At 40.8% G+C, this 922,746-nt stretch carries 810 protein-coding genes, 27 tRNA genes, 9 rRNA genes, 1 other RNA gene, 15 pseudogenes and 2 riboswitches (2 of these 864 cut by a window edge); of the genes and pseudogenes, 486 read left to right on the top strand and 376 right to left on the bottom strand.

The window, feature by feature from the left end; genetic code table 11:
- From EGS47_RS07725 to gshB, 4 genes are all read right to left on the bottom strand, one after another.
- A protein-coding gene (locus tag EGS47_RS07725) for a D-alanine--D-alanine ligase (protein ID WP_004985873.1) crosses the window boundary here: on the bottom strand, positions 1-673 show its 5' portion. It extends 257 nt beyond the left edge of the window; the window shows 673 of its 930 coding nt (coding positions 1-673); the start codon lies at positions 671-673; its stop codon lies off the left edge, out of view.
- A 50-nt stretch (positions 674-723) separates the two neighbouring features.
- A complete protein-coding gene (gene murC / locus EGS47_RS07720) occupies positions 724-2,172 on the bottom strand; it encodes a UDP-N-acetylmuramate--L-alanine ligase (protein ID WP_004985875.1) in 1,449 nt (482 codons plus the stop codon).
- 13 nt (positions 2,173-2,185) lie between these two features.
- On the bottom strand, positions 2,186-3,283 hold the full coding sequence (murG, locus tag EGS47_RS07715) for an undecaprenyldiphospho-muramoylpentapeptide beta-N-acetylglucosaminyltransferase (RefSeq protein ID WP_035272517.1): 1,098 nt from the start codon (positions 3,281-3,283) through the stop codon (positions 2,186-2,188).
- Between the two features lie 247 nt (positions 3,284-3,530).
- Positions 3,531-4,469, bottom strand: coding sequence for a glutathione synthase (gene gshB, locus EGS47_RS07710; protein ID WP_005005594.1), 939 nt, complete (start codon positions 4,467-4,469; stop codon positions 3,531-3,533).
- A gap of 802 nt (positions 4,470-5,271) precedes the next feature.
- Here gshB and EGS47_RS07705 point away from each other — a divergent pair.
- Both EGS47_RS07705 and EGS47_RS07700 read left to right on the top strand, forming a co-directional pair.
- Positions 5,272-5,487, top strand: a complete 216-nt coding sequence (locus EGS47_RS07705) for a cold-shock protein (protein WP_004985890.1) — start codon at positions 5,272-5,274, stop codon at positions 5,485-5,487.
- Between the two features lie 111 nt (positions 5,488-5,598).
- Complete coding sequence (locus tag EGS47_RS07700; protein WP_005005592.1) at positions 5,599-5,832, top strand: hypothetical protein; 234 nt, start codon at positions 5,599-5,601, stop codon at positions 5,830-5,832.
- A 131-nt stretch (positions 5,833-5,963) separates the two neighbouring features.
- On the opposite strand, the gene pyrE is transcribed toward EGS47_RS07700, so the two are convergent.
- A complete protein-coding gene (gene pyrE / locus EGS47_RS07695) occupies positions 5,964-6,614 on the bottom strand; it encodes an orotate phosphoribosyltransferase (RefSeq protein WP_049174425.1) in 651 nt (216 codons plus the stop codon).
- A 38-nt stretch (positions 6,615-6,652) separates the two neighbouring features.
- On the opposite strand from pyrE, the gene EGS47_RS07690 reads away from it, so the two are divergent.
- Positions 6,653-7,474 carry an exodeoxyribonuclease III gene (locus EGS47_RS07690; RefSeq protein ID WP_004985895.1) on the top strand — a complete coding sequence of 274 codons (822 nt, stop codon included), beginning with the start codon at positions 6,653-6,655 and terminating at the stop codon, positions 7,472-7,474.
- 465 nt (positions 7,475-7,939) lie between these two features.
- Positions 7,940-8,293 (top strand): arsenate reductase, encoded by a 354-nt coding sequence (locus tag EGS47_RS07685; RefSeq protein WP_035272515.1) that lies wholly within the window; start codon positions 7,940-7,942, stop codon positions 8,291-8,293.
- A gap of 63 nt (positions 8,294-8,356) precedes the next feature.
- Here the strand turns inward: EGS47_RS07685 and EGS47_RS07680 are convergent, their stop codons facing one another.
- On the bottom strand, positions 8,357-8,794 hold the full coding sequence (locus EGS47_RS07680; RefSeq protein ID WP_004985898.1) for a DUF2147 domain-containing protein: 438 nt from the start codon (positions 8,792-8,794) through the stop codon (positions 8,357-8,359).
- Between the two features lie 156 nt (positions 8,795-8,950).
- Here EGS47_RS07680 and EGS47_RS07675 point away from each other — a divergent pair, with 156 nt between their 5' ends.
- A complete protein-coding gene (locus EGS47_RS07675) occupies positions 8,951-9,862 on the top strand; it encodes an alpha/beta hydrolase (protein ID WP_035254100.1) in 912 nt (303 codons plus the stop codon).
- Positions 9,863-10,165: 303 nt separating this feature from the next.
- The gene (locus EGS47_RS07670) at positions 10,166-11,338 is read left to right on the top strand and encodes a GGDEF domain-containing protein (protein ID WP_005005585.1); all 1,173 of its coding nucleotides are present in this window, start codon (positions 10,166-10,168) and stop codon (positions 11,336-11,338) included.
- 3 nt (positions 11,339-11,341) lie between these two features.
- On the opposite strand, the gene EGS47_RS07665 is transcribed toward EGS47_RS07670, so the two are convergent.
- The 5 genes from EGS47_RS07665 to EGS47_RS07645 form a co-directional block, all read right to left on the bottom strand.
- Entirely contained in the window at positions 11,342-12,034 is a 693-nt protein-coding gene (locus EGS47_RS07665) for a glutathione S-transferase family protein (protein ID WP_125269503.1), read from the bottom strand.
- The gene (dsbD, locus tag EGS47_RS07660) at positions 12,034-13,917 is read right to left on the bottom strand and encodes a protein-disulfide reductase DsbD (protein ID WP_005005579.1); all 1,884 of its coding nucleotides are present in this window, start codon (positions 13,915-13,917) and stop codon (positions 12,034-12,036) included. Before dsbD ends, EGS47_RS07665 begins: the two co-directional genes overlap by 1 nt.
- A gap of 29 nt (positions 13,918-13,946) precedes the next feature.
- Entirely contained in the window at positions 13,947-14,714 is a 768-nt protein-coding gene (locus EGS47_RS07655; RefSeq protein ID WP_005005578.1) for a transporter, read from the bottom strand.
- Positions 14,715-14,772: 58 nt separating this feature from the next.
- Positions 14,773-15,309 carry an ankyrin repeat domain-containing protein gene (locus tag EGS47_RS07650; protein WP_004985915.1) on the bottom strand — a complete coding sequence of 179 codons (537 nt, stop codon included), beginning with the start codon at positions 15,307-15,309 and terminating at the stop codon, positions 14,773-14,775.
- 148 nt (positions 15,310-15,457) lie between these two features.
- Positions 15,458-15,808 (bottom strand): HPF/RaiA family ribosome-associated protein, encoded by a 351-nt coding sequence (locus EGS47_RS07645; protein WP_005005576.1) that lies wholly within the window; start codon positions 15,806-15,808, stop codon positions 15,458-15,460.
- Between the two features lie 253 nt (positions 15,809-16,061).
- Between EGS47_RS07645 and puuE the strand changes: the two genes are divergently transcribed.
- The 5 genes from puuE to EGS47_RS07615 all read left to right on the top strand — a co-directional run bounded on the left by puuE (position 16,062) and on the right by EGS47_RS07615 (position 19,685).
- A complete protein-coding gene (puuE, locus tag EGS47_RS07635; RefSeq protein ID WP_125269502.1) occupies positions 16,062-17,030 on the top strand; it encodes an allantoinase PuuE in 969 nt (322 codons plus the stop codon).
- A gap of 138 nt (positions 17,031-17,168) precedes the next feature.
- Positions 17,169-17,672: a 2-oxo-4-hydroxy-4-carboxy-5-ureidoimidazoline decarboxylase gene (gene uraD / locus EGS47_RS07630; protein ID WP_171455438.1), complete on the top strand. Its 504-nt coding sequence runs from the start codon at positions 17,169-17,171 to the stop codon at positions 17,670-17,672.
- Positions 17,669-17,992 carry a hydroxyisourate hydrolase gene (uraH, locus tag EGS47_RS07625; protein ID WP_125269500.1) on the top strand — a complete coding sequence of 108 codons (324 nt, stop codon included), beginning with the start codon at positions 17,669-17,671 and terminating at the stop codon, positions 17,990-17,992. The genes uraD and uraH overlap by 4 nt, the downstream gene beginning before the upstream one ends.
- A 331-nt stretch (positions 17,993-18,323) precedes the next feature.
- Positions 18,324-19,049, top strand: coding sequence for an outer membrane protein OmpK (locus tag EGS47_RS07620; protein WP_125269499.1), 726 nt, complete (start codon positions 18,324-18,326; stop codon positions 19,047-19,049).
- A 126-nt stretch (positions 19,050-19,175) separates the two neighbouring features.
- Positions 19,176-19,685 (top strand): GNAT family N-acetyltransferase, encoded by a 510-nt coding sequence (locus EGS47_RS07615; RefSeq protein ID WP_125269498.1) that lies wholly within the window; start codon positions 19,176-19,178, stop codon positions 19,683-19,685.
- Here EGS47_RS07615 and EGS47_RS07610 read toward each other — a convergent pair.
- Entirely contained in the window at positions 19,667-20,191 is a 525-nt protein-coding gene (locus EGS47_RS07610; protein ID WP_125269497.1) for a DUF1877 family protein, read from the bottom strand. The genes EGS47_RS07615 and EGS47_RS07610 overlap by 19 nt on opposite strands.
- Positions 20,192-20,417: 226 nt before the next feature.
- The gene (hpxO, locus tag EGS47_RS07605; protein WP_125269496.1) at positions 20,418-21,575 is read right to left on the bottom strand and encodes an FAD-dependent urate hydroxylase HpxO; all 1,158 of its coding nucleotides are present in this window, start codon (positions 21,573-21,575) and stop codon (positions 20,418-20,420) included.
- Between the two features lie 210 nt (positions 21,576-21,785).
- Here hpxO and alc point away from each other — a divergent pair, with 210 nt between their 5' ends.
- The 4 genes and pseudogenes from alc to EGS47_RS07585 all read left to right on the top strand — a co-directional run bounded on the left by alc (position 21,786) and on the right by EGS47_RS07585 (position 24,907).
- A complete protein-coding gene (gene alc, locus EGS47_RS07600) occupies positions 21,786-22,790 on the top strand; it encodes an allantoicase (RefSeq protein ID WP_125269495.1) in 1,005 nt (334 codons plus the stop codon).
- Positions 22,791-22,802: 12 nt separating this feature from the next.
- Positions 22,803-23,306: an ureidoglycolate lyase gene (locus EGS47_RS07595; protein WP_125269494.1), complete on the top strand. Its 504-nt coding sequence runs from the start codon at positions 22,803-22,805 to the stop codon at positions 23,304-23,306.
- 110 nt (positions 23,307-23,416) lie between these two features.
- Positions 23,417-24,154: pseudogene (locus EGS47_RS07590) on the top strand (hypothetical protein).
- Between the two features lie 195 nt (positions 24,155-24,349).
- Positions 24,350-24,907: a hypothetical protein gene (locus EGS47_RS07585; protein ID WP_228711796.1), complete on the top strand. Its 558-nt coding sequence runs from the start codon at positions 24,350-24,352 to the stop codon at positions 24,905-24,907.
- Between the two features lie 69 nt (positions 24,908-24,976).
- On the opposite strand, the gene parE is transcribed toward EGS47_RS07585, so the two are convergent.
- Positions 24,977-26,857 (bottom strand): DNA topoisomerase IV subunit B, encoded by a 1,881-nt coding sequence (gene parE / locus EGS47_RS07580; RefSeq protein ID WP_125269492.1) that lies wholly within the window; start codon positions 26,855-26,857, stop codon positions 24,977-24,979.
- 14 nt (positions 26,858-26,871) lie between these two features.
- Complete coding sequence (locus EGS47_RS07575; RefSeq protein WP_125269875.1) at positions 26,872-27,459, bottom strand: YqiA/YcfP family alpha/beta fold hydrolase; 588 nt, start codon at positions 27,457-27,459, stop codon at positions 26,872-26,874.
- A 220-nt stretch (positions 27,460-27,679) separates the two neighbouring features.
- On the opposite strand from EGS47_RS07575, the gene EGS47_RS07570 reads away from it, so the two are divergent.
- Positions 27,680-29,029 (top strand): alpha/beta fold hydrolase, encoded by a 1,350-nt coding sequence (locus tag EGS47_RS07570; protein ID WP_125269491.1) that lies wholly within the window; start codon positions 27,680-27,682, stop codon positions 29,027-29,029.
- A gap of 80 nt (positions 29,030-29,109) precedes the next feature.
- On the opposite strand, the gene EGS47_RS07565 is transcribed toward EGS47_RS07570, so the two are convergent.
- Together EGS47_RS07565 and gshA are read right to left on the bottom strand one after the other, a co-directional pair.
- Positions 29,110-29,631: a disulfide bond formation protein B gene (locus EGS47_RS07565; protein ID WP_125269490.1), complete on the bottom strand. Its 522-nt coding sequence runs from the start codon at positions 29,629-29,631 to the stop codon at positions 29,110-29,112.
- A gap of 17 nt (positions 29,632-29,648) precedes the next feature.
- Positions 29,649-31,226, bottom strand: a complete 1,578-nt coding sequence (gene gshA, locus EGS47_RS07560; protein WP_125269489.1) for a glutamate--cysteine ligase — start codon at positions 31,224-31,226, stop codon at positions 29,649-29,651.
- A 201-nt stretch (positions 31,227-31,427) separates the two neighbouring features.
- Between gshA and EGS47_RS07555 the strand changes: the two genes are divergently transcribed.
- From EGS47_RS07555 to EGS47_RS07535, 5 genes are all read left to right on the top strand, one after another.
- On the top strand, positions 31,428-31,967 hold the full coding sequence (locus tag EGS47_RS07555) for a DUF924 family protein (RefSeq protein ID WP_125269488.1): 540 nt from the start codon (positions 31,428-31,430) through the stop codon (positions 31,965-31,967).
- 46 nt (positions 31,968-32,013) lie between these two features.
- Positions 32,014-32,595 carry a CC0125/CC1285 family lipoprotein gene (locus EGS47_RS07550; RefSeq protein ID WP_044435560.1) on the top strand — a complete coding sequence of 194 codons (582 nt, stop codon included), beginning with the start codon at positions 32,014-32,016 and terminating at the stop codon, positions 32,593-32,595.
- A gap of 14 nt (positions 32,596-32,609) precedes the next feature.
- Positions 32,610-33,917 carry a DUF445 domain-containing protein gene (locus EGS47_RS07545; RefSeq protein WP_004985969.1) on the top strand — a complete coding sequence of 436 codons (1,308 nt, stop codon included), beginning with the start codon at positions 32,610-32,612 and terminating at the stop codon, positions 33,915-33,917.
- A gap of 32 nt (positions 33,918-33,949) precedes the next feature.
- Complete coding sequence (locus EGS47_RS07540) at positions 33,950-35,101, top strand: methionine aminotransferase (RefSeq protein WP_125269487.1); 1,152 nt, start codon at positions 33,950-33,952, stop codon at positions 35,099-35,101.
- A gap of 107 nt (positions 35,102-35,208) precedes the next feature.
- Positions 35,209-36,576, top strand: coding sequence for an MATE family efflux transporter (locus EGS47_RS07535; RefSeq protein WP_004995622.1), 1,368 nt, complete (start codon positions 35,209-35,211; stop codon positions 36,574-36,576).
- Between the two features lie 50 nt (positions 36,577-36,626).
- Here EGS47_RS07535 and EGS47_RS07530 read toward each other — a convergent pair whose 3' ends face one another.
- Positions 36,627-37,463 carry an SDR family NAD(P)-dependent oxidoreductase gene (locus tag EGS47_RS07530; RefSeq protein WP_004985978.1) on the bottom strand — a complete coding sequence of 279 codons (837 nt, stop codon included), beginning with the start codon at positions 37,461-37,463 and terminating at the stop codon, positions 36,627-36,629.
- A gap of 195 nt (positions 37,464-37,658) precedes the next feature.
- Here EGS47_RS07530 and EGS47_RS07525 point away from each other — a divergent pair, with 195 nt between their 5' ends.
- The 5 genes from EGS47_RS07525 (at position 37,659) to EGS47_RS07505 (ending at position 42,079) form a co-directional block, all read left to right on the top strand.
- Positions 37,659-38,345 (top strand): TetR/AcrR family transcriptional regulator, encoded by a 687-nt coding sequence (locus EGS47_RS07525; protein ID WP_125269486.1) that lies wholly within the window; start codon positions 37,659-37,661, stop codon positions 38,343-38,345.
- Positions 38,346-38,546: 201 nt separating this feature from the next.
- Positions 38,547-39,257 carry a phosphate regulon transcriptional regulator PhoB gene (phoB, locus tag EGS47_RS07520; RefSeq protein WP_004985981.1) on the top strand — a complete coding sequence of 237 codons (711 nt, stop codon included), beginning with the start codon at positions 38,547-38,549 and terminating at the stop codon, positions 39,255-39,257.
- 10 nt (positions 39,258-39,267) lie between these two features.
- Positions 39,268-40,626, top strand: a complete 1,359-nt coding sequence (gene phoR / locus EGS47_RS07515; protein WP_004985986.1) for a phosphate regulon sensor histidine kinase PhoR — start codon at positions 39,268-39,270, stop codon at positions 40,624-40,626.
- A 153-nt stretch (positions 40,627-40,779) separates the two neighbouring features.
- Entirely contained in the window at positions 40,780-41,214 is a 435-nt protein-coding gene (locus EGS47_RS07510) for a GlcG/HbpS family heme-binding protein (RefSeq protein ID WP_125269485.1), read from the top strand.
- Positions 41,215-41,227: 13 nt separating this feature from the next.
- The gene (locus tag EGS47_RS07505) at positions 41,228-42,079 is read left to right on the top strand and encodes an SDR family oxidoreductase (RefSeq protein ID WP_125269484.1); all 852 of its coding nucleotides are present in this window, start codon (positions 41,228-41,230) and stop codon (positions 42,077-42,079) included.
- 82 nt (positions 42,080-42,161) lie between these two features.
- Here the strand turns inward: EGS47_RS07505 and EGS47_RS07500 are convergent, their stop codons facing one another.
- The 4 genes from EGS47_RS07500 to pncB form a co-directional block, all read right to left on the bottom strand.
- Positions 42,162-42,671 (bottom strand): GNAT family N-acetyltransferase, encoded by a 510-nt coding sequence (locus EGS47_RS07500; protein WP_125269483.1) that lies wholly within the window; start codon positions 42,669-42,671, stop codon positions 42,162-42,164.
- 182 nt (positions 42,672-42,853) lie between these two features.
- Complete coding sequence (asd, locus tag EGS47_RS07495; RefSeq protein ID WP_125269482.1) at positions 42,854-43,705, bottom strand: archaetidylserine decarboxylase; 852 nt, start codon at positions 43,703-43,705, stop codon at positions 42,854-42,856.
- Positions 43,702-44,550 (bottom strand): sulfurtransferase, encoded by an 849-nt coding sequence (locus EGS47_RS07490; protein ID WP_125269481.1) that lies wholly within the window; start codon positions 44,548-44,550, stop codon positions 43,702-43,704. Before EGS47_RS07490 ends, asd (EGS47_RS07495) begins: the two co-directional genes overlap by 4 nt.
- 106 nt (positions 44,551-44,656) lie before the next feature.
- The gene (pncB, locus tag EGS47_RS07485) at positions 44,657-45,865 is read right to left on the bottom strand and encodes a nicotinate phosphoribosyltransferase (RefSeq protein ID WP_125269480.1); all 1,209 of its coding nucleotides are present in this window, start codon (positions 45,863-45,865) and stop codon (positions 44,657-44,659) included.
- Positions 45,866-46,029: 164 nt separating this feature from the next.
- Here pncB and dtd point away from each other — a divergent pair, with 164 nt between their 5' ends.
- Positions 46,030-46,470, top strand: a complete 441-nt coding sequence (gene dtd, locus EGS47_RS07480; RefSeq protein ID WP_125269479.1) for a D-aminoacyl-tRNA deacylase — start codon at positions 46,030-46,032, stop codon at positions 46,468-46,470.
- Positions 46,471-46,515: 45 nt separating this feature from the next.
- Here dtd and EGS47_RS07475 read toward each other — a convergent pair whose 3' ends face one another.
- The 3 genes from EGS47_RS07475 to serB all read right to left on the bottom strand — a co-directional run bounded on the left by EGS47_RS07475 (position 46,516) and on the right by serB (position 49,132).
- On the bottom strand, positions 46,516-46,995 hold the full coding sequence (locus tag EGS47_RS07475) for a hypothetical protein (RefSeq protein ID WP_004995640.1): 480 nt from the start codon (positions 46,993-46,995) through the stop codon (positions 46,516-46,518).
- 154 nt (positions 46,996-47,149) lie between these two features.
- Positions 47,150-47,485 (bottom strand): ciprofloxacin tolerance protein AciT, encoded by a 336-nt coding sequence (gene aciT / locus EGS47_RS07470; protein ID WP_004995642.1) that lies wholly within the window; start codon positions 47,483-47,485, stop codon positions 47,150-47,152.
- A gap of 426 nt (positions 47,486-47,911) precedes the next feature.
- Positions 47,912-49,132 carry a phosphoserine phosphatase SerB gene (gene serB / locus EGS47_RS07465; protein WP_125269478.1) on the bottom strand — a complete coding sequence of 407 codons (1,221 nt, stop codon included), beginning with the start codon at positions 49,130-49,132 and terminating at the stop codon, positions 47,912-47,914.
- Between the two features lie 59 nt (positions 49,133-49,191).
- Here serB and EGS47_RS07460 point away from each other — a divergent pair, with 59 nt between their 5' ends.
- From EGS47_RS07460 to EGS47_RS07415, 10 genes and pseudogenes are all read left to right on the top strand, one after another.
- Entirely contained in the window at positions 49,192-50,502 is a 1,311-nt protein-coding gene (locus EGS47_RS07460) for a hypothetical protein (RefSeq protein WP_125269477.1), read from the top strand.
- Positions 50,503-50,791: 289 nt separating this feature from the next.
- Positions 50,792-51,913, top strand: coding sequence for a bifunctional 3,4-dihydroxy-2-butanone-4-phosphate synthase/GTP cyclohydrolase II (ribBA, locus tag EGS47_RS07455; RefSeq protein WP_125269476.1), 1,122 nt, complete (start codon positions 50,792-50,794; stop codon positions 51,911-51,913).
- A gap of 11 nt (positions 51,914-51,924) precedes the next feature.
- Complete coding sequence (gene ribE, locus EGS47_RS07450) at positions 51,925-52,395, top strand: 6,7-dimethyl-8-ribityllumazine synthase (protein ID WP_004986034.1); 471 nt, start codon at positions 51,925-51,927, stop codon at positions 52,393-52,395.
- Positions 52,396-52,398: 3 nt separating this feature from the next.
- A complete protein-coding gene (gene nusB, locus EGS47_RS07445) occupies positions 52,399-52,848 on the top strand; it encodes a transcription antitermination factor NusB (RefSeq protein WP_004986036.1) in 450 nt (149 codons plus the stop codon).
- 14 nt (positions 52,849-52,862) lie between these two features.
- On the top strand, positions 52,863-53,780 hold the full coding sequence (thiL, locus tag EGS47_RS07440) for a thiamine-phosphate kinase (RefSeq protein WP_125269475.1): 918 nt from the start codon (positions 52,863-52,865) through the stop codon (positions 53,778-53,780).
- Positions 53,758-54,282 (top strand): phosphatidylglycerophosphatase A, encoded by a 525-nt coding sequence (locus EGS47_RS07435; protein WP_125269474.1) that lies wholly within the window; start codon positions 53,758-53,760, stop codon positions 54,280-54,282. Before thiL ends, EGS47_RS07435 begins: the two co-directional genes overlap by 23 nt.
- 11 nt (positions 54,283-54,293) lie before the next feature.
- Positions 54,294-55,658 carry a bifunctional UDP-N-acetylglucosamine diphosphorylase/glucosamine-1-phosphate N-acetyltransferase GlmU gene (gene glmU, locus EGS47_RS07430; RefSeq protein ID WP_125269473.1) on the top strand — a complete coding sequence of 455 codons (1,365 nt, stop codon included), beginning with the start codon at positions 54,294-54,296 and terminating at the stop codon, positions 55,656-55,658.
- 12 nt (positions 55,659-55,670) lie between these two features.
- Positions 55,671-57,509, top strand: a complete 1,839-nt coding sequence (glmS, locus tag EGS47_RS07425; protein ID WP_125269472.1) for a glutamine--fructose-6-phosphate transaminase (isomerizing) — start codon at positions 55,671-55,673, stop codon at positions 57,507-57,509.
- A 130-nt stretch (positions 57,510-57,639) separates the two neighbouring features.
- Positions 57,640-57,951: pseudogene (locus EGS47_RS07420) on the top strand (heteromeric transposase endonuclease subunit TnsA); the annotation flags it as partial.
- Between the two features lie 192 nt (positions 57,952-58,143).
- Complete coding sequence (locus tag EGS47_RS07415; protein WP_125269471.1) at positions 58,144-58,431, top strand: GNAT family N-acetyltransferase; 288 nt, start codon at positions 58,144-58,146, stop codon at positions 58,429-58,431.
- A 129-nt stretch (positions 58,432-58,560) separates the two neighbouring features.
- On the opposite strand, the gene EGS47_RS07410 is transcribed toward EGS47_RS07415, so the two are convergent.
- Positions 58,561-59,505 (bottom strand): bile acid:sodium symporter family protein, encoded by a 945-nt coding sequence (locus EGS47_RS07410; RefSeq protein WP_125269470.1) that lies wholly within the window; start codon positions 59,503-59,505, stop codon positions 58,561-58,563.
- 40 nt (positions 59,506-59,545) lie between these two features.
- Positions 59,546-60,178, bottom strand: a complete 633-nt coding sequence (gene pncA / locus EGS47_RS07405; RefSeq protein WP_125269469.1) for a bifunctional nicotinamidase/pyrazinamidase — start codon at positions 60,176-60,178, stop codon at positions 59,546-59,548.
- 347 nt (positions 60,179-60,525) lie between these two features.
- Between pncA and dapA the strand changes: the two genes are divergently transcribed.
- The 4 genes from dapA (at position 60,526) to EGS47_RS07385 (ending at position 64,060) form a co-directional block, all read left to right on the top strand.
- Entirely contained in the window at positions 60,526-61,425 is a 900-nt protein-coding gene (gene dapA, locus EGS47_RS07400; protein WP_004986075.1) for a 4-hydroxy-tetrahydrodipicolinate synthase, read from the top strand.
- Positions 61,426-61,434: 9 nt separating this feature from the next.
- Positions 61,435-62,040, top strand: a complete 606-nt coding sequence (locus EGS47_RS07395) for a lipoprotein-34 precursor (NlpB) (RefSeq protein WP_125269468.1) — start codon at positions 61,435-61,437, stop codon at positions 62,038-62,040.
- 39 nt (positions 62,041-62,079) lie between these two features.
- A complete protein-coding gene (purC, locus tag EGS47_RS07390) occupies positions 62,080-62,799 on the top strand; it encodes a phosphoribosylaminoimidazolesuccinocarboxamide synthase (protein WP_004986080.1) in 720 nt (239 codons plus the stop codon).
- Between the two features lie 421 nt (positions 62,800-63,220).
- Complete coding sequence (locus tag EGS47_RS07385; protein WP_004986081.1) at positions 63,221-64,060, top strand: formate/nitrite transporter family protein; 840 nt, start codon at positions 63,221-63,223, stop codon at positions 64,058-64,060.
- An 8-nt stretch (positions 64,061-64,068) separates the two neighbouring features.
- On the opposite strand, the gene EGS47_RS07380 is transcribed toward EGS47_RS07385, so the two are convergent.
- The 4 genes from EGS47_RS07380 to EGS47_RS07365 all read right to left on the bottom strand — a co-directional run bounded on the left by EGS47_RS07380 (position 64,069) and on the right by EGS47_RS07365 (position 68,389).
- Positions 64,069-65,343, bottom strand: coding sequence for a replication-associated recombination protein A (locus tag EGS47_RS07380; RefSeq protein ID WP_010589014.1), 1,275 nt, complete (start codon positions 65,341-65,343; stop codon positions 64,069-64,071).
- An 83-nt stretch (positions 65,344-65,426) separates the two neighbouring features.
- Positions 65,427-66,563 carry a class C beta-lactamase gene (gene ampC / locus EGS47_RS07375; protein WP_372464143.1) on the bottom strand — a complete coding sequence of 379 codons (1,137 nt, stop codon included), beginning with the start codon at positions 66,561-66,563 and terminating at the stop codon, positions 65,427-65,429.
- A 116-nt stretch (positions 66,564-66,679) separates the two neighbouring features.
- On the bottom strand, positions 66,680-67,852 hold the full coding sequence (locus EGS47_RS07370) for a PQQ-dependent sugar dehydrogenase (protein ID WP_034700178.1): 1,173 nt from the start codon (positions 67,850-67,852) through the stop codon (positions 66,680-66,682).
- Positions 67,853-67,975: 123 nt separating this feature from the next.
- On the bottom strand, positions 67,976-68,389 hold the full coding sequence (locus EGS47_RS07365; RefSeq protein ID WP_004986095.1) for a Cd(II)/Pb(II)-responsive transcriptional regulator: 414 nt from the start codon (positions 68,387-68,389) through the stop codon (positions 67,976-67,978).
- Between the two features lie 65 nt (positions 68,390-68,454).
- Between EGS47_RS07365 and EGS47_RS07360 the strand changes: the two genes are divergently transcribed.
- Positions 68,455-69,096, top strand: coding sequence for a cation transporter (locus EGS47_RS07360; protein WP_125269467.1), 642 nt, complete (start codon positions 68,455-68,457; stop codon positions 69,094-69,096).
- 26 nt (positions 69,097-69,122) lie between these two features.
- Here the strand turns inward: EGS47_RS07360 and EGS47_RS07355 are convergent, their stop codons facing one another.
- Positions 69,123-69,575: a YcgN family cysteine cluster protein gene (locus EGS47_RS07355; RefSeq protein WP_004986099.1), complete on the bottom strand. Its 453-nt coding sequence runs from the start codon at positions 69,573-69,575 to the stop codon at positions 69,123-69,125.
- Positions 69,576-69,762: 187 nt separating this feature from the next.
- Between EGS47_RS07355 and EGS47_RS07350 the strand changes: the two genes are divergently transcribed.
- The 8 genes from EGS47_RS07350 to ahr all read left to right on the top strand — a co-directional run bounded on the left by EGS47_RS07350 (position 69,763) and on the right by ahr (position 74,967).
- Entirely contained in the window at positions 69,763-69,921 is a 159-nt protein-coding gene (locus EGS47_RS07350; RefSeq protein ID WP_004986102.1) for a DUF1328 domain-containing protein, read from the top strand.
- A 273-nt stretch (positions 69,922-70,194) separates the two neighbouring features.
- The gene (locus EGS47_RS07345) at positions 70,195-70,929 is read left to right on the top strand and encodes a dienelactone hydrolase family protein (protein ID WP_004999542.1); all 735 of its coding nucleotides are present in this window, start codon (positions 70,195-70,197) and stop codon (positions 70,927-70,929) included.
- 46 nt (positions 70,930-70,975) lie between these two features.
- Positions 70,976-71,338, top strand: coding sequence for an HIT family protein (locus EGS47_RS07340; RefSeq protein WP_004986107.1), 363 nt, complete (start codon positions 70,976-70,978; stop codon positions 71,336-71,338).
- 119 nt (positions 71,339-71,457) lie between these two features.
- Entirely contained in the window at positions 71,458-72,492 is a 1,035-nt protein-coding gene (mutY, locus tag EGS47_RS07335) for an A/G-specific adenine glycosylase (protein ID WP_004986108.1), read from the top strand.
- Between the two features lie 39 nt (positions 72,493-72,531).
- Positions 72,532-73,068, top strand: a complete 537-nt coding sequence (locus EGS47_RS07330) for a M23 family metallopeptidase (RefSeq protein ID WP_004986111.1) — start codon at positions 72,532-72,534, stop codon at positions 73,066-73,068.
- Between the two features lie 11 nt (positions 73,069-73,079).
- Entirely contained in the window at positions 73,080-73,325 is a 246-nt protein-coding gene (locus EGS47_RS07325) for a hypothetical protein (protein WP_010589012.1), read from the top strand.
- 38 nt (positions 73,326-73,363) lie between these two features.
- A complete protein-coding gene (locus EGS47_RS07320) occupies positions 73,364-73,921 on the top strand; it encodes a DNA-3-methyladenine glycosylase I (protein WP_004986114.1) in 558 nt (185 codons plus the stop codon).
- Positions 73,922-73,944: 23 nt separating this feature from the next.
- Positions 73,945-74,967: an NADPH-dependent aldehyde reductase Ahr gene (gene ahr, locus EGS47_RS07315; RefSeq protein ID WP_004986117.1), complete on the top strand. Its 1,023-nt coding sequence runs from the start codon at positions 73,945-73,947 to the stop codon at positions 74,965-74,967.
- 55 nt (positions 74,968-75,022) lie between these two features.
- Here the strand turns inward: ahr and EGS47_RS07310 are convergent, their stop codons facing one another.
- Positions 75,023-76,438, bottom strand: a complete 1,416-nt coding sequence (locus tag EGS47_RS07310; RefSeq protein ID WP_004986119.1) for a PLP-dependent aminotransferase family protein — start codon at positions 76,436-76,438, stop codon at positions 75,023-75,025.
- A gap of 90 nt (positions 76,439-76,528) precedes the next feature.
- On the opposite strand from EGS47_RS07310, the gene EGS47_RS07305 reads away from it, so the two are divergent.
- Entirely contained in the window at positions 76,529-76,870 is a 342-nt protein-coding gene (locus EGS47_RS07305) for a hypothetical protein (protein WP_004986121.1), read from the top strand.
- On the opposite strand, the gene EGS47_RS07300 is transcribed toward EGS47_RS07305, so the two are convergent.
- Positions 76,865-77,773, bottom strand: a complete 909-nt coding sequence (locus tag EGS47_RS07300) for a LysR family transcriptional regulator (protein WP_004986124.1) — start codon at positions 77,771-77,773, stop codon at positions 76,865-76,867. The genes EGS47_RS07305 and EGS47_RS07300 overlap by 6 nt on opposite strands.
- Positions 77,774-77,965: 192 nt before the next feature.
- On the opposite strand from EGS47_RS07300, the gene EGS47_RS07295 reads away from it, so the two are divergent.
- On the top strand, positions 77,966-79,144 hold the full coding sequence (locus tag EGS47_RS07295) for an MFS transporter (RefSeq protein WP_125269466.1): 1,179 nt from the start codon (positions 77,966-77,968) through the stop codon (positions 79,142-79,144).
- A 30-nt stretch (positions 79,145-79,174) separates the two neighbouring features.
- On the opposite strand, the gene EGS47_RS07290 is transcribed toward EGS47_RS07295, so the two are convergent.
- The 6 genes from EGS47_RS07290 to EGS47_RS07265 all read right to left on the bottom strand — a co-directional run bounded on the left by EGS47_RS07290 (position 79,175) and on the right by EGS47_RS07265 (position 86,793).
- A complete protein-coding gene (locus tag EGS47_RS07290) occupies positions 79,175-79,828 on the bottom strand; it encodes an START domain-containing protein (RefSeq protein WP_004986129.1) in 654 nt (217 codons plus the stop codon).
- Between the two features lie 47 nt (positions 79,829-79,875).
- Complete coding sequence (gene dapB, locus EGS47_RS07285) at positions 79,876-80,697, bottom strand: 4-hydroxy-tetrahydrodipicolinate reductase (RefSeq protein ID WP_004986131.1); 822 nt, start codon at positions 80,695-80,697, stop codon at positions 79,876-79,878.
- Positions 80,698-80,822: 125 nt separating this feature from the next.
- The gene (gene dnaJ, locus EGS47_RS07280; protein WP_125269465.1) at positions 80,823-81,938 is read right to left on the bottom strand and encodes a molecular chaperone DnaJ; all 1,116 of its coding nucleotides are present in this window, start codon (positions 81,936-81,938) and stop codon (positions 80,823-80,825) included.
- A gap of 105 nt (positions 81,939-82,043) precedes the next feature.
- A complete protein-coding gene (locus tag EGS47_RS07275; protein WP_004986136.1) occupies positions 82,044-82,421 on the bottom strand; it encodes a hypothetical protein in 378 nt (125 codons plus the stop codon).
- A 134-nt stretch (positions 82,422-82,555) separates the two neighbouring features.
- Positions 82,556-85,690, bottom strand: a complete 3,135-nt coding sequence (locus EGS47_RS07270) for an efflux RND transporter permease subunit (RefSeq protein ID WP_119686351.1) — start codon at positions 85,688-85,690, stop codon at positions 82,556-82,558.
- Positions 85,687-86,793 (bottom strand): efflux RND transporter periplasmic adaptor subunit, encoded by a 1,107-nt coding sequence (locus EGS47_RS07265; protein WP_125269464.1) that lies wholly within the window; start codon positions 86,791-86,793, stop codon positions 85,687-85,689. The genes EGS47_RS07270 and EGS47_RS07265 overlap by 4 nt, the downstream gene beginning before the upstream one ends.
- A 150-nt stretch (positions 86,794-86,943) precedes the next feature.
- Here EGS47_RS07265 and EGS47_RS07260 point away from each other — a divergent pair, with 150 nt between their 5' ends.
- From EGS47_RS07260 to EGS47_RS07245, 4 genes are all read left to right on the top strand, one after another.
- Positions 86,944-87,561 carry a TetR/AcrR family transcriptional regulator gene (locus tag EGS47_RS07260; RefSeq protein WP_104794637.1) on the top strand — a complete coding sequence of 206 codons (618 nt, stop codon included), beginning with the start codon at positions 86,944-86,946 and terminating at the stop codon, positions 87,559-87,561.
- 161 nt (positions 87,562-87,722) lie between these two features.
- Entirely contained in the window at positions 87,723-90,407 is a 2,685-nt protein-coding gene (gene ppc / locus EGS47_RS07255) for a phosphoenolpyruvate carboxylase (RefSeq protein WP_004986142.1), read from the top strand.
- Between the two features lie 313 nt (positions 90,408-90,720).
- On the top strand, positions 90,721-92,016 hold the full coding sequence (locus tag EGS47_RS07250) for a solute carrier family 23 protein (protein ID WP_004986144.1): 1,296 nt from the start codon (positions 90,721-90,723) through the stop codon (positions 92,014-92,016).
- A 119-nt stretch (positions 92,017-92,135) separates the two neighbouring features.
- Positions 92,136-93,044, top strand: a complete 909-nt coding sequence (locus tag EGS47_RS07245) for a LysR family transcriptional regulator (RefSeq protein ID WP_010588978.1) — start codon at positions 92,136-92,138, stop codon at positions 93,042-93,044.
- Here the strand turns inward: EGS47_RS07245 and EGS47_RS07240 are convergent.
- The 5 genes from EGS47_RS07240 to ilvD form a co-directional block, all read right to left on the bottom strand.
- Complete coding sequence (locus tag EGS47_RS07240; protein ID WP_125269874.1) at positions 93,041-93,772, bottom strand: sulfite exporter TauE/SafE family protein; 732 nt, start codon at positions 93,770-93,772, stop codon at positions 93,041-93,043. The genes EGS47_RS07245 and EGS47_RS07240 overlap by 4 nt on opposite strands.
- Before the next feature lie 241 nt (positions 93,773-94,013).
- Positions 94,014-94,898 (bottom strand): amino acid ABC transporter substrate-binding protein, encoded by an 885-nt coding sequence (locus EGS47_RS07235; protein ID WP_125269463.1) that lies wholly within the window; start codon positions 94,896-94,898, stop codon positions 94,014-94,016.
- Between the two features lie 846 nt (positions 94,899-95,744).
- The gene (locus tag EGS47_RS07230; protein WP_125269462.1) at positions 95,745-97,064 is read right to left on the bottom strand and encodes an NAD(P)/FAD-dependent oxidoreductase; all 1,320 of its coding nucleotides are present in this window, start codon (positions 97,062-97,064) and stop codon (positions 95,745-95,747) included.
- A gap of 248 nt (positions 97,065-97,312) precedes the next feature.
- On the bottom strand, positions 97,313-98,602 hold the full coding sequence (locus EGS47_RS07225) for a hypothetical protein (RefSeq protein WP_125269461.1): 1,290 nt from the start codon (positions 98,600-98,602) through the stop codon (positions 97,313-97,315).
- A 145-nt stretch (positions 98,603-98,747) separates the two neighbouring features.
- A complete protein-coding gene (gene ilvD / locus EGS47_RS07220) occupies positions 98,748-100,577 on the bottom strand; it encodes a dihydroxy-acid dehydratase (RefSeq protein ID WP_125269460.1) in 1,830 nt (609 codons plus the stop codon).
- A 402-nt stretch (positions 100,578-100,979) separates the two neighbouring features.
- On the opposite strand from ilvD, the gene fmt reads away from it, so the two are divergent.
- A complete protein-coding gene (gene fmt / locus EGS47_RS07215; RefSeq protein ID WP_125269459.1) occupies positions 100,980-101,939 on the top strand; it encodes a methionyl-tRNA formyltransferase in 960 nt (319 codons plus the stop codon).
- Positions 101,936-103,240, top strand: coding sequence for a 16S rRNA (cytosine(967)-C(5))-methyltransferase RsmB (gene rsmB / locus EGS47_RS07210; RefSeq protein WP_125269458.1), 1,305 nt, complete (start codon positions 101,936-101,938; stop codon positions 103,238-103,240). The genes fmt and rsmB overlap by 4 nt, the downstream gene beginning before the upstream one ends.
- Before the next feature lie 32 nt (positions 103,241-103,272).
- Here rsmB and zupT read toward each other — a convergent pair whose 3' ends face one another.
- The 4 genes from zupT to EGS47_RS07190 form a co-directional block, all read right to left on the bottom strand.
- Positions 103,273-104,079 (bottom strand): zinc transporter ZupT, encoded by an 807-nt coding sequence (gene zupT / locus EGS47_RS07205; protein ID WP_125269457.1) that lies wholly within the window; start codon positions 104,077-104,079, stop codon positions 103,273-103,275.
- A gap of 86 nt (positions 104,080-104,165) precedes the next feature.
- On the bottom strand, positions 104,166-104,309 hold the full coding sequence (locus EGS47_RS07200; protein ID WP_004986166.1) for a methionine/alanine import family NSS transporter small subunit: 144 nt from the start codon (positions 104,307-104,309) through the stop codon (positions 104,166-104,168).
- Between the two features lie 9 nt (positions 104,310-104,318).
- Positions 104,319-105,797 (bottom strand): sodium-dependent transporter, encoded by a 1,479-nt coding sequence (locus EGS47_RS07195; RefSeq protein ID WP_049174520.1) that lies wholly within the window; start codon positions 105,795-105,797, stop codon positions 104,319-104,321.
- 642 nt (positions 105,798-106,439) lie between these two features.
- On the bottom strand, positions 106,440-107,888 hold the full coding sequence (locus tag EGS47_RS07190; protein ID WP_125269456.1) for an aldehyde dehydrogenase family protein: 1,449 nt from the start codon (positions 107,886-107,888) through the stop codon (positions 106,440-106,442).
- Positions 107,889-108,037: 149 nt separating this feature from the next.
- Here EGS47_RS07190 and EGS47_RS07185 point away from each other — a divergent pair, with 149 nt between their 5' ends.
- The 3 genes from EGS47_RS07185 to EGS47_RS07175 all read left to right on the top strand — a co-directional run bounded on the left by EGS47_RS07185 (position 108,038) and on the right by EGS47_RS07175 (position 110,867).
- Positions 108,038-108,808 (top strand): TIGR04219 family outer membrane beta-barrel protein, encoded by a 771-nt coding sequence (locus EGS47_RS07185; protein ID WP_125269455.1) that lies wholly within the window; start codon positions 108,038-108,040, stop codon positions 108,806-108,808.
- A 60-nt stretch (positions 108,809-108,868) separates the two neighbouring features.
- Positions 108,869-109,972: a zinc-binding metallopeptidase family protein gene (locus EGS47_RS07180; protein ID WP_125269454.1), complete on the top strand. Its 1,104-nt coding sequence runs from the start codon at positions 108,869-108,871 to the stop codon at positions 109,970-109,972.
- A 349-nt stretch (positions 109,973-110,321) separates the two neighbouring features.
- Positions 110,322-110,867: a type 1 glutamine amidotransferase domain-containing protein gene (locus EGS47_RS07175; protein WP_125269453.1), complete on the top strand. Its 546-nt coding sequence runs from the start codon at positions 110,322-110,324 to the stop codon at positions 110,865-110,867.
- A gap of 88 nt (positions 110,868-110,955) precedes the next feature.
- Here EGS47_RS07175 and rrf (EGS47_RS07170) read toward each other — a convergent pair.
- The 7 genes from rrf (EGS47_RS07170) to tyrS form a co-directional block, all read right to left on the bottom strand.
- Positions 110,956-111,070: ribosomal RNA gene (gene rrf, locus EGS47_RS07170) — 5S ribosomal RNA — on the bottom strand.
- A gap of 175 nt (positions 111,071-111,245) precedes the next feature.
- Positions 111,246-114,138 (bottom strand): 23S ribosomal RNA (locus EGS47_RS07165).
- A gap of 338 nt (positions 114,139-114,476) precedes the next feature.
- A tRNA-Ala gene (locus EGS47_RS07160) sits at positions 114,477-114,552 on the bottom strand.
- 54 nt (positions 114,553-114,606) lie between these two features.
- Positions 114,607-114,683: transfer RNA gene (locus EGS47_RS07155), tRNA-Ile, on the bottom strand.
- 168 nt (positions 114,684-114,851) lie between these two features.
- Positions 114,852-116,390: ribosomal RNA gene (locus tag EGS47_RS07150) — 16S ribosomal RNA — on the bottom strand.
- 457 nt (positions 116,391-116,847) lie between these two features.
- Positions 116,848-117,111 (bottom strand): hypothetical protein, encoded by a 264-nt coding sequence (locus EGS47_RS07145; RefSeq protein WP_004994615.1) that lies wholly within the window; start codon positions 117,109-117,111, stop codon positions 116,848-116,850.
- Between the two features lie 386 nt (positions 117,112-117,497).
- Positions 117,498-118,730, bottom strand: a complete 1,233-nt coding sequence (gene tyrS, locus EGS47_RS07140) for a tyrosine--tRNA ligase (RefSeq protein ID WP_171248863.1) — start codon at positions 118,728-118,730, stop codon at positions 117,498-117,500.
- 61 nt (positions 118,731-118,791) lie between these two features.
- On the opposite strand from tyrS, the gene EGS47_RS07135 reads away from it, so the two are divergent.
- Positions 118,792-119,922, top strand: a complete 1,131-nt coding sequence (locus tag EGS47_RS07135) for an anhydro-N-acetylmuramic acid kinase (RefSeq protein WP_004986183.1) — start codon at positions 118,792-118,794, stop codon at positions 119,920-119,922.
- A 70-nt stretch (positions 119,923-119,992) separates the two neighbouring features.
- Here EGS47_RS07135 and erpA read toward each other — a convergent pair whose 3' ends face one another.
- From erpA to EGS47_RS07115, 4 genes are all read right to left on the bottom strand, one after another.
- Entirely contained in the window at positions 119,993-120,328 is a 336-nt protein-coding gene (erpA, locus tag EGS47_RS07130; protein WP_004986186.1) for an iron-sulfur cluster insertion protein ErpA, read from the bottom strand.
- Between the two features lie 120 nt (positions 120,329-120,448).
- Positions 120,449-121,453, bottom strand: a complete 1,005-nt coding sequence (locus tag EGS47_RS07125; RefSeq protein WP_004986189.1) for a putative solute-binding protein — start codon at positions 121,451-121,453, stop codon at positions 120,449-120,451.
- A gap of 291 nt (positions 121,454-121,744) precedes the next feature.
- Positions 121,745-122,749 (bottom strand): putative solute-binding protein, encoded by a 1,005-nt coding sequence (locus EGS47_RS07120; RefSeq protein WP_004986192.1) that lies wholly within the window; start codon positions 122,747-122,749, stop codon positions 121,745-121,747.
- Positions 122,750-123,015: 266 nt separating this feature from the next.
- Positions 123,016-124,023: a putative solute-binding protein gene (locus tag EGS47_RS07115; RefSeq protein WP_171455437.1), complete on the bottom strand. Its 1,008-nt coding sequence runs from the start codon at positions 124,021-124,023 to the stop codon at positions 123,016-123,018.
- Between the two features lie 263 nt (positions 124,024-124,286).
- Between EGS47_RS07115 and EGS47_RS07110 the strand changes: the two genes are divergently transcribed.
- Complete coding sequence (locus EGS47_RS07110) at positions 124,287-126,221, top strand: ATP-binding cassette domain-containing protein (RefSeq protein ID WP_125269873.1); 1,935 nt, start codon at positions 124,287-124,289, stop codon at positions 126,219-126,221.
- A 386-nt stretch (positions 126,222-126,607) separates the two neighbouring features.
- Positions 126,608-126,844: a DUF2171 domain-containing protein gene (locus EGS47_RS07105; protein WP_004986196.1), complete on the top strand. Its 237-nt coding sequence runs from the start codon at positions 126,608-126,610 to the stop codon at positions 126,842-126,844.
- A gap of 82 nt (positions 126,845-126,926) precedes the next feature.
- Here EGS47_RS07105 and gyrB read toward each other — a convergent pair whose 3' ends face one another.
- The 4 genes from gyrB to dnaA all read right to left on the bottom strand — a co-directional run bounded on the left by gyrB (position 126,927) and on the right by dnaA (position 133,175).
- On the bottom strand, positions 126,927-129,395 hold the full coding sequence (gene gyrB / locus EGS47_RS07100) for a DNA topoisomerase (ATP-hydrolyzing) subunit B (RefSeq protein ID WP_044437432.1): 2,469 nt from the start codon (positions 129,393-129,395) through the stop codon (positions 126,927-126,929).
- Positions 129,396-129,442: 47 nt separating this feature from the next.
- Positions 129,443-130,525, bottom strand: a complete 1,083-nt coding sequence (recF, locus tag EGS47_RS07095) for a DNA replication/repair protein RecF (protein WP_125269451.1) — start codon at positions 130,523-130,525, stop codon at positions 129,443-129,445.
- Between the two features lie 15 nt (positions 130,526-130,540).
- Positions 130,541-131,689, bottom strand: coding sequence for a DNA polymerase III subunit beta (gene dnaN, locus EGS47_RS07090; protein ID WP_125269450.1), 1,149 nt, complete (start codon positions 131,687-131,689; stop codon positions 130,541-130,543).
- A 91-nt stretch (positions 131,690-131,780) separates the two neighbouring features.
- Positions 131,781-133,175 (bottom strand): chromosomal replication initiator protein DnaA, encoded by a 1,395-nt coding sequence (gene dnaA / locus EGS47_RS07085; RefSeq protein ID WP_125269449.1) that lies wholly within the window; start codon positions 133,173-133,175, stop codon positions 131,781-131,783.
- Between the two features lie 663 nt (positions 133,176-133,838).
- On the opposite strand from dnaA, the gene rpmH reads away from it, so the two are divergent.
- From rpmH to EGS47_RS07055, 6 genes are all read left to right on the top strand, one after another.
- On the top strand, positions 133,839-133,973 hold the full coding sequence (gene rpmH, locus EGS47_RS07080; protein ID WP_000831329.1) for a 50S ribosomal protein L34: 135 nt from the start codon (positions 133,839-133,841) through the stop codon (positions 133,971-133,973).
- A gap of 36 nt (positions 133,974-134,009) precedes the next feature.
- On the top strand, positions 134,010-134,402 hold the full coding sequence (gene rnpA / locus EGS47_RS07075) for a ribonuclease P protein component (protein WP_004986204.1): 393 nt from the start codon (positions 134,010-134,012) through the stop codon (positions 134,400-134,402).
- Between the two features lie 9 nt (positions 134,403-134,411).
- Positions 134,412-134,732, top strand: a complete 321-nt coding sequence (gene yidD / locus EGS47_RS07070) for a membrane protein insertion efficiency factor YidD (protein ID WP_004986206.1) — start codon at positions 134,412-134,414, stop codon at positions 134,730-134,732.
- A gap of 5 nt (positions 134,733-134,737) precedes the next feature.
- Entirely contained in the window at positions 134,738-136,486 is a 1,749-nt protein-coding gene (gene yidC, locus EGS47_RS07065; RefSeq protein ID WP_104795078.1) for a membrane protein insertase YidC, read from the top strand.
- 99 nt (positions 136,487-136,585) lie between these two features.
- A complete protein-coding gene (mnmE, locus tag EGS47_RS07060) occupies positions 136,586-137,941 on the top strand; it encodes a tRNA uridine-5-carboxymethylaminomethyl(34) synthesis GTPase MnmE (RefSeq protein ID WP_125269448.1) in 1,356 nt (451 codons plus the stop codon).
- Positions 137,942-138,222: 281 nt separating this feature from the next.
- The gene (locus EGS47_RS07055; protein WP_125269447.1) at positions 138,223-138,924 is read left to right on the top strand and encodes a DsbC family protein; all 702 of its coding nucleotides are present in this window, start codon (positions 138,223-138,225) and stop codon (positions 138,922-138,924) included.
- A gap of 118 nt (positions 138,925-139,042) precedes the next feature.
- Here EGS47_RS07055 and EGS47_RS07050 read toward each other — a convergent pair whose 3' ends face one another.
- From EGS47_RS07050 to guaD, 3 genes are all read right to left on the bottom strand, one after another.
- Positions 139,043-139,297: a GlsB/YeaQ/YmgE family stress response membrane protein gene (locus EGS47_RS07050; protein ID WP_005005428.1), complete on the bottom strand. Its 255-nt coding sequence runs from the start codon at positions 139,295-139,297 to the stop codon at positions 139,043-139,045.
- 171 nt (positions 139,298-139,468) lie between these two features.
- Positions 139,469-139,996 (bottom strand): hypoxanthine phosphoribosyltransferase, encoded by a 528-nt coding sequence (gene hpt / locus EGS47_RS07045; RefSeq protein ID WP_004986218.1) that lies wholly within the window; start codon positions 139,994-139,996, stop codon positions 139,469-139,471.
- A gap of 235 nt (positions 139,997-140,231) precedes the next feature.
- Positions 140,232-141,551, bottom strand: coding sequence for a guanine deaminase (guaD, locus tag EGS47_RS07040; RefSeq protein WP_125269446.1), 1,320 nt, complete (start codon positions 141,549-141,551; stop codon positions 140,232-140,234).
- Positions 141,552-141,758: 207 nt separating this feature from the next.
- Between guaD and EGS47_RS07035 the strand changes: the two genes are divergently transcribed.
- Complete coding sequence (locus EGS47_RS07035) at positions 141,759-142,358, top strand: nucleotidyltransferase family protein (RefSeq protein ID WP_125269445.1); 600 nt, start codon at positions 141,759-141,761, stop codon at positions 142,356-142,358.
- A 47-nt stretch (positions 142,359-142,405) separates the two neighbouring features.
- Here EGS47_RS07035 and EGS47_RS07030 read toward each other — a convergent pair whose 3' ends face one another.
- The 6 genes from EGS47_RS07030 to mpl all read right to left on the bottom strand — a co-directional run bounded on the left by EGS47_RS07030 (position 142,406) and on the right by mpl (position 150,093).
- The gene (locus tag EGS47_RS07030; protein WP_125269444.1) at positions 142,406-143,365 is read right to left on the bottom strand and encodes a TerC family protein; all 960 of its coding nucleotides are present in this window, start codon (positions 143,363-143,365) and stop codon (positions 142,406-142,408) included.
- Positions 143,366-143,870: 505 nt separating this feature from the next.
- The gene (locus EGS47_RS07025; RefSeq protein ID WP_004986228.1) at positions 143,871-144,278 is read right to left on the bottom strand and encodes a hypothetical protein; all 408 of its coding nucleotides are present in this window, start codon (positions 144,276-144,278) and stop codon (positions 143,871-143,873) included.
- Between the two features lie 11 nt (positions 144,279-144,289).
- Positions 144,290-146,578: a fimbria/pilus outer membrane usher protein gene (locus tag EGS47_RS07020; RefSeq protein ID WP_125269443.1), complete on the bottom strand. Its 2,289-nt coding sequence runs from the start codon at positions 146,576-146,578 to the stop codon at positions 144,290-144,292.
- 5 nt (positions 146,579-146,583) lie between these two features.
- Positions 146,584-147,297: a molecular chaperone gene (locus EGS47_RS07015; RefSeq protein WP_005005440.1), complete on the bottom strand. Its 714-nt coding sequence runs from the start codon at positions 147,295-147,297 to the stop codon at positions 146,584-146,586.
- A 138-nt stretch (positions 147,298-147,435) separates the two neighbouring features.
- Positions 147,436-147,978, bottom strand: coding sequence for a hypothetical protein (locus EGS47_RS07010; protein WP_005005442.1), 543 nt, complete (start codon positions 147,976-147,978; stop codon positions 147,436-147,438).
- 753 nt (positions 147,979-148,731) lie between these two features.
- On the bottom strand, positions 148,732-150,093 hold the full coding sequence (gene mpl, locus EGS47_RS07005) for a UDP-N-acetylmuramate:L-alanyl-gamma-D-glutamyl-meso-diaminopimelate ligase (RefSeq protein WP_125269442.1): 1,362 nt from the start codon (positions 150,091-150,093) through the stop codon (positions 148,732-148,734).
- A 249-nt stretch (positions 150,094-150,342) separates the two neighbouring features.
- Between mpl and EGS47_RS07000 the strand changes: the two genes are divergently transcribed.
- The 4 genes from EGS47_RS07000 to EGS47_RS06985 all read left to right on the top strand — a co-directional run bounded on the left by EGS47_RS07000 (position 150,343) and on the right by EGS47_RS06985 (position 154,844).
- Positions 150,343-150,705 carry a DMT family protein gene (locus EGS47_RS07000; RefSeq protein ID WP_125269872.1) on the top strand — a complete coding sequence of 121 codons (363 nt, stop codon included), beginning with the start codon at positions 150,343-150,345 and terminating at the stop codon, positions 150,703-150,705.
- Positions 150,706-151,134: 429 nt separating this feature from the next.
- Positions 151,135-151,650: a 5-(carboxyamino)imidazole ribonucleotide mutase gene (gene purE, locus EGS47_RS06995; protein WP_005005447.1), complete on the top strand. Its 516-nt coding sequence runs from the start codon at positions 151,135-151,137 to the stop codon at positions 151,648-151,650.
- A 10-nt stretch (positions 151,651-151,660) separates the two neighbouring features.
- The gene (locus EGS47_RS06990; RefSeq protein ID WP_005005449.1) at positions 151,661-152,782 is read left to right on the top strand and encodes a 5-(carboxyamino)imidazole ribonucleotide synthase; all 1,122 of its coding nucleotides are present in this window, start codon (positions 151,661-151,663) and stop codon (positions 152,780-152,782) included.
- Between the two features lie 775 nt (positions 152,783-153,557).
- The gene (locus EGS47_RS06985) at positions 153,558-154,844 is read left to right on the top strand and encodes a lytic murein transglycosylase (protein ID WP_119686695.1); all 1,287 of its coding nucleotides are present in this window, start codon (positions 153,558-153,560) and stop codon (positions 154,842-154,844) included.
- Positions 154,845-154,913: 69 nt separating this feature from the next.
- On the opposite strand, the gene EGS47_RS06980 is transcribed toward EGS47_RS06985, so the two are convergent.
- The 5 genes from EGS47_RS06980 to EGS47_RS06960 form a co-directional block, all read right to left on the bottom strand.
- Positions 154,914-155,303, bottom strand: coding sequence for a hypothetical protein (locus tag EGS47_RS06980; RefSeq protein ID WP_162897706.1), 390 nt, complete (start codon positions 155,301-155,303; stop codon positions 154,914-154,916).
- A gap of 120 nt (positions 155,304-155,423) precedes the next feature.
- Positions 155,424-155,924: an FUSC family protein gene (locus EGS47_RS06975; protein WP_125269441.1), complete on the bottom strand. Its 501-nt coding sequence runs from the start codon at positions 155,922-155,924 to the stop codon at positions 155,424-155,426.
- A 101-nt stretch (positions 155,925-156,025) separates the two neighbouring features.
- Positions 156,026-157,969, bottom strand: a complete 1,944-nt coding sequence (gene dnaK, locus EGS47_RS06970) for a molecular chaperone DnaK (RefSeq protein WP_004986251.1) — start codon at positions 157,967-157,969, stop codon at positions 156,026-156,028.
- A 118-nt stretch (positions 157,970-158,087) separates the two neighbouring features.
- Complete coding sequence (gene grpE, locus EGS47_RS06965; RefSeq protein ID WP_004986252.1) at positions 158,088-158,633, bottom strand: nucleotide exchange factor GrpE; 546 nt, start codon at positions 158,631-158,633, stop codon at positions 158,088-158,090.
- A gap of 158 nt (positions 158,634-158,791) precedes the next feature.
- Complete coding sequence (locus EGS47_RS06960; protein ID WP_010589028.1) at positions 158,792-159,685, bottom strand: LysR family transcriptional regulator; 894 nt, start codon at positions 159,683-159,685, stop codon at positions 158,792-158,794.
- Positions 159,686-159,791: 106 nt separating this feature from the next.
- Here EGS47_RS06960 and EGS47_RS06955 point away from each other — a divergent pair, with 106 nt between their 5' ends.
- The 4 genes and pseudogenes from EGS47_RS06955 (at position 159,792) to EGS47_RS06940 (ending at position 162,248) form a co-directional block, all read left to right on the top strand.
- The gene (locus EGS47_RS06955) at positions 159,792-160,652 is read left to right on the top strand and encodes an MBL fold metallo-hydrolase (protein WP_125269440.1); all 861 of its coding nucleotides are present in this window, start codon (positions 159,792-159,794) and stop codon (positions 160,650-160,652) included.
- Positions 160,653-160,913: 261 nt separating this feature from the next.
- A complete protein-coding gene (locus EGS47_RS06950; RefSeq protein ID WP_125269091.1) occupies positions 160,914-161,318 on the top strand; it encodes a transposase family protein in 405 nt (134 codons plus the stop codon).
- Between the two features lie 37 nt (positions 161,319-161,355).
- A pseudogene (locus EGS47_RS06945) lies at positions 161,356-161,748 on the top strand (transposase family protein); the annotation flags it as partial.
- Positions 161,749-162,011: 263 nt separating this feature from the next.
- Positions 162,012-162,248 carry a hypothetical protein gene (locus EGS47_RS06940; protein ID WP_004986255.1) on the top strand — a complete coding sequence of 79 codons (237 nt, stop codon included), beginning with the start codon at positions 162,012-162,014 and terminating at the stop codon, positions 162,246-162,248.
- Positions 162,249-162,568: 320 nt separating this feature from the next.
- On the opposite strand, the gene EGS47_RS06935 is transcribed toward EGS47_RS06940, so the two are convergent.
- A complete protein-coding gene (locus tag EGS47_RS06935; RefSeq protein ID WP_004986256.1) occupies positions 162,569-162,772 on the bottom strand; it encodes a hypothetical protein in 204 nt (67 codons plus the stop codon).
- Between the two features lie 207 nt (positions 162,773-162,979).
- Here EGS47_RS06935 and EGS47_RS06930 point away from each other — a divergent pair, with 207 nt between their 5' ends.
- The 7 genes from EGS47_RS06930 (at position 162,980) to rrf (EGS47_RS06900) (ending at position 170,714) form a co-directional block, all read left to right on the top strand.
- Positions 162,980-164,050: an alpha/beta hydrolase fold domain-containing protein gene (locus tag EGS47_RS06930; RefSeq protein ID WP_004986257.1), complete on the top strand. Its 1,071-nt coding sequence runs from the start codon at positions 162,980-162,982 to the stop codon at positions 164,048-164,050.
- A 154-nt stretch (positions 164,051-164,204) separates the two neighbouring features.
- Positions 164,205-164,771, top strand: coding sequence for a peptidylprolyl isomerase A (locus EGS47_RS06925; RefSeq protein ID WP_004986258.1), 567 nt, complete (start codon positions 164,205-164,207; stop codon positions 164,769-164,771).
- 432 nt (positions 164,772-165,203) lie between these two features.
- Positions 165,204-166,740 (top strand): 16S ribosomal RNA (locus tag EGS47_RS06920).
- A 177-nt stretch (positions 166,741-166,917) separates the two neighbouring features.
- Positions 166,918-166,994: transfer RNA gene (locus tag EGS47_RS06915), tRNA-Ile, on the top strand.
- Between the two features lie 55 nt (positions 166,995-167,049).
- Positions 167,050-167,125 (top strand) — tRNA-Ala (locus EGS47_RS06910).
- A 406-nt stretch (positions 167,126-167,531) separates the two neighbouring features.
- A 23S ribosomal RNA gene (locus EGS47_RS06905) occupies positions 167,532-170,424 on the top strand.
- A 175-nt stretch (positions 170,425-170,599) separates the two neighbouring features.
- A 5S ribosomal RNA gene (rrf, locus tag EGS47_RS06900) occupies positions 170,600-170,714 on the top strand.
- Positions 170,715-171,035: 321 nt separating this feature from the next.
- Here rrf (EGS47_RS06900) and EGS47_RS06895 read toward each other — a convergent pair.
- Both EGS47_RS06895 and EGS47_RS06890 read right to left on the bottom strand, forming a co-directional pair.
- Entirely contained in the window at positions 171,036-171,848 is an 813-nt protein-coding gene (locus tag EGS47_RS06895; protein ID WP_125269439.1) for a hypothetical protein, read from the bottom strand.
- 18 nt (positions 171,849-171,866) lie between these two features.
- Positions 171,867-172,829 carry a helix-turn-helix domain-containing protein gene (locus EGS47_RS06890; protein WP_125269438.1) on the bottom strand — a complete coding sequence of 321 codons (963 nt, stop codon included), beginning with the start codon at positions 172,827-172,829 and terminating at the stop codon, positions 171,867-171,869.
- Positions 172,830-173,012: 183 nt separating this feature from the next.
- Between EGS47_RS06890 and EGS47_RS06885 the strand changes: the two genes are divergently transcribed.
- Positions 173,013-173,324, top strand: coding sequence for an ankyrin repeat domain-containing protein (locus EGS47_RS06885; protein ID WP_125269437.1), 312 nt, complete (start codon positions 173,013-173,015; stop codon positions 173,322-173,324).
- A gap of 213 nt (positions 173,325-173,537) precedes the next feature.
- On the opposite strand, the gene EGS47_RS06880 is transcribed toward EGS47_RS06885, so the two are convergent.
- The 5 genes from EGS47_RS06880 to ribF all read right to left on the bottom strand — a co-directional run bounded on the left by EGS47_RS06880 (position 173,538) and on the right by ribF (position 179,095).
- Positions 173,538-174,086 carry an NADPH-dependent FMN reductase gene (locus EGS47_RS06880; protein WP_125269436.1) on the bottom strand — a complete coding sequence of 183 codons (549 nt, stop codon included), beginning with the start codon at positions 174,084-174,086 and terminating at the stop codon, positions 173,538-173,540.
- A 97-nt stretch (positions 174,087-174,183) separates the two neighbouring features.
- Positions 174,184-174,666 (bottom strand): FKBP-type peptidyl-prolyl cis-trans isomerase, encoded by a 483-nt coding sequence (locus tag EGS47_RS06875; RefSeq protein WP_125269435.1) that lies wholly within the window; start codon positions 174,664-174,666, stop codon positions 174,184-174,186.
- A complete protein-coding gene (gene lspA / locus EGS47_RS06870; protein ID WP_125269434.1) occupies positions 174,659-175,198 on the bottom strand; it encodes a signal peptidase II in 540 nt (179 codons plus the stop codon). Before lspA ends, EGS47_RS06875 begins: the two co-directional genes overlap by 8 nt.
- Positions 175,191-178,028 carry an isoleucine--tRNA ligase gene (gene ileS / locus EGS47_RS06865; protein ID WP_125269433.1) on the bottom strand — a complete coding sequence of 946 codons (2,838 nt, stop codon included), beginning with the start codon at positions 178,026-178,028 and terminating at the stop codon, positions 175,191-175,193. Before ileS ends, lspA begins: the two co-directional genes overlap by 8 nt.
- Positions 178,029-178,093: 65 nt before the next feature.
- Positions 178,094-179,095 (bottom strand): riboflavin biosynthesis protein RibF, encoded by a 1,002-nt coding sequence (gene ribF / locus EGS47_RS06860; RefSeq protein ID WP_125269432.1) that lies wholly within the window; start codon positions 179,093-179,095, stop codon positions 178,094-178,096.
- A 204-nt stretch (positions 179,096-179,299) separates the two neighbouring features.
- Here ribF and EGS47_RS06855 point away from each other — a divergent pair, with 204 nt between their 5' ends.
- From EGS47_RS06855 to rutD, 3 genes are all read left to right on the top strand, one after another.
- Positions 179,300-180,439: a TDT family transporter gene (locus EGS47_RS06855; protein ID WP_004988858.1), complete on the top strand. Its 1,140-nt coding sequence runs from the start codon at positions 179,300-179,302 to the stop codon at positions 180,437-180,439.
- 53 nt (positions 180,440-180,492) lie between these two features.
- Positions 180,493-181,074, top strand: a complete 582-nt coding sequence (locus EGS47_RS06850; RefSeq protein ID WP_416376703.1) for a 5'-nucleosidase — start codon at positions 180,493-180,495, stop codon at positions 181,072-181,074.
- A 78-nt stretch (positions 181,075-181,152) separates the two neighbouring features.
- Positions 181,153-181,944: a pyrimidine utilization protein D gene (gene rutD / locus EGS47_RS06845; RefSeq protein ID WP_125269431.1), complete on the top strand. Its 792-nt coding sequence runs from the start codon at positions 181,153-181,155 to the stop codon at positions 181,942-181,944.
- Between the two features lie 92 nt (positions 181,945-182,036).
- On the opposite strand, the gene EGS47_RS06840 is transcribed toward rutD, so the two are convergent.
- Complete coding sequence (locus tag EGS47_RS06840; RefSeq protein WP_044436819.1) at positions 182,037-182,657, bottom strand: TetR/AcrR family transcriptional regulator; 621 nt, start codon at positions 182,655-182,657, stop codon at positions 182,037-182,039.
- 453 nt (positions 182,658-183,110) lie between these two features.
- On the opposite strand from EGS47_RS06840, the gene rutA reads away from it, so the two are divergent.
- The 6 genes from rutA (at position 183,111) to EGS47_RS06810 (ending at position 188,271) form a co-directional block, all read left to right on the top strand.
- A complete protein-coding gene (rutA, locus tag EGS47_RS06835; protein ID WP_125269430.1) occupies positions 183,111-184,220 on the top strand; it encodes a pyrimidine utilization protein A in 1,110 nt (369 codons plus the stop codon).
- A complete protein-coding gene (gene rutB, locus EGS47_RS06830) occupies positions 184,217-184,954 on the top strand; it encodes a pyrimidine utilization protein B (RefSeq protein WP_125269429.1) in 738 nt (245 codons plus the stop codon). Before rutA ends, rutB begins: the two co-directional genes overlap by 4 nt.
- A gap of 12 nt (positions 184,955-184,966) precedes the next feature.
- Positions 184,967-185,347, top strand: coding sequence for a pyrimidine utilization protein C (rutC, locus tag EGS47_RS06825; protein WP_005000783.1), 381 nt, complete (start codon positions 184,967-184,969; stop codon positions 185,345-185,347).
- A gap of 82 nt (positions 185,348-185,429) precedes the next feature.
- Complete coding sequence (gene rutF / locus EGS47_RS06820; RefSeq protein ID WP_125269428.1) at positions 185,430-185,996, top strand: NADH-dependent FMN reductase RutF; 567 nt, start codon at positions 185,430-185,432, stop codon at positions 185,994-185,996.
- Positions 185,997-186,024: 28 nt separating this feature from the next.
- Positions 186,025-187,389, top strand: coding sequence for a pyrimidine utilization transport protein G (gene rutG / locus EGS47_RS06815; RefSeq protein WP_125269427.1), 1,365 nt, complete (start codon positions 186,025-186,027; stop codon positions 187,387-187,389).
- 15 nt (positions 187,390-187,404) lie between these two features.
- Positions 187,405-188,271, top strand: coding sequence for an NAD(P)-dependent oxidoreductase (locus tag EGS47_RS06810; RefSeq protein WP_080776121.1), 867 nt, complete (start codon positions 187,405-187,407; stop codon positions 188,269-188,271).
- Between the two features lie 46 nt (positions 188,272-188,317).
- On the opposite strand, the gene EGS47_RS06805 is transcribed toward EGS47_RS06810, so the two are convergent.
- The 12 genes from EGS47_RS06805 to ubiG form a co-directional block, all read right to left on the bottom strand.
- Positions 188,318-189,121, bottom strand: a complete 804-nt coding sequence (locus EGS47_RS06805) for an ABC transporter ATP-binding protein (protein ID WP_004988838.1) — start codon at positions 189,119-189,121, stop codon at positions 188,318-188,320.
- Between the two features lie 18 nt (positions 189,122-189,139).
- Positions 189,140-189,943, bottom strand: coding sequence for an aliphatic sulfonate ABC transporter permease SsuC (gene ssuC / locus EGS47_RS06800; RefSeq protein WP_004988837.1), 804 nt, complete (start codon positions 189,941-189,943; stop codon positions 189,140-189,142).
- A complete protein-coding gene (ssuD, locus tag EGS47_RS06795) occupies positions 189,940-191,115 on the bottom strand; it encodes an FMNH2-dependent alkanesulfonate monooxygenase (RefSeq protein ID WP_004988836.1) in 1,176 nt (391 codons plus the stop codon). The genes ssuC and ssuD overlap by 4 nt, the downstream gene beginning before the upstream one ends.
- Positions 191,116-191,189: 74 nt before the next feature.
- A complete protein-coding gene (locus EGS47_RS06790) occupies positions 191,190-192,197 on the bottom strand; it encodes an aliphatic sulfonate ABC transporter substrate-binding protein (RefSeq protein ID WP_125269426.1) in 1,008 nt (335 codons plus the stop codon).
- A 24-nt stretch (positions 192,198-192,221) separates the two neighbouring features.
- Entirely contained in the window at positions 192,222-193,196 is a 975-nt protein-coding gene (locus EGS47_RS06785; protein ID WP_034697972.1) for a sulfonate ABC transporter substrate-binding protein, read from the bottom strand.
- Between the two features lie 361 nt (positions 193,197-193,557).
- The gene (argA, locus tag EGS47_RS06780; RefSeq protein WP_004988831.1) at positions 193,558-194,913 is read right to left on the bottom strand and encodes an amino-acid N-acetyltransferase; all 1,356 of its coding nucleotides are present in this window, start codon (positions 194,911-194,913) and stop codon (positions 193,558-193,560) included.
- Positions 194,914-195,033: 120 nt separating this feature from the next.
- A complete protein-coding gene (locus tag EGS47_RS06775) occupies positions 195,034-195,372 on the bottom strand; it encodes an RcnB family protein (protein ID WP_026039967.1) in 339 nt (112 codons plus the stop codon).
- Between the two features lie 204 nt (positions 195,373-195,576).
- Entirely contained in the window at positions 195,577-195,972 is a 396-nt protein-coding gene (locus tag EGS47_RS06770) for an RcnB family protein (protein ID WP_004994549.1), read from the bottom strand.
- A gap of 295 nt (positions 195,973-196,267) precedes the next feature.
- Positions 196,268-196,423 (bottom strand): hypothetical protein, encoded by a 156-nt coding sequence (locus EGS47_RS18385; RefSeq protein ID WP_004988825.1) that lies wholly within the window; start codon positions 196,421-196,423, stop codon positions 196,268-196,270.
- 160 nt (positions 196,424-196,583) lie between these two features.
- The gene (locus EGS47_RS06765) at positions 196,584-197,330 is read right to left on the bottom strand and encodes a YciK family oxidoreductase (protein ID WP_004988824.1); all 747 of its coding nucleotides are present in this window, start codon (positions 197,328-197,330) and stop codon (positions 196,584-196,586) included.
- Positions 197,331-197,373: 43 nt separating this feature from the next.
- The gene (locus tag EGS47_RS06760; RefSeq protein WP_026039966.1) at positions 197,374-198,069 is read right to left on the bottom strand and encodes an HAD family hydrolase; all 696 of its coding nucleotides are present in this window, start codon (positions 198,067-198,069) and stop codon (positions 197,374-197,376) included.
- A gap of 8 nt (positions 198,070-198,077) precedes the next feature.
- Complete coding sequence (gene ubiG / locus EGS47_RS06755) at positions 198,078-198,794, bottom strand: bifunctional 2-polyprenyl-6-hydroxyphenol methylase/3-demethylubiquinol 3-O-methyltransferase UbiG (RefSeq protein WP_004988822.1); 717 nt, start codon at positions 198,792-198,794, stop codon at positions 198,078-198,080.
- Positions 198,795-198,993: 199 nt separating this feature from the next.
- Here ubiG and EGS47_RS06750 point away from each other — a divergent pair, with 199 nt between their 5' ends.
- On the top strand, positions 198,994-199,611 hold the full coding sequence (locus EGS47_RS06750; protein WP_004988821.1) for a thiol:disulfide interchange protein DsbA/DsbL: 618 nt from the start codon (positions 198,994-198,996) through the stop codon (positions 199,609-199,611).
- 63 nt (positions 199,612-199,674) lie between these two features.
- Here the strand turns inward: EGS47_RS06750 and EGS47_RS06745 are convergent, their stop codons facing one another.
- Both EGS47_RS06745 and EGS47_RS06740 read right to left on the bottom strand, forming a co-directional pair.
- On the bottom strand, positions 199,675-200,322 hold the full coding sequence (locus EGS47_RS06745) for a TetR/AcrR family transcriptional regulator (RefSeq protein WP_004988820.1): 648 nt from the start codon (positions 200,320-200,322) through the stop codon (positions 199,675-199,677).
- 124 nt (positions 200,323-200,446) lie between these two features.
- The gene (locus EGS47_RS06740) at positions 200,447-201,082 is read right to left on the bottom strand and encodes a TetR family transcriptional regulator (RefSeq protein WP_004988819.1); all 636 of its coding nucleotides are present in this window, start codon (positions 201,080-201,082) and stop codon (positions 200,447-200,449) included.
- A 189-nt stretch (positions 201,083-201,271) separates the two neighbouring features.
- Between EGS47_RS06740 and EGS47_RS06735 the strand changes: the two genes are divergently transcribed.
- The 5 genes from EGS47_RS06735 (at position 201,272) to EGS47_RS06715 (ending at position 207,152) form a co-directional block, all read left to right on the top strand.
- Positions 201,272-202,294 (top strand): flavin reductase family protein, encoded by a 1,023-nt coding sequence (locus EGS47_RS06735; protein ID WP_125269425.1) that lies wholly within the window; start codon positions 201,272-201,274, stop codon positions 202,292-202,294.
- Between the two features lie 38 nt (positions 202,295-202,332).
- Positions 202,333-203,484: a fatty acid desaturase family protein gene (locus EGS47_RS06730; RefSeq protein ID WP_104795214.1), complete on the top strand. Its 1,152-nt coding sequence runs from the start codon at positions 202,333-202,335 to the stop codon at positions 203,482-203,484.
- 105 nt (positions 203,485-203,589) lie between these two features.
- Positions 203,590-204,306, top strand: coding sequence for a ribonuclease PH (gene rph / locus EGS47_RS06725; RefSeq protein WP_004988810.1), 717 nt, complete (start codon positions 203,590-203,592; stop codon positions 204,304-204,306).
- 297 nt (positions 204,307-204,603) lie between these two features.
- Entirely contained in the window at positions 204,604-206,769 is a 2,166-nt protein-coding gene (locus EGS47_RS06720; protein WP_125269424.1) for a phosphocholine-specific phospholipase C, read from the top strand.
- A gap of 182 nt (positions 206,770-206,951) precedes the next feature.
- On the top strand, positions 206,952-207,152 hold the full coding sequence (locus EGS47_RS06715; protein ID WP_125269423.1) for a hypothetical protein: 201 nt from the start codon (positions 206,952-206,954) through the stop codon (positions 207,150-207,152).
- Here the strand turns inward: EGS47_RS06715 and nadC are convergent.
- Positions 207,149-207,994 carry a carboxylating nicotinate-nucleotide diphosphorylase gene (gene nadC / locus EGS47_RS06710; protein WP_125269422.1) on the bottom strand — a complete coding sequence of 282 codons (846 nt, stop codon included), beginning with the start codon at positions 207,992-207,994 and terminating at the stop codon, positions 207,149-207,151. The two genes, EGS47_RS06715 and nadC, sit on opposite strands and share 4 nt — an antisense overlap.
- Positions 207,995-208,155: 161 nt before the next feature.
- Between nadC and ampD the strand changes: the two genes are divergently transcribed.
- Positions 208,156-208,725 (top strand): 1,6-anhydro-N-acetylmuramyl-L-alanine amidase AmpD, encoded by a 570-nt coding sequence (gene ampD, locus EGS47_RS06705; protein WP_125269421.1) that lies wholly within the window; start codon positions 208,156-208,158, stop codon positions 208,723-208,725.
- A gap of 70 nt (positions 208,726-208,795) precedes the next feature.
- Complete coding sequence (gene murJ / locus EGS47_RS06700; RefSeq protein ID WP_171455416.1) at positions 208,796-210,349, top strand: murein biosynthesis integral membrane protein MurJ; 1,554 nt, start codon at positions 208,796-208,798, stop codon at positions 210,347-210,349.
- Positions 210,350-210,485: 136 nt separating this feature from the next.
- Here the strand turns inward: murJ and EGS47_RS06695 are convergent, their stop codons facing one another.
- The 5 genes from EGS47_RS06695 to EGS47_RS06675 all read right to left on the bottom strand — a co-directional run bounded on the left by EGS47_RS06695 (position 210,486) and on the right by EGS47_RS06675 (position 216,146).
- Positions 210,486-211,175: an FKBP-type peptidyl-prolyl cis-trans isomerase gene (locus EGS47_RS06695; protein WP_125269419.1), complete on the bottom strand. Its 690-nt coding sequence runs from the start codon at positions 211,173-211,175 to the stop codon at positions 210,486-210,488.
- 318 nt (positions 211,176-211,493) lie between these two features.
- Positions 211,494-212,201, bottom strand: coding sequence for an FKBP-type peptidyl-prolyl cis-trans isomerase (locus EGS47_RS06690; RefSeq protein ID WP_004988785.1), 708 nt, complete (start codon positions 212,199-212,201; stop codon positions 211,494-211,496).
- A gap of 190 nt (positions 212,202-212,391) precedes the next feature.
- Positions 212,392-214,584 (bottom strand): polysaccharide biosynthesis tyrosine autokinase, encoded by a 2,193-nt coding sequence (locus EGS47_RS06685; RefSeq protein WP_125269418.1) that lies wholly within the window; start codon positions 214,582-214,584, stop codon positions 212,392-212,394.
- Positions 214,585-214,604: 20 nt separating this feature from the next.
- Positions 214,605-215,033 (bottom strand): low molecular weight protein-tyrosine-phosphatase, encoded by a 429-nt coding sequence (locus tag EGS47_RS06680; protein ID WP_125269417.1) that lies wholly within the window; start codon positions 215,031-215,033, stop codon positions 214,605-214,607.
- 12 nt (positions 215,034-215,045) lie between these two features.
- Positions 215,046-216,146, bottom strand: a complete 1,101-nt coding sequence (locus tag EGS47_RS06675) for a polysaccharide biosynthesis/export family protein (protein ID WP_125269416.1) — start codon at positions 216,144-216,146, stop codon at positions 215,046-215,048.
- 210 nt (positions 216,147-216,356) lie between these two features.
- Between EGS47_RS06675 and tviB the strand changes: the two genes are divergently transcribed.
- From tviB to galE, 13 genes are read left to right on the top strand one after another with little or no spacing between them, the layout of a single operon-like run.
- Positions 216,357-217,634: a Vi polysaccharide biosynthesis UDP-N-acetylglucosamine C-6 dehydrogenase TviB gene (tviB, locus tag EGS47_RS06670; RefSeq protein WP_125269415.1), complete on the top strand. Its 1,278-nt coding sequence runs from the start codon at positions 216,357-216,359 to the stop codon at positions 217,632-217,634.
- A 1-nt stretch (position 217,635) separates the two neighbouring features.
- Positions 217,636-218,919, top strand: coding sequence for an oligosaccharide flippase family protein (locus tag EGS47_RS06665; RefSeq protein WP_125269414.1), 1,284 nt, complete (start codon positions 217,636-217,638; stop codon positions 218,917-218,919).
- Complete coding sequence (locus EGS47_RS06660; RefSeq protein WP_125269413.1) at positions 218,916-219,854, top strand: glycosyltransferase family 32 protein; 939 nt, start codon at positions 218,916-218,918, stop codon at positions 219,852-219,854. The genes EGS47_RS06665 and EGS47_RS06660 overlap by 4 nt, the downstream gene beginning before the upstream one ends.
- A complete protein-coding gene (locus EGS47_RS06655; RefSeq protein WP_125269412.1) occupies positions 219,851-220,810 on the top strand; it encodes a glycosyltransferase family 2 protein in 960 nt (319 codons plus the stop codon). The genes EGS47_RS06660 and EGS47_RS06655 overlap by 4 nt, the downstream gene beginning before the upstream one ends.
- A 1-nt stretch (position 220,811) precedes the next feature.
- Complete coding sequence (locus tag EGS47_RS06650; protein ID WP_125269411.1) at positions 220,812-221,771, top strand: glycosyltransferase family 2 protein; 960 nt, start codon at positions 220,812-220,814, stop codon at positions 221,769-221,771.
- A gap of 24 nt (positions 221,772-221,795) precedes the next feature.
- Positions 221,796-223,022: an EpsG family protein gene (locus EGS47_RS06645; RefSeq protein ID WP_125269410.1), complete on the top strand. Its 1,227-nt coding sequence runs from the start codon at positions 221,796-221,798 to the stop codon at positions 223,020-223,022.
- A 16-nt stretch (positions 223,023-223,038) separates the two neighbouring features.
- Entirely contained in the window at positions 223,039-223,869 is an 831-nt protein-coding gene (locus EGS47_RS06640; protein ID WP_227615716.1) for a beta-1,6-N-acetylglucosaminyltransferase, read from the top strand.
- Positions 223,862-224,701, top strand: a complete 840-nt coding sequence (locus tag EGS47_RS06635; protein WP_228267355.1) for a glycosyltransferase — start codon at positions 223,862-223,864, stop codon at positions 224,699-224,701. Before EGS47_RS06640 ends, EGS47_RS06635 begins: the two co-directional genes overlap by 8 nt.
- A 15-nt stretch (positions 224,702-224,716) precedes the next feature.
- Positions 224,717-225,334: a sugar transferase gene (locus EGS47_RS06630; RefSeq protein ID WP_125269407.1), complete on the top strand. Its 618-nt coding sequence runs from the start codon at positions 224,717-224,719 to the stop codon at positions 225,332-225,334.
- A gap of 32 nt (positions 225,335-225,366) precedes the next feature.
- The gene (gene galU, locus EGS47_RS06625) at positions 225,367-226,242 is read left to right on the top strand and encodes a UTP--glucose-1-phosphate uridylyltransferase GalU (protein ID WP_125269406.1); all 876 of its coding nucleotides are present in this window, start codon (positions 225,367-225,369) and stop codon (positions 226,240-226,242) included.
- A gap of 20 nt (positions 226,243-226,262) precedes the next feature.
- Positions 226,263-227,528 (top strand): nucleotide sugar dehydrogenase, encoded by a 1,266-nt coding sequence (locus EGS47_RS06620; protein WP_125269405.1) that lies wholly within the window; start codon positions 226,263-226,265, stop codon positions 227,526-227,528.
- The gene (gene pgi, locus EGS47_RS06615; protein ID WP_125269404.1) at positions 227,525-229,198 is read left to right on the top strand and encodes a glucose-6-phosphate isomerase; all 1,674 of its coding nucleotides are present in this window, start codon (positions 227,525-227,527) and stop codon (positions 229,196-229,198) included. Before EGS47_RS06620 ends, pgi begins: the two co-directional genes overlap by 4 nt.
- An 8-nt stretch (positions 229,199-229,206) precedes the next feature.
- Positions 229,207-230,229, top strand: a complete 1,023-nt coding sequence (galE, locus tag EGS47_RS06610) for a UDP-glucose 4-epimerase GalE (RefSeq protein WP_125269403.1) — start codon at positions 229,207-229,209, stop codon at positions 230,227-230,229.
- An 88-nt stretch (positions 230,230-230,317) separates the two neighbouring features.
- Here galE and EGS47_RS06605 read toward each other — a convergent pair whose 3' ends face one another.
- A complete protein-coding gene (locus tag EGS47_RS06605; protein WP_049175357.1) occupies positions 230,318-231,760 on the bottom strand; it encodes a capsule assembly Wzi family protein in 1,443 nt (480 codons plus the stop codon).
- A 260-nt stretch (positions 231,761-232,020) separates the two neighbouring features.
- On the opposite strand from EGS47_RS06605, the gene EGS47_RS06600 reads away from it, so the two are divergent.
- On the top strand, positions 232,021-233,862 hold the full coding sequence (locus tag EGS47_RS06600) for an LTA synthase family protein (RefSeq protein ID WP_125269402.1): 1,842 nt from the start codon (positions 232,021-232,023) through the stop codon (positions 233,860-233,862).
- A 26-nt stretch (positions 233,863-233,888) separates the two neighbouring features.
- Here EGS47_RS06600 and EGS47_RS06595 read toward each other — a convergent pair whose 3' ends face one another.
- Together EGS47_RS06595 and EGS47_RS06590 are read right to left on the bottom strand one after the other, a co-directional pair.
- On the bottom strand, positions 233,889-235,256 hold the full coding sequence (locus EGS47_RS06595; protein WP_125269401.1) for a phosphomannomutase CpsG: 1,368 nt from the start codon (positions 235,254-235,256) through the stop codon (positions 233,889-233,891).
- A 216-nt stretch (positions 235,257-235,472) separates the two neighbouring features.
- A complete protein-coding gene (locus tag EGS47_RS06590; RefSeq protein WP_125269400.1) occupies positions 235,473-236,372 on the bottom strand; it encodes a LysR family transcriptional regulator in 900 nt (299 codons plus the stop codon).
- Between the two features lie 469 nt (positions 236,373-236,841).
- On the opposite strand from EGS47_RS06590, the gene lldP reads away from it, so the two are divergent.
- The 5 genes from lldP (at position 236,842) to EGS47_RS06565 (ending at position 242,602) form a co-directional block, all read left to right on the top strand.
- Positions 236,842-238,503, top strand: a complete 1,662-nt coding sequence (gene lldP, locus EGS47_RS06585; protein ID WP_171455436.1) for an L-lactate permease — start codon at positions 236,842-236,844, stop codon at positions 238,501-238,503.
- A gap of 36 nt (positions 238,504-238,539) precedes the next feature.
- Positions 238,540-239,292, top strand: a complete 753-nt coding sequence (gene lldR / locus EGS47_RS06580) for a transcriptional regulator LldR (RefSeq protein ID WP_125269398.1) — start codon at positions 238,540-238,542, stop codon at positions 239,290-239,292.
- Positions 239,289-240,443: an FMN-dependent L-lactate dehydrogenase LldD gene (gene lldD / locus EGS47_RS06575; protein WP_125269397.1), complete on the top strand. Its 1,155-nt coding sequence runs from the start codon at positions 239,289-239,291 to the stop codon at positions 240,441-240,443. Before lldR ends, lldD begins: the two co-directional genes overlap by 4 nt.
- 20 nt (positions 240,444-240,463) lie before the next feature.
- Positions 240,464-242,176: a D-lactate dehydrogenase gene (dld, locus tag EGS47_RS06570; protein ID WP_125269396.1), complete on the top strand. Its 1,713-nt coding sequence runs from the start codon at positions 240,464-240,466 to the stop codon at positions 242,174-242,176.
- A 120-nt stretch (positions 242,177-242,296) separates the two neighbouring features.
- On the top strand, positions 242,297-242,602 hold the full coding sequence (locus tag EGS47_RS06565; protein ID WP_125269395.1) for a hypothetical protein: 306 nt from the start codon (positions 242,297-242,299) through the stop codon (positions 242,600-242,602).
- Between the two features lie 72 nt (positions 242,603-242,674).
- Here EGS47_RS06565 and EGS47_RS06560 read toward each other — a convergent pair whose 3' ends face one another.
- Positions 242,675-243,889 (bottom strand): aromatic amino acid transaminase, encoded by a 1,215-nt coding sequence (locus tag EGS47_RS06560; RefSeq protein WP_125269394.1) that lies wholly within the window; start codon positions 243,887-243,889, stop codon positions 242,675-242,677.
- Between the two features lie 402 nt (positions 243,890-244,291).
- On the bottom strand, positions 244,292-244,759 hold the full coding sequence (locus EGS47_RS06555) for an Lrp/AsnC ligand binding domain-containing protein (RefSeq protein WP_004988721.1): 468 nt from the start codon (positions 244,757-244,759) through the stop codon (positions 244,292-244,294).
- A 137-nt stretch (positions 244,760-244,896) separates the two neighbouring features.
- Here EGS47_RS06555 and EGS47_RS06550 point away from each other — a divergent pair, with 137 nt between their 5' ends.
- The 5 genes from EGS47_RS06550 to hemN all read left to right on the top strand — a co-directional run bounded on the left by EGS47_RS06550 (position 244,897) and on the right by hemN (position 250,911).
- Positions 244,897-246,156 (top strand): D-amino acid dehydrogenase, encoded by a 1,260-nt coding sequence (locus EGS47_RS06550; protein ID WP_125269393.1) that lies wholly within the window; start codon positions 244,897-244,899, stop codon positions 246,154-246,156.
- A 29-nt stretch (positions 246,157-246,185) separates the two neighbouring features.
- Positions 246,186-247,289, top strand: a complete 1,104-nt coding sequence (alr, locus tag EGS47_RS06545) for an alanine racemase (protein WP_125269392.1) — start codon at positions 246,186-246,188, stop codon at positions 247,287-247,289.
- Between the two features lie 10 nt (positions 247,290-247,299).
- Positions 247,300-247,659, top strand: a complete 360-nt coding sequence (locus EGS47_RS06540) for a RidA family protein (protein WP_104795243.1) — start codon at positions 247,300-247,302, stop codon at positions 247,657-247,659.
- A gap of 187 nt (positions 247,660-247,846) precedes the next feature.
- Positions 247,847-249,280, top strand: coding sequence for an amino acid permease (locus EGS47_RS06535; protein WP_125269391.1), 1,434 nt, complete (start codon positions 247,847-247,849; stop codon positions 249,278-249,280).
- 266 nt (positions 249,281-249,546) lie between these two features.
- Positions 249,547-250,911 (top strand): oxygen-independent coproporphyrinogen III oxidase, encoded by a 1,365-nt coding sequence (hemN, locus tag EGS47_RS06530; RefSeq protein WP_171455415.1) that lies wholly within the window; start codon positions 249,547-249,549, stop codon positions 250,909-250,911.
- Between the two features lie 25 nt (positions 250,912-250,936).
- Here hemN and EGS47_RS06525 read toward each other — a convergent pair whose 3' ends face one another.
- Positions 250,937-251,281, bottom strand: coding sequence for a winged helix-turn-helix domain-containing protein (locus tag EGS47_RS06525; protein WP_125269389.1), 345 nt, complete (start codon positions 251,279-251,281; stop codon positions 250,937-250,939).
- Between the two features lie 614 nt (positions 251,282-251,895).
- On the opposite strand from EGS47_RS06525, the gene EGS47_RS06520 reads away from it, so the two are divergent.
- A complete protein-coding gene (locus tag EGS47_RS06520; protein WP_125269388.1) occupies positions 251,896-256,632 on the top strand; it encodes an Ig-like domain-containing protein in 4,737 nt (1,578 codons plus the stop codon).
- Between the two features lie 4 nt (positions 256,633-256,636).
- Here the strand turns inward: EGS47_RS06520 and EGS47_RS06515 are convergent, their stop codons facing one another.
- Together EGS47_RS06515 and ycaC are read right to left on the bottom strand one after the other, a co-directional pair.
- Positions 256,637-257,563: a LysR substrate-binding domain-containing protein gene (locus EGS47_RS06515; protein ID WP_004992030.1), complete on the bottom strand. Its 927-nt coding sequence runs from the start codon at positions 257,561-257,563 to the stop codon at positions 256,637-256,639.
- Between the two features lie 104 nt (positions 257,564-257,667).
- The gene (gene ycaC, locus EGS47_RS06510; protein ID WP_125269387.1) at positions 257,668-258,297 is read right to left on the bottom strand and encodes an isochorismate family cysteine hydrolase YcaC; all 630 of its coding nucleotides are present in this window, start codon (positions 258,295-258,297) and stop codon (positions 257,668-257,670) included.
- Positions 258,298-258,584: 287 nt separating this feature from the next.
- Between ycaC and EGS47_RS06505 the strand changes: the two genes are divergently transcribed.
- The 3 genes from EGS47_RS06505 to EGS47_RS06495 all read left to right on the top strand — a co-directional run bounded on the left by EGS47_RS06505 (position 258,585) and on the right by EGS47_RS06495 (position 261,997).
- Positions 258,585-259,469 (top strand): pirin family protein, encoded by an 885-nt coding sequence (locus tag EGS47_RS06505; protein WP_125269386.1) that lies wholly within the window; start codon positions 258,585-258,587, stop codon positions 259,467-259,469.
- Between the two features lie 409 nt (positions 259,470-259,878).
- Positions 259,879-261,177 (top strand): FAD-dependent oxidoreductase, encoded by a 1,299-nt coding sequence (locus EGS47_RS06500; RefSeq protein ID WP_125269385.1) that lies wholly within the window; start codon positions 259,879-259,881, stop codon positions 261,175-261,177.
- 4 nt (positions 261,178-261,181) lie between these two features.
- The gene (locus tag EGS47_RS06495; protein ID WP_125269384.1) at positions 261,182-261,997 is read left to right on the top strand and encodes an SAM-dependent methyltransferase; all 816 of its coding nucleotides are present in this window, start codon (positions 261,182-261,184) and stop codon (positions 261,995-261,997) included.
- A 32-nt stretch (positions 261,998-262,029) separates the two neighbouring features.
- Here the strand turns inward: EGS47_RS06495 and EGS47_RS06490 are convergent.
- Positions 262,030-262,105: transfer RNA gene (locus EGS47_RS06490), tRNA-Thr, on the bottom strand.
- A 229-nt stretch (positions 262,106-262,334) separates the two neighbouring features.
- On the opposite strand from EGS47_RS06490, the gene gloA reads away from it, so the two are divergent.
- From gloA to EGS47_RS06475, 3 genes are all read left to right on the top strand, one after another.
- The gene (gloA, locus tag EGS47_RS06485) at positions 262,335-262,865 is read left to right on the top strand and encodes a lactoylglutathione lyase (RefSeq protein ID WP_004992021.1); all 531 of its coding nucleotides are present in this window, start codon (positions 262,335-262,337) and stop codon (positions 262,863-262,865) included.
- 433 nt (positions 262,866-263,298) lie between these two features.
- Positions 263,299-265,005 carry a GGDEF domain-containing protein gene (locus tag EGS47_RS06480; RefSeq protein WP_125269383.1) on the top strand — a complete coding sequence of 569 codons (1,707 nt, stop codon included), beginning with the start codon at positions 263,299-263,301 and terminating at the stop codon, positions 265,003-265,005.
- A 57-nt stretch (positions 265,006-265,062) separates the two neighbouring features.
- The gene (locus EGS47_RS06475; protein WP_125269382.1) at positions 265,063-265,773 is read left to right on the top strand and encodes a hypothetical protein; all 711 of its coding nucleotides are present in this window, start codon (positions 265,063-265,065) and stop codon (positions 265,771-265,773) included.
- On the opposite strand, the gene uvrA is transcribed toward EGS47_RS06475, so the two are convergent.
- Positions 265,762-268,596: an excinuclease ABC subunit UvrA gene (uvrA, locus tag EGS47_RS06470; RefSeq protein ID WP_004992018.1), complete on the bottom strand. Its 2,835-nt coding sequence runs from the start codon at positions 268,594-268,596 to the stop codon at positions 265,762-265,764. The genes EGS47_RS06475 and uvrA overlap by 12 nt on opposite strands.
- A 194-nt stretch (positions 268,597-268,790) precedes the next feature.
- Between uvrA and EGS47_RS06465 the strand changes: the two genes are divergently transcribed.
- Positions 268,791-269,144: a DUF1304 domain-containing protein gene (locus EGS47_RS06465; RefSeq protein ID WP_125269381.1), complete on the top strand. Its 354-nt coding sequence runs from the start codon at positions 268,791-268,793 to the stop codon at positions 269,142-269,144.
- A 96-nt stretch (positions 269,145-269,240) separates the two neighbouring features.
- Here the strand turns inward: EGS47_RS06465 and EGS47_RS06460 are convergent, their stop codons facing one another.
- A complete protein-coding gene (locus EGS47_RS06460) occupies positions 269,241-269,615 on the bottom strand; it encodes a hypothetical protein (RefSeq protein WP_044436797.1) in 375 nt (124 codons plus the stop codon).
- A 206-nt stretch (positions 269,616-269,821) separates the two neighbouring features.
- Here EGS47_RS06460 and EGS47_RS06455 point away from each other — a divergent pair, with 206 nt between their 5' ends.
- Together EGS47_RS06455 and EGS47_RS06450 are read left to right on the top strand one after the other, a co-directional pair.
- Positions 269,822-270,166: a GlpM family protein gene (locus EGS47_RS06455; RefSeq protein ID WP_004992011.1), complete on the top strand. Its 345-nt coding sequence runs from the start codon at positions 269,822-269,824 to the stop codon at positions 270,164-270,166.
- Positions 270,167-270,186: 20 nt separating this feature from the next.
- On the top strand, positions 270,187-270,471 hold the full coding sequence (locus EGS47_RS06450; RefSeq protein WP_125269380.1) for a YciI family protein: 285 nt from the start codon (positions 270,187-270,189) through the stop codon (positions 270,469-270,471).
- A 64-nt stretch (positions 270,472-270,535) separates the two neighbouring features.
- On the opposite strand, the gene tenA is transcribed toward EGS47_RS06450, so the two are convergent.
- Positions 270,536-271,207, bottom strand: coding sequence for a thiaminase II (tenA, locus tag EGS47_RS06445; protein WP_125269379.1), 672 nt, complete (start codon positions 271,205-271,207; stop codon positions 270,536-270,538).
- 194 nt (positions 271,208-271,401) lie between these two features.
- Between tenA and EGS47_RS06440 the strand changes: the two genes are divergently transcribed.
- The 7 genes from EGS47_RS06440 to EGS47_RS06410 all read left to right on the top strand — a co-directional run bounded on the left by EGS47_RS06440 (position 271,402) and on the right by EGS47_RS06410 (position 280,072).
- On the top strand, positions 271,402-272,481 hold the full coding sequence (locus EGS47_RS06440; protein WP_125269378.1) for a DUF475 domain-containing protein: 1,080 nt from the start codon (positions 271,402-271,404) through the stop codon (positions 272,479-272,481).
- Between the two features lie 143 nt (positions 272,482-272,624).
- Entirely contained in the window at positions 272,625-273,989 is a 1,365-nt protein-coding gene (locus tag EGS47_RS06435) for an MFS transporter (protein ID WP_125269377.1), read from the top strand.
- Between the two features lie 51 nt (positions 273,990-274,040).
- On the top strand, positions 274,041-274,604 hold the full coding sequence (gene ssb, locus EGS47_RS06430; RefSeq protein WP_125269376.1) for a single-stranded DNA-binding protein: 564 nt from the start codon (positions 274,041-274,043) through the stop codon (positions 274,602-274,604).
- A gap of 155 nt (positions 274,605-274,759) precedes the next feature.
- A complete protein-coding gene (locus EGS47_RS06425) occupies positions 274,760-275,986 on the top strand; it encodes a site-specific integrase (RefSeq protein ID WP_023271142.1) in 1,227 nt (408 codons plus the stop codon).
- The gene (locus EGS47_RS06420; protein ID WP_023271143.1) at positions 275,979-277,535 is read left to right on the top strand and encodes a site-specific integrase; all 1,557 of its coding nucleotides are present in this window, start codon (positions 275,979-275,981) and stop codon (positions 277,533-277,535) included. Before EGS47_RS06425 ends, EGS47_RS06420 begins: the two co-directional genes overlap by 8 nt.
- Entirely contained in the window at positions 277,528-279,651 is a 2,124-nt protein-coding gene (locus EGS47_RS06415; RefSeq protein ID WP_002122037.1) for a hypothetical protein, read from the top strand. Before EGS47_RS06420 ends, EGS47_RS06415 begins: the two co-directional genes overlap by 8 nt.
- A 1-nt stretch (position 279,652) precedes the next feature.
- Complete coding sequence (locus EGS47_RS06410; protein WP_002122059.1) at positions 279,653-280,072, top strand: hypothetical protein; 420 nt, start codon at positions 279,653-279,655, stop codon at positions 280,070-280,072.
- A 65-nt stretch (positions 280,073-280,137) separates the two neighbouring features.
- On the opposite strand, the gene EGS47_RS06405 is transcribed toward EGS47_RS06410, so the two are convergent.
- Both EGS47_RS06405 and EGS47_RS18380 read right to left on the bottom strand, forming a co-directional pair.
- Positions 280,138-282,249, bottom strand: coding sequence for a hypothetical protein (locus EGS47_RS06405; protein WP_023271144.1), 2,112 nt, complete (start codon positions 282,247-282,249; stop codon positions 280,138-280,140).
- Positions 282,250-282,264: 15 nt separating this feature from the next.
- A complete protein-coding gene (locus EGS47_RS18380) occupies positions 282,265-282,429 on the bottom strand; it encodes a hypothetical protein (RefSeq protein ID WP_002122045.1) in 165 nt (54 codons plus the stop codon).
- A 676-nt stretch (positions 282,430-283,105) separates the two neighbouring features.
- On the opposite strand from EGS47_RS18380, the gene EGS47_RS06400 reads away from it, so the two are divergent.
- The 3 genes from EGS47_RS06400 (at position 283,106) to EGS47_RS18620 (ending at position 284,378) form a co-directional block, all read left to right on the top strand.
- Entirely contained in the window at positions 283,106-283,714 is a 609-nt protein-coding gene (locus tag EGS47_RS06400) for a hypothetical protein (RefSeq protein WP_002121867.1), read from the top strand.
- Between the two features lie 264 nt (positions 283,715-283,978).
- Positions 283,979-284,149, top strand: a complete 171-nt coding sequence (locus EGS47_RS18375) for a hypothetical protein (protein WP_002122031.1) — start codon at positions 283,979-283,981, stop codon at positions 284,147-284,149.
- 1 nt (position 284,150) lies between these two features.
- Positions 284,151-284,378, top strand: a complete 228-nt coding sequence (locus EGS47_RS18620) for a helix-turn-helix domain-containing protein (protein WP_228711795.1) — start codon at positions 284,151-284,153, stop codon at positions 284,376-284,378.
- A gap of 196 nt (positions 284,379-284,574) precedes the next feature.
- On the opposite strand, the gene EGS47_RS06390 is transcribed toward EGS47_RS18620, so the two are convergent.
- From EGS47_RS06390 to yhhA, 6 genes are all read right to left on the bottom strand, one after another.
- Complete coding sequence (locus tag EGS47_RS06390) at positions 284,575-286,782, bottom strand: S8 family peptidase (RefSeq protein WP_002117386.1); 2,208 nt, start codon at positions 286,780-286,782, stop codon at positions 284,575-284,577.
- 3 nt (positions 286,783-286,785) lie between these two features.
- The gene (locus EGS47_RS06385; RefSeq protein WP_002117364.1) at positions 286,786-288,027 is read right to left on the bottom strand and encodes an AAA family ATPase; all 1,242 of its coding nucleotides are present in this window, start codon (positions 288,025-288,027) and stop codon (positions 286,786-286,788) included.
- 315 nt (positions 288,028-288,342) lie between these two features.
- A complete protein-coding gene (locus EGS47_RS06380) occupies positions 288,343-289,083 on the bottom strand; it encodes an aKG-HExxH-type peptide beta-hydroxylase (protein ID WP_002117382.1) in 741 nt (246 codons plus the stop codon).
- Between the two features lie 5 nt (positions 289,084-289,088).
- Positions 289,089-289,673 (bottom strand): cyclophane-containing peptide 2OG-Fe(II) oxygenase YhhC, encoded by a 585-nt coding sequence (yhhC, locus tag EGS47_RS06375; RefSeq protein WP_002117435.1) that lies wholly within the window; start codon positions 289,671-289,673, stop codon positions 289,089-289,091.
- The gene (gene yhhB / locus EGS47_RS06370; RefSeq protein ID WP_002117393.1) at positions 289,670-290,794 is read right to left on the bottom strand and encodes a cyclophane-forming radical SAM/SPASM peptide maturase YhhB; all 1,125 of its coding nucleotides are present in this window, start codon (positions 290,792-290,794) and stop codon (positions 289,670-289,672) included. The genes yhhC and yhhB overlap by 4 nt, the downstream gene beginning before the upstream one ends.
- Before the next feature lie 2 nt (positions 290,795-290,796).
- Positions 290,797-290,961 (bottom strand): YhhA family cyclophane-containing RiPP, encoded by a 165-nt coding sequence (gene yhhA / locus EGS47_RS18895; RefSeq protein ID WP_002117360.1) that lies wholly within the window; start codon positions 290,959-290,961, stop codon positions 290,797-290,799.
- 380 nt (positions 290,962-291,341) lie between these two features.
- Between yhhA and EGS47_RS06360 the strand changes: the two genes are divergently transcribed.
- On the top strand, positions 291,342-291,869 hold the full coding sequence (locus EGS47_RS06360) for a hypothetical protein (RefSeq protein ID WP_125269375.1): 528 nt from the start codon (positions 291,342-291,344) through the stop codon (positions 291,867-291,869).
- A gap of 375 nt (positions 291,870-292,244) precedes the next feature.
- On the opposite strand, the gene EGS47_RS06355 is transcribed toward EGS47_RS06360, so the two are convergent.
- A complete protein-coding gene (locus tag EGS47_RS06355; RefSeq protein ID WP_125269374.1) occupies positions 292,245-293,768 on the bottom strand; it encodes a PLP-dependent aminotransferase family protein in 1,524 nt (507 codons plus the stop codon).
- Between the two features lie 280 nt (positions 293,769-294,048).
- Here EGS47_RS06355 and EGS47_RS06350 point away from each other — a divergent pair, with 280 nt between their 5' ends.
- The 5 genes and pseudogenes from EGS47_RS06350 to EGS47_RS18615 form a co-directional block, all read left to right on the top strand.
- Complete coding sequence (locus EGS47_RS06350) at positions 294,049-294,444, top strand: nuclear transport factor 2 family protein (RefSeq protein WP_125269373.1); 396 nt, start codon at positions 294,049-294,051, stop codon at positions 294,442-294,444.
- 11 nt (positions 294,445-294,455) lie between these two features.
- On the top strand, positions 294,456-295,892 hold the full coding sequence (locus EGS47_RS06345) for an NAD(P)/FAD-dependent oxidoreductase (protein ID WP_125269372.1): 1,437 nt from the start codon (positions 294,456-294,458) through the stop codon (positions 295,890-295,892).
- A 60-nt stretch (positions 295,893-295,952) separates the two neighbouring features.
- Positions 295,953-297,392: an amino acid permease gene (locus EGS47_RS06340; RefSeq protein WP_125269371.1), complete on the top strand. Its 1,440-nt coding sequence runs from the start codon at positions 295,953-295,955 to the stop codon at positions 297,390-297,392.
- An 86-nt stretch (positions 297,393-297,478) separates the two neighbouring features.
- Entirely contained in the window at positions 297,479-298,375 is an 897-nt protein-coding gene (locus EGS47_RS06335) for an EamA family transporter (protein WP_125269370.1), read from the top strand.
- A 9-nt stretch (positions 298,376-298,384) separates the two neighbouring features.
- Positions 298,385-298,656 (top strand): annotated as a pseudogene (locus EGS47_RS18615) (Fic family protein); the annotation flags it as partial.
- 51 nt (positions 298,657-298,707) lie between these two features.
- Here EGS47_RS18615 and EGS47_RS06330 read toward each other — a convergent pair.
- Together EGS47_RS06330 and EGS47_RS06325 are read right to left on the bottom strand one after the other, a co-directional pair.
- Positions 298,708-298,899, bottom strand: a pseudogene (locus EGS47_RS06330) (IS3 family transposase); the annotation flags it as partial.
- A gap of 178 nt (positions 298,900-299,077) precedes the next feature.
- Positions 299,078-299,500 (bottom strand): hypothetical protein, encoded by a 423-nt coding sequence (locus tag EGS47_RS06325; protein ID WP_228711793.1) that lies wholly within the window; start codon positions 299,498-299,500, stop codon positions 299,078-299,080.
- A gap of 34 nt (positions 299,501-299,534) precedes the next feature.
- Between EGS47_RS06325 and EGS47_RS06320 the strand changes: the two genes are divergently transcribed.
- A complete protein-coding gene (locus EGS47_RS06320; RefSeq protein WP_125269369.1) occupies positions 299,535-300,011 on the top strand; it encodes a helix-turn-helix domain-containing protein in 477 nt (158 codons plus the stop codon).
- Here the strand turns inward: EGS47_RS06320 and EGS47_RS06315 are convergent.
- A pseudogene (locus EGS47_RS06315) lies at positions 300,011-300,664 on the bottom strand (tyrosine-type recombinase/integrase); the annotation flags it as partial. The gene EGS47_RS06320 and the pseudogene EGS47_RS06315 overlap by 1 nt on opposite strands.
- Before the next feature lie 183 nt (positions 300,665-300,847).
- Positions 300,848-300,937, bottom strand: a tRNA-Ser gene (locus tag EGS47_RS06310).
- Positions 300,938-301,060: 123 nt separating this feature from the next.
- Here EGS47_RS06310 and EGS47_RS06305 point away from each other — a divergent pair.
- The gene (locus EGS47_RS06305) at positions 301,061-302,941 is read left to right on the top strand and encodes a potassium transporter Kup (protein WP_004991903.1); all 1,881 of its coding nucleotides are present in this window, start codon (positions 301,061-301,063) and stop codon (positions 302,939-302,941) included.
- Positions 302,942-303,006: 65 nt separating this feature from the next.
- On the opposite strand, the gene EGS47_RS06300 is transcribed toward EGS47_RS06305, so the two are convergent.
- Positions 303,007-303,444: a hypothetical protein gene (locus EGS47_RS06300; protein ID WP_125269368.1), complete on the bottom strand. Its 438-nt coding sequence runs from the start codon at positions 303,442-303,444 to the stop codon at positions 303,007-303,009.
- Between the two features lie 259 nt (positions 303,445-303,703).
- On the opposite strand from EGS47_RS06300, the gene EGS47_RS06295 reads away from it, so the two are divergent.
- Together EGS47_RS06295 and EGS47_RS06290 are read left to right on the top strand one after the other, a co-directional pair.
- Positions 303,704-304,777 (top strand): DNA/RNA non-specific endonuclease, encoded by a 1,074-nt coding sequence (locus EGS47_RS06295; protein WP_171455434.1) that lies wholly within the window; start codon positions 303,704-303,706, stop codon positions 304,775-304,777.
- A 69-nt stretch (positions 304,778-304,846) separates the two neighbouring features.
- On the top strand, positions 304,847-305,089 hold the full coding sequence (locus EGS47_RS06290) for a hypothetical protein (RefSeq protein ID WP_034698085.1): 243 nt from the start codon (positions 304,847-304,849) through the stop codon (positions 305,087-305,089).
- 50 nt (positions 305,090-305,139) lie between these two features.
- Here EGS47_RS06290 and aqpZ read toward each other — a convergent pair whose 3' ends face one another.
- Entirely contained in the window at positions 305,140-305,829 is a 690-nt protein-coding gene (aqpZ, locus tag EGS47_RS06285; protein WP_125269366.1) for an aquaporin Z, read from the bottom strand.
- A 139-nt stretch (positions 305,830-305,968) separates the two neighbouring features.
- A complete protein-coding gene (locus tag EGS47_RS06280; protein ID WP_125269365.1) occupies positions 305,969-306,970 on the bottom strand; it encodes an AraC family transcriptional regulator in 1,002 nt (333 codons plus the stop codon).
- A 105-nt stretch (positions 306,971-307,075) separates the two neighbouring features.
- On the opposite strand from EGS47_RS06280, the gene EGS47_RS06275 reads away from it, so the two are divergent.
- Positions 307,076-307,723 carry a sterol desaturase family protein gene (locus EGS47_RS06275; protein WP_044434202.1) on the top strand — a complete coding sequence of 216 codons (648 nt, stop codon included), beginning with the start codon at positions 307,076-307,078 and terminating at the stop codon, positions 307,721-307,723.
- 63 nt (positions 307,724-307,786) lie between these two features.
- On the opposite strand, the gene hisF is transcribed toward EGS47_RS06275, so the two are convergent.
- Positions 307,787-308,545 (bottom strand): imidazole glycerol phosphate synthase subunit HisF, encoded by a 759-nt coding sequence (gene hisF, locus EGS47_RS06270; RefSeq protein WP_004991883.1) that lies wholly within the window; start codon positions 308,543-308,545, stop codon positions 307,787-307,789.
- A 113-nt stretch (positions 308,546-308,658) separates the two neighbouring features.
- Between hisF and EGS47_RS06265 the strand changes: the two genes are divergently transcribed.
- The 3 genes from EGS47_RS06265 to EGS47_RS06255 are packed head-to-tail and all read left to right on the top strand — an operon-like array spanning position 308,659 to position 310,679.
- Positions 308,659-309,609 carry a homoserine kinase gene (locus EGS47_RS06265; protein ID WP_125269364.1) on the top strand — a complete coding sequence of 317 codons (951 nt, stop codon included), beginning with the start codon at positions 308,659-308,661 and terminating at the stop codon, positions 309,607-309,609.
- 12 nt (positions 309,610-309,621) lie between these two features.
- Positions 309,622-310,251 carry a DUF1294 domain-containing protein gene (locus tag EGS47_RS06260; protein ID WP_171455433.1) on the top strand — a complete coding sequence of 210 codons (630 nt, stop codon included), beginning with the start codon at positions 309,622-309,624 and terminating at the stop codon, positions 310,249-310,251.
- Positions 310,252-310,283: 32 nt separating this feature from the next.
- Positions 310,284-310,679: a DUF4870 family protein gene (locus tag EGS47_RS06255; protein WP_005001045.1), complete on the top strand. Its 396-nt coding sequence runs from the start codon at positions 310,284-310,286 to the stop codon at positions 310,677-310,679.
- 323 nt (positions 310,680-311,002) lie between these two features.
- Here the strand turns inward: EGS47_RS06255 and EGS47_RS06250 are convergent, their stop codons facing one another.
- Positions 311,003-311,362 (bottom strand): helix-turn-helix domain-containing protein, encoded by a 360-nt coding sequence (locus tag EGS47_RS06250; protein ID WP_125269362.1) that lies wholly within the window; start codon positions 311,360-311,362, stop codon positions 311,003-311,005.
- Between the two features lie 99 nt (positions 311,363-311,461).
- Between EGS47_RS06250 and EGS47_RS06245 the strand changes: the two genes are divergently transcribed.
- From EGS47_RS06245 to EGS47_RS06230, 4 genes are all read left to right on the top strand, one after another.
- The gene (locus EGS47_RS06245) at positions 311,462-312,790 is read left to right on the top strand and encodes an APC family permease (RefSeq protein ID WP_125269361.1); all 1,329 of its coding nucleotides are present in this window, start codon (positions 311,462-311,464) and stop codon (positions 312,788-312,790) included.
- Between the two features lie 30 nt (positions 312,791-312,820).
- Positions 312,821-314,239, top strand: a complete 1,419-nt coding sequence (locus EGS47_RS06240; RefSeq protein ID WP_125269360.1) for an NAD(P)/FAD-dependent oxidoreductase — start codon at positions 312,821-312,823, stop codon at positions 314,237-314,239.
- Between the two features lie 147 nt (positions 314,240-314,386).
- The gene (locus EGS47_RS06235) at positions 314,387-316,084 is read left to right on the top strand and encodes an ATP-binding cassette domain-containing protein (protein ID WP_125269359.1); all 1,698 of its coding nucleotides are present in this window, start codon (positions 314,387-314,389) and stop codon (positions 316,082-316,084) included.
- A 409-nt stretch (positions 316,085-316,493) separates the two neighbouring features.
- A complete protein-coding gene (locus EGS47_RS06230; protein WP_125269358.1) occupies positions 316,494-320,483 on the top strand; it encodes a Pls/PosA family non-ribosomal peptide synthetase in 3,990 nt (1,329 codons plus the stop codon).
- Between the two features lie 64 nt (positions 320,484-320,547).
- Here EGS47_RS06230 and hisA read toward each other — a convergent pair whose 3' ends face one another.
- The 4 genes from hisA to hisB form a co-directional block, all read right to left on the bottom strand.
- Complete coding sequence (gene hisA, locus EGS47_RS06225; RefSeq protein WP_125269357.1) at positions 320,548-321,279, bottom strand: 1-(5-phosphoribosyl)-5-[(5-phosphoribosylamino)methylideneamino]imidazole-4-carboxamide isomerase; 732 nt, start codon at positions 321,277-321,279, stop codon at positions 320,548-320,550.
- Between the two features lie 132 nt (positions 321,280-321,411).
- Entirely contained in the window at positions 321,412-321,927 is a 516-nt protein-coding gene (locus EGS47_RS06220) for a DUF805 domain-containing protein (protein WP_125269356.1), read from the bottom strand.
- Between the two features lie 168 nt (positions 321,928-322,095).
- A complete protein-coding gene (gene hisH, locus EGS47_RS06215; protein WP_004991840.1) occupies positions 322,096-322,713 on the bottom strand; it encodes an imidazole glycerol phosphate synthase subunit HisH in 618 nt (205 codons plus the stop codon).
- Complete coding sequence (gene hisB / locus EGS47_RS06210; RefSeq protein ID WP_004991837.1) at positions 322,713-323,306, bottom strand: imidazoleglycerol-phosphate dehydratase HisB; 594 nt, start codon at positions 323,304-323,306, stop codon at positions 322,713-322,715. Before hisB ends, hisH begins: the two co-directional genes overlap by 1 nt.
- Before the next feature lie 97 nt (positions 323,307-323,403).
- Between hisB and EGS47_RS06205 the strand changes: the two genes are divergently transcribed.
- The 4 genes from EGS47_RS06205 to EGS47_RS06190 all read left to right on the top strand — a co-directional run bounded on the left by EGS47_RS06205 (position 323,404) and on the right by EGS47_RS06190 (position 325,026).
- Positions 323,404-323,793 carry a GNAT family N-acetyltransferase gene (locus tag EGS47_RS06205; protein ID WP_004991836.1) on the top strand — a complete coding sequence of 130 codons (390 nt, stop codon included), beginning with the start codon at positions 323,404-323,406 and terminating at the stop codon, positions 323,791-323,793.
- Between the two features lie 98 nt (positions 323,794-323,891).
- Positions 323,892-323,967 (top strand) — tRNA-Phe (locus EGS47_RS06200).
- Positions 323,968-324,104: 137 nt separating this feature from the next.
- A tRNA-Phe gene (locus EGS47_RS06195) sits at positions 324,105-324,180 on the top strand.
- Between the two features lie 117 nt (positions 324,181-324,297).
- Complete coding sequence (locus EGS47_RS06190) at positions 324,298-325,026, top strand: class I SAM-dependent methyltransferase (RefSeq protein ID WP_125269355.1); 729 nt, start codon at positions 324,298-324,300, stop codon at positions 325,024-325,026.
- 143 nt (positions 325,027-325,169) lie between these two features.
- Here the strand turns inward: EGS47_RS06190 and EGS47_RS06185 are convergent, their stop codons facing one another.
- From EGS47_RS06185 to ompR, 5 genes are all read right to left on the bottom strand, one after another.
- A complete protein-coding gene (locus EGS47_RS06185; protein WP_004991828.1) occupies positions 325,170-325,598 on the bottom strand; it encodes a hypothetical protein in 429 nt (142 codons plus the stop codon).
- A gap of 134 nt (positions 325,599-325,732) precedes the next feature.
- Entirely contained in the window at positions 325,733-326,152 is a 420-nt protein-coding gene (locus EGS47_RS06180; RefSeq protein WP_004991825.1) for a GNAT family acetyltransferase, read from the bottom strand.
- A 148-nt stretch (positions 326,153-326,300) separates the two neighbouring features.
- A complete protein-coding gene (locus EGS47_RS06175) occupies positions 326,301-327,815 on the bottom strand; it encodes an acetyl-CoA hydrolase/transferase family protein (protein ID WP_004991823.1) in 1,515 nt (504 codons plus the stop codon).
- A gap of 207 nt (positions 327,816-328,022) precedes the next feature.
- Positions 328,023-329,480, bottom strand: coding sequence for an ATP-binding protein (locus tag EGS47_RS06170; protein ID WP_004991819.1), 1,458 nt, complete (start codon positions 329,478-329,480; stop codon positions 328,023-328,025).
- A 22-nt stretch (positions 329,481-329,502) separates the two neighbouring features.
- Positions 329,503-330,267, bottom strand: a complete 765-nt coding sequence (ompR, locus tag EGS47_RS06165) for a two-component system response regulator OmpR (protein ID WP_004991813.1) — start codon at positions 330,265-330,267, stop codon at positions 329,503-329,505.
- A 580-nt stretch (positions 330,268-330,847) separates the two neighbouring features.
- Between ompR and EGS47_RS06160 the strand changes: the two genes are divergently transcribed.
- Complete coding sequence (locus EGS47_RS06160; RefSeq protein ID WP_125269354.1) at positions 330,848-333,202, top strand: Tex family protein; 2,355 nt, start codon at positions 330,848-330,850, stop codon at positions 333,200-333,202.
- A gap of 83 nt (positions 333,203-333,285) precedes the next feature.
- On the opposite strand, the gene EGS47_RS06155 is transcribed toward EGS47_RS06160, so the two are convergent.
- From EGS47_RS06155 to EGS47_RS06140, 4 genes are all read right to left on the bottom strand, one after another.
- Entirely contained in the window at positions 333,286-334,035 is a 750-nt protein-coding gene (locus tag EGS47_RS06155) for a hypothetical protein (protein WP_125269353.1), read from the bottom strand.
- The gene (locus EGS47_RS06150; protein WP_125269352.1) at positions 334,036-334,935 is read right to left on the bottom strand and encodes a DUF2167 domain-containing protein; all 900 of its coding nucleotides are present in this window, start codon (positions 334,933-334,935) and stop codon (positions 334,036-334,038) included.
- A 163-nt stretch (positions 334,936-335,098) separates the two neighbouring features.
- A complete protein-coding gene (locus EGS47_RS06145; protein ID WP_125269351.1) occupies positions 335,099-335,989 on the bottom strand; it encodes an SDR family NAD(P)-dependent oxidoreductase in 891 nt (296 codons plus the stop codon).
- Positions 335,990-336,271: 282 nt separating this feature from the next.
- Positions 336,272-337,555: an O-acetylhomoserine aminocarboxypropyltransferase/cysteine synthase family protein gene (locus EGS47_RS06140; RefSeq protein ID WP_125269350.1), complete on the bottom strand. Its 1,284-nt coding sequence runs from the start codon at positions 337,553-337,555 to the stop codon at positions 336,272-336,274.
- Positions 337,556-337,860: 305 nt separating this feature from the next.
- Between EGS47_RS06140 and EGS47_RS06135 the strand changes: the two genes are divergently transcribed.
- A complete protein-coding gene (locus tag EGS47_RS06135; protein ID WP_125269349.1) occupies positions 337,861-339,582 on the top strand; it encodes a thiamine pyrophosphate-dependent enzyme in 1,722 nt (573 codons plus the stop codon).
- A gap of 210 nt (positions 339,583-339,792) precedes the next feature.
- Entirely contained in the window at positions 339,793-341,454 is a 1,662-nt protein-coding gene (gene ettA / locus EGS47_RS06130; RefSeq protein WP_049173988.1) for an energy-dependent translational throttle protein EttA, read from the top strand.
- A 66-nt stretch (positions 341,455-341,520) separates the two neighbouring features.
- Here ettA and EGS47_RS06125 read toward each other — a convergent pair whose 3' ends face one another.
- Positions 341,521-341,964, bottom strand: a complete 444-nt coding sequence (locus EGS47_RS06125) for an SEL1-like repeat protein (protein WP_125269348.1) — start codon at positions 341,962-341,964, stop codon at positions 341,521-341,523.
- 249 nt (positions 341,965-342,213) lie between these two features.
- On the opposite strand from EGS47_RS06125, the gene EGS47_RS06120 reads away from it, so the two are divergent.
- The 5 genes from EGS47_RS06120 to EGS47_RS06100 all read left to right on the top strand — a co-directional run bounded on the left by EGS47_RS06120 (position 342,214) and on the right by EGS47_RS06100 (position 349,551).
- Positions 342,214-342,627 (top strand): cation efflux protein, CzcI-like, encoded by a 414-nt coding sequence (locus EGS47_RS06120; protein ID WP_212771566.1) that lies wholly within the window; start codon positions 342,214-342,216, stop codon positions 342,625-342,627.
- 68 nt (positions 342,628-342,695) lie between these two features.
- On the top strand, positions 342,696-344,099 hold the full coding sequence (locus EGS47_RS06115; protein WP_125269347.1) for a TolC family protein: 1,404 nt from the start codon (positions 342,696-342,698) through the stop codon (positions 344,097-344,099).
- Positions 344,099-345,328, top strand: a complete 1,230-nt coding sequence (locus tag EGS47_RS06110; protein ID WP_125269346.1) for an efflux RND transporter periplasmic adaptor subunit — start codon at positions 344,099-344,101, stop codon at positions 345,326-345,328. The genes EGS47_RS06115 and EGS47_RS06110 overlap by 1 nt, the downstream gene beginning before the upstream one ends.
- Positions 345,318-348,479, top strand: coding sequence for an efflux RND transporter permease subunit (locus EGS47_RS06105; RefSeq protein ID WP_125269345.1), 3,162 nt, complete (start codon positions 345,318-345,320; stop codon positions 348,477-348,479). Before EGS47_RS06110 ends, EGS47_RS06105 begins: the two co-directional genes overlap by 11 nt.
- Positions 348,480-348,609: 130 nt before the next feature.
- Entirely contained in the window at positions 348,610-349,551 is a 942-nt protein-coding gene (locus EGS47_RS06100; RefSeq protein ID WP_125269344.1) for a cation diffusion facilitator family transporter, read from the top strand.
- A 33-nt stretch (positions 349,552-349,584) separates the two neighbouring features.
- On the opposite strand, the gene EGS47_RS06095 is transcribed toward EGS47_RS06100, so the two are convergent.
- From EGS47_RS06095 to EGS47_RS06075, 5 genes are all read right to left on the bottom strand, one after another.
- A complete protein-coding gene (locus tag EGS47_RS06095) occupies positions 349,585-349,923 on the bottom strand; it encodes a zinc-ribbon domain-containing protein (protein WP_125269343.1) in 339 nt (112 codons plus the stop codon).
- 97 nt (positions 349,924-350,020) lie between these two features.
- Positions 350,021-350,096, bottom strand: a tRNA-Glu gene (locus tag EGS47_RS06090).
- Between the two features lie 25 nt (positions 350,097-350,121).
- Positions 350,122-350,197 (bottom strand) — tRNA-Ala (locus tag EGS47_RS06085).
- 57 nt (positions 350,198-350,254) lie between these two features.
- A complete protein-coding gene (gene gltX / locus EGS47_RS06080; RefSeq protein ID WP_125269869.1) occupies positions 350,255-351,763 on the bottom strand; it encodes a glutamate--tRNA ligase in 1,509 nt (502 codons plus the stop codon).
- Between the two features lie 124 nt (positions 351,764-351,887).
- On the bottom strand, positions 351,888-352,181 hold the full coding sequence (locus tag EGS47_RS06075) for a hypothetical protein (RefSeq protein WP_004991781.1): 294 nt from the start codon (positions 352,179-352,181) through the stop codon (positions 351,888-351,890).
- Between the two features lie 380 nt (positions 352,182-352,561).
- Here EGS47_RS06075 and EGS47_RS06070 point away from each other — a divergent pair, with 380 nt between their 5' ends.
- The 8 genes from EGS47_RS06070 to EGS47_RS06035 all read left to right on the top strand — a co-directional run bounded on the left by EGS47_RS06070 (position 352,562) and on the right by EGS47_RS06035 (position 361,903).
- Complete coding sequence (locus EGS47_RS06070) at positions 352,562-353,566, top strand: sulfate ABC transporter substrate-binding protein (protein ID WP_004991779.1); 1,005 nt, start codon at positions 352,562-352,564, stop codon at positions 353,564-353,566.
- A 338-nt stretch (positions 353,567-353,904) separates the two neighbouring features.
- On the top strand, positions 353,905-354,816 hold the full coding sequence (gene rsmH / locus EGS47_RS06065) for a 16S rRNA (cytosine(1402)-N(4))-methyltransferase RsmH (protein ID WP_004991777.1): 912 nt from the start codon (positions 353,905-353,907) through the stop codon (positions 354,814-354,816).
- Between the two features lie 11 nt (positions 354,817-354,827).
- Positions 354,828-355,160, top strand: a complete 333-nt coding sequence (locus EGS47_RS06060) for a cell division protein FtsL (protein WP_004991776.1) — start codon at positions 354,828-354,830, stop codon at positions 355,158-355,160.
- Between the two features lie 10 nt (positions 355,161-355,170).
- Positions 355,171-356,997, top strand: a complete 1,827-nt coding sequence (gene ftsI, locus EGS47_RS06055; RefSeq protein ID WP_004991774.1) for a penicillin-binding protein PBP3 — start codon at positions 355,171-355,173, stop codon at positions 356,995-356,997.
- Between the two features lie 11 nt (positions 356,998-357,008).
- Positions 357,009-358,508, top strand: coding sequence for a UDP-N-acetylmuramoyl-L-alanyl-D-glutamate--2,6-diaminopimelate ligase (locus tag EGS47_RS06050; RefSeq protein ID WP_125269342.1), 1,500 nt, complete (start codon positions 357,009-357,011; stop codon positions 358,506-358,508).
- An 11-nt stretch (positions 358,509-358,519) separates the two neighbouring features.
- A complete protein-coding gene (locus EGS47_RS06045; RefSeq protein WP_125269341.1) occupies positions 358,520-359,926 on the top strand; it encodes a UDP-N-acetylmuramoyl-tripeptide--D-alanyl-D-alanine ligase in 1,407 nt (468 codons plus the stop codon).
- Entirely contained in the window at positions 359,927-361,045 is a 1,119-nt protein-coding gene (gene mraY, locus EGS47_RS06040; protein WP_004991766.1) for a phospho-N-acetylmuramoyl-pentapeptide-transferase, read from the top strand.
- Between the two features lie 54 nt (positions 361,046-361,099).
- Positions 361,100-361,903, top strand: a complete 804-nt coding sequence (locus EGS47_RS06035) for a putative RNA methyltransferase (protein ID WP_125269340.1) — start codon at positions 361,100-361,102, stop codon at positions 361,901-361,903.
- A 48-nt stretch (positions 361,904-361,951) separates the two neighbouring features.
- On the opposite strand, the gene ponA is transcribed toward EGS47_RS06035, so the two are convergent.
- Entirely contained in the window at positions 361,952-364,522 is a 2,571-nt protein-coding gene (ponA, locus tag EGS47_RS06030) for a penicillin-binding protein PBP1a (RefSeq protein ID WP_125269339.1), read from the bottom strand.
- Between the two features lie 163 nt (positions 364,523-364,685).
- On the opposite strand from ponA, the gene EGS47_RS06025 reads away from it, so the two are divergent.
- The 19 genes and pseudogenes from EGS47_RS06025 (at position 364,686) to EGS47_RS05930 (ending at position 385,511) form a co-directional block, all read left to right on the top strand.
- Positions 364,686-365,744 carry a pilus assembly protein PilM gene (locus tag EGS47_RS06025; RefSeq protein ID WP_125269338.1) on the top strand — a complete coding sequence of 353 codons (1,059 nt, stop codon included), beginning with the start codon at positions 364,686-364,688 and terminating at the stop codon, positions 365,742-365,744.
- Entirely contained in the window at positions 365,744-366,382 is a 639-nt protein-coding gene (locus tag EGS47_RS06020; RefSeq protein WP_125269337.1) for a PilN domain-containing protein, read from the top strand. Before EGS47_RS06025 ends, EGS47_RS06020 begins: the two co-directional genes overlap by 1 nt.
- On the top strand, positions 366,379-367,092 hold the full coding sequence (locus EGS47_RS06015; RefSeq protein ID WP_004994371.1) for a type 4a pilus biogenesis protein PilO: 714 nt from the start codon (positions 366,379-366,381) through the stop codon (positions 367,090-367,092). Before EGS47_RS06020 ends, EGS47_RS06015 begins: the two co-directional genes overlap by 4 nt.
- Complete coding sequence (locus EGS47_RS06010) at positions 367,092-367,616, top strand: pilus assembly protein PilP (RefSeq protein ID WP_004991753.1); 525 nt, start codon at positions 367,092-367,094, stop codon at positions 367,614-367,616. Before EGS47_RS06015 ends, EGS47_RS06010 begins: the two co-directional genes overlap by 1 nt.
- A 62-nt stretch (positions 367,617-367,678) precedes the next feature.
- On the top strand, positions 367,679-369,808 hold the full coding sequence (gene pilQ / locus EGS47_RS06005) for a type IV pilus secretin PilQ family protein (RefSeq protein WP_171455431.1): 2,130 nt from the start codon (positions 367,679-367,681) through the stop codon (positions 369,806-369,808).
- Positions 369,809-369,844: 36 nt separating this feature from the next.
- On the top strand, positions 369,845-370,387 hold the full coding sequence (aroK, locus tag EGS47_RS06000; RefSeq protein WP_125269335.1) for a shikimate kinase AroK: 543 nt from the start codon (positions 369,845-369,847) through the stop codon (positions 370,385-370,387).
- A gap of 32 nt (positions 370,388-370,419) precedes the next feature.
- Positions 370,420-371,502, top strand: a complete 1,083-nt coding sequence (aroB, locus tag EGS47_RS05995; protein ID WP_125269334.1) for a 3-dehydroquinate synthase — start codon at positions 370,420-370,422, stop codon at positions 371,500-371,502.
- 13 nt (positions 371,503-371,515) lie between these two features.
- Positions 371,516-372,376, top strand: a complete 861-nt coding sequence (locus EGS47_RS05990) for a hypothetical protein (RefSeq protein WP_125269333.1) — start codon at positions 371,516-371,518, stop codon at positions 372,374-372,376.
- Positions 372,377-372,818: 442 nt separating this feature from the next.
- Positions 372,819-377,300 carry a glutamate synthase large subunit gene (gene gltB, locus EGS47_RS05985; RefSeq protein WP_125269332.1) on the top strand — a complete coding sequence of 1,494 codons (4,482 nt, stop codon included), beginning with the start codon at positions 372,819-372,821 and terminating at the stop codon, positions 377,298-377,300.
- A gap of 69 nt (positions 377,301-377,369) precedes the next feature.
- Complete coding sequence (locus EGS47_RS05980; protein WP_125269331.1) at positions 377,370-378,791, top strand: FAD-dependent oxidoreductase; 1,422 nt, start codon at positions 377,370-377,372, stop codon at positions 378,789-378,791.
- A 243-nt stretch (positions 378,792-379,034) separates the two neighbouring features.
- The gene (locus tag EGS47_RS05970) at positions 379,035-379,373 is read left to right on the top strand and encodes an SDR family NAD(P)-dependent oxidoreductase (RefSeq protein ID WP_081402788.1); all 339 of its coding nucleotides are present in this window, start codon (positions 379,035-379,037) and stop codon (positions 379,371-379,373) included.
- A gap of 172 nt (positions 379,374-379,545) precedes the next feature.
- Complete coding sequence (locus tag EGS47_RS05965; RefSeq protein ID WP_104794737.1) at positions 379,546-380,436, top strand: metal-dependent hydrolase; 891 nt, start codon at positions 379,546-379,548, stop codon at positions 380,434-380,436.
- 148 nt (positions 380,437-380,584) lie between these two features.
- Positions 380,585-381,175 carry a LemA family protein gene (locus EGS47_RS05960; protein ID WP_004991738.1) on the top strand — a complete coding sequence of 197 codons (591 nt, stop codon included), beginning with the start codon at positions 380,585-380,587 and terminating at the stop codon, positions 381,173-381,175.
- Between the two features lie 26 nt (positions 381,176-381,201).
- Positions 381,202-382,296, top strand: a complete 1,095-nt coding sequence (locus EGS47_RS05955) for a TPM domain-containing protein (protein WP_125269330.1) — start codon at positions 381,202-381,204, stop codon at positions 382,294-382,296.
- Complete coding sequence (locus tag EGS47_RS05950; RefSeq protein ID WP_125269329.1) at positions 382,290-382,850, top strand: TPM domain-containing protein; 561 nt, start codon at positions 382,290-382,292, stop codon at positions 382,848-382,850. The genes EGS47_RS05955 and EGS47_RS05950 overlap by 7 nt, the downstream gene beginning before the upstream one ends.
- A gap of 55 nt (positions 382,851-382,905) precedes the next feature.
- The gene (gene vapB / locus EGS47_RS05945) at positions 382,906-383,133 is read left to right on the top strand and encodes a type II toxin-antitoxin system VapB family antitoxin (RefSeq protein WP_151829326.1); all 228 of its coding nucleotides are present in this window, start codon (positions 382,906-382,908) and stop codon (positions 383,131-383,133) included.
- The gene (vapC, locus tag EGS47_RS05940; RefSeq protein WP_125269328.1) at positions 383,134-383,532 is read left to right on the top strand and encodes a type II toxin-antitoxin system tRNA(fMet)-specific endonuclease VapC; all 399 of its coding nucleotides are present in this window, start codon (positions 383,134-383,136) and stop codon (positions 383,530-383,532) included.
- A 445-nt stretch (positions 383,533-383,977) separates the two neighbouring features.
- Positions 383,978-384,514, top strand: a pseudogene (locus EGS47_RS05935) (hypothetical protein).
- Between the two features lie 370 nt (positions 384,515-384,884).
- Positions 384,885-385,511: a hypothetical protein gene (locus EGS47_RS05930; RefSeq protein ID WP_016651439.1), complete on the top strand. Its 627-nt coding sequence runs from the start codon at positions 384,885-384,887 to the stop codon at positions 385,509-385,511.
- A gap of 74 nt (positions 385,512-385,585) precedes the next feature.
- On the opposite strand, the gene EGS47_RS05925 is transcribed toward EGS47_RS05930, so the two are convergent.
- Together EGS47_RS05925 and EGS47_RS05920 are read right to left on the bottom strand one after the other, a co-directional pair.
- Complete coding sequence (locus EGS47_RS05925) at positions 385,586-386,206, bottom strand: HAD family hydrolase (protein WP_016651440.1); 621 nt, start codon at positions 386,204-386,206, stop codon at positions 385,586-385,588.
- 105 nt (positions 386,207-386,311) lie between these two features.
- The gene (locus tag EGS47_RS05920; RefSeq protein WP_004281168.1) at positions 386,312-386,578 is read right to left on the bottom strand and encodes a hypothetical protein; all 267 of its coding nucleotides are present in this window, start codon (positions 386,576-386,578) and stop codon (positions 386,312-386,314) included.
- Positions 386,579-386,739: 161 nt separating this feature from the next.
- Here EGS47_RS05920 and EGS47_RS05915 point away from each other — a divergent pair, with 161 nt between their 5' ends.
- Positions 386,740-386,949, top strand: coding sequence for a helix-turn-helix domain-containing protein (locus EGS47_RS05915; protein ID WP_081402433.1), 210 nt, complete (start codon positions 386,740-386,742; stop codon positions 386,947-386,949).
- Positions 386,950-387,019: 70 nt separating this feature from the next.
- Here EGS47_RS05915 and EGS47_RS05910 read toward each other — a convergent pair whose 3' ends face one another.
- Positions 387,020-387,445 (bottom strand): hypothetical protein, encoded by a 426-nt coding sequence (locus EGS47_RS05910; RefSeq protein WP_016651442.1) that lies wholly within the window; start codon positions 387,443-387,445, stop codon positions 387,020-387,022.
- A 15-nt stretch (positions 387,446-387,460) separates the two neighbouring features.
- Positions 387,461-387,844 carry a helix-turn-helix domain-containing protein gene (locus tag EGS47_RS05905; RefSeq protein ID WP_016651443.1) on the bottom strand — a complete coding sequence of 128 codons (384 nt, stop codon included), beginning with the start codon at positions 387,842-387,844 and terminating at the stop codon, positions 387,461-387,463.
- 497 nt (positions 387,845-388,341) lie between these two features.
- Here EGS47_RS05905 and EGS47_RS05895 point away from each other — a divergent pair, with 497 nt between their 5' ends.
- Genes EGS47_RS05895 through EGS47_RS05880 form a run of 4 tightly spaced genes read left to right on the top strand, consistent with a single transcriptional unit; the run spans position 388,342 to position 394,129 of the window.
- Entirely contained in the window at positions 388,342-389,769 is a 1,428-nt protein-coding gene (locus EGS47_RS05895; protein ID WP_016651444.1) for a tyrosine-type recombinase/integrase, read from the top strand.
- Entirely contained in the window at positions 389,766-391,703 is a 1,938-nt protein-coding gene (locus EGS47_RS05890) for a hypothetical protein (protein WP_016651445.1), read from the top strand. The genes EGS47_RS05895 and EGS47_RS05890 overlap by 4 nt, the downstream gene beginning before the upstream one ends.
- A complete protein-coding gene (locus EGS47_RS05885) occupies positions 391,700-393,757 on the top strand; it encodes a hypothetical protein (protein WP_016651446.1) in 2,058 nt (685 codons plus the stop codon). Before EGS47_RS05890 ends, EGS47_RS05885 begins: the two co-directional genes overlap by 4 nt.
- Positions 393,758-393,760: 3 nt before the next feature.
- Complete coding sequence (locus EGS47_RS05880; protein WP_016651447.1) at positions 393,761-394,129, top strand: hypothetical protein; 369 nt, start codon at positions 393,761-393,763, stop codon at positions 394,127-394,129.
- A 24-nt stretch (positions 394,130-394,153) separates the two neighbouring features.
- Here the strand turns inward: EGS47_RS05880 and EGS47_RS05875 are convergent, their stop codons facing one another.
- Positions 394,154-394,681 carry a pilin gene (locus tag EGS47_RS05875; RefSeq protein ID WP_016651448.1) on the bottom strand — a complete coding sequence of 176 codons (528 nt, stop codon included), beginning with the start codon at positions 394,679-394,681 and terminating at the stop codon, positions 394,154-394,156.
- Positions 394,682-395,447: 766 nt separating this feature from the next.
- Between EGS47_RS05875 and EGS47_RS05870 the strand changes: the two genes are divergently transcribed.
- The 4 genes from EGS47_RS05870 (at position 395,448) to EGS47_RS05855 (ending at position 398,551) form a co-directional block, all read left to right on the top strand.
- On the top strand, positions 395,448-395,939 hold the full coding sequence (locus EGS47_RS05870; RefSeq protein ID WP_125269327.1) for a pilin: 492 nt from the start codon (positions 395,448-395,450) through the stop codon (positions 395,937-395,939).
- Between the two features lie 270 nt (positions 395,940-396,209).
- Complete coding sequence (locus EGS47_RS05865; protein ID WP_125269326.1) at positions 396,210-396,458, top strand: AbrB/MazE/SpoVT family DNA-binding domain-containing protein; 249 nt, start codon at positions 396,210-396,212, stop codon at positions 396,456-396,458.
- Entirely contained in the window at positions 396,458-396,787 is a 330-nt protein-coding gene (locus tag EGS47_RS05860; protein WP_125269325.1) for a type II toxin-antitoxin system PemK/MazF family toxin, read from the top strand. Before EGS47_RS05865 ends, EGS47_RS05860 begins: the two co-directional genes overlap by 1 nt.
- Positions 396,788-396,886: 99 nt before the next feature.
- Positions 396,887-398,551, top strand: a complete 1,665-nt coding sequence (locus EGS47_RS05855; RefSeq protein WP_125269324.1) for a PglL family O-oligosaccharyltransferase — start codon at positions 396,887-396,889, stop codon at positions 398,549-398,551.
- 116 nt (positions 398,552-398,667) lie between these two features.
- On the opposite strand, the gene EGS47_RS05850 is transcribed toward EGS47_RS05855, so the two are convergent.
- Positions 398,668-399,393, bottom strand: a complete 726-nt coding sequence (locus tag EGS47_RS05850) for a hypothetical protein (protein ID WP_125269323.1) — start codon at positions 399,391-399,393, stop codon at positions 398,668-398,670.
- Positions 399,394-399,645: 252 nt separating this feature from the next.
- Between EGS47_RS05850 and EGS47_RS05845 the strand changes: the two genes are divergently transcribed.
- Positions 399,646-400,155 carry a hypothetical protein gene (locus EGS47_RS05845; RefSeq protein ID WP_125269322.1) on the top strand — a complete coding sequence of 170 codons (510 nt, stop codon included), beginning with the start codon at positions 399,646-399,648 and terminating at the stop codon, positions 400,153-400,155.
- 67 nt (positions 400,156-400,222) lie between these two features.
- On the opposite strand, the gene fadA is transcribed toward EGS47_RS05845, so the two are convergent.
- Both fadA and fadB read right to left on the bottom strand, forming a co-directional pair.
- Positions 400,223-401,395, bottom strand: coding sequence for an acetyl-CoA C-acyltransferase FadA (gene fadA / locus EGS47_RS05840; RefSeq protein ID WP_004991718.1), 1,173 nt, complete (start codon positions 401,393-401,395; stop codon positions 400,223-400,225).
- Positions 401,396-401,407: 12 nt separating this feature from the next.
- Positions 401,408-403,561: a fatty acid oxidation complex subunit alpha FadB gene (fadB, locus tag EGS47_RS05835; RefSeq protein WP_044434109.1), complete on the bottom strand. Its 2,154-nt coding sequence runs from the start codon at positions 403,559-403,561 to the stop codon at positions 401,408-401,410.
- A 494-nt stretch (positions 403,562-404,055) separates the two neighbouring features.
- On the opposite strand from fadB, the gene lpxO reads away from it, so the two are divergent.
- The 7 genes from lpxO (at position 404,056) to EGS47_RS05800 (ending at position 410,819) form a co-directional block, all read left to right on the top strand.
- Positions 404,056-405,000 (top strand): lipid A hydroxylase LpxO, encoded by a 945-nt coding sequence (gene lpxO / locus EGS47_RS05830; RefSeq protein ID WP_004991713.1) that lies wholly within the window; start codon positions 404,056-404,058, stop codon positions 404,998-405,000.
- A gap of 265 nt (positions 405,001-405,265) precedes the next feature.
- Positions 405,266-405,685 (top strand): PH domain-containing protein, encoded by a 420-nt coding sequence (locus EGS47_RS05825; protein WP_125269321.1) that lies wholly within the window; start codon positions 405,266-405,268, stop codon positions 405,683-405,685.
- A gap of 122 nt (positions 405,686-405,807) precedes the next feature.
- Positions 405,808-407,607, top strand: coding sequence for an excinuclease ABC subunit UvrC (uvrC, locus tag EGS47_RS05820; protein WP_125269320.1), 1,800 nt, complete (start codon positions 405,808-405,810; stop codon positions 407,605-407,607).
- Positions 407,608-407,741: 134 nt separating this feature from the next.
- Positions 407,742-408,536, top strand: a complete 795-nt coding sequence (locus EGS47_RS05815) for a thioesterase family protein (protein ID WP_049173955.1) — start codon at positions 407,742-407,744, stop codon at positions 408,534-408,536.
- A 110-nt stretch (positions 408,537-408,646) separates the two neighbouring features.
- Positions 408,647-409,234: a CDP-diacylglycerol--glycerol-3-phosphate 3-phosphatidyltransferase gene (pgsA, locus tag EGS47_RS05810; protein ID WP_010588585.1), complete on the top strand. Its 588-nt coding sequence runs from the start codon at positions 408,647-408,649 to the stop codon at positions 409,232-409,234.
- Positions 409,235-409,353: 119 nt separating this feature from the next.
- Positions 409,354-410,214, top strand: a complete 861-nt coding sequence (locus tag EGS47_RS05805) for a bifunctional transcriptional activator/DNA repair enzyme AdaA (protein ID WP_125269319.1) — start codon at positions 409,354-409,356, stop codon at positions 410,212-410,214.
- Positions 410,211-410,819, top strand: coding sequence for an alpha-ketoglutarate-dependent dioxygenase AlkB family protein (locus tag EGS47_RS05800; protein ID WP_125269318.1), 609 nt, complete (start codon positions 410,211-410,213; stop codon positions 410,817-410,819). Before EGS47_RS05805 ends, EGS47_RS05800 begins: the two co-directional genes overlap by 4 nt.
- Before the next feature lie 18 nt (positions 410,820-410,837).
- On the opposite strand, the gene EGS47_RS05795 is transcribed toward EGS47_RS05800, so the two are convergent.
- Together EGS47_RS05795 and EGS47_RS05790 are read right to left on the bottom strand one after the other, a co-directional pair.
- A complete protein-coding gene (locus EGS47_RS05795) occupies positions 410,838-412,631 on the bottom strand; it encodes an ABC transporter ATP-binding protein (RefSeq protein WP_125269317.1) in 1,794 nt (597 codons plus the stop codon).
- Between the two features lie 271 nt (positions 412,632-412,902).
- Entirely contained in the window at positions 412,903-413,697 is a 795-nt protein-coding gene (locus tag EGS47_RS05790; protein ID WP_004994279.1) for an IclR family transcriptional regulator, read from the bottom strand.
- A gap of 506 nt (positions 413,698-414,203) precedes the next feature.
- Here EGS47_RS05790 and EGS47_RS05785 point away from each other — a divergent pair.
- From EGS47_RS05785 to EGS47_RS05775, 3 genes are all read left to right on the top strand, one after another.
- The gene (locus EGS47_RS05785; protein ID WP_125269316.1) at positions 414,204-416,294 is read left to right on the top strand and encodes an FUSC family protein; all 2,091 of its coding nucleotides are present in this window, start codon (positions 414,204-414,206) and stop codon (positions 416,292-416,294) included.
- The gene (locus EGS47_RS05780) at positions 416,287-416,493 is read left to right on the top strand and encodes a DUF1656 domain-containing protein (protein WP_004994275.1); all 207 of its coding nucleotides are present in this window, start codon (positions 416,287-416,289) and stop codon (positions 416,491-416,493) included. The genes EGS47_RS05785 and EGS47_RS05780 overlap by 8 nt, the downstream gene beginning before the upstream one ends.
- 92 nt (positions 416,494-416,585) lie before the next feature.
- Positions 416,586-417,584, top strand: coding sequence for an HlyD family secretion protein (locus tag EGS47_RS05775; RefSeq protein ID WP_004991688.1), 999 nt, complete (start codon positions 416,586-416,588; stop codon positions 417,582-417,584).
- A gap of 57 nt (positions 417,585-417,641) precedes the next feature.
- Here the strand turns inward: EGS47_RS05775 and ruvX are convergent, their stop codons facing one another.
- The 3 genes from ruvX to recN all read right to left on the bottom strand — a co-directional run bounded on the left by ruvX (position 417,642) and on the right by recN (position 420,448).
- Positions 417,642-418,085, bottom strand: coding sequence for a Holliday junction resolvase RuvX (gene ruvX, locus EGS47_RS05770; RefSeq protein WP_125269315.1), 444 nt, complete (start codon positions 418,083-418,085; stop codon positions 417,642-417,644).
- Positions 418,078-418,632, bottom strand: coding sequence for a YqgE/AlgH family protein (locus tag EGS47_RS05765; RefSeq protein WP_004991685.1), 555 nt, complete (start codon positions 418,630-418,632; stop codon positions 418,078-418,080). The genes ruvX and EGS47_RS05765 overlap by 8 nt, the downstream gene beginning before the upstream one ends.
- Before the next feature lie 154 nt (positions 418,633-418,786).
- Positions 418,787-420,448: a DNA repair protein RecN gene (gene recN / locus EGS47_RS05760; RefSeq protein WP_125269314.1), complete on the bottom strand. Its 1,662-nt coding sequence runs from the start codon at positions 420,446-420,448 to the stop codon at positions 418,787-418,789.
- A gap of 507 nt (positions 420,449-420,955) precedes the next feature.
- Here recN and EGS47_RS05755 point away from each other — a divergent pair.
- The 3 genes from EGS47_RS05755 to EGS47_RS05745 all read left to right on the top strand — a co-directional run bounded on the left by EGS47_RS05755 (position 420,956) and on the right by EGS47_RS05745 (position 423,115).
- The gene (locus tag EGS47_RS05755) at positions 420,956-421,282 is read left to right on the top strand and encodes a pyrimidine/purine nucleoside phosphorylase (protein ID WP_004991681.1); all 327 of its coding nucleotides are present in this window, start codon (positions 420,956-420,958) and stop codon (positions 421,280-421,282) included.
- A 119-nt stretch (positions 421,283-421,401) separates the two neighbouring features.
- Positions 421,402-422,151, top strand: coding sequence for a 23S rRNA (guanosine(2251)-2'-O)-methyltransferase RlmB (gene rlmB / locus EGS47_RS05750; protein WP_004994270.1), 750 nt, complete (start codon positions 421,402-421,404; stop codon positions 422,149-422,151).
- 40 nt (positions 422,152-422,191) lie between these two features.
- Entirely contained in the window at positions 422,192-423,115 is a 924-nt protein-coding gene (locus EGS47_RS05745; RefSeq protein WP_125269313.1) for a DMT family transporter, read from the top strand.
- On the opposite strand, the gene coaE is transcribed toward EGS47_RS05745, so the two are convergent.
- From coaE to pilB, 4 genes are read right to left on the bottom strand one after another with little or no spacing between them, the layout of a single operon-like run.
- Positions 423,097-423,690 carry a dephospho-CoA kinase gene (coaE, locus tag EGS47_RS05740; protein WP_125269312.1) on the bottom strand — a complete coding sequence of 198 codons (594 nt, stop codon included), beginning with the start codon at positions 423,688-423,690 and terminating at the stop codon, positions 423,097-423,099. The genes EGS47_RS05745 and coaE overlap by 19 nt on opposite strands.
- A gap of 2 nt (positions 423,691-423,692) precedes the next feature.
- Positions 423,693-424,553 (bottom strand): prepilin peptidase, encoded by an 861-nt coding sequence (locus EGS47_RS05735; protein ID WP_125269311.1) that lies wholly within the window; start codon positions 424,551-424,553, stop codon positions 423,693-423,695.
- On the bottom strand, positions 424,553-425,779 hold the full coding sequence (locus EGS47_RS05730; RefSeq protein ID WP_125269310.1) for a type II secretion system F family protein: 1,227 nt from the start codon (positions 425,777-425,779) through the stop codon (positions 424,553-424,555). Before EGS47_RS05730 ends, EGS47_RS05735 begins: the two co-directional genes overlap by 1 nt.
- A gap of 29 nt (positions 425,780-425,808) precedes the next feature.
- The gene (pilB, locus tag EGS47_RS05725) at positions 425,809-427,521 is read right to left on the bottom strand and encodes a type IV-A pilus assembly ATPase PilB (protein WP_125269309.1); all 1,713 of its coding nucleotides are present in this window, start codon (positions 427,519-427,521) and stop codon (positions 425,809-425,811) included.
- Positions 427,522-427,800: 279 nt separating this feature from the next.
- On the opposite strand from pilB, the gene tpiA reads away from it, so the two are divergent.
- From tpiA to EGS47_RS05680, 9 genes are all read left to right on the top strand, one after another.
- Positions 427,801-428,598: a triose-phosphate isomerase gene (gene tpiA / locus EGS47_RS05720; RefSeq protein WP_125269308.1), complete on the top strand. Its 798-nt coding sequence runs from the start codon at positions 427,801-427,803 to the stop codon at positions 428,596-428,598.
- 9 nt (positions 428,599-428,607) lie between these two features.
- A complete protein-coding gene (gene secG / locus EGS47_RS05715) occupies positions 428,608-428,937 on the top strand; it encodes a preprotein translocase subunit SecG (RefSeq protein WP_125269307.1) in 330 nt (109 codons plus the stop codon).
- A gap of 56 nt (positions 428,938-428,993) precedes the next feature.
- Positions 428,994-429,078: transfer RNA gene (locus EGS47_RS05710), tRNA-Leu, on the top strand.
- Positions 429,079-429,118: 40 nt separating this feature from the next.
- Positions 429,119-429,195 (top strand) — tRNA-Met (locus EGS47_RS05705).
- Between the two features lie 132 nt (positions 429,196-429,327).
- Positions 429,328-429,404, top strand: a tRNA-Met gene (locus tag EGS47_RS05700).
- 219 nt (positions 429,405-429,623) lie between these two features.
- Entirely contained in the window at positions 429,624-430,148 is a 525-nt protein-coding gene (gene rimP, locus EGS47_RS05695) for a ribosome maturation factor RimP (protein ID WP_004991666.1), read from the top strand.
- 35 nt (positions 430,149-430,183) lie between these two features.
- Positions 430,184-431,668, top strand: a complete 1,485-nt coding sequence (nusA, locus tag EGS47_RS05690) for a transcription termination factor NusA (protein ID WP_125269306.1) — start codon at positions 430,184-430,186, stop codon at positions 431,666-431,668.
- A gap of 10 nt (positions 431,669-431,678) precedes the next feature.
- Positions 431,679-434,393: a translation initiation factor IF-2 gene (gene infB / locus EGS47_RS05685; protein ID WP_125269305.1), complete on the top strand. Its 2,715-nt coding sequence runs from the start codon at positions 431,679-431,681 to the stop codon at positions 434,391-434,393.
- Positions 434,393-434,800, top strand: coding sequence for a ribosome-binding factor A (locus tag EGS47_RS05680; RefSeq protein ID WP_004991652.1), 408 nt, complete (start codon positions 434,393-434,395; stop codon positions 434,798-434,800). The genes infB and EGS47_RS05680 overlap by 1 nt, the downstream gene beginning before the upstream one ends.
- A gap of 55 nt (positions 434,801-434,855) precedes the next feature.
- On the opposite strand, the gene EGS47_RS05675 is transcribed toward EGS47_RS05680, so the two are convergent.
- From EGS47_RS05675 to EGS47_RS05610, 14 genes are all read right to left on the bottom strand, one after another.
- Entirely contained in the window at positions 434,856-435,266 is a 411-nt protein-coding gene (locus EGS47_RS05675; protein WP_004991649.1) for a Na+/H+ antiporter subunit G, read from the bottom strand.
- A 10-nt stretch (positions 435,267-435,276) separates the two neighbouring features.
- Entirely contained in the window at positions 435,277-435,552 is a 276-nt protein-coding gene (locus tag EGS47_RS05670; protein WP_004991646.1) for a monovalent cation/H+ antiporter subunit F, read from the bottom strand.
- Positions 435,549-436,079, bottom strand: a complete 531-nt coding sequence (locus EGS47_RS05665; protein WP_004991643.1) for a Na+/H+ antiporter subunit E — start codon at positions 436,077-436,079, stop codon at positions 435,549-435,551. The genes EGS47_RS05670 and EGS47_RS05665 overlap by 4 nt, the downstream gene beginning before the upstream one ends.
- A gap of 3 nt (positions 436,080-436,082) precedes the next feature.
- The gene (locus EGS47_RS05660) at positions 436,083-437,891 is read right to left on the bottom strand and encodes a monovalent cation/H+ antiporter subunit D (protein WP_125269304.1); all 1,809 of its coding nucleotides are present in this window, start codon (positions 437,889-437,891) and stop codon (positions 436,083-436,085) included.
- On the bottom strand, positions 437,891-438,259 hold the full coding sequence (locus EGS47_RS05655; RefSeq protein WP_004991641.1) for a Na+/H+ antiporter subunit C: 369 nt from the start codon (positions 438,257-438,259) through the stop codon (positions 437,891-437,893). The genes EGS47_RS05660 and EGS47_RS05655 overlap by 1 nt, the downstream gene beginning before the upstream one ends.
- On the bottom strand, positions 438,256-441,105 hold the full coding sequence (locus EGS47_RS05650) for a monovalent cation/H+ antiporter subunit A (protein WP_125269303.1): 2,850 nt from the start codon (positions 441,103-441,105) through the stop codon (positions 438,256-438,258). The genes EGS47_RS05655 and EGS47_RS05650 overlap by 4 nt, the downstream gene beginning before the upstream one ends.
- A 325-nt stretch (positions 441,106-441,430) precedes the next feature.
- Positions 441,431-442,801 (bottom strand): AAA family ATPase, encoded by a 1,371-nt coding sequence (locus EGS47_RS05645; RefSeq protein ID WP_004994234.1) that lies wholly within the window; start codon positions 442,799-442,801, stop codon positions 441,431-441,433.
- Positions 442,802-442,829: 28 nt separating this feature from the next.
- The gene (locus tag EGS47_RS05640) at positions 442,830-444,335 is read right to left on the bottom strand and encodes a UvrD-helicase domain-containing protein (protein WP_004994232.1); all 1,506 of its coding nucleotides are present in this window, start codon (positions 444,333-444,335) and stop codon (positions 442,830-442,832) included.
- 9 nt (positions 444,336-444,344) lie between these two features.
- Positions 444,345-445,115: a bifunctional phosphoribosyl-AMP cyclohydrolase/phosphoribosyl-ATP diphosphatase HisIE gene (gene hisIE, locus EGS47_RS05635; protein ID WP_004994229.1), complete on the bottom strand. Its 771-nt coding sequence runs from the start codon at positions 445,113-445,115 to the stop codon at positions 444,345-444,347.
- 143 nt (positions 445,116-445,258) lie between these two features.
- Positions 445,259-446,548 carry an FAD-dependent oxidoreductase gene (locus EGS47_RS05630; protein WP_125269302.1) on the bottom strand — a complete coding sequence of 430 codons (1,290 nt, stop codon included), beginning with the start codon at positions 446,546-446,548 and terminating at the stop codon, positions 445,259-445,261.
- Between the two features lie 65 nt (positions 446,549-446,613).
- Positions 446,614-448,233 (bottom strand): ABC1 kinase family protein, encoded by a 1,620-nt coding sequence (locus EGS47_RS05625; RefSeq protein WP_125269301.1) that lies wholly within the window; start codon positions 448,231-448,233, stop codon positions 446,614-446,616.
- Between the two features lie 13 nt (positions 448,234-448,246).
- The gene (locus EGS47_RS05620) at positions 448,247-448,915 is read right to left on the bottom strand and encodes a ubiquinone biosynthesis accessory factor UbiJ (protein WP_004991611.1); all 669 of its coding nucleotides are present in this window, start codon (positions 448,913-448,915) and stop codon (positions 448,247-448,249) included.
- Positions 448,916-448,927: 12 nt separating this feature from the next.
- Complete coding sequence (ubiE, locus tag EGS47_RS05615; RefSeq protein WP_004994218.1) at positions 448,928-449,872, bottom strand: bifunctional demethylmenaquinone methyltransferase/2-methoxy-6-polyprenyl-1,4-benzoquinol methylase UbiE; 945 nt, start codon at positions 449,870-449,872, stop codon at positions 448,928-448,930.
- A gap of 171 nt (positions 449,873-450,043) precedes the next feature.
- Positions 450,044-450,748: an FFLEELY motif protein gene (locus tag EGS47_RS05610; RefSeq protein WP_125269300.1), complete on the bottom strand. Its 705-nt coding sequence runs from the start codon at positions 450,746-450,748 to the stop codon at positions 450,044-450,046.
- A gap of 202 nt (positions 450,749-450,950) precedes the next feature.
- Here EGS47_RS05610 and EGS47_RS05605 point away from each other — a divergent pair, with 202 nt between their 5' ends.
- Positions 450,951-452,369 carry a phosphate--AMP phosphotransferase gene (locus EGS47_RS05605; RefSeq protein ID WP_125269299.1) on the top strand — a complete coding sequence of 473 codons (1,419 nt, stop codon included), beginning with the start codon at positions 450,951-450,953 and terminating at the stop codon, positions 452,367-452,369.
- Between the two features lie 66 nt (positions 452,370-452,435).
- Here the strand turns inward: EGS47_RS05605 and EGS47_RS05600 are convergent, their stop codons facing one another.
- Positions 452,436-453,752: an MFS transporter gene (locus tag EGS47_RS05600; protein WP_125269298.1), complete on the bottom strand. Its 1,317-nt coding sequence runs from the start codon at positions 453,750-453,752 to the stop codon at positions 452,436-452,438.
- A 188-nt stretch (positions 453,753-453,940) separates the two neighbouring features.
- Positions 453,941-454,450, bottom strand: a complete 510-nt coding sequence (locus EGS47_RS05595) for a hypothetical protein (protein ID WP_004991603.1) — start codon at positions 454,448-454,450, stop codon at positions 453,941-453,943.
- A 168-nt stretch (positions 454,451-454,618) separates the two neighbouring features.
- On the opposite strand from EGS47_RS05595, the gene EGS47_RS05590 reads away from it, so the two are divergent.
- The 3 genes from EGS47_RS05590 (at position 454,619) to recD (ending at position 463,852) form a co-directional block, all read left to right on the top strand.
- Complete coding sequence (locus EGS47_RS05590) at positions 454,619-458,266, top strand: exodeoxyribonuclease V subunit gamma (RefSeq protein ID WP_125269297.1); 3,648 nt, start codon at positions 454,619-454,621, stop codon at positions 458,264-458,266.
- A 3-nt stretch (positions 458,267-458,269) separates the two neighbouring features.
- A complete protein-coding gene (locus tag EGS47_RS05585; RefSeq protein WP_125269296.1) occupies positions 458,270-461,956 on the top strand; it encodes a UvrD-helicase domain-containing protein in 3,687 nt (1,228 codons plus the stop codon).
- 135 nt (positions 461,957-462,091) lie between these two features.
- Positions 462,092-463,852: an exodeoxyribonuclease V subunit alpha gene (recD, locus tag EGS47_RS05580; protein ID WP_004991595.1), complete on the top strand. Its 1,761-nt coding sequence runs from the start codon at positions 462,092-462,094 to the stop codon at positions 463,850-463,852.
- A gap of 581 nt (positions 463,853-464,433) precedes the next feature.
- Here the strand turns inward: recD and EGS47_RS05575 are convergent.
- The gene (locus EGS47_RS05575; protein WP_010588583.1) at positions 464,434-465,741 is read right to left on the bottom strand and encodes an EstA family serine hydrolase; all 1,308 of its coding nucleotides are present in this window, start codon (positions 465,739-465,741) and stop codon (positions 464,434-464,436) included.
- A gap of 271 nt (positions 465,742-466,012) precedes the next feature.
- Here EGS47_RS05575 and rpsO point away from each other — a divergent pair, with 271 nt between their 5' ends.
- Together rpsO and pnp are read left to right on the top strand one after the other, a co-directional pair.
- A complete protein-coding gene (gene rpsO / locus EGS47_RS05570; RefSeq protein WP_004991585.1) occupies positions 466,013-466,282 on the top strand; it encodes a 30S ribosomal protein S15 in 270 nt (89 codons plus the stop codon).
- Between the two features lie 283 nt (positions 466,283-466,565).
- On the top strand, positions 466,566-468,653 hold the full coding sequence (gene pnp, locus EGS47_RS05565; RefSeq protein WP_171063297.1) for a polyribonucleotide nucleotidyltransferase: 2,088 nt from the start codon (positions 466,566-466,568) through the stop codon (positions 468,651-468,653).
- 64 nt (positions 468,654-468,717) lie between these two features.
- Here pnp and EGS47_RS05560 read toward each other — a convergent pair whose 3' ends face one another.
- On the bottom strand, positions 468,718-468,933 hold the full coding sequence (locus EGS47_RS05560) for a YdcH family protein (protein WP_004991581.1): 216 nt from the start codon (positions 468,931-468,933) through the stop codon (positions 468,718-468,720).
- A 343-nt stretch (positions 468,934-469,276) separates the two neighbouring features.
- Between EGS47_RS05560 and EGS47_RS05555 the strand changes: the two genes are divergently transcribed.
- Both EGS47_RS05555 and crcB read left to right on the top strand, forming a co-directional pair.
- A complete protein-coding gene (locus tag EGS47_RS05555) occupies positions 469,277-470,500 on the top strand; it encodes a magnesium transporter CorA family protein (protein ID WP_004991577.1) in 1,224 nt (407 codons plus the stop codon).
- Between the two features lie 49 nt (positions 470,501-470,549).
- Positions 470,550-470,618: riboswitch (Fluoride riboswitch) on the top strand.
- Positions 470,619-470,688: 70 nt separating this feature from the next.
- The gene (gene crcB / locus EGS47_RS05550; protein ID WP_004991574.1) at positions 470,689-471,069 is read left to right on the top strand and encodes a fluoride efflux transporter CrcB; all 381 of its coding nucleotides are present in this window, start codon (positions 470,689-470,691) and stop codon (positions 471,067-471,069) included.
- Positions 471,070-471,079: 10 nt separating this feature from the next.
- On the opposite strand, the gene EGS47_RS05545 is transcribed toward crcB, so the two are convergent.
- The 6 genes from EGS47_RS05545 to EGS47_RS05520 all read right to left on the bottom strand — a co-directional run bounded on the left by EGS47_RS05545 (position 471,080) and on the right by EGS47_RS05520 (position 478,247).
- Positions 471,080-471,601 (bottom strand): ClbS/DfsB family four-helix bundle protein, encoded by a 522-nt coding sequence (locus tag EGS47_RS05545; protein WP_125269295.1) that lies wholly within the window; start codon positions 471,599-471,601, stop codon positions 471,080-471,082.
- Between the two features lie 93 nt (positions 471,602-471,694).
- On the bottom strand, positions 471,695-472,024 hold the full coding sequence (locus EGS47_RS05540; RefSeq protein WP_004991571.1) for a chaperone modulator CbpM: 330 nt from the start codon (positions 472,022-472,024) through the stop codon (positions 471,695-471,697).
- 11 nt (positions 472,025-472,035) lie between these two features.
- Entirely contained in the window at positions 472,036-472,980 is a 945-nt protein-coding gene (locus tag EGS47_RS05535) for a DnaJ C-terminal domain-containing protein (protein WP_125269294.1), read from the bottom strand.
- Positions 472,981-473,150: 170 nt separating this feature from the next.
- Positions 473,151-474,026: an Hsp33 family molecular chaperone HslO gene (locus EGS47_RS05530; protein WP_125269293.1), complete on the bottom strand. Its 876-nt coding sequence runs from the start codon at positions 474,024-474,026 to the stop codon at positions 473,151-473,153.
- Between the two features lie 50 nt (positions 474,027-474,076).
- The gene (locus tag EGS47_RS05525; protein WP_125269292.1) at positions 474,077-475,930 is read right to left on the bottom strand and encodes a monovalent cation:proton antiporter-2 (CPA2) family protein; all 1,854 of its coding nucleotides are present in this window, start codon (positions 475,928-475,930) and stop codon (positions 474,077-474,079) included.
- 88 nt (positions 475,931-476,018) lie between these two features.
- Positions 476,019-478,247, bottom strand: coding sequence for a primosomal protein N' (locus tag EGS47_RS05520; protein ID WP_125269291.1), 2,229 nt, complete (start codon positions 478,245-478,247; stop codon positions 476,019-476,021).
- A 156-nt stretch (positions 478,248-478,403) separates the two neighbouring features.
- Between EGS47_RS05520 and gspF the strand changes: the two genes are divergently transcribed.
- From gspF to EGS47_RS05500, 4 genes are all read left to right on the top strand, one after another.
- Complete coding sequence (gspF, locus tag EGS47_RS05515) at positions 478,404-479,609, top strand: type II secretion system inner membrane protein GspF (protein ID WP_004991557.1); 1,206 nt, start codon at positions 478,404-478,406, stop codon at positions 479,607-479,609.
- A gap of 23 nt (positions 479,610-479,632) precedes the next feature.
- On the top strand, positions 479,633-480,085 hold the full coding sequence (gene gspG / locus EGS47_RS05510) for a type II secretion system major pseudopilin GspG (protein WP_044434219.1): 453 nt from the start codon (positions 479,633-479,635) through the stop codon (positions 480,083-480,085).
- Positions 480,086-480,415: 330 nt separating this feature from the next.
- Positions 480,416-480,754 carry a hypothetical protein gene (locus EGS47_RS05505; protein WP_004994178.1) on the top strand — a complete coding sequence of 113 codons (339 nt, stop codon included), beginning with the start codon at positions 480,416-480,418 and terminating at the stop codon, positions 480,752-480,754.
- 133 nt (positions 480,755-480,887) lie between these two features.
- Positions 480,888-481,226: a tRNA-binding protein gene (locus tag EGS47_RS05500; protein ID WP_044434017.1), complete on the top strand. Its 339-nt coding sequence runs from the start codon at positions 480,888-480,890 to the stop codon at positions 481,224-481,226.
- 65 nt (positions 481,227-481,291) lie between these two features.
- Here the strand turns inward: EGS47_RS05500 and lnt are convergent, their stop codons facing one another.
- Both lnt and EGS47_RS05490 read right to left on the bottom strand, forming a co-directional pair.
- Entirely contained in the window at positions 481,292-482,851 is a 1,560-nt protein-coding gene (lnt, locus tag EGS47_RS05495; RefSeq protein WP_044434015.1) for an apolipoprotein N-acyltransferase, read from the bottom strand.
- Positions 482,848-483,687: an HlyC/CorC family transporter gene (locus tag EGS47_RS05490; RefSeq protein WP_004991545.1), complete on the bottom strand. Its 840-nt coding sequence runs from the start codon at positions 483,685-483,687 to the stop codon at positions 482,848-482,850. The genes lnt and EGS47_RS05490 overlap by 4 nt, the downstream gene beginning before the upstream one ends.
- A gap of 190 nt (positions 483,688-483,877) precedes the next feature.
- On the opposite strand from EGS47_RS05490, the gene tusA reads away from it, so the two are divergent.
- Positions 483,878-484,135: a sulfurtransferase TusA gene (tusA, locus tag EGS47_RS05485; RefSeq protein ID WP_004991544.1), complete on the top strand. Its 258-nt coding sequence runs from the start codon at positions 483,878-483,880 to the stop codon at positions 484,133-484,135.
- A gap of 2 nt (positions 484,136-484,137) precedes the next feature.
- Positions 484,138-484,734, top strand: a complete 597-nt coding sequence (locus EGS47_RS05480; RefSeq protein WP_125269290.1) for a LysE/ArgO family amino acid transporter — start codon at positions 484,138-484,140, stop codon at positions 484,732-484,734.
- Positions 484,735-484,791: 57 nt separating this feature from the next.
- Here EGS47_RS05480 and EGS47_RS05475 read toward each other — a convergent pair whose 3' ends face one another.
- Positions 484,792-485,919, bottom strand: coding sequence for a hypothetical protein (locus tag EGS47_RS05475; protein WP_125269289.1), 1,128 nt, complete (start codon positions 485,917-485,919; stop codon positions 484,792-484,794).
- Positions 485,920-486,272: 353 nt separating this feature from the next.
- Positions 486,273-487,985: an electron transfer flavoprotein-ubiquinone oxidoreductase gene (locus tag EGS47_RS05470; RefSeq protein ID WP_125269288.1), complete on the bottom strand. Its 1,713-nt coding sequence runs from the start codon at positions 487,983-487,985 to the stop codon at positions 486,273-486,275.
- 189 nt (positions 487,986-488,174) lie between these two features.
- Between EGS47_RS05470 and EGS47_RS05465 the strand changes: the two genes are divergently transcribed.
- The 5 genes from EGS47_RS05465 to EGS47_RS05445 all read left to right on the top strand — a co-directional run bounded on the left by EGS47_RS05465 (position 488,175) and on the right by EGS47_RS05445 (position 492,617).
- Positions 488,175-488,801, top strand: coding sequence for a DUF1285 domain-containing protein (locus EGS47_RS05465; RefSeq protein ID WP_125269287.1), 627 nt, complete (start codon positions 488,175-488,177; stop codon positions 488,799-488,801).
- A 47-nt stretch (positions 488,802-488,848) separates the two neighbouring features.
- Positions 488,849-489,718, top strand: a complete 870-nt coding sequence (gene murI, locus EGS47_RS05460; RefSeq protein ID WP_034699118.1) for a glutamate racemase — start codon at positions 488,849-488,851, stop codon at positions 489,716-489,718.
- A gap of 103 nt (positions 489,719-489,821) precedes the next feature.
- Positions 489,822-490,847, top strand: a complete 1,026-nt coding sequence (locus EGS47_RS05455; protein ID WP_004994149.1) for a DUF4062 domain-containing protein — start codon at positions 489,822-489,824, stop codon at positions 490,845-490,847.
- Positions 490,848-490,929: 82 nt separating this feature from the next.
- On the top strand, positions 490,930-491,943 hold the full coding sequence (gene hemH / locus EGS47_RS05450; RefSeq protein ID WP_125269286.1) for a ferrochelatase: 1,014 nt from the start codon (positions 490,930-490,932) through the stop codon (positions 491,941-491,943).
- A gap of 29 nt (positions 491,944-491,972) precedes the next feature.
- Positions 491,973-492,617: an MBL fold metallo-hydrolase gene (locus EGS47_RS05445; RefSeq protein ID WP_125269285.1), complete on the top strand. Its 645-nt coding sequence runs from the start codon at positions 491,973-491,975 to the stop codon at positions 492,615-492,617.
- 52 nt (positions 492,618-492,669) lie between these two features.
- Here the strand turns inward: EGS47_RS05445 and EGS47_RS18365 are convergent, their stop codons facing one another.
- Positions 492,670-492,846, bottom strand: a complete 177-nt coding sequence (locus tag EGS47_RS18365; RefSeq protein WP_171455413.1) for a hypothetical protein — start codon at positions 492,844-492,846, stop codon at positions 492,670-492,672.
- A 136-nt stretch (positions 492,847-492,982) separates the two neighbouring features.
- Entirely contained in the window at positions 492,983-493,171 is a 189-nt protein-coding gene (locus EGS47_RS05440) for a DNA gyrase inhibitor YacG (RefSeq protein ID WP_004991521.1), read from the bottom strand.
- Positions 493,172-493,267: 96 nt separating this feature from the next.
- On the opposite strand from EGS47_RS05440, the gene EGS47_RS05435 reads away from it, so the two are divergent.
- From EGS47_RS05435 to EGS47_RS05410, 6 genes are all read left to right on the top strand, one after another.
- Complete coding sequence (locus tag EGS47_RS05435; protein WP_125269284.1) at positions 493,268-493,906, top strand: SAM-dependent methyltransferase; 639 nt, start codon at positions 493,268-493,270, stop codon at positions 493,904-493,906.
- Positions 493,896-495,101: a TIGR03862 family flavoprotein gene (locus EGS47_RS05430; RefSeq protein ID WP_125269283.1), complete on the top strand. Its 1,206-nt coding sequence runs from the start codon at positions 493,896-493,898 to the stop codon at positions 495,099-495,101. Before EGS47_RS05435 ends, EGS47_RS05430 begins: the two co-directional genes overlap by 11 nt.
- A gap of 77 nt (positions 495,102-495,178) precedes the next feature.
- Complete coding sequence (locus EGS47_RS05425; protein WP_125269282.1) at positions 495,179-495,592, top strand: GFA family protein; 414 nt, start codon at positions 495,179-495,181, stop codon at positions 495,590-495,592.
- Positions 495,593-495,909: 317 nt separating this feature from the next.
- Positions 495,910-496,944 carry a DUF1852 domain-containing protein gene (locus EGS47_RS05420; protein WP_049174097.1) on the top strand — a complete coding sequence of 345 codons (1,035 nt, stop codon included), beginning with the start codon at positions 495,910-495,912 and terminating at the stop codon, positions 496,942-496,944.
- 23 nt (positions 496,945-496,967) lie between these two features.
- Complete coding sequence (locus tag EGS47_RS05415; protein WP_125269281.1) at positions 496,968-497,999, top strand: methionine synthase; 1,032 nt, start codon at positions 496,968-496,970, stop codon at positions 497,997-497,999.
- Between the two features lie 80 nt (positions 498,000-498,079).
- Positions 498,080-498,619, top strand: coding sequence for a flavin reductase (locus EGS47_RS05410; protein ID WP_125269867.1), 540 nt, complete (start codon positions 498,080-498,082; stop codon positions 498,617-498,619).
- Between the two features lie 476 nt (positions 498,620-499,095).
- Here EGS47_RS05410 and EGS47_RS05405 read toward each other — a convergent pair whose 3' ends face one another.
- From EGS47_RS05405 to EGS47_RS05395, 3 genes are all read right to left on the bottom strand, one after another.
- A complete protein-coding gene (locus tag EGS47_RS05405; protein WP_125269280.1) occupies positions 499,096-499,428 on the bottom strand; it encodes a HopJ type III effector protein in 333 nt (110 codons plus the stop codon).
- A gap of 260 nt (positions 499,429-499,688) precedes the next feature.
- A complete protein-coding gene (locus tag EGS47_RS05400) occupies positions 499,689-499,937 on the bottom strand; it encodes a type B 50S ribosomal protein L31 (protein ID WP_005001286.1) in 249 nt (82 codons plus the stop codon).
- 101 nt (positions 499,938-500,038) lie between these two features.
- A complete protein-coding gene (locus tag EGS47_RS05395) occupies positions 500,039-501,331 on the bottom strand; it encodes an ABC1 kinase family protein (RefSeq protein WP_125269279.1) in 1,293 nt (430 codons plus the stop codon).
- Between the two features lie 248 nt (positions 501,332-501,579).
- Between EGS47_RS05395 and EGS47_RS05390 the strand changes: the two genes are divergently transcribed.
- Positions 501,580-502,848, top strand: coding sequence for an SfnB family sulfur acquisition oxidoreductase (locus tag EGS47_RS05390; protein ID WP_125269278.1), 1,269 nt, complete (start codon positions 501,580-501,582; stop codon positions 502,846-502,848).
- 121 nt (positions 502,849-502,969) lie between these two features.
- Positions 502,970-504,223: an acyl-CoA dehydrogenase family protein gene (locus EGS47_RS05385; RefSeq protein ID WP_171455412.1), complete on the top strand. Its 1,254-nt coding sequence runs from the start codon at positions 502,970-502,972 to the stop codon at positions 504,221-504,223.
- A 149-nt stretch (positions 504,224-504,372) separates the two neighbouring features.
- Here EGS47_RS05385 and EGS47_RS05380 read toward each other — a convergent pair whose 3' ends face one another.
- Both EGS47_RS05380 and EGS47_RS05375 read right to left on the bottom strand, forming a co-directional pair.
- Entirely contained in the window at positions 504,373-505,722 is a 1,350-nt protein-coding gene (locus tag EGS47_RS05380; protein ID WP_125269276.1) for an MATE family efflux transporter, read from the bottom strand.
- A 26-nt stretch (positions 505,723-505,748) separates the two neighbouring features.
- On the bottom strand, positions 505,749-506,210 hold the full coding sequence (locus EGS47_RS05375) for a DMT family transporter (RefSeq protein WP_004994105.1): 462 nt from the start codon (positions 506,208-506,210) through the stop codon (positions 505,749-505,751).
- Positions 506,211-506,330: 120 nt separating this feature from the next.
- Between EGS47_RS05375 and hemW the strand changes: the two genes are divergently transcribed.
- The gene (gene hemW, locus EGS47_RS05370) at positions 506,331-507,488 is read left to right on the top strand and encodes a radical SAM family heme chaperone HemW (protein WP_125269275.1); all 1,158 of its coding nucleotides are present in this window, start codon (positions 506,331-506,333) and stop codon (positions 507,486-507,488) included.
- Positions 507,489-507,580: 92 nt separating this feature from the next.
- Here hemW and EGS47_RS05365 read toward each other — a convergent pair whose 3' ends face one another.
- Positions 507,581-510,049, bottom strand: a complete 2,469-nt coding sequence (locus EGS47_RS05365; RefSeq protein ID WP_125269274.1) for a TonB-dependent siderophore receptor — start codon at positions 510,047-510,049, stop codon at positions 507,581-507,583.
- Positions 510,050-510,263: 214 nt separating this feature from the next.
- On the opposite strand from EGS47_RS05365, the gene EGS47_RS05360 reads away from it, so the two are divergent.
- A complete protein-coding gene (locus EGS47_RS05360; RefSeq protein WP_125269273.1) occupies positions 510,264-510,782 on the top strand; it encodes a sigma-70 family RNA polymerase sigma factor in 519 nt (172 codons plus the stop codon).
- A gap of 27 nt (positions 510,783-510,809) precedes the next feature.
- Positions 510,810-511,793 carry a FecR family protein gene (locus EGS47_RS05355; protein ID WP_125269272.1) on the top strand — a complete coding sequence of 328 codons (984 nt, stop codon included), beginning with the start codon at positions 510,810-510,812 and terminating at the stop codon, positions 511,791-511,793.
- Positions 511,794-511,840: 47 nt separating this feature from the next.
- On the opposite strand, the gene EGS47_RS05350 is transcribed toward EGS47_RS05355, so the two are convergent.
- On the bottom strand, positions 511,841-512,596 hold the full coding sequence (locus EGS47_RS05350; protein WP_125269271.1) for an SDR family oxidoreductase: 756 nt from the start codon (positions 512,594-512,596) through the stop codon (positions 511,841-511,843).
- Positions 512,597-512,710: 114 nt separating this feature from the next.
- Between EGS47_RS05350 and EGS47_RS05345 the strand changes: the two genes are divergently transcribed.
- Positions 512,711-513,607, top strand: coding sequence for a LysR family transcriptional regulator (locus EGS47_RS05345; RefSeq protein ID WP_125269270.1), 897 nt, complete (start codon positions 512,711-512,713; stop codon positions 513,605-513,607).
- A 74-nt stretch (positions 513,608-513,681) separates the two neighbouring features.
- On the opposite strand, the gene ahpC is transcribed toward EGS47_RS05345, so the two are convergent.
- From ahpC to EGS47_RS05320, 5 genes are all read right to left on the bottom strand, one after another.
- The gene (gene ahpC, locus EGS47_RS05340; RefSeq protein WP_004991486.1) at positions 513,682-514,245 is read right to left on the bottom strand and encodes an alkyl hydroperoxide reductase subunit C; all 564 of its coding nucleotides are present in this window, start codon (positions 514,243-514,245) and stop codon (positions 513,682-513,684) included.
- A 209-nt stretch (positions 514,246-514,454) separates the two neighbouring features.
- Positions 514,455-514,530, bottom strand: a tRNA-Lys gene (locus EGS47_RS05335).
- A 43-nt stretch (positions 514,531-514,573) separates the two neighbouring features.
- Positions 514,574-514,649: transfer RNA gene (locus tag EGS47_RS05330), tRNA-Lys, on the bottom strand.
- A 243-nt stretch (positions 514,650-514,892) separates the two neighbouring features.
- Positions 514,893-516,734, bottom strand: a complete 1,842-nt coding sequence (locus EGS47_RS05325) for a long-chain-acyl-CoA synthetase (protein WP_104795088.1) — start codon at positions 516,732-516,734, stop codon at positions 514,893-514,895.
- A gap of 196 nt (positions 516,735-516,930) precedes the next feature.
- Positions 516,931-520,338: an Rne/Rng family ribonuclease gene (locus EGS47_RS05320; protein ID WP_125269269.1), complete on the bottom strand. Its 3,408-nt coding sequence runs from the start codon at positions 520,336-520,338 to the stop codon at positions 516,931-516,933.
- 751 nt (positions 520,339-521,089) lie between these two features.
- On the opposite strand from EGS47_RS05320, the gene EGS47_RS05310 reads away from it, so the two are divergent.
- Positions 521,090-522,022, top strand: coding sequence for an RluA family pseudouridine synthase (locus EGS47_RS05310; RefSeq protein ID WP_125269268.1), 933 nt, complete (start codon positions 521,090-521,092; stop codon positions 522,020-522,022).
- Positions 522,019-522,684 (top strand): HAD-IA family hydrolase, encoded by a 666-nt coding sequence (locus EGS47_RS05305; RefSeq protein ID WP_125269267.1) that lies wholly within the window; start codon positions 522,019-522,021, stop codon positions 522,682-522,684. The genes EGS47_RS05310 and EGS47_RS05305 overlap by 4 nt, the downstream gene beginning before the upstream one ends.
- Positions 522,685-522,736: 52 nt before the next feature.
- Here EGS47_RS05305 and EGS47_RS05300 read toward each other — a convergent pair whose 3' ends face one another.
- Together EGS47_RS05300 and EGS47_RS05295 are read right to left on the bottom strand one after the other, a co-directional pair.
- Entirely contained in the window at positions 522,737-523,432 is a 696-nt protein-coding gene (locus tag EGS47_RS05300; RefSeq protein ID WP_004994081.1) for a DUF1345 domain-containing protein, read from the bottom strand.
- 135 nt (positions 523,433-523,567) lie between these two features.
- Positions 523,568-524,452 (bottom strand): LysR family transcriptional regulator, encoded by an 885-nt coding sequence (locus EGS47_RS05295; protein WP_004991472.1) that lies wholly within the window; start codon positions 524,450-524,452, stop codon positions 523,568-523,570.
- 226 nt (positions 524,453-524,678) lie between these two features.
- On the opposite strand from EGS47_RS05295, the gene EGS47_RS05290 reads away from it, so the two are divergent.
- The 3 genes from EGS47_RS05290 to EGS47_RS05280 all read left to right on the top strand — a co-directional run bounded on the left by EGS47_RS05290 (position 524,679) and on the right by EGS47_RS05280 (position 529,231).
- The gene (locus tag EGS47_RS05290) at positions 524,679-525,623 is read left to right on the top strand and encodes a cation diffusion facilitator family transporter (RefSeq protein WP_004991468.1); all 945 of its coding nucleotides are present in this window, start codon (positions 524,679-524,681) and stop codon (positions 525,621-525,623) included.
- Positions 525,624-525,707: 84 nt separating this feature from the next.
- Complete coding sequence (locus EGS47_RS05285) at positions 525,708-526,763, top strand: MBL fold metallo-hydrolase (RefSeq protein WP_004991466.1); 1,056 nt, start codon at positions 525,708-525,710, stop codon at positions 526,761-526,763.
- A 116-nt stretch (positions 526,764-526,879) separates the two neighbouring features.
- Positions 526,880-529,231 carry a membrane-bound PQQ-dependent dehydrogenase, glucose/quinate/shikimate family gene (locus EGS47_RS05280; protein ID WP_125269266.1) on the top strand — a complete coding sequence of 784 codons (2,352 nt, stop codon included), beginning with the start codon at positions 526,880-526,882 and terminating at the stop codon, positions 529,229-529,231.
- Positions 529,232-529,336: 105 nt separating this feature from the next.
- On the opposite strand, the gene EGS47_RS05275 is transcribed toward EGS47_RS05280, so the two are convergent.
- The gene (locus EGS47_RS05275) at positions 529,337-530,857 is read right to left on the bottom strand and encodes a catalase (RefSeq protein WP_004991461.1); all 1,521 of its coding nucleotides are present in this window, start codon (positions 530,855-530,857) and stop codon (positions 529,337-529,339) included.
- Between the two features lie 304 nt (positions 530,858-531,161).
- Positions 531,162-531,716, bottom strand: a complete 555-nt coding sequence (locus EGS47_RS05270; protein ID WP_005001311.1) for a TetR/AcrR family transcriptional regulator — start codon at positions 531,714-531,716, stop codon at positions 531,162-531,164.
- Positions 531,717-531,856: 140 nt separating this feature from the next.
- On the opposite strand from EGS47_RS05270, the gene EGS47_RS05265 reads away from it, so the two are divergent.
- On the top strand, positions 531,857-533,521 hold the full coding sequence (locus EGS47_RS05265) for an acyl-CoA dehydrogenase family protein (RefSeq protein WP_125269265.1): 1,665 nt from the start codon (positions 531,857-531,859) through the stop codon (positions 533,519-533,521).
- A 75-nt stretch (positions 533,522-533,596) separates the two neighbouring features.
- Here EGS47_RS05265 and ptsP read toward each other — a convergent pair whose 3' ends face one another.
- Both ptsP and EGS47_RS05255 read right to left on the bottom strand, forming a co-directional pair.
- Entirely contained in the window at positions 533,597-535,888 is a 2,292-nt protein-coding gene (gene ptsP, locus EGS47_RS05260) for a phosphoenolpyruvate--protein phosphotransferase (RefSeq protein WP_004991456.1), read from the bottom strand.
- 69 nt (positions 535,889-535,957) lie between these two features.
- Positions 535,958-536,458 (bottom strand): RNA pyrophosphohydrolase, encoded by a 501-nt coding sequence (locus tag EGS47_RS05255; protein ID WP_004991453.1) that lies wholly within the window; start codon positions 536,456-536,458, stop codon positions 535,958-535,960.
- 183 nt (positions 536,459-536,641) lie between these two features.
- On the opposite strand from EGS47_RS05255, the gene EGS47_RS05250 reads away from it, so the two are divergent.
- The gene (locus tag EGS47_RS05250) at positions 536,642-537,292 is read left to right on the top strand and encodes an HAD family hydrolase (RefSeq protein WP_005001316.1); all 651 of its coding nucleotides are present in this window, start codon (positions 536,642-536,644) and stop codon (positions 537,290-537,292) included.
- A gap of 230 nt (positions 537,293-537,522) precedes the next feature.
- Here the strand turns inward: EGS47_RS05250 and ovoA are convergent, their stop codons facing one another.
- Together ovoA and EGS47_RS05240 are read right to left on the bottom strand one after the other, a co-directional pair.
- Positions 537,523-539,745, bottom strand: coding sequence for a 5-histidylcysteine sulfoxide synthase (gene ovoA / locus EGS47_RS05245; protein WP_125269264.1), 2,223 nt, complete (start codon positions 539,743-539,745; stop codon positions 537,523-537,525).
- Between the two features lie 212 nt (positions 539,746-539,957).
- Positions 539,958-540,845, bottom strand: a complete 888-nt coding sequence (locus EGS47_RS05240) for a LysR family transcriptional regulator (RefSeq protein WP_005001319.1) — start codon at positions 540,843-540,845, stop codon at positions 539,958-539,960.
- Between the two features lie 232 nt (positions 540,846-541,077).
- Between EGS47_RS05240 and EGS47_RS05235 the strand changes: the two genes are divergently transcribed.
- The 6 genes from EGS47_RS05235 to leuB all read left to right on the top strand — a co-directional run bounded on the left by EGS47_RS05235 (position 541,078) and on the right by leuB (position 546,013).
- Positions 541,078-541,596, top strand: a complete 519-nt coding sequence (locus EGS47_RS05235) for a hypothetical protein (protein WP_004991442.1) — start codon at positions 541,078-541,080, stop codon at positions 541,594-541,596.
- An 18-nt stretch (positions 541,597-541,614) separates the two neighbouring features.
- Entirely contained in the window at positions 541,615-541,881 is a 267-nt protein-coding gene (locus EGS47_RS05230) for a DUF4282 domain-containing protein (RefSeq protein WP_004991440.1), read from the top strand.
- 219 nt (positions 541,882-542,100) lie between these two features.
- Complete coding sequence (gene leuC, locus EGS47_RS05225; protein WP_035271605.1) at positions 542,101-543,534, top strand: 3-isopropylmalate dehydratase large subunit; 1,434 nt, start codon at positions 542,101-542,103, stop codon at positions 543,532-543,534.
- 11 nt (positions 543,535-543,545) lie between these two features.
- A complete protein-coding gene (gene leuD / locus EGS47_RS05220) occupies positions 543,546-544,196 on the top strand; it encodes a 3-isopropylmalate dehydratase small subunit (protein WP_125269263.1) in 651 nt (216 codons plus the stop codon).
- A 113-nt stretch (positions 544,197-544,309) separates the two neighbouring features.
- Entirely contained in the window at positions 544,310-544,885 is a 576-nt protein-coding gene (locus EGS47_RS05215; protein WP_004991435.1) for a hypothetical protein, read from the top strand.
- Between the two features lie 48 nt (positions 544,886-544,933).
- Positions 544,934-546,013, top strand: coding sequence for a 3-isopropylmalate dehydrogenase (gene leuB / locus EGS47_RS05210; RefSeq protein ID WP_004991433.1), 1,080 nt, complete (start codon positions 544,934-544,936; stop codon positions 546,011-546,013).
- A gap of 78 nt (positions 546,014-546,091) precedes the next feature.
- Here leuB and EGS47_RS05205 read toward each other — a convergent pair whose 3' ends face one another.
- Together EGS47_RS05205 and infA are read right to left on the bottom strand one after the other, a co-directional pair.
- A complete protein-coding gene (locus tag EGS47_RS05205) occupies positions 546,092-546,484 on the bottom strand; it encodes a hypothetical protein (RefSeq protein WP_004991430.1) in 393 nt (130 codons plus the stop codon).
- A gap of 200 nt (positions 546,485-546,684) precedes the next feature.
- A complete protein-coding gene (infA, locus tag EGS47_RS05200) occupies positions 546,685-546,906 on the bottom strand; it encodes a translation initiation factor IF-1 (RefSeq protein ID WP_004718087.1) in 222 nt (73 codons plus the stop codon).
- Between the two features lie 227 nt (positions 546,907-547,133).
- Here infA and EGS47_RS05195 point away from each other — a divergent pair, with 227 nt between their 5' ends.
- Positions 547,134-548,147 (top strand): AraC family transcriptional regulator, encoded by a 1,014-nt coding sequence (locus tag EGS47_RS05195; protein ID WP_004991427.1) that lies wholly within the window; start codon positions 547,134-547,136, stop codon positions 548,145-548,147.
- A 33-nt stretch (positions 548,148-548,180) separates the two neighbouring features.
- On the opposite strand, the gene EGS47_RS05190 is transcribed toward EGS47_RS05195, so the two are convergent.
- The 6 genes from EGS47_RS05190 to asd (EGS47_RS05165) form a co-directional block, all read right to left on the bottom strand.
- A complete protein-coding gene (locus tag EGS47_RS05190; RefSeq protein WP_228274799.1) occupies positions 548,181-548,948 on the bottom strand; it encodes an SDR family oxidoreductase in 768 nt (255 codons plus the stop codon).
- A 79-nt stretch (positions 548,949-549,027) separates the two neighbouring features.
- Entirely contained in the window at positions 549,028-549,834 is an 807-nt protein-coding gene (truA, locus tag EGS47_RS05185; RefSeq protein ID WP_005001331.1) for a tRNA pseudouridine(38-40) synthase TruA, read from the bottom strand.
- 16 nt (positions 549,835-549,850) lie between these two features.
- Entirely contained in the window at positions 549,851-550,816 is a 966-nt protein-coding gene (locus tag EGS47_RS05180; RefSeq protein WP_005001332.1) for an asparaginase domain-containing protein, read from the bottom strand.
- 48 nt (positions 550,817-550,864) lie between these two features.
- Positions 550,865-552,175: a hypothetical protein gene (locus tag EGS47_RS05175; protein WP_005001333.1), complete on the bottom strand. Its 1,311-nt coding sequence runs from the start codon at positions 552,173-552,175 to the stop codon at positions 550,865-550,867.
- A 63-nt stretch (positions 552,176-552,238) separates the two neighbouring features.
- Complete coding sequence (locus EGS47_RS05170) at positions 552,239-553,702, bottom strand: FimV family protein (protein ID WP_005001334.1); 1,464 nt, start codon at positions 553,700-553,702, stop codon at positions 552,239-552,241.
- Positions 553,703-553,834: 132 nt separating this feature from the next.
- Entirely contained in the window at positions 553,835-554,953 is a 1,119-nt protein-coding gene (gene asd, locus EGS47_RS05165; protein ID WP_005001341.1) for an aspartate-semialdehyde dehydrogenase, read from the bottom strand.
- 176 nt (positions 554,954-555,129) lie between these two features.
- Between asd (EGS47_RS05165) and EGS47_RS05160 the strand changes: the two genes are divergently transcribed.
- The 3 genes from EGS47_RS05160 to gltP all read left to right on the top strand — a co-directional run bounded on the left by EGS47_RS05160 (position 555,130) and on the right by gltP (position 558,598).
- Positions 555,130-556,245: an endonuclease/exonuclease/phosphatase family protein gene (locus EGS47_RS05160; protein ID WP_125269262.1), complete on the top strand. Its 1,116-nt coding sequence runs from the start codon at positions 555,130-555,132 to the stop codon at positions 556,243-556,245.
- A gap of 293 nt (positions 556,246-556,538) precedes the next feature.
- Positions 556,539-556,853: a hypothetical protein gene (locus tag EGS47_RS05155; protein WP_125269261.1), complete on the top strand. Its 315-nt coding sequence runs from the start codon at positions 556,539-556,541 to the stop codon at positions 556,851-556,853.
- A gap of 443 nt (positions 556,854-557,296) precedes the next feature.
- Complete coding sequence (gene gltP / locus EGS47_RS05150) at positions 557,297-558,598, top strand: glutamate/aspartate:proton symporter GltP (protein WP_044433912.1); 1,302 nt, start codon at positions 557,297-557,299, stop codon at positions 558,596-558,598.
- A gap of 48 nt (positions 558,599-558,646) precedes the next feature.
- Here gltP and EGS47_RS05145 read toward each other — a convergent pair whose 3' ends face one another.
- Both EGS47_RS05145 and EGS47_RS05140 read right to left on the bottom strand, forming a co-directional pair.
- Positions 558,647-559,762, bottom strand: a complete 1,116-nt coding sequence (locus EGS47_RS05145) for a glycosyltransferase family 4 protein (protein WP_125269260.1) — start codon at positions 559,760-559,762, stop codon at positions 558,647-558,649.
- Between the two features lie 32 nt (positions 559,763-559,794).
- On the bottom strand, positions 559,795-560,730 hold the full coding sequence (locus EGS47_RS05140; RefSeq protein ID WP_125269259.1) for a lauroyl acyltransferase: 936 nt from the start codon (positions 560,728-560,730) through the stop codon (positions 559,795-559,797).
- A 274-nt stretch (positions 560,731-561,004) separates the two neighbouring features.
- Between EGS47_RS05140 and EGS47_RS05135 the strand changes: the two genes are divergently transcribed.
- On the top strand, positions 561,005-561,442 hold the full coding sequence (locus tag EGS47_RS05135) for a DUF2147 domain-containing protein (RefSeq protein ID WP_004991387.1): 438 nt from the start codon (positions 561,005-561,007) through the stop codon (positions 561,440-561,442).
- A gap of 78 nt (positions 561,443-561,520) precedes the next feature.
- Here EGS47_RS05135 and EGS47_RS05130 read toward each other — a convergent pair whose 3' ends face one another.
- The gene (locus EGS47_RS05130) at positions 561,521-563,428 is read right to left on the bottom strand and encodes an ATP-binding cassette domain-containing protein (RefSeq protein ID WP_005001347.1); all 1,908 of its coding nucleotides are present in this window, start codon (positions 563,426-563,428) and stop codon (positions 561,521-561,523) included.
- 34 nt (positions 563,429-563,462) lie between these two features.
- Here EGS47_RS05130 and EGS47_RS05125 point away from each other — a divergent pair, with 34 nt between their 5' ends.
- From EGS47_RS05125 to EGS47_RS05070, 12 genes are all read left to right on the top strand, one after another.
- A complete protein-coding gene (locus tag EGS47_RS05125) occupies positions 563,463-563,708 on the top strand; it encodes a SlyX family protein (RefSeq protein ID WP_004991383.1) in 246 nt (81 codons plus the stop codon).
- 46 nt (positions 563,709-563,754) lie between these two features.
- Complete coding sequence (locus EGS47_RS05120) at positions 563,755-564,771, top strand: hypothetical protein (protein ID WP_005001348.1); 1,017 nt, start codon at positions 563,755-563,757, stop codon at positions 564,769-564,771.
- Positions 564,772-564,863: 92 nt separating this feature from the next.
- Entirely contained in the window at positions 564,864-565,313 is a 450-nt protein-coding gene (locus EGS47_RS05115) for a hypothetical protein (protein ID WP_005001349.1), read from the top strand.
- A 33-nt stretch (positions 565,314-565,346) separates the two neighbouring features.
- Entirely contained in the window at positions 565,347-567,992 is a 2,646-nt protein-coding gene (gene topA, locus EGS47_RS05110; protein ID WP_005001350.1) for a type I DNA topoisomerase, read from the top strand.
- A 76-nt stretch (positions 567,993-568,068) separates the two neighbouring features.
- Positions 568,069-569,031, top strand: a complete 963-nt coding sequence (locus EGS47_RS05105) for an NYN domain-containing protein (protein WP_004991375.1) — start codon at positions 568,069-568,071, stop codon at positions 569,029-569,031.
- Positions 569,032-569,045: 14 nt separating this feature from the next.
- Complete coding sequence (locus EGS47_RS05100) at positions 569,046-569,825, top strand: hypothetical protein (protein WP_004991374.1); 780 nt, start codon at positions 569,046-569,048, stop codon at positions 569,823-569,825.
- Positions 569,826-570,041: 216 nt separating this feature from the next.
- Positions 570,042-570,968 (top strand): sensor domain-containing diguanylate cyclase, encoded by a 927-nt coding sequence (locus tag EGS47_RS05095; protein ID WP_004991372.1) that lies wholly within the window; start codon positions 570,042-570,044, stop codon positions 570,966-570,968.
- Positions 570,969-571,135: 167 nt separating this feature from the next.
- Positions 571,136-571,708 carry an HdeD family acid-resistance protein gene (locus tag EGS47_RS05090; RefSeq protein WP_044433895.1) on the top strand — a complete coding sequence of 191 codons (573 nt, stop codon included), beginning with the start codon at positions 571,136-571,138 and terminating at the stop codon, positions 571,706-571,708.
- A gap of 99 nt (positions 571,709-571,807) precedes the next feature.
- Positions 571,808-573,778: an ATP-dependent helicase gene (locus EGS47_RS05085; protein ID WP_125269258.1), complete on the top strand. Its 1,971-nt coding sequence runs from the start codon at positions 571,808-571,810 to the stop codon at positions 573,776-573,778.
- Positions 573,779-573,836: 58 nt separating this feature from the next.
- The gene (locus EGS47_RS05080) at positions 573,837-574,076 is read left to right on the top strand and encodes an RNA recognition motif domain-containing protein (protein ID WP_004991365.1); all 240 of its coding nucleotides are present in this window, start codon (positions 573,837-573,839) and stop codon (positions 574,074-574,076) included.
- Positions 574,077-574,195: 119 nt separating this feature from the next.
- The gene (locus tag EGS47_RS05075; RefSeq protein ID WP_004991364.1) at positions 574,196-574,699 is read left to right on the top strand and encodes a DUF6586 family protein; all 504 of its coding nucleotides are present in this window, start codon (positions 574,196-574,198) and stop codon (positions 574,697-574,699) included.
- 110 nt (positions 574,700-574,809) lie between these two features.
- Positions 574,810-575,088, top strand: coding sequence for a hypothetical protein (locus EGS47_RS05070; RefSeq protein WP_004991363.1), 279 nt, complete (start codon positions 574,810-574,812; stop codon positions 575,086-575,088).
- A 46-nt stretch (positions 575,089-575,134) separates the two neighbouring features.
- Here EGS47_RS05070 and EGS47_RS05065 read toward each other — a convergent pair whose 3' ends face one another.
- From EGS47_RS05065 to EGS47_RS05050, 4 genes are all read right to left on the bottom strand, one after another.
- On the bottom strand, positions 575,135-576,856 hold the full coding sequence (locus EGS47_RS05065; RefSeq protein ID WP_004993987.1) for a cation:proton antiporter: 1,722 nt from the start codon (positions 576,854-576,856) through the stop codon (positions 575,135-575,137).
- 140 nt (positions 576,857-576,996) lie between these two features.
- Positions 576,997-577,152, bottom strand: a complete 156-nt coding sequence (gene rpmG, locus EGS47_RS05060; RefSeq protein ID WP_001205031.1) for a 50S ribosomal protein L33 — start codon at positions 577,150-577,152, stop codon at positions 576,997-576,999.
- Between the two features lie 12 nt (positions 577,153-577,164).
- Positions 577,165-577,401, bottom strand: coding sequence for a 50S ribosomal protein L28 (rpmB, locus tag EGS47_RS05055; protein WP_000048256.1), 237 nt, complete (start codon positions 577,399-577,401; stop codon positions 577,165-577,167).
- A gap of 166 nt (positions 577,402-577,567) precedes the next feature.
- Positions 577,568-579,016 (bottom strand): coniferyl aldehyde dehydrogenase, encoded by a 1,449-nt coding sequence (locus EGS47_RS05050; protein ID WP_005001359.1) that lies wholly within the window; start codon positions 579,014-579,016, stop codon positions 577,568-577,570.
- 122 nt (positions 579,017-579,138) lie between these two features.
- Between EGS47_RS05050 and EGS47_RS05045 the strand changes: the two genes are divergently transcribed.
- The 5 genes from EGS47_RS05045 (at position 579,139) to EGS47_RS05025 (ending at position 582,955) form a co-directional block, all read left to right on the top strand.
- Positions 579,139-579,828, top strand: a complete 690-nt coding sequence (locus EGS47_RS05045; RefSeq protein WP_005001360.1) for a TetR/AcrR family transcriptional regulator — start codon at positions 579,139-579,141, stop codon at positions 579,826-579,828.
- A 120-nt stretch (positions 579,829-579,948) separates the two neighbouring features.
- Complete coding sequence (gene purU, locus EGS47_RS05040) at positions 579,949-580,815, top strand: formyltetrahydrofolate deformylase (protein ID WP_004991356.1); 867 nt, start codon at positions 579,949-579,951, stop codon at positions 580,813-580,815.
- Between the two features lie 310 nt (positions 580,816-581,125).
- The gene (locus EGS47_RS05035; protein ID WP_004991354.1) at positions 581,126-581,908 is read left to right on the top strand and encodes an energy transducer TonB family protein; all 783 of its coding nucleotides are present in this window, start codon (positions 581,126-581,128) and stop codon (positions 581,906-581,908) included.
- A gap of 19 nt (positions 581,909-581,927) precedes the next feature.
- The gene (locus EGS47_RS05030) at positions 581,928-582,551 is read left to right on the top strand and encodes a MotA/TolQ/ExbB proton channel family protein (protein ID WP_004991352.1); all 624 of its coding nucleotides are present in this window, start codon (positions 581,928-581,930) and stop codon (positions 582,549-582,551) included.
- Positions 582,551-582,955, top strand: a complete 405-nt coding sequence (locus EGS47_RS05025; RefSeq protein ID WP_004991351.1) for an ExbD/TolR family protein — start codon at positions 582,551-582,553, stop codon at positions 582,953-582,955. Before EGS47_RS05030 ends, EGS47_RS05025 begins: the two co-directional genes overlap by 1 nt.
- Positions 582,956-583,018: 63 nt before the next feature.
- On the opposite strand, the gene msrA is transcribed toward EGS47_RS05025, so the two are convergent.
- The 8 genes from msrA to lgt all read right to left on the bottom strand — a co-directional run bounded on the left by msrA (position 583,019) and on the right by lgt (position 588,678).
- On the bottom strand, positions 583,019-583,543 hold the full coding sequence (gene msrA / locus EGS47_RS05020) for a peptide-methionine (S)-S-oxide reductase MsrA (RefSeq protein ID WP_005001363.1): 525 nt from the start codon (positions 583,541-583,543) through the stop codon (positions 583,019-583,021).
- Between the two features lie 93 nt (positions 583,544-583,636).
- A complete protein-coding gene (locus tag EGS47_RS05015; protein WP_005001364.1) occupies positions 583,637-584,116 on the bottom strand; it encodes an META domain-containing protein in 480 nt (159 codons plus the stop codon).
- Between the two features lie 125 nt (positions 584,117-584,241).
- The gene (locus EGS47_RS05010) at positions 584,242-585,309 is read right to left on the bottom strand and encodes a DUF4105 domain-containing protein (RefSeq protein WP_004991348.1); all 1,068 of its coding nucleotides are present in this window, start codon (positions 585,307-585,309) and stop codon (positions 584,242-584,244) included.
- Between the two features lie 28 nt (positions 585,310-585,337).
- Positions 585,338-585,847: a dihydrofolate reductase gene (locus EGS47_RS05005; protein ID WP_004991347.1), complete on the bottom strand. Its 510-nt coding sequence runs from the start codon at positions 585,845-585,847 to the stop codon at positions 585,338-585,340.
- A gap of 17 nt (positions 585,848-585,864) precedes the next feature.
- The gene (thyA, locus tag EGS47_RS05000) at positions 585,865-586,707 is read right to left on the bottom strand and encodes a thymidylate synthase (RefSeq protein ID WP_005001367.1); all 843 of its coding nucleotides are present in this window, start codon (positions 586,705-586,707) and stop codon (positions 585,865-585,867) included.
- Between the two features lie 119 nt (positions 586,708-586,826).
- Positions 586,827-587,192 (bottom strand): hypothetical protein, encoded by a 366-nt coding sequence (locus EGS47_RS04995; RefSeq protein WP_005001368.1) that lies wholly within the window; start codon positions 587,190-587,192, stop codon positions 586,827-586,829.
- A 1-nt stretch (position 587,193) separates the two neighbouring features.
- Positions 587,194-587,580: a hypothetical protein gene (locus EGS47_RS04990; RefSeq protein ID WP_035271688.1), complete on the bottom strand. Its 387-nt coding sequence runs from the start codon at positions 587,578-587,580 to the stop codon at positions 587,194-587,196.
- A gap of 273 nt (positions 587,581-587,853) precedes the next feature.
- Complete coding sequence (gene lgt / locus EGS47_RS04985; RefSeq protein ID WP_004993972.1) at positions 587,854-588,678, bottom strand: prolipoprotein diacylglyceryl transferase; 825 nt, start codon at positions 588,676-588,678, stop codon at positions 587,854-587,856.
- A 94-nt stretch (positions 588,679-588,772) separates the two neighbouring features.
- Here lgt and EGS47_RS04980 point away from each other — a divergent pair, with 94 nt between their 5' ends.
- Positions 588,773-589,558: an NRDE family protein gene (locus tag EGS47_RS04980; protein ID WP_005001372.1), complete on the top strand. Its 786-nt coding sequence runs from the start codon at positions 588,773-588,775 to the stop codon at positions 589,556-589,558.
- 31 nt (positions 589,559-589,589) lie between these two features.
- Here EGS47_RS04980 and EGS47_RS04975 read toward each other — a convergent pair whose 3' ends face one another.
- The 4 genes from EGS47_RS04975 to tatA all read right to left on the bottom strand — a co-directional run bounded on the left by EGS47_RS04975 (position 589,590) and on the right by tatA (position 593,260).
- On the bottom strand, positions 589,590-591,623 hold the full coding sequence (locus tag EGS47_RS04975; protein WP_005001376.1) for a PhoX family protein: 2,034 nt from the start codon (positions 591,621-591,623) through the stop codon (positions 589,590-589,592).
- Between the two features lie 195 nt (positions 591,624-591,818).
- A complete protein-coding gene (tatC, locus tag EGS47_RS04970; RefSeq protein WP_004991337.1) occupies positions 591,819-592,580 on the bottom strand; it encodes a twin-arginine translocase subunit TatC in 762 nt (253 codons plus the stop codon).
- Complete coding sequence (gene tatB / locus EGS47_RS04965) at positions 592,577-593,026, bottom strand: Sec-independent protein translocase protein TatB (RefSeq protein WP_005001377.1); 450 nt, start codon at positions 593,024-593,026, stop codon at positions 592,577-592,579. The genes tatC and tatB overlap by 4 nt, the downstream gene beginning before the upstream one ends.
- Before the next feature lie 12 nt (positions 593,027-593,038).
- Positions 593,039-593,260, bottom strand: a complete 222-nt coding sequence (gene tatA / locus EGS47_RS04960) for a Sec-independent protein translocase subunit TatA (protein WP_004991333.1) — start codon at positions 593,258-593,260, stop codon at positions 593,039-593,041.
- Between the two features lie 151 nt (positions 593,261-593,411).
- Between tatA and EGS47_RS04955 the strand changes: the two genes are divergently transcribed.
- A complete protein-coding gene (locus tag EGS47_RS04955; protein WP_005001378.1) occupies positions 593,412-594,290 on the top strand; it encodes an AEC family transporter in 879 nt (292 codons plus the stop codon).
- 282 nt (positions 594,291-594,572) lie between these two features.
- Here the strand turns inward: EGS47_RS04955 and rdgB are convergent, their stop codons facing one another.
- The 8 genes from rdgB to EGS47_RS04915 form a co-directional block, all read right to left on the bottom strand.
- The gene (rdgB, locus tag EGS47_RS04950; protein WP_125269257.1) at positions 594,573-595,205 is read right to left on the bottom strand and encodes an RdgB/HAM1 family non-canonical purine NTP pyrophosphatase; all 633 of its coding nucleotides are present in this window, start codon (positions 595,203-595,205) and stop codon (positions 594,573-594,575) included.
- A gap of 72 nt (positions 595,206-595,277) precedes the next feature.
- Complete coding sequence (locus tag EGS47_RS04945) at positions 595,278-595,865, bottom strand: tetratricopeptide repeat protein (RefSeq protein WP_004991327.1); 588 nt, start codon at positions 595,863-595,865, stop codon at positions 595,278-595,280.
- Positions 595,862-596,455: a methionine biosynthesis protein MetW gene (gene metW / locus EGS47_RS04940; protein ID WP_004991325.1), complete on the bottom strand. Its 594-nt coding sequence runs from the start codon at positions 596,453-596,455 to the stop codon at positions 595,862-595,864. The genes EGS47_RS04945 and metW overlap by 4 nt, the downstream gene beginning before the upstream one ends.
- Positions 596,455-597,618: a homoserine O-succinyltransferase MetX gene (metX, locus tag EGS47_RS04935; protein WP_035271613.1), complete on the bottom strand. Its 1,164-nt coding sequence runs from the start codon at positions 597,616-597,618 to the stop codon at positions 596,455-596,457. Before metX ends, metW begins: the two co-directional genes overlap by 1 nt.
- An 84-nt stretch (positions 597,619-597,702) precedes the next feature.
- Positions 597,703-599,400, bottom strand: coding sequence for a 2-isopropylmalate synthase (gene leuA / locus EGS47_RS04930; protein ID WP_005001385.1), 1,698 nt, complete (start codon positions 599,398-599,400; stop codon positions 597,703-597,705).
- A 399-nt stretch (positions 599,401-599,799) separates the two neighbouring features.
- Positions 599,800-600,906: an alpha-hydroxy acid oxidase gene (locus tag EGS47_RS04925; RefSeq protein WP_005001386.1), complete on the bottom strand. Its 1,107-nt coding sequence runs from the start codon at positions 600,904-600,906 to the stop codon at positions 599,800-599,802.
- A 32-nt stretch (positions 600,907-600,938) separates the two neighbouring features.
- Positions 600,939-601,622 (bottom strand): Fe2+-dependent dioxygenase, encoded by a 684-nt coding sequence (locus EGS47_RS04920; protein ID WP_005001389.1) that lies wholly within the window; start codon positions 601,620-601,622, stop codon positions 600,939-600,941.
- Between the two features lie 80 nt (positions 601,623-601,702).
- The gene (locus EGS47_RS04915; RefSeq protein WP_005001391.1) at positions 601,703-604,003 is read right to left on the bottom strand and encodes a TonB-dependent receptor; all 2,301 of its coding nucleotides are present in this window, start codon (positions 604,001-604,003) and stop codon (positions 601,703-601,705) included.
- 327 nt (positions 604,004-604,330) lie between these two features.
- On the opposite strand from EGS47_RS04915, the gene tig reads away from it, so the two are divergent.
- The 4 genes from tig (at position 604,331) to EGS47_RS04895 (ending at position 608,683) form a co-directional block, all read left to right on the top strand.
- Complete coding sequence (gene tig / locus EGS47_RS04910; protein WP_004991314.1) at positions 604,331-605,665, top strand: trigger factor; 1,335 nt, start codon at positions 604,331-604,333, stop codon at positions 605,663-605,665.
- A 196-nt stretch (positions 605,666-605,861) separates the two neighbouring features.
- On the top strand, positions 605,862-606,467 hold the full coding sequence (gene clpP, locus EGS47_RS04905; protein WP_004991313.1) for an ATP-dependent Clp endopeptidase proteolytic subunit ClpP: 606 nt from the start codon (positions 605,862-605,864) through the stop codon (positions 606,465-606,467).
- Positions 606,468-606,493: 26 nt separating this feature from the next.
- A complete protein-coding gene (clpX, locus tag EGS47_RS04900) occupies positions 606,494-607,804 on the top strand; it encodes an ATP-dependent Clp protease ATP-binding subunit ClpX (protein ID WP_005001393.1) in 1,311 nt (436 codons plus the stop codon).
- A 165-nt stretch (positions 607,805-607,969) separates the two neighbouring features.
- Positions 607,970-608,683, top strand: a complete 714-nt coding sequence (locus tag EGS47_RS04895; protein WP_005001394.1) for a DUF2846 domain-containing protein — start codon at positions 607,970-607,972, stop codon at positions 608,681-608,683.
- 83 nt (positions 608,684-608,766) lie between these two features.
- Here the strand turns inward: EGS47_RS04895 and EGS47_RS04890 are convergent, their stop codons facing one another.
- The 7 genes from EGS47_RS04890 to EGS47_RS04860 all read right to left on the bottom strand — a co-directional run bounded on the left by EGS47_RS04890 (position 608,767) and on the right by EGS47_RS04860 (position 615,819).
- A complete protein-coding gene (locus EGS47_RS04890) occupies positions 608,767-609,333 on the bottom strand; it encodes a DUF2059 domain-containing protein (protein WP_005001395.1) in 567 nt (188 codons plus the stop codon).
- Between the two features lie 227 nt (positions 609,334-609,560).
- Positions 609,561-609,842 carry a hypothetical protein gene (locus EGS47_RS04885; protein WP_005001399.1) on the bottom strand — a complete coding sequence of 94 codons (282 nt, stop codon included), beginning with the start codon at positions 609,840-609,842 and terminating at the stop codon, positions 609,561-609,563.
- Positions 609,843-609,951: 109 nt separating this feature from the next.
- The gene (rsfS, locus tag EGS47_RS04880) at positions 609,952-610,353 is read right to left on the bottom strand and encodes a ribosome silencing factor (RefSeq protein WP_005001401.1); all 402 of its coding nucleotides are present in this window, start codon (positions 610,351-610,353) and stop codon (positions 609,952-609,954) included.
- An 81-nt stretch (positions 610,354-610,434) separates the two neighbouring features.
- Positions 610,435-611,229, bottom strand: a complete 795-nt coding sequence (locus tag EGS47_RS04875; protein WP_005001403.1) for a hydroxypyruvate isomerase family protein — start codon at positions 611,227-611,229, stop codon at positions 610,435-610,437.
- A gap of 12 nt (positions 611,230-611,241) precedes the next feature.
- Entirely contained in the window at positions 611,242-612,114 is an 873-nt protein-coding gene (locus EGS47_RS04870; protein ID WP_005001407.1) for an NAD(P)-dependent oxidoreductase, read from the bottom strand.
- Between the two features lie 30 nt (positions 612,115-612,144).
- Positions 612,145-612,933: a crotonase/enoyl-CoA hydratase family protein gene (locus tag EGS47_RS04865; RefSeq protein WP_005001412.1), complete on the bottom strand. Its 789-nt coding sequence runs from the start codon at positions 612,931-612,933 to the stop codon at positions 612,145-612,147.
- A gap of 90 nt (positions 612,934-613,023) precedes the next feature.
- Positions 613,024-615,819 (bottom strand): ATP-binding protein, encoded by a 2,796-nt coding sequence (locus tag EGS47_RS04860; protein WP_005001413.1) that lies wholly within the window; start codon positions 615,817-615,819, stop codon positions 613,024-613,026.
- 154 nt (positions 615,820-615,973) lie between these two features.
- On the opposite strand from EGS47_RS04860, the gene cysM reads away from it, so the two are divergent.
- From cysM to EGS47_RS04840, 4 genes are read left to right on the top strand one after another with little or no spacing between them, the layout of a single operon-like run.
- A complete protein-coding gene (gene cysM / locus EGS47_RS04855) occupies positions 615,974-616,903 on the top strand; it encodes a cysteine synthase CysM (protein ID WP_005001414.1) in 930 nt (309 codons plus the stop codon).
- 31 nt (positions 616,904-616,934) lie between these two features.
- A complete protein-coding gene (locus EGS47_RS04850; protein WP_005001417.1) occupies positions 616,935-617,780 on the top strand; it encodes a 3'-5' exonuclease in 846 nt (281 codons plus the stop codon).
- An 8-nt stretch (positions 617,781-617,788) separates the two neighbouring features.
- A complete protein-coding gene (rlmD, locus tag EGS47_RS04845; protein ID WP_005001419.1) occupies positions 617,789-619,177 on the top strand; it encodes a 23S rRNA (uracil(1939)-C(5))-methyltransferase RlmD in 1,389 nt (462 codons plus the stop codon).
- A gap of 27 nt (positions 619,178-619,204) precedes the next feature.
- Complete coding sequence (locus EGS47_RS04840; RefSeq protein WP_005001421.1) at positions 619,205-621,511, top strand: RelA/SpoT family protein; 2,307 nt, start codon at positions 619,205-619,207, stop codon at positions 621,509-621,511.
- A gap of 110 nt (positions 621,512-621,621) precedes the next feature.
- On the opposite strand, the gene EGS47_RS04835 is transcribed toward EGS47_RS04840, so the two are convergent.
- Positions 621,622-622,791: an acyl-CoA desaturase gene (locus tag EGS47_RS04835; RefSeq protein WP_035271691.1), complete on the bottom strand. Its 1,170-nt coding sequence runs from the start codon at positions 622,789-622,791 to the stop codon at positions 621,622-621,624.
- Positions 622,792-623,040: 249 nt separating this feature from the next.
- Here EGS47_RS04835 and EGS47_RS04830 point away from each other — a divergent pair, with 249 nt between their 5' ends.
- The gene (locus EGS47_RS04830; protein WP_125269256.1) at positions 623,041-623,538 is read left to right on the top strand and encodes an META domain-containing protein; all 498 of its coding nucleotides are present in this window, start codon (positions 623,041-623,043) and stop codon (positions 623,536-623,538) included.
- Between the two features lie 31 nt (positions 623,539-623,569).
- Here EGS47_RS04830 and EGS47_RS04825 read toward each other — a convergent pair whose 3' ends face one another.
- From EGS47_RS04825 to EGS47_RS04815, 3 genes are all read right to left on the bottom strand, one after another.
- Positions 623,570-624,280, bottom strand: a complete 711-nt coding sequence (locus EGS47_RS04825; RefSeq protein ID WP_125269255.1) for a glycerophosphodiester phosphodiesterase — start codon at positions 624,278-624,280, stop codon at positions 623,570-623,572.
- A 39-nt stretch (positions 624,281-624,319) separates the two neighbouring features.
- Positions 624,320-624,898 (bottom strand): cob(I)yrinic acid a,c-diamide adenosyltransferase, encoded by a 579-nt coding sequence (locus EGS47_RS04820; RefSeq protein WP_004991281.1) that lies wholly within the window; start codon positions 624,896-624,898, stop codon positions 624,320-624,322.
- 84 nt (positions 624,899-624,982) lie between these two features.
- On the bottom strand, positions 624,983-626,809 hold the full coding sequence (locus tag EGS47_RS04815; protein ID WP_125269254.1) for a TonB-dependent receptor plug domain-containing protein: 1,827 nt from the start codon (positions 626,807-626,809) through the stop codon (positions 624,983-624,985).
- A 35-nt stretch (positions 626,810-626,844) separates the two neighbouring features.
- A riboswitch (cobalamin riboswitch) is annotated at positions 626,845-627,057 on the bottom strand.
- A gap of 146 nt (positions 627,058-627,203) precedes the next feature.
- Here EGS47_RS04815 and EGS47_RS04810 point away from each other — a divergent pair.
- The 4 genes from EGS47_RS04810 to EGS47_RS04795 all read left to right on the top strand — a co-directional run bounded on the left by EGS47_RS04810 (position 627,204) and on the right by EGS47_RS04795 (position 630,778).
- Positions 627,204-627,848, top strand: a complete 645-nt coding sequence (locus EGS47_RS04810) for a phosphoribosylanthranilate isomerase (protein WP_267313004.1) — start codon at positions 627,204-627,206, stop codon at positions 627,846-627,848.
- 13 nt (positions 627,849-627,861) lie between these two features.
- A complete protein-coding gene (trpB, locus tag EGS47_RS04805) occupies positions 627,862-629,073 on the top strand; it encodes a tryptophan synthase subunit beta (RefSeq protein ID WP_171455428.1) in 1,212 nt (403 codons plus the stop codon).
- Between the two features lie 73 nt (positions 629,074-629,146).
- Entirely contained in the window at positions 629,147-629,659 is a 513-nt protein-coding gene (locus tag EGS47_RS04800; RefSeq protein ID WP_125269251.1) for a DUF1543 domain-containing protein, read from the top strand.
- 123 nt (positions 629,660-629,782) lie between these two features.
- Entirely contained in the window at positions 629,783-630,778 is a 996-nt protein-coding gene (locus EGS47_RS04795; RefSeq protein ID WP_125269250.1) for a DUF2804 domain-containing protein, read from the top strand.
- Between the two features lie 22 nt (positions 630,779-630,800).
- On the opposite strand, the gene EGS47_RS04790 is transcribed toward EGS47_RS04795, so the two are convergent.
- The gene (locus EGS47_RS04790; RefSeq protein WP_125269249.1) at positions 630,801-631,676 is read right to left on the bottom strand and encodes a metal-dependent hydrolase; all 876 of its coding nucleotides are present in this window, start codon (positions 631,674-631,676) and stop codon (positions 630,801-630,803) included.
- A 117-nt stretch (positions 631,677-631,793) separates the two neighbouring features.
- On the opposite strand from EGS47_RS04790, the gene EGS47_RS04785 reads away from it, so the two are divergent.
- From EGS47_RS04785 to EGS47_RS04765, 5 genes are all read left to right on the top strand, one after another.
- Positions 631,794-632,822 (top strand): helix-turn-helix domain-containing protein, encoded by a 1,029-nt coding sequence (locus tag EGS47_RS04785; protein ID WP_125269248.1) that lies wholly within the window; start codon positions 631,794-631,796, stop codon positions 632,820-632,822.
- 443 nt (positions 632,823-633,265) lie between these two features.
- Entirely contained in the window at positions 633,266-634,069 is an 804-nt protein-coding gene (trpA, locus tag EGS47_RS04780; RefSeq protein ID WP_125269247.1) for a tryptophan synthase subunit alpha, read from the top strand.
- On the top strand, positions 634,066-634,962 hold the full coding sequence (gene accD, locus EGS47_RS04775) for an acetyl-CoA carboxylase, carboxyltransferase subunit beta (RefSeq protein ID WP_044433806.1): 897 nt from the start codon (positions 634,066-634,068) through the stop codon (positions 634,960-634,962). Before trpA ends, accD begins: the two co-directional genes overlap by 4 nt.
- Positions 634,959-636,236: a bifunctional tetrahydrofolate synthase/dihydrofolate synthase gene (gene folC / locus EGS47_RS04770; protein ID WP_125269246.1), complete on the top strand. Its 1,278-nt coding sequence runs from the start codon at positions 634,959-634,961 to the stop codon at positions 636,234-636,236. Before accD ends, folC begins: the two co-directional genes overlap by 4 nt.
- On the top strand, positions 636,236-637,300 hold the full coding sequence (locus EGS47_RS04765) for an SPOR domain-containing protein (RefSeq protein WP_171455411.1): 1,065 nt from the start codon (positions 636,236-636,238) through the stop codon (positions 637,298-637,300). The genes folC and EGS47_RS04765 overlap by 1 nt, the downstream gene beginning before the upstream one ends.
- A gap of 32 nt (positions 637,301-637,332) precedes the next feature.
- Here EGS47_RS04765 and EGS47_RS18605 read toward each other — a convergent pair.
- Positions 637,333-637,449: pseudogene (locus EGS47_RS18605) on the bottom strand (protein tyrosine phosphatase); the annotation flags it as partial.
- Positions 637,450-637,535: 86 nt separating this feature from the next.
- Between EGS47_RS18605 and tnpA the strand changes: the two are divergent.
- From tnpA to tnpC, 3 genes are all read left to right on the top strand, one after another.
- On the top strand, positions 637,536-637,919 hold the full coding sequence (gene tnpA / locus EGS47_RS04755; RefSeq protein ID WP_125269178.1) for an IS66-like element accessory protein TnpA: 384 nt from the start codon (positions 637,536-637,538) through the stop codon (positions 637,917-637,919).
- Positions 637,916-638,251 (top strand): IS66 family insertion sequence element accessory protein TnpB, encoded by a 336-nt coding sequence (tnpB, locus tag EGS47_RS04750; RefSeq protein WP_171455410.1) that lies wholly within the window; start codon positions 637,916-637,918, stop codon positions 638,249-638,251. The genes tnpA and tnpB overlap by 4 nt, the downstream gene beginning before the upstream one ends.
- A gap of 74 nt (positions 638,252-638,325) precedes the next feature.
- Positions 638,326-639,951 carry an IS66 family transposase gene (gene tnpC / locus EGS47_RS04745; protein WP_125269176.1) on the top strand — a complete coding sequence of 542 codons (1,626 nt, stop codon included), beginning with the start codon at positions 638,326-638,328 and terminating at the stop codon, positions 639,949-639,951.
- A gap of 30 nt (positions 639,952-639,981) precedes the next feature.
- Here tnpC and EGS47_RS04740 read toward each other — a convergent pair.
- The 3 genes and pseudogenes from EGS47_RS04740 to EGS47_RS04730 form a co-directional block, all read right to left on the bottom strand.
- Positions 639,982-640,458 (bottom strand): annotated as a pseudogene (locus EGS47_RS04740) (dual specificity protein phosphatase family protein); the annotation flags it as partial.
- Positions 640,455-641,273: an MBL fold metallo-hydrolase gene (locus EGS47_RS04735; RefSeq protein WP_125269244.1), complete on the bottom strand. Its 819-nt coding sequence runs from the start codon at positions 641,271-641,273 to the stop codon at positions 640,455-640,457. The gene EGS47_RS04735 and the pseudogene EGS47_RS04740, both read right to left, overlap by 4 nt.
- Before the next feature lie 398 nt (positions 641,274-641,671).
- The gene (locus tag EGS47_RS04730) at positions 641,672-642,313 is read right to left on the bottom strand and encodes a peroxiredoxin (RefSeq protein ID WP_125269243.1); all 642 of its coding nucleotides are present in this window, start codon (positions 642,311-642,313) and stop codon (positions 641,672-641,674) included.
- A 362-nt stretch (positions 642,314-642,675) separates the two neighbouring features.
- Here EGS47_RS04730 and secA point away from each other — a divergent pair, with 362 nt between their 5' ends.
- The 8 genes from secA to EGS47_RS04690 all read left to right on the top strand — a co-directional run bounded on the left by secA (position 642,676) and on the right by EGS47_RS04690 (position 649,069).
- Complete coding sequence (gene secA / locus EGS47_RS04725; protein WP_125269242.1) at positions 642,676-645,387, top strand: preprotein translocase subunit SecA; 2,712 nt, start codon at positions 642,676-642,678, stop codon at positions 645,385-645,387.
- Between the two features lie 163 nt (positions 645,388-645,550).
- Positions 645,551-645,922 carry a hypothetical protein gene (locus tag EGS47_RS04720; protein ID WP_125269241.1) on the top strand — a complete coding sequence of 124 codons (372 nt, stop codon included), beginning with the start codon at positions 645,551-645,553 and terminating at the stop codon, positions 645,920-645,922.
- 131 nt (positions 645,923-646,053) lie between these two features.
- Positions 646,054-647,286 (top strand): bifunctional glutamate N-acetyltransferase/amino-acid acetyltransferase ArgJ, encoded by a 1,233-nt coding sequence (gene argJ / locus EGS47_RS04715; RefSeq protein ID WP_125269240.1) that lies wholly within the window; start codon positions 646,054-646,056, stop codon positions 647,284-647,286.
- A 155-nt stretch (positions 647,287-647,441) separates the two neighbouring features.
- Positions 647,442-648,506: a quinolinate synthase NadA gene (gene nadA, locus EGS47_RS04710; RefSeq protein ID WP_125269239.1), complete on the top strand. Its 1,065-nt coding sequence runs from the start codon at positions 647,442-647,444 to the stop codon at positions 648,504-648,506.
- Positions 648,507-648,638: 132 nt separating this feature from the next.
- Positions 648,639-648,715: transfer RNA gene (locus EGS47_RS04705), tRNA-Pro, on the top strand.
- 72 nt (positions 648,716-648,787) lie between these two features.
- Positions 648,788-648,864 (top strand) — tRNA-Arg (locus EGS47_RS04700).
- Between the two features lie 34 nt (positions 648,865-648,898).
- Positions 648,899-648,974 (top strand) — tRNA-His (locus EGS47_RS04695).
- An 18-nt stretch (positions 648,975-648,992) separates the two neighbouring features.
- Positions 648,993-649,069: transfer RNA gene (locus EGS47_RS04690), tRNA-Pro, on the top strand.
- Between the two features lie 124 nt (positions 649,070-649,193).
- Here EGS47_RS04690 and EGS47_RS04685 read toward each other — a convergent pair.
- Together EGS47_RS04685 and EGS47_RS04680 are read right to left on the bottom strand one after the other, a co-directional pair.
- On the bottom strand, positions 649,194-649,673 hold the full coding sequence (locus EGS47_RS04685) for an OmpA family protein (protein ID WP_125269238.1): 480 nt from the start codon (positions 649,671-649,673) through the stop codon (positions 649,194-649,196).
- 14 nt (positions 649,674-649,687) lie between these two features.
- Positions 649,688-650,791: pseudogene (locus EGS47_RS04680) on the bottom strand (diguanylate cyclase domain-containing protein); the annotation flags it as partial.
- A gap of 88 nt (positions 650,792-650,879) precedes the next feature.
- Here EGS47_RS04680 and EGS47_RS04675 point away from each other — a divergent pair.
- Positions 650,880-651,335 carry a transposase family protein gene (locus EGS47_RS04675; RefSeq protein ID WP_125269237.1) on the top strand — a complete coding sequence of 152 codons (456 nt, stop codon included), beginning with the start codon at positions 650,880-650,882 and terminating at the stop codon, positions 651,333-651,335.
- A gap of 331 nt (positions 651,336-651,666) precedes the next feature.
- On the opposite strand, the gene EGS47_RS04670 is transcribed toward EGS47_RS04675, so the two are convergent.
- On the bottom strand, positions 651,667-652,134 hold the full coding sequence (locus EGS47_RS04670; RefSeq protein ID WP_125269865.1) for a YfiR family protein: 468 nt from the start codon (positions 652,132-652,134) through the stop codon (positions 651,667-651,669).
- Positions 652,135-652,757: 623 nt separating this feature from the next.
- Here EGS47_RS04670 and EGS47_RS04665 point away from each other — a divergent pair.
- From EGS47_RS04665 to rrf (EGS47_RS04645), 5 genes are all read left to right on the top strand, one after another.
- Positions 652,758-654,296, top strand: a 16S ribosomal RNA gene (locus EGS47_RS04665).
- Between the two features lie 168 nt (positions 654,297-654,464).
- Positions 654,465-654,541 (top strand) — tRNA-Ile (locus EGS47_RS04660).
- Between the two features lie 55 nt (positions 654,542-654,596).
- A tRNA-Ala gene (locus EGS47_RS04655) sits at positions 654,597-654,672 on the top strand.
- Between the two features lie 338 nt (positions 654,673-655,010).
- A 23S ribosomal RNA gene (locus tag EGS47_RS04650) occupies positions 655,011-657,903 on the top strand.
- A gap of 175 nt (positions 657,904-658,078) precedes the next feature.
- Positions 658,079-658,193: ribosomal RNA gene (rrf, locus tag EGS47_RS04645) — 5S ribosomal RNA — on the top strand.
- Between the two features lie 88 nt (positions 658,194-658,281).
- On the opposite strand, the pseudogene EGS47_RS18600 reads toward rrf (EGS47_RS04645), so the two are convergent.
- Together EGS47_RS18600 and EGS47_RS04635 are read right to left on the bottom strand one after the other, a co-directional pair.
- Positions 658,282-658,419: pseudogene (locus tag EGS47_RS18600) on the bottom strand (protease); the annotation flags it as partial.
- 27 nt (positions 658,420-658,446) lie between these two features.
- A complete protein-coding gene (locus tag EGS47_RS04635) occupies positions 658,447-659,826 on the bottom strand; it encodes a dihydrolipoyl dehydrogenase (RefSeq protein WP_125269864.1) in 1,380 nt (459 codons plus the stop codon).
- A 213-nt stretch (positions 659,827-660,039) separates the two neighbouring features.
- Between EGS47_RS04635 and EGS47_RS04630 the strand changes: the two genes are divergently transcribed.
- On the top strand, positions 660,040-664,488 hold the full coding sequence (locus EGS47_RS04630) for a beta strand repeat-containing protein (protein WP_125269236.1): 4,449 nt from the start codon (positions 660,040-660,042) through the stop codon (positions 664,486-664,488).
- Positions 664,489-664,622: 134 nt separating this feature from the next.
- Here the strand turns inward: EGS47_RS04630 and EGS47_RS04625 are convergent, their stop codons facing one another.
- Complete coding sequence (locus EGS47_RS04625; protein WP_125269235.1) at positions 664,623-664,958, bottom strand: TIGR01244 family sulfur transferase; 336 nt, start codon at positions 664,956-664,958, stop codon at positions 664,623-664,625.
- Between the two features lie 125 nt (positions 664,959-665,083).
- Here EGS47_RS04625 and EGS47_RS04620 point away from each other — a divergent pair, with 125 nt between their 5' ends.
- The 4 genes from EGS47_RS04620 to EGS47_RS04605 all read left to right on the top strand — a co-directional run bounded on the left by EGS47_RS04620 (position 665,084) and on the right by EGS47_RS04605 (position 667,469).
- Positions 665,084-665,980, top strand: a complete 897-nt coding sequence (locus EGS47_RS04620; protein ID WP_125269234.1) for an alpha/beta hydrolase — start codon at positions 665,084-665,086, stop codon at positions 665,978-665,980.
- A gap of 1 nt (position 665,981) precedes the next feature.
- Positions 665,982-666,419: a thioredoxin TrxC gene (gene trxC, locus EGS47_RS04615; protein ID WP_119686974.1), complete on the top strand. Its 438-nt coding sequence runs from the start codon at positions 665,982-665,984 to the stop codon at positions 666,417-666,419.
- Position 666,420: 1 nt separating this feature from the next.
- Entirely contained in the window at positions 666,421-666,834 is a 414-nt protein-coding gene (locus tag EGS47_RS04610; RefSeq protein WP_004991224.1) for an acyl-CoA thioesterase, read from the top strand.
- Positions 666,835-666,989: 155 nt separating this feature from the next.
- Entirely contained in the window at positions 666,990-667,469 is a 480-nt protein-coding gene (locus EGS47_RS04605) for a GAF domain-containing protein (RefSeq protein WP_125269233.1), read from the top strand.
- 69 nt (positions 667,470-667,538) lie between these two features.
- Here the strand turns inward: EGS47_RS04605 and EGS47_RS04600 are convergent, their stop codons facing one another.
- Both EGS47_RS04600 and EGS47_RS04595 read right to left on the bottom strand, forming a co-directional pair.
- On the bottom strand, positions 667,539-668,033 hold the full coding sequence (locus EGS47_RS04600) for a DUF4442 domain-containing protein (protein WP_004991219.1): 495 nt from the start codon (positions 668,031-668,033) through the stop codon (positions 667,539-667,541).
- A gap of 33 nt (positions 668,034-668,066) precedes the next feature.
- Positions 668,067-668,555 carry a YajQ family cyclic di-GMP-binding protein gene (locus EGS47_RS04595; protein ID WP_004991216.1) on the bottom strand — a complete coding sequence of 163 codons (489 nt, stop codon included), beginning with the start codon at positions 668,553-668,555 and terminating at the stop codon, positions 668,067-668,069.
- Between the two features lie 91 nt (positions 668,556-668,646).
- Between EGS47_RS04595 and EGS47_RS04590 the strand changes: the two genes are divergently transcribed.
- Positions 668,647-668,964, top strand: coding sequence for a rhodanese-like domain-containing protein (locus tag EGS47_RS04590; RefSeq protein WP_004991214.1), 318 nt, complete (start codon positions 668,647-668,649; stop codon positions 668,962-668,964).
- A gap of 46 nt (positions 668,965-669,010) precedes the next feature.
- On the opposite strand, the pseudogene EGS47_RS04585 reads toward EGS47_RS04590, so the two are convergent.
- The 4 genes and pseudogenes from EGS47_RS04585 to EGS47_RS04570 form a co-directional block, all read right to left on the bottom strand.
- Positions 669,011-670,297: pseudogene (locus tag EGS47_RS04585) on the bottom strand (OmpP1/FadL family transporter).
- Positions 670,298-670,834: 537 nt separating this feature from the next.
- The gene (locus EGS47_RS04580) at positions 670,835-671,281 is read right to left on the bottom strand and encodes a VOC family protein (RefSeq protein WP_004995783.1); all 447 of its coding nucleotides are present in this window, start codon (positions 671,279-671,281) and stop codon (positions 670,835-670,837) included.
- 139 nt (positions 671,282-671,420) lie between these two features.
- A complete protein-coding gene (locus EGS47_RS04575) occupies positions 671,421-672,596 on the bottom strand; it encodes a thiolase family protein (RefSeq protein ID WP_125269232.1) in 1,176 nt (391 codons plus the stop codon).
- 112 nt (positions 672,597-672,708) lie between these two features.
- Entirely contained in the window at positions 672,709-673,221 is a 513-nt protein-coding gene (locus tag EGS47_RS04570; RefSeq protein WP_119686260.1) for a GspH/FimT family protein, read from the bottom strand.
- 383 nt (positions 673,222-673,604) lie between these two features.
- On the opposite strand from EGS47_RS04570, the gene omp38 reads away from it, so the two are divergent.
- Positions 673,605-674,633 carry an outer membrane protein Omp38 gene (omp38, locus tag EGS47_RS04565; RefSeq protein ID WP_119686261.1) on the top strand — a complete coding sequence of 343 codons (1,029 nt, stop codon included), beginning with the start codon at positions 673,605-673,607 and terminating at the stop codon, positions 674,631-674,633.
- A 113-nt stretch (positions 674,634-674,746) separates the two neighbouring features.
- Here the strand turns inward: omp38 and dapE are convergent, their stop codons facing one another.
- The 3 genes from dapE to EGS47_RS04550 all read right to left on the bottom strand — a co-directional run bounded on the left by dapE (position 674,747) and on the right by EGS47_RS04550 (position 677,133).
- The gene (gene dapE / locus EGS47_RS04560; RefSeq protein WP_119686262.1) at positions 674,747-675,880 is read right to left on the bottom strand and encodes a succinyl-diaminopimelate desuccinylase; all 1,134 of its coding nucleotides are present in this window, start codon (positions 675,878-675,880) and stop codon (positions 674,747-674,749) included.
- A 126-nt stretch (positions 675,881-676,006) separates the two neighbouring features.
- The gene (locus EGS47_RS04555) at positions 676,007-676,150 is read right to left on the bottom strand and encodes an entericidin A/B family lipoprotein (protein ID WP_026039994.1); all 144 of its coding nucleotides are present in this window, start codon (positions 676,148-676,150) and stop codon (positions 676,007-676,009) included.
- A gap of 128 nt (positions 676,151-676,278) precedes the next feature.
- Positions 676,279-677,133: a DUF1853 family protein gene (locus EGS47_RS04550; protein WP_119686263.1), complete on the bottom strand. Its 855-nt coding sequence runs from the start codon at positions 677,131-677,133 to the stop codon at positions 676,279-676,281.
- Positions 677,134-677,224: 91 nt separating this feature from the next.
- On the opposite strand from EGS47_RS04550, the gene EGS47_RS04545 reads away from it, so the two are divergent.
- From EGS47_RS04545 to EGS47_RS04505, 9 genes are all read left to right on the top strand, one after another.
- Positions 677,225-677,584, top strand: coding sequence for a YbaN family protein (locus EGS47_RS04545; RefSeq protein WP_004995796.1), 360 nt, complete (start codon positions 677,225-677,227; stop codon positions 677,582-677,584).
- A 233-nt stretch (positions 677,585-677,817) separates the two neighbouring features.
- Complete coding sequence (elsL, locus tag EGS47_RS04540) at positions 677,818-678,363, top strand: cell wall-recycling L,D-carboxypeptidase ElsL (protein WP_119686264.1); 546 nt, start codon at positions 677,818-677,820, stop codon at positions 678,361-678,363.
- A gap of 193 nt (positions 678,364-678,556) precedes the next feature.
- Positions 678,557-678,632, top strand: a tRNA-Val gene (locus EGS47_RS04535).
- A 23-nt stretch (positions 678,633-678,655) separates the two neighbouring features.
- Positions 678,656-678,732, top strand: a tRNA-Asp gene (locus tag EGS47_RS04530).
- 45 nt (positions 678,733-678,777) lie between these two features.
- Positions 678,778-678,854, top strand: a tRNA-Asp gene (locus tag EGS47_RS04525).
- A 20-nt stretch (positions 678,855-678,874) separates the two neighbouring features.
- Positions 678,875-678,950 (top strand) — tRNA-Val (locus EGS47_RS04520).
- 34 nt (positions 678,951-678,984) lie between these two features.
- Positions 678,985-679,061 (top strand) — tRNA-Asp (locus tag EGS47_RS04515).
- Between the two features lie 111 nt (positions 679,062-679,172).
- Positions 679,173-679,248 (top strand) — tRNA-Val (locus EGS47_RS04510).
- Between the two features lie 74 nt (positions 679,249-679,322).
- Positions 679,323-679,781: a DUF2750 domain-containing protein gene (locus EGS47_RS04505; RefSeq protein WP_119686265.1), complete on the top strand. Its 459-nt coding sequence runs from the start codon at positions 679,323-679,325 to the stop codon at positions 679,779-679,781.
- A 1-nt stretch (position 679,782) separates the two neighbouring features.
- Here EGS47_RS04505 and EGS47_RS04500 read toward each other — a convergent pair whose 3' ends face one another.
- From EGS47_RS04500 to yccS, 4 genes are all read right to left on the bottom strand, one after another.
- Complete coding sequence (locus EGS47_RS04500) at positions 679,783-680,568, bottom strand: YdcF family protein (protein WP_125269231.1); 786 nt, start codon at positions 680,566-680,568, stop codon at positions 679,783-679,785.
- Positions 680,569-680,707: 139 nt separating this feature from the next.
- On the bottom strand, positions 680,708-683,368 hold the full coding sequence (locus EGS47_RS04495) for a PepSY domain-containing protein (RefSeq protein ID WP_125269230.1): 2,661 nt from the start codon (positions 683,366-683,368) through the stop codon (positions 680,708-680,710).
- Positions 683,369-683,524: 156 nt separating this feature from the next.
- Positions 683,525-684,085 carry a YcxB family protein gene (locus EGS47_RS04490; protein WP_004991187.1) on the bottom strand — a complete coding sequence of 187 codons (561 nt, stop codon included), beginning with the start codon at positions 684,083-684,085 and terminating at the stop codon, positions 683,525-683,527.
- A gap of 85 nt (positions 684,086-684,170) precedes the next feature.
- Entirely contained in the window at positions 684,171-686,345 is a 2,175-nt protein-coding gene (yccS, locus tag EGS47_RS04485; protein ID WP_125269229.1) for a YccS family putative transporter, read from the bottom strand.
- 149 nt (positions 686,346-686,494) lie between these two features.
- Here yccS and EGS47_RS04480 point away from each other — a divergent pair, with 149 nt between their 5' ends.
- Positions 686,495-687,715, top strand: a complete 1,221-nt coding sequence (locus tag EGS47_RS04480) for a multidrug effflux MFS transporter (RefSeq protein WP_125269228.1) — start codon at positions 686,495-686,497, stop codon at positions 687,713-687,715.
- A gap of 48 nt (positions 687,716-687,763) precedes the next feature.
- On the opposite strand, the gene EGS47_RS04475 is transcribed toward EGS47_RS04480, so the two are convergent.
- Complete coding sequence (locus EGS47_RS04475) at positions 687,764-688,471, bottom strand: nitroreductase (protein WP_125269227.1); 708 nt, start codon at positions 688,469-688,471, stop codon at positions 687,764-687,766.
- Between the two features lie 534 nt (positions 688,472-689,005).
- Between EGS47_RS04475 and EGS47_RS04470 the strand changes: the two genes are divergently transcribed.
- The 11 genes from EGS47_RS04470 (at position 689,006) to EGS47_RS04420 (ending at position 699,441) form a co-directional block, all read left to right on the top strand.
- Entirely contained in the window at positions 689,006-690,379 is a 1,374-nt protein-coding gene (locus EGS47_RS04470; protein WP_004995815.1) for a DcaP family trimeric outer membrane transporter, read from the top strand.
- Between the two features lie 302 nt (positions 690,380-690,681).
- Positions 690,682-691,917, top strand: coding sequence for a sodium/glutamate symporter (gltS, locus tag EGS47_RS04465; RefSeq protein WP_004995817.1), 1,236 nt, complete (start codon positions 690,682-690,684; stop codon positions 691,915-691,917).
- Between the two features lie 137 nt (positions 691,918-692,054).
- The gene (locus tag EGS47_RS04460) at positions 692,055-693,530 is read left to right on the top strand and encodes an alanine/glycine:cation symporter family protein (RefSeq protein WP_010588851.1); all 1,476 of its coding nucleotides are present in this window, start codon (positions 692,055-692,057) and stop codon (positions 693,528-693,530) included.
- A gap of 258 nt (positions 693,531-693,788) precedes the next feature.
- Positions 693,789-694,742 carry a patatin-like phospholipase family protein gene (locus EGS47_RS04455; protein ID WP_004991170.1) on the top strand — a complete coding sequence of 318 codons (954 nt, stop codon included), beginning with the start codon at positions 693,789-693,791 and terminating at the stop codon, positions 694,740-694,742.
- A 132-nt stretch (positions 694,743-694,874) separates the two neighbouring features.
- The gene (locus EGS47_RS04450) at positions 694,875-695,537 is read left to right on the top strand and encodes a pseudouridine synthase (protein WP_171455426.1); all 663 of its coding nucleotides are present in this window, start codon (positions 694,875-694,877) and stop codon (positions 695,535-695,537) included.
- 120 nt (positions 695,538-695,657) lie between these two features.
- Positions 695,658-696,041: a ribonuclease E inhibitor RraB gene (locus EGS47_RS04445; protein WP_004995824.1), complete on the top strand. Its 384-nt coding sequence runs from the start codon at positions 695,658-695,660 to the stop codon at positions 696,039-696,041.
- A gap of 167 nt (positions 696,042-696,208) precedes the next feature.
- Positions 696,209-696,553, top strand: a complete 345-nt coding sequence (locus EGS47_RS04440; protein WP_004995828.1) for a zinc ribbon domain-containing protein YjdM — start codon at positions 696,209-696,211, stop codon at positions 696,551-696,553.
- A 69-nt stretch (positions 696,554-696,622) separates the two neighbouring features.
- Complete coding sequence (locus tag EGS47_RS04435; RefSeq protein WP_125269226.1) at positions 696,623-697,027, top strand: NUDIX hydrolase; 405 nt, start codon at positions 696,623-696,625, stop codon at positions 697,025-697,027.
- A gap of 144 nt (positions 697,028-697,171) precedes the next feature.
- Positions 697,172-697,516, top strand: coding sequence for a YegP family protein (locus EGS47_RS04430; protein ID WP_004995833.1), 345 nt, complete (start codon positions 697,172-697,174; stop codon positions 697,514-697,516).
- Positions 697,517-697,691: 175 nt separating this feature from the next.
- On the top strand, positions 697,692-698,138 hold the full coding sequence (locus EGS47_RS04425) for a YybH family protein (protein WP_125269225.1): 447 nt from the start codon (positions 697,692-697,694) through the stop codon (positions 698,136-698,138).
- A gap of 109 nt (positions 698,139-698,247) precedes the next feature.
- Positions 698,248-699,441, top strand: coding sequence for a low temperature requirement protein A (locus tag EGS47_RS04420; RefSeq protein ID WP_004991149.1), 1,194 nt, complete (start codon positions 698,248-698,250; stop codon positions 699,439-699,441).
- Between the two features lie 40 nt (positions 699,442-699,481).
- Here the strand turns inward: EGS47_RS04420 and EGS47_RS04415 are convergent, their stop codons facing one another.
- Together EGS47_RS04415 and EGS47_RS04410 are read right to left on the bottom strand one after the other, a co-directional pair.
- Positions 699,482-700,414 carry a tRNA dihydrouridine synthase gene (locus tag EGS47_RS04415; RefSeq protein ID WP_125269224.1) on the bottom strand — a complete coding sequence of 311 codons (933 nt, stop codon included), beginning with the start codon at positions 700,412-700,414 and terminating at the stop codon, positions 699,482-699,484.
- Between the two features lie 80 nt (positions 700,415-700,494).
- Complete coding sequence (locus EGS47_RS04410) at positions 700,495-701,304, bottom strand: cytochrome C assembly family protein (RefSeq protein ID WP_004991147.1); 810 nt, start codon at positions 701,302-701,304, stop codon at positions 700,495-700,497.
- 196 nt (positions 701,305-701,500) lie between these two features.
- Here EGS47_RS04410 and ffh point away from each other — a divergent pair, with 196 nt between their 5' ends.
- Positions 701,501-702,910: a signal recognition particle protein gene (gene ffh, locus EGS47_RS04405; RefSeq protein WP_004991146.1), complete on the top strand. Its 1,410-nt coding sequence runs from the start codon at positions 701,501-701,503 to the stop codon at positions 702,908-702,910.
- Positions 702,911-703,047: 137 nt separating this feature from the next.
- Positions 703,048-703,614 carry an RBBP9/YdeN family alpha/beta hydrolase gene (locus EGS47_RS04400; protein WP_004991145.1) on the top strand — a complete coding sequence of 189 codons (567 nt, stop codon included), beginning with the start codon at positions 703,048-703,050 and terminating at the stop codon, positions 703,612-703,614.
- On the opposite strand, the gene EGS47_RS04395 is transcribed toward EGS47_RS04400, so the two are convergent.
- Both EGS47_RS04395 and EGS47_RS04390 read right to left on the bottom strand, forming a co-directional pair.
- On the bottom strand, positions 703,572-704,330 hold the full coding sequence (locus EGS47_RS04395; protein WP_004991144.1) for a pantothenate kinase: 759 nt from the start codon (positions 704,328-704,330) through the stop codon (positions 703,572-703,574). The two genes, EGS47_RS04400 and EGS47_RS04395, sit on opposite strands and share 43 nt — an antisense overlap.
- Positions 704,327-705,094: a biotin--[acetyl-CoA-carboxylase] ligase gene (locus tag EGS47_RS04390; protein ID WP_004991143.1), complete on the bottom strand. Its 768-nt coding sequence runs from the start codon at positions 705,092-705,094 to the stop codon at positions 704,327-704,329. Before EGS47_RS04390 ends, EGS47_RS04395 begins: the two co-directional genes overlap by 4 nt.
- 30 nt (positions 705,095-705,124) lie before the next feature.
- Here EGS47_RS04390 and EGS47_RS04385 point away from each other — a divergent pair, with 30 nt between their 5' ends.
- From EGS47_RS04385 to ligA, 5 genes are all read left to right on the top strand, one after another.
- On the top strand, positions 705,125-705,928 hold the full coding sequence (locus tag EGS47_RS04385) for a sulfite exporter TauE/SafE family protein (protein ID WP_004991140.1): 804 nt from the start codon (positions 705,125-705,127) through the stop codon (positions 705,926-705,928).
- A 245-nt stretch (positions 705,929-706,173) separates the two neighbouring features.
- Positions 706,174-706,869 (top strand): GntR family transcriptional regulator, encoded by a 696-nt coding sequence (locus tag EGS47_RS04380; RefSeq protein ID WP_004991137.1) that lies wholly within the window; start codon positions 706,174-706,176, stop codon positions 706,867-706,869.
- A 240-nt stretch (positions 706,870-707,109) separates the two neighbouring features.
- Positions 707,110-710,556 (top strand): chromosome segregation protein SMC, encoded by a 3,447-nt coding sequence (gene smc / locus EGS47_RS04375; RefSeq protein ID WP_125269223.1) that lies wholly within the window; start codon positions 707,110-707,112, stop codon positions 710,554-710,556.
- A gap of 1 nt (position 710,557) precedes the next feature.
- Positions 710,558-711,604 (top strand): cell division protein ZipA C-terminal FtsZ-binding domain-containing protein, encoded by a 1,047-nt coding sequence (locus EGS47_RS04370; RefSeq protein ID WP_125269222.1) that lies wholly within the window; start codon positions 710,558-710,560, stop codon positions 711,602-711,604.
- A gap of 96 nt (positions 711,605-711,700) precedes the next feature.
- Positions 711,701-713,890 carry an NAD-dependent DNA ligase LigA gene (gene ligA, locus EGS47_RS04360; protein ID WP_416376702.1) on the top strand — a complete coding sequence of 730 codons (2,190 nt, stop codon included), beginning with the start codon at positions 711,701-711,703 and terminating at the stop codon, positions 713,888-713,890.
- Positions 713,891-714,013: 123 nt separating this feature from the next.
- Here ligA and EGS47_RS04355 read toward each other — a convergent pair whose 3' ends face one another.
- The 3 genes from EGS47_RS04355 to EGS47_RS04345 all read right to left on the bottom strand — a co-directional run bounded on the left by EGS47_RS04355 (position 714,014) and on the right by EGS47_RS04345 (position 716,865).
- Positions 714,014-715,069 (bottom strand): SDR family oxidoreductase, encoded by a 1,056-nt coding sequence (locus EGS47_RS04355; RefSeq protein ID WP_125269221.1) that lies wholly within the window; start codon positions 715,067-715,069, stop codon positions 714,014-714,016.
- A 90-nt stretch (positions 715,070-715,159) separates the two neighbouring features.
- A complete protein-coding gene (locus EGS47_RS04350) occupies positions 715,160-715,717 on the bottom strand; it encodes a hypothetical protein (protein WP_125269220.1) in 558 nt (185 codons plus the stop codon).
- A gap of 218 nt (positions 715,718-715,935) precedes the next feature.
- Positions 715,936-716,865: an IS5-like element ISAba10 family transposase gene (locus EGS47_RS04345; RefSeq protein WP_004763228.1), complete on the bottom strand. Its 930-nt coding sequence runs from the start codon at positions 716,863-716,865 to the stop codon at positions 715,936-715,938.
- A 262-nt stretch (positions 716,866-717,127) separates the two neighbouring features.
- Between EGS47_RS04345 and ftn the strand changes: the two genes are divergently transcribed.
- Positions 717,128-717,592: a heteropolymeric bacterioferritin subunit Ftn gene (gene ftn, locus EGS47_RS04340; RefSeq protein WP_125269219.1), complete on the top strand. Its 465-nt coding sequence runs from the start codon at positions 717,128-717,130 to the stop codon at positions 717,590-717,592.
- A gap of 41 nt (positions 717,593-717,633) precedes the next feature.
- Here ftn and EGS47_RS04335 read toward each other — a convergent pair whose 3' ends face one another.
- Complete coding sequence (locus EGS47_RS04335; protein ID WP_125269218.1) at positions 717,634-718,218, bottom strand: peroxiredoxin; 585 nt, start codon at positions 718,216-718,218, stop codon at positions 717,634-717,636.
- A 139-nt stretch (positions 718,219-718,357) separates the two neighbouring features.
- Between EGS47_RS04335 and EGS47_RS04330 the strand changes: the two genes are divergently transcribed.
- From EGS47_RS04330 to bioD, 6 genes are all read left to right on the top strand, one after another.
- A complete protein-coding gene (locus EGS47_RS04330; protein ID WP_125269217.1) occupies positions 718,358-718,708 on the top strand; it encodes a DUF6176 family protein in 351 nt (116 codons plus the stop codon).
- A 42-nt stretch (positions 718,709-718,750) separates the two neighbouring features.
- Positions 718,751-719,473 (top strand): hydrolase, encoded by a 723-nt coding sequence (locus EGS47_RS04325; RefSeq protein WP_125269216.1) that lies wholly within the window; start codon positions 718,751-718,753, stop codon positions 719,471-719,473.
- A gap of 97 nt (positions 719,474-719,570) precedes the next feature.
- Positions 719,571-720,893 carry an adenosylmethionine--8-amino-7-oxononanoate transaminase gene (gene bioA, locus EGS47_RS04320; protein WP_125269215.1) on the top strand — a complete coding sequence of 441 codons (1,323 nt, stop codon included), beginning with the start codon at positions 719,571-719,573 and terminating at the stop codon, positions 720,891-720,893.
- Positions 720,880-722,037, top strand: coding sequence for an 8-amino-7-oxononanoate synthase (locus tag EGS47_RS04315; protein ID WP_125269214.1), 1,158 nt, complete (start codon positions 720,880-720,882; stop codon positions 722,035-722,037). The genes bioA and EGS47_RS04315 overlap by 14 nt, the downstream gene beginning before the upstream one ends.
- Complete coding sequence (gene bioC, locus EGS47_RS04310; protein WP_125269213.1) at positions 722,034-722,792, top strand: malonyl-ACP O-methyltransferase BioC; 759 nt, start codon at positions 722,034-722,036, stop codon at positions 722,790-722,792. The genes EGS47_RS04315 and bioC overlap by 4 nt, the downstream gene beginning before the upstream one ends.
- On the top strand, positions 722,789-723,430 hold the full coding sequence (gene bioD / locus EGS47_RS04305) for a dethiobiotin synthase (RefSeq protein ID WP_125269212.1): 642 nt from the start codon (positions 722,789-722,791) through the stop codon (positions 723,428-723,430). The genes bioC and bioD overlap by 4 nt, the downstream gene beginning before the upstream one ends.
- A 70-nt stretch (positions 723,431-723,500) precedes the next feature.
- On the opposite strand, the gene EGS47_RS04300 is transcribed toward bioD, so the two are convergent.
- The 4 genes from EGS47_RS04300 to EGS47_RS04285 form a co-directional block, all read right to left on the bottom strand.
- A complete protein-coding gene (locus EGS47_RS04300) occupies positions 723,501-724,634 on the bottom strand; it encodes a hypothetical protein (protein ID WP_416376701.1) in 1,134 nt (377 codons plus the stop codon).
- Between the two features lie 145 nt (positions 724,635-724,779).
- Positions 724,780-725,709 carry a 23S rRNA pseudouridine(2605) synthase RluB gene (rluB, locus tag EGS47_RS04295; RefSeq protein WP_004991112.1) on the bottom strand — a complete coding sequence of 310 codons (930 nt, stop codon included), beginning with the start codon at positions 725,707-725,709 and terminating at the stop codon, positions 724,780-724,782.
- Positions 725,710-725,750: 41 nt separating this feature from the next.
- Positions 725,751-726,341, bottom strand: a complete 591-nt coding sequence (gene scpB / locus EGS47_RS04290) for an SMC-Scp complex subunit ScpB (protein WP_004995886.1) — start codon at positions 726,339-726,341, stop codon at positions 725,751-725,753.
- Positions 726,338-727,129, bottom strand: a complete 792-nt coding sequence (locus EGS47_RS04285; protein WP_125269211.1) for a segregation and condensation protein A — start codon at positions 727,127-727,129, stop codon at positions 726,338-726,340. Before EGS47_RS04285 ends, scpB begins: the two co-directional genes overlap by 4 nt.
- Positions 727,130-727,384: 255 nt before the next feature.
- Between EGS47_RS04285 and EGS47_RS04280 the strand changes: the two genes are divergently transcribed.
- Positions 727,385-728,119: a GNAT family N-acetyltransferase gene (locus EGS47_RS04280; protein WP_125269210.1), complete on the top strand. Its 735-nt coding sequence runs from the start codon at positions 727,385-727,387 to the stop codon at positions 728,117-728,119.
- A 15-nt stretch (positions 728,120-728,134) separates the two neighbouring features.
- Here the strand turns inward: EGS47_RS04280 and EGS47_RS04275 are convergent, their stop codons facing one another.
- A complete protein-coding gene (locus EGS47_RS04275; protein WP_004991100.1) occupies positions 728,135-728,752 on the bottom strand; it encodes an L-threonylcarbamoyladenylate synthase in 618 nt (205 codons plus the stop codon).
- A 211-nt stretch (positions 728,753-728,963) separates the two neighbouring features.
- Positions 728,964-729,626: an elongation factor P hydroxylase gene (locus EGS47_RS04270; RefSeq protein ID WP_125269209.1), complete on the bottom strand. Its 663-nt coding sequence runs from the start codon at positions 729,624-729,626 to the stop codon at positions 728,964-728,966.
- Between the two features lie 95 nt (positions 729,627-729,721).
- Here EGS47_RS04270 and EGS47_RS04265 point away from each other — a divergent pair, with 95 nt between their 5' ends.
- From EGS47_RS04265 to lysM, 6 genes are all read left to right on the top strand, one after another.
- The gene (locus EGS47_RS04265; protein WP_004991096.1) at positions 729,722-730,282 is read left to right on the top strand and encodes a YceD family protein; all 561 of its coding nucleotides are present in this window, start codon (positions 729,722-729,724) and stop codon (positions 730,280-730,282) included.
- 79 nt (positions 730,283-730,361) lie between these two features.
- On the top strand, positions 730,362-730,547 hold the full coding sequence (rpmF, locus tag EGS47_RS04260; RefSeq protein ID WP_004723964.1) for a 50S ribosomal protein L32: 186 nt from the start codon (positions 730,362-730,364) through the stop codon (positions 730,545-730,547).
- Positions 730,548-730,701: 154 nt separating this feature from the next.
- Positions 730,702-731,688 carry an ACP S-malonyltransferase gene (fabD, locus tag EGS47_RS04255; RefSeq protein ID WP_125269208.1) on the top strand — a complete coding sequence of 329 codons (987 nt, stop codon included), beginning with the start codon at positions 730,702-730,704 and terminating at the stop codon, positions 731,686-731,688.
- On the top strand, positions 731,685-732,419 hold the full coding sequence (gene fabG / locus EGS47_RS04250) for a 3-oxoacyl-ACP reductase FabG (RefSeq protein ID WP_125269207.1): 735 nt from the start codon (positions 731,685-731,687) through the stop codon (positions 732,417-732,419). Before fabD ends, fabG begins: the two co-directional genes overlap by 4 nt.
- Positions 732,420-732,504: 85 nt before the next feature.
- Entirely contained in the window at positions 732,505-732,741 is a 237-nt protein-coding gene (acpP, locus tag EGS47_RS04245; RefSeq protein ID WP_004991077.1) for an acyl carrier protein, read from the top strand.
- 221 nt (positions 732,742-732,962) lie between these two features.
- The gene (gene lysM, locus EGS47_RS04240) at positions 732,963-733,430 is read left to right on the top strand and encodes a peptidoglycan-binding protein LysM (RefSeq protein ID WP_004991076.1); all 468 of its coding nucleotides are present in this window, start codon (positions 732,963-732,965) and stop codon (positions 733,428-733,430) included.
- A 62-nt stretch (positions 733,431-733,492) separates the two neighbouring features.
- Here the strand turns inward: lysM and EGS47_RS04235 are convergent, their stop codons facing one another.
- Positions 733,493-734,260, bottom strand: a complete 768-nt coding sequence (locus EGS47_RS04235; RefSeq protein ID WP_005002783.1) for a hydroxymethylpyrimidine/phosphomethylpyrimidine kinase — start codon at positions 734,258-734,260, stop codon at positions 733,493-733,495.
- A gap of 119 nt (positions 734,261-734,379) precedes the next feature.
- On the opposite strand from EGS47_RS04235, the gene EGS47_RS04230 reads away from it, so the two are divergent.
- The 3 genes from EGS47_RS04230 (at position 734,380) to EGS47_RS04220 (ending at position 736,647) form a co-directional block, all read left to right on the top strand.
- Positions 734,380-735,033, top strand: coding sequence for an HAD-IA family hydrolase (locus EGS47_RS04230; RefSeq protein WP_004991061.1), 654 nt, complete (start codon positions 734,380-734,382; stop codon positions 735,031-735,033).
- 90 nt (positions 735,034-735,123) lie between these two features.
- Positions 735,124-735,453, top strand: coding sequence for a hypothetical protein (locus EGS47_RS04225; RefSeq protein ID WP_005002787.1), 330 nt, complete (start codon positions 735,124-735,126; stop codon positions 735,451-735,453).
- A 72-nt stretch (positions 735,454-735,525) separates the two neighbouring features.
- The gene (locus EGS47_RS04220; RefSeq protein ID WP_005002788.1) at positions 735,526-736,647 is read left to right on the top strand and encodes an acyltransferase family protein; all 1,122 of its coding nucleotides are present in this window, start codon (positions 735,526-735,528) and stop codon (positions 736,645-736,647) included.
- Positions 736,648-736,671: 24 nt separating this feature from the next.
- On the opposite strand, the gene hemJ is transcribed toward EGS47_RS04220, so the two are convergent.
- Together hemJ and EGS47_RS04210 are read right to left on the bottom strand one after the other, a co-directional pair.
- Positions 736,672-737,124: a protoporphyrinogen oxidase HemJ gene (hemJ, locus tag EGS47_RS04215; RefSeq protein ID WP_004991052.1), complete on the bottom strand. Its 453-nt coding sequence runs from the start codon at positions 737,122-737,124 to the stop codon at positions 736,672-736,674.
- Between the two features lie 20 nt (positions 737,125-737,144).
- A complete protein-coding gene (locus EGS47_RS04210; RefSeq protein WP_004991050.1) occupies positions 737,145-738,374 on the bottom strand; it encodes a beta-ketoacyl synthase N-terminal-like domain-containing protein in 1,230 nt (409 codons plus the stop codon).
- Positions 738,375-738,672: 298 nt separating this feature from the next.
- On the opposite strand from EGS47_RS04210, the gene EGS47_RS04205 reads away from it, so the two are divergent.
- From EGS47_RS04205 to rimI, 7 genes are all read left to right on the top strand, one after another.
- Positions 738,673-740,082, top strand: coding sequence for an EcsC family protein (locus tag EGS47_RS04205; protein ID WP_005002789.1), 1,410 nt, complete (start codon positions 738,673-738,675; stop codon positions 740,080-740,082).
- A gap of 193 nt (positions 740,083-740,275) precedes the next feature.
- Positions 740,276-740,650, top strand: coding sequence for a 30S ribosomal protein S12 (rpsL, locus tag EGS47_RS04200; protein ID WP_000246374.1), 375 nt, complete (start codon positions 740,276-740,278; stop codon positions 740,648-740,650).
- Between the two features lie 157 nt (positions 740,651-740,807).
- Entirely contained in the window at positions 740,808-741,278 is a 471-nt protein-coding gene (gene rpsG, locus EGS47_RS04195; protein ID WP_004901967.1) for a 30S ribosomal protein S7, read from the top strand.
- A 183-nt stretch (positions 741,279-741,461) separates the two neighbouring features.
- Positions 741,462-743,600, top strand: a complete 2,139-nt coding sequence (fusA, locus tag EGS47_RS04190; protein WP_005002791.1) for an elongation factor G — start codon at positions 741,462-741,464, stop codon at positions 743,598-743,600.
- A gap of 92 nt (positions 743,601-743,692) precedes the next feature.
- Entirely contained in the window at positions 743,693-744,883 is a 1,191-nt protein-coding gene (gene tuf / locus EGS47_RS04185) for an elongation factor Tu (protein ID WP_004991043.1), read from the top strand.
- Positions 744,884-745,160: 277 nt separating this feature from the next.
- On the top strand, positions 745,161-746,042 hold the full coding sequence (locus EGS47_RS04180; RefSeq protein ID WP_004991038.1) for a metal-dependent hydrolase: 882 nt from the start codon (positions 745,161-745,163) through the stop codon (positions 746,040-746,042).
- Between the two features lie 112 nt (positions 746,043-746,154).
- Positions 746,155-746,613, top strand: a complete 459-nt coding sequence (gene rimI, locus EGS47_RS04175) for a ribosomal protein S18-alanine N-acetyltransferase (RefSeq protein ID WP_119686299.1) — start codon at positions 746,155-746,157, stop codon at positions 746,611-746,613.
- Between the two features lie 42 nt (positions 746,614-746,655).
- Here rimI and EGS47_RS04170 read toward each other — a convergent pair whose 3' ends face one another.
- From EGS47_RS04170 to trxB, 4 genes are all read right to left on the bottom strand, one after another.
- A complete protein-coding gene (locus tag EGS47_RS04170; RefSeq protein ID WP_119686289.1) occupies positions 746,656-747,471 on the bottom strand; it encodes an arginyltransferase in 816 nt (271 codons plus the stop codon).
- Between the two features lie 21 nt (positions 747,472-747,492).
- On the bottom strand, positions 747,493-748,221 hold the full coding sequence (gene aat / locus EGS47_RS04165) for a leucyl/phenylalanyl-tRNA--protein transferase (RefSeq protein WP_161798695.1): 729 nt from the start codon (positions 748,219-748,221) through the stop codon (positions 747,493-747,495).
- 61 nt (positions 748,222-748,282) lie between these two features.
- Positions 748,283-749,839 carry a class I SAM-dependent methyltransferase gene (locus EGS47_RS04160; protein ID WP_119686290.1) on the bottom strand — a complete coding sequence of 519 codons (1,557 nt, stop codon included), beginning with the start codon at positions 749,837-749,839 and terminating at the stop codon, positions 748,283-748,285.
- Positions 749,840-749,989: 150 nt separating this feature from the next.
- A complete protein-coding gene (trxB, locus tag EGS47_RS04155; RefSeq protein WP_119686291.1) occupies positions 749,990-750,937 on the bottom strand; it encodes a thioredoxin-disulfide reductase in 948 nt (315 codons plus the stop codon).
- Between the two features lie 321 nt (positions 750,938-751,258).
- Here trxB and EGS47_RS04150 point away from each other — a divergent pair, with 321 nt between their 5' ends.
- Complete coding sequence (locus tag EGS47_RS04150; RefSeq protein ID WP_125269206.1) at positions 751,259-754,321, top strand: DNA translocase FtsK; 3,063 nt, start codon at positions 751,259-751,261, stop codon at positions 754,319-754,321.
- A gap of 52 nt (positions 754,322-754,373) precedes the next feature.
- Here EGS47_RS04150 and EGS47_RS04145 read toward each other — a convergent pair whose 3' ends face one another.
- Complete coding sequence (locus EGS47_RS04145; RefSeq protein ID WP_005002800.1) at positions 754,374-754,898, bottom strand: DUF4234 domain-containing protein; 525 nt, start codon at positions 754,896-754,898, stop codon at positions 754,374-754,376.
- Positions 754,899-755,113: 215 nt separating this feature from the next.
- A complete protein-coding gene (gene ppk2 / locus EGS47_RS04140; protein WP_005002806.1) occupies positions 755,114-756,049 on the bottom strand; it encodes a polyphosphate kinase 2 in 936 nt (311 codons plus the stop codon).
- A gap of 222 nt (positions 756,050-756,271) precedes the next feature.
- Between ppk2 and rhtC the strand changes: the two genes are divergently transcribed.
- Complete coding sequence (gene rhtC / locus EGS47_RS04135; protein ID WP_005002812.1) at positions 756,272-756,895, top strand: threonine export protein RhtC; 624 nt, start codon at positions 756,272-756,274, stop codon at positions 756,893-756,895.
- 133 nt (positions 756,896-757,028) lie between these two features.
- Here the strand turns inward: rhtC and EGS47_RS04130 are convergent, their stop codons facing one another.
- The 6 genes from EGS47_RS04130 to EGS47_RS04105 all read right to left on the bottom strand — a co-directional run bounded on the left by EGS47_RS04130 (position 757,029) and on the right by EGS47_RS04105 (position 761,475).
- Positions 757,029-757,316, bottom strand: coding sequence for a PA4642 family protein (locus EGS47_RS04130; protein WP_004995952.1), 288 nt, complete (start codon positions 757,314-757,316; stop codon positions 757,029-757,031).
- 144 nt (positions 757,317-757,460) lie between these two features.
- Positions 757,461-757,733 (bottom strand): cell division topological specificity factor MinE, encoded by a 273-nt coding sequence (minE, locus tag EGS47_RS04125; RefSeq protein ID WP_005002814.1) that lies wholly within the window; start codon positions 757,731-757,733, stop codon positions 757,461-757,463.
- A gap of 2 nt (positions 757,734-757,735) precedes the next feature.
- Positions 757,736-758,548: a septum site-determining protein MinD gene (minD, locus tag EGS47_RS04120; protein WP_004991021.1), complete on the bottom strand. Its 813-nt coding sequence runs from the start codon at positions 758,546-758,548 to the stop codon at positions 757,736-757,738.
- Positions 758,549-758,614: 66 nt separating this feature from the next.
- Positions 758,615-759,337: a septum site-determining protein MinC gene (gene minC, locus EGS47_RS04115; protein ID WP_004991019.1), complete on the bottom strand. Its 723-nt coding sequence runs from the start codon at positions 759,335-759,337 to the stop codon at positions 758,615-758,617.
- 127 nt (positions 759,338-759,464) lie between these two features.
- Positions 759,465-760,517, bottom strand: a complete 1,053-nt coding sequence (locus EGS47_RS04110) for a hypothetical protein (RefSeq protein WP_005002817.1) — start codon at positions 760,515-760,517, stop codon at positions 759,465-759,467.
- A gap of 31 nt (positions 760,518-760,548) precedes the next feature.
- Complete coding sequence (locus EGS47_RS04105; RefSeq protein ID WP_005002820.1) at positions 760,549-761,475, bottom strand: acyltransferase; 927 nt, start codon at positions 761,473-761,475, stop codon at positions 760,549-760,551.
- A 249-nt stretch (positions 761,476-761,724) separates the two neighbouring features.
- Between EGS47_RS04105 and EGS47_RS04100 the strand changes: the two genes are divergently transcribed.
- From EGS47_RS04100 to EGS47_RS04050, 10 genes are all read left to right on the top strand, one after another.
- Complete coding sequence (locus EGS47_RS04100) at positions 761,725-762,381, top strand: OmpA family protein (RefSeq protein ID WP_005002823.1); 657 nt, start codon at positions 761,725-761,727, stop codon at positions 762,379-762,381.
- 121 nt (positions 762,382-762,502) lie between these two features.
- A complete protein-coding gene (locus EGS47_RS04095) occupies positions 762,503-764,542 on the top strand; it encodes a UvrD-helicase domain-containing protein (RefSeq protein ID WP_004995963.1) in 2,040 nt (679 codons plus the stop codon).
- Positions 764,543-764,566: 24 nt separating this feature from the next.
- Positions 764,567-765,019, top strand: a complete 453-nt coding sequence (gene dut / locus EGS47_RS04090) for a dUTP diphosphatase (protein ID WP_004995972.1) — start codon at positions 764,567-764,569, stop codon at positions 765,017-765,019.
- 178 nt (positions 765,020-765,197) lie between these two features.
- Positions 765,198-766,622: a phosphomannomutase/phosphoglucomutase gene (locus tag EGS47_RS04085; protein ID WP_004995975.1), complete on the top strand. Its 1,425-nt coding sequence runs from the start codon at positions 765,198-765,200 to the stop codon at positions 766,620-766,622.
- Between the two features lie 10 nt (positions 766,623-766,632).
- On the top strand, positions 766,633-767,544 hold the full coding sequence (gene argB / locus EGS47_RS04080) for an acetylglutamate kinase (protein ID WP_004991011.1): 912 nt from the start codon (positions 766,633-766,635) through the stop codon (positions 767,542-767,544).
- 120 nt (positions 767,545-767,664) lie between these two features.
- Positions 767,665-768,444 carry a GNAT family N-acetyltransferase gene (locus EGS47_RS04075; RefSeq protein WP_005002829.1) on the top strand — a complete coding sequence of 260 codons (780 nt, stop codon included), beginning with the start codon at positions 767,665-767,667 and terminating at the stop codon, positions 768,442-768,444.
- 103 nt (positions 768,445-768,547) lie between these two features.
- Complete coding sequence (locus tag EGS47_RS04070; RefSeq protein ID WP_035254157.1) at positions 768,548-769,396, top strand: class II glutamine amidotransferase; 849 nt, start codon at positions 768,548-768,550, stop codon at positions 769,394-769,396.
- A gap of 337 nt (positions 769,397-769,733) precedes the next feature.
- The gene (locus EGS47_RS04065) at positions 769,734-770,183 is read left to right on the top strand and encodes a bacteriohemerythrin (RefSeq protein ID WP_005002831.1); all 450 of its coding nucleotides are present in this window, start codon (positions 769,734-769,736) and stop codon (positions 770,181-770,183) included.
- Positions 770,184-770,345: 162 nt separating this feature from the next.
- On the top strand, positions 770,346-771,431 hold the full coding sequence (locus tag EGS47_RS04055) for a hypothetical protein (protein WP_005002834.1): 1,086 nt from the start codon (positions 770,346-770,348) through the stop codon (positions 771,429-771,431).
- Positions 771,428-771,748 (top strand): RnfH family protein, encoded by a 321-nt coding sequence (locus tag EGS47_RS04050; RefSeq protein ID WP_005002835.1) that lies wholly within the window; start codon positions 771,428-771,430, stop codon positions 771,746-771,748. The genes EGS47_RS04055 and EGS47_RS04050 overlap by 4 nt, the downstream gene beginning before the upstream one ends.
- Positions 771,749-771,791: 43 nt before the next feature.
- Here the strand turns inward: EGS47_RS04050 and EGS47_RS04045 are convergent, their stop codons facing one another.
- Entirely contained in the window at positions 771,792-772,190 is a 399-nt protein-coding gene (locus tag EGS47_RS04045) for an outer membrane protein assembly factor BamE (protein WP_004991001.1), read from the bottom strand.
- Positions 772,191-772,301: 111 nt separating this feature from the next.
- Between EGS47_RS04045 and fur the strand changes: the two genes are divergently transcribed.
- Positions 772,302-772,742: a ferric iron uptake transcriptional regulator gene (fur, locus tag EGS47_RS04040; protein ID WP_004990998.1), complete on the top strand. Its 441-nt coding sequence runs from the start codon at positions 772,302-772,304 to the stop codon at positions 772,740-772,742.
- A gap of 73 nt (positions 772,743-772,815) precedes the next feature.
- Here fur and EGS47_RS04035 read toward each other — a convergent pair whose 3' ends face one another.
- Together EGS47_RS04035 and EGS47_RS04030 are read right to left on the bottom strand one after the other, a co-directional pair.
- Positions 772,816-773,934, bottom strand: coding sequence for a PilT/PilU family type 4a pilus ATPase (locus EGS47_RS04035; RefSeq protein WP_004990996.1), 1,119 nt, complete (start codon positions 773,932-773,934; stop codon positions 772,816-772,818).
- 26 nt (positions 773,935-773,960) lie between these two features.
- Positions 773,961-774,998: a type IV pilus twitching motility protein PilT gene (locus tag EGS47_RS04030; protein WP_005002838.1), complete on the bottom strand. Its 1,038-nt coding sequence runs from the start codon at positions 774,996-774,998 to the stop codon at positions 773,961-773,963.
- A 123-nt stretch (positions 774,999-775,121) separates the two neighbouring features.
- Between EGS47_RS04030 and EGS47_RS04025 the strand changes: the two genes are divergently transcribed.
- Together EGS47_RS04025 and EGS47_RS04020 are read left to right on the top strand one after the other, a co-directional pair.
- On the top strand, positions 775,122-775,808 hold the full coding sequence (locus EGS47_RS04025; RefSeq protein ID WP_005002840.1) for a YggS family pyridoxal phosphate-dependent enzyme: 687 nt from the start codon (positions 775,122-775,124) through the stop codon (positions 775,806-775,808).
- Positions 775,809-775,958: 150 nt separating this feature from the next.
- Positions 775,959-776,804 carry an undecaprenyl-diphosphate phosphatase gene (locus EGS47_RS04020; protein WP_005002845.1) on the top strand — a complete coding sequence of 282 codons (846 nt, stop codon included), beginning with the start codon at positions 775,959-775,961 and terminating at the stop codon, positions 776,802-776,804.
- A 101-nt stretch (positions 776,805-776,905) separates the two neighbouring features.
- Here the strand turns inward: EGS47_RS04020 and EGS47_RS04015 are convergent, their stop codons facing one another.
- The 4 genes from EGS47_RS04015 to EGS47_RS04000 all read right to left on the bottom strand — a co-directional run bounded on the left by EGS47_RS04015 (position 776,906) and on the right by EGS47_RS04000 (position 783,477).
- Positions 776,906-777,697, bottom strand: a complete 792-nt coding sequence (locus tag EGS47_RS04015; RefSeq protein ID WP_005002847.1) for a transglutaminase-like domain-containing protein — start codon at positions 777,695-777,697, stop codon at positions 776,906-776,908.
- A 183-nt stretch (positions 777,698-777,880) separates the two neighbouring features.
- Positions 777,881-781,477, bottom strand: a complete 3,597-nt coding sequence (locus EGS47_RS04010; RefSeq protein WP_005002849.1) for an AAA family ATPase — start codon at positions 781,475-781,477, stop codon at positions 777,881-777,883.
- A 9-nt stretch (positions 781,478-781,486) separates the two neighbouring features.
- On the bottom strand, positions 781,487-782,752 hold the full coding sequence (locus EGS47_RS04005) for an exonuclease SbcCD subunit D (protein ID WP_171064984.1): 1,266 nt from the start codon (positions 782,750-782,752) through the stop codon (positions 781,487-781,489).
- 149 nt (positions 782,753-782,901) lie between these two features.
- A complete protein-coding gene (locus tag EGS47_RS04000; RefSeq protein ID WP_005002854.1) occupies positions 782,902-783,477 on the bottom strand; it encodes a hypothetical protein in 576 nt (191 codons plus the stop codon).
- Positions 783,478-783,834: 357 nt separating this feature from the next.
- Here EGS47_RS04000 and EGS47_RS03990 point away from each other — a divergent pair, with 357 nt between their 5' ends.
- Entirely contained in the window at positions 783,835-784,287 is a 453-nt protein-coding gene (locus EGS47_RS03990) for an ABZJ_00895 family protein (RefSeq protein ID WP_162897679.1), read from the top strand.
- A 25-nt stretch (positions 784,288-784,312) separates the two neighbouring features.
- Here EGS47_RS03990 and thiO read toward each other — a convergent pair whose 3' ends face one another.
- On the bottom strand, positions 784,313-785,434 hold the full coding sequence (gene thiO, locus EGS47_RS03985; RefSeq protein ID WP_005002860.1) for a glycine oxidase ThiO: 1,122 nt from the start codon (positions 785,432-785,434) through the stop codon (positions 784,313-784,315).
- A gap of 59 nt (positions 785,435-785,493) precedes the next feature.
- A complete protein-coding gene (hemB, locus tag EGS47_RS03980; RefSeq protein WP_004990964.1) occupies positions 785,494-786,507 on the bottom strand; it encodes a porphobilinogen synthase in 1,014 nt (337 codons plus the stop codon).
- A 108-nt stretch (positions 786,508-786,615) separates the two neighbouring features.
- Between hemB and EGS47_RS03975 the strand changes: the two genes are divergently transcribed.
- The 3 genes from EGS47_RS03975 (at position 786,616) to EGS47_RS03965 (ending at position 790,091) form a co-directional block, all read left to right on the top strand.
- The gene (locus tag EGS47_RS03975) at positions 786,616-787,113 is read left to right on the top strand and encodes a thioesterase family protein (protein WP_005002861.1); all 498 of its coding nucleotides are present in this window, start codon (positions 786,616-786,618) and stop codon (positions 787,111-787,113) included.
- A gap of 275 nt (positions 787,114-787,388) precedes the next feature.
- Complete coding sequence (locus EGS47_RS03970) at positions 787,389-788,543, top strand: HlyD family efflux transporter periplasmic adaptor subunit (protein ID WP_005002862.1); 1,155 nt, start codon at positions 787,389-787,391, stop codon at positions 788,541-788,543.
- A gap of 3 nt (positions 788,544-788,546) precedes the next feature.
- Complete coding sequence (locus EGS47_RS03965) at positions 788,547-790,091, top strand: DHA2 family efflux MFS transporter permease subunit (RefSeq protein WP_005002864.1); 1,545 nt, start codon at positions 788,547-788,549, stop codon at positions 790,089-790,091.
- A gap of 81 nt (positions 790,092-790,172) precedes the next feature.
- On the opposite strand, the gene EGS47_RS03960 is transcribed toward EGS47_RS03965, so the two are convergent.
- Positions 790,173-791,588, bottom strand: a complete 1,416-nt coding sequence (locus EGS47_RS03960; RefSeq protein WP_005002867.1) for a PLP-dependent aminotransferase family protein — start codon at positions 791,586-791,588, stop codon at positions 790,173-790,175.
- 240 nt (positions 791,589-791,828) lie between these two features.
- Here EGS47_RS03960 and EGS47_RS03955 point away from each other — a divergent pair, with 240 nt between their 5' ends.
- From EGS47_RS03955 to EGS47_RS18350, 3 genes are all read left to right on the top strand, one after another.
- On the top strand, positions 791,829-792,650 hold the full coding sequence (locus tag EGS47_RS03955) for a hypothetical protein (RefSeq protein ID WP_005002869.1): 822 nt from the start codon (positions 791,829-791,831) through the stop codon (positions 792,648-792,650).
- A gap of 32 nt (positions 792,651-792,682) precedes the next feature.
- A complete protein-coding gene (locus tag EGS47_RS18355) occupies positions 792,683-792,838 on the top strand; it encodes a hypothetical protein (protein WP_005002873.1) in 156 nt (51 codons plus the stop codon).
- A gap of 88 nt (positions 792,839-792,926) precedes the next feature.
- Positions 792,927-793,037: a hypothetical protein gene (locus EGS47_RS18350; protein ID WP_004990935.1), complete on the top strand. Its 111-nt coding sequence runs from the start codon at positions 792,927-792,929 to the stop codon at positions 793,035-793,037.
- A gap of 249 nt (positions 793,038-793,286) precedes the next feature.
- On the opposite strand, the gene EGS47_RS03950 is transcribed toward EGS47_RS18350, so the two are convergent.
- The 3 genes from EGS47_RS03950 to EGS47_RS03940 all read right to left on the bottom strand — a co-directional run bounded on the left by EGS47_RS03950 (position 793,287) and on the right by EGS47_RS03940 (position 795,572).
- Positions 793,287-793,754, bottom strand: a complete 468-nt coding sequence (locus EGS47_RS03950) for a BLUF domain-containing protein (RefSeq protein WP_005002881.1) — start codon at positions 793,752-793,754, stop codon at positions 793,287-793,289.
- A gap of 474 nt (positions 793,755-794,228) precedes the next feature.
- Complete coding sequence (locus tag EGS47_RS03945) at positions 794,229-794,489, bottom strand: hypothetical protein (protein ID WP_004990931.1); 261 nt, start codon at positions 794,487-794,489, stop codon at positions 794,229-794,231.
- A 609-nt stretch (positions 794,490-795,098) separates the two neighbouring features.
- Complete coding sequence (locus tag EGS47_RS03940; protein ID WP_005002882.1) at positions 795,099-795,572, bottom strand: pyridoxamine 5'-phosphate oxidase family protein; 474 nt, start codon at positions 795,570-795,572, stop codon at positions 795,099-795,101.
- 433 nt (positions 795,573-796,005) lie between these two features.
- Here EGS47_RS03940 and otsB point away from each other — a divergent pair, with 433 nt between their 5' ends.
- Both otsB and EGS47_RS03930 read left to right on the top strand, forming a co-directional pair.
- A complete protein-coding gene (otsB, locus tag EGS47_RS03935; RefSeq protein ID WP_005002884.1) occupies positions 796,006-796,851 on the top strand; it encodes a trehalose-phosphatase in 846 nt (281 codons plus the stop codon).
- Positions 796,844-798,292, top strand: coding sequence for a trehalose-6-phosphate synthase (locus EGS47_RS03930; protein ID WP_005002886.1), 1,449 nt, complete (start codon positions 796,844-796,846; stop codon positions 798,290-798,292). The genes otsB and EGS47_RS03930 overlap by 8 nt, the downstream gene beginning before the upstream one ends.
- Positions 798,293-798,393: 101 nt before the next feature.
- Here EGS47_RS03930 and EGS47_RS03925 read toward each other — a convergent pair whose 3' ends face one another.
- From EGS47_RS03925 to EGS47_RS03900, 6 genes are all read right to left on the bottom strand, one after another.
- Complete coding sequence (locus EGS47_RS03925) at positions 798,394-799,602, bottom strand: MFS transporter (protein ID WP_005002887.1); 1,209 nt, start codon at positions 799,600-799,602, stop codon at positions 798,394-798,396.
- 388 nt (positions 799,603-799,990) lie between these two features.
- Complete coding sequence (locus EGS47_RS03920) at positions 799,991-800,257, bottom strand: hypothetical protein (protein ID WP_004990919.1); 267 nt, start codon at positions 800,255-800,257, stop codon at positions 799,991-799,993.
- Positions 800,258-800,815: 558 nt separating this feature from the next.
- A complete protein-coding gene (locus tag EGS47_RS03915; protein WP_005002888.1) occupies positions 800,816-802,087 on the bottom strand; it encodes a Glu/Leu/Phe/Val family dehydrogenase in 1,272 nt (423 codons plus the stop codon).
- 10 nt (positions 802,088-802,097) lie between these two features.
- Positions 802,098-803,411, bottom strand: a complete 1,314-nt coding sequence (locus tag EGS47_RS03910; protein ID WP_227613797.1) for a cation:dicarboxylate symporter family transporter — start codon at positions 803,409-803,411, stop codon at positions 802,098-802,100.
- Positions 803,412-803,549: 138 nt separating this feature from the next.
- Positions 803,550-804,761 (bottom strand): pyridoxal phosphate-dependent aminotransferase, encoded by a 1,212-nt coding sequence (locus EGS47_RS03905; RefSeq protein WP_005002893.1) that lies wholly within the window; start codon positions 804,759-804,761, stop codon positions 803,550-803,552.
- Positions 804,761-805,423 carry an RraA family protein gene (locus EGS47_RS03900; protein WP_119686298.1) on the bottom strand — a complete coding sequence of 221 codons (663 nt, stop codon included), beginning with the start codon at positions 805,421-805,423 and terminating at the stop codon, positions 804,761-804,763. The genes EGS47_RS03905 and EGS47_RS03900 overlap by 1 nt, the downstream gene beginning before the upstream one ends.
- A 256-nt stretch (positions 805,424-805,679) precedes the next feature.
- Between EGS47_RS03900 and EGS47_RS03895 the strand changes: the two genes are divergently transcribed.
- The 9 genes and pseudogenes from EGS47_RS03895 to EGS47_RS18890 all read left to right on the top strand — a co-directional run.
- On the top strand, positions 805,680-806,585 hold the full coding sequence (locus tag EGS47_RS03895) for a LysR family transcriptional regulator (RefSeq protein WP_004990907.1): 906 nt from the start codon (positions 805,680-805,682) through the stop codon (positions 806,583-806,585).
- A gap of 616 nt (positions 806,586-807,201) precedes the next feature.
- Positions 807,202-808,986, top strand: a complete 1,785-nt coding sequence (locus EGS47_RS03890) for an IucA/IucC family protein (protein WP_005002898.1) — start codon at positions 807,202-807,204, stop codon at positions 808,984-808,986.
- Positions 808,979-810,280, top strand: a pseudogene (locus EGS47_RS03885) (lysine N(6)-hydroxylase/L-ornithine N(5)-oxygenase family protein); the annotation flags it as partial. The gene EGS47_RS03890 and the pseudogene EGS47_RS03885, both read left to right, overlap by 8 nt.
- 173 nt (positions 810,281-810,453) lie before the next feature.
- Complete coding sequence (locus EGS47_RS03880) at positions 810,454-812,277, top strand: IucA/IucC family protein (RefSeq protein WP_005002904.1); 1,824 nt, start codon at positions 810,454-810,456, stop codon at positions 812,275-812,277.
- Between the two features lie 13 nt (positions 812,278-812,290).
- Entirely contained in the window at positions 812,291-812,926 is a 636-nt protein-coding gene (locus EGS47_RS03875) for a GNAT family N-acetyltransferase (RefSeq protein ID WP_004990898.1), read from the top strand.
- The gene (locus tag EGS47_RS03870) at positions 812,923-813,312 is read left to right on the top strand and encodes a hypothetical protein (protein WP_005002905.1); all 390 of its coding nucleotides are present in this window, start codon (positions 812,923-812,925) and stop codon (positions 813,310-813,312) included. The genes EGS47_RS03875 and EGS47_RS03870 overlap by 4 nt, the downstream gene beginning before the upstream one ends.
- Positions 813,291-814,538: an MFS transporter gene (locus tag EGS47_RS03865; protein ID WP_005002907.1), complete on the top strand. Its 1,248-nt coding sequence runs from the start codon at positions 813,291-813,293 to the stop codon at positions 814,536-814,538. The genes EGS47_RS03870 and EGS47_RS03865 overlap by 22 nt, the downstream gene beginning before the upstream one ends.
- An 8-nt stretch (positions 814,539-814,546) precedes the next feature.
- Positions 814,547-816,790, top strand: coding sequence for a TonB-dependent receptor (locus EGS47_RS03860; RefSeq protein ID WP_005002908.1), 2,244 nt, complete (start codon positions 814,547-814,549; stop codon positions 816,788-816,790).
- 127 nt (positions 816,791-816,917) lie between these two features.
- Positions 816,918-817,106 (top strand): annotated as a pseudogene (locus EGS47_RS18890) (ABC transporter ATP-binding protein); the annotation flags it as partial.
- 38 nt (positions 817,107-817,144) lie between these two features.
- On the opposite strand, the gene EGS47_RS03850 reads toward EGS47_RS18890, so the two are convergent.
- The 7 genes from EGS47_RS03850 to EGS47_RS03820 form a co-directional block, all read right to left on the bottom strand.
- Positions 817,145-818,548 carry an efflux transporter outer membrane subunit gene (locus EGS47_RS03850; protein WP_005002911.1) on the bottom strand — a complete coding sequence of 468 codons (1,404 nt, stop codon included), beginning with the start codon at positions 818,546-818,548 and terminating at the stop codon, positions 817,145-817,147.
- A gap of 11 nt (positions 818,549-818,559) precedes the next feature.
- Positions 818,560-820,551, bottom strand: a complete 1,992-nt coding sequence (locus EGS47_RS03845) for a MacB family efflux pump subunit (protein WP_125269205.1) — start codon at positions 820,549-820,551, stop codon at positions 818,560-818,562.
- 2 nt (positions 820,552-820,553) lie between these two features.
- Positions 820,554-821,906, bottom strand: a complete 1,353-nt coding sequence (locus tag EGS47_RS03840; RefSeq protein ID WP_125269204.1) for a MacA family efflux pump subunit — start codon at positions 821,904-821,906, stop codon at positions 820,554-820,556.
- Positions 821,907-822,008: 102 nt separating this feature from the next.
- Positions 822,009-822,998 (bottom strand): DNA polymerase III subunit delta, encoded by a 990-nt coding sequence (gene holA / locus EGS47_RS03835; RefSeq protein WP_125269203.1) that lies wholly within the window; start codon positions 822,996-822,998, stop codon positions 822,009-822,011.
- A 23-nt stretch (positions 822,999-823,021) separates the two neighbouring features.
- The gene (gene lptE / locus EGS47_RS03830) at positions 823,022-823,549 is read right to left on the bottom strand and encodes an LPS assembly lipoprotein LptE (RefSeq protein ID WP_044436242.1); all 528 of its coding nucleotides are present in this window, start codon (positions 823,547-823,549) and stop codon (positions 823,022-823,024) included.
- A gap of 212 nt (positions 823,550-823,761) precedes the next feature.
- A complete protein-coding gene (gene leuS, locus EGS47_RS03825) occupies positions 823,762-826,398 on the bottom strand; it encodes a leucine--tRNA ligase (protein WP_125269202.1) in 2,637 nt (878 codons plus the stop codon).
- A gap of 165 nt (positions 826,399-826,563) precedes the next feature.
- The gene (locus EGS47_RS03820) at positions 826,564-826,935 is read right to left on the bottom strand and encodes a DUF4124 domain-containing protein (protein WP_125269201.1); all 372 of its coding nucleotides are present in this window, start codon (positions 826,933-826,935) and stop codon (positions 826,564-826,566) included.
- A gap of 531 nt (positions 826,936-827,466) precedes the next feature.
- On the opposite strand from EGS47_RS03820, the gene EGS47_RS03815 reads away from it, so the two are divergent.
- The 11 genes from EGS47_RS03815 to EGS47_RS03765 all read left to right on the top strand — a co-directional run bounded on the left by EGS47_RS03815 (position 827,467) and on the right by EGS47_RS03765 (position 842,488).
- Complete coding sequence (locus EGS47_RS03815; protein ID WP_125269200.1) at positions 827,467-829,191, top strand: acetolactate synthase 3 large subunit; 1,725 nt, start codon at positions 827,467-827,469, stop codon at positions 829,189-829,191.
- Positions 829,191-829,682 (top strand): acetolactate synthase small subunit, encoded by a 492-nt coding sequence (gene ilvN / locus EGS47_RS03810; RefSeq protein WP_125269199.1) that lies wholly within the window; start codon positions 829,191-829,193, stop codon positions 829,680-829,682. Before EGS47_RS03815 ends, ilvN begins: the two co-directional genes overlap by 1 nt.
- 126 nt (positions 829,683-829,808) lie before the next feature.
- The gene (ilvC, locus tag EGS47_RS03805; protein WP_004990871.1) at positions 829,809-830,825 is read left to right on the top strand and encodes a ketol-acid reductoisomerase; all 1,017 of its coding nucleotides are present in this window, start codon (positions 829,809-829,811) and stop codon (positions 830,823-830,825) included.
- Positions 830,826-831,257: 432 nt separating this feature from the next.
- Positions 831,258-833,327, top strand: a complete 2,070-nt coding sequence (locus EGS47_RS03800; protein ID WP_104794683.1) for a putative bifunctional diguanylate cyclase/phosphodiesterase — start codon at positions 831,258-831,260, stop codon at positions 833,325-833,327.
- Positions 833,328-833,538: 211 nt separating this feature from the next.
- A complete protein-coding gene (locus tag EGS47_RS03795; protein ID WP_004990861.1) occupies positions 833,539-833,979 on the top strand; it encodes a PaaI family thioesterase in 441 nt (146 codons plus the stop codon).
- 332 nt (positions 833,980-834,311) lie between these two features.
- Positions 834,312-835,901, top strand: coding sequence for a peptide chain release factor 3 (locus EGS47_RS03790; RefSeq protein WP_004990859.1), 1,590 nt, complete (start codon positions 834,312-834,314; stop codon positions 835,899-835,901).
- A 76-nt stretch (positions 835,902-835,977) separates the two neighbouring features.
- Positions 835,978-836,796, top strand: coding sequence for a hypothetical protein (locus tag EGS47_RS03785; protein WP_004990857.1), 819 nt, complete (start codon positions 835,978-835,980; stop codon positions 836,794-836,796).
- A gap of 87 nt (positions 836,797-836,883) precedes the next feature.
- Positions 836,884-837,894 (top strand): RsiV family protein, encoded by a 1,011-nt coding sequence (locus tag EGS47_RS03780; protein ID WP_125269198.1) that lies wholly within the window; start codon positions 836,884-836,886, stop codon positions 837,892-837,894.
- Between the two features lie 3 nt (positions 837,895-837,897).
- Positions 837,898-838,719 (top strand): TatD family hydrolase, encoded by an 822-nt coding sequence (locus EGS47_RS03775; RefSeq protein ID WP_005002938.1) that lies wholly within the window; start codon positions 837,898-837,900, stop codon positions 838,717-838,719.
- A gap of 117 nt (positions 838,720-838,836) precedes the next feature.
- On the top strand, positions 838,837-841,593 hold the full coding sequence (gene acnA, locus EGS47_RS03770) for an aconitate hydratase AcnA (RefSeq protein WP_005002939.1): 2,757 nt from the start codon (positions 838,837-838,839) through the stop codon (positions 841,591-841,593).
- 124 nt (positions 841,594-841,717) lie between these two features.
- Entirely contained in the window at positions 841,718-842,488 is a 771-nt protein-coding gene (locus tag EGS47_RS03765) for a ThiF family adenylyltransferase (RefSeq protein ID WP_125269197.1), read from the top strand.
- 32 nt (positions 842,489-842,520) lie between these two features.
- Here the strand turns inward: EGS47_RS03765 and EGS47_RS03760 are convergent, their stop codons facing one another.
- The gene (locus EGS47_RS03760) at positions 842,521-843,000 is read right to left on the bottom strand and encodes a hypothetical protein (RefSeq protein WP_004996081.1); all 480 of its coding nucleotides are present in this window, start codon (positions 842,998-843,000) and stop codon (positions 842,521-842,523) included.
- Between the two features lie 345 nt (positions 843,001-843,345).
- On the bottom strand, positions 843,346-844,833 hold the full coding sequence (gene glpK, locus EGS47_RS03755) for a glycerol kinase GlpK (protein ID WP_005002941.1): 1,488 nt from the start codon (positions 844,831-844,833) through the stop codon (positions 843,346-843,348).
- Between the two features lie 130 nt (positions 844,834-844,963).
- Here glpK and ssrA point away from each other — a divergent pair.
- Positions 844,964-845,323: a transfer-messenger RNA gene (gene ssrA / locus EGS47_RS03750) on the top strand.
- A 489-nt stretch (positions 845,324-845,812) separates the two neighbouring features.
- Positions 845,813-846,829 carry a tRNA dihydrouridine(20/20a) synthase DusA gene (gene dusA, locus EGS47_RS03745; RefSeq protein ID WP_005002943.1) on the top strand — a complete coding sequence of 339 codons (1,017 nt, stop codon included), beginning with the start codon at positions 845,813-845,815 and terminating at the stop codon, positions 846,827-846,829.
- 147 nt (positions 846,830-846,976) lie between these two features.
- On the opposite strand, the gene EGS47_RS03740 is transcribed toward dusA, so the two are convergent.
- Positions 846,977-847,762, bottom strand: a complete 786-nt coding sequence (locus EGS47_RS03740) for a HEAT repeat domain-containing protein (RefSeq protein WP_005002944.1) — start codon at positions 847,760-847,762, stop codon at positions 846,977-846,979.
- 145 nt (positions 847,763-847,907) lie between these two features.
- Here EGS47_RS03740 and EGS47_RS18885 point away from each other — a divergent pair.
- From EGS47_RS18885 to EGS47_RS03725, 3 genes and pseudogenes are all read left to right on the top strand, one after another.
- Positions 847,908-848,012: pseudogene (locus EGS47_RS18885) on the top strand (IS1595 family transposase); the annotation flags it as partial.
- Between the two features lie 776 nt (positions 848,013-848,788).
- Positions 848,789-849,787 (top strand): isopenicillin N synthase family dioxygenase, encoded by a 999-nt coding sequence (locus EGS47_RS03730; RefSeq protein ID WP_004996174.1) that lies wholly within the window; start codon positions 848,789-848,791, stop codon positions 849,785-849,787.
- A 144-nt stretch (positions 849,788-849,931) separates the two neighbouring features.
- On the top strand, positions 849,932-850,612 hold the full coding sequence (locus EGS47_RS03725; protein WP_125269196.1) for a GntR family transcriptional regulator: 681 nt from the start codon (positions 849,932-849,934) through the stop codon (positions 850,610-850,612).
- Positions 850,613-850,671: 59 nt separating this feature from the next.
- Here EGS47_RS03725 and EGS47_RS03720 read toward each other — a convergent pair whose 3' ends face one another.
- Positions 850,672-851,619, bottom strand: coding sequence for a PDR/VanB family oxidoreductase (locus EGS47_RS03720; protein ID WP_125269195.1), 948 nt, complete (start codon positions 851,617-851,619; stop codon positions 850,672-850,674).
- 12 nt (positions 851,620-851,631) lie between these two features.
- Complete coding sequence (locus tag EGS47_RS03715) at positions 851,632-852,708, bottom strand: aromatic ring-hydroxylating oxygenase subunit alpha (RefSeq protein ID WP_125269194.1); 1,077 nt, start codon at positions 852,706-852,708, stop codon at positions 851,632-851,634.
- 483 nt (positions 852,709-853,191) lie between these two features.
- On the opposite strand from EGS47_RS03715, the gene EGS47_RS03710 reads away from it, so the two are divergent.
- Positions 853,192-854,538: an MFS transporter gene (locus EGS47_RS03710; protein ID WP_005002950.1), complete on the top strand. Its 1,347-nt coding sequence runs from the start codon at positions 853,192-853,194 to the stop codon at positions 854,536-854,538.
- Between the two features lie 32 nt (positions 854,539-854,570).
- On the top strand, positions 854,571-855,851 hold the full coding sequence (locus EGS47_RS03705) for an OprD family outer membrane porin (protein WP_005002952.1): 1,281 nt from the start codon (positions 854,571-854,573) through the stop codon (positions 855,849-855,851).
- Positions 855,852-856,356: 505 nt separating this feature from the next.
- On the opposite strand, the gene EGS47_RS03700 is transcribed toward EGS47_RS03705, so the two are convergent.
- Positions 856,357-857,169 (bottom strand): IclR family transcriptional regulator, encoded by an 813-nt coding sequence (locus EGS47_RS03700; RefSeq protein ID WP_005002954.1) that lies wholly within the window; start codon positions 857,167-857,169, stop codon positions 856,357-856,359.
- Positions 857,170-857,442: 273 nt separating this feature from the next.
- Between EGS47_RS03700 and EGS47_RS03695 the strand changes: the two genes are divergently transcribed.
- The 14 genes from EGS47_RS03695 to EGS47_RS03630 all read left to right on the top strand — a co-directional run bounded on the left by EGS47_RS03695 (position 857,443) and on the right by EGS47_RS03630 (position 871,094).
- Positions 857,443-857,748, top strand: a complete 306-nt coding sequence (locus EGS47_RS03695) for a non-heme iron oxygenase ferredoxin subunit (RefSeq protein WP_004990784.1) — start codon at positions 857,443-857,445, stop codon at positions 857,746-857,748.
- A gap of 19 nt (positions 857,749-857,767) precedes the next feature.
- Positions 857,768-858,067, top strand: a complete 300-nt coding sequence (locus EGS47_RS03690) for a recombinase-like helix-turn-helix domain-containing protein (RefSeq protein ID WP_004996189.1) — start codon at positions 857,768-857,770, stop codon at positions 858,065-858,067.
- 17 nt (positions 858,068-858,084) lie between these two features.
- On the top strand, positions 858,085-859,137 hold the full coding sequence (locus EGS47_RS03685; protein ID WP_125269193.1) for an aromatic ring-hydroxylating oxygenase subunit alpha: 1,053 nt from the start codon (positions 858,085-858,087) through the stop codon (positions 859,135-859,137).
- 11 nt (positions 859,138-859,148) lie between these two features.
- On the top strand, positions 859,149-859,913 hold the full coding sequence (locus EGS47_RS03680) for an SDR family oxidoreductase (protein WP_125269192.1): 765 nt from the start codon (positions 859,149-859,151) through the stop codon (positions 859,911-859,913).
- Between the two features lie 11 nt (positions 859,914-859,924).
- Complete coding sequence (locus EGS47_RS03675; protein WP_125269191.1) at positions 859,925-860,860, top strand: VOC family protein; 936 nt, start codon at positions 859,925-859,927, stop codon at positions 860,858-860,860.
- A 25-nt stretch (positions 860,861-860,885) separates the two neighbouring features.
- Entirely contained in the window at positions 860,886-862,097 is a 1,212-nt protein-coding gene (locus tag EGS47_RS03670; protein WP_004990774.1) for an NAD(P)/FAD-dependent oxidoreductase, read from the top strand.
- A gap of 67 nt (positions 862,098-862,164) precedes the next feature.
- Positions 862,165-863,394 carry an MFS transporter gene (locus tag EGS47_RS03665; RefSeq protein ID WP_004990772.1) on the top strand — a complete coding sequence of 410 codons (1,230 nt, stop codon included), beginning with the start codon at positions 862,165-862,167 and terminating at the stop codon, positions 863,392-863,394.
- Between the two features lie 31 nt (positions 863,395-863,425).
- Entirely contained in the window at positions 863,426-863,950 is a 525-nt protein-coding gene (locus tag EGS47_RS03660) for a cupin domain-containing protein (RefSeq protein WP_004990771.1), read from the top strand.
- A 62-nt stretch (positions 863,951-864,012) separates the two neighbouring features.
- Entirely contained in the window at positions 864,013-864,837 is an 825-nt protein-coding gene (locus tag EGS47_RS03655) for an alpha/beta fold hydrolase (RefSeq protein WP_125269190.1), read from the top strand.
- Positions 864,838-864,852: 15 nt separating this feature from the next.
- On the top strand, positions 864,853-865,647 hold the full coding sequence (locus EGS47_RS03650; protein WP_125269189.1) for an SDR family oxidoreductase: 795 nt from the start codon (positions 864,853-864,855) through the stop codon (positions 865,645-865,647).
- 10 nt (positions 865,648-865,657) lie between these two features.
- Positions 865,658-866,449: an aspartate dehydrogenase gene (locus tag EGS47_RS03645; RefSeq protein WP_004990762.1), complete on the top strand. Its 792-nt coding sequence runs from the start codon at positions 865,658-865,660 to the stop codon at positions 866,447-866,449.
- 14 nt (positions 866,450-866,463) lie between these two features.
- Complete coding sequence (locus EGS47_RS03640; protein ID WP_104794936.1) at positions 866,464-867,930, top strand: aldehyde dehydrogenase; 1,467 nt, start codon at positions 866,464-866,466, stop codon at positions 867,928-867,930.
- Between the two features lie 75 nt (positions 867,931-868,005).
- On the top strand, positions 868,006-869,646 hold the full coding sequence (locus tag EGS47_RS03635) for a thiamine pyrophosphate-binding protein (RefSeq protein ID WP_004990756.1): 1,641 nt from the start codon (positions 868,006-868,008) through the stop codon (positions 869,644-869,646).
- Between the two features lie 251 nt (positions 869,647-869,897).
- Entirely contained in the window at positions 869,898-871,094 is a 1,197-nt protein-coding gene (locus EGS47_RS03630) for a hypothetical protein (RefSeq protein WP_004990754.1), read from the top strand.
- An 87-nt stretch (positions 871,095-871,181) separates the two neighbouring features.
- Here EGS47_RS03630 and EGS47_RS03625 read toward each other — a convergent pair whose 3' ends face one another.
- From EGS47_RS03625 to EGS47_RS03605, 5 genes are read right to left on the bottom strand one after another with little or no spacing between them, the layout of a single operon-like run.
- Positions 871,182-871,679 carry a GNAT family N-acetyltransferase gene (locus EGS47_RS03625; RefSeq protein ID WP_004990751.1) on the bottom strand — a complete coding sequence of 166 codons (498 nt, stop codon included), beginning with the start codon at positions 871,677-871,679 and terminating at the stop codon, positions 871,182-871,184.
- Positions 871,670-872,434, bottom strand: a complete 765-nt coding sequence (locus EGS47_RS03620; protein WP_004990748.1) for an ABC transporter ATP-binding protein — start codon at positions 872,432-872,434, stop codon at positions 871,670-871,672. The genes EGS47_RS03625 and EGS47_RS03620 overlap by 10 nt, the downstream gene beginning before the upstream one ends.
- Complete coding sequence (locus EGS47_RS03615) at positions 872,431-873,468, bottom strand: FecCD family ABC transporter permease (protein ID WP_051003650.1); 1,038 nt, start codon at positions 873,466-873,468, stop codon at positions 872,431-872,433. Before EGS47_RS03615 ends, EGS47_RS03620 begins: the two co-directional genes overlap by 4 nt.
- Before the next feature lie 23 nt (positions 873,469-873,491).
- On the bottom strand, positions 873,492-874,607 hold the full coding sequence (locus EGS47_RS03610; protein ID WP_004990744.1) for an ABC transporter substrate-binding protein: 1,116 nt from the start codon (positions 874,605-874,607) through the stop codon (positions 873,492-873,494).
- Complete coding sequence (locus EGS47_RS03605) at positions 874,576-876,678, bottom strand: TonB-dependent siderophore receptor (protein WP_125269188.1); 2,103 nt, start codon at positions 876,676-876,678, stop codon at positions 874,576-874,578. The genes EGS47_RS03610 and EGS47_RS03605 overlap by 32 nt, the downstream gene beginning before the upstream one ends.
- A 75-nt stretch (positions 876,679-876,753) precedes the next feature.
- Between EGS47_RS03605 and EGS47_RS03600 the strand changes: the two genes are divergently transcribed.
- Entirely contained in the window at positions 876,754-877,902 is a 1,149-nt protein-coding gene (locus tag EGS47_RS03600; protein WP_005002994.1) for a DUF1624 domain-containing protein, read from the top strand.
- Between the two features lie 47 nt (positions 877,903-877,949).
- Here EGS47_RS03600 and EGS47_RS03595 read toward each other — a convergent pair whose 3' ends face one another.
- The 4 genes from EGS47_RS03595 to betI all read right to left on the bottom strand — a co-directional run bounded on the left by EGS47_RS03595 (position 877,950) and on the right by betI (position 882,990).
- Positions 877,950-878,441, bottom strand: a complete 492-nt coding sequence (locus tag EGS47_RS03595) for a hypothetical protein (protein WP_005002996.1) — start codon at positions 878,439-878,441, stop codon at positions 877,950-877,952.
- Between the two features lie 702 nt (positions 878,442-879,143).
- Complete coding sequence (betA, locus tag EGS47_RS03590) at positions 879,144-880,799, bottom strand: choline dehydrogenase (protein ID WP_005002999.1); 1,656 nt, start codon at positions 880,797-880,799, stop codon at positions 879,144-879,146.
- A gap of 99 nt (positions 880,800-880,898) precedes the next feature.
- Positions 880,899-882,371, bottom strand: coding sequence for a betaine-aldehyde dehydrogenase (gene betB / locus EGS47_RS03585; RefSeq protein WP_005003001.1), 1,473 nt, complete (start codon positions 882,369-882,371; stop codon positions 880,899-880,901).
- Positions 882,364-882,990 (bottom strand): transcriptional regulator BetI, encoded by a 627-nt coding sequence (betI, locus tag EGS47_RS03580; RefSeq protein WP_005003004.1) that lies wholly within the window; start codon positions 882,988-882,990, stop codon positions 882,364-882,366. Before betI ends, betB begins: the two co-directional genes overlap by 8 nt.
- 429 nt (positions 882,991-883,419) lie before the next feature.
- Here betI and EGS47_RS03575 point away from each other — a divergent pair, with 429 nt between their 5' ends.
- The 3 genes from EGS47_RS03575 to EGS47_RS03565 all read left to right on the top strand — a co-directional run bounded on the left by EGS47_RS03575 (position 883,420) and on the right by EGS47_RS03565 (position 886,992).
- Positions 883,420-885,480 carry a choline transporter gene (locus EGS47_RS03575; protein ID WP_005003005.1) on the top strand — a complete coding sequence of 687 codons (2,061 nt, stop codon included), beginning with the start codon at positions 883,420-883,422 and terminating at the stop codon, positions 885,478-885,480.
- A gap of 12 nt (positions 885,481-885,492) precedes the next feature.
- On the top strand, positions 885,493-886,119 hold the full coding sequence (locus EGS47_RS03570) for a MarC family protein (RefSeq protein WP_004996247.1): 627 nt from the start codon (positions 885,493-885,495) through the stop codon (positions 886,117-886,119).
- 360 nt (positions 886,120-886,479) lie between these two features.
- Complete coding sequence (locus tag EGS47_RS03565) at positions 886,480-886,992, top strand: acyl-CoA thioesterase (RefSeq protein WP_004990728.1); 513 nt, start codon at positions 886,480-886,482, stop codon at positions 886,990-886,992.
- A 96-nt stretch (positions 886,993-887,088) separates the two neighbouring features.
- Here EGS47_RS03565 and gltA read toward each other — a convergent pair whose 3' ends face one another.
- Positions 887,089-888,363, bottom strand: coding sequence for a citrate synthase (gene gltA, locus EGS47_RS03560; RefSeq protein WP_004990720.1), 1,275 nt, complete (start codon positions 888,361-888,363; stop codon positions 887,089-887,091).
- A 1,045-nt stretch (positions 888,364-889,408) separates the two neighbouring features.
- Here gltA and sdhC point away from each other — a divergent pair.
- The 14 genes from sdhC (at position 889,409) to EGS47_RS03490 (ending at position 908,649) form a co-directional block, all read left to right on the top strand.
- A complete protein-coding gene (gene sdhC, locus EGS47_RS03555; RefSeq protein ID WP_010588832.1) occupies positions 889,409-889,810 on the top strand; it encodes a succinate dehydrogenase, cytochrome b556 subunit in 402 nt (133 codons plus the stop codon).
- Positions 889,810-890,175: a succinate dehydrogenase, hydrophobic membrane anchor protein gene (sdhD, locus tag EGS47_RS03550; protein ID WP_005003006.1), complete on the top strand. Its 366-nt coding sequence runs from the start codon at positions 889,810-889,812 to the stop codon at positions 890,173-890,175. The genes sdhC and sdhD overlap by 1 nt, the downstream gene beginning before the upstream one ends.
- Positions 890,176-890,187: 12 nt before the next feature.
- A complete protein-coding gene (locus EGS47_RS03545) occupies positions 890,188-892,086 on the top strand; it encodes an FAD-dependent oxidoreductase (protein WP_005003009.1) in 1,899 nt (632 codons plus the stop codon).
- A 15-nt stretch (positions 892,087-892,101) separates the two neighbouring features.
- The gene (locus tag EGS47_RS03540; RefSeq protein WP_004990705.1) at positions 892,102-892,812 is read left to right on the top strand and encodes a succinate dehydrogenase iron-sulfur subunit; all 711 of its coding nucleotides are present in this window, start codon (positions 892,102-892,104) and stop codon (positions 892,810-892,812) included.
- A gap of 760 nt (positions 892,813-893,572) precedes the next feature.
- Positions 893,573-896,413, top strand: coding sequence for a 2-oxoglutarate dehydrogenase E1 component (locus tag EGS47_RS03535; protein ID WP_005003011.1), 2,841 nt, complete (start codon positions 893,573-893,575; stop codon positions 896,411-896,413).
- On the top strand, positions 896,413-897,621 hold the full coding sequence (gene odhB / locus EGS47_RS03530) for a 2-oxoglutarate dehydrogenase complex dihydrolipoyllysine-residue succinyltransferase (protein WP_004996252.1): 1,209 nt from the start codon (positions 896,413-896,415) through the stop codon (positions 897,619-897,621). The genes EGS47_RS03535 and odhB overlap by 1 nt, the downstream gene beginning before the upstream one ends.
- Before the next feature lie 60 nt (positions 897,622-897,681).
- Entirely contained in the window at positions 897,682-899,115 is a 1,434-nt protein-coding gene (gene lpdA, locus EGS47_RS03525; protein WP_005003013.1) for a dihydrolipoyl dehydrogenase, read from the top strand.
- A gap of 151 nt (positions 899,116-899,266) precedes the next feature.
- A complete protein-coding gene (gene sucC / locus EGS47_RS03520) occupies positions 899,267-900,433 on the top strand; it encodes an ADP-forming succinate--CoA ligase subunit beta (protein WP_005003015.1) in 1,167 nt (388 codons plus the stop codon).
- A 13-nt stretch (positions 900,434-900,446) separates the two neighbouring features.
- On the top strand, positions 900,447-901,337 hold the full coding sequence (gene sucD / locus EGS47_RS03515; RefSeq protein ID WP_004990694.1) for a succinate--CoA ligase subunit alpha: 891 nt from the start codon (positions 900,447-900,449) through the stop codon (positions 901,335-901,337).
- A 182-nt stretch (positions 901,338-901,519) separates the two neighbouring features.
- Positions 901,520-904,003, top strand: a complete 2,484-nt coding sequence (gene pgaA / locus EGS47_RS03510; RefSeq protein WP_125269186.1) for a poly-beta-1,6 N-acetyl-D-glucosamine export porin PgaA — start codon at positions 901,520-901,522, stop codon at positions 904,001-904,003.
- The gene (gene pgaB, locus EGS47_RS03505; RefSeq protein WP_005003021.1) at positions 904,003-905,829 is read left to right on the top strand and encodes a poly-beta-1,6-N-acetyl-D-glucosamine N-deacetylase PgaB; all 1,827 of its coding nucleotides are present in this window, start codon (positions 904,003-904,005) and stop codon (positions 905,827-905,829) included. The genes pgaA and pgaB overlap by 1 nt, the downstream gene beginning before the upstream one ends.
- Positions 905,829-907,097, top strand: a complete 1,269-nt coding sequence (gene pgaC / locus EGS47_RS03500) for a poly-beta-1,6-N-acetyl-D-glucosamine synthase (RefSeq protein WP_005003023.1) — start codon at positions 905,829-905,831, stop codon at positions 907,095-907,097. The genes pgaB and pgaC overlap by 1 nt, the downstream gene beginning before the upstream one ends.
- The gene (pgaD, locus tag EGS47_RS03495; protein WP_005003024.1) at positions 907,087-907,572 is read left to right on the top strand and encodes a poly-beta-1,6-N-acetyl-D-glucosamine biosynthesis protein PgaD; all 486 of its coding nucleotides are present in this window, start codon (positions 907,087-907,089) and stop codon (positions 907,570-907,572) included. Before pgaC ends, pgaD begins: the two co-directional genes overlap by 11 nt.
- 456 nt (positions 907,573-908,028) lie before the next feature.
- Entirely contained in the window at positions 908,029-908,649 is a 621-nt protein-coding gene (locus tag EGS47_RS03490) for an OmpW/AlkL family protein (RefSeq protein WP_005003026.1), read from the top strand.
- Between the two features lie 67 nt (positions 908,650-908,716).
- On the opposite strand, the gene EGS47_RS03485 is transcribed toward EGS47_RS03490, so the two are convergent.
- The 3 genes from EGS47_RS03485 to trpS all read right to left on the bottom strand — a co-directional run bounded on the left by EGS47_RS03485 (position 908,717) and on the right by trpS (position 912,652).
- Positions 908,717-910,432 (bottom strand): flotillin family protein, encoded by a 1,716-nt coding sequence (locus EGS47_RS03485; RefSeq protein WP_005003027.1) that lies wholly within the window; start codon positions 910,430-910,432, stop codon positions 908,717-908,719.
- An 11-nt stretch (positions 910,433-910,443) separates the two neighbouring features.
- Positions 910,444-911,097: a YqiJ family protein gene (locus tag EGS47_RS03480; RefSeq protein ID WP_004990677.1), complete on the bottom strand. Its 654-nt coding sequence runs from the start codon at positions 911,095-911,097 to the stop codon at positions 910,444-910,446.
- Between the two features lie 541 nt (positions 911,098-911,638).
- A complete protein-coding gene (gene trpS, locus EGS47_RS03475; RefSeq protein WP_005003030.1) occupies positions 911,639-912,652 on the bottom strand; it encodes a tryptophan--tRNA ligase in 1,014 nt (337 codons plus the stop codon).
- 126 nt (positions 912,653-912,778) lie between these two features.
- Between trpS and EGS47_RS03470 the strand changes: the two genes are divergently transcribed.
- Positions 912,779-913,705, top strand: a complete 927-nt coding sequence (locus EGS47_RS03470; RefSeq protein ID WP_005003031.1) for a DUF808 domain-containing protein — start codon at positions 912,779-912,781, stop codon at positions 913,703-913,705.
- A 44-nt stretch (positions 913,706-913,749) separates the two neighbouring features.
- A complete protein-coding gene (locus EGS47_RS03465; protein ID WP_005003033.1) occupies positions 913,750-914,649 on the top strand; it encodes a neutral zinc metallopeptidase in 900 nt (299 codons plus the stop codon).
- Between the two features lie 41 nt (positions 914,650-914,690).
- Here the strand turns inward: EGS47_RS03465 and EGS47_RS03460 are convergent, their stop codons facing one another.
- The 6 genes from EGS47_RS03460 to rpoD all read right to left on the bottom strand — a co-directional run bounded on the left by EGS47_RS03460 (position 914,691) and on the right by rpoD (position 921,341).
- Positions 914,691-916,076, bottom strand: a complete 1,386-nt coding sequence (locus EGS47_RS03460; protein ID WP_004990667.1) for an APC family permease — start codon at positions 916,074-916,076, stop codon at positions 914,691-914,693.
- A gap of 268 nt (positions 916,077-916,344) precedes the next feature.
- Positions 916,345-917,529, bottom strand: a complete 1,185-nt coding sequence (locus EGS47_RS03450) for an iron-containing alcohol dehydrogenase (protein WP_005003035.1) — start codon at positions 917,527-917,529, stop codon at positions 916,345-916,347.
- Position 917,530: 1 nt separating this feature from the next.
- Entirely contained in the window at positions 917,531-918,064 is a 534-nt protein-coding gene (locus tag EGS47_RS03445; RefSeq protein WP_005003038.1) for a hypothetical protein, read from the bottom strand.
- Between the two features lie 79 nt (positions 918,065-918,143).
- Positions 918,144-918,803: a lipoyl(octanoyl) transferase LipB gene (gene lipB / locus EGS47_RS03440; RefSeq protein WP_005003040.1), complete on the bottom strand. Its 660-nt coding sequence runs from the start codon at positions 918,801-918,803 to the stop codon at positions 918,144-918,146.
- Positions 918,804-919,058: 255 nt separating this feature from the next.
- The gene (locus EGS47_RS03435; RefSeq protein WP_004990660.1) at positions 919,059-919,346 is read right to left on the bottom strand and encodes a YbeD family protein; all 288 of its coding nucleotides are present in this window, start codon (positions 919,344-919,346) and stop codon (positions 919,059-919,061) included.
- 108 nt (positions 919,347-919,454) lie between these two features.
- Positions 919,455-921,341 (bottom strand): RNA polymerase sigma factor RpoD, encoded by a 1,887-nt coding sequence (rpoD, locus tag EGS47_RS03430; RefSeq protein ID WP_004990659.1) that lies wholly within the window; start codon positions 921,339-921,341, stop codon positions 919,455-919,457.
- A 358-nt stretch (positions 921,342-921,699) separates the two neighbouring features.
- Here rpoD and EGS47_RS03425 point away from each other — a divergent pair, with 358 nt between their 5' ends.
- Both EGS47_RS03425 and EGS47_RS03420 read left to right on the top strand, forming a co-directional pair.
- Complete coding sequence (locus EGS47_RS03425; RefSeq protein WP_004990657.1) at positions 921,700-921,906, top strand: PA3496 family putative envelope integrity protein; 207 nt, start codon at positions 921,700-921,702, stop codon at positions 921,904-921,906.
- A 72-nt stretch (positions 921,907-921,978) separates the two neighbouring features.
- Positions 921,979-922,503, top strand: a complete 525-nt coding sequence (locus EGS47_RS03420; protein WP_004990656.1) for a YecA family protein — start codon at positions 921,979-921,981, stop codon at positions 922,501-922,503.
- A gap of 66 nt (positions 922,504-922,569) precedes the next feature.
- On the opposite strand, the gene tmpT is transcribed toward EGS47_RS03420, so the two are convergent.
- Positions 922,570-922,746 carry the 3' end of a thiopurine S-methyltransferase gene (tmpT, locus tag EGS47_RS03415; RefSeq protein WP_005003045.1) on the bottom strand. It continues 477 nt past the right edge of the window, so the window shows 177 of its 654 coding nt (coding positions 478-654); the start codon falls outside the window, past its right edge; it ends in the stop codon at positions 922,570-922,572.

The following is a 922,746-nucleotide window of genomic DNA, read 5'->3' as shown; positions in this document are numbered from 1 at the left end:
ATGGAATACCATATTGCACATCATTGCGTTGGTATTTGGCATCGTAATCGTAAAATGCCACATCTTTTGGAGGTTCCAGACGAATCACAGGTAACGCCTCACCATTTAACACCACAATGGTGTATTCACACCCCGTAATCCACTTTTCTGCCATCACAATCGCATCATGTTCAGTGGCTTTGGCAATCGCCTGCGCAAAGTCTTCTTTCTTCTCGACCTTGCTCATACCAATACTTGACCCTTCATGGACTGGCTTGATAATTACCGGTAATCCCAAGCTATCTACAATCTCATCAATATTGGAGTCTTTGCTGATAATGCGATACGGGGCTGTCGGTAAATCAGTCCCTTGCCAGATTTGCTTGGTTTTGATTTTATCCATGCCAATGGCTGAACCCTGAACGCCTGTGCCAGTATAGGGCACATCTAACCATTCCAGTGTTCCCTGAATTTGACCATCTTCACCGCCACGACCATGCAACACGATGAAAGCGCGATCATAATTCACTAACTCAGTGACACTACGATGTTTAGGGTCAAATGCTTCTGCTTGTACACCTGAACGTAACAAGGCTTCAAGTACCGCGTTGCCACTATCTAAAGAGACCTCACGTTCAGCCGATTTCCCACCGAACAACACGGCAACTTTGCCGAATTTTGAAGCATTTGACACGTTTATATCCTTAAACTTTTAAAGCACAATATTGAAAAGGGTGAACTGCATTATTTTAAATACAAATGATGCTGAGCCAGTTCGACTGAAATTGCTCCCACGTTACCTGCACCCTGTGTTAATAACAAGTCATTCGGTTGTAACACTTTTTGTATCACGTTTTGCAGGTTGCCTTCTACGGGATCAACCAAAATCGGTTCAACTTCACCGCGTAAACGAATACTCCGTGCCAGTGAGCGGCTATCTGCACCAACAATTGGTTTTTCGCCCGCAGGATAAACTTCGAGCAATAACAGTTGATCCACTTGCGATAACACATCAACAAAATCATCAAAACAGTCACGGGTACGACTAAAACGATGCGGCTGGAACATCATCACCAAACGGCGATCTGGATGACTTTGACGCGCGGCTTTAATGGTCGCTTCCACTTCTTTAGGATGATGTCCATAATCATCCACCAATTTGACATTACCTTCGCCCAACTCAAATTCACCCTGAACCTGAAAACGACGTCCCACGCCACTAAAGCCTTCTAGCGCACGACTAATGGCAGCATCCGATACACCTTCATCGGTTGCTACACCAATCGCCGCAAGCGCATTTAAGACATTGTGTAAACCCGGCTGATTAATTGTTAAACGTAATGGCTCACGGTCTTTACGAAGCACGGTAAAATGTGAGCGCATACCATCCTGTTCGACCTCAACCGCACGAATATCATTATCTTCACCAAAACCATAGGTCAAGACTGGACGACCAATACGCGGTAAAATTTCCTGAATATTAGCATCATCACCACACACGACAGCCAAACCATAAAACGGCAATTTATGCAAAAACTGCACAAAAGTATCTTTTAGCGTGTCGAAACTGCCACCATAAGTGTCCATATGATCGGCATCGATATTGGTGACAATCGCAGCCATTGGCTCTAGATATAAAAACGAAGCATCTGACTCATCTGCTTCAGCCACAATAAAACGACTTGCACCTAAAGCTGCATTCACCCCTGTACGATTCAGCAAACCGCCAATGACATAAGTCGGATCAAGATTTTCTTCAGCCAACATCGTCGTCAGTAAACTGGTGGTTGTGGTTTTACCATGTGTACCTGCAACCGCAATACCATGACGATAACGCATCAACTCGCCGAGCATTTCAGCGCGACGTACTACAGGAGTTCGGCTTTCTATGGCCGCTTTCACTTCTGGATTTTCAGGATCAATTGCGGTCGACACCACTAAGACATTGGCATTTTGAATATTATCCGCCGTATGTCCAATATAAACCTTAATACCCTTTTCTTCTAACTGCGCTGTGGTATTTGAGGCTTTAATATCCGAACCCGAAACTTTATAGCCCTGATTTTTGAGTACTTCGGCGATGCCACACATGCCCGCACCCCCAATGCCCACAAAATGAATGTGTTTGATGCGGCGCATTTCAGGGACTTTAATCAGTTTTTTAGCTTGATCAGCTGGTGTTGATGGTGACATAGCGAACTCGAAATTATAAAGCTTGAATAAGATCAGCGACGGTTTGAGTCGCTTGAGGTTGAGCGTGTTGACGCGCCTTGACTGCCATTTCAGACAATAACTGACGATTCATCAATCCACTCAAAAGAGTATGTAAATATTCTGGGGTCATGGCAGATTGTTGGCAAATCTTTGCCGCGCCAATATCTGCCAGAAATTTAGCATTGGCGGTCTGGTGATCATCCACAGCAATCGGCAGCGGTACAAAAACAGCCGCCACACCTGCGGTCGCGACCTCAGTCACGGTCAAAGCCCCTGCACGACAAATGATTAAATCTGCTTCGCTATAGGCTTTTGCCATATCTTCGATAAACGGCATGACCTTCGTAGTTAAATGTGCGGGTGCATTCGCATAACGTGCTGTGGTTTCATCGAGCTGTTTTTGACCACATTGATGAAACACATTCAGCGGCATATCTAATTTTTTTAAGGCTTCTGGCAACCGTTCATTTAAGGCTTGCGCACCCAATGACCCACCCACAATCAAAATATTTAAAGGCTGATTGTGTTGCGCTCGGGTGTCATAACGCCATTTTGGGCTGAGGATTTCTGCAATTTCTTTACGTACAGGATTTCCCGTGGTCACGACTTTTTCACTGGCAGTAAAAGTGTTTGGAAAGGCCTCACAGACTTTGCTGGCAATACGCGATAGTTGTGAATTGGTAAAACCAGCCACGGCATTTTGCTCATGAATCAAGATAGGAATCCCCAAAATACGCGCTGCCAAACCGCCTGGCCCGGCCACATAACCGCCAAAGCCTGCAACTGCATCGATTTTGAGTTGTTTCATATAGCGCATCGCGCTCAAGGTAGCTTTTAAAATTTTAAACGGAGCCAATAATTTGCGTACAGCACCATTACCGCGTACACCTTGGATATCAATTTGATAAAGCGGAATATTTTGATCTTTGAGTAATCGGTTTTCCATGCCTGCTGGTGTAGCGAGCCAAGAAACCTGACAACCTTGTTGTTGTAGTTCTTTGGCCACGGCCAATGCAGGAAATACATGACCGCCCGTACCGGCCGCCATCATCATGACATGTTTAGGTGTGTGCTGTGGTGAATCGGTCACGGTGTAATTCTTCAACTCAAAAGAAAATAGGGAAATCACATCTATTATTTTAGCGATCCATTTTAATCCTAAAGCAAGCAGAACGGAAAGCAAATTTCACGTGTTTGCAACATAAAGCGCTGCTTTTTTGCCTTGTTTTCATTTTGAGGATGTGGCAAATGAGAATAGATATAAATTGATGAATTTTTTAGGACAGCATGGATGATATTCGAAAGCTGATGTCGAATATCATCTTGATTTTGGTGAATTAACGACCTGCTTCTAGCACATCAAATAAAGTATCCGCAATCGATGTGCCATATTGCGCATCAATCTCACGGATACAGGTTGGACTGGTGACATTAATTTCAGTGACATAATTGCCAATCACATCTAGCCCGACAAATACCAAGCCCTTTTCACGTAGGAATGGCCCAACTTGGGCAGCAATCATTTTGTCATTTTCAGTGAGTGGGCGTGCTTCACCCAAACCGCCTGCTGCCAAGTTCCCGCGTACTTCACCATTTTGAGGAATACGTGCCAAGCAATATGGAATCGGTTCGCCATTGACCATCAAGATGCGTTTATCGCCATCGACGATTTCTGGAATATAACGCTGCGCCATGATGGGACGTGTGCCCATTTCGGTCAACATTTCCAGTGTCGAACCAATATTTACGCCATCTTGGTATAAACGAAAAATCCCCATACCGCCCATGCCATCCAGCGGTTTTACAATCACATCACCATGTGTTTTGATAAATTCACGAATCAGGCTTTGTTGAGACGTGACTAAAGTGGGAACTTGTAGCTCTGGGAACTGAGTTGCGAACAGCTTTTCATTACAGTCACGCAAGGATTGCGGTTTATTAATAATCCACGCGCCTTCACGTTCTGCTTGTTCTAAAATATAAGTGGTATACACAAAGTTCATGTCGAACGGTGGGTCTTTACGCATTAAGACCACATCGTAATCAGCCAATGATTCTTTGCGCTTCTCACCTAATTCGTAATAATGGTTATAATCTTCAAAGACTTGAAGTGGTGAGATCAGACCAAAGGCTTTGCCTTGATCGATATATAAATCGTGCTGTAATGCATAGCCCAATTCATGTCCGCGACGGCTGGCTGCCCATAACATTGCCATGGTGGAATCTTTTTTAAGATTTACCGTTTCAATTGGGTCCATTACGACAAGTACACGCATCACCAGCTCACTCTTTATTTTCAATTGGACTGATTATAAACGAGCTTTGAGCGTGACGTTTAGTATTTGAGTGAATAAGTAGAGCATGCTTAGTGCATACTGGAAATAAGACGAACACTTCATTCGACATAGGCATCAACAGATCACACTATGGGTAGCAGCAACTGCAAAATGCATCTTCTAAAACTGGGCATTTTATTTTGGAGAAATCTGATATGTCTATTTGGGACTTATATGCGGAGTTCGTCACCGATAGACTATAATATAAATAGAAGCGTTGTCATAAATTCAATATTGCTAAATTAGATATTACCAAACAATGACTTGACGAAAGCAAAATCAAAACAATTGTAGTTTAATAAACATACCCTTGCATTAGACTTCTTTTATTATTGTTTAAAGTCTGTTCCTGTTTAATTTTCTCCCATAGGGAGAAATAAAAGGCACTGATGAAAGACGGACTGATTCACTGAATTAAAAAAACTACTTGAGCAGTTTAAATGGGTTGAGTAGAAATCACACTTTAAAATAAAACATATTATTGAATTAAATTATTTTTTATAAAATATTGACCGTCTATAAAAAAAATAAATATATATATTTAAAAACTTGATTATTTCTGTTTTTAGTGTATAGTCAGCTTAACTAGAAAAAAAGTCTTGTTTCGGTAGATCTTCCTTAAGTATCGCAGTTTTAGTCATAATCCTTCGTTGTTTAGATTTTAAGTCTCATTCTTTATTATTTCGAAGTTATAATCGGTCAATAAAATGACTCAATTTTTTTTAAATTAGTAGGATATATTATGTCAAACTCAGCTATTGTTAAAGGTACTGTGAAGTGGTTTAACGAAACTAAAGGTTTTGGTTTCATTCAACAAGAATCAGGTCCAGACGTTTTTGCCCATTTCAGCGAAATCGCCAGTTCAGGTTTTAAAACCTTAGTTGAAGGTCAGCAAGTTGAATTCAGTATAGCTCAAGGTCAAAAAGGACCGACTGCTGTAAATATTGTGGCTATCTAAAATATTCATAGCTTCATAGTAAAGTAATAAAAAGTACTTATACGTATTTTTTATTACTTTAACTTCTATTTTCAAAATTAAAAATCTCTAAAATCTAAAAAAGGATATCAATTGTTAAAAATAAATAATTTAATTGCAAAATCTAAAAATGGCACTGAAATTATTGTTTCATTAATTCCCCTCAATAAAATGCAAAATACACGTCAAGGTTTTAAACAAATTGAAGTCGGTAAAAGAGTTTTGTTAGAATCTGGTATCGAAGTTGATTTAAATTTGGATGGTCGTACCTTTTACACCTCTCTAAATCAATTATTTAAATTAGACCAGAAAGTTTCTTACAGATAAAATTAATAAACATCAATCAATGAGTTTTTTCCATTTTCATTTCATCATTTTTCAATCATTATTTACCAAAATTCATGAACTAAACTCAATAAAAAAGGAAGCGCTTGCTTCCTTCCACCAGCATCCAAAAATTAGATGCCATACTTCACACGATAATCTTCCATATTTGCCAAAGCCTCTTTTTCGCCTTTGGCATCCAAAAAGTCCATCAAATCTTTCATGGTAATCAAAGCATGTACAGGGATTTCGAGTTCCTTTTGTACTTCTTGAATCGCAGACAAATCACCTTGCCCTCGTTCCTGACGGTCTAGCGCCACCAATACGCCTGCAATGGTTGCGCCTGCATTTTTTAAAATAGTCACCACTTCACGAATTGCAGTCCCCGCCGTGATCACATCATCAATAATCCAGACTTTTTGACCCGCCACCGCAGCACCGACCAACACACCACCTTCACCATGGTCTTTGGCTTCTTTACGATTAAAACCCCATGGTACGCTTTTAGCATGCACTTGAGACAATGCCACAGCCGTTGCCGCCACAAATGGAATCCCTTTGTACGCAGGGCCAAAAATCACATCGACATTTTGACATTGTACAAGTTTATCAGCATAGCCTTGAGCCAATAGCGACAATGCTTCACCATCGTTTAACAAACCTGCGTTAAAAAAATACGGACTGACACGTCCTGATTTTAGGGTAAACTCACCAAATTTAAGCACACCGCGTGATAACGCGAGTTCAATAAAGGCTTGCGGGTTAAAAGACGATGGCGTTGTCATAGGTACTCCAGATTCATCAATTGAGGTCAAACTTGCGCATGATACCAAAGGATCGCTATCCAAGTGATGTAAAAATTCTACGTGTGGTTTCAATTAACGTAAATGGCTTACGTTCATCTGTGACCAAAGGGCTACTCGAATGGCTCGAACAGTCTGAGGCAGACGTGGTGTGTATGCAAGAGAGTCGCATTACCCACGCACAGTGGACTGACAAATTTAAGCCAGAGGGTTGGTACACCCACCTGTTTCCTGCCGAACGTGCAGGCTATGCAGGCACCGCCATTTATAGCCGTATTCCATTTAAATCTGTGCAGGATGGATTAGGGTTTGAACTGGCTGACTCACAAGGGCGTTTTATTGCTGCTGAATTTGATTTAGGACTCGATCAGTCAGCCTATATCTGCTCACTCTATTTGCCATCAGGTTCTTCGGGTGATGAAGCTCAGGCACGTAAAGATGTGTTTTTAGAGCAATATGCCCATATTTTAAAACAATGGCGTACTGAGAATAAATCGATCATTGTCTGTGGTGACTATAACATCGTGCATAAACGCATCGATATTAAAAACTGGTCAGGCAATCAAAAATCCTCTGGCTGTTTACCCCATGAACGTGCATGGCTCGATCATATCTATGATGATTTAGGTTATGTCGATACGTTCCGTGAAGTCCGTCAAGAAGCAGAACTGTACTCTTGGTGGTCAAATCGCGGGCAAGCCCGTGCTAAAAACGTCGGGTGGCGTATTGATTATCATGCCTGCTCGCCTGACTGGAAAGAACGCACAGTCAATGCTTGGGTATATAAAGAACAATGGTTTAGCGACCATGCACCTGTAATTATTGACTATAAAATCGGCTAAAAATAAGTACACTTGTACACTCAATTAATGGTTATTACCTACAATTGTTGTGGAAATTGTATATTTTTCTTACAGCCGTTTAAGCGCATTATAGCTGCACGGCACAGGGACATGTCAGGATGACAAAAGGATAGGACGCCGTAGGAAGGAAAATATAACCTAGTTTGGTTATTCAGGGATGTGACAATGGACGTTGGACTGAGACCCGCATGATCAGGATGATTAAATGCGGGTTTTCTCTTTTTTGCATCCAATGCTTTATTTATATTTTTTCTTAATTCTTTGATCACCATCATAGCCAAAACATATGTCAATATGATGACATTGGCTCTATTTTACAAGTCTTTGGGTTTTCACATTTTCTAATATTGTTATCTTTAATATTGACCAGTTTCAACACAGACTAGAGCTTTGTTTTATTTTTGGGTAGGCTATGACGCATTGTCATTGATATAGCTCAAGTATATGTTCAAAATTTATGGAATCAAAAATTGCAACTCCATGAAAAAAGCCTTTGATGCACTGAATGAAAAAGGCTTAAGTTATGAATTTCATGATTATAAAAAGCAAGGCATTGATGCTGAAACACTTAAGGTCTGGCTGGAAAAAATTGGGGCAGACACCCTCTTGAATAAAAAAGGTACGACATGGCGCAAGTTATCTGCCGATGAACAACAATTTGCGCTCAGCAGTGAAGCGAATTTGATCGAGACGTTAATTGCCCATCCGAGCTTGATTAAACGTCCTGTTTTGCACACCTCTACAGGTTATCTGGTCGGTTTTGATGAAAGCGCTTATCAACAACTCGCCGCGTCTTAAAAACTGCAAAAAAAATAGCCGAATTTTAATTCGGCTATTTTAAATCATATAGCGAAGATTGGATCAGTTAGCACGAATCCAAGTCTGATTACGACCAAGCGCTGAAATGCCGATATAACCACGAATATTCAGTTTTTTACCACCTTCAGCCAACTCACCTTTGAGCTTATAGGTTTTACCGGTTTTAGGATCAAGAATTGATCCACCATCATAGCTTGTGCCGCCTGTATTTTTCAGGTTATGTACAATGGTGACACCTTTAAGTGATTTATTCTTGTATGGACCTTCACACTTGGTACAAGAATTTTCTTCACCTGGGGTTAATACATTTTGAATTGTCGCAGACAACGTGCCATTTTTTTGCTCAGTGAATTTCACAATCGCTTTTGGCTGTTTCGTTTGATCATCAATCGTCTTCCAAACCGTACCATTCAATGGATCAGCAGCATTTGCCAAAACTGTCGCACCAAGTAATCCAATTGCCAATGCAAATTTTTTCATTTTTGTTTAGTATCCCTAAGTCTTTATTGACCTCTTTAGTATTCAAAACTCACAACAATATTGCAATTTTTGTCTGTGACTAATTAGTGTAGCCTTGTAACTTGTTTAGTTAATTTCGCACGATTTTTAGAATTAGACCTCAACTATGAAAAAATGATGAAGATAAATACCATGTGGAAACAATATATTACCGAAGCTTTTTTAAAAACAGTCATTCGCACCCCAAGCCAGTTCAGTTTACCGCCCAGTACGACCAGAACAGCATTAGACCAACTCTGTCGAATTTTTCCAGTCAATAAAGAAGTACATATCCGTCCGATTCGTTTGGCAGGAATCAAAGCAGAGGAAATCAAACCGCAATCGTCTTCTACTCAACTTATTTTCCATATTCATGGTGGTGCGTTTTTTTTAGGTAGTTTAAACACTCATCGCGCTTTTATGACGGATATCGCCGCTCGTACTCAAATGCAGGTGATCCATGTGGATTATCCTCTTGCACCTGAAAGTGGCTTTCCCGATGCTTTAGACGCACTGTATGATATTTATCAGTTGTTATTGGATCAAGGTATCCAAGCCAAAGATATTATTCTGTCCGGCGACTCCTGTGGCGCCAATCTGGCTTTGGCACTTTGTTTACGCCTGAAAGAAAATCAGGATGAACAGCCTAGTGGTTTGATTTTAATGTCGCCATTTCTGGATTTGACCCTGAGCAGCGAGTCATTACGTTTTAATCGAAAACATGATGCCCTCCTTTCGATTGAAGCATTAGAAGCAGGTATTGATTATTATCTCGGTAATCGTATTGCGACCGACAATCCCCAAGTTTCTCCATTATTTGATGATTTATCAGGATTACCACCAACATTGGTACAAGTAGGTTCTAAGGAAATTTTACTGGATGATGCCAAGCGTTTTCGCGATCAGGCAAAACAAGCAGGGGTAGATGTAGAATTTAAGCTCTACACAGGGATGTGGCATAATTTCCAAATGTTTAGTGCTTGGTTTGATCAAGCCAAGCACGCCCTAGCGGATATTTCTGAATTCGCTCATCAATTAGACAAAGATTAATGCGTAAAACATTTCATTGAATAAGGTCGTTTTATTCAATGAAATGTACTTTTTAAGGTCTTATTATTTCTACCAAATGATCAAAATTAAAATAATATAAGTCGTCATAAAATACATGAACAATAAAATATCGGTATGAATTTTATCAACTTTTTTAGAAAAAGATCAATTTTCATACAGATCTAAGTATGTTATCTTAAAATACAAAATCGAAGATACACCCAAAACATCACAATAATTAAAATTTTAACGACTTTAACACGGCACTTCATTTTTCGATGATATTGCCAAAGGTATATGCAAATGAAACAACGACTGATCAAAGCTGTTTTTGAAGATAATGTCGTCATGAACTGGTCGACTGTGCAAAAATGTAGCCTGATTTTAATCTTGGCATGTGGCATGCACCTCACCTGGATTATCTGGAAAATTTATATTCTGTTGCAGCCCCAATACTGGTTCATGATCAACATGTCATTGTTCAACATCAGCTTTTGGGTTGATGTGATTGGATTGGCTCTGTTTGTACTTCTGCTTTTTCCCACCCTTTATTACCGTGATCGGAATTGGGTGAAACGGTTCATCCCATGGTTAAGTATTGGTCTGTTTACCTTAAGCTTGTGCCATGCGAGTTATTTAGTCGGAACACTCAGCCCTGCAACCATGATTGGTTATGTGAGTATTGTTGGGGTAGGTTTGGTTCTTTTTCAGCGCCGTCTAATTTATGTGGCAATGATTCCTGCAAGTATTATGTTGTTCGGCTGTACCTATTTATCGAGTCAGGGTTTGATCCCCTATGCGCCACTTTTCCATGTCGTGTCTTCTGGAGAGACTATATTTATCCAGCCTTTCTGGGTCAATACCATGTTATTTTTTAGTGCTCCAGTGTTTCTGACATGTTTGTTGTTATTTGAAATTTTACTCACCCAATGGCGTAATCGTGAAGAGTATATTGAACGTCTCAGCCAAATTGATCCGTTAACCTGTGTACTCAATCGGCGCAGTATCAATCTTTGCCTGCAAACATTGCATCAGAACTTACTCGACTCGAAATCCTGCTATGCTGTTATTCTGCTCGATCTTGATCATTTTAAACAGGTGAATGACCGTCACGGTCATCATATCGGCGACGAGGTATTGGTCAAAGTTGCCAATTGTCTATCGAGTCATTTACGGCATCAGGATTATATTGGACGCTTCGGCGGAGAGGAATTCATTTTATTGCTGCCCAATACGCCTTTAGCACAAGTACAAAGTGTTGCAGAACGTTGCCGAGTCGCGATTCAAAAATTATCGATTCGCCTGAAAGACCAAAGCGAAATTCGTATCAGTGCAAGCTTCGGCATCGCCATGTCTCAGTTCAACGCCAACCCAAAAGAGATTTTAAAACAAGCAGATCAGGCGTTATATGCAGTCAAAGCGACAGGGCGTAATCAGGTACAATGCTTTTTTGATTTACCCCAACAGATCAGCTAAACATTAGCCCTTGATAAATTGTTCGCCATGTTGGCGATATGGTTCCTGATTTTGTACAAATTGACGTTCTGCCTGAGCCTGCACAACCCATGCATTGACCGCAGAATTTGCCAATATATTCTGCATATATTGCTGGCTTGGCGCTGAAATTGGTAAACCATAACTGAGTAAACGCATGACCACAGGCGCATAAAAGGCATCTGCAATGCTAAACTCGCCACATAAAAAACCATTTATTTCAGGTCGCTCTGCCCATATTTCCTCTATACGCGCAACCTCAGCACGTAATGTAGGTAGATCTTTCCAGAGTTTAGTGCCAATAAAGCGTAGATCAGCTTCAATATTCATGCTGCAATATTGTCTTAACGTGGTAAAACTACTGTGCATCTCTGCACTGATGCTACGTGCGCGGGCACGTTGGGTTTTATCAATCGGCCACAAATGTTTTTCAGCAAAACTCTCTGCCAGATATTCACAAATCGCCAAAGAATCCCATACCACGATTTCCTGATCGATCAAGGTTGGCACTTTAGCGGTCGGACTCATGACGGACATGGTTTTTTTAAACTGCCCATCTGCGGCAAAATCATCAAATGCTACCAAATGTTCATCCATAGGCAAATCAAAATGTTTCATGACCAGCCAAGGACGCATCGACCAAGATGAATAGTTTTTATTGCCAATATAAAGTTCCATCAAGGTTGACTCCTTAAATTGTTTAAAGCCTGTAGATGATCGAGCAACTCCGTTTTACTAAAGGCACCCGTCAAACGTAAACGGCGTAATTCCTGTCGTTGCGGATTTAAAAACAGATAAGTTGGTGGCCCTAAAATCTGCCATTGATTCAGCAAAGCTTGATGAGAATGATCATACTGGCTTAAATCCAGTTTAATCAGATAATACGGTTGTAAAGCAGTTTGGACTTCTAGATCTTTTAATATGCGATGTTCAATCGGTTGGCAAGCCACACACCAGTCTGCATATACATCAATGATCACAATCCGATCATGCGGTGCATGATCCAATAATTGCTGAAACTCAGTTGCCGTATGTGCAACATGCCAAGTATTTTCGCCTTGTTGCTGATCAAGCTGATAACGTTGAAAATGCTGGTACTGATCGAATAGCACCACAGGAATGGCAAGTATTAATAACACAAGATACAGCCAACGTAACCGATCATGATGTTTGATCAGACGATAGCCTGCATAACCGATAAAACTTAGCCCTAAAAGCAAACTTAAAATTTGTACCACGATAGCTGGCAATAAAGGCCGTATAAAATACAAACTCAGGCCAAGCATGATAAAGGCAAAAATCACCTTGATCTGATGCATCCATTGCCCTGCTTTGGGTAGCACTTTTGCCCCTAAAATCGTCGCCAACAGCAAAGGAATACCCATCCCAAAGCCGAGACAGAATAACAGCAATGCCCCTTGCCACTGATCTTGCGTTTGTGAAATAAACAACAAAGTGCCTGCTAGCGGCGCGGTCATACACGGCCCGACCAATAGCGCAGAAACCATCCCCATGACCGCAGCACCGAGCAGCGTTCCACCACGCTGAACCGATTGAATTCGATCCAAATGATTCATGACACGTTGTGGAAGTTTGATCTCAAATAAACCAAATAGATTTAAAGCAAACAGCACAAACAGCAAACTAAAGGCAATTAAAGTCGCAGGCTGCTGTAACCAGCGTTGAAAATTTAGTCCTGCCGATGATGCAATTAAACCCAAGATCGCATATACCATTGCCATACTACAGACAAAAGTCAGTGCCACCATCCACGCGCGTAGACCTTTACTGTCTCTGACGATGAGTGAGGTTAAAATAGGTAACATCGGCAATGAACACGGCGTAAAAGCCAACAACATACCCAAACCTAAAAATAGCAAAATACCATAGCCTAATGAATGTTGTTCAAGCTTCGAGCTCCAGAATTGATCCTGAGCAACTTGAGTATCTCGATTTGGTTGAGCAAGATTGTTAGGAGCCGTATTAAGTTGTGAGGCTTGAGCAGGTTCAGCAACAGAATCAAGCTGTGAACTTGAGTTTGCTGATGGATTGATGTCCTTTGCTTGATCAAGACTGGATGCTTTGGCGACATCCAAAAAGGTTTTTTTGCTCTGCCCTGTATTTTGGATATTAACCAGACCATCCAAATCCGTCTGAAATTCAATGCTTTGTGGAGGATAACAAATTCGGTCTTTGGCACAGCCTTGCCACGTCACCTGATAAGTTTGCGAGGGCTGAGTTTTAATCTGAAATTGAACCTGTTGATAATAAACCTGACTCTGACCAAAGTTATCATCAAATTGCTCTACAGCTTTCGGCAAATCTAAGGGCAAACGATGGTTGCCCTGTTTGACCTCAAATTTATGCTGATATAAATAATAATGTGGCTGAATCGACCAATGCAGAACAGCAGTCTTTTGATCAAGTGATTCAACAGAAAAAGAAAACGCATCTTCAGGGCTCAACAATGCCTCATTTTTGGCATAAAGCTGTGTCGCAACAAAACAAAGTGACAGGATTAAAAAGTAAAAAAAGCCACTGCGACTTTGAAAATGCGTCATTATTTCCTCAACAACTTAGACTCAATCACTTAGAATAGGTAAGAGAAACCAAAACCACCCTTGTAGTTTTTATCATCTCCATTTAAACCAACACCGACACTGGCATCTAGCTGTGCACGGTCATTGATGGCATAAATCACCCCTGTTCCCAGACCATATTCATAGTCCTGACTTTCTGCTTTGCGATAGACAAATTCAGAATAGCCTGACCATTTTCCAGTAATCTTATAACCAATGGTTGGAATCGCAGTCACTGCCCAGTCGCTATTTTGCACTTCGTATTTCATGGTAATCGAGGTTTGTAGCAAATCGCTGTATTGATAAGCCACAGCAGAACTTAAACTATAAATATCATCATGTTCTGTAAATTCATCATTGCCTGTTGCAATCAGCGCTTGTGCCAAAATTGCCATTGAAAGACGATCATCATCCAGATCGATGGCTTTTTTCAAACCTATACTGATATCACCCAAGCCATTGTCATGGACTTTTTTACCATCGCGCTTGGTCTGATACCATGCTGGTCCTTGCCAACCTAACTGTAATTCTAAATCTTTGGTTAGACCTGTGCGTAATAACACATCTTCATTCAAAGTGACGGTTTTTTCTTTGACACCATCCACCGTAGTTTCGTTATAAGTCGCCGTCGGTAAACCTTGTTCCCACGCTAAGTGACCCACAGGGGTAATCCCTGTACCAAAACCTGAACCAGGACGATCAAAGGAAAAATCAGCAGCAAATGTAGGTACAGTTGCCCCCGCAGCCAAAATAAAAGTTAGTGTTTTAAACATGTTCATGGGTACACTCAAAATTCAGTTCATTTTTTAATTTATCTGATTTTTTACAAGATCAGATTTATTCTTTAGACATTTTTGCACCGCGACTGCGCAGTAGCTCAAGTGTCTGTTTCTCTTCTGGCAATGCTTCTGCCCAATTTATTTGATCAAACTCACAATCAAAAAATAAATCACTCACCGAAGATAAAATGGTAAGCCCTTCATCATCGCGAGTATTTGGATCAACTTTCGCATCGAGTAAGCGCTGCACCACAGGCACACAGGCAGAGCTTGCGGCATCCCAAAGTGGCCCATACAGTTCTTCCGAATCCCATAGGTGTAAATTGGCTTTGGCTTTAATTAACTCATCCAAAATATCCAAGTGCACTTTTAAGGCTTGTTGTTTTTCTTCTTCGCTTAATGGTTGATTAGCTTCATAGGCTTCACAGACCATTTCCCACCATTTGAATAGACCATCACTAAACACTGAAATCGGTGGGCCTTTTTCAGGGTCAATAAAATTTGGATCGAGACCTGATGCTAACAGGCGCTGTACCTGTTCAAGGTCTAACTCTTCAATGGCCTGAACGAAGGCTTGTTGTTGGGCTGTTAGCATGGAGGATCTCACCACTTGAAAGGGATTTGGCTACTATTATGCCGAAAATCGAACGCAAATTGATGTTATTTTGAGGTAAATTCATCTCATTTTTCAGATGAGTAGATCGCTACTCATAAAAAAAGCCCCGAAGGGCTTGTTTTAGTACTTATTCTTCATCGGCAAATTCGACACGACTACCACGCGATGGTTCTTGTTTTTCGAAGGTGTGTTCCAAACTACGTTTCAGTTTTTCAATCGCACCATGAATGGCCAAATCGATATTGCCCGCTTTATGGTTGACTGCAATGGGTTTTAATCCTGCTGGACGTACTTCGATCATACACCGAATATCATCTTCACCATTCTTTTTTTCCCCGTTTTCATCACTCAAATGAACCGAGAAGTGAGTGATGCGTTCAGCATGGCGCTGAAAGGCATTTGCAAGTTCTGCACGAACATATTCAATTAAACGTTCACTATTATGGATGTTTTTATCTGTGCGGATTTCAATATTCATGATTCCATCCTCTTTGTATCAGTATTTCTATATAACAATCTATGCAAAACTTAATTGGCATACTTTGAGCATGCTGTAATTCAGTGTTGTTGTACATCTCAGTTATGTAATTGGTTGTTATCTCCTTTTACGCTTTATAAGTATTTTGAGTGAATGAAGATCTTCTCTATCTTCAATATCTGTCTATACTCAGAAATATGCAAGCTGATTTTTTAACTTTTCATGACATTTTGATCAAAAAGGATGCATCATTGTGAGTTCTTCATATTTACGCGGCCAAGATCTGATCGATCAAATCCAAAGTGCACCATATTCACGCGATTTGATTGGTTATCACGGTCAGCCGCCGCAGGTCGAGTGGCCCAATCAAGCACGTGTTGCTGTGCAGTTTGTATTAAATTATGAAGAAGGCGGCGAAAATCACATCGAACATGGTGACTTGGGTTCAGAACAATTTTTATCGGATATTATTGGTGCAGCCAGTTTTCCCGCCAAACATATGTCAATGGATTCGATGTATGAGTATGGCTCACGTGCAGGCTTTTGGCGTATTCATAATGAGTTTCAACGTCGTGGCTTACCCATGACGATTTTTGGGGTAGGAATGGCATTAGCTCGTAATCCCTACATTGTGGATGCCATTAAATCTGCCAATTATGATGTAGTGTCTCATGGTCAGCGCTGGATTCATTATCAGGATATGGATATTGAAACAGAGCGCATGTATATGGATCAGGCGATTTCAGTACTTGAAGCCTTGTTTGGAGAAACTCCAATCGGTTGGTACACCGGGCGCGATAGCCCAAATACTCGTCAGCTTTTAGCCGAGTTTCCACAAATTAAATACGACTGCGACTACTATGGCGATGATTTACCCTTTTGGACAACGCTCACCAATATCGATGGTGAAACACGTCCTCATTTGATTATTCCTTACACCCTTGAATCCAATGATATGAAATTTTGCTCTCCGGGCGGTTTTAATAGTGGGGAACAGTTTTATCAATACTTAAAAGACGCCTTTGATGTACTTTATGCCGAAGGTGAAAGTGCACCAAAAATGCTCTCCATCGGTATGCATTGCCGTCTTTTAGGGCGCCCAAGTCGTTTTAAGGCTTTGCAACGCTTTTTAGATTACATACAATCACACGATAAAGTCTGGATTTGTCGTCGTAATGATGTTGCCCACCACTGGTATCAACATCACCCATATGCAGGCTAGTTTTTTAAATTTTTACTTGTTGAAAGTTAAAATAAATGAATAGATATCTACATTATTTGATTTTGTAGATATCTATTTCTCTGGCATTGTAATTGCTCGATTTGTTTTATCTTTTGCTTTAAATACTGGATGAATATGGTGCATTTTTCCGAATTTAACCATGCCGCAGCCCATCAAGTAACGCCCTTATTGAGTGCATGTGTACATATTCCTTCTTGGATCGACACTTTGAGCCAACAACGGCCATATGCCTCTGCGCAAAACCTTATGGATCTTGCTGCGCAACAAAGTCAAAACTGGACATGGACTGAAATTGAAACCGCGCTGGCAACCCATCCACGTATTGGTGAGAAAAAAGCCAAAGTTGAATTGACGGAACAGGAAGCAAATTTTTCAGATCGTGAACAGTCTGGGGTCAAACAAGATGAATACACCCAACGCGCACTTTTCGAAGGCAATGTTGCTTACGAACAAAAATTTGGCTTTATCTTTTTGATTAAAGCGGCAGGACTGAGCAGTGAGCAAATTCTCAGTGCATTACATCAGCGTTTACAGCATGATCTGGAAACCGAGAAAAAAATTGTTCATGAACAACTGGCTGCCATCGCATTATTACGCTTGAGCCAAGGAATACAAGCATGATTAGTACCCATATTTTAGATACACATTTAGGCAAACCCGCCCCTCAGGTCGAAGTCCGTCTGTATGATGCAAAAACCCGTAATTTATTAGGCAATGGATATACCAATGATGATGGTCGCCTAAAAGATTTCGGCTTGGAAGAATTACAAAGCGGCGCCTATTTACTCGAATACGATATTGCACATTATTTTGCCAAACACGATTTAAAAACCTTTTTTCCACAGGTCACTATTCAATTTTTTATTGAAAATGCAGATGAACACTATCATGTGCCTTTGTTGATTAGTCCATTTGCCTATTCAACCTATCGTGGCAGTTAACGCTATCTTGAGTTGGGAGAATCTTTTTAAAATTCTTTCAACTCAAGCTTGATCGGATTGATCAGATCGATGGTTATCTGCATAAAATGAAATCAATCCAATTTAAATCTTTCACACAGCGCTACTACTCTTAGACTTCGAGACTTCTTTGACCAATTCCTTTTCCCCCTATGGAATAAAAAAAGAGGGTTTAAACCACGATGAAAGAAGTCTATTTCCCCCAATTTATAACAAATAATTAAGTAATTTTTAACCTTTGATCAAATTTGACTTTATTTTTAGCAAAGAGCCTGTATGCTTTACTCGCTTTTTATCTGGGGAGATATTTGCGATGAAATTTCAATTTGGGGTACTTGCAGCCACACTTTTATCCGTTAGCAGCATGGTTCAAGCGAAACCAGTCTGGCAAGATTTTAGTATCACGGGTTTGTATGGTGAAAATTACGAAGTTGTGGATAAAGAAGAAACAACGGTCACTTTAGAATACGCCGCTAAAGTAAAATATGCGGATGTCTTCTTTTTCATGGATCGCATGCGTGGCGGTGATGATCATAAAGTCACGTATTTCGAGCTTTCACCACGTTTTAGTTTGAGTGAAATCTCAGGACAATCATTGTCTTATGGTCCGATTAAGGATGTCTTGATTTCAACCACTTGGGAAAGTAATAACGACGACTTTAGTAGTTTCGATAACTTCCTTTACGGTTTTGCAGTCGATTTAAATGTCCCATATTTTCAGTATTTCAATTTGAACTTTTATCGTGCAAATAACGAAAATACGGATGATGACTACCAAATGACCGCAGCCTATGCATTGCCATTTAAAGTTTCATCAGAAGAATTTTTAGTCGATGGTTTTCTGGACTGGTCAACCGCAGAAGGTGATCACGCTAGCGAACTGAACTGGACCACACAATATAAATGGAATCTGGGTAAACATATTTCACCAGATACCCGCTTATATCTTGGTGTTGAGCATTCGGTCTGGAACAACAAGTTTGGTATGAAAGGTCGTGATGAACACAATGTCAGCGCCCTGATTAAATATCATTTTTAAAAACTGGCTGATCGATATTCAGCGTTTATAAAGCAAGTCTTCGGACTTGCTTTTTTCATATCTGAAGTAAGCATTATCGCTGGTTTTCAACGTATAATTTTGATGATTTTATAGTAGGTTATCAATATGGATTTTCAGTTGCGCCCCGCCACCCAAGATGATTTAGAACAGATTCTTGCGATTTATAATCACGAAATTATGACAGGTGTTGCCAATTGGAACGATCAAGCTAAATCGCTTGAAACCTATACGCACTGGTTTGAACAATTACAGCAGGACCAGTACCCGATGTGGATTGCCTATGATCCTGTGCAACAGCGTGTCGCAGGGTATGCTTATTATGCAGCGTTTCGCACGATTAGCGGCTATAAACACACCATTGAACATTCGGTCTTTATTTCACCTGATTACAAACGCCGCGGACTTGGGAAAACCTTAATGCACAAGCTGATTGAACTGGCAACAGCACAAGGTTTTCACATCATGATTGGAGCCATTGACAGTGAAAATACAGCGTCTCTGGTGCTGCATCAACATTTAGGTTTTGTCCAAACGGGCTATCTGCCGCAGGTTGGACAAAAATTTGGACAATGGCGTGATCTGGTGTTGATGCAACTTCAGTTAGACGAAGCCTGAGTCATATAATATACATCTGACATAATTTGCTTACTTTGCAAGCTGATCACCGCATGATTATGTTGCTTTGCCAGCTCATAAAAATTTTTAAGCTGACCAAATAACATCAATAGTTCACGCTGTTCTTTATCGACATCTTTGCCCCATTGAAACGGGAAAAGCTTGTGTTGGTTTAACCACGCTGGATCATAACGATGTTTAAAATCATCCATCGAAATCTGTTCTAATGCTTTGGCAATTTCATCAACTTCAATCACAGGATTGTATCGCACATGAGCCACGCTCAAAGAAGGATGAGAAAAAGCATATTCGGCTTCTATCGCAAATTGAAGCGCGTGTTGTTGGTCTAAATCTTTGGATAAGAGCGCATGGAGTGCGTGCCATGTTTCACCCAAATTCAATTTTGAACGAATCGAGGTCGCATGATAAATCTCATCTAAGCTTTCAGCTTCAATCATTAAAATTTCGAGATCATTGGGTTCTATTGCAAGCAAGATCGCATTCATTATTATGTACTCATATCATCGTTATTTGTCTTTAGCTTAACGTGACTGAAATACGAAGTGCTTAACGATTTGTCATACGATAATTACCAAATGTAAAAAAGACAGCCGAGGCTGTCTTTAAAATGAATCTTCAAGAAACTTCTTTCATCAGCCCCTTTTACTTCTCCGTATCGAAGAGAAATCAACAGGGTTTAAACACGGATGAAAGAAGTCGAATCACAGTGCATTAATCCAGTGGATTACCTACGATATTATTAATAATACCACGCATGATATGTGGACCTTGTTCCTGACGCAGCTCTTCATACCAAGACAATGTCACCTGTTCATCTTTCATATGGGTTACATCACAACGCTTACGTGCACGCAAAACTAGCTCATTGGCACGTTCATTCCGTTTGTCCTGATAACGGCGTAATGCATCACTTACCCCCAATGTATTGATCTGGAGCGAACGCGCCAGATAAATCGCATCTTCCATCGCCTGACACCCCCCCTGACCAATATCAGGCGTGGTGCTATGCGCGGCATCACCGACAATGACCACACGCCCTTTATGGTACTGGGTAAAAGGTTCGATATCACAAATCTCAACGCGATTGGTTTTTTGCGGATCCAGACGTTCAATCAACTGTTGAACAGGTGCGCACCAGCCTGTGAAATAGCCCTTTAAAGTTTCTTGATATTGGGCTTTATTATTTTCAAGCCCCGCGTCTAATGGCACATCTAAAAAGAAATAAAAACGATTGTTTGCTACAGGCATTAACGAGGCACGTTTGCCTTCCCCTACAAATGTGGTCCATTGATCAGCAGGGGCCAATTCTTCCGAAATTTCAACCAAGCCATTCCAGTTGACATAACCTGCATAACGGCGTTCTACCTGATCACCCAGCACATAGGCACGGGTGATTGAATGCGTTCCATCAGCACCCACTAACAAGTCCGCGCTGGTATTTGAACCATCGGCAAACTGGATCTCGACCTGTTCGCCCTGATCCTCCAGTGCGACCATACGTTTGCCCAAATGAATGTCTTCACGACCAAATTCATCCATCAGCATATTTTGTAATTCGGCACGAGAAACGGGATAAGGACGCTGTCCCACTTCATCAATCAAAGGCTGCAAGCTAAACTGGGTCATCACTTCGCCAGTCAGACCATCGACATAAGCCAGTTGATCCATGACCCCACCGAGCTTGGCCACTTGCTCACCCAGCCCCAAATAGTTCAGGCATTTTACGCCATTTGACCACAATGAAATTGCCGCACCGACAGGAAGAATTTGCTCGGCTTGTTCATAAATCGTGACCTGATGCCCAAATTTTTTCAATGCGATTCCAGTCGTCAAACCGCCCATACCTGCACCGATAATAACAATATTCATTGTGTAATCCCCCTTATGTATCCTGCAACATTATCCGTGTTATAGCTAAAACCATGCCATGCGTAGGGAAATACAGCCTATTATTGGAATTGGCATATACCCTGCATAGCAAAGTGCAATGATGATGCACTTTTTCTCATTCTGAGGTAAAAATGCACCCGTATTCAATTAAACTTTTATCATCTCATTGCAAATAATGGTATATCACTTATGGCTACGCTTCTCGCTCCAGCATTTGAACTTCCAAATCAACTGCATTCCCTAACCAATCTGGCAGATAGCCGTATTGGCGCACAAATTGTTGAATGTTCAGATGAATTTTTTGCAGAAGCAAAACGCATGTTGCAATTTGAAGTGCCTATTTTTGTCGAAGATAAATTCGATGATCATGGCAAATGGATGGATGGATGGGAAACCCGCCGTAAACGTCATTCGGGTTATGACTGGTGTATCGTAAAACTGGGCGTTGCAGGTAAAATCAAGGCAGTAGATGTCGATACCACGTTTTTTACAGGAAACTATCCTGCTTCTGCTTCATTAGAGGGCTGCTATGCACCAAATGATGACACTCAAAATGCACTATGGCAGCCCATTTTAGCCAACAGTATTTTGGGGCCGAGTCAGCATCATATTTTTGATATTGAAAACCAAACCGTGTTTACCCATATCCGTATTAATATTTTTCCAGATGGCGGTGTAGCACGTTTACGCATCTATGGTGAAGTACAAATTCAAAGTACGAATAGCACAGAAACGCTTGATTTGTTAGCTTTGCAAAATGGCGGACGAGTGATTGCCTACAGTGACGCACACTTTGGTCATCCCCGTAACCTAATCAATCCCGGACGTGGCATCAATATGGGTGATGGCTGGGAAACCAAACGTCGTCGTGCGCCAGGCTTTGACTGGTGTATTTTGGCACTGGGACAAGCAGGAAAAATTGAGAAAATTGAAATTGATACCGCACACTTTAAGGGCAACTATCCTGCGCAAGTATCGATTCAAGCGGTTTATATCGAAGATGCAACCGACCCGCAACTGATTCCACAAAGTATGTTCTGGCCATTCCTGCTCAATGCTCAGGATATGCAAATGGATCATATTCATGACTATATCAATGACATTTTAGCGCATGAAAAAATCTCTCATATCCGTGTCAATATGATTCCAGATGGCGGAATTAGTCGTATTCGTCTTTGGGGAAAACGGGCTTAAGCCGAGAACAATATGTCAAAACCGGTGATTAAAATTTTGTCGCTGACCAATGAAAACTTCGCCCCTTTCGGCGAAGTGATTGGCTGTACAGGGCATGAATTTTTCCATATCAATGATGCCCATACAGAACGTTATCATGGTCTGGTCGAAACTGAAATTCAGGGTGAAGCCAAGGCTGGGATTAGTATTTTCCGCAATATTAAAACCACCACGCTGCCACTGAGCATTCAGATGTTAGAGCGCCATCCCCACGGCTCTCAAGCTTTTATTCCCATGCAGGGACAAGCATTTCTGATTGTTGTTGCGCCCAGTTTAAATGCACAGCAGCCCGATATTGATCAGATTCATGCTTTTATCAGCGATGGTTCTCAAGGTGTCAATTATCGTGCGGGAACTTGGCATCATCCATTGCTAACCCTTGAATCTCCGAGCGATTTTGCAGTGATTGATCGGATTGGCTCAGGACCCAATTGTGATGTTTATACTTTCCCTTATGCTGTGATGATTGAGGCTTAATCTTCTCGCATGAAATCCTTATCCACTGCTTTGTACTGGTTTACAGAGTAGTGGTTTTCTTTATAAGCAAAGAATTTTAGAATAAATATTTAAACGACACTTGCTCAAGAATGAAAATAAAATATTCTCTTTTTGCATGCTTAACCTGCGGCCTTTTGGTTTCACCGCTTAGTTTTGCCGAACTCAGTTTTGAATAGGAATTACAGCAAGGCTGCGCCAAAGTCAAAAGTGATGCACTTTTGGGTAAAAAATATTACGACCAAAAGCAATACGCCAAAGCTATTGAATATTTTGAACATCAGGCCGCATGGACACAATTTTGCCAATTAAATGCTGAAGATAACAACATCACATTTTCCGACCGTGATGTTGAACTCGCCAATAATAATGTTGGTCTAAGCTATGCCAAACTTGGTAAACCTTTATGGGCTAGAGCATGGTTTCTACGGACACCAGACTCCAAAGTTAGTCAATACAATTTAAAACAGCTCACCTTGCCAAAAGTCAGCAATACAATTGAAGGCGAATATGTTACATCGGCTGGCTTTGGACAATGGAGTAGCATCACTGTTTCAAAAACCGCCAAGACTTATCGCATTGCATTTGATGGTTATTATTTTGGTTTACGTGGTTTGATTTACGGCCCCAATATGGGTTCTTTTGAAACCCGTATGCCTTTGTCTGCTCATCAGGCTCAGTATCGTTATGAAGATTGTAAGATTGATCTCAAATTCGGTCAGGATCAATATGGTCGAAAAATAATTGTCGAGCAAAATGACAATAATTCTGGCTGCGGTTTTGGACACAATGTTTATGCAGGCGGCACTTATTATCAAGTTGAAAAATAAAAGCCATTTAAATTGTGACCTCGTTTTTAATCACTGAAATACGAGCTTGGCTCTTTAAAAAGATAAATGAGCCAGCAAAAATACGATGCTAGCAACAATATTCATCTGAAACTGAGCGACAGTGAGACGTATTTGTTGCATACTTTTTTCAAGTAGCTGACACAATCAAAATATGAAGCTGCGGTATTTATAACAATGACTCAAAATGAGAATAACGAGATGGATATACGCTTTATTCCAGTGCTGGATTTGGATGATCGTCAGCAAAGTTTGCAAGCTGATGGATTGAAGAATTCGTCTCAGCCTTTAGCAACTGATTGTTTGTTCTATGCCATTCAAGATATTTCTGATGCTCATCTGAGTAAAATTCTAAAAGAGACCGTTTTTAAAAATACCTCTTTGAACGGTGGCTATGTATTGCTTGATGCCGAACAGCGACCGATACTTTTACCGCGCTGTTGTTCAGATTTAAATGATATTCATGCTTGGGAGCAACTGGCTCAAGGTAATCTGAAACAGTTCTGGATTGGATATCCTCAAGTGTTATGTGAATATCAGGGAGATATGATCAAATTTAAACCAGATGCCAGTCAGGATCATACTGGCTTTGAAGTGCCTGTTACGTCATTAAAACAGGCAGTACAGGCTTTAAAAGATGAACTTCAGCAGATTCATCATCGTTTTCAACGACTCGCACATCTGGAAAAACTGAAAGTTGAAAAAGTGTTAAAACTGATGCCTCAACTGCTTTAACCAGCTTTAGAACCCTTGTATGCATGCACATATAGGGGTTCTAAACAGAAGTGGGGTTTAAACTCAATCTTAGATAGGAATATCCGCCAAATTACCTTTTTGCTCTAACCAATGTTTTCGGTCGCCAGAACGTTTTTTGGCAAGAAGTTTATCCAGTAAACCTGCGGTCAAATGGGTATCGTCCAGATCAAGCTGTACCAAGCGGCGCGTATTCGGGTCCATCGTGGTTTCACGTAATTGACCTGCATTCATTTCACCCAATCCTTTAAATCGGGTAATTTGCGGATTTTTGCTTTTAACTTTAGACAGAATCGACTCTAACTCAGCTTCATCCAGTGCGTAAAATACATCTTTGCCTGCATCAATACGAAACAGTGGTGGCATCGCCACAAATAAATGTCCTTCTTCAACCAATGCCGGGAAATGTTTAACAAACAAGGCGCATAGCAAAGTCGCAATATGTAAACCATCTGAATCAGCATCGGCCAGAATACAGATTTTGCCATAACGAAGTTCTGACAAATCATCACTGCCCGGATCAACGCCAATCGCAATCGCAATATCATGCACCTCTTGTGAAGCCAAAACCTCGTCGGAGGACACTTCCCAGGTATTCAAAATTTTACCACGAATCGGCATGATAGCCTGAAAGTTCTTGTCGCGTGCCTGTTTGGCACTCCCCCCCGCAGAATCACCCTCGACAATAAATAGTTCAGATTCTTCACGAGTTTGTCCAACACAATCAGCCAGTTTTCCAGGCAAAGCTGGCCCCGACACAATCTTTTTACGCTCAACTTTTTTGGCGGCTTTTAAACGTCGTCCCGCTTTAGAAATTGCCATTTCTGCCAGTTGCATGGCAATTTCAGAGTTTTGATTGAGCCACAAAGCAAACGCATCTTTGGCAATATTAAGCACAATCCCTGAGGCTTCGCGGCTGGAAAGTCGTTCTTTGGTTTGACCTGAAAATTGCGGTTCCTGAAACTTAAGCGACAGAATGAAATTGACACCATCCCAGACATCTTCGGCAGACAGCTTTAAATTACGCGGCAATAAATTGCGAAGTTCACAAAACTCACGCAGCGCTTCGGTGACACCAGAACGTAAACCATTAACATGCGTTCCGCCTTGTGCAGTTGGAATCAGGTTGACATAACTTTCCTGAATTTGCTCACCACCTTCCACATTCCAGCAGATTGCAAACTCACAACTGGCACGCTCGGCTTGACCCTGACTGACAAAAGCAGGCATCGGGACAATCTCACGGTCTTCCAATTCATCCATTAAATAGTCGACCAGACCATTTTCAAATTGCCATTCGATTTTTTCATCATTGATTTGATCGATGTAGCTAATTTTAAGTCCAGCTGCTAATACTGCTTTGGCTTTTAGATTATGCTTAAGTGCTTTTAAGGCAAATTTTGGGCTGTCAAAATATTTGGTTTCTGGCCAAAAGTGTACGGTAGTGCCTGTTGCTCGTTTTGCAACTTTACCTTCAAGTACCTCAAGCGGTGCGACAGCTTCGCCCTGCTCAAAAGCCATCTTATAAAGATTACCCTGACGCTGAACTTCAACCTCAACCCGACTGGACAAGGCATTCACCACCGAAATCCCGACCCCATGTAAACCGCCCGAAAACTGATAGTTATCGGTGCTGAATTTACCACCCGCATGCAATTTGGTCAGGATAATCTCAATGCCGCTTTGACCATATTCAGGGTGAATATCCACTGGCATCCCGCGACCATTGTCTTCAACCGACAATGAGCCGTCTTTATAAACCGTCACACAGATTTTATTGGCATGTCCCGCCAGCGCCTCATCCACGGCATTATCAATCACTTCCTGTGCAAGATGGTTTGGACGTGTCGTATCGGTGTACATGCCTGGACGACGACGTACAGGATCTAAACCCGATAAAACTTCAAGTGATTGAGCCGTATATTGTGACACCTTGTACGATTTCCTTATTTAAGCGAATAGGTTAAAAATTCAAGAATCAACGGTATTTTTTGTTCAAAATCATCCATTGCATGGTTACCATGCGCATCCGATAAAATCAAGGCGCGATGTGATGGCTGACTATAATAACGCTGTGCCTCACGATAATCCAAAGTTTCATCGCCCTGCTGAAGCAACACGAGTATTTTCTCGGCAGGATCAGCATAGGGTACAGCCATCTGCTCAAGCTGATCCAGATGCTGTTCGGTGAGTGTCCAACGATCACCCACCCAGTAAGGAATCTGATTGATACCAAATAAATCGCGAAACAGTTGCCATGGTCGCACAGCAGGATTGATCAATACAGCAGGCAAAGCATATTTGGCGACAAACTGAGTCGCATAAAACCCACCAAAGCTACTACCCACTAACACCACCTGATCCAACTCCTCTATCAACTGCTGAATCAAGTCTATCACGACCAACGGCGGTAAATTTAAATCAGGTAAATGTACCTGAATTTCAGGATGGTGAATTTGACAATAGTGTTTAAGCTGTTGCCCTTTGATTGAGAAAGGGCTACTTTGAAAGCCATGTAAATAGACCAGATTCATGCGCAGCAGCACCATTAATAATGTGATATTCATCACAACTATGTTTTAATTTGTACCTATGCCTAAATTGTTAGACAAAAAAATAAAAATAACTGGTCATTCATCAGTATTTTTAAATAGTTGTGAATGCAACACCTAATAAGATGAATATAATCGTTTTATCGCCTGAAGCAAATGAAAAATAAAGTAACAGGTGCGTGCATGAATCAAGGATTTGGATATGCCAAGTTTAACGCCTTTACACGAGACCTATTGTAAATGGGATCGTACGCCACCGAGTCAGGCCGATGTGCTTGAGGGTTTGGCACAACTGGTGAGTACCAGTTTATTGGGGGTTCACGATGTTGTTCAGATTATCCATCGTGAAGTATTACAAACTACCTTTGGGATGAGTGACCAGCAATCCCGTCGTTTTTTAAAAATTCCGCGCATTGAACGTTTGCAGCAATGGTCATATAACACCTTACAAAAATATGGTCGTTATTTTCTTGCCCCGAGTTTACGTCGTATTATTGAACAATTTCCAACCCTACACGACAAACCCTTAACTCCTACCTTGCACTTTTTGGTCAGTGCATTAAATGGGGTGCTAGGCGATTATCTGCTCAAACATCAAAATCCAATGGCATTGCCTATGGTGTTATATGACCATTATGGTGCATTGCAACAAGGCGACATTGCAGGTCGTGTGGTGATTTTTGTACATGGATTATGTATGAATCATACGGACTGGACCAATCGTAATTTTGGTGGAATTGGAGAACGTTTACTGGCACAGCGTGATCACAATATTATGCTGTATCTCAACTACAATACTGGACGTCGAATTTCAGCCAATGGCCGCAGCTTGGCCAATACACTTGAAGATTTGATCACCCGTAATCCTCGCATTACTAGTATCGATTTGATTGGGCATAGCATGGGCGGATTGGTATCACGTAGTTCGTTGTTTTATGGCAAACAAAATATGCACCAGTGGACACATATGGTGGGCAATCTGGTCTGTATCGGTTCGCCACATCATGGTGCGGTATTGGAACGTTTTGGATTCGCGCTACAAGATCGACTAGGCAGTTTTCCTTTCGTGAAATTGATTGGCCATTTGGTCAATATCCGCAGCAACGGTATTTTAGACTTACGCCATGGCAGTGTGCGTGATGATGACTGGGAACATTTGGAAGCCCGAATTGGGCTAATGGATGATAACCGTAAACCTGCTCCGCTACCTTCACATATCAATACGTTTTTTGTTGCAGGCACGGTTGAACATGAAAATCACAAAAAAAGTCTCAAAGCTTTGTCGATTATTGGCGATTATCTGGTCAGTGTAAAAAGTGCTTTAGGAGAGCATCCAAATCCACGTTTTCAACTCAAACTCCCAGATTCGCATAAAGCCGTTTTTCATGGGTTAAATCATTTTGAAATTCAGTATCATTCCAGTGTTTCTGAACAAATTACTCGCTGGTTTTATCCTGAACATGATGACTATGCATGTTTGGGTGTGCAAACCCATATGATTAATATGCAAAATTATGATCCTACTGATCTCACTGGGATTGTGGAGACTTGATTTATTTTGTCCGCGGTCAAGTCATCATGCCCTGAAATAAATAAAGCCAGCAATTGCTGGCTTTATTTTTGGTTCTTACATTATTTCTTGTAAGCTTTTTTCGCAACGGGATATGTTCTGAAAAGTTGCCATAGACAGATCAGCAATAACACACTAAAGAAAACCAACGACCAGACAGGTAACGTTTGCCCCAAGAAAGTCCAGTCAATTGCGGCACATTCACCAGAACCAGTCAGCACTTCGCTCAATACTGTTTTGAGAGGCAGCGCATCAATTAAATAATTCAGTCCGGGACCACAACTTGGCACTTGATCGGGTGGCAAAGTCTGTAGCCAGACATGACGTGCCGCTACACCGACAGACCAACCAATCGACAAGGTTGCCAGTAAAGCATACATACGCTTCATAAGATTTGAAGCAGGATTATGCAAAAAAGCAATCAAGGCGAAAATCCCCATCGCCATCAGCCCAACACGCTGAAACACACATAATGGACAAGGGTCCAGACCTTTTACATGTTCCAGATAAAGTGCAAATGACATGCCGACAATACTGGCCAGTACCAATAATCCATTGATAAAGCGATAATTACGCCATTGCATGGATATACCTCTTGTTTTTATCGAAATTGGGCAAGATAGCCATCAAAACTCATCACGCTTTCTTGTTCCAGTTGATGTTGTTGTTGCAAGGATTGTTGAGCCAACTGCTCAAAATAAGCGGTTTTTTCAACACTTAATTCATATTGATCGTACATCTTGGCATAGTCATGTGCCAATACACTGCCAAAACTCCAGGTACCCCCATGTGCCAACGTATCCGCGACTACTTGAGCTGAAAGTGTCTGCTCAATCTGTTGCGCACGTTGTTGCATCACTTTCAAAGCATCACTGTACAAATTGCTCTGATCGAGTTCATCCAGTAGCTCTGCACATTTTTGTATCTGCTCAAGATGCTGTATGACCCAGCTTTGCACCGACTGCTCACCTGTTAGGCTCATGATTTTGGCGACGGTGGAACGTCCTTCATTCACAACCGTATTTTGATTGCGTTCGATGAGATCCTGTTCATCATCATGAATTTCAGGGCTTTCTGATAATAAGCAATATAAAGCCAACGCTTCTAAAAAACCTGCTGTCGTTTCATCAATACCAATCGGACTATAAGGATTGACATCTACTGCGCGTAATTCCACATAGCCGACCCCACGGTTTTGCAAAGCCTGCGAAGGCGTTTCGCCATTTTGGGGAACTTGTTTGGGGCGAACCAGACTGTAGTATTCATTTTCAATTTGTAGGACATGGTCATTAATCTGAATCGGCTCACCCTGTTCATCATTTAAACCAAGCTGGGTAAAGGGTGGATACGGCGTTTTCACTGCCTTTTGCAAACCTTCGAGATAGGCTTGAATATCGTTATAATGAATACCCAGTTGTTTCTGTGCCGAGTTCTGATACCCCAAACGCCCCATCCGTAATGCGGTGGCATCAGGTAAATACATGGTGCCTTTAACTAAAGGCTGTAGATGATGCTCACGCCCTGTTAGAAAACAACGACATACCGATGGACTGGCACCGACCAGAAAAATCACCAAAGGCGTTAAACGAATAAAATTACGAATTAGACCAAAATAGCGATGGCTACGATAATCCTGCGCATTGAGTTGTTGTAATGCAGGATCGGTTTCGTGTTGCTGTAGTGCGGCAAACAACGTCTCAGGAAACGATAAATTATAATGAACCCCTGAAATGGTTTGCATCCGACGACCATAACGGACTCCCAGACCACGGCGATACAGCGTCTTAAAACGCCCAATATTGGATGTACCATAATAGGCTAAAGGAATATTTTCTTCCTGATCATCCAGCATACAGGGCATCGACAGCGGCCACAGTTTTTCCCCTGGATTTAAATGACGATGCACCACTGCATGAATATCTTTTAAATCTTCTAAAACCGCAGGAATGCTTTCTTTCGGCGGGGTGATAAACTCCATCAAAGCTTCAGAATAATCTGTCGTAATCCGCGGATGAGTTAAAGCAGAACCTAATGCTTGAGGATGCGGATTTTGCGATAAAAAGCCATTGCTCTGCATACGCAGACTTTCGCGTTCAATTCCCCGCAACATCCCTTGTAAGAGTGAAGAATCTACCCACGTCGGCACGACAGTTGGAGAAGCTGATTTGGGTTGACTCATGTACACCTGCTCGCTGATTTAAAGAACGATGAAAAAAATCATGACTTTAGTATAACGTGAAATCTGCCAGACCGCGCAGGACTTGATAGGATTTGCACAAACTGGCCGTTTCACTTTGACAATTTTTTATCACAAACTTGGTCTATAAGACATGCTTGATTTGTGATTTTATTGAAGAATAAATTAAAAGAGTGAAAATAAATGAATCCACAAGATGTCCTGAATTTTTGGTTTACTCCCGAACAAGAACCTTTATGGTTTAAAAAAAGTGATGATTTTGACGCCAAAATTCATCGCCAATTTGCCGAAGTTCACCATCAAGCCACACAGGCAGAGCTATGGTCATGGCGTCAGGATGCCGAAGGCCGTCTTGCGGAAATTATTGTATTGGATCAATTTTCCAGAAATCTATATCGGGATCAAGCACAGGCTTTTGCCCATGACGCAATGGCGTTGGCACTGGCGCAGGAAGCCATTAGTCTGCAAATGGATGCAGAACTGAGCCCACCACAGCGTTCTTTTCTCTACATGCCGTTTATGCATAGCGAATCCAAACTGATTCATGAGTTTGCGCTTAAACTCTTCCAACGCTTAGGCAATCCAGTCAATCTGGATTTTGAGAAAAAACATAAAGCGATTATTGATCGTTTTGGACGCTATCCACATCGTAATGACGTGCTAGGTCGTGAATCAACAGCTGAAGAACGTGAATTTTTAACTCAACCCAACAGCAGTTTTTAAGTAATCTTTGTTTTACTCCGTGTATGTCTGATAAAAGGAGTTCGCGATGAAATATCTCTCACTCGGTGCCGCGCTTGCAAGTGTCTTGATCCTTGCGGGATGTGCCACAACACCACAAAAACCCAGAACCTTTGATCAATTAGGGCAATTTGCCACTTATCCGTTAAATAATCAGATTTACCGCATCAGCTTTAAAGCTGATCCCAATATGAGTTATGGTACGGCTGAAGAAATCACGCTGGTTAAAGCCGCACAGACCACGATTCAGAACGGCTTTCGCTATTTTAAAGTGATGGATGATCCAAGTAATCAAACCCAAAAGCCGCCTCGTCAAGCGGTGGTGTATTCATCACCGAATTATTATCCGTATGGTTATTATCGACGTTATCCTGGTTTTTGGCCGGATCCCTTCTATGATTCACCACGTGTGGTCAATATCGATCCTGTCGAAGTATCGTATAGTATAGAATGTTATAAAGATCAAAAAACTGCATCCAAAGATGCCTTTGATGCAAGCTTGATCTTACAGTCATTAGGGAAAAAATATGGCTTAAGTCCGTCTGGTGCAGTGTTATTGCCTCAACCAGTCAACGCTCAACCCGCGGGCAGCAGCAACAACAAAAATTAAGACAGGATGCTTGCATGCAGGTTGAAGATACATCTCATTCTCCAAGTTTAAGTCGCAGTAAACGCTATGCCACGATTGCACTACTCAGCGCAGTGGTGGCATGGATTATCCTCATGGTTCTGGCAAAATTCTGGCCTGAATATGCATGGATCATTCATATTTTGATGCTTTCTGCCGAAGCTGGCGTGGTTGGGGGACTGGCGGATTGGTACGCCATTACCGTGCTATTTCGTAATCCTTTTGGCAAGATCCCCATTCCCAAATTTTTACTGGATCACACTGAAATTATTCCGCGTAATAAGACCCGTATTGCCGAATCCATGGGGCGTTTTGTACAGGAAAATTTCCTGTCACCACAGGTGGTCGAGCGCAGTTTAAACAATACTGATCTCAGTCTGGCGATTGGACAATGGCTGGCCAATCCTAAAAATAGCAATCAGATTGTACAATTGATTCAGCAAACCGTTCCCAAACTATTTGAGTTTGTCAGTCAGGAACAAATTGCACGTTTTATCCAGACCAACAGTGTGCAATGGGTCAAAAACACCCAAATCAATTCTCTTGCCAGTGAAATGTTACGTGCAGTACTGGAAAATGATTTTCATCAGGATGTATTGCAACGTGGACTGGATCTGGCGCATGAATGGATTGTGACTCATCCTGATCAGGCACGAGAATTAACCCGTACCTTGTTTAAGGAACTTGGCGTGTGGAAACTGGCCAAAGGTGCAAGCTGGATCGGGATAGATGTGCAACAACGCACCATTGATTCACTGATTGAGAAAGTCGAGTCGATGCTCGCCGACCCAGAACATCCGTGGAGACAAGGCATCGAGCAAGGTGCACAAAGCATGATGTTACAACTGGCAGATTCAAACAGTGAAGCCAGTCGTCGTTTAAATGAAGGTAAAAATGCCCTACTCGATAGTCCGCAAGTGCTGAACTTTATCAGTGGCGCAGTGGTGATCTTTTGTAATGCGATTAAGCAGGATTTACTTAAAGAAGATTCAGGCATTGCCCAAAATTTACGTATTGCGATTGAACAAATCGGCCAGAGTCTGATACAAAATCGTGCAGTGCGTGAAGTGCTCAACGAAAAAATGACGGGACTCGCGATTAGCTTTAGCGATCAGTATAGCGATAAAATTATTCGCTATATCAGTGAGCGAATTCATGAATGGGATTCACGTGAAATGATTGCCAAAATCGAAAATGAAGTTGGCGGCGACTTGCACATGATCCGCGTCAATGGCGTGGTGGTGGGTGCTTTTATTGGTCTGGTATTAGGCATCATCCGTGCACTGGTCGATTATATGCTATAAGATTATTTTTCCAGATGAGAACCGATTGAGCCATGCAACTGTCATCCAAATTGCCTGATCAAGGTGTGACTATTTTCAGTACCATGTCTGCATTGGCTCAACGTCTCAATGCGCTCAATCTCTCACAGGGTTTTCCAGATTTTGCGGCACCGCCTGATTTGATTGAAGCGTTATGTGAAGCCACTCGAAATGGACATAACCAATATGCCGCAGGCGATGGCTATTTACCGTTACGCCACCAAGTCGCACTACAATTTCAACAGCGTGATCATGTTGCACTTGATCCATTTATTGAGATCACCATCACCCCTGGCGCGACTATTGGTTTATTTGCAGCGATTCAAGCCACCATTCATCCGGGCGATGAAGTCATTATTTTTGACCCAAGTTACGATAGTTATGATCCTGCGGTACGGGTTGCAGGCGGTATGCCTGTACATATTGCGTTAGATGCCCCTGAGTTTAAGGTCGATTGGGACAAAGTTGCGGCGCAGATTAGCTCACGCACCCGTATGATTATCGTCAATACCCCACATAATCCAACAGGGACGATCTGGTCATATCAGGACTGGCAAGAGTTAATTGCACTGGTGGAAAAACATGATTTGCTGGTTTTGTCAGATGAGGTCTATGAACACCTGATTTTTGATGGTGCTCGGCACTGGAGTGCATTACATTTTCCTGAGTTACGTGAACGTAGCTTCGTGGTGGGTTCTTTTGGTAAAACCTTTCATGTGACCGGCTGGAAAACAGGCTATTGCGCTGCCAGTCCAACACTGATGCAGTTATTTCGGCAGATTTATCAATATGCCAACTTTTGTGGCAATACCCCTGCACAAATCGCATTAACCCAATACATGCAGCAGCATCCCGAACACATTGCTGGACTGGCCGATTTTTATCAACATAAACGAGATGCGTTTAATCTGGGTCTACAACAATCACGGTTTGGCTTTACTCCTTGTCAGGGAACCTATTTTCAGACCGTCGACTACACTGAGATTCGCCCTGACCTGAATGATGTCGAGATGTGTTACTTTTTAGCCGAGGAAAAAGGGATTGTGGCCATTCCATTGTCTGTGTTTTATCAACATCCGCCTAAAGATTTGCGTTTAATCCGTTTTTGTTTTGCCAAAACAGAACAAACCCTACAACGTGCCGTGCAGTTACTGAATGCTTGTTAACTCAGGTCAAGTCTTCGCGTAAAATAACAATCTTTTTTAAAGCAGCATGTTATTTTGTTAGTCAAGGATATCCATCACAATAACACTGACAAATTCATGGAGAATGAATGCCGCCTCACCGCCCACTGATTCAGCAACAAAAGCTCTGGAAGACCTTTCTGGTGTTTTTACTGCCGTTGATTGCCACCAATATCCTGCAAAATCTTTCAGGTACGATTAATACCGTGTTTGTTGGGCAAATGATGGGGGTCAATGCGATTGCTGCGGTTGCTGTATTTTTTCCCATTCTATTTTGTTTGATGGCATTTGTGATTGGATTATCGGCAGGTTCTACCGTTTTGGTTGGACAGGCATGGGGCGCGCAAAATTTTGAAAAAGTGCGCAGTGTAGTCGGTTCAACCCTATTTATGACCCTGATTGGCGGCAGTATTATTGCCGCCTTGGGTGTATTTTTTGCGCCTCATATTTTATTGGCTTTAGGTACAGATCCAAGTGTTTTACACCTTTCTTTGCCCTATGCCCGCTGCATGCTCGCAGGTAGCCCTTTATTATTTGTGTATATTATTTACACCTCTATTTTACGTGGTGTCGGCGATAGTATTACACCCTTGGTGGCGTTATCTTTAACCAGTTTAATTGGTTTAGTGATTACGCCTGTGCTGATTGCAGGCTATTTTGGTTTTCCCAAACTCGGCATTATTGCCCCTGCCATTGCGACCATTACAGGTAACGCCTTGGTTATTTTGTTTTTAATCATTTATTTAAATAAAAAAAATCACCCACTCAAACCCGACTTGGCTTTGCTCAAACATATCCGTTATGACGCGGAACTCACCCGACTCATTTTACGTTTGGGGATTCCAACAGGTATTCAAATGGTAACGACCTCTGTAGCTGGACTGGTCGTGGTGGGACTAGTCAATCGTTTTGGCGCACATGCAACGGCGGCCTATGGTGCAGTCAATCAGGTCTTGAACTATATTCAATTTCCCGCTTTATCGATTGCGATTGCGGCTTCAATTTTTGGTGCTCAAGCGATTGGAATGGGTAAATCAGATCTACTGGCGCGCGTCACTCGTACAGCTTTGTGGATGAATATCATCATTACTGGAACCTTGGTGATATTGGCGTATTTATTTTCAAAATATCTAATGGCGTTATTTATTACAGATGACAGTGTGGTACAACTGGGACAGCAGCTCTTATTTATTGTGTTATGGTCCATTTTATTTTTTGGCGCCAGTGCTATTTTCGCCTCGATTATGCGCTCAAGCGGTACCGTGACTATGCCTATGTTGATTAATATTGCCGCAATTTTATGTATTGAAGTGCCTTGCGCCTATTGGTTTAGTAGTCTCTGGGGATTAAAAGGCATCTGGTATGCTTATGCTCTGGCTTTTGTCAGTCTGTGCATTTTACAAGCTGGCTATTATCAATTTTTCTGGAAGAAAAAAGCCATTAAAGCGCTCATTTAGTGGCATAAAAAAAGCCCACTTTTTTTGGTGGGCTTTTGAACATTTTTGTATTACATTTTATTGGTCAATTTGGTACCAAATTCGCTAACACGCTGATATCCTGTCGGTAGGAAACGCTGCATCAGATCCAGTACTTTTGCATCATTACCAATTAATAAACGGCGTTTATCTTTACGCACTGCCGCTAAAATTTGACGTGCCGCTTCTTCTGGCGGACAACGCAATAATTTATTAAACGCCTTAATTGATTTTTCAGGATGCATACCCAGCGTTTTTAGGCTTTCATTCATTTTTGCTGAATTGGCAATGTTGGTACGAATACCACCCGGATGTACACAAAGTGCGCTCACCCCACAGTTTTGCATATCCAGTTCTTGACGCAAAGATTCAGTAAAACCGCGTACCGCAAATTTGGTGGCATTGTATGCCGACTGAGTAGGCTGCGCAATGAGACCAAACAGACTGGAAATATTCACAATATGTCCATCTTTGCTTTGTTTGATAAAAGGTAAAAATTCTTTGGTGCCATACACCACACCCCAGAAATTAATATTCACAATCCATTCAAGTTCTTCATAGCTCGCACCCTCTACAGTCGAGCCCAATGCCACGCCAGCATTGTTAAAAATCATATTGACTGAACCATGATTTTGAACGGTTTGTTCAGCCCATGCCTTTACAGCATGACGATCCGATACATCCAGTTTTTGTGTAGTGACACGAATATTATAAGGTTTAAGCAGTTCTACTGTAGCTGCAAGTCCTTGTTCATTGATATCACTCAGTGACAAATGGCAACCTTCTTTTGCCAATAAAACAGCAAGTTGCTGGCCTATACCTGAACCTGCTCCCGTAACCGCAGCGACTTTATTTTTAAAATTTTTCATTGCCTGACCTTTTCCCTTAAATAGGTGTACACAGACCCATGCTGATGTACCTGATTCAATCACTATATTTTTGACAATACGTATTGTCAATACAATCTATCCGATCTAGAGTAAATACTCAAACAAATGACTGCCGCGGTTATTTTGTTTAAAACTTGCTAAACTCTGCATAACCAACGAGGATGCCTGTGATCAATGACCACCCCCGAGACTGATTCAAATACGAGACCAAAGCCGACAAAGGTCAATAAAGAACGTCAATTTAAAGGACTGTCTTTAACCGAACGTAAGCATGCGCGTCGTGAAAAACTCATTGAAGCAGGCATTGAAACTTATGGCACACAGGGGTTTTTTTCGGTCACAGTCAAAGACGTCTGTAATGAAGCCAAGCTAACAGAACGTTATTTTTATGAATCCTTCAAAAAAAGTGAGGAATTATTTCAAACTATTTTCTTAAAACTGATTGAAACCTTACAACACAATGTCATGCAGAGTGTCATGCAAGCGGCTCCCGATCCAGCCAAAATGATCGATGCAGGTCTGGGCGCATTGTTACGTACCTTGAAAGATGATCCTCGTTTGGCCCGCATTATTTATATTGATGCCATGCTGGTACAAGAGCTGCATAATCAGGCCACGATTCAGGAAACCATGCTGCGTTTTGACCGTATGATTCAAGCTTTTGTCATGTTGATGATGCCGAATTTACAACGTTCAGAACAGGAAGTTTCGTTAATTGCAACGGGATTAAACGGTTATGTTACCCAGATTGCAATTCGCTGGGTGATGGGTGGTTTTAAACAGTCTCAGGAAGATGTTCTATTTGCTTGCCGCACGGTATTTTTATCCCTTGTACAAACATTTTCCCAGAAACAAAAATAAATTTACTGTTCATTAAAGCCATTAAAAATTGAGTCTTTGTCATGAATTGGTCATCAGCCACGCAATTTTTTGTCACAATTCATGTTAAAAAAACCCGTTCTGATGAATTTTGCAATGATACTGTCATAATTAATCTTTGTAATAAGCCTGTCATAAATAAAACGGTCCGCCGTTCAATAAACTAAATAGGGTAATTGCGTTGTGAAAGATGACTATATTTTAATCGTCGATGACGAACTTCCCATCCGTGAAATGATTCATACTTCACTGGATATGGCGGGCTTTCAATGTTTACAGGCTGAAGATGCCAAACAAGCACACCAAATGATTGTTGATCAGCGCCCTGCCCTGATTTTACTGGACTGGATGTTACCGGGTGGCGTAAGTGGTGTTGATTTGTGCCGCCGTTTAAAACGCGATGAAACCTTGTCTGAAATTCCTGTGATTATGCTCACTGCACGCGGTGAAGAAGACCATAAAGTACAAGGTCTGGATGCCGGCGCAGATGACTATATGACCAAACCTTTTTCGACACGTGAATTGGTCTCCCGAATCAAAGCTGTATTACGCCGTGCCAATGCATTAAATGGTGAAAAAGCTATTGACGCCAATGGATTGATTTTAGATCCTGTCAGTCAGCGTGTCAGCTTTGGAACTCATATTTTAGAGATGGGGCCAACCGAATACCGCTTACTGGCTTTCTTCATGACCCATCCTGAACGTGCCTATACTCGTGCGCAATTGCTGGATCAGGTCTGGGGCGGTAATGTTTATATTGAAGATCGTACCATTGATGTACATATTCGTCGTTTACGGAAAGTCTTAGAACCTTTTGGCGCAGATCGATTTGTACAAACCGTGCGTGGTACAGGTTATCGTTTTTCAACACGTGCAGATTTAGCACTAGGTTAAAATACCCTTTATGTACGAACCCTATCCCGTCCCCGATCTTGCCCGTGAACATAAACGTTTTCGCTACAGTAGTTTATGGACATTTGCCAAACAGGATTTAAGACTGCTGGCTTTTTTGCTGATCATTGCAGCGTTTGTGGGATTTGGTCTCGACCTTTTAGGTATTTGTATTCTGATCGCCTTTTTGATCTTTTTTGTGCTGCAACTACGTTCACTGTACATCGTCAACGAATGGATTTCCAATCGTCCTTACGACACGCCACCTAACCTGAATGGGATTTGGGGTGCCTTATTATTTAACGTATATCGTGCCCAACGGCAGGAACGCGTAGTTCAAGCAGAAATGGTGGGACTCATCGATCGCGCTCAGTCTTCATTGGTTGCTTTAAATGAAGCTGTGGTTTTGATTGATGATTTACAACAAATCGAATGGTGTAACCCTGCGGCGCAGCATTTGCTGGGCATCAGTCTGTTGGATCGCGGCACCAATGTGTTAGGGATTTTAAGACAGCCCAGTTTCATTGAATACTTTAATCATATTGATCAGGCACCTGATGGTATCAAGCTTAAATCCTCGATACTGGACGATCATTACGTACAAATTAAATTGACGCCTTTTGGGGGCGATAGTGTATTGCTGGTCGCTTACGATATTACGCGTATGCATAATCTGGAGCAAATGCGTAAAGATTTTGTCGATAATATTTCACATGAGCTACGCACACCACTGACAGTCTTGAGTGGCTACATTGAAACCTTTACCGATCAGGAAGATTTAAATCCGCGCTGGAAACGTGCCTTTGATCAGATGCAATCACAGACCAAACGGATGAATGCTTTGGTCAATGATTTGCTCTTGCTTTCAAATCTGGAAAATAACAAAAAAATTGCTAAAAACCAGATTATTGAGATGCCAAGTCTGATGAATCAACTGTTTGACGATGCACAGGCGTATAATGCCGATTATGGACATACGCTCAATCTGGATATCGATAGTCACTGTGATTTGATTGGTTCAGATATGGAAATTGCCAGTGCCTTTAGTAATCTGATTACCAATGCGATTAAATATACCCCCAAAGGCGGCATCATTACCATTGGTTGGCATGATGATGGTGAACATGGTTATTTTACCGTTCAGGACAATGGTATCGGTATCGATCCCAAACATTTACCACGTTTAACCGAACGGTTTTATCGGGTGGATAGTGCACGAAGCCGTGCCACAGGCGGAACGGGACTCGGACTTGCGATTGTTAAACATGTCTTGATGCAACATGGTGCTTATCTGGATGTAGTATCCAAAGAAAATAATGGTTCTTTATTTAAAGCTGTTTTCCCTAAAGAACGCTTGTATCAAATGGTTTAAATTTGACCCAAAAACAAGATTACAATGAACTTAACGCATCGACACCAAAAGCATTCAAACAAATAAGAATGTACCTGAAACCGACTACATAATAACTGCCCATTGTTTTTTATATTAAAACTCCAATCTAATAAAACGAATCGTAAAGTCCATATGAATACGATTAAAACGGTGAATCTGGATATTGCACAGCAATTATTGGATACCGGCATATCTAAAGCAAAAGAGCTTCAATCTCCATCTAATATCGCAATTGCGGATGCTTATGGCTATCTTCTCGCACATGTCCGTATGGATCAGGCTCAACTCCCGAGCATCGAGCATAGTATTAATAAAGCTTATACCAGTGCTTTATTTCAAAAGCCAACCCAAGAATTAAAAGAACCGAGTGAACCCAAAGGTGAACTTTATGGCTTAAACCAAACTTTGAATCAAAGAGTGATTGTTTTTGCAGGGGGTGTTCCACTCTTTTTGGATGAACACGTAGTGGGTGCTGTCGGTGTCAGTGGCGGTACAGCCGAGCAAGATCAAAGCATTGCTCAGGCGATTGCAGATCATTTTAACCAAACCCAAGAAAAATCCATTTAAAGGCGATAAACACATGAGTAAAAAGATATTAATCACAGGCGCAGGTTCAGGTTTTGGCAAATCAGTTGCTTTTAAATTAGCAAAACTTGGTTATGAGGTGATCGCAACAGTTGAAGCCGTTGCACAGATTCAGACCTTAAAAGACGAAGCTCATCAACAAGAGTTAAATATACAGTTTGAAAAACTGGATATCACCAATGATATTGACCGTGAGTTTATTTCTAATTTTGAAATTGACATTTTACTCAATAATGCAGGAATTTCAGAAGGTGGTGCTGTGGTTGATATTCCTGAATACCGATTGCGTGAGCAGTTCGAGGTGAATGTATTTGGGACAATTTTACTGACCCAAAAATTTGCCAAACAATTTGTTGAACGTAAATCAGGAAAAATTATTTTTATTTCCTCAGTCGCTGGCTTGACCACTGATCCATTTACAGGTGCATATTCTGCGTCTAAACATGCCATTGAAGCTTTTGCAGAAGCGCTAAATAAAGAATTGCATGAATACAATGTCAAAATTGCCACAGTAAATCCTGGCCCAATCTTAACCGGATTCAATGACCGTATGTTCGAGACATGGAAGCATTGGTACCCAGAAGATCAAGCCAATACTGTATTTGACTATAGCCAACTTGCCTTTCCGCATAAACAATACGATCCAGAGCAAGTCTCTGACATTATTGTCAAGGTAGTAACAGAAGAGCAAAAAACCTATCGTAATTTAGCACCTAAAGAGATTGAAGCAGATGCAAAAAAACAAATGGCTGAAAAATGGGATCGACTGATCCACACAGATGCAAAACGTGATCCTTTGGTTGAAGACGCCTATACGCTAGAGCCAGAAACACCCAATGGAAAGTAGTCTGATCTGAGAGATCATCATCAAAAAGCCGATGAAAGTATCATCGGCTTTTGAGCTAAAACAACCATGCTATTATTGAGTTTTATGATGAAGTTGCATTAAATGCCTCGTGATAACTCACGCTTCCTTTCGGAATATCATTCACAAAACTGATCGCCTGAAAATACATCGGAGGCACATCTGGTAAAATAAGCTCAGGATAAGTTTTAAAGCCAAAACGGTGATAATACTCAGGATCACCTAATAACACACATCCTTTGGCACCCAATTGTTTGAGTTGTTCAAGTGCAGCATTCATCAGTTGTGAACCAATACCTTGTCCTTGCTGTTCAGGCCAGACCGAGATCGGCCCTAAACCATACCAATCGGTTTCACCCGATGAAATACGCACAGGTGAAACCGCAACATGACCAACAATCGTTCCATGCTCAAGAGCGACCAAAGAAATAGTAAGTTGACCATCTTTACGCAACTGATTCACAATAAATTGTTCAGTATGGCTCGAATGTTGTTCATTTAAAAACGCAGCCTCAGTTAACGCTTCAATCGTCTGGATGTCTTGCTGTTGTTCATGTCGAATTTGAATACTCATTCAAACTTTCCTGATTTTATTGCTCTGCTGCAAATGCCAGTAAATTCTTTTAATTTAATTTTTGCAGCTTCATTTAGTTGATAGTCGTGATTTATAAAAATATAACAATTTCAATCATTAAAAAATGAACCTCTCAATGCATTAAAAGCTCTACATCTAGAGCTTTTAATGTTCATTCTAACTTAGAGCGAATGTCCCAGTTTTTCACCCATCACCACGACGGAATTGGCTTTAAACTGATTTTCCCATGCCATTTTATCTTTTTCAAATAATACAACGGCGGTGGAACCTAAATAAAAACGTCCCAATTCAGCGCCTTTTTCAAGTTTCATTTGATGTTGTTGCAATTCTAAGCGCCCAGTTGGTTTAACTTTACCCGTTGCCACCGTTTCAATTCCCGCCACAATCATAGCACCGACTAAAACCACGGCCATGCGACCCAGTTGAGTATCAAATAAACACACCATGCGTTCATTACGGGCAAATAATCCTGGTATATTTTCAGCCGTGACTTGATTGACAGAAAATAATTCACCTGGCACATACAATGTTTCGGTTAATGTCCCCGAAAATGGCATATGCACACGATGGTAATCTCGTGGCGATAAATAGACCGTGGCAAATTGACCATTTTTAAATGGCTCTGCCAATTGCGGATCACCAATTAATTTTTCGACAGAGAAACTTTGACCTTTCGCCTGAAAAATATCGCCATCATTAATTGTTCCAAGCTGAGAAATTGCTCCATCTGCTGGTGATACGATACTCGTCGCGGAATCATCAACCACACGTACTCCATCTTTTAAGGCACGCGTAAAAAACTCGTTAAAAGATTTGTACTTTAGGGCATCGCCCTGCTGAGCAATCGAAAGATCAATGCCATATTTCGCTTTAAAAGCCTGAATTACTGCGGTTCTAATGACCACATTTTCACTAGCGGCCACTTTACCCACTACTCGGCTAAGCTGATGCTGAGGAACAAGCGATTGAGCTTTAATAAATAAGTCTTTTTTTAATCGTGATGTAAAACTCAAAGCGGATTCTCTCCAGTAATAATTGGACTATCGAGGCGATTGCCCCATTCACTCCACGCCCCATCATAAGCACGAATTGGCCACTGTAGTAAACGACCAATAATATAAGCCAGACCCGAACGATGATGCGATTGACAATACACCACCACAGGTTGATCAAACTGAAAACCAAGTTGTTGCAATCGGGCTTGGGTACGTTCAAGTGGGTGCAATTTTAGATGATTTTGCCGATCAAGTGCAGTGCTCCATTCAAAATGAAGTGCGGCAGGAATGTGACCACCGCGACGTGCGGCTAGACGTAAGCCCGTATATTCATCTGTGGTTCGACAGTCCCATAATTGGATATTATTGGAATCCACCTGCTGTTTTAATTCATTATATTCAATTTTATATTGAGTCACTTTGGACAAATCAACCTGCACCAGATTTTCAACAGGCGCTATCGGTTCGATCTCTGAAGTGGTTGGAAACCCAGCACCCAACCATGCATGAATCCCGCCGTTTAATAAACTGGTTCGGGTGAAACCGAGACAATGTAAATTCCAGATCAGACGTCCTGCCCATGCCCCCCCTTCATCGTCATAGACCACGACATGGTGGTCAGGCGAGAGATTAAGATACTCCACCAATTGCTGAAGCTGCTCGATCGATGGCAAAACACCTGTGGCTTCTTCATGCTGTGCCACCAATTGCTTAGGCTTCAGTTGAATCGCGTGGGGAATATGCAATTGTTCATAGACTGAGCTACGACTCAAATCTACAATGCGTAGATGTTCATTTCCCAGATAAGGAACTAAATCTTCCGCCTCAATCAATAGGCCAAAGTTAAATTCAGGTGCCGTCATTGCAAATCATCGCGTTGCATTAATAGGTAGCTCGATCTTAACATAAGCATTTTCACGGTTTTGCTGATTTTTTACCAATGTTTAGCAGAAAATCAGCTAAATAAAATCATTCAACTTCTTCAGTAATTTCAAAAACCTGACGTAGATAAGCCAAAAATGTATCATTATCAGTCATGGTTTTACCTGGACTATCTGAGATTTTGGCCACAGATTGACCATTACATTCGACCAGTTTCAGCACAATATTCAGTGGTGTTTGTCCCATATCATTGGTGAGATTAGTGCCGATCCCGAAACTGACTTTAAAACGATCCTTAAAATATTGATGCAATTGCCATGCCTTTTCCAGATTCAGTCCATCACTAAAAGTTAGCATTTTGGTCTGGGTATCAATTTTGAGATGACGATAATGCGCATAGGCTTTATCGCCCCATTCATAAGGATCACCACTATCATGACGCAAGCCATCAAACAGCTTGGCAAAATACAAATCGAAATCACGCAGGAACGCATCCATTCCTACCACATCAGTCAAGGCAATCCCCAAATCGCCACGATATTCCTGTACCCACATTTCCAGTGCTGCTTTTTGAAAATCACGCAACCGCACATCTAAAGCCTGAAAAGCCTGTAAGAACTCATGTGCCATGGTGCCAATTGGGGTAATTCCCAACTCTTTGGCGAGCAAGACATTACTGGTTCCACGGAAAATATCAGGTGTGGCTTGATGAAACTCTTTAACCACATGTTTTTGCCATTCAAAACTATAACGGCGACGAGTACCAAAGTCTGAGACCAGAAATGGTGGATCATGTGGATGTTGCTGCAACGAATATTGTTTTAAAAGCGCAAGTTTGGCTTGTAAACGGCGCTCACCCTCAGCCAAAACGGCATCACTACGGATACGGCGAAAATACAATTCGTTGACGATTGCCAAGACAAAAATTTCAAACATCATCGCTTGAACCATCGGACCTTCGACCCAAATGTCCAGACGACCTTCTTCGTCGATGCCTGTTTTGATAAAGCGGCGTTTTAACTGAAACAGTTCCAGATAATCCACAAAGTCACTTTTGATGAAACGAAAACTGCGCAAATATTGCAGTTCATCGTCTTTAAATTTTAAAGTGCATAAATGGTCTAATTGTTCGTCCAGTTCAGGCAAAATATCTGTTAATGGATACACCGTATCTTCTAAATTTCGGCAGCGAAAATGATAAACACTATGGGTTTGCGGAAACTTATGTAATACCACCTGTAACATGGTGAATTTATATAAATCTGTATCTAGTAATGAGTGAATAATTGGTGACATAAAGGTGTCAGTAATTTGGATAAACTTATTGCATTAAAGCATATTTTAGTCGTTAAAATCGCAAGGATTTGTATAAAGCATTGCCACTTTGGTGGAACATGAATTTTATTAAGCAAAAATTATTTCTGTTAAAATCATCACGGTTTAAATCAATGATGATGTTTATGCGTGCATTAATACAACGAGTTTTACAGGCTAAGGTGGTCATCGATGGACAAACCACGGGTGAAATTCAACAAGGTCTATTGGTTTTTTTAGGGCTAGGCCGCGAAGATACCTTGCAAAAGGGCCAAAAACTGATTGATAAAATTTTAAAATATCGGATTTTTGATGATGAAAATAGCAAGATGGGCTGGAATTTATCTCAAGCTCAAGGGGGACTGTTGCTGGTTTCCCAGTTTACCCTGATGGCGCAAACCCAAAAAGGCTTACGACCCGATTTTGGTCCTGCCATGCCGCCGAGCGAAGCAAAAGAGCTGTATGAGCAACTCGTTATCTACGCGCAAAGTCAGTTTGCAAATGTGCAAACAGGTATTTTTGCCGCAGATATGAAAGTGCATTTAGTTAATGATGGACCCGTGACCTTTCAGTTGGAAGTCGAATAAAAAAAAACCTCACCCTAAGGGATGAGGATTTTCTACAAGCGCGATTTACTTGCCTGTTTTTTGCTTAATAAACAAACGTGCTTGCTTTAACTTTTCTTTAACTGGTTTTGGAAGCTTGGGTGGAATCAGTTTTGCTGCCTGATTAAACCAAACCAATAGACCAAAATCACCTTCCATTTTGATACTACCGTTTTGCATACCGGTCATAAACGCTGTCGGATCGCCTTTCATCAAGGTTTTTACTGCTTGTTCGCTATCTGCAAATTGCAAAATAAAATCGGCCTGCTCTGGATGACCTGCCACTGTTTCAATTTGACCATGATTGACAATAATCTGACGCGCAAAGCCTAAATCCGTTCCAATCTGGATCCGAAATGCACGGTCATGTGTCATTTCAATAAACTTGGGACTAGTCCGTGCCAATTGCTTCATCCGCAAAGCCAAACCTACAACCAGCAAATCCAATGGATCTGTGCTGACATCAACCAATGGTAACTTTACAACAGGTAGAGCAGAAAGTTTCATGACAATTCAAGCCTATTCGTATTCTTATGGAACTAAACGCGATCATCCTAGCATAAATGTAAGCCCTAAAATAAAAGCTTTGTATTACAAAACATAATAAAACGTAAAAAGCGCAGGTTAACCCACGCTTCTTCATTTCACCTATCAGCCGATGTTAGCGACTAGAGCATTGTTGCTGATCATCCTCATACACTGGTGTATGTTCAATATACTGACGATTTGCCAATGCTTTTTGCGCCAAACGGTCTTCTCTTAACAACACCAAGGTAACAGCAACCATCGCTAGACTTAAGGCAGTTAAATAACTATAGGTGACAGGCATCTCAAAAAGTGTTTGTACGCCATAACGGACGACTTCCAAAAGTCCCCAAAAAAACATGCCTGCCAACATAAAACCAAGCCAGCGACGGTAAGGTGAGAAGAAAACAACAGCTAGTGCAAGTGCAATCAAACCAAACCCTGAGAGTGTGGCGAAATTCGCTGTTACCATACTAAACCTCCGTCTAAGATCATTCTCTGGGTCATAAGACCTTGAGTTCATCCCCGAAACCGTAATCAAATCAACACAGATCTGTGTTGACGAAAATATCTGTTTAATCGTGTTAGATGCATTATGGAGAGTTTTTACAAGAAAAAAAGTCCTGATTTTTTCTTATACGACACATATTGTCGCAACATTATTTTGTCATTACATTCTGCATGTTTCAAAAACCTACGAAGTGCCTGATCCTCTCACCGCTCGCGTGTCATTACAAAAAACTATCGCTAAAATTTGATGCTTTTTAAAAATTTTTATACAGAGTTATTTCAAAATTTAACAACCGACAAACGGTGCAAAAGCACTTGATTCCAGTTAATTTATTGATTAAAAACCGCGGCATTTAAATGCCGCGGTTTTTTTGAACATCTAAGCAGATTAAGCACGATTTAAATCTTTATCATGCATACCAAGCAAATACAGTACGCCATCCAAACCTACACTGGAAATGGCTTGATTCGCATTTTGACGCACCAACGGTTTAGCACGGAAAGCCACACCTAATCCCGCAATCGACAGCATGGGTAAATCATTGGCGCCATCGCCCACAGCCATGGCTTGTTCGAGTGAAATCCCCATTTTATCCGCCAGTTGGGTCAACAATTCTGCTTTACGTGCTCCATCGACGATCGCGCCTTTGACTTCACCAGTTACAAAGCCATCTTGTACGTCCAGAATATTGGCATGTACTTCATCAATACCCAGTCTTTGCTGTAAATATTCAGCAAAATATTGAAAGCCACCCGATAAAATCGCGGTTTTATAGCCAAGCGCTTTGAGCGTTGAAATCAAACGTTCTGCACCTTCGGTAATGGTCAGCCGTTCCGCAATTTTCGGTAAAACCGAGGCATCCAGACCTTTCAGCAAAGCCACACGCGCACGAAAACTTTGTTGGAAATCAAGTTCCCCTTGCATGGCACGTTCGGTAATCTCAGCGACTTGTTCACCTACACCTGCCTCAAGTGCCAATTCATCAATGACTTCTTGTTCAATCAGGGTCGAGTCCATATCAAAACAAACCAGACGGCGATTACGACGATAGGCATTGTCTTCTTGAACTGCAACATCGATATTGAGTTCACCTGATAAGCTTAAACAGGCAGCACGCATCGCTTGCGCATCCAGCATTTGTCCGCTTAAACCAAACTGCACACAGGCGCGGCGTGGCGCACTATCTTCCAAATCTCGCGCTAAACGCCCTGACAGGCGCGTCACGGTTTCAATATTAAAACCTTGATTAGAGACAATTTTGGTAACCGCCTGTAGATGTGAAGCGGTTAATTCTGGTGCCAGCGCTGTCACGATGTAACGGGTTCGTCCACCTTCACTCACCCATTGATCGTATTCTGCACTTGAAATCGGTTTAAAGCGCACAGTCAAACCGATATCATGTGCTAAAATCAGGATTTCCTTCATGGCAAGTGCGGTTGCGGTTTCATCATCCGATGCCACCACGATGCCGAGGGTCAATTGGTTATGAATCACCGCTTGCCCTACATCCAGTATTTGCAATGAATGTACAGATAAAACCTGCATTAATCGGGTAAACTGATTCGGTTGATCAGGTCCTAAAAAAGAGATAAGAATGATTTCTCGCATGAATTGACTCGGGTCTGAGCTGCAACTATTGTTAGAATGATAATCGAATTTGAATCTATTTGCCTTGGAAGTTTACGTTGAACGCACCTAGACAGGGGCTATTTGCTAGCCTATTAATCGTAAGTTTTGCTTTGCATACCTTTTTACTGGTGATTGCAACGACGCATCAGCTCAATGAAAACCGTGCCAGTCAGGGTCAACTCATGACCAGTCAACTGGTTACTGACAGTTTAACCGAACTGGAACCTGCCAACACGGTTTCTCTGGCACTTCTGGCAAATCGCTATGCAACCAATCCAAGTGTTGCTTCGATTCGAATTTTAGATGCCAATAAACAGGTATTGGCCACGAGCGGTATGTCACAAACTCGTCAAGATGAAGTGTTTGTGCGTGATGCGCTACAAAATGAAAAGAAAGTCGGCAGTATTGAAATCACCCTGATTCAACCGAGTATTGGTGAAATTTTAAGAACCCAATGGCTAGCAATCTTGGTGTCATTTCTGATTCATGGCTTATTGTGGCTGGCTTACCGTGCCATTGCCCGTCCAAGCCGCAGTGAATATCTGGCACGTATCAATAACGAATCACGCCTGAAACATGAGATTCAACAACTCACCCAAGCCCTTGAGCTTGAAAAACAAAATACTGTGACCTTGGTTGCACAAGCTAAACAACAAGCCAAACCAAAAGTCACCGCTGTAAGTGAAACATTGGAGCAAGATGCTCAAGTCGATCATACTCTGGCACTAAATATTCAGTTTTATGACCCTAAACAATTGTTAAATAGTGTCAATCAATCGGTTTCTTTGCCTTATTTTAAACTGTGCCAGATTTTTTTGAATAAAAGCATTGAACTGTGCGCTAAACATTATCAACTCAACCCATCAAGTATCAATGTCATCCATGAGTTTAATGCCAATGGTGCAGATTTAAGTATTTCAGATCAGGACGCACATGCGGTTGAATGTTTACTGATGATTGGCTCAGTGTTCCAGCTATTGTCAGATGTTCTATATAAACGCTATCGTGAAGACAAGCGTTTTGCCTTGCAAACCCGTTCCGCGACTTCAACCGCAGTAACTGCCATGCAACTCGATGCTGTACAGGCAGCGCAACGTCTCACCAGCCATTTACATGCTAAAGAGTCAGCTTTACATTTAAATAATGAACAGCTTAAGGCGATTAGTGAATGTTATCAGTTAGTCGCAATGCCAAATCCATCCAGTGTTTTGACCCGTCACGCCTTCATGCAAAATGGCATGAATACTGAATGCGCAGAAGTTGCCCAACAGATTCGTACAGAAATTTTGATGGGTAAAAAAGCCAAAGCATCGATTGAAAATCAGACAGACCCACAATCGGAAGCCTAAGAACAATTTTTTTGCAAGACTCGCCAATTTGGGGAGTTTTTTATTTTTAAACGCTAAGTCTTTGAAATTATATTTTTATCTGAATATCTGAAAAGTCTTTGATTAAACAATCAGCAAAACCAGCCTATTTCATAATTAGAATACTTTTCAAATGAATTCACTTATGTGTATAAAGAGAACCCTAGAACTAAATGATAGAAGCATAGGCAATTCTGACCAAAACACGGTAGACTATGCAACACATTGTGAACGTAACTGTCTTTTGGACAGCATCAAAAGGTGAAGGCTCATGCCGTTGAGTAATGTTGAGGAACTGGTCGCGGATATCCGTGCGGGTAAAATGGTCATCTTGATGGATGATGAAGATCGCGAGAATGAAGGTGATTTGGTCATTGCCGCGACCCACGTGCGCCCAGAAGATATCAACTTTATGATTACCCATGCGCGCGGTCTGGTGTGTTTAACCTTAAGTCGTGAGCGTTGCCAACAACTGAATTTACCGCTGATGGTCGATCATAACGGTGCACAACACGCAACCAATTTTACCTTGTCAATTGAAGCCGCTGAAGGCATTACCACGGGGATTTCTGCGGCTGAACGTGCGCATACCATTCATGCCGCCGTTGCTGCGCATGCCAAACCTGCTGATATTGTTCAACCCGGTCATATTTTTCCGCTCATGGCACAACCTGGTGGAGTTCTTCACCGCGCAGGTCATACGGAAGCAGGCTGCGACTTGACTCGTCTTGCGGGGTTGGAACCTGCGTCTGTGATTTGTGAAATTATAAATGAAGATGGCACGATGGCACGTCGTCCAGATTTAGAGATGTTTGCTGAAAAACATGGTTTAAAGATTGGAACCATTGCCGACCTCATTCACTACCGCATGACCAATGAACAAACGGTTGAACGTTTGGGTCAACAAACCATTGAAACTGAGTATGGTTCATTTGAACTATATCGTTACCGTGAAATTGGCAATCCTGATATTCATTTGGCCTTGGTCAAAGGTGAACCTAAAGATGGCGTGACCACAGTTCGCGTCCATGGTTTTAATCCCGTCCGTGATTTACTTAAACTGAATAAGCAAGATGGCGAACCTGCATGGAATCTGGATCGTGCACTCAGCACCATCGCTGCGGCTGAACGTGGAGTATTGGTCTGGATTGGGCAGGATCATTTACAGGATTTAGGCCCAGCGCTTGAGAGCATGAATAAGCCAAAACCCGTAAAATCCAATGCTGCTCTATCCCACCAATATCAAACCATTGGCGTTGGCGCACAGATTTTACGTGATTTGGGGGTAGAGAAAATGAAGCTCCTTAGCTCACCTTTACGCTTTAATGCACTGTCAGGCTTTAATTTAGAAGTGGTAGAATATATTTCTGCTGATCAAATGATAGAAAATTAATCGAGGTTATTATGGCAATTCGCCGAATTGAAGGTTTATTACATCTCGCGAGCGAAGGCCGTTACGCGATTTTAGTGGGTCGTTTTAACAGCTTTGTGGTTGAGCATTTGCTTGAAGGTGCAATTGACACCTTAAAACGTCATGGCGTGAGTGAAGACAATATCACTGTGGCTTATGCACCGGGTGCATGGGAACTCCCAATTGTTGCAAAAAAACTGGCCGCATCTGACAAATTTGATGCCATCATTGCACTAGGCGCAGTGATTCGTGGCAGCACACCGCATTTTGATTTTGTCGCTGGTGAATGTGCCAAAGGCTTGGGCGTGGTTGCACTTGAAAGCACACTTCCTGTCATCAATGGCGTACTGACCACTGATAGCATTGAACAGGCGATTGAACGCTCTGGTACAAAAGCAGGCAATAAAGGTTCAGAAGCTGCATTGACTGCAATTGAAATGGTTAATTTGTTAAAGGCAATCTAAGGCATGTCTCAAACACTTCAAGCCGTATATGCGGCAAAACGTAAAGCACGTCGTTTTGCGGTACAAGGTATTTATGAATGGCAAATGAGCCACAATCCTGTACATGAAATTGAAGCGCGTACTCGTGCTGAAAATGCCATGCATAAGGTTGATCTTGGTTATTACCATGAGCTGTTGACTCAAGTCATTGCAGATCGTGACAATCTGGATACCTTGCTAATTCCTGTACTGGATCGCGAGCTTAAAGCACTGGATGGTGTCGAGTTGGCAACTTTGCGTTTAGGTGCCTATGAACTGCGCGATCATCTGGAAATTCCTTACCGCGTGGTGCTGGATGAAGCCATCGAACTTGCCAAACACTTTGGTGGTGCAGACAGCCATAAGTACATCAATGGTGTATTGGATCGTTTAGCTTCCACACTGCGTGAAGCTGAAAAACAGCAAGCTCAATAAGCTACTATTAAGTCATGGCTGAGTTTTCGATTATCGAGCAATACTTTACTCGTCCCTTTACGCAACAGGACGATATTGGCATCGGTGATGACTCAGCTATTTTGACCCCTCCTACCAATCAACAATTGGTGATTTGTACCGACACACTGGTTGCAGGTCGACATTTTCCACTTGAAACCTCTGCCCATGCCGTTGGCTGGAAAAGTGTGGCGGTGAATTTGTCTGACATTGCGGCTATGGGGGCAAAACCTCATAGTATTTTATTAGCATTGAGTCTACCCAACATCGACCATGACTGGCTACAAGGCTTTAGTCAGGGACTTTTCGATTGTTGCGATCGATTTGATGTCGCACTGATTGGTGGTGATACCACGCAAAGTCCACACCTCACCATTACCGTCACAGCACTCGGTTATATTGAATCAGGTCAGGCGATTTGTCGCTCAGGTGCTCAGGCAGGCGATTATATTGTGGTCAGTGGGCAGGTGGGCGATGCTGCCTACGGTTTGCAACATTTAGGTGAAGCCTTACAATCCAGATTAGATTATCCAACCCCACGCTGTGAACTCGGTCAAACCCTTAAAGGATTAGTCTCTAGCATGATCGATGTTTCAGATGGCTTGGCACAGGATTTAGGTCATATTCTCAAAGCGTCCAATGTGGGCGCTAAAATCTTTTTGGATCAATTGCCACTTGACTCTGCCCTTCAAGCATTGCCAAATCAACAAAAATGGCAATATGCACTGGCGGGTGGCGATGACTATGAACTTTGTTTTACAATAAGTCCGCAAAACTACGAAAAACTTTTGCAACAACAATTAAATGTCAACATTACAATGATTGGCCTGATTACACAGACCGCAGACTTAATATTTGAACACGATGGTCAAAATCATCCTGTTCAGTTTCATGGATATCAACACTTTGCCTAAACCCTCCATTCCTTTTCAAACGATGCGTTGGTCAGATCGCTTTATCACCTTTTGTGGTGTTGGCTTTGGTTCAGGGCTTCTGCCTAAAGCGCCAGGAACCTTTGGTTCTGCGTTTGCTTTGTTGTTTATTCCGATTTGGATATGGCTCGGTTTTTATCCGTCTGTTTTTGTGATCATTCTCATGAGTCTGGTTGGGATTTATATTTGTGGAAAAACCGCAGATTTGATGGGGGTACATGATGATGGGCGCATCGTTTGGGACGAATTTGCAGGTCAATCCATTACTGTTCTGCCTTTAATCTTTTTTAATCTAATGAATATACAATGGGCACTCATCAGCTTCTTGTTGTTTCGCCTGTTTGATGTCTGGAAACCGTGGCCGATTCGCGTCATTGATCGACGTGTAGAGGGTGGTTTTGGTATCATGTTGGACGATATTATCGCAGGGCTTTGGGCTGCGCTCTGTATCGTCATTTATTTATTGTTTGGTCTAAGCCGTTAAGTAGGTTATTCATGTCAACGACCGTTATTATTCTTGCAGCAGGTAAAGGAACGCGGATGCGCTCCCAACTTCCAAAAGTATTACAACCCCTTGCTGGACAACCTTTATTGGGTCATGTCATTAATACTGCAAAAAAACTCAATGCCAGTAATATTATTACGATTTATGGTCACGGCGGTGACCGAGTACAACAACAATTTGCCCAAGAACAGATTCAATGGGTGGAACAGGCCGAACAATTGGGTACAGGTCATGCTGTACAAATGACCTTATCTGTTTTGCCAAAAGACGGTATATCCCTGATTTTATATGGTGATGTGCCTTTAGTCCGTGAGCAAACACTGCAACAATTGCTTGAAGTGTCTATACCTTCTGGCATTGGCATGATCACCTTAAATGTCGAAAACCCAACAGGTTATGGCCGTATTGTACGCAAAAACAATCTGATTCAGGCGATTGTAGAACATAAAGATGCCAGCGAAGAACAGCGCTCGATTCAGGAAATTAACACAGGGATTTACTGTGTCAGCAATCAAAAACTGCATGAATGGCTGCCTAAACTTTCCAATCAGAATGCGCAAGGCGAATATTATCTAACCGATATTGTGGCAATGGCGGTGGCAGATGGTCTTGAAATTGCATCCATTCAACCCCAACTTGCCTATGAAGTTGAGGGCGTAAACGATCGCCTGCAACTCGCGGCACTGGAACGTGAGTTTCAACAGCAACAAGCAACTGAGCTGATGCAACAGGGCGTCACTTTTGCTGACCCTGCGCGCTTTGATTTACGTGGCTCAGTCAAAGTTGGTCAAGATGTTCGTATTGATATCAATGTGATCATTGAAGGTCAATGTGAACTCGGTGATGGTGTTGAAATTGGTGCAGGATGTATTCTCAAAAACACCACAATCGCCGCAGGCACCAAAGTTCAGCCGTATAGTGTCTTTGAAAATGCGATGGTGGGTGAAAATACCCAAATTGGTCCTTTCGCGCGTTTACGTCCGGGTGCAGTATTGGCCAACGAAGTGCATATTGGTAACTTCGTGGAAGTCAAAAATACCCGTATTGGGCTAGGCTCTAAAGCCAATCACTTTACTTATCTGGGTGATGCCGAAGTTGGTGAAGGTTCCAATATTGGTGCAGGTACTATTACCTGTAATTATGATGGTGTGTATAAACATAAAACCGTGATCGGCGATGCTGCATTTATTGGCTCAAATAGCTCACTGGTCGCGCCTGTGAAAATTGGCAACGGTGCTACGATTGGTGCAGGCTCTGTGATTACCCGTAATGTCGCAGACAATACGCTGGCTTTTGAACGTGCCGAACAAATTGAAAAATCAAACTATCAACGTCCCCAAAAGTTGAAGAAATAAGAGGATTAACCTATGTGTGGTATTGTCGGCGGCGTTGCTGAACGTAGTATTACCGATATTTTAATTGAAGGTCTAAAACGCCTTGAATACCGTGGTTATGACTCTGCGGGCGTTGCTTTAGTGAATAACCAGCAGATTTTACGCGAGCGTCGAGTGGGTAAAGTTGCCAATCTGGCTGAAGCGGTGAGTGAACATCATTTGACGGGTTCTCTGGGGATTGCCCATACCCGTTGGGCCACACATGGCAAACCAACTGAAAATAATGCGCATCCCCACGTATCTGGGAATGTGGCTGTAGTTCATAATGGCATTATTGAAAATTATCAGGAATTGAAAGATCAGCTTCAGGCAGAAGGCTATATCTTTAGTTCACAAACTGATACTGAAGTGGTTGCTCATCTGGTCAATGATGCGCTAAAACATACTGACAGCCTGCTCGATGCAGTACGTCAAGTGGTGCCAAAACTTAAAGGCGCCTATGCACTTGGGATTGTACATACCCAACACCCAGATGAATTAATCACAGTACGTGAAGGTTCACCACTGGTGATTGGTGTCGGGATTGGTGAAAATTTTATCAGCTCAGACCAATTGGCACTTTTGCCAGTCACCAACCGTTTTGTCTATCTGGAAGAAGGTGATATTGCTCGTCTGACCCGTGACAGCATTGATATTTATGCACAGGGTGAACGTATTGAGCGTCCGATTAAAGAATTGGATGCTGCGGTGAGTAATGCGTCTAAAGGTGAATATAAACACTATATGCTCAAAGAAATCTATGAGCAGCCAGATGCGATTCAGCAAACCATTTCTCAAGCATTAAATAGTAATGCACTGCGTGAAGACTTCCTGAAAAATGCAGAGCTGGATTTTTCTAAAATCCGAAGTGTGCAGATTATTGCCTGTGGAACCAGTTATCACTCAGGCATGATTGCAAAATACTGGTTTGAACAGTTGATTGGCGTTCCTTGTCAAATCGAGATTGCCAGTGAATTCCGTTATCGCTCACCTGTGATTGTCGCCAATACCTTATATGTATGTATTTCTCAATCAGGTGAAACCGCGGATACCTTGGCAGCCCTGCGTGAAACCCAGAAACGTGCCAAAGCCAATGTCTTAGATATTGTGACTTTAAGTATTTGTAATGTTGCAACATCTTCAATGGTACGTGAAACAGATCATCACTTATTGACATTGGCTGGCCCTGAAATTGGTGTGGCTTCAACCAAAGCATTTACCACCCAACTTGCCGCTTTAATGCTCTTGATCTTAAAAGTAGGTCAAGTCAAACAACAGATTTCTAGTGAACAGATTGCTGAAATTGCTGCTCAACTTTGGCATTGTCCAAAAGTCATGTTGAATACCTTGCAACAAGATGCTCAGATTTTACGTCTTTCAGAACTTTTTGTTGAAAAACAGCATTGTTTGTTCTTGGGCCGCGGGACACATTATCCGATTGCACTGGAAGGAGCACTAAAGCTCAAGGAAATTTCTTATATCCATGCCGAAGGTTATGCTGCGGGTGAACTGAAACACGGTCCGTTGGCCTTGGTCGATAATGAAATGCCTGTGGTAATTCTCGCACCAAACGATGACATGCTGGATAAACTCAAATCTAATATGGAAGAAGTTCAGGCTCGTGGTGGTGAACTGTTTGTCTTCGCGGATGAAAACAGTGGCATTGTGGAAAAAGATCGTCAGCACGTGGTCTATGTTCCAAAGGTAAATGCTTGGCTCGCCCCGATCATTTACAGTATTCCGGTGCAGTTGCTTTCTTATCATGTCGCAGTTCTAAGGGGTACGGATGTTGATCAACCTCGAAATTTAGCAAAATCAGTCACTGTTGAATAATATACATAAAAATCAAATATTTATATTTATTGGAATATTTTATAAGTATTGAGTAATAAAGTGCAATACTGCATTGCTCAAAAAATCCACACCAACTATGCTTTAAGGAGCATGAGGTGTGGATTTTTTTATGGCTAACTTTAAGAACACACAAAATTATGAACTCAAAATTCAAAAATGGATTAAAGAAGGACGAGGACAGGGTTTTGGAAATAACTATAAGCCTTGGCTCACAATTAGAGATGTGAGTTCAGAAGGTCGATCTCATCGAGTTTTTGGTCATAAAAGCCAAAGAACGTATCATCTACTTTCAGATTTAGAATTAGCTGCATTTTTATTATTAGAATGGAACCCTTCCACTACTGATATCAGAGAGTAATATCCTTTAGATCTTAATCAAACAATTGGAATCGCTGAAGAGGCCCGAATACCTCATCCTAAAAATAAAAGAAACTAAACTAGAATTTTCTCTTAAAGTCTTAGTCAGGAGATTCAGCATAAAAAAATCAGTGGATTTGTGTTAATAAAGATGCTGACTATAACAAAATCCAACTCACTTTTAGTTGAAATACTGACACAATCAAAGTGTGAGTTTAATTCCTTTTTATATTTCTAAGATCTCAGGAGCCTTACTTTGAATATTCAACAAAAAGATGATGGTAAGCATGGCGCATTTGAAATGTATGATCATGACAAGCTTGCAGGCGAAATGGTCTATACATGGGCAGGTGAAAAACTATTTATTATTGATCATACCGATGTCGCAGATGACTATCGTGGGCAAGGTGTAGGCCATAAGCTTTTAGATGCCGTAGTCGATTTTGCCCGAAACAATCAGATTAAAATTATTCCTTTATGTCCGTATGCAAAATCAGTCTTTGATAAAGATCCATCGATTCGCGATGTACTTAGAGACGCTTAACTTTTTTATAGTGAAGGCATCCTTTGATTGATGCCTTCAGCTAACCTGTTCATGAATTCGGCTTCAATCAATAGTTCAATGCGGTGAGATAGACGCACTACCTCAGTAATCTCAATCTAAGTGCTGAAATCATTTGAGTTTTTGATCTTCTTGTCGCGCCCAATAAGTCGCTAGCGCAGCACCCGAAATATTATGCCATAAGCTAAAAATAGCACTCGGTACAGCGGTAATTGGAGAAGCTGCAAAATGTACAGCAGCCAAGGCCACGCCTAAACCCGAATTTTGCATACCGACCTCGATGGAAATGGCTTTGCTGTCATAATGTGAAAGTTTTAGCCAGCGACTTGCCCAATAACCGATCAAGAAACCCAAGCCGTTATGGAGCATTACGACAGCGAGTATTAATAGTCCAGATTGTAAGATTGAGGCCTTACTCGCCCCAATAATTGCCGCCACAATCAGTACAATCGCAACGACTGAAACCAAAGGCATGACTCGAATATAAGCATCTACTTGTCGAGCAAAATAATGACGGATGATAATGCCTAAAATAATCGGCACAATCACCACCTGTAAGATCGAAATAAACATCGAACTAACATTGATATGAATCCATTGACTGGCTAACAGATAAAAGATCGACGGCGTTAAAATCGGTGCCAATAAAGTCGATACTGAGGTACAAGCCACCGAAAGCGCAGTATTGCCTTTGGCCATATAAGTAATGACATTGGAAGCCGTTCCACCCGGACAACAACCGACTAAAATTACACCAATGGCAATTTCTGGCGGAAGTTGAAAGAGCTGACATAAGATAAAGGCAAGACTTGGCATCACGACAAAATGAGCCACCACACCAATTAATACGGCTCTTGGATATTGAACTACAGCGCGAAAATCAGCGATGCTAATCGTCATGCCCATACCCAGCATAATAATGCCAAGTATCCACGGAATATAAGCCGTGAGCCAGACAAAATAGCTAGGTTGCCACAACGCGATCGCTGAAAATACAAGGACCCAAAGTGCAAAAGTCTTTTGCATCAACTGTGTCAGTCGCAATAATAATGGCATAGCAATATCCTGATCTTTTATCGAATATACGTCGAAATGATTAATTGCCCAATAACTGCGATGAGGTCATTCGTTTAACGCCGCAACTTAGCATTTGCTGCCACGCCTGCTGCAATGAACCATTTAAATCAATGGCTTTACAGACATCAACCACCACATAACTTTCAAATCCTACTTGTTTGGCATCCATAGCTGTCCATGCCACACAAAAATCGGTTGCAATACCTGTGATATAAACCGTATCAATGCCACGCTCTTTTAAATATCCAGCAAGTCCTGTAGAAGTCACTCGATCTGCTTCCATAAATGCCGAATAACTATCAATATCTGCATGGAATCCTTTACGGATAATCAACTGTGCCGACGGAATATCCAGATCAGGATGTAATTCGGCATCATGTGTTCCTTGTACACAATGCGATGGCCAAAGTACCTGCGTCCCATAAGACAATTCAATATGATCAAACGGCTGTTTACCTGTATGGTTCTCAGCAAAAGAAATATGATCAGCAGGATGCCAGTCCTGAGTCAAAATGACATTGTCAAAAACTTGAGCCAAACGATTAATACAGGGAATAATCTGATCGGCATTTGCCACTGCCAAATGTCCACCGGGGGTAAAACCATTTTGGACATCAACCACAATCAAAGCACTATTTTTTCCCTGTTTCATTGCTTTACTCCTTCTATCAAACAGCATCATGAATGCTGGGGTTGTCAGCATCTTATAAGAACTCTGTGACTAAAATAAAGCGTTCATTGCATCACGTATTCGACTTTTATGATTGGCAAAACCGCATAATGATCTCGCATATATGGCTTAAATGTGTGTCTAGTAGATAAAGTTTTGACTGCTTTGACTAAAGCATATTGTTCTTATGCGTCTGATCAGTCATAATTTGCATAATAGTCATTCAACAGAAATCACTTTTTTGTTGAGACGCTAAATCAAAAGACTGCAAAACCATCCATCTTTCGTTCTTTATCTCAATGGATGGCACAATAGGATATTTTTTTAAAATGACTCAGCAAGCACAGACCATTCAAGGCTCAATTGTCGCACTCGTCACCCCAATGTTTGAAGATGGTAGCGTAGATTGGAAGAGCCTCGAAAAGCTGGTTGAGTGGCATATTCATCAGGGAACCAATGGTATTGTTGCTGTAGGTACTACGGGCGAACCATCGACATTAAGCATGGAAGAACACACGCAAGTGATCAAAGAAATCATTCGTGTGGCCAATAAACGCATTCCCATTATTGCGGGAACAGGTGCAAACTCAACCCGTGAAGCGATTGAACTGACTCAAGCAGCCAAAGAGCTTGGTGCAGATGCTGCTTTACTTGTCACTCCATATTATAACAAACCGACTCAGGAAGGTTTATTCCAGCATTTTAAAGCAATTGCTGAAGCCGTTGAGCTACCACAGATTCTTTACAATGTCCCAGGTCGTACAGGCGTCGACATGCTCAACGAAACTGTGGTGCGTCTTGCTGATATTGCCAATATCGTGGGTGTCAAAGATGCAACAGGTGATATTGCGCGTGGAAGCGAATTAATCAAAGCCTTAGACGGTAAAATTGCAGTCTATTCAGGCGACGACGAAACGGCATGGCAACTCATGTTGGCTGGTGCAAAAGGCAATATTTCTGTGACTGCCAATGTTGCGCCAAAAATTATGAGCGAACTCTGTGCCTCCGCAGTCAATCATGGTGACGCAGCAGAAGCTGAAGCGATTAACAATAAAGTTGCAAATGTACACAATAATCTATTTTGCGAATCGAACCCAATTCCTGTGAAATGGGCGGTACATGAAATGGGGCTCATTGGTACAGGTATTCGTCTGCCTTTGACTCCTCTTGCACAGCAATATCGCGAACCACTCCGTAATGCCCTGAAAGCAGCGGGAATTATTCAATAAGAGCAGATTATGATGCAGTTACGACTTGGACTAACTTTTGCTATTGCCGCTATGGGTTTAGTAGGCTGTAGTAGTTTTAATAATCATTCTTTAGATTATAAGAATACCACTACACTCGCTCCACTCCAGTTCCCGACAGATGCAACTGTGCGCCCACTTACGCCACTGTATCCTGCGCCGACTGTGGATCAGCTTGCAATTGAAAATGCCCCTAAGCTTGAAAATAAGCAGGGAACACGATTTGCACTACCTCGCCCAGAATCCCTTCAAGCAAATACTGCCGCTGAAAGCAGTGCAGAAGGTACTACGGCAATGGGGCGTCCGCAGCTTGTTGTCGATGGCAATAAAAACCCACTATTACAAATTAGTGGGCCAACCGCAGACATCTGGCAATATACCGTAGCGACACTCAGTAGCCTGAACTACAAAGTTTTGGGTGAAAATAAAGCAGGTTATGAAGCAACGATCAAAGTCGGCGAACAAAGTTATGTGTTGAAATTGACAGGCGTGGGCAATACTCACAATCTGGCATTATTTAATCCAGACAATAGCTTTGCCGATCCTGCCAAAGCCACTGAAGTGCTCAATCAGATTTATCAAAATTGGCCAGCCTAGGCATTCTCTAGGCAATTTTTTCTTGAAAAAGGTTCCCCCATGTTAAAACAAACCTTGCTCTATACTGGTAAAGCCAAATCTGTTTATGAAACAGATGATGCAGACCATTTGATTTTAGTCTTTCGTGATGATGCTTCAGCATTTAATGGCGAAAAAATCGAACAACTGGATCGTAAAGGCAAGGTCAACAACCGTTTTAACGCCTTTATCATGGAAAAACTGGCTGAAGCTGGCATCGAAACACATTTTGAGAAATTGCTGACACCAAACGAAGTGTTAGTGAAAAAACTCAATATGATTCCTGTGGAATGTGTGATCCGTAACTTTGCTGCTGGTTCACTTTGCCGTCGTCTCGGTGTTGAAGAAGGCAAGCAATTGACTCCGCCGACCTTTGAGTTGTTTTATAAAGATGATGGTTTAGGCGACCCAATGGTGAATGAATCTCAGGCAATTGCACTGGGCTGGGCGACCGCTGAACAACTTGAAAAAATGAAAGAATTGACCTACAAAGTCAATGATGTATTAAAAGCATTATTTGATGCAGGCGATATGATTCTGGTCGATTTCAAACTTGAATTCGGCGTGTTCCATGACCGTATTGTGCTTGGTGATGAGTTCTCTCCAGATGGTTGCCGTTTGTGGGATAAAGATACCAAGAAAAAACTGGATAAAGACCGCTTCCGTCAAGGTTTAGGCGGTGTGGTTGAAGCGTATGAAGAAGTTGCTGCGCGTTTAGGTATCGATTTAGACAATATCTAAATCCATTTGTTTGATCAAAAACGAGTCAGTCATCTGGCTCGTTTTTTATTTTGTCAAATTAATATCTTGAGCCATACCTTCGATCTCATCTGGATGAGCGAAGTTCATACTGTTCCAAATCCGACCCGCCTTCTGCATGACTGATACTACAGAAAATTTTATTGTTCATCGGTCTTAACTATTTGGTTGCATGCTTACATCTGTCTGTATTGTATTCAAAATATGCGCCAATTTACTGATAAAAAACCAACAGCGATAGCAAAGCATTAAGCCTCACATATTTAGGCTGATTATAAAAAAATACATAAAAGCTGAATGAATGCTCTGGATTCACATCCATTTATTTTTTAAAAAAGAAATATATAGCCTGACGATAACCACAAAAGCCATCATTACCGCATTGAATTGTGAGGAGAATAAAATGAGTGCAGAAGAAAAAGAACAGGAAAAAGAGACTGACAATACCCTCACTTGGCGTGAAAAAATGGCGATTGAGGAGCATGAAAAACTTTCGCCTCGACTGGTTTATGAAATTATTCGTAAAAATGGAGTAGAAGAGCTTGAACGCCCGACCAAAGCCCTGATTTTCTCAGGTATCACAGCAGGCATCGTCATCAGTTTTTCATTTGTTTTTAAATCTCTTCTCAATGCCTATTTGCCCGATGCCAAGTGGGCTTTTTTGATTGAAAATATGGGCTATACCGTGGGTTTTGTTCTGGTGATTTTAGGACATATGCAACTTTTTACCGAAAATACCATTGCAACAGTCGTTCCTTTATTTAAAAACTTTAGTCTTAAAAAATTAAAAGCTGTATTTCGTCTATGGGGAATCGTGTTTATTTCTAATCTCATCGGCACTGCACTGGCGGCATTTTTTTTACTTAATCCACATCTGTTTGATGCAGATTTAATGCAATCCTTTGATCAATTGGCCCACCATGTCGCCAGTTTTACTATCTCTGAAAATATTATTAAGGGAATTCCCGCAGGTATTTTGATCGCGTCACTGGTCTGGATTTTACCTTCAGCCAATAATAAATTTCTGCTGATTTTCTTTATTACCTATCTTATGGCATTAGGCGGTTTTACGCATGTGATTGTGGGTTCAGCAGAAATGGCCTATTGGGTATTTAAAGGACATGCAACGTTTTCAGAGTATATTTTTCAATTTTTATTACCAACCACACTGGGCAATATTATTGGCGGTACTGGGGTATTTACTCTATTAATTTATGGACAGGTCAATGAAGAACTAGAATAAACAGCAGCTTATTGCTGCTGTTGTTCCTGCTGCCAGCGACGCTGTTGCAAGCGTTCGCCCTCAACTTCACGCTTGTTCCGTGCCGATTCATAGAGTTTGACCCCTTTTAATTCGGGCGGCAAATATTCCTGCAAGACAAAATGCTCAGGGTAATTATGCGGATAAAGATAATCTACGCCATAGCCCTGCTGTTTCATCAGTTTAGTTGGCGCATTTCTTAGGTGTAAGGGCACAGGTAAGTTCGCAGTTTTTTCTGCAAGTTCTAAAGCACGATTAATGGCTAAATAGGTGCTGTTACTTTTCGGACTGGTCGCCAAATACACCGCACATTGACCCAATATAATACGTGCTTCTGGCATTCCTACCGCCTGCACTGAACGGAAGCATTCACCTGCCAACAGCAAGGCATTTGGGTTCGAATTACCAATATCTTCTGAGGCTGCAATCAGCATACGTCGTGCAATAAACACGGGATCTTCACCGCCTTTTAACATTCGAGCCATCCAATACAACGTCGCATCAGGATCACTACCACGAATGGATTTAATAAATGCCGAGATGATATCGTAATGTTGCTCGCCCGATTTGTCATAGCGCGCGATATTTTGCTGTGCAACTTTAACCGTCACCGCATTGGTCACAATATTTTCAACATCTGCTTCAAAGGTACTGGCAATCAGGTCAATTAAGTTGAGTGCTTTACGTGCATCTCCCGCAGCAAATTGAAACAATGCATCGTATTCTTCAATCTGGATATGCCGTTCTTTTAAAAAAGAATCAGTTTGAATGGCTTTATTCAGCAAAGTTTGAATCGCATCTTGATCCAATGAATTCAGCGTATACACCTGACAACGCGACAGTAAGGCACTATTTACTTCAAACGATGGGTTTTCTGTGGTTGCCCCGATGAGCGTAATTTTGCCCTTTTCAACAGCATTCAGTAAGGCATCCTGCTGCGATTTATTGAAACGGTGAATTTCATCGATAAATACCACTGGCGTAAGTAAATCACCACTTTCCGCGATGATCTCACGTAGCTCTTTCACCCCCGTATTCAGTGCAGATAAACTCACAAAAGGACGATCCACCGCTTGCGCCAGTAACAGTGCAATCGTGGTTTTACCCACGCCTGGCGGCCCCCAAAAGATAATCGAAGGCAAATGTCCCTGATCGATCATTTGACGCAAAGGCGCATGTTGGCCTAGCAAATGATTCTGTCCAATAATTTCGGATAAATCACGTGGACGTAAACGTTCAGGAAGTGGAATATGCGTATCTGACATCATCAATAGCTGTGTAATCTTTTACTGTAGTCTATTGTGTCTGGATCAAATCTACAATTTGATTCTGCAATCAAAGCGACATTCTATTGCGCACTATTGCTCTGAAGCAATTGTTGCATCACACGATAGCTGACCTTAATCCGTTCTTCATTGGGAAAGTTGGTATTGGCCAACATCACCATGCCAATTTTCTGCTGGGGAATAAACGCAACATAAGCGCCAAAACCATTGGTTGCACCCGTTTTATTAAAAAAAGTCGCAGGATCAGCAAGCTTCGGCTGTTTGATCGGGATCACTGCATGACTTTCAAATGCCATTTGCTTGGAATTTCCCTCTAGCAAAGTATCTAGCTTTATTGGATAAGAATATTGCTCCCAACCTAAGCCTTGCGTCATTGCCCCTACTTTAAAATAACCCACATGGGTATTTTCAATCGCTTTACGTAATGGTTGTTTGAGTTGTTGTGGGTTGATTTGTGCATCCAGAAATTTCAACAGATCTGCACTACTACTTTTTACGCCATACGCTTCTGCATCGAACATCCCCGCAGACACCCGCATGGCTTGCTGTCCTTTATATCCCCAAGCATATTGAGTCATCTGCTGTTCAGGGACATCAATAAAACTCTCGTTGAGACCCAATGCAGGAAATAGCATTTTCTCCAACAGTTCAGTATAGGGTTTTTCCATCGCCAAAGCAGTCACATACCCCATTAGCCCAATACTCGGGTTGGAATACTGCCGTTGTGTGCCGATCGTGTTTTTCGGTTGCCATGTCTGGAAATATTTTAACATGTCCTGTTGCTCGGTCACTTGATCTGGAAACTGAAGCGGAAAACCGCCTGCGGTATAAGTTCCCAGATTGAGTAAAGTCGCGTTATTGACTGCTGTATTTTTTAACGCTGGAAAATATTGGGCAGGATGATCGTCAAGAGAAAGTTTGCCTGTTGCCTGAGCATAGCCGGCTAAAGTGGCATTAAAGATCTTACTGACCGAGCCCAATTCAAATAAAGTATGGGAACTGACCGCTTGCTGTGTTTGTTTGGATGCCACACCATAATTGACAAAATAATGTTGTCCATTCAGGCTCACGCCAACTGCAAGTCCAGGAATATTGTACTGCGCTAACAATGGCTTAAACTGTTGATCAATCACTGCTTTCACTTGCTGCTCAGACAAGTCTTTGGCATCTAGCGGTGCACTACAGGCCAAAAGACCCATCAGACATAATGATTTTTTAGACCATAATGGCTTATGGCTATAGCGGGATCGCTGTAGTAACGACAACATGGTTCTTTCTCTATTCACTTTAAAAACTTCAATGATTACTCAAAAATCTAATGAGCTTTGAGTTTCAATAGTCTGGCATTTGCACCATCTTCAATTACCCAGATTGAACCATCTTGCGCCTGTAAAAGTCCACGAATTCGTTGCTTCATGTCTAAACGTTGAACTTCCTGTATAGGTTGCGATTTCAAATCCACCACCGTAATGGATTCTGAAGATAATCCTCCGATCAAGGCTTTACCTTTCCATGCAGGAAATTGATCATCCTGATAGATAATCATACTTGATGGAGAAATCACAGGCGTCCAACTGATCTCTGGTGCCTTAAATTCAGGTCGGGTGGCATGGTCAGGTATTGGCAAACCTGAATAATGATCGCCATTGGAAACCACGGGATATCCATAATTCGCACCTTTGACAATCCGATTGAGTTCATCGCCCCCTTTTGGCCCCATTTCCACCACCCAGAGCTGACCATGTTCATCAAATGCCATCCCCAAAGGATTACGATGACCTAATGACCAGATTTGTGCTGCGACACCACCCTGAGCTGCAAATGGATTTCCCGCCGCAGGACGTCCATCGTCATTTAAACGCACGATTTTACCCAAATTGGACTGCATGTCTTGTGCAGGATCAAATTTTTGGCGTTCACCAGAACTAATCCAGAGTTTACCCTCTCGATCGAAAGCCAAACGATGCGCATAATGTCCCTGACCAGAGACTTTGGGGACTTGCTGCCAAATTTTTTCTATCTCCATCAACTTTGGCTGATTCGGACTGTTTAAATCCAGTTTGGCACGAATAACCACAGCGCCTTGCCCACCTTGACCTGCTTCGGCATAACTCAGATAAATCCAGTGATTTTGGCTAAATTGAGGATGCAAAATCACATCCCCCAAACCACCCTGACCGCCATAACGGACTTTGGGAACCCCTGAAACTTGCAGCATTTGTTTGGAGGTCGGATCAAAAATTTTCAGTACCCCCTGACGTTCAGTGACCAAGAGCCGTCCATCAGGAAGCTGAGCCAATGCCCACGGCTCATCAAAGTTAGCAATCTGTTGCGTTTTAAAACTCTGCTGAATCGCTATCGGCTGATTTGCTGTTTGCGTCTGCTTTGAGCTTGATTGTTGTTCCTGTGAATGAGTATTGTTGGAGCTACAAGCGGTTAATAAAATGAAACTACTACAAACGAGCGACGTGGCAAATGGCATCGTCATCTTGGCAATCCTCGGTTTATTCTCTGTTCTATTGCTATGTTAAAGAGCAGATCAGAAATATATATTTGAAAAATGTATTTTTGTTTTAGTATATATTTCAAATAATTACATGATGTTTCAAAGTCAGCCTAAGTGATCATGCTGTTTCAGCGTTTCAATAATTTTACAATCATCAATATTGCTATTCGACTGGCAACGTGCACGTAACTGTTCAAGCTGTATTTTGAATTTTTCAAATTGTTGAATTTTATGGTTAATATGCCCAAGATGTTGTTCAATGGCTTGATCCACGACTTTACATTGCTGCTGAGGATCTTTGCGTAATTCATTAAGGTCTTCAATCTCATGTAAAGACATGCCCAATTCACGACAATGCCGAATAAAAATCAGTTGATCCAATGCCTCGTCATCATAATAACGATAATTGTTTTCTGCTCGTTTTGCGGGCTGAAGTAAACCGCGTTTTTCATAAAAACGAATGGTATCGACCGCAACCTGAGACTTTTTTGCCAATTCACCAATCAAATATTTCATCATAAGACTTGACCCTAGAGCGACTCCAGACTTTCTAATCAGCTTATCCAAAGTCGAGGAAATTGCAAATGGCATGCTGTAACTGTGATCACGAAGATATCCCTAAAGTTAAAAGCAATAAGTTTAAAATCGCATTATGGATTGCCCTGATTTTAAATTTGGGCATGTTTCTGATTGAAATATTTGGGGGTATGCAGGCCGGTTCGACTTCTCTTTGGGCAGATGCACTGGATTTTTTCGGAGATTCGATTAATTACCTGATTTCATTGCTGGCGCTAGGGTTAAGTCTGTATTGGCGCGCGACGGTTGCGTTATTTAAAGGCCTCACCATGAGCGTATTTGCGCTGATTATTTTAGGAAAAGTGCTCTGGTCATATCTGCATGGTGTTCCACCTGAAGCAATCACCATGGGCATTATTGGCGTGATGGCATTGGTCGCCAATATCATCAGTGCAGTGGTGTTATTTGCGTTCCGTGAGGGTGATGCCAACATGCAATCGGTCTGGTTATGTAGCCGTAATGATGCCATTGGGAATATTGCGGTGATGATTGCGGCATTGGGTGTATTTGGAACACAAAGCGTTTTGCCTGATTTGATTGTGGCCTTATTGATGGCAGGCCTAGGATTGAGTGCAGGCTGGAGCATTATCAAAAAGTCACAGCGAGAACGCCGTGAGCAACAGCAAAATCAGTTATCGCACTCGCATTAAACCTCTTTTAACTTTTAACCAATTTGTTAGCGAATCCAGCGGACGATATAATCTTCAATATCGTCCTCTGATACATCGACTTCAGACAGACACCGACCCGCGGCCGATTTACGAGCCTTAATGACACTTTGGCGCGAACCTGTATTTAAATAATGCCATGATGGTAAATTTTTACCTTCATTTAAACGTCGATAAGCACAACTTGAAGGCAGCCAACCTATGCTTTGTAATTTTTCAGGAGTTAGTTGAATACAATCTGGAACGAACTGATGCCGATTGGCATAGTCTGAACACCGTGCCGTTTGGCAATCCAGCAACTTACACGCTACTTTGGTGTAGGCGATTTCTTCGGTGTCTTCATCCTCAAGTTTAATCAGGCAGCATAATCCGCATCCATCACACAAAGCTTCCCACTCTGTTTGATTGAGTTGTTCTAGCGAATAATGTTTCCAGAAAAATGGACGGATTTCAGTGTTCATAAATCAGGTCACTTAACAGCGAATACACATTATAACACTGTTTCTAATGTTCATCCTTTATGTGGTTTATGTAACTCAATTAATTGAATATTAAAGACAATATACAGATTGCACACATAAACAACACATAGCTTTTGCAGCTAAGGTTCTATATTTAAGGAACGATAAATATAAGGAGATTAGAACTATGTTTCGTTGGGCGATTATCTTTGCTGTGATTGCATTGATTGCAAGCTTATTAGGTTTCGGTGGAGTTGCAGGTTTGTCTAAAGACTTTGCAGTCATCCTCTTGGTGGTTGCAGTGATTTTGGCCATTATTGGCTTTATTTCACGAGGTCGGGCTTAACTATAAGCTCACCAATCACTTGGTTTTAAGCTCTATTTTAAAAAGAATCCGAGATTCTTCTGAAATAAATAACGAACCTCATTAGATGCTCATCTAATGGGGTTTTGTTTTGTCCGATCTGTGTCGCTAGCAGTTGATCGAATGAACATAGAATGTGCAACCCTACATAAATTCTCACATTTATAAATGAATTGATTACATTGAATATGCATATCACTGCATTTTTTATGATTTAATCATTTTTAATTTCAGTTTGATAACAGGATTTAGCACATGACATCGACCATCAAAACACGTGAAATTCACTACACCGCAAAAGACGGCTCAAATTTGATTGGTTATTTTGCCGCACCTGTAAGTGAAACACCTGTGGCGGGGGTCATTGTTGCACCAGAATGGTGGGGACGAACCGAATATACCTTACAACGCGCGCGTGAACTGGCAGAACATGGCTATGCCGCTTTGGCTATTGATATGTATGGTGATAAAAAAGTCACAGATCAAGCTTCACAGGCCAATGAGTGGATGACACAAACTTTTCAGGATGCAGACACCATTGTGACACGTGCATCAGCGGGTTTAGAAACTTTGGCTCAGCAAGCTGAAGTCAATCCAGAGCAACTCGCTGCTATTGGGTTTTGTTATGGCGGTAAAGTGGTACTGGATCTGGCGCGTTCGGGCGCAGATTTAAAAGCAGTAGCGTCATTTCATGGTACATTAAGTCCTAAGGCACCTGCTGAACAAGGTAAAATTCAAGCTGAGATTTTAGTGTTACATGGTGAACAAGACAGCATGGTGACCCTAGATGATGTCGCTAAATTTAAAGCTGAAATGGATCATGCCGATGTCAATTATGAAGTGATTATTTTAGAAAATGCCAAGCATGGTTTTAGTAATCCTTTAGCCGATGAGCGCGCCAAAGCTAACGGCGTTGATTTAGGTTACAATCCACAAGCCGAGCAGCAAAGCCTAAATGCAATGTATGGCTTACTTGAAAGAACCTTATAAAATTTGCAGCCTATAAAACGATGAAAATGAAAGAGAGGATGGAATCATGACTGAGAAACATTGCCCTTATTGTGAATTTGATGAATATGATGTGATTCATCAAAATGATTTTGGTGCGATTTTGCCCGAAGCTCATCCTCTTTCTAAAGGACATTCGGTCATTATTCCATTACGTCATGTCAGCTCTTTTTTTGACGTCACTGATAAGGAAAGAAAAAGCCTGATTTCCTTAATTGAATTGGCTCGAAATGAGCTTCATCTACGTCATCAACCTGATGGATTTCATATCGCCTTTAATGATGGTGAAGTTTTTGGTGAAAGTGCTGAACACCTTCATATCCATATTATTCCTCGCTATCAAGGTCAGGAGCTTAAATTGGATAAACGCTGGGGCATTGTTCAGGATTAATCCTGTATTTTATTAAAAAAATGATCTTCGGATCATTTTTTTATGCCTATAAAATAGGGTACATGACTTGCTCAGATTAATTTGGTTATACTGCGATACCTGTCTTTGCTGTCCGTGTTATGTCTGATTTTTCTTTTGCCGATGCCCTACTCAACTGGTTCGATCATCATGGTCGTCATGACCTGCCATGGCAAATAGCAGATGATCCTTACAAAGTTTGGGTGTCTGAAATTATGTTACAGCAAACACAAGTCAAAACTGTACTGCAATATTTTGAGCGTTTTATTACGCGCTTTCCTACGGTGGATGATTTAGGAACTGCTTCATGGGAGGATGTTGCCCCGTATTGGGCAGGACTAGGCTATTATGCACGTGCGCGTAATTTGCATAAAGCGGCAATCCAAGTCCATCAGAATGGGCACTTCCCACAAAATCTTGAACAATGGATGGCATTGCCCGGAATCGGTCGTTCGACCGCAGGTGCACTCATGTCATTGGGACTGCGTCAATACGGCGTGATTTTAGATGGTAATGTTAAACGCGTCTTATCGCGTTTTTTTGCCATAGAAGATGATCTCTCCAAGCCTATTCATGAACGTGCATTATGGCAAATAGCCGAGCAGCTTTGCCCAATAGAACGCAATCATGATTACACACAGGCGATTATGGATCTGGGTGCAACCATCTGTACGCCCAAAAAACCATTATGTCTATATTGCCCCATGCAGCAACACTGTAAAGCGTATCAGCAAGGTTTAGAAAATGAGCTGCCATTTAAAAAACCGAAAAAAGCAGTTCCTGTTAAAACTGCGGATGTTGTTCTGATTCAATCAAATGGACAATGGCTTTGGCAGCAGCGCGATTCACACGGTTTATGGGGTGGGTTATGGTGCTTACCCATTATTGAAGATAAAAAAATATTATTAGAGTGGCGCTCACAATTTGACCTAACCCCTATTTCCAGTCAAATGCAAATCTCGCATAGTTTCACGCATTTCACATGGTTGCTGAATATACAAATGTTCCACGTGGAACCAGAACAACAAGAACATCTGACGACGGAGTTAAATGGCTGTTGGTTAAGCCCTGAACAAGCAACAGCCAAAGGAATTCCGACCGCTATGAAAAAATTGATCTTGGCTATCGATTCATGACATAGTGCAGATCGTGATCATAACAATAATGGAGAGCTTGTGCCTCGCTATCTCCCCTATTTCATTCTTGGCTTTATTATCAGCTTGTTTGCTGCCTGTACCACGGTTCCGAAAAAATCGCAGCCTTTACCCGCCAATCGCGTTGCTCAATTACAAATGCAAAGACTGGATACACGCTTACCGATTCCAGTTAAAGGAATAAAGCGCAATGAATTGACCGATACATGGGGAGCAGCCCGTGGTCAGGGTCGCCGCCATGAAGGAATTGACATTATGGCTCCACGTGGAACAAAAGTGTACAGCTCCACTGATGGATTAGTGGCAGATTTGCGTGATAATAATTTGGGCGGCAAGGTCATCTGGATTTTAGGACCCTCAGGCTCATGGCATTATTATGCGCATCTGGATGGGCATAAACGTGGTCTTGCCGTCGGAGATTATGTCAAAAAAGGTGATCTGATTGGCTATGTCGGCAATACAGGCAATGCCCGATATACTGCCACCCATTTGCATTATGGACTTTATTTATCAGGGAAAGGACGCGGTGCAGTCAACCCTTACTCATATTTACGTTAGGAAAATACATGATGTCTGAAGCTTTAATCAATCGATTGGTTGAATTTGCCGAATCTGGTAATCAACAAAAAATCTGTTTGAATGAAAAATGCTATCAGGGCTGGATTATGGAAATTTCTGAAGATGCCCTACTCATGAGCACAGGCTATGCAGATAAATCTGGTCAAGATTTCTGGCTTAAATTTGAAGATTTAACACGGGCAGAACTTTATTATTGGGATACATCATCAGATCAGTGGATACTATTTACTTTATAACCATCATTTAAATCTTGGCTCAAAATGAGGAACAGCGCATGTCGGTGCAACGTTGTGGTTGGTGTTCAAGTGATCCGCTTTATATGGATTATCATGATCAAGAATGGGGAAAACCTGAGTATAAAGAAGCCCGACTGTTTGAAATGCTCTGTCTGGAAGGACAGCAAGCGGGGCTTTCATGGATCACCGTACTTAAAAAACGTGAAAGCTATCGACAGCATTTTTTTCAATACCCAATCGCAGACATCGCCCAACTTACAGATCAACAACTTGAACATAAACTCAGTGATACAGGTTTAATTCGCCATATCGGTAAACTCAAAGCAATTCGTGACAATGCGATTGCTTGGCAGAATCTCAAAGACCAAGGGCATGATATGTCACAATGGCTTTGGGAAACGGTACAGCAGCAGCCCATCATCAATGATGTCGCAGATTATCGTCAGGCACCCGCTCAAACCGAACACAGTTTGCAATTGTCAAAGCGTTTAAAGAAACACGGCTTTAAATTTGTAGGTCCCACCACCTGTTATGCATTTATGCAAGCCGTTGGCATGGTCAATGACCATGAAAATTATTGTTCTTTTCGATCCTAAAGTTATATACAAGGACATACAGCATGAGCAACAACGTCATTCACGCTTACGCAGCAATGCAAGCAGGCGAGCCACTGGTTCCCTATCAATTCGATGCAGGTGAATTACAACCACATCAAGTAGAAATCAAAGTTGAATATTGTGGTCTTTGTCATTCCGATATTTCAGTCATCAATAATGAATGGCAATCATCTCAATATCCTGTCATCGCAGGACATGAAGTCATTGGAACTATTACTCAACTGGGCAGTGAAGCCAAAGGCTTAAAAGTCGGGCAACGAGTTGGCTTGGGTTGGACGGCGGAAAGCTGTCAATCTTGTGATCAATGTATAAGTGGTCAGCAAGTGTTGTGTACTGGCGAACATACCGCGACTATTGTCGGCCATGCAGGCGGGTTTGCCGATAAAGTTCGTGCTGGTTGGCAATGGGTCATTCCTCTACCTGATGATCTAGATCCGACTAGCGCAGGACCATTGCTCTGTGGCGGCATCACCGTATTTGATCCGATTTTGAAACATCAGATTCAGGCTATTCACCATGTTGCTGTGATTGGAATCGGTGGCTTAGGTCATATGGCAATTAAACTGCTTAAAGCATGGGGCTGCGAAATTACCGCATTTACTTCTCATCCAGATAAGACGGATGAACTTAAAGCAATGGGTGCAGATCATGTGGTGAATAGCCGTGATGATGCCGCACTGAAAGCACAACGTGGTAAGTTTGATTTATTACTTAGTACCGTGAATGTGACACTGAACTGGAATGCCTATTTAAATACATTGGCGCCAAATGGCACGGTTCATTTTCTAGGTTTGGTGTTAGAACCCGTCGCGGTGCCTGTCGGCGCGTTAATTAGTGGAGCAAAGTCAGTTACAGGCTCACCAACCGGTTCTCCTGCTGCACTGCGCCAGTTATTAAAATTTGCTGCACGTAAAAATATTGCCCCGCAGATTGAGCTTTATCCTATGTCCAAACTCAATGATGCAATAGAACGTTTGCATTCAGGTCACGCGCGTTATCGTATCGTGTTAAAAGCAGATTTTTAAATCAGTTATTTTGCAGGCAAGTTCTGATACGACTTGCCTGAAGTTTTAATCAATATCAATCCACTGCCTGTTTCACCCACTCCGCCAGAAACAAAATCGCTTCTTGTAACTGCGGCGTCAGCGCATGTCCAGCATTCAGCCGTACAAAGTGCTGATAACGCTCATCCTCTCCAAATACCACGCCCGGTACAATATTAATCTGATGCTGTTGGGCTGCCAGATACAAAGCCAAACTATCAATCTTTTGAGGAAGTTCCAACCACAAGGCATAGCCCCCCTGTGGTTGACTTAGACCGATATTCAACGGTGCAAATGCCTTTAAAATATATCGACGATATTGTTCAACCTGTTGCATCAACTGAGGTTGTAAACGGCTTAAATGGTTACGATATTCCCGACTATAAATAAAGTCTGCCAAACCCAGTTGTAGCGGCGTATTGACACTGATATTGGCTGAATAGAATTCAGGATACATCGCTTTTAATTGCCCACCAATACAAAACCAACCCACACGATACGCTGTAGACAATGACTTTGACACCGAACCAACCCAGACCACATAGCCGTGTTGATCCCAATATTTAATCGGTAAGGGTCGCTGCCCCTGATAACTACACTCGGCATAAATATCGTCTTCTAAGATAATACAGTGATATTGTGCAGCCAATTGCGCAATTTTCTGTTTATCAACATCACTCAAAACGTATCCCAAAGGATTCTGAAAATTAGCCGTTAGCAGACATAATTTTGGCCGATGCTCTGCCATCGCCTGCTCTAAACGGACTAAATCAATCCCTGTTGCATCGGCAGGTGTTTCAATAATACGGCGCTTTAAGCCTGCGATCAGTTGTAATTGTCCATTAAAGGTGGGGGTGGGAATAAGAATACTGTCGCCTTGTAAACTGAGTTGCTGAATTAACAGGGCGAGTGCTGGCATACAACCATTAGTGATAAAAATATCTTGAGGGGCAATGTACATTCCATCTTCCCGCCAATGCGCGGCCAAAGCCTCACGCAAATGCAGATGCCCCTGTCGATTACAATATAAAAAGTCTTCAGGTTTACAGTGTTTAAGTGCTCGCTGAATAGAACGGCGTAAAGGCTCGATGGGAACCAGTTGAGGACTCAACTGTATCGCACCAAAGGGAGCTAAATGAGGCTGAATAGAAGCCTCCTGAATCTGATTTTGCAATAATAAATTAGTGACGGCACGAGGTCTGGATTCAAAACTCGGACTGGTCGGTAAGCGACTACTCAGCTTTGGCGCTTTAACGAAATAGCCAGATTTCGGCTTAACTTCAATTAATCCCTGTGCTTCCAGCAATTCATAACAACGTTGTGCGGTACTTATACTAACCTGATGCTGATCTGCAAAATCACGTAATGAACTCAATTTTTGCTGCGGCAAAAGCTGTTGCTGATAAATCTTGTTCGCGATCTGCTGTGCTAAACGCTGATAATGAAACTGCATATCTGTACTGCTTTTTTATCAAAATCTGTATCTGTCATGGTCTATACAATCCAATTATGCTCTAAAAAGCAACCACCATGAGATAAGTTCATGAAAAAATTATGCTTTATGCTGAGTATAGGTCTACTACTGAGCGCATGTCAGCCTTTAAGTGCTGAAAAACAGCAACAGGATTTTATTTGTCGCAGTATGATTCAAGGCTATCTGAAAATACAGCAGTATACTGAATACAAATTATGGTCGGTGGATATGCAGCGCCCAAAACTGTTTCGTTATATTTATCGACCAGTGACCGACAATGGCATGATGATCGGCGCACTAAAAAATCAGGCATTAAACTTTGACTGTATTCAGGACCAGATGACATTTCGTTTACGATTGAAACCCAAGCAAAGCTTAATGGAATTTCAGCTCCCTCAAGCAAAACTATGATGCCACAGCCGTTGAAAATTGCTGGCTCAACTCATCTGCCAAAAACTCAATAAATAAACGTACCCGTTTTGGCAGATGTTTTTGTTGATAATACACCGCATGAATATGCTGGTACTGTAATTCAATCTGATCTTCAAACAAAGCAACTAAACGCCCTGCCTCTAAATCCTGCCAGATTTCATATTCTGATAATCGCGCAATACCATGACCCGCCAAGGTCAGTTGTCTGACTGTTTCACCACTAGACGCCTTGATTTTCGGAGAAACTATCACATAGTCATCGCCTATTTTTAAGGGCCATGTATTTAAGTAAACGGGTTTGCTAAATCCCACCAATTGATGTTGTAAGAGTGATTGTGGTGTCTGGGGAATACCCGCCTGCTCCAAATAATCGGGGCTTGCCACAATATATAACCGTGATTTACATACCAATTTGGCATGTAGACTCGAATCATGTAATGCGCCAAAACGAATCGCAACATCGGTTTTATGCTGCAATAAATCGATGACCTGCTCATTGCTATTTAGCTCGATCTCAATTTTGGGATAGCGTTGCATAAATTTTTGCATCAGCGGAGCAAGCACATGTAAAACAAAGGGTGTTGCTGAATCAATCCGAATCAGACCAGAAGTATCACTGTCAGATTTCAGTAATGCATCTTCCGCTTCGGCCAATTCTGCCAAAATTGAACGCGCTTTATCTAAAAATAAACGACCTTCTTGTGTCAGTTTCAACTTACGAGTGGTTCGCTCAAGTAATGTGACCTGTAGTTTCTTTTCTAATCGATTGAGCGCACGACTCAAACCTGATGGGGTTTGCTGAAGCTGCTCTGCCGCTGCCACAATTGAGCCTGTATCAACAATACTTATAAATGCGATCAATTCTTCGATGGTAGATTTCATAGGCTGTTATTCGTGATTCCTAGTCAATAATATTTTGCTTACTCCAGTATTTTTTCGCAACAATGTTCAGCACAAAATACATGCCCAATCTTGATCAGTCTTGATGCAGATCATTTCTTCATTGATAAGGCGCTTAAGCATGCAGATTGCATATTTACCCCCCCTTATGACGACAATCTTAGGAAGATCCTCATGAACCGCAATTTACCCTTGTTGGCTTTAGCAATTGGTGCATTTGCGATCGGCACCACTGAATTCTCTCCGATGGGATTATTGCCCAATATTGCTCATGATTTGGGTGTCAGTATTCCTCGCGCTGGTCTTTTGATTACAGGTTATGCTATGGGGGTGATGCTTGGTGCGCCGATCATGACTTTATACTTTGGACACTTTTCACGACGTAAAGCACTCATTTTACTGATGTCATTATTTACACTGGGCAATTTACTCGCTGCAATTGCACCAAACTATTGGAGTCTAATGATTGCCCGACTCATCACCAGCCTTAATCATGGCGCTTTTTTTGGTATTGGTTCCGTAGTCGCAGCTAGTGTCGTGCCCGTACATAAACAGGCCAGTGCAGTAGCTGCCATGTTTATGGGGCTTACCCTTGCCAATATTGGTGGTGTACCTTTGGCGACATGGCTCGGTCAAAATATTGGCTGGCGACTGTCTTTTTTGGCAATCTCCACCCTCGGTTTAGTCACCATGTGGTCGTTATATCAAGCGTTGCCCAAGGCTGCTCCAGCCCAACGTCCAGATGTTAAAGCAGAGTTAAAGGTACTAATACAACCTTCCGTCCTCATGGCATTGTTGACGACTGTGCTCGGAGCTAGTGCCATGTTCACTTTATATACCTATATCGCCCCAGCACTCACTTATTTTAATCAGGCCTCACCGACTTTCATTACGCTAATGCTAGTGTTAATCGGGGTTGGTTTTTCGATTGGAAATCACTTGGGTGGTAAGTTGGCAGATCTTGCACTCAATAAAACCCTGATAGGATTTTTTAGTCTGCTCGTTATCGTCATGCTCTGTTTTCCCTGGTTGGCGCAGACACAACTGGGAGCAGCTTTCGGTCTGACGCTATGGGGAGTTGCAGCTTTTGGGCTAGTTCCACCCGTCCAAATGCGGGTCATGAAAATGGCTCATGCGGCACCTGGACTGGCTTCATCAATTAATGTGGGCGCAATTAATCTGGGCAATGCCATTGGCGCTGCGGTCGGTGGTTTAGTGCTCAGTTTAGATCTGGGTTATGTCGCTGTTTGTTTTGCTGGTGCAGGATTGGCAGGGCTCGGCTTAGTCTTGATTTTGCTACAGATACAACGCAATAAATCAACGATTCGAACCAAGCAGCAATGTTCAGCTTAATAGAGAAAGTGCCCCTTATGGGCACTTTACTTATTTTAAAATATCAGGCAATTTTGCCGAAAAGTTTGTGGGCTTTTGTAGTTCCATTTTCATTTTCATCAACATTTGATAAGGCTGTTGCTGCACAAACATATTCACGAAACTCAAGGGGATCGATCCACCTGGGTCAGCATAGCCACTGGTGCTGACCTTCACCCTATTGGCTCCAAGTTTTTGGAAAGTCCAGTCGCCTTCATATTTATTTAAACGAATTCGGTCTTTTTGCGCAGGATAATAACCCGTCATCGCATTGTTTTTAATACTAATGATACCTGCGCTGGTTTTGGACATTTTGCCTTTCACCACCAAATCCCGATCTTTTAATGGAAATGGAAAATCAAGCACCATATACAGTATGAACTCCCCCTTTTTGTCATCACGTGATAACACTTTGGTTTCACTGACATAAGGTACCCATTTCGATGCATATTCTACATTGAGAATCAGTCCAACAGCCTGCTCAATGGAAACATCAAATGTCGTTTCTGCTTTGTACTGAATGACAGGATTATTTGCAGTCTGATAGGTCCAGACCTTAATATTATTCTTGTCTAAGCTTAGTTTAGCTTCAGTTGCAGGTCCTGCATGCACTATGAGACTACTCAGGCTCAAAGTGCATGCCAACATCCATGATTTATTATTCATTTTATTCTCAAATCGATTTTATTTTTTAGCGGTGATGACGGTTGCAATTACACCTGAATGTCATTAAATCCCAGTACATCTTTCATATCGTATTTATGTGCTTCACGACCCACGACCCATGCCGCAGCACGTACTGCACCCGCTGCAAAATTCATACGACTGGTAGCTTTATGGGTAATTTCAACCCGTTCCCCTTCACCAATAAACATAGCTGTATGTTCACCGACAATATCTCCACCACGAATAGTTTGAAAACCAATGCTTTGACGTTCCCGTGGTCCTGTATGACCCTCACGACAGTAAACAGCATCCTGTTTCAGGTCACGCCCTAAAGTCTCTGCAATCGCCTCGCCCATCATTAATGCTGTACCCGATGGTGCATCGACTTTATGACGATGATGCGCTTCAATAATTTCAATATCAACGCTATCCCCAAAGACTTTAGCTGCAAGTTCCAGGAGTTTAATGGATACATTGACACCAACCGAATAATTAGCGGCATAGACCACAGGCGTTTGAGTAGCAGTATCATTCAATAATTGCTTTTGTGCATCAGAAAAGCCTGTGGTGCCAATCACCATCGCCACACCAGCTTCAGCACATAGCTTCAAATGCTGTTCAGTGGCTGATGGTGCGGTAAAGTCAATCACCACGTCACAGTCTGTTAATACATCTGCCAAACTGCCAGCGACCTTGACGCCTATATGACCCATCCCTGCCAGCTCACCTGCATCGCTGCCCACTAAACTACTTTCTGGACGTTCGACCGCCGCAGCCAACTGATAGCCTGCCTGTTGTACGGCTTGAATCAGGGTGCGCCCCATACGACCACCTGCGCCCAATACACCAATGCGTGGAGATGCTGACATAATCTGTTCCTAAATCATTAAAAGCGTTGACAATGCGATCTACTATATCAAACTCTTATCGCTCGCTAAAATTTAAGCATAAAAAAATCTGCCAAATGGGCAGATTTTTTTGCAATCGACTTGAATTAATCAAATAAACGATCGAAGAAGGATTTTTTCTTGGATGACGCACTATGTTCATCACCATCTAGTGTCGCTTGTAGTTCTTTCAGCAATTCACGTTGACGGCTGGTAAGATTCACTGGAGTTTCCACCACGATACGACAGAGTAGGTCCCCAACCATACTACTACGTACTGGACGCACACCTTTGCCACGTAAACGGAACAATTTACCTGTTTGAGTGCCTTCTGGAATTTTTAAGCTAACACGACCTTCAAGCGTTGGAATTTCAATCTCTTTACCCAAAGCAGCATCAGCAATACTAACAGGCACATCCATATAAAGATCTGCACCATCACGTTGGAACACGTCATGCTCACGCACTACCACTTCCACGTATAGATCACCCGCCTGACCATCACGTACAGCTTCACCTTTACCCGTTAAGCGAACGCGGTCGCCATTGTCTACCCCTGCTGGAATTGTCACTTCGAGAGTTTGCTGACGATCTTTTACCCCTGATCCATGACAGCTGTTACATGGATTTTTGATAATTTTACCTTGTCCACGACAAGTACTACAGGTTTGTTGAACTGAGAAAAAGCCCTGCTGCATACGCACTTGACCTGTACCATGACAAGTCTTACAGGTTTCAACATCGTTTGGATTTTTAGAACCTTTACCATCACAGACATCACACGGCGCTGGTGCAGTAAAAGTAATGGTTTTTTTGACACCACGAACGGCTTCTTCGAGTGTCAATTCCATCACGTAGCGTAGGTCGGAACCACGGCGTTGACGTTGTTGCTGACGACCACCGCCACCAAATGCACCACCAAAGATATCACCAAACTGACTGAAAATATCTTCTGCACTAAAACCACCAAAGCCGCCACTACCGCCGCCATAGCCACCTTCAAAGGCATTATGACCCATTCGATCATACATACTACGCTTTTCGCCATCAGACAGTACTTCATAAGCTTCTGAAGCTTCTTTAAACTTTTCTTCAGCTTCGGCGTTATCAGGGTTACGATCTGGATGATACTTCATCGCCAACTTACGATAGGCTTTTTTGATCTCATCATCACTCGCGGTTTTCGAAACGCCTAAAACCTCATAATAATCTCGTTTAGCCATATCTGGCGACGCTCCTCACGGAATTTAAAATATACTTAACCTGCGACTAAGTTGGGGGTTTTAGTCGGATTTACAAGGGGGGAAACTGAAAAAACTTAGAATTTTCTAAAAAACAGCTTTGTTTCTGGCATATTTTGCAAGGCCTTTAATCCAAGCGTTCAACAAATATAACCAAGCAATGGCTGAAAATACCACACCTGCAATCGCACATGCCGTTACCCAGAGTGCACTATTCCAAACGAAGAAAATCAAAGGGATAAACCATAAAGCCGCAAATACAGCCAGCATCAGAAACATCACCACGCTACGCATAATCCACAGCGCATGTGTATGAATCCAGACCTCAGCACCGTCAATCATGGCAATTTTACGTGCAAGGAAATAAGCAATCACGGCAAAAAGAATCGTAAACAACCCCAGAAACATGCACACATAAGATGCTGCAATGTAACGGCGATGCTGTACTAGATTGTTCTGCCCCATGTACTTTTAACCTCAACTCACAGTCTTCACCTTATCTTTTTATGCGGTGAAATTCTGCTGTCATTTTTTGTCTTAACAATAAGATGCTACTATATTGAAATTTTCAATATTTCGCATCTTTTATTCGAAAAAAATTATGACAAATTTGTTGCTCTTTTCACTTTAAACCACGCTGCATACAATGCAGGCAAGAAAAACAGGGTTAAAAAGGTCGCAACAATCAATCCACCCATAATTGCAACTGCCATCGGGCCAAAGAAAATACTCCTAGATAAGGGAATCATAGCCAAAACAGCAGCCAGTGCGGTCAATAAAATCGGACGGAAACGGCGAACTGTCGCATCAATGATTGAAGTCCACGGATCGTGCCCTGCTGCAATATCCTGTTCAATCTGGTCAATTAAAATCAGTGAATTACGCATGATCATTCCTGATAACGCAATGGTACCGAGCATCGCAACAAAGCCGAAAGGCTTATTGAGTAACAATAAAAATAGCGTCACGCCAATGAGTCCCAGTGGCGCGGTTAAAAACACGATGATAGAACGTGAGATACTTTTCAATTGAATCATCAATAAAGTCATCACTACCGCTAAAAATAACGGCATGCCTGCATTGACTGAACTTTGCCCTTTGGCAGATTCTTCGACCGTTCCGCCAACTTCAACCAGATAGCCATTGGGTAACTGCGCACGTAATTGATCCATCTTTTCTGACAGTTGATCGACCACGGTCGCAGGTTGTAAATGACTACGGATATCGGCGCGGACAGTAATGGTTGGCAAACGATTACGATGCCAAATCAGACCATCTTCAAACTTGTATTGGATTTTGGCAATTTGAGCGAGGGGTATGCTATTGCCGTGACTGGTCGGAATGGCAAGACTAGATAATGAAGCGACATCAATTCGTTCTTTTTGATCACCACGTAAACGGATTTCAATTAATTCACGTTTTTCACGATATTGATTAATCACCGCACCAGTAATCGAACTATTTAAAAAGTTGGCCAAATCCTGACTGCTTACGCCCATTTGACGTGCTCGATCCTGATCGATATTCAGCTCAATGATCTTGCTTGACTCCCCCCAATCCAGATGCACATTGGTGGTATTTGGATCTTTCCCTACGATTTTCGCTACTTTCTGCGCCCATTCACGGACTAAATTAATATCCTCTCCAGACACTCGATATTGCAATGGATAGCCGACTGGGGGCCCATTTTCCAACAATGACACCCGTGTTCTGACCTGAGGTAATAGTTTCTTGATTTGTGTATCCAGAGATTTACGAATTTCATCGCGATCATCCAGAGAAGATGCTAACACCACAAACTGAGCAAAACTGGCTTGTGGTAGTTGTTGATCGAGCGGCAGATAAAAACGCGGCGAGCCTGTCCCAACATAGGCCACATAATTATCAATCCCCTTTTTCTGGGCAAGAAACTGCTCAACCTTTTTTACCGCCTGTTCTGTGGCAGTGAGTGATGCGCCCTCTTCCAGTTTTAAATCGACTAAAATTTCAGCACGATTTGAGGGTGGAAAGAACTGCTGCGGCACCAGTTTAAATAATAGGACGGAGCCAATGAAAATTAAAACCGTCGTAATAATCACCGTTTTACGATAGCTCACGCAAGTTTCGACCATTTTACGAAAGCGTAAATAAAAGGCACTTTGATAGGGATCATGGCTTTCACCTGCATGATGTTGAACAGGCTGAGGCGCAGGTTGATGGCGTAACTTTGCCCAAAGTCGCTGATACCACGGCGCAGTTTGTTGCATCTTGCTAAAATCTGGCAGTAACTTTTCCCCCAGATAAGGTACAAAAAGTACCGCCGCAAACCACGACACAATCAAAGCAATGGTCACCACCTGAAAAATCGAACGGGTATATTCACCAGTACTGGAGTTGGCTGTGGCAATGGGTAAAAAACCTGCCGCAGTAATCAAAGTACCCGTCAGCATCGGAAAGGCGGTGGTTTTCCATGCAAAGCCTGCGGCTTTGATACGGCTATAGCCCTGCTCCATTTTGATTGCCATCATTTCGACTGCAATAATGGCATCATCTACCAATAACCCTAGTGCGAGAATCAAGGCCCCCAGTGAAATTTTATGCAGTCCGACATCAAACATATTCATACCAGCAAAGGTCATGGCCAACACCAGTGGAATGGACAACGCCACCACCAATCCTGTACGGAAACCTAGCGAGAAAAAACTGACCAACAATACGATAATCACAGCTTCGGTCAAAACTTTAATAAATTCATGAATACTGCGCTGCACGGCGACAGGTTGATCCGATACTTTTTTGAGTTGCATGCCAAGCGGCAAGGTCTTTTGTAAATGATCAAATTCACTTTGTAGATTTTTGCCGAGCGCAATAATATCTCCCCCCTTACGCATCGATACGGCAATGCCAATACCGTTTTCTCCCATAAAACGCATGCGCGGTTGGGCGGGTTCGCTAAAACCACGATAGACCTCTGCGACGTCTCCCAATTGTATGGTTCGATTGCCGATCAATAACGGCATATGCTTGAGATCATCAACGTTTTGTAATGCGCCTGTGACTCGAATCTGAATGCGGTCTGTGCCTGTTTCAAAGAAACCTGCATTATTAATACTGTTTTGTTTTTGTAATGCCTCTTGAATCGCAGTCACAGGAATTCCAAGCTGTGCTGCTTTGGTATTGGACAGTTCAATCCAGATTTTTTGATCCTGCAAGCCCACCAACTCGACCTTGCCCACATCCTTGACGCGTTGCAATTGTAATTGCAAACGATCGGCATATTCTTTCAACACGGCATAGTCGTAGTCTTTGCCTGTCAGTACATAGATATTGCCAAAGGTGTCACCAAATTCATCATTAAAAAATGGCCCTTGTACACCAGCGGGGAGTTGCTGTTTGATGTCTCCTACTTTTTTACGCACGTTATACCAAACATCTGGAATCTGATCGGACTTGAGCGAATCTTTGGCAACAAAAGTTACCATCGATTCACCCGGTCTGGAATAGGCCATGATTTTTTCATATTGGCCTGTGGTCATCAGTTCTTTTTCAATGCGATCGGTCACTTGTAAAGACACTTCCTGTGCCGTCGCACCTGGCCAATAGGTTTGAACCACCATCACTTTAAAGGTAAAAGGTGGATCTTCACTTTGTGATAATTTAGAGTAAGAAATAATCCCCACAATGGCCAAGAGCAACATCAGATATAAAATGATGCCTTTATTGTTCAGCGCCCATTCGGATAAGTTAAACTTCATGGCTTCGCTCCTGAGGCAATTTGCACAGGACGATTGTCACGATCGATTGGATGAATTTTTTGTTGTTCATGTAATAGATGTACACCACCTACCACCACGTAATCATTGGCGTTTAAACCCGACAATACAGGTACACTATCGCGTCCATAAGCACCTAAAGTCACCGCAACCTTATGAATGGTCTGATTCGGATTAACCACCCAAACGTAGGCTTGTTGATGATTTGCAGAAACACTGGATAAAGGCACACTGAGGACATCGTGCTGGGTATTGTTAAAAAATACACGGGCACTTTGTCCAAGTTGAATGGAAGGTTGAGCTTCACGTAATGCGACTTTGACACTAAAGGTACGCGATTGATCTGCCGCAGGCGATATTTCACGGACATAAGCGGCATACTTTTGTTCAGGCTGTGACCACAAAGTGATCCATGCAGGTTGCCCTACTTTTAGTTCAGTCATCGCCTGTTCAGGAGCGCCAATGACCACTTCACGATCGCCATCAATCGCCAGTTGATAAGCCGCTTGTCCCGCCGCAACCACTTGCCCGATTTCAATTTCACGCTGGGTAATTACGCCGTTTTTATTGGCAATCAGTTGGTTATATCCTGTCTGATTGGCTGCAACTTCATAATTGGAACGAGCCTGTTGTAAACTGGCCTGCGCTGCATCATTTTGATTTTTGATGCTATCAAATTGGGAGCGACTCACGGCATTTAAAGGCAAAAGCTGTTGAAAGCGTTTTAATTCTTCACTGGCGATTTTTGCCGAAGATTGAGCACTTTCAAGTTGGGCCTTAGCGGCATTCATTTGTAACTGGGCATCTTTTACGTCCAGCCTGGCCAAGACTTGCCCAACTTTGACCCGATCACCTACATCCACATAACGCTGAGTAATCTGTCCGTCCACCCGAAAAGCCAAAGCCGTTTGCTGACGCGCCTGTACTTCGCCTGCATAGCTTTTCTGTTCATTCATGCTCGCTGAGGGTTGTGTCACCATGACATAAGGAATTTGTTCTGCTTCAGGCGCTTGCTGATTACACCCACCCAATGTAATTAGACATACTACCCATATACTTAAACTTGTCAGTTTTATCGCGGTCATAACCCTTCGCTCTTATTCAAATTTGTTTTTTAAGGCACAATATAAGCAGTATCTTAATTTGTTTGTTTTTTAATTAATATACCCAACGGTACATTAATTATATAAAATGAGATAAGTTTTTATTTTTTAAATTTATTTAAGAGATTTTTTGTGCAAAATACGATTGGTCGACCAAAAGATCTGGAAAAAAGAGCCCATATTTTAGAGGCAGCAAAGGCACTTTTTTTAAAACAGGGCTATCACGGCTCCAGTATGAACCAGATTGCCAAAGATGCTGGTGTGACCAAGCTCACGGTCTATAATCATTTTCAGGATAAAGAAAGTCTATTTACCTGTGCCATTCAGGAAACCTGCGCAGAATGCATTTCCGAACAACACTTTTGTTTAACCGCACAGAGTGATTTTTTACAAGTATTTTCAGACGTTTGTGAGTGCACGCTGAAGATGATTTATTTACCAGAAGCGATCAAACTTGAACATGTGTTACTTGAGCTTGCTGCCGAAAAAAGTCCGTTGGCTCAACATTTTTTTGAGGCTTCCCATCAACCGCTTTTTGATGCGTTATGTGAATTTTTCACTCAGGCAGCCAGTTTAAAATTGATTCGTCAGGATAATCCCCTTAAACAAACAGAACTGACATTGGCACTGTTATTGGGTATTCGACATCATCAGGTTTTACTCGGTATTACTGACGTGCCTTCTAACGAAGAAATTGGCGATATTGTGAATGATGCCATCGGAATTTTTATGTTGAAATATCAGGTATAGACCTTTGGCGTATTGTGACCGATGCCATTTTTTGCATCTGCGTTGGTTCTTGTATAAGTGTTAATTTTTTAAACAATAATTCATATATTTTTACGCTCTAGACTTGGAATGTCATTGAATCGGGGTATAGTCAAAAGAACCAAAGCAGGAGAGCTAACGCCATGATTCAACAAATTGATGCTCCTTTACGTGAGGACGTGCGTCTACTGGGTAATTTACTGGGAGAAACCCTGAAACAGCACGCAGGACAAGATTTGTTTAATCAGGTTGAGCAAATTCGCGCCCTCGCCAAAGGTGCACGTGATGGTCATGCAGAAGCCGAAAAAAAGCTGGAACAACTTTTCTGGGGGCTTAAGGATGAAGAAATCCTGCCATTAACCCGTGCCTTTTCGCAATTTCTTAATTTTGCCAATATTGCAGAACAATATAATGTAGTGCGTAGCCGTCGTCGCAGTGAGTTTGATGAAAATGCACCCTCACCAAATCCACTGGTACACTTATTTACCAAATTTAAAGAGCGGCAGATTTCAGCACAACAACTATTTGACCAAATCTGTCAGCTTAAAATTGAACTGGTATTGACCGCGCATCCAACCGAAGTTAGTCGCCGTACCCTCATTCAAAAATATGACGATATCAATGAAGATCTGGCACGACTGGATCAGCAAAAATTAACGCCGCGTGAACGTCAGGCAGTGTTAAATAATCTTAAAGAATTGATCTGTTCAGCTTGGCAAACCGATGAAATTCGTCATAACCGTCCAACCCCTGTAGACGAAGCCAAATGGGGTTTTACCACCATCGAACAAACCTTATGGAATGCGGTTCCCAAGTTTGTACGTGAACTGAATGAACTGGTTCAAGCACATTGCGAAAACTCATTACCACTAGAAATTGCACCGATTCGTTTTGCCTCTTGGATGGGCGGTGACCGTGATGGCAATCCAAACGTGACTCACAGCGTTACACAAGAAGTCTTGTGGTTATCACGCTGGCAAGCCGCAGATTTATATCTACGTGATATCGAAGATTTACGTTGGGAGCTGTCTATTCAGGCTTGTTCGGATGAGCTGAAACAGGCTTTAGGCTATGAACATCCTGAACCGTACCGCGAATATTTACGTGACACCCGCCAACGCCTTAAAGCGACACGACACTGGTTGGCACAAAAGTTACAAGGTTTTGAAGCCGATGATAGCCAGATTATCCAGACCAAAAGTGAATTGCTTGAGCCATTATTGCTGTGCCATCGCTCGCTGATCGAATCGAATTTACCAGAAATTGCCAATGGTAAATTACTGGACTTTATCTATCGGGTAAATTGTTTTGGTATTGAACTACTCAAACTGGATATTCGTCAGGAATCAGGGCGACATCGTCAAGCCATCTCAGCGATTACGGAATATTTGGGATTAGGTAATTTTGAATCGTGGACAGAACAGGCTCGGCAAAACTTTTTAATTCAGGAATTACAAAGTAAGCGTCCGTTACTTCCACGACATTTGGACGAACCACAAGATAGCCTGATTCAACATCCTGATGTCAAAGAAGTGTTTGCGACCATGCAGACCTTAGCCGCTCAACCCCCTGAAAGTTTGGGTGCTTATATTATTTCGATGGCGGAATATGCCAGTGATGTACTCGCAGTATTACTGCTACAAAAAGAAGCGGGCATTTTGCATCCTCTGCGTGTGGTGCCATTATTTGAAACCCTGAAAGATCTGGACGGCGCAGCAGCGACCATGAATACACTGTTCAATATGCCGTGGTACAAACAGCATATTCATGGCAAGCACGAAGTCATGATTGGCTATTCAGATTCGGCCAAAGATGCAGGTTTTATGTCGGCGAACTGGGCGCAATATCGCGCACAGGAAGAATTGACTGCCGTTGCGAAACAACACGGAATTCAACTTACCCTGTTTCACGGTCGTGGCGGTTCGATCAGTCGTGGGGGCGCACCGACACAGCAAGCGCTCTTTTCACAGCCACCTGGTTCTATTTCTGGGGCTATTCGTGTGACTGAACAAGGCGAAATGATTCGTTTTAAATTTGGTCTGGAAGAAGTTGCCTTACAAAATCTGGAAATTTATACCGCGGCAACGCTTGAAGCGACCTTATTACCACCTCCTATTCCTAAACAGGAATGGCGCGAACTGATGCATCAAATGACCGATATTTCGGTGCAGGTCTATCGTGAAACTGTGCGTGAAAATCCTTATTTTGTGCAATATCTGCGTACCGTTACACCAGAGCTTGAATTACAAATGTTGCCATTAGGCTCGCGTCCTGCTAAGCGTAAAGTCAGTGGTGGAATTGAGTCGCTTCGTGCAATTCCATGGGTATTCGCATGGACACAAATTCGTCTGATGTTACCTGCATGGTTGGGGACTGGCGCCGCGATTAATCAGATTATTGATGCAGGCCAAAAACAGACATTGGACGAAATGTTACATGAGTGGCCGTATTTCCAAACCCTTATCGATATGCTGGAAATGGTATTGTCCAAATCGGATGGCAGTATTGCCCTGTATTATGAGTCGCATTTGACTCAGGATGAAAATTTAAAAGCACTAGGTACTGAACTACGCCAACGTCTGAAAGATGCAGTCCAGACCTTACTTGCCATGAAAGGTGAATCCAAGTTACTCAGCAATAATGAAGTGCTGGATCAAGCCATGCGTGTGCGCAAAACCTACTTGCTTCCGCTACATCTGCTACAGGCAGAACTCATGAAACGGCGTAGAAGTTATTTAAATGTTGAACAGGCTGAACATACTCCTGTTGATCACGCGTTAATGGTCAGTATTGCGGGCATTGCAGCAGGGCTGCGTAATACAGGCTAAAGTCATTTTTTAAATAGTATGTAGGCCATTTTTCTTTAATAAGAGATTGCCTACATGCATTTAGCCCCTGCATGTTTACAATTTTTTCGCTCACATTTAAATATGTGGTCAGATCTGATCCTCTATTTTTCTTATAAATTCATGTCCTCAATCTTCTGATATATCTTTGAGTTAAATTTTCCATAAATTTACCATTTGGTAAAAATAAAAGATAAATCAAATGCCTTACTTTACCAGTTGCTCAGAAATCAATTAAACCATCATCAAAGAAAGAGTATGATGTGCGCCAGCTAAAACAATTAGAGTTTATTTTATGTCCACTTGGTTTCCAAAATGGCGTCCGTATCAAGGGCAGATTGATCATCGTCCTGTGGCGACCGATGAGTACCTTCCACCTGCTCAAAGTGCAGTTTTAGGTATTCAACATGCATTTGCCATGTTCGGTTCGACCGTATTGGCTCCGTTACTTATGGGCTTTAACCCAAATCTTGCGATCCTGATGTCAGGCATCTGTACCATCTTATTTTTCTGTATGACAGGCGGTCGTGTTCCGAGTTATCTGGGTTCGAGCTTTGCATTCATTGGTGTTGTAGCGGCTGCGACAGGCCATATCACAGGTTCAGGTGCAAATCCGAATATTAGCGTTGCACTCGGTGGTATTGTCGCCTGTGGTGTGATTTATGCGATTATTGGTTTTATGGTCATGCTGACAGGAACGCGCTGGATTGAAAAATTGATGCCACCTGTCGTTACGGGTGCTGTGGTCATGATTATTGGTTTAAATTTGGCACCTGTGACTGTAAAAGCAGTGGCTGGTCATCCATTTGATATGTGGATGGCGCTGATTACAGTTTTGTGTATGGGCATTATCGCGGTATTTACACGCGGGCTATTACAGCGACTGTTGCTTTTAATTGGTCTACTGATCGCTTATCTGATTTATGCGATTGCCACCAATGGTCTTGGGTGGGGTCAAGCGATTGACTTTTCACAAATTTCGGCTGCACCGTGGTTTGGTTTACCCAGCTTAACTGCACCTACCTTTCAAACCAATGCCATGCTGATTATTGCACCTGTTGCCCTCATTTTAGTGGCTGAAAATCTGGGACATATCAAAGCAGTCGGTGCCATGACAGGTGAAGACTTAACTCCTTATCTGGGTAAGGCTTTTGTCGCTGATGGGATCGCCACGACATTGTCAGGTAGTGTAGGCGCGCCAGGCATGACCACCTATGGTGAAAATATTGGGGTCATGGCAGTCACTCGTGTTTATTCCACTATTGTCTTTGTGATTGCAGGGATCTTTGCAATTTTCCTCGGATTATCGCCTAAATTTGGTGCGGTGATTAGTACCATTCCAAGCGCCGTGCTGACAGGTGCTTCAATTGTGGTCTTTGGTTTAATTACCATTGCAGGGGCAAAAATCTGGCTTGAAAACAAAGTTGATTTTTCCAACAACAAAAATCTGATTGTTGCTGCGGTCACGATTATTTTGGGTGCAGGTAACTTTGAACTCATGTTTGGCAACTTCAATTTAGGCGGAATCGGCACCGCAACGTTTGCGGCGATTTTACTCAATTGGTTATTTGGTCTAAAAGATAAAAGCTAAAATATTCATTTTTGAATCTTCAAGCAGCCATAAGGCTGCTTTTTTTATGAAATTAAATCTTGAATCAAGCATTTTTGGTTATCATGACTTTGTCATGCTTAATACTCACTGAATGGCTTATGCGCTTTGATTTTTTTGATCTTCAACTTTTTTTACATGTGGTGGATACAGGCAGTCTGACTAAAGGGGCTGAACGTTCAGCTATTTCTTTACAGGCAGCCAGTGAACGCATTAAAAAACTCGAACGACATTTTCACAGCGCCTTGTTTATTCGTCATGCGACAGGCGTTGAATTGACGATTTCAGGTCAAACCCTATTACAACATGCACAATATCTGATCTATGGACTCGACGCATTAGAACAAGAGATGCAGACTTTCCAGCGTAAAACCACACAGCAAGTGACTTTATGGTGTAATTCATCTGCACAAAGCGAATATTTACCCATGTTATTGCCCAAATATCTGATCGAACATGCACAACTTCAGATTGAATTGCATGAAGCAGAGAGTAATGACATTATTGCTGCATTACAAAAAGGTCAGGCAGAACTAGGACTGATTTCCAGTTTTTTTGCCCCAAATGATGCATTGGAAACACACGTTTTTGCTGAAGATCCATTGGTCTTTATTTGCGCACCAGATCATCCCTTAGCCACACATCGACAATTGAATTTTGCAGCAATTTTAAAGGAAGATTTTATTGGGCTTTTGGCACATCATTCATTACAACAATCGATCGAAACGCAAGCCAAACATCTTCATCACCAACTGCACTATCGTTTACGCTTACCTAGCTTTAGTGCGATGGCTCAAGTGGTCGCCAATGGTGTCGGTGTCGCGATTATGCCGCTTCGTGCTGCTTCACATTTACAAAAACTTTATGCTTTTTCTACAATTGCGCTCACAGGTGCATGGGCAAATCGCAAATTACTGTTAGCTGCTCGTCATTTTTCTAATCTTTCTCCAAGCTATCAAGATTTTGCCCAGTTCTTACTCGAAAATAAACCTCAGCCCATGAACGCTTAATGTACAACCATGTAAGCACCCAATAAAATCAGTCCAATAAAGAAAAAACGGCGAAAACGTTGCTCAGGTATGCGATAACGTAATTTTTGCCCAAGCCACATCCCGAAAACTGCTGGAATCACTGCGATCCATGCCAAACGATAATCAATCGGCATAGTTCCTGTGGAGTGCAGTTGTAAATAAATGGCCAGACAAATCGTCGATAAGGTGAAAACCAAACCTAATGACTGTACCAAATCATCTCGTTTCAAACGCAAAGACTGCAAATAAGGCACCGCTGGAATAATAATCACACCTGTTGAAACAATTAAAGCGCCACCCAAATAACCAACAATGGGCGATAACCATTTTTCATAAGGTGCGAGATTGGGGAGTTGTTTCACCCATAAACCATATAGACCATATACGATCAGCATTCCACCCAATAAAACCTCACTGGTTTTACCTGTCGCTTGACTTAAAGTCGGTAAAAAACTAAATACAGTGCCGATAATAATCCCAAGTAATAACAACCAAAAACGTTGAATCAGGCTCCAGACCCGACCTTCGGCAAACAATTGCCAAAAATTCGTAATCATGGAGGGAATAATCAGTAAAGAAGCCGCCTGAAATGGTGCAATCACAAGGGTCAGCAATCCCATTGCGACAGTAGGCAGTCCCAAACCCAAGGCACCTTTGACCATGCCTGCTAACATAAATACGATGATGACTAAAGCCAACATTTCCATCAGCAACGGACTCTGTAATTTGAACAAGATTATGCTAATGGAGTCAGGTAAAAGTTCCTATTCATGTTTTTGGTAGACAGCCTCAAGCAAAAGTTGAGGCTAAATAATGAACGCCAAAATACGAAACCATTGCTTTTTTTGCAATGGTTGATAAATTTGAAAATTAAAATTATGAATTAAAACTACCGTCAACAGCGCAACACGTACTCAATTCAGGTCAATATTCACTTTCAATTTAGACTCAAATACCCACATCATTTGGTTTAGCTTTTAATGCTTTATATGAATTACTTGGCGCCAAATTTAAGTTTATATTTTTAGGTGGAATTGGCGACTGGAACCATTTTTTATAAAGTTGATCCATTTGACCAGATTTCCACATCTGATTGACCACGCCATCAGCCATACTTTTAAGTTGAGGATCAGTTTTGGCAAACATGATGCCATAAGGCTCAGAGGACAAAGTAGGACCGACAATTTCATAATCTTTAGGATTCGCAGACTTGGCAATTAAACCTGCAAGACCAATATCATCGTTTACAAAGGCTGCTGCACGACCTGAAGATAGCATTGAAAATGCGTCAGCATGATCTTTACCACCTAATGAAATAATCTTGATATTCGCTTTTTTAGCACTCATTTTTAAATATTTTTCAGGATTTCCCCCTTGTACAGTCACGACAGCTTTGCCATTTAATTGCTTTAAGGTTTGAATATTCGATGTTTTTTTAACTGCCATACGAACATCAGCCACATAATAACTGGTAGAAAACGCCACTTGTTGCTGACGTTGTTTATTATTGGTGGTCGTTCCGCATTCAATATCAATATTACCCGCTAAAACCTCTGGAATACGACTCGTAGAATTGACAGCTTTGTATTCAATTTTTAATTGTGGTGTTTTAAGTTGTTTTTTAATTTCTGTGACAACATTTTGACAAATATCAAGTGCATAGCCTACGGGCTTGCCATTTGCAATATAAGAAATAGGATCTGCTGACTCACGATAACCGATGGTAATCGAACCTTTTTGCTTGATTCTGTCTAGCACTTCGCCCGCAAAAACATGTGGAGCCAGAGTTAATAATACAATTGGCGTAAATATAAACTTAAGATGTGTGAACATAACATTTCCCTGATCAAAAAACCGTTTCAATTGCCGCATAAATTTATTGCTTAGAGAGATAATTAAAAAAAATGCCTCCCCTAAAGCAAAAAAATACAGTGTTATTTTAAAATCATGCAAAAATAACAAATACAAAACATTAAAAGCAATTAATATGCCACAAACAAATTTTAAATAACCTATATTTATCTATTTAAATTAATACAAGCTTCAACTTAATAAATATCAGAATTAAATAAAATATTATTTTTATATAAAACTTTGTTTAATAAACAATTTTTAAATATCAATTCAACACCAATACACTTTGAAATATATTTTAAAACAACATGAATAATAGTAAATAAAATATATTACTTTTTTTAAATATGACTTATAAAACACAAATGAATACTATTTTAGTATGACTACAATACGACAAACCTATTACACAAATATTCAATATTAAAAATCGTTCTTAAACATAAATATCAAAATTAAAATCCGAACTTCACCACAACCCAATATTCAAATATTTTTATTTAAAATTAAAATGACACAGGATTTGCTTTATTTTTTATCAAGCTTATTGAATGACACCATAGAACAGTGTTGTGATTGGATCGAAAACTTATAAGTGATTACAATACTCAGGATCAGTACCTGATAATTTGAAATATAGAATTAAATCAGACATTTTCCAGTGACAGGTCATGTTTGGATGCTTGTTACACATGATCGATAATTTTTGCGAATACAACATACGGATCACAGATAGGTGATGACAAGTAACCATATCGATTATTTGTCATCAGTAAATCGGCTTCATGAGGAAAATGCATCAAAGCAATCAAGCTCTGATCAGCATTAGTGCATTTTAAGTTTCGGTGATGCAGTTTTAGAGAGCAAATCCGTCATCATCATCAAAGTGGTTTTAAATACGCCATGTAATGCAACTTGATGGAAACGATAAAGTGATACATACATCATCCGCGCCATAAAGCCTTCAACATTGATGTTATTAAAAATACTGCCGACACTACTATGTTCACTCAAGGAAATCAGTGAGCCTTTGTCCTTGAACTGAAACTGCCCCAATGGTTTTTGATTCAGTCGATTTTCCAGTGCTTTAGCCAGAAATATCGCTTCCTGATTGGCGACTTGCGCACGTGGTGGCACAGGTCGTTCTTGACCCTCAGGGATGTAGCAAGCGCAGTCGCCCATCGCAAAAATATTTTCGTCACGTGTGGTCTGTAAGCTTGGACGGACCACTAACTGATTAATGCGATTGGTTTCCAGTCCAGCTATATCTTTCAGAAAATCTGGGGCTTTAATCCCTGCTGACCAGACTTTCAATGTCGCACTAACCTGTAAATCTCCTTCACACCAAACTTTATCGGCATCAATATGCGTAACCCGACAATTTGTCAGAACTTTTACGCCAATATCTTCAAGTTCTTTCTGGGCACGTTCAGAGACACGTTCATTCAGTGCAGGGAGAATACGCGGCGCAGCTTCAATTAAACTAATATTGACATCTTTGGGATCAATACTATTCAAACCATATTTAGAAAATTCATTGGCTGCATGATGTAACTCAGCCGCCAATTCAACACCTGTTGCCCCTGCGCCAATAATTGCAATATTTAAATCATTCTGATGGCGATGCATCAAATGATTGGCTTGGGCTTCCAGATACATACTTAAAAATTCGCGCTGAAAACGATCAGCCTGCGGGCGTGAATCCAAAAAGATACAATGTTCCTTAGCGCCTGAGGTGCCAAAATCATTGGAGGTGGAACCAATCGCCATCACTAAAGTGTCATAACCTATGCGTCGTTCAGGTGCAATGTCCTTGCCTTCTTCATCGCGTAGAACATCCAATACAATTTCTTGAGTTTGACGATCGATATCTTTTAAGCGGCCTAGAAAAAATTCAAAATGATGTTGATTGGCATGGGCAAAATAGTTCAACTCATCTTCATAAGAGTTTAATGTTCCTGCTGCGACCTCATGTAATAAAGGTTTCCAGATATGCGTCAAAGCAGCATCTACTAAAACAATCTCCGCTTTGCGACGTTTTCCCAGTGTGTTACCTAAACGTGTGGCAAGTTCCAGACCTCCAGCGCCGCCGCCCACAATAACAACACGATGCAATTTTAAATCACGATTTGATGTGGTCATCATAAGAGAACTCCAATTTTCTTATGAATACCAACTGTTGCAATTTGTATTCATAAGAAAAATATCATTCATTATGTACACAAATATTTAGCATAAAAAACATACCTTTTTCCAACGTCAGGTACGATTTTTGTTGAACAATTTACCAAGAAAAAACAAAAAAGCTGCCATGATCATCAAAATACAGGCAGCTTTTGAAATGATTGCGTAAATTTTGAGAGAATTCTCTTCTTGCAAAACACCTACATCAATTAGTGTTCAAGACTTTCCGTTTTATATTTTTCTTCAAGTACATTGTTAAAGATACTTTCAATCATCCAGACACGATACAGGCTATTAAACACATAACGTTGTCCTTCTATACGTAACTCAAGGACAGGAAAATCAGGTTGATGTTTCTCGTGACAGAAAGCATCATTATCGACCAAGAAAGTTGTCACATCTTCTTGAGTCAAGGACTCAATACCTAACTGCTGCTGTAATGCCTGAAAATGCGGCTTATACGAAAGATCCTTCCCTTTGGTCCAGACCGCCTGAAGAATGTCATACATGGCATCGACACGCTGCTCCTCAGGGGTGCTGTAATATAATTTTGCCATCTCTAGCGTGGCTGGTTGGGTCGGACGGCAAAATGGGGTAAATGCCACATCGGTACGCTTGGATAAGCGTGTCGCGAGGCTCCAGTCAAATAAATCCCGCCCCTGATAGCTGAGCGGATAAACCGTGAGTTGAATATTATAATAATTAGCCAGTTCTTCCCGAATATAAGCCAATAGCAACCAGCTAATCGGATCTTCAAGCGCTATAAACAAATCCAGTTCCGGATGCATGGCTTGAATATCAGCCAACTCTTCAGCATCACTGAGCAAATGTTCACGCCATTCAATGTGATTGATCAAAAAAATTGGATTGTCAGTCAATAATTTTTGCTGTTTTAAACGGCGAGTCAAACGCAGTAAATCATCGACTGCTTGATATTTTCGTCCACCGAACTCAAAGAAACTGGCTGCCACAGGAACATCTTCAAATATCCGCTCTGGAAAATTCTGCGGAGTTTGTTGTTGGCGGGCCATGGTGTACAGGGTTCGCAACTTGCCATATTGCTGTTGCCACAACATATGAAACACATCTTCAAGCAAATACAGGAAATTTTTACCCTGTAAAGGCGTATTTTTTAATATCAGTTCAGCTTGACTCAATGCTTCGGAGGTAGGCGGTTCGGGAGTTTCATCAAAACTAAACCGATGTTGTTTGGCTAAAATCTTGGCATCGTTAAAACAATAATTTTGCCATTCCAATGCAGTCATGCCGTTGGGAGGTTCTGCACCCTGATGCGAAATAATGACTTTAAGCGGTTTTATTTCATCAGTTAAGATGTCATCTAGTTGGGTCAGTTGCTGCACCGCAAGATAGCTATAGACATCATCCAGTCTTAAATAAATACTCAAGCCCTGCTCGGTTGATAACACTGCTTGACGCGAGGGTTTTTGGTAAAACCAGCTCGATCGAATAGGATCAAACCAACGGCGTAACAGTGACATGAATCAAGCCTCTAATAAATTTTTATCGGACAATGGGTTAAACAGGATGTAAAAGCATAATGCATTATACTTTAACATTGAAATGACCGTTTTCCATAAAAAAACACCCACAAAAGTGAGTGTTTTATAAACGCAGTGGGTATGTTTAAACTTCGCGTACCGCACCTCGGGCTGCACTGGTAGTATGCATCGCATAGGCTTTTAGTGCTTTAGAGACTTTACGTTTACGTTCTTCAGCTGGATGCCAGCCTTTTTCTTCCTGCACCGTACGGCGATGCGCCATTGTTGCATCATCCACATTTAAGTGAATGGTACGGTTTGGAATATCAATTTCAATGGTATCACCATCATGCACCAAACCAATTGCACCGCCTTCTGCGGCTTCTGGAGATACGTGGCCAATGGAAAGACCAGACGATCCTCCCGAGAAACGACCATCGGTAATCAAAGCACAGTCTTTACCCAAACCTTTAGATTTAAGATAACTGGTTGGATATAGCATTTCCTGCATACCCGGACCACCACGTGGGCCTTCGTAGCGAATGACCACTACGTCACCTGCTTTAATATCACCACCTAAAATTGCTTCTACGGCTGAATCCTGACTTTCAAAAACACGGGCTGTACCTGTAAATTTGAGAATGGATTCATCGACACCCGCTGTTTTGACGATACAACCATCCAAAGCGATGTTACCGTAAAGAACAGCCAAGCCACCGTCTTGAGAAAAAGCATGTTCAGCATTACGGATCACGCCTTTTTCACGGTCGCCATCCAGTGTTGAATAATAACGATTTTGTGAAAATGCCACTTGCGTCGGTACACCGCCCGGCGAAGAACGATAGAACTCATACACTTCAGGGGCTTCGGTACGAATGATGTCCCATTTATCCAGTGCATCTTTTAAGGTTTTTTCATGCACACTATTCACAGAGGTGTCTAGTAAACCGGCACGATCCAGCTCACCTAAAATTGCCATAATTCCGCCCGCGCGATGTACATCTTCCATATGTACATCTTGTTTCGCTGGCGCAACTTTTGATAACACAGGCACTTTACGCGACAGGTTATCGATATCATCCATGGTGAAATCGACTTCGGCTTCGTGTGCCGCCGCCAATAAATGCAGCACTGTATTGGTCGAACCACCCATAGCAATATCTAGCGTCATCGCGTTTTCAAAGGCTTTTTTGGTAGCAATGGAACGTGGCAAAATGCTGTAATCATCTTGTTCATAATGACGTTTTGCCAATTCAACGATCAATTGTCCCGCACGTTCAAATAGTTTTTTACGGTTTGCATGGGTCGCGACAATCGAACCATTACCCGGCAAAGACAAACCTAATGCTTCGGTTAAACAGTTCATTGAGTTCGCAGTAAACATCCCTGAACATGAACCACAGGTTGGACAAGCCGAACGTTCAAAAGCCTGTACTTCTTCATCTGTATAGCTGTCATCCGCAGCGACGACCATTGCATCGACCAGATCAATCGCTTTTTCATTGCCACGAATTTTGACTTTACCTGCTTCCATCGGGCCACCAGAAACAAAAACCACTGGAATATTCAGGCGCATTGAAGCCATTAACATGCCTGGGGTAATTTTGTCACAGTTTGAAATACACACCATGGCATCGGCGCAGTGTGCATTGACCATATATTCGACAGAATCTGCAATCAAATCACGCGAAGGCAATGAATACAGCATGCCATCATGCCCCATCGCGATACCATCATCGACCGCAATAGTATTAAATTCTTTTGCAACACCACCTGCTGCCTGAATCTGTTCAGCCACCAGTTGACCTAGATCTTTAAGATGTACGTGTCCCGGAACAAATTGAGTGAACGAGTTGACCACCGCGATAATCGGTTTACCAAAGTCTTCATCTTTCATTCCTGTTGCGCGCCATAAGCCACGCGCACCAGCCATATTTCTTCCGTGCGTAGATGTTTTTGAACGATAATCAGGCATTTGCGTTTCCAACAAGTTGTGCTTGAGACAAATCTAAATGGGTCTCTGGCTAAATTAGGCTATTTCAGCAGATTCTTACATCATACTACAGCTTAGTGTTTAAGCGATGAGCAAAAATGACTTTCATTTTAAGGCACATTCGATGCACGCTGCTCATCACAAAACCATAAAATGGGGATAATAGGAGATTCAATATAAACTGATCTGTTTAAAATTGAATACAAAACTTTCATGAATAATTTTTTAATTTTGCATTACCTTTTGTTATTAATAAAAATAATGATGCTCAAACGCACCCAATATGCCATTTAAACCATTGTAATTACGCAAATAATCACTGGATTTTAGGCTTAAACGCGGTTTTGCCTTATAATAGCGATAAGTTTTTATGGAAGTGAATGTGTGAAAGTTATTTTTGCAGGAACACCTGAATTTGCCGCTACGGCTTTGGCTGCCTTAGTTCAAACAGAACATGAGATTGTTGCTGTTTACACTCAGCCAGATCGCAAAGCAGGTCGTGGTCAAAAACTCACACCTTCTCCAGTCAAGCAACTCGCGCTTGAACACCATTTAGCTGTTTATCAACCTTTACATTTTAAAGCATCGACAGGAGAAGGTCTGACAGCTCAGCAACAATTGGCTGAGTTGGGTGCAGATGTCATGGTCGTTGCAGCTTATGGTCTGATTTTGCCGCAAGCAGTTTTGGATACACCAAAGTATGGTTGCCTGAATATTCATGGTTCATTATTACCCCGTTGGAGAGGTGCAGCACCTATTCAACGTGCCATTGCCGAAGGTGATACTCAGACAGGTGTCACGATTATGCAAATGGCAGCAGGTCTAGATACAGGCGATATGCTCTACAAAACCTTTTATGATATTCAAGACACGGATACATCTGCCAGTTTATATGAAAAATTGGCCACTCAAGGCGCAGAAGCCATTTGCAAAGTGCTAGAGTCAGAACAGAGCCTACAAAGTTATTTGCATACCCGTCAGGTTCAGGATGAGAGTCAAACGGTCTATGCGCACAAACTCACAAAACCTGAAGCACAAATTGACTGGTCGCTCGATGCAGTTCAGATAGACCGCAATATCCGAGCCTTTAATCCGTGGCCTGTCGCTTATATTGTGCTTGATGAGAGCAATAACTTACGTGTCTGGAATTCCAGTATTTCTTCTTTCAGCAATGAAAATGCTAAAATCGGTGAGATTATTGCCATAGATAAAAATGGCGTACATGTCGCCTGTGCTACAGGTGCAGTCTGCTTGAGTTCATTACAATGGCCAGGTGGTAAGGCTTTAAATCCTGTACAAATTCTACAAACGCAAAAACTTAATATTGGGCAAGTATTGGCATGAAACAATTTCCGCGTCCAAGTACCGAACTTAATTTACGTGCACAAGTCGTGATAACACTTTTACAGGTGCAACAAGGTCAATCTTTAGCGAGCTTATTACATCAGCAACTGAGTGAAATTCCAGAACGTGATCGTGCTTTGTTTCATGAACTGGTATTGGGAACCCTACGCCAATGGTATGCACTCAAAGCAATCACCTTACCTTTATTGACCAAACCTCTGAATAATGAAACAGTTGAAACCTGTTTGTACGTTGGGCTATATCAAGTATTGTGTACGCGCATTCCTGCACATGCTGCCATTTCAGAAACAGTTACTGCCAGTAAACAACTCGGTTTTCATGCTTTAAGCGGTATTGTGAATGCCATTTTACGTCGTGCTACGCGGGAAACCGAAGATTTTCAACAACATTTACAACAAGCGCATGGGCTTCCAAGCTGGTTGTATAAACGTTTGAAAAAAGACTGGCCGCTACAAGTCGATGATTTATGTCAGCAGCTCAAACAAACCGCACCGCTCACATTAAGAATTAACCAGCGCCATATTGGGCGCGATGCTTATCTGGCTAAACTTCAGGCTGAACAAATTCAGGCACGTGCTTGCAACTGGTCAGAGGTGGGTATTGTCTTAGAGCAATCCGTTCAAATCACAGCATTGCCGGGTTTTGAACAGGGCTGGTTTTCGGTACAGGATGAACATGCACAGCTTTGTGCCACCCTGTTACCCGATTTAAATGAGCAAGTCGTTTTGGATGCTTGCGCCGCGCCAGGTGGTAAAACGGCACATATACTAGAAAAATTTAAACCACAGTCTTTGATTGCCTTAGATCAAGATTCAAAGCGCTTACTTCGGGTCACTGAAAATTTACAGCGCTTACAACTGGATCAAAGTCATGTTGAGATCATCGCTGCGGATGCAACCACTTGGCAAGCCAATCAGGCATTAGATTGTATTGTTCTGGATGCACCTTGTTCTGCTACAGGCGTGATCCGTCGTCATCCTGACATTCGTTTATTGCGTCAATCTAGTGATATAGCCCAAACCATCGAACTGCAAAAACAGATTTTGCAGAATTTATGGCAACAACTTAAAGTAGGCGGCACGTTGCTGTATATCACCTGTTCGATTTTAAAAGCTGAAAATGAACAGCAAATGGTTACTTTTTTTGCTGAACATGCCAATGCTGAAGAAATAAAAATCGAGGCAACTTGGGGAATTGAACAAATTCATGGTCGCCAGTTACTTCCAGCCACTGGACAGGGCGATGGCTTTTATTATTGTAAAATCAAAAAAGTCGCTTAATGCGACTTTTTTTATCACCATCCATGATGCCATTAAACAAACTTAAATAGCACCAAACTGAGCGCCAAAGCAGCCATACCAGAAACTAAACCGTACACTGTTTCATGTCCTTTGGAATAACGTTTAGCTGTAGGCAATAATTCATCCAGAGATAAATACACCATCACCCCTGCGATCAGACCAAATACAATGCCATAAACCATCGGTCCCAAAAAAGGTGCCAATACAAAATACCCTAGCGCCGCTCCAAAAGGCTCTGCCAAACCAGACAATAAACTCGCCACTATCGCAACCGATTTCTTTTGTGTGGCAATATAAATGGGTACGGCAATCGCAATACCTTCAGGAATATTATGAATCGCAATGGCAACCGCCAGAGGCGCACCCAACGTTGGGCTATCTAGCGTGGCAAAAAAGGTCGCCAAACCTTCAGGAAAATTATGTGCGGTAATCGCCAATAAAGTGAGTAAAGCCGTACGACGAATCTGTGCCTGATCCAGTTGTAGATTTGCGCTCTTTTCAACCATGGTGTGCGGATTCGGTACAAATCGATCCAGTAATAAAACTAAAACCACACCCGCTAAAAATGCAAAAGTGGCATAAGCATATGCGACTTTATCTTGAAAAATTTCAGAAAAAGCATGCCATGATTTATTGAGAATCTCGGTCAGTGAGACATAGACCATCGCCCCACCAGAAAATGCCAGACCAAAAGATAAAAGACGAAAGCTTGGTTGCTTAAAAAACAGGACAATCGCACCACCGAGCAATGTTGCTAAACCCGCTAAAAAAGTGACTGCAAAAGCAATCCATACATCTGGGCCAAACAATGACGACATGGTGATTGCTCCTAAAAAGAAAGCCACCATCATAAATGATAATGACTTTCATTTTCAATAAATCAATCTATTCCAATACTTAAAAATCAAAGCGTATGCTGATCTTTAACTTCATCTAGCACTTCGTCTAGTTCTTCAGGATGTTTGCTTAAATGCATAATCGAAAGAACCAGACCGCCCCATACAAACACCATAGAAATGATCATCATTATGATTGCAGAAGTATTCATATATGCCTCCTAGCGATCTTTCATTTTGCTTAATACAATAGCCACAACAGCACAGAAAATAACGCTGCCCCAGCCAAATACACCCTGTAAACTCATACTATAAGTATCATAGCCATTTTTGATCAAATTAAAAACCGTCATGCTGAGGGTTGTTAATAGAATCAAAGAAGTAATCACGGTGAGGGTAAAATCCCAACCTTTACCTAATTGAATGGTCGAAATTGCATTGACATGATCTCTTAATTGCACTAAAGCAGAGCGTTTAAACCATGCAACTGCAACAATCGAAATCAACGCCCCCCCAATAATGCCGATGTTATTGATAAAGTGATCTACAATATCCACCAGTTTAATGGCATTTACACTTGAGAATAAAAAGATCGAAACCAGAGCGCTGCCACCACCAATAATCGTGACCGCTTTTTTACGTCCCCATTTGAGTTTGTCTTGCATGGCTGCAATAGGAACTTCCAAAATACTGACCATAGAAGAAATCCCCGCCACAAAAAGTGATGAGAAGAATAAAAGACCGAACAAATCCGCCCCAGCACCTAAACTTGAAATAATTTTTGGAAAGGCAATAAATGCCAGTCCAATGCCGCCACTGACCACGTCCTTAACTTCTGTACCCGCAGCATGCGCCATAAATCCTAATGCAGCAAAAATCCCGATACCAGCCAAAATTTCAGTCGAAGCATTGGCAAAGCCAACAATTAAACCCGAACCTGTAAGGTTAGTTTTAGGTTTTAAATAAGACGCGTAGGTCACCATGATCCCAAAGCCAACCGACAAAGAGAAAAAAGTATGACCATAAGCAGCTAACCAGACTTTATAGTCCATCATCGCCGCCCAATTTGGGGTAAAAAATGCATTCAGTCCTTGTACTGCACCCGGCAAACGCAAAGCCTGAATCACCAAAACTGTGAATAAAACGAACAGTAAAGGCATAAAAATCTTATTGGAGAGTTCTACGCCTTTTTTCACTCCACCATAAAGAATGATTAAGGTTGCCGCCCAGATCCCGACAATTGGCCAAAAAAGATGTCCAACAAATCGAAAATCAAAAGTTTTTGCATCGGTCGTTTGTAAATATGTTTTAAAGAAGAAACCCTCTGGATCACTGCCCCACATTTGCCCGATGGAAAAATAAACATAACTGCCAGCCCAAGTCAGTACACTGGCATAATACAATCCGATAATGATACATACACAGACCTGCCACCAACCCAATGTTTCACCACCGCGAAATAGTTTACGATAAGCTTTAGGCGGTGAATTTCGGGCTTTATGTCCGACTGCATAATCTAAAAATAAAAGAGGCAATCCTGCGGTAATAAGTGCCAATAAATACGGAATTAAAAATGCTCCACCACCATTCTCATAGGCCACATAAGGGAAACGCCAAATATTTCCCAAACCTACTGCGGAGCCAACGGCAGCTATAATAAAACCTGATCGTGAAGACCAGTTTTCACGAGTATCAGTCATAAATGATCATCCTTCGTCTTGATCTTGCTTGGATTAGTTATTGAACATTGCAAGATCAATACCATTTCATAAAATTTGTTTTGCTCTGGACTTTATCTCGCCTTGTGAGCCCTGCTAATGTCCATACAGACAAAAAATTATTCCGTCTTCCTTAAAGATAGTCATATATTTTTTGTCTTTCTAATGGTTGAACAATACCTTCTTTTTTCCTTATTTTCTCTTATTTTGCTGTAAAAAAAGCATTATTGGGCTGTTTTAACCCTTATTTGTTTATTTTTTCTAAAAATTAGGTGGTTAAATGATCCTATTGAAGATTTAATCTAATTAAACAGTGCATTGTAAAAAAGCAAGAAAAGATAAATTAAGCTTTGTGTTTTCATCGCAATTGATCTGCCAATAAGTTCCACGTGGAACTTATACCAACATCCCCCCTATTTATGTTATTGAGTCAAGTGAACATCATTTATAGCAGCTAGGTCAGAAACTTTTATGTACCGAAGCCACTTTCCAAAAGTAAAAATCCAGAAAAAGGTTTTAAATTCAAGTTTTCAGTCAACGTGTGTACTGTTTCTTTAACAGGACTTTATGTTGTAACGAGTGCCTGTGTGATAACAAACACTCGCATTTCGAATAACAGCTCGATTAGGGCTGCTTAATCACCAATAAGCGCTCTTCTTGCATATCGCGAATAGCTGAATGGATGCCTTCTCGCCCCAAACCAGAATCTTTGACACCACCATAAGGCATATTATCAACGCGGAACGTCGGAATATCATTGATAATTACCCCACCGACCTGTAAATGTTGCCATGCATACATCATGTTATTCAGGTTTTGGGTGTATATACCTGCCTGTAAACCAAAACGGCTGCGATTAATTTTGGCAATCCCTTGTTCAAAATTCTTATATTTCTCCAAGATCGCGACAGGACCAAAGGCTTCATCTCTATAAATTTCAAGTTTCTCATCGACATTTTCAAGTAATGTGGCTTCAAACATCACGCCATCTAACAAGCCACCTGCAAGAATTTTTGCGCCTTTTTTCTCAGCTTTATCGAGCCATTTTTTTAATCGAACTGCTTCTTTTTCTTTAATCATTGGCCCCACGATAGTGGTTGTCAGATCTGGATCTCCAGCTGTGAGTTTTTTAACTTTAGCCACTAATTTTTTCTTTAGCTCCGTATAGAGATCAGCATGTACCAAAATGCGTTGTACACTAATACATACTTGTCCAGATTGACCATATGCTCCAGCAATCAGTCTGTCTATCAATGCCTCTGTGATCTCTGTATCTGGTTCAATCATTACGGCTGCGTTGCCACCTAACTCTAGTGTGACCTTTTTACGCCCTGCACGGGCTTTCATATCCCAACCGACCTGATCTGATCCTGTGAAACTGAGCATTTTAAAACGATCATCCGTCACCAAAATATCAGCATCACTCCGCTCACACGGTAAAATTGACCAAGCACCTTTGGGTAAATCTGTTTCAGCCAAAATCTCGGCAATTTTGATAGCGCTGATTGGGGTCAAGCTTGCAGGTTTTAAAACAAACGGACATCCTGCTGCAATCGCAGGCGCAATTTTATGCGCGGTTAAGTTCAGTGGAAAATTAAATGGGCTGATCAGGGAAATCGCACCAATCGGTACATGACGCACCATCCCCTGATAAGCTGCTGCAACTGGGGTCACAGCTAAGGGAATCACTCGACCAGTTTCCATTTGAGTGGTTGCATCCGCAGCTAATTGAAAGGTATTAATTAAACGTTCCACTTCGGCCGCTGCTGCATTGCGGGGCTTGCCCCCTTCTGCAATCAAGATTTCAGTTAATACTTGTTTTTCTTCAGTGAAGCGTTTTACGCAGTGCAACAAAATTTTTTGTTTTTGATACGGCTTCAGAGCTGCCATCTCTGCTTCTGCTTTTACCGCGGCTACGGTCGCCTTTTCGATGATTTTGGCATCTGCCAGTGCAACCCGCGTATACAGATCATGATGAAACTTATGTTGAACCTCAAGCCATTGGCCTGTTTTTACGGGCTTACCTGCCACATAAAGTGGGTATTCAGCAGGTGTAGACATTTGTGTCGGCATAATTAATTCTCTCTTATTTAAATTTAGTCACTGTATTTCAAGATTTATTCTTATATCATGCGCTGAATCTGCCAAATAATCGGCTGTGATTCGGTAACAAATACCAATACAAAATATAGTTTTAGATATTTCAAGGATAGTTTTTCACAATGAAAATGCTTCAAAGTGCAATATGTGTCATGGGTTTAACATTGAGTGGTCTGGCACAGGCCGATTTTATTGGGGTTACGGGTGATATTAATTATTGGTCAGTAGATGGTGACGTAACTGAACACACCTCGGGTTCTTTATATTATGATGCTAATAGTGATCAACTTATTTTAGATCCTTACCTCAACAACACCACTAAATATAACATTGATCGTAACGGTGCTTTTCAGGCTTCTTTGGCGATTGAGCATCCTGTACCCATGATTCCCAACGTAAAACTCAAATATACAAAATTGGATCTGGATGCGCAGGCAAATACGCTTTTTTTGGATCAAGCCAATGTTGACTTAGATCAAACGGATTTGATCTTATATTACGAAATTTTAGATAATGTCATCAGTGCTGATGTGGGTTTGGGTTTGCTTAAGTTAGATGGTCAAGTCAAACAATATCAGTTCAAATCGACGAATGATATTCTATATAAAACCAGTAAAGTCGATGGTTATAATCCGCTAGTGTATGCTCAAGTCGGTGGCAAACTTCCATTTACAGGTTTTCAAGCCAAAGCCGAAATGTTGTATAGCGATTATGATGAAGTCAAAATTAGCGATTTTCAGGCAGAACTTCAATACAATATGATCCAGAATTTATTGGTTGATGTCGGTGCAAAAGTGGGCTACCGCATTTTAAATATTGACCTTGATGATGACAACGATAGTTTAAAAATGGAATTTAAAGGCCCATATGTTGGTCTGGAAGCACATTTTTAATCTTTTTTTTATTTAAAATGCTCTTAAACTATAAGAGCATTTTCTAACACTCTAGTTCCTATGAAAGTTTTCTACTGTCACAACTGTCACCATCAGGTTTTTTTTAACAATACGCATTGTGAAAACTGCCATGCGCTCTTGGGTTATGAAGTCGAAAACAAAACCATGGGGACATTCGAGCAGATCGACGAAGGTATTTGGAAAAGCCTGAATCCTAAAAACACATACAGCTTATATAAACCTTGTTATAACTATCAGCATCATCAAGTGTGTAACTGGATGATTCCAGTAGAAAGCGATCAAATTTATTGTGAGTCCTGTCGCCTAACTCATACCATTCCAGATTTATCTATACCCCAAAACACACTATATTGGCGCAGGCTTGAGCAGGCTAAACGTCGTTTCTTATATTTAACTCAACAGTTGAATATTTTTCCACGTCCCAAAAATAATGATGAAGATCGCTATGGCCTACGCTTTAACTTCCTCATGCCAAGCCCCGATCAACCTGTGATGACAGGACATCAATTGGGAACCATTACCCTCAATGCCAGTGAAGCCGATGTGGTTCATCGTGAAAAAACCCGTCTGGATATGCAGGAAAATTATCGAACGGTACTCGGTCATTTTCGTCATGAAAGTGGACATTACTACTTTGATATCATGACTCATCTTTATCCCGAGTGGTTAGATGAATTTCGACTCTATTTTGGTGATGAACGTGCCGATTATGCACAATCATTAGAAGAGTATTATCAAAAGGGTTCAGACGAACATTGGCAAGATTCATACATTAGCCGTTATGCAGGTGCGCATCCTTGGGAGGACTGGGCTGAAACATGGGCACATTATTTACACATAATGGATACCCTAGACACTGCGTACCACACAGGGATGACCATAGAAGCGAATCACCAGATTGATCCAGACATGCATTTTAAAGAATCACCAATCGGATCGCTAGATTTTGAACATACCCTGACCAACTGGTTTGCCTTGAGTTATGTCCTGAATGGTTTAAATAGAAGTATGGGCTTACAGGATGCTTATCCATTTACGCTATCCAATGCTGTATTGGATAAATTGAGATTTATTCATCGTACACTCATGAAAACCGCGTTAAAACCAGAAATTCGCCAAACGAATCATGAAGAATCGATGTAGGTCACTGCTTATAAAACATATCGATTTTATTACTCAAGTCTCTATCAATTTAGCTTAGATTTTATCTCTATGAAACCAGCATGTTTGTTTGCCGATAACAGTAAAAATTATAGAATCTAAACATCTGGTTAACTTGATGATAAGACTTTGAAAAACTGATCGAATATCAGTTTTTATCTGCGGCTTACTTTGCATTTTTAATCAATACTATTTTTATGAATCAATTTTCATGTAAATAAATCCTACATAGTTATCTGATCTCAACAGATCAAGTATCAAACTACAACAGGAGAATCGCTCAGAATTGGCTAGGCTAAATTCTATATTCCAATAAATAGGATCTAATCTCATGGCAGGCAAAGCATTATTTATTACGTCTAATACGGGTATTGAACATGATGAACTCATAAAGCCTTTCGAGTTTTTACAATCAAAAGGAATAGAAGCTATTCATGCGGCGATTGAACAAAGTGAAGTACAAACGGTAAAACATGATAAAACACTGGGTCCAACTTATACCCCACTAACAAGTTTAGATAAAATAGATCCCGCTGATTACGATATTCTGGTAATACCAGGCGGTACAGTCAACGCTGATCAATTACGTATCGATGAAAATGCAAAACAAATTATTCAATACTTTACAGATCATGCAAAACCCATTGCAGCCATTTGTCATGCGCCTTGGGTACTGATTAATGCAGAACGCATTAAAGATAAAAACTTAACGTCCTATAAAAGCATCCGCTTAGACCTTGAAAATGCAGGAGCGAACTGGGTGGATGAAACTGTACATCGATGTAACACGGGGGGCTGGGTATTGATTAGCTCACGTAATCCCGATGATATTCCCTACTTTAACGAAGCTATCGTTCAGGAATTAACAACCAGTTAGTTTCTTTGATTTTCTATATATTGCATCTATTCTCTTTATAAAAAAAACACCCCCTCTGCATAAGCGGAGGGGGTGTCTTAGATTTAAAAGCTGGCGATGACTTACTCTCACATGGCTAACGCCACACTACCATCAGCGCGAAGAGGTTTCACTTCTGAGTTCGGGAAGGGATCAGGTGGTTCACTCTTGCTATTGTCGCCAGCAAACTGTTGTGGTGCTTTGGGGTCTTATTCACATTACTTAATAATGTATGCCTTACTTACGAACCAAAGAGTTATTAACGGATTGGAAATTGAGTCGGTATTGTAACTAGTTTATTGACTAAATCAAGTTTTCGTATCGAATTTATCTTGAATACAACAACTGTTTGGGTGTTGTATAGTCAAGCCTCACGAGCAATTAGTATTGGTCAGCTTCACATATCACTATGCTTCCACATCCAACCTATCAACGTCCTAGTCTTGAACGGCTCTTTAGGTGACATATAGTCACAGGGAAATCTTATCTTGAGGTAGGCTTCCCGCTTAGATGCTTTCAGCGGTTATCCCTTCCGAACATAGCTACCCGGCGATGCGACTGGCGTCACAACCGGTACACCAGAGGTTCGTCCACTCTGGTCCTCTCGTACTAGGAGCAGATCCTCTCAAATTTCCAGCGCCCACGGTAGATAGGGACCGAACTGTCTCACGACGTTCTAAACCCAGCTCGCGTACCTCTTTAAATGGCGAACAGCCATACCCTTGGGACCTGCTTCAGCCCCAGGATGAGATGAGCCGACATCGAGGTGCCAAACACCGCCGTCGATATGAACTCTTGGGCGGTATCAGCCTGTTATCCCCAGAGTACCTTTTATCCGTTGAGCGATGGCCCTTCCATACAGAACCACCGGATCACTAAGACCTACTTTCGTACCTGCTCGACTTGTGGGTCTCGCAGTTAAGCGCGCTTTTGCCTTTATACTCTACGCGTGATTTCCGACCACGCTGAGCGCACCTTCGTACTCCTCCGTTACTCTTTAGGAGGAGACCGCCCCAGTCAAACTACCCACCAGACATGGTCCTCGCCCCGGATTACGGGGCAGAGTTAGAACCTCAACATTACCAGGGTGGTATTTCAAGGATGGCTCCAATGCAACTGGCGTCACATCTTCATAGCCTCCCACCTATCCTACACAAGTAAGGTCAAAGTTCAATGTCAAGCTGCAGTAAAGGTTCACGGGGTCTTTCCGTCTAGCCGCGGGTACACTGCATCTTCACAGCGATTTCGATTTCACTGAGCCTCTGCTGGAGACAGCGCCGCCATCATTATGCCATTCGTGCAGGTCGGAACTTACCCGACAAGGAATTTCGCTACCTTAGGACCGTTATAGTTACGGCCGCCGTTTACTGGGGCTTCGATCAAGAGCTTCGCTTACGCTAACCCCATCAATTAACCTTCCAGCACCGGGCAGGCATCACACCCTATACGTCCACTTTCGTGTTTGCAGAGTGCTATGTTTTTAATAAACAGTTGCAGCGGCCTGGTTTCTGCGGCTGCCAAGCGCTCAGGGAGCAAGTCCCATCACCCTCAGCAGCGTACCTTCTCCCGAAGTTACGGTACCATTTTGCCTAGTTCCTTCAGCAGAGTTCTCTCAAGCGCCTTGGTCTACTCGACCTGACCACCTGTGTCGGTTTCGGGTACGATTCCTGTGTAACTGTAGCTTAGAGACTTTTCTTGGAAGTATGGTATCAGCCACTTCACTGTACAAGTACAGCTTGATATCGACTCTCAGCATAGAGCACCCCGGATTTGCCTAAGATGCATGCCTACTGTCTTCCACCTGGACTACCAACGCCAGGCTGACTTAACCTTCTCCGTCCTCTCATCGCATTACACAGAAGTATGGGAATATTAACCCATTTCCCATCGACTACGCCTTTCGGCCTCGCCTTAGGGGTCGACTCACCCAGCCCCGATTAACGTTGGACTGGAACCCTTGGTCTTTCGGCGAACGGGTTTTTCACCCGTTTTGTCGTTACTCACGTCAGCATTCGCACTTCTGATACCTCCAGCATACTTCTCAATACACCTTCATCGGCTTACAGAACGCTCCCCTACCACGTAACTTAAAGTTACATCCGCAGCTTCGGCACATAGTTTTAGCCCCGTTACATCTTCCGCGCAGGCCGACTCGACTAGTGAGCTATTACGCTTTCTTTAAAGGGTGGCTGCTTCTAAGCCAACCTCCTAGCTGTCTATGCCTTCCCACATCGTTTCCCACTTAACTATGATTTTGGGGCCTTAGCTGGCGGTCTGGATTGTTTTCCTCTTGACTACGGACGTTAGCACCCGCAGTCTGTCTCCCGGATAGTACTCATAGGTATTCGGAGTTTGCATCGGTTTGGTAAGTCGGGATGACCCCCTAGCCGAAACAGTGCTCTACCCCCTATGGTATTCGTCCGAGGCGCTACCTAAATAGCTTTCGGGGAGAACCAGCTATCACCAGGCTTGATTAGCCTTTCACCCCTATCCACAAGTCATCCCCTGGCTTTTCAACGACAGTGGGTTCGGTCCTCCAGTTAGTGTTACCCAACCTTCAACCTGCTCATGGATAGATCGCCTGGTTTCGGGTCTACACCCAGCAACTATACGCCCTATTAAGACTCGATTTCTCTACGGCTCCCCTATGCGGTTAACCTTGCTACTGAATGTAAGTCGCTGACCCATTATACAAAAGGTACGCAGTCACCGAACAAGTCGGCTCCCACTGCTTGTATGCATGCGGTTTCAGGATCTATTTCACTCCCCTCACAGGGGTTCTTTTCGCCTTTCCCTCACGGTACTGGTTCACTATCGGTCAGTCAGGAGTATTTAGCCTTGGAGGATGGTCCCCCCATATTCAGACAAGGTTTCACGTGCCTCGCCCTACTCGTCATCATGATGTGTGCCCTTTCGTGTACGGGACTATCACCCTCTACGGTCGCACTTCCCAGAGCGTTCCGCTAAAACACACATCACTTAATGGGCTGATCCCCGTTCGCTCGCCGCTACTAAGGGAATCTCAATTGATTTCTTTTCCTAAGGGTACTGAGATGTTTCACTTCCCCTCGTTCGCTTCAATAACCTATGTATTCAGCTATTGATACCTACCTTATAGTAGGTGGGTTCCCCCATTCAGATATCTCCGGATCAATGGATATTTGCCGCCTCCCCGGAGCTTTTCGCAGGCTATCACGTCTTTCTTCGCCTCTGACTGCCAAGGCATCCACCACATGCACTTAATTACTTGACTATACAACCCCAAACAGTCGTTAATACCTACAAGTAGTATTACCAACATTACAGTTTGAAGTACTGTGCACTTAAGCACTGTACAGCTTCAATCTAAATTCATATACCAAAACGCTTGATTCAGTTAATTTGCTAGTTCTCAATTAACTCTGAGATCAGAATTACTTCTTCTCTCTTTGTTATTGAGTGAACAATTTATTTCAGACTCAATTCTCAATCTGTTAATGAATTAATGTAACCTCGTCAGCTACATTAAACTGTGATTAATCACAGAGCTTAATAAATCATTATATTTACTAAGCTCTATAATTTAATCTAGCCCGTACTCTTTTAAGTACGTGGTGGAGACTAGGAGAGTCGAACTCCTGACCTCCTGCGTGCAAAGCAGGCGCTCTACCAACTAAGCTAAGTCCCCAGCTTATATCATTACGTATCTTTAACTCTGTACTCATTAATCTATTCGTCAGAATGGTGGGTCTGACAAGACTTGAACTTGTGACCCCACGCTTATCAAGCGTGTGCTCTAACCAACTGAGCTACAGACCCTGAGAAATATAAAAGAGATTTCATCTCTTTTTTATTTCGCAAGACAGCGTAGCGATAGACGCTCTTGTCTCACTTCATAAAAAGAGAAAATGCTTCTTTTATATCTTTCATTCAGATACCAGAAGAACAACTTGTTGTGAATTCTTACCAATCAACCAATCTTTTCGTTAAGGAGGTGATCCAGCCGCAGGTTCCCCTACGGCTACCTTGTTACGACTTCACCCCAGTCATCGGCCACACCGTGGTGAACGTCCTCTTTGCAGTTAGACTATCCACTTCTGGTGCAACAAACTCCCATGGTGTGACGGGCGGTGTGTACAAGGCCCGGGAACGTATTCACCGCGGCATTCTGATCCGCGATTACTAGCGATTCCGACTTCATGGAGTCGAGTTGCAGACTCCAATCCGGACTACGATCGGCTTTTTGAGATTAGCATCCTATCGCTAGGTAGCAACCCTTTGTACCGACCATTGTAGCACGTGTGTAGCCCTGGTCGTAAGGGCCATGATGACTTGACGTCGTCCCCGCCTTCCTCCAGTTTGTCACTGGCAGTATCCTTAAAGTTCCCACCCAAAGTGCTGGCAAATAAGGAAAAGGGTTGCGCTCGTTGCGGGACTTAACCCAACATCTCACGACACGAGCTGACGACAGCCATGCAGCACCTGTATGTAAGTTCCCGAAGGCACCAATCCATCTCTGGAAAGTTCTTACTATGTCAAGACCAGGTAAGGTTCTTCGCGTTGCATCGAATTAAACCACATGCTCCACCGCTTGTGCGGGCCCCCGTCAATTCATTTGAGTTTTAGTCTTGCGACCGTACTCCCCAGGCGGTCTACTTATCGCGTTAGCTGCGCCACTAATCCCTCAAAGAGACCAACGGCTAGTAGACATCGTTTACGGCATGGACTACCAGGGTATCTAATCCTGTTTGCTCCCCATGCTTTCGTACCTCAGCGTCAGTGTTAGGCCAGATGGCTGCCTTCGCCATCGGTATTCCTCCAGATCTCTACGCATTTCACCGCTACACCTGGAATTCTACCATCCTCTCCCACACTCTAGCTAACCAGTATCGAATGCAATTCCCAAGTTAAGCTCGGGGATTTCACATCCGACTCAATTAGCCGCCTACGCACGCTTTACGCCCAGTAAATCCGATTAACGCTCGCACCCTCTGTATTACCGCGGCTGCTGGCACAGAGTTAGCCGGTGCTTATTCTGCGAGTAACGTCCAGTAGCTGGTAGTATTAATACCAGTACCCTCCTCCTCGCTTAAAGTGCTTTACAACCATAAGGCCTTCTTCACACACGCGGCATGGCTGGATCAGGGTTCCCCCCATTGTCCAATATTCCCCACTGCTGCCTCCCGTAGGAGTCTGGGCCGTGTCTCAGTCCCAGTGTGGCGGATCATCCTCTCAGACCCGCTACAGATCGTCGCCTTGGTAGGCCTTTACCCCACCAACTAGCTAATCCGACTTAGGCTCATCTATTAGCGCAAGGTCATTATTGATCCCCTGCTTTCTCCCGTAGGACGTATGCGGTATTAGCATCCCTTTCGAAATGTTGTCCCCCACTAATAGCCAGATTCCTAAGTATTACTCACCCGTCCGCCGCTAAGATAAGGTGCAAGCACCTCATCTCCGCTCGACTTGCATGTGTTAAGCCTGCCGCCAGCGTTCAATCTGAGCCATGATCAAACTCTTCAGTTAAAATCATTTCGCGTCTTAGTTAAGACAAGACGCCAATTCTGGCTCATCAATTACTGACAAATTCTCTCAAATAAACTTCGAGTAATTTAAACCAATTAATCAATGATAATATTTCGATCAATTAATTAGTAAAAATCCACACAAGTTGTTCTTCTATTCTCTTAATGATCTATTCCTTACCTCGTCAGTAAGAAATTCAACTCAATACAAATCCTTCAACCTTAACCCTAAAAGCCAAGATCTTCATCGTGTATCGCGTCGGGATGCTGCGTATTCTATACAGTTTTTAAAGCAACGCAAGCCCTGAAAGCATTTATTTTCAATAGATGCACTTTTTTTCAGCAATTTAGCCTTGAGCGTTCAACAAATAAACATAAATTGATTATTCTTCAAACTTGGCATTAAAAAAAGTACATGCAAGCATGTACTTTTAGCATAAATGGAATCTTAGACGACTTCAGTGAATATGATAATTACCGCGTACATCAATCACTTCTCGAATCATTTGCTGTCTTCCCATATAACTTTCCCCAAAGAAAAATAGTTTTGCTCGATAAGGTAATCTGGACATGACCATGCTTGATAATTGGTAATTTTCAACAACATCTAATTTATCTAGATAATAATGCGCTAATAAATACTGTTCTTCTTCAATAGCACTAGGATCTGTGTCAAATAAAAAAGTGATAAGCCAGTTGAGGTGTTGTTGATCAAATCCCATGGATAGCTCTCCTCTCGTTGTTTTTATCTACTAAGATGTAGTTTCTATTAGGTAAATATCATTTTTACTGATGAATGCAGGTTTATCTATAATGGTTCGCGAGGATGCTCTCCTTAAACTTCAACATGTCATGAATTTTTTGTTTAATCTATTTATACCGTAGTTTTTTCTGTTGTACAGGATTTATTTGCCTTTTCCCAAAAGAATGCGATTGTGATCATTTTACTGTTTGTTTGACTTATTTTTATGTATTTATGCGGATAAACAAAGTGATACTCACCATAGTTGTACAGCTCATATTCATAATTTAACAAAGCATGAATTGGAATATAAAGAAAAAGCAGACACGAGGTCTGCTTTAGAAATATCACAAAATTTTGTATGTATTAGTCAATGAAAGTGACTCGAGCAATGGCTTTTTTGCCTGCTTGTATAATGTAGGTCTGGTTCTCTTTGACAGAGAAATTGGCATCGACCACGTTCCAGTCTACTTTCACGGCGCCACGAGCAACCGCATCTTTGGCTTGAGCTGCATTTTTGGTGAGTCCTGCCAAGCGAAGAATAGAGGCAATAAAAATTTCTCCTCCAAATTCTCCACGAGATATCGTCACTTCTGGCGTATCTTCTGGAATTTCACCTTCAGTAATGATATTACCCGCACCTTTATGCGCATTGGCGGCGGCTTCCGCGCCATGAAAACGCTCCACCAACTCAATCGCCAGAATCTTTTTCAGCTCTTGCGGATTACGACCGTCAGCCATTTCTTTGAGCAGAGCTTGAACCTCATCCATGGATTTAAAGCTGAGTAATTCGAAATATCGCTCAATCAGGGTGTCAGGCATCGATAGGACTTTTTGATACATCGCACCGGGTGCATCAAATACGCCAATATAATTGCCTAATGATTTAGACATTTTATTGACGCCATCCAAACCTTCAAGAATTGGTACCGTAATACACACTTGTGATTCTTGTCCGTAACGGCTTTGTAAGGTACGACCCATCAGCAAGTTGAAGGTTTGGTCTGTTCCGCCAAGCTCCACATCTGCTTCAAGTGCAATTGAATCGTAGCCTTGAACCAGTGGATATAAAAATTCGTGAATCGCAATCGGCTGATGGCTGTTATAGCGCTTGGTGAAATCATCACGTTCCAACATCCGTGAAACCGTTTGCTGACTGGCCAATTGAATCAAATCTGCCGCAGATCTTTGATTAAACCATTCGGAGTTAAAACGCACTTTGGTTTTATTGGGATCAAGAATTTTAAAAACCTGTTCCTGATAGGTCTTGGCATTGGCTTCGACCTGTTCACGGGTTAACGGCGGACGTGTCGCACTTTTACCCGTTGGATCGCCAATCATGGCGGTATAGTCACCAATCAAGAACGTCACTTCATGCCCAAGATCCTGAAAGGTTTTAAGCTTATTGATCAAAACAGTATGACCAAAATGTAAATCTGGCGCAGTTGGATCAAAACCTGCCTTAATTTTTAAAGGACGATTTTCCTTGAGTTTCTTCAGCAGATCCTCTACAGAGATAATTTCATGAGTGCCTCGTTGAATGAGGGCAAGCTGTTCTTCAGCAGGCAAGAAATTTGACATCACAAAACCTAAACACATCAGTTATTCAATTTGTGCGATATACTAACACTTTTTCAGCAGATTGCAGGCGAAGTTAATCATGACATCGATCTATATTGGGGTAATGACCGGTACCAGCATGGATGGGGTCGATTTGGTTGCTGCTTCATTTGATCCTTTACATCTTCATGCCACTTTAACCATTCCCTTTGAACCTGAGTTGCGTGATGAGCTGATGGCGCTGACCTTGCCGGACGATAATGAAATTGATCGCATGGGTAAAGCTGATGTCACACTAGCGAAGTTGATTGGTCATGGGATTAATGAGCTGATTGAAAAAAACCATTTAGATCGCAGTCAAATCAAAGCTATCGGTTCACATGGCCAAACCATTCGCCATCGCCCTGAACATGGCTTTACCTTGCAAATTGGTGATCCGAATATCATTACAGAAATTACAAAAATTCCTGTAATTTCAGATTTCAGACGTCGTGATATGGCCGCTGGCGGGCAAGGTGCGCCCTTGGTTCCCGCATTTCATCAGGCTATTTTTCAACATTCCAGTATTCATCGGGTGATTTTAAACTTAGGCGGCATTGCCAATGTCAGTCTGCTTCCCGCAGGTCGTCCAGAGGATGTTTATGGTTTTGATACAGGACCTGCCAATATTTTAATGGATGCGTGGTGCGAACGTTATACAGGTCATCCTTATGACGAAAATGGCAATTGGGCAGCCTATGGCCATCCCATTCGAGGGTTATTAGAACGCTTGCAAGCGCATGAATTTTTTTCCAAAGAACCGCCAAAAAGTACGGGCCGTGAAGACTTTAATATCGACTGGCTGGATGATCAACTTGCTGACTGGCGTAATGATGAACTGGAATATGACGAGTTAGAAGATACTCCTGAAAATGTACAGGCAACCTTGCTTAAACTCACCACGCGCGCGATTAAAAAAGCTATTTATCGCTCTGATTTAGATACAGGTGAAGTCTATGTTTGCGGTGGCGGTGCTTATAATTCACATTTATTAGAACAACTACGCTGGCGTTTGCGCAAACATAATTGGTCGGTGCAAAGTACCAGTGTACTTGGATTATCGCCAACATGGGTTGAAGCTACGGCGTTTGCATGGCTGGCCATGCGTTTTATGACGCAGCAAAGCGGTAACTTGCCATCAGTCACTGGTGCAGAAGGATTTCGGGTATTAGGAACCATGACCTGTGTTTAGAAAGGCATGATCCTTTGAGCCCTTTCTAACTAAAAAATCCCCTATTGGGGATTTTTTTATGCATCAAATTTTAGATCGAAAATGAAGAACCACAACCACAAGTCGTAGTTGCATTTGGATTTTGCACCACAAAACGTGAACCTTCCAAACCTTCAAGATAGTCTACTACTGAACCAACCAGATATTGATAGCTTAAAGAATCGACCAACATGGTGACATCACCATTTTCAAACTTGGCATCATCTTCATTGGCACTTTCAGCAAAATTAAAACCGTAAGAAAAACCAGAACAACCACCACCCGTCACGTAAACACGTAACATTAAATCCTGATTCCCTTCGCTGTCACGGAGTTGGCGCACTTTTTTGGCAGCATTATCTGAGATAACAAGAGCTTGGGCATTCATGATGGGGTCCTCAACCTAAATCTGATGTCTTATAAAGAACAAGACCATATACAGTATAACATACACAATATATGGTCAGTTCTGGAAGTTTAAACTTTATTCAGACTATTTGTATCAGGATTATTTATAATTTTCATCCTGTAATGCGCATTCAAAGTTTTTCGGATTTTCCTTACAACGGAATTGCCACAATAGTTTCATCATGCGTTTATCGTAAATACCTTTTTTGGTCAGGTTTATACGCGATTCACGCATCAACTTTTGATAGCCAGGTTTGTCTGCCTCAGGAACATCCATCCAGTACTTTTGAGGAATATCCGCCTTCATTTTACCTAAAATAGTAAAAGAACGCGGCAACTGGGTTTTAACCCAATCACGTGATTTTTGACCAAATCCCGCAGGGAATTTATCAGGACGAATAATCAGGTTACCTGTGACCTGTAAAATAGGATAATTCACAATTGCACCCTTTGTACCTAAACCTTTATGTAGCTCAAGTGCTTTAAAGGCGGCGGCAGGTGCACCAATGATATCGACCTGATGGTTATTAAATTTTGCACCAAAATTAGTGACATCCGCACTCACCGCTTGCGCACCAATTTGTTGAACCATAATTTTTTGTGCTTCATCGTAATCTAAAACGGCAATTTTTTTACCTGCGGCTTTGGCAACCGTATTGATATTGCGGTCATTGACCAGCAAATACGCATCACCAATTGGAATGACACCCACCACTTCATATTGACCTTGAGTCATATATTTGGCAAATGTAGGACTTGAAAGACCTTGCATGATCTTCACTGCAAGTTTTAAATCAGGAATGGCACCAATGGCGTCTAAAGAACCCGTAAATGCATTGAACTGTCGACCGCGTAAGCCTGTGATACTGACGCCATCACATTTACCTGCTTTAAAATCATCCGCAATCACACTTTCATTTTGACTGACTTTAAGCTCGATATCCGCGCCCCAGTTTTTGGCGGCCAATTGATAGTCTTTCATTACACTATAGACATCGCCATTTTTTCCAACCAAGTCAAAAACACAAATGGTTTGTTTTGCTTGTACCCCCATAGATGCCGCCAATAATCCAGCTGTCACTGCGAGAGTTTTTGACCATTTCATATATTTACCTTCCATTATAAGCGTTGTTGTTTTTGTTTGCTGATCATACAGATGCACTCCAGCACCTGGTTATGTTTCAATCCCGTTCAACCGATAAATTCACATGTCGAGTAAATCACATATCTAAAACCCTTTAGGTTTCAGTTTAAGTCTTCGTAATCACTGATCCATGTGAAGTTATTGTTTAATTTTAGATTATCAACTTTATACACCGTATCAATGGCTGAACTGACAGTATTTTAGAAATAAAAAAACTCGGAAATTATTCCGAGTTTTTTAGCAAAATCAATATTATTCGCCAGCCATCGAACATTCAAAATTGGCTTTATCTACTGAACAACGCGCTTTTTTCAGTACAGACATCATACCAGCATCGTACACACCACGTTTAGTCAAATCGATACGACCATCACGCAGTAGTTTTTGATATTTTAATTTGTCTTCTGGTGTCAAGTTCATCTTGTATTTCGCAGGAATTTGCGCTTCAAGACGGTTGATCATTGCAAAGCTCTTTGGTAATTGTTTCACAAACCAATCACGTGATTTTTGACCAAAATCAGCAGGGAATTTTTCTGGACGAATTACCAAATCAGCAGTGACGTGCAAAACTGGGAAATTCATCATTGCACCATTGGTACCCAAACCTTTATTTAACTCAAGTGGCTTGTAGGCATAGGCTGGCGCACCCACCATATCAACCTGACCATTGTTAAATTTTGCAGCAAAGTTAGAAATATCAGATAAAACAGCTTGTGCACCTACACGTTGAACCATGATTTTTTGCGCATCGTCATACCCCAATACCGCAAACTTTTTACCCGCTGCTTTTTCTACCGAGTTAATGCTCTTGTCACGTACAAAAATAAAGGCTGAACCTAATGGTGCAATCCCTGCAACTTCGTATTTTTTACCACCAAGATTCGAAGTTAATTTTGCAGCGTTACGTGCATCTAACACATAAGTAATCGCGCGTTGCGCAATCTGGTTATTAGGTACACCACCCAAAGAGTCGATTGAACCAGCAAATTTATTGTATTGACGAGCACGCATTGCAGTCATGGTTACTGCATCACATTTACCTGCTTTAAAATCATTGTCTGCAACAGCTTCGTCCTGACGCGGAACCAACGTAATGTCAGCACCCCAGCCTTTGGCTGCCAATGCCCATTCTTCCATCATTTTATACGACTCGCCTGATTTCCCTAGCAAATCGAATACACATACTGTTGCAGCTTGAGCTGTTACCGAAACACCAGCTAAAGTGGTAGCGGCCAGAGCGAATGCAATTTTTTTCATATTGTTGTTCCTTTGTACATAATTTCCAGTTAGGAGTATCCTTACACGGCAAATATTAATCGGGTTATTTAAAAAAAAATAGAGTATTTACTCCATTTTTTGTGGAAAAATGAATATTTATTGTACAAAATCGTGAATGATTTCTTATTTTTAGTAAAATTCAATTAAAGATATATAAATAAAATATTAAAAGATAAAGAGTTTTCTTAAAATTTATTTTTTTAATCGAAAAAGAAAACTCTTTAGGTCATTTTAAGATTTTTTGTTTATTCTCCGCCTAATGAACATTCAAAATTGGTACGCTCTACTGTACAGCGCGCCCGCTTTAATACTGTCATCATATTGGGATCATAAATTCCCTGTTTTGCCAAATCGATACGCCCATCTCGCAATAGTTTCTGATATTTGACTTTTTCCTCATTACTTAAATTAATTTTGTATTTCTCTGGGATACCTGCCTCTAAACGGCGTACCATCGCAAAATTTTTCGGTAATTGATTTAGAAACCAATGGCGTGATTGTTGACCAAAATTAGTCGGAAATTTATTTTGTCGAATAATCAGATCGGCCGTAATATTTGCGACAGGAAAGTTAATCATCGCCCCATTATTGCCTAAGCCTTTTTGAATTTCGAGAGGTTTATAGGCATAGGCAGGTGCGGGGACAATATCAACTTGTCCGCTGTTAAATCGCGCAACAAAATTGGAAATATCTGAAGCGACAGGAACAGCGCCCACACGCTGACTCATAATTTTTTGGGCTTCATCATAATGCAAGATTGCAATTTTTTTGCCTTTGACACGTTCAAGATTATTAATATTGCGATCACGTACAAATAAATACGCCTGACCAATCTGAACAATTCCCGCTACCTCATATTTATCTCCATCAATCGTAGTGGTTAAACGATGATTATTGCGTTTGTCCAAGACGAAGCTAATGGCTTTTTGTGCGATTGAGTTATTTGGAACTGCGCCTAATGCATCAACTGAGCCTGCAAATTTATTGTAAGGACGTGCACGCATGGAAGTTATATAAACAGCATCGCACTTGCCTTCGCGAAAATCTTTTTCTGCTTGGGCTTCATCCTGACGCGGTATGAGATTAATATCTGCATTCCATGCTTTGGCCGCCAGCGCCCATTCTTCTAACATTTTGTACGAGTCACCTGCTTTTCCCAACAAATCAAAAGCACAGACATTAATTTGAGCATGAGCGGTTGTCATCCATCCAGACAACACGGTCGCCCCCAGTATCGAAAGTCCTTTATTCATCATCGCATTCCTTATCCGACTTTTTTTGCTTAGTTTTTGTTCTCTATTGATTACTATACTCATTATCTTAAGCCTGACTCAATCAAAAATAGAGCTTTAGCTCTAAAAAAGCGTAAATCCTGCCAGTTTTCTGACGAAATGCATCATTTTTTCGACACAATTCAAGTTTCTATAAAATAGATAACACTGACTAAAACTTTGTCTTATTTTGCATATCCCTTTAAAATGGTCGCCTTTCTTTATGATGTAGCGTGTTCATTTCCATGATTCAGCTTGACCAGTTTTCAATTCGCCGCGGCGGACGTGTTTTATTTCAAAAAGCATCGATGCAACTGCATCCAGGCTGGAAAATTGGTTTGACTGGCGTCAATGGTGCAGGCAAATCTACTTTATTTTCTGCATTATTAGGGGGAATGGAAGCAGATAGTGGCAGCTTAAGCCGTCCAAATGTATGGACTGTGGCTCATATGGCACAAGAAATTAAAGCCTTAGACATGAAGGCGATTGATTTTGTGTTATCAGGAGATGAAGAGTACTGGACAATTCAGCATCAGCTTGAACATCCAGAACAACTCAGCAATGATGAATTGGCGCATCTGTATAGCCGATTTGATGAAATTAATGGCTATTCTGCCTCAGCCAAAGCTTCACAATTAATGGCAGGTCTGGGTTTTTTTGAACACCAATCTCAACTGGACGTATCCAGTTTCTCAGGGGGTTGGCGGATGCGCCTGAATCTGGCCCGAACCTTGATGAGTCGTTCAGATTTACTGTTGTTGGATGAACCGACTAACCATTTGGATTTAGATGCGATTTTATGGCTGGAAGACTGGCTTAATAGCTATGAAGGTACTTTGGTTCTGATTTCGCATGATCGTGATTTTTTAGATGCAATTACCGATCATATTTTACATATTGAAAATCAGGAACTAACGCTTTATACAGGCAATTATTCGACCTTTGAAACCACCCGTGCCGAACGTTTAGCGCAACAACAACAAGCGTTTGAAAAACAGCAAGAAACTCGCGCACATTTGCAAAAATATATTGATCGATTCAAAGCACAAGCCACCAAAGCACGTCAGGCGCAAAGTCGAATCAAGCAACTGGAAAGAATGCAGGAGCTAGCGCCTGCGCATGTGGATACGCCGTTTACCTTTAGTTTTCGTGAACCAAGTAAAATGAGTTCACCACTTTTGGCTTTAGAACACGCTGATATTGGCTATGCAAGCAAACTGATTGTGACCAATGTTAATTTACAAATCACCCCGACCAGTCGAATCGGTTTATTGGGAATGAATGGTGCAGGAAAATCCACCTTAATTAAATCTTTAGTGGGGGATCTTCCATTGATTCAGGGGCAACGCTACGCCTCAGAATTACTCAATATTGGTTACTTTGCCCAACATCAGATGGATGCCCTAGATGGCAATGCCAGTCCGATGTTGCAACTATCACGCATTGCCGATAAAAAAATCAGTGATGCGACTTTACGTGCCTTTTTAGGCAGCTTTGGCTTCAGTGGCGAACGCATGGACACACCGAGCGAAAGCTTTTCGGGTGGCGAACGGGCGCGTTTGGCATTAGCACTGATTGTCTGGCAGCGTCCGAATGTGCTGATTTTGGATGAACCGACCAACCATTTAGATCTAGATATGCGCCATGCCTTAACCATGGCCTTGCAAGATTTTGAAGGCGCGGTGGTGCTGGTTTCACATGAACGTCAGTTAATTGCCAGCGTCTGTGATGAGTTGATTCTAGTTCACAATGGTCATAGTCAAAGTTTTGATGGTGACCTCAATGATTATGCCAACTGGCTACGTCAAGCACGTAACGACATGATCAAAAAAGGCCAGCAACCTGCTGCCCCGGTGATTTCAGAAGTGACTGCTCCACCTGCAACTTCGAAACTGGATAAAGAAGCCTTACGTAAAGAAGCTGCTCAGCGCCGTGAACAAACGCGACCGATTCGTAAAAATATTGAAAAATGCGAAACTCAGATCGAAAAATTTCAATCACGTTTAGTTGCCATTGAAACATTGCTTGCAGATAGTTCACTCTATGAGGCTAATTGTAAGGATGATCTGCTTAAACTCATGAATGAACAAACTGATCTGAAACAAAAACTAGAACAAGCGGAAGAGCAACTTTTGGAACTCATGATGCAATTGGAAGAACTGGAAAGTTCTTTTGATTAAAATATGCCCTGAGCATTTAAATATTGGGCTGTAGCTTTACAGCCCGACACATTCATTTGCCTAATCTTACAAGTCGATTATTTTTTTCAATCTTTTAAAAAATATAGCGCTCTCTTTTTATTAAATTTTTACTTTATATAAAACTTAAGACATTGATTTTAAATAAAAATATAAATTAACAGACCTCACCAGCAAAGCTTGATCTTTTGATGAAATCGCTATAAAGGCTTACATAAGCACTGCACACCTGTTTAAAAAAACCCTTAGGCTGAATGTTAAGGCACAGCACTAATGCTGTTTTAAGTTTGATTTAATGACTTGCCTGCTTGATACAAAGATCAAGTCAATAACATGAAACATCATGAAAAATATGAGGGACAATACTCATGGCAACTATCAATGTACAAGATATTCAACAACATGCCGAAGTCGTCGGTTCAGATCATCAACATGTCGGTACAGTCGATCATTTAGATGGTCAGGACAAGATCAAATTGGCTAAAAATGATCAATCAGCCAATGGTCAGCATCATTATATTCCAACTCAATGGGTACAACAGATTCAGGGTAATCAGGTAGTACTCAATAAAACAGCAGATCAAGTGTTCCAACAGTGGCAATAACAGGTTCAGGGAAGTCGGGTTGAATAAGGACATTCAAAAAAAACAGGCGCACAAAGCGCCTGTTTTTTTGAATTTTTACAGATTAAGCATCAATATCCGCATTCAATGCATTTTCTTCAATAAAGGCACGACGTGGTTCGACATCATCGCCCATTAAGCAGCTAAACATACGATCTGCTTCAATCGCATCATCGATGGTCACTTGTAACATGTTACGATTTTCAGGATCCATCGTGGTTTCCCAAAGTTGCTCTGCATTCATCTCACCCAGCCCTTTATAGCGCTGAATCATCATGCCGCGACGAGAATCTTGCAAAATTTGCTGCCAGACCTGATGGAAATTAGTGACATTGATCTTGCGCTCACCTTTTTGCAGATACGCGCCCTCTTCCAATAACTTAAACCAGCTCTTGGAGTTTTTCAGTAAACGGGCATATTCAGCCGAATTCAGCAAGCCTGCATCTAACAAGTAATGGTGCGGCAAGTTATGCACATAAACCGTCACACGAGGCCAGCAGTGAATCGATTTTTCACCTGTCGGTATTTCACGCTCAAAGCTTTCTAAACTAATCTCTGGACGTAAACTTGGCTGCAACTTTTCAATGGTTGCGCGTAATTGTTCAGCCCATTGTTCCACATAAGGACGATCCTGACTTTGATCTGCCTTAAACGGTTCAACTTCAAGCAAAGCATCGAGCAAACTTGCAGGATAACGCTGAGTCAGACGCTGTAAGCTTTTTTGCGAGACTTGATAATCTTCAATGACTTTGGCCAAAGCTTCGCCATTGATTGCAGGGGCATCGGCACTAATATGCAATTCAAGATCATCAATCGCATTGGAGATCAGGAAGCTTTCTAAGGCCTCATTATCCTTGATATAGAGCTCTTGTTTGCCTTTTTTCAGCTTATACAACGGCGGTTGTGCAATATAAATATGACCGCGCTCGACCAGTTCTGGCATTTGACGGAAGAAGAAGGTCAATAATAAGGTTCGAATATGAGAACCATCGACATCCGCATCGGTCATAATGATAATTTTGTGATAACGCAATTTATCAGGATTATATTCTTCACGCCCAATACCACAGCCCAATGCGGTAATCAGTGTACCGACTTCCTGACTAGAAATCATCTTGTCAAAACGCGCACGTTCCACGTTCAGAATTTTACCCTTCAGCGGTAAAATCGCCTGCATTTTACGGTTACGACCTTGCTTGGCACTACCACCCGCAGAGTCACCCTCGACCAGATACAATTCTGACAAAGCAGGATCTTTTTCCTGACAATCGGCCAATTTACCCGGTAAACCTGCAATATCCAGCGCACTCTTGCGACGCGTCATTTCGCGGGCTTTACGCGCGGCATCACGGGCACGTGCGGCATCAATAATCTTGCCTGCAATCGATTTGGCTGCCTGAGGATTTTCCAGCAAATAGGCTGAAAATTCTTTATTCATCGCCTGTTCAACCGCAGGTTTGACTTCACTCGACACCAATTTTTCTTTGGTTTGTGAAGAAAACTTCGGATCTGGGACTTTGACTGAAATAATCGCGGTTAAACCTTCACGCGCATCATCACCCGTAACGGCAACTTTTTCTTTTTTCAGTAAGCTTTCATTTTCCATGTAGCTGTTTAAGCCACGAGTCAGTGCTGCACGGAAACCAGCCAAGTGCGTTCCACCATCTTTTTGCGGAATATTATTGGTAAAGCAGCGTACATTTTCCTGATAGCTATCATTCCACTGCAATGCCACTTCAACACCAATGCCGTTATCAGCATCCACGGTAAAGTGAAAGATGTCATTCAGATGAGTTTTGCCTTCGTTAATGTATTTTACAAACTCAGACAAACCACCTTCATAATTGTAAATGTGTTCCAGATTAATCCGTTCATCACGTAAAATAATCTTCACACCCGCATTTAAGAATGAAAGTTCACGCAAACGACGCGCCAAAATCTCCACATGAAAAATGGTTTGACTAAAAGTCAATTCACTTGGCCAGAAACGTACCGTAGTCCCTGTGCTATCCGTTTCACCGACCACACGCAATTTGTATTGTGGATCACCATGATGATATTCCTGCTCATGGATTTGACCCGCACGATGAATCGTCAGTTGCAATTTGCTGGAGAGTGCGTTGACCACAGACACCCCCACACCATGCAGACCACCTGAAACCTTATAACTGTTGTCATCAAACTTACCACCCGCATGCAAAATGGTCAGAATGACTTCCGCAGCAGAAACACCCTCTTCTGGATGAATATCAGTTGGGATACCACGACCATTATCTGAAACACTGACCGATTCATCTTCATGAATCGTGACAATAATCTCATCACAATGCCCTGCCAAGGCTTCATCGATTGCATTATCGACCACCTCAAAAACCATGTGGTGCAAGCCTGTCCCATCATCTGTATCACCAATATACATGCCTGGACGCTTACGCACTGCATCCAAACCACGTAATACCTTGATACTAGAGGAATCATATGCCTTTTCGTTTGATTGTTCTGTTGGAGAGGCAGATTGAGACTCTGAACTCATGGTTTCTCCCTAGCAAATTTATGGATCAATCCCCAGTGGGGAAAAAATCAAATGGGGACAGCCCGAACCTGACCATGTTCCACGTTGAACAATTGATAAGATACAGCCAGATCCTGTAGGTGATGTTGTACCGCTTGTTGATCTAAAGTGGTCATAAAAACCTGACTACCTAACTGGCTTAATCGTTCAATTAATCGCCGCTGTGCGGCATGGTCTAATTCTGCTGTCAAATCATCTAATAATACCACAGTTTCCTTATTACTCGCATGTAACATTGCAATCTGTGATAGTTTTAAAGCCATCATCAGGAGCTTTTTTTGCCCGCGTGACAGCACATCATCCGCATCGCCCAACGGCGTTTTTAAACGCAAATCGGCACGATGAGGACCATATTCGGTATATCGCCGTTCAACATCTTTGGCATGATATTGAATCAGATCATTGAACAGTCCATGCTCTTGGTGAAAACCCGCCTGATAATCCAATTCAATACGCAGTTCAGGTAATAATTGCTGTAGATCCTGTTGCAAAAAAACCTGCCATTGCTCGATCATCAATGAGCGCTGGTTATGCAACATCTCTCCATAAGCTGCCAGAAGTTTGTTCCAGGGTTCCAACTCTGTCAGTGAAATCTGGCGAGAATGTTTCAGCAAGCTGTTGCGTTGTTTCAGCGCTCTGGAATACTGCTGCCAAGTGGCATAAAACTCAGGTTCCACGTGAAACATGAGCCAATCCAACATTTGTCGGCGTGGTTTGGCACCATGATCCAAAATATCGGTACTTTGTGGGTCGATATGTTGTAAGGGCAACAGTTTGGCCAATTGTCCCTGCGTCGCCACAGGATCACCATTCACCTTGATCAGTTGCTCACCTGTGGCAAGTTTACGCATTCCCACTTTTTCAACGGCAGATTGAGCAAATACAATCGCGTCTTGTGCGCCATGCTGAATATAATGCTTGGGCGTATAAGTTCGAAAAGAACGTCCAGTCGAAAGCAGATGGATGGCTTCAAGCACTGAGGTTTTACCCGAACCATTGGCGCCGTAAAAAACGTTAAACGGTTGCAACCCAGACAGTGCAACCGTTTTTAAATTGCGCACACGCTCGATATTTAAACGTGTTATATGCATAATCGAATCAGTTCTTTAGACACGCATTGGCATCACAACATAAGTTTGATCGGTATGTGTCGGATCCTGAACCAACACGGATTGATTGGCTTCAGTCATGGTCATACTGACGTCATCACCATCCAACACATTCAATACATCCAGTAAATACTGTGCATTGAATGACATTTCCATCGAGGTATTTTGATATTGAATGGCTAAATCTTCAATCGCCTCATCCTGTTCAGGGTTATTGGCACGTAGTTGTAATACATCAGGATTGAAGTTTAAGAACACGCCACGTAATTTTTCATTACTCAGAATCGCGACCCGTTGCAAAGACTGCTTAAACACATCATGCGCAATTTGAGCCAGTTTATCGCCACCACGTGGAATCACACGACGATAATCTGGGAATTTACCATCAATCAACTTGGTGGTAAAACGAACGGTAATATCACCCTGTTCTTTATCACGACTTGGGGTGGTAATCGTCACATTGAGCAATTCTCGTCCAATCAATAGCCGTAATTGCTCATCTTCGATACTCAGTAAACGCTGTAATTCGCCCACGGCTTTACGCGGTACAATAGCTTGCACCAGTTGAGCAGCATTGGATGAAGCTAAAACTTCACACAAAGCTAAACGATGACCATCGGTCGTCACTGCACGAAGTTGATTTTCATCAATTTCCAGTAAAGTTCCAGTCAGATAAAAACGCACATCCTGCACCGCCATCGCAAAGGCTGTTTTTTCAAACAAACGTTTAAGTTCACGCTGCGTGACCTGAACCTGTGTGCCCTGACTATTTTCAGTATTCAACAAAGGATAATCTTCTGCGGGTAAGGTCCCTAGCACAAAACGACTATTGCCTGATTTTAAAATACAACGCTGGTCTTCTGTAATTTGCAGATCAATCAATGCCGCTGTAGGCAATGATTTGCAGATATCCATCAATTTACGTGCAGGCACGGTCGTTTCGCCAGATTGCAAACAAGCACCCTCAGCCAACGCCGTACTGGCTACCAGCTCTACTTCCAGATCAGAACCAGTAATGGTCAAAGCCTGATCAGTCGCCTGAATTTTAACGTTTGAAAGAATATTTAAGGTATGACGACGCTCCACCGCACCTACAACATGAGACAGCACATTGACTAAACTTTCTTTAGCGATTTTCAAACGCACAATTCATTCCTCTAACAACTGAAAGCCATTATTTCATTTTTTAGCAGTGTACTATGCGGGAGTTGATACGACTTTGCAACTGCCCTGATGCTTAACTTTGCAGTAAGCGCAACAAGTTTTTATAGTCTTCATTAAAGATCGGATCTTCATCTTTTAAACTTTGTACTTTTTCACAGGCATGCATGACCGTACTATGGTCACGCCCACCAAAAGCCATGCCAATTTCAGGAAAACTATCACCTGTAAGCTCACGTGCCAAGCCCATCGCCAATTGTCTTGGTCGCGCATAAATACGAGTACGTTTTGGCCCGATCAACTCTTTGAGTGGAATACGGAAATATTCACTGACCACGCGCTGAATATTTTCGACACTAATGGTTCGCGCACGAATGGCTAGCACATCTTTTAATGATTCTCGAACCACATCTAAATCAATTTGCGATCCCTTAAAACGGGCAATCGCCACCACTTTGTTTAAAGCGCCTTCAAGTTCACGCACATTGGCCACCACTTGCTGGGCAATGAATAAAGCGCAATTACGCGGCAAATCAACGCCACTGTTTTCAGCTTTTTTCAGTAAAATTTCGATACGGGTTTCGATATCTGGTGGTTCTACACCCACAGAAAGTCCCCACGAAAAACGCGAGACCAAACGTGGATCAAGTTCCGTTAATTCTTTTGGATAGCGATCTGAAGTGAGAATAATTTGCTTGGATTCATCCAACAAGGCATTAAACGTATAAAAGAACTCAACCAGACTGGCTTCTTTACCCGCCAACAAATGAATATCATCAACTAACAATAAATCTAATGAACGACAATTTTTCTTAAATTCTTCGACTTTGCCTTTTTGTAAAGAAGAGACAAAATCCTGAACAAAACTTTCGGCAGTCATATACATAACGCGCGCATTGGGCTTGGCTTGTAATAACGCATTGCCAACCGCTTGCATTAAGTGCGTTTTACCTAAACCTGTCGGCCCATATAAAAATAAGGGATTATGCTGCGAAGCTCCCAGTTGGGTTAAAACCTTACGACAGGTTTCAGCCGCCATTTGGTTAGAACGACCTTCAACAAAAAGTGAAAAAGTAAATAAAGGATTGAGTAAACGTTTTTTTGAATTTAAATTTTTAGCTGTGGCTGTCGATGCTACATCAGCAACTTCTTTTTTTACTCGAGTCGGTGCTGCCACCGTATTTAAGGCAGCTGTAGTGGTTGCTGGCTGTTCCGTTGGGGATAAAATCGCGCCAGGACGTGAATCCACTAAAATATCCACCTGACGAACACGACCTTCTGATAACTGCTCCGCCAGAATTGAGATCAATTCCAGATGATGTTCCTGAATATAACGTGTCCAATATGGATTTGGCGCATATAAACGTAAGGTATCCTCCGCTTCCTCAGCAACCAGAGGGCGGATCCACATCGCAAAGACATTATCAGAGAGCTCTTGTCGCAAGCGATTTAAGCAGTCTGTCCACAGCATGTGATTCCCCTATCTCTTTTTAAATTCAAAAAATAAACCACCCTTCCAACAGAAAGGGTCGCCATTCTAACCAAGTTATCCACATCTGTCATGAACGGAACCATCATGTTTGTTCAAAAAGAATCCTTTCGCGCTTTAAATTTAAATTCAAAGCGCTTGTGGATAAGTTTCACCATAAGCTGGGGATAGTTTTATAAGATGAGTTATCCACAATTTATAAGTTTTATAAAAACACAGTTATTCACAACTCAACAAACTGATTTTAAAATTTAAATTATCACTTTCCACAGAAAAAACGTGCCCTAATAAGAATAAATTTAAATTTTAAAATTTGAATTTATTTAATAGCGGCTCACTCGCTGTGGATAATTTAGCGATTTATGAATTTAAATTCAAATGCGCAATGCAAGCACCAAATTCATCTTAAGCTTGTTGATAAACATCAGAATAAGCTGTGGGTATGTAAAAAACAAGAATAAATTTAATAGATTAGATTGTGTATAAAATTTGTAGGCTTATTTCTAGGGAAAGGCAGAATAAATCTAAGGGTTTTCAAAAAATACTGAATAAAATGTAAACTTTTTGATTTTTCATTGACAGTAGGGTCGTTGCACCATAAAATCGCGAACCTTTACAGAAAGATCATATTTTGGGAGTTTCGATATGAAACGTACTTTTCAGCCCTCTGAACTAAAACGTAAACGTGTTCATGGTTTCCGCGCTCGTATGGCAACTAAAGCTGGTCGTCAAGTGTTGGCTCGCCGTCGTGCTAAAGGTCGTCATAGCCTAACTGTTTAATTTATTTAAATCGTTATTACTACACGATCGGGTGTTATGGCACTTTATAGCTTTGGTACAAATGTACGCTTACATTGTGCTGCTGATTTTAAAAGTGTGTTTGATGGTGCGCTTTTTAAAGTGCATCAACCTCATTTTTTATTTTTGGCAAAACCTTCTGAACAGCCTAAAAGCCGTTTAGGATTGGTTGTTGCCAAAAAAAAAGTGCGCCGTGCGCATGAAAGAAATCGAATAAAACGACTTGCACGTGAAAGCTTTCGTTTGCATCAACAACAATTAGCACTGATTGATATTGTGGTTATGCCTAAACTTGGCATTGAAACCGTATCTAATGCTGATCTGACTCAGCAACTTCAATTGGCTTGGCGTAAGTTAAATCGTCTTGCACACAAGCATCAAAACACCATCTCTCCCTCAATTGAAAAATAGAGATGACCAATGGTATCTATCCTGCATTGGTTGATTCGATTTTATCAAATTGCCTTGAGTCCTTTGCTCGGACCGCGTTGTCGCTATATACCCACCTGTTCGCAATATGCGCTGGAAGCTGTTCATCGCTATGGTGCAATCAAAGGTAGTTGGTTGGCGGTGAATCGTGTCTGTCGATGTCATCCCTGGGGAGGGAGTGGGTATGATCCTGTACCTGCTAAAGCAATTCGTTTTATTTCATTTCAGCAAATAGATTCTCAAAAGCCTCACGTTGCTGTACCCTTTCGTGAGCGTTTATTAAACCAAAATCACTTTAACCACTTGGGATAATTGATATGCAACAATGGGCCAGGTTTGCGATTCTCGGAGCCATGTTTGTCACCGCATATTTGCTTATCTTGGCTTGGCAAAAAGATTATGGTCATAGCACTACTTCTACTCAACCCGCGCCTGCCGCTGTGGTTGAATCTCATGAAGTGTCTGCCGACCTGCCAAATAGCCAAGCTACTGCGACATCAACAGATGTGCCACAAGCAAATATTGCGACGCAACAAGTTACAGATGCGACAGCACCTGTGAATCAACAGCTTATTTCAGTACAAACTGACCTCTATCACCTTTGGATTAATCCTAAAGGTGGCGATATTGTGCGTATTGAATTACTCAATCATGATAAAGACAAAAACAGTGACCAGCCTTTTGTCATGCTGGAAAGCGATGCGAAGCGGACCTATGTGGCACAATCTGGTTTAATTGGATTGAATGGCCCAGACAGTAGTCGCCAAGGTCGTCCACAGTATGAAGTTGAAAAAACAGCTTATACATTAGCGGATGCCAAGGATAGCCAAAACAAAGACGGTAAAGCTGAAAAAGTTCTGACGGTCCCGATGGTTTACAAAACGGCTGATGGTGTTGAAATTATCAAGCGTTTTACCTTTAAACAGGGCGATTATCCAGTTCAGGTGAGCTATCAGGTAGTGAACCGTAGTGCGCAAAACTGGCAAGGTCAAATGTTTGGGCAGATCAAGCGCGATAACTCAGAAGATCCGGGTAAATCTGATCAAGGTATCTTTACCTTGGGGACTTTCCTTGGGGGCGCATGGGGAACGCCTGATGAGCATTACAACAAGCTGAAATTTGCTAATTTCTCTGATGAAAAACTAAATGTGGATGCCAAAGGCGGCTGGGTCGCGATGGTACAACATTATTTCGTCAGTGCATGGATTCCAGGTCATTTTGGTGATCAGGCTTATACGGCCAAGTTAGAGTCGCGTAAATCTGCCGATAATATGAATATCATTGGCTTCACTTCTCCGACCATCAATGTGCCTGCTGGCAAAACCATGACGGTCGATGCGACGTTCTATTCTGGGCCAAAAATCCAGTCTGAATTGAAAGATCTCGCGGTTGGTTTGAATCAAACCGTTGACTATGGTTGGTTGTGGCCAATTGCTAAACTGTTGTTCCTCGGTTTGCAATTTTTCCATAGCATCGTAGGAAACTGGGGCTGGTCAATTATTCTTTTGACGATTGTGGTGAAATTGATTCTGTGGCCTTTATCTTCAAAAAGCTACCGTTCAATGGCCAAGATGCGTGTGATTGCACCTGAAATGCAACGTATGAAAGAAGAGTTTGGCGAAGACCGTATGCGTTTCTCTCAGGAAATGATGGCGCTTTACAAACGTGAACAGGTCAATCCGCTTTCAGGTTGTTTACCACTATTGCTGCAAATGCCAATTTTCCTAGCCTTGTATTGGGTCTTGATGGAAAGTGTGGAGTTGCGTCATGCACCGTGGATGCTTTGGATTCAGGATTTATCTGCAATGGATCCATGGTTTATCTTGCCGTTGTTGATGGGCGCAACCATGTTTATCCAGCAAATGCTAAACCCGCAACCTGCCGATCCAATGCAGGCCAAAGTGTTCCGCATTATGCCAATCATTTTCACGGTATTTATGTTGTTCTTCCCGTCAGGTCTGGTGTTGTACTGGATCGTGAACAACAGTATTACGATTCTTCAGCAATGGTTTATTAATAAAAACGTTGCGAAAAATCGTCCAGCTGCACCAGAAGTAAGTTCTTAACTGACTTTCTGACTCATAAGAGCTGATAAAATCCGCTCAGGATGCTAATCTTGAGCGGATTTTTTATTTCTGTTTTTTTGCAATAGTTAGGTTATTGTTATGCTTGCACAAACCACCATCACTGCAATTGCTACCCCTCCTGGACGTGGTGGTGTGGGGGTGATTCGTCTTTCTGGCCCTAAAGCTTTTACGATCGCAGAGGCGTTGACGAAAAAAATACTTCCTGAACCGCGTATGGCGGGTTTTCGTCAGTTTTACGATGCGGCTGATGAGGTGATGGATGAAGGTTTGGTTTTGTGTTTTCCAAATCCACATTCATTTACGGGCGAAGATGTGGTGGAGTTACAAGGACATGGCGGCCCTGTCATTCAAAATGCGTTATTGGCACGTTTATTTGAATTAGGCGCCAAAGCCGCGAAAGCCGGTGAGTTTTCCATGCGTGCCTTTGAAAATGGCAAACTGGATCTGGTACAGGCGGAAGCGATTGCAGATTTGATTGATGCTACCTCGCAAGCGGCTGCACGTTCCGCTGTACGTTCACTACAAGGTGCTTTTTCCACTAAAATTAATACCGTTTTAGAAAAACTGATTCATTTACGCCTACATGTTGAAGCGGCGATTGATTTTCCAGAAGAAGAAATTGATTTTCTGGCGGATGGAAAAATTTTAGCTTTGTTGGATGAGGTAAAACAATCAGTACAGGCGGTACAACAATCTGCACGACAAGGTCAGTTGTTGCGAGAAGGCTTACAAGTCGTGATTGCGGGTAAGCCTAATGCTGGAAAATCAAGCTTACTCAATGCTTTAGCGGGAAATGAACGTGCAATTGTGACGGATATTGCAGGAACCACCCGTGATGTACTACATGAAAAAATTAGCTTAAATGGCTTACCCATTACGTTAACTGATACTGCGGGATTACGTGAAACAGGTGATATTGTCGAAAAAGAAGGCATCCGCCGCGCGATTAAAGAAATTGAACAAGCTGATCTGTTGCTGTTGGTTTATGACTTAAGTCAAGGTGACGATCCTTTACAACTTGCTCAGGAGTATTTTAAAGATCATCTTGATCCGAAACGTTTAATCCTCATTGGGAATAAGTCTGATTTGCTTGAACAAAGCGCAGTGAATGACCAATATCAAGGGTTTCGTCATGTTAGGATTTCGGCCAAACAGGAAACTGGCGTAGACAGCCTCATAGAGACGATTACAGCGCATGCAGGCTTTCAGCCTGAGGAAGACACCTTTATTGCCAGAACACGTCATTTAGACGCAATGAAGCGCACTCAGCACTATCTGGATGAGGCGCGCGAACAGCTTGTAGTATTCCATGCTGGTGAGTTGGTCGCTGAATCTTTACGTTTGGCGCAAAATGCACTGGGTGAAATTACAGGGGATTTTAGTGCGGATGATCTGCTCGGCAAGATTTTTGGTTCATTTTGTATTGGAAAGTAATCAAACAAAAATAAAAAAACACTCATGATCTTTCGGTCATGAGTGCGTGGAGAGTTTCGGAATCTATTCAGCTTAAACCTATTTCGATCAGTTTGCGTATAAGTTATGTGAAAAAGATTTTAATCTAAAGCTAAAGCAGCTTGTAGCATCATCAGAATCATCAAATCAAAAAAGGTTTCACGTGAAACATCTGATTCAAGGTCTAAGATTCAAAGAAAATATAACAGAGCTGAGCTGCGTTTCTTTTACAATACAGCTTTGTTTAGGTTGAGTATGATGCAATGTATAAAATTTTACTGGCAGCTTTAATAAGTGCATGGACTTTTTCAAGTCAAGCCAGTGTGGAAAGTGTGCAGATTCAACTTAAACAAAAGTATCCCAAGTTAAATATTGAAAATATCCAGAAAACCGAAATGCAGGGTTTATATAGTGCGACACTGGATAATCAGATTATTTATATTGGTGAAAATGCAGAACATATTTTGATTGGTTCGATGATTCGCTTAAAAGATCAGCATAATTTAACGAAGGATCTGGTGGTCAAAAACAAAAGCATTGACTGGAAAAGTTTACCTTTACAGGATGCTATTAAAACCGTGAAAGGCAATGGTAAACGCCAGATAGCAGTTTTCTCAGATCCCAATTGTCCTTATTGCAAACAACTCGAAAATCAGCTCGATCAACTGAAAAATGTCACGATCTATACTTTTATCTATCCTATTCGCAGTCAATCGGTACAGCCTTCTAAACAAGCCTGGTGCGAAGCAAACCGTACTTATGCATGGAATAATCTGATTCGAAAAGGCATTGTTCCACAAACACTGACGGCTTGTGCAAATCCAATTGATCGCAATTTAAAGTTGGGTCAAATCCTAGGGATACAAGGAACTCCAACATTGATTTTTTCAAATGGCTTTAAAGCAGCTGGCGTGGTTTCGGCTGAACAAATTGAATCGTTGTGGAAAGAATTTAAATTGGATTAAGCTACAAATTTAGTTTTCAACTGTTAAGGCTGATAGCGATATCAGCCTTAAATCAAATTTAAAAGATGAGTAGTTTATGTAGAAAAATTATCACTTTTATTTAGATCTTATAGCAAATTTAGGTGGTTTTTTTGCTAATCAGATTATAAATAAACAGAATAATAATGGCGCCTACAACCGAGGCGATAAAACCCGCACTAGAGTTTTCGGGATAAAGTCCTAAAGCACGTCCGCCATAGGTTGCTAAAAGTGAACCTGCAATCCCAAGTAGTGTGGTAACAATAAAACCCGCTTTATCTTCACCAGGATGAATCGCGCGGGCGATTAAACCTGCAATAAAACCGACGACAATGGCAACAATAAATGACCACATAAGACGTTCTCCTTGTTTTGCTTATTCTGGTTTTAAAAGTGCTTGTTTTATTATAGTGAACGGTTTTAAATCAGGCTGATAGTCAAGGATTGCTAAATCATGTTGCGTTTTTGTGTGATCGATATCGTGTAAAACATCCATAAAAAATGACGCAAAAGCGCCATTTTTTGATTACAGACCAATTTCACCAATAAAGGGTAAATGACGATATTTTTGATCGTAATCCAAGCCATAACCCACAATAAAGCGGTCTTCAACTTCAAAACCCAAAAACTTAACTTCAAGTTCAATTTCACGGCGTGAAGGTTTACTCACCAGCGTACAGAGTTCAATAGAATTGGGTTCGCGCGTTTGCAAAATTTCAAGTACTTTGCTTAAAGTATTGCCAGAATCAATAATATCTTCGACCACGAGCACATCTTTGCCGCGAATCTCACCATCCAGATCTTTTAAAATTTTAACGTCACGACTAGACGTGGTACTGCTGCCATAGCTGGAAACGGTCATAAAATCCAGTTCATGTGGTTTTTCGATGGCTCGGCATAAATCTGCCATAAAAATAAAAGAGCCGCGGAGTAAACCAATCAACACCAGATCTTTTTGGCTATTGGTATAGTGAGCATTGATTTGTTCACCGAGTTGTTTGACTTTGGCTTGAATGTCTTCAGTTGAGATCATCACGCTCATTGCAACGGTCATGGGGTAGATACCTAAAACGCAAAAGTTAAAAATAAAAAAGGTGTTGACCTGCAACACCCTGAAATCTTCAATTCATCCGTAAATTTTAAAACAAAAAAGCAGATGATGCATCCCTTCTCAAATGATTAACTGTAACTATGGCTTCTTTTTGACACGTTGATCACGTTTGAGCAGTAAGCCACATGCTACTGCGAAGATCGTCCATTTTAGCCACGGTCTGTGTTTCACTTTTGATTTATTCAGTTTTTTGGTAGGCACATTGTCCATAAATATACGTCGCCTCGATATTACGATCATCGCCCATAGTAAACAGCGCAAACAAAGCATCATCAAGCGATTTTGCACGCGATTGACGTAGGCTTTGCAAGGCCGTGGCCTTTAAATTCAGTACCACAAAATCTGCTTCTTTACCGACATTAAAGTTACCCAGTTGATCCTGTAAATCCAGTGCTTTTGCACCGCCTATTGTGGCATGGTAAAGCGCTTCATAAGCAGAGAGTTTATCGCCTTGTAGCTGTTGAACTTTATAGGCTTCATTGACGGTTTGTAACAGACTAAATGATGTTCCTGCCCCAATATCAGTGCCTAAGCCCACTTTAACGCCTTGTTCCCAAGTCTTTTTCAATGGAAATAAACCACTACCTAAAAATAAGTTTGAGGTTGGGCAAAAGGCAATGGCTGAATCTGTTTGATGCATACATTGCCATTCATCTTGTTCTAAATGCACACAGTGCGCAAATACCGAGCGCTGGCCTGTCAAACCATAATGGTGATATACATCGAGGTAGCTTTTTTGTTCAGGATAAAGTGATTTTACCCATGCAATTTCATCTTTATTTTCACTTAAATGGGTATGTACATAGACATCAGGATATTCCTGTTTGAGTTGACCTGCTTTTTCTAATTGTTCTGGCGTCGAGGTCGGTGCAAAACGTGGGGTAATCGCATAGAGCGCCCTGCCCTTAGCATGCCATTTTTCGATAAGTGCTTTCGAATCGTCATAAGCGCTTTGTGGCGTGTCACAAAGACCATCTGGTGCATGACGATCCATCAGCACTTTACCTGCAATCAAACGCATCTGGATGCGTTCTGCGGCTTCAAATAAAGCATCAACAGATTCACGATGGACCGTACAAAATACCAATGCAGTGGTCGTACCATTTTTTAACAGTTCTTGCACAAAAAACTGGGCAATGTTTTGTGCATAGGCAGGGTCTTTAAATTGAAGTTCAGTTGGAAAGGTATAAGTATTTAGCCAACTCAGAAGTTGCTCACCATACGCACCCACCATTTCAGTTTGGGGGTAATGAATGTGAGTATCGATAAATCCTGGGACGATCAGTTGTTCTGGATAATGTTGAATTTCAATATTTTCAGGAAGATGAGGCTGTGCATCTTGCCACGTGCCAAACCATTTGATTTTACCGTTTTCGCTAATCAGAACGCCGTCTTCAAGATAACGAACTTGTTCAGGAATCTGTTGAGCCTGTTGAACCAAAGACTGGATATCTAAAAATCGACCACGAACAATGGTGGTTTGAGCGGAAGATGACATCTAAAAAACCTTTAACTTGTAATTTTTTCGATTGATTGTAACGTATTTACCTAGAATTGCAGTGTTTATATGAAAAGCAAAACAAGGATTATCGTGAATTAAAGATAAGAAATTTAAGGACTCGAAGATGAGTCCTTAAATCTCAGTTTTTTTCTTAAAATAATGCAAAGAACTTGCCAAATGGTATAAATTTAACGCATTAGAATAATGGATATGACAACATTGCACCATATTTCAGGGGCTTATGATGATCAAATTCAATCATGGATTTTACATCATGCTGCGCTTGTTCAGCGTTTAAAAGTATTACGCACCATCAATGAACACTGTTATCTGAGTGCAGGTGTGATTCGGCAATTGATCTGGTCTGAGTTACATCATCAGAAATATGAGATTGAACAGGTAGAAATCGATGTGATTTTTTATGATCCTGATGCAGATTCACAACAACAGCAGCGCATTCAACAGGCATTACACAGACAATTTCCTTTAAACGACTGGGATGTGGTCAATCAGGCGACCGTACATCATTGGTATTTAAACGAAAATGCTGAGAAGATAAAAGCCTATACCTCTTTATTCGATGCAATTTCTGCATGGCCTGAAACCGCGACTGCGATTGCAGTACGCCTCACTGAAAATGATCTGCTTGAAATCATTGCACCCTTTGGGTTATCAGATTTATTCGAGCTAAAACTACGTTGGAATCCGCGTTTGGTGAGCTATGAGACTTTTTTGAATCGCGTCATTGAAAAACAATGGCTACAACGTTGGCCCAAGCTTAAATTGATTGAATCTCGCAAATAAAAAGCCCTTTTATCTTGCTAAAAGGGCTAGATCGATCAGAATCGAGATTAAGATTGAGCCTGTTTTTTATTGTGGCGAATCGATAACCATGCGGTAATCCCAAGCACCAATACAATAAAGCTCAAGGAAATCCAGATTGGCATATGGAACACATCAAGCATCAACATTTTAAAGCCGATAAATAGCAAGATGATGCCTAAACCATAGGGTAGATAATGCATTTTAGATGCTGTACCTGCCAATAAAAAGAACATGGCACGCAAGCCCAAAATCGCCATCAGATTTGCAGTAAGGACAATAAACGGATCGGTGGTGACCGCAAAAATGGCAGGAATAGAATCGACCGCAAAGATCACATCGGAGAACTCTACCAAGATCAGTACAATAAACAATGGAGTTGCCCAAAGAACGCCTTGCTCTTTGACAAAGAAACGATCGCCTTTAAAACTTGGCGTGATACGCATATGTTTACGTAACCATTTGAGTAATGCCATATCTTCAATATTGGGCTGCTCATCTCCTTGACCTTTTAAGAACTTAAAGCCGGTATAGACCAAAAACGCACCGAAGATATATAAAATCCAAGAGAACTCTTGAACAAACCATGCGCCAATAAAAATAAAGATCGTTCTTAAAACAATCGCGCCTAATACGCCGTAAAGCAAGATTTTACGTTGTAACGAAGGCGGAATGGCAAAAGCAGCAAAAATCATCAACCAGACAAAAACATTATCAATCGCTAATGATTTTTCCAGTAAATAACCTGCCAGATATTCCATGGTTTTTTGATTGGCAATAGCCAGCCCTGCTGTTTGTTGCAGGTATAGCCACAGTCCACCTGCAAATAGCATGGCGACTGTCACCCACGCCACGCTCCAGGCTAGTGCCTGTTTAATGGGCACGGACTGGTCTTTTTTCTGTTTAAAGCCGAGAAAGTCGATTAATAGCATCGCAAATACGATGCCAAAAAAGACCAGATACAGCCAAATATTACCGATAGAGTCCATAAATCTCTCCACATCTGGCAATTGGCCATAAAAAAACCTTGACCTGTCGCCAGATGAATAAAAAAACATCTGTATCAACATGATCAAGGTCTTGCCTACATCAAACTATATTTGATGCTCAGATACCGACTTTTTGCAAAGTGTATTGACGATATCTGACACGTTGTAAATTAACTTTTGATATTACATTAGTTTACAACGCTTGGAGGAGGCTACTCCCCTTGTCTACTTAAATTGAGTTTTGGAATCGAATCCAAATGTGTCTCTAGCATCGCATAATTATGCCGTTTAAGCAAATCGGATTTTTTCAATCTGTCTAGGTCTAAAAAAGTCATTAGAAGATTTCATAATCATCCTTGCCCTACCGCTACACATCAAGGCAAGGGCTTGATCACGATCAAAATTTTATTTAAAAAATCACTTTTTAAACATCATGTTGCTAGATCATTCCTCAAAATATGGTGTTCAATATCCTTTATCTTATAAATCTATTCAGATCTTTGGGTTAAAACGATAAATTGACATACACCATATCACGGTAAGTACCTGCTGGAACCTGTATGGACGGACGATCTTCTAGTCTGACCGAAATGATGTATTTATTATCTTTATGGGTGTTGGCGGTCAGTGGCACATTCCATAAATTATCCACGGGCCCTGCTACGGTTAAACGGGTTCTTAATTTGTAGGGACCATTGGTCACAAAACTTGAACCATCTGTGCTACGCAGATTCATACTGTTAAAACGAATGGTGTAAGCACTATCACAATTGACGTGAAATGATGTCGCAGCTTGGCTTTGATAGTAACTTCCCAAACGCATACGTGGTTCGGTAATTTGTCCCATAGAACACTGGCCTGCATAGAGAGTGCCTAAAGCACAGTATGCAATGATGCCAAGTAATATTTTCATTGCCTTTCTCCTTATTTACAAGTCAACTCAATGACTTGACTGGATGTGGTGGTATTGGTTTTTTCTGGAATTTGTAATTGGCTATGACAAGCCTTGTCTCCTTGAGTACTGAGTTGATAGGTTTTAGGTAAAAGACCGTAGAGATAAACGTTACCTTGTTGGTCGACTGGATAGACTTGATCTGTATTTTGATCCAGATAAACAGGTGTCGCTCTGGCTAATAAATTTCCATTTTTATCGCGTAATTTTACGATCACTTGTTGGGTATGAGTCACTGGAAAATCAATGTAATAACCGCGTTGATTCAGTGCGACCATTTTTTTGGATGAGTAATCAATTTTATCTTCAATCGGAAGTTGATCCTGATCAAAAGATAAATCGTAAGAAATATAAGGCAAAATATCATGGATAAAGAAATAGCCATTTTTATTGGTTCGACCAACAGGCGATAAAGAACGCATCACATCGACATCTTTATAATCACCAACTTTGACCAATGCGAAGGCACTATCGACAGATTTTGTTAGATTCACCTGATGATTCAGCCAAACCAGTGCGCCACGATAGGACACTCGTGAATCATAAGAGTCAGAATTTTGAGTATGTTGTAAAGTCAAATCACCAACATCAGTTTTAAATAAACCAAATCCGTTATAAGTCATTTCACCATCACGACGTTCAGCACCTACAGAATAATCAAAGCCTGTCTGTTCTGGAGAACTTTTCGCAAAGGTTAAACGTGTATCTCCATCTGTAGTTTGATCCAGATAAATATTTTTATTGTCATCCCAATTGAAAATAAGGGAGAAAAAAGCGCCAGAATCATTAAAATCCCCAAAATCTTTAAAATAGGACGCCGTAAAAGATAAACGTCTGGAAAAGCTTTTGGATATTCCGACTGTTAATAATTTTGAATTATTTCGAGGAACTTCATCATCTGGATAATAACGCCGTTCGACATAGTTTAAATTAACACTATTGACATAAGGCACTTTAAAGAAGGATAGATACGCCAACGAATCGATACGAGGGTTTCGAAAATCTTGAGTATATCCAAGTGATTGATAGTCTTCAGAAGAGTAACGCGTGCTCAGTCCCATCGAAAAGCTATCAAAACTATTGCTTACAGAAGCACCAACCGAATAACCATCATTCCCATAAGCAGAACTTCCTGCTGCATTTACATCTAATAAGGCATAACGCCCTAATGATTGTGTCCACATCAATCCTAAATTTTTTACATCATCACTATATGATCCATTAAAACCGAGGGTGGTATCGGTGCTAAAGCCACGACGAAAATAGACATTGGTAAAGAAATCACGATAGTCATTGCTGTCATAATCGTAATTAAAACGTAATTTACCTAAAGAGACGTTATATTCATTGAGTCCAACTTTGAGTAAACGATTGTTAATCAAAACAGGAAAGTTTTGCACGGAGCGGTTGCCTAAAATATCTTCAACCACAATTTGGGCATTGCCTGATTGTTGGATGTTTGCACCCGTTTGTAAGGTATAGTCTCCTGGAGTCACATTTTGTCGATAGATACTTACGCCATTGATATATAAATCAATAGTTGAAGGAACAATTGCACTCCCTCGTAAAATAGGTGTGTTCCAGTAAATAAAATCAGAACGTTCGCTAAAATTAGTCCCGAAACTAATCCCACCGAAGCGAAATGAATCAATCAGTGAATTATATATACTGGTATTATCCCCCAATGTCAGTCTGGTGAAATGCTGAGGAAAATCAATACTCAAAGAACTATTTAGACGAATCACTCCTGTACTGTCATCGTCTGCATCATTTTTTCTGTATATCAATGAGTTATTGAGTAACCAATAATCCTTGAAAATCCCTAGTTCGTAAAAATTATTAAATTCATAGCCTTGATCAAATTTGTCATAAAAGAAGTCATAATTGAGAAATGCTCCTAAAGATGCTTTGTCAGGTTGTAGCATGGTATTTTGATTGGAATACCCCAGAAAATATTCAGCCGGAAAATCAATCTTGAGTGACTGACTTGCGTTATCAAAGCTGGAGTGGATTTGATCACTACTTACTAGACAATATTGTTCTTGAGAGGCGTGTTTTTTTAATAAAAATACTTTTAAATTAAGTGAATTAAGAATCTGACATTCAACATAATATTGATTATCCTGTTGTAAAACTAAGGCCTCCGTATTCCGATCGAGTCCATTAATCCAGAGATTGGATAAGATGACATTGTCTGCCGCATGAACATGTGTAAATGCACATATCAAGCAGATATGTGCAGAAAGTATCGATATTTTCATACAGATCACTCCTTAAGACTATATTCATAAGGCTGATCTTGTTTGTCGGTCAGAACGAGAAGTTTATATTGATTATTATGCAGATTAATTTTCTCAAAATTAAAATCTTGAGCTGTATTCGGAAGTAAATATTTCATTTGGCTTAAGTTAGCGACTTCTTTTTTTGAAGCATCTACCAACGTTAATTTTAAAATCTGAACATGTGAAGGAGAATTGTTCTTAATATTGACGACTAAATTGTTATTAATCGTTTTCGGTATGACATTGATATTGACTGGATTGAGCTTACCCACAAATAAAGGGACAGAAATATTAAATAAAAACGTTACTGAATCCGTGTCAACAGGCGGAGCTACTTCTTGAAAAATAATACGCCAGGTTTTTTCATCATTGGTGGTGATTCCTGCTAAAGGTTGGTTAAATCCAACACGAATGACCTGTTTTGAATTAGGCGCAATAATAAAGTTTTTGGGGTTAATAATGATATTGGGATCTGGCTCGTAGACATCCTCTCCTTTGTCATTTTGTGACCATTTCACGGCGGTTGCTTCAAAGGTTTTAGTGTCCTCCATATCTTTTGAGTCCATGGTGACTGTTGCGCTACGTTGTTTGGTTTTATCGGTAATATAGAGTTGAATTGGACTAATTGATAAACCTGCCCATACTATATGGGTATACCCACATAAACCAAGTATTAAGATTAAAACTTTTCTTTTCATAACCCACCCGTATATTATTTATAAGTAATTAACTTTTGTATTCAATGGTATTTTTTATAATGTGATTGGATTTGAATTAATGAAGTTGGCTCCATTACTAGAATAGAACCAACTTTTTGAAATATTAAATAAAATGGATTAGAAATAAACTGAAATATTATATTTATCAGTATAAGTTCCAGCGGGTTTGCTAATACCTAAAGAACCAGAGGTTTGTACTGTAATGCTATAATCATTAAGTGAAGAAGTACCAGCAGTCATTGGTTCATTATATTTGATTGAACCTAAATTGACATTATTGGAGCCACGTTTAGTAGTAACAGTTGTTGGAATAGAATAAGTTCCATATTTTAATGCAGAGTTATTAGTTCCTGAAGTACGATTATCGGTATCAACCAATAGGTTATATGCTGCATTTGCACCTACACTAAAACCACCAGTACCAGTGCCTGTAGTGCTATTTAGGGTGATTTTTGTAGTGACATTTTTGAGTTCGCATACTTTTGGAATTGTGATTTCAATAGGAATAGACTTACTTCCGCAGAGTTCTGTACAACCTTCAGGGTGCTGCGAACCGCCTCCGCCACCCCATAAGCTCGCCGTTTCTACCTCTGCATGAGCAATACCAACCACTCCACCAAAAGCCACCACTGACAATATTGTTTTTACAAGCTTGTTCATAACGTATCTCCCATCTTTTATTATTAAGATGCTGTTTGTTATTTATAAATTTACAATTATGAGATCTGGATTTTGAAAAAATCTTCTATTCATAACTGCTCTTTAAGCATAGTTTAATCACACTAATAAACAATAATGTGATTTATTTCACATAAAATAAAATACTTTGATTTTTTATTTGGTTTAAATTGTTGTTATTTATTGTTTTTTAATTTTTATTCAAGCCAATCAGCATCTGAAATAAATTTGATTAATTTATTCATAAAAAATAGTTGATTTTTCATTTAAATAAAAATTATTTAAAATGAATAACTTAATAAAACTAAAAAATCAAAAAATTTTATATTTTGATATAAATTGTTACGTGTTATGAATTTTATTTGTGAATTTGTATTTATTATTGTTATTTATACTCAAAAAATATTTTTTTTAATCTCTATATCTATAAAAGAATGGATATTTCCATTATATTGTGTTTTTTACATTTACAATTGAATTTATACTTGGTTTTTAATTGATAAATGTTATATGAACAATCACATTTAAAAGAATGTTTTTATAGCCTTTTAATTTCTAAATTATTGGGATTCAGACTAATATTTAATAGAATATGAATTGAAAAGTATTGATTTAGCTTATCAAATTTAATCTATTTGTACCTCAATAGCATGGATAAAATTAAGGCATTAAGGACGGAAAAAATTAAAAAGAGTCCAAAAAGGACTCTTTATAACGCTACGATTTGAGCAAAATTTATTTTAAGGCATTTAAAAGCTTTTGATGTAATCCGCCAAACCCGCCATTTGACATAATCACCACAGCATCGCCCTCACCTGCTTCATTCACAATACGATTGATAATTTCGTCCAATGAACGACTGACTTGAGCATGATTGGTCGCAGCGTCGACCACAGGTTGTAAATCCCAATCCAGACCTTCGGGTTGATACCAGATCACTTCATCGGCCAATCGTGCTGAATGTGCCAGCCCCTCTTTATGGCTGCCCATACGCATGGTGTTGGAACGTGGCTCAATAATGGCCCAAAGTTTACGTTCACCCAAGCGTTTACGTGCGCCGTCTAGCGTGGTTTCAATTGCGGTTGGATGATGGGCAAAGTCATCATACACTTCAATGCCGTGAACGGTTCCAAGCAGTTCCATACGGCGTTTGACTCCACCAAAATTGGATAAAGCCTGACAAGCCTGTTCAATACTCACACCGACATGTTGTGCCGCTGCAATCGTTGCTAAGGCATTGGCGACGCTATGTTGCCCCGTCATATTCCATTGTACTTCAGCTTTGACCACACCGTGTTCTATTACTTTAAAATGACTGCCATCCGCGCTAAGTTGTTCTGCACTGAGTGCAACATCAGGATTCGGATTTAAACTGGTACGCACCACTGGCGTCCAGCAACCCATATCCAACACTTCATCAATATGAGTTTCAGTGATTGGCGCAATAATGCACCCCTCACTGGGAATGGTACGCACCAAATGATGGAATTGTTTTTGAATCGCTGCCAAATCATCAAAGATATCGGCATGATCAAATTCAAGATTATTTAAAATCGCGGTTTTAGGATGATAGTGAACGAATTTTGAACGCTTATCAAAAAAAGCCGAGTCATATTCATCCGCTTCAACACAGAAATACTGACCGCCTCCCAAACGTGCACTTTCACTAAAACCAAGCGGTACGCCGCCGATCAAAAAGCCTGGATTTAAACCTGCCTGATCGAGTACCCAAGCCAGCATGGTGGTGGTGGTAGTTTTACCATGTGTGCCTGCAACGCCCAATACATGTTTCCCTTGCAAAACATGATCAGCCAAAAATTGTGGGCCAGAGATGTAAGGTAAACCTGCATTGAGCATATATTCAACCGCATCAATACCACGTTTCATGGCGTTGCCTACAATCACCAGATCGGGATGCGGCTGTAAATGGCTGCGATCATAGCCTTGCAACAATTCAATGCCTGCATGTTCTAATTGGGTCGACATGGGTGGATAGACATTGGCATCGGAACCTGTGACTTTATGTCCTAAATCTCGTGCCAGAAGTGCCAAAGAACCCATAAAAGTGCCACAAATACCCAAAATATGCAGATGCATAACTCGCCTACTCCACTGCCCTGAGTTGGCCTTTTATTTCTATACGCCAACGTCAAATATCAATTTAAATTGACAGCAACGATAACAAGGCTGCATGGGAAAAGATAGTCATAAATCATGTGATTCGGGTGTTTTGCTGTTGCTTTTAGGTGAAATGACAGGGATTAAATTTTGACGAAAGAATTATTTTTTGAAATTTCGCTTTTATAATAAATTTGACTGTTCACAGACCGTTTGTGGTCTATTCTGATCAAGGATATTCATTTGAATCCAACATTGATTGCACTTGGCTGTTTAATTATCTCAAATTGCTTTATGACGATGGCGTGGTATGGTCATTTAAAGTTTTTACATCATGCGCCTTTATGGCAAGCCATCTTGTTTGGTTGGTTGATCGCGCTGATGGAATATAGCTTTATGATTCCTGCCACACGTTATCTGGATCAACAAGGTTGGACGCTAGGTGAAATGAAAATTACGCAGGAAGTGGTAACGCTGATCATATTTGTCCCTTTCATGCTGTTTTTATTCAAGCAACCGTTCAAATTGGACTATTTATGGGCCATGTTATGTTTGATGGGATGCGTCTATTTTGTGTTTCGTGGACAGTAAACTGATCTAGATCAAATGAAAAAAGCCCGACATCCTGTCGAGCTTTTTCATATTTTGCGCCTAGGTATAACTCCTGTCATCCCTCACGATCCTGATGCAAGAACTTATCATTTTTGTTTTCTGTTCTAGAACTTCCTGTTCCTCATGAATTCATCATAGGACAAAATAAAAAATAGACCTAGACGCTATTTTCTGAGAATTTTGTCAGTAAATGCTTACAACAGCTTCTTGCTCAGCTTTAAATCATATTTCCTGTGATTTAATTTGGCTCAAAAACTGGGTAAAAGCATCAAACTTGATCAATTCAGATCAAATTGTCTCAGAGTTTTGGAGCTGTTGAAAAAAACCGCTATAATGCCGCGCATTCTCTTATCTTTCTTGGTGCAAACCGAGATCTCTATTTTTATCTTTGATACTTTGGAAATGCCAATGAACGCGGTCGCAGCGAAAGATGCTCAACCCTTAGTCGGAATTATTATGGGTTCTCAATCGGATTGGGCAACGCTAGAACATACTGCCAATATGCTCAAACAACTCGGTGTGCCTTTCGAAGCTGAAGTGGTTTCGGCACATCGTACCCCCGATCGTTTATTTGAATATGCAGAAACGGCGCGTGAACGCGGCATTCAGGTGATTATAGCAGGTGCTGGCGGCGCGGCGCATTTACCAGGGATGTGTGCAGCTAAAACTGATCTGCCTGTACTTGGAGTTCCTGTAAAATCTTCGATTTTAAATGGTGTTGATTCTTTACTTTCAATTGTACAAATGCCAGCCGGTATCGCGGTGGGAACTTTGGCGATTGGCCCTGCGGGTGCAACCAATGCTGCGATTATGGCGGCACAGATTTTAGGTCTACATGATCCTGAAATTGCTAAAAATGTGGCTGATTTCCGTACTGCGCAGACCGATAAAGTCGCAAGCAACAATATTCCAGGTCAGGTATAACGAGGCAATCATGGATAAAACCATCGGAATATTTGGTGGTGGCCAACTGGGTCGCATGATGGCTCAAGCTGCATTACCATTAAATATTCAATGTACTTTTTTTGAAGCCCAGCAAGATTGTCCAGCCGCAGCGCTTGGACATGTTTTTTCAAGTCAGGCAGAACATGGTTTAAGTGCTTTTATTCAAAGTGCCGATGTATTTAGTCTTGAGTTTGAAAATACGCCGCTTGAAGATGTGGATGCTCTAAGTCAAACCAAATCAATTTATCCGCCACGTCAGGCACTCGCGATTGCGCAAAATCGACTCTCGGAAAAGACTCTATTTAATCAGCTTGATATTCCAGTTGCACCGTTTAAAGCGGTCGATAGTCTAGACTCACTAAAACAAGCTGTGTCCGAGCTAGGCTTGCCGATTGTATTAAAAACCGCGACAGGTGGTTATGATGGCAAGGGACAATTTGTCTTGCGTCAAGCCGATCAGATCGAGCAAGCTTGGGCTGAACTGGGGCCTGCACAATCCTTGATTGCGGAAAGTTTTGTGACTTTCTCGCGTGAAGTGTCCATTATTGCCGTGCGTGGCCAAAATGGTGAAGTCAAGACTTGGCCGTTGGCTGAAAATCATCATCATCATGGGATTTTATCGCATTCAATTGTGCCTGCACCGAACAGCATTGATTTGCAACCTGTTGCACAGGATTACATCACGCGTTTACTCAATCATCTGAATTATGTTGGTGTACTCACTCTTGAATTGTTTGTGACTGAGCAAGGCCTATTTGCCAATGAAATGGCACCACGTGTACATAATTCAGGACATTGGTCGATTGAAGGTGCGGTGTGCTCACAGTTCGAAAATCATATTCGGGCGGTGGCGGGTTTGCCATTAGGTTCAACAGATGTGATACGTCCAACCGTGATGGTCAATATCATTGGGCAACATCCAAAATCTGAAGATGTTTTAGCTTTAAATGGCGCGCATTTACATCTGTACAATAAAACAGAGCGTGAAGGCCGTAAACTCGGTCATATCACCTTAATGCCTGTGAATAGCGAGGATTTGGTCGGTTTATGCCGCCAATTAGCGCAGATTTTACCTGAGCCATTGGCCTTAAAAGCCGATATGACGCTGTAATTTTTAAATTTTAGCTCCAAAAAAACGATCAAAATACTGGTCGTTTTTTTGTGATTTATTTTGCTAGACCGCCTTTCAATCTGACCTTTTATCTTATTCATCTCGTCAAGTCGCATAAATTTGGTTATTTTTTAACAAGCTTTGATTAGATAAAACCTATCTTTACTTCAACAATAAATGGCTAAAAATTTGAATTCAAATGGTAATAAAATCTAGGCTTTTTATTTTGAATTTAAATTATCTTTGATGACTATTTAAGGTCTCTTTATTTTTATCCACAAGGAAGAAATACAAAGGACTAATAAAATACGTCGATGATGAAGAATATTTTTGAATTTAAAAGTAGGCTTTTTATATTCTGTATTTTAAATTCAAAAACCAAGCGTAAGGTTATCCACAGATGCTGTGGTGAGTGGTGTTTGAATTTAAAGTAAGTGATCGGTGCGTATCCTAAAGTTTGAATTCAAAACTAGTGATCGTTATAAACTGTATAGGATGCTGTCTAAGTCACTATAAATACTAAAAAATCATGAATCTTTAGTTTTAATTCAATATTTTGACATAGCAGTATGCTAAACATGTTTTGAATTTAAATGGAAAAACGATTTTTGAATTTAAAAATAAAGTGATGGAAAAGTTTGAATTTAAAAGCATCGCTCGATGATGAGTTTAAAATAAGAAAAATGAATTCAAAGTTACCAAACTTATCTGTCATCGTGCCATCTAAATGCTAAGGTAAAATCAAACTTTGAATTCAAAAATGGTGCTGATAACAATGCGACGTTTGCCTTTCTTTCTTTCTTCCTGTTTTTTTCTAGCGACTCAAGCCCAAGCTGAACTCATTATGAATGGTGCAAGCATTTCTACAACTACAACAACACCCGCAGCGAGCAGTTTTTCACCCCAAAATGATTTTCAGGGTTGTATCGCCAATTTGCGTTCACAAGCGGTTGCTTCAGGTGTCAGTGCAGCCACTTATGATCGCTATACGCAAAATTTAAGTCCAGATTATTCGGTAATTGACAAATTAAATTATCAGCCTGAGTTCTCAACGCCAATTTGGGACTATCTTTCGGGCTTAGTAGATGATGAACGGGTACAGGCAGGTCAACAAAAAATGGCGCAATATCGCGATGTGCTGAATCGTGCTTCGCAGGCCTATGGTGTTCCGCCAGAAACCATTGTTGCGGTTTGGGGTGTGGAAAGTAACTATGGTGATATTTCTGGAAAATATCCGTTATTACAGGCTTTGGGAACATTAAGCTGTGAAGGGCGCCGCCAAAGCTATTTTCGGGGGGAGTTCTTTGCCACGCTACGCATTTTACAGCGCGGTGACTTAAGGGAGGATCAATTGAAAGGCTCATGGGCAGGAGCATTTGGTCATACTCAATTTATGCCGTCCACTTATGAGCGCTTAGCGGTTGATTTTGATGGTGATGGTCGCCGTGATTTGGTCTCTAGTGTGCCAGATGCATTGGCATCTACTGCGAATTTCTTGAAACAAGCAGGTTGGCAAACAGGAATGCCATGGGGCTTTGAAGTCAAAATTCCCGACAGTATGTCAATCAGTGGAGAAGGGCGGCGTAATAAAAAGCCATTGGGTAGTTGGGAACAGCGAGGCGTGACGCGTGTAGATGGTTCGGCACTGGTTCAGGGTAATCTTTCATTGTCTACTCCCGCAGGTCTCATGACACCCGCAGGTGCAAATGGCCCCGCATTTTTAGTGTTTAAAAATTTTGATGCGATTTATAGTTACAATGCAGCCGAAAGCTATGGCTTGGCGATTGCTCATTTATCAGATCGTCTAAAAGGAGCAGGACCATTTGTCAGCTCATGGCCGACGGATGATCCTGGTACATCGCGCGCTGAACGCCGTGAAATTCAGCGTTATTTGGTCAGCCGTGGTTATGATATTGGTGAAGTTGATGGTTTGATTGGAGATAAATCTCGTCAGGCGATTCGTCAGGAACAAACTCGTTTAGGTCTAAATCCAACAGGTCGGGCAGGGCAGCAGATTTTAAAAGCGATTCGTACCCAGCAAGCGGTAAAAATGATGCAGTAGTTTTTTAAAATCTGACTGATGAAAACATAAAAGGTCTACATGTGTAGACCTTTTATGCTTGGAAAAGCTTTATTCGATTGGGGATTGATCCAGTTTGACTGCTTCAAGGATGTCCATAATCACAGTAGTGACATCCTGACTCAGTTCACGATCATTAAAAATTTCATAGGCGGTGATGGTGACATCGGTATCACTTGGCAAGAGTTTTTGTTCTTCTTCGATCAGATGTTCAATCGGTAATAAAGTTTGTTTTACTTCCAGATGTAAAATATCCTTAAATTCGATATTTTCATCTTCGAGTTCAATTTCCTGCTCATTGAAATAGGGCAATAAAATTGAATGGAGATAAGGCTGAATCTCAATGATATCAAGAATTTCAATATCACGTGTTTGCTCAATCGTACTGATTAGATCATTCACTTCAATCAAGATATGATAGTAACTCACGTCGATCTCCATTGCCTGTTCATTAGATTCATCTAGCACCATAACATGAATCTGAATACGATTTCGACTCTAGGTACTCTCTGGTTTTAACAAATTACAAAAATTATCGTCGGATTATTTTTATATTATAGATTATTTATACCCCCATCTACGCACAGCAATATCAACCAGATAAGCAATGAAGCAGCCTGCCGCACAGAATACAATTCGAAATAATGCACCTTCAATGGTTTGATGAGCGACATCATAAATCGTCACGATCAAAAAGCTGGCTAATGCAATTCCACAATATTCAGTATGTCTGACAATAATGCAAATCAGAGTCGTAAGAAAAATTCCAAGAATTAAAAACCAATATTCCAAATTAATATAGGCGACATAATGTGAGGCAGAAAAAATTAAAAACCAAATTAAAATTCCAACTATTGAGCCAATAATATTGCCCGTAATTTGATTAAAATTAACTTTAATATTTTGATCTGCTTGGAGGGTAAAGAAGCTCGTTAACGTTGCCCATAAGAAGAAATTTGAAGTTTTGTCTTTATCAAAAATGATTGAAATTATGCTGATAATAACGGTGCAGGTCAGAATTTTAATAATGTATTGAATTTGAGCTGAACTACTTTTATTCATTTGAGAATTTAAAATGGTCTATTCTTTTTAAAATAATACATCACTTTATTTAAAATGAATAAAAAACCGCGCTTTCACGCGGTTTTTCTTAAAGAGACAAATTACTTTTTGTCATCTTTTACTTCTGTGAACTCAGCATCTACCACGCCATCGTCCGCTTTTTGTTGTTGACCTGCATCACCACCTTGGAAGGCATTTGGATCAAAACCTTCTGCACCGCCAGCACCTTGTGCTTGCTCATAAGCACGTTGCGTGATTGGCATCAAGATGTTTTGTAACGCTTCGGTTTTCGCTTTGATATCATCCACATCGTTTTCTTTAGTGGCTGCTTCAAGCTCAGAAACCGCAGTTGCAATGGCAGTTTTCTCATCTTCAGTGACTTTATCACCCAGATCTTTGACTGCTTTATTTGAGCTAGATACTAAAGCATCCGCTTCATTACGTGCTTTTGCTAACTCTTCAAACTTACGGTCTTCTTCAGCATTGGCTTCAGCATCTTTGATCATGGCATCAATTTCAGCATCAGACAAACCTGAGTTGGCTTTAATCTGGATCGATTGCTCTTTACCCGTGCTCTTATCTTTCGCAGAGACTTTCAAGATACCATCCGCATTGATGTCGAACGATACTTCAATTTGCGGTACACCACGTGGCGCAGGTGGGATATCGCCTAACTGGAAATTACCCAACAATTTATTTTGTTGAGCCATTTTACGTTCACCTTGGTAAACCGAAATGTCCACCGCAGGTTGGTTATCTGCTGCTGTAGAGAACACTTGTGATTTCTTCGCAGGAATCGTGGTGTTTTTCTCAATGATTGGTGTTAATACACCGCCCATTGTTTCGATACCTAAAGTTAATGGCGTTACGTCTAATAAAAGTACGTCAGTTTTGTCACCAGACAATACTGCACCTTGAATCGCCGCACCAATCGCAACTGCTTCATCAGGGTTCACGTCTTTACGTGGCTCTTTGCCGAAGAATTCTTGTACTTTTTGTTGTACAAGTGGCATACGAGACTGACCACCGACCAAGATTACGTCAGAAATTTCAGAAGTTGATAGACCTGCATCTTTCAATGCAATTTTACAAGGCTCAATAGTACGAGCAACCAAATCTGCAACCAAACCTTCAAGTTTTGCACGGGTAACATTGATCACTAAGTGTTTAGGACCAGTTGCATCAGCCGTGATATATGGAAGGTTGATTTCAGTGGCATTCGATGAAGAAAGCTCAATTTTTGCTTTTTCAGCCGCTTCTTTCAAACGTTGTAATGCAAGTGGATCATTTTTCAAGTTCACACTTTGTTCTTTCTTGAATTCTTCAACCAAGTATTCAATTAAGGCATTATCAAAGTCTTCACCACCCAAGAATGTATCACCATTGGTTGATAACACTTCAATTTGCTGATCGCCATCCAGATCTGCGATTTCAATGATTGATACGTCGAATGTACCACCACCCAAGTCGTAAACCGCAACTTTACGGTCGCCTTCTTTTTTGTCCATACCGAACGCAAGTGCCGCAGCCGTTGGTTCGTTGATGATACGTTTAACATCAAGACCTGCAATTTTACCTGCATCTTTAGTTGCTTGACGTTGCGCATCGTTGAAGTATGCAGGAACAGTAATCACGGCTTCAGTAACCGTTTCGCCCAAGTAGTCTTCGGCTGTTTTTTTCATCTTTTTCAAGATTTCAGCAGATACTTGTTGTGGAGCAAGTTTCTTGTCGTTGACTTCAACCCAAGCATCACCATTGTCTGCTTTGATGATTTTGTAAGGGACAAGACCAATATCTTTTTGTACCGCAGCATCATCATAACGACGACCAATCAAACGTTTGATCGCGAATAATGTATTTTTTGGGTTAGTCACAGCTTGACGTTTTGCAGACTGACCCACCAAGATTTCACCATCTTTATACGCGATAATCGATGGAGTGGTACGTGCACCTTCTGCATTTTCGATGACTTTAACTTTATCGCCTTCAAGTACTGCAACACATGAGTTGGTTGTACCTAAGTCAATACCAATAATCTTTGCCATTTGGTGTATTCCTCAAATTTTTTTGCAATGTTTTTGCTTGTTATTCGATATGAGAGTTAATTGTTTTTTTTCAAGGATTTTTATGAAAAAAAATCAAAAAACGCTCAACTTTTATTCATTATTGACCAACCATGACCATTGCTGGGCGTAATAAACGACCAGAAAGGGTATAGCCTTTTTGTAAAACAGTGCCGATCTCACCTGACTTGGCATTTGGATCAATACCCACAGCCTGATGAAGATCTGCATTAAAACCATGCTCAGTATCGACAGCGACAATATCAAACTTCTCTAAAGTGTTTAATAATGATTTTAAAGTGAGCTGCACACCTTCTAATAAAGGGGATGGCTCATTGCCTGCTGCCTGAATCGCGCGTTCCAGATTGTCCACTGAATCAAGCAAGCTTTTAGCAAATTTTTCCAGCGCAAATTTTTTGGCTGTATCTGCTTCGCGTTCAGCACGCTCCTTAACTTTTTCAGCTTCATACATCGCATTGGCTGCACGTGCTTTTTCAAGTTTTAGGCTTTCTTCGAGTTTAGTGATTTGAGCTTGTAAATCTTCAACGCTAAGCTCGTTTGCTTGCTCTACACTTTCAGCTTGAGTTTGTTCAGTTTGTTGCTCATTTTGAATGTCTTGAGCTTGCTCGTTTTGCTCATTAGCCATTGATGATCTCCGTTTAAATGGGTTTTTAAACATGTACAGTCCTTTTGGCATCGGTGTTTAAAACAGCATTATGCTGAACTGCCATGAGTTTTGATTCTTGATGAATGAAGTAAGGTCATCCTTTAAAAATTCAAGCATGCTGTTATATTTAAATCTCTTTAATTTTCTTTATTTAAGTAAAAATCGAGGTGTTCGATTAAAAAAGCAATAAATTGCTGAATGATTCTGGGTAAATGTTGACGAGACACATACACCAACGAGAGCGTCAAATCTGGTGCAGAAAAATCAGCCAACACCTGAATTAATCGCCCGCGAATCAAATCATTTTGCACCAATCGTGTAGGTAACATCGCAATTCCTTGCGCATTGATACACATATCATACAAAGCATTTACGTCATTGCTTTTAAAGGTGCTATTTAACGGATAATTCTGGGGCTGCTGTTCGACATTAAACAACGTCCAGTACTGACTGGCATGTTGATGGGTAATACAGTCATACTGTAAAAGCTGGCTAGGATGTGACAGCTGAGAATGCTGAGCCAAATAATCGGGATGTGCGCAAAAAATTGATTTGATCTCGTGTACGGGGCGCGCAATTAAACCATCAGCCACCTTTTGAGTGATGCGAAGCGCCAAATCCATCTGATGATCAATTAAATCAACAGTATTTTCAGTGAGAATTACTTCAAATTGAATATGGGGGTGTTGTCGTTTAAACGCACGTAGACACGCATTCAACCCCATTTGATATAAAAATAAACCGCAGGTGAGACGGATTGTACCTGTTTGTTGTTCATGCGCAGCCAATTCAAACAGTAACGCCTGCTGCTGTAAAATATTTTCACAATACAGTAAAGCTTTTTCACCCGCAGGGGTCAGCGAGATTTTACGGGTGTTCCGCTGAAATAGGCGTACGGAAAATGTTTGTTCCAAATGATCCAGATAACGTGACACCATGGCTCGAGAATAATTAAGTTGCTCGGCGGCACGGCTCAGGCTGCCTTGTTCTGCAATACGAACAAAGACTTGCATGGCTTTTATAGTATCCATCATGACATCTGATTGTTGCATTATTTGTAATAGTTTATCTTGAATTAGCGGCTTTATCTGATACAAATTGCAATTTAAAGTGCTATTTATTTATCTGGATTTAGTCATGCGCAGTTTAAAAGCACCTATTTTGGCCGCAGTCACCTCAGCTTTATTTTCTCAAATGGTACTGGCTCAACCATTGACCCTCAAAAATTTTTTAGCTCAACCACAACATTTTGGTGTGACTTCGACTTTGATTGAAGGGGAGAAAGAAGTGATCTTGGTGAATGCACAATTTTCCAAATCAGAAGCACTGCGAGTGGCTGCGGATATTCTGGATAGTGGTAAGACTCTAAAAACCATTTTTATCAGTTATGGTGATCCAGACTTTTATTTCGGTCTGGATGTATTTAAGCAATATTTTCCAAATGCCAAAATCATCGCAACGCCAGAAACAGTAAAGCACATTCAAGATACTCAGGTCTTAAAAGTGCAGTATTGGTCTCCTAAAATGGGCGTCAATGCACCTGAGAGCATCATCATTCCACAAGCATTCACTGGCAAAACACTCCAACTGGAAAATGAACAGATCGAGATAAAGGGAAATCATGAATTGACTTATTTATGGATTCCGTCAATCAAAGCCGTGGTAGGGGGGATTCCAGTGTCATCGGGCATTCATTTATGGATGGCGGATACGCCTAGAACCAAAGATCGTGCTGAAGTCATTGGTACACTGCAAGCGATCAAGGCTCTTCAGCCGCAAATAGTCGTACCTGCACATATGCTCGAAAATGCGCCAGAAAATTTAGCTGCCGTGAATTTTTCATTGGACTATTTAAACAATTATGAGAAAGCAGTAAAAACCACAAAAACTGCACAACAACTTTCTCAAACAATGCAACAACAATATCCTGATCTCAAAGAAACAGATACTCTGGATTTGGGTGCAAAGGTAGTTAAAGGTGAAATGAAATGGCCTTAATTTGAGACATAATTTCAAAACGCTGTAAAATTTCATCTCTGCAAAATGGGCTCATTCAAAAAGAATGGGCCTGTATGTACGATAAGTACTGCAAAAAGCCCTCAATTACGATGTAACAATTTATTATGGTTTTAGGTGATTTATATAACGTAAACATCCAGATTTATGATCATTAGACTTCCTTCATAAATCAAAAAACGTACAATTTATTTGATCTTAAATTAATCAGCAAAATTATTTAATTCAAGGGATAATCCTTGGATGAAATTCAAAGATATTCAAAAATTATCAGACGTTAAGTTTCGTAGGCTTACCGGTGTTAGTTGGGCTACATTTAACCTCATGCTGGCCGAGATAAATAAGCAGTTACCCCGTCATATTGGTAAAGGACGACCGCATAAATTACCGTTGGAAGATCGTTTGCTCTTATGTATAGAATATTGGAGAGAATATCGAACATTTTTCCATCTTGGTATGAGTTACGGTGTATCTGAAACGAGTGCAATTCGTATCACACGTGTTATTGAAGATACCTTAATCCGTTCTGGAAAATTTAACTTGCCAAAACAACTTCCTAATCGAGATGAAGTGGATTGGGAAGTTGTTGTGATTGATGCAACTGAAATATTAGTTCAACGTCCAAAAAAAACAGAAGAAATGGTATAGCGGTAAAAAAAAGCGACATACCTTTAAATTTCAGCTATCTATGCACTATACAACAGGTGAAATACTGAGTGTATGTGGAAGTCATGGAAGCATGCATGATTTTAAAATATTTAAAAAAAGCATGAGGAAATTAAAATTTAAGCCCTTTTTTATCGTTGATAAGGGGTATTTAGGGATAAAGAAATTGGGTTTTGGATGCCTCATGCCATCTAAAGCAAAGAAAACTGAAAAACTAGATTCTGAATTAAAAAAGTTAAATAAAGAGATTGGTCGTAGACGAATTCAAGTAGAGCATGTATTTGGAAGGATGAAATGTTTTAAGATTTTATCTTGTGTATATAGAAATCGTCGTAAACGATTAAACCTGCGGTTTAATTTACTTGCTGGCATATACAATTTAGATTGGGTGAAAGATAAACTATTAAATTGATTGAAAAATGATTTATGAAGGAAGTCTATTCTCCTGCAATTTAAAATTAAAAAATAAAAGTTGGATAACAAGTTAGCGCGGCTTTTATGATTTAAAGCTCTGTTTTTAGCAAAATGGCTTTTAGTTAAAAAAAATTGCAGAACATGTACGTCTAACTCTATAAACACCAACCAATGATGTGAGTTTGACCAAAAGAAATTGTGAATCATAGGCAGCGCAAAGTTGGACTTTGCAAATTTTCGTCATAATGAAAGGAAAGAAACATGAAGAAACTTGGTCTATTATCATTGGTATTCGCAGGTGTAGCATTCACAGCAGTAGGCTGTGCTTCGGAAGCTGGCTTAAATGCTTCAGGTTCTACACAAGCGTCTGCAAGCCCAGAAGCAACGGGTGTGCAGGGTGGTGTAGCAGTGCAAGCGGATACTTCAACACAGGCTCAACCTGTACAGGCATCTCCTGAACAACCACAAGTTGCCCCTGAGTCTGCACCGGTTCAATAATATTTTTTGTCTGCGATGCGGTGAATGAAAGTGATCATTGGATGCCACCATAACACTCAGTTTTAGATGAGCTGCTACTCATTTGAAACGTTCAAAGCCGACATTCAGCGAAGATATGACGTACAGATACTTAGGTCGATTGCCTTCAGGCAAGGCTTTAGTCATCAATTATAGTAGCTCCATAGCAAACAGGATGTTTGTTGCAAATGGTCGTACAGTAAATAAGGCAGGATGCTTGAGTACGAACCAAATCAAAGCCTAAATCTCCGTAGATTTAGGCTTTGATTTATTTGAACGACGTTATTTAACGAGTACAGATGTTAAGGGCGATCCGCATATCTCCAACCCCCATTAGCATGATCCCAGCGACCATGATCTCTGTCCCAGTGACCTTTTCTGTTATATCCATCATCATTTCGATCATAGTCATATCGATCACCATGCCGATGATTGTGATCTTCAGGTAAAACTACACATCCAACTGCAAGCAATGCAGTGACAAGTGAGATCAAAATTACTTTCATTTTACTGCTCCTTATTTTTGATCTAACCAATGACAAAACTATCCAATGCCATTTCAGGTTTGAGTCAATGACTTTTATTGTGGTTGCGATTAGCGTAGGAAAAATTAAGGAAATGTAACTTGATTAGGTGTCTTGTATGCGCATATAGTCAAGACACGCTTGAATATGTAGAAAAAATGAATAACAGCAATTTGAAGGGAGAAATCAGTGAATCTATCGCAGCAAAAGCTTCAGGCATTATTAGAAAAAGGGCAGGGACCAGCAGCGCGCGCATTAGACAAACTCCCTGCTTTTGTTCAGGAGTCCATTGTTAAATTACTGGGCTATCCCTATCAGTATCCCCAACTTGATAGTTTCACTAAATGCTTGATGGCGGTGCAGTACAAACAGGGGTATTCGGGTTTTATCGATGAAAATGTTGACCGTTCCCGCCAAATGTTTGAACTGCAAATGCAGGCGATTCGACGCAAACCAACACCATTAGAGTTTGTAGAAGATATTCGTTTACCTTTACAAAGTGGTACGATCTTTGCCAGACATTATCATCCGCATCCAAATAAAAAACTGCCTATGGTGGTGTTTTATCATGGTGGTGGCTTTGTGGTTGGTAATGTCGATACACATGATGAAGCTTGTCGCCTGATTGCTAAATCAGCCAATGTGCAAATATTAAGTATTGAATATCCGCTCGCTCCAGAATTTTCTCCTAAGCATTTAATTCAGTCCTGTGAAGATGCGTTGGCTTGGGTTTATCAAAACCGCCGCTATTTTAAAATTCTAAAAAATCGTATTGCTGTGGCAGGCGATAGCGCAGGCGGCAATATCAGCACCGTGGTGGCTCAACGAACCATTGGTAAGTCTTATGCACCACAAGCTCAATTCTTGATTTATCCAGCGGTAGACTTTAAAAGCCGTCATCCCTCTTTTTATGCCTATAAAGATGGTTTGGTATTGACCGGTCGTGATATCGATTACGTCACAGATTACTACGCAACCCAATATCATATTGAATTAACAGATCCAGTGATTTCACCCACCTATGGAAATTTGAAAAAAATAGCACCCGCATATGTAGTGACGGCTGGTCATGATGTGCTACACGATGAGGGTGAGATTTATAGTCATAAATTGCGTCAGAATGGTGTTAAGGTTCAATATGATGAATATCTGGATCAAACCCACGGTTTTATTAACCTGACACCTGTTTCGCGTAAAGCCAAAGCCAATCTGGTACAAATGAGTAAATCATTTAGAAAGTTTTGGGATAAACACGCCTAATTGAAATCAAGACGATAAATCAAAGATAAAAAGGTGTTTCACGTGGAACATCTTTTTGATAATACAAATAACAATATTATAAAAATAGACCATGAACATACTATGCTAGTCTGGCTAGCAATTTGGTCGCTATAGAGATAGAAAAGGAAAAACCATGTTAAAGAAAGTCGCTTTAATGGCAACGGGGTGTTTAATGAGTATTAGTGTATTTGCAAATACACTCGTTGAAATGAAAACCTCTATGGGCAATATTGAGATTGAGCTTTTTAATGATCAAGCTCCAATTTCTAGCAAAAATTTTGAAACTTATGTAAAAAGCAACTTTTATACAGGGACGATTTTTCATCGCGTTATTCCTGGCTTCATGGTTCAAGGTGGTGGCATGGATGTCAACCTCAAAGAAAAAGCGACTCGACCAGCAATCAAAAATGAAGCAAGTAACGGACTTAAAAATACACGTGGTACTTTAGCAATGGCGCGTACCAGTAACCCAAATTCTGCAACTAGCCAATTCTTCATTAATGTTGCAGATAATAACTTCCTGAATGCTTCTCCAGTAGATGCAGGGTATGCAGTGTTTGGTAAAGTCACAAAGGGCATGGATGTGGTCGATAAAATTGTTAAAGTTCCAACAACGACTATAGGTTCTTATCAAAATGTGCCTAAACAACCGATTAAAATCCTGAGTGTGCAAATCAAGCCACAAAAAAGTGCTAAATAACAAACAATAAAGCAGAAATGTGAAATTAATATTTCTGCTTTATAAATAAATAGTTACATTGGTTTTGATTATAAAATAAACTAGATCGATGCACAAAAATAGAACACTCAATAAAACAATGAGTTAAAGGGGCTTGCTTGTGTAGGGAATTGCCCTATAATGCACTCATCCCGACGCGATACACGATGAAGATCTTGGCTTTTAGGGTTAAGGTTGAGTGGTTTGTATTGAGTTGAATTTCTTACTGACGAGGTAAGGAATAGATCATTAAGAGAATAGAAGAACAACTTGTGTGGATTTTTACTGATTGATTGATCGAAAAATTATCATTGATTGATTGGTTTAAATTACTCGAAGTTTATTTGAGAGAATTTGTCAGTAATTGATGAGCCAGAATTGGCACCTTGTCTTTAATAAGGTGCGAAATGATTTTAACTGAAGAGTTTGATCATGGCTCAGATTGAACGCTGGCGGCAGGCTTAACACATGCAAGTCGAGCGGAGAGAGGTAGCTTGCTACTGATCTTAGCGGCGGACGGGTGAGTAATACTTAGGAATCTGGCTATTAGTGGGGGACAACATTTCGAAAGGGATGCTAATACCGCATACGTCCTACGGGAGAAAGCAGGGGATCTTCGGACCTTGCGCTAATAGATGAGCCTAAGTCGGATTAGCTAGTTGGTGGGGTAAAGGCCTACCAAGGCGACGATCTGTAGCGGGTCTGAGAGGATGATCCGCCACACTGGGACTGAGACACGGCCCAGACTCCTACGGGAGGCAGCAGTGGGGAATATTGGACAATGGGGGGAACCCTGATCCAGCCATGCCGCGTGTGTGAAGAAGGCCTTATGGTTGTAAAGCACTTTAAGCGAGGAGGAGGGTACTGGTATTAATACTACCAGCTACTGGACGTTACTCGCAGAATAAGCACCGGCTAACTCTGTGCCAGCAGCCGCGGTAATACAGAGGGTGCGAGCGTTAATCGGATTTACTGGGCGTAAAGCGTGCGTAGGCGGCTAATTGAGTCGGATGTGAAATCCCCGAGCTTAACTTGGGAATTGCATTCGATACTGGTTAGCTAGAGTGTGGGAGAGGATGGTAGAATTCCAGGTGTAGCGGTGAAATGCGTAGAGATCTGGAGGAATACCGATGGCGAAGGCAGCCATCTGGCCTAACACTGACGCTGAGGTACGAAAGCATGGGGAGCAAACAGGATTAGATACCCTGGTAGTCCATGCCGTAAACGATGTCTACTAGCCGTTGGTCTCTTTGAGGGATTAGTGGCGCAGCTAACGCGATAAGTAGACCGCCTGGGGAGTACGGTCGCAAGACTAAAACTCAAATGAATTGACGGGGGCCCGCACAAGCGGTGGAGCATGTGGTTTAATTCGATGCAACGCGAAGAACCTTACCTGGTCTTGACATAGTAAGAACTTTCCAGAGATGGATTGGTGCCTTCGGGAGCTTACATACAGGTGCTGCATGGCTGTCGTCAGCTCGTGTCGTGAGATGTTGGGTTAAGTCCCGCAACGAGCGCAACCCTTTTCCTTATTTGCCAGCACTTTGGGTGGGAACTTTAAGGATACTGCCAGTGACAAACTGGAGGAAGGCGGGGACGACGTCAAGTCATCATGGCCCTTACGACCAGGGCTACACACGTGCTACAATGGTCGGTACAAAGGGTTGCTACCTAGCGATAGGATGCTAATCTCAAAAAGCCGATCGTAGTCCGGATTGGAGTCTGCAACTCGACTCCATGAAGTCGGAATCGCTAGTAATCGCGGATCAGAATGCCGCGGTGAATACGTTCCCGGGCCTTGTACACACCGCCCGTCACACCATGGGAGTTTGTTGCACCAGAAGTGGATAGTCTAACTGCAAAGAGGACGTTCACCACGGTGTGGCCGATGACTGGGGTGAAGTCGTAACAAGGTAGCCGTAGGGGAACCTGCGGCTGGATCACCTCCTTAACGAAAAGATTGGTTGATTGGTAAGAATCCACAACAAGTTGTTCTTCTGGTATCTGAATGAAAGATAGAAAAGGAACGAGTTTTCTCTTTTAATTTCAGAGATAAGTCATGCACTACGCGCTGCGCTTGTCTTGCGAAATAAAAAAAGAGATTATTAATCTCTTTTTTTATTTCTCAGGGTCTGTAGCTCAGTTGGTTAGAGCACACGCTTGATAAGCGTGGGGTCACAAGTTCAAGTCTTGTCAGACCCACCATTCTGACGAATAGATTAATGAGTACAGAGTTAAAGATACTTAAATGATATAAGCTGGGGACTTAGCTTAGTTGGTAGAGCGCCTGCTTTGCACGCAGGAGGTCAGGAGTTCGACTCTCCTAGTCTCCACCAAATTTCAAGAACAGAAAAGCGCAGCTTTTCCTTGAAATTTAAGCAAACAGCTATGCTGTGCGCAGGCACACATAGGATGGAGCTTGAAGCTAAGATAATTATAGAGCTTAGTAAATATAATGATTTATTAAGCTCTGTGATTAATCACAGTTTAATGTAGCTGACGAGGTTACATTAATTCATTAACAGATTGAGAATTGAGTCTGAAATAAATTGTTCACTCAATAACAAAGAGAGAAGAAGTAATTCTGATCTCAGAGTTAATTGAGAACTAGCAAATTAACTGAATCAAGCGTTTTGGTATATGAATTTAGATTGAAGCTGTACAGTGCTTAAGTGCACAGTACTTCAAACTGTAATGTTGGTAATACTACTTGTAGGTATTAACGACTGTTTGGGGTTGTATAGTCAAGTAATTAAGTGCATGTGGTGGATGCCTTGGCAGTCAGAGGCGAAGAAAGACGTGATAGCCTGCGAAAAGCTCCGGGGAGGCGGCAAATATCCATTGATCCGGAGATATCTGAATGGGGGAACCCACCTACTATAAGGTAGGTATCAATAGCTGAATACATAGGTTATTGAAGCGAACGAGGGGAAGTGAAACATCTCAGTACCCTTAGGAAAAGAAATCAATTGAGATTCCCTTAGTAGCGGCGAGCGAACGGGGATCAGCCCATTAAGTGATGTGTGTTTTAGCGGAACGCTCTGGGAAGTGCGACCGTAGAGGGTGATAGTCCCGTACACGAAAGGGCACACATCATGATGACGAGTAGGGCGAGGCACGTGAAACCTTGTCTGAATATGGGGGGACCATCCTCCAAGGCTAAATACTCCTGACTGACCGATAGTGAACCAGTACCGTGAGGGAAAGGCGAAAAGAACCCCTGTGAGGGGAGTGAAATAGATCCTGAAACCGCATGCATACAAGCAGTGGGAGCCGACTTGTTCGGTGACTGCGTACCTTTTGTATAATGGGTCAGCGACTTACATTCAGTAGCAAGGTTAACCGCATAGGGGAGCCGTAGAGAAATCGAGTCTTAATAGGGCGTATAGTTGCTGGGTGTAGACCCGAAACCAGGCGATCTATCCATGAGCAGGTTGAAGGTTGGGTAACACTAACTGGAGGACCGAACCCACTGTCGTTGAAAAGCCAGGGGATGACTTGTGGATAGGGGTGAAAGGCTAATCAAGCCTGGTGATAGCTGGTTCTCCCCGAAAGCTATTTAGGTAGCGCCTCGGACGAATACCATAGGGGGTAGAGCACTGTTTCGGCTAGGGGGTCATCCCGACTTACCAAACCGATGCAAACTCCGAATACCTATGAGTACTATCCGGGAGACAGACTGCGGGTGCTAACGTCCGTAGTCAAGAGGAAAACAATCCAGACCGCCAGCTAAGGCCCCAAAATCATAGTTAAGTGGGAAACGATGTGGGAAGGCATAGACAGCTAGGAGGTTGGCTTAGAAGCAGCCACCCTTTAAAGAAAGCGTAATAGCTCACTAGTCGAGTCGGCCTGCGCGGAAGATGTAACGGGGCTAAAACTATGTGCCGAAGCTGCGGATGTAACTTTAAGTTACGTGGTAGGGGAGCGTTCTGTAAGCCGATGAAGGTGTATTGAGAAGTATGCTGGAGGTATCAGAAGTGCGAATGCTGACGTGAGTAACGACAAAACGGGTGAAAAACCCGTTCGCCGAAAGACCAAGGGTTCCAGTCCAACGTTAATCGGGGCTGGGTGAGTCGACCCCTAAGGCGAGGCCGAAAGGCGTAGTCGATGGGAAATGGGTTAATATTCCCATACTTCTGTGTAATGCGATGAGAGGACGGAGAAGGTTAAGTCAGCCTGGCGTTGGTAGTCCAGGTGGAAGACAGTAGGCATGCATCTTAGGCAAATCCGGGGTGCTCTATGCTGAGAGTCGATATCAAGCTGTACTTGTACAGTGAAGTGGCTGATACCATACTTCCAAGAAAAGTCTCTAAGCTACAGTTACACAGGAATCGTACCCGAAACCGACACAGGTGGTCAGGTCGAGTAGACCAAGGCGCTTGAGAGAACTCTGCTGAAGGAACTAGGCAAAATGGTACCGTAACTTCGGGAGAAGGTACGCTGCTGAGGGTGATGGGACTTGCTCCCTGAGCGCTTGGCAGCCGCAGAAACCAGGCCGCTGCAACTGTTTATTAAAAACATAGCACTCTGCAAACACGAAAGTGGACGTATAGGGTGTGATGCCTGCCCGGTGCTGGAAGGTTAATTGATGGGGTTAGCGTAAGCGAAGCTCTTGATCGAAGCCCCAGTAAACGGCGGCCGTAACTATAACGGTCCTAAGGTAGCGAAATTCCTTGTCGGGTAAGTTCCGACCTGCACGAATGGCATAATGATGGCGGCGCTGTCTCCAGCAGAGGCTCAGTGAAATCGAAATCGCTGTGAAGATGCAGTGTACCCGCGGCTAGACGGAAAGACCCCGTGAACCTTTACTGCAGCTTGACATTGAACTTTGACCTTACTTGTGTAGGATAGGTGGGAGGCTATGAAGATGTGACGCCAGTTGCATTGGAGCCATCCTTGAAATACCACCCTGGTAATGTTGAGGTTCTAACTCTGCCCCGTAATCCGGGGCGAGGACCATGTCTGGTGGGTAGTTTGACTGGGGCGGTCTCCTCCTAAAGAGTAACGGAGGAGTACGAAGGTGCGCTCAGCGTGGTCGGAAATCACGCGTAGAGTATAAAGGCAAAAGCGCGCTTAACTGCGAGACCCACAAGTCGAGCAGGTACGAAAGTAGGTCTTAGTGATCCGGTGGTTCTGTATGGAAGGGCCATCGCTCAACGGATAAAAGGTACTCTGGGGATAACAGGCTGATACCGCCCAAGAGTTCATATCGACGGCGGTGTTTGGCACCTCGATGTCGGCTCATCTCATCCTGGGGCTGAAGCAGGTCCCAAGGGTATGGCTGTTCGCCATTTAAAGAGGTACGCGAGCTGGGTTTAGAACGTCGTGAGACAGTTCGGTCCCTATCTACCGTGGGCGCTGGAAATTTGAGAGGATCTGCTCCTAGTACGAGAGGACCAGAGTGGACGAACCTCTGGTGTACCGGTTGTGACGCCAGTCGCATCGCCGGGTAGCTATGTTCGGAAGGGATAACCGCTGAAAGCATCTAAGCGGGAAGCCTACCTCAAGATAAGATTTCCCTGTGACTATATGTCACCTAAAGAGCCGTTCAAGACTAGGACGTTGATAGGTTGGATGTGGAAGCATAGTGATATGTGAAGCTGACCAATACTAATTGCTCGTGAGGCTTGACTATACAACACCCAAACAGTTGTTGTATTCAAGATAAATTCGATACGAAAACTTGATTTAGTCAATAAACTAGTTACAATACCGACTCAATTTCCAATCCGTTAATAACTCTTTGGTTCGTAAGTAAGGCATACATTATTAAGTAATGTGAATAAGACCCCAAAGCACCACAACAGTTTGCTGGCGACAATAGCAAGAGTGAACCACCTGATCCCTTCCCGAACTCAGAAGTGAAACCTCTTCGCGCTGATGGTAGTGTGGCGTTAGCCATGTGAGAGTAAGTCATCGCCAGCTTTTAAATCTAAGACACCCCCTCCGCTTATGCAGAGGGGGTGTTTTTTTTATAAAGAGAATAGATGCAATATATAGAAAATCAAAGAAACTAACTGGTTGTTAATTCCTGAACGATAGCTTCGTTAAAGTATGGAATATCATCGGGATATAGAAAATAATACAAGTTACATAGATTAGATTCTTTTAAATCTAGCTTGCCCTAATTAATGAAAATATTATTTAAAAAGTTAAATACAGAACCGAAGAATTAAGGTGAATTTTCAATAAATCTGTTGATAACTAAATTCTGATTTAGTGCAGTTATTTAAGTCCTGAATTCTATTATTTAGGTAATCTTGAACTATATTTTAATTTTAAATCATTTTTCCATATATCGAGTAAATGGAATTTATTAATATGATGTTTGTAAGCATTTATGGGTTTCTTTTTGCATATAGGTTTTTTCCATACACTAAATTCTATACGCCCATTTTGTCTAATATCCGCATAAACAATCCAATTCTCATACTCATCTATCCATGAAATTGTATTTTTTTCTTTATGTTCAGTGAAACCTAAATGATTTAAGCGTTCCATAGCCCATGTAAGTTGTTGTGAATTTCTAGTTTCATGCCACAGAGACTCATCAATAAGATGCCCCTCATCATAAGGTGAGATTTTATATAACATTTCAACTTGCTTTCTCTGTTTTAGTTTTTCATCTTTATCTATCCATTCTTGCTTTTCGATTTCTGCAAATTGCTCATGCCAATAATTTAGTGCCAACTTGTAAGCTGTCCCTGTGACAACACATTGATGTGTGCGCCCATAACCAACTAAATGTCGGCGTAAACCTTCTGGAAAAGTAAAGCCTGATTCACCATACCATGAAGAGCTTTCTTGTTTGCATAAAGGGCAATAAGCTCTTGGACTATATGAATCTTTGTACTTTTCAATGGGTTGAGTAAGATCTAGAATTTCTTGAATTGCTTCATTAAGCCATTGATACCTTTCTTGTTTAGTCGGTAAATAATAACTGGTTAGTATTTTATGATAGGGTTCTGCGATCAGACTTAAAAGGCTATAACGTGTTAAATAAAGCTCATCTTTTAATTTTTGAATTGTTTTTTCTATTTCAGATTGATCTTGTTTCATAATTTTATACCTTACTGTTCAATTGCCAAGCTTAAAATCTGATGGATCCAATTTAAATTCATCGTAAATTTCTAACTTTTTCATAATAATTGGTAAAATCTGATGTATTGTGCGCATTCCGATTAATAGTTCATTCATATAAATATCAGGATGGATGCGTCTTTCATTGACTCCTAGACTTTCTGCTTCAGCTTCATAACTAATCTCTTCTTGAGAATCATAAATAAGATTTAATAGTTCTGCTCTAAGCGGAATATTTGCACGAAAGGCATTGTCTTTAACAATATTGAGCCATTTCTTATAGTTTTCTAAAGTTTCATATCTAAAGTCATTAAAATTAGGAGCTATTTCTGCTGAAATATCAATTTTACATGCGGCTAATTCCATTAAACAAAGTTCGATATTGACTGCATCTGTCTCAAATAAATCTAAACTTTCATCATCAATAATTTCTGCGATATAAGCAGCATAAAAACCGTAAACATCATTTAGAGCTAAAAATATATTCCAAATTAAATGAGAAATAGGATGGTTTTCTATATTTTCCATGAATATTTCATATGCTTCCTCATCTGAATTTTCATAGTCAATATCTAGTTCTACTGGGAAAGAGAAAGGATGAGTAAGTCCTATCTGTTTCAGTGTATGAAATGTATGCCAACTTAAAAGTTGTAATTCATCTTGTAAAGGCGCTGTATCATAACCAGTTTCAGCAGCACCATAGGCCAGATTCGCTAAGACATGGATAAGATGATCCCATTTTTTTGCATTATCTAAGGAGCCAGCCATAAGAATAAATTCTGGGTGTAAATCATCAATATTTAATAAAATTTTAAACTTCTCCTGCATTTCAAAAGAAATGTATTCTCCTTTTTTCCATTTGCTTATTTGGGTGGGTGATACTCCCAAATGATGAGCAAGCTCTTTTTGTGTACATGAGAGATGTTTGATTGCTAATTGAATCAGTGCTTGGCTGTCCATAAGCTGTCCTTATTTTAAAATTTACTAAAAATAATAGTATATTTACTAAATTTTAAAATCAACAAAATTGTTTAGGGGAAATTAGAGAAAATAGATTCGCTTTATATAGAGCCTAATAACGTTAAAGAAATAGCAAAATTATATGAAAAAGTTTATCTTAATTAAAAAAGATAGGTCTCTGTCATGAAACTCAACTCTTTCTCCCAACTCCCTGAAGATGATGAAGAGCTACATCTTCCTGAGCTTGTATACTGGGCATCTCTCGGTGATGTGGAACAAATCGAACAATTATTGGCAAAAGGAACTGATCCCAATCAGACTGATGATGACGGCTATAGTGCACTACAGGCAGCCGCTGAGAATGACAGTTTAGCCGTAGTGAAGTTACTCGTGGGCAAAGGTGCAAATGTCGCATATAAAAGCGAATATACTGCGCTACAGCTTGCTGAAATGGCAAAAAATACCGATGTGGTTGAATATCTAAGAAGTCTGTAAATCTTATATAAGTAATAGATAAAAAGAAGCCCCATCATCCTGACAGGGCTTCTTTATATTCCGTTTATAGTGCCACAAATATCCTATCTATGACCGCATCCTATGCATCTAATTATTTTCAATGAGACTTCCTGTCTCTGTATGTTTTTTAGAATAGATTAAATCTATTGATACACCAATTCGTCAATAACGACGATATATGTAAGTTTTAGCTTACACAGAATTTTTTTGGTATTTTTTGAGTTTCTTTACCAAATCGGTTAATGCTTTTTCTTCAAATTCATTGGCTTCAAAGGTTTCATCTTTATTACGTTTGAAGATATCTCGAATTTCAATCACAGCATTCGGATCGATCATATTTAAACTTGAGGTGACTTGGCGAATTTGTCCAACTGAATTTGAACCATAGGTCACCCCGTAGCTAATAAATGAGGCTGGTTTTCCACTCCATTCTTTACCCAAATAATCCAATGCATTTTTAAGCGCAGGGCTATAACCGTGATTGTATTCAGGGCTAATAAAAATAAAGGCATCTGCCTGCGCAATTTTATCTGCCCACTCTTGTTGTTTGGGTTGGTCGTAAATACCCGTAGCAGGTGGATGGCTGCCTGCGAAAAGTGGTAAATCCCATTGTTTTAAATCAATAATTTCAACTTGGAGATCTGTATTTGGTTGACTCGAAAGACTGTGGTTTACCCAATTTGCAACTTTGATCGCAGTACGTCCCTCACGGATACTTCCAACAATAATATAAATGTGCATGTGATGATCCTGTATTTTATTGATATGCTATTTTGGTTTAGACCATCTTATACTGTTTTTTAAGCGTAAAAAAAGCTCTCGGATGAGAGCTTTTGTATTACATTAATTTCACGCCTTGCTGACCAGCAGGGGTGACTTTAAAGATTTCAACTTCAAAGCTAATATTTTTTCCTGCAAGCGGATGATTAAAATCCACTTCAGTAATATCATCATTGACTGATGCCACGACACCAAACAAGGTGGCTTTAGCCTTATCTTCAAATTCAATCATATGACCAACAATCGGACGTTGTTCAAATTTAACCGTATCAAATTTTTGAACATTTTCAGGGTTCCACGGACTAAAAGCATCTTCTGGTGGCAAATGCACGGTACGACGGTCGCCTGCGCGTAAACCAAATAAAGCTTTTTCAAAACCCGGTAATAAATTACCATCACCAATGGTTAAGCTGACTGGTTGTTCGCGACTACGCGTGTTATCAATCTCGACGCCATTTTCCAGCGCTACAGAAAAATGTAACTCGACCTGAGCGCCTTCTTGAATACGAATTTCTTCATTTGGTTGAATAATTTCAGTCATGTTTCACTTCTGCACGTTGGATACGTTTCTTTTCAAGAAAAAAAGTATCAATTAACAAGAGGATGGTTCCTAGCGTAATGGCACTGTCGGCAATATTGAATGCAGGAAAATGGTGGTCTTTATAGTAGACATGAATAAAATCGACCACATAACCCAAGGTCATACGATCAATTAAATTGCCTAAAGCACCGCCTAGAATCAGAGCAATGGCCGCAGGCAAGATAATGTTGTGTTTAGGCATACGCATCAGCCAAAACACAAAAATAATCGAGACAATACCTGCTAGCCCTGTAAATAAATAGTGCTGCCAACCGCCTGCATCCGAGAGAAAACTGAATGCTGCACCATAGTTATGCAGCAGCGTCCAGTTTAAAAATGGTAATACAGGCACAGGATCAGCATAAGTCAGATGTGTACTGGCGATCCACTTTGTCCATTGATCTATGATGATGGCAAGGACAGAAAGTCCGAGCCAGATCAGGTTGTGCGGATAAAACTGGAATAAGCCTTGTTTTGCTTGAGCCTTAGGCATATTTTCTCACTTCGCCACGACCTGCGACGTTTACGATACAACGACCACATAAACCCGGATGATCAGTATGGGTATTCACATCGGGCAATACATGCCAGCAACGCACACATTTTTCACCTTCTGCTGCCGAAATTTGCACGCGTAAGCCATCCATCTCGGTTGCTTCACCTTGTTCAGCAAATGGATAAACATTGACTTGAGACGTAATCAGAACAAAACGTAATTCGTCACCTAATTGGTTCAATACTGTTTGCAGTTCATCTTTGGCCCAAATCTCAACTTTGGCAGACAAATTACTACCGACCAGTTTGGCATTACGTGCCGCTTCAATCTGCTTGTTGACGGCAGATTTAACTTGAATCAAGGTTTGCCAATCGGCTTCAGAAATCAGATTTGCTGTGGATGCCACAGGCAAATCATACCATTCAGCCATAAACACATATTGTTCGGTTTGCTCTGGAATCAATGGCCATGCTTCTTGTGCAGTAAAGCTCAAGATCGGTGCCATCCAGCGAACAAAGGCTTGAACTAAGTGATACAGCGCAGTTTGTGCAGAATGACGCGCCTGTGAATCCGCTTTGGTGGTGTACTGACGATCTTTAATGATATCGAGATAAAAACCACCCAAGTCATTGATACAGAAATTGGTCAAAGCGCTACATACGATATGGAAGTTCATATCTTCATAGGCTTGTTGAATCGTTTTTTGAACCTCAACAGCACGTTGCAGGATGTATTGATCCAATGCAATCAGTTGATCAACTGGCAGGGCATCGGTTGATGGTTTAAAGCCATTGAGGTTGGCCAACAAGAAACGCAAGGTATTACGGATACGACGATAACCGTCTGATGCACGACTGAAAATTTCTTTACCCGCAGTCATTTCATAACGATAGTCGCTCGAAGCAATCCAGAAACGAAGACCATCGGCACCCATGTCTTTGATGATGTCTTGTGGCGTGATGATATTGCCCAAAGACTTCGACATTTTGCGACCTTTTTCATCGACCACGAAACCGTGTGTGAGTAGACCTTTATATGGCGCGCGTTCGTTGATGGCAATCGAAGTCAATAAAGATGACTGGAACCAGCCACGATGTTGATCTGACCCTTCTAAATACAAATCGGCAGGATCGGTGAGTTCTTCGCGCTGACGTAGTACCGCATAGTGGGTCGTACCCGAATCGAACCAGACATCGAGCGTATCACGTACCGCATTGTACTGTTCGGCATCTGCACCGATAAAGTCTTTGGCTTCACGATTGAACCAAGCATCAATGCCTTCTTTCTCAATCAACTCCGCTACTTCTTCGATCAGTTCAGCCGTACGTGGATGCAGTTCATGCGTATCTTTATGCACAAAGAACGGAATTGGAACACCCCAAGTTCGTTGACGTGAGATACACCAGTCTGGACGACCTTCGATCATCGACTCAATTCGGTTTTTACCCCAGTCAGGCACGAAGCTGATGTCATTTTCAATCGCATTTAAGGCACATTCACGTAAACCCTTGGCATCCATGCTGATAAACCATTGCGGTGTGGCACGGAAGATAATTGGGGTTTTGTGACGCCAACAATGTGGATAGCTGTGTACGATCGGTTGATGCGCCCATAAACGGCCTACAGCGCCTAATGCTTCAATAATTTGCGGATTGGCTTTATAGATATGTTCGCCTGAAAAAATGGGCGCAGTCGGTAAATACACGCCATTGCCACCGACAGGATTATCCACTTTTAGGTTATAGATCAGACCCACTTTATAGTCGTCTGCACCATGACCCGGCGCGGTATGTACAGCACCCGTACCACTGGTCGCAATGACGTGTTCACCTAAAATCACAGGCACTTGACGATCAGCCAACAGGGGATGCTGTAAGCTCAGATGCTCAAGCACGGCACCTTTGAAATCTGCCAAAACAACAGGATTTTCTAGTTTATAACGGGCAATCGCAGATTCAACCAAGTCTTTGGCTAAGATAAAGTTCTGAGTACCGCGGTCACTCTGTACCTGTACCAATTGATAGTCAATTTCGGCATGTAATGCAACCGCTTGGTTGGCAGGTAATGTCCATGGCGTCGTCGTCCAGATCACGATATCGGTTGGTGCAGTCACCTCTACATTCAAGCGTTGACCAAGATCATTTAGATCAACCACACCAAAACCGACATCAATTGCATCGGACTTTTTATCTTCATATTCAACTTCGGCTTCTGCCAGTGCCGAACCACAATCGATACACCAATTGACAGGTTTTAAGCCGGGCTCGATATGACCTGCTTTTTGAATTTCACCTAGAGCACGGACGATATCCGCTTCTTGTTTAAAATTCATAGTCAGGTACGGATCTTGCCAATCCCCAAACACACCCATACGGATAAAGTCTTTGCGCTGTAAATCGACCTGACTCATGGCGTATTCACGGCAAGCTTTACGGAAAGTTGAAGCATCGACCTTTACACCAACCTTACCGACTTTTTCTTCGACTTTGAGTTCGATGGGTAAACCGTGACAGTCCCAACCCGGTACATAAGGCGAATCAAAACCATCCATCACACGGCTTTTAACAATAATGTCCTTTAAGACTTTATTGACCGCATGACCCAAGTGGATCTGACCATTAGCGTAAGGAGGGCCATCATGTAAAACATATTTTTTCTTGCCAATACGCGCTGCACGAATCTTCTGATAAATGTTGTCGGCATACCACTCTTCTAACCATTTGACTTCGCGCACAGCCAGATTGGCTTTCATGGCAAATTCGGTGCCCGGCAGGTTGAGTGTGGCTTTATAATCCACGGCATTTTCAGGAGTTTGCTTATCGCTCATGCAAGTTGTCTTCCAGTTCGATCAGCGTTAAAGCTGACGTGTTTTAGCATCAAAAAAATTCAAGATTAAAAAGGGAATTGTGGGTGTTGCTCTCGAAATTCAAGTAAATCTTCCACATCTTGGTCAATTCCAGCTTTCAGCGCGTCCAGCGATGGATAGTTTCGTTCACCATGTAAAAAGTTTAGAAACGTCACTCGCATTAACAGGCCATACAGATTAGCAGAAACTTGCGGGAAATGTACTTCCAATCGCCATTCGGGATGTTCCTGTTGAATCGCAGGGCGTGTTCCGACATGACCTGCACCAAATAAACTGTCGAGATGATAGCCCTCAATGCCTTTTTGTGTAGGATCATCACTTTGCACTTTATCGCGTAGAGACCTGGTTTCACAGACCACATCTACCCCATAAATACCGCTTAAACACGGTTTATGCCGATTTAAACGCACATTAATGGTCGGGAAGTTAATAGTGCGACCAATCTGATCGCCATATTGCACTCGACCTATAATGCTGTAAGGACGACCCAACAGCTGTGCTGCCAGAGCTAAATTACCTTCGGCCAAAACCTGACGAATACGAGTAGAACTCACCCGTTCTCCATGGTATTCAATGGTGTCTAAATTGGTGACTTGAAAGCCATAATCACGTAAAAACGCGCTATTGCCCTGACGGTTTTTACCAAAATGAAAATCATCGCCCAAAATCAGTTGCTGTGCATTGAGTTTAAAATGTAGTAAATCTGCAAATTGTTGTGCGCTTAGACCGCGAAATTGTTCATCAAATTTGGCAATAGCAATATAGTCCACGCCTAATTCAGTCAAATATTCGACTTTTTCTCGAAGCGAACTAATCCGTGGTGGCGCGTCAAAGCCTTTAAAATATTCAAGGGGTTGGGGCTCAAAGACCATCACCAGCGTTTTTAAGCCGTTTGATTGTGCAATTTTTTTGAGTTGCGCGATCATCGCCTGATGCCCCAAATGGACACCGTCAAAGTTGCCAATCGTCACCGCAGTCGCAGGCAACTTAAAATTTGGCGATAAGGCATTCAGGCGGAGCAGTTTCATGGATGTCAATGAAGCTAATTTTTGAAAGTCCTCTATATTGCCATAAACTGAGGGCTTGGTGCTATTGTTGCGTTTTTATGCAGGCAAAAAGCACGATCTTTTTTCTTATTATAGATAATACTTATAATTAAATTAAAAATAAATCAATTTTTCTTATTTTAAACTTTGATTATGATGCTTCTATCAGACGATGAGATAAATTGAATGAATATTCTATTTGATCAAATGCAATTGAAGCAAAAATTGATTCGGGAATTTACCCCAAATTGGTTTGCGGTGGTCATGGGTACTGGTGTGGTCGCCTTGATTTTGGCGCATTTTCCTTTCGCGTCCAGTTTATTTTATCGTCTTGGCATGATGTTATGGATATTCAATAGCGCATTGTTCATTGTTTTTAGTGTGCTGTATCTGGCGCGCTGGTTTTTTTACCCTGAAGAAGCCAAGCAGATTTTGAGTCATCCGACGATGAGTTTGTTTCTGGGTACGATTCCCATGGCATTGGCCACGGTTCTCAATGGTTTTTTGAGCTATGGCGTGCCTCTTTTCGGTGAATTGGCTGTGCTGATTGCGCTTAAACTTTGGTATCTGGATGTGCTATTGGCGATTTTGGTGGGATGGATTGTGCCATTTTGTATGTTTAGTCGTCAGCAACATACACTACCGAGCATGACCGCAATGTGGTTGCTTCCTATTGTCGCCGCAGAAGTTGCCGCAAGCTCTGGGGGCTTAATTTTGAATGTTGCGCCAGATTTACCCAATGCTGTTGCAATCTTGTGGGGCAGTTACATTCTCTGGGGCACGTCTGTATTACCTGCTTTTTTAGTTTTGGCCATTTTGATATTGCGATTGGCTTTACATCAAATCCCCCCAAAAGAATTGGCGATTTCAAGCTGGTTATCGATTGGCCCGATTGGAACGGGAGCACTGGCAATGCTGTTACTTGGACAGGCTGCTCCACAGGTTTTGCAACAGCATAATTTACAACTGCTTGGGCCTTTTTTGCAGCATAGCGGTCTATTCATTGCTCTGGTGTTTGTGGGAGTCGGTATTTGGTGGTTAGGCATTGCGATTTTTGCAAGTTTGCATCATTTGCGACAGGGCATTCCATTTAATTTGGGCTGGTGGGGATTGACCTTTCCTTTAGGAGTGTTCATCTTGGCACTGCAACAATTGGCGTTACAATTACAATGGAGTAGTTTGACGGTGATTGTCCACGGTTTGATGATGTTGTTATTGGGTTTATGGGTGTTGGTCACTTTAAAAACCATTCGTGGGGCATATTCAGGACAATTATTTTTTTCTCCTTGCTTACAGATTTGGAAACAGCAGCAGGAAAATCATTAATTCTTTTTAGATAAAGTTGTATATGCAAAACTGATCGGCTTAAATGCGCTGTAATGAAACGAAGAGAATACAACATGAAAGTTGCGCTGATCATGGCAATTCCTGATGAATCCAAAGGATTATTTGAACACGCAGGCATCACTATTCACTATAGCGGTATTGGTAAAATCAATGCCGCCTTTAGTGCATTTGACGTGATTCAAAAGACGGGCTGTGATGTGCTGTTGAATTTAGGGAGTGCAGGCAGTGCTAAGTTTGATGCACATACATTGGTTGAAGTCAGTCAGGTGGTGCAACGTGATATGGACGTTTCTCCTTTGGGCTTTGCGATTGGAACTACGCCTTTGGATCAGGACTTTCCTGCTGCAATTGAGCTTGAACCCTTTTTTTCAGAATTGCCAAAAGGCATTTGTGGTACAGGTGATTCTTTTGAAACGGGTGCACCCAAGCTCACCTGTGATCTGGTGGATATGGAAGCGTATGCGATCGCCAAGGTGTGTAAAAAATTAGGTGTTCGCTGTATTTCAGTCAAATACATTAGCGATGGTGCCAATGATACGGCGCATTTGGATTGGGAAGCCAATTTACTTTTGGGTGCACAAAAATTGTTGGCCTTATATCAGCGCCATTTCTAAAATAGTGAATTAGGTTTGAAGAAAAAGGCATAAATCTTGCTGGGTGATTGATAAATTAATTTGACCAAATGGTTTAAAATGAACTATCAGCTTTATCCTGCTTTCAATGCCAGTCAGGAATACGTGGTTTTTTCTTCGGGTCTGGGTGGACACGGTCAGTTTTGGCAGCCACAGATAGCTGCTTTTCAGCAAGCTTATAATGTTTTGATTTATGATCATGAAGGCTGTCATGCTGATAGTGCCTTATTGTCAGAAACTTATTCTTTTCAGGATTTAGCCGAGCAGATTAAAAATCTATTGCTGCAACTGAATATTCACCAGTTCCATTTCGTGGGTCATGCGATAGGTGGATTTATTGGGCTGGAATTAACTCAGTTGCTTGCTACCTCTGGATTAAACCTGCAAAGCTTAACCGTGATTAATGGTTGGGCAGCGCTAGATCCTCACACGTTAAAATGTTTCCAAACCCGATTGGCTTTACTCGAACATGCGGGTGTTGCGGCGTATATTGCTGCACAGGCTTTATTTTTATATCCGCCAAGCTGGATTTCTCAGTATCATCTTGAAATTGAGCAACAAGAACAAAAACAGCAAAAAGATTTTCCACCCATTCAAAATGTTATACGACGTATTTCAGCATTAACGCATTTTCAGATTACACCACAGCATTTGACTGAGCTTGCGCAAAGGCCCGTTCTTTTGATTGCAAATCAAGATGATATGTTGGTGCCATACCATCAAAGTTTAAAACTCTGGAAATTAGTAGCTCAAGCCGAACTCTATTTGATGGCAGAGGGAGGGCATGCATCAACGGTAACGCAAACGGCTTTAGTCAATCAGCGGATTTTAAGATTTTTACAGCAGATTTGATCGATCTTTATCACTGTTCAGATCGTAGTGAAATGCGCTGTGACGAGTCTCATCAATTTTAACCTTCTAAAGCTGATTAGCACCGATAAAGATCAAGTTGAAGGACGTGGCAATACGCCGTAAAGCATCATATGTACCGTATGCTCAATCGCACGTTGCTGCATACTGCGATTACGCAGGGTTTTGCCTGTGACCATTTCCATTTGAATACTAAAGTCAGCATAATTTTGAGTGACCGCCCAAATATTTAAAATCAATAATTCTGGATCAATGTCGGCAGAAATCTTGCCTTGTTCCTGCCATATTTGAATCACTTTGGCCTTGCGTTTAAATAGTTTTTTTAATGGCCCTTTTAAAATTTCCAAAATATGCGGTGCACCCTGAATAATCTCTAAAGCAAAAAGCTTAGAGGCTTTAGGTTGAGTCCGCGATACTTCTATTTTTTGAATCAAATAATGCGCCAGTGCTTCTGTCGGTTCGAGTTCGACTTCCAGTGTTTGTAAAGGAGCCAGCCATTTTTGTAAAACCGTGGTCAGCACTTCCACATAAAGCGCTTCTTTATTTTCATAATAATAGAAAATATTGGACTTATGCATATTTGCCAGTTGAGCAATTTCATCCAGACTTGCCCCGCTAAAACCGTAAGTTGAAAAGACATCCAGTGCAGCACTGAGCAACTGATTTCGTTTTTGCGTACTCTTTTTTTGTTCCATTGGCATAACTAGTCTAGACGGTTCAGAAGGATTGTAAGGTAAACCGTGCGATTTGTGCACAGCCTAAATTTATTTTTCTGCCCGAGAAGAAAAAATAAGTACTTCATCTTGCGGGAGTTGTTTGAAATTCCAGCATCTTTTTGTTCAAAAAGCAAACAAATTATATAAATTTTAGTCGAATGTCATGATCACGGTTTTGCTGTTTTTTTGCACGTTATTGACTCGCGTTTCACTTAAATAGTGCATTGTTGTGCGCCATAATTTTACTAAACGGTAAAAACAATTTGACCATATGTTTTATTCAAATGCTTATAAATTATGAATAAAACAAAGTTGGCATGGCATATGCATTAGAAAATAACAAGAAATGGCCATTCTTAGAAATTGAATTGATGAGTTTTAGCGATTGCTCAAGTCATCCGTGCATTCCATCTTCCCAAGAGGATTGACCAAATGAAAATAGGTGTTTTTTGTCCCATCGGAAACAATGGCTGGCTGCTTTCAGAAAATGCGCCACAATATATGCCCACTTTTGAACTCAACAAGCAAATTGTACAACGCGCTGAACATTATTGTTTCGATTTTGCCCTGTCCATGATCAAGTTACGTGGATTTGGTGGAAAAACTGAATTTTGGGATCATAACCTCGAAACTTTTACGTTAATGGCAGGACTGGCTGCGGTTACCAGCAAAATCAAAATTTATGCAACCGCTGCAACATTGGTCATGCCGCCAGCGATTGTGGCTCGGATGGCCTCGACCATTGACTCAATCTCCAATGGACGCTTTGGTCTGAATGTCGTGACAGGTTGGCAAGCCCCTGAATATAGCCAAATGGGAATGTGGCCAGGCGATGAATATTTTGGCAAGCGTTATGAATATTTGTCTGAGTACGTTCAAATTTTGAGAGAACTTTGGGCGACAGGGCAGTCAGATTTTAAGGGTGAACATTTTCAGATGGATGATTGCCGGGTGAGTCCGCAACCACAAAGTGAGATGAAAATTATCTGCGCAGGACAATCCGATACAGGGCTCGAATTTTCCGCCCAACATGCCGATTATAACTTCGTGTTTGGTAAAGGATTGAATACACCAACGGCATACGCAGAGATTAATGATCGTTTAAAACATTTTACCGACCAAACAGGTCGTGATGTTCAGACCTATGTGTTGTTTATGGTGATTGCGGCAGAAAACGATGCAAAAGCAATGGCGAAATGGCAAAGCTATAACGACGGTGCCGACGTAGAGGCGATCAATTGGCTGATGAATCAAGGTGGCAAAGATACTAAATCAGGCACAGATACCAATATTCGTCAAATGGCATCCAGTGTTTCGCCCGTCAATATCAACATGGGAACGCTAGTCGGTTCGTATGAGAAGGTCGCCGCCATGCTAGATGAAATTGCGGAGATTCAAGGGACAGAAGGCATCTTGCTGACTTTTGATGACTTTGTACAAGGCGTTGAAGACTTTGGCGAACGGATCCAACCGCTGATGAAATCGCGTCAGGAGGTGGTTGCTGAGTATCAACCCACTCAAACTTTGGAGAAAAGCGCATGAATACCGTGATTGCAGATTTTACCGAACGCGCAGGTACAGGTCGTGTGTTAAAAGCGGAACCTGAAGCGATCCAACTTGCGCCAGAACAGACCGCTCTCATCGTAATTGATATGCAAAATGCCTATACCTCGATCGGAGGTTATCTGGATCTGGCAGGTTTTGATGTCTCCAAAACCAAACCTGTGGTTGCCAATATTCAAAAAGCGATTACAGCAGCCCATGCTGCGGGCATTCAGGTGATTTACTTTAAAAATGGTTGGGATCATCAATATGTCGAAGCGGGCGGTGCAGGTTCGCCTAATTTTCATAAATCCAATGCGCTGAAAACCATGCGTAAACAGCCTGAGCTACAGGGTAAATTACTGGCAAAAGGCGGTTGGGATTTTGAACTCATTGATGAATTACAACCTACAACACAAGATATTGTGATTGAAAAACCACGATATAGTGGTTTCTTCAATACTGCACTGGATAGCATGTTACGCGCTCGCGGGATTCGCAATTTGGTGTTTGTCGGGATTGCCACCAATGTCTGTGTGGAATCGACTCTGCGCGATGGTTTCTTCCTTGAATATTTCGGGGTGGCCTTAGACGATGCCTGCTATCAGGCCGGCCCGCCTGAAATGCATACAGCCAGTATGTACAACATCAAAACTTTTTTTGGCTGGGTGTCAGATACGCAAAGTTTTGTCGACACATTTCAACATAACCCACAGTTTGCCAAGACCGCTTAAGGGAGTATCGTCATGCCTAAACAGATTATTTTACCAGCAGGAACACCACCGCCTTTAGCACCGTATGTGCCTGCAACCAAAGCCGATAATATCGTGTATGTCTCAGGGATTTTAGCTTTTGATGAAAATAACAATGTGCTGCATGTCGGTGATGCCGCCGCACAAACCCGCCATGTATTAGAGACGATTAAGGGAATCTTAGCCAATGCGGGCGGAAGCTTACAAGACGTCACCTTTAACCATATTTTTTTACGAGACTGGGCAGATTACGCCGCGATGAATCAGGTTTATGCGGAATATTTTCCAGATGAACGTCCCGCCCGTTACTGCATTCAGGTGGGATTGGTCAAACCCGATGCACTGGTTGAAATCGCCTCAGTGGCGCACGTTTAACTACACCAAAACCAATTTCTTATGCTGTTAAATAGCATACGTGAATCCTCATGACGTTGATGTTTTGAGGGGGAGATCAGCAATGACTGTATTAACACACACCACAAATCAGCTTAAAAGCGTGCTTGAAAAAATTACACCGTCTCATCGTTCTACGCATTTGCAGGTCGATCAACAGGCCTTTCGACAGGGGATGTCGAATCTGGGCGCTGCGGTTAATGTGATTACCACCGATGGTGTCGCTGGGAAATCAGGTTTTACGGCTTCTGCCGTGTGCAGTGTCACCGATACCCCACCGACATTATTGGTGTGTTTAAACCGTTCTGCTTCTGTATTTGAAACTTTTCAGAAAAATCAGGTGCTTTGTGTCAATACGCTGGCGGCGCATCAGACCACCCTATCTAATCTTTTTGGCGGCAAAACGCCAATGCCTGAACGCTTTGCTCAGGGAGAATGGCAAACATTGGTCACACAGGCGCCTGTTTTAGAAGATGCCTTGGTGTCGTTTGATTGTGAAGTGGTGCAGAGCCTATCCGTCGGTAGCCACGATGTTTTTTTCTGCGAGGTCAAGGCGATCCAGTATGGTCAGGGGCAAAACCCCCTAATGTATTTTAACCGCAACTATTGTGAACCCCATTATGTAGCTTAAATCTCATGTGAAATGAGGAGAAATAGCGATGTCGAGTCAAGAACCGTGGTTTGTCAAATTTAAACCTTATCAAGGCAATCTGGATCAAAATCCTGTTCAGATTGATGAATATCTTCCCGCAGGAAAAAGTGTTGTACTGGGTTTACAACATGCTTTTGCCATGTTTGGGGCAACCGTGCTGGCACCGTTATTGATGGGTTTTGATCCCAATCTGACGATTTTTATTACTGGTTTTGGCACCATTTTATTCTTTTTAATTACAGGTGGGCGTTTACCCAGCTATTTAGGTTCAAGTTTTGCGTTTATTGCAGCAGTTGCCGCGGCAACGGGCTACAATGATATTGGAGCAAACCCAAATCTGGCTTTGGCTTTGGGAGGAACAGTTGTCTGCGGAATAATTTATGCGCTGATTGGTTTGGTGGTGATGCGTACAGGTACGGCATGGATTGAAAAATTGATGCCACCGATTGTCACAGGTGCCATCGTCATGATCATCGGATTAAATCTTGCTCCAGTGACGATTAAAGGCGTTTCAAGCAATGGTTTTGATACATGGATGGCGGTTCTCACAATTCTATGTATCAGCGCAGTAGCAGTATTCACCAAAGGCATGCTCCGTCGTTTGCTATTACTGGTCGGGTTATGTGTGGCTTATTTTGCCTATTTTATCTTCGCCAATGTATTGGGATGGGGCAAAGCCATTGATTTTACCCCCATTGCACAAGCGGCTTGGTTTGGCTTACCGACCTTCCATACGCCCGTTTTTCAAGCCAATGCGATTTTGCTGATCGCCCCTGTTGCCTTGATTTTAGTAGCAGAAAATCTGGGCCATTTTAAGGCGGTTTCTGCCATGACTGGACGCAATCTTTCGCCGTATATGGGGCGTGGATTTTTTGCTGATGGCGTGTGTACTACCATGTCTGCCTCAATTGGCGGGACAGGGATGACCACCTATGCTGAAAATATTGGCGTGATGGCGGTGACCAAAGTTTATTCGACGACCGTATTCGTTGTTGCGGGAATATTTGCCATTTTACTGGGTCTTTCACCTAAATTTGGTGCCGTGATTCATACCATTCCAGTTGCTTTACTGGGCGGTGCTTCGATCGTGGTCTTTGGTTTGATTACCGTGGCGGGAGCTAAAATCTGGATTGATAATCGGGTTGATTTTAGTCAAAACAGTACCCTGATTATTGCCGCAGTGAGTTTGATCATGGGGGCAGGAAATTTCAGTTTACATATCGGTCCGTTTGATCTAGGCGGAATTGGAACTGCGACGCTGGCTGCGATTGTGCTGAATTTATTGCTGAATCGAAATCAAAAGACTTTAAACCAGACAGACACTACAGCACATGATGATCAAAATATTCAACCGCTTAGCCCGCGGTCTTAAGGAGTAAATCTGCTGATGCGAATCGGATTTATAGGTCTAGGCGCGATGGGATGGCATATGGCGGGGCATTTAACTCAGCTCGATGCCACGGTCATGGTATGGAATCGAACTCAACGTAAAGCAGAGGCACATGCAGCCCAATTTGCAACAGTTGCAGTTGATCTGGATGTGTTAGTACAGGCCGACTTTATTTTTTCCTGCCTTCCAACAAGTGCAGAGGTGGAAGCGATGATTGCTGCACATCCACCTCAATCTGGCAGTATCTGGATAGATTGTACCAGTGGTGTTCCTTGCTCGGCACAACAGTTGAGCCATTCGTTAAAACAGCGGAATATCGAGTTTTTGGATGCGCCAGTTTCAGGACAAACCATTGGTGCAGAACAGGGAACGTTGACTGTAATGGTTGGGGGTGATGCCACTGCTTTTGAACGAGCCAAAGCTGTGATTCAGGCCTTTGCGGGAAAGATAGAATATGTCGGAGAAAGTGGAGCTGGCTTTGCGGTCAAGGCGATTAATAATAGTCTAATGGCTGCTAATCTTTGGGCATTAAGTGAGGGTTTGTCGGTACTCAAGGCGCGTGGGGTCAATTTAGAAGCTGCTTTGGCATGTATTAATCACTCCAGTGGTAAAAGTACCATGTCTGAGACGGTGATGCCGCAAAAAATCATGAATCGGCGCTTTAATAAAACGTTTGCGCTACATTTATTGCAAAAAGATATCGGGATCGCACTTGATCTGATCGCAAAGACCGCGCAGCAGGGACGTTTATTACATGCTGTACAACAGTTGTATGCTCAAACCGATCGACAAACAGCAGAGCACGTCGATTTTTCAGCGGCTATTCAAGTGCTTGAGCAATCTCATCAAGTATTGTTGAATTAAATAGGTAAATTCTTGAATGAATAAAAGCCGCAGATTGCGGCTTTATTTATGTGGCCAAAACAGCCTCTAATACACGTTGTTCTAATTCTGCAAATTCAGCCCCTTTTTTGCGTGGTCGAGGTAGATTGACCTCAAAACTATGCGCAATATGACCTTTATCCAGCAAAATAATTTTGTCCGCGAGTTGGACTGCTTCACTGACATCATGTGTGACCAAAATGGCGGTAAAACCTTGTTCTTTCCACAAGCGCTCAATCAGATTTTGCATTTCCAGACGGGTCAAAGCATCCAGTGCGCCTAAAGGTTCATCTAAAAGCAGGATACGTGGTGAATGCGATAAAGCCCGAGCCAGCGCTGTACGTTGGCGTTGACCTCCCGATAGCTGTGATGGCCATTGATCTGCTTTGTCTTTGAGTCCGACTTTTTCCAAGAGTTGTTCAGCAATATCACGTTTATCTTTGGCTAATCCTAGCTGTACATTCTGTAAAATACTTTTCCAGGGCAAAAGACGTGGATCCTGAAACATCACCCGAATATCATCACTGGTAATGCCTTCACGAAAATTTCGTGCAGATTTAAACTTAATCTCGCCATAACTGGGTTGTTCCAAATCTGCAATTAAGCGCAGCAGCGTACTTTTGCCACAGCCACTTCGACCTACAATCGCAACAAACTCACCCGGTCGAATATGCAGATCAAGATCTTCTAGAACCTTCACCTGCCCATAAAATTTATGCAGCTGTTCAATACTGATTTCGGCACCTATCGGTGCATCTTCAACCTGAACAGACGTTTCAAGAGGTCGGTTCGCTGGTTTATCTGGATATAACGGTAAATTTAAATTGGTCATGATCAAAGCCCTCGAAATTTATGGTTGATAGCCTGCATGCCAGCGCAAGAAATAGCGCTCAAGCCCCTGTGCCAAAACATCGGCAAGTTTGCCCAATAAGGCGTAAAGTAAAATCCCGACCAGCACCACATCGGTCTGTAAAAATTCACGTGCATTCATAGTCATATAACCAATACCAGACTGTGCCGAAATCGTTTCTGCCACAATCAACAGTACCCACACCAGACCCAGTGCAAAGCGTAATCCGACCAGAATGGACGGCATCGCACCCGGTAAAATGATGTCTTTATACAGTTGCCAGCGGGTCAAACCATAGCTTTTTCCCATTTCGATCAATTGTGGATCAACTGAACGAATACCATGATAGGTATTGATATACATTGGGAAAAAAACACCGACTGCGACCAGAAATAATTTGGCAGATTCATCGATGCCAAACCACAGGATCACTAAAGGAATTAGCGCCAATGCAGGAATATTACGAATCATCTGTAAGGTCGTGTCGAGTAGCGTCGAGGCGGTTTTGGATGAGCCATTGAGTAATCCTAACAGCAGTCCTAATCCGCCCCCAATTAACAGACCGAGCAGTGCTCGACCTGCACTGACTTTGACATGATGCCAAAGTTCACCACTGACCAGCAGATGCCAGAATGCACTAATCACCGCCGTTGGCGCAGGTAAGACGCGGCTTTGCAGGATTCCTGTGCTGGACGCGAGTTGCCAGATCAGGATCAATGCGATTGGAAACAGCCACGGTAAGCTGCGTTTAAAAATCGCTATTGTTCCACGTGAAACAATAGAGGAGGCTGTATTGAAACTCATACAGGCTCCTTGACCACTTTTTCTTTCTTGGTCTGATCAGGTGCATAGTTATTGGCAATAATTTCACCGAAAGGTCCTGTAAGGTTCGGTTGCGCCAGTTTTTCACGGGTTTTGAGTGGAAGTAGTGGAAACACCAGTTCAGCAAAACGAATCGATTCTTCCAGATGAGGGTAACCAGAGAAGATAAAGGTGTCGATCCCTAAGTCGGCATATTCCTGAATGCGCGCAGCAACCGTTTCTGGATCACCCACCAGCGCGGTACCTGCTCCACCACGAACCAGTCCAATGCCTGCCCATAAGTTTGGCGAAACTTCAAGTTTGTCACGTTGACCACCGTGTAGAGCCGCCATGCGTTGCTGACCAACCGAATCCATTTGTGCAAATTTCTTTTGTGCTGCGGCAATGGTGTCATCATCCAGATATTGAATCAGTTCGTTGGCTGCTGCCCAAGCCTGTTCATTGGTTTCACGCACAATCACATGCAAACGGATCCCATAGTTCAGAGTGCGTCCTTTGGCAGCAGCTTTTGCTTTCATACCTTCAACTTTCTCTTTAACCGCCGCAGGAGGTTCACCCCAAGTCAAATAGGTATCGACTTGTTCAGCCGCCAGTTCTGAAGCAGCATCGGATGAACCACCAAACCATAAGGGTGGATAAGGTTTTTGAATCGGTGGATAGAGCAGTTTGGCTTCATCGACGCTCAAACGATCACCATGAAAGGTAAATGCTTCGCCTGTATGTGAGCGCGTCAGGATTTCACGCCAGATTTTAACGTATTCACTGGCGGTCTGATAACGGGTTGAATGGTCTTCATACAAGCCATCACCTTTAAGTTCTTGTTCATCGCCGCCTGTCACCAAATTGAGCAATACGCGACCGCCAGATAAACGATCAAAGGTGGCGGCCATACGGGCTGCCAGTGCAGGGGTGGTAATCCCCGGACGTAGCGCCACCAGAAATTTCAAATGCTTGGTTGCATCAATCAGGCTGGCCGCAGTAATCCAAGGATCTTCACATGAACGTCCCGTTGGAATCAAAACACCGCTATAACCCAGATTATCCACCGCCACCGCAATTTGTTTCATATACGCATGATCCACCTGACGCGCACCTTTGCTGGTTCCTAAATAGCGACTGTCACCGTGAGTGGGAATAAACCAGAAAATATTCATATTAACCTTCCTTTAAATGCGTTTTCATCAAATTGCGTGAGTGTTAAGAAACTCAGTATTCATTAACTTAAAAATTAAGAAGCCTTGGGTGATTTGGCTGTCCAGATGGTTTGACTCACCTGAATACTTTTAGGAATCAGTTGAACTTGCAGAAATAGATCGGCAATATTCTGTTGGGCTTGGGTGACTTCAGGCGTCACAGGTTGTACAGGTGATGGCTTAAGTCGCTTGTCTAGTACTGCTTTGGCGACTTGGGTATCCAGTCCAGTGCTTTGTGCATAAATACTTAAACCTTCATCTTGATGTTTCACAAACCATTGATCTGCTTGGTTTAAGCCAGTTAATACTTTTTGCGCAGCATCAGGATGCTGTTGGATAAATTTTGGATTACCAATATAGAAAGAATAGGTAGTTGGGAAAGCTGTGCCATCGATCAGCGATTTAGCATGACCTTTAAGCTCAGTGGTACTTAAGTACGGTTCCCAGATTGACCAAGCATCGATGGCACCTTTGTCAAAGGCGGCACGGGCATCGGCAGGGGGGAGCCAGACGGGTTGAATGTCCTGCCAGCTTAAACCTGCTTTTTGTAGCACCTTGGCAAGCAATTCATGCGCACTTGAACCCTTTTGTACCGCGATAAGTTTTCCTTTAAGGTCTTGAATCGATTTGATTGTGCTATTGGCTGGAATCAGCAAGGCTTGAGAATTGGCAGGGACCACTTCATAACCGACATAGCTCAGATCTTTATCAGCGGCTTGCGCAAAGATGGGCGGTGTATTGCCGACTGCACCAAAATCTACGGCACCTACAGCCAACGCTTCAAGCATTTGTGGGCCAGCTGGAAATTCACGCCATTCAATTTTGGCATTTGGAAATTCCTGCTCAAATATTTTTTGCTGTTTAGCAATCAAAAAATTCAGTGAAGATTTTTGAAAACCGATGGTTAAGGTTTTCACTGGCGCGGTCTGGGTTGTGCCTGCCTCTTTTTGTGCTTGCGCATGAGATTCGGTTTTCTGGCAAGCACTGAGCCCCAATCCAAGACTTATAGCGCCAATCGCACTCCACTGTTTTAAGCTAATCATCAGTTATTATCCTATTGGTTTTATTTATTTAATTTCGCCAGTTAAGATGGCATCTTGAATTTTTAATGGCTGTGGAATTAACTTTTGTTGATAAAAAGCATCGGCCACTTGTTGCTGTTCATTAATCACTTGTGGCGACAATGGCGTCACGCCAAAGCCCATGCGGGAAATTGAGGTTTTTAGAATATTGAAATCCAGTGCAGTCGGTTTTTCTAGGAGTTTGGCAGCATCATCCTGATGAGTCTTAACCCATTCCGTACTTTGATTCAGTTCATTGACCAATGTTTTCAACACATCTGGGTGGTTCTGGGCAAATTTACGATCTGCCAGATAAAATTGATGGTTGCTGACCAGATTTTGTCCAGTGGCAAGGACACGTGCACCAATTTGTTGTTCTGCCGCAGCAAAGAATGGATCCCAGATCACCCATGCATCGACGGCACCTTTTTCAAAGGCAGCACGGGCATCGGCAGGCGGTAAGTACACCACTTGGATGTCATTCAGGCTTAGTTGGTTCTTTTCTAGGACTCTAAGTAATAGATAATGCACATTGGAGCCTTTATTGAAGGCGATGCGTTTACCTTTTAAGTCCTGAACGGATTGAATTGTAGAATTTTTAGGCACAATCAGCGCTTCAGCATTGGGTGCAGCAGGCTGATTGGCGACATAGACCAAATTCGAATTGGCTGCTTGAGCAAAAATAGGAGGCGCTTCACCTGCCTCGCCAAACACCACACTTCCGACATTTAAACCTTCCAGAAGCTGTGGACCCGCAGGAAATTCCACCCACTTGACCGTAATCCCCTGATCTTTTAACGCTTTATCTAGTACGCCACGCTCTTTGACTATCGGCAATAAACCATATTTTTGAAAACCGATATTTAAGGTGGTGAGATCCTGAGCTTCTTTTTTGGCACAGCCACTGAGCATCATGATTCCTGCGATACTCGCCGTCATCACTGAAAATTTGAACCACGAAGAAGAAAGGATGCGTGTCATGAGGTGTATTGCCCTAAATCTAAAAGTAAGCTTTGAGGGCACACCTTAAAACCATTTCTATTGCATAAAAAATAAGTTTTTTGACATTAGTTATGAAAAAAATGGATAAATAAAAAAGTGCTAAGGATATGCAAAAAGGAATATTTAAAAGAAATAGCAAAGATCAAAACATATCTATTAAATATTTGATCTTAAATATTTTATTGAATAAGAATAAGTTTATGAAAATAATTAATAATCTTGTTAAAGCGCAACAGAAGTTTTATGACTAAGCTTAGTTAGAATAAAGATATACACCGTTATGCTAAAGCCAGCCCATTATGCTCAATGGACTGGCCGCTCAAAAAAAGAACATCAGGATTTACATCAACATTTTTTTAAATACCAATGAATTTCGTTGATAGTTATACAACTCTTGCCGTGCATTGGGGAGATCGTCGACACTGGCAGTCTGAAAACCTTGTTCCAAGAACCAGTGCGCGGTGCGCGTGGTGAGTACAAATAATTGTAAGATGCCGTTTTGTCGGGCTTTTTCTTCTAAGAAATGTAGGATTTGACTGCCACGGTTCGACTTGCGATAAGCAGGATCCACTGCGACACAGGCGATTTCAGCAGAACGGATTTCATTTTTTGCTGTTGGAATTGGATAGAGCGCAGCACAGGCTAGAATCATGCCATCGCGTTCGATCACGGCAAATTGTCCAATTTCACTTTCTAATCGTTCGCGGGAGCGATAGACCAAAATACCATCTTGTTCCAGTGGACGTAGTAGATTGATCAGTCCACCAACATCCTGAATGGTTGCCATACGGACTTCTTCATAATGTGCATCGGTAATCATGGTGCCGATACCATCACGAGTAAATAACTCCTCAATTAAAGCACCATCGTAGGCATAAGAGATCAAATGCACCCGATGTACACCTGACAGTGAGGCGCGCTGCGCTCCCTGTAAATGCAAGGCCATTTCATCATCATCTTGCTGAAATTGCTCAATATAATGGTCTAACTGATGTGAATTGAGTTCCCGTAATACTTTGCCCTGATCATCCAGTAAGCCTTGTTTATTACCCAAAAAAATCAGTTTGTCGGCTTGTAGGGCGATTGCAGTTTTGGTGGCAACTTCTTCTGCCAACAGGTTAAAGACTTCGCCTGTGGTGGAATAGCCTGTTGGCCCTAGAACCACAATATTATGATTATCCAAATGGCGCTGAATGGCATCGGTGTCGATACTGCGAACTTCTCCCGTGAGTTGAAAATCCACGCCATCACGAATTCCATAAGGTTTAGCGGTGACAAAGTTGCCAGAAACAGCATCAATACGCGCACCAAACATGGGTGAGTTAGCCAGTCCCATTGATAACAGGGCTTCAATTTCCAGTCGGATAGAACCCACCGCATTCATGACACAACTTAATGATTCACGCGTGGTCACACGACGATGCAGGTGGATCGGGGTTTGAATCTGTTTTTCTTGCAGGTTTTGATTAATTTGTGGACGTGCGCCATGAACTAAGATCAGTCGGATACCCAACGAATGCAATAACGCAATATCATGAATAATATGTTGAAAATTAGGGTGTTGAACGGCTTCACCGCCGAACATTAAAACGAAAGTTTTATTTCGATGTGCATTGATATACGGTGCTGAGTGACGAAACCAACGCACATAATCTTGCGTGGTGCTAGAAGTAGACTCAGTCTCGTGTAATTGCATAATCGACTCAAAAATAGAGAAACATAGACTGATTTTAAACAAAATTCGTTAAAGGGGAATGCCTGATGCAAAAAAACACCCTAATCATCATCAGGGTGTTTTAAAAAAGCTTAGACGTGATCAAAGCATTTTTAGAATTTTATGATCATGTTGAGAGACGAGAACATAGTGTCCATTCAACTGATACCATTGCTGACCACGTTTGGGTTGTGCCAAGTGTTTGTGGCTACGGTAATCAACCTGATAGCGCGATGACTGGTACTGACGTGGTAGGGTATGACCAATCCGCCAGTCACGGCTCGGATCCAGCTTTTTATCCATCTCATGTTTGGGTTGATGAAGTTCTGCCTGATTTTGATGGACATAATGTTTTGAATGCGGATCTTGTGGAGCGGCCATGGCGCTGGTTGCCAGTAATCCACTCATGCCCAAAACCATTGTACTGATCCATTTATTCATCTGCATAATGTACCTCTATCATGTTTCAACTTATCTTTGATGGTTTTAACTTAACGTCAAATTTGAGAGAAAACGTGAAGAGTGCATAGCAAATTGTGAAAGATCGGGATGGATTAAGAAGAGCATGTGAACATAGGGTTAAAAAAAGCCCAGATTTGGAATCTGGGCTAGAAAAAAGTAATATTTTTAATAAAAGTAAATCGTTTAAAAACCTACAATCCGAATAATATCATTGGTATCTGAGTTGACTAAGATATAGTCATTGTTGATTTTATACCATTGCTGATTTCGGTCAGGTTTCGGCAGATTATGATCCCGATATTCAACTTTATAGCCATTGCTGCGATAGTGTTGAGGCATGACATAACCAGCTTGCCAGCGATGCTGTTTTAAGCGTTGTACGCCACGTTCTTCACGCATACGGCGTTGTTCTGAGCGCATCTGTTCATTGTCATCATTATGATTGCGATCATAACCACGCTCTTTACGTGCCTGAGGAAAATCATGGCTATTATCGCGATCAAAATACGGTCCAGCCACTGCAACCGTACTCATTAGTGCAGTCAAAGATAATGCCAGAACTGTCAAAATCTTTTTCATCATGCTTCCTCGGTGACGTACTTCTTTTTCATGGTTTTAATGTACAAAAAAAATGCAGAGAAACTGTGAAGATTGCGCAATAATTCAATTAAAAATATGAAGATAAGACTGATCTTTTTGCCTAGGCATTTTGCACTGTTTTAATTTGTTTTGTCCAGTCGGATAAGTCTTAAGTCTGAGGGATTTGAAGCTTAATACATCTATAAATAGCAGATATAGCAATAACAGAGCTTGAGTAATGTATTTCAAAGCGAATTTTCCATACGTTTCACATCCTTAGCGAAGTGAAACGGGTTTAATGCCATTGTTCAGAAAAACGCTGCAAGGAATCTAGCATGACGATGATGTCTGTTGCCTGTTGAGCATCATCTAGTGCAATCACAAGGGTTTCTGAAAGTTGTAAATGACGAATCGATTGAATAATTTGTTTCTTATGAATGGAATCCCGCATGACTGTTCTCCTTAAGGATCAATGAAAATATGAAGGCAGTTTAAATGGGGTTGTATAATTTGTAAAAACGAATAATTTTCTTATTTTAATTTAAAAATACGATTATTGTGTTAGAAAAAAGCATCCCGAAGAATGCTGATCTTTTTCTTTAAGAGTAGGTTCAGTCTTGCGCATCGATACTTTGACCATCCAGATGCAAACTATCATCACCCATCAGATATAAATAGGCCGGCATAATCGATTCTGGAGTAGGTAAGCTTAATGGATCTTCATCAGGATAGGCTTTTGCACGCATGGCGGTGCGGGTTGCACCCGGATTAATACAATTAAAACGAATATTGGGATGGATATGCTCTGCGGCAAAAATTTTACTGACCGCTTCGATGGCGACTTTGGAAACAGAATACGCCCCCCAAAGCGCTCGTGCTTCACGTCCGACACCAGAACTGGTAAATACCACCGAAGCATGTTCTGACTTTTGTAAAAGGGGTAATAAAGCCTGAGTCAGCATAAAGGGCGCACGTACATTGACGGCCATGACATCATCCCAGATTTGGGGTGAATAATCGGCTAGAGGAACACGTTCACCTAACATTCCTGCATTATGCAAGATTCCATCCAAACGACCAAATTGCGATTCAAGGGTATTCACCAACAATTCATAATCACGCACCGATGCGCTGGAAAGTTGTAGCGGTAAAATCGCAGGTTGCGGTGCGCCTAGACTTTCGATTTCATCATAAATCACTTCAAGTTTATTCAGGGTTCGACCATGTAATACCACAGTTGCGCCATGTAGCGCATAGCTCATGGCAGCAGCACGACCAATGCCATCACCCGCACCAGTAATTAAAATAATACGGTCTTTTAATAAATCGGTACGAGGCTGATATTCTGAATATTTCATGGTGAACCTCCCTAAAATTTGATTCAAATTATAATGATACTGCTCACATGCTAACGGGTTTTTGTGAACTTAACTGTAGTAATTGGCGTAACATGCAGTGTAATTCAGTAACATCCTGCACGATGGCATCGGCTTGCCAAGCGTCCAGATCATCCTGATATTCCAGCGGCAAATACCCATAGGCGGCCAAAATCGTATACATCTTGGCAGCGCGACCTGCATCGATATCACGTGGATGATCGCCCACATAAACGATGTGTTCGCTAGGCAAATTTAACTGTCTGGCAGCCAGATACATCGGCTCAGGGTCGGGCTTGGTCTTGCTGACATCTTCAGGACACACCAGTACACTGCATCGTTCAGTTAAATTCAGTTCAGCCAGTAACAACTCACTTAAGCCACGCGGTTTATTGGTGACAATGCCCCATGGAATTTGATGTGCCTCTAGTTCTTCAAGTAATGGATACATGCCTGAAAATAAATCGGTATCCACCACAATTTGCTGGGCATACATATCCAAAAAACGCTGACGATGCTGTAAAAATACAGGGTCATCTAGTTCTAACTCTGGATAGACCAATTTCACCATCGCACGTGCGCCTTCAGATACCTGAGTACGAATCAGATCAGCCTCAACGACTGGGCGTTGTTCTTCACGGCACATGGCCTGAATAATCCGAATAAAATCAGCAGCGGTATCGATTAAGGTACCATCCAGATCAAACAGAACGGCTTTCATGTCTGCACTCATACTGCGACAGCCTTGACGGTATGTACCATATAGTTGACATCCACATTCGGTGCAAGCCAATAATGTTTGGTCAATGGATTGTAATGTAAGCCCGTCATTTCTTTTAAGGTCAGACCTGCTTCACGGATATCCTGTGCCATTTCTGAGGGACGGATAAATTTGTGATAGTCATGCGTGCCTTTTGGCAATAAGCGTAAAACGTATTCGGCCCCAAGAATGGCAAACAAATACGATTTTGGATTACGGTTAATGGTTGAAAAAAACACATGACCGCCGGGTTTGACCAAAGTCTGACAAGCCTTAACGATAGAGGCTGGATCAGGCACGTGCTCCATCATTTCCATACACGTTACCACATCGTATTGTCCTGCTTGCTCCAGAGCCAATTGTTCAACAGGAATTTGACGATATTCGATATTCTTAACATTGTCCTGCTGTGCGTGTAAACGCGCGACGTTCAGCGGCGCTTCACCCATATCAATCCCCAACACATTTGCGCCGCGACGTGCCATGCTTTCGGCTAAAATACCGCCGCCACAACCGACATCCAACACTTTCTTGCCTGCAATGCCGCCTGCGTGTTCATCTATCCAGTTTAAACGCAATGGATTAATCTGATGTAGCGGACGAAATTCGGAATGCTGATCCCACCATTTGGCTGCGAGTGCTTCAAATTTTGCGATTTCTTGTGGATCAACATTCAGTTGCGACATGGTGTCACCTCTTTTATAAGTGTTTTCATCAATCGTTAAGTTTGGTTTACTAGTGTTAGTGTAACCAGAAATCGGAAAAAAGCGACCAGCTTGCTAAAAGATATGCTAAAAATCTTCACACAAGCAAAACGAATTTAGCATATTTGTTTTATATTTAGAGCATAAACTCAACACAATGATTTAGAGGAAAAAACAGCGAATGAAAAAGTTTGTATTTGGTGGTCTGTGTGCCGCGATGATGGCAATTTCTGGCACAGCTATGGCGGCTGATTTTGTAGCAGGAAAGGATTATACGGTTGTTGCCAATCCTGGCAAGGTAGCGGTACCCGGGAAAATCGAAGTGCGTGAGTTTTTTTGGTACGGTTGCCCGCACTGCTTCAAGCTTGAACCTTATATGCAAACTTGGTTAAAACAGATTCCAAAAGATGTAAACTTTTTGCGTACACCTGCTGCTATGAATAAGGTTTGGGAACAAGGCGCGCGTGCGTATTATGTTTCTGAAGCGCTTGGCGTGCGTAAAAAGACCCATTTGCCATTGTTCCATGCGATTCATGACCAAGGGCAGCAAATTTTTGATCAGGCATCTTTAGCGAAGTTCTACGCAGGTTATGGCGTTCCAGAGCAGAAATTTAATAGCATGTTTAACTCATTCCCAATTACCGCAAAAATTGCAGAATCCAATAAATTGGCACAGCAATATCAGCTCACAGGCGTTCCTGCGGTGGTGGTGAATGGTAAATACGTGGTTCAGGGTGAAGATGGTAAAGTGACTCAAGTTATTAACTATCTAATTGAAAAAGAACGTAAAGGCAAATAAGCCTTAATGTCATAAAAGCCCCTTTATTGTTTAGATAAAGGGGCTTTATTTTTATTTATCTTTTTATTTGTTGAGTTCATCGAGCTTAATTTCTAGTTCAAAGGCATCCAGATTGATGGATTGCGTTGGTAGAGAAAGTGCCTGATTGACATACAGATTAATCAATTTTTGCCGTGAACCAATCGAACGTTGATAATAACTTGAATTGAGCAGTAACGCCGCGCCATAGGTCAATGACCAGATATAAGACAGATAATCGCGAATCGACATATCGTAATTGACTGATTTTAAATAGGCTTCAGTAATGTCTTTAATCGCCAAAATGCGTTCCTGACGAATGTCATACAGTTCTTTAAATAAATGATTAAGTTTGGACTCGCTCATGGTTAGATTTTCTTCGAGCTGATGCAGCAAAATAGTTCGCGCTGGCGCAAGCAAGTGATGCAGCATATAAATTGGGGCATATTCCTTAAAATTATTATTGTGCTTTTGCGAGATTTCTAAGAGTTTTTTCTCATTTTCAATGACCAGTTCCAGTAACAGCTCATTTTTACTTTTAAAATGTTTATACAGCGTCCCTTTGGCAATATCCAGTTCAGCGACGAGTTCATCCAGCGTGATTTCCTGATTGTTTTCCAACAATAGTTTTTCTGCAACGCTTAAGATACGTTCCTTGCGAATTAAAAATTGTTGATGGCGATCTGGATTCATAACCCTTCCTATTACAGCAGTACATACACGCATGTACTGACATTAAGCCAAATTGGTAAATTCGCCAAGCTGATTGCAGGAATTTACTGATATTTTTGCTATCAAATGGTGTTTGGCATTGGCCTTATTCCCAGTTGGCAATACCACGGAAAATCAAACGAACTTGTGTAGAAGCATTTTCGATAAAAGCCTGTTGCTGCTGGTGTAGCGCTTCGCCTTCGTATTGTCGCGGTAGACTGAGCCACGTCATGGCCCATGTAAATGACATATTAATCAAAATCGTAGAAAGCACTTTAAGATCCTGATTGTCCTGAATATGCTCAAAGGTCGGCAATTTACGCAGGTCTGTGGTCAAGGCTTCGGTCAAATCTTCAATTTCACGGGCAATCGCATAGCGAACAGTAGCAGATCCACCCCAACGTTCAGCAATCATAAATTGCCATTCCAGTGGACTGTGATTGACTGCCTGCACAAATAATTCGATGCTGCTTAAAGGGTTGGCTTTGGCTTGATGTAAATAACTTTGTCCGAGTTGATGAATCAGATTTTTAATATGCAGCGCCACTTGATCAACCAATTCCTGACCTAGCGCATCCATGTCCTGAAAATGTCGATAAAACGCGGTAGGAACTAAACCGACCTCACGCGCGACTTCACGCAAACTAATACTGCTAAATGAACGTCCAGCAGTACTCAGTTGCAATGCTGCATCAAGTAATGCTTGGCGACTTTGTTGTTTACGTTCATCCCGTATCGACATGCAACTGACCTATGTTAAACCAGCCATGAGTCTACCAAAAACTGTCCTGCTTTCAAAAAAATAAATCAATCAATAAAAAATCAGTGAACACCTGTTGACTGAATTAAAAAAAAAGAATAATGTGTACACATGTTCACTGAAAGAACATTTGTTCACTCATATAAATAGCCAGATACAAACGAGGAACGTATGAACATTGCAGCCAATTATCAGCCTCAATGGATTCGCGAAGATTTTGTCGACTTCATATTGGAAAAAGTTAATCCAATGTGGACCTGGAAAAAAGTCAAAGCTCAGGTGACTTCAGTGACCGCGATCACGCCTGAACTTTATCAAATTTGTTTACAACCCAATAGCAACTTTGCTGCACATCATTTTAAGGCAGGTCAGAGCGTTCTGGTAACCGTGGTAGTGGCAGGCGTGCGTTATCAGCGTAGTTATTCTGTGATCAAGATCGATGCTCAGGGCAATCTGTATTTGGGTGTTAAAGTTCAGGGTGTCGTTTCACGCGCTATGAGCCAATTACACGCGGGTGATGTGATTGAGATTTCTCAAACTCAGGGTGAGTTTTGTTTGCATCAGGATCAAAGTGCTGCGCTACTGATTGCATCAGGGAGTGGCATTACCGCGATTTATTCCTTATTACAGCAAGCGATTAAACAACAATTACCGCAAATTGATGTGATTTACTTTAGTCGTGATGCGGCGTTTCATCAAGAATTACAAGGTTTAGCTGATCATCATCCATCGATTCATTATCACCACATTGATACCACTCAGCAAAAACAGCATTTAACTGTAGATTTGTTAAATAAGCTAATTGGCGATTTAGAGCAAAAGCACACGTATCTATGTGGTGCATCGAGCATGATGCAAGCAGCCAAAACGATTTTTGCAGAGTTAAATCTGAGTGATCGTCTGCATATGGAATATTTCCAGCCTGTAGTCGATGAAACGCTTGAAGCGCAACCCGTCACTTTTTTGCGCTCGCAGCAAGCATTTGAAGCCAATACCAATTTACTGGAAAGTGCTGAACAAGCGGGTTTACGTCCAGCACATGGTTGCCGTATGGGAATCTGTAATACCTGTACTTGTACCAAAGTCAGTGGTTCCACCAAAAATATTCTGACGGGTGAAATTGATCATGGCAATAACACCCAAATTAAACTGTGCGTCAGTCAGGCGATTAGTCCTGTCACGATCAATCTTTAACAATCGTCAGTCCATTTGAATAGATTCGGAGAAAAATAATGAATATGTCCGTAAAATTTCCATTAAACAGTAAATCTAACTACTTAACCCCAGAACAGGTTGAAGAATTTGGTCGCCGTGTCGAAGAGATTCGCCGTGAAGTCATGGATAATCTGGGCGAAGCCGATGCCAAATACATCTACAAAATTCGTAACTTTGTCCGTTATAGCGAAATCGCATCACGTGGGATGTTAATGTTTGGCGGCTGGATTCCACCCGTATGGTTAGTCGGTACAGGTTTACTCGGTATTTCCAAAATTGTAGAGAACATGGAGCTGGGTCATAATGTCATGCATGGTCAGTTTGACTGGCTGAATGACCCAAGCTTAAACGGTGCCAATTATGACTGGGATACCATTGCCACAGGGGATGACTGGAAACATACCCATAACTATGTCCATCACACCTATACCAATATTGTCGGTAAAGATCATGATGTCGGTTATGGCTTATTACGCGTCAGTGAACAACAAAAATGGGAACCCCGCTTCTTATTGAATGTTCCAATGGCAATGCAACTAATGGTGTTTTTTGAATGGTATGTTGGGGCGCAGAATTTACATTTAGAAGATGCCATTGTATACAAAACCAAATCATGGAAAGAGGTTTGGAAAGATTCGGCTAAATTGCGCAAAAAAGTAGTGCGTCAGGTCGGTAAAGATTATGTGTTTTTTCCATTGATTGCTGGACCAAATGCCATTCCTGTCTTTTTGGGTAATGCTGCGGCCAATATCATTCGTAGTTTATGGTCGTCTGCGGTGATTTTTAACGGTCATTTCACCGAAGACGCTGAAACTTTTGAAGAAGATAACACCGCAACTGAAACTCGCGCGCAGTGGTATTTACGTCAGATTCGTGGTTCGAGCAATTTTACGGGGACAGACTGGTTACATATTTTAAGTGGCAATTTGAGCCATCAAATTGAGCATCATTTATTTCCAGATATGCCTGCCAACCGTTATTCGGAAGTTGCCCCAAAGATTAAAGCTTTGTGTGAAGAATATGGCGTGAATTATAACGAAGCCAACTTTATGAAACAGTTTTGGAGCGTTTGGGTGCGTTTAGCTAAATGTTCATTACCCAATGGCTATAGCGATCAAGTATCCAATAAGATTCAAAAAGTGAAAAATCTATTTTCATTTGCAAAATAAGTGCTTTTGTAAAAAGACAAGATTGGGCCAAATTCGGCCCAATTTTATTGGGGGCTTTTGCTATACTATGTTGCAATCTTATTAGCGGCAAAGAAAGGATAGATGATGCGTCTTGACCAACGAGCACTTGATCAATTACGTGATGTAAAAATTACGCGAAATTACACCCGTTATGCTGAAGGTTCGGTTTTGGTCGAATTCGGTCATACCAAGGTATTATGTACCGCAAGCGTTGATCACTCGGTACCACGCTTTTTGAAAGGACAAGGCCAAGGTTGGGTGACAGCGGAATATGGCATGTTGCCGCGTTCTACGCATACTCGTAGTGACCGTGAAGCGGCTCGTGGCAAACAAAGCGGCCGTACCCAAGAGATTCAACGTTTGATTGGTCGTAGTTTACGTGCGATGGTCGATTTGAAAAAATTGGGTGAAAATACCATTACCATCGACTGTGATGTCATTCAGGCCGATGGGGGTACACGTACCGCTGCCATTACAGGTGCAGCAGTGGCCTTGATTGATGCCATGAATGTGTTATTAGAAAAGAAGAAAATCAAACAAGATCCTCTTAAAGGTCTGGTTGCTGCGATTTCAGTCGGGATTTATCAAGACCAAGTGTTGCTGGATCTTTGTTATGAAGAAGATTCAAATTGCCAAACTGATATGAATGTAGTGATGACCCAAGCGGGCGAATTTATCGAAATTCAAGGTACGGCTGAAGAAAAACCATTTACTCGTACTCAAGCCAATGACATGTTGGAAGTGGCTGAAAAGGGCATTCAAACCCTGATTCAAAAACAACAGGAAGCATTGGGCTGGTAATCTTTTCTTGAGTGGAAATATTTTAAGTGAAAACGCATCTTCGGATGCGTTTTTTTATGCCTTCATCTAATCGACATCAAATCATCATATTGTTGTAATTTTCAAGCTTTTTACTAGTCTCCATTCTTCAATGGAAAGACCCATGTCTAAATTCTTTTGTTTTTTTCTCATGATTAGCAGTGTCATGCTCAGTGCTTGCAAGGACGATGACTCATCGACCCAGCCGACACAACCGCCTAAAAATAATTGCACGATGCACTGTGCGCCATAATAAAAATCATAAATAAGGATTAAATAATGAACCGTCGTGATTTTGTACTGAATACTGCCAAGACTTTATTTGGGACAGCTGCTTTATCTAGCTTCCCTTTAAGTATCCAGAAAGCACTCGCCATTGATGCCAAAGTAGAAACAGGTAGCATTCAGGATGTTAAACATGTGGTGATTTTGACACAGGAAAACCGATCTTTTGATAACTACTTCGGTACATTAAAGGGCGTCCGTGGTTTTGGTGATCGCTTTAGCATTCCATTGAGTCAAAAGCGCAAAGTCTGGGAACAGTATGATGCCAAGCAAAATAAAATTTTGCCTTATCATTTAGATAGTCGTTTAGGCAATGCTCAGCGTGTTTCAGGTACACCACATTCATGGTCAGATGGTCAGGATGCTTGGAATCATGGGCGTATGGGGGACTGGGTGAAATTTAAAAAACCGCAATCCATGGGATATTATAAAAAACAGGAGGTTGAATTTCAGTTTGCCTTAGCCAATGCCTTTACGCTGTGTGATGCTTATCATTGTGCCATGCATGCTGGAACCAATCCTAATCGCATGTTTATCTGGACTGGCACCAATGGTCCAGCGGCGGGTGTTGCTGCGGTAGTAAATGAATTTGATGGTCTGGGTGCATCTTCAAGCGGTTATGAATGGACGACTTATCCTGAGCGTTTACAACAAGCAGGGGTCAGTTGGAAAGTTTATCAAAATATGCCCGATAATTTTACGGATAATCCATTGGCGGGTTTTAAGCAATATCGTCGTGCCAATGAGTTGTCAGGTCAACCTGTCAGTCATGATGATCTGATTAGTCCTGCCTATGATGAGAAAATTGATAGCACTCAACCGTTATACAAAGGGATTGCCAATACCATGCCAGATGGTGGTTTTTTAGGGACATTCAAGCAAGATCTTGCCACAGGGAAATTACCGCAGGTCAGTTGGCTTGTAGCACCAGCCACTTATAGTGAGCATCCAGGCCCTTCTAGTCCAGTACAAGGCGCGTGGTATATACAGGAAGTGCTCAATGCACTTACCGCAAACCCTGAGATTTGGTCACAAACCGTGTTACTGATCAATTTTGATGAAAATGATGGTTTCTTTGACCACGTACCATCACCGAGTGCGCCATCTAAAGATGATTCCGGCAAGATATATGGTAAAACCACATTGCCTGCTGAATCTCTATCACCAGAATATTTTAGCCATCCTGCGGTGGCGACAGCCAAATCTCAACCTAAGCCCGATGGTCGAGTCTACGGGCCGGGGATTCGTGTGCCGATGTATGTGATTTCACCGTGGAGTCGGGGTGGTTGGGTCAATTCACAGGTATTTGACCACACCTCGATTATTCAATTTCTTGAACAGCGTTTTGGTGTGAAAGAGCCGAATATCAGTGCTTATCGTCGTGCAATTTGTGGTGATTTAACCACTGCGTTTGATTTTAAAACCCCAAATAGCACACAGCTTCCCGAACTTGAAGGTAAAAAAGCCAAAACTGAAGCAGATGCAATTCGCTTGGCACAGTCGCTATTGCCACAAGTTGCTGTTCCGAGCCAACAAGTCTTTCCACAGCAAGAGATGGGGATTCGTCCATCCAGAGCATTACCGTATATCTTGCATACCAGCGCCAAGGTCAATCCATCGGGACAAAGCGTACAGCTTTTATTTGCCAATACAGGTAAACAAGCAGCAGTTTTTCATGTCTATGATCGTTTAAATCTGGATGCGATTCCTCGCCGTTATATGGTCGAAGCAGGCAAGCAATTACAGGATGAATGGAGTACGCAACAAGGTCTCTATGATTTATGGGTCTTAGGTCCAAATGGTTTTCATCGTGCATTTACAGGCAATCTGAATCAAAGTTTACAGCAGCAAGCTTTACCTGAGATTCGGGTGTGTGTGGAAGACTGTGAAGCCAAGTTGTTTTTAAAAGTTCGTCATGATGGACAATCGAGTAGTAAACTCAAGGTAAAAGCCAATGCTTATTTACCCAATCAGCAATGGTCAATTGAAACCACGAACTCAGAAAAAGAACTGGCTTGGGATATGACTGAATTTGGAGGATGGTACGATTTTACAGTCTATATAGAGTCTGACGCGAGCTATAGTCGCAGATTTGCAGGGCGTATTGAAACCCAGAAAGATTCAATTTCTGATCCCTATATGGGCTATATTGAAAACTAATTGAATTGGAAATGAATGAAGAAAAAGGATGCGATCAGGCATCCTTTTTACACAAACGTCAACTATTTCACAAACGATAACTTTTACATTCAGCTTAAAAACAAAGCCTGCTCAAGTTTGTCATGATTAAATTTTAAAGTAGCGAATAATTTTTATCGTTCTATGAAATTGGGGAAATCTATATGCTACAAGGTTTTATTGTACTGTTTGCCATTATTACATTTACCATTATGGCCTGTGATCCACGCCCAAATGAAACATCACGCAATCCATCCGCATGGCAGGCTCAAGCCAAAACCTCAGGAGTTTTGACCCAGCCTAAGCATGCGACCAAGATCGAAAATAAAACCACAAAAACAAATATTGAAACCGAGCAGACTTAAGCATTAAACCGCATCGAAAGATCAACAGCGGTAACATCTTTGGTGAGTACACCCATCGAAATATAATCTACACCAGTGCTTGCGACTTCACGTAGGTTGTCTAAGGTAATATTACCAGAAGCTTCTAACTTACAACGACCTGCCACGTATTTAACCGCATCGATCATTTGTTGTTGGCTAAAATTATCTAACATGACAATATCTGCGCCAGCTTCAAGTGCCTGATTGAGTTCATCCCAAGTTTCAACTTCAACTTCAACGGGTTTATTCGGTGCGATGCTATGCGCCTGAGCAATCGCTTGGGCAATCCCGCCTGCGGCCATGATATGGTTTTCTTTAATGAGAAACGCATCAAATAAACCTAAACGATGGTTTTGACCGCCACCAATGGCAACCGCATATTTTTGGGCAATACGTAGACCGGGTAAGGTTTTACGCGTGTCTAATAACTTGGTCTGAGTGCCTTCGAGTTGTTTTACATAAAAAGCAGCTTTTGTAGCAACCGCAGATAAAGTCTGAATAAAGTTTAGCGCAGGGCGTTCAACGGTTAATAGGCTACGTGCTGAGCCCGCCAATTTTAAAAAAGCCTCACCTGCGTTAACCGATTCACCGTCTTCTTTTAACCATACAATTTGCACAGTTGGGTCATATTGTGAAATCAGCGCATCGACCCACGGACGACCTGCCAACACCATATTTTCACGGCTAATAATCGTTGCAGTCGCCTGTTCATTTTCTGGTGTCAATAGCGCAGTAATATCGCCATCCCCAATGTCTTCAGCCAGTGCTTGTTGTACATTGATTTGAATCGATTGTTCTAGCAAAGATTGAGGAATGCTCATACTTGATACCCAGTATTAACCCAGAAAATTGAGCGATATATTAGCACTGTCCCTCTCAAAATTCACAAACGATTGTCATAAATATGCCATCAACACCGTTTTAATTTTTGAGGAGTCGATTAAACTAGAAGCATTCAAAACTACATGGGATCATCCTAACCATGCCATTAAGCACAACATATCGAGTTGAACATGGGCAGTTGATTGGTGCCAGACAGATTGCGTCTCCAAACTATAATCAGCGTCCTGAATCTGCTGAAATTCAACTGATTGTGGTGCATAACATCAGTTTGCCACCGTCTCAGTTTGGTGGCGGATATATTGAACAGTTTTTTCAAAATCAATTGGATGGGTCACTTCACCCTTATTTTCAAACGATTGAAGGTATGCAGGTTTCCGCACATTTGTTGATTTTAAGAACAGGTGAGGTGATTCAGTTTGTCAATTTTCATGATCGGGCGTGGCATGCGGGGCGTTCCAGCTATTTGGCGCAGATTGAATGCAACGATTATTCAATTGGTATTGAACTTGAAGGCAGTGATGATCTAGCTTTTGAAGAGATACAATATCAAGCATTAGCGGAAATTACTGCCGTTTTGCAGCAAACTTATCCCAAAATTCAGCAGCATATTGCAGGACATTCAGACATTGCACGTGGTCGTAAGACTGATCCCGGCTCATTTTTTCAGTGGCCTTATTTCCGGCGACTGTTGAATGCAAAAAAAATGTAGGCTAGACATCATTTCACAACGAAATAAATTTTTACTTTCATTACAATATCGGCTTTGTATTTAGCCGTGGGTGGATGCGATGGCATTATGGCGATCAACCTTTATTGTCAGTGCTATGACGATGTTGTCTCGTGTACTGGGACTGGTTCGGGATATGGTCTTGCTCAATGTATTTGGAGCAGGGAAGGATTTCGATACTTTTGTGGTTGCCTTTCGTATTCCCAATTTTTTTCGGCGACTGTTTGCTGAAGGGGCATTTTCTCAGGCCTTTATTCCAGTCTTAACTGAATATAAAACTGGACGGGCGCATGCTGAAGTTCAGATTTTGATTAGTCGAGTCTTTGGTTGCTTGCTTCTAGTCATGAGTTTATTGACCTTAGTGGCGATGATTATCGCGCCTGTCATCATTTATGCTTATGCGCCCGGTTTTCATCATGATCCTGAAAAATTTGATCAGGCGGTGAGTCTATTCCGTCTGACCATTCCATATCTGATGTTTATGTCGTTGACCGCTTTTGCCAGTAGTATTTTAAACAGTTATGGCTCGTTTGCCTCACCTGCATTTTCTCCCGTGTTACTCAATCTCGCCATGATCGCAGGAGCATGGTGGTTGACGCCGTATATGCAACAACCGATTATGGCTTTGGGCTGGGCTGTATTGGGCGCGGGTATTTTACAGCTTGCGGTGCAGATTCCTGAACTATGGCGTAAAAAACTGCTCATTCCACCCAAAATTGACTTTAAACATGAAGGGGTGGAACGCATCATGAAATTGATGTTGCCTGCCTTGTTTGGTGTATCGGTCACTCAGATCAATTTATTACTCAATACCATCTGGGCATCCTTTATGCAGGATGGTTCAGTGTCATGGCTGTATAGTGCGGAACGGATGACCGAATTACCGCTCGGTCTCATTGGTGTGGCGATTGGTACGGTGATTTTACCTTCACTTTCAACACGACATGCAGAACAGGATCAGGCTAAGTTTCGCGGCATGCTAGATTGGGCGGCGCGTGTCATTGTCTTGGTAGGATTACCTGCCAGTATTGCGCTCTTCATGTTATCCACTCCGATTATTCAGGCATTGTTCCAGCGTGGTGAGTTTGATTTGCGGGATACCCAGATGACCGCTCTGGCATTGCAGTGTATGAGCGGTGGTGTGATTGCGTTTATGTTGATTAAAGTCTTTGCCCCAGGTTTTTATGCGCAGCAGGATACCAAGACACCCGTGCGTGTTGGGTTGATGGCAGTGGCTGCCAATGCGATTATAAACGTGGTGTTGATTGGCTTTTTTAAATTAATCAATTGGCATGCCGAGCATATGGCGTTGGCATTGGCTTCATCTGGTTCAGCATTGGTGAATGCAGGATTACTCTATTTTTATCTGCATAAACGCAATATTTTTCGATTTGGTGGGCATTGGAAAAAACTGGCAGTTCAATATGCGATTGCCAATATTGCGATGATTGCTGCATTATGGCTTGGTTTGCACTGGTACGATGGTCAGTCTTCACAGTGGATACGGATTATTGAAGTGGCTGCTTTATGTGTATTGGGCGTGATTGCTTATGGTGTTGCACTGTTAGCCACAGGATTTCGACCACACGACTTACGCCATGAGTAATGAGTTTGCTAAATTGAACTTGATGTTTTTGCTGTCATGAAATCTTTAATAGAGAATAAAAAAACACAGCCTAAATCTGGCTGTGTTTTTAAGTAAAAAAGGATTGTATGCTTTTTGAGATCGCTTAGAGCATAAATTAGGGTAAAACTTGTAGCAGTTCAATATCAAAAATTAAAACGCTGTTGGGGCCAATCGCATCGCCCGAACCGACATCACCATAGGCTAGATTCGCTGGAATAAAGAAGCGCGTTTTTCCGCCTTCTTTCATGGTTTGTACGCCTTCTGTCCAGCCTTGAATGACTTGACTGAGCTGAAATTCAACAGGATGATTACGTGCGATCGAGCTATCAAATACGGTACCGTCCAGTAAGCGACCTTCATAATTCACTTTAACTTTTGAATTTGCTTTTGGCGATTTGCCAGTACCCGCTTGAAGTACTTGATATTGTAAACCTGATTTAGTGGTGATGATGCCTGATTTTTTAGCATTTTCGGCTAAAAAAGCCTGGCCTTGTTTTTGATTGTCTTGTGCTAATTTTTGAAATTCGATCAGTTGCTTGGATTCAACCTGTTTTTTATATTGACTCAAGGCTTTAGCCATATCCTCATCGCTTAAAGAAGAGGCTTTGCCTGTAGAACCTTCTTTTAAACCTTGAATAAACGTTTCTAAATTTAAATCTTTTAGCGTATCTGCATTGGTACGTCCCATGACATAGCCATAGCTATAACCCAATTGATCTTTTTGTGGGCTTTTTGATGTGACAGGAGCCGCAAAACTGGTCACCGTCATGCCAAGTAATAAGAGTGCTAAACTGTTTTTTTTCATTGTGCTTCCTAAAATAAAAGAGGAGAGTATTCAGGGTCTGTTGACACTTCAGCCATGCCTTGCGTTATTCGCTAAAACAACTCAAACGAGGCGTGAAACGCAGGCAATGGCATCTCCCTTGTCAAGTTTCATAACGAATTTTGAGGCAGTTTTAGCTATAACCCTGCGGGACAGGGACATTTTTTGCCGTTACTGCGTTATGCCTTATTCATTTAGAATGACTAAATTTCATAAGTCATGCCTTGTACCGTCTAAAAAATGTCCTCTGTCGCACGCATCTGTGAAATGTCAACAGACCCTGCTCTCCTTCCTTACGAATTATTTAACTTCTAACAGTTCTACATCAAAAATTAAAGTGCTATTTGGTGGAATCATACCCGGCACACCTTGTTCACCATAGGCCAGTTGCGCAGGAATATAGAAAGTTGCCTTTCCACCTTCTTTTAGGAGTTGTAAACCTTCTGTCCAGCCAGGAATGACTTTATTCAGTGGAAACTCGACAGGTTCACCACGATCATAAGAGCTGTCAAACACTTTACCATCGGTCAATTGACCTTTGTAATGGACTTTGACGACAGAGGTCGCTGTCGGTTGTTTACCCGTACCTTCTTTAATAATTTTATATTGCAAACCTGAAGCCGTAGTTTTAACGCCGTCTTTGTGAGCATTTTCAGTTAAGAAGTTCGCATTAGAAGATTCGGTTTTTTTCGCATCTTCCAATTGTTTTTGTTGCATTTGCTGTTGAAACTCTACATAGGCAGCTTGAAGTTCCTGTTCAGTATAAGCCGCAGGTTTCTTGTCATGACCATCACGAATCCCACTAACAAAAGCATTAACATCAAGTTCTGGTGGCGTTTGATGGGCAACTTCATAGCCCAGTGCATAGCTGATTTTTTTAACAGGCGAGGCATTCTTGTCTGCCTTTGAACCAACCTCTGCCACTGGATGTTGAGATGCATAGTAAACGGGAATAAGTGCAGCACCGCCTAAAATTACAGCGACAGCAATGGGTAAGGCTTTACTCATGAGTGTTCCAAATGTTGTTTATTTAACCAAATATCAATCGCATGCAATCTTAGCATGGCTACCTTAAGCATATCCTGTTTAATAAAAAAAATAACAGGATTTTTATCTAATTTCACACCAATCCTGAATTCTGCATAAAAAAATCGAACCCGTAGATTCGATTTTTTAACGATACAGAGCTTAAGAATGATTAATCATCTTTGGCCGCTTTATAGGCATAAGCATAGTTATAGCCATAACTACCGCTAGCCGAACGCTGAATATCATTAAGAATAAAGCCATTCACTTTGGTTCCAGCCTGCTCGAAACGATTGAGCGTTAATTCAAGCTCTTTCATTTGCGTCTTGGCATGACGCGCCACAATCAGATTTACGCCAGTATATTGTGAAATAATAATACCATCTGTGACCGCAAGTACTGGCGGTGTATCCAGAATAATATGATCATAGTGCTGAGAAAGTTCTTGCAATAAAGTTTGGAACTTTTGAGAACTGAGTAGCTCAGAGGGATTCGACGGACTCTTACCACGACTGATAAAGCTTAAATTTGGCACTTCAGTTGAATGCATTATTTGCGTCAAAGAAGCTTGATCGGTTAATAATTCGGTAAGACCAGGTTGAGTCTCCAGATTAAAATATTTATGCAAATAACCACGACGTAAATCGGCATCAATCAGTAAGACTTTTTTGTCACTTTGAGCAAAAATCGTTGCCAAGTTGGTCGAGATAAAGGACTTACCAACTTCTGGCGCAGGACCACTGATCATAATGATATTATTTTTGGCTCCTGAAAGCGCGAAATGAATCGCAGTACGAATACTACGTAAGCTTTCAATGGCAACATCATCACTATGTTTAACTGCAAGAATAGGAATATTCTTTTTCTTTTTCAAAACAGCCAAACGGTTTTCTTGTACTGGAGAACGAGGCACAGTAGCGTATACAGGAAGTTCCAGTTCGTTCTCGATTTGGGCAGAATCTTTAATACCTGTCCGTAACATATTACGGGTTAAAGCAATCAGTACCCCAATAAAACCACCGACAAAAATAGACAGAATCAGAACGATCAGCTTTTTCGGTTTAATCGGTTTAATCGGCTCAACCGCATTATCGATAATACGTACATTACCAATTTCACCCGCCTCAGAAATTTTAAGTTGCTGATAACTATTAAGTAAATTCGTATAAAGTTCAGTATTGACCTTGACGTCACGATATAACTGTAAATATAAGCGTTGTAGTTCTGGTAAACGTTTCAGGGTTCCATTCAGTTCACCCAGTTTTTTATTAACGGTCGCCACCTGCGCATTAATTTCGGCCATTAATGGATGGTCAGGTGTGTATTTTGCGGCCAGCTCAGCTTGTTTCTGTTGTAATTCAATTCGCATGGTTTCAAGTTGAATATTTTGCTTAAGCAATAATTCTGATTCTTGAGTGACATCAACGGTATTATGTTGTTCACGGAATTGGTTGAATTTCTTTTCAGAATCTTCCAATTGTTTGCGTAATTCAGGTAACTGTTTATCCAGGAAACTCAAAGTTTGTTTAGATTCTAAGGACTTTCTTTCAATATTTTGCGCATGATAAACCGCTAAAATATTATTCAGAACTTGAGTAATTTCTTCCTGATCTTGTCCTTGATAGGTGAGGCCGAGGACACCCGTCATCTTGCCTCTTTCTGCCACACTATATTGATCAGTTAAATTTTTAACGGCAGTTGGCAACGCAAATTTGGTGATTTTAAATTCTTGCTTAAATGCTGTGGCGCTATTAATTCGAATTTGCCATTGACCTTTTTTGGTGGTTAAAACATTGTCCTGATTTAAACGGCCTTCAGCAACAACATCATCCTTATAACTTAAGCTAAATTGATTTTGTTTAAATTGAAGCGTTAATGGTTTATCCAGAAAATAGTGTGGAACGTCAAATTTTTCAACAAAAAAAGACTGTCCATTTTCTTTAAATAAAACCCCCGATTGGGAATATTCCAGTTTGCGTTTTGATTCTGAAATCAGACGATTGAATACGGTATCGTTGGTATCTTTAATTTGGATATTCAGATTTAAGTTTTGAATCACTTGGCCAAGAACCAGTCGGGAATTCAAGATTTCCCGTTCAGCATCGGCTGGTGATTTTTGTCCACCCACGGCACCCGCGACACTACTGAGCTCGCCTAGTAACGCAGCTGACGCAGCACTTTTACTGTCTTCGACCTGTACCAAAGCGTCTACGGAGTAAGTTTCAGGTGTTACACGAATATAAAGTAAAGCGCAAATCAAGCTTAAAATAATGCATAGCGTGATAATTTTCCACTGTGCGATTAAAGTAAAAAATAGCTCTTTTAAATCAATGGTGTCTTCAGTTGTTGTTGAATTTTGGCTCATGGGTATGCAACTACTTAAAATTAAATATGTGATTTCCAGTCAGACACGTAAGCCTGAATATTACGGCAGGTTTCATCAAAAAACGCCTGATCGTGTTGATAGGGATCAGGCACATTTTTATGTTGCCAATGTCCAAGTCGAAACACTTTACCTTTGGCAAAAGGCCAAGTCTGTTCTAGATGCTTTTGTTGATTTAAGCTCATCACTAAAATTAAATCAGCTTTTTTGATTAAATCACTATTTAGTTTCCGTGCAATATGGGGACGCATATCAATATGAAGTGCATCCATGCACTGAATGGCTTTGGCATCTGCCGCTTCACCAACCAAGCCAGAAATTCCTGCTGACTCAATATTAAGCGCTGGGTAAGATTGTTTTAAAAAATACTCTGCCATAGGGCTACGGCAAATATTTCCAACACACACCACTAAAATATTCTGTATTTGCATTCTTTAGTTCACCTAGTTTTTGCCTAATTGATCAAGGCTATAGAGTGCACTAGAGAATGGAACGATTTGGTTCATAATACGCTGCCAGCGTGTTAGACCAGTCGCATCGATATAGACGATATCATTTTTTTGCATTTGAAACTGATTGGCTAAAGCCAAGTTACCAATGCTGCTTAGGTTTAAGTGGTAAATGGTCGACGTATGTTGTTGTAAATCGGTACGCATTACATAAATACGAGCTGCGCTGGCTGAGTATGGGTTAATCCCTTCACTTTCACCTAATACGTCGCTTAAGGTCATGCCCTGATCACGTAAAGGCAGAGCCTGACTTTTACTAGACTCACCCATCACATAAAGTTTCTGGTTCTGCTTGGTGTTGACATAAATCGTGTCATTCGGTTGGATCAGTAAGTTATGTAGAGAATATCCCTGTTTTTCCAGACTGACTGCGTTTAAATCAAAAGTTTTACCATTTCGAATCAGTTGGATCGAGGTATTATCACCTGTTTCAGTATTGACACCACCCGCCATACCCAGTGCGGTATAAATACTAATTGGTTGATCATTTAAGGTATATTGGCCACTTTTCATCACTTGGCCATTCACAAAGTAACGTTTCCCTTCATAGGAAAGCACGCGAACCACAACATCGGGTGTTTTTAAATAATGCGCGAATTGAGCTCGGAGATTTTTATTCAGTTCAGATACTGTGTTGCCCGCGGCATGAATTTTACCCACAAGTGGCAAATAGAGATTACCATCACTGTCAATCGGGTAGCCGATCCCTTTGATATTATTCCCGTCTTGAAGTGGTGGGGTAATCTCTGGATAGGCCCAAAGCTGAATGGAAAGCACATCACCCGCACTTAAGCGATATGAAGCATGGCGTGACTGAAATAATGAAGTTAAATCGGAAGAGGTTGTATTCTCCGAAAGACGCAAGGAAGGAAGATTTGCCTGCGTCAGCTGAACGACAGAAACATCGGCCCCTTGGTCGGTTCGATAATGACCTTGTTCTGGTAGATCATAGGTCTGAAGTCCAGAAGTAACAGCACATCCAGAAAGGCTTAAAATACAGACAGATAGTAAAAATGAGGTGCTTTTCAACTTCACAGCAAAACCCTTTGTTTGTAATTCATTGTAACTTTGAATCGAATTCTGTCAGAATTGTAGACCATAATGAAAATAAGATGTAGGTTTTTAAATGTTAAATTGTATAATTCAAACAACTGTCACGTAAGATCTGCTATATTTTGTAGCATGTAAAGGTATACTTTCGTAACACGCTCCCATACAAAACGATTTATCAATATCAGGTTTCTTATGTTTCAGCTTGAACAACTCAGCATTGCAATTGTTGGACTAGGTTATGTCGGATTGCCGCTAGCCGTTGAATTTGGCAAGCAAAAACCAACCATTGGTTTTGATATTAATCAGCACCGTATTACGGAACTACTTTCTGGTCATGACCATACCTTGGAAACATCGGCAGAAGAACTAGAACAAGCGCTTAATTTGAGTTATACCAGCGATTACAATACATTAAAAGCATCTAATTTTTTTATTGTTACTGTACCCACCCCGATTGATGATTTTAAACAACCTGATTTAACCCCGTTGATTAAGTCTTCTGAAACTATTGGTCAAGTCCTAAAAAAAGGCGATGTTGTGGTCTATGAATCCACCGTTTATCCTGGTGCGACCGAAGAAGTATGTATTCCAGTTTTAGAAAAAGTGTCGGGGTTAAAGTTTAATCAAGATTTTTTTGTAGGTTATAGTCCTGAGCGAATCAATCCTGGTGATAAACAGCGTCGGGTCACCAATATTTTAAAAATAACATCAGGTTCAACCCCCGAAGTTGCAGATTATATTGATCAAGTCTACCAATTGGTTATCGAAGCAGGCACGTATAAAGCGCCTAATATTAAAGTCGCTGAAGCAGCCAAAGTCATTGAAAATACCCAGCGTGATGTGAATATTGCATTGATTAATGAACTTGCCTTGATTTTTAATAAGCTAGGTATTGATACCGAAGAAGTGCTGAAAGCCGCGGGGACGAAATGGAACTTTTTACCCTTTCGTCCAGGCTTAGTGGGAGGACATTGTATCGGTGTCGATCCTTACTACCTGACTCATAAAGCACAATCGATTGGTTTGCATCCTGAAATTATCCTTGCGGCTCGTCGTTTGAATGATCGCATGGGTGAATACGTCGCGACACAGCTCATTAAGGAAATGGTGAAGCAGCGTATACAAGTGGTTGGGTCAAAAATTTTAATTATGGGCTTAAGTTTTAAAGAGAATTGTCCTGATATTCGTAATACCAAAATTGTCGATATGGTTAAAGCGCTCAAAGAGTATGATCTGGATCTGGATATTTATGATCCGTGGGTCGATGATGCAGAAGTGCAACATGAATATGGTCTAGCGCCTATTAAACAATTGCAGCAAGGTCAGTATGATGCCATCGTGCTTGCAGTTGCCCATGAGCAATTTAAAAGTATGACAGTTGATCAATTTACACAATTAGGTAAAGCACAACATGTTTTATATGATTTAAAATATGTTTTAGATAAGAATAATACTAACTTACGCCTTTAATATGAATTTTTTGAAATTAAAAGATAAAGTTTTTATTAATTCAATATGGATAATGTTTGAAAAAATATTAGCTTTATTTGGTTTGATTTTTATTACATCGTTTTTGGCAAAATATATTGGGCCAGAAAATTTTGGAAAACTAAGTTTCGCAACAACTTTGTTTGCAATGGTTCAAACTATATCAATATGGGGGACGGATGTTGTTTGCTCTAAAAGAATTAGTCAAAAACATGATTCCGGGCTGAGCCTTTTACTTTCAATTTCAGTTCTTAGAGGTATTATATTCTTCCTAACTAGTATTCCACTTTTACTATATATGTGGTTTGAAGTGGATTCATTAAGTTTTATTTTTGCAATAGCGGTTGGAGCTGCCACTTATATTACTATTCAGGATATATACATATTATATAATGATGTTACTTTAAAAGCGATCTACAATGTTTTTGCGAATATTATTGGTTTGTTAGTGAGTTTGGGGCTTAGATTTGTAATAGCGTACTATGAGTTGGACCCCGTGTATTTGGTTTTACCCATAATTCTTATTGCTTTAATACCTTTCTTTATAAGAAGAGCAATTTTTATTAAAAAAACATCATTTAAGATTAAAAAATTAAGTTATAGGCACAAAATTAATTATTCTAAATATGTTTTTATTTCTGGTTTTAGTTTGGTTTTATCAGCAGTTGCTATCACTATTTATGTAAATATTTCACAGTTCTTGCTTGGAATAATGGTTTCGAAAACGAGTCTAGGTGTTTTTGCTGTGGCGGTTACATTGGGTGGGGCTTGGAGTTTTGTTAATTTAGCTTTTTTGACATCTTTTACGCCTAGGTTGTATCAATCAAAAAATGAAATTGAGGCATCGGAAAATACAACAATAATTATTAAAATTATGTTGTTATTTAGTCTTCTATACATTGTCTTTTTTTATTTTTTTGGTAAATTTTTTATAAATAAACTATATGGAAGTGCATATATTAGTGCATTTGAAATTTCATTAATTCTTATTATGGCTACAATATTTTCTAATTTTGGTCAAGTTTATGCAAGATATATGTTTTTATTTAATGGCTTTAAATATTTAATGTATAAAACTTTCTTCTTGATGGTGTTTGGTGTGATTTTGGCCTATATTTTAATCAGTAAGTATCAAATTTTTGGAGCTGCTTATACAATTTTAATTGTGGAATTTTTATCATTGACATTGTTTAATTATTTTTTTAGAAACTTTGATGTGTTAAAGGCACAGGCTACTTTATTTGGTTTTGTAAGGAAAGAAAAATGATTGCAGAATTAAAGAAAAAATTAAAACTTTTGAGATATTATTTTTTTAGAAGAAATAATTTGGATCTTATTCCATATGTGGAAAATGAATTTGATACTATTGATATTAAAAATAACAATCAGTTAGGTTTTGTTCCTAAGACAATCTGGATGTATTGGGATGATGGTCTACCAACATCTTATTTAAAAAATATAATAAATAAAATAAAAGAGCTAAATCTAGATTATGATTTAATAGTTATTAATAGAAATACGCTTAAAGATTTTTTGCCTAATTTGATTTTTGATGCTGTTGATTTACCTTTGGCTAATAAAGCAGATGTTATTCGTTTAGAGTTATTATATAAATATGGCGGCATATGGATTGATGCTAGCACTATTTTTTATTCTGATCTTACATGGTTACACGATTTAATCGATCAAAATCAAATGACTTGTTATGATTGCATTGGTTTTTATAGAGATGTTTCTACTGTTGATAAAGAAAATCCTATTATTGAAAATTGGTTCTTATGTGCACCTAAAGAAAATAAGTTTATAAAACTTTGGTTAGATGAGTTGCGATCTTTAAAAGATATTGGAGTAGATGAGTATTTCAAAAAAATATGTTTACGTTCGGATTACGATATAATTAAACAAAAAATAACTACACCATCATACTTATTAGCATACTTAGCAGAACAGATAGCTATGCGGAAAGAAAAATTTAATTTTTATCTGCATAAATGTGAGAACGATGCTTTTTTTTATCAAGAACAATTTAATTGGTCAGATGATAAAATGACAACTTTTTTAACTCAAATTCCAAAGCCAGAAAGTGTCCCACCTGTGATTAAGCTTACAAATTATGACCGAGTGTATCTAGGAGATTTAATTAAATGGGGAAAAGTAAATAAAGATAGTATAATAGGGCAGTTTTTGGAGAATAAGAATTGAAAAAAGTTCTTTCTATTATTATTCCTGTATATGGTGTAGAGCGATATATTGAAGAATGTATGCGAAGTATAGCGTGCCAAATTTTACAAGAAGTTGAGGTAATTATTGTAAATGATGGTACTCAGGATAGATCGATAGAAATAGCAAAAGAAGTAGTGAGTGAGCTTTCTTCTGAACTTCAAAATTGTTTTATTTTTCTTAATCAGGAAAATCAGGGGCAGAGTGTTGCAAGAAACTATGGGATATTAAATTCTACAGGAGAGTTTATAGGTTTTATTGATCCAGATGATATAATTTATAAAGATTATTTTACTATAATTCTTAAGGAAATAGAGAGGGCTGAGTCAATAGATGTAATTCATATAAATGCGTATGAAATATCAAGTAATTCAAGTCGGCTTAGAGAACTGAAAATTTGCAATAATGATGATTTTTACGATCTTACTGATAATAAGTTGGTTGAAATTATAGAGATGGATTTTTGGCAACCTTGGTTTAGAATATTCAATGTGAAATTAAAAAATGATTTAATTTTTACACCTAATATTTTACTTGAAGATAAATTTCTCTTTGCATATTTATATAAAGAAAAAATTAAAAAAATACGAAATATTAATAATAATTTGGTTGGGTATCGTGTTCATAGCTTTAGTTCACTAGGAAATAAAGATAATTTAAAGAAAATTATGTCTAGTGCAAAAGAAGGCGCAGAAAAATATGCACATTTAAATTGTTTGTCAATGAGGTTGGTTTTTTTGAGTTATTTAAACTTATATATAAGTTTAAACTCAAATAGTCGGATTTTGGGAATGAAACAGAATAGTAATGATATTCGAAAGCTTTCTATGATTGCATTGAAGAGCAATGATTTATCCTTTTGGAAAAGGGTGAAATTTAGGTTTCCTACTATATATGCATTTTTTAGATATATGGTTAGAAAATTAATAAGGGTATGAAATGTTATTTTCTTTAATTATTCCAATATATAATGTTGAGAAATATATAATAGAATGTTTGAGTTCTATTAGTATTCAATTATCTAATCAAGATGTAGAAATTTTATTGATTGATGATGGTTCACCAGATAATTCAGTAACCTTAATTAATGATTATCTTGAAATTTTGCCAGAAAATATAAAACATAAATTCAGATTGATTCGTCAACAAAATAAGGGTTTAAGTGGAGCTAGAAATACTGGTATTGATGCTGCTTTAGGAAGGTATATTGGTTTTTTAGATTCTGATGATAAGTTATATGAACGGTATTTTGATTGTTTATTAGATGTCATTATTTCGCAAGATGTTGATATAATTGAGTTTGAGGCTACTCGTTTCGATGATAATTCAAATATTTTTTATATATGGAAGCCTGCTGTAGAATCGGGGTTTTACCTAATTAATGATTTAATTTTAAATAAGGTTGCAACTCAATCTGCTTGGTATGCTTGGAAAAGGATATATAAAAGAGAGCTCTTTAAGGATATTAAGTACCCGATTGGAAAGAATTTTGAAGATATTTACACAACCCCCTATTTGTATCTAGCCGCAAATACTATGTTTTTTATTAATGAAATTTTAATTAATTATAGATATAATGCTAATAGTATTACAAATGTGATATCTGATAAAAATTTAAAGGATATGAAAGATGCTATATTAGGGCTGTCAATGACCATTGATGATCATCCTTACTATATGGGTTCTTTGGTTTCATCTGCAAGAATGTATGTGCAAATGCTCATTACAAGCAAAGGATTTTTCTACGCAAGGGTTGAGTGGAAACAATTGCGAATCCAGTTAAAATTCTCTGAAAGAAGATATATAGTGAAGCAGTATGTGAAATCTAGAAAACATCTTGCCTTTTATTATGGTGGTATAATTGTGGCTTGGCTTGTAATCCTTAAAGCTAAAATTTAAATTTGGATTTTTAGAATTTTAAATATGAAAAAACATAATGTACTTAATCTTAGTCTATCATTTATAAACCCTGTTTTAGGTGGATTATTTTCTTTAAAGGATTTATTGATTGGTCGAGATGCATCCTTAACTTTTTCTTTTTGTATCGCTTTGATTAGTGTTTATCTACCAGTAATGTGGGACACATCAGTCAACTTTTTTTCTGCCTATTATGGAACTTATAGTGGTGGTTTGAATGATTGGTTAAATCCTTATGTGTCAATTCCATCTTATTTTATGTTTCATTATGGAATTGATTTTTATTTTTTTATTTTTTTGTATGTTTTTTTTATTAGCTATGTTTGGACGAAAGTTGTTTTTTACTCGACTCTAGAATTGGATGTAAAATATAAGTTTTTTATAATATTTTCTGTTTTATTTTTTTCTTTCACTTATTATGATTTTTTACTGCTAACTAGGTCAATGCTAGCAACATCTGTTTTTTTCTATTACATTTTTTTTGTTAAGAATAAATCATTATTGAAAGGATTTATTTTTTTTGCACTTTCTATATATATACATTTTTTTATTTTTTTGTTTTTAATTTTATTCTTGTTATCTAAGTTTGATATAAATGTTAAAATTATCAAGGTATTACTGCTTTTTTCATTAGTTGTAGGTTTTTTTCTCCCCCAAATTATACATTTATTTTCTGGCTTAATTACAGGTATTCCATTAGTTGGTAATAGCATTTACTATTATATTTTTAGTGATACTTATGGTGTGCAGAGTTTTAGCTTAGGCGAGTTGATAAAGAGACTGTTTGTATTGTTTTTTGTATTCATAACTAGCTTTTTTGCTTCTAGTTACGCTAAAGAAAATTCTCGGTTATTGGTTTATCTTGGTTGTTTTTGCTTAATTTTTTCTGGTTTTTTTACATTTTTTGAGCGAACTTTTTTAGCGTTTAGTTTCTTATGCCCTTGTATATTTGCTTTTCAAGTTCCTAAAAATGTTAAATATTTAATCTCATTTATGATTTTTGTTCGTGGTTCTATGAGCTACATTCCTTTATTATTTTTTGCTTATTTTGTTTCAGTAAATGGTATTGATAATGTTATTCCTGATAAAGGTTTGAGAAACAAAATTGCAGCAAAACCACTATATTATTCTACACCTTTGCTTTTAGATATTCACAATAATGGGTACTCTGATTTTGTTTTATTGAATCATTCGGTTGCTAAGGTAGCTCCTATTACTGAATTAAATGACTAGTTGAGTCTTAAGCATTATGAAGATTGCAATATTAGTACTTGCCCATAAACCAATTTACTATTACGAGCAGCTTGCCTTAGAAAACAGCGACTTACTTTTTTTTATTCACTTTGATAAAAAATGCAATTATCCAGAAACTCACCTTAAAAATATGATTTATATAGATAAGGAATATCGAGTTGATGTTAAATGGGGTGGGTTTTCTCAAGTTCAAGCTATGCTGAATATTTTTCAGTATGCTCTAAGTTATAGTGAAGAAATTGAGTATTTCCATCTTATAAGCGGTGAAGAAGTTTTATTATTGTCAAATAATCAAGTATTTGAAAAACTTTCTTGGGATACTTCTGAAATTTTCATAGAACTAATTAATTCAAAGCCGCATCGATATCGTGTTAGATTTCCTGCTATACATGTTGAGACAAAATGGCAAAGGAAACCTTTAGGCAAAGTCGTTACTTTAATGTTAAAAATTCTGGATAAAATTTTTCCTACATCTAAACAAATTTGGTTTGGTAGTAACTGGTTTTCAATCAAACGGAATGAATTATTGACGCTAATAAATCATATTTCTCAGGAGGATTTAACTTTTTTTCGTAAAAGACTAAACCCAGATGAACATTTTTTTCAATATTTGATTATTAAAGCTAAATTACAGAAACAAGTTAGTGAATTGGGGAATAAAAGATCTATCATATTTGATAAAAACTATAATAATGGGAATAATCCTATTTATTTGAATTTAGATCAACTTGTTAATATTTCTAATGAACATCAATATTTATTTGCGCGTAAAGTTCATATTAAAGAGCAGTTGGAGTTTTTTGAAAAGGTAAATGCAAGTGTCTGATTTAAATTATTTCTCTGTGCTTATTTCACTTTATTATAAAGAAGATCCTTTGTTTTTAGATCAATGCTTTGAAAGTATTTGGAATGATCAAACGATTAAACCCTCAGAAATTATTCTTGTTTTGGATGGTCCGCTTGGAAACCTACTACAACAGAGAGTAGTATTTTGGGAAAATATGATTGGTAAAAAATTAAAAGTGATTCTCTTACCTCAAAATATGGGGTTGGCAAGAGCATTAAATGAAGGTTTAAAACATTGTTCAAATGATTGGGTATTTCGTATGGATACAGATGATATTTGTATGCCTAATCGTTTTGAAAAGCAGCTTGCTTTTATTAAGCAAAACCCTGAGGTTGTGTTATTTGGTGGTCAGGTGATTGAATTTAATAAAAAAATATCAGATTCTGATGTGCTTAAAGCTGTTCCAATTGATTTTGATGAAATCAAAAAATTTGCACAAAAGCGTTGTCCATTTAATCACATGGCTGTTGTTTATAAAAAGTCTGTCATTGAAAAATTAGGTGGCTATCAACACCATTTGTATATGGAAGACTATAACCTATGGCTACGTGTCATTGGTGCAGGTTATAAAGTTGGAAATTTAACTGATATTATTGTCTATGCACGAGTGGGTAATGGTATGCATGCCCGTCGTAAAGGTTACCAATACATTAAAAGTGAAAAACAGTTACGAGATTTAAAAAAACAACTAAAACTACAATCCCCCATTCATGCTAATATGTTGTTCCTAGTGAGATCTTTATTTAGATTATTACCTGCAAGTATGCTCGGTAAAATTTATAATTTGTTCCTTCGTAAAAGGACTAAATAATAGAGTTATAGTGTAATGAAAAGACTGATTGATATTTTTATCTCATTGATAGCATTAGTAATTTTGTCGCCGATATTCTTCATGGTCATGTACAAAGTTCGGAAAAATCTTGGTTCCCCAATCTTCTTTTATCAAGAGCGACCAGGTAAAGATGGTAAACTTTTCAAGATGATTAAGTTTCGGTCTATGAAAGATGCTTTTGACAAAGAAGGCAATGCCTTGCCTGATGAAAAGCGTATAACTCCTTTTGGGCAAAAATTACGTTCAACTTCGCTGGATGAAATGCCACAACTCATCAATGTTCTTAAGGGTGATATGAGTGTTGTTGGTCCGCGTCCTATGTTGAAAGAATTCGTTGAATTGTATTCACCTGAACAAGCCAGACGTTTAGAAGTTCGCCCTGGTATGACAGGCCTTGCCCAAGTAAGTGGTCGCAATGAACTGGATTATGAAGAGCGTTTTAAATGTGATGTATGGTATGTCGATCATCATAATGTTTGGGTTGACTTTAAAATCATGTTTAAAACCGTTGAAGTCATGACCAAGCGTGAGGGGATTAATGCACCAGGGCATGTCGGACCTTCATTATTTAAAGGCAACGATTCCCAAGAGCAAGAAGAATTTAAATCTTAAATTTGTATTTAAACAGTAAGTAATATTTTCAAATGATCAAAAAAGCAATTTTACCAGTAGCAGGCTTGGGTACTCGTTTTCTTCCTGCTAGCAAATCAATTCCAAAAGAAATGGTCACTGTAGTGGATCGCCCTGCTATTGAATATGTGGTGCGTGAAGCAGTTGCTGCTGGCATAGATCAGATTATTCTAGTCACACATTCTTCTAAAGCTTCGATTGAAAATTATTTTGATCGTAACTTTGAGCTCGAAGCCACTTTAGAGCAAAAAAAGAAATTTGATCTGCTCAAAGAGATTACAGATATTGTTCCTGCACATGTGAGTGTGGTGAGTGTGCGTCAGCCGCAACCTTTAGGTCTGGGTCATGCAGTACTTTGTGCAAAAGGTATCGTTGGAACTGATGATTTCGCTGTGTTATTGCCAGATGTGCTGGTGAAAGCCAAATCTGAGCAAAATGATTTAGCACGTATGATTCAGCGTTTTGATGAAAGTCATGTCGCGCAAATTATGGTAGAAGCAGTGCCCGATGATTTGGTGGATCAATATGGGATTGTGGATGTTGCAACAATTCCCGAAGAAGGCCAAAGCCAAATCATGCAGGGTATTGTAGAAAAACCTGCGGTGGGTGCTGCACCATCAAATCTTTCAGTGGTCGGTCGTTATGTTTTACCTGCCAAGATTATGCAATTGTTAGAGCAAACACCTAAAGGTGCGGGGAATGAAATCCAGTTGACTGATGCGATTGCCATGTTACAAGAGTCAGAACAAGTTGAAGCCTATCGGATGCAGGGACAGACTTTTGACTGTGGTAGTAAATTGGGCTATTTAAAAGCGATTTTACATTATGGGATTGAACATCTTCAACTAGGTCATGATTTTAAAAATTTAATTCGTGAGCTTAATCTCTAAATAAAAGTTAGGTATAAAGAATGAAAATTGCAATATTAGGGACTACGTTACAGGCTGGTGTATTGGCAGCGTTGTTAGCTGAATATGGCAATCAAGTGTATTGGTGCTATCAACATTCGCATCTATCCACAACATCCATAAATATTCAATATCAGGATGAAGAGGTGAATCGTCGTTTAGCAAAACAGCGTGAAAATAAGAGTTTGTTTCAAAGTGCATTTGCTGACATTCCACTTGATATAGAGGCTTATCTGTTTTGCTATAGTCCCGAAGAATCAGCCCTTGCCCTGAATACGCTGAAGCAACTTGCGTTAAGACCGATTATTCACCCGCGTTTGATGGTGAATGGCTCAACTTTTGGTTTGCATGGAACGGATAAGCTGAAAGCAATTTTACCGAATGATGACTGGGTGTATTTTCCTGACGTCATTCAGGAAGGTAATGCGATTAATAGTGTTCTGAATGCCAAACACGTCATTATTGGAGCAGAGGCAGAAGCTGCCAAATTGATGATGGAAGAACTCCTTCGCCCATTTTTTCGCTATCAAAATCAATATTTGTTTATGCCTATTTTGGATGCTGAATTTACTAAATTGAGTATTTCAGGCATGTTGGCGACGCGAATTAGCTATATGAATGATTTGGCTCTCGTGGCTGAAAAGCTAGGCATTGATATTGCCAATGTAAGGCAAGGAATGGGCGCGGATACCCGTATTGGTTCAGCCTATTTATCCGCGGGTGCAGGTTTTGGGGGGGAGAATTTCTCGCATGATATTTTGACGCTATCAAGTGAAGTTTCTAAGAGTGGCGCGAAAAGTCGATTGCTACAACAGGTCTGGGAAATTAACGAGCAACAAAAAGAAATTCTATTTCGTAAGCTCTGGAATTATTACCATTCAGATTTAAAAGGCAAAACCATTGCCATCTGGGGTGCAGCATTTAAAGAAAATACATCAAGTATTCATAATTCTCCGATTCATGCAATGTTAGCCGCATTGTGGGCACAAGGTGCTAAGGTGCAACTGCATGATCCACAGGCTTTACAAGAAATTTATAAAATGTATGGTGAGCGAGATGACTTGATTTTGAGTCTGGACGCTTATGACGTAGTGCAAAATGCAGATGCACTTTGTGTGATTACCGCATGGAAACAATATTACAGTCCTGATTATAAAAAACTACAGCAAACAATGCATCATCCGCTTATTCTGGATGGACGTAATCTTTATGATCCTGATTTTGTAAAAGCTCAAGGTTTCGCCTATGAAGGTGTTGGTCGGCTATGAATGAAAATATTGAAAAATTTCCAAAGCAAAATAAACAATCAGCAGTAATACAACTTCAATCTCTTGCTGAGAAGATGCAAGACATGCATCTGAATCAATTATTTGAACAACAAAATGATCGATTTGAGCAGTTTTCATTGGGTTGCGATGATTTGACTTTCGATTATAGTAAGCATCGAGTCAATCAGGACATAATACAGTCTTTAGTGGCATGGGCTGAAGCTAAAGATTTGAAGGAATGGATTAAGCAATTATTTTCACAAGAGCTGATTAATTATACTGAGCAACGCGCTGCCATGCACTGGGCATTGCGATTACCTAAAAATACGGTGCAGTTTTCTGAACTGTCAATGCAAGTCAATGAACAACTGGATCGGATGTTTCGATTGGTTGAAAAAATCCATGCTGGACAATATCGTGGCGTAACAGGCGAAGTGATTCAAGATGTGGTGAATATTGGCGTCGGTGGTTCTGATTTAGGTCCATTGATGGTGACACATGCTTTGTCTGATTTTAAAGTGCCAACAGCAAAACCATTGGACGTACATTTCGTATCGACGATGGATGGTAGCCAGCTCTCTGACTTATTACATCAGTTACGCCCAGAAACGACGCTATTTATTATTTCATCTAAGTCTTTTGGAACGATTGATACGCTATCTAATGCTGAAACGGCGCGTTTATGGCTGGAAAAGGCACTAGGTGATCGTCATTGTGTATTAAAAAGCCATTTTATTGGGGTGTCGACCAAACCTGAAAAAATGACTGAGTGGGGCATTCATTCTGACAATCAGCTATTACTATGGGATTGGGTCGGTGGTCGATATTCCTTATGGTCATGCATTGGTTTACCGATTGCACTAAAAATTGGGGTCAAGGCTTTTGAAGAACTGTTAGCAGGGGCTAATCTGATCGATCAACATTTCCGTCAAGCTGCTTTTCATGAAAATGTACCGGTGATAATGGCTTTGTTAGGTGCATGGAATACCAATTATCTCAACATGCAAACCCATGCTGTCTTACCTTATGATGGTCGTTTAAAATACTTTGCGTCTTATCTGCAACAGTTGGAAATGGAATCCAATGGTAAGTCGGTTCAACGTAACAATGAAAAAGTTGAGTCCAGCACCTGTCCGATCGTTTGGGGCGAAGTGGGGCCAAATGCACAGCATGCTTTTTATCAACTCCTGCATCAAGGGACGCATGCGGTGAGTTGTGATTTTATTGCACCAATCCAGCGTTACAATGCCAATCACTTTACCTACGTAGAAAATGCAGAAGCATTGATTGAACAACATCATTTGGCTTTATCCAACTGTTTGGCACAGTCTCGACTTTTAGCTTTTGGTAATCAAGCTTTAGATCAAGATGAAGTGGAAACCTTGCCTGTTTATAAACAATATGCAGGTAATCAGCCGAGCTCAACTTTTTTAATGAATGAGTTGAATCCAAAAACTTTAGGCATGTTAATTGCGCTATACGAGCACAAAGTTTTTGTACAATCCGTATTATGGAATATTAATCCCTTTGATCAATGGGGCGTGGAAAAAGGCAAGCAAATCGCCAATCAAATTCTACCGATTTTAAATGGTCAGCAACATGAGACAGCACATCTGGATGCCTCAACACAAGGTTTGATTAAATTGCTGCTTGGAAATAACAAGGATTAACACAGATTATGGCGAATATTTTAGTAACAGGTGGTGCGGGTTATATTGGCTCACATACCTGTGTGGAATTGTTAAATGCTGGACACCAAGTTCTGGTATTCGATAACTTATCTAATAGCTCTGTAGAGTCTCTGAATCGAGTTCAGGAGTTGACTGGAAAAGCCCTCACTTTTGTTGAAGGTGACATTCGCAATGCTGAACAACTTGATCAAGTGTTTGCGCTGCATAAAATTGATGCCGTAATTCATTTTGCGGGTTTAAAGGCAGTCGGTGAAAGTCAGCAACAGCCCCTAATTTATTTTGATAATAATATTGCGGGAAGTATTAACCTTGTAAATGCCATGCAACGTGCAGAAGTCTTTAAACTGGTATTTAGCTCGTCTGCAACGGTTTATGATGAAGCCAATATCTCACCGCTAAATGAAGATATGCCAACGGGAATGCCATCGAACAATTATGGCTATACCAAACTGATTGTTGAACAGTTACTACAAAAATTATCGATTGCCGATGAGCGATGGTCTATTGCTTTATTACGCTATTTTAATCCAGTCGGTGCGCATCAAAGTGGACGTATTGGTGAAGACCCTCAAGGTGTTCCAAATAACTTAATGCCTTATGTGACTCAGGTGGCGGTCGGTCGTCGTGAAAAATTAGCCATTTTTGGCAATGACTACGATACCGTAGATGGAACAGGCGTGCGTGATTATATTCATGTGGTGGATTTGGCCAATGCGCATTTATGTGCCTTGAATAATCGTTTGCAAAATATTGGCTGCCGTGCATGGAATATTGGAACAGGCAATGGTTCATCGGTATTACAAGTCAAAAATACCTTCGAGCAGGTCAATGGTGTGCCTGTTGCGTTTGAGTTTGCGCCACGACGTGCAGGAGATGTCGCCACGTCTTATGCCAATAACCAACGTGCAATGAATGAATTAGGCTGGACTGCAAACTACACGCTAGAAGATATGCTCAAAGACAGTTGGCATTGGCAAAAACAAAATCCGAATGGTTATCGCCAAGATTAATGGGATAATCTGTCATGAACATAAATAAAGTAGTTATTACGCTACTTTATTTATGCGGGTTTTAGCTTGAAAAAGCTAGATGAATTTCTTAGAAACCAAAAGTTTTAAGATCTAATGGAAATTCAATACCCACAGATGCGCCAGTATCATTGCCATGAACATCTGAATCACTGACCCAAGCATTTATTTTTAATGGAATATCTGGTTTTATATAATGCGACCATGTGACATCTAAAGCTTTAATTTCATCTTTTTCAGGAAATGCTTGATTGATGTCTAAATTAGATTGGTTCACTTTAGCAAATAATACACGTCCACTGATTCGATTCATAACATCAACACGAATATCACCACCGACGGACACCATTTGACCATCACCCCCCATTGCATGAGCGAGAGGATAGCCATGCTGATAATAGCCATCGGTATAAATATAATGATTATATGAAATGCCTTTGACATCACCGTTGGTACGCGTATCTGCCCATTCTAAATAAAGTTGATACGGCATATTCTTATAAATAGATGAATAATCCATGCCCGCTAAATACATTTTTTTAGATGGCAATTTGCCCGCTTCATCTTCACCGACATATTGGCCATAAATACCAATAGGGATATTAACTAATTGTTGTAGATTTAAACGGCCGTCAAATCCGGCAATCTGATTTGAACGATCATCATCTCCATCATAAACGTTATCATTGCCTTTGATAGCATTCCACAAAGAGTCCCAACTTTCAGAGCGTCCTTTTCCACCCCATTGTAGGGTTCGAGAGGCTCCTAATTCCAGATAAGGTAAGGGCTGAGCTGTAACACGTAAACCTAATAATTTTGCATCAGGAATTGCTTTATAGTCATCTAACTGACCTGCAAATACCTGATACTGCCATGGACCAATCCAGGAGAGCCATTTTGTTTCAAAAGCATTTTGTTCAGCACGTTGCATGGTGACACCATACACGGGACGACTCGCATCTCCTCGAATCAGACTGCCGTCATGCCCTGGTCCCCACCATGTTGGAATCTGACCAGCGACTACCCACTGATTCCAGAGCTTTCCAGCAAGATAAGAACCTTCGACATTCACATCATGACCATTATCAATCAGTGGATCTTTTTCGGCATTAACACGGATTTTAGCATCCCAGTTTTCACCGCCCGCATTAAACTCGAGTGCAGCTTGGTATTGTGATTTTTGCTTATCACCAAATGCCTGAGGAATATTTTTCTGATCAGTTTCTGCAAATAAGCCTACTTTAACGGGATGATTATCTGCTTTTAAAGCAGCTCGAACTGAGTTAATCACTTTTTCCTGTGTGGTATTGGAAATATTGGCTTGAGAAAGCGCCCGCTCAATTTCATCACCACTTAAAGGCCAGGTTGAAGTGCTAATTTGAATAACGCCTTGCTGATTCAACCAGTTCAAATCTGTTCTTAAATTTTGATCGTTTAGTACAAGCCCTTGTGCGAATATGGAAGATGAGCTTGTGGCCAATATTGCCATTAAAAGTGATTTTCTCGAAAACATTTGTCTGTCTTTCTCAAGTTTATTTCTCTGCCACACCTTAAGTTTTTTATCAAAAGTTTGCAATCTTTAAACGTAACATTTACGTAGCATACATATTAACGGCTAAAAAATGGTTTAGAAACGTAAGAGTTTTCTATAAGCCAGAAGAAGCGTTTCTATGCAAATGAATCGCTCAAGCGCTGATAAAATGTGGGGTTATAGGAGCTCATCTCGAATATATGCTAAAATAAAGCTTTGTTGTATTTCTCCCAGATCTGCCTATGTCGTTTTTACGCCAGCAATTGCTGTTTATTGGCGTTGCTTTTTTATCTGCATGTATTGGTGTCTACATTGGCTGGGGCGATGCATTTACACTTAAAAAGTTTTATTTATATATTGGCTATAACAAAGTTCTATTCGCCGTTTTATTTAATTACGCCATTATTCAGCTTTTCTTTATCGCCACTGGCCGTCAATATACGGCGTTGATTTTAAGTCAAATTTTTGTGATGTTTCTGAATTTTATTAATCAGAAAAAACAACAATATTTATTCAGCAATCTCAGTCCTGAAGATGTGTTTTTATTACCAGAGGCGATGAAAGCTTCTCCATGGTCATTACAACTGATTTTTTTCATTTTAATTGCACTGTTCCTCGTGGTATTGGTGATTGCAATCAGAAAAGAAGAAAAAACAACGATACATAGTTATGTTCCGAACACGATTATTTTCTTTTTTATCAGTAGCAGTTTGATATATCTCAATTTCATTATGAATCCGACAGGGGCTTGTCAGCGTGAAGATCGTCCCGCCATTTGTAATCAACTCGCAGATTTTCCCAATACACGAAATGACTGGGTTGGAGATTATCGTAAAATTCAAAACTATGGTTTTAGTACATTTTATATTTCTAAAATACTCGATCAGGTAACAGATCGATTATTGCCCCGTGCACAAGTGTCCGAGCAGGCGATACAGGATATTTTGCATCAAAATCCAGAGGTTAAGGGTACTTTGGCTGATGATGCAATAAAACCCAATATCGTGATTATTATGCAAGAATCCTTTTGGGATCCGCGACATCTGGATCAGACTTTAGGGCGTAATTTATTGCCTTTTTTTCAGAAAAATCAAATCTCGCAATTGATTTCTCCTTCATTTGGCGGTGGGACAGCCAATGTTGAATTTGAGGTATTGACCAGCTTAAACACGGCATTTTTTCCCAATGAATTATTGTATGTGTCTAAAGTGAAACGTCCGATTTATGCGTTACCTTTTTATCTAGATGGTTTGGGGTATCAAACCATTGCCATGCACAATAATTATGGCTACTACTATAATCGTAATAAGATCTATCCTGCTTTAGGCTTTCAACAATTTATTTCTCTAGAGAATATGGTTTCGCAGGAAAAACGACCTCAGATATTTAACACAGGCGGGTGGGCGACTGATGTGCTGATTTACGAAAATATTAAGAAAGCGTTACAGCAAGGGAATCAGCCCAAGTTTATCTATGCGATTACGGTTGAAAATCATCCAATGTATAATGATGATCGTTATGGTAAACAACAATTTAAGTTCAGCAAAACGCTTTCAGAGCTCAACCAACGAAAACTTAGTACGTATACGGCTGGCGTTGCACGAGCAGATCAGAAATTATCAGAATTGACGGCGTATTTGAAAACCTTAAAACAACCCACAATTTTGCTGGTTTTTGGCGATCATTTGCCAAATTTGCAGGGCGTTTATGATGAATATGATTATTTTAAAAATGATCCAGAACGCACGGCATTAAAGAACTATCAAACGCCTTTGGCGATCTGGAGTAATTTTCCAATTCAGAAAAAAGTGTTACAGCAGGAGTCTGTTCCAAGCAGTTTCGTGGCCCCCAAATTGCTACAGGTCGCAGGATTGCCGCTTTCTCCATATTATCATTTTATGCGGCGCTTATCGGGTTGTTATGCGGTGATCCACCCTAAATTTTTGATGCCTGCTTCTGAGTGTAAGCATGATGCCAAGCAACTTTTAGAGCAGTATAAAAATATCAATCAGGATACTTTATCGGGTGAAAACTATCTTTATGGTTTAAGTCTAACGCCAGACAAAACGGCTGAGATTGAGTAATCTCAGCCGCATTTTAATTTGATTATTTAAGCCTGAATGAGTGCTGTTAACTCATCGACATAATCTTGCATTGGGCGAGCCTGTTCACCGCGACTCTCGATATTCAAACGCAGTAAAGGTTCGGTATTGGAAGCACGCACATTAAAACGCCAAATGCCAAAATCCAGACTGACGCCATCGGTACGGTCGATTTGTGGATGTTGCGCTGCATAATGATCAAATAGCTTCTGAATGGTGATTTGCGTATCTGCCACTTTGAAGTTAATTTCACCACTACATGGAAACTTCAAAATCATATTCTCAACCAAGGTTGAAAGCGATTGACCTGTTTCAGACAGTAGTGCAATAGTCAGTAACCATGGAATCATGCCACTATCACAATAAGCAAAGTCACGGAAATAATGGTGTGCACTCATTTCACCGCCATACACGGCATTGTGTTCGCGCATCACATCTTTAATAAAAGCATGTCCAGATTTGGACTGTACCGCTTCACCCTGATATTTTTCCACAATATCTAAAGTGTTCCAGACCAAGCGTGGATCGTGTACGATTTTTTCACCCGATTGTTTGATCAAAAAGGCTTGAGCTAACAGACCGACGATATAATAGCCTTCAATAAATTGACCTTTTTCATCGAATAGAAAACAACGATCGAAATCGCCATCCCAGGCAATTCCCATATCTGCATGATGTTCAATTACGGCATCGCGAGTGCTATCACGGTTTTCAAACAAAAGTGGGTTAGGAATGCCATTTGGAAAAGTGCCATCTGCTTGATGATGAATTTTAATAAATTCAACAGGTACATTCAGACTTTTAAACTTTTCTTCAATCGCATCAATCACGTGCCCCGCCGCACCGTTGCCTGCATTGACCACCAGTTTTAATGGTTTGATTTTTGCTGGATCAATATAGCCCATCAGATGATCGACAAACTCAGGCAGAATATTGTAGTGACTTGTGGTTCCTGTAACCGCGACCTCTGTAAATTGACCAGATTCTGCCAAAGCTTGAATCTCTTTTAAACCTGTATCAGCACTAATCGGGCGCGCATTTTCACGTACCAGTTTCATGCCATTATAGTCCATCGGGTTATGGCTCGCCGTAACCTCAATACCGCCTTGTACATCCAGATGGAAGGCAGCAAAGTAAACTTCTTCGGTACCCGTCATTCCTAAATCCAGTACATTCACGCCTGCATCATTTAAACCGCGAATAGTGGCTTGTTTTAAGCCTTCACTGCTTAAACGAATGTCGCAACCAATCACAATCGTTTTAGGTTGATAGATTTGCCCATATGCGCGGCCAATCTTATAAGCAATATCTTCATTCAGTTCAGTTCCGAGTTTGCCTCGGATATCATAGGCTTTAAAGCAAGTTAGTGTCGTCATTTCTAGAATAGTTAGCGTTAAAAATTTGTGAAATGATTATACAGAAGTTTGGTTAAAATCCGAGTTGCAAATCAGAATGCTTACATGATTCAACAGTATTGAATTGAACCTCTTTTCAATTAGACTTTTTTTATCAACCCATTTTATTTCTTCCTAAGGGAGAAAAATAAAGAGGATTTAAACAATGATGAAAAAAGTTGATTTAAAACAGGGATATCAGGACATATTTTTAAAAATTTCATAGCAGGATTTACGAAACCATTGATGGCTGGTTTTATGATGACAACACATATGCCAGTGTTGTTTGATGCTATACGTTGGAAAATCGACAGGCGCATCCAGAATTTGTAAATTATCACGTGATAACAGTACTTTACTTAAATAATAAGGTACCGTCGCAATCGCATCGGTTTCCTGTACCATCAAGCCGACGCCAAGATAGCTCGGTAGGCGAATCAAAATATCACGCTTCACACCACTGTTTTGTAACGCATTTTCAATCTGGTAATGTCCCACACCTGTATCAATATCGATATGCAGTTCGCGCATATAATCTTCAAGGGTAAAGTTCTGCGCGTTAATACGTGGATGATCTTTACGTGAAATCACCACATAGCGCTGTGAAAATAGTTTTTGTTGATAAAAGCCATCTTCAAGTTGTGGTAAAAACCCAATTGCCATATCAATCTCACCATTGGCCATCTGGTAACTGGTTTCCAGACTGATCGGACGGACATTGATGCGAATTTGCGGCGCACTTTGTGCCAAAAAATTGGAAATTTTGGGTAAAAGTACCAGATGTGATACATCGGTCATGGCAAGTGTAAGTATCATGTCAGATTTTGACGGTTCAAAATGCAGACTAAAATTATTAATGCTCTCGACTTTATTGATCACTTCACTGACCAGTGGAAAAATCTGTTTGGCCAGTTCGGTTGGAATCATTTCATTTCCGACCCGTAAAAATAGCGGGTCATCAAAATGTTGGCGAATTTTAACCAAGCCATTACTAATCGTGGGCTGACTTACGCCAATCGCATCTGCTGCCATCGAAACACTTTTGGATTTATAAATATGATAAAAAATATTCAGTAAACGGCTGTCTAAATCGAACACCTATTTTTTCCTTTTCCCAAACAGATGAATTGACATCTTCTGTCAAGAATCTACCGATCTTAATGATTCGTCAATCCTTGTATAGATGGACTGATCTAAAAGCAGAACTGACGCTAATGAAAGTCTGGTTTATACGAAATTTGACTCAAAATTAAAACAGCGTTTTATGCCAAACACTATTTTTTGAAATCCGAGAATGATCAAGGTGGATTCTTGAGCTGAAACTTTAGTCGTATAGGTCAATCATACGATGCCCGCTAAACACCAGATTTTATCATGTTTTATTATTGGTAATACCAATAATGTTTTTAAGTTGCTCTTGAAATGCTGATTTAGACTATTTATGATGCATTTGTTTATAAATCCCTCCAATGGTTTGTTTTTTAATTTAAATTGGTAATACCAATTTTAACATAAATACTGAATCGTGATGATTCATCAAACAAATATCTGGCAGCATTTCAAGGAGATGACAATGCTCAATGTTTGGCAGCAAGTTTATGATCCACTGGCGAATATCTGGCTTTCTAGTCTGATTGCCTTGATTCCAATTATCTTTTTCTTTTTAGCGTTGGCTGTATTTCATTTAAAGGGCAGTATCGCGGCGACTTTAACCGTGATGATTGCATTGGCTATTGCGTTGTTCTTTTATCAAATGCCTGCGGCAATGGCCTTTGCTTCGCTCATTTACGGTTTTTTTTACGGCTTATGGCCGATTGCATGGATTATTCTGGGCGCGGTATTCCTATATAAAATTTCGGTGAAAACAGGTCAGTTTGACATTATTCGTTCCAGTATTTTGTCCATTACTGAAGATCAACGTCTACAAATGCTGTTGGTAGGCTTTGCTTTTGGTACGTTTCTGGAAGGGGCTGCGGGTTTTGGTGCACCCGTGGCGATTACTGCTGCTTTACTGATGGGGCTGGGTTTTAAACCTTTATATGCTGCGGGTCTATGTCTGATTGTGAATACGGCGCCTGTTGCCTTTGGTGCGATGGGGATTCCGATTATTGTGGCTGGGCAGGTCTCCGGGGTGGATACCATGGAAATCAGCCAGATGGTGGGTCGTCAGTTACCATTTTTGGTCATCATCGTATTGTTCTGGATCATGGCAATTATGGATGGCTGGCGTGGTGTCAAAGAAACTTGGCCTGCGGTGTTGGTCGGTGGTGGTTCTTTTGCCATTGCTCAATACCTGACTTCAAACTTTATTGGGCCAGAATTGCCTGATATTACAGCGGCAATTGCCTCATTGGTCAGCTTAACTTTATTGTTTAAAGTCTGGCAGCCAAAACATATTTTCCGTTTTGCCGAAGCAGAAAAGCTAGATCAACAAACGGCATCTACTACTCAATATTCGTTTGCACAAATTGCCAAAGCATGGTCGCCGTTTGCGATTTTGACGGCGATGGTGACGTTGTGGAGTATTAAACCGTTTAAAGATTTATTTGTTAAAGGCGGTGCACTCGAACACTGGATTTTTAAAATCGAAGTGCCGGGTTTGCATCGTCTGGTGGAAAAAATGCCCCCGATTGTGGCTGAACATACGCCTTATGATGCGATTTATAAATTTGACTGGTTTTCAGCCACGGGGACTGCGATTTTTATTGCAGCAGTGATGAGCGTCATTTTCTTAAAAATGAGTGCCAAACAGGCAGTTTGCACCTTTGCTGAAACCTTAAATGAACTAAAAGTTCCGATTTATTCGATTGGGATGGTCTTGGCCTTTGCGTTTATCGCCAACTATTCGGGTCTATCCGCAACTTTAGCCTTGGCATTGTCACATACCGGTCATGCCTTTACCTTCTTCTCACCATTTTTGGGTTGGTTGGGCGTGTTTCTGACGGGATCAGATACCTCATCCAATGCATTATTTTCTGCGTTACAGGCGACTACGGCACAACAAATTGGCATTCCAGAAGTGTTATTGGTCGCAGCCAATACCAGTGGTGGGGTCACTGGGAAAATGATTTCACCGCAATCGATTGCCATTGCCTGTGCCGCAGTGGGTTTAGTGGGTAAAGAATCAGACTTGTTCCGTTTTACGGTAAAACATAGCATCATATTTACCATCTTTGTGGGGATTATTGTGACGGTACAGGCGTATATCGTGCCGTGGATGATTCCCTAATTCGGTTTTGATTGAGGCTAAATTGAAGGAAAAATAATGCGAGTTTCTGATCAGGTGGTACAAAAGTTACAGGCGCTGATTGAGCAGCAGAATCTCAAGCAAGGAGATCGTTTGCCTGCCGAGCGTCAACTGGCGACCAGTTTGGGGATCTCGCGTCCATCACTACGTGAAGCGATTCAGCAATTGATTAGTCTGGGAATTTTATCCAGTCGCCGTGGCGATGGCACGTATATTCAACAATTCCCTGAAACATGGTCGCAGCAGTTGATTGTTGAACCGATTAGCCATTTGATGCAGGACGATCCACATTATCGTTTTGATGTACAGGAATCGCGTTTAGTCCTTGAAGGCGGAACAGCTTGGTATGCTGCTTTGCGTTCAACCGACGCTGATCGCGCCAAGATCCATCAGTATTTTGATGAAATAGCACGGCATCAGGCACATGGGGATTCCGCAGCAGCGGCAGTTGCTGATGCCAATTTTCATCTGGCGATTGCCGAAGCATCGCATAATGTGGTGCTGATTCAAATGATGCGCAGTTTATTTGATTTATTGCAATACAACGTCTTTTTAGGGCGTAAAAAAGTCTATGAACATCCGATTAGTGCCGATCTACTCAGTGATCAGCATTTTCAGGTGATGGATGCCATTGACCGTAAAGACGCTCAGGCAGCACGAGATGCAGTGTGTGGCCATATTGAATTTGTCATCGATCATGTACGTTCTCTGGATGAAGACGAAGCTCGCCAGAAACGTGCTACACGTTTACATAGGATTGATCCAACATGATTATTTCTTCTTCAAATGATTATCGTGAAGCGGCGCGTCGTCGTTTGCCACCTTTTTTATTTCATTACATCGATGGCGGGGCATACGCAGAATACACATTGAAACGTAATGTTGAAGATTTATCGCAAATTGCATTAAGACAACGTGTGTTGAACGATATGTCCAGTTTGAGTCTGGAAACCAAACTTTTTAATGAAACCCTGTCGATGCCTGTGGCATTGTCTCCTGTGGGTTTAACAGGCATGTATGCACGTCGGGGTGAAGTACAGGCCGCAGTCGCCGCAGATAAAAAGGGGATTCCATTTACCTTATCGACTGTTTCTGTGTGTCCGATTGAAGAAGTTACGCCTGCCATTAAGCGTCCGATGTGGTTTCAGCTCTATGTGTTACGTGACCGTGGTTTTATGCGCAATGCACTGGAACGTGCCAAAGCAGCGGGTTGTTCGACCTTGGTATTCACGGTAGATATGCCAGTACCGGGCGCACGCTATCGCGATGCACATTCAGGCATGAGTGGCCCCAATGCAGCGATGCGCCGTTATTTGCAAGCGGTAACGCATCCACAATGGGCATGGGATGTCGGTTTGTTAGGACGTCCACATGATCTGGGCAATATTTCCAAATATTTAGGTAAGCCGACTGGGCTAGAAGATTATATCGGTTGGTTGGGTTCTAATTTCGATCCATCCATTTCTTGGAAAGATCTGGAATGGATTCGTGAATTTTGGGATGGCCCGATGGTCATCAAAGGCATCTTAGACCCAGAAGATGCCAAAGATGCGGTACGTTTTGGCGCCGATGGGATTGTGGTGTCCAATCATGGTGGGCGTCAGCTCGATGGGGTGATGTCCTCAGCTCGTGCATTACCTGCCATTGCCGATGCAGTTAAAGGTGATTTGACCATTCTGGCCGATTCGGGTATTCGCAATGGTCTGGATGTGGTGCGCATGTTAGCTTTGGGCGCAGATAGTGTGATGTTGGGTCGAGCCTTTATTTATGCACTTGCTGCGGCAGGTGGACAGGGCGTGAGTCATCTGCTGGATCTCATTGATAAAGAAATGCGTGTTGCCATGACCTTAACAGGCGCAAAAAGTATTGCTGATATTAATGCGGATTGTTTGGTACGCGTCAATAAATTGATTCAAGCTTAAGTTGCTGCAAGGAGATGTTCATGCTGTCCCATGTTGATCCGAATGTATTATCACAACTACAAAAGTTAGTCGGCAAAGCCTATGTGCTCACTGATGATCAACACACTCGGCAATACCGTCAGGGTCGACGTTTTGGTGAAGGCAAAGTGTTGGCCGTGGTCTGTCCAGGAACTTTGCTAGAGCAATGGCAGGTATTGCAAGTCAGTATTGCAGCAAATTGTATTGTGATTATGCAAGCGGCCAATACGGGGCTGACCGGCGGCTCGACACCTTATGGCGAAGACTATGACCGTCCTGTGATTATCATGAGTACACGTCGTTTAAAAGGCATTCAGGTGATTCATGAAGGTAAACAGGTGGTGTGTTTACCGGGTGCGACGCTGGATAATCTTGAACAGATTTTAAAGCCTTATCAGCGTGAACCACATTCGGTGATTGGTTCATCCTGTATTGGCGCATCGGTGTTAGGTGGCGTGTGTAATAATTCGGGCGGGGCATTGGTACGACGTGGGCCAGCCTATACTGAACTGGCACTGTATGCGCAGGTGGATGATCAGGGACAGTTAGGTCTGATCAATCATTTAGGTATTGATCTGGGGCAAACTCCAGAGGAAATTTTAAGTCGATTAGAGCAGCAGCAATATCAGGTCAGCGATATACAGGATGATGCAACGCGTCAGGCATCCGATCAGCGTTATGCGCATGATGTGACGCAGGTGGACGCAGATAGTCCAGCACGATTTAACGCCGATCCTTCACGTTTGTTTGAGGCGTCGGGTTCAGCGGGAAAAGTTTGTGTATTTGCAGTACGTTTGGATACGTATGAAAAAGTGGCAAGCGATGTGTTCTATATTGGCAGTAACGATGCCAATGACCTGACGGCAATTCGTCGTTATCTACTAACGTCGTTACCCAGTTTACCGATTGCAGGGGAATATATTCATCGTGATGCATATCGGATTGGGGAGAAGTATGGCAAAGACACGTTCTTGTTTATTGAAAAATTTGGTACCGCCAATGTCCCGAAAGCCTTTGCCTTAAAAGATAAAGTCGATGGTTTTCTGGAAAAATTTAAAATTAAAGGACTCACAGATCATTTATTACAAGCGTTGACTCTCTTTTTGCCGAATCATTTACCTAAACGCATGACAGAATTTCGCGATCAATATGAGCATCATTTGATTTTAAGGGTGGAAAGCAATAGTAAAGATCAGACTGAGCAATTTCTAAAAGAATTTTTTGCTGTACATGCGACTGGGGCTTATTTTTTATGTGATGAGGAAGAAGGTCGAAAAGCCTTTTTACATCGCTTTGCCATCGCGGGGGCTGCGATACGTTATCGCGATACCCATCGTAGCGAAGTAGAAGATATTGTGGCACTGGATATTGCCCTGCGCCGTAACGATCGAGACTGGGTCGAGCAACTTCCTGCTGATATGGAACAGAAAATTTTACATAAACTGTATTATGGGCATTTTTTCTGCCATGTGTTTCATCAGGATTATATCGTCAAAAAAGGCGTTGATCCTTTAGCAATGGAACATCAAATGTGGACATTACTCGATGCACGTCGAGCAGAATATCCAGCAGAACATAATGTTGGACATTTATATATCGCCAAACCAGCGTTAGCCAATTTTTATCAAAAGCTCGATCCGACCAATAGCTTTAATGTCGGAATTGGACATACGTCTAAGCTTAAATATTGGGGTAAAAGCAAGATTTCATCCTAGTGGGTTACATAGTTGCAACTTTATCCTTGCTAGAATTCGTCATAATTTAAAAGTCTAAATCATACAACTCACGCTAACTTTAAGCACCTGATAACAACTATTTTAAGGAGCAGAAGATTGATGCACATCAAGACCATATTGGCTGCATTGGCAGTTGCAACATTAATGACTGGTTGTATCGTGACGCCTGATGATCATATCAATCAATCAGGCCGTCAAGCAGACCCCGGTTTTAGCCGTCCACCTGCACATGATCATGGTGGATTGCGACCTGGGGAAACCACCCATGATCATCCCGATCCTGGTTATAACTATCCGTCAGGCTCAAACAATGGTGGTTTACGTCTGGGAGAAAATAACCAGTCAAATCAGATTGATCCAGGTTTTAACCGACCAACTAACCCTGATCCAGGGTATGGTCGTTAATTTAAACGTAAAGTAACAAAGCCCGAGATGTTTATCTCAGGCTTTGTTTAATGCTTCGTCATGGATCAATGCTTAAGCTGGTGTAGGCGCTTTTGCCAATACTTCCGCAACAGCTTTTGCGACCACATAGACATTGTTCATGTTAAGACCAGCAACACAGATCCGACCACTACGTACCAGATAAATGGCATAGTCTTCACGTAAGGTGTCGACTTGTTCGCCAGTAAGACCTGTATAGCTAAACATGCCTTTTTGTTCGACCAGATAGTTAAAGTCGCGATCTGGCAAGGCTTTGGTTAATTCGTCACGCAAGATTTGACGCATTTTAATAATACGTTCACGCATGTGCTGAACTTCGCCCTGCCATTGTTGATTTAACTCAGCATCGTTAAGAACCTGATCCACCAACCAAGCCCCTGTGGTAGGTGGGCTAGAGTAAATACGGCGTACAGTGGCTTTTAACTGGCCAAAAGTGGCTTGAGCGGCTTCAACATCATCACAAACAAAAGTCAGACCACCGACACGTTCGCCATAAAGTGAGAAAATTTTTGAGAATGAATTGCTGACGATAAAATTCAGACCAGCCTGATCCATCGCACGAATCGCATACGCATCCTGCTGCATACCATCGCCAAAGCCTTGATAGGCAATATCTAAAAATGGAATCAGATTGCCCGCTTTCAGTACTTCAATCACTTGATCCCACTGTGCAGGATTTAAATCTGCGCCCGTTGGGTTATGGCAGCATGGGTGCAATAACACAATACTTTGTTCAGACAGTTGTTTCAGGGCAGAGAGCATTCCCTCAAAATTCACACCACCCGTTTGGGCATCAAAATATGGATAAAAATGGGTTTTGAAGCCTGCTCCATTAAAAATGGCTACATGGTTATCCCAAGTCGGCTGACTGACCCAGACTTCAGAATTTGGAAAATAATTTTTAAGAAAATCCGCGCCAACCTTAAGCGCACCTGAACCACCTAAAGTCTGAATGGTGACAGCGCGACCACTTTTTACAGCAGGGCTGTTTGTTCCAAACAATAACGCTTGAATCGCTTCACGATAAGGTTTGAAGCCTTCCATTGGCAAATATAGCTTGGTTTTGCTTTGCAGGGGTTCAATACGTTTTTGCGCTTCAATAATGGTATCAAGCTGAGGCACAATACTGTCTTCATTATAATAAAGACCAATACTTAAATTGACTTTGCCTTGACGCGGGTCGGCATTGAATTGTTCCATAAGCGATAAAATCGGATCGCCTGCATATGGGGGGATATGTTGAAACATCAAAAAAATCCTTTCATTTCGCAGTTTGAACCAAAACTGCGCGGAGTTGGTGCGAGTGCATGAGATTTAAGCAAACATCAAACCTGACTAATGTAGCAGCAAGACCTGTATCGTGCCATGCTCTTCTAGTCTTACAACTGAAAAATTCTTAATCTTGGTTTGCAAAGATTAGTGAAGTGAATGTTAAAACTTTTTTATACTTCGATGCGTTTTTTTAGGATAGAAATGCATTAAAAAAGTGCAATTTTCTAAATTTTAGCCAAAAAAAACCACACAGGGGAGTGTGGCAAAAGTTTTAAGCTCTGAGGACTTCAATTTAAAACTTGAGACTTAAAGGAAGCTTAATTTGCTGAAACAGTATGTAAATTCTCTTTTGACGAGAATATATCTGAATAAAATTCTTTATTGAGATAAATCTAGATACAAGGTTTCCTTAATTTCTTCCATCACCACATAGCTATGCGATGAAGCCGATGCAGGTAGTTTTTTTAAAATATTGCCCAATAATTTTCGGTAAGCACTCATCTCTTTCAATCTGGCTTTGACTAGATAATCAAACTCTCCTGAAATTAAATGACATTCCAGCACTTCAGGTACTTCAATCAGATCACGGGCAACTTGATCAAATACATCGCCTGATTTGGCAGAAAGCTTAATTTCCAGAAATACCAGTAAATTTCGATCGACATGTGCAGGATTGAGCCGTGCATAGTAACCTATGATGATGCCCTCACGTTCTAGCCGCTTGACCCGTTCTGAACAGGGCGTGGTTGATAAGTTGACTCTAGACGCCAATTCACTGATCGCAATACGTCCTTCACGTTGCAGGATATCCAGAATCTGCCGATCAGTTCGATCCAGTGGTCGCATTATTTTTTTCCTTTTTTTAGAATTTCTACACGACAAAACTGCCAATTTTCCTAGATTATAGTGCCTAAAACAGTGAAATAAACTATTGAAGCAAAAATATACTAGTTAAATTCACTGGACTGCGTGAGGGAAGAAAAATGCGCGTGATCGTTTTAGGGAGTGGTGTGATTGGTGTCGCAAGTGCGTACTATCTTGCGCAACAGGGAGCACAAGTCACGGTACTGGATCGTCAAGCTGGGCCTGCCGAAGAAACCAGTTTTGGTAATGCAGGACAAGTTTCCCCAGGTTATTCGACCCCTTGGGCAGCACCAGGGATTCCGTTTAAAGCAGTGAAATGGATGTTTCAGCATCATGCACCGCTTGCGATTAATATTGATGGCAGCATGTGGCAACTACAATGGATGGCACAAATGCTGAAAAACTGCAATCTAGAAAGCTATACCAAAAATAAAGAACGGATGATGCGCGTGGCCGAATATAGCCGCGATTGTTTAAAAGAACTACGTGAAACCACGGGGATCAGTTATGAAAACCGTGCCAAAGGCACCTTGCAGGTGTTTCGTAACGAATCCCAACTCGAGGCGGTTCATCGGGATATCAAAGTCCTCAAAGAGTGCGGTGTCAGTTATGAATTGCTTGATCAAAATGATTTAGCCAAGGTTGAACCCGCACTGGCATATGCCAAAGACAAGCTGGTCGGTGGTTTACATTTACCCAATGATGAAACAGGTGATTGTTATTTATTTACCAATGCATTAGCAGAAAAAGCCAAAGCGTTAGGTGTCGAATTTCAATTTAACCAAAATGTTGAAGCATTGTTGGTCGAAGGTGATGAAATCAAAGGTGTTCGTGTCAATGGACAAGTCTTGACTGCGGATCGTTACGTGTTGGCATTTGGGAGTTATTCGCGTGATTTCCTTAAACCCCTGCATTTAAATTTACCCGTTTATCCTGTCAAAGGTTATTCATTGACCATTCCGATCGTTCAGCCTGAATTTGCACCGCAATCTACTGTGCTTGATGAAACCTATAAAATTGCCATTACTCGATTTGATCAGCGGATTCGTGTCGGTGGAATGGCGGAACTCAGTGGTTTTAATCTGGGATTAAATCAGGATCGTCGTGCCACACTGGAAATGGTGACGAACGATTTGTTCCCAGGCGGAGATATGGCGCAAGCCTCATTCTGGACTGGTTTACGTCCAATGACGCCAGACAGTACCCCAATCATCGGTGCGACGCGTTTTAGTAATTTGTTCTTAAATACGGGACACGGTACTTTGGGTTGGACCATGGCTTGTGGTTCAGGCAAGTTGATCAGTGACCTTGTGCTTAATCATCAGCCTGAAATTAGTACCGAAGGCTTATCGATCCTGCGTTATTCACACGCAGCTTAAGATCAAATACTCAAGTTCAGGGAAGAACCATGCCACGTCCAATCCGTGCCATCATTCATCAAAATGCTTTGGCACATAATCTTCAGATTGCCCGAAAGCATGCCTCACAGCATGAGGTCTTTGCCGTGGTCAAAGCCAATGCGTATGGGCATGGCATTGAACGGGTCTATCCTGCCCTCAAAACCGCCGATGGTTTTGCCTTACTAGATATCGATGAAGCCAAACGCCTGCGTGCACTGGGCTGGACAGGACCGATTTTATTGCTCGAAGGCATTTTTTCGTCTCAGGATTTGTTTGATTGTACAGCTTACCAACTCAGTTTTAGTCTCCATAGTGAAATACAGGCGAAATGGGTGCGACAGCATCCTGAGCCTGCTCAGTTTGATATTTTTCTGAAAATGAACAGCGGTATGAATCGTCTAGGTTTTCAGCCACAGCATTACCGCGAAGTGTGGCAGACAATTAAATCTTGCGCTGCCGTGAACAGCCTGACGCATATGATGCATTTTGCTGATGCCGATGACGAACGTCTAGGGCAATCGGGAATTGAGGCACAGCTCAAAATCTTTGAAGACACAGTGCAGGATTTACCGGGTGAACGTTCGATCTGTAACAGCGCTGCGATCCTGCGGCATGGTTCGCAACTGACTTCTAAAACAGTCCGTGCGGGCATTTTACTTTACGGCAGTTCGCCTGATTTTCCCCAACACTCGATTCAGGACTGGAATCTACAACCCAGTATGAGTCTGCGCAGTGAAATCATTGCCATTCAAGATTTACAGCCCATGCAAACAGTAGGTTATGGCTCAACCTTTCAGGCAGAGCAAGCCATGAAAATTGGTATTGTGGCCTGTGGTTATGCCGATGGCTATCAGCGTATTTCTGCTACGGGTACGCCTGTGTTGGTCAATGGCATCCGCACTCGCACGATTGGTCGGGTCAGTATGGATATGTTGGCGGTCGATCTTACACAGATTAAAAATGTCGAGATCGGTAGTGAAGTGGTGCTTTGGGGCAAATCTCGTTCGGGTACGATTTTGCCAATTGATGAAGTCGCAGCGACCTCAGACACCGTGGGTTATGAATTGATGTGTGGTGTAACCGCACGTGTTCCATTTTTTATTGAAGCATAAGGATAGAGTGATGTCAGTCTCTAATATTGAAAGAATTAACAGCAATCAGGTGATGAGTTCGGCCACCATTTTTAATCAAGTGGTGTATTTGTCGGGACAAGTACCCAAAAACACGGAGCTTGATATTGAAGGTCAGACCCGTGAAATCTTGACGACCATCGATCAACTGTTAGCACAGGCGAAAAGTGATAAGTCGCGTCTGCTTTCAGCGCAGCTTTTTATTAAAAACCTAGATGACTTTGCTCAAGTCAATGCGATCTGGATTGAGTGGTTAGATGGATTGGCAACGCCTGCCCGCGCTACGATTCAGGCAGATTTAGTCAATCCCGCGTGGTTGATTGAAATCGCCGTGATTGCAGCACAGCAATAAAGCGATTGATCTATTTTCATTCATCTAATGTTTAATTTTAAAACCAGAATTGCCACGGAAAAGGATTCCTTCTGGTTTTTATTTTGATGCTACTCGGCATCAATTCTGCGGTTTCTGCCTTGTTATTTTGGTTAGCAGTCACACAGAATTGATCAAAAAAAGGGACATTTAAAAAGGATATTTAATCATGACAACAGTACGTCATTCTGAAGACGAACATTCGTCGCATGATCTTCAACGTAAACTTTCCAATCGACACTTGCAATTAATTGCGATTGGCGGTGCGATTGGCACTGGGCTATTTATGGGTTCTGGTAAAACCATTTCATTGGCAGGACCTTCAATTTTATTTATTTACATGATCATTGGGGTCATGTTCTTCTTCCTGATGCGCGCGTTGGGCGAGCTATTGTTGGCGAATCTGCATTACAAATCGTTTGTTGATATGGCACATGATCTGATAGGGCCTGGCGCTGGTTACTATTTGGGCTGGACATATTGGCTCGGCTGGGTATTGGTGGGTATAGCCGATCTGGCGGCGATTATTAATTATCTGGGTTTTTGGCTCCCCGATGGCATGAGTTTTACCCCGATGGGACAAGCACTGATCAGTGCGGGCTGTGCATTGTTTGTATTGGCGCTGAATTTGCTGACGGTTCGTTTATTTGGTGAAGTCGAATTCTGGTTTGCTTTGATCAAGATTTTGGCGATTCTTGGATTGATTGCAATCGGTGGTTTTATGGTATTTAGCCATTTTCAGGCACCGACGGGTACCGTTGCTTCTTTAAGTAACCTCTGGTCTTCGGGTGGCATGTTTCCTAAAGGTACCGAGGGCTTTTTAGCAGGTTTTCAGATTGCGGTGTTTGCTTTTGTCGGAGTGGAGCTGATTGGCACCACAGCAGCCGAAACCAAAGACCCAAAAAAGAATTTACCCAAAGCGATTAATGCAATCCCGATTCGGATTATCCTGTTTTATGTGTTGGCATTATTGGTGGTAATGTCAGTCACACCGTGGAATATGATCAGTGCCAATAAAAGCCCATTTGTTGAATTATTTTTACATGCAGGGATTCCAACTTCAGCGATTATTATGAATCTGGTGGTGCTTTCTTCAGTCACATCGTCGATGAATAGTGGGGTATTTTCGACCAGTCGAATGTTATTTGGTTTATCCCGCGGTGGTCAGGCACCGCAAGCATTGGCGCGGTTATCCAAACGCGCTGTTCCTGCTAATGGTTTGGTGTTTTCCTGTCTGTTTATTATGGCGGGTGCGGCATTACAGTATTGTGTACCCAATACCATTGAAGCCTTTACCTTAGCCAGCTCTCTCTGCGTGATTTTATTTATTAGCGTTTGGGGGCTGATCATGGTGTGCTATCTGCGTTATCGTAAACTCAGACCTGAATTACATGCCCAGTCGACTTTTAAAATGCCAGGTGGAATCTGGATGAGCTATGTGGTGTTGGCATTCTTGCTGTTCACCTTGGTGATTTTGGCACTGGAACCCGATACCTTAAAAGCCTTATATGTCAGCCCACTGTGGTTGTTGATTTTGGCGGTGACGTATCAGTTGCTGTATAAACCACGTATCAAGCGACTCAAACAGCTAAAAAGTTCTTAATTAAATCGCGCTTTTTTGAAGGCATATCTATTTAAATAAATATGCCTTTTTTATTTTAAGTAATTTGATAAATTATTTTAATCCCAACCAAAATCATAGGTTTTATAATATCTAATTTTAAAACAGAAATGGATGAGAATGATTATTTTTTAAAATTAAGATATTGTTTTTATTGGTTATTTAATTTTAATTAATTTATTTTTGAGGTTTTTGTATAGGGTTAAATGGATTATAATAAAAGGATAAAGGTATTTGGGGATATTGAAATGTCAAATGTTTTGATTCAAAAATATAATGTTCCAGGACCTCGTTATACCAGTTATCCGACTGTTCCTTATTGGCAGGAAGATACATTCTCACTAGAGGCTTGGCAGCAAACTTTGTGCCAATCTTTTATTGAATCAAATGCAAGTGAAGGCATCAGCCTGTACATTCATTTACCTTTTTGCGAAAGCTTATGTACTTTTTGCGGTTGCCATAAAAAAGTCACCAAACGCCATGAAGTTGAAGCGCCGTATATTGCGGCGGTACTCAAAGAATGGTCATTGTACTGTGAGTTATTGGGTGAAAAACCGATTATTCGGGAAATCCACTTGGGTGGTGGAACGCCGACTTTTTTTTCAGTCGAACATCTACAACAACTCATTCATGGTATTTTGGATCAGGCTGAGATTGCTGAACATCACGAATTTAGTTTTGAGGGGCATCCGAACAACACCAGCAAAGCACATTTACAGGCGTTGTATGATCTCGGGTTCCGTCGCGTCAGTTTTGGGGTTCAGGATTATAGTCTGAAGGTTCAAAAAGCGATTCATCGCATTCAACCGTTTGAAAATGTCGCCAATGTGACGCAATGGGCGAGAGAAATTGGTTATGACTCGATTTCCCATGATTTGGTCTTTGGCTTGCCTTTTCAGGAATTGGACGATGTGCTGTATACCATAGACCAAACCAATCGATTATTGCCCGACCGTTTGGCTTTTTATAGTTATGCGCATGTGCCGTGGATTAAAGGCAATGGTCAGCGTGGTTTTAAAGATCATGATGTGCCCAAAGATGAAGTGAAACGAAAACTTTATGAAGCGGGCAAACAAAAATTGCTGGATCATGGTTATGTCGAAATTGGGATGGATCATTTTGCCTTAAAAACTGATCCGATGTATCAGTCCTTTTTACAAGGTCAGTTACATCGTAACTTTATGGGGTATACGGCCTCGAAAACCCAAGTCATGATTGGTTTGGGTGTATCTGCGATTAGTGATAGCTGGTACAGCTTTGCTCAAAATGAAAAGGTATTGGAAGACTATTATGCTCGACTGGAAAATAATGAAATTCCAGTGTTTCGTGGACATGTTTTGACGTCAGAAGACCTGATGATTCGCCAGCATATTTTAAATCTGATGTGTCAGTTTGAAACCTCATGGCAAGATTCAAAACAAAGCTTTGCCGAATTACCGCAGGTGTTGCAACAGCTTGAAGAAATGCAACAAGATCAGTTGTTAGACATTGGTGAAAAAAATATCAAAGTAACGGAGCAAGGCAAGGCGTTTGTTCGTAATATCTGTATGGCATTTGACTTGCGAATGAAACGTAAAATACCGAATAACCAGATTTTTTCGATGACGATTTAGCTTCGCTTCAATTGACGTGAACAGCTTAGGGTTTTAAATAACCTGAAAGCTGTTGGAAGTCTGCTTCAATTGCAGCTAGGGCTTTTTGCTCCATATATCTAAACTGCTTTAAAATATCAAAGCCAAAAGCGGTGACGATCGCCCCACCACCTGATTCACCGCCTTTATGAGTTTCGACTAGTGCAGAAGTAAAAAGTTGATTCATAGTTTCCACCAGTTGCCATGCGCGACGATAACTCATATTCATTTTTTTGGCTGCTTGAGAAATGGAACCCGTCGCTTGAATGGCTTCAAGTAAGTCCGCTTTTCCAGGACCAAAAGCAATCTCTTGATCAACCATCAACCTAAGACGTAATTTGAGTTGAGCCATTGTTAAGCCATAATGATCATAAAAAGGAAATCAGTAAAATTTTATAATGAAATACAGAAAATTTCTAATTTAAAAACAAAAATAAAATTATATTTATATTGTTTAATGAATGATTTATCTTGAGTTAAATCACTAGAATAAGTTATTGGTTTTAGATTTGTATTGATTGTTAAATGATTTTCTTGTATTAAATATAATAAACTATTTTAGCTATTAGTTGCTTTGAAAATTTATCTTAGATGATGTTGTTATAGGTGAAATTTAAGAATCTTAACTATAATGAGTTTAATTTTGATTAATCATATTAAAATGGTTGGTTTTAATGGGTGGAAATTCTAAATAAATAGTCAATTTTAGGTGTCTTCTTTTTTGTTCTATCTCATTATTTCTATAGTGTTTTTTTTACATTGTTTTTGATGACAAAAAAGCAATCGCAAAATGATAAGAAAATAAATAGGCCGATTTGTATATTTTAAAGTATGAAAGTCTAGTTTTATTTTATTGGTCAAATAATTGAATTTTATTTGTATTTATTCTGAAGATTACATTGTTTCGGATTTTATAAATATGAATGAGTTTATTTGTATTGGGCCAACTCTTGCGAGATACTTTAAATGGCTAATGTAAAGATTGTATCAAAAAAAACTCATGAAATTCTTTTGGAGGGTCAAAAAGATAGTTTAACGCTTTCAGAACCATCTGTGGTTCTATTGCAGGTTGATATTAAAGATGTGAACCGAATTGAAAAAGATGGTCGAAATGTCAAAGTCACATTAAAATCAGGTGAAGTCATTATTATCTCTGACTTCTTCGATTCAAATGGTTCAGGCGATTCAAGTAAAAATACATTAGTATTCGAAAATAAAGACCATACTCTATCTTGGATAAATTATATTGATAATCATGGTGCTGTAGTTGAGGGTGTAAATTATAGCTATGTAGATGATATTGAAATTTTTCTATATCACGATAATTCAGTATCACCATGGTTATGGGCAGCCCTTCCTGCTGCTGGAGCTACAGTAGCAATTGCATCAAATAGTGATACTAAACATCATTCCTCTGACGACAGTGTTCCTACTAAACCTAAATTGGAACAACCATCGATTGACGTAAGTCGTAATGAGGATGGGAGTGTCTTAATAACAGGTAAAACTGGACCGAATGTTAGTGTCATTATCACTGATCCTAATGGTTCAACTCACATTGTTACTGCTGATAAAGACGGTAATTATACCTGCACAGTACCTAAAGCACCTAATTTAGACGGTAATTACACAGTTGTTGCAAATGATGGCACCTCTACTTCAGAACCAAATAATAAAAATTTAGAATCAGGTGCACCTGATGCACCTACTGCTAAAATTAATGATGCAGGTACTGAAGTTACAGGTAAAGCAGAGCGTGGTTCAACTGTTGAAATCAAGGATAAAGATGGCAATGTCATAGGCACTGGTAAGGCTGGAGCAGATGGCAACTATAAAATAACTGTATCACCTCCTCAAACGAATGGTGAGGATCTAACAGTTAGTGCTAAAGATGAGGCAGGTAATGTTTCACCTAACACAGATATTAAGGCGCCAGATACGACCCCGCCAGAAGCACCGACTGCAAAAGTAAACGATGCGGGTAGTGAAGTTACAGGTAAAACAGAACCGAATGCAGAAGTTACCATCCAAGATAAAGATGGCAAAGTTATCGGGACTGGTAAGGCTGATGCAGAAGGTAACTATAAAATTACAGTATTACCTAGTCAGACTAATGGTGATGATGTCTATGTAACAGCTAAGGATGAATCGGGTAATGTTTCTGGTCGCACACCAGCTCCAACCCCAGATACAACTGCACCAGAAGCACCGACTGCAAAAGTAAACGATGCGGGTAGTGAAGTTACAGGTAAAACAGAACCGAATGCAGAAGTTACCATCCAAGATAAAGATGGCAAAGTTATCGGGACTGGTAAGGCTGATGCAGAAGGTAACTATAAAATTACAGTATTACCTAGTCAGACTAATGGTGATGATGTCTATGTAACAGCTAAGGATGAATCGGGTAATGTTTCTGGTCGCACACCAGCTCCAACTCTAGATACGACTGCACCAGATGCACCGACCGCAGTGCTTAACGAAGACGGTAGCCAAATCACGGGTACAGGTGAACCAGGTTCAACCATTGAAGTCAAAGACCAAGACGGCAACGTGATTGGCACGGCAGAAGTGGGTGAAGATGGCAACTACGTGGTGGAGTTAAGCCCAGCGCAAAACAGTGGTGAAGACTTAACCGTTAACGCGACCGACAAAGCCGGTAACGTCTCTCCAGACGTCAGCGTCAGCACCCCGGATACGACTGCACCAGATGCACCGACCGCAGTGCTTAACGAAGACGGTAGCCAAATCACCGGTACAGGTGAACCAGGTTCAAGCATTGAAGTCAAAGACCAAGACGGCAACGTGATTGGCACGGCAGAAGTGGGTGAAGATGGCAACTACGTGGTGGAGTTAAGCCCAGCTCAAAACAGTGGTGAAGACTTAACCGTTAACACAACCGACAAAGCGGGTAACGTCTCTCCAGACGTGATCATCAGCACGCCGGATACGACTGCACCAGATGCACCGACCGCAGTGCTTAACGAAGACGGTAGCCAAATCACCGGTACAGGTGAACCAGGTTCAAGCATTGAAGTCAAAGACCAAGACGGCAACGTGATTGGCACGGCAGAAGTGGGTGAAGATGGCAACTACGTGGTGGAGTTAAGCCCAGCGCAAAACAGTGGTGAAGACTTAACCGTTAACGCGACCGACAAAGCGGGTAACGTCTCTCCAGACGTGATCATCAGCACGCCGGATACGACTGCACCAGATGCACCGACCGCAGTGCTTAACGAAGACGGTAGCCAAATCACCGGTACAGGTGAACCAGGTTCAAGCATTGAAGTCAAAGACCAAGACGGCAACGTGATTGGCACGGCAGAAGTGGGTGAAGATGGCAACTACGTGGTGGAGTTAAGCCCAGCGCAAAACAGTGGTGAAGACTTAACCGTTAACGCAACCGACAAAGCGGGTAACGTCTCTCCAGACGTCAGCGTCAGCACGCCGGATACGACTGCACCAGATGCACCGACCGCAGTGCTTAACGAAGACGGTAGCCAAATCACCGGTACAGGTGAACCAGGTTCAAGCATTGAAGTCAAAGACCAAGACGGCAACGTGATTGGCACGGCAGAAGTGGGTGAAGATGGCAACTACGTGGTGGAGTTAAGCCCAGCGCAAAACAGTGGTGAAGACTTAACCGTTAACGCAACCGACAAAGCGGGTAACGTCTCTCCAGATGTCAGCGTAAGCACGCCGGATACGACTGCACCAGATGCACCGACCGCAGTGCTTAACGAAGACGGTAGCCAAATCACCGGTACAGGTGAACCAGGTTCAAGCATTGAAGTCAAAGACCAAGACGGCAACGTGATTGGCACGGCAGAAGTGGGTGAAGATGGCAACTACGTGGTGGAGTTAAGCCCAGCGCAAAACAGTGGTGAAGACTTAACCGTTAACGCAACCGACAAAGCGGGTAACGTCTCTCCAGACGTGATCATCAGCACGCCGGATACGACTGCACCAGATGCACCGACCGCAGTGCTTAACGAAGACGGTAGCCAAATCACCGGTACAGGTGAACCAGGTTCAAGCATTGAAGTCAAAGACCAAGACGGCAACGTGATTGGCACGGCAGAAGTGGGTGAAGATGGCAACTACGTGGTGGAGTTAAGCCCAGCGCAAAACAGTGGTGAAGACTTAACCGTTAACGCGACCGACAAAGCCGGTAACGTCTCTCCAGACGTCAGCGTCAGCACGCCGGATACGACTGCACCAGATGCACCGACCGCAGTGCTTAACGAAGACGGTAGCCAAATCACCGGTACAGGTGAACCAGGTTCAAGCATTGAAGTCAAAGACCAAGACGGCAACGTGATTGGCACGGCAGAAGTGGGTGAAGATGGCAACTACGTGGTGGAGTTAAGCCCAGCGCAAAACAGTGGTGAAGACTTAACCGTTAACGCAACCGACAAAGCGGGTAACGTCTCTCCAGACGTGATCATCAGCACGCCGGATACGACTGCACCAGATGCACCGACCGCAGTGCTTAACGAAGACGGTAGCCAAATCACCGGTACAGGTGAACCAGGTTCAAGCATTGAAGTCAAAGACCAAGACGGCAACGTGATTGGCACGGCAGAAGTGGGTGAAGATGGCAACTACGTGGTGGAGTTAAGCCCAGCTCAAAACAGTGGTGAAGACTTAACCGTTAACGCAACCGACAAAGCGGGTAACGTCTCTCCAGACGTCAGCGTCAGCACGCCGGATACGACTGCACCAGATGCACCGACCGCAGTGCTTAACGAAGACGGTAGCCAAATCACCGGTACAGGTGAACCAGGTTCAAGCATTGAAGTCAAAGACCAAGACGGCAACGTGATTGGCACGGCAGAAGTGGGTGAAGATGGCAACTACGTGGTGGAGTTAAGCCCAGCTCAAAACAGTGGTGAAGACTTAACCGTTAACACAACCGACAAAGCGGGTAACGTCTCTCCAGATGTCAGCGTCAGCACGCCGGATACGACTGCACCAGATGCACCGACCGCAGTGCTTAACGAAGACGGTAGCCAAATCACCGGTACAGGTGAACCAGGTTCAAGCATTGAAGTCAAAGACCAAGACGGCAACGTGATTGGCACGGCAGAAGTGGGTGAAGATGGCAACTACGTGGTGGAGTTAAGCCCAGCTCAAAACAGTGGTGAAGACTTAACCGTTAACGCGACCGACAAAGCGGGTAACGTCTCTCCAGATGTCAGCGTCAGCACGCCGGATACGACTGCACCAGATGCACCGACCGCAGTGCTTAACGAAGACGGTAGCCAAATCACCGGTACAGGTGAACCAGGTTCAAGCATTGAAGTCAAAGACCAAGACGGCAACGTGATTGGCACGGCAGAAGTGAGTGTCGGTAAAAATCTGATCGTGGTTGCTCCCATCCATCAGCTTTGGATTGAAGCGAATTTAAAAGAAACACAACTTGCTAAACTCGCACCTGGAGATCGGGTGGAATTTAGTCTGGACGCGATTCCTCATCAAAAGTTCTGTGGAAAAATTGATAGTATTTCACGTAGTAGTGGTGCAGAACTGGCATTGTTACCGCCTGATAATGCCACAGGAAATTTTACAAAAATTGTGCGACGTTTCCCTGTCAAAATCAGCTTTGATCCGCAACAAAAAGGTCTCGATAAAATTGCGATTGGTATGTCAGCGATTGTTAATCTGGAAGCCAATACAGCAAATCAAAGTTGTAACAACGCATAAGATTTTAAATGAGACGATAGCCTTTTTTCATATTGCCTAGTGAGCGCATGCCACCGACCAGTGTTTCGATTAACTTTTCAACCACGAGACGCTGGCCTTTGCGTGAAGCATACACCAGTTGTACCATCCCTTCATTGGACTCCCACTCGGGCAAAATATGAATTAATTTTCCCTGTTTAATGTCTTCTTCGACGGTCAAATAGGGTAAATCTGCGATTCCCAAACCATCACAGGCAGCGTAGTATACTCCCGCCAGATCATTGCAACGCATACGTGGATTAAAACGAATATCAACGTGTCGATTATTTTCATGATGCCTTAAAACCCAGACATAATCCTGTTTCTGATTGCCTAAACCGATACACGGAAAGTCTGTGAGTTGTTGATAGTTTTCGATGAGTTTGCCTTGTAAGACTTCAGGGGCTGCCACCAGACAATGCGTGGTCTTAATCACATCTCGAACAATCAGACTCGAATCTTCAGTCATCTCAAAATTGGTACGAATCGCAATATCAATATCATCATACAAAACATCGACTCGGCGGCTGGTCAGCTCTAATTCGATTTCAACTTTGGGATAAGCTTTTAGAAAATGATTGATCAATTCTCGAATCTGAAAACGCATCATCAATAACGGACAGCTAATTTTGACCAGACCTTGCGGTTCGGTACGTTGTTGTAATAATACATTTTTGGCGCATTCTACCTGTGCAATCACTTTGGCACATTCTTCATAAAACTCTTGTCCTAACGCAGTGACTTTAAAATGTCGCGTCGTTCGCTGGATTAAATTCACATTGAATTTATCCTCAAGCTCTAAAATGCGGCGACTGAGCTTGGATTTGGTTATATTTTCAGCTTCACTGGCAGCACTAAATCCACCATGTTTGACCACCAAATAAAAATAATAATAATCATCAAATGAATGCATGTTTCGGCCTCAATCAAACAGGTCGTCTTTGTTTTATTACATACTAAAATAAAATAAGAGTGATTGGCTCACTCTCATTTTTATTCCGATCGTTGGGTTGCAACTTATTTATGATCAGAATGTGCTAAGGCAAAACTGGTCATCAGATTACGATAATCAGGAATATGGTTTGAAAATAACTGACCTAGACCGTCAATGTCATTGCGCCAATCGCGGTGTAATTCGCCTGCTGCACCGAACCATGTCATTAATTGTGCGCCAGCCTGAGACATACGATCCCACGCTGCATCGCGAGTAAGATGATTAAATGTACCAGATGCATCGGTAATCACGAAGACTTCAAAGCCTTCTGCCAGTGCAGACAGGGTTGGAAATGCAACACATACTTCGGTGACTACGCCTGCAATAATCAATTGCTTTTTACCCGTGGCTTTCACGGCTTTGACAAAATCTTCATTGTCCCATGCATTGATTTGTCCTGGACGGGCAATATATGGCGCATCTGGGAACAATTCTTTTAATTCAGGAATGAGCGGGCCATTAGGTCCATCTTCAAAACTGGTCGTTAAAATGGTAGGTAGATTAAAATATTGAGCGATGTCAGCCACAGCCAACACATTATTTTTAAATTTATCTGGATCAATATCACGCACCAACGAAAGTAGACCTGTTTGGTGATCAACCAGTAATACCGCAGCATCATTTTTATCTAAACGCACATAAGGTTTGCTCATGATTTATCTCCTCTCTTGAGCGGGGTTGCCAGCCTTTAAAAAAATAGGCTAGCCAAGTTTTCCATGTTAGATGAGCGAAGATGGGCATTTAAGAAAATTTATTGAGATAAACAATCATAAAAATAGGATATTTTTATGTAATTTCGGTAAATATTTTCAAATATCTAGTTTTTAAGCCTTAAATTGTCTTAAATATGAGACACTGAGTTTTATGCAGACGGTATCACTTCCATCAGGATCGGCGTAAAATTTGTACAAATGCTAGCCCTGATAGAGGAGTGATGGCAATGAAGAATATTCAAGGTATTTATCAAAACAAACACATGCACTGGGTCGGTGATGGCTTTCCAGTCAACAATCTATTTTCTTATGATCGTTTTGGACAAGCCATTAGTCCATTTTTGTTATTGGACTATGCCGCACCATATGAGTTTAAACCGACGCATTCACAACGAGGTGTCGGCTCACATCCGCACCGTGGTTTTGAAACAGTGACGATTGCCTACAAAGGTGAAGTGACGCATAAAGATTCGGCAGGTGGTGGTGGAACGATTAAAACAGGTGATGTGCAATGGATGACGGCAGGTGGTGGTATTCTGCACGAAGAATTTCATTCACCTGAGTTTGCAGAGCACGGTGGTTTGTTTGAAATGGCACAGCTTTGGGTGAATTTACCTGCGCATTCAAAAATGACGCCTGCCAAATATCAGGCGATTGAATCGGATCAAATTCCATTAATTCCATTGGATGATGCAGGAAGTTATATCCGCGTCGTGGCTGGTGAGTACCAAACCGCACAAGGGGCTGCCACCACCTTTAGTCCTGTGAATGTCTGGGATGGCTTTATCACAGCGGGTAAAACCCATAAATTTAGCGTTCCTGTAGGACACAATTCACTGTTGGTGGTGATGAGTGGTGATGTCTCGATCAATGCAACACATGAAGTGGGTGAGCGTTCAGTGGTCATTTTTGATCAGGCTGATGTCGATTTTGAATTGACAACCAACAGCGATGCCAAATTTCTAGTGTTGACTGGCGAGCCTTTGAATGAGCCAATTGAAGGTTATGGGCCATTTGTCATGAACAGTAAAAAAGAAATTATTGAAGCCATTCATGACTTCAATAACGGAAAATTTGGTCGGATTAGTACAGAGGCTCAACTCAACCACTAAACCGTGATTATTTTCAAATAAGAAAGCCCTTTATCAACCTTGATAAAGGGCTTTTTCGCTGTAATGTGATGATTATCATTTTAAGGTTTTTATAAAAACTTTTTGTGATTTAGTTTGCATTTTTATGGGTTTATCCTATCGCAATTGAAGATGACTGTAAAATCTTTATTGATCGAATGGTTAATTTATCTTGTTTTTTTTAATCAGTTTTTTGAAAAATATAGGTTTAAAAATACAATAATTTCAATTATTTGTTTGATAATTATAGTGTGATGTGAGTCACATTTTTATTTGCTTATTTTTTATTCAAACCGCTAAAAATTTTAAGAAAAACTGGTAGATTTTAATACGGTGTTTTTCATGACGATCAGTCATAATCAAAAAAATTCTCAACTGATGGATCATAATTTTGGATATCGCAATTATCGGTAGCGGAATGGCTGGTCTTGCTACCGCAAGAATTTTAAAAGATGCAGGACATACGGTGACGATATTTGAAGCCCTCTCAGGTCGAGGAATGGATAGCCATAGTATTGAATTCGAGGGCGGAGTGATCGATGCTCCTTTGCGTGTGATGAATCCCTATTTATGGAAGAATACTTTAAGTCTGGCAACGCATTTGGGCATGAAAATGTTTCCAGTACGTACCTATATGGCGTGTAGCTGGTTATTTGAAGACCGTACAGAAACCTGGTTAACCACGAACCGCAGCCGCATTGGAAACTTCCCGATTATCAATAATAAAAAAGGGATTCAACAATATGGTTGGCGTCTAGTGAAAGGAATGTTACAGCTAAAAACTGCGATTAATCAGTTTTTTAAATCCAAACAACAGGATATTACCTTAGCCGAATTTATTAATCAGAATCATATTGAAGAAGTGTTTTGGCATGGTGCGGTGATGCCAGTGCTATATACCATTTGTACCTGTAATCCTAAAACCATTGGTGAATGGCCTGCAAAACCTTTATTGACTTTTTTGCGTCAACTGACCGATGGTGATGCTTTATTGCGTATGCAAGGTGGAACCCCCGCCTTTGTTGATCGTTTGATTGATGGGGTGGATATTCGTAGTGGTTCGGCGATTACTCAGGTCGAGCAACAGGGCGAAAAAGTAAAAGTGGTCAATACTCAAGGCGAACAAGGGCTATATGATCGCGTGATTGTGGCGACGCCAACTTCCAAAGTTGAAGAATTTTTAAATGCTGAACAATTTGCAGATGATATTGCGATCTTAAAACAATTTCGTTTTGAAGATGGCGATCTGGTGATCCATACTGATACATCGGTGATGCCGCCACGTCGCAAAGACTGGTCAGTCCTAAGCTATATGATGGATCGTAAATTTACCCGTCAACAATTTACCGTCTGGATGAATGCGGTTGAACCGACACTGGTGGGTAAAAATCCTGTGTTCCAAACTTGGCGACCTGTTACCGAAATTGATCCAAAGAAAATCATTTCTACTGTGAAATTGACCCGTGCTGTCGTGGACTCCAAAACAGTCGCGTTAAACAAGAAATTGCAACAACGCCACAAAATGCCAAATCGTAAGGTCTTTTTCTGTGGTTCATGGTCTTGCGATGGCTTACCTATTTTAGAATCTGCGGTGACTTCGGCCATGCATATTGCTGAAATTTTTAACGCGCCATTGCCGTTTGTAGGGTTAACACCTAAAGTGGAGGTTGCTCCCCAACTCGGCTACTAAATCGATGAAATTACTTCATGCGTTAACGGCTAAACTTCCTCATAAATATGCAATTGATGCTGCACGATTGGGGGATGAACGGACACTTGCATGGAGTAATCTTGGATATTGGGACAATACAACAGATTATAAAACCGCATGTTGCCAGTTAGCAGATCAACTGGCAAACGCAGTTCAGTTAACGGCACAAGACCGTTTACTGGATTTGGGCTGTGGTCAAGGTGCGAGTTTGCAACATTGGATCGAACATTATCAGGTGCAACAGCTCAGCGCGCTCGAGTTACAGCCAGCACTTATTCGGCGGATTCATCAACATTTACCGCAGTTAGCGCACATTCAGCAAGGTTCATTTTTAGATTTAAATCAGCTTTATTTGCCAGAAGCTTTTGATGTCATCTTGTGTATAGATGCGGCTTATCATAGTGACTTACAACGCTTTTTAAATGCAGTCAAACCCGTGCTAAAAACACAGGGACGTTTGGGTTTTCATTATTTGGTTTTGTCTGAGAAATGGCGGCAACTTTCCCGATTTCAGCAACAAAAATATTCTTATTTGCTTAAAGCTGCGGATGTAAATCTGAGCCACATCGCCACGCTTAGCATGACTCGGCTTCAACTTGAACAACACGGGTTTTATCAAGTTAAAAGCGTCGATATCACCGAGTCGGTATTAGGTGGTTTTGCACGGTTTATGGCTTCAAATTCCAATACAAAAAAGGATTTGGCGCAATTTAAAATACAGGCAACCGCAAAATTGTGTGATTACTTGAACAGAGAAGGTATGATTCGTTATATGCAAATCAGTGCAATAAAAAAATAAAAAGAAAATTTTAGGATCAATAGAAGGGGAAATGGTGCCGGCACACGGATTCGAACTGTGGACCTACTGATTACAAGTCAGTTGCTCTACCAACTGAGCTATGCCGGCAACGTGGCGTGAATTTTACCGAAGCCCACGAAAAAAACAAGTCTCAAATGCGTATTTGTTTGAAGATTGAACATCTCACTTGTAAAAATAATCTTGAAGATAGGTTTGGAGAAAAATGTATATTTATGCAACCATGATTTGCTCCAGATTGGATTTGAGCTTGTTGATGCGTTAAAGTTTCGCTATCTAATATGATTCCTCTTCCGAAATCTGGCTGGAGTAAGCCCTCATGGCATTACACGATTTATTAAGCAAATTTGATCTTCCTGTCTCTGAAAATCCTGAAACCAAGGATTATGTATTTAATCACACCATGATTCGGGTGAAAAATCTGCAAGAGTCGATTCAGTGGTATGCTAAAGTTTTGGGTTTCGTGCCTGTGTATGAGCAGGTATTTGATGAAGCTGCATTTACCATTGTTTATCTGGTACGTCGTCATTTAAATGAAATTCCTGTAGACGATATTGAACGTAAACAGTGGGTATTAAGTCAATCAGGGGTACTGGAATTGACCTTAAATCATGGTACTGAAAATGATCCAGAGTTCCATTATCACAATGGCAACAGTGAACCACGTGGTTTTGGGCACTTATGTGTTTCTGTTCCTGACGTGGTTAAGGAATGTGAGCGTTTTGAGCAATTGGGTGTGAATTTTCAAAAACGTCTCAGTGAAGGTCGTATGAATTATGTCGCCTTTATCAAAGATCCAGATGATTACTGGATTGAGATTTTACAGCCGACACCTCTGAGCCATACTTAATCATCTGGCGATGGCTAGAGAATCAGTTGTTCAAATCCTGTCGTATATAAAGATTTTATTGATAAAAACCGATTCATTGAACATATCTTAGAGGTGGAAAAGCGTCCTTTCCTCTCAAGCTTAGAGCTAACAATGGGAGATCAATGATTTGATCTCCCATTTTTCTTTAGAACTTGCCAAGCTTATAAGTTTGATTAGATTGTTGAGGTTAGATCGACTACAAGATAAAAAATACTGTAAGCTTTCTTGTCTTGAGATCAATCGTCTAAATATTTATTTTATAATCTAAAAATCAATAAATTAAAGCATGATTTATTATCATCTGGCTAAAATTAGGTATTGATTTGGTTTTAAGCTAATATAATCAATTAGATCGAAAATAATACAGTTGATTTATAGAACCAGACGTAGTCTTGGGGAGTCTTACTTAAACATGCCAAAGTTAGGTTTCAGGTCTATTCGTCAGCGTTTATTTATGTTTATGACGATGATTATTTTATCGTTATTGTGTATTTGTTTTCCTCTAATGATCAATAGTTATCAAGCATTACAAGTATCTAAACAGGATCTAATCGGGGTTCAATCTTTAAGATTGTTGACCCATACCGCCAATGAAATTTCAAGAGAACGCGCATACGCCAATAAACTGATGTCGAGTCCTTATGCCAGTCAAACCTCGCATCGGCAGGCATTGGCTCGATATCGCAAAGGTGTAGATCAGGATATTCGTGAAAATGTGATTTTGCTGAGAACGCTTGGTCAGTATCAGGTTGCAGATCGGTTACAGCAAAACATGATGCGAGATCTAAAAATAGCACGTGATCTGGTCGATGATTATGCGCTACTTCCTGACATTTCACGTACATCGGTTCAATATGACCATGCTGTTCAGGCCATGTTTGCAGCTTGGGATAGTTATCGTGAAATTCTGCGAGCGTTTGTGGTTCAAAGAAATAGTGTAGACAGTCAGCTCTCTGACTATGTCACCATGATTTTATTGTTATCAGATTTACGTGATCAGGCAGGACGAGTTGCGTCTAATGTGATTGCATCGGTGAGTTTTCGCGAAGCAATTCCCGATAATAATCGCGCTCGTTCTCTGCAAACCCAATATCAGGCATTATATCTTTGGAACCTGATTGATACCTTGCAGCCACAATATGCCAAAACCCCTGAATATGAAAAACTGCATGAGCAAGTAAAACATGAGTTTTTGGATGAAGGTGTTGCATTAGTTGGGCAGCTTTTAGATGAAAGCCATCGCCACGAAGCTTATTCAATGACTGGAACTCAACTTACAGAGCGTATTGTGAGTAAATTCACGCCAGTGGTCGATTTACAAAAATATCTTTTGGATATCAGTGTCGAGGTTGCAAAGACACGTAAAGAAAAAGCGGAACAACAATTTATTCTCACTTTATTATTGTCGCTGTTATCTCTTGTTGTTGTGTTATTTACAATGAATTATGCGCAAAAACGGATTATTCATCCTTTGATTGAGGCGAAAGATCAAATTCTTGAACTTTCAGATGGTGTTGCTGATGGGAATGATCGCCATGAAAATAAAAAAAATGAATTTGCTTTATTGTTTAGTGCAATTAAAAAACTACAACGTATGTTGCAGCAGCGTGATGCACTTGAATTTCAGTTACGCAACATTGCCAATACAGATACGTTAACAGGCGTTTCTAATCGACTGGCATTAGATGATTATTTAGTTATTTTGTCACAGCATCCACAGAATTTGTCACGGCTATGTTTGATGATTGTTGATATTGATAATTTTAAGAGAGTCAATGATGAGTACGGTCATATGATCGGAGATCAGGTGATTAAACTAGTGGCTGAGATCCTAAAAACATCCGTACGTAATTCGGATTTAATTGTCCGTTATGGAGGGGACGAGTTTCTGGTTTTGGTTGAAGATATTTCACTGGAGCATGCTTTAAATCTTGCAGAAAAAATGAGATTTAAACTGAGTCAACACGCGATTGAAACGTCTGATCTTAAAACGCCGCTTTATGTTTCAAGCAGTATAGGTGTAGCAGTGGGGGCATTGAGCTGGCTAGATCTGTTTCAAAAAGCAGATCAGGCATTGTTGAGAGCTAAAGCCAAAGGGAAGAATGTCGTGGAGGGATGAATTGCAAATCTATGAGTTCAAATTTTCATAGAGCTTAAATAATTAAATAGCAATATCATGGCTTTAAAATTTATATATAAAGTGATGCATAAAAAATACTTAGAACAAATTTATATAGAAATTCAAAACCGCCATTTTTTATGGAAAAAAATTTCTAGAATTTCTAAAGAATATAGTGTAGATGACATCATACAAGAAGCTTGGGTTTTTGCTTGCAATGAGTGGAAACAGGGAGATTTTTTCGAAATCGATAATGAAGATCACTGGAAATATTTATATGGAGCGATGTACAAGCATTTTGTTGAATGGTCTGAAAAACATAGCCGCTATGGTATACAAATTGATCAAGCATATACCAATCATAATTTCGATGAATGTACGCATCCATTATTAAGAGAATTATGTGCAGATGAAAGCAATGAACCTTTAGCGTATTTGGAGAAACAAGAGAGTGAAAATCAGCAGTTGAATATATTTTCAGAAAAAATCAGATTACTTGGATTCTCAAAATTGGCAGCTTTGTTAAGCTTGTCCCACAGTTTTAACTCATCAAGAATGCATACATCGTTACTTATGAATATGTCTTATTCTTGGTTTTACCCATGTGAAAAAGCATTCCAAACTTTATATTTAAATCAACTATCGATTTTTGATGAAATGAATCCTCAAATTGAAAGTGAACAACTCCAAACATGGCGAAAATTTAGAGTTGTTCTAGGAAAGAGGCAAAATATGAAGATAGATCTACAACTGCCCTTAGATTTTTAACATCGGCTTTAAGAAACGTCCTGTATGTGAAATCTCAACTTCAGCCACTTGTTCAGGTGTACCTTCGGCAATAATCTGACCGCCACCAGAACCACCTTCTGGGCCTAAGTCGATCACCCAGTCTGCGGTTTTAATCACGTCTAGATTATGCTCAATCACCACAATAGTATTACCTTTATTACGCAGCTCATGCAAAATATCCAGAAGCTTGGCAATATCATGGAAATGTAGCCCTGTGGTCGGTTCATCCAGCACATACAGAGTTTTACCCGTATCACGCTTGGCCAGTTCACGTGCCAATTTTACCCGCTGTGCCTCGCCCCCTGAAAGTGTGGTTGCTGCCTGACCTAAACGAATATAACCTAAGCCCACTTGAGTCAGTGTTTCCAAACGGCGGTGAATCACAGGAATGGCATTAAAAAATTCTGCGCCATCTTCGACCGTCATCTCTAAAACATCAGAAATATTTTTACCTTTATAGGTGACTTCCAGCGTTTCACGATTATAGCGTTTACCATGACAGGCATCACAAGGCACATACATGTCAGGTAAAAAGTGCATGGCGACTTTAATCATGCCATCGCCTTCACACACTTCACAGCGACCGCCTTTCACGTTAAATGAAAAACGTCCTGCGGCATAACCACGTGCTTTGGCTTCAGGCGTTTGCGCAAATAATTCACGAATTGGAGTAAATAAACCCGTATAGGTTGCAGGATTCGAGCGTGGCGTACGTCCGATCGGGCTTTGATCGATATCCACGACTTTATCCAGATGTTGCAACCCATCAATCGAATCAAATTTTTCTGCGGTGAGTGTGGTTGCACCATTCAATTGTGTTGCAGCTAATGGCAACAAAGTACGGTTAATTAAGGTAGATTTACCTGAGCCTGAAACCCCTGTGACACAGGTCATAATGCCTAAGGGAATGGTCAGATCGACATTTTTCAGGTTATGACCTGCTGCGCCAGAAAGCTTGATTTTCTGATCAGGTGTAGGGGATTGCAGACGTTGTTTCGGGACTTCAATTTTTAAAGCGCCCGATAAATATTGACCTGTCAGAGAGTCAGCATGATTTGCCAATTCTTCATAGGTTCCTTCGGCGATGATTTCACCACCATGTATACCTGCACCTGGGCCAATATCAATAATATGATCGGCAGCGCGAATGGCATCTTCATCATGCTCCACCACCAAAACCGTATTGCCCAAATCACGCAAGCGAATCAGGGTTTGCAACAAACGGTCATTGTCACGTTGATGTAGACCAATCGAGGGTTCATCCAGTACGTACATCACGCCCATTAAACCAGCGCCAATTTGTGAGGCGAGACGAATACGCTGCGCTTCACCACCTGAAAGCGTTTCGGCTGAACGTGCTAGACTCAAATAATTGAGTCCGACACTGACCAAAAAGTGTAAGCGCTCACGAATTTCTTTAAAGATTTTATCGGCAATTTCACCTTTGGCACCGTCAAGATTTAAGTCCTGATAATAGCTTTCTGCATCACCAATCGACATGCTGGTAATGTCAGCAATGGTTTTATCCTTGACTTTGACATGGCGTGAAATTTCATTCAGACGTGAACCGCCACAGGCATCACAGGCGGCATTGGATAAATATTGTGCCAAGTCGTCACGAACATAATTACTTTCGGTTTCACGATAACGACGTTCTAGATGAGTAATCACGCCCTCAAAAGGAATCACTCGATTATGTTTGCGACCTCGTTCATCGATATAACTCAGGTCAATTTTTTCTTTGCCTGTGCCATATAAAAATTTCTTTTGCGTGTCTTTATCCAGTGTATTCCACGGCTCATCCAGCGAATAACCAAAATGTTCAGCCACTTTCTGCAGCATCGAATAATAGTACGGGCGTTGACGATCCCAGCCACGAATCGCACCTTGGCTCAAAGATAAATCAGGCGTAGGAATCAGTTTTTCTGGACTAAAATGACTACGTGTTCCCAAACCATCACAGACAGGACAAGCACCGAAAGGGTTATTAAACGAGAACATCCGCGGTTCGAGTTCTGCCACCGCACGGTCACATTCAGGGCAGGAGTGTTTGGCAGAAAATACACGATCAGGCTGTTCGTCTTTCATCCACGATAAAATTGCCAGATCACCACCTAAACGCAGCGCCGTTTCAAAGGATTCCGCAATCCGATTGCCTAGATCGTCTCGCACTTTAAAACGATCCACGACCACTTCAATGGTATGTTTTTTCTTTTTATCTAGTTCTGGTGGGCTATCTATATCGATAATTTCCCCATCAACACGTGCGCGCACGAACCCCTGACCTTGCAGTTGTTCAAACAGTTGTGAATATTCACCTTTACGTTCGCGAACTACGGGCGCCAGTAGCATTAACGCTGTGCCTTCTTCCAGTGCCTTAACCGCATCGACCATTTCAGACACGGTTTGCGCCACCATCGGTAAATCATGTTCAGGACAATAAGGCGTACCGACACGGGCATAGAGCAAACGCAAGTAGTCGTAAATCTCGGTAATCGTCCCGACCGTTGAACGGGGGTTGTGACTGGTGGATTTCTGTTCAATCGCAATCGCAGGACTTAAACCCTCAATGGCATCCACATCAGGTTTTTCCATTTGCGATAAAAACTGACGCGCGTATGCGGATAGCGATTCGACGTAGCGACGCTGACCTTCAGCGTATAAGGTATCAAAGGCTAAAGAGGATTTACCTGAGCCTGAGAGTCCCGTAATCACCACAAACTTATCGCGTGGAATATCGAGAGACACGTTTTTTAAGTTATGGGTACGCGCACCTCGAATACGGATATGACTTTGGCTCATAAAATGATCCTAAACGAATTTTAAAAAGGTATATATGATAGCGCATGAAAAATGTTCAAGCATGAAATTTACCATTTTATGCGTCAATTTGTGTCGGCAGAAAACAAACAGAATAAACTTTTATACACATGAAGATAAATCCGTTATATTTAGAGTTCTAAAAATGAACTTGATCAAAAAATAGGATCATCATCATGTTGGCTAAAATACTGATCACACTTATCGCATTGTTACATGTGTATATCTTGATACTCGAAATGTTTTTATGGGATCGGCCTTATGGACTCAAGGCATTTGGGAATACGCTAGAAAAAGCACAACTCACCAAAGTTCTGGCACAAAATCAGGGTTTATATAATGGTTTTCTTGCCGCAGGTTTGTTTTGGTCATTGTTTGCTCCTGCAAGTTATGCAGTGCCTTTGGCCACTTTCTTTTTGAGTTGTGTTTTGGTGGCAGGGATCTATGGCGGACTTACAGCAAGTCGCAAAATTATTTATATTCAGGCAATACCTGCATTGCTTGGCTTACTGGCTGTGTACTTATTATAAAAATCTTATGAAAACTGGACCAAGCGAATAAAAAAAAGCACAACTTAAGCTGTGCTTTGGAGTCAATTGGGAGACAGTTTTTGTAATTGTTATTCTTTAGCAAGCCATTGCAAAATCACGTTCAAAAATAGATTCGACTTGTTCAAAGGCAATGCGTTTGGGTTGATTATGCTGTGAAAAAGAATAATGAATCACCTGTGCTTCTAATTGTGATAGTAATTGTTCATAGTCTTGCTCAAAGTGTTCTAAATCCATCAAATCAACACGTTTGGGATGGTTACAATTATATTTGGCAATAAAATCCAGCATCAATTTTTGTATTTTTCGGTTGGTAAAATAAATCAAATAGGTCGCTGCTGAACCACAATGTAAACAGCCTTTATTGATATAAATTTCTTCGTTTGCATACCAGCATTGGCGCAAGGTAATCATGGCATTCATCGCTTCACTACCTTGAGTTTCTATCAGCATTATGTTCTCCCACACGGTCGTGCCATAAATATTCAAGTTAAGTAAATAATAATCATTATCAAATAAGAATGCTTGAACTTGACCAAAATTGCAAGCCAAATTTGTAAAATTGCATCGTAGATTTTGAGTTGAATACGGCTAGACTTCTATTTTTTTACGAGAAAAAGGAGTAAGTTCAATAGCATTGTTCCAGTGTTCTTTGTCTCATGATCGGGTTGTTTTTTAAATGCGCCTTAGGTGCGGCTGTGGTATTGCTGATTTCTTTATTGTCCAAAAGCCGATCGTTTTATATTGCGGGTTTGGTCCCGTTATTTCCCACTTTTGCATTGATTGCACATGTGATTGTATTTGGACAACAAGGCGCTGAAGCGTTGCGCAAAACAGCGTTATTTGGATTGTGGTCACTAATTCCATATGCCATTTATCTTGGAACGGTGTATTACCTTGCAGATCGGGTCTCGATTGGGATGTGTCTCAGCTTTGCAACATTGGCATGGGTATTGGCTGCGGCAATTTTGTTATATGGCTGGACGTCTTTTTATTCTGCTTAAGGCTTGAGGTTGAAAATACAATGTTTATTGTCAGCTTAAATTATATCAAACCCCTCAATGAAGTTGATGCGTTGATCCAGCCACATATTGACTGGTTGAACCGATATTTTGCGGAAGGTCTTTTTATTAGTGCGGGGCGCAAACAGCCACGTACTGGTGGTGTAATCTTGGTCAAAACCATGCCTCGTGAACAACTTGAGCATATTCTACAACAAGATCCTTTTCAGCAAGTTGCAGACTATCAGATTACAGAAGTTACTTTTTCCAAGACGGGGCTGGAGTTTGAGCAACTTCTAAATTGCTGATCGAAGCGATATACCTCCATCAGCATGTAGTGGAATATTCTCAAACGATGTTAAAAGAGAGGCGTCATTGTGTGAGCCCCATCCATTGTCGTTGCTGATAAGCACTATCCCAAAACAACCATTCTAGTTTTGCACCCATGGTATAGGCTGCATGCATTTTGGCTTTGGTGTCATCGTCACAACGCGCTGCGACTTTATCGACAGTGGCAATCACATTGCGGACAGCAGTGTGAAACTCTTCTCCCGAATAAGTATCAATCCAAGCCTGATATGGATTATTCACCACTGATTTTTCTACGATATCTTTACCCACTTCCGCATAAATCCAGAAACATGGTAACAACGCGGCTAACACCACTGAATAACTTTCAGACCATGCTGTCGCGGTTAAAAATGAAGTATAGTGATGACAGGCAAGCGTCAGCGGAGTGTTTTCAAATTGTTGCTTGCTAATGTCAAAATGCTGCATAAAGTCATTGTGTAAACTGCGTTCTACGATAATTGCGATTTTGGCCGCCTCAGCGAACTGAATCACATCATCTGCATCAAACGCTTTTGCTGCGGCAACTGCCAAAGCACGGCCATAGGCCAGTAAATAATGTGCATCCTGAATCACATAATGACCAAAAGCATCGGCAGATAAAGTCCCTGCGGCAAGCTCCTGATTAAACGGAAGATTCAGTGTTTTTTGATAAAGTTCAATATTATTGTGCCAAAGCTCTTGGGTAAAACTCATCTGTTTTGCTCTAAATTCCAAAGATCATCCGCCCAGACTATAACAAAATTTTGTTATGCGTAGCCGTAGCGATACTTTATTAATTTTGCCTTAAGATTTTACTAAAAAATGATAAAAGTCATCTGCAAGCACGCTGAAAACGCGCATAATATGCAGCGAAATCCTAATTTTAATATTTTTGATTCAGGGCACGCATGAAGCATTTCCGTTTTTCGATTTTTTTTACCGTGATTTGTTTGGCTTTGTCAGCTTATTGGGGCTATACCCATGGGCCAGAGGCCGGCATTTCGACGATGTTTAAAGCCCTAACCATTACTGCAATCCTAGCGGTGATGGAAGTGTCTTTATCTTTTGATAATGCCGTGGTCAATGCTTCAGTGTTACGCAACTGGGATCATTTCTGGAAAATGATATTTTTAACCATTGGTATTTTGGTTGCCGTATTTGGTATGCGTCTGATTTTTCCAATCGTCATTGTGGCGGTCACTGCCGATATGGGGATGTTGGAAGTAGTACAAATGGCATTGAACGATCCTGCGACTTATTCACAGCGTTTGATGGAACATCATCCTGAAATCGCAGCCTTTGGTGGTACGTTCTTGTTGATGGTCTTTTTAAACTTCTTCTTTGATGATGGCAAAGATACTCACTGGTTTAGATGGTTAGAATCCAAGCTCTCGCATTTGGCCAGTGTTCCTGCAATGTCGGTATTTATTGCGCTTATTGCCTTGCTGATCATGTCTGCACAAGTGACAGATGAAAAACGTCTGGTGGTGACCATGGCGGGGATCTGGGGCTTAGTGATTTATATTGGGGTACAAGTACTCAGCCACTTACTAGGCGGTGAACCTGAAGTGGATGAAGAAGGCAATGCAGTCAAACATGATGAAAATGGTGCAGTGACGGGAGTGGTAAAAGCTGGTTTCGGTGGATTTTTATATCTTGAAGTTTTAGATGCTTCATTTAGTTTCGATGGTGTGATTGGCGCATTTGCGATTACCAGTGATGTCGTAATCATTATGCTTGGCTTGGCCATTGGAGCGATCTTTGTGCGTTCCATGACGATCTATTTGGTGGAAAAAGGCACACTTGATGCCTATATCTTCCTTGAGCATGGTGCGCATTATGCGATTGGGGCACTGGCTTTTATCATGCTTGCCAGTGGTACGGGTGTCCATATTCCAGAAGTGGTGACGGGTTTAATTGGGGTGGCATTTATTGTTTGGGCGGTGATTGCATCGATCCAATATCGCAAGCACCAACCATCGAGTTAAGCAAATTTTCAGTCTAATCAACTAAATTAGCAGGGTGTTTTTACACCCTGCTTGGTTTTATGTTCACAAGAAATTGAAGGAATGTAGCGAAGTTTTGATGTGAATACCCTATAATTTGTACAGGTTAAATTCAGCGTAATAAGATGATGAATGCTATAGAACGTCGCTCAACTTTTGCATTAAGCAGTATTTTTGCCCTGCGAATGTTGGGATTGTTCATGATTATTCCCGTGTTTTCTATCGCAGGTCAGTCTTACCAATATGCAACACCTGCGTTGATTGGCTTGGCTGTGGGTATTTATGGTCTAAGTCAGGCGATTTTACAGATTCCATTTAGCCTTTGGGCAGACCGTTTTAGCCGTAAACCTCTCATTATTTTAGGGCTGGTACTTTTTGCACTGGGTGGTGCCATTGCCGCAATGTCTCATACTATTTACGGTGTGATTATTGGACGTGCGATTGCAGGCGCAGGGGCTGTGTCAGCCGTGGTTATGGCACTTCTGGCCGATGTTACCCGTGAAGAACAGCGGACTAAAGCTATGGCAGTGATGGGCATGAGTATTGGTTTGTCTTTTGTTATCGCGTTTAGCTTAGGGCCGTGGTTGACCAGTCAGGTGGGCATCTCTGGTTTATTCTGGGTCACCACGGTCATGGGGATTGCAGCTATTTTTATGTTGATGCTGGTGCCGAAAGTCACTCGACATCATCGTAATTTTCGCCAAGGTTATCTGGCTCAGCTCAAACAAGTCATCCAGATGAGCGATTTAAATCGATTACATGTTTCGGTTTTTTCATTGCATTTGCTGCTGACAGCCATGTTTATTTACGTGCCATCGCAGTTAATCGAGTTTGGCAATATTCCTTTAGCTAAACACGGTATGGTGTATTTACCGCTTTTGGTGATCAGCCTGTTTTTTGCGTTTCCTAGTATTATTGTTGCGGAAAAATATCGCAAAATGCGCGGGATTTTTCTAACAGCAATTTTGGGCATTATTGCAGGTTTACTGATCTTAATTTTTGGCTATGAGTCCAAATATATTCTGTTATTAGGCTTGGGTTTATTTTTTATTGCCTTCAATGTCATGGAAGCACTGTTACCCTCATGGTTATCCAAATCTGCGCCGCTTCAGTCTAAGGCCACCGCGATGGGGATTAATGCCAGTAGCCAGTTTTTAGGGGCTTTTTTTGGGGGGGTGCTGGGTGGTCAGCTTTTAATGTTACATAATACTTCGCTTGGTTGGAGTATTTTGGCTGGCATTGCTATGATCTGGTTGCTGATTAGTTTTGGTCTGGCGCAGCCGCGTTATTTATCTTCAATCGTATTGCCCTTACCTGAATTAAAACAAACAGATGAATGGACTTCAAAACTATTGGCGATTCGTGGTATTGAAGAAGTGGTGGTGATGGCTGAGCAAAAAGTAGCGTATATTAAAGTTGATAAGCAGGTGATCGATGGTACTGGGCGACAACATTTAACGCACTTGATAGGCTCAGAGGTAGCCATTTAAGCATAACTCTTATAAAGTAAAACACAGAAATACATAGGAAGAAATTAGCTAATGCGTGGTGTGAATAAAGTTATTTTAGTTGGTACTTTAGGACGTGATCCAGAAACCAAAACTTTTCCAAATGGAGGTTCACTGACTCAGTTTTCAATTGCGACCAGTGAATCTTGGACAGATAAAAATACAGGTGAGCGTAAAGAGCAAACCGAATGGCATCGTATTGTCTTGCATAATCGTTTAGGGGAAATTGCACAGCAATATTTGCGTAAAGGATCAAAAGTTTATATTGAAGGTTCTTTGCGTACTCGCCAGTGGACGGATCAAAACGGACAGGAACGCTATACCACTGAAATTCGTGGTGAGCAAATGCAGATGTTGGATTCTCGTCAGCAAGGGGATCAGGCAATGGGCGGCGGTAATGATTTTAATCAGCCACGTTTTAATAATGCTCCACAACAGTCTGGCTATGGTCAAAGTAATGGCTCTAATCAGGGTAACTATGCCAATAATTCTTCTGGCGGTTATGGCAATGCGGGCAACAATAATCCAGGCGGTTTTGCGCCAAAAGCACCTGCTGCACCAGCGCCTTCTGATTTGGATGATGATTTGCCGTTCTAGTACACCCTAGAGACTATGTTTTGTAAAGTTTATTAAATTATTCTTTATTAGCAGTTAGTTACAAATAAAATTTACAGATACCAGAAATGGTTCTGTAAATTTTTTTATTTATATCTTATGATATTTAATACTTAGATATTTTGTTAAATTTAATTATGATGTCTGTTAAAAGATTTGTAATGAGTAGTGGAGAGAGATTTGCTGTTCTTTTGAATAGTGATGGTGTTCCTATGACTTATCCAAATTTATATACGATCATTCATTTAAGAAATCGTGGTCAATCAATCAATACAATTTCTGCTTTTTTGGAAGATATTAAGTTGCTCTTTCAGTTGTTGGATAAGTTAGGAATTGACTTGGAACAAAGGATAAAAAGTAAAGATTTTTTAAAACTAAACGAAATAGAAGCTATAGTAAATTTAACCAGTTTCAATCGCAGTCGATTAGGTGGGGCAGATTCAAAAAAAAAGATCATAAGTTTTCCAAAAAGTAATAATAAAGAGCGATCTAGAGCAAAATTGGTTGTTACTCAGGACTATGTATCTAAACAATTAATATATAGGCGGTTAACTAATTTTGCTGAATATATTGGATGGTTTGAGACGCATCTTCATTCATCAGCAATAACAAGTACAAAACGTTTGTTAAAATCTCGTAGACCTCGTAAGTCCATGGATATTCAGTCTGAATACAAATCTTTTGATAGTGATCAATTAAATAAAATTTTCAAGGCGGTTGATCCTGATAATCAGAATCGTATCTGGACATCAGATTATCTAACTTATAGAAATGAGCTAATTATCTATTTATTTTTATATCTTGGATGTCGTAAAGGTGAATTATTAAATTTAAAGATTACAGATATAACCCTTTCTCAAGGTGTTACATCATATCTTACTATTAGGCGTAATCCTCATGATGGTAGTGATTCTAGGCTATATCAACCTTTGGTTAAAACTAGAAGTCGATCAATTGCAGTCAATAAAAATCTGAAGAAAAAATTAGAAACTTATATTTTAAATTATAGGTCAACAGTACCTAATGCAGAGCTAACAGACTTTTTGATTTTATCAAATAAAGGCCAGCCTTTATCAATCAATGCCTTAGATAAAATATTTTATGAAATTTCTAAAGTTGTTCTATTCAATGTACATGCTCATGCATTTAGACATACTTGGAATGATAAATTTTCTGAGAAGTCACAAATCCTAGTGGAAAAAGGCAAAACCACAGAATCACAAGTTGAAAATGATCGTGCATATCTGATGGGGTGGATACCTAACTCACAAAGCGCAAGAAGATATTCAAGGCGTTCAGAGAATAAGCGTGCCGTAGAGTTTGGTTTAATTATCCAAGAAAAATTTGAGGATGAAAATGAATAAATCAATCCAAATTGATAGTTTCGATGAATTACAAAATACCTTTACCTCATTTAAAGGTTATAAAGTTGATATTTATGATGATATATGGGTGTTAGATATTAATCAGCAAGTAAATATGTCGAATCTCTCGAAATTTTCGGAGGAAGTTAGGTCTGATGTTTTAAATACCTTTGTACACTTTGCTAAATATAGCTCAAGCACACATGCTACAGAAATGATCCGCTATGCACTTAAGTATCCCGATCTGACAGGAGAGTCAGAAATTACTTTAAAAGGAATTTTAGAATATAAAAACTATTATAATGATAAAAAATACGAGTATAAGTTAGCAAAATTTAGAGTCTTTTTAAAAAAACTCTATGATTTGGGTTATTCCTCAGTAGATGGTGAAATTTACGATTTAATAGATTCATGGAGATTAAGTGGCAATGACAAAGGAGTAGCAGTCCTTTCCCTTGATCCAGATGAAGGCCCATTTAGCTCATTTGAATTTCAAGCAATTATCACTAGAACCAACGAATATTTAGCAGAAAATAAGATTTCTTATTACGAGGCTGCTCTAATTCGTGTTTTTTGTGCGACTGGTAGACGACCAATTCAAATTTCAGGATTAAAGGTGAAAGACCTATATGTGTCGGATAAATATAATTTTAATGATAAAAATGCAGTTCATATCCTTAACATTCCGAGAGCTAAAGTTAGAGGTGCTAGTGGATTCCGATTTGCTTTTAATGAAGTGGGAATTCGGGAAAGTATTGCGAAAATCTTATTTGAACATATTCAAATTTTAAAACAGAAATTAGCAAAGCAAATAAAGCGAGAAGTATCTGAACAGGAGCTTTCAGAGTTGCCAATTTTCTATGATATTAAGGTGTTAGCCAATCTAGATTGGAGCAATGAAAAAGAAATTTCTCAAATTTTGCCAACAGAAATTATTCATTTACCTACTATCAAATTAACTCAAATATTGAGAGATGCTGTTCAAAAACTTGGTGTCCGTTCAAGAGAAACCGGTAAACCAATACATATCACTGCATATCGGTTTCGCTATACGCTTGGAACAAATGCGGCTAGGCAAAAAGCAGGTGTGAATGTCATTGCAAAGCTGTTAGATCATCATGATACGCAAAATGCACACTGTTATGTACAGAGTGTTCCTGAAATTGCACAACAAATCTCATCCATCATGGATGAAAGCTTACGCAAATATGCAGATGCTTTTCAGGGGAAAGTTGTAAAGGATGAGATTGAGGCTCAATCACAAGTTAAAGAGGCGAATAGAATTTCTTGTGTAGAACAGGATTGTGATGTCGGCTCATGTGGTACACATCAATACTGTAACGATCACGCACCAATCGCATGTTATCTGTGTAGCAAGTTTATGCCTTGGGCAAATGCACCGCATCATCTGGTTCTAGAGCAATTAATTAAAGAACGGGATGATCTAATTACGATGGGGTGTAGCCTTGAGGTCGCTGCTGTGAATGACCGAACAATTATTGCCGTTCAGCAAGTAATTGATGCTTGTAAGGAGTTTAATCATGGATAATTTAATATATTTTCCATCTGACAAAATCCAATCTCCTTACTCTGAAATAAAGCGGTTTATTGATTTTGTTAAACAGTTATCAGAATTAAATGAAGATATTAGATTTGATGAGAATTATTGGAAAGGTGAAGTCAACTTTGTCAAAACGGGTATTTCATCCAAAGATAGATTATCTGAAAATCTTTTGCATCATTCAATTCTAGAATTTGCCAAAGCGTATATTAAGTATCAGAAAATTAAGAGTAAGTTAAAAACCCAAGATACAATTCTTTCAATTCGGGCAATAGAACAAATATGCTTAGACCGATATGGTGAAGTTGATTTAACTAAATTGGCTATTGCCGATTTTGACTTGGCTGCTGAAAATGCAAAAGTAAATTATAAAGCGAGTTCTGCTTACCATGTAGGTAGACAATTAAAGATTCTATTGGATTTTCTTCGCCAATTAAAAATAGTTGTTTTACCAGAATGGAAAAATCCAATTAAAAAGCCTTCTGAAAAATCAATTGTGTTAGATGCAGAGTCAGAGGAACATCGAGCTTCTAAACTTCCTGATGAGGATGCTATTTTTGCATTAGCTGATATTTTCTCACGGAAAGATTCAGAATTGTCTGATAGAGATATTTTTGTCACCAGTGCTGTGAGTTTGCTTCTAGCTGCGCCAGAACGAGCATCAGAGCTATTTTTCTTAAAGCATAATTGTATCCATGAGGAAGAAGTCCAAACGCTTTCTAAGAGCAGTTTAGGGCTTACAGCAGATGGTTCTAATATTGAGACAGTATTGGGTATTAGGTGGTATGCACAGAAAAATTATGGGCATGACATTAAATACATTCCCAGTGTCATGATCCCAACGGTAAAACGGGCTATTGAACGTTTGATTAGGATGTCAGAAAAGCCTAGACATTTAGCATATTTGCTTGAAACAAGCGATAAATTTCCAAGACATGAGCTTTGTCCTGATGTGCGGGATCATCAATTATTAAAACGTAGTGAAGTATTGATGGCAATGGGCTTTGATGCGTCACTATTGGATGCTCGTCAAGCAAATAACAGTGGAAGACAATTTTTAATAACTCGTGATATTCCTATTAGTGATTACGAAGTCAGTCTGAATGATTTAAATATTATTCTGCGAAGGAGGCTACCCCAAGGCTTTCCTTATGTACCTTTTAAAACTGGTAATGGAGTTAAGGTTAAGTGGTCAGAAGCTTTATTTTGTAGTTTCGCAAACCAATTTCATAGTGATAAATTAACCATTTTTTCAGAATTATGGATGCCACATATTGATACTTTAAATGAGGATTTATCTCCCACGAAAAAAAAGAAGAAAGGACGTGATGAGTTAGTAAATGTTCAATCCATTTTCCAACGGTGGGGATATGGTGACTACAGTGTGTCTACCCATCAATTTAGGCATCTTCTCAATACGATAGCAAATACCAATGGAATGGATAGCATGTTACTCGCTAAATGGTCAGGGCGGGCTGATATGAAGCAAAATCGAGTATATGACCATACTTCGGTTGAAGATCGTAATTATGGCTTAATTGAGATGCAGAAAAATGAGGTTGGTACAGTAAATACTGATAGTACATTTACATTCCAAATAGCTACACCTCGAACTATGCAAGAGCTAAATACCAAAACAACATTGTCCATGCACACTACCGAGTTTGGACTTTGTACACATTCTTATATTGATGAACCCTGCCTAAAGTATAGAAACTGTCTTAATTGTACAGAGCATGTCTGTATTAAGGGGGATGATGAAAAGAAAAAACGGCTTCAAGATCGACTTAGAAAAGAAAAAATCTTATGGGCAAAGGATAAGGAGGCTGTTAGTAAAAATGTTACTGGTTCAACGGTCTGGTTGCACATTAGAGAGCTTACAATTAAACGTTGTGAACAGATGATTGCTCTACTGGATGATCCAAACATTCCCGATGGAACACCTTTGAGTTTGCCCCCTTCTGAAGATGTTACACATCTCGATTTAGCGTATCAAAAAGCAGGTCTTAAACGTATCCCCGTTATTGAGAATACTCAACGGAAAAAGATAGAGGACGAACCACATTTGCTCAGTCCTGCATTGCAAATGGATTTATGGATTTGATATGGCACAGCATTTAACCGATAAAGACATCGAGAATATTGTTGAGCTTCTTGATTATTGGCCTTTAGATCAGAAATTGACTTGGGAGCGGCTATGTCAGGCCATTGAGCTACAGCTCGAACTTGTGCCTGCACCAACTCGTCAAACTTTACAGAAATATGTGCGGGTAAAGAATGCCTATGATCAATGCAAAAAACCCAAAGCTACGCAGGTTAAAAATAATTCAACACAGAAATTGCCTGCTAGTTTAAAAATTGCTCAAACTAAAATTGAGGCTTTGGAAGCTAAGAATGCCAGATTGGAAAAAGAGAACGCTATGCTATTGGAACAGTTTGTAGTGTGGCAATACAACGCCCACAAGTATGGACTAAGTATTACTAAGTTAAATGAACCGCTGAGCAAGAAAAGTTCAGATTCATGATAATTAATTTCTACTCTGAAAATAGAGCTGATAGCTTATTATGAGAAAAATAAAGTAATAAGTTATTATACAGATGGAATATATTCAATAGTTTCATTTTCTTCAAAGATGAAAATTGACTTAAAGAAATCTATCGCATTTTTGAGATATAAATCCTTATTAATATAGTCACCACTGTATCTTCCTGATTTGGCATTAATAGTCCATTTATTGTCATTCTGATAGTGGATTTCTCCAGCTATACGAGCAGATTGAAAACCTGTCAGACAAGGATGACCTTGATTATTAATTTCTTCTCCAATTAATAATGCCCCATCTTCTGATATGGCCCATAGCATATGTTTTAATGAACCATTTTTAAGTTTTATACAATGTATATTGAAATTTAAATTTGAGAAAGAGTAAAATTTATCCTTTGTAATATTGTTAACAATGTCCATATTTTTAATCTCAGAATCTTTAATATATTTGGGGGCTCTTAGGCCACCAAAGCGATTGTTTAGATCCTGAATATAGTTTAACTCACTCTCTTTTAAAAACCTTATAAAAGATGAGTAAAAAGTTTCTGAAGCTTCTACTGATTGGATATGTTGGTAAGAAAAATCAGAATTTGCATATTGTTTAAATAATTCTAAGATAGGATCTGAAGCAAATTTATTAAATACATAGATTCCTGCTATAACATTTCCTTGGGGAATTTGTGTAGCATCAAAAAGGATTGAAAAAGCCTTTGCTCCACGAAACACAAAACTTGCGACCCAATGAAATTTTGCATAATTTGTTGTTAAAAATTTAATTTTTTCTTGTTTTAACGTTTGTATCTCATCTTTAGTTATTTTTTCTTCTGGGTCATCAGGATCTTTTACTATAATTTTACTTGCAATAACAGTATCTTTAATACTTGAAATATCTAATAACTCAATATTATAACTAATAATATTATTGTTATTTACTTCAATGCCGCTTGTTTTCACCAAAGCTAAATAAATCTCTTTTATAAGTTTACAAGTATTGTATACATAGGTTACAGGTAATCTTACTTTTTTTCTTGCTGGAATGATCAAGCTGTCTGGAAATAAAATTTCGTTAGGTGGAAGCCATTTTCCATCTTCATCTTTTAACTGTAAAGCAAGACCCCATTGTTGTTCTTTGTTTAAAGATTCATTTATTAAAACTAACTCTAATGATTTATCAGTGATTTTATAAAAAGTGGCTCTTACAAATGGCCCTAAACGATCATCATGTAAATACAAGGCAATGGATTGCTCACTTTTCTCTCTATTAAACTTATAACCGAGTACAGTGACAGCATGCCCTGCTAATTGAGATAAACTACCATCATTTTCAATTTTATTGACATCTACCCCAAGAATTAAAGGTATTTTACTATCTATATGGGTTTTTATATGAGATAAAAAATCTTGGTAAGAAATATTCTTAAGTGAGTAAGAGTGATGTTTCAGTTTTTCAACATCTAAAGCTCTTAAGATTTGTTTATTTGATAATTCACTTTTAGGGAAGTAATTATTTGAGTTAGCTATATGATTTATTGCATTTGTTGTAATTTCACTGCAAGCGGGAATTTCATTAATAGCACGCCAACTCATCGCATGCAATGCAGTCCAGATTGAAGTTGTCGCGCAGGCCGAAACCACTTTATCCTGCTCTTGGAAAGCTACTGATTCAACTTGTAATTTAATGCCAAAAAGATTGACCTCATACAGTCTTGTAATGCATTTCTTATCAGAGTTGTAAATATTAAAGTCAGGATATAATTTTAAGCAGGTTCTGCCAATAAAAGTCTGATTTAGTGGTTTTATAACCATAAATCCTAAGTATGAATTTTGTAGTTTATCTAATTTTTTTCTTTCAAATTTTGATAAACAGGAATTAATATAGTTGTGATTAATTTCTTCGGAAAAGAAGTGTAGTCTTGCAGATAAGTAACCATTATTATTGAAGCTTTTTATATAATATCGTGAATAATCTTCTAAATAATCTTTATCTAGATATTCTTTTTCTAAAAGAATACTTTTAGCCTTTATATTGCTTAAATATCTATATATATACTTTATTTGTACCTTACTAATGATATCAGGAAAAGATGAATCAAATGTCTCCTTAATTAAATTCCCTAAAGTAAGCTCACTAAATTGACATATCAAAAAAGAATTCATAAATAAAACAAAGATTTAAAGGCTGTAAGTTCTAGATAAAAAAGTTTGAGTTGGAGCTTGAGCTCGAGCTTTAGCTTGAAACTCTTTTTCAGCCTTTTCTAAATGCTCTTTAAGCTTAGTTATATGTTGCTCATTAATAACAACATTGCGAGCAGCATTTGTAAAATCTTTGTTTTTCATAGTTTTTATAACCATAAAAATTCGGTGAGTTCTTCTATTGTATCACTAATTAATCTTATAATAAATATATCTTCGAACTTTTATGTACATGAAAAGATTAAAACATTAAATTCTTGATAATTAAGAGCGTCAGCATGCGCATCAGATCCTTAAAAATAGTGTTTATAAAAACCTTATATCAAACTAATTGACTGAACAGTTACTTAAATCTATCATTCCTTTGCTGACCTAAATTGTCAGTCGGTTTTGACAGGCCGTGGCGTATAGCGTACCTGATTCATACTTTTTCAAGTGTGGATTTATGTGCGAAACCCTCGTGTTCCCCCTTTGCGGTAGAACGGGAGGGGGACGCTTCGTGCGTGCTGGTTCTATATGCCCAGTCTGTCAACCCCCTCTTTGTTCTACCACCATCATTTGACAGTGATTTGGTAGAACCTTTATTCGCATATAGGAATTTATCATGTCTCATTCATCTTTTCTCATCTGTGTTTCGACATATGTTCAACCTCGTTATATCGGTGAACGGGGAATAAAGAGCTAATTCTTAATTAGCTGTATTAAAAAATTTTTAAATAGAACAATTCATAAGGTGGATGGCTAAGTCACGCCTATAAAATACACTTTTTTATCCCCTTGTGATTGTGAAGTATTACATTGAACATGTGTGGGAATAACTATGACTGAATTAACGAAACCAAAAATCATTCCAATCAAAAACTACCCAAAAAAATCCAAATTATTTTTAAAATGTGTGATCTTGCCAATTGTGATTTTTCTCATTGTCGCCAAAATTTTTTCCTTTGGCGCTTTTGCCTATATCTTCTTTGGCTTTGACCTATTCTGGTTTGTGATCATTTACTACCTATATCAATACGGAAATACCTACTTTGATGGGATGACCGAACAACTGAAACGTCAGGGTGAAACCTTTAATTATCAAAATCGTGGAGTCTGGATTAACAGTCAGGATAAGACAATCATCCTGTTTGATCAGCCCGATCAACGCCTAGTCAAATATTCTTTCGACTATATTACCTCTGTAGGCCATTATAACTTGGCCGAAGATCGCTTCAGTGCCACAACTACAGTGATTAGTAACCCGATGATGGGAACACATATTAACCAACGTGAGCATAGAACACCAATGAAGCGAGAGTTTCAAGTTAACATTGGGACAAGAGATAAATTCAAACCTAACAATAGCCTAAAAGTGCTATTCCCTTGGCGCAGTCCTCAAATGGCAAGTGAAATCCGCCAGTTACTCTCGGCTGATCATTATCAATAACAAATATTAGAAAGGTAGTAAAAGCGAGATGATTTCAAAAAAATTATGCCATCTGTCCAAATGGCGGGATGTTGCGGTTCCGGTGAATGATAATAGCTATATTATCAAGATCAATCGAACTTCACGCTATGACTATAATCTGCATGGCGAGGATTATTATACAAAACAGAAATAACCATCTTAAAATAGTGCAGCTCGTTGACACCTATCCTCCTGTTTCTGGAAATAGGAATCGGAGGATATTATGAGAAAAGGGAAATATCTGTGAATATTAAACCGATTAGAAATGAGGATGATCTTACTAACGCTTTTATCCGTTTAGAAAGCATCTTTCAGGCAGATAAAGGAACACCTGAAGCCGAAGAAATGGAAATTTTAGTTGATCTTATTGAAGCTTATGAAGACAAATATTACTCAATCAAATATAGACTATAAAGTGGTATTAGCAAAAGTATTACTTAATACTGCTGATCAGCTCGGTTTAAAGCAATCACAGGTTGCAGCTGTGATTGGAGTGCATCGTAGCTCGATCAGCCGCTTAAAAGCCAATCTTGTACTTGACCCTGCATCTAAGCAAGGAGAACTGGCCTTATTGCTCATGCGTGTTTATCATGTGGTAGATGCGTTGAGTGGTGGTGATCCACAGTGGAAAACTACTTCATGAATTCCTATAACAAGGCGATCAGAGGCGTACCTATTGAGCAGATTCAGAGCATCGGTGGTTTACTCTCTTTACTAAATTTAGTTGAGGTGAATCACTTAAGAAATAATGGGTTATAGTTGATAAAAATTAAATTTTTAAGTAATTATTTAAAAATAGTTAGCAAATATTTTAATTGCTAACTATTTTTGAAGACTAATTAAGATTGAATTTGAATTGGTAAATCAATTTGTGGTTCTATTTCAGATAGAATGTGTGAATACTCATTCAGAATATCAGTAAATATATCCTGATTTTTAGGCGCTTCAATAGTAACCAGAAATGCATATTTTATTGGTCTTGCTCTAGAGCCGGCATCTGCTCCATTTTCTCTTGCAGAATAATGTAATTCAAAAGCAGGTTCTTCCATACTGCTTCCTCGTTTATTCACTTGATTATGAAGTACAGTTTCCCATTTTCCTGCATCGGATCTTAATTCTGCTTCTGTTGCAAATGTAGTCTGCTTGAAAAATGGCTGAGATCCTTTCCCTATTTTAGGATTCCATTTAATTGTGATGCCTGCTTTTGTATACATTGCAGAGTCTTGGGGGTCAGTATCACAAGCTATACAGCATGTAGCTTTAATAGAAATCATTCCATTTATACCATCAGATGGGATTGGTAACGGAACGTTTAAGTATTTGCCGGGATTTAACTCTCCTTGGTATAGGATTTTAACAACACCATCTGGTGAAACAATAAAATCATTTAAGTTTTCTGGAATTTTTCCCCAACCAATATGATTTTTAGATTCATCATTTTTAATTGAGTTATGTATTAACAAAGCTTTAATTGCCATAAGAGAAACTTGTTCTCCTAGCACAGCTCGTATTCCGACAGCACTTCTTAATAGATAGGGGGCGGAAAAACTGGTTCCACAAGTTGGAACAATTTGTGAAGAATTTAGTTCATGAGGAATATGAAAATACTGATCAGGTGAACCACCAAAAGCTAAAAGGTCTGGCTTTATGCGCCCTGGGGATCTGCCAGGCCCGATAGCACTATAGCTTGCTTTTTTCCAATGAGAATCAATATGGGTAGATGCCCCAACAGATAAAGCATTGATACAATCAGATGGGACTTGAATTCGACAGAGACCTGCCTCTAAATCACTCTCGCCATTATTACCAGCAGCGATAGTTAAAAATGTTTCACCATCTGCTAGGTAACTATCAATTAATGATGTCCAAGGATGAATTTCATCATCATCAATAGGTAGGTTAGGCCCTAAACTTAGATTCAAAAACTCATACTGACGAGATAACAGAATATCTTCGATATGATTTAAGGTTCGATACAGTTCTAAAGGATTCTCATATATTATTTTACTATCTACTACTCGGTGATGATCTACGTAGGAATATGGCTTCGTATTAATTAAACCGGGCTTTAATGGGCCAAATAGAAATGCAGATGTGACTCCCAACCCGTGACTCAGCCCATCTTCATGATCTTTTGCAGTATTATCTGCAAGTTTATAGTTTTTAACCCATGGTTCTAATATATGGGTCTCTGGTAATCCACCATCTAATATTGCTACTTTAATAGATGAATCTAAAGGCTTTTGTTTAGCAATAGAAATATTTGCAGAAATAGGTAGAGCCTTAAAGATTGGGGTAAAAGATCGGAGTGTTGGAATTGGGCGAATAACACGAACAAAAGAAAACTTAGCTAATTCATGAACTAAATTTTCATCGCCAACACAAGGAACAAACCATAGATTAGAAATTCCGATAGCTAAATCTGCGCGAATTTCTAACCCTAATTTTTGGGCAAATTTAATAAATTCACGCTTAATGAACTCAGTGTCGCCTGATGGGAGTAAATGTAAGCCAATTTCAAAATATCCTTGAACTTGCTCAGGATTATTTTTAATTTTTGAATCTGGTTGAACAAACTCAATGTCCCATATTTTTTCTAAGTCTGTTATTAGAGCATCTTCATCTGTTAATTCTTCTAATGAATTTTTAAATTCACTCAGTTGAGATCTTTTTACCGCAATAAATAATTTAGTTGTTGGGGTTTCTTCGGGCGCTGCGACTTTATTCCATTTGTCAGGTAGGATTTTTGTTGATTTACTTCCTAGGTTTACACCACCAAAAGATCTAAGAAACTTGGATGGGAATGCTGTTTTTGCTATGAATGATGGGTGTAAAGTTATTGCGCTAACTGTTAAGTCTTTTGGACATAACTCGTTATTTAGATTATTTGAGCTCTCAATTAGCTTATTTAGCTGAGGAATTAACCTTGTTTTAATTTCATCGGCTGAATAAAGTGGTACTTTATCCATTTTCCTTTTTGGGCCGGGAACTTGCTTGGTAAGTAATTCAGCATTACCAATTAAATAGTTAATTTTTTTAGTTGACATGCGTTATACCCCCTCTTTGGTACCATTTAGATATTTTCTTAAAGTATCTCTACTTATTTCCATAAACTCTGCTGCTCGTGTTTTTGGAAATTTATACTCATTTACTAATTGCAAAGCTAGACTTATTCTATCCTGTTTAGTCATATTAGATATATCAGGAATTAACTCTTTGATGATAGTTTTTTCAAATAGGCTTTGATCCATTAATTTTAGTTTTCTAAGGTAACTAATTTCTCTCTTCATTAAACTAAATGAAAGCCCTTGCATTTTTAACTTAATTAAGTCAAGCCACGGTAAAAAATAATCAAAATCATCTGCTAAATAGTCTTTTAGTGCAATTTCAATATTTTTACTTGTAGGCAATTTAAAAGTCAAATCCATATCGAATCGTCTCCATAAAGCAGGGTCGATTAATTCAAAATGATTTGTAGCTGCTAATAATAAACTTTGTTCGGGCCAGCTTTCTAACTCCTGTAATAAAATAGTTACTAGTCGTTTTAGTTCACCAACGTCGGAATTATCTCCACGTTTTTTTGCAATAGCATCTATTTCATCTAGGAAGATGATGCAGGAATGGCTTTTGGCAAAATCTAATACTTTACGAAGATTATTCCCTGTTTTCCCCATATAGCTACTCATGACAGCAGTTAAATCTAAAATATAAAGAGGGAGGTTTAACTGCTTTGCTAGCCATTTTGCAGCTAAGGACTTTCCTACCCCGGGAGGGCCTTGAAAGATTGCTGTGGTAACTGGCTTGAGCCCTCTTGAAGTTAGTGCATTTAAATTTGTAATAGACCTTTCTTTGATAATTAACTCTAGAGCCATTCTTATATCTGAAGATAAATAAATATTTTCTAAAGTACTACTTGGATTCCAAACCTTAATTAAAGAGGCCAATTCTTCATCGAGATTATTATGATCTTGGTTTTTATTTACTTCGGGTTCAGAAAGATTTTTTTTACGTAATACTGATGGGCTAAATGACGATTGAGTCTTTAGGAGATTCTCTAAAGCTATTGCCGTTTCAATATCATCTTTTTTTATTTTGCGAATATGCTTGGCAAGAAATAGACGTAAATCCACTTCACTACCTGATAGTGCCAATCTGGAAATTGTGACTAAATCTCTATTCATTTTGGTAAAATCGCCATTTTTGATGTAACTAATTGAAATATATTGGTAAATAAATTGACTAAAATATTTACATTTGTTGATTATAGTCAAATATATGGCTTTAGTCATCATCTTACTTAATCTATTTTAATGATATTGCTAAAAAAATGATGAATTTAATTTGTACTCTTTTGAGGTAAAACTTATTTAAATCAGATGCTTATTTTGATTTTTTTGGGGATTGTATTTTCTTAATCTAACAAAATGGTTGCGTCATGAAATGTCGCTTAGATGAAAATTAATTGATTTTTAGCGATATAGCCATGTTGAAGTTTTTTAACTTTGAGAGCTAAGCTTAAAATTTTACAAAATTGTTAACACTATTCTTTAAGTTTTTGTAATATATGTGTTTATTTTTTATTTATTCATTTTATTCTAAAATTTTTATTAAATAAAACAGAGGTTTAAAATTTTCAATCCATCATTGGAATAAAAATCTGTTAGTTCTTCAACTTTTAGAAGACTTAATTGTTTCTGAATTTCTTCTATGCGTTTCTTTGAGAAGGAAGTCTTCTCTGACCTATAGACTTTTTCCCAGAATTTTTTTAGATGTGAAAATACATAAATAGCGTGCAGTATTCCTTTACTATTTCGAGGTTCATGTTTCCAAGGAGAATATATTTTTTTATTTGTCGAAAGATAGAAATCATATTTTTTTTCTAATAAAGATAGTAGTAAATGCATAGTTTCATGAATCAAATTTTCTACAGTCCTTTCAAGCCAATTTTCTAGATTAATATCAGGTAAATTTATGAAAACTGTATAAGGTAAATTCGGGTCGCTAAAACTAATATCATTATAATCATTTTCTGTTTTTAATAAATGAATCGACTTAATTAATGACTTTGTATAAAAACCCATATGATCATTATCATATTGGGTAATATATTCAAAAGTATCTTTAATTTGTAGCATTGAATTTTTAAGATCATATGTTTGATCAAGATTAATGCCAATATCTGACCAAATATTAGACATGTAATCTGGTAACTTTTGTAATATGCATAAATTTTCATTTAAGTTATTTAAGTCATTTATATAGTCAAAAGTATTGTAGTTTCTATAGTGAATATCACTATCTAATAAATCTAAAATATTTTCTTTAGACGGATATAAAAAATTATGCATGAAAATTATCTCGAATAAAAAGTAAAAATAATAGTGAGTCGCTCTCCTGAATATATCTCACTTACAGCATGATGAGAATTTTCTGATATTTCAAAGCTTTGTAGTAAATTTCCTGTAGGAACTATTATATTATGTATCGATGATGCATCATTGTTAGTGAAGATCATACATAATCCACCGTTCTCAACATTCCAGTTCGAGTTGAAATGCATAAGTAGTCTGTGACTTTCTTTTATTGAGTCTTCATTTAGAAAATCATTATGTATTTTTATGACATGACCTTTCGTTAATTTATGAGCTACTACATCAATGTTATCAAGTAAATCAACTGCATAAATCTTTTCCATCCTTGCCTTTAAGTCTGAAAGATATTCAGTTGATATTATAAATTTTAGGAAGTGCGGTAATTCAGTATCTTTTAAACTAAACTCATATTGTGTATAAAAACTGGCTTCTACTAAGTTCCATTGGGCATCATTTAATAGCCAATTTTGTATGCTTTCTTTTAAACATTCATCTATAGAATAATTAGAAAAAAAATGTTTATAAGGATATATCTCTAGAGGTATATCTTTTGAAATATTAATCATTTAATTCCCATTAAACTTAATAGTTTATAAATATAGTGTTTATGATCTTGACAGTAAATAGATGGATTGTCGAATTCATTTTCTTTACTCCACCTTGATAAAGGCATCCCGCCACCACAAATGAAATTTATTTCACAGTTGATACAATCTTTACATGTAGGCTTTTGAATTTTAGAACTTTCTTTATACTCATTAGATCTTAGAACATTTAATAAGGCATTCGGCACATTAATATTAGGATTATTCTCAAAGTAATCAGCACCATTAAAAGTTGCCCTTAATGTGTCATTTTTACGGATGTCTCCATTAGTCTCAATTACTAAAATTCCATAAGAGTTTTCTCCTTTTCCCTCTTTGTCAGGATTTCCTCCAAGAATTATTTTTATTAAATCGTCAAAGAAGCGAATTGGAACTGGATTAGGGTCATTCAGATAATGCTCTAATAGTTCTCCCAACCATCTACCATATTCTAAACTTTCAAAATTTTCTTTGCCTTTTGGTAAGTACGTATGGTTGCCATCCTGTAAAAGTACATCAATACTTTTACTACCTATACTTTTTAAGTATTCATAATTTTCGACAGGTGATGTAGTCGGCTGAATCACAGATAATGTTCCTGAAAATAAAAAATCATTTTCAGGATGGGCAATTAACTTATCTATGCCTTTTATAACTTTTTGAAATGAACTTTGCCCATCATGTGTGAATCGAGCAATATCATTTGATTTCTTTACACCATCTAAACTTACAGAAATGCTAGTTTTATAATGACTACAGATTTCGATTATTTCATCGCTTAATAGTATCCCATTTGTTTGGATAGCTATTGGATACTTATCATAATTAGGCAAAACTCTGCGTAATTTTGAAAGTAGTTCTTTTAATTTTACAGAACCTAATAGTAATGGCTCACCACCATGTAGTACAACCGCGAAACCATTATTTTGAAATGAGGTGACTTGATCTATACTTTTGCAAATAGAATCAATTGTTTCGTTACTAATTCTTTTAGGTTGGTTAACCCAATTTTGATCTTGACCTTGATATACATAACAATAACTGCAATCAAGGTTACATCTGCTAGCAACCTTGATTAACAGAGTATCTAAATTATTGAACATTATTAGCGATTATGTCGGTTATGAACTCGGTCATAGTTACCGCCAACGCATGACATTTGTTCTTTTTCCATTTTTACCTCTTTAATTAGTCGTTGTAACACGACACTATTTAAAGCTGGTTGCTTGATGCTATTAACATTTACTGTTGACTGTGTAGTTGGCTGCATGATAGTGCACTCGTTTAATTATTGATCTAATTATAAAATAGAATTTTAAAAAAACAAATAAAATAAATGGGTTATAGATTTTAATGAGTGTTATAATTTATCCAACTTGTTGAAATTAAATGAAAAATATTTTAAAAAATAGATTGTGTCAAATTTATACAGAAGCTTTATAGAAATACACTTAAGGCATATCTGACTGAAAAATATATATTTTATTTGGTTGTTTTTAATATTACTATGAAATGATATATAGAAAAATGTAAAAAAGAGTATTGTTATCAATGTGAGGAAGTTCCAATGGATAATTCGGAAGTTAAAATTTTAAGTTGAAATTTGATATAAAAAATAAGGATCTTCTTGTTTGGAATAATGAAATCATAATGTCTCGTACTGAGGAAGATTATTTTAAGAAAATGTTTATCATTCTGGAAAAATTAAATCTTTGTACTGATTCTATTTTAGAAATAGGATTTGGTCTTGGAATTTCTGGTAGTTTAATTCAAAAGCATCTTATACCTACGAAACATCATATAGTCGAAATAGAAGCTAATATCTTCAAAGATTTACTTGCATTTACTCAAAAGAATAGTGGAGTAGTAGCAACTTTAGGGGATTGGAGATTAATTGATCTACCTGAAAAAGAATATGATTTTATATTCAATGATGCTTATGACTATGGAGGTATTTCTGAATATGCTAATTTTTCTTATGATGATCATTATCTTATTTTTAGTAAAATTTTAAAAGATGATGGTGTTATATGTCATCCACATTTTGGTGATGGACCAGTAAGAGATGTTAAAGGTTTTAAAACTACAATTGTTGAAAGATTAAAGGTAAACCCTATTGTTATGTGGGATCAATCTATATGTGAAGATGCTGCTATAGTCTTAAGAAGGAAAGATTAGCCGCTATTGAATCAAATGGATGTAATATTTGTAAATTGATTCCAATATTGTGAATTACAGAATCATTATTAGAAAGTACATCCTTTATAAATGTTAAATTTTTGAAGATTTAGCTATTAAATTTAACAAAATACTTTACATGGTTTTATTAAATTATTGAAAATAAATGTTTATTTTTAAGTTATGGTGTATATCCGTTCTGAATCATATAACTAAATATTGTGCTTAATTATAGTAAGAACCTGATTGAGATCAGGTTCTTATTTTTTGTCTTAAAAAACTGCGTTAAAAGTCACTATTAATTTAGGGTTTTAGTCATATATTTTTGACTGAATCAAATTTGGCATAAATAGTATTGCATTGATTTTAAATAATTTATTGGCTTAATTTTGAATCTTTCGATCCGTTATATAAAGAATATTCTTCGACTGCGGCGGCTAAGTGCTGCACACCCTCAGGTATTTTATCCAAAGCAATGGAACCAAAACCCAAACGTAAAAAATGCTTATTTTGTTGCGAAGATAAAAAGAAAGACTCACCTGCCTCTATGAAAACACCATGATTCGCGGCGTATCTTGCTAAGACGGTACTGTCAATCTCGATCGGTATTTTAATCCAGCAAGCAGAACCACCATTGGAGGCACTGACCTGCCATGTGGGCAAATATCGCTTTAAGGCTACGAGTAAAACCTCTGCACGTTGTCGATGTAGCTGAAACTGTCGTCTCAGCATGCTGTGGTAATAACCCTGATCGATAAAAAAAGCAAATACCCGCTGATTAAATACATTAGGATGGCGCACCATTAAACGTCGTAAATGACGTAATTCTTCAATCAACTCGGGCGCCGCTACGATATAGCCCAAACGTAATCCGGGTGCTAAAGGTTTGGATAAGCTTCCGACATAGATCACCCGGCCATGTCGATCCAGACTTTTAAGCGCAGGAATGGTCGTATTTTCTACTAAAATTTGAGCATCATATTCATCTTCAATAATGATGCTATCGAACTGCTCTGCTTTTTGCAGTAAATTTCGACGGCGTTGTGGTGATAGAGTGACTCCAGTCGGACATTGACGTCCCGGAGTGAGATAAAAATAATCACATTGCGGGGTATAATCTGAAACTATCATACCTTCATCATCGATGGGGAGTGCCACAATATTTTGGCTATGCAGCATAAAAATATTACGTGCATCTGGATAGCCCGGCTCTTCTATACCAATCACATGTTCTGAACGGATTAAAAGCGCGGCCAACATATACAAGGCATGTTGACTACCTACCGTGAGTAGAATTTCGTTTTCACGCGCTATGATGCCTCGAGTGGGCAAAATGTGCTGGCGGATGGCATTGATCAGATAGGCATCATCTCCTTGCTGAGTTAAGTCCTGTGCCCAGATTGAAGCATCTCGTGCAGATAAAGCCTTGATTGAACATTCACGCCATGCCGATGCAGGAAAGCTTTCTGGATCAGACTGCCCATAAATAAACGGAAAAGGATAACTATTCCAATCACTCGGTTTGGTCAAATGGCGTTGTTGTGAAGGTTGAATGGCAAAACGATGCGACCATTGAGTCAGTTGGGAGGTGGTCTTCATGGTCTTTGGATCACTGCTATCCACATAAAAATGGGGATGGATAAAATGTCCACTACGCTGTCGTGATTCCAGAATTCGCTCAGATACCAGTTGTTGATAGGCTATGGTTACAGTATTACGCCCCACACAAATCTGTTCAGCCAGTTCACGGCTTGACGGAACTGCCATTCCTGAACGTAAATGCCCCTGCACTAAGGCAGAAAACATCATGCGGCAGATCCGTCCCTGTAAATTAAGACCACTGTGTGCCGTTTCTTCAAACAATAAAGTCCAGATATTTGCTGAAAGAGGAGAGTTCATTTTATTTTCTCAGTGCATTTTTTGAACCATTTTGAATCCCGATTGACTAAAGCAGTGCAAAAGTGTCTGCAAGCATACGGTTTGAGTTCAATCTGGACTTATTTACCTGAAAGCAAAAGCCATTCCAAAGCAGAAAAATTTAAAATAAATATTATAAATGAATAGGTTAAATGCAAATAAAACTGGCTCTATCAAAACCGACTTTCTGGTACTACGTCAGCATGATGACTTTTTGTACAGTCAAATCATCAATCAAATATTCGTTTTGGAGTTGACCCCCATGCAGCAAGTCGCACTTTTAGATTTACTCAACACCTTTTCTCAGGCTTGGAATGCCCATGATGTTGAACAACTGATGGCATGTATGCATCCAGACTGTTGTTTTGAAACTGTTGCAGGGGATGAGGTTTATGGCACTCGTATTCAGGGAATAGATGCTGTGCGTCAGGTATTTGGTCAAACCTTTGAAACTTTTCCAGATGCCCAGTGGCGCAATGCCAAACACTGGATTAGTGCAGATGGTGAGTCGGGTATTTCTGAAACGACATTTACTGCCACTACAGCAGAGAATGGGCGAATTGAGGCCAATATGGTCGATGTTTTTCAGTTTAAAGATGGAAAAATTCTGCTCAAAAATGCATTTCGCAAAAACCGCCCTGTACAAACTGCCGTTTAAGGAGATGGTTTATGAATCAGTCCATTCAACATTTAACTGCCTTGCGGGATTTTGCTGAGCAAACTCCTGCATCAAAACAGGCAGGCTTTAAACTTTATAATGCGCAATTTGATCCATTAACTGATCGGGTTTTACAAGGTAATGAACAATACGCACCTACCTATTGGGTCGCAACAGCGGGAACGCCCCCCGAAGATGATGGACCGTTACAGGGCGATGTGGATGCCGATATTGTGATTATTGGCGGTGGCTTTACTGGGCTTTCTACAGCGCTGACGTTGGCTGAACAGTTTGGTGCGGCGCCGTTAGTACTAGAAGCCAATCGTAGTGCATGGGGCTGTACCAGTCGCAATGGTGGACAAGGTCAAAATGCTTCGGGACGTTTGTATCGTTCACAATGGATTGAAAAATGGGGACTGGATACCGCGAAACGATTAGATGCCGAGATTCGTGAAGGTTTTGATTATTTTAAGGACTTGGTTAGTGGTATCGAGTGTGATGCACAGGATGGTGGACATTTATATATTGCCCATCGTGCTAAAAAAATGGCCTTTTTAGAAAATGAAGCCAAAGTCATGAAAGACATCTTTGGCTATAACACTCGTATGCTTTGTCGTAAACAATTACATGAAGAATTTGTGGCTGACCAAGAAGCGGCGGGTGCTTTGCATGAACCTGATGGTGTTGGTGTACATCCACTCAAATTGGCATTTGGTTATTTAAAACGCGCCCGTGCTGCGGGTGCTAAAGTCCATACATCGACTCCTGTTTTAAGCTGGGAAACTCGACAAGGTATTCATTATCTAAACACGCCTTATGGTGTGGTCAAAGCAAAACGCGTGGCTGTGGCGACAGGGGGATATACTCCCAATGGTTTACATCCGAGTTTATCAGGCAAAATCATGCCGATTTTATCCAATTCAATCGTGACCCGCCCTTTGTCTATGGCGGAACGTGCCGAAGCAGGATTGCGCAGTACGACCTTTATCACCGATACGCGCACCTTACGCCATTACTATCGTTTATTACCTGATGGTTCTATGCAATGTGGCAGTCGTAGCTCACTGACAGGTGCCGATGCCAATAATCCAGTGCATCTGGAGCGCTTAAAAGAAGGGCTGTATCGCAAGTTCCCAACTTTGCGTGGTATACCAATTGCATATTCATGGTGGGGATGGGTTGATGTCAGTCATGACATGATGCCAAGAGTCGTACAACCGAATCCCGATGAAAGTATTTACTATGCCATTGGTTATGGTGGCAATGGCGTATCTTTCTCCGCAATGGCGGGCCGTCGTCTGGCTGAACGGGTTATGGGGGTACAGCGTCCACAGTTTGATTTACCCATCTATCAGTCACCTTTGCCTTCGCATTTGTTTAGACCGTTCCGTAGATTGGGACAAGCCTTGTTATATCGCTGGTATTACTTAAGAGATGAAGTGATTTAAGCATCATTGAAATTTTTGATCTGTATATCACAGCAATAATTATATTGAGAGGAATCCATCATGTATGACTCAAATTCAAATCAAGATTTAAAAAATGCGCTTAAACCTCGTCATGTGCAAATGATGGCTCTAGGGGGCGTGATTGGCATGGGACTGTTTGTTGGCAGCTCAGTGGTGATTCAGTCGGCTGGGCCAGCAGCAATTCTATCCTTTTTAATCACTGGCGTGCTGATTATTTTAGTCATGCGTATGCTTGGTGAACTGGCAACTGCCTCACCTGTAACAGGCTCATTTTATGCCTATGCACGTTATGCATTTCGCGATTCGCCTTTTCTCTCAAGACTGGCAGGTTTTATGACAGGCTGGATGTACTGGTATTTTTGGGTCATCGTGATCGCATTAGAAGCGATTGTTGGCGCAAAGCTGATGGCTTACTGGTTACCCGATATCCCGCAATGGATTGTCAGTTTAATTCTGTTGGTGATGCTGACTGCTACTAATTTATTTTCGGTTAAATCTTTTGGTGAGTTTGAGTTCTGGTTTTCTTCTATTAAGGTTGCCGCGATTACTACCTTTATTTTCTTATGTTCGATCTATTTATTTGGATTCTGGCCGAATCATCAAGCGTCTGGCTTTGGGGAGCTGATGAATCATGGCGGATTTATGCCCAATGGATGGGGGCCTGTGTTATCGGGTGCTGTTGCAGCTACGGCTTTTTATTTTGGGGCAGAGATTGTCACCATTGCTGCGGCAGAAACTGAAAATCCTGAAAAGTCAGTTGCCAAAGCGACTCAGTCTGTCATCAGCCGTGTCTTGATTTTCTATGTGTGCTCCATTTTTCTTGTGGTGTGTATTGTGCCGTGGAATAGTCCTGATATTGCAACGCCTTATGTTAGTGCTTTAAAAGTTTTAAATATTCCTTTTGTCGCTGACATTATGAATGCTGTGATTTTAATTGCGGTGTTAAGTTGTCTTAATTCAGGTGTCTATGCAGCAAGTCGTATGCTATTTGCTCTGACTAAACATGGTGATGCACCACGGAGTTTAACCAAGTTATCTAAAAAAGGCGTTCCTGTCCGTGCCATTCTGTTGAGTACACTTTTTGGTTATCTCTCCATCTTAGTCTCTTATTTTTCTCCAGATAATGTATTTCCTTTTCTGGTGGAATCCTATGGTACGGTTGCACTCTTTGTTTATATCATTATTGCGTTTTCACAGATTCGTTTACGCCGCTATTTAGAACATGTTGCACCTGAACGTTTGAAAGTACGCATGTGGTGCTTTCCTTATCTCAGCTATTTTGCTATTGCGGGAATGCTTTGTATTTTCATTGCCATGGCCTTTATTCCAAGTTTACAAAAAGCCTTTTGGTTCGGGATAGCCAGTGCAGTGATGCTGTTTTGTATCTTTCTGATTCGTGACTATGTCGAGTTGATCAAATTACGCAAACAACATCCCAAATTTGAAGCATTAATTCCTGCTAAACATAACGAAATCTAATTTAACCCTCCATATGCTGTTAGTAGTAACGACCTGTAGTGATACAGGTCGTTACTTGTCTAATCAAATTTGTTTAGGAAATGTTCATGTTACTTAAAGATAAGTTCGCGGCATTTGCTGTCGTGTTCATCTGGGGTATCAACTTTTATTTTATGAAAGTTGGCATCAGTGAAATCAGTCCCATGCTGCTAGGTTGCTTGCGTTATGTATTGGTTCTGCTGCCTGCACTCTTCTTTGTGGCAATTCCAAAAGTCGGTTGGAAATGGCTGTTACTCTATGGCTTTATCAGCAATTTCTCGCAGTTTGCTTTTATGTTTAGTGCGATTGCCACAGGCATGCCAACAGGTCTAGTGGCTTTAGTTGTTCAGTCTCAAGCCTTTTTTACCGTGATGATTGCTGTATGGGTCTTAAAGGAAAATGCTTCATGGAATCAGTGGCTGGCCATTGTGATTGCATCATTTGGGCTAGCATTAATTGCACTGGGTCAACAACACAGTCATGTTCCTTTGTTAGGGTTACTCTTGGTTCTGGGTTCAGCTTTGTCATGGGCCTGCGGTAACATCGTGGTGAAACAAATTGGGCAAGTCAATCCAATCGGCTTAGTCGTATGGGGGAATATTTTAACGCCTGTCTGGTTTTTATTGTTAGCGCTACATGATCAAGGCTGGCAAGGTATTTTGGCTGATTACTCAACCCTCACTTGGAAAGGCTTTACTTCAGCGGCTTTTCTGGCTTATTTTGCTACGATTATTGGCTACGGATTATGGATTTATTTACTGACTCGTTACCCCGCTGCCAAAATCAGTCCATTGTCACTCTGGGTGCCTGTGATTAGCATGCTTTTTGCCGCAGTATTTTTAGATGAGCAACTCAATGCTTGGCAATGGCTGGGTTCAGGGGTGATTATGTGTGGCTTGATCGTTCATTTATTTGGGCAGAAATTTAGATTATTGTTACAAACTCAAAGTGTAATCAGATTTTAAAATAATTAAGAAGCTCATACATTGCATCCAATTGGGTGAACAGCCAAAGTACATGCAGACTTTTTTGCTATTTACCCCTTATTGACGGGAATGGTCGTATGTCTCAATGATTGATGAATGTCGAGTTGATGAAAGCATATTATCAACCGAGTGTGATGACAGTAGAAAATCGGCTCGCCTATTATGAGGTATTAGATCAATGGATGGCTTATGGCAAGCGTGAGCCATTTGATAGCTTAATAGCTGCTGTTGTATTGGAGAGCTTAAACCTTATTAATTAGTGTTTTCATTAAGAAATGGACTGCTTTCATTATCCTGTATATGAGATAGCCTTATGTTGAAGCTGTCTCAAATGCTTCTAGGCTCATTTTATCAAGATATGAATGACATCTGATATCATTGCAAAGCATCTCAATATAATCAAATACATCTGCACGCTCCATTACATGTGTTTTATAGATCCTACTTTTAATCCATTCCTTCTTTGAGCTGTTAAAAAAGGATTCAGCAACAAAGTTGTCCCATAAGCAGTATAATGCGCGAGGCCTCTTCGGCTCATACTGAGAACCCAGTTATGCTTCTGGCGGGTCTCCGCTGCTGTATTGTGAACCTGAGAAGCATCTGATAATCCTGCCCACAATAAAAATCTACAATTATATCGGGCACCCAATCTTAGAGTTAATGCAAGTGGGAAATTCAGCATTAGTTTTTATGATCATAACCTTTACTTTGATGTTGCTTTAAGATCGTAAAAAAAGGAGTGGTAATCTCAATTTCACTAGGAAGTTCTAATTGATATAAACGTTGAACTTCATTTTGCTGAATGCCCAAATGCCCTAAAAGAGTTTTAATCACCAATCCAAGATAATGCTGATCGACTGTTTCAGTCAGCATAGTTTCTAAAGAGTAATACACTGACCCTAAAAACATATCGCGAGTAACACGATAGTCTTCAATTTTGATATGCCCGAGTTCATCTGCTTTTTTCAGATCACGTGTTAAGAATTTTGCAACATTTCGATCACGCACAACGTATCTGGGGCCGACACTGGTAATCAGCCTGCCCCACACTGGATAGTGCATGGCAGAACGCAAATATAATCGGGTCGCGATATGAGCTAGCATTTTGCTTTCGACCGACCAAAGTCAAAGTTGCATTATGAACTATACTCATCTTACTCAAGATGAAAGATATCAGATATTTGCTCTGTCACATGAAGATTTTTCTGTACGTTATATTGCTTGGTGGTTGAATCGATCTTCATCAACCGTCTCTAGAGAAATCAAACGGCATAAAGCAAGAAATGGATACTTCGTAAAACATGCAAATAAGCTTGCTCAAGCAAGGCATTGTTCAAATCCTAAAAGAATCCCCGGTGATATTTGGCCACTTGTTATTTGTTATCTCAATCTTCAATGGAGCCCTGAACAAATCGCTTCTCATGTGACAGTTAACCTACATTCTATTTATAGATTTATACGACAGGATAAAAACAAAGGGGGAGCGCTCTTTCACAACCTGCGGTTCACAAATCAAAGAAAGCGTAAATATGGCACTCCTGAAATCCGTGGTCAGCTAAGTCATCGTAAAAGCATCTATGATAGACCTATTGAGATTGAACAGCGAACTCGCTAGCGATCCATACGTTCAACAAAGGCAGGAAATTCGGAAATATCCAAACGAGCCATATTATTTACTTTACGTGGTTTAAGGGCTTGTCCTAAGTGTGGGGTAGGATCATTCTCAATAATGCCTTTACGAATCGCAAAACGGAGAATACGACCCGCTAAAGGAATAGAGCGTTTAGCCATTTCTTGCGCACCACGTGCTTCAATTTTTTTGGCACAAGCAAGTACATCTTTTCCTCTGATTTCATCAATCGGCATGTCACCTAGATCAGGAAAAAGATCTTTTTCAAATACTGATAAATCACGTAGGTAAGTTGTTTCTTTAATGACGGCTTTTCGATCCTCCATCCACTCCATGGCAAGGGATTTGAAAAGAATACTTTCATCCATTTGCTGTAGGCGTTGATTTTTCACAGCATTCGGATCGATATTATTGTAAAGCTGAATACGTGCTTCATCACGAGTACGGCGAGCTTGGGCAAGGGAAATTTCTGGATAGCTTCCAATGGTTAAAGTGCTTTCACGACCATTGAACCGATATTTTAAACGCCAGAATCTTCCACCTGATGGGGTGACCTCTAAATAGAGTCCTTTTTCATCCGAATAACGTTTTTTCTTATCAAGTGGTTTGATTTTTCTAACTTGAGCATCTGTCAGCATTTTTAGCTTTTTCTTTGTAATTTGGGGGATGATTTATAGTATAACTAAATCATCCCCCATTTGTCCCCCATGATCTTGCAGGTGTGCAAGGATGGTTAAGGATTTAAAAGAATATTAAAAAAGGCTTAAACTGTTGCAGTTTAAGCCTTTAAGGTATATTTTGGATTTTTAGAAACAGAATTTTGGCGGTGAGAGAGGGATTCGAACCCTCGATACGCGTAAACGTATACACACTTTCCAGGCGTGCTCCTTCAGCCACTCGGACACCTCACCAAGGCGAGCGATAATAGCTAAAAAAAGACATGCTGCCAAGCTTAAAACAATTGATTTGCAGAAAAAAAAATAACTTAATGTTAATATGGCGCAAAAATACTGTTCAAATATTGAAGATTGAGTATGCAAAGTCCTGCAAAAAAAGCCGCATTGCCCGCGATTACGCTAGCAGCGTTAGGCGTGGTATTTGGTGATATTGGAACCAGTCCACTCTATGCATTTGCACAAACCTTTACCAGTGCGCATGTTACGATTTCCGAAGCCACAGTATTTGGTATTCTCTCCCTGATTTTTTGGTGTATCACCTTATCCATTAGTTTTAAATACGTCACCATTGTGATGCGTGCAGACAATAATGGCGAAGGCGGTATTATGTCGCTTTTGGCATTATTACTGCGCATAAAAGAACTCACTCCAAATCAGAAAATGTGTCTCATTGCTTTGGGATTTGTCGGGGCTTCTCTATTTTTTGGAGATGGTATCATTACCCCCGCAATTTCAGTACTCTCTGCGATTGAAGGTTTGAGCATTGCCACGCCTGCATTTGATAAATGGCTGATGCCGATTGGTCTAGGAATTTTGACTGCACTCTTTGTGGTACAGCGACATGGTACGGCGACCATGGGGAAATTCTTTGGTCCAATCACACTCGTCTGGTTTATTTCTATTGGCTTATTGGGGCTATGGAGCATTATTCAGACACCGCATATTCTATTGTTCGTAAATCCTTTATGGGCCATTGAGTTTGCGATTCATCAACCTTTTATTGCCTTTATTGCGATGGGTTCTGTGGTTTTAACCATGACTGGTGGAGAAGCACTATATGCCGATATGGGGCATTTTGGTCGTCTGCCTATTCGGTTGGCATGGTTTATTATCGTTTGCCCGTGTTTATTACTTAATTATGCAGGTCAAGGTGCATTGCTACTGCGTGATCCAGCAGCGGTTTCAAATCCATTCTATTTATTGGTACCCGAATGGGCTTTATACCCGATGATTGGTTTGGCTACAGCTGCTGCGGTAATTGCGTCGCAGGCGGTGATTACTGGCGTATTTTCAATGGTCAATCAGGCTATTCAATTGCGTTATTTACCGCGTTTAAGTGTGATTCACACCTCTGATGTCGAGCAGGGGCAAATCTATGTGCCTTTTATTAATTGGGTACTTTACATTTCAGTTTTTATTTTAATTATATTATTTGAAAGCAGCAGTAATCTGGCCAGTGCTTATGGTGTGGCGGTTACCATGACCATGCTGTGTGTCACGATTTTGATTTCTGTATTGGCCTATGGTGCATGGAAATGGCCGTGGTGGAAAGTCGCGATGTTTGCGATTCCATTTTTAGCCTTGGACGGTATTTTCGTGGCATCTACTTCGCTCAAGATTTTGGCAGGCGGTTGGGTGCCAATTGTCATTGGTATTGTGGTATTTACGATTTTGATGACCTGGAAACGTGGTCGTGAAATTGTCTATCATCGTCTGGAAACAGATGCATTGCCAATGAGCCTGTTTATCCAGAGTATTGGTTCGAGTAATGAAACGCATTTTGTGCCAGGCGAAGCGATATTCCTGACAGGTAATCCGAATATTGTGCCACATGCGATGCTACATAATATCAAGCACAATAAAGTGTTGCATGAACGGAATGTCATGGTGACCGTATATACGCGGGATATTCCCTATGTGGCGCAGCAGGATCGAATTAAATTTGAAAAATTGAATGATCATTTTTATCGTATCTTTATGTATTACGGTTTCAAAGATCAGCCCAATATTCCTCAGGCACTCGAACAGGCTTATGATGAATGGGGCTTTGATTTCGATATGATGCAGATCAGCTTCTTCATTTCACGTGATCGATTGATTCATACCGTTGGAGATGGCATGTCGCCGTGGCGTGAAAAACTGTTTATTTCGATGCAACGAAATACCAGTCCTGTCAGCGATTTTTATCAGATTCCACCTAACCGTGTGGTAGAACTCGGTAGTCAGATTGAAATCTAAATCCAAATTGATGAATAAAAAACCAGAGTCACAATGACTCTGGTTTTTTATTAGGCAGCGAGCAGTTATTGAGTCACTGGCGCTGAGATTTGCTCAGGAGCTGCATTGCTATTTTGATCCTGCACATCTGCTGGCGCTGCTTGCATTGCAGGTGCTTCTGGTTGAGCAGATTCAGGCATCGCTTGCGCTGGTGCATTTGGATCGATCGATGGGGCTGGTGTAGCAGCAGGGTCTGCCATTTCACTTTGATGCGGTGTGACAGCCTGAACGTCTTGTGAGTTCATGGACTGAGTTTGCACTGGATTAGATTGAGCAGAAATAAGCTGAACTTTGCCACTATTGACTAACTCTTCAAGCGAACCAGGTTGCCCATTTACCGTTGTCGTCACTTTGGCTTTGGATAAACTGTCTAGAGTTTCACCCGCCTGAACAGGTTGTTCTGCGAAAGCAGTCATACTCAATGAGGCTGTTACAAAAGCTACAGCAATGAATTGAGTGCGCATAAGAGACTCCTAAATTTAATCATTTTTCATGTTCATCGTGAGCCTACCTTCGCATAGCCATTCTTGTTGTTTCAATTAAATATACGAAACATGACCAATCACATGGTCAAAGATAAAAATAAAACGACAAACTGTTACGCGCATAGGTGATTTATTGATCAAATTGTGCTGTTGCTTTAATCAAATGAGATCTGACTGAATATACAGTGAAAACTTGAATTGTTAAGCTTTTACTTAGACTCTTGATTTGATGTAGAAGATTGTGGCACGAAGAAAGACCCGAGCAAGTTCAGATTTCTCTTGGATCAAACAACATATTGGTAAATTTTTTTTGGGCTCAGTTGCGGCAGGCAGTTTTGTGATTGCTTTTGGTGAGGGTAAAGTTTCACAATGGATAAGTCCGATTTCAAATAATAGCGCGTGTCTCAGTCAGTTTTATCGCGATATTCCTCCAGTTTTAGCAAAAGACAGTCTACAAAAAAATAGTTATGCCCTGTGTTTTCATGACTTTAATGTCATGTATTCAGGTGTTTCAAAAACACCGCTTTGGGTAGCAGAAAAACTGACTCCACAACGTTTAAGTAATCGAATTAAGCGCGAAGATAATTTTCATGAAGAAACCCGAATTCCAGAGATGCATCGAGCTTTATTAAGCGACTATCGTGGTTCGGGTTATGACCGTGGACACATGGCACCGAATGGCGATATGGGCAATACCACAGCACAATACGATAGTTTTTCACTGGCTAATATGGTGCCGCAAGCGCCTAAAAATAATCAACAAGTTTGGCGTGAACTTGAAGAAGCCACCCGTGCATTGGTGACGAAGCAGAAACAGGACGTTTATGTGGTGACAGGACCAGTCTTTGAAGGAAAAAAATTAAAAACGATTGGGCGTGGAGTGATCGTTCCAAGCGCCGTATATAAGATCATTTATTTACCAAAAACAGGGGCAATTGGTGCATATTATGCACCGAACGATAATTCATTACAGGTTAGGGTGGTCAGCGTATGCTATCTCGAAGAAAAGCTCGGAATGAATGTGTTTCCACAATTGACCGAAGAACAAAAACGTAATGTCTATCAACTTCCCCTCAGTGCCAATGCTGTCAAAGCACAAAAAGCATTGAGCTATTTACATTGGGATGGTGAAAGCCAGTGTGCGGAGGATGTCGAGCAGCAAACCCTGACCGCCGTGCAGAAACAATTTACGCAGCAAAAACAGCAAGCGACACCTATTGAAGCCCAAGGGATTGATGAAGACACCAAGCAAGCGATGATCAAACAATTGGTCGATGCACTGTTGCATTATTTTTTACAAATTTTGAGATAAATCAATCGTGCAGAAATTACAAAATAGGTTAATTTCAAATGATAGAAAACATCAAAGAGCCTTATATAAATGTTTAAACCGTTTGAGAATGGAAATGAATCATCCAGTATTGAGGACCTAACACTCGAAAATCAGGTCGATTGTGTGAGTTTATATGGCAATTTGCAGATCACCAAAGACCAACATGGCTTGCAACTGGCAAAACAATTACAGGCATTGGTGAATGCAATGGTGACTGAACTTGAGAAACAGCCGCTTCCCGAGAAAATTCAGACCAAAACTGAACAAGAGATTGATAATCCGTTTTTATAACGAAGAAAAAAACAGCCTTTAAAAGACTGTTTTTTTGTGGCATCTAAATCCTAGCCTTTTTCTTTGATCACCACTTTATAGATGAACGCGCCCACAATCGCACCTAAAATGGGAGCAACCCAGAATAACCATAATTGGCTTAAAGCAGCGGTTTCGGCAAAAAGAGCAACTCCTGTACTACGTGCAGGATTTACAGAGGTATTGGTGACTGGAATACTGATCAAGTGAATGACAGTCAAAGTTAAACCAATGGCGATAGGTGCAAAACCCGCAGGCGCATTTCGATGTGTCGATAGTAAAATAATGATCAGGAAGAAAGCGGTAAGGACGACTTCAATTAAGAATGCAGACCCTAAGGAGAAATGATTCGGTGATAACTCAGCATAACCATTAGTGGCGAAACCACCTGTACCTGAAAAGCCTGCTTGTCCCTGTACGATGATATACAGCACAAACGCCGAAACAGTCGCACCAATGACCTGTGAAACAATATAAGGAATGACCTCCTTGCCATCTAAGCGACCGCCAACCCACATGCCAACACTTACCGCTGGATTAAAATGCGCACCAGAAATATGCCCAAAGGCATAAGCACCTGTTAATACAGTTAATCCGAAGGCAAATGAAACACCTAGAAAGCCAATACCCAGTTCAGGGAATGCCGCAGCCAATACTGCACTGCCACAACCACCGAAAACCAGCCAGAATGTACCTAAGAACTCTGCTAAATATTTATGCATTTTGTTTTCTCTTACTTTTGTTTTTGAACTTATAAATCGCTTACTGTGGTTAATATTTGTGCGATTATGGTTTTATTTTTATCTCTATCTGAGAATTTAAGCAAGAAGATAAATTTTTTATTTCATGTCTTATTTTAATTTAATGATGAACGTACTGCTGTCGCCATTGTTGTGGTGTCAGTCCACTCCATTGTTTAAACGCACGTTGAAAAGCACTTTGTTCTGAATAACAGAGCAATAATGCGATTTCCTGTAAACTAAGATGTGGATCTTTTAAATATTCAAGCGCCAGCATATAGCGGATTTGTTGGGTTCGTTGCTGAAAAGTCATATTTTGTTGTTGTAAATGACGTTGTAATTGACGTACCGATAAGCCCAATTGCGCTGCGATTTGATCAATTTGATATTCGTTCTTTTGTAAGCCTTTCAAAATGGCTTGTTGTAAACGCTGATCCAGTTGATTGGAATGAGGTAATTCTTGTAATAGTTCTTGTGCTTGGCGCATCAATAATTGTTGTAGGGTATGGTCTGCATTACCAATCACTTTATTAGCTTCACTTATCGGAATGAGGATTTGTGTCTTGGCTTGAGAAAAGCGTACTCGGCAATGAAAATAGCGTTCGTAAACTTGCACATCTTTAGGGGGAGGATTGATGAAATGTATTTCGTGTAACTGAATTTGTTCTTTACACATAAACTGCTGTAAAAATTCAACCATTAAAGCAATCGCGATTTCATCGGTCAGTTGAGTCGGATGCAGTTCGGTTTCTTCCCAGCGAATCGAAAAATAAGGCGATATGAACTCAACTTTTAAGGGACTGCCATCATAAACCAGTCGATGAAAATCCTGATAACGATGAAGTGCTTCGCCAAGACTTTCACAGGATAATGCCAGATAGGCCAAAATACCCAAGTGCTTGGGTTGTACATATTTTGCGATACGTAGCCCCAGACCCGTTTGTGGTTGTAACTGTTGAATTTGTTCCAGCAAATCACGCCAGATCACATAATCGAAACGTTCCAGATTTTGAATTTCAAGCAGCTTCGGCGGAACAACAAGAGGTTGTGATTCACAATATAATTTTAATAAATGTCCCAGCCCTCCATAGACTGATCCCGCATAATTTTTTATTAAAGCCATCCTTTAGTGCTCTTTTGTCGTGTTTTGTCAATGAATGATAAAAATGAGTCAATACATAGCATAGAAAAATTCTTATATTCAAGTCAAAAGGGAGGATTATTTAAAATGATAAAAGGTTTTGTAGCCGGTTTAGTCTTAGCCAATGGCTTTGAATGGGTGGCACACAAGTATTTATTACATGGTGTACATCGAAAAGGTCAGCCACGTTTTAGCCCCACACCAAAGCAAATGGAGTCACATTGGGCGCATCATCGCGAAGTGCGCAAAACAGAGTTTCATGACGAATGCTATGTGGAAGGATTGCATCACTGGCGTACTCGTAATGAACTTGGTGCCTTAGCTGTAGTCGCTATTGTTTCAAGTGCGGCTGCCTATCCATTTTCAAAAGGTATGGCGTTGGCATTTTGCTATAGTGCAGGCAATTATTTTTATGTACACCGTCGTTCCCATCTTGAACCTGACTGGGCAAAACGCCGTGTTCCGTGGCATTATGATCATCATATGAACTCAAATCAGGATGCAAATTGGGGCGTGACTCGGCCATGGTTTGATTATATTTTGGGAACACGAGTTGTTTCATCTGCGGATTTAAAAGAGGCCAATCCTTTAGGTTTAGGATTACCTGAAAAATGGTCTGAAAAGTTGACCACCGCCATTGAACGCTTTTTTCCAGCCCAATACATTGAACAAAAGCCAAAATTGCTAGAGGCTTCGACCGCAGAAGAGATGCAAACGCAAACTTCCGTCGCTTAAAAATAAAGGGCAGTTAAGTCAAACTGAACTGCCCTTATATTATTTTAAGAGATGCGTTAGAAGTTAGAGGCGCATTTCAATGCCTTGCTCCGCTAAAAATGTTTTGGCTTCAGGAATGGTATATTGTCCAAAGTGGAAAATACTGGCCGCCAGAACGGCATCTGCGCCACCTTGTAAAATACCATCTGCCATGTGCTGTAAATTTCCAACACCACCAGAAGCAATGGTGGGAATCGAAACTCGATCATTAATGGCACGCATCAGGGCAATGTCATAACCTGCTTTAGTCCCATCTGCATCCATACTGGTCACCAGCAGTTCACCTGCGCCATATTCTGCCATTTTGACCGACCATTCAAGCGCATCAATACCCGTTGGCTTGCGACCGCCATGGGTGAAAATTTCCCATTTATTTTCGCCTGTTTTTTTGGCATCAATCGCGACTACGATGCATTGCGCCCCAAAACGTTGAGAGGCTTCCTGTACAAACTCAGGATTGAACACCGCCGCAGAGTTGATACTGACTTTATCTGCACCTGCATTGAGCAATGAACGAATATCTTCGACTTTACGCACGCCGCCACCAACGGTTAATGGCACAAATACACTTTCTGCCATACGCTCTACAGTACGATAAGTGGTGTCGCGCCCATGATGCGTTGCGGTAATATCCAGAAACGTGATTTCATCGGCGCCTTGCTCATTGTAGCGGCGCGCCACTTCAACAGGGTCACCTGCATCACGAATATCTAAAAATTGAACACCTTTGACGACACGGCCATTATCGACATCAAGGCAGGGAATAATACGTTTTGCAAGCATGGTGACATCCAGCGATATTGGTCAAAATCAATAAAGTTCACGAGACAGAGCAGAATCTTGGTAAACTGTAGCGCTATTCTATCAAACTTATAATTGTTGCACGCAGGTTTTCTATGTCGGTTTATACGCCGTTGAGTTTAGAACAAGTTCAAGCATTTGCTTCGCCTTATGGATTAGAGGTGATGGACTTGATTCCCATTCAGGGAGGAATTGAAAACACCAATTATTTTTTAGTGACGCAGGATCATCAACAATACGTGTTGACGGTGTTTGAAGAACTGGATTTGCAAGGCGCAAATGAATTGCCGCCAGTATTACAATATCTAGGTCAGCAAGATATTCCTGTTGCTGTGCCTTTAAGTTATGCAGAACAATTTATTCATATTATTGCCGATAAACCCGCTCAAATTGCTCCAAGAATTGCGGGAAAGCATCCCATTCCACCAACACTTAAGCAAATATTTGCGATTGGTCAAGCACAGGCACAGTTACATTTAGCCTTACAGAATGTTCAATTTGAACGTCAAAGTTATCGCAACCACGCTTATTGGACAAGTGTTGCCGATCAGCTTAAAGCCTATATGAGTCAAGATGATTTAGAATTATTAGATCGTGTTTATCGCTTATTTAATCAACAGCGTGAGCGACATTGTGATTTGCCAAAGGGCTGGATTCATTCCGACTTATTTCGAGATAACACTCTGTTTGAGGGAGATCAATTACAGGGGATTTTAGATTTTTCTGAAATGAATCAAGATGATCTATTATTTGATATTGCCATTGCGATCAATGATTTTTGTACCGAACATCCGACGGTACAGCTTAATTCGGATCAATTAAATGCATTTATCGAAGGCTATCAAACGGTTCGTACACTAACGTCAGATGAACATGCATGTTTGAGGGTTTATTTGGCGATGGCTGCTTGTCGATTTTGGTTATTACGATTGCAAGTTGCGCAGCGTAATGCGCAGGAAGTGCGAGAGAGTGAAGATATTTTGCAAAAAAATCCTTTAGAAATGCGACAATTATTGCAAAATCGTTTAGCCGCTTTAACAGATTAAGGGAAAACCATGATGCGTGATCAAGGACGATTAATTGAATGGTTCGATGAAAAAGGGTACGGTTTTATTCAACCTAATGATGCGGATAAAGACCGTGTTTTTTTACATATCAAGGATTTTGCTCGTTCTGGACCACGGCCAATCGTCGGCTGTGCACTGGAATATCTGGTGATTTTGGATGAGCGAGGACGTTATCGTGCCAAGCAGGTGATTTATTTAAAAGCGGCACAAACTCGCGCTTTAGCTGCAAATAAAAAACGTCCAGTTTCTACCGCTCATACATCTTCACTTAAGCCGATGCAAATTGCAGCACTGGTTTATATTGTCATTGTTGCCATTCTCAGCTTTATACACCTATTACCTGCTTATAGTTTTATCTTTATTGCACTGATGAATGTCTTGAGTTATTGGTTGTATGCGCAAGATAAAGAAGCCGCGCAACTGGGAAATCGGCGTGTGCCTGAACAAACCCTGCATATTATTTCTTTTTTAGGCGGTTGGCCTGCGGCGGGGTTAGCGCAACAAAAATTGCGACATAAAACACAAAAACAACCCTTTAGGAAAATTTATTTTTGTACCATAGTGTTAAATATACTTTTATTACTCTGGCTGATTTCTCCGTTAAATGTAGTACTACGTTAGAGGATCAATACAATAAATCCAAAGGTGTCTCTATGAACAATTCTTTAGAACAACTGCAATCCAATAAAACCTTAACGCTGGTTCTTTATATTTTATACATCGCCGCTATTTTTAGTGCAGGGCTGTTAGCAATCGTGGCCCTCATCATTAATTACGTAAAACGTCGTGATGTTGAAGGGACATGGCTTGCTAGTCACTTTACTTGGCAAATTCGCACATTTTGGTGGTATTTGTTCTGGAACATCATTGCTTTTGTACCGTTCTTCTTTTTATTTTTTACTGGTGATAACGACAATTTATTTGCAGGTGTCGCCTTATCTGCGAGTACTTTCTGCGTAGTTGTGATTGCCGCTGCTTGGATCTGGATTGTCTATCGTGCAATACGCGGCCTAATTGCCTTAAATGATAATAAAGCCATGTATCAATAGTTTAGAATTTGTCATGGTCTAGAGAAGCGAATTGCTTCTCTTTTTTTGCTTAATAATAGTGCAATTTGAACAATACTTGCTCACTTTGCTGCGCTATTTTGAAAACAGTGTTAATAATAACTAAACATTTTTGATTTATAAAATTTACCTTTTAATTTTTATATATTTACTTTTTTAATATTTAAACATTACATTTTTATTTATTTAAATTTACTTTTTTAATTTAAATATTTTACTTTTTTAATAAATTAAATTTACATTTTTAATATTTTAAAATTACAAAAAATCTCTGTTTTTTTTTGTCGCTAAATTTTGTATTTGTTCTAACCATAGAAGCGACCTTTACGACGACGTAGACCCAAAACATGGATTGCACGAACCAAGACCGCATAGGAAACTGAATAGCCAAACTCCTGTTCAAATAAGGGAATTAAATCACTAATATTTTGAAATTTTGTATTTTTTACAAATGTTTGGAATGCATCCCAATCTTTAATATGCGCGGGTGCACCACGTTTTTTGGTGGGTTTTGGGGTCAAACTTCCTGTCTCTTCTTCAAGCTTAATCCATGCATCCAGTGTGACTCTGGAGATGTTGAATTCTTTACAGACAGCAAGCTTGTAGTCGGTTTTTTTGTAGGCTGCAATCGCGGCTTTACGCGTTTCAATCGAGTAGCGTGGCATTTTATTCTCAGATTGGTTCAAAATAATTTTTTTATTATATGGCATAGTTGTTGCAAAAGAATAATCACTGAACATTATTTTATTGCGAGTTACAATAAAATGGAAAATGAGCAATTTCCAACCAAAAAGTTGAGCTTGTGGCAAGTGGTCATTGTCGGCATCGCTTATATGACACCTATGACGGTGTTTGATACTTTTGGCATCGTTTCTGAAACCACTGACGGGCGAGTGCCCTTGGCTTATTTATTGGCGCTGGTGGCCATGTTATTGACTGCGATTAGCTATGCAAGATTTAGTCGTTGTTCAGAACGACCTGGTTCGGCCTATAGCTATACCGCTGAAAGTTGTGGGACAACCGCAGGTTTCTTTGTGGGATGGTGTGCCTTACTGGATTATCTTCTCTTGCCGTTAATTAATGCTTTATTGGCAGGGATTTATTTACATGCCTTGATTCCTGCGATGCCATATTGGTTCTGGGTGATGCTGGCAGCAGCTTTGGTCACATTGGTGAATTGTTTTCGCATCCAGATTTTGGCGAACTTGAGCTTATTGTTTGTTTTTGCGCCGATTGTGCTAATGCTGGTATTTATTTATCTGGTCATTAAAGGAATTGGGACGACCGAAGGCTATGAACATGTGCTTACGCTTACCCCACTTTGGAATGGAGATCCTCAACTGCTTCCATTGATCGCAGGCGCATCAATTTTATGTTTTTCTTTTCTTGGTTTCGATGCAGTCACGACATTGTCGCAGGAAACCGAGCAACCAAAAAAAGTGATTCCTCAAGCAGTGATTTTAACCACGCTGGCAGGTGGTGTTATTTTCATCAGCGCTTCATGGTTTATTCAGTTGTATTTTCCAGATAACACACGTTTTAAGCATCCAAGTGAGGCTTTGCCAGAGATTGTATTGTATGTGGGCGGAGCATTATTTCAGGCGATCTTTTTATGCGGGCAGATTATGAATACGGTGGCTTCAGGTTTGGCAACCCACGCCAGTGCCGCGCGATTGATTCATATTATGGGTAAAGACGGTATTTTCTACAAAAAGATTTTTGGCAGTTTTAATGCCAGATTAGGTACACCACTGTATTCCGTTTTGGTTATTGGCGCAATTTCCATGACTGCCATGTTGCTGGATTTGGCAACGGTGGTCAGTCTGATTAGCTTCGGTGCGCTCATTGCGTTTACTGCGGTTAATTTCTCGGTCTTTATGCATTTTTACATCAAGAAAGGTGAGAACAAAGGCTGGAACAATATTTTTAAAAATCTTGTGCTTCCGATCTTCTCTGTCGCTGCCATTGTCTGTTTGTGGTTTAACCTTGATGCTGCCGCACTGCATTTTGGTTGTGTTTGGCTCAGTCTGGGAATTGCCATTTTTATCTATAAAAAATTGAGAAAGCAAAGTGTTGTGATGAGCAATGCTTAATGAATTTTGGAATGAAAGTGAGTTGAACAAATGAAAAATCTGTTAATGAAACCTGTGCTGTTGAATGATGTGGAATTTAAAGTTAGTCAAGCTATGACAAGTGAGAAAGAGTGGAACTGGATTGCTCCACAACATGGGCATATCGAGCATGCTGCCAATTATTATGAAAGTTCTCTGGCAGATTGGCATCAATTTGAAACTTTACAAACTGATCTTGAGTGTGATGTCTTGGTCATTGGTGGAGGCCTACTCGGTGCATCTACGGCACTACATCTGGCTGAACAAGGCGTTGACACCGTTTTGGTTGAGAAAAATCGGATAGGGAGTGGTGCTTCAGGGCGTAACGGCGGGCAACTTACCCCCGGTCTTGCACGTTGGGAGGCAGAAGAAATGATTGAGCAACTCAGTCATGCTGATGCCAAAAAATTATGGCAGTTTACCTCAACTGAAGCTATGCAGTTGATTGATTCGATTTTGGCGCGTTATCAAATTGATGCGGCACGTAAACATGGGCATATTACCGCAGCAGTACATGAAGGACATTTGGTTGCATTGACACAAGGAGCAGATGCCCGAAAATATCTGGGTGAAAACCATACGCAGGTGGTGGGTAAACATGAACTCTATGAATATGTGAAGTCCGATCGTTATTTTGGGGGATTAGTTGATCGCTTAGGCGGACATATTCATCCTTTAGCGCTCAATCGTGGACTAATTTATGGATTTTGTCAGCAAGGTGGGCAAGTGTATGAACATACCGAAGTGGTCTCGATACAAGAACGGGAAGATGGAGTTTATGTTCAGACTACGACAGGATGCATTAAAGCACGAAAAAGTGTGGTATTGGCCGTGCATCATGCTTCTTTTAAATTACTGGAACAAAAAAATCAAACCACCATTCCATTTTATACCTATGTCTGTACCACTGCACCGCTTAATATTGAATTAAAAAAACTATTGCCACAGGATCATCCTGTATATGACACTCAATTTCAAATTGATTATTACCGTGGAGTTTCTAATAATCGACTCCTTTTTGGTGGACAAGGCACAGGAACTTGCTGGAATGCTGAGAAAACAGCACAATATTTGAAAGGTCGCATACTGCATGTGTTTCCACAATTAGAACAGGTCGAACTCGATTTTGTCTGGAGTGGCACAACTGATTTGACCGTCAACGGTGCAACAGATAGCCGCAAATCAGGGGATAAATTTCCTGTCTATGCCGTACATGGCTGGAGCGGTCATGGTGTAGCGCAAACTGTCCGCATTGGCAAAGCCATTGCAGATGATTTTTGTGGACGGTCAGATGACTTTGAGATGCTGACTCAGATTCAGCATCAAGATATTCTTTGGGGCAGAGCTTTGGCACCTCTAGTTATTCCAATGGCAAAAGGATTTTATGGCGTTGGTGCTGCGATGAATCCAGGCAAAATGGTATCGTTTTAGTCTCAAAACAGGCTTAACTCAGGCAATATGTACTAAAATGTATTGCCTGATCTATGAATATCATCAGGCTATCAAGTGCTGCCAGATGTAAGCTTGTTGTGTTCAGTTATATGCAGAATGAATTGAAAATAATCACTCGCTATCTTTATGAATGTACTGAAACGTTTTGAATGGATAAAGAATTATCGCTTTGCCTGTCAACTTGCGATGCAGCGATATTCACGCCTGAAACTAGATTTTATTCTGATGTTTTTACTGGTAGTCTTCGTTGCGATATTTGGGACCTTGTTTCCCTATCTCATGAAGTTACTGGTCGATCAGGTTGAACAAAATCATCATATTGAAATTGCTCATTTGTTTAGTATAGAAAAACTCTATTTACTGGTGCTGGCTTATGCCGCAGCATGGCTCATGTCGCAATTGCTATCATGGTGTCAAAATTTATTTAGCATGATCATGTCGGTAAACTTTGAGACGGCACTGATGTATTCTGGCGTCGAAAACTTTTTAGCCCTGCAAAAACAACATCAAGATCAAACGGAAATAGGCGCCTTCCTGACCGACTTGCAACGTGGCGCATCGGCGATGAGCGAAATGACTTTTGCTTTTTTTATGTTATTAGGGCCGATTGTATTTCAACTTTTATTTATTTTTGCGGTGTTATTTAAAACGATTAATATCGTGTTTAGTGCATGTTTTGTGGGGACTGCCCTCCTGATTTTTATTGTTTCTATATTAATTAGTAAAAAAAGTAGTGGTTATTTTAATGAAATTTATCAGGGACGTAATTTAATCAATACAGCTATTTTAGAGAAAGTATCTCAAAGCTATGAAATTAAAATTAAACACTCACAAGTTTATGAACAGAATCGTTTAAAACAAAGTTTATCGAGCTATGCAGCTATCGTCAAAAATACCAATCTTCGTATTGGTGGGTTAATGATGATGCAAGTTCTTTTAATTTTTATATTTTTACTCGGATTTATGTTTTACACCGCCTATATTTCCCAGCATCAGCAAATTAGTTCAGGCGATTTTGTCCTGATTAGTACCTATATTATTCAGTTGACTTTGCCTTTTTTAATGGTCTCGCAAAGCCTGATGCGGGTGAATGGCAATATTGTAGCGCTGAAAACTTATCGACAATATTTTGATTTATCGCGCGACCATTATCAGCCTTGGACATCAACGGGGTCTAGCACTTCTGTTTTATATCAATTTGAGGATGCCACACTGAACTTGGGTAAACATGAGATACAGCATTTTAATTTACAGCTAATGGCTGATACTCATTATGCGATTGTCGGTCAGACAGGTCGCGGAAAAACTTCACTTATCAATTATTTAATTGGGATTTCAAAGATTAAATCTGGGCGACTTTATTATCAGGATTTGGATATTTCAAAGCATTTTTCTGAAGAAATTTTTAATCAAGTCAGTTTTGTCGGGCAGCATGCTGTTATTTTTTCTGGCAGTTTAAAAGACAATCTAGTTTATAATAGCCCTTATGATTATACAGGTGCTGAGTTGATAAAATGGCTGGAAAAATTTAAATTAAACTCAATTCTTGAAAAGAACAAAATAACATTAAATGATGATATGGGAGATGTATATAAAAATTTTTCAGGAGGTGAAAAACAGCGAATAAGTATTTTACGTGGAGTTTTAAGGCAACCGCAATTATTGATTTTAGATGAGCCAACCTCAGCATTAGATATCACTACCGCACTGGAAATAATAGAGTTACTAAAAAAACAGGTGAAATCCCTGATTATAGTTTCACATTCGCAGCAATGTATTGATTTAATGGATGACGTGATTGATTTAGATCAGCAGTTTAACTAGATCATTGAAAACAAGGTATGATGATCAAGTGTGATCCATGAGAAATTTGATTAAGATACTAAAAAAATGTCAGATCAAGTAAACCATTCAGATTATTTTGTAATTTAGACTTCATTATTTCTGCTATATTTTTATAAAATCAATATATAACAATTAGTTGAATATTATTTTTAATCATTGACTGCTAAAAAATAAATCCGATAGGAAAGTTTTTTTAATTATTTATTAAGCAATTCTACCTAGCATCAACAGGAAAACAATAAGCCTGAATAAAAAAATCAGTTTTAGGTCATTGTTTGAATTTTATATGTTTCTGATGAACTGCATATAAATACAAGAGTTTTATCCTGAGTTTTTATTAAGTAAGTATTTGGGATAAATAACGCGATGGCGAACATCTGGACATCCTATGAATGCAATTATTCATACCCTCTCTGTGATTCGTGGTGATCAACGACCAGAGTTTATTCGAACTGAAGTTCTTTCAGACATTTTAGACCATACAGCAGAGCAATATCCGACCCATATTGCCCTGATTGATCATGAGCGAAAGATCAGTTATGCCGAGTTACAACAGCAAGTCGATCAAATTGCACAGCAGCTGATCCAGCGTGGTGTCAAAGCAGGTGATCGCGTGGGACTATGGTTACCACGTGGAGCAGATTTACTGATTGCTCAAGCGGGGATCAGTAAAGCAGGTGCTGCATGGCTTCCCTTTGATATGGATGTTCCTGTCGATCGTATTCAGGTCTGTCTGGATGATGCCAAAGCCGTGGGGATTGTCACCAGTCAGGAATGGGCGGGTTTACTGGCACAACTGCAACAAACTGTATGGACTGCGGATGAACTGAATCAGCCAACACAACATCCGATAATTCAGCAACGTGCTGCACTGGATGATGCGGCTTATATCATTTATACCTCTGGTTCAACTGGCAAACCGAAAGGGATTGTAATCGAGCAGCGCAATATTTGTCACTTTCTGCGTTCAGAAAATTCAGTCTTAGGCGTACGTCACCAAGATAAAGTCTATCAGGGCTTTTCTGTCGCTTTTGATATGTCGTTTGAAGAAGTCTGGATTTCTTATTTGGTCGGTGCCACAATCTGGATTGCACCCAAAGATCTGGTGACTGATCCTGAGCGTCTTTGTAAAACCCTTCAACAAGAAAATATTACTGTTTTACATGCCGTGCCAACCTTATTGGCGCTATTTCCAGAAGATGTACCAAATTTAAGAATCATCAATCTGGGCGGTGAAATGTGTCCCGAAGCTTTGGTGGCGCGTTGGGATTTACCACATCATCAGATTTTTAATACCTATGGTCCGACAGAAACAACTGTAACGTCCAGTTTGGCACGTGTCTATGCTAATGAACCTGTGACTATTGGCGTTCCCTTGCCGAATTACGGCATGCTGGTTCTAAATGATCAGCTTGAGCTTTTAGCGCAGGGTGAGGTCGGGGAGCTTTGTGTGTTTGGTCCAAGCGTGGGACGAGAATATTTAGGACGTCCAGAACTTACCGCTGAAAAATTCATTGATAATCAATGGGCGCAAAACGAGCACGAACTTAAACTGTATCGTACAGGCGATTTGGCACGACTTGATGAAAATGGTCAAATCCAGTGTTTGGGTCGTGCTGATGATCAGGTCAAGATTCGTGGTTTCCGTGTTGAACTAGGTGAAATTGAAGCCGCTTTGTGTGATTTAAATGGAATCGGTACAGCGGCTGTGGTGTTGCGCCGTGATGACGAAATGGATCAACTGGTCGCTTTTATCGTGCTTGATCAAGAGGCTAAAAGCCAGATTCAGGTGAAAGATATTCGGACATATTTAAAGTCCAGATTGCCAGCGTACATGGTTCCCAACCGTTTTGAAATTGTTGAACAAGTTCCACGTTTATTGTCTGGAAAAATTGACCGAAATGCATTGCGTAAAATTGAGTTGACGACTTCTATAGATAAAGAAGTTTCAGACGAACCGCAAAATGAAGCAGAAAGTATTTTATTTGCTATTTTACAGAAATTATTTCCAAATCAGGCGATTCGCCTCAGTGCCGATTTCTTCGATGATTTGGGTGGACATTCACTTTTGGCTGCTGTATTGACGTCTGAGCTACGTGAATATCCTGAATATGCGCAAATCACGATCCAAAATATTTACCAAAATCGTAAAGTTGGTGCGATTAGCCAGTTTATGTTGGCTCAGACCAAGCAACAGCAAATGCGTGAAGTGAATAGCTATGAGGTAAATAGCCTGCATCGTGTGCTTTGTGGCGTGGCGCAGCTTGTGGTCATCCCTGTATTGATTGCGCTGACCATTTTACAATGGCTTGCTCCATTTTTTAGTTATCACTATTTTACGGGTAGCCCGAGCGATAGTATTCCGCATGCAATTGCGATTTCACTGGGCGTATATGTACTGAGTATGATTGCCAGTTTTGCGCTTTCAATTGTAGGTAATCGCTTATTGTTAAGGGGGGTTAAAGCGGGTGAATATCCACTCTGGAGTAGAACTTATTTTAGATGGTGGCTGGCAGATCGGTTGACCAACATTGCGCCTGTTTATTTATTGGCGGGGTCAAGTCTAAATCGTCTGTATTTGCGTGCTTTGGGCGCTAAAATTGGTCAGAACGTGCATATCGGTTCAGTCTTTATCCGCATGCCAGCCTTGCTGCAAATCGATGATGGTGTCAGTGTTGGTTCACATGTCAATCTGGAAAATGCCAAAGTCGAGCAAGGTCATCTGGTTTTAGGTCGCATACATTTAAAACAGGAAAGTTATGTCGGGTCTTATAGTGTTTTGGAAGAAAATACCTGTCTTGAAGATTATGCCCATTTAAAAGCTTTATCGGCATTGCCAAATGGTCAAACTATTCCTGCACATGAAATCTGGGATGGCGCACCTGCAAAATATCATAACCGTATTGATGTAGCGCAATTATTGCCGCGTGAAAAAGTAAGTACTCTACGTAAAATGTGGGAAGCTGCTTACTATGCAGTGAGTGCGATACTGATTTCCTGTTTGTTTTTTATCCCGATCTTTCCTAATTTTATTTTGGTCGATTGGCTCGATGTCAAATATTTTAGTGACTGGGCAAGCAGCAATAGTGCGATTACTGCCTTACATTATTTCTTGCTTGCCATTCCTGCCAGCGTATTGATGATTATCGCTACAGCATTATTCGCGGCATTGGTGCGTAAAATCCTGTTACCAAGTCTCAAAGCTGGAACCTATTCGTTGCATAGCTCGACTTATTATCGTAAATGGTTTGCTACTCAAATTTTGGAAACCAGTTTGCAAACTTTGCATGGATTGTTTGCGACGGTTTATGCGCCTGCATGGTTTCGTTTGCTGGGTGCCAAAGTGGGGAAAGACAGTGAAGTTTCAACCGCCACAGGTGTGATCCCTGAGTTACTCACATTGGGCGATGAAAGTTTTATTGCCGATGCGGTGATGCTAGGTGATGAAGAAATTACTCGTGGCTGGATGATTTTACAGCCGACAACAATCGGTCGTCGTAGCTTTGTCGGAAATAGCGCTTATATTGCTGATGGTACAGATTTGCCTGATGGGGTATTGATTGGTGTTCAATCAAAAATTCCTGAAAAAGATCAATTACAAAGTGGTGAAACATGGTTTGGTTCACCTGCGTTGCGCCTGCCTGCACGTGAAACGGTTGCGGATTTTCCTGAACATTTGACCTTTAAACCTAGTATTGCACGACGGATGATGCGTGGTTTTATTGAAGGTTTGCGTATTGTGCTACCTTCTGCGTTTGCAATTGGTGTTGGTTATATGATCGTTTTATCTGTAATCAATACGGTGGTTACAAAAGGCTGGCTCTATGGCTTACTGGCTTTAACCTTATCAGGTATTGCTTATGGTATTGTCAGTTTTCTTCTCATCGTGGTCTTAAAATGGGCGTTGATTGGTCGTTATAAAACCCGTTCAGCACCCATGTGGACGATGTTTGTCTGGGTCAGTGAAGGTATTACCAGTTTATATGAATCGATTGCCATTCAGAACTGTCTCAACTATGTACGTGGTACGCCGTTTTTGCCAATGTTATTGCGCTTACTGGGGGTCAAAGTCGGTAAAAATGTATATCTGGATACTGCCGATATCACCGAGTTCGATTGCGTGAGTATTGGAGATAACAGTGAACTGAATAGTTTTAGTGGCCCTCAAACACATTTATTTGAAGATCGAATCATGAAAATTGGAGAGGTGAAAATTGGCAGCCATGTCACCGTCCATTGTCGGAGTATCGTGCTCTATAATGCTGAAGTTGCCGATCAAACGCTACTTGGACCGCTGACACTGGTCATGAAAGGTGAAAAAATTCCAACTCAATCCGCTTGGATCGGTTCGCCTGCACAACCATGGGTGGCTGGCTAATACGGGTCTGAATTGCAGCATAAAAATGGGCGAATGAATCGCCCATTTTTATGTCTACTCTTTTTTACAGCGCTTGTTCATCCAATAAAAGCTGCGCTTCACGTAGGCTTAATGTCCCTTCATAAATGGCACGGCCGGTGATCGCCCCCAAAATACCAGACTGGCCTTTGAGTAAACGGACATCTTCAAGATTGGTCACACCACCAGAAGCAATCACAGGAAGCCCTGAATATTGAGCCAAATTCACAGTTTGCTCGACATTGACCCCTTGCATCATGCCGTCACGGGCAATATCGGTATACACGATGCTAGAGACACCCGCATCGGCAAAACGTTTAGCCAAATCTGTGGCTTTGACATCGGTCACATTGGCCCAGCCGTCTGTTGCTACAAAACCATCTTTGGCATCAATCCCGACGATAATATGACCGCCAAATTGTTTGCATGCTTCTTCTACAAACGCAGGATCTTGAACGGCTTTGGTTCCAATAATGACAAAAGATACGCCAGCATCCAGATAATGCTCGATGGTCTCAAGCGAGCGAATACCACCACCAATCTGAATTGGTAGTTCAGGTTGCGCTCTAGCAATCGCTTCGACCACAGGTTTATGAATCGGCGTACCCGCAAAAGCACCGTTTAAATCAACCAAATGCAAACGACGCGCGCCTTCATTGACCCAATGTTGAGCAGTTGCGACAGGATCATCTGAAAAAACCGTATCATCTTCCATACGGCCTTGTTTTAAACGGACACACTTACCATCTTTCAGGTCAATTGCAGGGATGATCAGCATGCTTTCGCTCCTTGCTTCATCTGGGAAAATAAAAATTGCCTCATCTTAGCAAACTCTATCGCAATTGCTAAGTCAACAGAATGAAGATTTCGTTTTAATCTGGATGATTTTGTTTGGAGAGTCGCTGTTGTGCTATTGCAGATAAGTTTGATAGGTCGGAATGAGCAGAACGCTTAAAAGCCCAATCATCAGACTCACTGGAACAAGAATAATATAAATCCAGCCAAAGAATCGTTCCCACTTACAGGTATAGCGTGTTGGGCCAAAATCGTTGAGACGCGTATTGCCTTTGGCACAGAGTAAATAGGCCATAAACACAATATTGATGAGCGGAACCATATAAAGTAAAGATAACCAGCCACTTTGATTACAATCATGTAAGCGGCGAATCATAAAAATAAAATGATAATAAACAAAAATCGCAGTCAGCGTGCCTATAGAACAAATCATAAACAGGATGGTTTGATTTGAATAGCTACTTTGTTTTTCGCTCATTTGAATCAGACCAAAACCAATGGTACTACATGCGATTAGAAAAAAAAGACTTCCCAGTAAACTCCAAGCTGCAAATGATAAGCGACCAAAACGACCTTCGGGGCGTAATGGCGAATCATTGGCGAGACAAGTACCCTGAACTGAAGAGCGCATCTTATTTTCCCTGAAACGTTCAACTATTTTGAATAAGGCAGTTTTGAGATCAAGTCTAAAGTATAAAAGAAAAATGAAAGATAAATTGTAATATTTATATTTTTTGTGATGGATTTAAAAGATCAAGTCAATTTTGACTTGATCTAGTGTGAGTGTGCAGACGTTGCTTTAAATTTTCCATTCCACAAAGTTTTTTAACAGCTGTAAGCCTGCTGTATGACTTTTTTCAGGATGGAATTGGGTCGCAAACAAGTTGTCTTGATGAATGGCGGTACAAAATGGCAGCCCATAATCACAGGTTGCGGCAACTAATTCACTTTGCTGTGGTTCAACATAATAACTATGCACAAAATAAAAACGTGCATCCTGTTCGATCTTATTCCACATAGGATGAGATGGATCGGCTTGATGAACCTGATTCCAACCCATATGCGGCACTTTTAAACCTTCGATTTCAGGAAAATGTTTGACCTGACCTGCAAAGATTCCAAGCGCATCAGTTCCGCCATTTTCTTCAGAACGTTGCATAAGCGCTTGCATACCGACACAAATGGCTAAAACAGGTTTATTAAAAGCAGCTTGACGCACGACTTCATCAATTCCAGCCTCATGCATGCCTTGCATACAATCCCGCATGGCGCCAACCCCAGGAAAAACAATTTTATCTGCTTGCGCAATCAGTTTTGGGTCATTGGTCACATCGACCGTTGCTCCCACATGTTCAAGTGCTTTGGCTGCCGAATGAAGATTTCCCATGCCATAATCAAGTAAAGCAACACGAGTCATTACAGACTCCCTTTGGTCGAAGCAATGGTTCCTGATGCACGTGGATCAACTTCACAGGCCATACGAAGTGCGCGGGCAAATGCTTTAAACACACTTTCGATCTGATGGTGGCTGTTTTTGCCTTTCAGATTATCAATATGTAAAGTCATCAGCGCATGGTTAACGAAGCCCTGAAAAAATTCAGAAAATAAGTCGACATCAAAACTTCCAATGCGTGCGCGGGTAAATGGAATATCCATAAATAAACCTGGACGACCAGATAAATCCACTACGACACGAGAAAGTGATTCATCTAATGGCGCATAGAAATGACCATAACGGCGCAAACCTTTTTTATCAGCTAATGCCTGTGCAAATGCTTGACCCAGCGTAATTCCGCAATCTTCAACAGTATGGTGATCATCAATTTCAAGATCGCCATCACAGTGAATATCAATATCAAATAAACCATGACGCTTGATTTGATCAATCATATGGTCTAAAAATGGAACTCCAGTGTTCAGTGTACCCTGACCAGAACCATCAAGATTCAAACGAACCCGGATTTTGGTCTCATTGGTATTTCTTACCACTTCACTGATACGCTCTGTCATGGACACGTTCCTCAAAAAACGTTAAAAATGATGAATATAAAGCTCAATTCGCTGTGACAAAAGTGACAGCACACAGATTGCTCAGGAGGGTTAATCCATGCCTATAACCGTACATGCTTATACTTCACTTGAAAACGAAGAAATGCGCAGCCAGCTTGAGCGACTGTATGACACAAGTCCTGAATTTGGCGATGGGCAAGATGCGGTCGAGCAGCTAGAACAAAATCTGGCGCAGTATACCACAGTCTATACCGCTGAATTTAACACCAAGATTATAGGTGCAATCTGGTGTACAGGACAAGGTGAAAGCAAGATTCTGGAATATATTGTTGTACATCCTGCCAATCGGGGGCGAGGCGTTGCGGAACGTCTGGTGAGTGAAGTTTGCCGTATGGAAGAGGAAAAAGGAGTTAAATTTTTTGAACCAGGTTGTGGGGCGATTCATCGTTGTCTGGCGCATATCGGTAAATTATCGGTTCAGGGATAATTTTTGCGAAAATACTGCTTTAAATTTAAACGTTCAGGCAAAAAATGCAGGCTGTATCTTGACTGAGGCGGTCGAACATTGTTTAATACGCCCACATCGGCGCGATAGCTCAGTCGGTAGAGCAACGGATTGAAAATCCGTGTGTCGGCAGTTCGATCCTGCCTCACGCCACCATATTTAAAAAACCAAATTTGTGTTTTCGATCCCTGATCCCATCAGGGATTTTTTTTGGGCAAAAAAAAGACATTTGATGAAAAAGATGCTGATTTTGATTGACTAATTGCCTGAGATACGGCTTAATACACGCCATCGGCGCGATAGCTCAGTCGGTAGAGCAACGGATTGAAAATCCGTGTGTCGGCAGTTCGATCCTGCCTCACGCCACCATATTCAAAAAAGCCCTAGACATTGTTTAGGGCTTTTTTATTGTCTGACAATTTTAGTGATGTGCTTTAATTTTTATTTTATAGTCAAGTATAAGCATCTAAAATCAAGGAGCGGAGGATGAAAGATTTATTCTCAGCCCAAAGTCAGCTTTATCAACAGGCACGGCCAACTTATCCACAGGCGTTGGTTCAAGAGCTGCTTAAACATGTGCCTGCATGCGACTTTGCATGGGATTGCGGTGCGGGATCAGGTCAGTTCACCCAACTTTTAGCGCCTTATTTTGAGCAAATTGTGGCAACAGATTTAAGTGCCAATCAATTGCAACACGCCCCTTATTTTGAAAATGTTAGTTATCAGGTACAGACGGCAGAACAGGCTCGTTTTCCAGCGCAATGTTTTGATTTCATCAGCGTCGCCCAAGCGATTCACTGGTTTGATTTTGATGCCTTTTATGCGCAAGTCAAACGAACTTTAAAACCCGAGGGTATATTTGCTGTATTGGGTTATGGTTTGATTCAGGTCGATCATACGCAACTCAACGACGCGATTCAGTATTTATATCGGGTCATCCTCAAAGATTACTGGGATGCTGAACGTCATTATGTGGATGAGCAGTATCAGACCATTCCGTTTCCATTTAAGGAAATTGCCATGCCTGATTTCAAAATTCAGTTAGCGTGGTCTTCTGAACAATTGATTGATTATTTGTACACGTGGTCGGCAATCAAACATTATATCCAGCAAAATGATGCAGATCCTTTAAATCGAATACGAGCCTTGTGTTCATCCGATCAAAATTTTCAAATTGAGTTTCCTATTTTGTTAAGAGTAGGAAAGCTCGGATAATCAATAGTAAAACAATGATGTATAGCCGCTTCTGACATGACGATACTGCGATAACAGTCAAATCTAAGACATAAAAAAAGCCAGATCATTGAGATCTGGCGCTGAAAACTCATCATTCTTATGATTTTCGAGATTTTTAAAATTTAAATTTTACATTTTTTACTTTTTTGATAAGTCTCGATATTTTCAATATTAGTTTGAGCCTTATTTTTCAGGGCTTGCTGTAGTTTTAGATTGTTTTCATCTGAAGTGTCTTCTGAACCAGCCAAATTGTTTGCCATATCTTTGGCTTTAGCTGCATGTTCAGATTTTCCACCAAAAGCACTGAGCGCTCCACCTGCAACACCCGCCCATTTACTGATGGTTTTGTTTGGCGTATCCGTTTGAATGTTGGTGATGTTTCTTTCAGCGGCTGCAAGCTCTCGTTTGGCATTGGCTTTTTCAACACTTAGATCAGTACAGCTTAATGCTTTCAGTTCTGTCGTGGTAAATGGTTTGGTATTTACTTCAGCCTGAACAAAATTGGATGCAGTAAGAGCAAGCATCGCACAACCTAATAGTTTTATCTTCATTGTTTGAATCCCCCTGATGAATCATCATTCAGATTCAATTTTAATCAGACTATTGCTAGATTAATTGTCATATCATCGATATTTATTTGGCATTTAAACCTTGAGGACTCTCATTGCACTAAAGCGAATCTTATTTAGTCTTGAATTAGACGTTTGCCCATACACACCACATCTACTTCTTCATAACCGAGTTCTTCGTAGAAAGTTTGGACATCAAGATTATCCTGACGAACCAATAATTGAAGTTTAGGGCAACCGCGTGCAATGAGACGTTTTTCCAACTGTTGAACCAATGCAGTCGCAATACCTAAACGCTGATGTTGCGGATGTACTGCCAAATAATTCATCCAGCCACGATGTCCGTCATAACCCCCCATTAATACAGCAATTAGTTGTTCATCTTTTATGGCCACTAAAAATAGATCATCCTGCTGAACCAGTTTACGAAAAATATCCAGCTCGGGATTGTTCCATGGGCGAGTCAGCCCACAAATTTCCCAAAGATGAATCACGTCATCTAGATCGGACTGAATAAACTGGCGAATCATAAACATGGAATTTTCTACTTGTTATTGTCTTGCTTAAAGATAATCGAAAATTGTCCATTTGATAAGTCTGCTTCTCATACAGCCATAAAAAAGCACCCAAGGGCAGTCGGGTGCTTTTTTAAAAGGTGAAAGCTGTAAGTGTGGATGCTAAAAGTTAAGCAGATTTGGCTTGAGCTTCTGTCACCAGCATATGACCAGTTTCTTCAAAATTTGCATGCCATGACAACGCTTCGCGTAGTAGATGCGGTGTATGACCACCTTTGGCACAGGCACGATCGAAGTAATCGTTTAAAGCGCCCTGATAAAGTGGATGGACACAATTGTCAATAATCACACGCGCACGCTCACGAGGTGCAAGTCCACGTAAGTCTGCTAGCCCTTGCTCAGTGACTAAAATATCGACATCGTGCTCACTATGATCCACATGCGATACCATCGGTACGATTGAAGAAATGTCACCACCTTTGGCAATCGACTTGGTTACAAAAATAGCCAAATGCGCATTACGGGCAAAGTCACCTGAACCGCCAATACCGTTCATCATTTTGGTACCGCAAACATGAGTTGAGTTCACGTTGCCGTAAATGTCAAATTCAAGTGCAGTATTGATCCCGATAATCCCCAAACGGCGTACCAATTCTGGGTGATTCGAGATTTCCTGAGGACGTAATACCAGTTTATCTTTATAGGCTTCAATATTACCAAAGACTTTTTCACCACATTTTGCAGAAAGGGTGATTGAACTACCTGATGCAAATTTCATTTTTCCTGCATCAATTAGTTCAAAGGTACAGTCTTGTAATACTTCTGAATACATGACCAAATCTTCAAAGTTTGAATCTTTTAGACCTGTCAGTACCGCATTGGCAATTGAGCCAATCCCTGCTTGTAATGGACCCAGATTTGTAGGTAAACGACCTTCTGCAACTTCTTTTTCAAAGAAGGCAATCAGGTGATTGGCAATCCCTTGCGTTTCATCATCAGGTAAAGTGACGGTTGATGGTGAATCTGCGGTGTCATTAAATACGATCCCGACAATTTTCGCTGGATCAATTTGAATGGCAGTAGTACCAATACGTTCATCGACTTTGGTCAATGGAATAGGCTGACGCGTAGGACGATAAGTTGGAATATAAATATCGTGTAGACCTTCAAAAGCTTCGCTTAAAGAGGTATTGATTTCAACAATGACTTTTTCCGCAAAAATCGCAAAGCTGGCAGAGTTACCGACTGATGTTGTTGGAATAATGCCACCATCTTCAGTAATTGCAATCGCTTCAATCACCGCTACATCAGGACGTTTTAATTGTAAGTTACGCATTTGTTCAACAGTTTCAGACAAATGCTGATCGATAAACATCACTTCGCCATTATTGATGGCACGACGTAATGTGTTATCCACTTGGAAAGGCAAACGACGCGCTAAAACACCAGCTTCGGTCAACTGTTTGTCTAGATCGTTACCTAAACTTGCACCCGTGATTAAGGTAATTTTTAAAGGATTGGCTTTAGCACGATGAACCAGTGCTTGCGGAACCGCTTTGGCTTCACCAGCGCGAGTAAAACCACTCATACCGACTGTCATACCGTCTTGGATAAACTCAGCGGCTTGATCTGCGCTGATGACTTTGTCATGAAGGGAGGCTAATCGGATACGATCTAAAGACATGGCTTACTCTCAATCTTGTGGATTACATAGGAGGGGATTGTACCTACTCTACAAGCGATATGGAGGCATGTTAGGCTAAGGTCTAATTTTTATAATAAATGTGGGTATAAATATTAATGATGCTTTTAACTGATTGATTATACTAAGATAAAAATTGATCGATTAATGATCTGTATCATTTTTTTGTTGTTTTTTTAGACAAAAGTATTAGAAACGTTCGGTGAGGCTTTGCTTAATTTTATTAAGTGGATTGACCGATGCTGTGTCATCTTGCAAATGTTTAGGTAGAGGCAGTGAAATGATGGCTTCAAGTCCTCCTTCTGGGCGATTATGAATCAGTAATTCACCCTGATGAATATCCACAATTCGTTTCACGATTGACAGTCCCAACCCGCTTCCTTGTACGGTTCGTGCTGCATTTCCCCGAACAAAAGGCTGCATCAAGTCATCAATCTGATCTTCTGGAATACCTTCGCCATGATCTGCGACACTGATTAAAATATGTTCATTTTCAACATGGGCACTCAGTTCGATCGGTTCTGCACCATAACGTTTGGCATTATTAATCAAATTGGCAATCAGTCTTTTTAAAGAAAGACTGCGCGCAGGAATAATCGGGACATCCTGTGCCTCAAAACGAATATCCAGTGGTTTAAATTGCACCACCAATTCTTGTAATAAGATATTAATATTGGTTTCGCGCAGTTCTTCATCTGAGCCATCACGCATATAAGAAATGAACTGATTTAAAATCGCATCCATGTCATCGACATCATAGATTAAACCTTCCCGGAAAAATTCATCGGGCAGCATTTCGGCAGTTAAACGGATACGGGTCAGGGGAGTACGCAAATCATGTGATATACCTGCCAACATAATACGGCGATCCCGTTCAGTTTGTTCAAGCGTATAAATCATATGATTAAACGCCTGATTCACTTCACGGATTTCCTGCGGGCCATGATTGGTTTCCAGATAAGGCGCTTTACCTGTTTTACTATATTCATTGGCGGCATTTTGTAAACGACGTAATGGGCGGTTTAACTGACGCACAAGGGTTAAAATAATGATGCAGGCAATAATGGGAACCCCCAATAACCAACCAAAAATAAGCTCAGGGCTATAATTGGCATAGGTTTTCAGCGGTTCACGGACCCAGTTGCCCTTCATTTCTGGTGTTTGAATCCAGATACGTGGGCTGGGTTTGAACTGAAAATAGACGGTTACGTCTTTAACATTTAGCTCTTTGGCCAGTTTATCTTCGACATTATTGGTGAAGAAATCTGCAATGACTTTATCGCGGACGTTGGGATATTCTTTGGGATTGGTGATGTATTCAATCCCGATCCGATTTTTGAGCCAAGTATCGATATCGACTTCATTATTGCGATGAAATATTCGAATATCAGGATTATTGACCAGTTCCAGTTCAACCGCGAGATAACGGGCATGTTGCTGAATTTCAGGTAAATAAAGCGTTCGCCAGAAAAACCACAGTGACATGACCAGACTGAAGATCACCACAAAAACCACCAGCACTGCCGTACGCATTGCAGCAGAGCGTGGTTTTATTTTGTCGAGAAAGCGCTCCCAGCGCGTGCGTTTACGCTCTGAGTAGGCAACAAAATCGGTATAGTCCTGTGGATTAACGGGATCGAGCTTCAATGCATTATCCTACAGCGCCAACTTATTCCGCACCATCTGGTACAAAGACATAACCAATGCCCCAAACAGTTTGAATATAACGTGCACGAGCTGGATTTTCTTCAATTAAACGACGTAAACGCGAAACCTGCACATCGATTGAACGTTCCATCGCTCCCCATTCACGACCACGCGCCAGATTCATGAGTTTATCGCGCGTTAAAGGTTCACGTGGATGCTGTACCAAGGCTTTGAGGACGGCAAATTCACCTGTCGTTAAAGTGACGACTTGACCTTCACGGGTCAGAGTGCGGGTTGATAAATCCAGAGACCACGGGCCAAAACTGACCACTTCCATTTGCTGGCTAGGTGCACCTGGAACTTCACGCACTTGACGGCGCAGTACCGCACGAATACGAGCTAGTAATTCGTTTGGATTAAAGGGTTTTGGTAGATAATCATCGGCACCTGCTTCCAGACCTGCGATACGGTCTGAGTCGCTGCCCCGGGCAGTCAGCATAATAATGGGCGTATCAATATTGGACTGGCGTAAACGGCGACAGATACTTAAGCCATCTTCGACAGGTAACATGAAATCTAACACAATCAATGAAAATAATTCTCGTTGTAACAAGCGATCCATTTGAGTGGCATCGTGTGCGGTTTTGACCACAAAACCTTTATCTTCCAAGAACCGTTGTAAAAGGGTGCGTAAACGCACATCATCATCGACCACCAAAATGCGTTCGACACGGTCGGTTTCGTTTTGTACAGCTTCATTATTTTCAGCAGGTACAACTAAACTCATGATGTACTCCCTTAATTTAAGTCAATATTTATAGCTTATTGGATCATTGCAGTATAATGCGGATAGTCTGTTTAAGACTATGTATCAATTTGCTCAAAATTACAATTTTCCGTGTGATTTGAAACCAAAAAACAACATGTTAAAGCGATTTTGCGGTACTTGACGTTTGCAGCTTTAGGTTAAGGTGATTTTAGCATGCGAGATGTGTCATTTTTTTGATTAAATCCTTGTTTGTCCAATTAAATTTAATCATTTTTAGTTTATTTGTTGTGGGGGAAAGCATCGATGCTGTGCATGATGCAAATATATAAATGCGCGTTTGCAAAAAACATAACTCTTCATTTTCATTGCAATGGGATTGGCAGAAGCGTTGAGCATTTGATTTGAGTAAATAAGTTTAGCAAAAATGTGACTGTCTAGGCTAAAGCTTGAACCAGATCAAATAAAAATGTCTAAAAATTGAAAAAAACACAGGTTTGATTCAAAATTTCGTTTTTAATACGCAAAACAATTGTGGATTTTATAGTCTCGGTCTTTATAATCATTGCTTTTAAACTTTAGCCTTGTGGAATCAAATACGATGACTGACTTAGTTCAGCAGTTGGCAAGCGAACTTGCCGTACGTCCAAACCAAGTAGAAGCTGCCATTCGTTTAATTGATGAAGGTGCGAGCGTTCCATTTATTGCACGTTACCGTAAAGAAGTAACGCAGGGTTTAGATGATACACAACTGCGCCAGTTAGATACCCGCTTGGCTTATTTGCGTGATTTGTATGAGCGCCGTGAAAAAGTCATTGAATCATTAAAAGAACAAGACAAACTTTCAGAAGATTTGTTGGCACGGGTCAATGCGGCTGAAACCAAAAATGCGCTGGAAGAAATTTACGCGCCGTATCGTCCAAAACGTACCAGTAAATCGTTTAAGGCCAAAGAAGCGGGTCTGGGCCCTGTCGCAGAAAAAATCCGAAATGAAAATGTTGAACCTGTAGAGGCTTTATCAGGATTTAGCCATGAAGACTATCCAGATGTTGAAAGTCAACTAGATGCGGTACAGCATATTATCATTGATGAATGGGCACAAAATATTGCTTTAACCACAGCGCTCAAAGCACTCTTTGCAAAAACTGCGATTTTGAAAAGTGCGGTGGCGTCTGATGAGAAAAAAGAAGTCGGTAAAAAATTCCGTGACTATTTTGAGTTTTCTGAAAACCTAAATAAAGTCCCATCACATCGTTTATTGGCGATGCTCCGTGGTCGTCAGGAAAATGTACTGGGCTTAAAAGTCGATGGTGAAGATGAAGCACCATTGGCGCAAATTGAAACTGAATATAGTCTTGAACAAATTCAGCCCCAAGCACGTCAGGATTTTTTAAAGCAAACCGCTAAATTATTTTGGTTGGGTAAAATTCGTCCACAAATTGAACATTCGTTGCTGACTGAAAAACGTCTTGCTGCTGAAGCAGAAGCAATGGAGGTTTTTGCTGAAAACTTGCGTCATTTACTCTTGTCTGCGCCAGCAGGTGGTCGTACCACTTTAGGTGTTGATCCTGGGATTCGTACTGGCGTGAAACTGGCAGTAGTAAGTGATGCGGGCGATGTCTTGGCACATAGCACCATTTATCCATTTGCACCTAAAGAAGATAAAGAAGGTTCGATCACTGAATTGGCGCGTTTGTGCCGTGAATACAATGTCGATTTGATTGCAATTGGCAATGGCACGGCGAGCCGTGAAACAGAAGCGGTGGTTGCAGAAATGATGACCGCAAACCCTGACCTCAAACTGACTCGGGTTAGCGTCAGCGAAGCGGGTGCTTCGGTGTATTCAGCCAGTGAATTGGCGGCGGCTGAACTTCCAGAGTTAGATGTCTCCATTCGTGGTGCGGTCTCGATTGCCCGTCGTTTGCAGGATCCTTTGGCTGAACTGGTCAAGATCGATCCAAAATCGATTGGTGTGGGGCAATATCAGCATGACGTGAACCAGACTGGTTTAGCGAAAACCTTGGACGCGGTGGTTGAAGACTGTGTAAACGCCGTTGGTGTTGATGTCAATACTGCATCATCTGCAATTTTGGGTTATATCGCAGGTTTAAACAAAGCCATTGCCCAGCAGATTGTTGAATATCGTAAAGAAAATGGTCGTTTTGAAAATCGTCAAGCTTTGAAAAAGGTGCCACGTTTAGGCGAACGTACTTTCGAACAGGCAGCAGGATTCTTGCGCATTCAGAATGGTTCAGAGCCATTAGATGCCTCTGCGGTACATCCAGAAAGTTATGGTTTGGTGGAAAGAATAGTCGAAGCCAAAGCAACCACGGTGAAAGATATTATTGGTAATAGTGAAATTATTCGCCAAGTTAAAGCGGATGAATTTGTCGATGACCAGTTTGGTTTACCTACTGTTCAGGATGTATTGGCCGAGCTTGAAAAACCAGGTCGTGATCCGCGTCCAGAATTCCGCACGGCTAAATTCCGTGAAGACATTACTGAAGTGGCGCAATTAACTGAAGGTACGCAGCTTGAAGGTGTGGTGACCAATGTCACTAACTTTGGAGCTTTTGTCGATGTGGGTGTACATCAGGATGGTTTGGTTCATATTTCTGAATTGGCCAATGAATTTGTTTCTGATCCACATAAAGTGGTCAAACCGGGTCAAATTGTACAAGTGCGGGTACTCACCGTCGATGCCGAACGCAATCGTGTCAATTTAAGTATGCGTCCTGAAGGTTCACAGCCCCCTGTAAAAGCACAGCGCCCACCACGTCGTGATCAACAAGAGCAACGCGAAGAACGTAAACCACAAGCTAAACGTCCGCAAGCGGCGCGTCAAAATGATCAGGCGAAAAAACCACAACGTCCTAAACAGGATAAACCACAAGACAATAAAATTGGTGGATTCGGTGCATTGTTATTGCAGGCAGGGATTAAAGGATCGAAGTAATTTCTGAGTTTGTATATTGCTTTGCTTGATGTGATATACATCCAAATTGAATCATAAAAAACCTCTCTCAAATGAGAGGTTTTTTATTCTTGTTCAGAAGATATTAATAGTTGATTCAGTTCATATTCTTTCTCATGGAGTCGCGTTAGTTGTTCATTGGAAAGGTTATGATTTGTTTTTAATAAAGCGATATCTTTGATAATTTGGGTGATTAAAACTTCAAGTTGGGGTGGCTGTAAAAGTTTTTGCGCTAGCTTTAATCCTTCTGTTTGAATGGCATAATTTAAACTTATTTTTTTGACAAGGTTTAGAGCAAAAGGCGGGCAAAAAAGACTATCTAAAAACAGTAGCAATAGGGTTTTAGGACGAAGAGACAGTGTTTTGCGTTGCAAAAAAATCATTAAAATATTGATGAGATTAATGGCATAAATAACAATAATAATGAGCGCAATAAGAGTATGTGATGCTTTGCCAATAATTGATAAAGGCAGTGCGATAAGCGTCAAAATAGCGCCAATTGTATTTAAAAATTGAATCAATTTAAGCTGTTGAGCTAGGTTGTAAATTATCTCAATATCGGCTGGAACAATAGGTGCTGTCTTGTTCTGCGTTTGCCATTTGACTTTGAACAGTAAGGTTGATGGAAAGAATAGTGATGGAATAAATAAAAACTTTTTTCCAAATGAATAATTGAGAGAAACAGTTTGAACATGAAAAGAGGATCGTAATCCTTTACTTAAAAAGAATTCATTAAAATAACAAAGTTGAGCCGAGTCATATACATATAACCCGACTAAAGTGAATACAAACAGATAGTCAGTATCTAAAAACATTTAGGATTTATTGCGTTTAAACAAAGATGCAATCCAGCTGCCTACTGCAACCACACCAACCGCTACAAATTTCCACGCGGCTGCAAAAAAAGCTGCAATTGCTGCCCACAAGCCTTTTTTAGTTGCAACGACAGCTGCTCCACCTGCAATCAGTGCTGCTAGACCATATTCTGCAACTTTATCTCCTGCTTTATATTCTGAATATTTTTCTCCAGCATTAAAGTCAAAACCAGTCAGAGTTTGCTTAAATTCTTGAATATTTTTGGTTAAATGTTCTTCATCGGAAATTAATGTCGCACTCATGACTCCAGTGCGTCCGAGTAGACGAATGGTATAGTTAATCGTGTCGTTGTTATTTTCATCGCGTACTTTAAGTGCCCATTCCAGTTGTTTGGTTTGTTCGTCATAATGAGGAGGGACAGACCAGCCCACTGTATAAAGTTTGGTCAGGCCTAAGCGTTGACGTTCTTCATTGGCAGGGGCATCGGATTCTTTGAGTTGCTTAAGTAACGCATCGGCATCGATTTTTTCATCATCTTTAACATAGCCTGATGGATCAAAATCAAAGGTTGCCCACCATGAATTATCTGCCGCGACTAAGATATTGGTGTTTCCTGTTGCTAAATTGTCTGTCAGCTCCAGAAATTTGTCTGAATTTGTCGTGTCCAAGAAACCTTCATCTTTTAAGGTCTTAATTGAAGCTACTTGCGCGATATTTTCTTTTTCAGGACCAATATGCCAATCAAGTTTTGACATCGGATTTTCTTGTTGAGCCGATGAAGAGGTATTTTGTGTTTCTGTTGGTTCTGCTGCAAAATTAGGGGTTGCAATAAAATTCATACTCAAAAGAATGGCATAGCAAAGCGGTTTTAATGCCGAATTTTTTTTGGCTGTAGACATAATGTACTCACATTTTTTTAAATTTTTGATGAATTAATAATCTATTCAAATAAATTATGTGTGAATTTTAAACTAATTTTATCATTTGTTAAAATATATTTTATTTTGTTTTTATTTTGTAGAGTTGCCGCCATGACATGATCACAGCGGCATGATTTGAAACTTACCAATGCTCTCCAGGGAAAATTCGAGCATAGGTCTTTTGCATCCAGTTCAGTTTTTCCTGTTTTTTGCCCACTGCTGCATCTGAACTTGGGAACAGGTTAAATCCAATCGACATCAATAAGTTATTGACTTCAGGCACCAAAGAGTAAGTGACTGAGGCCAAACGACCTAAATTCGTCGCAATACGTTTAGGACGTTTTACAACGGCATAAGCGATGAGATCTGCGGCCTGATCTGGTGAAAGAGTAGGAACATAATTATAAATTTTGGTTGGAGCAATCATTGGTGTACGAACCAAAGGCATGTAAATCGAAGTAATCGAAATTTTATGCGAATGCACTTCGGCCGATAGACAACGACTAAATGCATCCAGCGCAGCTTTAGATGCCACATAAGCCGAAAAACGAGTTGCGTTGGCCAATACACCAATCGAACTAATATTAATAATCTGACCACCTTTACGGTTAATCATATGAGGTAAAACATTTAAAACCAAACGTACTGCACCGAAATAATTGAGTTGCATAGTACGTTCAAAATCATGGAAGCGGTCGATAGATTCATGCACAGCACGACGTATAGAGCGCCCAGCATTGTTGATTAGAATATCGATATGCTCGACTTTCTGTATGATTTCTTTGGCAACACGATCAATGGCTTCCATGTCACTCAAATCACATGGAAAGATTGATGCTTTACCGCCTGCTTGAACAATCTCGGTCTGTACTTGTTGTAGTGTATCCTTAGTACGTGCGACTAATAGTACATGAGCACCTGCGGATGCCATTTTCTTTGCGACTGTTAAACCGATACCACTAGATGCACCAGTGATCAGAATAACTTTATTTTTGACATTCTCTTGGAAAAGAGTTTCAAGTTTTTTATTCACGCGTTTTTCCCTGAGCTTTGAGCTTAAATCCAAAAGCTTTACTTGTTTTTTTACCGCCTTAGACGTTTTGGTGAATGAATCTATTCAACCAAAGTCTAGGTAATTATTATTGGATTTAATTTTAAAAAAGTCTATAGTTAAGTCCATGAATTTACAAATGTTTTTAGAGTAATTGCTCTAATCTTAAACTGTGCTTGGTTCACTTTTAACATAAAAAAATGCCCTTATATAATAAAAAAGTCCGCATTAAAGCGGACTTAGTGAGTACTTTTTACTATTTATTTAGACGCTTGCCAAAGCTTGATCCAGATCTGCAATTAAATCTTCAATATGTTCAATCCCAACAGATAAGCGAACCATGTCTTCACTTACCCCTGCGGCTTTAAGCTCTTCAGTATTTAACTGGCGGTGAGTGGTGGTCGCAGGGTGGCAGGCCAGACTTTTTGCATCGCCAATATTGACCAGACGGGTAAACAGTTGCAATGCATCAATAAAACGTGTGCCGCCTTCACGACCATCTTGAACCCCAAAGGAAAGTATCGCAGAGGGTTTACCTTTCACGTATTTTTGTGCCAGTGCATGCTGAGGATGATTTTTTAAACCCGCATAATTGACCCATTTGACTTTGGGATGTTGTTGTAAATATTCGGCAACTTTAAGCGCATTTTCAGTATGACGTTCCATGCGTAAAGATAAGGTTTCAAGTCCTTGTAAAATCAAAAACACGCTTAGTGGACTAATCGCAGCACCTGTATTACGCAGTGGGACCACGCGGGCACGAGCAATATAGGCGGCTGGGCCTAAGGCTTCGACATAATTTACGCCATGATAGCTTGGATCGGGAGTATTCAACACTTTAAAACGTTCAGGATATTGTCCCCATGGAAACTTGCCGCTGTCTACAATCACACCACCAATGCTATTGCCATGACCACCAATATATTTGGTGAGTGAATGCACAATAATATCTGCGCCAAAATCAAATGATTTCTGAAGTACAGGCGTGGCGACGGTATTATCCACGACCACAGGTACACCATATTCATGTGCAATCTTGGCAATCGCTTCCAGATCAATAATATTACCCAGTGGATTGCCAATCGATTCGACAAAGACCAGTTTGGTTTTATCATCAATTAATGCACGTAAACTTTCAGGTTGTTGGTAATCAAAAAAACGAACTTCAATGCCTTGTTTGGGTAGGGTGTGCGCAAATAAATTATAGGTTCCACCATACAAGGTCGATACGGACGCAATATTATCACCCGCTTCCGTAATGGTTTGAATAGCATAAGTAATCGCGGCCATACCCGAAGCCAAAGCCAATGCGCCAATACCCCCTTCAAGCGCCGCAATTCGCTGTTCCAGTACGGCGGTGGTCGGGTTCATAATCCGCGTGTAAATATTCCCCTGAACTTTTAGATCAAATAAATCTGCCCCATGTTGCGTGTTATCAAATGCATAAGAGGTGGTTTGGTAAATTGGAACAGCCACTGCTTTGGTGGTCGGTTCTGGGGAATAGCCTGCATGAATAGCAAGCGTTTCATCTTTATAGGTCTGTGTCATTTTATTTTCCAGTGATGCATAAAAATCAAGCAAGGTTGTGTTTTAACATATTCTTTATGATTAATTTATCTATTTTTTAGGAACAGTCATCTTTTTATTTCATAACAACTGGCTGTGTATGCGCTTCATTCATCCATACACATGCCCTGAACAAAACCTGTAAATGTCGGGGTTTTTATTTTAAGTTTCCGATTACATTGTGCCTAAATAAAAGTACAAAAACCTACTGGCGAGGACAAAACGGCAGGAACACTATAAAAAAAATTGGTTTAATTCATGATAAAAAAAGCTGGAGAAGTCAACTAATGAGTAAGCAAAAAGTATCTGATATTATTATCGAAGTGCTTGAACAAGCGGGTGTACAGCGTTGTTATGGCATTGTGGGCGATACCTTGAATCATGTGACCGATTCGATGTCAAAAAGCAGTATTGAATGGATTCATGTTCGTCATGAAGAAGTGGGTGGATTTGCTGCGGGTACGGATGCTTTATTGAGTGGACATTTGACGGCTTGTGCGGGGTCTTGCGGGCCGGGTAGTTTGCATTTTATTAATGGTTTGTATGAGTCGCATCGCAATCGCGCCCCGGTCATTTTGATTGCCAGTCAAATTTCGACCGAAATGGCGGGATATATTGATTTCCCTCAATATGTTGATTTTAAATCGGTATACGAAAAAAACTCGGTATTTTGTGAAGAGATTACCCAAGCTTCACAAGCTCGGCATATTATGAGTATGGCTTGTCAGGCTGCGATCAATAAACGTGGTGTTGCAGTAGTAATTGTCCCCGCCAATATCAGTGAAGCTTCGGCTGAAGCAGGTTTGCCTTTTGTGCCGCGCCATGCTGAACCTGATATTTTGCCAAATAAAGTTGAACTGCATCAAATGGTTGAGCTTATTTCACAGCATCAAAAAATCGGGATTTATGCAGGTGCAGGCTGTGAAGGCGCTCATGATCAGCTAGTCGCGTTTGCTGAAAAATTAAAAGCGCCGATTGCACACACTTCACGTGCCAAAGACTTTATCGAATATGATAATCCTTACAATATGGGCATGACTGGGATTTTTGGTAATAAAGCGGGTTATCACACCTTAATGGATTGTGATTTATTGATCCTGCTGGGTGCCGATTTTGCTTGGGCACAATATTATCCAAGCCATGCCAAGATTTTACAAATCGATATTGATCCAACGCATTTAGGACGACGCCATCCGATAACGCTAGGTGCAGTCGGTAAAATTTCATCTACTTTGAATGCTTTGTTACCGTTGTTGCAAACGCGACAGGATCGAGCTTTTCTGGATCATTGTCTGGAACTTAAACATCAAAGTGATGAAATTCGACATAAAGAAGAGCGGGTGGGTAAAGAGGGCCTGATCCATCCACAATATTTGGTGTCTTTGCTCAATCGTTATGCTGATGATGATGCGATTTTCTTTGGTGATGGGGGTTCCCCAATGGTATGGGTATTACGTCATGTGGATGTTAATGGCAAACGCCGTACCTTTACCAGTTTATTACACGGTACCATGGCCAATGCCATGCCTCAGGCGCTGGGTGCACAAAAAGCGTTTCCACAACGTCAGATCATCGCACTCTGTGGCGATGGCGGTTTAGCCATGTTATTGGGTGATTTACTCACCACTATTCAGGAAAAATTGCCGATCAAAATCGTGGTGTTTAACAATAGCTCACTAAATTTTGTCGAGCTCGAACAAAAAGTGGAAGGTTTGCTCGATCATTATACCGATCTGCTCAATCCAGACTTTGGCAAGCTGGCGAGTGTCATCGGCCTGCATGGACAAACCGTGACCCGCGGGGATGGCTTGGAGCAGGCAGTCGAAAATTTCTTAAAACATGATGGCCCTGCCTTACTGGATGTACATACCAATCCAATGGAATTGGTCATGCCACCCGATCCAAATTTGAATCAGGTCTCTTCAACCTCTCTCTATGCCATTAAAGCGTTGATGTCGGGTCGTGTCGATGATGTCAAAAATTTATTGGTTAATAATTTTGTCAAATAAAGGCTGAGTAGAAACAGTCTCGCGATTCATTAAAAATGCATGATTTTTGAGTCATGCATTTTTATATCAGGAAACAACTTCGTCGACATTTCTCAGTCATAAAGTCGGATTAAACTCAATCACGCCTTATTTTTTTGCCGTATTCAGCATATAATAACTGCTATTTTTCGCTCACTGCGATGTATTGGTTTTTCTATTGAGGAGTCCTAAGTGGCCCAATATATTTATACGATGAACCGAGTATCCAAGATGGTGCCGCCGAAACGCGAAATCCTCAAGGATATCTCATTATCATTTTTTCCGGGTGCTAAAATTGGTGTGCTCGGCTTAAACGGTGCAGGTAAATCGACTTTGCTCCGTATTATGGCGGGCGTGGACAAAGATTTCTCAGGTGAAGCTCGTGCACAGCCGGGTATTAAAATTGGCTATCTTGAGCAAGAACCACCGCTTGATCCAAAAAAAGACGTGCGTGGCAACGTGGAAGATGGCGTACGTGAAGCGCTAGACGCTTTAGAGCGTTTAGATCAGGTTTTTGCAGAATATGCAGATCCAGATGCCGACTTTGACAAACTGGCCAAAGAACAAGAAAAACTGGAAGCGATTATCCAGACTTGGGATGCACACAATCTCAATAACCAACTGGAAATTGCAGCGAATGCCTTGAATCTACCAGCATGGGATGCCGACGTTTCTTTGCTTTCTGGTGGTGAGCGCCGTCGTGTTGCTTTGTGTCGTTTATTGTTATCTAAACCAGACATGTTACTGCTTGATGAACCGACGAACCATTTGGATGCCGAATCTGTCTCTTGGTTAGAACGTTTCTTGAAAGATTTCCCTGGCACCATCGTGGCGATTACGCATGACCGTTATTTCCTAGATAACGTGGCCGAGTGGATTCTGGAGCTTGACCGTGGACATGGTATTCCTTATCAAGGCAACTATTCTTCTTGGCTGGAACAAAAGAATGCCCGTTTAGAGCAGGAACAAAAACAAGAAGAATCGTTTGCTAAAGCATTGAAAAAAGAACTGGAATGGGTTCGTTCAAATGCCAAGGGTCAGCAAAAGAAAAACAAAGCACGTATGGAACGCTTTGAAGAGTTGAACTCGAAAGAATTCCAGCAACGTAATGAAACCTCTGAAATCTACATTCCACCTGGCCCACGGTTGGGTAACAAAGTGGTGGAAGTGGAAGGGATCAGTAAGTCATTTGATGGTCGTTTATTGTACGAAAATCTAACCTTTACTGTGCCACCGACTGCGATTGTGGGGATTGTGGGGCCAAACGGTGCGGGTAAAACCACACTATTTCGTATGATGACAGGTGAACAGCAACCTGATACAGGTACGGTAACACTGGGTGACTCGGTGAAAGTGGCCTATGTGGGTCAGATTCGTGACACTTTGGATAATGACAAAACTGTTTGGGAAGAAGTTTCTGGCGGTTTGGATATCTTAAAAATCGGTGATTACGAAATAGCCTCACGTGCTTATATCGGTCGCTTTAACTTTAAAGGCCAAGATCAGCAAAAACGTGTGGGTGAATTGTCGGGTGGTGAGCGTAACCGTTTACAACTGGCCAAAATCCTACAGATGGGTGCCAACGTGATCTTGCTGGATGAGCCATCGAACGATTTGGATATCGAAACCTTGCGTGCGCTGGAAGATGCCATTTTGGTATTCCCAGGTACGGTGATGGTGGTCTCGCATGACCGTTGGTTCCTAGATCGTATTGCGACTCATATTTTGTCATTTGAAAACGAACAGCCAGAATTCTACACAGGTAACTATGCAGAGTACGAGGCTTACCGTCAGTCGCGTTTAGGCGACGATGCGGTACAAAAGCGTAGTAAATATCGAAAAATTACAGGTTAATTGCCTATCAATAAAAAACCAGCTTTCGGGCTGGTTTTTTTTGCTTAAAGTTTTTTTTGAAAAAAACTAAGAAAAGGCAAGTTGGCTATAAGCATCGTACAAGCAGCGTTTGGCATCAGGATGACCATCTTTGGCGGCACGTTTCAGCCATGTTTCAGCTTTACGATAATCGCGATCCAGACCCAGTTGACCATTTAAATAACCAAGCCCCATTTTATACTCAGCTTCTGGATGGCCACGTAAAGCAGATCGTAAAAAACACCAGATGGCATTGCGTTCATTGAGATAAGCAAAGCTGGTTGCATGAGCTGAAATATGATCGTGGACACGACGATAAATCTGATGACGCATGTACTGCTGATATTGGTCGTTTAGTGCCAATTGTTCAAAATAGAGACCCTGTTGATATTCTTGCTCTGCATCAGTATCTAAAAGTAAAAATACATCATTTTTAGAGTCTTGAGCTTGAAACAGCAGTGTCCATACTGTTTTTAGATAATCAAACTTCATAATACGCTCCTTGTTGCTCATCAATTAAGCTAACACTTTCAATATAATCCAGTTTTTTAATGAATGCATAAATTTCGTGGAACAATCAATGAGTTTGTTGGTCAAGTTTTAAAAAGTATTACACTTCACATAAATAGCGTTCAAAGTGACGTGGTTTTGTTATAAAACATCAAGTATTTTGGTGAAATGTAATTCTATTACACCGACTGCTATTGTTATATTAGGGCGCATTTCGAGTTTATGGTGCTTATGAAGCGTTCGTTATTGATGGCAATTTTGCTGAGTTTGTTCATGTTTCAGAGTTTATGGAACATGGCAGCGGCTTTTTGCGCGCATGAAACAGCTTCAGGTTCTGAATATAATGCGATTCCATATCATTTTGGGCATCATCTTGATGCCAGTGTCGGGCAGGTATCTGACCATCATCAGCTAAAAACAGATACTGCAAATTTCAAAACTACCACACACCCTGCTGCGATCTGGATGGATCATCATGACCATTTACCTAGCTGTCTGCATATCATAGTGGCTGAAACTGAACAAAATGCATTAGAACCCTCCAGAACGGGTCACCTAACTCGCTCAGTCTACGATTGGGCGAACTCCTATCAGTCACCGCATCTTATTGGATTAAATCCTCCTCCTGTTGTAACCCCGCTATAGGTGGGGTAGCCAAAAAATAACCCACCTTTTCAATGATCAAAACATGATTAAAGCGAAAGGGTTATTTTATGTATGTACATATCATTCAACAGGCAAGACGCGCGATATCACCCAAAAAAGTAATGTCGATTGTCGTATTCGTAGCATTATTGCCCTATTCAGCCATCACTATGGCTGACACAGAGATAGCTCAGCACCAAAACATTTCTGCACTCGAACAGTCTTCCATGAGTTTTGTTCAGGTACTCGAAAAAGTACGGCAATATCAATCGAAACTAGGTGTATGGAAAGTGCAACAGAGTATCGCCGATGCACATATTCAGCAAAGTCATCTTTGGGAGAATCCCACTTTTTCTATTCAGCAAACGGGTTTTAAGTCGGATCAGGATCGCGAGCTGGAATTTGGCATTTCACAAAAATTGGATGTATTTGGTGAACGTAAAGCGGCGACTCAACTGGCGCAGGTTCAGCGTCAGCAAGTTGATTTAAATCAAAACTTGTATGAAGCACAACTTGAACTGGCGGTGAAGTATTTATGGTCACAAGTTGCTGTGTTCGAAATGGAAAATCAAATTGCACAACAGCAACTGGCCAATAGTCAGGATATTTTAGACGCTACACGACGACGTTATCGGGCGGGGAGTATTGCCCAACTTGATCAGGATCGTACCCTGATGGCACATATTGAAAATCAGCGTGCTGCTCAAGAAGTCGAACTCAATCTGAACATTGCCAGAAAACGTTTGGCTAATTTATGGGGAGAATCGACCTATTCTGATCATTTAGGTTTCAACCGTGCAAACGCATGGCCTAGTCAAAGCAAAGCAGATGTCGCAGCGCATTTACAGCAGAATTTACTGCAACGTTCGATTCAGCTCCAGTTACAGCAGCAACGTTCCAATGTGGACTATCTCAAGGCGAAACGCCGTCCAAATCCAACGCTCAATGTCGGCATGGTGACGAATAAAAGTGCGGAGACAAATAACAGTGAACAACAGTTTCGAGTTGGACTGGACATTCCGCTGAATATTTTTGATCGTCAGCAATATTCATTACAAATTGCACAGACACAGCAAGATTTTCTAGCGCAGCAACAGCGATTTTATACCCAGCAAAACCTGAATAGCATTGAAACTTTACAGAGTGAATTGGCTGGATTAAAGCAGCAATATGACTTGATGAATGATCAGCAAATTCCTTTGTCCGAAGATGTGCAACGCAAAATGTTGATCGGTTTTAAAGTGGGGAAATATGCAATTACCGATGTACAACAAGCCACTGCACAGTTGCAGGAACAGCGCTTAAAAAAGGTTCAACTTCTTAAAAGTGCATGGCAAAAAGCCATAGAAACCGAAAGCTTGGCACTTGGTATTACTCCTGAGCAAGTCATGTCCAGCGATGCACTGAATCAAATCAATCAAACACTTTGGCAAAACACACGTAATTTTAATGCCATCTCAGGAGCTGAATAATGTCGACTAAAAATATTCAAAAACAATGGCTCTGGGCAGGGTTGGTCATCGTCATTTGCGTTTTATTGAGTGCATGGATTGTATTTAAGGATTCATCGAGCAAAACAGATTCACACGATGAAGGCGAACACGGCAAAGCAGAATCCACACATGCCGATGAAGCAGGAGAAGCGGAGCATACTGAAGAAACTAAAGAGCTGAATCTAACCTCGCAGCAGATGCTAGAGTTTGGCGTCAAACTGGCACAGGTTGAGCAGGGTCAGGTTTCTCGATCGCTGGAATATCCTGCCAAATTAGTTGCCAATACTGATCAGCAAGCGCATGTCGCTTCAACTTTTACGGGACGCGTAGAAAGTGTCAATGCCATGTTGGGACAGCAGGTGAAAAAAGGACAGATTTTAGCGACTGTATTTATTCCAGAATTGGTCGATCAACAAGCAAATTTGAGTATTGCTCAGGAAGCATTGACCTTGGCACAGCAGGATTACCAACGTGAAAAGCAGTTATTTGATCAAGGGATTTCGGCACGTCAAGATTATCAAAAAGCGTATAACACCTATCGTCAGGCACAAATTCAGGTACAGGCCGCGCGCAGTCGCCTTTCAGCTTTGGGTGCAAATGCAGGAAGTCAGGGACGTTATGCTTTAAAAGCGCCTTTAAGTGGTGTGATCAGTCAAAAAGATATCGTGGTAGGGGAATACATTACTTCAGATAAACAATTGTTTGTGATCGATCAACTTGATCAACTGTGGCTGGAATTTATCATGCCAAGTGAAAAGAGTATCAGTATACAACCTCATCAACAGATTCATTTTAAGTCATTACAAACTCAGAATCGCTTTAAGGCGCAGGTTCAGACTTTAAGTGCTGAAGCAGATAGCCAGACGGGACGTTTGCAAGTCCGTGCCAAAGTACTCACACCTGCACAGGAATTACGTCCAAATTTGATGGTGAATGTTTTATTAGAGGCGCAGGACAGTCAGCCTGTACTTCGAGTGACTCGCAACGCTCTTCAGCAGATCGATGGTAAATCGGTGGTGTTTGTTGCCAAAAATGAAAAAAATAGTGTTCATTTTCAGCCCGTAGCGGTTGAGGTCGGTAATTATTCAAGTGATGGTCAATGGATCGAGATCAAATCTGGTCTAAGCAATCAACAGCAATATGTCAGTCAAGGCGGTTTCCTTTTGAAATCAGAAATGGAAAAAGGAGAGGCTGAACATGGACACTAAACCAGAAATTGATTTGCCATCTGCACAAAGTTTATTTGACCGTATCATTCAGTTTTCTATTCGCAATGCCATTTGGGTGATGTTATTTACCCTGACATGGATCGCGGTAGGACTCTATAGCTATCAAAAATTATCTATTGATGCTGTTCCTGATATTACCAATGTACAGGTACAAATTAACTCTCAAGCCAATGGTTTTACTGCGGCTGAAGTCGAGCAACGCATTACCTACCCGATTGAAAATGCGATGTCAGGGATGCCAAATCTGGAGCAAACCCGTTCTATTTCACGTTATGGTTTATCTCAGGTGACCATTATTTTTAAAGATGGTACAGACATTTATTGGGCGAGACAGCTGATTAATCAGCGCTTACAAGAAGCTCAAAGTGCTTTACCTGACAATATTGATCCGCAAATGTCACCGATTTCAACTGGATTAGGCGAGATCTATCAATGGGTCATTAAAGCTGAGCCGAATGCTAAAAAAGCAGATGGCAGTGCTTACACAGCAATGGATTTACGTGAAATCCAAGATTGGATTGTACGTCCACAATTACAGCGGGTAGCGGGTGTGGCAGAGGTCAATAGTATCGGTGGCTACAATAAAACTTATATTGTTTCACCAGATTTAAAACGTTTGCAGCAATTACAGATTCCTGTCACAGATCTACAAACGGCTTTAACTGAAAATAATGAAAATCGTGGTGCAGGATTTTTGGAACAAAATGGTCAGCAGTTAACTGTTCGCGTACCTGGCACATTAGATACGATTCAGGACATCGAAAATGTAATGCTGAGTCAAAAAAATGGTTTGCCGATTCGGGTTGCAGATGTTGCAACTGTCTCGATTGGACATGATCTCAGAACTGGAGGTGCGACCTATAACGGTGAAGAGACAGTACTCGGTATTGCCATGATGATGATGGGCGAGAACAGTAAAACCGTTGCTCAAGCGCTTGATCGTAAGATGCAGGAAGTAAAGCGTTCTTTACCCACAGGCGTTGTGGTCGAAACAGTGTATAACCGCAGTTCACTGGTCGATAAAGCCATCAAAACGGTGGCCAAGAACCTGATTGAAGGTGCAATTCTGGTCATCGTCATCCTGTTTATCTTTCTGGGTAATTTTAGAGCAGCTCTAATTACGGCTTGTATTATTCCTCTATCGATGTTGTTTACCATTACAGGCATGGCGGAGCAGAAGATCAGTGCCAATTTGATGAGTTTAGGCGCGCTGGATTTTGGCATTATTGTCGATGGTGCAGTGGTGATTGTGGAGAACTGCATTCGACGTTTGGCTGAAGCTCAACACGCCAAAGGTCGTCTACTCACCCGCCAAGAACGTTTTACAGAAGTTTTTCTGGCGGCTCAACAAGCACGACGACCACTGATTTTTGGTCAATTGATCATCATGGTGGTGTATTTACCTATTTTTGCACTTTCTGGTGTGGAAGCCAAAATGTTTCACCCAATGGCAATGGCAGTAGTCTTAGCATTGGTGGGTGCGATGATTTTATCCGTCACTTTTGTGCCTGCCGCTGTGGCGTTATGGGTTACTGGTGAAGTCAAAGAAAAAGAAAGCCGCTGGATGTTGGCGCTAAAAAACAAGTATGCCGATGTGTTGAATTGGGCGTATCAGTTTAAATATGTTGTTGCGACTTTGGCCGTGGGTATTTTAATCATCAGCGCTGCTATTTTTACTCGGGTAGGAAGTGAGTTTGCCCCTCAATTGAGTGAGGGAGATTTTGCCTTACAACTCATGCGAGCGCCGAGCACGGGGATTGAAGAATCTTTAAAAATACAGGAACAGGTTGAGAAACAATTACTTCAGGATTTTCCTGAGGTGAAAGCGATATTTGCCAGAACAGGAACGGCTGAAGTTGCAACCGATGTCATGCCACCTAATATTTCTGATGCGATTGTATTACTTAAACCGCGTGAACAATGGCCTAATCCGAAAGAAAGCATTGATGGGTTGCGTGGTCGGATGCAGGCATATGTTGAACATATTCCAGGTAATAACAGTGAGTTCTCACAGCCGATTGAACTGCGTTTTAATGAATTGATTTCAGGCATACGCAGTGATATTGGGGTTAAAGTTTTTGGCGATAATTTACAAGTCTTAAATCAGGAAGCTGAAAAAATTGCGCAAAAACTGAGAAGAATTGAGGGTGCAACTGAGGTTAAGGTCGAGCAAACCGATGGCTTACCGTTGTTGAATGTCGACATTGATCATGCTTTAGCTGCTCAGTATGGTCTGTCTGTCAGGTCTATTCAGGATCTTGTCGCGGCAAGTATTGGTGGGCAGGCAGTTGGGCAGATTTTACAGGGTGATCGACGTTTTGATTTTGTCATTCGTTTAAATGATGAAATGCGTACCCCTCAGCAATTGGCGCAATTACCGATTCAACTTCCCAATGGCGGCTTGATTCAATTACAGGATATTGCCAAAGTCGAAAATATTTTGGGGTTGGCGCAGGTGAGCCGTGAAAATGGGAAACGTCGCGTGGTGGTGACGGCCAATGTACGTGATCGTGATTTAGGCTCTTTTGTCAAAGAAATGCAGACAGAACTGGCGCAGCAAAAACTGCCAAGTGGATACTGGTTAGGTTTTGGTGGACAGTTTGAAAATCTAGCTTCTGCCAAAGCACGAATGCAAATCGTGGTGCCTTTGGCTTTAATCATGATCTTTGTGTTGCTTATGGCTGTATTTAGTAACTTTAAAGATAGCTTACTGGTATTTAGCGGAGTTCCTTTTGCTTTATCCGGTGGATTAGTTGCTTTATGGCTGAGGGATATACCGCTTTCCATGTCTGCTGGGGTTGGGTTCATCGCTTTATCTGGTGTTGCGGTATTGAATGGTCTGGTCATGCTCACATTTATTAAAGAGCTAAGAACAACCTTAGATCTCCATGCGGCAACTTGGAAAGGCGCTGTACTACGACTACGCCCTGTATTAATGACGGCATTTGTTGCTTCACTTGGTTTTATTCCGATGGCCTTGGCGACAGGAACCGGAGCAGAAGTACAACGACCTTTGGCAACGGTCGTAATTGGTGGGATTATTTCATCTACGATATTAACTTTGGTTTTATTACCAGTCATTTATCGATGGATGAATGAAAGCAAAGCAAAAAATGCTGAGCATTCATAATGTCATCGTTTTGATATATCTTTTTTGATGACAGCGTCAATTCAAAAAAGTGTTTGAAAGAGGTAAAAGTAAAATGTATCTATCGCTACTTTTACCTCTCCATAAAGATAAATAATAAGGAGTCCGCAAAATGGGTGGACAACATGGTCATGATCATAGTCATGCTGTAGTGACTGAAGGTAATGCTAAGAAATTAATGATTGCTTTAGCACTGACTTCAACATTTTTAATTGTTGAGGTCGTAGCTGGTTTAATCACACAAAGTTTGGCATTACTCTCTGACGCTGCGCATATGTTTACCGATGCAGCTGCTCTGGCAATTGCTTTGGTTGCAATTCAGATCGCGAAGCGCCCAGCCGATAATAAACGTACTTTTGGTTATCAGCGCTTTGAAATTCTGGCTGCATTATTTAATGCGCTCATGCTGTTCGTGGTGGCGATTTATATTTTATATGAAGCTTATATCCGCTTCTCTAAGCCGCCTGAAATTCAAAGTGTGGGTATGCTCATTGTGGCGACCATTGGTTTGGTGATTAACCTCATCTCAATGAAAATCCTCATGTCGAGTGCCAATAACAGCTTAAATGTCAAAGGTGCTTATTTAGAGGTTTTGAGTGATGCGCTAGGCTCGGTTGGCGTTATTATTGGTGCAGTTGTGATCTACTTTACCAACTGGTACTGGGTCGATACGATTATTGCGGTATTGATTGGTTTTTGGGTATTACCAAGAACATGGGTTTTACTTAAACAAAGTATCAATATTTTGCTCGAAGGTGTACCCGAAGAAGTCGATATCGAAAAGTTACGTGCCGACTTACTGTCTTTAAATGGTGTTGAAAGTATTCACCAACTCAAGGTATGGGCAATTACATCCAAAAATGTACATCTTACGGTACATCTATTTGCACCACACGCAGATCGGAATCAACTCTATCGAAATGCTTATGAAATGCTGTCACATCAGCATGGCATTTCTGAAATTACCCTGCAAATTGAAGAAGATGAATGTGTTGTACATGAGCACGAACACGATACAACACATGATCATGAGACCCAAAGCCATTCACATTGAAATGGCTTTTAATTTCGATCAGTCAAGAATCAGTTAGATTTGCCATTCGTGATGGCATTCACGACATTTCCAATTCTTTTGCGATTGCATGAATGCCTGCATCGTCAATTTAAAGTTAGGAAGGTCACGCCAGAACATCAGACCTGCACCTGCCGCGATCACAAAAACCACCACAGTTGCAATTTGTAGTTTTGGTCCTGCACCACTACCAAAAATCCACATGCCAATACTCATCAGGACCAGAAATAAGAGAATAAAAATAGCAGGCAGCAAGATCACCAAACTTTTCGGAATCACTGGACGAGCAGATGTTCCACCTTGCCCGACAGGCATAATTTTAACACTTTGACATTTTGGGCAACGGTACTGCATAAATGCTCCAGAATTTTATTTTCTCTATTTTAACCAAGCGTAGCTCAAATAAAAACAATAAAAAAGCCGCTGTCTGTGCAGCGGCTTTTTAGAAATTTGGCGTCCCTACGGGGATTCGAACCCCGGTTACCGCCGTGAAAGGGCGATGTCCTAGGCCTCTAGACGATAGGGACTTATGAGGCAACACATTCTAAGATTTGGTGGAGCCAAGCGGGATCGAACCGCTGACCTCTACAATGCCATTGTAGCGCTCTACCAACTGAGCTATGACCCCAGTCTGTGTGAGCGCCATATTAGGGCTATTGTGTGAATGCGTCAATAAAAAAATCAATTATGCTTCATCAACTGCATCATTTTTCGGCAATTTTAGCGATTCATTGAGTTTTTCCCAGACTTTCAGCTCTTTTTTACTCGGTACACCCACAATTTCGAGCGCACGGCGCAAACGAGCAAAGGTTAAATCAGGGCCAATCGTGACCATCGACTGCATCACAGGTGTAGAACTGGTTGAACCTGCAATCGCAATAAAGAACGCAGGCATAAAGTCACGCAGTTTAATCTCCATTTGATTGGCTAAATCCATCAAAATCTGACTCACTGTCTCATTGTTCCAAGTGAATTGGCTTTCCAGTCGCCAAATGGCAAACTGTAGGCTTTGGCGAACTTGTTCTTGTGACAGTTTTTTGCTTTCAAACATCTCTGCGGTAATATTGGGCATATGATTGAAATAAAAACCAGCCCAATTGACGGCTTCAGACAACAAATGAATTCGTGGTTGAATGGCAGCAGCAATATCTTCCAATGTGTTGCGATCATTTTTCCATGCCAGTAGACGATCAAGCAGTTGTCCTGGTGTCAGGGATTTAATCCATTGACCATTGAGCCAGTTGAGTTTTTCTACATCAAAAATTGGCCCGCCCAAAGAGACACGTTGAATATCAAAATGCTCGATCATTTCGTCTAAAGTAAACACTTCGCGCTCGTCTGGCATCGACCAGCCCATACGACCTAAATAATTCAGCAAGGCTTCTGGCAATACACCAATATCTCGATAATAGTTAATAGAGGTTGGATTTTTACGTTTGGATAATTTTGATTTGTCAGGATTACGCAACAATGGCATATGACACAGCACTGGCATTTCCCAGCCGAAATATTGGTAAAGCAATTGATGTTTCGGTGCAGATGGTAGCCATTCTTCACCACGTAACACGTGGGTAATTTCCATCAAATGATCATCGACCACATTCGCAAGGTGATAAGTAGGTAAGCCATCCGTTTTCAACAGGACTTGCATGTCCACTTGTGCCCAGGGAATTTCCACTTCACCCCGTAATAAGTCATTAAAACGACAAATCCCTTCTTCAGGCACTTTCATTCGAATGACGTGCGGTTCTCCCGCAGCCAAGCGCTGTTCAACCTCTTGTTTTGAAAGTTTTAAACCACGTCCATCATATTTCGGTGTTTCACCACGCGCCATTTGTTCAGCACGCATTTGATCCAGCTCTTCAGCGGTTGCAAAGCAATAAAATGCATGGCCTTTTTCAATCAGATCCAACGCATATTGCTTATAAATCCCCATCCGTTCTGATTGACGATAGGGTGCATGTGGACCGCCAATATCTGGACCTTCCGCCCAATTAAGACCTAACCAGCGTAGCGAATCCAAAATCATTTTTTCTGATTCAGGCGTAGAGCGAAGCTGATCGGTATCTTCAATACGAAGAATAAATTCACCACCATGTTGTTTGGCAAAACATAGATTAAACAAGGCAATGTAAGCGGTTCCAACATGCGGGAAACCAGTAGGAGATGGAGCAATACGCGTACGGACTTTCATCATTTAAAAATAAAATCAAAAAAGGAATTGGACCTAGTATAACGGAAAAAGCCTAGCGTCTTGACCATTATTTGAGTCAAAAATCGCGAGGCTTTTTGTGAAATTTAATCAGCTATAACAAAAATTAAGAATTATGCGGCTGAAAAAAAGACTGAACAAAACGAGAAAAACGCTGATGTTGAGTCGCAAAAAAGTTTTGGCTTGGTGCAACACGAATTGTGTTCAACATTTTAATTTCATCATCTGTCGTTGGTAATGACGAGAGATTACGTTTTTGTTGATCCAGTGCCTTTTCAATCAATGAATTTTTTTCATTCGGTTTGATTTGAGTGTCTTTAATGACGGCAGCAGTACTGAACTGGGAAAAAAGTCCCAAACTTAAGCTTAAACCAAGTACTTTAATTAACTGCATTTTCATGCAAACATCCCCCAGCATGCATCTATTTTTATTGCTGAACTGCAAGTCTACAACAAATGTAGACTAAAATAATTACGATTCGGCTATAAATATATAATAAAAATGCGACTTATGTCACAATTTTTACAAAAGTATAAAAATATCAATCAAGATATCCCTTTAAGGATACTTAATGCTACAACTATCTTGTAACAAAGAAATATGAATAAAGTATGAAAAATTTTAAGCAAAGTCATTTTGCCTAAAATAAAGTGTATCAAATTATATATTTTTTAGTTTAGCATATAATGCGATATATTTCTGAAAATATTGTATAAGTACTTGATTGTAAAAAATTTACATTAAAATATAGTAGATAAAAACAAATTTAAGAGATGACAATGAATAAGATTTTATCCACAGTATTACTGGCATGGTTGGGGACAAGTGCAAGCGTAGTATATGCAGCAACTTCTTTTTTAAATGTGTCTTATGATCCAACACGCGAGTTTTATCAGGAATACAATAAAAGTTTTGGTGAATATTGGAAAAAACGTACAGGACAAGATGTCGACTTTAAACAATCACATGGCGGATCAGGCAAACAGGCGCGTGCGGTGATTGATGGTTTACAAGCCGATGTGGTGACGTTAGCACTGGCCAATGATATTGATGAAATTGCCAATGTGGGTTTGATCAAGAAAAATTGGCAGAAAGAGTTTCCTCATAATTCAGCGCCGTATACTTCGACCATCGTTTTTCTGGTTCGCAAGGGCAATCCTAAACAAATTAAAGACTGGAATGATCTGACCAAACCGGGTGTAGAAATTATTACACCAAATCCCAAAACAGGTGGAGCACCACGCTGGATTTATTTGGCTGCATGGGGCTATGCCTTGAAGCAGCCGGGTGGCAATGATGCCAAGGCACGTGAGCTCGTCAAAAAGCTTTATCATAATGTGAAGGTGTTAGACTCAGGTGCGCGAGGCTCCCTGACAACCTTTGCAGAACGTGGCATTGGCGATGTGTTACTGTCTTGGGAAAATGAAGCCTTACTGGCAACTCAGCAGGGTTCAGGTAAGGAGCAGTATGAGATTATTTATCCTTCTATTTCTATTTTGGCAGAGCCTTCTGTCGCGATTGTGGATAAAACTGTCGATAAAGATGGGAATCGGAACTTAGCCAAAGGTTATTTGAACTATTTATATTCGCCACTGGGGCAGGATCTGGCAGCGAAATACAATTTTAGACCACGTGATGCCAAAGCCGCAGCCAAATATGCGGGCAAGTTCCCAAAAATTAAATTGTTTACCATTGGGGATGTATTTGGCGGTTGGGCCAAAGCGCAGAAAACCCATTTCGTAAATGGCGCGATTTATGACCAAATTTCGGCAGAAAAACCTTAAGATTGGATATATAAAAGACTTTTTTATCATTATTAAAACTCGCTTTTATTTTTCTTCCATAGAGAAAAATAAAAGCGACGTATGAATGAATTCTAAGCAACCGATCTGAGCATTCAGGCTGAGATCGGCTTTTGTGTGAAAAAAATAATTTAAAACACATTTTAAAGCGTGTGGGGGGAGTAAAAACGAACATGTAGGCTTGATTTGTCTGCAATATTCTCCAAAAAACGGTTTTGCCCATGAAAAATAAGAATTCCCAACAAAAAGTCGTTTGGAGCTTTGCCAAAACAAGGTAATAATGTGCAGTTAAATTTTTAGCTTTTTATGATCTTGTCCTTATGTCACATATTTCCGTTTTACTTCATGAAACTGTCGATGCCTTACTGGCTGAACGTGATACGGGAATTTATGTAGATGGCACTTTTGGTCGCGGTGGTCATACGCGGGCATTGCTGGAAAAACTAGATGCCAATGCACGTGTTTATGCGTTTGATAAAGATCCACAAGCCTTGTCTGTTGCACATGAGTTAGCACAGCGTGATTCCCGCTTTCAAATTATTCATGCCAGTTTTGCTGATCTGCAAACTGAGTTGAATCGTATTGGGATTACTCAGGTGGATGGGATCATGGCCGATCTGGGCGTATCTTCACCGCAGTTGGATCAGGCAGAGCGCGGTTTTAGTTTTATGCAAGATGGCCCGCTCGATATGCGTATGGATAATTCGCAGGGACAAACCGCCGCAGAATGGTTGCTGGACATTAAAGAAGAAGACTTGGCCAATATTATTTATCAATATGGTGAAGAGCGCTATAGTCGTCGTTTGGCCAAAGTCATTAAACAGGCAGGGTACATCGAAACCACAGGTCAATTGGCTGAATTGGTCAAAACGGCTCATCCTAAATGGGAAAAACATAAGCATCCCGCGACTCGAACTTTTCAGGCGATTCGAATTGCCATAAATAAAGAGCTGGAAGATATTGAAATCTTTTTGCCTCAAGCGGTAGAGTTGTTAAAACCACAGGGTCGTTTAGCCGTGATCAGTTTTCATTCCTTAGAAGATCGTTTGATTAAACAGTTTATTCAAAAAGAATCAACGCTTGCGGAAGATACGGGCTGGGGTTTACCCCAAAAGCAGGTGGATACACGACGTTTAAAGAAAATTGCACGACTACGTGCCAGTGAAGAAGAAGTAAAATCCAATCCGCGTTCGCGTAGTGCGTGGCTGAGGGTTGCCGAACGATTAGTATGAAAAGGCAAATCATGGAAACAGAAGAACAGTTCCCGTCCGCGCGTAAAACGACTTTTAGAAAGGTTGTGACCTACGCGGTTTTGATCAGTCTGGTGTTTATTAGTGCCATGATGGTGGTGTTTCAGGTGTTTGAATACCGACATGATTATCGTGATTTAAGTACTTATATGCGTGAGAAAGATGATCTAAATGCAGAATGGGGACGTTTACTGATTGAGCAGCAAACTTTTGGCGCGACCGCACAAATTGGAACCCGTGCAGTTACCCAATTGCGGATGTTTTCTCCTCCTGCTGCACAAACTGTTGTAATTTCATTACCCATGACTCCAGAGCAAAAAAAGTAAGGCATGCTGTATGGTAGATAAGCGCATTAAGCAAACACGAAAAAAACAGCAGTCCATTACTGAAAAGCCCACCCTTGCTTTTGATATGTGGCGTTTTTATTTACTTTGGTTCACGGTATTCCTGTGTTTTGTGGTTTTGGTGACGCGGGCATTCTATGTTCAGGTAGTAAATAAAGACTTTTTACAAAATAAAGCCAATGCCAATATTTTGCGTACTGAACAGTTAAAAGCGATGCGTGGCGTGATTAGCGATCGGCATGGTGTACCTTTGGCGATTAGTACCCCGATTATGAATGTGGTGATTGATCCGCGTGATTATTTTGAAGCTAAAAAACAATATGAAGAAATTTCGGAAAAAATTAAAAAAGAACCCGAAAACGCACGTCGTTTAAGACGAGAACTGCCTGATAAGAATCTAAATCTGGACGAATTAGCAGATATTGTGGGTATGGATCGAGCCAGTTTAAAGAAAATGATGAATGACCGTCCTCGTTCACGTTATCTGGTGTTGAAAAAAGAAGTTCCGCCACAGCAGACAGATATCATTTCAAAGCGTAATTTTGAGGGTGTTTATACTGAAAAAAACTATAAGCGCTACTATCCACAGCCTCAGCCTAATGCACAGATTATTGGCCTGACCAATAATGATGGTAAAGGGATTGAAGGGCTGGAAATGCAGCTCAATAAACAACTCTCAGGAATTGACGGTGAACAGAAAATCATTCGTGATAAACACGGCAATCGTCTCAAAATTTCAGAAGTGATTAAAGAAGTTCAGCCGGGAGAAAACGTTACCTTAAGTATCGACTCACGCTTACAGTATATTATGTATCGTGAACTCACCGCTGCGGGTGTAGCAAACAATGCGCGCTCTGCATCTGCAATTGCAGTGGATGTGAAAACGGGTGAAATTTTGGCGATGAGCAGTTGGCCATCGTATAACCCAAATGACAAAAAGGGTCTGTCCAATAAAGATGCCATGCGTAACCGTGGTGCGATTGATATGTTCGAACCAGGTTCTACCATGAAGCCGTTTACTGTTTCAGCGGCGCTAGAAACAGGACAATACACCCCAAATACGATCGTCAATACTTCGCCGGGTTCGATGAAACTGGGTTGGCATACCATTCGGGATACGCATAACTACGGTGCATTAACCGTGAGTGGCGTAATTATTAAATCTTCGAACGTGGGTTCTGCCAAAATTGCCTTATCTTTACCAAAAGATACCTTACCGACCTTCTTTCGTCGTGTTGGATTTGGACAACGTTCAGCAGTCAAATTCCCGGGCGAAAGTAGTGGTCTATTATTACCTGCTAACCGTCTAAATCCGTCACAATTGGGGACGATGGCCTATGGTTATGGTTTAAATGCCACCATTTTGCAGGTAGCACAAGGTTATGCCATGCTTGCCAATCACGGCCTGAAAATGCCTTTGAGCTTGCATAAGTTAGACGAAGTCCCTAAAGGCGAGCAGGTATTGTCGCCTAAAATAGCCGATGAAGTTTTATTGATGCTTGAGCAGGTCACCATGCCGGGTGGCACGGCACGTCAAGCCAATATTCCAGGGTATCGTGTCGGTGGTAAAACAGGAACGGCGCATAAACTACGCGCAGATGGTAAGGGCTATTCTAATAATGAATATCGTGCACTATTCGCAGGGGTTGCGCCAGTCAGTGATCCACGTTTGGCGATTATTGTTGTGGTGGAAAATCCACAAGGTCGTTATTACGGTGGTTTGGTGGCTGCGCCTGTCTTCGCTAAGATTATGCAGGAATCCTTGCGGCTGATGAATGTTCCGCTAGATAAACCACTCGATACCCCAACCATTCAGTAATCAGGTGAATTATGTCGATTTCTTTTCAAGATATTTATACCAAAGCACTGGATATTGAATGGCTAAAACAACCATTTTCTGGATTTAATCTAGATAGCCGCAAAGTTCAGACGGGGCAAATTTTTATTGCACTGACGAGTTATTCCCAACCTGAGAAAACCCTGAGCTTTGCGCAAAAAGCACTTGAATCTGGTGCTTTGGGAATTATTAGTGAGCAGTCTCTGGGGCTTGCCAATGAATGGGTATGTCCAGATGTGCGTTTGCAAATGGGTCGATGGCAGCGTGATTATCTGCAAGAAACCGATCCAGTAAAACCTGCGCGTATCCTTGCTGTGACGGGTACCAATGGTAAAACTACCATTTCACGTTTGATGGCAGAGTTAATCAGCCTGCAACAACAGCGTTGTGCGGTGTTTGGTACGACGGGGAATGGTATTTTGCCGCATTTAAATCCATCGACACATACCACGCTGGATGCTTTGCAACTGCAAACGTTGTTGCATGATTATGCCAAACAGGGCGCGGCTTTCGCTTCTCTGGAAGCCAGTTCGCATGGCCTTGAACAAGGACGTTTAAATGGTTGTGACATTGAAATAGCCGTGTATTCAAACTTAAGTCGTGATCATCTGGATTATCATAGAACGCTTCAAGCCTACGCTGAAGCGAAATCTAGATTATTTGCATTTGAACAACTCAAAGTAGCGGTGATTAATTTAGATGATGATTACGCAGATTTAATGCTCAAGGTGGCAAAAAACAATCCCTCTCAACCTAAAATTTATACGTATTCCCTGCAAAATCAAAGCGCAGATTATCTGGTGCAGGCGGTCAATTATCAGTTGCATGGTGCAGAGATTCAATTGCGCAGTCCGCGTGGTATTTTCCAGATTCAAAGTCCGTTTTTGGGACAGTTTAACGTGGAAAATTTGATTGCGAGTTTGATTGCGGTTGAAGCTGCGGGATTCGATCTGGCTGAATTGATTGAAACCGTGCCTAAGCTTCAGGGTGCGCCAGGACGGATGCAAGTGATTCGCGATGGTGAGCGTTTATTTGTGGTGGATTATGCACATACCCCTGATGCATTAACCCAAGTGTTAACTACCTTAAAGCGACATACTCGGCATCAGCTTTGGGCGGTCTTTGGTTGCGGTGGTGATCGTGATCGGGGCAAACGACCATTGATGACGCAAGCAGCATTGGAAGGTGCGGATCCTGTGGTATTAACTTCTGATAATCCTCGAACCGAAGATCCGAATCAAATCTTTGCAGATATGCGTGAAGCCGTAGATTTTAGCTTACATCATGTCTTTGAAATTCGAGATCGCCGTGAAGCGATTAAATTTGCCGTGAATGAAGCCAAAAATGGCGATATTGTGGTCATTGCGGGCAAGGGACATGAAAATTATCAAGAAATTGATGGGGTGCGACACTGGTTTGATGATGTCGTAGAGGTTCAGGCTGCAATCGATGCGCAGGCGCATTCAGTGCATAGCGCATATCCAGCACAATAGGTTTAAGTTTTATGCATACATCGACGACCAGTACGGTAGAGTTGACTCCATGGACGGCTGAACAGTTGCAACAGGCAACGCATGGTTATTGGTATCAAGATAAGCTGCCTACACAATCCATCAAACGGATTTTAACTGATTCGCGTCATGCCGAATCGGGCGATGCCTTTTTAGCATTGAAAGGTGAGCGCTTTGATGCACATGATTTTGTTGCACAAGTGGCTCAACATGGTTGTCAGGTGGCGATTGTTGAGCGTCCTATAGATGTTGATATTGCTCAGCTTGTGGTGCCAGATACACGTCTGGCGCTGGGTCATTTAGGTGCTTATCGTCGCGCCCAATATCCAGATTTAAAAGTCATTGCATTGACTGGAAGTAGCGGCAAAACCACGACTAAAGAAATGTTGGGCAGTATTTTCGGACTACTTGCACCGACTTTAGTCACTCGCGGTAATCTCAATAATGATTTGGGTGTACCGATGATGTTGCTTGAGCTCAAACCTGAACATCAATATGCTGTGATGGAGCTGGGTGCAAGCCATCAGGGTGAAATTGATTATACCTCTGGTCTGGTGCAGCCACAGGTGGCGGGGATTCTGAATATCGGGACTGCACATTTGGGCGAATTTGGTGGACGTGAAGGCATTTGCCGTGCGAAATCGGAAATTTATGCGCATATTGCGCCAGAGGGTAGCTCGATTATCCCTGCAAATGATGATTTTACCGCGAAAATTCGTCAGGCTGTACAAACTGCACAGCAACTTTCTTTTGGAGAAGGTGGTGATGTTTTTGCAACTGATATTAAACTTAATGCACAATCCAGTCAGTTTACACTGCATACACCGCAAGGTGTCGCACAGATTCATCTGCCTTTTGCAGGCCTGCATAATGTAGAGAATGCGACTGCGGCGGCGGCATTTGCACTTGCCATTGGGGTTCAACTGGATGATATTGTGAAGGGGCTAGAACAGGCCAAAGGTGCAAAAGGTCGTCTGAACTTTATTCAGCATCAGCAATATCTCTTTATTGATGATACCTATAATGCAAATCCCACCTCTATGCGTGCTGCGGCTGAAGTACTCAGTCAGCAGATTGGCTTTAAAGTCATGGTCATGGGCGATATTGGTGAGTTAGGTGATGCAAGTGTGCAAGAGCATCATGATTTGGGACGTGATCTGGTCGATTACCCTTTGGATCTAATTGTCGCCGTGGGTGAGTTTGCTCAAGCGGCTTTACAAGGGGCTTCAAACAGTGTTCATGCCTCAAAATTAAAAGCATTTGCAACGCAAGCAGACGCGCTGATTTTTTTAACGAATTTAATTCAACAACATCAACCCGAGTCAATGAGTTTCCTGTTTAAGGGCTCTCGTTATACCCACATGGAAACGTTGATGGCAGATTTGATGGAGAAACTCTAAATGCTGTTATGGCTATTTGAACATCTTGCGGGCTATAACAGTTCGTTTCAGGTGGTTCGATATTTAACCCTGCGTTCTTTACTCAGTATATTGACTGCACTGGCGATTGGCTGGTTACTTGGCCCTGTGATGATCCGTAAATTACAGGCACTCAAATATGGTCAGGCGGTGAGTTCTTACGCACCTGAAAACCATGCCAAAAAAATGGGTACACCAACCATGGGAGGCGTACTGATCCTCTTATCGATTGGGATCAGTACTTTGCTTTGGGCGGATTTATCCAATCCTTATGTCTGGATTGTGCTTGGAGTCATGGTGGTCTTTGGTGCCGTGGGCTGGGCGGATGACTGGATTAAAATCCGTTATAAGGACAATGCCGGTTTGCCTGCACGTAAAAAGTTTTTCTGGACATCGCTGGCTTCACTTGGAGCAGGGATTGCATTGTATGTGATCGCGATTCATCAGCCGAATCCGATTCATACTGCGAACATGCTGGATTTGTTGATTCCATTTTTCAAAAATCTATCCATTCCATTATCCGCAGTACCTTTAGGCATTGCGTTTATTATTTTCACCTACCTTGTGATTAACGGTGCATCTAATGCAGTTAATCTAACCGACGGTCTGGATGGTTTGGCGATTATGCCGATTGTGATGGTTGCCGCAGGTTTGGGGGTGTTTGCTTATCTGGCGGGTGATATCCGTTTTGCCAACTATTTGCATATTCCTTATGTCAAATATACCTCTGAACTGGTGGTAATTTGTTCCGCAATGGTCGGCGCGGGCTTAGCCTTTTTATGGTACAACGCACATCCTGCTCAAATCTTTATGGGTGATGTCGGTGCATTGGCACTGGGCGCAATGCTAGGTACGATTGCAGTCATGGTACGTCAGGAAATCGTGTTTGCGATTATGGGTGGCGTATTTGTGATGGAAGCGATTTCAGTCTTCCTGCAAATTGGGTCATTACGCATGCGTAATAAACGCGTGTTTTTGATGGCGCCGTTGCATCACCATTATGAAAAACAGGGTTGGAAAGAAACACAGGTGGTGATTCGCTTCTGGATTATTACCATTATGCTGGTGGTTTTAGGTCTAATGACTTTAAAATTACGTTAAGCTGAAAAACTCAAAAAGCCAGCAAAGCTGGCTTTTTTTATATGAGAGAAAATCATGAGTGTGTTGATGTGTCCAGTGTGTCGTCAGGCTTTAAATTTGATCGGGCGCACATGGCGATGTGAGCAAGGGCATAGTTATGATCTGGCCAAACAAGGCTATGTAAATTTACATGTGGTTCAACACAAACACAGTAAAACACCCGGAGATACACCTGAGTCTGTATTGGCACGTCGTCTTTTTCTATCCGAAGGTTTTTATCAGCCTTTACGTGATGCAGTCGTGGTTCAATTGCAGCAACTGCAATTGCATACATTATTGGATATTGGCTGCGGCGAAGGCTATTACACGTCTGCGATGCAGCAACAAGTTCAGCAATGCATCGGACTAGATATCGCAAAAACGGCAGTTCAACGTGCGGCCAAGCTTAACGCTCAAGTGACTTGGGTGGTGGGGACAGGCGCAACCTTACCTGTACTTGATCAAAGTATTGATATTTGTACCAGCTTATTTAGCCCGATTCCGAAAGATGAAATTTTAAGAGCCTTAAAACCAAAAGGTTATTTATTGGTGGTGACGCCTGCGCCTGAGCATTTATATGCGTTGCGTGAAGCGCTATTTGATGAAGTAAAACCCCATCAGCCCAATAAGTTTGTTGAGCAATTACAGTCCGATTTTGAGTTGATCTTGCAACAACATGTCGAGAGCCAGTTTGATTTGGATCAGGATCAGTTGAAAAATCTGATTGCAATGACACCCTATGCCTATAAAGCCAAGCCTGAAAAAAGACAGCAATTGGAACAGCAAACCCAGTTTGAACTTACAGCGCATTTTCAAATGTATCTTTTCCAAAAGAAATAAAGCCATCTTGAAAGATGGCTTTAAGGCAAGTCTAAAGGATGAATAAATTTAGGTCACCTGATTGATTAAACCCTCAAGTGCATCACGTTTGGCAGGCTCAGCACGTTTAGGTTGATTTGGCTGATTTTGATTGAGCGATGGTGGTGTCTGTTCTGACGGAATCAGAATTTCTTCACCTGGTAAATCAGCAAAGTCATTATCCGATGTTCGAGCAGGCGCTGCTGGGGCAGGCACATAGAGTGGACGCGCAAGCGGTGGTGAAGTGCGATCTGTACGGCTCTTACTGCTATTTTCCTGAAGATTTGGCTGTTCACGGGATATTGGCGCTTTAGCATTTTTATCCAATTGAACCCACGAAGAGGCAGTTCCCTGTAAGGATTTATCCATAAAGTTAATCCAGATTGGAAGTGCTGCGATACCCCCATATTCGCGTCGTCCCAATGTGGTTGGGCGGTCAAAGCCTACCCAAGCTACAGAAACTAACTTGCCATTGAAACCTGCAAACCATGCGTCTTTAGCATCGTTGGTTGTACCCGTTTTACCACCTAAATCATCACGGCCAATTTTGAGTGCTGCACGACCTGTACCGTGTTGAATTACATCACGTAAAATATTGGCCATATCATAGGCCGAGCTGGATTTTAAAATCCGTTGCGCCTGACGATAATCACCAGAATGACTTGTTGCTTGGGTTTGCGACGCTGTGTTTGTTGCTTCGGTCTGCATACTTTGATTAGTGACTTCAATCACTTCATCATCAGGCGTTTGCGCTTTTTGCTCATCCGTAAGAGTGTTTTCAGTCTCATTAATACACGAAATACACGCGTATTCAGGTTTGGCCTCAAAAATCACTTTACCGTAAGCATCTTCGATACGGCTAATAAAATAAGGTTGTACACGATAGCCGCCATTGGCAAAAGTGGCATAACCCGTCGCCATTTGTACAGGAAGTACCTGTGGCGTTCCAAGTGCAATCGTAAAGTTACGTGGAATCTGATTTTCCTGTAAACCGAAGTCCATGAGTAATTGGCGCGCACGCTCAACGCCAACACTTTGTAGTAAGCGTACAGAGACCGTATTTCGTGATAAATATAAGGCACGACGTAACGGGATCATGCCTAAATAACGGCCATCGGAGTTTCGAGGTGACCAGCGACCAATCGTAATCGGACTATCATTGACCATTGTATAGGGTGTCATGCCACGTTCTAAAGCCAGCGCATATATAAATGGCTTGATAGTTGAACCTGGCTGACGCCAACCTTGTAACGCACGATTGAACTTGGATTGATAGAAGTTATAGCCACCGACAATCGCTTCAATCGCACCATCATTTGGGTTTAAAGCAATCAGTTGTCCTTGCGCACGCGGAATTTGTACTAACGCCCAAGAGGTTTTTTCTGCATTTGGGCGTAAACGGACAATATCTTTAACTTTAACGATCTGTGAAGCACGGCTTGGTGCTCCTCCTACGCTATTGGCATTTTGATAAGGACGTGCCCAAGACATGCCTGACCAAGGAACAGTGACCGTTGATCCATCCTGCATTAAGGCTTCAAAACTTGAACTATTGACTTTGGTGACTTGTGCAGGATAGGTATTGGCATAAGCTACAAATGAATTTAAAGGTTTATCGTGTGCTTCAGCGCCACGCCAACCATGACGACGATCATAGGCCTCCAGACCATCCTGAACTGCCTGTTCGGCATAAGCCTGGCGTTTGCTATCAATGGTTGTATAAACTTTATATCCAGAATCGATGGCTTGTTCACCAAATTTTTCGACCAATTCAGATCGTACCATTTCGCCGACATAGGGAAAACGGTTGGTCAAACCACGGTCAGGCATATTGAGTTTAATCGGTTCAGCAACCGCAGTTTGGTACTGGGTCTGAGTGATATAACCCAGTTGTAGCATACGACCCAAAATCCAGTTACGACGTTCTAGAGCTCGTTCAGGATTCGCAACAGGATTGAAACGTGATGGTGCTTTAGGTAAACCTGCTAGCATGGCCATTTCTGCGATACTGAGCTGATCTAAAGTTTTGTTGTAGTAAATTTTGGCTGCGGCGGCAATGCCGTAGGCATTTTTACCTAAAAAGATTTTATTGACATACAACGTTAAAATTTCTTCTTTGCTCAGGTTTTGTTCGATTTTACGTGCCAGAAAAATTTCGGTAAGTTTGCGTTTTAAAGTGCGTTCTGGGCTTAAATAATAATTTTTGGCCACCTGCATGGTAATCGTAGAACCACCTGTCTGCACATCAGAACCTGTAATGGTTTCACTGACTGCACGACCTAAACCTTTAAAGCTGATGCCACTATGCTCAAAAAAAGAAGAATCTTCTGCTGCAAGAAAGGCATGGATAAAAGTAGGTGGAATTTGATTATATTCTACGGGCACAGAAAGTTTGCCGCCATATTCTGAGATTAGCTCATTATCAGCCGTATAAACTTGTAATGGTTTTAGTAAAGGCGCTTTTTTTAAAGAGCTCATTTCAGGTAGGGATGGCGCAATATAGAGATACATGCCATAAAAACCCATTGGAACTGAGACTAAAATAATGATAAGTACCAAAAAAAATGGATGAACATGACCTGAACTGGATAGCTTTTTCATAACAAGTAAGTTTTAATAAGAGCTAATAGCAAACGAATTGATGGTCAGTATATCCTTTAGACATGCGGATTGTTAGATGCCTTATTGTATCCGTATAAAATTAGAGACCGAGATCAGCTTGTTGTTTTGTTTGGGGATAAAAAAATAATAGGATAATGCTATCGTGCGCATGTTATATCGTAAACCAAATAAGGGGTTAGTAGGGGTCGATATTAGTTCGACTTCTGTTAAGTTATTAGAACTCTCTGTAAAAAACGGTCGCTACTGGGTAGAAAGCTATGCCTTGATACCCTTACAAGAAAATAGCGTGGTTGAGAAGAACATTCTCAATCCGGAAGCAGTCGGGGATGCGTTGGAGCGAGTGATTAACTTGGCCAACCCGCAATCGACCAATGCCGCTATTGCGATTCCGACTTCCATGGTGATTCATAAGATCATCGAAATGGATGCGGACATGACGGATGATGAGCGTGAAGTTCAAATCCGTATGGATGCAGAGCAATATATCCCTTTTCCACTGGACGAAGTTAGTCTGGATTTTGAAGTGCTGCCTGATCGTTTGGCAAATCCTGCACGAGTCAATGTTTTATTGGTTGCAACCCGTACCGAAAACGTTGAAACACGTGTAGAAGTGCTTGAGCTTGCAGGTTTAACACCGAAAGTTGCTGATGTCGAAAGCTACGCAATGGAACGGGCTTTTGGAGTATTTGCTGATACTTTGCCGATGGGTGTTAATACCGTCGGTATTCTAGATATCGGACATACCATGACCACACTTTCGGTCATGCAAAATGGTAAGATTATTTATACCCGTGAACAGGTTTTTGGTGGAAAGCAACTGACGCAGGACGTTCAGACACGTTACGGTTTATCTTTTGAAGAAGCAGGTCGTGCTAAAAAAGAACGCTCATTACCTGATGATTTTGATACTGAAGTGCTGGAACCTTTCCTAGAAGCGTTGGTTCAGCAGGCTGCACGATCTTTACAATTTTTCTTTTCTTCCTCACAGTTTAATGAAATTGACCATATCTTATTGGCTGGTGGTAATGCCAACATCTCTGGCTTGCCAAAACTTCTACAACAAAAATTAGGTTATCGCGTTACCACTGCTAATCCGTTTTTACAAATGGGTTTTTCTCCTCAGGTAGATATCAAAAAAATTGAAAATGATGCCTCTTCTTTAATGGTGGCATGTGGTCTGGCATTGAGGAGTTTTGATTAATGGCAAATATTAACTTACTCCCTTGGCGTGATGAGCTAAGAGAACAGCGCAAGAAACAATTTATTGCATTTAGTGCTGCGGTTGCAGTACTTGGGGTAGTGGCTGTGGTCTTGGCTTGGTTGTTTTATGATCATAAGCTTAATGATCAAGAACAAGCCAATCAATTGGTTGTCAGCACTAACCAGAATCTGGATACGCAGTTGAAATCACTGAATGGCTTACAAGAGCGTCGAAATGCGATTGTAGAGCGTATGAAGCTGATTCAAGGTTTGGAAGGTCAACGTCCAGTAACGGTTCGCTTGATTGATGAATTGGTGCGGGTAACACCAAGTAATATGTATCTGACCAAATTCAGTCGTACAGGCGATAAATTTACCATTGAAGGCAAAGCGGAAAGTCCAAATACTGTTGCAGAGTTGTTGCGTAACTTAGAGGCTTCGCCGTGGTATCGTAATGCCTTTATGAACTCCTTCTTGGCGGCAGATGATAAAAAAGATCAGAATCAAAGCTCTGTGGTGCCGCGCGTCGAAGAAAGTTATGGTACTTTCGTTGTGACCACAGATTTGGGTGAAATTGGGGCATCAGTTACAGAAGATAATAACGATCAATCAGGTTCAAATACGGGGGCAGCACAATGAGTCGTGATGAATTCAATGAACTAGATCCTGAAGTTGCTGCACCAAAGAAAAAGAAATTGACCTTAGATAAATTTCTTCAGCAGTTTAATACGCTGGATATGAATAACTACGGGGGATGGCCACTCTCAGTTAAGATTACTTGCTGGATTTTTATTTTCTTCGCCGTCTGTGCTTTGGGCTATTTTTTAGCCATTAAGCCTAAACTGGATGCGATCTCAACAGCTCAGGCACAAGAGCAGAATTTGCTCAACGAGTTTCGTGAAAAGGATTCAAAATTACGTAACTTGCAGCAATATCAGGTTCAGTTGCAGGAAATGGAATCGAATTTTAATCAGCAATTGGCACAACTCCCAAAAGAAACAGAAATTCCAAGTCTTGTTGAAGATATCAATATGACAGGAGTAAATTCTGGACTTAAATTTAAAAATATTCGTCTGGAAAATGAAGTTAAACAAGAATTCTTTATTGAGCAGCCGATCTCGATTGATGCGACTGGGGATTATCATGCCTTTGGTGCATTTGTGAGTGCTATTGCAGCACTACCACGTATTGTGACTTTGCATGATTTTGTTATTGAAGGAAAGCAGGTTAAAGAAAAAGCAGATATTCCTGAAATTAGTTATTCCTTGAAAGCAAAAACCTATCGATATATAGGTGCGGATGATCAGGCGAGTGGTGCTTCTGCTCCAGTTGCAGCGGGGGCAAAATAATGAAAAAACATAGTATTTTCATGGCAATCGTATGTTGTGGTTTGGTTGGTTGTGATTCACGTATTGATGCTGTAAATGAACAAATGGCAGCCATTCGTAATCAGCCACCTTTGCCGATTGAACCTGCACCTGTTTTTACGCCTGTGCCGAGTTTTACCTATTCAGCCATGCAGTTGAAAAGCCCATTTTTACCTAGCTCTTTGGCAGCTGAACTCAAAATTATGGCAGGTAAACGGGTTTATCCGAACTTTAATCGTCAGCCGCAACCACTTGAAAGCTACGCACTCGAATCTTTAAATATGAAAGGCAGTATGCGTAGCCAAAATGGAAAGATTCTTGCATTAATTCAGACGCCTGATGGACAAGTTGAGCGGGTTCAGGTTGGAAGCTATATGGGAATGAATCAAGGGCGAATTGTCGGAATCAGTCCGACACAAATTGATTTGGTTGAAATTGTACCAGATGGTCGAGATGGTTATGTTGAGCGTCCGCGTACCTTGGTTCTGATTGGGCCTGAGCCTTAAGTATGAAAGGAATAACAATGAAAAAGGGTTTAAAAAAATTTCTGATTGGGGATGGTGAGTCAATGAATCATACAGTTCGACAGTTTTCAATGGGTGCGGTTGCATTTGCAATCATGCAAGTGGCTAGTGCGCAGGTCAGTATTACCAATATTGTGCCCATGAATATCGCAGGACAGGGGACAGAAATCCGTGTGATGTTCAATGGTTTGCCACCGCAGCCACAAGCATATCAAATGGAACAGCCATCCAGACTGATTTTGGATTTTGATAAGGCTCAGTTGGGTCTTAAACAAAATACTATTGCTGTCGCGACCAATGAAGCCAGCAGTGTCGATGTCATGTCTGATGCACAGCGTTCGCGTCTAACGGTCAATTTAAAAGATGCGGGTGCATTTACCACTCGTGTTGAAGGCAATACTTTTATTTTAAAGATTAATAGTGCCCAACAAGTAATGACCCCTGCCGCTGTTGCTATGCCAGCGGCAACGAATATTCAGCAAGGGGTTTCTAATATTGGTTTTCAGCGCGGCTCGCAGGGCGAAGGTCAAGTGGTTATCGATTTGCTTGGCAGTAATACGCCTGTCGATGTACAACAACAAGGCAGTAAAATTGTTGTGCGTATGCTAGGAAATAAAATTCCGACCAATTTGGCACGACGTTTAAATGTCAATGATTTTGCTACGCCAGTTGCGAGTGTGGATGCCTATAATGAAGGCGGCAATGGGGTAATCGTGGTGCAATCTGCTGGTAGCTATGAATATATGGCATATCAGGCAGAAAATAAGCTGACTTTAAGCCTTAAACGTCCAGTGGAGCGTAATCAGTTAGGTGCACGTTCTACGCCAAATTATAGTGGTAAAAAAATCTCTCTAGATTTCCAAGATATTGAAGTGCGTCGTGTACTTCAGTTATTGGCAGATTTTACTGATATCAATATGGTGACGGCAGATTCAGTACAGGGCAATATTACTCTACGCTTAAAGGATGTACCGTGGGATCAGGCCTTAGATATTATTTTAAAAACTAAAAATCTGGATAAACGCCGTAATGGTAATGTGATCTGGATTGCGCCTGTTACTGAATTAACCAAAGCTGAGGAAGAAGAAGCCAAAGCGATTGCGCAAAGTGTCAAGCTTGCACCATTACAAACTGAATATATTCAACTCAGTTATGCGAAAGCCGCCGATATTGAAAAATTGATGACTCAAGGTAAAAACAGCTCAAGCTCAGGTTCATCATCAGGTGGTTCAGAGCCGCTAGGTGATAGTGTTGGTAGTTTGCTGAGTCCAAGAGGTACTGTGTCGATTGATCCGCGGACCAATACTTTAATCATTAATGATACTGCACAGAAAATTGATCAGATTCGTAAAATGATTGATTTATTGGATGTGCGTGTTAAGCAGGTGATGGTGGAGGCGCGGATTGTGCGAGCAAGCACTTCATTTACCAAAGAAATGGGGGTGAAGTGGGGTGTGCTTTCACAGGGGATTACCAAAAATAATGATTTGTTGGTCGGTGGTAGTGAAACCACTTTATGGAATCTGCGTGAACCAGATGACGATGGTAAATACACCATCGAACGCCCAGATAACCTGAATGTAGACTTAGGTGTCACTTCTGCGGGTGCGAGTAAAATTGCCTTTGGCTTAATTAGTTTGTCTGACTTTATGCTGGATTTGGAATTATCTGCATTACAAGCAGATGGTTATGGTGAAGTGATTTCAACGCCAAAAGTCATGACTGCCGATAAACAAACCGCCAAAGTTGCAACGGGGCAGGAAGTACCTTATCAGTCCACCACAAACTCTGCGGCAGGTTCCACTGCAACCACTTCATTTAAAGAAGCTTTACTCAGTCTTGAAGTCACACCAAGTATTACACCTGATGGTAAAATCCAGATGCTGTTGAATATTTCCAAAGACTCAGTTGCTGACCAAGCACCAAATGGTGAATTGATCTTGAATAAAAACACGATTAATACCAATGTGTTGGTCGATAATGGTGAAACGGTGATTCTGGGCGGGGTGTTTGAACAAACAACAGCTAATCAACAGACGAAAGTGCCTTTCTTGGGAGACTTACCTTGGGTGGGACGTTTATTTAGAAAAGATGTCAAATCAGATAATAAACAAGAGTTGTTGATCTTTGTGACACCGAGAATTGTTAATGACACTCAGGTGAGAAATCAGTAATATAAGTTTAATTCAAGTTATACAATAGGTGACTCCTTGCTAGGCAAAGAGTTTAGAGCTCTACCAAATATCTATTTGGTGGGGCCAATGGGAGCAGGAAAAACAACAGTAGGACGGCACTTGGCTGAGCTTTTGGGGCGCGAGTTTCTGGATAGTGATCATGAAATTGAGCGTAAAACTGGTGCCAGTATTCCGTGGATATTTGAAAAAGAAGGTGAGATTGGTTTTCGCTCGCGGGAAAAAATAGTCATTAATGAGTTAACCCAACGTAGACAATTGGTTGTGGCTACAGGTGGTGGTGCGGTGACTCAAGCCGAAAACCGCGCTTATTTGAAAAACCGAGGTATTGTGATCTATCTTTATACGCCTGTAGAATTACAATTACAGCGTACCTATCGGGATAAAAATCGACCATTATTGCAGGTTGAAAACCCAGAGCAAAAACTCAAAGATCTACTTCAAATTCGTGATCCTCTGTATCGTGAAGTTGCACATTATGTGATAGAAACACATCAAGGTGCTGCACGAGAATTGGCACAGCATATTTTACGTGTGATTTTGGCAGCAGAATCTCACTAGGCTATTTATTTTATTATTGGCATTAAAGTTTCATGCAAACACTTCATGTAGAACTCGGTGATCGTCGTTATCCTATTTTTATTGGTAGTCAGTTAGACCCAAAAACATTGTTGGCACCCTATATCAAAGGTCAGCAAGTGATGATCGTGACCAATACCACATTGGAACAACTGTATTTGTCCCATTATGTCCATGATTTAGAGTCTTTGGGTAAAAAAGTGGCGACCTGTGTGCTGCCTGATGGTGAAAAATATAAAAATCTTGAAAATTTAAACCTTATTTTCGATGCATTGTTAGAAGCGGGTTTCAATCGTGATTGTACTGTCTTGGCATTGGGAGGCGGCGTGATTGGCGATATGGCAGGTTTTGCATCAGCCTGTTTCCAGCGAGGTGTTTATTTTATTCAGGTGCCAACTACTTTGCTTTCTCAAGTAGATTCTAGCGTCGGTGGAAAGACAGGGATTAATCATCCCTTAGGCAAAAATATGCTTGGCGCATTTAAACAGCCTGAGGTCGTCATGGCGGATATGGCACAGTTGCGTACTTTGCCAGCACGTGAGTTGTCTGCTGGGCTGGCCGAGGTGATTAAATATGCATTGCTGGGTGACCTTGAGTTTTTAGCTTGGTTAGAACAGCATATGGATGGCTTGCTTGCAGGTGATGAAAGTCTATTGGCTCAAGCGGTTTATCGTTCTTGTGCGCATAAGGCTAAAATTGTGGCGAACGATGAAAAAGAGCAGGGTGAGCGCGCGCTTTTAAATCTGGGACATACGTTTGGTCACGCGATTGAATCTTATTTGGGTTATGGTAAATGGCTACATGGTGAAGCTGTAGCAACGGGAATGGTCATGGCGGCTGATTTGTCACAGCGCATGGGTTGGATTTCCGCTGAAGATTTACAGCGTACAAAAAATATCATTCAACGTGCAAAATTGCCGATATCATGTCCGAAAATTCCATTGGATGAGTTTTTGTCTTATATGGCACACGACAAAAAAGTTCTGAATGGACATTTGAGATTGGTACTGTTACAACAACTGGGTCAGGCTGTCATTACCAAAGAATTTGATGTTGAGAAAATGAAACAGGTTATTTTGGACAATCAGTCAGAGTGAGATTGGGTGTAGCATGACGGTATCACGTACACTGTGGCAAAATATTCAGCACTATAGTTGGTTAGTGCTTGGTCTTTTGTGTTTATTGCTGGCCTTGATCTTCTGGGCAATCACCAGTTCAGATAAAGTGGTACAAGTCGAAAAACAAGATATTGTTGAAACACAGTCTCAGATTCAGCCACAGAAAGTGACCGCGACGACCAATTTGGGGACTTTGTCTGATGAAGTCAGACCCTTAGATTTAACTATGCGTGTAATTACCGCAGGAAATCATGAGGCAGAGTTTCGTGGTACTAAGTTTATGCAGGAAAATCAGCGGAACTGGACCATTGAGTTATTTCGTTCGTCTAATGAAAATATTATTAAAAACTATTTAAAGAGTCAGTCTGACCGTAAAAATTTCATTTACTTTCGTTTAAGTGGTGAAAATCAGGAAGAACAATACGTTCTAGCCTATGGGGTATTTAATCGTGAAGCGGATGCAACGCATCAATTATCGCAATTAAATTTGAAATTCCCTGCTTCAGTACACCCGAAGGCAGTGTCTTTGGCTAATTATTTACCGTTGATTAATGATTTGGGTTCTGAAGAAATTAAGGGCAGCGCAGGGCAACTTTATAGCGTTAATCTAAGAAACGCACCGATACCTGTCGCCCCTGTATCACCAACTCCCTCCGTTGAATCTGCACCTGCTGCTCCAACGACCTCAACAACAGTCACTCAGCGTGATCAAGACGGAAATGTGGTCGGTGTGCAGCGCCAATCAAATAATGTTTCCTCTCCAAATCCAAGTAGTACTGCACCTAATACGCCTAATGTGGAAAATCGTCCTTCGCGGAACAATGAACGCGAAATAAGTGATCCATTTAATTAATACATGCACAAAAATAGTGCGTGTATTGATCTCAAATATTATTTTGCACAATGTTGGTTCAAAATTTAAGTTTATTTTAAGGCGTTACAAAAATATAAAATTAATTATCTTTTATAATTAAATCACTTAGTTATTTCTAATTGGTGTTGGCATTATTTTTGCATTATCGATGCGCTAATTGATCACTTTGTCCCTATTTTGGAGCTTAATCTTTTAATTAGTATGCGAAATCGTCGTTTTAAACTGCTATAAAACAGTGCGAAATAACTCAACACGTTTTTGCCAAGAAAGTTGCTGTCTGCTTGCCACAAAGGGCGTATAGTCAGATAGTAATGCAAAAATGGATTGTAAAACATTTAGCTTTACGTGAGTAATAGACAACGTCGCGAAGTAAATTGATCGTTTTATGCTCGAAAGAGCCATGTTGAAAGAAGGGTACGCTATGCACTTGCCATCGCCTCATACTGTAGCTCCCGCTCAAGGTTTATATCAACCAGATGAGTTTAAAGATAACTGCGGTTTTGGTTTGATTGCCCAGATGAAGGGCCAACCAAGTCACCACCTTGTTCAAACCGCAATTCACAGTTTAAGTTGCATGACGCATCGTGGTGGTATTGCCGCTGATGGTAAAACAGGGGATGGGTGCGGTCTATTACTGGCTATGCCAAAAGCTTTTTTCCGTGATGAAGCGAAAAAGCTCAGTGATATCACATTGAGTGAGATTTTTGCTGCGGGTACCGTTTTTCTTAATGTAGATCCTGCATTGGCGCAGCACGCAAAAAATACCCTGAACAAGGAAATTGAAGCAGAAGGCTTAAAAGTTTTGGCTTGGCGTGTTGTGCCAACCAATAACGATGTATTGGGTGAAATTGCACTCCAGTCTTTACCTGTCTTTGAACAAATTATTGTAAACTGTCCAATGGGCGTGACTGAGGTTGAATTTAACCGTAAGTTATTTTTGGCACGTCGCCGCGCAGAACAAAAATTACAAAACGATAGCTCATTCTACGTAACGACTTTGTCTTCAAATGTGATCAGCTATAAAGGTTTGATGATGCCAGCAGCAATTGCTGACTTCTATACAGATCTAGCGGATGAACGTCTGACTTCACATATCGTGGTGTTCCATCAACGTTTCTCAACCAATACATTACCTCGTTGGCCGTTAGCGCAGCCGTTTCGTTATTTGGCGCACAATGGTGAAATCAACACCATTACCGCTAACCGTAACTGGGCATTAGCGCGTACACCGAAATTTGAAAACCCATTATTACCAGGTTTAACTGAGCTTAATCCAATTGTAAACCGTACTGGATCAGACTCTTCAAGCTTAGACAATATGCTTGAAATTCTGGTTGGCGGTGGCATGGATTTATTCCGTGGCTTACGTATGCTGGTTCCACCTGCATGGCAAAACGTTGAAACTCTAGATGCAGACTTACGTGCCTTTTATGAGTTTAACTCTAAACACATGGAAGCATGGGATGGACCAGCGGGTCTGGTGATCCAAGATGGTCGTCATGCGATTTGTATGCTGGATCGGAATGGTTTACGTCCTGCGCGCTGGGTGATTACCAAAAATGATTATATTACCCTTGCTTCTGAAATTGGGGTGTGGGATTACCAACCTGAAGATGTTGTCTCTAAAGGTCGTGTCGGGCCAGGTCAAATTCTGGTGGTCGATACCTTTACAGGTAAATTACTCGACACCAATGATGTCAGCACACATCTGAAAAAAATGCGTCCATATCGTGAGTGGTTGCGTGAACACGCGTTGCGCTTACAGGCAGACCCTGAGCTTGAAGAAAAACTATCTGAGCAGGGATTGGCTGGCGATGAGTTAAAGACGGCTCAGAAAATGTTTATGGTGACGTTTGAAGAACGTGACCAGATGCTACGTCCGATTGCTGAAAGTGGTCAGGAAGCTGTCGGCTCAATGGGTGATGATACGCCAATGGCGGTTTTATCGCGTCAAGTTCGCCATGTTTCTGATTATTTCCGTCAACAATTTGCACAGGTGACCAATCCGCCGATCGATCCATTACGTGAATCGATTGTGATGTCACTTGAAACCTGTTTAGGTCGTGAACAGAATGTCTTCGAGCAAGGGCCAGAACATGCAGATCGCTTGATTATCTCAAGCCCTGTACTTTCAAATTCGAAAATGCATCAATTACGCAATTTAAACCGCACAGGTTATGAGATTGCAGAAATTGATCTGAATTATCGTGAAGAAGAAGGCTTACAAGCTGCGGTCAATCGTATTTGTGAGGAATCTGCACAGGCAGTTCGTGATGGTCAAACGTTATTGATCCTTTCTGATAAAAATTTGCGTCAAGGATATCTACCTGCAAATGCGGCTTTGGCAACAGGCGCAGTACACCATTATTTGATTCAGACGGGTTTGCGTACCGACGCCAACATTATTGTTGAAACGGGTGTTGCACGTGATGCGCATCAATTTGCCGTGTTGCTTGGTTTTGGTGCAACGGCAGTTTATCCATACCTTGCTTATGATGTGATCAATGATTTAATCGCAAAAGGTGAGTTACTTGGTGATCCCGTACATGCCCAAGCCAACTTCCGCAAAGGTATTGATAAAGGTCTATTGAAAGTTCTCTCTAAAATGGGGATTTCAACAGTCGCGTCTTATCGTGGTGGACAGCTTTTTGAAGCAGTGGGTTTATCATCAGAAGTGGTGGATAAATGCTTCCTCGGTGTACCAAGCCGTATTCAGGGTGCAACTTTTGTTGATCTTGAAAATGATCAGAAAAAACTCGCAGATTTGGCGTGGAAAACACGTAAGCCAATTGATCAGGGTGGTTTGCTGAAGTTTGTATTCGGTAAGGAATACCATGCTTTTAACCCAGATGTGATCAATGCATTACACAAGGCGGTACGTTCTGGTAATTACGCTGACTTTAAAGAATATGCGGAACTGGTCAATAGCCGCCCAATCGCGACCATTCGTGATTTATTCAAGCTCAAAACCACCAATTCAATTCCTGTTGAGCAGGTTGAATCGGTTGAGGCAATTTTGCCACGATTTGACTCAGCGGGGATGTCATTAGGAGCATTGTCACCAGAAGCGCATGAAGCGATTGCGATTGCCATGAACACCATTGGCGGTCGTTCGAATTCAGGTGAGGGTGGTGAAGATCCTGCGCGTTACGGCACGATTCGTAACTCGAAAATTAAACAGATCGCATCGGGTCGTTTTGGGGTAACTCCTGCTTATCTGACTTCTGCGGAAGTCTTACAGATCAAAGTCGCTCAAGGCGCAAAACCGGGTGAAGGTGGTCAGCTTCCGGGTGGTAAAGTCAATAGCTTAATTGCACGTTTGCGTTATTCAGTTCCGGGCGTTACCTTGATTTCTCCGCCGCCACACCATGATATTTATTCGATTGAAGATTTATCACAATTGATTTTTGACTTGAAGCAAGTCAATCCTCAGGCGATGGTTTCAGTCAAGCTAGTCTCTGAACCGGGTGTAGGTACGATTGCCGCAGGTGTTGCCAAAGCGTATGCCGACTTCATTACCATTTCTGGTTATGACGGTGGTACAGCGGCTTCTCCACTTTCATCCATTCATCATGCGGGTTCACCGTGGGAGCTTGGTCTGTCTGAAGCGCATCAAGCACTACGTGTAAATGACCTACGTGGTAAAGTTCGTGTACAAACAGATGGTGGTTTAAAAACTGGTCTGGATGTCGTAAAAGCCGCTATTTTGGGTGCTGAAAGCTTTGGTTTTGGTTCTACGCCAATGATCGCATTAGGCTGTAAATACTTGCGTATTTGCCACTTGAACAACTGTGCGACGGGTGTTGCAACACAACAAGACAAACTCCGTCAGGATCACTATATTGGTGAACCTGAAATGCTTATCAATTTCTTCCATTTCATTGCTGAAGAAACCCGTGAGTGGTTGGCTGCATTAGGTGTTGCTTCCCTGAAAGACTTGATTGGTCGTGTGGATTTACTTGAAGTATTGCCGGGTGAAACTGATAAACACGCACATCTTGATTTGACACCATTGTTGCAGTCACATCCTGCGGCAAATGGTAAGGCGCAGTATTGTGAAGTTCAGGGCAATGAGCCATTTGATAAAGGCTTGCTGGCTGAGCGTATGGTGGAAGAAATGCTTCCTGCCATTGAAGCGGGTACAGGTGGTGAGTTTAATTTTGAAGTCGGCAACTGTGATCGTTCAATTGGCGCACGTGTTTCTGGTGAGATTGCGCGTCGTTATGGCAATCTGGACATGGAATCACATCCAGTCATCATGAACTTAAAAGGTACAGCAGGTCAGTCACTGGGTGTGTGGAATGCAGGTGGTTTGCATATCAAACTTGAAGGTGATGCCAACGATTACGTTGGTAAAGGGATGGCAGGTGGTCGAGTGTCGATCTTCCCACCAAAAGGTTCACCATTCCAGACCCAACATACTGCGATTATTGGTAATACCTGTATGTACGGTGCAACAGGCGGTAAGTTATTTGCAGCAGGTACGGCGGGTGAGCGTTTTGCCGTGCGTAACTCTGGCGCGTTTGCCGTGATTGAAGGTGCAGGCGATCACTGTTGTGAATATATGACAGGCGGGATTGTGACTGTGCTCGGTAAAGTCGGTCATAACTTCGGTGCGGGTATGACAGGTGGTTTTGCTTATGTACTCGATCTGGATAATGACTTTGTTGATTATTACAACCATGAGTTGATTGACCTGACTCGTATCTCGACGGAGTCGATGGAAGAGCATCAACAATTCCTGCTTCGTATTCTGGATGAACACATTAAAGAAACAGGTAGTGCTTGGGCGTATAAGATCCGCAATGAGTTTGATTTTTACAGTCGGAAGTTCTGGCTTGTAAAACCAAAAGCTGCTAATTTGCTCACGCTTTTGAAAGCAACTCAAGCTGATCCTCAATAATTCCACTACTGCATATACATAGGCAGGTGCAGGTAACAGCGAACTCTGCACCTACCCACGGAGAGAGACATGGCAGAACGCCTCAATAATGACTTTCAGTTTCTGGATGTAGCACGCCAAGATCCAGAGAAAAAAGATATTACTGTCCGCAAAGCAGAATTTGTGGAAATTTATAAGCCTTTTACTGCTGATGTTGCAGCGAATCAGACACATCGTTGTCTGGCTTGTGGTAACCCGTATTGTGAATGGAAATGCCCAGTGCATAACTACATTCCAAACTGGTTAAAACTGATTGCTGAGGGTCAGATTTTCCAAGCGGCAGAACTTTGCCATCAAACCAATACCTTGCCAGAAGTCTGTGGTCGTGTTTGTCCACAAGACCGTTTATGTGAAGGGGCATGTACCCTGAATGACGGTTTTGGTGCAGTGACGATTGGTAATGCTGAAAAATATATCAATGATACTGCTTTTGCACTGGGCTGGCGTCCAGATATGTCGCATGTCAAATGGACAGATAAAAAAGTGGCGATTATTGGTGCTGGCCCTGCGGGTCTAGGTTGTGCTGATATTCTAGCGCGTAGTGGCGTAAAACCGGTGATTTTTGACAAACGTCCTGAAATTGGAGGTTTGCTCACATTCGGTATTCCAGAATTTAAAATGGAAAAAGACGTCATGAAACGCCGCCGTGAAATCTTCACGGGTATGGGGATGGAATTCCGTTTAAATACTGAAATTGGTACAGATGTTACGATTGAACAACTGCTACAAGAATATGACGCAGTGTTTATGGGAATGGGAACCTATACCTATATGAAAGGTGGTTTCCCCGGTGAGGATCTGGACGGTGTCTACGATGCACTGGATTTCCTGATTGCAAATGTCAATCGTTGTCAGGGTTGGGAAAAAGATGCTGGCGAATTCATCAGTGTCGAAGGTAAAAAAGTGATTGTACTGGGCGGTGGTGATACCGCGATGGACTGTAACCGTACCTCGATTCGTCAGGGTGCTGAACAGGTGACCTGTGCCTATCGTCGTGATGAAGCCAACATGCCGGGTTCACGTCGTGAAGTGAATAATGCGCGTGAAGAAGGGGTGAACTTCCTATTTAACCGTCAACCGATCGAAGTTGTTGGTGAAAATGGCAAAGTGACTGGTGTTAAAGTTGTGACCACTCAATTGGGCGAGCCTGATAGTCGTGGTCGACGTAGTCCTGAGCCAATTCCGGGTTCTGAAGAAGTTTTGGCAGCCGATGCAGTTTTACTGGCATTCGGTTTTCGCCCAAGTCCAGCAGACTGGTTCACTGGTGCGAACATCGGCTTGGATGGTTCAGGTCGTGTGATTGCGCCTGAACAACAACAGTATAAATTCCAGACCTCTAACCCGAAAATTTTTGCGGGTGGTGATATGGTACGTGGTTCTGACCTAGTGGTGACAGCCATCTGGGAAGGTCGCCAAGCAGCAGAAGGTATTTTGGATTATCTTGATGTTTAAAATCTAGAGATTCAAAAGCGATGTGAAGCCCGCAGTGATGCGGGCTTTTTATACTGCGCCAAAAGGTAAAAGCTGAAGAAAATGATCGAGTAAAATAGACGAGCTACGTTTATTCCAAATACAGTGTGTTTCAGAAAGAATGTCATTATTTTCAATTTCAATAAATCGCACATAATCCTTTTTAACGACTGCATCGATTTGGGCACGAGCGCAATCCCTAAATCCAATTCTACGAACTCCACGATGGTGAGCCAGTTCCGAACCTCATGCATAGCCTATGCTTCCAGTAAAGCCGCTTTGATTGGGCTGACTCGGGTTGCAGCTTTGGAATTGGGTGCTTATGGTATTACTGTAAATGCGATTGGGCCTGGTCCTATTGAAACAGAGCTGTTTAAGCAAGCCAATTCAAAGGGTGCTCCAGAAACGGAACAGATTTTAAAGAATGTGCCAGTACAACGTTTCGGACAGCCTGAAGATATTGCTCATGCTTGTGATTTTTTTCTCAGTGAAAAATCAGGATTTATTACGGGACAAATTTTATATGTCTGTGGGGGCATGACCGTAGGCCTAAATCCGATTTAAATTGTTTAAATATAGTTCATTTAAAACGCAACGATAAAGTGCTTTCAAATAGAATCAAACGGATTTATTGGTCAAAATGAGCACTTTGGCAAATGGCTGAGTTTTTATGCAATATACAAATGTATAGAAATTTCTAATACTGATTTCTCCGTTGTATTGTTGAGGAATTCCCATGAGCTTAGCTCAAGTGACGAAACAAAAATCATATCTAAATCGTCCGAAAGCGCTTGGTATTACCGTACGTCGTCTACAATTTCACCCTGAAAAAATTAAACGACATTACTTTGCCAATTCACCTGTCATGTCACATATGCTCACGGCCTTGTCTTCGACCTTTCCGATTGGTGAACAATTTTTTGTACATAGCGTACGTAATGTTCGGGATAAAGTAACTGATCCAACATTGCAGGCGCAGATTGCGGCTTTTATTGGGCAAGAAGCCATGCACTCCAAAGCGCATAGTGAATTTAATGATGCATGGCGACGTGATCACTATAATCTGGATCGTTTTCAGGCATGGTTAGCGCGAAAAAATATTCATGTCCGCAGCTTACATCCTAAAATTCAGTTGGCCATTACCTGTGCCTTTGAACATTTTACCGCATTATTAGGCGGCTATATTTTGCGTCATCCTGAAGTGCTGAGTACGCTCGATGAAGATGCGATCAAACTTTGGGTCTGGCATGCGATTGAAGAAATCGAACATCGCGCAGTCGCTTTTGAGGTGTATCAGGCAGTGTACGGCGATGACCGTGTTCGTCGTTTGTTGATGCGTAGCGTCACGACAGGCTTTGCGAGCCTAACGCTGTATTCAACTACGCGTTTATTTTGGCAAGATAAATGGCGTAGTTTACCTAAAATTGGAGGCAATCTATTTGGCTTGTATTTGTTAGCTAAGATGCTCATTCAATTATTACCTGAATATTTGTCCTATTACAAAGCGGACTTTCATCCAGCGGAACAGGACTATAGTCAGATTGTGAAATACTGGAAAGAGAAAATGGCAACTGAATATCACATGCAAAGCTTTCAGGAAGAAGTCGTGCCAAAGCTCTATAGTTAAATTAATTGACTACAACGGTAAGTTTCACAAAAACGGATGCAATGTCCGTTTTTTGATGATGTAAAGAAAAGAAACAAACATCACTTTCAATCCTCGCTAAAATGCATTTATGTAAAAAAATTCCAAGAAATACTAAGAGGATATCATCATGAATCTTTTAAAAAAGACTGCGGTTGCAACTTTACTTGCGAGTACTTTAGCTTTTTCTGGCTGTGGTTATAACACTTTACAGGCCAAAGATGAGGCGGTGACTGCTTCATGGTCAGAAGTGCAAAACCAATATCAACGCCGTTCAGACTTGGTGCCTAATCTGGTCAATGTGGTCAAAGGTTATGCAACGCATGAAGAAAAAGTATTAACTGAGGTCACTCAGGCACGCTCGAATGTCGCAGGACTAAAGGTTGATCAAAGCGTACTTGAAAATCCAGAACTATTTAAAAAATATCAGGAAGCGCAAAGCCAATTAACGGGTTCATTATCACGCTTGATCGCAGTCTCTGAAAATTATCCTGACCTGAAAGCCAATGAGCAATTCCGTGATTTACAAGTACAACTTGAAGGAACGGAAAACCGGATTGCGGTGGCGCGTAACCGTTACATTACAACAGTTCAGGACTACAACACCTATGTACGTCAGTTCCCACAAGTCATGACCGCCAAAGTGATTGGTATGCATGAAAAACCAAACTTTAGCGCAGAAGCTGGCGCAGAAAAAGCACCAACGGTTTCATTTAACTAAACCTGATTAGATAAAAAGGTGCTGTGATGATCAAAACTGTCATGTTGGAGATGCAAAATCGCTGGAAAAAAGCGGTTCTGATGTTGCTGTGTTGTTTCGGTCTTTTGCTTTCGACCACGGTCTGGAGCGAAGTCGCCACTGCACAGGATTCGGATGATGCTGATACCATCATTGCAGGCAAGATCATTCAACAGCAGCAAAACCCGCAGCAACAAAAGTCAGCAACATCAACATCGCAAAGCTCGACTACGGTTCAACAGCCTGAAATTGCCAATGATATGGAGGATGGTGAATCGATTCGAGGTTTGCCAAGTATGAATGAGCCTGTGATTGATCAGGCAAACTTGCTCACGGCAGAACAAAAACAGGCGATTTCACAGCAAATATTAAAGCTTTATCAGGAAAATAAAGCGCAAATTGGCATTGTGATCGTGCCGACCACAGGGCAGGAAGATATTTTTGACTTTGCCATGCGCGTTGGTGAGAGCTGGCAATTAGGTTCAGCCAAACGAGATAATGGTTTACTCATGGCGATTGCAGTGAATGATCGCCGTATTCAAATCTTGACTGGATATGGTCTGGAAGGCGTGATTCCTGATATTGTGGCAAGTCGGATTATTCGCAATCAAATCACACCTTACTTTAAACAAGGACAATACGCACAAGGCATACAAGCAGGCTTAAACGAAATTGAGCGTGTATTGAACCTTGACCCTGAAATTGCTCAACAGGCTGCGGCTGACTTAAAAGAACGTCAGGCGCAGGCCATGCATGAACAAGAAGCACGTTCACATATGCTGGTCTATTCTCTGATCATTATCGTCGTTGGGGTATTTGCATCATTTATAGTAGGAAATCGCGTGAGTGCGGCAACTGCTGGTGTGGCGGGTATCGTGGCTGGACTGGTCAGTGGTGTTGGTTTAGTGACCAGTATATTGGCGGGTTTTGGTATTTTCTTTTTATTGATTACTTCCCTTGCACAATTGATCTTACAAATCTTTGCTTCTGGCGGAGGTGGTCGTGGAGGCGGAGGTTACGGCGGTGGAGGCTTTGGTGGTGGAGGCGGCTATAGTGGCGGCGGTGGTAGCTTTGGTGGCGGGGGAGCATCGGGATCATGGTAACGAAAACAGATACAACACAAATCATCACTCAGCCGAAATTGGATGAAAAAGCACAACCGAGTTTAAAGCGTTGGTTTAAACATGCATTTTATTTTTCAGCCAGTAAACGCTTGTTTTCAAAACAGGATCAACTCGAGATCACAAATGCCGTTAAACAGGCAGAACATGGTCATATTGGTGAGATACAGGTGGTGATTGAAGGGCATATTCCTTGTTCTCAGGCGTATTATCAAGATACTCGCCGCCGTGCTGAACAGCTTTTTGCCGAGCTTGGCGTATGGGATACGAAATACAATAGCGGAATATTGTTATATCTCAATTTGTGTGAACGGCAGGTCGAAATCGTAATTGATCGGGGTATTTGTGCTTTGACGCATGAAGCTGAATGGCAAATGATTTGTCAGCATATGGTGACTGAACTTAAAGCAAAAAGTTACCGACAAGCGGTGGTTACAGGCGTATCCGAAATCGGGGAAATTTTAGATCAATTTTATGATAAACAAATCACAGATAAAGATGATGAGCTCGATAATTCACCGATTATTTTAAATTGAACCTCTTGATCTTTTTGCTATATACTTGGTGTATATCGCAAAGGAGGCAGATACCATGATTACCTCTATTTTTATGAATAATCGCACTCAAGCTGTGCGTTTGCCGAGTGTTTACCGTTTCTCTGAATCTACGCAGAAAGTTTTTGTTCGTATGATCGGGGTGGAGCGAGTGATTAGTCCAGTTGAGCAGGCTTGGGATAGTTTTTTTGACAATCCAGAATTGCAGCTTTCTGATGATTTCGAGCGTGGTGAACAGCTTGTTGTAGAAAGAGAAATATTCTAGATGTTGAAATATATGCTCGATACCAACATTGTGATTTATACCATGAAGCAAAGACCTGTCACGGTTAAAGCGAAGTTTAATGCAGTTGCTACTCAGCTTTGCATCAGTAGTATCAGCGTGGCAGAACTGGTTTTTGGTGCAGAAAATAGTCAAAATCCTGCACAGAATATGAAGGTGATTGAAGACTTTCTATCTCGGTTACAAATTCTGGATTATGGAATCGAGTCTGCGATCCAATATGGAAGTATCAAGGCACATTTAAGAAAAATTGGAACGCCGATTGGTGAAAATGATTTACACATAGCAGCGCATGCAAGAAGCAAAGGCTTAATATTAGTGACGAATAACACCAAAGAATTTGAAAGAGTGCCTGCTTTGCAATTAGAGAATTGGGTATAAACTTACTTTAAAAATTACCGACAAGCGGTGGTTACAGGCGTATTGGAAATTGGGGAAATTTTAGATCAATTTTATGATAAACAGATCACAGATCATGATGATGAGCTAGATAATTCACCAATTATTTTGAATTAACGAGAGATATCTGAAATGCTGTAAAGTGACACTATTTGTCACTTTTTTCTTATTTGGATACTTAAAAAAACATAAGTAAAAAAAACTTTTTATAAACTACTGTTTTTTCTTTTGAAATGATTATAATCAGAGTTGGCATATTTTATGCTCATATAAATTAGCTTACAAAGCTTTATAAAAAATACACAATTCGTGGAGAATGTTATGAACGCACAAAAAGGTTTTACCTTAATTGATACTCCATAAGTGTCCATATAAAATGAACAATCCATAAGTAAGTCAATATGGACATAAAAATAATAAATTTGATATGAATAATCAATATTATCTTTTTCTACTTTTTTCGATCTCTGTTTTTACTCATGCTCAAGAACTAGACTTAATTCAATATTCAGATATTTCATCAATTCCTCAAATTGTTTTGCATCCAAAAATCCAAACAGAACTTCAAACATTGTGAGAGCATGATTATCTAAAATTTCAATCTAATTTCGATAATTACTCAGCGCCCTATTTACTAAAAACAGATGAGGCTCTGTATTATGAAGGTCGGTCTGGAAGCAGTTTAGATGCTTCATCAGCGATTGTGTTTAAAGATGGGCGATTGTTTGCTGCAATTTATTTTGCCAAAACCAAGACGTTAAAATACTTTAGCAATGATGCAAGTTGCTCAAAACAGTTACATCCTGCGATTCAAGTCTTTGCTCAGCAGCGTGAAATTCAAAGTATTGAGTATGTGACAGCAAGAGTGGAAAGCGCTTTAAAATATCATCTTGGTTTAGCTGCTCAATGTGAGGCTTATATAGAAAAACTAAAGAAAGGAAACTCAAGCTTTTTGAACATCTAAACCAAGATTAAAAATCTATAATTGCTCAATGGAAAGGTACGTGAGTCGTATAAAATAAACGGGGAATATTTTTCCTTCAATAAGCTCAGGAAACTGTTGGCTGAGACTTCGGCGTGAGCTTAGTCGGACGCTTGTCGAAGCCATTGTGTGACAATATACTCCTATGGACTAACTTATACTGAACTTGCACAAATTATGTTATGTAACGTATGTAAAAAGTTGAAATTGTTAAAAAATAGGATAACTAAAAATGCAACCGACTGAATTAAAATAATTACCAGACTGGTTATTAGAACAGTTACCCCAAATAACTGAACCAGCAATTTTATCACTGCGAGATACGAAACTTGTCGTCACTTACCCTGATCGTATGGAAGCAATTCACGAAAGCTTAAAAGACGTACAACACCAGATCCATCATGTCAAACCTACAGATTTACAGATTCTACCAGAGGTTTATCAATATTTTGGTGAGGATAAAGAGAATGGTTGCCTATTTTTTAAAACCTCTGAGCATCTTTCTAGTAGTTTGTTTTCCTACACCGATCAAAATAAATTTGAGCATTTACAATCTGCTTTACAGACTGCCTTTGAAAATGAGCAAGCATATCTCGCAAATCCAACGGACTTTTTAACTGCCTATCATTTTATTGATACACACCCAGCTTTTTGGACGGTTATTGGCGATGTACCATCATGGCACTGGAATACATGGGGGCATTGCCAAAATGTTTATCACGGTGCATATAATGATGAAGATGATGGGAAATTAGTGATTTATTTAGAGACTGGCTCACATCTCAATAAAGTAGAAGATAGTGGTAAATTATACCAAGAGCATTATCATGATTATCGTTTAGATGTTTGGGCAGATACGTTTGAACAGGCGTTTATCAAGTTGGCGGCAATGGTGTATAAGTTTTTTGACCATCAAGGTGTTGAGCGTCCAGATGTGCCACATATAAAACCAGCATGGGTTCTGGAGCTTGATGAATGAATTGCAGAATTTAAAAAAATGGAAAGATGAGGAGAGCTGTGAGTATTCACTATTAGGGGGACGTCCACGAGTTGTTAAAGTATGTCGTTTAAAACATCTGCCAGCTTTTGACCATTCTTACGATCAATTAAACGTGCTGACATACCAAATTCATTTGGACCACTGTAATCAGCTAAAAGTGTATCTCCAATAAACAAAATGTCTTTGGCATGACATTGTAATTTATCAATTAAATATTGATAAATTTGTGACTCTGGTTTAATTGCTCCAACCCCATAACTCCAAGCATAAGCATCAAGAGAAGGTAAAAATGAAGAAACAACTTTTCCATATGGCATAGCTAAATTTGAGCATAATGCTAATCTGAATCCCAATTTTTTTAATTCTTCCAAAGTTGATAAGGTATCTTCATACAGTCTAATAGAGCGTAACTCTTCATCTAAATCATGCTCAAGTTCTTGCAGAAATTGGTCTGGAATATTTACTGCTAATCGCTTTGCAAGCTCTGCCAAATTTAAATTGTGGGACATAATAAATTTGGCATCATCAGGTTTTGGTTGTCGCCCATTTTCTTTTAGCCATTTCATTAATTTTCTATATGGGGAACGTCTTTCCCCTATCTTCACAAGTGTGCCAAATACGTCAAAAACAATGACTGAAGGCTCAATATGGCCTGCTTTTATAAATGATTCCATATTTTGACAACCAATTAAATTGAATTTTACTTTTTGTTGAGATTACCATAAGAGGGATTGCTATAAAAAATTAAGGGAGATATTTGATATCTCCCTTTGATTATTTTATTCACTGAAATTTGCAAACATAATTTTAGGGAAATTTTTCATAAAGTGGCGTCTAACATGATTGAAGTCACTCAGATCATGTTGATTTTTTTCAAAATAATTCACCCAGGCTAAAGTCGCATCTTGGTCATTTAAGTTGGGGTTAACATTCAGAAACAAAGCTAAATCAAATGTACGGTCAATATTAAACTCTTTGATTAGTGCAACAGCAGTTGAACGAACTTCCTCTGAAACAGAGAATTTTGGAGAAAAGTAGTTATTCATAGCTGAACTTCCTTAAAAAACTATATAATGAAATTTAGAACGGCTAATTTGTTTTTTAATAAAACAATATAACCTGCTGTAGGTTAAATTAGCATGTAGAGAGTTATTTATCAAGTTGAATTAACCTGCTGTAGGTTAATTTTTTTAATTTAAAGGTTGTTATGATTAGATGTAGGTTGTCAAATTTGATGGGTGAGCGAAAAATTTTAAAGCTAAGTGAGGTAGCTCAAGCGACTGGTATCAATCGTAATACGCTAACAAGCCTTTACTATGATCGTGCAGTACGAATTGAACTTTCAGTCGCTGATACCTTATGTAAATATTTTAATTGTAATATGCAAGATTTATTTGAATACAGCGAAGGCTCGTAAAGCAGGGAACTAAGTGGTTCATAATTTATTTTTAAATTTAAAAATAATCTAGAATCAGCAAAGTTTTATGTTAGTGATAGCTTAAATTTTGATTGATATATTTTTTTGCTAAAAATCTAGCATAAACTCTAACTGGACAAAAAATTAAAAGACATAAAATTAATGTTGACATTAATGGGATCAAAGGCTCCATTAAATTATGTTTCTGAAACATAATACCCGCAAAATTTGGTAAACGTCCCATAATGAAATAGAATCCACCGATTACTAAGGTAGAGATTACCCAACAAATTGCGATAGAATGTTTTTGATAGCGAAAAAATGTCTGTTTACGGAATGATGAGATACATTGATTACAATAAGGAAATCTCTGATAGTCTTCATAAGAAAGCATCCCATCACCATTTTTACATGGTAATGAGTGATTAATTGTTAAATTGCCACCACATACATTGCCTGTATTTGAATGACCGACAGAAACAGAATTATTTGTCATAAGAATCCTAGCTATTTATTTAAGAGTTATATCTCTTCCTGCAACATTCCCAGTATTTGAGTCACCGACCGTAACAATATTACCCTTAGGTGGTTCTGGAGTATTTTGAGTTAATAACCCCGCCAAGATATGTCTTTGTACAGTTTCTGGTGCTTGCCGAAATAATTCAATCAGCATTTTTTCTTGTGTTGTCACACTTAAAGACTCTCTTTTTCCTGTTAAAACGTAATTAATATCAAAGCCTAATTCCGTAAGTTTAGCAAGATACTCTGCATCTGGAGAGCGTTTGCCATTTTCATAATTAGACTGTGTAGGAATTGCTACACCAACAAATTCAGCTACATCTTTTGCTTTTAAATTCAACCTATTACGTTCTTCTGTTAAAAAAATCTTATTCACTTGAATAAATCCTGTTGATTTAAGTTAATCGAACGATTAATATTAATTTGTTAGCGATACTTACATAGTGTAACACGCTCGAGATAATCATGAACTAACACGCAAGGGTAAACGATATGAAAGGAAAGCCATTCTTGGTTCGGCTACCGAATCCTGAAATTCGTGAGGCTTATCAACGATATTGTTCAGATCATTTAAGAAGTCTTGATGCACAGTCTTCAGTACTGATTATGAGAGAACTTAAAATCCAAGGCTATTTGAATGATTTGTCAAGTATAAATCAAAAAATGCTACAAAAGAGATAGATGCAGTGGACTAAATTTTAAAATTAATTATTTTCATTTGGCAAAAAGTATAAAAGCCCATGCGGGAACATGAGCTCTTATGAATGTCTTCATTGCTGATCAGACATTTGTATTTTGATGAATAGGGGCATTTTTGTCAATCCTATCTCAAGATCACTTTTTGCCTGTTTTTTAATAAACAGGAGGCTCAAAATGAGCACTAAACTTAAAAATGGTCAGTCACGTTACCAGTCTAAAGCCAAAGTTGTGACCATTAAAAAATTTCAGTTATCGACGTTGAGAAAGGCAACTGATCGTTTAAATGATGCAGCATTCGAAAAACATGGTGATGTGTATCTTGAATTCCCTGTAATTATTCAGGGAGATGGCAGCCCTTCTGAAGTTTTTAATCTGTATTTGCTGAAAAAACTTGAGCAAACAATACAGTATGATTTTAAAACATTTGCATCTATTGCGAATCAGTTGGTTGATTTTCAGCGTTTTTTAGAAGATGAGCAACTGGACTGTTTGAAGTTCCACAAACTAAAACAGTCAAATGCGATTTTTAAATATCGTGCTCGTTTGATTGAGCAAGCGAATGTGGGCTTAATTGAGGCAAGCTCTGCACGTGGTCGAATTAATGCAGTGGTGAACTTTTACCGATTTCTCGTTACAGAAGATTTGATCGATCACCAACGTTATGGACTTCCTTTCCAAGATGTTTACAAATACATTGCGGTGGATAATGAGTTTGGCGCACGTCGAAAAATGGCAATTAAGTCACATGATCTTGCAATTCATGTTCCTGCTAAAGCCCAAAACTCTGAAGCGATTGTCGATGGTGGTGAGTTAAGTCCACTGACCGTTGAAGAACAAACAATCATACTAAAAGCATTGCGGAAGTCATCACGTGAATATCAGTTGATGTTTTATCTTGCATTGTTTACAGGCGCCCGTTTACAAACGATTTGTACTTTACGAATCAAAAACTTAATTGGTTGTGAGCCTGATGGTCATGGCTTTATTCGTCTGCCAGTTGGGGCGGGTACAGGCATTGATACCAAATTTCAAAAACCAATGACGCTGCTAATCCCGAATTGGTTAGTACAAGACCTGAAAGTTTATATCAATAGTGAGCAAGCGCGTCTGCGTAGACAAAAGTCAAACTATGGCGACTCGGATGAAAACTATGTGTTTCTCACAAAGCTTGGTACACCTTTTTACACAAGCAAAGCCGAACAGCAAGAACTGACCGAGGAAATCAAAGCTTCTGACTCGTTTAGCTCAAAACTTAAACTTTATGAAGGTGAAGCAGTACGCAGCTATTTAAAGGTCGTGCTATTACCCGAAATTCGATTGATTGATCCACAATTTAAAAGTTTTAAATTCCACGACTTACGTGCCAGTTTTGGTATGAATTTGCTCGAAAGTCAGTTACAGCATTTGCCAGATGGGCATTCTGCTATGACCGCTGTTGAGTATGTGCAAGCTCGTATGGGACATCGTAACATCAGCACGACTTTACAGTATTTGAATTATAAATCACGATTGCAATGGCGCAGTAAAATTCAGCATGAGTATGAATCAAGCTTAATGAAATACGTGATGTCTTCTGTCAATTTAGCGGGAGAATTGTCATGAATTTTAGACGCTCTCCGATTTTTGTGCATATCTCAGATATCAACAAACAAATTAATGAGCATGAGCGACTTGTTCTCGTCTGCAAAGATAAGACAGCTTCTTTTGCTTTTAAGACATTTGACATTGGAACTCTGTTTTATCGTAAAAGAGTATCTAGCGAGGTTTTGTCAGAACAACAGTTATCTGCATCTTTTGATGAAAAAAGACGTTATTTTTTGCAGTGTTTAACGGACTATTTGTTGCAAATGAGCGGATCAGATTTGTCAAAAGGCCTCTTTTACTACACTAGTAAAATGTTTCTAGATTATGTGGATTTGCAAAAGAAAAATTTTGATTTATCAAATCAAGACACTGTGATTGATGCGTATCGTCGTTACAGCAAATATTTAGTTGATCGCACTTTGCTTGCAGATACTGATGAAGAAAACCTGGCTGCACATACAGCAAAGCAATATCAGCGTAATGCAGCGAAGTTAATCGCATATGTATTTGACTGTCATGAAATTGATATTGTTAGTCAAGCGATGCAAGTACAGTCTCAGCGTTATGATGTGCCTGTTTTACCGATCGCAGAACAAGATCATCAAAAAACTTATGCAACTTTGTTAAATGTCTTTCTTGAAATTTATCGTATTGTTGTACAAGAAAATGAATTTCCTGCGCATTTTCAATCCGTGGATGAGGAAAACTTCTATTTTTACTCGAACTTTCATCATCAAACTGAGAAACAACATATTCAGTTTGATGTACAGAGTTATTTAGCCAAATATCCAGTTATTCCAGCCCTTCCCAAAATGCTGGCTGATTTTGAGTTAGAAGAAGATAGTGAGCATCGAAAACGTGTACGTGAAAATCGTAATCAAGCGATCCGTAAACTTGAAGAACGCAACAAAGATAAGCGGCATTTAGAGCGTGAAAGACTTGCATCCTATGGCCTGACCATCGGCATGCTGTTATTTATTGCTCAAACAGGGGCTAATTTAGATACAGCTCAACAGTTACAACTTGATACGATGGAAATCCTACCGAGTACACAAGGCCGACGCTTTTCAGGAACGAAAAATCGTGCAGGAGGCAAGACAGTACGGCCAGAGTTTGGAGTTAAATTTGAGCCGATTTTTAGAAAAATTTTAGAACTTCGCACTTGGTATATTCAAGATGAGCCATGTGATTTTGTCTTTCCATTGCGCAACGAAATTCAGCAATTGGGACCTGTAAGCAACGGCAGATTACAATTAATAAAAAAATTTTTACAGCGTATTTTTCCGAAAATGGCCTGGATCAAACCACAGCAGTGGCGCAAGCATGTTAGCAGTCAATATGTTGAATTGAGCGATGGCGATTTATTGCTTGAAGTCGAAAAAATGGGACACTCACTCGATACTGCGAAGAAAAACTACAGTCGAACTTCATTTAAAGATGCAAGCCAGCAAATTTCTCAATTCTTTTATGAGTTGCGGGACGTTGCAGTTTCACAAACTCGAACTGTCGAACGTATTGCTGTGCAAATGTTAGATGAAACTGTTGATGTTCAGACCTTACCTGTTGGTGCATGTGTGACAGCAACGCCACAGCCTGAAAAAGCAATGGGTTTTACTGTACAAGCCCCAACTCCAAACTGTCAGCAATTTGAGCACTGTTTATTTTGCCAGCATTATGCAGTCCATGCCGATGATGAAGATGTGCGCAAACTTTTATCACTGAAAAGTTTGCTTGGCTACGTTAAGCAAAAAGCTACGGATTTGATTAAATGGGAGTCACAATTCGGTGTGGTTTTACATCGAATTGACGAAGTACTTAACGATTTATCAGATACTTATGAAAATTTACGTGATCGTATTTTTTCAATTCAAGAAGAAGTAGAAAGCGGTGATTTACATGCGTATTGGCTGAATCATTTTGAATTGCTAATTGATTTGGGGTGGATATCATGAGTTCATTTAATTCATATCTATATTCATTGGGTATTGCTGAGCAGTTTTTACCTGATGAATATCAGTTACAAAATCATCAGCTGACTGTTCCAAGTACTTTTGTATTATCGCGAATGAAAAACGGTACAACATTATCGGTTTATGCCGATAATGTTTGGGATCTTTCTCCATATTTACCAAAGTGTCATTGTCGCCTGAATTTTGATAGTTGGCTTGAAAATGTCCGAGAAAATGATTTTCTTTACTGCCAAATTCGGGCAGAAATGAAAAAAATCAGTTTTGCTTTGCTTTATATAAAATCTGGCAAGTCAATTATTAAAAGTATTGAGCAGCGGCATACGGTTTTGCGCCAGTTTGCTGCTATTGCCTACCGCAATGGCTGCACATTGCAGCAATTGTTTAGCAATGTTGCTTATATGTCAAAAGTTCGAGATGCTTATGCTGGTGTGAGCTATCAAAAAGCAATCCATATCAAAGCATTTTTAGTTGATTGTTTTGCCTTACAACAGCAATACCCATTGCTCATTCCTGCGTTTAGTACATATAAGCCAATAGAGCATTTAGCAAGACTCGCTGCACAAATACGCTTGCAGTCAGGCAAAGTAGGTCCGCAAACTAAGTTGATCCCCTCACGTATTTATATAAATCTAATCAATAGTTTAGCGGAGAAGCTCAATGAGTTTAATCAGTATGCGCCTGCTTTACATCAGTGGTTTCAGCGCATTCAACAAGAGCCATCTTTTGCGCGTATGCCCCGCGAGTTTAAAGTTTATAAAAATGCAGTGAGTTTTGCCGATGCTCGTGATTTATTTGGTTTAACGGCACTGTTTGAAAATAATCAGATTAGCAAACATGCGAATTTGACTCGCTACATGACGTTGATACAAGGAATGGCCAAACTTTGGATTCATCTATTCACAGGTATGCGTGATAATGAAGTGAATCAGCTGTCTTCTGATTGCTATCAAACTATTCAAAGTAATGAGCATCTTGTGCATGTCATTATGGGCTATACATCAAAGTTACACGGGGGTGGCAACAAGTCTACTTATTGGATTACGTTTGAAGATATTCAAATAGGCGTACACGCAGCACAAAGTATTGGTGAAATCTATGCGTTATTTAATCCGCACTACGATTTTTCTAACCCTCGTGAATATCCCTTATTTCCAACACGATATTCACAAAAACATCGGCATAAAAATAATCGAAATATTGAAAGTGAAACGGATTTTATTTCTAATTTTTCAGGTGCTCCGACTAGAACACAGTCCAATTTTAACGAGTACTTGAACCATATTTCGGCATTACTTGGTGATGAGTTGCGCATCTGTGAAAGTGACTTGGCTGAACTGGAAGCCTTTGATGGTTTTCGCAATTGGCGTGAAGAAAAGGACTGTCAACTGGGTGAATACTGGAATATCTGTACGCATCAATTTAGGCGCTCATTAGCTGTGTATGGTGCACGTTCAGGGATTATTGGATTAGGAGCTTTATCCGTTCAATATAAGCATTTAACCGAAGCAATGACTTTATTTTATCGAGATAATGCTGTATTCGCGCCGAATATTCTAGCCAGTGATAGCCAAAAGGAATTTATTCAAGAGCTGGAATATCAACGTCTCGTTCATTCTTATACACAATTTGAAGATGGTGTAATTAATAGTGCTAGTCGTTTACTCGGTGGTGCAGGAACCTATTTGCAGCTGCAAAAAGACCGCGAGCAATTACTCACAGTATTTCCGAATCGTGATGAAACCATCAAGCGCATGAAGAAAGGTGAAATTGCTTATAAACCGAGTTTGTTTGGAGCATGTACTAACCCTGACTCCTGCGAAAAAATTTCATTTACTGCAATTACGAGTTGTCTGGTTTGTGCTCATGCGGTGTTTGATAATGGCAGCGCAGAGAAGATGCAAAAAGCAGTACAACGATTACAACGAGCACGAGATACACAAGCACCAAGCAGTTTGCTGTACGGTCAAATGGAAAGCGAGATTATGACTTTAAACAAGACCATTCAAAAAATTCAAACGATCAATATGGAGGTTTAAAATATGAGCGCACTCAATGAATATTATGCTGCTTTGGAGCGATTAAAAGCCAATAAACCAACCGTCCTACCGAAAGGTTCTGCAATTAATAATGATACCATCGCACTTGAAGCAGGGCGTAAACGGGGGGCGATTAAGAAGAGCCGCCATGCTGCATTGATTGAAGCAATTGAGCAAGTCGCGAAGGAAGCAGGGCAAAATATTCTTTCCCCTATACAACAGGTTGAAAAAGCAAAAAATAAAACCAAAGCTGTAAAAAGTGCTTATGAGCAGTTTGAGGAAGATTATGAAAAACTGCTGGAAAAGTGTAATTCATTATTATTAGAAAATTTTGAGTTAAAACAAAAACGCATCAAATTTGATGCGTTTTAGAAATTTCATTAAAGAAATTTGTAATTAAAGAGTTGCACCAGCTTCACAAGATTTTGGTGCTACAGCTGAATCTAAGCTTGTTTTACAAGTCCAAGTACCATTTGCAGCAGTATATAAAAATTCAACTTTTTTACCTGATAATTTATCGTTGATGCCAGTACCATCTGTTGTGCTGTAGTATTCTGCTGTCAGTTTACAGTCAGTAGAACCATTTGCCGTAGAAGTGATTGATTTAACATATTTACCACTTAGTGTAAAACCGTTAGCTTTAGCTAAAGTACCTGCAGGAACTGGCACTGTCTGCTCAACGCCATTTGCATCGGTTACTTTTTTAGTAGTAGCATCTGCTGTACTACATGCTGTAGCCAAACCAGCAGTTCCAGCATTATCTACCAGTGGGGTTTTAAGCCCACCTAAAAGATTTAATGCTTCGGTGGCTTGAGAGCGAGCAGTATAATTTTGATATTGAGGAATCGCAATTGCAGCCAAAATACCAATAATAGCGACCACAATCATCAGCTCGATCAATGTAAAACCTTTCTGTGCGTTCATAACATTCTCCACAAATATTTTGTTAATTTATTTATAAGCTTTTTAAGCTAATTTATAGGTTGCACAAAGTGTGCCAAAGCATATTATCCAATTATTATGTATGAAATCAATACATTGTTTAATGGATTAAAAATGTAAAAAAGCGGAAAGTAAATTTGTGCAACTAACTGACAAAAAATGTCAGTTTTGTTGGTTTTGTGAGATGTCGTGTCGTAAATGGTTTGTCGCTGTAAGCGCAAAATTATTAACAGCTAAGCGAGTAGATAACTATATTAGTTTAGTCGTGATTGCTTGTGTGAGGATGAAAGCAATCTTAAATTGAAAGTGCTGTTCTATGCGGAATGTTTCATATATGGGGGGGAGTAATAGGGTGAAACGGCTAAAAGACTATAAAGTAACTGAACAAATACCTCGTCTAGCTGTAAAAGTTTTTCCCATGCAATTTGGTGATGACGAAGTAACTAGACGTATTGTTCTGCATCATGCAAGACGTCTAATTCTTCAGCATAAAGAAGAAATACAGAAGTTGGCTTATAAATGAGTCTGGATTTTTTTATTCCGTTTTTAGCTTATCAAAATTTTAAAATATCTCCCGACCAGTCTGCTTTTATAACATTAATCCTATCGCACTCAACAAAAGCCATTTTCTGATATGGACAAAAATCAAAATTTTGTCTATCAAAATGCATGTCCATATGGACAAGATTAATTAATAAGTAAAATAATATAATTCAATGGTTTGATGCATGTCAATATAAAGTAACTTATGGAATGTAATCAATTGATGATCGTAGTGGCGATCATTGGTATCTTGGCAGCAATTGCGATTCCTGCTTATCAGAATTACGTTGCTCGCTCACAAGCAACAGAAGCGATTAACCTGTTAGCTGGATTAAAAACTAGAGTTGTTGATATTGCTGGTACAGCTGGTATTCAAACTGCTTGTAGTACAGATGCTGCCGTTGCTGAAGTAAAAGACAAAGATGGGAATGTTACTACTCCAGCTAAACCAGCAGGTGCTTTATCTGCTGAAAATGGTTTTACATTATCTGGTAAGTATGTGAAAAATATTGCTGGTGTTTATACTGCACCAGCAGATTGTAAGTTAACGGCTACTTTTAACTCTGCTGGTAATGGGTTAAATGATAAAATTGCTGACAAAACAGTATCATTTACTTATAACTCAAATTCTGGAACTTGGAACTGTACTTCTAATCTTGTTGATTCAGTTCGTCCAAATACCTGTTCTAAAGAGTAAGTTGAAAGTTAATCCATTTGTAAAAATAGGTTACTGATTTTAAATACAAATACCCAGTGAATGCCATTGGGTATTTTGTTTATTAATGAATAAACAAAAGGGTCAAGTGGTTAAAATTGTCGATCTAAGACCATGGAAATAAGAGAAGGCTTTTCCTCTCATCTTTTATCGGAAAAATCCGTGTTCATTCTTTCACCCAGTTTTACCCTATTGACTAATCTGTTGTTTAGTTAATAATAGTTATACTTTTATATAACTATTGAGGTGCGTATGCTGCATACCAATCTGCGAAAAGTAGGTGGATCCGTCATGTTAGCGATACCACCTGCTTTATTAAAAAAACTAAAACTCGATGCAGGAAAAATGGTTTCCCTTGATGTGAAAGATGGAAAATTACTGGTTGAGCCTAAAAATAAACCGTCTTATCAACTTTCCGATTTGCTTGCCGAACAACAAGTCTTGGATTTGGCACAGGATGCTTGGGATGATATGAAACCTGTTGGGCGAGAAGAAATTTAATGAATAAAGGTGATATTTATTTAATTTCGTTGGATCCTACATTGGGGCATGAGCAACAAGGAAAACGTCCTGTATTGGTAATCTCGCCTGAACCATTCAATCGAATCACGAAAATGCCAATTGTGTTACCAATTACATCAGGCGGGCGTTTTGCCCGTACATCTGGTTTTGCTGTTGAAATCACTGGTAGCAAAACCACGGGTATCGTGCGTTGTGATCAGCCGAGAGCTTTAGATTTTGAGGCGAGCCATGCAAAACATTTGGAACAAATTGACTCTGAGGTATTAGATGAAGTGATGGCACGTTTTAATGCGATCTTTGCAGAATAAACATAATCAGGCTAAAAGATATTGATGTGGAATAAATGCACGATAGGCTTCTGACAAACTCTCAGATATAATTTCCTATCCTTTTTTTGTAATTCACTTATGCGCGCTTTTTTTCTACTTTTAGCGTCTATCTTGATCAGCCTTGCATGGCTATCTCCCGATCATGCTTTTCCGTGGCTGACTTTTTCCAGTGAGATGTTGAGTTTCGTAGCTGTGCTAAGTTTACTGGCAGGACTGTGTGATCAAGATTTTAAAGTGCCAAAAGTACAATGGTTAGCTTTACCAATCACGATTATTCCGTTGCTTCAATGGATGTGTGGACTAGTTCTGGATTTTAGCAGTGCTCTGTTGTTTAGTTTCTACTTACTGGCTTTCTGGTGGGTTACTGTCGCTGGCTATAATCTGGCATTACAAACTGATCGAGCAAAATTATTTACTCACATTTGCTATGTTTTATTCATCACTAGCGTCATATCCAGTGTGATTGCGATATTGCAATGGCTCAATCTGGATCAATATATGTATGGGGTAATGGAGCTTCGAGCAGGTAATCGACCATTTGCCAACTTTGCTCAGCCGAATAATATGTCGACCTTTTTGGTCATGGGGCTCATGGCATGTTTGTATTTATTTGAACAACAAAAACTCAAAAAATCGCTTTTAATTTTGGCATCCGTCCTGATTCTTTTTGCAATCGCACTCAGTCAGTCACGTACTGCGTGGGTGGTGTGTCTATTCTTTATGGCTTATTGGACATATCAAGCTTATAAACATCCAGTTCGTTTGCGTATCCCTTATATGCTGCTTTGTGTTGTTACCTTTGCAGTCATGATTGCAATTCTACCTATCATCAATAATTTTATTAGTGCGTTAGGTGCAACACAACTCGTAGAAACAGCATCTGTTGCTGAACGAGCAACTTCAGGCTATTTACGCTTTGAGATCTGGACACAAATGTTACTCGCCATCCAGCAGCATCCTTTAAGTGGTTATGGCTGGGGGCAAACCAGTTTGGCGCAGCTCACCGTTTTTAATTTACATCCATCTCATGAATGGGTGACCAGTGGTCATAATATTTTGCTGGATATTATCGTTTGGAATGGTTTGCCTATCGGGCTGCTGATCATTGGCTTTATGACATGCTGGATATTATGGTTAAATTATAAAGCCAAAAGTTTAGAGTCGATTATTGCACTGCTTATGGTTGGAGCAATCTTAATTCATGCTTTGCTCGAATTTCCGTTACGTTATGCCTATTTTCTATTTCCTTTGGGTTTCTTACTTGGCTTTGTGCAATCACAGTCCCCTGAGCTTAAAACATCGATTTTGTCCAAATATGTGATAAGAGCTGTTGTTATTATGGGTGGCATCTTGATACTGCTGATCTGGCGTGATTATACGGTGTATAAACTTAATAATGGCTTGGCTTTTCGTGGAGAGCAACCCACCCAAACTGTATTAGGTAGTACTAATATTTATGTGCTGACCCAATTTAAAGATCGATTGCTTTGGCTACAAATGAATCCGACGACACAATTGAGCGATGATGAGCTGATTCAACTGGGTAAAATGGTGAAAAATCGAGCATCACCGTATAATTTACATAAATATGCACAACTTCTACTGGCAAATGGCAAAGCACACGAAGCTGCGCAATATTTGTATTATTTAAATATGTTGCATCATGAGAGCTATACGCTTCAGGACTTAAGTGCCGAAAATGCTGCTTCCGCGATTTATGGTGAAGATGAGAAAAAGCGCTAAAAATAAGCTCCAATCCACTTAAATATCGTAAGTGGACTGGAGTCTGATTAATTTAGCTGCAAGAAGAATCATCAGACTTCATGACCAACCTTATTTTAATTTTTTGGAATGAAAATCTAAGGCTGATAGCTAATTCTCATGATTTGTGCTGGTAAGACCAGAGCATCTATGGCTAAAGTAAAGGGTACGAGGGGAAGTCGTGTTAATTTTTCTGGAGTAGGTAGTGTAACTTTCTCTCTTTTGTCTTGATAATATTGAATCTTAACTTTATATGGTTTGGATAAGGGTTTTAAAGAGTCTAAATTTTCTACCACAGGATAGAGATTTCCTTCGAGTTTAATCTGAAAAATATATGGCTGATTTTGTTCTGTTGCTTCCGCACAATCACAGGGTAAAATTCCGTACTGTTTGAATAAAAGCATTTCTCTTTGGTTTAAACTGCCTGTTGAGGGTGTATAAGCAAATTTTAAATATCCTGTGAAGTGATGACTGTTTTTGTCAGGTGAAACAAAATTTAAATCTTGGCGAAGCTGAATATCATCTGGGTTGAGTTGGCTAATTAAATTGAAAAAATCTGAGCCACCTTGATTAAGCACATAACTATATTGTTTTCCTGCAATTACAATCGCGTCTTTGGGTTCATTTGCTAAAAATGTGGTTGGCTGACCAAAAGCCACCACTTCATCTTCAACCAACGTTTTCCATCGGTCTCCGTACTCATATTTTGTAAAAAGATCGTGTGTGTTTCCACCGATGGTCTGATTCGACGTACAGCCTGAAAGTAAAAACAAAGATGAAACTACAGTGAATAAGGAGATTATTTTTAAATTTTTCATCAGCATTTTGAATGGGTTAAATTGGTCTTTAAAATAGCATAGCATCCATAAGAAAGTTTATTGAATTGATTATTTGGACGTTAATCAATGGTTTTTATCTTAGTCTTATTTCAAAGCTAGATGTAATTTGAATATTTAAACTTTATGACCATTTATCCAAGTCCTACTGAATAAAAATCTGTTTTGTTGTAGCCTATTAGTATCGCTTATATTTTATTCATCATGTTTTATTGTGATGTGGCATCTCGGGAGCATGTTATGAATCTGGTTAAATATCTGGCGGTCATAAGTTTCATGATGATGAACGTGCCAACTGTGCAAGCTGAAGATGTTGCACTATTGCCCAGTATTCATGCGATGGCGGAATCTGAATTGCGAGAAGAAGCTGGTATTGTTCCATTTCAGGAAGATAAAGCAGTACGTCAGGCGCTTAGACATCATCTTGATAAAATTCAAAATGATATACAAAATCCCAAAGTTAATCAGAACCCTTATATCGCAATTGATTATCAGCCTACAACTTCACCTAATATGAGTCAACTTTCTCCATTTTTGCAGCAGTATCTTTTATCGATTACCTCAGGATTACAATCATCTGACCCGACCAGTGGCATATTTAATATGCTTGCACCTTTAAATATCAACCGAAATAATGTCGATGCATTTCGTGATGGTACGATCAAAGTGAATGTAGAGGATATATTAAGACTCCAGCAACAAATTAGAGAGGGATTAAATCCTCCGCAAAACCCTTGGTTTCCGCGTTAAAAATTCTATTCCATTCGTAAAAATAAAAATCCCCGCATTTAGCGGGGATTTTTTATCTCAGTGTTGATTAAACACGTTCGATAATGGTCGCGATACCTTGACCTAAACCGATACACATGGTCGCAAGACCAATTTGCGTATCTTGCTGTTCCATCACGTTCAACAATGTGGTGGTAATACGCGCACCTGAACAGCCCAATGGGTGACCCAATGCAATCGCACCACCATTCAAGTTAATGATGTCTTGTTTGTCATACACGCCTAAGCCTTTCATGACTGATAAGCCTTGAGCAGCGAATGCTTCGTTTAACTCGATGGTTTGGATGTCTGCCATGGTTAAACCAGCACGTTTAAGTGCTTTTTGCGTTGCTGGCACTGGACCATAACCCATGATCGCAGCATCACAACCTGCAATCGCCATTGAACGAATCACGGCACGTGGTTTTAAACCAAATGCTTGAGCGCGTTCAGCAGACATCAATAACATTGCAGAAGCACCATCAGACAGAGCAGAAGACGTTGCTGCTGTCACTGAACCACCTTTAGGATCAAACACTGGTTTCAATGCTTGGAATGCTTCAAGGTTAGCATCAGGACGAATCACTTCGTCGATGTCACACAGGATTTTGAAACCATTAGCATCATGACCTTCAACACCTACGATTTCGTTTTTGAAACGACCTTCTTGTGTTGCAGCCCAAGCACGGCGGTGAGATTCAACACCGAATTTGTCCTGTTCTTCACGGCTAATGCCATTCATACGACCTAACATTTCAGCTGTTAAGCCCATCATGTTAGAGGCTTTGGCATAGTGTTTAGAGGCTTCTGGGTTAAGGTCGATGCCGTGCATCATCCCAACGTGGCCCATGTGTTCAACACCACCGATGATGAATACATCACCTTGGTTGGTTGCAATCTGTGCAGCAGCCGTGTGGATGGCCTGCATTGAAGAACCGCAAAGACGGTTAACGGTTTGACCGCCCGCAGTCTTTGGAATGTCAGCCAATAAACCAATGTTACGAGCAATGTTCATTCCTTGCTCTAAAGTCTGGTTGACACAGCCCCAGATGACATCTTCAACTTCATTGGTATCAAACTGGTTACGAGCAACCAGTGCACGTACTAATTCAGCAGATAAACTGTCGGCACGTACATTGCGGAACATACCGTTACGTGATTTGCCCATGGCAGAACGAACGCCATCAACAATCACAACGTCACGTGGATTTAAAGTAGCCATTCACGTCGCTCCTTAACCGTAGAATTTTTTGTTGTTAGCAGCCATGTCACGCAACATTTGTGGCGCTTCATAAGCCTTACCTAAGTGTGCATATTTGTCGCAAAGCGCAACGTATTCAGCAACACCAGTCTGATCGATATAACGGCATGGACCGCCACGGAATGGAGGGAAACCTACACCCATGATCATCGCCATATCTGCTTCAGAAGCAGTGGCAACGATATTGTCTTCTAAGCAACGAACGGTTTCGTTACAGAAAGTCAGCATCATACGGTCAATGATTTCTTGGTTATCAAACTCGCGTTTTTCACCAGTAATGAAAGGTGCAATGATTTCGTAAGCTGTTGGATCAACAGTTTTCGCTTTCTTGCCTTTCTTATCTAACACGTATTTGTAGAAACCAACGTCATTCTTTTGACCCAAACGTTTTGCTTCGTACATCGCTTCGATCGAACCTTTGTAGTCTGGCTTCATACGGTCTGGGAAACCTTCAGCCATGACTTCTGCGCCATGAACACCTGTATCGATACCAACAACGTCGATCAAGTATGCAGGACCCATTGGCCAGCCAAATTTTTCCATGACTTTATCGATTTGCTGGAAGTCAGCACCATCTTTAAGCAATAGATCAAATGCACCAAAGTAAGGGAACAACACACGGTTCACTAAGAAACCTGGGCAGTCATTTACAACGATTGGTGTTTTACCCATTTTCTGAGCCAGTACCACAGTAGTAGCAACTGCTTCTTCAGAGGTTTGTTCACCACGAATCACTTCAACCAATGGCATCATGTGAACTGGGTTAAAGAAGTGCATACCCACAAAGTTTTCAGGACGTTTAAGCGCTTTGGCTAAACGTGTGATTGAAATGGTTGAGGTATTTGACGCAATAATGGTGTTATCACGGACTTTAGACTCTGTGTCCGCCAAAACTGCTTCTTTGACTTTTGGATTTTCAGTTACCGCTTCGATCACGATATCGACTTCTTTAAACTCGTCATAGCTTAAAGTTGGACGGATACGCGCTAAAGTTTCCCCCATTTTTGCAGGAGTAAGCTTTTTGCGTTCTACTTGTTTGGTGAGTAAGCCATTGGCTTCTTTCATACCGAGTGCAAGTTGGGCATTACCAATATCTTTCATGATAATTGGGGTGCCTTTGCTTGCCGCTTGATAGGCAATACCGCCGCCCATGATCCCTGCGCCAAGAACCGCAGCCTGATTGACTGGGTGTGCACCTTTCTCATGTTGTTTAGAAGCTTTTTTCACGATCTGATCATTTAAGAATAGACCGATTAGTGCTTCAGCTTGTGGGGTGATCGCCGCTTTGGCAAAACCTTGCGCTTCTGCTTTTAGTGCATCATCACGACCTAAGCTTGCGCCTGCTTGTAAGGAATCAAGCATCAGTTTAGGGGCAGGGTATTGTGCAGGATTCGCTTTCGCCAAAACTGCGCCCTTCGCCGTATTAAAGGCCATCATTTGTTCAAGTGGATTTAACTTGATTGGATCAAGTTTTTCCTGACGTTTTGCTTTCCAGTCTAAACGACCCGCAATTGCTTGTTTCACCAAATCAATTGCCGCTTCTTGTAGCTTGTCAGCCGCAACCACAGCATCTACCGCGCCATCTTTAAGCGCAGCAGCAGGCTTTTTCGGAGCAGCCATCGCCATCCATTCAACCGCATTGTCGATACCAATCACGCGGCTTAAACGTACTGTACCGCCAAAGCCAGGGAAAATACCGAGCTTGATTTCTGGTAAACCGACTTGCGCTTGTTCTGACATCACGCGATAGTCACAGACCAGACACATTTCAAAACCACCGCCCAATGCCATACCATTAATGGCAGCGACTTTAGGGATGTTTAAATCTTCAAAACTGCTAAAAATTTCATGTACAGGCAATGACCATTCAACAATGGCTTGTTCACCTTGCGCAAAATTTTGTCCAAACTCAGTAATATCTGCACCAACGATAAATGTTGATTTTGCAGAAGTGACGATTAAGCCTTTGATTTCAGCATTGGCTTTAACCGCAGCAATTGCCGCCTGAAAATCTTCAATGGTTGCACGGTTAAATTTGTTGACTGACTCACCTTGTAAGTCAAAGCGGAATTCTGCAATTCCGTCCGAAAGCATTTGGACGGTAATGGCATTGCCAGCGTGGATCATGCCTGATCTCCTTTATTTTGGAGGACTTCTACGTTGATGTGATGAAGCGTGTATGCATTTTCTGCACACAATTATGCTCCGCTAATCTTACGATAACTATATCCAAAAACAGCATAACAAGTTGTATCAAGCCGTGACGCAAGGGTCATCTATTTTTGTTACCTGTTATTGCGCGTTTTTGTAAATAACGTTCCATAAGCATAGCCTGAGATAATGAACTTCCTGTTTCAATTCAAGTTTTTTTAATCAAACCTGTATTTTTATAATGGATTCAGTGTCAAAAAAGTAGCCCTATTTTTGTAACCATTCTGTCAAAAAAGTCAATCAAGTGAATTATTTAATTGCCAGTTTCTGGGATAAGCTAGACTAAATTGACAAAAAATAGCTTTTTTGTCATTGCTTTTGTTAAAATCTCTCGCCGTTAGCCACTGATCAGTGGCCGATCTTGTGAGTATGATTGCTCTGAGTTTTCTATCCTTTGAAAGAGTAGCGATATGATTAAATGGATCATATTAGCGATTTTTGTGATTTCAGCTTTATATATCCAAAATCGCGGAAAAGTACGACATTCGTTTTATCGTCAATTTTTTGATCATTCTACGATATTGGCACCGATTAATTTTTTGATGTACATCTTTTCAAAAGTGCCGAATCAACCTTATATCGATACGCAGCATTTTAAAGATTTGAAAGTGTTGGATGAAAACTGGGAAATGATCCGTGATGAGGCAAAAGCCTTATATGCACAGGGTGGAATCAAGGCATCAAGTACTTATAATGACTTGGGGTTCAATTCATTTTTTAAGACAGGCTGGAAACGCTTTTATTTAAAATGGTATGACTCTGCGCATCCCTCAGCAGCTGAGTTATGTCCGAAAACAACGGCTTTATTAAAAACTTTACCCACGATTAAAGCGGCCATGTTTACTGAACTTGCGCCACATAGTCGTCTGGTACGTCATCGTGACCCGTATGCAGGTTCATTACGCTATCATTTGGGTTTGATCACGCCGAATGATGATCGTTGCTTTATTGATGTTGATGGACAAATTTATTCATGGCGTGACGGTGAAAGTGTGGTGTTTGATGAAACCTATATTCACTATGCCGAAAACGGAACCGATGAAAACCGTATTATTTTCTTTGCCGATGTTGAACGTCCGCTGAAAACTCGTTTAATGGAAAAGTTTAATCACTGGTTTGGTAAAAATGTCATGACGGCGGCCAGCTCGCCGAATGAAACAGGCGACCAAACGGGAGGCTTAAATAAAGCTTTTGGTTATGTCTATCAAATTCGTTTAAAAGCCAAAGCTTTAAAAGCAAAAAACCGAAAACTATACTATTTCCTGAAATGGTTTTTGATGCTTGGCATTTTCTTCCTGATTTTTATTCGTCCTTATATGCCGCAGATCATTGAGTTCTTTCAAAAGATACTGTGAGATAAGCGTCCTTAAGGGCGTTTTTTATTGATCTATTTATTAGACTTCTTTCATAATTGTTTAAATCCTCTTTATTTTTCTCCCATACGGAGAAATAATAGAAGCTTATGAAAGAAGTCTCTTGATACATCACAAATTTTTGATCGTAGAGGATCAATCATTTGCAACGCTTTGCCCTTACACGAGGTTCATGAGAAGATAAGCCCAGATTTATATATCGCATAAAATTTTAAAGATTGATTTGTTATTTATTGGGGAGTTTCACATGCAAACCTTTCGTTCAAAAAAAGACTGGTGGATTTTGGGTTTTATCATTGCCGCAACAGGAATTTTATTGCAAATGCTTTGGAGCATGCAGCTTCGCGGAACTCTGCAAGAATATCCTGAACATGGCATTGTATATGCCTTGGTGATACTCATTATGTGGTGGCCTGTGGTAAATACTCGTTATATCGTGACTCAGGATCATGTGATTATTCATAGTATGTTTTTAAAATGGATCATTTCACGAAGTGAAATCCGGAGCATGACGCCAACCAATAATCCAGTATCTGCACCAGCTTTATCACTGGATCGAATCAAGATTGATTATCAAAAAGATGGGAAAACCAAATCTGTATTGATTTCACCAAAAAATAAACAGAAATTTATCGAAGCCTTAACGTTGGATCGTTCTCATCATTAAACCGTGAGTCTCTTTTTCTTGGTGAAAATGTTGCTCTAACAGCAAACAATCATATAAATGCTTGAAAAGAGAATGTTTGAGCACAACATACACTGATGTAGCCATAGGAAAGCCAAGACATAGTGAATTCAACCGCGCGCCCACATATTGAAAAAATTCTTGCTCACATGACCCAATTACCCGGCGTTTATAAAATGCTGGGTAAAGAGGGTGAACTCTTGTATGTAGGCAAAGCCAAGAATTTAAAAAATCGGGTGTCGAGTTATTTTGTCAAAACTATTGAGCATCCGAAAACTCAGGCCTTGGTGGCGCGTATCTATAATATTGAAACACTGGTCACCCGTTCAGAAACTGAAGCCTTACTACTCGAACAAAACCTGATCAAGCTGCATCGCCCGCCGTACAATATTATGCTGCGCGATGATAAATCCTATGTTTACATTTTTGTCTCGGCAGATAAACCTTATCCACGGATTGCCAGTGGACGAGGTAAAGGCAAGCATCAAGTCGGCAAATTTTTTGGACCGTATCCGAGTGCCTATAATGCTCGGGATACTTTATTGGTGCTGCAAAAGCTGTTTAATGTGCGTCAGTGTGAAAATAGCTTTTTTTCACAACGTAAACGCCCCTGCCTGCAATATCAAATCAAACGCTGTACTGCGCCTTGTGTCGGTTTGATTTCTCCACAGGAGTATAAGGAAGATGTGGATAACTCCATTCGTTTTCTACAGGGTGATACCCGCGAGCTCAATCAGGAATTGATTGCGAAAATGGAGCAAGCGGCAGAACAGCTTGAATTTGAAAAAGCAGTCTTTTATCGTGATCGTCTGGCATTGTTACGTGAAGTTCAGGCACAGCAAGCGGTATTTAAAATGAAAGGCGAGGCCGATATTCTGGCGATTGCCCATCAAGCAGGTGTGACGTGTGTGCAAATCATGCATGTCCGTAATGGTCGAATGTTAGGGGGTAAAAGTTATTTTCCAGATATGCTCAGTGATGATCTGGGGCAAATGCTGAGTGACTTTATGGCTAACTTTTATTTTCAGGTCGCCGATGAAGTTCCGAGTGAGTTAATCATTAATGTCGCATTGCCAGATAGTAAAGAGTTGGAACAGGCGCTCCATACCGAATTTGAGAAGAAAGTACAGATTAAACATAAGGTACGTGAAACCCGTGCCGAGTGGTTAGAATTGGCGCAGATGAATGTGCAGCATGCCATTAAAGGGCAACTCAGTAATCATCTGGAACTGAATGAGCGTTTTCACCAATTGGAACAAGTGGTGGGACGACCGATTGACCGGATTGAATGCTTTGACATCAGCCATACCATGGGTGAAGCACCCATTGCATCTTGCGTGGTGTTTGATCAGGGTGGAGCGCGTAAGCGTGATTATCGTCAGTTTTCGATTCAGGATATCACGGGTGGCGACGATTACGCAGCCATGCGCCAAGCCTTAACACGCCGATATAAAAAGCATTTATTGCCAGATTTACTCTTGATTGATGGGGGTAAAGGACAACTGCATATGGCGATGGAAGTGATGCAGGATTTACAACTGGATGCCTTTATGGTGGGCGTATCTAAAGGAGAAGGGCGTAAACCCGGACTAGAAACTTTACATTTTACTGATGGCACCAAAATTCAATTAGCTGAAGATCATAAAGCATTGCATTTGATTCAACAGGTGCGGGACGAAGCACATCGTTTTGCGATTACCAAACACCGCGCTAAACGTGATAAACGCCGTGCAGGTTCAGTATTAGAAGCAATTCCCGGGCTTGGACCCAAACGTCGTCGTGATTTATTGACACACTTTGGTGGAATTCAGGGCGTACTCAAAGCCTCGGAAAAAGAGCTGACTTTGGTTCCAGGGCTTGGTCCAGCAATGGCACGAACCATTTATAAAATTTTGCATGAATAATAGCCGATTATTTTTAGCAATAACGATCCTGTTTAAGAGTGACCAAAATGCTCAATGACTTGTGCGTCAATGATCATTTACATCTATAAAAAAGCATCACACTATGTGAAAGATCAATAAACTGGAAAAATAACATGTCACTTACACGGTTATTTCGTGAAATTGAACAACAGGAATGGATTGATTTACCAGAGGGTTGGTTACAGGGGCGCACGATTTTTGGAGGTCTGGCCGCAGGCGTTTTGATGCATAAAGCATTGTGCACCATTGGGGATGAAAGCAAGCGTTTATTGAGCTGTAGTATTACTTTTGTCGGGCCAGTACAAGCGGGGAAAGCACGTATAACCGCCGAAATTTTGCGTCAGGGCAAGTCGGTCACTACACTTGAAGTACGCCTATGGCAGGAAAATGCAGTGCAAAGTATTTTGATCGCGAGTTTTGGTACAGATCGTGAGTCGAGTATTCATGTGCGTCAGGAGCCTGTGATCCCTGCTTATCCACTCGCGGATCAGTTAGCACCTTTACCTTTTGCTAAAATGATGCCTGAGTGTTATCAACATTTTGACCTGCGGTGGGCCGAAGGGAAATTTCCAATGATGGGAAGTCCAAGTCCAGATTTTGGCGGATGGGCAAGGTTTTCACCTGAAGAGCAAGCCAATCGTAAAATGACACTGGCAGATTTTGTCACATTGACTGATATCTGGCCACCCGGTGTTTTGAGTATGTTTAAGACACTTGCACCAGCAAGTTCACTGACTTGGCACATCACGTTTATTCATTCTTTAAAAGAGCAATTACACGACTGGTTTAAATATAAAGTAGTAACTGAATATGCTGAGCATGGATATGCGACAGAACAGGCTTATGTCTGGAATGAACAAGATCAATTACTGGCGATTTGCCGTCAGACGGTTACTGTATTTGCCTAGTCGACACTGTTGGGTATTTCGTATAAAGTTGGGCGTAGAAAATATTTTGCCTTATCTGAAATGTTGCATCGCCTTTTGGCGGCAATGAGGGGACTAAACTGGCGATGTCTATGACAACAGGACGCATCCTGAATATCCCGAACATTTTAACACTTGCACGTATCGCATTGATTCCAGTTTTTTTATTGATTGCTTATTGGCCCCCTGCAATTGGGATCAATGAACATGAGGGGAGCTTTTTTAGGCATCTTATTTTGACTGCAATCTTTGTGCTCGCTGCAATTACCGACTGGTTTGATGGTTATCTGGCTCGTGCACTCAATCAAAGCTCTGCTTTTGGACGTTTTTTAGATCCCGTTGCAGATAAATTGATGGTGGCAGCAGCCCTGATTGTACTGGTGCAATGGCAACCCACGATCGCAATGGCCTTTGCTGCGATTGTGATTATTTCTCGTGAAATTACCGTGTCTGCTTTACGTGAGTGGATGGCTGAATTAGGGGCAAGAACCAACGTTGCGGTGTCAACCGTAGGTAAATATAAAACCGCCTTTCAAATGATTGCGATTAGTGTATTTTTACTCAATTGGCAGCCGCTTGAATTACTGGCTTATGCATTGTTATATACAGCGGTGATTTTAACCTTATGGTCGATGTTTATTTATTTAAAGGCAGCTTGGCCGTATCTGAAACAGCCTTAAGCATTTAAAGCCTTTCTGATGAAAGGCTTTTTTAACGAAACATCCAATGTCGTGCAAGAATCGGGTCGTCAGGGTCGATGCTTTGATTTACAGTAAAACTGAATACAGGAGTGTTGATGATGAAAAACGTATCCTCTAGCCAGTTTACTGTGATGGCAAGCATGATTGAATATGCCTACCAGCATTTTGATGACCAACCCAGTCTGGAACAAATGGCTGCAAGGGTGGGTTTAAGCCCGAGCTATGCACAGCGCCAGTTTCAGGAATGGGTTGGCATTAGCCCAAAAAAATTTGTGCAATACTTGAGTCTGCAACGCGCCAAAGCCTTATTACAACAGCGCCATAGTATTTTGGAAACTGCACTGGAAACTGGGCTGTCAGGTACTGGACGTTTGCATGATTTATTTGTACACATTGAAGGGATGACACCCGGAGAATATAAACAACAAGGACAATCTCTACGGATTATTTATTCGATAGAAGCGACGCCGTTTGGTGAGATTTTCATTGCAAGTACAAATAAAGCCATTTGTTCAATTCAGTTTTTATCAGATGCATTGACTGATTTGACCGCACTTGATGAATTGCAGCAGCGCTTTGCGTTGGCTGAGTTTCAACAGCAATCCACTGAACTTCATCAGCAGGTTAGTGCATGGTTCCAGCATGATTTTAAGTCTAATTTGCAGCAAAAAATTCCACTACGTTTGCAGGGGACGCCTTTTCAGCTCAAAGTCTGGGAAGCACTGTTAAAGATTCCAGAAGGCCAGTTGAGCAGTTATCAACAGATTGCCGAGCAAATTGGTCATCCCAAAGCGGTTCGTGCAGTGGCCAGTGCCGTCGCGCAAAATCCAATCGCGTATTTAATCCCATGCCATCGTGTGATTCGATCTACAGGTGTGATTGGTGAATATCATTGGACTCAGGCACGTAAACTGGCAATGTTGTCATGGGAAATGGCAAAACAGGAGCAAGCGGTATGACGCTGGACTTATTTGCTCCTGATCCACAGACCAATGTGCTGCCTTATGAGGGCGAGGTACAGGATTATGGTCTGTTCCTCAACCCTGAACAGGCTGAATTTTATTTTCATTATTTGCTTGAACATTTGCCATGGCGGCATGATGAAGCCAAACTTTATGGAAAACATTTTATTACCCCGCGTAAAGTCGCATGGTATGGCGATGCACATTATCGCTATGCTTATTCAGGGGTGATACGTGATTCCTTGCCGTGGGATGAGCAGTTATTTGTACTCAAGCAGAGTATTGAGCAATTGCTTGGCGAGCAGTTTAATTCCTGTCTGGCTAATTTATACGAAGAAGGGACACAAGGAATGGCGTGGCATAGTGACGGTGATATGTCTTTGGCCGAGCAAACCACGATCGCCTCATTGAGTTTAGGCGCCACTCGAAAATTTTGTTTTCGGCATATCAGTACCAAAGAAAAAATTGAAATGCTGCTGCAATCGGGTCAGCTCATTGTCATGCGGGGTGTCACTCAACAGCACTGGCAGCATGCGATTATGAAGTCACAAAAAATTTTGCAACCCCGTATCAATTTAACTTTTAGACAGTTTTTGCTTTAAATCATTGTACGAGACGTTTTAACTATGGGTTTCTTCATCTTCTAGTGTTTTGGCAATTTTGTCGATATTTAAACTTTTCGCCATCGCATCAAAAATGTCTTTATACGCCCCCGTCTGTAAATATAACTGTTCGTGTTCACCATGTTCCACAATTTCGCCATCCTGCATCACATAAATATAATCGGCATCGATAATTTGCGACAAACTATGGGAAATCATAATCACAGTACGACCTTGTTTAATTTCATCCAGACTTTGTTTAATTTGCTCGGTGGCAATCGCATCTAAACTCGCCGTGGGTTCATCCAGAAAAATAATCGGTGGGTCTTTTAGAAACATCCGTGCCAGTGCGATACGTTGTTGTTGTCCACCTGAAAGCATCAGTGCATCCGTATCATAACCTTGTGCCAAATGACTGATTTGTTCATGAATAGAGGCTTTTTTTGCCGCAACAATCACTTCATCCAGACTGGCATTCATTTTGCCATAGCGGATATTGTCCAGAATGGAACCCTGAAAAATATGATTTTTTTGCAGTACTAGGCCAATATGATCACGTAAATAGTGCGTATCGATCTGATTGAGATTGACTCCATCCAGTAGAATTTCGCCTGATTCAGGTTGATAAAATTTATCGAGTAAACTAATCAACGTAGATTTTCCCGCCCCTGATAGTCCGACTAAGGCCGTAATTTTATTTGGCTGAATCAGCATATTGATGTTTTTTAATGCCTGATGCCCATTTTCATAACTAAAATTGACCTGCTTAAGTTCAAATTGTCCGTGAATGATCGGTTTGAGATGACCACTATCTTCAATTTCGTCATCGGCATTTAAAATTTGAAAGAAACTTTCTGAATAAATCATGGCATCATTCACTTCATCATAAATGCGATGTAGTGAACGAATCGGGGCAGAAACATTATTGAACAATAAAATATGGTACATGATCATTCCAATACTCATTTGTCCTGCCAGAACAAAATAAGAAGTCAGGATAATAATCAACACAATGCCAATCTGTTCAAGAAAAGTTTTGACGCCATCAAAAATAAAACTGGTCTGACGGGTATGCATTTGATTGTCAGTCAGATCGCGCTGTAGCTTAAGTTGTTTTTCGGCTTCTATTTCTTCACGATTAAACGATTTAATCACGGTAATTGACTGGATAATGCCTAAAATACCCTGACTCTTTTTTTCACGACCATCACGTAAACGACGTCGCCATCCCCCCAGTTTTTGTGCCTGTTTAAAGGTCAACCAGAAATAAATCGGGACAATCATTAATGCGACTAGGCCAATCCAGAAATTGGCGTAGAACATCAGTCCTAAAGCAATAATCGCACTGGTAAATAGCGGTAAAATATCAATAAAGAAAATTTGTACCAGACGCGTCAGCGAGCCAATACCCCGATCGATACGGGTTTGTAATTTACCCGCCTGATTTTTTTCCTGATTAAAAAAAGTCAGGCGATACGTCAGAAACTTCTCAATAATGCCTTGAGCCAAATCCTGTGAAACATAAATACGTAGTTTTTCACCGTAATATTTTTGTCCAAATTGAACTAAGGCATTGAGGATTTCTTTCCCCAGTAAGATCGCTGAAATCGTGGCTAAAATCATCCAGCCTTCATTGAGTCCTTTTCCTGCTTCGACCAGTGCATTAATCCGATCAACTGCATATTGCAGAGTGAGCGCATTGACCTGAGCCGTGAGTGCGCCAATCAACGTTAAAATGAGCGTGGCGATGACCAATAGCCGATATGGTCGTACAAAAGGGCGTAGTTGTTGAAATAGATGCCAGAAATTCATGTGGTGTTTATTGTTGTATGGCTTAGAGTCAATCTACATTAGCTTCAGTCTAAAAAGCAAAAATAAGATGTTCAAGAGGGTGTTATGTAACAAGAAAAAAGCTCATGAGATCAACATGAGCTTTTTACTCTGAGGAGGAGTGTCTTCGGATGAAAACAACTTAATTTCATGGAAAATTAAGCTTTAATGAAGAACAATTTCATTATATGAGAATTTGATTGAAATTTCAAACATCGCTGCTATGAAAAATAAATGAAATTTTCATATCGTGTTAAATCAAGCTATTGACTGGGTTTCGTTCATTTTGTGAAAGCGTCAGAAACTTATGTTCAATTTGAGCAGCATTACTTTTTAAAATTTCAATCAATTTCTCGATATGAATAAATTCAAAACGATTTTTTGAGGCCACAATGGTGAGTGCCAAAGGCGACTCTTTATTGGTGGACAGTTTAATCGGCACAGATAAACCTGAAACATTAGGATCAAGTTCGCCGTGAGATAAATAAAACCCTTGTTTTTTTATTTTTTTCATACGAGCCAGAAAACTGTCTTCATCCTGCGCAAACCCAACCTCAGCCAGTTGTGTTGCAAAACGTTGATAATAATCCTGAATTTGGCGTTTTGGGAGCTGGGCAATAATCACTTTAGGTGACGAACCCATGTATACTGGTCGTGGACAACCGCGCCCATAGGACAGCAGGTCTGTATTGCGAAACACTTCATGATGCAAATCAATACAATAATCACGATTGAGATGGGTTAACAAACAACATAATTCGGTGCGTTCTGCGATATCCTTCATAAACGGACTGCTGATTTGCACCAGTGGGTCAGTGGTGCGCGAGATATAGTCCAAGACTGCAATTTTTGAACCGAGGGTGTAATCACCTGATGTACCGCTGATGCGCTGTAGAATATCGGCAGAAACCAGTTCTTTTAAATAACGATAGCTGGTCGGTTTGGACAGACCTAGCTCATCGCAAATATGATCGACATTAATCACAGGCCGTGATACCGAAAATAAATCCAGAACCGTTAAAATTTTGCCAAAGCTTGAAAGCGCCATGATTACCTACTTTGCTAAAGAACCATCAGAAACACGTGCGGAATTATCTGTTATAACAAATTGCGACACACCTTGCAGTCTAAATTAGTCGACGCTAATTAATTGATCTCATCAAAAAACAACGCTGAACCAAGCTTAAAATACAATTAATTATCATAATAAGATATTTTGTTGACTATTTTTTGTTTTTTTGCCAAAATTATCCAAATAAAATATCCAATGAAGAAGTTTTCATCAAGTCAAATGCACGCTGTGAAATTTTTTCATCCATCTGTGGTTCATCCTTAACCAATGTTTTGACTGCCTTTTACAACAACAGATAAAAGCCGTAGTTCTAAACGCTTGTTAAGCGATAATCTGATTATAAAATGATCTTTCTGAACTGAGTGTAAACCAACATTTACAGCAGATTGCGGCTGTTGTGCGATTGAAAAAAAGCATGACATCGATGGATTATGCGTATAGATCAAGCACTCACTAGGGAATACTGGTTTTGAGATCAATTCATGTTATTTAAACAGATACTGGCGTTTAGACCATCGCGCATGGATTTGATTTTTGCGGTCAAAACCTTTATCGCGATGATGCTTGCTTTGTATACCGCATTTGTACTGGATTTAACTTATCCCATGTGGGCAGCAGGTACGGTGATTATCATTGCCCAGCCTTATGCAGGTATGGTCTCATCCAAAGCCTTGTATCGTCTTACTGGAACGATTCTGGGCGGTATTCTGGCGATTTTCTTTACCCCGCGTCTAATTGATATGCCCATTCTGTTTACCTGTATTTTGTCGATATGGGTAGGCGTATGTTTATATATTTCCTTGCTGGATCGTACCCCGCGAAGTTATGTATTTATGTTGGCGGGTTATACCACGGTCATGATTGCCTGTAGCTCAATTTATAATATTGATAGCCATAGTGTGTTTGATATGGCCTTAAGTCGGGTACTGGAAATTTCTATTGCGGTGATCTGTAGTGCGGTTGTTTCTGCAACCATTTTCCCTGCACACTTGGGCGCACAACTTCAGCAACGTGTTCAAAAAACGCTGGATGATACGCGTGATGTCTTTGCCAGTATTTTAACCGATCAGCAGCACAGCCAGAGTTATACTCAACTTTTGGGGCATATTGCCCGCGATACGACCGATATTCACGGCCTCGCGGTACATCTGGCCTATGAAAGTGGCGAATTGCATGGTATGACCAAGCCGATACAGGAATTACTGCATCAGGAAACCATGGTGGTTGCTAATCTGGTGTCAATGTCAGAACGTATTTTTCAATTGGATCAAATTGATCAACATTATCGTTTAGGCTTAGAGCAACTGCATCAGCATGTTGTCAGTTTCTTACGTGCGCAGACCGATATCCACGAATCTGAATTGAATCAATTACCGCCAGAGTTTGAATCCGATTTTGAACATTTATTGGTACTTAGTCAGCCACAACAAGAAATTATGCTGGATGCCTTAAAAATGGATATCCGTCATTTTATTCAAAATGTGATGGCGGTGAAGTTACTTTGGCAACTGATCAATAAAGGTGAAAAGCGTATTCCAGATACGATTGCCACCATTACCACACAATATCCGAGTCTACATCGCGATCATGGTATTGCAGTGCGTAGTTCGATTGCTGCTGCCGTTGCAACAGCGACGTCATTTTTACTCTGGATTTATACGGGGTGGCATGCGGGATATATGATGGCGCAATTAACTGCGGTCAGTGCCTGTATTTTGTCTACAATGGATAATCCGATTCCAGCATTAAAGACGTTTATTCGTGGCTCGGTTTACGCTGCAATCCTGACCATCATCTATGCGTTTACCATCATGCCGCAAGTTCACGCATTTTGGCAGTTAGCTGTGGTCTTGGCTCCGTTGGTGATTTATCTGGCCAGCATGTTCCCTACACCGATGTTGATGATGTTGGCATTGCCGATGCTGATTAACTTTATTATGAGTTTGAATTTGCAAAACCGCTATGCGATGGATGCGGTTATCTTGATGGATACCGCAATGGCGGGCGTAGTTGGACCCATTATTTCTATTTTGGCGATTTATTTTATTCGTGCTATGTCGCCTGAAACCAGTGCTCGTCGTATTTTGAGTTTACATTATCGCGCCTTAAAGGAAGCGTTGTATATTCCCTATGGTTCAGCGTTTCGCATTCATTTACGCAGTATGCTGGATCGGATCGGGGTGTTAAATACCAAGCTGGTTCAGTCTGATGAGTTAAAGCATGCTATGAATCTGGCACTGATTGAAACCAGTGCGGTGGTTAATCTCAGTCGGATTGCCGAGTTAAGCCAAAATAGTAAAACCTTGCCCGAGCTAAAACAGGCATTAAAGCATTTACAACAGTTGTTGGAAGCTAGTTTTCGTGATCAGGAAAAGCATATTGCGTTGAATACGGTCCTAAAAGATAAAGTATTGGCGCAAATGGACTATATTGAAACACTGGTGCTCAATGAACCAGATATTGAAGTGAAACATCGGATTCAAATGAGTATGAATAATATTCGTAGTAGCATTTTCCATGTACAAAAAAATGGCGAAGACCATCAAGCGTTAGATGGAGCTGTGCATGGGTGAGTTCAATCTATATGGCGTTTATGTGCCGACATTGCTGATTCAGGCGATTTTGGCCTATTTATTCTTCAAGCTCGTGACTTTGGTGAGCAATCGATGGATTGCTGCGGGATGGATTGGATTTCCAGGCATTTTTAATTTAAGTCTATATGTGTTGATGTTGATGCTCGTACACTGGATATTTTTGGCGATTCAGACCTAAGATCTCAACCGGATCTAAAATCAATGTACGTTCTATGACGTGATTCACATCAGTTTTAACGAAAGTTTAAGGCGAAATTTAAGGTAAGCAACATGAATTCTTTTGATGCACGGAAAATTGTCCGTCCGTTGGTCACACTGGTGATCGCAATACTCGCGATTTTTGTGATCGTTCATTTGTGGAATTACTATAACTCCGCACCGTGGACACGTGATGGGCGAGTTCGTGGTGATGTGATTCAGGTTTCGTCTGATGTGTCGGGTTTGGTGACCGAGGTGTTGGTGCAAGATAACCAGACCGTCAAAAAAGGACAGCCCTTATTTCGAATTGATATCGCACGTCAGCAACTCGATGTCGAACAGGCACGTTCTGATCTGGCCAAAGCCAAAGCGGGGCTGGCTCAAGCAGAAGCCAATGCGATTGCAGCCAAAGCCAATCTGGAAAAATCTCGTGCCAATACGCAGTTAGCTGAAAAAAATGCAGAACGTTATTCAAACCTGATGGATGGTGCGATTTCCAAGCAGGAACAAGATCAAATGTATGCGACACGTGATCAATCCAAAGCTGAAGATGCGCAAATGACCGCCTCGATTGAACAGGCACAGGCGACCATTAAACAGCAACATGCGCTAATCGAAGTGTCTCAAAGTGCGCTCAATCTGGCATTGCTGAATTTAAAACGTTCAGAGGTGGTTGCGCCTGCGGATGGTACATTGTCCAACTTCAGCTTGCGTGTTGGTAATTATGTCAAAATTGGTGATGCAGTTGCGGCACTGGTTGATCGTGAGCAGCTTTATGTGGTGGGTTACTTTGAAGAAACCAAACTCAATCACATTCACGTGGGAGATAAAGCCACGATTCAATTGATGGGTGATTCACAAAAAATCCGTGGGCATGTACAAGGGATTGCCAGCGGGATTGAAGACCGCGAACGTTCAAGTAGTTCAACGTTACTCGCCAATGTGAATCCGACCTTTACTTGGGTACGTTTAGCGCAGCGTGTACCGGTTAAGATTGTATTAGATGAAACACCAAAAAATGCGTTGGCATTTGTAGCGGGTCGTACAGCAACAGTGCGGATCGAAAATTAAAGTCTACATAAAAATATCGTTGACTTGAAAAAAGGCTGATGTTGATCAGCCATTTTTTTAGGGTTGAATCCCTTGAGGATGATGATACCAACTCTGAATCAAAAGAGCTGCGGCTAAGCTATCTGCCGAAAGACGCTTACCACGTCCCTGATCATGATAAGACTCTAATTCATCACGTGCTTCACGTGTGGTTAAACGTTCATCCACCATCCAGGTTTCAATATTGGTTTGATGACGTAAGCGCCGTGCAAATTTACGCGCTCGGGTCGAAAGTTCGGATTCAGAATCATCCATATTTAATGGTAAGCCGACCAGAAATAGGTTCGGCTGCCATTCTTTGACAATTTTGAGCAATTGATTCCAGTCAGGAATTCCATCTTTCATGGGAAATAAGGCTAATGGATTGGCACTTTCGATCGTAGATTGACCGACAGCCATTCCCATCTTTTGCGTACCAAAGTCAAAGGCCATAATCATTTGCATGCTTGGCATTTCAGGCATGACCAATCTCGGAAGAAAGCCATGTGCGGTCAACGCCTAGCTTTTTATAGGCAGCGTCCCAACGTGCGTCATAAGGCAAATTAAAGATCAAATCCATATCGGAATCACACACGAGCCAGTCTCCCCGTGAAATTTCATCTTCGAGCTGGTTTTTGCTCCAACTGGCATAGCCCAGTGCGATCTGGTAACGACCAACACCTTCGTTATGTGCAATCGCATCTAAAATATCTTTACTGGTCGTAATACACAGGTTTTCACCGACCGCGATTGAGGAATGCCACGTTGGCTGTCCAGTATGTAACACAAATCCAGCTTCTGGGCGTAATGGCCCGCCCTGTAGCACTTCATGAGGTTGCACATGGTCAGCATCAATATCCAGATCATTGAGTAATTCTTTGACTTGAATCCCAGACGGACGATTGATAATTAAACCCTGTGCGCCTTCTTCATCGTGACGTGCTAAATAAATTACGGTATTCGCAAAAAAATCATCGGCCATTTCTGGAGGAGCAATCAGACAACGGTGTGTCAAATATTGTTTGGTCACCTAAGCGGTTCTCCTTAAAACGTGGTCGCTTTTGTATTGATATAGGATGTTCTTATCAACATACAAGAGTAAATGGATTTCGCCAATCATTTTTCAGTGATTTATTGCAGAAAAATAATTGGCGATCAAGACAGGAAACTGGCTTTGAAAGGATTTAACTGTGTTGAAATTTGAGCTGGCGTAATTGTTTGGCATGTTGCAGGGTCGTCTCATTAATTTCAACCCCGCCTGACATTCGGGCAAGCTCAAGCACCCGTTGAGGTTCATCAAGCTCAATAATGGTACTGCTGGCCGGATCAGTCTGCTGTTTTTTGACCAGTAAATGTTGATCAGACTGTGCCGCAACCTGAGGTTGATGGGTAATACACAGCAGTTGCACGTGCTGCGCTAAATCTGCCAGTAAGCGACCCACGACTTCGGCTGTACCGCCACTGATCCCGACATCAATTTCATCAAACACCAGCGTTTCTGCTTCGGTTTTTTCAGCGTTCATCACCTGCATGACCAGCGCGATACGCGATAATTCACCACCCGAAGCAACGCGCGCCAAAGGCTGTGGTGGCATCCCCTTATTTGCAGTAAATAAAAGCTGAATAAAGCTTAGACCTTCAGCATTCGGTTGTTCTAAAGGTTCAAACTTAAACTCAAAATGCGCTTCAGGCAGCGCCAGTGGTTTAACTTGTTCCGTCAGTTGTTTGGCCAATGGAGTGGCGGCATCGCGACGAATTTGATCCAGATGTTGTGCTTTTTCCAAAAAGATCTGATGAGCTATTTCGACTTGTTCGGCTAGGGTTTCTGGATCTTCAAGCTGATGTAACTTTTCTAGCTCAAGTTGCCAGTGTTCATATTCTTGTTTGAGCTCTTCAGGTTGAAGACGATATTTACGAGCCAGACGATGAAACACTTCCAAAGTTGTATTTAATTCTTCCATTCGTTCGGGATCAAAACTTTGACGATCCATAAATTGACGTAGATTGGCGGTTGCATCGTCCAACTCACTTTGTGCATTGACGATCGAATTATAAATCTCAGAAAGCTGCTCGCTACGACCCGAATGCGTTTCAATGCGTCTTAAAATAGACGCCAGTTCCTGATTAATACTTGGTTCAGCTTCATCTAGCGCATTTAAACTATACGCACAGTCCTGCATGATATGTTCATGATGACTCAGTCGATCGAACTCCTGTTCAATTTCTTGATAATCCGTTTGAACAATCTCTTCAATTTCTTCTAATTGTAGTTGCAGTGTTTGAATGCGCTGCTGACGAGTTGCCTGAGCATCTAGTGCTGATTGATGTTGGCGAATTGTGGCTTGCCAATTTTGATAAGCCTCTTTGACCTCTTGTGCAGGCTGATAAAAATTACGATAACGATCTAGCCAGTGCTTAGGATAGGGTGGTTCAAGCAACTGTTGCTGGCTATGTTGGCTATACAACTGTACCAGCAAACGGCCAATTTCTTTGAGTTCCGATAGGCTGCTTGGACGACCATTAATCCATGCTTTACTGCGACCTGTGGCAAAAATGACACGGCGCAAGTGAATTTCACCCGTATCCTCATCCATCTCATGTTCTTTAAGCCACTGTGATTCTGGACTTTGTGGTTGATAGCTAAAGCTTGCCGTAATATCGGCTTTTTCCGCGCCATAACGCACATAGTTGGTATCTGTACGTTCACCTAAGCAGGCAGACAGTGCGTCGAGTAGCAAGGATTTACCTGCACCAGTTTCACCTGTTAAGACATTAAATCCCTGTTCAATATCAAGTACAAGATGATCAGCAAGTGCAAAGTTAATCAGTGTTAAATGAGTCAGCATACACGCGTCCAGAGCGTCAGTCTTTTTTGTTTAAGATAGAGAAGTTTTATCGTTGCCACAAGCTATGAACTGAATAAAAGCCATCAGTAAATCTTATGCTTGATGCAGTGTAGCAAGATTTAGGCTGAATAGAAATGCCGTGTAATTTCAGTTCATATATGACGAAATTGTCATGAGAATGTCTTGTTTTCAAAGTAAAATAATCAAAACAAATTTAGATGTCAGCTTTATTAGATCTCTTGCATAAATTCTTTATTTTTCTCTATATATGATGCAAAAATAGAAAGGGTTTAAACAAGTATGAAAGAAGTCTATTGAATGATGAACAGAACACAATAAGCAACTGACTTCATGTATGGATATAGAATAAATAAAAAAATGAGACAGGTATAAAATTTGCTTGGATAGCAGACTCTAGATAAAAGAGATTGATTAGTTATTTGCCCAGAATTAAACTACGTCAGTCATCACCCCTAATACAAATACGGCGAAATTGGAGAGTTACGCATGAGTTCAGCTCAGTTTGATCATGTAACGGTAGTAAAAAAATCAAATGTTTATTTTGGCGGTTTGTGCATTAGCCATACGGTTCAATTTGAAGATGGAACAAAAAAGACACTTGGCGTAATTTTACCAAGTGAACAGGCCTTAACTTTTGAAACGCATGTGCCTGAACGTATGGAAATTATTTCGGGTGAATGCCGTGTTAAAATTGCCGACAGTACAGAAAGCGAATTATTTCGTGCAGGGCAGTCATTTTATGTCCCAGGCAATAGTTTATTTAAAATTGAGACAGATGATGTGCTCGATTACGTTTGCCATTTAGAAGGTTAACCTGTTTGCCTGAAAATCGGTTAAACTAGCCGCATAGATGAGTAAATCAAGAAATCCTGTGAAGTTGGCTTTACGGGATTTTTATTTTGAGTTAAATAAAGTTGAGATAGAGGTCAGGCATGGCAAAACCAGAATATTATTATGGCGTACATTCGGTTGAATCATTGCTTGAACTTGAACCTGAACGCGTCTTGACGTTATTTACCTTAAAAGGACGGGATGACCAACGCTTACAGAAGATTCTGGAGCTGGCTGAACCTTTTGGGATTAGTGTGCAAAAAGCCAGTCGTGACAGTTTAGAAAAATTGGCAGGCATGCCTTTTCATCAAGGCGTGGTGGCAGCCGTCCGTCCACATCCCACCTTAAATGAAAAAGATCTGGATCAACTCTTGCAAGCCACGCCAGATGCATTACTTTTAGCATTAGATCAAGTCACAGATCCACATAATCTGGGTGCCTGTATTCGTACTGCCGCGGCAATGGGCGTACAAGCGGTCGTGGTTCCGCGTGATCGCTCCGCTGGTTTAACGCCAACTGCTCGAAAAGTTGCGGCAGGTGGTGCAGAAAAGGTCAAATTTATTCAGGTGACCAATCTGGCGAGAACATTAGCGCACGTCAAAGAACAGTTCTTTTTGCGCGTCATTGGGACTATGCTGGATGAAAAAGCGCTGCCGATCCAGAAGTGTGATTTAACAGGAGGAGTGGTGATTGTGATGGGTGCTGAAGATACAGGACTGCGTCCAATAACTCAGTCACAATGTGATCAAACCGTTTATATTCCAATGAGCGGCAACCTGCAAAGTTTAAATGTGAGTGTAGCAACAGGTATGGCACTCTATGAAGCAAGTCGCCAACGTCATCCTGCATAAAATCATTTTAAGCTGATCTGATGTTTTAAAGAAGAACGCTATGTCTCCGCGAGCCCAAGGCTATGTTTTTATTGCCATTACAATGTGCATCTGGGGCGGTTTTACTATTTTCTCCCGTTTAAATGCACACTGGCATATCAGTGCATGGGATATTACCGCACTGCGTTTTGCCATTGCATTTGTAATTTTAATGCCGATTTTAATTTATAAAAAAGATTTGGCTTTTTTATGCACAAAGCAGTCGGTGATTTTGGCTTTAATTGGTGGAGTGGGTTATTGCCTTACGGCGTATAGCGCCTTTCTTTACGCCCCTGCGGCGCATGCAGCAATCTTTTTAAATGGTTGCATTCCTTTGTGTACTGCGCTTGCAGCTTATTTACTATTCAAACAACCTTTTGATCGGCACACATGGTGGAGTGTCGGGATTATGTTAGCTGCAATTGCACTGATGAGCTATTTGATGTCGCGGGATCAACAGTCTCATTTTGGTCTAGGCGATATTTTATTTGTGATGAGTGCAATCTGGTGGGGTATTTTTACTGTTTTATTGAAACAGTGGAAGCTTTCTGCATGGCATTCGATGGCGAGCGTCGCGATTTGGTCAGCCATTATTTATTTACCAATCTACCTACTATTTCTTCCTAAACATTATCATGAGGTTGAGCCATTACATTTAGCGATTCAAGGTTTATTCCACGGAGTCTTTGTGGTGATTGTTGCCACCATTACCTATGTCGCGGCGATTGAGCGTTTAGGTGCATTTAAAACAGGCAGCATCGTCACACTTGCACCTTTTATTGCCGCAGTGATTGCTGTGCCATTATTGGGTGAACCTTTAAGTCTTGCGATTGTATGTGGTCTTATTGGGATGGGAATCGGTGCTTTACAACCGTGGCGTTGGCGTTTTAAAGATACATTGACGGTACAACTGCAACGCCAAAAGGATCAGGAACGTTCTAAATAGTTCTGATGTAGCTTTGCAAGCTGTTGATATAGATGATCTAGATGCCCATCATTGATCACGATATCATCTGCGATCTTGCGCTTTTGCTCACGTGGCATTTGTGCAGCAATAATTTTTTTAATTTGTTCTGAATCTTGACCATCACGTTGACTGGCTCGCTCGATCTGAATAGCTTCACTGGCATCGATCAGCAAAGTACGATCAGTGAGTTGATGTTGATCTGTTTCAAACAATAATGGTGAAACCAAGATCACATAAGGGCTGGTCGCATTCTGTAATTGCTGAATAATAGATTGGCGAATAGCAGGGTGAGTCATCTGTTCTAATTGATGGCGTGCAGAAGGATTCTGAAAAATATGCTCTCTTAACGCTCGGCGATTTAGACTACCATCAGGACTGAGTACCCAATCACCAAAGCTGTCATGAATTTTCTTTAGTACGGGTTGCCCAATTTCAACCACTTCTCTGGCCACGATATCGGCATCCACCACAGTAATCCCTTGAGTTTCAAACCATTGACTTGCAGCGGACTTGCCACTACCAATGCCACCTGTTAAACCAAGTATGAAACTCATCATTAGCCTCCCAGATAAACTTTCATAATTTGCTCACCCCATAAAAAGGCGATCCATCCAGCAATGGCGATATAAGGGCCAAAGGCAAATGGCTGATTTTCTTTACGAATTTTGAGTAAAATAATCCCTATAATCGCACCGACCAGTGAAGAAAGTAGCACAATCAGTGGAAGCATCAAAGGTCCCATCCATGCGCCGAGAGCAGCAAGTAACTTAAAATCGCCATAGCCCATCCCTTCTTTACCTGTGATGATTTTAAATAAATAATAGACAATCCACAGGCATAAAAAACCAATCAGATAGCCCCAAATCGAGGCGGTTGGTGAGACATAAAGACTATAGCTATTAACCCCTAGACCTAATGCTGCTAGCGGCAGAGTAAAACGATCGGGCAACAGTTGAGTATCAAAATCAATAAACGTGAGGGCAATAAGCACCCAAGTTAAAACCAGACCAAACAGCATTTGAAGGCTAGGCCCAAAGACAGCTACGATCATCAGTGAACATAGCATCGTGAGCAGTTCAACCAAAGGATAACGGATGCTAATCGGATTTTGACAATGGTTACATCTACCTTTTAAAAATAGCCAACTGAGCAATGGAATATTTTGATACCAACGAATACGGCTATGGCATTTGGGGCAGGTTGAAGGTGGTGAACTTAATGTCAGTTTATCTTGATCAATGATCGCTTGATCAGGATGTAACAACATTTGACACTCAGTGTGCCATTCCTGTTCCATCATTTTAGGCGTGCGATAAATTACGACATTGAGAAAACTACCGACACACAAACTAAAAAGCCCAACTGCAAGATAAAGCGCAGTTGGGGTTTGGATAAAATAATTAAGAATTTCGGACATTAAACCACTGAACCCATCTGGAAAATTGGAAGATACATGGCAATGACTAAGCCACCGACTAGCACGCCAAGAATTGCCATGATCAAAGGTTCCATCATTGAAGTGAGTCCGTCTACAGCATTGTCGACTTCATTTTCATAATGCGTGGCAACTTTGTCGAGCATGGCATCCAATGCGCCAGACTCTTCACCAATAGCCACCATTTGTATCGCCATAGATGGAAAACGGTTAGATACACGCATGGCAAATTGCAGTTGTTGTCCTGTAGCGACATCTTCACGAATTTTCATGACCGCTTCTTCATAGACCACATTATTGGTGGCACCAGCAGTAGACTCTAAAGCATCAATCAATGGAACACCCGCAGCAAAAGTCGTTGCTAGAGTACGGCTATAACGCGCAATAATGGCTTTATAAACCAGATCACCAAAAATCGGGAGTTTTAGGGCCAGTTTATCTAGACTATCGCGGAACTTTTTACTACGTTTTTTGGCTTCCAGAAATCCAGCAATCAGTACCCCGATCACAATAATTAGAATGAACCAGTAGGATTGCATCCATTTTGACATATTCACCACCATCTGGGTAAAAGCAGGAAGTTCTGCGCCAAATGAGCTAAATAAATCCTGAAAGACGGGGACGACTTTTACCATCAAAATAATTGTGACAATGAGTGCAACAACAATGACAGTAATCGGGTATTTCATGGCTTTTTTGATTTTCTGTTTTAAAAGCTCACTTTTTTCCTTATAGATCGCGACACGATCAAGCATGGTCTCGAGTGCGCCCGATTGTTCGCCTGACTCCACCAGTGAGCAAAAAAGATTATCAAAGTATTGTGGATATTTGCGTAGTGCACCTGCAAAAGTATTACCACCTTCTACTTCATTTTTTAAGCCTAGGACGACATCGCGCATCGAAGGGTTTTCTAAACCTTCTGCTACAATTTCAAAACCTTGTACCAACGGTACACCTGCTTTCATCATGGTCGCGAGTTGTCGGGTGAAAATGGTAATATCTAGTGTAGTGACTTTTTTCTTAAATAGCCCCTCCAGAATATTCTTACGTTTCTCCCGAATCGTCTTGATGGTAACGCCTTGTTTGCGTAAGGTAACTTTTGCCAACGCCATATTTCGCGCTGGTAGTTCACCTTTGATTTTGACCCCTTTACGGTCAACCCCTTCATAAGCAAAAGTTGGCATCATTTGCGCTTTTTTGACTGCCATTGTGCTGTCCTTATTTTTAGAATCTGCTTTTATTCACTGGTGACGCGGTTGACTTCCTGTAAAGAAGTGACCCCTTGCATCACCTTTTTAAGACCTGAACGACGAAGATTATTAAACCCCAGTTTTTCCGATGCCGCTGCAATTTCAAGTGCATTGCCATCTTCCATAATAATTTTCGAAATTTCAGGTGTGACTTTCATGACTTCGTAAATCCCGACACGACCTTTATAACCTTCACGACATTCAGAACAACCGACAGGTTGATAAATCTGAAAGTCAGGATGTACTAAATCTTGTTCGGTAAATCCCATTTCTAGCAAACTGTTTCTAGGAATGTCCACCGCTTGTTTACATTGACCACATAAGCGTCGTGCCAGACGTTGTGCAATCACTAGATTAACTGATGTTGCAATATTAAATGAGGGTACACCCATATTACGTAAACGCGTTAATGTTTCTGGCGCACTGTTAGTATGCAGCGTAGACATGACCATGTGGCCCGTTTGTGCGGCCTTGATTGCGATTTCTGCTGTTTCCAGATCACGAATCTCACCCACCATGATAATGTCAGGATCCTGACGTAAAAAAGATTTTAGCGCAGCGGCAAAGGTCAAGCCTACTTTAGGATTTACATTCACCTGATTAATCCCTTCAAGGTTAATTTCCACAGGGTCTTCAGCAGTTGAAATATTAGAATTTTCAGTGTTTAGAATATTCAGGCCTGTATAAAGTGAAACAGTTTTACCAGAACCTGTTGGCCCAGTAATCAGCAGCATTCCCTGTGGTTTGTCCAGCGCATCCATAAATAGCGCTTTTTGTTCTTCTTCATAACCCAGCGCATCGATACCCAACATAGCACTAGACGGATCTAAAATACGCAGTACCAGCTTTTCACCAAACAAAGTAGGTAAAGAGTTCACACGAAAATCAATGGCTTTAGTCTTAGAAAGTTTAAGTTTGATACGACCATCTTGTGGAACACGCTTTTCTGAAATATCCATTTGTGACATCACTTTCAAGCGCGATGCAATTCGGGTGGCTAACTGGAGGGGAGGATTGGCGATCTGACGTAATACTCCATCTACACGATAACGCACGCGATACATTTTTTCATACGGTTCAAAATGCAAATCCGATGCATCCATACGAATCGCATCAATCAATAATTTATTAATATATTTTACAATTGGCGCTTCATCAGCCTGCGGGGGCTCATCATCTGTTTCGTCTGAATTGACTTCTTCTACATGGACATCAATATCGAAGTCTTCACCATCGAATGCAAAATTATCGCTTTCGGCAAATTCCTTTTCCAATAAACGTGTTAATTTGTCATGTTCAACAATAATCGGCTCAATATTGAGCTTACTGTTAAAACGAATCGCATCGAGTGCTTCAATATTAGTTGGATTACTGGTTGCGAGGTAAAGTACATGACCTCGATGCATGAGGGGAACAACATGATGCTTTTGAATCAGTTTTTCATCTACTAGGTCGCGTGGTAATAATGCAGCATCGTAAACAGCCAAATCAAAAAGTGGTTCCCCAAATTCAATAGAAATGGTTTCAGCAAGAGTTAAGGCTGAAATCCCCAAATGCTCAATCATGTAGGCAACGATATCCTGCTTCGATTTTTTTGCCGTATCGATCGCAGTTTGCATGGTTGCTGCGCTTACACGCCCGTCTTCGACTATTCGCCGAATGAACCCCGAAAATTTTGGAGATGCTTGTAATACTGACATCCGTCTGCCTTATTGCAATATGTTTATAATTGATATGGTAAAAATTATACTTTTGTTGTGGAAAATTACTACCTATTAAAATGCATTTTCTAGCGTATTCACGGTCTAAAATTTGAACTGGTCGATTTTTTAGTCCATTTTTTTACAGCCTCCATGCATTTGGCGTTTTAGAATGCATTTATTTTTAACTGCTTTTGTATCTATTGCCAAAAGAAAACATTCTAAGTTTGTCTAAAATACGTGTAGAATATGCAGCATTTTCGATAAAAGGGTAGCAGTATGTCGGGTTCGACAATTATTCCTTGGGTGGTTGGCAATTGGAAAATGAACCCAATACAATCTGATGCCACACAACTCATTCAACAACTTATCAATTTATTGGCACAATCTCCAATAGAGGCAAATGCCTGCCATATTGGAGTTGCACCTACATCGATCGCATTGGATCGTACCTTTCAAGCTTTAAATGCAGCGCCACGCGCCATTTATACTGTCGCACAGGATATTTCCCGTTTTGCAGGAACGGGAGCTTATACGGGTGAAGTCAGTGCTGAACTTTTAGTTGATAGCCAAATTCAATACGTCTTGATTGGTCACTCTGAACGTCGTGACTTGTTGGGTGATTCAGTTGAAATTTTAAAAGCCAAACTCCACAATGCACTTCAGGCAGGTATGACTGTCATTTACTGTGTGGGTGAAAGCCTTGAACAGCGTGAACAAGGCTTGGCAGAACAAGTTGTTTTACAGCAAATTTGTGATATCGCCAGTGTTGTAAATGCTGAACAATGGTTAAAACAAATCGTGATTGCTTACGAGCCAATTTGGGCAATCGGTACGGGTAAAACTGCTTCACCGCAAGATGCACAGACGATGCATGCCAAAATTCGTGAAGGTTTATCTCAGATTACCGCACATGGCGCACAGATTGCCTTGTTATATGGTGGTAGTGTTAAACCTGAGAATGCGGTAGAGTTGGCAGCTTGCCCAGATATTAATGGTGCATTGGTTGGCGGTGCATCGCTTAATGCCCAATCGTTTTATCAAATTGCTCAGGCATTTGCCCAATCAAAACAATAGGAGTTCAGCATGCATACGTTTGTGCTGGTGGTACACATTATTCTCGCCATTCTGATTATTGCACTGGTGCTGGTTCAGCATGGTAAAGGTGCAGATGCAGGTGCCTCATTTGGCGGTGGTGGTGCGGCAACAGTATTTGGTGCTTCAGGCTCGGGTAACTTTCTGACGCGTTTAACGGCTATCTGTACAGCTTTGTTTTTTATTACCAGTTTGACTCTTGCGGTTTTTGCCAAGAAACAAACCACAGAAGCCTATAGCTTACAATCTGTACAAACTGCACCAGTTCAGCAATCAACTTCGCCTGAAACTTCACCAACTGCACCTAAAACGAGTCAATAATTCAAATTAACGCTTTCTTTTTACGATTGAAGCGAATAGAATGCCTCCCACAAGCTGCGGTGGTGGTGGAATTGGTAGACACGCTACCTTGAGGTGGTAGTGCCTTCGGGCGTGGGGGTTCAAGTCCCCCCTTCCGCACCAACTTGATCCAGAAAGAAAGTTGGTGTCGCAGTGATGTTGATGCGGGATGGAGCAGTCTGGTAGCTCGTCGGGCTCATAACCCGAAGGTCGTTGGTTCAAATCCAGCTCCCGCTACCACTTTTTTTAAAGTGTATTGAAATTTGTTGAATCTAGCTTCACTACATCTTTAAATGACTAAGGGCAACAACTTAGTCGGCAATTATTGAAATTGACTTTTTCTAATAATTGTATATAATGTTTGCACGTTGATGCGGGATGGAGCAGTCTGGTAGCTCGTCGGGCTCATAACCCGAAGGTCGTTGGTTCAAATCCAGCTCCCGCTACCAAGTTTCTAAGAGGGCTCACAAATAGGTGGGCCTTTTTGCACAGTGAGCTATAGTTTTCTGTGTAAAATATAGGGGCGATTTAACGCCCTTTTTTATTGGCTATCGTGTAGCGGTGACACAAGACATAAGATGTCGTAAAGGTGAAATAGTCATGCTTCACTATAGATTAGTCTGAATTGGCTATGTGCCAATTGAACCGCGCGAGAATGACGAGAGTAAATGAAGCTATCAAATAAAACTCAAGCACTGCATGATTTAATTGCACCCGCAGTGCAAGCCTGCAATGTTGATCTATGGGGAATTGAATTTATTCCTCAAGGGAAGCGTTCCTTACTGCGTATCTATATCGATAAAGCGATCGATGATAATGCTGAACCAGTCATCAATGAAGAGGGTGAACTGGAACAGGGTCGTGGAATTGGTGTACAAGACTGTGTGCTGGTCACCCAACAAGTCGGCGCAATGTTAGATGTTCATGATCCAATTTCTGGTGAATATGCACTTGAAGTATCATCTCCAGGTTGGGATCGTCCGTTTTTTCAGCTTGAACAAATGCCTGCATATCTTGGGCAGCAAGTTGCATTACGACTGATTACTGCGGTTGAAAATCGTCGTAAGTTCCAGGCAAAATTGCTCAGCGTTGATCTTGAAAATGAAGTCATTCAAGTGGAAGTTGAAGGCAACCATGTGCTTGAAATTGATAGTCATAATATTGATAAAGCAAATTTGATCTATCAGGACTAAATTCATTTAAATTTATAAGAATCTGTAGGTGACTTATGAGCCGTGAAATTCTTACCGTTGTTGAAACGGTTAGTAATGAAAAAGGTGTTAGTCGTGAAGCGATCTTCGAAGCATTAGAACAGGCACTGGTTGCTGCAACGAAGAAGAAATTTTACGAAGGCACACACTCTGAAGAAGCACAGTTACGTGTTGAAATTGACCGTAAGACTGGCGATTATCGTACTTTCCGTCAATGGGAAGTGGTTGCTGATGAAGATCATGAAATGCCAGCCTGTCAGGATGCGATTTCTGATGTGGATCCTGCACAATGGTCCATTGGCGATATCCGTGAACTTGAGGTTGAATCGATCGAGTTTGGTCGTATCGCAGCGCAGATTGCCAAGCAAGTCATTGTCCAGAAAATTCGTGAAGCTGAACGTGCTTTGGTGGCAGATGCCTATGAAGCCAAAGTTGGTGAATTGATCTATGGTGAAGTGAAAAAGCAAACCAAAGACGGTTTTATCATTGATTTGGGTGATAATGCAGAAGCGTATTTGGCACGTGAAGAAATGATTCCTAAAGAATTACTTCGTCCTAAGCAGCGTATGAATGCGATTTTATATAATGTCAACCGTGAAGGTCGTGGCGCGCAATTGTTATTGTCGCGTGCGAAACCTGAAATGCTGATTGCTTTGATGAAAAAGGAAATTCCAGAAATTTCTGAAGAAATCATCGAAATTAAAGCAGCAGCGCGTCAGCCAGGTGTGCGTGCTAAAATTGCTGTAAAAACTAATGATCACCGTATTGATCCAGTCGGTGCTTGTATTGGTATGCGTGGTACGCGTATTCAGGCAGTACAGTCGGAGCTCAATGGTGAGCGCATCGATGTTGTGGTGTGGTCGGATGATCCAGCACAGTATATTGCTAGTGCTTTAGAGCCTGCTGATGTATCAGGGATTGTACTGGATGAAGATGCACGTAGTGCTGATATCATTTTTGCAACCAATGATCAATTGGCGCGTGCGATTGGTTCTCAAGGACAAAACGTACGTTTGGCATCTGAATTGACGGGTTATAAACTCGACATGATGCTAGAAGATGAATACCGTGCACGTCAGCAAAATGAAGCACAGCAATATCTGGATATGTTTGTAGAACGTCTGGATATTGAAGAAGATTTGGCAATGGCATTGGTTGAAATGGGCTTTACTTCACTTGAAGAAATTGCCTATGTACCAGCTGAAACTTTTGACGAAATTGAACTTGATGCAGATTTGGTTGAGTTATTACAAAGTCGTGCAAAAGAAGCTGCATTAACAGATGCATTAAAACAGCAAGAAAATATTCAGGAACCAAGTGCAGAACTTCTGGAAATTGAAGGAATGACTCAGGAGCTTGCTTATGCCCTTGCAGCGCGTGGTGTGATTACAGTCGATGATTTGGCCGATCAGGCAACCGACGATATCTCTGATATTGACGGGCTTGGTGATGAAAAAGCGGGTCAGCTCATTATGAAAGCACGCGAATCATGGTTTAACTAAGGAGTAGCGTATGACAGACAAAACGATTCAAGACTTGGCTCAAACAGTTGGTCGTCCTGTCGACAAGCTTCTAGAACAGGTTCGTGAAGCAGGTCTACCACAGCGTAACGCAAATGACACTATTACCACTGAGCAACAAGATACGCTTGTGAACCATTTGAAAAAGGTACACGGTCAGGATGCCAGTGGCGCAGGAAAAATCACGTTGAAACGTAAAACAACCAGTACAGCGAAAGTCGCGAGTACTTCAGGTAAGGCAAAAACGATTAATGTAGAAGTTCGTAAGAAACATACGTTTACCAAGCCAAACCCTGAACAGATTGCAGCAGAAGCGAAAGCGCGTGTTGATGCGGAAGCGAAAGTGCGTACTGATGAAAAAGTAAGCCAGCAAACTGCGCAGCAGCCTCAAGTAAAAGCTGAAAACAAAGCACAAGCCACATTGGATGCAATGCGCGCTGCTCAGAAAAAAGAAACAGTAAAAGCGGAAACTTCGACCACAGAAGTTGTGGTGAAGCGTCGTTCAACCAATAAGCCGATTAAGCCGATTGTTGTAAAACCAACAGAAACGCCTGAACAGAAAAAAGCGCGTGAAGCTGAGTCTGCGAAGTTGAAAGCAACGGAAGAAGCAGTTCGTCGTAAAGCAGCTGAAGAAGCGCAACAGCGTACACTTGAGCAAATGCGTCAAATGGCATCGAAATATTCAAATGATGATGCAACGACGACCATTCGTGTGATTGATGATTCACCTTTGGCTGCTGGACTTGTCGGTCAAGCATACGAAGATTCTTTCAATAAAGAAGACCGTGAAATCAAACGTGGTGGTGCTACTGCAAATCCACGTGCGGGTAAAAAAGGCGGTCGTGGTGGTGATGCACAAGCGGAACAAAGCTTTAGCAAAAGCCATCATAAGCGCGGCTTAAAAACCAGTCAGGCGAATAAACACGGTTTTGAAAAACCTGTTAAAAAGCAAATTTATGATGTTGAGATTGGTGAAAAAATCGTTGTTGCTGATTTAGCACAAAAGATGGCGATTAAAGTTCGCGAAGTGATTAAGACCCTCATGAAAATGGGTGAGCTTGTGACTCAAAACCAAGCGATTGATCAAGATACTGCGGTACTCGTGGTCGAGGAAATGGGACATAACCCTGTTTTGGTTTCTGATACACAAGCCGAAGATAACTTACTTGTCGCTGCTGAAGAAGCACGTGGTGAGCAAACCACTCGTCCTCCAGTCGTCACAATCATGGGTCACGTTGACCACGGTAAGACGTCATTACTGGATCGTATCCGTCGCTCTAAAGTAGCAGCAGGCGAAGCAGGTGGTATTACTCAGCATATTGGTGCATATCACGTTGAGACCGATAAAGGAATTATTACTTTCCTTGATACACCGGGACACGCAGCATTTACTGCGATGCGTTCACGTGGTGCTAAAGCAACGGATATCGTGGTATTGGTGGTTGCGGCGGATGATGGTGTGATGCCACAAACAGCAGAAGCCATTGACCATGCACGTGCAGCGGGTACACCGATTATTGTTGCTATCAACAAGATGGATAAAGAATCGGCTGACCCAGATCGCGTATTGAATGAATTAACAACTAAGCAGATCGTACCTGAACAATGGGGCGGTGATGTTCCAATCGCGATGGTTTCGGCACACTCGGGTCAAGGCATCGATGAATTACTTGACTTAATCTTGATTCAAGCTGAATTGATGGAATTGAAAGCATCAAGCGAAGGCGCGGCTCAAGGTGTCGTGATCGAAGCACGTGTTGACAAAGGTCGCGGTGCAGTGACTTCGATTCTGGTACAAAACGGTACATTGAATATTGGTGATCTTGTTCTTGCAGGTTCATCTTATGGTCGTGTACGTGCCATGTCGGATGAAAATGGTCAACCAATTAAATCGGCAGGGCCATCGATTCCAGTCGAAATTTTAGGTTTACCTGATGCGCCAATGGCAGGTGATGAAGTTCTTGTTGTCAATGACGAGAAAAAAGCACGTGAAGTGGCGGATGCTCGTGCAGACCGTGAGCGTCAAAAACGGATTGATCGTCAAAGTGCGATGCGTCTTGAAAATATCATGGCCTCTATGGGCAAAAAAGATGTACCAGCAGTGAACGTTATCTTAAAAGCAGATGTTCGCGGTACGTTAGAAGCCTTGACGGTTGCTTTGGATGAGCTTTCAACTGAAGAAGTGAAAGTACGTGTGATTAGTTCAGGTGTCGGTGCAATCACTGAATCTGATGTTACACTGGCTGAATCATCAGAAGCAGTATTGCTCGGATTTAACGTCCGTGCTGATACGACTGCGCGTCAGAAGAGCGATCAGGATGGTATCGACATTCGTTACTACAGCATCATTTATGAATTGATTGATGATGTGAAGAATGCGATGAGCGGTAAGCTTGCGCCTGAACATCGTGAAACGATTCTGGGTGTGGCTCAGGTTCGTGAAGTGTTCCGTTCTAGTAAGTTCGGTGCAGCTGCGGGCTGTATGGTGATGGAAGGTGTCATTCACCGTAATAAACCAATCCGTGTCCTTCGTGATGACGTAGTGGTCTTCCAGGGTGAGCTTGAATCGTTACGTCGCTATAAAGATGTAGTAGATGAAGTTCGCGCAGGCATGGAATGTGGTCTTGCGGTTAAAGGTTATAATGACATCAAACCACTCGATAAGATCGAAGTGTATGATGTTCAAATGGTGAAACGGAGTCTTTAATGGCGGGTGGACAACGCTTGAAACGCATGGCGGATTCGGTACAACGTGAGTTGTCAGAGTTAATCCGTCAAGAGTTGAAAGATCCGCGTCTGGGTGGTCTGGTGACCATCTCAGGCGTTAAGGTGAGTCCAGATTTGGGATATGCAGATGTTTATGTCACTGTGATGGGACGTGAACTGGCAGATGACCAAAATGAAATCGCTCATCAGGAAACGCTAGATATTTTAAATAAAGCGTCTGGATTTTTGCGTCAGGAACTCAGTCGTCGTATTAAAACGCGTATTACACCGCGTTTGCGTTTTCATTATGACAAGACCAATGCCTATGGCAACTATATGTTTGGTCTGATTGAGAAAGCAGTACAGGATTTGCCTGAGCATAAAAAAGAAGATGATTCAGAGCAGTAAATCTGAATACATAAAAAATGCCACCTTCGGGTGGCATTTTTTATGATATTAAATTTTACTCTTTCGGTGGCTCTGAATGAGAGTCCAGCGTACTATTTCTTCTACGATTTAAAAAGGAATAACGATCCCACGGTAAAGGGCGATTGAGGGCTTCAGGGACTTCACCACTCATGGAACGTAAACGTAAATGCAATGCGGCTTGTGCCATCAAATTTGCCGAAACTGGTGCAGTGATAAACGCCAGCAAGGTAATTAACAATTCTGAAAAACCAAACCGCCCATGAAATGCTGAATAAATAATAGAGGCCAACAAGAAGCTACCTAAACCCAGTGTACTGGATTTCGTCGGCGCATGTAGGCGCATAAATAAGTCTGGAAGTCGAATCATGCCGATCCCACCGACTAACATGAAGAATGCACCGACCAACAGAAAGAATGAAACTAGAATTTCCATAATCAATTGCATGAGCATCTCCTTAATCGATCACATGACCCGTAGTGAAATAACGTGCCAACGCTGCGGTGGATACAAAACCGAGCATGGCGATCAAAAGCGCCCCTTCAAATAAATTGGTACTGGTCCAGTAAATCCCCAAAACTACGACCAAACAGGTCGCATTGAGAAATAGAGTATCTAAGGCCAGCAATCGATCTACAATTGATGGACCGATTACAAGCCGAATCAGACAAAGAAACATTGAAATGGTAATGGCAACCATACAAATGCCCAAAGCGTAAGGTAAGATAATCATGCTTCTCCTCCTTTATCAGCTTTTACATCAAAAATTGCCATCAATGGCGCTTCATAGCGTGATTTGATGTCCTGAATATCCATTTCTTCATTGTCAGTACTAAGTGAATGAACCAAAATATCACCACGTTCCTGATCGATGCCCGCAGACACTGTACCGGGTGTGGTGGTAATAATCATCGCCAAGATACTATTGACTTGTTCATGTTGGGTTTCCAAAGGTACACGATACCATTTAGGATGTAACCGATCTGTAGGCCCGAGGACCAATTTGGCGACACGAATATTGGAAACAACAATATCCCAAAGCACCACAAAAAACAGATGAATCGCTTGTCTCCAGTGAATGTGCGGGGTACGGGTAATAAAGGGCTGTACCAAACGAGGAATCAGAATTGCCAGAATAACGGCAATCAGAATGTTATCAGCTGAAACGCTATGTGCCAGCATGATCCAGCTCAAACCCACAATGACTGAAACCAACGGATGAGGAAACCAGCGTTCCAGTAAAGCACTCTTTTTTTTCATTTTTTAAGGCTCCATCGGTTTGAGTTCGCTTTCATTGGGCACGATGTCTTGATCCTGTTGTTCCTGCTCAATTTGACGTTTTTTGTACTCTGAAATGTGTTCACCCTCAAGCGTATCATCCGAAATGACATCAGGGATATAATGCGCATATGGATCAATCGTTTCACCGCCGTATTTAGTTTCAGGCACATAGCTTGGATCATAAGGTTGCACACTAATCACCTGCCCAAAACGATCTTTGCTCAAAATAGAATTTGTATAAAGGGCATGATCCTGAATTTGTGCGGCTGTACTTAAGCTATAAGAATAGATCCAAGGTGCACAAATAACATAAATTATTAAGCCTGTTAGGAGTGCATAAATAGTCAAATCGTTACGGGCAGGGGCATGATCAGGTAATTTTTGATAGGCAATAAAAGCAGGTTCTTTCTCATTTTCCTCTGGTGCAGTTGAGCGCCAGAATAAAACAAAACCAACGCGGGTTAAGGCTATAATACTCAGCAAACTGACAATCAGAATAATCGCAATCATCCATGCCTGATAAGATTGATCATGGGTCGCTTGTAAAATAAAAACTTTACCGAGAAAACCACTAAAGGGAGGTAAACCTGCCATCATCATGGCAATAATAAAATAAACCATCGCTACAGTTTTGCCCTGTTTCATTCTTGGCGCAACTTTGAGATGATCCTTGAAACTGCCACGTTGTGAGGTGATCCAGCCACAGAGTAGATAAAACGCAGCGGCTATCAGGGTGCTATGGACTAAATAATATAATGCGGCGGCCCATGCTTGGGTATTGAACATGGAAATTGCAATGATGATTGTCCCGATGGATGACAGCACCATAAAACCGACGAAGCGGCGTAAACGGTCTGCCCCAATTGCTCCAATCACACCATATAACGAAGTGACTAAGCCAATGATCAACAGCCAATGTTTTAAAATATTCTGCGCCAATACATCATCAAAGACAGTGCCATTTACCCTTAAGATCGCGTAAATACCGACTTTGGTCATGATAGTAAAAATAGCAGCAACAGGTGTTGTGGCAACAGCATAGGTTTTGGGTAACCATAAACCCACAGGCAAGATTGCAGCTTTGATGCCGAAGACGACAAATAACAACATCCCGCCTGCAATCGCGAGTTTGTGTTGGTCAGGCTCAAGTGTCGGCAATAGGCGTGATACATCAGCCATGTTGAGACTACCCACACTGCCATAAATCATACCCAGACCGATCAAAAAAATCGCTGAAGCCAGTAAATTGATGGTGACGTAATGAATGCCGAGTTGGAAACGTGCTTTACCTTGTGTATGTAGTAGCAACACATAGGAAGCCATCAATAACACTTCAAAGAATACAAATAGGTTAAATAAATCACCAGTTAAAAAGGCACCGCAAATTCCCATGAGTAGAAAATGAAACATGGCATGGAAATAACGACCGCGGGTATCCCATTCCTTACTCGCAAACCAGAGTACAGGAACAGCCAGTACATAGGTTAAGAGCAGCATAAAAGCAGAAAGTTGATCGAGTACTAATACAATGCCAAATGGCGCAGACCATTCACCCAGTTGATAAACCGTAATTTGACCGGTTTGGGCAATAAAAAAATAACTGATTGCGGTGGCAAGACCCAATAAAACAGAAATGAGACTGATGGCTCTGCGCCACGGTTGCCGACGATCAGTTTCTAAAGCACCATAACCGGGATTGCCTAAAATGATAAGAATAAAAGCAGTAAACGCAGGAATCAGAATACTAAAAATAGGTGCGTGCATGTTCCAGAAATTGATAAAGTCAATCATCAAGGTTCATCCTCACGCGGGTCATAGTTTAGGGCTGGATCTTCTTTGGAATCCACATGATCTGTACCTGATTCATAACGACTACGAATTGCAAGCTGTACGATAAATGCTGTTGTGGCGAAACCAATGACAATCGCTGTTAAGACTAAAGCTTGTGGCAAAGGATCGGTCGTTTTAACCGTTTCGGTCAAAATCGCAGGTGCATTCATCTGAATACGTCCCATTGCAAATAAAAACAGATTGACTGCATAGCCAATCATGGCAAGCCCGAGTACCACAGGAAAAGTTCTGGCACGTAAAATTAAATAGATCCCCGACGCGACAAGTAGGCCAATCGCGGAAGCAAGTAGGAATTCCAGACTAATCATGACGTATCTCCTTCACGTGGAACAGGGCCAGACATGGATGAATGACGTGAATCACCAAGTACCGAAATTAACAGCATGGTTGCACCCACCACCGTGACATACACCCCGACATCAAACAGTGCCGCTGAAGCAAGGTGTGCTTTTCCTATCACTGGAATATCGACATAGATGTGTGCACTGGTTAAGAAAGGACGTGACCAATACCATGCAGCCATGCCTGACAGACCAGCAATGAGCAAACCAATTCCGATCCAAAGTTCATACAAACGTCCAGACTTGGCTTTTAGCATCTGTTCAGCTTGATCTTGACCTTGTGCAATATATTGAATAATCAGTGCCATCGAGGTTACTAGACCAGCGATAAAGCCACCACCCGGATAATTATGTCCGCGCAAGAAAATATACAGACTGACTACTAAGGCAATTGGCAACACCCATGAGGCTGTGGTTCGTAACATTAAGGGTGATGGATTAAAACGATAGGTGAGACCTTGCGTCACACTGGTACCATGAATCCGCATACCATCCATGAGACACAGCGCACCAATAGCCGCAATTCCCAAAACGGTAATTTCCCCAAAGGTATCAAAACCACGAAAATCGACCAGAATCACATTCACTACATTGGAGCCGCCGCCTAAAGGTAGCGATTGCTGCATAAAGAACCATGACAAAGAGTTGTGATCACGAGTCAATATTAACCACGCAATCCAGCCAATACCTAAACCACCGATAATGGCAATCATCGCATCACGCCAACGTCTGGAGCGTCTGGATTCATAGGGGGTGAGTTGTGGCAGTAAAGATAAACTCATCAGCAATAAAACAGTGGTCACAACATCGACGGTAATTTGCGTCAACGCCAAATCAGGTGCAGAGAATCCAATAAAGATCATGGTCACGACTAGGCCAATCGCACCGCTAATCAACACGGCTTTAATTCGCTCATGATGAAACCAGAGCATCATCCAGCAGGCTGAGAATAAAATCAGCCATAACACAATGGCGATCATCGGCGCATGAGTCAGTTCACGTGATCCTGTGCTCAAACCTTGATTAAATAAAGGAATTGAGACTATAGCGATGCTGAACAGCACGATTAAGAATAGATAAAGTTGTAAAGAACCTGTTTCAGTACTGCGTTTAATTCTACGGCTGCCTAACAACAAATATTTTAAAAATTTATCAAATAAAATTCTGCCCTGAAAATTCCCCAAATAAGGGTCAAGATCGATATGGCGAATACGTCCATCTTTCGCGAGAGCGAAATAGAAAACTGTGCCACCGATCAAAGCAATCAGACTCATGATGAGAGGTAAATTGAAACCATGCCAAATCGCCAGATGTACGCCTGCAAACTGAGGCATGGCTAGACTGGCACGAGTTGCACCATTGACTATATTTTCAACCAGTAAGGCAGGAATAATGCCCACTAAAATACAAAGTATGGCGAGTAAAGTTGCAGGAAGACGCATTCCCCAAGCGGGTTCGTGCGCATCCTTGTTGGGAACTTTCTCACCGACGGGACCATCGAAAAATACGCCATGCACCATGCGTAATGAATAACTAACTGCAAAAATGCCTGCCAGTGTGGCCAAAATCGTCGAGAAAATTAACGCGCTACCATTCAGGCTTGAAACTAATTCTGTGAAGAACATTTCTTTGGAAATAAAGCCATTGGTCAGCGGAACACCCGCCATCGATGCCGCCGTAATCATGGTCAGGGTGGCAGTAAAAGGCAGTAGTTGCCAAATGCCACTGAGTTTGCGTAAATCTCGGGTTCCTGTTTCATGATCAACAATGCCTGCAATCATAAACAGCGCCGCTTTAAATGTGGCATGATTGATAATATGGAAAATGGCTGCGGCAACAGCAAGGGGAGAGCCAATCCCCAATAAGCATACAATTAAACCAAGATGGCTAATGGTCGAATAGGCCAATAAGCCTTTGAGGTCTTCTTTGAAAATGGCAAAAAAAGCCGCCATACAGAGGGTAAATAAGCCCACAAAAGTGACAATATTATGATAAATCGCGGCACCTATAAAAATCGGTGCAAGACGAGCGAGTAAAAAAATCCCTGCTTTGACCATGGTGGCGGAATGCAAATAAGCCGATACAGGCGTTGGCGCTGCCATGGCATTGGGAAGCCAAAAATGAAAAGGAAACTGTGCACTTTTGGTAAATGCACCCAGTAAAATTAAAAGTAGTGCAGGAACAAATAAGGCATGAGACTGGATCATCTCTTTCATATTGACCAGTTGATCAATCTGATATGTTCCAGTAATTTGCCCAATCAAAATAAAACCACCTAGCATGGCTAGACCGCCCATGCCTGTAATGGTCAGTGCCATTCGAGAACCACGTTGTGCGGCCTCGTAATGGCTCCAATAGCCCACCAGTAAAAAAGATGAAATACTGGTTAATTCCCAAAACACCAAGAGCAAGATTAAATTATTGGAGAGTGAAATTCCGAGCATGGCTGTCATGAAAACCATGAGCAGCATATAGAGTTTGGCAAGTGAGTTACGAGGGCTTAAATAATAATAAGCATAAATATAAATGAGGGTGCCAATGCCTGTAATCAGTAGGCTAAACAAGAGTCCAAGTGCGTCCAGACGAAAGCTTAAATTCAGTCCAAGCTGTGGTAACCAGTCCCAGCTTTGTAAAATGGCCGCACCAGCAAAAATCTGTTTTGCCTCAGTCAGCAATAACCCAAAACAGGTCAAGCTGACTGCAATTGCCCCTAAAGCCGTTGCTTCCCGCGAAAAACGCTGTAGCAATGCAACAAGGGTGGTGCCTAATATTAACGGTAACAAGATAATAATCGGTAGCACACTCGTATCCATGTGGTGATTTAGGTCGGAACCTAAGCGTGAATCTTATTTTTCAGGATGTAAAGGAAATCAAGGAGAATTCCAAAAGTTTGACACCTGAAAACCATAAATGTAGGTAAAAAGAAAAAACAAGTTGTATTGCGCGACTTGCAAGAAACAAAAAATACGTGTGAAAAAGTATACAGCGCTAACCCTGCATCTGTTAACTGTTTTTACACTAAAATAACAAAATATCAATCACTTAAAGATGTGATCAGAACACGCGCTCTCAAGTGTATTGATAGTTATTTTCAATCATAACATGAAAAATGATTTGATGTCTAAATTATGAAACCCTTTATTTTTCGGACAATCTTGATTCATTTAAATGCTTGGTATCTGATTGCAAATATTGCAGAATCTCTTGTTTTTGTGCATCAGTTAAATGCGCTAATAATTCAAGCAGCTGATCTACATCGGGTTCATTGGCAAGTGTCGGACTTAGATCATTCAAATCAGGTTCTGAAGAATGATTAAATAAATTTTGGTAAACATGGTCATAGAGATCATGGGTATTTTCGAGCACTAAGGGTGAAATTTGCTTATTGGACAAACGCAGACATTGATAATCAAATGCATGTTCAAGCAATTCTTCACGATTTCCAGTCACGATCAGTTGTAAACGTGGAAAAGCCTGATGTAAACGCGGCAGGATCTCACGACATAAAGTTTGATCGAGTTGGGTATCGATCTGATCAATCAGTACAATTCCTTCACCTTCAAGACAGGGATAAAGACTTAAAGGATTCAGCAAGCATAAGCGACGTACAATATCTCCTACCAATGCAATCCATGTTTTCATGGAGTTGGAAAGTTGTTGATAGCTTAGATTTTGTCCTTGATAGCTGAGCATCAGCTGAAGTTTCGGCTGATATTGTAGATAAATATCGGTAATATCAGGGAAAACAGTATTTAGACTGCTTTTTAATGCCTGCAAATTGGGAGAGTTGAGTTGCGCATGTGTCTGAAAAATTTCCTGTTCCAGATGTTGCAAACTCTGCGCATTAAATTTATCTAAAATATGCTGTAGCAACTGTGCACTTTGAGCATTTTCGATATCACTGATTTCGCGGAACCACTCAAAGAAACGGGCAAAGGTGGTAAATGGAATTGCCGCGACATCATAGGCGGAAGAAGCCTGAAATACCGCAGGAATATTTTTACTGAGTAAATTGATTTCATTAATAAATCGGTCAGATGGATAGTAGGCAATACAAGGTAGACCTTGTAAAGGATCCTGTTTAATGGCTTTTTGATATAGAGCCGTTAATTCTTCCAGTTGTTGTGTTTCTGCCTGACTGATGCCAATTCCCTGACTATTCAGGGTTTTATAAAGTTTCCATGTACAGATTGAGGCATCACTTTCCTGAGATTGACTGCCTTCTGGAAGTTGTCCGATTTCGGTTGGAATTTTAACACTCAGCTCTATTCTGGATTGGATTCTTGAATTTAAAATATCCTGATCTAGCATGACCACACCCGCCGTACGACTATCTTTTAATCGTGCTGGAAACCAGCTCAAGGCTTGGTAAATGTGTTTAAGGAGCGTGGTTTTACCTGTCGCCTGTTCACCTAAAATGAGGGTGATGGGTTTATGTGGATAAAGAAATTGAACCTGTAAATTACTAAACAAGCCTGTATGTTTAAGACGAATAGATTCAAGTTTCATATGCCCACCAGAGTTGGAACGCGATGTTTTAGACCGCTAAGGATTTGCGTAAACTTTGCGGTGCTTGCAGTTTGAGCTGCTGAACAAGGTCATAAATATGATGAATATTTAAACTTACTTTAGCACGTGTACAGGCTACGTAAAGCAGTCTCAGTTCTTCATCACTTATTTTATGTTCCAATCCATTGATTTTAAAATGATAATCATCTTCCAGATGCACCCGATCCCATTCCAGACCTTTGGCTTTATGCGCAGTGGAAATCACATAATCTGCTTGCTCAATAGGCGTGATTTTTGCCAATGCACGTTTTAAAGGATCCGTACCATGATCATCGACCAGTTTCACCAGTGGTTTAATATCACTACCATCGTTGGTTTCACAATATTCATGCACATCATGCCATGAATTAAACCAAGCTAGTTCTGGCACATCGGTTACGCGTTTGCCTTGTTTTAATAGACTTGCAGCATCGACAAAACGATTGAGTTTATTATGATCGGCTTGCAAACTGACTTTATCGCCATGTACCAGACCTGCCAGTAGTAGTTCCATTGCACGGGCATTAGTACGACAAAGAATGGCATCGCGTTGTTTGGTATGGGGTTTATTGACGACTTTTGAGGTGAGACTTGGATTTCCTAATAAGGGAACTGTTTCATCCAAACCACTTAATAAATAGTTGGCAATATCGGCGATTTGTTCACCAAAACGAAATGAGGTGGTCAAGCGTGATTCGGGCAGTGGTAGTTGCTGCATGGCATTGACTGCACCGCGCCAAGCATAAATTTGCTGATGTGCATCACCGACATAAATCACTTGTGTGCTACGTTGTCTAAGCAGTATCCCGAGCATCAATGGATCGGCATCCTGTGCTTCATCAAACAATACATAATCCGCTGGAATATTCGGTTCAGAGAGTGCCCACAGTTTCAGGTAAATATCATGCCCAATTCCTGCCTGATGATTTTGATCAATCGATTCTAGCCAACGTCGTTCCACTGCGGGATAGAGATGTTTTTGCAGGCTTTCAATATCATCAGGATGTAGCCAACTGGGCGCTTGAATATGACGTGGCGCGGGGTATTGCGAACTGGTCGAGCAAAAATAACTGACGGCATTGGCGACTAAACTGGCCAGACGGCTGGGCATCAATACATATTTTTCATAACGTCCGCCCATCATACGGCGCAGGGTCACAGGTTCCAAGCGATAATCTTTAGCCATAAAGCTAGGACTCAATCGCGGTAGTCGTAATTTATCGGTGACGCCACGTGGAACACTACGAAAGGCTAAAGAGTGAAAAGTACGACAGTCAACGTTACGATGAAATTTCTGCTGTGCTTCACTGGCAATGGCTTTATTAAATGCCAGATACATACCACGCCGCTGAGGCATGGCATCACTAATCAATTGTAATGTGGTGGTCTTACCTGTGCCTGCATACGCGATAACTTTAAAAGATTCGCCCAGACGCGCATTATCGATAGCTGTTGCCTGTTCATACGTCGCTTTGGGTTTCTCAAAATTAGACACAGTCAATAATTATCCTTGCGTACGATTGGCTTTTTCAACCAGACCTGAGAGTCCCTGACGACGTGCCAATTCCTCCAATACCAGTTTGGGATCGAGATCAAAATGACCGAGCATGACGATACTATGGAACCACAAATCGGCAGTTTCATAAATCAGATCATTTAAATGTTCCTGTGTCGGCTGAACGGCATAATCTTTCGCGGCGATAATGGTTTCAACGCTTTCTTCGCCGACTTTTTCCAAAATTTTATTCAAGCCCTTTTTATACAGACTTGCAACATAGGAACTATCAGCATCCGCTTGTTTGCGTTGTTGCATCAATTGTCCCAAATGCGCCAAAACATCAATTTGTTCTTGTGGTGCTGTATGTTCATGCGCATCTTTAGCAGAGGCACCATAAATGGCTGTCGGATCTTTCAGTTGCGCATCGACAATTTCCCAACCTTGCGATGTGAGCTTACGATAAAAACACGATTCTCGACCTGTATGACAAGCGATTCCACCATGCTGTTCCACTTGCAACACGATCACATCGCCATCACAGTCCAGACGAATTTCATACACGGTTTGGAAATGACCTGACTCTTCGCCTTTGTGCCAAAGTTTTTGACGAGAACGTGAGAAATAAACCGCTTGTTGTTTTTCTGCGGTTAGAGCAAGTGATTCACGATTCATCCAAGCCACCATCAAAATACGGCCGGTTAGATGATGTTGTGCGATGGCTGGAATAAGACCTTGTTCGTTAAATTTTACTTCATCGAGCCATTGCACGTTGTTCATAAAGATTCACCAGAATTATGGATTAAATAAGTTCATTTGCGGTTATTCATCGCACTCTATAGTGTACGGCATCTGTTGATCATTTCGGAAAAAAACTCATCTTTTTTATGATGGGAAGCGTTGAGCCTTAACCAGTTCTAAATTTAGTTTTGACTTAAAATAGATGATTGAGACTGCGATTGCGCAATTTCCGCATAATTCATATGCTGTAGCGGAGAGGTTTTTAAGCCCGAAATAGTCAGTGCCATTTGTTTACGTAAATAAGGAATTTGGTACATCCAATAAAAACTCACATCTCGGAACGAACCTGCCCAAGTTGAATCAGATTGATAGAAGGGCGTGAGTAGCCGACTTAACATTTGATAAAATTGAGTGGAAGAATAACGTAACTGATGATAATGCTGCCAGAACATGGTCCAATCGACTTGCTGATCTGGAAATTGTTGCATGGCTTGTCCTAGTGCCCACGCATCCAATAAGGCCATATTGGCGCCTTGTCCTAGTTGAGGGCTCATCGCATGCGCGGCATCACCAATGACCCCTATACGACCTTGTCCAAATTTTGTCATCACTAAATCGCGATATTGAGCAGATAACCATTGTAAACTGTCTTGTTTCTGCATGACTTGTTCAAGCCAGTCAGCAACAGGTTTCCAGCGAGGAGAAATTTGCTGAAGCAAAAATTCATGTTTATCGGGATTATCTAAAAAGAGTTGTAATTGCTGAGCTGGCAAACTCCAAAATACGCTCGAAAGACGTTGAGTCGGAGCTTGTGGAATTGCGCCTGTAGGCAATATGCCCATCATGATTTGTGAATGGTCATAAAATTGATGCAAAATTTGTGGATCTAAGGTTTGGCATTCAGGAACGATACTCCACACCGCACCCCACGGATAAGGCTTATCGACTTTTACCCAAGACGTAGGGCGTAAATGACTACGTGCACCATTGGCAATGATGACTGCATCGAAGTTACTCTCAAAGGGTAGTCCAAGATGCTGACCGAAAATTGTGACGCCCTGCTGATGTTCTTGTAAGCGATGAATATCATGTGCCATTTTCCAAGTTACAGATGCTGCATAGTCTTGTAATTTTGAACTCAGTAAATGACACAAGGTTGCGCGATGAATCCCGATACCATAATGTTGTGGATCGATTTCATGATAATGACTATTTATTAACAAACGTTGATTAGCCAGTCGACCTTCCAGACCAGTGACGATTGCTCCGAGTTTTAAGGTGCCTGGTAAAATTCCCAAATGCTCAAAAACTGCCAATCCAGCAGGTTGCAATAACAAGCCTGCGCCGACAGGTTGTAAGCAATCGACTTTTTCAAATAAAGTGACCTGAATATTCTGTCGGGCAAATAAAATGGCGGTGGCTAAACCCGCTGTTCCTGCACCAATAATGGCAATATTCTTGATTTTTTTCATTATTATCGATCTTTTATTTTGAAGATAGATGAGGAAAAATATAGCTTCCCCATCTTTAATACCAGTTATTTAATAATACGCCAAACCGCGAATAGCGCAGTCATCGCAATCAAGACAATGGAAATATACCACGGTGAAATAATGGCGATAGTTAGTAATATCAATATGATACTGCCAAATATCCAACTACGCTGCTGTTGCTGTTGAATCTGCATACGCAATTGTTGAATTTCCCGAACTTGACGATCATGCCATGCAGACTGATTTTTTAAACCGTTTAAACTGTCAATAAGTAGAGTCGGTAAGTCATGCGCACCCAGTAATAAATCTGGAATTTGCTGACCAATTTCTTTCATGTTTTTGACAGGATTCATATTGGATTTGACCCATTCTGTCAAAATCGGCTTTGCCAGTTTCCAAATATCTAATTGAGGGTAAAGATCTGTTCCCAATCCTTCCACATGCACCAGTGTTTTCAGGAGCAACATCAATTGTGGTGGAATTTCCAAACGAAAGCGTCGGGCAATATCCATGACCTGCAATAAAATGCCAGCGAAATCCAGTTGATCCATCGGCTTTGACACCATTGGCCCAACGGTACGACGCATTTCTCGAGCCAATGCATCCTGATCGGTTCCTGGTGGAATCCATCCTGCCTGATGCACAATCTGAATCAGTTGCATGAAATTATTATTCATGACCGCCAGCAACATCCGTGCAACGGTCATCTGATCCTGTTTGGAGAGTTCGCCCATAATCGCACAGTCCAGTGCAATATAACGCGGTGAAACAGGATTGATAGTTTCGACAAAGACATTGCCGGGATGCATATCGGCATGGAAAAAATTATCACGAAAGACTTGGGTAAAAAAGATAATCAGGCCTTTTTCTGCTAGTTCAGCCCGATCCATTCCCATACGATCAAAAGTGGCAGTATCTGAAATAGGTACACCAGTAATTCGCTCTGCGACCATGACATCTTTGCTGTCCATATAGACTTCTGGCACATACATCATGCTAGAACCCGTAAAATAATGGCGCATACGACGGGTATTATCAGCTTCGATGGTTAAATCCAGTTCATTTAAAATGATCTGACGATAATCCTGAATAATTTCTGTCAAATGTAAGGCACGAGCGGCTTCCAATCGACTTTCTAGCCATTGACCTAACCATGTAATGATTTCAAAGTCTTGTAAAATTTGCACACGAATATCAGGACGTGTGACTTTAACCACCACTTCACGACCATCATGCAAAGCCGCGGTATGGACTTGGGCAATTGAAGCAGCAGCTAAAGGTTGCTCATCAAAACGTGCAAATAAAGTATTTACATCAGCTTTTAACGATTCCTGAATACGTTGTTTGGCAACTTGTGCATCGAAAGGTTTGACCTGATCTTGCAATAAAACCAGTTGCGATAACACTTCAGGTGGAATCAAGTCGCGGCGTGTGGACAATAACTGTCCTAATTTAATCGCCAAAGGCCCCATGTCTTCAAGCGCTTGTTTGAGCTTCAACGGATTTTTTCGTTCACGACTCGACCAAGCAGCTGGGTGTAAGCGAATCAAAGCCAAAGCATGCCGAGCTTTTGGGGGCAATTCTTCCGCAGGGAACAAGGTGTCAAGTCGATAATGTGCTGCAATGCGCCAAAGTTCGAATAACCGTGTAACGTGCGGAATCATAATGGGATATTACCTAATCGTTTGTTCTATTAAATTGAGAGTTAAGTTGTTGCAGTCTGGCTTCAAGGCGATCAATTTCCTGATTAAGCTGCCGTGTGGACTGATTCAGATCATCCATTTGCCAACGGGGTGCAAAAAGACCGCTGTCTTCTTTAATAGCATCTTCTGCAAAAAAGAGATGACTTTGCAGACTCCGTTTCATCTGTTTCGGCACCAGACTGATTTTAGCCAATTCGTGTGCCAAGGTTGGACCAATCCACGGACTTAAATGGGCTGCCAGATCTGGTTCAGCTTGCTGCATAATGCGTTGAATATCCTGTAACAGATGATAGTCACCTGTCAGAGGGATATTCCCAATTTGATCAGCATCGCCGACTAAAAGCTTGAGTAATTCCACCACATTTTTAACATGTAGTGTGGCGGTGGCTTCGCTGATCCTGACTTGTTCATCAAAAGGACGCGTTTCAAATATAGATGGTGCTGAGCTATGACCTGTCACAGTAGGCTCAAGGCGAACTTTATTATCATCAAAAAAAACATCAACCGAAAGCTGCGGACTATCGATCACGACCCGCAGCAATTGCCCCTGTAGTTGATTCAACTGGATGCGAGTAATGGCATCCAGATTAATAAAATGATGAATACCGCGTTCGACTGCACCGAGCGCAAGAATCGACCACATAATCATTGACCTTTAAAGTTTAAAACCACGATGTACCGCAACGATACCACCTGTTAAATTATGATAGTCGCAGCTTTGGAAGCCCGCTTTTTCCATCATGCCTTTAAGTGTACGTTGATCTGGATGCATACGAATAGATTCGGCCAGATATTTATAGCTTTCCGAATCGTTTGCTACCAGTTTGCCCATGATCGGCAATGCAGTAAATGAATATAAATCGTATAGTTTTGAAAAAGGTTCAAATACAGGTTTTGAAAATTCAAGGATCAGTAATCGACCGCCTGGTTTTAGGACGCGATACATCGCTTCAAGGGCGGCATCTTTATCCGTGACATTGCGTAAACCAAAACTAATCGTCACCAGATCAAAACTTTCATCTGCAAAAGGTTCTAATGTTTCAGCATTTGCCAGTACAAAATCGACATTGGTACAACCCGCATCGAGTAAGCGATCACGACCCACATTCAGCATCGATTCATTAATATCAGATAACACCACATGACCCTGTGGCCCAACTTCACGACTAAAGACTTTGGCGAGGTCACCTGTACCGCCTGCAATATCTAATACCTGTTGGCCGCGACGAACGCCAGACATATTGATGGCAAAACGTTTCCAGAGGCGATGGATACCAAATGACATCAGGTCATTCATGATGTCGTATTTGCTGGCAACCGAATGGAACACTTCTGCCACTTTCTGTGCTTTGTCTTCGGAGCTTACGGTTTGATAGCCGAAGTGGGTAGTTTCACCGACGTTACCTGTCCGACCTGCACCACGCGGGAGGTTGTATTTCGGGACATGATGGCTTTGCGAATCAGTAAAACCTTGTTGTAATGATTGTTGCTGACCTTGCGGCGTACCTTGCGGAAGTGGTTCATTTAGGAAAGGATTGTTGTTGTCTGAACGCGATGCCTGCTCAGTTGAAAAAGTGGGCTTTTGATTTTCGTTAGACATCTTGTCGCTCCTAAATTTAAACACATTATAAAGTGATTATAGCTATCTGCATGATGACAGAGTTTAGTATGGTTTTACAGTCATCATCATACAATCGTAATTAATACTATACCGAAAATGATAAAAATAAGGCATTTCATGCCTCTTTTAGCAGCGCATGCAGATCAGAAATTAGCGAAAAGGATCGGGATGTTCCGAATGCACTTTCTCGATAATATCACGTTCAACTGCACTAAAGGTTTTAATAAATTGTTCTGCGGATTTAAGCGGTTTCATGGCAACAAAACCTTCCTGAATAAACTCATACATCAAGTCAAACTGATATTTATGTGCTGCGCCTTTACACATTTTAAAAGCAGCATACATCATCAGTGACCGCATATATTTATCAAGTGCCTCACCCAAGTCATCCAGAAGTTGTAGCTGGATCAAACGTTGCTCTTTTTGATCCAGTTTGATCAACGTCTGGCGCATCATTTCGTCTGTGATTGGTGCATCTGCTGGATAGTCTTTAAGTAATTGAATGGCAATTTGCTCATCCAGTTGCATGGCGAGTACAGCTAAACTGACGGATTTAGTTCCCGTTTTTATGGCATTGTCTGGAATTAAATTTTCAGCTTTGTGGGCATATTTAAGTAGACGTTCAATTTGTAACGCTAGGGGATCAAAATCTGGGCCACCATATAAACGATTAAGAAAATACTGTGCCATCAGCTGATTTTTAGGCTGATCAAAATGTGCTTGATGCGTGTGTTTTATCCGCTCTTTAAGCCAGTGCTGGGCATCATTTAAACGCTTTAATAATACAGGGTCGTGATGATATTCAAAGGCATTATACTGTTGAAGTAAGTTGTCAAAAGGAGCAAGTTTGGACATTCAAATAACTCAAAATAATCAGTTTATCAAAAGCATAAAAGGCTTGAATCAAGAGCGCTATGACGTTTCCATATTAAAATAATGAATTCGAAGTCAGTCCGATTCAATAGATGATCAATTGACATAAATAGTACATGCATTTGCCTCAAGCTGCCCGAACATTTGGTTATACTCAAAAAAATAAGCAAAAAATGTATAGATCATGAGTGAACAACAAGTACATTGTGAATTAATTGATGAACATCGTTTATCTATCGATCTGATCGAAGCTCAATACACTTTAAAAAATAGCTGGGGCCAAAAAAATGCTAAAAGTGTGTTGGTACTGGTCAGCGGAATAGAGCTGGCAGGAAAAGGTGAGTCCGTTAAACAACTCAGAGAATGGGTCGATCCAAGATATTTAAAAGTCAAAGCAGATCCGCCGAATATGTTGTCAAATGATCAGGCATTTTGGCAGCCTTATGTCAATTTTATTCCGCGTGAAGGTCAAATTGCGGTGATGTTTGGTAACTGGTATAGCGATTTATTAACCACGGCGATGCATGTCTCTAAACCATTGGATGAAACCCTGTTTGATGCCTACGCAGAAAACATGCGAGCCTTTGAACAAGATCTAAAAAATAATCAGGTTGATGTGATCAAAGTCTGGTTCGATTTGTCGTGGAAATCACTCCAAAAACGTTTAGATCATATCGATGCTTCTGAGCGACAATGGCATAAATTGCACGGTCTGGATTGGCGTAATAAAAAGCAATATGACAATTTGCAAAAGTTGAGACAACGTTTTACACAAGATTGGATCATCATTGATGGTGAAGAGCCAGAAGTTCGTGATCAAAGCTTTGCACAGTCGATTTTACAGGCAATGAAGGATTTACCTGAGCATCCCACACAGGGGCAGGAACATTGGCCACAGGCCTTAATTCCACATGAACTGCTGCATCCTGATGCAGAAAAGATGGAAAAGGCAAAATATAAGAAAAAACTCAAAAAACTGAGCCGCCGTGTCGCTGAAGCAATGCGTTACGATGAGCGTAAGGTCGTGATCGTTTTTGAAGGGATGGATGCCGCAGGAAAGGGGGGCTCAATTAAGCGGATTATTAAACGGCTTGATCCACGTGAGTACGATATTTTTACCATTAGCGCGCCAGAAAAATACGAGTTGCGTCATCCGTATTTATGGCGTTTTTGGACAAAGCTGGATCATTGTAGTGATATTCGTATTTTTGACCGAAGTTGGTATGGTCGGGTTTTGGTGGAGCGTGTAGAAGGTTTTGCCAGTGAGTTAGAATGGCAACGTGCGTATGATGAAATTAATCGTTTTGAGAAAGATTTAATTGATAGTCAAACGGTTATTATTAAATTCTGGTTATCGATCAGTAAAGATGAGCAAGAACAACGTTTTCATGCCCGAGAAAAAACCCCGCATAAACGCTTTAAAATTACCGAAGATGACTGGCGCAATCGCAGTAAGTGGAATGAATACTTAAATGCTGCCGCAGATATGTTCGAGCGAACCAGTACCGAATTTGCACCGTGGACGATTGTGGCAACTGACGATAAATACACGGCACGTATTCAGGTACTAAAAACGATTTTAAAACAACTTCAGGCTGATTAGAGAAATCAGTTTTTGTATCTGGTCTCTGACTTGAATGAGATCTTCAAGTCAGAGGTTTTCAGTGAATTAATGTGATGAAGTGGATGCCAGTTGTGCCTTAATTTTTGGCAGTTGAGTCGTTTGTGACTGACGTTGACGGAACACAATCAATGTTGCAATCAGGCTCACAATTGCAGCAAACATCAGCCAAAAAGCAGGCATACTTTTGCTGCCACTTTGTTCCACCAGATACGTCGCAATCATCGGCGTCAAGCCACCAAACACAGACGTTGCCAAACTATAAGCCACCGAAAACCCTGCAATACGTACCGAGCTTGGCATCATTTCAGTCAGTGACACCACCAGCGCACCATTATAGAAACTATACAGTAGCGACAACCACAACAATGCCATCAGCATATGGCTTAGACTAATATTTTGCGTTAACCAACTGAGGAGTGGATAAGCCGTGATAAAAATCAGGGTGGTGGTCGTAATCAACAGCGGTTTACGTCCAAATTTATCAGATAAATAACCGCCAATTGGCAATAAAATAAAATTGCTCGCACCGACCATCACCGTTGCAATCAAACTTTCTGCGGTCGTCAGATGCAAAACTTCTTTACCGTAAGTCGGGGTGTAAACCGTAATAAAATAGAACATGGTTGTGGTGGTGGCGACCATCGACATTCCAATCAATACGATTTTCCAGTTGGCTGCCAATGTAGACAGAATTTGGCGAGTGGTTGGATGTTCCTTGCGTGATGCAAAAGCTTCGGTTTCCTGTAACGATTTTCGTAACCAGAAAATAAAAGGAATGATGGCACAACCTACAAAAAATGGAATGCGCCACGCCCATGCATCGACCTGCGCTTTGGTAAAGGCGAGGCTCACGATATAGCCCAATGTTGCTGCAAAAATAACCGCAACTTGCTGGCTGGCAGATTGCCAACTGGTCATAAAACCACGGTTATGCGGTTCTGCAATTTCAGAGAGATAGACAGAAACACCGCCAAGCTCTACACCTGCTGAAAAGCCCTGTGCCAAACGACCAATAAAAATCAATGCTGTAGCGGCAAACCCGAGTGTGGCATAGCCGGGTGTTAATGCGATCAGAAGTGAACCCACCGCCATAATACTTAACGTGACCATCAAACCTTTACGACGACCAATCCGATCGACATAAGGGCCTAAAACTAAAGCACCAATCGGGCGCATCAGAAAACTCACTGCGAAGATCAAGAAAGTCTTCATCAACGCGGCATAGCTACTGTCAGAATGGAAAAAAGTCTCACCAATGGCTTTGGCATATAAACCAAACAAAAAGAAATCGTATTGTTCGAGAAAATTACCGCTGGTTACATTAAAAATGGCACGTAGGCGCGAAGAAGATCCATGTTGCACAACGACTCTCCCTAGTTTTTGTCATCGTTGCAGCAGGATAAAAATGAAATATTTAATAAAACTTAAAAATATGGAATTGTTTGTAGGAAAATTTATATGAATTGTACCTAATTAAAGACAAAATCTAAAAAAGAGAGTTGATCCCAAGCCATGTTGCTCAGGATCAGTTTAGAGAAATTCATTTGAATTTAGGCCACAATACTTCCATTTACATTCTTTTGTTGAATGCGTTTTGCCAGTTGGTAACAATCTTGCACATGCGCTTCAGCCACTTTTTTCATCACGATATAGCCTAAACTGGCCGCGACAATGGACCCACCTAGCGGAATAAACTTGGTGACTTGTTTAGTAATGACTTTACCCACAATGCCATTTAAGGATTTTTTTACCGCAGTTCGTGCCACGACCAAGCCTGAAAATTCAAAGCCACGTTTGCGCAGTTCATTCCAGTGAATTTTTTTAGTTTCTGGATCATAAACACTAATATGATCGGGCGATAAACCAAAACGGGCGCTAATATCTGGAATCAATTGTGACAAGATTCCAATATCGATGACCACATCAAAAAATGGAATTGGAACCACAGCCGCGCCTGCGGAAAAGTAAGCGCGTTTTTTGACCATGTCTAAACATTCTTCGCGCACTTGTTCAAGGTCAAGTTTTGGATCAATTGAATCAGGAATATTTTCTATTTTCATTGGGCTTATACTCAAGTCGGTTCCTTTTGTATCATTCAAGCATGTATTTTAAATGATGTTCACATTTTTATTTCATGCCATCAACGTGACATAGTTGGATTTAGATGTATAGTGACGAATGTTTATGATTTTGTGCATAAAAGCATAGCTTAGTAAGGTAAGGAATACATGGCCATACATGTCATTCAAAGTCAACGTATCGATGTGTTATTGCAAGGAATGGCGCGAACTTCACAATCTCGCCATGAACAACCTTTTCAGGTGTTGGCGACCCAGCATTTTATAGTTCCTAATGCCGCGGTGCAGCAATGGCTGACTGAAAAACTCTCTGAGCTGCAAGGGATTCATGCCAATTACCAGTTTCATCAACGTATTCGTGGCTTTCAGTGGTATGCCTATCAACAAGTATTAAGTGAGCATAAGGATCAGGTTCGTAAAGCCAATATTCCGCGTCTGATTTTAAAATGGCGAATTTATCAGGCACTTTATTCGTATATTCAGTCTGAACAGATGCAACTTACAATTGAACATCCGTTGTATTCGATCATTGCCCGCATTTATGACAGTGCAGATCGTCTGACACAAGGCATTGAAAAACAGCTTAAAAAGCAAAGTATGTTGTACTGGATTGCAGAGCAAGTCTCACAATTATTTAGCAATTACATGTTGTATCGTGGCTCTTGCACTAAAAATTGTATCGGACCATGTACATGTGCCAGTAATTGGCTCGATGCATGGGGACGTGATCAGGCATTAGAGATTGAAAAATGGATCGTTCATAAAGATCAAAGTGTTTCAGCGTTTCAACTACAACAAGCACAAGAGTTAGAAGCGTGGCAACGCTGGTTATGGAAAGAACATTTTCATCAGGATTTTTTAGAAATAGAGAAAATTGATGAGCTGTTTTGGCAGCAGCTTGAGAATGAGCAAACACGTGCGCAGGCGTTAAAACGTTTACCGCAACAAGTGGTATTATTTACTTTACTGGATCTGCCACCCAGTCAGTTACAGTTTTTACGTCGTTTAGGGCAATATCTTGAAATTTATATTTTTCATTATAACCCGTCACAGGAATACTGGGCCGATAGCGTCGATCCACTTTGGAAACAGCGTTATGATGTCGGAGTAAAAGAACGTTTTATTGCCAAGAACCCTAAAGCAACAGATATTGAAATTGCGGAATTTTTTCAGCAATTTACCTTGCATTTTAATGCCGAAGCTCGTGAATCACGACATCCTTTATTAACCCGTTTGGGCAAGCAAGCGCGTGATCATTTTTCATTATTATCCAATTTATCGACGGGAGAAGAAGGGCATTGGGTCGATGCTTTTGTCGATGAATTTCCAGAAACCTTATTGGGACATGTGCAGTCTGATATTTTGCATTTGGCTGAACCCAAAGCAGCGGATTATGCCCTTGATCTAAACGATGAATCGATACAGATTCATGTCTGTCATTCTGGTTTAAGACAACTGGAAGTATTGCGAGATCAACTAATCTACTGGTTATCTCAAGGAACAACAGAACAGCCACGTCGTCCGAGTGATATTCTGGTGCTTACGCCGAATCTCAAGGAATTAGAACCGCAGATTCGCAGTGTTTTTCCAGCGACACTAAGTGCTGAGGGTGTATTTTTACCTGTAAAAATTGCAGGAGTAGCGCAGCTTGATGTCTTGAATGCATGGCATGCAGTACTAGGTCGTATTCAACTGTTACATAGCCGTTTTAATTATGATGAGTTCGCCGATTGGCTCAGTCTTACTGCAACGCAGTTATGTTATGGACTTGATGACAGCCAAGTCTCACGCTTATTGGCGTTGTTAGCCGCAGCAGGCTTTAAACGTGGCTTTGATGCAACTCATTTACAGCAAAGTCTTGTTCAGGGGGATGAGGATTATCGCTATAGCTTTAAATTTGCACTGGATCGATTGGCGTTGGGGATTGCGATTCCCGATCATGTGCTGTTTCAAGGTACGTTAAGTTATGCGCAGGTACAACCTGATGATTTTGAAATTATTGATAAATTGATTCAGATTTATCGGGATTTTGATGAGCGTCGTGATTGGTTAGTAGCACACGAACAAGGTGAGCAACTGGCTGTTGAAATCTGGTTAAAACGTTTAATGGCAGATGTCACTGAGTTTGAACAAGCAGGCGTAACGGCTTTAAAACCTGCCCGTGACGCAATTAAAAAACAAGAGCGAATGGTGACTCTGGCCAGTTTTTATGGCGAAGCTGATACACAGCATTTGCGTCAGATTGCCTTGCCATTACCTTATCTACTTGAAGAAATTCAGCGTACTTTGGAAAATCAATCTGCACAGGCAGAACCCACAGGTCAGATTACCTTTAGCCAAATTGGTCAGATTCGTCCATTGCCCTATCGTTTGGTGGTGTTACTCAATCTGGATCAGGGGCAATTTCCAAATCGGGACAATCACACTCCGTTTGATTTGATGGATGTATTGCGTCCGCAACTCGGTGATCGCTCGCGTCTGGAAGATGATCAGGGTGCATTTTTGGATGCGGTGTTGTTGGCGAAAGATCATCTCTGGTTATTTTATAATGGCTTTGATGTGAATGATGGCGAGGTGCGAGAGCCTTCCAGTATTGTGCAGGAACTCACCACACATTTGGCGAAGATTGTTAAACCTAGTGCCGATCTCTCTGAGCATGCAACTGCATCCGCTTTGCCATTTAAACAACTGGGCATAGCACCACAACTGGCGTCGCTTTATCGGATTCATAGTTTACAGCCTTTCGATGTGACGGGTTTTACTCAGCAACCTGCGTTACAGCGTTATCAGGACCACTGGTATCAAGTGGCCAAGCATATTCAACAGCCACAAGGGACACGTTTGCCGTGGGTGAATATCGATTATCAGCCACCATCGCAAGATCTATTATTACTTGATAGTCAACAGTGGATAGCCGATATCACTTTTCCTGCACGGTTGTATTTAAAAACTTTAGGGGTTGAAAATTGGAATGAACAGGCATTATTAGATCAGGATGAGCCTTTGTTCTTGGATGGTTTAGCTAAGTATGCGATTCGTGATTTTTTACATCAGCATCAAACTGATGTCGCTTCAGATTTGTTATTAGATCAACTCCCTGTCAGTAAAATTAAATACAGTGCATGGCAGCAAAGTTTATTTGACCAGCAACGTTTACAATCGCGGTTGCACGATTATGCGATGCAGGAAACCCCAACCACCTATCGAACTTGGCGTTTATCTTCAGCCTTACATCTGAATATTCAAATTCCTGAAGATGATGTTCAGGATTGGGTCAGTGTGCAGGCATCAAGTGCGCGAGCGAAACGGATCGCTAAAGTTTGGTTGGAATATTTGATTTGGCTGAGCTTTTTAAATCAGGGCGAGCATGTACAAGACAAGCGCCGTATCGTGGTGTTTAGTGATCAAACCGTGATTTGTGAAGGACTTTCATCGGGTCAGGCGCGTCAATACCTCGATGAATGGTTGACAGCATGGCACTATGCGCAACAGCAGCCATTGGTGCTGCCTGCGGCACTAATACTGCAACCTTTGGAAAAGGCTAAACACTATCATTGGGAAGAGACTGAGACAGGATTTGTATTGGCTGAAAAAGATCGTGAAAATATTTTAAAAGAATGGAATAAAACAGGGGCGTTTAGCGCATTAGATGTGACACAGGATGAAAGTAGTAAGTGGCATCAGGATTGGAGGTTTATTTTACAGCAGCAAGATGCTCAAGCCTTACTCAATGTTGCACTCATACAGTTTTCTTATGCTCTATATGCCCCGATTTTTCAATATGTACGCACGGAGTAAGCCTTGACCTCATCTCACTCAGCCGTGTCTTATCAGCCGATTACCGATATTGAATTCTCAGGCTTACATCTAATCGAGGCTTCCGCAGGCACAGGAAAAACCTTTACTTTGTCGAGTTTGATGGTACGTATTTTTTTGGAAAAATATTTACCCAATCAGGTCATCGCGACTACATTTACCCGTGCAGCAGCAGCAGAGTTGAAAACTCGAATACGGCTGCGTTTGCAAGACATGTATCGTGATTTACAAGCCTATCGTGGTCTGACGGAACAAGAGGTTTTAGCGCAAGCCAAACAACAAACTGATCCTTTAATGCAGCATGTATTGCTTCATTTTGCGACACGAATTGACTATGCCTGTGAACGTTTAAAACTAGTGCTAGATCAGTTGGATGAACTCTTTGTCGGGACTCTGGACAGTTTTAGTCAAAAACTATTACGCGAATTTGCATTTGAAAGCGGCAAAATCGAGCGTGCGCAAATTACGGATGATGCCAAACGTTATACCCGCCAACTCATTCATGATGTGCTACGTGAATGGATTCAGGCACAACCGCAAGCATTGATCGATGGTCTATATAATATTGGCGCTTTAAAAAGTGTCGATGCGTTTGTGGATGTGGTTGAAAATTCGTTGAACTTTACTTCAGCACAATTTCAGTCGGCACCAATGCCTGTATTGAATTGGGAGGTGTTGACTCAATTTCAATCTTTTATACAGCATTCGGATTTGAGTGACCTACATGCGTATTACGAGCTTGATGGCGAATACTATACCTGCATCAATGGCACCTCATTTCGAAATGGCGCATTTCATGATTTATTTACCGTGCATTTACCCCAGCTGGCTCGAGTCTTGGCTGGTGAAAATGTATTACAGATTTTTGATGCTCCACTCGCGAGCGCGCGTGAGGCTGCATTTAAATTTCTGCATAAATTTGAACAGGGTAAAATATTTAAAAAATGTCCTGCCGAGGTGAGCGATGGATTCTATCATCATCCACTAATTCAGCAGTGGGTGGAGATCATTCGTCATTTAGGCATCATTCAAGATCAGCTTGAACAATTACAACAGTATTTAAAAGCCTATCTGTGTCTGGAGGTCAAACAGCGTTTACCGCAACTCCTTCAACAAAAGGGCGAAACCACCTTTTCACAGCAGATTCGTACCCTTGCGGAAGCATTACAAGGCGAGCAGGGACAACGCTTTGCGATTTTTGTGCAGGCTCGTTATCCCTTGATTTTGGTGGATGAGTTTCAGGATACCAATCAAGATCAAGATGACATGTTGGCCAGCATTTGGCGACATCCGCAGCGTTATCAAAAAGGCTGCATGATTATGGTGGGGGATCGTAAACAGGCGATTTATGGCTTTCGCGGCGGCGATATGCTGACTTTTCTCAAGGCACATCAAGATATTAAAGCCAAGCAAGGACGAGAATATCAGCTCAGTTTTAATCACCGTTCGGTCAAGGAGTTGGTGGAAGTTGTTGATCATCTCTTTCAACAGCAACCTGATTTTGGCGAGCAAGTTATTTATGACCCGATTCAGGCAGGCTCGCGTCCGCATCCAGCCTTGATCGATCAAGGTCAGCCCAATGTTGCACCTTTACGCTGGTTGATGCTGAGTGATAAATCTAAAGAGGCTGAGCAGGTGGCATGGAAAATCCGTGCGCTGCTCAATCAGTCACAGACGGGTGATTTATATTTGCAAGCCGAGCAAGCACAGCTCTTAATCGAAGATGATATTGCAGTGCTGTCTAGAAATCATGCTGGGCTCGATGCAGTACAGTCTGCTTTGGAATATTTAGGGATTCGGGTTCATCGACCATCACGAAAAAGCGTATTTGATCATCCGATAGCACAAGATGTTGCCGCTTTACTGACCGCAGTTTTGCATCCCTACGATGAAGCCAAAATTAAACGTGCATTATTAAGTCGTCTCATTGGACTGAATTTAAAGCAACTGGTTGAGCAGGAACAGACTACAGAAGGTTTGAGTGCTTATATCGCGGCCTTTGATCATTTGCGTGAGCTTTGGTTGCAACAGGGCTTTCTAAGCGCATGGCAAGCCTGTATGAACCAGTTTAATGTCTGGCAAAATCTGGTGGCGCAGCACAGTAAAGACCATGAACGCGATGTGGTGAATTTACGACATTTAAGTGAAATTTTAAGTCAACACAGTGAACATTATCAGGGTGCGCAAAATCTCTATCACTGGTATTTAAAACAGCTCCAAGCTCCAAGCCAGCGCGATTGGGAAATGGAGCGTAAACTTTCCAGTGATGCAGGCATTCAACTGATGACCATTCATCAGTCCAAAGGTCTGGAGTTTAAGATCGTATTTTTATTGGGAGCGGATAAACCTTTTAAAGATCAAAATTCGGCTTTAAATTTTTCAACTATAAATGTTGCTCATCCTGAAAATGGACAAGTGACTACACAGCGCGTGATCGCCATTCAGGATAAACAACGCTTAAGTCCTGAAGCCTTGGCGCAAAATGAGCAACGCAGTCGTGCCGAACAAAATCGACTCTGGTATGTGGCGCTGACTCGTGCCAGCCATCGCGTCTATGCCATGATGCAGGATCAGCAGCAAAAATCACTGGATGCATTGGCATTCTGGAAATATCAACACGGGAATTTTCAGCATCCATTTAGTTTTGATGAACAAGAGTTGGCAGAATGTCCACCGCCGTTTAAAGCGAAAATCACCGAGCCAAAACTCAACTTACAAGCACAGCCTTTGCCAACACAGCGTTTTTATGCACGTGGCAAAACCAGTTTTAGCTATCTGGCGCAACACTTAAAACCGCATCAAATCGCCAGCGATCAGTTGGCTGCACAGGATCAAAAACTGGAGCAAGCCGCAGATGAGCAAGATCATTTAATTGTTGAAAGATCCACGCTCACACAGCCCATTCACTGGATTCAGCACAATTTTCCTAAAGGCACATTGGCAGGGAATTTTTTGCATGAGATTTTTGAACATGTCGATTTTCAGGATCAAAGTGAATGGATTGCTGAAATTCGTCGGCGTTTTAAAAACGATTATGGTAGTTTATGGGATCAGCTTTATAGCATCTATCAACAGGATTTCCCTGAAAACGAACAGAATGAGAATCAGCTTTATCAATGGTTAGCAGATTGGTTAAAGCAAGTATTAACCACGCCATTACATCAAGGTTTTCAGTTACATCAACTGCAAGCAGGTCAATTTTTATCTGAATGTCCTTTTTACTTGGCATTGTCGGATCGTGTACTGGCGATGCGTCGTATTCAGCAATTATTTTTGGAATATCAGATCGAAATGCCTGATTTTCTGGAGGCACACGCTGCGCGTTACTTAAATGGTTCGATTGATTTGATGTATTTTGATGGTTCACAGTTTCATATTGCCGATTATAAGAGTAATTATCTGGGCAAAGACTTCAACGATTATTGGGCGGATGCAATTCAGCAGAATATGCGCCAGTCCAGTTATTGGTTACAGGCTGCGTTGTATTTGGTAGCGTTGCATCGTTATTTAAAAGTGAAATTGCAACATTATCAGATTGAGCAGCATTTGGGGGGCGCAACCTATTTGTATTTACGTGGCATGAATGGACAAGCTGATCAGGGATATTATTACTGGCGACCTGACACCGAGTTTATTTTGCGTCTGGATGCAATTTTAGGCTACTTTGATTGAGATGGCTTCGGGTAAATGCTTGAGGATAAAATCCCGTCTAAAATGCGGATAATTGATATAAAATTATATTAATCAAATTGTTATTTTGTGGATAAGTGTGTTAATAAACTTGTGGAAAAGCTTGAGGATAACTGTGTGGAAAAGCAAACTGACGCTGAAAATGCAGAATTGAGATGGTTGAAAAATTGGAGTGAGTATTTGGCTCAGGCACCATTCAATCTCAGGGAGCGCAATTCTGCCGAAATTGCCGAGCTGTTGCAAGCGTTAATTGAAGCAAGTTTACAGGGCGATAGCGGTTTGGCGATTTCTTCGTCAAATGTTCCTGAAGTTGAGGATTTTATCATTGATGAACAGCAGGCGAGAACTCAAGTTGCCCCGATGATCTATGATAGTGAATTATTGGCTTTATATCGTTATTGGTCATTGGAACAACGCCTTGCTCACCAAATTGCCCGTTTAAGTACGCAACAGATTCAACCGATAGCGATTGATGCTTATCTAGATTTATTAACAGATTCACAGCAACGTGCTGCTTTGCACATGGTCGCCAGTCAAGCGCTAAATATCATTACAGGTGGGCCGGGAACGGGAAAAACCTATACGCTGGCGCGAATTATTGCAGTTTTAAACCAATCTATTCCAGATATTCGGATTGCGATGGCGGCTCCAACAGGTAAGGCTGCACAGCGGATGCAAGAAGCCTTACAAGCCTCATTTAATGACGAAAAACTGTTGGCCTCGGGTCTGGTCACTGACACGCTGAAACAGCAAACCACGCAAACCCTGCATCGTTTACTTGGTCTGGGTCATCGGCAGATTCCACGATTTCATGCCAAACAACCTCTACCTTATGATGTGATCGTGATTGATGAAGCATCCATGCTGGATTTAAATCTCGCGACCTTGTTACTCGAAGCGATTCCCCAGAATTGTCGTCTGATTTTATTGGGAGATGCCAAGCAGCTTGCTTCGGTGGATGTTGGCTCAGTATTGGCAGATGTACAACAAGTGCCTGAACTACAGAAACATCTGGTTCATTTGATCAGTAGTCGCCGTTTTAGTGCGGAGGCTAAAATTGGTCAATTGGCGGGTTTTATTCAAAACGTCAAGCGAGATCAATCTGCCGAACAGCTTCTTCAACAATTTGAACAGCAGATTGCCATTCCTGCCACTTTACAAAACATTGAACTCAATGCTGCGATGAATGATGTGGTTCAGCTTGAGTATTTGCCTGATCAAATCACCGATCTGATACATTATTATGAACAATTAATGGCAGGGTTTATTCCGTTTTTGCGACAATTAAAAACCTATCAACAGTCGGACTATGCTCAGGAAAATATAGATTCTGTAATCGAAGCCTTTGATCAATATCGTATTTTGGTGGCAATCCGTTTTGGTGACTTCGGTTTGGAACAAATTAATCTTTATGCTGAACAATGGTTGACTCAGCATTTATCTGTTCTAGCTGTCGGTGGGTGGTATATTGGGCGTCCTGTAATGATGACTTATAACGATTATCAACTGGGTATTTCCAATGGCGATATTGGATTATGTTTTCGTCACCGCACCGATCCTGAACAATTTGAAGTGTATTTTCCAAGTTTGAATCTCTGGATTGCCGCACATCGTTTGCCAAAAAATATTCAGACCGCTTTTGCTTTAACCATCCATAAATCACAAGGCTCAGAATTTGCCCATACGGCGGTGGTATTTGATCACTCCGCAGAAAAATTACTCAGCCAAGAACTGATTTATACCGCGATTACTCGCGCCAAAAAAGTAGTGAGCTTACTGGTGGATCGGACTGCGTGGAGTAAAGCTTTAACCGTAAAAACCACCAGAACAAGTGGATTGCTTAGAAAAATTAATAAAAATTTAGCATTGTTAAGTTAGTCTATGCGGTAGACAGATCTGTACGAAAATGCTTACATGGTTTCAAGAAATTTGCGGATAGAGCCGCTGCCTTTTTTTTGAGATCATAGTTCTGCACAAAAAGCTCAGCAAGGAATGCTGAGAAAATCGCAAAACAATAACCATAAAGTTGAAAAACAGCGAACTTACAGTGAAGTAAGTGATAAGCGAGGAAACTTACAGCCGCTAAGCCTTGTAGTTTTGGGAGAGACTACAGGGCTTTTTTATTGTCTTTTATCTGATTCTTAGATTAGCATTTACAGTGATCAAAATTTAAATAAAAAATACAGAATATTACAAATAGTTAGGATAAATCATGGATGATTAAAAAACATAAAATATTGCGTAAGTTTTCACTTACATATTGATACGTAAAATACTACTTTTCTACATAATGAGTTGTGGCAGAATGACAAGTGTAGGAACTGATGATGTCTAGCTCGTATATACATCATGGAGTAAAAGGTTGTAAGACCTTGAGACAACAATAAAATAAAACAACAACGATTCAAAATAAAAATACAGCGCAAAAGAGCCCAAGTTATGCTTGGGCTTCTTTTTGTCTAAATGGCTTGTAGCCACTCATGTTCAGCTTGACCTGAACCAAAAAGCGAACGACGCGATTGCTTTGGAATTCGTGGACATTGCATCGAGATTTGGTAAAGTACATTTGCTAAAGCAGGTAAATGGGTGCCAATCACCGACTTTCCTGTGGTCAAAAATGACACGCTAATATCGCGCTCAGGATCAGCCCAGCACAAAATATTGGAAAAGCCGATATGCCCAAAGGCTTGTGCTGTTTGCGGGCCAAATAATCCGACAGGATTACTTCCGAGCATTGGGCCAAGTGCATAACGCATCGGGGCGAGTAAAGTGCGATCCAGACTGGTTACTGAGGTGGGTAAGGTCGCTCGAAATACGGTGCGGGGACTCATGATTTGCTTACCTTGATATTGACCGCCACTCAACAACATTTCAAAAAAGCGGCCTGCTTGTTCAGCACTGGTATAGATATTGCCTGCGGGACAAATCGTGTCCATAAAACGCGTGTCATTGGTCACATCGACTGCCAGTTGTAAACCACCACCGAGCACATGATTGAGATAATGATCCGTTCCCAGACGAGGATGTAAACCTGTCGGATAATTCAATGCCACTTGGTCGCGGTATTTAGCGTCTAAACCATAATTGAAAAATGGCATATTCATGGGCTTTTCGATAGTTTCATGTAGAAAACGGCGTAGATCCTGACCAGTTACGCGCTCGATCAATTCACCTAAAATATAGCCCGCAGTGACGGCATGATACGCTAGCCGTGAACCTGATACAGATACTGGCTTGGCCGCATACAATCGTTTTAAAATTTCATCTTTATCGAACAGTAATTCAGGCGTTACCTCGCCTTCAATTTTGGGAATACCGCCACGGTGTGACAGCAAATGAAATATCGTGGTGCGACGTTTACCATGTGCGGCATATTCAGGAATATAATAACTAATCGGGTCAAGTAAATTAATTTCGCCTTGTTCATCCAGCATGTGGATCAGCATTGCTGTAACCATTTTTGAGGCAGAAAACAGACAGACAGGCGTATCTGCTGAACCGATTTTTGCCGTGTTACTTAATCCCCGAGTTGAATTGCCAGAGGCATAACCCAGACTACGATTGAGTAAAATCTGACCTTTGCGGCGTAAGCAAAAACTGATGAAGGGATAATTTCCAGTTTTATAAGCACTTTCTACACTTTTCCATATTTTTTGTCGTTGTTGCTCGGTCATTGCCCCTTGTTCTGGGTGAACTTCATCCTCTTGTCTCATCACAACAGCAAGATCACGGGGTACAAAACAGGTATTGGTTGATAATAATTTCACAGTCATTCCATATCTTTTCTTTTTATATCAGATGAGTGTGCAGCGTTATGAGACAAATGTCAGTGTCTAAAATGACCAGCATGCATGCGTAATGTGCAATGAAATATTGCCAAGCGGATAAGCTGTATGATTTAAGAATTGTCAATTCAACCTGAATCCTTTAAAATACGTCACTGCTGTAGTGATGCACGGCAGTCAATTGGTTTTAGGTTCTCCTTGAATCGATTGATCAGTATCAATTTATTTTATTTAAGCATCTCGGAGAAATCGAATGGCTTTAACTAACACAGATCGCGCAGAAATCATCGCTAAATTTGCTCGTGCTGAAAACGACACTGGTTCACCAGAAGTACAAGTTGCTTTATTGACTGCTCAAATCAATGATTTGCAAGGTCACTTTAAAGAACATAAACACGACCACCATAGCCGTCGCGGTTTGATCCGTATGGTTAACCAACGTCGTAAATTACTTGACTACTTAAATGGTAAAGACCATGGTCGTTATGTAAGTCTAATTAACGAACTAGGTTTACGTCGTTAATTCGATTTCAGGCTTGATTTTCGGTATTTATATGACGTGGTGTTTAAGCGTTAAAAAGAGAGTGCTGAAAAGAAAGTATCATTTGGTGTGTGTCACTAAATGACTTTAGAAGGGGCGATTGTTCGCTCCTTCTTTGTGTTTATTCTCTAGTGAGGTCGGCTTCTAAGCTTTGTCATTGACCATTGTTTGTAATCATCTGATCGCAATGGTTTGAATGCCAAACCTTAGGGGTCTCCACTAGAATAATTGTTCAAAAAGAACTAGGAAAATATAATACATGTCAATGTTTAATATCGTTCGTAAAGAATTTCAATTCGGTCAGCATCAAGTTGTTTTAGAAACAGGTCGTGTGGCACGTCAAGCAAATACTGTATTAATCACCATGGGCGGTGTAACGGTACTTGTTGCTGTAGTTGCTCAACCTAAAGCAAAAGCCGGTCAAGACTTTTTCCCACTGACTGTAAACTATCAAGAAAAACAATATGCTGCTGGTCGTATTCCAGGTGGTTATGGCAAGCGTGAAGGACGTGCGTCTGAAGCTGAAACTTTGATTTCACGTTTGATTGACCGTCCAATCCGTCCGTTGTTCCCAGAAGGTTATTTCAACGAAATCCAAGTCACTGCAACAGTGGTTTCTTCTGATAAAACTATGGATGCAGATATTGCTGCCATGTTGGGTACATCTGCTGCATTGTCAATTGCGGGTACGCCGTTCCGTGGTCCAATCGGTGGCGCGCGTGTTGGTCTGATCAATGGCGAATATGTTTTAAACCCAAACTTTGAGCAATTGGCTCAGTCTGATCTTGACCTAGTTGTTGCGGGTACAGAATCAGCAGTCCTCATGGTTGAATCTGAAGCTAAAGAGCTTTCAGAAGATCAAATGCTGGGTGCAGTTCTGTTTGGTCATGACGAAATGCAAATCGCGATTCAAGCGATTAAAGAGTTTGCCGCGGCAGCGGGTGCAGTTGAGTCAACTTGGGTTGCCCCGAGCAAAAATGAAACGTTACTTGAACAATTAAAAGCGGCGTTTGAAAGCAAAATTTCTGAAGCTTATACCATTGCGGTGAAGCAAGATCGTTATGCAGCGCTTGATGCATTGTATGCAGAAGCGGTTGCCCAATTTGTTCCTGAAAATGACGAAACGGGTATTGCTGACGAAGTCAACGAGCTATTTGAAGATCTGAAATACCGTACGGTGCGTGACAATATCCTGTCAGGTAAGCCGCGTATTGATGGTCGTGATACCAAAACCGTTCGTGGAATCGATGTACAAGTGGGTGTACTAGAACGCGCTCATGGTTCAGCATTGTTTACACGTGGTGAAACTCAGGCATTGGTTACGACCACTTTGGGTAATACCCGTGATGCGTTGATGGTTGACACCCTTTCTGGTACTAAAACTGACAACTTCATGTTGCACTATAACTTCCCTGCATATTCTGTAGGCGAAACGGGTCGTGAATCTGGCCCGAAACGCCGTGAAATCGGTCATGGTCGTTTGGCTCGTCGTGGTGTTCAAGCAGTTCTTCCTGCTGCTGACCGCTTCCCATACGTGATCCGTATCGTATCTGACATTACTGAATCAAATGGTTCATCTTCAATGGCTTCTGTTTGTGGTGCTTCATTATCATTGATGGATGCAGGTGTACCATTAAAAGCACCAGTTGCGGGTATCGCGATGGGTCTAGTGAAAGAAGGCGAGCGTTTCGCTGTTCTTTCAGACATCTTGGGTGATGAAGATCACTTAGGTGATATGGACTTTAAAGTGGCAGGTTCTGCCAACGGTATTACTGCGCTACAAATGGACATCAAGATCGAAGGGATTACCGAAGAGATCATGGAAGTTGCATTGAATCAGGCATATGCTGGTCGTATGCACATCCTGAATGAAATGAATAAAGTCATTTCTCGTGCTCGTCCAGAAATTTCAATGTTTGCACCAACCTTTGAAGTGATCACGATTAATCCAGACAAGATCCGTGATGTCATTGGTAAAGGCGGTGCGACCATTCGTCAAATCACTGAAGAAACCAAAGCAGCGATTGATATCGAAGACAATGGTACTGTGCGCGTATTTGGTGAATCTAAAGCGGCTGCACGTGCTGCCATTGCCAAAATTCAAGCGTTAACCGCTGAAGTTGAGCCAGGCAAAATCTATGATGGTAAAGTGATTCGTATCGTTGAATTTGGTGCGTTTGTGAACATTATGCCAGGTACGGATGGTTTGCTTCACATCTCTCAAATTTCAAATGAACGTGTTGCCAATGTGACTGATGTATTGAAAGAAGGTCAAGAAGTCAAAGTTCAGGTGGCTGATGTCGATAACCGTGGTCGTATTAAACTGACCATGAAAGACATTGAACAGGCTTAAATAAAGCTGTTTAAAATTAATTAAAAAATCCGCCGCGGCGGATTTTTTAATGCTCATCAATCCACTATTGTTCTGCTTGTTTCAGCATTTTATAGAGTTCATCTTTGAGTTTTAATTTCTGGCGTTTTAAGTTTTCAATTTCATCTAAACCGCTGGTTACAGGGTTTTGCTCTAGACGAATGATTTCGTGATCGAGCGCATTGTGTTCTTCAAAAACTTTGGAAAAATGCGCATCATCTTGCTTGAGTTGACTGATAAGAGCGCGATATTCTGGGAACATAAATTCACCTTTGATACTGTGTTTAAATTCATCTCTCTGATTTGAGTATGCGTGAAACTCACCAAAAATGATCGTAAAAAGCATGGACGAACCATACAGATTTAATCCTTAATAATAGTAGGGCTTTATGCTATAATATGTCAGTCTTATTGAGTGAATATTTTTTTATTTGTGTAACATTTGATCAATTTGTAATGTTGCATTGTAATTTTTGAGCATCCTCGCTTTGATCCATCTTGATAACTATCTATTGAAATTGAATATTGTCCTCAATTGTTGGGTACTTAAGTTTTTATTCAAAGATTTATGCTAAAAATAACAGTAGAAATTAAGAGATACTGTTATGCAGATTTATTATTTTTATCGGCACACTACAGAACAATATGTGTTTTTAAGTCATGAACATCAAACCGATCATCCGTTGATTTTTCAATGGGTCGATTGCATACGTGAAGATGTGGTCAATCATGCAGAAGAATGGCAAAAAAAAATTAAAGCGATCACAGATCTTAGCATTAACGAATTTCATATTCGGGATATTTTAAATATTGATCATCCGTGTGATTTTGACACCATGGAAGATTACGATGTTCTGATCTTTAGAAAAATTATTACGCCAGAAGATCATATCGAAAACAATAATAGTGTAGGCGAGCAACATGAAAGTATCTTCGGACTGGCGACCACACCGATTAGCTTTATTGTGAGTCAGCATATTTTGGTCAGTGTCAGAGAGCAGGGTAATCAAGCTGTAGATAATTATGTGCAACGTTTTCAGAGCATTTTACAGCGCAGCATACAGGAGCAAAATAAGCCCAGAAAACTGCCTCAAAGTCCGATTGATTTAAGTTTGAGATTACTTAATACGATTATTGATGGTTATCTGGCATTGCGAACTCCGCTCACTCGTCGTGTTGAACATTGGCAACGAGAACTATTACAGGGTCGAAAGCGCTTTAATCAATGGCCACAACTTTTTCAGGAAAATATGGCATTTCAGCAAGTTGAAAACTTGTGTGAAGAACAGATTGAAACGTTGCAGGAACTACGTGATGAACTGGTGGAAAATTATCACCATTTGATGGGTGAGCATGCCACCGAATCTCCTGATCTGTTATTAGTCCGTATGAATGATTTGGTTAGTCATTTAGAACGCACTCAAAAACACACCTCGCGTTTGCGCATGGCGATTCAGTCTGCAATTGATTTACACTTCAATGCGATTGCCAATCAAACCAATGAAAATATGCGTATTTTGGCGATTATTACCGCTGTATTTGCGCCGTTAACCTTATTAACAGGGGTTTATGGCATGAACTTTGAATTTATTCCCGGCTTAAAGTCGCCATTGGGCTTTTGGATGATGCTTGGCGTGATGCTATTGTGTACTGTCTTACTACTATATTATTTTTATCGACAACATCTGGTGGGACGTGGTGAAAAAAGTGTGATTGAGCTTTTGGCGCAGCAAAAGCGACAGCATAACGTCAATTTGTTTTGGTTTCTGGATTATGAGCCTTTAAAGCAAACCCTGAAAGAAGTTGAAAAGATAACCAAGCTTAAGTAAAACCTGCATGAGGGTTCAACTTCACATTTGAATTTGACTCGGTTAGACTAGAGCTACAGGAGATGGCATTCCTCCTGCTACAAACCGCCAGTGATTGGCTAATGATGCCTACGATCCTTTCATTTGACAGAGGAGCGTAGGTGTACGTGCTCTGTTGAATAAACATGATTTTGGAGCATGTGGTTATTATGTATTACTCACTTTTGTCTATCGCGTTGGGTTCTATATTAGGGGCGTGGTCACGCTGGTTTTTGGGTTTAAAATTTAATGCAACTTTTGAAAATGTCCCACTGGGAACATTACTGGCAAATTTAATTGGTGGTTTTATTATTGGTTTTGCCATCGCATTTTTTGCCAATACCAATCTCAGCCCAAACTATAAATTATTTATCATCACGGGGTTTTGTGGGGCACTCACCACATTTTCGACGTTTTCGGCAGAAGTCGTGGGTTTGTTGCAGCAACAAAAATTTTCCATCGCGATTTTTGTGATTTGTATTCATTTGCTGGGTTCGTTGATCTGTACCATTTTAGGATTATTATCTTATCAATGGATTGCACAACATTAATGCTTATGAATTACACCCTAGGTTGAAAATTTTGAATTTTGAGCCATTTACTGACTCTGTTTTTGGCATTGAGATACGGGGAAGCCGTATTCAATTGAATCATGCGACCCATAGTCCATTGGTTGTACCAGCTTTTTTCATACAGTTCAGCATTGGTTTTTGTTTCAATCAGTTCAACCATGCGAGTTTTGCTTAAGCTGAGTCGTTTGATGAGCAAAGCGTAGTTAAGATCACTATAATCCTGATAAAATTTCTGAGCAAGTTGACCCAGCTGATTCCATTTATAGCCTGTTTCAGGAAAATCAAAGGTTTTTCCTGACGCATCCATAGACAGCCACTTCAAAACCAACTCGTTCCAGCCAATTAAATAAGCCAGAAGGTTGCATATACTCATCTGGCTGCCTTTAACATGTCCATCTAAGGTTGGTTGCTGCGTTTGTTCAACGGGAACTTTATCGAGTTGTTGGATGAGTTTATTAAAATTGGTTTCAATCGCATTTAATAATTCATTTTTATTCTTGGGTACAGCCATTATGATTCTCTGAAGATAAGTTTCATTCAGTTCTGAACCATTTTATGCCCAGAAAATTTCGCGATAAGTGGCATTATCGCGAATATAAAATGATCATGCTTGATTTGAACGAATTTGTCGACGTAACTGATGAACTTCATCAATCAAATCCAGCATAACCGACACCGCAGAAAGACTGGCATCAAAATCACGTTGTAAACGATAAGCGCGTCGTGCGCGAATCACATCTGTACCAGAAAAACGGTATTGTTGTGGTTGACCTGAAGTCGATAAAATATCGTACTCGATTAATTGCAAAATCCATTCAGGACTTTGACCACTGACTTGTGCAAAGTGAGTCAAATCAAAAGTACACTGTTCATCAATGACTTCTGCTTCATTCAATCCGCTATATGTGATTTCACGATAATGAATAGTAGGCATCATTCAGCTCCTTATGAACGCGGTGTAAAGGATGAAAAGGCTTGAGCAAAGCTCTCATAAGCTTGCTGTTGCTCTGCGGTTGTGGCGATAGGTAGCACGATATTTAAGACCAAATAGAGATGACCTGCGGTTTTATTTGGAATCCCTTTATCTTTCAGGCGAAGTTGTTGACCTGTTTTGGCATTTTTCGGCAAATTAACTCCTAGCTTACCCGCAGGAGTATTCACTTCAATTTTTTGCCCCAATGCTGCTTCCCATGGAGCAACATCGATTGTTGCATAGACATCTGCGCCTTCTACCCGTAAGCGATCGGTGTCTTTATACTGGATTTCGATATAAAGATCGCCATTTTCACCGCCATTGACGCCACTTTGACCTTGTCCACTTAAGCGAATTTGCTGACCTTCTTTCATGCCTTTTGGAATTTTGACCTGTAAGGTTTTACGTTGAACTTCTGGTTCACCGTAGGCATTGACGGTTGGAATTTGCAGCGTGATATTCTGAGTGGTTCCATGGTAGGCAATTTCGGCATCTACTTCGATACTGGCATGTTGGTCTTCACCACGATAACTGCGCTTTTGGCGTTGATATTGGTAATCACCTCCGCCAAAACCTGAGCCAAAGCGACCAAATAGATCTTCAAAGCCCTGAAAGTCAGAGGCATTGCCTTGACGGTAAAATTGTGCGCCATCAAAGCCACCAGATGCACCCTGAGCTCCTTGTCCAAATCCTGCAAAGCCTTGAGGATGATCTAGCATTTGATCATACTCAGCCTTTTTAGTGGCATCACCTAAGGTATCGTAGGCGACATTAATCGCCTGCATTTTGGTTTCAGCATCTGATTCTTTACTAATATCAGGATGATATTTCTTTGCTAATTTACGATAGGCTTTCTTGATTTCGTCTGCTGAGGCGCTTCGTGTAACCCCGAGTTCTTCATAGTAGTTTTTTGCCATAAAAGCTCTTTTAAAATTGGGTTTTATTTCTTTTAATTATGGTGATGAATTGAGCAATTACAAGACTATAAGCATAGTAAAATGTTGATGTTTGGAAAATGAAACACAGCAAAAAGCCTTCAGAATCTCAGAATTCTGAAGGCTTTTATTGGCTTTATATCCGATGTCTTTTAGCTTAAATGCTCACCAAATAAACCCAATGCTTCTTCCGCAGTAAAGCTATACTGAGTATTACAGAATTGGCAGTCCATACGAATTGGATTTTGCTCGGTCAGTGTTTCACGTACCGATTCTACACCAATCTGAATCAGAGCTTCGGCACAGCGTTCTTTGGAGCAGGTACAGCCAAATTTGAGATGCTCAATTTCAGGCAAACGAACTTGCTCTTCATTATACAAACGATACAAAATTTCATTGGCTGAAAGTTCGGTCAGCTCTTCTGGCTTGAGGGTTTCAGTTAACATGGTCAAACGTGGCCAAATGTCTTCATCGATCAACTGTTGTTCTTCTTCATTGTTACGTGGAAGCAGTTGAATCAATAACCCCCCAGAGCGTTTCGGCGTGGTAGCCAATACAATATGGGTCGGAATCTGGGCAGATAAATCATAATATTGCATTAAACAACCTGCCAGCGTTGGTTGATCCAACGGTACAATACCCTGATAACGATCACCAAATTCGGGTTCAATATTAATAAACAATACTGGATTTTGCAGGCTGCCTAACACTACGCTGCTGTCTGTGCCTTCCTGAAAGTGTGGGTCTTGTTCATAATCTGCCAAGGCACGGATTTCACCCATATGGTTACACTCCGCCATTGCCCATTTAAAGGTCCCCGAAGCCTGAATTTGTAGGCTAATACGACCTTTAATTTTTAAGGTGCTGGCCAGTAATGCTGTTGCGCTCAGCATTTCGCCCAATAGGGCTTTGACCGCAGGCATATAATCACGTTGCGCTAAAATGGTTTGCAAGGATTCTTCAAGATGAACCACTTCTCCACGAACAGGGCAGTCCTCAATGTAAAAACGTTGGCGTAGATCAGACATATTTTTCTCCATAACCCTGTCTTAATGGTGTCTTTATTGTAAAACACAAGTCAATCGTGATCATCTCGTGTCACATTAATACGGTGCTTTTGTGTATCGTTTTCTAAACCACGTTGTAAATTCACACCTGAACTGACAGGCTGATTTCTTTCATCACTTTCAAACAAATGTTCAAGTTCCGCTAGCATATTACGATGCGTTTCAACGATTTTTTGTTCGTCCGTATAAATACTTTGCTGTCTCGCCAACAATTTTTCATCATAATCACGGAAGGTTTCGATATTTTCATAGGCCTGTTCGGCAGAGATGCCCAGATCACAGAGTACCCGATAAGCCATACCCAGTGAGGATAAATAGGTTTCACGCCAGATATGCTCGATTCCCAGATCACGCAGCAAATGCACATGATGTCGATCACGAGCGCGGACAAACAGTTTAATTTCAGGATAATTCAGGCGAATATGTCGCGCGACGTTCATGTTGTCTTCTACATCATCCACCGCCAGGACAAAAATTCGAGCCTTTTCAATACCTGCTGTACGTAAGATCTCAGGCTGCGTGACATCTCCATAATACAGCGTTCCACCATAACGTCTGACGAAATCAATACGCTGCATGTTATTGTCAATTGCGGTAAAACTAAAATGATGCAGCCGTGCGATGCGCGCAATGATTTGTCCAAAACGACCAAAACCTGCAATGATAATCGGGTGATCATTGGCGGGTATTTCATCATATTCAGGTGCTTTGTCCTTAAATAAAACAGGCACAATTTTCGAGGTCATGAGCCAGTATAAAACGGGAGTCAACATCATCGATAAAGTCACAATTAAGGTGAGCGGCTCTACTAATGCCTGACTGAGGACTTTCTCGCTTTTTGCTGCACTGAGTACCACAAATGCAAACTCGCCCCCTTGTTCCAGACAGGTGCCCATCAACAGGCTATTTTTCCAACTGTACTGATTAAATCGGGCAATCCCCGTTAAAATGATCAGTTTGATCAGCATTAAACTGATTGCACCGCCAATAATCAGCCATGGCATATCGACAAATAGCGAGATTTGAGCAGTCATGCCCACAGTCATAAAAAACAGGCCTAAAAGTAACCCTTTAAACGGGGCGATGCTGGCTTCAAGCTCATGACGAAATTCGGAATCAGCTAGTAATACTCCAGTTAAAAATGCACCCAGTGTCGTACTGATACCTAATAAATCCATCAGCAAAACCACGGCCAATACAATAAATAAACCAACCGCAGTAATCAGTTCACTTGCACCACTATCCACGACAAAGCGAAAGAAATAACGCAGAATATATCGACTAAATAAAAACAAACCTGTAAAGGTCGCTACAATGGCAGCAAAGTAAGCAATTCCATGATGTGTGGTCTGTGTGCCAGCCAAAAGCGGAATCACGGCTAATAACGGAATTGCGGCAATATCCTGAAAAAGTAAAATGGAAAAGGAGGATTGCCCATAAGTTGTATTGAGTTGTTGTTTTTCACTTAATAATTGTAAGACAAAGGCCGTTGAAGACAGTGCCAATGCAAATCCGATCACAAAACTACTGGCTAGATTTTGCTTGAATAAAAGTAGTGTGATCAGCATTAAAATCACACCCGTGATCACCACTTGCATACTTCCCATGACAAAAATGGAATGTCGCATTTCCCATAAACGTTGTGGACGAAGTTCCAAGCCTATAATGAACATCAATAAAATCACGCCAAATTCTGCTAGATGCATAATGGCATTGGCATCACTGGCGATATTTAAAACACTGGGACCGAGTAAAATACCCGTAAATAGATAACCAAGTACTGTGGCAATGCCAAAGCGTTTACCCAGTGGCACGATCAGTAAGGCTGCGCCTAAAAATATAGTGATTTGTAATAATAATGACATGGATTACCTTGATCGTTTTGAGCTCAGTTCCTTATCTCACCAGTATAAACATCATTTAAAACAAGATAGATGTCAGATCATGAACATTTTAGTTAAATTCCTGTGGATCAACATCAATTGATAAACGTAATTGATGCTGTTTGGGTAAATGTACCACTTGCGCCCACCATTGCCGTAAAAAGAAGTGCATACGTGCGCGATCTTGCGACAAGATCACCATATGCGCCCGATAGCGTCCAGCTTTGCGTTCCATCGGCGCGGGAATAGGTCCCCAAATCTCAATGCTATCCTGCGCCATTAACTGTAATTGGGCAGCGATGTCGGCTAAGAATTGCTGACTATAGTCACGGTTTTTAGAATCTGAACGAATCAATACCGCATAACGATAAGGGGGCAATAATGCAGCTTTACGCTCATGGAGCATATGTTTGGCGACAGCACGATAATCTTTTTCGATCAGCGTGATGAGCATGGGATGATCAGGTCTCAACGTCTGTAAATAAACGTCACCTTTATGTTCCCCACGTCCAGCGCGACCAGACACTTGTACAATCAATTGTGCAGTACGTTCAGGTGCACGGACATCGACAGACAGTAAACCTGCATCAATATCTAAAATCGCAACCAAGGTGACATAAGGAAAATGATGACCTTTGGCGAGCATTTGTGTGCCTAGCAAGATCATGGGTTGATTTTGCTGAATCCGATCATAAATTTTCTGCCAGCTTCCGACCCGACTGGTGCTGTCGCGGTCGACCCGAATCACATCATGATCTGGAAAAAGTTCATTCAAATGTTCTTCAACTTTACCTGTTCCCATTCCGAGAGTCTTTAGGCTCTGATGCTGACACTCTGGACATTGATCGGGTAAGCGCTGAATCGTACCGCAATGGTGACAATGCAGATAAGTGTAAGGTTGAGTATGCAGCGTAAAATGCGCATCACAATGTGGACAATTGGCTTGCCAGCCACAGCTTTCGCAAACCAAAACAGGTGCATAACCCCGGCGATTCAGAAAAATGAGCACTTGTTCTTTTTTATCCAGTTTTTTTTGGATTTGCTCAATCAGTTGTTGACTCAATCCTTGCTTTTTCTTGGCAACCTTTAAATCAATCACATGCATTTTCGGCATGAGTGCCACACCCGCACGTTGATTGAGTTGTAGCAGTTTTAATTTTTCCTGTTCGACCAGATGGTAACTATCAATACTTGGTGTAGCTGAGCCTAAAATAACAGGGCAGTTTTCTAAATGCCCTCGATACAGCGCCACATCCCGTGCATGATAACGAAAGCCTTCCTGTTGTTTATAGGAAATATCGTGTTCTTCATCCAGAATGATTAAACCAAGATTATGCAAAGGCGTATAAATAGCAGAGCGTGTGCCTAAAATGATTGAAGCTTTGCCCATTTTGGCCTGTTGCCATGCTTGCAGACGTTTGGAGTCGTTTAAGCCCGAATGCATCAGCGCAACATCACAATGAAAACGTGATTTAAATCGGGAAATGGTTTGCGGAGTTAGTCCGATTTCAGGCACTAAAACCAACACTTGCTTACCTTGTTTCAACACCTCATGCATGATGTGTAGATAGACTTCGGTTTTGCCACTGCCTGTTAAGCCGTCCAGTAAAAAAGCTTGATAATGATGGAGCGACTGAACCACGTGTTGAATGGCTTTTTTCTGATCGTCGTTGGGCGTGAGGGGCATTTGTGCCAATTGAACGGGTGTCGGTCGAAAATCTTGTGTTTCTAAATGACATTCGACCAGATCCTTTTTTGCCAAAGCGCGTAAAGTCGCAGTTTCTACTCCACTTAAATTTAAAATATTTTCGGTCGTTCCAGTTGGGTGTAATTTTAAAATTTGATAGGCTTCAAATTGCTTTTGCGAGCGTTTAAGTTTGGATTCTGCATCTTCACAAGGTTTGATTTTCCAGATATGCGCCAAAATATCCAATGGTTTGCCTTGTCGTAACAGTGCAGGCAAAGCCGCTTGCATCACCTCCCCAATCGGAAACTGATAATACTGTGCTGACCATGTCAACAAAGTTAAAACTTTGTCATCTAAAATGGCATCATCATCAAGCAACTCAAAAATAGCTTTGAGCTGAAACCGTGAATCCAGTGGAACATCTGGCGCGATTTTCTCAGTAATGATGCCAATCAATTTTTGCCGACCAAAAGGAATTGCCACGCGCGCGCCAACCTGAGCCTGTTGATATTGAGCCTGAGTTAAGCTGTAATCAAAGGTCTCATACAGATAGACAGGTACAGCGACCCGAATACGGTAAATCTCTGTTTGAGGTGGCGGCGTGTTTGGCATAAATCTGTATCGTCACTATTTTTTAAGATGATTCGTTTTCGGATGATAGGTGCTGTGCTAAAGTGTGCAAAGCTGTAATGCTCCGAAATATGAGGGATTGTGTAGGAAAGATGCAACAGCTAACCGATTATTTTTTGGAAAAAATTAGAAAAGATCATGCCTGCCTATCAATTTACTGCCATTGACGCTTCGGGAAAACAGCAAAAAGGGGTGCTGGAAGGGGACTCTGCACGACAAATTCGCCAGCAATTGCGAGATAAAACTTGGACGCCGATCGCCGTTGAACCCGTTGAGCAAAAAGATAAACATCAGCAACGTTCATGGTTTCAAAAAAAGTTTAGTGCTTATGATCTAGCGCTCATGACGAGGCAGCTTTCTGTATTGGTGGCAGCGGCGATTCCACTTGAAGAAGCATTACGTGCCGTGGCTAAACAAAATGAAAAAGCCCATGTGCAGAATTTACTCCTTTCGGTACGTTCCAAAGTACTAGAAGGACATTCGCTGGCACAGGGCATGCAGCAATCAGGACGTTTTCCTGACTTATATATTGCCACCATTGCCGCAGGTGAACGCTCTGGACATTTGGATCTAATACTCGATCAGCTTTCCGATTACACCGAAAACCGTTTTGCTATGCAAAAGAAAATTCAGGGTGCGATGATTTATCCAATCATTTTATTGCTGATGTCCTTTGCAATTGTCATGGGGCTTATGACCTATGTTGTCCCAGATATTGTTAAAACGTTTGACCAAAGTAAACAGGCCTTGCCGTGGATTACCGTGGCTTTGATGAAAGCCAGCGATCTGATTCGTCATACATGGCCGTTCCTATTGCTGATCAGTATCATTGGCATTATTGCTTTTGTCCGCTTTTTAAAAACCACCGCAGGCCATTATGCATTTGATCGTTTAACGCTCAGATTGCCATTATTTGGTAAATTATCACGTGGTATAAATTCGGCGCGTTTTGCTAGTACCTTATCGATTTTGACTCAATCGGGTGTTCCTTTAGTCGATGCGCTTAAAATTGGGGCAGCAGTGAGTAGTAATTGGGTGATTCGTGATGCGATTAATATTGCGGCGGAAAAAGTCACGGAAGGGGGAAACTTGGCAACCCAGCTTGAACGCTGTGGTTATTTCCCGCCAATGATGGTACAAATGATACGCAGTGGTGAAGCATCGGGCGAACTAGACCGAATGTTGCAGCGAGCATCCGATATGCAGGATCGTGAAGTCACAACATTCATCTCAACCTTATTGGCGCTGCTTGAACCGTTGATGCTGGTGTTTATGGCGGCCATTGTACTGGTGATCGTGATTGCGGTCATGCTGCCAATTGTAAATATGAATAATATGATTTAATGAGTTGTATGTTAGAGATGAAAATGAATAAGCAGAAAATGCAGGGTAATAAAATTATGAACCAACAGTCTGGATTTACACTTATTGAAGTGATGGTCGTGATCGTAATTTTAGGTGTTTTAGCTGCATTGATTGTTCCAAATGTGATGGGGCGTGGTGAAAAAGCCAAAGTCGATACCACACAAATCACCTTAAAAGGTGTGGCAGGAGCATTAGATCAATACAAACTAGACAATGGTCATTATCCATCTATGCAAGAAGGTGGTTTGGATGCGCTTGTGACTCAGCCTGCCACTGCGAAAAACTGGTTGCCAGGCGGTTATGTCAAAGGGGGCTATCCGAAAGATAGCTGGGAAAATGATATTCAGTATGTGATTCCTGGTACCGAGGGTCATGCCTACGACTTATATTCTTTTGGGGCAGATGGAAAATCTGGCGGTGAAGGAAATGATGCGGATATTTACTACAAACCTTAAAATTTAGTTTTAAGATCATAGGTAGCATTTTTAAATGAAGTGCTATCTATTTAAAATAATGTCCTTGGCTTGATGGGAATTATGGATGGGTTGAATCGAATTAGAAAATAAAACATTGTAATGATAATACATCTCAATTTTTAATTTTAATTTATTGTATTGATTTTTATATAATTTAATAAAATATCAAGATATGAGATTTATAATAAGAACTATTCCCATATTTACTGATTACAAGATAAATGAATTATGAATAAAAATAGACTTTTTATTTGATTAAAACCTTGCATAATAGTTTTTAAGTCAGCCATTTTACTGTCGGAGGATAGCATGAAAGCATTATTTTTTTCGGATGAAATTCATCAGTTTCATTGGTCAATGCTCAAATCTGTTCTCCTGATTTTGAGTTTACTTCCACTGAGTCAAGGCATTTTAACCCTTTGGCAAATGTCAGACGCAACTAGCCAAATTATGGTAGGTTTCATTGCGCTGAGTATATTTAGTGCGATTCTAATTTTAAGTTTTTATTCAGCGTTAAAAGCAACGGTATTAAAAATTGTGCTTGAACAACAAATTTCAAATGTTGAGCAAGTTATCGTTTCTATTTATCGTTATGTTCCGATGTTGAGTCTAGCTGCAATGTTATCTTATCTGACTGCGACACTATAACGATGATGTATGATCGAACGAGGCTGATGCCTCGTTTTTTTATTGCGTGATTATTTTTTTAATTTTTATTCTTTTCAATCAGTTTAAACAGTATGCATAATCCTCATTGAAATAAATAACAGGAATAAGTGCGATGGATTTAATCGAATGGCAGGATTTTTTAAAAGTAGAACTGCGTGTCGGTAAAATTATACAGGCTGAGGTTTTTGAAAAAGCACGTAAGCCTGCGTATATCTTGCATGTGGATTTTGGCGAAGAATTAGGGATTAAAAAATCCAGTGCGCAAATTAACAAGCTGTACCAACCAGAAGATTTAATCAATAAACTGGTGGTTGCAGTGGTAAATTTTCCTAAAAAACAGATCGGCCCGATTCAGTCCGAATGTCTGGTCACTGGGTTTCATAATGCAGAGGGAGATGTGGCGCTTTGTGTGCCTGATTTTGACGTGCCAGTGGGAACAAAATTATTATAGTTTTGATGCATATAAAAACCGAGATTCAGCAGAAATCTCGGTTTTTTGAAGCGGTAAATCGGACGTTAACGTCGTGATTTAAAGCTGACATTGACTTGTTTGGGGCGATAAAACCAACCCATGATTAAGAGTAACAATGAAAAGCCTAAGATTGGCCAGTCACTTAAACGAGTATATAGTGTCTCACCCTGCATCGCAGGCAATTCACCACGGAGCACGGCTTCTTTATCAATGGGTGCTTGTTTAACAATATGACCATTCTGATCGATAAACGCTGTTACACCCGTATTGGTGGCACGAATAAACCAGCGTCCATTTTCTTTAGCGCGCATCTGCACCATTTGTAAATGTTGCATGGGGCCTGCGGTTCCAGTAAACCATGCATCATTGGAAACCGTCACCAGAAAGTCACTATTTTCCGCATTACGTCGGGTTAAATTTGGATAAGCAATTTCATAACAAATGGCAGCAGCAAGTGGATGGCCCTTAATCATCAAGGGTTTTTGATCGTTCGCCCCTTGACTAAAACCACTCATCGAAGGATCATTTTGTAAGGCAGGCAACACCCAACTCAGTAGTCCAGAAAGTGGAATGTATTCACCAAAAGGGACTAAACGTTGTTTTTTATATAGCCCTGATGAGTCACTGCCCGAGGCCATAATACTGTTGTAGTACTGTGGCGTTCCAACCTGCTGAGAAGCGTCCATATCCCAATATGGAATGCCTGTTACCCATGCTGAACCTGTTTTTTTTGCTTGCTGCTGCATGGCATCTAGAAAAGGTTCAATGTCGGTTTGAAACATCGGAATGGACGATTCAGGCCAAACGATTAAATCACGCCCCCATTCTGTGCGGGTCAAATTGGCATAGATCATCAAGGTTTTAACTTGATATTCAGTCAGCCATTTTAGATCTTGCGGAATATTACCTTGAATCAGAGATACAGATAAGGGTTTGCTGTTTTTGGGCTGAACAAATTCAATTTTCGACGCTCCCCATGCACCCAATAATAATAACGCTGATGGAATCACCCAGAAAATACGACGTTGTAAAATTTCAACCAATGCGCAGGCCAGTATGATGACCGCAAAGGAAACTCCGAAAATTCCGAATAACGGCGCATAACCATCCAGAAAACGTTCGGTGAAAGCATAACCTGCAAAAAGCCATGGGAAACCTGTAAACACCCAAGTTTTTGCCCATTCAAAGAAGATCCAGAGTGGTGCAAACGTCAGCGGTGTTTCGGGGAAAAACCGACGATATAGCCAAGTTTGAACTGCGCTAAACAGTCCCATGACTAAGGCCATAAAGCCAATCATGAGTACACTTAAAACAGCATTGGTATCGCCGTAGACATGGATCGAGGTATAGAGCCAAAATGCTCCGACAAACCATAAGCCAAAACCATAGGCCCAACCGATCCCAAACGCTTGTTTAGCTGTACGGTTTTTGAGAGAAGCATATAATAATGCTGGCGACAAAATCGCCAGCCACCAGTAATAGTAAGGCGCAAGTGCCAGACTAAAAATAGCACCAGCACAGAGTGAAATCAGCAGGGGAATAATAAAGGGGAGTTGTTTTTGTTGCTGGGAAGATCCTAACAATGTATTAAAATATGTTCTCATTTACGAACAGCTCGAATCAGATGAATGGTACGTGCATCTGCTTCAACGATGGTAAATTCCCAATTTTCAAGTTCAACGGTCTGACCCTGCAAATCACTGACTAAACCAATTTCCTGAAGCAATAAACCGCCCATAGTTTCTACTTCATCGTCAGAAAAGTCTGCATCTAAAACGGTATTAAAGTGTTCAATCGGTGTAAGTGCCTGTACCAACCAAGTGTTTGCTGTTTGCTGTGTCGGATCTGGCACAATGTACTGCGCCTCTTCATCGGCATTGTCATGTTCATCTTCAATTTCACCGACAATTTCTTCTAAAATATCTTCAAGCGTGACCAGACCAGATGTCGTCCCGTACTCATCAATCACAATCGCGATATGCGTTTGCGTGTGTTTAAGCATACGCAAAACTTGATCAGAACGAGCACTTTCTGGAACAAACAGCGGTTGTCGCATTAAGGCACGTACATCAACTTTCGCACCTTGTTCGGTCAGAAAAGGCAGTAAGTCTTTAGCAAGGAGAATTCCCACTACATTATCAGGTTGATCGGATGAGAAGACAGGAAAACGAGAATGTGCTGATTCAACCAGAACGTGCAAAATATCCAGTAATTCATCGTCTTCTTGCAAGCTGATCATGGCAGTACGTGGAGTCATGACTTCACGAATTTTGGTGGCAGGAAGGTCTAGAACGCCTTCTAGCATTGCCACAGTATCGGGTTCTAAAAAACGCTGTGAATCCTGAACGAGTTTTAACAGTTCGTCACGGGTTTCTGGTGCAGTGCCTAACCATTTTCTTAAGCCACGCATACCCCACGATGGGCCTGATTCCTCTTGCATGATCTTTCCTAAAGACTCTTAATGTGTCAATCAATGATTTTTAATCATACCGAAGAAAAATGGCTTATGCATTACTAAAACGATTGGAAAACGTAAATGATTCAAATTGATGAGTCAGCTTTTTTTGCTTTTTCTAGGAGACTTAACTTTATGGTAAACTATGCCCCTGTTTTTGAACTCAAGTATAGGCATGTTTTCACCAGATTTAACTCCGACCATTCAATTGAATACACGCGGTTTGCGTTGTCCTGAACCTGTGATGATGCTGCATCAAGCCATTCGGAAGTCTAAGTCAGGGGATGTGGTGGAGGTATTGGCGACTGACCCATCCACTTCATGGGATATTCCCAAGTTTTGTATGCATCTGGGACATGAATTGTTGGCTCAGGAAGAATTGAAGGATGCAACAGGTTTAAAAGAATATCGTTATCTGGTGCAAAAAGGATAATGATGTCGACCTATTTTTCAGGTTTATTACTAGGGTTTTCCTTAATCTTAGCCATTGGCGCACAAAATGCTTTTGTTTTAAAACAGGGTTTGCTCAGACAACATGTCTTTTGGGTGTGTTTAATCTGTGCAGTTTCAGATGCATTGCTGATTTCATTGGGCGTTTTTGGTTTCGCAAGTTTACTCAGCCAACAAGTATGGTTGATTCAAGCAATGAAATGGTTTGGTGCCATTTTTTTATTCGCTTATGGTTTACGCAGTTTTTATAGCGCTTATACCACCAAAGACGGGTTACATGCGGCAGGGCAGAAAGTCAATTCTTTAGCACAGACTTTAATTTTGTGTTTAAGTTTTTCGTGGCTGAATCCACATGTTTATCTGGATACCGTTGTGTTATTGGGTTCTATTTCTTCTCAATATGCCAATAAAGCTGCTTTTGCTGCTGGAGCGGTGACAGCATCGTTTGTTTTCTTTTTTAGTTTGGGTTTTGGTGCAAGATTGCTTGAACCCGTATTCGAAAATCCAAAAGCTTGGAAGGTTTTGGATATCATTATTGGTGTAGTGATGTGGTTGATTGCATGGTCTTTGCTTGATTCATAAGCTTGCAATGGGTCAGTAAAATAATCAAGCCTTATGCAAAGGCTTGATTTTATAAATTTAAATTGCATATCGACTAAGTAAAGTCAGTGGGGTTTTGCCACTTAAATACGCTTCGGGTAAAAATACAATATGACCGCCATGCGTCTGAGCCGCATCGATGATATGGTGAATAACATCGGTAGGCGTAGAGTCATCTTCTGGTGCGGCGCTAAATTCTATACGCTGCTCGTTTTCATCAATAAAACCATTTACCGAATAACCTTGTTGTACATAGAGCGTGTCGATATTTCCCTGTAAAGCAGCCTGATAAATGTGTTGTAAATCAGTCACAACCCGCTCGCTTCCATAAACTTGATCCAGTTGATTGGCATGATTTTGATGAATTTTATTCTGATAATCTTTTAATGCATTTTGAACACTGTCTACGATATGGCGTGGTTCGCTATTCTCCAGTTGAGTGACATTGTCGACCTTGATAATAATTTGGTTAGGATGATCGCAGATGGTTTCGTAGAAACTGATATTGCGACGATCAGCAACAAGCACAATTGGCAAAGGTTTTTGTGCATGAATCACCTGTACATTTTTATCCACTCGATTTAAAAACTCTTTAAGATAACGATCTTCCTGTGCAGCAGCAGATCGCTCTGCGGCAGTCAGGCTATATAATGTTTCATTTTTGACTGGAAAAGCGCCATGTGGCAAAAGCGGAGTGAGTTCAAGATCCAGTTCTGAAAACTCGTGAATAACGCGATTGTTGGATGCTTGTATCAAGCGGCCCATTTCACGCGTCACGACCACAATATAATAATCCAGTGCATAAGACAGTTCTCGAATAAAGTCGCGCAATACAAATTGCGTATCAATCATAATTCTGGCTTGAGTTTTAAACGGTAAACAAATCACCTCGACCTGATCAGCAGTCGCAAAAATGGCCAAAGTATCTAGATAATAGTTGGGATTTAATTCATCCGTTTTTTCATGAATACGCTTTAAAAATTGGGCAACAAAAACTTTGTCATAAGTTTTCAGTAATTGTTCTTCGAGTTGTTTGAGTTGATTTTTTAGTGCGATATGGTCTTGTTGATTATCTGGAAAAGTACGATGGGTCGGAACAAAAATCGAAACTGCTGGGTTAGCACGTATATTTTGAAGTGATTGCAGTGTGTGTTTTAAATCAAGCATGACTCTCATCCTTTTTTCAAATCATGTGAAGAAAAGTGATCCCTTGCCCAAGATGTGATCTGAATATTGATTCATAGACAAAGACTTGAGTAAATTGGCTAAAAGGTGACAAACCCGCAATTAACAAAGGAATCAGAAAAAATAAAATGTTTAAAAATTAGTCTATGCATTTCTGCGCTCAAATTAGGTAACAAAGATTGATAGAAATGTAAGCAGATGAGCAGAATAAAATAACGCACTGGCAAGAAATAAAAATGCACCGCAATTTAAATTACGGTGCATTTGAAAACAGATTAAGTTTTATCGTTCGGGGGATGAGAAGCCGTTATAGCTTCGCAAGCACTATCCAAAGATTACATATTCGGATAATTCGGACCACCGCCACCTTCAGGTGTTACCCAAGTAATGTTCTGTGATGGATCTTTAATATCACAGGTTTTACAGTGAACACAGTTGGCTGCATTGATCTGGAAGCGCTTATTGCCTTCACCTTCATCCACAATCTCATAAACCCCTGCTGGACAGTAACGCTGTGCAGGTTCATCCCATTTCGGTAAATTGACTTCGACTGGAATACTTGGATCGGTCAATTTCAAATGCGATGGCTGGTTTTCTTCATGCACTGTATTCGAGACAAATACCGAAGACAAACGGTCAAAAGTCAATTTGCCATCTGGTTTTGGATAAGTCGGTTTAAAGGTGGCTTTATCCTGAGTCTTTAATACGCTGTAGTCTGGTTGTAAGTCATGTAAGGTAAACGGCACTTTAAAGATATTTTGATCCAGAAAGTTAAACGCACCACCAATCCACAAACCAAACTTATGCATTGCAGGGCCAAAGTTACGGCTACGATGTAACTCTTCTTTGAGCCAGCTATTGTCAAACTTTTGCGTATAGGCGGTCAGTTCTTTATCAAAGAAATCCTCACCTTCAAGCACACGGGCAATGGCTAAATCACCACCTTTTTCTACACCACGCGCAATCGCTTCAAAGACTGCTTCACCACATAACATGCCTGATTTCATGGCGGTATGAGAGCCTTTGATTTTGGCAAAGTTTAAGAAGCCAGCATCATCGCCAATCAGACAGCCACCCGGGAAGGTGAGTTTAGGTAAAGAGTTTAAGCCACCTTTCACAACCGCACGAGCGCCATAAGAAATGCGTTTACCACCTTCTAAATACTGCTTAATCAGAGGATGAGTTTTCCAGCGCTGCATTTCCATGAACGGGAACATATGCGGATTTTCATAGGATAAATCCACGATCATTCCCAAAGTCACTTGGTTGTTTTCAGCGTGATATAACCACCAACCACCTGAAGAGCCAGTTTCAGTCAGTGGCCAACCTGAACCGTGCATGACCAGACCTTCTTTATGTTTGGCTGGATCAATTTCCCACAGTTCTTTAATCCCGATACCGTAATGCTGCGGATCTACATCTTTATCCAGATTAAATTTGCTGATCAAGCGTTTACCTAGATGACCACGACAGCCTTCTGCAAACAAAGTGTATTTGGCATGGAGTTCGTAACCTGGCGCAAAATTATGCGTCGGCTCACCATCTTTACCAATGCCCATGTCGCCTGTTTGTACGCCTTTGACTGTACCATCTTCATGATACAAAATTTCAGCAGCAGCAAAGCCCGGGAAAATAGACACTTCTAATTCTTCAGCTTTTTGACCTAACCAGCGCACCACGTTGCCGAGCGAGATGACATAATTGCCATCGTTATGCATGGTTTTTGGCACCATCCAGTGCGGTGCTTCCTGAGATTTTTCATCAGAGAGCAGGAAGTAGGTTTTGTCTTCAGTCACAGGGACATTTAAAGGCGCACCTTCTTCTTTCCAGTTCGGAAATAGCTCATTGATGGCACGTGGCTCAAGGACCGCACCAGACAAAATATGAGCGCCCACTTCGGAGCCTTTTTCGACGACGCAGACGGATAGATCGGGTAAATTATGTTCAATCGCAAGTTGGCGAATTTTAATCGCAGACGATAGACCCGCAGGTCCAGCACCAACGATCACTACGTCAAACTCCATCGCTTCGCGTTCGATGTGCTCCATGTAGGACTCCTCATATTGCTAAGGGTGGCAACCGTCACATCAGCGCTTCGGTGCTGCCATGAGTGTTCTTTAATGTCTAGACACAAACAGACAATCGTGTCTTAAATAGTTTGCGGCTAGTATAGTTTCAAACCCTGATCTAGCCAATTGGCTGAGTCGTTATATTTTCTCGTCAGCAAGGCATAAACCATGGTAAATCATCATCATTCGTCTCAAGAGACAAACCAGTCAACATCGTTAGATGATAAAAACTTAATGAGTATCGCACAATATCTAAAAGATGCACAGCAAAGTCACAAAAGGTCAATTCCACCTCTTGACCAATGGCATCCAAAGCATTGCGGTAAAATGGATTTGATCATAAAAGCCAATGGAGAATGGTGGCACGAAGGTCAATTGATCAAGCGGCAGGCGCTTTTAGATCTATTTTCTAAAGTGCTTTGGAAAGAGGATGCAAAGTATTATTTAAAGACACCCGTTGAGCAAATTGAGATCGAGGTTGAAGATGAACCTTTGCTGGTCAATCAAGTCGATGTGGTCGAGATTGAATGTAAATCTTTTATCCAATTAACCACCACCAATCAAGATATTGTGATCGTGGATGAGGAACATCCGATTTTTATGCGTGGTTATGTAAGTGAAGCAGGAGAAGAGGAATTACGCCCTTATGTACATGTGCGCTTTGGTTTAAATGCCTTAATTCAGCGCGCCGCTTTTTATCATTTGATTGAGTTGGGTGTTTTGACTGAAAATTCTGATGGAGAAGCAGTGTTTGAGTTAAAAAGTGGTGATTTGCTCTTGCAATTGAGCAGTTGAGGTTTAAGCTTAATTCTGAATCTGACACGATGGATTTATCCAAAGAAATGACCGCAATACACCCTATTCATGCTGAATTAAAATCCAGACTTCAAGCATCTAAAGATGCACCGATTGGTATTTTTGATTCTGGTGTGGGGGGATTAACCATTGCACAGGAAATCGTTCAGCATTTACCCAATGAACAGATTATTTATTATGCCGATACTGCACATGTTCCTTATGGACCACGCTCAGATCAGGAAATCCGACAGTTAACCGCACAGGCGATTGAATGGTTATATCGTCGTGGTTGTAAAATGGCAGTTGTGGCGTGTAATACAGCCTCAGCATTTAGTCTGGATTATTTGCGCGAACATTATGGAGCGTCTTTTCCAATCGTTGGCTTAGTGCCTGCGCTCAAACCGGCAGTGCTACAAACTCAGTCTAAAGTCGTTGCAGTATTGGCAACACCTGCAACATTTCGTGGGCAACTGATTAAGGATGTGATTCAAAATTTCGCGCATCCAGCAGGGGTAGAGGTCTTAGCTGTCACTTGTCTGGAACTGGTGCCCTTTGTTGAAGCAGGTGAACAAATGAGTCCCGCTTGTTTAACGGTATTACAACAATGTTTACAGCCTGTCGTGGATCAGCATGCGGATTTTTTGGTGTTAGGCTGTACTCATTATCCGTTTTTAAATGAAGCAATTACCCATCTTTTTGGGCAGAAACTGACATTAATTGACTCAGGTTTGGCGGTGGCGAGGCAAACAGCCCGCATTTTGATTAAAAATGAGTTATTATTTGACGAAATTCGTCAGAATCATCTACAAATTGAGTGTTTTGTCAGCGGAAATAATGCAGATGAGTTAAAGTTTGTGTTAAAACATATGATTAAAGATCATATGACTTGGCGTATTCACAATATTGATGATTGAAGAGTATGGCGATGATTGCATAAATTTTAGATCTAAATTTGAGGTTGTATATTCGTACATCACACGGAACGTGGTGAGGAATGTTAAATTTTAGGGGATAACCATGCTGGATAAGCGTTATCAAGTGTTTATTTCAACTTCTGGTGCAGAGATGCAACCAGAACGTATGGTATTGGCACAGACACTCATCGGAATGGGATTTTTTTCATGGGGGCTTGAGCAACGTACACCACTGAGTACCTCCATTGCGCGTCGTCAAATTGACGATTGTGATTATGTTGTATTATTGCTTGGTAGTCAGTACGGGGAACAATCAGTTTCAGGGGTGAGCTATCTACACCTTGAATATATTTATGCCGTAACCAAACAAAAACCGATCATTGTCTTTATGCATGATGCGCCAGAAAGCCGTGACGCTGCGTTGCAGGATAGCAAACCAGAATTAAAAGAAAAATTTCATGAATTTCGTAAACAACTTCAACAAGAGGTCGATCAGGTTTTTTGTTATCACAGCTTGCGCGACTTAGAGCTGGCGGTGCGTTTCAATATGTCACAAATGTTGGAGCGTTATCCTGTATTGGGTTGGGTCAGACCGCAAAATACCCAAGTTTTACAAGATGAAATTGATAGTTTACGCGCTAAAGTCACTCGTCTGGAAACCGAGCAAGGTAAGCGTGAAAATGATCCTTTGGTCGCAATGCCAAGAGTGTATACCAATGAAATTTATTCTTTTGAATACCGTGTTCATGCCTATCAGGATGGTAATTTTCAGGAACTCAAACCTGAACGTAAGCTGACTTGGTTGCAGATTTTATCCATTTTAAGTGTGGTCTTTAAAATCCCGACACCTGAGGAATATTTTTCTAAAAGGATTAATGATTATCTGAATGAAACGGGACTTGAAGATGCAAGGCTAGTCTTACCGCGAGCACATGCAGTTGCGCGTTCACAAATTAATATCCGTGCATTGCATCATATTAAAATGCAGATGCGTCAAAATGACTGGATTGTCCCCGCTGGTCGTGACGAGCGTCAGCGTTTATTGTGGCAGCTTACACCTAAAGCTTTGAAATTACTAGAAACTCAGCAGCCAGAACCTCAACGCACGACGCAAATAAAAACAAATTAGTCATTTATTTTGAAAAAGCCATAAAACTGTTAAAGTAAGCGTACTCCACAGATTTTCATGTACGCATTGAACAGGAAAAAGAATGTCTACTGCATCTAAGCCAAAAGTGACTGTTATTTTAGCCAATTTGGGAACTCCTGATGCAGCCACTGTTCCAGCAGTGAGGCAGTTTTTAAAACAGTTTTTGTCAGATTCACGGGTGATTGAAATTCCCGTACTGCTTTGGCAAATTATTCTACGCTGTTTTGTGCTACCTTTTCGTCCTAAACGCGTGGCGCATGCGTATGCAACAGTTTGGCGTGAAGATTCGCCCATGCGAGAAATTCTTTTTGCGCAGACTGAACGTTTAAAATCTGATCTTACGGATGCTTATCCGCAGTTTGATTTAAGGGTGGTTCCTGCCATGACTTATGGTCAACCGGGAATCACCTCACTATTGCAACAATTGGCGCAATCTCCTCAGGATCATATTTTATTATTGCCTTTATTTCCGCAATATTCTGCGACCTCAACCGCGCCACTTTATGATGCTTTTGCCAAATGGATTCCGCAGCAACGTAATTTACCGGGCTTAAGCATTGTTAAAGAATATTATCGCCATCCTTTATTTATTCAGGCGCTAGTGCAAAGTATTCGGGATTTTCAGAACCAGCACGGGACAGCAGAAAAATTATTAATGTCTTTTCATGGAATTCCACAGCCGTATGCTGATAAAGGTGATCCTTATGCAGATCAATGTCGGGAAACCGCGCGTTTAGTTGCCCAAGCACTGGGGCTCAAACACAATCAATGGGCCATTAGTTTTCAGTCACGTTTTGGCAAACAGGAATGGGTTAAACCTTATACCGATCAATTGCTTGGAGAGTGGGCGCAACAAGGTGTGAAAGCTGTACAGATTTTGAGCCCTGCTTTTTCTGCGGATTGTCTGGAAACCTTAGAAGAACTCGCGATTCAAAATGCAGAATTGTTTTTGAATGCTGGCGGCGAGTCTTATCAATACATTCCTGCATTAAACGACTCAGATGCCCATCTACAATTACTCCGCCAACTGGTTCAAGCCCATTTAAATGCGCTTGAAATTACCTTAGCTCAATAAAACATCATGATGTTTCGCCAGAGGTTGTTATGCTGCAAGTTAAAATAGTTCCTGTAACGGCTTTCGCTCAAAATTGTTCTATTGTCTGGGACAGCGAAACTAAAGACGCAATTTTAATTGATGCAGGGGGAGATGCAGCCAAACTAAGACAAGAAGTCGAAGCACTTGGCTTAAAGGTCAAAGCATTGTGGTTAACCCATGGACATCTTGATCATGCAGGGGCAGTTGGTGAGTTAGCTAGAATCTGGAGTATTCCTGTAATTGGCCCGCACAAAGAGGATCAATTTTGGCTAGATATGATTCAGGAAGTGTCTCAACGTTATGGATTTCCAATTCCTGAACTTGTACATGTAAATCAATGGCTTGAAGGCGGCGAAGTCTTGACATTAGGTGAGCATCAGTTTGACGTGCGATTTGCGCCTGGACATACACCAGGCCATGTGATGTTTTATAACCAACAACATGCATTATTATGGACAGGGGATGTGTTATTTAAGGGCTCGATTGGGCGGACTGATTTTCCGAAAGGCAATCACCAACAACTACTGGATTCGATTCAACGTGAATGTTTTAGTCTACCCGATGATACACAGTTTATTTCAGGACATGGGCCGATGAGCAGCATTGGCTATGAAAAACAATTTAATCCTTTTGTTGCAGGTAAAGCAGGTTAAAAGAGACATAATAAAAGGACAATGATTGAACTTGCAATCATTGTCCCAGACGTCAAGAGTGAAATAAGCTATGGAAACGCTGTTTGGCCTCCAGTGCAATTAAAACGCTTGCAACTGCAAATAATACGGCAATAACAAATAAAACGGCATCTGAAGCCATAAAACCTAAAACGAGGAAGATTAAACAGCAAATAGCAAAAACAGTGAAAAGTAATCTCAACAAAAGCATCAAAATTCTCCTATTGTGAGAAGAGCCATATTATTGACGAGTACTTTAAGTCCTGTGTGTTTAATTTTGTTTGCTAATTGCACGATTTTGAGTAAATTTTGCAACGAAAGATGACCATCGAGGCGAGTATAGCAGTTTAGCTATCGTAATCATAAGGGTTGCCATTTTCCGATGTTGGAGCATCTTGAGTCTGTAATTTATAGTCCTCATTGGCCCATGCGCCCAGATCAATCAGTTTACAACGCTCTGAACAAAAGGGACGAAACTCATTGCCTTCCCAGACAGAGGGTTCTCCACAACGGGGACAGGGAAATGTGCGTGGCATAGTAAAATCCTCAAATTCATCATCAAGATATTAGGCAAAGCTCAAATCACTTGTTAGACTTAGCCTGATTTCAATACCTAGTTTGAATAGTTTGCTGTGATTATCTCGATTCGTCAATTTCAAGCCCAGCGCATGCAGGCGCCGCGTGATTTTAGTTCCATTGAAAACACCCCCATTTGTGTTGAAATTGGTGCGGGTAAGGGCAAGCATGCCTTGTTATTTAGTGGTGAACATCCAGAACAAACATTGTTTGCCATTGAGCGCACCAAAGAAAAATTTTTGGCGATGCAGAAACAAAAAGGATTGGAACCTAGAGATAATTTATACCCCGTCCATGCGGATGCTTTACCGTGGATCGTCCATGCGCTTTATCCGCAACAAGTACAACATTTTTTTATTTTGTATCCTAATCCTGAACCGCATAATCCTGCACAGCGCTGGCTGAATATGCCGTTTTTTGAGTTTTTGCTGTCACGTTTAAAACCTCAAGGTACGATTACTTTAGCGAGTAACATCCCAGATTATATTGATGAAGCGGAACAGCAACTTTTGCACCTGTGGCATTTGCCTTACGTTAAACAACGCATTGCGTCTGATTCGGCACGTACCCATTTTGAGATCAAATATCTAGAGCGTACTGAACTTTGCCAACAGCTCATCATCAGTAAACCTGAAAGCTATCAGACTCGGTTTGATGAATTTTTGCCATTGCAAGGGCAAACCCATGCCGAGTAAGCAGGTTGTAATTGTCGGTGCAGGTCCTGCGGGACTAGCCTGTGCCGAAGTTTTGTCTGAACTGGGTGATTATGACATTACCATCTACGAGCAAAAGCCATCGGCAGCACGTAAGTTTTTAATGGCGGGAAAAACAGGGCTTAATATCAGCCACGCTGAAGATTTAGATCATTTTATATCACGCTATGATCATGCCAACTGGTTGCGCCCGATGATTGAAGGTTTTCATGCTCAAGACATTCAGGCATGGATGAAAGGTTTAGGGATTGAATCGTACATTGGTAGTTCAGGACGGATTTTCCCAAACGAGATGAAAGCCGCGCCATTATTACGCGCATGGCTCAAGCGTTTGCAAGATCGCGGCGTAAAATTTCGTTACCGCCATCAAGTCTTGGCTATGCAGGATCAGGAGTTGATGGTTCTGGATTTAGTGCAGCAACAGCAGAATCACATTACGGCTGATGCGATTGTACTGGCGTGTGGGGCAGTATCATGGCCACAACTGGGAAGTGATGGAAAATGGCAAAACTGGTTAGATGCATCGATTATTCAACCTTTTATTGCCAGTAATGTCGGTGTGTTGGTCAATTGGTCTGAATATTTGCAACCCATTTTCGGACAACCGCTTAAGCGGATTCAGGCGTGGGTAGCTGGTCAAGTACCTCAGTTTGGCGAAATGGTGATCAGCCATTATGGACTAGAAGGTGGCTTGGTTTATCGTTGTAATCGCGATTTGCGTGAAGCGATGCAGACGCAAGGTCCCGCAATTTTATATTTGGATTTACTGCCAGACCTGAGCCAAGAACAAATTTTACAAAAGTTACAGCAAGGTAAAAAGCAGTCTTTAAATACCTTATGGCAAAAGATTGGCTTGGATAAAACCAAAATTGCTTTGATTCGTGATGTCGTCAGTAAAAATGACTGGAATGATGCGATCAAAATGGCGCAGCATATTAAACAAATTGCCGTGCAGATACAGGGTTTTCGTCCAATTGAAGAAGCGATTAGCTGCGCAGGCGGTATTCGACTCGATGCATTAAATAAGCATCTGATGCTAAAGAATTCCCCTTATATTTTTGCTTGTGGTGAAATGCTGGATTGGGATGCACCCACAGGGGGGTATTTACTGAACGCTTGTCTGGCGACAGGACGAACAGCAGCACAAGGTGTTCATGCACAACTAAATTCTGACTAAATTTAAATTCACTATTTTTGTTATCCTCAAAACCTGTTAATTTGTTTGAAAAATCAACAATTACACGGAGTATCTTCATGCCACAAGCTGCATTATTGACGGGAAGCTGTTTATGTCAGGGCATTCGTTATGAGATTTCAGGTCATGGCTTGGGTGATATTATTCAATGCCATTGCCAACGTTGCCGTAAAGCCAATGGTACAGCTTATGCGACCAATACGCCTGTGCATGTGAATGATTTTAAAATTGTGCAAGGCGAACATCTACTCAAAAAATATCAATCGACCCCAACCACGCAGCGTTGTTTTTGTAGCGAATGTGGTTCGCCCATCATGAGCATCAAAATGGATACACCTAAATTTTATCGTTTGCGGATTGGAACTTTAGATACCAAAATTGAGCAAAAACCGAGTATGCATATTTTTGCCGCGCATAAAGCAGAGTGGGACACGATTTGTGATGACTTACCGCAGTATGCAGAACGACCATAGGTCGAAAAGCTAGGAGTTTACTGTTTTTATCTCAAATAGCGAACTTTGATAGAGTTTAAGTGAATCGTTGAAATAGTATCTAAGATTTTGATAAAAATGAAAAATTAATTTTTACTGAAAAGGCGGGATGGCAGTTTTTATTAGATTGCCTTATTATCCCAACTTCTGCTAAGACATGACTCGCATTATCCATTTTCAATTGGGCTAAATTTCTAAACATGAATTTGGCTCATCTTTTAATGAAACAAAATCGTTTTTATTCATGTTTGTCTTTAGGTATAAATGACTCTATAGAATTTAGGGTAGTAGATTTTGCCATGAGTAAAGAGTTCGCATGTTCAATTAAACGTATTCGTTTTGATGAAAACTATCAACCCGCAGATAGTACACGTCTTACAACTAATTTCGCCAATTTGGCACGTGGTGAAAGCCGTGAGCAGAATCTGCGCAATACCCTCCGCATGATTAATAATCGTTTCAATGCCTTGGCACAATCAGACAATCCCAATGGTGATCGTTACTCACTTGAAATCGATATTATTTCTGCCGATTTGGATATTGAAGGGAATGGTACAACCTTCCCAATCATTGAAATGCTGAAAAGTACAATTATTGATCATAAAACCAATCAACGTATTGAAGGAATGATTGGAAATAGCTTTTCATCATACGTTCGTGACTACGATTTCAGCGTGGTGCTTAAAGAACATAATAAAGAAAACTCAACATCCTATGCACCTGAAAACTTTGGTGATTTACATGGCAAGCTATATCAATATCTTGTAAATTCTGACACCTTTAAGGCAGAGTTTAACCAACAACCTGTGATTTGCCTGAGTGTTTCGACCGCGAGAAAGTATCATCGCACGAGCAATGAACATCCTATTTTAGGCGTTGAATACAAACAAGACCAATACTCACGGACTGATGAGTATTTCCATAAAATGGGCTTACAGGTTCGCTTCTTTATGCCAAAAGGGAGCGTTGCACCTTTAGCCTTCTATTTTGCAGGTGATTTACTGCGTGATTACACTGATTTTGAGTTGATTAGTGCAATTAGTACCATGGAAACTTTCCAAAAGATTTATCGCCCTGAAATTTACAATGCAAATTCATCAGCGGCACAAGTCTATCAAGCAAGTCTGGAATATCCAGATTATTCATTAACACGCATCGTCTATGATCGTGTGGAACGTGGTCAATTAGCAGTAAAACAAGGTAAATGGACTGAGGAAAACTTTATTAAGCCTTACCAGAATATTCTTGAACGATGGGCTGCCAATTACTCCGATAAAAATAATTCGGATAAAAGTTTGGATAGAAGTCACTCGAATAAAACCGCTGCTGTGTAACTGAATATAGAAGATTATTGAAGATGAAACGATTATTACCAACCTCAACTGCGGGTAGCCTACCAAAACCGTCTTGGATTGCAGAACCTGAAAAACTCTGGTCACCGTGGAAATTACAAGGTGATGAACTGGCGCAAGGCAAACGAGATGCGCTATTAGTATCACTGCAAGAGCAATTACATGCGGGTATTGATATCGTGAGTGATGGTGAACAAACTCGCCAACATTTTGTCACGACATTCATTGAACATCTGGATGGCGTTGATTTTGAAAAACGTGAAACGGTTCGAATTCGTAACCGCTATGATGCCAGCGTACCGACCGTTGTCGGTGCAGTATCGCGTCAAAACCCCGTTTTTGTGGAAGATGCCAAGTTTTTACGTCAGCAAACGACTCAACCGATTAAATGGGCATTACCTGGTCCAATGACCATGATTGATACGTTGTATGATGCGCATTACAAAAGCCGTGAAAAATTGGCTTGGGAATTCGCCAAAATTTTAAATCAGGAAGCTTTGGAATTAGAGGCAGCGGGTGTGGATATCATCCAGTTTGATGAGCCTGCATTTAATGTGTTCTTTGATGAAGTCAATGATTGGGGTGTGGCAACGCTTGAGCGCGCACTTGAAGGTCTGAAGTGTGAAACAGCTGTGCATATTTGTTATGGCTATGGTATTAAAGCCAATACCGATTGGAAAAAAACACTGGGTTCAGAATGGCGACAGTACGAAGAAGCTTTTCCTAAGTTACAACAGTCCAAGATTGATATTATCTCACTGGAATGTCACAACTCCCGTGTACCGATGGATTTGATCGAGTTAATTCGTGGCAAAAAAGTGATGGTCGGCGCGATTGATGTTGCCACCAATAGCATTGAAACGCCTGAAGAAGTGGCAGATACCTTGCGCAAGGCACTGCAATTTGTGGATGCAGATAAACTGTATCCATCGACCAACTGTGGTATGACGCCACTTTCTCGTGATGTGGCACGAGGCAAGTTACAAGCACTTAGCGCAGGTGCAGAAATTATCCGAAAAGAACTCGCAAACGGGTAATACTCGGTATAGTCAGATCTAAGCTCAATCGTTTGATGCTATGGGTGATCAAACGATTGAGCTGAGTGAGGAATAAAATGATGATTGAAGCGTCAGACTTTCGAAATGCAATGTCTTTATTAAGCAGTGCGGTCAGTGTGGTAACCACAGCAGGCGCGTCTGGTCGTTATGGCTTTACTGCATCTGCGGTATGCAGTGTGACCGATACGCCACCGACATTGTTAGTTTGTATGAATCAAGCATCAAGTTCCCATGCACACTTTTTAGAAAATAAAATTTTAACGGTGAATGTATTAGGCGCAGATCATCAGCATATTTCTCAAGCATTTTCGTCAAAATTGAGTCCTGAACAAAGATTTGAACACGGATTTTGGACGGAACTCGAAACAGGTGCGCCAGTTTTAGAAAATGCTTTAGTGAATTTTGATTGTGAAATTGATCAGGTTCAGGACGTTGGAACACATACGATTTTGATGTGTCGTATTGTTGCGATTCAACAAAGTCAGCAGACTCAAAGTTTGGTTTATTTTAATCGTGGCTATCATCAAGTTGGGCATCAGATTGAGCAGCATGAAGAACATTCTATTGTGCGTCATGCAAAACAGATCGAAACTGTTTAACATGATTTTTGCTTGGAATGATCGAGGTCAATGATGGATTCATCTTGAATCATGGTTAGAAATAAACTGATTGATGTGGGTGAGTTGTGAAATTTTAGGAAATCTAAATAGAAGCAAGATATATAGCCAAAATTATAGAATGCGATGAAAATCTTGAATTTATTCTAAACATTAAAGTTTATAATGAGATTCTAGAGATATTTAGTTCTTCAATACCCGCATCTATTGATCTCAAAAAATGACCTTAAACGAGATAGCATGTAAGTTCTGGCTTACATCAATTCAGGAAAATTGCCCATAGTCATCACGATCCAATTTTCCTATGATGAACTCATACAGAACAGGATGTTCGAAGACGTAAAACAACAACAATTAGTCAATCATCAGGATCGTGAGGGATGACAGGAGTTGACCCTAAAACGGAAATGCGAAAAAACCCAGACAGGATGTCTGGGTTTTTTTATGACTTTATTATTTTATTTTGCAGTGAGTGCCTGACCTTCAAAAGTCACACCATCCCAGCCATGTTGCATAAACTGACGAATGTTTTGATGATCTGCACCTTCTGGTGTTGCAAGCACAGAAGCATAATGTTCTGCAAACAGATTTAAAGTTTGTGCTTGATCCAGACCTTCAATTTTGGCAAATGACAATACCTTAGCGCTGCCTTGATTTTCAGTGGTAGCATTGTGTTGTTGACCGTTTTTAAATGCTGTTGGTTGATGTTCAAAACGTGCTTCGATATGCGCCAAAACATCAGCAAATTTGGCTTCACCATTTTGAAGCTGTTGCAAGAGTTCGTGTACCATGATTTTCCGTGATTCAATGACAAGTCAAAAGTATCACGAAGCATAGCATTGAATTTATGGGTTTCAGCATTCATTTGAGCAAATAAGCTGAAGAAAACTTAGTTAGAATTGCTTTTACCAACAAGAGAAAGGACAACTGTGGATAACTTCATGTTTATACACAAGGCCGAATTTTGGCCAAAAAAAGAAGCCTAAGTGGAGGAGATAGTTGCTTAGGCTTCGAATAGGATTCAGTATAAAACTAAAAACTTAAGGCAAGATTAACGCTTAAAACGTGAAAAACGTTTGTTAAAGCTTGCGACACGACCTTCATTACTGGCTTGACGGACTTCACCTGTATAAAACGGATGAGATGCACTGGAAATATCCAAAGTCACATAGGGATAAGTCTTACCTTCATATTCACGTGTTTGCTTGGTTTGGATAGTGCTACCAATCACAAAATAGGCATCTGCATTGGTGTCATGAAAAAGCACTTGTTGATATTCAGGATGTATACCGTTACGCATGGGAAACCCTCCAATTGAGTTATTTTTAGTTATGTTATAATATTTCATTTGATAAGTCAAATAAGGAACTGGATCGTCAATATCCTGACTGTTTTTCTCAGTTAGTGAGGAACAAGTTCTTCAAATAAATCATTCAGATTATCATCGACTTTTAAATGAATCAGATTCCAATAATGTCCTGAAATGGTTCGATTCACCATGAGCGTATCAGGTGATGGCTTAAATACATCCCAGTATTTCAAGGATTTTTTCACTAAAATAACGCCATCATGATGCGCAGAATTCTGAGCAAAATCATATTGGGTTGTGAGAGGGCGTAACAGGACTTCTAGCCATTCTAAATAAAGCGTTTGAGGGAATAAACCTTTCTCTGAAAGCGAATGTAAAGCATCCAGATGATTTTCGATTGCTGCAACATCTTGTTGGCGTGCTGCTTGTACCAAATGTTTAAAATGTTCAATAATTTCAATATTTAAAGTTTTTACACCGCCAAAATCATAAATAATCACACTGCCATCTTCACGAAATGCAAAATTTCCCGGATGTGGATCACAATGGAAGCGTTTTAAATAAAAGATTTCCTGACCTAAAGCGCGTATTAGACGACGACCAATTTCATTACGAATCTCAATAGGCCATGTACTGGCGGTTTCAATCGACTCTCCACGCTCCAGACTTAAAGTTAAAATACGTCGTGAAGAATAGTTTTTATATACCGTTGGAATAATGATTTTATCATCTAGTTGTTCATGGAAGGTTTTAAAAACTTCAAGGTTTTGTGCTTCAATTTCGTAGTTAAGTTCAGCAGAAAGACTGTCCTGAATTTCAGCAAACAATTGATCTTGCAATTTTTTATCAATTTTAATGACACCCATGAGGCGTAAAGCCAAACGAACCTGCTTCAAGTCACTTTCACAGGCTTCGTCCACACCAGGATATTGCACTTTAACCACAACCTCTTGTCCATTGGGTAGAACTGCACGATGTACTTGACCAATAGAGGCGGCGGCAAAAGGCGCTTGTTCAAAAGATTGAAAGATGGTCAGTAAAGGTTGCCCTAATTCTTTTTCGACTTGTTGCTGAATGGCGCTAAAAGGTACAGCAGGCGCTTGTCGTTGGAGTTTGGCAATAGCATTGGCCACTTCAGGCGGGAAAATATCCTTATATTGCGAGGCGATTTGTCCAACTTTCATGACTGCGCCTTTCATTTCGCCCAAAGTATCTGCAATTTGAACGCCAATATCCTGAAAAAGTTTGGTTTTCGCCGCAAGTTTTTGTTCATCATCCGCGGTTAAATTTCGAATCGAGCTTGAGACTGTTTTAGTCGCGATACTGGCAGTCATTCCCGCAAGTTTCATAAAACGTCGACCTGGAGAACTCGTATTTTTAGCCATCTCTATTTTACCTTTTATCCGCGCTGGATTCAGTCTTGATCATAGGTGACAAAGTCTAAATTGCCTACTTCAAATTGTTAATAAACTAGAATCAATTCTAAAAACAAGGGTTTAAATATATTGCATTTTTTATGCAAAGTATTGCAAAAACCATTTCATAAACAATGCGTTAATCACTATAACAGCTTCATTTTTTTGGTGCTATGTTGATTTGCATAGCCTAAAAAACACTGAAGAGATTTTCCACTATGAGCCAACTAAATACAGCGGTTTCTTCCCATACTTCTTATGCTCATCGAGCAAATTCTGTGCCATTACAGGTGTTTGAACAACCACAAAATGCACATATTATTCAAAACGATGCCGAAGCAATTCAGATTGCCAAGCAATTGGCTCACGAATTTGCCAAAGAAGCTTCCCTGCGTGATCAAGAACGCCGTTTGCCTATCAATGAAATCCAGCAATATTCGCAAAGCGGATTATGGGGAATTACCATTCCTAAAGCCTTTGGTGGCGCACAAGTTAAATATCGTACCTTGGCTGAAGTGGTCAAAACCATTTCTAGTGTCGATTCTTCACTGGGACAATTACCACAAAACCACTGGGCATTTTTAGAGCATTTACGTCTGGATGCCAGTTTGGAGCAGCAACTTTTTTTCTTTGATCTGGTGCTCAAAGGTATTCGTTTTGGTAATGCTTTTTCAGAAAAAGGCAGTAAAACGGTCGCAGATTTGACCACCACCATTCATAAAACCGCAACAGGATATGAAATCAATGGGCAGAAGTTTTTTGCCACAGGCGCATTGTTAGCACACTGGATTCCAATTGTAGCGATTAATGAATCAGGTCAGCCCTTTGCTGCTTTAGTCCCACGTGAAACCGAAGGGGTGAATGTTATTAATGACTGGTCTGGATTTGGGCAACGTACCACTGCCAGTGGTAGTGTTGAATTGAAAAAAGTTCCTGTACGTGAGGAATATGTCGTTCCGATTTATCAAGCCTTTGAACGACCGACCGCAGCAGGCGCAATTTCCCAGTTCATACAGGCGGCGGTAGACGCTGGGATTGCGCGTGGTGCGATTGAAGAAACCATTCAATACGTAAAAAAATACAGTCGTCCGTGGATTGATTCAGGTTTAGAACGTGCGACCGATGATCCCTATACCATTGCCAGTATTGGCGATTTAAAAATTAAACTCCGTGCAGCAGAAGCGGTATTGGACTTGGCTGCCGACCAGATTGATCTGGCGATTGATGAGCCAACAGAACAGCATGTTTCTCAGGCGACTTTGCTGGTTGCAGAAGCAAAAGTGTTGACCACTGAAGTGGCAATACTCGCAGCGAATAAGCTATTTGAATTGTCAGGCACGCGCTCGACTTTGTCTGAGCTCAATCTGGATCGACATTGGCGTAATGCACGTACTCATACGCTACATGATCCTGTGCGCTGGAAGTATCACATTGTTGGAAATTATTACCTAAACGGTGTTCAGCCCCCGCGCCATGCGTGGAGTTAAGGACATGAACATAGGACTTCTTTCATCATTATTTACCTCTTCTTTATTTTTCTCCTAAAGGCAGAAATGAAAAGGACTTATGAAAGAAGTCTATAACAAAAAACAGAATGAGGATAAAAAGATGAGTCAGTTTGAGCAAATTAAAGATCAGCTTTCTTTGGGCGCAGACTATGAAGCTGTCGCTGCGAAGTACCGCCCTATTTTTAACAAAATTGAAGCAGGTGCCTTAGAACGTGAACAGCGTCGCCAATTGCCTTATGAGCAAATTCAATGGTTAAAACAGGCGGGTTTCGGTGCATTACGTGTTCCTGTTGCCTATGGCGGGGCTGGTGTGTCATTGCCACAGCTTTTTCAATTATTGACTGAATTGGCTCAAGCTGATTCTAATATCGTACAGGCATTACGTGGACACTTTGCTTTTGTAGAAGATCGTTTAGTTGCGCATAGCACGCAGCCACAAAATGACTGGTTTGAACGGTTTGTATCGGGTGATATTTTTGGCAATGCATGGACAGAAGTGGGTTCTGTGCAGATTGGCGATGTAAATACGAGAATTACGCAAGATGAAGCAACAGGTAAGCTGCTGGTCAATGGAGAAAAATATTATTCAACAGGCAGTATTTTTGCAGACTGGATCGATTTATTTGCCTACGATGAAGTCAGTCAGCAGCATGTGATAGCCGCCATTGATCGGCATGCTTCAGGGGTTCAGGTTGATGATGATTGGGATGGATTCGGTCAAAAAACCACAGGAAGTGGAACACTCCGTTTGGAACAAGTAGAACTGCCTGCTGCGCATATTATTCCCTTTGATCAGCGGTTTAAATATCAAACCGCTTTTTATCAGGTGGTGCATCTGGCAACATTGTCGGGGATTGCTCAGGCTGCGGTGGACACCTTTAGTCAGGAAGTTCGTGAGCGTAAACGTATTTTTAGTCATGCCAATACTGATCTGGCACGACACGATCCACAAGTACTACAAGTGATTGGAAAAGCATCTGCACAGGCTTATGCTAGTGAGGCAATTACGCAAGCTACAGCCGAAGCATTACAACGGGCTTATCTCAGTCATTTTGCCGAATCTGATGAGAAAGAACGTCTGGCCAACATTGATGCTGAACTGGAGTCTGCACAAGGGCAAGTGGTGATTGCTGATTTAGTTCTAGAGCTTACGACTAAATTGTTTAACGCACTCAGTGCCTCTGCAAGCAGTACAGCCAAGCAACTTGATCGTTTCTGGCGAAATGCACGAACAGTATCTTCGCATAATCCACTTATTTATAAAGAAAAAGTCATTGGTGACTGGATCGTGAATCAAACCGAACTGCCTTTTGTTTGGCAAATTGGTGCCAGTCCAAAAGCCAAGCCAGCCTGATAAAAAAATAGGCAATAAAAATGCCAATCAAAACTGATTGGCATTTTCTTTTAAATCAAACATATTGAATGATCAGATTTCTTTCATGTTTGTTCAAATCATTATTTATTTTTCTCGTATAGGGAAAAGAAAAGGAACATGAAACAAGTCTATGGTTGTGCCGCAAGTTTACGATTATTGCTATACAACCGCGCCAAAAGTAGAACGCAAGCAATGCTGAGACCAATAATAAGTCCGAGCCAAACTCCAGCAGGCCCCATCTTTGCAACCCGTGCCAGATAAATCCCGACTGGAAATGCAATGACCCAATAAGCAATCAGTGTAATCCACATCGGGCCTTTGGTATCTTGCATACCACGCAGACAGCCTGCCGCACCCACTTGCCATGCATCCATCAATTGATACGCCATTGCAAACAATAACAAATATAAAGCCACGTTAAATACCGCAGGATCCTGAGTATAAATGGCCACAATTTGTGGACGTGCAAACCAAATTAAACTCATGGTACAAATTGCAAAAAAAGTCGCAGTTGCTAAACCCAGTTTTTGTACATGACGCATGGCCACCCAGTTTTTTTCCCCATAATACATCCCCACCCGAATGGTCAGTGCAATTGCGAGTGACATTGGGATCATAAACAACTGAGAGGTGACTGACATCGCGATTTGATGTGCAGCAACCAGCGTATCGCCGAGTGGACTTAAAACAATCGCCCCTGTACTAAAAATACTGACTTCAAAAAATACAGCCAATCCAATAGGAAGGCCGAGTTTTAAAATTCGTTTCACTAAAACAGGATTGATTTTTTCCCAATGTGAAAATACTTGGGTTGACCGATAAGCTTTGGCGCGATAAATATAATTGGCTAAGGTGATCAACATGAGCCACTGTAGGGTTGCTGTTGCAAAACCACAGCCCGCACTACCCAAGTGTGGAATAGGGCCAATGCCATACATAAACAGATAATTGAGCGGAACCAACACCACGAGCGCCAATAGACTAATCACTGTCACAGGGCGAGGATAACCTAAGGCTTCGGAATAACCACGTAATGCGGCATACATCGTTACCGCAGGCATACCAAAACCAATCGCGTGTAAAAATAATCCTGCTTTCGCTTGCAAGCTTTCTGGTACACCGAGCAATGGCAACAAAAATGGCATGATCTGTAAAATTAGCATCGCAATGATGCCCAGAATAAACGCGACCCACAAAGACTGCCTGACAATGATTGGAATATTTTCTGGCGTTCTTGCCCCTTTGGCTTCAGCAACCAGTGGGGTAGTGGCAATCATGATCGCACTAAACAGCAACATGACTGGCATCCACAAACCGACACCGACCGCAATCGCAGCCAAATCATTGGCAGATAAATGTCCTGCCATAATGGTATCGATCAGACCTAATCCTGCTTGTGCAAATTGTGTGATCAGAATCGGCCACATTAAGTGAAACAGTTGTTTTAGTTCAAAGCGGAATCCCGCGACATTTGACACAAAAAATACTCATCTATAAAAGAAAATTATCGCTGTAAGGTCAACATGACCCCAACGAAAATGATGATCGCCCCAAGTAGGCGTTGCCAATTGACAGGCATTTTCTCTGTCCCGAGCCAGCCAAAATGATCTAACAATAATGACATTGCCAGTTGGCCAAAAATAATCAATCCAGATAATGTGAGAAAACCCAATTTGGGAGCAGTATAAATGCTCAGGCTAATCGCATAAACCCCTAAAAAACCACCAAGCCACAAAAACCACGGGATTTGGCTGAATTGTTGCAATGAAGGTTTAGGCTGATTTTGTAATAAAACCATCAGCGCCAATAAAATTGTACCGACTAAAAAAGATAAAAAAGCAGCTTGTAAAGGGGAGTGGAGATAACTACGTAACTGCGTATTTAATGCCGTTTGAATCGCCATCGCAACGCCAATCCCAAGCGCTAGAGGTAAAAAGAATAGCAACTGTGAACTGATTTTGAGCATTGTTTTTCCATGTCATTATTCTTCATTTCACTTCAGTCTAAAGCAATTCAACGCGCTTCGGCACAACGAATTGCGGTAGTCATGTTACACTAATGCAGTTGTATTGCCTGAGCGTTGTTCTTGACTGGTTTACTTGATCCTACCCAAATTCCACTTTCTTTATATATTCATATGCCGTGGTGTGTGCGTAAATGTCCTTATTGTGACTTCAATTCGCATGCGGTACCCAACGGTGTATTGTCATTGGATTTGGAACAACAATACTTAAAGGCATTAGTGGCTGATTTTCAGACACAGCTTGATTTTGCTCAGGGACGTAAAATTCACAGTGTGTTCATCGGCGGGGGAACGCCTTCGCTGATTTCGGCACAAGGTTATCAATGGTTATTTACACAATTACGATCTTTGCTTGAGTTTGAACAGGGCTGTGAAATTACCTTGGAAGCTAATCCAGGCACAGTGGAACATGATCCTTTTGCTGATTATTTAAAATCTGGGATTAATCGCTTGTCAATTGGGATACAAAGTTTCAATCAGGAGCATTTACAGCGATTAGGACGTATTCATAGTTCAGCCAATGCAATTGAGGCGATTAAACTCGCAAAACAGGCAGGTTTTGAACGTATTAATGTCGATTTAATGCATGGCTTACCTGAACAAACTTTAGAGCAGGCATTACTTGATTTAAAACTCGCGGTTGAAAATGGCGCAACGCATATCAGTTGGTATCAACTCACGATTGAACCCAATACGGTGTTTTTCAGAACACAACCTGTCTTGCCACAGGATGAAACCCTTGAACAGATTCAATTACAAGGTGAGCAATATTTAAAAGCGCAGGGCTTTATCAATTATGAAGTTTCGGCATGGCGTAAAGAGCGCCCCTCTGCCCATAATTTAAATTATTGGCATTTTGGCGATTATCTGGCGATCGGAGCAGGAGCGCACGGTAAAGTGACTCAATCAGACGGCATTTATCGTTTTCAGAAAACACGCTTACCGAAAGATTATCTCGCTAAAGTACCTGCTGAACATGGTCAGTGGAAACGGATAGAGGCAGATGAATTGCCATTTGAATTTATGATGAACGCCTTACGTCTAAATGAGGGGGTGCCAACCTATTTTTATGAACAGCGTACCGGTTTATCTCTGTCTGAAATAGAACCTGCCCTAAATGGTTTGCGTCAGAAAAAATTACTTGTCGCTGATTCTGAACGTATTGCCTGTACAGAACAGGGACATTTGTTTTTAAATTCGGTACTTGATGCGTTTTTGTAATCTTGCAATAAAAAAAACAGATCCTGAAAATAAAGAGCGCCCCTAAATCAGTGTCATTCATTCTGATTTTGGGACACTCTCATTTTGATTATTTAGAATTTATAGGTGAATGTTGCGGTAAAGTTTCTTGGATCACCATAGACGTTATAAACGCTTTGTTTATATTCTTTATCGAATAGATTGGTCAAATTGATACGAACGTCCATATCTTTATTAATTTGATATTTTGCCATCGCATTCACCAATGCATAGGATTTTTGTCGATCTTTCTGTAGCTGCAAAGGCTTTAGATTTGCCACTTGACTGTATATTTCACTTTGCCAATTCACACCAGCACCAAGCGTCAATTGATTGATTTTATAACTGGTAAATAATTTGAATAATTGTTTAGGAATTTCTGCTGCATTTAAGCGAATACCATTATTGTCTTTGGCATCCGTATAGGTATAGCCTGCCTGAATATTCCAGTTTGGTAAGATTTCACCTGCAACGGTTAATTCCCAGCCTTTGGTTTTCGTGTCGTTGGCTTGAACATAATAAGTCGAGCCATCTGCTTGAGTACCACCAACCACCGAGGTATCCATTTTTGAGATAAAATAAGCCAGACTGGTATTCAGTAGACCATCATAAAATTCAGATTTTAAACCGAATTCAGAGGTATTTCCTTGTTCTGGATCGAGGTAATTATTGTCAATATCTTTACGTGATGATGGGTTAAAAATCGAAGTATAACTGGCATACGCAGATAAATAATGATTAATGTCGTAAATTAAACCTGCATAAGGGGTGAACACGCCATTTTCTTTTTGTTTGTTCTCTGGACCATTGTCACGCTCCCAATAACTCAAACGGCTACCTAAAACTAATTTTAGTGGGTCAAGCAGTTGCAGATTTGCCGCGCCAAAAATACCCAGTTGTTTCGAGTCAACATCAGTTGCCAAGTCTTTGGATGGAATATCTCCGTAACTAATCGGTTGTCCATTCCAGTTTGAAATGGATGCAACGCCATTACGAGCCAGTTTAAATAAGTTTTTATCGGTGAGGGTATAGCCATTTACTCCAAATGAAAGCGTATGTTCATGGTCGAATGCTGTAAATTTCCCTGTTGTATACAAGTCTAAAGAATGGACTTTAGGGGCAGTATAAATACGACCATAGACAATAGACATCCGATCCTTGTCTGGATCAAAGAAAGTCGAACCTGCAACACCCACCACACGATCCATTTCCGAGTCAGAGTAGCTATAATTCGCAACGCCTTTCCAGTTGTCATTAAACTGGTGTTCGACACCTGCCAGTATATTTAGACGTTCCGTATCTGAATAGGCGAAATCTGTTGCAGGATTATCCTTTCGGTCAAAGATGGTCTGTACTGAATTAATTACACCCGTTTGGGTTCTGGTATAAAAAGGGAATCCTTGTGCTGTTGCGTCATTGGCACGTGTTTTTTCATAAGTTAACGCACTGGTCAGTACCGTTTTATCGCTGACATCATAATCCAATGCACCGTATATAAGTTTGTCTGAAAAATTATAGCGATCTTGCCAGTTGTCCCCCTCCTGAGCGGATATGACCATTCTTCCTTTAAGATCACCTGATTGATCCAGTGGGCCTGATACGTCTACTGTGCTGCTATAATTGCTCCACAAACCCGCTGAAACTTGAACAGAGCCTTTTAGATCATCAGTTGGTCTTTTTCGGACTAAGTTAATACTGGCGGCTGGATTTCCTGAGCCTGTGGTTAATCCTGTTGAACCACGAATGACTTCAATTTTTTCATAGATTGCCGAATTTTCTAATGCGGCAATATCCTTGCCATAAGTTGCCCCATAAGACGTGGGAATACCATCGCGTAAATAGTTTGAAATGGAAAAACCACGAGCACTAAAGGTACGATAGCCTGCGGCGCGTTGTCCTTGTTTGAAGGCTGAAATACCTGGCGTTTGGTCCATGACATCTTCAAGCGAAGTCAGATGTTGGTCTTCTATCTGCTGACTGGTAATGACTGAAATAGATTGAGGCGTTTCTTTCTGGGATAGATTGAGCTTGGTTGCACTGGTAGATTTACGCGAGGTATAAGTTGGATTGTCTGCCGTCACTGTTATCAGTGGAAGCTGTGCAGAATTAGATCTCTGACCTTGCTGTGTTGCAGTTGAATGAATTGACTGTAACTGACCCACTTCACGCGGTTGAGTTTTTGAATTAATGATGCCCCACGTACCATCCTGACGCTTCACTAAAGTTAAGCCAGTTCCTTTCAATAACTGGGTAATCCCTTGTTCAAATGTATATTGACCAGTTAAACCTTGTGTCTTTTTACCTGCGACCAATATTGGATCATAAGAAAGTTCTGAATTGGTTTGGCCTGCAAATAGTGCCAGAGCTTGATCTAGATTTCCTGCACGAATTTGAACAGACTGAGTCTTAGATAAAACAGGGGTTGTTTCTGCGGCTAAAGAGATTGTTGAAAAACTACTGAGCAAGGTGCCTAACATGATCGAATGGATGGCGATGGTTAGAGGACTTTTAAATCGAAAAAGTGTAGTAGATGCTGCTGGCATGAAGATTCCCCATAAAAATTGTCTGTGATCAAAAGATGTTCTGCTTATAGCCTTATCACCTGAGAATCAAAAACAGCTCATAGATTGGTTGTTTATTTTTTTATGTTGATTAACTGTATGAAATTTATAGTTTTAAAAATTATAAAGATTAAGTTATTTACAAAACGTCACATAGTATCGATAATTATTATTATTTTCTCTTTGGTTTAGCAAGATGCTTTCCGATCAGATTTTGACAAAACAACAAGTCAATCAACACATTGATGGTTTATATCGCGAACATCAATCATGGTTATATGCTTGGCTGTGTAAAAAAATGAGTAATCACTGTGATGCAGCCGATTTGACTCAGGATACTTTTGTCAAAATTATGAGCCGTTACGCTGACTATTATTATTATGAGCCTCGGGCGTTACTGACGACTATCGCCAAAAGCTTGATGTTTAATTTGTATCGACGCAAAAAAATTGAACAAGCCTATTTGAGTGCTTTAGCCGACGCTTATCCTGAACATAGCATTTCTCTAGAAGAGCAGATGTTATGGATCGAAACCTTATGTGAGTTATGTGACATTATCGACGCACTACCAGAACGGCTGAAGCAGGTGTTTATGCTGTCACAATTACAGGGTTTAAATTATGCCCAAATTGCACAACAACTTGATATCTCAATTTCAACGATTAAGCGTGATTTAACCCATGCCATGGCAGCTTGCTTTATGGCGATGGAATGATGCCAGTTTTAATATTTTGGCTGTTATATGAATATCCCTTTAAAGACTAAAATAGATCGTGCTAGACAGCGTGCCTATCGTGAAGCTGCTGAATGGTATATGCAGATGCAGGAACAGGCTTTGGATGCAAAGCAAAAAACCTGTTTTGATCAATGGCTAGCTGCTGATGTATTGCATCAAGAGGTCTGGGCAAATGTCATCATGTTTGATGAAAAATTGGGTCGAGTTCCCAAGACGGTCATGGCTCAAACCATGCAGCAACTCAAGCCAAAACCGCAATTTGCGACTAAATTTAGCCTCATTTTGTTTGCGCTATGCATTGCGCTTTATGCTGTGCAGGGAATTCGTCAGCAAGATTATTTACCTGAAATGTTGAGTTTTGACCCCGTTGATATTTATAAAACACATATCGGGGAGCAACAACAACTAACTTTGGCCGATGGCAGCCAACTTTGGTTAAATAGTGATAGTAAGATTCGGATCAAATACAATACCAAGCAACGCCGTATTGAGCTTGCTCGTGGTGAAATTTATATTGAAACACATCAGGATATTCAGCAGCGCCCATTTACGGTACATACCGCAGATGGAGATTTATTGGCACTGGGAACGGTGTTTAATGTGCGCCATTTATCAACCCAGACTGACCTGATCGTCAAACAGGGGATTGTGCGTACCCAACCACGTTATGCTACCGATTATCAGGATATTGCTGCACAGCATACCGTGAGATTTGATGCACAACAGATCTATCACGAAAATTATAGTGATATGCCACTACTCTGGCGACAGCAGCTTTTGGTGGTACATAGTATGTCGTTAAAACAATTTATCACTGAGTTATCCCGCTATCATCAACAACAAATTGATATTGACCCTAGTCTGGAAAAAATTCTGGTTTCTGGTGCGTATTCTACTCAGGACTTATCCAGAACATTGAATATGTTGCAAACTACTTATCATTTTAATGTTGTGCATAATCAACAGAATCGCATCGCTCTACAACCATAAAAAAAAGCTGAGGAAAGAGGGCCCTCAGCCTATAAAAGATAGTTTGATTAACGTGTGGTATAACCACCGTTGGCAAAAATCGTTTGACCTGTAATCCACCAGCCGTCTGTCACCAGAAAACGCACTAAAGGTTCGATATCTTCAATTTTGGTAAGCCCGCCAAGCGCAGAAGCTGATTTATGATAAGCCACGGCTTCTGGTGCTTCCTGACCATAGAAAAATGGCGTATCCATGGGACCTGGTGCCACCGCAGTCACTGAAATACCGCGTTCACCAAACTCTTTAGATGCAGCGCGAGTATAATGTTCAACTGGTGCTTTTAAGCCCTCATACGTCGAATAAAGCCCTGTATAAGCTGCGAGTAATGAGGTCACAATGGTACAAATTTTGCCACCATCATTGAGATGACGACCTGCCGATTGAATAAAGAAATAGGCAATTTTGGAGTTGATGTCGCTCATCGAATCGAATTCAGCTTCGGTGGTATCCACAATCGGTTTTTTAAGAACTCGGCCTACCGTATTAATGGCAATATCTATTCCACCAAAATGTTGTTTAGTTTTGACAAAAAGTTCCTCAATCCGATCAATTGAACTGAGATCTGCTTGTAGCAGAATTGCATCGATACCTAAAGCTTTCACCTCAGCCAAGGTTTTTTCTGCATCAGCTTTGCTCGATTCACTGTTGTAATGAATGGCCAGTTTGGCCCCTTGTTCCGCAAATTTACGCGAGATTAATCCGCCTAAATTTTTCGCACCGCCTGTAATTAAAACCACTTTATCTTTTAACGTTTGTGCCGCCATGATGTTCTTTCCTTTAATGGAACTATTTTTGGATATTTATTAGTCTAGATATGAATCATGTAATCATCAATCATGCTAATTTAGTTTCACTATTCAGAAATCACGAACAATCAGATGGATCGTTTACAGCAATTTGAAATCTTTGTAGAAGTTGCCAAAAGGGAAAGTTTTAGTGAGGCAGCATTACGGTTGGACTTACCCCGATCTACGGTGACTTCAGCCATTCAAAGTCTGGAGTCATTTTACAAAGTCCGATTATTTCAACGAACCACACGACGGGTGAGTCTGACTCAGGATGGAAAACGAATTTTGCCCGATTGTCAAAATCTTCTCATGGATTACCAACTGCTTGGACAGATGATTCAGACCCATCATCAGGATTATCAGGGGATTTTAAAAGTGGATATGCCGAGCCGTATTTCACATCAAATTGTGGTGCCTGCATTGCCTGATTTTTTTCAGCAATATCCTGATATCAAAATTCAACTGCATAGTTCAGATCATTTAACCAATCTGGTCGAACAAGAAGTTGATTGTGTGGTGCGTGTCGGAGCACTTGAAAATAGCAGTCTGATTGCCAAGTCTGTCGGGTTGTTAGCAATGGTGAATTGTGCCAGTCCAATTTATTTACAGCGCTGTGGTGTTCCGCAAACATTAGAGGATTTACAAAATCATATTATGATTAATTACCCGAGTGGCGTAGGCGAGCAACAGGGTGTCTTTTTTTACGGGCAAGAGCGGGTCAAATTAATGGCTCAATTAAGTGTCAATAATACTGAGGCTTATATTCAGGCAGCACGTTCTGGACTCGGAATTATTCAAATTCCTTATTATGATGTGCGTCAGGATCTGGAACAGGGCAGATTGATAGAAATTTTAAGTGATTACACTTGTCCTGCCTTACCTTTAAATGTGCTGTATCCTAATCGTCAGTATATACCTCGTCGTCTGGATGTGTTTATGAGTTGGCTGATTCCTGTGTTGAAGCAGCAGTGTTGCTTAGAGTCTTAAAACAAGACCACCTCCATGTTAGGACGTGGTCTACAAAATGATTAAGCTCTATTCAGCGATATGACGACTCAGGTTTAGATTTTACCCACCAGATCAATGGATGGCGCAAGCGTTGCATCACCTTCTTTCCATTTGGCAGGGCAGACTTCACCCGGGTGATTATAGACATAAACGGCTGCTTTGACTTTGCGTAGTAATTCCTGAGCATCACGACCAATACCCCCTGCATTGATCTCTACGATTTGGATTTTACCTTCTGGATCAATTACAAAGGTTCCTCGATCAGCCAGACCTTCAGCTTCGATTAAAACTTCAAAGTTTTTAGAAATGGTCCAAGTCGGATCGCCAATCATGGCGTACTGAATTTTACCAATTGCATCTGATGTATCATGCCATGCTTTATGCGTGAAGTGAGTATCTGTAGAAACAGAGTAGATCTCGACACCTAGCTTCTGAAATTCTGCATATTGATCGGCAAGGTCTTCAAGTTCAGTGGGGCACACAAAGGTAAAGTCAGCAGGGTAGAAAAATACTACAGACCATTTTCCTTTTAGATCAGCGTCAGAAATATCAATAAATTGACCATTTTGGTAAGCAGTAGCTTGAAAGGGTTTGATTTCAGTATTGATTAAACTCATTGTCTTGATCCTCTTAATGGTATGAGAAAGCTCTTAATGTGAGAACCAAGATAACGCATTTATGTAAATCGTAAAAACAGTTATTTTTTATAAAATTAATCGAATATTTAGATTTTAAATCGTATTGAATGTCATGAAATATTCATGCTGAGAAAATAAAGTATCCATAAAAAAAGCCTCAACATGATGTGTTGAGGCTTTTTAGAATCTGGTGGGTCGTCCGCGACTCGAACGCGGGACCAACGGATTAAAAGTCCGCTGCTCTACCAACTGAGCTAACGACCCTGAGCAAGCATTTAAGCCATGCTAGGAGTATCAAAACAATCAATGGTGGGTCGTCCGCGACTCGAACGCGGGACCAACGGATTAAAAGTCCGCTGCTCTACCAACTGAGCTAACGACCCTGAGTGAGGATAAGTAAACTTAAAATATTGCTTTAAGGATTTACCCGAACGCAAAAAGAAAAATTAATTTCAAAAATTGTTCAAACTCGACTGGATTCAGAGGAAAGTAAACTTTCTAACACTGTATCGTTTTGATGGAGCGTATTTTAGCAAGATCTTCAACTAACACAAGAGAAAATTGAAAAACAATCGAATAACTGTTTATAAAAAGCACGATTTTCTCTTGTTTAGTCAAAAAATATGCTAGAAACGGTATTTATACGCCTGAATGTTCTCAAAAATCTCAGCAGTTACATCACAATAGGCCTCTGCATTTGGTAAGAGTACCAGTAAACGCTCATCGGTTAGACTCGGATCAAATGCCTGTTCCTTGAGTTTATTTTTCTGATATTTAAAGGTTCCAGTGGTTTCTACCACTGCTTGAACACGTAAAAATACAGGGATAGCATAGGCAGGCAAATTCTTTTTGAACTGATTGACCATTTCGGTCAAATCCTGCTCATTTAATTCTGCGCCATCGCTCAGTGTGATGGCCGCCATACCTGCTCGACCATTGGTATTTGGAATTTCAACACCATAGACGACTGCTTCTGCGATTTTGTCATAGTCGCAAATCATATTTTCAACTTCAGTGGTCGATACGTTTTCACCTTTCCAGCGGAAAGTATCACCCAGACGATCGACAAACTGTGCATGGCGAAAGCCAATGTCACGGACCAAATCCCCAGTATTAAAGTAAGAGTCACCTTTTTTAAACACATCTTTTAAGATCACAGACTTGTTTTTCTCAGGATCGGTGTAACCATCGAAGGGGGAGCGACGAGTAATTTTACCAATGAGCAGTCCAACATCGCCTGTTTCAACTTTGATACAGTGACCTTTTTGATCGCGAATGGCTTCCCCTTTTTCTTTGTCATATTGCACAATTGCATAAGGAGTCGGAGAGAAGCCAACAGTATTGTCAAAGTTGAAAATATTGCTAAAGCCGACATTGCCTTCACTCGACGCATAGAGCTCTAGGACTTCTTTTACCCCAAAACGTTGTTTGAATTTGTCCCAGATATTGGGACGCATGCCATTACCAATCATTTTCGTCACACGATGGGCACGGTCAATTTCTGAGGGTGGTGCATCCATAAGATAGCGGCACAGCTCGCCCACATAGCCAATCGCAGAGGCATTAAATTTTTGTACATCTTTCCAGAAGGCACTGGTCGAATATTTACGACGAATAGCAAGCGTAGCACTCCCCGCAATCACGCCACACCAACACACTACAATACCCGTTGCATGATAAAGCGGTAGGGTAACATACATGACATCATCAGTTTTTAAATCAAGGATATGCCCATAAGTTCCATACGCCAGTGTCCAGCGACTATGGGTGAAAATCACCGCTTTAGGTAATCCTGTAGTGCCTGAGGTATAGATATAAAACAATCCATCTTTACCTTGAACAGTATGGGTGGTCGCTGGATTGAATTTGGCAAAATGATCAATTTTTTCTGCCAGATTGACATAACCAGATGGAGCAGAACCCACGTTTTGACGTGTGGCCTGATCTGCAAACCAATGAAAGCGATCTTCAGCAAGTTTGATATCGGCACGAATGTCATCAATACAGGATTGAACTTCCTCGCCAAAAATCAGCGCAATTGGATTGACCAGATTGATACTATGCGTGAGTACCTTACCTGTTTGAGAGGTATTGACCAATGCACTGGTGACACCAATTTTAGCCAGACCAATAACTGTTGCGATCAGCTCGGAACGATTTTCCAGCATCACCGCAATAACATCACCCTTACGCGCACCTATCGAAAGATAATAGTGTGCAATCTGGTTGGCCCATTCATTTAAATCTTGATAGCTGTAGCGCTCATCTTCAAATAATAAAGCATCACCTTGAGGATTACGTTTGACTGCTTTTTCAAAGGCAATACCCAAACCTGCTGGTGTAGATGATGTACGCAAATAGGCTTGCTTAAGACCTGCAAGAATGTGCGGCACTTTGGGCAAAAAAGCAGGGAGGCGTGAAGCAACATTAGCAAGCGTAATGATATCGGGTTGTGCAGTCTGGCTCATATACATCCTATTATTTTTCGATCTATCCAATACAGTTTTATGACTACGGGCTACGACGACGTAGACATTAAAATGACGCAGAAGTTGTTTTAAAGGTTTTGCACTAGTGCAATCAACCTAATCTGACATAAAGTATCAAAAAAAACCTAGTCACCGAAATGACTAGGCTTTCATAACTTACATGCAATTGTGCAAATTATTCCGTAGTTGTGCTGGCCTTTTTCGGCGGACGACCACGTGGACGACGCGGACGACTTGGTTTATCCGCATCAGCAGCAGTCTCTTGAGTGGCTGATTTTTCAGTTGTTTCATCATTGGCTTTCACTTCTGATGCTTGCTCTGAAGCAGTTACTTCATTTAATTCAGCTTGCACAGGTTCAGTTTGAGCTGCGGTCGAAACTTTTTCTAATTCAGCTTTTACTTCAGGCTGTGCGGTTTCTGTCGGTGCTGTCGCTTTTTGCTTAGAAACAGGAGTTGCTGTTTCAAGCGATTGCTCAGGCAATACGACAGTTTCAGGAGCTTTAGTTGCACTCGCTACGGTTTCAGAGGCAACGGCTTCGATTTCTGCACCTTGTTCATTCCCCGTTTCAGCTTTTGGCACAGCTTGAGCTTGTTTGGCTTGCTCATGCGCTTGTTCTGCCGCAAGTTTCGCTAAACGACGACGTTCACGAGGGTCATTGGCTACACGCGTTGCAGGCGTTTCTGGTGGCGTTAATGGTAACACCTCTGCTGCTTCACTTTCTTCAAGCGCTTTCTTGCTTGGAAGTTGTGCATCACGTGTTACAGGTTTTTTGTCTTCCTCAACCGTTTTTGCTTCTGCGACCTGTGAACTGGCATATTGCTCAGTAAACTTGATCAAAGCCCGATTAAACGTTGGCACAAGTCCAAACTGTTCGATCAGTACGGTACAGTCTTCACCATAGATATGGCGAATGAGACTACCCAACGTATAGTTGGCCAGCTCAGGAATTTGTGATGGCTGTACTTTTGGTGCTGCTACTTTAGATTGCTGTGCTTCACGTTGCTGACGACGACGCATACGCGGATCATTGCTAGCACGTTTCACTTGTGAGCGAGTTTGCTCGGTCGCAACTTCAGTGGATTTAGTCGCTGCTTCAGAAGGTTGAGCTTCAGTTACAACGGCTTCTTCAACTGGATTTGCAACAGGATTTTCAGCCTGTTTTGGTGATTCCTGTGGTTCAACTTGTGGATTTAATGCCACAATTTCACTTTGCGCTTGATCGACATTAATCACCAGTGCTGTCGACATCATTTCATTACGTGGCGCATCAACCACATCGACTGTGACCTGTTTTGCATCATTGGCTACAGGCTTATTGGTCGTTTGATGGGCATTGTCTAATACACTTTGGTCACGATTGCGATGTGGGCGATTTGGACGTTGCTGATTGTTACGGTCACGACGTGGTACGGCTTCTTCAGCATGTACTTCAGTTTGCGCCTGATTTTGCGTGTGGTTTTGTTCTTGTGGCTGCTGACGCTTTTGCTGACGTTTGAGTTCACGTTGCTCATGGCGTGACAGTTGGACCACTTCTTCATGAACTTGAGCAGGTTGTTGCTCTTGATTTGGCTCACGTTGTTGTGGTTGTTCACGCTCGGTACGTTCGCGCTGATCTTTGTGTTTACGCTTTTTGTTGTTATTTGGACGATTATTTTTCTCGTCACGTTCAGTGGTATTGTCACGTGCTTCCTGTTTAGCTACAGGCGTTTGAGACATATACGCATTGTTGCCAGATGCTGCAACAGTGACAGTTTCGGTCACACTAGCAACGTTGACCTGACCAAATTGACCACGACTGACTGCACCACCATTCACCATTTGCTCAATCGCTGATGCTGCATTTTGGGCAGAGCGTGACTGATCAACGGTTTGAGCCTGTTTTTGTACAAATAGATTCTCTAACCATGCGCATGGGCTTGCGGCTTTAGGAGCAACCGCGGTTTGTGCTGCTGGCGCAGGTGTTTGAGCCGTAGCTTTACGTTTATTTTGCTCAGACTGAACAGGTACAGCAGCATGACTATGATCTGCTTCTTCTAAATGCCATTCAGATGACTCGTAGCCAAGTTCCTTTTCACTTGAACGTGTCGCTTCAGTACGCTCATAGCTAGAAGGTGCAAAACCTTCAGGATTATACTGAATTTCGTAGTGAGGTGTTTCCAAGTGAGGGTGTGGCAACACGGTGACACGAACACCTGAAGTTTGTTCTAAATACACCAGACTATGACGTTTTTCATTCAGCAAAAATGCTGCAATTTCAACAGGAACTTCAACCTGTACTTCACCATGGCGTTCACGTAGTGCAATTTCTTCCACTTTACGCATAATCGAAAGTGATAAAGAACGTAGATCACGCACCATACCTGTACCATGACAACGCGGGCAGACATAACCTGTGGCTTCTTCTAAAGATGGACGTAAACGCTGGCGGCTCATTTCCATCAAGCCAAAACGTGAAAGCTGACCAAACTGGATACGTGCACGATCACTTTGGGTTGCTTCACGCAATTTGGCTTCGACCATACGCTGGTTGCGGTCTTTGGTCATGTCGATGAAATCGATCACTACCAAACCACCAATATCACGCAAACGCAATTGACGTGCAATTTCTTCAGCTGCTTCAAGGTTGGTATTCAGTGCAGTTTCTTCAACATCATGACCACGCGTTGATTTAGCCGAGTTAATATCAATTGAAACCAATGCTTCAGTCTGGTCAATCACAATTGAACCACCAGATGGAAGCTTCACTTCACGTTCATAAGCGGTTTGAATTTGACTTTCAATACCAAAGTGAGCAAACAAAGGCTCATTTAATGTATAGGTTTTTAGCTTGTCTAATTGACGCGGCATCACTGCTTTTACAAAGTTATAAGCTTCGTTATAGGCCTGTTCGCTATCAATCAGGATTTCAGAGACATCATCACGCAAGTAATCGCGGATTGCACGAGTGACTACACCTGCTTCTTGATGTACCAACATCGGAGATGGACCCGAGTTTGCTGTGTTTTGGATTTGATTCCATAAGTCGAGCAAATGTTGCAGGTCAAGCTGTAATTCTTCTTGTGAACGACCAATCCCCGCAGTACGTACAATCACGCTCATTCCGCGAGGAATATTGAGTGATGCCAACATTTCTTTCAATTCTTCACGAACTGAACCCGAAATTTGACGGCTAATACCGCCACCTTTCGGATTGTTTGGCATGAGGACCAGATAACGACCTGCAAGCGAAATAAAGGTGGAAAGCGCAGCACCTTTATTGCCGCGTTCTTCTTTTTCCACTTGTACCAAAAGCTCAGTACCTTCGGTAATCAGTTCGCGGATATTTGAAGTTTGACGTGGGTCAGCCTTAAAGTAAGTATTGGCGATTTCGCGCATGGACAAAAAGCCTTGACGCTGCGCACCATATTCAACAAATACGGCTTCTAGAGAAGGCTCTACGCGAGTCACATGACCTTTGTAGATGTTAGATTTTTTTTGTTCGCGGGTACGATTTTCTAAGTCAAAATCGTAAAGACGATTACCAGTGATAAGTGCAACGCGTACTTCTTCAGCATGGGTTGCATTAATCAACATACGTTTCATGGGTGTGACACCTAATAGTGACTCACTCAGACAAAATGCGAACATCGATAAAGCGGACAACTGTCGGCAGTCATCATGCATCTTATTTAACCCAGATCACAAAAGTTTTTTGCTCTGGCTGCTAAATTCCCTGATCTCACGTGTAGCTTCGGTGAATGATGCTGGTGATGATGTCAGCAGTCGCGTATTCATCCCGTTTCGATTAACGGCGAGTCCTGACTTTTCACTGGCGAGTGAGCGGTGCATTGGATGATGACTTTCACTGTCACGGAGCTTGAAGACTTATCTTGTAAAGTCTTGATACGGAATGATCATCGTATCGGTGCTCGGCAGTTCCAATGCATCAACGCTTGAGCCTGAAAGGTCATGATGACGCAACGTGTCTGATGTGCATCAGTTTACGTTTAATAACCAACATTAACGGTTGGCGACATATATTTTTCAACAAACTGCATATGCAAAAGCATAATTAAACGCAACAGTTTGTCATTTTGCCGATATAATAAGCCTTCGGCGTCGGCATATTCTTTTGGGACCTTTCCGAGATTTTGATGAAATCTTGAACGAAAATCAATTTCATAAACATTGAAATATTTTTCGTTTTTGTTCACTTACGGCGGTATCCGTGCGCTGACTATATCAAACCTTGCAGCATCTGCCTATGGGCTAAATAGATGTTTCTTGTGAAATCAACTGTCTAAGTGGTTATTTTTCACTCAAATTTAATAAATAATCGGGTTTCAAATACTGTATGAATTCTACACAGCAATGGCAAAGTGTCACTTGGTTTGACGTGGACGAGCATCAAGCCGGGCAGCGCATTGATAATTTTTTATTTAGCCGATTAAAAGGTGTGCCGAAAAGTCGAATTTATCGGCTAATTCGTGAAGGACAAGTGCGGGTCAATAAAAAACGAATAAAAGCGGAAAGCAAGCTTAATATTGGTGATCAAATTCGTGTGGCTCCGATTCGTTATGAACCAAAAGATGAAACTGCTGCGCCTGTGAGTGATCAAGTGGCACAAAGCTTATTAAAGCGTGTGGTCTATGAAGATGAAGGCTTATTGGTTGTGAATAAACCAGCGGGAATCGCGGTGCATGGCGGGAGTGGTGTCGCATACGGTTTGATTGAGGCAATGCGTGCCGCAACAGGTAAAAAGTATCTGGAACTGATTCATCGGATTGACCGAGATACCTCTGGGTTGGTCATGATTAGTAAAAAACGCAGTACTTTAAAACATCTACAGGATCTATTACGCGAGCATAAAATTCGTAAGACTTACGCCGCCTTAGTGAAAGGTCAGGTCAGTCTGGATAGGCAGCTTATCGATGCACCATTGTTACGTTATGAACTGGCCAATGGCGAGCGCCGTGTCCGTGTGACTAAAGAGGGCAAGCCGAGTAAAACCGAATGGGTGATTGCAGAGCGCTTTAAGGAAGCCACTTTGGTTTATGCTTCGCCTTTGTCTGGGCGTACCCATCAGATTCGGGTACATGGTTTGAGTATTGGTCATCCATTGGTGGGTGATGATAAATACGGGCATCAAACGATTTACACGGGCCCAGAAGCGCGACGTTTGTGTTTACATGCCATGCGTCTGGAAATTCCTGATTATCCTGTGATTGAAGCACCATTGCCTGAAGATATTCAAAGTGTCGTGGCACAGTTGAGAGCGCAAAAATGAATCGACCAGAACTGATTATCTTTGACTGGGATGGCACACTATTTAATTCAGTGGGGCAAATTGTGGAAAGCCTCAAATTTGCCGCAGCAAAATATGAACAGCCTTTAACAGACGAAGCTGCTCAAAGCATTATTGGTCTGGGTTTGCCTGAGGTGATGCAAACCTTGTTTCCGCAAGTTCCACATTTGCAACAGGATATCTTGGTCAGTTATGGCGAGCATTATGTGGAAAATTCTAAGCATGATGCTTGGTTTGACGGTGTAGCTGAACTTTTGCAGGATTTAAGAGATCAGGGCATGAAGCTGGCGGTTGCCACGGGTAAAAGTCGTCGTGGCTTAGATCGTGTTCTCAGCCAGACGCAAAGTCATGAGCTCTTTGATATTACCCGCGCAGCCAGTGAAACTATGTCTAAACCGCATCCTTTAATGCTCGAAGAGATTTTAGAGTTCACTGGTGTAGATGTGCAACATGCGATTATGGTCGGTGATAGCAGCTATGATCTTGAAATGGCGATGAATATCGACATGCCGCGTATAGGGGTGAGCTATGGTGTGCATGATATTGAAATACTCAAACAATATCAGCCCTTAACTATTGTTGATGACATTGCGGGATTACATCATTATTTGAATCAGTTGATTCAAATCAACATAGACGCATAAAATTCAAATCATTTTTTGTAGTGCTGGTTTTAGACAGGTCTAGACTCGTCTATTAACCCGATATAAAACTGGCTGCGATGTTAATACAAATGGCTAAGATGGTCGTATTAAAGCCAAAGGCCAACATGGCATGGAAAATATTGAGTAGCCGCATGGGGCGGGAGGTAATCGACACATCAGCGGTTTGAGCTGACGTACCAATGATATAACTAAAATAAACGAAATCTGGATACATCGGATCTTGAGTTTTGGGGAAATCTAAACCGTCATCTTTGCCATCAGAACGCGCCATATAAAAATCATGGGCATAGTGCAAAGCAAATGCGGTATGCATAAATAGCCATGCCGAAATAATGGTTAATATGGATAAACCTAAGTGCCAATATTGAAAAGGCGTATTTTTAGTGATCGAGGAGAGTTGCATCACAATCGCAATAAGACACATCAATAGTGCCAGAATGACCAAAAGCATGATCACCCATTTACTTTCATCCTGTTTTTGAGCTTGAGATTGCATGGCAGAATGATCTGCCTGCCACATCATTTTTTTGGCATGAATGAGATATATGCCGACAGAAATATTCCAGCTCAACAAAATGATTGTTGACCAATGCCAAGTTGTGCTGAACGTTAACACTACGGCAATCACGACGCCAATGCATAACGAAATAAAAAAGTGGGGACGATTATAAATACCGCTTTTCAGCCCCTGTAATCCAGTTTTCAACCCATGTAATACAGATAACATGCTCAGGTTTCTCCTGAAAAAATCGTTTTAATTTATTTGAGTGTTAGGTTTATTGATTTGCACAGAACTGATGTGGCGACTGTGCCTGTGATATTCATCGATCATGCAGCCCTGATCATTTACTTTAGTCATGATTTACTCAGAACAAAATACTTTTGATAGCTGTTCGAGTAATATTTTTGTATGGTTTGACGTCTGCTGCGAATTAAAATTGATAAATAAGGGTAACTTTGGCAAATCAATCGCCAATGTCGCAATCACAAGATCAGAACTGAACATGTTCTTTGCATATGCAGGTAAAATCGTGCACCAATTCTGGTGTTTTAGCTGATTGATTTTGATCAAAACATCAGTCATTTCCTGAGTATGTAGAGTAAAATCATGCTGCTGGATAAATTCGCAAATGAGTGCATATAAGCTGGGAAATTGTTCTGCACTAGGTAATACAAAATCCAGATAGCCCAAGGCATGTGAAGGAATCACTTTTTCTTTGGCGAATGGATGATTCTTTGGCAAGACAAAAATTAGAACTTCATCGAATATTTTTTGACTGCAAATGGTCTCGGTATTGAGATTTTGATGCGTAAAGGCAATGTCGAGCTGATTTTGCATCAGGGCTTGAATATTCTGTTGTTCATCCAGATAAGTGAACTCAGTGATCAGTTTGGGGTGTTGAATACGTAATTGTGGCAGTACTTGCGGAAAAATGTGTACCTCGGCTGTTGCTACAAAACCAATGCGTAAGCGTTGCTGTTTTGTTTTTGCAATTTGTCTTGCTGTGGCGACTGCTTTATCGGCTTGCATCAAAGTTAAACGAGCTTGCTCTAAAAAAGCCGCGCCTTCCTCGGTTAGCTCAACTTTACGTTTGGTTCGATTGAATAATTGAACACCGACATATTCTTCTAAATCTTTAATCTGTTGGCTTAACGAGGGTTGAGCGGTATACAGTTTTAGCGCTGCTTTGCTAAAATTTAATTCTTCAGCAACAGTGACAAAGTATCGAAGATGTCTTAACTCCATCGAATGAATCCAAAAATATGAGCAATACAATTGGATTTGAGTATAAAGCACAAATCAGGCAAGCAGAAACAACAAGTAGAACCGATATATTTTAAACGCTAATATTCAGGGTAAAGGATCGTTATAGAGACCCTTTAACAACAAATGACAACAGGAAAAGTCTTTGTAAATAAATCGAGTACCGCTATAACAACAATGAATGAAAAAATAAGAACAGGGTTTTGCGATGGCTGAATCAAATAAAATCGTGGTGTATGCGGCGTTATTGGGCAATCTCATCATTGCTTTGGTTAAATTTGTCGCAGCTTATATCACCAATAGTTCGGCGATGCTGAGTGAAGCCGTACATTCTGTGGTGGATACACTCAATGAAATTCTATTGTTGCATGGATTAAAACAGTCACAAAAACCAGCCAATTTTCGCCATCCTTTTGGTTATGGCCGTGAACTTTATTTTTGGGCTTTTATTGTATCTTTGCTGGTTTTTGCATTGGGTTCGATCGTTTCAATTTATCAAGGTATACAACATATTCGCCAACCCGAAGAAATGGTTTCGCCCATGATTAATTATATCGTGCTTGGCATTGCGATTATTTGTGAAGGGATATCCTGGCGAGTCGCACTGAAAGGATTTCGTAAAGAAAAGGGTTCATTGGGTTATTTTGAAGCATTTCGACGCAGTAAAGATCCGACGACCTTTACTGTATTATTTGAAGACTCTGCCGCATTGATTGGTCTATTTATTGCTTTAATTGGGATTACCGCAGCGCATTATTTCAATATGCCCGTATTGGATGGTGTGGCATCTATCCTGATTGGTGTGGTATTGGCGATTTCTGCTTTTTTATTGGCACGTGAGACCAAAGGTTTGCTGATGGGGGAAACGGCCAATCCAGAGCTTCGCGAAAATCTTTTACTCATTGCGCAACAGGATATTGCTGTTTTTTCAGCAAATGGTGTGTTAACTGAGCAAATAGGTGCGCATCAGGTCATTGCATCATTAAGCCTTGAATTTAAAGATAGTTTAACTTCAGATGATATCGAAATCTGTGTGAATCGTATCGAAATGAAAGCTAGAGAAATTCACCCTGAAATTGTTGCACTGTTTATCAAGCCTCAGTCGAAGCAGGTCTGGTTGCAACGAATGAAAGGACGGTTACAAGACAAATAAATTGAGCAGTAGCATAATTTGATTTAATCGTTAAGATGAATAAACACCCGACCCTAAACTATTGCTGTATAACCGAATTACCCTATGAAAGAGAAGCCGACATTAACGTATCAATTGCCGACTCAATCCTGCTGGACACATACATGGAGTAAACCACCATTTCGGTATGCAGATTCAGAACATGCGAGCAGCAATCACTTTCACAATCAGATTAAACGCTCTGGTGCAAAAGGATCAAAAGAATTATTACGTTGGCTTGCCACGCGTGAATCATTTACATGGCAGGTCGATATTCAGCAGGAATATGAGTCTAGAATCAATACACCAATTGGATTACCTAAGAATCGTCCTAATGCAGATATGGATGATTGGCAAGTCTGGTTTGTAGGACATGCCACTGTTTTGATTCAAATAGGACCCTTTAATTTTTTGACGGATCCAGTCTGGTGTGAATATGCCAGTCCGTTGCAGGGGCGTGGTCCTCGTCGGGTTTGTCCAGCAGGCATTGCACTGGAGCAATTGCCTACCATTCATGGTGTGTTGCTCAGTCATAATCATTATGACCACATGGATCTGGCAACGTTACACTGGTTACACCAGAAATTTGCCATGCCGATTTATACGGGGTTGGGCAATCGTTATTATCTTTCTAAAGATTTTCATGTGATCGAAATGGATTGGTGGCAAATGATTCCGTTTCATGATGAAGTCACCATTGCCTACACCCCTGCACAACATGGTTCGGGGCGCGGCTTGCGAGATCAAAATAAGGCATTGTGGGGCGGATTTTCACTGATTACTCAAAAGGGACACTGTTTCTTTGCAGGAGATACCGCTTATTCTCCACATTTTAAGGAAATCCATGAACGCTTTGGAGATGCACGGATTGCTTTGTTACCGATCGGAGCTTATGAACCGCGTCAATTGATGCATTATGTGCATATGAATCCGCAGGATGCTTTGCATGCACATTTGGACTTACAAGCACATCGCTCTATGGCAATTCATTATCGAACCTTTCAGCTGACGGATGAAAGCCGTGATGAGCCTGAGCAGGAGTTGAGTCATCTACTAAAAACTTCATCGAAATTTGTTAATCCATTTTATTGTATTAGAGAAGGACATAAGTTAACGGTTTAATTCATTTTTTCTTATTTTATGTGAAAAGTAAAATAAATTTTCACGAAGTGACAAGCATATTATGTTAAACGTATGCTATAAAAAATAAAAAGATCAAAAAAAGAGGTCACTTCAGTATGAAAATAATGAGGATTTTAATCATTCTCATCACGCTATTTACCAGCTTATTTCTCATCATTGGAGGAATAAGCTTAATTAGTGCAGGTGGATCGTTTTATTACCTTTTACTGGGTTTAATTTATCTAGCAAGTAGCTTTTTATTATATAAAAATAAAGCACTTGGTTTTTATTTAACGATTATTGCGCTGGTTTTGACTGGTCTTTGGGCAATTTACGAACGGGGTTTTGCGTTTTGGCCGATGCTCGCAAGGATCATGGTTCCGTTGGGCTTGGCTTTCGTTGCGTTATATGCGTTACGAAAAGAGCATTACAATGCCAAAACGCTAGGTTTTAGTCTAGGTTCACTGGTGATTTTCATTGGTATGGCGATTGCCGCTTTCTTTCCGCATGATGCCCAATATGCAAATGGCAAGTCTTACCAAGCGCATACGCCTTTTGGAATGCCTGAAAACTGGACAGCCTATGGCCGTACCAATGAAGGAACCCGATTTTCACCGTTTACCTTGATTAACCGTGATAATGTCAAAAATCTGCAAGTTGTTTGGACCTATCAAACTGGCGATAAAGGTCCTGGGGTCGATCAAAACACGCCACTACAAATCGACAACTTGCTCTATAGCTGTTCACGTAACGGCATTATTGCTGCTTTAGATGTCGATACAGGAAAATCAGTCTGGAAGTTTGATGCCAATGGTCGATCACCTATGTGGCAACGCTGTCGAGGACTGGGATATTTTGATGCACGTGTGGCAACACCTCAACGTTCAATTGGGCAAGTCGCATTAACCCGTGAAAATCATCGGGCACAATGTCAGCAGCGGATTGTACAAACCACCAATGATGCACGTTTATTAGAGCTTGATGCTAAAACAGGTCAACCTTGTCAGGAGTTTGGTCGGCAAGGCTATGTTGATTTGAAGACAGGCATGGGAGATGTGAAACCTGGTTTCTATTTTCAAACGTCAGCACCACTGGTTGCAAACGATACTATCGTGATTGGTGGATGGGTGGTCGATAATCAGGAAGTTGCTGAACCTTCGGGAGTGATTCGTGGTTTTGATGCCAAAACAGGCGAACTGAAATGGGCATGGGATTTGGGTAATCCTGCGATTGATAAATTACCGCCTGAGGGGCAAACCTATACACGAGGTACGCCAAATTCATGGACGACTTTAAGTTATGATGACAAACTCGGATTAGTTTATATTCCATTGGGTAATAACACGCCTGATTACTATGGCAAAGAACGCCCTGAATTTTCGAATCAATATAATTCATCTTTGGTGGCATTGGATGTGCGTACTGGTAAAGAAAAATGGCATTTCCAAACCACACACTATGATCTTTGGGACTATGATTTGCCATCGCAGCCTGCATTGATGGATGTTCCAGATCAAAATGGTCAGATCGTTCCAGCAGTAATGCAAACCACGAAACGTGGACAAATCTTTCTGCTAAATCGTGAAACAGGTCAGCCAATTGCTGATGTGGTTGAAAAACCAGTACCTTCAAAAAGCCCGATTCCAGATGAAAAACCACTTTCTCCAACTCAGCCATATTCAGTGGGTATGCCAACCATTGGTGCTGATCATTTAAATGAGAAGAAAATTTGGGGTGTTACCTTATTTGATCAACTGGTATGTCGGATTCAGTTTAAAAAAATGAGCTATGAAGGCGACTTTACGCCAGTCGGGTTCAATAAAACATTGGAGCAGCCCGGAAATTTAGGTGGAATGAACTGGGGAAGTGTGGCCTATGATGCTAAAAATCAGATTGCCTATATGAACGATATCCGTATTCCATCTGTATTCTGGTTGGTAAAACGCGATGAGTTTGCACAGGTTAATAAAAAATATCCATCCGATGGTACAGGACATGGACCTTCACCACAGACGGGTACGCCGTATGGGATGGTCACCATGATGTGGACATCTGCCATGGAAACTCCATGTACTGAGCCACCATTTGGTACGATTAGTGCGATTGATATGAAAAGTAAACAAGTGCTGTGGCAAGTTCCAGTAGGAACCACAAAAGACTTAGGGCCTTGGGGCATCAAGTCTCATATTCCTTTAGCGATGGGAATGCCAACCTATGCAGGTACATCGGTAACTGCTGGCGGGGTGCTATTCTTTGCGGGGAGTCAGGATTATTACCTACGTGCTTATGATGCTGCAACGGGTCAAGAAATATGGAAGTACCCTTTGCCAGTGGGTTCTAGTGCCACTCCAATGACTTATGTGTCACCTAAAACAGGGAAGCAATATATTGTGGTTTCTGTCGGTGGTGCAGCACATTCTAGCGAAGTGGGGGATTATGTGATGGCTTTTGCCTTAAATCAGTCATGATCAATTAATAGATTAAAATGTAAAACAGCCAGTCATTTTACTGGCTGTTTTATTTTAGATAAAAGATCACTCGAATAAGTTAATCTTCATCTCTAGCAATGAAACTTACAATAAACCAGGATTACCTTGAGCTGGATCAGTGGCACGAGCTGCTTGTGCATCTGCAACAGTTTTACCCAATGCTTTTGCGACACCTTCGCCATAAGCTGGATCGCAGGCGTAGCAGTTACGAATATGACGATATTGGATAAAGTCTAATGCGCCACCTACGTTTCGTGCAGTATTGTCAAATAAAGCCTGTTTTTGTTCAGCATTCATCAAATTGAACAAAGCGCGTGGTTGGCTGAAATAGTCGCTATCGTCTTTACGATAATCCCAAAAATCTGCATCCCCATTAATTTTTAATGGCGGTTCGCGGTATTGAGGCTGTTCTTGCCACTGATGGAAACTATTTGGTTCATAGTGTGGAAGCCCACCATAGTTACCATCCATACGGCCTTGCCCATCACGGCGGTTACTGTGAACAGGACAACGAGGGGCATTGACTGGAACCTGAATATGATTGACACCTACGCGGTAACGATGTGCATCAGCATAGTTCACCAAACGTGCCTGTAACATACGGTCTGGAGAGTAGCTGATGCCAGGAACTAGATTACTTGGGGCAAAAGTCGCTTGTTCAACATCTTGAAAATAGTTTTCAGGGTTGCGATTCAGTTCAAATTCACCGACTTCAATCAGTGGATAATCACCATGTGGCCAAACTTTGGTTAAATCAAATGGATGGTATGGGACTTTTTCCGCATCAGTTTCGGGCATAATTTGAACACATAATTTCCATTTTGGAAAATCACCACGTTCAATGGCATTAAACAAATCAGATTGACTACTTTCGCGGTCTTTACCAATGAGAGCTTCGGCTTCAGCATCGGTTAGGTTCTTAATCCCTTGTTGAGTGCGGAAGTGAAATTTAACCCAGAAGCGTTCGTTATTGGCATTGATAAAGCTATAAGTATGGCTGCCAAAACCATGCATATGACGATAACCATCTGGAATACCACGGTCAGACATTACGATGGTAACTTGGTGAAATGCTTCAGGTAAAAGTGTCCAAAAATCCCAGTTGTAAGTGGGATTACGTAAGTTGGTTTTAGGATCACGTTTAACTGCTTTGTTGAGATCAGGAAACTGGCGAGGATCACGGAAAAAGAACACCGGCGTATTATTTCCCACCATGTCCCAGTTACCTTCTTCGGTATAAAACTTTAAGGCAAATCCACGAATATCACGCTCTGCATCGGCTGCACCACGTTCACCTGCCACGGTAGAAAAACGGGCAAACATTTCAGTTTTTTTACCAATTTCACTGAAAATTTTAGCGCGGGTATATTGAGTGATGTCATGGGTTACAGTAAATGTTCCAAATGCACCTGAACCTTTGGCATGCATACGGCGTTCTGGAATGACTTCACGGGCAAAATTGGCTAACTTTTCATTGAGCCAGAGATCTTGAGTAAGAAGAGGGCCACGTGCACCTGCCGTCATACTATTCTGATTGTCTACAACAGGCGCACCTGCATCAGTAGTAAGGTGGGTGACTGGACACTTTAGTTTATCGTCACTCATTTTAATTCTCCATAAAACAGGGTCTTGTGATTAAAATTCTAATAATGTCATGGGTATAGCAATACTATATAACTAACATTCCCAACCTTAAATGACATTGGATATTTTGTAAAAAATAATCGAATCTGTGATGCCTGAGGTCAATATCTTATGCAACATAAAAGCGCTGTATTGCAATATGATGAATAGACTTAAAGAGGGCAATCTGTTCCGTGTAAATGATTCATACATTTAACATACGCTGTATTTTGTACAATGTAAAAACGATTAAATTTATTTTTATAAGAGATAAAATCGATTATTATCAAGATGTTTGGATAAATCCAAAAATGGCCATTTGAATATCCTGTTCAAGGCGTTCCCAGTCAGTTGTTTGATCGTGTTGCGAAACCATCAGCGTTTGGGAAATAAAACCATAACTAATACGATGAATATTGAGTGCAAGCCATTCAACATCCATCAGCACATGTTCGGGATGTTGCTTTAGCACAAAACACCACGCCTCTACGTGTTGTAAATAATGCTTCTGATAAATCTCGGTATTTGAAATTTGTCGTTCCAGAAGAAATAATTTCTTCCAGAGAGGGCCGTGTTCAGCAATGCGTTCAAGCTGTAAGTAGATCAATGCCTGAATATAGGTATTCAAATCGGGACTTGGTTTGAGAGCTTTTTCAGACGCTTGCTGTAGGGACAGTGCATTACGCTGCACATAATGATGAATGGTCAGCGCGAGTAAATCTTCTTTTTGGCTGAAATATTCATAAAAAGTGCCTAGACCAACACCTGCCAGATCGGTAATTTCCCGAATCGTGATTGCATTCGCTTCTTTTTCAAGTAAAAGCTGAACAAAGCTATCCATCAGTGCATCCTGAGTAAATCTGGCTCTTGACTGCTTGGGCTTTCTACGTACTTTGATACTGGTGATTTTCATAAATTAAATCCGAACACTTCAGGTCTGATTTGTTCCTATACTGTTATAAAAATAATCAAGGATAAGCAATGAATACAAGGATGATCCATCAGATCGAAAATCAGTTTGATGAGCTACAGAACTATAACTTATATCGAACCGATCCTGTTTTACAAGAAATCCTGATGCGTTATGGCAGTCAGGATCAAGCGTTGCTTACAGAATTGGGTGGGAAAGTTGGTACTACTCAGGCCTATCTATGGGCTGATCAAGCCAATCGACATACGCCTGAATTATACACCTTTGATGCGCGCGGTCGTCGTATCGATAATCTGGAATTTCATCCCGCATGGCATGCATGGATGAAGTTAAATCGTCAATATGGTGTACATGCGCATCCATTTATTGCCGCGCAGTCTAAGACAAACTGGGTCGACTGGGCTGCGCGGTTTTATCTCAGTGGACAAGTGGAATGTGGAAATTTATGTCCAAATGCCATGACTTTAGGCAGTATTCCATTATTACAACGTGAGCCGAAGTTGTGGCAACAGTTAGGCGAAAAACTGTTATCGACAAATTATGATGAGCGTGATGTGCCTATTTCAGAAAAATCATCGATCTGGATTGGCATGGGCATGACTGAGAAACAAGGTGGCTCAGATGTTCGTGCCAATCAAACTTTGGCAAAACCGATTGCAAGGTCTGGTCGGGGGCAGGAATACTTACTCACAGGGCACAAATGGTTTTTTTCAGCCCCGATGTCCGATGCACATTTAGTGATCGCGCAAACCCCTGAAAATGGATTGGCTTGTTTCTATGTTCCGCGCTGGTTAGACGATGGCACAAAAAACAGCGTACATATTCAGCGATTAAAAGATAAAGTTGGCAATCGTAGTAATTCAAGCAGTGAGGTTGAGTTTCATGATGCATGGGGCATGATGATTGGAGAGGAAGGGCGAGGTATTCCGACCATCATAGAAATGGCAGCATATACTCGGTTGACCTGTGTCGTGGGAAGTTCTGCCATTTTGCGTCAGGCTTTGGTGCAATGTCTGGCTTATACGCGTCAGCGTAAGGCATTTGGCAAAGTCCTCGCTGATCAGCCTTTAATGCAGGCTGTTTTGACAGATTTGGCCTTAGAAAGTGAAGCAGCAGTCCAACTCAGCATGCATTTAGCTGCGAGTTATCAAGATCAGGATGAACTGTCACAGGCATGGGCAAGTATCATGACTCCTGCTGCAAAGTTCTGGATTTGTAAGCGCGCCGTTGAACTGACAGGTGAGGCGATGGAAGTGTTTGGTGGTAATGGTTATGTCGAAACTGGAATTATGGCACGACTATTTAAAGAAGCACCTGTCAATTCAATTTGGGAAGGTTCGGGTAATGTCATGTGTCTGGATGTATTACGCGCGATTCAGCGTCATCCAGCATCGCTTCAGACTTTATTTGAATCTTTTTATGACGTGACCTCACAGGTACCACAACTGCACAATGAAGTTAATGAACTGTTGGATGTTTTAAAACAATCGCCTGAACAACTGCAATTTATGGCAAGAAGTTTTGTGAGTCGTTTAGTAATACTTGCTCAAGCCGTATTATTAAAACGTTATGCACCTGATGAAGTTGCAAATACTTTTATCCAGTCGCGTTATAGTATGTTTCATGGTCGTGTGACAGGATTAATTTTAATGCCAGAAACAGATCCAGACGCAAGAGTAGTACAACAGATATTGGAGCGTAGCTTACCAATCTAAAAAACGCTCAATTGAAGTAAAAAATAAGGGCACAATCGATGTGCCCTTATTTATGAGTATCTTCGTTGGGTCAATTTAAACGGATAAACGATTGGATTTGACCATATCGCCCAAGCCATGCTTTTTAAAATAATATTCCATCCAGCTTTTAACCATCAATGGATTATTCATTTTAACGACTTCGCTCAGTAACTTTTCTGCATCACTCATGGGGACATGGCAAATTGCCTTGCGGACACGTAAAATATTACTCGAACTCATGGAGAGTGTATTGAAACCCATTGCCATCAATAGAATTGCCGAAAAAGGATCCCCTGCCATTTCGCCACAAATACTCACAGGCTTTTCATATTTATGGCATTCTTTCACCAGACGTTGCAAAGCACGTAATACCGATGGATGAAAGTGTGAATAAACGCTAGAAACGCGAGGGTTATTACGGTCAACCGCCAGTAGATATTGAATCAGGTCATTTGATCCTACAGAGAAAAAGTCGACCAATTCTGAAAACTCATCGATCTGCAACAGTACGCTTGGAACTTCGACCATAATCCCAATTTTGGGTTTGGTAATTTTAACCTGTTCTTCTTCTTGTACGGCAATCCAGTCGCGTTCCAATAAATACAAGACTTCTTCGACTTCGCTGACGCTCGTCACCATAGGCAATAAAATATGCAGATTATTTAAGCCAATGCTCGCTTTGAGCATGGCGCGAACCTGCGTCGAGAAAATCTCTGGATGATCAAGGGTAAAGCGTAAACCACGCCAGCCCAGTGCCGAGTTTTCTTCTTCAATACTAAAATAAGGTAGGTCTTTATCTGCACCAATGTCCAGTGTGCGCATGGTCACAGGTTTGTTAGCAAAGTGACTGAGTTGTTGACGATACATGGCGCGTTGTTCTTCTTCGCCTGGAAAGCGATCACGCAACATAAATGGAATTTCACTGCGGTACAAACCCACGCCTTTGGCGCCACGCTGAACGCCGCGAACCACATCAATCATTAAGCCTGTATTGACATATAAACGGACTGCAACGCCATCAGGCGTAATGGCATCGCGGGTTTCGTACTGTTTTAAATCTTTGGCGATTTGTTCTTCTTCTTTTTGAATCTCTTTATAACGTTGGCGCATACGTCGTGGGGGATTGATAAAAACACGTCCCTGATAGGCATCGACAATCATCTCTGCATCATCAAGCGTGTTAATTGGCAGCTCGGTGACACCAACCACCGTTGGAATGCCTAAGGCACGTGCCACAATCACCATATGTGAATTGGCTGCGCCTTCTGTGGTGACAATGGCAGCAATATTATCGACAGGCAGTTCTACCAGTGCGGCTGTGCTGATTTCTTCACCAATAATAATACTGTCTGGGCTAATTTCACGATGACTAGAATCGGCTTCCTGTAATGAGGCCAAAATCCGTCGCCCAAGATCTTTTAAATCTGAAACGCGTTCACGCAGATAATCATCTTCCATTTGCGCAAACAGACTGATGTGCTTATCAATGACACGGCGTACCGCACCTTGTGCCCAGTTGCCTGCCCGAATCAATTCTTTAATCTCGGCAGGCAGCGCATTTTCATCCAGCATGCGTAAAAATACGCTAAAGAGTGCGCGTTCTTCTGACATCAGTGAGTCTTGCATCTTTTCATCAAGCGATTGAATTTCAGTGCGTACTGAAAGAATAGCTTGATCTAGAAGTTGTAATTCATCACTGATATCTTCGGCTTCACGATCAGGAACGGCTGCCAAGTCCGCAGGGGGATAAAGCACAATCGCCCGACCTAAGGCAATACCTCCCGCGCCAGAAACACCTTGAAAGGTTTTATAGGCAGCGCCAGAAGTTGGTTTACGAAAGACATCGATATTACCCACCGCATGGGCATGTGCAATCACCCCTGAAAGTTGAGCGCATAACGTCACGAGGAATGACTCAGCGGCTTCGCTAAAATCCTGAGGTTCTTTATTTTGAACCACCAATACACCCATCACCTTACGGCGATACATGACGGGTACGCCAAGAAAGGAGTGATAAATTTCTTCGCCTGTTTCAGGTAAATAGGCAAAGCGTTCGTGTTTGGAGGCATTTTCCAGATTGACAATTTCTTCGCGCTGTCCGACCAAGCCGACCAAACCTTCACCGACATGCAATGAGACATTGCCGACAGAATCTGGATTGAGACCTTTGGAAGCCATGAGTAAATAACGCTGATTGCGTTCATCCAGTAAATAGATAGAACAGACATCAACTTTCATGGCTTCGGCGACTTGATTCACCATAATGTCCAGAGATTCATGCAAACTCACCGACGCATTGATCTCCTGAACAATCCGTCTTAAGGTGTCGAGTTGCATGTTTGACATGAATATATGCTCCAAAAAATGAATCGCGCTTAGTGATGTTATAACAGCACTCAGTCAAAAAATCACTTGCTAAAGAAGTGATTTTTCAGCCGATTGTTGTTGCGGCAATAACATACATAATTCCATCATGGCTCTGCGGTAAACATCACGTTTGAAGTTCACTACTTGACCCAGTGGATACCAATAGCTGACCCATTGCCATTCATCAAATTCGGCAGGGTCAGAGAGGTTTAACTGAATATTGCCCGCAGGAGCGGTGAGTTTCAGTAAAAACCATTTTTGTTTTTGTCCGATACAGACAGGATCTGAGTCCGGTCGAATATATCGGTGTGGCAAACGATAACGCAGCCAACCTTTGGTTTGCGCAATAATCTGGACATGTTCAGGCAAGAGGCCGACTTCTTCTCTCAGCTCACGGTAAAGTGCCTGTTCAGGGGTTTCTCCAAACTGGATTCCTCCTTGTGGAAATTGCCAAGCATTGTGACCAATGCGTTTTGCCCATAAAACCTGTCCGTTATCATTTGCCAAAATGATCCCGACGTTGGGTCGGAAACCTTCAGAGTCGATCATTTGGCTACCTAAATTTTATCAATATCGTTGACTTTGAAATCGGGGGCGGTCACTCTTGAAGCCCAGCTCGAAAAGATCAAAGTAAAATGCATTAAAATTGCTATGATCTTAACGAATTTCTATCGACTAGCGGAGATAGATTTACATTTTTTTTCTTAAATTTCAGTTTTAACGAGTATTTTCATGAAATTGGCTTTGTTTGATCTCGATCACACCTTACTTAATACAGATTCTGACCATTCTTGGGGAGAGTTTTTGGTCAATGAAGGTTTGGTCGATCCCGTACATCATCGTCAGATGAATGATCAATTTTATGAAGACTATAAAGCAGGGCAACTTGACCCGATTGCTTATAATGAGTTTGTTTTTCAGTTTTTGACGCGGCATGACAATGCCTATTTAACCGAATTGCATCAGTTATTTATGCAAAAGGTGATTCGCCCACAAATGCGTCCACAAGGTTTTGCGGCGATTGAACATCATAAAGCCTTGGGGCATGAGATTGTCGGAATTACCGCGACCAGTGATTTTATCACTGCGCCTATTTTTCGTGAGTTTGGGATTACAAACATTATTGCCACCAATGCCGAAGTGGTCGAAGGTGCTTATACAGGCAAGGTCGCAGGATTGCCGTGTTATCAACAAGGTAAATTGCTTCGTCTGGATCAATGGTTAGATGGGCGTCAAGTAAATGAATCTTGGGCGTATTCTGATTCGATTAATGATCGGTTCTTATTGGAATATGCAACCCACGCCATTGCGGTAAATCCAGACGATCGTTTAGAGAAATTGTCGCAAGAGAAAGGTTGGGAAGTTCAGGATTGGTCGATTTAAGTTTTCAATCTAGATATAGCTTTAGTTTATATTTTGATCAGATAAAGAGTTTCTAGATTTTTGAGATTTGGGTCGAGGTTGTCTATTTTTATGTATATCTTACTTTTCAAAGATGAAAAGTAACAAAAATCTTTTGCTGGATTGACGGTGCATCCCTGCAACCGCAATCCAGCGTGGCGACATCCATGTCGCCTGTCACGATGACCCTTATGGGGTGAGCATTTTATTTCCTATTCCTTGATACGTTCCCAAAATGTCACGTCCGATAAAGTGTGTTGGAACTTATGTGCAGTTTCTCGAATCACAAAGGGAACTTTTTGCGATGGTGCAATCAAACGGAAATGTTGATCTAATAGCGCATGTAAGCCGTCCAGTGTGGTGAAATTTTCGCCGTTTTTTTTAAACCCGCCAATCCATTCTTCGCGTGGGGTATGCTCTTCTAGCCATGTGTAAGGTGAGGCAAGCATCAGCACACCGCCAATGTTTAAACGTTCATGAATTTGCTTTAAAAATTTACTTGGACTATATAAACGATCTATGAGGTTGGACGCAAAGATAAAGTCATAAGCGGTAAAATGAGGTTTGAGATTACAGGCATCTCCTTGATAAAACTCAACCCGATCTTGAATAGATTCAAGACCTAAATCACGTAAGGCACAGGACTTATAGTCGACTAATTCACCTTCAGTGGTCAGGGTGTAACGCAAAGTTTCTCCTTTGGCAAGTTGTACACCATGTTGGATAAAACGGGCTGAAAAATCGATGCCCGTTACATATTCAAAATGTTGAGCTAATTCAAAACTCGCGCGACCGAGCGCACAGCCGATATCGAGTGCTTGTATTTTGGGCCGATCTCCCAAAGTTTGAATGGCTAAATCAACCAGTGCTTTGGAAAAGTTTTTGACCCCAAAATATTCGTCGCCATAATGAAATTCGGCATATTGCGAAAGCAATTGATCAGTTTCATAGTGAGAGTCTGGATGTATGGCATTTTGTTCGGAAACCACGTAACGAAATCCTGCATGTTGGAAAAAATGACGGCGAAATGCGTATCGGGAAGAAGACAAACTTTCATTCCCACAAGAAATCCACGAACCGCCTTTAATTAAGTTGTGCCGCCCATCGAAAGTGGGCGTAGTAAAATCGTCATAAATCGGATGAACATCAAAACCTTCAAATGGATAAATCGGGGTTTCTGTCCATTGCCAGACATTACCTCGCACATCAAAAAAATCGCCATGTTGAAATTTATTAACTGGACAGGAGGAGGCAGCATAGTCCAGATGTAAATTGGAGTCGGCAGGATGGTCATTGAGTTCGTTTAAACCTGCAATATCATACAAACGATACCATTCATCCTCTGTCGGTAAACGAACATTTAAGCTACTCGTTGTTTTTTTCCAGAGACAAAATGCTTTAGCTTCATGGTAGTTGACTTCGACAGGCCAATCCCAGCGCATGGGCACCTCTTCGGTCATCAGACGCAGAAACCAACCCTGTTTTTTCTTGATCCAAAAAGTAGGATGACTCGCTTGGCTAAACTCCAGCCAAGATCGACCTTCTTCAAGCCAGTATTCTGGGGTTTGATAGCCATGTGCTTCAACAAAAATTAAATATTCCTGATTACTGACCAGATATTTTGAGGCTTCAAATTCCTCAATCTCTGCTTCATGCAGCCCGTATTCATTGTCCCAACCATAGTACGTATCTTCTTTTTCTTTATTGAGTAAGACTTTTCCCGCAGACACTTTAAGCAGCATATTTTCGGGTGGATGACGACTTTGTGTATTGGCTTGCCAGTTTGGATGCGACTTTACAAAACTTAGATCATGTTGGCGAATTAAAACCGAAGAGGTTTCCAGGTGAATCCGTTCATGTTCAATCCCCATGATGATCGCCCACCACGGATGATTCCAGTTTATAGGCATGGTCAGTGGTGCATGTTCAATTAAATCTAATATGAGGTGACGGACTTTATCGCGATAGGCTTTGACTTGTTGCGGTGTTGGCCATTCATAATGGGTATCGTCCAGATCATCCCAACTCATTTCATCGACGCCGACCGCAAACATCGATTCCATTTTCTGATCAACACGCTGTTCAATCATGCGGGTCAATAACAGTTTATTCACAAAAAAAGTCGCAGTATGCCCGTAATAAAAAATTAGGGGATGGCGTAAAGAAATTGGTTTTTTATAAAATGCCCCATCACTCGCCAGACATTCAAATAGGCATTCATAACTATCAAAAGTATTTAAGAAATAATCTCGTAAAATCACGCGCATGCTGGCACTGTCATGATCACGTAAATTGGGTGTCCGTAGCAATTTCGGATGACTACTGTTTGCAGACGTATTTTGACTTAAAACTTTAGATGTTTTGATTGCACAAGTAGATGGGGTTGGATCATCAGTAGTTTGTTCGCTGGCTAATTTTGAAGTTTCGGTCAACATGCTGAGGCTCCATCTTGGCAGGCTATCATTCGATTTTTATTTAGCTTCACCATGCTTTGATATTTCAGTACTTCGATATTTCAATCATATTGATTTGTTATTCTTGAATAGGAATAAGGCATGGCTTAAGCATAAACTTACTCCTATTTGTCTTTAAGTTTTTTATAGTTCAGTAAACAGCGGTAAATCTGGGTTACATAGGTCTCAAAGATTTATTGTGTAAAAGATTCATTGTGTAAATGACATTGTACTAAATGAATAAGCGCTTGAGCTGCTTTGGATTGACTACGTGATGGATGCCAGACCATACCTAATTGTCGGTGTAGTTCCATATTTAGATCGAGTTGCTGCAAGTCCTGATTCACCAGCGTTTTAGGTAAAACAGACCAACCTAAACCAATCGAAACCAGCATTCGAATGGATTCAAGTGGATTATTACTCATGGTGATTTTGGGTTTGAGGCCATGTTTTTCAAACTCAGCTAAAGTGATTTGACTGGTATAGGTTTGTGCAGAGGGCAACAGACTTGGATAATTTAGTAAATCTTCAAGGGTTAGATTTTTTTGCTGTGCCAATGCATGAAATGGGGCTGCTACAAAGACGAGTGGATCTGTCCAGACATTCATATAGCTTAAACGTTCATCACCTTGGGGTGGAAGTGTTAAAAAAGCGAGTTCCAGATCACCTGCCAAGACTTGTTCATGTGCTTGTTCAGAATCTACAAAATGCACATCCAGTTTTACATTTGGAAACTCTTGTACATATTGTTTTAAATAATAGGGCAGATGATGCAAGCCAATATGATGGCTCGTCCCTATTTTTAAGCGACCTTGCACCTGATCATGTTCGTGGCTGAGTGTGTAATGAATGTCTCCAAGTTCATTCAGCCAGTTTTTGACTCGTGGTAACAAGGAGTGCGCTGCATGAGTGGGTTGTACGCCACGACCTGCGGACTCAAATAATTTGACTCCAAAATACTCTTCTAGACTATGGATTCGTTTGGTGACAGCAGGTTGGGTAATAAACAACTGTTCGGCAGCCAGCGAAATTGAACCTGTTTCCATCACTTTTACAAAGGCTTCAAAGGCGGCGAGATTCATGGGGCAGTATTAAGTTCTTTGATTGACATCATCTTAACTTTAGTCAGCTAACAACAGCAAATGATTTTCACCTCCACCTTTCTGACACAAAGCGATCTATTTGGTGAGTTTTAGGGCAAGTTTTGCTTCAGTGATTATTTTCTCTATTGCTTTAAAAGATAGTAATAAAACAGTTTTTAGATAATTAATAAAAAAAGCGATCTCTTAAAATTATTATTTTGAGGGGAACCTAATGAATAAACTGATCACTGTACTTATGTGCTGTACTGCTGTGTCATTGAGTGCATGTAGTAAACAAGCCAATCAATCAGAAGGCGAACAACAACCGCAGAGTCAGCAGGTTGCTGCAAACAAATTTAGTACGAATAATCTGGCAGATATCAAGACTGATACACAATTGATCGATCAAATTTCAACAAAAAATGTAGCAAAAGCATCTGAATTTCAAAATGAAATGATGAAAGCTATGCAAAGTGGTCAAGCCGATAAAGTTAAACAAACTTTAACATCCATGTTGCCTTTTATTGATAGCTTTAATAATGAATTGGCACAAGCTCAATTAAAAAGTGTTGAAGTCAGTAGCTTGAGAGACAAGTTGATTCAAATGAACAATTTATCTTTAAAAATGGTTGAACAAACAACAGCTACTCCACCTAATCCTGTTGAAGTTAAACAAACTCAAGAGGAAATGGCCACACTTCAAAAGCAATTGCTTGAACAACAAAAACGAATACAACAGAAATTATCTTAATCTGCACAGAGTATACTTATGAAAGATTTTCTTAAACTCGATACGATGATCACCCCGAAAATTATTACGATCATATATTGGTTAGGTCTAGTGGGTGTTTCGTTGACTTCTATGAGTATGCTATTTGGAATAGGTCGTTATGCCTATACAAATTTCGGCATGCGTTTTCTTATGGCTATTTTTGTCATTATTTTTGGCTTGGTGATAGTTCGGGTATATAGTGAATTACTCATTGTTATTTTCAAAATTCATGATAATTTGAAAAAAATCGCAGATAAAAGCTAAAAGTCCCCAGATCATCAAAAACATATTGCTAAGTACAAATAACCAGAGCGTTATATGCACTTAGCAATTTTTTTTGTAGAAATAAAAAGTAAAAATTTCATTCCAAAAAGTTTATTAATTTATAAAAATGATAAATTAGTTTTATGTAAAACATTCGCTATAATCAAGATAAGATTAGCATTACCCAGTCCAATGGCAAGCACGGTGGAGAGCGACGACATGGCAGGCAATACCCAAGGCGCAAAAACTTTATATGACAAATTATGGGATGACCATTTGGTCTCACAACGAGACGATGGTTCAAGCCTCATTTATATCGATCGTCATTTATTACACGAAGTGACCAGTCCGCAAGCTTTTGAAGGTTTACAACTTGCAGATCGTAAGCCTTGGCGTTTAAGTGCCAATATCGCAACGCCTGATCATAACGTTCCAACTTCAAAAAAAGAACGTGCACAGGGAATTGCAGGGATTGAAGATGATACTTCACGCATTCAGGTACAAACCCTTGATGATAACTGCAAAACTTTCGATATCGTTGAATTTGGTATCAATGATATTCGTCAAGGGATTGCGCATGTGGTGGGGCCTGAACAAGGTTTAACTTTGCCAGGAATGACCGTGGTATGTGGTGATTCACATACTGCTACACATGGTGCATTTGGTTGCTTGGCACATGGGATTGGAACATCAGAAGTTGAACATGTCTTGGCGACCCAGTGCCTTGTTCAAAAGAAAATGAAAAACATGTTGGTACGTGTTGATGGCACTTTAGGCAAAGGTGTCACCTCGAAAGATGTGGTCTTGGCAATTATTGGAAAAATCGGGACTGCGGGCGGTACGGGTCACGCGATTGAATTTGGTGGACAAGTTTTCCGTGATATGTCGATCGAAGGTCGTATGACGGTCTGTAATATGGCAATCGAAGCGGGTGCGCGCGTGGGCATGGTGGCAGTCGATGATAAGACCATTGAATATGTGAAAAATCGTCCGTATGCACCAAAAGATGAGCAATGGGATCAAGCAGTCGCCTATTGGAATACTTTACATTCTGATGACGATGCACATTTTGATACAGTGGTTGTTTTGCAGGGTGAAGAGATTGAGCCACAAGTATCTTGGGGCACTTCACCTGAGATGGTCATTCCAGTATCGAAAGCTGTTCCGACATTGGAACAAGCCAAAGATGACGTACAACGCAATGACTGGACACGTGCTTATCAATATATGGGTTTAACTGCGGGTCAGGCATTGGAAGATATCCAGTTAGATCGCGTATTTATTGGTTCATGTACCAACTCACGAATTGAAGATATTCGTGCAGCCGCAGAAGTGGTGAAAGGTCGTAAGGTGGCTTCAAGCATTAAACAGGCGATGATCGTGCCGGGTTCTGGTTTGGTCAAACAACAGGCAGAGCAAGAAGGTTTAGACCAAATTTTCTTGGAAGCAGGTTTTGAATGGCGTGAACCAGGTTGTTCAATGTGTTTGGCCATGAATGCAGACAAGTTACAACCGGGCGAGCATTGTGCTTCAACGTCAAACCGTAACTTTGAAGGGCGTCAGGGCAATGGTGGACGAACGCATTTAGTCAGTCCAGCGATGGCCGCAGCAGCCGCAATTGCGGGTCATTTTGTTGATGTTCGTTCATTCTAAGGGAGCAAACCATGAAAAAATATACAGTTGAACAGGGTATTGTTGCACCTTTGGATCGTGCCAATGTCGATACCGATTTAATTATTCCAAAACAGTTTTTAAAATCGATCAAACGTACAGGTTTTGGCGATAACTTATTTGATGAGCTACGCTATTTAGACGAAGGTTATTTGGGACAGGATATTAGCAAACGTCCTAAAAATCCTGATTTTGTTTTAAATAAGCCACGCTATCAAGGTTCAACTATTTTATTGGCACGGACCAATTTTGGCTGTGGTTCAAGCCGTGAACATGCACCGTGGGCATTAAATGAATATGGTTTTCGTACCGTGATTGCACCAAGTTATGCGGATATTTTCTTTAATAACTCGTTTAAGAATGGGATGTTGCCTGTAATTTTGCCAGAAGACATTGTAGATCAGTTGTTTAAAGAATGCGCTGCAAACGAAGGATATCAACTGACTGTTGATTTAGCGGCGCAGGAAGTACGTACACCATCGGGTCAGGCATTTACATTTGAAATTGATTCGTTCCGCAAGCATTGTTTGTTGAATGGTTTGGATGATATTGGCTTGACCCTACAAAATGCCGACGCAATTCGTGCATTTGAAGCGCAGGCCAAACAGTCACGTCCTTGGGTATTTCAGGAATTACAGCAGTAAATAGGAGAGCGGTACTTTTTAAAGATAGCAATAGCATAGAAGCTCAACTCTTGTTACCATGCAGGCTAAAAGATGTTGAAAAACTTTACTCTGAATAAGGTTGGGCTCTGACAATGAAGAGGACATTTCTCCATAGTGTGATGCTTGGAATATGCTCAGTTGCACTGAGTGCATGTCAAAGCACAAACACAGTTGTTGATACATTACGTATTAAACAAGCGGGGATAGGAAATACTCGGGCCAATGCTTCTATCTATTGTGCTGGTGTCAAACATTGTGAGTTTGAGCGTCTAAATACAACGCCCATTATGGATGCAAATAGTCATCGGGTAAGTTCGGAAAGTCTTGAGCAGGGAATTGTCCGCTTACAGGGTTCTGTTTTTAGCTCACATAATGTCATGTATTTGTCTGTGCCCGCAGATCAATATGAATTAGTGATTCGTTTCTATCCTATTTCACCTGATCGTGCTGAAACTTTTCATGTGATTCATCAGTTTAAATCGAATCAGCACTACACCTTTAAAATGTACCGTGATCGCTCCAAACATACAGGCGGAAGCTTACTCAATGTGTCTGCACCAGAGCCGTTATGTGTCGCAATGGAAGAGGGTCAGCGTACCATTCGCCGTTTTTGTCGTCCTTTTAACGCTGTGACAGGTTTGGGTGAGTTTGTAGAGCAAAAGGTTTAATGACCCATCAGCAAATTGGCTGATACAGTGAAAAAATGGAAAGAAGAAATGTCGAAACAAATTTTAATTTTAGCGGGTGACGGTATTGGCCCAGAAATTATGGCTGCCGCTGAAAAAGTATTAACTTCAGTTAATCAAAAATTTAATTTAGGTTTGAGTTGGGAACATGGACTGTTAGGTGGTTCTGCGATTGATGCACATGGTGAACCATATCCTGCGGTCACTTCGCAACAAGCCAAAAAAGCCGATGCAATTTTACTTGGTGCAGTCGGTGGGCCTAAGTGGGATACGATTGAGCGCTCGATCCGTCCAGAACGTGGCTTATTAAAAATTCGTAGTGAATTAAACTTATTTGCAAATTTAAGACCCGCTATTCTTTATCCGCAATTGGCAGATGCTTCAAGCTTAAAACCAGAGATTGTTGCTGGTCTGGATATTCTGATTGTTCGTGAACTGACAGGTGGTATTTACTTTGGTCAGCCACGCGGTATTCGTGAACTGGAGAATGGCGAAAAACAAGGCTACAACACCGATGTTTATAGCGAATCTGAAATTAAACGTATTGCCAAAGTTGCTTTTGAGATGGCAGGGTTACGTGGTGGTAAGGTTTGTTCAGTCGATAAAGCCAATGTGTTAGAAGTGACTGAGCTGTGGAAGCAAACTGTAACTGATTTGCAACAGGCTCATTATTCAGACATTCAGCTTTCGCATATGTACGTGGATAACGCAGCTATGCAATTGGTGCGTGCGCCAAAGCAATTTGATGTGATCGTCACAGGTAACTTGTTTGGTGATATTCTGTCTGATGAAGCAGCGATGTTGACAGGTTCCATTGGTATGTTGCCATCTGCGTCGCTAGATGAAAATGGCAAAGGCATGTACGAACCTTGTCATGGTTCTGCGCCAGATATCGCTGGACAAAATATTGCAAACCCACTGGCCACGATTTTATCGGTTGCCATGATGTTGCGTTATACCTTCCGTGAAGAAGCAGCAGCAAAAGCGATTGAAGATGCTGTAGGTAACGTATTGGATCAGGGCTTGCGTACGGGCGATATTATGTCTGAAGGCATGACGAAGGTTGGTACTTCAGAAATGGGTGATGCTGTGGTTCAAGCACTGGCTTAATTTTGAATCATCAAGATTGGTAACAATAAAAATGCAGCTTCGGCTGCATTTTTATTAAATCCACATAATCATATATTTTTAACAAGCTCGACCCTGATATTGATAAGATTGAACAACGTTATTTTTGAGTAAAAATACAATATCGCATTTTATATTTAAATTATAACTATTTGCTCCGCTTGCACCTGTTTGAATGGTCATCCCGTCAAAACTTCTAGCCGCTGGAGTGGGGATGTTTAAAGAACGTATCACGGTATATGTGAGCTGATCTGATGTGAGAATAGGCTTTTGTGTTGTTTGATATCCCATGGATTTTAAGTTAATGGTTTGTTGCACTTGTTGAGTTGATTGCCCAACAAATTGTTGCAAATATGCATTAAGATCTTTAGATTTCCACCCTGTTGTGGTGCAGGCAGAAAATAAGCTAAAACAAATGCAAAGTGTTGAAAGTGCCATCCAAGATTTTTTCATTTTAAATATTCCATTTTCTTTTAAGGATAGGCTTTAAAAGCCTTAGTGTATGGGTTCGTAATTATATAAAAAAAACAGGTTATAAGTTGAAAATTCATCTAATTTTTTTAAAAACTCAATATTAATTTGAGTTATGTGAGTTCATGTATATAAAAAAAGCCACAGATAAACAGTGGCTTCTTTGCATTCACTAAACGGAATTAGCGCGCACGATAAGTAATACGACCTTTGGTCAAATCGTAAGGGGTCATTTCAACTTTAACATTGTCGCCCGTTAAAATACGAATATAGTGTTTACGCATTTTACCAGAAATGTGTGCAATTACTTCGTGACCGTTTTCTAAACGTACACGGAACATCGTATTAGGAAGCGTTTCGGTGACAACGCCTTCGAACTCGATGAGTTCCTCTTTATTGGCCATAGCCTACCTGATGATCAAATTGGAAAGGCGCAAATTGTAGTCAATTTTTTATCAAAAAACAAGACCAATGCCCCAATTTATGGTGCTTGTCAAAGTGGCAAATGGGTCAAATTCATTAAAAAAAATGTGTAAAAATGACCTGAATTGAGTTGTCAGTTTGGTCAATCAGCGGTAATCTAAATTACGTTTTTAAGTATAAATGAAGAACATACAAGGAAGGATGTCACGTGGGTCAGCTAACAGATGCGTCGGTTGTATTACGATTTGGCTATCAGGCGATTCGTCGTGCGGGATTGCCAACCGAAGAAATTTTAACAAAAGCGGGTGTTGCCTTAAATCAGGTGGATACCAATACCCGTACTCCTTTAAATGCGCAATATGCCTTTTGGATTGCGGCAGAAGAAGTGAGTAAAGACCCCGATATTGGTTTGCATTTGGGTGAGCATTTACCTTTATATCGTGGTCAGGTGATTGAGCATTTATTTATTAGTAGTGCAACATTTGGTGAAGGACTCAAACGAGCATTAGCCTATCAACGTTTAATTAGTGATGCTTTACAAGCGCGCTTAGTGGTCGATGAAAATGGATGTTACTTGACCAATGGCGAACAGTCATTCTCTGACAATATCGTCAATCGACATTTTTCAGAATGTGCTTTATCAGGCATCTTACGATTTTTTAAATTTATTACCGAAGGTGCGTTTAAGCCTATTTTTATTGATTTTGACTTTAATCAAGGCGCAGCAGAAGACGAATATATACGTGTGTATGGCTGCCCAGTCAGTCTAGGTCAAAAAGAAACACGTTTATATTTTGATGCCGATATTCTAGATTATCCATTGTGGCAAGCGGAACCAGAGCTATTGCAGTTACATGAACAACTTGCGATTGAAAAGCTTCAGGAACTGGCACGCTATGATTTAGTCGGTGAAGTCCGCCGTGCGATTGGCTCGACACTGGAAAGTGGCGAAACAACACTCGAAACCGTGGCAGCACAATTACACATTACCCCGCGCCGTTTAAGAACGCAGTTGAGTGAAGCCAATACTAGTTTTCAACAAATCTTGTCGGACTATCGCTGTCGTTTAGCCAAGAAACTACTGGCTAATACCAATGAAAGTGTTGAACGTATTGTTTATCTAACGGGTTTTTCTGAACCAAGTACTTTTTATCGAGCATTTAAACGCTGGACCAATGAAACGCCAGTAGAATATAGAAAGCGTAAGCAGCGTTCTTCTTAAGACAAAGCATCCTCAATGGATGCTTTTTTTGAGTCAACCCCGCACTACGGAAATACCGCCGTCAACGTAAAGGGTTGAGCCTGTCATAAAACTAGATTCATCACTCACCGCAAATAAAGCAGCTTGTGCAATTTCTTGAGGCTGTGCCATTCGTTTTAAAGCGTGCAAGCTCTGAATGTGTTGATAAGCTTGTTCGTTATCCACAGCAGCACGTCCCATTTCTGTGTCTGTACCTCCCGGAATGATACAGTTACAACGAATACCGAAGGCGCCATACTCTGCGGCAATCACCTGAGTTAAGCCAATTAGCCCTGCTTTACTGGCAGCATAAGCTGCCATGTTTGGAAAACCTATACGATGCCCAACAAACGTCGAGGTAAATAAAATACAACCGTTTTTTTGTTGAAGCATGGCGTTTAATTGCATTTGTGCAGCATAGAAATTTGCAGAAAGATTGGTGTTTAAAGTGTTTTCCCATTCAGTTTGACTGATTTGATGCGTAGGTTTTAATGCACCTAATATACCCGCATTGTTAAAGGCAATATCAATGCGACCAAAACGTTGTAAAGCTAAGTCTAAAGCACGTTGCATGGTCGATGGATCACAAAGATCACCAACCACAGAGAAACAATGATTGCCTTCTGCTTTAATGCGTTGCTCAAGCTCTTGAAGACGCTCGGCACGTCGAGCCACATTGATCACGATTGCACCTTGCTGCGCAAACAGTAAAGCACTTTCCCAACCGATACCTGAACTTGAACCTGTAATAATAACGATTTTATTTTCTAGGCGTTTCATCATGAGTCTCAATGATATTGAAAGACTCATTTTGAAAATTTGGGGGGCATGTGACGACCCGATTCTTGCGTTAATACAAAAATTAGGCAAATGCATCAGGCAGGTTCAGCCAATGTGGTCCAAGTGGAGGTTGAGGAAGCTCAAATTGTTCTGGATAATAAGCCTGAATAAAATATAAGCCATGTGCTGGGGCTGTGACGCCTGCGGCTTTACGATCCTGCGCTGCAAACATGGTATCAATATGATCTACGCCGTATAGTCCTTGACCAATTTCAAGTAGACATCCCATGATATTACGTACCATATGATGTAAAAAGCCATCAGCTTGAATATCGAGTACCAAATAACGACCATGTTCAATGAGTTGGCAATGACTGACATGACGCACGGGTTGGTTGGATTGACATGCCGCTGCCCGAAAGCTTTCAAAATTATGTGTGCCTTCAAATTTGGCTGCGGCTAGCTTCATTTTTTCCACATCTAGCGGCTGATAAATATGCGTGACTTGTTTATAAAGTAAGGCTGGACGATAGTTTGTGTTATACACCACATAACGATAACGACGTGCAATGGCTTTAAAGCGCGCATGAAAATCAGGGGACATTTCCTTGATCCATTGGATCGAAATATCTTTAGGCAATTGGCTATTGGCACCCATCATCCAGCCACGTTCAGGGCGTATGGCATGGGTATCAAAATGCGCCACCATATTGGTGGCATGCACACCCGCATCGGTACGACCTGCACCATGCAAAATAATCGGTTCATCTGCGATGGTACTTAATACACGCTCCAAAGCTTCCTGCACACTTGGAACGCCCGCTTGTTGCGTTTGCCAGCCCCGATAACGAATACCGCAAAATTCAATACCGATTGCAAAGCGCTGCATATTTAGACCTCAAAGATTAAGACAGTGTCCAGTGTTGCTCACGCAGCTCTGGGGAGTCAAATTGTAAATAAAGTTGCAATGCTTTGGCATATAAATCGGCATGGCTATGGGTATTATTGATCAATATGTTAGCAGTATCTACCCATTCACTGACTGCATAACGTTGATCTATCTGACCAAAACAGACTTGAGTGGTTAAAATGCTCAGACAGCCTTGTTGTCGAAGCTGTTGCAAAAGTAAAATGAGTTCTTCATCAACAGCCAAATTGCCTGTTCCAAAACCTTGCAGAATTAAAAAATGCGGTGGATATGAAACAAGGTTTTGTAATTGTTGCTTAAAAGCGTGTAAGCCAATCGGCTGTGCCATTATATTTAAAAGCGATAAATTCTGGCTACGTAATATTGTTTCATCATTGACCAAATAAGAGGATGTTGCTGTGCTACAGTCTTTTTCTGCCAATATCCCAGTAAAAGCATCTAGTTCAGTGGTTTGTATTTTTAACGCGGTTTGTGCATGGAAAACCTGATGATGAAATGCCAAATAACTTCCTGCGGGTAACTTAACGACTTGATCAAGCGCGTAATATAAATTATCCAGTGCATCAGTAAATTCGCGGGTATCTGTTCCAGCTTTGTTGAGCAGGGGGTACTGACTCCCTGTAATGACCAAATGACAGGATTGCCCTAAGAAACGTGCCAATGTGGCGGCAGCATAACTTAAGGTATCTGTGCCATGAATGACCACAAAATGAGCATAGCCCTGTAATTGTAACTGTTGTATTTGTTGAACCAACATAAGCCAGTCTGGCGCAGTACAGGCGCTACTATCTTTGATGACAGGTGCAGAAAAACAATCGACATGCAGCTCTATAGGAATGATGCGTTGTAGTTGGGGCATAAACTGGATATAAGGCATGGGTGCCAGAGGTTCTCCAACACAGCCAAAGGTTCCACCCATATAGATTAATGCAATTTTCTTCATAATAAAAAAAGCAGTCTGAACAGACTGCTTATGGTAGAACGATCTTTTTTAAGATGCTATGCGATTGAGTAAGTTTTTTGAAAGTTCTCGCTGCTCAGCACTAAAAACTGTCTCATTTTTAGTTAATAAAATCCGTGCTGAATCATAGGCACCCAATTCAACATATTGCGTTGCAAGATCAAGATCTAATTGAGTTTCATTAACCTGAGCAAGTTCTGGAAAAGATTGAACCAATGGATCATTTAAATCAAAGGCAGAAGATGCAGTAGAAACCTGAGACGGAGGCTGGGGAACGGGCTCCGCTACTTGATCAAAGGATAATACAGGTTCTGCACTTGGTTCTAACGGTGTTGCTGTTGGTTCAAGTTCTAACTGATCAAACTTAAATTCAGGTAATGTATCTGCTAGCTGCTCTGGAGGGGCTTCTTGAGTGGTGTTTTCAGGACTTAATGCAGGTTGAGGAGCAAAATCTAAATTGGAAAAATCGAGATTGCTTGGCTCTGCTAATTTTGCATTTGTACTAGATTCTTGTGCAAAATCAACACTAATATTTTGCGCTGTTTCAATATGATGATTTGAAACTTCTCTAGGTTCTAAGGTTAATGAAAACTCAGTTAAATGCTCAGATGGTGCTTCAGGAGGTGTCGGTATTTGTTCGCTAGGTTTTGCTGTTTGATCAAAAGAAAAATTAAATTCCAGTGCTTCTATTTCAGCAGAATCTTGTTTTTTGCTTTCAATATGATCAATGGTAATTGCATTGTTTTGCTGCACTGGCTGAACCAAAGCATCAAAATCGGCATCACTGATGACAGGGGGCGCTGTTGCTTCTGCTTGTGGTGGTGCAGTTGAAGGAAAATCTAAACTGGTTGCAGAAAACTCGATTGCATCAGGTTGCTTTTGTTGATCAAACTCACGTTTTTTAGCTTCTGCTTGCATCACGATATCATTTAAATCGAGTGCGCGCAGGTGAGTAATTAATTGATCAACAGCAAATTCATCTTTTTGTAAAAGATGGATATCTAACAGGTGTAGATATAATCCGTGCTGTGAATTATCGCGGTTTAAAGCCTGATTAATTTGTGCTTCTGCAGTAGAATAATTTCCAGATTGGATCAGTGAGATAATCTTTTGATGTAATTCCTGAGAAACGGGTGTGGTCTTTTTTTGTTCAGCAATAATCGTAGGCGTAACTTCGCGAGACTCACTACGAGGTCGTGTTACCGATTTTCCTGCAACTTTTTTTCCCTTTTTATTTGCATTGGTCTTGTTTTTAGGTTCTTGTTCTTCTTTGCTGGCTTCCCGCTTTTTTAAAACAACTGCAATGACCAATAAAATAATAAACGGAATCACATACAACATGCTTATACCCCTTCAAGCATGAGCCATTTTCTTTGACTCATTTAAATATCTATGCATTTGACTTTAACGAACTGACTTTTTTGCATTTTCTCGCTCTTTTAGCTGTTGCTGTAATTGTGCCAGACGCGCATTTAAAAGCTGGATTCTTTGATCCTTTTGTTTCAGAGCCAGTTCCATTTCAGTGACGCTTTGCTGTAATTTAACGGTTTTTTCTCGTGCTGTCATAACTTTTAATGACAACTCGGCAGTGCTTTTATCCTGTTTTGTGCTGTGTTTCGCGCTTCCTTGTGTAGAATCTTGTTCATTGTCTGCAACTAAGTTCATTTCAGCCTGATTGAGGCGATATTTTGCTCGTCCTGATGCTTGAGTCGAACTCGGCGCAGTTTTGACGGTAGCGGTTTTTTGTGGGCTCTGATCGACTGCCGCAGATAAGTTAAGTGCAACCCCCTGTCTTAAACGGTTGACATCACCCTGAATAAACGCGTGACTATTTTGTGCTTTGATTTGTTGCATGACCTGTGCAATAGGTTGATTGGTTTGAGCCGCAATTCGATTTGCAATACTCCATAACGATTCATTACGTTGTACAACATGTTGATTTTCACCAGATGTACGAGTTTCAGATGCTGTTTTTTCCTTTGCTTTAGCGGTCTGTTTTTTGGTCTTTATTTTTTCTATATTAGGCTCAGGTGCTTTCGCTGGAGAGGCAGATTTTACCTGTTCTTTCGCAGTTTTTTCAGGGCTTTGTTTAGCGACTTCAGCAGAAGAGACTACAGTTTGTGCATGATTAGAAGGAGCGATTGCTGCTAACTCATCAGAATGTTTGACTGTTTCTTTCATATTGGAATGAGAGGGCGGTGTTGCACGGTCTGTAGACTGCTGTATGTTTGTCTCCGTGGCTGCTGTAGTTGTCGTATTTGTTTGTAGGGTGGGTGGAGGAGTCGTGTTGATAGCCAAGACTTGTGAGCGATTTAAACTAGGCTCTGTTGTTGAGTTTGACGTGTTTTGTATCGTATTGACGCTTTGCGAAGTACTGGCAACGTTGTACTGCGTACTTTCAGGTAAATTCAACGCAATATCTTTTTCACTCACAATAAATTTGGGTGTAAGTGGTTTTTCATTGGCTGTTTGAAGTGCAGGTACAGCTTTTCGATTAATCGACTGTTTGATGTGCTGTAATCGAGTACCATGACCTTCCTGAATTTTAAGTACGATATCCAGTTCGGGTTGGGTAAATGGCCGCGAAGACGTAATCACAATCACACCCGTGCCTTGTCCGTTACGACGCGCAAAAAAGTTCAGTTGTGCAGATGGTTGATTAGAAATTCCTAAACCCATCAAATCTTCTGGCGTTGCAAGACTGACCTGTAAATTGGACGATATATCGGCCTGACTGAAATTCATTTCAGCATAAAGCAAATCCCCAGGAGCAGACATAACTTGTAAAGGTTCAAGCGTGATCGCATGTAAGGTCTGCGTCGCCAAAATAGTTAGAATCGCAATTTTTAATTTGTTATAGACAGTCATCTTGTTCCATGAAGCAGGAGTAAAGCGGTCACGTTATACAATACCGAGATGTTAACCGAATGTAAAACTTTTACAGAAGAAGTACATAAAAAAGCCGATCAATTGATCGGCTCATGGGCTTAAATCGTGTATTTAAGCATTTTTATATTCAATCAGGATACGTAACATACGGCGTAAAGGTTCAGCGGCGCCCCAAAGAAGTTGGTCACCGACAGTAAATGCGCCTAAATATTCTTTACCCATATTAAGCTTGCGTAAACGACCCACTGGAACTGAAAGTGTTCCTGTTACAGCAACTGGGGTCAAATCAGTCATGGAGGCTTCACGTGTATTCGGCACGACTTTTGCCCATTCATTGGACTGACGAATCATATCTTCGATTTCGTCCAGAGGAACGTCTTTTCGAAGCTTAATCGTGAGAGCCTGTGAATGACAACGCATTGCACCAATACGCACACAGTGACCATCAATAGGAACAATTTGCGAATTACCTAAAATTTTGTTGGTTTCCGCCTGACCTTTCCATTCTTCTTTGGACTGACCATTTTCAAGCTGTTTGTCGATATACGGAATTAAAGAACCTGCAAGCGGTACACCGAAGTTTGCTTTAGGAAAGCCTTCACCGCGTTGTAAATCTGCAACACGACTATCAATATCTAGAATGGCTGATTTAGGATCGTCTAGTAACTCTTTGGTATTGTTATATAAATAGCCCATACCCGTGAGTAATTCGCGCATGTTTTGTGCACCTGCACCCGATGCTGCCTGATAAGTCATCGCACTCATCCATTCCACCAAATTGTTTTGGAAGAGTGAACCTAAGCCCATTAGCATAAGAGAAACCGTACAGTTACCACCGACAAATGTTTTAGTGCCTTTGGCTAAACCATCTTTGATAACTTGCGCATTCACTGGGTCAAGTACGATGATGGCATCATCTGCCATACGTAATGTCGATGCGGCATCAATCCAATAGCCATTCCAGCCTTCAGCTTTGAGTTTTGGAAAAACTTCAGAAGTATAGTCACCACCCTGACAGGTAATAATGACATCCATTTGTTTCAGACTCTTAATGTCTGAAGCATCCATAAGTGCTGGGGCAGTTTTACCACCAAATGAAGGGGCTTCACCACCTGCATTACTGGTAGAAAAGTAAAATGGCTCAAAATAAGCAAAATCATTTTCTTCAACCATACGTTGCATAAGGACGGAACCAACCATCCCGCGCCAACCGACCAGACCTACTTTCATGTCACTTTGCCTCGGTGCGTTAAAAAATGTAAAAGGGGCTTGAGTGTATCAAAAGCGACCATAACTGCAAGTATTATCCAATGAAAACATGCTCTTTATTGTGAGTAAATTTATGAATATGCTACACAGGAATCTTGAAGAATGAAAAATCAATAAAATCTAGGGTGGATCAGGCATTGTTACTATTTATTGAAGTGTGTGCTGTAGTGGTGATTTGGCTGACATTCTGGTCACTTATTCCACGCGACGAATGGTGGATTCGAGGAGCAGATTTCCCCAGACTGCAAATTTTAGCTATCGGTGTAGTGACTTTATTGTTTGTATTGTTTTGCGACGCGCCGTGGAATCTGCCTCGAGAATTGATCGTTATCGGTTTAATCGCAGCAATCGCGTATCAGCTAAAAATGGTATTGCCTTATACCTTTATCTGGAAGAAACAGGTCAAACAAGTGAAAGCCGAACAGTTCAATCCAGATCAGCAAATCTCGTTGTTAGTGTCCAATGTCTTAACACCGAATGATCAATATCATTTATTGATTGAGCAGATTCAAAAGTTAAAACCAGATCTGGTTCTGACTTTAGAGACTGATCAAACATGGCAAAACGAACTGAGTGTAATTGAAGCAGATTATCCGTATCGGGTTCCTGTGCCACTAGATAATTTATACGGTATGCACTTGTACAGCCGATTACCGCTCAAAGATACCGAAGTGAAGTTTATCTTGAGTGATGAAATTCCATCGATTCATACCACGGTGATTTTACCCAGTGGTTTGGCCGTGCAACTTTATTGTCTGCATCCCAAACCACCAAGTCCAACAGAAGCGAAAGATTCAACTTTGCGCGATGCTGAGTTGCTAATGGTGGGCGATCAAATCAAGGATCTGGATGAAAGCTGTATTGTAATGGGCGATCTTAATGATGTGGCTTGGTCACGAACCACACGTCTGTTTCAGCGCATTAGTGGTTTGCTTGATCCACGAGTTGGGCGTCACTTTATTAATACTTTTCATGCTAATTATCCTTTGTTGCGCTGGTCTCTGGATCATATTTTCCATAGTACCGATTTTGCTTTAGTTAAAATGAATCGATTACCGAATATTGGCTCAGATCACTTTCCTGTGTATGTCGTGTTACAAACGGGACGGATTTTTGAGCAAATCCAAGAAGAATTGCCAGAAACGCAAGATGATCATGAGGCCGCTCAGGAAGCGATTCAGGAAGGGATTAGTAAAGCAGAGAAAGAGGAAAAAATCGTGACGGCTGACATCGCACAGGCCTATAAAAGTTAAGCTGCCACCACAATATCGGTGTAAGCAATTACTTACACTAAATGCGGTCTTGAGCGAATAGGCAGTCAAGTTCCCAGAAGGTATTCTATATCCATCAGCACAGGAATAGGGAATGGAATATCCCAACTATGGAAGACTAAGCTGAAGGATGAGCATCAAGGATTTGATGACGCTAGGGAAGCAACTCTTACAATAACAAAAAAGACTGAAAGCACAACCTCATTTGCCCGAGTTTTGCAGGATGCAGAACTCGGGTTATGATTTTTTAAGGCTTAAAATATACTTATTTGTCTATGTACGATTCAAAATTTCAAGAATTTAAAATTTATATTGTTCATTTTACTCACTTGGCACGTGATGCTTTACATATCTATGCTGGTTTGCTGGTATTTCTTTGTGTCGCTTTTTTAGATAAGCGTCAATTGAAATCAGTTTGGGCATTGGTTGCCGTAATGTTTATTGCAATGGGTGCAGAATTGCTTGATGCCAGAGACGATTTGATTAACTATGGATATTGGCGGTTTGATGCAAGTTTGCACGATATTCTTAATACGATATTTTGGCCTTTGGTATTATGGCTTATCGCAAAATTTAAACTTTTGAAATAGAAAAAATTTAGATCATTTACGAGGGTATTTGCCTGTTCTTTGTTCATTCATTTCTTTTGTTATCGCAGTATTGGTTTTTAAATAAACAAGTTTTGATTAATAAAACTACAAAATAAGCCTATTTTTTGATTTTTTATTTGATTTTTGATCTATTTTTAAACGGTTAATTCTTGTTAACTATATAAAAGTTATAAATATATTTTTTATTAAAATAGAGTTGGCTGATTTTCTGCTGGTTTAGTATTGTTAAATAATAAAATCTCTCTAGAATGTGCCGCTTATTTATCGCTCGTTGTCCGTAGAAACCCAAATCTTGAGCTGATGGGTCAAGGGCTAGACCTCATCTCGGATCGAAAAGGAATTTTACGAACGTATTGTTTGTTATAGAGCGCATCTACTCTCCTGTTCTTATATCGTGCTTTTTGAGCATAAAGGATTGTCTTATGAAGAACTTTAAAATTAGCCTTGCATGGCAAATTTTAATTGCTTTGATCCTTGGTGTGGTTGTCGGGGCTATTTTGCACAACCAACCTGAAATAAAAGACGCCGCGGTTAATAATGTGTTGAAACCTTTGGGTCAGATTTTTATTAGCTTGATTAAAATGATTGTGATTCCAATCGTTTTTTCTACGCTCATTTTGGGTATTGCAGGTGTTGGTTCCACAAAAAGTCTGGGAAGACTTGGCTTTAAAACAATTTTGTATTTTGAAATCATTACCACGATTGCAATTATTGTCGGTTTAGTTGCCGCCAATATCTTCCAGCCAGGTGCTGGTGTGGATATGTCAGCGTTGGTGAAAACAGATATTTCTCAATATCAACATACTACGCAAGAAGTTGAATCGCATTCTCATGGCATTATCCAGACGATTTTATCGTTAATTCCAACGAATATTATTAGTTCTATGGCACATGGTGAAATGCTGCCTGTAATTTTCTTTGCAGTATTGTTCGGTATTGGTTTGTCATCATTACCAACCACCACCAAAGAGCCTTTGTTGCATGTATTCCATGCGGTCTCTGAAACCATGTTCCGTGTGACGCATATGATTATGAAATATGCACCAATCGGGGTGTTTGGTCTCATTGCTGTCACGGTAGCGAATTTCGGTTTTACATCTCTGATTCCTTTGGCTAAGTTGGTTGTTTTGGTATATGCCACTATTTTCTTTTTTGCTTTTGTCGTGTTAGGTATTACTGCAAAATTATGCGGTATTAATATCTTAACGTTGATGAGAATTCTCAAAGATGAATTGATTTTGGCGTATTCCACTGCCAGTTCAGAAACCGTTTTGCCGCGTATTATGCAAAAGATGGAAGCTTATGGTGCTCCGAAAGCGATTACCAGTTTCGTGATTCCGACTGGTTATTCATTTAATCTGGATGGTTCAACGCTGTATCAGAGTATTGCTGCCATCTTTATTGCACAGCTCTATGGGATTGATCTGTCTTTGTATCAACAGGTGATTTTAGTGATTACCCTAATGATTACCTCTAAAGGGATTGCAGGGGTACCCGGTGTTTCTTTTGTCGTGTTATTGGCAACGCTAGGCAGTGTCGGCATTCCACTTGAAGGTTTGGCATTTATTGCGGGCGTTGACCGTATTTTAGATATGGCACGTACTGCTCTGAATGTCGTAGGTAATGCGCTGGCGGTACTGGTGATTAGTAAGTGGGAAAAAGTCTACGATGTAGATAAAGCCAAAGCGTATGAAGCCAGTTTAAATCAGCCAGAAGCCAGTTAAGCATCTGTCGGCTGATACACCAAAGAAGGAAGCGCGAATGCTTCCTTTTTATTTGCCTGTAGTTTGATTCAACATGTATTGATACAGTTGGATGGTTTGATTACACATCTCATCCAGACTAAATTGAGTGACGGGTTCAACCTGTTGGCGATGATCAATATGATGCTTCACGCAATCAAGTAGTGCTTCGCGATCATCGACCTTAATCAGACCTTGCGGATAAAGCCGAGATAAGATTTCAGCCACACCGCCGCGATTCCAGCCAATGACAGGTGTTCCAACGGATAGTGCTTCCAGTGCAGTTCGTCCAAAAGTTTCAGCCTGATTGGATAAAGAGAGCACAATATCACTTAATGCCAGCCATTCCCGAATTTCTGAAGTATGTCCGACAAAGGTGATCTGATCACGCAATCCACGATTTTGAATGGTCGCTTCGAGTTCATCCAGATAGGCTGCTTTTTTGGGATCTGCACCGCCCACGACAATCGCATGAATATTGGGATGCTCTGTCTGTAGCCGCTCCATCAATTCTATCAATGTTTCATGTCCTTTAAGACGAGTGATGCGACCTGGCAAACACAGCAAAAACTTATTTTCCAGTTGTGGAAATAGGGTGTATTGATGATTAATCCATTGCCCAGATGGTTGATAGCCATGCGGAAATGCTTTGGGATCAATACCACGATAAATCCGAACAATATCCTCAGGAGGACAGTTTTTATAATGATCGCTAATGTATTTGACCACACTATCTGAAACTGCAATGACTTTTTCAGCTTGCGTCATAATCGCACTATAACGATTCACTGAATAAAAACCGTGTACGGTACTGATCAGATGTGGACGTTGCTGAGCAGGAATACCACGTAAGGCAAAATGTGTTAACCATGCAGGTACACGTGAACGGACATGCACAATATCAGGTTGATGTGTCCTGATTAGTTGACGTAATGGGCGAATCTGCCAAAGACTAGACAAAGATTTCTTATGAATCGGCAGTTGCAGATGTGTAGAACCATCGGCTTCAAGTTGAGGAACCAAACGTCCACCATTGGACACGACAAGGGATTGATGCCCTTGGCTCACCAAAGCACGTGCGATTTCCAGCGTGCCACGTTCAACGCCACCACTGTTCAGTTCGGGAAGCAACTGCATCACTTTCATGCTCAGGTCTCAACTTTTTTCATTTTTAGATATTAGTAAATTTTCTCGTATCCATCTGGACGAGTTTTAAAGCGGCGATGAAACCACATATATTGAGTCGGTGCAATACGAAGCTGATTTTCAATGATTTTATTGACACGGGTGGCATCATCAATTTCATTATCACTTGGCATATTTTCAACGGCTGCTTCAATTAAAACATGATATTTGGGATCACGAATGTCGCCATGACGATAAAAATACAAAGGCACGGCGGCAGCTTTGGAAATTTTTAATAAGCGACGATGTGCAGTGACGGTTGCGGCGGGTACGCCAAAAAAAGGTGCCATAACGCCTTGTTTAAGGCCGAAATCCTGATCGGGACTATACCAGATAGCATCGGTATCTTTGAGTTTGCGAATCAGACCACGCATATCATCATGATCAATCTGATGTTTATAAATCGTGGCGCGACAACGATAAATCAACATATCCAGTAGGGGGTTGTTTTGTGGTCGATAGACCACATCAGGCTCAAAATATTGCGAGCAAATATAGCCGCCAGCATCCAGCAAGGTGCTATGCGTTCCAAGTAATAACACACCCTGACCTTGAGCTTGCGCATGGGTGATATGTTCAAGACCTTCAACACTAGAGCGGCCTTTAAACCATTGCGGTGAATACCATGCGTTGAGCGTTTCAAACACGCCGAGCATCATATCGACAAAAACCTGTCGACCTTGGCATTCAACTTCTTGTTGAGACCATTCAGGAAAACAGACTTCGAGATTACGAATCGTGGTTTTGCGTCGTGACTTTAAATATTTCCAAGCTAAATGACCCATAGCTTGCGCCAAACGCCATTGAATGGCCCACGGCAAAATCGCAAGCAGCATTAAAAAAACAATCGCAATCCAAATGCCCCAATATTTTGGTAGCAAAAAAGACCATTGAAACTCGCCCGGTGTGTAGGGATGTTGTTGGCTCATCTTGTTCTGGATAAAGTCAAATATTAAAAAGTTTGAGGCAGTGTAACATGAACTGATTTTTAACTTGTAGCTTAGTTCCAAAGATCATAGATCTGTAAGCGTTAGTCAGCACAGTTATTAAAAAGCAAAAAATGTTATTAAAAAGCAAAAAATTTAAATTTTCTAAATGAGCCTTACGGAACATTTCATCACCAATCATTATAAAATTTGAATACACATCGTAGAATTCAAAAATACTATACTGGTTATTATTTGATGTGTGAGAGCCTAAGTTGTGAAAAATATATTATTTATAAGTTCGATAGTTTTACTTTCATCTGCTGTATATGCACAAGATCCACTCAATGGTACCTCATGGAAAACCATTGATGACCAGACACATGAAGCCAGAAGTATTGTCAAATTTAGGGAAGATAAATCGGGGTATTTAACAGCAACGGTACAGAAGGTTTTGGTTGTAGATCAGGCTGAAAAGTGTACAAAATGTACCGGAACGTTTAAAAATAAGCCTCTTGTCGGAGTGACAGTGATTCGTAACCTAAAAAACACGGGTGGAAATGAATATGAGGGCGGAACCATTATTGACCCTCAAACAGGAAAAAGTTATTCGCTGAAAGGCAAATTAACCAATAATGGAACCCGACTAGATTTACGTGGCTATATGGGAATTTCAGCATTGGGTCGTAATCAAACTTGGTACAAAGTCAGTTAAGTAGATGAGTTCCAATCGTTGAATTTTAGATTAGCTAAAGTTTCTCCCCATTTCAAAATGAAAAGGGGAGTCCCAGTATTAGGTATTCCCTTTACTTAAATTTTCCAGTTCATCCCAACGTTCCAGTTTTTCAAGCAATTGCTCTTCAATTTCGGCTAAACGCTGACTCGCCTGAGTGGCTGCTGCGGCATCTTTAACAAACCATGAACCGTCGGCAAGTTGATCAGATAAGGTGCTTTGCTCGGCTTCCAGTTTTTCAATCTCGGCAGGCAGTTGTTCCAATTCACGTTGGTCTTTAAAACTCAATTTTATTTTTTTGGTAGGAGCAACAACTTTGTTGGCTTCTGCTTTGGCCTGCGCTTTTTTAACATCAGATTTTTGATCAACTACGGTTTGATTCGGGCGTTGCAACAGATAGTCCTGATAACCGCCAACATATTCTTCGATACCGCCTTTACCATCAAATACCCAAGTTGAGGTCACAACATTATCCATAAAGGCACGGTCATGGCTAATCAACAGCAATGTCCCTTTATAATCTGCCAACATTTCCTCAAGAAGCTCTAAAGTCACCATATCCAGATCATTAGTTGGTTCGTCCATCACGATCAGATTTGATGGTTTAAGCAATAATTTCGCCAATAGCACACGATTCCGCTCACCGCCCGACAGCGCTTTGACAGGGGTACGTGCACGCTCAGGTGAAAACAGAAAGTCTTGTAAATAGCTATAAATATGACGGCGTTGACCGTTTACATCGACAAAGTCCGAACCTTCCGAGACATTCGCCATCACAGATTTTTCGAGCTCAAGCTGATTGCGCAATTGATCAAAATAAGCGACTTCAAGCTGGGTACCTGTTTTCACTATACCTGTGTGTACAATTTCACCCAAAATCGCTTTAATCAAGGTAGTTTTGCCGACACCATTATCACCGACCAGACCAATACGGTCACCGCGTAACACCACCGCAGAGAAGTCGCGAATCAAGAGGTTGTTATCGTAGCTGACACTTAAATGTTCAATATCAAACACCAGCTTACCTGAACGCTGAGCATCCTGAACGCCCATATTGACTTTGCCCTGCTGGAAGCGGCGGGCTTTGGATTCTTCACGCAAAGCTTTTAGGGCACGAACGCGGCCTTCATTACGGGTACGACGTGCTTTAATGCCTTGACGGATCCATGCTTCTTCTTCTGCCAGTTTCTTCTCAAACAGGGCATTTTGTTTTTCTTCAGCTTCGAGTTGCTGTGCTTTTAAATCTAAATAACGTGAATAATTACCTTCATAGCTACGCAAGATCCCTCGATCCAGTTCCACAATACGGGTCGCTAAACGATCTACAAACGAACGGTCATGCGAGATAAATAATAAGGTTAAATTATTCTGTTCCAGTAAGAATTTTTCTAGCCATTCAATACTTTCAACATCCAAGTGGTTAGTCGGCTCATCAAGCAATAAAATATCAGGTTGGGTCAGGAGTGCGCGTGCAAGTAATACACGACGTTTACGACCACCTGACAGGTCAGCAAGATCTGCATCTGGATCAAGCCCCATTTTCCCTAAAATAGTATTGACTTTATTTTCGAGTGCCCAGCCATCAACTTGATCCAGTTTATGCTGTAAATGCCCCATGCGGTCACAAGCATCCATATCGCCCAATACACAGGCATCACTGGCTTCATGATATGCTTTGAGTACAATGGCCGCTTCACCCGCGCCATCTGCGACAATATCGGCAACTTTGCCTGAATCCATGGGTACGTCTTGTGCCAACATCGAAACGGTGAGGCCATTTTGAATAGAAACTTCGCCGCGATCAGGTAATAAACTTCCCTCAATCAGCTTAAGTAAAGTAGACTTGCCTTCGCCATTACGACCGATCAAACACACTCGTTCGCCGCGCTCCAATACAAAGTTCGCGCCGTCGAGGAGGGCGGGTCCACCAAATGCCAGTTGGACATCCCTTAAAGTAATATAGGCCATAATGTTTTCCAAAATCCCAAATGAGGAGAGTTAAATGACTAAACCAACAGATTATGATGATCATGCGTCATTTTCCGCACCCATTGAAGATTTGCAAGTCCGAATTGCATTTTTAGACGATTTAGTTGATCAGCTCAATACGCAATTGGCAGTTCAGTCTAAAGAAATTGCTGATTTAAAAAAACAAATGCAGCTTTTGTATCAACGTGTTGAATCGGCAGATTTATCAGAAGGTATTGCGCCATTTGACCCTTTAAGTAATAAACCACCGCATTACTAATGTGTATATCGTTTTTATTAAATATTGAAGCAAAGTGATTTGTACCATGAAAAATGTTGTTCTCATTGATCTTGAAAAAAATCCACTCCAAGCCAAAACGCTACGTGCTTACATTGAACATGATCAATTGGTTTATCTATTTAATTTAACGGGTCAATTTGACTATGCTTTGGAAGATATGACCGAGCTTGCAGGTTGGGTGACTTCTGGCATGGTCATGATGTTGGATGTGCCTCCTATTTCCAAAAAAGAATTGGCTTATGCCATGCTTGCTGGACAATTACTGGCTTTAACCGAAGAACATATTGAAATTGAACTGATTTCGACTATGAGAGAGATTCATTTATTGATTGAAATCTTGCAAAATTCAGGGCGAAAGGTGGTATTACAAACAGCGTATAAAAATAATGATAAAACCGAATATCAGTTACCGACAGCGGCTAGTTTTCAGGCACAACCCATGTTGTTACAAGTCAAAAAATATTGCGATGCGCTGGCCAATACGAAAGGTTTACCAGCAACTCTTGAAGGATTACACAATTCAATTGGCAATATTTTGCAGGTTTCAGACGAGCAAGTTTCACAGATGGTTGCCATGTTAATTCACTTAAAAATTATTCGACGTGACACTTCTCAATTGAGTTTCCGTAAGAAAATTTTAAAACAATGGATTAGTCTTGATTTAAATCAGCATGAAAACCGTAAAGCGAAACTTCCAACTCAAATGACTGAATCCGTCACACAAGAAAAAAATTCAGCGCTAGCAATGCCACAAGTGGTGGTGGGTGATGTAGACACGATTATGCAATTTTTACAACAACAGCAACCTGTCGTAGAAGGCCCATTTCCCCCAGAGCTGGATGAGTTGCAATGGCAAGTATTACAAAAACTGGATGAACTTCAGCATGATCGTCCTAAAGATATTTTTAGTTTAAGAGATCGATTACAGGACTGGTTTCCCAAAGCCGATATTCAAATGCTGATGAAATCTTTGCTGGATAAAGGCTATATTCAACTTGATGATGACCAGTTACATTATACTGCGCAAATGGTGATCCATTGATTTTGCATGATAAAAGTAGCATGAAGCATGAAAAACTTGCGTTTTATATTGAGCTTATGCAAATCTAATAATAGAACACGATAGGGTTAGGTATGGAACATTTAGGTTTATGGGTGACGATCATTATCGTCGTTTTTGTTTTAGGCTCAATTTTTGGCTTGCGTGTCAGCCCACGTGAAAAAGCTTTAGGATTGATGCGAGACAAAGCACGTAAGATGGGGCTACACCCGCGCTTGGTTGCGGCACCTGAATGGACAAAAATCCCGAAAGCCACTGAGAACCGTGCCAGTATGGTCGCTTACTATAGCGTTCTTATTCCAGAGGCTCGATTACCATTAATGCGTGCTCGTGTTGTGGATGGTCATCTCAATGTGATTGAAGGCGATCAGAAATTTAATGATTCTCCCATTGCATTAAAAGGGATTTATGCTATTGATATGCAGGCAAACTGTGTGGGCTTGTATTGGGATGAAGAAACGGATATTAAAGCCACACAACTTGAAGACATGAAAGCGTATTTATTACAACTCGCTACGGTCTAACTCTTTATTTACCAACAGGAATAACAGTTTATTATGGCGAATGCCCCTCGATCCACAAGCAAAAAAAGCACGACAGCATCTTCTGAGTCTGCTGCAAACAAACGTGCCTTAGTGATTGTGGAGTCGCCTGCAAAAGCGAAAACCATCAACAAATATTTAGGTTCACAATACATTGTGAAGTCTTCGGTGGGTCACGTGCGTGATTTGCCGACAGGTGGTTCAGCCAAATCTAGTGAAAAAAAACCAGCAACACGTGCCAAATTGACTGCCGAAGAAAAAGAGCAAAAAGCACAAACGGCATTGATTAATCGTATGGGTGTAGATCCTGAACATGACTGGAAAGCACATTATGAAGTGCTACCAGGCAAGGAACACGTGGTTGCAGAGCTTAAAAAACTGGCTTCTCAGGTTGATGAAGTTTATCTCGCAACGGACTTGGACCGTGAAGGAGAAGCTATCGCTTGGCATTTAAAAGAGGTGATTGGCGGTGATGACAGTCGTTATCAACGTGTGGTGTTTAACGAGATCACCAAAAATGCCATTCAGGAAGCTTTTAAGCATCCTTCACGTCTCGATACCAATAAAGTCAATGCACAACAGGCACGTCGTTTTCTAGATCGTGTCGTAGGCTTTATGATTTCTCCACTCCTTTGGGAAAAAATCGCCCGTGGTTTATCAGCAGGACGTGTTCAATCGGTAGCCGTTAAATTGGTGGTTGAGCGTGAACGTGAAATTCGTGCTTTTATACCTGAAGAATACTGGCAGATTTTTGCGGACACCACTTCGAAAAAAGATGACATTCGTCTGGAAGCCTTTAAGCAAGCGGGAAAAACCTTAAAGCTACGCAATAAAGCTGAAACAGATGCGGTTCTTCATCTGCTTAAAGATGCAGAATATAAAGTCGCGCAGCGTGAAGATAAGCCGACTAAGGTTAATCCAAGTGCGCCGTATATTACGTCGACCTTGCAACAAGCAGCGAGTACTCGTCTTGGCTTTTCAGTGAAAAAGACCATGATGTTGGCGCAACGTCTGTATGAAGGTGGTTTTATCACGTATATGCGTACCGACTCGACCTTTTTAAGTGATGATGCGGTGAATATGGTGCGCGATCATATTCAGCAAAATTTTGGTGATAAATATGTTCCTGCCAAGCCAAACCGTTATGGTAACAAAGCGGGTGCACAAGAAGCGCATGAGGCGATTCGACCTTCAAGTGTCGCGCTAACAGGGGATCAACTTGCAGGAATGGAGCGTGATGCACAGCGGTTATATGATTTGATTTGGCGACAATTTGTTGCTTGTCAAATGACACCTGCTGAATATTTATCATCGACCTTGACCGTAGAAGCCAATAATGTCGAGTTACGTGCCAAAGGGCGTACTTTGGTATTTGATGGTTTTACCAGAGTTCGTGGTGCCAATAAGTCGGATGATGATGTATTACTCCCAGCGGTAAAAGTGGGTGAAATTCTTAAGCTTGAAAAGCTTGATCCAAGTCAGCATTTTACCAAACCCCCTGCACGATTTACCGAAGCCTCATTGGTCAAAGAACTTGAAAAACGCGGAATTGGTCGTCCATCGACTTATGCTGCGATTATTTCGACGATTCAAGATCGTGGTTATGTGAAACTGGAAAATCGTCGCCTATTTGCCGAAAAAATGGGTGAAATTGTCACCGATCGTCTGGATGAAAGCTTTAATAATCTGATGAATTATGCTTTTACCGCAGATCTGGAAGGTCAACTCGACCGTGTGGCAACAGGAGATCGTAACTGGAAAGAATTGCTCGATAGTTTTTACGGTGACTTTAAAAATCGTTTAAATACCGCGGCTAGTGCAGAAGGTATGCGCCGTAATCAACCTGTTGAAGTTCCTAGTGTCGCCTGTCAGTTATGTGGACGACCCATGCAGATTCGTACAGGAACCACAGGGGTATTTTTAGGTTGTTCTGGCTATAATCTTCCACCGAAAGAACGTTGTAAAGGCACCCTGAATCTGACACCAGTCGAATCATTAGCTGCCTTTTCCGATGATGATTCGGCGGAAACTGCTGATCTGATGTCTAAACATCGTTGTGCAAAATGTGGCACCGCGATGGATAGTTATGTGATTGATGGCGGTCGAAAATTACATGTTTGTGGTAATAATCCAGACTGTGATGGCTATGAAGTCGAAGAAGGCGAATTCAAAATCAAGGGCTATGATGGTCCAACCATTCCATGTGACAAATGTGATGGTGAAATGCAGTTAAAGACAGGTCGCTTTGGACCATACTTTGCCTGTACCAGTTGTGACAATACCCGTAAAGTTTTGAAAAATGGACAACCTGCACCACCACGTGTTGATCCAATTAAAATGGAACACTTGCGCTCGACTAAACATGATGATTATTTTGTGTTGCGTGATGGCGCAGCAGGTTTGTTTCTAGCAGCCAGCAAGTTCCCGAAAATTCGTGAAACTCGTGCGCCGAAAGTTGCAGAACTACGTACTGTTGCAGATCAACTTGATCCAAAGTATCAATATTTGCTTCAAGCTCCTGATGTTGATCCAGAAGGTAATCCGACGTTGATCAAGTTTAGCCGTAAAAATCAGGCACAATACATTGGTTCTGAGACGCCAGAAGGTAAACAGACTAAATGGAGTCTGCTGTATCAAGATGGGAAATGGGCTGAGGCTTAAATAGTCAATAAATGAGTGATAAAGGCGAATAAAATTCGCCTTTATCATATCTAAAGTAAAATATTCTGAGATAGAAATGGACATTAAAATAAAAAAATTAGCGGTTCTAATTGATGCTGATAATTCTTCAGTGAATTCTATAGAGTCGATTCTTGAGGAAGTTGCCAAATATGGTATTGCGAGCGTAAAGCGGGTATATGGAGATTGGAGTAGTGAGTCTTTAAAAAAATGGCGCGATGTTTTGCTTCCGCATGCCATTACACCTGTCCAGCAGTTTGCCTATACATCTGGCAAAGATGCTACAGACATGATTTTAATTATTGATGCAATGGATTTGCTCTATGGGGGGGCTTTAGATGGATTCTGTATCGTATCAAGTGACAGTGACTTTACTCCACTGGCTTCCAGAATCAGAGAAAGCGGCCTAACCGTTTATGGTTTTGGTCGTAACAAAACACCCGAAGCATTTCGTAAAGCCTGTGATAAGTTTATCTATGTCGAAAATCTTATTTTGAATGACGCTAAGCAAGAGGACAATTTAGTAAAAAAAGAGGATATTAAAGATATTAAACAAGGAACTGATGAAAAAGTAGTAATTAAACATCAAATTGACGTAGCGACATTAAATCTTATTTATAAAGCAGTAAAAGATAATTCTGATGATAGTGGTTGGGCATATTTAGGAACAGTAGGAACTTATATTTCAACTGTTAAGCCAGATTTTGATACTCGGAATTATGGATATGCAAAACTATCCGGTTTAATACAAGCTTTGGATTTATTTGAAACTAAGATGCAAGGCAGCCAAATGTATTTAAGAAAACGTAGTTTTAGCACTTTTGTGAAATTCGTACAGAAAGCCATTGCTCAACATGCAGATATTCATGGGTGGGCTAAGATTTCTAGTCTTGTAAAAATTCTTGAAACTTCTGACTTTAATATTAGAAATTATGAAGAAGCTATAAAGTCCATTCATAGTGGATGGATCGTATTCTCTGAAAAAAATGATAAAGTAAAAGTCGCTAGGCTAATGCCATAGTTTCAAGGATATGTATGGCATCACCCAAAAAAGCTTCATTTTGGAAAAATATTCGTATCGCCATCTTACTCTTGATTTTATTGGTGGTGCTAATCAATAACTGGCGTGACCAGAATCAAAACTGGAATCGGCCAATTGTGGTGTTATTGCACCCAGTGAATGCAGATGGTCACGCCTCTACATCACAATATATCCAACAACTCCAGTTGAGCCAGTTTGTCGAAGTAAAAAGCTATTTAGAACAACAGTCTGCCAATTATCGACAGCCTATTTTCGTGATCATGAAAATAGGGCGAACCTTAACTGCCAAACCACCACGAGTTCCCGAAGAATCATCCATTTTAAACGTCATGTGGTGGAGTCTTAAATTTAGGTTTTATGCGTGGCAACAACGAAAATCTGAAGATCAGCATGCATCTGTGACCTTATATCTGAACTATTATGATCCTCAATACATCAATCAGCTTAAGCATTCGACTGCTTTGGAAAAAGGACGAATTGGATCAGTTAATTTATTTGCATCAAAAAAACAAGATTCACAAAATAATATTGTCCTGACACATGAATTACTACATGCATTTGGAGCAACAGATAAGTACGATTTACAAACAGGGCAACCGATTTATCCAATCGGTTATGCTAAGCCTGAACAGCAACCTCATTATCCGCAAAAACAGGCTGAACTGATGGCGGGGAAAATTCCTGTTTCAGATCATGAAAATAAAATGCCTGAACACTTAAACCAAACCATATTGAATCATTTAACTGCTCAAGAAGTTGGTTGGTTAAAATAGATGAAACTTTTTGTCTAATTAAAAGATTAAAAACATTATTTTTCATTTTATTTTTACATAAATTGATGTTTTTAAATAGATATTGACATTTATACTGAAAGACTGATAATTTGAATAAATAAATAACTTGTGATCTAAATCACATTTAAAACAAAATCAATATCCATATATTTAACCAAGAATCATCCATTTTCAAAACAGACATCGGGGGCAGATATGATCGATTGTCAAGACTATCAATTTTATAAAACCTTATTGGAATCCACCCGTGCTATCCCGTGGAAAATTGATTGGCGAACCAAAGAGTTCAGCTATATTGGGCCACAAATTGAAAGCGTTTTGGGATGGCCTCAAGATAGTTGGAAAACTGCACAGGACTGGATAGATCGCATTCATGAAGAAGACCGTGAAAAAACGGTATCTTATTGTGTCAATCTCTCCAATCAGGGGACAGATCATGAAGCAGATTATCGCGCGTTAACGCCAAGTGGTGACTACATCTGGATTCGGGATGTGGTTTATGCCGAGATAGAGGAAGGGGAAACTGTCGCGATTATTGGTTTTATGTTCGATATTTCTGAACGTAAAAAATTGGAGCTGGAACTAGAATCACTGAATCAAAAAAATCAGCAGTTGCTATTACTAGATGCATTGACAGGTGTTGCTAATCGCAAAGCCTTAAGTGAACAAATTGAATATGAATTTAGCCGTTCACTCCGTTACCAGCGTCCTTTGTCAGTCTTGTTTATCGATGTCGATTTTTTTAAGGATTATAATGATCGTTATGGCCATCTTCAGGGCGATGTGTGCCTTATCACGATTGCAGGTCAGTTGAGGAATATGTTTAGCCGTGCTTCTGATTTCGTAGCGCGCTTTGGTGGAGAGGAGTTTGTGATTCTTCTACCTGAAACCTGCTTACAAGATGCGATTCAAATGGCTGAAAAATGTCGTTGTCAGATTTTTGAGCTGAATATTCCAAGTAAAGCAGAAAATATTTTTTCCAAAGTTACGGTGAGTATTGGTGTAAATACACTGGATACAGAAAAAAACTATTTGGATGCGACGACTTTTTTAAAGTCGGCAGACGAACTGCTGTATTTGGCGAAATCTCAAGGACGTAATCAGGTGCAATATATTCAGTAATATGTGAACCGATTTGCAGAGAAAGTTTTCATGTGTAAGAATAATATAAAATATCAAATGTAAGAATAATATAAAATATCAAAGTAGATGCATATTTTATACAGAATTCTGACTAATAATCATACAATATAATACGATACATTCATGATAAATAAGAGAGTAAAAATATGAAAACTGTTGGTAACGATATAATTACAGAAGAATTACAGCAACAAAGAAAATGGTATATAGCATGCGGTATCATGCTGATTATATTTGGCATTATTCTATTTGGATCATTGGCATTAGCAACGCTTTCAGTGGTTTATTTATTTGGCGTACTCATCATGATTGGTGGTGTGATTCATATCGTTGCAGGATTTAAATTATTTAAAGGGATTGGCAGTTGGTTATGGGCATTATTTGGGATACTGTATTTTGTTGCTGGCTATTATATTTTTAAAGCGCCCATCACAACAGCCGTCATCCTGACTAATTTATTGGCTTTCGCTTTAATTGTCGCTGGTATTTTTCGTTTTATTAATGCCTTTGTCATCAAACCTGTAGCAGGGTGGGGATGGACGTTGATTTCAGGTATTTTAACATTTATTACCGGGGTTATTATTTTGACTTCGCCTGATGCGCCATTTTGGGTGCTTGGTTTGTTTTTGGCAGTAGATATTCTATTTCAAGGGATTAATTATTTGAGTTTAGCTTCTGCGATAAAACATTTGCCGCATAGCTCAACTACAACCTCTTAAGTTTGATCAAAGCCTAAAAAAACAGGTTTCACCGCAAAAGAATAGACTCTGCTACACTAGGGTCTATTCTTTTTTATATTTGGTTTTATATTTGGTCTTATGAGTTTTGAGCAGTTAATTGGTGAGTTAAATCCTCAACAGTATCGTGCCGCTACGACGGATGCACAGCATTGTCTGATATTGGCAGGTGCTGGCTGTGGTAAAACCAAAACGATCGTTGCAAGAGCTGCTCATTTAATTCATACAGGTACAGCGGCCGATCAAATCCAGATTTTGACCTTTACCCGACGTGCCGCCAGTGAAATTGTGACTCGTGTCGAGCAGCATTTGGGCGCACCTGCAAAAGGGCTGCGCGCTTCAACATTTCATACTTTTTGCATGTACTTATTGCGCCGTAATCCGCAAGCTTTTGGACTTGGACATTTCACGATTATTGATCGGGATGATCAAATGCTGATGTTTCGGTTACTGCGTGGTAAAGATAAAGACAATGTCTTACCCAAAGCAGCGCAGCTTTGTGATGTGTATTCTTATGCACGTAATACCCAATCAAAACTATCCGATGCTTTAATCAAACAACTGCCTGAAGCAATGGAGCACAAAGCTCAGATTGCAGAGTTGATGCAGGCCTATGAAGCGCGTAAACAGGAACGCCATTTTCTGGATTATGACGATATTTTGGCGATCGTGGCGGTGAATCTGCAAAACTCACCTGAACTGGTGCAGTGGGTTGCTAAATTTTGCAAAGTGCTTCTGGTTGATGAAATGCAGGATACCAATCCGCTGCAATGGGCCATTTTGCAACCTTTGATTGAGCATGTCAGCTTATTCTGTGTAGGCGATGATGCGCAGTCAATTTATGGATTTCGCGGTGCAGATTTTGAAAATATTCATCATTTTAAGGAACGTATTCCAGATGCTCAAGTGCTAACGCTTGAAGAAAATTATCGTTCTACGCAGGAAATTCTGGATATTTCTAACTGGCTTTTGGCAGATAGTCCGATTCACTATGATAAACAACTCAAAGCGCATCGTGGCCATGGTTTAAAGCCACAGTTGCATATTTTCAATAATGAATTTGAAGAAGCCAACTGGATTGCTCAGGACTTGATGGCACGTCAACAGCAGGGTGTAAACTGGAATGAGCATATGCTGCTAGTTCGCTCTGGCTTTTCAGCGCGTTATCTCGAAGGGGCTTTTATCTCTAGCAATATTCCCTATCGTTTCATTGGTGGTGTAAAACTGCTTGAATCGGCGCATGTCAAAGACGTTTTGAGTATGCTACGAGTGGTGATTAATCCACAAGATGATATCGCTTGGATGCGGTTTTTAACGCTTTGGAACGGTGTCGGTGATGTAGGAGCCAGTAAACTGGCGCATGAACTTATTGCCTTGCCAGATATTGAAGCCCGCTGTGAACGCTTGGAGCGTCACGGTAAAGTAGCAACATCGGCAATTTTAATTTTAAAACAACTGGATGTACTGCAACAACATGTTGAAGCTTCAATTGCGTTGGCATTGGAGGCCTTATCTGAGCAGTCAGAGCAAAACTATAAAACACAGGATTGGTCGCGTCGCGTCAAAGATTTTGATCTGGTCAAGCAATTGGGACGTAAGCACGGTGCATTGTCCGAATTTTTGGAAGAATATGTGTTAGAACCAATTTCTGTGTCTGAAATTGAACGCGCAGGTGATCAGGACTTGGTGACGATCATTACCATTCATTCAGCCAAAGGCGCTGAACAGAAAGTTTGTTATGTACCGCATGTTTCTCCCAACTCTTATCCGCATGCGCGGGCGCAGGGCGATTTTGACGAAGTAGAAGAAGAGCGCCGTGTCCTTTATGTTGCTCTAACCCGTGCTGAAAATGAGTTGATTATTACCAAGCAAAACTATAATACGTGGGCACAAGATCAATACGATGAACAAGGTCGTAAAATTGAGAGTTATTTTCTGAATGATTTACCGCAAACACTGGTAAAGGCAGAAATTCATCAAATCGTTCCTAGATTTCCACAAAAAACGCAAGTTCGGCAGAAACGATTTAGTTTTGGGATCGATCTCGATTAAACTGTTTCATATATTCAAAATTTCAATGCGTAATTCACGCTGTCTAAAAGGTTAAATCATGAAAATCCTCGTCCGTAATCTCGAACGTTCCATTACTGAACAGGAACTGCTCGAGTTGTTTCAACCTTTTGGGCAAGTAGAGTCCTGTGTATTGGTCCTAGATCCAGCCTCAGGTAAATCCAAAGGTTTTGGTTTTGTAGAAATGCCACATGCGCGTGAAGCGATTAAAGCAATCAAGGGTTTGAATACCTTTAAAGTTAAGGGTGCTGGGATTCGAGTCAAAGCAGCAGAGACCTGATAATTTTTTAAATTTTTATTGTTTGGCGCATGTCTTTTCGATTTGAAAAAGTTGTCGAATTGCCCCATATCCAGTTAAGCTAATGTATAGCATTCGTTGAGTTCAGTTAAGGAAAAATCATGTCTCGTGTTGCTCGTTATCATGCCGATCGTACCAATCAAAAGTTGTATTTTGCACGTCTGGCGTGTCAACAAGCCGAGCAAATTGAACACGTACAACAGGCACAAGCGTATCGAGAAACCGCAGTGTTTCATTTACACGGTGCAGTGCTGGCTTTTTTACAGGAGCTAGTACGTTACTATCGCTTAACAGATATGCAACCGACCCTAAAGTCAATTGAAGATAAAATGGCAGAGAAAGGACAGGTTTCACCAGAAGTCCTTGTTCTTCAGCAACTCGCGAAAGATGGCTTTATTGCTGAACTTAAACGCGCTTATCGGATGTGTCAATACGCACCTGAACCCACTGAGCCAACGCCAGAAGAAGAAACGTCTTCACACTTGATCATCAAAGTCACGCAAGGCCCGCAATCATGGTTGCCTGATGTCAAAATTCTACGCGAATGGCATCGTGAATTAAGTCATTTGATTGATGGCTTTCGCAATGAAATGGTGGAATTTTAATCCCAATTCCTATAGAGAACTTGAAATCTGCTACAAGAGTTCCTATATATAAATCTCATATAGCGCAAAGTGCAGTTGCTCTTTGCCACCATGTTGAACATGGAGGATTTATGTCTATTCAACAGTTGAAAGAATTATTTGGTAGCCAGGAAGCCATTCTGGAACTGGTTCAACTTGAAGGTGGTGAATTGGCACTGCGAAATGCTGATTCAGAACAGGAACCTTTGGTTAAGATTCAGTTTAATGATGAAGTCAAAGCACTTCTTGGAGACCAAACTCCTATGGTTGCCCAGCATATGATTCAGGCTGCGTTATTTGGTTTGTTGGAAAAACAAATGAATCAATGGCAGGCTGAGGTAGTGGATGAACAACCCCAACATTTAAGCTAAAAAAGCGTACCCAGAGTACGCTTTTTTTTGGTTGTTTTGATCAGCTTTAATGGTTGCTGGTAGTTGTATGATGTGCCAATTCAATTTGATGCAAAATATGCTGACTCATATTCTTCGCCATTTCTTCTTTGGCATAGAACACTAATCCGACATTATCCTGCCGAATGACCTCAGCTTCTTCATGACTTTCGGCACAGCAAAGCACTTCAATTCGAGGATTCAGTTGTTTGGCAATATCAACAATGCGATGAATATCAATAATATCCATGGGTGATAATACCAATAACCGCGCATGCATGATATGTGCCTGAATCAACACACTTGGCTCCGTGGCTTCACCACTTACCGCTGGAATGCCTTTCTTACGCAGATTTTCGACTATTTCACGATTTTCTTCTGCGATCACCACACGAATATCCTGTTCCATCAAGGTTTTGGTGATTCGTCGCCCAACCTCACCATAACCCACCATGACCACCTGATCACGTAAATAGTCTTGATCGACTTCATCTGGCAACATGGCCAATGGATCGCCACTACGTTCCAGTAAACGTGCTAAATGTGAACGTTCACGGATCCAGCGCTGAATGGGTTCAATGGCTGAAAAAACAAATGAATTCAGCGTAATGGAAAATAGAGCGCCTGCTAAAATCAGGTTTTGTGCATCTAGTGTTAGTAATCCTAATGAGACACCGAGGGTAGCCAAAATAAAAGAAAACTCACCAATTTGAGCCAAACTCGCGCCAACAGTCAGAGCTGTATTAATCGGATAACGGAAGAATAACACCAGTGCCATAGCCGCCAGTGTTTTCCCGACCATAATAATCGCGATTACCGCCAAAATATGTAAGGGTTGTTCGACCAAAATCCGTGGGTCAAAGAGCATGCCGACAGAGACGAAAAACAGAATTGAAAAAATTTCACGTAAAGGTAGTGTTTCTTCTTCAGCCCGATGACTAAAATCAGACTCTTTAACCACCATTCCTGCAAAGAACGCTCCCAGTGCCATGGAAACCCCAAAAATGGCATAAGAGCCATAGGCGATGGATACCGCTGCGGCAACAACGGTAAGCGTGAATAACTCACGTGAACCTAAGCGCGCCACGAATTGCATAATCATCGGTACGAGACGTTTACCAATAATCAGCATAAAGGCAATAAAGCCAGCCACTTTAAGTAAGGTAATGCCTAATGTGATCCATATACTCTGATCCGTTGCGGCATGTGCTAATGGTTTGCCGCCCAGTAAGACGGCTGTGGCAGGTAATAACACCAATACGAGTACCATCACCAAGTCTTCGACCAGCAGCCAGCCAACGGCAATTTTGCCATTGACTGAATCTAATAAACCACGATCGCCTAAAGCCTTGAGTAATACCACGGTACTTGCACAAGAAAGACTCAAACCAAACACGAGGGCTGAGCCAAAACTCCAGCCCCACCACATGGAAACCCCCACACCAAGCAAAGTCGCTACAGCAATCTGCAAAATCGCACCTGGTAGCGCAATACGACGTACCTGAAGTAAGTCACTCAGGGAAAAATGCATTCCCACACCAAACATGAGGAACATCACACCAAGTTCTGCAAGCTGATTAGCGAGTGCCATATCTGCCACGATACCAGGTGTATTGGGACTGATGATAATGCCCGCGATGAGATAACCAATCAATGGAGGAAGGCGTAGACGTGCGGCGATATAACCAAAAATCAGGGCAATACCAAATCCGACAGCGAGTAATATAATTAGATCTACGTCATGTGGCACTCGGTACTCCTTAAGCTTGAAGTAAAGTAAATAAGCATAATTAATGCCAATCTTAAAATGATGAAAAGTTTAACAAGCTGCATAAAAAGAATGCAAAAAAAAACGACTTCATTTGAAGTCGTTTTTTAAAGAATCTAAAATTATTTGATTTTAGCTTCTTTGAAGATGACGTGTTGACGGATTTTTGGATCAAATTTTTTGATTTCCATTTTTTCCGGCATAGTACGTTTGTTCTTAGTGGTAGTGTAGAAATAACCTGTACCAGCTGAAGAAACTAGGCGAATCTTGTCACGCATTGCAAGGACTCCTTAGATCTTTTGGCCTTGAGCACGAAGATCAGCAACAACCTTTTCAATGCCCAATTTGTCGATAATACGCATACCTTTAGTGGTTAAACGAAGACGTACAAAACGTTTTTCGCTTTCTAACCAGAAACGGTGGTGGTGCAGGTTCGGCTCGAACCGGCGCTTGGTTTTGTTGTTGGCGTGTGAGACGTTGTTACCAACGACTGGACGCTTGCCGGTAACTTGGCAAACCTTAGACATGGTGGAACTCCATTGATTTAGCCAACAGCAAATCTGTGGCCAGTCATACAAATAAACAGATTGAATTTATTCAAGGGGCGTTTTATACCAAAAATACGATTAAAAGACAAGCGAATTTGGTAAAAACGCAGCATGATCTGGTGTGATAGATCATGCCTTGATCATCCTAACGTAGAAGCGTTTTGTAAAGTAATCTGTGAATCGGCTTATTAAATGGTGGCAGAATATATTTTAAGCTATATAGCTTAGGATTCGACATCATTGACCGTCCATGAGACAGATTGAAAAAACCTTCTGGACCGTGATATTTACCCATTCCAGATGCACCAACACCACCAAAAGGAAGGTCGTCCTGTGCAACGTGAGTTAACACGGTATTTTGACCAAAATGTCCCGAATGTGTACGTTCGGCGACATAATCGGCACGTGATTGATCAAAGTCGAAATAGTATAGCGCAAGTGGGCGAGGGCGGCGATTAATAAACTCAATCACATCCTCAATATGATCATATTCAAAGATCGGTAAAATTGGACCAAAGATCTCATTTTTCATGATCTCCATTTCTGTGGTTACACCTGTTAATAAGGTAGGTGCAATTTTACGAACATCTTCTAGCTGTTCTTGTTCTGGATTAATTTCAATGATTCGGGCACCTTGAGTGCGGGCATCTTCCAGATAGTTTTGCAAACGATTATACTGTTTATCATTGATAATCGACGTATAGTCTTGATTATCATGATAATAAGGATACATCCCTTTCACAATGGTTTTAAAGTTTTCAATAAACTCGGCTGCACGGCCTTTGGGTAAAAATAAATAGTCTGGTGCAACACAGGTTTGACCTGCATTCCAGAGTTTTCCAACCGCTAAACGTTGTGCTGCATCTTTCATGTCCATGGATGGATGGATAATGGCAGGAGATTTTCCACCGAGCTCTAAGATCACTGGAACTAGATTTTCAGCTGCCGCCGCCATCACAGTTTTACCCACACTGGTTGAGCCAGTGAAAATAATTTTGTCGAAAGGCAAATGGCTAAAAGCATCAGAAATTGCACCACCCCCATTAATCACTGTTACAAGTTCTTGCGGAAAGGCTTCAGAAAGCGCGTTTTCCAAGACTTGTCCAAAGTGCGCCGAGGCACTTGAAATTTTGATCATGGCATGATTACCCGCTGCCAGTGCACAGATGAGTGGCCCGACAGAAAGGAGTAAAGGGTAGTTCCAAGGTGCAATAATACCTACAACACCGAGCGGCTGATATTGAACCCAAGCTTTGGCGGGTTGGTGAATGAGACTGACATGACGTTTGGATGGCTTCATCCATTCGGTCAAATGCTTGCTATAATAGCCTACCTGTTCAATACAGGTGAGTAACTCGCCAATTTTGGTTTCGCCCACAGAGCGATTACCATAATCGGCATTGATGGCTTCAACCATCTGATCCTGATATTTGACTAAAACCTGTTTTAGTCGGGCTAATCTATCAATACGATCTTTTGCTGTTGGAACAGGATAACGCTGGTATGCTAGCTTTTGATGTTCCAAAATCTCTTTGAGATGTTGGACATTAAATGAATGAGGAGTCATCGACATTGTTTTTGTTTGACTGTTCATGACACGCTTCCATAACTAAAATTTGCGATATATAGTAATTTTTAGAGTAAATACTCTAAATAGTCAAGCTGGTTTATGTGTCCGCGTTTTAACTTTTTGAATTTAGGTACGGTTATTAAATAATGTCTCTCAGTAAAACAGTCAAAACCAAAGATCGTATTTTGCAAATCAGTTTGCAATTATTCAATGAGCGCGGTGAACGCTCAGTGACCACCAATCATATTGCTGCCGAGCTCGGGATCAGTCCTGGCAATCTGTATTATCACTTCCGCAATAAACAGGAAATCATTAAAGAACTGGCAGAACAGTACCAGCATGAAACATTAAAGATGCTGGCATTGCCAGATGACCGTCTGGTCAATGCCAATGATAAAATCCGTTATTTTCAGGTCTTGAGTAATCAGCTTTGGGCTTATCGTTTTTTGCATCGCGATGTTTATCATTTAGTTGAAAGTAATGATGACTTCAAAAAGATTTATCCGCGATTCGCAGGCAAGGTGATGCAGCAGGGACAAAAAATCTATCAGGCATTTGTGGATGCAGGTCTGATGAAAATGACCAATTCAGAAATTGAAGCATTGGTCATTAATCTGTGGATCGTGTTAACCAACTGGACCAATTTCCTTTATATGTCAGGACATATCAGTGACAGTAGTCACCTAGAAGAAAAATGGATTTGGCAAGCCTTGCGTCAGATGGTGTTTTTAGAAGGACCATATTTGATGGGGGAAAGCCGTCAAACCTATGAAAGCTTACTTGAAAGTTTTGGTAGTTCAGAGCTGTTTGCAAGTTTATCTGCAAAAAACCAGTAATTTAGGGCGTTGCAAGGATGGGTTCAATCTTGTCAATTGAAACTGTTTCAGTCTCTTGCAAAAAAGCGCTAGAATACTCGGCTTATTTTTTAAAATTGACTTATAAGTGATATTAATCAAATGAACACGACCACCGCCAATACAGCACGTTTACTTATCACCTGTGAAGACAAACCGGGCATCGTGCAAGCTGTATCGAGCTTTTTGTATCATCAGGGAGCAAATATTACCGCACTTGATCAATACGCCACAGAAGCTCAGGGCGGACGTTATTTTATGCGTGTGGAATTTGAGCTGGAGCATTTACAAAGCCGTAAAGATACATTGATTCAGACTTTTGCGGCAAACGTCGCTGAGCGCTACAACATGCAATGGCGTTTGGCCTTTGTCAATGAACTGAAAAAAGTCGGGATTTTAGTTTCTAAAGTGGATCATGCCCTACTTGAGCTCTTATGGCGACATGCCCGCGGTGGTCTGGCTTGTGAAATTACTAAAGTGGTGTCAAATCACGAAGATTTACGTGAAGCGGTGGAAAACTTTGGTATTCCATTCGAAGTTGTACCTGTGAATAAAGAAAATAAACGCGAAGCATATGCGCAAATTGATGAACTCATGCAAGGCAATGATTTATTAGTGTTAGCGCGTTATATGCAAATTCTGGATGAAGAGTTTGTAAGACATTGGGAAATGAAAGTGATTAATATCCATCATTCCTTCCTTCCAGCATTTGTGGGTGCAAATCCATATAAACAAGCTTATGAAAAAGGCGTTAAATTGATTGGTGCAACGGCACATTATGTGACGGCTGATTTGGATCAAGGACCGATCATTGAACAAGACGTAGAACGCGTGAGCCATGATTTTACTGTAGAACAGTTGCGCGAACTTGGACAGGATGTGGAACGTAATGTCTTGGCAAGAGCTGTTAAATGGCATCTGGAAGACCGTATTATTGTCGATGGAAATAAGACGGTAGTGTTTCAATAATTAAGTCGTAGATTTAAGCATGCCAAAGCGCATGCTTTTTTATCCAGAGTAAGTGTTATGATATATCATAATAATTATTTCCGATCACGATTTAAATTTATGAAGAAATTTTCTATACTTAAATTTATAATTTATCTATATGAAATATAAATAATTTTATTGTGGTAGTTACAGTTCTATAAAATAACGGTTGCAAATGAAAACACTTCTCATTTATTATTGCGTTACTTTAATTGTTTGAACCGATGAGCTAAATCGTTCCAACATATTGTTACGGACATTTGGTTTTCAACAAGGTAATTAGATTCACATGAGTCAATCTCCTGCAATAACTTTGAATTCTACTCCTCCGAATTCTCCTCATCCGATGAAAAAAAAGGTCATCGCTGCACTGGTTGCGGTTGTGATTGGTCATGCGGGAGTGTTATGGGCGGTGAGTCATCTTAAAACTCCTGAGCTCAAACCGATTGAGAAACAACCGTTAAACGTTCGGTTTGTTAAAATTCAGGCACCACCTCCATTACCTCCTAAGCCAAAGGCTGAACCAAAGAAAGAACAGCCAAAACCGAAAAAAGAGGTGAAAGAGGTCAAGGTGGTAGAAAAAGTTGCACCACCACCAAAAAAAGTGGAAAAAGTGCAGCAGGTAAAAAAAGCGGAAACCCCTAAAGAAGTCGTTAAAGCTGAACCTAAGGTTGACATGAAACCATTAACGACCACCACGACAGTGACTGAAAAAGTGGTTGAAAAGGCAAAACCTGCTCCTCAGCCTGCGGCAGAACCGCAGCGCGATCCATCGCCAAAAAGCGTATCGATTGGGGGTTCAGGTGTACAGTGGAGTCGTTCTCCACGTCCTTCATATACTAATCGTGATCTACAAGGCGAAACCCGTACTGTAGTGGTCATGATTGAAGCAGATGAAAGTGGCAAAATAACCAATGCGCGTGTGACGCGTAGTAGTGGTGTTGCGTCACTCGATGACAAGATTTTACGCGCAGTGCGCAGTGCAAAATTCAAACCGTATAAAGAAAATGGTGTGGCTTACCCAATTCGGGCAGAACAACCATTTGAATTAACATTGAATCCTAACGGCTAACATTTTCAGGAGTTCGAGTATGAACTTTTCAGTTTATTGGCAACATGCAGATGCAGTCAGCAAAACACTGTATTTTGTGCTTTTGGCAATGTCGATTGCAACCTGGACGATTTTCATCTTGCGTTTGATGGGAACCCGCCAATTAAAACAACAAGCTTATGCTCAACTGTCTAAAGCATTATCTAGCTTAAAAGCAAAATTTATACATTTGCCATTTGATCAGCGTAAGGCGGTAGCGGAACAAGCGTTGCTACGTCAAATTTCTGCTGAAAAATCTAATGCAGAAAAAGGTGTGGCAGTTTTGGGTACTATTGCTTCGATTGCACCTTTCGTCGGCTTATTTGGTACAGTATGGGGTATTTTCCATGCTTTGGTTGCCGTCGGTAAAAGTGGTCAGGCAGGTTTGGCTCAGGTTGCCACCCCAGTCGGTGAAGCACTGATCATGACTGGTTTGGGTTTGGCTGTTGCGATCCCAGCGGTACTGGCTTACAACATTTGTGTGCGTTTTAATCGTGGTTTAGCGCATGATTTACAGGATCAGGCACATAGCTTATTGATCGACACCATGTTATTACAAGACTCTACAGAAGCAAAAGCAGACGTGAAAGCAACTTCACAAAGCTATGTTGGAGGTCAGGCTTAATGGCTTTTCAATTGGGTGAAGACCACGACAGTGGCATGAATGAGATGAACCTCATTCCGTTAATTGACATTATGTTGGTATTGATGATCATTTTCCTTGTCACCGCGACGGTCGCCAACCCATCAGTGCCATTAACGTTACCAAAAACAACGGCTGAAATTCAGCCACCTCCCGATAAACCGATTACGATTAGCATCAATGCTGATGGTGGTATTGCATGGGGACAAGAAAGCATTACGCTGGATGAACTACAAAAACGTTTTAATGAAGCAGGTCAATCCGCTCAAAAGCCAACTGTTCAATTACGTGCAGATAAAGAATCACGTTATGATACGGTGGCGCAAGTTATGTCACGTGCGAGTGAAGCCGGACTCAGTGATATTGCCTTTGTGAGCGAAAACTGATTTTTAGTCATGCTGTAAAAAAAGCAACTCAGGTGAGTTGCTTTTTTTATCTCAAAATTTTATTCACTCAGTTTTTAGTAAATCTTGAAACTTTCCTCTAAGCTTTGACAGCTTAGGCGGGATTGCAAAGTTACAATAGCCCTGTGACGGATTTTTGGCATAAAAGTTTTGATGATAATCTTCTGCTGGATAGAAAGTTGGCACAGGACTGAGTTCGGTGACGATATCGATACCTTCCTGTTTTAACTCTACAATGAGTTGCTCAGCTTGCTGTTTCTGGGTTTCATCAAAATAATAAATAACAGAGCGATATTGAGTGCCGACATCATTCCCTTGACGATTCAGTGTAGTTGGATCATGTGTGGCAAAAAACACATGAAGCAATTGTGTATAGCTAACCCGTTGTTCATCGAAGTCAATTAAAATCACTTCTGCATGCTGGGTTTGCCCCGTACACACAGCTTCGTAGTTAGGGTTAGGAATGTCTCCACCTGCATAACCGCTAACGACTTTAATGACACCCTGAATTTGCAAGAATACCGCTTCGGTACACCAAAAGCATCCTCCACCAAATAAAGCTTGCTGCATATCCTGATCCCTTTCTTTATTGCTCATCACTTAATACTATAGTGTTAGCACAATTTATTCATAAAATTAAATGTATTGGTCTGAATCATGCGTTTATGTATCTGCCTTTTTAAAGGCAATGAGGGTTTGTCCATTTTGATCAAATAAGACCAGTAGTTGTGAACTGGCACGATAACTCGTAACTTTTGCCAATGCTTGTTGATATTGAGTGGCGGTAAGACTATTTGCATCTGGACACATCATTTTGGTACTTGCGATTTGACCAAAGCTTAAATGGTCATCTGTCGTGTTAAAACTGCCCATAATCTGGTTGCAGCCATCTGAACCGCTAAAACGTTTAGAGCTTGAATCAAACTGGATTTGAGGCGTTTTTTCAGAAGATTCCACCTGAAAACCATTAATTTCGGTAGCGACCCAGTGTTGCTGATATAACAGCGTAGGTTGCTGAGATTGAGATGAGGCGCTGGATGTTACTTTGGCTACAGATGCAGTGGGCGCTGAAGTGGTAGCGGCACAACCTGTGATGGTCAGGCAAGAAATAAGACCAGTTGAAATTATCCAATGCTTGAGCATGAAAATAACCCTTAATATACGGACGCAATTGCTAGATATAAGAGCAAAAAAACACTCAAAACGCAGTGAAAAAACGTGAAATTGTGTAGTTAATTTTTAGTGTGCTCTCACATTATCTTCACAATTTAGTGAGCCTGTTGATTGGGCTGTGGCAAGCCTTCACGGATGGCCGCGGAAAAGTTGGCACTGCTTTTATATTTAAATGTTTCGTACTCGGCTGAACGTGCATTGATATATGCCATTTGATACCACTCAGGTACCGTATAGCGATGACTGAGCACGTTCAAATCATAAAGATAATTAGGTAAATAACCAGACACGATTAGACGATAATCTTTCGGCAATTCATTTGGATTGATGGCTTGCACCATATCAAACACCAGTGTGGTGCAATTACTGGTCAGCGTATTATACCAGCGTGCTTCTTTTTGAAGTTCATCGACTGTTTTTAAATATTCATTAAACAGCGCTTTAGCCTGTGTATTGGTCATCTTGATTGGAAATAAATAGACTTGCTCTTTACGCACATTACTACGTGTATAAATAATATCTTTTTCATCCGCTGCAACCAGACTCAGTTCAAACTGTCTAAAAAAACCGCCGACTGCTGAAAAGTTCTCATTCTTTTCCTTACGAATTTCAATAGAAAAAACTAGAGGGGCTTGATCACTAAAATTAAAACTGACCAAGGTATGGGCAATTTGTGGACCCATCCAGTAAGAAGTTACGATATTAACCCCACTAATTTTATCCAGATTGAGATGTCGGGTTTCCCAGCGTTCGGTATAACTTCCATCAGGTTTCCAGTCAAAGTTGCGAATATTGTGCAAGGTGACCAAATTCCCTGTACGTTCATAGGATAAAATTTTAGCGACTTCAGGATTCCAGTCACGATTTTGTAAGGCTGGGATTGAAAAGTACCAGATCAGTACTGCAATAAAAGCCACCAAATAAATCGCCAAATCGACCCGTCGGCTAATCAAATGTTGAGTGACATAAATCCCTAAAATACTTAAGGCAAAAACGATCCAGACGCCAATCAGCACACGACTGAAAAGCCAGCCTAAGGGTTGTTGAATCCAGATAGCCATGCATACCCATATACTGGAAAAAATAATAAACAAGCCAAAGGCTGCCAGAATCAGTCCTTTGCCTAGAGCAGTTAAAAATTCTTTTTTTCCAATGTGCTGCATAAGTTTGCGCTAATTCTATTGTTATGTACTATTTATGATAAGTTGCGAATTCAAAAGCAATACCAGTTTTGTCATCAGTATGTTGTTCACTGGCTATCTTGTTAAAACTGACTGGAATGGCAGGGTAATGCGCATCTCCCTGTACATCGAGTTCAACATGAGTAAGTTCCAGACGATCAGCAATCTCAAGAGTCTGACTAAAAATTTCACCGCCACCTATAATAAATAGCGCGGTTTGATTGGATTGTTTTGCATCTTGTGCTGCACCGATTAAAGCCGCTTCGATACTATGAGCTACTTTAGTTCCATCAAAGTGCCAACTAGGATCACGAGTAATTACCCAATTGACACGGTTGGGCAAGGTGCGCCCCATCGATTCAAGGGTTTTACGACCCATGATCACGATACCGCCTTGTGTAATTTCCTTAAAATGTTTCAAGTCAGCGGAGATATGCCACGGCAAAGCATTGCCTTTACCAATGCATTGTTGCTGATCCATAGCGACCACATGGACCACTTCTAGGTCTTGAAAAGCCATTGTGAAATTCCTTAACCTTATACTGCGACAGGGGCTTTAATTGCAGGATGCGATTGATAATCTACAATCTCGATATCTTCAAATTTAAAATCAAAAAGATCATGAATGTCTGGATTTAATCTTAATTGACATAACGCCAGTGGTTCACGAGTAACTTGCAACTGTGCTTGTTCAAAATGATTGGCATAGAGATGAGTATCACCACCTGTCCAGACAAAATCACCAACGCCTAATTCACAAACTTGCGCAATCATATGGGTGAGCAAAGCATAACTGGCAATGTTAAACGGCACACCTAAAAATACATCGGCGCTACGTTGGTAAAGCTGACAGGAAAGTTTGCCATCTTGAACAAAAAACTGGAACAAAGTATGGCAGGGTGGTAATGCAACCTGTCCCGCTTCATTTGGGTTCCAACCAGATACAATCAGACGACGAGAATTTGGATTGGTTTTAATTTCATTGATGAGCCATTTGATTTGATCAAATCCATCAGAGTTGTAGCTACCATCTGCTTTTTGGGTTGCGCCAAAGTTACGCCATTGATGACCATACACTGGACCAAGCTCACCTTCAGGGCGACCGAAACGAGCCGTTTGTTCAGCGGTCGACCACTCATCCCAAATGCTGACTTTATTGTCTTTGAGATATTGGACGTTGGTATCGCCTTTTAAAAACCACAAGAGTTCAATCACAATCGAACGGAAATGGACTTTCTTGGTGGTGAGTAAAGGGAAACCTTTAGATAAATCAAAACGCATTTGATGACCGAATACTGAACGTGTTCCTGTTCCTGTACGGTCACCTTTGTCACCGCCATTGTCGAGGATATGTTGTAAAAGATCTAAATACGCGCGCATGATGCTCTCTAATCTGGATGGATATTAGTCGGTTCATTACCGATCAAATATTAAAAAATCGATGCTAAATCTTAACTGCTTTTACGCAGAATGAACAGCACAGCAGATCTCATCACGTTTTAACGTGGTGCGCGATTTTGATAAATCGAAACAATAAATAAACCTAAAGCACTGAAGCCGATGACCTGTATGGCTAAGATCCATTGATGTGGCTGAGGCAAAAAAGAAAAGAGGGTAATAAGCGCCATAATGGGAAAAACAAAACCAATGATTGAAAACCCTTCTGTATAGGGGTTATCAGCTTGAATACGACTTATTTTTTGCTGTAAAAAATGATGGATCATTCCCAGTAACAGACTCATGACAACAAAAAGCGCTGGTAATTTTTCAATGGTGGAACTGAGGTAAATGATGACACACGTGGCAATGCAAATCCCCAGTTTGATACCACGTGTACAACGCTCAGAATACCAAAAATCTAACATGTTAATGATCTTTCGATGAGTTGATCGGTGGCGCTTTAAGTAAAAACTGTGGGGAAAAGACAAAGACTGCAAGTGCCATAAAAGCAATGCCCTGAATACCCCACCACATCAAATTATTCATGGTTTTCATAAAAAGCAGAGCCAATAACAGGGCGATTGGAATCCATGTCAATAAACGATAAAGCAAGCCAGTTGGATTATTTTGAGCAAAATGTTGTTTTAAATAGCGACAGATTAAAAAAATGATACCCGTTCCAGCAAACATTAAAATCACGTCTAAAGGCAATGGATGATAACGATATAAGCCAAGTGCAATCAGTAGCGTAATGATCAAAATCAAAAATTTTTTCGAACGCGAAATATCAGAACTAAACCAGAATTCAAGCATATTGATTGGATCAGAATGGAAACCCTGAAAATGTAACATACAAATCTATCACTGGAAGGTCGAATCAATAAAAAGAGAGGGTTTTGATTGGTGGGATTGATGATGTTTTTTATTTTATGTATTGGAAAATTAAAATTATTTTACAAGTAGGAGTGATCAACTTAGATTTAAAATTGTTTAAATAATTTTGTATCGTTTCGCTGTCTTGATGAAAATTTTTTGAATTTTCGGTTTGATTCCCAACCAAACCGAAAATAAAGATGACTTTAAAAATCAGGTTGAACGATTTTTTAAAGGACCCCAATCATAAATTTTACGTTGATAAGCGTACCAAAGCATCCAGAGGCCAATCAAAATCATCGGAACAGTTAAAATCTGACCTTTGGTCATCCAACCCAATAAAATGAAGCCTTGATCAGCGTCGGGCTCACGGAAGAACTCCATGCTAAAACGAGCGATGCCATAGCCAATCAGGAACAACGCAGAAACAGCCATGCGTGGACGCGGCTTACTACTAAACCACCACAGCACTAAAAATAGAATCAGACCTTCACAGATGGCTTGATAGATTTGCGATGGATGACGGACCAGATGCAAAGGATCTGTTGGAAAAATCATGCCAAATGGATAATTCGGATCCTGAACGGCACGACCATATAATTCGCCACCGATAAAATTACCAATACGACCGAACATCAAGCCTGTCGGAACACAGGGCGCAATAAAGTCCAGTGTTTCAAACCATGTTTTTTGGTATTTACGGCACCAGAGAATCATGGCCAGCATGACCCCGATAAACCCCCCGTGAAAACTCATGCCGCCCGTCCAGACCTGAAACAGCCAGATTGGGTTCGCCAGAAACTTATCAAACTCATAAAACAGCACATAGCCAATACGCCCACCCAGTACCACGCCAAGCGCTCCGTAGAACACAAGATCGGAAACCATGTCGGCTGTCCAGCCATCACGTTGTTTAGCGCGATAAGAAGCAAGTCCCCAAGCGCATAAAAAAGCCAAGAGATACATTAGCCCATACCAATGGACTTTCAATGGCCCGAGCGACAGTGCAACAGGGTCAATATTCGGGTAGGTCAGCATTCCTATTCCTTGATTTTTTATCTTCGTGAGATTCTAACGGAATAAAAGAAAAATGTTGTACATTCAATGTGTAAAAGATGACGAGAAAAAATTCATGTGTATTGTCTCATTGGCTTGGCAAGTTTTAGAACAGACACCGATCTGCTTATTATCAAATCGGGATGAGTTTTATGCACGCCCCACGATTCAATTACATCTGTGGGAAAACACGCCGATTATTGCAGGTCAGGATCTACAGTCGGGTGGCACATGGATGGGCGTGACTGCTTCAGGGCGTTGGGCGATTGTCACAAATTTTCGTGATGGTCAGGATAAAAAAACGTATGACACATCGAGAGGTGCATTGGTCGAAGATTTCTTGTTGTCAGATTTAACGCCGATTCGTTTTGCCCAACAGCTTGAGCAAAAACAGCAACAATATGCAGGTTTTAATTTATTTATGGGAGATCAAGCTCAGGCGGTTTATATGAGTAATCGCGGGGAAGCACCACAAGTATTAGCCAAGGGTGTGTACGTGGTTTCTAATGGTTTAATGTCAGAGCATTGGGAAAAAACAGCGCATCTGCGTAAACGGTTTACGCAAGAATTTTTACCGATGTTGCAAGACAATGCGAATCAAGATGATATTGAAAATGCAGCGTGGGATATCTTAGAGGATGAACGAAAGGTGATTCCAGAGCTTTTACCCGCAACTGGAATAAGCCCTGAAATGGAACAACTTTTATCGTCTACATTTATTCAAAGCCCTGTATACGGCACACGTTGTTCTAATTTTTTAAACATGAGAAATCAACAATGGAATTGGCTGGAAAAAACTCAAGCTGGTGAATTAAAAGATCAAATCATAGATTTGAATATTCCCTTAAACCAACAAAGCTGACCGAAGTCAGCTTTGTTTGAAATCACTAAAATTATTTTTTAACAACAGAAGGTGCGATTGGATCTGCGGTAATGTAACCCACTGATGCAGCAAAGCCATTGTTATAGTTTTTATTGATGGCATCAGTCAGTACTTTTTGGTCATTTTCACTTAAACCAGTGCGTACGCCTGTTTTGCTATCTACTTTATAGAAACGATCCCATTCATCGCCCGCATGCTGGAAGTTACTCATGATATACGTCCAGCCATTGACGTTATCAACTGCATGTAAACCTGTTGACTCGGCGCCTGCTGGTGCTGAAAGTAATCGAATCAACTGTTTAGTATCGACATTATATGCCCATAAGAAGTTATTAAGGTGATTACCACTGTCTTCACCAATAAACAGCGTACGCAATGTTTCTGAATATTTGAGGTTATCTGGGCTTGCGATATTGTTTGGATCGGCTGTATTACCTAGATTATCCATGCTGGTATCAACACCCATAATCAGCATATGGCTTTGTTTTGCTGCCCAGCTACTATTGATGACTGCGCCAGTACTATCGACTTGACCAGATGCGAGATCATGCGCCAATACACCGCCCGCTTTGATGGTTTTGCTAAAGGATACGTTATTGCTTTCAACCCATCCAGAAGCTCCTTTCACCATAGAGTCTTGAATGTTGGCCAGTGCGGAATAGCCAACTTTGTCTTTGATGTTGACTGTGGTGCCTTCCATTTTAGTAAAGGCCATACTTGCGCCTTTGAGTGCAGCATAACGATGTGTTTCAAGGAAAGCGGCAGCAAGTTGAATTTCTGCATCCGTAAAGCCGTTGTTGGCAGCTTTGAGTTTGACCCAAAGTTTTTTCTTGGCAAGAACAATCGGGGTATAACTTGCATCATTTGGATCAGTGGTTAAACTTTCCATAATGTTTTCAGGTTTAATACCACGAACATTGACCAGATCTTCAATGGTTTTACTGTTGGTTGATCCCAGTTTAATCCATTGAATACGCGCTGTTGTCGATTCGGTTAATACATCCAGATATTTGGCAACATAGAGTGTTCCCGCAGATAAATCTTTTTCTTTATCTGCCACGAACATAAAGAAACCGCCATTGGTATAGTCATCGCCCATAATCGCAGTACGATTATCTGGCATCACTTGAATCAATTCATGTGAAATACGGCCTAAACAGAAATGTTTTTTTGCTGTACCTGAACCGTCTTTATTCACCACAATTTCTGGTAAATGCCCATAGTTATAAGGATTTGCTTTTGAGGCATCGCCAAAATAGTATGTCCCGATACCATCCGCACTTGGGCCACCAATCCCTTGTTTAAATGCATCTGGTTCATATTCTTCGCTAGAAAGGTGGGTATTCCACGGAGAAAGACTCGCACCACAGGTAATCCATAAGCCATGAACTTTGGACATATCCACGTTAAAATATTTTTTAAGCGTTAAATGACCTGTTTTTTGATCTTGATCAAGCGTCAAAATAGCGATAGGCGATGGCAGTTGACCATACATGCTGGTTCCTGCCAAATTTTTAGTCGTGTATTCAAATTGAACCACATGGAACACAGGATTGGTAACACCTGCAACAGAAGCGCCTTCAATTTGGATCAAAGATGAGCCATCTGGACAGTCAGAGAAAAATTGGCGCTCTGAACCTGCAACAGACGTATCTTTGATTGGGTTGCCATTGACATCAAAATAACCACCAGCAACGATCGTACCGCCATTTAACGCAGGAACGCTTTCACCTGTTTTAAAGAATGAACTGTATCCAAGTTGATAGTCTGTTTTTGAGCCATCATCCCAAGAGATACTCAATTTTGAACCGACAGACGTGGTTGCCATTGCTGCTGGATCAGCCAATGTCGGCGCTGTCATTGGGGTAAACGTTGCATTTTTAAAATTAGCAGGTTTAACTGGTGTTGTAGAGCTGTCATTATCACTGTCATTGCAGCCCGCTAATGTTGCCGCAGTTGCCATTGCCCCCAATGGTAAAAAAGGAATTCCGCTGAACCATTTTAGTAAATCACGACGGGTAGGATGATTGCTTGCCGATGTCATAATAAATCCATAACGTTTGTGGGTATATTTGTGGCATTGATTCTAGGCAACTTAGATGACATTTTTTTTACGGTTTTAAGTCAATTTAAAGACAATATTTTTTGTAAAATCAAATAATTAATTTTATAAAAATAAAGCCTGAATATATTGAATATTCAAGCTTTAAAAGATGTTGTTGTTTTTAATTTTAAAGTTTTAATGTGCTGGTTTTTCTAGTAGTTTCCCAAAAAATAATCCCATCTCAAATAATAGCCACATCGGCACAGCCAACATCACCATCGAAATAGCATCTGGTGGAGTAATAAACATGGAAATAAAGAAACAGCCGACAATAATAAAACGTCGTTTTTCAGCGAGGCTTTGAGTGCTCACCACGCCAATCAAAATGAGGAGTAAAGTCACAATAGGAATTTCAAAAGTAAAACCAAATACCAGAAATAATTTAAGACAGAACTCAAGATAACTATTGATATCGGTCATTGGTGCGACTGTTTCAGGTGAAACGCTAATGAAAAAATGCAAGATAGCAGGCAGGGTGATGAAATAAGCAAAGGCAATGCCTGCAAAAAACAAAACGATACTGCCTACAAGTAAAGGCAATGCCAAATATCGTTCTCTGGCGTAGAGCGCAGGTTTAATGAATAACCAGAGTTGATACAAAATAAACGGCATGGCGAGAACTATCGCCACAAATAAATTCAACTTAAATGGAGCCATAAATGTGGCAGTAACATCCGTTGCAATCATAGAGGATGATGCAGGCAACTGCATGCGCAAAGGTTCAGATAGCCATTGATAGGTATAATTACGAAACGGAAGTAAGCAAAAAAATAAAAACAGCGTTACTCCCACGATTCTAAATAAATGCTTGCGTAATACCACCAAATGATTGGTCAATGGCATTTGCTCAAGTGTTTCGGCTGCTGTATTGAGCGTATTTGAGGGTAGCTGGTTCATACGGCAATCTTCAGTTCAATAGGGGCGGTCGGTTGCAATGTGGTGTGTAGACCATCAACCGTCTTTTCTTTTTGCTGCCAGTTTTTAAAGGGAACATAGCTTGCGGTTGAAATAAATGAATACACTCGAACAATTTTTTGTTGTTCCTGATGATTTTGAGGCGTTTGTTCTAATTCGGAAAGTTTTCTCTTTTCTATTTCTTCCAGTTGAGATTGTACTTTGCGTTCGAGTGCTTCAATTCGATTTAACTCATCCTGCATTTCTTTACGGAATTCAGAAATTTTGAGTTCACGGTCAATTTCATTTTGAATATTGCTGATATGACGTTTAATTCTGGCATACCAGCGTCCTGCAAAACGTGCCGCTTCAGGCAGCTTGTCAGGGCCCAAAACCAGTATGGCGATGACTGCAAAACACAGAATTTCGGTCATTCCAATATTCAACATGAGGGACGTTCCTTAGCCTTTTACAGATGATACAGGTTCAGAATTTTTCACATCTGCATCGATCGTTTTAGGTTGATTAAGCGCAGACTTTTCTTCGTCTTCACGAATTGACTTTTTAAAGTCTTTGACTGCACCACCCACATCTTTACCCAAATTTTTAAGCTTTGAGGTACCAAATAAAAGCACCACGACAATCAAGAAAATCACTACATGCCAAATCGATAAGCCTGCCATTTTTGTATCCTCCAAAAGTTTGTGGATATTTCAACAGTCTGTAGTGACAGTGCAGTGACAGAAATATTTCATTTTTAAGACAATTCAATTTTAGCTTTAGAAAAATGCTAGTATTCCACGTGATGATTGAAACTTTATTTTAGAGCGTGTTGTGAATCTTATTCTCCCACTGATCGCCTTTGTTGTTGGATGGATACTGGCTCAAACGCGATTCGCTGTTGGTCTCAAACCTGCATTTGCGACTTTATTGGCCCGTGTCTTTATTCCGATTGTGATTATTTACAATATGGTGTTTTATCAGACGGGTAGTTTAAGTCTGATGCTCTTTAGTTTCGTCTCCGCAGTTTTGCTGTATGCGTTGTTTATGCAATGCTTTAAAGATCGTTTAGGCGCATTATGCTTTAGCTATGTCAATATGGCGTGGTTGGGTTTTCCATTCGCGATTGCTTTATTTGGCCCTGAGATTAGCTCTGCTATGGTGGCTTTATATATTGGCGGGTCTATTTTTGGCAATATTTGGGCAGTCACTGCGGTGTCTTCGGAGCCACAGCCAAAATCGGTCATTGTAAAAAAAGTAATGCAATCTCCACCTTTTGTGGCTTTGGTTTTAGCTGGATTATTTAGGTTGATGGGGCTGCAAAATATCCAAGAAACCTATTGGGTTGATCACGTTTATAGTGCCAGTAAGATCGGAATGACCTTTGCAGGAATGTGTGTATTGGGCATGTGGTTACGACGAACCAAAGTCAGTGTGGATGATTTAAAACGAAGTAGCATGATTTTAGCGCTTAAAATCATTTGTGGTATAGCATTGTGTAGTATTGCTTATTTCTATCTACCGATTCCACATGTTCAGCAGTATATTGGTGTCATGTTTTTATTGTTCTGTTTACCGCCTGCGGCAAATATTGTGGCGCTTGAAACTCATTATCAGGCGACTGGGGTTTCAGCGAAGTATATTGCGTCGGGTACGATTGTCAGTTGTGTGGTGATTGCAGTTTATGGAATGTTGCTGCATTTTTATTTTTAAGTCTAAATGGTCGAAGCGCAATAGAATTTAATCCGTTATGTTGTTATTTCAGAACAGTGTTTGACCATTAAGACTTGAAAGCAGATTTAACCTTCGGTTCGACCTACCTTGCGAAACGATGTTTCTCATTTGGCAAAAGTAGGCAAAACCATTGTCGTTCGCAAAACTCGTTATCTTGCATTACATAATAATATATCGCAGAAACAATATATTGCAGATTATGGTTTGTCTCGAACAGTTGCGAACGACGTTTTCGCGTATCTAATTTTATTCAACTTTAATTCACTTTCTAGTCATCAAACTCTCACGAAAACGTTGCATTGCTTGTCCACGATGGCTGATTTTATTTTTTTCTTCCTTGCTCATTTCCGCACTACTGATCCCCAGTTCAGGTAGCCAGAATAAAGGGTCATAGCCAAAGCCATGTTCACCACGCGCGGCTTCTAAAATCTCACCATGCCAGAAACCCTGAAAGATTTGTGGAAGAGGATCTTCTGCATGTTCAACCAAAGCCAATACACAGACAAACATCCCCTCAATGGCTTGCCCATCTTGACGAAATGGTTTGAGGTCATTGAGTAATTTTTCATTATTGGCCGCATCATTGCCATGATTACCCGCATAACGTGCTGAGTAGATGCCTGGTGCGCCGTCTAATACAGAAACACAGATACCAGAATCATCGGCAATCGCAGGTTTACCTGAAATTTTGGACGCATGTCGTGCTTTAATAATGGCATTTTCAATAAAGCTCAGTCCATCTTCAATCGCATCTGGAATATTCAGTTGCCCCTGTGGAATAACATCAACAGGCAGTTTCAGCTCTGCAAATAGTTTTTCAAACTCGGTAATTTTACCTTTGTTGTTACTGGCTAAAACTAAAGTACCTTGAGAGAGCCAATGCGGTGCAGACATAATCAAAACCTGAATAAAAAGAGAAAATTAAAAAACAAAAAGCACCCGAAGGTGCTTTAAAATTTGAAGAACTTACTGCGCCTGAATCCATTTGTCCGCACGATCAACCGCTTGGCGAATCTGATCTTGGGTTAAATTGGCAGCCAACGCCGTTTTTTTGCTTTGTGACATGTTAATCACTTTATTATCCAACATACCATCACGAGTTGATAACTCGTACCATTGATACGCGCCCTGATAGTTTTTCTTTTGCTCTTCCATCATGGCGAGATTATAACTAGCACGGTTGTCACCATTACTGGCTGCTTTTTCAAAGTATTTACGCGCCATCGCTTCATTTTTAGCAACGCCAACGCCATCTGCATACATACGGCCGACATTGAGCTGAGCAGGGGATAATCCCTGATCTGCGGCTGCTTTAAACCATGTAAAAGCTTGTTTATCATCTTTGGCCACATCTTTACCGTATTGGTAATGCGAACCTAAATAAAATTGTGCACCCGCCTGACCTGCTTTAGCAGCTTTCATCAGATCGGTAATCCCCATTGTAGAATAATGTGCAGCTTGTGCTGCAATAGATTGTGGTTGGGCAACGTAATCAGCATGTGCGTGAATACTTAAAAGTCCAACTACTAGTGTGCTGAATAATGTTTTTTTCATAGAGCGCTCACTCGATATATTGCGACTTCACCAAACAAATTAGGGACATGCTTACTTAAAAAGCTCCCTTGCTGATTCCCATTGACGGCAAGTCGATTAATAATCCGAATCTGATTTTCTGCACACAGTGCTTCAAAATCTCGGAAAGTACATAAATGAATATTGGGCGTGTTATACCACATATAAGGTAATGCATCTGAAACAGGCATCATTCCTTTCAAAGCCAAAAACGAGCGCGTCTTCCAGTGCGCAAAGTTTGGAAAAGTAATGATGGCTTGTTTGCCCACTCGCACCATGTCACGTAATAAAACGTCTGGTGCATCTACAGCCTGCAAAGCCTGCGCCATGACGACATTGTCAAAAGACTGGTCGGCAAAACGGCTCAAGCCAAGATTCAAGTCTTGCTGAATAATATTTAACCCGCGACTGACCGCAATTGCAATCTTTTCTTGATCAATTTCTAGCCCATAAGCATGAATTTGATGTTTTTTGCTCATATGAGCCAACAATTCGCCATCGCCACAGCCTAAATCCAGCACACTGGAACCCGGTTTAATCCACTTTTCCGCAAGTTGTTGGTCGATACGCATCAGATCGCCTCCACGTGTGGGGTAGATTTTAAAAGCGCTTCACCGCCTAAAAAAGCTCGTAGCGTTTTTACATAGAGTGGAATAGGAAATAAAAATGAATCATGACCTTGTTCAGCATCGATATCCAGATAAGTCACAGGTTTATGATTGGTAATGAGTGCATCGACAATTTCCTGAGAGCGTCCTGGGGCAAAACGCCAGTCCGTAGTAAAGGAAATCACAAGGAAACGACATTGGGTTTGCGCCATCGCTTTAGTCAATGACTGCTCATACTCACGTGATGGATCAAAATAATCCAGTGCCTTGGTCATAATCAAATAGGTATTGGCATCAAAATTTCGGCTAAATTGTTCACCCTGATAGCGCAGATAGCTTTCCACCTGAAATTCGACATCAAAGCCGTACATAAATTTGCCCGATTTTAAATCACGACCAAATTTTTGTTTCATCGCTTCTTCAGATAAATAGGTGATGTGACCCACCATCCGTGCCAAAATCAATCCGCGTTTTGGATAGCTATCATTTTCCAGATAACGTCCATGATAAAAATCAGGATCAGACAGGATGGATTGGCGCGCGACTTCGTTAAAGGCGATATTTTGTGCCGAAAGTTTGGGTGCGCTAGCGATGATCACACAGTTTTTTAAACGATCTGGATAATCCACTGACCATTGCAAAGCCTGCATGCCGCCCAATGACCCACCAATCACCGCATACCAAACATCAATGCCCAATCGATCTGAAAGCATAGTTTGGGTTTTGACCCAGTCACGTACAGTCACCAAAGGAAAATCCGGGCCGTAAGGACGATTTTCATTTTCAGGATTGGGCGAAGTTGGGCCAGTCGAGCCATTACATCCGCCAATATTATTCAGTGCAACCACAAAAAAATGATTGGTATCAATCGCTTTGCCTGGGCCAATACAGGCATCCCACCAACCTGATTTTTTGTCATCTTCGTGATGATAACCCGCCGCATGATGATGCCCAGAAAGCGCATGACAAATCAAAATCGCGTTAGATTGATCTGCATTTAAAGTACCATAGGTTTCAACCATCAGTTCGAAACGCGGTAAGCTGCGGCCACATTCTAAATGTAGAGGGTGTTCAAATTGAAACTTTTGTGGAGTGACCAAACCCACGGAGTCAGATGCAAAAGACACGGGAGCGATTCGCCTTCTATCTTTAAACCAATAATAAAGAAAGGATACCATAGGTATCCTTTCAAAAAGAGTGTTTTACGTAGTTTATACAGCGGCAGCGGCCACTTGTTCTGTGCTCAAGACACCTTGTTCAATTAAACGATTGGTTGAGGCCAAAATCGCTTCAATGGATGAGGTCACGGTGTTGTCATGGATTCCTGCTCCAAACGCACTCTTACCTGTTCCTTTGACTTGAATTTCAATCAAGGTCAAGGCTTTGGCGTTGGCACCAGAGCTAATGCTACGTTCTTCATAGTTCAATACATCAATCGGCAATTGAAGCGCATTTAAGAAAGCCGAAATTGGACCATTGCCTTCGCCACGTAATTGTTGGATTTCACCATCAATATCCACTTCGAGTTCAATTGCCTGCGTGCCATTTACGTCAGAAAGGCGATAGTTTTTTGCGGTATAGTGCTGCTGTTTAGCATTCACGTAAGTATCTTGGAACAAATTCCAGATTTCAGTTGCACTAATTTCCGTACCATTGCTGTCGGTGTGTTGTTGCACAATTTGTGAAAATTCAATCTGTAAACGACGCGGCAATACCACGTTGTAGTGAGATTCTAACAAGTAAGCAATCCCACCTTTACCCGACTGGCTATTGACACGAATGACCGCATCGTAGTCACGACCCAAGTCTTTTGGATCGATTGGCAAGTAAGGCATATCCCAGATTTCTTCGTTTTTCTGGAATTCAAAGCCTTTTTTGATGGCATCCTGATGTGATCCTGAGAATGCTGTGAAGACCAAGTCACCCGCATAAGGATGACGTGGATGCACAGGTAAGCCTGTACATTCTTCAATGATGGCAATCACTTCATTGATATTGGAGAAATCTAACTCGGGTGCCACACCTTGGGTATACATATTTAAGGCAATTGCTGCGACATCAACATTACCTGTACGTTCACCATTACCAAATACGCAACCTTCAACACGGTCTGCTCCTGCCATAATCGCAAGTTCAGACGCTGCAATCCCACAGCCACGGTCATTATGACAGTGAACAGAAATGATCACCCCATCACGACGAGCAAGATTACGGTGCATCCATTCGATTTGGTCTGCATAAACATTTGGTGTTGAAACTTCGACCGTTGCAGGCAAGTTCAAAATCACTTTATTCTCTGCTGATGCTTCCCAGATTTCAGTCACAGCATCGCAAACGTCTTTAGCGACTTCTAATTCTGTAGCAGAAAAACATTCTGGGCTGTACTGAAATACCCATTCAGTTTCAGGATATTGTGCTGCAATTTCTTTAATTTTTTTAGCAGCATTAACCGCTAAAGCTTTAGAGCCATTGGCATCAACATTCAATACTTTTTGACGGAAGGTCGGTGAATTAGCATTATAGATATGCACAATAGCGCGTTTCGCACCGACCAAAGACTCAAAGGTACGTTCAATCAAATGATCACGTGCTTGTACCAACACTTCAATATAGACATCATCTGGAATGTGGTTTTCTTCAATCAATTTACGAGTGAAGTCAAAATCTACTTGAGACGCCGATGGAAAACCAATTTCAATGTGTTTGAAACCAATTTTGACCAACATTTGGAACATTTTAAATTTTTGATCGATGTCCATTGGTTCAAAAATGGCTTGATTACCGTCACGCAAGTCGGTACTCATCCAGATCGGTGCTTTGGTAATTTCGTTATTCGGCCATTGGCGGTCAGGTAAATCGACTCGCTGGTACATACGGCGGTATTTTTTGCTTGGGTCTGCCAACATCATGAGATAACTCCTTGTCGTAGCGCTTGCTCAATATTTTTTAGGCAGCTTACTACTTTATATATGGTGTCTAAATACAATAATTTAAAGAAAATGATATAAAAATTTTGTGGCCAGTTTAGAGGCAAAAAGAGAGTATGCGCGCTTGGCGCAGCATCAGGAGTGCTGTCAAATCAGTTGTAGACTTGGAAAAAGCAAAAACGTATTTCATTTCCGTATACCATTAAATAAGCTTAGTGGTTTCACCTGCGTAAAAGATTTTACGACTCATTGGAGTGTAGGTGAAAAACGCCGCGTATGCAAAATCATATCCTAAATTTTAATTTGAATAAGTGGAAAATATTTCCCTGTTTTTTGCGTAATTTGTTTTTTATGCGGAAAGAATTTCCACTTAAATGCGTATTAAGGGTAAATATAATCTCGATTAATGTCTTTTAATGTGGCTGTTCCCATTAAAGCCATGGTGACTTCAAATTCTTCTTTTAAGATTTTCAGGGTATGTGCGACACCTAATGCACCTGCAACCGCTAGGCCATAAATATAAGGACGACCAATCAGTACGGCAGAAGCACCTAAAGCGATTGCTTTAAAAATATCACTACCACGACGTATACCTCCATCCAATAATAATGGAAACTCAGGATCAACAGTCGCTTTTATCATCTGTAACGCAGTGAGTGGAGAAATAGTTGTATCTAATACACGACCACCATGATTGGAAATAATCAAGCCTTGTGCGCCAATCTCAATTGCCTGTTTTGCATCGGCAGGATGGAGTACACCTTTAAGGATCACGGGCAGAGCGGTGTTTTGGATTAGCCATTCAATATCATTCCATTGAGGTGCCATATGCATCAGACCTTGAAATAATGGATGTTGATCAGGGGCAACATCTGATGCCATGAAATGAGCAGGTGTGTGGGGGTGTTGCATGTTTTCGGGGAGTTGAAAAAAAGCTTTGCGTTCACGATCACGAATTCCCGTATGCGGTGAATCAATGGTAACGACCAAGGCTTTGAAATGCTGTTGTTCTGCTAGTTTAACCAGTTCTAAGGATTTTTGACGATCTGCCTGCCAGTAGAGTTGAAACCATTTGTAAGGATTTTCTGGATGAAGTTCACCTAAATCTGTATTGGTAAAGGTACTTAATATGAAATTACTTTGCAGTACCTCAGCCGCCATTGCACTGGCTTTTTCTGCTTGTGGATGAAATAAGCTTTGATGGCCAATCGGAGCCATAAAAATAGGGTGAGGGTAGTTTTGTCCAAATAAAGAGAGTTGGGTCTGACCTTGAGTTAAATCTTTTAGATGTCGAGGGATCAGTTTGATTTGCTCAAATTGCTCACGATTTTCTCTGATACTGATTTCATCCATTGCACCGCCTTGTAAATATTCCCAAGTCGCAGCAGATAAATGTAATCTGGCTTGTTGCTCGTAATCTGCGATGGTTTGTAAATGAGCAGGAATGGTCGTGAACGGTTTTAAAAGCGTGGGTTGTTGAGAATCCATACAAAACCTCAAAGCAAACTAGATGAGGCGATTTAAACATCGCTCCATTCTCTTAATAAATTATGATAAATCCCAGTTAAGGAAATGACTTGTGCATGTGTTGCGTCTAGCGTTTGACTGAGTTTCTGAATATTCTGATCCAGCTCAAATAAAATACGTCTTTGCGCATCCGATGCAATCAGACTTTGAATCCAAAAAAAGGAGGCAATACGTGCGCCTTGAGTGACGGGAGTGACCTGATGCAAACTGGTGGATGGATATAAAATTGCATCACCTGCATTGAGTTTGATTTGTTGAGAGCCGAACGTATCTTCAATGATGAGTTCGCCACCTTCATATTCATCTGGGTTGGTAAAAAAAACCGTACAAGATATATCTGTTCTTAGATATTCATTTGTCTCTGGGTGTTTGCGAATGGCATTATCAACATGCACACCAAAATGCCCATGATGTTGATAGCAGTTGAACATCGGTGGCAGAATCTTTTTTGGTAAAGCAGCACTGAAAGCTAAAGCGTTTTTTAGAATTGCTTGTTCAATTATTTTTCCCATTTTAACTGCTTCATCACAGTCCATTGGGAGTTGTAAGTTATTTTTTAAATGCGCGGATTGGTGTCCTGTTGTTACTTTCCCATCAATCCACGGAGCAGTTTGTAATAATTGTCTACAATGGTTGACCTGTTCCAAACTGAGTAAATTGGGAATCTGTAATAACATCATTTATCTCGTCATTAGAAATTAAAGAAGCACTTGAAAATACAAGTGCTTCTTATCATAACTGAATTACAGTGAATTGATTAAAACTTATAATTTACATTGAAAATCGCTTTACGACCTTCTCCTGGCATTGCCCAGCCATTGCTGCGAATATGTGTATAGTATTTCTCATCAGCGAGGTTTTGTCCGATTAACTGGAAGCTTAGATCTTTACTATATTTATAAGTTACGGAAGCATTGTGGATGAAATAATCATCAGATTTAACTTGTGGAACAAGGTTGTTGGTATTTGAAGAGTGTGTAGTTAAATACATTTCACCTTGATAAGTTAAACCATAGCCCACTTGCCATTGAGGATCGATATCGTAGGTTGTCCATAAGCTACCAGATACTTTTGGTACGTTAACAAGCTTATCGCCTTTCTGGAAATCAATATTTGGTGATCCATTGGCTTTGGTTTGATCGTATTCGCCTTCCATGTAGGCAAGACTTGCGGTAATTGCCCATTGTGGGAGAATATTTCCAGCTAAACCTAACTCAACACCTTGTACGTAGTTTTGGCCATCTATAGTTGCATCAGGTTGGCCTGCAATGTCACTGGTCACACGTACTTTATCTTGTTCGTTACGAAATACCGCCCCAGTTAATAGTAGGTTTGGATTGACTTCCCATTTTGCGCCAACTTCATAGCTAATCGCATGTTCTGGATCAGTATTACACGTGTTGGCAGTAATCACATTGTTGGTTACGGTTTGAGAGCAGCCACCATTTGCAGTGTTTTGAGTTGGTTTTTCGGCATTTGAGTAAGCAGCATAAATACTGGTTGCTGGCGTTGGTTTAAAAGTTAAGCCAACATTGTAAGAAAATAGGTTATCAGACTGACCATACGTTTTACCTGTGGTTACAGCCCCAGTGGTCGCCAATATTGTATCTGAACGATATTGTCCTTTTGTATAGTCGTCACGAACACCTAAATTAAGTAACCATTGATCGTTGAATTTAAGTGTATCGAAAATATACGCTGAATAAACATCTAGACTGCCTTCTGCATAACCTGTTTTGCGGAAATTGGTTGGGCCATGCCAGAAATTATCAGGATTATAAACATCCATATTAGGTTTGGTGGCTGCGCTACCATCCGCATTATATAGGTAGCCCCCTGTTGTAATGGTGTAGTCTTCACGGCTAAAACCAATACCAGTCACTAAAGCATGATCAATGAATCCAGTTTTAAACTTAGTTGTCAAATTGGTGTCATGCGCAAACTGTTTATTTTCAGTGTCGCGATAATAACCACGTGGGCCACTCACAACATATTGTCCTGGTGTGGTGCACGTTGTATATCCTGTTTGGTTTGCATTGGTATATGCTGTTGGGGCAGTACCGTTGGCAAGACAGAAAGTACCTTGTGGAGCTGAGATCGTCGTTTCTTGCTCGATATCACTATAACGCGTGATCGAGTTGAGTTTCATTGCATCATTAATTTCGCTTTCAATTTTTAATGTTGCAACATTATTAGTCGTATTTTGTTGGTCTAAGTTGCTATAACCATAGCTATTTTTATTTGAAATACCTGGTACGGCCTTGCCATTATAGTACGGTACGCCATATTGAGGATCATTTTCATCTTCCTGATAAAAATAAGAGAGCGTTGCTTTTGTTTTGTCATTGATTCCAAAAGTAATTGACGGTGCAATACCCCAGCGTTTCATTTCTTCATCGCGACCTGCATAGGTATTGTCATGACCCATCACATTTAAACGGAATGCTACATCATCACTTAGGACTTTATTAAAATCACCAGTAAAGCGTTTGTAGTCATCTGTTCCTACACCCAAAGTCACCTCATTAAAGTCTTTATTTTTTGGGGCTTTGGAAACAAGGTTGACACCACCACTGACTTGGCCAACGCCATTTTCAACAGAGTTTGCACCTTTTGTAATTTCGACTGCTTCATAATTGAATAAATCTGAACGATTAGTCAAAGCTGCGTCGCGTAAGCCATCAATTGTCGTATTGTAGGTGGCATCATAACCACGAAGGTTAATTTTGTCGCCATAACCGCCGCCGCCTTCACCTGCGCCGAAACTGATACCAGGTGTGGTCGCTAATGCTTCTTGCAAAGAAACCAATCCCTGATCTTTTAGCGCTTTTTCAGTCAAGACCTGTACTGTCTTTGCGGTATTGAGTAAAGATTCAGTATGTTTGGTCGAGGAGCTGTTTTTGGCATGGTAAGAATCTGTTGCTTGTTCTGCTTTAGCCTGAATTGTTGGTAGCTGAGTTACGCTATCATCCGATGCAGCAAATGCTAAATTAGGTAAAGCAATCGCAAGAGCGACGGTTTTCACTCTTTTCTTTTTTAAGCAAGAAGACTTAGCCATGTTGTTCCAGTCCATAAAATGATGAAGGAAAAGTGGAGGTTTGTTTAAGCTGTGCAATTCTAAGTAATAATTATTCTTATTAGTATCTATATTATTTACATTTGTAATAATTTTTTATGGGAAAAAAAATATAAAATTTTTTTTTAATTGTTTTTACTGATTACTAAACAAAAATTAAGATTATTTTAAGAAACTTTATTTTACGAAAAAGCTCATAAAACCCTAAAAATTACTCCTTTTTCATCATCCGTTTTGTATATCGGCAAAGTTGTCATATAATGTGGCACTTTTAAAAATTGTTACTACTAACTAATTATCGAGGAAGCCATGCAAGTAACGACTGAAGCGGTTTCGGGCGTTGCCCGTCGTTTAAATGTTTCTGTACCGACGAGCCGTATTAATGAGCAATTTGAAGCTCGTTTAAAACGCACTGCCAAAACTGTGAAGATCAACGGCTTCCGTCCGGGCAAAGTGCCTATGTCACGTGTACGTTCTGATTTCGGTCCTGGTATTTATCAGGAAGTGGTGAACGACATTATTCGTGATAGCGTTTTTGAAGCGATTCAACAAGAAAAAATCAATGCCGTTGGCATGCCAAACATCGAAAAAGTGGAACATAAAGATGACGCTTTAGTCTACGAAGCGACTGTTGAAGTGTATCCAGAAGTTGAAGTGAAAGCATTCAATGACTTAGAAGTTGAGCGTAAATCAACTGAAATCAACGATAAAGACGTTGATCAAATGATCGAAAACTTGCAAAAACAACGTCAAACTTGGGCTGTAACCAAAGGTATGGCGAAAAAAGACATGCAAGTGACTTTCGACTTTGAAGGTTCGATTGATGGTGAAAAGTTTGAAGGCGGTTCTGCTGAAGACTTTAAACTAGTATTGGGTTCTGGCCGTATGATTCCTGGTTTTGAAGATGGGATCGTGGGCATGAAAGCAGGCGAAGAGAAAGTTATCGATGTCACTTTCCCCGAAGATTACCAAGCTGAAAATCTTGCGGGTAAACAAGCGCAATTCAAAATCACTGTGAAGCAAGTTGAAAAATCAAAACTTCCAGAGATTGATGCAGAATTCCTTAAAATCTTTGGTTTGACTGAAGAAGAAGGCGTTGAAAAACTTAAAGCTGATGTTCGTAAGAACATGGAGCGTGAAGTTCGTAACGGTTTACGTAACCAAGTAAAACAAGCGGCGTTTGATGCACTTGTTGCTGCAAACGAAATCGAAGTTCCTGCTGCGATGGTTGCTCAGGAAATCGATCGTCAACGCGAACAAATGATTCAACAGTTCACCCAACAGTTTGGTGGTGCTGGTGCTCAAGCATTTGACAAGAGCATGCTTCCAGATGAATTGTTCAAAGAACAAGCTGAAAAATCAGTAAAATTGGGTGTATTGGTAAGTAAAGTACTTGCTGATGCGAAACTTGAAGTGGATCAAAGCCGTGTAGATGCTTATATCGAAGATATGGCATCTTCTTATGAAGATCCAACTGAAGTGATCGAATACTTCAAAAATGACAAACAGCAACGTGCTCAAATCGAAGCGGTTGTGTTAGAAGATCAAGTGGTTGATCATATTTTGGCTGCTGCAAAAGTAACCAATACTGATGTGAGTTATGAAGACTTATTGAAAGAACAACAAGCGCGCCAAGCTCGTTAATCTTTCATATAGATTGAGAAAAGGCGCGAAAGCGCCTTTTTTTATGAATCTGTTCTTTTCTGATATTCCGACAGAAATGCGCGTTTTATACAGAAATAAAACGATATTTTGAAAGGAATGCTTTTGCAATTTTAATGATTATCCCTCATATTGTGGGAATGAGTTAAGTTACAAAAATTTAGGAATAAATAATCGTATGTATGTTCCAACAATTGAAAATGCTTTAGTTCCTGTTGTCGTTGAACAGTCTTCACGTGGTGAGCGTTCTTTTGATATTTTTTCACGTCTACTACGCGAGCGTGTAATTTTTCTAACGGGTGAAGTGGAAGATAACATGGCGAATTTAATTGTCGCTCAGATGTTGTTTTTAGAAGCAGAGAACCCAGATAAAGATATACACCTCTATATTAATTCACCAGGTGGTTCAGTGACCGCAGGTATGGCAATTTACGATACCATGCAGTTTATTAAACCTGATGTGGTGACTTATTGTATGGGGCAGGCAGCTTCTATGGGAGCGTTCTTGTTGAACGCGGGCGCTAAAGGCAAACGTTACTGTCTTGAAAATGCCCGTGTCATGATCCACCAGCCACTCGGTGGTTTCCGTGGTCAGGCTTCTGATATTGAGATTCATGCGCGTGAAATTTTATTTATCAAAGAGCGTTTGAATCGTTTAATGGCAGAACATAGTGGTCAAGACTACGAAACCGTTGCCCGTGATACGGATCGTGATAATTTCATGACTGCGCAAGCAGCCAAAGAATATGGTTTAGTGGATCAAGTTTTATCTAAACGTCCCTAAAAGTTAAGATTTAAGTTGGAGTAATTATGTCCGAACATCCTCAAGGACAAAAACATTGTTCATTTTGCGGTAAAACGCAGTCTGAAGTCGGGAAACTGATTGCAGGTGAGGACGCATATATCTGTAATGAATGTGTGGACGTGTGTCTTGATCTCGTGCAAACCAGTCAACAAGTTGAAGCTGGAGATTGGGCAAGTCGTGAGCTACCTAAACCGCAAGAAATTCGTAAAGCTTTGGACCAATATGTGATTGGTCAGGATATTGCGAAAAAAACCTTATCTGTAGCGGTTTATAACCATTACAAACGTTTGAAAGTCGGTCAATCTGGACATAAAGCCAATCAGGATATTGAAATTGCCAAAAGTAATATCTTGCTGATTGGGCCGACAGGTTCAGGTAAAACCTTGCTTGCACAGACTTTAGCGCGGTTATTGGATGTTCCATTTGCTATGGCAGATGCGACGACCTTAACCGAAGCTGGATATGTGGGTGAAGATGTCGAAAACATCGTGCAAAAGCTGTTACAAAAAGCCGATTATGATGTAGAGAAAGCACAAAAGGGCATTATCTATATCGATGAGATCGATAAAATTACCCGTAAGTCTGAAAATCCATCGATTACCCGTGATGTATCGGGTGAAGGGGTACAACAAGCCTTACTGAAAATGATTGAAGGCACAGTGGCTTCGATTCCGCCGCAAGGTGGACGTAAGCATCCACAACAGGAATTTATTCAGATTGATACTGCGAATATCCTGTTTATCTGTGGTGGTGCGTTTTCTGGACTTGAAAAAATCGTGCAGCAACGTCAGGAAAAAGGCGGCATTGGTTTTACTGCGGAAGTCAAAAATAAAGATGAAAGCAAAAAACTAGCTGAATTGTTCCGTCAGGTTGAACCGACTGATTTGGTGAAATTTGGTTTAATTCCAGAGTTTATTGGTCGTTTGCCTGTGATTGCAACGCTTGAAGAACTGGATGAAGCGGCGCTCATGCAGATTTTGACTGAGCCGAAAAATGCGTTGACTCGTCAGTATCAATATCTATTTAATATGGAAGATGTTGATCTGGTATTTGAAGATGCAGCATTGCGTGCAGTTGCTAAAAAAGCCTTAGAGCGCAATACAGGGGCGCGTGGTTTGCGTTCGATACTGGAAAATGTGTTGCTTGAAACTATGTATGAGCTGCCAAGTCGTGATGATGTCGGCACTGTCATCATCAATGAAGCAGTGATTACAGAAGGAGCGCAACCAGTTTTCCAAAAGGAACGCTTACCGCACAAAAATCATGATACGGTTGAACAAGTTGATTTGAAAGTGGTTGATTCTAAATCTGCATAAGTTTTACATAAGTTCAATCATCTGATACTTATCTGAAAAGTATGATCTGCTCAGGCATTTCATGCTTTTTTATTTGCAAATAAAAAATGAGGTGTTAATCTTGAGGCGAAATACGCATAGTTTTGCGCCGTAAAATAAATGAAATAAAACGCCTTGAGGGATATCATGCGTTATTTATTATTATCACTGTGTTGCGTTGGGGCGTTGACAGCCTGTCATAGTACTTCCCAGTTAAAATCTGAGCCTGAAACCTTAACCTCAACTTTGCCAAAAGTCGATGTCAATCAAGAGCCTGGAATATTAGATCAATATCATGTGGGTGGGTTTTCTGTCGGTGGTTGGGTTAACCAAAAACTAGGACAATATTTCCAGCCGATTCAACCACAAAATCCCCAAGCTGCCGTCGTGTATTTATATCGCCCAGACTCACGCTGGAATCAACAGGAAATTGCTGCTGCCAATATTTTTATTAATGGAAAGCGGATTCCGAGTTTATTAAATAATCATTATTATTGGGTGGAATTGCCTGCGGGAACTTATCGGATTTCGACCAGTCGTCCTTTAACAGTTTTTCATTTTCAAGAACCGAAATACATTGATATGACGGTAGATGCAGGACAAAGCTATTATCTGAAATATGATGAAGAAAATCCTGCACGTAAAGAACGCACAGGACCATTTTTGATTATGCAGGAAAAAATAGGGCGTAATGAAATTGCATTTACTCGTTTGAAATCATCGAGCTATAACTTTGTAGCACAAGATACTTCAGGCAAGATTCGACATAAACCGCAAGAATTAAAACCTGCAAAATATGATGAAAAATCAGATGTGTTGTTGGTTAAGCCATTTAAAATCTGGAATCCAATGACGTGGTAAGCTTGATTCGGCTGAGGGGGTATCCCGCTACAGCCGAATCTGCATTTATACAGCTTAAAAAAACTTTAAAAAATGATGATAAATTACGGTTTTTCTTGATTTTTATTTTTTTCGACAATAAGAGGCGCAATAATCGCCATCATTTTTTCCTGAAAATTTTCACGTGTTTGATCATCATTGAACATTTCTTGACCCAAGCGCATCATATATTCGGAAAGCTCACCCATCATTTTGGCATTTTTCCGTGTAATTGACTGTCCTTCTGGCGTATTTAGAAATTTAATACTGGCTTGTAATTCTTCTTCACTATAGGTTTTTAAATAAATTTCTTCGATGGTTTTTTGGGTGTTTGGATTACTAATGATCTGCGTACTATAGTCTTTTAAAAGTTGACTGAGTTGATTCGCTGCTTGTCTTTCTTTGTCATTGAGTTGTTTTGAGCCTGTTGTATTTAAAATAATTTGTTCGGCCTGTTTGTCATAATAGGGCTTTAATTCAATGAGTGATTGACGTAATAAATAGTCAATTTGACTCACTTGCATGAGCTCTTTCACTGTGCTGAGTTTTGCAGGTGAGGCAAAAATACTGGTGCTAATGCAAGTAAGGCATAAACTAATGGAAAGGCGTTTTATAAGTTGCTGGACAGTCATGATCAAGCCTTGAATATTATAAAAATTAAAAGTAATGAAAAATAAGAGCGCTCTTAGTTTAACTCAATAGTCATCTTTTTAAGCTTTGATTTGTGGTTTTTTAGAAGATCTAATGTGATTCATGTTGAATGGAAATACTCTTAATTGTCTTTGTGTAAAATGAACGGTTTAATTCCCAAAAAATGAGTTGGGCTAGATTGTTAAAACAATCATTAAAAAAATGAAGGTTAGCAAACCAAATATATTAAGTGTAGCTGATAGAACCTCTGGTTTTTTTTGGAAAAAATAGGAAGCAAGATTAAGCTGATGAGGTAGCACACTACACTAATGATGATAAATATAGTGATTGCAGCTTGTCCTGCAGCCCCTTCAAGTTTATCCATATACATGGTGGAAACTTGAGCGAAAATAGCCCCAATACACATGCTCGCTGGAATGCCTAAGAGGAGATAAGTTACTGTTTTAGCTATAGAGATATCATGAGGGGCTGGTTTTTTTTCTAATTCCATTGTCTAAATTCCTATTATTATTCAATTTAAATTATTTTCTAATAGAAAAAAATATAGTTTTGATATAAAAAGAGCGGCCATATGGGTCGCTCTTCTTGCTCTTATATTTTTAGGCAGTTGCCTCTGGAGCATCGCGCCATAAGCTTTCAAGATCGTAAAACTTACGAGCGGTTGGTAACATCACATGGACAACAACAAAACCGAGATCGATCAAGATCCATTCGGCATCACGTTCACCTTCAACCCCAATCGGGCGAAAACCTGCTTTACGTGCTTCATCGGCAACATTATCAGCAAGGGCTTTAACATGGCGGGTAGATGTACCGCTTGCAATAACAATCGCGTCGGCGACATTGCTAATGCTGCTTACATCAAGTTCTAAAATATCTTTTGCTTTTACATCGGTAAGTGCATCATGTACAACTTTTAGACAAGCTTCTACATTATGCGGCGTTGAATTCATTGCGAGATCGTGAGAATTAGAAGCGCTGGGCGATGGTTCTAAATTCATAAAGGGTATAATTTCCTGACAATTACTCAGGATCTAATATAGCGAAGTTTTGACTAAATTTCAAACCCTCGCTGTAACACATTATGTATTTACGTCATTAGAAAAATATTTGTTTTTCCATTCGAAAGACTGCGCAGATGTGTATTGAGGTTTATATTCTGCTGCAATGTATCCTTGGTACTGACTGTGCTGTAACCACTGAAAAATCTGTGCAAAGTTCAGTTCGGCTGTATCAGGTTCATGACGACCTGGGCAGTCTGCAAACTGGATGTGTCCAATCTGGTCGATATTTTCTTTTAAACCTTCGAGTACATCTTCACCCATCATTGCCATGTGATAACAGTCATATTGCATTTTTAAAGCAGGATGTTGTACCGCTTCAAGCATTTCCTGAGCCTGAGCAATATTTTGCACTAAAAAGCGCGGCATATCAGTGCCATTGATCATTTCAAATACAGGTTCAATCCCATGTTCAGTCATCAGGTGACACGCCAGTTTAAGGTTGCTGGCCAGTGTATTTAGACAGGGCAGTAAATCTGCATCCAGCGGCTGTTTACCAGCTAAAATATTGATTCGAGGCACATCTAGCGCACTCGCGTACTGAATCGCTTGTTCCAGCGCCTGATGAAATTCAATTTCTTTGCCAGGAATGCCTGCCAGACCATTGCCACCTTGCATCAGATCACCCGTAGGAACATTAATCAGACACAGACTTAAGTGATGTTGTTCGAGTTGTTCACGAATCTGGTGAATGCTGAGTTCGTAAGGAAATTGAATCTCTACATGTTGAAAGCCATATTGACGTGCCAGTGCAAAGCGTTCAATTAAAGGAACTTCAGTAAAAATAAGGGAAAGATTCACTGCTAACTGACTCATGATCTTCATCCTTTAAGATTTATTTTCTATCTGTTTGATCATAGTCGCTAAATCTTGCTCGGCAAAGCCTTTTTGTTGGTGCGCTTGTAACTGAGTTAAAGCTTGGTTAGCCACAGGAATATTGAGGTTAAAATTTTTCGCCAATTGTACTGCGTTGTTTAAATCTTTCGATAAGGTTTGTACTTTCCATTGCACAGGTTCAAAGTTATGCGTTGCCATGCGTGGAGCTAAGATCTGAAACGGTTTGGAGTCTGCAAAACCGCCTGCTAGTGCGGGTGCGAGCAAAGTGATATCTACACCAGCTAAATTCGCCAATGCGATAGCTTCTGCAATTAATGCGCTATTGGCTGCTACAATTAATTGATTACAAATTTTGGTGGCTTGCCCAGTGCCATTTTCTCCCATACGCGTCACACGTTGGGATAGAACTTGATAAATAGGAGCTAGTTCATCAATGATTTTTGCATCGCCACCTGCAAAGATCACCAGTGTACCTTGTTCTGCACCCGCTGTGCCACCAGAAACAGGCGAATCAATCCAGTCGACTTGCTGTTGTGCGCTTTGCTTGGCAAGGTCTAAGGTCGTTTCTACAGACAAACTGGAAAAATCGACAATGATCTGTTCTGGTTTTAAATAAGTCTTAATTTGCCCAAATACATGACTCACCGCATGATCATCCGCCAGACAAGTCAAAATGACAGGATAATCGCCAATATTTTTAAGTTGTAAAGATGTAGCGCCCATTGTCATTAATGGTTCACAGGCGGCTTCAGTTCTATTCCAGACTGAAACTTTAAACCCTGCTTTTATTAAACGGCCTGCCATCCGACTGCCCATTAAACCCATACCCAAAAATGCAATTGGCGTATTTACATCAACTCTCATATTGGCTTCCTTATTGACATGTATATCCATCTATTTGTATTGGCGCGGCAAAAATTCAGTTTCAGGATGTTTGTCCTTTTGACGTGCCAAACGGCTATTTTTACCGAGAATCAATTTAAGCTGCCAAAGTTTTTCCAAGCGTAGTGCTTTTTTGGGTTCGTGTTCCATCGCATCTAAAACCCGTTTTGCTGCCGTTAATGCATCAGGAGAACGCTGTAATAGTTCAAGTGCTAACTGATTTGCACGTTCAATTGGATTTTCAGAAAGATGGGTAACCAAACCAATTTCTTTGGCATAATCTGCATCAAAAATACGTGCGGTCAGGGTTAATTCTTTTGCTAAATCTATGCCGACCAAACCTTTAATGGTACGGGTTAAACCCATATCTGGAACAAGCCCCCAACGACTTTCCATAATCGACATTTTGGTTTCTGGCTGTGCAATACGAATATCTGCGGCAAGCGCCAGTTGCATACCTGCCCCAAAGCAATAACCTTCGATTGCTGCAATCACAGGAACAGGTAGGTTCTGCCATACCAGAAAGGCTTTTTGAAAGAGGCTTTGTCCGGGTTTTATTAGCTCCCATGCAGCATACAGGCTGTTTTTAGGTGCGTTTAAGTCAGCCAGATCAATACCTGCGCTAAAGACTTGTGCTTCACCAGTTAAAATGACACAGCGTACACGACGGTCTTTTTCAATTTTTTTTGCGGTGCTGACCAGTTCACGCAGTAAAGCAAAGCTCATGGCATTGCGTTTTTCTGGTCGATTCAGACGAACTGTGACGATACCATTTTGATTGCTGACATTGAGAAGCGCCATGTGTATTCCTTTGATTTTTATTTATGTACGCAGCATAACATGAGCCAATCATGGAAAAATGACAGCTCAGTCACATTGAAAACCGCTGTGCTAAGACGTGATATTTAAAATTTGTTGTGCTGCACTCTCAACTTCACGAATACTGAGTTGAAGTTCCTCAAAACGATTTAAGACTTCCTGAATAAAAGTATCATCGGCACGACGGCGTTCTTTTCTCAAGGTTGAAACGAATTGTTCAAAGTCGCCAGTGACATGTTGTAATTTTGGTGTGCCAACATAGCGGGTTGCACCATAAAGACGATGCAACACATGTTCCAGTTGCGGGAAGTCTTCCAGTTCGATCAACTGTTGCATTTCATTGAGTTCAGTATCAAAGCTATCCACGAGCATTCTAAGTAAGTCTTGCGCCAGATCTTCTTTATTGGCTGCAAGTTGTAAGCTTTGCTGCCAATCTAAAATTGTGGGATCAAGCGCATCCATCAAAATAGTGTTTTCAGGTCTGGTATTGCTGGCAAAATTATTTTTAGTCCATTCATTCAGGATTTGAATAATTTGTTCAATCTGAATCGGTTTAGTGACGTAATCATCCATCCCGACTTTCAGCAATTTTTGTTTTTCATCGGATAGAGCATGTGCAGTTAAAGCAATAATCGGTAAGCGCATTTTGCCATCTAATGTCGATTCCAATGAGCGAATCGCGCGAGTAGTATCAATCCCTGACATGACAGGCATTTGAATATCCATAAACACAATATCAAATGGTTTTTCATCACGCTCAAGACGGTTTTCAATAATACTCAAGGCTTCCTGACCACTAAGCGCTTTGGTGGTTTTCACGTTGAGTTCACCCAGTAATGCTTCGAGTACAATCAAATTGGGTAAATGATCATCCACCGCCAGTACATGTAAGCCCTGACCATTAAATTGCTCATGCTCAGGTTCAAAAATAGGCTGATTGCTCAACAGTTGAATCAAGGCAGCACGACTCAGCGGCTGATACAGTGGTCTAGCTCGATATTCATGCAGCATATTTGGCTCAAGCGCCATTTGATAACCATAGACTGCGAGATTACCTGTATAGCGACTGCGAATTTCTTTGAGCAAGGCTTCTGTATCGCCACTATGATCAACAATCAACCACGTATTATCTGCGGTTTTTAAGCTGTTCAAGCGACTAAATAGATCGAGAATAGATTGTGCTTCGGTATGTTGTACCTGATAGTTTTCAAGATAATGGCGTAGGATATTTGCAGTTGCAGGATGCGCCAGAAAAGACACCACATGTAAATGTTTAAATTGAGGATGCACAATTTGGTGATCTTCATCCACTTGGAACAAGGCGGTAAACCAAAATGTTGAGCCTTTTTCAGTGGGCGCGCGTTCCTGATTGTCTTCAAACCCAATTTGACCGTGCATGAGATGGACAAGTTGTTTAGAAATTGCCAGCCCAAGTCCAGTGCCACCAAACTGGCGGGTGACGGAAGCATCGCCTTGAGAGAAAGACTCAAATAGTTTTTTACGGTCAGTTCCGCTCAGACCAATCCCGCTGTCTTGTACGCTAAAGTGAATCAGACATTGTCCAATATCATCATGTTCGAGTCTTACCCGAACAATAATTTCACCATCAGGGGTAAATTTAATCGCGTTAGAAATTAGGTTGGTCAGAATCTGTTTAAAACGTAATACATCCCCAATCACATGGGGTGGAATCTGGTCATCAAAATAAAATGCCATATCGATATGCTTTTGCGCCGCCAAAGGCGACAACATATCCATGACATCAAAAATCGCTTCTTCCAGATCAAACGACGCGGTTTCAAGCTCAAGCTTGCCGGCATCGATTTTGGAAAAATCCAGTACATCATTAATCAAAGCCAGTAAATGTGCAGACGATTTACGAATGGTTTGTAAATACAGGCTTTGCTCATTATTTAGATTTTGTTGGCGCAACATTAAATGAATAAAACCATCAATACTATTTAATGGCGTGCGTAGTTCATGGCTGATATTGGCAAGAAAAACCGATTTGGCCTGATTGGCTGAAATCGCCTGATCACGTGCTTGTCGATAGGTAATATTTTGAACTTCAAGTGTATCCAGTGTACGTCTTAAATCATCTTCAGTTTGTTCGGTATGTTCTTTAAGTTCTAAAAAGCTGAAATGCAGGCGTTTCACCATATTGGCAATATCACGCTGTAACAGTCGTAATTCGCCTGTACTATTAATCACCATGTGTTGATCAAGTGTATCGGCATTGAGACGTTGTAGCTGCATCCGAATTTCATACATCGGCGCGATCCAGCGTCGCGAGTAAAAATTGAGACATAACAGCAACAGTAGCAGAGTAATCAGCCCTGTAATCACCAGTACGGTAAACACGCGATAACGTGCCAGTTGCAAAGGTTGATTGTCCATTTCAACCACAAGCCAAGTGGGTTGCTGTGCACTCTGAAGTTTAAGCCCATAAATACTATTATGATTATGTTTGATGGGGCCAAAAAAAACCAAGTCTGGAATGCTTGGCCAAAAACGGGTATCACGATAACCGATGCTGAGTTGCACTTGTCCTTGGGCATCAATAATGGCTGCGCGTTGTAAATTCCGTTCAGCAAACATGCTTTGCATAATGGACTGGGCATGATCGTATTGATCTGGACGCAATGTGACCAGTTTTAATAAATCTTCGGATGTACGCTGATAACGGGTTAATAATGCGGCTGCGGCATGACGTTGCTGTAATTTGGCTGAATTACTGGTTTCATTTAACACCAGCACAGTGCCAACGCCTGTCAATACCATGATCGGGACAAAAATCAAGGCAATGAGTTGACCATAAGCATGATTCAGACGTAAGCGTTTGGATAACTTTTTATTGAAATTTGACATAGCCCGATCAGATCTATCTCTTTGATCGGCATATTAACACGGCTTTGTCATAAACTGGCGAGGCTTTCAGCATTTTCAAGAAAAAGCCTGCGAAATGGGTGCAGTAAAGGTCATTTTTTCATACAATAGCCGCACCTCGATTTAGGTGTAGATCATGAGTAATACAGAACCTAATTTTTTTGCCGATGAATTTTTACTGGATCACTATGTAGGTAAAACGCCTCTGGTTCGTTTACAGCGTTTAGCCAAAAATAGCCGAACGACAGTATTGGCAAAACTCGAGGGCAATAATCCCGCTGGTTCTGTGAAAGACCGACCTGCTTATAATATGATTATGCAGGCTGAAAAACGCGGTCAGATTCAACCTGGCGACACTTTGATTGAAGCCACCAGTGGCAATACCGGAATTGCACTGGCGATGGTTGCCGCGATGCGCGGCTATAAAATGAAATTAATTATGCCCAATAACATGAGTCAGGAACGTAAAGATGCGATGCTGGCTTATGGTGCGGAGTTAATTGAAGTGACTCAGCAACAAGGCATGGAAGGCGCACGTGATTTAGCTTTGCAGATGCAGACCGAAGGTCAGGGTTTAGTCTTAAATCAATTTGGTAATCCTGATAATGTGGAAGCACATTACTTAACCACTGGCCCTGAAATCTGGGAACAAACAGGCGGCAAAATTACCCATTTTGTCAGCTCGATGGGAACCACGGGTACCATTATGGGCGTATCCAAGTATTTAAAAGAGCAAAATCCAGAGATTCAAATCGTGGGTTTACAGCCTTCTGAGGGTTCTAGTATTGCGGGAATCCGCCGTTGGCCAAAAGAATATTTGCCGACAATTTTTGATGCATCTCGCGTAGATCGTATTATCGATATTCCACAGATTGAAGCTGAAAAAACCATGCGTCGTCTAGCGCGTGAAGAAGGCATTAGTGCAGGAACATCATCGGGTGGCGCGGTTTGGGCATCGCTCAAAATTGCAGAAGAACAACCTGATGCTGTGATTGTCTGCATTATTTGTGACCGTGGCGATCGTTATTTATCAACAGGTCTGTTCTCTGTGCAAGATCCTGAATAAACATTTTAACGAGTACTATTTAGAGATTATTATGCGCTTTCCGACACTGGTTTTTGATATTGAAACCTTGACTGATTTAAAGGCGGGGGCGCATTTATATCATTTGGATCTGCCTGATGATGATCTGGAACAGGCGCTGAGCAAAATTCTCCGTCAGGAATCTGGCATGGATTTTCAGCGTTTGCCCTTACATGAAATCGTCTGTATTTCTGGTTTATGGGTGGATGAGCAAGGGTTGAAGCTCTTTTCCTTTAGTCAGGAACATTATTCTGAAGCTGAGATTTTAGCCAAATTTCTTTCTATTTTTGATAAACGCCATCCGAACTTAGTCAGTTGGAATGGTTCACAATTTGACTTGCCTGTGATTCTGTTTCGTGCCATGTATCATGGTTTGTCTGCACCCAGTTTATTTGATCAGGGTGAGTTAGATACCCAGAAGCGTTATAATAACTACCAGAATCGTTATCATCATCGGCATATCGATGTGATGGATGTCATGGCAATGTTTAATGGTCGCAATTTTCAGAAATTGGACGATATTGCATGTTTGCTTGGCTTTCCCGGAAAACGTGGAGAATCAGGTTATCATATACCAAGTTATGTTCAACATGAACAATGGCTGAAACTGACCAGTTACTGTGAAGGGGATGTACTCAATACCTGGCTGATTTATCTACGTTGGTTGTTACTCAAGGGTCAATTGTTGCCACAGGATCATGAACAGTGGATTCAGGCGACCATTCATTACTTACAGCAACAATCGCAACACCATGAGTTTTTACAGGTCTGGCAACAGACCAGTCATCATACTCCATTCACGCAACATTATTTTTCTTCAAATTCTCACGACTCATCACCCAACTCATCAAATCATTAGGTCATCTCTTGAAACACGCCACTAAACCTTCTGCTCAATCTCCTGTGTACACTTTTCAGGTCGAGTCCTTATCGCATGAGGGGCGTGGTATTGCGCATTTTGGAACTGATGTAGAACATCCTGAAGCCAAAACGGGTAAAAAAGTTTTTATCCGCTATGCGCTGCCGAGTGAAATCGTTCGCGCCAAAATCACGCATGAAACCAAACGTCTGGAAGAAGGGGAAATGCTCGAATTGTTGAGTGAACCTTCTCCATTGCGCGTAGCCCCGATTTGTCCTCATTATGGCATTTGTGGCGGTTGTAACATGCAGCATATAGATCCGAATGAACAGATTCAGTTAAAACAGAATGTATTGAAGTCACATTTGCAACATTTTGGTGGATTGCAAGCGACGCAGTGGTTGACTCCTTTGCGTTCAGCGCAGCAGGATTACCGACATCGGGCGCGTATCGGTGTGCGTTATTTGCCTGCCAAAAAGCAGTTAATAATGGGTTTTCGGGAGCATCAAAGTAATCGTTTAATCTCGATTGGTACTTGTCCAATTCTGCAAGTACGGTTGTCAGAGGCTTTACCTGAATTAAAACAATTACTGCAAAGTCTAAAAGGCAAAGGCAGTATTGGTCATATAGAGTTGGCGATGGGAGATTCAGAGATTGCACTTTTGGTTCGCCATGTCGAGCCGCTCGCCCATAAAGATATAGATCAACTACTGGGTTTTGCAAAACAAAAAGGCTGGCAGCTTTATCTGCAACCTAAAAGCTTTGCGAGCAGTTTAAAACGCGTGGATGAACAAGCAGAGATGCGTCTGCATTACAGCTTGCCTGAATTCGACTTAAATTTTGCGTTTTCGCCGCTTGATTTTACGCAAGTTAACCCAAGTGTAAACCAACAGATGGTACAATTGGCATGTGAATTGCTACAGCTACGACAGGGTGAGCGCGTGCTCGATTTATTCTGTGGTTTGGGTAACTTTACTTTGCCGCTGGCACGTTGTGTTGGAACAACTGGGCGAGTGGTGGGAGTAGAAGGTAGTGAGGACATGGTACAACGTGGAACAGAAAATGCGAAACGTAATGAAATTTCACAAGTTGAGTTCTATTCACAAGATTTAACAAAAGATTTTTCGCATCATTCTTGGGCAAAACAGGGATTTGATGCATTATTGATAGACCCTCCACGTGCGGGTGCATATGAAGTTATGCAGTACATTCCGAACTTTGGAGCAAAAAGAATCGTTTATGTATCGTGTAATCCAGCAACACTGGCAAGGGATGCAAGTGTACTGGCTGAGCATGGTTACCAATTAAAAAAAGCAGGGGTGATGGACATGTTTACTCATACGGGTCATGTTGAATCTATTGCTTTATTTGAAAAAATGAAAGAGCTAAACGATTAAAAATGAGTATCACCATAGGAGAATGGTATGGTCACAGTACGTGAACAGCTACCTGAACGACTAATTGAGTTGTCAGATGAAACGACTGTAGAACATGCCGAAGAAGCACAACGTGAACTGGCAGCATGGCTGGATCGCGTTCGTGATATTTTAGACGGGGCAGAGCTAACCAAGCTTGAAGAAATTGCTTATCTTATTTTACAAAAAGAGTTGACCCTAAATACCCACCATTCATCCAATACCTTTTCAACAGGCATTGGAATGGCTGATATTTTGGCACATTTACATGTCGACGAAGATACCCTGTGTGCAGCGATGCTGTATCGTTGTGTCCGTGAAAATGTCATTACACTGGAAGAAATTCAGAAAAAATTTGGAGAGCAGGTTTATAACCTCGTCAAAGGCACTTTGGCGATGGGTAAACTGTCTGAATTAATTGAAAAAAACAAACGTCTTGAAGATCACTTTAATAATAATCAGCGCGAACATTTAAGTGGCATTTATAAGATGCTGATTTCAGTGACTGAAGATGTCCGTGTTGTATTGATCAAATTAGCTGAACGAACCTTAGCTCTGCGTGAACTGGCAACGTCATCGCGTGAACGTCAGGAACGTGTAGCACGTGAAATTTTAACCATTTATTCTCCTTTGGCACATCGTCTGGGAATTGCCCAACTGAAATGGGAACTGGAAGATTTAGCATTTCGCTATTTAGCGCCAGATCGTTATAAAGAAATTGCATCTTTACTCAATGAGAAACGTCTTGAGCGTGAGCAATACATTCAGTTTGTGATTGATAAGCTCAAAACCGAGCTTGCGGAACATGGGATTGAGTCTGAGATTACAGGGCGGGTTAAACATATTTATTCAATTTATCGGAAAATGAAGAGTAAAAACTTAAGTTTCGATCAATTGTATGATATTCGCGCGTTACGTGTTTTAGTCAAAAGCATTCCAGAATGCTATCACTCATTGGGGATTGTTCATCAAATCTGGCGGCATATTCCGCATCAATTTGATGACTATATTACCAACCCGAAAGCCAATGGTTATCGTTCTTTGCATACCGCGGTGATTGCTGAAAATAAATCACTGGAAGTGCAAATTCGTACCTATGAAATGCATGAAGAAGCTGAGCTAGGGGTATGTTCGCACTTTAATTATAAAGAAGGCTCTAAAACCACAGATCATTCTTTTAATCATCGATTACATTCTCTTAGAGCGGTGTTGGAGCATTATCAGGAACGTAATGAAAGTAATGTCCATAAGCATGATGATGAATCAGAAAATTTAGAAGATCTTCAAAATTTTGAAGACTTTGAAAAGATTTATGTGTTTAGTCGTGATGGGGATATTAAGGAATTACCACGCGGTTCTACCGTTTTAGACTTTGCCTATCATGTACATACCGAAGTGGGTAACAAGTGTTATGCCGCGCGGGTGAATCAGCGTTACGTACCGCTCACATATGCCTTAAAAACAGGTGAGCAGGTTGAGATTTTAACCAAAAAAGATCGTGAGCCGAACCGTGACTGGTTGGTGAACTCTCTGGGTTATATTAAAACTGCTCGTGCGCGTGATAAGTTACGCCATTGGTTTAGACAGCAGGATCGTAGTAAAAATCTGGAAGTCGGTCGTGAAATTCTGAATAAAGAATTGGCACGTTTGGCGATTCATCCAAAAAGTATTGATCTCAACGATTATTCATCACACTTTAACCTGAAAACAGGTGATGACATATTGGTTGCACTGGTCAGCGGCGACATTAGTCTGCATGCCTTGATTAATCAGGTTAATCGTCAAATGCATCTGGATAATGACGAACCTGAACTGGTACTTAAACCGACACTGAATCCGCGTGCTAGTCATACTCTGTCTGCACATGGTATTTTGATTGACGGTCTGGATAATGTCGAACTTCATATTGCCCAGTGCTGCCAGCCTGTACATGGTGAATCCATTGGTGGTTATATTACGTTGAATCGTGGCGTGAGCATTCATAAAGTAGCTTGCCCAGATTATTTGCGCATGATTAAGAATGAGCCTGAACGCGCTGTTGAAGCAGACTGGGAAATGCAGCCGACTCGTGGTCAAAGTGTGCAGATTGTGATTGATGCCTATGATCGTCGTGGATTGCTTAAAGATCTGACACAAGTGATTTTTTCAGATCAAATCAATATTCGTCAGGTCAATACCATCTCTGAAGCTGATGGGATTGCGAATATGAAGCTGTTGATTGAAGTCAAAGGCTTGGCACAGTTATCTCGCTTGCTGGCACGTTTGGAGCAACAACCTGGAATCATTAGCGCCCGTCGCTTGGTACAGGGTAATTAAAATTCATATCTGAAACCATCAAAAACAAAGAAGCCCATCTTAAATAGATGGGCTTCTTTATGAATAAGGAGAAGATGCTGAAGAGTTAGATCAGCATCTGATGATGATCATTATTCAGAAACGACATTGCGTTTTTTGACATTACGCATCAAAGTTTCCAGACATTCGCGATGGTGGCTTAAACGATGTTCGAGTAATTGAAAATCGACTTTAAGTTTATGATCCATTTGATGAATCTTTTCTGCCATTGCGGCTTTTTTAGCATGCAACTCTTGTTCTTTCAACTTGGCCCAGTCATTAAGTGTCAGGGTAAATGCCTCATACTCTTGAGCAATACGCTGCTTCATTTGAGCAAGGTCAGTGTTGACATCATGACCGTAAATTGCCAAATCCTGTTCAGCATATTTAAAACGCATTGCCAATTCAGCCTTTTGAATATTAAAGCTCGGAATACGGCGCAAGTTTTTCGCTAAGCCCAGTTTTGAACACGACCAGATCAACCATTTGGTCGGGTCATATTGCCACCATTTCACCCCATTACGATAATCGTATTGGAAGATATGATGGTAGTTATGATAACCCTCACCCCAAGTCGCGATTGCAAGCCAGAAGTTGTCGCGCGCTGTATTTTCATCCGTATAAGGACGTTTGCCCCACATATGACACAGTGAGTTAATAAAGAACGTCACGTGATGGCTCAAAATTAAACGAACCAGACCACCTAACAGCATGACGCCCCAAACATCACCGACAGCCCAGCCCACAGCGCCCAGAATGACGACATGAACCGCAATGACCAGTGGAATGTAATATTTGTGTTGGAACATCACCAGTTTGTCATTGAGTAGATCTGGTGCATTTTTGAAATTTGGTTCTGCTGCTGGATAGTCACGTAACATCCAGCCAAGATGTGCGTACCAGAAGCCTTTTTTGATGGAATATGGATCTTTTTCAATATCGTCTACATGGCGATGATGGGTACGGTGTCCTGAAGCCCAGAAAAGGATACTGTTTTGAACCGCAAAGGTTCCCATAATCATCAGGATGATTTTTAACGGTAAAGTCGCTTCATAGGCGCGATGTGCCCACAGGCGATGATAACCAGCCGTAATACCTAGACTGCTCATACCTAAAAGTACAAACATACTCACCCATGATGCCAAGCTAAAATCATGGTGATAAGCGTAAAGTGGGATCGCAATAACCGCGACAATCGGTAAAAAAACTAAAGCAAAAATTGCAATCCAGTTGATTGGGGCTTGAGTTGCGGGAGTATTCATCTCCATCAGCGCTCCTGGAAACCTTTTTGTGAAAGGTTAAAATAGTACTATCTGGCCCTGAAATTATAACGAACATGACGGGCTACGAATTCATCATATTAACATGAGCGAACACATGTTCACTAGCAATATTGTACAAGTGTATTGATCAAAACAGTAACAGAATTCAACAATGTGCTTATTGATTTTATCGCAAGATCCATCATGTTTATGAAAGATAAACGATGCAATCAATAGGGTAGGCATTTTGTGAGATATTCTTTACGCAACTTACTGTTTTTAAGTGTGGCTTTCGCTTTGGTGGCCTGTCAAAGTACAACAGCACCCATACAAAAAAATAACGGCAAACCAGCGTTAAGCGCCCACCATCTCAAACAGTCATCTGTTCAGCCTTCGCGTAAAAGTATCGATGGTGTACAAGATGTGACTTGGCAGATTACATCTGTCCTGCAAAAACGCGCTAAATTTTTTAATCAAATGCCTTTTCTGACATTGAACTCAGCTGTGCAAACTGTACAAGGTAATACGGGCTGTAATACGATTTATGGTCGTTATACCTATAACTTTGCCTTACAGCAACTTGATCTGGATGTTCGGGCAGGCCACCAAAGTTGCGATGGTGCATTGGCACAAGAAGCTGAGTTGATGGATGTCTTACAACGTGTGAAACGATTTAAGTTGCAAGGTAATCAAATATTGTTGTTGGATCAAAGTGGGCAAATTTTAGTTCAAGCCCAAAAGAAATAAACTAGTTTGGATCAGTGAAGATTTAATGATCTTAAAGTGCTGCCAACATTTGCTTTGGATAATCCGTGATCAGACCCTGAATGCCTTCATCCCTGAGTTGTTTGGCACGGTCGATATCATTGACTGTCCAAACACTAATGTTTAACTGCGCTTGCTGGGAAAGTTGTAGCATGTCGTGGGTGGCCAGTTGATCCATCCAGCCAATATGACAGCATCCTAGCTTTTGAGCTATTTCAATAGCTTGAGCCTTGATATCTTCTTCAATTAAAAAGCCGCGCTTAAAGCTGCTGTTTTGTTGTTGTAGAGAATACAGAATTTTTTCATCAAAACTGGTGATGGTGACTTGTTGCTCAAAGCCCTGTAAATATTGAGTTAAGCTTTGAGTAAGTTTTTCAGCATCTACTTGAGTGTTGACCGCTTTAGCCTCAACTTCGATATGATCAAAATCATGTAGTAGATTTAAAACCTGTATAAGTGAAGGCGTGTATTCAGCTTGAGGCCAATTCTGCCAGTTGTGACGATGGTCAAATTGTTGTAGATCGATATTCTGATCATATACCGAGCCAGCAATACCTGTAGTCCGCAAAAAATTATCATCGTGAATAATCATAAGTTGATCATTGCTGAGTTGACGAATATCAAACTCAACAGCGCGAATGCCTAAGTCTCTTAAATACTGAAAACCACCCAGTGTATTTTCAGGTGCTTCGCCCCGTGCGCCACGATGACCAATGATTTGCATAGTTGAGTTACCCAGAATATGACCTTGTGATTTTAAAATTTAAATCGTGTCATTAATATTACGTTGCCATAACACTTCTGAGCCACCACTTTCACGCTGTAAGGTCCGAGATGCCACAAATAACCAATCTGACAAACGATTCAATAATTGTAATGAGGTGGTTTGAATATTTTGATCGCGTTGCTGGACCGTAATCAAACTGCGTTCTGCACGGCGACATACCGCACGAGCTTGATGTGCATAACTACAGGCCAAGCTACCAGAAGGCAGAATAAATTCTTTAAGCATTGGAAGCTGCTCATTCATCTGGTCAATACTTTGTTCTAAGTACTCAATGCTGGCATCTTGCAACAAGGTATAGTTCGGGATACAGACCTCACCGCCTAAATCAAACAGCCAGTGTTGAATCAGACTTAAATGTTTTTCCCATTTTTCTTTTTGAGTCGAATCTGAATGGGCAATTTGAGCACGTAATACCCCTAAAATTGCGTTCAACTCGTCCACTTCACCGAGTGCTGCAATACGTAGATCATCTTTAGAAACGCGAGAGCCATCGCCCAAACCTGTGGTGCCTGCATCGCCAGTGCGTGTATATATTTTACTTAAACGGTGTCCCATAAATTTTCCTTCAAAAAAAGGATAATGTCGGTCATTACATTATCCTTAAACTGCGCTGTTTAAAATATTTTTATCTATTTTTGTTTAATACGAAAGCGTTACTCCTGCTGAAGCAAGACGACCGCCGTTGATGTAGTAACTACCGCTACCATAGGCTGTGCGATAGTTTGTATCTCCGATATTTTGAATATTGGCGAATACTTGAACATTCTGGTTAATATTGTAATGACCATGCATATCAATGCGTAAGTGACCTGGAACTTTTACATCATCATAGGCGCTATTGTCATAAGAACCATTTGCCATCACAGTCGTCGAGAAACCATAATGCTCATCTTGCCAGCCAGTAGTTAGACTCACATTCTGACGTGGACGACGGCTCAAGTCTTCATGAGTGTTATCATCTTTGGCGCGAACATAGTTATAACCTAAATTTGCATAAAGATGTTCACCTTGCCATTTGATATAGGCTTCGCCACCTTCCATTTTAGCTTTGTCTACGTTCTCCATTCGACTGCCACTATAGTTAATTAAGTCATCGACTTGAGTAGTATAGAGTGATAGGCCTGTAGAAATGTTGTAGGCTAGTTTTTGGTCAACCCCAATTTCATAAGAAATACTTTCCTCTGGTTTTAACTCAGGATTACCGCCGTAGGCATACATGTCATTTAAAGTCGGTGCTTTAAAGGCTGAACCAATATTTGCATACACGCTAGTAAGAGGAAGTAGTTGGTAGCGAATTGCACCTTGAGCAACGGTATGGGTTCCAAATTTTTCATTATCTTCAACCCGTAAACCCACTTGGGTATTTAAACCAGCTTGATTATATTGGTGTTGGATATAATAACCTGTTGAATCAATATCTTCGCTGTATGGTGTGCCGTAAGAGATTACATCACCATCAATATTGCGATGCGTTACACCTAACAGAATATTTTGATGTGCAGTAAAATTCCATTTCCCATAGAGTTCCGCTTCTTGAGTTTTACTATGAACAAAATCATAACTGTTGAGATAATTAGGATCTTTTTGGTTAATATCATCCTTAAACTGAGATAAACGTGCATTTAACTCGATATCCTCGAGCAATTTTACTTTACCTTTTAAATTAATGACTTCATTTTTAAAATCTTGATTGACCAAGCTGCCATAGTTGTCATAAGCACTATTCCCTTCATTTTGGCTATAATCAACGGAAGCAGCGTAGTTCTCTTTGTCTACACCAATTTTGGTACTAAAACCTTTTTGATCATAAGAAGCATCCGCTGCATTGGCACTGTCTTTAACAGGTGTTCCATCAGTTTCAAGACGCTGACCGCGTACTTGCGCATAAAAACCATTTTCTGCTAAATCTGCACCAACGACAGATTTATAGGTTTTATTTTCGCCAACTTCGCCTGTCACAAAGGCTGAGTTCTTTTCTGGTGTTTTTGAAATCAGTTGAACCACACCCGAAATTGCATCAGAACCATAGAGTACAGAAGCAGGCCCTTTCAAGACTTCAATTTGTTTAATATCTGTCGTATCGATAAAAGGCAAAGATGCCGTTCCCGAAGTAGCAGAGTTTAAGCGAACACCATCTCGTAAAATCAGAGTTTGGTTTGAATTACCGCCACGTAAAAAAATTGATGCTGTTTGCCCATAACCACCACTTTGCACCATATTAATGGCAGCTTCGCTCATTAATAGATCTGGTAAAGATGCAATTGGAGATTGTTCGAGTATTTGAGGTTCAATGATAGAAATCCGCGCAGGGACTTCACTCACTTTCTCTGCACTTTTAGAAGCTGTAACGACAATAGGATCAAGTTTGGTGGCATTCGTTGATTCATCTGCAAATGCAACAGATGAAAACCCCATCGCAATAGCGATAGCACCCACTAAACGAGTAGGTTGTAAAGAAATAGACATGATGTGCTCCATACATTCACCCCACGTGAATGATTGAGTTAAAGGATGCAACAAGCAGGTCTCCGGACTTCAATATTATACCTATGAGGGTATTCACATATTCACCTTCCCACATCTGATCATGCAGTGGTGTTAAGCCTAAATTAGCCTAAAAAATATGCTTTACATTGTTACCGTTGCGGGGGCAGTGCTGGAGTTTCACCAGCTTCCCTATGGCGATTGCTTTGACTTGTTGCCATTTGGGCGAAGTATAAAGTCTGGCTGTGAATTAAACAATCTGAATACGATCTATTCACACTAAGTTTTTCCGCAACAGAACGAAATTGCATTACAATAGCTTTCTTTTTATGATTTATAGATGGCTATAGATCAGGCAACCAAGAGCCATGTCCTTATGCGAACGCGCGCAAAAATTTGCGGTATTACCCGTTCTCAAGATATTTTATCGGTCGTTCAGGCAGGCGCTGACGCCATAGGCTTTGTATTTTTTCCACCAAGTCCGCGTTATGTTAGCCCAGCGCAAGCACAGCAACTCATAGAACATATTCCGCCGTATATACAAACAGTGGGTTTATTTGTGAATGCCAGTGCAGAACAGATTCAGACAACACTTGAGCATGTCGCATTAGATATCATACAGTTTCATGGCGATGAAACGCCTGAGCAATGCCAGCAGATAGCGAGCATCTGTAAACGCCGTTGGTATAAAGCGCTTCAAGTCAAACCTGATCTGGATGTCGTGGGTGAAATTCAGCGTTATCAGGCTGCGGGGGCCAGTGCAATTTTACTCGATGCATGGCATCCTGAACTCAAAGGTGGAACGGGTCATCAATTTGACTGGTCGAAGTTTCCTCAAATAGATATTCCTCTGATTTTGGCAGGAGGCCTAACGCCTGAGAATGTCGAAGATGCGATTGAAATAACACATGCTTACGCGGTAGATGTGAGTGGCGGTGTAGAATCTGCCAAAGGTATCAAAGACCAACAACTTATAGAAAGATTTATGCAAGGAGTCCAACGTGGATCAGCAAAACGCTAGTCAAAACGGTCAGATGGTTGACTATACGCAATATCCAGATGCTCGTGGGCATTTTGGTATTCATGGCGGACGTTTTGTGTCAGAAACGCTCATGGCGGCTTTGGAAGATTTAGAAAGTCTTTATAACCGTATGAAAAATGACGAGCAATTTCTGGCAGAATTCGACCGTGATCTGGCTTTTTATGTCGGACGTCCTAGTCCGCTATATCATGCAGAGCGATGGTCGAAACACTTGGGCGGAGCGCAGATCTATTTAAAACGTGAAGACTTGAACCATACAGGTTCACACAAAGTGAACAACACCATTGGTCAGGCATTATTGGCGAAACTTTCAGGTAAAAAGCGGATTATTGCTGAAACGGGTGCGGGTCAGCATGGTGTTGCTACTGCAACAATTGCCGCGCGTTTGGGCATGGAATGTGTGGTTTACATGGGTGCTGAAGATGTCAAACGTCAGGCGATGAATGTTTATCGTATGCGTTTACTCGGTGCAACGGTTGTGCCTGTGCAAAGTGGCTCAAAAACCTTAAAAGATGCCATGAATGAAGCCATGCGTGACTGGGTCACCAATGTTGACAGCACCTATTATGTGATTGGAACCGTGGCAGGGCCGCATCCGTATCCGCAATTGGTACGTGATTTCCAATCGATTATTGGTCGTGAAGCACGTCAGCAAATTCAGGATCAGGCAGGTCGTTTACCTGATGCTCTGGTGGCTTGTGTCGGTGGTGGTTCGAATGCAATGGGCTTATTCTATCCATTTTTGAATGACTATGATGTCAAAATGTATGGTGTCGAAGCGGCTGGTTATGGTGTCGAAACAGGTAAACACTCGGCACCACTCAATGCAGGACATGTCGGTGTACTGCATGGTAATCGGACTTATTTGATGAGTGATGCACAAGGTCAAATTATAGAAACGCATAGTATTTCAGCAGGTCTGGATTATCCTGGTGTAGGGCCAGAACATAGTTTCTTAAAAGATATGCAACGTGTGCAATATGTGCCAATCAACGATGACGAAGCCTTACAGGGCTTCCGTGATTTGACCCAGATTGAAGGAATTATTCCTGCACTCGAAAGCTCTCACGCAATGGCTTATGTCACTAAATTGGCACCAACCATGTCGAAAGATCAAATTATTATTGCGACCGTTTCAGGTCGTGGTGATAAAGACTTGATGACGGTTGCCCGTGTCGATGGCGTGGAAATGGTTGAAATGTAATCTTCAACTTATTTATTTTCAGGATTTAGGCTGCCGATCAGGTGGCCTTTTTCTTCAACAAAAGAGAATAAAAATGTCAAATTTATTTGTGGTCATGCTCGGTGGTCGTCATGTTCGCGCCAATACCGAAGTGCATGATGTGGTCTTTGCCATCGGATCTTCGCTAGAAGACATCACGCCGCAACTGAAACAAGCATGGTTTGGCGAGCTAAAAGGTCTACATATCGATGCGTGGATGAAGGTAAATGGTGTAGAGTCCGAAGACGTATCTTATCAAGTTCATTTATCTCATGCCGCTCCCGCTGCAAAGGATCAAAAGCTATATTTGATTAATTTGGGCGGCTACGATGCACGTGAATTTGGCGAATTACATCGTTATGTTTTGGTAGTTGCAACCGATGCCACCATAGCCAAACAACGCGGTAAAGCTTATATCGATCAAAAATGGCAAAAAGCCCATACTGATCGGGTGCTTGAGGTGGATGATTGTTTAGCGATTGATTGTATTCATGGACGTTATATTCATTTAGTTCAAGGTTCATTTGCTCCAAATCATTGGGAAAATACCTATCTCACTTTGGCTTAAATGTTCGGATCTCAAAATAATCGTGTAGAAAAACAATATGTTTTTCATCTATAAGTGAAAATTGTGTAAAATTTGCACGTGTGTCCTGATTTTTAAATGGATCATTTAAACGGATAACTGAAAATGGATTTAATACAAGAAAGTGGCCAACCACGTTATGGTCGTTTTAAGGAAATTCCGAGTGCGATTAGCCTCAGTCGTTATGTCTATCAATCGCCTTTTGGCAAGATAGAAAAAGGCTGGCGACGTAAACTGAAATATAAGAAATTTAAATTTTGTAGTATTCAGCACGAACATTATTCGATTGGTTTAGCCATCGCCGATATTGCATGGGCAGGGCATGGTTTTTTTTATATTTATGATCATGCAACCCAACAAGTGCTGGAGTGGAATGCCATTCAGCCTTTGGCGCGTAAAACGCATGTTGATGAGCAACCACAATTTAACCAAAGTTATTTTTACAAAGCACCGTTTGAAATTGAAATGCAACAAGCCAATGGTGTGCGCTATGTACGTGTGACCAAATATGGTGAAATTAAACTCAGCGCGCGAATTTTCTGTGCGGGAACGGAACCTTTAAGTTTATGTTCCCCCAATGGTATTAATGGCTGGACCTATACTCAAAAGAAAACCACACTGGCGGTTGAAGGGTATTTTATCAATAAACAAAATCAACTGATTGAGTTTAATGATAAAACCTTTGCGGCTTTGGATGATACCTGCGGATTTTTACGACCAGAGACCGCGTGGTTCTGGCTCTCCTGTAATTTTTGGGATATGCAGGGACAGCGTATTGGTATTAATTTGGCCTCTGGGGTGAATGAAAGTTTTGGGAATGAAAACTGTCTGTGGGTCAATGGTAGACTCTATCCGCTTAGCGATGTCTTGTTTGAGCGCGTACAGGAAAATCGCTGGCGTATACGTTCTCTGGATGAAAAGTTGCAACTTGAAGTTGAAACGGGTTGGCGACGTTATGAAAATATTAATCTCAGAATGGTGGGCAGTCAGTTTAGCCAATGGCAAGCTAACGTCACTGGGCAGATTCAACTCGAACAGGGGAATGTGATTCAGCTCAATGCTGAATATGCCTTGCTCGAACAGCATTATGCCAAATGGTAATGTTTCGAGTTAACAGCAGGCTTTAATAGCCTGCTTGCCAAAATGCTTGACCTGCTAAAATAGGATCACCAGTTTCTTCGTAGGTTTTGACCCAGACATCGTATTGATGAATCACAGGATGCTGGCTGGGATGAAAGTCAGATTTATACCAGTCCAGATATTCCTTTTTCATCGCCGTTAAAATTCCCTTGCGCCCTAAAAACCACGGTAAGCCTTTACGAAACAATTGCAAACGCTGCCGACCATTAAAACCATCACAACGTAACATGACATTGGCACGATATAAGGTGAAGCCGAGCATCAAAGCGGTGGTGATCGTCAGCGCAAATTTACGTGTGACTTCGGGAACTTCTCCGACCTGTTGCATCACGTCAAAAGCCACATCACGATGCTCCATTTCCTCAATCGAATGCCAAGCCAACAAAGCCCGAACATAAGGGTGAACCTCTTGCAGCGTTGCTTTTTTGCTATAAAAGGTTTCTGCCATCAATGCAGTCAAATGTTCTGCCGCCGCAGTCATGGCGATATTGTATTGCGGTGAACGTTTGGTGAGCTCAAAGCGGAAAATCTTTTTGAGTGTAGTGGTAAATTGCTCAACGGGCATACCTTGCTCTTTCATGAGTTGATTCATTTTGTCATGGGCAATGCCATGCTGAGCTTCTTGTTTGATAAAGTCAGCCACTCGTGCCTGTAAGTCAGGATCCTGAATCTTGTCACGAAATAATCGGACGCACTCGATAAAATAACGTTCGCCATCCGGAAAGGTCAGACTCAGTGCATCAAAAACTCGAGTTCGAAACGGATCACCTGCAAACCAAAAACGAGGAACATCTTCAAGTTTAAAGTCTAGTTTGCTGCGCACCACGGGATCGACCTGATATTGTACATGGGCATTCATTTGTTTTAATTCTCGGTTGAAACAATGGTTTTAGTATGGCGACAATCATCCGTTTTGTTTTGACAGTTGTTGCCATATTTTATACAAATAGCGACATGAGACAAAAAGGATGTCGCAATGTCAGTAAAAATTATAGTGGGATATGTACGCCTTCTACATCGCGTCTTGCAACATTATCAACTGGAATCTCTGCTGAGTGGTTCAGAACAACAGTCGCAATGGCAACAATTGACTAATGCATTGAACAACGATGCTGAACAGGGTTTCGATTTAACAGTTTATCTACAGTTGATGAAGCAACTCCAGCGGTATTTTAAACGTCCGGTTAGTTTGGTTATGGCTGAACAAGCCAGTTTGCAGGACGCGGGAATGATGGGCTATCTGGCATCCACCAGTTTAAACTTACAACAGGCGATGTATTTGCTTGAGCAATATTATCCCTTACTATTTCAACAAACCAATCTGGAACAGCTCAAAATTGTGGAGCAGGATCAACAGATTCAGATCATGTGGAGCGCAAATTATCAGGATTACCGTGAAATTTATGAATTGAATTTGTCATTAATCTTTAGAATTTCGAAACTGATTGCGCAGGAACAATTGATCCCGCCTCGTTTGATTCAGTTAGGACTGCCCCCGCATTTATCATTAAGTCATTATGAGCAGTTTTTTGGCTGTAAAATTCAGCTGTATGTGGGTCAATATAAAATCTGCTTTGATCAACAGGTATTACAAGCAAGAAGTTTTGCTGCCGATCAACAACTCAATCAGGTGTTATCTACGCAAGCTAAACAGTCCTTACAACAAGCGGATACGTTTGAGCACCGACAGCAGTTATTAAAACAAAAAGTCTGGGGTTTTATTGAACAAGCATTAAAACAACAAAATGAAGTCATTCAGGATTATGTGGCTAGACAAATGCATTATTCTGAACGAACTTTACAACGGCAGCTCAAATCTTATCAGCTTAATTTTCAGGATATTCTGGACGAATATCGTCTAAATTTAAGTCAAACTTATTTAAAACAAGGGCGTTCACTGGTCGAAATTGCCGCATCATTGGGCTATGCTGATCAAAGTGCTTTTGGTCGGGCCTTTAAACGCTGGACAGGGAAAACGCCAAAACAGTTTTTAAAACAACTGTAGGGTGATGAATAAGTCGCGCTGAATCAAATAAATATCCTGAGAATGGACTAAATTTTACGTAGACAACTGCAAAAGTACTTGATTCGATCATCCGTTTTTATACCAGATATATCAAACTGCCATATTTTTCATAAAACCAGAAATCGCTGCAATGGTCTGCTGATGTTGTTTATATTTTTGTTTTTTAGATCATTTTTAGAATAAATTTTAATTTAATTTCATATTTTATTGTTTGAAATAACATTAAAAAATAGGAAGCTTTGATCATTGAGAAAAACAACAAAATATTGATAAATGTACGCTCTGGGTTGTAGGGAATCACAACAACAGCGTACATAGCAACGTGAAGACTGTTCAATGGACAAAAAATAGCGTTACAATGCGGTGTTCTGTATTTCTACAAACAACTCCTCAGTTTATAAAATCAAGGAAAGCACAACCCTATGTCACGTCTCGCCACTCGTTTCGAACAGCTTAAATCCCAACAACGTAAAGCGTTGGTTTCTTATGTGATGGCGGGCGATCCTGAGCCACAGGTCACAGTATCACTGTTACATAAAATGGTCGATGCAGGTGTGGATGTGATTGAACTGGGCTTACCCTTTTCCGACCCAATGGCAGATGGGCCAGTGATTGCACTTGCGGCTGAACGCGCGTTAGCGGGTGGAACCAATACGCTTGATGCACTGAATATGGTCAAGGAATTTCGTCAAAATGATACCGAAACACCTGTGGTTTTGATGGGATATTTAAATCCTGTTGAAGTGATTGGTTATGAAAAATTTGTATCAACTGCGAAAGAATCTGGTGTAGATGGCATTCTTTTGGTGGATATGCCGCCCGAAGAAGCCAAAGATTTGGATGCTGTATTAAAGCAGCATGATATGGATCAAATCTTTTTGCTCGCACCAACCTCAACCGATGAGCGTATTCAACATGTCGTAAAACAAGCCAGCGGCTTTATTTACTATGTATCACTTAAAGGCGTAACAGGTGCAGCAACCCTAGATACTGCTGAAGCTGCGGCACGTATTGCCAAGATCAAAACACATACTAACGTACCTGTGGGTGTGGGTTTTGGGATTAGTGATGCGGCATCTGCAAAGGCTATGGGACAGGTTGCCGATGCGGTAATTGTGGGAAGTGCTTTAGTTAAACCTTTTGCTACATTGGCAATCGACCAAGCGGTTGAACAAACGGTCAATAAAATCAAGGAGCTTCGAGCTGCGCTCGACGAGTTAGTATGAATCAAGAAGTGAAATCAGGGAAAATTCTTAGCCCATCGACGCCGTGGACTGAACGTCATGTTCCTGGCATCCACACGCCTGATGAGCAACAAGTGCTTAAGGCAACATTTACTGAGCCAACGATTGAATGCCCTGAATGTCATGCATTGGTGACACGTACTGCAATCGCATTCAATGCCTATGTTTGTCCACAATGTGATGAACATTTGCGTATGAAAGCACGTGATCGTCTAACATGGTTTTTTGATCAGATCCAAACCGAACTGGGTCAGGAATTTGCGGCCAAAGATCCACTTAAATTTGTCGATAGTAAGCCTTATCCTGAGCGTATGCGTGAAGCACAAAGCAAAACGGGTGAAACAGAAGCTTTGGTTGTGATGCAGGGGAGTCTTAATCATATCCCAATGGTCGCCTGTGCCTTTGAATTTGACTTTATGGGCGGTTCAATGGGGACAGTTGTAGGTGATCGCTTTGTTCAAGCGGCTGAACGTGCAATTGAACTTAAACAACCTTTAATCTGTTTTGCTGCTTCTGGCGGTGCACGTATGCAGGAAGGCATGTTGTCGCTGATGCAAATGGCACGTACTTCTGCTGCAATTCAGAAAATGAAAGATGCTCATTTACCCTACATTGTAGTTTTGACTCATCCTGTTTATGGCGGTGTCACAGCATCTTTGGCAATGCTAGGTGATGTACATATTGCTGAACCGAAAGCTATGATTGGTTTTGCGGGTAAGCGAGTGATCGAACAAACCGTTCGTGAAAAACTGGATGAACCGTTTCAGCGCGCCGAATATTTGCTTGATCATGGGGTAATCGATCAAATTGTTCATCGACATGCATTACGTGATACTGTATCCCGTATCGTGGCGAAATTGATGAATTTACCTTGAAACCTGATGCTCCAAAAATAACAGATAATTTAGATACATGGCTCGATTATTGGGGCCATGTTCACGTTACAGGGATTGATTTAGGTCTGGAACGTGTGATTCCAGTGGCTGAGGCTTTGGGTGTCATGCAACCGCAAGCCAAAGTATTTACCGTGGCTGGAACCAATGGTAAAGGATCAACGACCACCACCTTAGCTTCCATTTTAAATGAACAGGGTTATCAGGTTGGCCTTTATCAATCGCCCCATATTTATCGTTTTAACGAGCGGGTTAAATTAAAGGGTCAGGAAGTTGATGACCAGACTTTAATCGATGCTTTTGTCCAAGTGGATCAAGCGCGTCGTCAGTGCGAGTTAAGCCTTTCCTTTTTTGAAGCCACGACTTTGGCGGCGTTTGTTATTTTTAAACAAAAACAATGTGATGTCTGGGTACTTGAAGTTGGTTTGGGCGGTCGTCTGGATGTGGTCAATGTGATTGATCCCGATATTGCTGTGATTACCAATATTGGTCTGGATCATACCGATTGGCTGGGCGATAGCATTGAAAAAATTGCGTTTGAAAAAGCAGGGATTATGCGTCCCGATATTCCTGTCATTTTTGCTGGTTTACAAGATTTACCACAAGCGATTCAAACTCAAGCCGATCAAGTCAATGCCAAATTATACGTGGCGCAACAAGATTATTTTTATCAAGCTGCGGGTGATGGTCAAAGCTGGAATTTTGCATCATCAGGAACCACATTAAAACTTCCACTGAGTTCCCTAGCACTGGAAAATATTTCGACTGCGGTGGCTGCGGTACTTTTGAGTGGATTAGATATTTCTCAGGCAGCATTGAGCAGCGGAATCAAAAAAGCCCAATTGGCGGGTCGTTTTGAACAGCGAGTCATCGCAAATAAAACCGTTATTTTTGATGCTGGTCATAATGCACATGGTGTAGAATTTTTGTTAAAGCAATTGCGAAATTTCTTGGAATACAATAAACAGTACACAGAAGTTGTTGCTGTATTTTCAATGTTGGCCGATAAAGATATAAAATCAGTGGTAGAGCGATTAAAACCCACTGTTTTGAATTGGAAAATTGCGCCGTTAAATGTTCCTCGTGCTGCACCCTTATCTCAATTGATGGATGCATTACAAGGTGAGACAGTAGACAGCTTTGAAAGTATCCAAGAGGCGTTTAAATTAGCACTTGAGCAAACCAACAATAATCAGCTAATTTTAGTCTGTGGTTCGTTTCATACATTAGAAGCGGTGTGGGAGTATTTGGAATAATGTCAATGAATAACAAACAGCGCTGGATGGGCGGTGTTGTTTTATTAGGTGGTGGTGTTTTATTGGCAGCATTACTCCTGAAAGGAAAAGAAGAAATACACCAAACGCAAGTTCAAACTCAACCAAAAGTCGAACAACCTGCAAAGGACAATAATCGTTCAAATCAGGCGGGCGAAATGGTTCAGTTACAACCGCTCGCAGTTGATGTTGAAACGGAAAAGCGTTTACTTGAAGAACAGCGCCGTGCGCGTGAAAAAGCGGTGGCAGAACAAGAAGCTCGTGCCGCAGACTTTCTAGCGCAACAACAACAGGCCGAGGCGGCAGCCGCACGTAAAGCCGCAGAAGAATATGCAGCGATCAATGCGCGTCGTAATGCTGCTCAGGAAAGTTCAGACAATATTCCGCCAGAAATCACGGATCAAACAAAAAATACAGCGCAAAATACTGCACAAAAAGCCACAGACCAAAAAAAGTCTGAACAGCAAAAACTTGATGCAGAGAAAAAATTGGCTGAGCAGAAAAAACAAGCTGATGCTCAAAAGCTGGCTGAACAGCAGAAAGCTGAACAATTGAAAAAGCAGAAAGAAGCCGAAGCCAAACGTAAAGCTGAGCAAGAACGCGTTGCCGCAGAGAAAAAGGCAACTGAAGAAAAACAGCGACAGTTAGACGCGGAAAAAGCAGCCAAGAAAGCGGCTGAAGATAAACGTAAAGCTGAAGCTGAGAAAAAAGCAGCGGATGAGAAAAAGCATAAAGCCGAAGAAGACGCCAAGAAAAAAGCAGAAGCTGATAAAGCACGTGATTTGTTGGAAAATGGCGATAAAAACTGGATGGTACAAGTGGCTTTAGCTGCCAACCAAGCCAATGCAGATGCAGTGGTTTCCAAACTTCGTGCCAAAGGCTATAAGGTCACCACCAGCCCTACTTCTAAAGGCATTCGAATTATGGTGGGGCCATCTAAAAGCCGCGAAACTGCCGATGCTGCACGGAAGAAAATTGTGTCAGATAGCAGTTTGAATATGAAATCAGCTTGGGTGATCGACTGGGTTCCACTCGATCAGCGTTAAGTGTTTTTGGCAGTGTTATTCTTGCTGATGATTTAAGATGGATTCGCGAGTTGCTCCCGAATCCATTTTATATTTTCAGGCGTAAATATTTTTTCAATATTCACCCAGATTGGGTGGTAGCCGTAACTTCCGTATTTCATTTCTTGTACGTAAGCGTCCGCTGAACACACCTTATGAATTCGTCCTATAAGCCTTAATTTAGTCCTCACTTAAAAACAAGTGGGAACTTAAATTTATGACTACAAATAACCAGACATCCATCGCATCTCTTACGATAAAACGAAGAACATATAGTGCTGAATTTAAACAGCAGATCGTTCAGGCGTGTAAAGCATCGGAGGTTTCAATTGCTTCGGTCGCTTTGCAACATGGATTGAATACAAATCTTGTATCCAAATGGATTCGCTTAATTGATGCTAAGCTAGGGAATGATCGCTCACCACTACCGAATAAACCTGCATTTATTGCCTTATCTTGCTCTGCACCATTAGATCCTATTTCTACTGGCATGTTAACGGTTCAAATTACTTTACCCCACTCAAAAGCAAAAATTGGCTTGAAATGGCAAGTATCAGAAATATCTGCTTTAGCAGAATTACTCAAGGCACTTACAACATGATCCGTATCGATGAAATCTGGTTGTCTACCCAGCCCATGGATATGCGAGCAGGAATGGATACTGTCATGGCTCAGGTGGTGAGAGCCTTTGGCTACATTAAACCGCATTGTGCTTACCTGTTCTGTAATAAACGTGGCCATCGCATGAAAGTGCTGGTACATGATGGACTGGGCATCTGGCTGTGTGCTCGGCGGTTGGAACAGGGAAAATTTCACTGGGCTAAAGTTCATCAGGGTGAAACCCTGGCACTCAGTCCAGAACAGTTACAGGCACTGATCCAGGGTTTGCCTTGGCAGCGCATTGGACGACAGCAAGTGGTCACAATGCTCTAAACTAGCTTGGTCCAAGTTGCTATTCTCCAAACGTTCTATTTCATTCTTCTCATGACCTCAGGCATACTGCGGTCATGAATACACTGCCTGATTTAAGCCAACTGACCCATGAACAACTGCTGGAATTTACTAGACAGTTGGCAATGCAACATCAGTCTCTAGCACAATCAAACCAGCAATTAGATGCCAAAGTTCAGCATCTTGAAGTATCCAATCTGCAATTAGATGCCAAAGTTCAGCATCTTTCCATTCTCAATCAAAAATACGAGCATGAACTTGCGCTGTTTAAAAAGCACAAATTCAACAGTAAAAACGAACATCTCACCGCAAAACAAATCCATCTGTGGGATGAAGCGGTCGAAGAAGATATTGCCGCTGTTGATCTGGAACTGGAACGGCTGAATGCAGATAAAACTGATGCAGCGACACACAAAGCCACAGTCAACAAACCTAAACGTCGACTGCTGCCCGATCATCTACACACCATCCGTATCGAGCATGAACCAACATCAACCCAATGTGCTTGTGGCTGCACCTTGCGTCGTATCGGCGAAGATATCAGTGAAAAACTACATTTCAGACCGGCACAGTTCTATAAGGAACAGCATGTGCGTGGTAAATGGGTCTGTGATCAGTGTGACACTCTGACTCAGCAAGCGATGCCCGCCTATGTGATTGATAAAGGCATTGCTTCACCTGAATTGCTCAGCCATGTGCTGGTATCGAAGTATGCCGATCATTTGCCGCTGTACCGTCAGCGCCTGATCTATCAGCGGGCTGGCATTGATCTGTCCAGATCCACTTTATCTGACTGGATAGGTCGCTGCGGTGTAGAACTGGAACCTCTGGCCAATGCCTTAAAAGAGGTGGTGCTGCAACAGCAGGTGCTGCATGCAGATGAAACACCAGTCACCATTATGCGGATGGGTGATGATGAGAAAAAACCGAAGAAAGGTTATGTCTGGGCCTATGCCACTACACAGTACAATCCAGTTCAGGCAGTGATCTATGACTTTCAAGATAGTCGTTCAGGCCAGCATGCTGAAGAGTTCTTGAAAGGCTGGCAGGGCTATCTGGTCTGTGATGATTACAGTGGTTATAAAGCACGCTTTAAATCAGGCCAGGTCATTGAGGTGGGCTGCATGGCCCATGCACGTCGTAAATTCCATGAACTGCATGTGACCGGGAAAAGTCAGGTCGCTGAACAGGCATTGGTGCTGATTCAGAAACTGTATGCGATAGAAGCAGAACTCAGGAAAAAGACCGATGGTACGGCAGAACAGCGCCGCGAATACCGACAACAGCATAGTCAACCGGTGATGCAACAACTGTATGAATGGCTTAACCAACATCAACTGACTGTGCCATCGAGTTCTCCAACCGCCAAGGCCATCAATTACACTCTGAAGCGTTGGCCAGCTTTAAGCCGCTATCTGGATGATGGCAATCTACCTATAGATAATAATTGGGTGGAAAACCAGATGCGACCTTGGGCGTTGGGACGTAAGAATTGGCTATTTGCAGGTTCGCTGCGCAGCGGTCAGCGAGCAGCCAATATCATGACATTAATCCAGTCAGCAAAGCTGAATGGGCTGGATCCGTATGCCTATTTAAGTGATGTTCTGAAAAGGTTGCCGACACATAAAGTGACCCAAATAGAAGAATTACTGCCACACCGCTGGAAATCCAACTCAAATTAAAAAATAGGCATGGGATTCAGCGGACGCTTACTCTTGTACAGCATTTTCTATCGACCAATTTTCAAAAATAATTCGATACATTGCCACACTAGCACCTGTTCGATCTGACCCATGATAGCAATGCAATAAAACCTTTTGGTGGTTTTGTTTTGCGATTTGAATCTGTTGCATCACTTCTAGTAAATCTTTTCGATTGATGGCCCATGTATGAATCGGGATATGAACTAAATTAAATTCTTGTGGATCAAGCACTTTGAGATCATCATTACGACTACGTAAATTAATGATGGTCTGAATCTGCTGTTGTCGTAATTCTGGTATTAGTGCTTGTGAAGGTTGCTCGCTGCGATACAGATCATGGCTAATTTTATAAAAATTATGCTCTGCATGAAGCAAATTCCCCCAATGTGGTGGTCGTTGCTCAGGGGAAAGCGAGGGATGGGTAATACAGCCTGATAGATTTAAAGTGAGTATGATCAATACGGGAGAAAATAAGGTTTTTTTCATGATAATGGTCGATAGCGTAAAAATTCTTGAATATCATGCGCACAAATCAATTCAATGTGTGGTTCATGTTGAGCTAAATATTGGAGTTGTTTGAGATTGGCTAAACGCATTTTATTGTCATACGCGAGCATACTTTCAAATACATGTAGTCCTTTCAGTTTCTGTTTGGAATCTAATTCCTGATGTGAAAAATAGGCATCCCCACAAAATAACATCCAGCCCTCTGCTTGTTTAATCGCAATCCCGCAGTGCCCAGCCGAATGCCCCAATAAAGGAATCATTAAAATTTCATCCTGAAATAATGGCAACCCCATCACTTTTTCCAGATTGAACCAACTTTCTCCTTGAGTATGTTCAATGAAATTCCAAAGACGATGTTGCTTAAATTGGTTGTTCTTATAACGAATACGATTTTTGAAGGACAATAATTGTGTGGCATTAAATTCGGATGCCAACACATGTACGGTAGCTTGGGGAAAATCAGAAATACCACCCGCATGGTCAAAATCCAGATGACTCACAAAGATATGCTGCACATCTTTGGGATTTAATCCGAGTTGTTGAATTTGCTGAACAGCGCTGAGTTGAATATTGATTTCAATTTTTCCAAATTGATGGATCAGTCTGCCCAGTCGTTGCTGAGTATGTAAATAATCTTGTAAACCTAAACCCGTATCAATCAACACCAACCCACGATCAGTTTCAAGCAATAAACAATGACAAATAATATGTGCCTGTAAGCCTGTTTGACTGACTAGAGGGGCGCATGCAGGGCACATCGTACCGCAATGCAAATGATGAATGTTATGAATCATAAATTTATTGTTTTTAGGACATTATCTTCTTTATAACCTAGTCCGTGAGTTTTACCAAATCTACTCATTATAAAAAGTACCCATCATGACGATGGGTACTGGGTGGAGAAACGGTGAGATGAGTTATTGTTTTGAGATTTATTTTTATTATTTAATGCAATCTTCATGCTTGTAAAGCATGGAAGAATTACGGTCTTAAATGACGTGCTTCGCTTGTTTTGATAAAGATTGAAGTATCACATTCAAACACTACGCGCTTCGCTTGTCTTGCACAAAATTAAAGCGTTGCTTTAACCTCTTCACTCACAGCATAGCTGTTCATCTCCTTTTGAAGACTTTAAGAGTTTTGTTCTTAGACTACGCGCTTTGCTTGTCTTGCGAAGAATTGAAACGATGTTTCAATTCTTCTCAGGCTGTGGTGTCAATCTTAGGTAAGGTTTGACGGCTTTATAGCCTTTCGGAAAACGTTGTTTGATTTCTTCTTCATCTTTGAGTGAAGGCACAATCACCACATCTTCACCTTGTTGCCAGTTTGCTGGAGTTGCGACTTTATGATGGTCTGTCAGTTGTAATGAATCTACGACCCGTAATATTTCATTAAAATTACGACCTGTTGACGCAGGATAAGTAATAATCAAACGAACTTTTTTATTGGGGTCGATAATCACAAGCGAGCGTACAGTGGTGGTTTCACTGGCATTAGGATGAATAAATCCATACAGCTCTGAAACCTTACGATCTTTATCGGCGATGATCGGGAAGTTGACTGTGGTGTTTTGAGTTTCATTAATATCTTTAATCCAGCCCTGATGGGATTCAACATCATCCACTGAAAGTGCAATCGCTTTGACTCCACGTTTTTCAAATTCATCTTTAAGTTTTGCGGTATAGCCAAGTTCAGTGGTACATACAGGCGTGTAGTCCGCAGGATGTGAAAATAAGATTGCCCAATCATCAGCTAAAAACTCATAAAAATTAATTTCTCCTTCACTGGATTGTTGTTCAAAATTAGGGGCGGTATCACCTAAACGTAAGCTCATTGCAAAAACCTCATAATATTGTGATGTGTTGTATGACCTTAAATATGCAGGTTTTTTATTGCATTTAAAATTATTGTTTTCGCATGTTGTTATGAATTTTTAAGATATAGAGTGGGGGCTTGATTAAAAAATAGATCAGAAAATCGCATGCAAATCGGTGTAAGTTAAATCCAAATTTGCTACATTAACGCTCTTTGGTTAAGCAATGTTAGAGTCATCTAGCAGATTTTTTCGCTGTTTGGGCGTAAAACCCTTGTAGTTCTTATTTGTGGCTCCATAATAACAGCTAAGAAAAAATTAACCGACCTAGGGTTTGTTGCTATTGACAGACCTTATAACAAACAGGATTAGAGAGTTTATTCATGTTGGCAAGTCTGATCGGAGGTATCTTCGGTACAAAAAATGAGCGCGAACTTAAACGCATGCGTAAAATTGTTGATCAAATCAATGCGCTCGAGCCGACGATATCAGCACTAAGCGATGCAGACTTATCTGCAAAAACTCCAGAATTTAAAGAACGTTATAATAATGGTGAAAGTCTGGATAAATTATTGCCAGAAGCTTTTGCCGTATGTCGCGAAGCGGCAAAACGTGTCATGGGTATGCGCCATTATGATGTGCAATTAATCGGTGGTATTACCTTACACGAAGGTAAAATCGCAGAAATGCGTACAGGTGAAGGTAAAACTCTGATGGGTACGTTGGCCTGTTATTTAAATGCCTTAAGTGGACAAGGCGTTCATGTTATTACGGTCAATGACTATTTGGCGCAGCGTGACGCTGAGCTCAACCGCCCATTGTTTGAGTTTTTGGGATTGAGCATTGGTACGATTTACTCTATGCAGTCTCCTGTTGAGAAAGCTGACGCTTATCAAGCGGATATCACATATGGTACCAACAATGAATTCGGTTTTGACTATCTGCGTGACAACATGGTGTTTTCACTGCCAGAGAAAAAACAGCGTGGTTTGAATTATGCCATTATCGATGAGGTCGATTCGATCTTGATCGATGAAGCACGTACACCGTTGATTATTTCGGGGCAAAGTGAAGATTCTTCTCAACTTTATGCCGCGATCAATAACATTCCACCTAAACTTCGTGCGCAAAAAGAAGAAAAAGTGGCCGATGGTGGGCATTTCTGGATTGATGAAAAACAGCGTTCAGTTGAAATGACTGAAGTGGGTTTTGAAACTGTTGAGCAAGAACTGATTGCCATGGGTTTATTGGCAGAAGGCGAGAGCCTTTATTCTGCTAGTAACTTAAGTCTGGTGCATCATGTCACCGCTGCGATTCGTGCACACTTTTTATATCATCGTGACGTTCATTATATTATTCATGAGGGTGAAGTGATCATCGTCGATGAGCATACTGGACGTACTATGCCAGGTCGTCGTTGGTCAGAAGGTTTGCATCAAGCAGTCGAAGCCAAAGAAGGTTTGGAAATTCAGCCAGAAAACCAAACACTTGCAACAACCACTTTCCAGAACTATTTCCGCCTATACAAAAAGCTTTCAGGTATGACAGGTACTGCTGATACTGAAGCAGCGGAAATGAAAGAAATTTATGGACTAGATGTGGTGATTATCCCAACCCATCGTCCAATGGTTCGTTTAGATCAAAATGATTTAATTTACCTGAATCGTAACGGTAAATACGATGCGATTGTGCAGGAAATTAAACGCATTCAGGAAACCCGTGCACCAATTTTGGTGGGTACGGCAACTATTGAAGCCAGTGAAGTGTTATCGCATAAGTTGACTCAGGCAGGCATTAAGCATGAAGTCCTTAACGCGAAACAACATGAGCGTGAAGCGGATATTATTGCGCAGGCAGGTAGTCCAGATTCAGTCACGATTGCAACGAATATGGCTGGTCGTGGTACGGATATTATTTTGGGTGGTAACTGGAAAGCCAAGCTAGCTAAAATTGAAAATCCAACCCCTGAAGATGAAGCGCGTTTAAAAGCAGAATGGGAACATGATCATGAAACCGTGCTGAATGCAGGCGGGTTACATATCGTCGGTTCTGAGCGTCATGAATCACGTCGTATTGATAACCAGTTACGAGGTCGTGCAGGTCGTCAGGGTGACCCTGGGGTATCACGCTTTTATTTATCACTTGAAGATGATTTGATGCGTATCTTCGCAGGTGACCGTGTGGTTGGTATGATGCGTGCCATGGGTCTCAAAGAAGATGAAGCCATTGAACATAAAATGGTGAGCCGTTCGATTGAAAATGCACAGCGCAAAGTCGAAGCCCGTAACTTTGATATTCGTAAGAACTTATTGAAGTATGATGATGTCAATAACGAACAACGTAAGATCATCTATTCGCAACGCGATGAAGTTTTAGCTGAAAGTACGCTGCAAGATTATATTGAAGAAATGCATCGTGATGTCATGAAAGGCATGATTGCGAATTTTATTCCACCTGAATCGATCCATGATCAGTGGGATGTAGAAGGTCTGGAAAATGCCTTGCGCGTTGACTTGAGTATTGAGTTGCCAATTCAACAATGGCTCAATGATGATCGCCGTCTAGATGAAGAAGGATTGGTAGAACGAATTACTGATGAAGTAATTAATCGCTATCGAGCGCGTCGCACCCAAATGGGAACTGATACCGCCGTTACCCTTGAACGTCACTTTATGTTGAATTCACTGGATCGCCATTGGAAAGATCATTTGGCGGCGATGGATTATCTGCGTCAAGGGATTCATTTACGTGGATATGCTCAGAAAAATCCTGAACAGGAATATAAAAAAGAAGCCTTTAACTTATTCATCAATATGTTAGGCATTATTAAATCTGACGTCGTGACTGATTTGTCACGCGTTCATATTCCGACACCAGAAGAACTGGCAGAACTTGAAGCTCAACAACAGCAACAAGCAGAAGCGATGCGCTTATCTTTTGAACATGATGAAGTTGACGGCTTAACTGGAACAGTGACTCATCACGAGATTGAAGAACAAGCGCCACAGCAGCAAATTACGCCACCTGCGAGCCGTAATGCGCCATGCCCATGTGGATCTGGACTCAAATATAAACAATGTCATGGTCGTATTTAATCGTGAGATAAAGTTCGTGCCATAAAAGATCCTGATTTAAAAAAAGCAGAACATTTATGTTCTGCTTTTTTTACGAGATGTTGCAAGCTGTGAATAGTATTTGCAGTTTGTTCGATTAAATGGTATTTACTTGCACATCTTGAAGTGAAAACTGGTAAAGACAATGAAAAAAGTATTAAAAACATTAGTAATGACGGCTTTAACGATTCCAGCATTTACATTTGCTGCAACAGAAAATGCACAGCCAACCCAAACCACGACTGTTGACAAAGTAATGGCTGCGCAAGGTAATACTACAGCTCAAGCAACTGTTCAGAATCAAACGACGACTTTAGTCAGTCCAAGAACAGGAATTCGCTATACGCTGGGTAATACAGGAACTCGCCCTATTATTTTTAAAACAGCGGCGATTAGTGCTGCCAACTCTGCAAATGTAAGTCGCATTGTCGCGACTAACCCTGCGCTTTCTGCGGCGAGTCAGGAAAAAGCCAAGCAGGCTTTATTGGGGACATCTGCTCAACTTGCGGCCAATTAAAAAGTCAAAATTTAAAAACCAGCAAGATTGCTGGTTTTTTTATTGCTGTAAAGTGAGTTTGAACGCTCGATTTTTATGGTATTTTGAACTAAGCTTTTCTTTTTCTATAACGAATTCATCGGATATTCAAAATGGCTGTTGGTGACGTAACAATGCCGCATATGCATGTGGTAAAGGGTGTAAAAATTGGTTCAACCCAAGCGTATGTGCGTTATCCCAATCGACGAGATTTAGTGGTGTTCGAGTTTGTTGAAGGTTCGCAGGTTGCGGGTGTTTTTACCCAAAGTACTTTTGCCGCTGCGCCCGTTTTACTCAGCAAAAAACATTTAAATGAAAGCTCAGCAGTACAACAGCCGCGTTATCTCATTATTAATACTGGTAATGCCAATGCTGCAACAGGAAAACTCGGTTTAGAAAATGCGACTAAAACCTGTGCCAAACTGGCTGAACTTGCTCATGTACAACCTCATCAGGTTTTGCCTTTTTCAACAGGCGTGATTGGTGAACAGCTCCCGATCGAACGTTTATTAAATGGCATTCAACCTGCGTTAGACACATTAGATGAAGCAAGTTGGACAGATGCTGCATTTGGGATTATGACCACGGATACCGTGCCTAAAGGGGCGTCTGAACAGTTTGAACTCGATGGTATCACTTATACCATGACTGGTATTAGTAAAGGTGCTGGGATGATTCGTCCCAATATGGCAACCATGCTGAGTTTTGTCGCAACCGATGCACCGATTAGTCAGGCAATGGTTCAACAGCTATTGCAGACTACAGTCGAGCATTCATTTAACCGTATTACCATTGATGGTGATACCTCAACCAATGACTCCTGTATTTTTGTGGCAACAGCACAGGTGGGTGGACAGGAAATTCAGTCGCGCACTGATCCACGCTATACCGTGGTGCTTGATGTACTCACCCGTATCATGAATCGTTTGGCACAATTAATTGTGCGAGATGGTGAAGGCGCTACCAAATTCATCACTGTGACTGTCGAGGGTGGAGCCAATACCCAAGAATGTTGTGATGTCGCGTATAGCATTTCAGATTCACCACTGATCAAAACCGCTTTATTTGCTTCCGATCCAAACTGGGGACGGATTGTCATGGCGATCGGTAAAGCGGGCATTCAAAACTTGGATAGCAGCAAAGTTCAGGTCTGGTTGGGTGATGTGCAAATCTGTCTGGATGGTGGTGCAAATCCAGATTACACCGAAGAAATGGGGGCTGCGGTGATGGCGGAAAAAGAAATTACCATACGTGTTGATTTGGGACGTGGTCAGGCGAAGGACACTGTTTATACCTGCGATCTGTCTTATGATTATGTGAAAATCAATGCAGATTACCGATCTTAAATATTTCGCTATAATTTAAGCTATAATCAGGCCTCCTCTGGGAGGCTTTTTTAACTGTCAGCTTTTGGTTCTCAAGTTATCAAATCATAGCCAGTAACTTGTGATGTAACGTTACAAGCATGCCAGCCCGTATGCAAAAGGATGAGAAGACGTTTATGAGTAGTGCGAATTTAATTGCGAACGACGCAAAAAACATTGTGCAGGCGCATTTAGATCGTTTAGGTGAGCCGAAAGATCAACACTTAAGTCCAGATGTTAAACAGGCAAAATTTACGGAAATTGCAGCAGAACTCAAAAAAAGGAATGCTGTGTTAGTCGCACATTATTATTGTGATCCTGATGTACAGGAGCTGGCAGAGCTGACTGGTGGATGTGTTTCTGACTCACTGGAAATGGCTCGTTTTGGACGTGATCATGCGGCGAGCACTCTGGTGGTGGCAGGTGTTAAATTTATGGGTGAGACGGCTAAAATCTTGTCTCCAGAAAAAACCATTTTAATGCCCACTTTGGAAGCCACTTGCTCACTGGATCTAGGCTGTCCTGTGGATGAATTTACAGCATTTTGTGATCAGCATCCTGATCATACTGTTGTGGTATATGCCAATACTTCTGCCGCAGTTAAAGCACGTGCGGATTGGGTGGTAACATCGAGTTGTGCCGTAGAAATTATTGAGCATTTAGACAGTTTGGGTGAAAAGATTATCTGGGCGCCAGATCAACATTTAGGGCGTTATATCCAAAAGAAAACAGGTGCTGATATGTTGCTTTGGGATGGGGCTTGTATTGTACATGAAGAATTCCGCGCTCGTGGTATCGCCAATATGAAAGCACTGTATCCAGATGCAGCTGTGTTGGTTCATCCCGAATCTCCAGAATCGGTAGTGGATATTGCAGATGCTGTGGGTAGTACTTCACAGTTGATCAAAGCCGCACAAACATTGCCACATCAGCGTTTAATTGTCGCTACGGATCGTGGCATTTTTTATAAGATGCAACAAGCGGTTCCAGATAAAATTTTAGTTGAAGCACCAACTGCGGGTGAGGGCGCGACTTGTCGTTCTTGTGCACATTGTCCTTGGATGGCGATGAATGAGCTGGATGGAATTCTGCATGTATTACAACATGCGGATCAGGAAATACACGTCGACGCCGCTTTGGCACAACGGGCTAAACTTCCTCTGGATCGGATGTTGGCGTTTAGTGCATCACTAAAACGCTAAAATGCTGCTTAAATATACATTCGATAAGGATTTTTAATTTTTTTTAATTCTAGGTGTTGACGTAATCACACGCCGCGCCTAGAATGCACACCGTACCGCACGATGTGCGATATAGCAAAAGCTGAGATAAATCGGAGCATAGCACAGCCTGGTAGTGCACCTGGTTTGGGACCAGGGGGTCGTAGGTTCGAATCCTACTGCTCCGACCATTTAAAATATTTTGATGTATTTGATATTTTAAATTCGGCGAAATATCGCATGATAGACATATCATCGGTTACGCGCCTGTAGCTCAGTTGGATAGAGCATCCGCCTTCTAAGCGGATGGTCACAGGTTCGAATCCTGTCAGGCGCGCCATTCGGTAGCTTGGTACTAAGAATCAAATGTTATGGTGGATGTAGCTCAGTTGGTAGAGCCCTGGATTGTGATTCCAGTTGTCGCGGGTTCGAATCCCGTCATTCACCCCACTCTTTTAAAGAGAGTATCGGAGCATAGCACAGCCTGGTAGTGCACCTGGTTTGGGACCAGGGGGTCGTAGGTTCGAATCCTACTGCTCCGACCATTTAAAACTTAAGTTTTAAAATAGATAAAATATCCGCTTAAATGCGGTTTTTTTATGTCAGAAATTTATTTCTTTCAAAATATCTCCACCACATGATTGTCATGGAGATTTGAAAATTTTAAGTTTAAGGAATAATAATTACAGCAACACGACGATTTGCAGCACGATTTTCTTCAGTCGTATTGGGTACTAAAGGTTGTTCAGCACCGCGACCAACAATCTGTATATTTTGTACTTTAAAACCATGCGCTATGAAAATATTAGCAACGCTCTGTGCACGTTCTTGGGATAACTTCAAATTATATTGAGGAGCTCCAATATTGTCGGTATGTCCAACGATTTTCACTTTTTGCAAATCATATTTTTGCAATTGACGACTTAAACGTGAAATTTCCTGCTCATGTGCAGGTTGAATCTCTGTTTTATCGAAATCAAATAACAATCGTTCTGGTAAACCGAGTGTCCAGCCTTCATCGGTCAGTACGAATCCTTCCTTTTTTAACATACGGACTTGTTTATATTTTAATGGGCCAAAACTTAAGCAACCAGAAAGTGCAATACAAATCATTGTTAAAAATGAAATTTTCAGGGAGTGGTTAAGCATATGGAATTCCAAAATTAAGGTTTATAAATAAACCAGTGGTGAGTTAAATGTTTTGCTTTATACATCGATTGATCGGCTTGCATAATCAAATCTTCTGGCGTAGTGGCGAATCTTGAAAATGCGATGCCTAAACTAAAGCTGAATTCAATAGATTGCCCTTCAAATATGATCGGTGCTTTGCTACTGGCAATTAAATTTTCAGCAATCGTAATCAGGTGTTCAACTTGGTGAATGGATTGCAAAATGACGGCAAATTCATCTCCACCCAGCCGCGCAATAAAATCTTGATGTCTCAGCTTTGATTTTAAACGCTTCGCCATTTCTTCTAGCACGGCATCACCCGCTAGATGTCCAAATTGATCATTAATTTGTTTGAAATTATTATTATCAATAAACATCAAAGCGGAATTCTGCCGTTTCTGGTGATCTTCAAATAAATTAACTAGTTCTTGATAAAAGTAGCTTCGATTTGGGAGTTGAGTTAAATGGTCATGATGTGCTTTAAATGATAATTGATGATTTTCATTTTGTAGATGTGTATGCCACGTTTGAATTTCTTCCAATAATTGATTAAATACATCATTTAAATCTTGAAACTCTTTAATATTATTATTTGGAAAACGTAGGTTATATGCTTTTTGATCGCTGACGACTTGGGCAATCTGAGTCAATGGGCGCATGGATTGCATAATATAACGATAGGTCATGTTGGTCGACCACCATAGCGCCATGACAATAAAAATCATGGCAATCGCAAGGCCAATTAAAATGGTAATAATAAACTGAATAATTTTTTCTGAACTTCCAAAAAGAACCAATTCACCAATTTTGTTGTTGTGATGATAAACTGTTAATTTAATAGGATCTTTTAGAAAAACATAATCTAAAAAGCTTTGGAGCTGACTATAATAAACAGGGGGTTTTGAACTCGATGCCAATTCTAAATGATTTTTGTCATAAATATGGATCGTACGAATCGAATGCTGCTCCGTATATTCATTTAAAATTTGTTGCAATGTGAGTTGATCTTTAAAAACCAATGCAGGCTGAATCCGTTCACTCACGGTCAACCCTAAAATATTCAAATTTTGTTTGGCATAAGTTTCAATGGTAAATAATAGACTTCCTTCATAAATCAAAAAACGTACAATTTATTTGATCTTAAATTAATCAGCAAAATTATTTAATTCAAGGGATAATCCTTGGATGAAATTCAAAGATATTCAAAAATTATCAGACGTTAAGTTTCGTAGGCTTACCGGTGTTAGTTGGGCTACATTTAACCTCATGCTGGCCGAGATAAATAAGCAGTTACCCCGTCATATTGGTAAAGGACGACCGCATAAATTACCGTTGGAAGATCGTTTGCTCTTATGTATAGAATATTGGAGAGAATATCGAACATTTTTCCATCTTGGTATGAGTTACGGTGTATCTGAAACGAGTGCAATTCGTATCACACGTGTTATTGAAGATACCTTAATCCGTTCTGGAAAATTTAACTTGCCAAAACAACTTCCTAATCGAGATGAAGTGGATTGGGAAGTTGTTGTGATTGATGCAACTGAAATATTAGTTCAACGTCCAAAAAAAAACAGAAGAAATGGTATAGCGGTAAAAAAGGAATACTTAATTCAGTATCTATGCACTATACAACAGTGAATACTGAGTATGGAATCATAAGCATGATAAAAATAAAAAAAAAAAAAAAAAAAAAAAAAAAAAAAAAAAAAAAAAAAAAAAAAAAAAAAAAAAAATGTAACGAAAAAAAAAAGAAATGAAAATTTGTATAAAAATCGTCGTAAACGATAAACTCGGTAATACTGCATATAAATAGATTGAAAATAAAAAAATTGAAAAAATATAAAATCTATGAAATAAGAACAAACGTGAATGTACAGATAAAAAAAGTAATGGCAAAAATCGTTGCCTGAGATTTGCGGAATAAAGAATGTAAAGACTTAGATTTATACAGATTTGAAATCATTTCCCCTTACTCCGCATTGCGAGCTAAAAGTAGTACTCGAGGATCAATATGAACCTGAGAGTAACTTAAAGCATCGAGATTAACTTTGAAGGTGGTTAATCCGCGCTGCGTGTATAAACAAAAAATGCTTCCGGTTTCACAATCAGGATTATTATTGCTAAAAGATAATAGGTTTCTTTGAGGATAAGCATTCACTAAATTTTGCTGTTGTTGAGGCGTGAGATTAGAAAAATAAACTGCCTGACATTGAGATTTCGAAAAATTGACCGCGCTTAATCCTTGAATATGATATTCATAAGCAGATTGTTTGACTTGGCTTTGAAACGCTGCCGTTGCAACAGGATTATCAATGACACATAAGGTTGGTGTAATATTATTTGGCCATTTACTATAACTTAAAATGGCTAAAGTCAGGCTATAAGCATTATGGACAGAAACAGCGCGCACAGTTTCACAGGCCATTAGAATGACCATAGCAACAGCTAAACTTCTTCTTATACTGTAAAACATGTCAATAAAACTTATAAATATGCAACCGTCGTCTAATTCTACTTAAATTAGCTGTTTAAAAAAAGTTCTAAATATTTTTAACGAAAATAATAAAAATTGCTGAATTGTTTTTTAAATTAAGCTGATTGGTGCAAATAACAATCAAACCCGTCGAATATGATCAAAACATAGACGATGGAGTGAGATCTTTAAAAAAAGGGGTTGCGTTGGTTGTGGAATGCTGTAGAATGCGCACTCATCGGCGGTGATGCGGATAAAAACTTGTTGAAAAACAGGGTGTTGGTTGGGTCTTGAGGGATTTGATTGATATTTTGGTAGAGTAGAATGGGTTTTAAAAATATCTAAATTTCCTGTTGACTTTTAAGAGATTGAGAGTAATATAGCCGACCTAGCTTGATGCTGACGAAGCATGAAGAAGATCATTAAGAATATAGAAGAACAACTTGTGTGGATTTTTACTAATTGATTGATCGAAAAATTATCATTGATTGATTGGTTTAAATTACTCGAAGTTTATTTGAGAGAATTTGTCAGTAATTGATGAGCCAGAATTGGCGTCTTGTCTTAACTAAGACGCGAAATGATTTTAACTGAAGAGTTTGATCATGGCTCAGATTGAACGCTGGCGGCAGGCTTAACACATGCAAGTCGAGCGGAGAGAAGTAGCTTGCTACTGATCTTAGCGGCGGACGGGTGAGTAATACTTAGGAATCTGGCTATTAGTGGGGGACAACATTTCGAAAGGGATGCTAATACCGCATACGTCCTACGGGAGAAAGCAGGGGATCAGTAATGACCTTGCGCTAATAGATGAGCCTAAGTCGGATTAGCTAGTTGGTGGGGTAAAGGCCTACCAAGGCGACGATCTGTAGCGGGTCTGAGAGGATGATCCGCCACACTGGGACTGAGACACGGCCCAGACTCCTACGGGAGGCAGCAGTGGGGAATATTGGACAATGGGGGGAACCCTGATCCAGCCATGCCGCGTGTGTGAAGAAGGCCTTATGGTTGTAAAGCACTTTAAGCGAGGAGGAGGGTACTGGTATTAATACTACCAGCTACTGGACGTTACTCGCAGAATAAGCACCGGCTAACTCTGTGCCAGCAGCCGCGGTAATACAGAGGGTGCGAGCGTTAATCGGATTTACTGGGCGTAAAGCGTGCGTAGGCGGCTAATTGAGTCGGATGTGAAATCCCCGAGCTTAACTTGGGAATTGCATTCGATACTGGTTAGCTAGAGTGTGGGAGAGGATGGTAGAATTCCAGGTGTAGCGGTGAAATGCGTAGAGATCTGGAGGAATACCGATGGCGAAGGCAGCCATCTGGCCTAACACTGACGCTGAGGTACGAAAGCATGGGGAGCAAACAGGATTAGATACCCTGGTAGTCCATGCCGTAAACGATGTCTACTAGCCGTTGGTCTCTTTGAGGGATTAGTGGCGCAGCTAACGCGATAAGTAGACCGCCTGGGGAGTACGGTCGCAAGACTAAAACTCAAATGAATTGACGGGGGCCCGCACAAGCGGTGGAGCATGTGGTTTAATTCGATGCAACGCGAAGAACCTTACCTGGTCTTGACATAGTAAGAACTTTCCAGAGATGGATTGGTGCCTTCGGGAACTTACATACAGGTGCTGCATGGCTGTCGTCAGCTCGTGTCGTGAGATGTTGGGTTAAGTCCCGCAACGAGCGCAACCCTTTTCCTTATTTGCCAGCACTTTGGGTGGGAACTTTAAGGATACTGCCAGTGACAAACTGGAGGAAGGCGGGGACGACGTCAAGTCATCATGGCCCTTACGACCAGGGCTACACACGTGCTACAATGGTCGGTACAAAGGGTTGCTACCTAGCGATAGGATGCTAATCTCAAAAAGCCGATCGTAGTCCGGATTGGAGTCTGCAACTCGACTCCATGAAGTCGGAATCGCTAGTAATCGCGGATCAGAATGCCGCGGTGAATACGTTCCCGGGCCTTGTACACACCGCCCGTCACACCATGGGAGTTTGTTGCACCAGAAGTGGATAGTCTAACTGCAAAGAGGACGTTCACCACGGTGTGGCCGATGACTGGGGTGAAGTCGTAACAAGGTAGCCGTAGGGGAACCTGCGGCTGGATCACCTCCTTAACGAAAAGATTGGTTGATTGGTAAGAATCCACAACAAGTTGTTCTTCTGGTATCTGAATGAAAAAGATTTAGAGAGAAGCTTTTAAAAAAGAGCGAGAATCAAACACTACGCACAGCGCAGCTGTTTGTCTTGCGAAACTTTTAAAGCGGTGCTTTAAAACTTTCTCAGGGTCTGTAGCTCAGTTGGTTAGAGCACACGCTTGATAAGCGTGGGGTCACAAGTTCAAGTCTTGTCAGACCCACCATTCTGACGAATAGATTAATGAGTACAGAGTTAAAGATACGTAAATGATATAAGCTGGGGACTTAGCTTAGTTGGTAGAGCGCCTGCTTTGCACGCAGGAGGTCAGGAGTTCGACTCTCCTAGTCTCCACCACGTACTTAAAAGAGTACGGGCTAGAGTAAATTATAGAGCTTAATAAATATAATGATTTATTAAGCTCTGTGATTAATCACAGTTTAATGTAGCTGACGAGGTTACATTAATTCATTAACAGATTGAGAATTGAGTCTGAAATAAATTGTTCACTCAATAACAAAGAGAGAAGAAGTCATTCTGATCTTAGAGTTAATTGAGAACTAGCAAATTAACTGAATCAAGCGTTTTGGTATATGAATTTAGATTGAAGCTGTATGGTGCTTAAATGCACAGTACTTCAAACTGTAATGTTGGTAATACTACTTGTAGGTATTAACGACTGTTTGGGGTTGTATAGTCAAGTAATTAAGTGCATGTGGTGGATGCCTTGGCAGTCAGAGGCGAAGAAAGACGTGATAGCCTGCGAAAAGCTCCGGGGAGGCGGCAAATATCCATTGATCCGGAGATGTCTGAATGGGGGAACCCACCTACTATAAGGTAGGTATCAATAACTGAATACATAGGTTATTGAAGCGAACGAGGGGAAGTGAAACATCTCAGTACCCTTAGGAAAAGAAATCAATTGAGATTCCCTTAGTAGCGGCGAGCGAACGGGGATCAGCCCATTAAGTGATGTGTGTTTTAGCGGAACGCTCTGGGAAGTGCGACCGTAGAGGGTGATAGTCCCGTACACGAAAGGGCACACATCATGATGACGAGTAGGGCGAGGCACGTGAAACCTTGTCTGAATATGGGGGGACCATCCTCCAAGGCTAAATACTCCTGACTGACCGATAGTGAACCAGTACCGTGAGGGAAAGGCGAAAAGAACCCCTGTGAGGGGAGTGAAATAGATCCTGAAACCGCATGCATACAAGCAGTGGGAGCCGACTTGTTCGGTGACTGCGTACCTTTTGTATAATGGGTCAGCGACTTACATTCAGTAGCAAGGTTAACCGCATAGGGGAGCCGTAGAGAAATCGAGTCTTAATAGGGCGAATAGTTGCTGGGTGTAGACCCGAAACCAGGCGATCTATCCATGAGCAGGTTGAAGGTTGGGTAACACTAACTGGAGGACCGAACCCACTGTCGTTGAAAAGCCAGGGGATGACTTGTGGATAGGGGTGAAAGGCTAATCAAGCCTGGTGATAGCTGGTTCTCCCCGAAAGCTATTTAGGTAGCGCCTCGGACGAATACCATAGGGGGTAGAGCACTGTTTCGGCTAGGGGGTCATCCCGACTTACCAAACCGATGCAAACTCCGAATACCTATGAGTACTATCCGGGAGACAGACTGCGGGTGCTAACGTCCGTAGTCAAGAGGAAAACAATCCAGACCGCCAGCTAAGGCCCCAAAATCATAGTTAAGTGGGAAACGATGTGGGAAGGCATAGACAGCTAGGAGGTTGGCTTAGAAGCAGCCACCCTTTAAAGAAAGCGTAATAGCTCACTAGTCGAGTCGGCCTGCGCGGAAGATGTAACGGGGCTAAAACTATGTGCCGAAGCTGCGGATGTAACTTTAAGTTACGTGGTAGGGGAGCGTTCTGTAAGCCGAAGAAGGTGTATTGAGAAGTATGCTGGAGGTATCAGAAGTGCGAATGCTGACGTGAGTAACGACAAAACGGGTGAAAAACCCGTTCGCCGAAAGACCAAGGGTTCCAGTCCAACGTTAATCGGGGCTGGGTGAGTCGACCCCTAAGGCGAGGCCGAAAGGCGTAGTCGATGGGAAATGGGTTAATATTCCCATACTTCTGTGTAATGCGATGAGAGGACGGAGAAGGTTAAGTCAGCCTGGCGTTGGTAGTCCAGGTGGAAGACAGTAGGCATGCATCTTAGGCAAATCCGGGGTGCTCTATGCTGAGAGTCGATATCAAGCTGTACTTGTACAGTGAAGTGGCTGATACCATACTTCCAAGAAAAGTCTCTAAGCTTCAGTTACACAGGAATCGTACCCGAAACCGACACAGGTGGTCAGGTCGAGTAGACCAAGGCGCTTGAGAGAACTCTGCTGAAGGAACTAGGCAAAATGGTACCGTAACTTCGGGAGAAGGTACGCTGCTGAGGGTGATGGGACTTGCTCCCTGAGCGCTTGGCAGCCGCAGAAACCAGGCCGCTGCAACTGTTTATTAAAAACATAGCACTCTGCAAACACGAAAGTGGACGTATAGGGTGTGATGCCTGCCCGGTGCTGGAAGGTTAATTGATGGGGTTAGCGTAAGCGAAGCTCTTGATCGAAGCCCCAGTAAACGGCGGCCGTAACTATAACGGTCCTAAGGTAGCGAAATTCCTTGTCGGGTAAGTTCCGACCTGCACGAATGGCATAATGATGGCGGCGCTGTCTCCAGCAGAGGCTCAGTGAAATCGAAATCGCTGTGAAGATGCAGTGTACCCGCGGCTAGACGGAAAGACCCCGTGAACCTTTACTGCAGCTTGACATTGAACTTTGACCTTACTTGTGTAGGATAGGTGGGAGGCTATGAAGATGTGACGCCAGTTGCATTGGAGCCATCCTTGAAATACCACCCTGGTAATGTTGAGGTTCTAACTCTGCCCCGTAATCCGGGGCGAGGACCATGTCTGGTGGGTAGTTTGACTGGGGCGGTCTCCTCCTAAAGAGTAACGGAGGAGTACGAAGGTGCGCTCAGCGTGGTCGGAAATCACGCGAAGAGTATAAAGGCAAAAGCGCGCTTAACTGCGAGACCCACAAGTCGAGCAGGTACGAAAGTAGGTCTTAGTGATCCGGTGGTTCTGTATGGAAGGGCCATCGCTCAACGGATAAAAGGTACTCTGGGGATAACAGGCTGATACCGCCCAAGAGTTCATATCGACGGCGGTGTTTGGCACCTCGATGTCGGCTCATCTCATCCTGGGGCTGAAGCAGGTCCCAAGGGTATGGCTGTTCGCCATTTAAAGAGGTACGCGAGCTGGGTTTAGAACGTCGTGAGACAGTTCGGTCCCTATCTACCGTGGGCGCTGGAAATTTGAGAGGATCTGCTCCTAGTACGAGAGGACCAGAGTGGACGAACCTCTGGTGTACCGGTTGTGACGCCAGTCGCATCGCCGGGTAGCTATGTTCGGAAGGGATAACCGCTGAAAGCATCTAAGCGGGAAGCCTACCTCAAGATAAGATTTCCCTGTGACTATATGTCACCTAAAGAGCCGTTCAAGACTAGGACGTTGATAGGTTGGATGTGGAAGCATAGTGATATGTGAAGCTGACCAATACTAATTGCTCGTGAGGCTTGACTATACAACACCCAAACAGTTGTTGTATTCAAGATAAATTCGATACGAAACCTTGATTTAGTCAATAAACTAGTTACAATACCGACTCAATTTCCAATCCGTTAATAACTCTTTGGTTCGTAAGTAAGGCATACATTATTAAGTAATGTGAATAAGACCCCAAAGCACCACAACAGTTTGCTGGCGACAATAGCAAGAGTGAACCACCTGATCCCTTCCCGAACTCAGAAGTGAAACCTCTTCGCGCTGATGGTAGTGTGGCGTTAGCCATGTGAGAGTAAGTCATCGCCAGCTTTTAAATCTAAGGCACCCTCATCTTTATACAGATGAGGGTGCTTTTTTTTATAAATAAAATAGATGCAATATATAGAAAATCAAAAGCTTAAGTAACTGTTAATTCCTGAACGATAGCTTGGTTAAAGTATGGAATATCATCGGGATTACGTGAGCTAATCAATATCCAGCCTCCGGTGTTACATCGATGTACAGTTTCATCTACCCAGTTCGCACCTGCATTTTCAGGCTAGAGATCATACTTTAAATTGATTCAGCTTGATTTAATTTGCCGACGAGCATGTTTAAATGCGGTACGTAAGCCTTCTTCTAGCGTTGGATGATAATAAGGTTGTTCTAAGATCTCATCTAATGTGATTTCCTGTTGAATCATCCAGCAAAGTAAATGAGCCAAATGTTCTGCTGAATGTACAAATAATTCTGCCCCAAGTAGTTTTTGTGTTTTTTTATCTAAATAGACTTCGGCACCACCTCTATTTTTCCCTAATACTAATGCACGGCCTTGTTTCTCATAAGAAACGTAACCTGTCACAAAATCAATATTTTTATCTTGTAACTGACGATAGCTTTGCCCAGCAATAGCCATTTCAGGAGAGCAGAAAACTATACCTAAGGGCGTTAAACTTTTGACATTTTTGGTTTTGGGATAGTGTAGACAGTTATGTACTAATTTTCGCCCTTCATGCGCTGCCTCATGTTGAAGAGGGGTATTTGTATAAGCATCACCAGCAATAAATATGGGTAATTTGCCTAATTGCTTTGTTTCTGGATGAATAGGAAGTTTTTTCACATCAGAAAATTGTGGATCAATTTTATTTAAATTTAGTGAATCTAATAAACTGGAACGCCCCGTGGCGTTAAGTAAATAATCAAACTTTTCTGTTTGTTCTGTTCCATCATGTTTGAAATTTAACTCAACTTGATGATCAGTTAACTTTACAGAATTAGCCAATGTTTCAAAATAGATATTTAACTCTGTAGAAAGTTGTTGTTGTGCCAATTGTTGTAAATTTGGACTAGTTAAAATACCAATGCGTTTGCTACGCGCAAAAATAGCCGTTTTTACACCGAGCCTTGAAAATGCTTGGGCTAACTCGATCGCAATGACGCCGCTACCTATGACTGCTAAAGAGCATGGAAGTTTTTTAAGCTCAAATATTTCATCTGATGTTATAAATTTTTCTTTTAGAATATCTTTCCATTCCTGATTGATGATTGGCCTCGAGCCTACAGCAAGTATGAAAGATTTTGCCTGATAGTGTTTTCCATTGACTTCAATAGTGTTTGAATTCATAAAAGTTGCTTTACCATGTAAGCGATGGTTTTTTAGCCAACTTTGTACATCTTTTATAGTCGCAGTAGTAAAACGATCTCTTAATGCGCGAACATGTGACATGACTTGAGAGGTGTCAAATGAGGATTCAACTGAAATACCAACCTGATTAATGTATTGACTATCATGCATTCGATTAGCTGATGAAATGAGTACTTTACTTGGCATACAACCAACGCGGGCACAGGTCGTATCCCATGGGCCATCGTTAACGATTAAAATATTCTGAGTATATTTAACTGCTTCTTTATATGCACTGATACCTGCTGTACCTGCACCGATAATGATGAGATCGTACATATTCAATCCGTTTGAGTATTGTCTTATATTAAAATATTTCAGTTGCAATAATATATTAAGAAAATTATATGTTTTTTAATTTTCTTAATAAAAAGATTTATTAAATTATGTCAGGATTAGATTGATAAATTATGTTAATTTGAGTAAATTTTCGTATAAAAGGCCATCCATGTTTTTTGGTGGCGAAATATATTATATAAAATGGAAAATACTATGACTTATTTAGCTAATTTGAGAAAATTAGGGGTTAAATCGACAGTTTTAGGATCATCTTTAGCATTAGTTGCTTGTGGTGGTGGCGGTAGTGATGGTTATTATGGTGGAAGCAGCAATTCAAGCAATAATAATTCAAGTAACAACAATAGTAATAATTCCTCAACTGATAGCTCTACTGTAGCTGAAAGTATTGATATTCAGTTAAAAGATACTAGTGGTGCTACTATACAACAGGCAAATGATAATTCTGTTGTACAAATTGCGGTGCAGGTTCTGAATGCCGATAAAGGTGGAATCGCTAATAAGAAGGTAAGATTAGCAATTTCAGATAGTGATAATTTAGGTGTTACCAGTAAGGCTTCTTTAGTTACGACAGGTGACAACGGTTTTGCGATATTTGAAGTCAGTATTCCGACTCTCATCGCTTCGTCTGGTAAGGTGCAATTAACGGCTGTCGTGGATGGTACTACTATCAAGCAAAGCTATACTTTAAATATTAAGAAAACGAGTACCATTGTTAGTGATTATAATCTTAATATTCAGCAAGGCGTAGTATTAAATTTACCTAAAGGTTCAGCAGATATTACTGCAATAGTGACAGATAAAAATGGCGGTGTAAAAGCAGGTGAGTCGATCACTTTAACACTTCCACAAGAAATGCAAGGAAAATTTTCTATCTCAACTGGCTCTAATATCAGTACAGATACTCAAGGAAAGGCAAAATTTACCATTGTTGCAAATTCTGATTTGAGTTCTGATGATATTCAAAAATTTGTATCTACATCACAATCTTTAAGCTTTAAACTGATTGATGAAAATAAAGCAGAAAAAACAGTCTCTGGATCTATTACTTTTAAGGATACTTCTCAAGTTGTCCAAAAACTTGAGTTAATTAAGGCAGATGCTCCAATTGTTGCACAAAATGGAACAACGACTGTTAAAGTACGTGCCAAAAATAGTAATGATATAGCTCTTGCGAATAAAAAAGTTAAACTTGTATTCACGGATAAAAGTGATGCGTATGGGGTGACTATTGATCAAACTGAAGCAGTCACTGATGCAAATGGCTATGCTGTATTTACATTAAAAGCAAATTCAAGTTATCCAGTTGCTTTAACTCAACAGGGCATTAATTTAAAAGCAATATATTCAGATAATTCTGAAATCTTTGCCCAAGATACGATCAGCGTTATTACGGCAGATACCAGTGCAACTGATCAATTGGCTTTGCAACGTTTAGAAATTGCATCTTCATATACGGTTAATGCACAAAATGATACTGTTACAATTCGAGTTAAAGGTATTAATAACAAGGGTGAGGCGGCAACTAAAGGAAAACTAACTTTAAATTTAAATAACGAAGCAAATGCAAACGGGGTTAGTTTTGATGGTAGTTCTGAAAGAGATTTTAGTGCTTCGGTCGAGGGATATATTACTTATACTTTACATACTAATGCTAAGACAGATGCAGCCGTAGCAGCATTAGTTGCAGCTGGCATTACTGCAACATTCAAAACTGATAATGAAATAAGCCAAAGTATTTATATCGACGTCAACCCAGGAGCAAAGGCTAATGATGAAGTCAGATTTTTGTCATTTGAACCAGTAAAAGCATTTGATTATTCACAAAATCAAAATATTACGATTACAGTTCAAGCAAATGGAACTGAAAATGATGGTGGTTTATCAGGACAAACCATTTCTTTAAAACGTATGGGATTATCTGATCAACAACTAGATGCTTTAGGATTGAAAGCGGATGGTTCACTAATACAGACAACAAATGCAGAAGGTTATGCAACTTTTAAATTTAAATATACCTATGCTGGTACAGATGAACAAAAGCAATTAGCATTAGCAGGTGTAAAGCTGTTGGCTACAGCTGCAAATGGGAAAACACAAACGCTATCTTTAAACTTTAAAGAGCCAACAGCATCATCAGAAATTGCACTTGAATCCTTAAATATTGATACTGATGGCATTAAAACATTAGAAGTTAATAAAACAACAACATTAATAGTGAAAGTAAATGCTATTGGAACTGATGGTAAAGCATTTGCAAATAAAGGTATTGGTTTGGGCATAAATACTGCACCTTTGCAAAATGGTGCTGTTATTGCAAATGCAACTCAAGTTACCGATACAAATGGACAAGCAATTTTTACAATTAATGTAACACCTAAAAATACTAAAGAAATAGAGAACCTGATTGCAAATGGTTTAACGATTGTTGCTCAGGCTTCTGGTTCAACAATTTCTGCGACACGTTCTGTTCAATTAATCACTCCTCCAATCATTATTCCTGATCTGGTTAACCTTAGCTTTACTTATGAACCAACAGTTTCTGTATTAGGTGGCGAAGTTCAAGTTAAGGTAGTTGCTACAGATGCCAATGGCAAAACCATTGCAAATACAGCACTAGCAATTGCACTATCAAATTTAGCTGGTTCCCGTGTTTCTTTGTCTGATACGACACTCACGACCAATAGTAAAGGTGAGGCTGTTTTCACGGTAAAAGTTGCTGAAGGTCAATATGATGCTAACCTAATTAAAAATGGAATTGGATTTGCAGTTGTTGGAACAAACCAAAATAATGGTGATCGTGTTCAACAGACTGGAATTATTCAAGTTACAATTCCTAAAGATTCAGTAAATTTACGTTTAACTGCTGACAAAAATGAATTGGAATTAGGTAAAACTTATCAAATCAATGTTGCAGTTAAAGACGAATTAGGTGCAAACACAGGTTATCCAGTGAATTTATCTTTAAATACTGAAGCAATTGCTGCGGGAGTGAAACTCAGTGCCGATTCAGTGGTAACTTCTGCAAATGGCGTGGTTCCTATTTCAATTATCATTCCTAAAGATATTTCTGATTCAGCAAAATCTGCATTATTGTCTTCTGGTATTCAGGTTAAAGGAGCTATAACGAATCCTAAAGGGGAAAAATTAGAGACTACGATTAATTTTGAAGTTGCTGAAGTTATTAATCAGAATCATTTAGTAATTTCAAGTTCAAAAAGTAACCTGAACGTTAGTGGTGATAGATCAATTATTACGGTCACGTTATTAGATAAAAATAATCTTCCAGTACAGAACCAAGATATTACATTAGCAGTTAATAATTCAGCAGGAATTATTATTGGTAATCCTGGAAGTAGCGCTCCATCAAATACAAGTGGTACACCGCAAACATTAAAAACAGATTCTCAAGGGAATGCTTTTTTTTCAGTTGCAGTTGATGGGCAAACTGTTGATGGAGATTTACTTATTGCTAGTGGTATAGAATTAACTGCGAGTAATCAGGATGCTAATGGTGCAATTGCAAAACAGATTGCTCGTTTAGATGCATTTAAACAGCCAACACAACCTGCCGTTGATTTACCTGCACGATATTCATTGCGTATCTCATCAGCGAAACCGACACTTAATGTTCGTAATGATACTTCAGATGTTACTGTAACTTTGGTTGATCAAAATGGTGGTGGTGTTGCGAATCAATATGTAATGCTCGGAATTGATAACTTTGTAGTTAATGGTGCAATTATAGTGGGTCCATCTGGGCTGACTACAGATGCGAATGGACAAGCTGTCTTTAAAATAAAAGTTGATGAAAGTGCTCGTAATACAGGCTACAGTGCAACTAATTTTGCAACAGATGATTTACATTTAAGTGCAAGTTTTAAAGAAGTTGGCTATGTAACTGCGAACCAAGTTTCTCTTATAGATATTGTACAAGCGGTTGTTCAAAACCCTGTGGCATCGATTGTAATTGGTGTAAATCCAACTGAAGTTGGGACTTCAAGCGATGGTATATACTACACTCGGAATATGTCAGTAAGTGTGGTTGATAAGGATGGAAAACCATTGAATAATCAATCTGTTACGATGGATATAACTCCAACCTTTTATTCTAAAGGGCAATATGTCTGGAGAAATGCACTTCTACAAGGTACAACAGATGGTAAGCCTCAATGGATAACAGCGGGACAGAATTATTATGATTTAAGTAGCGCAAATGTATATGTCAAAAATGGCGTTGCTTTGAATAATAACAGTACACCAGATGATACTTCTGACGACTTTGTTATTAATTTAAGTACAACATCAGTCAGAGATTGTGCAATAGGATCTTTAAATGCGATTACTAATAATGAGGTCAATAGTATACCCGTACAAGTTCCAACATTTGTTGGAGGTAACGGGGCTACTGCTACTTATACAACAGATGCCCAAGGTAAATTTGACTTTGTAATTCGATATCCAAAGATCTATGCACGATGGTTAAATGTACAAATTGGAGCATCAACTACGGTTGCATCTTTGCCAAATCGGACTACTTATAATTTAGGGCTACCTTCAGTGAATTCCGATTATAGTACTGATGGTAGTTATGGGCCTAATTTGAAGAGTCCGTATGGGATTAACACAGGGTCTTGCCCATAAATTTCATAAAACAGCGCTTCGGCGCTGTTTTTTATATCCCAGTTCCTACCATCACACTGGCTGTGGGGCGTACATTTACAGTACTGCAAGCAGTGAATGTTATACAGCAGAATATTAGGCTAAGATACAAAACTTTAGTCATCCAGTAAGTCCATTTGTTTAGCCAACTGATATAAATTATTCGAACGATTACCTGTACGACAGAACATTAAAATTGGTTTTGGTAACTCATGATAATGATTGGCAAAATTACGTACGTCTAACTCAGAAATCTGTCCAGCAATGACAGGCTGATAAACATAGTCAAGTCCTACATTACGGGCAGCTTCTTCGATTTGAGCACTGGTCGGTTGTTCTGGACCACCTTCCATATCAGGTCGGTTATTAATGATGGATTTAAAGCCTTTTTCGACCACTTGTTCCATATGTTCTGGGCCAATTTGACCTGCAAAACCAACATTATCCGTCATTTCGTCACTCCAAAATTTAAAAAAACGTTTATGCTGTATCATAGCACTAAGCACCCTGTCACTTTAAACAGTGCTTTTAAAATATATAACGACCGATAACCAAAATATAACGCATTGGAGCGCGTATGCCTGCTTATACAGTTGAGCCGCTGTATGTTCCCATTGGTCAAGAGACCATAGCTGCTGACTTCTATCGTCCCAAAGCAGATCGGAAACCTGCTGTGATCATCATGGCACATGAATTTGCCGCATTACGCCAGTTTAAATTGATTCAGTACGCACAAAAATTTGCTCAGGCTGGCTATGCGGTGGTGCTATTTGATTATCGTTATTGGGGCGGAAGCACAGGAAAGCCCAGAGAACTTATTTCACTTAAAGATCAGATCGAAGACTGGAAAACAGTTATTCAATATATAAGTAGCTGTAAATGGGTAGATCAGCGACGTATTGTACTTTGGGGAACTGGACTCAGTGGTGGTTATGTCCTCAATCTAGCCAGTGAATTAAAAAATATTTCTTCAATTATGGTACAGGTGCCTTTTGTGGATGGTGCTGAAACCGCCAAAATTTATCCAATCCAGCAATTACCCAAAGCACTTAAATTATCTAGTCAGGATTATATGGGGGCAAAGGTTGGATTAAACCCACGAACCTTGCCCGTCGTGGCACAACAACAGCTTTCCTTTTTTCCAACGCCTGATAGCTATCAAGGATATTTATCGATTCTAAATCCTGATTACTATTGGAGTGGTGAAGTTCCTGCCCGCGCATTATTTCAACTGATTCGTTATCGGCCGATTCAATCTGTACGCGATATTAGTATTCCAGTCTTATTCATTGTCGCGAAACTGGATAGTCTGGTTCCTATAGATTCGAGTCGTGAAGCTGCGACCAATATCGCACCGTTTGTGACGTATCATGAATGGGATATGTATCATTTTGATATTTATCATGGCAAATGGTTTGAAAAAGCAGTAGCAACCCAATTAGAATTTTTACATCAACATACTGGAGTGACTTGATATGATTATTGTTTGTCCAAGCTGCGGTGCTAAAAATCGGGTCGCTGAAGAAAAATTAAATGCAGATCCTAAATGTGGCCAATGCCATACCGCACTGATTCCACTTGCACCGATTGAGCTGAATGAGCAAAACTTCAGTCATTATGTAAGCAATAGTGATTTACCCATTCTGATCGATTTATGGGCAGATTGGTGTGGGCCATGCAAGATGATGGCACCTCATTTTGCTCAGGTTGCAGCACAGAATCCACATGTTATTTTCGCCAAAATTGATACTGAAGCTTCACCGCGTTTAAGTCAGGCTTTTCATGTCCGTAGTATTCCGACACTGGTTTTGATGAATAAAACCAACGAAATTGGTAGAATAAGCGGCGCGCTTCGATCCAGTGAGTTACAGCAGTGGCTGGATCAGCAATTACAAGCCCAAGTTCGGAGTTAATGTGTCAGAGTCTCTCAAAAAGCCTGAAGGAACTTTATCCCTTCAAACCATTGCAATGCCTGCCGATACCAACTGGAGTGGTGATGTTTTTGGCGGTTGGATTGTCTCACAAATGGATTTGGCAGGCGCAATTCATGCAGAACGTTTTAGTAAAGGACGTTGTGCAACCATTTCAATTAATCAGATGACTTTCCTTGTTCCTGTTAAAGTTGGTGATGTGATTAGTTGTTACACCAAACTTCTAAAAGTGGGAAATACTTCAATTCAGATCCAGATTGAAGTTTGGGATAGTCACGATGAATCTCGTCAACCCAAACAAGTGACGGAGGGAATTTTTACCTTTGTGGCGGTGGATGTAAAAGGTAATAAACGACAGATTCCTGAAGAAGTTAAGCAGAAATTTTTAGCAGTTTAATTTACAAACTAAAGTTTCCAAAAAGTTCAGCATGATGCTGAGCTTTTTTATGAGTTTTATTTACACTTAGAAATATTCAACTATGTACTTTTCACATAAATAGATAAAGCTCGGAAGGTTTCATCCGATACAATACTTTGATTTGGATCAATGATATGGCAGAAGAATTATCGCTACAACAGGGCAATAAAGCTGAACAATACCAAAGCCTGATTCCACAACTTCAGGCCATTGTTGCAGATGAAAGTGATGTGATCGCCAATCTTGCCAATATTTGTGCGGCATTAAAGCAACAATTTAACTGGTTTTGGATTGGATTTTATCTGGTTAAGGATAATGAATTAGTCTTGGGGCCATTTCAGGGGCCAATCGCTTGTACACGGATCGCAAAAGGGCGGGGCGTTTGCGGTACAGCATGGCAGCAGCAGAACGTTATGATCGTGCCAGATGTGGAGCAATTTCCGGGACATATTGCTTGTAGCTCTGATTCAAAATCTGAAATTGTTTTACCTGTGATGAAGCAGAATAAATGTGTTGCAGTATTAGATATTGATAGCGATGCATTGGATAGCTTTGATGAAGTAGATGCTGAATATTTAAAACAAATCGTTGCAATCGTAGAGCATTTTATTTAGTGATCAAAAATAAAGATTAAAAAGACTAAAGCCCAAATACATGTTTGGGCTTTAGTTATTACATATAAATTATTTTGGACGTTTAGGTAACCATGCCCATAACATTTCACAATGAATCGGTTCATTTGAACCGTCGTCAATGACCGTCACAGGAATCAATAATTCACCTTTTTCATTATCCGCAATAAATTTTTGCTGTTCAGGCGATAAAGTTGCTGTTGCCGTTAATCCACCTTGTACCACTTTTAAATAATCGACATGCAGTGATTTAATGAGCAAAATTCGATTATCCGGGACATGCAGCCCTGTTAAAAAGCCTGTCGCAGTTTCAGCGAGTAATGCCATTGCAGCAGCATGTACACCTTTAATGTGGTTTTGCATATTGCGCTGATTTTCCAGACGCACCACGACATGGTCTTGATCAACTTCTAGATAACGAATATTGGCGGTTCCGACCATGGGTACAATCCGACCAAAGGCTTTACTCCAGAGTGTACTACGAATACTTTTCGGAAATTTTGACGTGGTTTTCACCAGTTTTGATAAACGATTGGCCTGTGACATAGTGCATCCTGTGTAAAAAGAACAGCGCTGAAATTAATCTTTAAAGTTATTAAACTGCAAGGGAAGACCAAACTGCTGTTCCTTTAGAAAAGCCATGACCTGTTGTAAAGTGTCACGTTTTTTATCGGTCACACGAATTTTGTCTCCCTGTATAGAAGATTGCACTTTGATACCACTTTCTTTAATGGCTTTATTAATTTTTTTTGCGGTATCTGAGTCAAGTCCATCTTTGAGTTTGATTACTTGTACTACATTTTTTCCTGAAGCTGTGGCCTTTTGCGGATCAAGTGCTTGAACATCAATTTTACGTTTATAGAAATGATTTTCTAGCATGTTATAGACTTGTTCGCATTGAAAATCACTTTCTGTACTGATTTTAATTTCTTTGGATTTTTCATTCAGTTCAATAGAAACATCTTGTCCACGGAAATCGAAACGTGTTGCGATTTCTTTTTGAGTATTTTGAACCGCGTGATTAACTTCAAATAACTCTAATTCAGAAACAATATCGAAAGAAGGCATAGCTTAGACCTTTGCAAAGTGAAAGAATATCTGAGATGCTAGGGATGTTTTCTTCATTTGCCAAGTGTTGTTTACATCAAAGGAGTGCGCAATGATCCGTAAACAAGAAATTACGACATTTGAGTTCCCAGAAAATGCCATTATCTGGGATGTCCGTGACGCAAAATCATATGCTGAAGGGCATGTTAAAGGCGCAATAAATCAACCTATTAATGATTTAAAGTCCGATAGTCTGACTCAGGTGGCTGCGGATCAGCCGATTTATATTTTATGCGGTGGCGGTAGTAAAGCACCACGTGCGGCGGAATTACTTGATGGTTTTGATGCTGCACGCGAATATGTCATTCTGATGGGAGGAACCCGCGCTGCCAAAGATGCAGGTTTACCTTTAGAGCAGGGCAATTCATAAAAAAAGCACCCTCGGGTGCTTTTTTTATTATATTTTAAATCAAGTTTTAGAAGCGGTAACCAATTTTTAAACCATAAGCGATGGCATGATTATCGGTAAAATCAGCGACATACTCAGAAGTACCAAATTGTGCTCCAGATTGTGCTTTGGCATCACCCAACCAAAAATATTTTACACCACCTGCAATAAAATAGTTTGGCGCTGGACTAAATTGCGCTCCTAGACCAACATTCCAATAACCTTCTGTTGGGCCAAGTGTTGTCACTGGATTACCTGCGCCAGAGTCCCAGCCTACTGAAATATTGCCCGCTCATTGCTCTGTTAGTTTACGGCCAACCCCTACATTTGCAGACCATTGATCATCTGTATAAGCGACCAGATCAAAACCATTTGGTTTATTAACTGTCGGACTTTGACCAGCAATCAGGCTTGCTTTACCAAATTTATCTGGACGGATTGAAAAATCTTTCCAGTTCACCCAGCGCACATTTGCAAAAGCAACCGTGTCAGCCATGATTCCTGTCTGGAAGTCTAAGTTTGCTGACTGAGGTGTGGTAATGTCGGTTTTATTTGGTGTTAAGAAGTTTAATGCACCAAAGCTTCCCGCAGAATTGAAAGTCTCTCTGGCATTGACTGAGTGTTCGATTTCAGAACGATAAGTCAAAGACGTTTTTAACGCAATCTCAGGCAGCTGGAATGCAACACCTGCTAGCCAGCCCACATCACCCGTTTCTTTAATGTTGGCATTGTAACCACCAAATGTTGCATTTCCACCATAAGCTGTACCTCGTAATTGGACGCTACCTTTAACGGTTTGATAGGCAGCACCACCATAAATATTCCAGTTTACAGTAGGTTGAAAACCTAGAATAAACGACAAATTTTGAGTAGTTACATCAACTTCAGTCCCTTCGCTACCATTATGGAATGCTCCATGACCAGCTAAAGCAGCCGCGGCTCCAGGCAGTACCGTAGGTAGTGCTGCGGTTGTAGTTGAATAAGTGGCTTTAGCTCCAAATGGCTGATCATAAAGTAAGCCAAAAGAAAAGTTTGGATGAAGCTGTAATTTTAATGCTGCATTATAAAATTGATAGTCATCTGCCATTTCACCAGTACTCGTGTTTGAGAGTAATGGCAGTGCTGCATTAGGATAATTGTCTTTGGTTTTGCCAGAAACATCAGGATCTAGAATTGAGATACCAGCTTCAAAATAGTTACCAGGTTGTAGAAATGCCGATATGGATTGACCTGAACGATCCAAAGCTGCTGCAAAAACCCCTGTTGCAGGCAGCGATGCCATGATAATGGCTGTGGTTAAATGTTTTAATTTCATTCTAATCTTTCCTTGAACAACAAAAGTAATTTATTGCTTATTTCCAAGCAATTACAGTTCTAATTTTTGGAGAAGTAAGTTCCATACAGGGAATTAATCTTCACTCCATGCAACAAAAATAACACAATTAAAATAAGAGTAAATGCTCTATGTTGCATAGTCAGTAAAAAAACTGTTTTAGCAATAATTTGATACAGAATTTTATTGAGTTTTAAAAAAGAGCTTAAAAATAATAATGATATAATTCAATAAATTAATTTATTTGTCTTAAATGTTTAATTGTCTCTAATTAACAAATAACTAGACGCTACAGTCAAAGATTTATTTTGATGATTATGAGTGATTTGATCGAAATCGGATTTGTTCATCCAGATTTATCAATGAAGAATTGGTTTTTGATGGTTTTATTAAGTATTTTTTAAGATTTATGTTGATTTTTTATTTTTATCTAAAATATATTCATAACAAAGCTCTAATCTTTATTTTAAAAGGAACTTTTATAACTTGCGCTTTAGGTCAGGTGAGACGCATATGATTTCATTCATCCAGAAGCTGGCAGTTAACCATCCATTTAATTCCAAATTGGTCGCTAAAAGCGCCATACAGTACGCCCCAAAAGGTTTTTTGTAACGGCATTTCAATAACTCCACCTATGGAAAGTAGATTGAATAGGCGGCGGGCTTCGTTATCATTATTTTCGAGATTAATGGAAATGTAGTGATTATTGCCTTTATTTAAGATGGCATTTGCTGGACTACAAAATTGCTCATTGACATCAGAGCCCATGAGTACTGTAAATTCGTTGATAGGCAGCGAAACATGCAATATTAGACTTTTCTGTGAATCTGACAATACAATTCCTTCCTGAGGTGGAAGGTCATCATATCGAGTCAATACTGAAAACTCTCCACCGAAAATCGATTGGTAGAAGGTAAATGCTGCTTCGGCTTCACCGTTGAAATTAAGATAATGATTGAACTGCATAAGATTTAACCCTGTTATTTTTATTTATTGTGACTTGAGTGACTATAATTTTAAAGCTGAATAAAAAACAGTCTTATTTTGTATATTTATAAAAAATCCCGCCTTAGCGGGATTGGTGACATCATACAATAACAATAAATTATAGTAGCTCAATGGCAACCGCAGTTGCTTCACCACCACCGATACATAGCGCAGCAACACCTTTTTTCCCGCCTGTACGTTTTAGTGCATGAATCAACGTCAAAATAATCCGCGAACCTGTTGAGCCTACAGGGTGTCCTAAGGCACACGCGCCTCCATGAATATTGACTTTTTCAGGATCAAGTTTGAAATCATCAATAGCGCACATGGTGACCATTGCAAAAGCTTCATTGATTTCCCAAAGATCTACATCCTGAGCATCCCAGCCTGCTTTTTTAAGAACTTTGGCGATTGCGCCTACAGGAGCAATGGTAAACTCCGATGGATGTTGAGAGTTTGATGCAGTGGCTACAATTTTAGCTAATGGTTGTAAACCACGCTGTTTGGCAATTTCACTAGAAGTAAGCACAAGTGCAGAAGCACCATCAGAAATTGAACTTGCATTGGCAGCAGTAATGGTTCCATCTTTGGCAAATGCGGGTTTTAAGGAAGGAATTTTGTCAATTTTGGCATTTAAAGGCTGTTCATCTTGATCAATCGTAACGTCACCTTTACGTGATGAAATGGTTACAGGCACGATTTCATCTTTAAAATAACCTTCAGTAATGGCAGTTTGGGCACGTTTGAGTGAACGAATAGCAAATTCATCCATTTGTTCGCGTGTGTATCCACGTGTATTGGCCATATCCTGAGCAAAAGACCCCATTAAGCGACCAGTTTCCGCATCTTCAAGACCATCAAAAAACATATGATCTTTAATTTCACCATGCCCCATACGATAACCTGCTCGAGCTTTAGGTAAAATATAAGGTGCATTGGTCATGGATTCCATACCGCCCGCAACTACGATTTCGGCACTACCTGCTTTAATCATATCAGTAGCTTGCATTACTGCTTTCATACCAGAACCACATAACTTATTGATCGTTACGGCACCCGTTGAGTCAGGTAAACCTGCTTGACGCATTGCTTGACGTGCAGGGCCTTGCTTCAAACCTGCGGGTAATACACACCCCATGATGACTTCTTGAACATCTGTAGGCTGTAGGCCTGCGCGTTGAACAGCTTCACGGATGGTGACTGCGCCTAGTTCTGGTGCTGTCGAAGGAGATAAATCTCCCTGAAATCCACCCATTGCGGTACGAGCGCCATTTACAATTACGATATCAGTCACAATGATTTCTCCCTCAATGATTTAAAGCTTACATTTTCTTCTAAGAAGTATATTAAAAAAGCAGACCTAGAAAATTGACTTAAAAGACCAGAACCTAGACTGAACAGTTTTCTTAACAATTTGCTAAAGGTTCATCTCGAGGATGTCCCATTCGACTCAATGTTAATTTACGATGATTATGATATTGATCAGAACAATACTGAAAAGTACCATTTGAAGATAAAGGAAGTCCTGAGTTTCCTTCAAAAATGATTCTTCTATTACCAAATCCCCGCCATGACAGAGTGCCGTATCTCAATTGCATGTTCTCAAAGGCTAATATCGGTTCATCTAAGTCATAGTCCCGATTTTTATTCTTATCGATAAAAACCATATAACCATTATTCCAATCGTTATTACACTCATTAAAGCTAGTGCTGGCACACAAAATAATGTTTTGTCTAAATAACAAAGACTCATGTTTGGCTTTTTGTATGTAAAGTGTGAGTGTTTTGGGGACTTTTTTTGCCTCTTGTGCAGCCATATATTGATGATAAGAGGGTATGGCAAAAGAGGCAATTACAGCAATTACAATGATTACCACGCTAATTTCAATTAACGAGAATCCACAATTTTTATTTTTCATGTTAAGAATACGTCCGTCTTATGTAATTTTTTTTGTTTTTTAACAGTAGATTAAGTACAAAACATTGAAAAAAAGATCGAATTGAAATATTTATTACTTAAGCGTTTGAATACTGTTAAAATAAAGAAAGCGTGAAGATAAGCTATTCACAACAATAAATTGAGTAAATAGTTACCGAATTACAACGGAAATTGTAAGTAATTTTGTCAATAATTTACTTGATTAAAGTTATCAAGCACTTGGAAATCAGTTTAAGTGTTTGTATGATTCAACGTGAGTAGCTTAAAAATAATACTGGGGTATATAAAAAGTTATCTCAGGGCCATAAAAATTTTAGGCTGAGCTTGAACAACAAACAATTTGTTTATCTCTGGAGGATATCCATGAAATTGAGTCGTATTGCACTTGCTACTATGCTTGTTGCTGCACCATTCGCTGCTGCAAATGCTGGCGTAACCGTTACTCCGTTATTGTTAGGTTATACTTGGTATGATTCTGCACATAACAACGACAAACTTACAGCTGGTCCTGAGCTCCAAGACGATTTATTCGTTGGTGCTGGATTAGGTGTTGAATTAACACCTTGGTTAGGTTTTGAAGCTGAATACTCTCAAGTGAAAGGTGATCTTGACGGTATCCCAGGCAACCCTGGTGCAGAATACAAACAACAAAATATCGTTGGTAACTTCTACGCTACTTCTGACCTAATTACTAAAAACTATGACAGCAAAATCAAACCATACGTATTGCTAGGTGCTGGTCAAGCAAAATACGAAATGGATGGTTTAGCAACTAAGAAAGATACGATTGGTAATGCTGGTGTAGGTGCTTTCTGGCGTCTAAATGATGCATTGTCACTTCGTACTGAAGCTCGTGGTACTTATGACTTTGACGAAAAATTCTGGAGCTATACTGCGCTTGCAGGCTTAAACGTAGTTCTTGGTGGTCATTTGAAACCAGCTGCTCCAGTTGTAGAAGTTGCTCCAGTTGAGCCAACTCCAGTTCAACCTCAACCACAAGAGTTGACTGAAGATCTTAACATGGAACTTCGTGTGTTCTTTGATACTAATAAATCAAATATCAAAGACCAATACAAACCAGAAATTGCGAAAGTTGCTGAGAAGTTAGTTGAATATCCTAATGCAACTGCGCGTATCGATGGTCACACAGATAACACTGGTCCACGTAAGTTGAACGAACGTTTATCATTGGCTCGTGCTAACTCTGTTAAATCAGCACTTGTAAATGAATACAACATCGATGCATCACGTTTATCTACACAAGGTTTCGCGTGGGATCAACCGATTGCTGACAACAGCACTAAAGAAGGTCGTGCGATGAACCGTCGTGTATTCGCTACAATTACTGGTAGTCGTACTGTCGTAGTTCAACCTGGTCAACAAGCTCAATAATCTGAGTTTTTGATTGCAAAAGAGCAGCTTTAGAGCTGCTCTTTTTTTATCGCGACTCTCAATATAAATATAAAAAATGCACTCAAAAGTGCATTTATGAGATCAATTTTAGCTTAGGCAAGAAGCTGTATTAGCATTTCCTCATAGATTTCAGCTAAAGGTTCTAGATCGGCAACATTCACATGCTCATTAATTTGATGAATAGATGCATTTAGTACACCCAGCTCTAAAACTTGTGCGCCAGTAGGGGCGATAAAGCGTCCATCTGAAGTTCCACCAGTTGTCGATAATTGACTTTCAGTACCTGTAACTTTTTGAATCGCATGTTTAGCTGCATTGACGAGTTCGCCAACAGGAGTTAAAAAAGGTAATCCTGACAGAGTCCAGTCGATATGATACTCAAGCCCATGTCGATTAAGTAAATCTATAACACGCTGTTTTAAAATCTCTGCTGTAACTTCGGTTGAGTATCTAAAATTAAAGGTTACTTCTAGTGTTCCCGGAACAACATTAGTTGCTCCTGTTCCAGAATGAATGTTGGAGATTTGAAAGGTGGTTGCTGGAAAATATTGATTACCTTCATCCCAAATAGTTTGACATAGTTCATTAATAGCAGCGGCAGCCAAATGAATTGGATTACGTGCCAGATGTGGATAAGCCACATGACCTTGCTTGCCCTGAACGGTCAAAACACCGTTGAGTGAACCGCGACGTCCATTTTTAATAATATCGCCTAATTGTGCTGTACTTGATGGCTCACCCACCAGACACCATGTGATTTTCTCTTGACGCGCTTCAAGCGTCTCAATGACTTTAACCGTGCCATTTATTGATGGGCCTTCTTCATCTGAGGTAATGAGATACGCAATTGAGCCTTTATGATGTGGATGTTTTTTTACAAAACGCTCAGTGGCGACAACCATCGCTGCCAAGGCTGTTTTCATATCTGCTGCGCCACGACCATATAGTTTCCCATCTCTAATTTCGGGTTGAAATGGGTCTGTTTCCCAAGCCTGTAAGCTACCTGTTGGTACAACGTCAGTATGCCCTGCAAAACAAAAAACGGGAGATTGTGTACCTCGACGCGCCCATAAATTATCGACATCCTCAAAACGCATATGCTCGATTTGAAAACCTGCCTGAATCAGGCGCTCCGCCATAATATTTTGACAATTATGATCCATCGGAGTAACAGAAGGTTGACGTAAAAGCTCTAAACTAAGATCTAAGGTGGCTGATGAGGTCATAGGAAACAATATTGGCAATGAAAAACTGGTGGTTATAATAGGCGAAACTGCCAGCTATGAATATGCATAAATGAAAAAACCTTATCAAAAGATAAGGTTTTTAAAACGAATTGTAAGATGTTAGGCTTACATTTTGTTTTGTGTTTTTTCAGCAGTATTGGTCACGGCATCGCCTGCTTTAGACACGTCTTGTCCCATACCTTTAAATGTATTACAACCCGTTAAAACAAACGCAACCATGATTGATGCAGCTAAGATTTTTTTCATCATCTATCTCCACTTTAGATTTAATTCTGATGTACTTAAGAGATTAAAAACTAATCATAAAAATAAACATGAGTGTTTGATAGTAAATGTGTTAAAAAGTGTTTCAAAAGAGAATTGTTCTTGTAAATAAACTATTTATAGGTCAGTAAGTGTTGTCGATACATATAGTTTTGGATATCAGACTTGGGGTTAAAATATAGGCCATTGGTCCACCAAATAGCCTCATTTGAGGATGGATTAAGGTTGGGACATAACCATTCATGACGTGTTAATCGATAATAACTTTTTTTGGTTTGATTTCCCCATTGACCTAATCTTCTGTGTGGTTGAATCCAATCTAAAGATCCTGTGTTATCAAACGAGGCTTCGGGCAAATAAAGCTGTCCTTTGAGCACAGCATAACGTTTCTGGATAAGATGCTCCTCAACTTGTACAAATTGAAATTGTCGTTGAGTAAAATGATTCATTTTCTTAGATAATGTGTCGTCACGGTTGAGTCCAAACCAACACCCTAAGGAGAGATCTGCTTCACCCAAGTAATATTTTAAAGCAACTTCCCAGTGCTCAATGTCGTTCGTATCCTGATTTAACACTAAAAAATCCAGTTCGCCTAAAGTTTTCGCCCCTTGTATTTGTTGAATGCTATGACCTAAAAGCTGGTACGGATGATAATCAGCATCTCTTAGCCAGAACCAGAGTAGGTATTCAAAGCGTAAACCTAAACGGGTACTTTTTAGTTGATTTAAAAAATCTAGTAGGGGGGCAGGGGATTGATCGAGTTTATGTAAGCGTGGTTGATACGTTTTAAATTGTTGTTGCCAGAAATTCGCAGTGTGTAGATCAAAATGATAATGAATACTTAGTTCATCTGGAATGCTTTTAATAATATTCGGACTCGCCAAACAAAAAGCCAACTGACGTATACTTGGTTGTTTGAATTGTAGCCATGGTTCAAAATATTCAGATTTTAAAAGAGATGAGGGCATAATCACCTGATGCAATAATTTAAACTCGGAATAAGTAAATACGTGATAAAACTTTTATACTAGGCGCGCGTAAGCAATTTTAGGATTCGGTATGAAAACGTTGTTTTGGCGAAGCCTTGTGCTGATATTTATCACACTTGGGATTATTGGTGCAATTTTGCCTGGTATGCCAACAACGGTCTTTTTAATTCTGGCAGCATGGGCTGCTTCAAAAGGCTGGCCGCAAATGGATGAGTGGTTACTCAACCATCCTAAATATGGCTCGACCTTACGCAATTGGCGTGAACATGGTACGGTTCCACGTAGAGCGAAATGGATTGCCAGTATAATGATGCTCATCAGTGGCATCATAATGTTGTTTACCAATGCACCATTTTGGGTAAAGGTTTTTACTGATAGCATAATGTTGATTGTCGCCGTATGGTTATGGCTCCGTCCTGAGCACCGTTAAAAAAACTTAAAGCACCGCTTTAAGGATTTCTTAGGTGCGCAAGGTGAGGGCTATGCCCGAGTGAAACCGTTAAAAAACTTAAAGCACCGCTTTAAGGATTTCTTAGATGCGTAAGGCGAGAACTATGTTTGAGTGACGCCGTTAAAAAAACTTAAAGCATTACTTTGAATTTTTTACTCTATGGGAATTTGCGAAATTTTCTTTTATTTCTAATATTAAATCAGAGAAATACAATGTCTTATATGCTAGAACAAGCCGATATCTTGATTGATTTAGAACAACAGCTTTTATATTTACCTCAACATAATAAGTTATATTTGATTTCCTCTGGTAAAAATGGAATTGGCGAACAGGAAAATTCGGGCAAAACACCTCGTGGCTGGCACCGAATTGCTGAAAAGTTTGGTGAACATTTGCCTATCAATACTGTTTTTATCGCGCGGCAGCCGACAGGTGAAATTTATTCCCCATCGTTGGCATTCCAGAATCCACAACGAGACTGGATTTTATCCAGAATCCTCTGGTTAGATGGTCTTGAACTAGGCTTCAACCAGGGGCAAGGTTGCGATAGTAAACAACGCTATATTTATATTCATGGTACACCTGACACTGAACCAATGGGAATACCTGTTTCACATGGTTGTATTCGGATGCGCAATCAAGATGTGGTGGAGGTATTCGATTTGATCCAACAAGATGCATTGGTTTATTTATCTGAAACAAAAATTGAATCATTTAATCCTGTACTGGCAAATTTGAGCTCCGAAAAAACATTTTAAATTTAGGATTGAATGATTTCTAAAGTTAAAAAAGAAAGTTGATGTTTAAATAAGATACAGAATTTTCAGGTTTTTCTATCGAATGACTTATTTTTTAATCATTCACACTGGATTTTAAGAAAAGAAAAGCAAAAGCGTTTGACACGCTGCTTAGATTCTCTATAATGCACCTCACAAACGATAAAGACGTTAAGGGCGCTTAGCTCAGTTGGTAGAGCGTCTGCCTTACAAGCAGAATGTCGGCGGTTCGATCCCGTCAGCGCCCACCAAGCCTTTACGTTAAGACTTCAGTGCAGCGGTAGTTCAGTTGGTTAGAATACCGGCCTGTCACGCCGGGGGTCGCGGGTTCGAGCCCCGTCCGCTGCGCCACTTAAGTTTTAATATCGTTTGCCACAATAGTGACTTTGTGAAAGTGCAGCGGTAGTTCAGTTGGTTAGAATACCGGCCTGTCACGCCGGGGGTCGCGGGTTCGAGCCCCGTCCGCTGCGCCACTTTTTACAAACACTTTTGAGGGCGCTTAGCTCAGTTGGTAGAGCGTCTGCCTTACAAGCAGAATGTCGGCGGTTCGATCCCGTCAGCGCCCACCATATATGTGACCTATACTTTTTAAGAGTATTATGTGCAGCGGTAGTTCAGTTGGTTAGAATACCGGCCTGTCACGCCGGGGGTCGCGGGTTCGAGCCCCGTCCGCTGCGCCATTTTATATAAAGTATGTAAATACTTACCTCTCTGATACAAGATGCTTTTAGAAAAATCATAGATTTTTCTCTTGCGCTCAGACAAAGCTTCGCTTTGTTTGTCTTCACTCAGGGCGCTTAGCTCAGTTGGTAGAGCGTCTGCCTTACAAGCAGAATGTCGGCGGTTCGATCCCGTCAGCGCCCACCATATCTCCTTTATCTTGCTTTTTTTCTACGTTTTTCCTAAGCTTTAGCTTTATTCTGCTTCATTATTATTACAATATGCGAAATCCCTATCAACGTCATTCATTGGGCCAGTCTCATTCTTCATTAAATCCTAAAGATTTATATAAGCAATTCATTGAAACAATGCTGATGCAGAAGCATGTCATCGGTTTATATGATGAGGGTTGGGCGTTATGTTCTACTCCAACAGGCCAACAGGCATTTGCAATCTGGCAAAGTAAAAATTTAGCCCAGTTATTACAAAAAGGAAGTTGGCAAAATTACCAGATTCAAGAAATTTCGCTTTCAACTTTAGTGCAAAAACTGATTCCCTATTTACGCGAGCAACGTACTTTATTTTTTTTAAACTTGACACCAGAAGGGCAGAATTTACTGGTCAAGCCTGAAAATCTGCTCGCAGATATTAAGCGCTGTCTTTATCAGCTTTATATGCAAAAGCCAGAGGCCTTTGCTGATTTACAATTAGCTTTACCCCGTTCCATTCGGTTGAATTAGTTTAGTATTCATGGAGTATCCACCCACTCAGATAGGCAAAATATTCTCTTAACCATGCGTTATAGCGAATGAGTAGCGGAGTTGGCGCAGCAACCATATATACATCTGAGTAACCCTGTTTTTGAGCGATGGCTTTGGCGCGAACGGTATGAAAGTCGCTGGTGACAATGGCGATAGGATCATTCAACTGAATCTGGTGTTGTTTTAAAATTAGCTGACTATTTTTTAAATTGAGTTCGGTGCTGGTACTTTGAGTTTCAAGTGCCATTTGCTGGGATAGCAGGGCATAATGTTGCTGTAAATACTTTGCCATAATGGCTGCTTCGGTTTGAGTTTCTCCAAAGTCTAATCCTCCAGTTAGGATCACCAGCGCGTCTGGTTGGCTCTGGGCAATTGGAGCAGCGGTGTCTAGTCGTTTGGCTAGGGCTGCTGAAGGTTGTCCATTTTCGATACCACTACCCAGTACAATAATGGATTTTACCGCGGGAATAGAGGCGCTATGTTGAATTTGTACCGTCAAGAAAATAAAGAATGCAAACAGCGTCATTAGCCAGACAATGAAGATTCCCCAGCCAAATCGCCAAAGTTTTTTAAATTTTAGATGTCGATTTAGCCATGTTTGGATTTGAACGTTGAAGAGCGCATATATGCAGAAAATGAGTCCAATGAATAGGGGTAATATCACCCCCAAATGGATTTTTCGATAAGATAAAAGCAATATCGCATCTATACATAAAATTAAACCGACAACGAATAAGCTAAGACGCATCAAAAAAGGAGCAGACATATCAAATGTTCTTATCAAAGGTAAGTTATAGAATAAAAACCAACTGTAGCAATTTCATTGAGTCGAGTCGAATAACAAGGGATATTCCTATATTTTGGAATATCCCTTGTTCATTGATTTTAAGGATTTGCAAAATTGCTTAGTAAACGTCTCTACGATAACGTCCATTTAAACGTAGTTCATCGACTTGAGCCTCACCCAGAATATCGTTGAGTGCTTGATCTACACCGCTCGCCATTCCCTCAATGCTACCGCAAACATAAATTACTGCATCACGATCAATCCATGCTTTCAATTCATCGGCTTGTTGTCTTAAGATGTCCTGCACATAGACGCGTTGTTCCTGATCACGTGAAAAGGCTAAATCCAGTCGTTTGAGCATGCCCATGTTGTGCCATGCTTCAATGGTTGTTTGATAGAAAAAATCGCAACGACGTTGTCTTTCACCAAAGATTAACCAGTTTTCTGAATAATCCTGACGGGTACGTGCATGTAATAAACTCATTAACCCTGCGATACCTGTGCCGTTTCCAATACAAATCATTGGGCGATTGTCATCAATTAAATGGAAGGATTCGTTGGTACGAATACGAAGGGCGATTGTATCATTGACTTGAGTATGCTCGGTCAGCCAACCAGAGCCCAGTCCAAGTTGACCGTTTTGATCAAGCTGTTGACGAACCGTAAGCCTTAAAAATAACTGGGTCGGAATACTGGCAATCGAATATTCACGTGTTGGCAATGTGGGAAGTTGTTCGAGTAAATGTTCCATATTAGCAAAAGGTTCAACTTCTACCGTCAGGTCTTTATCCCAAAGTGCTTGTTGAATAGAAATAGATAAAGAATCGACCAATGTATCAGGATGGACTTGATGCTTTTGTAAGAACTGTTCAATACGAGTGGCACTGTTGCCAGGTTGAATCTCGGCAATGTCACCCGCTTGCCAATGCACTTCATGTTTCGGCGTAAGCTCAAGGTTATAGGCAGGCGCACCCAGACTGTCTGGATTAAGTTGAATGCGTTTATCCAGTACCCATGTATCAAATGTTTTTTCAATACTCATCGATTGAAGTTCTAATTGACTTGCTTTGGCTAAAGCTTGATTCCAGCGTTGTACATCTTCATTGTTGGCATTGGTGACTTCAATCAAATCAAATAATGCATGTGCACCACATTGTTTTAACCAGTCATTGACGCGATGCCCGAAGCTACAATAAGTGTCTGGATATTCATCTGAACCTAAAGCCAATACGGCATAATGCATATGAGTTAAGTCTAGATTTGAGCTTAAAAACTTTTTCTCAAAACTACTAGCCAAATCAGGGGCTTCACCTGTGCCGTAGGTACTGACCACAAATAAAATTTGTGGTGCAGTTTTAAGTTCATTTTCGCTCAATTGCTGTATGGGTTTCACCGTCACAGGCTGATGTGCTTCTTGCAGGCTGGTGGCTGTGCGCCATGCGAGTTGCTCGGATACGCCTGTCTGAGAGGCATAGGTAATGAGCCATGGTGTTGCATTTGGATCAATATAATGATCTGCGAGTTGATGACGTGCAGCTTGAGCCAATCGTTTCTGTTTGCGACGTTTCAGATAAAGCATCCAACCGGTCACAAAAAATAAAGGCATTGCCAATGAAGCCAATAGGGCAAAAAATTGATAAATAGGTCCAAAGAAACTACCACGATGCACAGGTAACATGCTGCTCATGATTTTTTCATTTAGCTTTTTATCTTCATAAAGTTCAAGTTTTTCAATTTTATGGGTTTGATAGTTATATGTTGCGCTATTACGAGCGCGTTCATGTTGTGCAACTGGATCGACAAAACTCAGTTCAATTGAACCATCTGCTTTCTTCGGTAAGTTAATGGTTAAGGTTGAATAATCACGACCAATTTTTTGGTTAAACTCAGTCCACGTCTGGTTCAATGCTTGCTGGATTTGAACAGGGGATAACGCTGATTGCTCTCGATCTGTTGATCTATCGCCAGTTTTGGGGTGATTCATTTGACGATGATTTTGTTGCATTGTCTGAGCTTTGTCATTTGCAGACTGTGGTCGACCATTTTGTTCTTGATTATGTGGAGTGCCCGTACGTTCTCGACCACCTTGCTGTATTTGCGGTTTAGGCTGTTCGACCCCCATAACTTTAAACATGCCACTGCGCCACCAGTCATATGACCAATATAGCCCAGTACATGCCAAAATCAGATAAAACACCACCACCCACGTTCCGACGACTGCGTGTAAATCCCAAATAAAATTGCGGCCTTTGAGTTTTGGTTTTACAAAGAGCCATTGGCGCAGAGAATGCTTTTTTGGCCAACGCAGATACAAACCACTCAAGACAAAGAAAATGAGCATCAGGGTACATGCACCAGTAATCTGTTTACCTACAGGACCAAAGGTGAGCGTACGATGAAGCTGTTGTACAAACTGAAAAAAAACGCGACCTTTAATTTCAGGGAGTACTTGAGCGGTATAAGGATTGACCATCATGTTATAACCACGACGTTCACCTTCTTTGGCAATATTCACCGTCGATGATGCCGTTGGATCTTTTGCGATGGTAATGCTATTGATTTTTATGTCGGGATCTTGCGTTGAAAAATGCTGATAAAGCTGAACAGGTGTAAGCTTAGGTTGCGCTTGGGCTTGCACCACGTAGCTGTCTTGATTGATCCATTCTAAAATTTGTTGCTCGTAGGAGTAGATTGCTCCTGTGACTCCCATTAAAGAAAGAATCAGCCCCGCTGTAATCCCTAAAAACCAGTGAATCTGGAAAAACGTTTTTTTAAACATGATGATAGAAGATGTTTTAAGCAAAGAAATTTGATTAATTATAACCAAACATTGAGAAGATAATATGGATTTTGTAGGTAATATTAATTTTCATTATCATTTATAAATAAAATGTAAAAAAACCTCCATGAAGGAGGTTTTAATGAAGACTAGACTTTAAATGGTTTTGGGTTCACCAACAGCTTCAGTTAAATGCTTACGAATCGTATTAAACGAAAAGTTTTTTGAATCCATCCGTTTCGGTAAAATATACGCCCCTTGTTGGCCTTTGACCTTGAAATTCATCAAGATAAAATCAGGTGTATTGTACCATTCATAAATGTCTTTCCAGCCAATGGTACCTACGCCTTCCTGAGCACCCATTTGCTGACGCATGACAATTCCATGCGGTTGTACACCTAAACGAATTCCTTTAATTTCTTGAACAGGAAACTCGTTCATCTTACGTTTTACATACCATTCAAGACCGTATTTACGGATTAAAAAGTAGAGCACCACGCAGACAATGGCGACCCAACAAAAGATTGTGGAATAGTTTTTGAGTAAGACAATACCAGCAAGTGATAATGCAACCACCACAGCCATAATGATCCATGCTTTGGTGCTAATTTTATTAGTACTACGCCACATCATCAGTTGAACATTGCGTTGTTCTGCTTCAGAAACTTCGTAGATAACAGGCTGTAATGTATAAGCGTATAAAGATTTCGCGGTCATAGTGCAAATTGTGAATTTCAAACTGATTGGAGTTTAGCATTAATTTAGCCAATCTCGTGAATATATTCTGCCATTTTAAGGGGAATTATAATGACCCCAATTCGGTTGCATCATTATCCCGATCATGGCTGAGACTTTGTTTAAGCCGACTGAGCTGATTCAAAATACTGAGCATCAGTGACAACTGTTGCAAAATAATTAAAGAAGTTTGATCTTCCTGACTATTTTGTTTGAGGCGCTGGCGAATGGTTTGCAACATATTTTGTGAGCTTAAATCTGGAACTTCATCGCGTAAAAGGGCGCCCTGAATATCATCTAGTGCTTGATCGAGTAATTTTAAAATATCTTGATCCTGACTTTGTTCACGATGCGCACCTAACGCAGCAATATAGCTCAGGAAAGTATGATTCAAACATAAAAACTCAAAAGCCAGTGTTTTTTGATAAGGATCAAAGTCAGGTTCAGTGGCCAGAGTAGAAATGAGAGAGGCAACTTCTGCATCGGTATTATGTGCTGCGCGACGTGCCACTCGATAATTCAAACCATGATCACGTCCTTCATGATACTGACGCACCACATCTTTTAAATAATTACACTGGGCCTGTAAAGAGCGCTGAATGGTACGAGGCAAGCGTCGAAACTTCCAGTCTGGCCAGATAAAGCTCACTCCAAACCATGCCAAAGCACAGCCAATTAAAGTATCGATCAGCCGAGGAATACCCGCAGAAAAACCTGAACTGTCCAGATTAAAATTGATCAACGCCAAAATCGTAATAAATGCAGTCGCCTGTGCGTATTGTTTACTACGTAGTTCAAAGAATAAGACGCCACTTATCACCAGTAACAGTAATTGCCCTTCGAGTGACGGTACAAAATATAAAATAGCAAGGCCGCAAATAATACCGACCAATGTTCCGACTATACGCAATCTTAATCGTCGTTTAGTGGCATTAAAATTTGGTTGGCTGACAAATAAAGCGGTAAGCAAAATCCAGTAACCATACTTAATCCCCGTGATCTGAACGAAGATATAGGCAATAAGCAGCACAATCGAGAGTCGAATTGCATGTCGAAATAACACCGACTCAGGCGTTAGATTTTGTTTAATGCGGGTAACGATATCACTCCAGCCTTTTAAATCATCATCTTTTAACTGATGTTCAAACTGTTTGCTTTTTTCAAGGCTGATATTGCGTTCTGTTTCTAGGTTACGCAGTTGTGCATCAATCGATTTTAGATTTTGATATAAGGCATACAAAGCGTTGACCCAGACCTGATCATAGATCTGTTCTTGCTGTAATTTTTCCAGAGAAAGTTTCAGGTTTTCAAAAGCATGTTTAAAACGTTTGTTATGGATATACGCTTGTCGCTTTAAAATGCTTTGACTTAAATCCTGACAAGCTTTGCCCTGTATTGACAAAATACGCTGGAAGCGGAATAAAATATCACTGTGCTGAAATACTTTAGACAATTCCTGATAGTTGATATGTGCTGAGTCGGCACGTTCATGAATATCCTGAACCACAAAATAATAATGCAGACTGCGGCGGGTATCTTTTTGTCCACGGTCGCCCTTTAGACGAGTCAGTAAGGCAGTTTTGGTGTCGTTGAATACACCGATCAATTTGCCATTTTCCAGCGAAAGATCAATCATGCTTTGTTGATAGCTTTCCGCTGTCATATCGACATCAAACAAATTTGATTTGGCAAACAGAAAATTTCCAAGCGCTTCATAACATGCACTGAGTTTATCCTGTAAAGGACGTACAGGAAAAAGTAGAAAGCTAATGGTGGAAATCAGACCATACCAAGCTGCCCCAATGACCAGTAACACGGGTTGCATATACCATTCATCAAAAAGATGTACACCAAGCATGGAATAAACAGAAACCACCAGACATCCATAGGCGATGGTGGCGTAACGCCGTCCCAACGAACCGAGTAAAATCCAGCCGATACATGAAGCGATTAGCCCAATGGCAAACAAAAATGGATAGGGAAAAAGTAATTGAACCGAAGCCGCCGTAATAAAAAATCCAACTGCGGTATAGACCAGATTCATGATGCGCACAGAAAAGCGGTCATCAATATCACTTAAACCAGCGGCGACCACGCCTAAAGTTAAAGGAATGGTGGCAAGCTGAAAATTTAGGAAGTAGGGAACAAATGCTGTACCTGTAAATGCAATTAACATGCGCAGGTTGTACATTAATGTCGTATTATAAGTGGCTCTTCTGACATGCGCGAATAAGGGTTTCAACCTGAATCCTTTGTGACAAATGTAACATGAGCTTAACCTTAGCCAAGCCTCACAAATTACGTTTGGAAAATACTCGTTCTATAGTCTGAATCATACTATGGACAGTGTTCCTTGTCTTTAAACCCACTATTTAAAATTGAAATGTAGATATGTCTGAAAATAGATCACGACAGCAATATTCATCTGCCTGGATCATGCTACTGGCCTTATTGACCGCATTAGGACCGTTATCGATTGACATGTATTTGCCCGCTTTGCCACAAATGGCGAAGGATTTTGGGGTCAGTACCCAAATGATGGCGAATACATTGCCTGCGTATTTTTTTGGTTTGGCAATCGGTCAGTTACTTTATGGCCCGATTAGTGATCGGATTGGGCGTAAAAAACCGCTTTATGTGGGATTGAGTTTATATGCCATCGCGAGTCTGCTGTGTATCTTTGCCAGTAGCGAATGGAGTTTAATTGCTCTGCGCGTGGTTCAGGCATTGGGTGGTTGCGTTGGTGTGGTGATTGCCCGTGCCGCAATTCGAGATCGATTGGATGTACAAGGTTCTGCTCAGGCATTTTCCAGTATGATGATAGTGATGGGGATTGCACCGATTGCAGCACCGACACTTGGCGCATGGATTTTATATTTCTTTAACTGGCATGCGGTATTTATTTCTCTTTCAATAGTGGGATGTATCTGTTTGTTCTGTGTACATTTCTTTTTTAAAGAAACATTGCAACCTGCGCGTCGTCTCAAGCTAAGTTTCAATCAAATATTGACTTTGTATGCGGCTATTTTCAAAGATAACAGTTTTCGCTTACCGATGTTGGCAGGCTGCTTAACAGGCGGTGCATTATTTAGCTATATCAGTTCAGCCTCACCTGTTTTTATGGATATGTATGGTCTGAACCAGCAACAATTTGCTTATGCTTTTGGCTTTAATGCGATGGGAATTATTATCCTCTCATCAATCAATAAACGGTTAGTCACTAGACTCAGTACGATTCAGCGACTCAAACTGGGCGGAACAATTCAGTTTACAGGGGCATTGATCGTACTGCTAAGTGGTTTGTTACCACATGCATCATTAGCAATAGTGATGGTTGGCTTATTTTTTACAGTATCTGGTTTGGGTTTTACTGGACCCAATGCGATGGCCTTGGCCATGTCAGAACAGGGTGCTCGCGCAGGAACAGCCAGTGCCATTATGGGCAGTATGCAGTTTGCAGTGGGGTTGTTTGGTGGATTAATGTTGAATTTACTGATTTGGAACCCTCTGCTTAATATGGGCGTGATGATGGTCATCTTTACGGGGGCGGGCGTCTGGGCGATTACCAAGATCGCAGCAGAGATGCGTCATAAACAAATTCGATCATCTTGAGATTAAAAAATAGACCTGTTATCAGGCCTATTTTTGATTCAAAATGCTTTATTCGCTCAGAAATACTGTAAATTTTTCAACAGGTTCACGTGGGGTAATAAACGTATTCACAATCTCATCAGGATTAGCATAGCCGAGTGCAACGGTACAAACTAATTCTTCATCATCAGATGCTCCGAGTACCTCTAATACGATCGGATGGAAATGATTCCATGCGGCTTGTGGACAGGTATCAAGTCCACGAGCTTTGGCTGCGACCATGACATTTTGAATCATCATCGAAATGTCCATTTTTGACCCAATGCCCATCGCTTTGTTTACAGTAAAATATAATCCAACAGGCGCATCAAATAACTGATAATTACGCAATTGTTGCGCCGCCATTTTTTCCTTTTCGCCTTTTTGGATATTTAGTAACCCATAAAGCCCCCAACCATTTTCACGACGACGGTCAATAAATGGCGAAATCCATTTTTCTGGATAGTAGGGAAAGGTTTCCTGATATTCTGCGGCTTTTTCAGGATGGTTATAAATCTCAAGTTGGGCTTTACAGACCCGATCGACCATTTCATCACGTTTTTTGTCAGTAATGACGTAGACTTTCCATGGCTGAGTATTGGTTCCTGAAGGCGCACGGCAAGCGACTTCTAAAATATCTTGGATGATTTGAGCGTCAACAGGTGTTGATAGAAAAGCGCGAACAGAATGTCTTGAACGAATGGCATCGTCTACGAGTTGAACTTGCTCGGGATTCATAGGAGTTCCTTTCTCATTAAGTCATAAAACAGGTGTAGACTATAAAGCATATGTACTCAATCTTTAATCTATTTTCTAGTAATTTGATTATTTGAGAAAAACTCAAATGATGAGGCTGTCTATTGAACCAGCGAATTGAGTGCGTAGCTCAAATCAAATGACTTTGATCAAAAAATATGATGGTATTTAGCAAAAGAATAAATATGACGTCGTGTATTTTCAAAAAAAATTAATCAATTAGTCTAATATCTTCTACGCTTGTTTATAGACTTAAGGTCGGGATGGTTGTAGTTTATCTCATTGATTATTTTTAAATAAAATTATTTATCAGATTGGTTTTAAAACAAATAATACAGTTTGTTAGTAGAAAATAAACAAAAAATATCATTTATTTGCATAATCTGACCCCTTTTTAAATTATGACAAAATCTCCATACTCGGGATGGGAAAAAGGGATGAACAAGATCTCATGGCCCAAGGGATGACAAAGCGGTTCATGATTAACCAATCAATAACAATGAAGGAGCTTCATACATGAGTTTACCCCTCATCAAAAAGCAATTTATTAAGCATGGTCTTGCAGTAGCAACAGCTTCAATTATGGCGTCTACAGCTTATGCGGGGACAAATGAGCAGCAAGAGATTCAACAATTACGTGCAGAAGTCGCAGAACTTCGCGCATTAATTCAACAACAGGCGGCAACTCAGAAACAAATCGTGGCAGAGCAAAAAGCACGTCCAGTGGTTGTGGCTTCTGCACCTGCGGTGGTTGTGGCACAAGCTCCTGCCACACCTGCGCCTGCTAATGCAAAACCAGGCTGGTTAACTTTGCCAGATGGACAAACGCAAGTGAAGTTGTATGGAAACGTACGTGTTGATGCAGCCTATGACTTTAAAGGTACAACCGGTGGTATCAATAACAAAACAGGGCAGGTTCCTTTAAACAAAGATAATCCAACTGAGGATTCTTTGAATGTTTCTGCTGCTCCTACACGCATTGGACTTGATATTGCACGTCAAACTGATTTAGGTGAGTTAACAGGTAAAATTGAAGCAGATTTTTGGGGTGATGGCACATCAAACGGTGATGGAAAACTTCGTATCCGTCATGCTTACGCGTCGTTAGGAAAATGGTTGGCAGGTCAGACGACCTCTCCATTTGTTAATACAGATACATCACCTGATCTTATTGACTTCACAGGCCCAATGGGTGGTGGTACTCAACGTAATGTTCAAGTTCGTTATACTCAGCCGATTGATGCAAATCAGAAAGTATTGGTCGCCCTTGAGGGTGGCGATGTAGAAAATGGTAAAACTGCTGGTGGTAGTCGTTTCCCTGCTTTGACCGCACGATATGACATTAAAACCAGTGACTCTAAAGGTCTATTACAAGTTCATGGTTTAGCACATGAAAATCGTGTATCAACCAATGATTCTAATGACGAAGAAAAATGGGGTTGGGGTCTTGGTGTAGGTGGTAAGTATCAATTCACGCCAAAAGATGCCATCATGGCAAACTATTACCATGTCAAAGGCGACTCACGTTATATCCTTTATAGTGGTCAAACTAATACTGCTTATACGACTACTGGAGATGGTAAGACGACTGATTATGATATTCACAATAATGAGTTTGATACGGCTCAAATCGGATATCAACGCAATTGGTCTCCAAAACTACGTTCTGCATTTTCTTTAGCAGGCATGTGGTTTAAAGATGACAATACTTATGCTGAAAATAATCAAAGTTATAACAAGACACTTTACAATGCGATTGCCAACATCATCTACACACCAGTTAAAAACGTAGATCTTGGGGCAGAGTACACTTATGGTCAACGTGAAACATTTGCGGGTGACAAAGGTGATCTTTCTCGTATTAACTTCTTGACCCGTTATAGTTTCTAATGCATTGATCATTCATATTTGATGCTTAGATGAGCATTTAAAAAACCACAGATATACTCTGTGGTTTTTTTATATGTAGAAAATTACATAAAATCATTTCATTAAACACTGTTTCGTTACAAATTCTAAATGTTGATTTAAGCTAAAGTCGGGCAAGCTCTAGCAGGTTTAATTTAAATTTCTACATGTCATTTCGTGGTAGAGAACTTTTCAAAGGGCAACATTATCTTCGATATGATCCTTAAAACAGTTGAGTGAGAGGCTTGAGATCCTTACTTAACGGAATATGAATTGGGAAAAATATGGAATTTACATTCAATGCATTTTATACGCTTATTGCAGCAGTGATTGTGCTGTTGTTAGGGCGGTTTTTGGTTAACCATATTGATTTTTTAAAACGCTACAATATTCCTGAACCTGTGGCTGGTGGTTTGGTTGCTGCTATTATTTCTTTAATTGTTCACTCCATCTGGGGATATAGCATTATCTTTAGTAGCGAGTTGCAAACCAGTTTTATGCTGATCTTCTTTGCCTCTATTGGTTTAAGTGCGCATTTTGCTAAGCTTAAAGAGGGCGGGATTGGTCTCATTATATTTTTGATCTGTGTGGCTTCTTTTATTGTTGTGCAAGATGTTGTAGGCATGAGTCTGGCAAAATTACTTGGATTAGATCCCTTAATTGGTCTAATCGCAGGTTCGATTACGTTAACTGGTGGACATGGTACGGCAGGTGCGTGGGGAGAAATTTTAGAAACGCAGCATGGGATTCAAGGAGCTTTAGCACTTGGTATGGCAAGTGCTACATTTGGACTGATTATTGGTGGGGTCATTGGTGGGCCATTAGCAAAGCTATTAATTAACCGTTATCAGCTTTCTTATGCCAAAACAGATGCTGAAATCAAGGATCGTGATACCCATTTAGATGCGCACCCAGAAGATTTAGCGCCATTTGAAAATCCGCATCAGGTTCGTCTAATTACCGCAGATAACGCCATTACCACTTTGGGGATGTTTGCTGCCTGTTTAGCTTTTGCTGAGTTTATGACAGGTTATAGTAAAGGAACATGGTTTGAGTTACCGACCTTTGTTTGGGCATTAGGCGGTGGTGTGATCCTCAGAAATGTATTGGAAAGTGCTTTTCGAGTTGATATTTTTGACCGTGCCATTGATGTGTTTGGAAACTCGTCGTTATCGCTTTATCTGGCGATGGCATTATTATCTTTAAAGTTGTGGCAATTGGCAGATTTGGCTGGTCCACTGGTGATTATCCTTGCCGCGCAAACACTTACCATGGCTTTATATGCAGCCTTTGTGACCTTTAGAGTGATGGGTAAAAATTATGATGCAGCAGTACTTGCTGCGGGTCATTGTGGTTTTGGTATGGGTGCAACACCAACAGCCGTTGCCAACATGCAAGCCATTACCAATATGTATGGTCCATCGCATAAAGCCTTTTTAATTGTGCCTTTGTGTGGTGCCTTTTTTGTCGATTTGATTAATGCAACTGTCATTCAAGTAATTCTTAAGTTTTTTGTGTAAAACTTAAAATTGATTTAAGATTTGTTTAATTTGCAAATTTTTAACAACAAAGTCTCTATGCTTAGAGGCTTTTTTATTTGTTAAGTATTATTTAGGATAGATGTCATAGCAATATGACAACAATAAGTGCTTCGAGTATGAATGAACAATTAACAGCAACCCTGATGGCTTGGGTGAGTTTCTTTAATGATCCTTTATGGGATTTCCTCGTTATTTTTTTACTTGCTGCGGGTACGTTTTACACCATTGCGACGAAAGCGGTGCAAATTCGTATGTTTTGGCAAAGTGTCAGGGTAATGAAAGGAAGCCGAAAAGAAGGTGAAGATACACATGGAATCACGCCATTTCAGGCATTTGTAACAGGCTTGGCAAGTCGGGTTGGGGTAGGAAATATTGCGGGCGTAGCCATTGCCATCGCAATTGGCGGGCCAGGCGCTGTATTTTGGATGTGGGTTACAGCTCTGTTAGGCATGAGTTCTGCCTTTATTGAATCCAGTCTAGCGCAATTATTTAAAGTACGTGACAGTGAAACCAAGCAATTCCGTGGTGGGCCTGCATACTATATTACTCAGGGATTAAAGAGTAAGCCTTTTGGGATCGTCTTTGCTATTTCACTGATTTTTACCTATGGTTTTGTTTTTAATTCTGTCCAGATCAATGCCATTACCAATGCCACATCTCATTCATGGGGATGGGACAAAGCCAATCAGACCTTGAGTCTAGGTGGACTAGATCTTGTCGTTTCGTGGGTTGGATTGGTTTTAGTGGTATTGGTGGCCATTGCAATTTTTGGTGGTATTAAGCGAATTGCAAAGTTTGCTGAAATGTTTGTTCCCATTAAAGCTGGTCTTTATTTGGCGGCGGCATTTTATATTGCCTTTAGTAATTATGAAGTTGTCCCTGAAGTATTCAAATTAATCTTCACTGAAGCATTTCAGTTTAATGCCGCAGCGGGTGGTTTTTTTGGCGGTATGATTTCGATGGCGATGATGCAGGGCATCAAACGTGGTCTATTTTCAAACGAAGCAGGGATGGGTTCAGCACCCAATGCTGCTGCTGCCTCCGATGTAAAACATCCCGTTGATCAGGGACTTGTACAAATGTTAGGGGTCTTTGTTGATACTTTTATCGTATGTACTTCTACCGCAATGATTATCCTGATTTCTGGGGTGTATCATGATACAAGTGTCATGGGTGTTGAAATGACACAACGAGCCTTGGAGATGGAGCTAGGCGGATGGGGCGGAGACTTCCTTGCGGTTTTATTATTTTTGTTCTGTTATTCTGCCGTGCTGGGCAACTATGCCTATGCAGAAGGTAATATGCAGTTTATCAATAACAGTCCTAAAGTGATGTTTGCATTTCGGATATTGGTGTTGATCATGGTCTACTTTGGTGCGATTAGCGGTGTGCCCTTAGTATGGTCCATGGCTGATCTGTTCATGGGAATCATGGCAACCATTAACTTGACTGCAATCTTATTACTTACGCCGTATGCGCGAACCTTGTTAAAGGATTATACCGCGCAACTTAGAGGTGGTAAAAAAGATCCAGAGTTTAAAATTGATCAATATCCTGAGATGAAAAAACGAGTAGATTCTGATATTTGGTAATCCATATTGGTTTCAATTCACCGTCAGTTTGGTTTAATTCAGACTGGCGGTTTTTGTTTTTAACAGTCTTTGAATTAGTAGAAAATTATTTATCAGAGATGAGAAATAAATGCTGAGAAAAATCGAATCGAAGCATCGATTAAAAAATAAAATATCTCATGATTAACAGAGAAGTATGACGTTTTAAATAATTTGATACAGCATTTTAAAAAAGATCGGCATAAAATCTATGCTGAAAAATTTTGGTCTTAGTGCGAAATGAACTATCTCAAAGCTTTGATTTTGGGTGGAGGGCTGGTATTGGGCGGCTGTCAGCAATTGCCGACGTCCTCACAAACCACGACTTCCAGCGTATCTTCTTTGCCTCATGCTCAGGAATCGGCTTTATTTATGCCTCCTCTACAAACTGAGCAGAAGCAACATCCTAAAGTTGCATTGGTTTTAGGCAGTGGTGGCGCGCGAGGTTATGCACATATTGGGGTGATAGAAGTCTTGGAGCAACATGGGATTCGACCGGATTTTATTGTGGGAACCAGTGCTGGAAGTATTGTCGGGGCGATTTATGCCAGTGGTAAAAATGCCCAGCAATTGAAACAGATTGCCCTGAACATGAAAGTGGGCGATGTTCGAGAAATTACCTTTGATCGTAAAGGTTTTTTTGATGGTCAAAAAGTAGAAGATTTTGTTAATCAGCAAGTCGATGATACGCCATTGGAAAAACTAAAAATCCCAATGTATGTGGTTGCAACAGAATTAAAAAATGGCAAAAAAACAGTTTTTAATTATGGGAATACGGGGCAGGCAGTACGGGCTTCGATTTCGATTCCGAGTATGTTTGTGCCGACTGAAATCGATCACAAAGAATATGTTGATGGTGGTTTGGTCAGCCCCGTACCTGTCGATGTTGCACGTCAATTAGGGGCAGATATTGTCATTGCGGTCGATATCTTGGCGCAGCCTGCTTATACGCCGACCACCAATATTTGGGGGTTATTTAACCAAAATATTAATATCATGCAAAATCGCTTGGCAACCGAAGAGCTCAAACATGCAGATATCGTGATCCAGCCTGAGTTGCATGAAAAAGCGCATATTTTTGATGTGAAAGAACGTGAAAACACAATTTATTCAGGTGAAGCTGCTGCCATGAAAAAGATCGGGGATATTGAAACCGCTTTTGCAATGCGCCAGCAGAAGTCTCAATTACAATAACAATGATTTGATTTGTTATATACAAGCTGCTTGAGGGCGGCTTTTTTATTTGTTTTGTTTATGAAGTCAGCAAGATTGACAGGTTGTGGAAGCATTGTTATCTTGCGCGAAATTTTCATTACTGCGATTTGTATGTCTTCAGCACATTTCATTTATCAACCGCCGCTTGATCCTTTAGAGACGGTGTATGAAGATGCAGATTTGATTGTTATCGATAAACCTGCGAGTTTATTGTCAGTGATGGGGCGCTTACCCCAACATCAGGACAGCGCCTATTTACGTGTTTTAAAGCAGTATCCACATGCTAAAGTGACGCATCGTTTAGATATGGCAACTTCTGGTTTGTTGTTATTTGCCAAGCATCGCCAAGCTGAAATCGCAATGGGTAAAATCTTTCAGACGCGAAAAATTAAAAAACATTATGTGGCATTGGTACAGGGGAAAATTGCTGATTCAGGTTGTGTCGAGGTTCCTCTTATCACGGACTGGCCCAATCGCCCCAAGCAAAAAGTAGATTTTGAACAAGGCAAGCAAGCCAAAACGTTATATCAATTATTGGATGATCACCCTGAACATCCCTATAGTCGTGTTTTATTGGAACCAGTAACGGGACGGTCGCATCAACTGCGGGTGCATATGCAACATCTTGGGCATCCGATTATGGGAGATAAGTTATATCATCCTGATCCATTTGCATTTTCTTTAGCGAGAATGGCGTTACATGCGCATGCTTTAACATTTACCCAACCTTTTACTGGTGTTGACGTTCATCTTGAAACTGAGGTGCCATTTTGATCTTGAAGATTGAACAGTACTTTCAATTCAAACAAAAAAATGCGCATAAATTAACTCCAAACTGACATAAAACTGGGTTAAGCTATTTAAGTATCAAAATCATAACAACGGATAACGACAATGAGCCGTAACTACGAACTTTTTCCAGATGATGATAATGGCAATGTACTTTGGCAAATGATTGAAGATGGCAATGACCTGACTGAGCCACATGAGTTTGAATTTACAATCGTATTTAAGACTCAGGAACAGATTGAAAAATGCGCTTTGCATTTACTGCATCAGGAACAAAAAGTTTCATTTTTTCAAGAAGATCAACATACAGATGGTTCAGACCTTTGGGTTTTAAATATTCATGTGACCATGATTCCTGAATATGAAGATATACAGGATTTGGAAGAATGGTTTAGCCGTATCGCGCAGGATTTTAATGGTGAGTACGATGGTTGGGGCTGTATGAGCTATTTATATGAATACGAAGATGACGAACACTTAGAAAGTTAAAATTGCCTAGTTGAACTGGATATATTCATTTTAAGTGATTGAGAAATGGATATATCCTGATAAAAAGAGTGACTTGTAGATAATTTTTAAAAAATAAATCCATACGAGTGTTAAGGTTTTTGATATTTGATTGAAATCCAGTCATAATAATGCTTTTAGGGTTTTTTATGTCTTTGCCAAATTGTCCAAAATGCCAATCAGAATATACCTATCAAGATGGCGATTTACTGATTTGTCCTGAATGTGCCAATGAATGGAAAGAAGGGGAAGTGAGTCAGGCTGATGCCGAGCAACTCATAAAAGATGCGCATGGAACTGTTTTAACAGATGGCGATAGCGTCACTGTGATTAAAGACTTGAAAGTGAAAGGTTCGTCTTCTGTGATTAAAGTCGGCACTAAAGTTAAAACAATTCGTCTGGTGCCAGATGCCAGTGATGGACATAACATAGACTGTAAAATTGACGGATTTGGTCAAATGAAACTCAAATCCGAGTTTGTCAAAAAAGCATAATCACGATAAAAAGGGAGAAACCTCCCTTTTTTTGATTTTTAGATTTGACGTGGGAACAAGGAACTTAGAATGGCATTTTCTGATCATTATCGGGTTGGCGCACATGCAGTGATTACCAATAGTGATGACAAAGTTCTGTTGCTCAAAGCGACTTATGCAAACTTTTCTTGGGGACTACCAGGTGGCGGGATCGACCCAGAAGAAACCATATTGCAGGGCTTGCAACGTGAATGTGAAGAAGAGCTAGGGACAATCGTTCAGGTTGAATATTTGTCAGGAATTTATCTACATACCGATATTAATGCTCACGTCAGTATTTTTCGTTGTCAGTTGCCTGATCACACCGAGATTCAGTTAAGCCATGAACATTCAGAATATACTTTTTTTGCATTAGATGAACTTAGTTCTATTCAAAGAGTACGTGTTCAGGACTGTCTAAATTTTACTGGACAGGTAGTATTTCGAAAGTTTTAATCAAGCTATGGTTTTTTATACATTGACATGATTAAGCTATAAAAAAGTATAAAAAATAAGCTGATTCCAGATCTGAAATCATTTATATTGCATAAATAGGGTTTAAAAACAACGTCTAGAACAAAACACAACAAGAGGTGGATCATGGCTGGATGGTATGAATTGAGCAAGGCAAAAGACGGTCAATATCGGTTTGTATTGAAAGCAGGCAATGGCGAAGTGATTTTGACCAGTGAGCTGTATAAGGCCAAAGCCTCTGCCGAAAATGGTATTGCTTCGGTACAAAATAATAGTCCTGATGAGGCTCGCTATGAAAAATTAACGGCAAAAAATGAAAAGCCGTATTTTAATCTGAAAGCTGCAAATCACCAGATTATTGGAACAAGCCAGTTTTATGCCTCAGAACAATCACGAGACAAAGGCATTGAGTCAGTTAAAACCAATGGTTCGAGTACAACGATCAAAGATTTGACTACAGCTGATTCATAAGCTATTTGACATAACCAAAATTAAAACCACTCTTGCAGTGGTTTTTTTATTGATTGCGCATACAAAGATCAGTATGCAACCAGATTATTTACCTGAATTGCACAAATTCAAGCTAGCGTAGACTCTGCTTTTTTGCCAAGCTGATTGAGTCATAACAACAATAAAAGGTCTGCAAGTGGAAATCGAAATTATTGGTCATCAACAAAGTGCTGCTGAGGTTTTAGCTTTAACTCAAATATGGGATCAGGCTTTAAATCAGCATGATCTGGATGAAATGATACAAGATTATGCTGAAAATGTCTGTGTCTTTGATGTTGCATTACAGATAGACGATAAGAATGCATATCGCAACTTATGGCAACATTGTTTTCCCTACTTTGGCGATAACATTCAGGTGCATCGACGAAAATTAACCATTTATGCCGCCGATCAAGTGGTATTTTTGCATTGTTACTCTAAAGTTTTAGGCGATGCTCAGACCTCGGCAGAAGATATACCATGGTGTCGTACTACTGTTGGATTTTACAAAGAATCAGGCAAATGGAAAGTGGTGCATGAACATATGTCAATGCCTTTTGACTGTGAGAAACAACAACCGCTGTATATTTTTGCAGAACCGTAATATCGAAATCACATTTGTTGGCTTGCGTAAGCTGAATGAGCTAAACCTTCTGCGCCATTTGGCTTAGAATAATGGCTGATATCACAAAAAATAGAAAGAAATCTAAACCATGGGCTTATTGAAAACTTCGAAACATTTAGCACTGCGCCCTGTGGCTGCACGTGATCCCAAAGAAAATCATCGAGTCGCGACGCCTCTTGAGCTGTTATTTGATCTGATTTTTGTCGTTGCCATTGCTGAGGCGGGTCAGCAGTTACATCATGCGATCATTGAAAATCATCTAGGAAGTGCATTGCCATATTACTTTATGGTTTTTTTCGCTCTGTGGTGGGCATGGATGAATTTTACTTGGTTCGCTTCTGCTTATGACAATGATGATGTGTTTTATCGGCTGATGACCTTTGTACAGATTACAGGCTCATTAATCATGGCGGCAGGTATTCCTGATGTTTTTCATCATCAGGATTTTGACATTATTATTATTGGTTATGTCATTATGCGTTTGGCTTTGGTCAGCCAATGGTTTCGGGCAGCGAAGCATGATCCTGCGCATCGCACGGTGGCACTGCGTTATGCATTTGGCATTATCTTTGTGCAAATGGGATGGCTACTTTTTCATTTTTCGCCCATCAATTTTACCCTTGAGCTGTTTATATTATTGCTGGTGCTTGAGTTAGCTGTGCCAATCTTCGCAGAATGGGGCAATCCAACCTCGTGGCATCCGCATCATATCGCAGAGCGTTATTCATTATTGACGATCATTGTATTGGGTGAATCTGTTGTGGCTTGCTATAAAGCTATTCAAGATGATTTGGCCACACATATTGTTCATACCGATATTATGTTGTTAATGGTTGGTGGTTTGATGATGATGTTCACCATGTGGTGGGCGTATTTTGATCGAGATGCGCATCATTTACTCAAAAGTAGCAAACATGCATTTTTATGGGGTTATGGTCATTATTTTATTTTTATCAGTGTTGCGGCAGTAGGTGCAGCACTGGCCGCCGCGGTAGATGTGGCTTTAGGTCGTGCAGAAGTTAGCGCTCAATTTATGCAATATATCGTGGCTGCGACTTTACTCGGTTATACCACCAGTCTTTGGCTGTTAAATGAATTACCTTATTTATCAGGCGTTAGGCGCTGGTTATATCCGATTACCGCGCTGATCATTTTTTGTATTCCTGCCATTTCCCCGCATATTGGTTTAGGGGTTTTTCTGATGGCGATCGTCTATGCCTTAAGATTGATTTTCTCAAAATGCTATCTGGCCGATCGTGAAACTAAACCTCAGCCACATTAAGATGGATTTAGATAGTTAGCCTTATCAAACACTTGAGAGATTATGGATGAGATTGTAATTTTCCCACAATCTCGTCTAGCGTTTTCAGCCGTTTGATCTCATTCCAGAGCGCTTTGGCTTCAGGATAAGCTTTGCTCATCATGCCAAGCCATTGCTTATAACGTCCGACCATGCCAATTTCAGTCTTAAATGCGCCGTTGACAAAACGCAGTTGTAATTCGACTAAATCTTGCCAAGAAAGCAGTGCTTCATCTCTATTTTGGCGAATACATAAGGTTAAATCTGGTGTGGTTACTGCACCACGTCCAATCATCAAATCCTGACAGGCTGATTGCTGCTGGCAAGCTTTGGCATCGGCATTATTCCAAATCTCACCATTGGCAATCACATTGATCTTTAAGGCATCTTGAATCGGCTGAATTTTTTCCCAATAAGCAGGTGGGGTATAACCATCAGCTTTGGTACGGGCATGAACGGTGAGCCAACTAGCACCTGCATCTTCAATTGCATGGGCATTATCTAGCGTATGGTGTTCATCCAGATAACCCAGACGCATTTTCGCAGAAACAGGAATATGTGCAGGGACGGCATCCCGAACGGCTTTGACCAGTAGGTGCACCACATCGGGTTCATCTAATAAAATCGAACCACCCCGATGCCGATTCACGGTTTTGGCAGGGCAGCCAAAATTTAAGTCGATCGCAGGTGCGCCTAGCTCTACGACTTTCGCTGCATTGGCCGCCAGCATTTCAGGATGATTTCCCAAAAACTGTACATGGACAGGTGTACCTGCGGCAGTTTTGCCATCGGTGAGCAGTTCAGGACAATAATTATAATAGACATGATCAGGTAAAATGCTTTCTGTGACGCGAATAAATTCAGTTACGCACCAGTCAAAACTGCCTGTATGCGTCAGCACATCTCGCATAATTGGATCGGTTAATCCTTCCATTGGTGCAAGAGCTAGCTTCACGTCAACATTACCTGAAAATAAAAACAGCGTTTATACGGCATCTGTATAACGCTGTCTAGTCTGCGCGGCAAATTTAAAAATTAACGATGCAAAATCATTTCCAGTACAAATTTACTGCCAATAAATCCAATCGCCAACAGAATAAATCCGATTAAGGTAAAACGAATGGCCTTTTCTCCACGCCAGCCAAATTTGGCATGACCCAGCAACAGTGCGCCGTAAATAAACCATGAAATGATACTAAACGCGGTTTTATGCGCCAGATGTTGTCCGAAAAAGTCATCAATGGTAAAGAAGCCAAACAATAACGCAACGGTAAGTAATACAAAGCCAGTTCGTAGTAAATCAAATAATAAGGATTCCATCGCCTGAAAAGAGGGCAATAAATTGACCCAGAAACGGCTTTTTTGTTTCTTTTTCAGCTCCTGATTTTGAAACCACATTAAAATAGAGTGAATGGTGGCCATCAACAAAACTGCATAAGCCGATAAAGATAAAATAATATGTAAATCTAGCCCGAGCGAATGCTGCTCCATAAATTGATTGGGTTGGCTAAAGACAAATCCGAGAATCAAACCCATGGCTGCGACAGGAATCCCGATCAAATTAAGTGCAAGCGTGGGACGAAAAGTACTAAAAATCAGACTTAAGACCAACATCAAACCTGATGTAAACGACATCAGATTAAACACATCATAATTAATTCCCATTGGTGTGAGCATATCCTGAGACAGTACACCTGCATGCAAGATGAGACCTAAAGCCAATATCAAGCCTAGAAACCAATGATTTGGTTCACGTTTTGACATCAGACTCATAAACAAATACCAAAATGCGGTGGTATATGCGATGAGTGCCAAAATGGTGTAAACCAATGGAAGACTAATCATGTCAAACCTTTATTCGGGAGTTGGAGCTTCATTCGATCATTCAGTGTTAATTATAAATGAATATCATCAGACCCTAAAATTCATCTACATAAGATATAAATTCGCGGCGAACTACAGTATCCTATAGCATCTATGCATAAATTTTCTATTTTGAGAAAGATTTTTTTGCAACTGGCCATTTTTAGCGGATTTTGCAATGTTTGATACCTTAACAGAACGACTCACGCAGAGTTTAAGAAATGTTACTGGCTCAGGGCAACTGACCGAAGACAATATTAAAGATACTTTACGCGAAGTGCGTATGGCGCTTCTTGAAGCTGATGTTGCGTTACCTGTAACTCGTGAATTTATCGCGAAAGTTAAGGAACAGGCATTGGGTCAGGAAGTCATGACTCAGCTTTCCCCGGGTCAGGCTTTTGTTAAAATCGTCTATGACGAATTGACCAAAATGATGGGTGAGGCCAATGAAAGCCTTGATCTGTCTGCCAAACCTCCTGTGGTTGTACTCCTGGCAGGTTTGCAGGGTGCGGGTAAAACCACCACTGCGGCAAAACTGGCACGATTCTTAAAAGAACGTCAAAAGAAAAAAGTCATGACTGTTTCTGCGGACGTCTATCGTCCAGCAGCAATTAAACAGTTACAAACGGTATCCGCTGAAGTCGGTGCTGATTTTATTCCATCCGATGCTTCAGAAAAGCCGATTGATATTGTCAATCGTGCAATTGAGCAGGCAAAGATTAAATTTGCTGATGTATTGATTGTCGATACCGCAGGTCGTTTACATGTCGATGAAGACATGATGGGCGAAATCAAAGAATTACACGCAGCGGTCAAGCCAACTGAAACCCTGTTTGTGGTCGATGCCATGACCGGTCAGGATGCGGCAAATACCGCCAAAGCCTTTAATGATGCTTTGCCTTTGACGGGCGTCATTCTGACCAAAACTGATGGTGATGCGCGTGGTGGTGCAGCACTTTCAGTTCGTGCGATTACGGGTAAGCCGATCAAGTTCTTGGGTATGGGTGAAAAGCTCGATGCACTTGAGCCATTCCATCCAGAACGTGTCGCGCAGCGTATTCTCGGCATGGGCGATGTGCTTTCGTTAGTCGAAGAAGTCGAACGCAAAATCGACAAAGAAAAAGCCGAGAAAATGGCAAAAAAATTGCAAAAAGGCGGGTCTTTCAATTTGGAAGACATGTTAATGCAATTTGAGCAAATGAAAAAAATGGGCGGCATGATGGGCTTTCTGGATAAACTTCCAGGCATGAGTAATTCAGGTATTCAGCAAGCGATTGAGCAAGCCAATCCTGAAAAGCAAGTCAAGAAAATGGAAGCCATTATCCAGTCAATGACGCCCAAAGAACGTAAGCATCCAGATATTATTAACCCAAGCCGTAAAAAACGTATTGCGGCAGGTTGTGGTATGGATGTTTCCGAGATTAATAAACTGCTGAAACAACACAGCCAAATGGCCAAAATGATGAAGAAATTTGCCAATCCATCAGGCATGAGCAAAATGTTACGTTCATTAGGTGGTATGCAAAAACAATTTGGCGGTGGTGGTGGTATGGGACCATTGTTCGGCGGCAATGACGATAAAAAATAATGGATTCTTTCCATACCACTAAAGGCGCTTGATGCGCCTTTTTTTATCACAACAAAATCACTACTTTTTTCAGGTGATGTGTCCTTTAAACTGAATCAATTAAATAAAAAATATTGGGTATTGGGGAACCATAAAAAATGAAAAATGTTTATATTATTCACGGTTATCGAGCCGTGCCTGAAGATCACTGGTTTATTTGGCTGGAACAACATATCCAGCAAGCAGGCGCTACAGCCGAACGGATTTTTTTAGCTGATTCAGCACATCCCGATCCAGAAGTTTGGCAGGAATGTTTAAATGCGCAATGTAGCGTACTTGATGAAAATACTATTATTGTGGCACATAGTTTAGGCTGTCTGTCGAGTTTAAATTTTTTAAGTAAATCTCTTCAACATTCATCAATCGCAGCAGGCATCTTTGTCTCAGGCTTTACTGAAAAACTCAAAGCAATCCCTGAGCTCGATACTTTTATCGAGTCACAACGATTGGACGATAAATTACTACGCCAAAAGATTCTACGCCGTTATGTTTTTTTATCGAGTAATGATCCTTTTGTCCCGCCGCCGTTGAGCATTCGTTTGGGACAACGCCTGAATGCACAACTATTAGAAATCAAACAGGCAGGACATTTTATGCAGGAAGATGGTTATACAGCCTTTCCTCAACTTTGGGATGTATTACGTCCTTTGCTCAGCGAATCATAAGCGACATAACGTTGTAAGCCTTTGAGCAACAAGTCTTCCTCAACACGAGGCTGATATTTGTGCAAAAACTTGGCAAACAGAGGGGCATCACCGCCAGTCAGTACCAATTGTCTTGGTGATTGTTTTAAAATATGTTCAATAGCACTTAATAGCCCCAATAAAATACCATGATGTACTGCATCCACCGTATTTGTACCTGGTTCAAGATTATCAAATGCTGAGTCAGGGATTTTAATACCTTTGGTATTTTGAATGAGGGCGTCACGTTGCAAATATAAATTTGGCAGAATATAACCGCCCAAATGTTGCAAACCTTTATTCAAATCAATCGTTAAAGCGGTTCCACAACCAATAATACAAAAATGTTGATCGGGTTCTGCCAGTGCCAAAACCTGTAACCAGCGATCAATCCCCAGTTGTTCTGGATGATCATAACCACAGCGTAAGCCTGCGTATTCCTCATGCACCCGTGCAAAGATCACGGGAATACCCAATTGACTCAGAATGGTCTGAATACGCAGATTATTGACTTGATCTTGTACCGAAGATATTCCTACTTGCTGCAATTTTTGGGTTTTAAAATGTTGAATTAAACCGAGTAATAAATCGGCAGGGGACTGTAAATGTAATTCGGCAGCATGTTCAATGATCTGATCTGAATCCGTAATCCAGTATTTAAGGCGAGTATTTCCTACATCTAACCAAAGTTGTTTCATATTTGGTTATCCTGAACTGCAATGCGACGCATCCGACCCTGATAGAATGCCTGTTGTTGTCCATCCGTTGAAATAAGAACAGCGCCTTCCTGATTAATGCCCTCAAAATGACCTGTCACTTGTCCTTGATGATGTTCAAAATGAACCAATTCCTGCATAAATGCGGCATGATGATTGAACCGTTCTGCAAGATTGTAACAGCCATGCTCAAACCATTGCGCGGCTTGCTGAATGGCCAGATAAAGCTGTGCAATGACTTCCATACGATCAAGATCGTTTAGACCAAAATCAGTGAGTGAGCTGATGGGTTGTAATGGATCTTGTGATTCAGGGGTAAACAAATTGATACCCACTCCAACGATGGCCTGATGTGTTGATAATGGTTCAACTAAAATTCCGCCCCATTTGCCTTGTTGGCTATATAAATCATTCGGCCATTTGACTTGCAGATTTAGACCCTGTAGCTTTGGCATTTGCAAAATATTCAATGCAACTTCAAGCGCTAAACGACCGTCTAAAGGTGTCTGTGAGTTGATGAGTGTGCTGAGATAAATATTGCCTTTTGGGGAAATCCATACTCGTTGATGTTGCCCACGCCCTTGCGTCTGGGTTTCGCTACAGATCAAAATGGACGAAATATTTTTTTGAGCCAATTCACGGACATCGTCATTGGTCGATGTGGTCGTTTGTTTCAAAATAACAATGTCAGGCACTTGTCCAGCATCGCTTAAGCGTTGTCGTAGTTGACGAGTTTCTGCATCCATGTTCAGTTTTATAAAGTTGGAAAATCAGGTATGGAGTTAATCATATATTTAGCCATTGGTGCAATCGCTGGATTTGCTGCGGGCTTGTTTGGTGTGGGCGGTGGATTAATTATTGTCCCGATTCTTTATATTGTATTTACCCAGCTTCATTATGATCCCGCGGTCATTATGCATATGGCGCTAGGAACTTCTCTGGCGACCATTATTGTGACCTCAATCAGTTCGGTGATGGCTCATCATAAACGCGGTGCGGTGTTATGGCAGGTATTTCGCAATCTGGCACCGGGTCTGATGATTGGTTCTTTTTTAGGAGCGGGCATTGCCGATCTTTTGTCTGGACAAAATCTGCAAATCATCATTGGAATTTTTGCGATTTGGGTGGCGTATCGAATGTTTAAAGGTGCCCACGTGATCGTGGATGAAACACGACACTTGCCTTCAGCGCCGATGCAAATGCTTGCAGGTGGCGGCATTGGGATTGCCTCGGCGATTTTTGGGATTGGAGGTGGAAGTCTGACTGTACCTTACTTAAATCGTAATGGCGTGGTCATGCAAAAAGCAGTCGCCACCTCTGCTGCATGTGGTTTACCGATTGCGGTTGCGGGTGCAGTCGGCTTTATGTGGTTTGGTATAAAGCAGCATATTCATATTCCCAATGCCATTGGTTATATCCATATTTATGCATTTTTAGGCATTAGTATTATGAGTTTTATCACCGCAAAACTGGGTGCAAAAGTCGCGCATATGTTGTCACCTGCCATGCTGAAAAAATGTTTTGCTTGCTTACTCACCGTCGTTGGAACTTATTTTATTTATCAGGGATTCATTCAATAAAAGCACATAAGATCATCCATTCCAAGTCACTAAAATCCAGCTTTAAATGATGATTTTAAATGATGAATTTAGTGGCTGAGGAATTGATAAATCGCATGATATTTCCGATGATTTGAATATCGAATTGGCTCAAAATGCAATAAAATTGTTAGACAATGACATAGTCAGCAATCCCTAGAATCAGTTAAAACAATCACAATAAATGGCAGCGGAACGCCAACGTAAAAATCAGAAACAGGTGATTCATGAAACTTGAAGAGACAGAGAGCCTGTCGGAGCAAATTGCAAAACATATTAGCGATCAGATTATTACGGGTGAACTGGTTGAAGGTGAGCGCATTCAAGAGTTGCGTATCGCCAAAGAATTGGACGTGAGTCGAGGGTCTGTCCGTGAAGCGTTATTGCTACTGGAACGCACTCACTTGATTCATATCTATCCACGTCGTGGCGCGATTGTTTCTGAAATGTCTTCTCAACAAGTCAAAGCTTTGTTCGATACCAATGTGTTGGTGTTGGGTCATATTGTGCAACGCATTAGTGAAACGTGGCGTGTACATGAGGCTGAGCAACTGCAACAGCTTATGGAACATTTAGCTGAGCAGGTCAAGGCAGGCGACACTGAAAAATTTTATGATGGTATTTTTCAATATCTGGCGGTGCAGCATGATATGGTGGCAAATCCTTATTTGATGAAATTTTATAAGGAGTTATTGCCTTCATTACGCCGTAGCTACTTTTTGACGTTGAATACGTCACGTCGTGAATTACAAGAATCTTTAGCATTGTTTAAATTGGTCGCAGATGCAATTTTGATCCGAAAATCACATCAGGCAACGCTATTCATGGAAGATTTTTGTCGTCATTTACGAAATTTGGTACTGGATTCCCTGACTCGAATGAAACAAATTGAGTTGGCTTGGGCGCGTCGTTCTCGTCGTTAATGTGATTGAATCGGTTACACAAATAGAATGCCGATCTTAAATGATCTAAAAATTTGACGATATTTTAGCTTATCGTCCTATTTCTGGATAAAATTGTTCAACTTCAGCCTAAAAAAAATCCCTATTCAACCGCATTCATTTTAAAATAGCCTGTTATCGAGATTCGACTGTGTCCAAAATATTGAAATCAGATGATTGAAATATCTTGGGCAAATAAAAAAAACTTTTGATCAGGACATTATGCGTTTAAGCAGTTTAAAACTTGCAGGCTTTAAGTCATTTGCGGACTCATCCACTTTACAATTTAAGGCCAACCGTACCGCAGTGGTTGGCCCGAATGGCTGTGGCAAATCCAATGTGATTGATGCGATTCGCTGGGTGATGGGCGAATCTAGCGCCCGTCAATTACGTGGCGGCAGCATGCAGGACGTGATTTTTACTGGAACTGCAAAACGTAAACCCGTCAGTGTGGCCAGTGTTGAGCTGCGTTTTGACAATACCTATGGAAAATTGGGCGGTGCTTATAATGCCTATAATGAACTGGCGGTACGACGTCAGGTCAATCGTGATGGAAAATCTGAATATTTCTTAAATGGAACACGCTGCCGACGCCGTGATATTACCGATATTTTTTTAGGAACCGGTTTAGGACCACGCTCTTATGCCATTATTGAGCAGGGCATGATTAACCGTTTGGTCGATGCCAAACCTGAAGAAATGCGGGTGTTTATCGAGGAAGCCGCAGGAGTTTCACGTTATCAGGCACGTCGTCGTGAAACTTTACAGCACTTAGAGCATACCGAACAAAATCTGTCGCGTTTAGAAGATATTGCCTTAGAACTCAAATCACAACTCAAAACACTCAAACGTCAGTCTGAGGCGGCGGTTCATTACAAACAGCTTGAACAGCAAATTAGAACCTTAAAAATCGAAATATTGTCGTTTCAATCTGCGCAGTCAAGTCAGCTCCAGCAAGAATATACACTGCAAATGACCGCTTTGGGGGAAGAGTTTAAACTGGTCCGCTCTGAATTAAATACCATTGAACACGATCTTGAAGCCAGCAGTACCTTATTTCAAAAGCTGATTCAACAATCGACTCCGCTGCAACATGAATGGCAACAGGCTGAAAAAAAACTGGCTGAATTGAAAATGACGTTGGAGCAGAAACAAAGTTTGTATCAACAAAACAGTACGACTTTAACTCAGCTAGAACAACAAAAATCCAAAACCAAAGAACGCTTACAACTGAGCGAGCTACAGCTTGAAAATTTATTAACACAACTAGATGAGCACACAGAACATTTAAATGCTTTTGAGGCCAATAGCCAATACACTGAAAATCATTATCAGGATTTAAAATCTCAACACCAACAGGCGCAAGAGCAGTTTAATCATATTCAGCAGCAAGTCGACAAGCAACAACAACAGAAAAACCAGATGTCGCTGCAACTTGAGCAACTGAGCAAAAGTATAGAACGCCTCACCCAACAGAAGCACACACTGGACACTCAAAGCTTGCAAATCGCGGCGCAAGTCCAAGATGATGAGTTGCAACATCTCGAACAACAACTGCTTGAATTGAAACGACAAATGGTGATGCTTGAACAGCAGATTGAACAGGCCGAACAGCAATTACAGTTGCAGCAACAACAGCACAATCAACTCAAGACCGACATTCAGCAACACAACAATCAAATACAAGTGTTGCAGGCGGAACAAAAAAATCTCAATCAATTGGTGGCAAAACAAAGTCCGAAACAATCGGATGCTCTACGTTTGATGTCGGTGTTGCAGTTAACGGAAACAGGCAAAGCGCATGCCAGTCTGATTGAAAAATTACTCAGCCAATGGATGAATGCCCGTTATCTGGAACAGGATGTAACTTTTGAACCGCAACTAGCACGGCAAATTAAAGCCTCAGCGCTTTCTAAAAAATCATCCCAATTAACATTAATGCCATTTTTGAACTGGATTAAAACCCCGCAGTTATCGCTATGGCAAAATATCTGGTTGGCAGATGATTTGAATCAGGCTTTAGCGTTGCAGACGCAGCTTGAATCTGGACAGAGTATTGTGACGCTGGATGCTTATCATGTTGGGTCGGATTGGGTGATTGCACTGGATTATGATGAAGACAGTCAAAGCAGTGGGGTGTTAAGTCATCGGATTCGATTAGATGAAATTGTACAGCTTCTTGCAAGCTTGGAACCAGAACTTGAGCAACTTGAACTAAGAAGTTCCGCGCAACAACAGCAACTCAATATACAGTGTGACCAAACTCAACAACTGAAAAATCAGTTAAATCAACAACAAAAACAACAGCAACAACTTGAACTCAGTATCACCAAACACCAAAGTGCGGCGCAGGCTTTTGTGTTGCAAAAGCAACAACTACAGGAACAATTAAAACAACTGGAAGTTCAGCTTGAAGATGATGCTATGCAGCGTGATGATCTGGATATTGATTTACACGCTTTAATTTTAAAGCTTGAAGCCAGTTTGCCAGCATATAAAACCCAACAATTTCAGCTCGAAACTTTAGCGGAACAACTGGATGATCAGCAGCAGCAACTGCAACAGCAGCAGCAAGAGCGTGAAAATGCACGTCGAGGCGTTGCACAAACGCAACAGCAGATCGAACTGCTTGAGAAAGATCTCAGTTTTTTAAAAACGCAATATCGCCAGATAATTGAACAAATAGAACAGGCAAAGAAATTTGTCGATCCAATTCAGTTAGAGTTGCCTGTACTTGAGTCCGAGTTTTCTGAACAATTCCAACAAACCGAAAAGCTTAAAAAAAGTTGGACTGAATGGCAGATTGAACTAAATAGCCTACAGGAAAAACAGCAGCATTTGACCGAGCAGCGTCATCAAACCCAACAACGTGATGAACAACTGCGCGAGCAACTGGAACACAAACGTTTGAGTTGGCAAGCGGCTAAATCTGATCTGGAACATTTTCAGGAACAACTCAAGGGTTTGGGTAGTGAACCTATTCTTGGCTTAAAACTTCATTTAACAGAACATCAACAAAGTCTGGAAAAAGCACAACGGCAATTTGAAAAATTGGGTGCAGTCAATCTTGCTGCATCTGAAGAATATCAAGAAGTATCGCAACGTTTTGAAGAGCTTAGCCACCAGATTCAAGACTTGGAAAATACGGTATCGCAGCTCAAAGATGCCATGAAAAGTATTGATCAGGAAACCAGAAAGTTATTTATGACGACTTTTGATCTGGTCAATACCGAGCTTCAGGAATTATTTCCTAAAGTATTTAGTGGGGGAGAAGCGAGTTTAAGTCTTGAAGATGACTGGCAATCAGGTGTAAAACTAATGGCACGCCCACCTGGAAAACGTAACAGTTCATTGGCGTTATTGTCAGGTGGTGAAAAAGCATTAACGGCGCTGGCTTTGGTGTTTGCAATTTTTCGGCTGAATCCCGCACCTTTTTGTGTCTTGGATGAAGTTGATGCACCGCTAGACGATGCCAATGTGCAACGGTTTTGTAATTTGGTAAAAGAGCTTTCTGAACAGGTGCAATTCATTTACATTACACATAATAAACTTGCAATGACAATGGCGACCGATTTACTAGGGGTGACCATGCCTGAACCTGGTACCTCAAAACTGGTTACTGTTAATTTGGAACAAGCAAAAGAATATGGGTTAGTTACGGAGTCATAGTATGGAAGTTACCACTATTGTGGGCATAGTCGCCGCCATTATTATCATGATTGTCGGTTTAAGAATGGTTCTTAGAAAACCTGCTCCAACCGAACCCTCATTAGAAAGTGCATTACATATTGATCCTGAGAGTAATCAGCCGATCATTCCACGACATGTGCGTGATCAATTGCCCGCTGAAACACCTGTAGAAATAACAGCTCAAGAATCAGAACGTAAAGAGCCAGCTTTGCAGGATATCCCAGAAACTCTCGAAGATCAGGCGGCGAAAACATTGACTTCGCCTGAACTGAGTGAGGATAAGCTGGATAAAGAAATGGCATCTGTTGACTTTAAGACGGAAGAGACCACCCTCAAGATTGAACAACCGCTAGAACAGCAAGTGGATGTAGTCGATGTGGTTGAAGCCGTTCTTGCACCAGATGCAGAGCTTGACCAAGCTAACATTGCTGTGCAAGCTGATGGGGCGCAAGTTCAACATGCCAAGAAAATCGATGAATTTCAGCTTAATCCCGAAATAGAAGCAGCAACGATTGCTGAGTTTGATGGCGAAAGTAACTTACTGGATGTGCATTTACACGAACAGCAGCTTTTCGATGATGAAAGTGCTTTGGCCACAGCGCAAGAAATTGTGGCGTTGAATGTATATCCGAACCCTCGTCGTGCATTGTCAGGTGATAAGACCTTAAAAGTATTGCTCAAATACGGTTTGCGTTTTGGAGAAATGGCATGTTTCCATCGTTACGATAAAACGGATGAACCAAGTCCACTGATGTTTTCAGTATTACGTATGACTGATAATGGGCCTGCTGGGTTTGATCTTGAAACTTTATCGAGCGAACAGGTACAAGGTTTGGCATTTTTCCTTGCATTGCCACATCAGGATGCTTTAAAAGGCTTTGATATGATGACCAGTATTGCAGGATTAATCGCACGGGAAGTGGACGGCAAAGTCTTTGATGAAAATAATCTGGAATTTACCCCGCAACTGAAAGAACATTGGCGCCATCATGTGATTGACTATCGTTCAACGCAGGAAACTGCTTAACGGTTCCAATTGAACCCCTTTTATAGTGCTTTTATTGCAACGCATAGTCGTTGCAACTCTGGGCGGATTTTCCGCCCTTTTATATGGTGAGTTTTTATGCTGAAGAATAGCGATGTCATTGCGCAAATGCGTCAATTAATTCAACTGATTGCAAAACATAATCATGCTTATTATGTGATGGATCAACCGAGTATTAGTGACAATGAATATGATCAGCTATTTCATCAGTTAAAAGCTTTAGAGCAGCAATATCCTGAGCTATTACAACCCGATACCCCCACCAATAAAGTCGGTGGTCAGGCATTGAGCAAATTTGAAACGGTGACCCATGCCGTACCGATGCTGTCTTTAGGCAATGTATTTAATCAGGAAGAACTGTTTGCTTTTGCCCGTCGAATTGAGGAACGCTTACCCAATCAACAGGTTCAATACGATGTTGAGCTGAAACTGGATGGTCTGGCGATTTCACTGTGGTATGAAAATGGTGTACTGGTTCGTGGTGTGACGCGTGGTGATGGTGAAACGGGTGAAGACATTACCCAGAATGTCAAAACCATTCGTAATTTACCAAAATTAATAATCGAATCTCAAACTAAATTACAATCTAAGATAATTAAAAGAACTAACAAAAAAAGAAGAAATAAAAAAAGAACTGCCCCAAAAAGAAAATTATTTCATGAACAAAAAAGAAAACAAAAATTTAGGGCCAAAATACAAAATACAAATAACGAAAATATAGTATCTATTTTTAGAAATGATTTTAAAGTGTTAGAGGTTCGTGGCGAAGTGCTAATGCCGAAGCAAGGCTTTGAAAAGCTCAATGCGGAGCAGGCTGCGAAAGGTGAAAAAACTTTTGCCAATCCACGTAATGCCGCCGCAGGAAGTTTAAGGCAACTTGACCCGAATATTGCAGCATCACGCCCCTTAGCTTTTTATGCCTATGGGATTGCGCAATGTGAGCCGCATCATGGTTTGGCAAGCATGCATGAAAGTCTGCATTGGTTAACACAGTTGGGTTTTGAAATCGCTGAACGCCAATTTTTATGTTCATCGATTGAAGAAGTGCAGCAGCGTTATGAGCAAATTCAGCAGGAACGCCCAAATTTAACCGTTGAAATTGATGGTATGGTCATCAAGGTCGATGATCTAAAACAACAACAGCAACTTGGGTTTTTAAGTCGTGAACCACGTTGGGCGACAGCTTATAAATTTCCTGCCGAAATTGCACGAACCACGGTTGAAAATATTGACTGGCAGGTGGGGCGAACGGGAACATTGACCCCCGTGGCGCGTTTGCAGCCTGTGTTAGTGGGTGGTGTAACTGTATCCAATGTGACCTTGCATAATATTGGAGAAATTCATCGTCTGGATGTGCGTGTAGGTGATCAGGTCAGTGTGTATCGTAGTGGCGATGTGATTCCTAAAGTTGAACGAGTCTGGCCTGAATTTCGTCCTGCCGATGCACAAGTAGTTGAATTGCCCGAACACTGTCCAGTCTGTTCCTCTCCTGTGGTAATGCCCGAAGGTGAGGCTTTGGCACGTTGTTCAGGTGGATTATATTGTGCTGCACAACGGATTGAAGCGATTCGACATTTTGTATCACGTAAGGCGATGGATATTGAAGGCTTGGGCGACCGCTGGGTTGAGTCTTTATTGCATTTGAATCTCTTAAAAGATGTCGCAGATATTTATCATTTGCACGAACATCGCGAGACTTTACTCAGTATTGAAAAAATGGGAGAAAAGTCCGTTCAGAACTTGATGGATGCGATTGAAGCCAGTAAAAAAACCACGCTGGCGCGGTTTATCTACGCGCTTGGAATTCGTGGTGTTGGGGAAACCACTGCACGAATGCTGGCCAATACTTTTCAAACTTTTGATGCATTAAAAAATGCCGATATTGATGCCTTGAAGAAAACGCCTGATGTGGGGGAAATTACCGCTGAGTGGATTTTTGATTTCTTTTTGGCTCCGCATAACATTGAAGTACTTGATCGTTTATTGGCTGCTGGTATTCATTGGGATGCACCGACTGCTCCAACGCGTCAGCCATTAAATGGTGAAAGTTGGGTGGTGACCGGCACATTGTCTAGTATGGGACGTGATGAAGCGACACAGCGTTTACAGGCTCTGGGTGCGCGTGTCAGTGGTAGTGTTTCCAGTAAAACCAAATGTGTGGTTGCTGGCGAAAAAGCAGGAAGTAAGCTTGATAAAGCCGAAAAACTCGACATTCGTGTCATGAATGAACAGGAGTTTTTAGAGTTTTTGGCACAATACGACAATTAATATGCTGTGATTCATTATGCTATGATGCGTTCATCTGGACTAAGGTGAACGTTCAGGCTGATGGGTATCTATTGTCTTATCTACCGTGATGGTGATGTCGCGTGCTCTCTATTCACATTTGCATTATCCCCGTTTTTTAATCAGACCATCATCCAGCAATTGCTGAAAATGTTCACAAAGACTTTGCTGAATATCTAAATATTCGATACCAAGTTCTTCCTGACTGCGTTTTGAACTGAAATAAACAGGATAGCCAACATTACGCTTTACAAATTTCCGAGATTGTCCAAACAGTGGTGCGAATAAAGAGAAAACTGCTTTAGGAACCGTGAAGTGCGGGAATGGATAACGATAACCGAAACGCTGAGTCAATATTTTTCCCATTTCGAGAAAGCTTAAAGTTCCTCCTGAGATAATATAACGTCCATTTGCCGTTGAAGAAAATGCAGCTGCAACATGGGCATCTGCGACATTACGGACATCGACAATTCCCATCCAGATTTCAGGGGCGCCAAATAAAAGTGTTCCATCACCAAACTTTTCCAATAGCTCAACACTGCCAGATTGTGTAGCTGTTGTAAGAGAAGGTCCCATCACCAAAGCGGGATTGATACAAACTAGCGACCAGCGATCCTGCTGCTCCGCTATTTCCCATGCTTTACGTTCTGCTGCGACTTTGGAATAAGAGTAAGGTTGATGTGTCTCACTACTACTGTTATTCCAATGACTTTCATCAAATTCATGGTTGGCTGTGTCTTCAATTTCGATGGCATCTCCACAGATTGCGGCGATACTTGACGTCACGACAACACGTTTGACTGTTGTCGTTCGATTCACGGACTCAAGTACATTGATCGTACCATTTACCGCTGGCTCAATAATGTCTTTCACCGCATCCTTATAATTACTAATCACAAAAGGAGATGCAGTATGAATCACAATTTCACAAGCCTTCATGGCCTCGTCAAAAGCATGGGGGGTCAATAAATCGGCTTTAAAAAAATAAATTTGACCGGATGATTTTTTTGCAATTTCGGTAAGATGCTGTAGTTTTTCTTTTTTAGATGGGTCACGCACAGTTGCATGTACGATATAACCTTGCATGAGTAAACGTTCAATAATCCAGCCAGCTACATAGCCTGTAGCACCCGTCACTAAAATCGGTGTGTTCTTGTTCATAATAATTACTTTCTAAAATGTTAGTAACATACTGAAGATAGTTTGATCAGCAATAATTTATTAGTTTATTCTAATAAAAGGGGCGAAAATTTAAAAATTATTTTCTTTTTTGTTTCCATCGGAAATTTGTTTGTAAATACCTTTATGCTGATAAGTCATGCAAAAATATTTAACACTACCGCATGGGGACTCTAGTATTATTTCTGAGTTTGGTTTATTCCATTTAACTTCGATCGTTTTTATTTCTATCCCTAAACCATTAGTAGCATGAGAAGTTGCTTGGCTTCCTTTCCCCCATTTTTCTGTTAAACCAGCTAAACTGGCAGCTGCATTTCTATTATCACTCATTAACATAATCATATATAACTTTGGTTGGTTACTTGCATCTTTATGAAAAACATAATTTATAGTTGTAAATCCAAATGTTTGATTAAAAGGATCATCTCCAGCCCTCATGCACTCTAAATTATCTTGTTTTTCTGTGCAAGATACTGTTGTTCCATCTCTTAATAACTTTCCATTAATTGGTGGAAGATTTTTAAAATCGCTTAAAGTCATTCCTAAGATAGCACCGCGGAAATCGAATTCTTGAGCATTTATGCATGAGCTTGTTATTATTCCACTTAATAAAATAAAAATTTTTTTCATCTAACAAATACTCTTAACTTTAAACATATTATTCTATTGTATTTCTAGAGTGAAAAAAATAGTCAATAAATGGGAATGAATAGCTGTTTAGATCAATAGAACAAGTTTTAATGTTTTTAGAATGATTTTCTGATTTAAATAAGAAGCATTGTCTTTAGTTACAAAAGGCTTTGTTGCACAAATAGACGAAAGATAGAGTTGTTCTAATCTTCAGATATTTATGCAACAGCCACCGTTTTAGCTGTACCAAGTTGAGTAAATTTATTCAAAATATCGACTCTTATTTGCAAGTCAACCACCTGACGATTAAAGCATCGACTAGATACACCTTGTCCAAGTCGTTTCAAGGCAAACATTTTAGCCTCTATTCGGGATCGTCGATGATAACCAATATCTCGTTTCCACTGCTTTTGACCCTTGTCCCAACAGCCTTGTACTGCATGATTCCTTGCTTTACCAATTTCATTTTCTGCCCATAAAGCAGCATTGGAACGAGGAGGGATAATTACATTTGCTTGCCGTTTCAAAATCGCATCATAACAATTCACTGTGTCATAAGCACCATCAGCCGTGACAGATGCAATGGGTTCATCAATTTGATCTAAAAGAGGTTGGAGCATTTCAGCATCACCATATTGGCAGGTCGTGACTTCAACCGCTTGTATTTCTCCACTGTTTGCATCTGTCGCAAGATGTAATTTCAGCCATTGACGATGTTGGTTTACGCCATGTTTTTTACGCACCCATTCCCCATCACCTGTAACTTTGATCCCTGTGCTATCAACTAAAATATGCAAGTCTTCCTGTGGATTTTTTGCTGATTTATGTAGAAGTGGCTGGAGCTTATCTGCTCGCCGACTCAATGTTGAGAAGTCTGGAACATTCCAGTCGAGGTGAGCCATTTGCAAAAGGCTTTGAATGAAACCTTGTGTTTGGCGTAAAGCCAGTTGGAACAGGTTTCGTATCGTCAGGGCAAATTGAATTGCTATATCAGTGTAGGTAGGTTGACGTCCTTTTTTTCCAGTAGGTGTTGCAGACCATTGCATTTGGGGATCAAACCAAATAGTGAAAGCACCCCGTTGACGTAAAGCCTGATTGTACTCAGACCAGTTCGTTGTTTTGTATCGGCTTTTTGATTCTGTATTCATCTAACATGTATGGGGATGAAATTTATTTATGCAACAAAGCCGTTACAAAATAAAAAAAACAAGAAATGAATGCAATTTTGAAGAAATTTTTCTCTAAAAAGGGTGCAAACATTTATTTTTTCACAATAAATTTTCCAATTAAAACTGTAAATGCGTATGTTTCTCATTTTAATTTTATAAAAATCATAAACTTACATCATTTTTGCTTTGCAATCATTTTTAAACTTGACCATAATATTCATATTCGAGAGGAGAATTACAAATGCGCGGCAATCCAGAAGTCATAGACTATTTAAATATGTTGATCGGTGGCGAACTGGCTGCCCGTGATCAATACCTGATCCATTCACGTATGTATGAGGATTGGGGTTTAAGCAAAATTTATGAACGTATCGATCATGAAATGCAAGAAGAAGCTGCACATGCGGATTCGATTATTCGCCGTGTGTTATTCCTCGAAGGCAAGCCTAACATGAACCGTAATGATATTGTCACTGGTGAAGATGTTGTATCTTGCCTGAAAGCAGATTTGGCGCTTGAATATCATGTTCGTCAGAAATTGGCTGATGGCGTGAAATTGTGTGAGGAAAAAGGGGACTATGTCAGCCGTGATATGCTCCGTTCACAAATGTCAGATACTGAAGAAGATCATACTTACTGGTTAGAAAAACAGTTACGTTTGATTGAATTGATGGGCTTACAAAATTATATTCAATCACAGATGTAAGATTAAAAAACTCAGCTTCGGCTGAGTTTTTCATTTTGATATTATGGTTTTTGCTGTAAACGTTTGACATCTTTAAGCACTTCATCAGCATGCGTTTGAGTGTTGACGCTGGTGTAGTGATAGACCACAGTACCTTTGGGGTCAATTAAAAAACTTTCTCTTTTGGCAATTTTCATGATCCCCATATTTCGCACAATGCCAAATTTTTCGGCTAACTGATGATCACTATCTGCCAAAATGGGAAAAGTGAGTCCTAATTTGTCTGAGAATTTCTTATGTGAGGCAACATCATCCAGACTTACGCCCATGACCACGGCATTCGATTGGGTAAATTGCGAAGAAAGCGTTTTAAAACGATTGGCTTCCTGAGTACAACCAGGAGAGTCATCTTTGGGGTAAAAATACAAAACCAGCCACTTGCCTCGAAAATCTTTTAATTCGTGCCAGATTCCATTTTGATCCTGTAATCGAAACTCAGGTGCAGGCTGACCCACCCATTGTTTTTGATCTATACTGGATTTTGAAAATACCTCATTGGCAGCATGTGTGAAATTGATCAGTCCTGCGGTTAAACAGAGACTGATTAAGCCTGTTCTCAATATTGTTATTGTGCGCGTCATTTTCATGTTTATTCAAAAGCCCATTGGAAAAGCCTAAATCTCAGTTTAACAAAATCAACTTTGAAATGTACTAAGAAATTTTTGCTTTTGTGATTCGGTCTATGCATATTAGATCAATCAAAATAAATAAAGTGAAAGAAGATCAATGGACGTTGGTGCAGCACTGATTAAATTAAAACCCAATACATGGTCAAAAGTTGAAACATGGCAACAACAGCTTGAGCAGCGCAAAGTTGAAGCGATTGAAACGCTTCAAGCCGAAGGTGTTACAGTTGAATCATGGTTTCATATCCAGATCGAAGGGCAGGATTATTTAATTGCTTATATGCGAGCCGTCGATTTAGTTAAAGCGCAACAAATGGCTAAAACCAGTCCTTTTGAGATTGATCAAGTTCATCAACAATTTAAACGAGACTGTTGGGAAAAAGTGATTCCTGCAACTTTGTTACTTGATCTGGACAATAATGAGCAACCCCGCAATCAAATCACCGAATAAAAATGGTTATACTTTTTCAAGTGAAAGGCACAGAGTAAGACATTGAAACAACGTATTCTTCTCATTACAGGATGGGGTGGCGGTGAGAAGCTATTAAACCCCTTAAAACAGTTACTTGAACAACAAGGCTATACCGTTGAACTCAGTAATATTTTTAATGCGCTAGATGAGCAGGTTTTAGCACAACAGCTAGAACATGCTATCAAATTTGATGTGATTGCAGGGTGGTCATTGGGGGGCGAGTTAGCCATGCGCTTGGTGCATGACGTTGCTCTCAAGACAAGTCAAAACAAGACTTTAATTACGATGGCCTCTAATCCAAGTTTTGTGGCACATGAAAATTGGCGATATGCGATGTCTGTAGATGATTTTCATCAGTTTAAGCAATCTTTTGAGCATGATCCGATTACGACTCTAAAGCGTTTTGGTTTGTTGGTGACCAAAGGTGTTGAAACAGCTAAATCTGATTTTAATACGATGCAAACCATGTTACATGCGCAGCCCATGTCGCTATTAAAACAAGGTTTAGCGATACTAGAACAATTTAATCTGGTTGAAATCTTAAAAAATTATACAGGTCGGCAGCTTCATCTCTTTGCAGATCATGATGCGCTAGTTCCTTGCGAAATTGTGCAAGATATGCAGAAGATTAATGCAAAATCAATTCAGATTGTGACCGTTGAAAATGCTGCACACAGCCTTCCATTTATTCAGGTCGAAAAAACTTGCGATGAAATTACGAAATTTATTGAATCATCAGTTTAAGCTTTAAACGAAATGGTGTTTATCGCAATATATTTTCAAAGTCTGCACGTTTAATATGTAGTTTCATATTGAAAAGGTACATCAATGGAGTCAATGGATGAGTGATCAGTTTGATTTGGAGCATATCTGGCATCCTTATACCTCCATGCTTCATCCATTACCTACCTTTAAAGTCAAACGTGCCTATGGCGCAACCATTGAACTTGAGGATGGCCGTCAGTTGATTGATGGCATGTCTTCATGGTGGTGTGCAATTCATGGTTATCACCATCCTGAACTCGATCTTGCTGTAACGCGTCAACTCGACCATATGGCACATATCATGTTTGGTGGTCTCACCCATGAGCCTGCAATTGAACTGGGAAAATTACTACTCAAAATCACGCCGCCCAGTCTGGATAAAATTTTTTATGCCGACTCAGGTTCAGTTGCGGTGGAAGTCGCCATGAAAATGGCGGTTCAGTATTGGTCATCAAAAGCAGGGTCATCAAAAGCCGAATCGGATACAAGCTTCAAGCAAAAGACCAATTTTATCACCACACGTTCTGGCTATCATGGCGATACATGGAATGCGATGTCGGTTTGTGATCCTGTCACGGGGATGCATCAAATTTTCGGAAATAGTTTATCGCAACGTATTTTTGTGTCTGCACCACAAAGCCGTTTTGATGGTGAATGGAATCTTTCCGAGCTGGATGAAGTTGAGCAAATCTTAAAACTGCATCATCAAGAATTGGCTGCATTTATTATTGAACCGATTGTACAGGGCGCAGGTGGAATGCGCTTTTATCATCCAGAATACTTAAAACAGCTCCGCAAGTTGTGCGACCAATATCAGTTACTGCTGATTTTTGATGAAATTGCCACAGGCTTTGGTCGTACTGGAAAACTGTTTGCGTGGGAACATGCACAGGTTGAGCCCGATATTATGTGTCTTGGTAAAGGACTAACAGGTGGCTATATGACTTTATCAGCCACGCTTACGACTAGGCAGGTCGCTGAAACCATTAGTGCTGGTGAAGCTGGTGTTTTTATGCATGGCCCCACTTTTATGGCGAATCCTTTGGCCTGTGCCGTTGCCTTGAGAAGTACTCAGTTATTGCTCGAGCAGGATTGGCAAGCCAATATTCAACGGATATCTGAACAATTACAATCATTACAGATTTTGTCTGCATTGGAATACGTGGCAGATGTACGTATTTTAGGGGCGATTGGGGTGGTGGAGCTCAAGTTCAATGTTGATATGAAAACCTTGCAACAGCAGTTTGTTGAGCGTGGGATCTGGGTGCGACCGTTTGGCAAACTGGTCTATGTAATGCCACCCTATGTTATTTCCAAAGACGAGTTAAATTTCCTGCTAGAACAACTGATTGACGTGGTACAACAGATGCAAGTTGAGGTGAAACATGGCATTGCTTGATCATTATCAACAGCAGCTTGATCAGCTTAAACAGACTGGAAATTTACGCCAGTTTACCGCCAATGAGCAACACGGCGCTTATATTGAGATTGCAGGAAGAAAGATGCTTAATCTTTCCTCCAATGATTATTTGGGCTTAGCTGCCAACACTCAGCTTCGCGAAGAGTTTTTAGATCAGCAACCCATTCAACGCCGTTATTTTAGTTCGTCTTCTTCACGCTTGCTGACAGGTAATTTTGAAGAATATGAACAATTTGAAGCGAATTTAAGTCAGGCATTTTTAGGCCGTGCAGCGTTATTATTTAATAGCGGCTATCATATGAATATCGGGATTTTACCCGCTTTAAGTGATGATAAAACGCTGATTTTAGCGGATAAACTGGTACATGCCAGTATGATTGATGGCATTCGCTTATCCTCTGCCAAATATGTACGTTATCGGCATAATGATCTACAACATTTAACTCAGCTCATTGAAAAATATCATGATGATGTCGACATTGAACGCATTATTGTGGTGACTGAAAGTATTTTTAGCATGGATGGTGATGAAACGGATTTGGCTGCATTGGTTCAAATCAAGCATGGTTTTGATAAAGTCATGTTGTATGTGGATGAAGCACATGCGATCGGTGTTCGCGGTGAGCAGGGTTTGGGTTGTGCCGAGCAATATAAGGTGATGGCTGATATTGATTTACTGGTCGGTACCTTTGGAAAAGCCTGTGCCTCAGTAGGCGGCTATCTGATTTGTGATCCGATGATTCGCAGCTATTTGATCAACACTATGCGTCCATTGATTTTTAGTACCGCTTTGCCGCCGATCAATATTGCATGGTCGGATTTTATCTTTAAAAAAGTTATGGCAGCCAAAAGCGAACGCTTACATTTGCACAAGATCAGTCAGGATTTACAATCGGCAATTGTCGCAAAAGGTTATCATAGTCCATCGACCAGCCATATCGTGCCGATTATTGTCGGAGCAAGCCAAACAGCGGTAGAAAAATCTCAAAGCGTACAGCAACATGGTTTTTATGCGATGCCCGTTCGTCCTCCCACTGTGCCACAGCATAGCGCACGGCTCAGAATTTCATTAACATCACTGATTCAGTCTGATGATCTACAACGATTGGTAGCGTGTTTGTGAATCTCAATAAATCCCTGATTGCCCAGCGTTTTGCCAAAGCGGGACAAAGCTATACCGAACAAGCGATTATTCAAAAACAAATCAGTCAGCATTTAAGTCAACTGATGCAAAACCATTGTCCTGAAAATTTAGCGCATGTTTTGGAAATTGGCTGTGGATCAGGCAATTTAACCCATCAATTGGTGAATAATTTTCAAATTGAACAATGGTATTTAAATGATTTGTATCCACAAGTGCAGCAACATTTTCAGGATCATTTACCGATCCAATGGATGATTGGGGATATTGAAACACTGGATTTGCCCGCAGATTTAGATGCAATCGTGTCGAGTTCAGCCCTTCAATGGATTAATGATTTACCTAAACTTTTGGCGCGTTGTCATACGGCGCTAAAGGCACAAGGCTGGTTATGTTTTTCCACCTTTGGCCCTGATAATTTTATTGAAATTAAACAGCTTACTGGGCAAGGTTTACAGTATTGGTCGATCAATGACTGGCGGCAACAGCTTGAACAAGTAAACTTTGAGATTGTTGAACTAAGCCAACAATCTTTATATATGCAGTTTGCAACTCCGAAAGCGGTACTCAAACACCTTAAAGCGACGGGTGTGACTGGGGCATCTGTACAGCAACAACGCTGGACAAAACAATCAATTACTGAATTTTATCAACGTTATCAACAGTTTCAGCTAGAGAATCAGCAGTATTCTTTGACCTATCATCCCATTTATTGTATCGCACGGAGAACAGCATGAGTGGCTTAGTTTATTTTGTCAGTGGGATTGATACGGGAATTGGAAAAACCTATGCCACAGGTTATCTGGCGAAACTCTGGAACACACAAGGGCAGTCGACCATTACCCAAAAATTGATTCAGACTGGAAATGTGGATGTTTCTGAAGATATCGAAAAACATCGTGAAATTATGGGAGCAGGTTGGTTGCCAGAAGATCGCGAAAAACTGACCATGCCTGAAATTTTTAGCTATCCCGCTTCGCCGCATTTGGCGACACAACTTGATGGTCGAGACATTGATTTTGAAAAGATTGAAAAAGCGACTCAAATCTTACAACAGCGCTTTGATGTGGTGTTATTAGAAGGAGCAGGTGGGTTAATGGTTCCCTTAACGACAGAACTACTCACCATAGATTATATTGCACAAAAAAAGTTGCCTGTGATTTTGGTCAGTTCTGGGCGTTTGGGTAGTATTAATCATACTTTACTGAGTCTGGAGGCACTAAAGCAACGAAGCTTATCTTTATTTGCTTTGGCTTATAATTTGAATGATGAATCTCAGGATGAACTCATTTCAAAAGATACCGCACAATATTTACAGAACTATTTAAAACAAAATTTTCCGGAAGCAAAATGGTTTGATATTCCAAAATTATAATAATCGCTTATATAGCAAAAAGGCTTTATCAGAAAGATAAAGCCTTTATTGATAAATAATTTAGATCACATTATTTATAATAGGTTTGGATTTGTGCAGAGATAAACTCGTAGGCAGCTTTATTAAAGAAAGAGTGTTGCCCTGAAACATCATTATATGGAAATCCATCATTCGTTGGTACGCCATAATTTGTTGAAAGAATATTCCCTTTGATATTCCACTCTCCGTCGTAAATTTTTCCATTCATTTCAATTGCTGGATCTGCTCCACTATATGCAGGATTTCCATTTGAATCGACATGGTAAATGACATTTAGACCCGCGATTTTATCGTACTTGTATGATGGAGGTGATGGAATTTTTTCATAATACGCTTTAAACCATGCATCGAGGGTTGGGTAGGTTGTTGCATCACTTTCTGAAAAACTAAATTCCTTATCATCATATATAGCAGATTTAGGAATGTAGATAATAGAACCAGATGGGAAAGTTGTATTACTATTTAGAAGTTTAGCTAAGGCTTGCGAATTTTTCTTTAAAATTTGACCGACATAAGGATTTATATAGGTATAATTATTTTTTTTAGGATATTGCGTTAAAATATTGTTAGGTAATATATCTGATATTTTTTTTCCAGATAAATCAATACTCTCAAAGGTATATTCTAATTTATTTACAGAAAAATTACATTTATCGTTGAATGTTGCTAATGATAATATCAAGTTGTTTGATGTTGTAAGATAACCAATTGGCCAACCATTATTTTGTTTTTGGTATGTTTTTGTTGTGTAAAGACCTGATGAGTTTAATTCATAATCAACAGGCATGAGTTGTTTATTAGTTTCAATTTCTGTAAGGCCAAGATTATAAATCGGAAGATATTCTGAATATAACATTTGTCCATTAATAGAAATTTTTTTAGCATAAATTCCATCTTTTTCGAGCTGAATACGTCCAGATGAATCTACACCCATTATATCTAAATAATTTATGCTATATAGCGTTTCATCAAAAATAGATTTAGCTGTTAAATTGGAGTTAAGTAAAATACCACGATCACATTTTAATTTAGTATCTCCTGATCCATTGCCTGTATTATTCCCACCAGCAGTCATCCCAGAATCACCTGATCCGCCACCCCCACAGCCAGCTAAAGTCACTAAAGAAACTGCGATTGCCAAGTAAGATATTTTTTTCATCATCATGAACCTATTGTTGTTGAATTGTTTTATTTCGTGAGAATTATATACAAAACTGTCTACCTATAAAATAGTAAAATTCACAAAAAAAATTAGCATAAAATGAAAAAGAGCCCAATCTTGGGCTCTTTCATTTCATTGAGATTTTGGATTAAAACTTTTTAAAAGTTTTGTTTTGACCTAAGCTTTTACGTTGAGTAAATGGTTTGGATTGGCTTTCAGTTTGATCGTCAGTATCACGTTTTTGTTGACGTAAGTAACCACCACGACGTGCAGCAAGCGGTTTTTCCACCATACGTTCAGTACGACGTTTGGCCATACCATACAGACCAGTACCTTGGCGTGGCTTGAGTTCAACCAGTTTAGTTAGGTTATCAATATCTGCTTTATCTAGTTCCATCCAGCGGCCAGTGCGCAGTTCACGTGGCAAAATTACAGTGCCATAACGGGTACGTAATAAGCGGCTGACTTTTAAACCTTGTGATTCAAATAAACGACGGACTTCACGGTTACGTCCTTCTTTAACCACAACCTGATACCAACGGTTGATCCCATCACCACCAAGCTCTGAAAATGACTCGAATTTGGCAGGGCCATCATCCAATACTACACCATTTAAAAGGGTTTGACGGATTTGCGGAGTAACTTCACCCATGACACGAACTGCATATTCACGTTCAACTTCATTGGAAGGATGCATTAAACGATTGGCAAGTTCACCATCATTTGTAAAAAGCAATAAACCTGTACTGTTAATGTCCAGACGGCCTACCATAACCCAACGATCATTAGCAATTTGAGGGAGATGCTCAAACACAGTTGGACGCTGTTCAGGGTCGTTGCGGGAACAGATTTCACCTTCAGGTTTGTAATAAATCAGGACACGACGACGAATTTCATCTTCGACTTGAAACTGAACTTTGCGACCATCAATACGTAATTCATCACCTGGTTCGATTCGTTCGCCTACCTGCGCAATCTGACCATTTACACTGACGCGACCTGCGGCAATAACCTCTTCCATATATCGACGTGAACCGAGACCGATTCGCGCTAATACTTTTTGCAACTTTTCACTCATGACAGCACAACCTTAGAATTAATTGTCAACAGTTCACCTATTCAAGACTTGGCTGCATTTGCATCCAGTGTCATGAAAGCTTCCTTGGCATCCTGTAGGGGAGGCAATTGACCTAAAGATGCTAGGCCAAAAGCGTTCAAAAATTGGGGCGTTGTAATCAACAACGCAGGTCTTCCGGGTAAATCTCTAAAACCCGATTCTTTAATCCAGTTCCAGTCAAATAATGTGCGCAAAATCTGACTATTGTTGGTAACACCACGAATCTGTTCAATATCCGCGCGCGTGACTGGCTGATGATAGGCGATCACGGCAATGGTTTCGAGCAATGACGGTGAGAGCTTGGTTGGGCGTTCAGGCCAAACTTGTGTGATTATATTACGATATTTTGATCGAACCTGAAACCGAAAGCCTTGAGCAGTTTCAATCAGTTCAATAGATCGCCCATGTTGTAAGACAGCAAGCTGTTGTAAAAACTGACGTAATTGCGGTTTATTATATTGATCCTGAAAGGCTTGTTTTAATCGTGCAAGTGACACTGGTGCATCACTGGCAAATAATATAGCTTCAATTTGCAATAACACATCATGATGCATGTCTTCAGGTGACATCGCCAGTTGTTGATCGAGAGTCATAACTGTGCTCCCTGAATCGAGAGTGGCGCATCAATACCTGCGCTAACAATTCTAATTATTTGTTGGCGCGTCAGTTCCAATACGGCCATAAAGGTCACAACCATGCCCATCCGACCCTGTACTGGATTTAATAATTCCTCAAATACTAAAACAGACCCAGAGCTAACTTTTTCCTGAATAAACGCAATACGTTCTTCAAGTAAAACAGGCTCTTGCTCAACTGTATGCATGACAGGTTCAGGTCGATTAAATACACAAAACAGTGCATCGCGTAAGCTTTCGACATCATATCCTTCATACACAGGTGCTGTATGACCTAAGCCGACATTGGGACTAAAAGTATCCCGATCTAGTACTGGAAACTGTCCTAAACGTTCGGCAGCTTGCTTAATACGCAAATAGGTTTCTAAACGATCAATTAATTCCTGTTTGGGATCTTTTTCTAAGGTGATTGATGTGGGTTTAGGAAGGAGTAATCGTGATTTAAGATCAGCCAACAACGCTGCCATGACCATATAATCTGCGGTCAATTCAATATTGAGAGACTTCATTGCATCCATATAAGAAAGGTATTGAGTCGCAATAGGGGCAATATCGAGTTGTAATAAATCAAAACCATTTTTTTGAATCAGGTAAATCAGGAAGTCGAGGGGTCCCTCGAAATGTTCGAGTAAAATTTCAAAAGCAGCAGGCGGAATATATAAATCTTCAGGAATAACATCTTGCCATTCGTCCAATACGCGAATCTGCGGCAAGGCTTCCGATGAATGATTCAAAGCTTGGTTCATTACAGTTATAGGCCACGCGAATTTTCAAAAGCATGAGTCACTTTAGACATATTGAGCATAAATGCCATAAAGAGAAGGAGATTAGAATGGGTTTTATTCTAATGGAAATTCAGACTTTAATAAATTGTTAAAAGCATCAAAACCATAAATAAATAAACACTATTTTATACCTAAATACGCTCAAGGTTTTGTGATAGTGTTATTTTGTTTAGAAATGTGGTCGGATCAATAGACTAGACTTAGGGCATAATTAAAATGAAAAATTATTTAAAATCAAACTTAAATTTGTACCAACAACCTGTTGGATTTCAGGTTCAACAATTATTACCTGCAAGTTATCAATATGAAAAATTAACAGGACAATTTGTGGAATTACTTCCTCTTTCTGATACCTGTCCAAATGATTTGGAGCTAGAGCAACTTTGGCAAACGATTAGCACTGAACCAGATGCACGGTGTTGGACATATTTACCCTATGAGGGTTTTCAAAGTCGCGATGAGTTGAAGCATGCTCTGCAAAATGTATTTGGGTTTCATCCTTCGTATCATTATCTGATTAAGATGAATGATGAAGTCGTGGGTTGGATCGCATTGCTCAATCCACGTTTAGCGCATGCTGCCATTGAAATTGGCAACGTGTATTTTTCACATCGCTTAAAACATACAACCGCTGCTACAGAAGCTGTCTTTTTATTGCTTAAACAGTGTTTTGATTACAATTTTCGACGAATCGAATGGAAATGTGATGACTTGAATGAGCCTTCAAAACGTGCGGCATTACGCTTTGGATTTTATTTTGAAGGACTATTTCGCCAAGATCGAGTAACAAAAGAACGTAACCGCAATACAGCATGGTTTTCAATCATTGACGAGGAATGGTCTGAATTGAAATCTGCCTATGATGTCTGGCTAAGCCCTGATAACTTTGATGAACGTGCCAAGCAAAAACAACGTTTAAATGATGTGATTGAACAATTTCGTCCTTTATAAGGTGGCTATGAATGATTACTCAAACGCACTCACATCACCTGCGCCTTGACGGACAACCTCAGGATGGTCTCCAGATAAATCTACAATACTGGTAGTGGTTAATGTGCCAAATCCCCCATCGATAAACACATCAATGCGTTTGCTTAACTGATTTTCAATGTCATATGGATCATCCAATGGATCTTCCTGACCCGGTAAAATCAGGGTACTGGTCAAAATGGGTTCACCTAATTCTTGTAACAATGCCTGACAGATTGGATTGGTGGGAATACGTAGCCCGATCGTTTTCTTTTTGGGGTGCATTAACCGCTTTGGAACTTCACTGGTGGCCGGCAAGATAAAAGTGGTGATTGCTGGCGTATTATTTTTCAATAAACGATACATGGCATTATCGACTTTGGCATAAGTGGCAATATCCGATAAATCGCAACACATAATCGCATATTGATGTTTTGGGCCAAGTCCACGAATTTGCGCAATACGCTCCATTGCGCTTTTATTGCCAATCTGACAACCAATCGCATAGGCGGCATCGGTTGGATAGACCACCACTTCGCCTGCACGGATACGTTCAACGGCCTGAGTAATCAATCGGGCTTGTGGATTTTCTGGATGAATATGCAAATGCAACATATCTGGATCCTCCTGAGTCAAATGTTATTGTTGTAAAGTGTCACTTCTATCCAAGAGATTTCTGTCATCAGTCCTTTTATTTCTCCCTTGAAAAGAAAAATAAACAGGGATTAAACAAAGACGAAAAGAATCTGATGACCGCTTTTATTTAATCACATTGAATAGATTCAGTACGTGATGAGAAGTTGCGGTTATGTAATTAAAAGCAGATTTAATCAAGCAATTCACGTTTAAATTCATCAGATTGTAAAATTTTACCGTCACGAGTACAGCTGCAAATACATTGAATAAAATACGCTGCATCAGATGGTAATGTTGCTTCACCTGAAAAATAAGCCTGTACCTGAGTAAACACACGATCTTTAAACGATGTTCCGTCGCCACCTTCACCTGTTAAATTGTCTAAAGATACCCGAAATTTGCGACCAAAAGCTTGAGCAAATAACCACTCAATTGCTTGCGGTTTAATTTCGACTTGTTCAAAAAGCTTTTGTTGTTCAAGCGTTCGACCATCTGGCGCATACCAATAGCCCAAATCAGGCAATAAACGTCGTTTTGCCCCTGCAATCGTCCAGTGACTAATTTCATGTAAGGCACTATTAAAAAAACCATGAGCAAACTGAATTCTAGCGGGTGCTTGATTTTGCGCAGGAAAATATTCGGGTTCAAAATCTCCTTTGACCAGCGTCACATTTTGATGGGAAAACCAGTGATTAAAGTGTAAAATAAGCCAATCAACCTGATCGTGTTCTGTTTGTAGGCTTTGCCACGGTGAGAGTTGCACTGTATTAGACGACAGGGCAGACTGATGGGTTGAATGGGTGCTAACAAGTAATGAAGTTGTTACTTCAGGTTGCGGCTGCAACAGGTGCATTGCTGTGTTACCATGAGTTCTGTCTAAATTAGTACAAAATTGTATCTTAATCTTTGACAGAGTACCGATGAATTTGTAGAATTGCCGCCTTAATTATGTCAGCAAATACCTTTCCGGCACAGATTGAGCCGTTTAAATGGGCTGAGCAGGGCTTTACATGGTCAGGAACACTGCCATTGTCTCGCTTTGCTCGTATTGCTCGTGAAGCTGTTGGATCAATTAATGATCAATTGATCTCTATAGACTGTAAGCTATCAATGGATGCGTATCATCGCGTTGTGTGGTTTGATGGTCATGTTGAAACAAAAGTTCCACTGGAATGTCAGCGTTGTCTGGAGCCTGTGGAAATTCCTCTTGTTTCAGACTTCCGTCTCGCACTGGTTGATGATGAGTCACTGATAGAGCGCTTGGATGAGGATGCTGATTTCATCGTCTTGGGCGAAAGCGAATCTTCAACAAAGGGTGATTTTTCCACTCCTGCCACTGTTGATTTACTGTCACTCATAGAAGATGAACTGTTATTGTTGATGCCTTTATCTCCTAAGCATGTGTCTTGTGAGCATAAGCATCAACCAGCCGTTGAGAATGTTGTCGAAGAAAAACGTGATAATCCGTTTGACGTTTTGGCAGGTTTGAAAGGCAAACTTAATTCATAACACAATTTGTGTTATTATGTTGAGTTAAGACAACTGAATTTGTTCTGATCCATTTTTTCGATCTTTGTAAGGAGCCATCATGGCCGTTCAGCAAAACCGTAAAAGTCGCTCTCGCCGTGACATGCGCCGTTCACATGACGCTTTAACCGAGAATGCATTAACTGTAGACCAAACTACAGGTGAAACTCATCGTCGTCACCACGTGACTAAAGATGGTTTTTACCGTGGTCGTCAATTATTCGCTAAAGCAGCTGATGCTGAATAATTGAGCCAATTTGCATAAAAGCGTGATGCTTAAGTGTAGAAAAAATGGGAGCGAAAGCTCCCTTTTTTTGTTGCTTTTCGCAATTATCAATTGATTCAATAAGTGTTAAATTTCCGCCTCGGAAACGAGCTAAGACGAAGTAAAGGATTTTTATATGTCTGCTAAACGACTCGAGCAAGTGGCTCAAGCAACCAAAACTGCATTTTTGTTCCCAGGTCAGGGGTCGCAAAAAGTCGGCATGCTCGCTGAACTTGCCGAACAGTTTAGTGGTGTGCAAGAGACTTTTGCTGAAGCTTCAGAAGCAATTGGTTTTGATTTGTGGCAGATTGCGCAAAGTGGTGAAGGTCTTGATCAGACTGAAAATACTCAGCCTGTATTGCTCACTGCGAGTATTGCTTTATGGCGTGTATGGCTAGATTTGGGTGGTATTGCACCTAAATATTTGGCAGGACACTCACTGGGTGAATACAGTGCATTGGTTGCAGCACAAGCATTAAGCCTTGCTGATGCAGTGAAATTGGTCAATTTACGCGGTAAATTGATGCAAAGTGCTGTTCCACAAGGTCAAGGCGCCATGGCTGCAATTTTGGGATTGCCTGACGAGAAAGTGCTAGAGCTCTGCCAAAGCGTATCTGCATCTGGACAGGGTTCGGTTGAAGCTGCAAATTACAATGCACAAGGTCAAGTGGTCATCGCAGGTTCGACTGTATTGGTGAATGATGTCATGGCACTTGCCAAAGAGCAATCTGGTAAAGCCATTGCTTTGCCTGTGTCTGTACCATCACATTGTTCATTAATGAAACCTGCGGCAGAACAATTCGCAGCAGCATTGGAACAAACTGCCATTGAGCTACCTCATATACCTGTAATACAAAATGTCAACGCGGCAATCGCCACCGATGTTGCTCAATTGCGTCAGGCACTCACGGCTCAATTGTATCAGTCAGTACAATGGACACGCACCATGCAATACCTGCAAGATCAAGGGATTCAGTATGTGGTGGAATGTGGTCCGGGTACAGTGCTGAGTAACCTTGCGAAACGTTTGCCAAATATTGAAAAAGCATTTGCGATCGATACCAAAGGTCGTATGGAAGATGCCCTAAGCGCAGTTTTAGTGGCTGAAGGAAAAATTGCATGACACAACAACGTAAAGTTGCTTTGGTGACAGGTGCGAGCCGTGGTATCGGCGCGGCAATTGCACAGCAACTTCTTCAAGACGGTTTTTTTGTAGTGGGCACGGCAACAAGTGAATCAGGTGCTCAAAAATTAACGGCACAATTTGCAGAGCAGGGCATAGGGTTGGCACTCGATGTTCGTCATCTGGATCAAATTGAAGCAGTTGTCTCAAACATTGAGCAGAACTATGGTCCTGTGTTGGTACTGGTCAATAACGCAGGTATCACGCGTGATAATTTATTACTGCGTATGTCTGAAGATGACTGGGACGACATTTTAAATATTCATTTAAAAGCGGTTTATCGTTTATCGAAACGTGTGCTAAAAGGCATGACCAAAGCCCGTTTTGGACGTATTATCAATGTGAGTTCAGTGGTTGCGCATTTTGCGAATCCAGGTCAAGCCAACTATTCAGCAGCCAAAGCAGGTATTGAGGCATTTAGTCGCAGTCTTGCCAAGGAAATGGGTAGTCGCCAGATTACGGTAAACAGTGTTGCACCCGGTTTTATTGCAACTGAAATGACAGATAGCTTAAGCGAAGATCTTCGTAAAAAAATGAGTGATCAGGTTGCGCTGGGTCGTCTTGGCGAACCACAAGATATCGCAAATGCAGTAAGTTTCCTCGCTTCTGATAAAGCAAGTTACATTACTGGTACGGTATTACATGTAAATGGTGGTTTATACATGGCCTAAGGCTGATGGATAAACTTTTAAAATATTCAATATTCAATTAAACTAACGGCAATTAAAAACGCCACAAGCAATGAGGAGAATTCCTGTGAGCGATATCGAACAACGTGTTAAGCAAGCAGTTGCAGAACAACTTGGTATGAAAGTTGAAGAGATCAAAAACGAAGCATCTTTCATGGATGATTTGGGTGCTGACTCTCTTGATCTAGTTGAACTTGTTATGTCTTTCGAAAATGACTTCGACATCACCATTCCTGATGAAGATTCTAACGAAATCACAACTGTTCAATCAGCAATTGATTATGTAACCAAGAAATTAGGTTAATGGATCAGTGTTGATAAAAGCCACCGCAAGGTGGTTTTTTTATGGCTGAGCTAAAATTTAAATTGTTCAATAACAACTGATCCTAAAAAATTTGGTGAAATAAATTACATACTGTTACTTGATTGAAGTGAACATATACCAAAATCGAGATATTTTTTGAGTATAACTATAAGGGCTTTAAATTTATTTCATGATGACAATAATCATTACAGGAGACAATCATGGGTCTTTTTGATTTCGTAAAAGGTATCGGTAAGAAAAATCAGGCAAAAACTGAACAACCCGCTGCAACGCCTGCTGAACCGACAGCACAAGAGATTGCAAATCAGCTTTTGGCGCATATTAAAAGTTTAGGTTTACCGGTAGAAGGTTTGGTGGTGAACTATAACAGCACCACAGATTTGGCGACGATTCAGGGTAAGGTCAAGAGCCAAGCAGACAAGGAGAAAATTGTATTGGCTGTGGGTAATATTGATCATGTTGCCAAAGTGGATGATCAGATGACGGTTGAAACGCCAGAACCTGAAAGTAAATTTTATACGGTGAAATCTGGCGATAATTTATCGAAAATTTCAAAAGAATATTATGGTGATCCAAACCAGTACAATAAAATATTTGAAGCCAATAAGCCTCTTTTAAAGGATGCTGATGATATTTATCCAGGTCAGGTGTTGCGTATTCCGCAATAAACAAGCCGTCTAAATAAAAAGCAGCGCATATCATTAACATGCGCTGTTTTTTTATCTAAATTTTAAAATCGTTTTGGAATCTTTTGCCCATTTGGAACAGGCGTTTCAGCATTTTTTAACACGCCAAATAGCCAAACTTCGGCATGTTGTACTGCAATTTTCAAATCATCACCCAATGCTAGACGACCTGAAATATAACTTGCCAGAGAACAACCTGAACCATGATATTCGCCTTCCAAACGTGGACAAGTGCTTTCAGCTATACGTTCACCATTCATATATAAAATATTGCGAATATAGTCAGGTGTGTCTTCATGACCGCCTTTAACCAAAACTGCTTTTGCACCCATTTCAAATAATTTTTGGGTCGCTGCTTCTAAGTTATCCAGTCCTGTTAAAGCGCGTAATTCGACTGTATTTGGCGTTAAAATTGTGGCAAGTGGAATCAGTTCAACAAAAGCCTGAACCAAAGTAGCCTGATCTCCTAAAGAACCACCACTGTTAGCGACTAAAACAGGATCAAGTACATAAAGATAATCTGGATGCTCACGTAAAAATTGCGCAAGTGCCGCGATATTATCTGTTGTGCCTAACATGCCAGATTTGACGCATTTAATGGGTAAGTCTTCAACCACAGCATTGGCTTGGGCGAGTAACAATTCTTTAGATGTGGCTTCAAAGCCAAAAACCTGTTGTGAGTTTTGGATGGTCAGTGCTGTACAGGCAATGGCAGCATGTGCACCACTTTGTCCGATGGCTTCAATATCGGCTTGTAATCCTGCACCGCCAGAAGGATCGAGACCAGAGAAACAAAGTACGGTTGGGCGCACAGTTATTATCCTTAAACGATTTGATTTGCGTTAGTATAGGCAAGTTTGAGTAAAGTCTCGACCCTATTTTTAATCGGATTCTGATGGGAATTCGCCTGTAGCTGATTTGAGTATCATTTGTGAACGCAGTAAAAAATATTTTGATTGATTTAGATGGAACATTGACCGACCCAAGAGTCGGAATTACCACTTCAGCGCGTTATGGTTTAAATAAAGTGGGCTTTCCAATTGCCGATCATGAAAATATTGACTGGATCATTGGGCCGCCTCTGAAAGCTTCACTCGCCAAACTGATCAATGTTGATGTAACTCATGATTTGGCTGAACAGGCTTTATTAGGGTATCGTGAGCGTTTTGCAGTGACAGGGTTATTTGAAAATGAACTCTATCCCGATGTCATTGAGACTTTGAAGACACTTAAAAATCAAGGCTATCAATTGTATTTAGCTACTGCAAAGCCGCATGTCTATGCGGTGCGTATTTTAGAACATTTTGAATTATTACAATATTTCACCCATCCTTATGGAAGTGAGTTGACAGGTGAGCGAACCAATAAAGGCGATTTGATCGCCTACATACTCGAAAAAGAACAATTAAATCCCGCTGAATGTTTAATGGTCGGGGATCGTGAACATGATATTTTGGGGGCACGTCGTCATGGCATTGAAACTGTTGCGGTTGAGTATGGTTATGGTTCCGAACAAGAACTTAATTTGGCAGCGCCCAAATATAAAATCAAAAGTTTTAAGCAATTACTTGATCTATTGACCTGAATGGATAAATACCAAATCCGAACAGCATCTGGTTAGACTTTATTTTATGATGATTTCCCAATAATAAGTCATAAGTATCAGGGAGTACTCATGTTGAAAAATTTAGTCCTAAGCACTGTGTTAATATCGGGTTTGGCGGCTTGCCATGCATTTCCAAACGCTGATTCTGGCAAGCGGGTACAGGTGGCTAAATCACTTCAAGGGAAACAGTGCGAACAGCAAGGTTTGGCTATTTCAGTATTGAAACAACAATTGCAGACAAAACATATCCACGTCTATGCCGAATCTGTTGGACATGATGGCATGATGCGACCTCAGATGTGTGGTGCGCCAGATGGTAAAGTTGCAATATTTAGTATCGATCAGAAACAATTGGCTCAGGCGCAAGCACTTGGTTTCTTAGTCTATCCAACCCAATAAAAAACGAATCCGTTGATCTATTTTTTGCTAGACCCAATGGATGATTCCGTTGGCTGAACCAATTTGAAACTTATGCGAAATTATAAAATTGACATCTTAAGAGGTGTTTCTATTCTTTTGGTGTTACTGCATCATTTTAATATTCCTTATAAGTTACATGATACATGGCTAGGCGTTTCAGTGTTTGGAGAGCCTTTAACTACTTTAATTGCCCGCAATGGTAATTATGGTGTGACGATGTTTTTTGTCATTTCGGGGTTTTTAATTACCCAACATACCTTACAAAGAAACGGTAGCCTTGCGCAGATACAGCTTAAAAATTTCTATATTCGCCGTGTGGCACGGATTATTCCTTGTCTGGTGCTGCTCGTTGTGATGGTGACCATCTTGGGGTGCTTAGGACTCCAGCCATTTTTAAACCAAACACCGAATAGTATTGAAGTTACTTATGGCTTGACGGTTTTTGCAGCCTTTACCTTCTGGATGAATATCCTGATTATTGAATATGGCTGGGTCAATTATGCGCTTGGCGTATTATGGTCACTTTCTGTTGAAGAGGTTTTTTATCTCGCATTTCCATTGTTATGTTTAACATTGGCTAGAGGCAAAGCCTTTGTTTTATTTCTTGTATTGATTGTTGCCTATGCACCATATTTCCGTTCACTGCATTATGGTGAAGAAAGTGGGGCATATCTTTATCATTATTTCTCCAGTTTTGATGGTATTGCGATTGGCTGTTTAACGGCTTTGTTTGCTCAGAAATTTTCGATCCAAGCTGTCCAGATGAAATGGATAATTCCTGTGTCGGTTTTTTTGATGAGCATGTTATATCTCTATGCCCCCATCAAAGAAGTGAGTACATGGAGTGTGACTGTATTTGTGTTATTAACAGCAATCTTGATTTTCTGTTTTGCTCAACAATCACAAGCTCATCATCTTTCCATTTTTTCAAAAATCATGATATGGATTGGACAGCGCAGCTACGAAATGTATTTATTTCATTTGGTTATTTTGGGATTGATCAAAGTTTTGTATTTTCCTAAAACCACCTTGCCCGATCAGAAAATCATGTTGCTGCTAATCTTTTTAGTGACAACATTTACGCTCAGTTGGTTAATTGAAAAATATTATTCTAGGCCTTTAAATCATAAGATTAGACAGAAATGGATCACAAAAAAGCCTCAGGTCAACTGAGGCTTTCGACGCGTATGGTCTATTTTAAAATTGCGGTTTAACCACCACTAAAATGACAACGGCAAATAAAATCAGAGTTGGCATTTCATTAAAAAACCGCCAGAACTTATGTGATTTATAATGCGCATTGCCAATCAGTTTTTTGCGATAGTAACCACAGACAAAATGATAAATCACTAAAAGTGCAACTAAAGCAACCTTGAGATAAAACCATACTGCTTGATGATAATGCTGTGTTGCATCACCCCAGTCCACCAGAAAGTGAGCAGTAATTAAAGTGGCAATCATGGAAGGCCACATAATTCCCCGATATAGTTTGCGCTCCATCACTTCAAAGCGTTGATGACTAATCGTGTCTTCGCTCATGGCGTGATAGACATAGAGACGCGGCAAATAAAACAGTGCCGCGAACCAGCATACTACAGCTATGATATGTAATGCTTTTACCCAAAGGAAAGCATCAGTCGGTGCATCCATCGATTATCCCTAGTGGGATATTAGGCATCCCACTTCTTGAAAATGAGGCAGGCGTTGACGCCGCCAAAACCAAAACTGTTACTCATGACAGTATTCAGTTTTGCATCACGTTTTTCAAGTACGATATCAAAACCTTTAGCACCTTCATCCAATTCAGTCACGTTAATGTTCGGTGCAATAAAGTCATTTTGCATCATTAGGACAGAATAAATCGCCTCTTGTACACCTGCTGCGCCCAAGCTGTGACCTGTCATCGATTTAGTTGAGCTGATCGCTGGAACTTGACCTTCACCAAATGCGCGTTCCATGGCTTTGAGCTCGGTCACGTCACCTGCTGGTGTCGAAGTACCGTGTGTATTGACATAGTCAATCTTCTCGACACCATGTTGTTTGGCTTCATCTAGTGCCATTAGGATACAACGGGTTGCACCTTCACCACTTGGGGCAACCATGTCTGCTCCGTCAGAGTTTGCCGCATAAGCCACGACTTCAGCAAGAATGTTTGCACCGCGTGCCTGTGCATGTTCAAGGGATTCAAGCACCACAAAACCGCCACCACCCGCAATCACAAAACCATCACGGTCTGCTGAATAAGGGCGAGAAGCCGTTTCAGGTGTATCATTGTATTTTGAACATAATGCGCCCATGGCATCAAACAATAGGCTTTGTGACCAGTGGTCTTCTTCACCACCACCTGCCAGCATTAAATCTTGTTTGCCGAGCTGAATCAGGTTAAAGGCATAACCAATCGCATCGGCAGAAGTTGCACATGCACTGGTAATAGAGTGAGCCACGCCTTGCAATTTAAAAGCAACGCCCACGTTTGCAGTGATGGTGTTACTCATATTACGCGGTACGAAGAAAGGCCCGACTTTACGTGCACCTTTTTCTTCAAGCAGTTCGACCATTTCAACCACAGAATGTGTTGAGTTACCACCACTACCACCCGCGATACCATAACGCGGATTACCTGCTAAATCTTCGACTTTTAAGCCAGCATGTTGAACTGCATCGACCGCTGCATTGTATGCGTACATCGCACACACGCCCATAAACCGTTTAATTTTACGATCAATATGATCAAAGTTTTGTTCCGCTGCCGCACTAACATGACTCTTAAAGTTGAGTTCAGCATAAGATGGGTTAAAACGTGTCCCAGAGATTCCATTTTGAAGTGAATGAGTGACCTCTTCCAAGGAGTTACCGATGCATGAGTTAATCCCCATGCCAGTGATTACAACACGTTTCATCTACAGATCCCTTATATGGTGATGGTTTTGAGTGCGACGAAATTCGACATTATTGATAGAGGGAGATTAAAGCCCGAAGAATTGCGTCACTCATGTTTGAGATTGATATCATGATAACAGAAAGAATTTTCAATTCTTATGGCAAATTTTATGCGCATTGCACAAAGACAAAAATCATGTGGTATCTAGGTTATTTGAGACAATGCTTTACCAAAAGAAACAGATTAAAGTTGAGATAAGTCCACACTACACCTAGTATTTATCACTAAATGCAAGAATCAAAACATAGAGGTACTTGATGACAAATTCTAATAATAATCAATCGCAAAGTTTGCTTGGCACGGCATTTGGAGTGGCTAAAAAGCTCAGTTCCAGTGGTTTAAATGCTTTGGGTCATGTTGCACCTGGCACAGTTTCAAAAATAAACACGGCTGTTGATCAGGCACGTACAGTGGATGGAAGCGCGCGTGTAAAAAATCCATTGGAAGTTGAACAATACGAAAATCCACAGCAAATGTTGCGTCAGCATTTACCTAAAGTCTCACAGCAATTATTAGGTCGTCATTACAATCGCATTTACAGCGTGGCCAGTTTTTTATCGCCAGAAATTAATGAAAAAATTTCAGATTATCTATTTGATCGATTAAATGATTTTACCGAACAAACCAGCTCTGCCACTAAGGTTTTGGAAGAGGCAGGTGCGAAGTCACTGCAAGAACTTCAAAATAACCCTGATCGTTCGCAACGGATCAGTCAGGCATTGATTGAACAAAATAAAATTTTAGCTGTTGCCCAAGGTGCGGTCAGTGGTGCAACAGGTATAGTCGGTGCTGCGGTTGATGTGCCTTTTTCACTGGCATTGGCGTTAAGAACGATCTATCAGACAGGTCGCGCGCATGGTTTTGAACTGAACCAACAACAAGAGCAGGACATCGTTGAATTTGTTTTTAAAGAAATTGATTTGGGATTGGTTGCAGAAAAGCAAACATTGCTCATGGCGATCAAGACTTTAAAAAATATGCTACAAACCCATGATTTATCGCAGTTTCAGCAGCTTTTAGGTTCAACTAATGATACTGAGTTTTTGAAAAAATGGTTGGTTGATGATCAGGGACAGTTTAAGTATAAATGGTTGAATGGGTTTTCCAAATTCTCTGCGATTGGAAAATTAAGTCCACTTGCAGGAGCAACGGTGAGTGCCATTTATAGTTGGCGTCTAATTGAAGATGCTGGGCAAAAATCTCAGGCAATTTTTGGTGGTGCACGTCATTATTTATTACAACATCCTGATGCACAGATTTCGCCACTTAATGCATATCTAGCCTTGGAACAACAGGTTGGAAAAGCTAAGCATTCATTGATCAGTCCCAATACTCAAGCCATTTCTCAGCAACTAGAGCAACCTAGTACTCAGGAAATTAAACAAGGCGTTGATGTACCGACAACTTCAGCAAGCATAAAGAAAGTCACAGTTAAAGCGCGTAAGCCTCGGACTGCACCAACACAGCAGGATTCTGCGCAAAAGGTTGAAGAGGGTATTCATTCATTGGCTGAACAATACGTTGAGCCGCACGAGCAAACTGAACAACAGCCTGCCTTGACTGAAAAAACTGCACCAGTACCTGAATTAGAAGCGATAGAGGCTAATGTTGAAGCTGAGGTTGCTAAACCGAAGCGCAAGCGTAGCGTTAAACCTAAAGCTGAATAGAGTTTTTTTGTCATCAAAACTTAAACAAAGCCTGTTAGGGTGCTGAACAATAAAAAGCGCAGCAATGCCAGAAATGGTCAACATTTGCGAACCATGCCAATGTTGACCATTTTTATATCTTGGCTTACAATTGTATGCCCTCAAAAAGAGGTGTTTTCTTTTTGAGGTTTTTTATTAACGGGAGAATTGCCATATGGCAACAACAAATCAGTTGATCCGTAAGGGTCGCACAACTTTGGTTGAAAAATCCAAAGTTCCTGCGTTGAAGGCTTGTCCACAACGTCGTGGTGTATGTACACGTGTTTATACCACTACACCTAAAAAACCTAACTCAGCAATGCGTAAGGTTTGCCGTGTTCGCTTAACTTCTGGTTTTGAAGTTTCTAGCTACATCGGTGGTGAAGGTCATAACCTACAAGAGCACAGTGTTGTTCTTATCCGTGGTGGTCGTGTTAAAGACTTACCAGGTGTACGTTACCATACCGTTCGCGGTTCTTTAGACTGTGCTGGTGTGAAAGATCGTAACCAGTCTCGTTCTAAATACGGTGCGAAACGTCCTAAGAAGTAATTCTTAAGTCGTTCCAAGCTGCAATCCTTTAGCGTTTCGCTTGTCCAGATTTCAAATTGAAATTCAAGCGACGTATAGTAAGGCCAGCGTAGCGTGCATGACACTTGCACAATCTGCTGGATCACCCTGAAGTGTCATATTTATAGGTAGTTTTAAAATGCCAAGACGTCGCGTAGTCGCTGCTCGTGAGATCCTTCCAGATCCAAAATTCAGCAGCCAAACAATCGCTAAATTTATGAACCACGTTATGCAAGACGGTAAAAAATCGATTGCAGAAAGTATCGTTTACGGTGCTTTAGACCGCGTTCAAGAAAAAAATAAAGTAGACCCAGTTGAATTTTTTGAAGCTACGCTTGAAAAAGTTCGCCCTATGGTCGAAGTAAAAGCACGCCGTGTTGGTGGTGCTACTTATCAAGTTCCTATGGAAGTGCGCCCATCCCGTCGTACTGCCCTAGCGATGCGTTGGTTAGTAGATGCTGCTGCAAAGCGTTCTGAAAAAACTATGGCTTTACGTCTTGCTGGCGAGTTGCTTGATGCAGCTGAAGGCAAAGGTGCTGCAATCAAAAAACGTGAAGACGTGCACCGTATGGCTGAAGCGAACAAAGCCTTCTCTCATTACCGTTTCTAAGCGGATAAAACAGTCCCTTATCAGGAGAATACTCATGCGTACCGCATCTCGATTTAACATCGCACTTTACCCTAGCGGGGGATTTGCGGGTATTTAAGTTGCCCCCACTGTGAGTATTCGCGCGCATCAATCCTGTATTGGTGCGTCCTGTTTTAAACATCATATTTAGGAATGTAAGTCATCATGGCTCGTCAAACCCCGATTACCCGTTACCGTAACATCGGTATTTCTGCTCACATCGATGCAGGTAAAACTACAACAACTGAACGTATTTTGTTCTACACAGGTGTATCTCACAAAATTGGTGAAGTACACGACGGTGCAGCAACAATGGACTGGATGGAACAAGAGCAAGAACGTGGTATTACCATTACTTCTGCTGCTACGACTTGTTTCTGGTCTGGTATGGCGAATCAGTTCGAACAACACCGTATCAACGTAATTGACACTCCGGGACACGTAGACTTCACGATCGAAGTTGAACGTTCTATGCGTGTTCTTGATGGTGCGTGCATGGTTTACTGTGCAGTTGGTGGTGTACAACCTCAGTCTGAAACTGTATGGCGTCAGGCAAACAAATATAAAGTGCCTCGTTTGGCATTTGTGAACAAGATGGACCGTACTGGTGCTAACTTCTTCCGTGCAGTGGAACAAGTTAAAACTCGTTTAGGCGGTAATCCTGTGCCTATCGTTGTGCCAATTGGTGCAGAAGATACGTTCCAAGGTGTTGTTGACCTGATCGAAATGAAAGCGATCATTTGGGATGAAGCTTCTCAAGGTATGAAGTTTGAATACGGCGAGATTCCTGCTGATCTTGTTGATACTGCTAACGAATGGCGTACCAACATGGTTGAAGCAGCTGCTGAAGCTTCTGAAGAGTTAATGGACAAATACCTAGAAGAAGGTGATCTTTCAAAAGAAGAGATCATCGCTGGTCTTCGTGCGCGTACATTGGCATCTGAAATTCAGGTGATGCTATGTGGTTCTGCGTTCAAGAACAAAGGTGTTCAACGTATGTTGGATGCTGTGATTCAATTCTTACCTTCTCCAACAGAAGTAAAAGCGATTGAAGGTATTCTTGACGACAAAGCTGAAACTAAAGCATCTCGTGAAGCATCTGACGAAGCACCGTTCTCTGCACTTGCATTCAAAATCATGAATGACAAATTCGTAGGTAACTTGACTTTCGTACGTGTTTATTCTGGTGTCCTTAAACAAGGTGACCCAGTATATAACCCTGTGAAGTCTAAGCGTGAACGTATTGGTCGTATCGTGCAAATGCATGCGAACGAACGTCAAGATCTTGATGAAATCCGTGCAGGTGATATCGCAGCGTGTGTAGGTCTTAAAGACGTAACCACAGGTGATACACTGTGTGATGAGAAAAACATCATTACGCTTGAGCGTATGGAATTCCCAGAGCCAGTAATTTCTTTGGCTGTTGAACCAAAAACTAAAGCTGACCAAGAAAAAATGTCAATCGCTTTAGGTCGTTTGGCGAAAGAAGATCCATCATTCCGCGTTCGTACAGATGAAGAATCTGGTCAAACGATTATTGCGGGTATGGGTGAGCTTCACCTTGACATCATTGTTGACCGTATGAAGCGTGAATTCGGTGTTGAAGCGAACATTGGTAAACCAATGGTTGCTTACCGTGAAACGATCAAAAAGTCAGTTGAACAAGAAGGTAAATTCGTACGTCAAACTGGTGGTAAAGGTAAGTTCGGTCACGTATATGTCCGTCTTGAGCCGCTTGATGTTGAAGAAGCTGGTAAAGAATACGAATTCGCTGAAGAAGTTGTTGGTGGTGTAGTTCCTAAAGAATTCTTTGGTGCGGTTGACAAAGGTATTCAAGAACGTATGAAGAATGGTGTCTTGGCTGGTTATCCCGTTGTGGGTATCAAAGCGACATTATTTGATGGTTCTTACCATGATGTCGACTCTGATGAATTGTCGTTCAAAATGGCAGGTTCTTATGCCTTCCGTGATGGTTTCATGAAAGCAGATCCTATTTTGCTTGAACCAATCATGAAAGTTGAAGTAGAAACTCCAGAAGACTACATGGGCGATATCATGGGTGACTTAAACCGTCGTCGTGGTATGGTTCAGGGTATGGACGATCTTCCTGGTGGAACAAAAGCCATTAAAGCAGAAGTTCCACTTGCTGAGATGTTTGGTTACGCAACTCAAATGCGTTCTATGTCTCAAGGTCGTGCGACATACTCAATGGAATTTGCTAAATATGCTGAGACTCCACGTAACGTGGCGGAAGGCATTATTGCGAAATTCCAGTCAGGCGGTAAAAAAGGTGACGACGAGTAATCTTTCGATTACTATAAGCCCAAACTAATTTTTAGTTAAAAAACCAAGCGCTCATGAGCGACCCTCATGAGCAGTTTATAAAGGAAAAACTCATGGCTAAGGCTAAGTTTGAACGTAATAAACCACACGTAAACGTGGGCACAATTGGTCACGTTGACCATGGTAAAACAACTCTTACTGCTGCAATCGCAACAATCTGTGCGAAAACTTACGGCGGTGAAGCGAAAGATTACTCACAAATCGACTCAGCTCCTGAAGAAAAAGCACGTGGTATTACCATTAATACTTCACACGTAGAATACGATTCTCCAATTCGTCACTACGCGCACGTAGACTGCCCAGGCCACGCCGATTATGTTAAAAACATGATCACTGGTGCTGCTCAGATGGATGGTGCGATCCTTGTATGTGCTGCGACTGATGGTCCAATGCCACAAACTCGTGAACACATCCTTCTTTCACGTCAGGTGGGTGTACCTTACATCATCGTATTCTTAAACAAATGCGACCTAGTAGACGACGAAGAGCTTCTTGAGCTAGTAGAAATGGAAGTTCGTGAACTTCTTTCTACTTATGACTTCCCAGGTGATGACACTCCAGTAATCCGTGGTTCTGCGCTTAAAGCGTTGGAAGGCGATGCTGGCGAGTACGGCGAGAAATCAGTTCTTGACCTCGTTGCTGCACTTGACTCTTATATCCCAGAGCCAGAGCGTGCAATCGACAAAGCATTCTTGATGCCAATTGAAGACGTATTCTCAATTTCTGGTCGTGGTACAGTAGTAACTGGCCGTGTAGAATCAGGTATCGTTAAAGTTGGTGAATCAGTTGAAATCGTGGGTATCCGTGATACTCAAACTACGACAGTGACTGGCGTTGAAATGTTCCGTAAACTGCTTGACGAAGGTCGTGCAGGCGAGAACTGTGGTGTATTGTTACGTGGTACTAAGCGTGAAGACGTACAACGTGGTCAAGTATTGACTAAGCCAGGTGCGATCAAGCCACACACTAAATTTGACGCAGAAGTATACGTACTTTCTAAAGAAGAAGGTGGTCGTCATACTCCATTCCTAAATGGTTACCGTCCACAGTTCTATTTCCGTACCACTGACGTCACTGGTGCAATCCAGTTGAAAGAAGGCGTGGAAATGGTTATGCCAGGTGACAACGTAGAAATGTCAGTAGAATTGATCCACCCGATCGCAATGGACCCAGGTCTACGTTTTGCGATTCGTGAAGGTGGTCGTACTGTAGGTGCTGGTGTTGTTGCGAAAGTAACTGCATAATCACTTTATAGTGAAAAGGCGCTCCATTCGGGGCGTTTTTTTATGCCTGAATTTAAATAATGCTCTAGTGACATGCTTTTGTGATAGTTTTTGGGCTATTTAGCTTTTTAAGGTTCGTTAGAAAAGATCATTCTCCATATTTTTTGTCATCATGACCTAAACTGATAATTCTGTGTCCTTAACTGCACTTAAGGCTTTTGATCAATACCGTATGATAACAACGAAGAAAACAAACAATAAATAGCAATGGCGTCAGCGTCATTGAGGAGTAATGAGCATGAATGCTAAGGTAAATATTTCAAATCGTGCGGGTGCAAGTTTTCCAGTCCGTCGTATGAATTTTGATTTTGACCATGTACCTGAATATTGGATGAATGGTTCGGCAGGATTGACCCATTTTATGACCGCATTGTCTGCTTTATTTCCAGATGGCGAAAAACTCTTTATCGATTCTGTCCGTGCAGTTCGTTATCATCCTGCGATTAAAGACAATGAAGCGCTACAAAAAGAGATCAGTGCTTTCATTGGTCAGGAAGCTATGCATACTCAAGAGCATGTAGGTTTTAATGCATCAGCACAAAAGTATGGACATGATGTTAACAAATTAGAAAAACAGACTAATGTGGTCATTCAGACAGGTCGTAAAGTCTTTGCCAAAGTGGTGAAACCTTTTGGCATGACACAGGAAATGGTGGATTTAACCGCAACCACAGCTCTTGAACATTTTACCGCGACGATTGCTTCAGAACTATTACGTAATCCTCATATTCAGGAACTTATGACCGATGACACCATGAAATATATGTGGCTCTGGCATGCGGTTGAAGAAAATGAACATAAAGCCGTGGCTTACGATGTGTATGAGGGTATTTTTGGTCGTGGTTTAAAAGCTTATGCTTTGCGTAATACCGCATTACTGGTGGCAATGGGGCTGATCTTTGTTACGCAGTCTTCTTTTGTTGTTCGTCTTTTACGTGAAGACAAAAAACTCAATTTAAAAGAGTTAACGATGATTTATAAATATGCCTATAGCCCGTCAAAAGGGATTATTACGGGTATGACGGGTGAGATGTTGGCTTACTTTAAACCTGGATTTCATCCCAATGATTTAGATACTGTTGAGTTGTTAAAAAATTGGAAAGCCAAATTGGGATTGTAAGGTTAATTGTTTATGCAAAGGGCAATGCATGAATTGCCCTTTTTTTATGGTGCAGGATTCTATAAGATCAGACATCTTTTCATTCGCTTAAATTGCTGACATGCAAAATATATTGATTCGTTCCATGCAAACCAATGATGTTCAGGCTGTTACCCAAATTGAACAGCGGGTACAAACGCATCCGTGGACAGCACAGCAGTTTTTGGAGTCGGTTGAATCCTACCAGAGTACCGTGATCGAACAGCAAAATCAGATTTTAGGCTTTTGTATTTTGCAGCCTGTGTTGGATGAAGCGAATTTATTATTAATGGCGATTCATCCTAAATTTCAGGGACAAGGCTTAGGTTATCAACTTTTAGAAAAGTCGATTGAATTACTCAAAAACCATCCTGTGCAGATTTTTTTAGAAGTACGTGAAAGTAATTTAGGGGCGATTAAGCTATATGAAAAATCTGGTTTTCATCAGATTGATCTAAGACGCAATTATTACCCAAAACCTGATGGCACACGTGAGCATGCGATTATTATGGTGAAAAGTTGTAGTGATGATTTTGCGGCTTTATTTAAATAATTGATTTAAATAAAGCGTATTATTTAATGGAGTGGATAATATTTACTCGACGATCAAATTATTCCATTCGGAAGGCAGTGTCGTCATCAACGAATTTCCTAAGCGTTGTATTTCTTCTGCGCTAAGTGCCCGATTGAGTCTACGCCATTGGCCATCAAGTAAAAGTTCAAGTGGAATATACTGAGATTTATAATTCATTTTTTGTGAATGCGGTACCCAGTAACCCAAATAGAGATAATCCTGTCCTAAAGTCCTCACGTATTCCAGTTGTTTTAAAATGGCAAAAACACCTAAAGAGCGTCGACTTTCATTAGGGTCAAAAAAAGTATAAACCGCAGATAAACCATCATCCATTTTGTCGCTGGTTGAAACACAAATTAGTTGATCATCTTTCCAGAGTTCAATAAAAAAACTTTCAGTACAGCTATGCACTAAAAATTTTTCAAATTGATCCAGACTTGGCGGGTACATATCACCATCTGCATGCCGCTCATTGATATAACGTTCATACAGCTCGTAGTGTATTTGGCTTGCCTGATGGGTTGGCGTAATTTGCATGCGCAAATCTTGATTACGCTTCCATGCTTTTTTTTGCACGCTATTCATTTGAAAATCATGAGCAGGAACACGACAGGATAAACACTGGCGACATAAATGACATTCTGGACGATAAACAAAATCGCCACTGCGGCGAAACCCGACTCGTGAAAGTTCAGACAAGGTCACTACATCGATACGGTGAATCGGGTCTAAAAATACCATTCGCGCAGATTTATTTTCAAGATAACTACAGTCGTGCGGAGGCGTGATGTAATACTGCAAATCATTGAGCAGGGACTTGGGATGATAAGATTTCATATTATTGGTCCCTCGTTATTATCATTCAATTAACTTTGCATTTTCGGCAACCGTTTTACTTGAAAATACACGCTCTTGATAATTTTTCCAATCGATAGGGGGGCGAATAATTACATCTTGTAACGATTTTAAATATTCTTGCCGAGAAAGTGTACAGGCACCCAAGCTAAGTAAGTGGTCATTGACCAATTGACAATCCACCCAAGCCAATTGATTTTCCTGTCCGAGAAGCATCAAAGCGTAAAATGCCATTTTTGAAGCATCGGTACGGACGCTAAACATGGATTCACCAAAACAGCCTCGACCAATACTCACGCCATACAAACCGCCAATGAGTTCCTGATCATCCCAAACTTCAACACTGTAGCCATAACCCTCACGAAACAGCTCAACATAGCCTTGTACAATGTCCTCAGATATCCATGTTTCACTGGTGTAATTACGCGGCAATGCACATGAACGCATGACCCGTTCAAATGCTTGATTGATGGTAATCCGATAATCCATCTTTTTCATGTTGCGCAATAGGGTTTTGCTAGGTTTATATTGATCAGGATAGATCACACAGCGTGGCTCTGGACACCACCAACAAATGGGATCGCCTTCATTGAACCACGGAAAAAGTCCGTGTGTATAAGCTTCATATAAGGTGGATGGTTCTAGATCTGCTCCAATACAAATCAGACCCTGACCTTGTGGATCAGACTCAATAGGATCTGGAAAAAGATACATGGATGGAAGCAGCATGATGGGTGAAAGATAAAAAAGATCGACCTTATTTTAGCCGATCCACACAGATAAAACAGGTCATTTACGCAAATAGCCTGAGTTGTCGGGCAATCGTTAATTTATCTGCGGCCAGAAACTCCACTGCTTTCTTCTCAATAATCGCTAAACTTTGTGCTTGATCGCTAATGGTATTTTTATCTGCATCTAAGACATACCAGTTTAATTGATTGAGAACCAGTTGCACGTACTGAGCAAATTCATGCGCAGTCGTTAATCCATCAATAAAATGAGCGCGATAAAATAGCTGATGAAAATGCTCAGTTGGGATACCAATTCCAGTCAAGGGGCTAATGAGTGCCTGATAATTTTGATGAAAACTGGCTTGTTCGATTAAGTAATGATTGAGTTGTTGGCACTGTACCGTAACTTTTTCACTTGGGGTTATGCTCTGGCAAGGTTGAGCAAAACCTAAATGAGATAGAATAACCAACGCATTTAAAATCTGCGCATAGTTTAGCTGCGGCAGTGCTAACTCAAGTTCCCGAATGGTTTGTGGCTGATATTCATGTTTTAGAAAATGCTGACCTATGGGGTGATAAATTTCTTCGATCAGATTAAATGTACCCAGATAACCAGTAATATCATGAGGCAGAAATTCAGGTGAGCTGAGTAAAATAAATGCAGTATTTCTTAAACGCTCTTGAGTTTGTAAAGCGGTAAGTGAATTTTTACCTCGGATAAACAAATCACGACGAAACTGCGTACTGGCAAAATAGTCACGGCATTGTTCTTTAAAAATAGGATGCTCAATCGCATTTAAAAAATCCTGATGCTCCTGAGAAAAATTAATATTATCCAGATGCGTATTTAAGTCACTGGAACCAGCATAAGTAAGTTTAATTTCTTCAAGTAAACGCACGACTTGCTGAAATGAAAAACATTGCCAATCCTGATTTAAGTACTCGTGAATCAGATAATTTGGATTTTGATTTTTTAGTTCGCCCACTTTTGACAGCGCATGGGGATGGCGTTTCACAAATAATGGATTTTGAGCGAGCAAAGATTCACTAAAATCTAACGCATCTTTAACTTTCTGGATCGGGTTGGTACTTTTGCTATTAAATTTAAAATGACTATGGAATAACTCTCGGATCGGCATATTCGCGGCCCAACCCGTGACACAGTTATAACTGATATACACAATGCCACTCGGTTTTAGGTATTTTCGTATAAATTTTAAAATAATCAGTTGGTTTTCATAGCTAATCCAGCTCCAGATCCCATGTAAGCTAATAGAGTCAAACATAGGTAAATCAGGTTTGTTGAGCAGTTCTTCAAAACTATCATCATAAAAATAATGTTCGGTCTGACTATGTTCAGCAACTTGGTTGGCATGTGCTGCATGTGCAGGATTGAAATCTGTTCCCCAAAAAGTTCCTTCATTGGACGCTGCATGAATATTAATACTCACCCCTTGTCCAAAACCCAGTTCACAATGCTGATGGGTTTCACTAGAGCTTGGGCAATCAACGCCATTGAGCAATAAACAAAAACGCTGATAGTTAGGACTTAAGTCTCGATAATAACCATAGGTATAATTTACTTCTGTTTGATAGCCGTTGGTCCAAGTTATAGTCATAAAGCTTCCTATTTAATGTGGTAATTTAATTAAAATATTCTTATAAAAAATAGTTAGATAATAGTTATAGCGTGTCCTTAAACAAAAAAACCACCTTTATTGGTGGTTTTTTGTAGCTTACCTAATTTTTGTAGAGTTTAAATCATCCACTTAGATACTGTCTAAATAGAAATCTGCATCTAGCGCGGCCATACAGCCTGAACCCGCAGAGGTGATGGCTTGACGATAGATATTATCAGCCACATCACCCGCAGCAAAAACACCCGCCACGGAGGTTGCAGTCGCATTGCCTTTGGTTCCGCTTTGTACTTGGATATAACCATCACGGAGTTCTAGCTGGCCTTCAAACATGCCAGTATTGGGTTTGTGGCCGATGGCAACAAATAGTCCTTGTACATCGATGGTTTGAGTTGAATTATCTTGAGTCGATTTTAAGCGAACAGAAGTTACGCCTGTATTATCGCCGAGTACTTCATCGACTTGATGATTCCAGACAATGCTGATTTTGCCTTCTTTTTCTTTGGCAAATAGATGATCTTGCAAAATTTTCTCAGAACGCAAACTGTCACGACGATGCACTAATGTGACATGTGATGCGATATTGGAGAGATATAACGCCTCTTCAACTGCTGTATTACCGCCACCGACGACCATGACTTTTTGGTTTTTGTAAAAGAAACCATCACAAGTTGCACAGGCACTAACACCTTGACCCATAAATGCAGCTTCTGACTCTAGCCCTAAGTATTGAGCAGTTGCACCTGTCGCAATGATCAGTGCGTCACAGGTATATTCACCCATATCACCTTTTAATACGAATGGACGAGTTTTCAGATCGACTTCATTGATATGGTCATACAGGATTTCTGTACCAAAGCGTTCTGCATGCGCTTGCATACGCTCCATAAGCGCAGGCCCTGTCAATCCTTCAGGATCACCCGGCCAGTTATCGACTTCAGTTGTGGTGGTGAGTTGACCACCGAGCTGTAAACCTGCAATTAAAACAGGTTTTAAATTGGCACGTGCAGCATATACCGCAGCGCTATAGCCCGCAGGACCTGAACCCAAAATAATTAACCGCGAGTGACGAGCGCTCATCTAAGCTTCCTTATTTATACTAAAATTGAGAAAATTATACGTGAAAGTCGATCATAAAGGGGCTGATTTGATGTCGATAATATTGATCATCTAAATCGAATTGAGCTATATAGATAAAAGTCTCAATTGTAGACAATTTAAAAAAATCCTTTAATGTTGTGTGATCAGGTGAATTGCCCCTGACAACAAGATTAACAACAAGCGTAAACAATCATGCATCTTTTTTGTAAGAACAGGTGCATAATATAACCTTTATTCGTAGCGACCTTTTGACGCTACGACATAACAAGATCAATCTATAACTGGGTTACAGGACAGTATATGACTGCGGTGTCAAGTGTTTATGCACAGCGCTTATTAATCACATTATTTCTGGTTTCTTTTGGGATCTATATGTTTCTGGCAACAGTGACCTATACACCGTTTGATCCCGGCTGGATGCATATTTCAAGTGACACCCAACAAGTGTCTAACGCAAGTGGTGTGGCAGGGGCGTGGATTGCTGATTTGCTCTTTGGCTTTTTAGGCTGGGCAAGTTTACTGATTCCACTGTTTTTGTTTATTGAAGCGATACAGGTTTGGTGGCCACGCAGTTTTTTAAACCGTCCATTTCGTTATGCCGCACAGTTTTTTATTATTTTGGCGACATCTACCTTATTGTATTTACACTGGAATCTGCCTGCCGATACACTGGATAATGCCTCTGGGGGAATTATTGGTTATGAGATTGGAGAAAGCCTGAGTCATTTATTAACCATCTATGGCGCAACTTTATTCTTATTGGTATTTTGGGTGGTTTTAATCACATTGGCTTTTGGGATTCAGTGGAATAAAACGTGGGTGACATTAAAAGCGACACCTGCTTATTTACAGGATTTGTTCTATAAAAATGTATCTCCTCATGAGTCTGATTTTGATCTGACGGATCCTCCTAAAAAGACAATTGCTTCGCCTATAACCACGGCCGTATCAAGTTCAAAAGTTGAAACTTCTGTAGCTGGTTCTGAGTCTGATATCCAGCCGCAATTGCATTCTTCTCCAACAATCAAAGCAAATGGTTATGTAAGTGATGCTACCGCAGAACGTTTATTTGATGATGTTTTGGCCAAAGAGCAGGCTGCAACCCAACAAATTTTAGATGATGAAGATCCTGAGGAATTTGAAAAAACTATTCAAAAGGCGCATCAATTACAAAAAGATAGTCAGCGTTTAGTCGCAACTGGAGAAGTCTGGCGAGCCTTACAATCTGATGATCTGAATCATAAACAGGAAATTGATGCCTTACTTCGTGCGGCTGATGATGCGCAAGAAGCACCGCGTTCCCCGTATGATCATCTACAGCAAGTGGCCCAGACTGACGCTGAAATGACCGATTATTCTGCTCAAGCTCAAAAAAAATCGTCTCTGGATTGGAATGACGATGAAATTTTTGATGAGCTATTGGCGGCTGTACCTAATAATAAAGCAGCTGATATTCATACGCCATTTGTCGAAAATACCTCAGCGCATGTACATGTTGAACATGATGCAGATGGACTGATTGAGCAGGTGGAACAAACCATTCAGCAAGCATCGATTGCCCCATCAACACCTAAAAATATGCACTATGCTGAGGAACTTGATGATCTGACTGATTTATTGGTCGATGATGAAGAACCTAAAACTCAAGCTACAATTCAAACCACAAGTAGTTATGCGCAATCCACCCCATTTGTTCAAGCTTCGATCCAGACCGATTTAAATCATAAATTGTCCAAAGAAGAATTTATTGAGGCTTGGCAGGAAACCGCAGGTAAACCTGATGATGAGCTAGATGAGTTTGACTTTGATGCACCATTAACGGATATTTCAGGTCGACCGATGTCGCGTGCTATGCAAGTGGCACAAAAACGTCGTGATTTGCCGACCTTGCCGGGTTTTGAGTTGCTCGATAAAGTTGATCCAAATAAAAAAGTGAACTTTACCGCAGAGCAATTGGAACGTTTGTCGGAATTACTGGAAATTAAGCTTCAGGAATTTAATGTCAAAGCCAAAGTGATCGAAGCGCAACCAGGGCCTGTAGTCACCCGTTTTGAGCTGGATTTGGCACCCGGTGTTAAAGCTTCTAAAGTCACCAATATTTCACGAGATTTAGCCCGTTCTATGTCAATGGCATCGGTTCGTGTAGTGGAGGTGATTCCGGGGAAACCTTATATCGGGATTGAAGTGCCGAACAGTACTCGTGAAATGGTACGTTTGATTGAATTACTAGAAACGCCTTCTTTTAAAGATCCTGCGGGTTTACTCTCCATGGCCATGGGGAAAGACATTTCAGGTAATCCTGTCATTACTGATTTGGGTAAAGCACCCCACATGTTGGTCGCAGGAACCACAGGTTCTGGTAAATCTGTGGCGGTAAACTCGATGATTTTATCGATGTTATTAAAATATACGCCAGATCAATTACGTCTGATTTTGATCGATCCTAAACAGCTAGAACTTGCCAACTACAACGATATTCCGCATTTGTTGACGCCTGTTGTGACTGACATGAAAGATGCAGTCAGTGCTTTAAACTGGTGTGTCAATGAAATGGAGCGTCGCTATAAACTGATGTCGTTCTTAAAAATTCGTAAACTTGCGGATTACAATCGTAAGGTTGAAGAAGCGATTGCGAATGGTGAAGACTTAATTGACCCGACGTGGAAGCCAAGTGATTCGGCAACACAGGAGCGTGCACCACGTTTACAACCCTTACCTTCTATCGTCATTGTGGCAGATGAATTTGCCGATATGATTATGCAGGTCGGTAAAAAAGCCGAAGAAATGATTACCCGTTTGGCACAAAAATCACGTGCTGCGGGCATTCATCTATTGCTTGCCACGCAACGTCCTTCGGTTGACGTGATTACCGGGTTGATCAAAGCCAATATTCCGACACGTGTAGCCTTACGTGTGAACTCAAAAATTGACTCACGTACTATTTTAGATGCGGGTGGGGCAGAAGACTTATTGGGTCATGGGGATATGCTATTTCTTGGGCCGGGTAAAATTGAGCCTGAGCGTGTACATGGCGCATTTATCAGTGATGATGAAGTTAACCGAATCTGTGATGCATGGCGTGAACGTGGTGATCCAGACTATGTCGATGAAATCCTGACCCCTTATGATGAAGAACCCACTTCACGTGGTTTTGAAGACAGCGGAGAAGGTGGATCGGATCGTGACATGCTATATGACCAATGTGTCGCCTTTGTTTTGGAAACCCGTAAAGCATCGACTTCTTCGTTGCAGCGCAAATTTAGTTTGGGCTATAACCGTGCTGCAAGAATCATTGATCAGATGGAAGAAAACGGAATAGTGAGCGCGATGGGTGCAAACGGTAAACGTGAAATTTTAGTTTAATTTAAAATATGAGGTTGCAATGGCTATTGATAGTCATTGCAACCTTTTTATTTTATTCACCTAAAAATAAACCCAATAAAATTAGAATCCACATGATTGAAAAAATAATAATCAAGACAATTTGTGGTTTACTAAAGGATTTTTGTTCAATGATGACAACTTGTTCTGATTTTCTTTTTGCAGTATTTAAAGCTTGAAAAGGTTGAATTAAAAATATAATACTTCCTAATGAAATTAACCAGAATGGATCAGGTAGTTTGTACAGCATAGAAAAAAATATATATCCTATAAAAAGTAGTGCAGGAGAGTAATCTGGGGTATCACCTTCTTCAGTAGAAAACTTTTTTATTCTTTTTAGGAGTGGATATAAAAAGAAAATAGCAAATATGGCTCTCAGTGCTGGCATTATTTTTGATTTATCTTTTTGTTGGAAGAAACGCCATGCAGTAAACATCCACCATATATCGTATGCGCTAAACGTGATGATCGATAAAAAAATAAATTTTTTTAAGCTAATAATTTTTTGTGGTTCAATTTGTGATGACGTTTGAATAGATGTCATTTGCTCAGTCAACATTGTTTACTCTTTTGTATAATTATCGCTTAATATAAATTAATTAATTTGAGTCTGGTAGTTATTTTGAATGATTTTCAGCTTAACCAAAACCTTTAAAATCAACTTCGATAGATGCTAAAATTTTAATTTTTGCAAGACGTCTAATACATTTTATGGCGGCGATAGGTACATATGATTTGAACTAACCTATAGAGAGATAGGTTAGTTCATTTGTTTTAATCTAAATCTGTATCCATCACTTGTTTAAATTGTGGATTTGGAATAAGAACAATTTTGTCATCCACACGATTCGTCACTTTAAGATCCTTATTTGGATAATCTAATTGAGATAAAAAATGACGAATACAATTTAAACGTGCACGTTTTTTATCATCAGATTTAATAATCGTCCACGGCGCGTCGCCTGTATGTGTGTGGAAAAACATTTGATTCTTGGCTTCAGTATAATCATCCCAGCGATCAAGAGATTGAATATCAATCGGTGAGAGCTTCCAATGCTTTAAAGGATCATCACGGCGCGAGATAAAGCGACGTAATTGTTCTTCGCGACTGACCGAAAACCAAAATTTAAATAAATGAATGCCGCTATTGACCAGCATGCGTTCAAGCTCAGGTGTTTGGCGCATAAACTGCAAATATTCTTGTGGTTCACAAAATCCCATGACCCGTTCCACACCTGCACGGTTGTACCATGACCGATCAAAAAATACCATTTCACCTTTAGTGGGTAAACGCTCAATATAGCGCTGGAAATACCATTGACCACTTTCCTGAGGGTTTGGTTTTTCAAGAGCGACTACACGCGCGCCACGTGGATTTAAATGCTCCATAAAACGTTTAATCGTGCCGCCTTTACCTGCTGCATCACGCCCTTCAAATAAACACACAATACGTTGTCCCGTATCCTTCACCCAAGATTGAACTTTGAGTAATTCAATTTGAAGGAGTTTCTTTTCGGCTTCATACGTCTTGCGTGACATACGTGTACGATAAGGATAACTTTCCGGTAAAGCGGCGGAGCTAGATTCTTCTGCTGTCACCAATCCTTTATATTCAAGCACCGATTTTTTAAAGACTGGCAAGTTCTTGAGTTGCTCTTGATCAATCACTTCAATGTCTTCATTAGGATTAGGTTGGTGATCTTTATCCATTTTTTTCTCGCTATAACAATGAACTGAAACTAAAAAATATTAACGCTAAAATCAACGATCTGACTTTTTATCAGACATCATTAATTTATCTAATTTAACAATATCATTGAGTCAATCAAAAAATAATAAACTTTTATTAGCTGTTCAGACATAAAAATGGCTGGGGAATTATGCAAAAAAATGTTAAATTTAGACTCTAGATGCGCTTTATTTGGGGGATGAATGTTTATTGCCTTGATCACACTGATGTTCATTCAGTTTTGCGCGCTGATTACCCCAGGTCCAGATTTTTTTCTAGTTTCTCAAACGGCAATTAGCCGTTCGCGTCGTGAAGCTGTCTTTGTCGTTCTAGGAATTACAGTTGGGGTCATGTTTTGGGCAATCTTAGCCTTGATGGGCTTAAATATCATTTTTGAAAAAATGGCATGGTTAAAGCAGATTCTACTGGTGATTGGTGGGATTTATTTGTGTTGGCTCGGCTTTCAAATGCTACGTTCTGCTTTTTCCAAACAGAAAGTTCAAAATACTAATACGCCAATTGATTTACCTAAAACTGAGACCAAGTTTTTCCTAAAAGGTTTGTTAACCAATTTATCCAATCCTAAAGCCGTGATTTATTTTGGTAGTGTATTTTCTTTGTTCTTGGCAAATCCTGCATTAGATCATGTGCATTCATTGCTGTTTATTATTATTGCGGTAGAAACTCTGATCTGGTTTTTATTTGTGGTATTTGTATTTTCTTTACCAAGTTTTAAATCTGCTTATCAAAATGTTGCGAAATGGATCGATGGTGTTTCTGGTGGTATCTTTACGGCGTTTGGCATTTATTTGATTAGCCATCGCTAAAATAAGGATAAATAAAAAAACCTGCATCAGCAGGTTTTTTATTAGATTTCTTTCATCAGTCCTTTTTACTTCTTCTTTTTTGGAAAAAAAGAGCATCTAAACTGCAATGAAAGAAATCTATTATTAATTTGAATTAGGCAAATTTTGCCAAAACTTCTAAGAATGGTTCACGCTGACGCGGAAATTCAGCGATGACATCATGAATGCGTTGGCCTTGAGGATTAGTGGCATTGACATCACGACCATCTGCAACAAACTGAGTTAATAAACGTTCATAATCGTTTGGACGCATGTGTTTGAAGGCATGGTATAACACATGAAAGTCAGCGTTTACACCTTCGGGTGGAAGTTGATTAAGATAGGCAAAAACACGCTCGTCTGACCATTCTTCATTGAAAGTTGCTGGCTGTGATAATGCCATTACACGTTCCTCAGTCTTAAAATAATTAAGGGCAAAATGTTTTGACTCGAAGCATAGCTTCGCGCCTTGCGAGCCTCACATTTTGCCCTTATTTGCCGAAAAGCGCTAATAAGAATTTTATAATTTAAATATCAATAAAACCGCTTATCGCTCTTCGGGTAAGTTGATATTCATTTCCAGCATTTCAATATTGGCCTCAGAACGTACCTGCATCTGAATATGGCCTTCATCGACACCACGTACATAGCGATTTACAACTTGCATGATTTCCTTTTTCATCTGGTCAATTTTGTCTTGACTCAAACGACGACCTAAACCCTGCTCGGAAGCGACAATGACTTTTAAACGATCTTTGGCTGTTTGTGCACTTGATGGTTTGTCATCACCGCTAAAAAGTTTACTCCAAAATCCTGCCATAGTTATGCTCCAAATAACCGCGCCAACCAGCTCTTCGGCTGTACTGTAATGTAACGATATGGACGTTCTTCTCCTAGAAAACGTGCCACCAGATCATCGTAAGCCTGACCTGATTTAGAGTCGCTATACAAAATCACAGGCTTACCTTCATTGGATGCCTGTAAAACGATTGGACATTCTGGAATTACGCCTAAAGTTGGAATTCGTAAAATGTCTTTGGATATATCGTCAATCGTCAACATTTCCTGACGATCGGCACGTTCAGGATTAAAACGGGTAATACATAAGTGTTTACGTATCCGTCCTTCGTTTTGTTCTACTTTCTTGGTTTTACTATCGAGCATTCCAATAATGCGATCTGAGTCACGAACAGATGAAATCTCAGGATTGGTGACAATAATAGCCTCATCTGCATGATACATCGCTAAAATCGCGCCGCGTTCAATTCCAGCAGGTGAGTCACAAATAATGTAATCAAATTCCTGTGATAATTCATCAATAACACGCGCAACACCTTCGTCACTTAAAGCGTCTTTATCACGTGTTTGTGAAGCAGGCAAAATATACAAATTTTCAATATCTTTATCGCGAATAAGGGCCTGTTGTAAACGGGCTTCATTGTTAATGACATTGACAAAGTCATATACCACGCGACGTTCACATCCCATGATCAAATCGAGGTTACGTAAGCCCACGTCAAAATCAATCACAACAGTTTTATGACCACGTTGGGCTAAACCTGTTGCAAAAGATGCACTCGTTGTAGTTTTACCTACACCACCTTTGCCTGATGTTACGACAACAATTTTGGCCACCGAATCCACTCCTGTTATGGTCATAGCCCTTTAGAAAAGGGCTTTTATTGGTGTTTAATTTATACCTTAAAATTCCAAAGCCTGAAATACAAGTTCTTGCTTGTCATTTAAATAAATATGTACCGCTTTTTTGAGCACATCTTTGGGAATATCATCCGCTACACAGTAAGTTCCTGCAATAGAGACCAATTCAGCTTCTAATGAATGACAAAAAATACGTGCTGCGGAGTTTCCACCTGCACCTGCGATGACTCTACCACGAACATTGCCATAAATATGAATATTTCCCGATGCAATGACTTCGGAACCGCTATTCATACTGGCATTTAAAATAATGTCACCATGATCCTGTACCAGACTTTGTCCTGTTCGCAAAATTTCATCATGGTAAGAGGTCTTGTGCGCAATCGCTGTTTTTGTTGGTGTTGTTTTTGTTTCGGAGTTTAATGTATCGGCTTTAACTTCTTCAACCAATACCACTTCTTCACGTGAGGGTTTAATTCGTTGTAAAGGCTGATCAGCAGGAAGCACTGGAAATTGAATGGCGCGCGCTTCATCACCCAAAATTCCATCAATCACAGCCATAGGCTGTAAGCCCAGACTGATCAAAAGCTGAATTAACGCAATGAGTTCCTGTTCAACCGTACTGTCAATAATCACCAAAGTGCCTTGATAAGCACCTTCACTCAGTGTATTTGCTAATTGCTGGCGGATGGCATCATGATCATTTGTATCTAAGGTCAACCGGGTAAAGTTGACCATTCTGCCTGTAATCCGTATATCAGCCATAATTATTCCTTAAGAACCTCTGACGAGCTGTTACGCCGAGGTAATGTTGTAAATAGTCCAAATCCTAGATCAAATTTAATGATTTCTCTAGCTATTGGTCAAAAAAAATTGTTGAAGTGACTAATCTTTAACTCGATTCTTCAACACGATCATGATCGTTTAAAATTTGCTGCCATTGTTTGACTTTGACTTGCTGGCGAATGGCTTCCAGACTTTCAAATACCACAGATTCGACCAATTCTTCCAAGTGTTTGTTATCAATATTGATTTCGCTCATGCGTTGTGCAATTAGCTCATAGTTGGGATTGATTGCACGTTCTGAACCAGTTGCAAAGGGTTGAATCAGGCCTGAGGTGATATTTTCACCCAAACGTTGCCCGATACTTTGAATCTGCTGTTCAATGCGACCGCCAACAATTGGAATCAAACGTAATAACTGAGTTAATTCTGGCGTATCCTCAATGGCTTGATTGACAATTTGCCCAACTCCTTTGGAAATTTGATCCTGCTGTGCCCGAAGTTCTGTGGCCAGACTTTCTTGCAATAATTCAGCGATCGTGACTGCAAATAGTTGACGATGATGATCCACCAATTCATGAATAATCCGTTTATGCGTAGAACTGGTTTCAAGTTCACGTTTAATACCATGAATCACCGTTAAAACCACACGATCAGAAAGTTCTTCCATGACCACGTGATAATAAAACAGCCCTTGATTGGACCAGCTCTCAGGAATGATCTTATAGCCCAGTTCATGCAGCCGATAGGCAATAATCCCTGCACGAAATAATCTTAAAAAACGTAAATGTGGAATAATGGCTAAAATTTCGTACCAATGAATAAATGGAAAAAAGAACCAGCGAGAATGATGTTTATTGATAATTGCAATTGCCCAACGGATGAGTAATTCAATAATTAAAAACCCAATAAACCATGCTTCTGTGGTAATCACCCATGGATGCAAATGTGTCCGATAAAACTCAAGCACTTGCGGTAGATGGATATGATCGAAAAACCAAGTGCCAATACTGCTCATTAAAAAGAAATTGGCACATAGGCAGAACAAATTAAAAATAATAATAAACACCATAAAGATGTCATACACCAGAAATACCTTGAACGATAAACTGGTCGGATCGACATGATGATATTTAGATTTTTCTCTGGAACTGTTCTGCATAATGCCTGTCAATTTTAATGATTTTAAATGATTAAGATGCCTGATTAGCGTATTGGGCTTTCATTTGATCAATCAACTGATCTTTTTCAGTCCAAAGCTGATCAACCCAATCCTGAAAGCGTTTGCGATAATCTTCATCTTCCTCATAATTACCCCCCAACACCCAATCTGGAATCTCGATTTTACGCAAATTCACCGCAATACGAGATACATCGCCAAGCCAGAAATCACTATATTCGGGTGGTCCATCTGGATAAACAATAGTCATGTCGACTAATGCATCAATTTGATCGCCCAAAATATTTAAGGCAAGAGCCAAGCCGCCAGCTTTGGGTTTCAGCAAATTTTGATAAGGTGAGTTTTGCTGATCATGTTTGGCTTGTGTAAAGCGAGTGCCTTCCAAATAATTCAGTAAGGTAAAGGGTTGAGACAAAAGTTGCTCACACGCTTTACGAGCCTCTAGCATATCGCGAGTTTTGAGTTCTGGATTTTTGGCAATTTGCTCTTTGCTATGACGCTTCATCATCGGAAAGCCTAAAATCTTAAAGGCTTGACCGACAAAAGGAATAAAAATCAGTTCCCATTTGGTGAAAAATCGGGTCAGAGGCATACGACTAACGCCAAAGTATTGATTGACTGTAGTATCCACCCAACTTTGATGGTTACACATCATGAGATAACGACCCTGCATACTCACTTCAAGCTGTGGATCAATCGTGATATCCCATTGTAAATGTGGCAATACCTGATCGATCAACCAATTATTGATTCCCAGCCAGTTATTGGTAATCTGGATGGTGGTTTCATCGACTTTGCGAGATTGTTTGAATAATTTGGTTAAACCCAGTGCCAATACTGGAGGGCCATGCAAAAAAGTACTGCCTGTAATGACACTGCCCACGGTCATGCCTCGGGTAATTTTTTTAAGCATCGACTGTTTTTGGGGTTGTTTTGACATAATCTAAATCCTGATGATGAATCACGTCCAACTTGTAAAAATCTGAGCACAATATAGACGTTGTACACCGATTTAAAAAGTTAAACAGTGCAACAATGGATAAATGTAGTGAAGATTTAAACGAAAGATACTTAAAGTATTACAAAATGTAAAAAAACAGCGTATTGTTAACAAAAAATCAATGGTCTAAGTGGCTTTTTTCTATCATTATTTTTACAGACAACAAAGACACAAACGAGGAGGCATGCAATGCGTGCACTATTAATTACGACAGTGGTTGGGGCAGCAGTGGCACTTTCTGGTTGCCAATCAACAGGACAAAATCTGGGTGGCGTTGAATATGACAAAGCTGCTTTAGGTACATTGACTGGTGCAGCAGCGGGCTACGGTATTTCTAAATCAAATGCGAACTCTAGCCGTCAAAATAACCGTGCAGCCGCGATTGGTGCCGTGTTAGGTGGTGCAAGTGGTTTGTATCTTGACCAAAAAGAGAAAAAATTACGTCAACAAATGGCGGGTACTGGTGTCGAAGTCAATCGTAATCCAGATGGTTCGGTTGGATTGGTCATGCCTGGTAACATTACTTTTGATACTAACAAATCAAACATCAAACCAAATTTCTATTCGACTTTGAACAAAGTAGCACAAACACTTGCAGAAGATAACAAGAGTGCGATCCTCGTGACAGGTTATACAGATAGCACAGGTAACGATTCGATCAATATTCCATTGTCTCAGGCTCGTGCTCAATCAGTTGCGAACTATTTAAGTGGTCAAGGTGTTTCATCTGCTCGTATTAATGCACAAGGTTACGGTTCAGCGAATCCGATTGCATCAAATGCGACTGCGGATGGTCGTGAACAAAACCGTCGTGTTGAAATTAGCATCTATGAGCGTCAATCTTAGTCGCTTAGTTTCTAAAAACCACCTTCGGGTGGTTTTTTTATGAGTAAAATCCATGTGAATCGATTAGGCATCTGCTGATTAGATGTCTATAATCATGCTCGGATTCTTAAGAGGAAAACCTATGTCAGCAGCAAGTCATCTCAATGACAAGCAACTTGAAGCCATGAAATATACTCAAGGACCCTTGTTAGTGCTTGCAGGGGCTGGTTCAGGTAAAACCTCGGTGATTACCCAGAAAATTGCTTATCTGGTGAAAAATTGTCGTATTCCTGCACATCGCATTACTGCAATGACCTTTACCAATAAAGCTGCGCGTGAAATGAAAGAACGCGTCGGGAAGTTGCTTTCTCGTGAGGAAGGAAAAGGTCTTTCAGTTTCAACCTTTCATACCTTTGGTTTGAATTTATTGCGTCTGGAACTGAAACATACGCCACTTAAAAATAATTTTTCGATTTTGGATGCTGATGACTGTAAACGCATCCTGATGGATTTAATGCAGCGTGACAATCTTTCTGGAGCTGAAAGCAAAGAACTGATTGCCAAAGCGATGAAAAAAATCTCAGACTGGAAAAATGATCTGATTGTTCCTGAACAAGCTCATTCGACTTGTGAAACGGTAGAAGATGTCCAGTTTGCTCATCTGTATCAGCTTTATGAGCGTAATTTACGGGCTTATAACGCGGTTGATTTTGATGATCTGATTGTATTACCCACACGTCTTTTGCAGGAAAATGCTGAAGTCCGTGATAAATGGCAAAACCGTACCCGTTATCTTTTGGTCGATGAATATCAGGACACTAACACCGCCCAGTATATTTTGGTGAAATTACTGGTTGGGGTCATGGGACAGTTCACTGCGGTGGGTGACGATGACCAATCCATTTACGCATGGCGTGGCGCAAAACCTGAAAATATGGCATTGCTCAAAGAAGATTTTCCCAATCTAAAAGTCATTAAGCTTGAACAAAATTATCGTTCAACTAGTCGAATTTTAAAAGCAGCCAACGCTGTGATTGAAAACAATCCGCATATTTTTGATAAAAAATTGTGGAGCGATAAAGGGCATGGCGAAGTGATTCGGATTATTACTTGCCGTAATGATGATGATGAAGCTGAGCGTGTGGTCAAAGATTTAATGACCCATAAGCTGATGAATGGCAAAAACTGGAAAGATTATGCGGTGTTGTATCGCGGTAATTTTCAAGCAAGGGTATTAGAAACGCAACTGCGTCAAATGCAGATTCCGTATAAGCTCTCGGGTGGACAGTCATTCTTCGCACGGGCAGAAATTAAGGATGTGATGAGCTATTTGCGTCTGATTATTAACCCAGAAGATGACAGCGCATTTTTACGCATTATTAATACTCCAAAACGTGCTATTGGGCCTGTCACACTAGAAAAGTTGGGTCTTTTTTCACAGGAAAATCATTTGTCTTTGTTGGGTGCGGCATCCGATCAGCGCCTCACTATGGTCATTCCGAAAAAAGCTGCAACACAATTACATGAATTTTCCGATTTTATCAGCAATTTTACACGTGAACTGATGGATGACGATGAACCCGTGCCAAAGGTTCGCCAGATGATGAATGAAGCGGGTTATATTGATTATATCCGTGAAACTGCGGCTACCCCTGCGCAGGAAAAAACCAAGCTCGATAATATTGAAAACTTATTTAGCAGTATTCAAGGCTTACTGAATCGCACTGAAGATGTCGATGAAAAAAATATTGAAAGCGTGATTCGTAAACTGGTTCTACTGGATATGCTGGAGCAGCAGCAAGAAGAAGAAGACACCGATAAAGTCAATCTTCTAACCTTACATGCAGCAAAAGGTCTTGAATTTCCATTTGTTTATATTATGGGACTTGAAGAAGAATTATTGCCGCACAAAAACTCGATTGCCGCTGAAACTATCGAAGAAGAACGCCGTTTGATGTATGTGGGCATTACTCGCGCACGTCAGGGCTTAACCTTGACCTTGGCAGAACAGCGTAAAAATGGCGGACAAATGAAACAGATGACACCAAGCCGTTTTCTGGATGAATTGCCACAAGACGAACTAGAGTGGTTAGGACGCAAAAAGAAATTGGCGGGTAATGTGGATCCGAAAGAGCAGGCACAGCAATATCTAGCGAATTTAAAAGCCTTATTAAAGAAATAATTGATTGAACGATTAGGAAATATAATGAAAGTCCAAGTAAAAATTTTAGACCAGCGTCTGGGCAATGAATGGCCGCTTCCTTCGTATGCAACCACAGGTTCAGCAGGTCTGGACTTACGTGCCTGTGTTGATGAAGCGATTCAAATTGAACCAGGTCAAACTGTGTTAGTTAAAACAGGCATGGCGATTTATATTCACGATAGCGCTTTTGCAGGTCTTATTTTGCCACGTTCAGGCTTGGGTCATAAGCATGGTATTGTCTTGGGGAATCTGGTGGGATTAATTGACTCAGATTATCAAGGCGAACTGATGGTTTCAGTCTGGAATCGTGGTCAGCAGAGCTTTACTTTAGAGCCAGGTGAACGTTTGGCACAATATGTTTTAGTGCCTGTGGTTCAGGCTGAATTTGAACAAGTAGATGAGTTTGTTGCCACCGATCGTGGTGCGGGTGGCTTTGGTCATACGGGTAAGCAATAATTCAAGCGCCTGTTTAAACAGGCGTTTCTTTTTTTGTATTGAATGTTTCAAAAAATTAGATTAAAACATCACACTTAATCTGTCTGAATGACTGACAAGAATGCTGCCTACTGCCTATATCATAAGCAATACTGTTTTTACTTTTAATAAGTAGGCCTTGAATTAAAAGAAGATGCCTATGGATGCGATGTTTAATTTTCCCCTACATATTTTTCGTGCTTACGATATTCGCGGCAAGCTTACGGCGTTTACACCGCAAGTGGTGGCTGCCATTGCTTATGCTTTGGCAGATCAGTATAGCTTGGCAGGTCAAAGCAAAGTCGTGATTGGTTATGATGCACGGCTGAGTAGTCCACAATATGCTGCAATATTAGCAACCATCTTTGAAAAGCAGGGTTTAGACGTTATAGATTTAGGCTGTTGTTCAAGCCCGATGATGTATTTCATGGCGCGTCAGACCCATGGCAATGGGGTGATGGTGACGGCAAGCCATAATCCAAAGTCTGACAATGGAATTAAATGGATTTTAAACGGTGAACCTCCAACACCTGCACAGATTGAAGCGGTTGGCAATGCAGCCGCCCATTATCATATTCAAGCATTAGATGTTCCTCGTATTCGAGGATTAAGCCATCAAATCAAAACCGAATACTGTTTAATGTATCAACAGGGTTTACTTGAAGATATTCATCTAAAACGACCTTTCAAGGTGGTTTTAGATGGTTTGCATGGTTCAGCAGGACGCTGTGCTGAAATGGTGCTGAATGGATTGGGTTGTGATGTCATTGCTTTGCGTTGTGAAGCCAATGGTGAGTTTCCAGATCACGCGCCTGATCCTTCTCAGGCGATTCATTTGGAAAAATTACAACACGCAGTGCTTAATCATCAAGCGGATATTGGGATTGCGCTAGATGGTGATGGTGATCGCTTAGTCATCATGGATGAACAGGCACATATTATTACCGCGGATCGTTTGATTTCTCTATTCGCACAAATGTGCCTAGAGCAGCATCCGCAAGCTGAAATTGTTTTTGATGTTAAGTGCTCCAGTATGGTGACACAAACTGTTAATGACTTAGGCGGCATTGCAACCATGATCCGCACAGGCAGTAGTTTTCTGCGACGTTATTTATCCCAATCTCAGGGAAAAGCGGTTTTTGGTGGAGAGTACGCAGGGCATTATGTATTCAACGATGGTCGTGGTTTTGGTTATGATGATGGTGTATATGCTGCACTGCGGGTACTGGAATATTTAAGTCAGTTCCCTAAGCAAACACTGTCTCAGCTGGTGTCTGCTTTCCCAGAGCGTTATTGTACGGAAGATACTTACATTAGCACTCATCGTTCGGAACCCAAAATTGTGTTGCAGGATATTGAAAGTTGTAGTTATCAATCTAAAGCACAACTCAGCAAAATAGATGGGATACGACTTGATTTTGACGATGGTTTTGGCATTATTCGAGCATCCAACACGGGCGAATACTTTACTGTCAGGTTTGATGCGGGCAGTCCATTGCAATTGGCACAGATTCGACATCAGTTTGTTCGCATGTTGCAGGATAAATATCCTAAAATAGCGCAAGATATTTCAAACATCCATTAAGGAGAGGCGAATGCCACATCAGCATACTGGCATCGACAAAGCGAAAATATTGACCGAAGCTTTGCCGTACATTCAACGTTTTTCGGGTAAAACGCTAGTTGTGAAATATGGTGGCAATGCAATGACCGATCCTGAACTGGAAAGCTCATTTGCACGCGATATTGTGTTATTAAAAACTGTGGGTTTAAATCCAATCGTAGTACATGGTGGTGGTCCACAAGTTGATTCGCTCCTCAAACGTTTGGGGCAGGAGTCTGACCGTATTGATGGAATGCGTGTTACCGATGAAGCGACCATGGAAGTTGTGGAAATGGTGCTTGGTGGGAGTGTCAACAAATCCATTGTCAACCTGATCAATAAACACGGTGGCCGTGCCATTGGTTTAACAGGTAAGGATGGCAACTTGTTGCGTGCACGTAAATTGCTCATGGAAAAACAAGATGAGCAAGGTCAGGTGCAGCATATTGATCTGGGCATGGTCGGTGAAGTGGTTGGGGTAAAAACCGATGTGTTGGAAATGTTTACCCAAAGTGATTTCATTCCTGTGATCGCACCTTTAGGTGTCGATGAAGAGGGAAATACTTACAATATCAATGCAGATTTGGTCGCAGGTAAAGTCGCGGAAGCCTTAGGCGCTGAAAAACTGATTTTGTTGACCAACATCACGGGTGTACTGGATGAAAATAAAAATCTGCTGACTGGCTTAAGCACACAGGAAGTCGATCGTTTAATCGAAACAGGTGTGATTTATGGCGGTATGATTCCTAAAGTAGGCTGTGCTCTTGATGCGGTGAAAGGCGGCGTGGTGAGTGCGCATATTGTCGATGGTCGTGTACCGCATGCAACCTTACTGGAAATCTTTACAGATCATGGTGTCGGGACATTGATTACCAACCGACTTGCACATAAAGTTACGCATTAAATTTTTGTATTGTGTTTTATAAAGTCATCTTCGGATGACTTTTTTATTGGGTATAAAACGTCATTTTCCTGTCATGATCTTATCCTAGTGTAAGCATAATGATAAAAACAGGGTGACATTATGCTAGAAAAACTCAATCACTATCGCCAAAATTTTAGTCTGCCTTTAACTCGTCAAAAAACCAACCAAACTCAGTTTCGCTTTGACTGGGTCGATAACCTAAAAGAATTACAAGAAGTACAACGATTTCGTGCAGTTCAATTTAGTCAACAATTTGGTGTAAGCTTTGAAGATGGACTGGATCAGGATATTTATGATTTTGGCTGCGAACATGCGGTATTAAGAGAAAAATGGACAGGCGAGATCGTGGCATATACCCGCCTTAAACTTTTTCAGGGCCAAGAAATATCACAAAGTTATAGTGCGAGTGAGTTTGAAATTGTTCCGCAACTTTCACATTTACCCAATGTACTTGAAATAGGTCGTACCTGTGTACATCCACGGTTTCGTTCAGGTAAAGCATTATCGATACTCTGGCTGAATCTGGTGCCCAAGGTACTTTGGTCGATGCGTGCCAAATATTTGATGGGCTGTGTCAGTATTCATTTGCAAGATAATTTGGCGCGCGCTTATCACACACATCAGCAAATTCAGCGTTTAGATTCAAAGCAGACCATCGGTATTGCCTCAAAAAATCATTTTGAGATCCCGCGTCCTGAGTTTAGTTTTCCACAAGATGAGCGTATGCCCAAATTATTTAAAATGTATCTGGACATGCAATCTAAATTATCGCGTCAAGCGTTCTACGATGAAACTTTTAATTGTCTGGATTACTTTGTTTTTTTGGAAGTGAATCAGGTTGCAAAGTCTTTTGTCTTGAGTAAACGTGTCCATAAATAGAATTTATCGTTAATTTTGTATTAGGCTCTATATATTCAGATTTGCAAGCCTTTTGCCACTGATGCACAATACAGCTAAGCCTCTTGCTTTGATTTGACATGCTATGTGCCAACTACTTGGAATGAATTGTGCCACTCCGACCGATATTACCTTTTCTTTTAAAGGTTTTTCGCAACGCGCGGGGATTACCTCTGATCATTCCGATGGTTTCGGGATTGCATTTTTTGAAGATAAAGCTTGCCGTTTATTTGTCGATAATCAATCTGCGGTTGAATCGCCCATTGCAGAACTGGTGCGTAACTATCCAATCAAATCACGTAATGTCATCGCCCATATTCGTAAAGCAACACAAGGCAAGATTACCCTAGAAAACTCGCATCCGTTTATCCGTGAACTGTGGGGCAGACAGTGGATTTTTGCACATAATGGAGATTTACATCATTTTGATCCACCGTTAACAGGGCGTTTTACGCCCATTGGCAATACGGATAGTGAGCGCGCATTTTGCTATTTGCTAGACCAGTTGGTTGAGCATTTTGGTTATACCGAACCGAGTGTGCTACAAGTCTTTGCTGTTCTTGAACAAATTTCACCCAAAGTTGCTGAGTTTGGAACCTTCAATTATTGCTTGTCCAATGGTCAGGCATTGTTTAGCTATGCGACAACCAAGTTACATTGGTTGGTGCGAGAATACCCTTTTAAAGCCGCACGGCTGATTGATCTGGATGTGGAAGTGGATTTCAGTCAAGTCACTACCTCCCATGATCGTGTTGCCGTGATTACGACTGAGCCGCTTACTCAAAATGAACAGTGGACGTCTTATCAAGCTGGAGAAATGATTTTATTTCAGGATGGAAAACCACTAAAACATGCTCAAACACATGTTGAACGTTTAGAGCGTGAACTAAAAAATCCTGAACTTAAACGAATCACTCGTGCAGACCAATATTAGATTTCATTTAAATTTAAGCTTTGATGATTATCTTAAAAAATAATGTAACCATATATTTAAAATAATTTGCTATTTTTGTTTATAAAGACAAATTTTATGTATATTCTGCATTTTTTTATTTATTTTTCTTTTTTTGTTAATAATAAACCTAGAAATTGGTTAAAAAATATCTTACTTTTTTGCTTTGTTTTTAGGCTGAAATTTTATGCAAATCAGACAATTAAACCTATTTTTTGATGCTTATTATAATCCCGACCAATTTGCTTTATTTTCATTTAAAAAAATAACAGATATTATATTGATATCTAATAAATGTTTTAGACAGCAGAGGTGTGATATGAGATGGCTTTCTGAATATAATACTGGCATTGAAGTCATTGATGATCAGCATCAACGTATTCTTGAATATATTAATGAGCTTGAAGAAGTCAGAAAAACACATGACAGAGCTCATGTCAAAGATGTGCTATTAAACTTGATTGATTATACTCAATCGCATTTTGCCTTTGAAGAAAGTTTACAGGAAGAGGCAAATTATAAATATCGAGTTCCTCATAAACGTGTGCATGATTTATTTATTAAAAAAATTGAGCACTATCGTGAACGTTTTGAAATGGGGCATGATGTTGAGGAAGAACTTTATGAAGTGCTATCAAAATGGTTGATTAATCATATCCAACATGATGATGCTGATTATGTTGGTGCAGTGAAAGAAAACATGATGGGTATTATTAAGGAAAAAGAACAGAAAAAAGGCAAGGGGTGGTTTGCACGTTTCTTTTCATAAATAAAAGTCACGAATCGGCAAGCTTCAATAAAAGAAAATAACAACAAGACTCAGCGCTGCAAATCATCTAGAAATAGATGGTTTGCATTTTTTATTTGCAAACTTTGATTTTCATACTCGACAAAGGCAAAATATCTCCAGACTTCATATTAGGAATGAATGATGCAGGATTCAGCTTTCGCGCGGTGGTTATCACCACTTATGGCGTTTTGCTTTACTTTTATTATGATTGCAGCATTAGCATCGGCTGTGGGGATTCAGATCGACCGTCAACTGGATTTCTGGTTGCTTTGGTTAGGGACTATGGTAATTTTGGCACTTCCTCTTTGCTATCTGGAAATTGCACTGGCGAAGCGCTCAAAAACAACCGCCTTGAATGCATTATCCAGTTTAACCCGTGATGCGGATGCTTCACAAAAATGGCGAATTGTGGGGTGGCTCGCCGTTGTATTTATTCCATTTTTGGCAGGCGCAATTTTAGCCCATTTGGGAATGTCTGCATCTGTGGCTGTGGGACTTGGTTTTAGTTCGCAGATTCTATTTGTTGGTTTAGCGATTATTGCATTTGCTTTGTCGTTTATTCCACGCCAGATTTTACTGATTCTGATGGTCTTAGGGGTTGTCATTTCATTGATCAGCTCACTATTTTTGGCGCAGCCAACCACTAGCTGGCACTGGACACCCATTGAGTTTAAAGAATGGGGTAGTGCCACAGTTTTGGCATTGGTGGCGACAGGTTTAGGCATGGGGCTGTACTGGCAAAATAGCTTGATTCAGATTCAAAATACATCAGAAGCGAGTAAAACTGCTTTTCCGATCTGGATCGCTCAGTTTGTTGCCGTGATTGCTTTCGGGTTTTACTCAGCACAACAAAATTTTTCTGATACAACACTGGCTATTGCAGGCGTTATTGCAGCCGCTTTGTTATTTCAACTGGCCCGAGAGCAACTACAACAGCGTCAGTTATCAGTGTTGATGCAATGGGTGATCTTGCTGATTGCCATATTGATCTGGCTGATCCCTAATATGCAGTTTGAGTTTAATATCTTGCTTATGCTGTGGGGATTATTGATTTGTCTGATTTATTCAATCTTTGCAGGTTGGATTATGAAAATTAGCCATTTGCGCAAATCGATGAACTTTAGTAATGAGCTTTTTTATAATCTATGGCGGATCGCAATCCGCATTGTTCTACCTTTATCGATTATTCTGGCAATGCTGGCGATCATTGGGCCATTGTTCTCATGAGCCATGCTCAGGTCTGGGTGGCGTATGCGGCGGTCAATCAGCAGTTTTTAATTGCTGTCCCATTTACTCAGGGGATGACTGCAATTCAAGCGATTGAACTCAGTCAGATTAGGCAACAAATTGAGATTGCAGAACCTCTAAAATTGGGTATTTTTGGTGTCAAAATTACGTTGGATACGCCGTTAAAAGCTGGTGACCGTGTGGAGATTTATCGACCTCTGATGATTCATCCTCAAGATATTCGGCGTAATCGTGCTCAGAAAAATCCAGTGGGACGTTTTCAGCGTGGTAATCGTTTTAAACAATCTGACTCATAGAAAGAACCCCTCAAGCGAGGGGTATCTTTTTATTGAAAAATCATTATAGTGGTGGGGCTGTTAGGATGGCTTCCTTAGAAGCTGGTAAACCAGGCTGTGTTTCTGGAATAGTATCCAAGCCTTCGATACTTTTGACGATCCCTGATTCGTCAAAGTAAATTTTTAAATGCTGACCATGTGCAGCAGGAATTTTTGCTTTTTTAGCATAAGTACCTGGAATATAGTTGTAGATATAGTCCCAGCGTAATGGATTTAGAGGATCTGTAACGGTTGGACTACCGAGCAAAAAGCGAACTTGTTGAAAATTCATACCCACTTGAACTTTTGATGCTTGGGCTTTAGTTAATGGAGTTCCCTGAGGGATGTCAACTTTGTAGACACCTAAAGTTGAACAACCAGCAAGCAGTGAAGTGACGAATAACGCCAACATAAGTTTTTGCATTTTGCTACACTATCCCAATAAATTATGATGCATTTGACTTAGGGATAGATCATACTGCATCTAACTACGATTGCCTATTCCAACTTTAAATTTGTTGAGAGACCTTTTTTTATGCCGATTTCCAATCAAGATTTACGTAAAGCTGGACTCAAAGTCACCCTGCCACGAATTAAGATTTTGGAATTATTAGAAAATTCAAAACAGCACCATTTGAGCGCAGAAGATATTTATAAGACTTTGCTTGAGCAAGGTGAAGATGTCGGTTTAGCTACAGTTTACCGTGTATTAACACAATTTGAAGCCGCAGGTATTATTCAGCGCCATCATTTTGAAAACAATCATTCTGTTTTTGAGATTATGCAAGAAGATCACCATGATCATCTAGTATGTTTAAATTGCGGTAAAGTCGTTGAATTTACAAATGAAATCATTGAACATGAGCAACATACCGTTGCTGAAAAGCATGGTTTTACCTTAACAGGCCATTCTTTAAATTTATATGGTTATTGTGATGCACCTGAATGTCAGGAAGCCTATCGTAAAAAGCAATAAAATCACATAAATACAACAAATTAAAAAAGGAAGCTTGCGCTTCCTTTTTTATTTCAGCGTGAGCTCAATCGCTTTACTGACCATCGAAAGTAATATTACGGCTGGCATTTAAGAGTTGTTCTGCACCTTCCTCTGAAAGTTTGATGCTGAGGCGTAGATCGTTTGGTGAGTCAGCATGTTTTAAGGCATCTTTATAGGTAATTTGACCTGCTTTATATAAATCAAATAAAGCCTGATCAAAGGTTTGCATGCCGAGTTCACGTGAACGTTTCATTAAATCTTTGATTTCATGAATTTCACCTTTACGAATATAGTCAGCAAGTAATGGTGTATTGATCAGAATTTCAATCGCAGCACGACGTGAATTGCCATCTGGTGTTGGGATCAATTGCTGTGCCACCATCGCTTTTAGATTGAGCGAGAGATCCATATAGAGCTGATTATGGCGATCACTTTCAAAGAAATGAATAATACGATCCAACGCTTGGTTGGCGTTGTTGGCGTGTAATGTCGCTAAGACTAGATGTCCTGTTTCAGCAAAGGCAATGGCATAGTCCATGACCTCACGTGAACGAATCTCACCAATCAAGATCACATCAGGGGCTTGTCGTAGTGTGTTTTTCAGGGCCACATCGAAAGAGTCTGTATCAATACCGACCTCACGTTGGGTCACAATACAACCTGCGTGTTCATGAATGAACTCGATTGGATCTTCAACCGTGATGATATGACCTTTGGAGTTCTGATTTCGATAACCAATCATGGATGCCAATGAAGTGGATTTACCCGTACCGGTTGCCCCAACAAAGATAATAATGCCACGTTTGGTCATGGCCAGATCTTTAAGAATGGGCGGTAAGCGTAATTCATCCATTGTAGGAATAATCGTTTCGATACGACGTAATACCATGCCTGGCATATCACGCTGCTGAAATGCACTGACACGAAAACGTGCGGTTTTTTCCCGATTTACAATCGCAAAGTTACACTCTCTGCTCTCGTCAAATTCCTTGCGTTGCTTATCAGACATAATGGACTGAATCAGTTGTCCAACGACCTCAGCATTCAGCTTAGTCTTAGACACTGGGACAATCTGACCATTAATTTTCATCGAAGGTTCCACACCTGCGGTGACAAACAGGTCTGATGCTTGTTGTTCAATCATCAGATTGAGAAGATCATTAAAATCCATGTCTTATCATCCTTTATTTTTATGGTTTATAGGAAGGATTCTGGCGATTTGGCAGCTGTTCGCGCAGTTTGTGGACTGATCACGCCTTTTGAAACCAATGTTTTGAGGCTTTGATCTAGCGTGGTCATGCCATAGTTAGCACCTGTCTGAATAGCAGAGTACATTTGCGCGACTTTATTTTCACGGATTAAGTTACGGATCGCAGGTATCCCGATCATGATCTCATGCGCTGCGACACGGCCACCGCCATTTTTCTTCAATAATGTTTGAGAAATAACGGCTTGTAAAGATTCAGATAACATGGCGCGAACCATATCTTTTTCTTCAGCAGGGAATACGTCAATTACACGGTCAATGGTTTTTGCAGCAGATGTGGTATGCAATGTACCAAATACCAAGTGACCTGTTTCTGCGGCGGTCAAAGCCAAACGAATGGTTTCAAGGTCACGCATCTCACCGACAAGGATGATATCAGGGTCTTCACGTAGTGCTGAACGTAGTGCTTCATTAAAGCCATGAGTATCACGATGTACTTCACGTTGGTTAATCAGGCACTTTTTGGATTGATGTACAAATTCGATCGGATCTTCTACGGTTAAAATATGGTCATAGCGATTGTCATTGATATAATCTAGCATGGCGGCAAGCGTGGTTGATTTACCCGAACCCGTTGGCCCTGTAACCAGTACAATACCACGTGGATAATCACAGATATCCTTAAAGATTTGTCCTAAACCCAAATCATCCATGGTGAGTACTTTAGACGGAATCGTACGGAACACTGCACCTGCACCACGATTTTGGTTAAAGGCATTGATACGAAAACGCGCAATGTTTGGAACTTCAAAGGAAAAGTCAGTTTCTAGCTGTTCTTCAAAGTCACGACGTTGTTTGTCATTCATAATGTCATAAACAAGACGGTGAACTTCTTTGTGTTCCAGTGCTGGTAAATTAATACGACGAACCTCACCATCGACACGAATCATCGGTGGCATTCCTGCTGAAAGATGTAAATCTGATGCACCGTTTTTAACCGAAAAGGCGAGTAATTCTGTGATATCCATGATTTCCCCTAATATAATGAGTAAGTATCGTTATTTTGTAGAATAATAAGCGTTTCCGAATCGCTTACCAACACTTCAAAGTAAGGTTAAGCAAAAAAAATAACTGAAATGAGAACCCTGTCAATGAATCAGTTTCAACAAGCACGAAATCAGGTCCTGAATCAAATCAAAAATGCCTGTGATTGTGCTCGGCGTGACCCTGCTACGGTACGTTTATTGGCGGTATCTAAAACTCATCCAAGTCAGTCGTTGCGTGAAATGTATCAGTTAGGCCAGCAGTGTTTCGGAGAAAATTATTTACAGGAAGCGCTGGATAAAATTGAAGAATTAAAAGATCTCGATATTGAATGGCATTTTATTGGACATGTACAGCGTAATAAAACTAAGCAACTGGCGGAAAAGTTTGATTGGGTACATGGCGTAGATCGTTTAATCATTGCTGAGCGTTTATCCAGCCAGCGTTTAGATACGCAGCCACCATTAAATTTATGCATTCAAGTCAATATTGATGCGCAAGACTCAAAAGATGGTTGCCAACCAGATGAAGTGTCTGAACTGGTCGCACAAATTAGTCAATTGCCTCATATTCGTCTACGCGGAATTATGGTGATTCCTGCGCCAGATCATTCTCAGGCTTTCATCGATGCCAAAGAATTATTTGAACAGGTAAAGCCTCAACATGCGCAGCCACAGGACTGGGATACTTTAAGTATGGGAATGTCTGGTGATCTGGATGCTGCAATTGCAGCAGGAGCGACCATCGTCCGTATTGGTACGGCTCTTTTTGGAGCACGGGATTATTCAAAATAAAATTTAAAAATGAAGTAAGACAACTTTTAAAGGAATAAATTCATTTATTCGGATGATAAGCGTGGTGTTTGTTTAATTCGATTGAGCTTTTTAATCTAGTTTTAATGGCTCGAACGTATATAAGCATCACGGGCTTTTACGAGAATATAAATGAACCTTTTCCATGTATTTATTTTGGCAGTGATTCAGGGCTTAGCTGAACTTTTGCCTGTTTCCAGTTCTGCACATGTGATTTTGGCAGAAAAAATCATGGGTTTTGACCCTTCTGCACCACAGATGACTTTTTTATTGGTGATGCTACATACAGGAACAATGTTTGCCGTAATCGTGTATTTTTGGCGGTCATGGAAAAAAACTTATTTCTCAAACCGGGATGATTTCAAACAGCGTTTCTTCTATGTTTTAATCGCAACCGCAATTACGGGTGTGTTAGGGCTGTTATTGCAAGCTTTAATTAAACATGTATTTTTTGGCGGAGCCAGTAATTTTGAGATTGAACATTTATTTAGTAACTCCAAATTGATGGCAGCAGCTTTAGCTGCGGCAGGGGTTTTAATTATTCTATCTTCACGTTTTGATCGTGGACAACAAGGTGATATCGGTTTATCCAGTGCTATTGTGATTGGGGCAGTGCAAGCTTTATGTTTACCTTTTAGAGGTTTTTCTCGCTCAGGTGCAACGATTTCCACAGCGTTATTTTTAGGCATATCTCGTCAAAAAGCCGAAGAGTTTAGTTTTGCCTTGGCTGTGGTATTAACGCCTGCTGTGATCGCAAAAGAATTATTGCGTTTGGTTCATGCGCAACAGGCAACTGTGGGAGCTTCCCATTTGGCATTAGGAAGTTTGTTATTACCAAGCTTGTTTGGCATGGTCTTTAGCTTTCTAACAGGTTTACTGGCGCTTAAATGGCTCTCTGCATGGCTAGAGCATGGTCGCTGGTATTTATTTGGGATTTATTGTCTGGTGTTTTCAGGTGTGGTTTTAAGCTCGGCTTAAATATTGGAGATCAATACAAGATGAGGGGAATATTTTTCCCTCACTTGAAAAATTAAAAAAACCTTAGACAACTAACCGATATATCATGAACGTAATTCAGATTATGCTCCAACACGCTCAATCAAGGGACTCATAGAAATGAGTTCAATTTCTCCATAAACCGTTGCAAATGGAACATCTTTGGCATCGAGTCCAGTACCTATGCGAACAAACTGATCAATCGGCCCCATACGTGTGGCATCAAAAAGCACCCACTGATTTTCAAGATAAACCTCAAAAATTGCATGGAAATCAGGCTGAGCTTCATAAAAAGGCATATAACCAAATACAAATCGTGCAGGAATATTCAGCGCACGGCAAATCGCAATGCCTAGATGAGCAAAATCACGACATACCCCAGCGCGATTAACTAAAATATCACGTGCTGTGGTCGTGCTGTCTGATGAACCTGATTGGTATAGAATATTATTATAAATCCAATCACAAATTGCTTGTACACGTGTATAGCCTTTTGGCAAATCAGCAAAAGTATTGTTTACCATTATACCGATCAAATCGGACTCACAAAAACGGCTTGGCGCAAGATAAAATAATGTATCCGAAGGTAAATCTTGAATTTCACATTCTTTTAAAGTCGTGTCACGTTCAGGAATATAAGTTTGAACTTCTGCATTATATTGAACCATTAAATCGCCTTGTGGCGCGTACACACGAATAAGTCGATTTAAAGCATTATCACGATGATATTGTTCAAAGGTCAAATCGGGCTTTAGCTGAAATGATTCATCGACGATCGTCTGCCAGGGATGTTCTGCGATCTGCAATTGAAAAATAAATTGGGTTGCATTTATGACGCGATAATGAAGCTGACAGTTTATTGATAATGTATGCATTTTTTAGCCCAAATTAAATTTTTTATCTCCGCCTAAAAACAAATATTTTCTTGCTTTGATCATTTTTGTTTTTAATCAGAATCATTTTTAAGTTACCAAATTCTTTCTCTTTCACAATGAATGATTCACAAGCAAATAGTAGGGGATATGTAAAGTTTGGACGATGCTTAGCCAATGAAAAGATCATCCCACCACTTCAATTCGACTCGAACCAGAACCGATTGGCTGAACCTGTATTTGTACAGGAATGCGTTCATGCATTTCTTGAATATGCGAGATTAAAACCACTTTACGCCCCTGACTTTGTAATTGATCAAGCGCATTCATGACCATATGCAAAGAAGATGCATCCAGTGTGCCAAAGCCTTCATCAATAAATAAAGATTCGATTTTCATTGAACCAGAAGCCATATTGGCAATCGCCAAAGAAATTGCAAGTGCAGTCAGAAATGATTCACCGCCAGAGAGCGACGCGACGGAACGGATTTCACCATCCATATCATGATCGATAATGGCAAGACTGAGTGAGTTCTCCAGACGTTTTAAGGTATAGCGCTGTGACAGCATGGCGAGTTGTTGATTGGCATATTCCAGTAAAATATCCAGATTATATTGCTGTGCCAAATCACGAAATTCTTTACCTTTGGCATCGCCAATTAGACTAGAAATCTTACTCCAGCGATGTTCTTGTTGTTGGATCAGTTGAATCTGATCGGCATATTGTTGCTGCTTGGCTAGATTCTGCTGATGTAACTCTAATTTAACTTTATATTGATCACGTTGCTCACCGGTGCTTTGTAACTGACTCAGAGTATCCTGAAGCTGTGTTTTAAGCTGTTCGAGAGCTATTTCGGGTTGCGATTGCAGATGTTCTGCAAGTTGTTCCTGTATCGTTTTCAGTGCTGAATGTGCTTCATTGAGTTGACGTTCAGCCTGCTGCAAGACCATACGAAGTTGCTGTTCTTCCGAGGTTGAAATGGCTAGCAATTCTGCAAATTGTTGTTGTTTAAATGCGGTATGAAGATTTAACCATTGTTCAATTTGACCCTGACATTGCATTAAATCTTTTTGATTTTGCTCCAAATGTGCATTGAGGCGATCTAATTCACTTTTTTGCTGATCAAAAGTCAGTCGTAATTGCTCAAAGCCCTGTTTGAGTTGTTGATAATTTTTTTGTAAATCGTGACGTTGCTGCTCATGTTGTGTGAGCCATTCATTGGCTTTTACAGCGGTCTTACCTGTCATCTGTTCAACGAGATGAGTCGCATTTTCACTATTTTGTAGACCTTGTTGTCTTACATGTTCTAGTTGCTGCTTTAGCTCAGCCAACTGTTTGTTGTTATACCCAATCTCAGCAATCAATTGTTTAAGTTGTTGCTGTAGTTGATCAGACTGTTGTTGCAATTCTTCACTTGTTTTAAGCTGTTGGACACGCTCCTGCAAGCGATGCAGGATTTTTTCGGCAAGCGTTAAGCTATGCTTTAACCAGTGTTGCTGCTCCTGATCGGTTAAACATTGCACAATATGCTGAACTTGTTGTTGTAATTGTTGAATGGTTTGGAGTTGATATTGGGTATTCTGGATTCTCTGTTGCAAGGTCTGCTGTTGTTTTTGTGCCTGTTTTAATTGCTGAAGGTCTTGTTCAATCTTTTGTTTGTTGATTAAATTTTTTTCAATAACCAATTGCAATTGGGCTGTTAATTCACGAGGCGCTTCCGTTAAATTTAAAGATATATCGAGTTGTTGATTTGCTTGCACTAATACGTGTTGTTGTTCGTTAAATTTTTCCTGATTACGAACACAACTACTATTTAATTCCTTAAACCGTGCCTGTATTTGGTTGAGTTGTTGCTGAGTGGTTTGCCATTCATTGAAATGCTGTTGTTCATTTTGGCTAGCTTGTTGTTCTTGTTGTTGATGTAATTCATATAAGGCTTTAGAGACCAAACTTTCATCATCACGATAAGGATGCTCAATGCTTCCACAGACAATACAAGCTTCGCCTTGTTTTAATGCTGCACGCAAATGTTCGATATTTTCGCTATGCAATAAACGTTGCTGTTGTAACATCTGTTGCAGTTGTTCACGTTCAGTTTTCGCATGTTGATAACGTTGTTGTGTCGCTTCAGTGTGTGTTTCAAGCTTTTTCTGGGTTTGACTGGTGTTTTCTAATTCTGCTTGAAGCTGAACAAGTTCTTGTTTGAGCTGAATAAATAATTGGAGTTTATGTTGAACACTTTCAAGTTGATTCAATCGTTCTAACTGCTGGTCTTTGAGTAATTGCTGCTGTTGCAGTTGATCTTCAATTTGCTGAACATCGCCAAAGCGTTCAATTAAATCCTTAACGGTCTTTTCATCAAGCTGCAATTGTTGCTGAGCTGCTGCAATATCGCCAATGCTATGTTCAATTTTTTGATAATGTTGAATAAATTGACTAAGTTGCTGAATATGAGTCTTTAAACCTTGATCAAGCGGCATAAACTGTTTGCTTTGATCCAATTGAAGCGCCGTTTGGTGCAGTCGATCATTAAGCTGTTGCTGTTGTTGTTCAAATTGCTGTTGTTTACTAAATAAAGGCTGTTGCGTATGTTTAAGTTGCTTTAAACGACTTTGGATTTCTTTATATTTTTCTGCAATCGAGTCGCGTTCCAACACATATTTACGCACCTGATTTAATTCAGTTTGGTACTTTTGCTCAAAACTTTGAAACTGTTGCAGTGCATTTTCAGCCTGATGATAGCGCGCTTGTTCCTGTTCATATTGCACAGTCAAGTTTGAAAAATGTTGTTGCTGCTTTGAAATTTGTGGCTCAAGTTGCTGCTGATGTTTGAGTAACTGCTGTTGTTGAAACACATGTGGTCGTATTTCAGAAAAAATGCTCAACTGTTTTAAACGCTGACGGTCTGCTTCTAAATCCTGATTTACTTTGATGTGTTGATCATAGTGTTGTTGTTTGAGCGTGACGTCATGTTCAAGTTTTTGTCGGCGTTCAAACCATTGTTGCACTTGTTCCAGTTTTGCTTTTTCTGTTTCAAGTTTCTGCTGCTGCTGTTTCGCGCTGTCAAACTGAGTGCATAGTTCAGCGCATTCTTCATCGGAAAGTAATTCAATATGACCTAAAACATTTTCCAGTTGTTTGCGCTGTTGAGTAATTTCTTTGGTTTTTTCAAATGCGAGCTGACCAATCTTGGCAAAAATACTGGAATTAGTCAGATATTCGAGCAGTTCACCGCGTTCATTATCGCGTGCCTTTAAGAAAGCCGTCACTTCAGATTGTGCCAAAAGTACTGCACGAGTGAATTGTTCAAAACTAAGTTGGGTAATTTGTTGGATATGAACTTCAACCGCTTTAGTTTTGTCTGCAATCACGACGCCATCGGTGAGACATTTTAAGGTGCGTTGTACACTTTGTAATTTACCCGTGGCATTTTCGCGGGCGCGTTTAATCTCCCAACGGGCTAAATAATGCTTTTGATCCTGTGCGACAAAACAGAGTTCAGCAAAGCCATGTGCTGTCCCACGTCGTAGTACCGTAAGCGGGGAGTTGGTTAAAAGTTCTGAACCATCCACATCTAAAAGCTTGCCATCACTGTCTTTGAGCCGAGGAATTTTATTAAACAAAGCCAAACACATTGCATCTAAAATCGTGGATTTGCCTGCACCTGTTTTACCAACAATGGCAATCAAACCCGCATTGGCAAGTGGCTCACTTTCAAAATCAATAAAATGTTCGCCTGCCAATGATGCTAGATTTTTGAGTCGGATGGATAAAATTTTCACGTGAATCCTTTAACTCTTGTGTTGATCTTCAAGTTGCTGCTGGGCTTGAGCGACTAAACTCATAAAGTCTTTTTTAACTTCATCATCTGCGTGATATCCCTTTTTTTCCCAAATTTGTTGAAATAATTTTTCAGGTGTTGGCGGTTCAAGATGAATCTGTTGTTGCTGCTCGGCACTATTTTCGGTGGATAAATATTGGCGCGAAATCCGAACCAGACGATAGCGATCTGGCGGAAGGGCATTCTCAAACTGTTGTCTTAAATTTGGCTGAGGTGGCGTGAGGGTATGATATTCAATATCGATATATTCACGTTGGTCAATGCTTTCAATGACTTCACTGGGTAGTGATTTTAACTGTTGCATGACTTCAGTCAGTTCACCACGAATTTTATGCAATTGAACGCTACGCGGAATTTCCAAAGCCTCAAACTGAAAATATGGATCATCTTTTTGCTCTGGATGGATAGTAACTTCAACCACTTGATGTTTATAATTAATTTCACTAAAGGAAAGCGGAATAGGTGAGCCACTATAACGAATATGTGTTTGTCCAACTTTTTGCGGTTTGTGTAAATGTCCCAGCGCCACATAATCAATGCCATCTTCAAACAAAGTGGTAGATAACGCTTCTTCATTGCCAATGATAATCGGGCGTTCTGAATCCGAAGTTTCACCACCTTGCATATGGGCATGTGACATCAAAATAATCGCTTGATCGTGCGTTTTACGTCGTTTGGCTTCAGCAATCAGTTGCTCGTGCAAATAGGCAATGGCATTTTGGCTGTTGGTTGTTTGATCATTGAAACCCGTAATTTCAGCAGAACGTAAAAAGGGTAAGGCGATACACCATGCTACGATCTGCTTTTGCTCATCGTAAATGGGCAAAATTAAACGATCCAAATTTAAAGTTTTGTCTTCATTCCAACGAATTACACCCACGGTTTTGGCATTATATTTTTCTAAAAGTGGCTCGACTTGCTCAATCCGATAGCCTGAATCATGATTGCCTGCAATCATTAAAGTTTGCATATGCGGTGCAAGTTGATGTGCATCGGCAAGAAATTGATAAAGTTGTTTTTGTGCCTGCGAACTAGGATTGATCACATCGAAAATATCACCAGCAATCAGTAAGGCATGTGGTTGTTTTTGTTTGATTTGCTCAAGTAACCATGTCAGAAATTGTTCATGCTCGTAATGGCGGGAATGGTTATAAAAAAATTGTCCCAAATGCCAGTCGGAAGTATGAAAAAAGCGCACGGTCATCAGTGATGATATTCCTATTTTTGATTAGAGGATAAGGTAACATAAATCGAACTGCAATTCAGAACGCATCAAAAATCAATCGCATCATGATATTTTTAGACTAAGTTTGATGAAAGAGTGAAAAAAGACAATTCATCCATAATGATGTCAAATTCGATAGTTTAGCTTTCATTCACTTGATTTAAAGCTTGATGTAATTGATCCAAAAAATATTGTTGTTTCGGATTATTTTTAAAATATCTTTGATAATTAACACTGCAACTTTCAATATCTGCAATATTTTCTTTATTAAATGACCAATCATCTGTATTTTTTACAGTAATTCCTAAGCTATCGTTACATGACTGCCAAAGTTGATTAAATCTATTTTTTTGCCTGTTAGGCAATCGTTTAAAATCGGCATAAACGGTATAGCCATGCATTTCAGAGTTAAAAAACTTATTGATTGAGGTAATAGGAACACCTCCCCAAAGTATGGTTTGGTCATGTGGGAATTCAATCGCAGTCAGCTTTGTCTCAGACATTAGCCGATCTTGTTTTCCCTGTTTAAAAGGTTGTTCCTGATAAACTAACTTTGTCCCTATTGGAACAGCAATGTTTTTTACAATTTGGGCTTGAGTTGTAATAAAAAAGGGATAGTTTGGAGATGAGTTACCACCCGTAGGATTCATATTTCCTACGCAAGCGGTGAGTAAAGGTAAAAATACAACTGATAAAAATTTAATTTTTATAGACACTTAAAGATCCTTTTAATCATCACTATATTGAGTTTGGTTGTTATAAAATAGAGCTCAATAATTGGGATAGGGTAAGCATAAAACAAAAGCTTAAAAAATAAAGACCGACGATTCGAGTGATGATAAATCGTCGGTCAAAAACTTTAAAATATGTCTGGCTGCTAACAAAACATACTCTAAAGGAGATGTCATAATGAAAGGTCACCGAAAATTTGCGGATGCCGTGCAAATACTATTCGGTTGCTGCTGACCTTGTACTCTATATAACGAAGCTCCAACCAAAAAGGTTGACAACAAAATGCAAAAAACTTGAAAAAAACTTAAAATAATTTTTTAAATGTTTAATTTGTGATGAAAATGACCAACTTACGCCGTTACTACTTATGGTTTTTTCTTATATGTTTCATAATGACGCTGATCATGGGCGTGATTGCGGCGCTATTACCTCAAGGTGTCGGTGGAATTGTAACGGCTGTGCCTTATTTGGTGGCGGTTATCGCCGTACTTTTTCGATTTTTAAAACAGGAAAAACGCGCACCAAGCCAACAGGAGCGTAAAAAACTAACTTTGGGGTTTTCCCTTATTTTCTGGGGCTATAATTTATTGGGTGTCTTAGTGGGGCTAACTATATTTTCGATACGTGATCCAGAAGTTTTTCAAAATTTTTTACTTTATTTACAACAACCGCAATTTATCAGCATCATTTTAATCATGTTTTTGGTGCTGGCGATTCCTTTGTATCTGATTACCTATTGGTTTTATGGCAAACAAGCCCAGCGTATGGCAGCCAAAATGTTTGAATCTAAATAAATCTTGAAGCTTGCCTTTTTGTCGTTTAGCCCATGACCAACTGTTCTGTCTTTAGGCGTTCAGGAGAATATGGTGCTGGGTCGGTTAATGTGGGTTGCTTCAGCATTAACTGAGCTAACAACTGTGCAGAAGCAGGCCCCATACATAAACCATTACGGAAATGACCAACATTCATCCATAGATTGTCTAGATCAGGAACAGCACCAATATAGGGAACACCTGTTGGAGAACTTGGTCGTAGTCCCGCCCATTGTTTGACGATGGGAAATTGAGCCAGTTCAGGCACCATTTCCAGACAGGCATCGATAATATTCTGTTGAGTTTTAGCATCGGGCGTCGTGTCAAAACCACAATTCGCCATACTAGAACCGCAAACAATATGACCATCCTGACGTGGAATCAGATACATGACCTTATTCATACACATGGTGGGAAGCCATTGAGCTGGAGTTTTAAACAGCACCATTTGCCCTTGTACGGGCTGTACAGGAATTTTTAGCTCAAGCTGTTGTTGCCAATGTTGACTCCATGCCCCTGTTGCAATAACAAATTGATCCGCTTGTATTTTGTTGCCATGCTGATCTATCGCAGACAGCACTTGTTGGTTTTGAATCTGAAATTTGAAGATTTGAGTCTGTTCAAAAAACTGCACCAGAGGATGTTGCTTTAAATAGCAGATGATAGACTGTAAAAGTCGTGGATTACGCACGTTGGATAATTGCGAAAAATAAATCGCGTGTTGAAATTTTGGATTAATCCACGGATTCACTTGTTCTAACGCGTCATATTCTAGATAGTCAGCCTGTTGCATGGGGTCTTGATAATGCGCTGCATAATTCAGACCAATATCAAAATCATCTTCATCAAAAATCAGCATACCTGTGTCATGGATTTCAAAATCAATACCTGTCATCGGTAGTAATTTTTCATTCCATGTTTGATACATGCTTTTGCCATATTGCGCCAGTGTATTAACGGCTTGAGGATAACGCCACGGATACATCGGCGAGAGGATGCCACCACCCGCCCATGAAGCTGCCTGACCTGATTGTTGCTGATCAAAAATAGAAATCTGACAACCTTGTTCAACCAGTTCCAGTGCGGTGAGTAACCCACTAATTCCTGCACCAATAATGGCAATATGCATGATAACGTTAAACCATTTTAAAAATTCCCCTCTTTATCAAAGAGGGGTTAGGGGAGATTTTATTTCATCTCTTTCAATTTAAGTGCTGCTTCTTCGGCAAAATATGTCCAGATTCCATCTGCACCTGCACGACGACAACACAGTAAAGATTCTAAAATTACGCTATCAGATAACCAGCCATTTTGAATGGCACCTGCCAACATGGCATATTCGCCACTGACCTGATACAAAAAGGTTGGGACGCCAAAGGTATCTTTTACTTCACGAACAATATCCAGATACGGCATACCCGGTTTGACAATCACCATATCTGCGCCTTCTTGCAAATCCAGTGCAATTTCATGCAAAGCTTCTGCACGGTTACCAATATCCATCTGGTAGTTGTATTTATTGCCGCCTTTTAAATTGCTGGCAGAACCGACCGCATCACGAAAAGGCCCGTAAAAACTAGAGGCATATTTGGCTGAATAAGCCATGATGTTGGTATAAATAAAGCCATTTTGTTCAAAGGCCTGACGAATCGCAGCAATGCGACCATCCATCATGTCACTTGGCGCCACGACGTCTGCGCCCGCAGCCGCATGACTCAAAGCTTGTTTGACGAGACATTCTACGGTTTCATCATTGAGTACATAACCCGTGTCATCGATAATGCCATCCTGACCATGTGTGGTATATGGATCTAAAGCACCATCGGTGATAAGCACCATTTCAGGTAATTCTTTTTTGAGTAATCGACATGTTTCCTGTACCAGACCGTCTTCGCGCCATGCTGCTTCGGCGGTCAAACTTTTGTCCTCTTGTGGTGTGACAGGAAATAAGGCAAGCTTGGATACGCCTAATTCTAAAAGGCGTTCTGCTTTTTTGACGAGTAAATCTGCCGATAAACGCTGAATATTTGGCATACTCGGAATATCTTGACGTTGATTTTGTCCTGGAAGTACAAATACTGGATAAATGAGATGATGCGGCGTCAGTTGAGTTTCGCTGACCATCGCCCGCAGTTGATCATTTTTACGGATTCGACGCATGCGAGTCGCTGGAAATGCAGGACGATTGAACGTATAAGTCATAACAATCTCAAGCCTCAGTATTAACTTGTGGCGTATTGTAGACCCATAATAGGGCATTTGTACAAGCAGAATTGGCTTTAATTTAGATTTGTGAAGATTAGGGAACGTATGACTGAAGCGAAAAAAACATGGACTGGACATATTCAATTAGGCTCAAAAATCGATATTAGCGTGATTCTGAATCAGTTATGTCAGGCATTTAATAGTTCTCCTTTTTTTAAACATAATGCGATGACCATGCGCGTTGTAAATGATGAGATAGAAGCGCATATCGAAATGTTGCCAAATTTAATCGGGAATGTTGCTTTTCAAATTTTACATGGCGGTGTTGCTGCGACAATGTTGGATAGCATCGGCGGAATTGTGGCGATGGGAGAGTTGTATAAACAAACTGAAGCTGAACATATGGCGGAAACCATCAAGAAAGTTTCACGCTTGGCAACGGTTGATATGCGGGTGGATTATCTAGCCCCTGGACGTGGAGAATACTTTATTGCTAAAGCTGAAGTCCTGCGATTGGGGCGTAAAGGTTGTACCATGCGAATGACGATGAAAAATAATGAAGACAAAATAATTGCAGTTGGAACAGCATCTTATGCCTATTAAGTAAGTTGATCGATTAGGACAGAGGAGCATCTTTAGAGATGCTTTTTTTATGCGATTTCTTTTGGAAATGCAGTAAAACTCAGCTTAAGCAAAAATGAACTGGTAAGTTATGTTTTTATTATCAGCCTATGATTTTTTTGGTTATTCTTGCTTCATTTGAAAATTAACATTGTCAAAACTATTCTCATTTAAGATTAAGTTCAGATTCAGAACTTAGACTGGTCGATCGAACTGGAAAATTGTGAAATTTCAACCTACAGAATTAGGAATATCCGATGACAAATGCTCAAGATGATGTGCAGGCAACAGAGCAGACAGCATCAACTTCTGATGACGCAATGAAGTCTAAACGCAAAAAACTACTCGGTTATTTTGCCTTGATTGTGATTATTGCCGCCATTTTATATGCGATTTGGGCTGTATTTTTTAATCATTCGATCAGCACCGACAATGCCTATGTGGGGGCTGAAAATGCTCAAATCACCTCTATGGTGAGCGGTCAGGTTGCCAAAGTCTTGGTCACTGACACAGCACAAGTCAAACAAGGTGATATTCTGGTTGAAATTGACAATCGAGATGCAACGATTGCTTTGGCGCAGGCAAAGGCTGAATTGGCAAAAGCAAAACGTCAATATCAACAAAGTTCAGCCAATAGTAGTTCATTAAGTTCACAAGTTATCGTGCGTGACGATGAAATCAATAGTGCCAAAGCACAGGTTGCCAAAGCACAGACGGATGTAGACAAAGCCAAACAGGATTATGATCGCCGTGCATCACTGGCAGCGACAGGCGCGATTTCCAAAGAAGAACTGACTTCTGCACAAAGCGCATTGCATACAGCACAAGCCAATTTAAATGTGGCTCAGGCTGGACTATCTCAGGCTGAATCTAATCGTAAAGCGGCCATGAGTAACTTGGCTGCCAATGATGCCTTAATTAAAGGTACCGATGAAGACACGCTTCCAGATGTATTGGTCGCTCAGGCGAAAGTTGAACAAGCACAGCTTGATCTGGATCGTACCGTGATTCGCGCGCCAGTTGATGGTGTAGTCGCACGTCGTAATATTCAGGTTGGTCAGCGTGTCGCTCCCGGTACAGTGATGATGAGTGTTGTTCCGATTTCTCAACTGTATGTCGATGCTAACTTTAAAGAAAGTCAGTTGGCTAAAGTCCGTGTGGGACAAACAGCAACCCTGACTTCAGATTTGTATGGTGATGATGTTGAATATCATGGCAAGGTGATCGGCTTCTCTGGCGGAACGGGCGCTGCTTTTGCCTTAATCCCTGCACAAAATGCGACAGGTAACTGGATTAAAGTGGTTCAGCGTTTACCTGTACGGATTGCACTTGATCCTAAAGAGTTGGCAGATCATCCATTACGAGTGGGTCTGTCAATGGAAGCCAAAGTCGATCTTTCTTCGAAGAAGTAATCTATGAGTGCTCAAAATCAGGCGGCATCACGGACACCTTTTGCCGAGTTAAGTGGTGGTCGCTTGCTGCTTGCAGCATTTGTCATCGCGTTATCTAATTTTATGGTGGTACTCGATACCACTATTGCCAATGTTTCTGTACCGCATATTACAGGAAATCTGGCAGTTTCTTCTTCGCAAGGCACATGGGTGGTGACCTCCTATGCAGTTGCCGAAGCGATTTGTGTTCCATTGACAGGCTGGCTGGCAAGCCGTTTTGGTACAGTTCGTGTCTTTGTGATGGGGCTGATTGGTTTTACTGTATTCTCATTTTTATGTGGACTCTCGACCAGCCTTGAAATGTTGGTGTTGTGTCGGATCGGGCAGGGTTTGTCTGGTGGGCCATTGATGCCGCTCAGTCAAACTTTGCTGATGCGTATTTTCCCACAGGAAAAACATTCTCAAGCGATGGGACTTTGGGCAATGACCACCGTATTAGGTCCGATTCTAGGTCCGATTTTAGGTGGTTTAATCAGTGATAATTTGTCTTGGCACTGGATTTTCTTTATCAATATTCCTGTTGGGATTATTTGTGTGATGGCAGCCATCCGACTGCTATCTGTGGCAGAAACAGATACCGTTCGCTTAAGAATCGATAGTGTTGGCTTATTTCTATTAGTACTGTGGATTGGTGCATTACAGCTCATGCTAGATTTGGGGCATGAACGTGACTGGTTTAATAATACCAGTATTGTCATGCTTGCGTTGACGGCCATTATTGGTTTCATTGTTTTTCTGATCTGGGAAATGACCGATAAACAGCCTGTGGTCAATCTCTGGATCTTTCGGCATCGAGGTTTTACGGTGTCGGTTCTGGCGCTGTCCTTTGGTTTTGGCGCGTTTTTTGGCAGTATTGTCCTGATTCCCCAATGGTTGCAAATGAACCTCGGTTATACCGCAACTTGGGCAGGCTATTTGACGGCAACCATGGGTTTTGGTAGCTTAACCATGTCGCCTATAGTTGCTAAATTAGCAACAAAACATGATCCACGCGCTTTGGCCAGTTTTGGTCTGTTACTGCTGGGTGTTGTGACCTTTATGCGAGCCTTCTGGATTACCGATTCAGACTTTATGACTTTGGCTTGGCCGCAGATATTGCAAGGCTTTGCTGTGCCATTTTTCTTTATTCCTCTGTCCAATATTGCACTTGCTTCGGTTCTCCCACAAGAAATCGCATCCGCTGCGGGATTGATGAACTTCCTAAGAACTATGGCAGGGGCAATTGGCGCGTCTATTGCGGTCACCATTTGGGATGACCATGCCAAAGTTGCCCGTAGTGAAATGGTCTCGAGCTTACATGTTGAAGAAACCCAAAACACGCTGATTCAGAGTGGTTTTAGTCCAGACAGTACATTGGGCATTATTTCTAGTCTAGTGGATAAAGAAGCGATTACCATGTCGGCAAATCATGTGTTTTTGTTATTTGCTATGGCTTTCATTTTTGCAGGATTCATCATCTGGTTAAGTCCAAAACCACAGCGCAGTTTACAAGGGCCTGCACCTCATTAAGTAAAAATAGGGAACTTGAGTTCCCTATTTTTACTCGGCTGAATAAATTCTGACTCTGGTCAGTTTCAACTATTTAAAAGATCAAGATTGGATTTGAATATTTAAAATAGAGTCAATAAGCGTATCTAATCCAGTTTGTATGGATGCATTCCATTCAAATGAGCAATTTAAACGAATAGCATGTTGGTTATTTTCTAAAACATTAAAAAGAGCGCTAGGAGCAACGCCAATCTGTTGGGTGATGAGCTGATGGTAAAGCTCCAGACTATTAAGATATAAGGGAAGCTTGATCCAAATAAAGTAACCGCCCGAAAAACTATAAATTTCGCAGCATTGTCCCAAATGTTGTTTTAAATATTGAGTAAAGCGTTTTTTGTTCTTTTCCAGACGTTGACGTAATTGACGTAAATGCTTTTCATAATGATGACTCGATACAAATTCAACCAAAGCATTTTGAATCAAGGTATTGGCTGAAATGGTGCTCATCAGTTGCAAATGCTGAATTTGCTCTGAATATTTTCCTGCATAGACCCAACCTACACGAAAACCAGCACCTAAAGTTTTTGAAAAAGACGAACAATGCAAAACTAGATTATTACTGTCAAAATATTTCATGGGAAGCGGCTTATTTAAACCAGAATAAAGTTCCTCATAGACATCATCTTCAATTAAATGGATGTGATATTGATGTAAAAGTTTGGCAATTTTATATTTGAGATCATCACTCACAGTAAATCCAATCGGATTCTGGGCATTTAACATAAACCAGCATACTTTAATTGGATAATGTTGAATGATTTGTTCAAAGGCTTGCAGGTCAAAACCATGTGTCGGATGTTCTGGCAGCGTAATCACTTTTAAGCCTAAGCGTTCTGCGGCTTGCCATGCCCCATAAAAGGTGGTCTGTTGTAATAATATATAGTCACCTGGCTGAGTCAGCGCCTGTAATGATAAATTCAAGGCATCCAGACCCCCCGACGTAATCACAATATCATCTGCATCGGTGGCTATTCCTTGCATGGCATAACGCTGGGCAATCATTTTGCGCAAGGCCAGATTTCCTGGTGGAAGATTACTGGTTTGATCATAACTATTTCGATCTCGTGCCATCTGACTTAAGGTTTGCAGCAGCTTTGCTGGCGTCAGCAGATGATGATCTGGAAAAGCAGAACCAAATGGCACAATATCTTTGGATTGAATCGATTTTAAATACTTAAAGACAAGAGAGTTGATCTCTATTTTAGGATTTAGTGAAACGAGGGTTGTTGCTTGAGGAGTTTGGTTTTTTGACTGTTCAGCAACAAAATAACCCGATTTTTCTTTTGAATAAATTAAGCCTTGTGCCTCAAGATTCTGATAGGCATTCATCACGGTCATCAAACTAAACCCAGAAATTTCAGCTTGTTCACGTAAAGAGGGCAATTTGCTTTGCGCAGGCCATGTCCCATTTTCAATCAATTGTTTTAAATGCTGCGCCAACTGTTCAGATTTATACATTGCAATGAAAAACACAATCGAAAGAAAGATATAACACTTTAGCGTAGATTTAATCGAAAATGGACTAAAATGGATGTAAAAATATAACAGATTAAGAGAAACTGCTTCATCTGTTATATTTTTTATAGCTCAATCTGTATCTTACAATCCACCTATTTTCCAAAGACAATAGATTAAAACTCAAGCAGATATACATTTTTAGATTTGATTTACTGTTGAGATGAAATAAAGAGGTGTGATGTGTTCAAAACTGAAGAATTAAATCAACTGTTGAAGATTTTTCCTGAACAGGCACCTTCTCAGAATGTACAACAACAGATTTTAAATCAATATGTTAATCTCGAAGCAACCATCCTACGTGCCAAAGTATTAAGAAGTATGGCGCCTGTAGATTTGACTTATATGATCCAGTCTGCGATTAAACAGGATGATATGAATGTGGCTTATGTTTTTTCGCCCTTCATCTTGGCGAATTTAAATAAAAAAACTATTTATTCAACGCCTTTTACTCCCATGATTCGCGATCTGCTGTCACCATTTTATCAAGTTCATCATCACACTCAAATTCATATTGATCGGACATTGGAGTCCTTAAATCTGTATCTGGATATTTTTGAATATGATGATGATTTAGATTTTGTATTTTTAAAATTGATTCAGGCAATATGTCGTTCAGATACTTCAAAAATATTTATTTTGACGTACTTAAAAACTGATTTAGAAATCTTAAATCAAATGAGTCATTTTTTAAAAGTCAAAATATATGTCATTAAACAACAGGCTGGAGATGTAGCCTTTAGATCGAATCAAATCGATCAGAAAAAATTACTGTTTAAAAGAAAAGATGATTTGCACCAAAAGCTTTGCCATGAATTTTCTGAAATAAATGTACCATTAATCATGTTGACGCATGGTTTTAGCCCAAAACAGGCACATCATTTGATAGAAGATATGTTTTATTCGGAACATATTTTTGAAAAAATTTCAGTCTATGCCGAATATATTCAAACGCAAATTCAAAATGTAAATATGCTGAAGCGTTTAGAAAGTTCTTCGATTTAATTTATTTTTTAAATATTGAGGAGTCTGGTCTTATGTCAAAGGATCAATCAAAATTTCCATTTGTGGTCGTAGGAATTAGCATTTTTTTAGGTTGTATGTTCTTAGCATTATTTTATTTTGCTGTGAGCCATGAACCTGAATATATGCCATCCCAGCAACAAAAGCAGGTAGTGGTTGAACATCAGTAATTTTTTATTAAGTATATGAATTTTAATATTTTATTTTAATTTATTGTTGTGGGTTTAAGTCAGGTCGATCATCATTGAGGTTAATGATATGCAATTTTTAAAGCAAAAAAATAAGGCAAGTTTTGTCTTCTTTATCATTACGTTATATGCCTTTTTAGGTTTTGCTATTGGTTATGTCATTTGGGAATATCTGTTATAAATTTCAAGATAGTACTATTATTTATTTGGTATAAATTATATCGCGATGAATTGATTCATTGAAATTTTAACATTTAAATTTTTTTAATCAAAACGTTTTTAATAATGCTAACAGGCTGGTTGAGATTGAAGCCTGTTAGCATTATTCATATAGGCAAAATAGACTTCTTTCATCATTGTTTGAAGCCCTTTATTTTTCTTTCATAGGAAGAAATAAAGGGGATTTATGAAATAAGTCTAATAGATAATACTAAATATATTTATTTACACCACGATTATTCATACCGACTCGTTGCTTAATTTTGGCTTGATCAGCATCATAAAGATGATTTAAAAAAACAGGAAGTGTTTTGTCATCAAGTGCAGATGGAGAAAACATTTTAAAGTTCATTTTCTTAAAAAATTTATTAATCTCTGAATTACGTTGCACATATTTCATTGACCAATCTTTAAACTTGGTTTCCTCAATCTCCATAATTTCAAATGAAATAATTTCACAATGGCGTTCATCTTTACAGATATTGGCAAATAATGCTTCGACGATCTCTTTTTCACCTTGCAAGCATTGAAAAAAAGAGCCATCAGCATAGTAAAGCACGCCGCAAATATCATGACGACTATTAAAATCACGAGCTATGGTCAAAATATCATTCAGATCTTGTAACAGATCTTCTGATTGTAGATTGCGAGTACTCGCATAACATAACTGAATTTTCATAATTGCACATTCCTTAAATAACTTACGTCACATTTCAACTAAAAATGAGCAATAAAGAGTCAATAAAATTTATATCTTATTAATAAATAGAGATTAAATTTAGAGGAGTGGGAGTGACGTATCTCATAGTAGTCTGTTTTTCACAAATTGGCGAATTATTGAAATTAACTATAATTTAATAATTTGATTTAATTAATTAAATTAACTAAATAATATTTTTGGGTAATTTGTTATAATTCAAATAATTAATGAGATATATCAATTAAATTAAAATAAATGATAAAAATAAATTTCTTTAAAATATTAATTCATATCTTATTGATAAATATATCAAAAATTAAAATGATTGATTAATAAATGAACATTTGTAAGCTATGGATTACACTGTTGTAAGCTATGGATTAAAAAATGATGCATGACTAACGATCTAAATCTATAGAAAAATGTCGGTGAACTGATTTGTTTTTTCTTTGACTAAGAGAACTTTGGCTTTTTAGTTTTTAAGATTTTGATGACTTTGAATCGTTTTCCCTGAAGAGAAATCGTTTCACTGACTTTAGCGTGATTAAGCTGTTCCCATGATTCAAATGGAAAAAATTCATAGCTTTCAGCATAAACCCATAACCAATGATGAGTATTCATAAGGGTTTGAGTATTGAAAGTGACATCTTTCACACGAATGATTTGATGTTGATTTTTATCTTCATCTTGAAGAATGATGCGATGATTCTCCATAGATGATGCTCCCTAGAGAATTATTTAGATGATTTGTAGCTGGTATTAATTAATATTAACAAATCTCGGGCTATAAAAATGGATGCTCTGTATAGTTATAGTTTTAAAATTTGTGGAAATTTTACAAAGCTGATGCATATCATCATGCACAGATTGAATGACCATCATTATAATATTGTGATCTAATTCATTTTTAGTTTGAAGTGTTCTTGGTTTTTAATAAGGAATGATTTTTTTTATAATTGTTTAAATTCTCTTTATTTTTCTCCTATACGAAGAAATAAAAAGGGATGAATGAAAAAGTTCTCATGTAAGACTAAAGAAAAAACTGCTAAATATTAGAAAATACATAGAGTGATTATTATAATAGGAATTGGTTGAATTTAAATTTTTATTAAGAGACGATGTTTGAGTTTAAAATAAAAATTATAATAGTTTGTTTTGAGTTATACATGAAGCAAGAATGCTCCATGTATAACTCAAACAGTTCATTGAATCATGATTTCCATCTTTGATGGATGATCTGGATGTTCATCATGACGACTAGTTGCTTGAGATGTATCGATACCATTAATAATGATAGTCATACAGAAATTGCAATACGTTGTTTTAAAGTCTCACAGTATCGCTGGTTCCTAATTCTTGCTTTTCTCCTGAAATTGCAGCTTTAGTTAATTTATATAAAGTTGCAATCGTTCCTGCACTTTCCCAATACTGAGCTCCATGCGCATTTACCTGAATTAATTGTACGTCGGGATCCTGTTTTCCATTTTCAAAGAAAGCCTCATAAGCAGGAGACCAGAGTTCATCTAAAATGCTTTGATCATCAACAAGGTTTGCTGTGCCATGAATAGAAACATAATGGTTTGAAGAGGTGACATAGGCAAGGTTTACTTGAGAATCTGTCTGAAGGCTTTGACATAATTCAGATTTCTTGGAACCAATGAACCATACTTGACCATTAAATTCGCGATTTTGGGTGGTCATAGGTGCCGCGTGTAAATGTCCTTCAGTATTGCTAAAGGTGAAGATGACCGTTCTTATATTTTTAATGAGATCATTAATTTTTTCGTAGTCCGTCATTTAAAAATTCTCTTTATCAAATAAGTGAGTGGTTAGCATGCCTATATTGGGGGGCGTATAAAAACATCACTCTTGTTTCAAATGTTTAGTTTTTATGATCAGACTATGTGGATCATGTAAGCTAAGTAGGATTGTGTATCTAGTTCTTAAGATAAAGGCACTTTAACATATTGATTTCTTTTTTGAGTTTATAGACTTTATGACATATTTAAATCTTTTAACCTTTGTAAAATAATGAAAATAAAAAAATTATTCGGCTTTTTTTTTAATAAGAAATTTATTCAGTCTATGTAACAAATCATGAGTTTGTATCATTCAAATCAACTTAAGTAAATCCTAAGCGGATTGTTGAGGTGTTTAAGTAATTTTGCTTTATTTTTGATCGTTTTTAACTCAATCTAATTAAAAGCATTCACATTATAACGATGAACACATGAACATAAATATTCAAAATGAAAATAGCATATTAGCCCCTTCACATTATGATCGCTGTGAGGATGTGGTAAATGATATTTTTTCTCAAAATAAATCAATGGCATTATTTTTAGATATTGATGGAACTTTAGCAGAGTTTCAAATCGATCCATCAAGTTGTTTTATTTCAAAAGACATACTGGATTTAATCCAACATATTCAACAGCATCTTACTGTAGCTGCGATCACAGGTCGAGATTTATCATCTGCCAAGCACATGTTTGGAGCAATTGATCTACCTATTGCAGCCTTGCATGGTTTGTTGATTTATCTCAATGATCAAAATCAATTTTCTAAGCATTCTCAAAGTGAATTGTTTCAAGCGCTTGAGACTATTTTAAATAAGGATATTCAACGTTATCCAGAATTAATTATTGAAAATAAACAACATGCGATCGCGCTACATTATCGAAAATGCCCTGAACTACAACAGATTGCTAGTCTGATCATGCAGCGCCTACAACATCAACATGACCAGCTTCGATTGATCAAAGGCAAATATGTCTATGAATTAGTTTGGAATGATATTGATAAAGGTCAAGCCATCACAGAAATCTCGCACTTACTCAATCTGCAAAATCATTTAGCTATTTTCATTGGCGATGATCGAACCGATGAAGATGGTTTTAGCTACGTCAATCAAATGAAAGGCGTAACCATCAAGGTGGGTGAGGGTACAACAAATGCGACATATCGATTTAAAAATATTGATCAGGTCAATTTCTTTTTAAGGGTTTTTTTAGAACGACTACGTGATACCGCCATTCCTGAACATTTAGAAAAATATGGAGAAGAACATGTCTAGGCTTATTATATTATCGAATCGTGTCAGTTTACCTCAATCTGAAAAATGTGTAGCAGGCGGCTTAGCCGTCGCTATGCAGGATGCTTTGAGTAAAGTCGGCGGTATATGGGTAGGCTGGAATGGCGAGAAAGTTGAACAACAGACCAATCAACGCTTTGATATTTTATACAAATCAAAAATTACCTATATCACCTGTCCGCTCACCCAGAAACAATATCAGGATTATTACTGTGGTTTTGCTAATAATAGCTTGTGGCCAATGATGCATGACCGCGCTGATTTGATTGATTATCAATATGATGAATATCAAACCTATCAACAAGTGAATGCTTTATTTGCCAAAAAAATAAGTGAATTTGCCGCGCCAGATGACTTGATTTGGGTGCAAGACTATCATTTCTTAAGTGTTGCACGTCATTGTCGTGAATTGGGCATGCAAAATAAAATCGGTTTCTTTTTACATATTCCATTTCCAGCGCTTGAACTGTGGAAAAAGTTACCCGTTGCCAATACGCTACTTCAGGATATCTGCCATTATAATTTAGTTGGATTACAGACCCAGCAAGATCAAAAGAATTGTCTACAGGTATGTACGCAATTATTGCAAGCACAAAAAATTCAAAAAAATAGTTTAAGTCTGAATCAGCGCTTGGTTTCGATTCAACATTATCCGATTGGGGTCGATGTTAAAGGGATCCAAAAATCGGTTGCAGATTTAGCAAATGCTCGCTCAGAGCTACAGACTAAGCACTTGGCGATGAAAACCATTATTGGAGTAGATCGTATTGACTACTCTAAAGGCTTATTCGAGAGGTTTAATAGTTTTGCTCACTACTTAGAGCAACATCCTGAACGGCGTGGGCAGATTCAACATTTACAAATCGCATGTCCTTGTCGCCTTGATGTCGCCACCTATAAACGTCTATTTGAACGATTTAAATTAAAAATGGATATTATCAACAACGAATTTAAGCGAGAGGACTGGTATCCGATTGTATGTAGTTATGAATCAAAAGCACACAATCAACTGATGCAGTTTTATCGTGATGCAGATATCTGCTGGATTAGTTCACTTAAAGATGGAATGAATTTGGTCGCAAAAGAATATATTGCTGCACAAGATCCACAAAATCCGGGCGTGTTGATTTTATCAAAATTTGCTGGAGCGGCAGAACAAATGACCGATGCTCTGGTTGTTGATCCAACAGACCGTGAAGCCATGTCGACCGCACTGGAAACAGCACTCAATATGCCATTGGCAGAGCGAAAAAGTCGCTACCAGAAACTAATTCATGGACTAAGCATTTATGATATCAATGACTGGTGTCAAGATTTTCTAAATGACCTTGAATGTACTCAATACTTACATAATTTTGAGTATGAAAATATCCTTTCTTCGGTTTTGTTTTATCCTGACGCGTCATCGTCATATCGGATCTAAACAATAAATAATATCAACATTCGAACTGAGATTTATCACAACGCTTAGAGTAAAAATAAAGTCTTTGTGCTAACAACCAAAGACTTTATTATTGATACAAACTATTTTTGAGCCTTGATTTGACTAAAGTGATTCAGTGCCAGAATTGATAGAATTAAACCCGCCAGACATGCAAAGACTAATTGAAGACCTATATATTCTCCAATAATGCCAATCAGGGCAGGTCCAGTTAATGATCCTGTATAGGCAATGGTCGATACACATGATAAAGCAGCCGCTTTTTGCATGCTATTTTGTCGTCCAACGCGTGAAAACATCACAGGTACAATATTGGCCGAACCTAAGCCGAGTAAAGCATAGCCAATCAGAACAAATATCCATTGCGGTGCCAGTATGATACTCATCAATCCGACAAATGCACAAATCACACTATACTGAATCAGCTTGGATTCACCCAATAGCTGAAGTGCTTGTTGACCCATTAAACGGCCCGCAGTCATGGCGATAGCAAAACAGGTATAACCCAGTCCTGCATAAGCAGCATTCAGACCAAAATTATGCGTCAGATAAATGCCGCTCCAGTCCATCGCTGAACCTTCAGATAAAAAGCTAATAAAGCAAATCATCCCGATAATCAGGATTAAAAGGCTCGGGCGTTTTTTTGTGTTGCTGACTGATAAATCTTCGTGAGACTTTTCATTGAGTGGAGTCTCTTTTGGTATAACTGCTAATGCATAAGGAACACTTACGAAGCTCATCGCGACCAGAACCAGACCAATCATAAAAACACTGATCACAGGTGAAACGCCGATTGCCAACAAAACTGTCATGCTCATGACGCCAAGCAAGCCGCCTAAACTGCACATGCCATGAAAACCTGACATCATGGGTTTATCCGAATTCTTTTCTACAAAAACCGCTTGGAAATTGACCGTTACACCCAAGCTACCTGCCGCAGTTCCGAAAAAGAATAAAATTACCGCCATACTTAGCGCGGTACTACCCAATGCTAAAGCAGGTAATGATAGTAAGAGCATCAGCAGGGCAGCACTGATCAGCACTTTACAGCCTATACGATAAATTAATAGGCCAGTGATGGGCATAGCCAAAATCGCGCCTAAACCACTACATAGCAGTAATAGACCAAAGTCTGCGTGATTTAAATGCAAACGCTGTTGTGCAAATGGAATCAAAGGAGCCCAAGCTGCTGTTGCAAAACCGAGTGAAAAGAAAGCAAGACGTGTTGAAAGACGTTGAGCTACAAGTTGAATTTGAGCATCAGCGCGTGCTGCTCTGGAAAAAAAGATCATGCTAAAGCCGCCAATCTAAGACCCGATATTATCCCTTCCAGATAAGCCATCCATGTAAAAACCCTCACTTAAGTCATAGAAAATTTCTACAACCAAGCGAGGGTTTATTTGGCGAAATTATACACAATTTTATATAAATAGCATTAGTTTTTTTAAAATTAATATTTATAAAAATCAGTAACTTAAATTTTATTTTGTTAAGTTTTTGAAAATATTTAAGAAACTTTTTTGAGTCATCCTGAAATCAACAAAATGATCTTAAAATCCTTTTGGTTGCTTATGTGAAAAGTGACTTTAAATCAAATAGATAAAAAATTAAACAGCTTATATATAGACTTGATCAGAACATTGCATGATACAGTATCGAAAGCGGACTCAAACTGGAGAGTTAGATTCGTGCTAAAACCCAGTCAATGAAACGCTGCTTATCATTATAATCGGGCGCATCGTGAATCGAGACGATCAGAGGAAAACCAAAGTTTCCAATAATTCGATGTGGTTTTTCATATTCAAACGCAACATCATTTTCTTCATGTATTTCTCTAAAAAAATCGATAATTTTTTCACATTGGGCTTTTTTAGAGAAATTTGGTCGTTCTTTTATAAAATCATAAATTTGATTTAGAACCTCATCTGTATTTCTATTGCGAAACATAGTCTATCTCCCAGCATGATATTTTCTCATGTTTATGCGTGATAAAACATTGAGATGAACAACGATAACAAGAAGTTTAAAATGGATAAGCTGACAAAAAAATAAGATATTTCTTACAGCAAATGTAGGAAAACTCTTACATTTGATTAAAAAATAATCACATCCAATGATGCTTAAAATTTTTAGAAATAGTTTAATTTAGCGCTAGATGCTTAAGCCTCTTTTAGATCACTTAAATAAATAGCCACTATCATCTAAGTCATGCTGCCAAAGGATAAGATGACATTGACCGTTTTATTTCATAATTTTATCTAGCCGTTATTTAGATCAGTGCAGATAGGGAGATGAGTTGAGTCCTAATCTTTGCGCAATCAAAATAATCAAAGAAAGCCGAATAGACTTTAGCTATAACTCGGACTTTATTTTTATTTAAATGTTATTGTATTTATTAGATATTTCATTAAAAATTCAGTTCTTAGATCATCTCGATAAGATTGAAGAAAGCATCTTTAATGGTTATAGAGATGCTTCCAAGCTTTAAAATGGTCTACAAATTGCCTAGATAATTAAACCCCGATCACGACGCGCCAGTAAAATTCGCTCACAGGCAACGATATACGCGGCTGTTCGAAGTGAACAATTGGCATGTTGTGCACGATCCCAGACATCATGAATGGCTTTACGCATAATTACGTCCATACGATGATTAATTTCATCTTCCGTCCAGAAGTAACTGGCTAAATCCTGTACCCATTCAAAATAACTGACAGTCACACCGCCCGCATTACAAATGACATCTGGAACAATCACAATGCCACGTTCATTGAGTACGTCATCTGCGGCCGGATCGGTGGGGCCATTGGCACCTTCTAAAATCAGCTTGGTTTGAAGTTTCTGTGCGATTTCTTTGCTAATCACACCTTCGAGTGCAGCAGGGATAAAGATGTCGGCTTCAATATTCCAGAGTTCATTTTTGTCGATATCATGAACCATATCAAAGCCTTTAATGGCGCCTTGTTGTTTCTGATAAGCCAATAAATCTGGAATGTTAATGCCTTCAGGATGATATAGTGTTGCGGTGTGATCCTGTACCGCAATCACTTTTGCGCCAGACTCATGGAACAGTAAGGCTGCTTCAGCGCCAACATTACCAAAGCCCTGTACGCAGACCGTTGCATGCGCAATGTCTAAACCAATTTTTTGTGCGGCTTCCAGTCCTGTGACAAATACACCACGCCCAGTGGCTTTGGAACGACCAAGTGAACCACCCAAATGTACTGGTTTACCTGTCACCACCCCAGTCACAGTAGAGCCTGCATTCATGGAATAAGTATCCATCATCCATGCCATCACTTGGGGTGTCGTACCCACATCTGGCGCAGGAATATCTTTTTGTGGTCCAATAATTAAATTGATTTCCGTAGTATAGCGACGTGTTAAACGCTCTAACTCATTTTTAGACAACGTCGTCGGATCAACTCGAACGCCACCTTTAGCACCGCCAAAGGGTAAATTTAACGCTGCGCATTTAATAGTCATCCAGCCTGCCAGCGCCATCACTTCGTTCAGATTCACATCAGGATGAAAACGAACCCCGCCTTTACCCGGACCACGAGTAATACTGTGTTGAACACGAAAACCTTCAAAATGACGAACCGTACCATCATCCATTTTGACTGGAATATTCACGATCAATGAACGCTTTGGACGACGTAAATGATCCAGATTTTCTTTGAGATCGCCCAGATATGGCTCTACACGATCCAGTTGTTCCAGAAAGTTGAGCCAAGCTTGACCTTCGTTTTCATCAACATAAGATAAATTTTGCATGGGGATTACCTCAAGATTCCGAAGTAGGCTGAGCAACAGAAGGATTTGAATGTTTCATGCTGAGTAACGCTTGTTGATGACGCTCTTCGCTGAATTTTCCTTCCCATTTAGAAATTACTAACGGTGCTAGCGTGTTACCCAAGACATTTAGAGCTGTATTAGGCATATCCATCAGACGATAAACCCCTGCGATAAAGGCAATACCTTCGAGTGGAATCCCTGCACTGGATAACGTTGCCGATAAAATCACAAACATAAAACCCGGTACGCCTGCTGCACCTTTAGAGGTAATGACCATCGTCACCACCAGCATGATCTGATCTGCAAGCGACAAATGGATGCCATAAATCTGGGCAATAAACAGCGTTCCCAAACCAAGGAAGAGTGATGCACCGTCGAGATTAAATGAATAACCCGTTGGAACCACAAAGCTTGAAATACCGCGGTCAGAACCAAAACGTTCAGTCTTTTGGATCACTTGCGGCAATACCGTGGTCGAACTTGCACTTGAAAAGGCCAGCACCAGTTCCGCTTTCATAAAGCGAATCAGCTGGAAAATATTGATTCCGATGAATCGGGCAATCAGACCAAAGACAATGACAACAAATAAAATTGCAGTGACATAAGTTGTGCCAATCAATTTAAGCAGAGGCAACATGGATTCCATGCCGAAATTGGTCACGGTGACTGCGATCATGCCAAAGATACCAATTGGAGAATACGCCATAATCATGTGTGTCACTTTGAACATGGCTTCTGACACAGAAGAGAAGAAAGAAACCACAATGTCTTTTTTCTCGTGAGGTAAAGACGCGACGCCTAAACCAAACATCACAGCAAAGAAAATTACAGGAAGCAAGCTACCTTTTGCCATGGCATCGACAATATTGTCTGGGATGATATTTAAAATAACATGACCTAGACCATGCTTGGTTTCGGTGGTCGGTAAAGTATTCACATGCGCAGCAACCATCGATGAAAGGTCAGCACCTGCACCCGGTTTTACGACATTTCCAACCACTAGACCAATGATAATGGCTGTCGTGGTCACACACAGGAAATAAAAAATAGTTTTAGCACCCATGCGTCCCATGGATTTGCCATCGGAATGCCCCGCAATACCCACGACCAGACATGAAAAGACGATCGGGATCACGATCATTTTCATCAGTTTAATGAAAATATCACCCATCGGTTGGAAGACTTGTTCGATTAACCATTTATTATCGGAAGGATGAGTATTGAGGTAAAAACCCACTAAAATACCCAAGACCAAACCGATCATGATTTGCCAGACTAATGAAATTTTTGGTTTCTTGTTCATCATTCACCCCAAAAGGAGTAGGGGTGAGAGCATAAAGTGTTGCGCTGTCATCCGTGACGGCCTCTCCATACCTGCATCGGCTCGATTAGTTTGACATCGTGGTTATGCTCTCAACATCGTTAATAATAAAGAATACGATTAAGCGAGTTTTGCAACCGCATTCTTGATCCGTTGACATCCTTCTTCAATCACTTCGATTGAGCTTGCAAAAGAAAGACGAATAAATGGGGACATGCCATAAGCCTGACCACTGACCGTTGCAACACCGCCTTCGCGCAGTAAATATTCAACGACATCGGCATCCGACTGGATCACTTGCCCTTGAGGTGTGGTTTTACCAATCAGACCTGCAACATGGGCAAAGACATAAAATGCACCTTGCGGCGGTTCAAAATCAAAACCAGAAATTTGTTGAAGCAAATCGACCACACGCTGACGACGTGTTTTATAGATTTCCAGCATGTCATAAATGGGCTGTTGATCACCCACAAATGCAGCTACTGCGGCAGCTTGGCTGACCGAGCTTGGGCAAGTCGTAGTTTGTGAGATCAGTTTGGTCATGGCTTTGATTAACCATTCTGGCCCAGCGGCGTAACCTATACGCCAGCCTGTCATGGCATAACCTTTTGAAGCACCATTAATAATCAAAATACGATCTTTTAAATCAGGTGCGATCTGAGCCAGTGAAATATGCTGATGGTCGTCATAAACGAAAAATTCATAAATTTCATCTAGCATAATCAGGACATGAGGATGCTTTCTCAGCAGTTCTGCTAAAGCTTCAAGTTCCTGTTTTGAATACACTGCACCTGTTGGGTTGTTTGGATAATTCAACACCACCCAACGGGTTTTTTCGGTAATGGCTGGTGCTAGATCTTTGGCTGTAAGCTTAAAACCATTATCCTGACGCCCTTCAATCACCACGGGCGTCGCGTCATTCAAGGTAGCCAAATCAGGATAAGATACCCAATATGGTGCATGAATAATCACTTCATCCTGTACATCTAGCGTTGCTGCAAAAGCATGAAAAATAAGTGGCTTACCACCACTACCACATACGATCTCATTAATGCTGTAATCAAGCTGATTATCGCGTTTCAGTTTTTGGCTGATTGCCTGACGTACTGCGACTGTACCTGCTGCATTGGTATAGTGGGTATCACCTTTGCGCATCGCTTCAATCGCTGCTTGCATAATGTGCTCAGGCGTATCGAAATCAGGCTCACCAATGGTGAAGTTAATAATATCTTTACCTTCTGCGCGTAATTTATTGACCAGATCATTGGCAGCAATACTTGGTGATGGTTTGATCATCTGCAAGCGCTGAGAAATAAAATTCATGGCATTCATCAGAGGTATCCCTTTTCATGAAGTAGATCCATATACCACGATTGATTCTCAACACCAGACGCGATCATTTCTTTGACTTTATTTTCCTTGTCTGCATGTTTGGCGGCTAAGGCAAGTAATTCATCTTTGTGTGCATAAGGGAAAGACACCACACCATCTTCATCACCGACAATGATGTCACCGGGATTAACGATTTGACCACCGACAATAACAGGCACATTAATTTCACCTGGACCTGTCTTAAATGGGCCGCGATGAGTAATCGAACGGGCATAACATGGTGTATTTTCAAAACTGGCAACATCACGAATTGCGCCGTCAATCACAAAACCAACACAGCCACGACGGATGCAGTCTAATTTGATCAGTTCGCCAATAATCGCGTTATTTTCATCGCCTTGAGCATCAATCACCAAAACATGACCGTCTTGCAACATGGTCATGGCTTTGTATACCAATAGGTTATCTCCGCCACGGACTTTTACGGTGAGCGCAGTTCCGATCAGTTTTCCTGTTTTATTAAAACGTTGTAGACCATGAATACCGACATTACGGTTCATGTTGTCGCTGAGATGAGGCGTCACGACATCAACAAATTGTTGACGTTCTTGCTGAGTCAGTGGCGTTGCTGCGGGGTGAATCATACTGCCGGGTAATGACATGGTGGTATCCTCTAATTCTCAAAATCCATTGAAGATGATTTTTCCTCTTGAGCTGATACTAGCAATGCTTAAACAATATTTTTAGCGATATTTATCTATATTTTTAAAACACTTTTTTTCATGTTTTATTTTTTTAAATATTTTTTTATAAATAAAAACAGTGTCTTATTGATATTAAAACTTGTCCATTAAGTTCTGGCTATTTGCTATCCGTGATTAAAGGATTTATGTTGATCTCATCCAGAAGGAAATCAATATGATCACGTTTAAACAAATGGAAGCACTGACTTGGATTTGTAAGTTAGGTGGTTTTGAAGCGGCAGCAGATAAATTGCACATGTCACAGTCGGCGATTTCAAAACGTATCCATGAGCTTGAAAGCTCATTTGATATCGAAATTTTTGACCGAAGTAATCGTAATGCCAAACTCACTGAACAGGGTAGGGAGCTTCTGATTTATTGTCAGGAAATTTTGGAACGCCGTGATGTCATGCTCGAAAAAGTCAGCGATAAAAAAGTGTTGATCAGTCGTTTACGTTTAGGGGTGACTGAATTAACTGCAATGACCTGGCTACCAGATTTTATTGAAAAGATCCGACAAATTTATCCACGAGTACATATTGAGCCGACCGTTGAAGTCAGTCGGGTCTTATTTGAAAATATTATTAATGACCAGCTCGATATTATTATTGCGCCTGATATGTATGATGATGTTCGATTAAAATCACTTCCCCTTAAAAGCGTAGAAAATGTCTGGATGTGTTCACCCAAACTCATTCCAAAAAATAAAAATATTGATTTTGAACAAGCCAGCCGTGAGAAATTTTCATTTTTTGTTCAAGGCGCAACTTCAGGTACGGGCTTGATTTATGAGCGTTATTTTTTATCGCAAAAAATTACTTTAAATAAAAATATTATTTGTAATAGTTTAATGGCGCAATTAGGTCTGACCATTTCAGGAATGGGCATTACTTATTTGCCATTAAAGCCGTTAGAACATTTAATTAATAGCGACAAATTAAGAATCTTAAATTTCACGCCAAGATTACCCCTCATTAAATACAGTGCAATTTATCGTTCTGACCGTGATTCAGGAATTGTTCCAGAGATTGCAGAAATTGCGGTAAAAACCTGTCATTTTGACAAGTTTTTAATTGGATAGCTTTCATGATTCATTATGAATGTTCTAAAACTTGACTAACCCATAGGCTTAAATTGAATGATCGGATGAGCAATTGGTGCAGAAAAACTATAATTTTTGCCGTGATCGATCTGTGTACATCGAATAAATCTAGCCAAGAGCAGAACTGATTATGGTTTTTATATTTTTATAGGTTTTTAAAGGCTTCGAATCTAAGCTATCAATAAATACCAACCACTCATATTCACTCAAACCCCGTGAGTGTAATGAATTTTATGGAAATATATGAAGAACTTAATCACGCTTCTAATTTTTTCAAAAAATTTAATCCCTTGTTTTTGTATGGAATTTTAATCAAGAATCCCAATCCCGAGTCAAAATTTAATAGTTTTATATCATGAGAAATGTCAAATAATTGGTTACTCATAAAATTAATAATAGATAAAAATATCAAATGCTTATGTGAAATTTACCAAATTATAATAAAAATTCAATAAATTGCAAATGTAAATGTTAATTATTATCATTATTTTGTTTTTACTGCCTTTAAGCAGTGTGTTGTTTAAGAAAAATCAAAAGCTAATGTCAGTGATTCGTCAAAAATCACTTACTTTACTCTATCTTAGAGGATCTTCCGATGAAAGAGCTTGCCAATCGTTTGGCGATGCAACATCTCGTCAATGCTTATACGCAGGAAACTGGTAAAGGGCATTTACTCGAAAACTTTCAACAAAACTCTCCCCAACAAGTGTTTAGCCAAGGCTTGACCTTACTTGTAATTCCAGTTGAAAGCTTAAATGCTCAAGTACTGGTTGCTTTATCGTATGTGAGTCGAGTGGGTCGACATCGTCTGGCCGCACTGCCAAAGTTATGGATCAATCATCAATTTCGTGATTTAAGTATGGTGGCGATTGCCACCATTTTATTGGAAGAATTAATTTGTAATGAAACCAATAAATTAGATGCGGCATCACTCATTGAGCGATGGATACAAAGTCGTGATGCCTTGCAGCAGTTTTTAAACCATCGATCACAGAACTTAGATGCTTTAATTGATGCAGAACAAAATTTTATCGAGTCTGAACAAGCTTTGTTGTTGGGACACAGTATGCATCCAGCACCGAAAAGCCGTACAGGTTTTATTCATGAAGATTGGCATAAATTTTCGCCTGAATATCAAGGGAAAACGCCACTTCATTTCTGGTTGGTTCATCCAGATTCGATTGCCGAAGGGAGTGCAGAAGGGCAACTCATTTCTAATCAGCTTAAAGATTATTTGAAATGGCACATGTCTGAAGCGGATGGACGTCTTTTAGAAAACTACCCGCATTATAAATTATTGCCTTTACATCCATGGCAAGCCCGTTATTTGCAAAGTAAGAAATGGTATGGTCAGCTGAAGCAAAAAACGAGATTGATTGATCTTGGCTTACAAGGGGTCGATTTTTATCCAACCACTTCCGTGCGAACACTGGCCAGTTTTTCATCGCCGTGGATGCTTAAACCCTCATTGTCAGTGATGATTACCAATTCAATTCGGATCAATCTGGCTAAAGAATGTCATCGGGGGGAATTGACACATCGGTTATGGCATAGCGTTTTAGGCAAACAAATTCTCAAAAATTGTCCCACCCTTAAAGCGGTGAATGATCCTGCATGGATTGCACTGAGACTGGATGATGAAATCATTAATGAAAGTATTTGTATTTTTAGAGAGCAGCCTTTTAACCGCAATGATCAGATTACCTGTATCGCCTCGTTGTGTCAGGATCATCCCACTAAACCACTGAATCGTTTTAATGCTTTATTTGACAAAATCAGTCAGCAGCATCCGTCATTTACCCATCAACAAATTGCAATGAACTGGTTTCATGACTTTTTAGAAATTAGCCTAAAACCATTGATGTATCTCTACCATGAATATGGCATGGCTTTTGAGTCGCATCAGCAAAATGTTTTGGTGGAACTTGAAAACTTTAAGCCCAAAAATATCTGGTTACGTGATAATCAGGGATTTTATTATATCGAGGAATTGGCCGAGAAAGTTCTTCACCAGTTTCCCGAACTCAATGAAAAAGCGCATGCAGTTGGACCACAAAGCTTTGTGGATGAGCGTTTCAGTTATTATTTCTTTGGCAATACCTTGTTTGGGTTGATGAATGCGATTGCTGCGACGGGCTATGTGTCTGAAGACGATTTACTCGAATATCTGCAAAAAACCTTAATCGCATTATTAGCGCAATATCCGCAAAGTTCATTGTTAAAAGGTTTGTTGTACAAAGACAGCCTGCCTTATAAGGGCAATTTGCTGACTCGGTTGCATGAACTGGATGAGTTGATTGCACCTGTTGAGCATCAATCTGTGTATGTTGAACTACCGAATCCACTGATGATCAAACAAGAGGATTTACTCTATGCTTGATTTTATTGGTATTGGTTTAGGCCCTTTTAATTTAAGTTTAGCCAGTTTGCTGCAAGACAAAACCAAGCTGAACTATTTATTTTTTGAGCAAAAAGATCAGTTTGACTGGCATGCAGGTATGCAACTACCTAACACCATGCTGCAAGTGCCGTTCATGGCAGATTTGGTGTCGATGGTTGATCCTACCAGTCCTTATAGCTTTTTAAATTATTTAAAACATCAGCAACGGCTATATAAATTTTATTTTCTTGAACAGTCGCATATTCCAAGACGAGAATATAATCAATATTGCCAGTGGGTTGCGGCGCAACTCGATCACATTCAATATCAGTCTAAAGTCGTGGGCATTGAAGCCTTAGCTTCTGGTTTTCAGGTGACTGTTGAACAACATGGTGTTAAGCAGCATTATCGCTGTAAACAACTCGTGATTGGCACGGGTCATGTTCCTCACTTACCCGCTTGCTTATCAGCTATTGCAGAAATTCGTCCTGAACAATGCTTACACTCAGCGCACTATCTGTTTAAAAATAAAGCTGATTTAAATGGAAATGTCGTCGTTTTAGGATCTGGACAGTCTGCGGCTGAAGTATTTCTGGATTTATTTGAGCTGCAAAATAATCGGCCAGATCAAAATATTGAATTGCATTGGTTTACCCGTTCCAGTGGTTTTTTCCCGATGGAATATGCACCGCTCGGTCTGGAGCATTTTAGTCCAGATTATCTGCAACATTTTTATCAACTTGATGAAAAAGTGAAGAGCAGTCAATTGGCTCAACAAGCCTTGCTTTATAAAGGCATTAGTGCCAAAACCATTCGTGAGATTTATCACAGACTCTATCAGCGCAGCATTTCTGGACAGCCTTTTGCGACTCATTTGCATAATAGTTGCGAGTTAATCGATGCGACATCTTTAACAAATGGACAAATCCGTTTGCATTTTGTGCATAAGACCACGCAACAGGCGTTTTACTTAGATGCTGATCATGTGATTGCAGCTACTGGTTATCGAACACCCCAGTTAAGTTTTATGGAAAAAATCTCGTCGCTGATTGAGCGAGATTCGAAACATCGCTGGAAGATTACTCAGGATTATCAGCTTGTACATTCAGGCTGCGGAAACATTTTTGTTCAAAATCAGGAAATGCATAGTCATGGTGTGGGTACGCCAGACTTAGGGTTGGGCGCTTATCGTTCGGCAGTGATTGCCAATCAACTGGCTCAGCAGACTCTGTATGAGTTAGGCGATCAGCCGCAAACGTTCCAACATTTCGATTTGAGTCAAAATCCAAATATTCAATTTACCCATTCTGTCACAAACATGGTTGAGACTTGTCAGGACCAATCAGATCACAGCGGAGTGGAGGTGAGTCAATATCGTCGTCCCACAAATCATCTGCTGCATCTTCAAAGAAATAAATCCAAGCTGAAACAAGTCTTGTCCCATGTTTTTCAGTACGAGAAATCCCTATGAGTTTTGCACAGTTACAAATTAACCAGCAGCAATGGAGAGCAGCTGGACAGCGTTTAATTGAAATGGCGATTGCTGAATTTTTATATGAAGAAATTATAGAAGTTCAGGCATTAGGCAATGGATTGTATCAATTACAGTTGGCAGACCGAACTTATCAATTTAATGGTTATCGCTATTTATTAGGTCACTGGAATATTCAGTCAGGCTCTGTTCGTGATTTAACTCAGCTCAATCATCAAGCAGCATGGAATTTACATGAGTTTATCGTTGCAGCAGCGCAAGCGACTCAGGTTAAGCCATTTACGCAAGCTTATCTGATCAAGGAAATGAACAATACTTGGTTGGCAGAAGCACACCTTTTTGATGAAAAACGCTTAAATAGTGAAGCCGTTTTAACGGAATCGCATCATCGAATTGAAGGAATGTTACGTGGACATCCGTGGCTCATCATGAGTAAAGGCCGTATGGGCTTTGGCTATGATGACTATCTCAATGCCGCGCCTGAATTGTCACCTGAAGTGAAAGTATTATGGTTAGCGGTACATCGTGATCTGGCCAATTATCGTTTTAGCTCAAACTGGAGTGCAGCAGAACTTTATCAGTATGAATTTGATGCTAAAGAGCTACAACACTTTGCGCAAAAACTATCTGAAAAGGGTTTGAGTGTCGAAGATTATTACCTCATTCCTGTACATGCATGGCAATGGCATCAATGGTTAGTGGCAACTTATGCCAATGAAATTGTCGATCAAAAAATCGTTGAACTGGATATCAGCTTCGACAGTTTTGTACCGATGCAATCGATTAGAACCCTATGTAATATTTCTAACCCGAAACGGCATTATATCAAGCTTCCCGTCAGTATTTTTAACACCGCTGTTTATCGAGGCTTACCTTCAAAACGAAATTTGGCTGCACCTGCTTTGACAGGTTGGCTTAAAAGTATTTTGGCCAACGATGCAGACTTACAAGCAAGTGGAGTGGTGTTTTTAGGAGAAGTTGCGACTTTAACCATTCATCAGCCATGTTTCGATCGTATAGATGGCGTGCCATATCAATTTAAAGAATTGTTCGGCTGTTTATGGCGTGAAAGTGTTGATCCGTATATTTCTTCCGATCAGCAAGTATTGTCACAAGCCGCATTATTGCACCGCGATTTATCTGGCCGTTCCGTCCTTCAGACTTTAATCGAAGCATCTCAGTTAAAGCCGCTAGACTGGTTGTCGCAGTTCGCAAAGGTGTGTTTGACGCCGCTTCTGATCTGTCTTTATCGTTATGGATTGGCATTTTCACCACATGGCGAAAATACCATGTTGGTACATGAAAATGGTGTTCCCAAAGCTTTAGTTCTTAAAGATTTTATTGATGATGTGAATTTGGTTGATGAAGATTTCCCTGAGCTTAATGCTTTACCTGAAGAAGGGAATATTTTATTACGTCACAGTGCATTAGAGCTGAGCCATTTTATCTTTACTGGCTTATTCATGGTGCATTACCGCTATATCTGTAATGTGTTTTTAGAGGATTTTTCAGAATATAGCGAGCTGGATTTCTGGCAAACCATCCAAAACAGTATTCTGGATTTGCATCAATCACATCCAGAATTATCAGAAAGAATTGAAAAGTTCGCCATGCTGCGTCCTGAGTTCGAAAAAATTTGTCTTAATCGGGTGCGCTTATTTACCACAAGTTATAACGATGAAGTAGAACGTCCTGTTCCTGTTTTTCTTGATCCTATTCCAAATCCTGTCAGTGAAAAAACATTAGCAGACTGGAAGCGTCAGCTCCAAACCGAATCTAAAGACATTCAAATTGCCTAGTGATGAGATAAAAATGAATACGATTTCAAGTCAGCTTCCCGATTATTATGAATATTTTGAAGAAGGCACTCAATATTATTTGCGTCAGGTGCAATATCCACAGGATATAGCCCTACTACATAAATGGATGCACGAACCGCATGTGATTCCACAATGGCAACTCAATAAAACTGAATTAGAGCTACAGGTTTATTTTGACAAAATGCTGGCTGATGATCATCAACGCTTATTAATTGTTGGCATTGATGGGCAAGATGTCGGTTATACCGAAATTTATGAAGGCAAGCGTGATCGTTTGGGGCGCTATTATGACGGTCACGAGCATGATCTGGGTTGGCATTTGCTGTTTGGTGAAAAATCAGCTTTTGGTAAAGGATATTTACGTCCGACCATTCGATTATTAAGTTTTTATATTTTTGAACATGCGCAATCGATCAAGATCGTGGGTGAACCTGATCATACCGTTAAACCCTATGCGGCGGTTGTAGAAGAACTATGCTATGAAGCGCAGCGCTTGATTCCAATGGCTGAAAAAACAGCAATGCTGTATTACTGCTATCGCGATAAATTTTATAACAAATTTGAAGATGATCTGATTCGCTCGCAATCAGTTAAGAAACAAAATCTAGCGGCAGAATATAGCTCATGAGCTTAAGTAGTCATTATATCCAGATCCTTGATATGCAGTTTTCAGGTCAGGTGTCGAGTCAGGAATTTGAAGATTGGCTGTCGCAGATACAGGTTTTTCTGGATCAGGGACGTGCTTTTGTCCTCATTATGCAAACCTTACCACAGACTGAATTTCCCGAGGATTATCGGGAAATTCAGTCACGTTGGTACAAAAGCTATAAGTCACTTTTTTTCCAATATTGTTTGGGATTGGCTCGTATTGCACAGGATGAAGATGATCGTATTCGTCTGGATACACCAGCTTTACAGCAGGCTTGGCGAGTGCCTTATTTTGTAAGTTTATCTAAAACAGATGCACTGGATTGGGCCGTGCAGAGGTCATTATGCAAGACGCAAATCACATGACAAACCAAAAACAAATCACAGCAGTCTCGGCATTGGGACTGGGCGTAATTGTCATTTTATATCTAGCGCATGCTTTACCATTGTATTTTTACAATGTGGCATTGCCTGCCATTTTGCGACATCAAGGGGTTGATCTACGCTGGATTGGCATGTTGTCACTGCTCTATATTCCATGGGCTTTTAAATTTTTCTGGGCACCCGTACTGGATCGGTTTTATCTGAAAAAACTGGGAAAACGCAAAACATGGTTGTTGTTTACGCAACTGGCATTAGTTGCAGGAGTGATCATGCTCGCGATGACTCAGTTTAATTATGGGATATGGATCTTTGTAATCATTGGTTTGTGGATTTCTACTTTTGCTGCCACACAGGACATTGCGATAGATGGCTATACCGTCGAGACATTAGCTGAGTCTGAGTATCGTTTGGGCAGTATGGCACAAAGTATCGGCGTGGCTTTAGGCAGTATGATTGGGGGTGCTGCAACCTTATGGCTCTATCAACATTATGGCTGGAAAGTTGCCTTGTTGACTTTGGCGGTATTAACCGCACTCACCATGTTGGCTATATCGCAAATTAAAGAACGTCCACAGCAGACGACATTCAAACAACCGCCAAGTTTAAGAAATGCCTTTAAACGCCCAGAAATTCGTTGGGCTTTGCTACTGATCCTATGTTATCGCTTTGTTGAAGCACCTGCCATGGCCATGCTCAATCCTATGCTGATAGATCAGCAATGGTCTTTGACTGAAATCGGGGTGTTGATGTCGGTGTTCGGCGCATTAGTCGGATTGTTGGCAGCAGTCACGGCCGCTTTTTTACTGAAAAAATTGGCAGCAACCCAACTTTTGATCTGGGCGGGTTGGTTAAGAACTTTTGTCTATGCCGTCATTGGCATCGCTATTTTACTCAGTTGGTTTGACGTCTGGCACGGCTTATTGGGTTTATTTGTGATTGTCATTTTGGCGATTCGTTATATCGCCATGACGGCTCTCTATGCGTATTTCATGCAGAACAGTTCAAAACAACAGGCGGGTACTGACTTTACCATTCTGGTGTGTTTTGAGTTGCTGGTTTATTTCTTAGGAGGTGCTTTTTCTGGCTTTTTAGCCAAAGGATTGGGGTATGGCAATTTTTATATCGTGCTTGCCATTGCTTCAGTTTTAAGTGTCATTTTGTCTCAGATGATTGTTAGAAAATCAAAAACGAACCCCACTCTTATTTAGGGATTATCATGAAACATCGTTCATTTGCTACATCTATTACTGTATTAAGTCTTGCTGTAAGCGGTCAGCTTTATGCTGATACACAAGTATCGGGGGATACACAGCAGTCTGTACAGACCACCAAACAGTTAGCACCAATCGTCACCACTGCGACACGTTCAGCACAAAGTATTGCTGAAATCGCGGGGACAGTGCAATCGATTGATCAGGCTCAAATTCAGCAACAAGCCGCCGCGGGTCGGAAAATTGCCGATATTTTGGCTCAATTGATTCCTTCACTTAGCCCAAGTAGTGGCACGACCAGTAACTATGGTCAAACCATGCGTGGACGCCAAGTATTAGTCATGGTAGATGGCGTAGCTTTAACCGGCTCAAGAGATGTATCGCGTCAGCTAAATAGCATTAGCCCAAGTTCCATCGAAAAGATTGAGGTTGTTTCTGGAGCTTCGAGTATTTATGGTTCTGGAGCGACAGGCGGTATTATTAATATTATTACTAAACAGGCTGCAAAAGATGGGCTAAATTTTGAAACAAAGCTGGGTGTGACTTCAGGCAATAATTTTAATCACGATGCATTGGCATATGAAGCATACCAATCTGTCGCTTTTAAACAGGATGATCTGAGTGGATTTTTAGGTGCTGGCTATACGCAACGCGGTGAGATTCAGGACAGTCATGGTGACAGAATTGGGCCTGAAATTGCACAGACTGATCGACAAGATACCAAAACTGTTGATGTAAATGGACGATTAAGTTGGCAAATGACCAATAATCAGAAGTTAAGTTTTGGTACACAGTATTATGAAGATAAGCAAGACTCTGATTATGGTCCAGATTATGGTCCAAATTATGCTGTATTGAGAGGGGCGCAACCGAGCTTAAAAGCAATCAAAGGTCTTGAATTAGATGATCAACCATTCACAAAGCGTTATTCGGTCAATGCGCAATATCAAAATACAGACTTTCTAGGTCAAGAACTGAATATTGAAACGTACTATCGTAATGAAAAAGCACGATTTTTCCCTGCATTATTAACTAATTTTATTCCGTATAACTATTATTTGGCATATCAGTCTGAATCAGATATTGATGTTGCAGGTATTCGAGCGGCAGTAACCTCAAAGTTCAATGTTGCGAATCGTAATCTAGGTTTAACTTATGGTATAGATTATGACCATGAAAAGGATAAGCAAACTGCTGATCTTTATAGTTTTAGTAATAACGGTTTAAAATATACTAGCACTGGGCGCAGTTATGATTTTGGTCCAGAGGCTACTATTAAAAATCTTGGTGCATTTATTCAAAGTAATTATGAAGTAAGCAATGCTTTGAATCTTCAAGCAGGGATTCGTTATCAACGTATTGATAGTGATACTGAATCATTTAAACCTACAGTTGTTGCGATTCAAGGTGATTTACTTGGTCAACCAGTTGCTTCTGTAGCAGCGGGTTCTGTTGATCATGATAAGACCCTGTTTAATTTGGGAGCAGTATATAAATTCAATGATCAACAACAAGTTTTTGCTAACTTCTCACAAGGTTTTAGTTTGCCAGATATTCAACGTGTTTTACGTGATGTCTCAGCAAGTTATGTTGTTCGTTCAGGGAATGTTGATCCAATTACCGTTAATAGCTATGAGTTAGGTTGGCGTTTACAAGGAGAGGATGGCCTAAATCTGGGTCTAACTGGTTTTTATAATACTTCAGATAAAGTTGTTCAATTTAATACTGATCGTACTGTAACGGTTGCAGACACTGACCAACGCATTTATGGTGCTGAAGCAAATATTACTGTTCCAGTGGTTGAACAATTTACTGTAGGTGGAACATTGAGCTATACCCGTGGTCAATATAAAGACTCAAGTAATGAATGGCGTGAGTTAAATGCATTACAGATTTCACCAGTTAAGGGAACAGTCTTTGGTGAATGGAATGATGGTAATGGTAATAGTCTTCGCGTACAGACTCTCGCAATCAAGGGATCTAATAAAGCCTATAACGATTCACTAGAAGCAACTTATAATGCAAATGTTCGCCCAAATACAGCAACTAAAATTAAAGGTTATGCTGTTATGGATGTGATCGCAAATGCTAAAGTTGGACCTGGTACTTTGAGCTTTGGTGTCTATAATGTCTGGAATACAGATTACAAAACGGTGTATAGCCAAGCCGTTGTACCTGTTTATGGGGCGATTTCAAGTCTACCTGCTCAAGGTCGTACTTACGGTCTGAGTTATAGCGTTAAATATTAAAAGATTTTAAGACATTAAAATCTAATGTCTTAAGTTTTAATGAAAAATCGAGTTGAGTCATTCACTCGATTTTTTATATGTATAAGGTGCTGATCATAACAAGGATCGTAAATTGATTGAGGTGATCTATTTTAGTTTCCAAAAATCTGATGAAATTTTTGGTGAATTAGCCGAACAAATATTTGAAAAATAAGGTTTTTAATATTCAAAAGAACAGGATTTTTATAGTGAATTTTTAACGGATGAAGTTGTTCAGATGAGTGCAATGAAATATCCTAATAAGCTAAAAGATCAAGATTCCTATCCAGAAGATTAATTGATCAGAAAAATAAGCCACCGAAGTGGCTTTTTACTTCAAGGTAATTGTGATATCGGCGAACCACCCAATGCTTGCATCAAAGTGACATAAGCATTGTATTGATTCTGTTTGGTATTGACTAAACTTAATCTCGCTGCACGTGTCGTTTCTTGTTGATCCAGTAAGTTTTTCAACGCTACAGCACCATTGCGATAACGGACGTCAGTTAAACGCTCGGCTTTTTCAGCCAGTTCCAGATTACGTTGTTGTAATTGGACTTGTTGATTTAACTCAGTACGCGCCGAAAGTGAATTTTCAACATCGGCAAATGCCTGATACAAAGTTTGACGGTATTGAATAATGGCTTTTTCATAATCCAACTGACTAATTGCAATATTCTTTTTCATATCATTATATTGCAAAAAAGGTAAGCTCAAACTAGCACCTAAAGTCAGGGCAGGGTTTTTGATTAACTCAGTCAAAGAGGTACTACTCGAACCCAGATTTCCAGTTAAATTGATAGAGGGATAATAACTCGCAGTGGTGGCATCTTTGTTTGCTAAACTTTCGCGTAGGCGTAGTTCTGATGCCCTTAAATCAGGACGGCGCGATAATATATCCGAGGGTAATCCTGCTGCAATCTGCGGTAAGCTGACTTGAGGCAGACGTTGGGGCTCTTGCAAATTTAACTGTTGTACAGGAATATGAAGTAACACAGCGATGGCAGTACGCGTTTCCACCAGACTTTGCTGAATTTGACTTAAATTGGCTTTTTGACTTTGTACCGATTGCTCGGCTTGAGTCAGATCTAAACCTGAAACAGCGCCAGCTTTATATTGGCTATTCACTAAACTATACAGTTTCTCAGAAGTTGCCAGACTTTGTTTCGCCGTTGCTAGGCTTTCATTCAGATAAGCCAGTTGCCAGTAGAGTTTTGCGGTTGTTCCAATCAAAGTTTGGGCAGTCGCCTGTAAATCTTGTTCAGTGGCTAAAGCTTCCCATTTTGATGCTTCCGTCTGACGTGCCAATTTACCAAATAGATCTAGTTCATAGCTGACACCTGCATTTAAAGATAAACCTTGTGAGCTGTCATCACCTGAGTTGAGATCAATTCGATGTCCGGCAGAAACCCCTGAACTGACGCGTGGGCCTTGTTGATCGGCTGCTAAACCGGCTTTTAAACGGGCCTGTTGGATTGCAATTCCAGCAACAGCCAAGTCCGTGTTTTTGGCAATGACTTGATCGACCAGTTGATTCAATTGTGGATCACCAAACAATGTCCACCAATGATCTGCATAACGGTCAAAAGTTGTATTTTTAGCAGTTTGATCATATTGGAACTGTTGTGGCGTTTGTACGGTCGGTGTTTGATAGGGCGTTTTAACAACAGCAGCACAACCAACGAGGGTAGATGAAGCGATGATGAGAGCACATAACGGGGTTAATTTAGATAATGACATAATGCTTCCTATTATTCTCGTGCCAACGCTGCAACAGGGTCGAGTTTTGCGGCATTCTTTGCAGGTAAAAATCCAAAAACCACACCAATGAGGGTAGAACATACAAATGCTGCGATAATCGAGGTAGTCGAATAGGCAACAGCAAAGTTTCCTGCGGCGACTTTATTAATCAGTTGCCCTAAACCCAGTGACAACAGCACGCCGAGTACACCGCCAATTAAACACACCAAAATTGCTTCAATTAAAAACTGTTGTAAAATATCACTTTGTCGTGCACCAACTGCCATACGAACGCCGATTTCCTGAGTACGCTCTGTCACGGATACCAGCATAATATTCATCACGCCGATTCCTCCGACCACCAGTGAAATCACGGCAATCGCAGACACAAGCAAGGTCATGGTGCTGGTAGTTTTTTCAATGGTTTGGCGGATACTGTCACTGTTCATGGTGAAAATATCTTGTTGACCATGTCTTAAGGTCAATAAGTTCACAATGGCATTTTCCGCTGCATTGGTGGAATACTGATCATTAATCCGCACAATGATATTACGCACATTGGCTTGACCTAACATACGACTCATGACTGTGGTGTAGGGCATATACACGTTTAGCGTATCATCTGAGCCCATTGCACTGGTTTGCGGTTCTACAATTCCAATAATACGTGCAGGTACACTTCCAAGTAACACCACTTGCCCAATCGGATTGCTGCCATCGGCAAAAAATTGTTTTTGGGTATTGGTATCAATCACGACATCTTGCGTACGATCACGCACACTACGCCCATCAAAGCTTTGCCCATCTTTAAAAGTTAAGCCTTTTACATCAAAATAGTCATTGCCCACACCATTAATGGTCGCATTGGCTTCATTTTCCTGATAACGAATGGTCTTTGAGGTGCTGACCATCGGCGTGACCGCACTCACATAAGGCTGTGTCGCCAAGGCCTCTGCATCGGCGGGAACCAGTGTTTTAAAATTAGCTGTTTTAGAGTTATCACCAAAACCGCGCCCCTGAAACACAGTAATGGTATTGGTGCCCAAACTACTAATATTTTCCAGAATTTGCTTTTGCGAACCGTTGCCCAGAGCAACCACTGTGACCACGGATGCGATCCCGATGATAATGCCGAGCATGGTCAAAAAAGTACGCATACGATGTGCATTCATGGACAATAATGCCATTTGGAATGCTTCTGAAAGTCGATCCAGTGCAGAACGTAAGGCTGAAACACTTTTGCCTTTAGCTTGTTTATTGGCAAGCGCAGGTGCTGCATCTGGATCAGAATTTAATTCAGTTTCATACTCCGGTACGTTGGCTCGATCCGTAACAATTTCACCATCACTGATTTCAATAATTCGTGTGGCATTTTTGGCGATTTGCATGTCATGGGTGACAATAATGACAGTATGACCCGCCGCATTGAGTTCGCGTAAAATCCGCATCACTTCAACACCGCTATGTGAATCAAGCGCACCAGTGGGTTCATCGGCAAGGATGACATCACCACCATTCATCAAGGCGCGAGCAATAGAAACCCGTTGCTGTTGACCACCAGATAATTGACTTGGACGATTTTGGGTTTTACTGCCTAAGCCCAGTTCTGTGAGTAAAGCGGTGGCACGTTGTTTTCGTTCTGTAGGATTGACACCTGCGTACACGGCAGGCACTTCGACATTGCCCTCAGCCGTTAAATCGCCCAGTAGATGGTAACGCTGGAAAATAAAACCAAAATATTCACGGCGTAACTTTGCCAGATCATCAGGTTCGAGTTTCCCAGTTTCCTGTCCACTGACTTTATAGCTACCACTGGTTGGTCGATCCAGACAACCTAAAATATTCATTAAGGTTGATTTGCCAGAGCCTGATTGACCGACAATGGCAACTAATTCACCTTCATAAATCGTAAGGTTGATGTCTTTTAAAATTTGAACGGTGCTATCGCCAGCAGGGAACTCACGTACCAGATTGCTGACTTCAAGCAAAGCTTGTTGAGTCATGCTTACATTCCCATAGGTCCACGACGACGATTACCACTATTGGCAGAAGCGGCTGAAGTATCAGCGCTATCGGCAATAATGACCTGATCACCTTGTTTTAAGCCTGCAAGGACTTGAGCATTAACACGGTTATTAATACCAATCAGCACTTGTTTCGGTTGAGCCGAACCATCTGCTTGTAAAATACGAACCACACTTAAGCTGGCTTTACCCTCTGCAACTGCCTGTTTCTGTTCCGCGTTCAAATTCAAGCGTTCAAAACTTGGAGTGTTTTTGTCTTTATCACGTTGTTTATGTTCTGCATTTGGTGTTGAAGCTCCCGCAGTTTGAGTGCTGGCTGTACGATTCTGTGCGCCTGCTGGTCGACTGGATAGTGCAGAAGAAGGCACCAATAAAGCATTTTTCACCGAATCCAGTACGATATAAACCTGAGCCGTCATATCAATACGCAATTTACCATCTTCATTGGGTACATCAAATAAAGCATTATAGTAAATGGCACTGCTACTGGTTGAGCTTGAGGAACTGGATGAGTTGCTCGATTCACTCGAAATAGAGTCTGGCGCGGGTTCAATCTGACGTAAGGTTGCATAACGTTTTTTATCATCACCCAATGTCGTGAAATAAACCTGCTGACCTTTTTCCACTTTCATAATGTCTGCTTCACTGACTTGTGCCTTGATGGTCATATTTTGCAGTTTGGCAATTTTAACAATGGTTGGTGCAGACTGATTGGCGTTTACGGTTTGACCTTCTTCAGTCACGATCGCAACCACTGTACCATCTGTTGGTGCAACAATTCGGGTATAACCAATATTGGTCTGAGCTGTGGAACGAGTCACTTTAGCCGATTCAATCTGGGCATCGAGTGCTTTAATTTGTGCCTGTGCTGTTTTATAAGCAGCTTCTGCCGATTCTAATTCTGCTTTTGAGGTGGCATCCTGTGCATACATTTGTTGTTGTCGACGATATTCCAGTTGCTTTTCATTCAGGTTCGCTTGTTGCTGTAAGCGCTGCGCTTCTAAATTCTTGATATTGGCATCGGCGGTTTTTAAACTATTTTCCTGAGTAGTCGAGTCGATCTGAGCAATGAGTTGCCCTTGTTTGACTTCATCTCCCAATTGCACATACATTTTTTTGACCTGACCAGACACCTGTGCACCGACACTAATCAGGCGCGTGGCATCCAGTGTACCTGTCGCTAGTACAGTATTTTCCAGATCACCGCGTGAAACTGTTTCAGTAATATACTGCGGCTGTTGTTGTTTAGGTTTGAAAAAAGTCCATGCGAGTGCAGCAATAATCGCGATACACACCACCGCAATGATCATTTTAGAGGCTTTTATTTTTGGCATAGCAATATCTGGAGTTCGACGTAATTTGGCACTAGTATAAAAGTGAATTAAGGATAAAACGTGAATATTTTTATTGATTTAATGCAATAGTGCGGAATAGTCTTAAACGAGAAACAAGGTTTTTCCACAGAGTTCCGCAATCCCTTGCTGAATCAAATGTTCTGGATTTTCTTTAGACATACCTTTGATAGACGCATCGACTTTTAATAACAAGCTAGGCCAGTTTAAAAATTGTTGTGGATGTAAACGGCGTAGTGCTTGTTGGTAGAGAGAAACTTTGGTTTTCCAAATTCCCAATTGTAAGGCATTTTGCGGCTGTTCAAATAACTGCATTAAGAGCCGCATTTCTTTACTGAGTGTCCACAAGATCAAACTATGTGGTTCGCCAGAAGCAACTAGATATTGAAAAATTTTAATGGATTGTGCCAGATTGCCTTCAAGTAAAGCATCACTTAAATCATAAGTAGTATAGCGAGATTGATCTTGTAAACAGGCATAAAGCTGTTCAATTTGAATCAGAGAATGCTCAGGAAATGTATCATTTACCCGCATCAAACTATTTTTTGCGGCTAATAAATTATGCTCATGATGCTGCATGAGCCATGCCCAGGCATCTGAATCCAGTTGAATTCCTAATTTCTCAGCTTCAATTGTTAAAATACGCTGACGATCTTGAGGGTAGGTAGCTGTTAAAGCAACCACCACACCATTGGCTTCAACCGTTTGAAAAAATGCCGACTTTAAGCTTGAACTATCTTGTTTCGGTAAAACAATCAGTAAGAGATTGGACTCATTATGTTGTAAATAACTTTTGAGCTGTTTGAGTCCATTGGCATCAGGTTTGATGTTGCCATGTACTTCAATGGCAAGTTGCTGTGAAAATAAAGAAAGACTATTTAATGCATTAAAAACGTTTTTCCAGTCATTGACACTGCTGATGTCATAACGCTGGCGTTCAACGTTTTGTTGCTGCCAGCTTTTACGAAAATGATCCAATAAATTTTGCTCAAGCAAAGGTTCTTGGCCGTGTAAAATCCATGCGCCACGCGCTTCTGGGGCGCGTTTTAAGGCTTGTAAATAGTCCAGTTTCATAATTGATCAACACAAAGATACATTTAGTTAGATGTACTCTGTGGCGTGACTTTCGGTAAACGGTTGGCAGAAATCTGACGCGCAATCTGCTGAGCAATATCATCAATTACAATACGATCCAGATAAGTCTCTTCCTGATTTTCCGTGTTAACCGTTGCTAAATCATATTGATAACTACGCGCTGCGGTTAAAGTGCGTGGCGCAGTAATCGGATTGCCTTGATGATCTTCGATCTGAAAAGTGACAGTTAAGCGTAATAAAACTTCAGTGAGTTTTCCATTAAGGAGTTGACGACGCGGCGTATAATCAAGCACACGCAGCGTATAGGCATCGTTGGCATTGCTCAGTTGAACACCACTGGCAGCCAAATAAACACTCAGCTGTTTTTCCAATTCGTCGGTATTTTTAGGCAAAGCAAGATTGAGCCTTTGATAAGCCAATGGTGCGGCAGTTGGATTAGTTCCTTTTAAATGAAAACCACCACAGCCCACCAAGCCTGCACTTAGACCTAAAGTTAATACAACTGCTGCAACACGTTGAACTAAATGCATGCTTTGTCCTCATGGGATTCCAAAATACTTGGAATCATTAATTTTTTAAAATTCACAACATTTTAGATTCAAAGCCCATTGAATGACAACGGGCTTTGTTTGGGTTTTGTTTATTCTACTCAAGTTCCTTCTCCCTTAGGGATAAGGTTAGGATGAGGGGAATGACCTCTTCCTAACCCTCTCTTAAAAGGAGAGGAGATTTAAGCAGCAAATTAAACCACTAAATTCACAAGCTTATTTGGAACCACAATTTCTTTTTTGGTTGGACCCGTTAAGAATTGTTGAACCTCAGGCAATGCTTTAGCCAATGCCAATAATTCATCTTTCGATGCATCAACAGAGACTTCTAACTTGCCACGAAGCTTACCATTGACCTGTACCACAACAGTTTGGGTATTACGGGTCAGTGCAGACTCATCAACGACGGGGAATGTGACCTGAACTAAATCAACACCAAATTGGCTTAATAAAGTCTGACTTAAATGCGGTGCAAATGGAGCAAGCAAGGTTAGGAGTGTCGTGATCGCTTCACGTGTTACAGCAACATCATTGTCATCTTTTGCTTCAAACTTATTGCTGGCATTAAGTAATTCCATCAATGCGGCAATAGCGGTATTGAAGGCATGACGACGTTCAATGTCATCACCCACTTTTTGAATGGTTTCATGGGTTTTACGACGTAAATCCTGAGCATCTTGAGACAGATTGGCTGTATCAATCGTCGTTGCTGAGTTGCCTTGTTCTAGGAAGCCAGCAGCCAAACGCCATACACGTTTCAAGAAACGGTTTGCGCCTTCAACACCTGCATCTGACCATTCTAGAGATTGATCTGGTGGTGCTGCAAACATCATAAACACACGTGCGGTATCTGCGCCGTATTGATCAATGATCGCTTGTGGATCAATGCCGTTGTTTTTCGATTTGGACATTTTTTCTTGTCCACCGATCACGACATCCTGACCATCAGCTTTATATTTTGCAGACAGGATACGACCTTTTTCATCTTTTTCTAAAAGGATATCGGCAGGGTTAAACCATGTTTTTTTACCGTTTTCCGCTTCACGATAGAAGGTATCTGCTAACACCATGCCTTGAGTAAGCAAGTTGGTAAATGGTTCGTTACCCTGCACCACGCCTTCATCACGCATCAATTTATGGAAGAAACGTGCATAAAGTAAATGCAAAATCGCGTGTTCCACACCACCGATATATTGGTTCACTGGAAGCCAGCTTTGCGCAGCTTCTGGTTTGACCATACCACCATTGAAGTCTGGAGATGCATAACGTGCGTAATACCAAGATGACTCAACAAAAGTATCTAAAGTGTCTGTTTCACGACGAGCTTCGCCACCACAGCTTGGACATGTAGTTTGATAAAACTCAGGCATCTTATTCAATGGATTACCCGAGCCATCTGGAACCACATCGGTTGGCAATACCACGGGCAATTGATCTTCTGGAACAGGTACTTGACCGCATTTTTCGCAGTTGATCATTGGAATTGGGCAACCCCAATAACGCTGACGAGAAACACCCCAGTCACGTAAGCGAAATTGAACTTTGGCATTGGCAAGTCCTTGTGGCTCTAATTTTGCAAGGAAAGCATCAAATGCTGCTTGAAAATCTAAACCATCAAACTCACCTGAATTCACCAGTTTGCCATCTTTAGAGCCGTACCATTCTTGCCATTCAGTTGCAGAATATTCTGCATCGTCAGCACCTTTGGCATCAATCACTTGGGTGATAGGCAAGTTAAATTTATTGGCAAATTCGAAATCACGTTCGTCATGTGCAGGAACAGCCATGACCGCGCCTGAGCCATAAGACATCAACACATAGTTGGCAATCCAGACAGGTAAATCTTCACCCGTTACAGGGTGTTTAATAGATAAGCCTGTTGCCATGCCTTTCTTTTCAGCTGTAGCTAAATCCGCTTCTGCGACTGAACCCATACGACATTCTTCAATAAATGCAGCAAGTTCAGGATTGCCTGCTTCTGCTTGGAGCGCCGCTGCTTTTAGTGCCATTGGATGTTCTGCTGCAACCGCAACATAAGTCACACCCATCAAAGTATCTGCACGGGTGGTGTAAACGGTTAGACCATCGGCGTAGACTTCGGTGTTCGCAGATGGAAAAGTAATGTCCATCCCTGTAGAACGACCAATCCAGTTGCGCTGCATGGTCAAGACTTGTTGTGGCCAACCATCTTTTAAGGTATCTAAATCGTCTAATAACTCTTGCGCATAATCAGTGATGCGGAAGTAGTACATTGGAATATCGCGTTTTTCGACCAATGCGCCTGAACGCCAGCCACGACCATTTTCAACTTGTTCATTGGCAAGTACAGTCTGGTCAACGGGATCCCAGTTTACGGTTGAAAGCTTACGATAAATCAAGCCTTTCTTATAAAGTTGGACAAATAACCATTGTTCCCAGTGATAATACTCTGGTGTACAGGTCGCAAATTCACGATCCCAATCCACAGACAAGCCCAATTTTTTTAATTGGTCACGCATATAGGCGATGTTTTCAAAGGTCCATTTGGCAGGGGCAACCTGATGCGCAATCGCTGCATTTTCAGCAGGTAAGCCAAAAGCATCCCAACCCATCGGTTGTAATACGGTTTCACCTTTTAAACGATGAAAACGGCTGATCACATCACCAATCGTATAATTACGCACATGCCCCATATGCAGTTTGCCACTTGGGTAGGGGAACATCGACAGGATGTAGCGATGTTTACCTTCAACAGTGTCTGCAACTTTAAATGCCTTGCGAGCTTCCCAGTCTTGTTGAACTTGAGCTTCGATAGCACTTGCTTGATATTCGGGGTCAATGTGAGTAGTCATAAACGTATTAAGGACAACAATCTAAAGTTAAAAAATATTGCTGCACAGCATAGCGCAAAATCAAAAAAAAAGCGCATGTTGTACAAGGGATTTTATACACAATATAAAAAACAGGTCTGGAATTTATCCAGACCTGAGATTTATTTTTGATTTGAGTGAGGTCATTTAAACTGCACGATTTGTCGCTGGAGCAGCGCTTGGTGCGGTTTGTTCAGATTTTGGCATTACCTGAGGTGGGTTAGACGCAGGTGTTGATGACTGATTTTTATGGCCATTTTCTGTATTTGGCTGATTTTGCTCTGGATGAGATGGATTATTTTGTGTAGGGCGTGAAGTATGCCCATAAGTTTTAACTTGTCCCTGTTTTTTTGAACCTTTGGGTGGCGGCGTAGTGGTGTAGTGCGTCGAACCTTTGCTATCTACCCATTTGTAATATTGTTCAGCATGATTCTGAGTAGCAAATAGCATCAGACTAGCCATTAGCGCGCTTTGTGCTAAAAAAAATACCTTAGAACGATACACTATATATTTGCTCATAGCCTGAATGTCCATTAATAACAATCTGATTTTATAACGAAAAAAACGTCAATAAAGTTGAGTAATGCTGATTGTAAATCATACGCTTTAAATTGCGGTAAATGAACAAAAATGAAAAGAGGAATTGCGATAAATGGTGTAAATAAATCGATTAAGCTTCAAGTAATTTGGTTTAAAAATATACACACAAAAAATAAACGGCAAAAAGCGAGCATTTCGCCTTGACTTTAATAGTTGAAACATAAAAAATGTTCGCTTTAGTTTTATATGCCTTTATTCGATCACCCTTCGAATAATGTCATGGTATGTAATGGACATTCTCTCTAGCCGAGAGGGTGATTTTGCTCAAGACCTGTTTATCCCAACAGTTCTTTAATGAAGCTGAGACAACTTATACGGTGATCAGTTTAGAAATTTTTCCTATTACAGCAAAAACTTGGAAGTATGTGTGCTATAACAGTGCAGAAAGTAAATGAATGACACACTATTTATGTCTCCCATAAATGGTGCAAAAGACTAGGGTGAATCACGTTGGAACTTTTATCTGGTGGTGAAATGCTCGTTCGCGCACTTGCGGATGAGGGCGTTGAACACGTTTTTGGATATCCAGGCGGCGCAGTTTTACATATTTATGACGCGCTTTTTCAACAAGACAAAATTAATCATTACCTTGTACGCCATGAACAAGCCGCAGGCCATATGGCCGATGCTTACTCTCGCGTAACTGGTAAGACGGGTGTGGTGCTGGTCACTTCAGGTCCAGGCGCAACCAATACTGTCACTCCAATTGCTACAGCTTACATGGACTCAATCCCAATGGTGATTTTGTCTGGTCAGGTTGCCAGCCATTTAATTGGAGAAGATGCATTTCAGGAAACAGATATGGTCGGTATTTCCCGTCCAATCGTAAAGCACAGTTTCCAAGTGCGTCATGCCAGTGAAATTCCTGCCATTATTAAAAAAGCATTTTATATTGCTTCAAGTGGTCGTCCGGGGCCAGTTGTGGTCGATATTCCAAAGGATGCGACCAATCCTGCTGAAAAATTTGCCTATGAATATCCTGAAAAAGTGAAGATGCGTTCGTATCAGCCGCCTTCACGTGGACATTCAGGACAAATTCGTAAAGCCATTGATGAGCTGCTTTCTGCAAAGCGCCCTATGATTTATACGGGTGGTGGTGTGGTTCAGGGCAATGCATCTGCATTATTGACTGAGCTTGCGCATTTGCTCGGTTATCCAGTGACCAATACCCTAATGGGTTTGGGCGCGTTTCCTGGTGATGATCCACAATTTGTGGGCATGTTAGGGATGCACGGGACTTATGAAGCCAACATGGCGATGCATAATGCCGATGTGATTTTGGCGATTGGCGCGCGTTTTGATGACCGTGTCACCAACAATCCAGCCAAATTCTGTCAAAATGCCAAAGTAATTCATATTGATATTGACCCAGCAACCATTTCCAAGACGATTATGGCGCATATTCCTATCGTAGGTGCTGTTGAGCCTGTGCTTCAGGAAATGCTGGCACAACTCAAGCAAATGAATGTGTCGAAGCCAAATCCAGAAGATATTGCTGCTTGGTGGTCACAAATTAATGAATGGCGTAAAGTTCATGGCTTACGCTATGAAGCGGGTCAAAATGGTGTGATGAAACCACAACAAGTGGTTGAGACATTGGATCGTGTTACCAATAGTGAAGCGATTATTACTTCTGACGTTGGTCAGCATCAGATGTTTGGTGCGTTGTATTATAAATACAAGCGTCCACGTCAATGGATCAACTCAGGCGGTTTGGGCACGATGGGCGTGGGTTTACCTTACGCAATGGCTGCAAAACTTGCCTTCCCAGATCAGCAAGTGGTGTGTATCACGGGTGAGGCATCGATTCAAATGTGTATTCAGGAATTATCAACCTGTAAGCAATATGGATTAAATGTCAAAATTCTGTGCCTGAATAACCGCGCCTTAGGGATGGTTAAACAATGGCAGGATATGAATTACGAAGGTCGTCATTCAAGTTCTTATGTTGAATCATTGCCTGATTTTGCCAAGTTGATGGAAGCATATGGTCATGTTGGCATTACCATTGAGCATGCTGATGAGCTTGAGTCCAAGTTGGCTGAAGCGATGGCCATTAATGATAAATGTGTGTTCATTAATGTCATGGTTGATCGTACTGAGCATGTTTATCCAATGTTAATCGCAGGTCAGTCTATGCAAGACATGTGGTTAGGAAAAGGGGAGCGTACCTAATGAGACATATTATTTCTGTACTCGTTGAAAACGAAGCTGGTGCGCTTTCTCGTCTAGTTGGTTTGTTTAGTCAACGCGGCTATAACATTGAAACATTGAATGTTGCGCCAACTGAAGATGAAACTTTATCTCGTTTGACCTTAACCACTTATGGTGATGATCACAAGATTGAGCAAATTACCAAACAATTGAATAAACTGGTTGAAGTGGTGAAAGTCGTTGATCTTTCAGAAGGTGCTCATATTGAGCGTGAATTGATGTTGATCAAGGTGAAAGCCTTAGGTGCAGCTCGTGCTGAGATTAAACGCACTGCGGACATTTTTCGTGCACAAGTCGTCGATGTAACGCCCACGACTTATACCATTCAGATTGCAGGGACTACCGATAAACTTGATGGCTTTATCGATGCACTTGCAGAAAATACGATCTTGGAAGTGGTTCGCTCAGGCGTATCTGGTATCGCACGTGGTGAAAAGGTTTTAACAATTTAATTTTTTTAAAACCCCTCATCCCAACCTTCTCCCAGAGGGAGAAGAAGTTCCCTCTCCTTGAGAGGGTTAGGGTTAGGGTGAGGGGGAAATACTCAACATATTTTAAAGTTTTCATGGAGACAACAGATGCAAATTTTTTACGATAAAGACTGTGATTTATCTATCATCCAAGGCAAAAAAGTAGCCATTATTGGTTATGGTTCACAAGGTCATGCACATGCGCTTAACCTTAAAGATTCTGGCGTTGACGTCACCGTGGGTTTACGTGCGGGTTCTACTTCTTGGAAAAAAGCTGAAAATGCAGGCTTGAAAGTTTCTGAAGTTCCAGCAGCAGTTGCTCAAGCTGACTTAGTCATGATCTTGACCCCAGATGAATTCCAGTCACAACTTTATCGTGATGTAATTGAGCCGAATATCAAAGAGGGTGCGACTTTAGCATTTGCTCATGGTTTCTCTGTTCTTTATAACCAAGTTGTTCCACGTAAAGACTTGGACGTCATCATGGTTGCGCCTAAAGCACCAGGTCACACTGTACGTTCAGAATTCCAACGTGGTTCTGGTGTACCTGATCTAATTGCAATCCATCAAGATGCTTCTGGTAATGCACGTAATGTGGCGCTTTCTTACGCTTCAGGCGTAGGTGGTGGTCGTACGGGTATCATCGAAACTTCTTTCCGTGAAGAAACTGAAACTGACTTGTTCGGTGAACAAGCGGTTCTTTGTGGTGGTGCGGTTGAATTGGTGAAAATGGGCTTCGAAACTTTGGTAGAAGCGGGTTATTCTCCAGAAATGGCTTATTTCGAATGCTTACACGAACTTAAATTGATCGTGGACTTGATGTTCGAAGGTGGTATCGCAGACATGAACTACTCAGTGTCTAATAACGCTGAATATGGCGAGTATGTAACCGGTGTTGAAGTCATCAATGATCAATCACGTGAAGCAATGCGTAATGCGCTTAAACGTATCCAGTCTGGTGAATACGCGAAAATGTTCATTCAGGAAGGTGCGTTGAACTATCCTTCTATGACTGCACGTCGTCGTCAAAACGCTGCTCATGGTATCGAAGTAACGGGTAACAAGCTACGTGCGATGATGCCTTGGATCCAAGCAAACAAAATTGTTGATAAAGAGAAGAACTAATTTCTCGAATCAATTAATTTGAATGCCAAGACCCACTCTATTTGAGTGGGTCTTTTATGTTTATTGTTACGTGCCTCAAAAAGATGAAAGCAGTGCTTCCATCTTTTTTCGTACCTTGGATTCAAGCGAATAAAATCGTAGACAAAGAAAAGAACTAATTTGAGTTGAGTTTCTGAAAAACCCTGCAAATTGCAGGGTTTTTCTTTATCACAGCTTTGTTGGAAACCCGTGATTTAATTCATAAAACCCATCAAATTTGTGTTTTTATTCTGTTGATTTTTAAGGTAAAAAAAACTTGACCTTCACAGCGATAGTGGTATTGTTTAATGACATCAAAAACTTGATGTTAAGAAGGTCAAAGTGAGCAGGGAGAGGGCTGTTTATTTAGCTTTCAAAATAAAAACAAGTATCTAATAACCATGGAAATTTTGTATGGTACATGTTGATTATGACTATACCTTTGTACTCGGTTCAGTTCTAGTCGCTGTCATCGTGTGCTATGTAGCCATTTCTACAGAACAATTAATTTTTAAAGACACCTACAAGTATTTTGAAAAATGGATTCTAATTTCCAGTAGTCTTATTTTAGGCTTTGCTATTTGGTCGATGCATTTTGTTGGGATGTTTGCCTGCCATTTACCTGAAGGCTATTCTTTCGATCTAGGCTTAACCATATTGTCCTACCTGATTGCAGCAGTAGCTTCACTGTTCGCACTTTGGTTAACGTCACGTCCAACTTTACCTTTGCCTCGTCTTGTGATTGGCTCTGTTCTCATGGGTTTGGGAATTTCAGGGATGCATTATACGGGTATGATGGGCTTGGTGATCGAAAATCATCATCTGGTCTATGATCCTTTGATTGTTGTATTTTCAGTACTCATTGCGATTAGTGGTTCAGGTTTAGCTTTTTTTCTCATTTTTAAATATAAAAGTGCAATTGGACGAAAATCGGGGTTAAAACTAGCAATAGCGTTGACAATGGCGCTCAGTATTGTGGGGATGCACTATACGGGTATGGCTGCGACTACATTCATTTCGACTCATAATAATCATGTCATGATGGGTTATGAAGCAGGTCAGGGACTGCTCTTATTTACTATCCTGTTTGTGACTAGCCTGATTTTGGTTGCTGGTTTTTGTGTTGCTGTTCTAGAGCTCAGGCTGGAGGAGCGTAATCATGCACTTTCACAATTAAATAAAGAACTTGCAGGTCTAGCGACCAAAGATAATCTAACCAAATTACCTAATCGTTTATTTTTAGTTGATTATGCGCAAGTCATTTTTGCAGAACACCGTTTACGTGAGCAGAATATTGCTTTTTTATATTTAGATTTGGATCGCTTTAAGTCAGTCAATGATGCTTTTGGTCATCATGTAGGAGACCAGTTATTGATTCAGATGGCGAATCGTGTTTACCGCCATTTAAATGAACGAAGTAAGTTTTTGAGAATAGGGGGTGATGAGTTTTTACTGATCATTGAAAACTCGACTATTGCAGAAGCAATTGAAAAAGCTGAAGATGTTTTGCAGCAGGTTCAGGAAACCTATCTCATTATTGGCAAAGAAATTAATGTATCGGCCAGTGTGGGGATCGCGATGTATCCTGAACATGGCGCGAATTTACAAGATTTATTAATTAATGCTGATGCGGCCATGTTGAGTTCTAAAGAGCAGGGACGTAATACCAGTACATTGTTTAGTTATTCCAGCGTACAGGATGAGGCAAAAAGTCAGTCCAAATTGATCAATGATTTGTATAAGGCTGTAGATGAGCAACAATTTGTATTATTTTACCAGCCCAAATTCACCATTCATCAAAAAATTTGTGGGGTGGAAGCTTTAATTCGCTGGCAACATCCAACATTGGGATTACTCACTCCCCATATGTTTATTGATGGCGCGGAAAAAACGGGTTTGATTGTTCCAATGGGCTATTGGGCACTTGAAGAGGCCTGTAAGCAGATTCAGGAATGGGTTCATAATAATATTCCTTTTTATCCGATTGCCGTTAATCTTTCTGCAATTCAATTTGAAAACAAAAAATTATTTTCAACTCTTGAAAGTTTAATAGAAAAATATAATATTCAACCTAATCATTTAATTATCGAAATTACTGAATCAACTGCGATGCGTCATATTGATATGAGTATTCGCACTTTTGAACGTTTACGTGATTTGGGTATTCGTATCGCCATTGATGACTTTGGTACAGGTCATTCTAGTTTTCTTTATTTAAAAGATTTACCTGTAGATGAGCTTAAGATTGATCGTGGTTTTATTGTGAACCTTGAATCAGGTTCGAAAGAAAAAATTATTCTGGAAAGTATTATTCAGCTAGCAACAAAATTAGGATTATGTGTCACAGCCGAAGGCGTGGAAACTCCTCAACAAGCCGAAATTTTAAGTCGTTTAGGTTGCCATCAGCTACAAGGTTATCTATTGGGTACGCCTGTTTCAGTAGATCGTCTTGCTATATATAAAGAAAATCACCAATTTGCTTAAATTTTTTTTATAAATTATTGATATTTAATTTTTTTAATAATTTGGATAGTTCAGTAATTTTTTTATATATTAAGTTCTTTTTTGGAACTTGATTGTGTATAGTATTGATATCTGCTGATGTTAAGGACGAATGCTCATTTTAATACAGCAGGATTTATACGATTTTAATTATCTAAGTATTTAAAAAAGATAGCACAGGAGAAAACGGATCATGGATTTAAAAAAGATGACAGGATTGGAAATAATGCAGGCCTTTGCTCAAGGCTTATTTCCCGCACCTGGTATTGCGAAAACCATGCCGATGCAACCACTTGAAGTTGAACATGGGCGAATTGTATTTGAAGCGATCGCGGATGAACGACATACCAATCCTTTAGGTGGTGTGCATGGTGGTTTTGCTGCCACAGTACTTGATTCGGTCACTGGTTGCGCTACACATACAGTTTTGGCGGCAGGAGAGGCGTATGGCACGACAGATCTAGCCATTAAAATGTGTCGTCCGATGCCATTTAATCAAAAGCTGATCGCTGAAGGCAAGGTGATTAATATGGGCAAGAATCTGGTGATTTCAGAAGGCTATTTACGTGACGAAAACGGTAAATTATATGCGCATGCTACAGCGACCAACATGATTATTCGTGCTAAATCTTAGAGGAATCATTGATTCGAAAATAGACGAAATAATTCATTTTTTCTTCAAAAAGTAAGCAAGGTCGAGAACAGATTTTCAACTTTGCTAAATACCAGATATCATCATTGAAATTTGTATTGGATACATCCGATGTAAGAAAGCAATAAACAGTTTTGGTATTTAGGCGCTGACTGCCGAAGATAGCATGTGGATAAAACAGATTTCATCCACAGAAACGGATGTGGCGATTTATCCTTTTGCTATTTCTGCTACAATTGCGCCAATTTTAGTTTTCTTACATCTAGGTAACAAATCGTGTTTACCGCAACGATGTTCAATATGAAGATTTATACATGTTTAAAGATCAGTTAGCGCAAGAAGTGAGTGCGCGTAGAACCTTTGCCATCATTTCGCATCCTGATGCGGGTAAAACGACCATGACAGAAAAATTACTGTTATGGGGTAAAGCCATTCAGGTTGCAGGTATGGTAAAAAGCCGTAAATCTGACCGTGCAGCGACATCTGACTGGATGGAAATGGAAAAAGAACGCGGGATTTCGATTACCACGTCGGTGATGCAGTTCCCCTATAAAAAACATACCATTAACCTACTCGATACGCCGGGACATGAAGACTTTTCCGAAGATACCTACCGTACTCTAACCGCAGTAGACTCGGCATTGATGGTGATTGATGGTGCAAAAGGGGTCGAGGAGCGAACCATTAAATTGATGGAAGTGTGTCGTATGCGTGATACGCCGATCATTTCTTTCGTCAACAAAATGGACCGAGAAATTCGAGAGCCTTTAGAACTTCTGGATGAAATCGAAAATGTTTTGAATATTCGCTGCGTTCCTATTACATGGCCTTTAGGCATGGGACGCGACTTTGCGGGTGTTTATAATATTCTTGAAGATAAATTATATGTCTATAAGGCAGGTTTTGGTTCAACCATTACCGATATCGAAGTGCGTGATGGTTATGATCATGCTGATATTCGTGAAAAAGTCGGTGAATTGGCTTGGGCTTCATTTGAAGAGTCCTTAGAACTGGTGCAAATGGCCAATGAACCTTTAGATCGTGATTTGTTCCTGCAAGGTAAACAAACGCCTGTACTTTTTGGTACAGCTTTGGGTAACTTTGCCGTTGATCATGTACTTGATGCCTTTATTCAATGGGCGCCAGAGCCGAAAGCACATCCCACGCAGGAACGTACCGTTGAAGCTACGGAAGAAGGCTTTAGTGGTTTTGTTTTTAAAATTCAAGCTAATATGGATCCGAAACATCGTGACCGTATTGCCTTTATGCGTATTTGCTCAGGCAAATATGAAAAAGGTTTAAAGATGAATCACGTGCGTATTGGAAAAGATGTGCGTATTTCAGATGCATTGACCTTCCTTGCAGGTGAGCGTGAGCATCTGGAAGAAGCTTGGCCGGGTGATATTATTGGTTTACATAATCACGGCACGATTCAGATTGGGGATACCTTTACCAGTGGTGAAAAGCTACATTTTACTGGTATTCCACACTTTGCCCCAGAAATGTTCCGTCGTGTCCGTTTGCGTGATCCTCTCAAATCCAAACAACTACAAAAAGGTTTAAAAGAGTTGTCGGAAGAAGGGGCAACCCAAGTCTTTATGCCACAAAATAGCAATGATTTGATCGTCGGTGCGGTGGGGGTACTTCAGTTTGATGTCGTCGCATATCGCTTAAAAGAAGAATACAAAGTCGATTGTATTTATGAGCCAGTCAACATTAATACCGTGCGCTGGATCTACTGTGATGATGATAAAAAAATGAATGACTTCAAGAAAAAAGCCCATGATCAATTGTCGCTAGATGGTGGTGGTCATTTGACTTATCTGGCACCGAGTCGTGTTAATTTGCAAATTATGCAGGAACGCTGGCCTGATATTGAGTTCCGCAATACACGCGAACACTAAATTGCATGCAGCAGCTTCTTTCGGGAAGCTGTTTTTTATTTTAAAGTAGACGCTTTGATCAATGTGGGAAAGCATCATGCAGATGACAAAACAGTTCTTGATGGTGGGTTTAATCGGGATATTGTCCATGCTGGCTGCTTGCACAAAAAGCGATCATGATCAGAAAGCTGAGCAGGAAAAGTCGGCTACTTCACACGATAAAGCAGAGATTTTACCTTATTTGGATATTCAGGAAAGCAAAGCCAAATATGCGTTGCCTTTTTGTGAAAAGAAAAACTGTATTGATATTGATATACAAAGTATTCAGACTAAAGACAGTTGGCTTAATAGCTGGGTTGAGCAAAAACTGGCGTATGTGGTGCAGGCGCAAATCGGTCAAAATCAGAAAATCAATTTGCAAAAAGCTATTAATGCCTATGTTGCCAAATCTGATACATGGCAGGATCAGTATTCTAAAAATCAGGCTTATGAGCTCCATATCACCACGCGAGTCGCTTCGCAGCGTAATGAATATGTATTATTGCAAGTTGGCCTAAACTCAAAACAAGAAGAAGTCACCGTAAAAGATCGTTATTATTTTTTTGTGGCCAATCGCAAACTGCAAAAAGAAGTCAACATTCTGGATATTTTACAGAAGAATCAACAAAGTAACATGAATCAAATTGTTCAGGATCATTATCAAAAATGGTTGAAGCAACAATCGGCTGAAGTACAGGCCGAAGCGCCGAAAAAATTATATTGGGGACAGGCGGACTGGTTTTTTGATAGTGAAGGGATTGGACTGCACTATCGTGCCAATCAAATTAGCAAACGAGCGGGTCAATTTGATATTTATTTATCAACAGCGCAAACTAAAGCATTGTTACAGCCTGAGATTTATCACAAAATGTTTTAATCTGTATTGAAATTTACACAATACTGGTCAAGCATGATCAAGTTACATTAGCATGAATTGAAAATTATTTTTTGTTAGGCAATCACGATGTTGCAATCTAAATATTCGCTGTTTCCAGCTCCACAAAGAAAACAATCTACTGCAAAACTTAGTTTGACAGTTGCGGTCTGTGCTTTATTGCTCACTGCTTGTCAGCCGAAGTCTAAACCTGAAGATACTGACCAGAAGCAAAATGCGGCTTCTGAAGTGCAACCACAAGTGTTGGCACTTGAAGGGTCATCTGTACGATTAGCTGTGAATTTGCCAGATTGTTCAGGCAAGAACTGCCCTCAATTTGTGGTTGAACGTTTACAGAGTAATTTCCCTTTTATTGATCAAATCATGGATCGGGAAATTTTAAAGAACTTAAAACAAATTTTGGATATTTCAGAGATTAATCAAAAAGAGCAGGCGGCTTCAACACCTGAAACGAATCCATCAAAATCGGATGATGTTGCTGCGAGTTCAGAACCTGTATCTGAGCAGCAAAAAATGCAGCAACAAGTTGAGCCCTATGTTCAATCTTTTGTCGAGATGGATAAAGAATTAAAAGCGTTGAGTGCCAATCATCAGATTAATATCATGATTAAACCCTCGATTTTAAAATCTCAAGAACCGATCGCGACTGTGGTTTTAAACACCAGTAGCTATTTAGGTGGTGCGCATGGTTCTTCGGCACAGCAGTATTACAACTTTGATTTGAAGCAACAAAAGCAAATTCAGCTGAATGATTTGCTCTTGCCCAATCAGAGAAAGGCACTGGAAGCTAAAGCACATGACGCTTTTAAAGCATGGGTGATGGACTCTAAGCTTGCGGATAATGTTAACGATTATGAACAAGCTTGGAAGTTTAAGCTTTCAGATAACTTCCTATTAGGCGAGCAAGGTTTAATTTTACAATATGGTGAATATGAAATTGGACCTTATTCGGCAGGGTTACCACGTTTGGTGATTCCTTATGATCAACTCAACGGTATTTTAAAAGCTGAATATTTACCACATACTCAGGCAACTTCTGAGCCTGTGGTGAATGCGCAGCATCATAAGCCACAGAGTTAAGGGATGCATTTTTCACTATTTGATACGCATACGCATTTTGATGTGCCAGATTTTGATCCTGATCGGAAGGAACTGGCACAACAAGCCAAAGCTGTTGGTGTAGAAAGACTGATTTTAATTGGCTTTAGCGAGTCCAGATTTGCAGATTTGATTCGTATTCAACATGAATTAAATCAGTTACAGCATGCTCCTATCAGCTATTTGGCTCCGGGGCTGCATCCTTTTTATATTGAGCAGCATGCACCAGATCATTTGGAGCGATTGGAACAAATTTTAAAACAAGAGTCCTGTATTGCTGTCGGAGAAATTGGACTTGATACTTTTTTGCCACAGCATAAACAGTCAGAACTTTATCTGAAACAAAAACAATATTTCACGGATCAACTGAATTTAGCAACGCAGTATAACAAACCTGTGTTATTGCATATTCGAAAAGCACATGCAGATGTGTTACAGATTTTAAAACAGCAACATTTTAAGTTGGGCGGTATCGCACATGCTTTTAGTGGTGGTGTTGAAGAAGCCAAAGCTTTTATTCAACTTGGCTTTAAGTTGGGTATCACTGGGCAAATTACCAATCCAAATGCGAAAAAACTGCATCGTGTCGTTGCAGAAGTTGGACTTGAACATTTGGTTCTGGAAACGGATTGTCCCGATATGACGCCATTGTGTTGTCAACATTCGACCGAACATCGGACCCGAAACACGCCTGTGAATTTACCTTATGTATTAGAGGGTTTAGCGGCAAGTTTAGCCATCAATGAAGCAACTGTTGCCCAAAAAGTATGGGAAAATTCATTGAACGCACTTCAATTAACGCAATAAAAAACAAGTACATTCAAAAGTATAACCAAAAGAAAACATTCTAATTTTAAAAGTGGCATACATTAAAAGAAGCCAATGAAACTTTAAAAGAACATAGCCAAACCGGAGGATAGCCGCATGGCCAGCTATAGCAAAATCAATAGTTTTAATGCTTTAAAAACACTCAATGTCGGTTCAGCTCAATATCAAATTTTTAGTTTGCAACAAGCAGCCCCGAAGCTCGGTGATATTCACAAGCTTCCCAAATCCTTAAAAGTATTATTAGAAAATTTGTTACGCTTTGAAGATGATCAGACGGTAAGCGCTGCGCATATCCATGCCTTAGTCGATTGGCAAAAAACCAAAACATCGGATCAGGAAATTCAATATCGTCCTGCACGTGTGCTAATGCAGGATTTTACAGGCGTGCCTGCGGTGGTCGATTTGGCTGCAATGCGTGCTGCTATGGCCAAAGCGGGTGGAGACCCTGAAAAAATTAATCCACTTTCGCCTGTTGATCTGGTGATTGACCATTCGGTGATGGTCGATCATTTTGCCAATGATCATGCTTTTGAAGAAAATGTCGAAATTGAAATGCAGCGTAACGGCGAGCGTTATCAGTTTTTACGTTGGGGACAGTCTGCTTTTAATAACTTTAGTGTAGTGCCACCCGGAACAGGGATTTGCCATCAGGTCAATCTGGAATATCTGGCTCAAGCGGTTTGGACGGGTGAGGAACAAGGACAAACTTTTGCTTTTCCCGACACTTTGGTCGGAACAGATTCACATACCACCATGATCAATGGCTTGGGCGTATTGGGTTGGGGCGTCGGTGGGATCGAGGCTGAAGCTGCGATGTTAGGTCAACCGATTTCCATGCTGATTCCAGAAGTGATCGGATTTAAACTGACAGGAAAATTGAAAGAAGGGATTACTGCAACAGATTTAGTGCTGACAATTACCCAAATGCTTCGTCAAAAAGGCGTCGTGGGTAAATTTGTTGAATTTTATGGTGATGGTCTAGCGGACTTACCATTGGCAGATCGGGCAACGATTGCCAATATGGCACCTGAATATGGTGCGACATGTGGTTTTTTCCCGATAGATGATATTACCCTTGAATATATGCGTTTAACAGGACGTAAAGCTGATCGTATTGCGTTGGTCGAAGCCTATAGCAAAGAACAGGGTTTGTGGCGTAGTACAGGTGACGAACCTGTCTTTACCGATACTTTAACGCTAGATATGGCAACGGTTGAGGCCAGTTTGGCAGGACCAAAACGTCCACAGGATCGTGTGGTATTGGCCAAAGTACCTGAAACGTTTCAAGCTGTCATGGATTTGACTTTAAAGCCAACAAAGCCTGAAAAAGAACGTTTAGAAAATGAAGGCGGTGGCGGGACAGCGGTTGATGCACAGCAAGCCAATTTTGAACCTGAAACAGCCCATTGTGTGATTGATGGCGAACGTTATGAGCTGCATCATGGTGATGTGGTGATTTCAGCGATTACATCGTGTACCAATACATCGAATCCAAGTGTGATGTTGGCGGCAGGGTTGCTGGCTAAAAAAGCCATTGAAAAAGGTTTGCAACGTAAGCCATGGGTAAAAAGCTCTCTGGCTCCGGGTTCTAAGGTCGTCACGGATTATTTGGCTGCTGCGGGTGTGACCCCATATCTGGATGAATTAGGTTATAACCTTGTGGGTTATGGTTGTACCACTTGTATTGGTAACTCAGGTCCATTACCAGATCCGATTGAGGCCGCGATTCAAAAATATGATTTAAATGTCGCATCTGTCTTGTCTGGCAACCGTAACTTTGAAGGTCGAGTACATCCTTTGGTGAAAACCAATTGGTTAGCTTCTCCTCCCTTAGTTGTGGCTTATGGATTGGCGGGAACCATTCGTAAAGATTTAACTTCTGAACCGATTGGGCAGGGCAAAAATGGCGAGGATATTTATTTAAAAGATATCTGGCCGAGCAGTGCTGAAATTGCAGAAGTTTTGCAGAAAGTGAATACGGATATGTTCCACAAGGAATACGCGGCTGTATTTGAGGGCGACGAGAGTTGGAAATCGATTCAAATTCCACAAAGTAAAACTTATGAGTGGGAAGATGATTCGACGTATATCCGTCATCCACCGTTTTTTGAGGGTATCGATCAGCCGCCAGAATCCATCACCAATATTGATTCAGCACGGATTTTAGCGGTATTGGGTGATTCAGTCACCACCGATCATATTTCTCCTGCGGGAAATATCAAAAAAGACAGCCCAGCGGGACGTTACTTACAGGAACATGGAATTGAGCCTAAAGACTTTAACTCTTATGGTTCGCGCCGTGGTAACCATGAAGTGATGATGCGCGGTACCTTTGCCAATATCCGTATTAAAAATGAAATGCTTGGTGGTGAAGAAGGTGGTAATACCATTTATATTCCAACAGGTGAAAAATTGGCGATTTATGATGCAGCCATGCGATATAAAGAAGATCAAACGCCATTGGTCATTGTTGCAGGTAAAGAATACGGTACAGGCTCATCACGTGACTGGGCGGCAAAAGGAACCAATCTTTTAGGTGTAAAAGCAGTCATTGCAGAAAGTTTTGAGCGTATTCACCGTTCAAATCTGGTGGGTATGGGCGTGCTGCCACTTCAGTTTGTGGATGGACAAAATCGTCAATCGCTGAGCCTGACAGGTAAAGAACAGTTGTCGATTTCTGGGCTTTCGGATGATATTCAACCCCATCAAACACTGGATATCACGGTGAAACGTGAGGATGGCTCAACCGATCAGTTTAAAGTGTTATGCCGTATTGATACTCTAAATGAAGTCGAATACTTTAAGGCAGGCGGTATTTTGCATTATGTATTGCGCAATTTGATTGCGGCATAAAAATAACTCAGTTCCTTTAACCGCCTTCTTCACGGCAAGAAGGCGGTTGTCAAATTCAGGCACTAACATTCTCAAATTAAACCCAGTAAAATAGCATGCTGAAAAATTCCTGAAAGAAGATGTAATGACTGAACTCCAAACCGATGAATATGACCGCCGTTTTGCAGGCGTTGCCAAGATATATGGTGATGATGCGTTTACTCATTATAAAAAAAGTCATGTTATGGTGATTGGAATTGGCGGTGTTGGAAGTTGGGCTGTGGAAGCACTTGCACGTACAGGGATTGGCGAATTGACACTGGTGGATATGGATGTATTGGCCGCTTCCAATATTAATCGTCAGTTACCTGCGCTATCTTCAACTTTGGGGCAGGAAAAAGCAGAAGTCATGGCGGAACGCTGTCGTCAGATTAACCCGCGGATCAAGGTCAACGTGATCGATGATTTTCTTTCATCTGTGAATGTCGCAGACCTATTGATGTCTAAACCCGATGTGATCTTGGACTGTATTGATGATGTCAAAGCCAAACTGGCTTTAATGCTGCCTTGTCGTTTTAATAAAATCCCTTTAATAGTCTCGGGCGGCGCAGGTGGAAAAATTGATCCGCTCAAAATTCGAGTGGCTGATCTGTCCAAAACTGAACAAGACCCGATGTTGGCAAAATTACGCAGTCAATTACGTGCTAAAGGAATTTGCAAAAAGCCAAAAGAAAAATTCGGGATGACCTGTATTTATTCGCTCGAACAACCTACCTTACAAAACAATCTATGCGCGAGTGCGGGTTTACGCTGTGGCGGCTATGGTTCATCGGTAATGGTGACTTCCAGCTTTGGCATGATTGCAGCGGCTGAAGTTTTGAAAAAATTAGACATGAAAAAAACGAAGCCTAAATAAGCTTCGTTCATTATTAATATACTATTTTAAGCTTACAACGGGCGATAATAGGTATATGTGACATTATTATCTTTATATACATCGTAGCTTTGCTGCTTAAAATCAGAAATCCACTGACTACCGCTGTAACCCGCAATATGTCCATATACATGATTTGGGGTGCGTTTAATAATATAAATATCACCCTTTTGTGGATGATCAAACTCAGGTTGAATTTGTCGATAACCAATTTTGGTTAAAGTGTCGCCCCAGTCAGAAGCAGCAATAGGGTGGCTGACGATCTTGGCACCCGCAGATTGCAAAGCGATACGAACACTTTTGGCACATTTTGCCGTGCTGTAGTTACCACTGATACTTTTTAATTTAGCAACGAATTTGTGGATATCGATCTGGCTACGTGAACCATCCGATCCAAAAGAAAACGGTGCTGATCTTTCCCTGTTTTCAGTCACAGTCACTTGGGGGGCATTCTGTGTTTGATAACTATCTGCTACTTGTCCGTCATAAATCATCGTTCAAACTCGTTCTTACATTATTTACACATATCAATAACAATGTATTTGCTTGGCGGAATGATGCTATCGTCTGAACCTTAAAAAGTGTTTTAAGGAATGTAATAATATTTCACAAGTCTGAAACATTTATAAAAAAATATAAATTTATCATGGTTTTAATTCAGTGCCATTTGGCTAAAATTTGGTAAAAAAGAATTTAAATAAATCAATTTTTACTGGATTTAGTTCTGAATTAAAAAATAATGACGAGAGCTCGCATATAAATATGACGAGAGCTCGCATATAAATATATTGAGAGTGACACTAATTTGATAAATAGAAATAATCGATAAAAAGTTACAATCAATATAAATCTGATTTAGCACGTTTTAACGCATGATGCCATCGTTCAAGATGATGAGAACGTTCATCTTCGTTCATTTGCGGTTCAAAGGCACGATCAAGTTGCCAAGACTCAGCGATTTCGTTGAGATTTGAAAAAAGGCCAGACTTTAGACCTGCCATCGCGGCCGCCCCCCAAGCCGTTGATTCAAGCATTTTAGGCCGTAATACAGGGACGTTGAGAATATCTGCCTGAAATTGCATCAGCATATCATTCTGACTCGCTCCACCATCGACTCGTAATTCTTTTAAAGGTTGGGATAAATCTGACTGCATGGCACAAAGCACATCCGACACTTGAAAAGCAATCGATTCAAGCGCCGCCCGCGCGATATGTGCTTTATTGGTTCCCCGTGACATCCCGCACAATAACGCACGTGCTTCACTGTCCCAGTGTGGTGCACCCAAGCCCGTGAAAGCGGGAACTAATACTACACCCTCACTGCTTTTGACCTGATTGGCCAATTGTTCAACCTGAACACTGCTCTGAATAATCCCTAAACCATCACGCAACCACTGTACAATTGCGCCAGCCATAAATACACTCCCTTCAAGCGCATAGCGGGTTTGATTCTGACATTGCCATGCCAGCGTGGTCAGCAGTTGATTTTGACTAAATTGTAATTCCTCGCCAGTATTAAACAGCATGAAGCATCCTGTTCCATAGGTATTTTTTGCTGTACCTATTTCAAAGCATGACTGTCCAAATAGGGCGGCTTGCTGATCACCTAAAACACCCGCGATCGGAATGGTGCTACCTAGTAGCCCAGGTGCTGTATCAGCTATATAAGCATCAGATGAAATAATAGTTGGAAGAACCGAAGCCGGGATATGAAACAATTCGAGCAATTCTTCATCCCAGCTTTGAGTCTGAAGATTCATGAGCATGGTTCTTGAAGCATTACTGACTTCAATGACGTGTTCTGCGCCTTGAGTTAAATTCCAGATTAACCAACTATCGATCGTTCCAAAAGCAACATGTCCTTGCTTTGCGAGCGCTCTTAGTCCGTCTACATTCTCAAGCAGCCAGACCAATTTGCCTGCGCTAAAGTAAGGGTCGATTCGCAGTCCTGTTTTATGATGGACTTTATCCTGCAATTTTTGTTGGATTAGGCCACTGCACCAGTCTGTCGCACGACGATCCTGCCAAATAATAGCAGGTGCTAGTGCTTTGCCAGTACGTTTATCCCATACCACCGTCGTTTCACGCTGATTGGTCAGTCCTAGTGCTTTAATATCCTTTGCCAAGACATGTGCAGAGGCTAAAGCCTGCTGTACCACTGCTATCTGACTTGACCAGATTTCATCGGCATCTTGTTCGACCCAACCTGAATGTGGGGTTCTTATTTTTGTTTCGCGTTGAGCGGTTGCATGAACACGTCCCTGTTCATCAAAAATAATCGCGCGGCTAGAAGTCGTTCCCTGATCGAGTGCAAGTAAATAGCTCATATTTGTTATAGATAGACTTGAAAAATAAAATATTATCTCAATTATCATGTTAAATACATCAGTAGAATCTAGTTGGTTATAAATTGCATAGCAATTTTTGCCGCCTGTGTTATGATGTATGAACTCATCTGGGGGTGTTATTGGCTTCGACGCTGGTGATGAAGCTCATAGATGCATGCCGAGAGCGCATTTTCTCTCGTAAATAAAATTTGCATTTTAATAGTCGCAAACGACGAAACTTACGCTCTAGCTGCCTAAGGGCCGCTTGTCCGCTTCCTAGAATACTTGTGGTTTAGGAACCCGACTGTAGCGCACGCACACAAGTCCGTATAGAGTCAAGCCTCGGGACTTTATACCAAACTTAGAGGATCGCAACTTGTACCCTGTTCGTCGGGTCACTTGGTGTTAAAATAATAGACGATATCTAAGCATGTAGTATTCTCGAGTGTAGTGCTGGCGGACGCGGGTTCAACTCCCGCCACCTCCACCAAAATTCGATTCGGAGCAATCCGATGAAATATAAAAAGTCTTTAAGTTTAATACTTAAAGGCTTTTTTATTTGGTTATTTGTCGATGCAATTCGACATGGTTTGACTACATTTTTGCTTTCTGTGGGTTAAAAATGGGTTAATTTACCCATCTTATCCCCATCGAATTTGGTTGACTCAAATAAAATTTCTGGATTTTATCAATTTCTGCTTCATGCTTATCGATTTAAAAGCCAGTCAAACGCTTGGTAAAAAATGTCTGACTTTCTTTAAATACAGGAAATTCTTTTTATTAATTCTGATCTCCACACGATAACGGATTGTTCCATGCTTAAGTTTTCATTGTGGTATAGTACCCGCAAAATTTACACCATAAAATTTGCGCCTTTATGGCTCAAAGATGGTATAGATTCTAATCGAAACGGTGCAAATTAGGCCTGAATGGTTGCAAATAATTTAGTATCAACATCAACATATATGGATGATTTTTAATGATTAAATCAGACAAAATTGAAAATACTAAAGATTTCAGAATCAGCGTTGCCCCGATGATGGATTGGACAACCCGAGACTACCGTTTTTTTGCACGACTATTTAATCCCAATATTGTGCTGTATACCGAAATGGTAACGACAGGCGCGATTATTCATGGTGATGCCAAACGTCATTTGGATTTTAATTCACAAGAACATCCGATTGTGTTGCAACTGGGTGGCTCTAATCCAAAAGAATTAGCCACTTGCACTAAAATGGCTGAGGATTGGGGCTATAACGAGGTCAACTTAAATGTCGGTTGCCCAAGTGACCGTGTGCAGAACAATAAGATTGGTGCATGTTTAATGGCTGAACCCAACCTTGTTGCTGAATGTATTGATCAGATGCAAAAAACTGTCAGTATTCCCGTGACAGTCAAACATCGGATTGGGATAGATGATATGCAGTCTTATGACGAAATGCTGCATTTTGTAGATACTGTTGCTGCAACTGGTTGTACGCATTTTGTGGTACATGCTCGCATTGCGATTTTGCAGGGTTTATCACCGAAGGAAAATCGCGAAGTTCCTCCATTACGCTATGAAGATGTCTATCGTTTAAAACGTGAACGTCCAAATTTGACCATTGAAATTAACGGTGGCATCAAGACTTTTGAAGAAACACAACAACACCTGCAACATGTAGATGGCGTCATGATTGGTCGTGAAGCCTATCATAATCCTTATTTACTTGCGGAATTTGGACAATTCTGGAACTTAGACATGCCAGATCGATTTAACATCATGCAACAGATGATGCCTTATATCGAAAAACGTTTAGCCGAAGGTGCACCTCTTTCGATTATTACTCGACATATTTTAGGTTTATTTCAAAATCTTCCGGGTGCACGCAAATGGCGACAAGCCCTGAGTGGTGGTAATGCCAAGTCGCTCACCGATATTGAAAATGCTCTACTTAATATTCGTGAAACTATTCAACGATCAGAAGAATCTCAGCAAGAACAGCATATATAAGTGTTTTAAAAGCCTTTGTCATGTAATGCTGAGGGTAGAATATTAATTTTCTAAGGGCTGTACTAGATTCGCAATGTGCTAATCTAGGAAAATGAAGCTAACCAATTGTAAATTAAATAAGAAAATTCAATTAAAAGGCTATTTGCATTACTTGGTTGAATTTAACTTGTTAAGTGCTAAGTTTCTAATATCTTCGCTTTCATCATTTAAGAAGTATTCAGCCATTTCAGGTAGTTCAACCAACACGTTTTTGCGAATTTTAGAGTCTAGGTCAGTTTTTAGTTTTGATGCAAAAGATTTGTCTATATGAAAACACAATAATTTAATATCAGCCGATTCATCGTTGATAAAGAGTTCAGCTAGATTTTTATGCTGATACAGCGCATTCCATCTAACTTTTAAACTTTTGTCATTTACATACTGTCTAGCACACACCTCCCATTTTGCACACCACTCTCGTACAAAGTCAGAAGAATCATTCATTAATTTCAAACCATATTCTTCACTTTTCACAGCAACTACAGCACGAACATAGTGATGTGTATCGTTTAAAAGTACATCTGAAATCTTTGTTGAAGCATATATACAGGAAGCCCGAACATCAGGACTTTTATCATTCATTAACTCATGTGCAATTAACTTGTTATTTTTAGCCGCTCTCATTCGCACATCATCACATTGACTATGAGCCATAACAACCAAACTACTAGCCCACTTCGCGCAACCGACATCAAAAAATTCCCAAAAATCTTCATTGTTTTTTAATACTTCAATGAATTTTTGGTGTGAGTTTGTAATTGTGGAAAATTTTTTAGATATTTCTTCATCATTACAGATGCCTTCAAATAACCCTTGATGGTATTCCATAAAGTCATCATAACTAAGGTCTTGGCAAATCATATCAATATAAAATGGCACATCTGCAAGTTTCATTTTCAAAGGCTTGTGGAGTATATTATCTACATAATACCTACAATCATGGCATGAAAAAATAAGCATATAAGTAAAAAATCAAATTAACAACTCTCAACCTTGAATTGCAAATAGCCAATTAAAATTGCTAAAGTTTTTCATGCTTGGTGTAACTGCAAGAGCTGCTGCTGATAAAATGATTGTTTTGGGATTATTAAAGCATAATGGAAAGCTCTATACCGCTGTTGTTTCAGACACTAAATCCAGTACTAAATGCCTGATTTTCGTTTTGAAATATGACAAAATATTCAACGATGTCCTTCTCTTGATGGAAGAGGGCTTAAATGCAACTTTAAAAAAGAGCTTACTGTCTAATCTTAAAACTTTTGCTCAATCGTCAATATAACATTGGGAATCAATCTATTGATTCTGGCTTGATACAAGCTGTCATCAGATTGATTACGTAAATATTGCTTATAGTCTATGCCTAGAATATTTCTTAAGCTGAAGATAGCATCCTAATAATGACTAAAGTTTTTAGAAAAAATCTATTCTTATTCTATGTGATCCTAATTTTTGCGCAGTATAAGGCATAATTTGCGGGAAATTTAAAACAACAACAATGAGTTGTGTATATATCTAAAATGTATTTATCATGATTTACATTGATTTTAAGAAACTAAAAGTTAAGATTTTTATCAGTTAAATTTTCCATAGTGGTGCATTAATTGCACTAAAGTGAGGCATATCTGAGTGATCTATTTTTGAAAAAGTGCTCAATAACGGAGTATCAAATATTCTAAGGACTTGGAAAAGTAGAAAATTTAAAAATAATTTCTAATCTGGCATAATCATTGCTTAAGTTTGATTAGAGTATAAGCTGTCAACATATTGATTTATTCATTATGTGGGTCATTGCTCTAAGCGACATGTATTTTCCTTGCGAAAATAATGATGTTGTTTAGCGTGGCTCAATTGAATGTTCGACCCATTTTCATGACATTGAGTCACATCATTAAAGTTCCTTTTTTAATGTAAGTGACAAGCATGAACAGTTTAAATACCAATACCGAATTTTCTTTAGAAGAATTAAAAAAAGAATCCGTGATGGGCGTGATGGGAACGGAAACCCAACGTGAAGTACGGATTATCGACCTCAGTGATTTTGAAAATCGCAAATATGAAATTGCCGATCAACTCTGGAATGCAGCGGTTGAGATTGGTTTTTTTCAAGTTGCCAATCACGGCATTCCGCAAAAAGAGATTCAGCATGCATTTGGTTTGGCAGAACAATTTTTTGCTTTGCCACGTGAAGTTAAAGCACAATATCCCCTAAACCGTAATGCAGGTTGGGAAAGCAAGGCACAAATTCGTCCATCTACTAAAACGCCAGATCAAAAAGAATCTTATCAAATCACGCGTCCCCGCATGAGCAACTTATGGCCGACCCAACAAGAATTGCCAGATTTTAAAGCGCAAGTATTGAATTTTGAAAGCCAATGTTGGTCGGTAGGCATGAAAATTCTGTCTTGTTTTGCCTATAAAATGGGTTTTTCTGAAGATTTCTTCACTTTGGCGCATGATCCATCTAAAGAAACCTATCAAAGCACCTTACGCATGTTGCATTATTTTGCTGTCGATCCTGCGCTTAAAGATGAACTCGGTTTGTGGCGTGCAGGTGCACATACCGATTTTGACTGCCTAACTTTATTATTCCAACAAAAAGGACAAGGGGGTTTACAGGTTTGCCCAGGCAAGGAAATGGAAAATCGTGCATGGACTTCGATCGAGCCACGTGAAGATTTAATCACGTGTAATATTGGTGATATGTTGATGCGTTGGAGTGATGACGTTTTACCATCTAATTTCCATCGTGTAAAAAATCCAGCGGATCATGAATATCAAGGTGCACGTTATAGTTTGGCTTTTTTCTGTCAAGCCAATGAGGATGTATTGATTCAAAGTCCTCAAGGCAAATATCCTGACATTACTGCAAAGGATTATCTGGCGCAGCGGATCAGTGCCAATTTCTCTGGCAAATATTGATTGATCGTAGCGAATGAAAAAAAGTAGCCCATTAAGCTGCTTTTTTCATTTGTTTTTTTTGAGGCTAAACAATAAGAAAAGCATTGTCATCAACATATCGATCTTGTTAGCATCGATTGAGATTTTCCATTACAAGTGTCTGTTATGTCTTCAGGGCAACAAGTTTTAATTAAACTCAGAAAAATGATTATTGCAGGTGAACTTGAAGGTGGCAGCCGTATTGCGGAAATTCCAACGGCTGAAATGCTTGGGGTCTCTCGGCAGCCGGTGAGAATGGCTTTTCGCTTGCTTGAGCAGGAAGGACTGCTGATTAAGAATCCAACCCGTGGTTATATCGTGCGTGAAATTTCGGATGACCTTATACGGGATGCTTTGCAAGTTCGTGGGGTGCTTGAAGGTTTGGCTGCAAAAACATTGGCAGAAAAGGGAATAACCGAGGAACAGAAAAAAAACTTAAGTCACTGTATTGAACAAACTGAAAAGTTATTTGAGGGCAAAACTGAATTTGGTGACGAAGAATTGGAAAGCTATCATCACTGGAATGTTATTTTTCACGATACGGTTATTCAGGGGGCAGGGAATATCGCTTTAACACAGGCTTTGGCGAAAAATAATCAATTGCCGATGGCCTCTGCACAAGCATTGACCTATGACCAATCTCGTGCGCTATCGGAATATCGCCGTCTACATTATGCTCATTTACAGCATTGTTCTATCTATGATGCTTTAGTTCAACGTCAGGCAGGACGTGCTGAAAGTTTGATGCGAGAACATAGTACTGTCGTGATGTTAGGCGAAACAGTCAAACATATCTTATCGACATGACTTTGAAAAACTCCTATACATGGGCTTGATGAAATGTATAGGAGAAAAACAGCAAAGTTTTAAGCCAGATCAATCAGCAGTGTTTTTGATTTGGCGCGTGAACAGCAGGGGGTAAATTGGTTATTGAGAGAATGCTCATCATCAGTCATAAATACATCACGATGATCAGGTGTCCCTGCCACTACACGGGTGATACAGGTTCCACAAACACCCTGTTCGCACGATATTGGCACTTCAAAACCATTTTCCAGTAAAGCTTGAGTGGCAGTTTGATGTGGATGAACTTCGATTTTACGATCTGAGCCAAGCACTTCAATAATAAATGCCTCATTTTCACTTTGATCTAACTGCTGTGCGACAAAATGTTCCTGATGCAATTGCTCACTTGACCAACCTGCCTGCTCGGCTGAATCCATCACAAACTGCATAAAACCCGTTGGACCACAGACATATAAATGTCGTTGTGTTGAAACCTCTTTTAGAACATCTTGCATATTACACTGAGTTTCTGGCTGATCCTGAATATGAAAATGGATTTGATTTGGGAAATGCTCAGTCAAATTGCCAAAAAAGGCGATCATTTCATGGCGACGTACAAAATAATGTAATTCAAAAGGAATTTTCTGATATTTCAGCCGATACGCCATCGAAATAATAGGTGTAATTCCAATGCCACCTGCAAATAAAACAGCTTGCTGAGTTTCAGGGTGGATTTTAAATAAATTGCGCGGTTCACCAATGCTCAGTCGATCACCTTCTCGATATTCGGTATGGATGCAACGTGACCCACCACGTGAATGTTCATCATGTAAAACGCCAATCACATAACGATGATTTTCACTGCAACAATTGGAGAGAGAATACTGCCGTATCAGTCCATTTTTAAGATGAACATCGATATGCGCACCCGCTTCAAATACAGGTAGAGCGGTATGATTGGCTGAGATTAACTCAAATGCACGAATGTTTGAGGTGAGTTGGTGGATTTTATTGATGATCACATCCATGTGCTGTACTCCTTAAATCACGCGAATATTGGGAAATTTTCGGTTTTGGCTTTCATGAGATGGTGGATTTTCTTTGGCAAGCAAGCGATCAATAATTTTACGTGACTGTACCCCGCCTGCATCTATATTCAGCATCAGCAACTGACGTTGAGGATTGCGTAAAATATTTTGTTGCTGTTGTTCCAGCATTTCCAAATCTTCAGTAAAAATCTTACCTTGTCCTTCGCGGATCTGCTCGGTCAGCTCGACATTCTCTGGTTGGAAGTTACGAGCCATTCCCCAGAAATACCAATGCGATGTTTCGGTTTCAGGCGTAATAAAATCCACCACAATCGATGATACTTTTTTGTCTTTGGCTGCATGATAGCCACCGTGACCTGCATGTGCGACGCCTACTTCGATATGAACATTACTTGGCGCAAAAAAATGACAGCGCTGCCAACGGTCTACTGCTACATCATCTGCTAACTGGTTGCCACGCAGTGCCATTTGCCAAAATGGAGGGGCAGATACATTCTCCATATAACGTTCGGTAATGACATGATCACCATCGACTTTAGTAACGGGCAACGCTTCGTCAATTTCCTTTTGACCAATACTGCTCGAATGTACATAGGTTTCATGGGTAAGATCCATGAGATTATCAATCATGAGGCGATAGTCACATTGAATATGAAATAAGCCACCGCCATAGCTCCACTCTGGATGATCTGCCCATTCTAATACAGGCAAATCAGCTTCATTCGCTAAAGTTTTTTCACCTGGCCAAACCCAGATAAATCCAAATTTTTCTACAACGGCATAGGATTTATTACATGGAAAACCTGTTACACGCTGTGCTGGCATGGATATGGTTTTACCTTCGCAGCCCATGACCAGACCATGATAGCCGCAAACCAGATTGCCATCTTCGACATAACCTAAAGATAAGGGCGCACCCCGATGTGGACAGAAATCCTCAACCGCAGCGACTTTATTTTCTTTGCCTCGATAGAAAACAATTTTTTCTCCACAAATGGTACGACCAAGAGGCTTATCCTGAATATCCTCAGGACGGCAGGCAACATACCAAGCATTTTTTATAAACATGTGTGACGACTCCTTATCACTTATTGGATCCAATTTATTGGGTTTGAAAATTGCCGTCAAGTGGTGAAATACAGACTTATTCAATTTTTATTATTTATATTATTGTAATTAAATAAAATTTATTTTTTATGAAAATAATTTTAAAACTGTTTTTCTCCACTTTGTGCTTTTTTTAGAATTTAAATGAAATAAAATTTTTAAACTTTATTTTTATATATTTAATAATATTTTATGTTTATTTATCGCTTGTGGGGGATTGGATTGTTACGATGATCGCACAAAAAATATCTTAAAAAATTGATTTTATGGATCCAGTAATGTATCAGTATGTATATTGAGCAGGATGCTCCAAAAATAGATGAATTCTATTTTTGTAATCAAATTATTCCTTCTAGGCAATTATGGATACGGATATGCATAATCACCCAGCATCTCATTACAGAATGTCGCGTGTATATCTTGTCCATATTGGGAGATATGCAAATGGAAAGAGATGTTCTAGGTGAAATTAATCAAAATCAAATGAGCCGCTATCAGTGGTTTGTCATTACGATTTGTCTTTGTCTTAATATTATCGATGGTTTTGATGTCATGGTTATGGCATTTACTGCACCATCAGTTGCCGCTGAGTGGTCACTTTCAGGTGCGCAAATTGGATTGTTGTTGAGCTCTGGCTTATTTGGTATGGCAGCAGGCTCGATCTTTTTAGCTCCACTTGCCGATAGAATTGGCCGTCGATTATTGATTTTAATCTGTTTGGTGATTGCGGGATTAAGCATGATCGCGTGTGCATTTGTACATAGTCATAGCTTGCTGGCAGCACTTCGTTTCATTACAGGTATTGGCGTAGGGGGGATTCTGGCAAGCAGTAATGTATTGGCCAGTGAATATGCGAATACTCGTTGGAGAAGTCTAGCCGTCAGTTTGATGTCAACAGGCTATGGAATAGGTGCAACATTGGGTGGAATTTTATCACTTGTTTTAATTGAGCATTTGGGTTGGCGTTCAATTTTTATGGCAGGTGGTTTGACCACGATTTTTATGCTGTTGGTGAGCCTATGGCTATTACCTGAATCAATTGATTATTTATTTGCAAAAAAACCAAAACAGGCATTAGAAAAGGTAAATGCGGTCATGCAGCGGATGGGTTTATCGACGTTGTTAGTTTTACCACACTATGAAAAAAGTCATAAAAATAAAGGTGGAGAAATTGCCAAGCTATTTCAGGGTCAACTTGGGTTTCAAACTTTTTGTTTATGGGGCGCTTTTTTTATGGTGATGTTTGGTTTTTATTTTGTGATGAGCTGGACACCTAAAATCCTAATTTCAATGGGGATGTCGCCAGATCAAAGTGTGAGTACGGGTATTTTAATTAGTATTGGTGGAATTTTTGGTGCAGCGATTATTGGTTTGCTCGCATCTCGTATGAAAATTTTCTATGCCTTAAGCTTATTTTTAGGATTGACTGCTGTCTGTATTTTCTTATTTGTCGCAGTCTCTTCTCAAGTCAGTATTGCACTTGTTGTGGGGCTATTACTTGGGACACTGATTAATGGTTGTGTCGCTGGTTTATATTCAATTTCTCCAACCATTTATGACGCAGATATTCGTAGTCGCGGAGTGGGTTATGCGATTGGTTTTGGTCGTATGGGTGCCATTTTATCTCCAACCATTGCGGGAATTTTTCTGGATCAGGGCGTAGCTCCTGCAACTTTATATGCGTATTACGGCATTGTTTTTATTCTTGCAATCTTTCTGATTCTAAGTTTGGGTAAGGCATTTTATCGCCAACAAAAAGCTCAATCTTATTCCATGAAAACATTAGCTTAACCTCATAAGAAATTAAATTGTAGAGATTAAAAATGACAAAGACATCCTTATGGGTGGGGATTTGCTTGTGCCCATTATTTGCCCCATGTACTCATGCCGAATTCATTGCAGATAGCAACGCTGAGATCACACTTCGAAACTTTTATTTCGATCGGGATTATAAAAAAGACCCGTATCCCTATACTGCTGCACGTGATTGGGCACAAGGCCTGATTTTTAAAGGGCAATCGGGCTATACCGAAGGCACCGTTGGCTTGGGGGTTGATGTACTGGCAATGGCAGGTTTTAACCTGCTTGGTCACCATGCTGATGATTACGCACGAAGTGGTTTGTTACAGGTAAATTCCGATAATACACGTGATGATTATTATGGAAAAATAGGGGTTACTGCAAAAGCAAAATATCGCCAAAATGAATTATTTGTAGGGGATCTGGTTCCTTTACTGCCCACTATTTTTTCGTCCCCTGCAAGGCTTTTTCCACAAACGTATCGTGGTGTTCGTTTGCTATCGACTGAAATTCCAAATTTACAGTTGGAAGGCTTTTATGTCGATGAGGTACGGCAGCGTGACTCAATACGTTATACCGATGTTGGTATTGATAATATTAATCATCGTTTTGACAAGGCTGCAACGACGGATCATTTCTATAGCATTGGCGGAGCCTATCAGTTTAAGAACTATCGGATACGTGCTTATCAGGCAGAACTTCAGAATATTTATCAGCAGCAGTTTTTAGGATTTAATGGTAAACACGTGCTGAATGATCACTTAAATTTTCTAAGTGATGTGCGTTTTTTTAACAGTGAAGATACGGGGTCACGTAAAGTTGGTAATGTTGACAATCAACATTTGAGCGGTTTGTTTGGTTTGAACTATCAAAATCACACTGTTTCTTTGGGTTATATGCAGGCTTTTGGTTCAACAGGACTACCATTTTTATCAGGTACAGAAAGTCCAGTCGTTCTGGATTTTATGAGTTCAGATTATTCCAATAAAGATGAAAAAGTCTATTCGATTCGTTATGAATATGATTTTAAAGATGCACGGATGGGAGATGTTTCTTTAAATGGTCTGCGCTTTATGACGCGTTATGCCAAAGGCGAGAATATTGATTTACTGAGTTATGGGGATCAGCGTTTTAAGGAGGACTCACTCGAATTCGATTTAGGCTATCGCATTCCAGAAGGAAAGTTAAAAGGACTTGGGCTACGAGCTCGTTTTTCTCATTATCGTAATGATATGCCTACGAATATGGTATTTCATTCAACCAATGAAACTCGTTTGAATGTGGATTATACATTTAAGTTTTAATTGATTTACATTGGTTTTTTAATTGAATGAAAAAAAACAAGCTCATCTAACAGTGAGCTTGTTTTTTTAAGGATGTATCATACACGGTTTGCAATGGAGGGATTCCATGCAACGTAGTTATAGATCTAGTCGGTATTTCTCTATTGTTTCATCCATTGTTTACCATGCGAAACCAGTTAAATTTGTGTGGTTCATTGTTGAGGTTGTTTTTCAAAAATTTTTAAAGTTGTTTGTTCTTTGCATCTAGCAAATTGGATTAATAAGCACTGCATCTTCAATCGCTATACCTGAACGCACTACTTTGTCCGATGAAATACTTATATTGAAATAAGTATTTATATTTAAAGTGCAGTTTCTTATATGAAACGAAATTTATAATGATGCTGATTTGGATGAAAGTCAACTTTATAAAAACTCTTAAAGTGAAAGGGTTTAGGCAGTGTTTTAAAATATTTTTAAGCAATAACAGAATATTTTTATAAATGGCAATCCTTTGCCTATTATTTTAATAAATAAATTTAGAGATTTTATTTGCAGTATCAATAACTTGATTTGCAATGATGTGTTTAAAGGTCTGTTCATCATAGGTGGTGATCGGACAACTGACCGATAGTACAGCGACCATATCTTTTGATGATTGACGATAAATAGGTGCTGCACAGGCTGCCATATCGTTATTGTAATGTCCCCAACTCACCATGGATGATTGTGTTTTGACATAGTTTAAACGTAGTAGCAATTCTTTTAGATTCTTGGGAGTAAGGTCGGAGAAAGTATCCCATTCATTAAATTTACGATAACGCTGACGAATTTCAGTCTCAGGTAAATTGGATAAAAGTAACTGACCAATCACAGTCGCATGCGCGGGCCAACGTGTACCTAAATTAATCGTACTGGTAAAAGGTCCACTCGATTGAATGTTATTTACAAATACAATATGAGTCCCTTCCAAGATTGAAAGATGAACTGCGATTTTGGTTTGATCACGTAGTTCTTTCATTAGTGGCGTTGATAAATCCAGTAAAGAAAGTTTAGATAAACTGTTAAAACCAAGCTCCATGACTTTTGAATCTAAAGCATAAGTTTTCTGTGAAGCTTTACGTAAATATCCGCAGGATTCTAGAGTATAAATCAGGCGAAATGCACTAGAACGGTTCACATCCAGAATTTCAGCAATTTCAGAAATGGTCATTTCCTGAGCTTCCTGATTAAACGCCTGTAAGATTGCTAAACCTCTGACAAGGCCTGGAACCAAATAACGGTCATCGTTTTTTGTGATTTCAGCTTCTTGTACATCTTCTTCAATGACTAAGCTCATTCGATAAAAATTCCTAAAAAAGAAAAGGGTAATATTTGGTGCACACTGCTTTATTTTAGAACTATTGTAATGATATCGGATGTATAAAACAATGTTTATATATAAAACCAAATTTCTCTAATAAAACGTAATAAAATATTAATAATTTATTAAATATTTGAAATATATTAATTTTAATTTATTGACACAAAAAGCAAATGAGGATTATTCTTTGTCAATGTTTTGAAAATCAAATAAAGTTTTATATATAAAACAGTATCGAGGGCTCAAACGATGAGTTGGATTTCAGTTTGTGGCATTGATGATGTCTCGGAAGACGAACCAAAGGCAGTAGAAGTCAATGACAAAAAAATAGGTGTATTTGTCATCGATGAAAATTATTTTGCGATCGAAAATGTCTGTCCACATGCTTTTGCATTATTGACAGAAGGATTTATCGAGGATCAGACCGTTGAATGTCCATTGCATGAAGCTATTTTTGATATCCAGACGGGTTCGCTCATGAGTGGTCCAGGATGTCGTGACCTATGTACTTATCCAGTACGTGTAGAAGGTCAAGACATACAGATTCAACTGTAATGGATAGAAGGAATTCACCATGAAACAATTTAATGAAAAACTGGAAAACTGGATCAATGCGACACCTTCTAGGGATGCTGGCATTAATAATATTCAGATTCCTGGGCAAGTTGAACATTTGGTCTGGCAGACTCGCTACAAAGTGCCGACCATCTACGAACAGGACTTTGTTCAGCATCTAATACGAGCTTTTGGAGCAGGGATGACTGAATTGAATGATTTGGTCAACGCATTAAACCAACAGGGTTTTCGTCGTGAGTCAGGTGAAGTCTGGACCATGCAGAGCTTTACAGAAGAAATGCAGCGTTTGGGTTACTAAGTTCAGGGAAGACAATAATGAATGCAATTTATCAACAAGCTCAAAGTACTGAAGAATATCTTGATTTAGGTTTACGTGATCAATGGTATCCAGTTCTCGCCAGTTGGGAAGTCAATGCAAATCCCGTCGGGATTACTCGTTTAGGCGAAAATATTGTGGTTTGGCGCGATCAGGATGGTCAACTACATGCGCTTGAAGATCGCTGTCCGCATCGTGGGGCACGCTTATCATTAGGCTGGAACTTGGGCAATCGCGTGGCATGCTGGTATCACGGTGTTGAAGTCGGCGGTGATGGTGTAGTGGTCGATGTACCTGCTGTACATGACTGTCCAATGAAAGGCAGTGAGTGTGTAAAAAGCTACCCAATCATTGAAAAGCATGATGCCATTTTTATTTGGTTTGGTATTGATGCAAATGAACCACCTACTGAACTTGAATTTCCTGAGCAGTTAGCCAGTACAGAATGGAGTTCATTTTTATGTCAGGCCGACTGGAAAGTCAATCATCAATACGCCATCGATAACGTGATGGATCCGATGCATGGCACCTATTTACACTGTACTTCGCACTCCATGGCAGAGGGTGAGCGTACTGCGGAAATGAAACACCGTAGTACTGAAAACGGATTTATTTTTGAAAAAGAAGGTCAAACGGGTGTCAATTTTGACTGGGTAGAATATGGCAATACTGGAGCAAGTTGGTTACGTCTTTCTATTCCGTATCGTAAAGAATTTGGTCCAGGTGGGGTGTTTTGGATTGTCGGTTTTGTGACACCAATTGACGCCAACAATACCCGCGTATTCTTCTGGCGTTGCCGTAAAGTCAGTGGTTGGCAACGTAATGTTTGGCGTTTCCTATACCGCAATCATTTAGAAAAATTGCACTGGGATGTGTTGGAGCAGGATCGCATTATTTTGGAAAATTTGGCACCAAATGCGCGTTCTAAAGAGTTTCTTTATCAACATGATGTTGGTCTATCTCGTCTGCGTCGTTTAATGAAAAAAGAAGCAGAGAAGCAATTGAAAAAAATTGCAGTGCTAGATACTTCATCTTTGACTGAAACACCATAAGGATTGTGGCTATGACCATTCATACATTACTGCAAGGTAAAAAAATCATGGTAACAGGAGCTGCGCGTGGCTTAGGTTTGGGCTTTGCTCAGACGATTGCCAAAGCGGGTGCAACCGTTGTCATGGCGGACATTCTGACCGAACTGGTTGAGCAAGAGGCAAAGCAGTTACAACAACAGGGCTTGGGTGTTCACGCTGTTGGGCTGGATTTGTCTCAACCTGAATCTATTCGGTCAGCTGTTCAATTTGCAGCAGATAAACTGAATGGTCTGGATGGTCTAGTGAATTGCGCAGCACTCGCATCTGGTGTGGGTGGCAAGGATTTAATGCAATACGATCCTGATCTGTGGGATCGAGTGATGACCATCAATGTCAAGGGAACATGGTTGATGGTTCAAGCCTGTGTTCCGTATTTGAAACAGTCAGGTGCGGCCAAAATTATCAATGTTGCTTCTGATACTGCGCTTTGGGGCGCGCCTAAACTCATGGCATATGTCGCAAGTAAAGGGGCGATTATTTCCATGACTCGTTCTATGGCACGTGAACTGGGTGAATTTAACATTTGTGTGAATACTATTTCTCCAGGATTGACCTTAGTTGAAGCAACAGAGTATGTCCCACAAGAACGTCATGACCTTTATGTTACAGGTCGAGCGATTCAGCGTCAGCAACATCCACAAGATTTAAATGGCACAGCTTTGTATCTACTTTCTGATTTGGCATCTTTTGTCACAGGGCAGAATATCCCCGTCAACGGTGGTTTTGTCTTTAACTAGGAGCACATAACATGATTACAGGAATCGAAGTTTTAAAGTTTGGGGTTGAAGACAAAGCTGAAGCAATCAAGTTTTTAACTGATTTTGGTTTGTCAAAACAAACAACAGATATTGAAGATACTGAACTGTTTCAAACTCAAAATGGCAGCAAGATTTATTTATTTGATATCTCAGATGCGCGCTTACCTGCTGCGATTGAAAATGGTTCAACCCTTCGTGAAGTGACGTGGGGTGTAGACAATGATCAGGATTTAATCCAATTTGCTGAAAATTTAAAAGATGTAGAAGGCTTTGTAAAAAGTGCAACACAGGTGCAGTGTCGAGATCCAAATGGCATGACGATTGTTTTTCAACATTCGATTACCAAAGATGTACCTGAACAAAAAACTGAAGGTATTAATCAGTACGGCAATATCCAACGTGTTAATGCAGCTAGCCCTGTTTATGAAAAAGGTGAACCAATAGCAATTGGTCATGTGGTGTTCTTCACGCCAGATTTAGCTGCAACAGAAAATTTTTATAAAGAAAAATTAGGCTTTCATTTATCAGATGCCTATTTAAATCGTGGTGCTTTCCTGCGTTGCCGCGCAGAGGGTTTCCATCATGATTTATTCTTGCTTTCTATCCCGAATAAACCAGCAGGTCTGAATCATGTTGCTTTTGTGGTACGTGATATTCATGAAGTGATTGGCGGTGGTTTGAATATGAATCGTTCCGACTGGTCAACTTTTATTGGGCCAGGTCGTCATCCTATTTCCTCTGCTTATTTCTGGTATGTCAACTCACCTCTAGGTGGTGCATTTGAATATTACACCAATGATGACTATTTGACTGAAGAGTGGCAGCCGCGCGTTGAAGAGCATCGTTTGGAACTGTTTACCGAATGGGCGATTGAGGGTGGTCTAGATCATGATACTCGTCGTCAGATTAAACCCATTCAAGGCTAAGGTTTAGGTAGAAGGAGATAGGCTCATGGAAAAAATCGTCGTGGTTGGAGCAGGTCAGGCAGCAGGTTGGGCGGTCAGTACTTTGCGTCAGGAAGGGTATCGTGGTGAAATTCATGTGGTGTCCAATGAACATCAGATTTTCTATGAACGCCCACCGCTTTCTAAACAAGTGCTTTCCAAAGAAGCCAGTTATGACAGCCTAAATCTGTTTTCTCCTGAACAAATTGATGCTTTTTCAGTGCAATGGCACAAGCCTGATCTAGCCACACAAATTGATCGCAATCACAAACTGGTCATTTTGGAAAGCGGCAAGATTTTACCTTATGACAAATTATTAATTGCAACAGGTAGTCGGGCACGTGTACCTGTGAATACGTGGAAAGAAATTTCGAATGTCGTAACTTTGCGTGACGTTCAAGACTGCGAACGTTTGGCAGATTTACTGGAACATGCAAATTCTATTGCAATTATTGGTGGCGGTTGGATCGGCCTTGAAATTGCTGCAACAGCGCGTAAGCAAGGCAAGGCAGTACATGTTTTTGAATATGCTGATCGCTTATGTGGTCGTAGTGTGAGTCCTGAAGTTTCAGCTTTCTTAAAAGATATCCATGAACAACAAGGTACGCAAATTCATCTGGACAGTAAAAATTTGCACCTGATTGAAAGTTCAGATCAAACCATTCAAGTACTGAATCATCCGCAGACTGCACAGGTTTTTGATTGTGTAGTGGTGGGCGCAGGTGCCGAGATTGCCAAAGAATTGGGTGTAGATGCAGGTCTTGATGTGAAAGATGGCATCGTGGTCAATTGTTATGGTCAAACGTCTGATGCTGATATCTATGCAGCAGGTGATGTTGCCATTCACCCTGTTTTAGGTTACTGCATCCAATCTTGGGCAAATGCACAAAATCAAGCGATTGCTGCGGCAAAATCAATGTTGGGTGTCGCCACTGAATATGTCGATATTCCGTGGTTATGGTCAGATCAGTATCACTTTAATATCCAGATTTTAGGGACTTATCAACCACAGTTAAACCCGAAATTGGTCATCCGTCAAAGCAGTCCTACACAAGTTAGCTATTTATATTTGGATGAACAAAGCCGTCTGATCAATATGATCGCGGTCAACGATTCCAAGCTCGTCAAACTGGCCAAACGCTGGATTCAAAGCGGTACAGTGTTGAACCCAGAACAATTAACCGATCCTGAATTTAATGTCATGAAGCTAAAACCCTAATAACGCTTTCAGACCTCTAGCCAGAACAATCATTTTAGATCTTTAGCCAGATCGAAGGAACGCTTGCATGTTAAATGATGTAGATGAAAAAAAAGGATTCAAACACTGGATACCCGCATTTGTCCTAATGGCCTGTGTCGTACTGGCATTTTTTGACAAGATTAGTATTGCAGTTTTGTTCTCAGATCCACATTTTCAGGATGCGATGGGAATTGCACAGGATAAAGCCAAGTTGGGCTGGTTAATGACCAGTTTTCTACTGGCATATGGTTTTTCATCTATATTCCTGAGTTTTCTAGGGGATATTTTCAATCCCAAGAAAATGTTGTTCTGGAGCGTGGCCTCATGGGGCGTTCTAATGTTGATCATGGGCTTTACTACGCATTATGGCAGTATGCTGTTCTTACGTGTTTTATTGGGCATAGCTGAAGGGCCATTATTTGCATTGGCTTATGCGATTGTGAAACAAACCTACACAGATCGTCAGCAAGCACGTGCCTCTACCATGTTTTTACTGGGTACACCCATTGGTGCCTTTTTAGGATTTCCGATCACTGCGGCTGTCTTGGCTAAACACGACTGGCATACCACTTTCTTTGTAATGGCTGCAATGACTTTATTGGTCTTGGTCTTTGTGGTGGTTGGACTGCGTAACTTAGAACTACGCAAAACTATTGAGATCGAAGATTCAAGCAAACGTATCAATTTTAAGGGTCATCTTCGTAATACTAAATTGTTATTACAAAACAGCGCGTTCTGGCTGGTCTGTATCTTCAATATCGCTTTAATGACTTATCTCTGGGGCCTAAACAGCTGGGTGCCATCTTATCTGATTCAGGACAAAGGCTTTAATTTAAAAGAGTTTGGTTTTTATTCAAGCCTACCGTTTATTGCCATGCTCGTGGGTGAGGTGATTGGGGCTGTATTCTCCGACAAGCTTGGTAAACGCGCAGTACAGGTGTTTGGTGGCTTACTGGTCGCAGGTATCTCATTGTACGTCATGGTGTTAATGACCAATCCGCTTCTTATTATTTTGGCCATGTCGATCAGCTCAATGGCATGGGGTTTCGGTGTAGCTGCGGTATTTGCTTTGTTGGCGCGTGTCACTACAGCAGATGTCGGGGCGACAGCAGGCGGTATTTTTAATGGTTTAGCAAACTTTGCCAGTGCGATTGCGCCAGTATTGATTGGCATGATTGTGATGCAAACGGGCAGCTTTAATTTGGGAATCACGTTCTTGGCAGTGGTGGCTATCGTGGGTTCCTTTTTCCTTACACCATTACTCAAACGTTACTAATTATAGTTTTCATTTTAATCAGGAGTAAGACATGAGCACTCAACAATTTGAATCATGGACGCAACCCGAAGGTGCGAGCTTAGAAGAATGGTTAAACACCCGTATTGCACGTTTTGAAACTCGCAAATATGACTTTAACGCACTGAAATTTCAGGCAGATTATGATCCGAAATATCGCCGTGCCCAAATGCGCTACATGGGCACAGGTGCAACAGGTGTTTCCAATGATAACAACACTGTTCCTGCTGAAAACTTTACGTTTTCTACGATGGTTTTACCGCCACAGTGTGAAGGGCCTTTGCATATTCACCATGATGTTGAAGAAGTGTTCTTTATGTTGCGTGGTGAAATTGATTTGTTCATTGAGCATAACGGTGAAAAGTTCAGTACGCGTTTAAAAGAACGTGATCTGATTTCAATTCCACCTGGAATCTATCGTGGATTATTTAATCCTGGTCAAGAAGATGCCTTGATGTGTGTGATGTTAGGAACAGGTAAACCAACCATTCCAAACTATCCACCTGAGCATCCACTTTCTCAAATTAAACGTAACTAAATGGATTGAATCTGAGTTGCAAAAAGAGGTTTGAACTCTGATTGTGGCCTTAAAGGAAAATGATGATGACACTTGTTGAAACTCTACAACAATTTCCAGTGAAATCTGTCGAGATCGATGGACACAAGCAAAGCTATCGTGAAGCAGGCACTGGAGAGCATTATCTGGTGTTATTACATGGCATTAGCTCTGGATCAGGGTCGTGGGTTAAACAACTGCAAGATTTAAGTCATCATTTTCATATTATTGCATGGGACGCACCCGGTTATGGTTCGTCCGATGCTTTAACCACTTTGCAGCCGAATGCTGAAGATTATGCACAGCGTTTGGCAGGCTTATTTGAACATTTAAAGATTAAAAAGGCGATTGTGGTTGGACATTCACTGGGTGCATTACAAGCAAGTGCTTTTGCGCGACGTTATCCAGATGATGTCGAAACACTCATTCTTGCCAATGTCGCACAGGGTTATCAGCGTTATCCCGTTGAACAACAAGCCGAAGTTTATAACAAAAGACCAAAAATGCTGGCAGAACTTGGAAATCAGGGTTTAGCGCAAAGTCGTGGACCACATTTAACTTATTTGAAGAAACCTCAAACGCTTGAACTGATTGGACAGGTCATGCAAAACCTGAATTTGGGAGGTTTTACCCAAGCTTCTTATTTGTTGGCTCATGATGAAATTCGTAATTATTTAACAGATTTGGCGGTGCCATGCGTGATGGTTTCAGGACTGAACGACAGTATTACACCGCCGCAAGCCATTGCAGCTTTGGCAAAGGAAATCCAGTGCCAAAACTATATTGAAATTAGTGAAGCAGGACATTTGAGTTATGTCGATCAACCAACAATTTTTAACGACATTATTGTGTCTGCACAGCAGCATTGAAACGAGAGAAAAAGTATGAGCTTTCAGGTAGAAGGAAAAGTAGCAGTTGTCACCGGTGGCTCTTCTGGCATCGGATTGGCTGCTGTTGAAATTTTAGTCGCAGAAGGCGCAAAAGTAGCATGGTGTGGACGCGATGAACAACGTCTTGCTGAATCAAAGCTTTATATATTAGAAAAATATCCACATGCCCATGTTTTTACACAGGTTTGCAATGTATTGGATAAAGAAGATGTCAAAAACTTTGCTCATACAGTGAAACAGCATTTGGGCAATGTCGACATGTTGATTAATAACGCAGGTCAAGGGCGAGTTTCTACTTTTGAAAATACACAAGATGAAGATTGGATGAAAGAAATTGAACTAAAGTATTTCAGTGTATTGCATCCGGTTCGTGCCTTTCTGGATGATTTAAAAAACTCAGCAATTGGCTCTGTGACCAATGTCAATTCGTTATTGGCTTTACAGCCTGAACCGCACATGATCGCGACTTCATCGGCACGTGCAGCTCTGCTTAATCTTACTCATTCATTGGCACATGAATTTATTAAATATAACGTGCGTGTTAATTCAATTTTATTAGGCATGGTCGAATCGGCACAGTGGAAACGCCGCTATGAAACACGTTCAGATCCAAATCAATCATGGCAAGACTGGACAGCCAATATCGCAAAAAAACGTGGCATTCCAATGGCGCGTTTAGGCAAACCCGAAGAACCAGCTCGTGCATTAGTGTTTTTAGCCTCACCGCTTGCTTCTTATACCACAGGCTCGACCATTGATGTGTCTGGTGGTTTTAACAAACATTTATAAGGTGAATGCAATGAAACAATTGATGATGATTGGTTTTGGCGCAATGGCCTCGGAAGTATATGCACATTTGCCACATGATCTTGAATTGAAATGGATTGTGGTACCTGAACGTAGTGTTGAAAACGTCAAGCAAAAAGTAAATTCAAACATTCAGGTGATTTCTGATGTCAATCAATGTGATGGCACACCAGATTATGTGATTGAAGTGGCGGGTCAGGCCGCAGTAAAAGAACATGCCAAAAAAGTACTGGAAAATGGTTGGACCATTGGTTTGATCTCTGTGGGTACTTTGGCAGATAGCGAAATTTTTACCGAACTTCAGCAAACGGCGGAACAAAATGGCGCGCACTTACACCTATTGGCAGGTGCAATTGCAGGCATAGATGGTATTGCCGCTGCAAAAGAAGGTGGACTTGAAAAAGTCACTTATAAAGGTTGTAAAAGCCCCAACAGTTGGCGTGGTAGTTATGCCGAGCAATTGATTGATTTGGATCAAGTACAAAAAGCCACCGTATTTTATCGTGGGACAGCACGTGAAGCTGCATTGAATTTTCCTGCCAATGCCAATGTAGCTGCAACTATCGCGCTGGCGGGTGTAGGCATGGATAACACCATCGTAGAACTAACTGTAGATCCAGAAACGACCCAGAACAAACATATCATTGTTGCCGAAGGCCGTTTTGGGCAAATGACGATTGAAATGGTCGGTGTTCCGCTTGCATCTAACCCTAAAACATCAACATTGGCAGCACTTAGCGTGATTCGTGCTTGTCGCAATAGTGTTGAAGCCATTCAGATTTAACAAGGATTACTATCATGGTTAAGGAACTTTATATTGCGGGTGAATGGCGTTTGGGTCGCGGTCATGTGATTCAAAGTACATTTCCAGCAGACAATTCAGTAAATGCCGAAATTTCTACAGCAAGTCCTGAAGATATTGAAGAAGCGATTGCCAAAGCAGATCAGGCTTGGCGCGCACCTGAATGGCGTAATCGTATGCCCCATGAACGTGCCAAAATTTTATATAAAGTCGCGGATATTATTGAAGCACGAGTGAATGAGTTATCTCAATTACAAACCCGTGATAATGGTAAGCCTTTGGCAGAAACCCGTGGTTTAGTCTTAAGCGCAGCTGCGACAGCCCGTTATGTGGCGGCTGCCTGTGAAACTCTCAATGATGAATTGACCACTCAACGTGCGCCAGATTTTATGACCTTCAGTGTGCATGAACCTGTCGGTGTCGTGGCTGCGATTACTCCATGGAATTCACCCATTGCCAGTGAAGTACAAAAACTGGCTCCTGCTTTGGCAGGTGGAAATGCGGTGATTTTAAAACCTGCTGAAGCCACTTCACTGATCGCACTGGAATTAGCAAAGATTTTTGAAGAAGCGGGTTTACCTAAAGGCCTATTGAGCGTCTTAGTGGGGAAAGGTTCGGTCGTCGGTGATGCCATTGTGAAGCATCCATTAGTTCGAAAGATCTCTTTTACAGGTGGAACCACAACAGGACGCCATTTGGCACACATTGCAGCAGATAAACTGATTACCACATCTTTAGAGTTAGGTGGTAAGTCGCCAACGATTGTGCTCCCAGATGCGGATATAGAGCTTGCTGCAAAAGGGATTGCATACGGCATTTTTAGTTCTGCGGGACAAGCGTGTATTGCAGGTTCTCGTTTGTTTATTCATAGCAGTATTTACGATCAGTTCCTCACACGTCTGGTGGAACTTACCAAAGGCTTACGGGTTGGGCATCCTGAACAAAAAGATGTGCATATGGGGTCTCTGATCAATCAGGCGCATTTACAGTCTGTCGATCGTTATGTACAACTCGCCAAGCAAGAAGGTGGTGAAGTTTTGACAGGTGGCGAAGCATTGACAACAGGTGAATTTGCCAAAGGTAGTTTTTATTTGCCGACCATTATTACTGGATTGAAAAATCAGGCAAAAGTATGCCAAGAAGAAATTTTTGGCCCTGTGTTAGTGGTCATGAAATATGACAATGAGCAAGATTTAATTCAGCAAGCCAATGACAGTTGTTTTGGTTTGGCGGCAGGTATTTGGACTGAAAGTTATCGTAAGGCGTGGCGGATTTCTCGTGCGCTTGAAGTGGGTACAGTATGGATTAATACCTACAAGAAATTTTCAATTTCAGCGCCATTCGGTGGTTTTAAAGATAGTGGTATTGGACGTGAAAAAGGACGTTTGGGAATTTTGTCTTATATGCAGCAAAAAAGCATTTATATGGGATTAAGTGACCAGCCAAATGCATGGTGTGACTGATCATTAAAGCCCAAGATGTTTTAAACGATTTAACCATTTCAATGGATATTAAACAGAATTTAGAGGAAGATTTTCATGACTGAACGTGTCAATGTGGGTGAAGCAATTGCTCGCTTATTAGAAGAACATGATGTAAATAGCATTTATGGCGTGATCTCCATTCATAACTTGCCGATTGCTGATGCTGTGGGTCGCCGTGAAAAAATCCGCTTTGTGGCGGCGCGAGGTGAAGCGGGTGCAGTCACGATGGCCGATGCACATGCGCGATTTAAAGGTTTGGGTGTTGCTTTAACCAGTACGGGTGCAGGTGCAGGCAATGCCGTGGGTTCCTTGATTGAAGCCATGAATGCAGCCAGTCCTGTGTTGCATTTAACAGGTCAAGTGGAACGGGAATATTTGGATCGTGATGCCAGTTTTATTCATGAAACCAAAGATCAGCTCACTTTCTTACGTGCTTCGAGCAAAGCTGCATTTCGCATTACCAGTCCAGATAACGCGATTGGGGTCATTCGTGAAGCGATTCGTGTCGCTACAACTGTCCCAATGGGACCTGTCAGTGTTGAATTACCAATCGATGTGCAAGCAGCAGAAATTGATTTACCGTTGGATTTAAGTCCAGTGAAAGCGATGCAACTGCCTGTGGTAGATGAAACTCAGGTTCAGTTATTGGTTGATCAAATCAAGCAAGCTAAACGTCCAGTATTTTGGATTGGTGGCGGTGCATTAAATAGTGTGGATGAAATCAAGGCGATTGCAGATTTGGGTATTCCTGTGGTGTCCTCCACCCATGGTCGCGGTATTTTACCCGATGCACACCCACGTAGCTTAGGTGCATTTCATAACTCGGCTAAAGTCGAAGAACTATTAAAAAATGCTGACTTATTAGTCGTGGTGGGTTCTCGTCTACGCAGTAACGAAACCAAAACTTATTCGGTTCAGTTCCCCGAAAATATCGTTCAGATTGATGCCAATCCTGTCGCACAACAACGTAATTACAAAATTCGTCATTTCATTTGTTCGGATGCTAAAGATATTTTGTCGCGTAGTTTGATTCAACTTAATGGTGTTTCGAAAGTTGATGCTGACTATGATCAAGCCATTGTTGATGCTAAAAATGCTGCGGTCGATGCACTACGTAAACAGCTTGATCAATACGCATTGATTTGTGATCACTTACGTGCGGCTTTACCTGAAGATGGTATTTTTGTCCGCGATATTACGATGTCGGGAAGTACATGGGGCAGCCGCTTATTTCCTGTACAAGCACCAAATCGAAATATTCACTCATTGGCAGGGGCAATCGGTTTAGGTTTAGCGCATGCGATTGGTTCAAGTATCGCTAATCCAGACAAAAAAGTAGTCGGTCTGGTCGGTGATGGTGGTTTGATGCTAGGTATCGGTGAAATCGCAACGATGGCGCAGGAAAATACCGATATGGTACTCATGATCATGAACGACGGTGGTTATGGTGTAATGCGCGGTATTCAAAATAACTACTTTGGTGGTCGCCAGTATTTTAATGAGTTACATACCCCAGATTATCAAAAACTGGGGGAGTCGATGGGCGTTAAAAGCTGGAAAGTGGGCAGTGCAGATGAGTTTAAAGTCGCGATCCAAGAAGCCATCGATTTTAACGGCCCTGCGGTCATCGAACTCGATATGCATTCTATTGGTCCGTTAAACTTTGCGGGTCCACCACAGAAAAAACTCTATTAAGTTTAAGAGATATTGAATTTCAAAACCTTATAGCAGCATTATTGTGATCTGGCGTTACTTAGGTGCTAAGGCACCTAAGTAAACAACTAAAAATGGTGATGAATAATATGCCATGAGCTAAGGATTGCTCTCGCTTCAAATAGGATCACCAAATTTTTTTAGGTAAAAATCAAAATAAACAAAGTTTTATATATAAAACATGAGTTGTTATTTTTCACTATCAGCTCGTGGCTAAATATTGGGAAGCGATGATGAAAAAAAGTGTAGTTTCAACAATAAGTGTTTCAATTTTCTGCGTAGGTGTTTCGACTGGCTCTTGGGCAGAGGCATCACCACTGGAGTGGAAAAATGAAGATGGTACAGCTTCATTTAAAGTGGGTGGGGTGATTCGCGTGCAGGATCGCTATGAAAGCTGGCCACAAAGTTTCAATCGTGGAATGGGCAAGTTGGACTTTGATGTCCTACGACTTGATCTTAAGGGAACGTATGATGATTTTTATTTAAATTCAAGTTTTTTATTGCAGGATCAAGAATTTACCTCTATAGAAAAAGCCTATGTAGGATATAAGCTCAATCCTCACAATAGTTTGGAGGCAGGTTTCGTCTACAAACCATTTACTATTTATCCTTATCCGCAAAATGGCTGGACATATCATTTGCCGTTCTTTTTAGGCTATGGCAACAACATTGCCCCTGGCTTGAACTGGAATTATGATGACAAAAATTGGGATATTAAACTGGGTTATTATCCAAGCATGCTTGAAACCAATATGCGTTATTCCCCAGAAAGCGGCTCTTATGATGATCTGAAAAATACTTTTCCAAATCAGAAAGGCTATCAAAATGAAAAACAAAATCAGGTCAATGCCCGTGTGGTTAAAAAGTTTGATACGACGCTAGGCAAGCAAGAAGTTGGATTATCAGGGGCTATTTCACAACTGCATAATAAAATCACAGATGATGATGGAAAATATTATGCTTTAGGTCTTCATGCCAATAGCAATCTTAATCGCTGGAACATTCAGGGCTCCATCATTCACTATCAATACGATGCCAAAAATCCAGAAGGTGTTGACGATCGTATGACTTTAATGGGAACCAATGGTTTAACACCTTCTTATTTAATTGCTTCTGAAGGGACTGTTTCGAGTCTCAATGTCTCTTATACCTTGCCAATCAAGGATATGTGGAAACTTAAAGCGATTAAATTCTATAACGACTTTAGTTATCTGGATAAAACACATACAGATTGGTCAGCGTCACAGATGAATACCACAGGCATGATGTTTATTGCATCTCCGTTTATGGTCTGGGCAGATTATACTTGGGGAAAAAATGCCAATATTATTGGAGGTTCGACCAATAGTACGGGTTATACCACAGCAACTTCCTTGAATAGTGATAAATGGCTGTATCGGGTTAATTTAAACTTTGGCTTTAGTTTTTAATTCTTTTATTTCGTTTGTCGCCATAAAATCCAAGAGCGGTTTTATGGCTTTTTAAATACTGGATGATCTCAAATTCATCATACAACATTAAATTGATTGACTGGTTTTTAACATATGAACCGTATCGTAATGCGCCAACCATTCACGATGAATGACCTGAAATTCCTGTTTTTGCCAGAAATATTCAGCCGCAGGTAAAAAGGGGTGAGTATGCAAATAAAAATGTCGAATATTTTGTCGTTGCGCATATTCAAATAAAGCATGGCAAAGTTGCGATGCTAAACCTTGTCGGCGATATTCGGGCTGTATAAATAGTTTAACCACCTCGACAACTTTCAACGGTAAGTCCAAATTAAAACGATGGTTATAAGCTCGATAAGCCACCATGCCAATAATTGTGTGCTTATCTTTGACCACGAAGCAAGCGCCTTGCGGGTGTTCAAGATAAGTTTGGCTGAAATGAGTCAGATCATGAGGCAGTTCAGATTGATAAACTTCTGGAAAAAGAAGTTGGCGTGTATAAATCGCAAATTGAGTGGCTTGAGGCACATCTGCTGGTTGTAAAAGTTCGATGTCTAAAGCCATGAATAGTCTGGCACTACAATGGTTTTGTCCTGAATCATGGCCTCATGAAATTCAACATCATAGACACTTTTTAAAAAGACAGGATCCGTCAGGCGTTGCCGAGATTCAGGTCGAATAATTTCATGTTGACGCATAAAAAACAGTTCGTCTGCAAATAAAAATGCCAGATTAGGATCATGCATGATGGCAATCACGGTATAGTTTTGACGAGAAAGTTGACGTAATTTTTTCATCAAATAAGACTGATAATAGACATCGAGATGATTCGTTGGCTCATCCAGTAAAATCACTTTGGGTGCTTGTACTAATATTCGAGCGATCATCACCAATTGTCGTTCACCGCCCGAAAGCTCAGTATACGCCTGATGTTTTAAATGGCCGATATCTAGCTCTTCCAATGCCTGATCGACCAGATATTCATCCTGTTTGGTGGGGTAAAAATGACTAAACGCAGCACGGCCTGTCAAAACGACATCTTTGACTTTAAAGGGAAAAACGGTTTTGTGAAATTGTGGTAAAAAGCCTAAAAGTTCGGCACGACGTTTGCCTTTATACTGATCTAAACGTTTGCTTTTATATAAAATACTGCCACATTGTAAAGGTTCCAGACCTGCCATGAGTCTAAACAAGGTCGATTTACCACAGCCATTACGCCCCAAGATCACTGAAAACTGATGTTCAGCAAATGAGAGATCGATATTTTTAAGCACCTGTTTTTGCCCATAAGCAAAGTTAAGCTGATGAATATGGATCATGACCAGTTCATCCGTTGGCTTTTCATGAGCAGCAAAAAGAAAGGTGCGCCAAGCAGCATGGTAAAAATTCCAATTGGGATTTCAAAGCTCAATAAAACACGTGAGAAATTATCAATCAATAATAAAAAACAGCCGCCCAATATCATATTACAGGGAATGGTTGCACGATGATCAGGCCCGACTAGTATTCTCACAATGTGGGGCATAAATAAACCATATAAACTAATAATCCCTGCGGCAGCCACAGAAGCAGAGGTGCATAAGGTGACCAATCCAATCAGCAAGATTTGTTCCCATTTTGGATCGATGCCCACCGCTTGGGCTTCTTCTGTACCGAGTGCGAGCAAATTGAGTCGCCAACGCATTAAAAATAAGCCCAGAAGTCCGATACAAATAGGCAATACTGCATATTGTACTTTATTCCAATTGGCTTGATGCAAATTACCCATCGTCCATTGCACAATGGCCTGTAATTTAAATGGATCACTAATATATTGAATGATGGTTAATCCTGCCAAAAACAGCCCTGAAACAATCATGCCTGCCAAAATAATCATGACCAAAGAGGTTTGTTGTTCCTGTTTTTGATAGGCAAATAAATAAGTCAGAAGTACCGCAGCAATACCAAAAATAAACGCCAATAAATTAGGTGAATTTAAGTTAAAAGACAACGCCAGTGCCGCACCAAATGCTGCTCCAGAAGAAATACCGAGTACATAAGAATCCACCAGTGGATTTCGAAATAAAGCCTGTAAACCATTGCCTGCGGTCGCCAGTGCGGCACCGACCATAAAGGTGAGTAAAATTCTGGGTAGGCGCACATTCCAAAGAATATTCTGCATCAGAGCATATTGTTCAGGAGCAATATAGCTTCCACCAAACAAACTTTGCCAGAACCAGAGCAGATAATCCTGATAACCTAAAATATGACTAGGCCCAATTAATAAGGAACAAAACAGACAAAGCACAGGTAAAACAATAAAGCCAGTATATCGAATGACAGGATTTAATTGGGTGATGGATTCAAGACGCATCATCTTCATGGGAGTGATCAATTTCATGGGGCATTCAGGGCTTGTGCTGCTTTTGAACCATACAACATACTCAGTACTTGATATTGGGTTTCTTTCATGTTGTCAGATGATTGCACGTCAGTATAAATGTGGTGATGTAAATAAAGTGCAGTCAACACGATTTTGATGGTATGAGGATTATAGATAAAAGCAGGGCTTAAATTAAAAACTCTACGCCGTTGAACAGACTTCAGCGTTTGTAATTCAGGGCGTTGATAAATCAACTGCGGATCGGTATTCCAAAGCACGATATTATCAGGATTCCATTCAATCAAGGTTTCTGGGTTGACGTTGGGTTGATTGGTTTTCGTCGACACAATATTTTTCGCACCAGCCAATTCGATAAAATCATTGGTAATCGATTGAGTTCCTGATGTCGAAAAAATACGACCGCCCGACCATGCATAATAAATAGTTTGCTGATGGGGTTGTTTTGCAGTATTACGCTGAATCTCCGTTATTTTTTGATCTGAATATTGCAGTATCGTTTTTGCACGGACTGTTGCATCGGTTAAAATCGCAATGTTTGATAATTCTTCTTTGACCTGAGCATAAGTCGAAGATTCCATAATATAAACTGCAATGCCTAACTTGCGCAGAAGGGCAATGGTCTGTTTTTCTCCTCCACCCATAATGACTAAATCAGGTTGTAGCATTAATAGACTTTCGATATTGGTCGCATTATTGCCTTGAGAGGGGCTCTGAATCTGTTTGGCCTGAATGCGTCGGTCTAAAACAGAATATGCGTGATATAACATTGGCTGTTGATAAATTTCCGCAGGAATTCCGACAATTTTATTGCCCTGATTGAGCATATATAAACCATCACAACTCGACTCAAATAAACACACCACACGTTGGGCAGGATGCTCCAACGTAACACGATAACCCGAAGAATCAACAACACTAAGACGAGAATGTGATGGTGTGGTTTGAACTGATTGAGTCTCTAATTGTGGTTTTTGCTCTGTAATGTCTCGGGGCTGACAGGCTGTCAATGTGATTCCCAAAAGTACACAAATGCTGAACATGACAACTTTTGGGAATGAAAAATGTGACAAAATCAAATCAGAACGTCCATTGTACCGAGAGTGACGCATTTAACGGATCACCTGGCTGGATCCACAGATCACTATAACTTTCAACATAGTAGGTTTTATCAAACACGTTGTTAATATTGAATTGATAACGTAACTGGCTATTCGGTTCATAATACGCATTTAAATTGACCAAGGTGTAATCGGGTAATTCAAAGCCTGTGCTTTGTGTCCCATTACGTTTCCCAACATACTGTACATTTGCCCCAACACCTGCTTTTTTTATAGCCTGTTGTAAAAGCACATAATCTAATGCCAGATTACCACTATGGCGAGGAATATTATTGAGCGGAGTTCCTTTGGCAATGGTTGTATCTTTATGAATCTGTGCATCGGTATAAGCATAGTTTGCCATTAAATGCAGTTGATCTGTGAGTTGACTTTGCAGATCTACCTCAATGCCCCGACTTAATGCTTCACCTGCGGCATACTGATAATTTGCATCGCTTGGATTGGTGGTGAGCACATTTCGTTTTTTCATGTGAAATAATGCCAGACTCAATAAGGATGTGTCATTAAACTGATATTTACTTCCGATTTCATAACTTTCACCTTTTTCAGGTGCAAACACTTGTCCATTGGCATCTGTACCACTGTTCATGGCGAAAGAGTGTCCATAATTCGTATAGAACGACAACTGCTCATTCCATTTATAATTTATACCCGCACGAGGCGAGGCCTGATGAAAGGTTTTATCGGTAGAAGTATTGGCTTTGTAATTATCTAAAGACTGTTTGACTTGGTCGAAACGTGTACCAACTAAAAGACTCCATTGATCATCGAAGAACATTTGATCCTGAAGATTTAAAGCAAAATAGTCCTGTTGTTCACGGGTATTGGTTTGCAGCCCCATATTGGGTAAATACACGCCATATTGAGGATGATAGACATTGATCTGATTGACACAGTATCTTGCGCCTGAATATTTATAATCACAACGGAGCTGATATTGATCAGAAGTCAATTGACCTGCTTCAGTACTGATCAGGATCTCATGACGCGCCCAGTCTGTATTCAACTTACCTAAAAGTTCAGCCTGTGCGAGTAGATCTTTGGTGAAATAATCACGATAACGACGTTGACGATTTAAAGTTTCACCATCTGATTCAAAAGATTTAGGTTCAGTGGAAAAGCCTTTCATCAATCCTTGCTTATAACTGACGGCACTATTGAGTTTCCATTCATTATTTAATTCATGCGCCAAACGCAGTTGATAAAACTGATCATTCAATTTCATGTCGCCATCGTCTGGTTCGCCTGTAAAGGTTTTGGGACTCATCAGAATCTGGCCTTTATAGGCGCTGATACCACGATCAAAAGTGCCTTTTTGCTGAGTGATTTCGCTGTCAAAATCAAGTTGAGTCTGATCAGAGATTTTCCAACTTAACTGCGGTGAAAAAAACCAGCGTTCACTATTCACCTCATCACGAAAGCTTTGATTGTCTTCATGGGCAATGGCCAATCGATAAGCCAGTTGATCATTCAGCGGCGCAGTATATTCAAAGCTACCACGGTATTGTTGTTCGGTATTGGCGCGTAAGTTGAGTTGTCCTTGCGGCTGCCATTGTGGCTTTTTTGTGGTGATATTAAGCAAACCACCCATTTCACCACGACCGTATAGCGCGGCGGCGGGGCCTTTTAAGAAGTCCAGAGATTCAATATTGAGCATATCTCGTGGTGCACTGAGTCCACGATTTACGCTTAAGCCATTTCGGATACTGGCTGCGCCAAGATTAGGATCCGTTGCAAAACCACGAAAAGAGTAATTATCCCAAAAGCCACCGCCATAATTATTTTGTGCAAAGACACCACTGACCAGATGAATTGCATCTTCAATACGTTGACTATCTTGTTGTTTTAAAATGTCCTGTGAAAGATAGCTACGACTAAAAGGAATATCTAAAACATCATGTGAAAATTTACTTGCGGCAGAGGTGGTTTTTTCATTTTCCTGATTTTGATCAGCCTGTAGGGTGATGGTAGAAAGAACATTATTTGGAGAATCGGCCCAACTGAGACCAGAAAGAAAAGAAAAGCCAATAAATGACGACAGCAGACGATATTTATGCTGCATAAACCCCTCGATAAACATGACAAAAAACAACTTTTGAAATAATATAACATTTCAAAAGTTGAAGCTATAACGTTTATGCCACAAGCAAAAAATATTCCACGTCTCCAATCTATCGATGCATTACGCGGTTTAGTGATTATGATCATGTTACTGGATCATGTTCGTGAAACATTTTATTTAGATAAACAGGTCAGTGACCCAATAAATGTCACTGAAACGGAGCCTGCACTTTTTTGGAGCAGATTTTTGGCACATTTATGTGCACCTGTATTCGTTTTGCTTACGGGAATGTCGGCTTTTTTATTTCAGATGAAAACTCAGAGCATTGAGCAAACCCGTCATTTTTTATTGAAACGTGGTTTGTTTTTAATTTTGCTGGAATTCACCTTGGTTAATTTTGCATGGACAGCCACTTTTCCTCCAGAGGTGATTTATTTACAAGTGATCTGGGCAATTGGTCTGAGTATGGTGATCTTGTCAATGTGTATTGGACTACCTAAAAAGATTTTACTCAGTGTCGGGTTGTTGATCATTTTTGGTCATAATTTGCTAGATCAAATAAGTTTTAAAGATATTCCAATACTGGAACCTCTCTGGTTGATTCTGCACGAGCGGGGCTGGATTGAATTTGAAGGGTTACGAGTCAGAACGTCATACCCCGTATTACCGTGGGTGGGTGTGATTTTATTTGGGTACTGTTTAGGGCAGTTTTTTCAGCCCAAGTTTAATGCGCAGCAACGTGATCGTTATTTGATCTTAATTGCGATGTTGAGCATTGTATTGTTTGTATTGCTTCGTTTGCTGAATATCTATGGGGATGAAGCTTGGCAAAGTTATGATTCTTTGACATTGAGTCTAATGAGCTTTTTTAACTTCACCAAATATCCGCCATCTTTATTGTTCATTTTGTGGAATGTCGGGATTGGATTGATCGTTCTGATTGCCTTTGATCGATGGATTCAAACGCCTTTTTTGAAAGTGTTGGTGGTGTTTGGTTCAGTCCCTATGTTCTTTTATCTACTGCATTTATATGTGCTCAAGCTGCTATATGTGATCTCTGAACTATGGTGGGGAGCAAATGAATCAGGCTATTTTTCAGTTTCTGGGGTGGCTCAATTATGGATCATCACATTATTTTTGATCTGTCTGCTTTATCCGGTGGTTAAAGCATTTTCAAGCTATAAGCATGCGAATAAGCATATTGCATGGCTTAAATATTTTTAGTCGATCAATACAATGAGGTATGTTATGACGGGACGGAAAATGACCTGTCATAAGGCACCATAATGTTGCCAGCTACCGTTATAAGGAAGTGAATCATAATACCCTTTGAGTAAGCTAAGTTCGTAATACTGAACCGCTGCCAAAGCAATTAGTGAGCATAACAGTACGGCTTTGAGTAAATGAAGTTTTTGCGGATGTTGGGCAATAGAAGGAATGCCGAACAACGTCAAACAAACTGATGGCAATAATACAATTGCTTTAAGATGGGTTAAAAACATAAATCCATAACTATAAATCAGCCCGATGATCAATAGAATCAAGCCTAAACCAGCTAGATTACGACTTCTTTCAGATTCACGCAGTGCAAAAATACTCTGAAGTGCAAGCACCACAATAGCAAAAAAATAAAACGGAGTGCCCCCAATCATGACATCGTAAGTTGCGTTTAAAGCACAAACGACCCCGATAATGGTGATGATTAACAGATAGATTACAGAATAAAACTTATGCGAAATGCTGTTTATTCTCGCCATATTCATTTTATTCCTCTACGTTTTATGACATGTGTTTAGCATATTCTTTTAAAAATAATCGTTCTATTTTACGCATGTAAATTATGTATAAAGCATGTTTGATTTTTAGCCATAAATGCTATTCAGATCGAGATCATACTGTCGATTTGTGAAGAAAGTGTCTTAAATTTGCTGGTCAGTTTGCGCTTTGAAAGGATGAGTATCTATTTAACATTCAGGATGCTTTCGCTAATGAACGCTCTAATACGACTATGCCAACAAAATTTTAATAGGACAGATGATGCGCTTTAATAGGCTTGAGTAATAGCTTAGCTTTTTTGATAGGTATAAAAATGGAATGTAACGGCATCTAAAGTTTAGAGGGAGGGAAATTAATCTATTTATTTAAAATACATTAATTTTTTAGATAACCGCTACATTCCAATAGACGCGTATTCTAGATGAGATGAATATCAATAATCGAATTTTAATTTGAAATGATTAAATTTTTACAATAAATACAAATTATATCAAAAAAATCCTTATTTTATTCATAATCTTGTGAAACTTGAAAAGTGTAGTTTCTTGAGGTTTAGTCTAAAAAATAATAAAAATGCACATCAGCTGAGGCATTGATGCGTTGAAATTGTACGAGGTGTACGATAGATGATGCAAAATTTCAATCATCGAACATGGGGGTAAATTAGTCCGATGATTGATCAGGATGAATTAGGCGCGATAAAAAGGTGCTTCGGAACGTGGTAATGGCGCATGCCCACGAATTTGATCTGCAATTTTCTCCGCCATCATAATGGTGGTGGCATTCAAATTGCCCGTAATGATTAATGGCATAATGGAGGCATCGACTACACGTAAGCCTTGCATACCATGAACTCGACCCTGATGGTCGACCACTGCCATCTCATCTTCACCCATTTTGCAGCTACAGGATGGATGGTAAGCTGTTTCGGCATGATTACGTACAAAGTCATCGAGCTGATCATCTGTATTTAACGCATTCCCTGGACTGATTTCTTCACCGCGATATGGATCAAGCGCGGGCTGATGCATAATTTCACGAGTAATACGGATCGCCGCACGAAATTCCTGCCAGTCCTGTTCAGTAGACATGTAGTTAAACAAAATACTTGGATGCTGAAATGGATCTTTGGATTTTAGTTTGATACGACCACGTGATGGAGAACGCATGGAACCCACATGGGCTTGAAAACCATGTTCCTTAACGGCATTACTGCCATTGTAGTTGATCGCAACTGGTAAAAAGTGATATTGAATATTTGGCCATGCAAACTCATCTGAAGAGCGGATAAACCCACCTGCCTCAAACTGGTTACTTGCCCCAATGCCTTTACCTAAAAACAGCCATTCTGCGCCAATAGCTGGCTGGTTATACCATTTGAGCGCAGGGTAGAGCGATATAGGTTGTTTACACTTATATTGCAAATACATTTCCAGATGATCTTGCAGGTTTTCACCCACCCCTGGCAAATCATGGATGACTTCAATATCCATCGATTTTAAAAAGGTACTTTGTCCCACACCAGAGCGCTGTAAGATTTGTGGTGACGCAATTGCGCCCGCACATAACAGCACTTCTTTATTGGCATAGCCTTTTTTTACATCATGTTGATTGGCACCTTGTATATATTCAACGCCAATCGCTTGTTTGCCATTAAATAAAATTTTGTTGGTCGTCGCATGGGTCACAATTGTTAAATTTGGACGATCTTTTGCCAGATCCAGATAACCACGCGCAGTACTGGAGCGGCGACCATTTTTGGTCACAGTGCGATCCATCGGGCCAAAACCTTCTTGCTGATAACCGTTTAAATCATCTGTGCGTGGATAACCTGCCTGTACACCTGCTTCGACCATGGCATGAAATAAGACGTTATTATCCTGTTTAGGCGTTGCGACACTGACTGGGCCATTTCCACCATGATAATCATTTCCGCCAATATCGCGGGTTTCTGCTTTTTTATAATACGGCAGACAGTCGGCATAGCTCCAATTTTCTAAACCTTCGAGTTTTGACCAACCTTCAAGATCCATGGCATTGCCACGGATATAGCACATTCCATTGATCAGCGATGACCCGCCCAAACCTTTACCCCGACCACATTCCATACGGCGGTTATTCATGTATGGTTCAGGATCGGTCAAATACGCCCAGTTGTATCGGCGACCTTGTAATGGATAAGCCAATGCAGCGGGCATCTGAGTACGGAAGTCCAGACGATAGTCAGGTCCTCCTGCCTCTAAAAGCAAGACCGAAACATGGGCATCTTCAGTTAAACGTGCAGCCAGTACATTGCCTGCTGAACCAGCTCCAATAATAATGTAATCGTAAGATTGAGTTGTCATTACTATTCCTTAATCTTGTAGGTGTCAAGCTGCCTGAGCAGCATTGACAGCAGATGTTTTGAGGAAAATAAAAGAGAAATACAAAGAGTATAAAATGGGCTAAAACACGCTTTGATAATCACCCAGTTCAACTTGAATCGACTTGGTACGGGTATAATGATTAAGGGTTGAAATGCCGTTTTCACGTCCAACGCCTGACTGTTTGTAGCCACCAACAGGCATTTCAGCAGGGGATTCACCCCATGTGTTGATCCAGCAAATACCTGCTTCAAGCTGATGAATCAGGCGATGCGCCTGAGAAATATCTTGAGTCACGACACCCGCAGCCAAACCAAAGTTAGTGTTGTTAGCACGTTGAATGGCTTCTTCAATTGTGTCATAAGCCAAAATACTCATGACGGGGCCAAAGATTTCTTCCTGTACAATCTTCATATCATCAGTACAGTCTGTAAATACAGTGGGTAAAACATAAGCGCCTTTGGCGAGTGAACTTTCTGTAGCACGTTCACCGCCAATCAGTAATGTCGTCCCTTGCTGTTTGCCTAATTCAATATAAGACAAGACTTTTTCCATATGCGGGAAGCTGACCAATGGGCCAAAATTGGTGTCTGCATTTAGTGGATCACCGATGCGAATCCGTTGAACACGTTCAACTATTGCTTGCTCAAAATCAGACTTTAGCGATTGTGGAATAAAGACACGTGTACCATTGGTACAGACTTGACCCGAGCTAAAGAAATTTGCCATCACAGCAATATCTGCGGCACGATCAAGATTCGCATCTTCACAGATGATCAGTGGAGACTTTCCACCCAGTTCCATGGTGACTTCTTTTAGCGTGGAACCCGCAGCACTGGCCATGACTTTTTTGCCTGTTTCCACACCACCCGTAAACGAAATCTTCTCAATCACAGGATGTTCAGTCAGCCATTGTCCGATTTCACCGCCAGCGCCTTGCACCACATTAAATACACCATCAGGCAGTCCTGCTTCTGTATAAATTTCAGCGAGCTTTAGGGCTGTGAGCGGTGTCACTTCACTCGGTTTAAAAATCATGGCATTGCCCGCAGCAAGGGCAGGGGCAGATTTCCAAAGTGCAATCTGGATGGGGTAGTTCCATGCGCCAATACCTGCAACCACACCTAAAGGTTCACGGCGAGTATAGAAAAAACTGCTTTCACGTAATGGAACCTGTTCGCCCTGAATTGCAGTCGCCAGTCCTGCATAATATTCAAGTACATCTGCACCAGTGACAATATCCACTGTAGAAGTTTCGCTCAAAGCTTTGCCTGTATCCAGTGTCTCTAAATGAGCCAGTTCATCATTACGTTCACGTAAAATATCGACTGCACGGCGCAGAATGCGTGAGCGTTCAACCGCAGTTTTACTTGCCCAGATTTTTTGACCTTCAGTTGCACTTTTTACCGCAGCTTCAATGTCTGCTTGAGAGGCTTGTTGAATGGTGGCAATGACTTCACCTGTTGCTGGGTTGATGCTATCAAATGTTTTGCCACTGCTTGCATCTGTATATTGTCCATGGATATATAAACGATGAAGTTTTACATCACTCATTTTGTCTCTCCTGCCTTGTGTGTTTCATCAGCTTGAGCTGTGTATCGACATAGTCATAAGCAATCGAACGTGCCATTGTTGCATCAAATTCTGTATCGCCATTTAAACTTCCACGTAACCATAAACCATCAATCAAAGCGGCAAGACCACGAGCCGCGATACTGGCCTGATCTTCGGGAAGTAATTTCAGAAAATGAAATTTCAGGTTGGAATACAAGCGTTGATCATTAATGCGTTGTAATCGTCCCAATGCTGGCATATGCATACTGGCCGACCAAAAATCCAGCCAGATGCGCATCGCTCTTTGATTGACCTGACTAATGTCAAAGTTTGAATCAATAATCGCTTTAATCATGTTCTGAGGGTCAGAGTCGCTGAGTTCTGCTTTGTATTGAGCGGTTTTACCTCGTAATACATTCAGCATTTCCAACATACAGGCATTAATTAAACCCTGTTTATCACCAAAATAATGACTCACGATCCCCACTGAAAGTTGGGCTTTTTTTGCAATTTGAGCAATGGTGGTATTGGATAATCCCACTTCATAAATCACGTCATAGGCGGCGTTGATAATTTCTTCACGGCGCACATGCTCAGGTTTAACTTGGCGTTTGTTCATGTATGTCCTTAAAAATATAAGGTTTTGCTTCAATCAGTTGGTTATAGAACATGATCGCATTTTTTTATCATAACGCTTATTGATTGAACGTTCAATCAATAAGCGTTATGATTGTATCGTAAAATTGTTGCAACAAGGTATGGAAGAGGCAAAGAGTTATTTTTAAATATGTGGCAGTCGATGATGTTGCTTTGACGCGATGTTCGATTGCGCATCTCAAAAAAAATCCTTTGCATTTTCTATACATAGAATATCTGGATTTGTAAATGCAGATATCCAATCATGGAGTCAATCGGTGGCGATATCGTAATTGAAGAATCTATTACAAGCCTACATCCTGCTGTGGTCTAAGCTTGAATGGATTAAGTCTATTCACTGATATTGAGTATTTAACTTTTTTTAATTTTCTAAAATTTACTTGAGGATTGTATGGCAACAGATAATCCAAGAGCAGTCGATGATCAAGAGACTCATCCAAAAGATCGTTTAAATCGTGTGGTCTTTTATGTTTCTGCCCTTATTATTTTAATATTTTCACTGACCACGATTTTATTTAATGACTTTGCCAATCATGCATTAAACGCGGTTTTAGGTTGGGTCAGTTCAACCTTTAGCTGGTACTATCTGCTGGCTGCCACCTTATATATGGTGTTTGTGATTTTTATCGCCTGCTCACGTTATGGCAATATTAAATTGGGCCCAAAACATTCCAAGCCTGAGTTTAGTCTACTCAGTTGGTCTGCCATGCTGTTTTCTGCGGGCATTGGTATCGATTTGATGTTTTTCTCAGTGGCTGAACCATTATCGCACTATATGCATCCGCCAGTGGGAGAGGGGCAAACCTATGAAGCTGCACGTCAAGGTATGGTCTGGACACTCTTTCATTATGGCTTAACAGGCTGGTGTATGTATGCCCTCATTGGGATGGCACTGGGCTATTTCAGTTACCGCTATAACTTGCCACTCACCATTCGCTCTGCCTTATATCCAATTTTTGGTAAAAAAATTAATGGGCCGATTGGTCATAGTGTGGATACGGCTGCGGTGATTGGAACGATATTTGGTATCGCAACGACTTGTGGTATTGGTGTGGTTCAGCTGAATTATGGCTTACACGTATTATTCGATTTACCTGAAAATTTATGGATTCAAACTGCGCTCATTTTAGTGGCGGTTATTATCACGATTATTTCGGTCACGTCTGGTGTTAATAAAGGCTTAAGAATTTTATCTGAGATCAATATTTATGTCTCGGTTGGGCTGATGCTGTTTATTTTATTTTTGGGCAATACAGAATTTTTACTCAATGCGCTTGTTCAAAATGTAGGGGATTATCTCAGCCGTTTCCCAAGTCTGGCGTTGGAAAGCTTTGCATTTAATCAACCCAAAGAATGGATGAATAGCTGGACGCTGTTTTTCTGGGCATGGTGGGTGGCGTGGTCGCCATTTGTGGGGCTATTCCTAGCACGTATTTCACGTGGTCGTACCATCCGTGAGTTTGTGTCAGGAACCTTAATTATTCCATTGTTATTTACTCTCACTTGGTTATCTATTTTTGGGAATAGTGCATTACACAACGTCATTTTCGACGGCAATATTGCACTGGCTGAAACGGTACTATCTAATCCAGCACATGGTTTTTATGATTTATTGGCTCAATATCCGTGGTTTCCGTTTATTGCAGGTGTTGCAACCATTACAGGCTTACTATTTTATGTGACATCCGCGGATTCGGGTGCGCTAGTATTGGGTAACTTTACCACGCAATTTACCAATATTGATCATGATGCGCCGCGCTGGCTCAGTGTGTTCTGGGCTGTTGCGATTGGTTTATTGACTTTAGCGATGCTCATGACCAACGGCATTACCGCACTACAAAATGCCACCATTATTATGGGACTGCCTTTTAGTTTTGTGATGTTTTTAGTGATGGCGGGTCTTTATAAATCTTTAAGACTTGAAGATTATCGGCAAGCCAGTGCCAGTTTAAATGCTGCCCCTGTCGTCGGAAACGTAGATATTTTAAATTGGAAAAAACGTTTGTCCCGAGTTATGCATCATCCAGGGACATTTGAAACCAAAAAAATGCTGAATGAAATCTGTCGTCCAGCGGTTTTGGCGGTGACTGAAGAGTTGCAGAAACGAGCTGTTCAAGTCGATGTTACCGAAGTTCCACTTGAAGAAGATGTAGAGTTGTATCATCTGGATATCACCATTCATCTGGAAGAAGAGCAGAACTTTATCTATCAGATCTGGCCTGTACGCTATATCGCGCCAAACTTTAGTGAGCGCGGCAAGCGTGGAAAACAGTTTTATTATCGTCTGGAAACTTATTTATATGAAGGTTCACAGGGCAATGACCTTGTAGGTTATACCAAAGAACAGGTCATTAATGACATTCTGGATCGTTATGAGCGACACATGACTTTCTTACATATTAATCGGATTAGTCCCGGTAATCGTCCGCTTTTTCCAGATCCTAAAGCTTAGGAGAGCCCTTGAATGTTAACGCCGTATATTCATTCCTTTGCCTTGTTTTTTTCTTTGCTCAATCCCTTTTTGATGAGCATTTATATGGTGGGCATGATCCGAAATTCGGAAGCCAAAGTGTTTAACAGGGCACTGATTCAAGGATGCGTGATCGCTTTCGTGGTATTTATGCTATTTGCATGGGGAGGCGAAACCATCTTTAGTAAATATCTCAATGTACGTTTTGAGGCTTTCCAGATTTTTGGTGGACTCATCTTTTTGGTGATTGGCTATCGCTATGTGTTTCAGGGTGCGGATACCATTGGCGAGATGCGCGGCGCGCCTGAACATTTGGCAGGCACCATTGCCATGCCGTTTATGATCGGGCCTGGGACTATTAGTGCGGCTGTTGTGACTGGCATCGGTTTACCGATTGGTGGAGCAGCACTGATTATCGCATTCACTCTTGCCATTACCTGTAGTCTATTAATTCTGATGAAATTTGCGCACGATCATTTACGCTATAAACATGCTAAATATATCGATCGTTATGTAGATATTGTTGGGCGGTTGTCTGCCTTACTCATTGGAACCATTGCAATTGATATGATTATTACAGGCATTGTTGGAGTGATCCGAGATATTCCTGTTACGGGGTAAAATATTAAACTCAGGTCGTTATATCTTCATATTGACCTGAGTTTTATTTTAAAACAGTGTTGGTATTGATAGCACTATTTAGGCTTTGTTTAGAATTGAAAAGTTTTCATCATGGATCAATCGATTATAAGATTTTAAAGTCACTTTAATGATTAGACTTGTTTCATAATGATTTAAACCCTCTTTATTTTTGGACTGTAAGGAGAAATAAAAGAAAGGTATGAAAAGAAGTCGGTTATAAATAATACTCATTTTCAGTTATATTAAATAATCCGTTGATTTGCCGCTCTAGACATTTTTTTCTTAGTAAAAAGGGATCATAATAAGACGCTTATGTTATTGTTTCATAGAGTCCGTTAAATGTCTCCATTAGATCAAATTACTCAGGCTTCGGATGAGCAAGCCGAGTTGGCAATGTCAGTGCTAATGACTCCTGATATGGCAAATTTTTCAGGAAATGTTCATGGTGGAACAATTTTAAAACTGCTTGATCAAGTCGCTTATGCTTGTGCAAGTCGTTATTCAGGCAGCTACGTGGTGACTCTATCAGTAGATAAAGTTACGTTCAAAGAGCCAATTTATGTGGGCGAGTTGGTCACTTTTATGGCGTGTGTGAATCATGTGGGTCGAACCTCAATGGAAATTGGGATTCGTGTTGAAGCACAAGACATTCGAAAAAGAACGATTCGTCATACCAACAGTTGCTACTTTACTATGGTAGCTGTTGACGAAAACGGTAAACCTCAACAAGTCCCTTGCTTAAAACTGGATAATGATTTGAAGCGCTGTCGTTTTGAAGCAGCAGAGCAAAGAAAGATTCACCGTTTGCAGCAAAACACCCAGCCTTCTTGCAGTATGTATCGTAATACCTGATTGTTTCTAATCTGTTAAAATTTAATAACTAAGTTTTGAACAATAAAAAAGACCGCAAAAGCGGTCTTTTTTTGACGTTGAATTTTCGCTTGAAAATTAACGTTTGATGTCGCGCTGAGTTTCGCCAGTATAAAGCTGACGAGGGCGACCGATTTTGTAAGCTGCGCTGTGCATTTCTAACCAGTGGCTGATCCAGCCTACAGTACGAGCAAGAGCAAAAATAACCGTAAACATGGTTGTTGGGATACCAATCGCTTTAAGAATGATACCTGAATAGAAGTCTACGTTTGGATACAAGTTACGCTCGATGAAGTACGGATCAGAAAGCGCAATACGTTCAAGTTCCATGGCAAGTGCAAGCTGTGGATCGTTAATACCCAATGCAGCAAGCACTTCGTCACAAGTTTGTTTCATGACTTTAGCACGTGGATCGAAGTTTTTATAAACACGATGACCGAAGCCCATGAGTTTCACTTCTTTACGTTTTACTTTTTCCATGAACTCAGCAACGTTTTCTACGCTACCAATTTCATCAAGCATTTTCAGTACTGCTTCGTTCGCGCCACCATGCGCAGGACCCCACAGTGCAGAGATACCGGCAGAGATACATGCATATGGATTTGCGCCAGTTGAACCCGCTAAACGTACAGTAGATGTAGACGCATTTTGTTCATGGTCAGCATGCAAAGTAAAGATACGATCCATAGCTTTAGCAAGCACTGGATTAACTTTGTAATCTTTATCAGCAGGAGTAGCAAACATCATGTATAGGAAGTTTTCAGCGTAACTTAAATCGTTACGTGGATACATAAATGGTTGACCTACAGTGTACTTGTAGCTCCATGCTGCAAGAGTAGGAATTTTAGCAATTAAGCGAACCGCTGTAATTTCGCGATGATTAACATCTTCGATATCAAGCTGGTTGTGATAGAACGCAGATAAAGCACCTACAACCCCAACCATGATTGCCATTGGGTGTGCATCACGGCGGAAACCATTATAGAAGCGACTAACTTGATCGTGAACCATCGTATGGGCACGAACTTTTTTGTCAAAATCTTCTTTTTGCTCTTGGTTTGGCAGCTCACCATTGAGAAGAAGGTAGCAAGTTTCCAAATAATCTGTTTGCGTTGCAAGTTGATCAATTGGGTAACCACGGTGTAACAAAATACCTTTGTTACCATCAATGAATGTGATCTTTGATTCACAAGAGGCAGTAGCCATAAAACCAGGATCAAAAGTAAAGTGACCTGAGGCCAATACATCTTTAACGTCGATTACATCTGGGCCCAATGTGCCGCTGTAAATTGGTAATTCAATTTCTTTGCCATCAAGCTGTAATACGGCTTTTTTGCCAGTTGCTTCAGACATTCAATAGATCTCCTGTCCTGGTGAATGTTAATCTGACTCGAAGTACTAATCTTTTCATTCGCGAATCAGACGGGGTCAAAAATTGCTATAAGATTAGAGGCTACTGTGATTTTGTCAATCATACTTATGGATGAAAAACACTTGATCCATAGGGAGATATTCCATGTGCATTACTCAGAAAAAACTGAATAAAATCACAGTCTCGACGGGCTATAATAAGTCAAATTTATGACGAGGTGCAGAAAAAAATCAGTCCTCAGGAGTAAATTGTAAGCAAATTTATTATGTGCTAGGCAGTTTTTTAATCTGAAACAAAATGCCAATTTTTACTTAAAATGAATGAAATCCGATAACTTAGCTTTGCATTGAGTGGACTTTTATCAGTGTAAATTCCACCACTAAAAAAAAGTGGATATTAAAAAATAGAAGTTTAATTGATTAAAAAATAGCTTGTTGAGTGGCCACTTTTGCCAAGAAATGCGTCCTAATACGAGACGACAAGCAGTTTTTCTGAGATGTTTTACTGATTCGATTGTATTTAGTGACAGTTTATTTTCAGAGTTATACACAGAATAAGTCGCTCTTTCTCATACGATTGTGGTGTCAAAAGTATGAAAAAGAAGTTTTGTATTTTTAAATGAAATATGGCGAGGTTAAGCAAAAAGTGTGTTGCATGTTTTAAAATGAATAAAAAAATCATATAGTGAGATTTCGATTAAAAAATAATTTTCATCTTTAGTCTAACTCGCTTATAGACCACTGAAAAGTAGGTCCGAATTTAAAATATTATGGTTAATTTATAAAAAATAAGGACATAGCTGAAAGAGGTGATAAGTTGATGTTGCTAAATCTCACGTCACATCTGTGAATGATTCTTATTTAATGATTTTTTTAGAAAAAAGCCAAATGTGATCGTTTGTATTTTGATATTTGACGATTTATAATTCGGTGTCGTTTATTAAGTTTAGGCATTTGCTTGCCTGACAATGCCAGCTTTCCTTCGAATTAATTCCAACAAACTCCGGCTGGAGTTTTTACCTACAGGATGCCCGCTGTGAAAAGCAACAGACCTGTCAATTTGTCCATGGGTCAGGTGTTAGCGGTAAACTTACGCTCACCCGTGGCTATTGCATCAATCTTACACCGTCTCTCTGGTGTGATCGTATTCTTATTAATTCCCGTTCTTTTATGGATCCTAGATAAATCTTTATCTTCACCAGAAGGATTTGAATACGTTAAAAATGTCGTTTTCGGAAACTTTTTCGTACGTTTCATCGTATGGGTATTTGTAGCGGGTTTGATTTTCCACTTTATTAATGGGATCAAACATTTACTTGCTGACCTTGGTTTTGCTGAAGAACTACAAAGCGGTCGTACTGCAGCTACAATTTCATTGATCTTGTCTGTGATTGGTATTCTCGCAGCATTCGTATGGATTATGTTCTAATGAAAAGTGCTACAGGTTTAACAGGTTCAGGTTCTCGCGATTGGTTTATCCAGCGTGTGAGTGCAGTCGTGTTAGCGGTTTATACCGTGGTGATTTTGGGCTGGATTTTGCTTCATGGTGGTTTTAACTATGAACAGTGGTCTGGCTTTATGATGACCCTGCCAATGAAGATTTTATCTTTACTTGCAATTTTATCATTGGCTGCACATGCGTGGATTGGGATGTGGCAAGTATTTACAGACTATGTAACTACTCGTCAAATGGGTCCTTCAGCTTCAGGTTTACGTCTGGTACTTACATCAGCTGTGATTATTGCAGTGTTTGTATTTGTGATCTGGGGAATCCAGATTTTCTGGGCGAATTGATAGGAAGACATCATGGGCGCGATTACCCCTAAAGAAGATTATTCAAATATCCAAAACCTCACGTTCGATGCTGTCATCGTAGGTGGTGGCGGTTCAGGTATGCGTGCAGCTTATCAGCTTGCTCAAGCTGGTTTAAAAGTTGCCGTATTGACCAAAGTATTCCCGACACGTTCGCATACCGTTGCTGCTCAGGGCGGTATTGGCGCATCGTTAGGTAATATGCAAGAAGATAACTGGCATTTTCACTTTTATGACACCGTAAAAGGTTCTGACTGGTTAGGTGACCAAGACGCGATTGAATTTATGACGCGTGAAGCACCAAAAGTGGTTTATGAACTTGAACACTTGGGTATGCCTTTTGACCGTAATGCCGATGGTACAATTTACCAACGTCCGTTTGGTGGTCACTCTGCAAACTATGGTGACAAGCCAGTTCCACGTGCTTGTGCTGCTGCTGACCGTACAGGTCATGCGCTGTTACATACGCTTTATCAAAGCAACGTCAAAATGGGCACTCAATTCTTCGTAGAATGGATCGCTTTAGATCTTATTCGTAATGAAGAAGGTGATGTACTTGGTGTAACTGCTTACGATCAGGAAACTGGTAATGTTGCAGTATTCCAAGCCAAAGCAACTCTGTTTGCTACAGGTGGTGCTGGTCGTGTTTATCGTGCATCAACCAATGCTTACATCAACACTGGTGATGGCTTGGGCATGGCGGCACGTGCAGGTATTCCATTACAAGATATGGAATTCTGGCAGTTCCACCCAACAGGTGTGGCAGGTGCAGGCGTACTGTTAACTGAAGGTTGTCGTGGTGAAGGTGCAATCCTTCGTAACAAAGACGGCGAACCATTCATGGAGCGTTATGCGCCAACTTTAAAAGACTTGGCTCCACGTGACTTCGTTTCACGCTCTATGGACCAAGAGATTAAAGAAGGTCGTGGTTGTGGCCCTAAAGCGGATTATATCTTACTCGATATGACTCACTTGGGTGTGGAAACCATCATGAAGCGTTTACCATCTGTATTTGAGATTGGTAAAAAATTCGCAAACGTGGATATCACCAAAGAACCAATTCCAGTAGTACCTACGATCCATTATCAAATGGGTGGTATTCCGACCAATATTCATGGTCAGGTTGTGGTTCCTGTTGCAACAGAAAATCTGCATTTGGAAACCAACTATAATAACGACACCAAAGAATATACTTTTGAGACTAACTGTCCAGATTTCGTAAAACCTGTCAAAGGCTTTTATGCAATTGGTGAATGTTCTTGTGTATCGGTACATGGTGCAAACCGTTTAGGTACCAACTCATTGCTTGACCTTGTGGTATTTGGTAAAGCTGCTGGTGAACATATCATTGACTATGTGACTAAACATCACGGTGATGATTACTCACCACTTCCTACCAATGTGCTGGAAAATACACTGAAACGTATCCGTCATTTAGATGATTCAACTTCTGGTGAAAATGCACAAGAAGTTGCCGATGAGATTCGTGAAATTGTTCAAAACCATGCAGCGGTATTCCGTACTCAAGAGTTACTGGATGAAGGTGTAAAACAAATTCTTGCGATTGCTCCACGTGTTCGTAATATTCATCTCAAAGACAAATCTAAAGTATTTAACACCGCTCGTGTTGAAGCTTTGGAAGTTGAAAACTTGTATGAAGTTGCGAAAGCAACCTTGATTTCGGCTGCTGCACGTAAAGAGTGTCGTGGTGCGCATACAGTTGTAGACTATGAGTTACCACCTGATCATCCAAACTACCCATATGGTCGTCGTGATGATGAGTGGATGAAGCATACACTTTGGTATTCGGCAGATAACCGTCTTGAGTATAAGCCAGTGCGTTATAGCCCGCTGACTGTTGACTCGATTCCACCTGCACCACGTACATTCTAATCAGGAGAATAAAAGATGAGTAGAGGTACTCGTACATTCGAAATCTACCGCTATGATCCTGATAAGGATAAAGCGCCGTACATGCAAACTTATAAGCTTGAGCTGACTGATAAGCATCGTATGTTGCTTGATGCTTTGCTTGCACTCAAAGTGCAGGATGAAACATTGACTTTCCGTCGTTCTTGTCGTGAAGGGATTTGTGGTTCTGATGGTGTCAATATCAACGGTAAAAATGGTTTGGCTTGTTTGTGGAACTTGAACGATTTACCAGAAAAAATCGTGATTCGTCCATTACCGGGTTTGCCAGTGATTAAAGATTTGGTGGTTGATATGAACCAATTCTATGATCAATATGACAAAATTCAGCCGTTCTTGATTAATAATCAGCCTGCGCCACCCAAAGAGCGTTTACAGTCTCCTGAAGAGCGTGAACATTTGGATGGTTTGTATGAATGTATTCTTTGTGCATGCTGTTCAACATCATGTCCATCGTTCTGGTGGAACCCAGATAAATTCTTGGGGCCATCTGCATTGCTAAATGCTTACCGTTTCATTATCGACTCGCGTGACACAGCAACTCAAGATCGTTTGGCTCGTCTTGACGATCCGTTCAGTTTGTTCCGTTGTAAAGGGATTATGAACTGTGTATCTGTTTGTCCTAAAGGGTTGAACCCAACCAAGGCGATTGGTCACATCCGTAATATGTTGCTTGATCAAGCGGGTTAATTCGTTTGATGGGGCAAAAAAGCGTACATGCATCATGTGCGCTTTTTTTTATTTAGAAAGTTTTGATTGCTGTTGTAGGTTTTGAATCTTAATCGACATTTGCTGCTGCTTATTTTTTCTTGAAAATAGTCCGTACCGTGCCTATATAAACAGGGGTGATTAAGGCCATAAATGCTGAGGTAAAGTAGGTTGTTTTTAGTTCATCGATGGGGATTGGTTAAAATATTAACAGCCACGATTTATTTTATAAAAAATGAATCGACTTTAGTCTAAAGGGTTGTATTTTTGAATAGAAGGCACCATATATTAGTTGAGAAATTGGTCTGTGTATTTCGCTGATTTATAGATGGTATGTGTCAAAAAAATCAATTGAATGTTGAGAACATGATACGATTTGACACAAATCTTTATATGAAAAAAGAGCATAATAATAGCAGTGCTCTTGCAGGCAGGATCTGAGTATTGTGCTTAATTTTTATGTAAAAAAGTCATTTTAGAAAAGCTAAATCATGATTTATTTTTTCCAAGATGATTTGCAAAAATTGCTCGGCTTTGTCGAGTATAAACTTGAGTGATGATGCCAAAAAGGGCGTTATGATTCATTGATTACATTGGGTTAAATCTAATGTAGTAATAACGTACCGACTGGACAAAGTGCCAATTGGGTGTTTAATGCCATTTTACAATTTTGGTGTTATCAATCATGGGTGTGCTTAAAAGGCAACCCGTAATGTTTTTGCAATAGGAAATGGGTCCACAAATGCAAGAAGTTGCTGACGCATTGCGTCTTGACACTGAACTTTCCGCTGATAGTGCAGCGTATATTGAAGAGCTTTACGAGCAGTACCTATCCTCCCCAACCTCCGTCGATGAGGATTGGCGCCAGTATTTCGATAAATTCCCTAAAGGTGATCAACCTCATGGTTCAGTGCGTGAGCAGTTCCTTTTACTTGGTCGTAATTCTAGTCGCGTTCAACCAGTGGTTCAAAGTACAGTAAGTACTGAACATGAACGTCGTCAAATTGGTGTGTTACAACTGATTGCTGCGTATCGTAACCGTGGTCACCAAAAAGCTAAACTAGATCCACTTGGTCTTGCAAAACGCGAAGACGTGCCAGACCTTGACTTAGCTGCCCATGGTTTAACCAAGTCTGATCTTGATACCGTGTTTAATACGGGTAACTTGGCGATTGGTAAGACAGAAGCCACACTGGGCGAAATGGTTAATGCCATGGAAGCTGCTTACTGTGGTTCCATTGGTGCAGAATATATGCACATTGTGGATACCAAAGAAAAGCGCTGGATTCAACAACGCCTTGAAGGGGCGCGTGGTCAGTTTAATTTTAACAAAGACCAGAAAAAAGGCTTTTTAGAACGCTTAACTGCTGCGGAAGGTCTGGAAAAATATCTCGGCAATAAATACGTGGGTGCAAAACGTTTTGGTTTGGAAGGTGGTGAATCTTTCATTCCTATGATGAACGAAATCATCCAACGTGCAGGTTCAGTCAGTTGTAAAGAAGTTGTGATTGGTATGCCACACCGTGGTCGTCTCAATCTACTGGTGAATATTTTGGGTAAAAACCCAGCTGAACTTTTCGGTGAGTTTGAAGGTAAAGCGCTGCATAAAAAAGGCTCAGGTGACGTGAAGTATCACCAAGGTTTTTCATCAAATGTCATGACACCGGGTGGTGAAGTGCATTTGGCTTTGGCATTTAACCCGTCTCATTTGGAAATTGTTGGACCTGTGGTTGAGGGTTCAGTTCGCGCACGTCAAGTTCGTCGCCGTGACATCGGTGGTGATGATGTACTTCCGATCATTGTTCATGGTGATGCTGCGTTTGCAGGTCAGGGTGTGAATCAGGAAACTTTCCAGATGTCACAAACCCGTGGTTATACAGTGGGTGGTACAGTTCATATCATCATCAATAACCAAGTCGGTTTTACCACTTCTGATCCACGTGATGCACGTTCTACTGAATACTGTACCGATGTGGCGAAAATGGTTCAATCTCCAATTTTCCATGTCAATGGTGATGATCCTGAAGCAGTTGCATTTATTGCACAGTTGGCACATGACTTCCGTCATACCTTCCGTAAAGATGTCGTGATTGATTTGTTCTGTTATCGTCGTCGCGGTCACAACGAAGCAGATGAGCCATCTGCAACTCAGCCATTGATGTATCAAGTCATTAATAAGAAAGCAACAACACGTACTTTGTATGCAGATCAGTTAGTTCAGGAAAAAATTCTTGATCGTGCTGAAGCAGATAAAATGGTTGAAGATTATCGTTCAGATCTTGAAGCAGGTAATCATGTTGCCAATGCATTGGTACTCGAGCCGAACACTAAAATGTTTGTGGACTGGAAACCTTACTTAGGTCATGACTATACCGATGTTTGGGATACCACATTCGATATCAATCGCTTGAAAGAATTAGGCGAAGGCATGCGTAAATTGCCTGAAGGCTTTGTGATGCAACGTCAAGTGTCTAAAGTGATTGATGACCGTTTGAAAATGCAAACAGGTGAGATGCCACTGAACTGGGGTGCAGCTGAAACTTTAGCTTATGCAACGCTGCTAGATGAAGGTTATCTGGTTCGTATTACAGGTGAAGACGTTGGCCGTGGTACGTTCTCGCATCGTCATGCCAAATTACATAATCAGGCAGATGGTTCGACATATATTCCATTATGTCATGTCAAAGAAAATCAGCCACGTTTTGCCATTTATGATTCACTTCTTTCAGAAGAAGCGGTTCTTGCATTTGAATATGGTTATGCAACCACCATTCCACATGGTTTGATCATCTGGGAAGCGCAATTTGGTGACTTTGCTAACTGTGCGCAGGTCGTGATTGACCAGTTTATCGCATCTGGTGAAACCAAATGGGAGCGTGTGTGTGGTTTAACCATGCTACTTCCACATGGTTATGAAGGTCAGGGTCCTGAACATTCTTCTGCACGTTTAGAGCGTTTCTTGCAGTTATGTGCTGAAGAAAATATGCAGGTATTAACCCCTACAACACCAGCACAAATTTTCCATGCATTACGTCGTCAGGCTGTTCGTCCAATTCGTAAGCCAATGATCGTCATGTCACCAAAATCATTACTTCGTCATAAATTGGCAACTTCAACTTTAGATGAGCTCGCTACTGGTACATTCCAGACCGTGATTGATGAAGTCGATCAAGTGAATAAATCTGACGTTACCCGCATCGTGTTATGTGGTGGTAAAGTTTATTACGACTTGCTTGAAAAACGTCGTGAAGCAGAATTGAATAATGTTGCAATTGTACGTATTGAACAATTGTATCCATACCCAGAACAACGTTTGGCGGAAATTCTGGCAGCATATCCAAACGTGAAAGAGTTGGTTTGGTGTCAAGAAGAGCCGAAGAACCAAGGCGCATGGTTATTCATCGCACCTCGTTTATATGATGATGTATTAAAATCTGGTAAACAAATCCGTATTAGCTACGCAGGTCGTGAAGCTTCTGCTGCACCGGCTTGTGGTTCAGCTTACTTGCATGCAAAACAACAGGCTCAGCTCATCAATGATGCACTTGCAATTCAGGCTGACCAATCAGGAGAGACTAAATAATGGCAACCGAAATCAAAGCACCGGTATTCCCAGAGTCAGTTGCGGACGGGACAATTGCGACATGGCATAAAAAAGTAGGGGAAGCGGTATCACGTGACGAAGTGATCTGTGATATTGAAACTGACAAAGTTGTCTTAGAAGTTGTTGCTCCTGCCGATGGTCAAATTACTTCGATTGTTAAAAATGAAGGCGACACAGTTCTTTCTGATGAAGTGATTGCACAGTTTGAAGAAGGTGCAGTTTCAGGTGCATCTTCGACTCAAGCGGTTCAAAGCGAAGAGAAAGTAGAACAAGCTGCGGCTAAAACTGAAGCGGGCGCGGCGCCTGTAGTTGAACGTTCACAACCTGTTGCAGATCAAGCTCCAGCAGTTCGTAAGGCGTTGACTGAATCAGGTGTAAATCCTGCTGATGTACAAGGTACAGGTCGTGGCGGTCGTATCACCAAAGAAGATGTAGCGAATCATCAAACTAAACCTGCTGCACAACCATTAAGCGTTGCGGTTGGTGAGCGTATTGAAAAACGTGTTCCAATGACGCGTCTTCGTAAGCGTGTTGCTGAACGTCTATTGTCTGCAACTCAAGAAACAGCAATGTTAACGACGTTTAACGAAGTCAACATGAAACCAGTGATGGACATGCGTAAGCAATATAAAGACGCATTTGAAAAACGTCATGGTGCGCGTCTTGGCTTTATGTCATTCTTCGTAAAAGCAGCAACTGAAGCGCTTAAACGTTATCCAGCAGTCAATGCATCAATTGATGGCGATGATATTATTTATCACGGTTACTACGATATCGGTGTTGCCGTTTCTTCTGATCGTGGTCTTGTGGTGCCAGTGTTACGTGATACTGACCGTATGAACTATGCAGAAGTTGAAAATGGCATTGGTGCTTTTGCTGCAAAAGCACGTGATGGCAAACTATCGATTGAAGATATGACAGGTGGTACGTTCACCATTACCAATGGTGGTACTTTCGGTTCATTACTGTCTACGCCAATTATCAACCCGCCACAAACTGCAATTTTGGGTATGCACAAGATCCAAGAACGTCCAATGGCAGTCAATGGTCAAGTTCAAATCCTGCCAATGATGTATCTTGCTTTGTCTTATGACCACCGTTTAATCGATGGTAAAGAAGCAGTTGGTTTCTTGGTAACGATCAAAGAATTGTTGGAAGAACCAGCAAAACTTATTCTTGACCTTTAATTTCTTGCGAATCATAAAACTCAGATAGAGCGATCCTCTATCTGGGACTTGGAGATAACAATGTCTCAACAGTTTGATCTTGTTGTAATTGGTGGTGGCCCGGGTGGCTATGAAGCAGCAATTCGTGCTGCGCAACTTGGTTTTAAAGTTGCTTGTATTGAAAAACGTATTCATAAAGGTAAGCCTTCTTTGGGCGGTACTTGCTTAAACGTGGGTTGTATTCCGTCTAAAGCATTACTTGATTCTTCTCATCATTATGAAGATACATTGCATCATTTGGGTGATCACGGGATCACCACAGGTGAAGTGAATATCGACATCGCGAAAATGCTAACTCGTAAAGACAAAGTTGTTGATAACTTGACTGGTGGTGTTGCTCAATTACTCAAAGGTAATGGCATCGAGTGGTTACAAGGTTCTGGTAAGTTACTTGCAGGTAAAAAAGTTGAGTTCACACCATTTGAAGGTGAAGCTCAAATTTTAGAACCAAAATATGTCATTCTTGCATCTGGTTCTGTGCCTGTGAATATTCCAGTGGCACCTGTTGATGAAGACTTGATTGTTGACTCAACGGGCGCGCTTGAATTTGCAGAAGTTCCTAAACGTCTGGGTGTGATTGGTGCAGGTGTTATTGGTCTTGAGCTAGGTTCAGTGTGGCGTCGTTTAGGTTCAGAAGTTGTCGTGTTTGAAGCACTGGATAGTTTCTTGCCAATGGCCGACAAAGCGCTGTCTAAAGAATTCCAAAAAATCCTGACTAAACAAGGTCTGGACATTCGCATTGGTGCCAAAGTGTCTGGTACTGAAGTGAATGGTCGTGAAGTGACTGTTAAATACTCACAAGGTGGCGAAGACAAACAACAAGCGTTTGATAAATTAATCGTTTGTGTGGGTCGTAAGCCATATGCTGAAGGTTTATTGGCAGAAGATTCTGGCATTAAACTGACTGATCGTGGTTTTGTTGAAGTGAATGATCAATGCTTAACATCTGTTGAAGGTGTTTATGCGATTGGTGACTTGGTTCGCGGTCCAATGCTTGCGCATAAAGCAATGGAAGAGGGCGTCATGGCTGTGGAGCGTATTCATGGTCATGCAGCACAAGTGAACTATGACACGATTATTAGCGTAATCTACACGCATCCAGAAGCTGCTTGGGTTGGTTTAACTGAAGAAGCCGCTAAAGAAAAAGGCCATGAAGTTAAAACAGGTCAGTTCCCATTTGCAGTCAATGGTCGTGCTTTAGCAGCTGGCGAAGCTTCTGGTTTTGTCAAGTTTGTTGCTGATGCAAAAACAGATCGTTTACTGGGTATGCATGTTATTGGCCCAAGTGCTTCTGATATTGTTCACCAAGGGATGATTGCACTTGAGTTTGTATCTTCTGTTGAAGATCTTCAGTTAATGACTTTTGGTCATCCAACATATTCTGAAGTGGTGCATGAAGCTGCACTCGCAGTCGATGGGCGTGCCATTCACGCGATTCAACGTAAACGTAAGTAATTTTTAAAAGAGCGGTTAGTCCGCTCTTTTCGCATTATTCACAGTCATGATCGCTGTGAATAAGAAAAAGAACATAACAATCAATATTACTGTGAAGGATGTTTAATTATTGGTTGTTATTAATAAGGGCAGAAGTAAAATAGGTAAATAAATGAACTTACATGAGTATCAAGCAAAAGCGTTATTGAAAAAATACGGAGTACCAGTCCAGGAAGGGATTCTTGCAACAAACGCTGCGGAAGCAGTCGCTGCATTTGAACAGCTTGGCGGTAAATTTGCCGTGATTAAAGCGCAAGTGCATGCTGGTGGTCGTGGTAAAGCAGGCGGCGTAAAAGTCGTTAAGTCAAAAGAAGAAGCTGCTGAAGTCGCAAATGAATTGATTGGCAAAAATCTGGTCACTTATCAGACAGATGCAAATGGCCAACCAGTAAATAGCGTATTGGTTTGTGAAGATGTCTACCCTGTTGAACGCGAGTTATACTTGGGTGCGGTTGTAGACCGTTCTACTCGACGTGTAACGTTCATGTCTTCAACTGAAGGCGGTGTAGAAATCGAGAAAGTTGCTGAAGAAACGCCAGAAAAAATCATTAAAACAACGGTTGATCCTCTTGTCGGATTACAACCATTTCAAGCGCGTGAAGTTGCGTTTGCCTTAGGTCTGAAAGATAAACAAGTTAATCAATTTGTAAAATTAATGACAGGTGCTTATCAAGCATTTGTTGAAAATGATTTTGCATTATTTGAAATCAATCCACTTTCTGTGCGTGAAAATGGTGATATTTTGGCGGTTGATGCCAAAATTGGCATTGATTCAAACGCATTATACCGTCTGCCTGAAATCGCGGCATCTCGTGATAAGTCACAAGAAAATGAGCGTGAACTCAAAGCTTCTGAGTTTGAGCTCAACTATGTTGCGCTTGAAGGTAACATTGGTTGTATGGTCAATGGTGCCGGTCTTGCGATGGCAACTATGGACATCATCAAATTATATGGTGGTCAACCTGCAAACTTCCTAGATGTAGGTGGTGGTGCAACCAAAGAACGCGTAATCGAAGCATTTAAATTGATTCTTGCGGATACTTCTGTGCAAGGTGTTTTAATTAACATCTTCGGTGGTATTGTACGTTGTGACATGATTGCTGAAGCAATTATTGCAGCCGTTCAAGAGGTCAATGTAACAGTTCCAGTGGTTGTTCGTTTAGAAGGGAACAATGCTGAACTCGGTGCAAAAATCCTTGATGAATCTGGTTTGAAATTAACTTCTGCTAACGGTTTATCTGATGCGGCAGAAAAAATTGTTGCTGCGGTAAAAGGTTAAGGGAGTATCAATCATGAGCGTATTAATTAATAAAGACACTAAAGTATTGGTACAAGGCTTTACTGGTAAAAACGGTACTTTCCACTCAGCTCAGGCGCTTGAGTACGGCACAAAAGTGGTCGGTGGTGTAACTCCGGGTAAAGGTGGCACAACTCATCTTGATCTACCAGTTTTCAACACCATGAAAGATGCAGTACGTGAAACAGGCGCAGATGCTTCTGTTATCTATGTGCCAGCACCTTTCGTTTTAGATTCGATTGTTGAAGCAGTTGATTCTGGTGTTGGTCTGATTGTAGTGATCACTGAGGGTGTTCCAACTCTAGATATGTTAAAAGCGAAACGTTACCTTGAAACGAATGGTAATGGTACTCGTTTGGTTGGTCCTAACTGTCCAGGTGTGATTACACCGGGCGAATGTAAAATCGGGATTATGCCTGGTCATATTCATCAGCCAGGTCGTATCGGCATCATCTCGCGTTCTGGTACATTGACTTATGAAGCTGTTGCTCAAACCACGAAGCTTGGCTTAGGTCAGTCAACTTGTATCGGTATTGGGGGCGATCCAATTCCAGGGATGAACCAGATTGATGCACTTAAATTGTTCCAAGACGATCCAGATACTGATGCAATCATCATGATTGGTGAGATTGGTGGTACAGCAGAAGAAGAAGCTGCTGAATATATCCAGTCAAATGTAACCAAGCCTGTTGTTGGCTATATCGCAGGTGTAACCGCGCCTAAAGGTAAGCGTATGGGTCATGCTGGTGCAATTATTTCTGGTGGTAAAGGTACTGCTGAAGAGAAATTTGCAGCATTTGAAAAAGCAGGCATGGCGTATACACGTAGTCCTGCTGAACTTGGTTCGACTATGTTACAAGTGTTGAAAGAGAAAGGTTTAGCTTAAGCTTAGCTTAAATTTTAAATACCCAAAAACCTCCTGAGTCATCAGGAGGTTTTTTATTGTTAAGTTAATCTAAAATTAAAATAAGATTATCGGGGCGGTTAACATAAAAGAACATAAATAACGAGGTAAAAAACCACAATAACTCCTAAAAAAACATATTATGTGACGAATTTCACATATTTTTGTTTAGTAGGTTTAAAAGCTGTTCTCATGAGAAAAAAATAAGTTTCCGTTATATCGGGATCATAAGTTTATATTCAATAACCACGATCAGTTTTGCCATAACGCCTCAGGATCAACAACGCGAAGCGATTATTGCCGAAATTAAACAAGGCAAACTTGAGACGGGTATTGCAAAGTTAGAAAGCTTAAGAGCACGTTATCCTAATGATCAAAGGATTCTGGCAGATGACATCATTGTCCTTTATCAAAATAATGCTTTTGGGTTGGAACAGATCAGCCTAGTTAAAAATTTGAATTTACAAACTTATCCTGAGTATGGTCAGTTAGTCTTGATCAAAGCTTTACGTGATTTAAAGCAACTTGATCTTGCACAATATTATGCACAACAATTTAATCAACGGCATTTTTCTAATGACATACAGCTGTTATTGGGAACTATCCAAGCTGAATCGAAAAAAAATGCGCAAGCACAGGCTAGTTTAAAATCGATCGATTCGAAGTCTTTGAGTGCAGAACAGCTTGCTCAGTTAGCTTATGCGTATCGTTTGTTGAATATGCCTGTAGAGGCGTTACAGGCAGCAAATTTAGCAATTGCAGCCCCTCAACCTAGTCGTAATATTCAAGAACAGTATATATACGCCTTAATACTAAATAGTGATTTTCGTAGTGCTGAACAATATATCCAGCAACATCAGCTTGAACAAAAAATTCCTAATATTCTTTATACGGTCAAAACACAAGAGTTTTCCCAGAAAATTAAAAACGCGATTCAATATTATAAGGTGAAGAATTATCAGGGCGAGGTCACTGAGTCATATCTTATATTGGATCAGGTACTTGCTCAAATGCAAGCTTATGAATCTGAGTTACCTAATGATCCGACATTGCGGCGTTTATTTTATTACGATTATATTTATGCGCTTAATTTTCGTGATCGCTACCACGAAGCTATTCAAACCCTCATCAAGCTGGATCAACCCTATGAGCAGATGCCACCTTATGTGCGTCAGGCGGCTGCCGATTCATTTTTAAAAGTCAGGCAGCCTGCGCAGGCAGAGTATCTATATAAAAGTTTATTAAAAGAAAAAAATTATCCTGATTATAGTGTCTATTCGGGTTTGTATTACGCACTGATTGAGCAGGAAAAATTTGATGAAGCCAATAAACTGATACAGGAGATGGATCATCTTTTACCTACATTCCGTTATAGTGCAGCAAAAGGGGTGGATAAAACTACCCATGAAGATCGTGCTGAGTATTTGGCTCTAAAAGGTTTAAATTATGCCTATCGAAATGAACAAGCCAAAGCAGAGCGCTATTTTCAAGATTTAGTCGCAAAAGCGCCGAATAATATCGGCTATCAAAACAATTTAGCAACGGTACAGCGTTGGCGTGAAAAACCACTGACCTCATCTGCGACTTTGTCTCAATTTAATGGGATAGAGCCTGTTTCCATCAGCACTTTGGTTAATCAAATGCAAAATAGTCAGGCGCTCAGCCGTGTAGCTGACTGGCGTGAACAAAATCAATTATTAACTCTGACTGCGCCAGACGATACTGGCGTACAACAAAGTAAAAAGGAACTCGAAGATCGTAATCATGCTTCAATTCAACATCAAAGTACATTTTCCAGAAGCCGTGCTGATCAACCAGAAGTTCTACAAAATTTAACGGGTTCGTCTGAGAGAGAACATCAAACACGGATCAATTCGCCGTGGTTTGCCGATGATTATCGTGCCTATGTTGATCTCGTACAGCGTAAAGCAGAATTTAAAGGAGAAGACTTAACAGATGAACGCTATGGTGTGGGGTTGGAGTGGGCAAATAATCGACGCTGGGCAAATCTACAATTAAGCCAGCGTTCACATTCCAATGATGTCGGGATTCAACTCGATTGGTCACACTGGCTTAATGATCATTGGCAATATGTTTTGGGTTTTGACAGTCAAGCAGATATTCCGCTACAGGCGCTTAAACAAGGCGATGATGGTAAAGCTTATAAGGCTCAGTTGCTCTGGCAAGCCAATGAATCCAAAAAGGCGGGTCTGGCTTATCAATTTACCGATATTGATGATGGCAATCATCGACATGAAATCGTGGGCTATTTTAGTCAGCAAATTTATCAAGCACCGCATCATATTACCCGGATGACGTTGAGAAATGAGTACGATAAAAATTCAGATGTTCAGGTGAATTATTTTAATCCACGTTATAGCAATAGTGCAGAAGTGATTTTAACTCATGACTGGATGACTTGGCGCAATTACGAACGTCATTTTAGCCAGCATTTTGAAGTGGGTACTGGCGCATTTTCACAAGCAGATTATTCAACCAAAGCTTTATTTAATGTTTTGTATCGACATGATTGGCAGTTATCCAGAACATGGTCAATGAATTATGGCATCGGTTGGTCAAATCATCCTTACGATGAAGAAAATGAACATAAAACATATGCCCAATTCGGTTTTGAAGGACGATTCTGATGTTCAAAAAATTAAAAATAATGATGGTTTTGCTATTACTGAGTCCTTCGGTGGGTCTATATGCACAAGAGATCAAAGAGGATGCCGAACTGCATACGCAAGGTCAGTTTGTCACCTTGACCTTTCATGATGTGCGTGATGATGTTGCTGTGAATGGCGATCGAGATAGTTATGCAATTAGTAGTAAAAATTTAGCTCAATTTTTGGCATGGCTGAAACAATCCGACTGGACGGTAATTCGGCTTGAAGATGTCTGGCAGGCACGTGAACACAACGTCGCCTTGCCTGACAAAGCCGTACTGTTGACATTTGATGATGGTGCATTGAGTAGTTATAGCCGTGTTTATCCTCTACTTAAACAGTATCAGATTCCCGCTGTTTTTGCGATCGTGACAAGCTGGATCAATGGCAATAATCACGATGCATATGAGGCTTATGGTCAAGGTAATTTAATGAATTGGCAACAGATGCGTGAGATGGAAAACTCACATTTAGTCGAGTTTGTTTCCCATTCAGACAACTTACATAAAGGGATTTTGGCAAATCCACAACAAAATATGGAACCCGCTGCAATCACCCGCCAATATTTACCTGCACAACAAAGCTATGAAACGGATGAAGTGTATCATCAGAGAATATTAAATGATTTAAAAAAATCAAAGACTATTTTAGATCAAAAACTAGGCATTAATACCAAAGCAATCTTCTGGCCGTATGGCGCAGTGACTAGAGAAACCGAACAGTTGGCCAAACAAGCAGGCTTACCGCTTTCCTTTAGTTTAGGAGATGTTTCGGTTCATGAAAGCTCGATACAGACGTATCAGCGTGCAATTGCGATGGGAAATCCAGTACCTGAAGAATTACATGCACAAATGCTTAGATTTCTTGAAGATATTCGACGACCTTCTAAAAATAGAAGAAGTCTCATTGCCATCGATCCAACTGATTTTGTGAGTGCTGATGGTACTTTAGATGATAAAAAATTGGGTCAAATGCTAGAGCAGTTGGCAAGTTTAAAGACCAACGCGATCATCTTTAAAGTAGTTGTCAATCAGAATCAAGATGGAAAAATAGACGGTGCATTTTTTCCGACGCGGTTATTGCCCCATCATCAGGATGTACTTAACCGAATGATCTGGCAAGCGAGGACAAGGATTGGGCAACAGGCTTTTGTAGAATTACCGCTTGATTTAGAAACAAAACAACAGATTCCGCTTGCGAATTTGACTGAGGACTTATTCAAGAACAATAGTTCATTGGACGGTCTGATTCTCAATGTACAAAACCATCTGGATTGTGCGTTGCAAACTCAATCTTGGAATCAACAATGCCAGCAAAATATTCAACAGATTTTCAAAATCAAAGAGCAAGTGAAAGCCAAAGCCAATGGTCTGATCAATATCAGCACCAATTTTCGTACCGTGCTTAAAGTAAAACCTGAGATTTCACAATTTAATGGATTAAAGCCATTGCTTGAACAAGGTCTAATGTGTAGCGATTTAATTTATGTTGAGCTTGATCCATTGCATGCCCCGAATACATTTAAGGCTTTTGTGAAAGCCAGTCAACCATTAAGCAGCCTAGAAAAGCAACGCTTAATGGTGGGCTTTGATATTTCGCCACAACAGAAAAAAGATTGGATGGTTTATAAAAAAGCCTATCAACAGCTTAAGAGCTTAGGGATACAAAAACTGGGTGTTGAAGATTATCAATTGAATCAGGGGCAGGCAATTCAGAAAAATTTATATGTTGATTTAAGCTTAAATGATTCTGCATTGAATTATAAAGATCCTTATATTCTTGATTCTAAAGCGGAGCACAAATAATGTTTGAATTGAGTCAGCTCCGTATCAGTGATGTTGTGTTTGGTTTTGCCTTTTTATATCCGTTATTTATGGCTTGGGCGTGGATTGCAGGGGGGCTATGGTTTTATTTTAAACGTGAATTTAATCAGCCAGATCATCCGAGTCCAAGTCAGGAAGGCTGTAGTATTCTTATTCCTTGTTTTAATGAGGAAAAGCAAGTTCGACAAACCATTCGATACGCCCTACAAAGTCAGTATCCAACTTTCGAAGTGATTGCGATTAATGACGGTAGTTCTGATCGCACGGGTGAAATATTAAATGAACTGGAAAAACAGCATCCGCAATTACGTGTTGTGCATCTGGCAGAAAATCAGGGTAAGGCGCATGCTTTAAGAGCAGGCGCGATGGTGAGTCAGTATGAATATCTGGTATGTATCGATGGAGATGCTTTGCTACATCCTTATACCGTACTCTGGATGATGCATCATTTAACGACTTATCCACGGGTCGGTGCAGTGACAGGCAATCCACGAATTATTAATCGTTCTAGTGTTTTAGCTAAAGTACAAGTCGGTGAGTTTTCTTCTATTATTGGACTGATCAAACGGGCGCAGCGAACTTACGGGCGTTTATTCACGGTGTCGGGTGCCATTGTGGGATTTCGTAAAGTGGCTCTGGATCGCATCGGTTATTGGCGCGACGATATGATCACTGAAGATATTGATGTTTCTTGGCGCTTACAGTTCGATCATTGGGACTTACATTATGTCCCGCAGGCACTCTGTTATATCTATATGCCTGAAACTTTTAAGGGACTATGGAAGCAACGCCTACGCTGGGCACAAGGGGGGATTGAAGTTATTTTTGCTTATGTGCCAAAAATATTCAAATGGCGACTACGCCGTATGTGGCCGATCGCGTTTGAGGCATTAATCAGCGTCGTTTGGGCATATGTGATGTTTAGTATTTTTGTATTGTATTTCTATGGTTTGTTTTTTAGCTTACCCGGAGAATGGGCGATTCAGTCTCTCTGGCCACAATGGTATGGCGTAATTTTAGGATTGACCTGTTTAATCCAGTTTTTAGTAAGTTTGTTGATTGATCGTCAGTATGATCGTCGACATTTTCGCAATTATTTTTGGGTGATCTGGTATCCACTTTTTTTCTGGATATTGGCCATGCTATCGACCGTCGTTGCATTACCTAAAACGATTTTTAAAACTCAGAAGCGAGCACGTTGGGTGAGTCCAGATCGTGGTTTTGGAGCAGAAAAAGAATATGAAAAATGATCAAATTCATTCGCATAGTCATGTAGATCAGAACCCACTGGATATTCCACAATATATTGATCGACCTGAATATGTGAAAAATAAATGGGCTGGATTTTCACTGCAAATTTTAGGGTGGAGTTTGTGGATGTGGCTGATTATGCCACTTTTTACTGTTTTTCTTTGGTGGTTTGAAGGGCAAAATATTTACAAACAGTTGTTTTTATCATTAAACAACAATGGTCGATATAGCTTGTATATGCTTGCGATCTGTATTGCGATTTTAATTCTGATTTTATTTGTCTGGGCATCTTATAACTGGATACGTTTTTATAATGTTCAAAGACGTAATGCACCAGAACCCGCAACCGAAGCTCAGATTGCGCAAAGTTTTAATTTAAATGTACGTGATATTCATACGATGAAAAGTTCCAAGAATATGATTTTACATTTTGATGAACACGGAAATCTGATTAAATATGACACAGATTTATAAAATACTTAAATATTTCTAATTTCAAAAGGTATTCTGATCAGGTGAATGCCTTTTGAAACTTATTTTTTCATAGTTAAAGATTGAAATTCAATAGAATAAACTTCTTTCATAAGACCTTTTTTATTTCTTCCTATGATAGGAAAATAAGGAGGGTTCAAACAATGATGAAAGAAGTCTAATAATTAAATCAAGAGCTGAATCTTTTCAATATATAGATGTGATTCAGTTAAACTTAGCATGTTTTCATTAATTGAAAATTTAAGATAAATAAATTGCGATTAATTATTTCTATCAAAAATCTAATCTGATTAAAGTGTTTAGACCAAATAATAGAATATGTCACTTAGAATGATTGAATCAAAGAACAATAAATCTTAGAGATCATTTATTTTTAGACTGATATGTATTTGGCAAGACTTATAAATCAGCATTTAAAAAGATAGAGGTAAGCTAAACATGCTTATAGATTTAAAACGATATAAAGGGTTGCTTGTGACTGTGATGGTTCTAGGCACTATGCCTCTGACTCATGCCGAAAACTGGCAAGTCAAACTAGGAGGAAGCTTTCTCGCGCCTGCACATGATAATGGTGTCTTAGCTGGTGCTAAAGCTGATGTCAGTAATGAATTTAATGCGACGCCATCAGTTGAATATTTTTTTGGAAATTCTCCGTTTTCCGCAGAATTATTACTTGCCTTAGCACCGTTTCAGCATGATATTCAGTTAAATGGAGTGGATGCCGCCAAATTTAAACATTTACCGCCAACCCTGACTGCAAAATATCATTTTAGAAACTCCACACGTTTTACGCCTTATATTGGAGCAGGGCTTACCGTCGCGATTCCGTGGGATGAAAAATTAATTGGAAGTGATACCAAGCTCAAAGCAGATGTCACTTATGGTTATGCAGGCCAGATCGGATTTAATTTTCAACCAGCAGATGCTAAAAACTGGGGCGTGTTTGCTGACGTACGTTATGCACAGGTTGAAAGTGATGTCAAACTTGATGGGCAAAAGATTGGGCGACTGGATGTCAATCCTGTGGTTTATACTATCGGTTATAGTTATCGTTTTTGATATCAATTTAACTTGATGAAAATGCGAAGCTAAATCGCATTTTCATCGAGATTGATCTCTGCACGTTTTATTCTTGTTTATGTGTATTGGACTTTAAATTTTGAGTAAAACCATTCATATCACCGCCTTGTAAGCCTAACTCATTCATCAAGCTATCAATTAAAGGCGCCTGAGAACGATAACGCAGTGCACTGTTTACCACTTGATCAGACAAAGACGTTTGCATATTTTCCTGACCTTCGCCTAAATTTGCGCCGGTTGCGAAACCATTTAAACCATTCACCTGCAAAATTTTGATGTCATCAATATTTTCCATCGGCTTAACGCTTTCACGAATAATTTCAGGTAGATATTTCATCAACGCAAGGCGAATTTGCATTTCGACCTGTTCAGTCGATAGAACATTGGATGCTTCATTGACCGCGCGAGTACCTTCGGCATCTACTTGATATTGTTTTTCCTGAGCCTGCGCGAGTAGCATTTTGGCATCAGATTCACCTTTTGCCTTTAAGCGTAATTTTTCCGCTTCAGCCTCTGCTGCAATACGTACCGCTTCAGCATCATCAACAGCGGCTTGTTTAGAAGCTTCTGCTGCAACCGTAATAGCAATTGCATCTTTTTCAGCCGCTTGTTTTGCTGCGACTAACTCGACCGCTTTTTCACGCTCTGCACGTTGGGTTTCACGAACAGTTAATACTTCTTCTTCGGCTTTTACTGCGGCTGCGCGAGCCTGATCTGCCAACGCCTTGGCTTCAGATTCAGCACGGGACTTTTCAGCAATGGCAATCGCGCGATCTTGTTCCGCCAGTTCAATGGTTTTCTTTTGCTCAACCTGCGCTTTTTGAATCAATTGGGCTTTTAAAATATTTTCATTTTCGACATCACGAGCAGAAGCAATACGTTTGATTTCAACTTCCCGTTCAGCCGCAATTCGTGCTTCTTCTGCTTCGCGTTTTTTTGCTGCTTCTTGCGACGCAATTTCTGCAAGTTGTTCAGCACGGCGAATCGAAATCTCGCGTTCTTGTTGCAATTTTGCATACTCTTCTTCACGCAAAATCTGCAATCGCGCCTGTTCAGTTTCAAGATTTTTGGCTTTAATTGCCAAATCTGCGTCCTGTTCAATGTCATTACGCTTTTTACGACGGTCTTCAATGGTTTCAGTCAGTTTGGTCAAGCCTTCTGCATCAAATGCATTTTGCGGATTGAAAAACTTAAAGCTGGTCTGATCCAGTCCAGTCAAAGACACCGTTTCCAGTTCCAGACCATTTTTAAATAGATCTTCAGATACAACTTGCTGAACTTTTTGTACAAAATCTACGCGTTTTTCATGCAACTCTTCCATCGCCATTTCAGCGGCAACAGCACGTAAAGAATCAACGAATTTACCTTCAACCAGATCTTTGAGTTCCTGAGGAGACATAGTTTTTTTACCCAGCGTTTGGGCCGCTGTGGCAATCGATTCGGCAGTCGGTTTGACCCGTACATAAAACTCAGCCATGACATCGACACGCATACGATCACGCGTAATCAGTGCCTGATCAGCCGCACGTTTTACTTCAAGCCGCAAGGTGTTCATATTCACTGGAATAATTTCATGTAAAACAGGAAGTACGATTGCACCACCATTTAAAATGACTTTTTCACCCCCAAAGCCTGTACGCACAAAAGAAACTTCTTTGCTTGAACGTCGATAAAGACGGGCGATAATGACGCCAATAATCACAAGGGCAACAAGAATGATGCCAGCAAAAATGAGAATCTCAAAAAGAGCAGAATTAAACATATTATTGTCTCTTAATCATTTGTAAGTTGAGAAATCGCCTGAAAACCGAGTTTGGTTTTCCGAGTTAAAATAACGATTTGTCCCTGTTGAAAGCTTTCATCTTGTTCTGGTTCAACCAAGACATAATGCGTTTGTCCGAATTGATCTTTTACTTTTGCTTGAGCGGGCGAATTGGCTTGAGCAATCCCTAAAATAATTTTTGCTGGTTGCCCAATCAAATCTTCACTATAAATTGCTGTGGTTTCATCTTTTGGTATGATTTTGCTGACTAAAGCAGAAGCCCAACGTACAAAAGGCATTGACAAAAAAAGCACCGCAGGGGCAATCAGCCATACTGAAAAATAATGTTCAGTAAAGGTATAAAATGTTCCCTGTATGATAAAACCGGTCAGGGCATAAGTGGTAAGAAAAACAATTAACCAGATTAATAAAGGGATTCTGCCTAGGTATAGCCAGTCAAAAAATTGCCAGAGCATGCCTTGATCGGCATCTAAATCGACATCAGGTTGGTAATCACTTAACTGCTCTGGAAGAAATTGATCTAAAACTTGAGATGAACCTCCAATCATAAGCAAGATAAGTTCAAGTATTCCAATGGCAAAACATAAAACTAAACTAATGCTGAAAATATAATTTGAAGGATGAGTAAACAAGTCCCACAACATAAAGCGGCTCTTTATCTTATTGAAATTAAATTATTGTTATTACTGTCTTTTTACGAGTAATTTAAAAACGATAACATTTATCATTTATAAAGTCTATTCTAAGTCTATCAATTTTATTCAATTTATTTTTTAAAGGTAATTTAAATAACAAAAGCCCTCAAATAAATAATTCTAATTTTTTTTTAATAATTAGCAGACAATGCGTGAAATATATGATTTACTACTAGAGTAAATTTTAAACAAAAAAAAGCGCAATGATTGGGGTGATCATTACGCAGAACAACGAATCTGTTATAAACAGCTTCGGTTAAGGAGAAATGTCATGAAATTGGGGAAATTCATAACTTTCATGACTTATAGTAATTTTATAACTGACCAAATTCATTGGTATTCACGTTAAGTAGTGTTAAATCACGTTAATAAAGCGATTATTTTGTGAGCTGTATATCATTTAAATAATGTATTGCTATTTCTTTAAAGAATATCATTCATAAAAAAGGCTCTTAATGATAAGAGCCTTTAAATAAAACAATGATTTAATTTAGAATTTAAATAAACCTAAACCATCTTTGACTTCATCTAATGTATTTTGAGTAATGATCCGGCATTTTTCAGTACCATCTCGTAATACATCCATAATGTAATCTGGATCTTTAGCTAATTCTTCACGACGTTCACGAATTGGGCTTATTAAATCTTTCAAAATTCCTTCAAGGCGCTTTTTCACCGTACCATCACCTAAACCACCGCGACGATAATGTGCTTTTAATTCTTCAACTTCTTCTGAGTTTGGATCAAAAGCATCTAGGTAAGTAAATACAATATTGCCTTCAACCTGACCTGGATCTTCAATACGCAAATGGTTCGGGTCGGTATACATGGCATTGACGGCTTTTTTAATGTCTTTATCCGAAGCATTTAAGACAATGGTATTGCCTAGTGATTTTGACATTTTGGCCTTACCATCAAAACCCGGTAAACGTGCCATGTTCGAAAGCAGGGCTTTACATTCAGGCAATAAGTCTTGACCGATTTGGCGATTGACGCGACGAACAATTTCATTGGTCTGTTCAATCATCGGGATCTGGTCTTCACCCACAGGCACTACAGTCGCTTTAAATGCGGTAATATCAGCCGCTTGTGCCACTGGATAGCATAAGAAACCAGCGGGAATATCGCGCTCAAAGCCACGCATCTGAATTTCAGATTTGATCGTTGGATTGCGCTCCAGACGTGCGACGGTCACAAAGTTCAGATAAAGCATAGTCAATTCATTCAGTGCCGGTAAGCAAGACTGAACGCAAATTGTAGTTTTAGCAGGATCGATCCCTACTGCTAAGTAGTCCAGTGCAACTTCTAGGATATTACGGCGCACTTTATCTGGATTATCTGCATTATCTGTTAAGGCTTGAGCATCTGCCAATAATAAATGTTGATGATGGCTGTCCTGTAAACCTACACGTGAGCGTAGTGAACCTACAAAATGGCCTAAATGAAGCTGTCCAGTGGGACGGTCGCCAGTCAAAATAATTGGACGATGATCAAGATTACTCATTCTCTATTCCAAAGTAGTATGAATCTACATATCATTAAACGATTGAATAGGCGACATTGTACGGCATAATTTTTTTTAATGTCAGTCACAATAAAAAAGAAGCCTAAAAAACCTAAGGAAAATTAAATGGCGAGTAGCTTACTTTTATTATTAGATGATATTGCCACTGTGCTGGATGACGTTGCCGTCATGAGTAAAATGGCAGCAAAAAAAACAGCAGGCGTACTGGGCGATGATTTGGCTTTAAATGCTCAACAGGTCAGTGGAGTACGCGCTGATCGTGAGCTTCCTGTGGTTTGGGGCGTGGCTAAAGGCTCTTTTATTAATAAACTGATCTTAGTGCCTTTGGCCTTGCTCATTAGTGTGGTTGCGCCATGGTTGATTAATCCTTTGTTGATGATTGGTGGTTTATTCTTATGTTATGAAGGCGTTGAAAAAGTCTTGCATTCTTTACATCATAAAAAAGCAGCGACAGCGGAAGAAGCCGCAGAAAAATTGGTGAAAGATGAAACTGATTTAGTCACCTATGAAAAAGAAAAAATCAAAGGTGCTATTCGTACTGACTTTATCTTATCAGCTGAAATTGTGGTGATTTCTCTGGGGACTGTGGCAGCCGCATCTTTTATCTCTAAAGTGACGGTATTGAGTATCATCGCCATTATTATGACAGTGGGTGTATATGGTTTCGTTGCCATGATTGTCAAAATTGATGATTTAGGACTTTATTTGACGCAACAAACATCAAATGTAAAACAAAGTATTGGACGCGGTTTATTGGCATTTGCGCCGAAGTTAATGAAAACTTTAACGATTGTAGGGACGATCGCAATGTTTCTTGTTGGAGGCGGTATTATTGCGCATACCATTCCATTGTTACATCACTTTACTGAAGATACCACAGACCATCTGGAGCTGATTCCAAACGTTGGTAATATTATTGGTGCAATCACCCCGACGTTGATCAATTTCGCAGTTGGGATGATTGCTGGCGTCATCGTATTATTGGTTGTAAGCTTAATTCAAAAGCTGTGGCCTAAAAAAGTAACTTCATAGAGTTGAATGAAGTCATCATTATAATAAAAGATAAGAGGTGAATTATGCGCTGGAAAGGTCGTCGTATCAGTACCAATGTGGAGGATCGTCGTGGCGGCGGCGCTGCCAAAGCAGGCGGTATTAGTATTTTGGGTTTAATCATTGCTTTTGTGGCATGGAAGTTTTTTGGTGTTGATCCACAAATGGCTTATCAGGCGACTAAAAGCGTTACTCAACAACAGCAGGTCAGTGATCAGGCTCCTCAACAACTGACACCTGAACAGGAGGAGGCTTCTGAATTTGTGGGAACTGTACTGGCAGATACCGAAGATACATGGTCGCCCATTTTTAAACAGCTAGGCGGAACTTATACTCCCCCCAAATTGGTCATGTTTTCTGGCGCGATTCGTTCGGGCTGTGGTACAGCTCAAGCTGCAATGGGGCCGTTTTATTGTCCCGCAGATCAAAAAGTCTATATTGATACCGCTTTCTTTAAAGATATGCGTCAGCAAATGGGAATATCGGGTGAGCAAAATCAAACTGAACTTTCCCGTCAAGATCAAGCAGGCGATTTTGCACAGGCTTATGTGATAGCACATGAAGTTGGTCATCATGTGCAAAATCTGCTTGGAATCTCTTCTCAGGTACAACAAGCACAGGCGCAAGGTACTCGTACCCAAGGCAATCAGCTTTCGGTTAGATTAGAGTTACAAGCCGATTGTTTTGCAGGAATATGGGCAAACCATAATCAACAAAGAACCCAATTTTTAGAGCAGGGTGATATTGAAGAGGCGATGGATGCCGCGCAAAAAATTGGTGATGACTATTTGCAAAAACAGGCAACAGGTCAGGTGGTACCAGACAGCTTTACCCATGGTACCAGTCAGCAACGTATGCATTGGTTTCAGGTCGGACTTAAAACGGGTGATTTAAATCAGTGTAATACTTTTGAATCCAATCTCTAATAAAAAATAAAGGGCTTATCTAAGCCCTTTATTTTTAAAATTTATTCATGTTCATTGTGCTGTGGAGGTGGATAACGGAATCCGCGAGTTTTGTAAGCTAAATAGCCGACTCCAATCGCAGCCCAAATCAAACCAATTTTCAGTGCAAGTTGATCGATTTCAAGCCACATCATAAATACACTGGCAAAACCAAGTACAGGAATGACGATATAATTAAAAATATCTTTGATATTTTTGGTACGTCCATCACGCAATGCATAGCGTGAAATCACTGAGAAATTGACAAAACTAAACGCAGTTAACGCACCAAAGCTAATCAGATTGGCAATGTGTTCAAAATCAAGGAAACCTGCTGCAAGCGCCACTACCCCTACAATGATGATGTTATAGGTAGGTGTATAAAGCTTAGGACTAATATGTCCAAAGATTTTCTTGTTAATGACCCCATCACGACCCATCACATACATTAAACGTGAAACACCAGCATGGGCTGAAATCCCTGAAGCCATCACCGTGACAATCGCAAAATAAAGAATCACCGTTTGGAAAGTGATTCCACCGATTGCCAATAAAATTTCAGGCTGGGTTTCATCAATTTTCTTGAAGTAATTTGCAGGGTCACTCGGAAAGTAAATCTGCATAAAATAGGTGCTAATAATAAAGATCACCCCTGCAATTAATGCAGTCAGGAAAATGGCTTTAGGCAATACTTTTTCAGTGTCTTTGGTTTCTTCCGCCAAAGATGACAATGCATCAAAGCCCGTAAATGAGAAACACAGAATGGTTGCACCTGTGATCAGCGCACCAATAGATGTCATCTCATTCCAGAAAGGTGCGATGCTCCAGAGTTGGTATTGTGATTGATCCAGACTACCATCGGCATTCATGCCCTGAGTGAGCAGCAAATAGACTTTATACGTAAAGTAGAAAATGACGCCAATCTGGATAAAAACAATTGTACTGTTAAAACGAGCCACAAAACGAGCACCAAACAAATTGACCACAGTCATAATGATGGTTAAGCCAATGACCCAAATCCAGTTATTGACATCTGGAAACAGCGCACGCAGATAAATATCGGCCAAAATAATATTGACCAACGGAGAGAGTAAATAATCGAGCCATGATGACCAGCCCACCATAAACCCGACATTGGGATGAATGGATTTTTGTGCATAGGTATATGCTGAGCCAGCAGAAGGATAACGCCTAATCATATGTCCATAGCTGATGGACGTAAGTAGGATTGCAATTAAAGCAAAAATATATGACGTTGGTACATGTCCATGGCTATCTTGTGATACGAGACCAAACGTATCAAATACAGTCATGGGCTGAATGTATGCCAAACCGATGATAATGATGTGCCATAGCACAAGATTTTTTTGCAGTTTAGCCGCAGGTTGAGTCCCAGTGTGAGTTGTCAACGGCGTATCCTCATAATCGTTGATCAAGGATCAGTCATGTCTGTTAAGGATCGTTTGAGACGAACGATCCCCCCTATATGAAAAAGTAAAGTGCGCCAATCTATCCTAAATCGATGCCTTTTGTCAGTAACTTTGTGGATTTTTTAGCAAATTTTTTGCCAATTTGCTAAAAATTATGATGAATGAAAATCATAAAAAAAGAAAAGAGTCTGAATGACTTGAGAATTCAGACTCTTACTTAGAGTAACAACAGCGAATGCGTTTTAAATTACCATGCTTTTTGTAAAATGGCTTTTAAATCGTCAAAGTTCGCTTCTTTGGGATTATAGATAATTGAACCATCATTGAGCGCTTTTTCTGCAATCTCATCAAGCTGTGCTTCTGTCACTTTACCTGTTTCACGTAAATTACGCGGCAATTTGGTCATCATGAATAAACGGTCACGCATGGCTAAAATAGTCGCAATGGCTTTTTCAGCACGAAGATGAGCAGGGGTTTGTGCATAAATATCTGCACCCGCCAATGGCAGTAACAATTCACCGATTTTGTTGCCATTTACTTCCTTGTTGTACTCAAGCACATACGGTAAGAACAAGTTCATGCAAAGACCGTGTGGTAAGTGTGCAACTGCGCCTAACGCATGTCCAAGCGAATGTACCAAACCGACCATAGAATTAGAGAATGCAATTCCGCCCATGGTTGAAGCTTGTGCCAACTCTAAACGACCTTGTGCATCTGACGGGTTTTCGATGACATTAAACAAGTTTTCACTAATTTTTTTAATGCCCGCACTTGCATAGGCATCGCTTAACGGATTGGCGGCTAGACAAGTATAAGCTTCCACACAATGCGTCAGTGCATCCATACCTGTCATGGCAGTTAAATGTGCAGGTAAAGTTTGCGTCATACGTGGATCAAGAATCGCAGCATGCGGCATGAGATAATAAGATGCAAATGCCAGTTTTACATTCTTTTGCGTATCTGAAACCACGGCAACCATGGTGACTTCCGAACCTGTCCCAGATGTGGTTGGAATCACAAAAAATGGTTTGAGTGGTTTAGGTAAGTTATGTGCACCAGAATACTTGAGTAGATCGTTACCACCCTCAGACACTAAAATATTGGTTGCCTTTGAGGTATCAATCACTGAACCACCACCGACTGCAATAATTGCATCGCAGTTGTTGTCACGATAAAACTGGGCAGCATTACGGACGGTTTCCAGACTTGAATCTGGTGGTACATCATCAAAAATATAGCCAATTTCAGCATCAGTCGATGCAAAAGCCGTTTCAATCGGCTCAAGTAATTTATTTGCTCTTACGCCTTTATCAGTAATGATCATCGGACGTTTTGAACCTAAAGTCGCAAGTTCAAATGGAATGTGTTCTAAAGCAGCACTGCCTGCAATGACTTTAACTGGACAAAAAAATTCATAATACGGTTTAGCCATTTTATACACTCCGTTTTAAGTATGACTGTGCGACTTTCAGATAAATATTGGCTGCTTCACTGAGTTTATCTTTCAAACTAAGCTCGGTTGGATATTGTTTTACGGCGAGCGATGCCACGACTTTTGGTAAAATTAGAGATTCCATTTTATTGAGGCAGCGTACCAGTCGAATTGCACTGGAGACATCGCCATCAGCAATCATACGGTCATTTGCAAATGCCTGTGCCGTACTTTCCTGAAATGAAAATACCATAAAAGCATGGGTTAAATGCTTGAAAGTAATGGTCAAATCAGGTTTTCCCTGTTCAAGCGAAATCAGTTGCAAATTTTTATCTTCAGTCACTTTCGCAACAAATGCAGGCCCGTTAGGGAATACATTCATGGATAAAACAAAGCCTACTGGAAATTTCGCCACTTCATTTTGTATTTCTTGATCGACCTGACTTGCCATTACGAGACCACGTCCAATCACATCCATCATGAGTTTGACGTAGCCCATTTGCAATGCGGGTTTTACGGTTTTACTTGAAATCACACGTTTATCCCTTTTAACATTCTAATTTTGAGTTTTAGAGTAATTACTCTAAATAGTTTTTTGGAAAAAATAAAGTAAATTATGCAGAGGTGACTTCTACGTCACTAAAGTAATCGGTGTTGTTAAAATATTCAACTACATCTGAAGCAAGCTGTTCAAACGTTGGATAATCTTGAACAAGGTCAGATAAGCGAACCATCTCCAGCCCCGCATAACCACAAGGGTTAATGGTTTGAAAGCCAGTTAAATCACAATCAATATTTAACGCTAACCCATGATAGCTGCGTCCACGTCGGATTTTAAACCCGAGTGATCCTATTTTACGTTCGTCCACATAAACGCCCGGTGCATCAGGTTTGGCATAGGCCTTGATTGCATATTTGTTTAACAGATCGATCATCAGCTTTTCAGCAAAAGAGACCAATGTTCGTACATTCCATTTCAAGCGATTTAGATCAAACATAAAATAAATGACCATTTGACCTGGGCCATGCCAAGTGACTTGACCACCGCGATCGGACTGTACCACAGGGATATCAGTTGGAATTAAAATATGTTCGGGCTTGCCTGCTTGTCCCTGCGTGAGCACATTTGGATGTTGCAAAATCCAGAGTTGATCGGGCGTATTTTCATCCCGTTGTTCAGTCAGATTTTTCATTTCCTGAAAACGATCAGCATAAGGGGTCAAGTTTTGATATTGACGTATAGTCAAAGTTGGTTTGATTATGACGTTATTCACAAATGTCAGCCCTATGTTCAATCAAAATACTTGTTCATTATAAAGAAGTTAGTTATGAATAAAATCATGGATCACACTGATTTATATGTGATGTGTGTAAATCATGAATAAAAAGCGCTATAAAATCATTCATAAATTGGTTGAGATGGTTGAAGAGGCAACTTTTATTTGATTAAAGACCCGATCATTGATTTTAGATTCTGTTCAGCTATAAAAAACACGCCTACAGGCGTGTTTTTTATTTCTCGCTTTGTTTTAGAGTGCAGTACGAATGTGTTCACATGCAGCCAAGTCAGCATATAAGGCATGTACTTGCTCAAGCTCATCAAAACGCAATTGCGCAGTAATCGAGTGATATTTTCCAGTGCGAGATGGTTGCACTTTGAGTGAATCGCCATCAAATTCTGGAAAATGTTTTTGCAAGATGTCAATCACAGCAGTACGAAGCTCATCTCCCGCATTACCAATCAATTTGATTGGATAATCCATTGGAAAAACCCAAAGATGTTCTTGTAATTCGCGAGAAGGAGTACGGTCTAACATAACATTCTCCATATGAAATGCCTGCGAAAATGCAGGCATTGTTGTATGTATTTGAATATTAAATGGGGACAGTCACTCAAATTTCAAGTGACTGCTCATTGATTCAAATTAGTCATTTTCAAGGAACGAACGCAAGTGCTCAGAACGTGAAGGATGACGTAATTTGCGCAGCGCTTTTGCCTCAATCTGACGAATACGCTCACGGGTAACGTCAAATTGTTTACCCACTTCTTCCAAAGTATGATCGGTTGGCATATCAATACCAAAACGCATTTTTAAGACTTTGGCTTCACGTTCAGTCAGATTTTCCAGCACTTCACGAGTGGCTTCTTTCAAGCCTTCTGAAGTCGCTGCATCCACTGGTGAAGTGATGTTTGAGTCTTCAATGAAATCACCCAAATGCGAATCTTCATCATCACCAATTGGTGTTTCCATCGAAATTGGCTCTTTGGCAATTTTCAACACTTTACGAACTTTGACTTCGTCCATTTCCAGACGTTCGCCTAATTCTTCTGGTGTCGGTTCACGGCCCATTTCTTGTAATAACTGACGTGATACACGATTGATTTTGTTAATGGTTTCAATCATGTGGACAGGAATACGAATGGTACGCGCCTGATCCGCAATCGAACGGGTAATCGCCTGACGAATCCACCATGTTGCATAAGTTGAGAACTTATAACCACGACGGTATTCAAACTTATCCACTGCTTTCATCAAGCCGATGTTACCTTCCTGAATCAAATCAAGGAACTGTAAACCACGGTTGGTATATTTCTTGGCAATCGAAATCACCAGACGCAAATTAGCTTCCACCATTTCTTTTTTGGCACGACGAGCTTTCGCTTCACCAACTGCCATGCGTTTGGAAATATCTTTGATCTCACGGACATGAAGATCGAGATCTTTTTCGATATCGGCAATTTTTTGCTGGAATGCCAAGACATCAGGACGAACTTTTTCTAAGTACGAACGCATTTCAGCAGGGGCTTTTGCAATCTGTTCATCGAACCATGCTGGATTAGATTCCTGACCAGGAAAGCTGGTACGGAACTGATTACGATCCATACGACCACGACGCACTGCATAACGCATGATTTCACGTTCGTTGGCACGGATTTGTTCGTGTGTACCGCGGATCATTTCTGAAATAATATCAAATAGACGTGGCGTAAATTTGAACATCATAAACACAGATGCAAGTGATTCTAAAGCTTCATTGGCTTGTTCACTGCTACGGCCATGTTGTTCAATCACCGCTTTGGTGTTATTCCACGCAGCTTCTAATTCTTCAAAACGAACTTTCGCAACTTCTGGGTCTGGACCAGATTCACCTTCAGAATCATCATCACCTTCAGATTCTTCTTCTTCGTCATCATCATCCAGTTTCACCTCTTTAGTGGTCTTAGATGAAGATTCTTCGTCTTCCTCCAGTTCAGCTTCTTCTTCAAGCACTTCTGGAATGTCTTCATCGGTTTCAGGATCGAGATAACCTGAAAGAATATCGGCAAGACGACGTTCACCAGTTAAAAAGTCATTATATTCTTGTAATACAACTTCAACAGCATTTGGCCAATAAGCGATTGAGTGCAACACATCGCGGATACCTTCCTCGATACGTTTTGCAATGCTGATTTCACCTTCACGAGTCAGGAGCTCAACTGTTCCCATCTCACGCATGTACATACGCACCGGGTCAGTCGTACGCCCAGGCTCACTTTCAACCGATGCCAATACCGCAGCCGCTTCTTCTTCTGCAACTTCATCAGCAGCTTCAGTGGATTCGCCAAACATTGCATCATCAGATTCAGGCGCACGTTCATGCACAGGAATACCAACGTCCTGAAGCATCTGAATGATGTCTTCAATCTGTTCGCTTTCGGTTATTGAGTCTGGGAGATGATCGTTGACCTCAGCGTAGGTTAAGTAACCTTGTTCTTTGCCTCGGCTAATCAGAGCCGCTACTTGGGAAGTAGGGGAATGCATATCGCTCATCTTTGCTTACTCTTCGTTGAATCTGTGGCAGTAAAAAACCGTGCATGATAGCACAATTCGCTCTAAATGTTTTCGATTTGATCGCTTACATCTGAATTAAAAAATATATTTGATTTCACAGCTATTTTTTGAATATTGGGTTGGAATTGTTTTTTTCAAGTTATGTCATCCTAAATTTTTCATCAAGAATTATCGATAGACGTTAGCAAGAGTTTTATCAATATACAAATTTTTTGATGAAAAAAGATACAAATAATCCGCTAAAGTCGAAAAAAATAAAAAAAACTTGACATGCCCGATTAGGCAAGATAAATAGCGCCTAGACCTATTCACATTTTTTCACTACGAGGTAGTTTTAGTGTCTTCTACAGATTTTGAATTAGATGATAGCTACGGTGATGATGATGATGTTAGTTTTGATGAAGCATCAGGCAAAATCAGTGCAAAAGAGTCATTGGAAAAGCGACGTTTAATTGATGATCTTTTGGCACAACGTCGTTTAGAGCGTGAGTTAAAAGACTTTGATTATGACTTTGATGACGATGATCTGGATGACGAAGACTAATACAATCAGACACCGCATAGCGAACTGAAAATGTTATGCTATATGCTATTTATTGATAACACTGGATAAACAATGAGTACCTTGGATTTAGATCAATTAAGTGATTATCTTGATGGTGACCAAAATGAACATGGTCTGGATTTTGCGGCCACTCATGGTTTTCTGTGTGCGATTGCAGTTGGCCCGCAGTTTGATCGCTGGTTAGATGAGTTATTTGAAAGCAATCAGAAAAAAGTTCCTGCTGCGATTATTGAACAAATTAAACTTTGGCTAGATTCGATTCGTCAAAACTTGGCCAATGAAGAAGGGATTGAGTTTCCTTTTGAAATTGAAGAAGCAGACGTGGATTCAAGTTTAGGCGACTGGAGCGTCGGTTTTGTCGATGCAATGTTCCTAAATGAAGAAGCATGGTTTGCACCAGAATATGAAGAACAATTAGTTGATTTGACTTTGCCAATCATGGTGTTTAGTGGCATTGATGAGGAAGACCCACAAATGGAATCTTTCCGTCGTAATGGTCAGTTAATGGACGAATTGGCCGAAGAAATCCCAGATAATTTAAATGAATTGTATCTGATGTATCACACGCCTAATTAAATGTTCACTTTACGAAGCGAAGCAAAGCAATAATAAAAACACCTCAAACTGAGGTGTTTTTTATGCTTATATTTTCGTGCGAAGTAACCAGACTTTACTGCGAGGATGATCTCCTTTATTTTTTTGCGCATCCACATATTGTTCTGTTAAACATTTGATGTCATAAACATGATGATAAAGCTGATGAATCTCGGCAGATTCAACGGAAAACGGAGGCCCTTCAAAGCTGCCCTGATCATATTC

This window comes from Acinetobacter sp. FDAARGOS_515, assembly GCF_003938865.1.
GTDB classification, from domain to species: domain Bacteria; phylum Pseudomonadota; class Gammaproteobacteria; order Pseudomonadales; family Moraxellaceae; genus Acinetobacter; species Acinetobacter ursingii.
Note: the sequence above shows the minus strand (reverse complement) of the source record. Positions and strands in the feature narration are given on the sequence as shown.

Coding starts and splice junctions, on each gene's coding strand:
- lldP (WP_171455436.1), top strand. CDS start 236,842: ATGACAATGCTCAATGTTTGGCAGCAAGTTTATGATCCACTGGCGAAT.
- hemN (WP_171455415.1), top strand. CDS start 249,547: ATGTCAAATGTTTTGATTCAAAAATATAATGTTCCAGGACCTCGTTAT.
- EGS47_RS07105 (WP_004986196.1), top strand. CDS start 126,608: ATGGCAACTATCAATGTACAAGATATTCAACAACATGCCGAAGTCGTC.
- EGS47_RS06790 (WP_125269426.1), bottom strand. CDS start 192,197: ATGATTAGCTTAAAACAGTGGAGTGCGATTGGCGCTATAAGTCTTGGA.
- fadA (WP_004991718.1), bottom strand. CDS start 401,395: ATGGCTACTTTAAATCCACGTGACGTTGTGATTGTTGATGGCGTTCGT.
- purC (WP_004986080.1), top strand. CDS start 62,080: ATGTTAAAACAAACCTTGCTCTATACTGGTAAAGCCAAATCTGTTTAT.
- smc (WP_125269223.1), top strand. CDS start 707,110: ATGCGTTTAAGCAGTTTAAAACTTGCAGGCTTTAAGTCATTTGCGGAC.
- EGS47_RS03890 (WP_005002898.1), top strand. CDS start 807,202: ATGAAAGAGCTTGCCAATCGTTTGGCGATGCAACATCTCGTCAATGCT.
- EGS47_RS05535 (WP_125269294.1), bottom strand. CDS start 472,980: ATGGCAAAAAACTACTATGAAGAACTCGGGGTTACACGAAGCGCCTCA.
- EGS47_RS06750 (WP_004988821.1), top strand. CDS start 198,994: ATGAAAAAGTTTGTATTTGGTGGTCTGTGTGCCGCGATGATGGCAATT.
- EGS47_RS03785 (WP_004990857.1), top strand. CDS start 835,978: ATGCAGATGACAAAACAGTTCTTGATGGTGGGTTTAATCGGGATATTG.
- EGS47_RS04925 (WP_005001386.1), bottom strand. CDS start 600,906: ATGGATTCTCAACAACCCACGCTTTTAAAACCGTTCACGACCATTCCT.
- ppc (WP_004986142.1), top strand. CDS start 87,723: ATGATTCAACAAATTGATGCTCCTTTACGTGAGGACGTGCGTCTACTG.
- EGS47_RS06070 (WP_004991779.1), top strand. CDS start 352,562: ATGAATAAGATTTTATCCACAGTATTACTGGCATGGTTGGGGACAAGT.
- EGS47_RS05825 (WP_125269321.1), top strand. CDS start 405,266: ATGCAAACCTTTCGTTCAAAAAAAGACTGGTGGATTTTGGGTTTTATC.
- pgsA (WP_010588585.1), top strand. CDS start 408,647: ATGACAACAGGACGCATCCTGAATATCCCGAACATTTTAACACTTGCA.
- dusA (WP_005002943.1), top strand. CDS start 845,813: ATGATTAAATCAGACAAAATTGAAAATACTAAAGATTTCAGAATCAGC.
- EGS47_RS07340 (WP_004986107.1), top strand. CDS start 70,976: ATGACTGAGAAACATTGCCCTTATTGTGAATTTGATGAATATGATGTG.
- rpmH (WP_000831329.1), top strand. CDS start 133,839: ATGAAACGTACTTTTCAGCCCTCTGAACTAAAACGTAAACGTGTTCAT.
- murC (WP_004985875.1), bottom strand. CDS start 2,172: ATGTCACCATCAACACCAGCTGATCAAGCTAAAAAACTGATTAAAGTC.
- EGS47_RS06940 (WP_004986255.1), top strand. CDS start 162,012: ATGAAGAAACTTGGTCTATTATCATTGGTATTCGCAGGTGTAGCATTC.
- EGS47_RS06060 (WP_004991776.1), top strand. CDS start 354,828: ATGGAAACAGAAGAACAGTTCCCGTCCGCGCGTAAAACGACTTTTAGA.
- ilvD (WP_125269460.1), bottom strand. CDS start 100,577: ATGCCTGATTATCGTTCAAAAACATCTACGCACGGAAGAAATATGGCT.
- hisF (WP_004991883.1), bottom strand. CDS start 308,545: ATGCTTGCAAAACGTATTATTCCCTGCCTTGATGTCGATAATGGCCGT.
- EGS47_RS07350 (WP_004986102.1), top strand. CDS start 69,763: ATGTTTCGTTGGGCGATTATCTTTGCTGTGATTGCATTGATTGCAAGC.
- truA (WP_005001331.1), bottom strand. CDS start 549,834: ATGCAGCGCTTTGCAATCGGTATTGAATTTTGCGGTATTCGTTATCGG.
- accD (WP_044433806.1), top strand. CDS start 634,066: ATGAATCAAGAAGTGAAATCAGGGAAAATTCTTAGCCCATCGACGCCG.
- EGS47_RS04890 (WP_005001395.1), bottom strand. CDS start 609,333: ATGACTGTCCAGCAACTTATAAAACGCCTTTCCATTAGTTTATGCCTT.
- EGS47_RS06475 (WP_125269382.1), top strand. CDS start 265,063: ATGGCTTTAAAATTTATATATAAAGTGATGCATAAAAAATACTTAGAA.
- EGS47_RS06765 (WP_004988824.1), bottom strand. CDS start 197,330: ATGAAATATTCAGAATATCAGCCTCGTACCGATTTATTAAAAGACCGT.
- EGS47_RS07345 (WP_004999542.1), top strand. CDS start 70,195: ATGACATCGACCATCAAAACACGTGAAATTCACTACACCGCAAAAGAC.
- EGS47_RS06425 (WP_023271142.1), top strand. CDS start 274,760: ATGATGTCTGTTAAAAGATTTGTAATGAGTAGTGGAGAGAGATTTGCT.
- EGS47_RS03740 (WP_005002944.1), bottom strand. CDS start 847,762: ATGAAACTTGCAGATGTGCCATTTTATATTGATATGATTTGCCAAGAC.
- EGS47_RS06540 (WP_104795243.1), top strand. CDS start 247,300: ATGTCAGTCTCTAATATTGAAAGAATTAACAGCAATCAGGTGATGAGT.
- EGS47_RS06290 (WP_034698085.1), top strand. CDS start 304,847: ATGTTTAAACCGTTTGAGAATGGAAATGAATCATCCAGTATTGAGGAC.
- hisH (WP_004991840.1), bottom strand. CDS start 322,713: ATGACTCGTGTTGCTTTACTTGATTATGGCATGGGAAATCTTCATTCG.
- EGS47_RS04335 (WP_125269218.1), bottom strand. CDS start 718,218: ATGAAAATGACGCGCACAATAACAATATTGAGAACAGGCTTAATCAGT.
- rutC (WP_005000783.1), top strand. CDS start 184,967: ATGCCTAAACAGATTATTTTACCAGCAGGAACACCACCGCCTTTAGCA.
- EGS47_RS05270 (WP_005001311.1), bottom strand. CDS start 531,716: ATGGATAGCTTTGTTCAGCTTTTACTTGAAAAAGAAGCGAATGCAATC.
- EGS47_RS05660 (WP_125269304.1), bottom strand. CDS start 437,891: ATGATTGACTTTATCAATTTCTGGAACATGCACGCACCTATTTTTAGT.
- scpB (WP_004995886.1), bottom strand. CDS start 726,341: ATGACTCTCGATCAACAACTGGCGATGTCACCTGAAGACATGCATCAT.
- EGS47_RS05480 (WP_125269290.1), top strand. CDS start 484,138: ATGTCGACCTATTTTTCAGGTTTATTACTAGGGTTTTCCTTAATCTTA.
- EGS47_RS06855 (WP_004988858.1), top strand. CDS start 179,300: ATGAATATTCTATTTGATCAAATGCAATTGAAGCAAAAATTGATTCGG.
- EGS47_RS04395 (WP_004991144.1), bottom strand. CDS start 704,330: ATGAAACAACTTTGGTTAGATGTAGGAAATACTCGCCTTAAATACTGG.
- ruvX (WP_125269315.1), bottom strand. CDS start 418,085: ATGCCTGAAATGCCAAGCATGCAAATGATTATGGCCTTTGACTTTGGT.
- dnaA (WP_125269449.1), bottom strand. CDS start 133,175: ATGCTGTGGACAGACTGCTTAAATCGCTTGCGACAAGAGCTCTCTGAT.
- EGS47_RS07505 (WP_125269484.1), top strand. CDS start 41,228: ATGAGTAAAAAGATATTAATCACAGGCGCAGGTTCAGGTTTTGGCAAA.
- EGS47_RS07115 (WP_171455437.1), bottom strand. CDS start 124,023: ATGAATAAAGGACTTTCGATACTGGGGGCGACCGTGTTGTCTGGATGG.
- EGS47_RS06335 (WP_125269370.1), top strand. CDS start 297,479: ATGTTACTTAAAGATAAGTTCGCGGCATTTGCTGTCGTGTTCATCTGG.
- EGS47_RS05555 (WP_004991577.1), top strand. CDS start 469,277: ATGCAGATTTATTATTTTTATCGGCACACTACAGAACAATATGTGTTT.
- EGS47_RS18350 (WP_004990935.1), top strand. CDS start 792,927: ATGCAATTTTTAAAGCAAAAAAATAAGGCAAGTTTTGTCTTCTTTATC.
- EGS47_RS04990 (WP_035271688.1), bottom strand. CDS start 587,580: ATGCTTGAATTCTGGTTTAGTTCTGATATTTCGCGTTCGAAAAAATTT.
- EGS47_RS05440 (WP_004991521.1), bottom strand. CDS start 493,171: ATGCCACGCACATTTCCCTGTCCCCGTTGTGGAGAACCCTCTGTCTGG.
- EGS47_RS03840 (WP_125269204.1), bottom strand. CDS start 821,906: ATGCCAAAAATAAAAGCCTCTAAAATGATCATTGCGGTGGTGTGTATC.
- EGS47_RS06075 (WP_004991781.1), bottom strand. CDS start 352,181: ATGAAAATGCAGTTAATTAAAGTACTTGGTTTAAGCTTAAGTTTGGGA.
- EGS47_RS05445 (WP_125269285.1), top strand. CDS start 491,973: ATGCTGCAAGTTAAAATAGTTCCTGTAACGGCTTTCGCTCAAAATTGT.
- EGS47_RS07680 (WP_004985898.1), bottom strand. CDS start 8,794: ATGAAAAAATTTGCATTGGCAATTGGATTACTTGGTGCGACAGTTTTG.
- holA (WP_125269203.1), bottom strand. CDS start 822,998: ATGAAACTGGACTATTTACAAGCCTTAAAACGCGCCCCAGAAGCGCGT.
- EGS47_RS07510 (WP_125269485.1), top strand. CDS start 40,780: ATGAATACGATTAAAACGGTGAATCTGGATATTGCACAGCAATTATTG.
- EGS47_RS06925 (WP_004986258.1), top strand. CDS start 164,205: ATGTTAAAGAAAGTCGCTTTAATGGCAACGGGGTGTTTAATGAGTATT.
- EGS47_RS04170 (WP_119686289.1), bottom strand. CDS start 747,471: ATGAAATCTTATCATCCCAAGTCCCTGCTCAATGATTTGCAGTATTAC.
- EGS47_RS05145 (WP_125269260.1), bottom strand. CDS start 559,762: ATGAAAGTGATGCAGTTGCTTCCCGAACTGAACAGTGGTGGCGTTGAA.
- hisB (WP_004991837.1), bottom strand. CDS start 323,306: ATGACAGAGCGTATCAGTGAAGTGGTAAGAAATACCAATGAGACCAAA.
- EGS47_RS03675 (WP_125269191.1), top strand. CDS start 859,925: ATGATTACAGGAATCGAAGTTTTAAAGTTTGGGGTTGAAGACAAAGCT.
- gltP (WP_044433912.1), top strand. CDS start 557,297: ATGAAGAACTTTAAAATTAGCCTTGCATGGCAAATTTTAATTGCTTTG.
- EGS47_RS06735 (WP_125269425.1), top strand. CDS start 201,272: ATGAACATTGCAGCCAATTATCAGCCTCAATGGATTCGCGAAGATTTT.
- EGS47_RS04875 (WP_005001403.1), bottom strand. CDS start 611,229: ATGAGTCAGTTAGCAGTGAATCTTTCCCTTATTTTTACTGAAGTTCCT.
- EGS47_RS03950 (WP_005002881.1), bottom strand. CDS start 793,754: ATGAAAATTCAGTTATGTTATGCGAGTACTCGCAATCTACAATCAGAA.
- EGS47_RS05355 (WP_125269272.1), top strand. CDS start 510,810: ATGAATATCCCTTTAAAGACTAAAATAGATCGTGCTAGACAGCGTGCC.
- EGS47_RS05540 (WP_004991571.1), bottom strand. CDS start 472,024: ATGCCTACTATTCATTATCGTGAAATCACATATAGCGGATTGAATGAA.
- EGS47_RS03910 (WP_227613797.1), bottom strand. CDS start 803,411: ATGAACAAGAAACCAAAAATTTCATTAGTCTGGCAAATCATGATCGGT.
- EGS47_RS03960 (WP_005002867.1), bottom strand. CDS start 791,588: ATGTATAAATCTGAACAGTTGGCGCAGCATTTAAAACAATTGATTGAA.
- EGS47_RS03800 (WP_104794683.1), top strand. CDS start 831,258: ATGGTACATGTTGATTATGACTATACCTTTGTACTCGGTTCAGTTCTA.
- tnpC (WP_125269176.1), top strand. CDS start 638,326: ATGAATACACTGCCTGATTTAAGCCAACTGACCCATGAACAACTGCTG.
- sucD (WP_004990694.1), top strand. CDS start 900,447: ATGAGCGTATTAATTAATAAAGACACTAAAGTATTGGTACAAGGCTTT.
- EGS47_RS07575 (WP_125269875.1), bottom strand. CDS start 27,459: ATGAATCTGGTCTATTTACATGGCTTTCAAAGTAGCCCTTTCTCAATC.
- EGS47_RS05800 (WP_125269318.1), top strand. CDS start 410,211: ATGACGCTGGACTTATTTGCTCCTGATCCACAGACCAATGTGCTGCCT.
- EGS47_RS06050 (WP_125269342.1), top strand. CDS start 357,009: ATGTCGATTTCTTTTCAAGATATTTATACCAAAGCACTGGATATTGAA.
- EGS47_RS04075 (WP_005002829.1), top strand. CDS start 767,665: ATGCTAGAAAAACTCAATCACTATCGCCAAAATTTTAGTCTGCCTTTA.
- glmU (WP_125269473.1), top strand. CDS start 54,294: ATGTCAACGACCGTTATTATTCTTGCAGCAGGTAAAGGAACGCGGATG.
- EGS47_RS06935 (WP_004986256.1), bottom strand. CDS start 162,772: ATGAAAGTAATTTTGATCTCACTTGTCACTGCATTGCTTGCAGTTGGA.
- ffh (WP_004991146.1), top strand. CDS start 701,501: ATGTTTGATACCTTAACAGAACGACTCACGCAGAGTTTAAGAAATGTT.
- EGS47_RS05625 (WP_125269301.1), bottom strand. CDS start 448,233: ATGATTCCGCACGTTACACGGTTATTCGAACTTTGGCGCATTGCAGCA.
- EGS47_RS05360 (WP_125269273.1), top strand. CDS start 510,264: ATGCTTTCCGATCAGATTTTGACAAAACAACAAGTCAATCAACACATT.
- EGS47_RS06980 (WP_162897706.1), bottom strand. CDS start 155,303: ATGGAGATCGACGTGAGTTACTATCATATCTTGATTGAAGTGAATGAT.
- EGS47_RS04475 (WP_125269227.1), bottom strand. CDS start 688,471: ATGAATCCCGAGCAAGTTCAACTCGTAGACGATGCCATTCGTTCAAGA.
- EGS47_RS04205 (WP_005002789.1), top strand. CDS start 738,673: ATGACAAATTCTAATAATAATCAATCGCAAAGTTTGCTTGGCACGGCA.
- EGS47_RS06255 (WP_005001045.1), top strand. CDS start 310,284: ATGAACAATTCTTTAGAACAACTGCAATCCAATAAAACCTTAACGCTG.
- hisIE (WP_004994229.1), bottom strand. CDS start 445,115: ATGAACAACGTGCAATGGCTCGATGAAGTAAAATTTAACGAACAAGGT.
- EGS47_RS03660 (WP_004990771.1), top strand. CDS start 863,426: ATGAGCACTCAACAATTTGAATCATGGACGCAACCCGAAGGTGCGAGC.
- metW (WP_004991325.1), bottom strand. CDS start 596,455: ATGCGTATCGACCAACAACTTGCGGAAAAGTGGATTAAACCGGGTTCC.
- EGS47_RS04730 (WP_125269243.1), bottom strand. CDS start 642,313: ATGAGCTTACGTTTAGGTGATACCGCCCCTAATTTTGAACAACAATCC.
- rhtC (WP_005002812.1), top strand. CDS start 756,272: ATGTTTATTGCCTTGATCACACTGATGTTCATTCAGTTTTGCGCGCTG.
- rpmF (WP_004723964.1), top strand. CDS start 730,362: ATGGCCGTTCAGCAAAACCGTAAAAGTCGCTCTCGCCGTGACATGCGC.
- fadB (WP_044434109.1), bottom strand. CDS start 403,561: ATGATCCACGCTGGCAATGCCATTACCGTCCAAATGCTTTCGGACGGA.
- vapC (WP_125269328.1), top strand. CDS start 383,134: ATGTTGAAATATATGCTCGATACCAACATTGTGATTTATACCATGAAG.
- EGS47_RS03975 (WP_005002861.1), top strand. CDS start 786,616: ATGACTGAAGCGAAAAAAACATGGACTGGACATATTCAATTAGGCTCA.
- EGS47_RS06465 (WP_125269381.1), top strand. CDS start 268,791: ATGTTGGCTAAAATACTGATCACACTTATCGCATTGTTACATGTGTAT.
- EGS47_RS04810 (WP_267313004.1), top strand. CDS start 627,204: ATGCGAACGCGCGCAAAAATTTGCGGTATTACCCGTTCTCAAGATATT.
- tuf (WP_004991043.1), top strand. CDS start 743,693: ATGGCTAAGGCTAAGTTTGAACGTAATAAACCACACGTAAACGTGGGC.
- EGS47_RS06460 (WP_044436797.1), bottom strand. CDS start 269,615: ATGCTGATAGAAACTCAAGGTAGTGAAGCGATGAATGCCATGATTACC.
- hemB (WP_004990964.1), bottom strand. CDS start 786,507: ATGACTTATACGTTCAATCGTCCTGCATTTCCAGCGACTCGCATGCGT.
- EGS47_RS04105 (WP_005002820.1), bottom strand. CDS start 761,475: ATGTCAAAACAACCCCAAAAACAGTCGATGCTTAAAAAAATTACCCGA.
- EGS47_RS05735 (WP_125269311.1), bottom strand. CDS start 424,553: ATGTCCGAAATTCTTAATTATTTTATCCAAACCCCAACTGCGCTTTAT.
- EGS47_RS05250 (WP_005001316.1), top strand. CDS start 536,642: ATGAAATTGGCTTTGTTTGATCTCGATCACACCTTACTTAATACAGAT.
- EGS47_RS04600 (WP_004991219.1), bottom strand. CDS start 668,033: ATGTCACAGGCCAATCGTTTATCAAAACTGGTGAAAACCACGTCAAAA.
- EGS47_RS07025 (WP_004986228.1), bottom strand. CDS start 144,278: ATGAAAATATTACTTGGCATCATTGCATACTGTGCTTTAGGCACTCTC.
- EGS47_RS06115 (WP_125269347.1), top strand. CDS start 342,696: ATGTATGTACATATCATTCAACAGGCAAGACGCGCGATATCACCCAAA.
- gltA (WP_004990720.1), bottom strand. CDS start 888,363: ATGTCTGAAGCAACTGGCAAAAAAGCCGTATTACAGCTTGATGGCAAA.
- dtd (WP_125269479.1), top strand. CDS start 46,030: ATGCGTGCATTAATACAACGAGTTTTACAGGCTAAGGTGGTCATCGAT.
- thiL (WP_125269475.1), top strand. CDS start 52,863: ATGGCTGAGTTTTCGATTATCGAGCAATACTTTACTCGTCCCTTTACG.
- EGS47_RS07125 (WP_004986189.1), bottom strand. CDS start 121,453: ATGAAATGGTCAAAAACTCTCGCAGTGACAGCTGGATTATTGGCGGCA.
- EGS47_RS05620 (WP_004991611.1), bottom strand. CDS start 448,915: ATGTGGTCGATTCTTGCGCTCGGTGCAGTCGAACGCGGTATTCATCAT.
- EGS47_RS05965 (WP_104794737.1), top strand. CDS start 379,546: ATGAGCTTAGCTCAAGTGACGAAACAAAAATCATATCTAAATCGTCCG.
- EGS47_RS05415 (WP_125269281.1), top strand. CDS start 496,968: ATGAAACGATTATTACCAACCTCAACTGCGGGTAGCCTACCAAAACCG.
- EGS47_RS04015 (WP_005002847.1), bottom strand. CDS start 777,697: ATGCATACATTATCAATAAACTGTCAGCTTCATTATCGCGTCATAAAT.
- EGS47_RS06805 (WP_004988838.1), bottom strand. CDS start 189,121: ATGACCAATTTAAATTTACCGTTATATCCAGATAAACCAGCGAACCGA.
- EGS47_RS03695 (WP_004990784.1), top strand. CDS start 857,443: ATGAGTTGGATTTCAGTTTGTGGCATTGATGATGTCTCGGAAGACGAA.
- EGS47_RS06455 (WP_004992011.1), top strand. CDS start 269,822: ATGATCGGGTTGTTTTTTAAATGCGCCTTAGGTGCGGCTGTGGTATTG.
- EGS47_RS07650 (WP_004985915.1), bottom strand. CDS start 15,309: ATGCTAACAGCCCAACAACAAGCCTTCGTTCAGGCCATTGAAGAGTTA.
- EGS47_RS03600 (WP_005002994.1), top strand. CDS start 876,754: ATGCCACAAGCAAAAAATATTCCACGTCTCCAATCTATCGATGCATTA.
- rsfS (WP_005001401.1), bottom strand. CDS start 610,353: ATGAATTTAGAACCATCGCCCAGCGCTTCTAATTCTCACGATCTCGCA.
- EGS47_RS05890 (WP_016651445.1), top strand. CDS start 389,766: ATGAATTTTAGACGCTCTCCGATTTTTGTGCATATCTCAGATATCAAC.
- pilQ (WP_171455431.1), top strand. CDS start 367,679: ATGAATCATACAGTTCGACAGTTTTCAATGGGTGCGGTTGCATTTGCA.
- EGS47_RS06690 (WP_004988785.1), bottom strand. CDS start 212,201: ATGAGTAAAGCCTTACCCATTGCTGTCGCTGTAATTTTAGGCGGTGCT.
- recF (WP_125269451.1), bottom strand. CDS start 130,525: ATGCATATAACACGTTTAAATATCGAGCGTGTGCGCAATTTAAAAACG.
- EGS47_RS04355 (WP_125269221.1), bottom strand. CDS start 715,069: ATGAACAAGAACACACCGATTTTAGTGACGGGTGCTACAGGCTATGTA.
- EGS47_RS07665 (WP_125269503.1), bottom strand. CDS start 12,034: ATGGAACTTTATATTGGCAATAAAAACTATTCATCTTGGTCGATGCGT.
- alr (WP_125269392.1), top strand. CDS start 246,186: ATGCCACGTCCAATCCGTGCCATCATTCATCAAAATGCTTTGGCACAT.
- EGS47_RS04945 (WP_004991327.1), bottom strand. CDS start 595,865: ATGAAAAAAACATTATTCAGCACACTAGTAGTTGGACTTTTAAGTATT.
- EGS47_RS05280 (WP_125269266.1), top strand. CDS start 526,880: ATGAAAATAATGAGGATTTTAATCATTCTCATCACGCTATTTACCAGC.
- EGS47_RS05805 (WP_125269319.1), top strand. CDS start 409,354: ATGAAAAACGTATCCTCTAGCCAGTTTACTGTGATGGCAAGCATGATT.
- EGS47_RS06560 (WP_125269394.1), bottom strand. CDS start 243,889: ATGTTTCAACATATCCCCCCATATGCAGGCGATCCGATTTTATCGCTT.
- EGS47_RS07240 (WP_125269874.1), bottom strand. CDS start 93,772: ATGGAAATGTTGGCTTTAGTCATCATCGTATTTATGTTAGCAGGCATG.
- nusA (WP_125269306.1), top strand. CDS start 430,184: ATGAGCCGTGAAATTCTTACCGTTGTTGAAACGGTTAGTAATGAAAAA.
- EGS47_RS06695 (WP_125269419.1), bottom strand. CDS start 211,175: ATGAAAAAAAACAGTTTAGCACTCTTATTACTTGGCATGACGGTGACC.
- EGS47_RS05300 (WP_004994081.1), bottom strand. CDS start 523,432: ATGTTATCTGTATTACATGGGTTGAAAACTGGATTACAGGGGCTGAAA.
- hpxO (WP_125269496.1), bottom strand. CDS start 21,575: ATGAATATTGTTATTATCGGTGCAGGTATGGGCGGTTTGACGACTGGA.
- EGS47_RS05170 (WP_005001334.1), bottom strand. CDS start 553,702: ATGACTGTCTATAACAAATTAAAAATTGCGATTCTAACTATTTTGGCG.
- EGS47_RS03545 (WP_005003009.1), top strand. CDS start 890,188: ATGGGCGCGATTACCCCTAAAGAAGATTATTCAAATATCCAAAACCTC.
- EGS47_RS04820 (WP_004991281.1), bottom strand. CDS start 624,898: ATGGGACACCGTTTAAGTAAAATATATACACGCACTGGCGATGCAGGC.
- EGS47_RS07530 (WP_004985978.1), bottom strand. CDS start 37,463: ATGAAAAATTTTAAAAATAAAGTCGCTGCGGTTACGGGAGCAGGTTCA.
- tatC (WP_004991337.1), bottom strand. CDS start 592,580: ATGAACCAGCTACCCTCAAATACGCTCAATACAGCAGCCGAAACACTT.
- bioA (WP_125269215.1), top strand. CDS start 719,571: ATGAGTGATCAGTTTGATTTGGAGCATATCTGGCATCCTTATACCTCC.
- EGS47_RS05645 (WP_004994234.1), bottom strand. CDS start 442,801: ATGAAACTTGAATCTATTCGTCTTAAACATACAGGCTTGTTTAGTAAT.
- thiO (WP_005002860.1), bottom strand. CDS start 785,434: ATGCATATTGCCATTATTGGTGCAGGAATTAGTGGGTTACTCACCGCA.
- EGS47_RS04870 (WP_005001407.1), bottom strand. CDS start 612,114: ATGAGAGTTGATGTAAATACGCCAATTGCATTTTTGGGTATGGGTTTA.
- EGS47_RS06175 (WP_004991823.1), bottom strand. CDS start 327,815: ATGTCTTTAGATCGTATCCGATTAGCCTCCCTTCATGACAAAGTCATC.
- odhB (WP_004996252.1), top strand. CDS start 896,413: ATGGCAACCGAAATCAAAGCACCGGTATTCCCAGAGTCAGTTGCGGAC.
- EGS47_RS07310 (WP_004986119.1), bottom strand. CDS start 76,438: ATGCAGTTTCATTATCAGCGTTTAGCACAGCAGATCGCGAACAAGATT.
- EGS47_RS05470 (WP_125269288.1), bottom strand. CDS start 487,985: ATGGAGCACATCGAACGCGAAGCGATGGAGTTTGACGTAGTGATCGTT.
- rpoD (WP_004990659.1), bottom strand. CDS start 921,341: ATGAGCGATATGCATTCCCCTACTTCCCAAGTAGCGGCTCTGATTAGC.
- EGS47_RS04020 (WP_005002845.1), top strand. CDS start 775,959: ATGAACCTTTTCCATGTATTTATTTTGGCAGTGATTCAGGGCTTAGCT.
- EGS47_RS07655 (WP_005005578.1), bottom strand. CDS start 14,714: ATGAACATGTTTAAAACACTAACTTTTATTTTGGCTGCGGGGGCAACT.
- EGS47_RS05230 (WP_004991440.1), top strand. CDS start 541,615: ATGAAAGATTTTCTTAAACTCGATACGATGATCACCCCGAAAATTATT.
- EGS47_RS07395 (WP_125269468.1), top strand. CDS start 61,435: ATGATGCAGTTACGACTTGGACTAACTTTTGCTATTGCCGCTATGGGT.
- EGS47_RS06770 (WP_004994549.1), bottom strand. CDS start 195,972: ATGAAAAAGATTTTGACAGTTCTGGCATTATCTTTGACTGCACTAATG.
- EGS47_RS03930 (WP_005002886.1), top strand. CDS start 796,844: ATGTCTAGGCTTATTATATTATCGAATCGTGTCAGTTTACCTCAATCT.
- EGS47_RS05095 (WP_004991372.1), top strand. CDS start 570,042: ATGATCGATTGTCAAGACTATCAATTTTATAAAACCTTATTGGAATCC.
- EGS47_RS04225 (WP_005002787.1), top strand. CDS start 735,124: ATGTTGAAAAATTTAGTCCTAAGCACTGTGTTAATATCGGGTTTGGCG.
- EGS47_RS06100 (WP_125269344.1), top strand. CDS start 348,610: ATGGGTGGACAACATGGTCATGATCATAGTCATGCTGTAGTGACTGAA.
- EGS47_RS06785 (WP_034697972.1), bottom strand. CDS start 193,196: ATGACACGCATCCTTTCTTCTTCGTGGTTCAAATTTTCAGTGATGACG.
- ribE (WP_004986034.1), top strand. CDS start 51,925: ATGGCAATTCGCCGAATTGAAGGTTTATTACATCTCGCGAGCGAAGGC.
- gltB (WP_125269332.1), top strand. CDS start 372,819: ATGCACTTGCCATCGCCTCATACTGTAGCTCCCGCTCAAGGTTTATAT.
- EGS47_RS03535 (WP_005003011.1), top strand. CDS start 893,573: ATGCAAGAAGTTGCTGACGCATTGCGTCTTGACACTGAACTTTCCGCT.
- EGS47_RS06305 (WP_004991903.1), top strand. CDS start 301,061: ATGCAAAGTCCTGCAAAAAAAGCCGCATTGCCCGCGATTACGCTAGCA.
- ftn (WP_125269219.1), top strand. CDS start 717,128: ATGCGCGGCAATCCAGAAGTCATAGACTATTTAAATATGTTGATCGGT.
- EGS47_RS05130 (WP_005001347.1), bottom strand. CDS start 563,428: ATGGCCTATATTACTTTAAGGGATGTCCAACTGGCATTTGGTGGACCC.
- ilvC (WP_004990871.1), top strand. CDS start 829,809: ATGCAAATTTTTTACGATAAAGACTGTGATTTATCTATCATCCAAGGC.
- betA (WP_005002999.1), bottom strand. CDS start 880,799: ATGACAACTCAATCTTACGATTACATTATTATTGGAGCTGGTTCAGCA.
- EGS47_RS05365 (WP_125269274.1), bottom strand. CDS start 510,049: ATGCCAGCAGCATCTACTACACTTTTTCGATTTAAAAGTCCTCTAACC.
- glpK (WP_005002941.1), bottom strand. CDS start 844,833: ATGAGCTATTTACTTGCACTCGATCAGGGAACGACTTCTAGCCGCGCG.
- EGS47_RS06230 (WP_125269358.1), top strand. CDS start 316,494: ATGAATGCAATTATTCATACCCTCTCTGTGATTCGTGGTGATCAACGA.
- gshA (WP_125269489.1), bottom strand. CDS start 31,226: ATGAGTCAACCCAAATCAGCTTCTCCAACTGTCGTGCCGACGTGGGTA.
- EGS47_RS06405 (WP_023271144.1), bottom strand. CDS start 282,249: ATGAATTCTTTTTTGATATGTCAATTTAGTGAGCTTACTTTAGGGAAT.
- tatA (WP_004991333.1), bottom strand. CDS start 593,260: ATGGCAGGCTTATCGATTTGGCATGTAGTGATTTTCTTGATTGTCGTG.
- EGS47_RS05005 (WP_004991347.1), bottom strand. CDS start 585,847: ATGGCTTTTCAAGACCTAGAAGTGGTCCATGTGGTCGCTATGGATCAG.
- EGS47_RS06120 (WP_212771566.1), top strand. CDS start 342,214: ATGAAGCGTTCGTTATTGATGGCAATTTTGCTGAGTTTGTTCATGTTT.
- EGS47_RS07380 (WP_010589014.1), bottom strand. CDS start 65,343: ATGTCAGATACGCATATTCCACTTCCTGAACGTTTACGTCCACGTGAT.
- EGS47_RS06810 (WP_080776121.1), top strand. CDS start 187,405: ATGCGAATCGGATTTATAGGTCTAGGCGCGATGGGATGGCATATGGCG.
- EGS47_RS05560 (WP_004991581.1), bottom strand. CDS start 468,933: ATGTTCCCAGAATATCGCGCTCTTATCAGTCAACTCAAGCAAGATGAT.
- EGS47_RS03780 (WP_125269198.1), top strand. CDS start 836,884: ATGTTGCAATCTAAATATTCGCTGTTTCCAGCTCCACAAAGAAAACAA.
- EGS47_RS03640 (WP_104794936.1), top strand. CDS start 866,464: ATGGTTAAGGAACTTTATATTGCGGGTGAATGGCGTTTGGGTCGCGGT.
- ribBA (WP_125269476.1), top strand. CDS start 50,792: ATGCCGTTGAGTAATGTTGAGGAACTGGTCGCGGATATCCGTGCGGGT.
- EGS47_RS04145 (WP_005002800.1), bottom strand. CDS start 754,898: ATGTTGACTGAGCAAATGACATCTATTCAAACGTCATCACAAATTGAA.
- EGS47_RS05500 (WP_044434017.1), top strand. CDS start 480,888: ATGGATTTAATCGAATGGCAGGATTTTTTAAAAGTAGAACTGCGTGTC.
- purE (WP_005005447.1), top strand. CDS start 151,135: ATGAACGCGGTCGCAGCGAAAGATGCTCAACCCTTAGTCGGAATTATT.
- EGS47_RS06985 (WP_119686695.1), top strand. CDS start 153,558: ATGCGACGTTTGCCTTTCTTTCTTTCTTCCTGTTTTTTTCTAGCGACT.
- ssuC (WP_004988837.1), bottom strand. CDS start 189,943: ATGAGTTTCAATACAGCCTCCTCTATTGTTTCACGTGGAACAATAGCG.
- EGS47_RS04670 (WP_125269865.1), bottom strand. CDS start 652,134: ATGGTCATTCTAATGGCCTGTGAAACTGTGCGCGCTGTTTCTGTCCAT.
- EGS47_RS06535 (WP_125269391.1), top strand. CDS start 247,847: ATGACAACAGTACGTCATTCTGAAGACGAACATTCGTCGCATGATCTT.
- infA (WP_004718087.1), bottom strand. CDS start 546,906: ATGGCCAATAAAGAGGAACTCATCGAGTTCGAAGGCGTTGTCACCGAA.
- ompR (WP_004991813.1), bottom strand. CDS start 330,267: ATGAGTTTAGTTGTACCTGCTGAAAATAATGAAGCTGTACAAAACGAA.
- EGS47_RS05205 (WP_004991430.1), bottom strand. CDS start 546,484: ATGAAAAAATCTTGGATGGCACTTTCAACACTTTGCATTTGTTTTAGC.
- EGS47_RS04580 (WP_004995783.1), bottom strand. CDS start 671,281: ATGCAGTTCAATCATTATCTTAATTTCAACGGTGAAGCCGAAGCAGCA.
- trpS (WP_005003030.1), bottom strand. CDS start 912,652: ATGAGTAATCTTGATCATCGTCCAATTATTTTGACTGGCGACCGTCCC.
- EGS47_RS05285 (WP_004991466.1), top strand. CDS start 525,708: ATGAAAGAGAAGCCGACATTAACGTATCAATTGCCGACTCAATCCTGC.
- EGS47_RS07275 (WP_004986136.1), bottom strand. CDS start 82,421: ATGGGGCAGAACAATCTAGTACAGCATCGCCGTTACATTGCAGCATCT.
- EGS47_RS03470 (WP_005003031.1), top strand. CDS start 912,779: ATGGCGAGTAGCTTACTTTTATTATTAGATGATATTGCCACTGTGCTG.
- EGS47_RS03795 (WP_004990861.1), top strand. CDS start 833,539: ATGGATTTAAAAAAGATGACAGGATTGGAAATAATGCAGGCCTTTGCT.
- EGS47_RS04620 (WP_125269234.1), top strand. CDS start 665,084: ATGCCTGCTTATACAGTTGAGCCGCTGTATGTTCCCATTGGTCAAGAG.
- lysM (WP_004991076.1), top strand. CDS start 732,963: ATGGGTCTTTTTGATTTCGTAAAAGGTATCGGTAAGAAAAATCAGGCA.
- EGS47_RS03605 (WP_125269188.1), bottom strand. CDS start 876,678: ATGCAGCATAAATATCGTCTGCTGTCGTCATTTATTGGCTTTTCTTTT.
- EGS47_RS06300 (WP_125269368.1), bottom strand. CDS start 303,444: ATGCGCACTCAATTCATTGCTGTAGCTTTTGTAACAGCCTCATTGAGT.
- EGS47_RS05385 (WP_171455412.1), top strand. CDS start 502,970: ATGAGTCAGTTTGAGCAAATTAAAGATCAGCTTTCTTTGGGCGCAGAC.
- EGS47_RS04100 (WP_005002823.1), top strand. CDS start 761,725: ATGCGTGCACTATTAATTACGACAGTGGTTGGGGCAGCAGTGGCACTT.
- EGS47_RS06715 (WP_125269423.1), top strand. CDS start 206,952: ATGCTACAAGGTTTTATTGTACTGTTTGCCATTATTACATTTACCATT.
- EGS47_RS03575 (WP_005003005.1), top strand. CDS start 883,420: ATGGCAACAGATAATCCAAGAGCAGTCGATGATCAAGAGACTCATCCA.
- EGS47_RS07245 (WP_010588978.1), top strand. CDS start 92,136: ATGCGCTTTGATTTTTTTGATCTTCAACTTTTTTTACATGTGGTGGAT.
- recN (WP_125269314.1), bottom strand. CDS start 420,448: ATGCTGACTCATTTAACACTGATTAACTTTGCACTTGCTGATCATCTT.
- pncA (WP_125269469.1), bottom strand. CDS start 60,178: ATGAAACAGGGAAAAAATAGTGCTTTGATTGTGGTTGATGTCCAAAAT.
- aroB (WP_125269334.1), top strand. CDS start 370,420: ATGCAAACACTTCATGTAGAACTCGGTGATCGTCGTTATCCTATTTTT.
- EGS47_RS06325 (WP_228711793.1), bottom strand. CDS start 299,500: ATGCTAGCTCATATCGCGACCCGATTATATTTGCGTTCTGCCATGCAC.
- dnaK (WP_004986251.1), bottom strand. CDS start 157,969: ATGGCAAAGATTATTGGTATTGACTTAGGTACAACCAACTCATGTGTT.
- yhhB (WP_002117393.1), bottom strand. CDS start 290,794: ATGTTCAATAATTTAGATACTCTGTTAATCAAGGTTGCTAGCAGATGT.
- EGS47_RS04765 (WP_171455411.1), top strand. CDS start 636,236: ATGTCAATGAATAACAAACAGCGCTGGATGGGCGGTGTTGTTTTATTA.
- yidD (WP_004986206.1), top strand. CDS start 134,412: ATGGTATCTATCCTGCATTGGTTGATTCGATTTTATCAAATTGCCTTG.
- leuA (WP_005001385.1), bottom strand. CDS start 599,400: ATGATGTTGGCAGACCCAAGCAAAAAATACCGCCGTATGTACCAGCGA.
- EGS47_RS06850 (WP_416376703.1), top strand. CDS start 180,493: ATGAAACGAAGAGAATACAACATGAAAGTTGCGCTGATCATGGCAATT.
- ilvN (WP_125269199.1), top strand. CDS start 829,191: ATGAGACATATTATTTCTGTACTCGTTGAAAACGAAGCTGGTGCGCTT.
- EGS47_RS04800 (WP_125269251.1), top strand. CDS start 629,147: ATGTCAAATTTATTTGTGGTCATGCTCGGTGGTCGTCATGTTCGCGCC.
- EGS47_RS06250 (WP_125269362.1), bottom strand. CDS start 311,362: ATGCCACGCTACTCGATTGAAACGCGTAAAGCCGCGATTGCAGCCTAC.
- vapB (WP_151829326.1), top strand. CDS start 382,906: ATGATTACCTCTATTTTTATGAATAATCGCACTCAAGCTGTGCGTTTG.
- sucC (WP_005003015.1), top strand. CDS start 899,267: ATGAACTTACATGAGTATCAAGCAAAAGCGTTATTGAAAAAATACGGA.
- EGS47_RS06525 (WP_125269389.1), bottom strand. CDS start 251,281: ATGGCTCAACTCAAATTACGTCTTAGGTTGATGGTTGATCAAGAGATT.
- EGS47_RS05085 (WP_125269258.1), top strand. CDS start 571,808: ATGAGTTTTGAGCAGTTAATTGGTGAGTTAAATCCTCAACAGTATCGT.
- EGS47_RS06600 (WP_125269402.1), top strand. CDS start 232,021: ATGTCGTTTTTACGCCAGCAATTGCTGTTTATTGGCGTTGCTTTTTTA.
- EGS47_RS04315 (WP_125269214.1), top strand. CDS start 720,880: ATGGCATTGCTTGATCATTATCAACAGCAGCTTGATCAGCTTAAACAG.
- EGS47_RS06555 (WP_004988721.1), bottom strand. CDS start 244,759: ATGCGACCACTGGATCGAACTGATCGGCAGATTCTGGATATCCTGCAA.
- EGS47_RS05745 (WP_125269313.1), top strand. CDS start 422,192: ATGTCTCCGCGAGCCCAAGGCTATGTTTTTATTGCCATTACAATGTGC.
- EGS47_RS05030 (WP_004991352.1), top strand. CDS start 581,928: ATGAACTTTTCAGTTTATTGGCAACATGCAGATGCAGTCAGCAAAACA.
- EGS47_RS04595 (WP_004991216.1), bottom strand. CDS start 668,555: ATGCCTTCTTTCGATATTGTTTCTGAATTAGAGTTATTTGAAGTTAAT.
- minC (WP_004991019.1), bottom strand. CDS start 759,337: ATGGCTGATATACGGATTACAGGCAGAATGGTCAACTTTACCCGGTTG.
- EGS47_RS06280 (WP_125269365.1), bottom strand. CDS start 306,970: ATGGCTTTAATAAAAAATTATGCGGGATCAGTCTATGGAGGGCTGGGA.
- gshB (WP_005005594.1), bottom strand. CDS start 4,469: ATGCGTGTACTTGTCGTAATGGACCCAATTGAAACGGTAAATCTTAAA.
- leuD (WP_125269263.1), top strand. CDS start 543,546: ATGAAAAAATATACAGTTGAACAGGGTATTGTTGCACCTTTGGATCGT.
- rutF (WP_125269428.1), top strand. CDS start 185,430: ATGACTGTATTAACACACACCACAAATCAGCTTAAAAGCGTGCTTGAA.
- EGS47_RS04685 (WP_125269238.1), bottom strand. CDS start 649,673: ATGCTTAACCACTCCCTGAAAATTTCATTTTTAACAATGATTTGTATT.
- pgaB (WP_005003021.1), top strand. CDS start 904,003: ATGTTCAAAAAATTAAAAATAATGATGGTTTTGCTATTACTGAGTCCT.
- erpA (WP_004986186.1), bottom strand. CDS start 120,328: ATGAATGCCCAAGCTCTTGTTATCTCAGATAATGCTGCCAAAAAAGTG.
- EGS47_RS07410 (WP_125269470.1), bottom strand. CDS start 59,505: ATGCCATTATTATTGCGACTGACACAGTTGATGCAAAAGACTTTTGCA.
- EGS47_RS03760 (WP_004996081.1), bottom strand. CDS start 843,000: ATGATTTATGACGGACAAGTAGCAGATAGTTATCAAACACAGAATGCC.
- EGS47_RS05390 (WP_125269278.1), top strand. CDS start 501,580: ATGAGCCAACTAAATACAGCGGTTTCTTCCCATACTTCTTATGCTCAT.
- EGS47_RS04850 (WP_005001417.1), top strand. CDS start 616,935: ATGCGCTTTCCGACACTGGTTTTTGATATTGAAACCTTGACTGATTTA.
- EGS47_RS06875 (WP_125269435.1), bottom strand. CDS start 174,666: ATGACTGAAATTATTCAACCAAATGAAGAAATTCGTATTCAAGAAGGC.
- fusA (WP_005002791.1), top strand. CDS start 741,462: ATGGCTCGTCAAACCCCGATTACCCGTTACCGTAACATCGGTATTTCT.
- EGS47_RS05190 (WP_228274799.1), bottom strand. CDS start 548,948: ATGATGAAACGCCTAGAAAATAAAATCGTTATTATTACAGGTTCAAGT.
- EGS47_RS06220 (WP_125269356.1), bottom strand. CDS start 321,927: ATGCGCTCTTCAGTTCAGGGTACTTGTCTCGCCAATGATTCGCCATTA.
- EGS47_RS06400 (WP_002121867.1), top strand. CDS start 283,106: ATGACTGAATTAACGAAACCAAAAATCATTCCAATCAAAAACTACCCA.
- EGS47_RS05650 (WP_125269303.1), bottom strand. CDS start 441,105: ATGGATACGAGTGTGCTACCGATTATTATCTTGTTACCGTTAATATTA.
- EGS47_RS07645 (WP_005005576.1), bottom strand. CDS start 15,808: ATGAATATTGAAATCCGCACAGATAAAAACATCCATAATAGTGAACGT.
- EGS47_RS05950 (WP_125269329.1), top strand. CDS start 382,290: ATGGTAACGAAAACAGATACAACACAAATCATCACTCAGCCGAAATTG.
- EGS47_RS06990 (WP_005005449.1), top strand. CDS start 151,661: ATGGATAAAACCATCGGAATATTTGGTGGTGGCCAACTGGGTCGCATG.
- EGS47_RS05665 (WP_004991643.1), bottom strand. CDS start 436,079: ATGAAAAAAAAGAGTGCTTTACTGGAACGCTGGTTTCCTCATCCGTTG.
- yidC (WP_104795078.1), top strand. CDS start 134,738: ATGCAACAATGGGCCAGGTTTGCGATTCTCGGAGCCATGTTTGTCACC.
- EGS47_RS07295 (WP_125269466.1), top strand. CDS start 77,966: ATGAACCGCAATTTACCCTTGTTGGCTTTAGCAATTGGTGCATTTGCG.
- EGS47_RS06180 (WP_004991825.1), bottom strand. CDS start 326,152: ATGTTTATGATTCGCCAGTTTATTCAGTCCGATCTAGATGACGTGATT.
- EGS47_RS06955 (WP_125269440.1), top strand. CDS start 159,792: ATGCGCAGTTTAAAAGCACCTATTTTGGCCGCAGTCACCTCAGCTTTA.
- EGS47_RS06880 (WP_125269436.1), bottom strand. CDS start 174,086: ATGCACATTTATATTATTGTTGGAAGTATCCGTGAGGGACGTACTGCG.
- secG (WP_125269307.1), top strand. CDS start 428,608: ATGCATACGTTTGTGCTGGTGGTACACATTATTCTCGCCATTCTGATT.
- EGS47_RS04605 (WP_125269233.1), top strand. CDS start 666,990: ATGGCAGAAGAATTATCGCTACAACAGGGCAATAAAGCTGAACAATAC.
- EGS47_RS07385 (WP_004986081.1), top strand. CDS start 63,221: ATGAGTGCAGAAGAAAAAGAACAGGAAAAAGAGACTGACAATACCCTC.
- ileS (WP_125269433.1), bottom strand. CDS start 178,028: ATGAGCGATAAGCAAACTCCTGAAAATGCCGTGGATTATAAAGCCACA.
- EGS47_RS07110 (WP_125269873.1), top strand. CDS start 124,287: ATGATTCAGCTTGACCAGTTTTCAATTCGCCGCGGCGGACGTGTTTTA.
- tyrS (WP_171248863.1), bottom strand. CDS start 118,730: ATGTGTTTAGGTTTTGTGATGTCAAATTTCTTGCCTGCTGAAGAACAG.
- EGS47_RS04345 (WP_004763228.1), bottom strand. CDS start 716,865: ATGAATACAGAATCAAAAAGCCGATACAAAACAACGAACTGGTCTGAG.
- EGS47_RS07555 (WP_125269488.1), top strand. CDS start 31,428: ATGAATCCACAAGATGTCCTGAATTTTTGGTTTACTCCCGAACAAGAA.
- EGS47_RS07145 (WP_004994615.1), bottom strand. CDS start 117,111: ATGGGATTTGATCAACAACACCTCAACTGGCTTATCACTTTTTTATTT.
- ligA (WP_416376702.1), top strand. CDS start 711,701: ATGCTGAAGAATAGCGATGTCATTGCGCAAATGCGTCAATTAATTCAA.
- EGS47_RS06620 (WP_125269405.1), top strand. CDS start 226,263: ATGAAAATTGCAATATTAGGGACTACGTTACAGGCTGGTGTATTGGCA.
- EGS47_RS03870 (WP_005002905.1), top strand. CDS start 812,923: ATGAGCTTAAGTAGTCATTATATCCAGATCCTTGATATGCAGTTTTCA.
- EGS47_RS03865 (WP_005002907.1), top strand. CDS start 813,291: ATGCAAGACGCAAATCACATGACAAACCAAAAACAAATCACAGCAGTC.
- EGS47_RS03920 (WP_004990919.1), bottom strand. CDS start 800,257: ATGTTTCGCAATAGAAATACAGATGAGGTTCTAAATCAAATTTATGAT.
- EGS47_RS04085 (WP_004995975.1), top strand. CDS start 765,198: ATGGATGCGATGTTTAATTTTCCCCTACATATTTTTCGTGCTTACGAT.
- rpsG (WP_004901967.1), top strand. CDS start 740,808: ATGCCAAGACGTCGCGTAGTCGCTGCTCGTGAGATCCTTCCAGATCCA.
- EGS47_RS05875 (WP_016651448.1), bottom strand. CDS start 394,681: ATGAACGCACAGAAAGGTTTTACATTGATCGAGCTGATGATTGTGGTC.
- EGS47_RS05920 (WP_004281168.1), bottom strand. CDS start 386,578: ATGAATAACTACTTTTCTCCAAAATTCTCTGTTTCAGAGGAAGTTCGT.
- EGS47_RS03630 (WP_004990754.1), top strand. CDS start 869,898: ATGAAAAAAAGTGTAGTTTCAACAATAAGTGTTTCAATTTTCTGCGTA.
- EGS47_RS06340 (WP_125269371.1), top strand. CDS start 295,953: ATGTATGACTCAAATTCAAATCAAGATTTAAAAAATGCGCTTAAACCT.
- EGS47_RS04025 (WP_005002840.1), top strand. CDS start 775,122: ATGAATCAGTTTCAACAAGCACGAAATCAGGTCCTGAATCAAATCAAA.
- argB (WP_004991011.1), top strand. CDS start 766,633: ATGCCACATCAGCATACTGGCATCGACAAAGCGAAAATATTGACCGAA.
- EGS47_RS05610 (WP_125269300.1), bottom strand. CDS start 450,748: ATGTCCAAACTTGCTCCTTTTGACAACTTACTTCAACAGTATAATGCC.
- EGS47_RS06010 (WP_004991753.1), top strand. CDS start 367,092: ATGAAAAAACATAGTATTTTCATGGCAATCGTATGTTGTGGTTTGGTT.
- EGS47_RS03620 (WP_004990748.1), bottom strand. CDS start 872,434: ATGATCCATATTCATCAGCTTAACTTTGCTTATGGGCAAAAACAGGTG.
- EGS47_RS04470 (WP_004995815.1), top strand. CDS start 689,006: ATGAGTTTACCCCTCATCAAAAAGCAATTTATTAAGCATGGTCTTGCA.
- mnmE (WP_125269448.1), top strand. CDS start 136,586: ATGCTTGCACAAACCACCATCACTGCAATTGCTACCCCTCCTGGACGT.
- EGS47_RS05775 (WP_004991688.1), top strand. CDS start 416,586: ATGAATTCTTTTGATGCACGGAAAATTGTCCGTCCGTTGGTCACACTG.
- EGS47_RS04445 (WP_004995824.1), top strand. CDS start 695,658: ATGAGCCGTAACTACGAACTTTTTCCAGATGATGATAATGGCAATGTA.
- EGS47_RS06265 (WP_125269364.1), top strand. CDS start 308,659: ATGTCGGTTTATACGCCGTTGAGTTTAGAACAAGTTCAAGCATTTGCT.
- EGS47_RS05455 (WP_004994149.1), top strand. CDS start 489,822: ATGCTGGATAAGCGTTATCAAGTGTTTATTTCAACTTCTGGTGCAGAG.
- fabG (WP_125269207.1), top strand. CDS start 731,685: ATGACACAACAACGTAAAGTTGCTTTGGTGACAGGTGCGAGCCGTGGT.
- hisA (WP_125269357.1), bottom strand. CDS start 321,279: ATGCTGATCATCCCTGCAATTGACCTGAAAGATGGTAAGTGTGTCCGT.
- dapA (WP_004986075.1), top strand. CDS start 60,526: ATGACTCAGCAAGCACAGACCATTCAAGGCTCAATTGTCGCACTCGTC.
- EGS47_RS05990 (WP_125269333.1), top strand. CDS start 371,516: ATGACGGTATCACGTACACTGTGGCAAAATATTCAGCACTATAGTTGG.
- EGS47_RS05885 (WP_016651446.1), top strand. CDS start 391,700: ATGAGTTCATTTAATTCATATCTATATTCATTGGGTATTGCTGAGCAG.
- nadC (WP_125269422.1), bottom strand. CDS start 207,994: ATGAGCATTCCTCAATCTTTGCTAGAACAATCGATTCAAATCAATGTA.
- EGS47_RS05140 (WP_125269259.1), bottom strand. CDS start 560,730: ATGAGCCAACAACATCCCTACACACCGGGCGAGTTTCAATGGTCTTTT.
- EGS47_RS06975 (WP_125269441.1), bottom strand. CDS start 155,924: ATGAATAAAAGTAGTTCAGCTCAAATTCAATACATTATTAAAATTCTG.
- EGS47_RS04450 (WP_171455426.1), top strand. CDS start 694,875: ATGTCTTCAGCACATTTCATTTATCAACCGCCGCTTGATCCTTTAGAG.
- EGS47_RS06015 (WP_004994371.1), top strand. CDS start 366,379: ATGAGTCGTGATGAATTCAATGAACTAGATCCTGAAGTTGCTGCACCA.
- EGS47_RS06160 (WP_125269354.1), top strand. CDS start 330,848: ATGACTGACTTAGTTCAGCAGTTGGCAAGCGAACTTGCCGTACGTCCA.
- EGS47_RS04400 (WP_004991145.1), top strand. CDS start 703,048: ATGAAAAATGTTTATATTATTCACGGTTATCGAGCCGTGCCTGAAGAT.
- EGS47_RS06520 (WP_125269388.1), top strand. CDS start 251,896: ATGGCTAATGTAAAGATTGTATCAAAAAAAACTCATGAAATTCTTTTG.
- EGS47_RS07360 (WP_125269467.1), top strand. CDS start 68,455: ATGGCATGCTGTAACTGTGATCACGAAGATATCCCTAAAGTTAAAAGC.
- EGS47_RS07585 (WP_228711796.1), top strand. CDS start 24,350: ATGACTCAAAATGAGAATAACGAGATGGATATACGCTTTATTCCAGTG.
- EGS47_RS05795 (WP_125269317.1), bottom strand. CDS start 412,631: ATGAATTTCTGGCATCTATTTCAACAACTACGCCCTTTTGTACGACCA.
- EGS47_RS06355 (WP_125269374.1), bottom strand. CDS start 293,768: ATGAACTCTCCTCTTTCAGCAAATATCTGGACTTTATTGTTTGAAGAA.
- EGS47_RS04545 (WP_004995796.1), top strand. CDS start 677,225: ATGAAAACGTTGTTTTGGCGAAGCCTTGTGCTGATATTTATCACACTT.
- EGS47_RS04150 (WP_125269206.1), top strand. CDS start 751,259: ATGACTGCGGTGTCAAGTGTTTATGCACAGCGCTTATTAATCACATTA.
- EGS47_RS18380 (WP_002122045.1), bottom strand. CDS start 282,429: ATGAAAAACAAAGATTTTACAAATGCTGCTCGCAATGTTGTTATTAAT.
- EGS47_RS05475 (WP_125269289.1), bottom strand. CDS start 485,919: ATGCTTGATTTAAAACACACACTGCAATCACTTCAAAATATACGTGCT.
- EGS47_RS04675 (WP_125269237.1), top strand. CDS start 650,880: ATGAAATTCAAAGATATTCAAAAATTATCAGACGTTAAGTTTCGTAGG.
- EGS47_RS04350 (WP_125269220.1), bottom strand. CDS start 715,717: ATGAAAAAAATTTTTATTTTATTAAGTGGAATAATAACAAGCTCATGC.
- EGS47_RS06045 (WP_125269341.1), top strand. CDS start 358,520: ATGCATACATCGACGACCAGTACGGTAGAGTTGACTCCATGGACGGCT.
- EGS47_RS05025 (WP_004991351.1), top strand. CDS start 582,551: ATGGCTTTTCAATTGGGTGAAGACCACGACAGTGGCATGAATGAGATG.
- EGS47_RS05400 (WP_005001286.1), bottom strand. CDS start 499,937: ATGCGTAACGGTATACATCCTGAATATCAACAAGTGCTTTTTCATGAC.
- pilB (WP_125269309.1), bottom strand. CDS start 427,521: ATGTCAGTATTACAAGCATCTCCAAAATTTTCGGGGTTCATTCGGCGA.
- EGS47_RS06630 (WP_125269407.1), top strand. CDS start 224,717: ATGAAAAGACTGATTGATATTTTTATCTCATTGATAGCATTAGTAATT.
- uraH (WP_125269500.1), top strand. CDS start 17,669: ATGATTAGTACCCATATTTTAGATACACATTTAGGCAAACCCGCCCCT.
- EGS47_RS05845 (WP_125269322.1), top strand. CDS start 399,646: ATGAATCTGGTTAAATATCTGGCGGTCATAAGTTTCATGATGATGAAC.
- EGS47_RS06435 (WP_125269377.1), top strand. CDS start 272,625: ATGATGAATGCTATAGAACGTCGCTCAACTTTTGCATTAAGCAGTATT.
- EGS47_RS05590 (WP_125269297.1), top strand. CDS start 454,619: ATGGCCATACATGTCATTCAAAGTCAACGTATCGATGTGTTATTGCAA.
- pgaD (WP_005003024.1), top strand. CDS start 907,087: ATGAAAAATGATCAAATTCATTCGCATAGTCATGTAGATCAGAACCCA.
- dapE (WP_119686262.1), bottom strand. CDS start 675,880: ATGACCTCATCAGCCACCTTAGATCTTAGTTTAGAGCTTTTACGTCAA.
- EGS47_RS07565 (WP_125269490.1), bottom strand. CDS start 29,631: ATGCAATGGCGTAATTATCGCTTTATCAATGGATTATTGGTACTGGCC.
- EGS47_RS07475 (WP_004995640.1), bottom strand. CDS start 46,995: ATGAAACTTTCTGCTCTACCTGTTGTAAAGTTACCATTGGTTGATGTC.
- EGS47_RS05235 (WP_004991442.1), top strand. CDS start 541,078: ATGAATAAACTGATCACTGTACTTATGTGCTGTACTGCTGTGTCATTG.
- EGS47_RS05755 (WP_004991681.1), top strand. CDS start 420,956: ATGAGTTCAGCTCAGTTTGATCATGTAACGGTAGTAAAAAAATCAAAT.
- lpxO (WP_004991713.1), top strand. CDS start 404,056: ATGATTAAATGGATCATATTAGCGATTTTTGTGATTTCAGCTTTATAT.
- EGS47_RS05850 (WP_125269323.1), bottom strand. CDS start 399,393: ATGCTGATGAAAAATTTAAAAATAATCTCCTTATTCACTGTAGTTTCA.
- EGS47_RS03465 (WP_005003033.1), top strand. CDS start 913,750: ATGCGCTGGAAAGGTCGTCGTATCAGTACCAATGTGGAGGATCGTCGT.
- EGS47_RS04920 (WP_005001389.1), bottom strand. CDS start 601,622: ATGTTATTACAGATTCCCAATTTACTCAGTTTGGAACAGGTCAACCAT.
- EGS47_RS05530 (WP_125269293.1), bottom strand. CDS start 474,026: ATGTCTGATCTACGCCAACGTTTTTACATTGAGGACTGCCCTGTTCGT.
- EGS47_RS03880 (WP_005002904.1), top strand. CDS start 810,454: ATGAGTTTTGCACAGTTACAAATTAACCAGCAGCAATGGAGAGCAGCT.
- EGS47_RS07015 (WP_005005440.1), bottom strand. CDS start 147,297: ATGAAAAGAAAAGTTTTAATCTTAATACTTGGTTTATGTGGGTATACC.
- EGS47_RS06345 (WP_125269372.1), top strand. CDS start 294,456: ATGAATCAGTCCATTCAACATTTAACTGCCTTGCGGGATTTTGCTGAG.
- EGS47_RS03940 (WP_005002882.1), bottom strand. CDS start 795,572: ATGACGGACTACGAAAAAATTAATGATCTCATTAAAAATATAAGAACG.
- tnpA (WP_125269178.1), top strand. CDS start 637,536: ATGACTACAAATAACCAGACATCCATCGCATCTCTTACGATAAAACGA.
- gltX (WP_125269869.1), bottom strand. CDS start 351,763: ATGAAAGTCCGTACGCGTATTGCTCCATCTCCTACTGGTTTCCCGCAT.
- mraY (WP_004991766.1), top strand. CDS start 359,927: ATGCTGTTATGGCTATTTGAACATCTTGCGGGCTATAACAGTTCGTTT.
- EGS47_RS06380 (WP_002117382.1), bottom strand. CDS start 289,083: ATGCATAATTTTTTATATCCGTCTAAAGAAAATATTTTAGATTTATTA.
- EGS47_RS07615 (WP_125269498.1), top strand. CDS start 19,176: ATGGATTTTCAGTTGCGCCCCGCCACCCAAGATGATTTAGAACAGATT.
- EGS47_RS07270 (WP_119686351.1), bottom strand. CDS start 85,690: ATGAAGTTTAACTTATCCGAATGGGCGCTGAACAATAAAGGCATCATT.
- EGS47_RS06035 (WP_125269340.1), top strand. CDS start 361,100: ATGAGTGTGTTGATGTGTCCAGTGTGTCGTCAGGCTTTAAATTTGATC.
- tviB (WP_125269415.1), top strand. CDS start 216,357: ATGTTTCAGCTTGAACAACTCAGCATTGCAATTGTTGGACTAGGTTAT.
- EGS47_RS04720 (WP_125269241.1), top strand. CDS start 645,551: ATGAAAAAAGTATTAAAAACATTAGTAATGACGGCTTTAACGATTCCA.
- trxC (WP_119686974.1), top strand. CDS start 665,982: ATGATTATTGTTTGTCCAAGCTGCGGTGCTAAAAATCGGGTCGCTGAA.
- EGS47_RS05255 (WP_004991453.1), bottom strand. CDS start 536,458: ATGATCGACTCTGAAGGTTTCCGACCCAACGTCGGGATCATTTTGGCA.
- EGS47_RS05630 (WP_125269302.1), bottom strand. CDS start 446,548: ATGAAAAAAATCAAGAATATTGCCATTATTGGTGCAGGAACAGCGGGT.
- EGS47_RS07570 (WP_125269491.1), top strand. CDS start 27,680: ATGCCAAGTTTAACGCCTTTACACGAGACCTATTGTAAATGGGATCGT.
- EGS47_RS05325 (WP_104795088.1), bottom strand. CDS start 516,734: ATGAGCCAGACTGCACAACCCGATATCATTACGCTTGCTAATGTTGCT.
- EGS47_RS07020 (WP_125269443.1), bottom strand. CDS start 146,578: ATGAAAATATCGATACTTTCTGCACATATCTGCTTGATATGTGCATTT.
- EGS47_RS04455 (WP_004991170.1), top strand. CDS start 693,789: ATGAACTATCTCAAAGCTTTGATTTTGGGTGGAGGGCTGGTATTGGGC.
- EGS47_RS03895 (WP_004990907.1), top strand. CDS start 805,680: ATGATCACGTTTAAACAAATGGAAGCACTGACTTGGATTTGTAAGTTA.
- EGS47_RS07365 (WP_004986095.1), bottom strand. CDS start 68,389: ATGATGAAATATTTGATTGGTGAATTGGCAAAAAAGTCTCAGGTTGCG.
- EGS47_RS06020 (WP_125269337.1), top strand. CDS start 365,744: ATGGCAAATATTAACTTACTCCCTTGGCGTGATGAGCTAAGAGAACAG.
- EGS47_RS03645 (WP_004990762.1), top strand. CDS start 865,658: ATGAAACAATTGATGATGATTGGTTTTGGCGCAATGGCCTCGGAAGTA.
- galU (WP_125269406.1), top strand. CDS start 225,367: ATGATCAAAAAAGCAATTTTACCAGTAGCAGGCTTGGGTACTCGTTTT.
- EGS47_RS07050 (WP_005005428.1), bottom strand. CDS start 139,297: ATGTGGTCATTTATTGTTGCCATTGTCGTCGGTTTTATTGCAGGTTTA.
- EGS47_RS05240 (WP_005001319.1), bottom strand. CDS start 540,845: ATGAATCTCGCCGCCTTTGAAGCCTTTGTAAAAGTGATGGAAACAGGT.
- EGS47_RS06110 (WP_125269346.1), top strand. CDS start 344,099: ATGTCGACTAAAAATATTCAAAAACAATGGCTCTGGGCAGGGTTGGTC.
- EGS47_RS05915 (WP_081402433.1), top strand. CDS start 386,740: ATGATTAGATGTAGGTTGTCAAATTTGATGGGTGAGCGAAAAATTTTA.
- EGS47_RS07035 (WP_125269445.1), top strand. CDS start 141,759: ATGGATATGACAACATTGCACCATATTTCAGGGGCTTATGATGATCAA.
- EGS47_RS07435 (WP_125269474.1), top strand. CDS start 53,758: ATGGATATCAACACTTTGCCTAAACCCTCCATTCCTTTTCAAACGATG.
- EGS47_RS06960 (WP_010589028.1), bottom strand. CDS start 159,685: ATGGATACTATAAAAGCCATGCAAGTCTTTGTTCGTATTGCAGAACAA.
- EGS47_RS05910 (WP_016651442.1), bottom strand. CDS start 387,445: ATGACAAATAATTCTGTTTCTGTCGGTCATTCAAATACAGGCAATGTA.
- EGS47_RS05425 (WP_125269282.1), top strand. CDS start 495,179: ATGCCACAAGCTGCATTATTGACGGGAAGCTGTTTATGTCAGGGCATT.
- EGS47_RS04555 (WP_026039994.1), bottom strand. CDS start 676,150: ATGATGAAAAAAATCTTAGCTGCATCAATCATGGTTGCGTTTGTTTTA.
- EGS47_RS05855 (WP_125269324.1), top strand. CDS start 396,887: ATGCGCGCTTTTTTTCTACTTTTAGCGTCTATCTTGATCAGCCTTGCA.
- EGS47_RS07055 (WP_125269447.1), top strand. CDS start 138,223: ATGTATAAAATTTTACTGGCAGCTTTAATAAGTGCATGGACTTTTTCA.
- EGS47_RS03570 (WP_004996247.1), top strand. CDS start 885,493: ATGTTAACGCCGTATATTCATTCCTTTGCCTTGTTTTTTTCTTTGCTC.
- ppk2 (WP_005002806.1), bottom strand. CDS start 756,049: ATGGATAAAGATCACCAACCTAATCCTAATGAAGACATTGAAGTGATT.
- EGS47_RS04370 (WP_125269222.1), top strand. CDS start 710,558: ATGGAAGTTACCACTATTGTGGGCATAGTCGCCGCCATTATTATCATG.
- EGS47_RS06665 (WP_125269414.1), top strand. CDS start 217,636: ATGAATTTTTTGAAATTAAAAGATAAAGTTTTTATTAATTCAATATGG.
- EGS47_RS05430 (WP_125269283.1), top strand. CDS start 493,896: ATGCCGAGTAAGCAGGTTGTAATTGTCGGTGCAGGTCCTGCGGGACTA.
- EGS47_RS05275 (WP_004991461.1), bottom strand. CDS start 530,857: ATGAGTGACGATAAACTAAAGTGTCCAGTCACCCACCTTACTACTGAT.
- EGS47_RS07195 (WP_049174520.1), bottom strand. CDS start 105,797: ATGACTGATACTCGTGAAAACTGGTCTTCACGATCAGGTTTTATTATA.
- EGS47_RS04865 (WP_005001412.1), bottom strand. CDS start 612,933: ATGGCGCTTCTCAATGTCAGCAATCAAAATGGTATCGTCACAGTTCGT.
- EGS47_RS07305 (WP_004986121.1), top strand. CDS start 76,529: ATGAAAAAATTATGCTTTATGCTGAGTATAGGTCTACTACTGAGCGCA.
- EGS47_RS05605 (WP_125269299.1), top strand. CDS start 450,951: ATGAGTGAACAACAAGTACATTGTGAATTAATTGATGAACATCGTTTA.
- EGS47_RS06360 (WP_125269375.1), top strand. CDS start 291,342: ATGTCTCGTACTGAGGAAGATTATTTTAAGAAAATGTTTATCATTCTG.
- EGS47_RS03655 (WP_125269190.1), top strand. CDS start 864,013: ATGATGACACTTGTTGAAACTCTACAACAATTTCCAGTGAAATCTGTC.
- EGS47_RS03710 (WP_005002950.1), top strand. CDS start 853,192: ATGGAAAGAGATGTTCTAGGTGAAATTAATCAAAATCAAATGAGCCGC.
- EGS47_RS03480 (WP_004990677.1), bottom strand. CDS start 911,097: ATGTTGTGGGACTTGTTTACTCATCCTTCAAATTATATTTTCAGCATT.
- yhhC (WP_002117435.1), bottom strand. CDS start 289,673: ATGATTAATATTTCAAAAGATATACCTCTAGAGATATATCCTTATAAA.
- EGS47_RS06775 (WP_026039967.1), bottom strand. CDS start 195,372: ATGAATAAATGGATCAGTACAATGGTTTTGGGCATGAGTGGATTACTG.
- EGS47_RS03665 (WP_004990772.1), top strand. CDS start 862,165: ATGTTAAATGATGTAGATGAAAAAAAAGGATTCAAACACTGGATACCC.
- gspG (WP_044434219.1), top strand. CDS start 479,633: ATGAATAAGCAGAAAATGCAGGGTAATAAAATTATGAACCAACAGTCT.
- EGS47_RS03850 (WP_005002911.1), bottom strand. CDS start 818,548: ATGTCATTATCTAAATTAACCCCGTTATGTGCTCTCATCATCGCTTCA.
- EGS47_RS05930 (WP_016651439.1), top strand. CDS start 384,885: ATGGAAGCAATTCACGAAAGCTTAAAAGACGTACAACACCAGATCCAT.
- omp38 (WP_119686261.1), top strand. CDS start 673,605: ATGAAATTGAGTCGTATTGCACTTGCTACTATGCTTGTTGCTGCACCA.
- EGS47_RS07540 (WP_125269487.1), top strand. CDS start 33,950: ATGCAACTGTCATCCAAATTGCCTGATCAAGGTGTGACTATTTTCAGT.
- EGS47_RS06480 (WP_125269383.1), top strand. CDS start 263,299: ATGCCAAAGTTAGGTTTCAGGTCTATTCGTCAGCGTTTATTTATGTTT.
- EGS47_RS04380 (WP_004991137.1), top strand. CDS start 706,174: ATGAAACTTGAAGAGACAGAGAGCCTGTCGGAGCAAATTGCAAAACAT.
- EGS47_RS05100 (WP_004991374.1), top strand. CDS start 569,046: ATGGCATCACCCAAAAAAGCTTCATTTTGGAAAAATATTCGTATCGCC.
- EGS47_RS18355 (WP_005002873.1), top strand. CDS start 792,683: ATGTCAAAGGATCAATCAAAATTTCCATTTGTGGTCGTAGGAATTAGC.
- EGS47_RS05880 (WP_016651447.1), top strand. CDS start 393,761: ATGAGCGCACTCAATGAATATTATGCTGCTTTGGAGCGATTAAAAGCC.
- EGS47_RS03725 (WP_125269196.1), top strand. CDS start 849,932: ATGTCTTCAGGGCAACAAGTTTTAATTAAACTCAGAAAAATGATTATT.
- EGS47_RS06350 (WP_125269373.1), top strand. CDS start 294,049: ATGCAGCAAGTCGCACTTTTAGATTTACTCAACACCTTTTCTCAGGCT.
- gltS (WP_004995817.1), top strand. CDS start 690,682: ATGGAATTTACATTCAATGCATTTTATACGCTTATTGCAGCAGTGATT.
- betI (WP_005003004.1), bottom strand. CDS start 882,990: ATGAACAAACGCCAAGTTAAACCTGAGCATGTGCGCCGTGAAGAAATT.
- fabD (WP_125269208.1), top strand. CDS start 730,702: ATGTCTGCTAAACGACTCGAGCAAGTGGCTCAAGCAACCAAAACTGCA.
- leuS (WP_125269202.1), bottom strand. CDS start 826,398: ATGACTACTCACATTGACCCCGAATATCAAGCAAGTGCTATCGAAGCT.
- EGS47_RS06680 (WP_125269417.1), bottom strand. CDS start 215,033: ATGCAAATACAGAATATTTTAGTGGTGTGTGTTGGAAATATTTGCCGT.
- tatB (WP_005001377.1), bottom strand. CDS start 593,026: ATGTTGAATATTGGAATGACCGAAATTCTGTGTTTTGCAGTCATCGCC.
- EGS47_RS04570 (WP_119686260.1), bottom strand. CDS start 673,221: ATGAAAAATAAAAATTGTGGATTCTCGTTAATTGAAATTAGCGTGGTA.
- EGS47_RS18365 (WP_171455413.1), bottom strand. CDS start 492,846: ATGCTTTTGTTGAGATTACTTTTCACTGTTTTTGCTATTTGCTGTTTA.
- EGS47_RS07535 (WP_004995622.1), top strand. CDS start 35,209: ATGCCGCCTCACCGCCCACTGATTCAGCAACAAAAGCTCTGGAAGACC.
- ptsP (WP_004991456.1), bottom strand. CDS start 535,888: ATGTCAAACATGCAACTCGACACCTTAAGACGGATTGTTCAGGAGATC.
- EGS47_RS07670 (WP_005005585.1), top strand. CDS start 10,166: ATGAAACAACGACTGATCAAAGCTGTTTTTGAAGATAATGTCGTCATG.
- EGS47_RS05080 (WP_004991365.1), top strand. CDS start 573,837: ATGAAAATCCTCGTCCGTAATCTCGAACGTTCCATTACTGAACAGGAA.
- EGS47_RS05790 (WP_004994279.1), bottom strand. CDS start 413,697: ATGGCGCTTTCAAGCTTTGGCAAAATTTTAACGGTTCTGGATTTATTT.
- EGS47_RS07325 (WP_010589012.1), top strand. CDS start 73,080: ATGTCTGAAGCTTTAATCAATCGATTGGTTGAATTTGCCGAATCTGGT.
- guaD (WP_125269446.1), bottom strand. CDS start 141,551: ATGTCATCTTCCGCTCAAACCACCATTGTTCGTGGTCGATTTTTAGAT.
- EGS47_RS05175 (WP_005001333.1), bottom strand. CDS start 552,175: ATGTTGTATGTGATTCCGTTTATTATTTTATTGGTCATTGCAGTTGTT.
- EGS47_RS05815 (WP_049173955.1), top strand. CDS start 407,742: ATGTCACTTACACGGTTATTTCGTGAAATTGAACAACAGGAATGGATT.
- otsB (WP_005002884.1), top strand. CDS start 796,006: ATGAACATAAATATTCAAAATGAAAATAGCATATTAGCCCCTTCACAT.
- EGS47_RS05045 (WP_005001360.1), top strand. CDS start 579,139: ATGTCTCTCAGTAAAACAGTCAAAACCAAAGATCGTATTTTGCAAATC.
- EGS47_RS06760 (WP_026039966.1), bottom strand. CDS start 198,069: ATGAAAGCCGTTCTGTTTGATCTGGATGGTACCTTAATCGATACCGCT.
- EGS47_RS06205 (WP_004991836.1), top strand. CDS start 323,404: ATGCCTATAACCGTACATGCTTATACTTCACTTGAAAACGAAGAAATG.
- EGS47_RS05070 (WP_004991363.1), top strand. CDS start 574,810: ATGTCTATTCAACAGTTGAAAGAATTATTTGGTAGCCAGGAAGCCATT.
- EGS47_RS04070 (WP_035254157.1), top strand. CDS start 768,548: ATGTGCCAACTACTTGGAATGAATTGTGCCACTCCGACCGATATTACC.
- EGS47_RS07135 (WP_004986183.1), top strand. CDS start 118,792: ATGACATCGATCTATATTGGGGTAATGACCGGTACCAGCATGGATGGG.
- EGS47_RS03970 (WP_005002862.1), top strand. CDS start 787,389: ATGACAAATGCTCAAGATGATGTGCAGGCAACAGAGCAGACAGCATCA.
- EGS47_RS03435 (WP_004990660.1), bottom strand. CDS start 919,346: ATGTTAGACCGTACTCCTTCTCGCGAATTACAAGAACATCTTTGGGTT.
- EGS47_RS04625 (WP_125269235.1), bottom strand. CDS start 664,958: ATGACGGATAATGTTGGTTTTGCAGGTCAAATTGGCCCAGAACATATG.
- EGS47_RS04460 (WP_010588851.1), top strand. CDS start 692,055: ATGAATGAACAATTAACAGCAACCCTGATGGCTTGGGTGAGTTTCTTT.
- EGS47_RS03820 (WP_125269201.1), bottom strand. CDS start 826,935: ATGAGCAAATATATAGTGTATCGTTCTAAGGTATTTTTTTTAGCACAA.
- EGS47_RS05670 (WP_004991646.1), bottom strand. CDS start 435,552: ATGATTATCTTACCTTACGCTTTGGGCATTTGTATGGTTGCCATTACC.
- dnaJ (WP_125269465.1), bottom strand. CDS start 81,938: ATGGCTAAACGAGATTATTATGAGGTTTTAGGCGTTTCGAAAACCGCG.
- EGS47_RS05075 (WP_004991364.1), top strand. CDS start 574,196: ATGTCTCGTGTTGCTCGTTATCATGCCGATCGTACCAATCAAAAGTTG.
- EGS47_RS03925 (WP_005002887.1), bottom strand. CDS start 799,602: ATGATCTTTTTTTCCAGAGCAGCACGCGCTGATGCTCAAATTCAACTT.
- EGS47_RS06190 (WP_125269355.1), top strand. CDS start 324,298: ATGAAAGATTTATTCTCAGCCCAAAGTCAGCTTTATCAACAGGCACGG.
- EGS47_RS04410 (WP_004991147.1), bottom strand. CDS start 701,304: ATGATTAGTCTTCCATTGGTTTACACCATTTTGGCACTCATCGCATAT.
- rutA (WP_125269430.1), top strand. CDS start 183,111: ATGAAAATAGGTGTTTTTTGTCCCATCGGAAACAATGGCTGGCTGCTT.
- EGS47_RS04265 (WP_004991096.1), top strand. CDS start 729,722: ATGTCAGCAAATACCTTTCCGGCACAGATTGAGCCGTTTAAATGGGCT.
- EGS47_RS05350 (WP_125269271.1), bottom strand. CDS start 512,596: ATGGCGGCACAAACGTTAAAAGATAAAGTGGTTTTAATTACAGGCGGT.
- EGS47_RS03615 (WP_051003650.1), bottom strand. CDS start 873,468: ATGCGTCTTGAATCCATCACCCAATTAAATCCTGTCATTCGATATACT.
- EGS47_RS03635 (WP_004990756.1), top strand. CDS start 868,006: ATGACTGAACGTGTCAATGTGGGTGAAGCAATTGCTCGCTTATTAGAA.
- EGS47_RS05490 (WP_004991545.1), bottom strand. CDS start 483,687: ATGCAAGAGGAATCAGGCCCATCGTGGGGTATGCGTGGCTTAAGAAAA.
- hemJ (WP_004991052.1), bottom strand. CDS start 737,124: ATGGATGCACCGACTGATGCTTTCCTTTGGGTAAAAGCATTACATATC.
- EGS47_RS18385 (WP_004988825.1), bottom strand. CDS start 196,423: ATGCGGGATTCCATTCATAAGAAACAAATTATTCAATCGATTCGTCAT.
- hemH (WP_125269286.1), top strand. CDS start 490,930: ATGTCTACTGCATCTAAGCCAAAAGTGACTGTTATTTTAGCCAATTTG.
- EGS47_RS04480 (WP_125269228.1), top strand. CDS start 686,495: ATGTCTGAAAATAGATCACGACAGCAATATTCATCTGCCTGGATCATG.
- EGS47_RS04385 (WP_004991140.1), top strand. CDS start 705,125: ATGGAGTTAATCATATATTTAGCCATTGGTGCAATCGCTGGATTTGCT.
- EGS47_RS05895 (WP_016651444.1), top strand. CDS start 388,342: ATGAGCACTAAACTTAAAAATGGTCAGTCACGTTACCAGTCTAAAGCC.
- EGS47_RS03595 (WP_005002996.1), bottom strand. CDS start 878,441: ATGAATATGGCGAGAATAAACAGCATTTCGCATAAGTTTTATTCTGTA.
- zupT (WP_125269457.1), bottom strand. CDS start 104,079: ATGTCGTCATTGTTTGGCCCAGATGTATGGATTGCTTTTGCAGTCACT.
- EGS47_RS05305 (WP_125269267.1), top strand. CDS start 522,019: ATGAATCGACCAGAACTGATTATCTTTGACTGGGATGGCACACTATTT.
- EGS47_RS07235 (WP_125269463.1), bottom strand. CDS start 94,898: ATGTTCACACATCTTAAGTTTATATTTACGCCAATTGTATTATTAACT.
- rnpA (WP_004986204.1), top strand. CDS start 134,010: ATGGCACTTTATAGCTTTGGTACAAATGTACGCTTACATTGTGCTGCT.
- ponA (WP_125269339.1), bottom strand. CDS start 364,522: ATGAAAAAGCTATCCAGTTCAGGTCATGTTCATCCATTTTTTTTGGTA.
- EGS47_RS06685 (WP_125269418.1), bottom strand. CDS start 214,584: ATGAGCCAAAATTCAACAACAACTGAAGACACCATTGATTTAAAAGAG.
- EGS47_RS06745 (WP_004988820.1), bottom strand. CDS start 200,322: ATGAATCCAGATCGCCATCAACAATTTTTAATTCGCAAGGAACGTATC.
- clpX (WP_005001393.1), top strand. CDS start 606,494: ATGTCCGAACATCCTCAAGGACAAAAACATTGTTCATTTTGCGGTAAA.
- EGS47_RS04495 (WP_125269230.1), bottom strand. CDS start 683,368: ATGTTTAAAAAAACGTTTTTCCAGATTCACTGGTTTTTAGGGATTACA.
- EGS47_RS03690 (WP_004996189.1), top strand. CDS start 857,768: ATGAAACAATTTAATGAAAAACTGGAAAACTGGATCAATGCGACACCT.
- EGS47_RS06275 (WP_044434202.1), top strand. CDS start 307,076: ATGATAAAAGGTTTTGTAGCCGGTTTAGTCTTAGCCAATGGCTTTGAA.
- EGS47_RS05375 (WP_004994105.1), bottom strand. CDS start 506,210: ATGCTCAAAATCAGTTCACAGTTGCTATTCTTTTTACCTCTAGCGCTT.
- EGS47_RS07300 (WP_004986124.1), bottom strand. CDS start 77,773: ATGAAATCTACCATCGAAGAATTGATCGCATTTATAAGTATTGTTGAT.
- EGS47_RS03715 (WP_125269194.1), bottom strand. CDS start 852,708: ATGTTTATAAAAAATGCTTGGTATGTTGCCTGCCGTCCTGAGGATATT.
- EGS47_RS07200 (WP_004986166.1), bottom strand. CDS start 104,309: ATGAATACTTCTGCAATCATAATGATGATCATTTCTATGGTGTTTGTA.
- msrA (WP_005001363.1), bottom strand. CDS start 583,543: ATGCAGCAAGCTTTATTTGGTGGAGGATGCTTTTGGTGTACCGAAGCG.
- EGS47_RS04885 (WP_005001399.1), bottom strand. CDS start 609,842: ATGGAATTAGAAAAAAAACCAGCCCCTCATGATATCTCTATAGCTAAA.
- murI (WP_034699118.1), top strand. CDS start 488,849: ATGACCGCAATACACCCTATTCATGCTGAATTAAAATCCAGACTTCAA.
- EGS47_RS06410 (WP_002122059.1), top strand. CDS start 279,653: ATGGCACAGCATTTAACCGATAAAGACATCGAGAATATTGTTGAGCTT.
- EGS47_RS03915 (WP_005002888.1), bottom strand. CDS start 802,087: ATGCAAAATTTATCTTATGTTGATGAAAACGAAGGTCAAGCTTGGCTC.
- EGS47_RS05295 (WP_004991472.1), bottom strand. CDS start 524,452: ATGGAGTTAAGACATCTTCGATACTTTGTCACTGTTGCTGAAGAATTA.
- EGS47_RS04180 (WP_004991038.1), top strand. CDS start 745,161: ATGAATGCTAAGGTAAATATTTCAAATCGTGCGGGTGCAAGTTTTCCA.
- EGS47_RS06235 (WP_125269359.1), top strand. CDS start 314,387: ATGAATGTACTGAAACGTTTTGAATGGATAAAGAATTATCGCTTTGCC.
- EGS47_RS05050 (WP_005001359.1), bottom strand. CDS start 579,016: ATGAACAGTCAAACAAAAACAATGTCGATGACTCCTCATTCATTTAAT.
- pgi (WP_125269404.1), top strand. CDS start 227,525: ATGAATGAAAATATTGAAAAATTTCCAAAGCAAAATAAACAATCAGCA.
- EGS47_RS06240 (WP_125269360.1), top strand. CDS start 312,821: ATGAAAAATCTGTTAATGAAACCTGTGCTGTTGAATGATGTGGAATTT.
- ssb (WP_125269376.1), top strand. CDS start 274,041: ATGCGTGGTGTGAATAAAGTTATTTTAGTTGGTACTTTAGGACGTGAT.
- EGS47_RS05655 (WP_004991641.1), bottom strand. CDS start 438,259: ATGATTAGTCTGGAATTCCTACTTGCTTCCGCGATTGGCCTACTTGTC.
- EGS47_RS04160 (WP_119686290.1), bottom strand. CDS start 749,839: ATGACTATAACTTGGACCAACGGCTATCAAACAGAAGTAAATTATACC.
- EGS47_RS05035 (WP_004991354.1), top strand. CDS start 581,126: ATGAGTCAATCTCCTGCAATAACTTTGAATTCTACTCCTCCGAATTCT.
- EGS47_RS04210 (WP_004991050.1), bottom strand. CDS start 738,374: ATGAAACGTGTTGTAATCACTGGCATGGGGATTAACTCATGCATCGGT.
- EGS47_RS05955 (WP_125269330.1), top strand. CDS start 381,202: ATGATCAAAACTGTCATGTTGGAGATGCAAAATCGCTGGAAAAAAGCG.
- EGS47_RS07355 (WP_004986099.1), bottom strand. CDS start 69,575: ATGAACACTGAAATCCGTCCATTTTTCTGGAAACATTATTCGCTAGAA.
- EGS47_RS05320 (WP_125269269.1), bottom strand. CDS start 520,338: ATGAAACGTATGTTGATTAATGCAACCCATGCTGAAGAAGTACGCGTT.
- EGS47_RS07175 (WP_125269453.1), top strand. CDS start 110,322: ATGGCAGGCAAAGCATTATTTATTACGTCTAATACGGGTATTGAACAT.
- pyrE (WP_049174425.1), bottom strand. CDS start 6,614: ATGACAACGCCATCGTCTTTTAACCCGCAAGCCTTTATTGAACTCGCG.
- EGS47_RS06320 (WP_125269369.1), top strand. CDS start 299,535: ATGAACTATACTCATCTTACTCAAGATGAAAGATATCAGATATTTGCT.
- lgt (WP_004993972.1), bottom strand. CDS start 588,678: ATGCTGACCTACCCGAATATTGACCCTGTTGCACTGTCGCTCGGGCCA.
- EGS47_RS04435 (WP_125269226.1), top strand. CDS start 696,623: ATGGCATTTTCTGATCATTATCGGGTTGGCGCACATGCAGTGATTACC.
- EGS47_RS05505 (WP_004994178.1), top strand. CDS start 480,416: ATGAAAGCATTATTTTTTTCGGATGAAATTCATCAGTTTCATTGGTCA.
- bioD (WP_125269212.1), top strand. CDS start 722,789: ATGAGTGGCTTAGTTTATTTTGTCAGTGGGATTGATACGGGAATTGGA.
- EGS47_RS03875 (WP_004990898.1), top strand. CDS start 812,291: ATGAATACGATTTCAAGTCAGCTTCCCGATTATTATGAATATTTTGAA.
- EGS47_RS04220 (WP_005002788.1), top strand. CDS start 735,526: ATGCGAAATTATAAAATTGACATCTTAAGAGGTGTTTCTATTCTTTTG.
- EGS47_RS07490 (WP_125269481.1), bottom strand. CDS start 44,550: ATGACGGCACCTGAATTTAACTTTGGCCTATTGATTGAGGCGGAAGAT.
- EGS47_RS05155 (WP_125269261.1), top strand. CDS start 556,539: ATGTACGATTCAAAATTTCAAGAATTTAAAATTTATATTGTTCATTTT.
- EGS47_RS03765 (WP_125269197.1), top strand. CDS start 841,718: ATGACTGAACTCCAAACCGATGAATATGACCGCCGTTTTGCAGGCGTT.
- ftsI (WP_004991774.1), top strand. CDS start 355,171: ATGGTAGATAAGCGCATTAAGCAAACACGAAAAAAACAGCAGTCCATT.
- trxB (WP_119686291.1), bottom strand. CDS start 750,937: ATGAGCGCTCGTCACTCGCGGTTAATTATTTTGGGTTCAGGTCCTGCG.
- EGS47_RS06150 (WP_125269352.1), bottom strand. CDS start 334,935: ATGTCTACAGCCAAAAAAAATTCGGCATTAAAACCGCTTTGCTATGCC.
- clpP (WP_004991313.1), top strand. CDS start 605,862: ATGTATGTTCCAACAATTGAAAATGCTTTAGTTCCTGTTGTCGTTGAA.
- EGS47_RS03730 (WP_004996174.1), top strand. CDS start 848,789: ATGAACAGTTTAAATACCAATACCGAATTTTCTTTAGAAGAATTAAAA.
- EGS47_RS07370 (WP_034700178.1), bottom strand. CDS start 67,852: ATGACGATGCCATTTGCCACGTCGCTCGTTTGTAGTAGTTTCATTTTA.
- aqpZ (WP_125269366.1), bottom strand. CDS start 305,829: ATGCATAAATATTTAGCAGAGTTCTTAGGTACATTCTGGCTGGTTTTC.
- EGS47_RS04430 (WP_004995833.1), top strand. CDS start 697,172: ATGGCTGGATGGTATGAATTGAGCAAGGCAAAAGACGGTCAATATCGG.
- EGS47_RS06565 (WP_125269395.1), top strand. CDS start 242,297: ATGCACATCAAGACCATATTGGCTGCATTGGCAGTTGCAACATTAATG.
- EGS47_RS05125 (WP_004991383.1), top strand. CDS start 563,463: ATGACTAAACCAACAGATTATGATGATCATGCGTCATTTTCCGCACCC.
- EGS47_RS06125 (WP_125269348.1), bottom strand. CDS start 341,964: ATGAAGTTTGATTATCTAAAAACAGTATGGACACTGCTGTTTCAAGCT.
- EGS47_RS03650 (WP_125269189.1), top strand. CDS start 864,853: ATGAGCTTTCAGGTAGAAGGAAAAGTAGCAGTTGTCACCGGTGGCTCT.
- dsbD (WP_005005579.1), bottom strand. CDS start 13,917: ATGACGCATTTTCAAAGTCGCAGTGGCTTTTTTTACTTTTTAATCCTG.
- rpmB (WP_000048256.1), bottom strand. CDS start 577,401: ATGTCTAAGGTTTGCCAAGTTACCGGCAAGCGTCCAGTCGTTGGTAAC.
- EGS47_RS03845 (WP_125269205.1), bottom strand. CDS start 820,551: ATGACTCAACAAGCTTTGCTTGAAGTCAGCAATCTGGTACGTGAGTTC.
- EGS47_RS05395 (WP_125269279.1), bottom strand. CDS start 501,331: ATGGCTAAAAATACGAGTTCTCCAGGTCGACGTTTTATGAAACTTGCG.
- EGS47_RS04390 (WP_004991143.1), bottom strand. CDS start 705,094: ATGGATGCAGAAACTCGTCAACTACGACAACGCTTAAGCGATGCTGGA.
- EGS47_RS07180 (WP_125269454.1), top strand. CDS start 108,869: ATGAAAGTTTTCTACTGTCACAACTGTCACCATCAGGTTTTTTTTAAC.
- EGS47_RS06640 (WP_227615716.1), top strand. CDS start 223,039: ATGAAGATTGCAATATTAGTACTTGCCCATAAACCAATTTACTATTAC.
- ubiG (WP_004988822.1), bottom strand. CDS start 198,794: ATGTCGCAACTGAATGTTGATCCACAAGAAATCGCAAAATTTGAAGCA.
- sdhC (WP_010588832.1), top strand. CDS start 889,409: ATGCCCGCTGTGAAAAGCAACAGACCTGTCAATTTGTCCATGGGTCAG.
- tusA (WP_004991544.1), top strand. CDS start 483,878: ATGTTTTCACCAGATTTAACTCCGACCATTCAATTGAATACACGCGGT.
- EGS47_RS05960 (WP_004991738.1), top strand. CDS start 380,585: ATGAATCTTTTAAAAAAGACTGCGGTTGCAACTTTACTTGCGAGTACT.
- EGS47_RS03775 (WP_005002938.1), top strand. CDS start 837,898: ATGCATTTTTCACTATTTGATACGCATACGCATTTTGATGTGCCAGAT.
- EGS47_RS05345 (WP_125269270.1), top strand. CDS start 512,711: ATGGATCGTTTACAGCAATTTGAAATCTTTGTAGAAGTTGCCAAAAGG.
- EGS47_RS05410 (WP_125269867.1), top strand. CDS start 498,080: ATGATTGAAGCGTCAGACTTTCGAAATGCAATGTCTTTATTAAGCAGT.
- EGS47_RS06505 (WP_125269386.1), top strand. CDS start 258,585: ATGAAGAATATTCAAGGTATTTATCAAAACAAACACATGCACTGGGTC.
- EGS47_RS04035 (WP_004990996.1), bottom strand. CDS start 773,934: ATGGATTTTAATGATCTTCTCAATCTGATGATTGAACAACAAGCATCA.
- EGS47_RS03900 (WP_119686298.1), bottom strand. CDS start 805,423: ATGTCATTACCCGGCAGTATGATTCACCCCGCAGCAACGCCACTGACT.
- elsL (WP_119686264.1), top strand. CDS start 677,818: ATGTCTTATATGCTAGAACAAGCCGATATCTTGATTGATTTAGAACAA.
- EGS47_RS06740 (WP_004988819.1), bottom strand. CDS start 201,082: ATGTCGATACGGGATGAACGTAAACAACAAAGTCGCCAAGCATTACTT.
- EGS47_RS05105 (WP_004991375.1), top strand. CDS start 568,069: ATGGACATTAAAATAAAAAAATTAGCGGTTCTAATTGATGCTGATAAT.
- EGS47_RS05420 (WP_049174097.1), top strand. CDS start 495,910: ATGAGTAAAGAGTTCGCATGTTCAATTAAACGTATTCGTTTTGATGAA.
- sdhD (WP_005003006.1), top strand. CDS start 889,810: ATGAAAAGTGCTACAGGTTTAACAGGTTCAGGTTCTCGCGATTGGTTT.
- EGS47_RS04095 (WP_004995963.1), top strand. CDS start 762,503: ATGTCAGCAGCAAGTCATCTCAATGACAAGCAACTTGAAGCCATGAAA.
- EGS47_RS05215 (WP_004991435.1), top strand. CDS start 544,310: ATGAAGAGGACATTTCTCCATAGTGTGATGCTTGGAATATGCTCAGTT.
- EGS47_RS03485 (WP_005003027.1), bottom strand. CDS start 910,432: ATGTTTAATTCTGCTCTTTTTGAGATTCTCATTTTTGCTGGCATCATT.
- EGS47_RS06550 (WP_125269393.1), top strand. CDS start 244,897: ATGCGCGTGATCGTTTTAGGGAGTGGTGTGATTGGTGTCGCAAGTGCG.
- EGS47_RS06730 (WP_104795214.1), top strand. CDS start 202,333: ATGAATATGTCCGTAAAATTTCCATTAAACAGTAAATCTAACTACTTA.
- EGS47_RS06605 (WP_049175357.1), bottom strand. CDS start 231,760: ATGTTTTCGAGAAAATCACTTTTAATGGCAATATTGGCCACAAGCTCA.
- minE (WP_005002814.1), bottom strand. CDS start 757,733: ATGGCAGGATTTTGGAGTAAACTTTTTAGCGGTGATGACAAACCATCA.
- rph (WP_004988810.1), top strand. CDS start 203,590: ATGCGTCTTGACCAACGAGCACTTGATCAATTACGTGATGTAAAAATT.
- EGS47_RS03420 (WP_004990656.1), top strand. CDS start 921,979: ATGAGTACCTTGGATTTAGATCAATTAAGTGATTATCTTGATGGTGAC.
- EGS47_RS04815 (WP_125269254.1), bottom strand. CDS start 626,809: ATGTCTATTTCTTTACAACCTACTCGTTTAGTGGGTGCTATCGCTATT.
- crcB (WP_004991574.1), top strand. CDS start 470,689: ATGTATTACTCACTTTTGTCTATCGCGTTGGGTTCTATATTAGGGGCG.
- EGS47_RS05860 (WP_125269325.1), top strand. CDS start 396,458: ATGAATAAAGGTGATATTTATTTAATTTCGTTGGATCCTACATTGGGG.
- EGS47_RS07265 (WP_125269464.1), bottom strand. CDS start 86,793: ATGACCGCGATAAAACTGACAAGTTTAAGTATATGGGTAGTATGTCTA.
- rutG (WP_125269427.1), top strand. CDS start 186,025: ATGTCGAGTCAAGAACCGTGGTTTGTCAAATTTAAACCTTATCAAGGC.
- EGS47_RS04280 (WP_125269210.1), top strand. CDS start 727,385: ATGAAAAATTATTTAAAATCAAACTTAAATTTGTACCAACAACCTGTT.
- acnA (WP_005002939.1), top strand. CDS start 838,837: ATGGCCAGCTATAGCAAAATCAATAGTTTTAATGCTTTAAAAACACTC.
- EGS47_RS07595 (WP_125269494.1), top strand. CDS start 22,803: ATGTCAAAACCGGTGATTAAAATTTTGTCGCTGACCAATGAAAACTTC.
- EGS47_RS07525 (WP_125269486.1), top strand. CDS start 37,659: ATGACCACCCCCGAGACTGATTCAAATACGAGACCAAAGCCGACAAAG.
- rutD (WP_125269431.1), top strand. CDS start 181,153: ATGAACTATCAGCTTTATCCTGCTTTCAATGCCAGTCAGGAATACGTG.
- EGS47_RS06420 (WP_023271143.1), top strand. CDS start 275,979: ATGAATAAATCAATCCAAATTGATAGTTTCGATGAATTACAAAATACC.
- EGS47_RS04550 (WP_119686263.1), bottom strand. CDS start 677,133: ATGCCCTCATCTCTTTTAAAATCTGAATATTTTGAACCATGGCTACAA.
- rutB (WP_125269429.1), top strand. CDS start 184,217: ATGAATACCGTGATTGCAGATTTTACCGAACGCGCAGGTACAGGTCGT.
- EGS47_RS04055 (WP_005002834.1), top strand. CDS start 770,346: ATGCAGGATTCAGCTTTCGCGCGGTGGTTATCACCACTTATGGCGTTT.
- EGS47_RS07250 (WP_004986144.1), top strand. CDS start 90,721: ATGTCCACTTGGTTTCCAAAATGGCGTCCGTATCAAGGGCAGATTGAT.
- EGS47_RS03450 (WP_005003035.1), bottom strand. CDS start 917,529: ATGGCTAAACCGTATTATGAATTTTTTTGTCCAGTTAAAGTCATTGCA.
- EGS47_RS05010 (WP_004991348.1), bottom strand. CDS start 585,309: ATGCAGCACATTGGAAAAAAAGAATTTTTAACTGCTCTAGGCAAAGGA.
- tnpB (WP_171455410.1), top strand. CDS start 637,916: ATGATCCGTATCGATGAAATCTGGTTGTCTACCCAGCCCATGGATATG.
- EGS47_RS07120 (WP_004986192.1), bottom strand. CDS start 122,749: ATGAAAAAAATTGCATTCGCTCTGGCCGCTACCACTTTAGCTGGTGTT.
- EGS47_RS05980 (WP_125269331.1), top strand. CDS start 377,370: ATGGCAGAACGCCTCAATAATGACTTTCAGTTTCTGGATGTAGCACGC.
- EGS47_RS03670 (WP_004990774.1), top strand. CDS start 860,886: ATGGAAAAAATCGTCGTGGTTGGAGCAGGTCAGGCAGCAGGTTGGGCG.
- EGS47_RS07010 (WP_005005442.1), bottom strand. CDS start 147,978: ATGAACAAGCTTGTAAAAACAATATTGTCAGTGGTGGCTTTTGGTGGA.
- dapB (WP_004986131.1), bottom strand. CDS start 80,697: ATGTCAGCATCTCCACGCATTGGTGTATTGGGCGCAGGTGGTCGTATG.
- dut (WP_004995972.1), top strand. CDS start 764,567: ATGAAAGTCCAAGTAAAAATTTTAGACCAGCGTCTGGGCAATGAATGG.
- EGS47_RS04895 (WP_005001394.1), top strand. CDS start 607,970: ATGCGTTATTTATTATTATCACTGTGTTGCGTTGGGGCGTTGACAGCC.
- EGS47_RS04790 (WP_125269249.1), bottom strand. CDS start 631,676: ATGAATGCCCATGTACAATATCAGGTCGATCCCGTGGTGCGCAGCAAA.
- EGS47_RS04825 (WP_125269255.1), bottom strand. CDS start 624,280: ATGCAAATCATTGGTCATCGTGGCGCACGGGGCGAAGCACCTGAAAAT.
- EGS47_RS06950 (WP_125269091.1), top strand. CDS start 160,914: ATGAAATTCAAAGATATTCAAAAATTATCAGACGTTAAGTTTCGTAGG.
- pnp (WP_171063297.1), top strand. CDS start 466,566: ATGTTTAATATCGTTCGTAAAGAATTTCAATTCGGTCAGCATCAAGTT.
- EGS47_RS07030 (WP_125269444.1), bottom strand. CDS start 143,365: ATGGACTCTATCGGTAATATTTGGCTGTATCTGGTCTTTTTTGGCATC.
- EGS47_RS04045 (WP_004991001.1), bottom strand. CDS start 772,190: ATGCAAAAACTTATGTTGGCGTTATTCGTCACTTCACTGCTTGCTGGT.
- EGS47_RS03705 (WP_005002952.1), top strand. CDS start 854,571: ATGACAAAGACATCCTTATGGGTGGGGATTTGCTTGTGCCCATTATTT.
- EGS47_RS03720 (WP_125269195.1), bottom strand. CDS start 851,619: ATGGATGTGATCATCAATAAAATCCACCAACTCACCTCAAACATTCGT.
- betB (WP_005003001.1), bottom strand. CDS start 882,371: ATGAGTGATGTAAAACTTCATCGTTTATATATCCATGGACAATATACA.
- EGS47_RS06390 (WP_002117386.1), bottom strand. CDS start 286,782: ATGTCAACTAAAAAAATTAACTATTTAATTGGTAATGCTGAATTACTT.
- EGS47_RS06135 (WP_125269349.1), top strand. CDS start 337,861: ATGAGTAAGCAAAAAGTATCTGATATTATTATCGAAGTGCTTGAACAA.
- EGS47_RS04490 (WP_004991187.1), bottom strand. CDS start 684,085: ATGACCGCGAAATCTTTATACGCTTATACATTACAGCCTGTTATCTAC.
- trpB (WP_171455428.1), top strand. CDS start 627,862: ATGGTTGACTATACGCAATATCCAGATGCTCGTGGGCATTTTGGTATT.
- fur (WP_004990998.1), top strand. CDS start 772,302: ATGCCGATTTCCAATCAAGATTTACGTAAAGCTGGACTCAAAGTCACC.
- EGS47_RS05780 (WP_004994275.1), top strand. CDS start 416,287: ATGGGTGAGTTCAATCTATATGGCGTTTATGTGCCGACATTGCTGATT.
- EGS47_RS05310 (WP_125269268.1), top strand. CDS start 521,090: ATGAATTCTACACAGCAATGGCAAAGTGTCACTTGGTTTGACGTGGAC.
- EGS47_RS06155 (WP_125269353.1), bottom strand. CDS start 334,035: ATGTTTTTAGATACTGACTATCTGTTTGTATTCACTTTAGTCGGGTTA.
- gloA (WP_004992021.1), top strand. CDS start 262,335: ATGGCATTACACGATTTATTAAGCAAATTTGATCTTCCTGTCTCTGAA.
- argJ (WP_125269240.1), top strand. CDS start 646,054: ATGGCTGTTGGTGACGTAACAATGCCGCATATGCATGTGGTAAAGGGT.
- EGS47_RS04995 (WP_005001368.1), bottom strand. CDS start 587,192: ATGTTAGATTTTTGGTATTCTGAGCGTTGTACACGTGGTATCAAACTG.
- EGS47_RS04980 (WP_005001372.1), top strand. CDS start 588,773: ATGTGTATTGTCTCATTGGCTTGGCAAGTTTTAGAACAGACACCGATC.
- EGS47_RS03565 (WP_004990728.1), top strand. CDS start 886,480: ATGTCTCCATTAGATCAAATTACTCAGGCTTCGGATGAGCAAGCCGAG.
- EGS47_RS07230 (WP_125269462.1), bottom strand. CDS start 97,064: ATGATGACCACATCAAATCGTGATTTAAAATTGCATCGTGTTGTTATT.
- EGS47_RS06515 (WP_004992030.1), bottom strand. CDS start 257,563: ATGCATTCATTTGATGATTATTATTATTTTTATTTGGTGGTCAAACAT.
- serB (WP_125269478.1), bottom strand. CDS start 49,132: ATGCGAGAAATCATTCTTATCTCTTTTTTAGGACCTGATCAACCGAAT.
- purU (WP_004991356.1), top strand. CDS start 579,949: ATGAACACGACCACCGCCAATACAGCACGTTTACTTATCACCTGTGAA.
- EGS47_RS03965 (WP_005002864.1), top strand. CDS start 788,547: ATGAGTGCTCAAAATCAGGCGGCATCACGGACACCTTTTGCCGAGTTA.
- rdgB (WP_125269257.1), bottom strand. CDS start 595,205: ATGTCTGCACCGCATTGGCTCTCTCAAGGTACTTTAGTTTTAGCCAGT.
- EGS47_RS05925 (WP_016651440.1), bottom strand. CDS start 386,206: ATGGAATCATTTATAAAAGCAGGCCATATTGAGCCTTCAGTCATTGTT.
- EGS47_RS05970 (WP_081402788.1), top strand. CDS start 379,035: ATGGTGAGCCAGTTCCGAACCTCATGCATAGCCTATGCTTCCAGTAAA.
- EGS47_RS03540 (WP_004990705.1), top strand. CDS start 892,102: ATGAGTAGAGGTACTCGTACATTCGAAATCTACCGCTATGATCCTGAT.
- ubiE (WP_004994218.1), bottom strand. CDS start 449,872: ATGTCTAACGAAAATCAAAAGCCCACTTTTTCAACTGAGCAGGCATCG.
- EGS47_RS03700 (WP_005002954.1), bottom strand. CDS start 857,169: ATGAGCTTAGTCATTGAAGAAGATGTACAAGAAGCTGAAATCACAAAA.
- ribF (WP_125269432.1), bottom strand. CDS start 179,095: ATGAAACTGCTCCGCCTGAATGCCTTATCGCCAAATTTTAAGTTGCCT.
- lldR (WP_125269398.1), top strand. CDS start 238,540: ATGCGAGTTTCTGATCAGGTGGTACAAAAGTTACAGGCGCTGATTGAG.
- EGS47_RS04500 (WP_125269231.1), bottom strand. CDS start 680,568: ATGTCTGCTCCTTTTTTGATGCGTCTTAGCTTATTCGTTGTCGGTTTA.
- EGS47_RS04630 (WP_125269236.1), top strand. CDS start 660,040: ATGACTTATTTAGCTAATTTGAGAAAATTAGGGGTTAAATCGACAGTT.
- EGS47_RS05180 (WP_005001332.1), bottom strand. CDS start 550,816: ATGAAGAAAATTGCATTAATCTATATGGGTGGAACCTTTGGCTGTGTT.
- EGS47_RS04330 (WP_125269217.1), top strand. CDS start 718,358: ATGGACGTTGGTGCAGCACTGATTAAATTAAAACCCAATACATGGTCA.
- EGS47_RS07500 (WP_125269483.1), bottom strand. CDS start 42,671: ATGAGTATTCAAATTCGACATGAACAACAGCAAGACATCCAGACGATT.
- leuC (WP_035271605.1), top strand. CDS start 542,101: ATGGCAGGCAATACCCAAGGCGCAAAAACTTTATATGACAAATTATGG.
- EGS47_RS05290 (WP_004991468.1), top strand. CDS start 524,679: ATGGCTGAATCAAATAAAATCGTGGTGTATGCGGCGTTATTGGGCAAT.
- EGS47_RS06450 (WP_125269380.1), top strand. CDS start 270,187: ATGTTTATTGTCAGCTTAAATTATATCAAACCCCTCAATGAAGTTGAT.
- EGS47_RS06595 (WP_125269401.1), bottom strand. CDS start 235,256: ATGACGACACTAACTTGCTTTAAAGCCTATGATATCCGAGGCAAACTC.
- pgaC (WP_005003023.1), top strand. CDS start 905,829: ATGTTTGAATTGAGTCAGCTCCGTATCAGTGATGTTGTGTTTGGTTTT.
- rluB (WP_004991112.1), bottom strand. CDS start 725,709: ATGAGTGAAAAGTTGCAAAAAGTATTAGCGCGAATCGGTCTCGGTTCA.
- EGS47_RS04635 (WP_125269864.1), bottom strand. CDS start 659,826: ATGTACGATCTCATCATTATCGGTGCAGGTACAGCAGGTATCAGTGCA.
- hpt (WP_004986218.1), bottom strand. CDS start 139,996: ATGACCGTTGCAATGAGCGTGATGATCTCAACTGAAGACATTCAAGCC.
- EGS47_RS04300 (WP_416376701.1), bottom strand. CDS start 724,634: ATGATGATGAAAAAAATATCTTACTTGGCAATCGCAGTTTCTTTAGTG.
- EGS47_RS04050 (WP_005002835.1), top strand. CDS start 771,428: ATGAGCCATGCTCAGGTCTGGGTGGCGTATGCGGCGGTCAATCAGCAG.
- EGS47_RS06885 (WP_125269437.1), top strand. CDS start 173,013: ATGAAACTCAACTCTTTCTCCCAACTCCCTGAAGATGATGAAGAGCTA.
- EGS47_RS03790 (WP_004990859.1), top strand. CDS start 834,312: ATGTTTAAAGATCAGTTAGCGCAAGAAGTGAGTGCGCGTAGAACCTTT.
- lspA (WP_125269434.1), bottom strand. CDS start 175,198: ATGCCTAAGGCTCAAGCAAAACAAGGCTTATTCCAGTTTTATCCGCAC.
- EGS47_RS04030 (WP_005002838.1), bottom strand. CDS start 774,998: ATGGATATCACAGAATTACTCGCCTTTTCGGTTAAAAACGGTGCATCA.
- EGS47_RS05785 (WP_125269316.1), top strand. CDS start 414,204: ATGTTATTTAAACAGATACTGGCGTTTAGACCATCGCGCATGGATTTG.
- EGS47_RS07290 (WP_004986129.1), bottom strand. CDS start 79,828: ATGAATAATAAATCATGGATGTTGGCATGCACTTTGAGCCTGAGTAGT.
- EGS47_RS04130 (WP_004995952.1), bottom strand. CDS start 757,316: ATGGCATTATCACAGCCAGCAACTTTCAATGAAGAATGGTCAGACGAG.
- tpiA (WP_125269308.1), top strand. CDS start 427,801: ATGTCGGGTTCGACAATTATTCCTTGGGTGGTTGGCAATTGGAAAATG.
- lldD (WP_125269397.1), top strand. CDS start 239,289: ATGATTATTTCTTCTTCAAATGATTATCGTGAAGCGGCGCGTCGTCGT.
- tig (WP_004991314.1), top strand. CDS start 604,331: ATGCAAGTAACGACTGAAGCGGTTTCGGGCGTTGCCCGTCGTTTAAAT.
- phoR (WP_004985986.1), top strand. CDS start 39,268: ATGTACGAACCCTATCCCGTCCCCGATCTTGCCCGTGAACATAAACGT.
- EGS47_RS05680 (WP_004991652.1), top strand. CDS start 434,393: ATGGCGGGTGGACAACGCTTGAAACGCATGGCGGATTCGGTACAACGT.
- EGS47_RS06720 (WP_125269424.1), top strand. CDS start 204,604: ATGAACCGTCGTGATTTTGTACTGAATACTGCCAAGACTTTATTTGGG.
- EGS47_RS04915 (WP_005001391.1), bottom strand. CDS start 604,003: ATGGCTAAGTCTTCTTGCTTAAAAAAGAAAAGAGTGAAAACCGTCGCT.
- EGS47_RS05730 (WP_125269310.1), bottom strand. CDS start 425,779: ATGGCAGTCAAAAAAGCGCAAATGATGCCAACTTTTGCTTATGAAGGG.
- EGS47_RS04270 (WP_125269209.1), bottom strand. CDS start 729,626: ATGCACCTGTTGCAGCCGCAACCTGAAGTAACAACTTCATTACTTGTT.
- mpl (WP_125269442.1), bottom strand. CDS start 150,093: ATGCATCTGCATATTTTGGGTATTTGTGGCACTTTTATGGGTTCTTTG.
- EGS47_RS06495 (WP_125269384.1), top strand. CDS start 261,182: ATGAAATTACTTCATGCGTTAACGGCTAAACTTCCTCATAAATATGCA.
- argA (WP_004988831.1), bottom strand. CDS start 194,913: ATGCAATTACACGAGACTGAGTCTACTTCTAGCACCACGCAAGATTAT.
- EGS47_RS07320 (WP_004986114.1), top strand. CDS start 73,364: ATGTCGGTGCAACGTTGTGGTTGGTGTTCAAGTGATCCGCTTTATATG.
- EGS47_RS04440 (WP_004995828.1), top strand. CDS start 696,209: ATGTCTTTGCCAAATTGTCCAAAATGCCAATCAGAATATACCTATCAA.
- ssuD (WP_004988836.1), bottom strand. CDS start 191,115: ATGAATATTTTCTGGTTTATTCCCACTCACGGTGACAGTCGCTATTTA.
- EGS47_RS05520 (WP_125269291.1), bottom strand. CDS start 478,247: ATGCCAAACACGCCGCCACCTCAAACAGAGATTTACCGTATTCGGGTC.
- lpdA (WP_005003013.1), top strand. CDS start 897,682: ATGTCTCAACAGTTTGATCTTGTTGTAATTGGTGGTGGCCCGGGTGGC.
- EGS47_RS07705 (WP_004985890.1), top strand. CDS start 5,272: ATGTCAAACTCAGCTATTGTTAAAGGTACTGTGAAGTGGTTTAACGAA.
- EGS47_RS07225 (WP_125269461.1), bottom strand. CDS start 98,602: ATGTCACTGTTACGCCGTTGGTTTGATCCTATTCGATCGAGCTGGTTT.
- EGS47_RS05405 (WP_125269280.1), bottom strand. CDS start 499,428: ATGGTACACGAACTCTTGCAACAGCTTCAAAATGGTGAAGCCAAATTT.
- coaE (WP_125269312.1), bottom strand. CDS start 423,690: ATGAGTTTCATACTTGGTTTAACAGGTGGCATTGGTAGTGGCAAGTCC.
- EGS47_RS05525 (WP_125269292.1), bottom strand. CDS start 475,930: ATGTCATTATTATTACAAATCACTATATTTTTAGGCGCAGCCTTACTG.
- EGS47_RS05265 (WP_125269265.1), top strand. CDS start 531,857: ATGAATACAAGGATGATCCATCAGATCGAAAATCAGTTTGATGAGCTA.
- EGS47_RS05675 (WP_004991649.1), bottom strand. CDS start 435,266: ATGCAATTGATTATGGAAATTCTAGTTTCATTCTTTCTGTTGGTCGGT.
- alc (WP_125269495.1), top strand. CDS start 21,786: ATGGCTACGCTTCTCGCTCCAGCATTTGAACTTCCAAATCAACTGCAT.
- rpmG (WP_001205031.1), bottom strand. CDS start 577,152: ATGCGTGACAAGATTCGCCTAGTTTCTTCAGCTGGTACAGGTTATTTC.
- EGS47_RS04590 (WP_004991214.1), top strand. CDS start 668,647: ATGATCCGTAAACAAGAAATTACGACATTTGAGTTCCCAGAAAATGCC.
- EGS47_RS06895 (WP_125269439.1), bottom strand. CDS start 171,848: ATGAAACAAGATCAATCTGAAATAGAAAAAACAATTCAAAAATTAAAA.
- secA (WP_125269242.1), top strand. CDS start 642,676: ATGTTGGCAAGTCTGATCGGAGGTATCTTCGGTACAAAAAATGAGCGC.
- EGS47_RS05015 (WP_005001364.1), bottom strand. CDS start 584,116: ATGCTCAAGCATTGGATAATTTCAACTGGTCTTATTTCTTGCCTGACC.
- EGS47_RS04840 (WP_005001421.1), top strand. CDS start 619,205: ATGGTCACAGTACGTGAACAGCTACCTGAACGACTAATTGAGTTGTCA.
- EGS47_RS05120 (WP_005001348.1), top strand. CDS start 563,755: ATGAAAAATGTTGTTCTCATTGATCTTGAAAAAAATCCACTCCAAGCC.
- EGS47_RS03860 (WP_005002908.1), top strand. CDS start 814,547: ATGAAACATCGTTCATTTGCTACATCTATTACTGTATTAAGTCTTGCT.
- EGS47_RS05870 (WP_125269327.1), top strand. CDS start 395,448: ATGGAATGTAATCAATTGATGATCGTAGTGGCGATCATTGGTATCTTG.
- rimP (WP_004991666.1), top strand. CDS start 429,624: ATGAAGCTATCAAATAAAACTCAAGCACTGCATGATTTAATTGCACCC.
- EGS47_RS07610 (WP_125269497.1), bottom strand. CDS start 20,191: ATGAATGCGATCTTGCTTGCAATAGAACCCAATGATCTCGAAATTTTA.
- rsmB (WP_125269458.1), top strand. CDS start 101,936: ATGAAACAATTTCCGCGTCCAAGTACCGAACTTAATTTACGTGCACAA.
- asd (WP_005001341.1), bottom strand. CDS start 554,953: ATGAAAGTAGGTCTGGTCGGTTGGCGCGGGATGGTTGGTTCCGTCCTT.
- EGS47_RS06185 (WP_004991828.1), bottom strand. CDS start 325,598: ATGAAGATAAAACTATTAGGTTGTGCGATGCTTGCTCTTACTGCATCC.
- EGS47_RS07690 (WP_004985895.1), top strand. CDS start 6,653: ATGATACCAAAGGATCGCTATCCAAGTGATGTAAAAATTCTACGTGTG.
- topA (WP_005001350.1), top strand. CDS start 565,347: ATGGCGAATGCCCCTCGATCCACAAGCAAAAAAAGCACGACAGCATCT.
- infB (WP_125269305.1), top strand. CDS start 431,679: ATGACAGACAAAACGATTCAAGACTTGGCTCAAACAGTTGGTCGTCCT.
- EGS47_RS07620 (WP_125269499.1), top strand. CDS start 18,324: ATGAAATTTCAATTTGGGGTACTTGCAGCCACACTTTTATCCGTTAGC.
- EGS47_RS03945 (WP_004990931.1), bottom strand. CDS start 794,489: ATGGAGAATCATCGCATCATTCTTCAAGATGAAGATAAAAATCAACAT.
- EGS47_RS04735 (WP_125269244.1), bottom strand. CDS start 641,273: ATGATTCATAACATTCATCATTTGCATTGCGGTACGATGTGCCCTGCA.
- rlmB (WP_004994270.1), top strand. CDS start 421,402: ATGGCAAAACCAGAATATTATTATGGCGTACATTCGGTTGAATCATTG.
- EGS47_RS06245 (WP_125269361.1), top strand. CDS start 311,462: ATGGAAAATGAGCAATTTCCAACCAAAAAGTTGAGCTTGTGGCAAGTG.
- EGS47_RS05865 (WP_125269326.1), top strand. CDS start 396,210: ATGCTGCATACCAATCTGCGAAAAGTAGGTGGATCCGTCATGTTAGCG.
- leuB (WP_004991433.1), top strand. CDS start 544,934: ATGTCGAAACAAATTTTAATTTTAGCGGGTGACGGTATTGGCCCAGAA.
- EGS47_RS04505 (WP_119686265.1), top strand. CDS start 679,323: ATGCGAAATCCCTATCAACGTCATTCATTGGGCCAGTCTCATTCTTCA.
- pncB (WP_125269480.1), bottom strand. CDS start 45,865: ATGTCACCAATTATTCACTCATTACTAGATACAGATTTATATAAATTC.
- dld (WP_125269396.1), top strand. CDS start 240,464: ATGCTGTCCCATGTTGATCCGAATGTATTATCACAACTACAAAAGTTA.
- EGS47_RS04110 (WP_005002817.1), bottom strand. CDS start 760,517: ATGCAGAACAGTTCCAGAGAAAAATCTAAATATCATCATGTCGATCCG.
- EGS47_RS07185 (WP_125269455.1), top strand. CDS start 108,038: ATGAAAATGCTTCAAAGTGCAATATGTGTCATGGGTTTAACATTGAGT.
- EGS47_RS06650 (WP_125269411.1), top strand. CDS start 220,812: ATGTTATTTTCTTTAATTATTCCAATATATAATGTTGAGAAATATATA.
- ycaC (WP_125269387.1), bottom strand. CDS start 258,297: ATGAGCAAACCTTATGTGCGTTTAGATAAAAATGATGCTGCGGTATTA.
- EGS47_RS03990 (WP_162897679.1), top strand. CDS start 783,835: ATGACCAACTTACGCCGTTACTACTTATGGTTTTTTCTTATATGTTTC.
- EGS47_RS06385 (WP_002117364.1), bottom strand. CDS start 288,027: ATGATGACTAAAGCCATATATTTGACTATAATCAACAAATGTAAATAT.
- ovoA (WP_125269264.1), bottom strand. CDS start 539,745: ATGTTGACCGAAACTTCAAAATTAGCCAGCGAACAAACTACTGATGAT.
- EGS47_RS06260 (WP_171455433.1), top strand. CDS start 309,622: ATGCGTGATCAAGGACGATTAATTGAATGGTTCGATGAAAAAGGGTAC.
- ampC (WP_372464143.1), bottom strand. CDS start 66,563: ATGGGTCTTTTGGCCTGTAGTGCACCGCTAGATGCCAAAGACTTGTCT.
- aciT (WP_004995642.1), bottom strand. CDS start 47,485: ATGGTAACAGCGAATTTCGCCACACTCTCAGGGTTTGGTTTGATTGCA.
- EGS47_RS06645 (WP_125269410.1), top strand. CDS start 221,796: ATGAAAAAACATAATGTACTTAATCTTAGTCTATCATTTATAAACCCT.
- EGS47_RS06140 (WP_125269350.1), bottom strand. CDS start 337,555: ATGACACAGACCTATAAAGATGAAACGCTTGCTATTCATGCAGGCTAT.
- EGS47_RS06105 (WP_125269345.1), top strand. CDS start 345,318: ATGGACACTAAACCAGAAATTGATTTGCCATCTGCACAAAGTTTATTT.
- EGS47_RS05090 (WP_044433895.1), top strand. CDS start 571,136: ATGAAAACTGTTGGTAACGATATAATTACAGAAGAATTACAGCAACAA.
- grpE (WP_004986252.1), bottom strand. CDS start 158,633: ATGGCTAATGAGCAAAACGAGCAAGCTCAAGACATTCAAAATGAGCAA.
- gyrB (WP_044437432.1), bottom strand. CDS start 129,395: ATGAGTTCAGAGTCTCAATCTGCCTCTCCAACAGAACAATCAAACGAA.
- mutY (WP_004986108.1), top strand. CDS start 71,458: ATGTCTGATTTTTCTTTTGCCGATGCCCTACTCAACTGGTTCGATCAT.
- yhhA (WP_002117360.1), bottom strand. CDS start 290,961: ATGCAGCCAACTACACAGTCAACAGTAAATGTTAATAGCATCAAGCAA.
- ahpC (WP_004991486.1), bottom strand. CDS start 514,245: ATGAGTTTAATCAATACTGAAATCAAACCCTTTCAAGCTACTGCTTAC.
- EGS47_RS04065 (WP_005002831.1), top strand. CDS start 769,734: ATGAGATGGCTTTCTGAATATAATACTGGCATTGAAGTCATTGATGAT.
- rpsO (WP_004991585.1), top strand. CDS start 466,013: ATGGCTTTAACTAACACAGATCGCGCAGAAATCATCGCTAAATTTGCT.
- EGS47_RS06890 (WP_125269438.1), bottom strand. CDS start 172,829: ATGGACAGCCAAGCACTGATTCAATTAGCAATCAAACATCTCTCATGT.
- thyA (WP_005001367.1), bottom strand. CDS start 586,707: ATGCGCGCGTATTTAGATCTTTTACAACATATCCTCGACAATGGCGGT.
- EGS47_RS07550 (WP_044435560.1), top strand. CDS start 32,014: ATGAAATATCTCTCACTCGGTGCCGCGCTTGCAAGTGTCTTGATCCTT.
- EGS47_RS03905 (WP_005002893.1), bottom strand. CDS start 804,761: ATGAATGCCATGAATTTTATTTCTCAGCGCTTGCAGATGATCAAACCA.
- EGS47_RS04785 (WP_125269248.1), top strand. CDS start 631,794: ATGTCAGTAAAAATTATAGTGGGATATGTACGCCTTCTACATCGCGTC.
- EGS47_RS07190 (WP_125269456.1), bottom strand. CDS start 107,888: ATGCCGACACAAATGTCTACACCTGCTGAATACCCACTTTATGTGGCA.
- nadA (WP_125269239.1), top strand. CDS start 647,442: ATGAGTAGTGCGAATTTAATTGCGAACGACGCAAAAAACATTGTGCAG.
- EGS47_RS04275 (WP_004991100.1), bottom strand. CDS start 728,752: ATGTTGCATTTGCATATTCATCCAGAAAATCCACAAGCCCGATTGATT.
- glmS (WP_125269472.1), top strand. CDS start 55,671: ATGTGTGGTATTGTCGGCGGCGTTGCTGAACGTAGTATTACCGATATT.
- ahr (WP_004986117.1), top strand. CDS start 73,945: ATGAGCAACAACGTCATTCACGCTTACGCAGCAATGCAAGCAGGCGAG.
- EGS47_RS04975 (WP_005001376.1), bottom strand. CDS start 591,623: ATGACATCGGCAAGCAATCATCCTACCCGTCGTGATTTACTAAAATGG.
- cysM (WP_005001414.1), top strand. CDS start 615,974: ATGAGTAATACAGAACCTAATTTTTTTGCCGATGAATTTTTACTGGAT.
- EGS47_RS05545 (WP_125269295.1), bottom strand. CDS start 471,601: ATGGCTGTACCCAAGAATAAAAATGAATTATTAAATGCGATTGAAACC.
- EGS47_RS06840 (WP_044436819.1), bottom strand. CDS start 182,657: ATGGAACAAAAAAAGAGTACGCAAAAACGAAATCAGTTGCTCAGTGCT.
- uvrA (WP_004992018.1), bottom strand. CDS start 268,596: ATGAGCCAAAGTCATATCCGTATTCGAGGTGCGCGTACCCATAACTTA.
- rpsL (WP_000246374.1), top strand. CDS start 740,276: ATGGCAACAACAAATCAGTTGATCCGTAAGGGTCGCACAACTTTGGTT.
- EGS47_RS05115 (WP_005001349.1), top strand. CDS start 564,864: ATGGAACATTTAGGTTTATGGGTGACGATCATTATCGTCGTTTTTGTT.
- EGS47_RS04420 (WP_004991149.1), top strand. CDS start 698,248: ATGGGCTTATTGAAAACTTCGAAACATTTAGCACTGCGCCCTGTGGCT.
- gspF (WP_004991557.1), top strand. CDS start 478,404: ATGCCTGCCTATCAATTTACTGCCATTGACGCTTCGGGAAAACAGCAA.
- tenA (WP_125269379.1), bottom strand. CDS start 271,207: ATGAGTTTTACCCAAGAGCTTTGGCACAATAATATTGAACTTTATCAA.
- rsmH (WP_004991777.1), top strand. CDS start 353,905: ATGTCACATATTTCCGTTTTACTTCATGAAACTGTCGATGCCTTACTG.
- trpA (WP_125269247.1), top strand. CDS start 633,266: ATGTCACGTCTCGCCACTCGTTTCGAACAGCTTAAATCCCAACAACGT.
- ampD (WP_125269421.1), top strand. CDS start 208,156: ATGCCATTAAGCACAACATATCGAGTTGAACATGGGCAGTTGATTGGT.
- lptE (WP_044436242.1), bottom strand. CDS start 823,549: ATGCATTTAGTTCAACGTGTTGCAGCAGTTGTATTAACTTTAGGTCTA.
- nusB (WP_004986036.1), top strand. CDS start 52,399: ATGTCTCAAACACTTCAAGCCGTATATGCGGCAAAACGTAAAGCACGT.
- EGS47_RS07545 (WP_004985969.1), top strand. CDS start 32,610: ATGCAGGTTGAAGATACATCTCATTCTCCAAGTTTAAGTCGCAGTAAA.
- EGS47_RS06095 (WP_125269343.1), bottom strand. CDS start 349,923: ATGCAGTACCGTTGCCCAAAATGTCAAAGTGTTAAAATTATGCCTGTC.
- galE (WP_125269403.1), top strand. CDS start 229,207: ATGGCGAATATTTTAGTAACAGGTGGTGCGGGTTATATTGGCTCACAT.
- EGS47_RS04795 (WP_125269250.1), top strand. CDS start 629,783: ATGGATTTAATACAAGAAAGTGGCCAACCACGTTATGGTCGTTTTAAG.
- EGS47_RS03680 (WP_125269192.1), top strand. CDS start 859,149: ATGACCATTCATACATTACTGCAAGGTAAAAAAATCATGGTAACAGGA.
- EGS47_RS03610 (WP_004990744.1), bottom strand. CDS start 874,607: ATGCGTCACTCTCGGTACAATGGACGTTCTGATTTGATTTTGTCACAT.
- EGS47_RS06415 (WP_002122037.1), top strand. CDS start 277,528: ATGGATAATTTAATATATTTTCCATCTGACAAAATCCAATCTCCTTAC.
- lnt (WP_044434015.1), bottom strand. CDS start 482,851: ATGAGAACATATTTTAATACATTGTTAGGATCTTCCCAGCAACAAAAA.
- EGS47_RS07675 (WP_035254100.1), top strand. CDS start 8,951: ATGAAGATAAATACCATGTGGAAACAATATATTACCGAAGCTTTTTTA.
- EGS47_RS04285 (WP_125269211.1), bottom strand. CDS start 727,129: ATGAACCAAGCTTTGAATCATTCATCGGAAGCCTTGCCGCAGATTCGC.
- EGS47_RS04835 (WP_035271691.1), bottom strand. CDS start 622,791: ATGAATACTCCCGCAACTCAAGCCCCAATCAACTGGATTGCAATTTTT.
- EGS47_RS06660 (WP_125269413.1), top strand. CDS start 218,916: ATGATTGCAGAATTAAAGAAAAAATTAAAACTTTTGAGATATTATTTT.
- EGS47_RS03625 (WP_004990751.1), bottom strand. CDS start 871,679: ATGGCTTTAGACATCGAACTTTTACAACCAGCAGATGTGCCTCAAGCC.
- EGS47_RS03685 (WP_125269193.1), top strand. CDS start 858,085: ATGAATGCAATTTATCAACAAGCTCAAAGTACTGAAGAATATCTTGAT.
- EGS47_RS05465 (WP_125269287.1), top strand. CDS start 488,175: ATGGTAAATCATCATCATTCGTCTCAAGAGACAAACCAGTCAACATCG.
- EGS47_RS04860 (WP_005001413.1), bottom strand. CDS start 615,819: ATGTCAAATTTCAATAAAAAGTTATCCAAACGCTTACGTCTGAATCAT.
- EGS47_RS05595 (WP_004991603.1), bottom strand. CDS start 454,450: ATGAAAATAGAAAATATTCCTGATTCAATTGATCCAAAACTTGACCTT.
- EGS47_RS06440 (WP_125269378.1), top strand. CDS start 271,402: ATGAAGCATTTCCGTTTTTCGATTTTTTTTACCGTGATTTGTTTGGCT.
- EGS47_RS07685 (WP_035272515.1), top strand. CDS start 7,940: ATGTTCAAAATTTATGGAATCAAAAATTGCAACTCCATGAAAAAAGCC.
- EGS47_RS03490 (WP_005003026.1), top strand. CDS start 908,029: ATGCTTATAGATTTAAAACGATATAAAGGGTTGCTTGTGACTGTGATG.